Raw genomic sequence first — 654157 nt, forward strand, 5'->3', positions numbered from 1 at the left:
ATGCGATCGAGGATGCCGGGCACATCCATGGCCGGATTGAGGATCGACCCGCGCTCGCCGCCGGTCAGGGTCACGACCAGCACGTCGTTGCCCTCCGCGGCGTATTTCGCGGTCGTCGCGGCGCCCTTGCTGGACTCGTCGTCGGGGTGGGCGTGCACCGCCATGAGGCGAAGGCCACTCACGTCTCGTTCACCTCGTTGTTCACCGTCTTCACCTCATTGCTCTCCGCCGCGGGTGTCGAATCCCGGCGCCGGCGACATACACCCAGCGCCCGCGCCGATCTCCACCCCTTATAGTTCCATCCGACCATCGTTTGTTCCGAGTTACCCCCCTGCGGCGCCGGCGCCGGACCGCGTGCGCCGCCGACCGACCCCAGGAGCCACAGATCATGAGCGAGGCAGCGCCGGAATCCGAACGGTCCGGCGCGCCCGGGCCGGACCGGGTCGCGGACCGCTACGGGACCACGCCGCGCCGCCGTCGGCGCTGGCTCCCCTACGCGCTCGGGGCCGCGGTGGTGCTGGCCGGCCTGATCGTCGCCTACGCCGGGTACCGGCAGTTCGGCCCCAAGGACATCGAACCCGATCAGCTCGGCTACGCGATCGTCAACGACTCCACCCTCGACATCCATTTCAAGGTGACCCGCGAACATCCGGACCGCCCGGTCGTCTGCTTCGTCCGCGCGATGGACTCCGACCAGGCCGAGGTCGGGCGTCGCGAGGTCCTGATTCCGGCCTCTACCAGCGGAACCGTCGAATTGACGGCCACCATCCGGACCACCGGCCGCCCGGCCGCCGGCGACATCTACGGGTGCAGCGACAAGGTCCCGGCGTACCTGCGCGCGGGCTGAGCCTCCCGCCGCCGCCCCAGCAGTCACGATCCGGGCGAAACACCAGACGATCACCGCCCCTACCTGCGAATTTGTAGATCGTGCTAAAATGGCCCAACACACGGTTCCGAACGCTCGGAGCCGTGTTTGCTGCATTGGCGGCCAGCGCTGTCGGTTCCGGGGCACCCCGAGGTGTCGTGCGGAACAGGGCCTGTCGGGGTTCGAGTACATCCCCCAGGGATCGCTCTAGCCGTCCACTGCTGCCGTGTCCGCATGCGGGTACGTCGGCGGGTATCAGGGAATCCCGGCTCGCCGGGAACAACTACTAGGGAGTGATCGAGATGACTGAGACGAACGTGACCTGGCTGACACCGGAGTCGCACGAAAGGCTCAAGGGCGAACTCGACGCGCTCATTGCCAACCGTCCGGTCATCGCGGCCGAGATCAACGAACGCCGCGAAGAAGGCGACCTCAAGGAGAACGGCGGCTACCACGCGGCGCGTGAGGAGCAGGGCCAGCAGGAGGCGCGCATCCGCCAGCTGCAGGAACTGCTGAACAACGCCAAGGTGGGCGTCGCGCCGACCAAGTCGGGCATCGCGCTGCCGGGATCGGTCGTCAAGGTCTACTACGACGGTGACGAGACCGACACCGAGACGTTCCTGATCGCCACCCGCGAAGAGGGCCTGGGTGGTTCCGATCTGGAGACGTACTCCCCGGCCTCCCCGCTGGGCGGCGCGCTCATCGACGCGAAGGTCGGCGAGACCCGCGAATACACGCTGCCCAACGGCAAGACCATGAAGGTGACGCTGGTCAGCGCGGAGCCCTACCAGAGCTGACGGACGGCCCCCGGCGGCGTAACGCAGCACCGCCGCCCTGGGGCGCACGAGTACGCGACGCGGCGACCGCACCGAACGGTTTCGGTGCGGTCGCCGCCGTGTTCTCGGGGCTTGACCGAAGCTCAGCCCAGGGCCCGCTCCACATCGGCGAGCAGGTCGCTGACGTCCTCGATGCCCACCGAGAGCCGCACCAGATCCGCCGGAACCTCCAGTTCCGACCCCTCCGTGGAGGCGTGCGTCATCGCGCCCGGATGCTCGATCAGCGACTCCACCCCGCCCAGCGATTCGGCGAGGGTGAAGATGCGGGTGCGCGCGCAGAAGTCGTGCGCCGCTTGGCGTCCGCCGTGCAGCCGCACCGAGATCATGCCGCCGAAGCGGCGCATCTGCTTCTGCGCCACCGTATGTCCGGGATGCTCCGGCAGGCCCGGGTAGATCACCTGCTGAATCTTCGGGTGCTGGACCAGGAACTCGGCGAGCGTCTCGGCGTTGTCGCAGTGCCGATCCATCCGCAGCGCAAGGGTTTTCACGCCGCGCATGGTGAGGAAGGCGTCGGTCGGGCCGGGCACCGCGCCCGCGCCGTTCTGCAGGAAGGCGAACGCCGCGTCGAGTTCGGCGTCGTCGGTGATCAATGCGCCGCCGACGACGTCGGAGTGCCCGCCGAGGTACTTGGTGGTGGAGTGCAGCACGATGTCGGCGCCCAGCAGCAGCGGCTGCTGCAGGTAGGGCGAGGCGAAGGTGTTGTCCACCACCAGTTTCGCGCCGCCGCGGTGCGCGACGTCGGCCAGCGCCGCGATGTCGCCGACGTTCAGCAGCGGGTTGGTCGGCGTCTCCAGCCAGACCAGTTTGGTGTTGGGCCGCATCGCGCGCTGCACCGCGTCGGGATCCGACACCGGCGCCACCGAGTACTCGATGCCCCAGTGCGCGAACACCTTGTCGATCAGGCGGAAGGTGCCGCCGTAGGCGTCGTTCGGAATGACCAGGTGATCACCGGGCCGCAGCGTCGCCCGCAGCGTACAGTCGGTGGCCGCCATGCCCGAGGCGAACGCGCGCCCGTACCGGCCCGATTCCAGCGCGGCCAGGTTGGCCTCCAGCGCGGTGCGGGTCGGGTTGCCGGTGCGGGCGTACTCGTAGCCGCCGCGCAGCCCGCCCACGCCGTCCTGGGCGAAGGTCGAACTCGCGTAGATCGGCACGTTCACCGCGCCGGTCTGCGGATCGGGATCGAATCCGGCATGCACGGCTCGTGTGGAGAACCCCAGCTGATCGTCGGTCATAGGGCCAGCCTAGAAGGACCGGATCCGCGGCCGGGACTCGGGAACCCCGTCGGCCGATACTGTGTGTCCATGGTCACCGTAGACGAGCTGTTCGCCCTCGACACCCTGCTCAGCGACACCGAACGCCAGATCCGGGAGACGGTGCGGCGGTTCGGCGAGCAGCGGCTGCGACCGCACGTGGCCGACTGGTTCGAGCGCGGCACCTTCCCGGCCCGCGAGCTGGCGCCGGAGCTGGGCGAGCTCGGCCTGCTCGGCATGCACCTGGACGGCTACGGCTGCGCCGGCACCACGGCCACCGAATACGGCCTGGCGTGCCTGGAACTGGAGGCGGTGGACTCCGGGGTGCGCAGCATGGTGTCGGTGCAGGGTTCGCTGGCCATGACCGCGATCCACAAGTACGGCTCGGAGGAACAGAAGCAGCAGTGGCTGCCGGAGTTGGCGGCCGGGCGGGCGATCGGCTGCTTCGGGCTGACCGAACCCGACTTCGGCTCCAATCCCGGCGGCATGCGCACCCGCGCCCGGCGCGACGGCACGGACTGGGTACTGGACGGCTCGAAGATGTGGATCACCAACGGTTCGGTGGCCGACGTCGCGGTGGTGTGGGCCCGCACCGACGAGCGCATCCGGGGCTTCCTGGTCCCGGCCGGCACCCCGGGTTTCACCGCGCGCGAGATGCGGCACAAGCTGTCGCTGCGGGCCTCGATCACCGCCGAACTCGATCTGGACGGCGTGCGGCTGCCCGGCGACGCCGTCCTCCCGGAGGCACACGGCCTGGCCGGGCCGCTGGCCTGTCTGTCTGAGGCGCGCTTCGGCATCGTCTTCGGGGCGCTCGGCGCGGCCCGCGACTGCCTGAGCGCCACGATCGACTACGCCCGCGCCCGCGAGGTCTTCGACAAGCCGCTGGCGGCCTACCAGCTCACCCAGGCCAAACTGGCGGACATGGCCGTCGAGCTGGGCAAGGGCACGCTGCTCGCGCTGCACCTCGGCCGGCTCAAGGATCGCGGCGAGCTGCGGCCCGAGCAGGTGAGCGCGGGCAAGCTCAACAGCACCCGGGAGGCGCTGGCCGTCGCCCGCGAATGCCGCACCATCCTCGGCGCCAACGGCATCACCCTCGACTATCCGGTGCTGCGGCACGCGAACAACCTGGAATCGGTGCTCACCTACGAGGGCACGGCCGAGGTGCATCAGCTGGTCCTCGGCGAGGCGCTCACCGGAGCGAAAGCCTTTCGCTGACACACCTTTTCCCGTTTCGAAAAATGCTGCGCGATAGCCACATCCGGGAATACGTCCGAGTGAAAAGTCACACTGCCGCGAAAGCTGCCTGATTGCTAGCATAAGTAAGTGTTTTTGCTCGGCTCCGCGTTGCTCGAAGTGTCGGCACGCAAGACTTTGAACCGCCTGCACAAGACGCACGGAGTTCCGGCGCTCGCCGCCGCGAGGGAACTGCCCGCGGTGTCGGCGGCACTGGATCAGCACGCGGCGGCGGTCCGCGACATTCTCGACCTGGGTGTGCGGGATGCGGCGAACGCGCCGGCGGGCGTGCTGCTCGCCGGATACGCCCGCGGCCTGCTGGAGCACTCCGGCCGCCCCGGCCCGCGCGCTCCCTACGACCTGATCGGCTGGGCGCAGGCCGAATGGCTGCCGCTGCGGCTGGCCGCGGTGTGCATGCTCGCCCACACGAAAGTCTGAGCGGCCGCGGGGATTCCGCGGCCGCTCAGACTTGGTGTTACCGAATCAGCGGGGTGACTGCGGGTTGCCGCCGTAGCCCGGCGCCTCCCCGTACCCCTGGCCGTAGCCCTGTTCGCCGTAGCCCTGACCGGTCATGCCGGTCTCGGGCCGATACCCCGCACCGCTGGTCTGCGGGGCCCACTGGTCACCGGACCGCGGCGAGCCCGCCCACTCCTGCCGGGTGGCGCCCTCCTCCTGCCGAGCGGCGTCCTCGCGGCCGCGCTGGTAGGCCTCGGCGTGACCGCGCAGCTGCGGCATCTCGCCCTCGACGGTGTCCAGCCAGCCCTCCCAGCGCTGCTGCATGGGCCGGATCAGACCGCCGCCGACACCGACGACCAGGATGCCGCCGATGGTCGCCAGCACGGTGACCAGGATCGGCGTGGTGACCGAGGTCGCGACGCCGATCTGATTCAGGGCGGCGATGATGCCGACGCCCCAGATGAACACCGCGGCCAGCCGGCCCAGCATGCGGCCGTAGGACAGCCCGCTGAGCACATTGCCGATCAGGTCCATGACCACCCGCGCGATCGCGCCCGCGATGCACACGATGATGATCGCGACCGCGGCCCGCGGCAGCCAGGCCACGATGCCGTTGAGCATGGTGCTGACCGGATTCGGACCGAAGACGCCGAAGCCGATCTGCAACGCGATCAACAGGATCGCGTAGTAGACCAGCTTCACCAAGATGTCGGTGGCGTCGTATTTGCTGTTGGCCAGCATGTTGTGGATGCCGCCGCGCTCGACCAGCCGGTCGAACCCGACTCGTCGCAGCACCCGATCGGCGATCTTGGCGATCACCTTGGCGATGATCCAACCGACGACCATGATCGCCAGGAAGCCGACGAACTTGGGCACGAACGTCGCTATGGCGCTCCACGCGTTCGACATGCCCTGCTGAAAATCGATAGCCAAACTGGAGGTGTACACGCGCGGCCCGTCCCTTCCGCTATCTCGCCTGTTCCAACTGTTTGCCAGAACTGCTACAAGAGCGGTTATACCCCGCCGTGATCATTTGAATCGGGGGTTTGCATGCATTTTGCTGCCGTGTCGATAACGATGCGTTATCTCCCGGCGACGGGCCGCGCGTGCGCGATCAGTACGCGGAGTTGACGTTGTCCATCGAGCCGTAGCGGTGCGCGGCGTAATTGCACGCGGCCACGATGTTGGCGACCGGGTCCCAGACGTCGAACGGCGTGCCCTCGACGTGGTACGCGGCGAAGGTCGGGTCGATTACCTGCAGCAGGCCCTTGGACGGAATGCCCATCGCGGCGTTCGAGTCGTACAGGTTGATGGCCTGCGGGTTGCCGGTCGACTCGCGCATGATGTTGCGGTAGATGCCGTCGTAGCTGCCAGGGATGCCGCGCGCGGCCATGATGTCCAGCGCCTGGTGGATCCAGCCGTCCAGGTTGTTCGGGTAGCTGGGGGCCGGCGGCGGGGGCGGCGGCACGGGAGCCGGCATCGGCGCGGGGGCCGGAGCCGGAGCGGCCTCGGGGGCCGGGGCCGGGGCGGGCGCCACCGCGGCGACCGGCGCGGCGGGAGCGGGGTTGTTATCGGCGGTCTCGGCAATCGTCGAGGCGAGCGCGGCCGGCTGCACGTCGGCCATCCCGTGCCCGCCCGCGGAGGTCACGGCGGCAAAGGCGGCCAGCGCCAGGGTCGCGGAGCCGGCGGTGCGCGCGACCGCCTTGGTTCTGCTGTTCTTCAGGGTGTTCTTCGACATGCGCGGTGTTTTCCTACTCTGGTTCTCGGCCGTCACCGGCCTGCGACAGGCAGTACGAGACCCGGGTGATGCCCGTGCGGCTCACCCACGCACTGCATGCTGTTTTCAGACTTGTTGTGAGAGAAGGGGATTCGCGTTCCCCGTCGGCGCGCCTCGGCGCGTGGCTGCCGGGCGGATCCCGGCGGGTCGACCAACTCCTCGTACTGTCCGTACTCGAGGTCGCAACGACCGACGAGGTCACAGAATGGTCGCGGTAGGTTAACGTAAACTGAACTCGAAATGAACAGTAGGTGCGGGCACGCTCGCCCGGGCTCGATCCGAACTAGCTATAACGCTCTGACCAGGGCTTTAATCCCTCACGGGGGCGTGCTGGGGGTCACAGAAAAAGTTGCCGTGTCGCGCTGGACTTTGCCGTTTTGCGACCGATTCGCGCCATCACAGCACGTCTCGGTAACGGTTCGTGACCGTTCGGTGACTGTGCCGAGCGGTAACCGGCACCCGGATCTCACAACCCCGGGGCGCCCGTGCGCAGCACCGCGTTACCACCGGACATCCAACCGCCATCTCGGCGATACCGTCCCGGCAAGGTTGAACGCGCAAGCTGAGTACGCGCCCGGTTCCGGAGGCCGGGGCCCCGGAGGTGGTACCGATGCTCGAATCCCGGCACTCTCGCGAGCCGGCCGCGCTACCCGACTGGCACGAACTACTCGCCGCGTTCTGCGGCCATCTCGGCGACGAACCCGGCGCGCACCCGGTGGTGCGCTGGGCGCGGGCACTCGCCGAGCTACACCTGCGGCGGCACGACGAGCCCGGCCATGTGGCCGAAATCGACTGTGGCCGAGCCGAATTGATCGCCGCCATCGACAACTGGGTGAGCGCGCCGCGCACCGGCCGCGGGCTGTATCCGGAGTCGCTGGGCGGGGCCGTCGACCGCCTCGCCGCCGCGCAGGTACACGCGAACCGGCTGCTGCACTCCGCCGCCGACGTGTCCGAAGCGCGTGTGCACGCCGCCTGGTACCGGCTGGCCGCGCTCGCCGACGACTGGAACGATCTGGTCGCCGAGGTGCTCTACGGGCAGCCGCGCACGCGACCGCGGCGCCGGACGGCCTAGCGCGCGGGCAGACCCGACCGGCTCAGGAAGCCCAGCAGGTCGTGGCGGGTGATGACGCCGATCGGCTTGCCGTCCTCGACCACCATCAGCGCGTCCGTGGATTCCAGCGACTTGGTCGCGGCCGAGACCGGCTCGCCCGAGCCGATCAGCGGGAACGACTCGCTCATGTGCTTGGACACCGGATCGGTGAGGTGCGCGCGGCCCTCGAAGACCGCGGACAGCAGATCCCGCTCGGTGACGCTGCCGGCCACCTCGCCCGCCATCACGGGCGGCTCGGCGCCGACCACCGGCATCTGCGAGACGCCGTACTCGTGCAGGATCTCGATGGCGTCGCGCAGCGTCTCCGACGGGTGGGTGTGCACCAGGTCCGGCAGCGCGCCGGACTTGCCGCGCAGCACGTCGCCCACGGTGGGCTCGGCGGTGCTGCCGTCCAGGCGCGAGCGCAGGAAGCCGTAGGAACTCATCCACTGGTCGTTGAAGATCTTCGACAGGTAGCCGCGGCCGCCGTCGGGCAGCAGCACGACCACCACCGCGTCCGGATCGCGCTCGGCCACCTGCAGCGCCGCGACCACGGCCATGCCGCACGAGCCGCCGACCAGCAGGCCCTCCTCGCGGGCCAGGCGGCGGGTCATGTCGAAGGAGTCGGCGTCGGAGACCGCGATGATCTCGTCGGGCACCGCGGGGTCGTAGGCGCTGGGCCAGAAGTCCTCGCCGACGCCCTCGACCAGGTAGGGGCGGCCGGAGCCGCCGGAGTACACCGAACCCTCGGGATCCGCGCCGACGATCTTCACCTTCCCGCCGGACACCTCCTTGAGGTAGCGACCCGCGCCGGTGATGGTCCCGCCCGTGCCGACACCGGCGACGAAATGGGTGACCGTGCCCTCGGTGTCGCGCCAGATCTCCGGGCCGGTGGTCTCGTAGTGGCTGTCGGGGCCGCCCGGGTTGGAGTACTGGTCGGGCTTCCACGCGCCGGGAATCTCGCGCACCAGGCGGTCGGAGACGCTGTAGTAGCTGTCGGGGTGCTCCGGCGGGACGGCGGTCGGGCACACCACGACCTCGGCGCCGTAGGCGCGCAGCACGTTGCGCTTGTCCTCGCTGACCTTGTCCGGGCAGACGAACACGCAGTGGTAGCCGCGCTGCTGGGCGACCAGCGCCAGGCCGACGCCGGTGTTGCCGGAGGTCGGCTCCACGATGGTGCCGCCGGGCTGTAGCAGGCCCTGCTCCTCGGCCGCATCGATCATCTTCACGGCGATGCGGTCCTTGGAGCTGCCGCCGGGGTTCAGGTACTCGATCTTCGCCGCCACCAGGCCGGAGTTCGGGCCCACCACGGAGTTCAAACGAACGAGCGGGGTGTTGCCGATCAGATCGACGACGTGGTTCGCGATGCGCATGCCCCCATCGTTGCAGAACTGGATCGGCGAGTTCCGGCCTGCCCCGCGACGAGAGGGCCGTTTACCAATATCATCGGCCGCGTGAGGATGCCGAAGACCGCCCGCAGTGCTGCCGTCGTGCTCGGTTCCCTCGGGGCCGCGACGGCGATCGCGTCGTCCGCCTCGGCGAGCGCGCAGACCGTGGAATTCCCTCAGACGCCGAGCGTGTTCTACGGCGGCTTCTGCTGGGGCAACATCCGGACCTGGGTCGACACCAGCCCCGACTATCCGGGCCGCGCCGTGGTCAACGTCCAGGCGCTACCGGTGGCGGGCTTCGGCCCGGGCCAGTACCCGCTGGCGCCGCTGTGCAATGTCGACACCACCGTCGCCTGGCGCAACACCACCACCGGCGCGGCCGGCGAGTACCGGCTCAACGTGGTGTCCGGCATCTACGGCAGCATCCTCTACGCCCAGTTCCAGGACACCGGCGCGGGCCACATCGAGGTCACGACCACCACGTCGAACTTCAACATCCCCTCGCACGGCGCGTTCGACGTCGCGGGCCCGCCGCCTCCCCCGCCGGGCGAGTAAGTCCCACCGCCACTTTCGCGTCCGCCGCCACGCGCTCACATCGCCGCACCCACATACCGGTGGGTGCTCTCGTCGCGCGCGGGCACGTGCTCACATTCGTGCGATCCGGCACGATATACGCAGGCGTACACATCGGATCGTGTGGTGGAGGGTGGTGTGGTTTCGTGGCGAGAACGTGGCGCACCTTCGCGGTGACCGGCGCTGCCACGGTGGCGGCCGGGTCGGGCGCGGGAACCGCGTGGTGGGCGGCGTACCGGTTGCTGATGCAGCAGGCGCAGGCGGCGCGCACGGTGATCGGCCGCGACACCTCCAAACCGCCCGAGGCCGACGGGGTGTACACGGCCGGTCGCGCGGCGCCCGAGCCGTGGCGCACCGGCGTCCCCTTCGATCTGCACCTGATGGTCTTCGGTGACTCCACGGCGGCCGGGGTGGGCTGCGCCGACGCGGAGGAGGTGCCCGGCGTGCGGATCGCACGCGGGCTGGCCGAGGCGACCGGGCGGCGAATCCGGTTGAGCACCAAGGCGATTTCGGGCGCCACCTCGAAAGGCCTTGCGGGACAGGTGGACGCGATGTTCGTCGCGGGCCCGCCGCCGGACGCCGCGGTGATCCTGATCGGCGCCAACGACGTCACCAAGAAGCACTCGGTACTGCGGTCGGCGCAGCGGCTGCGCTCCGCGGTGGCGCGGTTGCGTGCGGCCGGCAGCGTGGTCGTCGTGGGCACCTGCCCGGATCTCGGTGCGGTGGTGGCGATTCCGCAGCCGCTGCGCACGGTGGTGCGGAGCTGGAGCGCGCGGCTGGCGCGAGCGCAGAGCGCGGCGACGCGGGCGGGCGGCGGCTGCCCGGTGCCGATGGGCGATCTGCTCGGCCGCGATTTCCGCACCACACCGGAGGTGCTGTTCTCCGCCGACGGCTTCCACCCGTCGGCCGCCGGGTACGAACTGGCCGCCGCCCACCTGCTGCCCGCGCTGCTGCGAGAGCTCGATCGGCGGGATACGGGCATACCGGGTGTTCCTAGCCCGATCGGTGCGACGTAGATTCGGAAGAGAATTCCGTACCTGTGTACCGAACAGCCGCTTGGTTGTTCGTCACCCGACGAAGGAGTCCTCATGCCAGAGGCCGTCATCGTTTCCGCTGCCCGCTCGCCCATCGGCCGCGCGGGCAAGGGCTCGCTCGTAGGCATGCGCCCGGACGACCTCGCCGCGCAGCTGGTGCGCGCAGCGCTCGACAAGGTGCCGGAGCTGGATCCCGCCGACATCGACGACCTGATGCTCGGCTGCGGGCAGCCCGGCGGCGAGGCCGGCTTCAACATGGCCAAGGTGGTCGCCACGCACCTGGGGTACGACTTCCTGCCCGGTGTCACGCTCAACCGCTACTGCTCGTCGTCGCTGCAGACCAGCCGCATGGCCTTCCACGCCATCAAAGCCGGTGAGGGCGATGTCTTCATCTCCGCCGGAGTGGAGACCGTGTCGCGGTTCCCGAAGGGCACCTCGGACGGCTGGCCCGACACCCACAACGCGGTCTTCGCCGACGCCGAGGCGCGCACGGCCAAGCGCGCGGAAGGCGGCTCGGGCGGCTGGACCGACCCGCGCGAGAGCGGCGAGCTGCCCGACATCTACATCGCGATGGGCCAGACCGCCGAGAACGTCGCGCAGTTCACCGGCATCTCCCGCGAGGACCAGGACCACTGGGGCGTGCGCTCGCAGAACCGCGCCGAGGAGGCCATCAAGTCGGGCTTCTTCGAGCGGGAGATCAGCCCCGTGACGCTGCCCGACGGCACTGTCGTGACGACCGACGACGGCCCGCGGCCGGGCACCACCTACGAGAAGGTGTCGCAGCTCAAGCCGGTGTTCCGCCCGGACGGCACGATCACCGCAGGCAACGCCTGTCCGCTCAACGACGGTGCGGCGGCGCTGGTGATCATGAGTGACACCAAGGCCAAGGCACTGGGGCTGACCCCGCTGGCGCGGATCGTCTCCACCGGTGTCTCGGGCCTGTCGCCGGAGATCATGGGCCTGGGCCCGATCGAGGCCTCGCGGCGGGCGCTGAAGCTGGCCGGCAAGACCATCGACGACATCGACCTCTACGAGATCAACGAGGCCTTCGCGGTGCAGGTGCTCGGTTCGGCGCGCGAGCTGGACATGGACCTGGACAAGCTGAATGTCTCCGGCGGCGCGATCGCCCTCGGCCACCCCTTCGGCATGACCGGCGCCCGCATCACCGCCACGCTCATCAACAACCTCCGGACCCACGACAAGCAGTTCGGCCTGGAGACCATGTGCGTCGGCGGCGGCCAGGGCATGGCGATGGTCATCGAGCGTTTGAGCTGACGCTCAACCGCCCTGCGGTGGAAGGGATTCCGGGGGCCTTGCCCCCGGACCCCCGATAGGGTTGGCTCTTTCACTGCCGGACGGCGGCGAGGAAGTCGCGGGCCACGGGGCTTGCGGTGGAACGGAATTCCTCGAAGTAGGCGTGGCGGGCGCCGGGGATCAGGTGCAGGTGTGCGCCCGGGACGCGGTCGGCGAGCAAGGGGGCGTTGGCGGCGGGGTTGAAGCGATCGTCGGTGCCGTGCAGGACCAGCGTCGGAGAAGTGATGTCCAGCAACACATCCCAGGCGTCGTGGCGGTGACTGGCGACGAGGTGGCGGCGGCGGGCGTAGGACGGCATGTCCGGATCACCGACGGTCTGGTGCGGGCCTGGGTGGGTGGCGAGCCAGTCCGGGGTGTACATGAGGTCCAGCAAGGTCTGATGTGCCGTAGCCGGATTCGCGAGCAGGGCGCGGATGTCGCCGCCGCGGTCCACGCCGTGCTTCCCGCCGGGTGACGTGCACCCGAGCACCAGCGCACGCACCCGCTCCGGATACTTCGCCGCGATCCACTGCGCCACCCGGCCGCCCATCGAGGTGCCGTACACGTCGGCGCGGTCGATCGCCAGCGCGTCGAGGACGGCGATCGCGTCGTCGGCGAAACCCGGTGTGCTGTAGACGATGTCGGGCTTGTCGCTGGCACCCGTACCCCGGTAGTCGAAGGTGACGGTGCGATGCGACCCGTGGAAGTCCGCGCGGATGCCGTCCCACCAGTGATGGTTGTTGGACTGCCCGGCGAGCAGCAGCAGCGGGAAGCCCTCCCCCTCGACCTGATAGGCGAGGCGCACCCCGTCCGCGGCTACGGCATACGACACCGGCATTCCCTTCCTCGCACGAAAACGGGTGGTCACCGAGGACTCGGTGACCACCCGTATGTGGTTCGTGAACTACTAGTCGTTCTGCAGGTAGCTCAGCAGACGCAGGATCTCCAGGTACAGCCAGACCAAGGTGACGGTCAGGCCCAGGGCCACGCCCCACGCCGCCTTCTCCGGCGCCTGCGCGCGGATCAACTGGTCGGCGGCGTCGAAGTCCAGCAGGAAGCTGAACGCCGCGATCGCGATGACGACCAGGCTGAACACGATCGACAGGGCGCCGCCGTCCCGCAGGCCGAAGCCGCCGGGGGTGAAGAACGCGGCGACCATGTTGCCCAGCATCAGGACCACCACGCCGATCATGGCGCCGACGATCATGCGGGTGAACCGCGGCGTGACGCGGATGGCGCCGGTCTTGTAGACCACCAGCATGCCGAAGAACACGCCGAACGTGCCGAGCACCGCCTGCGCGATCAGCCCGGATCCGCCGACGCCGCCGAAGGCGACGTTGGTGAACATGAACGACAGCGCGCCCAGGAACAGGCCCTCGGCGGCCGCGTAGCTCAGCACGATGGCCGGGTTGTCCTGCTTGCGGCCGAACGTCGCGACCAGCACCAGCACCAGGCCGACCAGTCCGCCGACGATGACGAACAGCGGCGCCAGCGCGTGGTTGGCGGCGGTGAGCCCGTAGGACAGGATCGCCGCGACGGTCACCACGCCCAGCGTGATGCCGGTCTTGGTGACGACGTCGTCGATCGTCATCGGCCGGGTGGCCTGCGCGGGCTGCTGATACGGCTGCTCGTAACCCTGCGGCGGGTACTGCTGCCCGTACTGAGCGAACTGTCCGGCGCCGGCCGCTGCCGAACCGAACCCCGCATAACCCCCTTGCTGCTGCGGCAAATTCTTGAAGATCGGGTTGCTTGAGGTGCGCACCGTTCCCGTGCCTTTCCGAAGGTCGCGGTCCACGACTCTCGTGGCCGTTCTGAGTATCCAACGTGCCGCGGTCGGCGCAAGTTCCCGAACCGGGCAAAAAATCGGACAAAGCGGACTCTACTGCCGGGAATCTACTCCTGCCGGACGTCGCGCAGACCGCGCACCGACCGCGTCACCGTGAATTTGCGATTGCGGCCCACCACATCGGTCTTCCCGACCAAGCGCTCCATCACCCCACGATAGTTCAGATGGGAGTTGTAGACGGTCCACAGTTCGCCGCCGGGCCGCAGCACCCGGCCGGTCTCGGAGAACATCTTGATCGCCGAACCGGTGTGCACGGCCGCGCCGACGTGGAAAGGGGGGTTGCACAGGACGAGGTCGGCGCTGTTGCCCGCGACGCCGGTCATGGCGTCGTCGCGCAGCACCCGCACCCGGTCGGCGACGCCGTTGGCGACGGCGGTGGCGCGGGCGGAGGCGACCGCGGCCGCGGACTGGTCGGTGCCCACCACGCTGACCTGCGGGCGCGCCTTGGCCAGGGCGACGGCCAGAATGCCCGTGCCGCAACCGAGATCGATGGCGTCGCGGGCGTCGGGCTTCATCCGGCGCACGTGGTCGAGCAGGAAGCGGGTGCCGATGTCCAGCCGCGGACCGGAGAACGCCGCACCGTGCGCGACCACCTCCAGGCCCACCTCGTCGAGCTGCTTGCGCACCGGAAAGGGCGGGCTGCCAAGGGGTTTCGGGTCGCGCGCCAGCAGCATGCGCGACTTCTGGCGGCCGCGGCTGGCGCGGACGTAGCCGAAGGACTCGGCGAGCACGTCGTTCATCGCGGGAGTCAGGTACTTGTCCCGCGCGCCCGCGAACACCTGGACCTTCGGGTCGGCGTAGCGGGCGATCGCGTCGGCGATCTCGGCGAGACCCGACAGCGCGCGCGGTAACCGCAGCAGCACTACCCGGGCGTCCGCGAGCAGCCGGCGGCCCAGTTCGTGGGTGGTGTACCGGTCGGCGAGGCCGAGCGCGCGCGCGTTGTTGGCCAGCGCGAGTTCGCCGGTGAGCAGATCCTGGTGCACCCGAACCCCGCTGAGCCCGTGCGCGGTGACGGCGCCGAGGGTGAGCGCGCCGTAGCCGTCGTCTATCACCACGACCCGCTCGCCGCCCGCCTCGGCGAGCGCGTCCGCGGCCACGTCGAGGATCAGGCGATCCGCGGCGTCGACCGCGTAGAGATTCACTGCCTCCACATCCGGATAGCGCCGCAACCGGCCCAGTACGTCGTCGACCTCCTGCACTCCTACAGTGTGCTAGATCGTTGCCGTGTCGTCGCGCCGACCCCGGTGGTATCACCGCATACCATCGGCCTCATGCGTAACAGGCTGGCGTTCACGGTGGTAGCGGGGCTCGCACTGCTGGCGGGTTGCTCGGACGGCGCATCGGACCCGCCGACCCCGGTGCCGAACGGTTCCTCGGTCGCCGCGGCGCCCGAACCGCCGCCGACGGCGACGACACCACAGCAGGGCGCGCCGTCGGACGATGCCCGCCTGACCGTGACCGATGTGCGGATCGGCCATCATCCGGGCTTCGATCGCGTGGTGTACGAGCTCGGCGGTGTCGGCAATCCGGGCTGGCGCGTGCAGTACACCGACCGCGCGGTGCAGGACGGTAGCGGCAAGCCGGTCGACGTCGCGGGCCGCTCGATTCTCGAGGTGCGGATCCTCGGCTCGGCCTATCCGTGGGACAGCGGGGTCGCGCAGTACGAGGGCCCGGATCCGGCGACCGACCCGAGCGCGCCGGGCATCGCCGGGGTGTATCGGACGCTGGCGTTCGAGGGTGCCACGCAGTCGTTCATCGGGGTGAACGCGGAGCGGCCGGCGTTCTCGGTCAGCGCGCTGGAGAACCCGTCGCGCCTGGTCGTGGACGTGGCTACCGGCTGAGTGTCAGGCCTGGCCGGTCTCGAAGCGGCCGATCTTGTCGCCGACGACCGTGAACCGCCAAGCCGTGCGCATGGCGCCCCAGCGGTCGTTGGCGTACTCGGCGACGAAGGCGCGGCCGCCGTCGGCGATGGTCTCCGGGTCGATGCTCATCCGGCCGTTGCTGTCGAAGACCTCGCCGCGGACCCATTGCCGCAGGCCGCGGTCGTTGCCGTCGTCGGACATGGTGGCGTCATCGGTGAGGAGGTCGAAGAAGGCCGCCTGGTCACCGGCGTTGAGCGCCTCGACGAATTTCGACACCACGGGATCGAGCTGGTCGGCCATCCTGGCACCCCTTCCGGGTCCGGTACCGCACTGAGTCGAATTACAGCAAATTTACCGCAATCCTCGGCGGGCGGGCCGGAGTGCCGTTACTCCCCCGGATGCTCGTCGCGCGTCTCGGCGCGCGGAGCCAGGCGGATGACGCCGCGATCGAGGTCGAGCGAGCCGGCCTCGAAGGGTTCGCCGGTGCCCGCCTCGTCGTCGCTCTCCTTGCGGAGCTTGCCGCCGTGCAGGAGTTCGCCGAACTGTCCCATGCGGCCCACCCTACGCCGGGGTGCCGCCGATCGCGCGGCTGTTCTATACCGCTCCGGGGTATCTACGCCGCAGGGCCTAGAATGGCCGGCATGACCGATCGGCTCCGGCCGCGCCGGGCCCGCGGTGCCACCACGCACCTCGCGGTCCGGCCTGCCAGCACTCGAGCTCCCGGGTATCTGCGGGCGCTCGGCATGCTGATGCTGCTGGTAGCGGTCGCGCTCATGCACGCCGTCGTCTTCGCCCCGGCCCACGTACACGCGGCGGCGGTCGGCACCGACGCACACGGCCACAGTTCGACCGATGCGAGCCATCGCGCCTCGGTCACATCCGATCGCTCCGCCGAGTCGCATTCGTCGGCACCGGCCGTGCGTCCTGCCGAGTCGTTCGCCGCGATGGTCCCGGCAGTCGCCGAGCCGGTGTCCGGCACGCTCGCGGCTCCGGGTTGTGCCGCGTGCGGGGATGGGCACAACGGGCTGCACGCCTGTGTGTTCGTGCTGGCGGGGCTCACGTTGTTGCTCGGGCTGGTGCTGCTCGCGTGGGTCGGGGTGCGGCGGCCGGGGGTGCTGCGGGTGGGCGCGCGGCCCGGGCCGTTCGGTGGCGCCCGGTCGCCGCCCTGGACGGTGCTTTCTCTACCGGAACTGTCGATTCTGCGGATCTGACGGGCCGCCGCACCGGTGCGCCACGCGCGGGTGCGGGTTTCGCCTGCCCATCGCAGTACTTTCCGATTCCGAGGAGAATCACATGTTCACTTCGCGTACCCGAATCATCTTGTCCGCCACCGGTATCGCGGTGGCCCTGTTCGTCGCCGGGTGCGGCGACGACTCCGGCAGCTCCGCGACCCCGTCCGGTTCGACGGCGGCCGGTACGTCGGAGATGCCCGGCATGCACCACGGCGGGCCGTCGAGCAGCACCGCGCCGACGCGCACCGACTTCGACGATGCCGACGTCACCTTCTTGCAGTTGATGTACCCGCACCACGCGCAGGCGGTGGAGATGGCGAAGCTGGTGCCGAGCCGGTCGCAGAACCAGCAGCTGATCGCGCTCGCGGCGGCCGTCGAGCAGGCTCAGGCGCCGGAGATGCAGCAGTTCACCGAGTTGCTGAGCGCCTTCGGCAAGCCCGCGCCGACCGCGATGGGCCACGACATGCCGGGCATGATGTCGCACGATCAGATGACCGGGTTGCAGAACGCGACCGGCGCGGAATTCGACCGGATGTGGATGCGGATGATGATCGACCACCACCGGGGCGCCATCGATATGGCGAATACGGAACTGGCGCAGGGCGTGAATCCCGACGCCCAGCGGCTCGCCCGGGGGATCGTGGCCGCTCAGGAGGCGGAGATCCAGCAGATGCAGGGCATGCTCGGCCAGTCCTGAACGCGGGCCTACGCGGGTGTGCCGGCGGCGGCACACCCGCACGGGTTTCGGGTCAGCTGCCGATGACGGCGTTCATGATGGTGCCCGCGCTGGTCGCGACACCACCGCCGATCATCGCGCCCGCGATCATCTTGGGCGACTCCAGCCCTCCGCCGCTCCACTTCTCCCAGGCGAACCTGCCACCGCCGTAGGTGACGGCCGTGACGCCGGACAGCAGAACGAACCAGGTGAAGTACCGGACCAGCTTCATGAGCTTGTCGGCGGCCGGTGGGGTTTCCGGCGTGGGGTTGCCGACCTGGGCCAGCACCGTGCTGTACATATCGTGGGCGGCGAGAACCATGCTCACGGTCGTTGTCCTCTCGGATGCTGAGGTGATGCCGGTGTGGAGCAATCCGCCCCGATGAGGCGCCGGGCGGGCGGAGCACGCAGCTAGAACTCGTCGATCAACATCAATTGAACCGCATTTGCCGACACTGCTGTGAGCAGACACACCAGATCGCCACAGCTGATCATCCGACCGGAAACCTGCGGCCCGTTCGGGCGCGCTTTTTCGAGCGCGGCGTAGCGGGACACGCGAATTCGCGACCGCCGGTTCGCGCGACGGCTTACAGCGCGGCGACCAGTTCTCGCAGCACCGGCAGGCTCACCGAGCCCGCGCCCAGCACGGCGTCGTGGAAGGCCCGGATATCGAATCGGTCGCCCAGCCGGGCCGCCGCGAGGTCGCGTTGCCGCCGGATCTCCAGTTGCCCGACCTTGTAGGCGACGGCCTGGCCGGGAATGGCGATGTAGCGGTCGACCTCGACGACGATCTCCGAGACGGCGACCGGCGCGTGGGCGGTCATGAAGTCGACCGCCTGCTGCCGACTCCAGCCCTTGGCGTGCAGTCCGGTGTCGACGACCAGACGGCACGAACGCCAGGAGTCGGCGGCGAGCATGCCGATGCGGGCCAGATCGTCGTCGTACAAACCCATTTCGTCGGCGAGGCGCTCGGTGTAGAGCGCCCACCCCTCCACGAAGGCGGTGTTGGTGAACGACTGTCGCTGGAAGCGCGGCAGGTGGTCGAGCTCGTTGGCGATGGTCAGCTGCAGATGGTGACCGGGGATGGCCTCGTGGTAGGCGACCGCCGCGGTCTCGAATCGGTTGCGCTCCGGCGCTTCTCGGGTGTTCACGAAGTACACGCCGGGCCGGGATCCGTCGGCGGCGGGCGGAAAGTAGTACGCCGCGGGCGCACCCGCGGCGAGGAAGTCGGGAACCGGTGCGATAGCGCAGCTTTCGCGCGGCAGGCGCCCGAACCAGGCAGGCATCTCGGCGGTCGCGGCGGCGAGGTAGCGCTGGGCGTCGGCCATGATCTCCGCGCCGTCGGTGTAGCGCAACGAGGCGTCCTCGCGCAGCCGGGCGAAGATCGCCGCCTGGTCGGTGGTGCCGAACAACCGGCCGCCCACCTCGGCGTACTCCCCGCGCAACCGTTCGAGTTCCGCCAGGCCCAGCTCGTGGATCTCCTCGGCGCCCAGGTCGGGCAGGGTGGTGTGGTGGCGCAGCAGCCGGCGGTAGATGTCCTCGCCGTCGGCGCCCAGCCAGCACAGGCCCGGCTTGTCGTCGGGGCGGGCCGACGGGAGGAGTTCGTCGGCGAGCACGTCGCGGTAGGCCTGGAACGCGGGCCGCACCACCTCCCGTGTCACCTCGAGAAGCTCGTCGCGCCAAGGCTTTTCGTCGGCCCACTCGGCGGGGCCGGGGAAGGTGACGAACGGGTCGGTCGCGAGATCGGAGGCGAGGTAGCCGTCGAGCTGGTTCAGCGAACGCTCGATACTGCTCCGCGCCGGCGTGCGCCCGGCCGCGACGCCCGCGCGGAACCGGCTCGTCGCCTGCTCCAGCAAGGTGCCGAACTGCCGGTGCCGATTCAGGAGCGCCCGCGCGTTCTCCGGGTTCGGGGCGTTGACCTGCGCGGCCAGGGTGAGAATCCCGGCGTGCACACCGTCCATCTGGTCCGAGGCCAGCTCCACCGGCCGCCAGGACAGGTGGTCGATGCCGGACGCCAGCTCGGTGTGCAGCAGGCTGCGGGTGACGCGGTCCTCGGGCCCCAGCCGGGCCGGGTCGAGCGCCGACACCCGGCCCAGCAGACCCTGCCAGGTCGACAGCAGCCGCTGCTCGGCCTCCTCCGACAGGTCCTCGATGCGATCGTCGAAGCGCCGGTCGCCCAGCAGGGTCGCGGCGCTGGGCGCGGATTCCAGCACGCTGTCCCAGTACCGTTCGGCGAGATCGACCAGCTCGTCGTGCGCGTCCATGGGACCCATCATGCCGCGCACCCGCCCGGCCGCAACGGATTTCCGTGCGGGGCCGGATCAGTCGGCGTCCCAGGGCAGCAGCACGATCTTGCCCCGCACCCGCCCGGACTCGCTGAGCTTGTGCGCCTCGGCGACATCCGCCAGCGACATCACTCGTTCGACCTCGATGTGCAGTTCGCCGCGCGCGGCCAGGTCGGCGATCGTCCGCAGATCGGTGCCCGACGGCTGGACGTAGAAGCGGACGTAGCGCGGGTCGTGCTCGGCGTCGGAGCCCTGGGTGTCGAGGTAGGTGCCCTCGGGGCGCAGCACGCGCAGCGAACGCGCGCCGTAGGAACCGCCGATCAGGTCCAGGACGACGTCGACGTCGCGCACGGCCTCGGTGAAATCGACTGCGGTGTAATCGATCAGCTCGTCCGCGCCGAGGGAACGCAGGAATTCGTGGTTGGCGGCGCGGGCCGTGCCGAGCACGTAGGCGCCGCGCGCCTTGGCGAACTGCACCGCCAGGTGACCCACCCCGCCCGCCGCGGCATGGATGAGCAGTCGCTGCCCGGCACGCAGGTCGCGCAGCGCCTGCCAGGCGGTCAGCGCGGCCACCGGCAGGGCCGCGGCGCGCACGTGGTCGAGTTCGGCGGGCTTGCGGGTGAGTGAGTCCGCCGGTAGCGCAACGTATTCCGCGTTGGCCCCGGCCGGGCTGAACAGCATGCCGAGGACCTCGTCGCCGGGCGCGAAAGTTGTCACGCCCGCGCCGAGTTCGGCGACGGTGCCCGACACGTCGAAGCCGAGGGTGAACGGCGGCTCGACCCCGCGCAGCACCGTGCCGGCGCGCAGCTTCCAGTCGGCCGGGTTCACCGAGGTCGCGGCGACCCGCACCAGCACCTCTCCCGGCTCGGGCACCCGCCGGGGCAGGTCCACGGTCTCCAATACGTCCGGGCCGCCGAATGTCTTCTGAGTGATCGCTCGCATGACAGCGATTCTGCGTGCCGTAGTATCTCTCGGGAAGAAGGCACTATTTCGATACCGAGGTACCCGATGGATACCATCTGCGAGTGGGGAGCCGACCCCGACGATCTGGTGGGCAGCTACCTGCACCGGTGTCCCGCGCGCGAGATCCTCGCGGTGCTGGCGGACAAGTGGGTGCTGCTGGTGCTGGGCGTGCTGCGTGCCGCCGACGGCCCCGTCCGATTCAACGACCTGCGCCGCCGCCTGGACGGCATCACGCAGAAGATGCTCACCCAGACCCTGCGCACCCTGGAGCGCGAGGGCCTGGTCCGCCGCGCCGTCTATCCGACCGTGCCGCCCCGGGTGGAGTACTCGCTCACCGATCTCGGTAACGACCTGGGCCGGGTGACCGAACTGCTCGGCAACTGGACCGTCGCGAACAAGGACCGAATCCTCAACGCCCGCAAGGAATTCGACGAGCGGCAGGCGGTCGCCCCGGCACCCTTGTGAGCCGGTCGGCTCAGCCGACAGTCGGTGCGGGACAAGGTGAGGCCGCGCAGCCCGCAGCTGCTCGACACCCTCGATGCGCATCTGCGCCACTGATGCGACCGCAAGGCGGCCGCGGCCGAGATGCACGTGCACCCCGACACCTTCAGCTACCGATTGCGCCGCATCGCGGAACTCACCGGCACCGATCCGGGCGACCCGAACGGCTCCCGGCCGCTGGCCGCGGCACTCACCGCGCACCGGCCACACCCGGTGCCCGAAAACATCGGAGAATAGCCGAAAGTGTGCGGCGCGGCGGCACTTTCGAGAGGGGAAGTTGCGCCGGCCCGGGTGCCGTCGCTAGGGTTGGCCGCCAATAGGAACGTCGTAGTTCCTTGAATACCCCCAGCGCGGAGCCCTGCATGAGCGGACGCACATCCCACGATCTCCGGAGCCTCTCCCGGCAACTGGTCGGCCACTTCGCCACCAACGTCGCGGCGTGCGCGACCCTGCCCGGCGACGCCCTGCACGGCGACATCACCGCCGTCACCCGGGTCTGCCTGGAACTGACGATCGACCTGCTGGAGGGCCGCGACCCCGCCGACAAGGTGGCGCGGTTGCAGCGCGCCGCGGCGGACTGGGCGCGCGAGGGCATCCCGATCGACACCGTGCACCACGCGGTGCACGAGGGATTCCGGCTGGCGTTCGATCTGCTGCTGCATCGCACGGACCAGACCGACCCGCCCGACGACCCCGCACAGCTACTGCTCCGCATCCTCGACACCATCACCCCGGCGGTCGCGATCGCGTATGTCCGGGAGCATCAGGCCGCCGTCACCGAGCACCACACCGCCGTGCACACCCTGGTCTCGGCGCTGCTGGCGGGGCACCCGACCTCGACCATGGCCCGGGAGAGCGGCATCGAGATCGCCCCGGCCTACGCCATTCTGGCGGTGCACGTGCCCCGCCATCGCGACGAGTCGCACCCGAACGTCGACGCCAAGGTCGTCGCCCGGCGCAAGCTGCGCCGACTACAGGCCGAACTGGGTTCCCGCTGCGCCGGCCGGGCGCTGTCGCTGCTCAGCGTGGACGGCGGCACGCTGCTGATCCCGGCGGACCTGGCCACCGAGGACGCCGTGGCCGACGGCGAACTCGACGAGCTGGTGCTCGGCCTGTCGACCGCGGCGCAGGTGCCCGTCACCGCCACCGTGATCTCCGCGGCCACCCCGCAGATCCCCGACGCCGCGGACCGGGCGCACGAACTGCTGGACATGGTGCTGCGGCTGGACAGCGCGCCGGGACTGTACCGCTTCGCCGATCTGGCCATGGAATACCAGCTCACGCGCCCGGGTCCGGGTTTGGACCGGCTGGGCGCGCTGCTCGATCCGCTGGAGGCCTACCCCGATCTGCTCGACACGCTGCGCCGCCACCTCGCCACCGGCCTGTCGCGGCAGCGCACCGCACGGCAGCTGCAGGTGCACACCAACACCGTCGACTACCGGCTCAAGCGGATCGGTCAGCTCACCGGTTTGGACCCGGCGCAACCCAGCGGGCTGTGGTACCTGCGGGCCGCACTGATCGCGCGCACCTACCGAGATGCCACCCCCGGCAACGGCATTCGCTGATCAATGCCGTGTGCCACACAGTGCCAGCGCGGTCCGGGTGAACAGCGGGGCCAGTTCGGGCAGCGCCGCGGCGCCGCGCTCGTGCAGGCAGGCGCGGATGCGATCGTCGATCCCGCCGAGCAGCATGTCGATCAGCGCGCGATCCGGTTCCTCGCGCAGTTCGCCGCGGCTGGCGCCCAGCCGGGCGACGTCCGCGAGGTAGTCGGCGAACAGCCGGTGCACCCGCGCGCGGTGGGCCACCAGCGGCTCCCCCGCCACCAGGGTCTCCACGTACAGGGCGCGCGCGGCGGCGGGCTGAGTGGCCAGCACGGTCAGGTAAACCTCGAACAAGGTGCGCACCCGCTCGGGGAAATTCGGCGGCTCCGACGACTCCACCGCCTCGCGCAGTCTCCGCAGACCCAGCTCGACGCCGTAATCGTAAGCGGCGGCGAAGCATTCGTCCTTGCCGGCAAACATGGCGTAGAAGGTGCGCCGCGCCACCTGCGCCCGGGACACGATGTCGGCGACCGTGGTGGCGGCGTAGCCGAGTTCGCCGACCGCGACCAGCGCCGCCCCGCAGAGTCTCCGGTATTGCGAGGACTGGACCTCGGCCCGGGACAAGCGGTGGCGGCCGCGCGGTAACGGGCCGCTGCGACCCTCGGTCTGCGCACTCATGCAGACAGAATATTGAGAACCGCCGGCGCGTTCGCGCCCGACGCCGAACCGGACGGGCTGTACTTCCGTCCGAATCGCTACGTGATGGCTGCGCCCGCACCGCGCGCGACGTCCGCCCGCATCGCACCGACCGCGCGTAATCGGGTGGCGGCCGCCAGCAACCCGGGTGCCCGCCGCCCCGCCGCGCGGGTGCCGAAGCTCACAGTCGGTCCGGGTCCGCGACGACCGCACGGGATCGCTCAATCCCGCTCGGCGAGTAAGAAGTTCGGGACGAGGTCGCCCTGCGGCGGGATCAGGTGGCCGATTCCGGGCAGCGGGCGCACCGCGGCCGCGGTGTGCTCGCGCAGGCGCCGACAGGTCTGCGCGGCATCGATCAGCACGTCCCGGGTTCCGACCACGGCGAGCAGCGCGGCCCGGATCCCGGCCAGCTGCTCGTCGGTGAACAGCGGCAGCGGGTCGGTGCGCGGCCGGAAGTGCCGCGCGATCGTCGCGGTGTCGGCCACCAGGCGGTCGGCGTCCGGCACGGCGCGCAGGCCCGGACCCAGCAGGTAGCGGGCGAGCACGCGGCCCGGGGCGCCGCCGAGCGGCAGTCCCGTCGACGCCACCCGCGCGGCCCACCGCTGCCGCCCGATTCCGTTGGGGGACAACAGGACCATCCGCGTGATCCGGCCCGGTCGGCGCACCGCGTGGTCGAGCGCGATCCACCCGCCCAGCGACGCGGCCAGCACGACCACGTCCGCGACGCCGCAGCCGTCCAGCACGGCGTCGAGCCAGGCGGCGTAACGCCCCGACTCCGGCGGCGGCCGGACCGGCGCGCTGTTTCCGGCCTCGCCGATGATGTCGACGGCCAGCACGCGAAATCTGCTGGCCAGCACGGTCATCGACGACAGCCAGGAGGTGGAGTCGGTGGCCGCGCCGTGCAGCAGCACCAGCGGCGGCGCGGACCCGGCGCCCGCGGCGAGGACGAAGGCATCTCCGTCGCGGGCCGGTACGCGATGGCGTTCCAGCGGAATCGGCGACCGCGCCAACCGCTCTCGGTGCAGCTCGGCCAGGATCCGGCGGCCCGCGGCGCTGCGGTAGATGTCGATCAGGGCCTCGGGGCGGCTCGACCCGCCCTCGACAGCGGTCCGTTCATGAACGGGAATTGTTCCAGCAGGCCTCGTGCCCGACACGGGATTTCCACCGAATTCGCGGCGGCGACACACCGGATAGGGGGTGGCGGCAAACACCGGAGGCCGAGAGAAGATCCGCGCCGCACCGTGTTTGCCACCGGATAGCCTCGAACACGCGAACGGGCCTCCGGTCCGCACCGGAGGCCCGTCCCGACGCGCGCTACTTCGTCCCGGTGCGCAGCACCGAATGCCGCACGCCGTAGGCGAAGTACACCACGAATCCGATCACCATCCAGATGAGGAATCGCAGCCAGGTCTCCACCGACAGATTCAGCATCAGCCACAGGCACGCCAGCACCGCGAGGACCGGAATCACCGGCACCAGCGGCACCCGGAAACCGCGCGGCAGATCCGGCCGGGTGCGACGCAGGATCAGCACGCCGATCGACACCAGCACGAACGCGAACAGCGTGCCGATATTGACCATTTCCTCGAGCGTGCCGAATTCCACGAACCCGGCCAGCAGCGCGCACACCACGCCGACGATGACGGTGATCCGGACCGGGGTGTTGTGGCGGCCGGTCTGAGCCAGCGAGCGCGGCAGCAGCCCGTCGCGCGACATCGCGAACAGCACCCGGGTCTGGCCCAGGAACATCACCATCACCACGGTGGTCAGGCCGGCCAGCGCACCGATGGAGATGATGTTCTTCGCCCAGGTCACACCGTGGATCGCGAAGGCCGTCGCCAGAGTGGCGTCCTTCCCGGCCAGATCGGTGTAGGGGACCATGCCGGTCAGCACCAGCGACACCACCACGTACAGCACGGTGACGATCAGCAGCGAACCGAGAATGCCGCGCGGCACGTTGCGCTGCGGGTTCTTGGTCTCCTCGGCGGTGGTGGCCACCACGTCGAACCCGATGAACGCGAAGAACACCAGACTGGCCGCGGCCAGCAGGCCGTACCAGCCGAAGGTGCTGTTGCCGGCGCCGGTCAGCCACGAGAACAGCGACTGGTGCACGCCGCTGCCCGCGTCGCTCGGCTCGGACGGCGGGACGAACGGCTTCAGATTCTCCGACTTGAAATAGGTCAGGCCCACGACCACGACCAGCGCGATGACCGCGAGCTTGATCGCGACCGCGACCGCCGACACCCGCGAGGACACCTTGGTGCCGATCACCAGCAGCACCGCGAGCACCGCGATCAGCAGCACCGCGCCCCAGTCGAAGCTGACCGAGCCGAAATGCACGATCGGCGAACGCGATCCCATCACCTCGCCGAGATATTGCGACCAGCCCTTGGCGACCACGGACGCGGCCAGCGCGAATTCCAGGATCAGGTCCCAGCCGATGATCCAGGCGGCGAATTCACCGAAGGTGGCGTAGGAGAAGGTGTACGCGCTGCCCGCCACCGGCACCGTCGACGCGAATTCCGCGTAGCACAGCGCGGTGAGTCCGCAGGCGATCGCGGCGAAGACGAAGGCCAGCGACACCGAGGGCCCGGCGACGTTTCCGGCGGTGCGCGCCGTCAGGGTGAAGATGCCGGCGCCGACCACCACGGCGACACCGAAAATGGTGAGGTCCCACGCCGTGAGGTCGCGGCGCAGTTTCGAATCCGGTTCATCGGTGTCGCGGATGGATTGCTCGACACTTTTGGTGCGCAGCAATCCACTCCACCGGCCGGCCGACGCAGAGTTTGTCACCTGCTGTTCTGGCTCCGGTATTGCCAAGTCCTTCTCCTCCGTCCACGATGCCGTACCCGACACCGCGCTTTTCAGACGTGCGTGCAGAATCTAGCAGTCGGGGGGTGTGATCTGCGTCTCGGGTTGCTGAGTCGATGCCAACTCGATGCGCGCCGGAGTGCGGGTCAGTCGCACAGCCGGGACAGCAGTTCGGCGAAATCACGACCCGTCGGGCCGTACGCCCAGCGGAGGTGCCCGAAAAGGTAATCACGGTAGGCGATCTCGGCATTCTCGTGATTCGGCGCGGGCAGCACGGCGAGGAAATACTCGAGTTCGGAGAGTTCGTAGTCGATGTGCGCGAGCGGGAAGAGGGCGGGCAGGGCGTGGCGTTCGGCGGCGTCGAGCGGCCGCACCGCGCGATAGCCGCGCAGGAAGGCGGCGAGCTGGTCGGCGTGGACGCGCGCGGGGCGGCCGCGGCGCAGCGCGAGCCAGTCGACGGCGAAGCGCTCGATCGCGGTGGCCAGGTCGAACACGGCGACCGTCCGGTTCGCCAGGCCGAAGTCGATGACCGCGGTGATCTCGTCGCCGGTCCACAGCAGATTGGTGCCGTGCCAGTCGTTGTGTGTCCACAGCGCGGGCAGGCCGGACACGTCGACGCGCAGTGGATCGCGGACGCCCGCCGCCCCGAGATCCCGGCGCAGCGCCGACACTTCGGCACGCCACCCGTGCGCGTCGAGGAAGGCGCGGACGGCGGGCCACCGAGCCGCACGGTCTTCGACGGTGGCGACCAGGTCGGTGCACAGCCCGGCTTGTAGGGGCCGGGGCGGCCGAACCGGTGCGTCGTACTCCGCGGCGGCCAGATGCAGCCGGGCGAGCATGCGGCCCGCGGCGGCCGCGTGCGCCGCCGAGCGGTACGGCGACCAGGAGAAGGCGTCGCCGTAGTCGTCCGCGCCCACGCCGACGGCGTGTACCTCGTATTCGAACTCGCCACGCGAAAAGGATTGCCACACCGCGGGGATCGGAATCCCCCGGGCGCGCAGATGGGCCGCGAACGCGTGCTCCTCAGCGAGCGCGGCGGCGTCGCGGAGCGCGCGCGGAAGCCGTTTCACGATGACGCTGGTGCCGTCGTCGAGCCGCACCCGCGCCGTCGACGACAGCGGTCGCGGGCTGCGCCAATCGAGGGCCACCGCGTCGTGCGCGGGTCGCCCGGGCGCGGCGCGGACCGCGCCGATCTCGTCGAGTTCGACCGGCGGCCAATCGGGTTCGGCCGTCGGGCTCTCGCCCATGCCGAACACGCGGTCGTCAGCCACCCGCGCGCCCGGTGACCCGCCGCTCGATCAGCACCAGGACGCCGGTGGCCAGACCGGCGGCCAGGAACGAGAACAGCGACGCCGACGACCACCAACCCGGGTGCACGCCCAGCGCGTTCTGCACATCGGTCCACAGCCGCGCCCACCAGCTCACCGAACCGGGGTTGAACAGCTGGTAGACCGCGAAACCCAGCAGCCACGGCAGCAGCATCGCCGGGCGCGCCGGGGCACGCTCGGACAGGTCCCAGCCGGATCTGCCACGGCCCCAGCGGAAGTCGACGACGAGCACGGCGCACAGCGGCACGAACACCGAGCCGATCAGCAGCAGGAAATTCGAGAATCCGGTGAAGTCGTGCACGCCCAGCGCCAGCACGGTGGCCAGCACGCCCACGGCGGCGGCCAGGACGCGCCGGTCCACGCGCGGCAGCAGATTCTGCAGCGACATCGCGGTGGAGTACACGTTGGCGAAGGACTGGTCGGACTCGCGCAGCACCAGCACCGCGAAGAACACCCAACCGGCCGCGACTCCGAGGAAGGTGTCGAAGATCCGGCTCGGGTCGCCGCCCACCTGGATCAGGGCCACCACACCCAGCAGGTAGCACCAGGTCTGCGCGAGGGAGTAGCCGAGCATGGTGGCGCCCGAGGCGGCGCGCGCCGAACGCGCGTGGCGGGTGTAGTCGGCGGCCAGCGGCACGAAGGAGACGGCGACCGCGAGCGCGGTGTCCACGCCCGGGAAGAACCCGCTCCACGAGGCGTCCGCGACCGCCGGCAGCGGGTGCCGCAGCAGTTGCACCGTGAAGTAGAGCATCGAGATCGCCACCGCCACCGTGACGTACTTGCGCAGGATGTGCAGCACGCTCAGCGGCCAGATCGCCATCGCCGTGCACAGCGCGCCCGCGGCGACGATCACCACCACGCGGTCGAGCCGATCGTGGGTGAGCACCCCGACCCCGCCGGAGATCACCGTCAATTCGTAGACGCCCCAGCCGACGCACTGCACGATATTGGCCACCGTGGGCAGATACGACAGCCGCGTGCCGAACAGTCCCCGGAAGTTCGCCATGGCCGGCGCGCCCGTGCGCGCCCCCACCGCACCGGCCGCGGCCACCAGGGCGGTGCCGATCAGCGTGCCGACGAGGGTGGCCAGCAACGCCCCCGCGATCGGCAGCGGCGCGTGGCCTGCGGGCTGCAGCACGTACACGGCGCCGGTGAAGCCGATGAGACTGACGCCGAGATTCGCCCAGAACGCGGTCTGGTCCCAGAAGGACAGGCTGCGGGCCGGGTCGGTGGTGAGCAGCAGGGGCGCCTCGGCGGAGCGCCGGCGCGCGGGGAGGATCGTCATAGCGGCTCTCATGCTACGGACCGCGCAGCAAATTTCCGGCCCGAGCGTCGCGACCGGGTCCGGACGCGGGCAGTCCGACCCATCCGCGTACACGACACCGGCTTGCCGGTAACCTCGGGCCGGATGGTTAGTGTCTCCACTCCCCTGCTGCCGAACGCCGCGACCCGCCGCTTCGGGCGAAGAGTGTGGCTGGTCCCGGCCGCACTGGCCGCGGTCGCCGTCTTCTGGCTGCTGCATCCGACCTGGCCGCTGAAGCCGATCGGGCGGGAGTTCATCGACCTACAGGTCTACCGGCTCGGCGTACAGGCGTGGTGGCACGGGGCCGATATGTACGGGACACTGCCGAAGACGACGGTCGGTGTCGGCCTGCCGTTCATCTATCCGCCGTTCGCGGCCCTGGCGCTGAGCCCGTTCGCGATGCTGCCCATGCATGCCTCCGGGATCGCGTTCTTCCTGGTCTCCACCGCGGCGCTGGCGGTGTCGCTGTACCTGGTCGCGCGGCGCGCCTGGGCGGGCGGCACCGAAGTGGCGCTGTGGGCCACGGCCTGCGCGGTGCCCTTGGGCCTGCTGCTCGAGCCGGTGCACGCGACGCTGGACTTCGGTCAGGTGAATCTGATCCTGATGGTGCTGGTGGTCGCCGACTGCCTGACCGCGCGGCCGAAATGGAAGCGCGGCATGCTGGTCGGCCTCGCCGCGGCCATCAAGCTGACCCCGGCGGCGTTCGTCCTCTATTTCCTGGTGCGCCGCGACTACAAGGCGGCGGCGACCGCGGCCGTGACGGGAGCGGTCGCGAGCGCCCTCGCCTACGCGGTGATGCCCGGGGCGTCCACGAAGTACTGGTTCGGCGGCATGGGGAACGTGTCCGGGCTGAGCGGTTCGGCGTTCCACACCAATCAGTCGATCCAGGGCGTGCTGTCGCGCCTGCAGGTGCCCAAGCCGGAGTTCACGGTGCTCTGGCTGCTGCTGGCGGTCGCGCTGCTGGCGCTGGTCGCCGTGGCGATGCGGCAGGCGGCGGACAGCCCGGCGCTGGCGCTCGCGTTCAACGCGGTGTTCACGCTGCTGGTCTCGCCGATCTCGTGGTCGCACCACTGGGTGTGGGTCGCGCCCGCGCTGCTGGGGGCGGTCGGCGTCGCCACCGCGCTGCCGCGGCGGCAGGCGCGCGTCTGGTATGCCGTGCTGCTGGCCACGGCGGTCGTGTTCGTCATCGGCCCGCAGAACTGGGAACCCGGCGACAACAATCGCGAATTCGCCTGGACGCCTTGGCAACACATCGTCGGCAACACCTATGTCTGGCTGAGCGTGCTGCTGGTGGCGCTGTACGTGCTGGCCGGCCCGAAGCCGGCCACGCGCGATCCACTGCTGCCGGAATCGGTGCGCGGCCGGTGGGGGCGGGTCGGCGCGGCGAAGTCGGGCAGCCGCTAGCCGGCTCCCCGGGCGGCCGATCAGGCTAACATACGATCGGACGCATTCATACTGCGAACGGTGGTGAGGGCATGCCGGCGAACGATCCGCGGACGCGGGACGCCGAGATCTCCGATCGCCGCCTGCTGCGCGGCGCTCGGTCCCGGCACGCCGTCACCCGCCGAGCCGCGGACATCGCCTCGCTCGACGGGCTCGACGGCCTGAGTTTCGGTCGCCTGGCCGACGAACTCGACCTCAGCAAGGCCGGCATCCAGACGCTGTTCCGCACCAAGGAGAAGCTGCAACTGGCGACCGTGGCCGCGGCGGAGACGGTGTTCGCCGAGCGAGTGGTCCGGCCGGCGGCCGACGCCGCGCCCGGGGTGGCGCGGTTACGCGCGCTGGTCGAGAACTGGCTGGCCTACGCCGCCGAGCCGGTGTTCCCGGGCGGCTGCTTCTGGAGCGCCAACCTGCCGGAATTCGACAGCCGCCCCGGGCCGGTCCGCGACGCCCTGGTGCGCCAGCACCACGAGTGGCTCGCGCTGCTCGCTCGCGCGGCGGAGGCGGCCGTCGCCGCCGGAGAACTGCGCGAGGCCGATCCGGAGCTGGTCGCCTTCGAGCTGGCGGCCGTCCTGCACGCGGCGAATACCGCACTGCGACTGGGCGATACGCGCGGCGTGGACGCGGCACGGCGGATCGTCGACGGCCTACTCGGCACCGGGTGACCCGACGTCCCCCTACACTGGGCGCGTGTTCGTTCGACGGCTGTGCGCCCTGTCCCTGTTCGCCCTGGTCGCCGCGCTGGGCGTGGCCGCCTGCACCGTGGAGGGGGCCGGCGCCAAGTCCCAGTGCGAGGTCAGCGGGTGCACCGTGACCTTCGACCGCGGCGTGAACGCCGAAGCGAGCATTCTCGGAGTGAAGGCCGAACTCGTCGCGGTGAACGGCGACACCGTCACGCTGAAGGTGGCGGGACAGCAGGTGGATGTGCCGGTCGGCGAGACCAAGCCCGCCGACGGACTCGCTATCACGGTGCGGGAGGTCAACGCGGACAACGTGGTGGTGCGCATCGATTCCGGCCTGCAGCCCGGGAATTCCTGACGCCCTCGACATGCGACGGCGGCCCGTCCCCGAGGGGGCGAGCCGCCGTCACCTACAGAGCGCTGCTCGGCGATTCCTCACCAACCGCCGAGCAGGCCCTGATTCTGGATCGCCAACGACTGCGCGTTGTCGGCGCCCAGGAACGGGAGTAAAGCCAGGAAAACAAGCATCGACATCTGAGAAAGCTCCTACGTGCTCGCGTCGGGTACGACGGTCCTACCCTGTCGGAATTACCCGCGAACGCGCCCGGCCAACCCTGAATTCACCCCTGCGGCGCGTACACGCCCCGCTCTCGAACGAGACATCGAGCCGCCGTTCGACTCGCCGGATGCGGCCCTCCCGCCGAATCGCCCGCGCGCGAACGGATCTCGGCTACAGGCGGCCCGCGGCGTCCTTGATCAGCTGACGCGACCGCTCCGGCGGCTCGGCCTGCACGCTCAGCCGGTCCATGACGCGGCGGTAGATCTCCAGATCCTGGGGCCGGTCCAAGTACAGGGCGCTGGTCAACTGCTCGATGTAGACGATGTCGGGCAGCTCGCTCTCGGCGAAACGCAGGATCGCGAACGAACTGCCGGCGGCCGCGTGGCCGCCCGCGGCGTAGGGCAGCACCTGGATCGTCACGTTCGGCCGCTCCGACATCTCGACCAGGTGCTCGAGCTGTTCGCGCAGCACCTCCGCGCCGCCGATCGGGCGGTGCAGCACCGTCTCGTCGACGATGGCCCACAGCGTGGGGCCGCTCGCGCGCTCCAGGATCTCCTGGCGGCGCAACCGCAGTTCGACCCGCCGGGCGGCTTCCTTCTGGTCGTGTCCGAGGGCGACGACCGCGCGGGTGTACTCCTCGGTCTGCAGCAGGCCCGGAACCAGTTGGGCCTCGAAGGTTCTGATGGAGTGGGCCGCGTGCTCGAGGCCGATGTAGGTCTCGAACCACTGGGGTAGGAGGTCGCTGTATCGGTGCCACCAGCCGGGCTTGTTGGCCATCCGCACCAGTTCCAGGAACGCCTCGCGCTCCTCGGGATCGGTGACCTGGTACAGCGTCAGCAGGTCGCGGATATCGCGTTCCTTGAATCCGGTGCGCCCCAACTCCAACCGGCTGATCTTGGCGTGCGAACCCCGGATGTGCTCCCCCGCGGCCTCGCGCGTGATGCGGGACTGCTCCCGCAGCTTGCGCAGCTGGCCCCCGACCGCGATCCGCAGCGCAGTCGGACCGCGTTCGGCGACAAGCGAATCCACATTGCCGACCCGAAACGGAACCGAATCCGGGATCATGAGTTCTGCTCCGATGCTCGACGGTCACCGGCGGTGCGCCCCCTGCTCCCACTGACGACACCGCACCGAGGCTCCATCATACCCGCGTACCGGGCGACGGCCCCGGATAACAATACCGCCGGGTTCGAGCCGAGTCACCTGCCGCGTCCGATCGCTGCCCGCCTGCTCCGCGTTCGCCCGGTGCCACGGCACCGACCTGGACCGATGCTCAATTGTGCTGCCGGGCAAGGATTGCCGGGTCGCGCTCCGGCACCGGTGTGCCAATCCGGCGCAGCGCCGGGTGCGCGCCGCTGCCGTCGCCTACGCTGCGCTGCATGACCGAAGTTTCGGGACGCGCGGCGATCGGACAGGCCACCGGGCGGGGCCAGGTGGTGGCCTGGGGACTGTGGGACTGGGGGTCCTCCGCGTTCCAGGCCGTGATCCTCACCTTCGTGTTCTCGGTGTACCTCACCGACACCGTCGGCGACGACCTGCCCGGCGGGATCTCGGCGAGCGCCTGGCTGGGCTGGGCACTGGGACTGTCCGGCCTGATCGTGGCGCTCACCGCGCCGATCAGCGGGCAGTGGTTCGACGCCACGGCCCGCCGCAAACTGTCGCTCGGCGTCCTGACCGGGTTCACCGTCGTGGTGATGGCCACCATGTTCTTCGTGCACGACGACCACCACGACCTGTGGCTGGGCCTGCTGCTGCTCGGCCTCGGCTCGGCGGCCTTCGAGCTGGCCGGGGTGCCCTACAACGCGATGCTGCGCCAGGTGTCCACCCCGGCGACGGTCGGGCGCGTCTCCGGATTCGGCTGGGCCATGGGTTATTTCGGCGGCATCGTGCTGCTGCTGATCTGCTACTTCGGTTTCATCACCGGCGACGGCGACAACCGCGGGCTGCTCGACGTGCCCACCGACGACGGGCTCAACATCCGGCTCGTCGCGGTGTTCGCCGCGGTCTGGTTCGCCACCTTCGCCGTGCCGGTCCTGATGGCGGTGCCCGAATTGCCGCGCACCACAGCCGATCCCGGCGCGGCGCGGGCCGGCTTCGTCGCGTCCTACCGCGTGCTGTGGCGGGACCTGCGCGACCTGTGGCGGGCGGATCGGCGCACGGTCGGCTTCCTCGCCGCGAGCGCGGTGTTCCGCGACGGGCTGGCCGGGGTGTTCACCTTCGGCGCGGTGCTCGCCGTGCGGGTGTACGGCATCGCGGAGGACGACGTGCTGCTGTTCGGGATCGCCGCGAACGTGGTGGCCGCGCTGGGCGCGCTGGTGGCCGGCCGCTTCGACGACACCGTCGGGCCCAAGGCGGTCATCGTCGCGTCGCTGGCCGCGATGCTGGTGTGCGGCGTCGCGCTGCTGCTCGTCTCCGGGCCCGCCCTGTTCTGGGTGTTCGGTCTGCTGCTCACCATTTTCGTGGGACCGGCGCAGGCGGCCGCGCGCAGTTTCCTGGTCCGCGTCGCCCCGCCCGGACGCGAGGGTCAGCTGTTCGGCCTCTACACCACGACCGGGCGCGCGGTGTCGTTCCTGGCGCCGTCGCTGTTCGGGGTGTTCGCGTGGGGTTTCGGGGCCGACCGCGCGGGCATCGTCGGCCTGCTGCTGGTGCTGGCCGTCGGCCTGGCGGCACTGCTGTTCGTGCGCGCGCCGGAGGCGGCTCCGGACGCGGCGTGACCAGCGTCACGGTTTTCCTTCGACGCGCGCCGATTCCACTGTTGAACAGGGCTTTTCACACACCCCCGGTAGTGTCCGGCAGCGAAAAACCGGATGAACCGGGCGGCTCCGGCCGGGAATACTGACCGGCGACCGATGAGTTGAGGCGACCATCCCCGTCCGATCTCATGTGGCGCCGCACACGGCAGTCGACGACTCGCCTCGGGCCACACCGCCCCACAGTCACGGAAGCCCCGGAGGTACCCGATGTCCGCCGAAATCACCGATCGCCCGACCGGGCGGCGGACACCCGCAGTCGTCAGACTGCTCGTGCTCGCGACCTTCACGGTCATCCTCAACGAAACCATCATGATCAACGCGATCCCGCGCTTGATGAGCGACCTCGAGGTCAGCGAGCGTTCCGCGCAGTGGGTCTCGACCGCGTTCATGCTCACCATGGCGGCCGTCATCCCGGTCACCGGGTGGTTCCTGCAGCGGGTCACCACCCGCCGCGCCTACGCCATCGCGATGGGCGTCTTCCTGGCCGGCACGGCGCTGTCGGCGGTCGCGCCGTCGTTCGAGGTGCTGCTGCTCGGCCGGATCGTGCAGGCGGGCGGCACCGCGGTGATGATGCCGCTGCTGATGACCACCCTGATGACGGTGGTGCCCGAGCACGACCGCGGCCGGGTCATGGGCAACGTCACCCTGGCCATCTCGGTGGCGCCGGCCATGGGTCCGGTCATCTCCGGACTGGTGTTGCAGATCGCTTCGTGGCGTTGGCTTTTCGTGCTGGTGCTGCCCATCGCGGGCGCGGTGACCTGGTTCGGCCTGCGCAAGCTGGAGAACGTCGGCGAGCCGGAGACCGGCGCCATCGACTGGTTCAGCGTGGCCCTCTCGGCGCTCGGCTTCGGTGGTCTGGTGTACGGCCTCAGCCGCTTCGAGACCCACAATGTCGCGACGCCGGCGCTGATCGTCGCCGCCGGACTGGCCGTGGTCGCCCTGTTCGTGCTGCGTCAGGTGCGGCTGCAGCGCACCGGCGGCCCGCTGCTGGACATGCGGGTGCTGCGGTCGGGCACCTACGCCAAGGCGCTGACCCTGATGTCGGTGGCCTTCCTCGCGATGCTCGGCTCGATGATCCTGCTGCCGCTGTACCTGCAGAACCTGCGCGGACTGAGCCCGCTGCAGACGGGCCTGCTGGTGATGCCCGGCGGTCTGGCGATGGGCCTGCTGGGCCCGTCCATCGGCCGGCTGTACGACCGCTTCGGCGGGCGCGTGCTGGTGATCCCCGGGTCGGTCGGCGTGGCGGCCGCGCTGGCCGGCTTCACCCAGATCTCGCTGACCATGCCGTACTGGGCACTGCTGGGCCTGCACATCCTGCTGATGGTGTCGCTGGCCGCGGCGTTCACCCCGGTGTTCACCCTCGGGCTCGGGGCGCTGCCCGCACACCTGTACTCCCACGGCAGCTCGATGCTCGGCACGCTCCAGCAGGTCGCGGCGGCCCTGGGCACCGCGCTGGTGGTGACGATCATGTCCGCCCGCAGCACCGCCCTGGTCGCGAGCGGCACCGAGCCGATCACCGCGCACCTGGACGGCATGAAGCTGGCGTTCGCGGTGTCCGCCGCACTGGCCCTGATCGTGGTCGTGATGGCGGTCCTGCTGCCCAACCGGTCCAGCGCGCCGGCGGCGGCGGACGAGCAGGAACCCGAGGCGGCGCTGGTCCACAGCTGATCCGATCCCGCACGCGCACTGCGCATCCCGGCCACCCGGGGTGCGCAGTGCGCTTTTCGCGATCGAATTACCGTTTGCTGCAAGGAAACTGGACACGCTCACAGCTACCGATAAGAACAGCACTGCCCCGGGCACGCCGCGGGCCGACAGTCCGCTCCCCCGTCCGACATCGAGTTCGCCGACACCGCCCCCTTCGTCGCAGTGACAGGGATCACAGTGGTTTCCCCATGGCGGCCATAGGGGTTTCGCGACTTCCCCGCCCGTTCCGATTCCGTGGCGACCCGGTTTCCGGGTAGTTTCGATGCGGTGTCCGACCGGGGGATGTCGGGTCCGCGAGTCGTCGCGGACACGCCCCGGCGGATGTAACGCGGCCCTATGGAAACAGCGATTACCTGCTGAGTTGTCGTGCCCCCGGTCGGGATCGAACCGACACTGGACGGATTTTAAGTCCGCTGCCTCTGCCAGTTGGGCTACGGGGGCGCCCGGTCAACCTACCAAACTTGTACGGCCGTCTCGGAATTATCCGAAAGTTTGCTCAGTGGACCCCCTCCATCAAGCGGCTGACCCGCGGAGCGAAGAAGTAGACCACGACGCCGACGGCCACGGCGACCAGCCCGGTGAGACCGAAGTACGCCACCTCGTGCTCGGGGTCGTAGTACTTCGACAGCACACCGGACATCGCGGTGCCCAGGCCGACGGAGAAGAAGTAGAGCGCCATCATCTGGGCCCGGAAGGCTTCCGGCGCAAGCTGAGTCGTCACCGCCAGGCCGATCGGCGACAGCAGCAGCTCCGACACCGCGAAGCAGCCCAGCACGAAGAACACCAGCAGCGCCGGCACCGTGCTGCCGTCGAAGCCGGCCAGCAGCACGAACAGCAGGAAGGCCGCGCCCATGCCCATGACGCCGAAGGCGAACTTGCGCGGCGTGGTCGGCGCGCGGTTGCCCAGGCGGGTCCACAGCACGGCGAACAACGGCGACAACACGATCACCCAGACCGGCTCCTCCGAGCCGATCCAGCTCGACGGCGCGGTCCAGCCGAACAGCGACCAGTTCATCCGCTCGTCGGAGTACACCGCGAGCACCGTGAAGATCTGCTGGAACAGCGACCAGAACACGGCGTTGGCGAGGAACAGCGGAATGAACGCGCGCACCCGGGTGCGCTCGACGGGCGTCACCTTGGGGCTGCTCAGCATGATCGCGAAGTAGCAGGCCGAGGCGACCACGATGACCCCGGTGGTCACGTCCGACAGATTGTCCAGGGTCAGCAGCCCGAACACGATCGCGAAGACGACCAGCACCAGCACCCCGGCCACCACCCCGGCGACCGAGCCGAAGGCGTTGCGCGGCAGCGGATTCGGGACCGTGCGGCCGTGGCTGCCCAGATTGCGCCGGAACACCACGTACTGGACGAGACCCAGCGCCATGCCGATCGCGGCGGCCCCGAAGCCGTAGTGGAAACCCAGGTGCGTCTGGAGCAGGCCGGTGAGCAGCGGGCCGGTGAACGAGCCGATGTTGATGCCGAGGTAGAACAGCGTGAAACCGCCGTCGGCCCGGGCGTCGCCCTTGTCGTAGAGCGTGCCCACCAGCGACGAGGAGTTCGCCTTCAGCGCACCGGCGCCGAGCGCCACCAGCACCAGGCCGACGCCCACCCCGGCCAGAGCGGGGATCAGGGCCAGCGCGAGGTGGCCCGCCACCACCACGACGCCGCCGTAGAACACCGTGCGCTCCATGCCCAGGACGCGGTCGGCGATCCAGCCGCCCAGCACGGTCGACAGGTACACCAGGCCGCCGTATGCGCCCACGATGCCCGTCGCGGTGGACTTCTCCAGCCCGAGCCCGCCCTCGGCGGCCGAGTAGTACAGGTAGTAGCCCAGGATCGTGAGCATGCCGTAGAACGAGAACCGTTCCCACAGCTCGACTCCGAACAGGTTCACCAAGCCGATCGGATGCCCGAACACCGTGCGTTCGGCACGCCGCTGCGCCGGCTGGGCCACTCCGGTCATGTGGTCGACCTTTCCATGCACGCAATTCTCCAGCAACCGGGTGGCAGTTGCGGGTATTCGGCGGCCCGGGTTTCGGTGCGTCGCCGCACGCAGACTAACTGGACGCGTGTATTTGTGAGGCGAGTTCCGGTCAGACTGTTCCGGTCGTGCGCGGTTTGCGCGCATTGTGCCCAGTGGGACGTATTCCGACCGGCCATGCTGCGCCACCCCGACACGCCGACCCGCCCCTCCCGACCACCCCGCGCGGACCTGCCGCCCATCCCCGCCAATGGCTCGATTGCGCCACCTGTACCAGACAGACAGCACTTTGTGAGCAATGCGTCGGCCGCGCGCCGTCGGGCGGCTCGATCCCGGCTCCCGTTGCGCTACACGGCAATTGCGTCGCCCGGCACCGCCGGACGGGCGCGCTCAGGCGACGGAGGCGGCGATGCCGTCGAGGATGTCGTGCTCGCTGACGATCAGTTCGCCGATGCCCGCGCGCCGTGCCAGTTCGTCGGCGAGCACCTCGGTGATCACCGCGCCGCCGCCGATCACGTCGACGCGGCCCGGATGCATCGGACCCAGCGCGGCGCGCTCGTCGTGGTTCATGGCGATCAGCCGATTGCACACGGCCCGTACCTGTTCCAGGGTCATGCGGGTGAGATGTACCTGCTCCGAGTCGTATTCGGGCAGATCGAGGGCGACGGCGGCCAGCGTGGTCATGGTGCCGGCGACGCCGACCCAGGTGCGGGCGCGCTCCACCGGCACCACGCCGAAGGCCTGGGCCAGCCGCTGCGAGGCGAAAAACCTTGCGGACGCGACCTCTTCGGGAGTGGGCGGATTGCCGTGCAGGCAGCGCTCGGTGATGCGGACACAGCCGATGTCGGCGGAATAGGCGGACTCCACGCCGCTCGCGTCGCCCAGCACCACCTCGGTGGAGCCGCCGCCGAGATCGACCACCACGAACGGGCCCTCGGCCGCGGACAATTCGTCGACCGCGCCCGCGAACGACAGCCGCGCCTCCTCGTCGCCGGTGATCACCTCGGCCTGCGCACCGGGCACGACGCGGCCCAATTCCGTTGCGGCCATGGCGAAGAAGTCCTCGCGATTGCGCGCGTCGCGGGTGGCGGAGGTGGCGACCATGCGCACGCGCGCGACCCCGGCGGCCACCATCTCGTCGACGTAGTCGTGCAACGCCGCCCGGGTCCGCTCGATCGCCTCGGGGTGCAGCTCGCCGGTGGCGTCGACGCCCTGGCCGAGCCGCACGATCCGCATCTCCCGGTGCACGTCGGACCGCTTCTTGTCCGGGCCCACCTCCGCGATCAGCAACCGGATCGAATTCGTGCCGCAATCGACGGCGGCCACCCGGTCACTCATCGCTGTCCTTCCCCTCGTACTGCTCGTATTTCGGCCAGTCTGCCGGAATCGCGGTGCCGCGCAAGCCGTTGTCGGCCGCCAGCGCGACCGCCTCGTCGCCGAGCGGATTCACCCCGGGGCCCTTCGCCAGCGCGTGCGCCATCAGCACGTGCAGGCACTTCACCCGCTCCGGCATGCCGCCGCCGCTGAAATCGGTTCCGAGCGACTCGATTTCGTCGCGTTCGGCCAGATAGCTCTCGTGCGCGGCGCGGTAGGCGGCGGCCAGTTCCGGGTCGGTGGCCAGGCGGGCGGTCATGCCCTTCATCACCCCGGTCGCCTCCTGCCGGCTCGCCTCGGCGGTGAGCCGGGGGTCGGTCAGGTAGTACAGCGTGGGGAACGGCGTGCCGTCGGGCAGCCGCGGCGCGGTGCGCACCACCGCCGGCTGCCCGTCGGGCGTGCGGTAGGCGACGGCGAGCACACCCCGGGGCGGACGGCCCAACTGCCGGGCCACGATCTCCAGATCGGCCTCGCTGGGCTCTGTCACCGGGGTGCTCCTTCCGAGCTGGGGGGCGGGTCGGCGGCGGGCGCCGGTTGCGGGGTGGACATGCTGCGCCACAGCTCGGTGTACCAGGGGTCCGGGCGGCGCGCCTGGGTGGTCTGGGCGGGGACGGCGGGCTGCTCGATGCCGGGCACCTGCACGATGTAGGCGGTCTCGCCGGGCATCACCAGCCGCAGCCGGTCGCGCGCCTCGGACTTGATGTAGGCCGGATCCTGTTGCTGCGCACGGCGATCGCGCAGGCGGGCCAGATCGTCCTCGAGTTCCCGGCGCTCCTGCGCCAGCTGGGTGGCCTCCGAGCGCTGGCTGAAGTAGGTGCGCATCGGCACGGCCAGGGTGAGGGCCAGCGCGCACAGGACGGCGGCCAGGATGACCGCGCGGCCGGTGGACAGGCCCAGGATCTTGTGTTCGTGCTTGTCGCGGGCGGCGCGGTTGCGGGCCCGGCGGGCGTCGCCGCGGCTCGTCGTACCGCGACGCTGGGCGGCGCGCTTCCCGGCGGCCGTGCGCGCGGCCGGGGTGGCACCGGTGGCCGGCTTGTCGGGGCGCGACCGGGCGGCCCGCGACGTGCGACGGTCCCCACGCCCGGACGGACTGGCACCGCGCGCCCGTCGCTCCGTCATCTCACACCTCGACTATCGGCTGCCTCCGAGGCGGGGCTCGCGGATCGCGCCGTAGCCACCCGCGGCCGCCGCCGCTGCGTCGGGCGGCGCGCGCCGGGAGCACCCCGGCGGACGCGCCGCGCCACGACAGCTCCGACCGTACTATCCCTCGAACACAAAGCGCGGGAACGCGACGTCCCCGGCGTAGCGGGCCGAATCACCCAGCGCGTCCTCGATGCGCAGCAGCTGGTTGTACTTGGCGACGCGCTCGCTGCGGGCGGGGGCGCCGGTCTTGATCTGACCGCTGCCGACCGCGACCGCGAGGTCGGCGATCGTAGTGTCCTCGGTCTCGCCGGAGCGGTGGCTCATCATGGTCTTGTAGCCGTTGCGGTGCGCGAGTTCGACCGCGTCCAGCGTCTCGGTGAGCGTGCCGATCTGGTTGACCTTCACCAGCAGCGCGTTCGCCGCGCCCTTCTCGATGCCGTCCTCGAGCCGCTCCGGGTTGGTGACGAACAGGTCGTCGCCGACCAGCTGCACCTTCTCGCCGATCCGGTCGGTGAGCGAGACCCAGCCGTCCCAGTCGTCCTCCGACAGCGGATCCTCGATCGAGACCAGCGGGTAGGAGCCCAGCAGCTCGCTGTAGAACTCGGTCATCTCGTCGGCCGAGCGGACGCTGCCCTCGAACTTGTAACCCGTACCGGCGGTGTAGAACTCGGTGGCCGCGACGTCCAGCGCCAGCGCCACGTCGGCGCCGACCCGGTAGCCGGCCTTCTGGATGGAGGCGACGATCAGGTCCAGCGCCTCGCGGGTGCCGCCCGGAAGGTCGGGGGCGAAACCGCCCTCGTCGCCCAGGCCGGTGTTGAGGCCCTTGCTCTTCAGCTCGGCCTTGAGCGCGTGGTAGACCTCCGCGCCCCAGCGCAGCGCCTCGCGGAAGGTCGGCGCGCCGATCGGGGCGATCATGAATTCCTGCACGTCGACGCTGGTGTCGGCGTGTGCGCCGCCGTTGAGGATGTTCATCATCGGCACCGGCAGCACGTGCGCGTTCGGGCCGCCCAGGTAGCGGAACAGTTCCAGGCCCGAGGACTCGGCGGCCGCGCGCGACACCGCCAGCGACACGCCAAGCAGCGCGTTGGCGCCGAGCCGGGACTTGTCGGGGGTGCCGTCCAGATCCAGCAGCACTTGGTCCACGGTCCGCTGCTCGACCGCGTCCAATCCGATGACGGCCGGGGCGATCTCGTCGAGCACGCCCTCCACGGCCTTGCGCACACCCTTGCCGCCGTACCGGTCGCCGCCGTCGCGCAGCTCCACGGCCTCGTGTTCGCCGGTGGAGGCGCCCGACGGCACCGCGGCCCTGGTCAGGGTGCCGTCGTCGAGAGCGATCTCGACCTCGACAGTGGGGTTGCCGCGCGAATCCAGGATCTCGCGAGCTCCGACCTGTTCGATGATGGCCACGAAAACGACACTCCTTCGGCTCCTGACTCGGTCCCGCCCACCGCCGTCCATGAGCAGGTCGCACGGCTGCCCCGTGCGTGCTGAGCCTAACGCAGTCGCCGAACCCCCACCGTCGACGCATCCGGCACCGAAACTTTCATGCTTTCCTGCCCACGCTGTAGGCCGCGGCGTGGCGGCGGACCGTGTTCATGTAGGTGGTGGACTGGTTGTAGGTGAGCAGGGCCTGCTGCCAGCCTTCGGCGGTGGTCAGCACGCCGCCGCTGGCGCACAGGTAGCGGGCGGCGGTGAGGGCCGCGTCGTCGATGTTGTCGGGGTCGGTGACGCCGTCGCCGTTGGCGTCGACGCCCCAGCGCTGCCAGGTCTCGGGGAGGAATTGGAACGGGCCCATGGCGCGCACGTAGACGGGCTCGCCGGCGCGGGCGGTCTCGTGTTCGTCGACGATCCTCGCCACGCCCGGGGATCCGTCCAGCGGCACACCGCGGATGGGCGGGCTCACCCGGCCGTCGGCGGCCAGCCGCGAACCACCGTGGCTGCCGTGCTTGCTCTCGACCCGGGCGATGCCCGCGAGCGTGGTCCCAGCCGATGCCGCAGTCCGGGCGGGAGCGGGCCAGCACGGCCGCGGCGTAGCCGTAGGACTCCAGCGCCACGACCGGGATGCCGAGCGGGTCGGACTGCTCCTCGGCCCAGCCCCGCAACTGTTCGGCACTGCGGCCGGGCGCGTCGAGGTCGATCGGCGGGACGGGGGCGCCCGCGCCCGGCGGGATCCCCTCGGGGATGGGCGGGAGGTTCTCCACTCCCCCGCACCCGGACAGCACGACGGCCGCCGCGACGACGCCGAGCAGGGCGGCGCGGACCTGCCGAGCGGTTCGAGCACCGGCCTTCTTCGGACGCACGCTTCCATCATCCAGATTCCGGGCCGCGGGCGGTGGCACCGCACGGAAACGTCACATCCTGCGCACGCGCCGGACACGACGGTTGTGTGGGACTCGGAGTCCCACGTACTCTGAAGAGTGAGATCCGGCACGCCGACGCCACGACTTCGGTCCGGCGCCGGCGGCCACTCGAGGTTCAGGAGGCACCGATGACGTTGTCCGACACCATGCACGCCGGCCCGATCACGCCCGAATACGCGGCGGCGCTGGCGACACTGTCCGAGGGATCGGTGCATCGGCATTTCGATCCGTATCTCGACATCGATTGGGACAGCGAGGAACTGGCAATCGACCCGGACGACCCGCGCTGGGTGCTCGATCCGGAGATCGACCCGCTCGGGGCGACCCGCTGGTACCGGGAACTGCCGCTGCAGCAGCAGATCGAGATCGGCAAGTGGCGCATCACCAATGTGATCAAGGTGGGCGCGGCGTTCGAGAGCGTGCTGATCCGCGGGCTGATGCAGTACATCATGAAGCTGCCCAACGGCTCTCCGGAGTTCCGGTACTGCCTGCACGAGATGACCGAGGAGTGCAACCACATCCAGATGTTCCAGGAGCTGGTCAACCGGATCGGCGTGGACGTGCCCGGTATGCGGCCGGTGTTCCGGGTGCTGTCGCCGTTCATCGGGGTGGCCGGCGGGTACGCGCACGTCATCCTGTTCATCGGGATCCTGGGCGGCGAGGAGCCGATCGACCACTATCAGAAGGCGGTCATCCGAGCGGAGGCCAATATGCCCCCGGCGGTGCTGCGCACCATGCAGATTCACATCGCCGAGGAGGCCCGGCACATCTCCTTCGCCCACGAGTACCTCACCGCGCACATCGAGCGCATGGGCGTACCCGGAAAGGCGGTGTGCGCGTTGGCTTTCCCGCTGGCGATGCGCTGGCTGGCCGGGGAGATCATGACCCCGCCGCGCTCGTTCGCCCGCCAGTTCGACATTCCGCGCGAGGTGATCAAGGAGGCGTTCTGGCGCGGCCCGGCGGCGCGAAAGATCCTCTCCGGGTACTTCGACGACGTCCGCAAGCTCGTCGACGACCTCGGCCTCATGCCCGCCCCGGCCCGAATGCTGTGGCGCGCACTGAATATCGACGGCCCGACCTCCCGCTACCGCAGCGAGCCCCCGCGCCGGGCGGCGTGAGCTAGCGGGCGGCGAGTGCCTCGATCAGTTGCAGCAGCGGCTGGTCGGGGTCGAGGGCCAGGTCGTGGGCGCGGGCGACGCCGTCGAGAATGCTCCAGGCGTAGCCCGCGACCTCCGCGATCAGGGCCGCGCGGTCCAGCGCGGGCGCCGGCTCGCGGGCCCAGCGGGTGACGGTGGCCTCGACCATCGAGACGATGGCGAAGGTCATGGTGTCGACGACCGGCGGGTCCGCCACGCCGACGGCTCCGGCCAGGCCCGACACCAGCCCGTTGGCCCGGTCGGTGATGGTGATCATCAGCCCGCTCAGCGCGTCCCGGTCCGCGGGGCCGTCGGCCGCGGGCCCGGTGCGCAGGTATTCGTGCTGCCGCGGATGCCCGCCGATCCAGTCGACGACGACGCCGACCGCACGCGCCAGGATCTCGGAGATCGAGCCCGCGCCGATGTCCAGCGCGGCATCCAGCGCGTCGGTGAACCGCTCGGCGATGGTCGTGCGCACCCGCCGGTCGAGTTCCTCACGCCCGGAGAACTGCCGATACAGCACCGATTTCGCCAGTCCGGCCCGTGCGGCGATCCGCTGCGCCGAAATATCTGCCCCCGCCGGACTCTCCTCCAGCAACTCGATCGCCGCCTCGACGATCCGCGCCCGCCGCTCCGCATTGTGCGGCTGCCACCGCGCCCGCCGCCCCCCGACAGACGCCGCCGCTGCACTCGCCACGCCCAGAGTCTATGCCCGCGCCGGCATCGGGTAGGACCTCGGTTCGATCAGCCGAGGAGGGCGGCGGTGGCGTCGTGGGTCGGGGTGGTGAGGAGGGTGGGGACGGGGCCGGACTCGACGAGGCGGCCGGATTCCAGGACGTGCATGGTGGTGCAGTAGTGCTCGATGACGTGCATGTCGTGGGTGATGACGAGCAGGGCCAGTCGGCGGTCGCGGCGCAGGGTGTCCAGCAGGGTCATGATGGCGTCCGCGGTGGCGCGGTCGAGTGCCGAGGTGATCTCGTCGCACACCAGCGCGGCGGGCCGCAGGGCCAGGGCGCGGGCCAGGGCGACCCGCTGGCGCTGGCCGCCCGACAGTTCGTGCGGATATCGCTGCGCCAGTTCGGGTTCCAGCTCCACCGTGCGCAGCAGCTCGGCGATCTCGTCGGCTATGTCCTCACCACGCTCGCGCCGTTGCCGACGGAGCGGGCGCGACAAGGTTTGCGCGACGGTGCGGCGCGGGTTCAGGCTGCCCGCGCTGTCCTGTGGGACCAGCGCCACTCGCCCCTCGACTCGCACCGAACCCGTTGTCGCGCGGCGTAATCCGACCAGCGCCCGAGCCAGTGTCGACTTGCCCGCTCCCGAAGGACCGGCAACCGCCACCGCCTCGCCCGCCGACACTCGCAGGTCGATGCTGTCGAGCACCTGTCGGCGGCCGATCGAAACGCTCAGCTCGGACACCGAAACCACTGCGCTCGCAACCGCTTTCCCGTTCGTTGCGGGATGTCGCCCGGTAGGGCCGGCGGTCTTCTCGGGAGGACTCGGCTGCCGTTCCCCACCGAAGGGCGACGGTATGGTCGGTGAAACCGCCGCTGAGCCGTTGCCGACGGTGATCACCTCGTCGGCGAGTCCACGCAGGGCTGCGGTGTCGTGGCCGGAGACGACGATCGTGGTGCCCTGTTCGTCGGCCAGGCCGCGCAGCAGACGGACGACCGACGAGCGCAATCGACCGTGCAGCCCGGCCAGCGGTTCGTCCAGGACGAGGACGGGGGTGCGGCGAGCGAGGGCGCGGGCCAAGGCGATTCGGCGTTGCTCGCCGCCGGAGAGCTCCGCGGGGCGTCGGCGGAGGTAGGACTCGGGCAGTTCGACCGCGGCCAGGGCGTCCAGCGCGCGGCCGTGATCCGACAGCTCGCCCAGCAGAGACCGCACGCGCATCGTCGGATTCAGCGCGACGCCGGGGTCCTGGCCGACGAACGCGATCTCCTCCCGCCGGAACCGCCGCAGTGCGGGGGGATCCAGGGACAGCACCTCGTGCTCGCGGACGTGTACCGCGCCGCGGGCGGTGGTCCCGGCCGGCACCTGTCCGAGCAGCGCCTTCATCAGCGTCGACTTGCCGCAGCCGGAGGGCCCGCGCAGCGCGGTGACACCGCCCTCGGGCACGCGCAGCGAAATGGGTTGCAGCAGCGGCGCACCGGCCGCGGCCACCGAAAGTTCTCGCACCACGATCACGTCCTGCCGACCTCCCGTCGTCCCAGCGCGGCCGCCAGCAGGTTCACGCTGACCGCGACGGTGCCGATGGCCAGGCTGGGCGCCAGCACCGACCACGGGTTCAGCAGGATCCCGGACGCGTTGTCGCGCACCATGACCGCCCAGTTCGAGTCGCCCAGCGAGGTGGGCAGCCGCAGGAACGCGGCCGTCGCCACCAGATACATGCCCTCGACGAAACGCAGCCCGAACTGGGCGAAGACCAGCTCGCGCATGTTCGGCAGCATCTCACGGAAGATCACGTACCCCGTGGATTCGCCGCCCAGCCGAGCCGCCTCGACGTACCCGGTGGCCGCCACGGGCGTCGCGGCCGCCGCGAAAACCCGTGCGGAGTAAGGGATTCCGAACACGATCGCCACCAGCACCACACCGAACGCCCCCGACTCCGGCCACGCCGCGACCACCAGCAGCAGCGCCAGCACGGCCGGAAGCAGAATCGCCAGATCCGCCCCGCGCTCGATCACTGCCCCCAGTCGCGGCCGCAATGCCGCCAGCGCCCCGAGCACACTCGCGCACCCGGTGACCGCCGTGGCGATCACCACGGCCAGCAGGATCAATCCCCACCCACCGTGCGACAACTGCCCGAACACGTCGTGCCCCAACCGATCCCCGCCCAGCGGCGCCCCACCGTGCGGCGCGGCGAACGGAACTCCCACCGCCCCATCCACCGGCGGGCCTACCCACGGCCCCACAATCGCCCCGACCACCACGACCAACGCAGGCAACCCCCGCAACACCAACCCCCGCGTCATCGCCACACCCCCACCCCAGTCCCCGCAAACCTGTTGCGGCACTGCGGCACCAACCGCCCACTCATCGCCACGCCCACCCCACACTCCGCAAACCTGTTGCGGCACCGCGGCACCAACCGCCCGCTCATCGCCGCCCCCGCATCGACCAGGCGCGCAGGCCGTCGGCGATAAGCAGCACGCACATGATGGTGAGACCGGCGGCTGCGGCGGTGGCGGCGGCCAGGGCGGTGTCGCGGTCGGCGACCGAGCCCGCCAGCAGGGCGCCCAGGCCCGGGTAGTTGAAGAGGCTTTCGACGACCAGAGCGCCGCCGAGCAGCATCCCCACCGTGGTGGCGTAGGAGGCGGCGATCGCGGGGAGGGCCACGGGGAGCACGTGGCGGGACATCAGGCGCAGCGGCGAAAGGCCTTCCAGCTCGGCGTGTTCCACGTGCGGGAGGCGGGCGGCGTCGGCCAGCGCGCCGCGGATCACCCGGGTGTTCCAGCCGGTCTGCGGCAGGGCCAAGGCCAGCGCGGGCAGCACGAGCATGTCGGGATGGGCCGGAAAACCCGAGCGCCCGGCCACCGTCACCGCCGGCAGCCAGCCCGCCGCGAACGAGAACACCGCGATCAGCCCGGCCGCCACCACGAACTCCGGCAGCGCGACCACCATCGCGGTCGCGGGTTGCAGCACCCGCGCGGCCCAGCCGGACGGCCGGACCGCCCACCACATCCCGCACGCCAGCGACGCGCTCACGGTGATCGCGAAGGCGATCCCGCCCAGCAGCAGCGTCTGCGGTGCGGAGGCGGCGAGCAGATCCGCGATCGGACGGCCGTGCGCCGTGCTGCCGAAATCACCGGTCACCAGCCCGCTCAGCCACGACCAGAAGCGTTGCGGCAGTGGCTTGTCCAGACCGAGCTCGTGCCGCTTGGCCGCCACGGTCTCCGGGCTCGCCCCGCGGTCGAGCGCCGCCCGTGCGGCATCGCCGGGCAGCAGCGACACCGCGCAGAACACCAGCGCCAGCAACACCAGCAGCAACCCGAACCGCCGCAGTACCACCCCGGCCGCGGCCGACCACTGTCCCGCGCGCCCCGCTGCCGCGACGCGCACCGCCGGCTCGTCGACCACGCTCACGTCAACGAAACCTGTTCCAGCTGTACGCGTCCGAAGCCGCCCAGCGTCGGCAGCCCGCGCACCCGGCTGGACGCGATGTCGATCCCGTCGGCCATCCCCCACACGAGATAGCCGCCGCGCTCGTGCTGGATCCGCTGCACGGTCCGGCACGCCCCGGCGTAGGCGGCCGGATCGGCCGCGGCCAGCGCCGCGGCGGTGGCGGCGTCGAATTCCGGGTCGGCGAAGGCGGTCTCGTTGCGATTGCTGCCCGAGGACATCAGCTTCGCGGCGTAGAACAGCACCGAATCGTTGGTGCCCCAGTTCACCGTGTACAGCGGCGCGTGCAGCCAGGTGCGGTCGTAGAAGGTGCCCGAATCCTGCACGGCCACTTCGACATTCACCCCGATCTCACGCAGCTGGGCGGCGAACAGCCGGGCCGACTCGACCTCTCCCGGCGCCTCCTCCTTGGTGGCGAGCTGATAGGTCGCCCCGGTGTCGAACCGCGCCTCCGCGAGCAGCGCCCGCGCCCGGTCCACGTCGCGGCGGCGCTGCGGAAGCTCCGCGGCGTACTGCGGATCCCCGGTGCCCAGGATGTCGTTGGCGACCGTGCCGTACCCCGAGAATGCCTGTGCCACCAGGGCTTCGCGGTCCGCGGCCAGCCGCAGCGCGGTCCGCACCCGCGGGTCGGCGAACGGACCGTCGGCGGTGCGCATGGCGATGGCGACGGCCGTGTCGTTCGGCCGTCGAACGACTTGCAGGTCACCGCGCCCCGCGGCGGTGCGCCCCGCGATCGCCCCCACATTGGACGCCAGGTCGACCTGGCCGCCGATCACCGCGTTGGACAGCGCGTCGACGCTGTCGAACATGGTGACCTCGATGGCGTCCAGCGACGGCCGGGGTCCGTGCCAGGAATCGTTGCGCACCAGCCGCGCATTGCCCTGGCGGTAGGACTCGAGCCGGAACGGCCCGCTGCCGATCGCGGCGGCGAAGTCCGTGGTGCCCTGTTTGACCGTGAAGGTCATCAGCCGCACCAGCACCGGAATCTGGGTGTTCGGCGCGGCCGCGGTCACCACGACACGCCCGGGACCGTCCGCGGTGATGTCCTCGGGGCGCGCCACCGGCATCTTCGACTCGCCGCCCACCTCGCGCAGCCGCCGCAGCGACCACACCACGTCGTCGGCGGTGACCGGGCTACCGTCGTGGAAGGCGGCGGCCGGCGCGAGGGTGAACGTCCAACGCCGCTGCTCGGGATCCGCGGACCACGCCGACGCCAGGCGCGGCCGCACGGTCGGGTCGGCCCCGGGCACCGTGAGCGGTTCGTAGACCAGCGAGGCGATCAGGAAATCGCTCTCGTTGCTCAGGTTCGCGTGCGGATCCTGTTGCAGCGCTGAAACTTTGCCCAACGCGCCGACACGCAGCGTACCGGTGTCACCCGCATCGCGGCCACAGGCGCCCAGTGCCAGTGCGGCACCCACTCCGAGTCCGGCACCGAACAGCCGCCGTCTGGTCATGATCGTCATCGCAGATGCCTCGTCCCTCATCGAGTCGGCTACCGCAGCCAAGGCTAACCTTATGATTCTAAGGCTTTACCCGGCAATTCTCTTTAGGTAAGCCTTGCTTAAGCTCTCGCGACAGACTAATTTCGCAGATCGAGTCTTCACCACCTGCTTCACCACCGTTGCGAAGAAGGGAATGCCTGGTGAAAAACGTTCTCCGCGAACGTATGACACACCAACCCACCGAATCCGACGAGATCGAACGTCGCGTGCTGCCCGCGGCCGCCGCGCAGGCCGTTCGGGACACGGCCCGCGACATCGCGGCCCATATCGAGAGCATGCCGGTCCCCGCGCACGCCGCCACCCTCGCCGATCCGAGACTTATCGACCTGGTCGACACGCGCGCCGCGCAATTACCCGACGCGGTGCGCCGCGCGCTGCGCCCGCCCGCGTGCTCGGCCGGCGCCGCGATCGTGAGCGGATTGCCGCTGCACGACGGGGAATTGGGCCCCACCCCGGCCGACTGGCGCCAGGCCGCCGCCTGGAGCGGCGACCCGGCCCGCCGCCACGCCTCGTTCCAGCTCGACATCGCGATGCTGCTGCTGGCGCGCAGCGCCGGTGAACCGTTCGGCTGGCAGGGCCAGCAGAACGGGCGTCTAGTGAACAACATCGTCCCGTCTCCCGGGCACGAGCACGAGCAGTCCGGCGCCTCCAGCACCACCCTGCTCACCCCGCACACCGAGGACGCCTTCCATCCCCGCCGCGCCCACCTGCTGATGCTCGGCTGCCTGCGCAACCCCGACCGCGTCGGCACCACGGTGTCGTCGGTGCGACAGGTTCGCCTGGACGAGCGACAGCGGCGGCGGCTGCGCGAGCCGACGCTGCCGATCCTCCCGGATGTCTCCTACGGCACCGACTTTCACGAATATCCGGCCACCCCGCTGGCGACCGTGGGCGAGGCGGAGGGCCGCCCGATCCTGCGCTACGACCCCGCCTACACCCCGCTCGACGACGCCGACCCCGAATTCCGCGACGCCTACGCCCGGCTCGGCGCCGAACTCGAGCGGGTGTGCCGAACCGCCGTCCTCGAGCCGGGAGAATTGTTATTGGTGGACAACGACGTGGTAGTACACGGGCGGGTACCGTTCACCCCACGCTACGACGGGACGGACCGCTGGCTGAAGCGGGTCAACATCCGGCTGCCGCGCCGCCGGCCCGCGGCCGAGGCGGGCGAAAGCGGCTACGGGCAGCTCACCGTCACCCCGTTCGACACGAAAACCGCTGCGACACAGGAGGTTCCGGACCGATGAAGCGAGCGAGCCAGTGACCACCCGCCGGACGCCGCTGCGCGTGCTCAGCCGCAGCGACCTGGCCGACGTGCCGATCACCCCGGTGGACGTGGTGCGCGCGGTCGAGGAGGCGTATATCGCGCTGGCGTCGGGAGATTCGGACAACCCGCGCAAGCTCAGCGTCGCCCACCCCGACGGCTGGTCGGTCGCCTACGCCATGCTCGGCCGCGACGGCCGCCGCCGGGTGGTGGCGATGAAGACCTCCTACAAATTCGACCCCAGCCACGACCGCAGCACCAAGCGCTACTACACCACGATCACGCTGTACGACGACGCGACCGGAATACCGATCGCGATGATGGACTGCGCCCGCGTCGGCGCGCTGCGCACCCCGGCGGTGTCGGCGCTGCTGGTCCGCGAGACCGTGCGGGCCGACGCGCGCAGCGTACTGCTGATCGGCACCGGCACCCAGGGCCGCAACGCGCTGCCGCACCTGCTCGCCGCCAACCCGCAGCTGAACCGGCTGATGGTCTACGGCACCCACCCGGACGGGCTGAAGGCGGTGCACGAGCAGCTGGCCGCCCACCACCCGCACACCGAGCTGGAGACCGTGTCGGATCCGTACGCGGCGGCGCGCGAGGCCGACGTGGTGCTCGCGACGGCCGGTCCGGGCACCAAAGTGGCGCTCGAATCCGATGATCTGGCACCGGGTTCGGTGGCGGTGCTGGTCGGCTACGGCCTGGCGCCGTCGGCGCTCGTCGACGCCGACCGGGTGGTCGCGACCAACGCCGAGCAGATGTCGCTGACCGGCCGGGACATGGCCGGACCGGACGGCGTGCTGCGGCCGGTCGACGTCGAGCTGCCGCAGATCCTGGGGCGGCGCAACGTCGGCCGCACCCGGGAGGACCAGCGCATCTTCGTCTACAACAGCGGGCTGGTCCTCACCGACATCGCCGTCGCGCACGCCCTCGCCGAACGCGCCATCGCCGAGGGGCGCGGCACGGAGATCCCGATATGGGACTGAACGCGGGTGCGGCACCGTCGAACACGGCCGCCGCACTCCCCGATCGGGAATCCGGCGGTACGAACGGATCGGCGATCACCGCGGCCGCCCTGCCCGCACACCGGGACGACTGGGAGCGGCGGCTGCTGGCGGACCCGGAACTGTTGGGCGACATGGCCTTCGCGATCGGCGGCCCGTTCCATGTGATGTTCCCGGCGCGCGTCGGGCGCAATATCGACGCGTTCCGGGCCGTGTTCGAGCAGGCGGGCGTCGAGGGCGCGATCTACTACGGCAAGAAGGCGAACAAGGCCGCGTGCGTGGCGCGCGCCTGCGCCGAGCACGACGCCGGGGCGGACGTGGCGAGCGTCGGCGAGCTGACTTCGGCGCTGGCGCAGGGCATCCGGGGCGCCGACCTGATGGTCACCGGCCCCGCGAAGTCCGACGAACTGTTGTGGCTGGCCGCCCGGCACGGCGCGCTCCTCGCGATCGACACCGCCGACGAGCTGGATCGACTTGCCGCGCAAGGCATTCCGGTGCGGGTGCTGCTGCGCGTGCTGCCGCCGGACTCGGACAGCCGCTTCGGCATGACCGGCGACGAACTCGACGCGGCGCTGTCGCGCACCGACCTCGGGCCGGTCCGCATCGAGGGATTCAGCTTCCACCTGTCCGGCTACCAGCCGATCCCCCGCGCCGAACTCGCCGCCGACCTGGTCACCCGCTGCCGCGAAGCACGCGCCCTCGGCCACCCGGCGACGACGATCTCGCTCGGCGGCGGCTTCGCGGTCGACTATGTGCCGCAACAGGCGTGGCGCGCGTTCACCGCGGCCGCCGGCCCGCAGTGGTTCCACGCCGGGAAGACGTTCGGCTCCTACTACCCGTACCACAGCGCGGTCGCCGGTCCCGCGATGCTCGCCGCGATCCTGGCGCATCGCGAACTGGCGAAAACCCTGCGCGACAATGCCGTTCGCCTGGCGATCGAACCCGGTCGCGCCCTGCTGGACCGCGCCGGCAGTACCGTGTTCCGCGTGCAGGGTACGAAAACCCGCACCGCACAGGGCGCCCCGTATCAGCTCGTCACCGTCGACGGAACCAGCCTGAGCCTGTCGGAGCAGTGGTTCGACAGCGAGTACCTGCCCGATCCGGTGCTGTGGCCCACCCGGCCCGGGCACCGCACTCCCGCGAGCGTCGGCGCGGCCACCTGCCTCGACTCCGACATGCTCAGCTGGCGGCGCATCCCGCTGGCCCGCCCGGCCGCGGCCGGTGATCTGCTCGTGTACCCGAACACCGCCGGGTACCAGATGGATTCCAACGAATCGGCCTTCCACGAGTTACCGATTCCGCCCAAGGTGGCACTGCACGAGACGCCCGGCGGCCGGTTCCGCTGGACCCTCGACGCGCGCTAACGTACCGCCACCGCACCCCTTCGATCCCCAGAGTCCGAGGAGACTTCATGGCCCTCGTCACGCGCGTGACGGACCTGATCGGCAACACCCCGTTGTTCGAGCTCGCCACCACCGACACCGGCACCCGGCTGCTGCTCAAGCTCGAACAGTTCAATCCGACCGGTGCGGCGAAGATTCGCATGGCCCGGGAAATGGTGCTCGATGCGGAGCGTCGAGGGTTGCTGAAAGATGGCGGGCATATCATCGAGTCCACGTCCGGCAACACCGGACTGGGATTGGCGGTGGTGGCCGCCGAGCGCGGGTATCGCTTCACCGCGGTCGTCGATCACCACGCCTGCAAGGACAAACTACGTGCGATGCGAGCCATGGGAGCCGAACTCGTGTACGTCGCGGACGACGGAGACGACAGTCTGGCCACTTCGGCGCGAGAGGATCTCGCCGAGGCGATGGCGGCCGCCCGGCCCGACGCGTACTTCACCGAACAGCACAACAACGACGCCAACGCGCTCGGCTACTACGCGGTCGCCGAGGAATTGCTGGAAGATCTCGGCTCGGTCGACATCCTGCTGTCGGCCGTTGGCACCGGCGGGTCGCTGTTCGGCACCGCTCGCCGCCTGCGCGAATTGGGTTGCCGGCCACGGGTCGTCGGCGTGGAGCCGGTCGGCTCGATCGCCTTCGGCGGGGAGGGCGGGCCGTACTGGCAGTCCGGGACGGGCACCCCGCCCGGCGCCACGGTCGGCACGGCCGTCGACTATTCGCTGCTGGACGAGGGCGTGAAGGTGTCGGACGTGGACGCCTTCGCCACCGCCCGCGCGGTCGCCGCGAAATCCGGTCTACTGATCGGCGGTTCGGCCGGCGGTTCGGTGCACGCTGCGCTGACCCGCATGGAGGAGTTCCCCGCCGGGTCCACCGTCGTAACGATCGTGTGCGACGGCGGCGAAAAGTATCTGGACACCGTCTTCGACGACGACTGGATGAGCGCGCGCGAGCTGCTGGACCCGCAGGCCGAGAACGCCGTCCTCGCACTGCTCGACCGCTACTCGCCCGCCCGCCGCGATCTGGTGGGCGCGCGATGAGTAAGGTATACCTAACAGCGAGAACGTTGATTCATCTGGACAAGAATGTGATTCTCCGTCACGAGAGGGCGCGATGAGCGCAGCGAATCGTTCCGACTGGCGCAGCCTGACCACGCTGGCGACGCCGATCGCGCTGACGCAGCTCGCGCAGGTCGCGGTGTCGACGACGAACATCGCGCTGATGGGCTCGCTCGGCATCACCCAGGTCGCCGCCGGCGGCCTGGCGATGACGCTGTTCAACCAGATCCGCACCATGTGCGTCGGCCTGATCACCGCCACCGGCAACCAGGTCGCCACGGCGGTGGGCCGGGCGGAGAAACGGCGCACCGACGCCGACGACGAGGTCCGCGACGTGGTGCGCGCCAGCTTCCTGATCGCGACGGCCGCGGGCCTGCTCGGCGGCCTGGTGCTGGTGGCCCTGGGCTGGTCGCTGCAATGGCTCGGACAGGACGCGGGCGTGCTGGCGGCCGCCCGGCCGATGATGATCGCGCTGGCGCCCGGCCTGCTGCCGTGCCTGTGGTTCCAGGTGCTGCGGCAGTACAGCGTCGGCATGCAGCGGCCGCAGGCACTGCTGCTGGTCACCCTCGCCTCGGTGGCGCTGAATCTCGGTCTGGCACTGGCACTCATGCACGGCTGGGTGGGCCTGCCCGCGCTGGGACTCACCGGCATCGGCCTGGCCACCTCGCTCGTCTTCCTGATCACCTGCGCGGTGCTCTGGGCGATGGTGCGCCGCGACGCCCGGCTCGGCGCGAGCCTGCCCGTGCGGATGTGGCCGGTGCGGTGGCGGACCATCGCGGCCGAGCTGCGCCTGGGCACGCCGATCGCGCTCACCTACGGGTCCGAGGCCGGCATGTTCTCCGTGCTGGCCTTGGTCATGGGCGCGCTGGGCCCGGCCGCGCTGGCCGCGCACAACGTCGTCTACCAGCTGGTGTACATCGTGTTCCAGGTGGCGATCGGACTCTCGCACGGCGTCTCGATCCTGGTCAGCAAGGCCGTGGCCCGCGACGAGAACCGCCACGCGCAGACCCTGGCGTGGCTGGCCCTGCGCCAGGCCGCGGTGGTGGCCGCGCTGATGGGCCTGGTGTACGTGGTGGCCCCCGACGTGGTGCTGCGCCCGTTCCTCGCCAGCCGCGACGGCGACACCGTCGCGCTCGCGCACACCCTGCTGCTGATCGCGATCGTGCTGCAATTCTTCGATGCCGCGCAGAACATCGGCACCGGGCTGCTGCGCGGATTGCAGGAGACCAGAGCGGGCTTCCGGCTGTCGCTGGTCGGCTACTGGATTGTGGGGTTGCCCACAGCGCTGGTCCTCGCCTACCCCGCCGGGCTGGGCGCGGCGGGCGTGTGGTGGGGGCTGACGGCCGGCCTCGCGGCCACCGCGGCGCTGATGCTGCGGCGCTACTTCACCCTGCTCGACGCGCGTGAGCAGGCACAGCCGCGGGTGCTCGCCGGTAGCCTCGGCGCGGGCAGCTGACACGAAATTCTCATCGGAGCGTAAGCATCTCGTCACCGGGCGTGGGCACCTTGAAGAACACGACTTCGCTATCCTTTCGCGGGACACCCGAAGCCCACTGACACTCAGGCGAGCACACGCCGGGAGGATTCCGGTGCACATCAGCAGAGTCGCGGAATATCCGCGTCCGGACCACATTCTGTTCCATTTCAGCGACACCCACCTGATCGCCGGCGACGGCGAACTCTACGGCGCGGTCGACGCCGAACAGCGCCTGCGCGAGTTGCTGGACCGAGCCGAGGCCGGCGGCATCGCCCCGACCGCGCTCGTCTTCACCGGCGACCTGACCGACCACGGCGAGCCGGCCGCCTACGACAAGCTGCGCGAGCTCGTGCAGCCCATCGCCGACCGCCTGGGCGCACCGGTCGTCTGGGTGACCGGCAACCACGACGACCGCGCCACCCTGCGCGCGCAGTTGCTCGGCGAGGACGGCTCGACCGAACCGCTCGACCGCGTCCACCTGTTCGACGGACTGCGCGTCGTGGTGCTCGACACCACGGTCCCGGGCCACCACTACGGCGAGCTGACCGACGACCAACTCGCTTGGCTGCGTTCGGTTCTCGCCGAACCCGCGCCGTTCGGGACGATCCTGGCCATGCACCACCCGCCGGTGCCGTGCATCCAGGACCTGGCGGTGACGGTGGAGCTGCGCGACCAGAAGCGCCTCGCCGACGTGCTCGACGGCACCGACGTGCGCAGCATCCTCGCCGGGCACCTGCACTACTCGACCACCGCGACGTTCGCCGGCATCCCGGTGTCGGTGGCGTCCTCGGCCTGCTACAGCCAGGACCTGGCCGTGGCGGCGGGCGGCCAGCGCGGGCGCGACGGCGCGCAGAGCTTCAACTACGTGCACGTCTACCCCGACACCGTCGTGCATTCGGTGGTGCCGATCGATCGCGGCGCGACGGTCGGGACGCCGGCGACCCCGGAGGAAGCCGCCGAGCGCCTGGAGCAGGCAGGCATTCTCATCCCGCCCGCCGCGGGCATCCCGCAGGTGCTGGACCGGCAGGCGCCCGCCTCGGACGACGAGTCGGTGCGCTGAGACCTACGCCGCGCCCGGCTCCAGCGCCGGCAGCGGGTCCTCGTCGGTGATCCGTTCCCACGGCGCCGGATCCGGGAAGTAGTCCTGCAGGAACCGCGAGACCGAACGCACCCGCTCGGCCTCCGGGACCTCCGGGAAGCTGCCGTCGTTGAGGCAGAAGAAGTCCACCTTGCGCCGCTGCGCCAGCCCGGACAGCAACGCCAGGCCGGTGTAGCTGGTGGTGTCGACGTAGCGGACCTTGGCCGCCTCCTGCGGCACCGCCCGGCCGGTCAGCAGGGCGTAGTAGTGGTACAGCGAATTCGTCACCGAGATGTCGGTGGCCGCCCGGAACCGGCTCGCGCGGGTGCGCGCGAAGTCGGCCGCGAACTCCCGCTCCATCTCGAGCAGCACGCTGCGCCGCAGCGGCACCGGCGTGTGCTCGAGGTGGCGGGTGATGACGTGCCCGAACCGCTCGGCCAGCAGCTGCCGATTCACCCGCGCGGCGTTCTCGAACCCGCTGCGCCGCTCCGTGTTCCCGCCCGGCCCGATGCGGGTGTCGGCCTCGATGAACCGGCTGACGCCGCCGGGGGTGAAGAACATCGACGGCCGCACCGGGCGCGCGAAGAACATGTCGTCGTTGGAGTACAGGAAGTGCTCGGACAGGCCCTCGATGTGCTGCAGCTGGCATTCCACCGCGTGGGAGTTGAACACCGGCAGCCCGCTGGTGTCGGAGAAGTGGTCCAGCGCGCGCACCACCGTCACCTTCGGGTCGTCGGCCAGCCAGTCCGGCACGCGCGAATCGGTGGCGATGAAGATGCGGCGGATCCACGGCGCGTTCTTGTGCACCGACCGCAGCGCGTACCGCAGCTCGTCGATCTGGCGGATGCGGGCGTCGGCGTCGTCGCCCTCGCCGACCACCACCTGCGCCAGCATGCCCGCGCGGCGTGCGCGGAACTCGGGATCGGTGCCGTCGACCCAGGAGTAGACGATGTCGATGTCGAAGCCGACGTCGGTGGGGTGCGGGGCGAACATGCCGGCCAGCGTGGGCCAGCTGGCGTCGAACAGCAGCACCGTGGTGTGCTCCACGTCCGCAAGGTCGAAGACGTTGCGGGTCAGCGCGTTCGGGCGCGGGCACTCGACGGTGTCGCCGTGGTACTCCCACAGCTCGAGATCCACGTGGTGGGCCGGGTCCAGGTCGCGGCCGAGCCGGAAGACGTTGTGCCGCACCTCGTTGCAGGAGAATCCCGCCATCAGGGCCGCGCCCAGCACCCGGCGCAGCTCGCTCCGGCGCGCGGCGTCGACGGCCAGCACCAGGCCGTGATCGCTGTCGCGTACCAGTAGATAGGGCATTTCCGCGGCCACCAGTTCGGCCCGCAGGTACCGCAGATCGTCGAGCACCGCCGTCGACACCGCCAGATTGGCCACCGTCGCCGTGCCGAACGCTTCCATCGCGTCGAATTCCGTCATCACCGTCTCCTGCCTCGAACTCCCGAACCGCGGCTTCCCGAGCGAAACCGCGGGCACCATCACCCGTCAATGAACAAGTACGCGCGCGCGTACCTCCGCCGGATCCGGCGGAGGCCTACACCAGTGGCGAACGCGTTATAAGAAACCCCGGGAGGTGAGACTGGTCGGGAAAGCCGCCCACAGCCGGTACCGGTCAGGTCGGAATCCCATCGCTCTCACCTCACTCGTGTTCGGACGCGCGGACGCGCCGTGCGGATGTTGCTGCGTTCGACTACACCAGGAATCGGTGAGCGACTCGCTTCACCGGGCGATCATCGACCGGTTACTTGCGTGACCCCGGAAAGACGGGGAGCTGTTACGAATGATGCAACCGCCGGTACCCGTTCGTCAATCGCGCACGTCGCAGGTCCCGAGCTGTTTTCACATCCGTAACGGAAAGATGCCGAACCGTCGGTACCCGACGGGTACCAGACCTCTTCACAGTGTACAGGTTAGGGTAGGCTCACCGTTCGATCGGCGCTCCGGCGGAGCCGCGTGCGCCGTCCCGGGCGCCTGTCCACCTCCGACCCGGCGAGCAAGCGGCGCAACGGCTTACACTACTGGGTACGCGCGATTCAGCCCGCAGCGCGAGCCGACCGTGAGGTGACGAAATATGGTAGCCGAAGCCCGGGAACGTCAAGAGACCTCGACCGAGCCGCAGGCGGATATGACCGAGCATCCCGAACTGGACGTACTTCCGGAATGGCCGCGGGACACCATCGGGGTGCTGGTGACCACCGACCCGTCGCCGCACGCCATCCCGGTGTCCTGGCCGGTCCGCGCCGGCGACCACCGAATCCTGTTGAGTCTCAGGTCCAACCGCGGCTCGCTGGCCCGGCTGCGCAAGCGCCCGGACGTGGCGCTGCTGCTGCTCAGCGGCGACAATGTGGCGCTGTGCGCGCGCGGCACCGCCCGCGTGGTCGCCGACCCGATGCCCGACGCCGAGGACTACGTGGCCGTCGCCATCGAGGTCGACGTGATCGACGACCACCGCCAGGGCGCGTTCCTGGTCGCCGCCGGCATCCAGCGCACCGTGCTCGACGAGTCCGAGCTGGAGTACCTGGAATCGCGTGTCGCTACCCTGCACGACATGGCGCAGCACCACAATTGATCCCATGATTGCAGCATTCTCGGTCGCGCCCCTCGGCACCGGAGAGGACGTCGGCCGGGCGGTCGCCGAAGCCGTCCGCGTCGTGCGCGCCAGCGGCCTCCCCCACGAGACCACGGCCATGTTCACCTCGATCGAGGGCGAATGGGACGAGGTCATGGCCGTCATCAAGCAGGCCACCGACGCCGTCATGGCCAACGCCCCGCGGTGCAGCCTGGTGATCAAGGCCGATATCCGGCCGGGGGTCACCGACGGTCTCACCTCGAAGGTCGAGAGCGTGGAGCGCTACCTCGCCGAGGACTGAGCCTGTGGCGTAGCGACCATCGGTGTCGCTCGCACTCGCGCCCCGCTCGCTCACGACGGCAGTCCGTCACCGGCTCGGGGCCAGAATGCCCGCCACTCCGATTCCCCCAGCGGGGCGCGCTTCCCACGCGCCGCCTCGGCGGCATCCTCGGCCGCGCGAATCCGCGCGGCGAACGCCAGGGTCGCCTTGCGCAAGCGTTCTTCGGCGCTGTCCGGGCCGCCCAGGTGCACCACGCGCAGCGACTCGGGGATCAGGTCCTCGGGCAGCCCGGCCTTCAGGCCGCGGGAGCGGACCTTCTCGGCGAGGGCTAGGGCGGGCTGGGCCATGGCGATGCCGTCGAGGCAGGAGCGCCGGGCCTTCTCCGTGGATTTCCTTTCCTCCCAGGCCCTTTCCTGAGCGGCGATCTTCTCCTCGACGCTGCCGCCGAACGCGGCCGCGCCGTCGAGCAGGTGCGGGCTGCGGTGCACCAGCTTGTCCACCAGGGCGGCGGCGACGTCGTCGACGGTGAATTCGCCTGCGGCCTCGGCGATCCGGGAGTGGAACAGCACCTGCAGCAGCAGGTCGCCCAGTTCCTCCTTGATGGTGTCGACGTCGCCGTGCTGGATGGCGTCGAGCAGTTCGTAGGTCTCCTCCAGCAGGTACGGCCGCAGCGAATCGTGGGTCTGGGTGATCTCCCAGCCGCCGAAACTCCATAGCCGGTCCATCACGTCGACGGCCGCGGCGAGGCTGTGCGCCATCCGCGCGGAGTCCGCCGCGGTCGGGTCGGCCGCACTCATCGCGCCGCCGACACCTCGGTCGCGACGCGCAGATCCACTGTGCCCTGCGGCTTTCCGTCCAGGGCGAGCAGCAGATCGGCGATGAACTGCAGCAGTCGCACATCTCGCAGCCGGGCCGCGCCGACGCTGTCCTCCACCCGCGGCAGCGGCAGCTGCACGATCGAGGTGGTGGGCCGGTAGGTGGCGTTCGGGTACAACCGCTTGAGCCGCAACTGTTTCGAGTCCGGCAGCTGCAACGGCGACAGCTTGAGCGTGGTGCCGCTGACACCCACCTCGGTGAGCCCGTACTCGCGGCACAGCAGCCGCAGCTTGGCCACCGACACCAGCCGCCCGACCTCCACCGGCAGCGGGCCGTACCGGTCGACGAGTTCCTCGACCACGCCCGCCAGCGCCGAATCGTCCTGCGCGGCGGCGAGTTTGCGGTACGCCTCCAGGCGCAGCCGGTCGCTGGCGATGTAGTCGGGCGGGATGTGCGCGTCCACCGGCAGGTCGATGCGCACCTCCTTGACCTCCTCGTCGGTGGTGATCGGCCGGCCGTCGGCGGCGGCGCGGTAGGCCTCCACCGCCTCGCCGACCAGCCGCACGTACAGGTCGAAGCCGACGCCCGCGACATGTCCGGACTGCTCGGCGCCGAGCACGTTGCCCGCGCCGCGGATCTCCAGATCCTTCATCGCCACGGCCATGCCCGCGCCCAGATCCGAGTTCTGCGAGATGGTGGCCAGCCGGTCGTATGCCGTCTCGGTGAGCGGCTTCTCCGGCGGGTACAGGAAATAGGCGTACCCGCGCTCGCGACTGCGCCCGACCCGGCCGCGCAACTGATGCAGCTGCGAAAGACCCAGGGCGTCGGCGCGTTCCACGATCAGGGTGTTGGCGTTGGAGATGTCCAGGCCGGTCTCGATGATCGTGGTGCACACCAGCACGTCGTATTCGCGCTCCCAGAAGCCCTGCACGGTCTTCTCCAGCGTGTCCTCGTTCATCTGGCCGTGCGCGACCACCACCCGCGCCTCCGGCACGAGATCGCGAATCCGCTTGGCCGCCTTGTCGATCGAGGAGACCCGGTTGTGCACGTAGAACACCTGGCCGTCGCGCAGCAGCTCGCGGCGGATGGCGGCGGCGACCTGCTTGTCGTTGTAGGCGCCGACGTAGGTGAGCACCGGGTGGCGCTCCTCGGGCGGGGTGAGGATGGTCGACATCTCGCGGATGCCGGCCAGGCTCATCTCCAGGGTGCGCGGGATCGGGGTGGCCGACATGGTCAGCACGTCGACGTGGGTGCGCAGGGCCTTGATGTGCTCCTTGTGCTCGACGCCGAAGCGCTGCTCCTCGTCGATGATGACCAGGCCCAGTTCCTTCCACCGGATGCCGGTCTGCAACAGGCGGTGCGTGCCGACGACGATGTCGACGTCGCCGGAGGCCATGCCGTCCAGCACTGCTCGCGACTCGGCGGGGTCGGTGAAGCGGGACAGCCCCTTCACCGTCACCGGGAAGCCCGCGACCCGCTCCGTGAAAGTCTGCAGATGCTGTTGCGCGAGCAGCGTGGTCGGCACCAGGACCGCGACCTGCTTGCCGTCCTGCACCGCCTTGAACGCCGCGCGCACCGCGATCTCGGTCTTGCCGTAGCCGACGTCGCCGCAGATCACGCGGTCCATCGGGACGGCCTTCTCCATATCGGACTTGACCTCGGCGATGGCGGTCAGCTGGTCGACGGTCTCGGTGAACGCGAAGGCGTCCTCCATCTCCTGCTGCCACGGCGTGTCGGGGCCGAAGGCGTGGCCGGGGGCCGCCTGCCGGGCCGCGTACAGCTGCACCAGCTCGGTGGCGATCTCGCGAACCGCCTTGCGCGCCTTGCGTTTCGTATTCGCCCAGTCCGAACCGCCGAGCTTGGACAGGCCGGGCATCTCGCCGCCGACGTAGCGCGACAGCTGGTCCAGCGAATCCATCGGCACGTACAGCCGGTCGCCGGGCTGGCCGCGCTTGCCGGGCGCGTACTCGATCACCAGGTACTCGCGCCGGGCCCCGCCCACGGTGCGCTCGATCATCTCGACGAACCGGCCGATGCCGTGCTGGTCGTGCACCACCAGGTCGCCGGCGGACAGCGCCAGCGGGTCGACCTGGTTGCGGCGCCGGGCGGGCAGCTTCTTGCCCTCGCCGGGGGCGGTGACCCGGTTGCCGGTCAGGTCGGATTCGGCGATGACGACCAGCTTCGCGTCGTCGAACACGATGCCGTCGTGCAGCGAGCCGCACAGCACGCCGACCACGCCCGGCACCGGCTCGGCGCCCGGGTCCAGTGCCGCCGCCGGGACCTCCGCGTCGGCGAGCCGCTCCCGGATGCGTTGCGCCGTACCGTGTCCGGCGACCACCACGACCGCGCGGCCGCCGGTCGACACGTGCGCGCGCAGCGTCGCGAAGACCGTCGCCACCAGCTCCTCCGAGCCGCGGGCCGCCGGCGCGGCCAGCACGGGCAGCGCCACCTCGGCCGGGTCGTCGGAGGCCAGCGGGCTCAGCGTCCACCAGGGCAGGCCGTGTTCGTCGGCGCTGGCGTGCACCACGTCCAGTCCGCGGTAGGCCGAGGCCGCCAGGTCGAGTCCGTGCGCGCCCAACGGCGCGGCGCCGCCGAAGGAGGCGGCGGTCCACGACGCCTCCAGGAACTCCTGCCCGGTGCGGACGAGGTCGGCGGCGCGGGTGCGGATCTTCTCCGGGTCGCAGAGCAGCACATGGGTGTGCGCGGGCAGCACCTCGGTGAGCAGTTGCAGGTCGCCGGGCCGCAGCACCGGCAGCAGCGCCTCCATGCCCTCGACCGGGATGCCCTCGGCCAGCTTCGTCAGCATCTCGACCAGGGCGGCGTCGGCCGGGTTCTCGGCGGCCACCTCGGCGGCCCGGACCCGCAGGTCCTCGGTCAGCAGCAGTTCGCGGCAGGGCTGCGCGACCACGACGTCCACGTCCACCTCGGACAGCGAGCGCTGGTCGGCGACCGAGAACGGGCGCAGCTCGGTGACCTCGTCGCCCCAGAACTCCACGCGCACCGGGTGATCGGCGGTCGGCGGGAAGAGGTCGAGGATGCCGCCGCGCACGGCGAACTCGCCGCGCTTGCCCACCATGTCGACCCGCTCGTAGGCGAATTCGACCAGACGCGCGATCAATTCGTCGAAATCGTGCTCGCTGCCGACGCGCAGCGCGATCGGCTCGATGTCGCCGAGGCCCGCGGCCATCGGCTGCACCAGCGAGCGGACCGTCGTGACGACCACGCGCAGCGGCTCCGGATAGACCGGATCCTCCGGGTGGGCGAGCCGCCGCAGCACCTGCAACCGCCGGCCCACCGTGTCGGCGCTCGGCGAGAGCCGCTCGTGCGGCAGCGTCTCCCACGAGGGGAACAGCGCCACCTGCTCGCCCAGGATCTCGGCGAGCTCCACGGTCAGGTCGTCGGCCTCGCGCCCCGTCGCGGTCACCACCACCAGCGGCCGCTCCCGCGCCACGGTCTCGGCCACGAACGGCCGCACCGCAGACGGCGCCACCAACTGCACCGGCGACCGCCCGATCAATCCGCGGACCTGCGCCAATGCGGCATCGGCACCGGCCACCGCGGCCAGTCCCGCAAGAGGTGGACGAGGGGTGGGCATGAGACAGACTCCTGGCGCAGAGAAGCGAATTAGGGCGGCCAACCGAGTCTAGTCACAACAGAAATTACGGTACGTAGCGGCGTAATCGGCGAGCAGCGAACTCGCGGAAGTACGCCACCTTCTCCTCCGGGACTATCGAGGGGAGCAGGAAGTACCAGACGCGTTCCATGCGGGCGGCCATCTGGTCGATGGAGTCGGTGCCGACGGCGGTGATGTGCACGCCCGAGGACATCTCCTGCAGGAGCAGGCCGATGGTCTCCGGGTCCAGGTCCGGCAGCAGGTCGCCCTGGGCGATGGCGCGTTCGGCCAGCAACCGGTGCGTCTCGCCCCAGGTCTTGGCGATGTTCTCGCCCGTGGCGCCGCGGTAGTCGCCGATCTGGTGGGTCAGTTTCAGCATGGCGCCCACCATCGGATCGTTCATGGTGAGGTCGGCGACCACGTAGGTGATGCCGATGCAGGCCTCGAGCGCCGGCACCCGGGGATCGAAGAATCCCTGGCAGGCGCTCACCAGTCGCTCGTTGCCCTGATCGACCACGGCGCGCGCCAGCTCCTCCTTGGAGCCGAAGTGAAAGTACAAGGCGCCCTTGGTCACATTGGACTGTGCGATGATCTCGCTCAGGCTCGCGTTCGCGTAGCCCAGCCGCAGGAAGACATCGGCCGCGCCCGCAAGGACGGAATCGCGAGTGATCTCCGCACGCGCTTGCCTAGCCATCAGATCCGCCTGTCATCAAACCAGCCATCCTGAAGTAGACCGACATCCCGAAGTTGACCGACATCACAGCTCGAACAGCACTCGAAGGATGGGTGAACCGTACCACCCGACAGGCCCGAGTCTGCGGAATCGAGCATTCGGACCAGCCTCCTTCGCTAATTTTGGGTTAACCGTCCAGTTCTGCGCGCCGCGGGCGTTCGCACGGCGCGTCGCGGGGCTAGGGCGCCGCCCCGCTGGGCCATTCCGAAGCCAACTGCGGGTCGGCCTCCAGGTGCGTGAGCCCGTTCCAGCACAGGTTCACCAGGTGCGCGGCAACCACTTCCTTCGAGGGCTGCCGCTCGTCCAGCCACCAGGTCGCGGCGGTGGCGGCGACCATCCCGACCAGCGCTTGCGCGTAGAGCGTGGCCAGACTGGTGTCGAACCCGCGCCGCTCGAAATCGCCGCCGAGAATATGCGCCACCTGATTGACCGCCTCGTTCAGCAGACTGGAGTAGGTGCCCTCCGCCGCCGACACCGGCTGGTCGCGCATCAGGATCCGGAACCCGTCGGTGCGCTCCTCCATGTAGGTCAGCAACGCCAGTGCCACCTGTTCGAGCCGCACCCGCGAGCGGTTCTGCGTCAGCGAGGAGGTGATCATGTCGAGCAGCGTCGACATCTCCCGGTCGACGACCACCGCGTACAGCCCCTCCTTGCCCCCGAAGTGCTCGTACACAACGGGTTTGGACACTTGGGCGCGCTGGGCGATCTCCTCGATGGAGGTGGCGTCGTAGCCGCGTTCGGCGAACAGCGCCCGGCCGATCTCGATCAGCTGCTGCCGCCGCTGGGTTCCGGTCATGCGGGGCCGCGGCGTCCGGCTCGCCTCATTCGAAGACATCGATCCCGCCGCCTCCCTACGAATCCCGTCGCGACTTGCACCGACAACTCTCTCAGACACCCTTGCCCCCGCGCGCGGCAGCCCCGGAAGATCTTGGGGAATCTCCCAACGCGGCAGCCGATCTCATTCCCACGGGCTACGATCCCGGCTCCGCGGCGCTACCGGCGTCCCACCGCTTCCGCGCGCCGCCCGACGGTCGCCGCCGGACCCGCGACGCGTCCGCTCCCGGCGGGCTAGGTGGCTCTTTGGGGCTCGGCATGCGAGGATCATTCCCGCGTGCCGTGACGTGGCGGCGGATGCGTTCGATCCGCCGACGCGACAATCCGCCGTAGTGTAATGGCAGCACCACTGATTTTGGTTCAGTTAGTCCAGGTTCGAGTCCTGGCGGCGGAGCTCGGGGGCGCGGTGACCGCAGTCGGCCGGCACGATGCCCTAAGGTCGATCGGCGGTGCCCGCGGTGACCGAGGACGGAAGTGACCAAGGGACAGCAGCCCACACGATGACAGGCAGCCGAGGGAGATCCATGCCACAGCAGACCGCCGTCGTCGTTCTCGCAGCCGGTGCCGGAACCCGAATGCGGTCGAAGACTCCGAAGGTTCTCCATTCACTGGCCGGCCGCAGCATGCTCGCGCACGCGCTGCACGCGGCCAACGAGATCGACCCCTCCTACCTCATCACCGTGATCGGACACGACCGCGACCAGGTCGGCGCCGCGATGAATTCCGTTGCGGCGGAACTGGGTCGCGAGATCATCCCGGCGGTGCAGGAACAGCAGCTGGGCACCGGCCACGCGGTGCAGTGCGCGCTCTCCGCGCTGCCGCCCGACTTCGCCGGCGATCTGCTGGTCACCTCCGCCGACGTGCCGCTGCTCGACGGCGACACGCTCGCGGCGCTGCTGGCCGAGCACCGCAGCTATCCGCAGCGGTCCGCGGTGACGGTGCTGACCTTCGCGCCCGAGGACCCGAACGGCTACGGCCGCATCGTCCGCGACGCCGAGGGCCACGTGCTCGAGATCGTCGAGCACGCCGACGCCACGCCCGAGCAGGCCGCGCTCACCGAGGTCAATTCGGGTGTCTACGTCTTCGACGCGGCGGTGCTGCGCGCCATGATCGGGCGGCTCACCACCGCCAACGCCCAGCACGAGCTGTACCTGACCGACGTGCTGAAGCTCGCGCGCGAGGGCGGGCACCCCGTGCACGGCGCGCGACTGGTGGACGCCAACAAGGTCACCGGCGTGAACGACCGCGTGCAGATGGCCGCGGCCGCCCGCATCTTCAACCGCTACCTGCTCGAGCGCCACATGCGGGCCGGGGTCACCGTCATCGATCCGGCCACCACGTGGGTGGACGCCGGTGTCCGGATCGGCCGCGACGCGGTGCTGCGGCCGGGCGTGCAGTTGCTGGGCAACACCGTGATCGGCGAGGACGCCGAGATCGGCCCCGACTCCACCCTCACCGACGTGGTCGTCGGCGACGGCGCCACGGTGGTGCGCACGCACGGTTCGGGCGCGACCATCGGCCCGTCGGCGACCATCGGGCCGTTCGCGTACCTACGCCCGGGGACCGTGGTCGGCGTCTCCGGCAAGCTCGGAGCCTTCGTCGAGACCAAGAACGCCAGCATCGGCGCGCATTCGAAGGTGCCGCACCTGACCTACGTCGGCGACGCGACGATCGGCGAGCACAGCAACATCGGCGCGTCCAGTGTTTTCGTGAACTACGACGGGGTGCACAAGCACCACACGGTCGTGGGTTCCCATGTGCGCACCGGGAGTGACACGATGTTCATAGCCCCGGTGACCGTGGGCGACGGCGCGTATTCGGCAGCGGGTACTGTGCTGCGGAGAAACGTTCCGCCGGGGGCCCTGGCCGTCTCGGGCGGAGCACAGCGCAATATCGAGGGCTGGGTGCAGCGGAAACGTCCCGGGACCGCTGCGGCGCAGGCGGCGGCCGACGCAATCGCGGCCGGTGACAGGGCGAGTCAAGCAACCGAGCAAAAGGATGGCAACAGAGAGTGACCGCGTTCTCGACCGATAATCAGAAGAACCTGATGCTGTTCTCGGGGCGCGCTCACCCCGAGCTGTCCGAGCAGGTAGCCAAGGAACTCGACGTTCCGATCACCCCGCAAACTGCCCGCGACTTCGCCAATGGCGAGATCTTCGTCCGGTTCGAGGAATCGGTGCGTGGCTCGGACGCCTTCGTGATGCAGGGCTTCCCGGCCCCGCTCAACGAGTGGCTGATGGAGCATCTCATCATGCTGGACGCGCTCAAGCGCGGTTCGGCCAAGCGGATCACCTCGGTGCTGCCGTTCTATCCCTACGCCCGGCAGGACAAGAAGCACCGCGGCCGCGAGCCGATCTCGGCCCGCCTGGTCGCCGACCTGCTCAAGACCGCCGGCGCGGACCGCATCATCACCGTCGACCTGCACACCGACCAGATCCAGGGCTTCTTCGACGGCCCGGTCGACCACATGCACGCGCTGGTGCAGCTGTCGGAGTACGTGCGCACGCATTACCGCACCGACAACGTCACCGTCGTCTCCCCCGACGCGGGCCGCGTGAAGGTCGCCGAGAAGTGGGCCGACTCGCTGGACGGCGCCCCGGTGGCGTTCATCCACAAGACCCGCGACCCGCTGGTGCCCAACCAGGTCAAGTCGCACCGCCCGGTCGGTGACGTGGACGGCCGCACCTGCATCCTGATCGACGACATGATCGACACCGGCGGCACCATCGCCGAGGCCGTGCGCGTGCTGCGCGAGGCCGGCGCCGGCGACGTGGTCATCGCCGCCACCCACGGCGTGCTGTCCAACCCGGCCGCCGAGCGCCTGTCGGCGTGCGGTGCGCGCGAGGTGATCGTCACCAACACGCTGCCGATCACCGAGGACAAGAAGTTCCCCACGCTGACGGTGCTGTCGATCGCCCCGCTGCTGGCCCGCACCATTCGCGAGGTCTTCGAGAACGGCTCGGTCACCGGGCTTTTCAACGGTTCCGCCTAGCAGGAAGGACCCGCGGACCGTGCCGACATGCCCGTGCGAGCGGGCGATAGGTTGGATGTCATGAGCGAGTTCGCGGGTTTCCCGATCGCGGGATTGGACTTCTACGAGGACCTGGAAGCCGACAATTCGAAGACGTTCTGGGCCGCCAACAAGCACGTCTACGAACTGTCCGTGAAGCAGCCGATGACGGCCCTGATGGCCGAGCTGGAGGCGGATTTCGGCGGCGCCAAGATCTTCCGGCCCTATCGGGACGTGCGGTTCTCGAAGAACAAGACGCCCTACAAGGATCATCAGGGCGCGATCGTGCACGTCGCGTCCGGGACGGGCTGGTACGTGCAGATCGGCGCGCCCGGACTGTTCGTGGCCGGCGGCATCTACGCCGGGTCGCCCGCGCAGCTCGCGCGCCTGCGCGCCACGATCGACGACGAGGTGCGCGGGCCCGAGCTGGAGCGGATCCTCGCCGCGCTGGCGAAGGCCGGATATCCCACGGGCGGTGACCGATTGAAGACCCGGCCCAAGGGCTATCCGGCCGACCATCCGCGCATCGACCTGCTGCGCCACAAGTCGCTGCTGGTGAGCAAGGAGTTCGGCGCGCCCGACTGGCTGTCGACACCGCGGGCCGCCAAGGAGATTCGCGAATCCTGGGAGACCATGCGGCCGCTCGTCGAGTGGCTGGGCGCGGTCGTCGGGGGCGAGAGCGAGGCGCCGCCGGCGGGCGGCAAGGGCCGCCGGTAGCGCCTCGCCGGTTCAGCGGCGGGCGGCCAGCACCAGCGCGAAGCGGTCGTCCGGATCGGTCCACACCTGCTCGGTGTCGAAGCCGCTCGCCGCCAGTTCGGCCGTCAGACCCGCGGTCCGGAACTTGGCCGAGATCTCCGTGCGCATCTGCTCGCCCGCGGCGAAGCGCACCGTCAGGTCGAGATCGGCGACGGTGACGGTCATGTCGCGGGTGGCCTCCAGCCGCATCTCGATCCACTCGTTCGCCGCGTCCCACACGGCCACGTGCCGGAAGCTGTCCGGATCGAAGTCGGCGCGCAGCCGGGAGTTCAGCACGTGCAGCACATTGCGGTTGAACTCGGCGGTCACGCCCGCGGCGTCGTCGTAGGCGGGCACCAGCACAGCGGGATCGATCACCAGGCCCGCGCCGAGCAGCAACTGTTCGCCCGGCTCCAGCACGTCGTGGATGCTCGCGAGGAATTCGGCGCGTTCGGCGGGGACCAAATTTCCGAGCGTGCCACCCAGGAAGGCGATCATCCGGCGGCCGCCGCGCGGCAGGTTGTGCAGCGTATCGGTGAAATCGCTGACCACCCCGTGCACGGCCAGGCCGGGGAACTCGGTGACGATCTGCTCGGCGGCCTCCTGCAACGCCGACACCGAGACATCCTGCGGGACATACGTTTTCAATGGCCCCTCGCTGCTCAGCGCGGCGAGCAGCAGCCTGGTCTTGGCCGCCGAACCCGCGCCGAGTTCGACCAGCACCTCGGCCTGCGCGATCCGGGCCACCTCGCCGACGACGCGCTCCAGCAGAGCGCGCTCGGTCCGCGTCGGGTAGTACTCCGGCAGCGCGGTGATCCGCTCGAACAGCTCGCTGCCCCGGGCGTCGTAGAACCACTTGGGCGGCAGCGTCTTCGGAGTGGCGGTGAGCCCGCGCCGGGCATCCGACCGCAGCGCGGCGGTGAGGTCGTCGTCGGTGAGGTGGATTTCCAGCGTCGGTGCGGTCATGAACGCGCCCTTTCGGATTCTGCGGTGTCGAGCGGGACGACGGACAGCCGGCCGGGCCCGGCCGTCACCAGCTGCCGGTCCGCGACGGCCTCCCATCGCGGATCGTCGTCGTAGGGTTCGGAGGCCACCACCACCGCCGCCTCGGTGACCAGCACCGACAGCGAGTGGTAAACGGTAGTGGCCCAGAGCGTTTCGCCATCGCTCAGCAACAGGTTCACGCGGGCCCGCGGCGCCCGGGCCAGTACGGCGGAGGTCAACCGGCACAGCGCCCGAGCGGGTTGCGCGGGGGCCGAGCCGTTGGTCTCTTCCTGCGCGATGAGAGTCCAGGACTCGGGAGTATCGGCGATGGCGTAACCGCCCGGGGCGAAGTCCGGCGTTTCCAGCAGGTGGCGCAGGATCACCCACAGTAGGGCGGAATCGGTGTGGGATTCGGCGTCGAGGAGCGCGGGCACGCCGAATTCCGCGGCGACGTCGGTCAGCACGCGCTGCCAGTCCTGCACCACCCCGTTGTGGCTGAAGGCCCACGGGCCGTGGGTGAACGGGGCGCACGCCGAACGCTCCACCGGCATCCCCACCGTCGCCGAGCGCACCGCCGCCAGCACGGCCGCGGACCGCAGCTGCGGCAGCACCTCCGTCACCGCCGGATCGGTCCAGATCGGCGCGGCATTGCGATACCGGCTGGCGCGCAACGCGATCGGCCCGGAACCACCGACGCGCCCGCCCACGCGCAGCACAGCGGAGTCTTCGGTTCGCCCGTTCGTCCCCTGCTCCGCGACGACCGGCACCCACCACGCGACGCCGAAGCCGTCGGCGTTGATCGTGCCGCCGCCGCGCATCTCGCGCGGCGCCCAGGACTGGACGCGCAGCGAATGCTCGCCGCGGGTGAGCAGGTCGCCGACGGGGACGGGTGGCCCGAGGTAGCCGAGGTGTCGGCACATCAGCGTTCGTCCGGGCGCAGGTCGCGGGCGAGGCGGAAGCCGGAGAAGATCTGGCGGCGGATGGGGTGGTCCCAGTTGCGGAAGGTGCCGCGGCAGGCGACCGGGTCGGTGCCGAACGAACCGCCGCGCAGCATCTTGTAGTCGCCGCCGTAGAAGACCTCGGAGTACTCCCGGTACGGGAACGCCTCGAAACCCGGGTACGGCGCGAAATCCGAAGCGGTCCACTCCCAGACGTCGCCGATCAGCTGATGCACGCCGGCCGGTGACGCGCCCGCCGGATAGGCCCCGACATCGGCCGGTTCCAGGTGGCGCTGACCGAGATTCGCGGTGGCCTCGGTGGGATCGGCGTCGCCCCACGGGTAGCGCCGCGTGCGGCCCGTCTCCGGGTCGAACCGGGCCGCCTTCTCCCACTCGGCCTCGGTGGGCAGCCGCTTGCCCGCCCAGTTGGCGTAGGCCTCGGCCTCGAACCAGCATACGTGCACCACCGGCTGCGCCGGGCGCAGCGGTTCCGTATTGCCGAAAACCCGTCGGTGCCAACCGTTTCCGCCGTCACGCTCCCAGAACTGCGGTGCGACCAGCCCGGCTTCGCGCCGGTGCGCCCAGCCGCGCTCGGACCACAGCTCGGGACGCTCGTAGCCGCCGTCGGCGACGAACCGCTCGTACTGCGCGTTGGTCACGGGCGCGGCGTCGATCGCGAAGCCGGGGACGTGCACCCGGTGCGCGGGCCGCTCGTTGTCCAGCGCCCACGGATCGGTCGAGGTGCCCATCGTGAAATCGCCACCGGGGATCACGACCTCCCCGGCCACCGGCACCCGTGCCGCGGGCGCGGACGGCGCGGTCAGCACCGCCGGGCCCGTGCGCAGCTGGTGCGTGGCCAGCATGGTCTCGTCGTGCTGCTGCTCGTGCTGGGCGATCATCCCGAACGCGAAACCGTCGTCGACCAGTCGGTCGCCGCGTAACGTGCTGCCGGACAACACATCCCACACCTTCAACCGCACCGACCCGACGTAGCCGCGAGCCTCGCCGGGTGTCAGCAGCGGCAGCGCGGGCCGGTCGGCGCGCGGGTGCTGGAACGCGTCGTAGAGGTGGTCGATGTCGGCGCGGACCGGTTCACGCCCGCCGACATCGCGCACCAGCCACAGTTCCTCCTGGTTGCCGATGTGCGCGAGGTCCCAGACCAGCGGGCTCATCAGCCGCGAATGCTGGGCCACCAGCTCCGCCTCGTCGACGCAGTCGGTCAGCGCCGCGGTCCTGGCACGGGACCGCTCGAGCACGTCGGCGATCCGTTCGCGCAGCCGCTCGGTCTCGGCGCGGTCGGTTCCGGTGAGGTGAACTGTCATGGGAGAGCTCCGGATTCGTCGAGCGGAGTGGGTGCGGTGCGGGCGAGCCGCCTCATGCCGGTGGCTCCGTCGCCGTGCCGGGACCGCCGGTGGGCGTGCGGCCGTCGCGACATCGGCGGGCGGCCTCGTGCAGCGCGTCGGCCGCCGCCGGCGTCGTCGCGTGCGCGGCGGCGAGATCGAGCAGATCCACCGCCGCCGCACGGATCTGCGTGTCCGCCAGGCCGCACCGGGCCGCCTCCAGCCACTGCTCGGCCACCGGATCGGCGAGCCGGGTGGCCTCGGCGACGACGGCCGGAGCGGACAGCAGCGCCTCGAACGCGTGGATCGGCACGCTCCACGAATCACCCGGCTGCGCGTCCAGATAGCGCACCTCCAGGTGACCGGAGGCGCGCACCGGCGGGAACATCGTGGTCAGGTGATAGTCGAGATCGGCGAGCTCCGGGCGGCGGCCCACCTCGTCGTCGAGGGCGCCGCACAGCCAGTCGGCGAAGGTCGCGCCGGGCGGGGCGGCCCAGTCGCCCGCGCCCTCGGTCCGCACGCACAGCAGCGGGACGTCCAGCACCCAGCGGGCGTACTCGGTCACCGGGTCGGACCAGTGCCGCACCGAGGGCCTGGTGCGCGCGTGATCCAACCGCAGCCAGGCCCGCATCCGCTGCGAGGCCCACGCCCCGGCCGGCGCGCCCCGCAGCTCCGGCGAGCAGGCGAAGGCGGCGAGCAGGGCCGGTCCGACGGCGTAGAGGGCCGCCCAGCGGGCCGCCACCTCGGCCGGGTCCGCGCCCGCGTCGACGCTCACCTGCGTGGCCGCGGTGTTGCACATCATGAGCTTGCCGAACGGGCCGATGCCGTCGAAAGTGCGTTCCATCGCGCGGTAACGCGGCAATTGCAGCACCCGCGCGGGTGGGCGGGCGGCGTCGGCGGCCGCGGCGACGAGGCGAATGGATCGACTGTGGAGCAGCTTCTCGAGCAGGCGCGCATCCGCGCGCAGGCGCTCACACAGTTCGGCGGCCGCCGGAAACGGGGCGCTGGAGAGTTCGATCTGACCACCGGGTTCGAGAGTGACCCGGCTGCCTCCGGGCAGTGGTAGAGCGGGCGATTCGGAGGCGACGGACCGCGGTGCGTGCGGTCCCAGAGCATCCGCGAGCACGGCCGGCTCCGGACGCGAGTGCGGCGGCGAAGGCTCCTCGGGCACGGTGAGCCACTCCAGTTCGGCGCCGATCAGCCCCGGTGGACCCTGTTTGAAGCAGACACCGCCGATGTACGCCTCGGCCGCGGCTCGCGAGGACAAGCCGGGGCTCGCGCCGATCGGGGTCCGTACTGCCGTGATAGCCATGCCAATCCTCCGCTCTGCCGCGGCTGAACCCTGTCAGCCGCCACAGCCGTGCCGCCACTAGCCGGGCAACGGAAGGCCGGACCGCTGCCTTCCACCGACCCGACCCAGAGTAACGGGGGTGACCGACAAGAAGTCTGAAGAATTGGTGACGTTCGCCCGGCGAACGCCTCCGACCAGGAAAGATGCCGCGCAGCCGAAGTCGGTCTTCTATCGTCGGTGAGGTGCTCGATCAGACTCGCCTCCGCGCCGACATCCCCGCCTACGACGACCCGACGCGCCCGTCGCCGGTCTTCCTCGACAGCGCCGGCTCCTCGCTGCCGCCGCGGGTGGTGCTGGACACCGCGATCGGCCACCTGCGCCGGGAGGCCGAGGTGGGCGGCTACCGCGCCGCCACCGAGCGACTGGACGACCTGGCCGCGGTGAAGACCGCGATCGGCACACTGCTCAACGCCGATCCCGCGGGAATCGCCTTGAGCGACAGCGCGAGCCGGTCGTGGACCGACTTCTTCTACTCGATTCCGCTGGCGCCCGGCGACCGGATCCTGGTGTCGGGCACGGACTACGCCAGCAACGCCATCGCGGCGTTGCAGCGGGCCCGCGCCACCGGTGCGGTGGTGGAGGTCATCCCCACCGACCCGACCGGGCAGATCGATGTCGACGCTCTCGCCGGGCAGGTGGACGAGCGGGTCAAGCTGGTGTCGCTGCTGCACGTGCCCACCAACGGCGGCCTGGTCAATCCCGTCGCCGAGGCCACCCGGGTCGCCCACGAGGTGGGTGCGACCGTGCTGCTGGACGCCTGCCAGTCCGCCGGGCAGCTGCCGCTCGACGTGGCGGCGCTCGGTGTGGACGCGCTGTCGGCGACCGGCCGCAAGTGGCTGCGCGGGCCGCGCGGCACCGGATTCCTCTACGTGCGACCGGAATTGGCGGCCACCATGGAACCGGCCCGGCTCGACCTGCACAGTGCGCAGTGGACCGGGCCGCACGAGTACCGCCTGGCGCCCGACGCCACCCGGTTCGAGTTCTGGGAACACGACGTCGCCGCCCGTCTCGGCCTCGGTGCCGCCGTGCGCTACCTGCTCGACCTCGGCCCCGACAACGTCTACGACGCCATCGCGGCCAACGCCGAGTACCTGCGCAAGACGCTGCCCGAGATCCCCGGCGTCACCGTGCGCGACCTCGGCACCCGGCACAGCGGCATCGTGTCGTTCACCGTCGACGCGCTGCCGCCGGTCGAGGTCCGCGACCGGCTGCGCGAACAGGACATCACGGTCACCGTCAGCCACCGCGGGTCCACGCTGCTCGACATGTCGGCCCGGCGGCTCGACGCCGTGCTCCGCGCTTCCCCGCACTGCTTCGTGACCACCGCCGAGCTGGATCGCTTCGTCGACGCCGTTTCGGCCGCGAGCCGCTGAGCGACCGGGCACACTGAACCGGAACGCCGCGGCATCCGTAATCCGGTGGTGTGGGACCGAGCGAGATCCGCCCACGCTCTCGCTCGGTCCCGCTTCCCTGTCCGACCTGGTGAGGGAGTCGATCGTGAGTCGGTTCACCGACGAGATGTACGCGACCGCGCGCGAGTCCACGCGCGGGCTGGTCACCGGCGAGCCGGTCGCGCCGCTGCGCCGAACCTGGGGTGAGGTGCACCGGATCGCGCGGCGGATGGCGGGCGGGCTGGCGCGCGCCGGCCTGCGGCACGGTGACGCGGTCGGGGTGCTGGCCGGGATGCCGGTCGACATCGCGCCCGCCTGCCAGGCGATCTGGATGCGCGGCGCGTCGGTCACCATGCTGCACCAGCCGACGCCGCGCACCGATCTGGTGCGGTGGGCGCACGACACCGAGACCGTGCTGCGGATGATCGAGGCCCGCGCGGTGGTGCTGGGCGCACCGTTCGAGGCGGCCGCGCCGCTGCTGGCCGAGCGCGGCATCACCGTGGTCCGCATCGACGAGTTGCACGACGGCCCCGACACCGACCCGCTGCCGACCGCGGAGAGCGATATCGCCTTGCAGCAGTTGACCTCCGGATCCACCGGGTCGCCGAAGGCGGTGCGGATCACGCACGCCAACTTCCGTGCCAACGCCTACGCCATGTTCGACCGGGTGAAGTTCCAGCTCGACCACGACGTGATGGTCAGCTGGCTGCCGTTGTTCCACGACATGGGCATGGTCGGATTCCTCAGTGTGCCCATGCAATTCGGCGCCGAGGTGGTGTGCGTGACACCGCTGGACTTCCTGCACCGGCCGCTGCTGTGGGCCGAGTTGATCACGAAGTATCGCGGGACCGTCACCGCCGCACCGAATTTCGCCTACGCCCTGCTGGCGCGGCGGCTGCACCGGGCCGAGCCGGGCACGGTGGATCTCGGCAGCGTCCGCTACATGTGGAACGGCGCGGAACCCGTCGATCCGGACACCATGGAAACCCTCGCCGACGCGGGAAAGCCGTTCGGGCTCAGCCCCACCGCGATCACGCCGGTGTACGGCATGGCGGAAACCACGCTGGCCGTGTCGATTCCGGACCCGGGCCACGGCATGGTGCTCGACGTGGTGGACGCCGACCTGCTCAAGGCGCTGGGAAAGGCCGTGCCGGTGCAGGATCCGCGCACCCACCACGGCTCGGTGCGACGGCTGCCGACGCTGGGCTACCTGGTCGACGGCCTGGAGGGCCGGGTCGTGGACGCCGATCGCATGCCGCTGCCGACCCGGTCGGTCGGGGTGATCGAGGTCCGCGGCGCGGCCGTCACCTCCGGCTACGTCACCGTGGACGGCTTCCGGCCCGCGCAGGACGAGGCGGGCTGGCTCGACACCGGAGACATCGGCTACTTCACCGAGGAGGGCCTGATCGTGGTGTGCGGCCGCATCAAGGACGTCATCATCATGGGCGGCCGCAACATCTTCCCCACCGACATCGAACGGGCGGCGCTGCGCGTGCGCGGCGTGCGTCCCGGCAACGCGGTCGCGGTGCGCCTGGACGCGGGCCAGCATCGCGAGAGTTTCGCCGTGGTGGTGGAGAGCAACGACCACCAGCACGCCGCCGAGGTCCGCCGCATCGAACACGACATCGTGCACGAGGTCTTCTCGGAGGTCGGTGTGCGCCCCCGCAGCGTGACGGTGCTCGGGCCGGGAGCGCTACCGAAGACTTCCTCGGGGAAATTACGCCGCACCGCGACGGCGACTCTCACTCGAACGAGCGAATAGTCGACAAAGCCGTTCCGGCTCAGTGCAATTGGTTCTGCGCCGGTTCCAGGCCGACGCGGAGCAGCAGCTCGACGGCGTCGGCGGCCTGCTCGACCAGCACCGGGACCTCCTTGCGCTCCACCGAGGAGAACGGCTTGAGCACGAAGTCGGCGGGGTCCTGGCGGCCCGGGGGACGGCCGATGCCGAACCGGACGCGCAGGTAGTCCTTGGTGGTCAGCGAGCTGGAGACCGAGCGCAACCCGTTGTGCCCGCCCTCGCCGCCGCCGCGCTTGAGCCGGATCGCGCCGAAGGGCAGGTCCAGTTCGTCGTGCACCACGATCACCTCGGTCGGCGGCACCGAGAAGAACCGGGCCAGCGCCGCGACCGGGCGGCCGGACACGTTCATGTAGGTGCGCGGCTTGGCCAGCAACACCTTTCGCCCGTCCAGCCGCGCCTCCAGCAGATCGGCGCCGGACTTCTTGTGCACGGTGAAACGGCCGCCGACGCGCCCCGCGAGCGCCTCGGCGACCAGGAAACCGATGTTGTGCCGGGTGCGCTCGTACTCGGGCCCGGGGTTACCCAGCCCGACCACGAGCGCGGGCTGCGCCCGATCCGGTCCGGCACTCGATGCGGTCATCGACAACCGTTGCGAGCCGGTCCTATTCGGCGCTCTCGTCCTCGGACTCGCCCTCGGTCTCCGCCGGCTCCGCGGCCTCGGCGGCCGGGGCGGTGATGACGTTGACCAGCAGGGTCTCCGGGTCGGCGTCCAGGGTGACGCCCTTGGGCAGGGTGATCTGACCGGCGGTGATCTGGGTGCCGGCCTCGGCGCCCTCGATCGAGACCTCGATCTCCTCGGGGATGTTCAGCGCGTCGGCCTCGACCGAGATGGTGGTGGCGTCCTGGGTGACCAGGGTGCCCGCGGCGGCATCGCCCGACAGCACGACGTGCACGTCCGCGACGACCTTCTCGCCGCGCTTGACGATCAGCAGGTCGGCGTGCTCGATGTAGCGGCGGATCGGGTGCACAACAACGGATTTGGTGAGGGCGAGCTGCTTCTTGCCCTCGATCTCCAGGTTCAGCACCGCGTTGGTGCCGTGCTCGCGCAGGATGGCGGCGAAGGCGTGGGCGTCGACCGAGAGGTGCTTGGGGGCCTCGCCGTGGCCGTACAGCACGGCCGGGACGTGGCCGGCGCGGCGGGTGCGGCGCGCGGCGCCCTTGCCGAACTCGGTGCGGACGGTGGCTTCGAGAAGGCTGGCGTCGGACATGGCTGATGAACTCCTACGGCTCTCCGGGCGGTCTGCATATTGGGTCAGGGGCTGGACCTGACCGAGGGGGTCTGCTCGTCGGGCGAAGACCGAACGAGGACGACCGGAAGCCGGGCCACGTCGATCACGGTGTGCACAAGTGCCTCACCCTCGCCGAGACAACCCGACGAGAATAACACGCACCACAGCGCCCCCTCGCACGGCACCCCCTGCTCACCCCGGCGATCCGAACATCCAGCCGCCGAGCCCCCGCAGCCTACCGCCCACTCCCGCCCGAACCCGGCCCGAGCACCACCGACGCACGCCGCCGCCCAGCTGACGGCACGGGCCGGACCGGGGCGGCGAGCGGGCCGTCGAGTACCCTGGAGCGGTTGCCTGTCCCGCGAAGAGGAGCACTCCCCCGTGAATTCCCCGACTGCCGGCGCGACCGCGCCCGGGCTGGCCGAAGAGGTGGCGCGGCGGCGCACATTCGCGGTGATCTCGCACCCCGACGCCGGTAAATCCACGCTCACCGAGGCCCTGGCGCTGCACGCCAAGGTGATCGCCGAGGCCGGCGCGATCCACGGCAAGGCCGGGCGCCGCTCGACGGTCTCGGACTGGATGGAGATGGAGAAGGCGCGCGGCATCTCGGTGAGTTCGACCGCGCTGCAGTTCGAGTACGGCGGCTGCGTGATCAACCTGGTCGACACGCCGGGCCACTCGGACTTCTCCGAGGACACCTACCGCGTGCTGACCGCCGTCGACGCCGCGGTCATGCTCATCGACGCCGCCAAGGGCCTGGAACCCCAGACCCTCAAGCTGTTCCAGGTCTGCCGCCACCGCGGCATCCCCGTCATCACCGTCATCAACAAGTGGGACCGCCCCGGTCGCGCGCCGCTGGAACTGCTCGACGAGATCAGCGAGCGCATCGGCCTCACCCCGACCCCCTTGTTCCTGCCGGTCGGCATCGCCGGCGACTTCCGCGGCCTGCTGCGCCGCGGCCCCGACGGCGAGCCCACCGAGTACGTGCACTTCACCCGCACCGCGGGCGGCGCGACGATCGCCCCCGAGGAGTCCTACACCCCCGAGCAGGCCGCCGCGCGCGAGGCCGAGGTGTGGACGACCGCGGCCGAGGAGAGCGAACTGCTGTCGGCCACCGGCCAGGACCACGACCAGGAGCTGTTCCTCGCCGGCCAGACCTCGCCGGTCATCTACGCCTCGGCGATGCTGAACTTCGGTGTGCGCCAACTGCTCGACACGCTGGTGAGCCTGGCCCCCGCGCCGGGCCCGCGCGACGACGTCGACGGCACCCCGCGCGAGCCCGCGGACCCGTTCAGCGCGGTGGTGTTCAAGGTGCAGGCCGGCATGGACGCCGCGCACCGCGACCGGCTGGCGTTCATGCGCATCGTCTCCGGCGAGTTCGAGCGCGGCATGGTGGTCACGCACGCGCAGACCGGCAAGCCGTTCGCCACCAAGTACGCGCTGACCGTCTTCGGCCGCGAGCGCAACACCGTCGACACCGCCTACCCGGGCGACGTGGTCGGCCTGGTGAACGCCACCGCCCTCGCCCCCGGCCACACCCTGTACGTGGGCAAGAAGGTGCAGTTCCCGCCGATCCCGTCGTTCGCGCCCGAGCATTTCGCGACGCTGCGCGCGCGGAGCGCCGGCAAGTACAAGCAGTTCCGCAAGGCCATCGACCAGCTCGATTCCGAGGGCGTGGTGCAGGTGCTGCGCAACGACACCCGCGGCGACGCCTCGCCGGTGCTGGCCGCGGTGGGCCCGATGCAGTTCGAGGTGGTCACCGCCCGCATGCAGGCGGAGTTCAACGTCGAGACCCAGCTCGACTTCCTGCCCTACCAGCTGGCCCGCCGCACCGACGCGGAATCGGCGCCGGAACTGGACCGCCAGCGCGGCGTCGAGGTCTTCACCCGCACCGACGGGGCGATCCTGGCGCTGTTCAGCGACAAGTGGCGGTTGCAGTACATCCAGAAGGAAATGGCGAACCTGACCCTCGAGCCGCTGGTCGCCACGGCGGACTGAGCGTTCAGCCCATGGTCTCCGCGGCGTCCGGCGGATTGTCGATGTCCGGGGTCATGCCCGGCTCGCGGGCGATGAGACCCCAGCGGCTCGACGTCAGCCGCAGGCTGGGCAGGTCCGACAGCGACAGCACCACCTCGTAGGTGCGCTCGTAGCCGGTGTGCGCGATGCGCCAGGCCCCGTCCTCGCACTTCACGTAGCGGTCGCTGTAGAACGCCGCCCCGCGCAGCAGCATGTTGTGGCCGGGAATGAGCACCGTGTCGGCGAGGTACCAGGTGCCGGTCGCGCTGTCGCCGTCGACGTCGATCTCCGGGTGGTCGCAGCGGTGTTCGGTGATGACGTGCGGGCCGAGCGTGTTGCGCATGAAGGCCAGGAACGCGTCGCGCGATTCGAACTGCAGGTACTCGCTGTAGGTCGCCGTCGCCTCGGGGACCATGGTGTCGGCGAAGTCGTCCCAGGACTTGGTGTCGAGAGCCCGCAGGTACCGGAACTTCAGCCGGCTGATCGCGGAGACGGCGTCGGAATCCATAACTCCACAATCCCACCCGAAGCGGCGAATCTGCGCAGATCGGGAAATCTGTATCGGATTGCTATCAGGCGCGTTACGACCCGTTGATGGAGAAGCAGGTCTTGCAGAAGTCCTCGCCGAACTCGGTCAGGCGCAGGCTCTTTCGCACGATCTTCGGCGCCCGGCCGGCCTGTTTGAGGGCCGTCTCCACGACGGGCTGCACCTCGAGCACCATGTAGCGGCTCAGGATCACCGGATCGTCGGAGGTCATCAGCAGTCCGAGCCGGTTCAGATTGATCAGGTACAGCCGGGCCCGGTCCGGATAACGCACGCCAGCCTGTTCCGGTACCGAGGTCAGGTCCCCGGTGACCAGCTCCGAGCCGATACCCAGCGGCCGGTTGGTACGCACGTCGACCAGCGGTTGCGGTCCGTTGAGCGCCATGAACCGCAGGATGCGCGCCTCGTCGGGGGCGATCTGGTCGAGGATGCGGTCGTAGGCCGGGTGCACGTCCTCGGTGAAGTAGACGTCCGCCGACCGGGCCAGCAGCGCGTCGCCGCGGCGGCGCAGATCGTCGAGGCTCGACGACCGGACGTAGCCGCCGGGGATGGCCTGCTGGGCGTGGCCGTTGCCGGTCGGGACGTAGCTGACGATCTCGCGCACCGAGCCCTCGGTGACGCCGAGGATGTTGCGGGCCACCGACTGCAGCGCCGCGCCGGCCCGCTCGGCGATGTCGGCCGACGACTCGCCGTTGAGGGCGGCCTGGGTGATCTCCTTGGTGACCTCGTAGGTCGTCCCGACCGCCCACTGCCCGCCGCGCACGGCGGTACCGGCGGCCAGCCCGGCCGCGCGGAAGACCCCGCGAATCATGCGGGCCTCGTTGCTGATCTGCCGCTGCTCGACCTCAGAGCTGCGTTCCACGGCGCGGGAACCGGGTCGGACCACGTCCCGTCCGGTCCTGTCGTCTGCCACGTGCTTCTCCGAATTTCACTGGGTGAGCGGGAATCGCTCACATTATTGCCGGTGCTGTGGTGGTCGTCATTCTTCCGGTAGGGGATGTCCGACGCGACATTCCCGACGACCCGTGTGACCGAAGTCTCCCACCCCACCCCCTTGTGGGCCAGGCCGACACCGGAAGTGGACCCGATTCCTGAATCCACAGTAAGGTCCCCCCAGCCGACGGGGTACGTTGAGGTGCCGGTGTGGCGGCGGTCACCGGTTTTGGGGTCGGCAGGAGGGTGTCGTGCTAGACAGTGTTTTTCATATCCACCCGACCATTCTGGCGGAATTGATCACGATTCCCCTGTTCACCGGCGTCATCGGGTACATCACCAACTGGACCGGCGTCCTGATGTTGTTCAAGCCGGTGCGTTTCCACGGCGTGTCGATGCCGGGACTGCGGTGGCTGTTTCCCTATCTTCCCAAGCGCGTCCAGGTGCTGCCGCTGTTGCAGTTCGACGGCCGGATGGGCTGGCAGGGCATCGTGCCCTCACGGGCGGACAAAATGGCGTCCATCGCGGTGGACAAAGGCCTCGCCAAACTCGGCAGCGTCGCCGACTTCTATCGTGAGCTGGAACCCGACGCGCTGGCCGAACATCTCACCGCGATCGCCGACGAGCAGATCCGCGACATCGTCGAGGAGATCGCGACCCGGGAGCATCCGCAGCTCTGGTTCAATCTCCCCGCCCAGGTCCGCGAGATGGTGCACGAGCGGGTGCGCCAGCAGCTGCCGGACATTCTGCGGGAGCTGACCGAGGAACTCGGCAACAACATCGAGCAGCTGCTCGACGTGAAGTCGATGGTGATCCGCTATTTCCAGTCCCGCCCGCACCTGCTGAACATGGTCTTCCAGGTGCTGGGCGCCAAGGAACTGCGGTTCATGCAGAACTTCGGCTTCTACTTCGGCGCGCCGATGGGTGCGGTACTCGTCGCGATCCTGCACCTGACGCACTGGCCGGCGCTGCTGGTGCTGCCGATCGGCGGCGTGGTCATCGGCTGGGTGGTGAACTGGATCGGCATCAACCTGATCTTCGAACCGGCCTATCCGAAATGGTGGTGCCCGTGGCGGCAGGGCCTGCTCATCAAGCGGCAGTCCGAAATCACCCAGGGCTACGCCGATCTGGTGGCCAGCCAGGTCGTGACGGTCGCCAACGTCGGCGACGAACTGCTCAACGGCCCGCGCTCGGACCGCACCATGCAGGTGCTGGAGGACACCCTGCGCCCGGCGACCGACCGCGCGCTGGGCCCCGCGCGCGGGGCGCTGAAGTTCATGATCGGCAGCCGCGACTACGAGACCCTGCAGGACCGCTTCGCCGACGCCGGGAAGAACCTGGCGCCCGCCGCGTTCGCCGACCCGGCGTTCAACGCGCAGCAGAGCAAGAATGTCAGCCAGTACATCGCCAAGCAGATGGCGGCGCTGCCCCCGCCGGACTTCGTCGACATGTTGCGCTCGGCGATCAAACAGGACGAATGGCTTTTGTTCGTGCACGGCGGTGTGCTGGGCCTGTTCGCCGGTTACGCTCATCTTCTGATCTTCGGAACGGAGATAGCGACGCAATGGGTGTGACCGAGCCGGATACCGGCGAAAGCTCCGAGCACACAGCGGAACTCGTGCCGCGACCGGCGGCCGAGCTGGCCGTGCGCGCCGAAACCACCGGCCCGCGAGGACATTCCCCCGTGCGTACCGCGACGGGCGTCGTGCGGGTGGCGCTGTCCGCGGTGACCGAGGCGACGGCGTGGGGCGTGGGCACCGCGTTCGGGGTCGCCGACACCGTGGTGCGCGGCAGCATGGCCGGACGGCAGCCGCGCGAGGTGCTGTCCGAAGCCGGTGAGCAGGTGCGTGATTCGGTGCGGCGGGCGCTCGGCGTGCCCGCCCCGGCCGACCGTCCCGCCGGTGCCGCGCCCAGCCTGCGCGAGCGCGGCACCGAGTTGCTGCGGCTCTCGGCGAGCGTGCACGACGAGCCGGACACCGAACATCCGGCCTTCGCGCGCATGCTGAACGAACTCGCGCCCGACGAGGCGCGCATCCTGCGGTTCCTGTACCTGGACGGCCCGCAGCCGGCCCTCGACATCCGCACCGGGCGGCCGCTGAGCTCGGGGGCGCAGCGACAGGAGCTGGGGCTCAACATGATCGGCGAGGACGCCGCGCTGCGCTGCACCGACCGCATCGGCTCCTACCTCACCAACCTGCGCCGCCTGGGCCTGATCGAGTCGACCCGCGACCCGCTCGACAACCCGACCCGCTATCAGCTGCTGGAGACCCAGCCCGAGGTCCGCCGCCTGCTGAAGCGAACGGGCTTCGGCACCAAGGTCTTCTACCGCAGCATCGCACTCACCGGCTTCGGCACCGACTTCGTCCGCACCTGCCTGCCGGTCCCGCCCCTGGACCAGGCCCTGTGAATCGCTAGCCGACCTCGTCGGCGAGTTCCAGCCAGCGTTCCTCGGTGGCTTCCTTTTCCGCCTGGACCTGTTTGAGTTCCGCGCCCAAGGTCACCAATTTGTCCGGGTCCGTGGCGGATTCGGCGAGGGCGGTGTGTAGCTCGGCCTCGCGTTCGGTGAGTTTCTCCAGGGCGCGTTCGAGACGGCCGAACTCCTTGCGGGCGGCGCGGTAGGCGGCCGAATCCGTCGCGGGGGCAGCCGAATTCGCGGAGGCGGTGGTCGCCGGTTTGCGGGCGGGCTCGGCAAGGGTGGCGCGCTTGCGCAGGTACTCCTCGATGCCGCCGGGCAGGTTGGTGAGCTTGCCGTCGCCGAACAGCGCCCAGGTGGAGTCGCAGATGCGCTCGATCAGGTAGCGGTCGTGGCTGATCACCACCAGGGTGCCGGCCCAGCCGTCGAGCAGGTCCTCGAGCTGCTGCAGGGTGTCGATGTCGAGGTCGTTGGTGGGCTCGTCGAGCAGCAACACGTTGGGCTCGCCCATCAGGATGCGGGTCAGCTGCAATCGGCGGCGCTCGCCGCCGGACAGGTCGCCGACCGGGGTGCGCTGCTTGGCGGGTGTGAAGCCGAGCCGCTCGGCCAGCTGGCTCGCGGTGATCTCGCGGTCGCCGAGCACGGTGCGTTCGGCGACGTCGGAAACCGCTTCCAGCACTCGCATATTCGTGGGCAGGTCGTCGAGTTCCTGTCGCAGCCAGCCGATGCGCACGGTCTGGCCCTGAATGCGCTTGCCGCTCACCGGAGTCGCGTCGCCGGCCAGCGCGCGCAGCAGCGTGGTCTTGCCGGAGCCGTTCACGCCGACCAGGCCGACCCGCTCGCCGGGCGCCAGCCGCCAGGTCAGGTCGTGCACCAGCTCGCGGCCGTCGGGAGTGGCCAGGGTGACGTCCTCGAGCTCGATCACCACGCGGCCCAGGCGTTTGCGCGCAAAGGAGGCCAGCTGCACGGTGTCGCGGGGCGCGGGCACGTCGGCGATCAGGGCCTCGGCGGCCTCCACCCGGTAGCGCGGCTTGGAGGTGCGGGCCTGCGGGCCGCGGCGCAGCCAGGCGAGTTCCTTGCGGGCGAGGTTGCGGCGGCGGTCCTCGGCGGCGTCGGCCTGGCGGGCGCGTTCGGCGCGCGCGAAGATCCAGTCGTTGTAGCCGCCCTCGTAGGTTTCCACCTTGCCGCCCACCACTTCCCAGGTGCGCTGGGCGACGGTGTCGAGGAACCAGCGGTCGTGGGTCACCACCACCAGCGCGCTGCGGCGGGACAGCAGGTGTTCGGCCAGCCACTGCACGCCCTCGACGTCGAGGTGGTTGGTGGGCTCGTCGAGCACCAGCAGGTCCAGCTCGCGGACCAGCGCCGCCGCCAGCGCCACCCGGCGGCGCTCGCCGCCGGACAGGTTGGTGACGGACGTGTCCATGCCCAGCCCGGCGATGCCGATGCCGTCCAGCACGGTGCGGATGCGCGGGTTCGCCGCCCACTCGTGCTCGGCCACGCCGTCGGTGCGGGCGTCCGCGGCCAGCCCGGCCAGCACCACCTCGCCGACGGTCGCGCCCTCGGGCAGCACGCCGCGCTGGGTGACCACCGCCATGCGCAGGCCGCCGCGGCGGCTCACCCGGCCGGAGTCGGGTTCCTCGATCCCGGTCAGCACCTCGAGCAGCGTGGTCTTCCCGCCGCCGTTGAGCCCGACGACCCCGATGCGCTCGCCCTCCTGCACGCCGAGGGAGACGTCGTCCAGCAGGGGCTTGATGCCGAAGCTCTTGCGGACTTGCTCGAGATTGATCAGGTTCGCCATGGATCCTTCTGTGCTGCCGTACCGAGCCGGTGATTGCCGACAGCAAGCGTACCGATCGGCCGGAACGCCGCCCCGGGGCGATCGGCCGAACGCCGACGCCCCCGGCTGAGCCGCCACCCCGCCACCATCGCAACGGACACCTGGAACGGCGATGGCGGCGTCAATTGCGGTGGGGCGGTTCGCCTATGACTCGGGCGCCCGGGACCGGGCCGTTGGCCGTGCGGACGCTGCGGCTGACGCCGGCCCCGGAGAGTTCGGCGGCGACCGAGACCGCGGCCGCCTCGCTCTCGCAGAGGAAGGCGCAGGTGGGGCCGGAGCCGGAGACGATCCCGGCCAGGGCGCCGGCGGTGACTCCGGCGCGCAGGGTGCGGCGCAGTTCGGGTTTCAGGGACAGCGCCGCGGCCTGCAGGTCGTTGCCCAGCAGCGGGGCGAGGACTTTCGGGTCGCCCGAGGCGAGCGCCTGCATCAGCTGCTGCGGCTCGCCCAGGCGCGGCGGCTCGCCCTGCTCGCGCAGGCGGTCCAGTTCGCGGTACACCCCCGGCGTGGACAGCCCGCCCTTGGCCAGCGCCAGCACCCAGTGAAAACTGTTGCGCGACAACACCGGAAGCAGCTCCTCGCCGCGCCCGCGGCCCAGCGCCGTGCCGCCGTAGAGGGCGAACGGCACGTCGCTGCCGAGTTCCGCGCCCACCGCCGCCAGCTCGTCGCGCGACAGGCCCAGGTCCCACAGCTCGTTCAGGCCCACCAGCGCCGCGGCCGCGTCGGCGCTGCCGCCCGCCATGCCGCCCGCGACCGGGATGCCCTTGCGAATAGCGATCTCCACCAGCGGAGCCCGCCCCGCCTGGTGCGCCAACCGCACCGCGGCCTTGGACACCAGATTCGTCCGGTCGGTAGGGACCTCGGCGGCACCCTCGCCGCTCACCCGCACCGTCAGGGAGGAGGCCGGCGAGATCTCCACGTCGTCGCTCAGCGACAGGGCCTGGAATACCGTGGTCAGCTCGTGGTACCCGTCGGCGCGCAGATCACCCACCCCGAGGTGCAGATTCACCTTCGAGGGCGCCCGCACGACCACGGGACTGGGCACAACAGAAAGCACGAGCCCCAAGCGTAATGCGCGGGAGTGACAAGTGCGCCCGCTGCGACCGACGACACGAGCCGGTGGCCCGGATCACTTGCGTCAGGTACCCACGGGGGGTATGTTCATTCCTGTCGGGAGATACCCCCGCACCGTATAAGAGGACAACGAAGGAGTCGACCATGGCGACCAGCACCTACACCGTCACCGGCATGACCTGCGGCCACTGCGAGGCATCGGTGCGCAAGGAGATCGGCAAGATCGACGGGGTCACCGGTGTCGACGTGGATCTCGCGAGCGGCCGCGTCGAGGTCGAGTCCGCCGCACCGATCGCCGACGCCGATGTCGCCGCCGCCGTCGACGAGGCGGGGTATCAGGTGGCGAGCTGATGAACGACAGACTGCGGTTCGCCGCCTTCGGTGGCGGACTGGTCGTGCTGTTCGGAGCCGCGCTCGGCATCGGAGCCCTGGTGGGCGATCCGGCCGGGCCGGCCCCCGGGCACGGCGATTCCCACGAGAGCACAGCGAGCGAGACCATGAGCAACGGACTGCAGGGCGACCGGGACGGCTACACCCTCACCGAGATCTCGGCACCGGCCACGCCGAACGAGCCCGGCGCCCTGCGATTCCGCATCCTCGGCACCAACGGCACGCCGGTCACGGCGTACACGCCGCTGCACGAGAAGGACCTGCACCTGATCGTCGTCCGGTCCGACACCCGCCAGTTCCGGCATGTGCACCCGGTCATGGCGCCGGACGGCACCTGGTCCATCGACTGGAAGTGGGCGGCCCCCGGCACCTATCGCGTGTTCACCGACTTCTCCCCCGCGGGCGGGCCGGACCTCACGCTCAGCCGCACCGTCACCGTCGCGGGCCCGGCCGCCGCCGAGCCGCTGCCGCCGGTCGCGCGGACCGCCGAGGTGGACGGCTACCGGGTCACCCTCGAGGGGGCGCCGAGCACCGCGGGCAGCGAACTACACTTCACCGTGACCCGGGACGGCAGGCCGGTCACCGATCTGCAGCCGTATCTGGGCGCATACGGGCATCTGGTCGCATTGCGCGCCGACGACCTCTCCTACCTGCACGTACACCCGCAGGGCGAGGTCGGGAAGGTCCCCGCCGGCCCCGGCGTCGACTTCCACGCGCAGGCGCCCAGCGCCGGTGCGTACCGCCTGTACCTGGACTTCCAGCACAACGGCGCGGTGCACACCGCCGAATTCACCGCCGAGGCGACGACAGCCGCACCCGGCGGTCCCGCCGCACACCACGAAGGAGGTCACCCATGAGCGCCCCCGCCACCGAGCGGTCGATCGAGCTGGATATCGGCGGCATGACGTGCGCCTCCTGCGCGGCGCGCATCGAGAAGAAGCTCAACCGGATCGACGGCGTCACCGCCTCGGTGAACTACGCCACCGAGAAGGCGAAGGTCAGCTTCCCGGAGTCGGTGACCACCGACGACCTGATCGCGAAGGTCGTCGACACCGGCTACACCGCCGCCGTGCACCGCACCGAACCGGTGGAAACCGAAGGCCCCGAGGCGGATTCGAGCCCCTCGGCCACCGCCGAACTGCGGCACCGGCTCCTGGTCAGCCTGGCGTTGGCGATTCCGGTCACCGCCCTGGCCATGGTCCCGGCGTGGCAGTTCGACAACTGGCAGTGGCTGTCGCTGACCCTCGCCGCGCCCGTCGTGGTGTGGGGCGGCTGGCAGTTCCACCGCGCCGCCTGGGTGAACGCCCGGCACGGCGCGGCCACCATGGACACCCTGATCTCGCTGGGCTCGGTCGCCGCGTTCGCCTGGTCGGTGTACGCGCTGTTCTTCGGCGACGCGGGCATGCCCGGGATGAAACATCCCTTCACCCTGAGCATTTCGCGGGGCGATTCGTCCTCGGCGCTGTATTTCGAGGTGGCCGCGGTGCTGATCACGGCCATCCTCGCGGGCCGGTACTTCGAGACCAGGTCCAAGGAGAAGGCCGGTTCGGCCCTGCGCGCGCTGCTCGAGCTGGGCGCCAAGGACGTGGCCGTACTGCGCGACGGCGTCGAAACCCTGATTCCCGTCGGGGAACTGCGGGTCGGCGAGGAGTTCCTGGTCCGGCCCGGCGGCAAGATCGCCACCGACGGCGTTGTGACGCAAGGCAGTTCGGCGCTCGACCTGAGCATGCTGACCGGCGAATCGGTGCCGGTCGAGGTGGGACCGGGCGATCCGGTGGTCGGCGCCACCGTGAACGCCGGCGGGCTGCTCACCGTGCGCGCCACCCGGGTCGGCGCCGACACGCAGCTGGCGCAGATGGCCCGGCTGGTCGAGGACGCGCAGAGCGGCAAGGCCCCGGTGCAGCGGCTGGCCGACCGGGTGGCCGGAGTGTTCGTGCCGATCGTCATCGCGATCGCGGTTGCGGCACTGGGCTTCTGGCTCGGCACGGGTGCGGCGGTGTCGACCGCCTTCGGCGCGGCGGTGGCGGTGCTGATCATCGCCTGCCCGTGCGCGCTGGGCCTGGCCACGCCGACCGCGCTGCTGGTCGGCACCGGACGCGGTGCGCAACTGGGCATCCTCATCAAGGGACCGCAGGTGCTGGAGTCGACGCGGCGCATCGACACCGTGGTGCTGGACAAGACCGGCACCGTGACCACCGGCAGAATGGCGCTCGCCCAAGCGATTCCGGCCGACGGTGTCGATCCCGACGAACTGCTGGCCGTCGCCGCGGCGGTGGAGCACGGCTCGGAACATCCGGTCGCGAAGGCCGTGGTGGCCGGTGCCAAGGAGCGCGGGCTCTCGATCGACCCGGTCGAGCAGTTCGTGAGCCACGGCGGCAAGGGCGTGCAGGGCCTGGTCGGCGACCGGGCGGTGGTGATCGGCCGCACCGAACTGCTGGACGACTGGTCGGTCACGCTCCCCGCGGCACTGGCCGAGGTGAAGACGGCGGCCGAACAGGCCGGGCAGACCGCCGTCGCGGTGGCCTGGGACGGAGTGGCGCGCGGCGTGCTGGTGATCGCCGACGCGATCAAACCCACCAGCGCGGAAGCGATTTCGGAGCTGCGGGCGCTGGGCCTCACCCCGGTGCTGCTGACCGGCGACAACGCGGCGGCCGCCCGCACCGTCGCCGAGCGGGTCGGCATCGACGAGGTGATCGCGGAGGTGCTGCCCAGCGACAAGCTGGCGGTGGTGCGGCGGTTGCAGGAGCAGGGCAAGGTGGTCGCCATGGTCGGCGACGGCGTGAACGACGCGGCCGCGCTGGCCCGCGCCGACCTCGGCCTGGCCATGGGCACCGGTACCGACGTCGCCATCGAGGCCGGTGACATCACGCTGGTCCGCGGCGACCTGCGGACCGTGGCCACCGCGATCCGGCTCTCGCGAGCCACCCTGCGCACCATCAAGGGCAACCTGTTCTGGGCGTTCGGGTACAACGTGGCGGCCATCCCGCTGGCGGCGGCGGGCCTGCTGAACCCGATGCTCGCCGGTGCCGCGATGGCGCTGTCCAGCGTCTTCGTGGTCAGCAACAGCCTGCGGCTGCGCTCGTTCCGCTGAGCGGCGCGCATCGCGGCGGACCGTCCGGGTCCTGCGATCCGGGCGGTCCGTTCGCATGGGGCGCCGCGCATGGCAGACTCGCTGCGATCACGTCGTCGTGCCGAGAGGATCTCCCGTGACAGCCCCCACCGGACCCGAACAGCTACTCACCCTCGCCGAATACCTGGCCGCCGCGGAGGTGACGGTCGAGTCCGTCGCGCCCGCGACGCCGGGTGCGCCGGTCGTCACGATCGGGGTTCCGGCCGGCTGGCAGCAGATGCCCGCGGAGAACTTCGCCGGCACCTACGGTGTCTGGGCGCAGGCGCCGGAGAACGGCTGGGCCGACAACGCGGTGGTCCTGGTGGCCCGCCTGTCTCGCCCCGTGGACCCGGAGACCTTGCTCGCCTGCGGCTTCACCGACGCCCGCCGCCTGCCCGAGTGGACCGAACTCGACACGCACACCGGCCGTTTCGGCGGCCACCCCTCGGCCGCCATCACGGGCACCTACACCGTCGCGCCCCTGACCCTCTGGGCCTACAACCGCTACACCCTCATCGACAACGAAACCGGTTCCTACCTGGTGCAACTCACCGTCACCACGCGTGCCGAACACGACGGCTCCGAGGCGGCCGAGGTAGTAGCGGGTCTCACCTTCGCCTGACGGCGGGCCGACGGATCAGGCTTGCCGGGCCAGGCGGACGTAGGCGGCGGTGTCGAGGGTTTCGCCGCGGGCGGTCGGGTCTATGCCCGCGGCGTGGAGACGTTGCTCGGCAGCGGCGGCCGAGCCCGCCCACCCGGCGAGGGCGGCGCGTAAAGTCTTGCGGCGCTGGGCGAATGCCGCGTCCACGACAGCGAAGACGCGGCGGCGGAACTCGGCGTCCTGCGGCCACGGCGGCGCGGCGTACCGTTCGATGCGGACGAGGCCGGACTCGACCTGCGGCACCGGCCAGAACACTTGGCGCCCAACGGCTCCCGCGCGCCGGACGGTGCCGAAGAACCCGGCCTTCACGCTCGGCACCCCGTAGATCCGCGACCCCGGTTCGGCCGACAGCCGATCCGCCACTTCGGCCTGCACCATCACCAGAGCGCTTGCGAGACTGGGCAATTCGGACAGCAGGTGGATCAGGACGGGCACGGCGACGTTGTAGGGCAGGTTCGCCACCAGCGCCGTCGGGGCGACGGGAAGGTCGTCACCGGTGACGCGCAGGGCGTCGGCCTCGACCACCGAGAGCCGCTCGGCCAGACCCGCCGCGCGATCGGCCACGGTATCCGGAAGCTGTTGCGCCAGAACAGGGTCGATCTCGACCGCGACCACCCGGTCCACCACGTCCAGCAGCGCCAGCGTCAGCGACCCGAGACCGGGCCCGACCTCGAGCACCACATCCTCGCGCCCGACCCCCGCCGCCGCCACGATCCGCCGCACGGTATTCGCGTCGTGCACGAAGTTCTGCCCGAGCTGCTTGGTCGGCCGCACCCCGAAACGCCCGGCCAGCTCCCGCACCTCGGCCGGACCGAGCAACGCCGCTTGACCACGGGCAACGAAGGCGGGTTCGGACACGCGGGACAACCTACCAAGCCCCCGCCCCGCACCTCACAGCACCGCCCGGATGGATTCCGGCCCACGAGCACGCCGGAATAACGGGCGGAGGCACTCTTCCCGGAGCGGCACATTGACGCAAACTAGTACTCGTTCTAGTTTTCTCGGTAGCCGGAAGCAGGACCGGTGGCACACCGCGTTTCCCTCCTGTTCGAAAGGACGCACGCAATGCAGCGCAGATACGACGGACGACGGGTGCTGGTCACCGGGGCCGGGTCGGGCATCGGACGGGGCATCGCCCTGCGGCTGCTGGCCGAGGGCGCGGCGCTGGTGGCCGCCGACATCGCCGAGGCGGGGTTGAAGGAGACCGTCGAGGCCGCGGGCGAGCACCGGTCCCGGCTGCACACCGTGCAGGTGGACGTGTCGAATCCGGACTCGGTACGCGCGGCGGTGACCGCCGCCGTCGATCATCTGGACGGCCTCGACGTCCTGGTCAACGCGGCCGGCATCATGCGCACCGCGCACACCCACGAGATGCCGTTCGAGGCCTGGAACCAGGTGATCGGCGTCAACCTGACCGGCACCTTCCTCATGGTCCAGGCCGCCGTCCCGACCCTCCTGCAGGGCAACCACCCCGTCGTGGTGAACTTCTCCTCCACCTCCGCCTTCGGCGCCCACCCCTACATGGCCGCCTACTCCGCCTCCAAGGGCGGCGTCAACGCGATGACCCACGCCATCGCCCTCGAGTACGCCAAACAGGGCCTGCGCGCGGTCAACATCGTCCCCGGCGGCATCACCACCGGCATCACATCGAACCTCGAAACACCCCCCGACGCCGACTGGTCCCTCTTCTCCCGCCTGACCGGCTGGCTCAACGGCGGCGCCCTCGGCAGCCCCGACGACGTAGCAGCCGCAGTAGCCATGGTCGCCTCAGAAGAAGGCCGCTACATCACCGGAAGCGAAATCCGCGTAGACGGCGGCGCACTGATGTAACCAGCTTTCAGCTGATTCCGAGACGGCTCGTGCAGGCCGGCCAAGCACCCCACCCCTGCCGCGCACGAGTCACCTCGGCAATAGCGATCTGCTCCTCCCGCGTAGCGAGATCCGCCCGCGGCGCGTACCGCGTCCCACCCTGACGCTCCCACGTGTTCTGATCGAACTGAATCCCCCCGAAGAACCCGTTCCCGGTGTTGATCGCCCAGTTGCCGTGAGATTCGCACTGCGCCAGCGCATCCCACACGGCCCCATCACGCACCGGCGGCACCTCGGTCCCCGGCTTGGCCCCCTTGCGCACCGTCTTCGGCTGCGCGGGCACGATGACGGTGTTGCTGATCGGATCCTTGCTCGCCTCTTGCCCGTTCACGATCGACACCGCGAAGGTCACGTCCTGCACGCCGGGCTTGCCGGGGTTCTCGACGACGGTGCGGCTCATGTTCAGTTCCGGATCCTCGATGACGTCTTCCGTCGGATCCAATGCCACTCGCTCCACGCGGTTCTCCACGCGCTTGCGGGTGACGGTGATCTTCATGCCGTCGCGCAGCGGCGTGCCGGCGGGCGGCTCGACCGAGTCCTGATTCGCCAGCGGCACGCCCTGCACCTGTAGTAGCTCGCCGACGGTCGGCGCGGCCATGCGCACGTAGCCGGGGGCCTCGCCGTTGTCGGCGAGCAGCACGGTGCGCGGGCTGGTGACCGCCAGCGCGGCGCCCTCCAGCGGGAGCGGGGTCGGGCGCGCGGGCGAGACGAACACGTCGGAGGGGATGTTCAACTGCTGGAGCGCGTCGGCGACGGTGGCCGCGGTGGTCCACACCTTCTGCGGGCGGCCGTCGAGAGTCAGCGCGACCTGGCGGGCGCGATTCAGCGTGACGGTCGCGCCGTCGAGGACGATGTCGTCGGCCGACGGCGAGACCACGTCCCGGTTGGTGAGCGCGAATCCGGCGGCCTTGAGCACGCCGCGCACGTCTCCGGACATGGTGGTGAAGCTGGACTGCTGGCCATCGATCACGACCGTGACCGTCTTGCGGTTCACGATCGCCAATGCCGCACCCACGATGAGCGTGATCAGCATCGCCGCGATCGCCGCGTAGAGCAGCGGCGATCGTGAGGAGTTGATCCGCTCCAGGGCGGTCATCCGAAATTCCGGCATGGTCACAATACGATAACGAGGGGGTCGGGGCCTGACAACCACAAGCCGTGGAACAGGCGTTTTCCACATCACGGGTCGATATCGACACCGCTCGTCGATAACGACCGCGTCATCGTAGTGAATTGCGGCACAGCGCGCACCTCGAACGCATACACCGCAGGTACCGAAGGCCCTTGCGCCGGGACCGGGCGGCTAGAAGTACATGCCGTAGACCCGCATCGCGTTGGCGGTGGTGATCTTCGCGAGCTCCGCCGGGTCCTGGTCGCGCAGCTCCGCCAGCGCGCGGACGGTGTACGGCAGGCAGTACGGCTCGTTGGGCGCGCCGCGGAACGGGTGCGGGGTCAGGAAGGGCGCGTCGGTCTCGACCAGGATCTGCTCGTCGGGCACGAGTTTGGCGGCCTCGCGCAGCTCGTGCGCGTTCTTGAAGCTCACCGTGCCGGAGAAACTCAGCACGTACCCCTCCGCGACGCAGGCCTGCGCCATATTCGCGTCGGAGGAGAAGCAGTGGAAGATGACCGTGTCCGGCGCGCCCTCGTCGAGCAGCACCGCGAGCAGGTCGTGATCGGCCTCGCGATTGTGGATCATGAGCGGTTTGCCGAGACTTTTCGCCAGTTCGATGTGCCAGCGGAAGCCTTCGATCTGGTCCTCGATGCCCGCGCAGCCGTCGAGCTTGCCGGGCCAGTAGTAGTCCAGGCCGGTCTCGCCGACGGCGACCACGCGCGGGTCGGCGGCCAGCCGCTCGAGTTCCCGCTTGGCGGCGTCGTCGAGCGCGTTCGCGCGGGTCGGGTGCAGCGCGACCGCGGCGTAGACGCGCTGGTCCCAGTGCGCGGCGCGGACCGCGAAGCGCGCGGCGTCCAGGTCGTCGGCGATCGTCACCACCCGGCCGACCCCGACCGCGGCGGCCCGATCCACCATGGCCGCAACCGATTCCGCGTCGGTGGCGCCGCAGGCGTCGAGGTGGGTGTGCGCGTCCACCAGCGGGGACAGCGGTTCGGGCGGTTCGGGCGCGGGTCGTTTGCTAGGCATGGGCACCGGGGATATTCGCGCGAACGGTCACAGGCACGCCGATTACAGTAGACCCACCATGAGCGAACGCCCCGCCTTCTACGTCACCACGGCCATCGCCTACCCGAACGGTGCGCCGCACATCGGCCACGCCTACGAGTACATCTCGGCCGACTCCCTCGCGCGCTTCAAACGCCTCGACGGATACGACGTGTTCTTCATGACCGGCACCGACGAGCACGGCCAGAAGGTGCAGCAGGCCGCCCGCGCCGCCGGCGTCCCGGTGCAGGAGTACGCCTCGCGCAACTCCGACGTGTTCGAGCAGCTGGACAAGGCCCTCGACATCTCCTACGACCGGTTCATCCGCACCACCGACGAGGACCACGTCGCCTCGAGCATCGCGATCTGGGAGCGGATGCGGGCCAACGGCGACATCTACCTGGACACCTACTCGGGCTGGTACTCGGTGCGCGACGAGGCCTTCTACACCGAGGAGGAGACCACGGTCCGCGAGGACGGCACCCGCGTCGCCACCGAGACGAACACGCCGGTGGAGTGGACCGAGGAGTCGAACTACTTCTTCCGGCTGTCGAAGTACCAGGACCGGCTGCTGGACCTCTACGAGCGGCACCCCGAGTTCATCCTGCCCGCCACCCGGCGCAACGAGATCGTCAGCTATGTGAAGGCCGGGCTGCGCGACCTGTCCATCTCGCGCACCACCTTCGACTGGGGCGTGCCCGTGCCCGACCATCCGGACCACGTGATGTACGTGTGGGTGGACGCGCTCACCAACTACCTCACCGGCGTCGGCTTCCCGGAGACGGAATCGGCTGCGTTCCAGCGGTTCTGGCCCGCCGACGTGCACATCATCGGCAAGGACATCACGCGCTTCCACACCGTGTACTGGCCGGCGTTCCTGCTGTCGGCCGGGGTCGAGTTGCCGAAACGCGTTTTCGTGCACGGGTTCCTGTACAACAAGGGCGAGAAGATGTCGAAGTCGGTCGGCAACGTGGTCGACCCGGCGGCGCTGGTGGAGACCTACGGCCTGGACGCGGTGCGGTTCTTCCTGCTGCGCGAGATCTCCTACGGCCAGGACGGTTCCTACAGCCACGAGGCGATCGTCGGCCGCATCAACACCGACCTGGCCAACGAGTACGGCAACCTGGTGCAGCGCAGCCTGAAGATGGTGGCGCGCGACTTCGCCTCGGCCGTACCGACTCCCGGCGATTTCACCGACGACGACCGCGCGCTGCTCGACCGCGCGAACGGTCTGTTGGAGCGCGTCCGCGCCGAATTCGACCAGCAGCAGATGCATCTCGCGCTGGAGGCGATCTGGCTGACGCTCGGCGAGACCAACCGCTACTTCTCCGCGCAGCAGCCGTGGGCGCTGGCGAAGGCGGGCGACACCGCCCGCGAGGGCACCGTCCTCTACGTCACCCTCGAGGTCCTGCGCATCGTCTCGATCCTGGTGCAGCCGGTCATCCCCGGCTCAGCCGGCCGCATCCTCGACCAGCTCGGCCAGACCGCCCGCACCTTCGCCGACCTCGCCACCCCGATCGAGCCGGGCCTGCCCCTCCCCGCCCCCGAGCCGGTCTTCCCGAAGTACGTCGAACCCAAGGAATAGCTCGAAACACCAGTTCTTGCCTCGAAAACCCTTGCAGCACAAGGATTTTCGAGCGTCAGGCGCGGGCGCGGGCGGCGAGGACGGCGTCGTAGAGTTCGCGGCGGGAGGCGCCCGTGGCCGAAGCCACCTGGGCGCAGGCGTCTTTCAGGCGCAGGCCGTCGGCGACCAGGTCCTCCACCTCACCGACCAGGTCGGCGGGGTCGGCCGAAACCGGTTGCGCGCCTTCGAGAACCACGGTGATCTCGCCGCGGGCACCATCGACGGCCCAGGCGGCGAGTTCGGCCAGCGTTCCGCGCACAACCTCCTCGTAGGTCTTGGTCAGCTCGCGGCACACGGCCGCACGGCGTTCCGGCCCGAGCACCGCGACGGCGTCGGCGAGACAGTCCGCCAGGCGGTGCGGCGCCTCGAAGAACACGACGGCGCGCGGCTCGGCGACCAGGGTCCGCAGCCACTGCTTGCGCTGCCCGGACTTGCGCGGTGCGAAGCCGTCGAAGCAGAACCGTTCCATCGGCAGCCCGGACAGCGCGAGCGCGGTCGTCACCGCCGAGGGCCCGGGCAGGCAGGTCACCGGCAACTCGCGCTCCACACACGCCGCGACCATGCGATACCCCGGGTCGCTGACCGACGGCATCCCCGCGTCGGTCACCAGCAGCACCGTGTGCCCGGCCTCGATCTCCGCCACCAACTGCGGAATCCGCGCGGCCTCCACGTGGTCGTAGAAACTCACCACCCGCCCGCTGATCTCCACCTCGAGCGCCTTCGCCAGCGCACGCGTACGCCGAGTGTCCTCGGCCGCAACAACTTCCGCCGACCCCAACGCCTCGCGCAACCGCCGCGAGGCATCCCCGACATCACCCATCGGCGTCGCCGCCAGCACCAGCCGCCCGCCCTGCCCGCTCATCACACTCCCATCCACGCCTACCCTCGATTCCCCATCGCCCGCGCTCCATCACACAGCACCGCCCCCGACGATCACCACGCGGCCCGTCCACACCGCTGGGCACCGCCTCCTCGCCCCGATCGTCCGGAAAGCCCGACCCGCTCCGGACCGACCGCGCCTCACCGCTGCGCGAGGGCCCGGCCCGCACCGCATACGATCAACGGCGTGACCCAGCTGACCGATGCGCGACCGGCGTTCGGCGCGGGCCCGGCCTCGTCCAGCCCGGCGCCGCTGCGCCCCTCCCCCGACTTCGGCCCGACCGATCGGGCGCGCGGGTGGGTCGTCACCATCGTGCTCACCGCGATCGCCGTGGTCACCCGCTTCCTCAATCTGAACTACCCGACCGACGCCGGCACCCCGGTTTTCGACGAGAAGCACTACGCGCCCCAGGCCTGGCAGCTGGTCACCGGCGGCTGGGTCGAGGACAACCCGGCGTACGGGCTGGTGGTGCATCCGCCGGTCGGCAAGCAGATGATCGCGCTGGGCGAGGTGCTGTTCGGCTACACCAGCTGGGGCTGGCGTTTCTCGGCGGCGGTGTGCGGCTCGCTGCTGGTGCTGCTGGTCGTCCGGATCACCCGGCGGCTGACCCGGTCCACCCTGATCGGCGCCATCGCCGGACTGCTGCTGATCACCGACGGGCTGACGTTCGTCTCGTCCCGGATCGGCATGCTCGACATCTTCCAGGCGCTGTTCGTCACCGCCGCCTTCGGCTGCCTGATCGTCGACCGCGACCAGATCAGAGCCCGCATGGCCCGCGCCGACGCCGAGGGCCGCATCGCGTTGAGCGCCTTCGGACCCCGACTAGGCGTGCGCTGGTGGCGTTTCGGCGCGGGCGTGCTGCTCGGCCTGACCTGCGGCACCAAGTGGTCGGGCATGTACTTCATCGCCGCCTTCGGGCTGATGTCGGTGTGCTTCGACGTCGCCGCCCGCCGCGCGTACAACGTGCCGCGCCCGTGGGCCGGCACGCTGGTCCGCGATGTCGGCCCGGCCCTGGCCTCGCTGGTCCTGGTGCCGCTGCTGGTCTACCTGGCCACCTACTGGGGCTGGTTCGCCAGCGAGGACGGCTACGACCGCTACTCGGTCGGCAATGCGATCGGCCCCGGCGGCACCTGGTCCTGGATCCCGGACGCGCTGCGCTCGCTCTGGCACAACCAGGCCGAATCACTGAAATTCCACGAGAGCCTCACCAATTCCGCGGGCAATCACCACCCGTGGGAGTCCAAGCCGTGGTCGTGGCCGATGGGTCTGCGGCCGATGCTCTACTACTACGCCGACAGCGGCGTCACCGGCTGCGGCCAGTCGGTGTGCGTGAAAGCCGTCATGCTGATCGGCACCCCCGCACTGTGGTGGGTGTCGCTGCCGATGCTGGCCTGGGCGGTGTGGCGCACCGCGACCCGCCGCGACTGGCGCTACGCCACCGTCCTCGTCGGCTACTGCGCGGGCCTGCTGCCCTGGTTCGCGACCCTGGACCGGCAGATGTACTACTTCTACGCCGTGCCGATGGCCCCGTTCCTCGTGATGGGCATCGCGTTGGTGCTGGGCGACATCCTCGGCCCGGCCCCGCTCGCCCGCGCCGGCGCCCGGATCACGCAGTGGAGCGAGCGCCAACGGCTGAACCTGCTACTCGTGTGCCTCTACCTCGGCGTGGTCGTGGCCAACTTCGTGTGGCTGTGGCCGATCCTCACCGCCCTGCCGATCACCGTCGGCAATTGGCACGACCACCTGTGGCTGCCGAGCTGGAAGTAGCACCGGCACAGCACCACTCACGGCCGCCGAGCCGAAAGTAGCACCGGCACGATCACCACCCATGGCCGCCGAGCCGGAATCCGTCAACGGCACGATCACTAGTGGCCGTGGGCTGAATCATCACTCGTTCAACGCGGCCCGCACATACCCAACTGCCGCCTCGTCATCGAGCCCCAGACGCCGGATGACCGCCACGTACTCGGTGGCCGCCCGCCCGGCCAGATCCCGGGTCGGATCCCCGGACGAGGCGATGAAAGACCCGAGCCGCCCGCGCGTCTCGAGCACGCCGTCCTGTTCCAGTTCGCGATAGGCCCGCGCCACCGTGTTGGGCGCGAGCCCGAGGTGTCCGGCGAGCGCGCGCACGGTGGGGATCTTGGTGCCGGCCGTCAGCTCACCGGACCGCACCCGGGCGATGATGCCCTGCCGCAACTGCTCGTACGGGGGAACTGTCGAATGATGATCGACCGGGATGTCCAGCATCGCACCTCACACCTCGTCCCGCGATAACGGACAGGACAGACAGCGTGGACCGCCGCGCCCGGAGCCGAGTTCGGATCCGGGAATGGTCAGTACCTCGATACCCGCGTCCGCCAGCCGCGCGTTCGTGTTCTCGTTGCGTTCGTAGGCGACGACCACTCCCGGGGCCAGCGCCAACGTGTTGTTCCCGTCGTCCCACTGCTCCCGTTCGGCGGTGACGCCGTCCAGGCCGGTATCGATGACCCGGAGCTTGGCGATCCCCATCGCCTCGGCCGCCGCGGGCAGGAACGGGTCCGGGCCGCGCATCGACACCGTGCCGTCGTCGCGCTTGCCGATGGTGAAGGCGCACAGCGAATCCTGCACCGCCGGGTACATCACGACGGCGTCGGTGTCGACCATGGTGCACACGGTGTCCAGGTGCATGGTCGCGCGGTTCTGCGCGATCGGCACGACCAGCACGGTGTGCGCGAGATTGTCCTCGAACAGGCTGCGCGCCAACGCTTCCGCGCCCGCCGGTGAGGTGCGCTCGCCCACCCCGATCGCCACCACGCCGGGCGCGAGCAGCAGCACGTCGCCGCCCTCCATCGGCGCGGTGTGCGACTCGTAGGCCCGCCGCACGCCGAGGAACCGCGGATGGAAGGCGTAGACCAGGTCGGTGAGCGAGGTCTCGCGCGCCCGCGCCGGCAGCGCCAGCGAGGTGATCGCGACCTTCGGACCCACCCAGAACGACGAGTCGCGGGTGAACAGCAGATTCGGCAGCGGGTCGATGACGAAGTCGGTGCCGTGGTGCATGCGCCGCACCAGCGAGGTGCCCGGGTCGAAGGGCAGCTCGTCGAAGGTCATGCCGGCCATCAGCACCGCGGCCAGCTCCTCGGCGTCGGACACGCCGAACAGGTACGACTTCAGCTCCTCGGCCAGGGCGTAGCCGATGCGCCGCGCGTCCACCGCCGCGGTGATGCCCATGCTGCGCCCCGGACCGCTCTGCCGCAGCGTCTGCACCAACAGGTCACGCAGCAACAGCACCTCCACGCCGCGCCCGGCGAGCAGGCCCGCGAAGGTGTCGTGCTCCTGCTGCGCCCGCTCGACCCACGGAATGCCGTCGAACAGCAGCTGGTCGTTGTTGCGCGGGGTGAGCCGGCGCAGTTCGTCGCCGGGCCGGTGCAGCAGCACCGTGCGCAGGGTCCCGACCTCACTTGTCACGGAAAACGGTCGCGCCGCCGGCACAGCCTCTGTTTCCATGATTCGACCGTAGTCACCCGATGCCGCATTGGCACGGAATTCGCTGGGTGCACGCCGCGCCGGGAATGCCGAAAACACTCCGCGAGTTGTTCCCGAAACATCCGCCACCACCCGTATACCTGAAGTATTGTTGAGGTATGCAGCAGACGACCTGGAACACCAAGGAACTCACCCCGGGCCAGTTGTCCGAACGGAGCGGAGTCGCCGTCTCGGCGCTGCATTTCTACGAGCGCGAGGGCCTCATCAGCAGCCGTCGCACCAGCGGCAACCAGCGCCGATACTCGCGCGAGACGCTGCGCCGGGTGGCCTTCATCCGGATCTCCCAGCGGGTCGGCATCCCGCTCAGCGAGATTCGCAAGGCGCTGGGCACCCTGCCCGAGGGCCGCACCCCCAATCGTAAGGACTGGGAGCGCCTGTCCACCATCTGGCGCGTCGACCTGGATCAGCGCATCGAGCAGCTGACCCGGCTACGCGACAGCCTCACCGGCTGCATCGGCTGCGGCTGCCTCTCGCTGGCCAGCTGCCGCATCGTCAACTTCCACGACAAGCTCGGCGACGAGGGCCCCGGCGCGCGCGTGCTGGACGTGCACCTCAACTGCGACACCGCACCCGACGACGTGCTCTGCGAAAAGTTCGGTGACACAACGGAAACCGATGCCACCGCCTGCTGAGCCGATTCAGTTCTTCAGAAAACTGTCGAACACGTCGTTCGCGCGGCGCATCGCGATCTCGTAGGGCAGCGCGAACTTCCGGGCCCACCAGTACCCGAAGCGGACGTCGAACGAGGTGTGCACGAGGAAGCGATTCTTCTCGATGCCGCGCAGGATCTGCTCGGCCACCCGCTCCGGCGGCGCGGCGTGGCTCTGGAAACGCTTGACGTAGCGCTGAACTCGCGGATCGTCGCGATCCACCCCGGCGATCTCGACGGTCTGCACCAGACCGGTGTTGACCGCCCCCGGCACCACCAGGTGCACGGTGATCCCGTGCCGCGCCAGGTCGAACCGCAGCACCTCCGACACGCCCCGCAGCCCGAACTTGCTGGCGCTGTAGGCGGCGTGCCACGGGAACGCGAGCAGCCCGGCGGCCGACGACACGTTGACAAGCGCCCCGCCGCGCCCGGCCCGCACCATCGGCGGGACGAAGTTCTCGATCACGTGGATCGGGCCCATCAGGTTGACGTCGACCATGGTGCGCCAGTGCCGGTGCTCGAGGTTCTCCACCGTGCCCCAGGCCGACACGCCCGCGACGTTCATCACCACGTCCAGGCTGCCGTGCTCGGCGTGCACCGCCTCGGCGAAGGCGGTGACGGCGTCGTAGTCGCTGATGTCGAGCGCCCGCGACAGCAACACCTTGCCGCCCTCGCGGCCGATGGCCTCGACCGTGTCGGCCAGGCCGGCGGCGTCGATGTCGGTCAGCACCAGTTCGGCGCCGGAGCGGGCCGCGGCGAGGGCGGTCGCCCGCCCGATCCCGCTGGCCGCGCCGGTGATGAGAGTCTTCTTGCCGCTCACGGACTTCAAGCGATCGCGCACGCCGTTCCTCGAATGCTCGGTGTGGGGCGGCGCCGAACCCTGCGCGGGTTCCCCGCCGGCGCCTGACGTTTTCCTGTGCTGCCGAGAGCATACGGGCTCTCACCGAGGGCGGTTCGATGCCCCGCGTTCGCTGCGGTCGCGGACTCAGTGACCGCCGAGCACCTCCAGCATCCCCGCCACCGCGGCCGGCCAGGTGAACTGCTCGGCGCGGGTGCGCGCGGCGCGGCGGCGGTCGCCGGGCGGTAGCGCGAGCACGTCGGTGACCGCCTGCGCGAACGAGGTGGGGTGGTCGTCGGCGACCGCGCCGCAGTCCTCGGTGACGATGTCGGCCAGCGCGGAGGACCTGCTGGCCACCACGGGCGTCCCGGCCGCCAGCGCCTCGAGCGCCGCCAGCCCGAAGGTCTCGTGCGGTCCCGGCGCGAGCGACACGTCCGAGCTGGCGAGCAGCGTGGCCAGCCGGTCGCGGTCGGCGATGAACCCGGTGAAGTGCACGGCCGGTCGGCCGTCGGGCAGCGGCGCCAGCAGCCGGGCCCGCCGGTGCAGCGCCTCCCGCCGCGGTCCGTCACCGGCCACGACCAGCCGCGCGTCCACGCCTTCCCGGCGCAGCGCGTCGACGGCCTCGATGCTGCGGTCCACCCGCTTCTCCACCGACAGCCGCCCGCAGTGCACCAGCAGATGCCGCGCCCCGAGCCGCCGCCGCAGCGCGCCGTCGCGCCGCAGCGGGCTGAACGTCTCCAGATCGACCCCGAGCGGCACCAGCGCCACATTCGGCGCGGCGATGCGGCCGAACTCCGCGCGCGCGAATTCCGTTGTGCAGACCACGATGTCGTAGTCCTCGGCGGAGCGGCGGTTGGCCGCGTCGGCCGCGCGGCGGGCCAGCGGGCCGGGCAGCACCTGGCCGAGCAGCCGGTCCAGTCGTTCGTGCGAGATCATCACCCCGGCGATGTCGCGGCGGCGAGCCCAGCGCCCGAAACCGCGCAGCGTCAAGCGATCCGACACCTCGAGCACGTCCGGCCGCAGCCCGGTCAGCACATCGGCCACGCGGCGCGGGTCGGCCGCGCGATACCCGCCGGTCCACGGGATCGCCACCGCGGGCACGGTGACGCGCCGCACGCCGGTCGCGAGCGTCTCCTCGGCCCGGCGCGCGCCCGGCACGATCAGCACCACCTCGTGCCCGGCCGCCACGTAGCCCGCGCCCAGGTGGTGCAGGGCGGTGCGCAGCCCGCCGGAGCGCGGACCGTAGAAGTTCGCCAGCTGAACGATGCGCACAGGCAGATCGTGGCCGGATCCCGGACCCAACGGGCCAACGCCGCGTGAACGCGGGCGGAAGTATCGGAAAAACGGCCGGTGTCCCGCGCGGCCCCTACGCCCGGGGCGCGACCCGGATCAGCCCGTGCGCGGGTTCGTCGCCCAGCCGCGACAGCTCCACCGACACCGCGATCCAGTCGGTGTCGGAGAAACGCACGCGCACGGCCAGTTCGCGGGCACTCGCCCCGGTGCGGATCGCCCGGCACGCCGCCCGATAGTCCGCGAGGTCGTCCGGGTGCAGCAGCGGCCGCTCGGTGAGCCAGCGGTGCAGCGGTGGCGGCGGCTCATTGGTCCATTCGTAGACCAGGCCCATCGCCAGCTCGACGAAGCCGATGCCCACCTCGGCCGCGCGCGCCACCGCCCGGGTCATCGCCAGCTCCGGAACCGGTTGCGGCGGACGCAGATCCGTGACGTCGTAGACCAGCGCGCGGGTCACGTGCCGCGCCAGGCGGTGCACCCGCACGATCATCCGGATGCCGCGCACCCGCCCGTCGTCGCCGAGAAAGTCCGCCTCGCCCTGCCAGCGCGCCGCCGGATCGGTCCCCGCGACGACCGCGAGATACTCCATCCGCCCGTCGAAACGCACCATCCGGCCGAACACCTCCGGCGGCGTCCGCACCGCGGCCACCTGCTCCGGCGCCCGCGCGAAGACCAATTCCTCCAGACCCGGACCGTGGTGGGCGAGTTCGGTTTCCGACAGCCAGTCCCACGCGGCGACCGGCCGCCGCGGCGGTGGCTGTTCCCCCTCCGACCCCACCCACACCTGCACCCCGTGTATATCGCCGAACGCGCAGCGGATCGGCACCGCGGCCCCGTGCAGACCGCCCGCGCCGAGACGCACCTCCGGTTCCGCCGCGCGGGCCCGCTCGACCAGCGTGGCCGCCAGCTCGGCCGCCGCGGTGCCGAACGTCCGCCGCGGTCGGGACACGCTCGTCCACGCCCGCGGCCGCCCGCCGTCGGCGACGATCGTCGGCTCCGATTCGGGACCGAGCGTCTCCACCAGGAGCCAATCGTTGCCGGTCATGCCGGACAGCATCGCAGACCGCAGCGGGGGCCGGCGGTCGCGCCCGGCGTCAGATCCGGTTCACGCCGCGCGAGACCCGGGGTAGCTCGAGGTCGAGCGGAATCCGTCCGAGCGCCAGGTGCGCCTCGACCTCCTCGGCCGGCATCGGCCGCGCGATGAGGAAGCCCTGCGCCCGGTAGCAGCCCAGCCCGACCAGGGTGCGGGCGGCGACCGCGGTCTCCACGCCCTCGCCCACGACGCCCAGCCCGAACGAACCGGCCAGGCCCACAATGGATTTCACGATCGCCAGATCGTCGGTGCTGACGCCGAGCCGCTGCACGAACCCGCGGTCGATCTTCACCGCGTCCACCGGCAGCGCCTTCAGATGCGACAGCGAGCTGTAGCCGGTGCCGAAGTCGTCGATGGCGATCTGCACGCCCATCCGCTTGAGCCCGCGCAGCGTGACCTGGGTCCGCGCCAGATCCTGCACCACGACGTGCTCGGTGATCTCCAGGCACACCGAGCTGCCGTCGATGCCGAAGCGCCGCAGCTCGTCCTCGACCCGCTCCACGAAATCCAGGCTGACCAGCTGCACCGGCGACACGTTGATCCGAATCACCACATTGGACGCCAACCCGCGCTGCCGCCACTGCGCGAACTGCGCGCACGCCGACCGGATCACCCAGCGCCCGAGTTCGCCCGCCAGGTTCGTCGCCTCGGCCACCCCGACGAACGCGCCCGGCGGCAGCAGTCCCCGGGTGGGGTGCTGCCAGCGCACCAGCGCCTCCAGCGCGACCACGCGACCGGTCCGCAGATCCACCTCGGGCTGGTAGTGCAGCAGCAGCGAACCGTCGGATACCGCACCGCGCAAATTCAGCTCGACATCGTCCTGCAATTCGAATTGCGCGCGCATCGCGTCGGTGAACACCGCGACCCCGTCGCCGCCGCCCGATTTCGCCGACAGCAGCGCGTGATCGGCGCGCCGCAATACGTCGGCGACCGTCGTATCGCCCGGAATCCCCAATGCCACACCGACACTCGCACCGCGGCTGACCGATTCCCCGCCCACCGACACCCGCCGGATGATCAACTGGTGAATCCGGGTCGCCTCCAATTCCGCGGCGACCGCGTCCATCGGCTTGGCCGGGACGATCACGAACTCGTCGCCGCCGAGCCGAGCGATCATGTCGTTCGGATCGAGATGTTCTTGCAGCCGGGTCGACAGCGTGCGAATGAAATTGTCACCGGCGGTGTGCCCGAGGAAATCGTTGAGCGCCTTGAGCCGATCCAGGTCGAGGAAGAATGCGGCCACCGGTCCCGGGCTGCCCGGCCGCAGTCGTTCCTCCATGTGTTCCAGTAATGCGCGGCGATTCGCCAACCCGGTCAGATCGTCGTGCAGCGCGATGTAGCGCAGCCGCTCCTCGGCGACCACCCGGGCCTGCAATTGGCCCAGTAACGCCGCAATCGCCTTGAGCACGTTGATTTCCCGGGTGCTCCACTCCCGGTCGCCCAGCTTCATGAAGCCGAGCAGCCCGGTCGGCTCGCCGCGCGACATCAGCGGCACGGTCGCCGAGGTGACCCCCGAGATCCCCGACGACCGGCGAATCGTCTCCTGGTAATCGGCGAATTCCGGCGTCGGGCGCACGATCATCGGTTCGGTCGCGTACTCCATCGCGCGGAACACCGAATCGGCGCGCTCGAAGTAGACGACCTCGAGCGGATCGGGCTCGGGAACCGCCGGGCGGCGCGGCCATTCGGCGACCAGCACCGTCGCGCGCCGTTCCCGATCGGTGTGCCGGACGAAACTGAAGTCCACGTCGAAATACTCGACCAGCTTGGCCAGCACGCGTTCCGTCGCCGCCACCATCGTCGTGGCGTCGACCCCCATCAACTCCGCGGCGACCTGCGTCACCAGTGAGTCGAGCGTTCGCCGAGGCACCTTGTCTCCGATCGTGCTATCCGCGGGTGTCCGCGCTCGGCACCGGCAGTCGACCGTCCTCGACGATCGCACCCGGCGCGTGGCTCGGACGACGTACCAACGCCATACTCAGTTGTTCCGGCACCCCCGGCAGGTCGATGAATCCGCCCTGAAGTGACGCTAGTGTATAGGCGTATTCCGATGAAATCGCGACGAGTTCGCCGCAACGCGGCGAGCAGTCGTTCTCACAATCCATACCGATGCCGCATCTCCGGTCCCGGCGAGTCGGTAAACACCGGACACCGCCGTTCCGCACTTCGCAACTTCCCAGCATTTGCCTCGTATGTCCGAGTATCCCACCGAATCGGGGTGTGCCGGGGGCCGTCGTGCGCTCGCGCGTCCGCGACAGCCGACACGGCCGCGCTGGCTTCGACAGTCATACCGTTCCTACTCCGTTGCTGCGCGGTGCCGCGCGACTACCCGGACCCTCCCGTCGGGTACCGAACCCAGTCCGCTGCCCGGAGGTGGCCGCCTAGGCAGTATCCGTCATCGGACCGGAATTGACCAGACGTCTGGCAAATCTCCCGAAACCCGGGTGGGCAGTCCGAAATCAGGCCAGGTCAGGGGCGTCGGATCGCTAACTGGACAGAACAGAAAGACCAGTCGGTACCCATGAGGCTACCGAGCGGCTAACTACACCAGGATGGAGATGAACAGTTCCACCTCGGCCGGACCGCGCCAGATCTCGATCTCCTCGCGATAGGCCCGGGTGATCTCGGCGGAGGCGGTCGCGTCGTCGACCTGCGCCCACACGTCCTCGACGGGGTCGTGGTAGTCCCCGTTGGGCTCGAACCGGGCGTAGACGCCCTTGGGCACCCGCAGCAGCACGTCGCCGACCGGTACCGCGTCGACGGCCGGATAGTCGTAGCTGACCAGCACGTTGTAGTTGCCGGCCGGGTCGGGCGCGTACACCGTGTACAGCGGGTGGTCGGCGCCTTCCCGGTCCCGCAGCCGGTCGCGCAGGAATTCGATCAGCTCGCTGTTGCTGACCTTGAAACTCGGGCGCACCTGCGGCACCACCAGACCGCCGTAGACCGCCGCGTCGCGCACCACGATCGAATAGCTCATGACTGGGCCTCGACCGCCAGATACAGATCGATCTTGTAGGCGTGCGGATAGCACTCGAAGTCCCCCGTATAGGTCCGTTTGATCTGCTTGTGTTCCTCGGCGTACGCGATCTGGGTCCACAGATCGGTCATGATCTGCGGGAAATTGCCGACCGAGGAGAACCGCGCGTAGGTCCCCCGGGGTAGCCGCGCGACGATGTGGCCGCGCGTGACCTCGTCGAACGACCTGCACTCGTACCCGACGATCTGGGTGTTGAAGGTGTTCAACTCGGCCGAGTAGTCGGTGTAGGCCGACGCCAGCGGCCCGCCCAGCTCCTGGTGCAGGACCGCGGCCCAGGCCGCCTCCAGGTCGCGGTCACGCAGTTCCCCGAGCGCGCGTTTGGGACTCCGCACCGGAAGTCCGGCGACCCAGGTCTCGTCCCGCTCGACGATCTCAAACTGCATGGAAGAAAACTCTCTCGAGGTGATCGAGTGGGCAGCGTGCAACCGGTGGCTGCGACGCGTGCCGTCCGGCCAGGTAGGTCATGCTATCAACCCGTTCCGTGCGAGATCGGCGACACGACTCCCCGGCCTGGCATGAGCTCTCACCAGGCGTGTCGCGGGATCGGCCCCCGGCGGGCGGCCGGCCGGACGGACGTGATTGAGTGCGGACGTGTACCGCACCCTGGGCGAGATGGACACGGCGCTGAGCGACTGCCGCGCGTGTCCGCGCCTGGTCGCCTGGCGGGAGGAGGTCGCGCGGGAGAAGCGGGCGGCCTTCCGCGACGAGACCTATTGGGGCCGACCGGTCCCCGGCTTCGGCCCGGCCGACGCCCGGCTGCTGATGGTCGGGCTGGCGCCCGCCGCACACGGCGGCAACCGCACCGGCCGCATGTTCACCGGCGACCGCAGCGGCGACGTGCTCTATGCCGCGATGCACGCCGTGGGACTGGCCAGTCAGCCGACCGCCACCCACCTCGACGACGGCCTGCGACTGCTCGACACGCGCGTCACCGCCCCCGTGCACTGCGCGCCGCCGGCCAACAAACCCACGCCCGAGGAACGCGACACCTGCCGGAACTGGCTGGTCACCGAGCTCGAACTGCTCGCACCCACGCTGCGGACGATCGTGTCGCTCGGGGCGTGGGGCTGGCAGGCACTGCTGCCCGCGCTGGCACAGGCGGGCTGGGAGGCGGGCCGCCCGCGGTTCGGGCACGGCGTGCGGTACCGGATCGCACCCGCCCGCACCGACCGTGCCCCGCTCGAGCTGTTCGGTTGCTATCACGTCAGCCAGCGCAACACCTTCACCGGCAGGCTGACCCCCGCGATGCTGGAAACCGTTCTCGCGCAGGCGAAATCGTCGGCCGAGAGGTAGTGGGGGTTCGGGGCCCGGTGAGCTACGCAGTCCGCGCCTGTCCGCACCAGGGGCGGGCATCGCTGGTCAGTTGTTCCGTGCGTTCCCCGTGAACCCGTTGCGCTCGGCCACGCCCACGGCGGATCGTGTCGGTGAGCCATGGCCCAGCTCCAGGTCGACTGAATCGACGTCGCCGCCGCGCACGCTCACCCGGGTGGTGGCGGGCGCGTAGCCGCTGGCGATCACGGTGTAGCTGCCCTCGTCGAGGTTGCCGAAGCTGTAGCTGCCGTCCGGTCCGGTCGTCACGGTGTCGACCACGTTGCCCCGCGCGTCCGCCAGAGTCACCTGGGCGTCCTGCACCGGGCGGCCGTCGTCGACGTGCACCACGCCGTGCAGCCGGACACCCGGCCGCAGCAGCACTTCGAGGGGCGTGATGCCAGCGCCCGACACTCGCACCGGGAGGGCCGTCGGGTGGAAGCCCAGTGCGCTCACCGCGACGGTGAACTCGCCCTCGGGCAGTTCGGTCAGTCCGAACCGGCCGTCGAGATCGGTTACGGCGGAAGCCAATACCTCGCCGCGCAGATCGAGCGCCGAGACGTGGGCCTCGGGCACCGGGGTGCCGTCACCGGCCCGCGCCACCGTGCCCGCCAGTCCGGCCATCGCCGCCAGCGTCACGTCGCAGGACACCGGTCGGTCGCCGAGCGCCACGGTCGAGGCGTCGGGCCGGCGGCCCTCGGCGGAGGCGATGAGCACGTACGACCCGGCGGTCGGGGCGGCCAGCTCGTAGTAGCCGTCGGCGCGAGTCTGGGCGCGGCCCAACTGCTGACCGGCGGCCGAGATCAGGGTCAGCGTCGCGCCGGGCACCGCCGCGCCGCGTGCGTCGCGCACCGTGCCGAACAGCACCGGGCCGTTCGCGACCGGCCGCTCCGCGACGCCGTCGCGCGCGACCGCCCCGTTGCGCTGCCCGGCCGCGACCGACTGTGCGTTGCCATCCACGGGCGCCACCGACTGTGCGTTGCCATCCACGGACGCGACCGACTGTGCGTTGCTATACACGGGCGCGACCGACTGTGCACCGCCGTCCGCGACGGGCTCGCCGCGCACGCCGACCGCCACCGGCTCGCGGTCGTCGAGCGCGTGCCGCGGGCCCGGCGCGGCCGGAGCCGGGGCGACGGCACGCTGCCGCGCGGGGATGAACAGTGCGACCACGGCACCGAAAGCCGCTACGCCGCAACCGATCAGGAGACCGACGCGGAAACCGTTCTCGGTCGGGATGGAATGCCCCGCCAGGGTGACGCTCAGCTGCGCCAGCACCGCGCCGACCACCGCGGCCGCGGTGGACGTGCCGATCGAGCGCATCAGGGTGTTGAAACTATTGGCCGCGGCGGTCTCCGACTGCGGCACGGCGCCCATCACCAGCGCGGGCATGGCCCCGTAGGCGAATCCGACGCCGACGTTGATGATGAGGGTGACGATCAGCAGTCCCCAGGTGGTGCCCATCAGCCCCATCGACGAGCCGTATCCGGCGGCGATGATGACGCACCCGACGATCAGGGTGACCTTGGGCCCGCTCAGCGCAGACAGCTTGGCGCCGAACGGCGAGACCGCCATCATCATCAAGCCCGCGGGCGCCATCCACAGGCCCATCGCCATCATCGACTGGCCCAGGCCGTAACCGGTGGACTCCGGCAGCTGCAGCAGCTGCGGCACGATCAGCGACTGCGCGTACATGGCCATGCCGACCACGATCGAGGCGGCGTTGGTCAGCAGCACCTGCGGCCGCGCGGTGACGCGGAGGTCCACCAGCGGGTCGCGGGTGCGCAGTTCCCACCCGCCCCACAGCAGCAGCACCACGACGGCGGCCACGAACAACCCGATGGTCAGGCCGCTCGTCCAGCCCCACGCCGCGCCCTTGGAGATCGCCAGCAGCAGGCAGATCAGCCCCGCGCCCAGACCGACGGCACCGAGCACGTCGAACCGGCCCTTCGCCCCGCTGGGCGGAGTGGCCGGGATGGCGACGAAGATCAGCAGACCGACCAGCGCGGCCAGCACGGCGACGCCCCAGAACAGCACCCGCCAGCTGCTGTATTCGATGACCGCGGCGGCCAGCGGCAACCCGAGCGCGCCACCGATTCCCAACGACGAGCTGATCAGCGCGATGCCCGAACCGAGCCGCTCGGGCGGCAGCAGGTCGCGCAGCGCCGCGATGCCGACCGGGATCAGGCCGACGCACATCCCTTGCAGCACACGGCCGATGATCATCGGCCACAGCGACGACGCCAGCGCGCAGATCACCGACCCGACAACCAGCGGAACCACCGACGCCAGCAGCACCGTGCGCTTGCCCAGCAGGTCACCGAGCCGCCCGGCCACCGGGGTCGTCACCGCGCCGGCCAGCAGGCTCGCCGTCACCACCCACGTCGCGTTCGAAGCGCTGGTGTGCAGCAGCTGCGGCAGTTGTCCGAGCAGCGGCACCACCAGCGTCTGCGTCAACGACGCGACGATGCCGGCGAAGGCCAGCACACCCAGGAGCCCTCCCGGATGCCCAGTGGAATCTGTCTTCTGCACGCCGGCTCTCCCTCGAACGCCATACGACTGTCAATGTGCATCATGCACACTACATGTATGATGCATACTAACGGTGATCGGACCGGGCTTAAGTGATGCAGCTCTCATCCGAGGTTCGCGCCAACGGCTCGGATGCGGCTTTTCGTCGCCGGTTGCACGCTTCGACCGGCGCGACGCTTTACTCCCGCGTTGCCGCGGTCAAGTACTGCGCTGCGGTCTCGCCCTTCGTATTGCGGTCTCGCACTTCCCTTGTCGTAGCCTCAGCCCGCAGCGCGAAGGAAGGTCCCGTATACACGTCGATCAACCCCGCCACCACCCCCTTCCCGCTTCCCGCACCCCTCCTGACCAGCCGATTCGGCCCCACCCACCCCAACCTGCTAAAGTTCTGCAGCGTGGTTCGGCAACGACCCACACGGGGCTATGGCGCAGTTGGTAGCGCGTCTCGTTCGCATCGAGAAGGTCAGGGGTTCGATTCCCCTTAGCTCCACCACAGAGGCCGTACTCGAACCGGAAACCGAAAAAATGCCGGTGAGAGTGGGAGCTTCGTTGGAAGAAGTAGAGTTCGATTGATCAAGGGTTCCCGCAGCGCGGGAGCCCTTTTTCGTTGCCCGGCTTGTCGCCGTTGCGTGGAGCTTGGCTGCCCGATGGAAGTCGTTGAACGGCTGGTTGAGCTCGTCAGCCCGAACACCAGTCTCATCAAGGTAGAAGGCTTCGTAGAAGGTCTGGTTCATGAAGCGGCGGGTGTCGTCGGGAGAGCGCTCGTAGAGCCCGTGGGGGTCAGTGACGAGTTCGAGCGCCGTCTTGACGATTTCGACGCCGGTTGCGAGTTCGGCCGTGGTGCCGAGAAGACCGGATTGGACGCTATGGCGTTCCATCTCGATCTTGCGGAGGCGTGCCTTGATCTTGGCCTGCGGAAGTTCGCCGTCGGCAGCGAGGTCGAGCAGGCGCTCTTCCTTGACGTCCAGTTCTTTGAGTCGTTTGTTCAGTCCGGCGTTCATGGCACGGACACTGCCTTGGCGGTCGGCCACGGCCTCATCGAGCATGCGGGTGACGTCAGCGATGAACTCTTGTGGCAGGGTGAGGGTTTGGTAGTGGTTGACGATGGCGGCCTCGACCTCTTCAGCGGGCAGGTACGGCAAGTCGCATACGCCGTCTTGGCGGCCCCGGCACAGGAAGTAGTTGTAGACGCCGCCACCCCGCCCCCTGGCCTCGGTGTAGATGAGGCGGCTAGTGCGCTCGTTGCGCTCACAACGGTCGCAGAATAAACAGCCCTTGAGGTAGTGCTGCAGCACGCGGTCTCGTTGGCCGTTGGCGCTGCGCGTGTTCATGACGTCCTGGACGCGCTCGAACAGCTCCGGTTCGATGAGAGGCTCGTGGCGACCTTGATAGATTTCGCCCTTGTACGTGACGAACCCGATGTAGTACGGGTCTCGGAGCATCCGGTGCAGCCACTTGAATGTCACGGGGCGTTCCGGCCAACGGCTGTTGGCTCTGGCGGTCAAGCCGAGGTCGGCCAAAGTGGCCTCCAGGCGCTCCAAGGTGTAGTCGCCGGTGGCGTACAGCTCGAAAGCTTTTTTGACGAGCGGCGCCCGCTTCTCGTCAATACCAACGGTATTGATCTGCTTGCCTTCGTTCTCGACACGCACGTTGACATATCCGAGTCGAGCCTGCCCGAGCGTGCCGCCATTGATGGCTTTGTGCCGCATCTTCGTGGAAATGTCGAGGCCCTGCAAGGTATTTTGCAAGCCATTCATGATGTCAAGCATGCCTTCCATCGCCACGGCGTGCGGGCCTTCGCCGAAGTCTTCCTTTGCTGATACGAGCCGGACGCCGATCTTTTGCAGCTGCACTTGCAGGATGGCGGCATCGAAGTGGTTACGGAAGGCGCGCGAGCGCATGTAGACGATCAGGTATTCAATGTCTGGATGCTCTTGCAGATACTCCATAATCTCACGGATGATCGGACGCTGGTCGATCGTTTTACCGGAGTAGCCCGGCTCGATGAACTCTATTTCTACGTCAGAGTTAAGGGCTTCAGCCTTAGCATTGTTGTGGTCGCGCTGAGTGGCGATAGACAGGCCGTCTTCGTCAATATCTGTAGCCGTATGCGTCTGACGCTCGGTAGACACCCGCAACAGTGAGATTGCTTTGTGTCGGAGGATTGGATCGAGATCATCAGCGCGTTGCGGTGCAAGGCCACGCAGCAGATCGGCCGAGGTTCGTTTCTTCGTGCTCATGCAGCTACCCCCATTTGCTTAAGTGTCGGCGGTTTATATATATGTTCTCGGTAGTTAGTACGGCAGAAATAGGAACCGCTCGCGCCATTGTTTATCGGCAGATGCAGGATTCTCAATCGAACTTTCATAGCCGCAAGGGAAACCCGGCAAACGGCGGCCAACGCTTCAGGTGTTTGTAGCCCATCGCCCCACAGACGATAGATGGACACTTTGCTCATCAGCAGGCATCCGGCGAAGTGGTCGCATATCCGTTCGATTTCTCGTTGGCTGAGGTTTTTGTAGCTCGATTGGTACGGCCAATCGAGTATGTGTTTGAGTTCATGACAGATCGTAAAGCGTTGGCGTGCTTCGACTTCGGAGGCGTCAAGCCAGATCATCCAGCGGCCGTTATGGTAGCGGCTGGCACCCGAGTGGAGAGCGCTGCCGCGCTTCGATCGGCTGCCAAAATCCGCGCGGACAATATCGAGCCGCGTCAAGTTGATTATGTCGCTTTCTTGAATGGGACGATTACCCCACGCCGCAGCGAGGCGGTTAGCTTGCTGCTCGGCGATAATGATTGCCTCGTCGTAGGTGATCTCGCGCCGTGGCAAAAGACGCCTGAGTGATGTGAGAGTTGGTAAAGCGTTAGAACGGTTCATAAGTACCTCCTTTCCGGTGGCAGTAGTGAGAAGTGTGAGAATGTAAGAAAGAAGAGGTATAGGTGGGCTGAATAGCCTGCTACCGTACGCTATCGGGAGGTTCCGCTAGTTCTGATCCGTTCTTCTTCGGTGCGTTGCACAAACTCTTCGATCTTGGCAATGTCGCCGTCGGTCAGGTAGCGGTGTTTGGTGCGAAAGTACGTTGGTATGCTCGGGAGCGGCTGGCCCGTTGTTTCCCAGTGGGCTTCGTAGAAATCTTCGACATCAACGTCGAGTGCGTCCGCGAGCCTTTCCAGCGTAGCTGGCTTTACATGCGCGAGGATACCCGATTCTATCCGCCTGAGGTTGGAGCGGTCGATGCCGGAGCGTTCTTGCAAAGCGTAATGGGTCAGCCCACGCTTTTCGCGCAACATCTTGAGCAATTCTCCAAGCGGGGTCGTCTCTGATCCCATCTTGTCGTTTGAATTATTGCTCATGCGCTTCATGCTCCTTTACTTCATTTTCTTACAATTCCCATTTCGAGGCAATAGCTACCCCGTGTAGAATTTACAGCGGATAGTCCGTCGTTGGCTTATTTGTTCATATACCCTCCTTACAGTATTTTTCGTTGCGTCGACGGATAAATCGCGCTAATTCTGTGTTACGGTTTTTTGCCCGAAAGGTCAGTTCACCGTATTCATGGGTTAGAGGGGCCGGTCGGGTGCAGAGAGCGAAAATCGCTCGATCTGCACCCTCCCGGCTCCTTTGCTGAGCGTGTGGGCTCAGCTGTCCGACGTGGTTTCCTTGCTCCTCTGACGGGATCGAGTGGTGCCGCTACTGGGTGTCGCTTCCGGTGTGGTACCGGATGCGGCGAACAGGGTGGCGATAGCGTCGCGCCTGGCGGCGGCCTCGCGCTCGATTTCCGCCTGTACCTGTTCGGCACGGGAGCGGAGTTCCGGGTCGTCCTTCGCGCGCTCGATGTGCGTGCGGATGGCGATCTGGATTTCGTCGGTGATCGTTCCCTCCCGAAGCTGAGCGATGAAGCTCAGCTGGGCGTGAACATCGGGTTCCAGCTTGACCCCTAGCGTCTTTACGCTGCGGCTTTGCTGTTCTGGTGCGGACACGAGTCCTCCTCGGTGTTGGTGCGACTGGTGAACGGCTGTGTGCCGTTTCGATCCCCAGTCGCACGGCACCGACGAGGCACCGGAGACCCGTCTATGCGGCCGGGGCACCAGGGCTGTTGTCTTCGGTTTCGCGTTGGCGCTTGTAGCGCTCGTCTGCAATGCGGTCGTTGGCCAGCACTGCAAATGCTGGATTGAGTTCGACTCCCAACCACTCGCGTGCCAGCGCTTCAGCGGCGACAGCGGTGGTGCCGCTGCCGATGAACGGGTCAGCGACGATGCCGGGTTCGCTTGGTGCGCGGCAATCACACGTCGGCCCGAGCGCCGCTCGAGAAGCAACGCCACCAAGAGCCCGGATGATGCGCCGACGCCACGGCTGCCGGCATCGGGTACAGCGTGCCTCTGGGCATCCGGCTTGGATTGCCCGCGTGGCGAGTGTCATCGGGAACATGGCGTGATGGTCGCCGCGATGGTTGGCGGTGGCGAGTTGCCAGACGTCGCCCGGGTTCTTGCCGAGTGGATGACCGGCAAGCCCGGCCGCCTTGAGGCTGTCGAGTCCTGTGGCGGTATCGCCATTGGGACCGCGCCAAGATTCCTCGCGGGCCCGCTTCATGCGGTATGGCTTGGGAGAGCGCGTTTTGTGCGGTTGCCGGATGGCGTCGAGGTCGAAAAAGTATGTGGGTTGCTTCGCCAACACGTAGATGACTTCGTAGGTACAGGCCAACCGATCACGCACGCTGATCGGTATGGGGTTGGTCTTGGCCCAAATGACTTTGTTTCGAATGATCCAGCCGTCCCGTTGCAGCCGCAGTGCCAGACGTTCGGGTGCCATGAGCAGACTTTTTCGCAGGGCACCCTGCGAGTGGTGAAACGAGTACGTATCGCCGAGGTTCAGCCAGTAAGTGCCGGTGGGAACAAGCAGGCGGTGAACCTCCGCGCTGATGGCAGCGAGCCGTTCGACCCATTGGTCGACGTGGGTTTCAAGTCCAATTTGGTCATCGGTGCCGTAGTTGCGAAGGCGAAAGTACGGCGGACTGGTAAGCACCTGGTCAATGGAGCCTTCCGGCAGCTGGCGCAGCCGATCGAGTGCATCACCCACGAGTATCTGATTGCGTTCGAGCTGGCCTCCTTGGATAAAGCGAAGGTGAGAGTGTTTTGTCATATAGTCGCTCCTTTCTGAATTATTGGCAGTACTTGTTCCGGCGCTGCCACGTGGAAGAGGTTGGGGTCAAGTTGTCGGTCATTGTTGATGGCCTCTCGGAGCGCGGCTCGTCGCCGTTCCGCTTTGGTCTCGTCCTTGTGTGTCAGGATCCAGATCACCCAAGGGAATCCGCCCTCTTCTTGCTCGATGCCTTGGCGTCGATAGTGCTCGTACTCGTGACATTTCTTGATTAGTGTTCGGATTCCTTCATGGCCAAGGTCTATTTCGGCAAACCAGGCATCAACAAAATCAGTGCCCGGTGTTGAAGAAGTCTCAAAGTAGGCGTCCGGCTTCAAGGTGATCAGCGCGCCGCCGAGGCCGGTATATCTTCGCCATGCGGCGGGTTCGACCTCATGCCGTACGAGTTCAAGCGTTTGGCGGCGCTGGGCAATTTCCAGTTCGATACGTAAATCCGCAATTGCCAAATGATGTTCCGCAAATCGCGCCGATGGCTCATGCCAGCGTTGCCGTACTGGATTACCGGATTCAATCCTCAGTAGGTGTTCTCCAGCAGCAGCTATGTAATGCGTCAGCCCGCGGCTACCTGCATGCACGCCGCCGACGCGCCGGGTCAGCGTTTCGAGCAGGCCGGTTCTTCGTAACCGGGCAAGCACTCGTTGCGTCCGGCGCAACCCAGATGATGAGCCGAGATCATGGAAATGCAGCACGCAAATCTGACTGACAGTCAAGAAGCGGTGCTCGGCAACCGAGCGCAGTATTGCCCAGTCGCGGTCGCTCAACTGGTCAGCCACTCGACGCAGCTCGTACTTGCCCACTCGATTGGCTTGTGGCGGTGTGGTGGCCGGATGGCCACCATCATTAGCGGGCGCAAAAGTGGAGGTGGACGTACTGACCAGCGATGACGCGGGGATGTTGGTTGAGGGGAAACGGTCAGCGATACGGCCATCGTGGGCCGTAGCACTTCCCCGTCGTTCCGCCGATTCACCGCTCATGACCGCCTCGCTTTCCGGCCGTGGTTGACATCTGCCGCACGACCCGTGCCGTCCACGCCAGCCACCAAATCGGCGAACCCGGCCTCGATTTCATCAAGGGGTTGGCCGTAGCGCTTGCGGCTGCGTCGACGCACCTCTTCCGGATCACTGGTTTTCGGTGGTGGCGGCAAGGTCACGCCGGATATCCACGGCTGTACGCCGTTGTCCCGGATCAAACTTGCGTACACATGAAAGGCCGGAAGAGAGCTGAAATCCTCGGCCGCGACTGTGGATTGGCCGACTGCCGCGTTCTTGGCATCACCCGGTTGAAGTTGGAAAAATACCTTTGACCGGGCGTTGTTCCGCAGAGCCTCCAGCATTGACTTTGGCAACTGGGCTTCATGCTGATGAGCGAAATGGAACCCAGCTCGCAGGCTGCGCGCCAGCGCCAAGGCTTCGGATAGGTCGTCGGAAAATCGAAGGAACTCCTGGATTTCATCAACGAAGATCATCACCGGCTCACGCGACTGTTCAGGCGTACCAGCACGTTCGAGAATGGCTTGCCACAACTCGTACAGTACCGCCGCCGAAAGCAGTTGTGCCGCTTCAGGTCCGATCACGCCCTTTTGGAGAGGTACGAGCAACACCTTGCGTTCGGTAAGCACCTGCCGGATATTGAACTTCGGATTGCGCTGGGCAAGAACTGCCCTCAGCTGTTTGGTCATGAGCGGCCGGAGTTTATTGCTGAGAGGCGCGGTGATGCTGGCGACCGCTTCCGGTGAGAGGCCGTCGTACCACTGCCAGAAGGGCCCGGCGGCATAGGGGTCTTCGCGAATAATGTGCTGGGTAAGAGAGCGTCGAAACCCCGGATTGTTGAGCAACAGCGGCAACATGACCAATGAGGCATCTTCCCGTCTGGCCAGTACCTCAAGGCAATTGCGCAAGATGTCGGCGGATCGGTGGCCGAGGCTGTCTCCGTAGATTGAACGAAACATCGAAAACAATGAGTCGGCAACAACTTGAGGAGTTCGGCCGCCTCGATGCTTACCATCGAGCGGATTTATCCCTATAGGACTGTCCGACAGCGGATCAAGCACCACCACGTCATCTATGCGGTGGGCGGGGATACGCTCCAAAATGTCGGCAACGAGATCTTTCGGTTCGATGACCACAACCGGACGATTTTTCTCAAGGTCGTCAACGATCAGGTTCAGAAACAGGCTGGATTTCCCCACGCCGCTCGGCCCCATCGTCCACAGATGGCGCGTGGCGTCAACGACGCTGTAGCCAAACGCGCCCGTCACGCCGGGTGCGTTGGCATTAGCAATCACCCGCTCGCCCGCCAGTACGGCCGTAGATGGCCGGACTGGCTTCGGGTGACGCGGTGGCTGGCCGGGGAAGGGTTCGTCGTGGTCGCGGTCGTTGATCGGCCAGGCAATGAGGCGAGCCGTCTCGACCACCGAAAGCTGTTGAGCCCGCGCAAACAACGACCAGGTTGTCCGCGGGCGGTTCAGTTTGGCCGGCTGCTCCGGGCGCAAGGTCAAGCGGACTCCCGGAGCTTCGACCGTATTCATCGCCGCCGCCAGGCCGAGCAACAACGACCGCCGCCGTTCAGCCCCACCGGCATGGACGCCGATGCGGAGCGTGGTTATAAACCCGTGCTGGCCGACCTTCTGAGCTATGGCCTGACGAACATCGGCCCGATCTTCCGGGAGCGCTCCGCGTAGCACCCTGGAGATGACAGATTGGTCATAGCGGAGCGGTTCGGTCGGCACTGAATGCGGATGCCATCGAGGCCCGAGCACTTGTTGAATCACTAGCCGTTCCCCGCTGCGCACTGTGGTCAGGGCATGCAGGATGGAGCGCGTCGACGCCACCGCGTCGTGGGGTTCGATGGGGCGCACCGATGACAACTTGAGCTTGCGCGCCACGGTGATCGGCTCGCGGTCGTCCGGATAGCCGACCATAACGCTGCCCTTCACCAGCTGCTCGATTGCCGCCCGCACTCCTTGGGCATGTCGCAGCCGGGAGCCGATCAGGTACTCGACACCACCAGATTCAGCGCGTGTTTCGAGGATGAGCTGTGGGGCGTGGGTTTGTGCCGCCCAGTGGCGCAGGATGGAGAACGCGGCGGCCTCCGGGAACGGCGCTGGCCAGAACACTTGCTGCCATACCAGCGAATCCGCCGTAAGGGGCAAGGCTTGCTGGTCAGTCGTCATGGCGAACCTCCGTCTGGCCAGAGCTGTCCGAAGCCGGCGCCTGCTCGTCAGTCGACGATCCGGCTGCGAGAACCGTGCTGACGGATTCCTTTTCAGCGTCCATTTCGGCCATGGCGAGGGTGATGACCGCCCGGCTGAGCTTGCGCAGATCGGGCGTTTTGCGCTTGACGCTGCGCACCGTGATCTCCCCCTGGTGGCGCGTTCTCCGCTGTCTGCCTTGGGCTTCGCGGCGGTAGTTGGGTCGATGGGTCTTTGACATAACTAATTCCTCCTTTATGCGTTATTGGTTGCTGTTCCTCCCCGCCGCCGATCCAGATTTTGGGCGCAGAAAACCACGCCTGGATTCAGGCGGCGGGGAGCATATTTGGACGAACTGCCGATCAGCGTGAGGCTGACTCAGCGTGGAGCGGGGTAATTGTTACCGCGTCGTCTGCCTTTACTATGCGGGGTACTAATTACCTCGTCAACGAACTTCAGCGGTGAGCTGCTGTTTTTACAACAGCGAAGCGAACATATCGCCCTGGGGTGTATCGGGCAGATAGTTACCAACGGTCTCGTGTAGCGCGATACACAACAACGCCGAGCCATATCAGCACCGCGAGACCGAGCGCGCCAAGAAGCCAAATCATGATGAACTTGAGCACGGCCACGGCGATGGATAGCGCGATCACACCGCCCAGCACAGCGAGGCAAAACGACAGAAACCTGTCGCCCCAGCCCTTCGGGTCTGTGCCGCTCATGCACGCCTCCTCGCGCTCGCGTCGCGAACACACTGCCGAGCAACGACATACGCGGTTTGGACGCGAGCCACACTGCGAACTGCTTGGCTGTCGATCCGTGCCAGCTCACGTTGGAGGGCCACTCGCAGATGTCTCAGCTCGCGGCGTCGCCCCCACTCCATCTCAGCCCTGTGGATAATCCAGAGGACGAGCAGATACAGGCTAAACAGCAGCGCCCACCACGCGATGAACTCGGCGAGCCACTGGAGCACCACCGCATCGGGAGAATGGCTCATTCCTGCGCCCACTGCTTGATCCACTCCATCGTGTCGCGGGACACCTGCTGCACGAACGTCATGACCCGGTGCGCCGCAACGGGTGCCATGTCGTGGTGGACATCCACCATCTCTTTGATGTCGTGCATGGCACCGGCGACGTAGATAATCACGCCGTTGCCCAGGTGCTCCGCCACGATTGGGTGGTCGCCGGGCGGCGTCACCTTCAGGAGGTCCGCCAGCTCGCAGGCCTGTTGGGTCAGGTCGTCGGACTCTTCCGGTATAGGTGCCGGGTTGAAATCGGTCATGTTGAAACTCCTTCTGTCAGTGCTGGAACCGCGAAATTTCATTGCCCACGAACGAGGCGTACTGCTCGACGATGTAGCCGAGCCGGGCGGCCGTGTCCGGGTCGCCGTCGGCGTGGAAGCTGGCTTCCCGCGACAGCATCGCCGTGGTCTGGAGGCCGATAGCGGCGACCATGCCGGCTGCTTGAACGCGGGTAGCTCTGACCAGTCCGCGGGTCATCTCCTTGTTCTGGAGCCGTTGCAGCTCTCGGCCTTCGGCACGGCTGAAGCCGTCGGGTATGGGGATGGACAACTGAGAGTTGGCCCGAGGAAGTAATGAGGACATTGGATGCCTTTCCGTGGTGAATTTCGGGTACCACGAAATCTGCCATAGCAGCCCGCTGACCCTCTACGGCTTTAGGCGGTCAGTGTGCTGACCGTCACCCCCATTAGGCGGTCAGAAGCTATTGACAAAGCATCTCGAAAGGCGTTTATTGGGTAATGAAATATGTCTCACGAAATATCTCATCCGCCAGAATGGCACGAAGTGCAGCGCCCACCCGAAGTACGGGTATTCAATGTTGACGTGTTGAGTGACGCTGAGATTTTGGCGACACATCAAGGACTGTCTGCACTAATCAAGCAACTACGACGGCCCGAGGGGGAGGATTACGATCCGATGAGCATTACAGCCGCGAAGCTTGATGCCAAATTATCCTATGAGGTGCGCGATCTCACGAGCCGTGATCCGGAGAGAGTTAAAAAACTCGTAGCGGACTGTATGAATAGTGAAATTGCGAGTAATTGGGATCTAGCCGTAGATATTGTTGACAGTCTCGCCCAACATGATTGGCCTTTTACCCGGGATGCACTAGTCATAATGGGTGTAAATCCGGTCATGAAGATCGGAGATGAGTTGGCGTACACTGGGGTTGTAGCAGGCAGAAAGCTCTCAGTACTAATGCGTGACGAGCTTACCCCTGAGCAGATTGATGATCTCCAGGAACGTTACCGCGCAGCTGGCGGAGAGCACGAGCTTCGAGCTGCGCCTCCTGGATACTTCCCTAAAGCCCAGTAGCCACTGACTCTGCGCCATACTAGAGCTATGGCCGATCCCGCCAAAGACTTCAAGCAGCTCGTTCGTGAACTCGAACGTCTTGCCGACCACCCCTTTCGGAAGGCTTTCCGTCAGGCTGGAGACGTCGATGAGCGGAACAAGTTCCCAACCGTCGCTCAGATCGTGCGTCGTTGTGTTGGTGATAGACGCTGGGAGCACAGCCCGAGCATGAGTGCTACCTCTACCATCCGAGAGGCAATTGCTCGAATTCCCAAAGTAATGACGGGCCGTTCTCCTGAGAAGAACCGTGATGCTGGTGGCGACAGTTCCTGGCGAGGCGTCGACGAGCATCGGATTGCGGAAATAATCTTCGGCTTTCGCGATCCCGAAGTAATTGAAATTTGTGGGCATCCACTGAGTGAGCTTCAGTATGACGCCCACTATCGACCCGCTGTCGTACAAGTTGCAGGATTGCAGAATGCGTCACCCAGCACAAAGAGCCGAATGATCCATGTCGTCCGTCAGGATGTAGCCTACGCCCTCCTCGACATGGCCAAAGCATCCGAGACGCTCCAAAACCAAGCTGAGCAGCCATCCTTGTCGTCTGCTTCCTACCTTGTGACTCGGCCGAAAGTGTCCGCCAAATTGTTCGAGTTGCTGCACAATCTGTCACCACAGCTGATATGGGTATACGGCGAGCCGGGCTCGGGCAAGAGCACGGCCGTGAGGCAGGCTTTTCAGGAAGCATCGGTAAATGCTATTTGGATAGATTGCAGCGAGGATATGTTTAATCCTCGCAGGCTCCATCTACAGCTCGTTGCGGTACTTCGCGACCATGGTGTGGAAATTTCGCGTAACGACGACGAAGTTCGGATGCAATTCTGCGAGCTTCTACATAAAGAGCCCATTGGGAAAATCTTTGTCATCGATAACTATGAGGTGCGACATTTTCCTGAAATTCTGTCCCTTCGGGATATGTCTTCATCTATCCTCGTCATAGGTCGATCATTACCGCCACACCACGTCGAGGGTGCTAAGCCAATTGAGATAGGCGATCTAGAAGACAAGGAAGCTCACGAGCTTGTCGGTCATTACCTCCCTGGCACCTCAGTTGAAAAACGCGAGGCTATATCCACAGCCCTTTTCGGAAGAGCGCTACTCATAGACCAAGCTTGCCGGGCGGCGGTGGGCTTGAATAAATCTATTGAAGACTATCTTCAAGAATTAAGGAATCCTGGTGAACTGTTGAGAGTAATTGATGGCGCGTCCGAGGAGGTGAACCGAAGTATCGGGAACCACTATAGGTCGATCTTTAACAGCCTGGAAAAGGCTGCCCCTCTGTCCATTAGGCTACTGACGCTTGCCTGCCTGCGATATTACGGAATGCCTGTTCAGGAAATTAAAAGAGAATGGGATCGGACTGCCAACGGCGCCTACCTATTCAAGGCAGTGTCCGGCTTTGAGCCATCATCAGATTTATCCGTGACCGACAAATACCGTCTTACGGACGAGAATTATTTTGAGTTTCTGGACATGATCCCAAGCTGGGGCAAAGACACCAAAGATCGCCGTCAGGTCAGCGTCGGGATCAGCAGCGAAGTGGAGGCCGTTCTATCAGTAGTGCAACGTACCGGCTTGGTAACTGTAGGCTTCGACGAAGCCGGACCCGGAGATGGGCCTTATGACTATCGTCGGGTATTTATGCATAGATTAACTTCATTTATGATACTTCGCTTATGCAGTAAAGAGATTCAGAATATGTATGACCTTTATCTATCGTGGTGCATGATCAACGCTGCGGAATACCGATACAAACAGTTCGGCGATCGCGCCTTTTATGACCTAGACGAGTAGTTCGCCAAGGGGCTACATGGAATTGACATTTAATACAAAACATGATACAATCAAGACACCGTGGGTTGTGAGCCAACTGGCGCAGAACTAGCGGTCGTCGGCATTCTCGTCGCGGCTCAATTGGCCTGTAGCTTCAGGTCACATGCGCGTCGGAGGCAATCATGGCGACGACAGACCCTTCACCTTCCCCGAGGAGCTTGAAGTCACTCTTCTACTGGAGCAACCTTTTTGCTGCGTGCTTCATGCTCATGCTCGCCATAACCGTAGGCTGTTGGCGCTACACATGTTTCGCGCTACACGTCTCTCTTGTTGGCTATCTGGTTCTGATTCTTTTTTTGTTCTATGCCAACGAGGTCGATTTTCGCCACACTGTGGCCGAGAACAACGAGAAGATCGCCGACCTGGAGGAACAAGTCGAGACGCATCTCGACACCATCGAGGCAATGCGCGAGGAGGCCGAGTCGAAAGACCCGGCCGAGAGCGATTAAGACAACTCGGAAGATTGAAGGACAGGGCCGTGTCGCACCCGCGACACGGCCCCTTTCAATTGGCAACAAGTTTTTATAAATCATCATCCACAATCGGCAACACCTCCGTATCATCCTCATCGCTCCACCAGCGCACCGGGCGTGGCGGCAGCGGCCGGACACCCTTCTCGTCTTCCTCTTCGCTGTATTCCTCGTCCCACGGATCTTGGCTCGGCATCCTCCCTGCTCGGTGCCGACCTGGGTGGTAGTCGTCCGAACTCCAGTACGCCCCAACTCGGTAGCTCAGCACCGCCGTGAAGATCACCGAGCCGGGCCACAGAATCCAAACGAAGGGTCCCATCACCTCAGCAGTCGTCCTCGACCAGCAGTAGGTAGGCCGCTTCCAGATGCACGACGCACTCATCCGGGTGGTGGTGCCGATGAATCTCCCGCAGTTCCCGCGCCCGCAGGACGGTCAGCTCCATCAGATGCGCTTGGCACATGAACTCGGCGAGCTTGCCGTCCGCCTGGACGAACGTCTTATGGTTCAAGGGTTCTGGCACTGCGACCCCCGCTCACATATCCGGCGGCAGTCGCCGCCCGGTTGTCAGCTCCGCGACTAGACAGTTGTAGGCGTCGCTCATCCGGGCCACCCAGTAGGCGTCTTCGTGTGCTTGGCTGTCCAGGTAGTTGAGCCAGAGCTCAGCCAAGCGCGAAACGACCAAGCCGACGGTTTCGGTGTGCCAGACTCCGGCGACATGCTTTCGACTGCGGAGCACTGAGGCCACGATCTGGTCAATCGTGGCGGCGAGTGTGGCCAGCTGGACTTCAGCTGCGTTGTAGTTCTTGACCATTTGGCGAAGAGCGTTGGAAGACAACAAATCCGGCTCGTTGAGCTGGCGGATAGCATCGCGCCGCTTGTGGTGTACGGGGATCATGGCCGAGGCAGCGTCAGTCAGCTTGATCAACGGCGACGTCACCACGTCACCTCGGAAGGCACGTTGAAGATGCTCGGCGTTCGGAAACAGGGGCAGCTCGGTCATCATGGCGACAAGACCCTTCACCGGGGTTTGCTCGTGGAGGGCACGACCCGGCCGGCGTCGCTGAGAGCCTGAAGCGCTGCCGCTTTACGCGGACATTTTTTGGCGCGGCAGGCCACATGGAACTGCATCACGGTATGCGCCTGTTGGACAGTGAACGGTGCATCCGGAGCCAGATGGGTTTCCTGCTCGGTCAGGCTGACGAGTTGGTGGATGGCGAGCGTGCTGTACGGCATGGGCTGGTACCTCTCGAAGTGATGCGGTCAGAGGCACCCAGTACCAAGGGCTTTCGCCACCTGCCCGGCTCACCGGGGCGGGTGCGCCGCCCCGAGGGGACGGCGTCGGCTTGGTACCGGGTGCCAGGTTCAACCGTTGCCGATTGGGTCAATCCGCCGATATGCCGAACCCTGCACCGCCCCCATGCATTTCGGGCATACGCGCGTCGTATCGCGTCGGTCAGTGATGCCGTCCACAACGCCGGATTACCAGCGGTTATGCGATATACATGGAACGTATAGCCGGTGCGTCCAACCGCTGGTAATGTCCGCCCGACCAGGGAAAACGGCGCATGACCCGACCAGACCGAGGGCATTGATGACGCGGGTACCCAAACTGCAGCGGTATTGCACACGTTGCGGCAACCGGCTGAACAGCTACAACGGGCAGACCTTCTGCGGCCCTTGCGAAGCCACGTTTCGAGAGGAGATGGCACATCCGCCGCAGGTGCCGTTCAGTTTCTGGCAGACAGATCAGCTGCGTGATGCGCTCGCGACGTGGCACATGGGCCGGGTTATTGCTGCGTACCGGATACATCCGTACCACGGCAGAACACTGCCACAGGAACTTGTCGCCAGCTGGCTCGGATTGACACAAGCCCAGCTCAGCCGCTTGGAGAAGGGGCCAGCCCCCGAGTACCTGTCCAAGCTGATCCGGTGGGCGCAGATCCTTGGCATTCCTGGAGACTTGTTGTGGTTCAAGCTGCCCGGTGCGTCCGCCGCTACCCTCGATGACGTGAAGCGCCAAGATTTTCTCCGCGCCGCGCTTGGTGTCACGGCCGCCGGAGCTGCTGCGCCGCTGATGGAACTACTCAGCACGATCCAGCCCACGCCCGTGCCGTCGACGGTGGGCGCCACTGAAATTGAACAGATCCGCCGAACTGCCCGCGAGTTCAGCACCTGGGATCACGCTTACGGCGGCGGGCTTGTCCGTGAAGCGGTTGGCGCGCAGCTTCGCTATGCGGTCAGCCTGCTCAACGCTCACTGCTCAGATCGACATCGAGCTGAGCTTCAAAGTGCCGTTGGTTTCCTCGGCCACACTGCGGGCTTTATGGCCTTCGACGCCTACGCCCATGCTGATGCCCGCAGCATGTTCCGCTTGGCCTGGACCTGCGCCGAAGAAGCGGGCGACTGGCACCTTCGAGGCAAAGTGTTGTCCTCGATGGCCCGCCAGGCCGTTTGGTGCGGCAACCCCGACGATGGGCTGACCTACATCGAACTCGCGATGGTGCGCTCGGATCGCCTGACCGCCACGGAATGCGCCATGTTGCAGTCCGCCAGGGCGCGGGCACTAGCGAAGCTTCGCCGCGTGGAAGAAGCTATGTGGGCGGTCGGCCAAGCTGACGAAGCATTTTCTCAGGCCTCGCCGCAGGATGATCCGCCATGGATGTCGTACTACGACGTGGCACAGCACTCGGGCGATACTGGTCATGCCCTGTTTGATCTGGCCGTACAGGGCCGGTTTGCCACCGAAGCGAAGCAGCGGCTCCAGGCTGCTGTCACTGGACATACCGACACGTATGTTCGGTCTCGTGCGATTTCCGGCATCAAACTGGCGTCGCTCACCATGGCAACCGGTGATCCGCACGAAGCCGCCACGTTTGGTACTGCCGCCCTGGTGGACGCGGGCCACATCCGCTCACGCCGGGCGGCCGATGATCTGCGGGAACTGGCGAGGTACGCCACGCAACATCGAACGGTGACAGAAGCCGCCGAACTGCGGACGCGCATCGACAGTGTCGTGGCGGGGGTATGAGCGGGACGACCGAAGATGAAGCGTCCGCGGCCCTTCGGTCAGCTTGTTTGAAAGTCGGGCTCGACCCCACCGACGCCGAACTCCTGCGGCGCAGCGAAAATGTCATCTACCGGCTTCGTGGCGACGTGGTCGTACGGATCAGCCGGCCGGGGCAACAGGCTGCCGCCTTGCGGGAAGTGGTGGCCTCCCAGTGGCTAGAGGCGTCCGGTGTCGATGCAGTGCAGGTCGTGCTGGGAATCGAACAGCCAGTGGACGTTGACGGGCGAGCCGTCACGTTCTGGCGCGAGCTGCCGCCCCATCATCACGGCACGCCCGCACAGGTGGCTGGCGCGCTAAAGAAGCTCCACAGTCTGACGCCGCCCACCGCCTTCGACCCCGGCATGGTGGCACCGTTCGTCCGGTTAGAGGAACGGATCGACCGAGCAAATTTTCTGCCTGACGATGACCGGCATTGGATGCGCGAGCACCTGGCGGAGTTGCGCCAGCGGTGGGACGAGCTGCCAACCGGCCTGCCCTGGTGTGTCATTCACGGCGACGCCTGGGGCGGCAATGTCGTAGCCGCTGATGACGGCCGGGTGATCCTGCTGGACCTGGAGCGAACGTCGCTCGGGCCGCCGGAGTGGGACTTGGTACACACGGCGATCAAGTGGTCGTCGTTCGGCTGGATCAGCGCGAAACAGTATGGCGAGTTCTGCGATGTGTATGGGTATGACGTCACAACATGGGAGGGGTTCGAGCTGCTGCGGGACATCCGGGAGTTTCGGATGACGACGATGGCGATTCAGCGTGCTACGGAAAACTCCAACCAGACAGAGCAAGCATTAGTACGCCTTGCCTGCATCAGTGGTTCTCGTGGCCTGCGACCCTGGCATGGTTGGACAGCGCTGAGCTGATTGCACTGGCTAATAATTTCCTCAATAAAGTGAAATGAGCAGCGTGTTATTATTTTACACATGAGTATCAATACTAAACCCTTGGACGCTGACAGCCCGGATTCACCAGCGCGCCTCCTCATTGATACTTCTACGTGGCTCGACCTCGCAAAACGTCGCGATGGCCACCGCTGGATAGGGGCTCTGTACGACCTTATTCAAGATGGACTAATACAGCTTCTGGTACCGGATCTGATAATTGAAGAGTTCGAGCGAAATCGCTCAGGTGTAGAGTCGACAATCACAAGACAGATGGCCGAGCGTTTCAAGCTGATCAGACGTGATATCAACGAGTACGGCAACGAAGAGCAGCGGCGTGCGCTGGATGAGGTTGCGTATCATGTCCCACTAATAAGCGCGATGGCAACACGGAACTTCGATGATATTTTAACTCTGCTACGAAATGGGACGCGACTTGAGGCCACTGCGGACGAGCATTATCAAGTCGTGCAGCGCGGCCTAGACAAAAGGGCACCGTTTCATCATAAGCCAGGTAGTGTCGCGGACGCGCTGCTAATCGAACTCTACGCATCATGCTTGCGAGAGGATGAAGCTAGCAGCGATACTGTGGTCGCTGCTCACGCGTTCGTGACATCAAACTCCGATGATTTTTCAAATCCTAACGGTGACAAGCGGGAGCCGCACTCTGATCTCAGCGATTTGTTCGCGAGAGATGGATCATTATACGGCCTAGGAGTAGATGGCTTACAAGCCATACTGTATGACATCATCGGTGAAGAAATTCTTAATGACATTTTATCTAACTATGGTTTCAGCGAAGACCCCCGAACATTAAGCGAGGTATTGGAGGCGGAAAAGGAATACTTCGACCGCGTCTGGTATCACCGCTCTCTCATGCACGATTATAGGCTTGAGCAGCAGGGAGCTTCCGATGAGCTTAGAAAGCATCAGGAGATTGCAGCATCAGCTCGTAAGCGTATCGAAGATGAACGCGGAGGTGCGGATGCACTTTGGCCGAATTCAGATTTCGAACTTGGAATGTTGAATGGTAAGCTATCGGCCCTTCGGTGGGTACTCGGCGATGAATGGGATTTTCTTGACACATAGTCAACGATAAGCGCACGTACTGATCAGTTCGGGGACCACGTGCCGCTTGTCATGTAAGTGGCTGCGCCTTTCCCTGGTCGGGTTCCAGTAGCATGGCAGTCGGCTAAGCCAGGGGCCTCATGCGGTGGATGCGGAAGGCTTATTGTCACTGCGTGCATCAATCGCAATGATCGACTCATCGTCAGCCAAACCGAGTTCGACTAGTACTCGGCGTAGTTTCGCCTGGTCCTCTGCGGTATAGCAGATGATAACTTTCAAAGAGGAATCGGTCTTGTTGGCTTTCTCGTAGATAGCAACTTGCTTTTCAAGATTCCGTTTCAAGCTGGAACTTTTCGCAAGTTTGAACTCGATTAGCGATTTGTCGCCCGCTCCATAGCTGACCTTGAAGTCGACCGGGCCGCGCCCATTATTGGGCTCACGGTTGACATCGAAATCTGTGCTGCACCATGCCAGCCCGAAGAAGAGTTGTACTTCTGTTTCGTTTGAGAACGGCTCGCCATTTCCCCGATTAATGAGTTTATAGCCGTCTTGATGCTCTACATAGTGCTTGAACACTAGAACTCGTTCGCGAGCCTCGTCGTAGCTACTCCAGTTCTTATCGTAGAAGTTGGTCTTCTTCTCGATATCAACAATCGCCGCACGCACCTGCTCAACCAAAGCTGTTCGAGTATCGTCAGTCTTTTTTGAGCTGATTGCTTGAGCGTTGTCGCCGCTGTCCTCTTTCAGCTTAATATAAAGATCTACCAGCTCGCGAAATTCCCGAACGGTCGCCGCAGCAGCTTCGGCGCGATCCTTGGCTGAGGGCTTCTTGCCAAGACGCGCGCGGAAATACTGATTAATCTGCGCGCGCAGCTGGTCATTGTCTACCGCGTCAGGTAGATGATCAAACTGCCTTATCATATCCGAGTAATTGATCCATGTCTCATCCCTGGTCAGCATATCCAAAGGCGTAAGTACGACGTAATCATTTCGGAGCTTAGGCAGATAGTACTTGCGCGTCTCCCAGGTCTTAGTCTCGTAATTGAATCGAGCATGCGGAACCGAGAAGTGCGCACAATATTTCGGATCGAGGTGTTCTTTCGCAAATGCCTCTGTGTATAGGAGGAGATAGTCCTTGATAAGGTTGGTGGTGAAGTCGCTGATGCTATCGCGCCCAACACCTCCCTTGATAAGAGCGAGCTTCTCTAGGTGGCTGCTTCGGGTGATATCTTCTCGACCGAAGTTCGATAGAATACTTCCAAGTGAGCTATGGAGTGCGTTGGCGAAATCCCGCCCTAGGGCGTGGCCGCTATTGCCGAGTACCGTGAAGCCCAGCCAGTTCTGTTTCACTTCTTTAAAGCGATACCATGCCTTGACCAGAGCCGGATCGAGGTCAGGATTGGCCTCGTCGCGAAGAAAGGCTAAGTATCTAATAATATCCTCGTGTAATTGCTGGTACTCAGGCTTTTCGCTGTTGAATAGCAGGAAGGGGTCTATGAAAAGTGGCAGGTCAGTTACGACGCTGATGTCAAGAGCCCCGTACCTCTCAAGATTTTCGGGGTCAACCTCGAAATAGTCTGAAAAATATAATTCCATACCTGCTCCAACTATACGCCCCGAACGACACATATCCCAGCACTAGCAGAATACTCCGCAGGTAGTAGGTTGATTAACTTTGGAACGCGGCGTGTCGCGCTGGTTGTCATCTGTCAAACGGACAGACTTTCCTCTATTTCTGTGTAATTTGATTGCGATCCTCCCCTGTGCATCGTTCACGCCCGTGAGGATCGCGCAACATGACGTCACTTGAGGTCAGCGCCTTACCGACCGTCGTGGGACTGAATCCGAGCTTGTCGCCGATCCATGCGAGGGAACGGCCTGCCCGGTAGAAGTCCGCTGCGTCCGCTACTTGTTGCTCGGTCAGGCCTTGGCGGCGCATGCTCGCGCCATCTTCACGGAGTATCTTGAGGATCGTTCCTTTGGCAAGCTTGTGGTCGGCGACGAGTTGGTTGGAGCTGGTTCCGCCCTCGTACTTGGCGACGATCTGAGTACGTTCGTCTTGGCTTACCCGGCGCTTGAGCGCATGACGGTGCGGCGCAACGGGTTTGGGCTGACGCGGCACGATGGAGGCCAGGCGACCCTTCAGGGAGTCCAGGCGATCTCTGAGGTAGTCCTTCCTGGCGTAACCTCCTACGAAGTCCACAAACGAAACCGCAGGTCGCAGACCTGCGGTTTTTGTGTCTCATACGGGATCCGAACCGCTCGCCGACCGCGTCGTCCACGATCCACCCACGCCGACGCTGCAAACTTCAATAACCCTGTGTTGCAACAGCTTTCGCACTCGATGCCTACCGTTGCCGATTACCTTTCGGATACGATGGCACTGTCCGGTCGACGAGGACACCGAAAATCGACATCTCGAGGGGCGTGGTCCCCGTGTCGCACAGGATCGGCATCGCTGTAGCCGCTGCTGCGGGAATCACCATCACGCTGGTCTCCTCGGCACCTGCCGAAGCTCATTTCACGGAGATCTTCTGGCGTGACAACCACGGATACGTCTCCAGCGATCACCACAACGTCTATATCAGGGACAACAACTGCAACGACCGCCTCGGTGTAATCCAATACGAGGACCCCGCCGACGGCTCCCGCACCATCCTCGGCGACCCGGACGGGTGCCGATCAGGAACCGGCCACCTCCCGGTCGCCTCGGTATCGAGATACCGGGTCGGCGAACGAAACCACAACACCGGCGCCTATGAATGGTCGAGCTGGAAGAACGCCTAGCGCCGGGTCCACGCGGCTCTCGAAGGAGGATGCGCTCGGCACCCTCCGATTGCGTTTACGGCGCACATCCGCTGCCCGCGCCAGCCGATCGAGTTCAGCACGCCGCCGCTCGTAGCAAGCTGTGCCGATCGCGGCAATCACAGTCAGGACCGCACGACCCAACCGCCAAATCCCGCTGGTCGGCCTCGGTGGGCGGCATGATGTGGTGATGCGATCAATTGCCCGGTTGTTGCAGGCTGTGGTTGTCGGGGTGCTTGTGGTGGGGGGTGGGCAGGTTGCTGGGGCGGTGCCGGTTGCGGATATCTCGCATCGGCAGGTGTCCGGGTGGCCTGTGGGGGAGCCGGAGGGGGTGCAGGCGGTGGGGGCTGCGTTGGCGGATGGGTATACCGGGATGATGCGGTGGTCGCGGGAAGTGAATACGCCTGCGCCGATCGGCAGTATCGCGAAGGTGATGACGGCGCTCGTGGTGATCAATGCCGGTGATCTGGAGCGGCCGATCACGGTGCCCGGGGAGGTGATTCCCTACGACAACAAATTCGGGGCCAGTACCGCCGACCTGGTTCCCGGCGAAGTGCTCACCGCGCGGCAGTTGCTGCACGCGTTGCTGCTGCCCTCCGGATGCGATGCCGCCTATGCGCTCGCCGAGGCCTACGGACCCGGTCAGGACGCGTTCATCGCCAAGATGAACGACACCGCTCGGCAACTCGGGCTGGCGGGTACGCATTTCAGCGACCCCAGCGGATTGCCCTATCCCGACGGCTATTCCACGCAGTCCACCCCTGCCGACCTGGTGACGCTCGGCCTGCGCGCGATGAGCCACCCGGAATTCCGCGACATCGTCAGGCTCCAAAACTTTCATGTCCCCGCGGGCCCGGCCAACCGCGATCACGTCTGGGAGACCACGAACCTGCTGCTGCAGAACTACCGCGGCACCACCGGCATCAAAACCGGTTCCACCGACGCCGCGGGAACCTGCCTGCTGTTCATGGCCGTCCGAGCCGGCCAGCCTCTCATCGGCGTGGTCCTGCACAGCTCACCCGACGACGAAACCGTCGCCGCCGACGACGCCGAACGCATGCTGAACTGGGGGTTCGGCCCGGTCCTCGGTGCCCTGCCGATCAGCTAGCCACGCTCAGGAGGTCGGCAAGCCAGGACGCATCTCCCGCCGCCCCGCAATCCGCTGGACCACCTCGGGCAGCAGCTCGTGTTCCGCGGCGAGAACTCGGGAGGCAAGGGTGTCCGGGGTGTCGTCGGGTAGTACGGGGACCTCGCGGCGGGCGATGATCGGGCCGGAGTCGTAGGCGTCGGTGAGGATGTGAACCGTAGGGCCCGAGATTTTGTCTCCGGTGGCGAGCACGGACTCATGGACAGCCCTGCCGTACATCCCTTTTCCGCCGTGACGCGGGAGCAGCGCGGGGTGGATATTGATGATTCGGGACGCGTAGTGAGAGCGGACGCGCGGACCCAGTTTCTTCATATAGCCCGCCGTGACAACCAAGTCGACGGAATGCGTGGACAGGGCGGAGCACATTGCTTCGTCCAGCGCGTCGGGGTCCGGGTGGGTGCGGGTGGAGAGATGAAGGGCGGGGATCTCGGCCTCGCGAGCGAAAGCGAGTGCGCCCGATCCGCTGTTGTTGCTGATGACCAACGCCACTGTGAACAACGCGTCCGCAGCGAGCGCGGCTCGGTGGAGGGCGCGGAGATTCGACCCGTTGTGGGAGGCGAGAACGGCGACCTGAAGGCGGGACATGCGGGCAGTTTCGCATGCCCCGCCGGGAACCTTCCGCAGGCCGCAGGCCGTGCCATACTGGAATGAAATCCAGGTCGTACGGGAGGAGATCCTGGATGTTCGGTCGGCGCAAGCGTTCACGGCAGCAACCCTTGCCATATACCGGCGGGTCGACGGGTGGGTTCACCTACAGCGTGATGCCGACGGAGACCGCGGCGCGGCAGGCCGCCGCGACGGGGGATCCGGTCGAAATGAATCGTCTCGGAACCATGTTGAAGGTCAAGGGACAAAAAGACGAAGCGGCGGAATGGTTTCGGAAGGCGGCGGAGGCGGGTAACACCGACGCCATGGCGAATCTCGCGATGCACCTGATCAATACGGACAAGCGAGCCGCCGCCGAGTGGTTCCGGCGGGCCGGCGGTCCGCTCGGGGAGGCCATGGCCGAGCGATTGCTGAAGGACGCCGACGACGATTCTCGTCGATGACTCCGCTCCCCGACGCGTGGGGCTCGCCCGGGTATCACCTCCTGATGACGGCCTACGCGCTCGCCGAGCAGCGGCACGCGGCGTACGAGCGCAGCGGCGAGTTGTCCCTGTTGAATGACGCTGTCACGGGATTCACGCTCATTCTCGAGGCGGCCCACAACGTCGACATCCGCAGTACCGCCGCGAACGGACTCGGCACCGCACTCTGGTCGCGCTTCGAACGCTTCGGGGACCCAGCGGATCTCGACCGAGCCGTCGCGCTGTTCCGTGCCGCACTCGCCTGCTATCCCGACGAGGAAACCGCCGAAACCCCGATCTTCTACGCCAATCTCGCCGGCGTCCTCACTTTGCGGTGGCGGATGACGCGCAACGACGACGACGTGGCCGAGGCGATCGCAGCGGCGCGAGCGGCCTTGGCGCGCACACCGGCCGGTGATCCGCGGCGTTACTCGCGGTTGAACGGTCTCGCGCAGACGTTGGTGGCCTACACCCAGCGGCACGAGGATTCCACCGCGCTGACCGAGGCGATCGAGCTGATGCGGGAAGCCGAGGCGGGCGCGGAAGGCGAACTGCGCGCGTACATCCGGTCGAATCTCGCGGAGGCACTCCGGCGGCAGTACCACTGGTCGCGCGCGGTCGACAGGACCATGATTCTCGACGAGGCGATCGGATACGCGAGAGACGCGTTGTCGGTTGTTCGGACGAATCTGATACTGCGCCAACGTTTCGAGTCCAACCTGGCGTATCTGCTGCTCGACCGCTACCACGCCGGTCGGCGGCGCACCGACCTCGCGGAGGCGGCCGCGCTCGCCGAAAGAGCCGTTCGCAACACGCCTCCGGGCCATCCGAACCGTGTCGAACGCCTGGCCGCGCTGCATTCGGTGCGCCGCGCCGAGGTCTTCGCCGAATGGGGGTGGCTCGACGTCGATCCGCGCAGGCTCGGCGTCGGCGACAGGTTCGTGCCCGCCCGGCGCGAGGCGTCGGGACCGCTTGCGCGGCTGCGAAATCGGCGCGCACCGGGCAAGTTCGAGCAGCGGTTGCTACGCACTTCCCGCGAACTCGTCGGCGCGGTGCCCGCTGGCCATTTCCTGCACGCCCAGGCGATGCTCACGCACGCGTCCGCCCTGATCGCCCGGTCGGCGCTGCGTGGCGACCACAGGGCGGATGCGGCAGCGGTCGACATCTTTCGCCGGGTGGCCCAGGACCCGACCACTCCGGCGCAATACCGCGTCACCGCAGCCCAGCACTGGGCATTCTCCCGGATGCGCAACGACACCGGCGAACTCGATTTCGCCTCCGCCATGCCACTTTTCGAACAGGCGGTGGCTCTGCTGCCCCGTGCCGTCGCGCGACAGTTGCCGCATCGGGACCGGGAACGCCTGCTCGCCGAATTCTCGGGTCTGGCCCGGGACGCCGCCGCCTGCGCGATGGCGCTGAAACGCCCCGCCCTCGCACTGCGGTTGCTCGAACACGGCCGGGGAATTCTTCTCGCACAGGCGATCCAGGCCCGCACGGACCTGACGGAGCTGCACCGCGCCCACCCGGAACTGGCACGGCGATTCGCCGCGGTGCAGACCGCGCTGGACCAGCCGGACGACATCGAGCACGCCGGCTTCTCCTCCCCCGCGTTCCCCACCGGTGTGGACCGGCACGCGGTAGCAACGGAATTCGACCGGCTGGTCGACGAGATCCGCGGGCTTCCCGGCTTCGATCGGTTCCTACTCACACCTACCACCGCGGAGTTGACCCGCGAATTGCCGACCAACGGGGTCGTGGTCGTCCTCTCGGTGAGTCCGTTGCGCTGCGACGCACTCCTGTTGTGCGAGAACACCATCGAGCCGATCGCGCTGCCGAGCCTCACCCAAGCCGAGTTGCTCCAACGCGCAGACGAATTCCGATCGGCGACGGGACTAGCAGAACACTCCGGCGTCGACGGCGCGACCCGCGAACGTGCGCGCCGCGTGATCGGTGAGACGCTGGAATGGTTGTGGCACACGGTTGCCGGCCCGATCATGGAGTCGCAGGTCGTCGCGCGAGCGTCGGAAACAACCGAGCTGCCGCGACTTTGGTGGGTGCCGACCGGAGCGCTGACCACCTTGCCGTTGCATGCGGCGGGATTGCCGGGCGGACCGTACGTGCTGGACCGGGCGATCTCCTCCTACGCTCCGACCGTACGAAGTCTCGCCACCACCGAAACGACCGATTCACGACCCGGGTCGCCGCTCATCATCGGCGTCGCGGCGAGCGACGGATTCGCCGAACTGCCGGGCGTACGCCCCGAAATCGCGGCGTTGCAGCGAAGATTCCCGGCCGGGAGGGTACTCACAGACGGCGAGGCGACCAAACAAGCCGTACTGCAAGCACTTCCGAACCACCCCTGGGCGCACTTCGCCTGCCACGCCCTCAGCGCCGCGGACATGGCGCATCCCGGCCGACTGGTTCTCCACGACCACGGACAGGATCCGCTCGAAATCTCCGACATCGCCCGGCTCCGGCTGACCGACGCCGAACTGGCTTACCTGTCGGCCTGCGAGACGGGCGTCTCGCAGGAGGAGTTGCACGACGAATCGCTGCACATCGTCGGCGCCTGCCGGATGGCCGGGTTCCGGCATGTCGTCGGCACCCTGTGGGCGGTCGCCGATGCCACGGCCGCGGCGGTCGCCGCCGACTTCTACGACGCCCTCGGCGCGGACAGCGCGAACGCCGCCCGCGCGGTACACCACGCCGTGCGCAAACAGCGTGCGGCACAGCCGGATCGGCCGACGCTGTGGGCGCCCTACGTGCACGTAGGGCCGTAATGCTCGCCCCGACAACGGCACTTCGGAGATAGTGGACGCCATGAGCGATGCGACCGAACACGAGACGAGATCGGCAACCGACCCGGACCGCGGCGTGTCCGAACTGTTGATCGGCGCGCTGTCGGGCTCGGTGCTGCTGCCGTTCGTGCAGGCCGTCACCACGAAGGCGGCCGAGGACGTCTACCAGCTGGTGCGTAGCAAGCTCACGCGCAAGGGCCGCCGCGCCACCGAGGCCGAGATCCGCGACTCCGGCACGGTCACCCTGGTCGATCCGGGCTCTCGCCTCGTATTGGTGCTGCCCGCTACCGTCTCGCCCACCATGGCGGCCCGCCTCGATCAGGTGCGGCTGCCTACTCACCGCACCGGGTGGCTGCGGGTGAGCTGGGACGCGCAGCGCGCGCAGTGGCTGGTCCTGCCGTGCGACGAACCGCCGCCGGCGCAGCACACGCTCGACTGATCCAGGTCGTCGGCCCGAGCATTGACAGCCCGCGATAGCTGACGAATAGTGGCAACGGAGTAGCTACCACTGCTCGAGGCCACACCTCCGCAGATCCGCCGGTGACCGAAAGGAGTTCTTCCGTGACTCAGCTTCCCGACCCGCCCGATCCGGTGCTCGAACCCGAAGCGCGGGAACTTGCCGAGGCCACGTCCCCGCATCCGCGAATCTACGAGGTGCCGCCGGACCAGGGCCGCGATATTCTCGTCGGCCTGCAGACCGGCGAAGGAGTGGACAAACCGGCCGTGGACGAGGAGTGGGTCACTGTCACGGGCGGGCCGACCGGGTCGGTGCATGCCCGGATCGTGCGGCCTGCCGGCGTCGATGGCACACTTCCGGTTATCTTCTATATCCACGGTGCGGGGTGGGTCTTCGGCGATGAGAACACCCATGACCGACTGGTGCGGGAGCTGGCCGTCGGTGCGCGGGCCGCCGTGGTGTTTCCGGTATACGACCGGTCGCCCGAGGCGAAGTACCCCACGGCGATCGAGCAGAATTGGACCGTCGGCCGGTGGGTGGTGGAGCAGGGCGCCGAACACGAGCTGGACGGATCGCGGATGGCGGTCTGCGGCGATTCGGTCGGCGGCAATATGTCCGCGGTGTTCGCGCTGATGGCCAAGGATCGTGGTGGCGTGGACCTGGCGGCGCAGGTGCTGCTGTACCCGGTCACCGACGCGAATTTCGATACCGCGTCCTATCTGCAATTCGCCGACGGCTACTACCTGACACGCGAAGGCATGCAATGGTTTTGGGATCAGTACACGTCCGAACCCGGCCAGCGCGGTGAGGTTTACGCGTCGCCGCTGCGCGCCGAGGCCGACCGGCTGCGCGGGCTGCCGCCGACGCTGGTGATCACCGACGAGGCCGACGTCCTGCGCGACGAGGGCGAGGCCTACGCCGCCAAGCTGCGTGCGGCCGGCGTCGAGGTCACCGCGGTCCGCGTGCTCGGCATGGTCCACGACTTCCTGATGCTGGACAGTTTGCGAAACTGCCACGCCACCAACGTCGCTCGCACCTTGGCCGTGGAGGCGCTGGCGACCGCCCTGCACGGTCCCGACGCCCGGGCCGCGCTCCCGCCCTGGTTCGGCGCGCCGGCGCGGGTGCACTGAGGCCGTTCGCCGGGCCGGACAGCGCGAGGTTGCCGGACAGCGGCGACTGCCGACCCTAGGGTGTCGATATGCCCGACAGCGATACCGAAAACACAGGTCGCCAGCAGGGCGAGCCGGATAGCGACGGAGTTGCCGACTGGCGTACCCGCTGGGACAGGTTCCGTCGTTCCCCGTTCCTGCCCGCGACCGTGCTGGTCTTCATTCTGGGAGCCGCCGCCGGGCTGTTCGCGGGTTCGTACACCTACATCCTCGCCAATCCGACTCCGCATCGGATCCCGGTCGCGGTGCTCCAGACCGGCAGCACGACGCCGAGCCAGGACGCCGCGTACCTGACGGGCATGGACAAGGCTCTGAACGGCGCGCTGCACGTGGACCGATTCGACGATCCCGGTGCGGCGCGCGAAGCCGTTGAGGCGCAGCGTGTTTTCGCGATCATGGATGTGCGGCAGCCGGATCGGGTCACCGTCGATGTCGCGAGCGCGTCGGGATCGTCTGTGGCCGAAGTGATTTCGAGTGCTGCGACGCAGGTCGGGCGGCAGGTGCAGCTCCCCGTGACGGTCACCGACATCAACCCGCTGCAACCGGGCGACCCGCGCGGACTGGCCATCTTCTACATCACGCTGGCGGCCGTGATCATCGGCTTCGTGGGCGCCATTCAGCTGAGTGTCCATGCGCGAGCGCTGAATCCGGCCGAACGGATCGCTTACACCGCGGCGTATTCCGTGCTGGGCGGGTTCGTCATCGCGGCGGTGGTGGACTGGTGGCTCGGCGCGCTGCGGCTGCCGTTCGTGGAGTCGTGGTTCATCCTGGCGCTCACCATGTTCACCTCCGGCATGATCTTCACGATGTTCAACACGCTGTTCGGGCGGTGGGCGATGATTCCGACCTGGGGCCTGATGGTGCTGCTGGGCAACCCGTCGTCCGGCGGCGCGGTGTCCTGGCCGCTGCTCCCCTCGGTTCTCGGCAGCATCGGACGCTGGCTGCCGCCGGGCGCGTCGGTCAACGCGCAGCACACCGCCGTCTACTTCGCCGGTCATCAGCATTTGTTCCCCTTCCTGGTGCTCGCCGCCTGGGCGCTGGCGGCGAGCGCGGTGTTCTGGATCTGGCGCGGGCGGCACCCGGGCGGACGGGAAGAGGCCGCCTATTGAGCGGTTGTTGTCGTTCGACACAACGCTCTGGCCCGTGCGTCGTGGACGTGCTAGCGTTTCCGACCGAGGGGTCCTACAGGGGGATTCGCTTGTAACGCAAGGTAATTCGATCCGGTTGCGGCCGGGTTTGCTCGGCTGTGGCTATTCACGGGGGATCTCATGCCGATTCGGGGACCTATTGCTGTTCTCGCAGGGGTACTGACCAGCGCGCTCGTCGGCATGGCCGGCGTTGGCACGGCGCACGCGGAACCGTTGGCCGACAAGTCGCGAGACAAGATCACCGACGACGGCTGGCAGATGCGAGTCACCAAGACCGACGAAAACCTCGACAGATACCCGAATCTCGCGTCGACGCTGTTCTCGCGGGAGGGTTTCGTCAGCTTGAAGGCCGTCGCCGATATCGACGGTGACGGCACCGCGCCGGTCAACTCGGGCACCATCGCGCTCGGTTACCAGATCGGCTGCCAAGTCGACGTCACCAGCGGCGCCGCCATCGGCGTGGCCATCGGGCCGAGCGTCACCATCGGCGTCACCTCCGGTGTCGGCGGCAGCGCCACCATCTCGCCCACCGTCTATCTCAAACCCGGCACCATCACCGACATTCCGTTCGGGACAAAGCCTTTGGCCGGACGGCACGGCTCGATCTCCTCCGACCAGGTGCACATCAAGATCGACGGTTGCATGGGGCCGGTCAGCCTCCGCTCCTACGCCCAGGTGAACATCTCCACCCCCACCGCGGACAACTCACTGGCCGTCTACGGCGACCCGATCTACCTGTAGGACAAGCGATGTCGCCGCTACGGAGACCGACACGGGTCGTCCGGCGCTACGGCACCGCGATCGCCGCCCTCGCCCTCCTGGGCGGAACCGGCCTGATCGCGGTCGCCGGCCACAACACCCCGCCGGCCGAAGCCCGCCCCCTCAATCCCTATGTCCCCTGCGATCAATGGCAGGAAATGCACCCGGGCTGGCCCTGCTGGGGCAATTTCCCGGAAATCGAAGAACCCACCCTGCCGAGCCCGCCGCCGGGACAGCCCACACCTCAAGCCACCGTCCCAACCCCCACCGGCCCGCCGACCACAACCTCGGTACAACCACCAGCCGCGGCCCTCACCCCACCACCACCCCGGCCCGCCCCGGACCCGTGCAAGGCGATCATCCCCGTACCGGGCTACATTCCACCCGCATTACCGGGTCATCCGGAGAACGCACCGTGCTCCCAGGGTGAACCCACACAGCCCCCGCGCAACCCGCGCGAACTGATCGAGCCCTACATTCACCCGGCCTGCGGCATACCGGGCCTCCGCGTGCTCAGTCCCGAAGAAGTCCACGAGGTGGTCATCGGAATCATCGGGCCGCTGGAGATCGAGAACCCGAACGACCCTTTCGTGCGCCGTGTCATCGACCGGACCAATGAGCTGAACAAGGGCTGTTTCGGCAACAAGAGCCAGATCCAGCAGCAGGTCTGGAACGAGTTGCGGAACGAGTGGTACCGGATCTACCGCGACCGCAACATCAACCGGGACCGCACCAAGAAGCGGTGCGACATGAAGGACACGAGTAAGGATTGTGAGGGGGTTGTCGCGGTCTGCCTGCCGAAGAAGGACCAGGGCAACCGGACGCCGATCCAAGAGAACAACCTGCAAGAGCAGCGCAACGAGTACATCGAGGCCGCCAACGAGATCATCCACACCAACGGGACGCCGTTGGTACGGCAAGAACTCGACGAAGTGACGCAGCGCCTTGCCGACCGGGCCAGAGACCGTCAGCGTGACAACAACCGGCCCACCTACTACCCGCCGCAAATCGACACGGACAGATATCCGTCGGGCGCGATCGATGCGGGCCATCTGCCAGACACGGTGTGGACCGGGGTTCCGGATCCGCCGCCCAGGTATTGGATGCCGATGGATATGAGCTTGAATCGATCCATCGGCACCCAGGCGAAAAGGTATCCGGTGAACTACAAGGCAAGGGCTTTCGTGCCGGGCGTGTGGCTCGATAGTGCATGCGTGCCACGGCCCGACCCGTATGGTCTCGCCGGGATACCACCCTCTATCACACCGTCTTAGAACCGCTGTCCAGACTTCGAATGCGAGAGGAGCCCAGCGTGAGGCTGTTTCAGACCACGGTGATTCTGGTGGCGGCGCTGGCTGCGACCGCAGCGTGCTCGCGGCCCGCCGAGGATAACTCCGGCGACTGGTGCACCGATACGATCGCGGCCCTGACCGCTGAGCAGCAGCGGTGGTACGACTACGACAAGAGCCACGGCGGCGAGAACGAGGATTTGACGCGGTTCCTGACGCCTCCGAATCCGCCGGCCACCGCAGAGCAGATCGGTGCCGCCGAGCAGCGCGTCGGCAAGCGTTTCGATCGTCAGCTGCGGCAGTGGCTCGGGCATGCGAACGGCTGGCCGTTCGTTTTCGGAACCAGTGCGCTGTTCTCGACCGATCAACTGACGCAGGACTCGCCCGCCCGCGCGGTCTTCATGGACCTGATCGACGAATTCGACGTTCCCGAAGAAGAATTCGGGGTGAACTCGTTCGACGACCTCATCCTGATCGGCACCAACGACAACCAGAGCCATTTCATTCTCACCGTCGGCTGTACAGGTAACGGCGACTGCGACAGCGCACCCGTCTGGACCTTCGACGGCGACACCCGAAAGTACCCGAGCCTGCGCGACTACCTCACCACCATGGTGGAGCAACTGAAGACGGTGAAGCGATCGCCATAGCAAGTCGTTCCGGAAGCTGGTGCCGAACGGCGATCACCCGCCTCATCAAAGCTCAACGCGCCTGGTACGAGAAGGACTCGGCGCGAGGACACGACGATGCCTGGATGCTCACCACTCCGAACCCGCCCCCAGACGAAGCGCAGATCCGGGCAGCCGAGAGCCGACTCGGGATCAACTTCGACAGCCAGTACGAGGAATGGCTGCGCCATGCCAACGGATGGAAATTCTTCTCCGGCGCGCACAGCTTGTTCCCCGTCGAGTCGATCTCCCGCGACTCGGTTGCGGCACAGAACCTTTCGGCTTTCCTCCAGAGCGGAGAATTCACCCCGACCCAACTCGGCGTCGACTCCTTCGATCAACTCGTCGTGATCGGTGGGACCGACGACGGCGCAGCGTTCATCGCCCTACGAGCCACGAACGCTCCCTGCACCGAAAGCACACCCGTCTACACCTTCGGTCACGGCGACTTCGAGAAGCACGACAGCTTCAAGACGTTCCTCCGCAACGAGATAGAGGTGCTCGAGCGGCGTCGTTTTCAGGTGCGGACAGTCTGTATCCGACGGAACGACTCGCCCGCGTCTCCATCGAGCGGAACCTACTCCTGAACTTGCTCGACGAATACGGCGTTCGGCCCGACGAATTCGAGATGGACTCGTTCGATGACCTGGTTGTAGTCGGCGGAGCGGTCGAGGACTATTTCATCGTGACCACCGGATGTCGGGGCGGAAACTGCGACACAGCACCGGTGTGGGAGTTGGTTAGCGGAGAACGCCTGAAACACAACAGCTTTCACGACTTTATCTTCGCGACAATCGACAGCATGCAGAAGACACAGCGGTAGTTCAGCGGTGCCACGACGCTCGGCTACCGCTCACCATTCGCGGGTTTTGTTACGCGGCAACTGAGTCGCCCGACCGAGGCAACGGCCCGGTCCGACCGATCGGAACCGGGCCGTGGACATGGCTCTATGCCGGGTCGAACTCGCCGTCTTTCGCACCTTCGACGAAGGCGCGCCACTCACCAGGGGTGAACACCAGCGCCGGACGGGCGCGATCCTTGCTGTCGCGGACGCCGACGAAGCCCTCAGCGAGGAACGCGACCTCGACACACTCCTTGCCACCCGAGGTGCGGCTGCTGGTGAACCAGCGCGCGTCGGAGAGGTCGACGTTGTACTTGTCCGTCACGCTGCAAACTCCCTTGCCAACTGCCGAAGCAATGCTCTGCTTCCTTCTACGTCCAACGCAGCACGCTGGATAGCCCGATACGCCTCATGGTACTGGCGGACGTCGTCCGATTTTTCCAGGTACATGTCGCCGGTCAAGTTCTCGATGTAGACCACCGACGGCTCAGCCGACACAGATTTCCCGCCGGCAGGGAAATCCAGCACGATGAACCGGCCCAGCGGATCGCCGAACGGGATACCCGCTTCGAAGGGCAGTATCTGTAGAGAGATATTCGGCATGGTACTCATGTCGGCCAAGTGCTTGAGCTGCGTTGCCATGATGCGGCGCGAGCCGACGATCCGTCGCAGCGCGGCCTCGCCCAGCACGACGTTCAGCGTGGCGGGTTGTCGCTTTCGGGAGATCATCGCCTGCCGTCGCATGCGAAGGTGAACGCGCCGCTCGAGTTCATCCGAGGAGATTCCGGGATAGACGCCCCGGATCAGGGTACGTGCGTAATCGGCAGTTTGGAGCAGCCCGATCACCGCGTCCGGCGAGTACGTAGTGAGCGTGCTGGCCGCTGCTTCCAAGCCGATGTAGACGTCGAAGTCCTTCGGAATCAGCTCACCGTATTCGTGGTACCAGCTCTTGCTGTTGGCCTGCTGAGCAAGGCCCAGAAGGGCTTCCGTCATCTGCTCGTCCGCGCCCAGGACGGCGCACAGCTCGCGGATATCGGCCGTGCGAATCTTCGCCGGAAACTGCCCCTTCTCGAACCTCTGAATCGTGCTGGTGCTCAGTTCGGCCAGCCGAGCCACCTCAGGGAGGGTCATCCCGGTCTGCGACCGCAGTTCACGCAGGTAACGACCAAGCTGACGCCTGGGCACCGTGCTCCCAGCTCCTGACATGTTGCTGCTCCCTCGGTTGGGTTTCGGATGTGCTGATGCTGACCAGGCCCGACGCAGTGCCGTGACCAACCTACAGGCACTTTGAAGAATTCTTTCTGGGAAACCCAGAAATATGAGCCTCAGGCCGGATCCCGTGATGTTCTGTCGCTGTGCCCGGCGGGCGGAAGCCCGATCCTCACTCGTAGCAGCAGGTCAAACCACATGGCAGCCGGGCGATCTACCTCCGAACACAACGAATAGAGGTCCCTATGAGCGAGACGCACGCAGCGGTGACAACAGCAACGGAGAGCGGTACGCCGTGCTTCCGCGTGGTCTTCCCCCGGACGACACCGTTGTACACCGGCTGCTGTGTCCACGTCCGCGACATCGTTGCCGACGTCGCGGGTGTCCAGCCGGTCGAAAGGCCTGGCGTATGAGCCTTTTGCTGCTCACACTCCTGTGCCTCTGCGTTGTCGCCACAGTCTGGATAGCGGTCGGCGCCGGCTCGAACAATCCGCCGTCGCGCCGGTCCGGCGCCACGCACCCTCCCAGCGTCGCCTGCATTCAAGCGCGGCTGAACATGGAGGCACGCTTGGCACGACGACAACCCTCGAGCCACAGGCGAAATCAGCTGGTGATTTGAATGTTCGTCCCGCTCTCCGATTTCGGCCGAACAGCCGATGCACAGCCAGACCCCCGCGCGGCGGGAGTCAGGGATGTCTGATCTGCGTGAGACGACAGCGAACGGGTTGCGAGCCACCTGGCGTCTACGGCGTATGCACATCGAGATCCTGGACGTGCACTACGCATCTCACACTGCCGACATCACATTCCCGCCCGGTACCGACCTTGCCGCAGCGCGCGAGCGCCATCCCGAATGGGCCGAACTGTGGAACAAGATCCGCCACGAGTACTGGTTGAGGCTCGCCCCTTCCGCAGGGGCAGTCCAGCACACGGCCGAACAACTGTGATCGATTCCGCTCATTTGCTCACGTGCCCGAGGAGAGGGACGCCGTGACATCGAAAGATCCTCTGCAGCACAGAACATTTGTGCATGCTGACGGCATGTTGGCGGAGCACATGTGCCAGGTGTCCTTGATGGGTTTGACTGTCGCGCGGGCCCGGGAGTTGCGGCGCATCCACAGCTCGCATCATCCGGATGAATGCTTTGTGCACCTCGAGGCTGCTTACCTGCTGATGGTCGAGGGCGACTGTTGACCCGAGGGGCGGGCGATGAATCAGGGCTTTGAATGGGCGTCGCGAGTTGCTCGGTCGGGGAGGTCGGCGCCTGGGCGGGAGACGGTTAGGGACGAGGACAGTGCTGCTGTTTCGAGAGCCTTGCGAAGCTGGGAGGAGTCGATGTCTCGCAAGACTTTTCGGTTTTCCGCGCCCAATAGGCCTTGCGTCCACAAGGCGTCGATCAGGCCGGTCATGAAGGCGTCGCCTGCGCCTACTGCGTCCACGACCTCGGTGGGGGCGGCGGGGACATGGACTGTGCCGGAGTGGGTGGTGGCGAAAGCGCCTTGGGCGCCGAGGGTTACGGCGACTATCGCAGGGCCCTGGGACAGCCATTGCGCGGCAACGGCTTCCGCGGAAAGGGACGGTTCGAGCCAGCGGAGGTCCTCGTCGCTGGCCTTGACGACGTCGGCCTGGGAGACCAAGTAGTCGATGTGGGTGCGGGCGGCGGGTGGGTCGTCGATCAGTTGGGGCCGGAGGTTCGGATCGAAGGTGATCGTGGAGGTCGGGGCGTAGCGGGTGATGGTGGTTGCTACTTCGGCGGAGCCGGGGTCCAGGACGGCGGCAATGGAACCGGTGTGTACGACCAGTGGGGATGCCACGGCGGCGGGGCGTGGTTGCCAATGGATGTCGAAACGATATGTGGCTGAGCCATTTTCGTCCAGCACCGCCTGCGCCGTGGCGGTGCGGGCGGCATTGCGGCTGCCTTCGGCGAGTGCTACGCCGGAAGCGTTCAGATGGTCGAGGATCCGCTGCCCGTATTCGTCGTCGCCGATCGAGGTCAGAAAATCGACCTGCCTGCCGAGTCTCGCGAGGCCGACCGCCACGTTCAACGGACTACCACCGACGTGCTCCCCCGTCACTCGGCCGTCCCGAATAACGATGTCTATCAAGGCTTCACCGATAACCAGCGCGCCCGACCCATCGCTTCGTCCGATCATCGCCGACTCACCGCAGCATCGTGCGCCCTCAGCCCACTCGAGCCGTCTTCACCAGGTCTTCCAGCACAGCCCCAAGACTCCGCAACCACGCTCACTGCGGCTTCACCAAGTCTTCCAGCGTCGCCCGCGCACCGTCGCGATGCAGGGCCGTCAGCACACCCACATACTCCTCGACGAACCGCGGCTGGTCCACCAGATCGCCGAAGACGGAACGGTTTTCCAGGAACGCCAAGGGATTGTCACGCTGAGTCCGCGCGAGCGGAATCAGAGTGTCGGCGAGCCGATCCACCACCTCGATCGGCTCGCCGTGCTCGTCGACGGCCTCGGCGTAGCGTGCCCAGGCGGCGACCGTCGCGGCGGCCATGCGGACGGGGCGGTCGGCGGCGAGGTTGTCGCGGATCACGGGCAGCAGCCATTTCGGGATGCGGTCGGAGGAGTCGGCGCACAGGCGGGCCACGGTGTCGCGGATGTGGGGGTTGGCGAAGCGCTGGATCAGGGAGGCGCGGAAGGTGGTCAGGCCGGGGATGCGGGGCAGGGTGGGCATGGCCTCGTAATCGAGGTACTGGTCGAGGAATTCGGCGAACAGCGGGTCCTGCGCGGCCTCGTGCACGAGGCGGTAGCCCGCGAGATAGGCGAAGTAGCACAGGCATTGGTGACCGGCGTTGAGCAGCCGCAGCTTCATCAGCTCGTAGGCGTAGACGTCGTCGACGAGCTGCACGCCCGCGTCGTCCAGCGGCGGCCGGCCCGCGGCGAAGTCGTCCTCCAGCACCCATGCCGCGAACGGTTCGGCGAGCACCGGCCACTCGTCGTGCACCCCGGTGTCGGCTTCGAGCCGCTCGACGACGTCCGGTGTGGTGACCGGGGTGATACGGTCCACCATCGAGTTGGGGAACCCGACATTGCCGCTGATCCATTGCGCCAGTGTGGGATCCACCTGCTCGGCGTAGGAGGTGAAGGATCGGCGGGCGACGCGGCCGTTGCCTTCGATGTTGTCGCACGACACGATCGTCGGCGCGGCGACGCCACGCTCGCGACGGCGCGCCAGTGCCGCCGTCACCAGACCGAACACCGTGGCGGGGGGATACTCACCGCTCAGGTCGCGCCGCACAGCCGGTGCGTCGCAGTCGAATTCGCCGTCGCTGTCGCGCAGGTTGTAGCCGCCCTCGGTGATGGTGAGCGAGATGATCCGGATGGCGGGATCGGCGAGCAGCTCCACCACGGCCTCGGGATCGTCCGGCGCGTAACGGTAGTCGACGATCGATCCGATCACCCGCGACTCCCGGGAGCCGTCGGGGTGCGCCAGCACGAGCGTGTAGAGGCCGTCCTGATCCCGCAGCACATCGCGCATACGGCGGTCGGCGGGGGTCACGCCGATGCCGCAGATGCCCCACTCCAGCGCCCGGCCGGACGTCATCAGCTTGTCGAGATACATCGCCTGGTGCGCGCGGTGGAATCCGCCGACCCCGAAGTGCGCGATACCCACACGCACCGCGTCGCGGTCGTAGCGCGGACCGACGACCGGGATGCGGGTCACGGTACTGCGATTCAGCTTCATCACTCAGCCACCTCGACGATCGTCTTGAGACTGCCCGGCCGCCGATCCGAATCCAGCGCCTCCGCGGCCCGTTCCAGCGGATACCTTGCCGTCACCATAGCGTCCGGATCGACCCGGCCGGCCGAAGCGAGCGCGATCGCGGCCGGCCACGTGTCGGCATAGCGGAACACGCCGGTCACCACGAGCTCCCGATTCTGGATGCGCTGCACCGGCAGCGACATGGTCGGCGTGCCCGAGCCGACCAGCACGACGCGACCCGCCGGGCGCACCGCGGCGATGCCCGCGCACACCGCGGCCTGAGCACCGGACGCGTCCACGAACGCGTCCACGGAAAGGTCGGACAACTCCGCCGGGTCGACGACCGCGGTCGCCCCGAAACGCCCGGCCAACTCCCGCCGATCCGGATCCGGATCGCTGACCACGATCTCCGTGGCCCCGAAGGCCCGCGCCACCTGCACCACCATGACGCCGATCGGTCCGGCCCCCGCGACGAGCACCCGCGACCCGCCCGACACACCCGCCTTGCGCACGGCCGCGATCCCCACCGACAGCGGCTCGCACAGCGCCGCCGCCGCATCGGACATGGTGTCGGGAATCGGGTGCGCGAAGCCCGCGCCGATCGTCACGTAGTCGCAGAACGCGCCGTCCACCGGCGGCGTGCCGAAGAATCGCATGTGCGGGCACAGGTTGTAGTGACCCGCGCGGGTCGGCGCGCTGTCGGGATCGGGGCGCTGCGGCTCGATCGAAACCCGTTGCTCCACGCGCTCTTCCGGCACGCCGGGCCCCACGGCCACGATCACCCCACCGGCCTCGTGCCCGAGTATCAGCGGCGCCTCGACCACGAATTCACCGATGCGCCCCTCGCGGTAGTAGTGCGTGTCGGAGCCACAGACACCGACCGCGTGCACCCGGATCAGCACATCGCCCGGGCCCGGCCGCGGCACCGGGCGTTCCTGCATCGCCATGCGTCCCGGCGCGAGCAGCACGGCGGCCCGCATCCGAGAAGGTGTTGTCTGCGTCACACTCTGCATGCTAGCGTGGTGAGCAACTAATCACACCCCTGAGCATTTGCTCACGGGTTGGCGTGACATCGGAGTGTGTGATGGCCGGATCGGCGCTCAACGGGCGAGGGCCCTCGGCACCGGGTTCGGAGGACCTGCGGTTGGCTCTGCGCGCGGCCACGCTCTATTACCTCGACGGCCTCACCCAGGCGGAAGTAGCCGCGCGCCTGGGCGTTTCGCGGCCCACCGCCGGGCGGCTGATCGCGCGGGCGAAGGCGCGGGGCCTGGTCCGCATCGAGGTGGTGGTGCCCGACGACCAGCGCGACACCCTGCACGCCGAGGAGGAGAGCGCCCTCGAGCGCGCGTTCGGGCTCACCGAGGCCGTCGTGGTCGGGGACAACGTGGACGCCGCCGGACCACCGGACGACCCGGCGGGCTGGGCCGGAATCGGCCGGGCCGCCGCGCGACTGCTCACCCGCCGCCTCGCCGAATCCGACACGCTCGGCTTCACCTGGGGCCCCGAGACCGTCGCGGTGGCCCGCGCGCTGCCGACCGGCGCGGCTTCCTGCCGCGCCATCGTGCAGCTCGACGGCGCGATGACCAGCGCCAACTACCAGACGGGCAGCGAATACATCCTGGGCCGCTGCGCCGAGCAGCTCCAGGCCGACATGATCCGGCTGCCCGCCCCGCTCTACGCCGACGCGACCACCGTGGCCTCGCTGCGCTCTGATTCGAGCTTCTCGGTCGCGCTCTCGGCGGGCCGCACCGCCGAGGCGATGATGTTCGGCGTCGGCGCGGTCTCCACCTCGACGACCTTGTTCGAGGGCAGCTACCTCGACACCGCCATGCTGGACGCGCTCGCGGCGCTCGGCGCGGTCGGCGAGATCGGCGGGCGGTTCTTCGCGACCGACGGCACGGTCCTGGAGACCGAGATGAGCGACCGCACCGTCTCGGTGGCCCTCGAGGACATTCGCGCTTGCCCGAAATCCATCCTGCTGACCGGCGGCACCGCCAAGCACGAGGCCGCCCTCGGCGCGCTGCGCGGCGGCTTCGCCCGCTACCTGGTCTGCGATATCGACTGCGCGCGTTGGCTTCTCGAACGGCAATGAGATCACTGGGGAAATGAGGTACGCATGAAGCCCCGCCTGTTCACCGCGGCCGCCGCGGCGCTGTGCCTGACGGTGTCGGGCTGCGCCGGCGCCGGATCGCTGGGCGCCTCCGCCGACACCGTCACCATCGCGATGGTCTCCAACTCGCAGATGACCGACGCGCAGCAGCTGGCGAAGCAGTTCGAGGCCGCCAACCCCGACGTGGATCTCCGGTTCGTCACCCTGTCGGAGAATCAGGCGCGCGCCAAGATCACCGCGTCGACCGCGATGGGCGGCGGCGAATTCGACGTCGCGATGATCAGCAACTACGAGACCCCGCAGTGGGCCGAGAACGGTTGGCTGGTCAACCTTTCCGACTACATGCGCAAGACGCCCGGCTACGACGAGAACGACTTCATTCCGTCGCTGCGCAAGTCGCTGTCGTACCGGGGCGACATGTACTCGGTCCCGTTCTACGGCGAGTCCTCGTTCCTGATGTATCGCAAGGACCTGTTCGAGCAGGCCGGAATCGCGTTGTCGCCCAAGCCGACCTGGCCGGAGGTCGCCGACGCGGCGGCAAAGCTGGACCGGCCCGACCTGGCGGGCATCTGCCTGCGCGGCAAGCCCGGCTGGGGCGAGGTGCTGGCCCCACTGAACACGGTGATCAACACCTTCGGCGGCCGCTGGTTCGACGAGCAGTGGCACGCACAGCTCACCAGCCCGGAAACCGAACGCGCCGTGCGGTTCTACGTCGACCTGGTGCGCGCACACGGCGAATCCGGTGCGGCCACCAGCGGATTCGGCGAATGCGCCACGCAGCTGGCACAGGGCCGCGTCGCCATGTGGTACGACGCCACCTCGGCCGTCTCGGTGCTCGAGGACGCTGAGCAGAGCAAGGTGGTCGGCAGGATCGGCTATGCGCCCGCGCCGATCTCGGTCAAGGACCACTCGGGCTGGCTGTACACCTGGTCGCTGGGCATCCCGGTCAACAGCAAGCATCGCGACGCCGCCTGGCGGTTCATCTCGTGGATGACCGACAAGGCCTACCTGCGCACCGTCGGCGAGCAACTGGGCTGGGAGCGGGTGCCGCCGGGCAGCCGGTTGTCGACCTATCAGATGCCGGAGTACCGGCAGGCCGCCGCGGCCTTCGGCCCGCTGACTCTGGAGTCGATCGAGAACGCCGCGCCGGATCGTCCTACCGTGCAACCGGTTCCGTACACCGGCGTGCAGTTCCTCGCGATTCCGGAGTTCCAGGATCTCGGGACCCGCGTCAGCCAGCAGATCAGCGCGGCGATCGCCGGTCAGAAATCCGTCACCGACGCACTGGCCCAGGCACAGGAGTACGCCGAGGCGGTCGGCAAGACATACCGGGAGAACCAATGACCACAATCGCGGCGGAGCCCGTTGCCGAACGGGTGACGAGAATCCGGAAAGCCAAGGACGCCAAGGTCTCCCGGACCGAGGGCTGGCGGCGGCGCGGGCCGCTGCTGCCCGCGCTGATCTTCATGATCGTGGTCACCCAGGTCCCGTTCCTGTTCACGCTGTACTACTCGACGCAGTCGTGGAACCTGGTGCGGCCCGGGTCGCGTCGCTTCGTCGGGTTACGGAACTACCTGGAGATCGTGCGGGACAGCCAGTTCTGGTCGGTCACCGTCAACACCGTCGTGCTGATCGTCGGCGTCGTACTGATCTCGGCCTTCCTGGGCCTGCTGCTCGCGCTGCTGCTGGACCGGGCCTTCCTCGGGCGCGGCGTGGTGCGCACGCTGCTGATCACCCCGTTCCTGGTGACTCCCGTTGCGGGAGCGCTGGTCTGGAAGACGGCGATGCTGGATCCGGTGTTCGGCATCGTCAATTTCGTGCTCACGCCGTTCGGGGTGCACGACATCGACTGGGTGAGCCGGTATCCGCTGCCGTCGGTGATGGTCGAAATGGTCTGGCAGTGGACGCCTTTCATGATGCTGCTGATCCTGGCCGGGTTGCAGTCCATGCCCCGCGACATCCTCGAGGCCGGCCGGGTCGACGGAGCGGGCGCGTTCGCGCTGTTCCGGGAACTCACGCTGCCGCACCTGCGGCGATTCATCGAACTCGGCGTGGTGCTGGGCGCGGTCTACCTGGTCAACACCTTCGACACCATCTACATGATGACCCAGGGCGGCCCCGGCATCGCCAGCGCCAACCTGCCGTTCTACATCTACCAGCGCGCGTTCCTGGGCTTCGACATGGGCCAGGCCGCCGCGATGGGTGTGGTCGTGGTGGTCGGCACGATCGTCATCGCGACGTTCGCGCTCCGGCTGATCTTCACATCGTTCACGGGTAAAGAGGAGGCGGCCTGATGAGCACCGCGACTTCCCTCGCCGCGCAGACGCCGGCACAGTCCGCGCGGGCGGCGTCGCCTCGGCGAATTCGCAAGCGCCGCAGCTGGAATCCGTGGGGTGTGATCGCCTGGATCGTGGGGATCGGGTTCTTCTTCCCCGTGCTGTGGATGGTCCTGACCGCGTTCAAACAGGAGGGCGACGCCTACACCGACCCGCCGAAGGTGGTGTTCGCGCCGACGCTGGACCAGTTCCGGGCGGTGTTCGACCAGGGCGTCGGCACCGGACTCGCGAATTCCGCCTTCGCGACGGTGATTTCGACGCTGCTGGTGCTGGCACTGGGCATCCCGGCGGCGTTCGCGCTCTCGCTGCGGCCGGTCCGCAACACCCGCGACGCGATGTTCTTCTTCCTCAGCACCAAGATGCTGCCGGTGGTGGCGGCCATCCTGCCGCTGTATGTGATCGTGTCGAAAGTCGGTCTGCTGGACAATATCTGGGCGCTGATCATCCTCTACACCGCGATGAACCTGCCGATCGCGGTGTGGATGATGCGCTCGTTCTTCCTCGAGGTGCCCGGCGAGATCCTGGAGGCCGCGAGCCTCGACGGCGCGAGCCTGTGGCGCTCGGTGCGGGAGGTGGTGCTGCCGCTGGTCTCCCCCGGCATCGCCGCGACGGCGCTGATCTGCGTCATCTTCGCCTGGAACGAATTCTTCTTCGCGGTGAATCTCACCGCGGTGCAGGCCCAGACGATGCCGGTCTTCCTGGTCGGCTTCATCGCCGGCGAGGGCCTGTACTGGGCGAAGCTGTCGGCCGCCGCCACCATGGCCGCGCTGCCGGTGGTGCTGGCGGGCTGGCTGGCACAGAACAAGCTGGTGCGCGGGCTGTCGTTCGGCGCCATCAAGTAGCAGGGTAAGGAAAGGGAGCGGGCCATGGTCGCCATCGCCTACCGCAACGCCTCGTGCCTCTACGCCGGAGCGGACACGCTCGCGGTCGACGCACTGAATCTCGACATCGACGACGGCGAGTTCGTCGTGCTGGTCGGGCCGTCCGGCTCGGGGAAGTCCACCGCCCTGCGCATGCTCGCCGGTCTCGAAGCTATCGATGAGGGGAGCATCGAGATCGGCGGCCAGGACGTGACCGACGTCGCGCCCAAGGACCGCGACATCGCGATGGTGTTCCAGAACTACGCGCTGTATCCGAACAAGACCGTCGCGGAGAACATGGGTTTCGCGCTGAAGATGCGCGGCGTGCCGGCCGACGAGCGCAAGCGCAAGGTCCGCGAGGTCGCCGCGCTGCTCGATCTCACCGACTACCTCGACCGCAAACCGGCGAAGCTGTCCGGCGGGCAGCGGCAGCGAGTTGCCATGGGGCGGGCCATCGTTCGCGAGCCGCAGGTGTTCTGCATGGACGAGCCGCTGTCGAATCTGGACGCGAAGCTGCGGGTGCAGACCCGCACCCAGATCGCCGCGTTGCAGCGGCGGCTGGGCACCACCACCGTCTACGTCACCCATGATCAGGTGGAGGCGATGACGATGGGCGACCGGGTGGCGGTGCTGCGCGGCGGGAAGTTGCAGCAATTCGCCTCCCCCGCAGAGCTTTACGATCGGCCCGTCAATACCTTCGTGGCCGGGTTCATCGGTTCGCCGGCGATGAATCTGTTCACCGCACCGCTGGTCGCCGAGGGCGTCCGGCTCGGCGGCTCGGTGCTGGAGCTGGAACGCGACCAGATCGCGCTGCTGCACGAGCGGAAGCTCGCGACCGTCACCGTCGGCGTGCGGCCCGAGCAGCTCGAGATCGCGGATTCGGGGGCGGCGGCGACGGTCGAGCTGGTCGAGAGTCTCGGCGCCGAATCGTATGTGCACGCGCTCGCCGAACCCGACGTGCGGCTGGTCGCCCGCTGCCCCGGCCGGGCCCCGGTGGCCCTGGCGGAGACGATCCGGCTGCGCAAACGGGCCGACAGCGCGGTGCACCTGTTCGATCCGGAGAGCGGAGCACGCCTGGGCGAGTAGCGCTTGCGGAAACCGGATGTTCATGCGGTGTTTACTATGTCCGAATGCTTCTCGACGACGCGCATGGGGGTTCGGCCTCGACGGCCGAACGGGCGGGCGCAGCACTGCGGACGCGTCACTTCGGACCCGCGGCGGTGTGGTGCCTGATCGGGGCGGCGGTGCTCGTGCTCGTCGCCGGCGAGCTGATGGCCCACCACCTGCATGCGCTAGGGCCGCTGACCAGCCTGTTCCGTGACTACGCGGGAATTCCGAAATCGGCGACCACGCCGTGGGCGGGCTTCCTGCTCGCGCTGGTCGGGGTCGGGTGGCGGGAGCGCGGGATCGCCCTCGCCGCGGCGGTCGGCATCGATCTGGTCTTCGTGATCCTGCGTGCCGTGGAGGGCCACAAGTTCACCCTCGGCAACGGTCCGACCCTGGTGCTGACGGGACTGACCATCCTGGTCGCGCTGCGCTGGACCGGCGAACGGCGCACCACGGCGCTGCGGACCATCGGCCTCGGCGCGCTGCTGATCCTGGCCACCAAGGTCAGCGAGATCTGGCTGGACATCACCGCCTGGGCCACCCCGCAGGTCCTCGATCCCTATGTGCAACAGGCCGATCGGGCCCTCGGCAATCCGTCGTGGCTGGTCGGGCAGGCCCTCGAGGCGGCCGGGCCCGCGGTGTCCGGGGTGCTGCGCTGGGTGTATTTCGAGCTGCCGATGGCCGCGATCGTCGTCGCGATCTGGCAGTTGCGCAATGTCACCGGCGGGGTGTGGCCGCGGCACTACCTGGTGCGGACGTTCCTCACCATCGGGTTGATCGGGCCGATCTTCTACGTGCTCTTCCCGGTGGTGGGGCCGGTGCTGGCGTTCGGGCCCGAGGGACACGGGATGGCGCTGGCCGATGTGTGGCCGGATGTCGTTCCGCCGCTGCCCGCTTCGATCGATTCGATGCCGTTCGACGGGATCACGCCGCGCAACTGCATGCCCTCGCTGCACACCGCGTGGGCGCTGTCGCTGTTCATCCACACCCGGCGCGGACCGCGGTGGCTGCGCTGGGGCGGGGCGTTCTGGCTGGTGTGCACGCTCGGCGCGACGCTCGGCTTCGGCGCGCACTACGGCATCGACCTGCTCGTCGGCGCCACCCTGTGCCTGACCATCGAATCCGCGCTGCGCGAACCGGAACGCGGCTGGGACCGGCAGCGGTACGCGCTCCTCGCCGCGGGCATCGCGCTGTTCACGACGCTGCTGCTGTGCACCCGCTACGCCGCCGAGCCCATGGCGCGCTACCCGTTGCCCGCGGGCGCGGCGCTGCTCGCCTCGTTCGCGGCTTTCGCCGCCCTGTTCTACGCGACCTGGTTCGCTCCGTCGCGCACCCCCGCAACTGCCCGAGCCTGAATTCACCTGTCCGCGCGGCATCGCAGGTTCCCGGCGGCGTGTGGCCGATCTTTCCCCGGGTAGTCGCCCGGCATGACTACCACTGCTCCCCTACCACAGGAACGGGTCGGCGCTCCGGTGCGCGCGGTGGTGACCGGCTCGGATTCCGGCATCGGCGCGGCCACCGCCGTGGCGCTCGCCGGTGGCGGCGTCGACGTCGGCATCACCTACCACCACGACGCGGACGGCGCTCGGCGGACCGCCGACGAAGTGCGCGAACAAGGCGTGCGAGCCGCCGTCCGGCAACTGGACCTGGGCGATCTGCCCACCGCGGCCGCGGCCGTCGACGAACTGACCGACGAACTGGGCGGCCTGGACGTGCTGGTGAACTGCGCGGGCACCGGCAGCCGCCAGCGCGCGATGGACATGGACTTCGACACCTGGCGGCACGTGCTCTCGGTCGATCTCGACGGGGCCTTCCTGTGCGCGCAGCGTGCCGCCAAGACCATGATCGAGGCCGGTCGAGGCGGTCGCATCATCAACATCACCAGCGTGCACGAGCACACCCCGCGGGTCGGGGCGGCCCCGTACTGCGCCGCCAAGGCGGGGTTGGGTGCGTTGACGAAGGTCCTGGCCTTGGAACTGGCCGAGTACGACATCACCGTCAATTCGGTCGCGCCCGGCGAGATCGCCACACCCATGAACGACCAGGCCGACGTCGATCCGCGCACCGAGCCCCGGCCGGGCGTGCCGCTGGGCCGTCCCGGCGACGCGCGCGAGGTGGCCGCGGTGGTGGCGTTCCTGGCCACGCCCGCCGCCGGTTACGTCACCGGCGCCTCGTTCGTCGTCGACGGCGGCATGCTGCTGATGGGCCCGCAGGCGGGCGAACGGCTCGCCGACGACGCATGGCGGCGAGTGTGATCCGCGATGACGAGAGTGGGTCTGCCGGAATCGATCTCGGCGGCATTGTTCGACCTGGACGGCGTCCTGACCGACACCGCCGCGGTACACCGGCGGGCGTGGAAGACGGTGTTCGACCGGTTGCTGGCGTGCCGGTGCGGCGCGCGATTCCGCCCGTTCACCGCGGACGACTACCTGAACTACGTGGACGGACGCACCCGCGCCGACGGCGTCCGCGAGTTCCTGACCTCGCGCGCGATCGTGCTGCCCGACGGCGCGCCCGACGACCCGCCGGGCCTGGCGACCGTGCACGGGATCGGCAACAGCAAGAACCGGCTGCTGCTGTCGCTCATCGAGCGTGACGGCGTACGGGTGTATCCGGGCTCGGTCGCGTACTTGACGGCGGTGCGCGCGGCCGGACTGAGGATCGCGGTGGTGACCTCCTCGGCCAATGCCGCCGCGGTGCTCGACAGCGCGGATCTGACCCGGTTCGTCGACGCGCGCATCGACGGCGTGGAGATCCGGCGGCGCGGGCTGCGCGGCAAACCCGCGCCGGACTCCTTCCGCGCCGCCGCCGAGGAACTGGGCGAAACACCCTCGCGGGCAGCTGTTTACGAGGACGCGACCGCCGGGGTGACCGCCGCCCGCACCGGCGGCTTCGGTTTCGTCGTGGGCGTGGACCGGGTCCGCGACGGAAAACACGGTGAGGCCCTGCGCCGTGCCGGGGCGGACGTGGTCGTCGCCGATCTGTCGGAACTGGCTCCGGCACAGGCGGTGGCGACGGGCGACGAGGGAGGCCGATGAGTTCGGAGGGTCGCGGGCTGCAGATCGCCCCGTGGGAATTACGCTGGTGCGGACTGGATCTGGGCGAGCTGGACCGCACCGCGTCGCTGTTCGCGCTGTCCAACGGACACCTCGGCCTGCGCGGCACCCTGGAGGAGGGCGAGCCGGTCGACACACCCGGCACCTACCTCAACGGCTTCTACGAGAAGCGCCAATTGCCTTATGCCGAAGCCGGTTACGGCTATCCGGAAGAAGGCCAGACCGTCGTGAACGTCACCGACGGGAAGATCATCCGGCTGCTGGTCGAGGACGAGCCGATGGATCTGCGCTACGGCCGCACCGTCGAGCACGACCGCGTCCTGGACTTCCGCAGCGGCACGCTGCGCCGCCACACACTGTGGACGTCGCCGACGGGACGGCGGGTGCGGATCCGCTCCGAGCGCCTGGTGTCGTTCGACGAGCGCGCGCTCGCCGCGATTCGCTACGAGGTCGAGCCGCTCGACGACGATCTCGATCTCGTCGTGCAGTCGGACCTGCTGACCAACGAGCCGGTGCCCGCACCCGGCAACGATCCCCGGCTGGCCGCGGCGCTGGATCGGCCGCTGGTCCCCGACTTCGCCGCCGCGCGCGACAGCACCGCGGTGCTGGCCCACCACACCCGCCGCTCCGAGCTGCGGATGGCCGCGGGCATGGATCACGAGCTCGCGGTGTCGGCGACGCCGCGCTGCGCCATCCACGCCGAGGAGGACCTGGCCCGGCTGACGATCGCGGTCGATGTGCCCGAGGGCGAGCGGCTGTGCCTGACCAAGTACCTCGCCTACGGATGGTCGAGCCGGCGCTCCACACCCGCGCTGCGGGCGCAGGTGGACGCCGCGCTGGCGGCGGGCATGGAGACGGGCTGGGACGAACTGCTCGCCCGGCAGCGCGCCTACCTCGACAATTTCTGGGAGGCCGCCGACGTCGAGATCGACGGGGATCCCGAACTGCAGCAAGCGATTCGCTTCGCGCTGTTCCACGTCCTGCAGGCGGGCGCGCGCGGCGAGACGCGGGCGATCCCCGCCAAGGGGCTGACCGGTCCCGGCTACGACGGACACGCGTTCTGGGACACCGAAACCTACGTGTTGCCGGTCCTCACCTACACCGTGCCGATGGCCGCGGGTGACGCGCTGCGCTGGCGGCACACCACCCTCGACCAAGCACGCAGGCGCGCACACGAACTCGGCCAAGGCGGCGCGATGTTCCCGTGGCGGTCCATCAACGGCGACGAGGGCTCGGGCTACTGGCCCACCGGCACCGCGGCCGTGCACGTCAACGCCGACATCGCCGCCGCCACCGTGCGCTACCTGGCGGCCACCGACGACGAGCGGTTCGAAACCGATTGCGGCGTGGAACTTCTCGTCGAGACGGCCCGGCTGTGGGAGAGCCTCGGGCACCACAACTCCGCGGGCGATTTCCGCATCGACGGCGTGACCGGGCCCGACGAGTACTCGGCGCTGGCCGACAACAACGTGTTCACGAATCTGATGGCGCAGCGGAATCTGCGGGAGGCCGCCGCGGCCTGCCGCCGACGTCCGGACGTCGCGCGGCAACTGGGTGTGGACGACGCCGAGACCTCCGCCTGGGACGACTGCGCGAACCGAATGTTCCTGCCCTACAACGAGGAACTCGGCGTGCACGAGCAGTCCGACGGCTTCACCCGCTACGCGCCGTGGGACTTCGACGCGACGCCCGCCGAGCACTACCCGCTGCTGCTGAACTACCCGTACTTCGACCTGTACCGGCGGCAGATCGTCAAACAGGCGGATCTGACCCTGGCGATGTACCTGTGCTCCGACGCCTTCGACGACGAGCAGAAGGTCCGCAACTTCGACTACTACGACGCCCTGACCGTCCGCGACTCCTCGCTGTCGGCGTGCCCGCAGTCGATCCTCGCCGCCGAGGTCGGCCATCCCGACCTGGCGTTCGACTACTTCACCGAGACCGCGCTGCTGGATCTGCACGACCTGCACCACAACGTCGCCCACGGGCTGCACATCGCCGCGCTCGCCGGGACGTGGCTGTGCTGCGCCGGCGGTTTCGGCGGCATGCGCGACTGCGGCGGCGAACTCACCTTCGCGCCCCGCCTGCCGGACCGACTGGACCGGCTGGCGTTTCGAATCCGCTGGCGCGACAGCGGGATTCACGTCGACATCGACCGCGACGCCGCGACCTATCGGCTGCTGCGCGGCGATTCGGTCGCACTGCGCCACCACGGCGAGCCGCTGCTGCTCACCGGCGAGCCGCGCACGCTGCCCATCCCGCCTCGCGACCCGCGTCCCGCCCCGCCCGTGCCCGCCGGGCGGGAACCACGCCGCGCGTGACTAGCTGTTGGAATCCGTTGTGTAGACCTGGAAGTCGCCGAGCAGCCGCTCCTCCTGCAGCAGCGAGGCGCGCGCCTCGCGGCCGTGCGATTTCGCCACGCCCGCGGTGAGCGCCTGCACGAGCGAGGTGAACGCCGTCATCGAGCGCAGCACCGACGGACCGGCGGCGTCGACGAAGAAGCATTCGTCCGCGGTGGCGGCCAGCGGCGACCCGGGGTTGTCGGTCAGCGCGATCACGTGCGCACCGACCGAGCGGGCCCACCTCGCGCCGCGCACGGTGTCGGCCATGTAGCGGTGGATCGACACGGCCACGAAGCAGTCGCCCGCCCGCACCCGGCGCAGATCGTCGGTCAGGGCACCGGCGGCGGCCGTCACCAGGGCGACCTCCTCGCGCACCATCCCCAGCAGGTAGGCCAGCAGATAGGCCGGGGCGTGGCATTTGCGCAGGCCCATCACGTGCACGCGGGGCGCGTCGGTCAGGTGGCGGACCGCGGCGTCCCAGGTGGCGTCGTCGATCCGGGCGAAGGTGCGCGCGATGTTGGCCTGGTCGAATCCGAGGGTGCGCTCGAGCAGGCCGCCCCCGTCCGCGGGCAGGCGCTCCAGCGTGTCGAAGCGGCGCAGCAGCTGCGCCTGTTCCTGTAGTCGCTCCCGGCACAGCCGGGTCAGGCCCGGATATCCCTTGAGCCCCAGCGCGTTCGCGAAGCGCACCACCGTCGCCTCGTTCACGCCGACGGCGGCGGCCAGCTCCGACACCGTCATGAACGCGACCGCCTCCGGGTCGGCCATCACCCGCTCGGACAGCTTGCGATGCGCCTGCGACAGCGTGTCGTGCCGCGCCCGCAGTTCGGCGATCAGCTCGTCGAACGTCTGCGGTCCCTCGTCCACCCGTTGGTCGGTCACGGAGTCATTCTCCTCCTCGTCGCGCGTCGGTTCGGAGCGTAGCCGCCCGCCCTCGTAAATATAGTTGCATTTCGGAAGGATTTTGCAAATCTAGTTGCATAAGTCGCCGCGACGTTGTTAGCTACCCCACACGAACGTCCGATCACGACGGGATCAGCCCATGACAACGACCTCGCTCACCGAACCGACCTCCGCACCCGACGCCCCGCTGATCTCGATGCGCGGGGTGACCAAGACCTTCGGCGCCGTCACGGTGCTCCGCGACATCGACCTGGACATCGCCAAAGGCGAGGTCGTGGTGGTGATCGGGCCGTCCGGCTCCGGCAAGTCGACGCTGTGCCGGACCATCAACCGGCTGGAGACGATCAGCGGCGGCACCATCACCTTCCGCGGCGAGCCGCTCCCGGCCTCGGGCGCGGGGTTGAAGCGGGTGCGCGCCGACATCGGCATGGTGTTCCAGTCGTTCAACCTCTTCCCGCACATGACGGTGCTGCAGAACATCACCTTCGCCCCGACCCGCATCCGCAAGCTGCCGCGCGCCGAGGCCGAGGCCAAGGCGCGCGCACTGCTGGAGCGAGTCGACCTGGCGCACAAGGCCGATGCGTACCCGCCGCAGCTGTCGGGCGGGCAGCAGCAGCGCGTGGCCATCGCCCGCGGCCTGGCCATGGAACCGGAGGTGATGCTGTTCGACGAGCCGACCAGCGCGCTGGACCCGGAGATGGTCAGCGAGGTGCTCGACGTCATGCGGGTGCTGGCGAGCGAGGGCATGACCATGGTGGTGGTCACCCACGAGATGGGCTTCGCCCGCGCCAGCGCCGATCGCGTGGTGTTCCTCGCCGACGGCGTCCTCGCCGAGCAGGCCACACCCGACGAGTTCTTCACCTCCCCGCGCAGCGACCGCGCCAAGGATTTCCTCGCCCGGGTGCTCCAGCACTGAGATGCCCGGCACCGCAACCTTTCCCAGGACACTGCCATGAGACGACCGATCCGCCTCGCCGCGGCGCTGCTCGCCGCGGCCGCGCTGACCCTCACCGCCGCCTGCGATTCCGGCGCGCCTCCGATCAACCTGTCGAACTCCGGACCGCCGGTGGCCACCGACGTCGACTTCCCGGCCGGGTCGACGATGCGGCGGCTGCACGACGACGGCCGGATCGCCATCGGCACCAAGTTCGACCAGCCGCTGTTCGGGCTGAAGAACCCGATCACCGGCCGACCCGAGGGCTTCGACGCCGAGATGGGCAAGCTGATCGCCGCGCGGCTCGGCATCCCGGCCGACCACATCGACTGGGTCGAGACCGTCTCGGCGAACCGGGAACCGTTCCTGCAGCAGGGCCGCGTCGACGCCGTCATCGCCACGTACACGATGAACGACCAGCGCAAGCAGATCATCGACTTCGCCGGGCCGTATTACGTTGCGGGGCAAGCGTTCATGGTGCGCCGCGGCAACCCGGCAAAGATCGCCGCGCCGGACGACCTCACCGGCCGCGCCGTCTGCGCGGTGGAGGGTTCGGCGTCCTCCACCAACGTCCGCCACCGGGTGCCCGGCGCGCACGTCGTGCTGTTCGACAGCTACAGCAAGTGCGCGGAGGCGCTGAAGAACGGCCAGGTGGTCGCCATGACCACCGACAACACCATTCTCGGCGGGCTGCGCAGCCTCGACCCGGACGCCTTCGAACTCGTGCCCGGCACCTTCACCCAGGAGCCCTACGGCATCGGAATCGCCCGGGGCCGCGCCGATTTCGTGCGCTTCGTCGACGACACGCTGCGTGCCGCCTTCGCCGACGGCACCTGGGCGGCCGCCTGGGACCACACCGCCGGTCGCGTCCTCGGCGCCGCGCCGCCACCCCCGGATCTCGACACCTACTGAGGGCCACCATCATGCACGTACTCACCGAGAACGCCGCCCTGCTGGCACGGGCGTTCGCCACCACCCTGCTGCTCAGTGCCGGCGGCGGCGCGCTCGCCGTGGTCGCCGGGCTGCTCGTCGCCGTCGCGCGGATGTCGCCGGTGCCGTTCCTGCAACGCGCCGGAGCCGTCTACGTCGAGACGATCCGCAACACGCCGCTCACGGTCGTGTTCTTCCTGATCGTCTTCGTGCTGCCCCAGCTGGGGCTGACCATTCCGAGTTACGCGGTGGCGGCGATCGTCGCGCTGGGCTGCTACACCGCGGCCTTCGTCTCCGAGGCCGTGCGCGCGGGGGTCAACACCGTGGGCCGCGGCCAGGCCGAAGCCGCACGGGCGCTGGGGCTTTCGTTCACCGAGAACATGCGGTTCGTGATCGTCCCGCAGGCCCTGCGCGCCGTCGTGCCGCCGCTGGCGAACGTGTGGATCGCGCTGGTGAAGAACACCTCGCTGGCGGCCGGTTTCGGCGTGCTCGAACTGACGGCGTCGGGGCAGCGGATCAACTTCCTGGACCCGGCCGCCGTCGTCCCGGCGCTGCTGTGGATCGCGGCGGCCTATCTCGTCATCACCCTGGGGTCCGCTTTCGGATTCCGCAGGCTCGAGCACCGATTGGCGGTCGCGCGATGAACACCTCCTTCCTCTACGACGAGCCCGGCCCGGACGAGCTGCGCCGGTCCCGGCTGATCGGCCTGGCCGCCGGCCTGCTCGCCGCGCTCGCCGTCGTCGCGATCCTGCTGCGGCTCGGCTCGCACGGGCAGCTCGAGCGCGCCCGGTGGGCGATCCTGCTCGACCCGGACACCGGTGTGCCGCAAGCGCTCTGGCAGGGCTACCGGGCCACGTTGCAGGCCGCCGGACTGGCCATGGTGATCGCCCTGGCGACCGGACTGCTGCTGGCGGCCGGGCGGCTGTCGGGATATCGGCCCGTGCGACTGGCGACCGGGGCCGTCGTCGAGGGCTTCCGCGGGGTGCCGCTGCTGCTGCTCATGCTGTTCGCGGCGCTGGGCCTGCCCCGCCTGGGCGTCGAACCGAGCCTGTTGCAGATCGTGGTGCTGGCGCTGGTCGCCTACAACTCCTCGGTGCTCTGCGAGATCTTCCGCGGCGGCATCCTCGCTCTGGACCGGGGCCAGACCGAGGCGGCCGAGGCCATGGGGCTCAACCGGGCCGTCGTGCTGGGCAGAATCCTGCTGCCGCAAGCGATTCCGTCCATGCTGCCGGTGCTGGTCAGCCAGATGGTGATCCTGCTCAAGGACACCTCGCTGGGTTTCATCGTCGGCTACGCCGAGCTGCTGCGCCAGGGCCGCTCCCTGGTCGAGTACTACGGCAGCCAGTACTCCATGCCGCTCTACGTCGGGGTCGCGGTGATCTACATCGCCACCAACTTCGCGATTTCGCTGCTGGCGCGGTGGCTCACCACGCGCCGCGGCGGGCGCACGAGAAAGCCTGCGGGCGGAGACCTTCCGCTCACGCCCACACCGGTCGCCGGCGCTGCCCGCTGACCGTTTCGACAGAGGAGATCCCCTGCGATGAACGCACCCACCGACGCCCCGACCGTGCTGGTGTCCCGCCGCGGACAGGTCGCGGTGCTGACGCTGAACCGGCCCGACCGGCTCAACGCCGTCAGCGAACAGCTCTACCGCGCCCTGCTCGACGCCCTCGTGACCGCCGACGACGATCCGCAGGTCAGGTGTGTGCTACTCACCGGGGCCGGGCGCGCGTTCTGCGTCGGCGCGGACCTGAAGGCACACGCCGCCGGGACCCGCACCCGCGCCGAACGGGAGAACTACGTGCTGCTCGGGCAGGAGGTGTGCCGGCAGTTGCAGACCATGTCCACCCCGGTGGTGGCCGCGGTGCACGGCTACGCCCTCGGCGCGGGCGCGGAGCTGGCGGTGAGCGCGGACTTCCTCGTGATCGCCGACGACGCCCGGATGGGCTTCCCGGAGGTCAGCATCGGCACCTTCGTCGGCGGCGGCGTCACCCACCGGCTGCCGCGGCTGCTCGGACTGCGCCGCGCGACCGATCTGCTGATTCTCGGCGAACGCTTCACCGGCGCAGAGGCTTTCGACTGGGGTCTCGCGCACGCCGCCGTGCCCGCCGACGACTTACTCGATGCCGCTGCGGCCCTGGCCGATTCGCTGTCCACCAAGGCGCCCCTGGCCCTGGCCCGGATGAAGGCGGCGCTGCGCCGCGACGATCCGCTGCACATCGCCCTGGACAGCGAGCCGCGAGATCTGCTGGCGCTCATGGAGACCGAGGACTGGGCCGAGGGCGTGGCGGCCTTCGCCGAACGCCGCGACCCGGTCTTCCGGGGGCGGTGAGCCGATGACATCCTCCGCCACGACCGCGCTCTCCGAACGCACCGCTCTGCGCCGACTACTCGATCCGCGGTCCATCGCGGTCGTCGGCGCGTCCACCGATCCGGCCAAGCGCGGCTACCAGGCCATCCGGGCGCTACAGGAATCCGGGTACGCCCACCCCGTGTACCCGGTCAATCCCAAGGCCGCCGAGATTCTCGGGTTGGAGGTCGTCGCGAGTGTCGACCGGCTGCCGCCCGGCGTCGACGTCGCGCTGATCGCGGTGCCGGGCACCGCGGTGCCGGAGGTGCTGCGACAGTGCGCCGCCGCGGGTATCGCGGGAGCGGTGGTGCTGGCCAACGGTTTTCGCGAGATCGGCGCGGCGGGCGAGCGGCTGGAGGCCGAACTCGCCGCCGCCGTCGCCGACAGCGGCATCCGCGTGATCGGACCCAACACCTCGGGTATCGCCAACGTCGACAGCGGCGCGAATCTGGTCGGGCTGCAAGACATTCCGCGCGGGCCGATCGCCGTCGTCACGCAGAGCGGGAACATGCTGCTGTCGTTGGTCAACGACGTGCGCACCGGGCGCGGGCCGGGCCTGCACGCCTACGTCGGCCTCGGCAATCAGATCGACGTCCGCTACGACGAGTGCCTGACCGAACTCGCCGCCCAACCGGGCTGCGCGGCGGTGGCCGTGCACTGCGAGGGCCTGATCGACGGGCGGGCGTTCCTCGTCGCCGCGGCCCGCGCGGCCACCCCGGTCGTGATGCTGCGCGGCGGCCGGTCGGCCGCCGGACAGCGGAACGCATTGTCGCACACCGGATCCGTGGCAGGCTCCGACGCGGTGGCCACCGCCGTGCTGCGCCAGGCCGGGGTGGAGACGGTGCAGCGCTCCGACGAACTCGCGGTGGTCGCCGGGGCGCTCGCCACCACCGCGCCGGTGCTGCCCGGGCGGCGGGTGGCCGTGCTCAGCGACGGCGGCGGGCACGCGACGCTGGCCGTCGACGCGCTCACGACGAGCGGGATCGAACCGGCCGAGCTCAGCGAGCCGACGCGGGCCGCGCTGCGCGAGTTGCTCGGTCCGGCCGCGACCGTGGCCGATCCGGTCGACGTCGCGGGCGCCACCGACGCCGATCCGACCGTCTTCGCCGCGGCCGCCGAGATCCTGATGGCCGATCCCGCGGTGGGGCTCATCCTGATCGTCGGCCTGTTCGGCGGCTACCACCTGCGGTTCGACAGCGCGCTCGAGGCCGCCGAGAACGAGACCGCGCACCGGCTGCTCGCCGCCCACGCCGCGCACGGCACGCCGCTGGTCGTGCAGAGCTGCTACGCCGGCGCGGCGATCGACAATCACGACATCCTGCGGGCCGCGGGCGTGCCGGTGCTCGCCTCGATCGACCACGCCGTGCGGGTCACGGCCGCGCTGGAGCGGCGCGGGCGGCTGCTGGAGAGCGCCGGTCGACGTTCGTCGCTCGTCGTGCCCGACCCCGCGCCGCCGGTGGCCACCCGGCCGGGCGTGCTCGACGAGCCGATCGCGCGCAAGCTGCTCGAGGCGGCCGGAACACGCATCGGCCCTTGGGCTTTCGCGCGCACGCCGGAGGAGGTCCGCACGGCGGTCCGCGGTTTCGACCGGCCGTGCGCGGTGAAGGTCGTCTCCCCTCAGGTGGTGCACAAGTCCGAGGCCGGGGGTGTGCGGCTCGACGTCACGCCCGACGACGCCGTCGCGCGGACGCGGGACATCATCGACTCGGTACACGGTGCCGTGCCGGACGCCCGGATCGACGGCATGATCGTCACGCCCATGGCGCCGCGCGGGGTGGAACTGCTCGTCGGGGCCACCCGCGACCCGATCTTCGGGCCCGTCGTCGCGTTCGGCAGCGGCGGCGTGCTGGTCGAGGCGCTGGCCGACGTGACCTTCCGGGCCGCGCCGTTCACCGAACTCGAGGCGCACGAGATGATCCGGGAGACGATCGCCTCGCGACTGCTCGACGGGTACCGGCACCTGCCCGCGGTCGACCGCACCGCGCTGGCCCGGTTCCTCGTGCACGTCGGCGACCTAATCGCCGCCCACCCCGAGATCGCGGAACTGGACCTCAATCCCGTCGTCGCCGCGGGAACGGGCATAGTTCCGGTGGATGTCCGGATCGTCATCGCCACCGAGGAGGACCCGTCGTGACCGAGCCCGTACTGATCGAACGCACCGGCGACGTCGTCGTGTGGACGCTCAACAACCCGCAGGCCCGCAACCCGATCTCCGAGGCCGAGACCGTCGACGCGCTGGAGCGGGCCGTCCATGCCGTCAACACCGATCCCTCGGTGCGGGTGGCGATCCTGACCGGGGCGGGGACCGCGTTCTCCTCCGGCGGCAATGTGAAACACATGCGCGACCGGACCGGGATGTTCGGCGGATCCGCCGCCGAGTTGCGGCAGGGCTACCGGCACGGCATCCAGCGCATCCCGAAAGCGCTGTACCACTGCGAGATTCCGACCATCGCCGCGGTCAACGGACCGGCGGTCGGGGCGGGGTGCGATCTGGCGCTCATGTGCGACATGCGAATTGCCGCCCGCACCGCGACCTTCGCCGAGAGCTTCGCCAAGGTCGGCATCATTCCCGGTGACGGCGGCGCCTGGCTGCTGCCGCGAGCGGTCGGCATGGCGCGCGCCAGCGAGATGGCGTTCACCGGCGAGGCGATCGACGCGGCGACCGCGCTGGACTGGGGACTGGTCTCGGCGGTCGTCGAACCCGAGGAACTGCTCGACGCCGCCCGGAAGCTGGCCGACCGGGTCGCCGCCAATCCGCCGCAGGTGTTGCGGATGACGAAAAAGCTGCTGCGCGAAGGGCAGTGGCAGAGCCTGGACAGCCTGCTCGAACTCTCCGCCGCGCTGCAGGCCATCGCGCACGGGACCGAGGACCACCAGGAGGCCGTCAGCGCCATGCTGGAGCGACGCCCGCCGCGCTTCACCGGGCGCTGAGGTTCAGCCGAAGGGCGGCGGGGCGGCGGGTTCGAGCCGCAGCACCCGGTTGCCGAGCATGATCTCCGCGCCCTGCACCAGCACCATGGGCTGGTTGGGGGTCAGGCGGATCCAGTCGTGGTAGCCGGGCAGGCGGGCCCGGGTGCCGTTGGTGGAGCCGCGGTCCACCAACGTGACATCCCAGTTCACCAGGCGGATCTCGGCGTGCGCGCGGGACATGCCGCCCGAGGTGTCCTCGATCTTCAACGGCATCAGGCCGTGCCGGGCGGCGTCGGAACTCTCGGGGTCGCGGCCGATCACCGCGTCGGCGGCGAGCAGGTAGGTCATGCCGTCGTCGAGCACCAGCATGCCCAGCGGCGGGCGCACCACGTCCGCCGGCGCCTGGGTCTGGTCCACCGGCATCCCGCACACGGTGCAGAACGCCGACCGCGGATCACTGGGATGCGCTCGCGCACAACGGAACCCGACCACCTTCACCGTCAGCGAGGTGGCGCGCGTCGTCGCCTCCATCCGGCGCTCCAGATCCGGATCCGGCACCGGATCGATCCCCCCGGCCCCCACCAGCGGCTCGGAACCCGTTGCGGGCATAGGCGTCTCGGTAGTCGGCGGCACCGGCCGCCCCAACTGCGTCTCCGCCAGCCGCGCCGCGAGATCCGCAGCCCCCGAGCCGATCCCAGCGATCGGCCCCGACCCGTGATCCGCGCCGACTCTGCCACCCGCGACCGCCTTTCCGGCCGCGCTTCCGCTCGAGTCGAAGCCCGCAGCAGCGCTGGGCTCGAAGCCCGCCCCCGTGCTCGGGTCAAAGCCCGCCCCCGTGCTCGGGTCGAAGACCGCGCCCGTGCTCGGATCGAAGCCCGGCCCTGCGCTCGCGCCCGAGCCGCTGCCTGCGCCTAGCGCGGCGGCTCCGGAGCCGGGTGCGTCGCCTGCGCGCTGGAGCGGTCTCGGTGCGTTCGGAAGGTGTTCGTGCGCTTGGGCTTCCGGCCGGGTGGGGGGCGCGGGGCGCGGTTCGGCAGGGGAAGGCGCGGTGTCCGTGCGCCGGTGCGCGCCCCCGGGCGGACGGACCCGGTCCCGCGCGCGGGTCCGCTCGCCCTCGAACCAGACGATTACGCCCGCGGCCGGTGCCACGCCCTCCACCAGTGCGCCGATGCCGCGCTCGGGGATTTCGGGGGCGTCGCCGTCGTCGTCGATGTAGAGGGCCGCGGCGCGGGACGGGGGCGCGGCCACCCGGTCGACGGTGAACGCCGCGTCCTCGCCGCGGTAGTGCTCGATGCCGTGCTCCCCGACCAGGATCGCGGTCACCGCGCCGTGCAGGAAGATCGCCAGCCCGCCCGTGTCCGCCTGCGACAGGATGCCCAGATCGATCGGCCGGTCCGGACTGATCTGCTCGGCATCGCGCATCAGCCAGCGCGTCGCCTCCCGCGCGACCAGTCGACCCGGTCCGGCGGGCGCCTGCTCGGACGCCTCGGCCACCAGTTGGGCCAAGGCCTCGGCGGCGCGCATCGCCGGGGAATCCGGTGTGACGCGGCCGGGTTCGCGGTGCCCGACCAGCACCACCGCGCCCGCGATGCGGACCACCACATGGCTGCCGGTGACAACCTCGACCTGCCGATCCATCAACGGAATCGGCCTCCTGGTCGGGTCTGCGCGGTCGTCACCACATGCACCAGGTTAAGGCAAACCGTTCGCACCCGACCCCCGCCCGCCTCCGGTCCGGTAATTTGATACGAGCACCGGGAGGAACGGGGGCTGGTTCATGCGCCGGAGAACATGTGCACCACTCGTCGTCGCAGTCGTCGCGCTGGCGGGACTGCTGGCCGGGTGCGGCGCGAAAGGCACACCGCTGGCGGCGGAATTGGATGTGCGCACCCTCGATGTCGGGCCGTACGCCGTCGACCGCTACGACTACAGCCGCCACTCCGCCGGGGACGGCGCGCTGCTGGAGGGCATGCGCATGTCGCAGGCCGTGGTGCCGACCGTGCGCATCGATCCGGCATTGTCGATCGGCGCGGGCGGTCGCGTGGTGCCCGACAGCGAGAACGCCACCGACCATCTGCTCGCCGGAGTCTCCAAGGCGGTGCTGGACCGGCGCAGCATGGTGGTGGGTTACGTGGCCGGCGGCGCCGATCGGGCCGAGGTGCCCGCGCCCGGTGCCACCGCGATCACCAACCTGGTCCTGCGCTTCCCCGACGCGCAGACCGCGGCCCTGGCCGCCCGCGAACTCGAGGACGCCGACTTCGGCGTCGCGCCCGACGTGAACCGGAAGCTCACGCTGCCGCAGTATCCGGACGCGTTCATCCACTATCGGCCCGGCGTCGCCAACATCGGCACCTTCATGGCCTATCGGGAATTCGTGATCTCGCTGTTCGTCGAGCGCCCGCGCCCGGAGGAGCCGGACCTGCTCGCCTGGGTGCAGAAGACGCTCGACGCCCAGGTGCCCGCGCTGGACCGGTTCCAGCCGACCCCGCAGAACCGCCTGAGCGAACTCCCCCTGGACCCGGACCGGCTGCTGGCCCGCGCGGTGGTCCGCGACCGCGACCAGAAGGCCGACGCCGACCGGTTCGCGGTGTTCGGCGCGCCGGCCTTCGTGCACCCGGCCACCGACGAGTCGGCCCGCCAGCGCCTGGTCGAGGACACGGGCCTGGACGCGATCGCCATCGCCGAGACGAGTTCGGTGCTGCGCGTACGTGACTCGGACGCGGGCGCCCGCCTGATCAACGGCCTGATCACCGGTTCCGGCTCGCAGTACGATCCGGTCACCGCGCCCGCCGGCGTGCCCGGCGCGAAGTGCCTGCAGCTCAACAGCAAAGGCAACAGCCGCGACGAGGCCGCCTACCGCTGCTACATCCCCTACCGCCGGTACGTCCAGGTCGTCGTCGCCGACAGTCAGCAGGACGTCGGGTACCGCACCGCCGCCGCCTACGCGCTGATGGCCAACAACTACTGACGAAACCCGCTGTCCGGCAACGCGAGAGCAATAGGCGTCCGGATCGGCTGGCGACACTCCCGGTCGATCTGAGATGATCGGCGCGACGAGCCGCCCGCTCGGCCGGTTCGCGGTGTAGGCCCGATGCGAGGAAGGGGGGTGCGGTGTGAATTGGCGTGTCCGCGTGGACGACATCACCCACGATCATCTCGCCGCCGTCCAGCAGGTCGAGCGGCGCACCGCCGAGATCGAGGCGCAGGCCCGGGAGGCGGCCAGCCGCATCGGCGAGCAGGCGGCCGCGGCGACGGGGGCGGAAACCCCGCAGGAGCAAGCGGCCCGGGAGGCGCGGGAAGAACGCGACCGCCTCCTGCGCGAGTCCGTGGCCCGGTCCGCGGCCGAGCGGGGGCGTCCCCGGCAGGACGGCTATGTGATGCCGACCGACTGGACCGACGAGGACGAGGCGAGGGCGGAGGGCTACGGCCCGCCCGACAGCTGGCTGAAGTAGTGCACATGCGCGGAGGGAGGGCAACCGGTGAGTGACTGGTTGAGGATGAACCCCGACGGGGTTCGGCAGCAAGCGGATTCGTACGCGGCCGCGTCACAGGCGTTGTCCGGCGCGGCGGATTCGTGGGCCGCCATGCTCGCCCCCGGCGATCTCGGCAGCGACTACCAGCGCTTCGCGAAGGACATCGTGACGGGCTTCGAGCACGTGACCCAGATGGTTCGCAACTGGTCCGGCGCCTGTGCGTCGTTCGGCGACGCGCTGCGCCACAGCGCCGACAACGCGCAGTACACCGACGCGCAGTTCGCCGGCGAGGTCGGCAAGGTGACCTTCGACGGCACCGGCGATCTGACCTCCGGCGGGAAGTAGTCCGTGGCCGACAAGCCCAGTCTCGGCAGCGGTGTCGAGGCTTCCTGGGTCACCATCACGGGCACCGACGAGAAGAAGTCCGCCACCTGGGCCGGGTACGGTCAGGCGGGCGTGTCGGTGGATGCCGCCGTCGACGCGAGCAAGGGCGACTACCGCGCGAGCGACGACGCGGCGGGCATTCTCGACTTCAGCGGCGGGATCAGCGGTCTCGACACGCTGCACTGGTTCCACCTCGTGCAGGCCCGCTACGCCCTGACCGGAAAACAGCCGCCCGCCGACATTCCCGCGCTGGCGACGGAGAAGGGCATCGACACCCTCTATTTCCGGCAGCGCGACATGCGGCTCAACAATCTGTTCGGCGCCGGGCAGCGCATCGATCAGGCACTCCCGCGCATCCGGCAGGCCGACGACGACCAGCAGCAGGCCACCCGCCTGCTCGCGGGGTACTGGCAGGGGCCGACCGGTGCCACGGTGCAGGACAAGCTCACCAAGCTGGGCACCTGGTCCGCCGACGCGCTGGCGGAATTGAACGCGCTGCCGGGCATCATCGGCACGGTCGTCGACGAGATCAAGCGCTGCCTGCAACGCAAGGCCGAGGCGTTCGCGGCGATCGGGTCGGTGCAGCGCATCAACGGCGTGAACATGATGAACGGCGAGAGTATCGGCAAGGCGATCAACAGCCGCAATGCGGATAACGCGGCCGCCGCCAACGACGACGTCTCGCTGATCCTGCTGTATGCCGCCCGCCGGGGCATCGGTGATTCGGTGCGCGAGCGGATCGAACAGATCGCGGCCGAGGGTGTGGCCTTCGGGCCCAATCCCGGTCTGCCACCACGCAAGAACAAGCCGCGCGCCTCCACCGACGGAGGCACCGGCGCCTCGGTGTCCCCGGTCGACAATACGGAGTTCGACGACAAGGCGCAGCAGCTGTGCCAGCTCTGGCGGCAGCACTTCTGGGAGAGCGTGGAGGGGTATTTCCGGGCGTACTCCACCCTGTGCGCGGATACCGATCGGGCGGTGCAGGGGTATTTGCAGGTCGTCATCGACGCGCTGAATCATGTGGGGCATCTCGACAAGCCGCCGGTCCCGGCGGGCGACCCGTCTCAGCCGGGGCCTTCGCAGCCGGGACCGTCGCAACCGGGGCCTTCGCAGCCCGGTCCTTCGCAACCGGGGCCTTCGCAACCCGGTCCGTCGACCACGCAGACCGCTGGGGTCCAGGCGGCTGCGCAGACGAATCCGCTGCAAACACTGACCAGTCTGGCCGGGCAGGCCGCCCAGACCGTGCAGCAGGGCGTCGGGCAGTTGGAATCCGCTGTCCAGCAAGGGTTGAGCGGTCTCGCCGGAGGTGTTCCCGGGGGCAGCTTGTCGCCGTCCGACACCGGTGCGGGGTCGAAGACGCTGGCGAATTTCAATGTCGCGGGCTCGAATCTGGCTGTGACACAATCGCCCAACGGCACCGTGACCGCCACGCTCACCGGTCCCGACGGCAAGCCGCGGCAGTATTCCGTGGGTATCAAGGACGGCGTGCCGTTCTTCACCCCGGGTGGCGATCCGTCGGCGGAACCGGCTGCCGCGGAAGGTGTTACGCACGGATCAACACCTGGCGGCTCCGCGCAGGGGACCTCGGGGCACAGCGGTTCCGCCCCTGGGCCTTCGGGCCATGTCGGCGCCTCGGGATCGGGCGTTCCCGCGTCGGGGCAGCACTCGTCCGTCCCGACTACCGGCACCCCGGAGCACGGGGTGTCGTCGACGGGGCAAACCGGTTCGGGCACAAGCGAATCGCAGCCCATGGCGGCGAACTCCGCCGGTATGCCCGGCATGCCGATGGGCGGCGGTGCGGGCGGCAGCGCAAAAGGCGGATCCGGCAACGAACGCTCCAGCACCGGAATCGTTCCGCCACAGCCGTTGTGGACCGACCTGCCAGGCCGGGACGGTCCGACGCTGGAAGCGCCCGAGGGTGCCTCGGAACCGGCACTCGGCCCCGAACTCTCGCTCGCCGGGCCACTACCGCCCGCTCCCGTGCCGAACCCGCCCGCCGAGATACGGGTCGAAACCGCTGCGCCGCCGGCCGAACCGGCGCCGCCCCGGCGCACCGACGGCGTCAAGATCGAGATCGATTTGGGGGACCGATGAGGGCGGCTAGGCTCTGGACGCAGCAGACCGGCACGGCGATCACGCACGACGAGGGGGAACGATGAATCTCAGCTTCCGGGCGCTTCGCGAGGAACTGCACATCTCCGACTACCCGGGCGCCGACGTCCCCGTTCTCCCCCGGCCCACCGAGCAGGACTACGAGTGGGCGCGCGCCAATCCCGGCGGGTGGCAGCCGTTCGTGGACCCCAGGGCCGACAAGTCCGCGCTCACCGAGGCCAACGTCCTGGGCGGCTTCGTGGCCGACGACAAGGGCGGGATCGTGCCCCGGCTGAATCCGAAATTCGTGCCGACGCCCGAGTACGCCAAACGCGACATCGCCAACGAGCTCGAACTGGTGATCTGGCGAATGGACTACGGGTTCAGCAACATCGGTGATTTCGTCGACGCGTTCAGTCGCAGCGAGGTGATCGCGTTGCTCAGTCCTGCCGATCCGCAGGGTCTCAAGGGAATGCCGGTGCGGCGTACCGGCGACGAGTGGGGCTTCGACATCTACACCTCCGCCAACCGGCTGCCGCCCGAGACGAATCCCTGGCTGCGCCGGACGATTTCGGGCCGGCTGGTGCTCGACGAGATCTGCCCGCACGAACGGATGTCGATCCTGTTCAATCCGGAGGGCATACCGTTCCTGGAGTTGCGCGGATCGCAGCTGGTCACCTGGTGGCGCGAGGTGCAGGACGCGAAACTCGCCGCGGGACAGGAACAGTAGGGCATGGACGACTACGAGCGGCAGCAGATCCGGTCCGCGAACGCCGGGCTGCACGCGGCGCTGGACGCCTTCCACGACGAATACGACCGCGAGATGAGCCAGCTCGGCGAGATCAACCGCAAGCTGGCGGCCTTGAAGGTGCACGCCACCTCGCCGAACAGCCTCGCCCGGGTGACGGTGGACGCGTCCGGCACGGTCACCGACATCACCATCGCCGACGACGCCTTCCGGCGCAGTTCGCCGAAGTTGTTGAGCGAGGACCTGAATGCCGCGATCCGCGGCGGCATGGAGGCGGCGGCGCAGGCGCGGGAGCAGGTGCTCGCGCCGATCAAGACCGTCGTCGACGGGATGGCCGATCTGAACGAAGTCGTGCCGGGCGCGCCGGGGCTGCGGGAGTTGCGGGCTCGGCTGTCGGAGCGAGAGAGCGAGGACCGTTGACGCATTTCTGGGCCGATCCGGAGCGGCTGCGAGCGGTGTCGCCGCAGTTCGAGCTGCTGGGCGAACACGTCGACACCGCCTTGACCAAGTTGCGGGAGGGCATCGAGGCCGAGGGCAAGTGCTGGGGAACCGACACGCCCGGTACCGAATTCGAGAAGCAGTACCCGCAGGGCACGGGGCCGGGCAGCGTCGGGGAATCGCTCGCGGCGCTGGCGGGGCTCGCGGCCAGGCTGAAGGCCACGGGCGACAAGATCACCGGTGCGGCGAATACGGTCCAGACGCAGGACGAGGACAGCGCCGGCCGATACGGGCAGGTGTAGGCGAGGAGTGCACGCGTGACGTTGTGGTGCCCGCCGCTGCCCGGGTTCCTGATGGACTTCGTGCTCGGGCACTGGCCCGAGGGCGACGAGGACGCGATGCGCCGGGTGGCGGACCACTGGTCCGATATGGCCACCGCGCTGAAGGAACTGCAGCAGCCCGCCGACCAGGCGATGAACACGGCGATGGCGGCGATCGACGGGCAGACGCGGGACGCGATGGCCAGCTACTGGCAGGACATCGCCGGTGGTGACGGCAGCGATCTGCAGAACCTCATCACGATGTGCGAGAGCTACGCCAAGCAGCTCGAACACGGCGCCACCGACATCGAGCACGCCAAACTCACCATCTACATCTCGGCCGCCACGCTGCTGATCACCTTCATCCCGGGCTTCGGCACGGTCGCCGGCGCGGCGGCCGCGACCGCGGTGAAACTGGTGATCCGCAAGGCCGCGTCGGAACTGCTGGAGAAGCTGGCCGTCAAGGGCGCCACCTTCCTCGCCGAGCGGGCGGCCGCCCGGGTCGGGTTCCGGATGGCGACGGGCGCGGCCGTGGGTTCGGCGCTGGGCGGCGGCACCGACCTGGCCGCACAGGGCATCGAGATTGCCGCCGGGCACCGCGAGGGCGGCATCGACTGGGGTTCGGTCGGCACGGCGACCAGCGCGGGCGCGGTGGCGGGCGCGGTCGCCGCCCCCATCGGCGCGAAGGTCACCGAGGGCCTGGCCGGCACGGTCGGCACCGACGCGGCGGCAAACGGCCTGGGCGGCATCGTCACCCGCGCCGTCGGCGAGGTCCCCGGCAACGTGGCCGGCAACGCCGCCGCCGGCCTCGCCACCACCGGCCACATCGACACCAACACCTTGCTCGAGGGCGCAGGCGGCGGCCTCAGCCGCGGCGACGGCACCCCCGGCAGCCCCCACCCCTCCCCCTCGGAAACCCCTGGGCCCCACCCAGATTCCCCCACCCCCACCGACCGAGACCGCCCCACCCCGGCTCCTCAGGACCACCCAAACCCGGCTCCGGCCACCCAAGACCACCCAAACCCGGCCCCAGCCACCCAAGACCACTCAAACCCGGCCCCAGCCGCCGAAGACCACCCGAACCCGGCATCGGCCACCCAAGACCACCCAAACCCGGGCCCCGTCACTCAAGACCACCCGAACCCGGCGTCTCCGTCCGCAGTCCCCGAAACCCACCCGGGCACAACACAACCGGAAGCAACCACAACCGCCGCAGGCGTCCAAACCCCCACCGACACCCCACCCCCGAACACCACTCCCACAACGCCCCAACAAACCCCAACCCCCGCACCAGACCCCCGCCCCACAGACTCCCCCGCCCCCAACAACCCCACCCCCTCGGACCGCCCCGCCCCAGGCCCAACCCCAAGCAGCGGAACAGGATCCACACCCAGCAGCGCTCCAGGACCAACGCCCAGCAACGGACCGACGCCCAGCACCCCGGGGCCCACACCGAGCAGCACCCCGGGCCTCACAACTGCGGATCGCGGGGCCTCGGGTGCGGCGACGCCAGTCCCTACGGACCGCAGTGCGTCTTCGCCGGGGCCCTCCGCACCCGACCGTGGCAACCCCAACACCACACCCGCTTCCGGACCGGACCGTGCTGCCACCCCGAGTCCTGCCAACGCATCGGGGAGCACTTCCCCTGCCCGCGCCGACCGCGCTCGAACCTCCGACGCGCCAAGCACACCCGCCGATTCCACCTCGCGTCCGCAATCCACTCCGCGCCCGGACACAACCCCGCGACCAGACACCACTTCGCAGCGGGGCACGACCTCACGGCCGAACGCGACCACTCGCCCGGACACCACTCACCGGCCGGACACAACTCCGCGGCCGGACACCACGTCACAGCGAGACACGACCCCTCGCCCGGACACCAGCCCGCGCCCGCACGTCGACTCAGGTTCTGAAACCGGGCGGCGGCCAGAGTCGATCGCACCGTCCGACCAGGCTTCGACGCCGCACATTGCTAACCCCGCGCCGAGCGTCGGGCATCCGGACCATGCGGCCACGACGCCTCGCGAAGTAGCACCTCCGCGCACCGAGCCGGGCACAACTTCCGAGCGTGGCGAGGGGTCTCCCGGCACCGATTCCCAACCGGACCGGACTCCGCCGAGACGCGAAACCGACGGCAGCACAACGCAACACGTTGAGCCTGCCATGCAGCGGAGCGCGGAGGTCAACCCTAGGGGTAACGGCCCTCGCACGGATGTTCCACATCGAGTCGCAGAAGAGGGTGCCCGCCCGACGACTCCCCGCGAGACACCCGCGTCGCCCCCAGGTGAGGAGCGAGGCGGCACCTCTCCAACCGAGACGGGAGCGCGGCCGACGTCCGGAGACACGGACGGCAATCGCGGTCCACGGCCCGGCGACGAGACGCCCGGTGATCGAACACGTGGCACCGCAAGCAATGTCGGCGATTTCCGCGGCGACAGCCGACCCGCCGATCAACCGGATCTCACACGCGCGCAGGTGCTGCGCGCGGTCACCGCGGAGATGCCGCTGATCCGGCCCGAGGACGTCGGCTGGATCCCGAACGAGCAGTGCTTCATCGTGCCGGGCGGTCGCGACATCCACATCGACGTCCAGCCGATCCCGGACGGCGCGGTCGCCGAATTCCATTTGCGCCCCGACGGTTCCGGCTACGACCTGCACGTCTCACCCCGCGCCCGCGACGAGGACATCGTGCGCGCCATCGCCCACGAGGTGGCCGAGATCCGGCTGCTGCAGGATCCGCAGATCCGGGTCGACCCCACGGCGGACCGGCCGGGCGAGATGACCCCGCACCTCAGCGGCCGGTTCGCCGAGGCCAACGCGCTCACCATCCAGATCGAACGCGCCGCGCTCGACCCGGCCCGCGCCCACGAATTGCCCAGGCTGCGCGGCGATCTCGCCGATCTACTCGACCAACTCGGCATGCGCGATTTCGGCACAGCCGAGGCGCCGTGGCGGCTGCTCGACCAGCACCGCCCGGACCTGGTCCCCAGACTGGACAGACAGCTCGCGCACCTGCCACAGGGCGATCGCCCGGAAACACCCGCGCGTCACCCCGCCGATACACCGGCAGACCACCAACGCGGGCGCGGCCCCACCGACGACTCCGCACCGCCGATCCGGTTCGGCAGCAACGAAGAAGGGCGACGCTACGGCGAAGAGGTCCTGGGCCCGATCCGCGACGCGCTGCCCGACGAACAGCGCGAGGCCGCCGCCCGGTACAGCTCGACCCGGTGGATCAACGAACTCGCCCGCGACCCCGACCCGCGCGGAACGCTCGACACGATGGCCGCGGACCACCGCGCCTTGGCGGGCCTGGCCGCAGCACTGCACAACGACGGGCAGCAGCACCCCGACATCCTGAGCGCCGTGCAGTCCATGGACACCGTGCGCGACCTCGCTCAGCGCACGGATCTTCCTCCCGCCGTGCGTGATACGGTCGACACCCTCCTGCGCTCCGACAACCCGGACCAGAGCCTCGCGGACATGCGGCGCTGCGTCGACCGGTTCGAGATCATGCGCAACAGCCTCGGCACCGAGCCGACGCCGGAGCTGATCACGGGGTACCTGGCGGCGCTCGACGGTGCCGTGGGTCATCCGACGCCCGAGTCGTTCGAGGTCGTGCGCGGCATGTCCAGCCTCGAACACCTCGTCGGCGAGAACGGTATCCCGTTGGGCGGCAGGAACCCTCGCGAGCTGGTCGGCACGGTGCAGACCGAGCCCGGCTATATGTCGACCAGCCTGCTGCCCATGCCGGTGCAGGATTTCAACGGCCCCATCCGACTCGAACTCGAAGTGCCGGAAGGCACCAACGGGTTGTGGGTCGGCGATCGCGGCAGCGCCGGAAGCGAGAACGAATTCCTCGTCCCGCGCAACTCCCGCTTCGTCGTCACCGAGGTGGTGGAGCAGCCTTCCGGCGACCGCTACCACGGCGTCGAGTATCTGGTCCGAGGCCGTTTCGTCACACCCGATTTCGTGCCCGAGCCCGCCCCCGGTTCCCCGCACCACACGCCCGAGCGGCCACTCGTATCGGAAACCGCCCGCCCACCCGGAACTCCCGGCACCCGCCTACTGAACTTCGATTACCCACCCGAGCCCACACCGTCACCGACGAGTGAACGCGCGCCGCTAGGTGACGCGGAAACCGCTGCGCCGCAACAAGTTCCAGACGATTCGGGCTCCAGCTCGCATCCCGCGACGCCGGACGCGGCCGAGTCACCAACCACGCCGCCCACACGCCCAACCGAACACCCGCGCACGTCCCTGCTGAACCTGGACCCCGGTCCGGACGTCTACGACCACGCGCCTACACCTTCGTCCGAGAGGCACGTACAGACCGGTGGGGTTGAACCGCCTGCGCCGCAGCATGTGCCGTTCACCGATTCCGCGTCTCCAAGAACAGTCTTCGAATCCACGTCATCGAGTCCCGAGGGTCCCCATCGGCCCGATTCCTCCACACATCGGGACGCGACCCCAGATTCTGAACCGACGCCGCGTCCCGACACGACGACACCGCATCCCGACCCCGCCCTGCCTCCCGAGCGGCCGCAGATCCGCCCCGGGCCGGACGCCGAGCCCATCGAACTCACCGAGACCCGGCAACGCCTGATCGAGGAGTACGCCGCACGGCACGACATGTCGTACGACGATGTGGTCAACGGAATCGAGTCGGGCCGACTGGTTTTCGGCAGCCACTACGGCCTCGGCGACGACGGCCCGATCCTGCTTGAGACCCCGGACCGCATCGACCGGCACTACCTCACCGAGGTCCTGGAGGTCCGGCACGACTACGCCAGGCGCACACCGGGTTACGCGAGTCTCGAGAATGCCCCGTTCACGCCAGGGTGCCCGGAGTCCGAGCTGCCCGCGCACATGACGCGCTCCGTCCCCGACGGCGCGTTCGGCGACGCTCTCGCACCGGTGGATCCCGACGCGATATTCGTCGGCCACCCGGAGGACGGATTGTCGCCGATGTGGCGCGACCACAGCGCCGGCGACGCCTACCTGGAGCCGCGAAACGCGCTGTTCCGCATGGGCGTACGCGGCCCGGAAATCTTCGACACCGGCTTCGCGGCCCGCGAGCCCGACAACCTCAACATCCTCGGCCACACCGGCCAGACCCGCGACGGGCAGGGCTACGGTTTCGTCTCCCTGTCCCGCAGCCCGGAGGAAACGGTCTACCGGGAGTCGGACATCCACGCCAGCCGCATCGACGAACTCGTCGCCCGGGGAGACCTGGAACGCCTGCCGGACGGCAACTTCCGCCAGATCCGCTACATGCACGAGCTGTACCACCCCTACGGCATCGACGTAGACGCCACCCTCCGCGACACCAACCAACACCCCGGCCACCGCGAAGCCGAAATCCTGGCCCCCGGCGGCATCTCGGGCGACACCGTCTACCGAGTCTGGCCCCGCGAAATGATCATCGACGCAACCGGCCGCCTCGTCTCGGTAGAAATCGGCAACCCCATCTACAACCCGAACTTCGCCCACCGCAACAACCCCCACTTCATCACCTCCCACACCGATCCCCCCACCCCCACCAACCCACCACACACCCCCGACACAACGCACACCCCCACCCCATCGCAAACACCCGCCCCGAATCCCACGCACACACCCGCCGCACCACACACACCTGCTCCTGCGCACACATCCCAGTCGCACACGGATGCCTACTCCGCGCCCCACGATCCGAGCCCTGGTGTGCAACAGCATCTTTCGCCCAGCCAGGCAACGACACCACCGTTCCGCTCACCCGGCCCCGCGGCACCGGCACACGCGAACATCCCACCCGCACACGACCCGAGCACGCCGTCTCATGGCGAAACGCACACGCCCGCACAGCCGTTGCGAGCACCCGATTCACCGCCAACTCCCCACACCGACGTACCGCACCCGTCTTACCCTCAGTCCACTCCCACGCCGCACCGCGCCCCGGAGTCCCAACCCCCGACCACTCCCGCACCCCACCACACACCCACACAACCGTCGACTGGCACGACACCACACCACACACCCACCTCGCATCCACCGACCAGTCCCGCCCCCGCACAACCACACAGCGGTCCCACACCACATCGAGCACCCGACGCGCACACGCCGATGGGCCCCGCAGCCCACCGCACACCTGAGACAGACACCGGCACAGCAGCCCGTGCGACACCGCACCACGCACCCGAACCACATCCTGGAACCGGGTATGCGCCACACCGCGCGCCCGAACCACATTCACCGGCCAACACCGCACCACACCGCCCAGACGGTCCTGCACCCCACCGCGCACCTGAACCGGGCGCCGGCACACCGGGCGGTGCGACACCGCACCACACACCCGAACCGCACCCTGGAACCGGGTATGCACCACACCGCGCACCCGAATCACACCCACCAACAGGACGCGCACCACACGGCGCGCCGGAATCACACCCACGCGCAACACCCGCACCACACCGGGCACCCGAATCACGACCGCCGACAACGCCTGCTCCCCACCGCGCGCCTGTGTCACGCCCACCGGTCGACCCGGGACCACGCCACGCGCCCGAATCACGCCCACCGGCCGAGCCTGGGCCGTACCGCGCGCCCGGATCACATCCACCGGTCGACGCAGGACCACCCCGTACGAACGTCGCACCTGCACAGCAGTTCCCGGCTGCTCCGGCGCACCGGCCGGGTCCCGGCATGCCTCCGACTCAACACCCGGCACCACCGCACCGAGCGCCGCAGGCCGACCGCCCACCGTTGAGACCGGATGCCCGGCAACCGCATCCGCAACCTCATGGGGCGGGGGAACCACCCCGTGGCCGCGCAGAGCATCCGCAGCCGACGCGGAACACAAATGAGGCGCAGCATGTTCCGGCCGCGCACCCGACCCGGCCGCCGCATGCGCAGCAGGCGGGTGGGGCGCGGCAGGCTCGTGAGGGGTATCGGGCGGTGCGGCCGGAGCATGGGCGGGTGACGCCGGTGCGGACGGAGCGGGGGGCGAATGGTGGGCCCGCGTATGTTGTTCGGCGGTATCCGGATGCGCCGGGCGGGCCGATCACTGTGGTGTCGGTGCAGGTGCATGTGACCGGTGATCGCACAGTGTCGCCCGAGGAGATCGGGCGGGTATGGGAGCGGGCGCAGCAGGCGACGGATGCGGCGTTCAACCAAGGGCGGCAATTGTTCTCGGGTGACCGGGTGCTCGTCGACCTGGTGCACACCCCCGATCCGGCGCAGGCGAACATGCACGTCCATGTCAGTGATTCGCCGGGACCGTGGCACCCGAACGGGAGCCCCGAGGCGGTCGCCCGGCAGCTGCGCGAGCAGCTCGGCCTGCCCGCCGAACAGGGTCATCCCGCGCGCGGACTCAGTCCGGACGATATCCGTCAGCTCAGCAACGACATCGACCGAGCACACTCTCCCGCGCGTGCTCCGCACGCCGAAACTCTTCCGACGCACCAGGAACCGCCGACGCACCGCCCCAGCCCGGCCGAGGCCCACGCGCGTTACGGCGAAAGCACCGGCGCGGGCGTCTCGCACCACCGCGGCGACCCCGCGCTGGGCGACCTGCCGCACCGCGTCGCACCCGACCCCCGCTACTTCACCGCCGACGTCCACGTCACCGCGGACGGCCACGCCCTGATCGGCGGCCACCGCTACACCCCGGCGGAATACGCGCAGATCCTCCGCCACGGCACCGCATGGGACGGCCGCCAACCGGTCCGTCTCATCGGCTGCGACGCCGCCGCCAACGGTTTCGCCGCCCGCCTGTCCCACCATCTCGGCACCGACGTCCTCGCCCCCACCAGAGCCGCCTGGAGCGACCCCCACGGCCGCGTCTTCGCCAGCTCCCCGGAGATCGGCCCCGACGGCAACCGCCGCCCCCGCATCCCACCCGACGGCGAATGGGTGACCCACCGCCCCGACGGATCCGCCTTCCGCACAACCGAAGACGGCTTCGTCCCGGGCACCCACCCCGACGCCAAGCACAACCTGAACCCCGACGCCTCCCGCGAACGCTCCGACCAAGCGGACGCCGCGCGCGACCGACCGGACAACACCGATGTCACACGGTATTTGAACGAACCGCACGTATCGGAGGCGCTGGCACGCGCCGATGCGCGGGGAGTCGTCGCCGATGACGGCCGCCCGATCGGCGCTGTAGTACGCGAGGGGCTACCGCAGCACCCCGAACTGGCCAGAGCGATACGCGACAACCCGTATCTGGAGCGCTCGGTCCTGGAACAGCCGAAGGCGCTGGCCTCTCTGCTGGCGCAACCGGATTCGATCCCGATCCTCACCGAGGCCCTGCACTCGGTCGCCGAGCGTGGACCGGAAGCCATCCTGGCGGATCCGCCACACATCGAGCCGACACCGCTGACGCCCGAGCAACGGCACCTCTCGGAGACGATCCGAGACACCGTGGACGACGTGCCCCGCAACCACCGGCGGCAACCGGGGTTCGACGCGACCAGGCAACACGACCCGGCCTATCAACATGAGTACTTCGAGCATCTGTACGAGATCCGCGCCGAGACACAGGCGCAGCTGAACGAGATTGTCAGCGATATCGCCGGCCGGACCAACGGTGAGCCCGGTTGGCGGACACAGGAAAAGGACCGTGAACGAGCATGGGCGAAGGTCGCGAAGTACCAGGGCGATGTGTCGCTGCTCACCGATCTGGTCGCGGCGAAGATAAAGTTCGATCGGGTCGCCGACGCCTATGACGCGCTCGAGTTGATCGCCGCCGATCCACGCATCGAGGTCGTCGCGTTCGACGATCGGTTCGCGATGCCGGAGAAGTCGGGTTATCGCGACCTCCAATTGAAGGTTCGGCTGCAGAACGGGCATGTCGCCGAGTTCCGTCTGCACCTGAGCCACCTCGACAAGGTCGCGGCCTACGAGCATGCCCTGTACGAGATCCGACGTGACTTCGACAGCATCGCGCGAAGCCAGAGCCGTCCCTTGAATGCCGATGAGAAAGCACTCGATGCGGAGATAAAACGACGCGCCGCGGCGCTGTTCTGGGATGCCACCAGGAGGGGACTGCCCGACGCCGGGCCCTCCGATGCGCACGGTCCCGAACCAGCCGGTCCCGCGCCGCACCCCGACCGGAGCGGACCGTAGCCGTGAACGCTTCTCGACACGTGCGACAATCCAAAGCACAGTCGGCGATCTTTCGTGACCCGACCGGAAGGGAACATGTGATGCTGTGGCTGAGAGAGTCACCCTCGTATTTCAGATTCTATGCCGGGACCATTCGCCTCGAGGAGTCGGAGAGCGGAGAAGTCACCGGACAGAAACTGAATATACGAACCGGATTCTTCGAGCCCGCCTCGTTCGACGAGATCAGCGAGGTGCTGGGCGCTTCGCAGGAATTCGATCTGTCGGAGATCTCCGAGAAGCAATTCGTGAAGGCCACCGAGGAAGCGCGGAGCGACTACCTCCAGGGCGATGCGCCCGTATTCGAGATATATCGACAGATAGCCGAGATCTACCAGGCCGCGGAGCGAGAGGGGCGACGCATCGATCCAGCGGAGTCAGCCGAGATTTCCGCGTTGCGCGCTCGCACATTCCGCATGTGGGAAGACGAAGCGGCCCGGCGAGCTGCCGGTGAGCCACCGACCTTCCACTGTTCCGCCGTAGGAGATACGCGGGGATGAAAGGAGATACCGTGCCCCACACCCTCCCCCTGGCGCGGACCAATGCCGAGGCGCGATTGTTTCTGCAGTTGCAGCCCTGCCCGCGGTGCGGGAGTGATCGGTGCGCTTTCCGGAGCACGGTGGTGACGGTCGACGGGCAGCTGGCGAGCCGGTACAGCGGTGAGTGCGCCGGGTGCGGGGAGCGGCGCGTGTACGAGTTCCGGGTGCCCGAGGAGGTGCTGCCGCCGCCCGCGGGGTCGGTGCGGTTCGGCGCCGATGATCCGTCCGAGCTGCTCGATCCCGGTGTGTGGCTGTGGTACGCCGATATCTGCGCCCGCCAGATCCCGCTCGACGGCACCGAATTGGACGATCGGGCCCGCCAGGCCGGCAGGCATGCGGCCGCCACGGCGCTCGCCGCGGTCGAGGAGGTGCTGAAATTCTTTCCGCCGGGCGAGGATCGGCTTCCGGCGAGCGCCTTCGTCTCGGCGGACGGCCAGGCGATGTACGCGCGCGAGCCGGGCCGGTTCACTCGCTGGCGGCTGGAGGCGGTGCGCGACTCGTACGCCGAAACACTGGCTCGCTGGTGACGACACCACCCCCGTCACGCCGGTAAGAACCCGGCTCGAGCGCCGAAGCACCGCTGCCCGCGCCCCTGAGCGTGTCATATCCCTGAAGTAGGATGCCGCGTGGACTACACGGAAGGGGCGGGCGTGCGGATCGCTGTCATCTCGAACGGCAGGTCGTGGGCTGCGAGCACGGCGCGACCGGTAGCGCTCTGATGCCGGCGGTCGAACTGGTTCTCACCGACACCCGGCTGTGGGCACGCAGCGAGGCCACCTACTGGAACGGTCCGCCGTCCATCGTGCCCGCCAGCGACGGCGTGAGTTTCGTTGTGGGAGAGGCACTGCGGCCGCAGTATCCGGCGGTGTCGGTGGTGCGGCTGGCCGACGCGGACCGAATCGCCTTCCCCGCGTTGCCGACGACGGCCGACGCCTTCGCCGTGGTGTTCGGCGCGGTGCTGACCAACCTGCAACTCCCCGGACCGTGTGACCGTCTCACCGTCGTGGCGCCGTCCGAGTGGGGTCGGCGACGCCGGGCCGCGGTGCAGACGGCCGCGAGCCGCCTGGTCGCCGATGTGAGTGTGGAACCGCTGGCGCTGCGCGCGGTGTCGCTCGGCGCGAGTACCGCACAGCACCAACGGATCGCGGTGCTCGAGCTGAATCCGCTGTCCACGACGGTCACCCTGGTCGGCCGTTCCGGCTCGGACACCTGGATCGACGCCTGCGAGCACGAGCCCACCGCCGGCCTCACCGACCCGCCCGAGGCGATCGGCGCCGTGGTCGCCCGCGTACTCGCCGGCCAGACCCCGACTTACCTACTCGCCCTGGGTGTTCCGGACCCGACGCACCTGGATGCGCTGCGGGCGGCCATCGCCGCGCAGTGCGGTTTCCCGGTCGACGTCCGGCCGATCACGGGCGACGAGCTGATCCAAGGCGCGCCGCCCGTACCCCAGGCCATGCATTATCGCCCCGGAACCGAACAACCCACACCGGAGCGCGGGCCGGGGCGGGGTTACGACCGCGATGCCCCGCTGCGCTCGCTAGCCGCGCAATCGCCTCGCTCCCGGCGCAATACATTCCTGCTCGCGGCCGCGGCCGCCGTGGTGGTCGCGATCGCGGTCGGCGTGGCCGTGGTGATGGGCACGCGCTCGGACGAACCCGCGGTCGCCGCCCAGACCACCGGCGCGACACCGAGCGGCTCCGCCCCGGTCACCGGCCGTTCCACCCCGCAGGTCTTCGGCCGCGTCGAAGTCCGGATCCCGCCCGGCTGGCGGGTCGCGTCGCAGTCGGACACGCGCGTGGACCTGATGCCGGAAGACGGTGCGCGCCAACGCATGACACTCACCCAGAAGACCCTCGCCCCCGGCTCCGGCGTCGAGGAGGTCGCGCGCACCCTGGAGGCCCAGATCCAGCGCCGACCACCGGGCACCGTCAGCGACCTGCGCCGCGACCCGACCTTCGGCGGCCGCCCCGGCCTGTCCTACGAGGAGTTCCCGCCCGACGGGACCACGGTGCGCTGGGAAGTCATCGTCGACTCCGGGCTACAGGTCAGCATCGGCTGTCAATACCCTTCCGGCAGTTGGGAACCCCTCGCCGGCGCCTGCGAGCAGTTCGTCCACGACGTGCAGCTCAGCCCGCGATAGGCGCGCGCAACACCAGCACCGTAATCTCGCTCGGCGCGAACAGCCGCAGCGGCGGACCCCAGAAGCCGGTGCCCCGGCTGGTGTAGAGCTGGGTGTGCTCCCCGTGCCGGCTCAGCCCCGCGACCACCGGCTGATCGAGCCGGACCAGATAGTGGAACGGCCAGATCTGCCCGCCGTGCGTGTGCCCTGAGATCTGCAGCGCCACACCGGCTTCCACCGCGTCGGTGATCTGCTTGGGTTGATGCGCGAGCAGCACCACCGGCACGTCCGGGTCCACGCCCGCGAGCGCGGCGGGCAGGTCGGGACCGTGCCCGTCGAGCGCGATTCCGGTCGGATCGTCGATACCGGCGATCACCAGCCGGTCGCCGCCCTTCTCGACGACCTGGTGCCGGTTGCGCAGCGGCTGCCAGCCGATGCCGGTCATGTACTCGATCCAGCCGGGCGCGTCGCCGAAGTACTCGTGGTTGCCGGTGATGTAGAAGCGGCCCAGTTCGGCCTCGACCTTGCCGAGCGGCTCCACCTGCGGATGCCGCCGCGACACCGGGCCGTCCGCGAGATCGCCCGCGTGACAGGCGATGTCGGGCCGTTGCGCGTTGACCACCTCGACCACCCGCTGCGACCAGCGCAGCCGGTTCAGCGCCGCGAAATGGGTGTCGGTGACGACCACCAGCCGCAACCCGTCGAGCGCGGGCCCCAGCCGCGGCACGGTCACCTCGACCGTCCGGACCCGCGGCACCCGGCGCGCCTCCACCAGTCCCCAGCCGCACAACGCCGCCCACACCGCGAGCACGCCGATCGCGACCGCACGCGACCGCAGCGGGTCGTCCACGCCCGCGACGGCCAGGCCCGCCCGCGCGACGGCGCCGATCACCGACCAGGTGAACAGCACCCACACCGTGCCCAGCAGGGTGTCGCCGACCACCACCGCGGCATCGGACTGCCGGGGCCCGTGCCCGAGCAACAGCCCGGCGGGCAGGGCGAGGAATCCGAGCACGAAGACCGCCGAACCGAGCCAGAACATCGGCCCGCTGCTGGTGCTGTAGACCAGCAACCACCACGGGACCAGGAACAGCAGCGCCGGAATCCCCAGGAACAGGGCCACACGCGGGATGTACTTCACCAGCTCATCCTGTCCGTCCGCGGCGGTCCGCGCCACCAGAGCCCCGAAAACGATGGTGCCCGGTATGTCTTTGCAGGTGCTATGTTGTCAACCGCTCGATCGCGGCGCCTTGCCGGCAAATCGTGGCTGTGTGGAGGCGGCCGAGTTCCGACGGAGGGGAAATATGCGGAGGACCACGGGACTCCTGGCGGCCGGACTGCTGGCCGCGTCGCTGCTGGTGGCCGGCTGCGGGTCGGACGGGGGCGGGGATACCGAGGCGGCCGAACCGGTCGTCGACATCCACCAGCTGGACCTAGGGCCCTACAGCGGGCAACCCCACGACATGGGCACCCCGAAGAACATCGAGGCGGCCCGCATGATCGAGGCCGAGCGTTTCGGCAACCTGCTGCCGCTGCCCTCCGACATCGAGCCCGGGTTCGTGCACCCCGCGCCGATGGCCGCGCTGGTGTTCGTCGATCCGAAGTACTCGTTGCTCAACGACATCATCAAGATCGATACCAGCCGGTTCCACGAGGACGCGCCGGATTTCGTCAGCGGCTTCGCCAGCTACGCCCGCAACGACCCGTACAACCAGGGCATGGAGCTGGCCAACACGGCCATGCTGTTCCCCGACGAGCAGAAGGCCGCGGCCGCCGCGGCGGCGCTGGAGCGCACCGACTTCTCGTTCAACGACCGCAACCAGCCGGTCACCCTGCCCAAATACCCCGGCCTGCACGCGCATTGGGACCCGACGGTGCAGTCCGTCGGCGCGTGGTACGCCGCCGGGCGCTTCGTGATCTATACCTGGATCTACGACCAGGCCAAGGCGTGGCTGAACAAGGTCGACCTGCCGGCGCTGACGGGACTGCTGCAGAAGAGCCTGGACACCATCGTGCCCGCTATCTCCAAGTTCACCCCGACCCCCGCCGACAAACTCATGGCGCAGCCCATCGACGTCGAGGACATGTTGCGGCGCACCCTGATCCGGCCCAAGGAGGACACCGGCGGCGCCTGGCTGAACCCGCCGGGCGTGTACGACGCGCACGCGGCGCTGCACTTCAGTTCCGATCCGGCGGAATCGAAGGCGCTGTTCGAGGCGGCCGGAGTGGACAAGTTCGCCGACTACGGCACCCAGCTGTTCCGCGCCCGCGACGCGGCGGGCGCCCGCAAGGTCCGCGACGAACTCGGCGACCCGCAGCGCAACTTCCGCGGCGCGGCCGCGCCCAAGAACCTCCCGGTCGCCAAATGCCGTGAGTACCACGGGAAAGAGAAGATGGCGGTCCGCTACTACTGTTCGGTCGCCCACGGCCGGTACGCCTCACTCACCTGGGCCGACCAATTGCTCGACGCACAACAGCGGATCTCCGCCCAATACGCGATGTTGGTGAACGCCGGATGATCGACTCGAACACCGTTCCCCGCGCCCGCCTGCGCCGGTGGGCCGGCATCCTCGCCGCGGCCGGCCTGGCCGCGACGCTCAGCGCCTGCAACGCCACCCTCGCCGGCACCGCCCAACCCGGCGAGGTCGACATCCGCAAACTCGACGTCGGGTCCTACCCGATCGAGCCGGTCGACATTTACGCCGACTACCGGCCCGGCTTCTACCAGATGGACGATGTCGCGGCCATGCGCCTGTCCGACTTCGTCGCCACGGCCGAGGACGTCGACCCCCGGCTGATCTACGGCGGCGACGCGGGCAGTTTCACCGCCGGTGCGATGGACTCGCTGGTCGGCCGCACCGATCTCACCGAGCCGATCGCCAAGGGCAACAAGATGCTCTTCGGCTTCAAGAGCGAGGGCGCCGACCGCTCCACCTACATTCTCGACTCGGGCTGGCCGACGGTGTCCCGCAGCACGCCCGACGCCACGACCGTCAACATGATCGTGATGCAGTTCCCGGACGCCGACTCCGCACAACGCTCCGCCGACGAGTTCTACGCCGCCGACTTCGACGCCAACAAGGACAGCAACCAGCCGCTCCCCCTCGCGAAATACCCGAAGGCACACAGCCATTGGCGTCCGACCGGCACGGCCGCGCGAACTTTCGCCGCGCACGGTTCGTACGTCGTCACCGCCGTGGTCTCGGTGCCCAAACCGGACCCGAGCGGGCTCACCACGCTGACCGAGAAGGCGATCGACACCCAGTTCGGGCTGCTGGACCAGCTGAAGCCGGTGTCGGACGAGGAGGCCCTGCACCTGCCGTGGGACGAGGACCACATCCTCAGCCGCACCCTGAACCCCGACGAGGTGTACAAGCCGGGACTCGTGGGCTACCCCGGCATCTACGGCCGCCGCGGCATTCTGCAGCTGATGCCCGACCGGGCCCAGGCGCGCAAGACCTTCGAGACGATCGGAGCGGACAGATTCGCCGTGACCGACGCGGCGCTGCTGGCGCGCGCGAAGGATACCGAGTCCGCGAAGAAGGCCGTCACCGAACCGCTCGTGATCCACAGCATGGCCAAGAAGGCCGACGCGCCGCCGAACGTCCCCGATTCCACCTGCGTGGAGAACCGCACCGGCACCGGCTCCTCCGCGCAGACCAGGGTGAAGCGCTTCACCTGCATCGTGGCGTACCGCCAGTACGTGAGCTATCTGAACGCCGCGCAGCTGCTCGACGCCCAGCAACGGGCGGCCGCTCAGTACGCGCTACTGGCCAACAGCCAGTGGCAACCGTGACTCGACCCGTGCCCGCACCGGGCAGTAGGCTCCGCGTGAGCAGCATCGGCCCCACCGCGCGACCAGGAGTTTATTTCAGATGGCGATGAGTCCCGGCACTATCGTCGGTGGGTATCGGATCGAGCGCGTCCTGGGCGCGGGCGGCATGGGGACCGTCTATCTGGCCAAACACCCGAGCCTGCCGCGGATGGACGCCATCAAGGTGCTCGGCGGCGAGCTGTCGAGCAACGACGAATTCCGCGGGCGTTTCGTGCGCGAGGCCAATCTCGCTGCCGGGCTTGATCATCCGAACATCGTCTCGGTGTACAACCGCGGCGAGGAGCACGGTCAGCTGTGGATCGCCATGCAGTACGTCGAAGGCACCGACGCCTCGGCAGAACTCGCCCGCGACCCGCATTCCATGACGCCGCTGCGCGCCCTGCGCATCGTCACCGAGGTCGGCAAGGGCCTGGACTACGCGCACCGGCGCGGACTGCTGCACCGAGATGTCAAGCCCGCCAACTTCCTCCTGTCCCGAGGCGACGAGGAAGAGCGGGTGCTGCTCACCGACTTCGGTGTCGCCAAGTCCACCGACGACGCCACCGAGCTCACCCAGACCGGCAGCTTCGTCGCCACCATTGCCTACGCACCGCCCGAACAACTCCAGGGCATGCAGGTCGACCACCGCGGCGACATCTACAGCCTGGCGTGCGCCTTCTACAAGCTGCTGACCGGCCAGAACCCTTACCCCGCAACGCAACCGGCGATGGTCATGATGGGCCACCTCTACGACCCGCCGCCGCGCGCGACCGCCGTCAACCCGCACCTGCCGCCCGCCGTCGACCACGTCTTCGCGCGCGCCATGGCCAAGAACCCGGCCGAAAGATTCAACAGCTGCCGCGAATTCACCGACGCCGCCGCCAATTCCCTGAAGCCCGGCCACAACCCGATCCCCACCAACACCTCCCCCACCTACCCCATCCAGGTAGACCCCCGGGCCCCCCGCACCGACCCCCGCCTCACCACCTCCGCCCCACCCCCACCCGACTTCTCCACCCTCACCCGAGACCGGCCCAACCCCCGCAAGAAGTGGCTACTAGGCGCCGGCGGAGCCGCCATAGCCCTCGCCCTGGCCGCCGGAATCGGCATCTGGGCAAGCCAGAGTGGAGGCGGAACCACCACCACGACAACAACTTCCGCCACCGCCGCCGCCCCGATCACCTCGGTCGAGCAGGCCCGCGCGGCAAACCCGGCGTTCGAGGGCAAGACCGTCACCATGCTGGATGTGACGGGGTACAAGGACTTCGGCATCTACCTCGGCGGGTCCCAGCAGACCAAGTTTCTGGAAGGCCTCGGCTTCGTCTACAACCTGAACTACATCGGCAACGGTGAGGAAGCTTCACCCCGGCCGGCGCCGGAGAACTACCCGCGGTTGAACGCGCCTGCCGACAGCTACATCCTCGCGGTGCGCAGTGATGAGAAGGCCGGCGGCGGGGGGCTCGTGGGTCTGCCGTACGAGATCTCGGGGTCGAAGGCGACCGTGGTTCCGATAGATGAACCGGCAGTGGTCTCCGCTATCCGCAATTGGACGCCGAACTCCGAGAAGACCTTGTTGGACAAACTGATCCCGGTGTTGCAGAACCGGATCAAGTAGCGAGCACTACATATGAGGGGGACGCATTGCTGTTTCGGGGAAGATCGCCGGTACACCGGCGAACCAGGAGTCTGGCTGCCATCTGCTTGATCAGCCTCCTTTGCGCCACCGCGGCATGCGGATCGGACTCGTCGAACACGTCGGACGCGGAACCACCACCTGTCGATCTTCGTCAACTCGAGGTCGGCCCCTATGCGGTGACACCACGCAAGATCGACACCGCTACGAACATGCCGGTCGCCCGGTACATGGAAGCGGAACGCTTGGGCAATATCCTGCCGCTCCCGACCGAAATCGACCCCGCCTTGAAGTACGGCGACTCCGGACAGACTCATGCCTTTCTCGACGCGACCCCCGATTATCATCTGAGCCCGATGTTTCGATGGCTGCGTGAAGAAGACTTCGGTAACGCGGCGAAGAACTTCGTCGCCGGATTCTCGACCACGGGCAACTCGAACGAAAAGCAGTCGCTCTCGTACGAGTTGGTCAGCTCGGTACTGATCTTCACCGACGACGACTCGGCCAAGGCAGCCGCGGAGGCACTCTCGCGCACCGGGTACTACGACGAGGAGGCGGAGCCCGCGAGCCTGGCGAAGTATCCCGATGCCTTCGCCCGTCGCCAGCCGAAGAACAAGGCACTGTTCGCTTGGCTGGCCCGCGGAAAGTTCGTGGTCGTCACGATCACGCAGCACCACGAGAACAAGGTGCTCGACATCTCCGAACCCGAATTCCTCTCCGCGCTCGCGGAGAAATCGATCGCGGCGACACTTCCTACCCTGGAAAAGTTCGTACCGACGCCGCCGGACAAGCTGATGAGCGTGCCCATCGACCCGGACAACATGCGCGGCCGCTCGTTGCGTCGTCCCGAGGGCGACTCCTTCGAGAACATACCCGGCACCTACGATCGACACGGGGCACTGCAGTTCGCCGACGACATCGACGAAACTCGACGCCTGTACGACGAAGCCGGGGTCGATCGCGTGGCCTTCGACGGCGGTGAACTCGTTCGCACGAAAGATCCTGCCGCCGCCCAGAAATTGTTCGAGAAAACGTCCGAGCCGGACAGATTCTCGCGACCGGCGGCCGCGCCCAAGGGTCTGCCGAACGCACGGTGTCGCGAATACAAAGGGCCCAGCTGGGGCTATCTGCGGTTCTACTGCCAGGTGCGCTACGACCGTTTCGTAGCGAAGGTTGCGTCGAACCAACTCCAAGACACCCAGCAGAGAATCTCGGCGCAATATTCCATTCTCGCCGACAGCAAATAGGCGTAGTGACGTGATGAATATATTTCGACGTATTGCCTGCTCGGCCGCCGGTTTGACCGCGGCTGCCGTGGTCGCCGGGTGCGGCAGCACGGTCACCGCGAATTACGGTCCCGCCGAAGTCGACGTCCGCAAGCTGGACATAGGAAGCTACCACACCGAACCCAACGACCTCAGGTTCGACTACGCGCCCACGTTCAATTCGGCGCAATATCTCGCTGTTATGCGGCTGGCCGACGCCGTTGCCACCGGCCCCGAGATAGATGCGAAACTGGACTATGGCATCGGGGCCGGAGCGATCACCCGTCCGGAAGACGCGGTGAACGCCAAGTTCGCGAGCAGTCTCGCGCCGGTACTCGGAAAGTACGGCATGCTGTACGGCTTCTCCTCCGCGAGCAGCGACAAGATGGATAATCCGGGCGCGATGGACGGCGACACCGGAGTCGCTATGACGGTCTTTCAGTTCCCGGACGAGAACGCGGCAGCCGCTGCGGCCAAGGAATTCGAAGCGGTCGACTTCGATATCGCCAGGGACCAGAATCAATCCGTCGCTTTGCCGAAGTATTCACAGGCGCTCTCCCATTGGCGTCCAGGCGTTCGCACCCTGGGAACGCGCATGGCGCGTGGCTCGTACGTTCTGAACATCACCGTTCGCACACCGCAAAACGATATTTCAGCGCTGACCGCCTTGGCCGAACGAGTCTACGATATGCAACTTCCGCTGTTGGATGCCTTGCCGCCCCTCACCAAGCGGGAAATCCTTCATCTTCCCTACGACGCTGCCGGTATACTCCGCCGAACCTTTCATCCGGACGTCACGTTCGGGCCCGTCGTACCCTCGGAGATGTCGGTGTCGCGGCGCGGATTCATACACTTTCTCGGTGTCGGAAAAAACAAAGCGAAAACCATGGTGGACGACGCCGGCGTCGATGCGATCGGCATAGTCGGAAAAGATATTCTCACGTGGCGGACGCCCGATCGGAAGTCTGCGGAAAAACTTGCGGAGCAGCTGCGGGGAAGCAACCACAAACTGCTCGAATCGCCGCGCGGCGTACCCGACAGCTCGTGCTGGGAAGCATCGAGCGGAGCACCGTCGATGTTCGCAGCTCGTAACTTCACCTGCCTGGTCCGCTACGACCGCTACGTCGGCGAGGTATCCAGCTCCCAATTGCTGGATACACAGCAACGCGCCGCGGCGCAGTTCGCTTTGTTCGCGAACAGCAGTTGGTGAAAGAATACGGCCGCACCTCCCGAACGGGAGGTGCGGCCGTATTCGGCGATAGCTCTCAGCCGCCGATGATCTTGGCAGCCAGCACGTCGGCGCCCTGCATGGCCTCGCCGGCACTGATGGTCTTGGTGCCGAGCTGCGTCAGCGCCGCCATGAGGTCGTTGGACTGCGCACCCCACCGCGACTGGACGGCGTTGAAGGCCTCGTTACCCTGACCGCCCTGCCAATGCGAGGTGATGAAGGTCTGGAACTCCTTCTCCATGTCCTCCAAGGCGGACGTGATGTTCATTGCCTCGGTGTGCAGACCACTGCCCGCATCGTTGATCGCACCGAAGTCGTAGGAAATTTCACCGAAGTCACTCATTACATTCCTCCAAAGTTTCAGCAGACCCTAGAAACCCACTAGTGCAGCCGCACGACGCAGATTTAGGTGTTCATGTTCAGGGCGACGGGAGCCGGAGCCGGGCTGCCGCCACCCGTGATGGCGTCGCCGGCGCTCCGCAGCGAAGCCAGCTGCTCTTCCTCGGTGTTGCCGAACTGCCGGGTGACCTGCTCCAGGTTCTCGGCGTTCTGCATGAGCGCGTTGTTCAGACTCTGCGCCTTCGTCAGGAAGTTCTCGAACGCGACCTTGAACGCCGAGCCGGCGCCGCCCTGGAAGGCCGGGCCGTCCAGGGTGGAAGCGTGGCCGCGCGCGACGTTCACCCGGCCGTTGATGTCATCGAACTTCTGCTTCATCGTGTTCGTGAAACTTACGAAAGCTGCATGGTCTGCTGCCAAACCCATCTCGGTAGCTCCTTCAGTCGGTCACCGCGCATCGCAGTGACGATGGTGGGTCATTCATTACATTGGACGCACAAGCGGCGCAGCCGGTTCCCGATCGCTCCCCCACTCGCTCGACATGCGATGTTCGAGCCGGCGATCGACCGCGCGACCTGGTCACATGCGGATTCGCTGGTATCCCACCTCCCCCTTCTTCCTTACATCCACGACGATCCGCAGACGCGATCGTCGACAACGTACCACGCAGCCCCATGGCTGCCCAGTGGTCCGCGAACGACCGGGCGCACCGGATTTCACCTCGAACAAGAACCCGTTTCGAGTTGTGCCGCAGCGTCGTTGCTGCTGCACACCGAGGCATCCGATCGCGCCGGACACTCATGGCCCGGGGCTCCACGCGGTTTGGATCAGAGTGGCGCCCGCGCGGTTGATCATCGTTCCGCGTCCGGGCGGCATCTCGCTGGGCCGAATGTTGGCCAGCAACGGTCCTTCGTCCCGGTTGCCGCTCATGATGAGACCGGTCGTTCCGACATCCTTCATCCGCGAGATCAGCGGCTCGTACAGCGCGCGGGACGCACCGCCGGACCGTCGGGCGATGATCAGGTGGAAGCCGATGTCCTTGGCGTGCGCGAGATATTCGACAAGTGCGGCGAGCGGGTTGCCACTAGACGTGACGACCAGGTCGTAGTCGTCGACGACGACGTAGATCTCCGGGCCGCTCCACCACGACCTGTCACGGAGCTGCTGCTGCGTGACGTCCGGGCCCGGCATCCTGGAATTCAGGATGTTGACCAGCTCCCGCACCATGACCTCGAGCTGCTGGGACGATGGGGCGTATCCGGCCAGGTGCAGTGTTTCCACCACACCGAGCAGTGTCCGACGGTAGTCACCGATGATCAGCTTGGCCTGCGAGGGCGTATTGGAGTCGACGATCCCTCGGATCAGCGTCCGCAACAGGTTGGTCTTGCCGCATTCGGTGTCGCCGAAGACGAGGAAATGCGGCTGCTCGGCCATATTCAGGAAGATCGGCGCGAGTTCGGATTCGTTGAGCGCGATCGGGATCTGCAGGTTCGGCGCCTGCGGGTCCAGCCCGTTCGGCCAACCGCCGAGCAGGTGCAGCAGGTGGTCGCGCGTCAACTGGTCCGGCAGCATGCGGACGGCCGGGGCCGGGCGGCCCGGGGTCTGCTGGGCCAGGCGCTGGACGGCGTCGGCGACGCCCGTGCTCAGGGACTCGGGGTTGGGGTCGCCGTCGACGCGTGGGAGGGCGGTGAGCATGTGCAGGGCGTCGGGGGTCATGCCGCGGCCGGGGCGGCCCTGGGGGACCAGGGCGGCGACGCGGCGGCCGAGGTCGGAGTCCATCGGGTCGCCGAGGCGCAGTTCGATGCGGGTGCCGATCTGGTCCTTCATGGCGGGGCGGGCCTCGCGCCAGGCGTTCAGCGCGATGACGACGTGCACGCCGTAGGAAAGGCCTTGCGCGGCAAGGTTCATGATCTGCTGTTCGAGCACGTCGAAGTCCTGGCGGATCGACATGTAGCCGTCGATCACCAGAAAGACGTCGCCGAACGGGTCCTCGTGCACGCCCGCGGCCGCGGGGCTGCTCGACGGGTCGGTGCCGCGCAGCCGCCGGAACTCCGACATCGACTCGACACCCAGCTGACGGAACCGCAGCTCGCGCTGGCGGACGATCGTGGTGACCTCGGAGATGGTGCGGCGCACCTTGTCCACGTCCAACCGGCCCGCGACCGAACCCACGTGCGGCAGGCCCTCGAGGCTGGCCAAGGTGCCGCCGCCGAAGTCGAGGCAGTAGAACTGCACCTGCTCGGCGGTGTGGGTCAGCGCCATCGCCATGACCAGCGAACGCAGCGCCGTAGACTTACCGGACTGCGGGCCGCCGACGACCGCGACATTGCCGCGGGCGCCGGACAGATCGATGACCATCGGGTCGCGGCGCTGGTCGTACGGGCGGTCGACGATGCCGATCGGCGCGCGCAGCGTCGCCACCGGGGAGTACTCGCCGGTGAGGATCGAGCGCGGCACCAGCTGATCCAGGGTCGGGGCCTGATCCAAAGGGGGCAGCCAGATCTCGTGCGCCTGGCGGCCGTGGCCGCGGATGCGGGAGACCAGCATGTCCAGGTTGGACATCTTCTCGCCGCCCTCGTCCCTGGCCTCCTCCACCACCGTGGCGACCTGGGGCAGCGGCAGCCGGTCGCTGGCGCGGAAGGCGACGTGACCGGCGACGAACGGCCGCGCGTTGATATCGATCTCCCCGCCGGCGATGCCCGCCTGGGTGACCTCGCGCTGCGCGCCGCCGCCGACGTACGGACCGGACACATACGACGCCTGGAAGCGCCGGATCTCGCCGTCGCCGGACTTCAGGTAGCCGCCGCCGGGGCTGTTGGGCAGGTTGTAGGCGTCGGGCACGCCCAGCACCTGGCGAGATTCGTTGGCGGAGAACGTCTTCAGGCCGATGCGGTAGGACAGGTGGCTCTCCAGGCCCTTCAGCTTGCCCTCTTCCAGGCGCTGCGAGGCCAGCAGCAGGTGCACGTGCAGCGACCGGCCCAGGCGGCCGATCATCACGAACAGCTCCGCGAAATCCGGGTGCTGGGTGAGCAATTCGGAGAACTCGTCGAGGACCACGAACAGCGCGGGCAGCGGGTCCAGGTCGGCGCCGGCGGCGCGGGCCTTCTCGTACTCGCCGACGTTGGCGAAGTTGCCGGCCGAGCGCAGCACCTCCTGGCGGCGGTTCATCTCACCGGCCAGCGCGTCCTTCATGCGGTCGACGAGGTCGGCCTCCTCCTCCAGGTTGGTGATGACCGCCGCGACGTGCGGGACACCCTCCAGCCCGAGGAAGGTCGCGCCACCCTTGAAGTCGACCAGGACCAGGTTCAGCTGATCCGGCGAGTGCGTGGCCAGCAGCGAAAGCACCAGGGTGCGAAGGAATTCCGACTTACCCGAACCGGTCGCGCCGATGCACAGGCCGTGCGGGCCCATGCCGTTCTCGGCGGCCTCCTTGATGTCCAGGTACACCGGCAGGCCGTCGGCGCCCACCCCGAACGGGACCCGCAGGCGGTCCCGGTCGTAGCGGGGCTTCCAGCTGTTCTCCGGATTGAACGCGCCGATGTCGCCCAGGTTCATCAGCTGCGACCAGGAGGAGATGACCTCGGCGTTCTCCTCGGCGACCGAGTCGGCGCCGCGCTGTACGGCCACCCGGAACGGCGCCAGGCGGCGGGCCACCTGTTCGGCCTGGCGGGCGCTGATGCGGTCGATCAGCGCGAAGCGCTCCATATTGCCGGTGGCGCCGCGGCCGACGCATTCGCCGTTCTCCACCACCATCTGGATGCCGCGCGAAACCGCCAGGCGCGGAGCGTAATTGCACAGATCGACGATGGTGACGCCCTCGTAGCCGGACTCCCGCAGATGGTCCTCCTCGGCCTCGAGCAGGCCGCCGTCCACCACGATCACCACGTGCACCAGGTTCTGGTTGGCCGGCTGGTTGCGCGAATAGCGGACGCGGTTGTGCAGCAACGGGTTCAGGCCCTCGGCCATCTCCCGGATGGAGCCGTAGACCATGCGCTCGGTGCCGACGCCGTCCTGCGACTCCGGGTGCTGGGTGTGCGGGAGCCACTTGGTCCACTCCCACTCCGCGACCGTGTCGGCGCCGCACACCACCGCGAGCAGCACCTGGTCCGGCGCCTGGAACATGCACAGCTGCAACAACATCGCGCGCGTCATGTCACGGGCCTGGCCGCGGTCGCCGTTCAGCTGGATGGTGGCGAAACCCTTCACCGCGATCGCGGTCGGCAGGTCCGGCACCGTGGAGTGGGTGCGCACGAAGCGGCGCAGCGAGACCGCGGCGATCGGCTCCAACTCCTCCACCGGGCCGGTCTCGGGTGACACCAGCCGAGTGGCCAGGCGCTGACCGCCCAGGCCGATGCGGGCGTGGCAGAAGTCCTTGTCCCCCGGGCGGCGCTCCCACATGCGGCTGGTGCCCGCCAGCATCCAGATCAGGCCGGGCTCGGGATGGCTCCACTCCACGGCCTCGCGCTGCTGGGTGGCCGTCTCGTCGACATCCTTGCGGACCTGGTCGAGGTAGCGCAGATAGTCCTTGCGGTCCTCGTTGGCCTCGGCGGCCTTCTGGCCCTTCCCGCCCTGACCGGCGAACATGCCGACCATCGAGAAGACCATCATCATCGGGAACATCATGCCCATCGGGTTGGAGGCGATACCTCCGCCCTGCGTGAACAGCAGGGCCATCATCCCGACCATGCCGACGATCATCACGACCGGCATGAGCTTCTGCAGCAGGCTGCCCGGTACCGCGCGGGGGATCTCCGGCGGCGGCTGCAGCGTCACCTCGCCGCCGGGGGACCGCGGCACCTCCCGACGTTGACGGCGCTGAAACCGGACTGTGCTCATCGACGGAAGATCCCCCTTCGCGGCAGTACCTGCGGCCTCAGTGTAGAGCGCACTGCCGACATGACGTACAGTTCGGGGGCATTCTGCACGGACCGGCCGCGCGACCGCAAACCGGGGCGGATGCGGAAAACCGAGGTAGAGACGAGGTTGGGGGAAGCGTGACGCACGCGCGACTGGAACATGTCGAAGAGGATTCGAGCCGCGGGATCGTCCGAGCCCCCGATCTGGCGCGAGTGACCATCCTGGCCAAGCACACTCAGGTCGACATGGCCATTCCGGTCGACGTGCCGGTCGCGCTCGTCATTCCCAGTGTGGTCGACATGGTGGCACAGCACAGCCGCCACAACGACTTCGACAATTCCGGTGAACAGTTCCAGCCCGCCGAGTGGGTGCTCGCCCGCGTCGGCCAGCCGCCGTTCTCCAATTCCTTGAGCCTCGGCGAGCACGGCGTGCGTGACGGCGAACTGCTGATGCTGGAGAGCGCCGACCACGTCGCGCCGACACCGCTGTTCGACGACATCATGTACAACGTCGCGATCGCCGATACCGATCACTTCCGCGCCTGGTCGCCGGTGGTCGCGCGGATCACCGGCTCGATCATCGCGGTGCTGACCATGGTCGTCGGCTGCGCCGGGCTGCTGACCGCTCCGGATGCCTTGTCCGGCTACATCACCGGGTCGATCGCGGCGTTCATCGCGGTGCTGCTCGTCGTCGCGGCGACCGTGCTCAGCCGGATGTACGGCGACCGCGCCACGGCCCTGGTCGTGGGCGGCTGCGCGCTGCCGGCCGCGTTCACGGCCGGAATGCTGCTGGTGCCGGACCATTACGGCTGGGCGAACCTGCTGCTGGGGTCGGTGCTCGTCGGCGCCACCGCGGTGCTGGCCTGGCGGGTCAGCGGAGTCGGGCTGGCGCTGTTCATCGGCGCGACCACGCTGTCGGTGTTCGCGGTCCCGGCCTCGCTGGTGGGGCTGCTGACCTCGCAGCCGGGGAAGGCCATCGGCGCGGTCGCCGCCGCGCTCGCGCTGGCCGCGCTGTCGATGGCGCCGCGGGTGTCGATGCTGCTGGCCAAGCTGCCGCTGCCGCCGGTGCCGTCGCCCGGCACGCCGATCGACCCCACCGAGGACGACCCCGACGACCACCGCGCGCTGCCCACCATGGAGGCGCTGCGCGCGAAATCCGAACGGGCCCGGATGTATCTGGCCGGCCTGGTCACCGCGACCACGCTGGTGACGGTGGTCGGCGCGCTCGCCGCCACCGACCCGACCGCCGACAATCCGTTCTGGCCCGGTGTGGCACTGGCGCTGGTGAGTTCGGTGGTGCTGATGTTCCGCAGCCGCACCTACGCCGGTGCCGAACAGGCCGTGGTGCTGATCGCCGGCGGCGCCGCCATCCTGCTGGCCATGATGATCGCCGCCGCCCTGATGATGGACCAGCCGCTGGCGGTGTTCGGCGCGGCGATGGTGATGCTGATCGGCGCGCTGGTACTGGGCCTCATCGTGCCCAACCAGTCCGCCACCCCGCCCATGCGCCGCGCGGTCGAACTGCTGGAGTACGCCTTCGTGGCCGCCGTGGTCCCGCTGGTGTTCTGGGTGGCCGAGCTGTACTCACTGATCCGTTCGCTGTAAGACCATGGGACCGAAGATGTTCGGGCGCAAGGCGTTTCGGGTCGTCGCGGCGGCCGCTGTACTGGGACTGAGCATCTCGGTGGGCGCGGGCCCGGCGTTCGCCGAGAAGCCCGTGGTGCCACCGGGTCTGGCGCCGCCCGCGGGCAACGCCGCGCCGCCGGGTCCGACGGAACGCAACGGCAATTCGGTGTGCCCGATCGGCACCGTCTGGGGCGGCGACGGGCCGACCATCCCGACTCCGCAACGCGCGCTGAATCTTCCGCACGCCTGGCAGTTCTCCAAAGGCGCGGGTCAGCTGGTGGCGGTCATCGACACCGGTGTCGCCCGGCATCCGCGGCTGCCCGGCCTGATCGCCGGCGGTGACTACGTGAGCACCACCGACGGCACCGAGGACTGCGACTCGCACGGCACCGTGGTGGCCGGAATCATCGGCGCCAGTGAGGAACCCGGGCAGGGCTTCGCGGGCGTGGCGCCCGAGGCGCAGATCCTGACGATCCGCCAGACCAGTGCGCAGTATCAGGAGAAGGGCAAGTCCCGCGAGCAGGCGCCGGACGCCATGCCCGAGGGCTACGGCACCACCCGCACGCTGGCCTCGGCGGTGCGCCGGGCGGCCGACATGGGCGCGACGGTCATCAACATCTCCGAGGTCGCCTGCCTGCCCAATATCGAGGACACCGACCTGGGCGCCGCCGTGCGCTACGCGGCGCTGGAGAAGAACGTGGTCGTGGTGGCCGCGGCGGGCAACAACGACAAGTGCAAGGGCACCAACCAGGTACTGGATCCGCTCGATCCGGCCGGCGATCCCTGGAACAAGGTGAACATGCAGGTGTCGCCCGCGCGCTACGACGACTACGTGCTGTCGGTGGGTTCGGTCGACGCCAACGGGCAGCCGTCGAAGTTCACCGTCCCTGGTCCGTGGCTCGGCGTGGCGGCGCCGGGCGAGGACATCGTCTCGCTCGACGTGCATTTCGAGGAGGCGGGCAGCAAGGGCGTCATCAAAGGCACGGTGAGTCCGCAGCAGCAGGGTCAGCAGGCCCCGTTGCAGGGCACCAGTTTCGCGGCGCCCTACGTCTCCGGTGTGGCCGCGCTGGTCCGCGCTCGCTTCCCCGAACTGAGCGCGCTCGAGGTGATCAAGCGCATCGAGGCGACCGCGCACGCGCCCGCCGAGGGCTGGAACCCCTACCTCGGCTACGGCGCGGTCGACCCGGTCGCGGCACTGACCGCCGAAGTGCCGAACCAGCTGCCGCCCAAGCGGCCCACCCCCGCCCAGAGCCTGCAACTGCCGGTGCCGAAAGCACCGCCCGCACCGGACAATACGGCCCGCAACGTCGCACTCATCGGCACCGGCGTCATCGCGGTGCTCCTGATCCTGGGATACCTCGCGTCGTTCCCGATCCGCCGCCGGTTCGGCGTGCGCGAGGACTGAACGAGCCCATCGCGTCGCACGGCTCGGTATTCGGCAACGCCGGTGCCGGGAGCGGCGATAACGTGTCGACACACCTCCGGCCGGGCCGTGCCGTGGCCGCCGGGCGATTCACCTAGGCAGTGCCGCATGACCCAGACCAATGTCCGGACCGATTCCGTTCCGGCCGATCCCCCGAACGCCGAACCGGTCAGCCGGCGAGTGACTTGGGAGCGCGCCACAAATATCCCGATGGGGGTCCTGGCCGCGGTGTTCCTCGGCGTCTACGCCTGGCACGTCCTCGACACCGGCGCCTCGCCGGTGCTCGACGCCTGGCTCACCGGCGTCGACATCGCGATCTGGACGATCTTCGCGGCCGACTTCCTCATCCGGCTCGGATTGTCCACGCGGCGTTGGCGTTTCCTGCGGTCGCATCCGCTGGAACTGCTGATCGTGCTGCTGCCGCCGGTCCGTCCGCTGCGGCTGCTGCGGGCGGCGCTGCTGGTGCTGGACACGCTGAACCGCAGCAGGCTGACGCGGGCGCGGCTGTCGGTGTTCGTCGGGGTGAGTTCGCTGCTCGTGGTGTTCCTGTGCAGCCTGGCGATGTTCGATGCCGAGTTCGGCGCTCCCGATGCCAAGGTGCAGAACTTCGGTGACGCGCTGTGGTGGGCGGTCGTCTCCGTCACCACGGTCGGGTACGGCGACTACTACCCCGTCACGGTCGAAGGCCGCCTGGTGGCGCTGATCCTGATGACCTTCGGCATCGGGTTGATCAGCTTCGCGATCGGCACCACCACCAGCTGGGTCATCGACCAGCTGAAGACGGTCGAGGAGACCGCCGAACGCACCGACCTCGAACTCGGCCGACTCGTCGACGAGATCCGTTCGCTGCGTGCCGAAGTCGCCGCGTTGAGTAAGGCGTCCGGCGCGCGGTGACCGGTCAGTTCTGCCCGGTCGCCGACGACTGGTCCTGCTTGGACCGCACCAGTTCCTTGGCGGGGTTCGGGTCCGGGGCCACACCGTCGTGCGCGACCATGGCCTCCTGGCGGCCGAGGGTGGGGCCGTTGGCGAGCAGGCCGACGATCGGCCACGGGGCCGGTTCGGGTTTGGCCTTCTCCGCGTCCATGCCGAGCGCCTTGGCGGCCTCCGCGTCCTTGATGCCGTAGCGGACGCCGGTGTCGGCGATGAAGAACTCGCTGTCGCGGCGCTGGCTGTCCGGCTCGATTCCCGTTGTCTGCACGAAGAATCCGGAGCCCGGCTTGGAGTAGAAGGCGTCGACGTTCGGGCCGGAGGCGTCGGCCTGGGCCAGCGGGGTGGTCTGCGCGTTGTCCGGCAGCGGCAGCGCGTGCCCGGTGATCAGCGACAATTCGGCGTGCTTGGTGCCGTCGGACTTGTCGGTGGCGCCGGCGGTGGGCTTCCAGGACAGGCAGCCGACCGGCTGGTCCTTGGTGTCGACGATGGCCGGGGCGGTGTCGGGGTAATTCGACACCTGCAGCGTGTTGGCCATCTGCGCGTTGCTGCGCTCGTACGGCGTGATCTCCGGATTGCGGGACGCCGCAGTCGGATTCGCGTTGCGGATGATCTCCGCGGTCAGCGACGACACCGGCTGCAGGCCGTCGCGCAGCACCACGAAGTACTGGTTCTCGGTGCTGAGCCGCACCACGTCGCCGATGCGGTGATCGCCGACCGAGCTGACCGGCAGCCCGCCCGGATCGTCGATGCGCGGCGGGACGATCGGCAGCACCTCGGGAATCGAGTTCAGCAGGCCCTCGCTGACCGGGCGCGGGGTCATGCCGCGAATCTTCAAGGCGTCGGTGACCTTGCGGTCGGTCATGTCGACTCGGGCGCGCCGGTTGTCGTAGATCAGGTAGTCGCTCTCGCGGCCCCGGACCAGCAGCGCCTTGTCGTGCCCCATCGTCTCGGCCTTCTCGCCGAGCGCCGGGTCGCCGGCCAGCACCGTGGTGCTCAGGTCGCGGCTGCCGTCGTTCTTCAGCTGATCGCAGATGGTCCAGGTGCGGCCCTTGCCCGCGGTGTCGAAATTCAGGGAGGCGGGGGCGCCCGGGATGCCGATGAGGGTGCCGCGCGGCTTCTTCGCGAGCTCGGATTCCTTGATGGACACCGGTTTCGCGGGGTCGCCGACCGCGAGCCGCGCCGACGCCAGGTTGAGCGCGGGGTGCACGACGCCGTCGATCACGGCGTAGACCGCGCCGCTGTCCTTGCCCATCAGGATCTTGTTGTCACCGATCGCGCCCTGCGGGCGCAGCAGTGCCAGCACACCGCAGCCGGCCAGGGCCACGCAGCCCAGGATGACCCCGGCCGCGTAGGCCCGCGACTGCGAGCGCATCGGGTCGTGCAGCATGCGCACATCCCGGCGGACCAGGGCGTGCTCCATCCGCCGCACCAGGAAGCGGTAGCCGCTCACCTGCCAGCGGGTGGTGGGTCTTGAAGGCATAAGTGCTCCCCCGAACAGTGCTCACGTTCGCTCCACACAGTACAGTTCAGCAGGACTGAAGTTCAGCTCGGCCGTCGAAAAGGCCGACACCGGGTACCTGGGGGACGACGATGGCCGAACCGAGCGGGTCGCACAACCGCCCGTTGTTTGGACGGATCTCGCTGCCGAACCTGCTCGCGGCGCAGTTGCTCGGGCTGGTCGTCGCGGTGGTGGTGCTGGTGCTCGGCCTGCAGTGGTGGCTCGCGCTGGCCGCCGCGCTGGTGGCGGGGTTGCTGCTGCTGATCCCCTTCGGCAAGCGCACCCTGGCGGACTGGATCGCGACGAGCTGGCGGTACCGGATGCGGCGCGGCTACCGGCTCGGCGACACGGTCGACTTCCGCGGCCCCGACGGGCGTTCGCTCGGCCTGTACTGGGAGGGCAGCCGGGTGGTCGCGGTCGTCGAGGTGCTGCCGCCCAAGGGCGGGCTGACCCGCATCGACCGCAACACGGTGCACGCCTCGCACCTGCTGCCGCTGCCCGAACTCGCGGAATGCCTGGCGCAGCACGACATTCTGCTCAGCGGCATCGACATCATCAGCCACGGGCACCGCAGCCGCTCGGGTACTCCGGCCGGTCCGATCTACGAGTCGCTGCTGGGCCCGCTGCCCGCGACGGCGCACCGAACCGTCTGGCTGGCAATCGGTTTCGACACGCTGGCCTGCCCGGACGCGGCCGATCGGCGCGGCGGCGGCACCGAGGGCGCCTGCCGTGCGGTGACCATCGCGACCCAGCGCATCGTGCGCGCGCTGGAGGACGCCGACTGCGCCTCGCGCGTGCTCACCGCGCCGGAGATCAAGAAGGCCGTCCTGCAGGTCACCGCGGGAGTCGACCCGCGCACGCTGACCCACCGGTGGCGCTACGCCGAACTCGGCAACGGCGTGAACATCGGCGCCGCAGTCGATCCCAAGCAACTGGGCTCGGATCTGCTGGCGCAGTTGTGGGTCGATCCCTCGCGCGGCACCACCGTGGCCGTGCGGTTGCGGCCGGGCAGCTCGGCGGAGACCGTGAACGTCGGTGCCGCATGGCGTCTCACCACTCGCGAGCTGCCGGAGAAGCGTCGCCGCAAGGGTATGGTCTCGCTGAACGGACGGCATCGGCAGAGCCTGCTGGCGCACCTGCCGATCGGCATCCCGGATGTCGACGACACGGTCCCGGTGAGCGAGTTCCCGATCGACGTGATCGGCGCGCTGCACCTGCCGTCCTCGGGCTGCGGTCAGTTGATCGGTTCCGACGACGAGGGCAACGGTGTCGCGATTCGTCTTGTCGGGCAAGGTATTTCGGCCGTGTACGTAGCCGGTGAGCTGTATCTCGCACAGCAGCTGGTGTTCCGGGCGCTGGCGGTCGGCGAGCGGGTGCTGATCCGGACCGATCGCCCGCAGGCGTGGGAGCAGCTGGTCACCACCATCGGCAATCCGGAGCGGCTGACCATCGCCGTCGAAACACACCAGAGCGACGCCGATTTCACGGCCGCGGTGGTCGACGGCGTGCTGGCGCCCGCGCCGCACGCCGGTGTCACCACGATCTACGTGACCGGCGATCCGATGGGCTGGCCCGCGACGCGCCCCGATCTGTCCATTCACCAGCCGGGCGCGATCGGCAACCACGTCATCCTGCGAACGGGGACGGCTCAGGTCGATCTGACGCTGGTCTCCATTCCGCGCGAGACGACCTACATCGGCAATCCGCGCGGTCGACGCGCCGTGGCGCACCAGTAGGACTCGGCTGCGCGGTTCGTCCGCAGCGGACACTTTCGCGGCGGTGCTCTGCCGCCGCCGGTTCCGTGCCGACCAGCCCGGGAGCGCGATACTTCCCTACCCGTCCCGTGCGCCGCGTCACCGGAGTCGGTGGCGCTCAGCCCGGATAGGGATCGGTGTGGCGGGCCGTGCGGAGATGGCGCGCCCACCAGGCGAGTTGGCGCAATTGCCGCTGGACGGCGTCGATCGCGGCACCGTCCGTGGTCGCTCCGTCGGCGTCGAATTTCCGCTTGGCCTCGTGGAAGCTGACGGTCTCGCGGATCGACACCATGTGGATCTCGGCGACGACCTGGCGCAGCTGCTCGATCGCGCGCAGGCCGCCGGACAGTCCGCCGTAACCGACGAAACCGATAGGCTTGCCGCGCCATTCGTGTTTGGCGCTGTCCAGCGCGGTCTTCAGCGAGGCCGGATAGCCGTGGTTGTACTCCGAGGTGACGGCGACGAACGCGTCCGCCGCGGCGAGTCGCTCGCGGTAGGCGCGCACCTCCGGCGTCACCGACAGGTCGGCGGGCAGCGGGGTGTGCAGGAGATCGATGACGCCGGTGTCGAATTCGGGATGCTCGCGCGCGACGCGCAGGAACCAGTCGGCGACGACCGGCGCGAAGCGTTCCGGCCGCACGCTGGCGACGATGACCTCGAGTCGCAGCGGGGTGTCCATGGCCGCGAGCCTAGCCGGACGGCGGCCGCGGCCGATATCGCCACCCCGGCGTCGCGCCGAACGCGGATGAGGCACGATATTCGCTGGCTATGACGGCCAGGGCGGAGGCTGACGAGACTCGGGAGATGGGGGCGCGCACGTGATACTCGACGAGTGGTTGCTGATCGAGACGCTCGGCGGACCCGAGACCTGGTCGGTGCTGGCGGTCGGATCGGCTCCGCGGCAGTGGAAGTCGTTGGCGCGCACCGTTCCCAGCCGGTTGCTGCCGGTCCTCGCCGCCGCGGTCGAGACACGCGAGCCCGTGGAGCTGGAGCTGCCACGGTCCCGGCACGCCTGGTCGCGGCAGCGGGCCCGGGCCGTGCCGGTGCTCGGTCCGGACGGCGAGGTGTACGCGGTGCGGTTCCGGGTGGGCGACGTGACCGTCGCGCCCGTGCCGCCGGTCGCGCCGTTCCGGATGGACGCGCGCACGCGGCGCACCGAAGTGGTGTCCGCGGGGCTGGGACCGGACTTCACCCGCGGCCGCTCAGTATGGGTGGGGGCCGAATCCTTCGAGTACATGGAGCGTTTCGACGGCGCGCTGGATCTGGTCGCGACCGTCTCGCGCGCCGAACCCGGCACGCGCTGGTCGGGCACCTGCACCGTACGCACTCCCGGCGGGCTGCGCACGCTGCTGATCGCGACCCGCAACACCGACGACCCGTGGTGCTGGCACGGGCTGCTCGCCGACGTCACCGAAAGCGTTCCCGCGCAGGGTAAGTCGTTCGAGGCGGCGACCGTGGACACGCTGATGAGTTCCGATCCCGGGCTGTATCTGGCGGTGGTCGACACGGCGCGGGTCCGGCTCATCCGCTGGATCAGCGCGCCGGTACCCGGCCTGCGCTGGACCGGCGAAACCGACGAACGCACGCTGCCACACCCCGACGACCGCGCTCGAATCCTCGCCGCCCGCAACGACATCCTCAACGGCGCACCGTTCCACGCCCTCTCCGGCCTCCGCCTGGCCGCCACCGACGACACCTGGCTCACCGTCGACGTCGAAACGTCTCCCCTCCCCTACGGCCCGGCCCACGGCGGTCCACCCCAGTTCGCCCTGGTCCGTATCACCCTCCGCTCGCGATCCGACGGGTGACGGTTCCCGGCGTGCGCGCGAGGTAGTCGCCGCGGTGAGCACGACAGGTCGTTCAGGGGTGGGTGGGCAGGGCCGGTTTCGCGTAGTCGGCCAGGCCTTGATCGGGTGGGATACGGGGGGTGAAACGCAGGGCGCGGCGGGCGCGTTCGGGGTCGGCGACGATGTGGCGGATGTCGGTGATGCGGTACTGGCCGCTGACCACCGGTTCGGGGCCGTTGCGGGCGCGGGACATGATCGACGCCACCTCCCATACGGTGATCGGGTGGCCGGAGGCGATGTTGAGGGGCACGAAGCCGGGGAGCGGGCGCTCGACGGCGGCGACCGTGGCGGCCGCGACATCGCGCACGTGCACGAAGTCGCGCATCTGGCCGCCGTCCTCGAAGACGAAAGGCGCTCGGCCGGCGGCCAATTCGGCGCGGAACCGGGCCGCCACCCCCGAATGTGCTGCCGGCGCGGCATTCTCGGCGACCGGATCGCCGTACACGTGGTGGTAGCGCAGCACCGTGACCGCGCCGCCGGTCGTCACTCCCCAGGCCAGCGCGTAATTCTCCTGCGCGACTTTGCTTGCGGCATAAGCGGTGCGCGGCCGCAGCGGGGCATCCTCCCCGACCGGCTCCCACGTCATGATGTCCCCCGTGCGCGGCACCCGGTGATCGAACATGCCCCGATCGAGATCCGCCCGCCGCCGCAACCCCGGAAAGAACGGCCCGCCGCGAAACGTGCGATAACGCCCCTCGCCGTACACCGACACCGACGAACCCAGCACCAGCCGCCCGACCCCCGCCCGCTCCATGGCCGCCAGCAACACCGCCGTCCCGAAGTCGTTGTGCGCCGCGAACACCGGCGCCTCCCGCATACTCGGCCCCTCCGGCCGCACCGCCCCACCCCGGGGCCCCGCCACCGGCCGCGTCACGGGCCCACTCACCTGGGAGACCTCCCCATCTCCTGACGACGCCCCATCGGCCCCGGACCCCACCGGCCCGCGCCGCCTCCTCTCCCCCAGCCCACCCGACCGCACCACACGATCCGCACGACCAGACCCACTCGACTCGCCCACCGCGCCATCGACACGACCAGGCCCGCTCGGCCCGCCTACCGCGCCGTCAGCACGACCAAGCCCCCTCGACTCGCCTACCACGCCGTCAGCACGACCAAGCCCGCTCGGCCCGCCTGCCGCGCCGTCAGCACGACCAAGCCCGCTCGACTCGCCTGCCGCGCCGTCAGCACGACCAAGCCCCCTCGGCCCGCCCACTGCGCCGTCAGCACGACCGGACTCACCCGGTCCGCCCGCCACACCGTCATCAGAACCCGCGTCGGAAATCGGCTTCCCGACGTTCTGCTGTTCTGCGGCGCGCGGCGAATCACCTCGCTCTGCCGACCCACTCGCGTCGCCGTCTCCCGCTCGGTCGGCACCCGGCACGCTCGTCTCACCCATCACACCCGGATCTGTCTCGCCCTTTGGGCGGACAACGGCCGGCGGTCCCGAGACGCGGAGGGGGCGCTCGTGTTCGGCATTCCCATTACCCATCGCGTCGACGCGCGCTCCGTCTTCACCGACGACGTGGCGCACCGAATCCGTGGGGACGGCGGCGGCCAGGTGGCAGACGACCTCGATGCCGTGGAGAAGGGGCTCGAGGGCGTCGGCGTCGCGCAGGTCGATCGGGGAGACGCCCGGTGGTGGGGTGTGGGTGGCGTGGACGGACGGGAGGAGGGCGTCGACGGCCACCACGTCGTGGCCGGCGGCGAGCAGTGCGCGGTGGACGTGGGAGCCGACGAAACCCGCGGCCCCGGTCAGCAGTACGCGCATGAACTCGCCTCCTCGTGACCGGCCCGTCCGCACCGACGTCGGCGCCCAGTGGCCGGCACCGCCCGGGTGCCCACCGGACTCAGGGTAGTTCGAGCGGGAGCGTCACCCCCGCATGAACACGGCAGTGCTCGCAGGTGTCGACGCCGTCGACCGCGCCGACCGCCTGCTGGACGAGCCGCTTGAACGGCATCAGGTTTCGCTCGAATTCCGCGAAGACCGCCGCCGCGCTGACGCCCTCGCCTGCTTCCAGTCCGGCATCCAGGTCGGTCACCAGAGCGATTGCCGCGTAACACATTTCGATTTCGCGGGCGAGTACGGCCTCCGGGTAGCCGGTCATGTTCACCAGTTCCCAGCCCTGCGCGGCGAACCAGCGGCTCTCCGCGCGGGTGGAGAAACGCGGGCCCTGCACCACGACCATCGTCCCGCCCGGCTGCATCGGCAGCTCCTCGACGGCGGAATCGATTGCCGCCGTGCGCAGTTCGGCGCAGTACGGGTCGGCGAAGGAGACGTGCACGCCGCCGTTGTCGAAATAGGTCTGCGCGCGACCGGAGGTGCGGTCGACCAACTGGTCGGGCACGGCGACGGTGCCCGGCCCCCAGTCGGCCCGCAGGCTGCCCACCGCACACGGCGCGAACACCCGCCGCACGCCGATCGACCGCAGCGCCCACATGTTCGCCTGGTACGGCACGGTGTGCGGCGAGTACTCGTGCTTGCGTCCGTGGCGGGGCAGGAACGCGACCTGCCGGCCCGCCACCTCGCCCACCGTGATCGGCGCGCTCGGCGCACCGTAGGGCGTGTCGATGTCCACGGTGGTCGCGTCGTCGCCGAAGAAGTCGTAGAAGCCGCTGCCGCCGATGATGGCCAGCGCGGGGCGGGGAACCGAACTCATGGCCCCGATTCTCGCGCACGCCGCCCCCGCGCCGCCGGGCGGATCACCCCCGCCACCCCACCTGACAACCGGGCCCGCACCCTGTACCCTAGGGGGGTATTAATGACCAGGTGGCGGGAGTGAGGATGCAGCCGGTGACGGACGACCAGACCACGACGGCGGACCGGACCACGGTGACGGAGGAGTCCGGCCACGACCACGCTACCCACGGTTACATCACCGCCAAGGACGACTACCTCAAGCGGCTGCGCCGCATCGAGGGCCAAGCGCGCGGGTTGCAGCGCATGGTCGAGGAGGAGAAGTACTGCATCGACATCCTCACCCAGGTGTCGGCGATGACCAAGGCCCTCCAGGCGGTGGCGATGGGCCTGCTCGAGGACCACATCAGCCACTGCGTGGTCGACGCCGCCGTCGCGGGCGGCCCAGAAGCCGAAGTCAAGATCAAAGAGGCCACCGACGCCATCGCCCGCCTGGTTCGCTCGTAGCGCAACTCCCGGAGGGCATCGAAGCATGCCGCGCCCGACCTCCGACGGGAGGCCGGGCGCGGCGGCGAATCAGACCCGCGCGGCCAGCGCGGGGGCGAGGGCGCGCAGGGTAGCCAGGTAGTCCTCGTCCAGAACCTGTACGGCGATCTGGTCGGCGCCCGCCTCGAGGTGCGCGGTCAGCCCGGCGGCGATCTCCTCGGCGTTGCCGTGCAGGGCGAGGGCGTCGATGAGCCGGTCGCTGCCGGGCTTGGCGAGGTCCTCGTCGGTGTAGCCGAGCCGGCGCAGGTTGGAGACGTAGTTGGTGAGGCCGAGGTAGAACTCGACGGTGCGGCGGCCCGTGGTGCGCGCGCGGTCGGCCTCGGTGTCCAGCACGATCTTGTTCTCGGCCACCAGCAGCGTGTCCGCGCCCACCGTCGCGCGCGCCCGGCGGGTGTGCTCGGGGGTGGTGAGGTACGGCAGCGCGCCCGCGGTGCGGTCGCGCGCCAGTTCCAGCACGCGCGGGCCGAGCGCGGCCAGGGCGCGACGCTCCTTCGGGACGCCCGCCTCGTCCAGCGCGTCCAGATACTCGACCAGGGCGTCGTAGGGCTTCTTGTACACCGTGTCGTGCTCGGGATGCCCCGCCCCGACACCCAGGATGAACCGGCCCGGGAACCGCGCCTCGATGCGGTGGTACGACTCGGCCACCTGCGCGGCGGGCACCGACCAGATGTTGACGATGCTGGTGCCCACCAGCTGCGTCTCGGTCGCCTCCAGCAGCGCCTCCACCCCCGGCAGCTCCGCCGGCGGCGAACCGCCCAGCCACAGCGTGCTGTAACCGAGGCCTTCCAACTCCCGCGCCTGCTCGGGAGTGAACGCCGCGTAGTAGCGCCAGACTCCGAACCGTCCCAGTCCCTGAATGGTCATAGTCGTTGCGAACCCCGGTGTCGCCGTGCGTATTCCACCCTCGACAAGATCTGGCACTCTCCACACGAGAGTGCTAAATTGGGCGTCGGACAGTTCACGGCGCACCCGCCGTGGTGGGTGTCGCCATTCGCATCCGGAGGTGATTCCTGTGCTGAGGTTCGATCCGTTCCATGACATCGACACCGTCGCCCGACAGCTCCTCGGTGAGACCAGGGGCACCGCACGCGCGCCGCGTTTCATGCCGATGGACCTGTTCCGGGCCGGTGACCACTACGTGCTGAACGCCGATCTGCCGGGCGTGGACCCCGGCTCGGTGGACGTCAGCGTCGACAACGGCACCCTCACGCTCAAGGCGCAGCGCAGCCTGCCCAGCGACGAGAACGTGCAGTGGGTCGCGTCGGAGCGCTTCGCCGGCACCTACATGCGTCAGCTGTCGCTGGGCGAGGGCATCGACACCGACAACATCAGCGCCACCTACAACGACGGCGTCCTGTCGATCACGCTGCCGATCGCGGAGCGGGCCAAGCCGCGCCGGATCGAGATCGGCGGAACGGGCAGCGGCCCCAAGACGATCGAGGCCGGTCCGGGCGACAAGAGCTGATCGCGGCGGCTCAGCCGAGTTCCGGATGGGCGTGCACCGGAAGGGGCCTGTCCGGCATCGGCAGCACCCGTAGTCGAGCGCGCAGGACGACGTCGGTCACCTCGTGCGGCACGTCGTCCTCGTCCTCGGGCGCCGCGGGGTCGAGACCCAGTTCCAGGACCGCGCGCTCGTGCAGCGCCCGGGCGTCCAGCGCGGCCTGGACCTGCCAGCGGAATTCGGCGGCCGGGATCGGCTCGCCGGGGACGGACTCGCGTTCGTCGGTGAGCCGGCGGGCCTCGGCCAGTCCCTCGCCGAGGAACGGGGCCAGGTCGTTGGCGGCGCCGCAGTCCTCGTCGTCGACGAACAGCAGCACTCCGTCCACCCGGCCGGCCCGCTCGAAGCTGCCGTACAGGACCGAGCCCTGCCCGTCCGACACGGGCCAGCGGAGGTATTCGACCGCGGTGACGGGTTCGTCGAGTTCGGCCGTCCAGGCCGGTTCGGCGATCCCGGCCGCGGCGAGCCGGTCCGCCGCCTCCCGCGCGGCCGTGCGCGCGGGCTCGTCGGTCAGCGCGACGACGCAGCGCAGGAAGGCCAGCGCGGCCGCGTCGGACCGCTTCTCGGCCTCGCCGATGAACATCTGCGCGAACGCCTCGTCGTACTCGGGCGTGCCGTAGGTGGCGGCGAGCAGCGACGCGGCCAGGTACTCGCCGTCCACCGGTTCCTCGACGCTCTCGAAGCGCGCGATGGTGGCGGCGATGTCGTCGATCATCTGCTCGAAGCCGCTGCTGTCGAGCTCGAGTCCCATGTCCTCGAGATCCGCGAACTCGACGACCGGATCGTCGAGTTCGCCCGACGGCGCGACCGCACGCCCCTGCTGCTGATTGCTCTTCTTGCCTTTACGGCCGCGGCTCACCGGACTCATGTGGCCCGAGTCTGCCATCCGCCGCCCCGCGCGCTCGCACCAACTCGCGGGAATTCGCCGAGCGGGAGGTCGGGGGGCCTCCGACGCGCGAGGTCGAGCCGATTCAACCGCAGCAGCCCGCGGCGGGCGGCACGGTGCGCATCTCCCGGGTCTGGGCGTTGCGGGCGGCCAGGTCGGCCTCGGCGGGATAGTCGACGCCGATCAGGCTCAGCCCGTGCGCCGGGGCGACCGTGACGGAGCTGGAACGCTCCCGCTCGCCCAGCAGACCCGCGACCCACTCGGGCGTCCGCCGCCCCTCCCCCACGGCCAGCACCGCGCCGACCAGACTGCGGACCATCGACCAGCAGAACGCGTCGGCGCTGACGTAGGCGGTGAGCAGTCGGCCGTCGGACGACGAGACCCAGTCGAACCGCTGCAACTCCCGCACGGTCGTCGCACCCTCCCGCCGACGGCAGAAGGCCGCGAAATCGTGCAGCCCCAACAACTTTCGCGACGCCGCACGCATCGCGGACAGGTCCACCGGACGGCACGGCACGACACTGCGGGCCTGTAGCGGATCCGCCCCGTAGGGCGCGGTGGTCAGCCGGTAGGCGTAGTGCCGCCGGATCGCGGAGAAGCGCGCGTCGAATTCGGGCGGCACCGTGTGAATCTCCTTGACCCGCACGTCCTTCGGCAGAAAGCGGGCCAGGCGACGGATCAGCTTGGGGCCGTCGAACTCCGCGGCGGTGTCGAAGTGCGCGACCTGTCCCTCGGCGTGCACGCCGGCGTCGGTGCGCCCCGCCACGGTGAGCTGAATCGGTTCGCGCAGCACCTTGCTCAGTGATTCCTCCAGCACGCCCTGCACCGTGCGCAGGCCGGGCTGACGCGCCCAGCCGGTGAAATCGGTGCCGTCGTAGGCGACATCGATTCGTGCCCGAATCGCAACGGTTTGCTGGGCCGGATCAGCACTGGTCAAGCCATCTCCTGGTTACCATACGAGAGAAGCCCGCCGACCCGGAGGGGACGGCGGGCTTACTCATGGAATCAGACTCGGAAGTCAGTCTTCCTTCTTGTCCTCGGCCGGAGCCTCGGCAGCCTCGTCGGCCTCGTCGGCCTCGTCGGCCTCGACCTCGGCGGCGGGAGCCTCCTCGGCCTTCGGCTCGGCCTTGGCGGCCTGCGACGCGGCCACGCGACGGGCGCGATCGGCCTCGTTGGTCACGGTCTTCTCCCGGACCAGCTCGATGATCGCCATCGGCGCGTTGTCACCCTTGCGCGGCAGGGTCTTGATGATCCGGGTGTAGCCACCCTCGCGACCCTCGAACGACGGTCCGATGTTCGCGAAGAGTTCGTGCACCACGTCCTTGTTGCGGATCACCTTGAGCACCTCGCGGCGGTCGGCCAGCGAGCCGGCCTTCGCCTTGGTGACCAGCTTCTCGGCGTACGGGCGCAGCGCCTTGGCCTTGGCCTCGGTGGTCGTGATCCGACCGTGCTCGAAGAGCGCCGTGGCCAGATTGGCGAAGATCGCCTTCTGGTGCGACGCCGACCCGCCGAAGCGAGCACCCTTCTTGGGCTTGGGCATTGGTTGTTCTCCTTTAGGAAGGCCCCGGGACTGGCCCGTACGGCCTAGAGCTGTTCGGTCTCGGCGTAGTCCTGCTCGCCGTGGTCGGTGTCGCTGAACGAGCCGCTGTCGCTCCAGGTTCCGGTGGAGGCGTCGTAGCCGACGACGCTGGACGGATCGAAGGAGGCCGGGCTGTCCTTGAGCGAGAGGCCCAGCGAGTGCAGCTTGACCTTCACCTCGTCGATGGACTTCTGGCCGAAGTTCCGGATGTCCAGCAGATCCGACTCGGTGCGGGCCACCAGCTCGCCGACGGTGTGCACACCCTCGCGCTTGAGGCAGTTGTACGACCGCACGGTGAGGTCCAGGTCCTCGATCGGCAGCGCGAACGAGGCGATGTGGTCCGCCTCGGCCGGGCTGGGGCCGATCTCGATGCCCTCGGCCTCCACGTTGAGCTCACGCGCCAGGCCGAACAGCTCGACCAGGGTCTTACCGGCCGACGCCAGCGCATCCCGCGGGGAGATCGAGTTCTTGGTCTCGACGTCCAGGATGAGCCGGTCGAAGTCGGTGCGCTGCTCGACACGGGTCGCCTCGACCTTGTAGGTCACCTTCAGCACCGGCGAGTAGATCGAATCCACCGGGATCCGGCCGATCTCCGCGCCCGAGGCCTTGTTCTGCACGGCCGGGACATAGCCGCGACCGCGCTCGACCACGAGCTCGATCTCCAGCTTGCCCTTGTCGTTCAGGGTGGCGATGTGCATGTCCGGGTTGTGGACGGTGACACCGGCCGGCGGGACGATGTCACCGGCGGTGACGGTGCCCGGGCCCTGCTTGCGCACGTACATGGTGACCGGCTCGTCCTCTTCGGACGACACGACCAGGCCCTTGAGGTTCAGGATGATGTCGGTGACATCCTCCTTCACGCCCGGGACGGTGGTGAACTCGTGCAGCACGCCGTCGATGCGGATGCTGGTGACCGCGGCGCCCGGGATACTCGAGAGCAGGGTGCGGCGCAGCGAGTTGCCGAGGGTGTAACCGAAACCCGGCTCGAGCGGTTCGATGGTGAACTTCGAGCGGTTCTCGGCCAAGACCTCTTCGGTCAGCGTCGGTCGCTGTGAAATCAGCATGAGGATCTCCTCCTTCAGGGGCGCCCGCTATTTGACGCCCACGAACTGGGGCGTGGGGATGGGGAGCCGGAACTCTCCACCCCCACCAGCAGCACCGATCAGCGGCTTACTTCGAGTAGTACTCGACGATGAGCTGTTCGTTGATCGGCACGTCGATCTGCGCGCGCTCCGGCAGCTGGTGCACCAGCACCCGCAGCCGGTTCGGCACTACCTGCAGCCAGCCCGGGATCGGGCGGTCGCCCTGGGTCTCGCGGGCCACCTGGAACGGCAGCGTGCCCAGCGACTTCTCCTTGACATCGATGATGTCGTACTGGGAGACCTGGAAGCTGGGGACGTTCACCTTCTTGCCGTTGACCAGCAGGTGGCCGTGGCTGACCAGCTGGCGGGCCTGCCGGCGGGTGCGCGCCAGGCCGGCGCGGTAGATCACGTTGTCCAGCCGGGACTCCAGGAGCTGCAGCATGTTGTCGCCGGTCTTGCCCTTGCGACGGTTCGCCTCTTCGTAGTAGCGGCGGAACTGCTTCTCCATGACGCCGTAGGTGAAGCGAGCCTTCTGCTTCTCCTGCAGCTGGACCAGGTACTCGCTCTCCTTGATCCGCGCGCGGCCGTGCTGGCCGGGCGGGTAGGGGCGACGTTCGAACGCCTGGTCACCGCCGACGAGGTCGACGCGCAGGCGACGCGACTTGCGGGTGATGGGGCCGGTGTAACGAGCCATATCTCTCTACCTTCCTTCCCGCTAGACGCGACGCCGCTTGGGCGGACGGCAGCCGTTGTGCGGCTGCGGGGTGACATCGGAAATCGAACCCACCTCGAGGCCGGTGGCCTGCAGCGAGCGGATCGCGGTCTCACGGCCCGAACCCGGGCCCTTGACGAACACGTCGACCTTCTTGACGCCGTTCTCCTGCGCCTTGCGGGCGGCGTTCTCGGCAGCGAGCTGCGCGGCGAACGGGGTCGACTTGCGCGAACCCTTGAACCCGACGTGACCGGACGAGGCCCACGCGATGACGTTGCCCTCGGGGTCGGTGATCGAGACGATGGTGTTGTTGAACGTGCTCTTGATGTGCGCGTGGCCGTGCGGGATGTTCTTCTTGTCCCGGCGACGCGACTTCTGGGTCTTCTTGGGGCCGGAGGCCCGACTCTTCGGAGGCATCGGTTATCCCTACTTCTTCTTGCCGGCGACGGTCTTCTTCGGACCCTTGCGCGTGCGCGCATTGGTCTTGGTCCGCTGGCCGCGCACCGGCAGGTGGCGACGGTGGCGGATGCCCTGATAGCAACCGATCTCGATCTTGCGGCGGATGTCGGCCTGCACCTCGCGGCGCAGGTCACCCTCGACCTTGTAGTCCGACGCTTCGATGTAGTCGCGCAGCTTGGTCAGGTCGTCGTCGGTGAGATCCTTCGAGCGCAGGTCCGGGCTGACGCCGGTCTGGTCCAGGATCTCCTTGGCGCGAGTACGGCCGATGCCGAAAATGTAGGTCAGTGCGACCTCCATGCGCTTCTCGCGCGGGAGGTCGACGCCCATCAGACGTGCCATGGTGGCGATTCCTTAATGTTGCGGAGGTCTGCTCCCTGTCCGTCCCCTCGTATGGGGCCCCGGCCTCCGTACCGGGGGTGTTCAGGCATCCGCCCCCTTCGGGGCTCGTCGATACCCAGTGGCGCTGGGAGGTCTTCTCATGTGCCAATCCGATCGGCGATCGGTGCTTGGCCGGTGCTGCCGGGCGGGGCGAGGCCCCGGGATCCCTAGCCCTGACGCTGCTTGTGGCGCAGGTTGTCGCAGATCACCATGACCCGCCCGTTACGGCGGATCACCTTGCACTTCTCGCAGATCTTCTTGACGCTCGGCTGAACCTTCACGTCCGTCCAATCTCGTTGTGGTTCACAGGCTGTGAACACAGCTTTTCCCCGGACCTGATGGCCGGGGAAGTCTTCACACCGCGCGGAGCGCGGTCACTTGTAGCGGTAGACGATGCGGCCGCGGGACAGGTCGTAGGGCGACAGCTCCACGACCACGCGGTCCTCGGGCAGAATGCGGATGTAGTGCTGCCGCATCTTGCCGCTGATGTGCGCGAGAACCTTGTGACCGTTCTCCAGCTCGATCCGGAACATCGCATTGGGCAGCGGCTCGATAACTCGACCCTCGACCTCGATGGCCCCGTCTTTCTTCGCCATATCCTCCGCGATCCCGTTTGCGCCGGTCCCTGGCTGGGCCCAACTCTTCGGCTAGCTTGTCATTGCAGTTTTGCGTGCACGTGCATCGACCTGGTGACATACTCACCGGAAGCAACATGCGAACACGCGACGACCGGCGGGTAGGTGCACCGCCGATCAAGCTTACCTGTGCGCGTCCTATAAGGCCAAATGCGCCCTGGTGAGCGCGCGCCCGGACGCGAACCTCCAGCAAATCTACCCCTCGATCGCCGCGAACACGACCCGCGTCACGATTGCCGTACGGTGTGCCAGCCCTGGGTAGCGCGACCGTCGTGTGTGTTCGCGCTCGCGTAAACTACGCCCTGTCCAGGTAATAAGGTCCAGCAGATCCAGGGGGATCCGTGAGTCAGCGCAGCCAGCGACCGGTCACCGCGGCGCGCTCGGCGACGGCGACCCCGACCGCTAGCGAGGCGCAGTCGTGAGTCGTAACAACGAACTCCCCATGCTGCCGCCGTGGCTGTCCGAGAGTGATGTCACGCAGGTCGGCTACGAGGCCCCGGTCCAGAACCTGCCGCATGAGGAGCTCATTCCCGAACAGGAGCCGCTGAAGAAACGCGCCAAGCGCAAGTCCGAGGACAAGGCCGAACCCGAGGGCGGCAAGAAGCGCCGCATGGGCTGGCGCAAGGACAAATCCGACACCCAGGAACCACCGGCCTCGTGGGGCCGCCCGCCACTGCCCGAGCCCGACGACGCACAGCACCGCTCGCCGGAATCCTTCCGCTCCAACGGCGACCACGCCCCCGACCGCCCCGACGGCCTGCCACCGCACGAAGGTGGCCACGGCGTTGCCGGCACCCCCCAAACCTTCGACAACCGCCCCTCCTGGCAATCGTCCCCCCAACCCGCCCCAGGCCCGACCCCGCCCGCCGACCCCCAAGCGCCCTGGCCACCCAGCCCGACCCCACAGCCCGGACAGGCCACGCCACCATGGCAATCGGTAGCCCCCGGAACGGGACCGTCGCAAACCGCCCCTGAAGCCCAACCATCGTGGCCCCCCAGCACCCCACCGCAACCCGGCCAACCCACGCCACCTTGGCAATCCGTGCCAGCCCCCCAACCCCACGCCGGAACCGGACCGTCACCACAGACCGGACAAGACACGCCGCCTTGGCAATCGGGGTCGGCCCCTCAACCACACGCCGCGACCGGGCCGTCACCACAAATCGGGCAGGACGCGCCGCCTTGGCAGTCCGGTGCGGCCGCCCAGCCGAAGGTTGGTCCGTCACCGAACACCGGTCCCGAAGCACAGGTTTCACGGCCGCCGACCGGTGGGCCGCAGGCTGGGCAGGACGCGCCGCCGTGGCAAACGGGTTCCGAGACGTCGGCACAGCAGGGAGGTGGGGCGCGGGATGCCGGGTGGCAGCCGCCGCCGATTCCGCCTGCACCGCAAGGTTTTCCGGGGTCGACCCCGTCGGCTGGCCCGGTATCCGACCCGACCGTGCGCTCCGGTGGGCGACCGGATCTGCCGCCACCGCCCCCGCACGGCTCGGCGCGTCCGCCACTACCGGAACCTCCGGGCCCCGCGGATCGTGCCCTGCGGCCCGAGTCTCCCAGTCCCGCGCAGCAGCCCGTGCCTTCGGGGGATCGTGTTGCGCGGCCCGAGTACTCGAGTCCCACGGACCGTGCCGTGCCGTCGGAGTCCCCGGTTGTCGGCGATCGTCCCGCCCAGCCGGGATCTCCGGTTTCCGGAGATCGTGCCGTGCAGCCCGGATCTCCATTTTCCGGGGATCGTCCGGTGCTGCCCGAGTCTCCGGGGGTTGATGAGCGCGCGGGTGCGAGTACGCCGTCCGCGCCTGAACGACTGTCCGACCCACGATCCGGCTCGGTTGGGTCGGGGGGTTTCGCCGACTCGTCCGCACCGGGTGGTTCCTCTCGCTCGCACGCGGACGAGCCTGCACCGCAATGGCTCGACAGTGCGGGGGCGTCCGGCACCGGCCAGGCGGCGAGCGCTCCGGCCGCGGGCACGCCGCAGGACACGCCCGCCCCACCACCGCGCCTGAGCCCTTTCCCCGAGGCACGCACACCGCAAGCCGACCCCGCACCGAGCTGGGCGACCTCCGGCGACCACACCATCACCCCGGAACACCCGTCCCCGCAGGACTTTCCGCAACGGCCCCAGCAGGACTCCCCGCAACAGTCCCCGCAGGATTCCGCACAACAGTCCCCGCAGGATTCCGCACAGCCGTCGCAGCAGCACTCCGCACAGTCGGCGCAGCAGGATTCCGCACAGTCGGCGCAGCAAGGCTTTCCGCAGCGGTCACCGCAGCAACCTGCACAGCCGTTGCCGCAGGGATTCGCGCATCCCTCACCGCAGGATTTCACGGACGGTCCGGTGGGTGCTGCCTCCGCGCGGGACGAGCACGGCTCCGCGCCCGGCCCTGCCGCACCTACGTCATTCGGTCCCCGAGAGACCTCGGGCGCATCGGGGGCTTCCCGCTCCGGTGCACGCCACGACCTTTCGGCAGGCGCTGCGGATGCGGCCACGGGCCACTCGGCAGAGGGCTCCGGGGCGGGCGAGACTCGTTCCCCGGCAGCGGAATCCCTCGGGCAGGGGCCGTCGTCCGGCGGCGAAGGGCCGCGGCAGGGGGCCGGTTCGGAGGGTCTCTATCCGTCCGGCACGAACGGGACGGGGAACGGCACAACGGGTTTCGCGGGGGCGCAAGCGCCGTTCCCGGCGAGCGGTACCGAAGCGGGTAGTGAGGGTGTGACCGAGCGGTACACCGCGTCGGGGCCCGCCGGTTCGCGGGCGCCGCAGAGTGATTCGCAGTCGCCGTACGGGGCGCCCGGCAATCGGCTTGCCTCGCCGGGCACCGGGCAGAGCCCGGTCGCGCCGTATGCGCCGCAGCCGAACGGTGCGATGCCGACGGGTGGGCAGGCACCGGTCGGGGATCCGCGTGGGGCAGGCCAGGCTCCGGTCGGTGAACCGGGCAGGACAGGCCAGTCTCCGGTCGGGGATCTGGGTGGGGCAGGCCAGGCTCCGGTGGGAGATCCGGCCGGGTTCGGCGCGCTGGCGGAGGGGTCCGCGCCGGGTGAGCAGTGGCAGTCGCCCGAGCAGCAGTGGGGTGGTGGGCAGCCGTATCAGGCGCAGCAGTATCAAGGGCAGGCGCAGCAGTATCCGGGCCAGGCTCAGCAGTATCAAGAGGCGCAGCAGTATCCGGGGCAGGCGCAGCAGTATCACCAGGGGCAGTATCAGCAGTCGGGTGGGCCGCAGCCGTCGCTGGACGATGTGCCGGTGCGGCGGGCCAAGAAGGCGCCCGGGTCGGGGTGGCGGCGCGCGGTGCACCACATGTCCGGCGGCGCGATCAATCCGGGGATGTCCGCGGAGGAACGGCGGCTGCAGGAACTGGTCGCGCGCATCCGCCAGCCGGTGCGCGGCGACTACCGGATCGCGGTGCTGTCGCTGAAGGGCGGCGTGGGCAAGACCACGACCACCATGGGCATCGGCTCCATCTTCGCCTCCATCCGCGGCGACCGGGTGATCGCGGTCGACGCCAACCCGGACTTCGGCACGCTGTCGCAACGGGTGCCGCTACAGACCCGCTCCACGGTCCGCGACCTGCTGCTGGACCAGGCGATCAGCAGCTACGGCGACGTGCGCCGGCACACCTCGCAGGCCACCAGCCGCCTGGAAGTGCTTGCCAGCGAACGGGATCCGGCCGCCTCGGAATCGTTCAGCGAGGACGAGTACCGCCGCGTGGCGCGCATCCTGCAGCGCTACTACAACATCATCCTCACCGACTGCGGCACCGGCCTGATGCACTCGGCGATGGCGGGTGTGCTGGACCTGGCGCACTCGCTGGTGCTGATCTCGTCCTCGGCGATCGACGGCGCGCGCAGCGCCGCGGCCACGCTGGACTGGCTGTCGCTGCACGGCCACGACCACCTGGTGCGCAACGCCGTCGTGGTGATCAACCTGCCGCGCCCGGGTTCGCCGAACGTGGGCATCCAGCAGCTGCGCGAATACTTCCTGTCGCGCTGCCGCGCCGTGCACGTCATTCCGTACGACCCGCACCTGTCCGAGGGCGCGGAGATCGATCTGTCGCGGCTGCACAAGAACACCAAGCGCTCGCTGGTGGAGCTGGCGGCGACCGTCGCCGACGACTTCGCCACCGATCACCGCCGCTTCCAGCGTTATTGACCGCCGCTCGCGGAGTGCACCGGGCCCGCCTCCCACGTCAGCGGCGAGGCGCGCACCTCGGCGAGCGTGCGGTGGCGGCGCCGCCGGAACAGTAGCCGCAGCGTGCCCGCGTTGAGGTAACCCACCCGCGCGGCGACGGTGTCGACGGTCAGGGTGGTGTTGCGCAGCAGGTGCGTGGCCCGCTCCAGCCGGATCTCGTTCGCGAAATCCCTTGGGGACATGCCGATCTCGGCCCGCGTGGCGCGCTGCAGGCTGCGCACGGTGACGTCGAGCGCGCGGGCGGCGTCGGTGATCCGGAACTGCTCGGCAATGTGGTCGCGCACCCACCGCTCGTAGGCGGCCACCAGCGAGTTGCCGCGTGCGACGAATTCCGGGACGGCGACCTGGGTCCGCCGATCCCCCACCACGAAGAACCGCGCGACCAGTTCGGCCAGGGTCGGACTCTGCCCGGCGATCAGCGCCAGCGCCAGGTCCAGATGCGACAGCGCGGCCCCGGCGGTGGTGACGGCCCCGGAACGGCACAGGGTCCGCCCCTCCTCCAGCTCCACCCGCGGATACCTGCGCCGGAACGCCGGGCCCAGCCACCAGCTGGTGGTGGCCGGGATGCCGTCGAGCACCCCGGATTCGGCCAGGAAGAACGTGCCGGTACAGGCCCCGGCCACCGGCGCACCGGCTTGGCGCGCCAGCGAGATATGTTCCAGCACTGCGGTATTCGACGCGGCGGACACCAGTTCGACCACGCCCTCGGCGTCGTAGAGTTCCAACGCGGGCACCACGATCGTCCCGAGTTCGGCCGGCAGCTCGGCCAGCGGCGTGGTCGGCACCAGATTGCCGTGCCCGGATCGCACGCCGGGCCCGGGCGACGCGACCCGCACGTGCCACGGCTCGGGCGCCGAGTCCAGTTCACCCCGCAGCAGGTTCGCCGTGCGGAACGCCTCCACGACGGTGGCGAGCCCGAAGTCCGCGACCTGGTCCACGACGAAAATGGTGACGTCCATGTCGCGAATAGTACTGAACGTGTCGGATACGACACTGACCATGGCGCATTCGGCACTCTATCGTTCGTGACAGCATGAGGATCCACGCCAGCCGCTGCCACAGCTTCACCTACCGGATCACCACCCCCGGTCCCTGCGCCGTGGAACTGGAACAGTCGGCCGCGGTCCGGCCGTTCTTCGACTGCCTGGTTTTGCGGGTCGGCATCGACCGCGACGATTCCGCGGTCGCGGGCACCGCCGCCGCGGTGATCAAACACCTTGCCGCCGAATCGGATTCGGGCTTCATCGTGCTCGACGGCTACGCCCGCTGGGCGACGACGGACCGGTGCGCCGCCGGGCTCGACGTGCTGACCGGACTCGCCGACGCCCTCGACGTGCTCGCCGAACTCACCGAACGCCTCGAGGAACGCGGCGAACTCGTCCACCAGATGCCGTTCGGCTGGAGCACCTGGCGCCGCGCGCACGTGGTCGACGGAGCATGGGCGCACCGCGTCGTCGACGTGGGCGCGCACACCCGGAATCCCGCTCTGCCGCCTACGAGTTGGAGTCTCACCCCGCGGACGCGGCGCCCGTGCGGGGTGATCTCCCGTTGACCGTTACCAGGCCGGCAGCCGGCGGCGGCCGGCCAGCACGTCGCGCACCAGGTCGTCGTAGCCGTCGGCCAGTTCGGCCAGATGGTGCCACGCGCCGTGCAGGACCTCGTCGTCGGCGTCGAGCGTCATGAGCGCCTGATGGGCCCGCACCGAGGACTCGGCGAGGCGGTCGATGACCGAGCCGATGGTCTCGGTGTGCAGGGTGGCCCCGAGCCGGTGCTGCGGCACGGTGCGCGCCACCCAGTCGTCGATCGCCATCACCAATTCACTACGGCGCCGCTGGATTTCGACGAACGCGGTGGGATCGAGATCGGGCTCGGAGCCGCCGCGGCCGACCAGCCGGCGCTCGTGTAGCACCGCCAGATCGCGGGCGAACCACAGTAAGGGTCCGCCGATGACACGGTGCCCTCGACAAGCGCGCAGCATCAGGTCCGAACTCGGCAGTAAGCCGGTCGTCAAGGTCTGGACCGCCATCGATGTCTGCGGTGTGTCGGGCACTGCCATTACCACCGTCTGGGATGTCTCCGAACCAGCCACGTTGCCTCGCCGTCATCGCCGTTACAACACATCGTTCAGGACGTTCCTTACAATAAACCGCTGAAACCCTGTGTCAAGGGTCACACGCCGTCCTGGACCACGGAGTAGACTGCATTTTCTTGAAGAAGCAACCGAGGAGCGAGATGGCGGACGGTCCGAGGTATCAGCGGATCGCAGACCTCCTCCGGGAGGAGATTCGCAACGGGAAATGGAAGCCGGGCGACCGACTACCCAGCCACAGCGAGCTGGCCGACCAGATGCAGGTCTCGATCACCACCGCCCGCAACGCGATCCAGGTTCTGGTCACCGAAAACCTGCTCTACACAGCCACTTCCAGGGGCACCATCGTGCGCAGCCAGGAGGTGCTGGAATCGGTTGTCACGCACCACATTCGCCCCGACCGCCCCAAGTCCGCGCACGATATCTTCTCCGAGATCGCGCGCACGGCGGGCCGGGTCCCGTCCAAACAGTTCAGTGCGCGCATGGAGCCCGCCGGCCCCGACGTGGCGCACTGGCTGGGGGTGCCGCGGGACTCCTGGGTGGTGGCACGGACGGTGGTCCAGTACCTGGACAACGAGCCCTGGTCGTGGGAGGTCAGTTTTTATCCACGGGACTTGGCGGAGGCCACCGGCATCGACTTCCCGCACGACATTCCCGAGGGCACCACGCGGCGCCTCGCCGAGCGCGGCCAACCCGAGACCGCCCACCGCGACACCATCGTGGCCCGCCCCGCCACGGCCGAGGAGGCGGCGGTGCTGGGCGTCGGCACCGGCACCATGCTGCTGGACCATCTGCGCATCGGCGCCAACTCCGCCCGCGTCACCCGGGTGACCAGGCAGCGCTCGATCGCCGCGCGCAACCGGCTCGCCTACGAACTCGGCGACGCCGACGGCACGGAGGTCATCCGCAAGACCCTCGGCGCGCCGCATCCGCCGGGCAATTCGCACTCCTTCGGTAACTCGCTGGTACCCGGGTCGCCATGAGCCGCGCCGCATCGGGAGCCCCGGACCAGCACGCCGGCCCACGGGCGGCGGGGATGCCATGACGATCCGCATCCGCCAGGCGCAGCTGGCCGACCTCGGCACCATCTGCCGACTACGGCTCCAACGCACGGCCTGGCTCGCGGAACGGGGCTCGAACCAGTGGACGCGACAGGGACGAGGGCTGTCCATCGAACTGTTTGCCCGCGCGGTCGAGCACGCGCTGCGCGCGGGTGAGACCTGGATCGCCGAGGTCGACGGCGAACCGGCAGGCACCATCACCGTGAACGACCGGGCGGACGAGGGACTGTGGTCGCCGGGCGAACTCGCCGACGCGGTCGTGGTGCACTACATGATCGTGGACCTGCGCTTCACCGGGCTGAGCGTGGGCGGCGCGCTGCTCGCGCACGCCGCGGCGGTGGCCCGCGCGCGGCACCGCACCTGGGTGCGGCTGGACGCGTGGACCACCAACGCCGGGCTGCACGCCTACTACGGCCGCGCGGGCTTCCGGCTCGTGCGCCTGGCCGGACCGGAGGCCACGGGACCCTCGGGCGCGCTGTTCGAACGGCGCGCCGACAGCTGGCTGCCCGCGCCGGTCCTCACCGCCGCCGGGCCCGAAATGCGCGCTCTGTGAACGGTTCTCACAGCGGCGGCAGGTCGGCGATGTGGATCATCTCCTGACCGCGGCTGCGCGACACCAGCGTGCCGCGGCCGGGCGGCAGCTTGGTCGGGCGCACGTCGCCGATCAGCTTGCCCTCGTCGCGCGGGCCGCTCATGATCAGCGTGTCCACCGACAGGTTCTTCATGCCGCCGAGGATCGGGTCGTAGAGGGCGCGCGAGACGCCGCCGATGCGGCGGGTCACGATCATGTGCATGCCGACGTCGCGCGCCTGCGGCAGGAATTCCATCAGCGGCGCCAGCGGATTGGTCGAACCGGCCGCCACCATGTCGTAGTCGTCGACCATGATGAACAGCTCCGGCCCGCTCCACCAACTCCGCTCGCGCAGCTGCTGCGGGGTGATGTCGGCGGGCGGGATGCGCTTGGACAGGTAGTCGGCGACCTCCTTGAGCATCCCGGCGCAGGTCTGCGAGGAGGTCGAGTACCCGGCCAGGTGCTCGCCCTCGATCACGCCCAGCATGGTCCGGCGGTAGTCGATCAGGACGATCCTGGCCTCCTCCGGGGTGGAGTGCTCCACGATGCCCATGGCGATGTTGCGCAGCAGGGTGGTCTTGCCGCACTCCACGTCGGCGAACGCCATGAAGTGCGGATCGGCCGCGAAATCCAGTACCAGCGGCTGCAATTCGGATTCGCCGAGGCCGATGGCCACCTTGGTGTAGCCGAGTTCGATGCCGTCGGCGCGCGCGGCTTCCAATACCTCGTCGCGGCTGATCTTCAACGGCAGCATCCGCACCTCGGGGGCGCGGCGCTCCGGGTACAGCTGCTCGAGACCCTGCCGCGACAGCGCCACGCCGTCGGCCAGGCTGCTCGGGTCGGTCTCGGAGTCCAAGCGCGGCAACGCGATCAGCATGTGCAGTTCCTGCGGCGTGAGGCCGCGGCCGGGGCGGCCCACCGGCACCTGGTGGGCAGTGCGGCGGCCCATCTCCGAATCGGACGGATCACCCAGGCGCAGTTCGAGTTTCGTGCCGACCTGATCCTTCACCACCGGCCGGATCTCGGCCCAGCGGGACGCGCCGATCATCAGGTGCACGCCGTACGAAAGCCCTTGCGTGGCAATGGCGTTGATCTGCGGCTCGAGGGTGTCGAACTCTTCGCGGATCGCGGCCCAGCCGTCGACGACCAGGAACACGTCGCCGAAGCGGTCGGCGGCCAGCGGGTCGCCCGGGGCGGGCGGCGCGGAGAACTTGCGCCGCCGGAACTCCGCCATCGACTCGATGCCGAGTTCGGCGAAACGTTCCTCGCGCTGCCGCATCAGCGTGGTCAGCTCCGCGATGGTGCGGCGCACCCGGTCGACGTCGAGCCGACCGGCGACCGAACCGACGTGCGGGATCCCGACCAGGCCGGCCATGCTGCCGCCGCCGAAGTCCAGGCAGTAGAACTGCACCTGCTCCGGGGTGTGCGTGGCCGCCGCGGACATGATGATGGTGCGCAGCGTCGTGGACTTGCCCGACTGCGGTCCGCCGACGACGGCCACATTGCCTTGCGCCCCGGCGAGATTGATGGTGAGTACGTCGCGGCGTTGCTCGTAGGGCTTGTCGATCACGCCGATCGGCATCCACAGCTGACCGTGCCGGTTCACCGGCGAGCGCCAGTCCGGGTCCGGCAGCAGCATGTCCACGCTCGGCGACTCGTCCAGCGGCGGCAGCCACACCTCGTGCGCGGGACGGCCGTGGCCGGTCAGGCGCTGCACGACCACGTCGAGCAGGGTGTCGGGGATGCCTTCCTCCGGCATCGGCGACGCGGCCGAGGGCGGAGGCGGCAACTCCAGCAACGGATTCGACGGTGGCGGCGGCAGCCCCAGCGGATCGTCCGCGACCGCTGCCCCGTCCTGTTCGGGCAGCTCGACCGGCGACGCGGTGAACAGCGCCGGCCGCCGGCGCGAGCGCGGGCTGCCGTCCTCGGTGACGGTGCCGGTGCGCGGCGCCACGTACGGCCCGGACACGTAACAGGCGTTGAACCGCAACGGATCCGAGGCGTCGCTCTTCAGATAGCCGGAGCCCGGCACGCTCGGCAGGTGGTAGGCGTCGGTGATGCCGAGCACCGCGCGCGACTCGTTGGCCGAGAACGTGCGCAGGCCGATCCGGTAGGACAGGTGCGACTCCAGGCCGCGCAGCTTGTTCTCCTCCAGCCGCTGCGAGGCCAGCAGCAGGTGCACGTGCAGCGAGCGGCCCAGGCGGCCGATCATCACGAACAGTTCCGCGAAATCCGGCTTCTGGGAAAGCAATTCGGAGAACTCGTCGACCACGATGAACAGCGCCGGCAGCGGATCCAGCGGCACGCCCGCGGCCCGCGCCTTCTCGTAGTCGGTGACATTGGCGTAGTTGCCCGCCGAGCGCAGCAGCTCCTGGCGGCGGTTCATCTCACCGGCCAGCGCGTCCTTCATGCGGTCGACGAGTGCCAGCTCCTCCTCCAGATTGGTGATCACCGCGGAGACGTGCGGCAGCGTGTCCAGGCCGAGGAAGGTCGCGCCGCCCTTGAAGTCGACCAGCACCAGGTTCAGCGCGTCGGGCGAGTGCGAGGTGACCAGCGAAAGTACCAGGGTGCGAAGGAATTCCGACTTGCCCGAGCCGGTCGCGCCGATGCACAGGCCGTGCGGGCCCATGCCGTTCTCGGCCGACTCCTTGATGTCGATCTCCACCGGGGTGCCGTCCGGGGTGATGCCGATCGGCACGCGCAGCCGCTCCCGGGCGGTGCGCGGGCGCCACACCTTCGCCGGATCGATCTGTGCCGCATCGGGAATCTTCAGCAGCGCCATCAGTCCGGGGTCGGTCGCGGTGCCGTCGCCGAGGCTCACGATCTGGGCGGCCGTCGCCAGCCGGAAACGGGCCAGCGCGCGGCCGAACGCCTCGGCCTCGGCGATGCTCACCGTGTCGGCGGTGGCGAACTTCTCCACGCCCGCAGCGCTTTTCGCGGACACCTCCCCACCCGACGCGACGAGTTGCAGACCGCGCCGGGCGGCCAGGCCGGTCTCGGGGGCGGTCAGGTCGAGCACCGTCACCGAGTCCAGGCCGGACTCGCTGACCAGCCGCTCGCTGCCGTTGACGTACCCGTCGTCGATGATCACCACCAGGTGCAGCCGCCCCTGGGTCGGCTGCGGGTTGCGCATGAACCGGCCACGTTCGAGCAGTTCGGCCGACAGCGCGGTCTCCAGCTCGCCCAGCGAGGTGTACATCATGCGGGCCGACCCCATGCCGTCGCGCTGCGTCGGATGTTGCAGGTGCGGAAGCCATTTCGCCCACGCCCAGGTGGGCGCGTCGGGGTCGGCGCAGACGATGGCGACGGCCAGGTGATCGGGGCCGTGGAAGGTGACCAGCTCCATCAGCATGGCGCGCGCCAGCATCCGGGCGTCCGCGCCGGGGCCGCCGATGTTGATCGCGGGAAATGCCCGCAGCGACACCGCGGTCGGCAGCTGGTGCACCACGGAGTGGGTGCGGACGAAGCGGCGCAGCGCCACCGTCGACACCGGTTCGAGGTCCTCGAGCGGGCCGGTCTCGGGCCGGGCCAGTTTGGTCGCGAGCCGGTGGCTGCCGATACCCACCCGGACATGCCCGAAATCGGGGTCGTTGGGCCGGCGTTCCCACATCCGGCGGCTGCCGATCAGCGACGGCAGGTCGGCCGGTTCGGGGTGGCTCCAGATCAGCGTGTCCAGCTGGCGGCTGCCGGTGCGGCGCACCTCGCGTCGGATCTGGTCGAGGTAGCGGAAGTAGTCCTTGCGTTCCTCGTTGAGTTCCACCGCGCGCTTGCCGCCCCCGCCGCGGAAGCCCGCCATCATGCCGACCATCGACATCAGCATCATCATCGGGAACATCAGCATCATGGGATTGGCCAGCAGATTGCGGCCCATCATCGCCATCATCGCGATCATGCCGACGACCGCGACCACCATGACGATCGGCATCAGCTTCATCATCAGCGGCGCCGGCAGGTTGCGCGGGATCTCCGGCGGCGAGGTCAGCGCGACCTCGCCACCCGGAGCGCGCGGCGGCGCGATGCGGGGGCGGCGGACGAATCCTTCGGTGACCATGATGCTTCTACGGCTCCAAATCCGGATCGAGCTCGGCGCGGGAACGCCGGAACGGAATCGCCGCGGCCAGACCGATTCCCAGCCCGCCCAGGCAGACCAGCGAACCGACGATCGCGATCCGGCGCGGGCGCGGGTCGGGGACCGCGGGCGGCACCGGCGGCGCGATCGCCCGCGGCACGTCGGCGCCCGCGCTCACCGGCTGGTCGGGTAGCGGATCGGTGAGGGCGGCGAGCGGGTCGATCAGGCCGTGCCCCACGCGGTCGTCGCGGCCCGCGCCGGGTGCGTGCGCGGTGCGGGTGATGCGTTCGATCACCTGGGCGGCGCTCATATTCGGGTACTTGGCCCGGACCAGGGCGGCCAGGCCCGAGACATAGGGCGCGGCGAAGCTGGTGCCCTCCACCGGCCGCACGCCCTCGGCGGTCTGCACGCCGTCGACGAGGCCGGTGCCGCCGGGCTTGCTGTCCAGCGACACGATCTGGCGGCCGATCGCGGCGACGCCCATCCACGGGCCGTGCAGCGACAGCTGCGACGGCCCGCCCTCGGGATCCACCGAGGCCACCGACAGCACGTACGGCGAGAACCACGCCGGGGTGGCGACGGTGGTGACCGCGTTCCAGCCGGAGCCCTCGTTCTGGTTCTCGCACGGGCCGCCCTGCTGGACGTTGCCCGCGGCCGCGACCACCACGACATTGCGGTCGTAGGCGTACTTGACCGCCGCGCCCAGCGGCGCGTCGGCGCCCTGGGACCCGGCGGGCGTGCAGGCCACCTCCGAGATGTTGATGACGGTGGCGCCGAGGTCCACCGCGCGCACGACGGCGGCGGCGAGGGTCAGCACGCTGCCGTAGCCGGAACTGGCGATCTTGTCCGGCCGGTCGCCGCCGCGACTGTCCTTGCCCTCGTAGGCCAGGCTGAGCTGGCGGATGGTGAGCAGTTCGGCGTCGGGGGCGACACCGGCGAAGCCGTCGGACGGATTCGGTTGCCCTGCAATGATTCCGGCGACCAGCGTGCCGTGGCCGTCGCAGTCGGCGGTGCCGTCGCTGTCGGAGACGAAATCGCCGCCGGGTTGCAGGGCGGGCAGCCGCGGGTGCCGGTTCACCCCGGTATCGATGACCGCGACCTTCTGGCCCGCGCCGCGGCTGAACTGCCAGGCCGCCGGCAGATCCAGCACCTGCTGTGCGACGGGCGGTTCGGTGGGCGGTCCGCCGACCAGCGTCGGCTCCGCGCAGACGGACTTCTGTTCGGTCGGTTCCAGCGGGGCGGGACGGTGACTGAGATCCAGCGCGGGACCGAGCGCCCCCATATCGATCGCGGGCGGCGCGACCGCCGCAGCCTCCGGTAGTCCCGCCGCGGGTAGTCCCGCGGCGGCGCCGGCCAGTGCCAGCGCACCGGCCATCCGCATCGCGTTCCGGCGAAAGGTGCTGCCACTCATAGGCTTCCGGCCATCAGATGTTCCGGGCCGTCGAATACACGTCCATGATCCACAGCACCAGCGGCAGCACCGCGATGAGCAGCAGGTACTCGAAGATCTCGATGCCGCGCCTGGTCACCGGCGTGACCTCGACGTGCGGGCCGATCACGCCGAAGCCGACCGCGCCCGCCGCGAAGGCCAGCAACAGCAGCGGAGCGAGCAGTTCGTAATCGACGTCGCCGAACGCCAGGCCGACCAGCAGCAGCACGAAGGTCAGGCAGCCGCCGGCGATGAGCGTGGCCGCCTGCGTGAGATCGGCGAACGACCGGCCGCGCAGGCACAGGACGACGGCGGTGATCACGGCCAGCGTGATGCCTTGCCAGCGTTGCGATCCCAGCGGATCGGCCGCGCCGAACGCGCCCGCCGCCGCGGCGACCGTGAACGCGGCCACCAGCCCCGACTGGAACTGGTTGGCGGTGCGCGCCCGCTGCCCGAGCCCCGCCGCCGACGGCAGCGCGGTCGCGCCGATCGCGCCGATCCCCTCGATGGTCGGCCGGGGCTCGTGGTCGGCGGGATCGATCGCGGCGCCCGCGGTGGGTACCGGCGGGATCGGCAGCCGCGCCAGCAGCGCCGCCAGCCGCGGCACCGCCGACAGCAGCAGGATGCCGCCCACCAGCAGCCCGGCGGACAGCTTGGGCAGACCCGGATGCCACACCAGATAGACCGCGGCGGCGACCAATCCGATCACGCCGCCGGCCCCGACGGCCGAGAAGAGCGTCGCGCCACCGCCGATCACGCGGTAGCCGACGACCGCGGCCACGATCGCCACCGAGACGCCCAGCAGCACATGGGGACTGCCGAGCCGGCCCGGCACCAGCAGCGCGGCGCCGCCGAAGAACAACAGCAGCGCGTCCAACGACACCCAGGTGGCGGTCGTCCGGTCGAAGTACTTGCGGGCCGCGATCGCGGCCGCGCCGAAGGCCACCGCGCCGAGCCCGAGCAACGCGAAACCGGGCCACAGCGGGTCGCCGTGCCGCCGCGAGGCGGCCAGCAGGATCAGGGCGGTCAGCACCGCCAGCACCGAGACCACCAGGCCGGTCCACCGCGCGGCGGCGCCCGACCAACCTCGGAAGTCGGCGGCGACCAGCCGCGACACCGCGTCGATGACATCGTCGAACAGCGCCGGCGCCTCCTTGGCCGCGACGGTCCGCAGCACCAGCAGCTCACCGTCGTAGACCTCGGCGTCGATCAGCGAACGGCTCGGCGCGATCGGGTCGCGGCCGAGCCGGGCCAGCGTCCAGTGCTGGGCCCGCAGCGGGACCGAGTCGTCGTCGCCCTCGGCGATGTCCGGGTTGCGTGATTCGATCAGCGCGACCAGATCACCGATGAAGCTCGCGATCGGCACCGTCGCCGGCAGTCCCACGTCGACCTGGGTGTTGCCGCCGATGACCGAGACCCGACACAATTCGGGCTCGGTCGCCTTGGTACTCGTTGTCGATGGTTCCGTCACCGGAGTCGATCTCCCACCCTCATCTTTTCGAATGCCCGTTCCGACCGGGACGACAGTGCTCCTTCGAAACACCGTGAGAACGAGCGACTTCGGTACCTCGGAGAACCGCAGACCTCGGTATCACTCACGTTGCAACCTACCGGCAGCTAACCCTAATCTAACTGACAGATCGGACCCGTGCGATCGGTAGTCTGGTCGCACGATGAACGTATCCAAAACCACAAACGAAGGCTTCGGGGTTCGACAGCAATGAGCGGCAACCGTCAGGCGCAGCGCGCGTTCGATGCCGGAGTCTTATCCCTCGGTCTGCCCATCGAAGGGCAGGAGTCGGCGCGGGATCCGGAATACGCGAAACTGGCGTTCCAGCGCGCCACCGAATGGGATCCGACGATGTGCGACGCCTGGCTGGGCCGCGCCGCCGCCGGCGAGGTCACCAAGGAGGTGCTGTTCAATCTCCACAAGACCAGCACCGGCACGCTCTACCGCGAACAGCGCCGGGTCGGGCTCGCGCCGCGCTCGCTCGCCGGGCGTTTCCTGCCCGGTCTCTACATCGACTATCCCCTCGCCTCCTACACCGAGATCTGGCTGGCCTGGGCGGCCTTCCTGATCGGCGACAAGGAGTACGACGAGGCCGAACGGGTGCTCGACGAACTCGACACCTACCGCAGATCCCAGCTCAGCGACCCCGACCGCGAGGTCGACAACCGCATCGCCGCGTACGTGCGCGCGGTGCTGCACTACAACACCCAGCGCTGGCCGGACGTGATGACCATCCTGGCGGGCTCGGCCGAGTGGGACGACCCCTATCTCGCCGCGGGCGCGCACGTCATGGTCGGCACCGCGTGCGCGCAGCTCGGGCTGTTCGGCGAGGCGATCCGGCGCATGGAACAGGCCGAGGCGGGCCCCATTCCGGCCGCCCGCACCACCGCCATGTTCTGCCGCGGCCTGTGCCTGCGCGAAACCGGCGGCGAGGACGAGGCGCAGGCGCTGTTCGAGAAGGTCTATTCGCAGGCGCCGGATTTCGAGGCGAACACCGCCGCCATGCGCGACCGCACCTACCGGATCACCGTCACCACCAAGGAGTCCATCGAGTCGCGCACCGACCGCTGGGATCCGGCCACCGCGCCGTCGGTGGAGGCGATCCAGCAGGCCGAGACCGAGGACCGGGCCAAGAAGGTGCTCGCCGAGGCCCGCGCCGAATTGGACCGCCAGATCGGCCTGGACGCGGTGAAGAACCAGGTCGCGAAGTTGCAGTCGACCGCCCAGCTGGCCAAGATCCGCGCCGAGAAGGGTCTGTCCGCCGCGCCGCGCGGCCAGCACCTGGCGTTCACCGGCCCGCCCGGCACCGGCAAGACCACCATCGCGCGCGTGGTCGCCAAGATCTATTGCGGCGTCGGCATTCTGCGCACCGACAAGGTGGTGGAGGCCAAGCGCGGCGATTTCGTCGGCCAGCACCTGGGTTCCACCGCGATCAAGACCGAGAAGCTGATCGACACCGCGATGGACGGCGTGCTGTTCATCGACGAGGCGTACACGCTGATCCAGACCGGGCTGTCCGGCGGCGACGCGTTCGGCCGCGAGGCCGTCGACACATTGCTGGCCCGGATGGAGAACGACCGCGACCGGCTGGTGGTCATCATCGCCGGGTACGACGGCGAGATCGACCGGCTGCTGGCCGCCAACGACGGCTTGGCCTCACGTTTCGCCAAACGCCTGCAGTTCCCCTCGTACAAGCCCGACGAGCTGGGCCGGATCGGCACGCTGATCGCACGGTCGCGGGACTCCGAATTGTCCGAGGGCGCACAGGAACTGCTGGTCCGCGCCTGCGACAAGCTGTACAACCTGGAGAGCACCGACCAGAGCGGTCAGCCGCGGCGCGGCGTGGACCTCGCCGGCAACGGCCGCTTCGTCCGCAACGTCATCGAGGCGGCCGAGGAGGAACGCGAGTTCCGCCTGGCCAACGACGAGTCGCTGGACCTGAGCGCGCTCGACGAGACGCAGCTGATGCGCATCGAGGCCGAGGACATGCGCATCGCCCTCACCGGCATCCTGGCCTCGCTGAACGTCGGCATCACCGACTTCTGAGGTTCGCGGCCCCTCAGCGCCCTGCCGCGCCGACCGAATCGTGGCCGGCGAGCGCGTCCTGCTGCGACAGCGTCGGACCCGGGACCAGCTGGCCGACGATCGGCCACGGCGCAAGACGCGGCTTGTCGCCCAGGCCGAGCACGCCGGCGGTGGCGGTGTCGGGGACGCCGTAGCGAATTCCGTTGTCGCCGATGTAGAACAGGCCGTCGCGGCGCGCACTGCCCGACTCGATCCCGGTGGCCTGCACGAACTCGCCCGAGCCCGGGGCGAGGTACACCGTGTCGACGCGGTCGCCGGTGCCGTCGGCGGTCGCGAGTTCCACCGGCTTCGCGGAATTCGGGATGGGCAGGCGGGTTCCGGCGAGGATCGAAACCACGGCCCGCTCCCCCGGTCCCTCCACCCGGCCCGGGTCGGCCGCGGTCGCAGGCGATTTCGACCAGGCCACGCAGACCACCGGCGTGTCGTCGGTGACGAGCAGCTTGGGCACCTGTGCCGGGAACTGGTCGACCCGCAGCGTGTGCCGCTGCGGCACCTGGTCCAGCACGTCCGGCGGCACGGTGGCGATATCGCTCATGCCCTGCGAGTTCGAGTTCCGGATCACCTGCGCGGTGAACGGCGACACCGGCTGCACTCCGTCGGCCAGCACCACGTACAGGTCCGGCTGGCCGCCGCGCGCCAGGCTCGGCACCGAGATGATCCCGCCCACCGGCACTTTCGACAACGGGCCGGGACCCGGCTGACCAGCACGATCGATCTGCGGCGGCGTCAGCGGCGGCACCTCGCCGGTGGCGCCGAGGAAGCCGGTGCCGACCGGGCGCGGCCGCGCCGTCGACAGGCTCAGCGAACGCGACATCACCGAATTGGCGGGATCCACCTCGGCGCGCTTGCCGTCGTAGATCAGGTAGGTCTTGTCGCCGTGGCGGACCAGCAGCGCCGAATCGCCGCCCGCGACCCGGGTCCGGTCGCTCAGTTCGGGCGGTCCGGCAACCACGGTCGTCGTCCCGCCGCCCGCCGACCGCGTGCCGCCGGTCATGGATTCGCACAGCGCCCAGTGCGAGTGGTCGCCCTGACGCGAACCGGGCAGTGCGGCAGGCGCTCCCGGAATGCCCAGCAGCGGGCCACGCGGGTATTCGTCGAGCTTGTTGTCCGCGACGGCGTGCGGGGCGGCGTTGCTTCCGGTGATCAGGCGCGCGGAGGCCAGATTCAGGACCGGGTGCAGGCGCGTGCTGCCGTCCTGGGCGTGCACCACCACGTACAGCGCACCGCTCTGCTTGCCCGACACGATCAGCTCGTCGCCGATGGCGCCCTGCGGGCGCAGGAACGCCAGAATCGCCGCACCCGCCACGATCAGCACCGACAGCACCGCGCCGACCAGCAGCGAGCGCAGCTGCGACCGCATCGGGTCGTGCAGCATGCGCACATCGCGCCGGATCAGGGCGTGATCGAGGCGCCGCAGCAGAAATCGATACCCGTTCACCTGGGCACGGGTCGTCAGCTGTGCTGGCACTCGGTCTCCATCAAGCTATCCGTCACTATCCGTAGCCGACACGGTACCGTAATTCCGGAGGCGGCCCGAACCTATGAACGGCCGCCCGGGGTGCGGCTGTTCCCATGGTGACCGCGCGAAAGCGAAGCAGGGCAACAATTGTGAACGACACGATGAACAAACGCGCAACAACCGATACCAGCGATAATTCTGGCAAAAAACCAGCTAATGGCGCTTCGGCATACGACGAGTTACGGGACCCGGAATTCTGGCTCTTCCGAATGTTCCCGCTTCGCGTGGTGATACCGGTGGCGGCACTGGCGGCGCTGGCCGCCTGGATCGTGCTCGCGTTCACCGATTTACCGGTGGCCGCGGCCGGGACCGCCGCCGCGGTCCTGCTCATCGGTCTGGTGCCCGTGCGGGGGCGCCCGCTCGCGGGGCGGGTCGCCGCCGGCCTCGGCCGCCGGCACCGGCCCGCCGTGGACCGCGTCGGCGAACCGGCGGTCGACGTGCCGCTGGACGAGGGCGGCAGCTACGGCGTGCACTGGGACGGCGACCTGCTGGTCACCATGCTGCGCATCGATCCGCCGCCGGACACCCTGACCCTGCTGCGCCGCGGTTCGCTGAGCACCGACCAGTTGCTGCCGCTGACCGAGGTCGCCAAGTGCCTGGACCAGTTCGACATCACGCTGGCCGGCATCGATGTGGTCAGCACCGGCGCGCGCACCGCGGGCACCGGCGTCGTGGCCTACCTGTACGACCGCATCCTGGGCCCGCTGCCGGCCATCGCGCACCGCACCGTGTGGCTGGTGCTGCGGCTGGATCCGCTGGCCAACGCCGAGGCGGTGGAGAACCGCGGCGGCGGGAGCACCGGTGCGCTGCGCACCGCGATCATCGCCACCCGCCGCGTGGCCAACCGGCTGGCGGCGCTCGACATCGCGGCCTCGGTGCTCACGGCCGGCGAAATGAACACCGCGGTAAGACAACTCACGCACGGCTTCGACGTCGCCCAGCTGAAGGAGACGCCGAACTGGCTCGAGGACCGCGGTCGGCACCTGACGCACTACCAGATCGGCGCGGAGCTGATCGGCCCGCAGGGCCTCGCCGACATCTGGTCGGTGCCCAGCCTGTCCACCACCACCATCCTGCGGCTGCGGCCGGGCGCGCGGCGCGGCGACCGCGGCGACCACGCCGGGACGGTCGTGCTCAACGCGGTGGTCCGCTTCGACTCCGGCGCGCAGCCGGACCGCCCGCCGCTCGCCGGGCTGCGCGAGCTGACCGGCAACCAGCTGCGAATCCTGTTGGACACCTTGCCGATCGGCTCCGGCGGCCGCTGGGGCGCCGACGTCGCCTACCGCGGCACGCTCACCGCGCTCGCCGGCATCACGGTGCCCACCGCCGGCTGCGGGCAGCTCATCGGCGCCGACGAACGCGGCCAGGGCATCGCGGTGCCGCTGATCGGCGAGGGCACCCGCCACCTCGAGGTGATCGGCAACGTGGACCTCGCACAGCAGGTGATCCTGCGCGCCACGGCCCTGGGCGCGCACGCCGTCGTGCACACCAACCGGCCCGAGGCGTGGCACACCATGGTCACCAATCTCAATGCGCCACATGTGCTCTCGATCGCGCCGCGGTCGGCCGGGGCCAGCTATCACGTCCCCTCGCCGCCCCCGCTGCCGGCCGCGCCCTACCCGAGCACCACCGTCGTGGTCTTCGACGGGATCCAGCCCACCGCGCTCACCGGCGGCGCCACCATCGTGCATGTCCGGCAACCGAATCAACCCGAGAGCCACTTCGAAGCCGATGTGACGCTGATCCAGGATCCCCAGGCGCCCAACCGAATTACGGTGCGGACCGCCGCGGCGTCGGCCACCGTGTTCATGGTCACCACGCCCGACGAGATGCAGTACATCGGCGAATCGCTGGTCGCCACACGGTAGTTCACCGGGCACGAACGCCGACGGCCGGCCGGACACCTGCCCCGGCCGGCCGTCGGTGGTTCGAACCCGCTCGCGCGAACTCAGAAGTCCGCGAACCCGTCGCCGACCTTGCCGTCGGCCTCGAGCGCCGCGTGCTTGGCGTTCTCGACCTTGCCGGCCAGCGCGTCCAGCTTCTGCCGGGTATCCGACAGCGCCTCGGTCATGTGCTTGTGCGCACCGTCGAAGCCCTGCTGCGCCTGCGGACCACCGAGGTTCGCCCGGAAGTTGTTGGCCGCGGCCTCCAGCGCGTCGATCTCGCCGTTGATCTTGCTGCCGTTGGTCTTCAGTTCCTCGAACAACCGGTCCATGGCGGCCGGGTCGTACAGAATTTCGTCGCTCATACCCTCAGTCCTGTTCAGTCGTGTGCATTCCGGTCACCGCGGGACGACGGCGACCCTTACGCGAATTAGGCGAACGAGCCCTGGTCCATGTTGACCAGGTGCTTCTTGCCGGCGTCGACGGCCTTGGACAGCTCGTCGAGCTTCTTGTTGAGCTGGTCCGACTCGTCGCTCCAGTCGTCCATGACCTTCTTGAACTCGTCGTTGGCACTACCCTTCCAGCCGTTGCGCACCTCGTCGCACGCCTGGTCGACCGCGTTCACGGAGTTGCGCAGGTTGGTGATCGAGGTCTCCATGTCCTGGACGACCTTGTCGATACCGGAAGCCTGCACACCGACGCTCTGGCTTCCACCGCCGAACATTGCCATTTTTGATTCCTCTCCTCAGGGATGTATTCGTACCGATCGGGATTGTCGAGTTATCGGGGCAGCCACCTCCCCCCGGGCAGCCCGTCGATCAGCGCCGTGATCGCTTGTGCCACACGGTGGTCGGTGCCCGGGGTCACCGTGGACCAGACCTGCCGGTCCGGGGCGACCATGGGGGCGACGACGATCCGGCCGCGGGCGGTGTCGTAGATCGCGACGGTGCCCGGGACCCGGGTGGTCAGTCCGTCGTGATGCGTCGACGCCACGATCTCGGCGTAGGTATGGCAGGACCCGAAGGCCGAGCCCAGGACGGTGGCGTCGCGCTCGGCGGCGCCGAGCGCGTACATCGCGTCGGTGTACTCGGCGACCGTGCCGGCCGCGTTCAGCCGGGCGGCCAGTTCGTCGGTCGGCGCGCTGAGGCTGGCCACCTCCGCCGCCGACACCGAATCCAGCACGGCGAGCAGCGGTGCGGCCAGGGCCGCCCCGGAGCCGTCCACCCAGGCCGAGCGCACCTCGACGCGATCGCCGACGCGCACCGCCACCGCGTGCTCGGCGCCGCGGCGCACCAGGCACGCCCGGCGGGTGCCGCCCTCGCCGTAAACCCGCAGTGCCAGTTCGTATTCCGGCTGGGACAGGGTGAACAGGGCCGCCGCCAGGTCCGGGTCGACGTCGCCGTCCGGGTCGATCACGCCGACCGCGGTCAGGTCGGCGACGGCGCGCTCCTGCGCGGCGCGGAACTCGTCGAACGAGTCCTGGCGCGGCCCGATCGACAGCGCCAGCGGCAGGGTCTGCACGCCGAGCCGGTCGGCCACCGCGAGCAGGCTGTCGTTGGTGAGCGCGGTCATGCCGCACCCCCGGTCCGCCGGGCGGCGTGGCCCTGGTCGGTGGTCGCCGACTCCACGGCGCCGAGCACCGACGGGGCCGCCTGGATCTCGCCGTCGAGGTGGTCGCCCGAGTCCCCGGCGAGGCTGGCGCGCGGGAAGCGGGGTGTGTCCTGGGGCGCCGCGCCGCCGCCCGACGCCGCGGGGCCGAACGGGACGGCCTCGGCGGCGGCGTTCCCGGTGCCGACCGGAACCGGTTGCGCCACAAGCTCGGACGCGGCCCCGGACTGTGCGTAGACCGGCGCCTGATAACTCGTGCGCACGCGCGGCACGGCGGTCGGCATCGTCACCGAGACGGGACCGATCGGCATGGCGCCCGGCGCGAAGCCCGCGGCCGAGGCCGACGCCGCCGTCGCGGCCTGGCGCGCCGACTGCTCGGCCACCAGCGCCTTGTCGGGCGCGATCCGCGGCGGTTCGGCCTGCTGCCACGGCGTCGCCAGCGGCTCGGTGGCGGATTCGTAGCTGCGCATCACCCGCGCGGCCACCGCCTTCGCCAGGTCGGCGTCGGTATCGGTCTGTGCGGCAACGGCTTTCAAGGGTGCGCCGAGCATGCCGCCGACCGACTCCAACATCCGCTGAACCTGTTCGATATTCGCGATATCGGCGGTGTCGGGCATCGCCAGCCGCGCGATCTCGTACGCGGCGACCTGGGCCTGCAGCCGCGCCGCGTTGGCCGCGGCGGCGCCGGCGGCCTCGATCAGCCATTCCCGCAGTGCCGAAACACGTTCCAGCACAGCGTCACTGCGGCCGGACTGCCAGGCGCCGCGCAGCACGGCGAGGGTCTGCTCGTACTCGACGACCGCGGCGCCGAACGAGGCAGCGAGCCGCGACCACGCGGCCGCGGCCTCGGCCATCGGCACAGAGCCCGGCCCCGTGGTGAGGTCCTGCGCGAGCCGCTGCGGTTCGCGCGCTTCCCACACCACGCCCGTGAACCCCGGCTGTGGCATCTCGACCATTGCTGTGGCAATCCCTCTCAGGCCCGGCCGCCGAGCTCCGCGGCGTTGTCGGCTTCCATCCGGCCGATCTCGTCGGTGTTCCGCCGCAGCGTCGCGGCCAGCTTGCGCATCTCGTGCACGCTGGCCTGGGCGCTGGTCAGATACGACGACGCGACCTCGTTGCCGGTGTGCGCGGCCCGCGCGGACACCTCGTCGGCGCCGGCCGGGTCCACCGTCAGCGCGGATTCGGCGGCCGTCAGGTCGGCGGTCAGCCGATCCGCCAGCGCGTCCAATCCGGTGGCCGCCTTGCCGGCCGCCGCGGCATCGAACTGTATGCCGCTGAACACCTCACCAGTTCCGTCCCCGCTCATGGCATCCTCCTGTTTGCTCGGCACCCGAATCAGAGCGTGAGTTCCTTGTCCGGCGGTGGTTCCGGCGTCGTATCGGTCGCGCCGACCACCGGCAGCGAGACCCCCTCGATGTGGCCGACGACCTCGTCGCCGTGCCGGCCGGTCACCAGGTTGCCGCGCAGCGCCTCGTCGGTGGAGGCCTCGCCCGCACGGCCCGCCCCCGCCGCGCCCGCGGCGCCGCCCATGGGCAGGTAGCCGCCGCTGCCGCCGGAGCCGGACAGCTGGCTCATGCCGCCCGACAGTCCCGAACTCACGCCCGACGCGGCCGCGCCGCTCACGCCACCGGCGACCCGCGTGCCCTGCCACGGATTCAGCGGCTGCGACGTGGCGCCGACCGCGGCCCCACCGACACCCGCGCCGCCGCCCGCGAAACCGCCGATGCCGGCGCCGCCACCCGCGCCGCCCGCACCACCCGCACCGCCGCCGGACGCGGCCGTCGCGTCCTCCGGCCTCGCGACCGATGTGGGCGCGGACAGCGCCGTATTCGCCTTGGCCAGTTGGCCGATCGCCTGACCCGCCTGAGTCCCCATGCTCATCAGCGGCGACAGCAGGCTCAGCAGCTGCGAGACGTCCTGCGAGGACTTCACGCCCGTCGGCGCGCCGGTGATCGGGATCTTGGTGCCGACCTTCGTCATGGTGCCGCTGTGCACGGCCAGCTCGCCCTTGGTCTTGGCGGTGATGCCGAGCGCCTCGGTGATCGACTGAATCGTCTGCTGCACCAGGAAGACCTGACCGACACCGCTGACGATGAACAGCGGCGCCATCGCCATCACCGCGGCCTGCTTGGCCACCACACCGGCCAGTTGCGCCGAGCCCACGGCCACGCTGCCCGCCGCGCCCAGCATCACCGACTTCTGGCCGGTGCTCTGCGCGCCCAGCGCCGCCGAATCCGCGCTCGCGGCCGCCGCCTTGCCCGCCGCCTGCTGCGCCGCCTGACCCTGCCACAGGGTCATCACGAGTTGCAGCGCCGAGGTGCCCAGCGACATCACCGTCTGCAGCGTGGACGACACGTTCGACAGCACCTGCGTCGGGTCGGCGCCCGGCGGCGGCGGTGCGGCCACCGGCTGAGCCGACGGCGGCGCGCCACCCTCGCCGTTCGGTTCCCCTTGCGTCGCAACGGGTTCCGGCGCCGGCGCGAACCGGCCGGTACCGAACGCCGCGGCGAGATCGGTGAGCGGCCGCATCAGCGCGCTCAGGTCGATCACCGGCAGCGGCGGCATGCCCGGCAGCGGCGGCACACCTTGCAGATCGGGCAGCGGCGGCAGCCCCATGTCCTGCAGGATGTCGCCCACCGGCCGGTCGAGCATGGGCGCCAGGGCGCTGCCGCGCAGCAGCTCCAGCACGGTCGGGTCGGGCGACTCGGCGCCGGGTGGCGGAGTCGCGCCCGGCAGACTCATCGCTCCCGGCCGACCGAACCGATGTCCGTGCCGGAATGGATGTCCGCGGTCTCGTAGGTGGCGGCGGCCTGGTGCGCCGTCAGGGCGGTGCCCGCGTGCACGGCCGCCAGCTGCGCCACCGAGGACAGATGATTGGCCTGCGCGAAGGCGTAGGAGAGCAGGAACTCCTGGCCGATGAGGCCGAAGACCGGAACGGCGGCGGCCATGGTCGCGGTCTGGTCGACCGCCGCGGCCGAGGCGACGCCGGCGGCCATCACGGCCGAAGTGTCACCGTACCGGCGAACCGCGTCCGGCACTACTTCCACGTGATTCATACCCTCATCCAATCCCGAAACGTCCCTCAACGTTTCGTTCTCGACGGTACCTTTACCTGTGCATAGGGCGCGATCGACGGATGGTTAACATCCGATGACTACCCGGCGCTCTCCTCGTTGAAAGCCGTAACCAGATCCGCGCGCTCCGAGAAGGCCTGCACGGCCGCCGCACGGGCGGTACCGACCAGCTCCCTTTCGAATTCCTCGGGCGACAGTTTCGAAATACCGCCGGTAAAACTCATTTCGACCGGGGCGCCATTGCCGTCCACCGCGACGGTTATCGCACCGTCGGCGGAAGTGGCGGACGCCCGCACGCCCTTCATCGCGTCGTCCAGATCTCGCAGCCGGTACAGCTGTTTCTGTACCCGCGCGATCAGCTCGTCCATCGTGTCGACCATGGCTCCCCTCGAATCCCCTTACCATCCGGACGATCTGCCGCTCACACCGAGCGCAACCAGCTTTCCGGCTGCGTGTCGTACTCCTGTTCCTCGATGATTTCCTGCCGCGCCACCTCGGCCTCGGTCGGCAGCCCGGTCAGCGCCAGCATCTCGGAGGTGAAGCCCGCCTCCCGCAGCTGTTCTCGCCGCTGCAGGCCCGCGCGGTTCGCCGACTGCCGGCACAGGCGCAGGATCTCCCCCGCCAGACTCTGCGGATCGCGGCGCAGCTCGTCGGAGTCGATTCGAATCCCCAGCGGCAGGCCCTGTTCGGTGGTGCGCACGGCGATCGACCCGGTCAGCGAGGCCGCGCCGAACTCCGCGGGGAACTCGCCGTCGGCGCGGCCCTCGTCCTCGTTCGGCCCAGTCATGATCGACCTCTCGTGAAAAAAAGTGTCATAGCCAGCATCTCACGTCCGTCAAGTGCGCGGAAACGCGCGCGGTCACCTCCGCTCGTCCTTGATCGCCCGAACGACCTCGACGATGCGGGTGTTGATCGCCGAGGTCAGCTGCCGGTCGTCGGCGGCGCGCACGACCGGTGGGTGCCGGTCGTCGATCAGGTAGCGGCCGTCGTCCGGCAGGTCGCGCCACTGCAGGCGGTGCCGGGTCAGGCCGCGCGGGCCGTAGATCGAGCGGCCCTGCACGATGTCGATGGTGCCGCGGCACACCGGTGTGGTGTCCAGGAAACGCCGGGCCCGGTCGGTGACCGTGTCGTCGAACGAGTCGTGCACCGCGGACCGGCCGTAGGAATAGTCCAGTTCGTCGGTGTTCTCCTCGGCCGGGAGCACGAGGTCGGACTGCCGGCCGGGCTTCTCCTCGGGCAGCGCCGCCACCACCGCGGCCGCCAGGCTCACCGCGTCGCCTTCGGTCACCGTGAAACTCGCGGCGTCCCAATAGGTTTCGCCCGTGGTCTGGGTGACGACGTAGCCGTTCTCGCCGCGCCGCGCGGCGTAGAGCCGCACCAGCCCGTCCGGCCGGTCCGGGGCGTGGCCGTCCCAGCCGTTCACCGCGAGCCACAGGTCGGGATCGGTGAGCGCGGTCAGCACCTCGCCGAAATACGCGTCCAGCGTGTGGTTCAGCCGCTCGCGGGCGCGCAGCCGCAGGGCCTCGAACTCGTCCTCGGTTTGCATGCGGTTGGTGTAGAAGAACGGCCACGGCAGCCGCTGTCCCGTCGTGTCCCGCCACAGCACGTAGAACTCGAAACCGCTGAAGTTCCAGGTGCGATTCATTGTTCGACAACCGGTTTGACCACGACCGGAGCGTCGCCGAGCGCCTCCTCCAGATTCTCCGCGGAATCGAGATAGTCGGCCCGCTTGTGTTCCTTGTTGTTGCCCTGGCCCTGCCCGGCGGCACCGCCGCCCATGGGACCCATGCCGCCCGGCGCGCCCATGCCGCCCGCGGCCAGCCCGGCCCGGCCCGTCGTCGCCGCGGTGGCGGCGTCCACGGCGCTGGCCCGCGGGAACAGCCGGTCGGACATCGGCGAGGTGCGTCCCGAGCCGGCGCCGGAACCGCCGCCCGCGCCGCCCTTTCCGGCGCCCGCGCCACCGCCGCCCTTGCCGCCGCCCAGCGCGGACTTCATCGCGTCGGTCAGCGCGGCCGGCATCGTGGGCAGCCCGGCCGCGGCGAGCCCGCTGGCCGCCGCCTGCTGCGCGGCGGACATGCCTTGCTGCGCGGCCTGTTGCGCGGCTTGCAGGCCCTGCTGCAAGGCCTGCTGAGCTTGCTGCATGCCTTGCTGAGCCGCCTGCTGCGCGGCTTGCTGGGCCGCCTGCTGCTGCGCCTGCTGCTGGGCCCGCCGCTGCTGCTCGGCCTGTTGCTGCGCTTGCTGCTGGGCCTGTTTCTGCTGCTCCTGCAACTGCTTCTGGAGTTCGGCGTTGCGCTGCTGGGCCTGCTGCTGTGCTTGTCGCAGCGCCGCGGACTGCGCGGCGGAACCGCCGCCGGCTCCGGTGCCTCCGCCGCCACCGCCACCGCCGTTGTTGTTGTTATTGTTGTTGTTGTTACGCGGGTGTCCCCCGTCGTCGTTCACGCCCTGAATTCCGGTGGGCGGCACCAATTGCGGCACGACCATGGCCGCCTGCACGCCCGGGCGGTAATAATTGTCAAACGCCTGGTTCGCGAGCGTGGTCGCCTGGTTCTGCGCCTCCGGGGTCGGGTTGTCCGCGGTGGGCATGTTGTAGACGACGACCGCCGTCCAGCCCGAACCCTCGATCAACTGGTTGCCGATCGTGGTCATCGCCGTGGCCAGTTCGTGCCCGCGCGCCGCGAGCCGGCCGATGGCCGCGTTCGCCTTGTCGGCGCCGTCGCCCTTCCAGCCCAGCTTCTTCAGCGACTCGATGTTGTTGCTCAGGTCGGTGAACGCGGTGCTCACGCCGTTGGCCATCCGGATCCAGTCCGAACCCATGTCGGCGAGGAAGACCGGCTTGCCGTGCAACGAGCGGCCCAGCGATTTCGCGGTCGGATAGTCGAGATAGTCGGGCGGCTCGATACTCGTCGCGATGGTGTCGGTGCCCTTGTCGCCCGGCTTGGTCCGGGTGTCGAGTTGCAGCGGCTTCTTCGGGTCGGCGTTACCGGACCACGAGGGCAGCGGGGTGTCCTTGTCCTCCCACTTGCCCTTGTCCACACCCTGGGTCGTGATTTCCTGATTGTTGTGCTGGACCTGGGTGATCTTGTCCTTGAACAACGGCGCCTTGTCCGCTTCACGTTTGAGGCCGGCGAATTTGTCGCCGGAACTGCCGTCCGTGTCCTTCATGATCTTCCCGGCCGTGACCAACGCCTCACCGAGATCGGTGAGTGCGCGTTTGTACGCGGGAATGATCTCGTTGAGCAGCTTGTCGGCTTTATCGGTGTAGCCGCGGGACAACAGCATTCCGGAATTCAGATTTCCGAAGAGCGTGCCCTTCTGGTCGTCGTAGCTGCCGGCGGTGAAATTCGTCATCGTGCCGTAGTCGCCGCCGTTGTGGCCGGCGGCGGTCTCCAGGACGGTGATGGCGTTCGCGACGTAGGTCGTGGCCGACGTGATGATGCCGTCGGTGACGCCGACGATCCGGTAGGAACCGCTGTTCGCCGAGTTCTTCAGATCCTTCCACGGCTCGTCACCCATGACACACTCCCCTGACTGGCTACGGTCACCGCTGATTCTATGGGTATCGCGATGAACGCAGCGTGTACAGACCGTAATACTGTTGGCACTCTTCGCAGTCCCCTCACCTGCGGCTCATCGGATCTCATCGGATGGGAAAGTCGGCGGCGGCGCTGGTCTGCCGCTGGTGGAAGCGCTGTTCGAAGCCCTCGGTGTAGATCGAGGGGGCGACCGAGGACGAGGACTGTTCGATCACGCCGTCGTCGGCGATGTAGAAGATCGCCCGGCCCACCGCGATCTCGCCGGGGCGGGTGGGGGCGAACACCATCCAGCCGACGCTGAGCCGTTCGGCGACCAGCTCGTCCACCGGGTAGCGGGCGGTATCGATGTCCAGCCCGGCGATGTGCCGGCGGACCATCGTGAGGGCGCGGTCCTCGGTCATCGGTTCGGGGACGGCGGTGACCAGACCGGCCAGCGACAGTTGGTAGAGCGCGCCGTCGATGTCGTCGGAGGGGTCGGTGAACAGGGCGGTCAGCGTACTGCGGGTGACCACGCCGGCCTCGGCGGCCGACACCAGATTCGCCGCCGCCGCGCGCAGTTCCGGGCTCGGGTCCGCGCTCAGCACGCCGCACACGACGTCGGCCACCGTGTCCGCGGTCCACATCCCGGGCACCGCCGCGCTGACCCGATCGGCGCCGGGCGAGTCGCCGCGATACCAGCTGCCGCCCTCCCACCAGTAGCAGAACGACAGCATGCCGCGGGCCGCACGGGGATTGAGCACCTGATTGGCCACCCACTCCGGCGCGCCCGCGTACAGCGCGGGCAGCGGGGCGCCCTCGTTGTAGGCCGCGTCCAGTTCGGGTGCGTTCCAGACGCCGCCCGAGAGCACCGCGCGCCCGCCCGGCAGCACGTACAGGGTGGAGCCGCTGCGCGAGGAGCCCTCGAACACGCCGAGCGCGGGCAGGATGCGCGGCCCCCAGTCGGAGCCGACGGCGACGAACGCGGCCGCGATCGTCGCCCAGCGCGCCCACAGCACCGGCAGCATCGGGAAGTCGTCGACCGAATGTGCCGCTGCCACACCGCTTTCGCGGTCGGCGCGGGCCTGCTGGGCCGCCTGCTGCGGTGACCGCCACTGCCGGTTGTCGTGGCCGATGTAGGCGGCCAGCCAGACGGGCAGGCGGTCGCGCGGGTACACCTGCAGATCGGCGCGGTAGGCCTCGGGGACGAGCAACTGGTCGTCCGGGAAGGGTTCGTCGCCGTAGTCGTAGTCGGCCTCGAGCTGTCCGGTGACGTCGAGCCGCAGCGCCAGCCGCCACCACGGGCCGTCGCCGAGCCGCGCCGACACCTCGCGCTGCAGCCGGACCACCTCGACCACCTCTTCGGGCGGGTCGACGCGGACCATTCGATCCGAGTCGTCGAAATACAGCACGTACATCACGCCGCCGGCGACGGTGGTCGAGAAGACCGCCTCCAGTCTGCGCCAGCCCTCCGGCCCGGCGACCGCGAGTTCGCGAGCGATGCGGTGGGTGAGTTCGGTGGCCTGGGCCTCGACCGACTGGTCGGTGGGCCGGTCCGGCTCGTCGGCGGGCTCCGCCGGGGCGGCCGCGGGGGTTTCGGACGACGTCGCATCGGAAGCGCCCTCCGGGGGTGTCATCCGGAAGGTGAGATCCGGCGCCTCCTCGGCTCCCTCGGGCTTGTCCTGCTGCGGATCGTTCATTCGATTGGGCCTTCCTCATCGCTGCGATGGCCGCGCGGCACAGACACCGGCAATCCTGCCGTGCTCACCTTCGTCGCGCCAGACGACAGTATCCGGGTCACTGGCGGAAGACCTCCTCCCGTCGCCGCGGGTCGGCGACGATCGCGCTGATCAGACGGCCGAAGTCGCGGTCCGCGCCGGGGAACGGGTACCGCGCGTCCACCACCGCCACCCCGCCGCGACCCACTTGGAACCAGGTCCGCACCGGATCCGAGCGCCCCCAGTGCACCTCCACCCCGGGTTCGTCCAGATCGACCGCGCACCCCTCCGCCCACAGCCGCAACCGCCCTTCCCGCCGGAACAGCACCACGGAGGTCTCCCCGAGCTGCCCATAAATACCTGATATGGGCCCCGGCATCACCGAAACCCATTGCATCGCCCCGGTATTCGGATCGAACAACCCCACCGGCCCCTGCCCGTCCGCGGCCTGGACGACAATCCGGCCACCTCCGTACTCCGAACTGCCGACACCTGTACTGCGCCGCTGACCACCTCCCGGAGCCTGCGACGGGATGACCGGGGGCAGCATGGGCACCTGAGACCGGTTCTGCGCCAAGCCGTCTGCCCGGCCATCGGGCATCGAGCCGCCATCCGCAGGAAGCCCGGGTGCCACGGGGTGTCCAGGCAGCTGCGGCCACGAATGAACCCGGGGCTCAGTCGATTCCGGTGGGTCGGACACCACTGGTGGTTCCGGCGGCATCGGCGGCTGCGGCTGCGGCGTCGGTGGCTTCGGAGGGCTCGGTGGCTGTGGAGGGGTCGGGGACACCGGCGGAGTAGGGACCTCCGGACGGGTTGGGGGGTTGGTGGGTAGCGGCTGCCGTGGTGGTGTCGACGGCTCGGGCCGGCGGGGAGGCTGAGAGGGCCGCGGAGGTTGTGGGTGGTCCGGCGGATTCGTGGGTTCGGGCTCGGGATGTTCCGGGGTTTCGGCGTGCAGCACCAATTCCGGATCGGGGGCGCGCAGCGTCGGCGGGTGCAGGTACTCGTCCGGGAACTCCACATCGAAGAAATGCGGCGGATGCGGAATTCGGGACATCACATACACATCCGGACTTTCCGCGGGCCCCGACTCACCGCGCCGCGCCCCACCCGCAGATGCCCCGTCGTCACCACGACCACGGCCACTATCCGCACCACGACCCACATCCCGGCCGTCATCCGCGCCGCGACCATCACCACGGCCCTTATCGCCCCGTGCCGGACCACTGCCCTCGCGGCCACGGCTTCCGGTCCGACTCTCCCCCGGATGCCCCTCCCCACCACTCGCTGCACTCTTCTCATCCACCGATGGGGCGGCGACGTTTGGCACCGGAACTGCGTTCGTCTCGTATCTCGGCGAAACGACGTCGTTCGGATCGAGAGCCGCGTTCGCCTCATCGGCTGGTGCGTCGTTGCCGGTGTGATCGGCGACGGGGGGCAGGTGGTCCAGACGTGACTCTGCTTGCGCCAGAACCGCTTCGGCTTGTTCGACGGCTGCTTGGGCGCGGAGGTATTCGCGGGCGGCGGCCTCGAGGGCGCGGCCGCGCTCGCGCCAGACATCCGGCTCTCCCGGGCCTTGGGCCTGTTGCAGCCAGGACACCAGGTCGTCGACCCAGGGGATGATGTGGTCCTCGTCGGTCAGACCGGCGCGCGGTTCTCGCGTGAAGTACAGGCCTATCTCGTCCAGCGCCTCCCCGGCCTGCCGCAACCGCTCTCGCTGGTCGGCCAACCGCTGGCGCGCCTCATCGACCGCACGACCCTCACCCGACAACCGATCCGACCTGCCGTCGTCGGCAGGAAGACCGTCCGACTGGGGCACGAAACGCGGAGCCGCGTCACCTTCTGGCCCAGCAGCGGCGTCGTGCCAATCCTGCTGTGCGGCAGGCGTTTCGAGTTCGTGCCGGTGTCGGGGAAGGAACGCCGACAGCTCACGCTGTTCGTTGTACAGCGCCGACCGCGACAGATCGCGTCGGACGGCGGCCAGGTGCGCGTCGGCCTCCTCGCATTCGACGATCCCGCGCACGAGACTGTCGACCCGGTCGGTGGCGTCGGGATGGCGTGCCCGCAGGCTGTTGAGCCAGTCGTCGCGCTGCGGGGAGCTGTGCAAGGCCACCGCCTCGCGCGGATCGACGGCCAGCTCCCGGGCGAGCGCGTCGAGCGCCGCGGCGGCCCGCGCGGCGGACTCCTCGGCCCGCGGCAGCGCGAGCAGGTCGGCGAGATAGGAGTTGTACTCCAGGTCCCGCCGCCAACCGGTCAGCGGCGGCCGCACCGCATCCCAGTGATAACCCTCGGCGACGGCGTGCGCGTTGGCGTCGTACCAGGTCTTGCCCGACCGCCGGTTCGCCGGATCGCGCTCGTATTCCGACTCCGCGAGCGCGTCGTACAGCAGCACCAGATCCTGCTGCAGCGGCTTGCGCAGTCGCGCGATCACCTTGTCCGGCACCGGTTCCACCTCGAGCAGCCGACAGAACGCCTCGGCGACGTCGGCGACCTGGTCCATCCGCCGCCACCGGAAGCGCCCGGACGAGTCGGCGTGGTCACGGACCAGATGCTTGTCGAACAGCAGATGATCGATGATCTGCTGCACCTGCGCACGGGTGAACGCCGGCGGGGGCGGTTCGTCCGGCCCGGTCAGGTAGTCGTCGCGAATCCGCGGCATCGAGTCGTCGTCGACCAGTTCCGCCGCGAGCCGGTTCATCGCCTCGTCGGTGACACGGCCGTGCGCCAGCATCTCCACCAATCGCTCCCGCACCGCGAAAACCGCTGCGTTGCAGGCTGTTCGGTCGTCGGTGTCGAAGACGTCGGCCACCTTGCGCAGGTCGGTGTCGGAGTGCCGGTGGATGTAGGTGTCGATGTACTTCTCCAGCCGCGCACCGGCGTCGCTCCGAGTGAGTTCCACAGGGACGCCGTCGATCAGCTCCGCCTTGATCCGCCGCACCACCTCGCGCGCCGCGAGCACCTGCTCGTTGCGCCGATGCCGATCCAGCCCGGCCACGATCTTGTCGGCGAGGCCGAGGTCGGCGCGGAACCGCTCGTACTGCCGGTCGGTCCACGACAGCAGCCGCCACTGCTCGACGACCTCGTCCCCACCGGCGAAGTCGTTGCGCACGTGCGGAAGTAGCTCGGCAGCGAGCGCCGCAAGGTCCGCGTCGGAGACCCGGCCACCGGCCTGCGCGTCGACCAGTCGCTGCTGGAGATCGGCGATCCGCGCCCGCACGTCGGCCGGGTCGTCGGTGACGAACGCGTCCGCCAGCGCCCGCGCGGTGGCGTCGAGGTACCGATCGACATTCTCCACCTGATCGCCCAGGTCGGCGCGGGACAGATCGACCCGCGACAACCCGTCCACCAGATCCCGCCGGACCACGTCCACAACCAGCTCGGCGCACCGCACGCGCTGCTCGTCGCGGAGTCCGGCCAGGCCCGCCACGGCACGATCGATGGCGCGCCGCATCGGCTCGGGCAGGTCGACGCGATCCGGGTCCGCCGAGTGCTCGGCCGTGTCCCGGCGCGGGAACATCGGCTGCACCTCGTACTGCGCGCCGCGATGCCACTCGACCGCCGACCAGATCGTCGCGAACGGCGGCAGCTTCTTCAGCCACGGCCGCTGGTCGAGGAAGTCCCCGATCTCCGGATGCCGCTGAATCCACGCCTCCACCTTCGGATGTTGCAGCGCCATCATGAGATTGCGCAGATTGCGCTGCACCGCGTTGATCTCGCTGCCGATGTCGAGGCTGAAGATGGCGTCCTCGGGGATGTCGCCCTGGAAGAACTTTCCCTCCACCCCGAGGGCGTTGAAGGGCAGCAGGTCCTTCGGGACCATGCCGGGCGGGATGTCCACGAACGGCAGCGCCAAGGTGTTGATGTAGTGCACCAGCCCGCCCCACCAGTCGGGGTTGCCGGGGTCGTAGGCGTCCGGGTAATCGGCTGCGCCGCTGGTGCGCCAGGAGGGGCGCGTGGTGTCGACGTAGCACCAGTTGCCCTCGCCGTCGCGCCAGCGGATCAACTGGATGCCGGGCTCGCCGTGGCGCCAACCGGCATCGAGCACCTCGACCCGCGGCACGGTCCGCAACGGTTCGGCGCGCAGCTCCGAGAGCCCGCCGATCAGCTGGCGGTACTCGATCTCCGGACGCTGCGACATCACATGGGCCACACGGCGTTCCGTGCGTGCGGCTTCGGAAAGCGCGTGGTCGAAATGTGCCCGGGGATGGTCGAAATCGGCGCGCGGACCGAGCACGATGATCTTCGGCGGCGCTCCGTCGACGACGGCGACCAGGTCGGTCACCATCCGAGCGCCCTCCTCCCGCAACAGATCCGCCCACTGCCCGGTGACTCGACCGGCTTCGTCGTCGAGGCGCTCCATCGCGTTGTCGACGCGGATCACATCGTGGGCGGCATCGCCGAGTGCCGCGAGCCAGCGCCGTTTCTGTTGCAGCAGTGGGTCGTTCGGGTCGAGGGCCGCGCGGCACCGCGTCAATGCCGCGTCCAGGGCGGCGGGATCGGGGCCTAGCTCGACCTGACGGATCGGAACATCGTGCGCCCGCAGCCGATCGAGGAGGTCGAGCATCATCGACCGGCGCGCCTTGTTGAACGAGTTCCGGAACAGTTCGGCGCGTGCGGTTTCCAGCTGCCGCAGCTCGCGGGCGACCTCGGGGGACCGCGGCCGTCCGTCGCCGACGCCGTCCTGCGCGAGTTCCGCCAGGCGTGCCTCGATGTCGCCGACCGCCTTGTCGACCCGATCGAACGCCTCCACCGCCTCGACCAGCTTGCGAATCGCCCTGCGCCGCAACGCGACTTCGGCCGGCGCCATCTGCTGGTGCACGATCCGCTCCGGTACGTCCAGGGTGCCCGGGATCCGGATGGTGCGGGGCTGGGTCTTCTCGAACAGTTCGAGGATCTTCCGTTCGAGCGCTTCCCCGGACAGTCCGGCCACATCGCGCAGTTCGGCGCGCTCGTCGCGCTTGGCGCGCAGGAACTCTCGCTCACGGATCAGCTCGTGCCAGCGCTCGACGAGGCGGTCGTGCTCGGCCTGCGGGGACTCGTCGAGCTGCGCCGCGTCGATCTCGCGCCGCACCCAGGCGAGGTAGTCGTCGGCGCCGACCAGGCGTTCGCACACCTGGATCAGCTCGACGACGTGTTCCAACTCGTCGAGATCCTGCACGCCGCGGCGCTCACGCACCTCCTGCAGGGTGACGCCCAGCCGGTCGCGGCGCAGGGCCGCCCAGTCGTCGTCCGGCGCGACCTCGAGGAGTTCGGCGAGGGCATTGCGCCGCGCCAGCAGCACGCGCCGCTCCCGAATCGCCTCCTGGCGACGCTGATTGAGCTCCTCCAGCCGCGCGTGCGTCGCGGCGTCCGCGGCAGACGGCTGCCGCGGGGGCGGCTCACCGTCCCGAGCACGCGGGCTGTGTTCGCCTGCGCCGGTGGCGTTCTCCACCGCGTGCGGCGACTCACCCGCGCGGTTGCCGTCCGGATCGTGTTCGCTTGCGCCGTCACCGTTTTCGGCCGCGGACGGTTGCCGTTCACCGCCGCCCGAGCCCGGCTCGTCCGGCTCGGGAGCAGGGTCCGGCGTGGGCGGGGGTTCCGGCGGGTCCTCGCGCTGCACGGTGACGTGGCCGTTCTCGTCGACGCTCAGGCGCAGCACCGTGACGTTGTCGCGGTCGGGCCCGGCGATCTCGTCTACCAGCGGATCGATGCCGGCGGCCTGTTCCAGCGCCGCACGCGGATCGCCCGCCTCGCCCCAGACCGCGACGGCCACACACCGCGACGCGCCTTCGATGATGCCGATGTCGTCGCCGATCAGCACGGTCGCGCCGGCCTCGAGCAGCGCGTCGTGTTCGAGCGAGCCCGCCAGGTGCTTGCCCGCCTCGTCGAGAGCCGCCGCGGCGGCGTCCAGGTCGGCGGTCGCGCGCCGATAGTCCTCCGCGGCCGCGGCCAGTTCCCGGTACGCACGATGCCGGTCCCTGGCGGCCGGCCCGTCGGGCATGGTCTGGCCGGTCAAGCGGTCCAGCACCTGCTCGAGTCGCGTGGCGTCGGTGACCGCCGCCCAGGAGAGCATGCCGTTCTCGGCGCGTTCATTGCGTTGCCGCGCTGCGGTTTCCAGCCGCTCGACATCTTCCATCGCCGTCCGCAACCGCTGCTCGGCGTCGGTGTAGGTCCGTCCGGCTTCCAACAGCCGCGCCCGCTGATCCTCGATGACCGCCCGGCGGTGCTCGCTCAGCAGATCGCCGAGCGCGCGCAGATCCTCGGCGCGCTCCCGCACCTCGGCGCGCAGTTCGGCGTGCAACTCGGCCATCTCCTCGCGGGACAGGCGCTCGTGATCCTCGATCACGCCGTCCCGGAACGCGTCGTACACCTCGACGTACTTCTCGAAGCGCCGTTGCAGTTCGGCGCTCATCTCGGCCTCGCGGGCGGCGCGCTGCTCCGGGCTCAGGTCGCCGTGCTCGGCGCCGGTGCGGAACTCGTCGTAGCGACGCATGTACTCCACCAGTTCGGCGCCCGCGGCGTCGACACCGATGATGCGGGCCCAGTCGCGATTCACGCCGTTCTCGGCCGGACCGTCCACCTTCGTCCCGTCCAGCCGGTTACCGAATTCGGCGAGATCACCGGCCACCGCGCGCAGGTGGGCGATCGCGGAATCGTCCCGGATCGGGTGTTCGGCACGGGTTTCCATCCCGCCGTCGGTCCGCGGCCGCGGACCGGGCTCCCCCTCCACCACGGCCCGGACGAATTCGCCCAGGGCAGTAGTGATTTCGGGCGTCGCCTCGCCGCGCCGCAGCAGCTTGGCGAGCGCGCGTTTCAATGCCCGGGTGTCGATGCCGCGCGGATCCGCGACCCGGCGGTGTTCGTCGTCGTACCGATGTCCGTGCAGCGCACGGGGTTCCAGGCCCAGCGCGCGTGCCACCCGGCTGCGCTCGACGAGCACGCGACCGACCTTGCCCGCCGGCATCTCGTACCGGCAGTCGACGAGCGCGTCGAGGAAACGTTCGCGCTGCGCCCGGCTCGTCGCGGGATCGGTCAGCCTGCGCGCGACCGCTTCCGGGGACGGGTCGCGCTGCCCGGTCAGCGCCGCGCATTCCGCCCGCAGTTCGGTGTAGGCGGTCTCGCTGCGCATCGGCGAGCCGCCGCCCACGAGCCGGGGGTCTGCCGCGAGGTCGCCCGCCCACACCGGACCGGTGGGATCCAAGCGCATCAGCTCGGCGGCGAACTCCCGCAGGTACTCCCGCAGCCGCTCGGACTGCGGCACGACCGCGCCGTCGACCTCGGTGGAGCGATGCGCCACGTTCGCGAGAGCTTTGGACAGCTTCTTCGGATCAATTCCGTCGGTGTCGAGTTCGCGCTTTTTCAGGTCGTCGTCGAATTTGCGGGGATGCAGCTCCGCGGGCTTCAGATTCAGCTTGCGCGCCAGTCGATCCCGTGCGGCGTCGACCGCCGCGGCATCCACATCGCGGACCTGCTCGGCATATTCGGTGAGCGCCCGCACCGCCCGATTCCGGTTCGTCGCGCCCAGTGCGGGATCCGACAGCACGCGGGCGAGATGCTCCGGGGTCAGCTCCCAGGCGGGCACACTCAGCCTGCGCGCCAGTTCACCACGGGCCAGCCCGATGTCGTTGAACTCTTCGATAGCACCCGCGCTGCGTACATAGTCGACCAGCGCTTCGATCTGCGCCGCCCGCACCGCGTTTCGCAGTTTCTCTTCTTGCACGAGGTTCGATCCGGCGCGGCCCAGCAGGTCGTCCGGGTTCAGCTCGAGCCGTTCGGCGAGGTCGCGTATGCGCTGTTCGAGTTCGGCTCGCGGCCGTGGCTCGGGCAGCGGACCGGCGGGCTCGTCGACCGGGTGTACGGGGTCGGCCGGCGCCTGCACCGGCTGCCACGGGCCGTCGCCCACCCGCAGCAGCGTGACCTGCACCTGCTGGTCGCCGACGACGCCGTCGAAGCACCGCGCCTCGGGCGCTGCCAGCGTCCCGATGCGCACCGAGCCGTCCGGTTCGACCCACCCGACCCGGAAATCCGGGACCAGCTCACCGTTGTTGACGGCCGCGGCCAAATCCGCATCGTGTGCCAGGGCCCGGGCCAGCACCTCGTCGTGCTTCGGTTCCGCGTCGACGACGACCAGCCGACCCGGGTCGCCGTCGACGCGCCACACGCCCGGTGCGAGTTTCCGGCCGCCCTCGCCGTGCTCGAGCCATTCCGTGGCCGCCAGATCGACCAGCGCCGCGCCGGTTTCGCGATACCGGTCGTCGATATCGCGGTAGTCCCCGGCCAGCGCCCGCAGCTTCCCCAGCGCCTGGGTGCGGGCCTCGGTGCCTTCGCGAAGTTGGTTGACCGTCTCGGAGATTCGGGTCTCGTCGCGGGAGATGTCGTCGGGGAACAGGTCCTCCCACGTGGCCCGCTGTTCGCGAATCTGCTCGCGGCGCAACGCTTCCTCGAAGTAGAGCCGGATGCCGCCGTCGCGGAGCTTGCCGTCGTCGTCGAACAGCTGCGACCAGTGCGGCGGCGGCGTGCTGGTCTTGTTCTTGATGCCGCCCCAGGTGAGGAAGCGGGCGTCGGCGTCGTCGGCGCGCACCACCTCCTGCAGGAACCGGTTCATCGGATCGCTGGAGACCGAGTCGATTTCGCGACTGTAGGGAACGAGCGCGTCCTCGGCGCTGTACCAGCGGCTGGCGTCCACCCAGCCTTCGAGGGCGGCACCCCGGCGTGCGATCTGGTATTCGAGATGGTCGATCGCGCGCTGGACCGAGGCGTGCGACAGGTCGGGCAACTCGAGTCCGTAGCCGCGGGCGATGGCGACGATCTCGCCGACCACCCGCGTGCGTTCGTCGTGGAGCCGATCGACCTCTTCCAGCCAGTGCCGCAGGGCTTCTCGCTCGGCGCTGCCCGGCTGATAGTCGTCGCCGTCCGCCGGCCGAGCGAGATACTCGGGCGCCGCGGGCTGTTCGCGGTCGTGCGGCTCGGGGGCTCGATCGCCCTGCGGCGCACCGCCCCACGCTTCGGCCTGTGCTCTGGTCAAGCCGACCTGCCGGAGCAGTTTGGGATCGGCCTGTTCGCGCCAGTACTCGTATTCGCTGCCGTCCGGGTGGCGTGCGGGCGGCAGCTGATTCTCGGGGTGGCGGCCGCGGAAGAAGTCGCCGATGCGCTCGCGTTCCTTCCAGAACGTCAGCACTTCGACGGTCAAGCCGATCGGCAGCTTCTTCACCAGTTCCGACGCGCCGTGCAACTGTCCGAGGAAATCGCCGACGTCGTACCCGGAGCCCTGGTGCGCCGGATGCGCGGGCGCACCGGAGCCGGCCGAATCCGGTTGCTGGATGGCCGATCCGGAGCCCGAGGGCGCGGCCGGGGTCTCCTCCGCCCGCGGTCGCACGGCCCACTCCCACGCCTTGCGCAACCACGACTTGTCGGCCGTGGTCTCCTCGGCATCCGGGTCGGGGGCCTCCTCGGGGTGTGCGCGGCGGTCCGGGACCACGCGCGGCGTGCCGTCCTCGCCGGTCTCCACGCGCAGCCGCACGCGGTCCGTGCCGACCTGGAGGACGAGCTCGCGCGCACCTTCCGGCAGCGGTTCCCTGGGTGCGGTGAGGACACCGAGGTCGGCGAGGTCGTCGGCTTCTCTCAGTACGTACGCACGCAACTCGGCTACTCGGCGGGCGGTGCGTTCCGGTGCTGTCAGCTCGGCCGGATCGACATTCAGCAGCCGCGCCCAGCCGTCCCGCGTGGTTTCGATCTGGGCGCGGTGTTCCGGATCGGTCGCCGCCTCCCAGCGGGCGATGTGTTCTGCGAGGGCTTCAATGGCCCCGGCGCGCAGAGCGTTCCGATAACGCAGCTGCTGGAGGATTCGGTCGCGGTCGGGGCCGGTCAGATCGCCGTCGCCCAACCCGAACCGCCGCGACAGTTCGGCTCGCAGTTCCTCGGGGTCCACCCGGCGCGGAACTCCGGTCTCCCGGTGGGCGCCGAAACCGTTGGGCCGCACTGCGGATTCGGCCGGGATCGGAGTATTCGCAGGATCGGCCTCCAGGCGCCAGTACTCTTCGGAGCCGTAGGCTTCGTCGAGGGCGAGCGGCCCCATATCGTCCGGATAGCGCATCGGTCGCGGCACGCCGTCGGCCGTTTCCGCGAAAAAGCCTCGTGATCGGGCTATTTCGGCGAGCTCCTGGAGTGCGGCGAGCGGATCGGGGTGCCCGGCGAGCGCCTCGTCCAACCGCAGCGCCTCCACCAGCTCTCGCGCATAGGCACGTTCGGCGTCGGTTCGCGGGACAACCTCGTCATCAATCCGCGCGGCGGCGTGCTCGGCGAGGAACCGGCGGACCTGATCGAGGGGCCGCCGTTGCGCCGCCGAATCTACACCCGCAGGGGAACTTTCCTCGCTTGTCGTCCGGGACAGCTCGGCGCGTCGGCGCGGGTCTTGCGTCGTTCGGTCGGCCGGGTTCTCCCCGGGTGCCTGTCCGACCGTCCGGCGCTGCGCGGATGCCAATTCCTCGGCCGCTTCACGCATCAGCCGCTGCCGGGTGTCCTCGTCGACCGGATCGATCCGGCGGCCCTCGTGGTCGAAAAGGATTGCCTCCGTGCCACGTACGTCGCGTGCGAGGCGGGTCAGGTCCTCGTGGGTGGCGTCGGTGGCGAGGTCGCGGACCACGATGCGGCCGTCGCCCTCGTGGACGAGGAGGTAGGCGTGGCCGCCCACACCGTATCGATCGGTCTTGCCGCGGTACATGTCCACCACCAGAGCGGCGGCCCCGGCTTTCAGGTGCCGTAGCTCGGCGGCGATGGCGGCGTGATCGACGAACGGACGCAGCCACCCGCCCGCCGCGGCGATCAGCTCGCCGCGGGTCATGCCCTCGTAGCCGATCAGGCGCTCCGGCAGCCGGATACCCGACCGTTCACCGAACATCCGCAGCAGTGCACGCAGGGACAACTCGCCGCAGCGACCGCGGTTCGCGTCGTCGAGCAGCGCCCGTGCCTCGTGCGAGAGGGACTGCGCGGCAGACCATTCCGGGTCCGGCGCCCGCAGTTGAGCGGAACGCTTGGGGGCCGGGCGAGATCCGTCTCCCGGGTCGGGGCGTGGCGGCATGGCCTGCGCGTGGGCCTCGTCCCATTTGCGCCCATAGAACTCGGCGTGCGCGATCCCCTGCGGAGCAAGCGCTTCGACAGTCTCCCGCAGTGCATGCAGGGCGGCGTCGTTGGCGATGCGATCCAGCACGGGGGCGAGTTCGGCCGGGATCGGGCGGTCGGCGAGACCCGCGTTGCCGCGTGCCTCGCTGCGTGCCGTGTAGAAGGTCTCGGTGTAGGCGCGGGTGCCGGGCGGTTCGGGCACCTCGAGGCCGGCGTGGCGGAGTTGCAGCGCCGCAACGATTTCCATCGCGTGGGCCCGGGTCTCCTCAGCCAGCATTCGTTCGATGTAGGTGTCGCGGTCCACCGTCATCAGATCCCGGGCACTGCCGCGGACCTCCCGGGCGCGTGCCGACTCCACGTGAATCGCGTGGTGCACCAACGCCGCCATGTGCTCGGCCTCGGAGAGCCCGACATCCAGCACCAACCGGTTGCGATAAGGCTGATATCCGTGTGCGCCGGGATCGGCGGTGTGCACGATCTCCACCCCGCGCAGAATCCCGGTGGCCCACTCGCCCACCGGCGTTCGGGCCAGTGCTTCGTGGACGCCGCGCAGGCGTTGCGCCGACGCCGTCGCCGCCATGTCCGTGTGAAGGGTCTCGTGCGGCGGAGTGGCGGCCGGATCCGCGGCTTCCGCAACGGTTTCCAGGTGGATGCGGCCGATGCCGTCCACCTCGACCCGCACGAGTGCTACCGCGTCGCGACCGAGACGCTCTGCCTCGCCCACGATCTCCGGATGCCGCAGCAGCGCATGGTGGTCACCCGGAGCGGCCGGGACGACGAGACGTTCGGGTGGTCCGGGCAGCCGCACCGCGTGGTCACCCACCGGTCGCGCGTTCGGCTCGTCGCGCAGCATCGACTCCAGCACGTCGCGTACCGCGATCGCGTCGACCGCCTCGTCCCGTGCCCCGAAGGCGGCCTTGCGGTTGTCGAGATCGGCTCGCCGGTCCGCCAATTCGCGGAGTTCGTGCTGAGTGCGGCGAATCTCGGCGGCCCGCTCCGCCGACGTCGCCGGATCGGACGACTCCGCCTCCAGCTCGGTGATCCGTTGCTCGATCTCCCGGCGCAACGTCGCATGGTCGGCCGCCGGGTCCAGGCCGTGTCGCGCGGCCAGTTCGTCGGTCTCGGCGGACAGCGCCTGCAAGCGCACGCTTTCCGCGTGCCGGTGCAATGCCTCCACACGCAACCGCTCGGCGACCGCGGGGTCCTGTGGACGGTGCGCGGCACTCGGCTCCGCGCCGGACGCCGGGTGCGCTTCGTCCCAAATCTCCGCCGCGAACTGAAGATACGTCTTGCCCTCGAGATCCGGGTACAACTCGACGATGGTGCGCACCGCTCGCACCGCCTCGGCGCGGGCCTGCTCGCGCACGTCCTCGGGGCTCAGGTCGGGGTCCTCGCTCAGATAGTCCAGGGCACGTTCGTAGCGGTCGCTGTAGGCGGCCTCCACATCGGCCGGCGAGGTGCGCGCGTCGTAGCCGAGGGCCTGCAATTCGCGCGCCAGCTCGGCCTCCAGGACGAAGCAGGCCACCTCCTCGTCGATCATGGCGTCCACGAACGGGCCGGATTCCATCGTCTCGATGCGATCGTCCACCAGCACCGTGCGGCCCTCGAGGAAGTACTCGGCGTGGACGATCTCGTGCGCCAACGCCAAAGCCTGGGCTAGGTGGTCGCGTCCGGTCGTGTAGACCGTGGCGGTCAAATCACCGGCGGTGAATTCGCCGTGCAGCCCGGCGTCGGCGGCCGCCTCCAACCGCTCGCGGAGCAGGCCGTTGTCGAGCGTCCGCAGTATTCTCCGGCCGATCCCGGTCTGCGACAGCAGATCCCGCAGCTGTTCGGGGACCGGATCCCACGACCGGCCGATCCGCGGACTCCCGCCGGGATCGGATTCACCCGGATCGCGCACCATCGAACCGTCACCGGCCTGCGGCTGCCGCGCGGGCGACATACCGCGTCCGCCATCGGCTTCGCCGAACGGCACCACCTCGGACGAACGCGGTGTCGCGGGCCGTTCGGTGTACACCACATTGCCGACGGCGACCTGACGCGGCTGCACGGTGCCGAGTTCACGAGCCAGTTCCGACGACATCACCTCGGCGGCAGCGGATTCCGCGTCGGCGAAGGTCTTGTGAATCAGGACCGTGCCGTTGCGGTGCGCGACCAGCTCTGCACGCAGCAGCCCGCGCGCCGCTCCTGGGTCGAGATCCCGCGCCGCCCGCACGCCGGAATTGCGTGCGGCGCCGACGATGTCGGCGAATCGGCGTACTCCGTGCGCGTCGTCCCACGCCCGGCCGTAGACGTCCCGGTACGTCTCGCCGTGCTCGGTGTGCGCCTCGACCTCCGGGCGCAACGCGCGCACACCGGCGTCGTGGGCCATCGCCTCCACCAGGTGTGCCCGTGCGGTCGGCACCGGCTCGTCCGCGGCGATACCGAGATTGCGTTTGGCCTCCGCGTACCCTTCGGCGAACGCGTCCCGGTACGTCCGTGCCCCGACGGGATCCGGCAGTGGTTCCCGTCCGGCGCGCAGGTCGGTCAGCTGGTCCCGGAGCTGTTGCAGGGCAACGATTTCCATCGCATGCGCGCGGGTCTCCTCGGCGATCATGCGGTTGATGTAGGTGTCGCGGTCCAGCGTCATCCGGTCGTGCAGTGACCGTGCCTGCGCGCCCTGGGCCGCCTCGGCGTGGATCGCGTGGTGCACGAGTGCGGCCATGTGCCCGGCGTCCGACAGTCCGGCGTCGAGTACCAGTTCGTTGCGGTGTGGCCGGTAGCGCTGCGCGGTGGGGTCGGCGGTGTGCACGATCCGGACGCCGTGTGCGTCCAGCGCCTCGATTGCCCACTCTCCTACCGGAGTTCGCGACAGCTCGGCGCGAATCCCGTCCAGGCGTTGCCGTGTCGCCGCCTCGACCAGGTCGCGCGGGCGCACCTCCGCCGGAACATACGGCGGCGACTGCGTCCGGGTGGGCTCCCACAGCCGGACGTCGCCGCGGCCGTCCACCTTGATGTTCCGGTACGACACCTGACTGTCGGTCAGACGTGCCACCGTGGGATCGTCGCGCAGGCGGGCGAGCTCGGCGGCGTGCTCGCCGGGCCTGGCGACTATCGTCAGGCGCGGACCGGGCATCAGAACCGCAGTGCTGGAAAGCTTTTCACCGCCGCTCGACCGTGCGAGCCGGTCGACCACGTCGGCGGCGGCTCGGTCGTGCAGGTCCTTGGCGCTCGCCTCGAGACGGGCGTCGAGGTTGTTCCAACGGTCGGCGTGATCGGACAGCTCGCGCAGCCGCAGCTGCTCGCGCCGCAGCTCCGGGAGCCGGTCCGCCGGGGTGGCGGGATCGGACAGTGCCGCGTCCAGCTCGGTCAGTTTCCGGTCGACCTGCTCCCGGACGGCGGGGATGTCGCCGAATTCGATGCCCTGCTCGTCGCAGCGGGACTCCAGCTCGTCCATCAGCTCGGTCGCGCGCCGATCGTCATGCAATTGGCGGACGGCGTCACGCCGCAAGCGTTGCGCCACTTCGGGAGTCATCGGTTCCGCGCCGGTGTGCGGGTCGGGGCCGCCGCCGCGCGCGCGGTCCCAGGAGTCCTGGTAGTGGTCCACATAGGTTCTGCCGTCACGCCAGGTGAAGTTCTCGACGGCGGTCCGGGCGGCCCGCTCGCCCGCCTGGTGTGCCTGCGCCTGCTTCTGTTCCCGCGGCATCGGGGAATTCGCGAGCCGGGACAGTTCCTCGGCGTGCGCGCGGTCGTAGGCTCGCTCCACCGCGTGCGGCGTGAGCTTGTAACCGAGCGCGCGCAGTTCCCGGGCCAGTTGCGCCTCGCGCAGGTAGCAGTCGGTTTCCTCGTCGATCATGGCGCGCACGTAGTCCTCGCGCGACATCCGCCAGCCGTCGGCGGTGCGGCCGTCGGCGAAGTACTCGGCGTGCAGCGCCTCGTGCACCACGGTCACGGCCTGCCTGGCGTGACTGTGCCCGGCGGTGAAGATGGCGAGATCGTGCCCGCGGGAGTCGAAGGTGCCGCGAGTCACGCCGTCGTCGGCCACCCGCTCGAAACGTTGCCGGACCGGCAGGCGGTCGAGGGAGGCGAGCGCGCGGCGCCCGGTCTCGGTCTGGTGCAACAGTTCTCGCACCTGATCGGGTGCGGTGTCCAGCGCGCGGCCCACGCCCACCCGGTCGGGATCGGACAGGTCGGCCGATGCCTGCCGGGCCAGTCGTGCGCGGGTCTCGTCGTCCAGCCGGCCGACCGGGGAGCCCTCGCGATCGAACAGGATCGCCTCGGTGCTGCGCACATCGAACGGCAGTCGCGCGGGGCCTGCTCCGTCGTTCGACGGATCCCGCACCACGATCTGCCCGCCCTCGTTGACGAGCAGGTACGCGTGCCCGCCCACGCCGTAGCGGTCGGCCGGACTGTGATACATGTCGACTACCAGCGCGGCGGCCCCATTCCCCAACTGCCGCAACCTGTCCGCGATCGCGCCGTGGCCGGAGAACGCCTGGAGGCGTCCGCCCGCCGCGGCGGCCAGCTCCTCCCGCGACATCCCCTCGAACCCGATCACCCGCTCCGGCAGCCGAATTCCCGACCCCTCGCCGTACCTGCGCAGCAACTCCCGCAAGGAAAGTTCGCCACACCGCCCACGATCGCCGCCGGTATCGGTCCCCGCGCCCCGCTCCACGGCGTCACCGTTCCGAAGATTCCCCGAAGCCGCGCCTTCGTGCCCCGGCTGTGCCCCCTCCAGCCGACCGGCCCCAGGCGCACGCGAACCATCGTCCGCAGACGTCTCCCCCGCGAATCGCCCACCCCCATCCGACATTCCACGCGCCGCATCCCAAGCCCTACTACCCGACCTCTCGCCTGGGCCACCAACCACCTCCGCCCGCGCCACCAACGACGCGGACGTGTACCCATCGAAACTCCGCGGACCCGCAGCAACCACAAACGGCGGAGCAGGCGGCCGCTGACCCCCATCACCCCCCACCGACCGAGTCGGCGAGTCGGCACCCCCATCCCCCCGCACCGGTGTAGCGGTCTCCGCACTGCCGGTTCGACGCACCGGCCGGGTCGGCGGGTCGTCCTCTACGCCACTTTCGGCACGCCGTGGAGTGGGCTGCTCCTCACCGGTTCGACGCACCGGCCGGGTCGGTGGATCGTCCTCGACAGCGTTCTCGGCGCGCCGCAGAGTGGTGTGGTCGGGCGGGACAGAGCCGTCGCCTGGTGGTGTCGCTCTGCGGAAGCCGTGGGTTGGTGCTTCCTCGTCGAGTTCGCGCGGAGCCGGTTTCCGTTCGGGCACAGGCGGTTCGGCTTGTTGGGGGCGTTGCCGCCGGATCGGGCCGGTCGGCGGGTCGTCGTTGGCGAGTTCGCGGTTCGGTTCGGAAATGTTTCGGCGCGTGGTGTTTTCGCCGCCGGTGGCGTGCTGCGGTCGACGGGCGGCGGGCTGGTCGGGGGCGGGGACGAAGTCGGGGCGGGCGTGGGCTTCGATCTGCGCTAGCCGGATCATCGCCAGGTTGTGCCACCGAACTTGGCCGAGCGCCTCGAATTCCGGGCGCAGGCGCTCCAGTCGGTCTCGCACCCAGGCGATTTCCGAGCGGGTGAGGTCGTGGTTCACGAAATCGACTCCGCCGTCCGCGCGTACGCGCAGGAACCGCTCCGCGAAGCGGGTCACGGTCTCGCGGGTAAGGGTTCCGGCTTGGAACGCGTGGTGGTGATTGCCCCAGGCCACCTTTCCGCCGGGCTCGATCACCACCCGGTCGGTGCCGTTCGGGAAGCCGGTCAGGGCGTCGTGCAGGCCCAGACCGGTCGAGCCGAAACCCTCGCGCGCCAACTCGATCGGCAAGGCCGCGGACATCACCTCGTGGTAGACGACCGTGCCGACGGAAATCGCCCGCGGCAGCGGCACTCCCAGCGCCCGCCCCAGCAGCGACGACAACACCTCGGCCTGCGCCATCCGCGCGTTGAGCAGCGTCTTGCGCACATACTGCGCACCGTCGTCGAAGGTGACCAGCTCGGCACCGCGCACCCCCGGCACCGTGGTCTCGACCCCGAGAGCCTGCGCGGACTTCTCGCCGCTCATCCGAGCCGCTTGCACCCGCTCGGCGAACGGCTGCACGCCTTGCGCCACGTCCCACGCCCTGCCGTACACATCGCGATACGTCTCGCCGTGCTCGGTGTGGTTGCGCACCTCCGGCCGCAACGCGTCCAGCCCCGCCTCGTTGGACATACGGTCCAGCACGGGCAGCAGCCTCTCGGGCACCGATTGCCCTGCCAGGCCGATGTTTTCGAGCAGCTCGGCCCGCGCTCGGTAGTACGCCTCGGTGTAGGCGTGCGTACCCACCGGCTCGGGAACATCGTGTCCGGCGGCCCGGAGTTGCAGCGCCGCAATGATTTCCATGGCGTGCGCGCGGGTCTCCTCGTCGAGCATCCGGTCGATGTAGGAGTCGCGACTCAGCGTCTGCAATTCGTGCAGCGCGACGATCGGGTCCCGGCTCCGGGCCACCTCGACATGAATCGCGTGATGCACCAGATCGGCCATGTGCTGGTGGTCGGACCTCCCGACATCCAGCACCACGCGGCGCAGCGACGGCTTGTACCCGGCGTCGCCGGGGTCGGCGGTGTGCGCGATCTCGACACCGTCCAGCACGCGCAAGGCCCACTCGCCCACCGCGGTGTCGCCGAGTCGAGCACGGACGAGGTCCATCCGTTGCCGGGTGGCTGTCTCCGCGAGGTGCAGTGGCGTCAGCACCGGGGGCCGCGGCGGTTCGGCGAGCCCGGGCGCCGTCCACACATGCAGCTCACCGTTGTCCTGGAGCTTGACCACGCGGTACTCGACGGCGGCGTCGCGCGCGGCCGCCGCCACTCGCGGATCCCCTAGCACGGCATGGTGTTCGCCCGGTGCGCCTACGATCACGAGCCGCTTCGGGGTTCCGGGCAGCAGCACCGCGCCATCGGAAATACGCTGCGCGCCAGGGACTTCGCTCAACACGCGGTCCACGACGTCGGTGGCGAGCACGTCGTGCATTTCCTTGATCGCGTGCCAGCGGATCCGGGTGTCGAACCTGTCGCGCTCGTCGGCCAGATCCGCCAGTTCCCGCAGCCGATGCTGTTCGCGCCGCAGCTCGGGGAGGCGTTCCGGTGGGGCCGTGGCCATTTCGGTGTCGAGGGCGGCCAGCTTGCGCGTGACCTGATCCCGGATCTGCTGTGTGGCACCGAAGGACACGCCGTGGTCGGACGCCAGCTGCGTCGATCGCCGGACGAGATCGTTCGCCTGCACGATGTCGTTGCCGCGGTGCAGCACCGCGGTCCGCATCCGCTCGACACCCGCGGGCGTCAACCGGTAGGCGCGAGGATGCGGAGCCGGCTGAGGATGCTGCCCGGGCGCCTGTGAAAGATGCTGTGCGGCTTGCGCTTGCTGGGCGGCGCGCTGCTGCGCGAGCCGATCCCAGCCGTCCCGGTAGTACTGGTGGTAGCTGCGTCCGTCCGCCCAGCGGAACGAGCGCACCTCCTGTTCGGCCGCGCGCAGTGCCGATTCGTGTGCCTGTTCGTGGATCTGCTGCGGCGTGAGCGCGGAGTCGGCGCCGCGGCGCTCCACCGCCTTCCGGTACGCCGCGTCGTAGGCGGTCTCGGTCGGCTGCGTGCGGATCTCGAAACCGCGGGCGCGCAATTCGACCACCAGCTCCACCTGCCGCCGGAAGCACGCCGTCTCCTCGGCGACCATGGCGCGCACGTACTCCGAGCGCGACATCGCCAGCGGATCGCGCACCGAGCGGTCCTCGACGTAGTACTGCGCGTGCACCGACTCGTGCACCAGCGCGACGGCCTGCGCCACATGATCGTTGCCGGAGGTGAAGACCGTGGCCGCATGTTCGTGCGCGACCCACTCGCCGCCCCGGTGGCCGCCTTCGCCCATCAGGTCGAAGCGTTCGTGCACCGGCATGCGTTCCAGCGCCGCGAGCGTCCTGCGTCCGGTCTCGGTCTGCCGCAACAGCTCTCGGACCTGATCCGGGGCGGCGTCGAGGGCTCGGCCGATGCGGCCGGCCGCGTGCGGATCGAATTGCCGCTCGGCCAGGTAGCGGCGGGTGGCCGGGTCCACCGATTCGAGCGCGCGGCCGCGACCGTCGAAGACGATGGCGCGCGGCCTGCCCTCGAGTTCGGGCGGGACGCGGATCGCGCCGCCTTCGGGATTCGCCGCGTCGCGGATCACGATGCGTCCGCCCTCGTTCACCATCAGGTAGGCGTGCGCGCCGATTCCGGTCTTCTTGTCCGACACGGTGTAGCTGTCGACAACCAGGGCGGCGGACCTGTCGCCCAAGCGGCGCAACGTGTTCGCGATGTCGTCGTGGTCGGTGTAGGTGGTCAGCCTGCCGCCTGCCGCCGCGACGAGTTCGTCCTCGCTCATGCCGCGCTCGTCGATCACCCGGCCGGGCATCCGGATGACGGTCTCCTCGCCCGGGAGCCGCAGCAGTTCGCCGTCCTCGTCGAGGACTATGCGTGCCGACTCCGGATCGCTTGCGCCGCTGTACATCCGGATCAGTTCGGAGAGCGCGCCGACGCCGCAGCGGCCACCGGTGTCGTCTCCGGCGGGCCGGAACCGTTCCGGCACAGGCTCGCCGAGCGATTCCAGAATTTCGCGGCCGCGCGCGAAACTGGACAGGAACTCCCGCGCGCGCCCGCTCTGCTCCGAATCACCCAGTGCGTCGAGGATTTCGCGGCCGAGCTGTGTCTGCGACAGCACCGCTCGGGTGCGCTCGGAGTGCAGATCGACCTCGTGGGCTCGGTCGCGCGCGGCCGCGGCGGTGTCGGCGCCGTCGCGCATCATCCAATCGCGGGCCCGGTTGCCGATGCGGTCGACGGCACGGCCGTTGTGGTCGAAGACGATTGCCTGGCTGCGGGCGAGTTCCCGGGTCAGCCGGGGCGGGAAGCCGTGCTCGATGCCCTGCGCGAGGTCGCGGACGACGATCCGGTTCCCTTCGCGCGTCATCAGATACGCGTGCGCGCCGACGCCGTGACGGTCGGCGGGACCGCGATAGGTGTCGACGACCAAGGCGGTCGCGCCGTCCTTCATCGAACGCAGCAGGCTCGCGATCTCGGCGTGCCCACCGGCGAAGTTCCGCAGCTTCCCGCCCGCGCCCGCGACCAGCTCGCGGGTGCTCATCCCCTCGGCGCCCACCTCCCGCTCCGGCAGCCGGAACGGCCGCCCGGGGAACCTCTCCTGCAGCGCCCGCAATGCCAGCAGCCCGCAACGCCCACGATCCGCCTCGCCGCGCGGAGCCGACCGCTCGTCGCCGGAATGCCCACGCGGAGGCGCGGATCCGTCGCCGGCGTCAACCGCCGACGGCCGCACATGCGAACCTCCCGCCGGGTGCGCGGCCACCGGAACCACGAGCCCCGCCACGGCCTCGCCACCACGATGCCCGCCCGGGTCCTCGATATCCCGCTGCTCCGGTACGTTCTCCGTACGCTCGTTCCCCGTCGACCGCTGCTCCGGCGCGTTCTCCGCACGCTCATTGCCTGGCGACCGCTGCTCCGGTGCGTTCTTCTGACGCTCGTTGTCCGGCGACCGCTGCTCCGGTGCGTTCTCCTGACGCTCGTTGCCCGGCGACCGCTGCTCCGCACCGTCTGCGTCCCGCACGGGCTCCCCCGGCCGCGAAGCCCGAACCGGGTCGCCTTGCGAATCGCGTTGGGGTTCTGCGGTGTGAGCCGGGGTGTCTGCCTCCGGGTGGGACTGCACTCGGTCACCTGCGTCACCTGCGGCGCGGTTCGAGGATCGAGGGGCCTCCGAGCCGCTGGACTCCGCACGGACTCGTGAAGCCGGGTCACTCTGTGCGCGAGTCGAATTCGCGTCCGCTATTCCAGCGCGTGACGGCGTCGACGCACGGTCCGATGCGGTGCGGGCGTCCGGCGCACCAACCTGGGAACGCGATTGCTCACCACCCGAGCGTGTTTCGGCCGTCCGTGTGGCATCACCCGCCGCTCTGCTCGTCTCCGGACCCGCCGAGGAATCCGTCCGCGTCGGCGAGGCACCGTGTTCCGCTCTGGCCGGACCGACCGGCGCATCCAACCGAGACGAAGCCGCGGTCGAATCCGACCGCGCAGCAACGGCACTCGACTCCGCCCGCACCGCAGAAGACCCGGAGTCTGTGCGCCCAGCAGCACTGGCATCGGAACGCCCCGCCGCAGAGCCGACTTCGGAACGCCCCGCCGCGGAACCCACATCGGAACGCCCCGCCGCGGAACCCACATCGGAACGCCCCGCCGCGGAACCCACATCGGAACCGCCCACCACAGAACCGGCGTCAGACCGCCCGCTCGCACCGGAATCCGAATGCCCGACAGCGGCACCGGAATCCGAACGCGACCCCGCACCTTGCTCGCCCACGGAACCGTGAGTAGCGGCAGTGTTCCCGTTATCACCTGCGTGCGACCCCGCGGCATCGACGGTGTCCGAACCTGTGGAATGCGATCGGCCTACCTCCGACACCGTGTTGTCGGAACCAACGCCGGTCGGTCGCGTGGAGCCGTGATCGCCTGCGCTGGAAGGGCTTTCGCTCCGAGTTTGTCCTCCTTCGGCGGCGGAGGCTCGTGATCCTCCGTCACCGGACGAACCCGCTCCGGCATCGGACGCCCGAGGGTCGGAACCGTCGGAGCCACCGGGCCGCACCGAAACACTGTGCGAGCCATCACCTTCAGGCGAACCGGCCCGGGGCGGGGCGTCCCCACCCGCACCGCTCCCCGGGAACCCGGCACCGCCCACCCCATGATCCGCAGCCACCTGTGAGTCGGCGAACCCCGTCGTCCCCACCCGCGCCGCATCGTCGTAGGCACCCGCGTCCTGTCCGCGCCCCCAGTGCTCGGACATCGCGTAGTGCCGGGTGATCGACCCTTTGAACATGCCCGAGATGGACCCGCTCGCCACACCGCCCGTCAGCATGCGCGGGTCGAAGTTCTGCACACCCTTTTCGAGGTTGTCCCAGGCCTTGCCCCAGTCGCCGCCGCTGTGCGCGAGGTCGAGTCCGAACTGGGTGCCGAGCCCGGCCGCCCAGCCCGCGCCACCGCCGACGAAACCGCCGGTCTTCGCGGCGATGACATCCTTCAGGAACGGGCTGATCGCGACATTGGCGAGCTTCTCGCCGACCAGTTCGCCGGCCTTCCCGCCCGCCGCGCCACCGAATGCCGACGACACCGTGGTCACCATGAACCGGTCCCAGTCGAACCCGCCCTTCCGGTGCCCCTGGGCGATCTGGATGGCCTGAATAGCGGCATCCTGACCCGCCCCGACGAGGGTGTTGATCAGGACGTGCCGCAGCACGAAACGGAGAACGACATTCGAGATCCTGGTGGCGACCCACTCCGAGATCCGCATCCGCACCTGCGAAATGAACATGCGAATTGCCAGCCGGGTCCCGGCGATCGCGGCGGCCTCCACCGCGGGCGCAGTCGGCGGAAACGCCCACGCCGCCGCGATTTCGACAGCCAGCAGACCCAGTGACGAAATGACCATCCACTGACCGGATTCGATCTCGTCACCCGTGCTGTCCGCACCGTCGGCGATATTGGCGAAATCGTGGGCCAGCCTCGCTACGGAACCGTTCTCCGGATCATCGAGCGCCTTCCCGTTTCCGTCGCGCAAGGAATCGAAGGCCGCAGCGATCTCGTCACGCGCGGCGCCTTCGGGATAGGCGTCGAGGGCCGCTTTCTTGGCGGCGTCGATCTCCTTCTCGATCTGGTGCAGTTCGTCGGCCGCATCGCGCCACAGCTGGGCGAGCGCACGCATCTTGTCCGGGTCGCCGTTGGGCCACTCGGACCCGGCCACCCAGCCGAGTACGCTCATCAATTCCATCTGCGGCCAAATTCCCCGATCACCAGCCGGAATCGGTGATTCCAGTGTCCCGAGAATCGCGTTTTTCGACGACTTCGACATTGTCGAAGGTCAGTCGGCGACCGGTGTCGTCGGCGTCGCCGAAGATTTCCTTCGCCCCCGGTTTGGTGACCGGCGCCCGCTCCGGCGGCGGCACCTGCTGCCGCAGATCCGGCATTCCCGGGACCATGTCCGACAGTTTCGGCAGCCGCGCACGCTGCTCGTCCAGCGGCGCCATCAGTTGCTGCGTCTTACGGGCGACGTCCGCGGAGGCCTCCTGCACGGCTTCGACCACCGCACGGGCCAAGTCCGCGTATTCCAGTTCCTCGACGTCGCGACCGAATTTCAGATCGACGAGCACACTGTCCGCGTTGACGATGGCCGTCACCCGGCCGCGGCGTACAGATCCCTTGCCCTGCAACGCGATTCGTTCCTGCTGTAATCGGGCGATGGTCTGTAGCGTGTCCTGGATGTCTTCCATCAGGTCCGGATATTCCTCCGGACCGAATCGTCCCGCCATGATCGGCTAGCTTTCCGGCCGGAAGCGGCGGCGGTTGTCTTCCTCGAGTTCTTCGCGCACCTTGTCGCCGGTCTTGCGCTGCCCCTCCGCCAGGCTCTCGACATTGGTGACCATGCCTTTGTCTCCGACGAGGCCCTTGCCGACGTTCTCCTTGGTGTGCAGGTAGCCGTTGCCGCCCTCGCCCTCGGAGAACTGTTCACCGGTCCGGCAGGTGCCCCAGGGCGTGCCGAGTGCGGCGGCCCCGGTGTCCAGCTTGGACCAGACCGCGCTGATCCGGTCGGCGACGTGCTGTGTCTTGTTTGCGGCCCGCCCGAAGGACTCCGGGTCGATATGCCAACGCTGGGTCCCCATCACGCACCCTTCCTGCCATGCCGGCGGTGCCGCACCCCGGCCCGAACCTGCATTGCCGACCGCGATTCGGACATTGTTCATGTCTGTATCGAGAGTCGGCTGTCTCACCGTAACACCGCATGTCGCGAGCGACCACTCGGTGTGAAAAAAAGTATCAGACCGGCGCCGGGCATCGGCGCGGCCCACAGCAATTCCGCGGCCTTGCCGGAACAAGGCCAATGTGAGCCGTGATACTGCTTAGATGTTGATCTTCTATTGCCCGGGAGGCAAATCGTGCACTCGCAGCATAATCACAGTTAACGAGCTTCCGACCGCTGGCCCGAGACCGTGTTCGTTCCCCGGACACGCACGCGGACAACAAATTTCGGCACGGTTGTGCCATTATATCGCCCCTGACCGAGACACCCTTCTCGACCGTCTCCGCAACGCGTCGGCGCTCTCCGGCAGCGCGGGTTCCCGTTCGCCGGCCGCCCACGGCGCGCGCGGTCGTCCCGCGGCGAACGGCTGCGGTGGCACGCGGCGGTTTGCGAGGATCGTTTCGTGAGGCTCGCGGTGGTCGAAGACGATGAGGGCGTCGGGGATGCACTGGTCGAAGCACTCCAGGCACGTGGGCACGAGGCCGAACGCATGCGACGCGGAGCGGATCTGCTGCTGGCCCACCGCGGTTACGACGCGATCGTCCTGGACCTCGGCCTACCCGATATGGACGGTCTGCTGGTGCTGCGGCAGCTGCGGCGCGTCAGCGCGGTTCCGGTGGTGATTCTCACCGCGCGGGGCGACGAGCGGTCCATCGTGCGCGGATTGCACGCGGGCGCCGACGACTACCTGGTCAAGCCGCCACGCATCGCGGAACTGGTCGCCCGGCTCGAGGTCGTCACCCGGCGCACGGGCGGGCGTGCCGCGCCGGGTCCCGAGGTCGTGGCGTCGCGGGACGTGCGCGTCGACCTGCGGGCGCGCGAGGTGACGGTGGCGGGCACGCCGGTCGCGCTGACGAACAAGGAATTCGAACTGCTGCGCGTGCTGGTGGAGAATCCGGGTTCGGCGGTGAGCCGTCAGCAGTTGATGGATCGCATCTGGGGCGATGCCTTCCTGGCGGTGTCGCGGGCGCTGGACGTGCACATGGCCGCGCTGCGCGCCAAACTCGACCGGCCCGGATTGATCACCACCATTCGCGGGCACGGATACCGCTGGGAGACTTGAACGATCCGAGTAGGTCAGTCGCCGGATTTCCTTGCGTCACGGCGATATTCGTCGACCATGCGCTCCATGCGGGCGCGGCGGGCGGCCGAGTTCGATCCGTCCAGCTGCCCGGCGAAGGCTTGCCGCGCCGCGGCGACCAGAGCCTCCGAGCCGTCCGGATAGGCGCGCGCGATATCCCACAGGGCGGACTCGGTGTCGGAGTCCAAGCCGGTATCCGACGACAGGCCGCCGCCGCTGCGGACCGAGGCGAGTTCCTCTTCGAAATTGCTCCGCAGTTCGTCCTCGGTGGGGTGATTCAGGCGCACGGTGACTCCTCGGGATGCGGGTGGGACTCAGCCACGACGGCCGAAACGTTCGAGTTTGCGAGCCAGGGCGGCTTGGCGGGCGGCGGCGTGGGAACCGTCCAATTGGGCGGCGAAAGCGCGACGCGCGGCGGCGACCAATTCGTCGTCGATATCGGGATGCGCGTCGGCGATGGCCCACAGGGCCTCCTCGGTCTCGGTGTCGAGACCGCTCTCCGATGTCAGTCCGCCGCCGGTGCGGACCGACTCCAGTTCCCGCTCGAAATTGCGGCGCAGTTCGTCCTCGGACGGACGGTCCTCACGCATCGTCACTCCTAGGGTTGTCGTCTCGGGCCGTCATCGGGCGAAGATACGCTCGCGGCGGTTCGGGTCGGCGCAGACGTCCCGGATCAGCAGGCCCACGTCGTGGTCCGGCGGGACGGTCCGGTAGCGCAGGTCGCAGGCGACCGCACCCGCAATGGTGACGGCGAACCGATTCTGCTTGGCCCCCAAGGCTTCCCACACGACCGCCACACCCACCGACTCCAAATCTATGAGCCGCTCCCCCACCCGCAACGCCAACCCATCCACGCCGCGATAGAACACCAGCGGAATGCCGTCCAACTCCCCGAACACCCCACCCGGCACCTGCATCCCCTGCCCCACCGGCTGCAACCGCCCCGTCCGCGGATCGAACTGCGCAAACTCCCCGAACCCACCATAAGACTGCACCAAAATCAGCGCATTCGCCGGCTTCGGCGCGCTGGTGAACATCGCCCGCCGCTTACCGTTCCGCTGAACGGCCGCGGGCGCACCAGGCACCCCAGGTGGCCCGGGCGGCATCATCGGCGTCCCGGAACCAGGCGCGGATTGCCCCGAAACCTGCTGCGCTGCATCGCTTCCAGGACCATCAGCCATGCCGGGCGGCGACGTCAGCTGCCCGGCTTCACCAGATCCACTCGGCGGCACCGGAACGCCGGGCGGTATCGGAACATCCGGCGGCCAGGTCGTCGGTGGCACCGGAGCGCCCGGAAGCCAAGGCGCACCGGGCAACTGGGGTAGCCACGGCTGGCCGGGCGGCGCTGGTTGTCCTGGAGGTAGCGGCTGGCCGGGAACCTGGGGAGGTCCGGGTTGCCCAGGCGACTGCGGCAGCCAAGGCTGACCCGGCTGCCCTGGTTGCTGTGGGGGCCAAGGCTGTTCAGGCAGGTCGGGCGGCGAGGATTGACCCGGAGGTTGAGCCGGCTGCGGCTGCCCCGGTGGCCAAGTTTGGCCCGGGGGCTGCGGCGGCAAGGGTTCACCCGGCGGCTGCGGAGTCTCCGGTGGACCCGGCGGCTGCGGAGGCCAAGGCTGGCCCGGTAGTTCAGGCGGCCAAGGTTGGCCCGGAGGTTGAGGTGGCTGCGGCTGCCCCGGTGGCCGAGGTTGGCCCGGGGGCTGGGGCGGCAATGGTTGTCCGGGTGGCTGTGGCTGGTCAGGTGGCTGCGGCGGCTCGGGGTGGCCGGGCGGCTGGGGAGGCCAAGGCACGCCAGGTGGTTGGGGAGGCCAAGGCTCACCAGGGGGTTGTGGCGGCCGAGGTTGGTTGGGCGGCTCGGGGTGGCTCGGGGGTTGGGGTGGCCAGGGTTGGCCCGGGGGTTGGGGTGGCCACGGATTGCCCGGTGGGTGTGGGGGCAGGGGTGGGTGGGGCGGATGTGGGGGCCATGGAGGTGTGGGTGGGTGCGGAGGTTGGGGTGGCCGTGGGGGTTCCGGGGTTTGCGGGGGTTCCGGGGTTTGGGGTGGTTGTGGCGGCCGCGGCGTATGCGGCGGCTGCGGGGGTTCCGGGATTTGGGGTGGCTTCGGTGGCCGCGGCGTCGGCGGCTGGGGTGGGTGCGGGGGCCGCGGCGGGTTGGGAGGCTGCGGCGGGCGCGGGGGGTTCGGGGGCTGTGGTGGGTGCGGAGGGTTCGTGGGTTCGGGCTTTTCGGGCGGGGTCGGGGGTAGCCAGGGGCCCTGGTCTACCGGGGCGTTCGGCTCGACGTCGGGCAGTTCGAAGTCGTACTGGTGCGGAGGGTGCGGGATGTGCGAGCGCAGGACGGGGCCTCGACGCCTCGGACCACCTTCGTCGGGCTCGGTGCCACGGTTCCGGCCGTCTCCGCCGGGCGGCGTACCGCCGTCATCACCGCCCGCCGTCCGAGCACGGTCGCCACCTTCACCGTTATCGTCTCCGCGCGAGGACCGACGCGTCCCGTCCTCACTCGTCGACGACCGCGTCCCCTCACCCATCGACGACGCACTGGACCCCTCACCACGATCACCAGGCGGCGTATGCGACGTGTCTCCGCTCGACGGCGTACCGTTTTCCTCTGCGCCACTAGGCTTTCCACGCGACCTATCACCACTCGACGACGCACCAGTCGCCTCACCATCACCAGGCGGCGTACGCGGATGGTCGTCCGACGGTGTATCGGTTGCGTCGACGCCGTCAGTCGATGGGTTGGGGGGAACGCCGGCTTCGAGTTGGTCGAAGCGGGCCCGCATTTGTTGTTGTAGGGCGTCGAGGTGTTGGAGGAGGCGTTGGTGGTCGCGTTCTGCTTCGGACAGGTTGCGTTGGAGGGCCTCGTCCAAGGCGCGTAGTTCGCGGGCGACTACCTCTCGGGGGCCTTCTGGGTCATGTTGTCTCGCAGGGGATGTGGAGCCGTCACTTGGCGTCGGGCCTGGGTTCTGGCCTTCTGTTGAAGGCGAGGGGGTGTGCGAGTCGTCGTCCCAGCGGGCCTCAAGTTCGTCGAAGCGCGCATGCATCTGCGCCTCCAACTCCGCGAGATGTGCGAGCAGCCTCTGATGTTCGCGCTCTGCCTCGGCGGCGTTGCGTCGGAATGCCTCGTCGAGGGCGCGGAGTTCGCGGTCGACTATCTCCTGCGGGGTACCCGGAACCTCCTGCTTCCCAACCGGTCTCGACTGTGCATCGGCCGGAGGAGCCGACCCTTCCCCCGCTTCCAATGCGTCGAAGCGGGCGTGCATTTGCGCCTCCAGCTCGGCGAGGTGCTGGAGTAGATTCTGGTGTTCGCGGTCGGCCTCGGCTGCGTGGTGCCGCAACGCCTCGTCCAAGGCCCGCAGCTCGCGCTCGACCACAGCGCTGGGGCCGTTCTCCTCGCCACGGGGCAGCGCGCCGCCGGAGCCGCCCGGACCGCGTGGCGGCGTATCGGGAAGTGCGTTCGCTCCGGAACCGTTGTCGCCGTTCTGCATTCGCAGCGTTTGTGAGGGCGGGGCGTAGGGGATTTCGGCGCGCCAGTCGGTGCGGGGTGGGCGGTTGGCGTCCCAGTGCAGGCCGTCCTTCGCGGCGACGTAGGAATTCGCCTCGTGCCATGTGGCGCCCTCGTTCACCGCGAGGAACCGCGATTCCGCGAGCGCGTCACGCAGCAGCAGGATGTCCGACGGGAGGGGCTCGCCCGCCACCAGCCGGTTCCAGGCCTCGGCGACGTCGGCGACCGCGTCGAGGCAGCGGCGGGTCAGCTGCCGGGTGTCGGGGTCGAGCACCAGGTGCAGGTCACGCATCAGGTGGTCCTTGATCTGCACCAGTTCGTCGCGGCCGAGATCGGGGACGTCGACGCGCATGTGCGGGGCCAGCACGTCCGCGATGGCCTCGGGGTCGCCGTCGTCGAGCAGCAGATCGCGGATGTCGGCGACGGTGCCGCGCATAAGCTCCGGGTCCGCGCCGTCGAACCGATCCGCCAATTCGTCTGCGACACGGTTGATCTCGTCGTCGATGCGCAGCAGTTGCGCGTCGACGTCCCCACGCGGGTCGATTCCGCGATGTCCGTCGACCAGCTGCGTGCGCACCTCGTCCACGACGTCGCGGGCGGCGGCCGCGCGCTGCTCGCGGCGGTGCCGGTCCAGCCCCTCGGCAATGCGATCGACATCGGTGTCGGCGTCGTCGGCGCGATACCGGGCGTATTCCCGGTCGGCCCACTGCTGCACCCGCGCCCACTCCTGCTCGCGCGCCAGCTGCTGACGCACGAAACCGGGATCGACCTCGCCGTTGTCGTCGGTCAGCGCACCGGGATCGATCTCGCGGACCATCGGCTGCGCCTCGGACGGCTTAGCCCGGAACCAGTAGTGCCCCTTGAAACCCGGCTTGATCCGGCCGGGGTGGTCGGGGTCGTTGTACCAGGTGAACCCGGACAGCTTCGCGGTCTCCAGAATGATCCGCATGGTGTTGTAGACGACGCCGGAGTACGGCACCTCGTAGGTGGGGATGCCCGGGTCCCCGGGTTCCCCGCCGGGGATGCGCGGCAGCAGTTCCTCCGGAATCGCACCGGCCGGGTGGTCCACGAACGGCGCTTCGATCGCGGCCTGCGCGGGGTCGACCGCCCAGCCGCTGACGCCCTCGGGCAGGTCGCGCGGCTTGAACTTCTTCGGCACGGTCGGCGCGGTGCCACCGGTGTGAATGTCCGGCTTGGCGGGGTTGACCGGTCGCCACGCGCCGTGCTCGGGCCGCCACAGGGTGACGTCCACGCGACGCCCGCCCTGCCAGCCGGTGCTGAACCTGCGCACGTCCGGGCCCATCAGGTTGCGGACCTCGACGTGGTCGGCGCGGTCGGCGGTGACCCGGCGGTACTCGACCGTGGTCTCGGGTCGCGTCATGGCCTGCGCCACCGCGGCGCTGTGGTCGAGCACGTGGGCGAGAGCGTCGTCGTAGTGTTGCCGCGACGACGAACCGAGCGCGTCGCGCGCGCCGAGCACGATGATCCGCGACCGATCCGGCCCCTCGACCAGTCCGACGGTGTCGGTGATCATCCGGCCGCCGGCGTCCTCGACCTGCCGCCGCCAGACGCCGGCGAGGCGGGCCATCTCGTCCTGCAACCGCCCGATCTTGTTGTGCGCCAAGTTCGTATCGTGTGCGGCGTCGCGCAGCGCAGCTATCTCGGCGGCACGGTCCGGGTGGTCCGCCCGCAGTCGATCGAGGGTGTCCGGCAGGCCGTCGTGGGCGAGTTCGTCCTCCCGGACCGTGCCGTTCTCGTCGACAAGTCCGAGACGCTGGGCAAGATCGTCCCGCATGCCGCGCCGGGGTTTGATCCGCAACAGTTCCTCGGCCCGCTCTCGTGCCAGCCGGTCGAGTTCGTCGGCGACCTCCCGGGTCGGCGGCCGGTCCACCGCGCCGCTGTTGCCCAGTTCGCGGATCCGGTGATCGGTGAGCCGCAGCCGGTCCTGGAGCCGGAAGACCTCCTGGGCGGCCGCCACCACCTTGGCAAGGGTTTCGCGGCGGTATTCGATGTCGAGCGGTTCGGCGGACCGGTCGAAGTGCCCCTCGGCGTCCTCCCCGAACGGTTCGACGTCGACGTGCCGGATGACAGCGTCGCCGTAGCGCATGAGCACCTCGTGCGCCAGCCGCGCACGGTCGCCGCGAGCAGCGAGCAGGCGTTCGCCATCGGGAACCCGGGCGAGCCGGTCCTCCAGCTTCACCCGCCAGAACTCCAACTCCCGCACCAGTTCCCGGCGTTCCTGCATGAGCCGGTCGTATTCGGCATTCGCCCATCGGTCCGCAGGGTCCTGGGTGGAGTCGCCGGGGTCGTCCGGGGACATCGGCGTCGGGGGGTCGGCAGGAGGCTGCTTCGATCCGCCGCCGCCTTGGGGGTCGGTGGTGGGTGTGGCGGGGTCGGGGGCGTTGTTGTCGGGGTGGGCGGTGCCGGGTGGCTGGTCGTCGGTGCCGCGTGGCCAGAGCGGCTGGTCGTCGATTTCGCCGAACAGGCGGAAGCGGGCGGGCGGGTCCTGTTTCAGCGCGGACAGAATGTCGTCCACCTCGTCGAGGCGGGCGGCGGCGGCGTTGTAGTCGCGCGCGGCCTGTGCCAGGCGCTCGACGCGGCGGCCCCACTCGTCGACCTCGGTGGCCGCGACGGCGCGGTTGTACAGCGCGTCGATCGTCTCGTCGAGTGGCCGTAGGTGAGGCCGGTTCGGGTCCGGGCGCGGCGCCAGTTCCGCTTCGTCCACGCGCATGCCGCGCAGTGCGGAGGCGCGGGCGGCCCTGGCTTCCTCGAGCGCCCGCACGGCCTCGGCCCGTTCGGCGGTGAAGCGCTCGATTTCCGCCTGCCGGCGAGCGGAGGCCTCGGCATCCATTGCCCGCCAGTACTTCTCGGCGAGGTCGGTCAGTCGCGCGCGATCACGCTCGGCATGCGGACCGGTGATCCGATCGAGTGCGTCACCCAACCGCTCGGGACGCAGGTCCCGAGGCGGGATGCCGTACGCCTCACTCAGTTCGCGCAATTGCGCGGCCACGCGATCCGGTGGGTCAGCAGCGGATTCCGGGCCGCGCGCATCGTCGGCACCGCGTCCATGCGCTTCGGCATTGCTCTCCCCCAACGGATTCCGGGACGCATCACCGCTCCGCGCCGCCTCACCCGTGAGCACAGCGTGCAGCACCCGCGCGGGCTCGGAAGCGTTGCGGCCGTTGAGGGTCACCTCGAGGAACGCGTCCGCGAGCGCTTCACCCGGGTCGAGGACGCCGCGATCGAAGCTGTACCCGCTGAGCTGGTTCACCCAGTCGAGGTACCCGGCGGCGTCACCGTCCGGCCGCGTGGCCTGGTAGTGGGCCAGCAGCGCGTCCTCGGCCACATCCCGCGCGCGCTTGCCGCCGGCGTAGTCGAGCGCGTGCCCGAGTTCGTGCACGATCGTGGCGTACACCGGCCGATCCGCGACCCCGCGCGGCGAATGCCCGCTGGTCTCGGCGCGCTGCTTGGCGGCGCGGAATTCCTCCGGATGCGTCGCCAGATGCCGGTCCAGCGTGATGGATTCGGCATAGTAGGTGCCGTCGGCACGCTTGCGCCAGACGGCCTGCCCGTGCCGGTCCCCGTCCAACGGCGCGATGTCGACACGCCGCAGATCGATTTCCGGGTGCGCGGTGAGCATTTCGTCTACCGCGCGGGCGAACTCGCGCACGGTGGCCACGTCGACGTCGCCGTCGAAGCCGTGGATCTCCAAACCGGGGTGCTGGAACTGCAATTCGAGCAGGACACCGTCGCGATCCAGTCGCGCCCACTTGTCGTCGACCGGGACCTGCCGGTTGTCCGGAGCGGAATCGGCGGCGGGTTCCGGATGAGCTTCGTGGCGCTGCACCGAAACGCCGTTGTGCTCCCGGGTATTTCGATCCAACAGCGGCGGTGCGGCCGCAGCGTCAGCACCACGGTCTTCGTCCCCGGGCAGTCCCCGACGCCCGGAACCATCGTCGCCAAGACTGCCCTGCTCGGGCGCACGAGCGCCGGAACCTTCTGCACCGGAACCGTTTTCCGCACCCGAGCGACGCCAACCGAGCCGATCCGCGAGCTGCCGCAGCGGCCCGCCTCGCTCGGCTTGCGGACGCAACTCCGCCGACCCGTCCGCCAGCAACGCCGCGATCCGATTCACCAATTTCCGGTGGTCACTGTCCGACATGCCGCCCAGGTGCCGCGCGAGAATGTCGGTGAAGTCTCCCCGGGTGCCCGGCTCCGGCAGTCGCCAGTTGCCGACCCCGTCTCGTTCGAGCCGGACCGTCATCTGAATGCCGTCGACATCGAACGGCACGATGTTGTGATCCGCGCGATCCCGGTTCGGGATCCCCACCTCCGCGGCGAGCGGAATCCGGCGCATGACCAGCTGCCGCGCGACATGCGCCGGATGCGGTGGTCCGATGGACGGATCGGACGCGGCGAGCCGGAAGCCCTCCTGGAGGAAGTCCCCGCCGAAGTGGCCGGGCCGCTCCCGATAGCGCGGACGCCACCCGGAGTTGTCGAGGTAGTGCCGGGTGTGGAACGCCGCGTCACCCAACTGCCGCAGCCACGCGTCGTAGCCGAGCCGGGTCCGTCCCTCGCTGCGGTACCTCAGATAGTGGTCGAGCAGTTGCGCCTGCGCCTCGGTATTGCTCGGCTTCCGGTACACGCCTTCGGCTTCCGCGGCGTCGACGTGGCGGATGTGCGGCTGCCCGTCGGCGCCCATTTCGACCGTCCGGTAGTCGATTCGATGCGAGCCGTCCCAGAGCGCATCGGCGAATTCCGGTCTGGCGGCGGCCAATTCGTCGAGCGCGTCGATATGGCCGCCGGGATCGGCGATCACCACGAGAACTTCGCGCGGATCGTCGTAGCTCCCGGTCCGGTGCCGCGCGGTGTTGGCGGTCATCACCTCGCCGCCGGGTCGATGTGCGGCGATCCCCTCGAGCATCCGCCGCGCCGCCGCGGCCGTCTGCGCCGCTTCCTCGGCAGAGGCCGGTTGCTTTGCCGGAGCGTGGTTTTCGTGGTTCTCGGGCGCGGTCATATCGCGCGGCGCCTGCCCCCAGTGCAGGCGCGGTTCGTCGCCGGCCGCGCGAGCGACGTCGAATATGGTCTCCGCTGCGGCGAGACCGACCTTGTCGATATGGTTGCGCACCGCTTTCACGCCGGCCTCGTACGCGGCACGTTCGGGCGGCGGCGCGTCGGCGGTGCGCGCCGCGGCTCGCGCGGCTTTCCGGTAGGCCTTGTCGTAGGCATCGGTGTACGCGCGTTCCGCTGGGCCGACCGGGACGCCCCGGCCCGTCTCACGCAGCATCCGGAGGGTCTCGATCTCGACGACGAAGCTGCGTGCCGCCATATTGTGCCGCTGCGGAGTGTCGACGTCGATACGGCCCAGCGACGGCGGAGCGCTCGGCGGGTAACCGTTCGCCCGGTCCCAAGCCGCCGCGTGGAATTCGGCGAAGTTCTTCTCGGCGAACGTCTTCTGGTCCGGCCACGGCCCCTCGGCGGCCAGATGGTCGCGCACCGCGCGGACCCCGACGCGGTGGGCCGCTGCTCGATGATCCGCTTCTGCCGCAGCGTTTTTCGGGTACGCCTTCGCGGTGGTTCGCAGAGCCTCGTTGTGCGCCTTGCGATACACCGACTCGACGCGATCCATACCGATGCGCTGCCGGATCCGGGTTTCCATCTCGTAGGTGTCGGAGCCGGTCGCGTCCATCCGGTCGAGCGCGGCCGCGGCGTATGCCTCGGCCGAGCGGTCCAGCATCGCCGCGACGTACTCGTCCCGCGTCATGGTGAGGATGTCGACGGGTCCGGCCTCGCCGCGCAGCCCGTCCACCAGCACCGCGGTGCGGACCAGTTCGGCGATCCGGTCGTGGGCGTCGTGGCCGTACATGCCGGTGTCCGTGGTGAGCAGAAGCGTGTTCGTCGCCGGGTCGTATCCGGTGGCGGGACCGCGGCGGTCCCACCGCGAATCTCCGGTCGGATGCCCGTTCGACTCGACCATCGCGCGGCTGTGCGGGCTGAGCCTGATATCGACACCGTGCCGCTCGAGGACGGCGGCCGCCCAACGCGTCAACGGACCCTTCGCGCGAGCCGACCGCAGCAGCTCGTCGACCACCGGCGCGCCGCCCGTGTCGAGGGCCGCCCGCGCCCGCTCCGACAGTCGGGCGTAGGTCTGCTGCGGGTCACCCGGACGATGCCATACCTCCGACTTGCCCTGCCGCGCAGCATGGTTCGGTTCATCTACGCGAGTCGTCGGTTCGGGGGCAACGCGTACGACGCCGGTGTCGTCGACGGCGACGCGGACCAGATCCGCAGGCTGTCCTTCGGTGAGCAGCGCGTCGGCGCGACCTGCCTCTGCCGCAAGGGTTTTCAGCACATCGCGACCGACGTGATCCGCGATGGCCTGGTGAATCAGCGCGCGGTCGGCATGCGCTTGCACGAGCCGGCCGGTCACATTGATCAGCAGGGCCTGGGTCGGCGATCCGGGCTGGAACATCCCCTTGTCGTGCAGCAGCTGCACGACTACGTCCGGGTCGCTCGGAGCGTCCTGGTGGCGGCCGTCGGCACCGTGCACCCACGCACGCTCCCAGTCGGCCTCGAGCTGACGCAATCGCCTTGTGGCAGCGGCATGTTCGCGTACGAGCTGCCGCAGCCGCCGTGCGGATTCGGGTGTGGGCGGCACATGTTCCGGCATGCCGTCCACGACGTCGCGGCGCTGCGCCGCGTCCCATTCCCGGCCGTGGACCTCCCGGTAACTGCCGTCGTGCGTCGGGTAGTTCGGGGAGTCGAAGCGGCCGTCGGCCAGCAGGGCGTCGGTGCCGGCGCGGCGACCGACCTCGCGCAATTGCTGTTCGGACAGGCCCGGTTGCCGCTGCCGGGCGGCGTCGACGGCGCTGTCGTAGGCGTCGAGGTACACCGCGCGCAGCGCGCGGTCGTGGGCGGCGTCCACGACGTCGTAGGAGCTGTCCCCGAGATTGCGCGCCGACCGGCGCTCGGTGTCGTATCCGGCGTCCGACGCCTCCCGCAGGAACTCGGCCTCACGCCCGAAGGCGGCGGCCTCGGCGCGCACCCGGGCGGCGACGAATTCGCCGCGGTCGGTGGCGCGGATCCGCTCGGGTGTCACCTCCACGTCACCGGCCAGGACCGACTCCGCCAGCGCGCCCGCGCGCACCACCGCCGCCGCCTGCGACAGGCGGTGCCGGCCGGTGTCGCCGACGGTCACATCCATGGTGCGGCCGTTGAAGGTGTCGCCCTCGCCCTCGAAGCGGACGCCCGCCCCGGCATCCCGCAGCGTCGCCAGGGCTTCCCTGCCGATACTGTTGCGGGCCAGCACATCCCAGACCTGCGAGGTCGCCTCGTCCGGTGCGCGGCTCGACCAACCCTCGGGTTGGGTGTCTTCGCCGTAGACGGCCCGGCGCACTTCTTCCTGCACCTGCCGGAGTCCGCGGGCCGACTCCTGCTGCGGTAGTGGGCCTTCCGCTGCGTCTACACCGGACTCGCCCTGCTCAGAGAGGTTCTCGGGGGACGTTGCGTCGACACCTTCGGCTCGGTCCGCACCGCTGTCTGCGACACGATCCGGCGTGGCTGCGGCGCTGATCGCCCCGGACGGCTCCCCCGGGGCAGACCGCTCGCCCTGAACCCCAGCGCCCGACTTCTCGCGCGGCGGTTCACTCGGCGCACCAACGGGCGGCTCTTGTTCCGGACCGGAACCCTCGGCGACGAAACGCACGGCGCGGGCGTCGTTCAGGGTGCCCTGGATGAGGACCTGGGCGAAATTCGGCTCGAAGTCCAGGATGGGCTTGAACTTCCAGGTGGCGCCGTCCGGCGGGAGGCCGGTGCGCCATTCCAGGATGATGCCGTCGCCGTGGGCGAAGACCTTGGCGGCGTCGACATCTCGCGTCCACGAGGTGGAGTCGCTCACGTCGCTCTTGTTCCAGATGTGGTCCTCGGCCGAGACATCCTGGTCGCCACGGGGTTTCGCGGTGCCGTTGCGCGCGTGTTCGTAGGCGGGGTTGGTCGTGCCGTCCGCGAGGAGCCTCGGGATGCCGCGATAGAGCGGGGTGCCGCCCTCGGGGAGGTTGCCTTCGTGCAGGACGTCGCCGTCGCGCTCGCCCGCGGGCACCTCCGGACTGTCCGCGTGGTCGGTGCCGGGAGCGACATCGCGGGCGGGCAGCGGCGAGTCGCCGGACAGGCTCTCGAGCAGCAACCGGTCATAGATGAAACGTGCTGGCTCGCTGGCATTCTCGCCATTGATCTCCACGTCGACGAAGGCTTCGGCGATGGCCTCGCGCTCGTGTAGCGTGTCGTCCGGGGTGACCGTGCCGTCGGGATTCTCGATCCCGTTGAAGCTGCGGTCGCTCAATTGCCCCAGCCAGGCCGGGAAGTCGCTCATCGGCCGGTCGGGATGAGTCTGCGCGAAGTGCCGGAACAGCTGGTATTCGAGGTCGTCGCCGGCGCGGAGTTGGCCGGCGTAATCCAGCGCGTGACCGAACTCGTGCACCATCACGGCGTACACGGGATCGCGCTCGACGCCGCGCCGGAACCAGTCGATATCCACCGCCTGCGCGATCTTGTCGCGGAAGGCCGCCGCGTCCCCGGCGTAGCGGCGGTTGAAGGTGATGGACTCGGTGACCAGGCGACCGGTCTCGGGGTCGATCCCGCGGCGCGCCTTGGCCATCGGGTTGATGTCGCCGATGCCGACGCGGCGCAGATCGATCTGCCGGTAGGTGCCGAGCATCGCGTCGGTCGCGCGGGCGATATCGCGCACGATCTCGGGATCGACGCCCTCCGAGTCGAACCCGAACACTTCCAGGCCGTATCGCCGCGACAGTTCGTCGGCGATCTCGGACGGGATGAGGTTCGACCATTCGTCGCCCTCGGACCGGTGCTCGGGATCCGTTGGCACCTCGGTGGTGTCGCCGTCGGGTGCGGGCCGCTTGTCGGCGGCATCGGGCTGCCGGTCCTCGCCGCCGGGTGGGACATCGACGTCATCCGACTTACCGACGCCCGGATCTGTTGTGCCCGAGTGGTTCTCGTTCGGTAGTCGGTGCGCACCGCCGCCGGGCCGGTCAGGCTCGGGACGGCCGGGGTCGGCCGGGGTCGGGTCTGGTGGTTCGTCGCCGCGGCCGTCGGACCCGTCCCCGAACAGCTCGCGCCGCAGCTGCGCGAGGTGGTCCTGCAGGCGCTGGAAATCCTCGGCGATCTCCTGTTCGTGGCGGCGGAACTCGGCCTCGATCGCCGCCATGCGGTCGCGGTGCGCCTGCTCCTGCCGTGCGGTGTCGGCGTTCTCGTCGGGTTGCCGGGGCTGCTCCCCGAACAGCTCGCGGCGGACGTCCTCGAGCCGGTTCACCAGGTGCGCGAGTTCGTCCGCGGCACGGCCGGCATTGCGCAGGAACGCGTCGTTCAGCGCCGCCAGTTCGCGCTGCAGCGTGGATTCGATCGCCCTGTCGGACAGCTCTTGTCGCAGTCGGCGGATGTGCTCCATCAACTCGTCGTGCTGCCGCTGCGCCTGCTCGGCATTGCGGCGCATCGACTCGTCCAGCTCGGCGGTTTCGCGCCGCGTCGTCTCCTCGATCGCACGGTCCGACAGGTCCTGCCGCAGTCGGCGAATGCGTTCCATCAACTCGTCGTGCTGCCGTTGGGCCTGCTCGGCATTGCGGCGCATCGACTCGTCCAGTTCGGCGAGGGCACGCTGTGCCGCCGACTCCGGGTGCGGGGACTCCGAACGCGGCCCCTCGGCATTCGCGTCGCTCGGTTCGTCCGTAGTGCCCAGCAGCTCCTGCCGCGCGTTATTCAGTGCGTCGTCGAGCCGCGCGAATTCCTCGGCACCCGCGCCTGTCTCGCGCGGAAGCGGTTCGCCCGGGGCGGCCTCCGACAGCTCTCGACGCAGCTGCTCAATACGATCCATCAACTCGTCGTGCTGCTGCTGTGCCTCCTCGGCGCGCCGACGCATCGACTCGTCCAACTCGGCCAGTTCGCGTCGCACGGCATCCGGGCGCGACGACTCGGCACCCGACTCTTCCTGCGCGGCAACGGCCTTCGCATGCTCATCGGCGTCGGCCGCCGCAGGCTCGGAAGGTTCTTCCCGCCTCGGATTCTCAGCTTTCGGCGATTCACCGCCCTTGGGCTCATCGCTGTCGACACCGGTACGAGGCGGCGCAGGCGTTTCCCCCTGCGGCCCAGCCGATTCCGGTGGCGTCCCACCGGCCGGAGCCGGTCCGGGCGGCGTTTCGGCAGGCCCGTCCCCCGAGCCCACGGGCGGATCGGCGACCGGCAGACCACGGTCCGCGTGCGCCAATCGGTCTGCGAGAGCGGCCAAGCGGTTGATCTGCTCCTGGCGCTGACGTACCTCGTCGCGGAGTTCGTCGGCCGCCGCGTCCAGGTCCGCCGGACCCTCGTGTTTGTCGATGCGCCCGTCGCGGTAGGCCTCGTACACCTTGACGAACGACGGGTCGCTGGGATCGGGCAGGTCGACGCCGACGAGCCGAGACCAGTCGGCGCCCGGCCGCGGCCGCAGCCGCGGATCGTTGTCCGGATTCGGCGGCGCGCCAGGGCCGTCCGCGTCGGTGCGGGCCGCCGCGTCCGCCACCGCCCGGCAGAAGTCCAGCGGGTCACCGGATCGCAGCGCCTCTTCGACCAGACCGCGCAACGCGGGCAGCGCGTCGGTGTCGTGCACGGGCGCCTCGGCGTCGGCGACCCGCGGATCGGCGGCGCGATCACCGCGCGGCACTTCCGAATACGGGTCGATGTCGATCAGCGCGGCCGCGTACTCGGCGAGCGCGTCCCGCACGCGCTGGTGCTCGCCCATCCGCTGCAACTGGCGAATCGTCTTGCGCAGCCGCTCCGGATCCAGCCCGCTGGAGTCGCCGTTGCGGACCTTGCGGCGGGCGCCGCTGTCCGCGTCGGTGCGGTAGGTGTCCGGATAGAGCTTGGTCTCCGGGTGCGGCTCGCCGGCCGGGTGCGTGCGCTCGTCGTATCCGGAGTCCAGGCGTTCCGCGAGCCGGCGGCGGGCGGCGTCCACCGCGTCGGCGTCGCCGCTCCGCAGTTGCTTCGCGTAGGCGGTGAGCGCCTCGAACTGCTGGCGGGCCAGTGCCTTTCGGACCTTCGGGTCGGTGATCCGGTCGGCCAGCGTGTCCGCCGTGAGTTCCGCCTCCGACAACCCGAGCAGCTGCGCGAGCGGCGCGCGCTTCTGCTGCAGGAGATTGAAGGTCTGGATGTCGTTCATCGACCGCGCGTAGTCGGTGAGCGCCTCGATCTGCCCGGCGCGCACCGCGTTCTGCAGTTTCAGGTCGCGAATCAGTTGCGGCCCTTGATCGGGATCGAGCAGCCGCAGCACGTCGGCCGGGCCGAGCCCGAGATCCCTTGCCGCGGCGACTAGTTCGCGCAGCGCTTCCTCGGGTGTCAGCGGCGGCGTGAGATCGACTGCGTCGCCGTCGGTTCCGTGGGTCGAGTCGGCATCCACCGTGTGCGGCACCGGCCGCCAGGGGCGCTCGGCGGGCTGGACCGGTTCTCCGTCGGCGCCGGTGTGCGGGGCCTCCGGATCACGCACCATCGTGACGACCAGCTCGCGGCCGTCGACCGTGGTGCGGATGTGCCGCACCTCGGGCGTACCGGCGGGATCCAGGAAGAGTTCGCCGGACGGATCCTGCCGCACCTGCCGGTAGTCGGCCACCACCTCGCCGTCGGCGAACTGCCGGGCCAGTTCCGCGTCACCGGCGAGCACGTCGGCCAGCACCTCGTCGCGCCCGCGCGGCCCGTCGACGACGACCAGCCGATCGGGTTGGCCGTCGCCGACAGGAACTCGGGCGCACTGCGGATCGAGCTGTTCACCGACGGGCGGCGGGTCCGCCGGAGGCAGGCGATCGGCCGCGGCCGCCGCGAACTCGGCGAGCCGCTCGGCCCGGGCGACATTGTCGGCGCGCAGCCGATCCAGGGTCTCGGCGATGTGCCGCGGGTCGACCTCGTCGAAGCCGCGGCCGAACATCTGTGCCCACGTGGACAATTCGTCGCGGAGCTGGTCGCGTCGCAGCGCGTGCTCGAAGTACGCGGGCAGGCCGGTGTCGCGGCCCAGTTCCGGATTCTCGCCGACGTGGCCCCACTGCGGCAGGGGGTCCGCGCCATTGCCGACCGGTTCGGCCGTGAGCAGACCCGGGTCGCCGTTGCGGGCGGCGATCAGCTCGAGCAGGAAGTGGCCCATCGGGTCGTCGTCGAACAGGCTGCGCGGCACCTCGCCCTTCGGGACCGGAGTGGCGTTGCCCGCGGAGCCGTCCGCGTCCCCGTCCTCGAGTTCCAGGCGCGGCGTGCCGTCGTCGTCGCGCCAGCGGTACGGGGTCTCGACCTCCTCGGTGTACCGCCGGACCACGTCCGCGAGGCCCTCGATCGCCGACGTCTCCCGCAGGCAGCGGTACGCCTCTTCCTCGAGGACGCGGCGGATGGTCTCGGGACTGTCGTCGGGAAGCGAAATGCCCAGTCGCTCCGCCATTTCCGCGAGGGTTTCGTCCGCGGGCGGCGGGCCGTCGGGTGGCTGCGGGGGCTCTTCGGCGGGCGGCGATACCGGTTCGTCGCCGCGGTCGTCCGACACCCGCTGCAAGTCCACGGCCTCGTCGAAGGTGATCAGGTCGCGGTTCTGGAGGTCGCCGATGATCCGGTCGCGGACCTCCGCGTCGCCGGTCTGGTCGAAGACTTCGCGGAACGCGGCCCGGGCCTCGTCCGGGGAGAGCAGGCCGAGGCGGGCCATGTCGCCGACGACGCGGCGGCGCAGTTCCGGATCGTCCGCGACGCCCAGCAGGGCGTCGAGATCCCGCTTCGCCTCCTCCTGGGTGAGCCGGCCGCGCTCCAGCTCGCCGACGATGTTCTCGTGGGTGAGCGCCGGATCGCCCTCGGTGACCTCGGGCCGGTACTCGTTGCCGTCGGAGTCGAACAGCGGCACGTGTTCACCGGCCTGGATCGCCATCCGCGCCGACAACCGGCCCAGGATCGGCAGGTGCTCGCGGTTCAGCCAGGCGAGCGCGCCCTCTTTGAAGATGCGGGCGACCGGCAGGCTGCCGTCACCGCCGCCGTCGTCGGCGGGCCTGGCGACCGGGCCGTCCGGCGGCGGGTGCGCGGGCGCCTGGTGGGGCGGCGGGTCGACCAGGTCGGGGGCGTGCACGACGCCGTCCCGGACCGCGGCCTGCCCCTTGGAATCGAGACCGGACCCGGAGGGGTACTTGGGCAGATCCTGGTCGAAGCCGCGATTGAACACCTTGCGCAGGCGGTCCCAGGCGCGGCGGAGGGCGCCCTTCTCCGGAGGTGCGTCGTCGGTGCGGGCCGGTGAGCCGTCGGGCGAGTCGGGTGTGACGGGTTTCCACCCGCCCGCCCCGTCGGGCACGACCGTCAGCGGGACTTCCTCGCCGTCGATCTCCACGACGATCTCGCGCGCGCCTTCGGGCATCTCGACCGACGTGGGCTCGAGGGTATCGGAATCGCCTGTGCCCGTGGGGTCCTCGGTTTTTCCGGTGCCGTCGGGATCGTGACTGCCGCCCGCTCCGTTGTCGCCCGGGTCGCCGGGCGGCCCGGCGGGCGGACGCGGCGGACTCGACGGCGGTTCCTTGCCGCCCCCGCCCCCACGCGCCGGAACCTGGCGCGGTGCCGATTCCCCGCTGCCCACCGCCACCGGGGCGACGAAAGGCGCGGAACCGTCGGAACCACCGGCCTGCCCATCGGCGTCGCTCCCATCACGAGAACCTCTCGCGCCGTTCGCTTCCTGCCCATTGGACGCCGCTCGCACACCCGGCTGCTGTTCACCACGCGGTGCGGGGGCGGCGGCCCCGGCACGCCGCTCGGAACTGGTTGTCTCCGAACGGTTCTCGTTCCCCGCGCGAGACTGCTCTCCGCCAGCCCCTGGCCGGTCACCGCCTCGCGTTTGCTCACCGGTACGCGAGTCGTCCCCAGCTCGCGATTGCGCACCGGTACGTGACTCGTCTCCAGTCCGCGATTGCTCACCGGCACGCGACTGGTCTCCGGCACGCGACTGCTCACCAGCGCGTGGTTGTTCTCCACCGGTGCGCGTCTGCTCACCGCCCGCGCGACCGTCGCCGACACGGCCGTCGGTACCGGGGCGCGACCCGGCAGCCGACGCGCGGGACTGGTCCGTGCCGTCGCCCGCCACCCGCACATCGCTGGCCCTCGGCGTCGTGGAAGACGCACCGGTGCTGGAATTTTGGCCGCTGCCTGTAGCAGGAGTGGCACCGGATCCCGGAGCCACCGGGGCCGAACCGGCCGCCGCCGGGCCTGTGGCTCCGACCAACGGCGTGGCACCGTTTCCGGCCGGATCGGCAACGCCTTTCCCACCGTCCGTCTCGCCCTTCGACGCACCGCCGTCGGCACTCGAACCGTCGCCGACCTGTGGTGCCGCGCCCGCCCGAGGCTCATGCGAACCCCCAGCCTTACCAGCATCGCCCGAGGTTCCGGCCTCGCCCGGTGTGCCGGTCTTGCCGGAGGTGTCAGCCTTGTTCGAGGTTCCGGAGTCACCGGTGTGATCGGTCGAACCCCCCTCGCCCGGAGTGGACTCGCCCCGCGGCTGCGCACTACCGGCCTGGGCACCCTGGGGACCCGCGTCACCCGCCCTACCCGAATCCGAAGCTCCGGACTCGCCGGGCGAACTCCCCTGGCTTGCAGGGGCTTCGCCTTGGTTCGACGGACCGGCGGATTGGTCCGTACCCGGTGAGGTGTCGCCGCCTTCGCCACCCGGCTCGGCCTTTCCGGTGCTCGCGCCCGGGGTGCCGGGCGCGGCATTGCCGTCGGAGTTCTGCTGTCCCGCGCCGGTATCGGCACCGGCGTTCTCCGGAGCTGAGCCCTGTCCGTCGCTTTCGGGCGGCGCACCGGCAGCTGCCGGTTGCACCGGATCACCGGTCTTCGGAGCGCCTGTGCCTTGCGAATCGCCGGGTTGCTGTGTGCCTCCGCCGGTTCCGTCGGAATCCCCGGACGTACCAGCACCCTGCGAGCCACCGGTTCCTTCCGGCGCACCAGCGCCCTGCGGGCCACCCGTTCCTCCCGGCGCACCAGCGCCCGACGGGCTACCCGTTCCCTCCGGCTCACCAGCGCCCTGCGGGCTACCGTCACCCTCGGGACTTCCGGGTGCAGTAGAACCCGAATTCCCCGCGTCGCCTTGCGGATTCGACCCGCCCGGGGATGCGCCGTTGCCTGGTGTGCCACCGGACGCGCCGCCGGATGCCCCCTGCACATTCGACTCTCCGCTACCGTTCTGGCCGCCCGGGGCGTTTCCGGCGCGGCCCGAGCCGGGGTCGGCGGAGGAGCTGCCGTCGCCGCCGCCGGGGGCGCCGCCTGTGCCGCGGTTGGCGCCCGACATCTCGTCGAAGAGGTTGTTCATCCGGGTGCCGAAGCCCGGACGGTTGGCCAGGTCGGGGTTGCGGCTCTGCCAGAAGTGCGTGGCGCCGGCCTTGTTCGCGCCGCTGAGGGCGCCGTTGGAGGCGCCCGCGGTGAACATCAGCGGATCGATCCCGGCGGCCTTGGCGTTCTCCCAGGCCTTGTCGAAGCCGTATTTGTAAGTGTCGATGGCCATTTGGGTGCCGGTGGCGGCCACGTAGCCCGCGCCCGCGCCGACCAGGCCCGCGCCGGTGCCGGTGAGCGCGCCGCTGAGTACCTTGCCGCCCAACGAATCCCCGAGTTTGCGGCCCAGCGCGTGCCCGAGCTTGTCGCCCAGCGGACCGGCCGCCGCGCCGCCCGCCGCGGAACTGACCGTCGTGACCGCGACCTGCTCCCAGTTGATGTCCTTCCGGTGCCCCTTGTCCACCTGGTAGGCCTGGATACCGAGCTCCTGCAAAGTGCCCAGCGCGGTGTCGATGGCGACGTGCTTGGCGAGGAACTTCAAGGTCGCGGACGAGATCAGCTTGCTGACGATCCGCCGCACCGCCTGCTGCAACCCCTGACTGAGGAGCCGCAGCCCGATGCGGGTGCCGGCGATGGCCGCGGCCTCCACCGCGGGCGCGGTCGGCGGGAAGATCCACGCGGCCGCGATCTCCGCGGCCAGCAACCCCAGCGACGTGATGAACATCAGCTGGGTGTATTCGATCTCGGTGCCCACGCTGTCGGCCGTCTCGGCCACCGCGTCGAAATGCTTGGCGAGCTGCTCCAGCGAGGCCTCGCCGTGCAGCAGCTGGTCGAAGGCCTTGGTGATCTTCTCGATCCCCTCGCCCTGCGGATAGGCGGCCAGCGACGCCGCCTTGGCGTCCTCGATGTCGGCCAGGATGTCGCGCAGGTCGGCGGCCGCGGTACGCCACGGCTTGCCGACACCGTTCCACATCCGGTCCGGGTCGCCGTCGGGCCATTCGGAGCCGGCCACCCACTCCAGCCAGGCGAGCCAGCCGGGTAGCTCAGCCATCGCCGCCTACTTCGAGGTCACCAGCTGGAATCGGTGACACCGCGACCACGCTTGCCCGCCGGTGGCGCGGACTCGCCCTCGCTCAGTCGCTCGGCCGCACCCGGCGGCGCGGTGGAAACCGCAGGGGGCGGCGGTATTTCGGCGCTGAGGTCGGGCATCCCCTCGATCAGGTCGGTCAGCTTCGGCAGCCGCGCGCGCTGATCGTGCAGCGGCATCAGCAGTTCCTGGCTCTTGCGCGCCGCCTCGGCCGCCGCCTGCTGGGCCGCGTCGGTGAACGCCTTGGCCAGTTCCGTGGACGTCAGTTCCTCGTAACCCGGTGCGAGCCTGGTCTCGATGACGGTGCCGTCGGCGTTCACGGTGACCGTCACGCGTTTCCGCACGGTCGCGCTGGCCATCAACTGCGTGCGCTCGCGCTGCAATCGGGCGATGGTGTGCAGCTGCTCGCGGACGCCGTCGAGGACGGCCGCCATCTCGGCCTTGGCATGTTCGTTCGTCACGTGGCGTCCCTGGTCAGTGCATTCCGCGGCCGTTGGCGTGGTCCTGACCCTTCAGCTTCTCGGCCGCGTCGCGCTGGCCCTGGGAGAACTCGCCGAACGTGGTCTGGAAGTTGCCGCCGTTCTCGTACAGGTTCTTCTTCGTTGCGCCGTAACCGTTCTCGCCGTTGTAGAACTGCGCGCCGATCTTGTCGTTGCCCCACGGCGTGCCCGGGTCCAGCGAGGCGGTCAGGGTGTCCAGAACGCCCTTGATCTTGTCGCGGACATCCGCGGTCTTGTTGGCCGCGGCACGGAACCGGTCGGGGTCGAGCTCAACCGTCATCGTCATTCCCTCCACGTTCTGCCGGCCGCGCCCGCCCATGCGCGACGCCGTGCACTTCTGCACGATGACAGCCGCGGGGAAATCGTCTGTTGCCCGCACGTGAACGGCAGACACCCCAGCGGGTGAACGGGATTCGGCGCCCGGCTACCAGAGCGACTGCGGCCGGATCCGGTTGGCGAGGTCGACGAGGGCATAACGGTGCAGCCGGCGCGGCGAGGTGCGCGCGGCGGTACGCAGCACTGCTTCGAGCCCCTCGCTCAGGCCCGCCTCGGTGCAGGGCACGCCCAGGATCGTCGCGTCGGCGGGCTCCGGGCGGCCGCCGGCCCGCAGCCAGGCCAGCGCCGCGCCGAGCACCACCGCCTGCATCTGCACCCGGCGCGGATCGTCGCGCAGCGTCGCCAGCCGGGCCTCGGCTTCGCGCAGATCCGCCTGGGTCAGCTCCTCGGGCGGCCGAGAGACCAGCAGCAGGCAGGCGGTGAGCCGGGCCGCGTTGTGGTGCCGCGACACCTCGGGCACCTGCTGCAACGTGGCCACCGCGGCCGCGGCGTCACCGTCGGCGACCTGCCGCCGGGCCAGGCCGAATGCCGCGCTGGCCAGGCCCCGGTCGACCCGCCACACCGCGCGGTAGTACTCGGCCGCCGCCTGCCGCCAGCGCGCGCAGCCGGGGTCGGCGTCGTGCTGGACCAGCAGTTCGGCGGTGGCGGCCAAGGCCAGCTGCGGCGCCACCTCGCCCGGTACCGTGCCGTGGACCAGCTCGAAATGCGCGTAGGCCCGCTCGAATTCGTGGTCGCCGAGGTCGGCGATGCCGCGGTACCAGTCGATCCGCCAGTCCGCGGGATGCCGGGGCCGCAGCCGGTCCAGCTCGGCTCGCGCCGAATCCACTTCGCGCAGATCGAGATACGCGCGCACCGCCGCCAGCGACTCCTCCAGGTCGGCCGTCGGCGAGGCGGGTAGCGTTCCCGCGTTCACGTTGTCGCGGTGCAGCCGCAGGGTTTCCAGGGCCTGGCCGGGATCGCCGTGCAGCAGCGGGGACAGCAGTTCGGCACTGGGGTCGTCGGCGTCGATCAGCGGGACCGGAAGGGCGGCAAGCACACTCGACGCCTGCAACGCAGGCGGCCGATGCCGTCCGTCGATGATGCCGTCGGTCTGTCGCAGCAGCGTGGTCACCCCGAAATCGCCGCGCGGCGCCCCGAACACGGTCGACACCTGCGGATACCCGCGATCGTGGTCCTCGGCGAGCACCGCCCGCAGCACGCCGCCGAGCTGGCGGTACATCGCGAAGGTCGTCGGAAACCGCTGTGCGGGATCGAGATCGGTGGCCCGGCGCAGCAGCCGCGCGAAGGTGGGATAGCGGCGCAGCACCGGCTCCTGCTCCGGCGTGGGCAGACCCGGCAGCTTGCGGCCTCGCCGGTCGGTGGGCAGTTCCAGCGTGAGGGCGGCCAGCGTGCGGCCGACGGTATAGATGTCGGAGGCCACGGTGGGCCCGGTCCGGGTGTACTCGGGCGCCTGGTAACCCGCTGTGCCGTACAGGTTTCCGCCGGATTCCCGGGCCGCCACGGCACCGAGGTCGATGAGCTTCACCTCGTCGGCGGTCACCATGATGTTGTCGGGCTTGAGATCGTTGTAGGCCAGGCCGCACGAGTGCAGGTAGTCCAGCGCCGGCAGGATCTCCATCACGTAGACGATGGCCTCGGCGACCGGAAGCCGTTCGGGCGCACGCTGATCGAGCATCGTCTTGAGCGAACTGCCGCCGATATACTCCATCACGATGTAGCCGCAGGCGATGTTGTCGACGGTGCGGTGGGTGACGAAGTTGAAGATCTTCACGATCGCGGGATGCGCCATCTCCGAGAGGAATTGGCGTTCGGCCAGCGCTACCACGTTGGCCTCGAAGTCCATCGGGTTCTGCAGGCCCTTCAGCACCACCCAGCGCCCGCTGACGTTGCGGTCGCGGGCCAGGTAGATCCAGCCCAGACCGCCGTAGGCCAGGCAGCCGCGGATCTCGTACTGGTCGGCGACCACATCGCCCGGATTCAGCAGCGGCCGGAAGTTGAACGGCGAGTCGCAGTGCGCGCAGGCGCCGGCCGAGCGGGCCCGCGCGGTGCCGTCCGAGCGCCCGACCGGTTTCCAGCACTTCCAGCAGAACCGCTTGTCCTCGGGCACCTCGGGATCGGCCAGGATCGCGGTGTCCGGATCGGTCGAGGTGGTTTCCGGCAGGGTGACCAATCCCGCGCCGAGCCGCCGCACACTGGGCCGGGAGCGCACTCCCGAGCGGCCCGAGCCGGGTTCGGCGTCGATCGGATCGTCGGGGCCCTCGCCCGCCGAATACCAGAACGCCGCCTCGGTCGCCTCGACGCGGCGGGTGGGCCAATTGCTGGTCAGGTCGGTGTCCGGCAGCTGCCACGGCGCCCGCCCGGAGGCGCGGCGACGGCCGGATACAGAGGCATCGTCCGGCATTGCGACCTCTCAGACCTACGGCTTCGTCCTGCTGGCCCGCAAACCTGAACCGCTCCGCGGGACGGAGGTCATCCATCCCGCGGAGCGACCGGGGCCGGTCCCTATTGGCGTCACAGAGGGTCGGGACCGACGGGCATTAGGGCGATTGTGCCTCATCCGGGTCGGCAGCGTCGCTGGTCGGGGCCGATGCCTCGCCCACGCGCTGTTCGCGGTGCTCCAGCGGCCGCTCGGCGACCACCGGGAACTGGCCGGTGTAGCCCTGCCGGGCCTGCGCCACCTGGAGCACCCGGCGCCGAGCCAGGAACCAGCCGCCGACCAGCAGCGGCAGCATGATGACCACCATCGCGATGACGGCGCCGCGCTGCGTGTCGTCCTTGCCGAAGGCCATCAGCCCGACCACGATCGCCATGAAGATCAGCGCCGCGTAGTTGGTGTAGGGCGCGCCCATGAGCCGGAACGACGGCCGCTCGAGACGACCCTCCTTCGACCATTTCACCAGCTTCATCTGGCAGATCAGGATCGCCGCCCACGCCGTGATGGTGCCCAGCGCCGACATGTTCAGCACGATCTCGAACGCCTTCTCCGGCACCAGCGCGTTGAGGCCGACGCCGGCCAAGGCGATCGTGCCGGTGGCGAGGATGCCCACGTAGGGCACGCCCTGCTTGGACATCCGCGAGGCCAGGCTGGGCGCACTGCCGTTCATCGACATCGAGCGCAGGATGCGGCCGGTCGAGTACAGGCCGGCGTTCAGGCTGGAGAACGCCGCGGTGAGCACGACCAGGTTCATCACCGTGCCGGCACCGTCCACGCCGAGGCGGGAGAAGAAGCTCACGAACGGGCTCTCGCCGGACTTGAAGGCGCTGTAGGGCAGCAGCAGTGCGAGCAGCACCAGCGAACCGACGTAGAACAGCGCGATGCGGGCGATGACCGAGTTGATCGCGCGCGGCATGATCTTCTCGGGGTTCTCGGCCTCACCGGCGGCGGTGCCGATCAATTCCACTGCGGCATAGGCGAACACGACGCCCGTGGTCGCGAGGACCAGCGGCAGCAGACCGTTCGGGAACAGGCCGCCGTGATCGCTGATCACGCTGATGCCCGTCTGGGCGCCGTCGATCGTGAAACGCCCGGCGAGGAAGACGGTGCCGACGATCAGGAAGGTCACCAGCGCGACCACCTTGATCAGCGCGGCCCAGAACTCCATCTCGCCGAACCACTTCACCGACACCATGTTGATGCTGACCACGATGGCCAGCGCGATCAGCGCGATCGACCACTGCGGGATCGCCTTGAACGCGCCCCAGTAGTGCACGTAGGTGGCGATCGCGGTGATGTCGACGATGCCGGTCATACACCAGTGGAAGAAGTACATCCAGCCGACGCCGAAAGCCAGCTTCTCGCCGTAGAACTCGCGGGCGTAGGAGACGAACGAGCCCGAGGAGGGGCGGTGCAGCACCAGCTCGCCGAGGGCGCGGAGGATGAAGAACACGAAGATGCCGCAGACCGCGTAGGCGATGAAGAGCCCCGCGCCGGCGTCCTTCAACCGACCGCCCGCGCCGAGGAACAGCCCGGTGCCGATCGCGCCGCCGATGGCGATCATCTGCAATTGCCGGGGGCGCAGGGCTTTGTGATAGCCCGCATCCTCGGCGTCCAGCGCGCCGGCGGCAGCCGCCTGTGCGTCCGGGTGGGGTTGAACGGTGGTCATAACGGGACCTTCCATGTGATGCCAATCATACCATCAGGTAATGGAACATACCTCTGTTCGATGGCACATACAACGTTGGGAGCGGACTTGTAACTGGGTGGAAACCTCTGAGCGGTCATCTTCCGATTGCCTATCGATTGCCGAATGCGGCGACACGCTGGTGACATGCCCGTGAATCGTCCTCGCTCTCCCGATTCAGTTATCGGGTAGCAATGTTCCCGATACCGCCGACAATCGGCTCGCCGAGGCCCCCTGAAAGCCCCTATGTGCCACTCGGAGAGGGCGAGGACCGGGTTTCGGTGTGGTTTCCTTGAGAGATGGGTGCGGAGTTCACGATCGACGAGCTGGCGCGCGAGTCGGGCATGACCGTGCGGAGCCTGCGGGCCTACCAGGAGCGCGGCCTGCTGCCGCCACCGCGCCTGAAGGGCCGAACCGGCTTCTACGGTCCACAGCACCTCAACCGGGTGCGCATCATCAGCCGGCTGATGGACCGCGGCATCAAGCTGAGCGGCATCCGGGAGCTGCTCGACGCCTGGGACCGCGGCGACGACCTGGGCGCCGTGCTCGGCGTGTCCCTCGACGCGGGCGGCGGGCCGGGCACCGAGGCCGCCGCCCCGCCGCAACCGCCCGGCGAGAAGACCATCGCCGCAACCGAACTCGTGGAGCGCTACCGCGACGTGCCGAACGGGCTGGCGCGCGTCGTCGCGGCGGGGCTGTACGAGCCGTTCGACGCCACCACCTACCGGGAGCGCGACCCGCAGCTGGTCCGGTTCGCCGATCAGCTGGCCGCCTCGGGCGTGCAGCATCCTACATCCTCGACGAGCTCGAGCGGCTGCGCGCCGACTGCGACCACATCGCGCGGCGCTTCGTGGACCTGTTCGAGCACACCGCCGCCGAGGCCTTCCGCCGCTCCGACCGCACCGCACACGACATCGCCGAGTTCACCGAGCAGCTCGCCACAGCCCGCGGGCTTCCCGGCCGGGTATCCGCCGAGCTGGTCGACCAGTTCGTCGGCCGGTACCTCGAGCACATCACCCGGGAACTCGACGATCCGCGCTCCGACCGGCCCGAGCCCGCGGGCGGGCGCTGAGTTTCGCGCAACCTGTGGGGGACTCAGCCCGCGGGTGGGCGCTGAGTTCCGCGCAGCCGACGGGCTTGGCTCAGCCTCCGGATGGGCATCGAATTCCGCTCAGCCGAAGGGCGGGCGTTTATTCGGCTGTGGGCTCTGACCTGCGGGCGCGTTCAGCTGCCTCGGGCGCTGAGGCGGGCGGCACTGTTTCGCTCAGCCGACGGGCTTGGCTCAGCCTCCGGGTGGGCTCAGCCGACGGTGTCGTGGTGCTGTTCCATGCGGGCCAGGATGCGTTCGATTTCGCGGTCGACCCAGGCTGCCAGGCGGGTGGTGCCCATGCCCGTGGCTACCGGTGTGGGGTCGTCGAGGGGCATGACGTAGCGGCCGTCGGCGGGGAGGTCGCGCCACAGCACGCCGGATTCGACGCGGCCGCGCGGGCCGAATTTGGATCGGCCCTGCAGCACCTTGACGATGCCCGTCGCGGTGGCGGGCGCCGCGAAAAAGGCTGCGCTGCGGGCATTGTCGTCCTCGTCGGGCTCGTCGTCGTCGGAGATCATTGATCCGGTCGGCTCGTATCCGGCGTCGGGGGTCGCGGCGTGCACCACCAGGTCCGGCTGCGTGCCCGATTCGGCGGGTGGCAACCGGCCGGTCACCACCTCGCCGAGGGCCCGCGGATCGCACTCCTCGATGGTGAAACCGCCGCTGTGCCACAGTGTTTCGCCCGGCTTCTGGGTGAGCAGGTAGCCGCGTGCGCCGTGTCGCACCGCGTGCACACGGATGCGGTGTTGCGGGTTCTCGAACTCCTGGTCGTTCCAGGCGTGCGCGACGACGAAGACCTCGGGCGCGGCGATCGCGGCGGCCATCGCGTCGAATTCGCCGTCGAACCGCGTGCGAAGTCGCTGCCGCGTGTCGGCCTTCTCGCGCTCGTAGTCGTCCAAACGCGGTGTGCGGCTGGTGAACACGAACGGGGCGGGCAGGTTGCCGTGGCGGTACTCGTCGCACAGCAGTTTGAATTCCAGGTCGGTGAACGTCCAGCGGGTCACGGCTCGATCACCGGCTTCACCTTGTGCGGCATGTCCTCGAGCGCCTCGTCGAGTGCCAGGCGGCCGGTCAGGTACTTGGCGGGCTTGTGGTCCTTGCCGCCTTGCGCGGTGCCGCCCGCGCCGCCGGCCGGTCCGCCCATCGGGCCGCCCATACCGGGCTGGGACGCTCCGCCGGACGCACCGGCGTGATCGGGCGGATCGGGAAGCGCTGCGCGCGGGAACAACTGTGCCGACTTCGTCTCTTGCAGTGGGTGTTCCGGTGTCGGGATGCTCGCTCCGCCGCCCGCTCCCCCGCCGTGGCCGCCGCCACCGCCCGCGTGGCTCGCTGGATCCAGGTTCGCCAGATCCTCGAGACTCGGCAGGTGTGCGGGGTCGGGTAGCTGACTCGCCAGCGCGTGCAGTGGATCGAGGGCGTTCAGTGTGCCGCCCAGCTGGGTGAACGCCTGAATGCCCTGGCTCAGCGAATCGGCCAGCTGACCGAGCACGCTCGAAACGCCGGATCCCGCCTGCACGGATGAAGTGGGACTCGTGGTGTCGGCCGGGTCCGTGGTCGAGCTGTACGTGCTCGAATCTGGTTGTGCGACAGACTTTTCGATGCCTGACGTGCGCTCGGCGGAGAACGGCGTGTCCGGCGACGACGCGGTCGATCCGGTCAGCTGGGAGCGGAGCCGGGAGGCCACGTCGTCCGCCGACGTCGGCGTGGAGGGCATCGCCGCCGAGGGCGACACCTGTTTCGGTGTATATCCCGCCGAACTGGGTGTCGACGAGGACGTCGGGACCGAGGACGATTTCGGCGAGGATTGAATGCCGCCGGGCTGGCCCGAACTTCCTTGCGAGGAAGGGACATTCGGTTGCGAGACGCTCGACTGCGGAATGGCGGCCGAGGGAATGGACGGCGTTGCGCTCTTCCCGACGGACGATCCACCGGATTGCCCTGTCGGCGAAGGGATCTGGCTCGACGACCGGCCACCGGTCGCCCCGGCGCTCTGCTGGCCTTGCTGGTAGCCCTTCTGGTAACCGGCCTGATAGCCCTGCTGATAGGTCCCGGATTGGCCGTCCGATTGGCCACCGGACGCGCCGCCGGACTGGCCACCGGTGGCGCTGCCGGATTGACCGCCGGTATTTCCGTTCTGGCCGTACGGATTGTTGGCGTCCTGACCGTTGCCGTTCTGGCCGTAGGGTTCTCCGCCGTTTTGGGCGTACGGATCTCCGCCGTTCTGCCCGCCACCGGCTTGGCCGTAGGAGTTGCCGCCGTTCTGCCCGTAGCCGCCGTTGGTGTTCTGCCCGTACGGATCGGCGGAGTTCTGGCCGTAGCCGCCGTTCTGGTTCTGTCCGTAGGGATCTCCGTTGTTCTGGCCGTTACCGCCATTGGAGTTCTGCCCGTACGGGTCTCCGTTGTTCTGGCCGTAGCCGGAGTTCTGCGCGTACGGGTCGCCGTTCTGCTGCCCGTTGAGGTTCTGGCTGTAGGGGCCGCCATTGGCGCCCTGCTGGTAGCCCTGTTGATAACCCTGGTTGTACCCCTGCTGGTAGGGCGTCCCGCCTTGGTTGTTTCCCCCTTGGTTGTTGCCGCCCTGATTTCCGCCCTGGTTGTTGCCGCCCTGGTTCCCGCCTTGATTGTTGCCGTTCTGGTTGTTCCCGCCCTGGTTCTGCGGCTGCTCGAACGGGCCGTTCAGCGCCGGCATGATGGAGACGGAGTTCTTGATGCCCTCGATGTAGTGGCTCTCGAATTCGCCACGGTAGTAGTCCAATTCGGAGCCGGGGCAGCAGGAGTCGGCGTTGGGGTCGGTGGGCATGCTCAGCTGCGTGGCGTAGAGCCATTGCGCGGTGTAGTCGAGGTTCTGGCTCATCGCCACCATGGCGTCGGCCAGCGGCTGCACGCCCTTCTGATAATTCCGGGAGGCCGCCACCGCCGCGCTCGCGCCGTTGCCCTTCCACGAGTTGCCCAGGGAAGTAATGGTGTTCACGAAGTCGGTGAGCTTGGTGTACAGCTCACCGGCCATCCATTTCCAGACTCCCGACGCGTCCTCGACCGGCTGCGCCTTGATGGACTGGCCGAGCTGGTAGAGGTCGTCGTAGCTCAGGCTGTCCTTGTTCTCGTAAGTGATCGTGACGCCGGAGTCCTTGTCGCCCTTGTAATCCTTCAGCGAGGACGGGAAGTCCGGGTTCTTGAAGTCGAAGCCCTTCAGGTCGGGCGTCCGCAGATCCGAGTGCGACGGGCCGCCGTTCAGCTTCGCCGGGTCCTTCGGCATCTTCAGGTCGTCGAGCTCGGCGAACTCGGCGCCGGAGCCGGTGTCGGTGGACGCGTACTTCTTGCCCGCCGCCACGAAGGTGTCGCCCATGTCGGCGACGATCTTCGCATGGTTCTCCAGAATGCTGTGCAGCCGAGCGCCTTTGGTGTTGAACGCGCCCGACAGCTCGCGGCCGGAGAACAGGCTGCCGAACGGGTCCAGGTGGTCGAGCTTGTTGTCGCGCACCATCTTCGCCAGCGCCAGCAGCTCACCCACCAGGTCGGCGGCGGCCTGCGCGCCGGTGACGGCGTCCTTCGGATCGAACTGCAGGTAGCCGTTGGTCGCCGCCGTCTTCAACGTGGCCCATTCGGAATCGCTCGATGCCATCACCGCGCTCCTTTCTCGAAATATGCACCGCGGCTGGGGTGCTCGCTGTTCGACGCTCCGCTGTGATCGCGCATCGGGTTCACCAGTCCTGGTCGGCGATCATCGAGCGGCCGTCGGCAGTCGCGCTCTCGGTCGTCTCCGGCCGGGTGGGCGACGGTGCCTTCGGGGCCGGTGGCGCGGGCGGCAGCACCGCGCCCAGATCCGGTGCGCCCTCGATGATGTCGGAGAGCTTGGGCAGCCGCGCGCGCCGCAAGCGCAGCGGTTCCATGAGTTCGCGGCAGCGCTCCTGCACCTGGGCGGCCGCCGCCTGCACGGCCGAGGTCATGGCCGCGGCGATCTCGTCGTAGGTCAGGTCCGACACGTCCTCGGCGAACTCGGTGTCGATCAGCAGGCCGTCGGCGTTCACCGTCACCCGGATCCGCTTGTCGCACGCGGTCACCGACGCCGTCAGTCGCGCGCGCTCCCGCTGGAATTCGGCGATTCCGCGCAGTTGCTGATCCAGGCCCTCCAGCAGCGTTGCCGCGTCTTCCTGCAAACGTTCATTCGGCATCCGAACCTCCTGTGCGATGGGCCCCGCCGACGGCCGGTCGCGCACGGGCCGGGCCGGGTCTGCGATGATCACGACCATGCGAGTACTTGTGCAGCGAGTGAGCTCGGCGCAGGTCATCGTCGGCGACGAGGTCGTCGGGCACATCGACCCGGCCGCCGCCGGCGCGCCCCACGGCCTGCTGGCATTGGTCGGCGCCACCCACGACGACACCGAGGCGACCGCGAAAGCCCTGGCGGACAAGCTGTTCCGGCTGCGGATTCTGGAGGGCGAGCGCTCCGCGGCCGATCTGAACGCACCCGTGCTGGTGGTCAGTCAGTTCACGCTGTACGCCGACACCGCGAAGGGGCGGCGACCCTCCTGGTCGGCCGCCGCGCCGGGAGCGGTCGCCGAGCCGCTGGTCGAGGCGTTCACCGATGCGTTGCGCGCGCTGGGCGCGACCGTCGCCACCGGGCGGTTCGGCGCGCACATGCGCGTCGAGCTGGTCAACGACGGGCCGGTGACGATCCTGCTGGAGTCCTGACCCGGGCTCAGGACGCATTCGAGCCGCCGAAATCGTTGGCCGACTGCCCGTCCACGCCCTGCATGACGGCGGCCGCGTTGCGCTGGCCCTCAGCGAAGTCGTGCAAGGTCTGCACCATCGCATCGGCTCCGTCCAGAAGGTTCGTGCGCGCGCCCTTGTAGCCCTTATCGCCCTCGGAGAACTTCTTGCCCATGGAGTCGTCGCCCCACGGGCGGTTGCCGGCATCGAACTCCAGGCCCGACAGGGTGCCGCGCAGCCGGTCGGCCACGCCTTTTACCCGGTCCGACAGGTCCTGGGTGACCTGCGCGGCCGCCCGCAGCTTCGCGGGGTCGACCTCGATCCGCTCCGCCATGGCTACCTCACCTCGTTCGGCATGGTGATCAACTCCCCAACGTGAAAGGCGTATCGGTATTTCCGGACTCGCCACCCGGTTCGCCCTCGCCCGCCGGATAAGCACCGGGCGGCAACCATTCCCCCCACTCCGGCGCCTCGGGCGCCCCGAACTCCCCCGGCAACGGCTCCCAATACGGCCAACTCTTCGGCCGAGTCTTCGCCTTCATATCCTTCCCCGGCCCAAGGAACGGCTCCCCCACCAACCGCTGCTCCCCACCCCCGGCCGCATTCCACGCACCCCCGTTCGCCGCGCCAGGCGGCGGATGCGAACCACCGGGATGCGAAGAACCACCAGGCGGGTTCGCACCGCCGCCTTGCGCATGCGAAGAACCTCCCGGCGCGTGACCTCCGCTCCCCGGTGGATGCGAGGAACTTCCTGGCTGACTCTCGCTCCCGGGGGACAGCGTGGAAGCACCAGGCGGGTTCGCACTGCCACCTGGTGCGTGCGACCCACCGGGCGGATGTGAAGAGCTGCCCGCGGTTTGTGCGGAAGTGCCCGCCCCGGCAGGAATGCTTTGGCCTCCAGCGCCATTGGCGGGTGGCGGTGCGTGGACGGGTGAGTTCACCGGGGGTGCGGGTGGGGCGGAATAGTAGCTGCTGCCGGGGCCGCTCGACACGGAGATGTTGTCCGCCGACGATCCTGGTGAGGTGCCGTGCGGGGTCGGGGGCACGGCGGCACCGCCGTGGCCGTTCGACGACGCGGGTGGTTGCCAACCGCCGTCGACCGATGACTCCCAGGAGGTGGGTGGTCGGCCGCCGGGGTGGGATGCGGTGGTGGTCACCGGCTGGCCGTCCGGACCGGCCAGGGGTGCCGTCACGAAAGACTCCGAACCGTCCTGGCTGTGTACCGATCCGCTGCCCGGTGGGCCACCGTTCCCGCCCTCGCCGCCGAACGTGCCGACGGGCTGGTGTGCCGGAGTGCCACCCGGCTGGGTGGACGGCCCCACCCCGCTGTTCCCGGGCGGCGGCGCACTCCCGTCGGTGTGCACCGCGGGCCGCTGCGAGGTGACCCCGCCAGTCCCCTCGCTCCCGAAGGTCCCCGAATGCGACTGCGCCCCACCGGTTTGCCCTTGCGGAGCCGTCACGAACGACTGATCACTGCCACTGTGCGTCGAAGACTGATCCCCAGCCACCCCCGCGGGTCCGTCGTGGTGGGCGGGTGGGTTGGGTGGGCCTACTCGGGGTTGGCCGGGTTTGTGCATCCAGGCGCCGTAGCGGATGTCCGCGGAGGAGATGGGGGTGTTCTTGGCGAAGCCGCCGCGGGCGCCGCCGACCAGGCCGCCGCGGGCCGCGCCGCCCACCCAGCCGGGGCCGGAGGTGAAGCTCGCCCAGTCGCCGGTCGCGGCGCCCACGGCCACGTTTCCCATGGCCGAGCTCACGATGCCCGAGGACGCGCCGATGAAGGCGCCGCGCCCGACCCGCCCGGGCAGGTTGTTCAACTGGTTCGCGGCGAGCTTGTCGATCCCCCGGCCCAGATACCGCGCGAACTCCCGCGACGGCAGCGTTCCGGCGACCGAGGCGAGGACCGACAGCCCGAACTGGGTCCCGTTGAAGTGCCGCCGCTTCCCGTCGGCCATCTGCCCCAGCTGCACCGATCCGTCGATGGCCATCGAAATCGCCGCCGCCTCGGCGAATTTCACGCCGTACACACCCCAGCCCTTGGCGGTCGGCACGGCGAAGCCCTTGGTGGCGACGGTCTTCCAGAAGTACCGCTTGGTCGCGGGCGCGCCGAGCTTGGTGGCCAGCTTCGTGATGGCGTTCTGCACGATGTCCTCGAACACCCGCAGAAACGACCGGGTGGTCGAGATGGCCGCCGCCTCCACCGCCGGCGCGGTGGGCGGAAACAGCCACGCCCACAGGATCTCCAGCGCCAGCGCCGCCAGCGACACGATCACCGTGATCTTGATGCCCTGTAACTGCGTCCCCATGTCGAACGCCGAATCGGAGATCGTCTGCAGCATCTCGGCGAGTGATTCCAGCGATTGGTCACCGGTGCGGAGGGCGTCGAAGCGCTGCCCCATGGCCACCGCGGCCTCGCCGTCCGAATAGGCTTGCTCGGTAACGCGTTTGGCCTCGTCCACCATGGTCAGCAGGGCCTTCAGATCGGTCGACGCCGTCTTCCACGCCTCTGATACCGCCCACGCGGCGTCCTCGTCACCGTCGGGCCAGGTCGTTCCGGCGACCCAGGCCAGCCAGCGCAGCCCCTCGGGCAAGTCCAGTGTCATCAGCGTTCGTCCGCGGCGTCCGGCGGTGTCCTCTCGACCCGCATTGCGACCTCCTCGATGCGGCGGCACTTCCCACCACATCGCACGCCGTTGAATCGCCGGTGGCGCACAAGCAAATTCGACGAGACATCGCACCGTTGATCGAGCGACGCCCGCACGACCGTGCTGTGGCGCGAGTGAAACAGGTCACCGGTTGATTGTGAAAAGCACAGCCCGGCAGCGATCGGACCCGGGCCACCGCCCGCACGCATAACGTCGGATCCGATTCGTGTCGAAGAAGCAGCAGGCCGGACCGGCCGGGAGAACATCAGTATGCGCAAACACCGCCCACTCACCGCGGCATCGGGGCCGCGGGAGGTACTCGACTATTTCGGCAAGTGCCCCGAATGCGGTTATCCCGCAACGGCTTCGGCGACGCTACGGGAGAACCACACCGTCTTCGCCTCGTGTGACCGGCCGTGCGGCTGGAGCGGGGTCGTCCCGCTGACCACCATGACGCAGCACCGGATGCGCGCGGAGGCGCACGACTGAGCCGTCCGCGTCACGTGCTCGGCGTACCGGCGTCGAGTGCCTCCGCGGTCAGCGCGCGGAACACCGCGTAGTTCGGAATCATGCTGACGGGCAACGAATCGAGCGGTTGCGCGCGTCCCGCGACCCGCACGCTCAGCCAGCCGCCCGCAACGGTCAGTACCCGGACTCGATCCCACGGCACGGCCACCGCGCCGGATCCGATCTCGTTCGCCGTCAACCAGAAATGGTCGAAATCCAGGCGTTCGCCCGCCGCCAGCGCTGCCCGCGCCCGGGGCAACTGCTCCTCGACGATGCCGCGCTCCAATCGCGGGCCCCACTCCTGCGGCCGTTCGAAGCCGTGCCGCAGCACCATCGGCGACCCCGCCGCGTCCGACACCCGGCACCGGAAGCAAAACTCTTCCGGCGCACAGTCTTCCGTGGGCCGGACGACGCGTCGACACAGCACGACGGTGTCGTAACGGAAGATCCGCACGCGGTCGCGACAGGAGACCACGAACCCGCGCTCGTACAGGTCCAGCCGCGCGCCCCGGTCCCAGGCGGCGACCACGCCCAACCGTCCGAACCCGAACAGCATCCGCGCACCGCACAGCAGCGCCCCCGCGACACCGACGGTACCCAGCACCGGAAGCCCGGCCGCGAACCCACCGACCGCCAGCGCGAGACAGACCGCGACGCCGACCGCCCCGGCCACCAGCCACCGCGCATCCGGACCCGCCACCGGATAAGCCGCACAATGGGTCCCCAACTGCTCACGATCCGCCGCGGCGCCGATAACGGCAGCCGGCGGCCTCGGGTCGTGCGTGATCGCCATGGACGAAAAGTGCCCATACCGAGCACGATTCAACCGTCTAGAACCGGACCATCCCGGCACGGCGAATGCGGCAGACCATCGAGCCACTCGCTTCAGCGTGCGGATTTGAGCTACACCGGGCGATGTCGGTAGCGCAGCGAACAAGTCTGCCGAAACAACGACACCACCGGGGCGCGGCACAACTAGCAGCGCGAGGTCGTTCGTGGCGAATTGGGCGGCGGGCAATCGATGCCCTTGTTGCCGCGGCCGGCCGGCACAGGCGCCCCTACTCCGGGCGGGACCACGAGGCTCGCTACTCCGGCGGGAGGACTACTCCGGGCGGAGGGTGAGAATCCGGGGCCCGTCCTCGGTGACGGCCACGGTGTGCTCCCAGTGCGCGGCCCGGGTGCCGTCCTCTGTGACGACCGTCCAGTCGTCGTCGAGAACCCGGGTCTGCGTGGTGCCGAGGGTGAGCATCGGCTCGATCGCGAGCACCGAGCCCACCACGAGCTTCGGGCCCTTGCCCGGCGCGCCCTCGTTGGCCAGGAACGGGTCCATGTGCATCTGGCGGCCGATGCCGTGCCCGCCGTACCCGTCGACGATGCCGTAGGCGCGGCCGTGCTCGCGTTCGGCGGCGCGGGTGCCCAGTTCGATGGCGTGCGAGACGTCGGTGAGCCGGTTGCCCGGCACCATCGCCTCGATCCCCGCCTCCATCGACAGCTTGGTGGCCTCGCTCAGCAGCCGGTCGGCCTCGATGATCTCGCCGACGCCGAACGTCCACGCCGAGTCGCCGTGCCAGCCGTCGAGAATCGCGCCGCAGTCGATCGAGACCAGATCACCCTCGGCGAGTACGTCGTCCTTCGTCGGAATCCCGTGCACCACACGGTCGTTCACCGATGAGCAGATCGAGGCCGGGAACCCGTGGTAGCCCTTGAACGACGGCACCGCGCCGGCGTCGCGGATGACCTGCTCGGCGACCTCGTCCAGCTCCAGCGTCGAGACGCCGGGCTTGGCCGTCGCGCGCACGGCGACCAGCGCCTTGCCCACGATGGCGCCGGCCGCCGCCATCGCGTCCAGCTCACCGGCGGTGCGGAAGGGCACCACCTTCTTCTGCTTGCGCCCGAAGACCATTCGCGTCAGCGACCCAGGGCCCGGAGCGCGCGGGCGTTGACCTCTTCGATCTCGCCGACGCCGTCGACCGACACGACCTGTCCGTCGTAGTGCTCGAGCAGCGGCTCGGTCTCCTCGCGGTACACCCGTAGCCTGTTGCGGATGACGGCCTCGTTGTCGTCGTTGCGGCCGCGGCTGAGCATGCGCTGCACCACGACGTCCTCGGCCACCACGAAACAGAGCACGGCGTCCAGCTCGCGGCCGGACTCCTTGAGCATCTTCTCCAGGGCCTCGGCCTGGTCGACGGTGCGCGGGTAGCCGTCGAGCACGAAGCCGTTCGCGGCGTCCGGCTCGGCGATGCGGGCCTCGACCATGCGGTTGGTCACGTCGCTGGGCACCAGGTTCCCGGCGTCCAGGTACTTCTGCGCCTCGCGGCCCAGCGGAGTCTGCTGCGAGATGTTCGCACGGAACAGATTCCCCGTGGAGATGTGCGGAACACCCAGCTTGTCCGACAGCAATTCGGCTTGCGTGCCTTTGCCGGCACCCGGCGGTCCGAGCAGTACGAGTCTCACTTGAGGAACCCTTCGTAATTTCTGTTCATCAGTTGGCTCTCGATCTGTTTGACCGTATCGAGGCCGACGCTCACGACGATCAGGACGGCGGTGCCGCCGAACGGCAGGTTTTGCAGTCCGTTGGAGTTGCCGAGGTGCAGGAACAGGTTCGGCAACACCGCCACGGCACCGAGGTAGATCGAGCCGGGGAGGGTGATCCGACTCAATACGAAGTTCAGATAGTCGGCGGTCGGCTTACCCGGGCGATACCCGGGAATGAAGCCGCCGAACTTCTTCATCTCGTCCGCGCGCTCCTCCGGGTTGAAGGTGATCGCGACGTAGAAATAGGTGAAGAACACGATCAGCGCGAAGTAGATGCCGATGTACGCAGGGTTCGTCGGATCCACCAGGTACTGCTGGATGATCTTCTGCCACCAGCTGGGATCGGTGGAATTCGACTGGGTCAGCTGAGAGACCAGGTTCGGCAGGTAGAGCAGCGAGGACGCGAAGATCACCGGGATCACGCCCGCCTGGTTGACCTTCAACGGCAGATACGTCGAGGACCCGCCGTACATCTTGCGGCCCACCACGCGCTTGGCGTACTGCACCGGAATGCGGCGCTGACCCTGCTCGACGAAGATCACCGCCACGATCACCAGGAACGCGCCGACACACACCAGGCCGAAGATCAGCCCGCCCTTGCTGTCCAGGATCGCCTTGCCCTCACCCGGAATGCGGGCCGCGATACCGGCGAAGATCAGCAGCGACATGCCGTTGCCGACGCCCCGCTCGGTGATCTGCTCGCCGAACCACATCACCAGCGCCGCACCGGCGGTCATCACCAGCACGATGATGATCATCCCGAAGATGCTGTTGTCGGCGATGATGTCCTGCTGGCAGCCGCGCAACAACTGCCCGCGGGCCGCGAGCGCGACCAGGCCGGTGGCCTGCAGAATCGCCAGCGCGATCGACAGATACCGGGTGTACTGCGTCATCTTCGTCTGGCCGGACTGTCCTTCCTTGCGCAACTCCTCGAAGCGCGGAATGACGACGGTCAGCAATTGGATGATGATGCTCGCGGTGATGTACGGCATGATGCCGATCGCGAACACCGAAAGCTGCAGCAGCGCACCGCCGGAGAACAGGTTGATCAGCTGATAGATCCCGGCGTTGTCACCGCCGGACACCTGATCGATACATTGGCGGATCGCCTTGTAGTCCACACCGGGCGACGGCAGCGACGCACCGATGCGGTACAACGCGATCAGGCCCAGCGTGAAGAGAATCTTCCGCCGTAGGTCCGGGGTCCGGAAAGCCGACACGAAGGCGGAAAGCACAGATCCTCCTGGCTAACGACATGGGCGAGGCAGACAACAACTTGACTCTAACAGCGACGCCGGACGGGCTCTCACCCGTCCGGCGCCCCCTACTACAGAGAGTAACTGTCAAGCCAGCTCAGTGGCGGTGCCACCGGCGGCGGTGATCTTCTCCTTGGCGGAGCCGGAGAACTTGTCGGCGGAAACCTGAACGGCCACACCGATTTCGCCCTCGCCGAGCACCTTCACCAGCTCGTTCTTGCGAACGAGGCCGGCGGCCACCAGCTGGTCCTTGTCGATCGCACCGCCGTCCGGGAACTTCCGGGCGAGGTCACCGACGTTCACGACCTGGTATTCGGTCCGGAACGGGTTGGTGAAGCCCTTCAGCTTCGGCAGCCGCATGTGGATCGGCATCTGGCCGCCCTCGAAGCGGGCCGGCACGTTCTTGCGCGCCTTCGTACCCTTGGTACCGCGGCCCGCGGTCTTGCCCTTCGACGCCTCACCGCGACCCACGCGGGTCTTCTCGGTCTTGGCGCCGGGGGCCGGGCGCAGGTGATGCAACTTGATGGTCATGCGTTGACCTCCTCAACGGTAACGAGGTGGCGCACGACGTTGATCAGCCCGCGGTTCTGGGCGGTGTCCTCGCGCAGCACGGACTTGCGGATGCCCTTGAGCCCGAGGGTGCGCAGCGACTCGCGCTGATTCTTCTTGGCGCCGATCGTGGACTTGATCTGGGTCACCTTCAGCTGTGCCATGTCAGGCTCCTACTCCCGCGCGCGCACGCAGCATGCCCGCAGGAGCGACGTCCTCGAGCGGCAGGCCACGGCGGGCCGCCACCTCTTCGGGACGCTGCAGCTGCTTCAGGGCGGCCACGGTCGCGTGCACGACGTTGATGGCGTTGTCGCTGCCCAGCGACTTGGCCAGGATGTCGTGGATACCGGCGCACTCCAGCACGGCGCGCGCCGCGCCACCGGCGATCACACCGGTACCCGGCGAGGCCGGACGCAGCATGACGACACCGGCGGCGGCCTCGCCCTGCACCGGGTGGGTGATGGTGGAGCCGATCATCGGGACGCGGAAGAAGTTCTTGCGCGCCTCCTCGACACCCTTCTGGATGGCCGCCGGCACTTCCTTGGCCTTGCCGTAGCCGACGCCGACCATGCCGTTGCCGTCGCCCACGATCACCAGGGCGGTGAAGCTGAAGCGCCGACCACCCTTGACGACCTTGGAGACGCGGTTGATCGCGACGACCCGCTCGAGCTGGTTCTTCTCGGCGGCATTGTCGCGACGGTCGCCGCGACGGTCCCGACCGCCACCACGTTCCTGGCGGCCGCCCTCGTTGTTCTGTCCGGCGGGTCCGTTGCCGCCGTCACGCCGCTGACGTCCCGGCATCAGACGTTCCTTCCGTTGCGCTTGCTGTTGGTCATCAGAATTTCAACCCGCCTTCCCGAGCGGCGTCCGCCAGGGCGGCGATCCGGCCGTGGTAGTCGTGGCCACCGCGGTCGAAGACCGCGCTCTCCACACCGGCGGCCTTGGCGCGGGCGGCGAGCAGCTCGCCGACCTTCTTGCCCTTGGCGGTCTTGTCGCCCTCGAGCGACCGCACGTCGGCCTCGACCGAGGAGGCGGCGGCGAGGGTCTTGCCGACCGAGTCGTCCACCAGCTGGGCGTGCAGGTGCCGCGCGGAGCGGAACACGACCAGGCGCGGCGTCTCGGCGGTGCCGACGACCTTCTTGCGCAGGCGGAAGTGCCGGCGCGCCTTGGAAACTCGGCGACGGGTCGACACATCCTTGCCGAGCGGCTTGCGCGCGGCTTTCTGAGTATCAGTCTGGGCCATGGCTTACTTACCCGTCTTCCCTTCCTTGCGCCGCACGACCTCGCCCTCGTAGCGAATGCCCTTGCCCTTGTACGGGTCGGGCTTGCGCAGGCGGTGGATGACGGCGGCGATCTGGCCGACCTTCTGCTTGTCGATGCCGGACACCGAGAACTTGGTGGGAGCCTCCACCTTCAAGGTGATGCCCTCGGGCGCCTCGATCGGCACCGGGTGGCTGTAGCCGAGGGCGAACTCCAGGTTCGAGCCCTTCTGCTGCACGCGGTAACCGACGCCGAAGATTTCCATCTTCTTCTCGTAGCCCTGCGTGACACCCACGATCATATTGTTGATCAGGGTGCGGGTCAGACCGTGCAGGGAACGGCTGCGGCGCTCGTCGTCCGGACGGATGATCTCGAGCTCGCCGTTCTCGGCGCGGCTCACGGTGATCGGCTCGGCGACCACGTGCGACAGGGTGCCCTTGGGGCCCTTGACCGACACGTTCTGGCCGTCGATGGTCACCTCGACGCCGGCGGGAACGGGAACCGGCTTCTTACCGATACGCGACATTGTTCCTACCTCCCTTACCAGACGTAGGCGAGGACTTCGCCGCCCACGCCGTGCTGCTTGGCCTGACGGTCCGTGAGCAGGCCCTGGGACGTGGAGATGATCGCCACGCCGAGGCCGCCCAGCACCTTGGGCAGGTTGGTGGATTTCGCGTACACCCGCAGACCCGGCTTCGAGACGCGACGCACACCCTGCAGGCTGCGCTCCCGGCTCTGGCCGTACTTCAGGTCGACGATCAGGGTCTTGCCGACCGGGGCATCCTCGGTGCGGAAGTCGGCGATGTAGCCCTCGCGCTTCAGGATCTCGGCGATGTTCGCCTTGAGCTTGGAGTGCGGAGCCTTCACCTGATCGTGGTACGCCGAGTTGGCGTTGCGCAGACGGGTCAGGAAGTCTGCGATCGGATCAGTCATGGTCATAGGTTGACCGTCACCTTTCTCGCCGCGGTTCCCATACAGCACCCGCACGCCTCTCGGCGCCCGGATCGTGGGCCTACAGCAATTCGGCTTGGTCCGGCCGGCACTGCTTGCCGACCGGAAAAGTGGCACGTCGCCCGGGCATCACACCGCACCACAGGCACAGTTCAGCCCCAGGCAACCGGTTCAGTGTAGATGGGGGCGGGGGTGGGGTTGAAATCGGGGTGGCATGGGCTCGCTCACACCCGGCTGCTCTGACCTGCCGCTACCACGCCACGACCGGTTCCGCTCGACCGCCGAAGAAGTGCTGGCGTTGTCTGCGGAGGAACAGCTGTCAGCGATGGTGACCGAGCATCTGGGCCGGAAACGCCGGCAACAACGCACCGCGGAACAGCGGTCGTGGGACGTAAGCCTGCCGTGGCTCGCCACGGATTTGAGCGAGATCGGCCTCGGCAAAGTCCAAATGCTCATCGAGTACCGACTACCCGAGTCCAGTCGCCGGGCCGATGTGATTCTGGCAGGTGTTCATCCGGAGACCGGCGAGGACAATTACGTCGTCATCGAGTTGAAGCAGTGGAGCCGAGCGGAGCTCACCTGGAACAGCGATCGGATCGTCCGCGCCTCCGGTGTCCGTGACGAGCAGCTGCATCCGATCGATCAGGTCCGCGGTTACTGCAGATACCTGACCCAGTTCGTCGAAGCGCTGCACACCCGCCCCGAGTCGGTCCATGGCGTGGCATATCTCCACAACGCCACCGAGACTTCGGTGAGCACGCTGCGCGCGCGGCAACCGGATGCGATGGGCAGGTTGTTCACGGGCGAGCAACACCACGAACTTCGGGCATATCTGAAGGCCCAGTTCGCGCCTCAGACCGGTGTCGAAGCAGCGGACAGGTTGCTCACCAGCGCAATCCGCCCCAAACCGAACCTTTTCGCCTTCACGGGTGCCGAACTGCGGGCTGCCACGGAGTACACGCTCCTGGACCATCAGAAACTCGCGTACGAAGCGGTGATGACCCAGGTCCGCCTGGCCAGGCAGTCCGACCGGAAGAGCGTCGTCATCGTCACCGGCGGACCCGGCAGCGGCAAGAGTCTGATCGCGGTCTCGCTACTCGCGGAACTCCATCGCGACGGGTATCGGGTACGCCATGCCACGGGCTCGTCGGCGTTCACGGAGTCCCTTCGCAAGTTCCCGGCGAAGGGCTCCACCGAGCTTCAAGGCCTTTTCAAGTACTTCCGGAATTTCGCCGATCTTCCGGCAAACGAACTCGACGTTCTCATCTGCGACGAAGCACACCGTATTCGGGAGGTGTCGACGAATCGGTTCACCCCGCGCGCCGCCCGCACGAACCGCCCCCAACTCGACGAGCTGATGGCGGTCGCCCGCGTTCCTGTCTTCCTGCTGGACGAGCATCAGGTCGTTCGACCCGACGAGGTCGGGACTGTCAAGGAGATCAAATCTCACGCAGCGCGCTCCGGCTATCTCGTGCACGAAATCGAGTTGGACGGACAGTTCCGCTGCGGCGGCAGTGCCGCGTACGAGGAATGGGTCCGTCGACTTCTCGGTCTGCGCGTCGGCGGTCCCACCCCGTGGTCCGGCGATCCGGCCTTCGATGTGCGCACAGCCGACTCTCCCGAAGAGATGGAGGAGTTCCTGCGGCAGAAGAACGCTGACGGATTCACCGCTCGGATGTCGGCCGGCTACTGCTGGCCGTGGAGTTCGCCTACCGAGGACGGCGCGCTGGTGGCCGACGTATCCATCGGCGACTGGGAAAGGCCTTGGAATCTGCGTGGCGATCGCGCTGTCGGCGACGCGCCGCCGAGTCCACTTTGGGCGACAGACCCCCGCGGCTTCGGCCAGATCGGATGCATCTACACCGCTCAGGGTTTCGAATACGATTGGGGTGGCGTGATTCTCGGCCCCGACCTGGTCGCACGGGACGGGCAATTGATTTCGGTTCCGGAAAAGACGTTCGACCCCGCTCTCAAGGGAACCAAGAAGAAGCCTGTCGCCCCCGACACCTTCGACGTACTGGTCAGAAATATCTACAAGGTGCTGCTGACCCGCGGAATGCGAGGTGTCGTCATATATTCCGTGGACCCCGCTACACGTCGCTTCCTGTCCGAGTTGGTCGGCCAGAGCTGAGTGGCTCCGCGTGGACGACCATGACCACCGCCGACTTTGAGGCGCGACTCGTTCGCAACCCGGTCTATGGTGTGACGCGAGCGCGGAGGCCGTGTGGCCCGCGGAGAGGAGATCCTGTGCGCACCGTAATACCGGCGTTCTGTCTGTTCGCGGCGGCGATAACGCTGGCCGGCTGCTCCGGCGGCGACTCGACCGACAGTAAGCCCGCGGCTGTCAGCAGTGCGGTGCAGGCTTCGGGTGCGCCGACTTCGGCAGCCGGCACTCCGGCGAATCTGACGGTGCACACCTGGACAGGCAACGAGCACTTCCCGGTGCCCGGCGTGGGTGTGCGATTCACCTCCTGCACAGACGATTCGGAGGTGGGGACCGCGACCACCGGCCGCGACGGCAACGCCGGTCACAACGTGACCACAGCCGGCTGCTACCGCGCGACCGTCACCTCCGCACCCTCCGGCTGCCAAGCCGACGAGACCGCCACCGGGACCGCGGACGTGAAACTCGAAGAGCCCGTGACGCTCGAGTTCCTGATCCACTGCGCCTGAACCCCCCGCGTGGACCATCGATTCCGATGCCGCGACTCGCCGCGGCATCAGTCTCCGCTGAACCACAGATAGCCGTGGACATCGATCGCTCGTTGAGCAGCATCCCGTAGCGCTGCGATCATTTCCGCGTCATGGTCGCTCTTCGGCACCATGCCCGCCAATTCGTCCGAGAAGAACGTGAGTTGATACGAATTGAACATCGTATCGGCATATTGGTGAACGCCCCGCAACATAGACCCCAGCGGGGCTTCCAGCACATTGTCCGTCAGCCACTGCGCGAGAGGCCCCGAGATGGACTCGATCTCTTTATGATTCAAGCCCTGAATTATGACCGTAATGCTCAACAGCCCTCCTAGACCGGATACATGTTGATGACGGTACCCCAGCGGTCGGTGATCACCTTGTACCGCGTTGTCGGCTGCCCACCACTGTCTGGCGACCTTTTTCCGATGACTCGACCGGCATCGACTTCGCGCTCGTAATTTCCGTAGTCGTTGGGCCCACGCGCTTCCACCCCTCGAGCACCATCGACCAAGTTGTCGAGATTCTCGCCTTTACGAAATGTGCTCTTGCCGGGAGTGACGTTCTCGCCGCCTTCGACGTGCTTTTCCTTGACATATCCTTCGGATTCGTCTGTTAAATCTCCCAGCGGAATACTCGGCGCATGATCCAGGTCTTCGTATCTGGTTGCAACGGTCAGCGAACTGTCGGCATCGACGACCGCCTTCATCGCGATGATGGTGGCCAGGCCGGCGATGGCTTTGTCGAGGTCGATGGATGGAAGAGCGTGGAAAGCGTCGATGACGCCTATTCCGCCGGCAGCGAGTGCTCCGAGGCCGATGACCCTGGTCATCTGGCTGGCTCGGTAGGTTGCCTGGATCGCATTGACCGTGGTGAGTACGTCTGCCTCGATCGCGGCTGTTGCTGCGGCGGCGGAAGTGCCGAGGCTGAACAATGCCAGGGCGCCGCCGACAATCGCGGTGGCCGCGATGGTCAGCTCCAGGGTGTTGATCGTCTTGGTGGTCTCGCGACCGAGGGCGACGCTTTCGTCGTGATAACTCTTGATGGGCGCGGCCATCGCGCCACCTGCCGCTGCGACGGTGTCAGCGCTGGTTTTCAAGGTCGCGAAGTGGTCTTGGATCAGTTGCCGATTCGCGGCCGCGTCCATGCCGTCGAACAGTGCGGAGATCGCCGCGATCCGGCCGGAAGCACCGGTGATAGTGCTGTGGTTGACGAATGTATTCCAGGCCGCATGCGCCTTGTCGAGCTTACGAGTATCGCCATTGGGCAATTTGCCGAAGGAGGAGATGACGTCGGACAACAGCTTGTCGAAGAATGCCTTGACGCCTCCGTGGTCGGTGAAGCCGACCCCATTGTTGGCCACCGAAGTGGGGATGGCGACCTTGTACTCACCGAATTGAGTCACATTCGGCGGGGGTGGCGCGGGATTGCTTTTGTTCGCAATGGCGTAGTTGTAGTCGTAGTACGTCTGCCAGTCGACGATCATGCCCGCCCCCAGTGCGGCATCCAGCGGTCGGTACCGACCGAAGGCCCCCCATTCATGCACCGAACTCTAACGGCCCTCCGGAACGCCTGTCCACGTCGACGGTGGACTCGGTACTAGATACGCGAATGCGGTGGGCCGTCGGGGACGGACCACCGCATTTGCGGTCAGCGTATTACCAGCTGGACTTGTGGACGCCCGGGAGTTCGCCGCGGTGCGCCATTTCGCGCAGGCACACGCGGCAGAGGCCGAACTTGCGGTAGACCGCGTGGGGGCGGCCGCAGCGCTGGCAGCGGGTGTAGGCGCGAACGGCGAACTTCGGCTTCGCGTTGGCCTTGTTGATCAGAGCTTTCTTAGCCATATGCTCAGTTCTCCTTGAACGGGAAGCCGAGGTGACGGAGCAGCGCGCGGCCTTCCTCGTCGTTGGTAGCCGTCGTGACGACCGTGATGTCCATACCGCGCGGGCGGTCGATCTTGTCCACGTCGATCTCGTGGAACATCGACTGCTCGCTCAGGCCGAACGTGTAGTTGCCGTTGCCGTCGAACTGCTTCGGCGACAGGCCGCGGAAGTCGCGGATACGGGGCAGCGCGATGGAGACCAGGCGGTCCAGGAACTCCCACATGCGGTCGCCGCGCAGCGTGACGCGCGCGCCGATCGGCATGCCCTCACGCAGCTTGAACTGCGCGATCGACTTGCGGGCCTTGCGGATCTCCGGCTTCTGGCCGGTGATCAGGGCGAGGTCGGCGACCGCGCCGTTGATCAGCTTGGCGTCGCGGGCGGCGTCACCGACACCCATGTTCACGACGACCTTCACCACGCCCGGGATCTGCATCACGTTGGCGTAGTTGAACTCGCTGTTCAGCGCGTCCTTGATCTCCGCGCGGTAGCGGAGCTTCAGCCGCGGCTGGATCTTTTCCGTGGTGGTCATCAGATGTCCTTCCCGTTGCGACGGGAGATACGCACCCGCTTGCCGTTCTCGTCGGTGCGGTAACCCACGCGGGTCGGCTTGCCGTCGGAGTCGACAACCATCACGTTCGAGACGTGGATGGGCGCCTCCTGGGTCACGATGCCGCCCGAGCTGGCGCCGCGCTGGTTCGCGGAGTTCGCGACGTGCTTCTTGATCCGGTTCACGCCCTCGACCAGGACCTTGTCCGTCTTCGGGTAGGCCTGGATGACCTTGCCCTTGGCGCCCTTGTCCTTACCCGAGACGACGAGCACGGTGTCGCCCTTGTGCACCTTCATGTCAGAGCACCTCCGGGGCCAGCGAAACGATCTTCATGAAACGCTTGTCACGCAGCTCGCGGCCGACGGGGCCGAAGATGCGGGTGCCGCGCGGATCGTTGTCCGCCTTGATCAGCACCGCGGCGTTCTCGTCGAAGCGGATGTACGAACCATCCGGACGGCGGCGCTCCTTGGTGGTGCGCACGACGACAGCCTTGACGACATCGCCCTTCTTGACGTTGCCGCCGGGGATGGCGTCCTTCACGGTGGCGACGATGACGTCGCCGATACCGGCATAGCGACGCGACGACCCGCCGAGCACGCGGATGCACAGGATTTCCTTGGCACCCGTGTTGTCGGCGACGCGCAGTCGCGACTCCTGCTGAATCACTTCAGCTCCTCCTAGACCTGGACGATATGCACGCCGGATTACCGACCCGACGGGCATGGCCTGTTGCCCTCCGCACGCGCGCCTGCCAGCGGTTTCACGGATCCAGAGGGTCCACCACTGTGGGTTCGCGGCCGGAGTGCGGGCACAGTGGTCCCGCAGGCAACCCGACCAGTGTAACGAAGGCGCAGGTCGGGCCAAAATCGGGGGACGCGGCCCGTCGATTCAGTCTTTCCTCAGCCCGCTCCACTAACGTCGCCGAGGCTACGTCCGAGCAAGCGCACGACATCCGTGGAGGAGACCGAGTGACCGCGCCCGAGCGTCCGACCGCCCTCGCCCGCCGCACCTTCCTGGCCGCCCTCGGGCTGGCGCCCGCCGCGGCGGTGCTGGCCTCCTGCGATTCCGATTCCGCGGCCGCCAAGCCGCTGACCGGCCCGGACCTGTCGGGGGTCGATCCGGCGGTCCGCCCGCAGGACGACCTGTTCCGGCACATCAACGGGAAGTGGCTGGCGGAGTACCGGCTGCCGCCGGACAAGGTGTCCTTCGGCACCTTCGACGAGGTGCACGACCGGGTGGAGGGCGAGCTGCGGCAGATCATCGAGGGCATTCGCGACCCCGAGCCGGGCAGCGCCGACCAGCAGATCCGCGACCTGTACGACGCCCGCATGAACGAGGACGAGGTCGAACGGCTCGGCATGTCCCCGCTGCGGGACCTGTTCGCGCAGGTCGACGGCGCGGCCGACAAGACCGCGCTGGCGAAGGTCATGGGCGCGCTGCCGGGCGTCGGCCTGATCGGGCTGAGCGTGGGCGCGGACCCGAAGAACTCCAACGCCTATCTGCCCATGATCGGCCAGGCCGGACTCGGGCTCGGTGAGCAGTACTACCGCAAGCCCGAGTACGCGCAGAAGTTCGCCGCCTACCGCGCCTACATGGAGCGCATCGCCACCGGCGCGGGCTTCCCCGACCCGGCGGCGCTGGCGCGACGCGTCGTCGACCTGGAGACGCGGATCGCCGCCGGCTTCTGGGACAACGTCCGCACCCGCGACGCCGCGGCCACCTACAATCTGCGCACCTGGCCCGAATTGGTTTCTCTCGCACCGGGTTTCGCGTGGGACGCGTGGCTGGCCGGCAACACCGACCGCCCGAAGGAGTTGTTCGCGAGCCTGGTCGTCGGCGAGCCGTCGTTCGTCACCGAGGCCGGAAAGCTGTGGGACGAGGTCGATATCGCCACCTGGCGCGACTATTTGAAGCTGGCGCTGGTGCGCGAGTACGCGCCGTATCTGAACAAGGACATCGCCGACGCCAACTTCGACTTCTTCGGCCGGACCATGCAGGGCATGCAGCAGCGGCCGGAGCGGTGGCGGTCGGCGGTGGAGCTGGTCAACCAGAATCTCGGCGAGCAGCTCGGAAAACTGTACGTGGCCAAGTACTTTCCGCCCGAGGCCAAGGATCGCGCCAATCAGATGGTGTCGGATCTGATGGCGGCCTATCGGGAGAACTTCCGCGATTCGAGTTGGATGTCGCCGGACACCCGGGCGGCGGCCCTCGCGAAACTCGAGAAGGTCAACCCCAAGATCGGCTACCCCGACAAGTGGCAGGACTATTCGAAGCTGACCATCACCCGCGGCAAGCTGGTCGAGTCGCTGCGCGCGGTGACCGCGTTCGAGGCCGCGCGCATGTTCGGCAAGCTCGGCACCCCGGTCGACAAGTCCGAGTGGGCGATGCCGCCGCAGACCGTGAACGCCTACTACAACCCCAGCGGCAACGAGATCGTCTTCCCGGCGGCGTTCCTGCAGCCGCCGTTCTTCGACAAGGACGCGCTGCCGGCGGTGAACTTCGGCGCGGGCGGCGCGGTGATCGGCCACGAGATCGGGCACGGCTTCGACGACCAGGGCTCGAAATACGACGGCGACGGCAATCTGCGGGACTGGTGGACACCGGCGGACAAGGCCGCCTTCGACGCCAAGACGAAACAGCTGATCGCCCAGTACAACGCCCTGGTGCCCGCGGGACTGCCGGCGGATCGGCACGTCGACGGGGAACTCACAGTCGGCGAGAATCTGGCCGACCTGCGCGGTTTGGCCATCGCCCTGGCCGCGTTCCGGATCGCCCAGCAGCGTGACGGGATCGACGCTCCCGACTATCACCAGATGTTCGAATCGTGGGGCCGGACGTGGCGCGGCATCCAGACTCCGCAGGCCACCGAGAGTCAGCTCGCGAGCGATCCGCACTCCCCGTCGGAGTTCCGCTGCAACCAGGTGGTCCGCAATCTTCCGGAGTTCTACGCGACCTACAACGTGACGAACGCCGACAAGCTGTACCTTCCCGAGGATCAGCGCGTCACGCTCTGACACGTTCGACCCACCCTCGGCGCGTCCGCCCCGGTAGCCTCATGCCAGCAAGTCGGCTACGAGCACGGGGGCGAGACCCCGGGGAGTGGGGTTTCTGGTGACATCGTCGGGTCCGGTGCGCCTGCCGCGTCGCGCGTTTCTGATTGCCCTGGGGCTGGCGCCGGCGGCGGCCGCGCTGGCGAGCTGCTCGAACGACGCCGCGCCGAAACAGCTCAACGGCCCGGATCTCACCGGCGTCGACGAGGCGGTCCGCCCGCAGGACGACCTGTACCGCTACGTCAACGGAAAGTGGTTGCGCGACTACCAGCTTCCGCCGGACAAGGCCGGATACAGCGCCGCCAGTGAGGCATTCGAGCGCACCCAAGGCCAGCTGCGCGAAATCATCGACGGCATCAAGGATCCCGAGCCGAACACCGAGGCGCAGCACATCCGCGATCTGTACGACGCGCGCGTCGATCTCGACACCGTCGAGCGGCTGGGCATCACCCCGCTGCAGGACCTGTTCGACCGGATCGACCGCGCCGCAACGAAACCCGACCTCGCGCACGTGATGGGAGAACTGCCGCTGGGCGGACTGATCGGGCTGGGCGTGGGCGTCGACCGGAAGAAGACCGACAGCTACGTGGCGTCGGTCAGCCAATCCGGCATCGGGCTCGGCGAGGAGTACTACCGCAAGCCGGAGCACGCCGAGATCCGCGCCGCCTACCGGACCTATCTCGAGCGGATCGGCACCGGCGCCGGGCTGCCCGACCCGGCGGGCGCGGCGCAGCGCGTGTTCGACCTGGAGACCCGGATCGCCGCGAACCATTGGAACAACGTCCGCGTCCGCGACGCCAACGCCACCTACAACCGCATGACCTGGGCCCAATTGACCGATCTGGGTAAGGGTTTCGACTGGGAGCCGTGGCTGACCGGCAACACCGACCGGCCCAAGGACCTGTTCGGCGAGGTCGTGGTGGGGCAGCCGTCGTTCGTCACCGCGGCGGGGCAGATCTGGGCGGAGACGGACCTCGCTGTCTGGCGGGACTACTTGAAGCTCAGCCTGATTCGCGCGTTCGCCAAGTACCTGCCGAAGGCGATCAACGATGCCAACTTCCAGTTCTTCGGCACGGTGATGTCGGGGCAGAAGGAGCGGCCCGAGAATTGGAAGTACGGCGTCTCGATCGTCGACGACCAGCTCGGCGAGCAGCTCGGCAAACTCTATGTGGCCAAGTACTTCCCGCCCGAGGCGAAGGACGAGGTCAAGAAGATGGTCGCCGACCTGATGAGCGCCTACCGCGAGGATTTCCGCAATTCCAGCTGGATGACGCCGGCCACCCGGGACGCGGCGCTGGTGAAGCTCGACAAGATGAACGTCAAGCTCGGTTACCCGGACAAGTGGACCGACTACTCCGGGCTGCGCATCACCCGGGGCAAGTTGATCGAATCCTTGCGCGCCATCAATGTTTTCGAGGCCAAGCGCATGTTCGACTACCTCGGCAAGCCGGTCGACAAGTCGGAGTGGAACAGCACACCGCAGACCGTCAACGCCTTCTACTCCCCGCCCAACAACGAGATCACCTTCCCCGCAGCCTATTTGCAGGCGCCGTTCTTCGGCAAGGACGCCAAGCTCGCCGTGAACTTCGGCGCGGTCGGCGCGACCATCGGCCACGAGATCGGCCACGGCTTCGACGACCAGGGCTCCAAATACGACGCCGACGGCAATCTGCGCAACTGGTGGAGCGGGGCGGACCGGGCCGCGTTCGACGCCAAGTCGAAGCAGCTGGTGGAGCAGTTCAACGCGCTGGTGCCCGAGGGGCTGGCGCCCGAGCAGCACGTCGACGGCGAGCTGACCCTCGGCGAGAACCTCGCCGACCTGCGCGGTTTGCAGATCGCGCTGGCGGCCTACCGGATCGCGGCGCAGCGCGAGGGCACCGAGCCCGACTACCGCGCCATGTTCCTGTCCTGGGCGCGCAGCTGGCGCGGCAAGCAGACCAAGGAACTCACCGCCGAGCTGCTCACGGATACCCACTCCCCCAACGAGTTTCGCTGCAATCAGGTAGTGCGCAATCTGCCCGAGTTCTACGGCACCTTCGGGGTCAAGGAGGGCGACAAGCTGTTCCTCGCGCCGGAGCAGCGCGTGACCCTCTAGGCGGTTTCGCGGCCGAGCGGCTTTCCCGTGGCGTCCTGGGTTCGCGCGGATATACTGCGGGCCAGCGGGGACAAACAGGACACGGGAGGCCGCTCGGTTATGCGCAGTTCGTTTTTCGGCAATCTGGACCAGGGCCAGCTTCCCGGACATTTCGCTCTACAGAATTCCAAGATGCTGCGGGTCCAGCTCAACGGTGACGTGCTGGCCAAGCAGGGGTCCATGGTGGCGTTCCAGGGCCAGATGGATTTCGACTACGAAGGCGCCGGCGGCCTCGGCAAATTCATCAAGAAGGCCGTGACCGGCGAGGGCGTGCAGCTGATGCGGGTCAAGGGGCAGGGGCTGCTGTTCCTCGCCGACGACGCCGCCGACGTGCAGCTGTTCTTCCTGGAGAACGAGGGCATCACCGTCAACGGTGCCAACGTCCTCGCCTACGACCCGAGCCTGACCTCCAATATCCAGCGTGTGCAGGGCGCGGGCATCGCCGCCGGCGGCCTGTTCAACACCACCCTGCAGGGCACCGGCTGGGTCGCCGTCACCACCCACGGCGCGCCGGTGATGCTCGACGCGAGCCGCGCCCCCACCTTCGCCGACGGCCAGTCCGCCGTCGCCTGGAGCACCAGCCTCCAGGTCGGCGTCAACCGCACCTTCAAGGCCGGCGCCCTGATCGGCCGCGGCAGCGGCGAGGCCATGCAACTCGCCTTCCGCGGCCAGGGTTTCGTCCTGGTCCAGGCCAGCGAGGGCCCCACGGTCCCCCCACACACCCACTGACCTCAGCGCACGAGTTCGTCGAACGAAACCTCGCCGAGCACAACATGTTCCAGCCGCAACAAGCCGTCACGGTGCAGGCGGTGTAGCCGGTATTCGCGGGCGTACGCGTCGAGGCGGAATTCCAGCACCTCGTCGATCCGGTATTTCTCGTCGAGCATCACGACGAGATAGAGCGGGATGCCGACGCGGGCGTATTGCGCCTTCTTGTCGAGCAGATCCTCGGCGGCCGTCGAGGGCGACGACACTTCGACGACGATCAGCGCATCGGGCGACTCGGGCTTGCTGCCCGGCTCGTCCAGGCATCGGTAGACGATCACGTCCGGCCGGCGGAAAGTGAACTTCGGGACCCGCCACAGCACCAAGTCGATATCCGTATCCACGCGAATACACGACTCCGTGCTCGGAAACTGCTCCAGGGCATTGGCCAAGCGGCGCGCCACCCGGTTGTGCTCGGGTGTGGGCGATTCGCACACGATCACATGACCGTGTACGACCTCGATCTCGCGGGCGACGTCCTCGGGCAGTTGCCGATACTGCTCCTCGGTCATCTCGTGCGGAAGCGAATCCACCGGCTGGATCGTCATGCTCGAAGACTACCGAGAACGGCCACCGGGCCCGCGGATCGGGCAACCGGGCGCGGCGGGCAGCGGCTACGATCGCCTTGAACAGCGAGCGAGGGGGTTCGGGGATGACTGGAGCGGGTGTGCAGTTGCGGCTGGCGCGGGTTTACGACGGGCGGGATTCGGGTGGGCGGCCGGTTGCCGAGCGGGCGGCGGTGAATCCTGAAGTGCTGGAAGCAGTTCTGGGGTATCTGGAGGGTGCGCCGGTGGTTCTGGCCGCGCGGCACCTCGATGTGGACGAGTTCGCTCCCGACGAGCACGACGTGCCGCTGAACTATCGGACCGACGGGGTGTGGATCTGGGCCGGGGCGGTACCGCACTACCTCCGCAAGCACGGGTTGGCGCCGGAACCGGAACTGGTGCGGCACATCACAGAACGGGGGTTCCGGGTCGGTGAGGTGGGCGAGGAAGCCAAAGAGCTTGCGGTGGCGGTGATTACGGGGGGTTGAGGGAATCCGCCGCGGGCTGGTTGGGGGCGTCGCGGTCTGTTCTCAGCAGGACACCCGTGACGGAGTCGCCAGGCATGGGCTGCCGTCGGGTGTGTGGGAGGGGAACCTCCACCAGCTTGCCGTCGTAGAGCATCCACAGGCCGAAACAGTCGTCCTCCTCGTCGCGAACCAGGACCTGCACCGAATAGGGATCCGGCCAGGGCAGGGACTCGAGGTGAGGCAACAGGCCTTTCCACACCAATCGATAGAACTGAATGACCCACGCGTAGCATTCGCTCGACCCGGTGCCGTTGCCGGAGAACACCGAATCGTCGACGGGCGTGAAGCACTGCTGCCATTCCCGAGCGGGATCGGGCCGCGTCAGCGGTTCCATGACCTTTTCCGCGCCCCGCGCGAGAACGATCACCTCGGCGAATCTACTCATTGCCGGTCATTCCTCTCGATACCGCGGTTGTCGTCTTGTCGCTCATGGCGTCGAGGCCGAATCGAATCCGGAGGGAAGATGGATCACTCGGATCCGGGGTTCGCTCGCGGTCTCTGCTGCCACCGCGCGCGCCCAGGCCTCGGTCGGCGCCACGAAAATGGCACCGTGGGATTGGTACTTGCTGCCGCCGGGTAGCTTGTTACGCAGCGTAGTTGCCGCCGACTCGGCCTTCACATCGACCTGACTGCTCGTAGTCGCGTCGAATGTCTCGACGCTGTCGATTCGTCCGTTCTTCCAGGTCACCTTGACGAGATCGGCCGTGGTGCCGGTGATTTCGCCGGTTTGGCCGATGTACGCCTTGGGCACGATAGCGGAGTTGTCGTCCTGGAAGAACACTTTGGAGCCGTTTCCGGTGTTCTCGTTGTACAGGTTGCCCGAACGGCGCAACTCTTCGTTCAGGAAATCCCGCGCGTGGATCGCCGCGGTGCTGTCACCCGCCCCATCGATCCGGTGGGGTACTCCGTTCCCGTCGACTATCACCCGCCGCTTTCCGACTTCCTGCTCGCTGAGCGGTTCCATGAGCCTGCTGTCCGCCGGATCGATGCGCCGCGGTTGCTTGCCGGGCTGCTGCCGCTCCTCGGCCTCGTTCGGGTCGAGGCCGTGTTTGTCCGCGGCTTCGGTGCCGGGGGCGAAACCGTCTTCTCCCGCTTTGGTTTTGGTGCCGTCGGGGTGGTGGGTTTCCCATTCGCCGTCCGGGGGGATGCGGGGGCGGCGGTTGCCGTCGGGGCCTGGTTCGGGGGTGCTGGAGTAGACGCGGCCGTGGTTGTCGGTCCAGGCGGATTTGGTGGGGGCCAGGACGTCGGTGCCCAGGTGGGTGGCGAGGCGGGCGGCGAAGCCGTTGGTGGCGGCGTCGCAGCCGATCAGGCGGATCGGGGATTTGCCGTCCCAGCCGGCGTTGCGGAGGAGGTGGCCGTATTCCTCCGGGGTGTATTTGTGGCCGCCGATCACCGCGTGGCCGTCCTCGCTGATGTGGACGTCGGCGCTGAAGTGGCGCGCGGCGCGCGGGACCCGGTGCGGAAGATCGCCCATCGAGGTGTCCCCGCGATGGTGGGAGACGCCGGCGGGCGTCCGCTCCCCGTGGCGAGCGTGCGCTTCCTCGATGCTCGGCCGGGGTTGCAGCGGACCGGTCTCGTGCGGGTCCGGCCGGTCGTGGTGGGGCGAGTGCTCGTCGTGCGAGGTCTCGTGGCGCGCGGATCGCGGATCGGCGGCACCGTGAGCGGGCTCGGCCCTGCGTGCGTGAGGTGTCGGCTCGACACCGGTACCGTGCGCGTGAACGGGCGGGGTGGTATCGCCCACCGCGGGGTGGGAAGGGCTTCCGGCACCCTCGCCGCTACGCGCGGGCATCGCGCTCACCCCAGGCCGAGAAGCCCCTCCCACCTCCGAATGTTGCGGTGGCACACCGGCACCGGGCCGCGCCGACTCAGTGGCATCACCAGCACGCCCGGTCGGGGTTCCGTCACCAGCACTCCCGGGCGGCGTTCCGTCACCAGTGCGGGGCGGCACCGTTGCGTCCCCGGTCTTTGCTGGGCCTACCCCGTCACCAGCACGCCCGGGCGCGGCTACGTCACCGGCGCGAGGCGGCACGGTTGGGTTCCCGGCCCGTGCCGGTCCGGCGGGGTCACCGGCCCTGCCTGCGGTCGGGGTATCGCCCCGCGCCGAGTGTGTCGGGGTGCGCGGGTCGCTGCCGGGACCTCCTGTGGGAGAGGCGGTTTCGGGCGGACGCGCGGATGAGTGCGGGGTGCCGGTGTCGACCGGTCGCGCTGTCGAGGTGGGGGTGGAGCGGTCCGGGGAAGCGGGGGCGTGGGAATCGTTGCGTGCGGCAGCGGGTTCGGAGCCGACGGGATGGCCGCCACCAGCGGCGTGGGTGGCCGGTGGCACGAAAGGGCGGTCCACTCCGGCCTGGCCGGAGTCCACGCGACCCCCGCCATGCTCAGGCAAACCGCCGCGGCCGCTTGCGGCGTGCTCGGTCGTGTCCGGCCCACCCCCGTGCTCGCTTCCGGCGGGATGCACGTCGGATACGCCGCGGCTTACCGCACCGGCCGTGCTGTGGCCACCGCTGTCGGAGCCGGTGGTGTGCAGCGGGGCGCTGCCGTCGGGGGTCGGTGCTGTGTGTGCTGGGTTCGATGAGGGGGCGGTGTGTTCGGGGTGTGGGGCGGCCAGGTTGGGCTGGTCGCGCATGCCGGGGCCGAGGCCGTGGCCGGCGCCGTGGAGGGCGCCGGGGAGCGTGCCGGCGGTGAGCATGCGGGGGTCGAAGTGCCAGTCGCCGGTGAGGGCGCCCTGGGTTGCGTAGGCGCCCAGGGCGTTTGCTCCGCCGCCGACCATGCCGGCCAATCGGTCGGCGACCAACCGGTCACCGAAAGTCTTGTTGCCGAACACCTTTGCCAGCGGGCCGAGGGCGGCGCGGCCCGCGCCCGCACCGACCAGCCCGCCTACCGCGCCCGTCGCACCGGACAGTGCGACCTGGCCCCAGTCGACGCCGTCGCGACGCCCGAACACGCTCTGGTAGTCCTGGATCGCGAGGTCCGGCGCCGCGTTCATGCCCGCGTCGATGGCCAGGTGGATCAGCAGCCGTTTGGCGAACGGCGATTTCAGCGCCGCCATCAGCGCGTGCTTCAGTCCCTGTTCGCTCAGCCGGGTGAGCAGCCGCCGGACCAGCATCCGCACGCCCACCCGGGTGCCCGCGATGAGCAGCGCCTCCTCCGCCGGTGCGGTCGGCGGGAACAACCAGACCAGCGCGATCTCCGCCGCCAGCATCACCAGCGTGGCGTAGAACATGAGCTTGGTGTATTCGAATTCGTTGCCGGTCGCGTCGGCGGTCTCGGCCACCCCGTTGAACCATTTGACCAGCTCTTCGACCGACCCCTCGCCGGTGCGCATCGCCTGGAGCTGCCGGATCATCTGCTCGCCGCCCGCGCCCTCCGGGTAGGCCGCCCGGATCGCGGCGATGGCGTCGTCGATGTCCCGGCCGATGCCGTCGAGGGAACTCGCCGCCGCGCGCCAGTCGTCGGCCAGCTCCCACATCAGATCTTCGTTGCCCTCGGGCCACTCCATGCCGACGGCCCAGCCGAGACCGTCCGCCAGCGGCGGCTTCCAGATCACCATCGCCTACCCCCCGGACGACATCGCCTGCGACACCGGGCTTCACGGCTTCCCGGCAACCCACAGCACCCGAGGCTTCGCACGGAAGCGCCGAAAAGGCTATGCCCCAGCAACTTTCGATCACCACGGCAGCGGGCGCGCCGCCACTCTCGCACACCGATTTCGCGTCCCGCAACCCCCAAAAACCTCTGTCGCACAGAGTTTTCGGACAATATTGCGGCAGCCGCCACCCCGGCGTTATGGTCGCTTCACGTCCAGGGGAGGAGCGTGCGCGCATGACAGGCCGGAAAGTTCGAATCGATCCCACCTTGCAGCGCCGGGCGGCGGCCAAGGCCCAGCACGTCAGCGACCGCATCGCCGACGCGCTGACCACGTTGGAGGCGTCCGCCGACGCCAAGGGCAGCCCGTGGGGGAACGACCGGTACGGCACCCAATTCGCCGACGGCGAGGGCAACAACGGCTACAACGCGGCCCGCGCCAACCTGAAGAAACTCACCGGCAGCCTGGGCGACCACTCGGGCGAGCACAGCTCCGGCCAGCAGCGGGCCGCCACCCTGCACGACAACACCGACACCGGCAGCGCCGAACAGTTCCGGTGACGTCGTGGCCAACGAGCACGCGAAGCGCGAACTCGCCGACCTGCTGACCGCCTTCGACCAGCAGGTCCGGACCATCGCCGACATCCACGAGCGCCGCGCCCGGATGACCGCGACCGGCACCGCCCGCCGCAAGCGGATCACCGTCACGGTCAACGCCGAGGGCACCCTGATCGAGACGCGATTCAGTGCCGATATCGGCGACCTCGAGTACGCCGACATCGCGCGCGGCGTCACCGAGGCGGCGCAGCACGCGGCGGCGGAGATGACGCGCAAGACGGCCGAACTCATGCGGCCGCTCCAGCAGCAGCGCGCCCGGATGCCCAAGCTCTCCGACCTGATCGAGGGCATGCCCGACCTGTCTACCCAGGTGCCGCCCCGGCCGCCGATCTCTACCGCACCGCCCGGCGCACCCGAAAGAGGGGAGCCCGCAGCGGATTCCGCGCCGGAGTTCGCCGACGTCGAGGAGATCGACCGCACCGATACCCGCCGCGGCGTCACCGACTCCGGCTGGTGAGCGTCAGTGGGTGATCAGCCGCCAGTCGTCGGGCAGGTTCGACGCCGAGATGTGGTCGCCGTCGACGGCCAGATCGATCACCGAACCTCCCAGCCGCAGATCGGTGAGTTCGACGCGACCCCACCGGGGCGGCAGGTGCGGTAGCACGGTGAGCGTGCGGCGCGGCGCGTCCGGTTCCAGGCCGAGGAACGAGCGCACCAGCAGCAGCGGCGCGGCGCTGGCCCACGCCTGCGGCGAGCACGACGTCGGGTAGGGCACCGGCGCGGAGAACCTGGAACGCGGGAAACCACAGAACAATTCGGGCAGCCGCCCGCCGAAGGCCGCGGCCGCGTCGAGCAGACCGTCGGCCAGCCGGGTGGCCAGCTCGACCGCCCCGGGCACGTGCCGGTACCGCAGCAGCCCGGCGACCGTGATCGCCGTGTCGTGCGGCCACACCGAACCGTTGTGGTAGCTCATCGGATTGAACGCGCCCATGTTGGAAGCCAGTGTGCGCAAACCGAATCCGGTGTCCATCTCCGGGCCGGACAGGTGCCGCACCAGCTGCTCGGCCTGCTCGTCGGTGGCGATCCCGGACCACAGGCAATGCCCCACGTTGCTGGTCAGCGCGTCGACGCGGCGCTTGCGGCCGTCCAGAGCGACCGCGTACCAACCTCTTTCGGGCAGCCAGAACGCCTCGCTGAACTTGGTGCGCAGCTGGGCGGCGTGCTCGCGCCGGCGGGCGGCGTGGGCCGGGTCGCCGAACTCCTCGGCCAGCTCCGCGCGCGCCAGCAGCGCCGCGTAGACGTAGGACTGCACCTCGCACAGCGCGATCGGGGCCTCGGCGAGATGTCCGCCGATGTCGTTGATGCCGTCGAAACTGTCCTTCCACCCCTGATTGACCAGGCCGCGGTCGGTGGCGCGCTGGTATTCGACGAAGCCGTCGCCGTCCCGGTCACCGAAGTGGGTGATCCAGTCCAGCGCGGCGTCGGCGGCCGGCAGCAGCGCCTGCACCGCGTCCGGCGGCGCACCCCAGCGCCGCGCCTCGGCCAGCAGCATCACGAAAAGCGGTGTGGCGTCGACGGTTCCGTAATAGGTCTCGCCGCCCAGCGCCAGCCCGCCGGAGGGCCCGCGCCGGATCTCGTGCATGATCCGCCCCGGCTCCTCCTCGGTGAGCGGGTCCACCCGCTGGCCCTGCATCTCGGCCAGCTGCTGCATGGTGCCCAGCGCCAGGCCGACATCCAGCGGCAGCGCCATCCACGCGGTGAGCAGGCTGTCGCGCCCGAACAGCGTCATGAACCAGGGCGCACCCGCCGCGACGAAGGTGCGGCCCTCGCGCGACTCGTCGTGGATCTGCAACGCGCCCAGGTCGCTCTCGGTGCGCTGCAGGACCGCGGTGAGCAGCGGGTCGCCGGTGGTCAGCTTGGTCGCCGTGTCCCGCCAGGCCTCGATCTTGCGGCCGGGTTCGCTGGCCTCGTAGTGCTCGCCGGGCCGCACCGGCAGGTGCACGCGCTGGTTGGCCATGGTCGGCTGGGCCAGGATCTCGGTCTGCCAGCGGCCGCCGGCGGGCACCACCACCCGCCACGTCATCGACCCGGGCAGCACCGTCGGCGGTTCCGACGACGAGATCGCCAGTCCGCGAGCACGATCCGAGCGGTCGTTGAGCAGCAGTTCGTTGTCGGTGACCAGCACCTCGGCCCGGCCGTGGCCCTCGCGCCCCTCCTTCACCGCGAACAGGTCGACGAAATCGGCGTCGGCGTGCAGCTCCAGCGTCACCGCCGTGGGTTCGCGGCCGAGGTTCTCCAGGGTGACCGTTTCGCACAGGCCGTCGGCGACCAGGCGTTCCCGCACCACCAGCAGGCTGCTGTCGGCCGCGCCGGCCCGGGGCGGCCGCCGCGCGATGAACCGCGCGGTGAACGCCTCCGGGCTCAGCACCGACAGCGGCTCCGGGCGCTGGCCGTCCACCCGCAATTCCCACCGCGACACCACGCGGGCGTCGCGGTAGAACAGTCCTTGCGCGGTACCGGGTTCGACGTCGCCGACCCGGTCGGACAGACAGAACGTGCTGCCCTCGACCAGCGTCACCGAGCCGCCGAGCAGCGCCGGCTCGCCCGAATTCAACGGCGTGGGACCCGTCATGCGGAATCACCGGCGACGAGGCCCGGTGCGGCGGTCGCGGCGGGCCAGGACCGGATCGTGGTGGCGGCCCGGTTCACTCGCGGGGAGCGGCGCGACCGCAGCACGCGCCGATACACCTGTTCGTAGCCGCGGCCCAGGGTGTCGGCGCCGAAGTTCGCCAGCACGTGCGCGCGGCACGCCGCTGGGTCGTAGTCCTGGACCTCCTTCATCGCGATCGGCAGTTCGGCGGGATCGTCGCAGATCCGGCCCGTCACGCCGTCCACGATCACCTCCGCCACCGCGCCGCCGCGCAGCGCGACCACGGGGGTGCCGCAGACCATCGCCTCGATCATCACCATCCCGAACGGTTCCTCCCATTGCACCGGGAACAGCAGGCACTTGGCTTCGGACAACAGTTTTCGCTTGGCGGCGGCGTCGGCCATGCCGAAAACGTGGTCGCGTTCGGTCAGCAACGGCCGCACCGCCTCGTCGAAGTACGCCTTCTCCGGGGGTTCGTTGCACTTGCCGGCGAGCACCAGCGGGATACCGGCCGCGTGCGCCGCCTCCAACGCCAGGTGCGGCGCCTTGCACGCGCTGAACCTGCCCAGGAACAAAGCGTAGTCGCTCTTCTCGGTCCGGAAGGGCCATTCGCCGACTCGCAGCGCATTGTGCACCCGCCCGACCCAGTTCAGGTCGGGGGCGAGCGCACGCTGGCGGTCGCTGATCGCCACCAGCGACACGTCGTCGCCCAATTGGCTGTAGTAGTCGTAGGGTTCGCCGTCGACCGGACCGTGCACGGTGACCACCGTCGGCAGCCCCAGTCCCGCGTAGAACGGCGCGCTCAGCGGGCCCGCGAAGGTGTGGTCGTGCACCAGGTCGACGCCCTCGCGCGTCACCAGCTTCTCGAGGGCGCGGCGAGTCTTCAACGCGTGCAGCACCTCCGGGAACGGATCGCCGAGCCGGTCGGCCTGGATCCGCTCCCACACCGGGATGAAACGGGCCTTGGTGCCCGGCTCGCCGGCCCCGAACAGGGTCACCTCGTGACCACGCGCGAGCAGCGCGTCCACCAGATCGGCGACGACGGCCTCGACGCCGCCGTACGCCTTGGGCGGGACATCGAAGTAGGGCGGAACCACCATGGCGATGTGAAAGGTGTCGTGCGCGAACAGTGCGGTCATGTTCCTTCTCCTGGAGGACACGCAGACGGCCGTGACCGACCGGCGGGGATCCGGCGCACGAGGGCGCGGACCTCCGTCAGGGGTGCTGTTCAGCGATGAAACCTGCCCGGACTTCCCGCTACCGGTGAGGTGCGCGGCGGTCGCTGCGCTGGCCGGCGCGGACCGGATATCCACGGCGCCCGAGGCGCAACATCGCGCCGGGTGGCCAGCGGCTGATCACCACTCTAGCGCCGGAGCCCGCCCCGGTCGGGCGGTTCGGCGAACGTTGCTGAGATGTAACAGCAACGGCCGCAACATGATTCGTGGCCCAAACCGTGTCCCGGCCGTTGCCGCCGGCTAGCCCTCGGCGGCGTTGCGGTAGCCGCGAACGGCCAGCGCGCCGAAGACGGCGATCAGGCCCACCGCCCAGGCCAGGGTCTGCAGCACCGGGACGGCCAGCGGGCCGCCCAGCATGAAGTTGCGCATCGCCTCGATGGCACAGCTCATCGGCTGCGCCCGCACGACCGGTTGCAGCCAGCCCGGATAGTTCTGCACCGGCACAAATCCGGAGTTGAAGAACATCCCGACCAGCACCACGATCGCGAACAGCTGCACCACCTTGTCGCCGACGCTGCTCACCCCGACCATCACGACCACCGGCGTGAACCCGGCGATGACGACGACGGGCACGACCAGCACGCCGAGCGCACCGGCCCAGCCCTGTTCGAAGCGCAGCCCGAGCAGCATCCCGACGACGACCACCACGACGGTGGCGGCGGCGGCCCGGCCGCATTCGGCCAGCAGTCGCCCGATCAGGCCGGCGGCGCGGTGGATCGGCAGCACCCAGAACCGGCGCAGCAGACCGCTCTCCCGCTCGCCGAACAGCGACAGCCCGGTCCCCATCGCGCCGTACATGGCCCCGGCCACCGCGATCATCGGCACGAATCCGTAGATCGGGTCGGTCGGGCCGGTCGCGCCCAGCGCCCGGTCCAGCACCAGGTCGTACATCAGCAGCAGCAGGATCGGGAACACCAGCGTGCTGGTGATCACCTCCGGCTGGCGCGACCACCGGCGCAGCAGGCGACCGGCCTCGATCAGGCTCTGCGACGGCAGCGAGCCCAGCGCGGACCGGCTCTCCAGCCCGGTCGCACCCGTAATGTCCACTCGCACAGCTTCTTCCACGCTCATGCCCGTCGCCCTTCCGCACGCACCGCCAGCACGGCGCCGATCACCAGCAGACCCGCGATCCACGCCACGGCCACGCCGAGCTCGGCGACGAAGCGGCCGTCGGCCAATCCGCGCAGCGCCGCGGTGATCTGCGAGACCGGCTGATTGCGGACGAACGGCTGAATCCAGCCCGGGAAGCCTTCCGCCGGAACGAATCCCGTCGATGCCAGAATGAGCAGCAACTGCGGGCCGAACAGCACGGTGCCGCTCAGCTCCGAGTTGCGGGTCACGGTCCCGAGCGCGTCGGTGGCGAACACCAGCGCGGCGCCGAAGGCCAGCACCAGCGCGACGAAAAGCACTGCCGCACCGGCGGAATGGAAACGGAACCCGAAGACGCTGCCGATCACCAGCGCACCGACCAGCGCGGTCACCGTGCGCACCAGGCTCGCCGACATCCGCGCGGTCACCGGGACCCACGGCGGCACCGGCATGGACCGCAGCCGGGTGGCCATGCCGCCCACCACTTCCCGCGCGGCCCGGTCACCGGCGAACATCGAGGTGAAGAACATCGCGAACACCGCGATGACGGGCAGCAGGTACTGGGCGTAGTTCACACCCGGCCCCTCCAGCGAACGCCGCAGCGGCACATAGAAACAGATGAAGAACACCATCGGCTGGAACAGCGCCAGCACCACGTCGCCCTCGCGCAGCGTGGTGCGGATGCTGCGCCCGCTCAGGGCGCTCAGTTGCAGCCCCGCCGGGATGCTCAGCTCGTCCCGGGCGATGCCGGGCACCTGCGAGGAGGTCACCGCCGCCGTCACGCCCCGGCTCCCACGGCCGGTTTGGTCAGCTCGATGAAGACCTCGTCGAGCGAGGGGCGGCGCAGCGCGATATCGATCAATTCGATTCCGGCGGTGTTGATCCGGTTCAGCGCCTCCGAGAGCGTCACCGCCCCGTCCGGCGCGGGCAGCGAGACCCGGTCGCGCGAATCCGCGACGGTGATCTCCCCCAGGCCCGACAGCGCCGTGACCACCGCGGGCACGTCGCCGGCGTCGACCGGGACCACCTCGCAGTAGCTGGCGCCCGAGCGGGCCTTGAGCTGGTCGGCGGTGCCCTCGGCGATCACGGTGCCCTTGTCGACGACGATGATGTTGTCGCTCAACGCATCCGCCTCCTCGAGGTACTGCGTGGTGAGCAGGATGGTGACGCCCTGCTCCTTGAGCGAGCGCACCAGGGCCCACAGGCTCTGCCGGCTCACCGGGTCCAGGCCGGTGGTCGGCTCGTCGAGGAAGACCACGCTGGGCGGGCGCACCAATCCGCAGGCGATGTCGATGCGCCGCCGCATGCCGCCGGAGTACTGGCCGACGCGCCGGTCGGCGGCCTCGGTCAGCGCGAACTGCTCGAGCAGTTCGGCGGCCCGCGCCTGCGCGGACTTGCGGCGCAGGCCCATCAGCCGGCCGAACAGCACCAGATTCTCACGGCCGGTGAGCATCTCGTCCAGCGCGGCGTACTGGCCGGTCAGCATGATCGAGGAGCGCACCTTGGCGGCGTCGCGGACCACGTCGTAGCCCGCGACCTCGGCGCGGCCGGCATCGGGCCGCGTGAGGGTGGAGAGGATGGACACCGTCGTGGTCTTCCCGGCCCCGTTGGGACCCAGCACACCCAGCACGGTGCCGGCGGGCACGCTGAAGGTGATGCCGCGCAAGGCTTTCACCTCGCCGAACGACTTCTCCACGGACTCGACCACGATCGCGTTGCCCGCGTTCGGCGAACCGGCCGCCCCTGTCACTGATTCCGACACAATGCTCTCCGTCTGAGTGCTCATACACCCCCGCAGCTACTTACTTTGGTAACGCTAACCTAATCAACTGGGTATCTCCACCCCTTCGTCCGCCGCTTCCGGCGGCCTCAGGCGAGCAGCGACACCACCTCGTCGAGCGACGCGCCGCCGAGGATCGCCGTTACGGGCAGGTCCCGCTTCAGGTCGGATTCGATGCGCTTACGCAGGTCCAGGGCCTGTAGTGAGTCCAGGCCGAGGGCGACGAGCGGGATCGAGCCGTCGATGGAATCGGTGCGGCCCAGACCCATCACGGTGCGCAGCGCCTCGCGCACGGTCTCGGCGGTGTCGCGCGGCGCACCGCGCACCGGGGCCGGTGCGGGCTCCGGCGCGGCCGCGTTCTCGTGTGCGGCCTCGCTCTCCGGCTCCTCGGAAACTCGCTCGTCCTCGGGCAGCTCGGCGAACAGCGGCTGGTAGCCGAACACCGTGTACAGGTCGCGGATGCGGCTCCATTCCGCCGCCGCCACAAGCACATTCGCGGCGTCGGGCGCGAAGCCGGCCGCCACGGCGGTCGCGGGCTCCATGGGCAGCAGGCCGGTGCCGCTGATCTTGGCCAGCGCCTCGGCGTTGTCGGCGCCCACGGCCCGCCACAGGCCCCACTGCACCGACGAGCAGCGCACGCCCTCGGCCCGGTAGCGGGCGGCGGCCGCGTCGAGCAGCCGGTTGACCGCGGCGTACACCATGTGCCCGCGGCCGCCGAGGGTCGCCGACAGCGAGGAACACAGCACGAGGCGGCCCTCGGCGGCGAGCGGGAAGTGCCGCACCAGGTGATCGAGCGCGAGCGTCTTGGCCGCGGCGGCGGCGCGGATCGTGTCGCGCGTCGGGGTGGCCTCGGCGGCGGAATAGTCCACCGCGGCATGCACGATCAGCGAGGCGGGGTGGTCGCGGTATTCGTCGGCCAGCGCCCGCACCGCGTCCTCGTCGCCGACATCGCAGCTCCTCCGGACGATCTCGGTCTCGCCGACGCGCTGGATGCTCCGGATGCGCCGCACCGCGGCGGGATCGCCGCCGGACCGGCTGACCAGGGTGATCCGGCCCGCGCCCGCCGCGACGAAGCGCTCGCAGAAGTCCAGGCCGAGTTTGCCCGTGCCGCCGACGATCACGACCTCGCGCAGGTCGAGCGCGTCGAGCGGCCCGTCCGCCGCGGTGTCGTCGACGAGCAGCCGCTTGGCGTAGACGCCGCCCTCGCGCACCGCGAGTTCGGGCTCGCCCGCGGTGTGCAGGGATTCGACCAGGCCCTTCGCCGCGACCGCCGGATCGACGCCGGCCGGCAGATCCAGATGCCGGAACCCGACCCCGATGTGTTCGGCCGCCAGGCAACGGAATCCGGCCTGGGCGGCCGCGTGGAACAGGTCGGGCACCTCGGTCTCGACGACCCGTTCGCCGCCCGCGGTGACGAGCCAGACGTCGCTCACTCCCGAGAGATCCGCCAACCACGAACGGTCACCGAGGAATTCGGCGACGGCGTCGACAGCGGCTTCGGCCGCCGCGCCCGGTGAGCGCGGCGCGAGCACGACGAGGGTATCGAAAGTCGCTGTCGGCGTGCCGCTTTCGTCGGTGTAGACGACCGTGGCCCCCTGCCGGGGCGCGACCGCGCAGACGGCCGACACCAGGTCGGCGTGCTGACCGGCGGGATCCACCAGCGCGATCGTGCGGGGCGGCACCATCTTCCGGCGCGGCAGGCGCGTCCAGTGTTCGGTGTAGCGCTGCGGCACCACCGTGCCGTCGGCGACACGGTCCCCGGCCGCGCGCCGCGGCGCGGCGGAATCCTTGTCCGCGTAGGGATACGGCGCCCACAGCGTCTTCGGCGACATCCGGGTGTTCGGGAAGTCCAGCAGCGGCAGCGACACGGTCGGGGGGCCGACCCGCAGGGCCTCCCAGTCGTACCCGGCGTCGTGTACCGCGACCGTGGCCAGGCTGCGGGTGAATTCGCGCAGGTCCTCGGCGGTGCGCCGGGAGGTGCCCAGTGCCTGGAAGGCGCGCTGCGGCGTGACGGCGGCCAGGTTCTCCTGGATCGCCAGCATCAGCGTGGGGTGTTCGGAGATCTCCAGGAAGGTGTCGACACCGCGTTCGGCGGCGACGGCGATCGCCCGGTCGAAGCGAACCCGGTTGCGCAGGTTCAGGTACCAGTAGTCGATGATCGACAGCCGCGAGTCGACGCGGTCGCCGAGCGTGGCGCCGATGAAGTCGATCTCGGTGTCGAGGAACGCGTCGTTGTCCATGTCGTCGCCGACGGTGCGGTTGAGCTGCTCCCGGAACCCGCTGACGTAGGAGGTGTGCGCCGGGTACCGCACCCGGATCTCCTTGGCGAACTTCCCTGCGGCGGTGAGCAGTTCGACGATGGCCAGCACGGCCGCGCGCTCACCGGAGATGGCGAGGATGTGCGGCGAGTTGACCACCGACAGTTCCGCGAAGCCGGCGTGCCGGGCCAGCAGGTCCTCGCACTCGTCGCGGTCGATGCCGAGCACTGCCATCGAGTATCCGGTCAGTTGCAGGCCGTCGACGATGGTCGCGCGGGTGGTCACGATGCGGACGGCGTCGCGCAGGGTCTGCGACCCGGACACGTACGCCGCGGCGATCTCGCCCTGCGAGTGCCCGACCGTCGCCGCCGGGCGCACCCCGACCGCCTGCCACATCGCGGCCACCCCGACCATCTGCACGAACAGCGCGGGCTGCACCGTGCGCGCGCTGTCGTCGGCCGGTGCGTCCACGTCGAGCAGATACGACAGCGGCGACCACCCGTACAGCTCGTGGAACACCTTGTCGCACTCGTCGACCGCGTCGCGGTAGGCCTCGGAGTGGTCGTAGAGCATGCGCCCCATCCCGGGCCGCTGGCTGCCCTGGCCGGGGAAGACGTAGGCGATGCGCCGGGCGAGGGCCGCCTTGCCGCCGCTGACCACGTCCGCGTGCGGCTCGCCGGCCGCGACGGCGCGCAGCGCTTCCAGCAGCGCCTCGCGGCCGGTGGTCATCACCAGCGCGCGGTACCGGCGCGCGACGCGGGTGCGGAAGAGCATGTCCGCCACTCGATCCGGCGTGACGTCGTGGCCGGCGACGTAGTCGGCGAGGGCCGCGGCCTCCAGGCGCAGGGCCTCGGGGGTGTCCGAGGACAGCAGGACCGGAACGCTGCCGTCCGGAAGTCGGTAGCTAGACATGGTTCTCCTCTTCCACGGCCGGAACGGCCAGCAGCGCATGGGCATTCGTGCCCGAGACGCCGAACGACGAGACGGCGCCGTAGCGGAATCCGTCGTGTGGCTGCCAGTATTCGAGCTTGGCCGCCAGGCGCAGGCCCGTCGTCGACCAATCCACCCGCGTGGTCGGATTGTCGGCGAACCGGGTCGGCGCGATGTATCCGTGCAGTCCGCTGAGCAGCACCTTGATCAGGCCGAGCATGCCCGCGGCGGCCTGGGCGTGACCGGCGTTCGACTTCACCGAACCCAGCCGCGCCGTGCCGGAGCCGTAGACCTGTTGCAGCGCGGCGAGTTCCAGCGGATCCCCCACCGCGGTGGCGGTGCCGTGGCCCTCGATCATGCCGACCAGGTCCGGCGAGATGCCCGCGGCGGCCACGGTTTTACGGATCAAACGCTCCTGCGCCTCGGTGCTGGGCACCGCGATCGGTCCCCCGCCGCCGTTGTGGTTGACCCGGCTCGCGAGCAACCGGCCGTAGACGCGATGTCCCAGTCGCCGTGCGCGCGACTCGCGTTCGAGCACGACGACGCCCGCGCCCTCGCCCCAGAGCGTGCCGTCGGCGTCCTCGGAGTAGGGCTTGCACTGCCCGTCCGCCGACAGGGCGTTGTTCTTGGAGAACTCGAAAAACGCGCCGGGCGAACCCATCACGCACACCGCCCCGGCCAGTGCCCACTCGCATTCCCCGGCGCGGATGCCCGCCGCGGCCAGGTGCAGCGCGGCCAGTGACGACGCGCACGCGGTGTCGACCACGATCGAGGGCCCGCCGAGTCCGAGGCAGTTGGAGATCCGCCCGGCGACCGCGCCCAGCGCGGTGCCGGTGGCCCGGTAGCCGCTGTAGTCGTTGACTTCCGCCGCGTGCGGGCCGTATTCGGTCGGCGAGGCGCCCATGTAGCAGCCGACCTCCGCGCCGTCGATGGTGCCGGGGTTGATTCCGGCGTTCTCCAGCGCCCGCCACGCGACGCGCAGCGCGACACGCTGCTGCGGGTCCATGGCGACCGCCTCGCGCGGCGTGATGCCGAAGAACATCGGGTCGAATTCCGCTGCGGCGTCGAGGAATCCGCCCGCGTCGCGGACCTCGGACCAGCCCTCGACCTCCGACAGCGACAGCAGCCGCTCGATCGGCCAGCCGCGGTCGCGGGGGAACGGCCCGGTCAGGTCGCGCGCCTCGGACAGTGCGGCCCAGTACTGCGCCGGGGTCTCGATGCCGCCCGGGGCCTCGACCGCCAAGCCGCTGATGACGATCGGGTCGTGCGGCTCGCTCATCTCGCGGTCTCCAGTTCGGCCGCGAGCAGTTCCGACACTCCGGCGACCTGCTCGTGCAGGTAGAAGTGGCCGCCGTCGAACATCTCCACCTGCAGGTCCGCCGCGGTGTGCCGCTGCCAGTGGTACAGCTCGCCCATGGTGACGAATTCGTCGTCGCTGCCACCCATCGCGCGGATCGGTGCCTGCACCCGCACGTCGGCGGGGCACGAATAGCGGTCGAACGCCGCGTAATCGGCCTTCAGCACCGGCAGCGCCATCTTCATCAGCTCCCGGTTGCCGAGCACGTCCGCGCCGGTGCCCTGCAGACCGGTGAGGTGGTCGAGCAGCAGTTCGTCGTCGGTCGGGTGGTCGGGCATGTCCGCCACGCGCGAGGGCGCGACCGTCCCCGAGATCCCCAGCAGCCGCACCGGCAGTCCGGCCGCCTCGGCGAGCCGGGTGAATTCGAACGCCACGATCGAACCCATGCTGTGGCCGAACACCGTCAGCGGCTCGCCCCGGTTGAACGAGGAGCGCGCGAATTCGTCGAAGGCGCCGGCGGCGATCTCCGGCAGCGTCCGCAGCGCCGTCTCCCGCGCGCGGTCCTGGCGGCCCGGGTACTGCAGCACGACCACGTCGAAATCGGCGGACAGCTGCTTGGAGAACGGGCGATACGTCGAGGCGCCGCCGCCCGCGTGCGGACAGATCACCAGCGGCGCGGCGCCGGCCGTCCGCGGCTTGTGGAACTGTCTGACCCAACCGGGAGTAGTTGCCATATCAGATATCTCTCTTCACACGGACGGCCGCCAAATCATGTAGGTGAGGCAATCCTAATTCAGACGTCGGTCGGTCGCGCTGGGTCACTGCCACATCCGCCGCATCACCAGCAGGCCCTGGTCCTCCTCGTCGAGCACGGGCGCCGCGTCGACCGGGCCGTCGGGGGCGTCGGCGACGGCGCGCAGGGTGTTGTAGAACGCGGCCTCGATGATGCGGGCGTCGTCGGCCTCGAAGGCGTCCTCGGCGTAGAAGATCGCCGCCTGCACGGAGTCGCTGGGCAGCAGCGAATTCGCGGGGAAGATCATCAGCAGCAGCGCGTTGTCGGTCGCCCCGGCCCCCTCGAAGGACGCCAGTTCCAGTCCCGCCGTGCCGAGCAGCCGCTCCAGTTCCTTGCGGCCGGGCGGGTAGGACTCGAACACGAACATGGTGTCGAACAGCTTGCGGCTGCCCGCGGCGCGCAGTGCCGAGGTGAGCGGGTAGGCGTGGTACTCCATGAGTCCCACCCGGCGCGACTGGATCTCGGCCAGGTGCTGCCGCCAGGACTTGGCGCCGTCGAAGCCGATGACCGCGGGAATGATGTTGGCGAAGCAGCCGATGGCGTTGTCCACGTCGTCGAGGTCGGCCGGGCGGCCCGAGACCGCCTCGCCGAACACGACATCCGGGCCGCCGGCCACGTACCGCAGCGCGTTCGCCCACGCCAGCTGGCAGACCACGCTGAAGGTGGTGCCGACCTCGGAGGCCAGCGCCGTCACCCGCTCCACCAGCTCGTCGTCGATCACGAACGACCGCTCCACGGGGATGCCGTCGCCGGCCGCCGCGCGGCCCGGCGCGACCAGGCACGGCTGCACGCCCGCGAGCACCGGCCGCCACGCCTCCTCGACCGCGTCCTGCTCCGCGCGGACCATCGACAGGAATTTGCCGAAGGTCTCCGGCGTGCCGATCGGCTCGGCGCCCGCGACGGCGTACTCGGCGAACACCTCTCGCGACACCAGCTGACCGGACCAGCCGTCGAGCAGCAGGTGGTGCATGGTCAGCACCACGCTGTGGGTGCCGTCGGGCAGGTGCACCACCGTGACCCGCGTCAGCGGGCCGTGGGCCAGGTCGAACTGCTCGGACTGGTCGGCGCGGTAGACCGCGAGCAGTTGTTCATCCGCGTCCGGCCGGTCCGACAGGTCGATCTCGCGCACGGGCACCTCGGCGTGCCGCGCCACGATCGCGTACGGCTGCCCGGCCTGCGACACCGACAGCGTCACACGCAGATTCGGGTAGCGGTTCAGCACGGTGCCGAACGCCCGGCCCAGCCGCGGCACGTCCAGCTCGCCGCGCACGCCGATGAGCGTCTGCACGTTGTAGACGTCGCGCGCCCCGGCGCTCAGGGCGGTCAGGTAGAGACCGGCCTGCATGGGCGCCAGCGGGTAGACGTCCTCGAACTCGCCGTACCCGTCCTGCCAGCGGTCCAGGTCCAGCTGAGTGACCTCGCTCGCCAGCACGTCGCTCGGGGTGAGGCGGCGGAACTGGTTGTCGCGCACGGCCTTCGCCAGTTCGCCGAGACCGGATTCCCACAGTTCGGCCAGCTCGCGCGCGTCGTCCTCGCGGAGCAGGCCGCCCGGGAAGCGGAACGACGCGTGCAGGGTCACCCGGTCGTCCTCGGTCAGTGCGACGGTGTTGATGTCGAGCAGCGCGGGCGCGGGCATGCCCGGGTCGGCGTGGCCGCCGAGGTAGCCGAATTCCGGTGCGGCCGACCACTCTTCGACAGCGTCTTCGGAGCCCGCGACGGCGAAGCGGCCCATGTAGTTGAAGCTGATCTGCGGCGCGGGGTGCTGTTCGAGTTCGGGGCGGGTCTCCGGGTTGAGCCAGCGCAGCAGCCCGAAACCGATGCCGGAGTCGGGCACCGCGAGGAGCTGTTCCTTGACCGCCTTGACCGCCGACTCCACCTCGGTCCCGCCGGACACGTCCAGCGTCACCGGGTAGGCGGTGGTGAACCACCCGACGGTGTTGGCGAGCTCCACTCCGGTGAACAAGGTTTCGACGCGGCCGTGCCGCTCCATGGTGAGCGACACCGTGCGGGCGTCGCTGTCGCGGCGGCGGCGGAACCGGTGCACGGCCGCGGCCAGGGCGGCAACCTGGATGTCGAGGAAGTCGCAGCCGAACGCCGCGGTGGCGGTGGTCATCAGGAACGCGGTGTCGTCGGAGTCCAGCGTCGCGGTGATCTCCCGCACGGTCGCGACGGTGTCCACGGCGGGATCGAGTTCCCGCCCGCCGAGCAGCGGGTCCGCGCCCGCGGCGGCGGCGCGCCAGTACGGCAGGGTCTCGACGACCGGGTCGGCCGTGGCCAGCTCGACCAGGCTGGCGTTCCAGGTCCGCACCGAGGTTCCCGATTCGGCCGCCGCGCCGGGGTCGCGCCACAGCTGGCGCAGATCGTCGTGCAGGATGCGCCAGGACACGCCGTCGACGACCAAGTGGTGGATCACCAGCAGCAGCCGGCCCCGGGCGCGGTCGGCGGAGCGCAGCCACACCGCCGCGACCATCCGACCGGCGGCCGGGTCGAGCAGTTCGCTCACCTGGCGCAGTTGCTCGCGCAGGGCGGAACCCGCTGTGCGGTCCCAGCTTTCGGGATCGAGGACCAGCTCGGTCAGGGTGGCCGCGGCCGCGGTCTCGCCCGGGCCCGGCACGTAGAAGGCGGTCCGCCCGTCCGAGTCCGCCGCGATCCGCGCCCGCAGCATCGGGTGCCGGTCCACGAGCGCCGCCAGCACCGCGGCGACCTGCTCAAGAGTGCTGTGCGCGGGCGTGACGACCGCGGTGGCCTGGCTGTAACCGCTGTAGTCGGCGGCCAGTTCGGTGAGCATGGTCGCGATCGGGTTGAGCGGGATCCAGCCCGTCTCGTCGCCGACCTCGGCCAGTGCCGGTGCGCCGCCGGCCACGATCGGTTCGGTGGCCGCGGCGATCCGCGCGATGGTGCGCGCCTCGAACAGCGCGCTGGTGGTGATGAGCAGGCCGCGCTTCTTCAGCGCGGAGGCCATCCGGATGGCGGTGATGGAGTCGCCGCCCAGCGCCAGGAAGTCGTCGTCCGCCGCCAGATCCGCGCCGCCCGCGATGCCGAGCACCTGGCGCACGGCCTCGGCCACGCTGCGCTCGGCGTCGTCGCGCAGCGCGCGGCCGCGGCCGGTGCCGCCGCCGAGATCGGGTGTGGGCAAGGCCTTCTTGTCGAGTTTGCCGTTGGCGGTGAGCGGCAGCGCGTCCAGCCGGACCAGCGCCGCGGGGATCATGTACTCCGGGAGCCGCTCGGCCAGTGCGGCTTTGATCCGATCGGCCGGATCGGCGCTCGCGGCGTACTCCGAATCCGGTTCGGGCACATAGTAAGCCACCAGCGCGGGCCCGCTGCCCTGCGTCACCGTGACGGCCGCCGCCGAGGCGATGCCGGGCAGCCGGCGCAGTACCGTGCCGATCTCGCCGAGTTCGATGCGGTGGCCGCGAATCTTCACCTGGTCGTCGACGCGGCCCAGATACTCCATCCGCCCGCGCGAATTCCAGCGCACGATGTCGCCGGTCCGGTACATGCGCTCCCCCGGCGCCCCGGCGAACGGGCACGCGACGAAGGCGGCGGCGGTCAGGTCGGGCCGCCGGTAGTAGCCCCGGGCCAGTTGCACGCCGGCGAGATACAGCTCGCCGACGACGCCCGGCGGGACCTGCCGCAGCCGCTCGTCGAGCACGTACACCGACGAGTTCCACTCCGGGCGACCGATGAGCGCCGACTGCAGTTCGTCGCGCTCCGCCGTGTCGGCGAAGTCCTCGTGCATGAGGTCCATCGAGCCCTCGGTCGGCCCGTACAGGCCGAGCACCGTCCCGCCGAAGAACCGGGACGCCTCCTCGACCAGCGCGGGCGGCACGGACTCGCCGCCGAGGTACACGTAGCGCATCGACTGCAGGCGAGCCGGATCGGGACCGGCGTCGAGGAAGGCGCGGACGACGCTGGGCACCAGCGAGATCTGGGTGATCCGGTGCCGGTGGATGATCCCGGCCAGCGCCTCGACGTCGGCCTGCCACCACTCCGGCGGCGGCAGCACCGTCGCCGACCCCGTGCACAGCGCGTTGACCAGTTCGAACACCGACACGTCGAAGCCGATGGGCGCCTTCTGCAGAATGCGTTCCGCGCCGAATTCGAGGTAGTCGCGCATCCACTGCACGTGGTTGGTCACGCCGCGGTGGTGCACCACCACGCCCTTGGGACGGCCCGTCGTGCCCGAGGTGTACAGCAGGTACGCGGCATCCAGCGGGTGGATCGGGCGGGCGGGCACGGGCGTCGAATCACCCAGTGCGGCAAGCTCTTCGATGATCGCCCGGTCGGCCAGGTCGACCACCGGCAGGTCCGGCTCGACGCCCGGGGTCTGGCGGGCCGCGCGGATCAGCACCGCCGGGCGCGCGTCGCCGAGCAGGTATTCCACGCGGTCCGCCGGGTAGCTCGGATCCACCGGGAAGTACACCGCGCCCGCGCGCAGCACGGCGGCGAAGGCGATCGGCAGCAGTTCGCTGCGCTCGGCGAAGACCGCGACCCGGTCACCGTTGCGCACGCCCCGCGCCAGCAGCAGATTCGCCAGACGGTCCACGCGGGCGTCGAATTCGGCGTAGGACAACTCCGTGTCGCCGAAGACGACCGCGACGCGCTCGGGGTAGCGCGCTGCGGAGTGGCGGATCATGGCGTCGACGGTGTCCCGTTCGATCGCCACGGTGGCGGCGTGGGACCACTCGTCCAGGTGCGCGCGGTCGGTGTCGGACAGCGTGAGCAGCTCGTGCACCGGGCGGTCGGCGGCGGCCTCGGCCAGCATCCGGTCGATGTACTCGTGCAGCCGGTCGACGGTCTCGCGGTCGAGAACATCTGTGCGGTAGGTGATCTGGACGTCGGTGCGCTCGTCGTGCATGAACGTCTCGACCACCAGCGGCAGCAGCGCGCCGCCGTTGTCGACGAGTTCCCAGCTGGTGGTGGCGCCGGGCAGCTGCGGGCCGTCGATCTTCTGGTGCAGGAACAGCACCATGGTGTCGAACAGCTTGGAACCGACGTTGCCGGTCGCCCGGTTCACCGCCCGGACGATGCCCTCCTGCGGAAAGTGCTTGTGCCGGAACGCTTCGGTGATCACCGACCGCACCTGCTCGACCAGCTCGGCGAAGGTGCCCGCGCCGCCGGTGATGCGCAGCGGCAGCATGTTGCCGAAATTGCCGATCAGCGACTCCATCCCGGCTTCCTCACGGTTGGCGACCGTGGTGCCGATGACCATGTCGTCCTGACCGGTCAGCTGCCGCAGCGCCAGGTGGTACGCGGCGAGGAAGACCGAGAACGGCGTGGTGCGCAGTTCGGCGGTGAGCCGGCGCAGGGCGGCGTCGGCGCGGGCGCTCAGCGGCTTGTCGGAACGGTCCCCGCGTTCGGATACCGCGACCGGGCGGCGGTCGTAGGGCAGCTGGAGTTCGGGGACCTCGCCGTCGAAACGACCGGCCCAGAACCGGATATCCTCCTCGTGCTCTTCCGCGCGGAAGCGGTCCTGCTCCCACTCCGCGAAGTCGGCCACCTGCAATGCCGGCGGTTCCACCGTCACCGGGCCGGTGCGGGCCTGCCGGTAGAAGTTCTCCACATCGCGCGACAGGGCCGGCAGCGTCATTCCGTCCCAGGCGATGTGCTGGATGGACACCACCGCGACGAGCCGCGTAGCCCGCACCCGGACGAAGGCGACGCGCAGCGCGGATTCCGCCGTCAGGTCGTAGGTTTCGCGGGCCGCGGCCGCCGTCAGCTCGGCCAGCCGGGCCTCCGCGTCGGCCGCGCCGGTCAGGTCCACCTCGGTCAGCCGGGGCGGCAGGTCCCGGTGGATCCGCTGGTACGGTTCGCCGTTCTCGTCGGTGTGGTAGGTCGTGCGCAGCACCTCGTGCCGCCGCGCCAGCGCCGCGAACGCCTCGCGCAGCGCGGCCGCGTCGACCGCACCGTCGAAAGTCAGTGCGAGACAGAGGTTGTAGGCCGCGCTGTCGGGGGCGATCTGCTGATGCGCCCACACGTACCGCTGCCCGAACGACAGCGGCGCCCGGTCGGGATCTCGGCGCACCGGCACCGCCGCGGTGGTGGCCAGCCCTTCCTGGGCGAGCCGAGCCGCCATCGCTACCTGCAGGTCTTCCAGCGAACGCATCAATCGAACCAATCTGTGTACTACGAATTCCGGGCCGGTCCGCGCTCAGTTCGCGGTGGCGGGTTCCGGCACGCTCACCTCGGCGAGTTCGAGCAGGATCCGCGACACCCGCGCCAGCCGGCCGGGCGTGCTCTCCGCCGCGACCAGGGCGGCCGCGATCCGGCGCACCGTGCGTCCCTCGAAAACCTCGGTGACGCCGAACTTCTCGACCGCGAGCAGGCCGCGCACCTGCGCGGTGAGGGTGGTGGCCAGGATGGAGTTGCCGCCGATCTCGAAGAAGTCGGTCTCGACGCCCACCCGGTCGACGCCGAGGAGCTGCGCCGCGATGTAGGCGAGGGCCGCCTCCACCTCGTCGGCGGGGGCGACGTAGGCCTCGCGGGCGCCGAGTCCTTCGGCGTCGATGCGCCTGCGGACGGCGGCGCGATCCAGCTTGCCGTTGGCGGTCAACGGGATCGCGTCGAGTACCTCGACGGCTTCGGGAATCATGTGCGCGGGCAAGGCGTCTCGCAGCGCGGCGGCGAAATCTCCGGGGGCGTCCGCGGTCACGGCCGCCACCAGCCGACCGGCGTCGGTCACCAGCGCCACGGCCTCGCGCACCTGCGGGAGCGCGGTCAGCGCCGACTCCACCTCGCCGAGTTCCACGCGGTAGCCGCGGATCTTCACCTGGTGGTCGGCGCGGCCCAGGAAGTCGACGGTGCCGTCCGGCAGGTACCGGGCCAGGTCGCCGGTGCGGTACCAGCGGACGCCGTCGAGTTCGACGAAGCGCTGGGCGGTGCGTTCCGGGTCGCCGCGGTAGCCGTCGGCGACACTCGTTCCGCCGATCCACAATTCGCCGACGACCCAGTCGGGGCAGTCCTCGCCGCGCTCGTTGACCACCCGCAGCCGCACGTTGGCCAGGGGCGTGCCGTAGGGCACCGCGGTCCACTCGGCCGGGAAGTCGTCGGTCACCTCGCACACCGTGGAGTGGATGGCGGTCTCGGTGGTGCCGCCCAGGCCCGCGAAGCGCAGCCCGGGCACCGCGGCCCGGAAACGCTGTCCCAGTTCGGTGTTCACGCGATCGCCGCCGGTGATCACCACGCGCATCGAGCGCAGTTGTTCGGGGGTCGCGGTGTCGAGCAGCATGCCGATCAGGCCCGGCGCGCAATTGAGCACGCTGACACCGGTTTCGGCGATCAGTCCGGCCCACGCCGCGGCGTCGCGCTCGGTGTCGGCGTCCACGCAGACCAGGGTGCCGCCCAGCGACAGCGCGCCGAAGATGTCGAACACCGACAGGTCGAATTCCAGCGAGGACAGGCCGATCAGCCGGTCGTCGCGGCCGAGGCCGAAGTGCGCGATCAGGGCGTCGATCGTATTGGCGGCGGCTCGGTGGCTCACCGCCACGCCCTTGGGCTCACCGGTGGAACCCGAGGTGAACAGCACGTACGCCTGGGCCTCGGGCGCGCAGCCGTGGGCTCGCTCGAGGCGCGGGCCGGTGACGGCGTCGTCCAGCCGGATCGCCGTGACGCCGGCGGGCAGCTCCGTGCCGTCCTCGACGAGTGCCACCCGCGCGCCGGCTCGTTCGAGGATGCGGTCCCGGCGCGCCGGGGGCTGGCCCGTGCCGATCGGCACATACGTCGCGCCCGTGGCGAGCACGCCGAGCACGGCGGGAATCTGCCGGTGGCCCTTGGCGACAATCACCGCGACGGTGTCGCCGGGCGTCACTCCGGCGTCGGCGAGGGCGCGGCCGACCGCCAGCGCTCGGTCGGCCAGTTCGCCGTAACTGCTCGCCCCGCCGTCGCGCCAGCGCAGCGCCGTGTGCTCGGGATGCTCTGCGGCGTGGGCGAAGAAGGCGTCGTGCAGGTTGCGGTCGCCGAGGTCGCGACGGGTGTCGTTCACCGCGTCGCGCACCGCCCGCTGCGCCTGCGGCAGCGGGATCGACAGCGGCGCATGCCAGTCGGCGCCCGGCTCCACCAGCGCCAGCAGCAGCCGGCGGAACTCGGCGAACATCGCCTCGACCACGCCGGACGGCATGGCGTCGCGGCGCACGTCCCAGTTCACCAGCAGTCCGCCGGCCAGTTCGACCACCTGCGCGTCCAGGTCCACCTGCGGGCCCTGCGACAGGATCCAGACCGGCTCGCCGAACAGGCGGGTGACCCGATCGGAGAACAGCTCGCCCAGGTCGAGGCCGGAGGTGAACACGACCGACGGGGTCACCGGCGCGCCGCGCAACCGGCCCAGGTCGCGCAGCACGTCCAGGCCCTCGTAGGTGGAATGCGCCGCGCAGGTGTGCAATTCACGCTGGAGGCGCTTGGCGCGGGCCACCATCGATTCCGGCTCGCGGGCGTCGACGTCGACGAGCACCGAGTTGGTGAAGTCGCCCACCACGCGGTCGATGTCGTCGTGCAGCGGCTCGCGGTCGAACAGCGGCACGTTCAGCAGGAACCGCTGCTGCGCCGACCAGCGCGCGACGGCCTCGGAGAAGACGGTGGCCAGCGCGACCGCCGGGGTGACGCCGTGCCCGTGCGCGACCTTGTCGAGCTGGGCCTTCGCCTCGGGTGAGAACCAGTGGTGCAGGCGGATGCTGCGCGCCGGGTCGGCGCGCTCGCTCTCGGGCAGCACCGGCAGCGACGGGATGTCGGGGAGTTCGGCGACCCGGTTCTCCCACCACGCCCGCGCGGCCGAGTTGTCGGCGGCGGTGCGCTGCTTGTCGGCCAGGTATTCGCGGAAGGTGTAGCCGATGGAATCGGTTGCCTCCGCGTCGGTTTCGTAGAGGTTCGCGAGGTCGTCGAGGATCCTGCGGTAGCTCAGGGCATCTCCGGCGAGCATGTCGACGTCGACGTGCAGGCGGTGGCGGCCCTCGGGCAGCAGCGTCAGCGTGATGTCGATAACCTGCGCGGCCTCGACGTCCATCCGCTGATGGCTCTTCTCCTGCCGGATGCGTTCGAGTTCCGTTCGGCCGCCGTCGGATTCGGCGGACAGGTCGACGAGATGGAAGGTGGGGCGCAGCGGTTCGGGCAGCACGCGCTGGGTGCCGCCGTCGGTGAACCGCACGCGCAGCTGCGGGTGCCGGTGCACGAGCCGCCGCACGGCGCGGCGCATCCGGTCGCCCTGCACGCCGTGGCCGTCGAACTCGACGTACAGATGCGCCGCGACGCCGCCCAGTCGCTGGTCCTGACGCCGGCCGACCCAGTACGCGTGCTGCATCGTGGCGAGCGGGAATTCGTCGGTCTCGGCGGACGCGGTCGGAGCGGGTGCTGGTGTGGGTGTGGGTGTGGGTGGTTCCGCCCGGGCGGCCAGCAGTTCGGCCCACGCGGTGATCGTCGGTTGCAACGCCAGCTCGGAGCTGCGCACCTCGTGTCCCTGCTTGCGCCAGCGGGCGGCCAGCTGCATCAACATCATCGAGTGCATGCCCAGGCTCACCAGATCGTCCTCGTAGCCGATCGATTCGGGGTGCACTCCCAGCGCCGCTGCCACCATCTCTCGCACGTCGGCCTTGCCGAGCATCGGACTCCTCACCGGCCGAGAATCAGCCTTCATCACACACGCAAAGGCTAGGCTTGCCTAACCTCTTGGCATAGTAACGTACGACGCTCGGCGAGACGCGAGTATGTGGTTTGGCTAACCTAACCATATGGGAAAAGGTTTCAACGGGCTCGTTCTGAAGGCATTGCGTGCCGACGACTACCGGCTCACGGTCACGTCCGTGGACCGGATCAGTGACAACTACCTGCGCCTGGGTTTCACCGGCGGCGGCCTGCTGGCCGACCATCCGGTGCATCCCACCCAATGGATCCGCATCTGGTTCCCCGACGAGAAGGGCAACCTGCTGCAGCGCGGCTACACCCTGGTCGACCCCGATCCGGAGCGCGACGCGTTCGACATCGAGTTCGCGCTGCACGGCGGCCCCGCCTCGCGGTGGGCCGAGCGGGCCGCGGTCGGCGACGTCGTCGACGCGACGGTGATGGGCTCGAAATTCGCCGTCCCCGAACCGGTTCCCGCCGAATTCGTCGTCTTCGGCGACACCGCCTCCCTGCCCGCCATCAACTCCCTGCTCGACGCCATCGGCGACACCCCCGCCCGCGTCTGGCTGGAATGGCAATACGAATCCGACCGCACCCTGCCCGTCCGCTCCGGCCCGAAAACCGACATCACCTGGGTGGAACGAGTCAACTACGGCCAACTCCTCCGCCAGGCCGCCGAATCCCTCACCTGCACCCCCACCGCCTTCGGCTGGGCGGCCTGCGACGCGGCCACCACCCGCTCGATAGTCAAGTCCCTCAGAACCAAACTCCCGAAGGAGAACATCGCCGCCCGCGCCTACTGGAAGTAGCGCCGCCCGCTTGACGGGTCAGGCCGGGGCCAGGCGCCAGCCGGTGGCGCGGGAGCGCTCGGTCCAGAATTCGGCGTAGCGGCCGCCGCGGTCGAGAAGTTCGGTGTGGGTGCCCTTTTCGACGATGCGGCCGGATTCGACGAACAGGATCTGGTCGGCGTGCTGGATGGTGGACAGCCGGTGGGCCACCACGACAACGGTTTTGCCCTGGGTGAGTTCGTGGATGCCGCGGACCACCACGGCCTCGCTGTGCGGGTCCAGGGCGCTGGTGGCCTCGTCCAGCAGCACGATCGGGGCGTCCTTGAGCAGGGCACGGGCGATCGAAACACGTTGGCGCTCACCGCCGGACAGGGCAGCGCCGCCCTCGCCGACCGTGGCATTCCAGCCGTCGGGCAGGCGCTCCACGATCTCGTCCACGCGGGCCATCTCGGCGGCGCGGCGCACCTGCTCGGGTGTCGCGTCCGGCCGCCCGATGCGGATGTTCTCCTCGATCGTCCGGTTGAACAGGTACACGTCCTGGAAGACCAGCGAGAGCTGGCGCAGCAGCGTTTCCGAGGGCTGCTCGCGCACGTCGTGCCCGCCCACGGTGATCGCGCCGGAGTCCACGTCGTAGAAGCGCGACGCGAGCCGCAGCAGGGTCGTCTTGCCGCTGCCCGACGGGCCCACGATCGCGGTCGTGGTGCCGCTCGGCACGATGAAAGACGCACCCTCGATGACCTTTTCGCCGTCGCGGTAGCCGAAGTCGACGTCGGTGAAGACGATCTCCGGAGCCCCCGGCTCGACGGGATCGACCGCCTCCCCCAGGTCCCGCACGGCCAGGAATTCGGTGATTCGCCCGGCGGCGTCGGCCGCGCCGCGCAGCGCGTTGCTCAGCTGCGCGGCCCGGTTGATCGGCTCGATGAAGCGGGCGCTCACCGCGATCAACGCGATCGCGGCGGGCACGGCCAGCTCGCCGCCGGTGCCGCGCGCGACGATCACCGAGACCAGGATCAGGAAGACGATCTGCACGCACAGCGCGAAGACCATCAGCCCGGGCACGCTCGCGAAGAGCAGTCGCGTCGAGGCGCGCCGCTGTTCGCGCAGCGCCTCGGACAGCTTCCGGTTGCCGTCGCCGACCGCGCCGAAGGCCCGCAGCACCGGCTGCGCCTGCGCGAATTCGACCACCCGGGCGTTGGATTCGGCCGCCGCCTCGTGCATCCGCTCGTTGGAGCTCGAGAAGCTGTTGTTCGCCCAGCGGCTCACCACCAGCAGGATCGGCAGGCTGATCAGCATGGTCAGCGCGATGCGCCAGTCGATGAACGCGACGCCGATCGCCACGCCCACCGGCACGACCACGGCGGTCACCACCGGCGCCACCAGATACGAGACGACACTGAGGATTTCGCGCACGCCGCCCACGATGATCTTCGAGATCGAGCCGGCGTTGGCGGTGGCGAACCAGCCCAGCGGCAGACTGCTCAGGTGGTCGCCGAGCCGGGTCTGCACGCCGCGCAGCATGCCGACGCCGATGCGCAGCCCGGCCATCGACACCAGGTAGGAGAAGGTCGAGGCGGCGGCCACGGCGACCGCCAGCCACGCCGCCCACCGCCACGCGCCGCCCAGGTCGCCGTCGAACAGCGCCTGCAGCAACGGAATCAGCAGCAGGTAGCCCGCGATCTGACCGAGCGACAGGCCGCCGATGAGGGCCAGGTACCGGGGAATGTGGCGGCGCAGCTCGGCCGGGACGAGCGCAAAGACCTTGGTGATCATCGGGTCTCCCCTTCCACGAGCTGGATCTCGTTGATGGCGGCCTCGTTCGTCTCGAACAGCCGTTGATAGAGCCCGCCGGCTCGCACCAGCGTCGCGTGGTCGCCGTTCTCGACCACGACGCCGTTCTCCAGCACCAGGATTCGGTCCACGCCGGTGATCGTGTGCAGCCGGTGCGCGATCACCAGCACGGTCCGGTCGGCGACCAGCACCGCGAGCGCGTCCTGCACCGCGGCCTCGGATTCGGGGTCGGCGAAGGCCGTGGCCTCGTCGAGCACCAGCACGGGGGTGTCGGCCAGCAGCGTGCGGGCGATGGACAGCCGCTGCGCCTCGCCGCCGGAAAGGACAGCGTCGACCCCGATCTCGGAGTCGTACCCGCGCGGCAGCGCGAGGATGCGATCGTGGATCTGCGCGGCGCGAGCCGCCCGCTCGACGGTCGCGTCGTCGGCGTCCGGCCGGGCCAGCAGGATGTTCTCGCGAATCGTGCCGCGAATCATCCGCACGTCCTGGAGCACGAAACCGACTGTGCGATACAGCTCTTCGGTGGAGAACTCGCGTAGGTCCCGGCCGCCGACGGTGATCCGGCCGGCGGTCACGTCGTAGAAGCGCGGGAGCAGCCGGGCCAGCGTCGACTTGCCGGAGCCGCTGGGACCGACCAGCGCGGTGATGGTGCCCGGCGCCAGTTCGATGTCGATGTCGTGCAGCACCGTCCGGTCCTTGCGGTAGCCGAAGCTCACGTTCTCGAATCGCACGGGCAGCCCGGTCCTGCTCGCCACGCCCGCTCCGGAGCCGCCGGCGGGGGCGGCCAGTTCCGGTGTCTGCTGCAATTCGTGCAGCCGCAGTGCCGCCGCGGCCCCTTCGCGCAGTGCCTGGCCGCCGTAGCCGATGCCGAGCAGCGCGCTGCCCAACCCGATGCCCAGCAACAGGAACGGCAGGATGTCGACCGGCTCGACCCAGTCCAGCTCGACGAATCCGAGCCCCGCCACGACGACGACCAGCATCATGAACAACGGCGTCAGCAGGATCTCCGCCGCCGACTGCAACCGGGTCATCGGGGTCTTCCAGGCCAGCAGGCCGGCAGCGGTCTCGTCGACCGCGTCCTGGAAGGCGTTGTGCGCCTTGCGGGCCTGGCCGAATGCGCGCACCACCTGGATGCCGTCGACGAACTCGATCGTCGACTCCTCGATCTTGCGTTCGGCGGCCACGAAGACACCCAGGCGCTCGCGATGCCCGGGGCCCATCATGGCGGCCAGCGCCCGGGTGTAGAGGAACAGCGGGATCAGCAGGATCAGGGTGAGCCGCCAGTCGACGGTGAAAAGGTAGATCAGCGCGACCAATTGGACGGTCACCGCGCCGACGAAGTCGAGCCGGGCGTGCGCGATCAGATAGTGCAGCGCCTCCACATCGTCCTGGAGGAACTTCTTCACCTCGCCCGAGCTGCGGTCGGTGAACCAGCCCAGCGGCACCCGGGTCAGCTTGGCGGCCAGCAGCTGGCGCAGGGTCAACTGGAACTTCGCGTCCAGCAGATGGGTCCCGACCAGCGCCCCCGCCTCGAGCAACCCGCGCACGATCAGCACGACGACCGCGCTGCTGACCAGCAACCACACGCGGCCCGAATCGGCCGGGGCGGACAGCAATTCGCGGCAGGCCTCGACGATCAGGATGAACGGGACGACGGAGCAGATCGACGCGACCACGATCACCAGGCTCGCCAGCGTGAGCGCGCCGCTCACCGGGGCCAGCATCCGCTTGCGGGCGGCGGCGTCGGCCTTCTTCTGCTGCTTCAGCGCCACTCGATCCGGTTCCAGCGCCTCCGGCGCGGCCTGCTCGACGGTCTCAGCCGTCATGGTCCTGCCCTCCCTCTCTGTGGCTCACCCCGCCGGTGAACCCCGACAATACGGTCAGCCACCGGTCGGTGCGTGCCGCTACTTCCGCCTCGTCCAGCACCGCCGAGTTGATGTCGAACTGCGCGACCAGCACGGGCCGCGAATCCCGCACCACCACGGCGGTATTCACGTCGACGGTGAATCGCAGCGGGAGGTCGGGATGGGCGGCCACACCGAACTCCGAGGTGAACTCCGCCATCGGCACCGGTGTCCACGGCCCGGAGCCGAACCGCAGCACGTCGAATCGGCCCAGGTGGTTGAGCCGGATCTGGCCGCGCGCGGTGAGCGTGCGGTCGGCCAGTGGCGGCCGGCCCGAATCCGGTGTCCAGCCTTCGACTTCCGCGGCGGGCACCAGCACCGTCTCCTCCACCGTGAACCAGCCGACCCGGCGGGTCTCGTCGTCGGCCGAGCGCCCGTGCGACTCCCGGGTCACCGGGACGCGTCCGGCGGCGTCGGCGCTGTCGGCGACGGTGAGCGCGCACGCCGTGAGCAGTGCGTCCTCCAGCGGGACGCCGGCCGCGGCGCAGCGCTCCAGCAGCCGCTCGGTGCGGTCTGGATCCAGTTCCACGGTCCGCTGAATGGCCTTGCCCGCCTTGTCGGTCGACGGATCGGTGAGGCGACCGCCCAGGGGTGCGCCCAGGATCTCCGGGACCGACACCGCGGCAACGGTTTCGGGCTCTTCCGGCCGGTGTTCGTTCGGCGGCTGTGCGCCCTGTTCCAGCTGCCGCAGGTCGTCCAGGAGGAACAGCCAGGACACCACGTCGACGGCGAGGTGGTGAATCGACAGCAGGAGACGGCGTTGCGGGCCTTCGAGGACGGTGGCCGACACCATGCGGCCCGCGCGCGGGTCCAGCCGTGCCACGGTCTCGGCCAGGCGGCCGGCGGGGTCGTGCGCGTCCTCGGCGACCGAGATCAGCTCGCCCACACCGGATTTCTCCGCCACGATCAGCACCGGAACACCGGCGGCGTCTTCGGCCAGGCGGGAGCGCAGCGTCGGGTGCGCGACGGCCAGCGCCTCCAGGCGCTCGACGATCGCCTCGACCGGGACCTCGGCGGGCAGCGTAAGCACCTGGGACTGGGCGAGATACCGATAGTCGCCGTGGGCGATGATCTCGCGGGCCAGGGTGGTCAACGGCAGGACCGTGCCCGCCTGGGTCACCTCCGCCGCGAGTTCGTCTTCCTGGCCGGGCTCGTCCAAGCGACGGGCCAGATCACGTAAATCGGCTGCCGCCAAGACATCTCGCGCCGAAACCCGGTAGCCCGCGCCACGCAGCCGCGACACCAGATCAATCGCGCCGATACTGTCGATGCCGAGATCGAGCAGGCTGTCGAGGATGCCGATGCGCGACTGCGCGCCGTCCGTCATGGCCGCGAGCACGGCCAGCAGGGCGCGCTCGGTGTCGGTTTCCGGTGCGGCGGCCGCGATGTCGCCCGCCGGGCGGGCCAGCAGGGCCGCGGCGGCGTGCCCGTCGAGTTTGTCGTTGCGGTTGAGCGGGATCTCGTCGACGTGCACGATGCGCGTGGGCACCATGAACTGCGGCAGCCGGCGGGCCAGGGCCGAACGGAGGTCGGCGGCGGTCGGCGTCCCGACCACCAAGGCGCCCAGCCGGGTTCGGCCGTTCTCGGTGAACGCCAGTGCGGCGGCGTGCCGCACGCCGTCGAGTTCCCGCAGCACGACGGTCACCTCGTCGGGTTCCACACGATAGCCGTTGATCTTGACCTGGCTGTCGATGCGGCCCTCGTAGGCCACGGTGCCGTCGGCGGCGCGCCGCACGAGATCGCCGGTGCGGTAACGCCTTCCGCCCGCTCCCGCCACGAAGGCCGCCGCGGTGCCGCCCGGCCTGCCGAGATATCCGAGCGCCAGCTGGGGGCCGGACAGGTAGAGCTCGCCGGTACCGCCCGGGGGCACCGGGCGCAGGCGGTGGTCCAGCACCTCGGCCGTCATGCCGTCGAACGGGCGGCCGATGGTCGGCGCGGTGTGCTCGTGCACGTCGGCCATCAGGGCTTCCACCGTGGTCTCGGTCGGGCCGTAGAAGTTGATCACCCGGGTGGTCGGCAGGCCTTGCAGGCGTCGCCAGGTGTCGGGGACGATCGCCTCGCCGCCGAGTGCCAGCACCGCCAGCGGGCAACTCTCACGGCCGTTCTCGGTGCCGAACAGCCCCGCGGCGATCAGCCGGTTCAGCATGGACGGGGAGGTATCGAAGATGTCGATGCCGTGGTCGTCGATGGCGGCCACGATGCGCTCGGCGTCGGTGCGCACCTCGTCGCCGAGGAGCACCACGGTGTGCCCGCTCAGTAGCGCCACCGTCGGCTGCCACGCGGCATCGAACCCCGTCGACCACCCGTGCCCGATCCGCAACTGCCGTCCGACGGTCGCGGCGGTCGGGGCGAAGATCCGCCGCTCATGGTTCGCCCAGTGGTTGAGCAGCGAACCATGGGAAATGGCAACGCCTTTGGGGCGGCCGGTGGTGCCGGAGGTGAAGACCACGTAGAAGGGTGCGTCCGGGTGACCCGCCGAGGCCGCGCGGGCACCGGAGGCGAGTGGCCCTCGCCCCGGAGCGTCGCGGGCTGTCGGATCCGTGCCTTCGCCCCGCGAGCCGGGCGTGGTGACGGCTGCTGCCGAGGCTTCCGCGAAGCGCAGATGGCCGTCGTTGTCGGGAATGCCGTGGCGGCAGTCGATTCCGGCGGAGCGGACCTCCGCCACGACATCGGCGCGCGCCGCGTCGGCCAGAATGATGCGCGCGCCGGAGGTTTCCAGGATGTAGGCGACACGGTCGGCGGGGGTGGCGGGATCGAGGTGCACGCAGGTCGCGCCCGCGTGCCCGATGGCGAAGGGGGCGTGCAGGACTCGGCGGTCGCGGGGCAGCATGACCGCGACGGCGTCACCGGGGCCGACCCCGGCCGCACGCAGCTCCGAAGCCAAAGTCGCTACGGCAGAGCCGAATTCCGCGAAGCTGTGCTCGCCGATCGCGTCGACCACGGCCGTACGACTCCCGGCACCAGCGGCTTTGTCGAGCAGCACGGCCGGGACCCGGCCGAAAGCATGCCGGAATGACGATGGTGACGGGGAGGGCGAGTCGGCGGCGGTGAGGGTGGCGGGCTCGTCGTCGAGGAGGATGTCGACGTCCGAAGCCCGTGCGGCGCGGGCGATTCGCTGGGCCACCGCGAGGACTCGGCGGGCCATCCGGTCGGGGTCGTAGGTTGTCGCGACGTCCGGGCGGGTTTCGACGCGGCAGATCAGGACGCCGTTCTCCAGGACCGGGACGATCGCGAGCGGGTAGTGGCTCGGCGAGTCGACGCGGCGGGGGGTCATCGTCGCGCCGCCGCCCATCGGCATGCCGGCGGTGACCGCGCCCACGGGCGAGTTCTCGAAAACCAGCAGGGTGTCGAACAGCTGGCCCGCGCCCGCGTGCCGGGTGATCTCGGCGATGCCGAGGTATTCGTGGGCACGCAGCCGCGCGACCTCACGTTGCAGCACGGCGCCGATCTCGCCGGGGGCGCGGTCGTCCACCCGGACCCGCACGGGGATGGTGGTGACCAGCGCCCCGACCAGCCGCTCGGCGTGCGGCAGCGACGCGTCCCGGCCGGAGGTGGTCTGGCCGAACACCACGTCGTCGCGTCCGGTGAGCCCGGAAAGGATACGGGCCCAGGCCATTTGCAGCAGCGTGTTGACGGTCAGGCCGTGCCCGCGGGCCCAGGCGACCAGCGTGGCGGTGTTTTCCGCGTCCAGCCGGGCCTCGCCGACGACCGGCAGTTCCACCTCGGCCGGGGCCGGCGGTCCGACCATCGGCATGGGCGCGAGCCCGTCCAGCGCCGCCGCCCAGGCCCGCCCGGACGCCGCGGTGTCGCGGGTCGCCAGCCAGGCGGCGTGCTCGCGCAGCGGCGGCGCGGGCGGCAGCGCCGCGCCGTTGCCGCTGTGCAGCGCGATCAGGTCGGTGAACAGCAGCGGAATGGACCAGCCGTCGATGACGATGTGGTGTGCGGTGCAGACCAATTCGTAGTCGGACTCGCCCACTCGCGCCGCCACCACCCGGAACAACGGTCCGGTGTCGAGATCCAGCGGTTGTCGAGCCTCGTCCCAATACAGCTGTCGCGCAGCCGATTCGGGATCCGCGGCGGTGCGCAGGTCGAGTTCGCGCCAGCCGATCCGGCCGGCCGAGGTGATCAGCAGCACCGGATGCGGTACGTCCTCGGCCAGCACCGACGCCCCGAGATGCGGGTAGCGGTCGAGCAGTTCGTCGAACGCGCGCCGCAGCGCGGGCAGGTCGGCCAGCCCCTCGACGCGCACGGCGAAGGTCACCAGGTACGGGTCGCCCGCGCGCGCAAGGGAACTCACCGAATACAGTCCCCGCTGCAACGGGGACAGCGCGACCACGTCGCGGATCTCGACGGTCACCGGCCGGCGAACTTCTTGCCCAGGGCCTGCAGCGCCGCCGGGTCCAGGCCGGAGGCGCTCATCGGGGCCACCGCCGGTGCGGGAGCCGCCGTGGCCGCCGCGGCGGGATCGGCGGACTCGAGCTGTTCGGCGAGTTCGTACAGGGCCGGGAACTCGAAGACCTTCTGCACGTCGAGGGCGTGCCCCCGCTCGCCGAGCAGGGTGACCAGCCGCAACGCGGCGATGCTGTCGCCGCCGAGCGAGAAGAAGGTGTCCTTGCGCCCGACCTCGTCGTCCTCGTCGAGGTCGAGGATCTCCCGGATCGCGTCGGCCAGCAGCCGCTCGGCGTCGGTGCGCGGCGCGCCGCCCAGCCCGGTCACGCCCGGTTCCGCCGCGGCGTCGCGGGTGAACAGCGAGGGAGCGTCCGGCACCGGGGTCCGCGCGGCATCCGGTGCCTCGATCCACCGCGCGTAGGTCTGCTCGAGAAGCGTTGCGAATCCCGGCGTCTCGGGATGTTCGGCGAGCGCGGGCGCGAAATCGACTGTGACGGTGGCACCGTCGGCGTCGGTCAGCACGTCCACCACCACGTCGACCCCGTGCGGGCGAGCCGTACGCCGGGACAGTTCGCGGACGGTGCGGCCCGTGGCCTCGGGCACGATCGGGGTACCGGGACGCACCGTCACCAGCGCCTGGAACAGCGAACCGCTGGAAACGGCCGCCGCACCTCGCATCTGGTGGGTGAGCCGCTCGATGCGCGTGCCCGTGTGCGCCCGCGCCTCGTCGGCCTGTTCGGCCGTCCGCTCCGCGAGCTGCCGCGGCGATGCGTCGCCGGCCGTGTCGATCCGCAGCACCAGGTGGTTGGTGAAGTTGCCGAGAGCCGTTGCGGCGGCCTCCCGTTCGGGGTCCACGATGCCCACGGCGATGTCGTCGCCCATGCCGCCCGCGCTCAGCGCGTGCGCGACCAGCGCGGCGAACGTGGCCTCGGTGGAGGCGCCGGGCAGCGCGGCGGACGGGACCCGGAACACGCGGCGGGACACCGGCTCGGCGACCGGTTCCGCGTCGGTGAGGTCGGCGCGCTCGGGCAGGTCGGCGAGGCGCTGCAACCAATAGATCAGGCCCGCGTCCTCGGCGGCATTGCCCGCCAGGGTCTTCAGCTGCGCGAGCGCGAACGTGCGGTACTGCGCGCCCGCTGCCGCGGCCGCGCCGTCGTAGGCCGCGAACAACGCCGCCACCAACGCCTCGAGCGACCGGTCGTCGGCGGCCACGGGGTGCACGACGACCGACAGCACGGCACGATCGGGCAAGCGGTGCAGCCGGATTCGCACCGGCAGTTCACCGAGCAGATCGAACCGGTGGGCGGCGTCCGCGCTCAGCGCGTCCGCGAGTGCGGCCGCCGCGGTCTCGACGACCTCGACCACCGACTCGGGCGCGGGGACGACGCGCTGGTACGGAATGCGGCGGTCGCCGGGATAGACGGTGCGCAGAATCTCGTGTTCCGCGATCACCGCGACCGCCGCGCGGTCCAGCGCCGCGGCGTCCGGCGGTGGCGAGATCTCCAGCGCCACAGCCAGATCGGCCGCCGGGACACGGCGCATCCGTTCGGGCAACAGGGCGGCCTGCTGGGCCAGCGTCAGCGGGATGCCGCGCTCCGCGGAGCGCGCACCGGCGGCGGTGCCAGGGGAATTCGGCGCGGGCGAATCAGGCATTGCGGTACCTCTCACTTCCCGACGTTCGCGAGCGTCGGTTCCAGCTTCTCGAGCACGTACGGCACCGACAGCGCGGTCGGCACGTTGATGGCGTTGATCCCGACCATGTCGACGAAGGCGATGCCGCCCTGCCGCACCGACGGCAGATCGCCGTAGCCGGGCAGTTGCTTGAACTTCGCCTCCAGACCCGGCGCCGCGCCGCACACCAGCAGGTCGGCGGTCAGATCACCGAGCCGCTCCGGCGACAGTGCCAGGCGACCGCCGCTGGGCGCCTCGCGCACCAGCTTCTCCGGCATGGTCAGGCCCAGCCGGGTGAACACCTGGGCCGAGCCGTCCTTCGGGTCGGCCAGCACCATCAGCTGGGTGGGCGTGGTGAGCATGCAGGTCAGGAAGGTCTTGCCGTTGAGTCCCGGATGCTTCGCGGCGACGGCGTCGATCTTGCCGTGCACGTCGGCCACCACCTTCTCCGCCTCGGCCTCCTTGTGCAGCGCCTTGCCGAGGGTGGTGGTCTGGTCTTCCCAGGGGTCGATCTGCGCGCCGGTCAGCGGGCCGATGGTCGGGGCCAGCTTGGACAGCTTGTCGTACATGGCCTTGTCCATCAGGTAGCCGGGGGCCACGATGAGGTCCGGGTTCAGCGCGGCGATCTGCTCGGCCAGGTCGCCGCCGGCGGTCAGCGCCTTGGACTGCTGGGCCAACGACTGCGGCAGCCACGGCACCGTCTGGCCGGGCGCGGCGCCCGGAACCAGGTAACCGACGGGCGTGACACCCAGCGCCACCGCGGCGTCCAGCCACTGCGGGCCGATCGTCACGATCCGCTGGGGCGTGCCCTCGATGGTGGCCTTGCCCAGGGTGTGCTCGATGGTCACCGCGTCGCCGGACGCGCTGTCGCCGTCGCCGGATCCGCACGCCGCCGCGCTCAGCGCCAGCCCCAGCGCCGCGGCGGCCAGCGCCGCCCGCCGCGCCGCGGCCCGCGCACGGATCCCGAGGGACCGCTTGGCGGGTGTTCGACCAGGGTTCATAGCGTCAGCTCCTTCGTCATGATCCGCCGCGTACGCGGACCTTCGAACTCGTCCTCGAGTACCAGCCACCCGTCGGCGGACCAGCGCGCCCGCGCACCGGTCCGGTACAGCCGGGGCGGAATGCCTTCGACCGGAAAGGGATCCGCGACGAAACGGCTCGCCGCGGGCCGGTCGCGATCCTCCATCAATGCCGCGCCGCCCGCGTAGACCTCGCCGACGACGCCGGGCGGCACCGGCTGTCCGTAGTCGTCCAGGACCAGCAGCCGGGCCCCGGGAATGGGCCGCGCGCGCCCGCTGCCGTCGAGCGGGCCGCGCGCGACGGCCCCGGCGTACACCGGCAGCGTGTAGCCGAAGCTGGCCACCGCGTCCGGGGACAGGGCGCGCAACCGGGCGCACAGCGTTGCCGGGCAACGGGTTCCGACGACATCCCAGCGCCGCACCCCCGGCAGGCGGGTGACCCCGCGCAGCTCGGACAGGCTCGTGGCCGGCGCGACCACGTGGGTGACCGACCGCGCCGCGATCAGCTCGGCCAGCGCCACCGGGTCGTCGCGTTCGGCCGGGGTCGGGACCACCAGCGTCGCGCCGTCCGCGACCGCGGCCAGCAGTTCGATCAGCGCGCACACGCTGTCCCACGGCGCGACCACCAGCCGCACCTCGGCGAAGCCCACTGCGGGATCGACCCGCTCCCAACGCCTTTCGGCCGCCACGGCGCGCCGGTCGGCGACCGCCACGGCCACGGCGCGGGCGGTCAGCGCCGCGTCGCCGAGCCGGATCAGGGAGCCGTCGTGGGCCGCGACCATCGCCAGCAGCCGCACGGCCGCGCCGACGCCGTCGGCCGTTGTCGCACCGGCCCGGGCGCGCACCCGCGCGAACAGCTCGCCGTAGTCGAGGGATTCGCCGCCGGAGTGCACCGCGGGGCGCACGACCGGCACCGTCCACCCGCGTCGCAGCAGCCGGGCGATGCCCACCACATCCGACGGCTCGACGCCGGTCGCCCATTCGTCGAGCAGCCGCCGCCGCTGCCCCGAATCGACAGCGACCCTTGTGGTTTCCGACAGCACACTGGTCATCAGCCAACCTCCAGCGGTGTGTTGCGAGCGGCGGCCGCCTCCACCAGGGCCGCCAGGCCACCGACGGTCGGCGTCTCGAACAGCACCCGGACCGCCACCTCGACATCGAACTCGGCGTGGATCGCGGCCAGCAGCCGCGCCGCCAGCAGGGAGTGGCCACCGAGGTCGAAGAACGAGTCGTCCGCGCCGACCCGGTCGACGCCGAACAGCTCACCGAACAGCTCGGCGAGCCGGATCTCGGTGGCCGTCACCGGCTCCCGGTACAGCTCGACGCCCGCGCGGGCCGGCCGCGGCAGCGCGCGCCGGTCGAGCTTGCCGTGCTCGGTGAGCGGGATCTCCTCGATCACCGCGAAGGCCGTGGGCACCATGTACTCCGGCAGCACGGCCGCCGCGTGCGCGCGCACCGCGTCGACCTCGACGACGGCTCCGTCGTGCGGCACCAGGTAGGCCGCCAGCACCGTGCCGAACTCCTTGTCCGGCAAGGCCGTCGCCACACACTGGGCGACGGCGGGGTGGCTCGCGACGGTCGCCTCCACCTCGCCGAGTTCGATCCGGTAACCGCGCACCTTCACCTGTTCGTCGGCGCGGCCGAGGAATTCGAGTTCGCCGCGCACATTGCGCCGCGCCAGGTCGCCGGTGCGGTAGAGCCGCCGTCCCGGCTGGAACGGGTCGGCCACGAAGCGCTCCGCGGTCGCCGCGGACCGGCCCAGGTAGCCGCGCGCCAATTGCGTGCCGCCGAGGTAGATCTCGCCCACGACGCCCGCCGGCACCAGCTGGAGCCGTTCGTCGAGCAGATAGACGTACACGTTGCGGTTGGGGTGGCCGATCGGGACGATCCGGGTGCCCTGCGGTCCGTCGACCGTCAGGTGGGTCGCCGAGACCACCGCCTCGGTGGGGCCGTAGTGGTTGCGCAGTTCGGCGTCGAACACGCCCGCGAACCGGTCGGCCACCTCGCCGTGCAGCGCCTCGCCGCCGACGGGGACGTGCCGCAGCGCCCGCCACTCGTTGACCTCCGGCAGCATCAGGAAGGTGCGCAGCAGCGAGGGCACCATGTGCAGCACGGTCACCCCGCAGCGCGCGATCAGGTCGGCGACGTACGGAATGTCGCGGAAGGCGTCCGGCTTCGGAACCACCAGGCAGGCACCGAGACTCAGCGTGACGAACAGGTCGAGCAGGGAGGCGTCGAAGCTCACCGAGGACGATTGCAGCAGGCGGTCCCGGGCACTCATCCCCCACTGCGCGCGGAAGCCGATCACGTGGTCGGCGATCGCGGCGTGGGCGACCGGCACACCCTTCGGGACGCCGGTGGATCCGGAGGTGTAGATGACGTACGCGAGATTGTCCGGGCGCAGCGGGCGCACCCGGTCGGCGTCGGTCGGCGCGTGCTCCGGGAGCGCGGCCGCGGACTCCTCGGCCGCCCGTAACTCGGTGTGCCCCAGCACGAGTCCCGGCCGCGCGTCGGCGACCAGGAGAGCGATCCGCTCCTCCGGATAGGCCGGGTCGATCGGCAGGTAGGCGGCGCCCGCCTTCAGCACGGCCAGCACCGCCACGACGAAGTCCACCGAGGTGGTCAGCCGCAGGCCCACCAGGTCCTCGGCGCCGACCCCCTGGCGAATCAGGCCGTGCGCCAACCGGTTCGCGCGCCGGTCGAGCTGGTCGTAGCGGTATTCGCGGTCACCGGCCACCGTGTCGACGAGCGCGGTGGCGTCCGGTGCGGCGGCGACCCGCTCCTCGAACAACGCCACCAGCGTGGTGGGTTCGGCCGCCACGAGTTCCCCGTGCGACCGAGCCAGGATGCCCGCGCGGTCCTCGCCGCCGAACATGTCGAGGTCGCCGATCCGCCGCCGCGGGTCGGCCGGCGCGGTCTCCAGCAGGCGGACGTAGTGCGCGAGCAGCTGTTCGACGATTCGGTCCTCGAACAGGTCGGCCTGATACTCGGCCTCGACGCGGGCGCCCGCCGCGTCCAGGACGACGGTGACCGACAACGGGATTCGGGTGCTCGGTCCACCCAGCTCCAGCAGCTCGGACTCGACGCCGTCGAGCGCGAAGCACGCCGGTCGCTCACGCACCTCGAAGGCGGCGCGCACCAGCTGTTCCAGGCCGTCGCGGCCGCCGCCGCGCTCGGGATTCACGGCACGGATCACGCGATCGATGCCCACGCCGCGATGGGTCCACGCGGCGGACACCGCATCGGTCACGGCGGCGGTGGTTTCGGCGAAGGTATCGGTGGGGTGTACCGCGGCCCGCAGCAGCAGCGAGTTGCCGAAGTACCCGATGCCCTCGCGGCCGCCGCGCAGCGAAACCGGCACGGAGACCAGGAAATCCGTGGCCGCGGTGTAGCGGTGCAGCAGCATGTCGTAGGCCGCGAGCAACACCGCGAACAGCGTCGTGCCCCGCGCCCGCGCGAAAGCCTCGGCACGCTCGACGAGTCGGGGCGACAGGTCCCGCGCGCGCCGCTCGGCCCGCGGCGACACCGACGCGACGGGCACCGATCGGGCCGGCAGCTCCAGCGGCTGCGGCAGCGGGCGCAGCGTCCGGCGCCAGTACTCGACCCCGTCTTCGCTTGCGGCGCTGTGATCTTCGACGGATGCGGGGACCGGGCCGAGCGTGGCGCCGTTGTATGCCCGGCTCACCTCGTCACAGCACACCCGCCAGGACTCGTCGTCCCAGCCGATGGCATGCGCGATCAGCGCGAACACGTAATCGTCCGGGGCCGTGCGGATCAGCAGGCAGCGCAGCGGCGACTCCGCGGTCAGGTCGAAGGGGCGGCCGGCCGCCCGCCGCACCAGCACCTCCAGGCGGCGCGCCTGCCCGGCGCCGGTCAGCTCGGCGACGTCCAGCTCTTGCCACGCCGGGGTCACCGTGCCGGGCACCACCCGATACGGCTCCCCCTCGGCGTCGGAAACGTAGGTGCTGCACAGGATCTCGTGCCGCACGGCCAGCGCGGTGAGCGCCGACCGCAGCCGGTCGACGGCCACGGCCCCGCGCAGCCGGTACACGGCGCAGCGATGGAGTGTGGTGTCCTCGGGATCGCGCGTCTGCAGGAACCAGACGCGACGCGGGCCCGCCGACAGCGGTGTCCCGCGCGCGCCGCTGTCCTGGCCGCTCATGCCGGCGCGTCGGTGAGATAGCCACCGCGCGCGAAGAATTCGGCGGCGTCGTGCTCGCGGCCGTCGGCGGTGCGGACCCGGGTGATCAGCAGGCCGCGGTTGCGGCCGCGGTGGGCGTCGGGACCGCAGACCACCACGCCGCCGCCCTCCACCACCACGACGCGCCCCGGCGTGCCGCCATAGCGGGCCTCGGACAGCGTCGAGGCGAGGATCTCCACCTTCTCGCCGCGATAATAGGAGAACGCCCGCGGATACGGCTCCGACAGCGCCCGCACGAAACGCTCCAGATCGACCGCGTCCCAGTGCCAGTCGATGCGGCTGTCGCGCTCCGAACGCTTGTGGAAGTAGGTGCGCTCGGCGTTGTTCTGCGGACGCCACTCGGCGGTGCCGGATTCGATGGCGTGCAGCGCCTCCTCGATCGCGCCCGGGATGAGATCCATTCCGGCGAGCACCAATTCGGTGCCGGTCGCAGTCGGGCCGATCGGCAGGGAGCGCTGCACCAGGATGTCGCCGGCGTCGAGCCGGTCGTCCATCCGGTGCACGGTCAGCCCGAACTCGGACTCGCCGCTGATCAGCGCCCACAGCACCGGGGAGAATCCGGTGAACCGCGGCAGCAGCGAATCGTGCAGGTTCAGCGTGCCGTGCGGCGGCATGGCGTACAGCTCGCGCGGCATCCAGGTGTACCAGCTGTTCACCACGATGACGTCCGGCTCGGCCCGCTTCACCAGATCGATGGTCGCGGCGTCGGCCCGCTCCGTCAGATGCACCGGAATGCCGTGCTCACGAGCCAATTCCTCGACCGAATCGGACCAGATTCCCTTGTAGGAGTGCTCGCTGGCGGGGTGGGTCACAGCGAGCACCACTTCGTGGTCGGAATCGATCAGAGCCTGTAGCGTTCTGCGGCCCCAGGTCTGAAAGCCGAACGACACGATACGCATGAAAACCCAACCTTATTCTCGATAGCTAAGGGTAGCCTAGCCTATTGACTTTATCGACGGTCAGGACCGTCGGTGCGCGGCGGCACCGCGGGCCGCGCCGACCATGGACCGGGCCGGCACATCGCCGAGCACCCGATCCGAAAGTTCGCCCAGGCAGCTGAGATTCGGGAACCCGGGACCCTGCGCCAGGCCCGCGAGGTTGGGCAGATACAGCTTCGCCTCCAAGCCGTCGACCGCCAGGTCGTGACCGATCGACGCCTCCAGCCGCGCCTGCGTGAGCGGACCGCCGACCGCCAGCTCGACCAGGTCGGCGGCATCGGAGTCGAACAGGTCGAGGAACCACAGCGGTTGCCCGCCGGTCGCGTCGACCACCAGATCGAAGGAGTGCGTCTGGTCGGGGCGCAACTCGTTGCGCAGCGTCAGCGCCACGCCCTCGCCGTGCTCGGCGACCCGCACCACGCGCCCCTGCAGGTGGTGAACCCGGTTGTCGCCCAGCACATTCTCCTGCACACGCACCGAGAACACCCCGCGGTCGGTGCGGCGGATGACGTCGCGGCGCTCCTGCAGGCTCAGCGCCCGCCACTTCGCCGGATCACTGAACAGAGCGTTCTCGAAATAGCTTTCGCCGCGGGTGTAGATGGTGGCCGCGGGCGAGATCACCGACACGGTGAGGACGTCGTGATGCACCAGCTCGTCCACGGCCGATCCCGCGGTCTCGCCGCCGCCGATGACCGCCGCGCGCGAGGACGCCGGCAGGCGCCGCTTGCCGGCCAGGTCCCAGAACTCCGCGATACTCAGCACCTTCGGGTGGTCGGCGAGCGCGCGGCGGCTGTTGCCGGGGCCGGTGATCATCAGCCGGTCGGTGTCGATCTCGGTGAGCACGCCGTCGGCGTCGGCCACCGAGACCAGCCAGCCGTCGGCGGCCGGGCGGATGCTGCGCACGGTGCCGGTGATCAGTTCGACCTCGGCCTTGCGGGCGACCCACTGCAGATACTTCGCCCACACGTGGTGGTGCGGGCTGGGGCGGCCGCGGTCGACCCATTCGGCGTAGGTGCCGTTCTCGACCAGGAACGAGGTCCAGCTGTAGGCGATCATGCCCTGGTCGATCGCGCGGTTGTGCCCGCGCGCCCAGGTCGAGCGGTACGGGAAGCCGACATCCTTCTCCGGGCCGGTGCCCAGCCGGTGCTGTCCGTCGGTCCAGCCGCCGCTGGGCAGCCAATTGCCGCCCACCGCATGCGATTCCACGACCACCACGCGCGGAGCCGGCAGGCCCAGCTCCCGCAGCACCCGCGCCTTGGCCGCGACGGCCATCGCTTTCGGCCCGGCTCCGACCACGAGAAGCGTTTCCACTGGCTCTCCGTTCTGTGATTCCAGCCATCGGGTCCCCGGGGACCAGCTTTGCATAGGCTTACCTTATATTGCACTGTGGTGCCAGTCCTTCGGCAAGACTTGCGACGGAGGGCACCAACGGTCCCGTTAGTGATTGGATGAGCCCATGTTCCACATCTCCACCCGCGCCGTGGCGGCGTTCTCGCTGGCCGCGGCGGTTTTCGTCGGCGGAGCCGCGACCGCTGCCCCCGCCCTGGCCGCTCCGGCCGTCGTGCACGCCGCCGCCCCGGGCGTCGGTCAGCTGCAGAGCAAGCTCCAGCTGGTGCTGGACCCGAACGCCTCGCGCTCGGCCCGGGCCAACGAACTCGAGGCGGGCGAGGCCGGACTGCCGCTGGTGGACAACGTCGGCGGCGTGATGGCCAGCGTGCCGGGCTTCCAGTGGCAGGCCGTCGGCCCCGTCAACGTGGACGGCGACCGCCTGACCCACAACCTGCAGATCAATGTGCCCGGCTTCGACGCGATGTTCATCGAGCTGTCCTGGAAGGACATCGACGGCAACTGGAAGCTGACCCGCGAATCCGAGTGCACCATCGCCTACTACGCGAACCAGCCCTGCACGGTCTAGTTCCGTTCGGCGCGCCCCACCCCCGTCGTCCCGCGATGACGGGGGTGGGCGGCCGTTAGGCTCGTCGGGTGCGACGCAGGCAGAAGCCGCCGCTGCCGAAGCGGCACGGATTGGATCCGGCGCGGCTGCGCCTGCCGGAGGAGGGCAGCTGGGCGACCATTCGCGATCATCTCGTGGAGCGGCTGCCCCGGGTGCCCGCGGCGCGCATCGACGAGTTGCTCGCCGAGGGCGGCATCGTCGATCTGGACGGCCCGATCGCGCCGGACGCGCCCTACCGTCCGGGCGGGGCGGTGTGGTTCCACCGGGACCTGCCGCAGGAGACCCCCGTGCCGTTCGAGATCACGATCGTGCACCGCGACGAGACGCTGCTGGTGGTCGACAAGCCGCACTTCCTGTCGACGATCCCGCGCGGGCAGCACATCCTGGAGACCGCGCTCGTGCGGCTGCGGCGCGAACTCGAACTGCCCGATCTCATACCCGCGCACCGGCTCGACCGGGCCACCGCCGGACTCGTGCTGTTCGTCATCGATCCCGCCCGCCGCGGCGCCTACCAGACGCTGTTCCACCGACGACGGGTGCGCAAGCAGTACGAGGCCGTCGCCCGGTACGATCCGCGGCTGGTGTTGCCGCGCACCGTGCGCAGCCGAATCGTCAAGGAGCGCAACATTCTCCGCGCGTTCGAGGTGGACGGCGAACCCAATGCGGAGACCCTGGTGGAACTCGTCGAGCACCGCGACGGCCTGGGCCGCTATCGGCTCACCCCGCACACCGGCCGCACCCACCAGCTCCGGGTGCACATGAACGGCCTCGGCATCCCGATCCTCGGCGACGACTTCTATCCCGAACTCACCGACCGTCCCGTCGACGACTTCACCCGGCCGCTCCAACTGCTCGCCACCACACTGGAATTCACCGACCCCGGCACCGGCGAACCCCGGCGCTTCGAGACCACCCGCTCGCTCCAGGCCTGGACCGATCCGCAGGGCTGGGCTCGGCCCACCACCACGCCCGCCACGGCGATCGGTGATTGAATCGTCGCAGCCGAGGCGAAAGTGGAGGATCCAGCATGGCGCAACCGGCCGAACCGGCGGTACCGCAGGGCATCACCCCGTCGGGGCGGTGGTACGTGCTGGCCGCCGCGCTCGCGGTCGCGGGCATCGTCGGGGCGATGGTCATCGGGGTGACGAGCTTCGTGCGGCTGTCGGACCGGGTCGACGGCTTCCAGCGCGTGCCGATTCCGGGCTCATCGGATGTGCGGATCGGCGACACCGGCGGGTACACCATGTATTTCGAGTACCCCAACGCGTCCGCGGTGGCGTTCCGGGGTTCCGTGAACGTGCGGCTGCTCGGGCCGGACGGGGCCTCGATTCCGCTCGAGGACTATTCGTCGGCGCTGACCTACAACTTCGGGGGTCACGAGGGGCGGGCGGGCTTCTCGTTCGACGCACCCCGACCGGGCACGTATCACGTAGTGACACAGGGTGATTCGGGTGTGACGGCGGCGATCGGCCGCGGGATCGGCGGCTCGATCGGAGCCACCGTCCTCCTGGCGCTCGGCGTCGGTGCGGCGGGCGTCATCCTCGGCCTCGTCGTGCTCATCGTCGTTGCCGTGCGGCGCGGTTCGAGCAAGCGCCGCATCGCGGCGGCGGCCGGATGGAGTTATCCGGCCGCCCCGCCTCGCCACTGACTACCGCGCCTCCCCTCGCTCGCCCGCGTACGCGGGGCGGCTCGAATCATGCTGTGCCGCCGCGTGTTCCGGTCCTCGGGCGGCGTCCCCGTGGCCCGGCCACCACGCCCGGTGCCCGATCAGCGCGGTGAGCGCCGGAGTGAAGAACATCGCCATCACGAACGCGGCGATCGCGATGCCCACCGAGATCGCGAAACCCATCTCCGACAGGACCGTGTTGCCCGCCAACATCATCGACGCGAAGGTGCCGGCCAGAATGACACCTGCCGCCGCGATGGTCGGCCCGGTGTGCCGCACGGCCAGGGCCGCCGCCTGCCGCGGTTCGTTGCCCTCCCGGGCCTCTTCGCGCAGCCGGGCCACCATCAGGATGTTGTAGTCGGTGCCGAGCGCGACGACGAACAGGTACATGATGACCGGCAGGGTGAAGATCAGGCCCTGCTCGCCCTGGATGCGCTGGAACACCAGCACCGACGCGCCCAGCGTGGCCGCGAAGCCCAGGAAGACCGAGACCATCAGGTACCACGGCGCGACCAGGCTGCGCAGCAGCAGTCCCAGCACGATCATGATGAGGATCGCCGCCACCGGGAACACGACGGTGTAGTCGTGGTTCATCGCGTCCTGGAAGTCGACGAAGACCGCGGTCATGCCGCCGACGGCCGCCGTCGTCCCGGGCGGCGCGGCCGCGTGGGCGGCGTCGCGCAGCGGGCCGCGCACGGTGTCGATGGCGGCATCGGACTCCGGCGCGGACGCCAGTGTCACCTGATAGGCGGCGACCGAATTGTCCTGTGCCAGTGTCGGTTCGGAGACCTGGCCCACTCCCGGCACCGCCGCCAGCGCGGCGCGGTACCCGGACAGTTGCTCCGGGCTCAGGCCGCCGGTCGACTCCAGCAGCACATCCGAGGGCTGGGTGACCCCGGCGGGCATGCCCTTGAGCAATTCCTTGCTGTAGACGACCGACTCCGAGGCGTTCGAGGTGGAACCCGAGGTCAGATCGAACGTCGGGTTGAAACCGATGGCGCACAGGCCGAGTACGACCAGCACCCCGCCCGACGCCGCCGCGAACACCCCGGGCCGCTTTCCGAGCGCCCGGCCGACCGCCGCGAACCGCGCGCCCTTCGGCTCGGCCCGCCACGCCTTCGACGGCCAGAACACCTTGGCGCCCAACAGCGAAACGATCGCGGGCACCAGCGTCAGCCCGGCCAGCAGCGCCACCGCCACCGCGATCGCCAGCGCCGGTCCGAGCGACCGGAACATGCCCAGCGTCGACAGCAGCAGCGCCATGAACGCGATGATCACCGCGCCCGCCGCGGACGTGATCGCCTCGCCGACCCGCGTCACCGCGCTCACCATGGCGCTCTTGGGATCCTCGCCGGCGCGCAGCCGCTCCCGGTAGCGGAACATCAGGAACAGGATGTAGTCGGTGCCGACGCCGTAGAGCACCACGAGCAGGATCGAGGTCACCGAGCTGTCGATCTTCAGGTCGAAAGCCTTGCTCACCCAGGCGATCAGCCCGTTCACCACGCCGGTCAGCGCGCCGATCACCACGATCGGCAGCAGCGCGATGACCGGACTGCGGAAGATCACCAGCAGCAGCACCAGGATCAGCAGCACGGTGGCGATGCCGATGATGGTCAGGCCCTTCTGCGAGGACTCGGTGGCATCCAGGCCCTGGGCGGCCTGGCCGGTGACGCCGGCGCGCAGTTCGGTGCCGTTCACCTTGGCGCGCAGCGCCGCTCGCAGATCCTTCACGGCGTCGCTCTGGCGCGTGTCGGAGGCGCTGGTGACCTTGACCATCTGCACGGCGGCGATCTGCACCAGCCGGTTCTCCGACGGCGGCACCGCGGCGATCGAGGTGACGTTCCGGAGGTGCGCGTCGTCGAGCTGGGACGTAATCGCCTGGACCGCAGCCGAATCGGCTGCCGACAGCGGGGCCCCGTCGGATCGTTCGAAGACGACGATGGCGGCCGGCGCGGAACTCTGCGGGAACGCGCGCTCCTGCACGCGCATGGCCTGGATCGACTCGTAATGCGAAGGCAGGAAATCGGATTGGTCGGTGGTCGAGGTGAGCTTCGGCGCGGTAGCGACCACCGCTATCACGATCAGCACCCACAGGCCGATCGTCTTCCACGGATGATGAACGACCAGGGCGCCCAGCCGTGCGAACATGTCAAGAGTCCTTTCGGGAACGGGCCCGCTCAGATGTCGAGGACTTCGGTCTGCAGCCGCTCCGTCGCGGCGACCACGCGGCGGTACAGCTTGGGTGCGACCGCGACCCGCAGGTCCTCCAGAGTCTCCACGATCTCGACGGTGAAATCACCCCAATTCTGCTCGCCCACACCGAGAATGCCGCGCCAGTTGGTCCAGTCGGCGGCGAAGTTGGTCAGCGTCGAGAAGTCGGACCAGTCCGACCGCTGGCGCTGGATCACGAACTTGCCCTTGCGGCTGCGGTAGACGCGGTCCACCTCGATGCCGGTCTTGGCGACCTCCCGCGCCTCGGCCAGGAAACGGCCGACGAAACGCTTGCGGCGCAGGCCGCCGGGGCCGTCCTTCAGGGTGATCTCGCCGAGTTCGGCGGCGTCCGCGTCCTCGGCGGGCAGTTCGGTGGCAGCCGGCTCGCCCGGGTGCGGATCGGTGGTCATCATGATCTCTCCGTTCATCAATGCCTGCGCATGTGCGCATCGGATGATCTGTCGCACGCGGTGTTTCGCGGCGTCCAGCTCCCCCGCGGAGAACTATACGTAGACGTATACATACAAGGCAAGACCCGAATCGATACCGGCTCGCGGCACGGCGAAGCGACTGAACGTAGACTGGCCGCGATGTCTCGGAACGATAACGACGCCGCCGTCCTGCCTGCTCCGACCGGTCCGGCCCGCAAGGTGCACGCCTACCTGGACGTCGCCGTCGTCGTGGTCGTGCTCGCCGGCACCAACCTCGTCGCCCACTTCACCTCCGCGTGGGCGAATATCGTGACCGTTCCGATCGCCGCGGTCGTCCTGGTGGCGATGATGCGGCGGCGCGGGCTGGGCTGGGCCGAACTCGGATTGTCGCCGCGGCACTGGCGGCGCGGCACGCTCTACGCGCTGGGCGCCGTCGGCATCGTGCTGAGCGCGGTGGCGATCGGCGCATTGTTGCCGATCACCCGGCCCTTCTTCCTCGCCGACCGGTACGCGACCATTTCCGGCGCGTTGATCGCCTCGATGATCGTCATCCCGTTGCAGACCGCGATTCCGGAGGAACTGGCGTTCCGCGGCGTGCTGCACGGCGCGCTCGATCGCGCCTACGGCGTGCGCGGCGTATTCGCCGCCGGCTCCCTACTCTTCGGGCTCTGGCACATCGCCTCGTCACTCGGATTGACCAGTGGCAACCGCGGTTTGAGCGCCGTGCTCGGCGGCGGCGTGGCCGGGCAGATCTGCGGCATCACCCTGGCCGTGCTCGCCACCGGCGCGGCGGGCGCCGTGTTCACCTGGCTGCGGCGGCGCAGCGGCAGCCTGCTCGCGCCGATCGCGTTGCACTGGTCGCTGAACGGCGCGGGCGCGCTGACCGCCGCCATTCTCTGGCATACCGCGCTGCGCTGAATCCCGTGATTTCCGAACGGATGTTCGGTGTTGCCATTGACCACGGGTAGGTCACGGATTACTCTCACTGCGGTCACACATATGTTCGAGTAATCGGCTGTTGCGGATATTCGGCACCATACCTGCTTCATGGAAGGCTCGCGATGCGCGACGACCAGTCGGCCGGGAATGCAGAGATGTCGGCAGAAGCGCTGTCCAACGCGGAGATCGCCGCCCTCGCGCAGCGCGTGGCCACGGCCCGCGGCAAACTTCCGCTGCAGACCGACCCGGCGCTGTTCGACGAACTCTCGGAATCGGAGATCGCCGCCGAGCGCGATCTGGCGGAATGGATTCGGGCGCAACGCCGTCGGCAGCGCCGCCGGGCCGTCTCGGCCGAACTGGCCGCGGAGAAACGCGACCGGCGCGTCGCGCTGGCCCTGCGCCGCGCCGACGACGCCGACGCCCGCTGGCACCGCCGGGCCCTCGCCGCGCGGCGGCGGGTCTCCAATCCCGATGCGCGCCTTGCCCAGCTGTACCGCCGCGCCGAATGGTCCTCGCGCGCCCTGATCGGCGTGGTGGTGCTCGGCATGGTGTGGGCGGGCGTGAACGTGCAGCACAACCTGGTGCCCAGCGGCGACATGTCCGACCCGCTGTACTGGCTGAGCTACGGCTTCGAGGCGATGATCTCGATCCCGATCATCACCATCATGGTGGTGGCGACGACGGCCGCGCGCTGGGGCCGCGAAATCGCCCGGGGCAAGGTGGTTTTCCTGGAGGCGGCGCTGCTCGGCGTCACCATCGCGCTGAATGCCGGGCCGCACGTGGCCGCCGGCGCGCCTGCCCGCGCCGCCGAGGCCGCCGTGGCCCCGGTCATGGTCGGCGTGGTGATCTGGTTGCACGCCTGGGTCTCCGCGCGCTACGCCCAGCTCATCGACGCCATCCCCGACCAGTCCCCCGCCACGCGCACGATGTCCCACCGCATCGTGGACGCCTTCGCCCCGGTGCGCGACGGCGCGGCCCGAGAATCCCGCGGCCTCGCCGCCGCCTACGAACCCTCGCACAACGAAACCCTTACGCACACCTCGCATTACGCAAGCGCAGCAGCTGAAGACCGCCACAACCCACCCGCCGCAAAACCATCCGACCTGCACCGTGGTGTCTCGCACCCGGCCGCCCAGCGGAACGGGCATGCGCATCGCGCCGGGCACACCAACGGGAACACCTATCCGTCGACGGCGTCGGAGAAGCCCGGCGGCACGGCATCCCGGCCCGCGACGGGCCCGGCGCACAACGGCCACGGCCATCCGACAGGGCACACCAACGGGAAGACGTATCCGTCGACCGCGCCTGAGGAGGGGGACCCTACGGGGCTCGCACAGCACCTCCCCCCGGCCCATCACGGCCACTCGCACGACGAAACAGCCTCAGCAGCTGAGCAACCCACCGAAACCAACGGTCGCTCCACCCTGGAAGCTACGGATATCGCCGGATATCCCCTGCCGCCCGCCCCGACAGGTCCGGACGCGAGACGCATCGGGAGCACCGAGCCGGTGGCCGAAGACCGCTCGGCGCATGACGATTCGAGCGCGACCAGCTCGGCGGCGAGTACGCCTGCGGTGGCCGAGCACAGCGGGAGCGCTGCCGCGGGCGAGCAGCACGCCGCGCTGCCGGAAGCGCCCGCGCGCCAACCGGCCGATGTGGCCGACGCCGTACCGCCCGTGAGTACCGACTCGAATCCGGAGCCCGCGAAGAACGAGCCGACCGCATCGGAGGGCCAGAAGTCGCGCTCCCCCAAGGCCGGTGCGCGCGGGACGCAGCTGGCGCTGGACGAGCCCGCGCCCGTCGATGTCACCGAGTACCGGCGGCCCTACGCCGTGGTCGAGGCCGAAGCCGAAGTGGCGGAGGAGGAGTCGGCGCGGACCGTTGCCTCGGCTGCCGATCTGGACGCCGAGGTCGACAATGTCGGGGTGTGGGCGGTGGCCCGGGAGATCTCCGAGCGGCGACTGTCCAAGCTGCCGGTCGAGCAGCTGGCGGAGATTCTCGCCCTCGCCGACGAATCCTGGACCCCCGCCGCCATCGGCGCGTCCATCGGCCTGCCGGGCTCGCGCATCCTCGGCATCCTCGAAGCCGCCCGCCGCATCCGCCGCCCCTACGCCGTCAGCGGCTAGCAGCGACGAGCGAAATACTCACCGCCATAGCCGATCCGACCGAATTCACCGACGCGGCTTCCGGCCGGTCCCGATCGCCGGTGCTGGCCGTGCTGCCTCGAAGGTCAGGTGCGGCGGCCGCGCGGGTCCGCCAGGGCCCCGCCGATCACGCCGACCGTCTCGCCCGCCTTGCGAATCGCGATGGCGCGCTGGCCGGAACGGCTCGCTTCCGCGGGCGGGGCGACCGTGTCGGGTTCGGCGGGCGCGGCGACGGTGCTATCGACCACGGTGACGGCCGCGGCCTCCACCGCGGCGGCGTCCGCCGGCTGCTCGGTGGCGTCGACCGGCGCGACCGGGACGCCCGCGGCAGCGGCGGCGGCCTCCTCCAGCGCGGCTAGCCGCAACCGCTCGGCGACTTCGTTGAAAATGTAAAAATTCGGGATGGCTTCGACGGGTTCCAGCGAAACCCATTGCCCGTCCACCTTGATGCAGACCAGCCCGTGCTGCGCCTCGATGCGCTGAATGTGCTCCCAGGGATAAGACTTTCCGGCATAGGCGAGTTCGTTCAGATTCACGGCGATGTTGCCGAACATCACCGTTTCCTCCGCGTCGATCGCGGCGGCCACCCGCGGCAATTGCGTTGCCGTGACGGCCGACTGGATTGCGGGACCCCATTCGCGCGCGCCTTCGAAGACGTGTTCGTCGAAGGCGGCAATGCTGGGCCCCGGGCCGGTGAGCGTGAACGCGTATTCGGTCGCGGCCGCGGCGGCGGTGTGAAACGGAATAACTTCCTGCCGCACCTCGACGGTGTCCCAGCGAAATGCCACGACGTCCTCGGCGCCGCGATACACCGTCACGCCGTGGTCGAACAGATCCAGGCGGGCCTTGCGGCTGCCGCGATTGCGGCGCTTGCGCAGGAACGCGATCGCGGCCGGGACCAGGGCCAGTCCGCCGATCGCCCCGCATCCGGCCCACGACCCGGCGGCCGCGCACAGCGCGCCCACGGCAACGAGACCGCCGGCCACGAGGGCGCACCCACGTACCACCGCATCGCCGCTCATCGGCGCGAGCTGGAACGTCTGGCGGTGTTCACCGAGCTTGTCGTGGTCCGCGATGAGGTAGATCAGCTGCGACAGGGGTACCGTGCGCCGACCTCCGGTTCCCCCGGTCTCGCGAGGTTGCGTACTCGGGGTGGTCAATTGTCCCTCCAACGGACGGTTGGTTCCGCGCGGATCGTATTCGACTCGACGGAATCCCGCTACTACTCCACGCGGTTCGAATGCAACCCGCAACCGAACTCAGCCGTATCGTAAGCCAGCCCCCGAGCGGCTTTTCCGACGGTCCTCCTATTCGAGTCCCGCAATTGCGCCGCGGACAGACCGAAGGCCCGCTTCCCTGGGGGAAGCGGGCCTTCGAGTTACGACTTCAGCCGAGGTGGAGAGGGTTTACTTGGCCCGCTCCAGGACCTCCACCAGCCGCCAGCGCTTGGTGGCGGACAGGGGGCGGGTCTCCATCAGCTGCACGCGGTCGCCGACGCCGGCGATCTCGTTCTCGTCGTGCGCCTTCACCTTGGAGGTGGTGCGAATGATCTTGCCGTAGAGCGGGTGCCGGTTACGGTCTTCCAGCTCGACGACGATCGTCTTGTTCATCTTGTCGGAGACGACGTAGCCGACACGTACCTTGCGGCTGCCGCGCTCCTGCTCCTTGGCCGGCGTCTTGGCCGGGCCCTTCGCGTCACTCATGCCGCGTCTCCCTCGCCTTCGGGACCGGAGGCCAGGCCGAGCTCGCGCTCGCGCATGACCGTGTAGATGCGCGCGATCTCGTGCCGGACCACACGCAGACGCCGGTTGTTCTGCAACTGACCGGTCGCCATCTGGAAGCGCAGGTTGAACAGCTCTTCCTTGGACTCACGCAGTTTCGCGACCAGGGCCTCGTCATCGAGCTCGCGGAGCTCAGCGGCCGGATTGGCGGTTGCCATCAGAACTGCTCCTCCCGGGTCACGATCCTGCACTTCATCGGGAGCTTGTGCATCGCGCGGCGCAGGGCCTCGCGAGCGGTCTCCTCGTTCGGGTACGACATCTCGAACATGACCCGGCCGGGCTTCACGTTCGCGACCCACCACTCCGGCGAACCCTTACCGGAACCCATGCGGGTCTCGGCGGGCTTCTTGGTCAGCGGGCGGTCCGGGTAGATGTTGATCCACACCTTGCCGCCACGCTTGATGTGCCGGTTCATCGCGATACGCGCCGACTCGATCTGCCGGTTGGTGACGTAGGCGGGCTCGAGGGCCTGGATGCCGTAGTCGCCGAACGCCACCGAGGTGCCGCCCTTGGCCATGCCGGAACGCTTGGGGTGATGCTGCTTGCGGTGCTTGACCTTGCGAGGCATCAGCATTGGTCAGCCCTCCTTGGACTCTGCCGGCGCGTCGGCCACCGCTGTCGCGGCACCGGCACGCCCGGCCTCAGTGCTGGTCGCGGTGGTGCCGGAGGAACCGGACCGCCGCGGACGGCTCGGCCGCTCACGACGCGGACGCTCGTTGCGGCCCGGCTCGGTCGCGGTGACCTCGCGCTTGCCGCCGACGATGTCGCCCTTGTAGATCCAGACCTTCACGCCGATGCGGCCGAAGGTGGTCTTGGCTTCGTACAGGCCGTAATCGATGTCGGCGCGCAGCGTGTGCAACGGCACCCGACCCTCACGGTAGAACTCCGAGCGCGACATCTCGGCGCCACCGAGGCGGCCCGAGCACTGCACGCGGATGCCCTTGACGTTCGGCGAACGCATGGCCGACTGGATGGCCTTGCGCATCGCGCGACGGAACGCCACACGGTTCGACAGCTGCTCGGCCACACCCTGGGCGACGAGCTGCGCATCCGACTCGGGGTTCTTGACCTCGAGGATGTTCAGCTGCACCTGCTTCTTGGTGAGCTTCTCCAGCTCGGCGCGGATGCGGTCGGCCTCGGCGCCACGCCGGCCGATCACGATGCCCGGACGCGCGGTGTGGATGTCCACCCGGACGCGATCACGAGTGCGCTCGATCTCGACCTTCGAGATGCCCGCCCGCTCCATGCCGGTCGACAGCAGCTTGCGGATCGCGACGTCTTCCTTGACGTAGTCCTTGTACTGCTTGTCGGCGTACCAGCGGGACTTCCAGTCGGTGGTGATACCGAGGCGGAAGCCGTGGGGATTGATCTTCTGTCCCATTTACTTAGCCCCTCCCTTCCGGCGGCTACGAGCCGGGGCGGCGGCTGCGACGCTCTCGACCTCGATGGTGATGTGGCTGGTGCGCTTGCGGATGCGGAACGCACGGCCCTGGGCACGCGGCTGGAAGCGCTTCATGGTCGCGCCCTCGTCGACGTAGGCCGTCGAGATCACCAGGGTGTCCGGGTTCAGGCCGAGGTTGTTCTCGGCGTTCGCCGCGGCGCTGGCCACGACCTTGGCGACCGGCTCGCTCGCGGCCTGCGGAGCGAATCGGAGGATGTTCAGCGCATCCTCGACCCGCTTGCCGCGGACCAGGTCCACGACCCGGCGGGCCTTCATCGGCGTCACGCGGACGAACTTGGCGGTCGCGCGCGCGGTCGGGTTCTGAGTTTCGGTGCTCATCGCCGCTTGCTCTTCCGATCTTCCTTGACGTGGCTCTTGAAGGTCCTGGTCGGCGCGAACTCACCGAGCTTGTGCCCGACCATGTTCTCCGACACGAACACCGGCACGTGCTTGCGGCCGTCGTGGACGGCGAAGGTGTGGCCGATGAAATCGGGGATGATGGTCGAACGACGCGACCAGGTCTTGATGACCTGCTTGGTGTTCTTCTCGTTCTGGACGTCCACCTTCTTGAGGAGGTGTTCGTCGACGAACGGGCCCTTCTTCAGGCTGCGTGGCATGTCTTAACCTCCTCTTCAGCGCTTCTTGCCGCGACGGCGGACGATGAGCTTGTCGCTCGGACGGTTGGGTTTACGAGTGCGGCCCTCGGGCTGACCCCACGGCGAGACCGGGTGGCGACCACCGGAGGTCTTGCCCTCACCACCACCGTGCGGGTGGTCGACGGGGTTCATCACGACACCACGGACGGTGGGGCGGCGGCCCTTCCAGCGCATGCGGCCGGCCTTGCCCCAGTTGATGTTCGACTGCTCGGCGTTGCCGACCTCGCCGACGGTGGCGCGGCAGCGCACGTCGACGCGGCGGATCTCACCGGAGGGCATACGCAGGACGGCGTAGGCGCCTTCCTTACCCAGCAGCTGGATGCTCATGCCGGCGGCCCGGGCCATCTTGGCGCCACCGCCCGGACGCAGCTCCACCGCGTGCACGGTGGTACCGGTCGGGATCGAGCGCAGCGGCAGGTTGTTGCCGGGCTTGATGTCGGCGCCCGCGCCGGACTCGATCCGCGTGCCCTGGGTGACGTTCTTGGGCGCGAGGATGTAGCGCTTCTCGCCGTCGGCGTAGTGCAGCAGCGCGATGTTGGCGGTGCGGTTCGGGTCGTACTCGATGTGCGCGACCTTGGCCGGGATGCCGTCCTTGTCCAGGCGACGGAAGTCGATGATGCGGTAGGCACGCTTGTGACCGCCACCGCGGTGACGGGTGGTGATCCGGCCGTGCGCGTTGCGGCCGCCGGACTTGCTCAGCGGGCGCAGCAGCGACTTCTCGGGGGTCGACCGGGTGATCTCGGCGAAGTCCGAGACGCTCGAGCCGCGGCGGCCCGGCGTAGTCGGCTTGTACTTACGGATTGCCATGAGTTCTTCTCTGCTTTCTGGATTCCCCGCCGCTTACGCGACCGGGCCTCCGAAGATCTCGATGGGCTTGCTGTCGGCCGAGAGGGTCACGAGCGCGCGCTTGGTGCTCTTGCGCTGTCCGTAACCGCTGCGGGTCCGCTTGCGCTTGCCCTGACGGTTGGCGGTGTTGACGCTGGTCACCTTCACGCCGAAGACCTTCTCCACGGCGATCTTGATCTGCGTCTTGTTCGCGTCGGGGTGCACCACGAAGGTGTAGGTGCCCTCCTCGATCAGCCCGTAGGACTTCTCGGAGATGACCGGCGCGAGCAGGATGTCGCGGGGATCGGCGATGGTGGTCACTTGCTGTCCTCCTGTGCAGCCTCAGCGGGCCCGTGCACGAAGGCGTTCAGGGCCTCCACGCTGAACACGATGTCGTCGCTGTTCAGCACGTCGCGGGTGTTGAGCTGGTCCGGCGCGATCGGATGCACGTGCGGCAGGTTCGCGACGCTCTTCCACGCGGTGAGATCCTCGCGGCCCACCACGACCAGCAGCTTCTTGCGGTCGCTCAGCTCGGCCAGGAAGCTCTTGGCGCTCTTGGTCGAAGGCGTCTGTCCCGCAACCAGTTCGGTGACGACGTGGATCCGCTCGCCGCGCGCGCGGTCCGACAGGGCGCCACGCAGGGCGGCGGCCTTCATCTTCTTCGGCAGGCGCTGCGAGTAGTCGCGCGGCTGCGGGCCGTGCACGGTGCCACCGCCGGCGAACTGCGGAGCGCGGGTCGAACCCTGGCGGGCCCGGCCGGTGCCCTTCTGGCGGTACGGCTTCTTGCCACCGCCGCGGACCTCGCCGCGGGTCTTGGTGGCGTGCGTGCCCTGGCGCGCGGCGGCCTCCTGGGCCACGACGACCTGGTGCATCAGCGCGATGTTGGCGGTCACGTCGAAGATCTCCGCGGGGAGCTCGACGGTGCCGTTGGTCTTGCCACCCGGCTCTTTCACCGGCAGCGTGAGGTTGGTCTTGGTCTCGGTGCTCATGCCCGGGCACCACCCTTCGCAGCGCTCTTCACGATCACGATGCCGCCCTTGCGACCCGGGATCGCGCCCTTGATCAGCAGCAGGCCGTTCTCGGCGTCCACCTTGTGGACCGAGAGGTTCTGCGTGGTGACGCGGTCGTTACCCATCCGGCCCGACATCCGCATGCCCTTGAACACGCGACCCGGGGTGGCGCAGCCGCCGATGGAACCCGGACGGCGGTGCACGGCCTGCGCACCGTGCGAGGCGCCCTGGCCGCGGAAGCCGTGGCGCTTCATGGTGCCCGCGTAGCCCTTGCCCTTGCTGGTGCCGGTCACGTCGACGAACGCGCCCTCTTCGAACACGTCGGCGGAGAGCTCCTGGCCGACCTCGAAGCTGGCGGCGTCGGCGACCCGGATCTCGGCGACGTGGCGACGCGGCGTCACGCCGGCCTTGGCGAACTGCCCGGCGACGGGCTTGCTCACCTTGCGCGGGTCGATCGCGCCGAAGGCCAGCTGCACGGCGGAGTAGCCGTCGCGCTCCTCGGTGCGGATCTGGGTCACGACGTTCGGGCCGGCCTTGACGACGGTCACGGGAACGACGCGGTTCTTGTCGTCGAAGACCTGGGTCATGCCGAGCTTGGTGCCCAGGATGCCGGTCGCCGGCCGGTTCTTGTTGTCAGTCATATCTACAGTCCCCGTCACTGAATGTTGACGTCGACGCTGGCCGGCAGATCGATGCGCATGAGCGCGTCGACCGTCTTCGGCGTCGGGTCGAGGATGTCGATCAGCCGCTTGTGCGTGCGCATCTCGAAGTGCTCGCGCGAGTCCTTGTACTTGTGCGGCGAACGGATGACGCAGTACACGTTCTTCTCGGTCGGCAACGGCACCGGCCCGACGACACGGGCACCGGTGCGGGTCACCGTCTCGACGATCTTGCGCGCAGACGCATCGATCGCCTCATGGTCGTAGGCCTTGAGCCTGATGCGGATCTTTTGTCCCGCCACGCTGAGTGTCCTTTTCTCCGCTTAGCTTTCGCTTTTCGGTCCAGAGGGCTTCCGGAAGTCGCCTTCCGAAGCACCCTCATCTGCATGCCCGAACCTGAGAAGTCACAGCTGACGCAATCCGTCCTGACCACGACCGGGCTCGACCCGATCCATCGCCGCTGTTCATCTGTCATGGTTCTTCCGGTCCACGCGGTCGGGCGTGTCGCCATGCCGCTCATTCCTCGGCCCCGGAAATTTTCTTCCCATGAGCCTCGGAACTCGTCCCGGACGTATCCGCGCCGGACTCGACGGGATACAGAGTGGGTACTGCTCGCCCCGCACCGACACAACGGACTGTCCGCAGGACAGACGCCACCCGGTGCAGGCAACCCGAACAGTATGCCTGAGCCCTCGGGGCGACTCCAAATCGGGGTCCCTGTGATGCTGACAACGCCGCTACCAGCGCGTCCGGTCCGGTGGAGGCGACCGTGGCCCAGCCTACCGGCTTCTCCCCGCGGCGCGCACGGACGCCGTCGCGACCTGGATTCCGAGGCCCCCGGGCCGCTATCTTACTCTGGAGTAAGGTAGCGGTATGACGAACGAGACCGCCACCTATCGCGGCTGGAAGAAGCTGCCCGACAACCGCCTCGGGCACGCGCTGTTCTCGCTGGGCATGATCGCGCGGGTGCCCTATTTCGGGACCGTGGTGCCGAGCGTGACGCGGCTGGAGCCGGGGCTGTGCGAGGTCACCGCGCCGAAATGGTTCGGGATCCACAACCACCTGGGCACCTTCCACGCCATCGCCGCGTGCAACCTGGCCGAGGTGGCGATGGGCATGCTCAGCGAGGCCACCGTGCCGACCACGCACCGCTGGATTCCCAAGGCCATGAACGTGCGGTACCTGGCCAAGGCGGAATCCGGGCTGCGGGCCGTGGCGCGGCTGGCCGAGATCCCCGACTTCGCCGCGATCACCGAGGGGCAGGACGTGGTGGTTCCCATCTCCATCTACGACAAGAAGGGCGTGGAGGTGGTGCACGCCGACATCACCACGTGGGTGACGCCGAAGTAGGCGGTGCCGCCTGTTGATTGAATGAGAGCCATGAGCGATCGGTCTGTCCGCGACGCGGATGTGTGCGTGGTGGGCCTGGGGCCGGCGGGGCGGGCGCTGGCGCACCGCGCGCTGCGGGCCGGACTGACCGTGGTGGCCGTGGATCCGCGGCCCGAGCGATTATGGCCGCCGACCTTCTCGTGCTGGGTCGACGAGCTGCCGGAGTGGCTGCCGGACAGCGCGATCGCGCAGCGGATCGAGGCCCCGGTGGTGTGGACCGAGGCCGCCCACCGCATCGAGCGGCCGTATTGCGTGTTGTCGAAACAGGGTCTGCACGACGCGCTTTCGCTGGCCGACGCGACCGTGCTGGCCGGGCGGGCCGCGAGCGTCGACGCGCACCGGGTGGAACTGAGCGACGGGACCGCGATCACGGCGGCGGCGGTGTTCGACGCCCGCGGCCTGCCCTCCCCCGGCGCGCGGCGGACCGCCAGCGCGCACGGCATCTTCGTGGACGCCGACCGCGCCGCGCCGATGGTGGCCGAAGGCGAAGGGCTGCTGCTGGACTGGCGCGCCGAGAACGGCGCCGGGCCCGACGAGCCGCCGTCGTTCCTCTATTCCGTGCCGCTCGGCGACGGCCGGGTGATCTTCGAGGAGACGAGCCTCGGCCTGCGCGGCGGGATGCCGCAGCGCGAACTGCGCCGTCGCACCCTGAATCGGCTTGCCGCGCACGGCATCCGGCTGCGCGGCGACGAGCCGAGCGAGGCCGCGCACTACCCGCTCGACCAGCCGCCGCCGAAACCCGGTGCGGTCGGGGCGATTCCGTTCGGGTCGCGGGGCGGGATGATGCATCCCTGCACCGGCTACAGCGTGGCCGACTCGTTGGCGTTGGCGGACACCGCGATCGACGCGCTGCGGACCGGCGAGGATCCGGTCTCGGCCCTGTGGCCGTGGCGGGCGCGGCTGGTGTACTGGATGCGGATGCGCGGCGTGTACGGGCTGGGACGGCTGACCACCGCGCAGTCGGTCGCCATGTTCGACGCGTTCTTCACCGCCTCGCCGCGCCGGCAGCGCGCGCTGCTGTCCGCGCACGACGACTACGCGCCGCTGGGCGCGGTGCTGTTCATGACGGTGGCGCGCACCTGGCCGTTCCGCTGGCGCTACGACCTGGTCGGCTGGACCAACCGGAACCGCTGGGTGGGTTACGAATACGGGTAGCCGCCGCGCTCAGACCCAGTTCTCGATCCAGTACTTCCAGATCCGCGGGGCGTAGGCGGCCAGCGGCGGCACCCGGATGTCCGTGCCCGCCAGCGCCGCGGCGGCGTTGCGGTGATCGAACCAGCAGCCGAACTCGCTGTGCTCCAGGACTTCTCGCGGCACCCCGACGCGCGGCAGCGCCCACGCGACGCCGGGCAGCCGCATCATCGTGTCGAGGGTCTGCTTGGGCATGACCTCCATCAGATGCGGGGCGCCGGCCTGGTCGGCGAACAGGTTGAGCACGTCGGCGGCGCTCTGCCGGCGCGGGTCGACCAGGTGGAAGGTGGTCCCGGCGGGGGCCCGGCCGTGCGCGATGTGGTCCAGGGCGCGGGTCACGAAATCCACCGGCACCATGTTGGTCTCGCCGAGCTTGGGCACCAGCAGCGGCAGGATCCGGGGCAGTTGCGCGGCCATGCGCAGCAGCCGGAAGAAGTGGTAGGGCCCGCCGATCCGGTCGATCTCGCCGGTGCGGGAGTGCCCGACCACGATCGAGGGACGATAGACCCGCCACGGCACGCGCGACTGCTCCCGCACCAGCCGCTCGGACTCGAAGGCGGCCCGCTGCTGCGGGGTGGACAGCGCCTGGCCGATGTCGAACATGTCCTCGGTGAACGGGCCCGCGGCGGAGCCGGCCACCGACACCGTCGAAACATGGTGCAGCACATCGGCTTCCAGCCGCTCGGCAATGTCGATCACGTTGCCGGTGCCGCCCGGCGCCACGGCGTCGAACCCGGCGGCCAGGTGGAACACGTGCTCGATGCGGCCGCGACGGGACGCGACCCACTCCGGGTCGATGCCGAGACCGGCCGCGCCCAGGTCACCGCGCACGGGCCGCACCCGGTCGCCGCCCGCCCACTCCCGGGTGCGCCGATCGAACCGATACGCCGCATCCGCACCGGGCCGCACCAGTACGTACACCTCGTCGCTACGTTTCAGCAATTCCGGAACGAGATATCGCCCGATGCACCCGGTCGCCCCAGTAACCAGGTAAGCCATGTTGTAAGACTAACGCCAAACACCCACCAAGATCGGTAGGCGAGTTGCGAGCCGTTCGCCGGTTCGTGCCGAAACGTTGTTCAGCGCGGGTACCGCGCGTCCAGCCATTCGTCGAAGGTCGGGCCCGCGATGAGCGCGCCGGGACCGGGCAGCAGCGCGCCCTCGGCCTGGAGCCGGCTGTCCGGGTCGTCACCGCGCACGGCCTCTTCGACATGGGCCGGACCGCCGCGCCGCGCGGCGAGTTTCGCCGCGGCGGCGGCGAGGTTCAGTTCCTCGGGCCCGGCGATCTCGACCCGGTCCGGAGCCGTGTCGGCGACGGCCAGCTCGGCCACCTTCTCCGCGACGGTGCGCGCGGCGACCAACTGCGTCCGCATCGGCGGCACGACGGCCGTGTCGCCCTGTGTGGTCCAGGCCAGCATCATCTCGGTGAACTCGTGGAACTGCGCCGCCCGCACCACTCGCACCGGCACCGCGCCCTCGCCGTAGGCTCGCTCGTGCGCCAGCTTGCCGGCGTAGTGCCCCTCGGTGAACCCGTCGATACCGATGATCGACACCAGCACGATCCGCCGCACCCCGGCCCCGCCCGCGGCGCGCTGCACGTTGTGCCCGATGGTGCGAAAGAAGTCGGTCACCGCCTCGGTCTCGGTGGTTGCGGCATTGGTCGCGTCCACGACCACGTCCGCTCCGGCCAGCGCCCGCGCCAGGCCGGTGCCGCGGTAGGCGTCCACACCGGCCGCCCGAGCGGCCGCGACGACCTCGTGCCCCTGATTCTTCAGAACGTCGGCAACCTCGGCGCCGACCCGTCCGCTGGCCCCCAGCACCACGATTCGCATGACGATCTCCCTTGTTTCGTAGGTTCACGAGGAGGACGAGACGAGCGGTCCGAGTGTGACACCGCCGAGCGGACGGCTAGGAGAACACGGCCTTGCGCTTCTGCAACATGGCGGTCGCGCCCTCGACGAAGTCCGGGGATCGCAGCAGTTCGGCCTGGCCGGACTTCTCCGCGGCTAGGGCGGTGTCGAGTGCGGTCAGGGCGGCCTGGTTGAGGGCGCGCTTGGTGAGTTCCAGGGCGCGGCGGGGGCCGGCGGCGAGCTTGGCGGCGGCGGCTTCGACCGTCGCGTCGAGTTCGTCGGCGGGCAGTACGCGGGTGAGCAGGCCGCGGCGCTCGGCCTCGGTGGCGGGCAGACGCTCTCCGAGCAGTGCCATCTCGGCGGCGAGCGGGCGACCGGCGGCCGCGGCGACCATGGCGGCGGCGCCGCCGTCGGGCATCAGGCCGATGTTGATGAAGGCGAGCAGCAGGTAGGAGTCGTCGGCGGCGTAGCTGAGGTCGGCCGAAAGGGCCAGTGCGACACCGATGCCCGCGGCCGCGCCCCGGATGCGCGAGACGACGGGGACCGGCGCGTCGACGATGGCCCGCACCAGCCGGTTGGCCGCGTCCATGGTCATCTCGGGGGTGATGCCGCGCTGCGCCTCGGACGCGGTGGCGGACAGGTCGGCTCCCGTGCAGAAGTCGCCGCCCGCACCGGTGAGCACGATCGCCCGCACCGTCGAGTCGCTGGCCGCGGCCGCGAAGGTGTTGCCGAGTTCGACCATGGTGTCGTACCCGATAGCGTTCTTGCGCTTGGGGTTGGTGATCGTGACCCGCAGCACCGGCCCGTCGTGGACGGCGGAGAATCCGGTGTGGTCGGTGGTGCTCATGGCAACTCCCCAGGAAGGCCGACGGTGCTGGCGGCGGCGCGAGAATGATGGTTAACTTTGCGAATTGTGGTTAACTTAGGTTGACTTGTCCGGCGCTGTCAACAAGGGCGGCACGGCAGAAGGAGAGGTGTATGGTCGCGGATCGCAGCGAGGCCGGGCTCGCTTCCGCGCGACCGGACAGCTCGCCGAACGGTCACGGTGAGCGGCGCGCGCCGGTACAGCGGCGGCCCAAGAACCGAAAAGCGCAGATCGTGCGGGTCGCGGCCCGCGCGTTCAGCGAGCGCGGCTACCACCCGGTCGGCGTCGACGAGATCGCGGCGGAGGTCGGCATCTCCGGCCCCGCGCTGTACCGCCACTTCACCAACAAGTACGCGTTGCTGGTGGCGGCCGCCGAGGCCGGCGCGCAGCAGTTGCTCGACACCGCGCGCGGGGCCGACAACCCGCTGCTCGATCCGGAATCGCGACTCACCGCGCTGATCCGCGCGCTGGCCGAGCACACCATCGAGGTGCGGCGCGAGGGCGGGCTCTACCGGTGGGAGCGCCGGTACCTCGAGCCCGAGGACCGCGCGCGCATCCGGGTGATCTACGCCGGGCTGCACGAGACCGTGGAGAACGCGATCGCCCCGCTGCGCCCCGACGCTGCCGAGATCGACATCCAGATCCTGGCCACCGGCATGCTCGGCGCGATCGGCAGCATCACCGCTCATCGCACGGCACTGGCCACCACCCGGCTCACCGACCTCTTGCAGGACATCTGCCGATCGATCCTGCACACCGAGCTGCCGCCGCCGCCCACCCGCGAGGCTTCCGAGTCGGCGGTACGCGGCCTGCCGCTGAGCAGCAAGCGCGAACAGCTGCTCACCGAGGCCATCCGGATCTTCGGCCGGCAGGGCTACCACGAGGCCAGCATCGAGGAGATCGGCGCGGCGGTCGGCATCAACGCCTCCAGCGTCTACCGCTACTTCACCAGCAAATCCGACCTGCTCGCCGCGGCCTTCCACCGCACCGGCGAACGGGTCGCGATCGCCAACTCCGAGGCGCTGGCCGAGGCGACCAGCCGCGCCGACGCCGCGCTGCGCATCGCCGCCCGCTTCGCGCGCCTCACCTTCGCGATGCCGGAGATCCTGCCGGTCTACTTCGCCGAGTTCTCCAACCTGCCCGCGACCGAACAGCAGAAGCTGCGGTCCATCCAGCGCCAGAACGTGCTGGAGTGGGCCCACCTGCTCGACGGCGACCCGGCCGAGGCCCGCTTCCGCGTGCACGCCGCCATCGCGCAGGTGGTCGACGTGGGCCGCCGGATGCGCTTCGACAGCCGCGCCGAAAGCCTCGCCCGCATGCAGGCGCTGATGAACGCCGTGCTGCTGGGCGAGGACGCGCCGCCGAGCGGGGAGTGATTCCCGCTCAGGCGGTTTCGGCGGCGCGCCGGTAACCCCGGACGGCCGGGTAGGCGAAGACCACGATCATCCCGACGATCCAGGCGATCGTCTTGAGCAGGGGCGCGGCGATCGGCCCGTCCCAGGCCAGGCCGCGCATGGCGTCGACGGCCGTGCTCATCGGCTGGTTCTCCACGGTCTTCTGCAACCAGGTGGGATAGGCGTAGGTCGGCACGAACCCGGAGTTGAAGAACATCAGCAGCGTATTGACGATGGCGATGATGTTCACCAGGAGCACGCCGTCCGACACCGTCGCCAGCGCCGTCACCATCACCGCGAACGCGACGCCGAACAGCACCGGAATCGCGATCATCGCCAGCGAGGCCAGCGGCCCGTTCCAGAACCGGAACCCGATGCACACCCCCACCGCGACCACGAGCAGCGTCGAGACCAGCACCCGGATGGCCTCGGCCAGCAACCGCCCGGTGAGCCCGGCGGCCCGGTGGATCGGCATGGTCCAGAATCGGCTCAGCAGACCGGTGATCTTCTCGGTCCGGAAACCCAGCGCGCTGACCACCGCGCCCGACATGGCCGCCACCAGGGTGATCATCGGGACCGTGCCGTAGTAGCTGGGCATGCCGGTGGCGTTCTCGATCATGTAGCCGAGCACGACCTTGAACATCAGCAGCGTCAGCACCGGGTAGACCAGGGCCTGCACGGTGGTCGCGGGATCACGCGACCACGCCACCAGCAACCGGCGGCACTGAATAAGACTGTGCCGCGCCCACGTCGACAGCGCTCGCTCGGACTGCGGCGCGACCACCGGCAGCGGTGAATTGCCGCCGAACCCGTCGGCCCCGCCGTCCGTCCGCTCCGCGTCGAGCTCTCGCACCACCGTCGACTCCGCTGTTCCCGCGCCGCTCACGCTCGCCTCGTATTCGCCCAGACCGCCAGCGGCACGAACGCGACCGCCAACGCACCCAACCACACCAGCGGCACCCACAGCACCTGCCAGCTCACCCCGTGCTCGGCCATGTCCCGCATGGCGAAGGAGAACTGCGAGATCGGCTGGTTCCGCACGAACGGCCGGATCCACGCCGGGAAACCCACCTCGGGCACGAAACCGCACGACAGCATGCCGAAGATCAAGGTCGGCAGCGTCAGCGCCTGGCTCAGCGACTCCGGGCTCTTGGTCAAGCTGCCCAGGCCGTCGGCGCCGATCGCCAGCACCGTGCCCACCGCCAGCGAGAACACCAGGAACAGCACGGCCTGGCCGAAGCCCGCGACGAACCGGAAACCGATCACGTACCCGAACAGGATCGCCGCCGCCAAGGACGTCACCGACCGGACCAGACCCGCGGACAGGCGCGACAGCAGCGGCACCAGACTCCCGATCGGCATGGTCTGCATGCGGCTGTTGAGCCCGGTCAGCGCCTCCATCGCGGCGATCTGCGCATTCGACATCATCGTGAACGCCATGGTCTGCAACACGATGATCGGCATCACGAACTGCGCGTAATCGATGCCGCCGACCTTCATCACGAAACGCAGCGGCAGATAGAAGCCGACCGTGAACACCAGCGGGGTGATCACGGCGACGATCAGCTCGCCCTTGGTCACCATGGTCCGCACGAGCCGCCCGGTCAGCGCCCGCCACTGCGCGAAGCTCGACGGCCGCGCGGGCGGCATGTCGGCGAACAGCCGGGTCTCGGCCGCCGCGGTCGAAACGGTCACTGCTGCCCGCCCGAATGCCCGGTGAGGGTGAGGAAGACGTCGTCGAGCGAGGGCCGCCGCAGCGCGATATCGGCCAGCTCCACCCCGGCCGCGTCCAGCCGGCGCACCGCCTCCGCCAAGGTCGCCGCGCCGTCCGGCGCGGGAATCGACACGCGATCCGCGCCGTCGGCGAACAGGTCCGTGCGCACGGCCTCCGGTAGCAGATCACCCAGGGCGTCGGCCGCGGTGCGCAGCTGCTTCGGATCCAGCGGCACCACCTCGCAGTAGCTGCCGCCCGTCTTCTCCTTCAGCGCGTCGGCGGTGCCCTCGGCGATCACCGCGCCCTTGTCGATGACGATGATGTTGTCGCTGAGGATGTCGGCTTCCTCGAGGTACTGCGTGGTCAGCAACACCGTGATGCCCTGCTGCTTCAACGCCGTCACCAGATCCCAGACACCTTGGCGGCTGCGCGGATCCAAGCCGGTGGTGGGCTCGTCGAGGAACACCACCTCCGGGCGCACCACCAGACCGCACGCGATGTCGACCCGCCGCCGCATCCCGCCCGAATAGTGGCGCACCGCGCGGCGGCCCGCGCCGACCAGATCGAACTCCTCGAGCAAGGTGTCGGCACGCTTGCGGGCGGCCTTCTTCGCCAAGCCCATCAGACGGCCGAACAACTCCAGGTTCTCCCGGCCCGACAGATTCTCGTCCAGCGCCGCGTACTGCCCCGTCATCATGATCGAGCGCCGCACCCCCGCCGGATCCCGCAGCACATCGTGCCCCGCCACCACGGCCGTACCCGAATCCGGGCGCAGCAACGTGGACAGCACCTTCACCGCGGTCGTCTTCCCCGCGCCGTTCGGGCCGAGAATGCCGAGCACACTGGCGCGCTCGGCGGTGAAACTGACACCCCGCAGCGCGTGCACGTCCCCGAAGGACTTGTGGACCTCCGACACCACCACGGCCGGGTCGGCGCCCCGCGGCGCGGGACGCTCGGCAGCGGTCGCGGCTGCCCCGTCCGTCGCCGGGTCACCCGGGGGGTGCGGTTCCGCGTTGTCCAAACTCGGCATCAACTCTCCACTATCGACCGGGCAGCGACCGGTATGTCCGGAACGCCGTGTGCACGCCTCGGTAGGTGATCCCATCCACCTGCCGCGATGTTACTGTGTTTAATTGCCGCTCCTTCGTCGCGGCGGGTTTGTGGCGCCTTCAGTCTCGGTTTTGGGGGACCGCTGCTTGCTCCTTCGTCGCTTGCGCAGCGGCCCCCCAAAACCGAGACGCGCCACAAACCGTGTATGTGTGCGCTTGGGCGGGCTTGGCGGGGTTTGTGGGCTGTTCTTGTCGCCCTTGTGGTTCGGGCTCCCGTCTTTTCGGGTGGGTGGCTCTTGTGTGCCAGTGGTGTTCTGCGGCAAGGGAATACGTAAGTAGTCGTTCTCTCCTTCTCTTAAGTGGTTGTCGGTGGTACCCACTTGCTCTTGTGAATACTTGTGGCGTTACTCACATTTCGAGGGCTCGGGGTGCTTGTGGGGGGGATCGGTGCTGGTCGGTTCGCCGACCGAACGGTCTTTCTTGTTCGGGGCGTTCTTGTCCGGCGGGCGGGGCCGCCCATAGTGTGGCGGACAGGGGAATTGAAGACACTCACCTGTCTGCGGCAATCGCGATCCGGTCGGGGAGGACCGGTTGCCGGAGCATTCGCCAGCGAGAGGGTGACCGATGGCCGAGACGGCGCGTCGCGTGGCAACGCATTCCGGAGGCACGGTGCGGCCGAAGGTGCTCACCTCCTACGATCCGCGGACCGGCGAGGCCGTCGGTGATTACGCGATGATGGGCACCGGCGAGGTGACGCGCACCGTGCGGGCCGCGCGCACGGCCGAGAAATGGTGGGCCGCACTCGGATTCGCGGGGCGGCGGCGCTGGCTGCTGGACTGGAAGCGCGCCATCGCCCGCAACTCCGGGGAACTGGTGGAGATCATCTGCGCCGAGACCGGCAAGCCGGAGGTCGACGCCGCCATCGAGGTCATGCTCGCGGTGGAGAACCTGGACTGGGCCGCCCGCCACGCCGAGCAGGCGCTGGGCCGCCGCCGGCTCGGCTCCACCTGGCTCACCCGCAACCAGCGCGCCTCGGTCGGCTATCTGCCGCTGGGCGTGGTCGGCGTGCTCGGCTCCTGGAACGACCCGGTGTTCACGCCGATGGGCTCGATCGCCTACGCCCTGGCGGCCGGGAACGCGGTGGTGTTCAAGCCCAGCGAACTCACCTCCGGCGTCGGCGTGTGGCTGGCGGAGAGCTGGAGCCGGCTCGCCCCCAATCAGCCCGTGCTACAGGTCGTCACGGGCGACAGCACCACCGGCGCCGCGCTGTGCCGGTCCCGCCTCGACAAGGTCGCCTACGCCGGTTCGGAGGCCGGCGCCCGCGAGGTGATCGCGCTGTGCGCACAGTCCATGACCCCGGTGGTGGTCGAGAAGGTCGGCAAGGGCGCGATGGTGGTCCAGGTCGACGCGAAACTCGACGACGCCGCCGAGGCCGCCGTCTTCGGCGCCATGTCCAACGCCGGGCAGAGCCCCGCCGGCATCCAGCGCGCCTACGTCGCCGAGTCGGTGTACGAACCGTTCCTCGAGAAGGTGGTGGCGCAGGCCCGCAAGCTGCGGCCCGGCGGCGACCGCCGCGCCTCCTACGGCCCGATGATCCTGGAATCGCAGGTCGAGATCGTGCGCCGCCAGGTCAAGGACGCCATCGCCCGGGGTGGCCGCGCCGTGGTCGGCGGGCTGGACTCGATCCGCGAGCCCTACATCGAGCCGATCGTGCTGGCCGAGGTGCCCGAGGACAGCACCGCGATCACCGGCGAGGCGGTCGGCCCGGTTCTGATCGTCAACCGGGTCGCGACCATGGACGAGGCGGTGGAACGCATCAACGCCGCCGACCACGGCCTCGCGGTGGCGGTGTTCACCCGCGACGTGCGCGCGGTGCCGGAGCTGGCCGATCGCATCAGAACCGGTGTGGTGACGGTCAATTCGTCGATGGCCTCCGCGGGCATCCCGTCCATGCCGTTCGGCGGCGTGGGCGAGTACGGCCGGGGCCACGCGCACGGCGAGGCCGGGCTGCGCGAGTTCAGCCGCACCCTGGCCATCGCCCAGCAGCGGTACCGCGCGCCGGTCAACCTGTCCACCTTCGACCGGCACCCGCGGCACCTGCGCTGGGCCAAGGCCGTGTTCCGGATCCGGCACGGGCGCTAGTCAGCGCGCGCAGCCGCGCAGCGAATCGATGTAGTCGTTCATGGCGTCGCGGTTGCGGGTCAGCAGCTCGATGCGGTCGGTCAGCCGGTCCCGCTGCTGCTCCAGGGTTTCCAGGATCGCCGCGTCGGCGTCGGCGAAGTGAATGTCGCGCGGGTCGTTCAGGCAGGGCAGGATCTGTTTGATGAGGCGGGTCGGCAGGCCCGCCTCGAGCAGCCCGCGGATGTGCAGGACCTGTTCGACCAGGATGTCGTCGTAGTCGCGGTACCCGTTGGGGCTGCGCCCGACCTGGATCAGCCCCTGCTCCTCGTAGTAGCGCAGCAGGCGCGGGGAGGTCTCGGTGCGCTCCGCCAGCTCGCCGATTCGCATATGCCCTACCTCACAACAACTCTCGCTTGACCTTCACATCTATGTGAGGGTTCGAGCATAGCGGCATGAGCAAGGACATCACCCTCTTCGACTACAGCCCCATCACCGAGCGCGAGCCGATCCACTGGCCCGGCGGCAAGCGGGTCGCCTTCTACGTCGGGCTCAATATCGAGCACTTCTACGTGGACCTGCCCGGCACGGCCACCTACGAGGGCACCACGTCGCTGACGCCGGACGCGCTCAACTACGGGTGGCGCGACTACGGCCCGCGGGTGGGCTTCTGGCGGCAGCTCGCACTGCTCGACAAGCACGGCATCCGCGCCAGCGCGCTGCTGAATTCCGATGTGGGCGAGCGGTATCCGCAGATCATCGAGGCCGGCAAGGCGCGCGACTGGGTGTGGCTGGCGCACGGCAGCAGCAACAGCCACCTGCACACCGGGCTCTCCGTGGAGGAGGAACGGGTCGCGCTGCGCGAGATCGTCGACACCATCGAGAAGTCCACCGGCTACCGGCCGCGCGGCTGGATGGGTCCCGGCCTGACCGAGACCTTCCACACCCCCGAACTGCTGGCCGAGCTGGGCCTGCGATACGTGCTCGACTGGACCAACGACGACCAGCCCTACCGCTTGAATGTGCCGGGGCTGCTGAGCGTTCCGTACTCGGTGGAGCTCAACGACATCGGCGTCTTCGTCTCCAAGGGCCTCACCGGGCCGGACTTCGTGCAGATGGTGAAGGACCAGGTGGACCAGCTCTACGCCGACTCGGCCGACAGCGGCCGGGTCTTCGGCCTGGCGCTGCACCCCTTCGTCACCAGCCAGGCCTTCCGCCACCGCTACCTCGACGAGGCCCTGGACTACGTGGTCAACCACCCCGGCGTGTGGGTCACCACCAGCGACGAGATCGCCGAGCACTTCGCGGCGGAGCACTGAGGGACTCAGGCGCCGGCGAGAGTGAGGTAGACGAGGAGGAGGTTCAGCGCGGAGATCACGGCGGCGATGAACCAGGCGGCGACGGTGGTGGCGCGGTGGTTGGTGTCGGCGCCCATCAGGGTGCGGTCACCGGTGAAGCGCACCAAGGGAATCAGGGCCAGCGGGATGCCGAAGGACAGCACCACCTGGGAGACGATCAGCGCCTGCGTGGGGTCGACGCCGGCGGCCAGGATGACCAGGGCCGGGACCAGGGTGACGACCCGGCGCAGCAGCAGCGGGATGTGCCGGCGCAGCAGGCCCTCCATGATCATCGCGCCGGCGTAGGCCCCGACCGAGGTGGAGGCCAGCCCGGACGCCAGCAGGCCGACCGCCAGCAGCAGCGCCGCCCACGGACCGAGCGCGTCGCCCACCGCGGCGTGCGCGGATTCCAGGGAGTCGACGTCCGCGCGGCCGCTCAGCGTGTTCGCGGCCATCAGCAGCATGGACAGGTTGACCGCGCCCGCGATCACCATCGCCAGCCCGACGTCGACCCGGGTGATGCGCAGCAGCCGGGTCCGCGCCGGGCCCGCCGCGGGCTGCCCGTGCCGGTCGCGGGACAGTCCCGAATGCAGGTAGATGGCGTGCGGCATCACCGTCGCGCCGATCATCGCCGCCGCGAGCAGCACGCTCTCGGCGCCGTCGAAGCGCGGCAGCAGCCCGCCCGCCGCGGCCGGTACCGACGGGGGTGAGATCACCACGCTGGCCATGAACCCGATCGCGATGATCGCCAGCAGCCCGATCACCACGCGCTCGAAAGGTCGCTGCCCGCGCCGGTTCTGGACGGTCAGCAGCCCCATCGACACCACGCCCGTGATCACCCCGCCCAGCAGCAGCGGCAGGTCGAACAGCAGCTTCAGCGCGATGGCCCCGCCGACCACCTCGGCCAGATCCGTTGCCATCGCGACCAATTCGGCCTGGGCCCAGTAGGCCAGGCGGGTCGGCCGGCTCGCCCGGTCGCGCACCACCTGCGGCAGGGTGCGCCCGGTGACCAGACCCAGCTTCGCGGAGAGGAACTGCACCAGCCCGGCCATCACGTTGGCCATCACGATCACCCACACCAGCAGGTAGCCGTACTGCGCGCCGGCGCTGATGTTGGAGGCCACGTTGCCCGGGTCGACGTAGGCGATGGCGGCCACGAACGCCGGGCCCAGCAGCATCGACGCCGAGCGCGCCCGGCGGAGAGGGGTGCGCGGCGGCGCGATGCTGGTACTCATGACTTTATTTTACGGTTATCCGAACTTTTTGTTGAGCCGAACCCGCAAAATGTGACCGCCCCGACCGCGACAGCGGCCGGGGCGGTGTGTCTGCCCTGGTGGGCGCTCAGAGACCCAGTCCCCGGGCCAGTACCGGCCAGGAGTTCATGAAGTCGTCGCGCCAATAACCCCACGAATGCGTACCCGAGTCACGGAAGTTGTAGGTCGCGGGGATGCCCAGACCGTCCAGCTTCGTCTTCAGGTTGTGCGTGCAGTAGTTGGTGCCGGCCTCGATGACGCCGCCGATCAGGATCTGGTTGCCCAGGCCGTAGGCACCGGGCAGCGCGTACGGACCGTTCAGCGAGTCGTACACGCCGGGCAGGCCGTTGCCGGTGGAGATGTACATGTCCAGCCCGCGCAGCTGCTCGGCGTGCACGTACGGGTCGTTCTCCGCCCACACCGGGGAGTCGTCGGGGCCGTACATGTTGGTGACGTCACCGCCGCCCCAGGTGTTCACGGTCAGCTTGACGAACTCGCGGCCGGCCGGGTCGCTGGTCTGCGCGCAGCCGGAGTAGGCGGCGGCGGCCTTGTACAGGCCGGGCGCGTGGATCGGCAGGTTCAGCACGGTGGTGCCCGAGGTGGACAGGCCCGCAACGGCATTCACGCCGTTGGTGCCCAGCGCGCCGTCGATCAGCGGCGGCAGTTCCTCGGTGAAGAACGTCGTCCACTTGTTGCGGCCCAGCGTCGGGTCGTCCTTGATCCAGTCGGTGTAGTAGCTCCACTTGCCACCGATGGGCTGCACCACGTTGACGTTCTTGTCGCCGAGGAAGCCGTTGACGATGTCGGTCTTCTGCTGCCAGGAGGCCGCGTCCTCGCCGCCGCCGGCGCCGTTGAGCAGGTACAGCGTCGGGCGCGGGGCCGAGGCGTCGGCCGGGCGCTGCACGTCGACCGGGAAGGTCTTGTCCATCGCGGCCGAGTACACGTACAGCCGGATGTTGCGGTCGTCCTTGTAGGTGGCCTTGGAGATGTAGGACCCGTCGGGAGACTTCGGATCGCCCAGCAGCGCCTTCGAGGCGATGACCGGGTCGTCGGCCGTGGCGGTGGGGGTGCCGATCCCGGCTACGACGCCGGCGAGGACTCCTGTTGCCGCGATCGCGGCGGCGGCACGCAGGCCGCTACGCCGGAAGTGTCGACGAATCAATGCTTCACACCTTCGCTATCTCATCGGTTTTCAATCCAGCGATTCCCGTCGGCGCCCCGTGCCGACACCCACGAATCGGGCGACGCCGCGCCCGACCCTACGGCCTTTCTAGTCGTCCGACCAGAGGACATCGTTACGCCGGGACCGCCTCATCATGCCCGATCGGTGTACCCTGCCACGCCATCGGCCCCGGTAGCGAGCCGTTTCCTCAACTGCGGGCCGATCTGCGCCATGGCCTCGGGCGCGACCATCTCCTCGTGCACGGCGTCGATCGGGCGATCGACGATCTCGCCCTCGACATACGGGCGCCAGTTGTCGGCCCCGCTCGCGCGGCCGCGCGCGGCGGAGAAGTAGTCGAGCCGGCCGCGGTACACCTCGGGGCGATGCTCGACGATCATCTCCGCCGAACGCACCGCGCTGCGGTAGATGCGGCGCAGCCGCTCCGGGGTGAACAGCGCCAGGTCCGGCGGCAGCGTCGCGTGCAAAGTGGCCAGGGCCGGTTCGCTGAGGTCGTAGATGTCGCCGTCGCCGACCAGCGCCTCGGCCCCGATGCCGATCTCGGCCAGCACCTCCCGCACGGCAGCGCGGAAGTCGCCGAGGTCGATGTCGAGCCGGCTGTCGAGCATCACCAGCGTCGCCACCCGCGCGCCGTCGGCCTGCAGCATGGTGGCGATCTCGTGGGCCAGCACGCCGCCCAGCGACCAACCGAGCAGGTGGTACGGACCGTCCGGCTGGATGCGGCGGATCTCCTCGACGTAGCGCAGGGCCATGTCCCGCACCGATTCCGGCAGCCGGTCGTCCTCGGACAGCACCGGCGACTGCAGGCCGACGATCGGCCGGTCGCCCGCGAAGCGCACCAATCCCGCGTAGCACCAGGACAATCCGTACATCGGGTGCAGGCAGAACAGCGGGGCGCCGGCGCCCGTGGCGCGGATCGGGAGCACCACCTCGAGCGCGGCCTCGGAGGCCAGGTCGAAGTCGTAGTCCACGTCCTGCGCGTCCTGCAGGCGGCGGGCCAGCGCGGACACGGTGGACCCGGTGAAGAACCACTGCACGCGCACCTCGGTGCCGGTCCGCGCGCGCAGGCGGCTGACCGCGCGGGTGGCGATCAGCGAATTGCCGCCGAGGTCGAAGAAGTCGTCGTCCGCGCCGACCCGGTCCACGCCGAGCACGTCGGCGAACACGTCGGCGACCGTCTGCTCCAGCGGAGTCGACGGCTCCCGGTAGGGGCGGGCGGAGAACTGCGGCATCGGCAGGGCCCGCCGGTCCAGCTTGCCGCTGGCGTTCAGCGGCAGCTCGTCGAGCAGCACGACGGCGGCCGGGATCATGTAGCCGGGCAGCGACTCTCGCGCGTGCGCCAGCAGCGCCCACTCCTCGACCTCGACACCGGGCACGGGCACCACGTGCGCCACCAGCCGGTCGCCGGAGCCGCCGCGCACCAGCGACACCACCGCGTGCCGCACCGCGCCGTGGGCGGCGAGCACGGCCTCGATCTCGCCCGGCTCGATCCGCTGGCCGCGCAGCTTGACCTGGAAGTCGCTGCGGCCCAGGTACTCCAGCACGTCGCCGCGCCAGCGCACGATGTCGCCGGTGCGGTACAGGCGCTCGCCGCCCGCGTGCGCGACGAAGCGTTCGGCCGTCAGCGCGGGGGCGCCGAGATAGCCGCGCGCCAACTGGATTCCGGCCACGTACAGCTCCCCCGGCGCGCCCGGCGGCACCGGCCGCAACCGGCGGTCGAGCACGTGGACGCGGGTGTTGGCCACCGGGGCGCCGATCGGCACGCTCGCGCCCGCCGCACCGGTCGCGGGCGCGGCGGTGACCACCGTGGCCTCGGCGGGGCCGTACCAGTTCACCAGTTCGGTGCGCTCGAGCAGGGCCGCGCAGCGGGCGGCCGTCTCGGCGGACAGGGCCTCGCCCGCCGCGAAGATCCGGCGCAGCGACGGATAGCCCTGCGCCACAGCCGGATTCGCCTCGGGATCCAGGAAGGCGTCCAGCATCGACGGCACGAAGTGCACGGTGCCGACCGATCGCTCCTCGATCACCCGCGACAGATAGGCGGGGTCGCGGTGGCCGTCGGGTTCGGCGATCACGACCGCGGCGCCGGTCTGCAACGGCCAGAACAGCTCCCAGGTGGAGATGTCGAAGGTGATCGGCGTCTTGTGCAGCACCACGTCGCCGCCGCGGTGCGGGTAGCTGCGCTGCGCCCACCGGAACTGGTTGGTCATCTGCCGGTGGGTGATCGCCACGCCCTTGGGCCGCCCGGTCGAGCCGGAGGTGTGGATGACGTAGGCGATGCCGTCCGGCCGGGGCGCGGGGAACCGCTCGCCCGGACGGTCGAGCGGTAGTCGGTCGACCGCGAGAACCGTTGTGCCCGTGCGGGTCCGGAAGTCGTCCCGCTCGGTGGTCAGGACGCACACCGGCGCGGTGTTGGCGAGCACGAACTCGTTGCGCTCGGCCGGGTGGTCGGGATCCACCGGCACGTAGCCGCCGCCCGCCCGCAGCACCGCGTAGATGGCGACGACCAGTTCGACCGAGCGGCGCATGGCCACGGCCACCAGCGTTTCCGGCCCGACGCCGCGGTCGGCGAGTTCGCTCGCGAGCGCGCGGGAGCGGAGGTCCAGCTCGCGGTAGGTGAGGGTGGTGTCGCCGAAGTACAGCGCCGGGGCCTGCGGGGTGCGGGCCACCTGCGCGTCGAACAGCGAGAGCAGGGTGGCGTCGTCGATCAGTTCGGGTGCGTCGGTGGCGTTGCGGGCGGCCAGTTCCGCGCGCTCGCCGTCGAGCAGCACGTCCACGTCGGCGACGCGGGCCCGCGGGTCGGCGACGATCCGGCCGAGCAGCGCCGCGAGCCGGTCCGCCAGCGCCGCGGCCTCCGCCTCGCCGAAGACGTCGCGCAGGTATTTCAGCGAGACCCGCAGCTGATCGTCCAGCGCGACCAGCACGGTCACCGGGTAGTGCGTGCCGTTGACCGAGCCGACGCCGGTGACGTGCATGCCGTCCACCGAACCGGCCCGGTCCAGGCCCTCGCGATCGATCGGATACGACTCGAACACGACCAGCGAGTCGAACAGCCCGTCCACTCCGACGGCGTCCTGGATGTCGGTGAGGCCCAGGTAGTGGTGTTCGAGCAGATCCGCCTGCTGCGACTGCAACTGCCGCAGCAATTCGTCCAGGGTCTCGGCGTCCGACAGGCGCACCCGCACCGGGACGGCGTTGACGAACAGGCCGACCATGGCCTCCACGCCGGGCAGGGTGGGCGGGCGGCCGGACACGGTCGCGCCGAAGACCACGTCGTCCCGATCGATGCTGCGGCCCAGCAGCAGACCCCACGCGGCCTGCACCACCGTGTTGACGGTCACGCCCAGCCGCGCGGCCACGGCGGTCAGCTCGGCGGTCTCAGGCGCTGGCAGGTCGAAGCCGACTTCTCCTGCGCCGGAAGTGATCTCGCGGCCGGGATCGACCGGCGCGAGCGGCGTCGGCTCGGTGACACCGGCCAGTGCCCGCCGCCACGCGGCGCGCGCCTCCCGCGCGTCCTGGGCGACGAGCCAGGCCAGGTAGTCGCGATAGGGACGAACCGGCGGCAGGTGCTGCGAGCGCGGACCCAGCGCGTACAGCGTGAGCAGGTCGCGCATGAGCAGCGGCGTCGACCAGCCGTCGAGCAGGATGTGGTGGCTGGTCACCAGCAGGCGGTAGGAGTTGCCCGCGGTGAAGCCGGTGCGGACGACGGTGAACCGCAGCAGCGGCGCGCTGCGCATGTCGAAGCGGTCGGCGTAGTCCGCGGCGGTGATCCGGGCCAGCTCCGCCTCGACCTCGGCGGCCGGGAGGTCGCTGAGATCCACGGTGCGCCAAGGCACTTCGAGGCCGTCGAGGACCACCTGCACAGGGTTCCCCGCGGCGTCGTCGGCGAAGGCCACCCGCAGGTTGTCGTACCGGTCCAGCATCGCCTGCGCGGCCTCGCGCAGCCGCGGCACGTCCACGGCGCCGCCGAGGTCGAGGGTGAACTGGGTGGTGTACAGGTCGACCGAGGCGTCGGCGAGCAAGGCGTGGAACAGCATTCCCGACTGCAGCGGTGTCACCGGCCAGATGTCGGTCAGGTTCGGGTAGTCGCGGCACAGCCGGTCGATGTCGGACTGCGCCGGGCGCACCAGCGGGAAGTCCGAGGGCGTGAAGCCGCCCGCGTCGGCGTGGGTGCCGTGTTCGGCGAGTCCGCCCAGTGCCCGGACCCACTGCCCGGCCAGCGCTTTGACCTGCTCGGCGTCCAATACCGCGGCGGCGTAGTCGAACCGGGCCAGCAGGCTGTCGGCGGTGGCGTCGACGGTGATGTCGAGGATCAGATCGGTGGGGGCGGGATCCGGCGCGGCGCCCGCGGGCCGCAGGTCGCGGTAGCGGAAGGCGGTGCGCCCCTGCGGGAGTGCGGCCAGCTCGGGCGCGGTGTCCGGGTTCAGGTAGCGCAGCAGACCGTAGCCGACGCCACCGGACGGCACGGCCCGCCGCCGCTCCTTGACCTGAGCGATGACCCGGCCCGCCGCGGGACCGCCGAGCAGCGCGTCGTCGACGTCGATGTCGTCCAGCTCGAGCACGAACGGGTAGGCCGCGGTGTAACCGCCGACCGCACCGGCGAATTCGGGTCCCACGGCGGTGCGGCCGTCGGCGGCCAGTTGCACGACCGAGCCGACGACCTCGGCGGCGGGGCCGCGCTGGGTCGGCTCCAACGCCAAGGCGAGGGCCGCGAGCAGCACCTCTTCCAGCGTGGCGTGATAGGCGGCGGCCACCGCGTGCACGGCGGCGGCGCCTTCGGCGGTGACCACCAGCGAGACCCGGCCCCGAGCGGCCGGATCCGGCTCGCCCAGTGCGACGTCCGCCGGAGCGGCCGCCAAAGCCTGCTGCCACCAAGGCAATTCGGCGACGGTGGCGGCGTCGGTCGCCGCGGCCGCGAGGGCGTGCGCCACCTCCGCCGGGCCGGTCTCGGCCGTGGCCGGTGCGGGATGTCCGCCGGACCAGGCGATCGACAGCTCGTCGATGACGGTGCGCCACGAGGCGTCGTCGACGATCAGGCCGTTGGCGACCACCACCAGGGTGGTCGGGAAGTCCTCCGCGCCTTCGTCTTCCGGTTCCGCGCCGGGCTCGGTCGGCGCGATCAGACCGAAACCGATATTGCGACCGGCGGCCGGGTCGAGATCGGCGGCCAGTGCGCGCACGGCGACGTCGGCGATGTCGGCGGCGGGCACGAACCGGCGCAGCGGGACCTCGGGCACGGTGTCCGGCAGGACCAGCACGGCATCGACATCGGCGTCGGTGTCGGGGATCTCGCCGCGCCGGACGAAGCGCGCGCCGGTCTCGGGTCCGGCGTGCGCGGGCAGCACCGGCAGGAATTCGGTCGCGGGTTCCACGGCCGCCGCGGGCAGCAGGCTGGTCGGGGCGTCGAACACGGCGTCGGGGTCGAAGTCGGCGACCTGGCCGGGCGTCACGACGGGCAGGAACTCCGTGACGTGCTCGGCCCAGGCGTCGGCGCCGGCGGGCGGCGGCCCCGGCTCGGCGCTGGTCTCGGCCTCCGCGATGACCGCGGGGATCCGGACGCCGACCGGCGGGCCGAACGGGGTCCGCCCGTCGGACGTCGTGGTCGTCTCGCCGGAATCGTCTGTGCCGCCGGTCTTTTCGAGCCGCGCCGAGAGCATGGGGTGCCGGTCGAGCAGCGCCTGCACCGCCGCGTGCACGCGGTCGGGGCCGCAGTCCGGCGGCACGTGCACCGAGATCGCGCGCTGGTAGCGGCCCGCGTGCCCGAGTCGCAGCAGCCGGACCGCGGCCGGGAGCAGCGGCACCGGACCGGTCCGGGGCCGGTCCTCGGCGGCGCGCGGCGTGGTCGCGATCCGGGCCAGGGCCTCCACGGTGCGGGCGGCGAAGATGTCGCGCGGCGAGAACTGCACACCGCGGGCGCGGGCGCGCGACACCACCTGGATGGACATGATGCTGTCGCCGCCGAGTGCGAAGAAGTCGTCGTCCAGGCCGATCCGGTCGACGCCGACGACCTCGCCGACGACATCCGCGATCACCTGTTCGGTCGTGGTCTGCGGGGCCCGGTACGCCTTGGTCTCCACCACGGGTTCGGGCAGCGCCCTGCGGTCCAGCTTGCCGTTCGCGGTGAGCGGCAACGCTTCCAGGGTGACCAGCGCCGACGGGATCATGTAGTTCGGCAGCGCGGTGCTCAGCGCCGACTGCACGGCGGTCGTGTCGATCGTGCCGTCGGCGGGAACCAGGTAGGCCACCAGCCGGTCGCCGGACCGGCCCGGCCGGGTGAGCACGGCCGCCTGCGCGATCTCCGGCAGCGCGAGCAGCGCCGCCTCGACCTCGCCGAGTTCGATGCGGAAACCGCGCACCTTCACCTGGAAGTCCGTGCGGCCGCGATATTCCAGTTCCCCGTTGGGATTCCACGCCGCCAGGTCGCCGGTGCGGTACATCCGGTCGCCGGGCACGAAGGGGTCGGCGACGAATCGGTCGGCGGTCAGGTCGGCGCGGCCGAAGTAGCCGCGCGCGAGTTGCGCACCGGCCAAATACAATTCGCCCGCCGTCCCGTCGGGCACCGGGTGCAGCCGCGAATCCAGCACGTACACCCGGCTGTTCCATTCCGGGACGCCGATCGGCACGGAGACCCGATCGGCCTCGGTCACGCGGTGGTGGGTGATCGAGACCGCCGCCTCGGTCGGGCCGTAGGCGTTGACCAGCTCGACGTGCCGATAGCGCGCGAGGAACCGCTGCGCCAGCGCGCCCGGCAGGGCCTCGCCGATCGCCAGGACCCGCCGCAGGCCGTCCATCGCCCGGCCGCCCGCGCGGGCGGTGGCGTCGGTGAGCAGCGCGTCCAGCATCGACGGCACCGTGTGCAGCGTGGTGACGCCCTCGCGGGCCAGCAGGTCGTTCAGGTAGGCCGGGTCGCGGTGGGCGTCGGCCATCGCGATCACCAGGCGGCCGCCCGACACCGCCGCCGCCCAGAATTCCCACACCGACAGGTCGAAGGTGGCGGCGGTCTTGAGCAGGACCGCGTCGTCCGCGCCGAGGCCGAATTCGGCCGTCTTCCAGACCAATTGGTTGACGACGGCGGCGTGCGGCACGGCCACGCCCTTCGGCCGGCCCGTCGAACCCGAGGTGAAGATGACATAGGCGGTGTTCGAAGCGCGCAGCGGCGCAACCCGATCCGCGTCGGTGACGGGCGCGCCGGAGTGGGCCGACAGGTCCAGGGTGTCGAGGGCGACCGTCACCGGACCGGCGGCGGAACCGTCGACCGGGGGCAGGGCGCGCTCGGCGGGGACCGCCCCGAAGCCGCGCGCCGCCCGCGGCAGCGACGCCACGGCGTCCGGCTCGGCCGCGAGGAAGGCGGGCATGGATTCCGAACGTCCGCGCCAGTCGAGCACCGCGCCCTCGCCGCTCGAGACCACCGGCCGCGGCTCGACGGCGGTGGGCGACACGGGCTTCGGGCGGCGCGCGGCCGCGCCGGTCCCGCCGGCCGTGAGAACGCAGATCGGGTCGGCGGTGTCCAGGATGTAGTCGACGCGCTCGGCGGGCTGGTCGGGGTCGACCGGCACGTAGGCGCCGCCGGCCTTGGCGACCGCGTACATGGCCACCACCAGATCGATCGACCGCGGCAGCAGCAGCGCGACCCGCGATTCGGGACCGACGCCCAGGGCGGTCAGATGCCGGGCGAGGCGATTGACCCGGGCGTCGAGTTCGGCGTAACTCAGTGTGGCGCGGCCGGTTTCGGCGTCGGGCAGGTCGGCGACGAGCGCGACCGACTCGGGCGCGGCCGCGACGGACCGGTCCAGCAGGGTCACCAGGGTGGCGGCGGCGTCGAGGCCGTGCTCGGTGGCGTTGCGGGTGGCGATCGCCCGCGCGTGCTCGGCCGGGGTGAGGATGTCGAGGTCGCCGACCGGGACCGTGGCGTCGGCGAGCACCGCGGACAGGATGCGGGACAACCGGTTCGCGAAACCCTCGACGGTGGCGGCGTCGAAAAGGTCGGTGGCATAGGTGAAGTGACCGGCGATACCGGCGGGGTCGCCATTGTCGGCGTAGACGTCGCCGACGATCAGATGCAAGTCGAACTGCGACACCTCGAGGTCCGCGTCCACACCCGCGACGCTCAGCCCCGGCAGCTCCAGTGCGGTCTTCGCCAGGTTCTGGAACGACAACCCCACCTGGAACAACGGATGATGCGCCGTCGACCGCGGCGGATTCAACACCTCCACCAACCGCTCGAACGGCACATCCGCATGCGCGAACGCCCGCAAATCCGTCTCCCGCTGCCGCACCAGCAAACCCGCGAAACTCTCCCCCCGATCCACCCGCGTACGGAACACCACGGTGTTCACGAACATGCCGATCAAATCGTCGAGTTCGGCCTCACCACGACCCGCCACCGGCGTACCCACCGCGACATCATCAGTGCCCGACAACCGCGCCAACAACACCGCCAAAGCGGTATGCACCACCATGAACAACGTCGCACCGTGCGCCCGCGCCAACTCGTTCAGACCGGCGTGGGTCGCCGCGTCGACCCGGAAGTCGACCCGCCCGCCCCGCAGCGACGCCACGGCCGGCCGCGGCCGATCGGACGGCAACTCCAGCACATCGGGCAGGTCGTCGAGTTCCCGTCGCCAGTACGAGATCTGTTGCGCCGCGATCGAACCCGGGTCCGACTCGTCGCCGAGCACGGCGCGCTGCCAGAGCGCGTAGTCCGCGTACTGCACTCGCAGCGGCGACCACTCCGGCGCACCGCCCGCCGCCCGCGCCGAATAGGCCGTCATCACGTCGCGTACCAGCGGGCCCATCGACGAACCGTCGGCGGCGATGTGGTGCACCACCACCGCGAGCACGTACTCCGGCCCCGAACCGGTTGGGGCGTCGACGATTTCGAACAGGCGCACCCGGATCGGCACCTCGGCCGTCACGTCGAACGGCGTCGCCGCCAGCGCGTGGATCTCGGCCGCCACCGCGGCCGCGGCGATCCGTTCCGCCGTCACCCCCAGCCGGGTGTCCGCGGCGAGGACCACCTGCACCGGTCCGTCCGGCGTCTCCGGGTAGACGGTGCGCAGCACCTCGTGCCGCGCCACCAGGTCGTCGAGCGCCGCCGCCAGCGCGGGCACGTCGAGGCCGCCGCTCAACCGGAGCGCGAACGGCAGGTTGTAGGCGGCCGCACCGGCCGTCTCGCCGTCCTGGTCGAACCGGTTGAGGAACCACATCCGCTGCTGCGCCAGCGACAGCGGCAGCCGCTCCGGCCGCTCCAGGCTGCCCAGTTCCACGCTGCGCCGCTCGTGCGCCTGCGATTCGACGGCCGCCGCCAGTGCCGCGACCGTGGGCGTCTCGAACAGCGCCCGCACCGGGATCCGGCCGCCGACCGCCGCGCCGAGCCGCGCCACCACCTGCGTCGCGACCAGCGAATTGCCGCCGAGGGCGAAGAAGTCGTCGTCCGCGCCGACCCGCTCGATACCCAGCACGGTGCCGAAGATCTCCGCCACGATCTCCTCGATCGGCGTGGTGGGAGCCCGGAATTCGCGGCCGCGGTAGGTCGGTGCGGGCAGCGCCCGGCGATCCAGCTTGCCGCTGGCATTCAGTGGGAAGGCGTCCAGGGCGACGACGGTGGACGGAACCATGTACACCGGAAGCGTTTCCGCCAGCGCCGACCGCAGCCGCTGCTGATCGATCTCGTGGCCCGGCGTCGGCACCGCGTACGCCACCAGCTGGTCGCCGAGCGCCGAGGGCAGCACCAGCGCCACCGCCTGGCTCACCACCGGCTGCGCCAGCAGCGCCGCCTCGATCTCCCCCAGCTCGATCCGCTGGCCCCGGAACTTCACCTGGAAGTCGGTGCGGCCCAGATAATCCAAGCGCGCGGGCAGCTCACCCGTCGCCTCGCGCCACACCACCAGATCGCCGGTGCGGTACATGCGGTCGCCGTCGCCGTACGGGTCGGCGACGAACCGGTCCGCCGTCAGGTCCGGCCGGCGCACGTACCCGCGGGCCAGTTGATCGCCCGCCAGGTACAGCTCGCCGGGCACTCCCGGCGGCACCGGGCGCAGTCGCCCGTCGAGCACGTAGACCTGGGTGTTCCACTGCGGCAGGCCGATCGGGACGCTGGGCCGGTCCTCCGGGCGGGCCGGCCAGTAGGTCACCGACACCGCGGCCTCGGTCGGGCCGTACAGGTTGTGCACGCGGGCGTCGCAGATGCGCTGCACCGCCTCGACCGTCTCCGGCGGCAGCGCCTCGCCGATCACGAACAGGTCGGCCAGCGTCGCACAGGAACCCGGCGCGGTGTGCGCGGCGAACACGCTGAGCATCGACGGCACGAAGTCGGTCACCGTGACGCCGTGGGCCGCAATGGTTTCCGCGATGTACTCGGGGTCGCGGTGGCCGTCGTGGGTGGCGACGACCAGCTTCGCGCCCGCGCGCAACGGCATGAAGTAGCCCCACAGCGACACGTCGAACGTGGTCGCCGTCTTCTGGAGATACACGTCGGCGGTGCTGAGCGGGTAGGCGGCCAGCATCCACGTGATCTGGTTGTGGATCGCCGCGTGCGAGACCGCGACGCCCTTGGGGCGGCCGGTCGAGCCCGACGTGAAGATCACGTAGGCGGGGTGGTCGGGCCGCAGCGGGCGCAGCAGCTCCGCGGGCCGCACCGGCGTCGGGTCGAATCCACCCAGGTCCATGGTGTCCAGGCGCAACACCGGCAGGTGCACCGGCACGACGACGGCGTCCGCGACCGTGCTGATCACGCACACCGGGCGCGCGGTGTCGAGGATGTGGTCGATCCGCTCGGCGGGGTGGTCCGGGTCCAGCGGCACGTAGGCGCCGCCCGCGGTGAGGATCGCGTACATGCCGATCACCAGGTCCAGCGACCGCCGGATCGCCAGGCCCACCAGGGCTTCCGGGCCGACCCCGCGCGAGATCAGCAGGCGCGCCAGCTGATTCACCCGCGCGTCGAACTCGGCGTAGGTGAGCGTGGCGCCCTCGTAGACCACCGCCGGCGCGGACGGGTACTGCGCGACGATCCGCCGGTAGCCGTCCAGCAGCAGTTCCGGTTCGACGGGATAGCGAGTGTCGTTCCAGTCGTAGAGGATTCGCACCCGCTCGTCGGGGCGGAGCAGGTCGATGTCGCCGATCGCCCGTGCCGGTTCGGCGGCCGCGGCCTCGAGAATGTTCACCAGGCGCTCGGCGAAGCCCGCGATCGTCGTCTCGTCGAACAGGTCGGTGGCATAGGTGAACGTCGCGGACAGCCCGCGGGCCAGGCCGCGGTCGCGGCGCGGAATCACGGTGAGCTGCAGGTCGAATTTCGCGATGGCGCCGTCGAAGGCGATGGCGGCGGCCGTCATCCCGGGTAGTTCCAGGCGCGGCTTGTCCATGTTCTGGAAGAACAACGCCACCTGGAACAACGGATGATGCGCCTGCGACCGCACCGGATCCAGCACCTCGACCAACCGCTCGAACGGCAACTCCGCATGCGAGAACGCGCCCAGATCGGTCTCTTTCACCGCGGCGAGGAGATCGGTGAACGACGCACCGGGATCGACCCGGGTGCGCAGCACCAAGGTGTTGACGAACATGCCGATCAGGTCGTCGAGTTCGCGCTCGCCGCGGCCTGCCACGGGCGTGCCGACGACGATGTCCTCGGTGCCGGACAGCCGGGCCAGCAGCACCGCCAGCGCCGCGTGCACCACCATGAACAGCGAAACGCCGGTCCGGTGCGACAATTGGTCCAGCCGGCCGTGCAGGCGCTCGTCGACCGTGAAGGCGTATTCGGCGCCGAGGCCGGAGGCGACGGCGGGGCGCGGCCGGTCGGCGGGCAGCTCCAGGCGGTCGGGAAGGCCGGTGAGGGCGGCGCGCCAGTACCGGATCTGGTCGGCGGCAATCGATTCCGGGTCGGCTTCGTCGCCCAGCACCGCCCGCTGCCACAGCGCGTAGTCGGCGTACTGCACCGGCAGCGGCTGCCACGCGGGCTGAGATCGGTTGCGCCGGGCCAGGAATGCCACCAGCAGGTCGCGCATGAACGGGGCGACCGAGACGCCGTCGGCGGCGATGTGGTGCACCACCACGACGATCACGTGCTCGTCGGTGCCCAGCTCCGCGATCGCGATCCGCAGCGGCACGTCGGCGGCGACGTCGAAGCCGGTGAGCGCCAGACCGGCCACCCACTCCTCGATCTCGTGCTCGGCGAGCGGCCGGGGCTCGAGGTCCGGCACCGCCTGCTCCACCGGCAGGATCACCTGGTAGCCGGTGCCGTCCACGGCCGGGTACACCGTGCGCAGCGTTTCGTGCCGCTCGATCACGTCGACGATCGCGGCCTGCAGCGCCTCGGCGTCGAGCCGGCCGGTGAGCCGGATGGCGAACGGGATGTTGTTGGCGGGCGACGCCGGATCGAACTGGTTGAGGAACCACATCCGCTGCTGCGCCAGCGAGAGCGGGATGCGGTCGGGCCGCGGCATCGGACCCAGCGGCGGACGGCCGCCCGCGCCCTTGATCGGTTCCAGCCGCCGGGCCAGCGTGGCCACGGTGGGCGCCTCGAACAGCAGCCGGGCCGGGATGCGCGCGGAGATCTGCGCGCCGAGCCGGGCGGCGACCCGGGTGGCGATCAGCGAGTTGCCGCCCAGGTCGAAGAAGTCGTCGTCGGCGCCGATCGGCTCGCCGGGGTCGAGCAGTTCGGCGAAGACGTCGGCGACCAGTTCCTCCAGCGGCCCGGCGGGCGCGCGGAAGGCGCGGGTCTGCAACACCGGCGGGGGCAGCGCGGCCCGGTCCAGCTTGCCGACGGGGGTCAGCGGGATCTCGTCGAGCACCGTGACCGCGGTCGGCACCATGTGCGCGGGCAGGGTGCGCCGCGCCGACGCGAGCAGGTCGTCGACGTCGATCGTCGCTCCGGGCGCGGCGTGCACATAGGACACGAGAATCGTTGCGCCGCTGTCGAGCCGGTGACCGGTCGTGACCGCGAAGTCGACCGTCTCGTGGGCGGACAGCACCGCGTCGATCTCGCCCAGCTCGATCCGGAAACCACGGATCTTCACCTGGAAGTCGTTGCGCCCCAGGTACTCCAGGTCACCGGTGACAGTGCGGCACACCACGTCGCCGGTGCGGTACAGCCGGGAACCGCTGGGGTCGAACGGGTTCGCCACGAACCGCGCCGCCGTGAGGCCCGCGCGGTCGTAGTAGCCGCGCGCCACCTGCGCGCCCGCGACGTACAGTTCGCCGACGACGCCGTCCGCCACCGGCCGCAGCGCCTCGTCCAGCACGTACTCGGTGATGCCCCGGATGGGCCGGCCGATGGTGATCGGGTCGCCCGGCGCCAGCGGCCCGCTGATGTGGGTGACGATGGTGGCCTCGGTGGGGCCGTAGACGTTGTAGAACTCGCGGGTGCCCTCGGCGATCGGAATCGCCCAGCGCCGCACCAGTTCCGGCGGGCAGGCCTCGCCGCCCGCGATGATCACGCGCAGGTCGTCGAGGCCCGCGGGGTCCACCGAGGCGAGCGCCGCGGGCGTGACGAAGGCGTGGGTGACCTCTTCGCGCGCCAGCAGCGCGGCGAGTTCGTCGCCGCCGTACACCGACGGCGACGCCACCACCAACGTCCCCGCACCACCCACCGCCAACAACAACTCCAACACCGACGCATCGAAAGACGGCGACGCAAACGCCAACGCCCGCGCATCACCACCCACCCGATACCGCTCACGCTGCTCATCACAAAAACCCGACAAACCAGCCTGAGAAACCACCACACCCTTCGGCACACCCGTCGAACCCGACGTATAAATCACATACGCCGGATGCTCCGCACGCAACGGACGCAACCGGTCCGCGTAGGTGACCGGGTCGGCGGAGTAGCCCTCGAGTTTCCGCACGAATTCCGGGGCGTCGACGGTCAGCCACTCCACCTCGTCGGGCAGGTCGGCACGCACCTCGGCGACGGTGAGGCCGAGCACGGCGTGCGAATCGGCGACCATGCGCGCCACGCGTTCGGCCGGATAGTTCGGATCCACCGGCACGAAGCCCGCCCCGGACTTCGCGACCGCCCACACCGCGACCACGGAATCCACCGACCGCGGCACACCCACCGCGACCAGATCCTCCGGACCCACACCCCGCTCGATCAGGAAGCGAGCCAACCGGGTCGACCGCTCGTCGAGTTCCGCGTAGGTCAGTTCCGCCAGCGTGGCCGTCGCGTCGGCGTAGACGACGGCGATATTGGTCGGGTCCACCTCGACCGCGGTGGCCAGCAGCTGAGGCAGCGTCGTGACCCGCGCCCTGCGGGTGCGCACCGGGCGAACTCGGGCCACGCGGGTCATGCCGTGACCGCTTCCTGAGTCGCGTCGTGCCGCCCGACCACCCGAAACACGTGTACCTCACCCTGCCTGTTGTCGATCGTGCGCCCGCAGCGCCGCCCCCTTCATCCATCGAGCGCGGCCGGGGCATGTTACGCGCGGGCGGCCCCATCCCGGGCCGGCGGGGCGGGCCGGGACCCGGAACCAGACCATTGTCCGGTACTGCGGCCCGCCGGGCACGCGGTGGGGCGGTCGACCCGTATCAGTGCTGGTCGGAGTCGAGCAGCGCCGCCAGCACCGGGCCGATCTCGGCCAATGCCTCGGGTCCGACCAGTTCCTCGTGACGAACCGGTACCGGCCGGTCGACCACCTCGCCGTCGACGTAGGGCGCCCAGTCGGCGGCCGCGCGCCCGCGTTCGATGTGACTGACATCACCACCCGCGCGGAAGAACTCCATCGTGCCCCGGAAGACGGCGGGCCGATGCTCGGACACCAGTTCGGCCGAACGGACCGCGCCGCTGTAGATCCGGCGCACCCGCTCGGGCGTGAGGGACACCAGGTCGGCCGGAATCGCGGCGTGCAGCGCGGCCAGCGCCTCGTCGCCGAGATCGTGCAGGTCGCCGGCGGGCAGGGCGTCGGCCCCGAGGCCCAGTTCGGCGAGGGCGTCGCGCACGGCGGAACGGAAGTCGGCGACGTCCAGCTCCGGATATCCGTCCAGCACCGCCAGCAGCGACACCTCCGCGCCGGCGGCCTGCAGTTCGGTGGCGACGGTGTGCGCGAGCACGCCGCCCAGCGACCAGCCCAGCAGGCGGTACGGGCCCTCCGGCTGCACCGACCGGATCTCCGCGACGTAGCGCAACGCCATGTCGTGGATCGATTCCGGCACATAGTCCTCCGACAGCGCCGGGGACTGCACTCCCCACAGCGGCTGCGAAAGGTACTGGGCCAGACCGATGTACGCCCACGCGAGACCGTACATCGGGTGGATGCAGAACACCGGGTCGCCGGTCGCGGCGCGCAGCGGCAACAGCACCGCGAACGCCGAATCGTCCTGTTCCCCGGCGCCTTCGGTGTCGATGCGGCGGGCGAGCCCGGCCACCGAGGCGTCGGTGAAGAACCACGGCACCTCGACCCGCGCCCCGGTCGCCGCCCGCAGCCGCGCGACGGCGCGGGTGGCGAGCAGCGAATTGCCGCCGAGGGCGAAGAATTCGTCGTCCGCGCCGACCTCGGCCACGTCGAGGAGTTCGGCGAACGCGTCGGCCACCGCCTGCTCGGTCGGGGTGGCGGGGGCGCGGAAGGCGGTGCCGCTGTGGAATTTCGGCGCGGGCAGGGCGCGGCGGTCGAGCTTGCCGTTGGGGGTCAGCGGCAGCGCGTCGAGCACCGTGATCGCGTCGGGGACCATGTAGCCGGTGACGAACTCGCCGACCCGGGTGCGCAGTTCCGCGGGATCCGGACGCGAGTCGCCTTCGCCGACAACGTATCCCACCAGCCGATCGCCGGTCTTGGCATCGCTGTGCACGACCACCACGGCCTGGCCGACGCCGGGGCAGCGCAGCAGCGCCGCCTCGACCTCGCCGAGTTCGACGCGGAATCCGCGCAACTGCACCTGCTGGTCGCCGCGGCCCGCGTATTCCAGGGTCGCGGTGTCGCCGGACGCGCGCCAGCGGCCCAGGTCGCCGGAGCGGTACACGCGAGATCCCGGCGGCCCGTAGGGATTCGCCACGAATCGGGCGGCGGTCAGGCCCGGTCGGCCGAGGTAGCCGCGCGAGAGCTGGTCGCCGGCCACGTACAGCTCGCCCGGGACACCCGCCGGGACCGGGTGCAGGCGCTCGTCGAGCACATAGGTGTCCAGGCCGGGCAGCCCGCGGCCGATCACGCTGGCGCCGCTGTCGGCCGCGTGTTCGTCCAGCGCCAGGAACGACACGTGCACCGTGGTCTCGGTGATACCGTACATGTTGACCAGCCGGGCTTCGCGGTACCGCTCGTACCAGGGCAGCAGCCGGCGCGGATCGAGCGCCTCGCCGCCGAACACGATGTGCCGCAGCGCGAATGCGGCCGGGGGCGCGTCCCGGTCGGCGGCGACCAGCTGATAGAACGCCGACGGCGTCTGGTTGAGCATCGTCACGCGCTCGCGAATCAGCAGTTCCCGGAACCGTTCCGGGGAGCGCGAGGTCGCGAAGTCGACGACCACCACGCTGCCGCCGGAACTCAGCGCGCCCCACAGCTCCCACACCGAGAAGTCGAAGGCAAAGGAGTGGAACAGCGTCCACACGTCGGATTCGCCGAAACCGAACAGTGGCCGGGTGTTCGCCAGCAGCTGCAACACCTGCCGGTGCGCGACGCCGACGCCCTTGGGTACGCCCGTCGAGCCGGAGGTGTAGATGACGTAGGCGAGGTGGTCGGCGCGCAGCGGGGCGTTCCGGTCGCGATCGGTGACCGGCGCGTCGGTGTGCGCGGCGACGTCGTCGAGCAGTACGACCGGAAGGTCGTTGTCCGGCAGCGCCTCCCGCTCCCCCGCCGTCGTGAGCAGGCAGGCGGGCGCGGCGTCGGCGAGCAGGAAGCGCAGCCGCTGCGCGGGGTAGGCCGTGTCGATCGGCAGATACCCGGCACCGGCCTTCAGCACGCCCAGCAGCGCGACCGGAAGTTCGGCGGTGCGCGGAACCGCCACGGCCACCAGCGATTCCGGCCCCACGCCGTGCGCGATCAGCGCCCGCGCCACGCGGTTGGCGCGGCGGTCCAGCTCGTCGTAGGTGAGGGTGGTATCGCCGGAGCGGACGGCCACCGCGCCGGGGTGGCGGCGGACCTGTTCGTCGATCAGCTCGACCAGTGACGACTCGGTGGCGGTTCGCGGCGCGGCAATGGGCGTATTCCATTGCCGCAGCGCCACGGTGCGCTCGTCGTCGGTCAGCAGGCCGATATCGCCCACGGCCGCGCCGGAGTCGGCCAGGGCGGCCAGCACCCGCAGGAAGCGGTCGGCGAAGCCGTGCACGGTGGCGGGGTCGAACAGGTCGGTGGCGTAGGTGAACGCGGCGGCGATGCCCTGGGCGGCGCCGGTGTCGTCGGTGCGTTCGGTGAGGGTGACCTGCAGATCGAATTTCGCGGGCGGCGGCGCGGCGGCCACACCGGCGACGGTCAGTTCGGGCAGCCGCAACTCCGCGGGCGCCAGGTTCTGGAACGTCAGCATCACCTGGAACAGCGGGTGCCGGGACGCCGAGCGCGCCGGATCCAGCAGCTCCACCAGGCGTTCGAACGGCACGTCGGCGTGCGCGAAGGCCGCGACATCGGTGTGGCGGACGGTGCGCAGCAACTCGCCCACGGTGGCGCCGGGATCGACCTCGGTCCGCAGCACCAGGGTGTTGACGAACATGCCGATCAGGTCGTCGAGGGCGGCGTGGCCGCGGCCCGCGACCGGGGTGCCGATCGCGATGTCCCGGGTGCCCGACAGGCGCGCGAGCAGCACCGCGAGGGCGGCGTGCACGACCATGAACAGCGTCGAATGATGTTCGCGCGCAATCCGGTTCAGCGCGGCGTGCAGGTCGGGGTCGATGTCGAATTCGATCGTGTCGCCGCGGTAGGAGGCCGCGGCCGGGCGCGGGCGGTCGGCCGGGAGATCCACCTGTTCGGGCAGTGCCGCGAGTTCGCGCCGCCAGAACGCGATCTGCTGGGCGAGAATCGAATCCGGGTCGTCCTCGGCGCCGAGCGCCTGCCGCTGCCAGAGCGCGTAGTCCGCGTACTGCACCGCCAGCGGCGCCCAGGAGGGGGCGTCGCCGCCGGTCCGGGCCGCGTAGGCGAGCATCAGGTCACGGGTCAGCGGGCCCATCGACCAGCCGTCGGCGGCGATGTGGTGGGCCACGAAGGCGAGCACGTACTCACCGGAATCGGGTTGTGCCACACCGATTTCCGGGGTCACCTGGAACAGGCCGATGCGGAACGGCACCTCGGTGGTGACGTCGAAGCCGCGCAGCATCAGCTGCTCCACGGCGGGCACCAGCTCCGCGGCCGACACCGGCACGACCGTGAGATCGGCGTCGACGTCGCGGGCGGGGCGGATCTCCTGCACCGGGCCGTCGGCGGTCAGCGGGTACACGGTGCGCAGGATCTCGTGCCGCGCCACCAGGTCGGCGACGGCCGCGCGCAACGCGGGCACATGCAGCGTCCCGGTCAGCCGGATGGCCGCCGGAATGTTGTATACCGCCGCGCCCGTGTCGAATTGGTTGAGCACCCACATACGCTGCTGCGCGAACGACAACGGAATCCGTGCCGGGCGCGGGCCCGCCGTGAGGGCCGGCAGCGCGCTCCCGGCGGACTGTTCGACCGCGACGGCCAGCGCGGCCACCGTGGGCGCCTCGAACAGGCTGCGCACCGACACCCGCGATTCCAGGGCCGCGCCGAGCCGCGCCGCGACCTGGGTGGCGAGCAGCGAGTTGCCGCCCAGCGCGAAGAAGTCGTCGTCGACACCCACCCGCGGCACGCCCAGCACCTCGGCGATGGTGGTCGCGACGATCTCCTCGATCGGTGTGGCGGGTGCCCGGTAGGCGGTGGCCTCGAATTCGGGTTCCGGCAACGCCTTACGGTCCAGCTTGCCGTTCACGGTGAGCGGCAGCGCGTCCAGGACGACGAAGGCCGCGGGCACCATGTAGGACGGGACGGCGGCCGCGACCGCCGACTTCACCTGTGCCGCATCGAGTCCGCCGGCGGCCGGGACCAGGTAGGCGACCAGGCGGTCGCCGGCGCGCGCGTCCCGCTTGGCCAGCACGGCCGCCTGCGCGACCTCGGGCAGCGCCAGCAGCGCGGCCTCGATCTCGCCCAGCTCGATGCGGAAACCGCGGATCTTGACCTGGAAGTCGGTGCGGCCCCGGTATTCCAGCTCACCGCCGGCGTTCCAGGCGACGAGGTCGCCGGTGCGGTACATCCGGGTGCCGGGCACGCCGAACGGGTCGGCGACGAACCGGTCGGCGGTCAGGTCGGGGCGGGCGAAGTAGCCGCGCGCCAATTGCGCTCCGGCCAGGTACAACTCGCCCGAGACGCCGACGGGGACCGGATGCAGGCGCGAATCCAGCACGTACACCTGGCTGTTCCACTCGGGCGCGCCGATCGGCACCGACACCTGGTCGGCCGCGGTGACCCGGTGGCTGGTGATCGAGACGGCCGCCTCGGTGGGGCCGTAGAGGTTGAACAGGTCCACGTCGGGGTGCGCGGACCGGAATCGCTGCGCGAGCGCGCCGGGCAGCGCCTCGCCGATCGCGAGGACCCGCCGCAGCGACTTCCACAGCGCCACCGTGGCCACCGGGGTCTCCGGCCGCTGCGCTTCCTGCCGGGCGACCTCGCCGGTCATCCGATAGGCGTCGCCCGAGCCGCGGGCCGCGGCGTCGGTGAGCAGCGCGTCGAGCATCGACGGCACCACGTGCAGGGTGGTGACGTCCGCGCGCGCCATCAGCTCGTTCAGGTACGCCGGGTCGCGGTGCCCGTCCGGCGCGGCGATCACCAGGCGGCCGCCGCAGACCGCGGCCGTCCAGAATTCCCACACCGACAGATCGAAGGTGGCCGCCGTCTTGAGCAGCACGGCGTCGTCGCGGGTGAGACCGAATTCGGCGGTCTTCCACAGCAATTGGTTGACCACCGCGGCGTGCGGCACCGCCACGCCCTTGGGCCGCCCGGTGGAACCGGAGGTGAAGATCACGTACGCGGTGTGCTCCGGGCGGAGCGCGGCGCGGCGGTCGGCGTCGGTGACCGGTGCGGCCGATACCGCCGCCAGGTCCAGTTCGTCCAGCGCGAGCGCGCGGGGGTGCGCGAAGACGTCCGCGTTCGTCAGCACGCACACCGGGTCGGCGCTGTCGAGGATGTAGCCGGTCCGGTCGGCGGGCTGGTCGGGGTCGACCGGCACATAGGCGCCGCCCGCGGTGGTGACCGCGTACATGGCCACCACGAGGTCCACCGAGCGCCGGAAGGCCAGCGCCACCCGCGCCTCGGGACCGACGCCCAGCGAGATCAGGTGCCGGGCAAGGCGATTGACGCGAGCGGACAGCTCGGCGTAGGTGAGCGACTCGGCCCCGTCGGGACCGTCGGCCACCAGTGCCACCGCGTCGGGACGCGCGGCGACCGTACCGGCGAGCAGCGCGCCGAGTGTGGGCAGCGCCGTGCCGCGCGGCCGGATGGTGTTGAGCACGCTCGAATTCAGCGGGTAGCCGGTGATGTTCGGGGCGACGAGGACCCGGTTGCGTTCCTCGCGGTCGAGCAGCGGCAGGTCGCCGACGGGCGCGGACGCGTCGGCGACGACCGCGGCGAGCAGGCGCGCGAGGCGTTCGGCGAAGCCCTGCACGGTGGCGGCGTCGAAAAGGTCGGTGGCATAGGTGAAGTGACCGGCGATACCGGCGGGGTCACCGTCGTCGCCATAGACGTCCCCGACGATCAGGTGCAGATCGAATTGGGAGACCTGGAGATCGGCGTCCACGCCTTCGACGTTCAGGCCGGGCAGGCGCAATTCGGTCTTGCCCAGGTTCTGGAACGACAACCCCACCTGGAACAACGGATGATGCGCCGTCGACCGCGGCGGATTCAACACCTCCACCAACCGCTCGAACGGCACATCCGCATGCGCGAACGCCCGCAAATCCGTCTCCCGCTGCCGCACCAGCAAACCCGCGAAACTCTCTCCGCGATCAACCCGCGTACGGAACACCACGGTGTTCACGAACATGCCGATCAAATCATCGAGCTCGGCCTCACCACGACCCGCCACCGGCGTACCCACCGCGACATCATCAGTACCCGACAACCGGGCGAGCAGCACAGCGAGCGCGGTATGCACCACCATGAACAACGTCGCACCGTGCGCCCGCGCCAATTCGCCCAGTGCCGCGTGCGTGCGCGCGTCGATACGGAAGTCGACCCGCCCGCCGCGCAGGGTCGCCACGGCGGGCCGCGGCCGATCCGTCGGCAGCTCCAACAGGTCGGGCAGCCCCGCCAGCTCGCGACGCCAGTACGAGATCTGCTGTGCCGCCACGGAATCCGGGTCGGACTCGTCGCCGAGCACGGTCCGCTGCCAGACCGCGTAGTCGGCGTACTGCACCTGCAGCGGCGCCCAGCCGGGCGCCGCACCGGCGGTGCGGGCGGCGTAGGCGGTCATCACGTCCCGCACCAGCGGCGCCATCGAGGAGCCGTCGGCGGCGATGTGGTGCACCACCACCGCGAGCACGTACTCCGGCCCCGAATCCGTTGCGGCGTCGGTGATCTCGAACAGCCGCACCCGAATCGGCACCTCGGCCGTCACGTCGAACGGGGTCGCCGCCAGCTCGTACACGGCCGCGACCGCGCCGTCGGCGGTGACCCGCTCGGGCGTCACGGAGACCCAGGCGCCCGGATGTGCCGCGTCGCCGCCGCTCGGGCGGGCGAACGCCGCCGACACCGGCAGCACGACCTGGACCGGCCCGTCGGGTGTTTCCGGGTAGACGGTGCGCAGCACCTCGTGCCGCACCACCACGTCGTCGAGCGCCGCGGACAGGGCCGGCACGTCGAGCGCGCCGGTGAGCCGCAGGGCGAACGGCAGGTTGTAGGCCGCCGAACCGGCCGTGTCGCCGTCCTGGTCGAACCGGTTCAGGAACCACATCCGCCGCTGCGCGAGCGACAGCGGCACCTGCTCGGGCCGCACGATACTGCCCAGCTCGGCGCCGCGTCTGCCGTGCGTGTGCGATTCGATCGCCGCCGCCAGCGCCGCGACGGTCGGCGTCTCGAACACGGTCCGCACGGGGATCCTGGCGTCGACCGCCGCGCCGAGCCGCGCCGCGACCTGGGTGGCGACCAGTGAGTTGCCGCCGAGGGCGAAGAAGTCGTCGTCCGCGCCGATTCGCTCCACCCCGAGCACCGCGCCGAACACACCGGCCACAATCTCCTCGATCGGCGTTGCGGGAGCGCGGAATTCGCGCGTGCTGTAGGTGGGTTCCGGCAGCGCCTTGCGGTCGAGCTTGCCGCTGGCGTTGAGCGGGAACTCCGCCAGCGGCACGATCGTCCCCGGCACCATGTAGGCGGGCAGCGACTTCGCCACGGCGGCCAGCAGTTCCGGTTGGTCGATCCGCGCGCCGGGCGCGGGCACCACGTACGCCACGAGCTGGTCGCCGAGCGTCGACGGCATCACCAGGGCCACCGCCTGGCTGATCGTCGGCTGCGCCAGCAGGGCCGTCTCGATCTCCCCGAGTTCGATGCGCTGGCCCCGGAACTTCACCTGGAAGTCGGTGCGGCCCAGGTATTCCAGCCGCGCCCGGGAGTCGTCGGTGCCGGCGCGCCACACCGCCAGATCGCCGGTGCGGTACATGCGGGCCCCGTCCGGCCCGAAGGGGTTGGCCACGAACCGGTCGGCGGTCAGGTCCGGCCGACGCACGTAGCCTCGGGCCAGCTGATCGCCCGCCAGGTACAGTTCGCCCGGCACGCCCGCGGGCACCGGCCGCAGCCGCCCGTCCAGGACGTAGGCGCGAGTGTTCCACTGCGGCAACCCGATCGGCACGCTCGGGCGGTCCGCGCCCTGCGCGTGCCAGTAGGTCACCGACACCGCGGCCTCGGTCGGCCCGTACAGGTTGTGCACCCGCGCGGCGCACACCCGGCGCACCGCGTCGACCGTCTCCGGCGGCAGTGCCTCGCCGATGACGAAGATGTCCCGCAGGGTCGGACACGCGCCGGCGGTCAGGTGCGCCGCGAACACCGTCAGCATCGACGGCACGAAATCGGTGACCGTGACGCCTTCGGCCGCAATGGTTTCCGCGACGTAGAGCGGGTCGCGGTGACCGTCGTGGGTGGCGACCACCAGCTTCGCGCCCGCCCGCAGCGGCATGAAGTAACCCCACAGCGACACGTCGAACGTGGTCGCCGTCTTCTGGAGATACACGTCGTCCGCGCCCAGGGGGTACTGCGCGAGCATCCACTCGATCTGGTTGTGGATGGCCGCGTGCGACACCGCGACGCCCTTGGGACGGCCGGTCGAACCCGACGTGAAGATCACGTAGGCGGGGTTCGAACTACGCAGCGGCCCGCGGCGTTCGGCGGGAGTGAGCGGCGCGTCCGAGAATCCCGACAGGTCCAGCGCATCGATCTCGAGCACCTCGCGCGCGCCGGACACCGCGGCCGAGTCGGCCGTGGTGGTGAGGACCGCGACCGGTTCGGCGGTGCCGAGGATGTGGCCGATCCGCTCGGCGGGATGATCGGGGTCCAGGGGCACGTACGCGCCGCCCGCGGCCACGATGGCGTACATGCCGACCACCAGGTCGAGCGACCGCCGAATCGCCAGGCCCACCAAGGACTCCGGGCCCACACCGCGCGAGACCAGCAGGCGCGCCAGCCGATTCACCCGCGCGTCGAACTCGGCGTAGGTCAGCGCCGTGCCCTCGTAGGCGACCGCGACCGCTTCCGGTTGCCGGGCCGCGGTACGCCGGTAGCCGTCGAGCAGCAGCTCCGGGTCGACTTCGTGCCGGGTGTCGTTCCAGCCGTGCAGGATTCGGTCCCGCTCGGGGTCCGACAGCAGCTCGATGCCGCCGACCGGACGGTGCGCGTCCGCGGCGACCGCCGCCAGGATGCGGTGCAGCCGCTCGGCGAAGCCCGCGACCGTGGACCGGTCGAACAGATCGGCCGCGTAGGTGAATAGGGCCGCCAGGCCGGCGGGCGCGTCGCCCTCCGCGCGCGGGACGACCGTGAGTTGCAGGTCGAATTTCGCTATCGCGCCGTCGAATTCGACCGCCGCGGCGCTCAGCCCCGGCAGCTCCAGCGCGGGCTTGTCCATGTTCTGGAAGAACAACGCCACCTGGAACAACGGATGATGCGCCTGCGACCGCACCGGATCCAGCACCTCGACCAAGCGCTCGAACGGCAACTCGGCGTGCGAGAACGCACCCAGGTCGGTCTCTTTCACCTCCGCCAGCAGCTCGGTGAACGACGCGGCCGCGTCTACGCGGGTGCGCAGCGCCAGCGTGTTGACGAACATGCCCACGAGATCGTCGAGTTCGCGCTCGCCGCGGCCCGCCACGGGCGTGCCGACGACGATGTCGTCGGTCGCGGACAGCCGTGCCAGCAGCACCGCCAGGGCGGCGTGCACCACCATGAACAGCGACACGCCGGACGCCTGCGCGAGATCGACCAGCCGCGCGTGCACCGCGGCGTCGATCTCGAACGGGTACTGGCCGCCCTGCCCGGACGCCACCGGCGGCCGCGGCCGGTCGGCGGGCAGCTCGAGACGATCCGGGATGCCGTCGAGAGTCTCACGCCAGTAAGCGATTTGGGCGGCCCCGACGGAACCGGGGTCGGTCTCGTCGCCGAGCACCGCGCGCTGCCACAGCGTGTAGTCGGCGTACTGCACCGGCAGCGGGTCCCAGCCGGGCGCACTGCCGGCGGATCGCGCCAGGTAGGCCGTCATCAGGTCGCGGACCAGCGGGGCCATGGACGCGCCGTCGGCCGCGATGTGGTGCACGGCGATCGCGAGGATGTGCTCGGTGGTCTCGGGGCCGGGCACACCGGAATCCACGGCCAGCAGCGCGATGCGCAGCGGCACCTCGGCCGCGACGTCGAAACCGGCGAAGGCGAACGCCGCCAGCCACTCCTCGAGTTCGCCCGGCGCAACGGGTTTCGCGGCCACGTCGGGGATGGCGCGCTCCGGCGGCAGCACCACCTGGTAGCCGGTGCCGTCCTCGGACGGGTAGCGGGTGCGCAGTGTCTCGTGCCGCTCGACGACGTCGGCCACCGCGGCCTGCAGCGCCTCCACGTCCAGGTCGCCGGTGAGCCGGATGACGACCGGAATGTTGTTCGCCGCCGACGCGGTGTCGAACTGGTTGAGGAACCACATCCGCTGCTGCGCCGGCGAGAGCGGCACGCGGTCCGGACGCGGCATGGGCGCCAGCGCGATCCGGCCGCCGGTGTCCACCAGCGGCTCGATGGCCGCGGCCAGGGCGGCGACGGTCGGGGCCTCGAACACCAGCCGGGCCGGCACCCGGGTGCCCAGGGCCGCGCCGAGCCGGGCGGCGGCCTGGGTGGCGATCAGCGAGTTGCCGCCCAGGTCGAAGAAGTCGTCGTCCGCGCCGACGGGCGCGGCGGGATGCAGCAGGTCGGTGAAGGTGTCGGCGACCAGCGTCTCGAGGCGTCCGGTCGGGGCGCGAAACTCCTTGGCCTGCAACACCGGAGCGGGCAGCGCGGCCCGGTCCAGCTTGCCGACCGGGGTCAGCGGGATCTCGTCGAGCACCATCACCGAGGTCGGCACCATGTGCGCGGGCAGGCTGCGGCTCGCCCAGTCGAGCAGCTGCTCGACCTCGACCGCGCCGTCCACCGGATGCACGTAGGACACCAGCACGGTGGCGCCGCTGTCGAGCCGATGGCCCACCGTCACCGCGAAATCGACGGCGTCGTGGGCGGCCAGCACCGCGTCGATCTCGCCCAGCTCGATCCGGAAACCACGGATCTTCACCTGGAAATCGTTGCGCCCCAAGTACTCCAGCTCACCGGCCGCCGTACGGCGCACCAGGTCGCCGGTCCGGTAGAGCCGGGAACCGCTGGGGTCGAACGGATTCGCCACGAACCGCGACGCGGTGAGCGACGACCGCCGGTGGTAGCCGCGCGCCACTTGCGCACCGGTGATGTACAACTCGCCCACGGCGCCGTCCGGCACCGGGCTCAGCCGGTCGTCGAGGACGTACTCGGTGATGCCCCGGATCGGGCCGCCGATGGTGATCGACTCGCCGGGCACCAGCGGCGCGCTGATGTTCGTCATGATGGTGGTCTCGGTCGGTCCGTAGCCGTTGTAGAACTCCCGAGTGCCGGTGGCGACGGGAATCACCCAGCGCCGCACCAGTTCCGGCGGGCACGCCTCGCCGCCCGCGATCACCACGCGCAGATCGTCGAGACCCGCCGGATCCACCGAGGCGAGGGCGGCCGGGGTGATGAACGCGTGCGTCACGCGCTCGCGGCGCAACAGGGCCGCGAGTTCGTCGCCGCCGTACACCGACGGCGACGCCACCACCAACGTCCCCGCACCACCCACCGCCAACAACAACTCCAACACCGACGCATCAAAAGACGGCGACGCAAACGCCAACGCCCGCGCATCACCACCCACCCGATACCGCTCACGCTGCTCATCACAAAAACCCGACAAACCAGCCTGAGAAACCACCACACCCTTCGGCACACCCGTCGAACCCGACGTATAAATCACATACGCCGGATGCTCCGCACGCAACGGACGCAACCGATCGGCATTCTCGATGGGCTCCGCCGACGCCCGCTCGAGGCGGTCCCGGATGCCGCCGTCGAGCACCAGCCATTCGACGCCGCCGGGCAGCTGGTCGCGCACCGCGGACACCGTCAAGCCCAGTACCGCACCGGAATCGGCGACCATGTGCGCCACGCGCTCGGCCGGATAGTTCGGATCCACCGGCACGAAACCGGCCCCCGACTTGGCCACCGCCCACACGGCGACGACGGAGTCCACCGACCGCGGCACACCCACCGCGACCAGATCCTCCGGACCCACACCCCGCTCGATCAGCAACCGGGCCAGCCGCGTCGACCGCTCGTCCAACTCGGCATAGGAGACTTCGGCGAGCGTCGAGGTGGCGTCGGCGAAGACGAGGGCGGTGCCGTCGGGATTCGTCTCGACGGCAGTCGCGAGCAACCTCGGCAGCGTGGTGACACGCGAGCGCCGGGTGCGGGTGGGCCGCCGACGTGCGGGTCGGGTCACACGAACACCCGGCCCAGAGTCCGGGAGCACGCGTCACGCGCGCCCCGCTCGCCAGCCAGTCTGCCGAACATCAAAATGAAACCTTCTCCATGCCTACTTCGAACCTCACGATCATGCCCTGTTCGCACGCCTAGCGCATCCATACTGGTGACCGCATGCCCCAGAGATCGGGGTCATGGAAGATCAAAGCCGTTCGCTATCACCGGGCAGCACTTCGCCGAGGGCGATCAGCACCTCGGCGGCCCCGAATCCGGCGGGCACGGCCCTGTGCTCGACCACCACGGCGCGCAGATCCTCGAGCGGTTCCGGATCGAGCCCGGCGAGCCCGGCGGCGTCGGCGAACAGATGGGTGACCCACTCGTCGGCGAGCGCCTCGCTCGTGGCCGCCGCCGGCAGCACCATCGTCGCCCCGGCGGCCCCGGCGGCCACCAGTTCCAGCAACGCCGCGGGCGAATCCGCGCGGCCCTGCCGGAACGTGCGCGATTCGAAGGTCAGCTCGGTCCGTTCCCGCAGCAGGTCCACCGCCGCCGCCAGCCGGTCGTAGCTCAGGGTGCGATCGGCCGCCGCGAAGATCGGGTCGGCCCCGCGCAGCGGCCGCGTCCGGTTCGCGTAGGTCACCGGCCGCGCGGACTCCCCCGCGACCTCGGCGACCACGGCCGGATCGTCGAGCACCAGCCACTCCACGCCGGCCCCCGCCGGCGCCGCTCCGGCCGCGAGCCCGACCTTGATCTCCAGCGACGCTGGTAGTTCCGCGCCCTCGCCGACGGGCACCACGGCCGCACCGGCCTTCAGCACCGCCCACACCGCGACCGCCGCCTCGACGCCGCGATCCAGCCGGATCGCCACGCCCGTGCCCGGACCGCAGCCGCGCCCGATCAGCACCCGCGCCAGCCGCGAGGAGCGAGCGCCGAGGTCCTGATAGGAGACCGCGTCCTCGCCGAACGCCAGCGCCGGCCCGTCGGGGTCGTCCTCCACCGCGGCCGCGAGCGCCTGCGCCAGCGCGGTCCCGTTGGCCGACACCGGCTCGGCCGGTTCGGCGCGGTGCGCGGGCACCCGCGCCCGCTCCTGCTCGTCCAGCAGGTCGATGTCGCCGACCAGGATCTGCGGGTCCGCGGCCACCGCGGCCAGGATCCGTTCGAACCGGCGGCCCAGCGCCTGCACCGTGGACTCGTCGAAAAGCTCGGTGGCATAGGTCAATACGGTGACCAGATCGGCGGGCGAACCGTCCGCGTCGTGCCGCGGCTCGACGATCACCTGCAGGTCGAACTTGGCCGCCACCCGGTCGCTGTCCAGCGCCTCGACGGTCAGGTCCGGCAGTTCCAGGGTCGGCTGCTCGGTGTTCTGGAACGACAGCATCACCTGGAACAGGCTCTGCTCACCCGAGCGGCCCGGCGACACCACCTCGACCACCCGCTCGAACGGGATGTCGGAGTTGGCGAAGGCGGAGAGGTCGGTCTCGCGCGCCTTCTCGACCAACGCGTCGAAGGTGTCGGCCGTGCTCACCCCGGTGCGCAGGGCCAACGTGTTGACGAACATGCCGACCAGGTCGTCGAGCGCGCGCTCACCGCGTCCGGCGATCGGCGTGCCGATGGTGATGTCGGCGCTGCCCGACTGCCGGGCCAGCAGCGCCGCCAGCGCCGCGTGCACCACCATGAACAGCGACGAATTGTGTTCGCGCGCAACGCGCAGCAGGCCCTCGTGCACCGCCGCGGGCACCTCGAGGCCGACCATGCCGCCGCGCATCGAGCGCACCGCCGGGCGCGGCCGGTCCGGCGGCAGCAGCGCGCTGCCGGAGAGGCCGGCGAGCTGGCCGCGCCAGTAGTCCAGCTGCCGGGCGGCGATCGAGTCGGGTTCGTCGTCGGTGCCGATGACCGAGCGCTGCCAGACCGCGAAGTCGGCGTACTGGACTTCCAGTGGGGCCCAACCGGGTTCGCCGCCCCGCACCCGCGCCAGGTAGGCGGTCATGAGGTCGCGCGCCAGCGGCGCCAGCGACGCGCCGTCGCCCGCGATGTGGTGCAGCACCATCGCCAGCAGGTGGTCGTCGCCGTTGCGCAGCAGCAACGCGCGCACCGGAACCTCTTGCGTCACATCGAAACCGGCCGTCATCAGCTCGGCGATGTGGCTGATCGGGTCGGCCCCGTCCACCACCGGCAGCCCGCCGGGCAGCGCCTCGGCCGCCGACAGAATCTCCTGGTACGGCAGCCCGCCCGGACCGCCCGCCGGGTAGCGGGTACGCAGCACCTCGTGCCGCTCCAGCACGTCGGTCACGGCCGCGCTCAGCGCCGCCACGTCCAGCGCGCCGGTGAGGCGCACCGCCAACGGGATGTTGTACGAGGGGGATTCGGGGTCGAGCTGGTTGATGACCCACATCCGCTGCTGCGCGAGCGACAGCGGGACCCGGTCGGTGCGCGGCACGGGCGCCAGCCGCGGCCGCGACGAGCCGGCCGCGGCGCCCGGGACGATCCGTGCGGCCAGCGCGGCCACGGTCGGCGCCTCGAACACCTCGCGGACGGCGACGTTCGCGTCCAGGGCCTCGTTGATCCGGGCCACGGCCCGGGTCGCGAGCAGCGAATTGCCGCCCAGGGCGAAGAAGTCGTCGTCCAGGCCGACCTCGCCCGCGCCGAGCAGCCCGCCGAACACGTCGGCGACCGCCTGCTCGATCGGGGTGCCGGGCGCGCGGAACGCGGCCGATCCGATGAATTCCGGTGCGGGCAGCGCCTTGCGGTCGAGCTTGCCGTTCGGGGTGAGCGGCAGCGCGTCCAGCACCACGACGGCGTCGGGAACCATGTAGGCGGTGAGGAATTCGCCCACCCGGGACCGCAGCGCCGCCGAGTCGAGCTGCGAGCCCGCTTCTGGGACAACGTATCCCACCAGCCGGTCACCGGCCTGCTCGTCGGTGCGCACGACCACGACGGCCTGGCTCACGCCCGCGCACCGCAGCAGCGCCGACTCGATCTCGCCGAGTTCGATGCGGAAACCGCGCAGCTGCACCTGCTGGTCGCTGCGTCCGGCGTACTCCAGGTTCGCCTCGCCGCCGAAGCCGGCCCACCGGCCGATGTCGCCGGTGCGGTACATACGAGAACCCGCCGGGCCGAACGGATTCGCCACGAACCGCGTGGCCGTGAGACCGGGGCGGCCGAGGTATCCGCGCGACAGCTGTTCGCCGGAGATGTGCAGTTCACCGGCCACGCCGACCGGTGCGGGGTGCAGCCGGTCGTCGAGCACGTAGGTGTCCAGGCCCGGCAGCGCGCGGCCGATGACGCTGGCGGGGATGTCGGCCAGCCGCTCGTCCACGGCCAGGAACGACACGTGCACCGTGGTCTCGGTGATGCCGTACATGTTCACCAGCTGCGGCGCGTCCGAGGCGTGCCGCTCGTACCAGCGCGACAGCTGCCGCAGGTCCAGCGCCTCGCCGCCGAACACGACGTAGCGCAGCGCGAGCTTGCCGTCGCCGCCGGCGTGCGCGGCCCGGTCGGCCTCGGCCAGCTGGTAGAACGCCGAGGGCGTCTGGTTCAGCACGGTGACCTGCTCGCGAATCAGCAACTCGCGGAACAGTTCCGGCGACCGCGAGGTGAGGTAGTCCACGACCACCACGGCGCCGCCGTTGGCCAGCGCGCACCACAGCTCCCAGACCGAGAAGTCGAAGGCGAACGAGTGGAACAGCGTCCACACGTCGGTCTCGTCGAACTCGAACAGCAGCTGGGTGTTGGCGAACAGCTCGAGCACGTTGCGGTGCGAGACGCCGACGCCCTTGGGCACGCCCGTGGATCCGGAGGTGTAGATGACATAGGCCAGGTTCCGCGGCCGCAGCGGCTCGACCCGGTCGGCGTCGGTCACCGGCGCGTCCGAGTGCCCGGCGGTGTCCTCGAGCAGCAGCACCCCGGCCGCGGTGGCGGGCAGCGCGTCCCGCTGCTCGGCGGTGGTCAGGACGCACGCGGGTGCGGCGTCGGACAGCATGAACTCCAGCCGCTGCGCCGGGTAGGTGACGTCGATCGGCAGGTATCCGGCGCCGGCGACCAGCACACCCAGCAACGCGACGGGCAGCTCCTCGGTGCGCGGAACCGCCACGGCCACCAGCGATTCCGGGCCCACGCCCTGCGCGATCAGCGCCCGCGCCACCCGGTTGGCCCGCCGCTGCAACTCGCCGAAGGACAGCGTGGTGTCGCCGTAGCGGATCGCGACCGCGTCGGGACGGCGGCGCGCCTGCGCGGCGAGCAGGTCCACCAGCGTCACCGGCGGCACCTGGGCGCCGGTCGAATTCCATTCGCGCAGCACGAGTTCGCGCTCACCGGGCGCCAGCACGTCGATGTCGCCGACGACCGCGGCGGCGTCGGCGGCCACCGCGTTCAGGATGCGGCGGAACCGATCGGCGAAGTCCTGCACCGTGGCCTCGTCGAACAGGTCGGTGGCGTAGGTGAACGACGCCGACATGCCTTGCGGCACATTGTGTTCGTCGATGCGCTCGGCGATCGCGAGCTGGAGGTCGAACTTGGCCAGCGGCACCGCCAGATCCACGCCCGACACCGCCAGCTCGGGCAGCTCCAGCTGGGCCGGCGCCAGGTTCTGGAAGGTCAGCATCACCTGGAACAGCGGGTGGCGCGCCGCGGACCGGACCGGGTCCAGCAGCTCCACCAGGCGCTCGAACGGCACGTCGGCGTGCCCGAAGGCCGCCACGTCGGTGCCGCGCACGCCGCGCAGCAGCTCGTCGAACGGCTGGCCCGGGTCGATCTCGGTGCGCAGCACCAAGGTGTTGACGAACATGCCGATCAGATCGTCGAGTTCGGCCTCGCCGCGGCCCGCGATCGGGGTGCCGATCGCGATGTCGCGGGTACCCGACAAGCGTGCCAGCAGCACCGCCAGCGCGGCGTGCACGACCATGAACAGCGTCGAATTGCTGCCGTGCGCCAGGCGATTCAGGGCGGCGTGCACCGCGGTGTCGATCTCGAAGTCGACGGTCGCGCCGTGGTTGGTGGCGACCGCCGGGCGCGGCCGGTCGGCCGGCAGCTCCAGCTGCTCGGGGAGCGCGGCCAGCTGCTGCTGCCAGTAGGCGATCTGCTGGGCCAGCACCGATTCCGGATCGTCCTCGGCGCCGAGGGTTTCGCGCTGCCACAGCGCGAAATCGGCGTACTGCACGGCCAGCGGCGACCACTCGGGCGCGCCGCCGCGCACCCGGTCCAGGTAGGCGGTCATCAGGTCGCGGGTCAGCGGGCCCATCGAGAAACCGTCGCCGGCGATGTGGTGGACCACGCACACCAGCACGTGGTCGTCGGCGGCCAGCCGCAGCACGCGCAGCCGCACCGGCGGCGCGGTGGTCGCGTCGAATCCGGCGGTCACCGTCTCGGCGACCAGTGCGGGCACCTCGGCCTCACTCGCGTCGTCGACCGGAAGGTCCGGCACCGCACGGGCATCCGAGAGCGGCAGCACCAGCTGGTAGCCCTCGCCGTCGAGATCCGGGTAGACGGTGCGCAGCACTTCGTGCCGCTCCACCAGGTCGCGAACGGCGGCCCGCAGCGCGTCCAGGTTCAGCGCGCCGGTCAGCCGCACCGCCGCCGGGATGTTGTTGACGGCGCTGTGCGGGTCGAAGCGGTTGAGGAACCACATGCGCTGCTGCGCGTAGGACAGCGGGATCCGTTCCGGGCGCGGCATCGGCCGCAGCTGCTGCCCGGCCGCCGACCCGGCGTGCCGCTCCACCCGTTCGGCCAGCGCCGCCACCGTGGAGGCCTCGAACAGCAGCTGCACCGGCACCCGCACGTCCAGCGCGGATCCGATGCGTGCCGCGGCCTGGGCGGCGAGCAGCGAGTTGCCGCCGAGTTCGAAGAAGTCGTCGTCCGCGCCGACCCGGCCGTGCGCGGTCTCCCCGACGGGTTCGCCCGCCGCCGGATCCGGCTGCTCCGCGGGGCCCGCGGGCACCAGCAGCGCCGCGAACACGTCGGCGACGATCTCCTCGACCGGCGTGGACGGCGCCCGGAAAGCCCGTGCGGCGAAGGCGGGTTCGGGCAGCCGCGCGCGATCGAGCTTGCCGATCGGGGTCAGCGGGATCTCGTCCAGCACCATGATCAGCGCCGGAATCATGTAGGCGGGCAGCGACTTTCCGAGGAACTCTTCCAATTCCGCGGTGTCGACGGTGGTTCCGGCGCGCGGCAGCACATAGGTGACCAGCGTCGTGGCCCCGGTCGGCAGGGTCCGGCCGAGGGTGGCGGCGAAGTCGATGTCCGGGTGCTCGGTCAGCGCGTTGTCGATCTCACCGAGTTCGATGCGGAAGCCGCGCACCTTGACCTGGAAGTCCGACCGCCCGAGGAATTCGATGCCGCCGTCGGATTCGTTGCGCCGCACCAGGTCACCGGTGCGGTACAGCCGCGTCCCCGGGTTGCCGGTCTCCGCGCCGAACGGGCTGGCCACGAACCGGCCCGCCGTCAGGCCCGGCCGCCCCAGATACCCTTGCGCCAGTGCGGGTCCCGATAGGTACAGCTCACCCACGACCCCGGCCGGCACCGGACGCAACCGCGAATCCAGCACGAACAGGCCGACTCCGGGGATGGGCGACCCGATCGTGATCGGCCCGCCCGGTTCCAGCGCGACGGAGGAGACCAGGATGGTGGCCTCGGTCGGGCCGTAGCCGTTGACGAACGAGCGCCCGTCACGCGCCCAGCGGCCCACCAGTTCCGGGCCGAACCGGTCGCCGATCACCATCACGGTCTCGATGTCGTCGAGCCCCGTCGGGTCCACCGACTCCAGCGCGCCCGGCGTGATGAGCATGTGGGTGGCCCGCTCGCGGCGCAGCAGATCGGCCAGCTCGTAGCCGCCGAACACCTCCGGCGGCGACACCACCAGCGTCGCGCCCGAGGAGAAGGCCAGCATCAGCTCCAGCACGGAGACGTCGAAGTTCGGCGAGCACACGTGCATGACGCGCGAATCGTCGCCGACGCCGTAGTGCTCGCGCTCCGCGGCCACCAGCGCGCCGAGCCCGACGTGGGTGACCACGACGCCCTTGGGCCGCCCCGTCGAACCCGAGGTGTAGATGACGTAGGCCGGATGCTGCTCGGTGAGCGTGCGCACCCGGTCGGTGTAGGAGATGGGATGCGACGGCCGCGCGCCCACCCGCTCGCGCACCACCGGGTCGTCCAGCTCCAGCCAGTACACGCCGGTGCCGAGGGCCGACCGGTGCGCCGAGGTGGTCAGACCCAGCACCGCACCGGAATCGGAGACCATGTGCGCGATGCGCTCGGCCGGGTAGGTCGGGTCCACCGGCACGTAGGCCGCGCCGGTCTTGGCGATCGCCCACACCGACAGCACCGACTCGATCGAGCGGGTGATGCCGATGGCGACCACGTCGCCGGCGCCGATGCCGCGGTCGATCAGTTCCCGGGCCAGCCGCGAGGAAGCCTCGTCCAGCTCCCGGTAGGTCAGCTCACGCGCGTCGGCGGGATCCACGGCCGCGAATCGGATCGCCACCGCGTCGGCGGCGGACTCCACCGCGGCGGTGAGCAGCTGTCCGAAGAGCGGGCCGCCCGACCGACGACGACGGCCTCCACGAGCGGAACGGCGGGCAGTTTCCATTCGAGTGCATTCACCTCTCGCGTCCAGCAGGTCCGCACGGCCGAACGGTATCGGCGGCCCTCGCACGGTCCGGGCAATCATATAGGGGTCGCGGTGCACGGCGGCGTCCGCGCGAGCTCCCTGTACTCATCGGTACGAGGGTGCCCCCTCGTTGCGCAAGGAGGCGAATTCGGTGACCTGAGTCACAGCGCCTTACAGCCAGCCGCGGCGGATCGCCTGCACACCGGCCTGGAAGCGGGTGCTCGCGCCGAGCCGCTCCAGCAGGCTCGCGGTGCGGCGCACCACCGTGCGCCGCGACATGCCGAGCCGGCGCGCGATGGTGTCGTCGGTGGCGCCCAGGCCCATCAGGGTCAGGATGGCGCGGTCGCGCTCGTCCAGCGGCTCGTCCGGGTTCACCGAGATCGGCGCGGCCAGCGACCACAGCACGTCGAAGGTGTGCACCAGCAGGTCCAGCGTGGGGGAGGGGCCGATGCGCAGGCCCATCGGGTCGCCGCGGCGCTCGTCGTTGTGCAGCATCAGGCTGGCCCGCTCGCCGTCGGCGATCATCACCTTCAGCGGCGGGTCGGGCAGCGTACGCGCCTGCGCCCCGGCGGCATTGGTGGACAGCGCGTACCGCAACCGGTCGGGGTCCTGGTAGATGGTGTCCTGGTACAGGGTCTGGTAGCGGACACCGGCATCGATGCGCGCGGACTTCAGCTCGAACAGCCGCTCGGCCTTGTCGAGGTCGGCCACGAAGGGACCGCGCTCGACCAGCCGCACACTGCCGCGCGCGGACCGCTGCAGGTCCTCGAATTCGGCGATCAGTTCCCGGGTTTCGTACATCGGCACGATGGTGCCGCCGCCACGCGCGGTGCGGCGCACCGAGCGGAAGGTCTCGCCCAGCCGCGCGGCGGCGGCGTGCATGCGGGCGGTGTCGGCCTGGCGGCGGCGGGACTCGGCCTCGGACAGGGCCTCGGGAGCGTGGGCGTCCCAGACGCTGGTGCCGTTGGTGTCGATGCGGACGGCGGCCTGGAGTTCGCACAGCCGGTCGAGGGAGGCCTCGGCCACCTCGGGCGAACATTCCAGGTAGGACGCCAGCTCGGCGAGGCTGCAGCGCGGGTGTTGCACGAGTGCCGCGTAGGCCCGGCCGTGCAGGGATCTGGAGTCGAACAATTCGTGTAAACCCGTCACACCACCAGCCCCCACAACCGCCGGTCGCGCCCGAACACGACCGCTGACACCCGCGACGATTACTGGGGTCCCCATGACTGCTGCGACAGGATGACGCCCTTGCTGGCCAGATAGGGCGTGGGATCGATCTTGACGTCGTTCGGGTCCCAGATCTCGAGGTGCAGGTGCGGGCCGGTGGAGTTGCCGCGGTTGCCGACCGTGGCGATCACGTCGCCGGCGTTCACCCGCTGGCCGACGTGGGCGAGGATGTCGTTGACGTGGCCGTAGACCGCGGTGGTGCCGTCGTCGTGCTTGACCCGCACCCACAGGCCGAAGCCGGAGGCCGGCCCGGCCTCGATGACGGTGCCGTTCTCCACCGAGTGGATCGGGCTGCCGATGGCGTCGGCGAAATCGACGCCGTAGTGGAAAGCGCCCCAGCGCGAACCGAAGTCGGAACTCACCACGCCCGCCACGGGGCGGACCGCGGGCGCCGGGGCGACCTGGTTCTGCAGGCCCTTGATGACCTGCTCGGCCTGCGCGAGCGGACCGGCGACCTCCGGCGGCAGATTCTGCAGACCGAACGGGGCGGGCGGCAGCGGCGCGGCGACCGGGGTGGCCTGCACCTCCGGCTCGAGGACCGGGCCCGGCGCGGGCGCGGGCGCGGCGACGGCCTGCTTCACCTCGGCGGCCGGCTCGGACACGGTGTCGAGCGCGATGGCGTCGCCGTTGTTGCTGTCATGGCCGACCGGCAGCAGCGGCGCGGCGTGCGCGAGCTGGGCCGCGGTGCCGACGATGGCCCCGGTGGCGACAGCCGCGCTGGCCACCAGCTTCATCCGGTCGCCGGTGCGCGGCTCGGCGCGATGCCGGGTCGGACGACCGGCAACACCATCTCCGAGCAATTCCTTGACAGATATCGAACTGGAGGTCTCACGGTGCTGCGGCAAGGTTCGTCCTAGCGTCGATCAACTTCGGATGGCGGCGCCGATTCGAAACCTCGATTTCGGTAACGATTCGGCATACGCCGTGACGGAAACTGTACTCCGTCGTGACCTTTTCGCAACCTTCTCGGGAGAAAGTCCAGGTGATCGCGGTATCCGCGTTCTGGTCGGCTGTTACATACGCCAGACTGGACCTGTGATCCTCGACGACTTGCGGACTCCGATCGTGCTGGCGCCGATGGCCGGCGGCCCGTCCACGCCCGAACTCGCCGTCGCGGTGACGGCCGCCGGCGGGCTGGGCTTCCTCGCCGCCGGCTACCTGAGCGCGGGCGATCTCGCCGACCGGATGGTGCGCACCCGCGGCCTGCTCGACGGCGTGCGCGCGGACGGCGAGACGCCGCCGGGCGCACGCGCGTTCGGCGTGAACCTGTTCGTGCCCGGCGCGCCCACACCGCCCGAGCACTTCGCCGCGTACCTGGAACGGATCGGCCGCCGCTACCCGCTCGGCGAGGCCCGCTTCGACACCGACGACTGGGACGCCAAACTCGACGTCCTGGTCACCGACCCGGTGGCGGTGGCGTCGTTCACCTTCGGCTGCCCGGCGGCGAGCAAGGTGGACCGCCTGCGCGCGGTCGGCACCGAGGTCTGGGTGACGGTCACCTCGGTGGCCGAGGCCCGCATCGCCGTCGAGGCGGGCGCGGACGCGCTGATCGCCCAGGGCGCCGAGGCCGGCGGGCACCGCGGCACCTTCGTCGACCGCCCCGACGACGACGCGGCCGACCCGCTCTCGACCCTCGCACTGCTGCAACTGCTCACGGCCGCCACCGACGTGCCGGTGGTGGCGGCGGGCGGCATCGCGACGGGCGCGGGCATCGCCGCCGTGCTGGCCGCCGGCGCCGCCGCCGCGCAACTGGGCACGGCGTTCCTGAACTGCCCGGAGGCCGGCACCGCGCAACTGCACCGCGACGCCCTGGCCATCGACGCGCCGACCATGCTCACCCGCGCCTTCAGCGGCCGCCGGGCCCGCGGGCTGCGCAACGAGTTCATCCTCGACCACCCGGACGCGCCCGCCGCCTATCCCGAAATCCATTACGCCACGGGGCCGTTGCGCAAGCAGGCGCGCGCCGCGGGCAACGCCGACGCGGTGAACCTCTGGGCGGGCCAGACACATACGCTGACCAGCGCGTTACCGGCCGCCGAACTGGTGCGCGCGCTGTCCGCCGCGACGAAAGACGCTCTGAAACTGGCACATTCGCGCACAATCCAGGTTTGTTGACAACGTTTTTCGTTTAGAATCGGATGACATCATCCGCCATCCCACGAGGAGAGCGCTATGTCATTGGACGTTCCCACCGCACTACTCGAGCGCGCCGAACGCGGCGAGGTCTCGGACGAGGAGTTCGTCGAGTGTGTCCGCAACTCGCTGCCCTACGCCTATGAGGTGGTCAGCCGAGTGGCAGCCGATCTGCGTTCCGGCACAGCGGAATTCGCCGACAACCAGGTGGCTCCCCCGGACGAGGCGGCCCGCGGCCAGCTGCTGCGCGCCATGGCGTCGGACTCCATCCGGGGCGGCCTCGAGCGGCACTTCGGGGTGAAGATCGCGTTCCAGAATTGCCACCGGGTAGCGGCGTTCCCGCTGTCGGAGGTCGGTGGCGAGACCTACACGCGGTTCATCTCCACCCGCGCGCAGTTGCTCAACCAGAGCCCGGAACTGCGTAACTGCTAGTCGAATACGCCGACCGGCGCGGGCGATGCGTTGCGCCCGCGCCGGTTTCGCGTACCGGGCCGCCCGTCAGTCGCGCGGGAGTAGCCGCAGCGTCGTGGAACGCGCCTTGGCGCTGGTGATCTCGGCGATGATGCTGGCGGCGTAGCGCTGATACTTCGTCGCGTACTCGCCGTCGACGGCGTCGTCGAGGGTGTGGTCGGCGTCGGCGAAGGTGACGTTCCGATCGATGCTCCCGGCCCGGATCCGCCCGCGTCCGCTGTCCCGGGCCGCCCGGAACCACGTCGAGTCGGGGCCGTTGACCGAGCGCACATAGAGGTCGCGGCCGTGGCGCACCACCCAGATCGTCACCGGCATGCGCAGGGTGCCGTCCCGCCCCGCGGCGGCCAGCTGCAGTTCTTCGGTCTCCGCGATCCTGGTCAGTTCGTCGGCCGTCCACTTCGCCATCGCGTCTCCTTCCGGGTCCCGCTGGTGAGCTGGGAAGCATTGTTCCCTGTCGACACCGCGGGTCCCGGCTGCGACACCGGCCGATCCGTACCGAACGGTCCGAGGACGGTCAGAGTTCCTGCAGCATGCGCTTGAGCACCTTGCCGGTCGGGTTGCGCGGCAGTTCGCCGAGGAAGACGACGTCGCGGGGGACCTTGTAGCGCGCCAGATTGGCCTTCACGTACGCCTTGACGTGCTCGGCGGTGAGGGTGTCGTCGTCGCGCACGACGAAGGCCCGCAGCCGCGCGCCGAAGTCGTCGTCGGCGACGCCGATCACTGCGGCCTCGCGAATTCCCCGGTGCGCGTTGAGCAATTCCTCGACCTCGCCCGGGAAGACGTTCTCGCCGCCGGAGACGATCATGTCGTCGTCCCGGCCGTCGATGAAAAGCCTTCCGGCGGAATCGAAGTGGCCGACGTCGCCGGTGGACATCAGGCCGCGGACGCGCTCCTTGCCGCCCCCGCCGGTGTAGCCCTCGAACTGCGCGGCGTTGGTGACGAAGATGCGCCCGGACACCCCCGCCGGCACCTCCTCGCCGCGGTCGTCGAGGATCTTCACCACCGCGCCGAGCACCGGGCGGCCCACGCAGCCCGGCTCCTCGGCGAGGTCGCCCGGGGTGGCGACGGTGGCGTAGGCGACCTCGGTGGAGCCGTAGAGGTTGTAGACCACCGGGCCGAACAGCGCCGTCACCCGGCGGCACAGATCGGCGCCGAGCTGCGACCCGGCCACGAACACGATGCGCAGCCGGGACAGATCCCGCCCGGTCAGCGCCTGCGGCCCGAGATCGGCGATGCGGGCCAGCATGACGGGCACAGCGATCAGCGCGGTCGCGCGGTGGCGGGACATGCTGTCGATCACCTGCTGCGGATCGAAGCGGCGGCGGATCACCAGCGTGGAGCCGAATCCGATGGCCAGCAACGACATCGCGAAGCCGAGGGTGTGGAACAGCGGCGCCGGGCATTCGGTCACCTCGCGGGCGCGGAACGGGACCTTGCTCAGGATCGCGCCCAGCGGCTCCAGCGAGCGCGGCTCGGAGCGGGCCGCGCCCTTCGGGGTGCCGGTGGTGCCGCTGGTCAGCAGGACGATCCGGGAGCCCGGCCCGGTCGCGGGCGGCGACGCGGGCGAACCCGCGGCGATCAGGGACTCCAGGCTGCTCGGATGGCTGGTGTCGGTCCAGGCCCGGTACGCGCCGCGCCGCGGGCTGACGTCACCGAGGATCGGCTCGTACTCCTCGTCGTAGACCAGCAGGTCCGCGCCCTCGCGGGCGGTCACGTCGCGCAGCTGCGGACCCGCGAAGTCGGTGTTCAACAGGATGATTCGGGCGCCACACTTGGCGGCGGCGAACATCGCGTCCAGCAATCCGCGATGGTTGCGCGCCAGAATCGCCACGCCCTCACCGGAACGCAGTCCGCGCTTGCGCCACTCGTTGGCCAGCCGGTTCGAGCGGTCGTCGAGCTCGCGGTAGCTCAGCGCGCCCAGCTCGTCGACGACGGCGGTGCGCTCGCCGTAGCGGCCGGCCGAAAGTCGCAGCAGCGCAGGCAGACCGCCGTGCCGCAGCATCTCGGTGCCCGCGGCCAGCAGCGGCAGCGGCGACTCGATCCCGACCACGCCGCTGCCCACGCACAGCCACAGATATTCCAGCTCGGTCCACACCCGGACGCCCAGCGTCCGCAGCAGATTCACCGTCATGCGCCAACCCCCTTGCCGCAGTAGGAATCTCCGGCAGTACACGCACGAACAGCAACCATGCCGGACCTCCTCGTCCACCCGCCTGTGGCATGCGCCCCCAGGTTAACCCCCGGTGCGCACGCCCGCCCACCCCATCCGCGACGGCTACTTCCCGTGCGCGCGCAGCTGATACAGCCCCTTCGTCTCCGCGACCACCACACCGTCGGCGTCGGTCACGGTCGCGTTCAGCGCGAAGTCGGCCTTGCCGTTCGCCTCGGCGTCGGCGACGATGCGCGCGATCTCGGCCTCCGACAGCTCCGCCGTCGCCCGCACGTCGGTCTTGGCGGGCTTGCGGAAGAAGATCTGCAAGTCCTTGACCAGCGGGTAGTACTTCGCGTTGTCGAAGGTGGCGATCGGGATCGCGCCGCCCAGGATCTCGGCCACGGTGAACAGCACACCCGCGTACATGACGCCGAAGTGGTTGCCGTTGCCCTCGATCGGCACCGTGGTCGCGGCGAAGCCGGGCCGCACCTCGAGCGCCTTGACACCCATCTTGTGCGCGATCGGAATCGTGAACTCCAGCGCCCCGTTCACCATGTCCGCGAACGCCGGGGCGTCGCTGCTCGTCTCGGCCATGAGTCATCCCTTCGTGCGCACCACCGCGTGCACCGGCCGTCGACCGGTGCGCCCAGCGTACGACATCCTGTTGACGGCCTGCCAACAGCGTCGGGAACTACAGGGTCGTGACCTTCAGCTCGCCGTCGGCGTAGCGCGCCCGCAGCCGCTTCTTGTCGAACTTGCCGACGCTGGTCTTGGGCACCTCGTCGATGACCGTCCAGTGTTCGGGCAGCTGCCACTTGGCGAACTTGTCGGCGAGGAAGTCCCGCAACTCGGCCGGTTCGGCGGTGGCGCCCTCCTTGAACACAACCGCCACCAGCGGCCGCTCGTCCCACTTCTCGTCGGGGATGCCGATCACCGAGGCCTCGGCCACGGCCGGATGCCCCATGATCGCGTTCTCCAGATCCACCGAGGAGATCCATTCGCCGCCGGACTTGATCACGTCCTTGGAGCGGTCGACCAGCGTCAGATAGCCGTTCGGGCTGATCTTGCCGACGTCGCCGGTGCGCAGCCAGCCGTCGTGGAACTTGTCCGGATCCACCACCGCGCCCTCGGGCGAGTAGTACGAGCCGGTGATCCAGGGCCCGCGAACCTCCAACTCCCCCAGCGCTTCTCCGTCGTTGGGCAGCACCGACCCGTCGTCGCCGACCAGCCGGGCCTGCACCGAGGCCGGGAAGCGGCCCTGGGTGTAGCGGTAGTCCCACTCCGCGTCGCCGACCGCCTCCGCGGGCGGATGCGCGACGCTGCCCAGCGGCGAGGTCTCGGTCATCCCCCAAGCGTGCAGCAGTCGCACGCCGTGCTTCTCCTGGAAGGCCCGCATCATCGCCGGCGGCACCGCCGACCCGCCGACCACACACGTGCGCAGGTGCGAAATGTCCTGCGGCTGCGCCTCGAGACCGGCCAGCACGCCGCCCCAGATGGTGGGCACGGCGGCGGCGAAGGTCGGCTTCTCGGCGGCCATCATCTGCAACAGCGGCGCGGGTTGCAGGAAGCGGTCGGGCATCAGCAGGCTGGTGCCGGTCATCATGGCGGCGTAGGGAATTCCCCACGAATTGGCGTGGAACAGCGGCACGATCGTCAGCACGGTGTCCGCGGCGGTGAAGCCCATGCTGTTCGGCGAGACCACCTGCATGGCGTGCAGCCAGTTCGAGCGGTGCGAGTAGACCACGCCCTTCGGGTCGCCGGTGGTGCCGGAGGTGTAGCACATGCCGGCCGCCGAACGCTCGTCGATCACCGGGTAGTCGTAGGTTTCCGGTTGCGCGGCAAGCAGTTCCGCGTAGGAGTGCACCTGCACGCCGGCCGGGGCGGTCAGGCTCGCGGCGTCGCCGTTGGCGACGATCACGTGCCGCACCGTGCGCAGCTCCGGCAAGTACCGGGCGAACATCGGCACCAGCGACCCGTCGACGATCACCACCTGGTCCTCGGCGTGGTTGGCCACGTAGACCAGCTGCTCCGGGAACAGCCGGATGTTGAGCGCGTGCAGCACCGCGCCCATCGCCGGCACGGCGGCGTAGGCGGCCATGTGCTCGGTGTTGTTCCACATGAAGGTGGCGACCCGGTCGCCCTCGCCGATGCCCAGGCCGCGCAGCGCGTTCGCCAGCTGCGCGCACTGCACCCCGAGTTCCCGGTAGGTCGTGGTGCGCACGCCGTCGCCGGTCCACGTCGACACCGTCGCCTCGCCGTGGAACGTCGTCGCGTAGCGCAGCAAGGTCGCCAGCGACAACTGCTCGTCCTGCATTGTGCTCAACATCTGAACCGCCACTCCTCACCAGTGAACGAGGTCACATCTGCCGCGAGGATAGCCGAAACCGAACTCGCCGGTAACCGCGTCCGCGAACTCTGCGCCCCACGACAACACGCGGCGCGAGCAGCGCGAACACGAGACAGGCGGGGAACCGGCGGAAAAAGACGGCTGCGCGCGACGAACCCCACCTCGTCACGCGCAGCCGCCACTGCCGGTCGGCGACACCCGACGCAGAGCAACCGACCGGCAGACTGCCCGATGCGGGACGGCGATGGTCGACGACGCCCCCTGCGGCATCGTCGGATCACCAAACCCGCACCAGGACAGGCTATTTGGAGCAATTTCCTAGTTGGAAATAGTAGAGATTCTCTCTGTCACCTGTCCAGTCGGAATGACGGACGGCCGCGGCCGACTCCCGGTCGCAGCGGCTCGCCCGATCGTCCCCAGCGCCACGACCTGCGGGAAGTCCCGGAATGCCTGGCCGAAAATATGGATTTCCTGTCCGCAGATCTCTTCGCGTCAGCGCTGGGAAAGACTTAGCCTCGGGATATGACTCGCACGCCGTCCATCCTCATCATCGGCGCCGGATTCGCCGGCCTCGGCATGGCGCTGGAGTTGCAGCGCGCCGGCATCGACGACTTCACCATCCTGGAGAAGGCCGAGGATCTCGGCGGCGTGTGGCGCGAGAACACCTACCCGGGCGCGGCCTGCGACGTCCCGTCACCGCTGTACTCGTGGTCCTACGCGCCGAAATCCGATTGGCCGCGGCGCTTTTCGGAACAGGCCGACATCCACGCCTACATGCGCGAGGTGGCCGTCGAACACGGCGTGCCCGCGAAGATCCGGTTCGGCACCGAGGTCACCGACGCCGAATTCGATGAGCGCCAAGGCGTCTGGCAGGTGCGCACCGCCGACGGCGCCACCCTGACCACCGACGTCCTGATCCCGGCGGTGGGCCAGCTGTCACGGCCGGCGATGCCGAACATCCCCGGCATCGACACCTTCACCGGCCCGGCGTTCCACTCCGCCGAGTGGGACCACGGCGTCGACCTCACCGGCAAACGGGTCGCCTGCATCGGCACGGGAGCCAGTGCCATCCAATACATTCCGCGCATCCAGCCGCAGGTCGCACACCTCACGCTGTTCCAGCGGTCGGCCGCCTGGGTGCTGCCGAAGTTCGACACCGAGTACAGCGCAAGGCATCACGCCCTGTTCAAGTACTTCCCGCCCAGCCGCCTCGCCGAACGCTTCGCGATCTGGAGCCTGTTCGAGGTGCTGGCGCTGGCGCTCACCGACATCCCCGCGATGAAGAAGCCGGTCGTCGCCCTCGCCGATCGCCATCGCGCCCAACAGGTTTCCGACCCCGTGCTGCGCGCGAAGCTCACCCCCGACTACGCCCCCGGCTGCAAACGCGGCCTGTTCTCCAACGAGTACTTCCCCGCCCTGGCCCAGCCCAACGTCACCGTCGAGACCACCGGCATCGAGGCCGTCACCCCCACCGGAATCCGCACCACCGACGGCGTCGACCACGAGGTCGACGTCATCATCTACGGCACCGGCTTCAAGGGCACCGAATTCCTCGCCCCCATGAACATCTACGGCCTCGGCGGCCGCAAACTCTCCGACGTATGGTCCCCCGAAGGCGCCCGCGCCTACCTCGGCATCGCGGTCCCCCACTTCCCCAACCTCTTCATGATGTACGGCCCCAACACCAACGTAGGCTCCGGCTCCATCATCTACATGCTCGAATCCCAGGCCCGCTACATCCGCCAAGCCATCCACCACCTATCCACCCACCCCGGCCACTACCTCTCCCCCCGCCCCACCGCCGAACAGTCCTGGGACGCCTGGCTCCAAAACCGCCTCAAAGACACGCCGTGGAATTTCTGCTCCAGCTGGTACCGCAACGCCTCCGGGCGGATCACCAACAACTGGCCGGGGGCTACGGTGCTCTACCGCTGGAAGACCCGGCGGTTCGTTCCGGAGGAGTACGAGGTTGGGGTGGCGACCACCGCCTGACCAGCCTTCCTCCGAGTGTCACCAGGGGTGGCGCCGCGGAACACCCAACCTCCCCCGCACCACCCCACCCCTCCCTCACTAGCTCCCGCACCCGCGGCGCGGCCCGCGAACCGGTACGCCCGGACAGGACAACCGGAATCACAGCACGCAGAGGCCCCACCAAGCCGCCGCAGCCACAGCCCGCCGCCACAATGCCCCTGATCCCACCCCCACCCGGTAGACTCCGCCCAAGCCGGACCACACAGTCGTCCGACCAGCCCTCGTAGCTCAGGGGATAGAGCACCGCTCTCCTAAAGCGGGTGTCGCAGGTTCGAATCCTGCCGGGGGCACAAGAATTGCCGCAGGTCAGGCCGACTTCCGTTCCTGCTCGTCAAGCTCCACAACGCGGTCGGTACGCAGTGAGTACGCAGTGGCGAAGTCGGTACGCGCGGCATCGAGACGAGCAGCCACGTCCTCGAGATCGTCGTCGAACAGGTCGGCATAGAAATCCAGCGTGGTGCTCGGCTTGTCGTGGCCCAGCATCCGTTGCAGTGCCAGCACCGACGCACCTTGCGACACCGCGAGCGACGCGGCCGTGTGGCGCATCTCGTGCGGGGTGAAGCCTTCCAGCCCAGCCGCCTTCGCCGCCGCATTCCACCAGGAACGACGCATGTTCCGCACCCGCAGCACAGCGCCTTGCGGAGACGTGAACACCTCGGTGTCGGGACGACGGCCCTTCAGGTGCTCAGTCAGCGGTTCAGCCAGGAACGCCGGGAACGGCACGCTACGGCGCTGGTGATCCTTCGGGGCCTTAGTGACCAGCACACCGTCCACCTCGGTGATGGTGCGCTCGATCTGTAGCCGCCGACGCTGCAAGGACACAGCCGACACCTGCAAGCCAGCCAGCTCCGCGAACCGGAGACCGCAATAGGCGAGCACCATCACCGTCAGCCAGTTACCGCCAGCGTGCTCAGCCAGCCGCTCGACCTCCACACCCGAGAGGTACCGGCGCTTGGCAAGGCGTTGCTTGGGTCGATCCACGGTCCCACAGGGATTCACGGCGATACGCCGGGTGATCACCGCGTGGTCGCAGATCTGGGAGAACACACCAAGGTTCTTGCGTACGGTGCCACCGGCAGCGCCCGCCTTCACCTGCTCGTTGACCCACTCCTGAATATCCTCGTGCGCGAGGTCGGCCAGGCGAACGTTGCCCCAGCGAGGCAGGATGTGGCCCTCGACAACCGACTTGTACCGCGAACGGGTCGACTCCTCCCACGACGGATGACCGTCCAACCAGGATTTCGCCACCACCTCGACAGCCACCCGCCCCGCAGCAGGCGGAGCATGAACCCCGCTGACCACCGCCGCTGTCTGCCCATCCAGCCACGATTGCGCGTCGACCTTCCGGGCGAATCGCTTGGTGTGCTCCTGGCCGCGCCCGTCGACATACCTTGCGCGCCAACGCTTTCCCTTGCCGTGCAGCTTGGACGGAACACGTGACACCGTGCCGTCAGGCTGCCGTTCCTCCTTGGTCCAGAGGTCTTCGACACCCGCACGGCGATTCCGGCGTATCCCGCTCACGCCACATCACGAAGCGCCGCAGCTTCCTGTTCCTCGATCCACGCCAAGACAACGGACTTGCGCCAGACGCGCCGCCGGGCACCGAGCTTGAAACTGGCCGGGCCACGTCCCACGTGTGCCCACCAGCGCCAAGTGGCCTCAGGAATACCGGTCAACCGCTCGCAGTCCTTGGCCCGCAGATAGGTGTCCGTCTCGTCGTTGCTCATTGCCTTCTCCCTCTCTATGCCGCGATCGGTGTTGCCGAAAGTTGTTGCGGGTCAGGTGGACTAGCGCTCAGCCGGGCGGTTTCGTACTCGGCTCGCCATTTCAGCCGTTGAGCCACGGCGGCCATGATCAGGTGCTCTCGCGGCGGCACGTTCTTGTCGCCCGGTTCGGCGGGTTTCACGATCAGCCGGGACGTGTCGGGTTTCTGAATGCCGACCTGGGCCAGGAGTTGCCGAACGAATTCGGCGCGGTCGGCCTTGTGGTCGGGCAGCGTCTTCCCGGTCCAGCGGCGAGACACCAGCACGCGGCGGCCGCGCAGGCCGAGGGTTTCGCGGCGGTGGGCTTTGCCCTTGCAGCGACCCGGCACCGTCTTGTCACTGGCGCCCTTCGGTGCGATGCCGTAGCGCAACCACACCCCGCACTGCGGAGAGCACGGAGTCCGCAGCAGCTCGGCATGCAGCCGGTCGTAGTGGTCGGCCGCCCGCGAAGTCTTGGGCTCGACCACCTCACTGATCGACTTGGTGAGGTACTTGGTCAGGTAGCCGACGTGCCGCGAGGCTTCCTGGGTGCCACCGAGCACACCCTTCACATCCACCTGCGCACCGAACCGGACCACGTGCGCGGGCTCGAGGTGGTCCACCTCATCCATGCGGTCCATCACCTCGTCCCACGTAGGCAACGCCACCGCTCCCCCGGTTTCCGGGTCGGCCTGGTCCGGGTCGACGAAACGGCCGGCCGAATAGTCCCAGCGCGGCATGTGCCCGTCGCTGTAGCGCTCGTTGTCCGGGTCGAAGTGCGGCCACCACACCTGGTGGTAGGTCGCGGCCACGATCTGCCGAACAAGCGCCTTGGGGTCGGTACCGCGACTCGCCAGGTGAATGTGCGGGGCACCGCGACGCTGGGGTTCGACCGTGGCGAAGTACTGGATGTCACGCCCGGTCGCGCGCCGGTAGTTCTGCACCAGGCGGTCGAACAGCGCTGGGAAGAACATGATGTCGCGTGCCGCGCGCTGGTAGTCGTAGCTGTCCGGGTCGACCGGCGAGCCGTCCGGGAACACCTTGCCGTAGGAGGGCAGGGTCACGGTGAGGAACGTCGAGGGCCGGTACTTGCCCGCGTACTGGCGGCCGATGGTGGACTTGTCGACCTTCTTGCGCGGCAGGTCCGGGACGTCCTGGCGGCGGCGGGTCGACCGTTTGCGCTCCGATTTCGGCGCGGGATCCAGCGCCGGAAGACGCCCGCGCACACCGGTAGCCCGCAGCTCCGCATCCAGATCGGCCACCACTTCCCGGATGCCGTCCATGTCGTCCTGGTCGCCGCGCGCCTTGGCTTGCTGGTAGTCGTCCATCAGCCGGGCGCGGGTTTCGACCAGCTCGAGCTGTTGCCCGGTCGGGGTCCGCTCGGGGTCGACCGGTTCGGTCTCGATGTGCCAGCCCTCGTGCGCCTGCTGCACCCGCAACGCGCGAGCCTTCGCCGCACACGACGGGCACACGCTCTCGAGCGTCGACTTGCACGGCGCACCAACATATTTCGACGTCCGAGTGTCGGGGTCGTAGGTGTACATCGGGATCGGCCGGCGGCACTCGCCGTGCTTGTCGGCAGCGACCTGGGCGATTTCGTACAGGTTCGGGATCGCGCGGCGGTCGGCGGCGGTTTCGCGGACACGGCCGAGGGAGGCCGTACCGGTGGCAGTCGGGTTGTCTGTCATGGTCTGGCCTCCCTCGGGTGGAGCGGTGGTGCTCACGCGGCGGTGTCGCCGTCCTGGCGGGTCGTGTCGAACAGGGTCAGCTGGTCGGGGCACTCCCAGCGCGGGAGGTCCTTGGCCTTGCCCGTCCGGCGGCGGGACTTGCGGACCTGGTCGGCGGCCGCCTGCACGATCGGGTTGATCTGCGCTGCCTGCTTTTTCGTCGTCATGCCGCCCAGTCCCCGCCGTCGTCCAGGCCCTCGTCCCAGCCGGGGACGTGACCGGTTTCGGCCCACAGGTGCACCGCGAGGGAGACCGGATCGAAGCCGGAGCGCTCGTAGTGGCAGCGGCGGCGGGAACGGATATCGATCACGGCGTCGATCGCGTCCTCCTCCTGCTGCAAGGCGGTGTCGTGGTAGTCGCCGAACATGTTGTGCCGCATGGCTACTCCTCGATTTCGGTGCAGTTGATGCCGCACGTCGTGCAGACGTGGGAACGGTTCTTGTCCCCCAGCGGCCAGCGGCGCGGCTCGGGGAAGGTGTGGCCGAACTCGGCGCAGCGGGCCGACGCGACACAGCCGTCGCACAGCACCTTGTCGCCGTCATAGACCCAGCCCACCCCGGCACCACGACCGGTGATGTAGGCGATCGCCTCATGCACCGAGGCGAAACACAGCTGGTCAAAAGCGGTCTCGCTGTAGCGGTCCCCGCAGCCGTCACAGTTGACGACCACATGCGCCTGAGTGACGAATCCGGTGTGGTTCATGCCGCCACCAACCCGCCGTCATCGTCACCGAGGTCGTCCGGGTCGAAATCGCTGTAGTCCGCCTGAGGCGAGAAATCGGGCTCCGGCCGGGCGTACAGCTCGACAATCCGGTCGATGTCGTCGTTGGACACCCAGAACGCGCGCACCCGCACGAACTCCGCCGTCCCGTCCTCACCGACGTAACCGACACCCGGGGTGGCATCGGAGATCTCGTCGCAGCGAGCACCCCGAGCGCGGGAGCCCTGCCCGTGCACCATGGCCGTCTGTGTCGGCTCATCGAGACGCAGGCCGATGCGGACCGGGAACAGCTGCCGGTTCGGCATCGTCTCCTTCGACGGATCCTGTAGCGCCGCAACCACTCCCACCGCCGCCGCACGACCCTGCGACAGCAGCACCCCGGTCAGTTGCCGGAACAACTCCTGCTGCTCCCGGGTCGCATACGACGACAACGCGGCCGCCTCATCGATCACGATCAGGACCAGCGGCGCGTCCGGGGTCGGGACATGTTTGCGCACACCGGTTTCCCGCATCCGGGCCAGCCGCTCGCGCATCACCTCGACGGCTTCGCCCAGCATGGCGAGGATGCCGTCGATGTCCCACTCGAACCGCACCCACAGCCGCTCACCACGCCCGAACTCCGCGCCGCCCTTGGGATCGGCCAGCCACACGTCCACCAGGCCGTCACGGATCGCGGGACCGATACCGGCGATGAGCGACCACAGCACCGAGCCCTTGCCCGAGCCCGTCGCGCCCGCCAGCAGGATGTGGGCGTAGAGCACCCGCAGCAGCCAGGCGTCACCGAGTTCGGTCACCCCGACCGGGACCGCCTCCAGGTCCACGCCGTTGTGGACCGCCACCGGCACCGTTGCCGGAGCAGCGAGAGTGTCGTGCACCCTCACCTGAAGACGGATGAATCCCGGGTCGGGTGCCGACACTGTGACCTTCGGCACCCCCAGGAAACCCGCGAGATCGGCCAAGACCTGCTCGTCATCGAACCGGCGCAGTTTCTTGTGCACCACCGGTTGCAGCTCGACATCCAGCCCGTACGGGGCATAGGCCAGATCGATCAGGACCGGGAACCCGACCTCCGGCGAACCCAGCCCCAGCGAGGCCCACAACAAGCCGCCCTGCAACGGGTCACACAGCGTGAACACCGCCAGCCGCAACGGCGCGGGAGCCTGCCGGGCATGGTCCTCGGCCGTCATCTCTTTCGGGACCCGGATCCGGGACCAGGTGAACATGCGCGCCGCGAACCCCAGAGCACCGGCCGCAGCGACCGCGTACGGGACCACCGTCGTCACCGTCATCGCGCACCTCCTACAGGAACAGCGATCGGCAACAACTGCTGCTCAGGTCGCTGAGAACGAATCGCCGACACCGACGCCACCGGAGCAGCAGCCGGAACCGACGCAGGAACAGGAATCGAATCCGCCTGTGCCGCAGCCGCTTCCACGACAGACTCAGGCACGGCCATTTCGGACGCCACCGGCTTCACAGGCTCGATGGACTCGACAGGTTCCGGATCGGCCAGCACAACCGCGGACGGGTCATGCTGGGCGGCACGGAACAACACCGCCAGACCGTGGGTATCGACCAGCAGCGAAACCGGGGCGATCGCGGCCACCACCGCGCACAACCACGACGGCAACGGCTGACCGGCAGCCACAGCGTGAATGCTGTTGCCCGCCACCGACACCAGCGCACCCACCACCAGAACCCGAATGAAGAACTTCCGCTCCGGCGACTTCGCCAGCACCAAAGCGCCGGCCGTTGCCTGAACGATCGTGCCGTCGATGATCAACGGGAACAGCCACGCATCCGACGCCGGAACATGCGCCAGCACCGCCAGATCCCGCAAGGTGGCGAACGACAAGCGGAACGCGGCAGCGCCGACGCCCACGATCACCAGGACCGCGAACACCCGCGCTACACGCATCCCCCGCTCAGGCGTGAACATCACGCCACGTCCGACCGATCCGACGCGCCCGGGTCACGCCCGAGGCCCATCGGCACCATCCCCAGCGGCTGCTGACGGGTCAGGAACTCGTCCTCGACACGACCGGCCCAGTGCTCCAGCATGTCGACCCGCTCCATCAACGCCAGCACCTTGCCGACACCGAAACCGGCCACGAGCACCAGCCACGACACCGCCAGCGTCACGGTCGCCCACTCGGCCAACTGCTCGACACCCATCACGCCACCGACCTCTCGGCCGCGACCCGCTCCGCCGCATCATGCAGCATCACGATGTTCACCAGCGCACCGGCGAGCATCCTCGCCTCCGCAATCGTCATCCCGAGGTAGGACCGCGAACCGGTGGTGCCGCCGCCCAGCTCGATACGGACGTAAGCAGGCTGCGAATGCCCGTCGATCCGATGGGCCGGGTCATAGTGCACGTCCAGGCCATCCAGCCCGGAGGAATTGAACACGTCGATGTAGGCCATGACGATCACGCCGCCTTGTCGCCACGGGCCGGACGCGAGGCACCGACGTCGTTCGGCGGCACCTTCGCCCCCGAGTTATCGCCGACGATGCCCGTCGCACGAACCGTCCAGCCGATGGTCTTGAACTCACCCTGACCGGTCATCTTCGGCTGCAAGGTGACGTTCTCCAGCTCGACCGCCCGCATACCCGGCAACACCTCCGGATTCACCGGAACCGGAGCCACATCCGCCAGGAAGATCACCTGAACGCTGGACTTCTTCGGGTTCGTCTCCGACGGGTCGGTGCACGTGGCCTTCCACTGCCGCTTGCCCGTCAGCGGGTCCACCTTCTGGCGGGCCGGGGCGTTGCGGTTGGCGTTGTACTCCGTGTCCGGCTCGATCTCGCCGACCAGCACGAGCCCCTTCTCGAACGCTTCGTTGAACGCGACGTTGAAACGCAGATCCTTGAGAGCCATGCTTCCTCCTTGTTGGTCTTCATGGGCACCGATTTTGTTGCTCAACAAACCGGCATGGAACTATTATTAAGCAACAAAGCGTTGGTCGTCAAGATTGTTCATCAACAAAGTTGGGAGTCCCGATGCCTCCGCCCACGATTTGGCGAGACATAGCCTCTGACCTGCGCCGTCGCGTAGATTCAGGCGAGTGGTCAGCCGGTGACCGGCTACCATCGGTCCGCGAGCTGATGGAGCAGTACGGGACGCCCACGCAGGCCGCTCTCGTCCGCGCCATCGGAGCGCTCGCGAACGAAGGCGTCTTGCTCACCGATCCCAACGCCCCGCGCCGAGGCGTCCGAGTCCGTGCGCGCACCAAGCTTGCTCGTCCCATCGACCAGAACTTCGCCGCGTTCGCCAGCACCGGGGACCGCACTCTCGAGCAGATCCACAACGGAGATCTTGACGGCGATGCCAAGTTCGACGTCGAAACCGACTACAGCCGCGAGCCCGCGTCAAACGTCACCGATACGCTCAGCAAAGAGCTGGGTGACGAAACGGTTTTGGTTCGCCGTTTTCGTTACCTGCTCAAAGGGACACCTCACCAGGTCATGTGGTCTCGAATGTCCGATCGCATCGCACAAAGGGCAGGGCTGAATTCAATTGAGGATGAAAAACCGGGTAAATCCACCGAAACCTGGTTGCAGGAGGCTGGAGTCGAACCTCACCACATTTCGATGACTATCGAGTCACGGCTACCGACGCCCGATGAAGCTGCTTTTCTTGCAATGCCGACAGCACTACCGGTCATGGTTCGCAAACGTACCGTCATCGACAAGAACGGAGTACCAGTCGAGGCAAGCACGAGTCTCGTAGTCGCTGACCAAATTATCTATACTGCCGAATTCGATTTGGAAAGCCCATGCTGATCTCCGTAATAACACCTGTTTATCGCCCCCGTGAAGACTTTCTTGCAGATGCCTACGAATCTCTTTGCGATCAGAGCCTTCCCTCGGGCTGGGAGTGGGAGTGGCTGATTCAAGTCGATGGGGAAGACGAACTTCCGCTGCCTCGTCGGGCGATGGAGGACGCGCGGGTCAAACCTTCCTCCGGCCCGCACGGCGGACCGGGTATGGCGCGAAACCTCGCTCTTGAGCGGTCAGCTGGAACACTCATTCAAAATCTCGATGCCGACGATATTCTTTGCCCGAACGCACTGGCTCGTAACATCGAAATTTTCACGAAGAATCCCGAAGTCGGATGGACGACGTCTCGTGCACTTGACCTTATGCCGGATGGGAGATTGGTCCGCGTAGACGCAGACCGGATTGAAGGCAGGATTACACGCGGAGTACTTGCCGAGGAATGGTGGTTACGTGGTTATACCCTCACTGTTCACCCTGCCACCATTTGCATTCGCCGTGAACTGGTCATCGCTGTAGGGGGCTGGATGGCGTTGCCAGTTGGTGAAGACATCGGAATGTTACTTGCTGTGTCCACCTTCGCGCCCGGGTGGTTCATCGGCGAAGTCGGGCTGCATTACAGGAAGCATCCTGGGCAGACCACCCCGAGTGATACGCCAAAGGATGTATTGCATAAGCGATGGTTGTTTCTCAAGGAACGAGTACTAGCGATCGAGGCCGTACTGTCTCAGCCCAATATCCGATGGATGAGCGCGGCAGAGTGGAATGGTGGCAGTAGCGGGCTCTAAACGCCCGTCGCCCTGCCACAGGCTATCTTGACGGGGCGCAGTCAAGTATCATCGAGGCTGTCACGAGAGTGACGCTGGCGGTGGGACGCCGCGCCAACGACGCCCCACCTGGTGGGTCACCTAGCCCGCAACCAGCGGACCAGCACGAGCGCCCCGGCGATTACGACAGCAGCAGCCAAGCAGATGCCGTAGTCGACCGGGGCCTTGCTCTTCGGTCGGCGATGTTTCGCCATACCCACCACCTCCTTCCTGGGCGCGGTGTGTGGACCAAGTCCACCGCCCCTCGAATGGAGGTGGGATCACCTTACGGCACGATCACGACAAGATGTGTTGCCAGACAGCAACTTCCGTCAACGGCCAGGCCAGTATCGTCATGAGCCATGACCGCGCCCGTCCCAGCTCATCAGCGCATAGCCGACGCCATCCGCGCCGAGATCGAGGCTGGCCACCTTCGCGATGGGCAGCCGCTCCCGACCACCAGAGAGCTGGCTGAAGAATGGAAAGCCAGCTCCCTCACCGTCACCCGGGCGATGGATCTTCTCGCCGCAGACGGCCTCATAGCGACCAAGCCGCGAGCAGGCCGTGTCGTGACGCAGCCGTCCCAGCCCACGCCCGGCGATGACATGGACCGCGTTCGAAGCACCGCCGATCCCATCACTCGCGCACTCCGGGCCAGCGACCTCATCACCGAGTACCAGCTCCGGATAACCGAGCTTTCCGCCATCCGGCAGGCCGCTATCGACTCGGCACACGATGACGGGCTGACAATCACCGAAATCGGTCAACGTCTCGGGCTCACGAAGGGCCGCATCAGCCAGTTGCGGCGGCCACGCTAGGCCGCGTCCGTCGCCCGTCCGCGTGAGTCCGCCAGGTACCTGCGCACCGATCGTCACCCACCGCTGCACAGTCGTTGCCGAATTCAGCTCTACAGGATCAAGAGCGGCGCGCTGCGCGCGCCGCGACGCGGCCGCGCAGCGCCGCGCACCGCACTCGATGAGGCACCCGTGCGGCGCGTCGGCACGTCCGCGCCGCATTGGCGACGTGGCAGAACGCCGCCTGTTCCTGTCTGAGCACTTTTCATCAACGAAGGCAGTGCTGGGCACGACGACTGCCGTACCCGACTTACCTCCCGCAGACGAGCACCAAACGGCCGGCCGGGCAGCCCGGTCCACCGCCCGTGGTCGCCCCAAACCGCCTGAGCACCAACAGCAGAATCCCCCACCTTCCTCATGGCCCGATGGTCTCGCTCCGGTCGAACGAGTCAAGGACCACCTACGGTGTCCGCTACGCGGTGCCTACGGCATCCTTGACACGCCCGCCCTCCACTGAGGGATGGCCAGTATGAGGAAGATGGGGGAAGAACAGTCATGGCCGGATAGCCGACCTATCCGGGGTACGCAGTGGGTACGCAGTCGCACCACACCGCACCGTCAACAGCCAACGCAGCAAAGAAGATCGGGCCAGCTCAGAGCATCGCGACCAACGCCGCCAACGATGACCAACCCCGGCAAATCGGGCGCGAATCGCTCTCCTAAAGCGGGTGTCGCAGGTTCGAATCCTGCCGGGGGCACAGTCTTGCGATGTGTTTCCGCAGGTAAATGCGGTTGTCACGTAGCATCTCCAAATAGCTTCGGCATTCCCCGTCTCAAACATCGCAGGTTCGAGTCTTCCCGACGCCACCCATACCTCGACTGCAATAACAGGCACCAGCGTCAACACGTATCGATGCTGCAATCAACCGGATGACACGCCGTCGATCCACACGCTGTCAGACTCGATTCCCACACCGGGCCTGGATCTAGAAAACTCCCGGCGACGCGTAGTGCAGACATGACCAGAAGGCCGTGGTACACGCCATACCGAGTTGCGCTACAACCAGACCCGGCTTCGCTCACTGCTTGGCGGCCGGATACCGAACGGGGAAGAGTCCGAGTGGTTTAAACTGAGCTTCGCAGCCTGAGAGGCCAAATACTCACTGTCCGAAGACTTTCCGGCCCCTAGGCTCCGAGTTGCGACCGGGTCCGGCCAGAAAGGTGACCTCCGTGAGTAGGCCTGCGCGACCGACGCCCCTGACGGCGCGGCGACCGAGCCGTTCCACCGCACGACCGGCGCTCGAGCGCGAGCCTGATGACCCGTACCAGACTTTTGTTCGCTTCGATTCCGACAAGTCGTCGATGGACTTCATCGTCCGCGAGTTCGCCGAGTGGGTGCGTGGCAAAGGCTGGCGGCAGGCCGTCACCGAGTCCGGCATACGGCAACAGAACGAGTTCCGGCTCAGCGTGGCCCGACAAACCCTACCCACAACTGAACTCATCCGATTCCGCTGGTCAGAGACACGACCAGACAACATCTGGCGGACCGAGCTCGCTGCTCACACCAGCAAATCAGGTGATGGATGGTTTCTGCTGCAGGTCCGCAACCAACGCGGCTGGTTCGTCGACGCCCCACGGATTGCCCGGGAACTCGTCGAAGGCTTGACGATCAAGCGCAGCGAGTCGCTTCAGCTAGCCCGCACTGCACAACAGGTCCCGTACTCAGCCGTCGCCGACCTCGTCGCGCGCGTGCAGGCGCCCGAACGTCATGGCCTGATATTCGTCGCCGGAACCAACCATCAGCTTCCTTTCGATATCTTCCTGCAGAAAGCCAGGAAGTGGTCGAAGGAGCTCACCGCGCAAGCCGAATTTGCGGTGCTCGACCCAGTAGCCACTGCGGAGTTCCGACGCCTCGCTGGCGAGCGGCATGCGGTGGCGCCGGGGACAATTCGGAACTTTCTGCCAGGCACCGACTTCGACGACCCGGACGATGCCCTGCGGCATCGCTACCTGGCCACCGCAACACTCACAAAACTTCCCGACCGGGCATTACAACAGTTGCTCGGTCGGATCGCCCGTCGGCACGCAGCGACCCACAAACTACCCAAAGACCTGATTGCAGACCTGCGCACGCTGGACCGGCTCGAGAACAAGCACGTACTCGAGGGCAATAACGTCGCCACGGCCTACGAAGCTCCCACAGGGCCAGCCCTCACGAACCCGGTCGTCGAGTCTGTGCCGGCCACCGAGCCGGCAACTGGGGTCCATGCACCGACCGACAACGACACGGCAACAACGCTGCTCGAGCCGAGCACGGATCCGGTCTCCACCGCCGTGTCGGCGACAACGCTCATCGATCCCGATCTCGCGCTAGTGCGGGAAATCCTCGGACTCACCACCATCACCCGAGATGCGCTGCAGGCGATAAAGAATCGTGCCGATGCCGAGCACAACGCGGCTACCCTGTTGCGCGCCGACCAACTGGTCGAGGAGAAACAGGGAGAGATCAATCGTCTCGAGGACCTGATCAGCGAACGCAACGACAGTATCGAGCAGTTGGAGTACCAGCTGGGCTTGGAGACGGAAGAACGTCAGAGACTCACCGACACCACCCATTCGCAACAGCTGGAAATCGCCGTTCTGCGCCGACAACTCGCCGAGGCCGGTACCTACAATGTCTTCCTTCCGCCATCCGAGCGTATCGACTATCCAGGCTCCTATCTGCAATTACTCGACCAGTTGGAGCAACTCGGACCGGACGGTATCGAATTCACGGGTGACCAGGCCGTCTGTGGCGGCCTAGACCGTCACGATGCACACGGCACGACGGCAAACGTCGCGTGGGAGGTTCTCTTGACACTCCGCGACTATCTCCGAGCCCGCAACGACAATCTGACCAGCAGCAGAAGCGTCCATGCGTATCTCAGCGATCCACCTCCCGGCTACCGCACTGTTTCATTGGGAAAGTTCGCTGCCAGCGAATCCCCGAAGACGATGCAACAGTGGGGCCACGAACGTGTCTTTCCCGTACCCACCAGCGTCGAACCGTCTGGCCGTATCACAATGCAGGCCCATTTCCGTCTCGGACGCGGCAGCCAGATCAGCCCACGTCTCTACTACCTGGACAACTGGTCCAACGACCGCAAGATCTACATCGGCTACATTGGGCCGCACCTCACCAATACCAAGACCAGCTGAAAATCGCTGGGCACGCAGGCGGAGTTCGGTCGGCCACACCATTCGGCCACACGCCGACCGGCCCGCTCACGATTCGGCCGCCGCCAACAGCTTCAGGACACGGGGATTCGAGTGGAGCGTTGGGCCGGCGGAAGATCCGGGTCGGATCAGGCAGACCGGGCAGATGAGCGTCGACGGTGGTTTCGGCCCCGGGCGCGGGCAGAAACGGCAGCAGGCGTCCGTAGACGGTGTAGGCGTCGGCGGGCCGGTCCTGCGGTTGTTTGAGGCGTAGTCCGTGGACGACGGCTTCGGGGGACATGTAACGAAAGGTGCCGATGGCTTGCCCGGCGTGGGTGATGCGGCGGACATTACGGTCGAGAATGGCGGCGATACCGAAGTCGATTGCCTTCACCGATCCGTCGCAGGTCAGCAGTATATTGGCGGGTTTCAAGTCGCGATGCACCACCGGCAACGCGTGCGCAGGTGACAGGACGGTGGCGACCTGGGCGGCGACCGAAGCGACCCAGCTCAGCGGCAGTGGGGACGACGCTGCGCGAGCAGAGCAACGTCGAGCTCGGCGGAGTTTTCCTGCTGGGCAATGCCTCCAGCCGCAAGGTCGAACTCGACGCCACCGTTGATGGAGTCGCGGGCGCCGCGCTCGAGGTGATGAGCCAGGGTGAACTGCACGCCCTCGGACTGTCGCTGTTCCTGCGCGTGCCACCGCTCCCAAAGTCTCTTCCGCTTCCTGATGATCGACGACCCGGTCCAGTCGATGGATCCCGCGAAGGTCGACGGACTGGCGCGGGGTGCTCGACGAGGTGGCCCGCACCCGCCAGGTGATCGTGTTCACCCACGACCTGCGGCTGTCGGAAGCCGTTCGTCGCCTGCGCATTCCGGCAACGGTTCTAGACGTGCTGCGCCGCGAACGGTCCGAAGTCGAGGTCCGGACCTCGGCCGACCCGGTCCGCGCCTATATCGATGACGCCCGCGCGCTCAGCCTCACCCGCGGTCTGCCCCGCGAGCACGCCCTAGAAATGATCGCGTTGTGCTTCCGCTCGGCCATCGAGTGGGCGTGCACCGCACGGGTCCGGCGGCTGTTCGGCGAGAACGGATTCCCCCAGGACGCCGTCGAGGAACAACTCGACGCCACCGAACGCACCGTACCGAAACTCGCGCTCGCCATGCTCCTGGACCGCCACCGCGAAAGCGAAGTCCTGGTCATGATGGACCATGAAATCGCCCCGTGGGCTTCGCAAGTTCGTCAAAACCTGCAACAACGGCGCGCACGGCTACAGCCACGATGACCTCGGCGACCTCCCACCACCACGACCACCAGCCAGCCCCGTCGGCCGCCGAGCTACGCCGCTGGCACGACGCCGCGGAACGCATCACCGAAGCAATCGATGCCGCTATCCGGCGGCATCGAGCCCGCGCGGCTACACCACCGAAGTGCATATCGGATCCAGTGGGCCCCAACATCGAGTTGGGTGACCGTACCGATCACAACTTTCGACCTCGAGACCACCGAGCCCAAGTGCTCGCGAACGCGCTGCCTCCCGACTGGAAAGACTGAACAACTCGCTGTGCGCGGTCGACGTACCCGCTCATATCCTGAGTGTCTGTGGGCAGCGGCGCAGGCGCGCGCCGAGGCAGCGCGGCGGTGAGGACGAGAGCCGAGGCCGCGATCGCGACGTGCCGGTACAACGCCATCCGCGACGCCCCGACCTCGGCGGCGAGACGCCGGATCGTCAGCGCCTCGATGCCTTCCGCGCGAGCGATGTCGAGCGCGGCGGCAACGATCTGGGCCCGCTGCAAACTCCCCCATGCTCGCCGATCGGTCACACCCCGGATCGTACGTGCGGGCATTCGGGCGGCTCCGCGCCGACCTCCCGGCGAATGTCGCGAGCCGACCCGACAGCGCGGTCACGACGCTCTCCGATTCCGGTTACGGTCACTGCTCGGTAGGCAGTGCGGACCGGTTCGTGAAGCCGGTGAGAAGCAGGTCGGCGACCTGGCTTCCGATCCGGTCGGGGTCGGCGCGCAGGCTGTGGGCGAAGCGGTTGACGATGTGCAGCGTGCCGACGATGGCTTGCGGCAACAGCTCCGGCGGTAGATCGGAACGGAGCACACCCTCCCGCTGGCCGCGTTTGACCAGGTCGAAGACGGCATAGTGCATCCGCCGGGCGGCCGCGGGCGGCGACGGCCGGTGTTTGTCGCCCGGCAATGGTTGCCAAGCGGTATTCGTCGACAACACCGGATAACGCTGGATGATCGCGGCCATGACGCCGATCAGTTCGCGCAGCGCGGCGACGGTGTCGAGCTCGCGGTCGGCCGCGTCGGTGAGCGCCCGGTGCGCTTCGACGGCGGCGATGTCGTAGATCGCGGCGCGCAGCGCCTCGCGGTTGCGGTAGCGGCGGTAGACCGTCATCCGGGTCACGCCGGCCTCGTCGGCGACGCGCTGGATGGTCGCGGCCGGGTCTTCGGCCAGAACCCTTGCCGCCGTACGCAAGATCTGTTCGTCGTTGCGCAACGCGTCGCTGCGCGGGCCGCGCCGCCGACCGGGTGTCTCCACCTGCTAAATGTTACACATCAGGCCCATTTCGGGTTCTAGCGTCGCTGCCATGACTTCCGATACAGCTCCCGCCGAACGTCTCGGGCCCGACCTGATCCGGCTGGGTCTCGTGCTGGTGGTGGGAATCTTCATGAGCATGCTCGACACGACGATCGTCACCGTGGCACTGCGCACCCTCGGCCACGAACTCGACGCCGGACTGTCGACCATCCAGTGGGTGGTCACCGGCTACCTGCTCGCGCTGGCCGTGGTGATTCCCACGACCGGATGGCTGACCGAACGGTTCGGCGCGAAACAGATCTTCGTGGCGTCGATCGTGTTGTTCACGGTGGCGTCCGCGCTGTGTGCGTCGGCGTGGAATGTGCAGAGCCTCATCGGGTTCCGCATCGTGCAGGGCACAGCGGGCGCGTTGCTGATGCCGGTCGCGCAGACGATCCTGGCGCAGGCCGCAGGACCGCAGCGGATGGGACGGGTGATGACCGTGGTCGGCGTCCCGGCCCTGCTCGCACCGGTCCTGGGACCGGTGCTCGGCGGAGTGCTGGTCGACAACCTGTCGTGGCGGTGGCTGTTCCTCATCAATGTCCCGGTCGGCGTCCTCGCGACCGTACTGAGCACGCGCATGCTGCCCGCGACCCCGCCGAATTCGAGCATGGCGGCTTTCGATCTGCGCGGCTGGCTGCTGCTGAGTCCCGCCTCGGCGCTGGTGGTGTACGGGTTGTCGAAGGCCGGTGACGCGGGCGGCTTCGGTCCGGCCGAGGTATGGGTGCCGCTGGCGGCCGGTGTGGTGCTGCTGGTGTCGTTCGCCGGATACGCCGCCGGGGTCGGGGACCGGGCACTGATTCCGTTGCGGTACTTCAAAGATCGGTCGTTCGCGGGTGCGTCCGTGGTGTCGCTCGCGCTGGGGCTGACGATCTTCGGTGTCATGCTGCTGATCCCGCTGTACTACCAGCAGGTGCGGGGCGAGTCCGCGCTCGTGGCCGGACTGCTACTCGCGCCGCAGGGACTGGGCACCGCGCTCGCCATGCCCGTGGCCGGACGACTCACCGACCGCTACGGCCCACGCCGCGTAGTCCTCGTCGGAAGCGGCCTGATCGCGGTCAGCACACTGGCCTGGACCCAGGTCACCGACACCACCTCCTACGCGCTGCTGGCCGCCGTACTTCTCGTGCGCGGTTTGGGTTTCGGCGCGACCATGATGCCGGCCATGGCCGCCGGCTACCGCAACCTCCCCGCAGCCGCGGCCGGACACGCCAGCAGCGTGCTACAGATCCTCTCCCGCATCGGCGGCACCCTCGGCGCCGCCGCCGTCACCGTCATCCTCACCCACCAGCTCACCACCGCGCCCGGACGCACACCGGCCGACCTCGCCCACGCATACGCCTCGACCTTCTGGTGGGCCACCGCCATCACCGCCGCGGGCGTGCTGTTCGGGCTTCTGCTTCCGAACACCCCCGCACGCGCCACGGCCACCACCGACAAGCCACCGTCCGCACGAGATCGTCTGTGACCGTGCTCGATTCTGAAATTGCTTCTCCCCCTGCACGAGTGCCGCGAAAGTGGTCTCGGACGCCTCCATCTGCCTACCCCTCGCCCTCGTACGGCCGACGGCTGCGAAATTACCCGGTCCCAACATCGCTGCACAGCAACAGCTTCGAGATCCTCGTCGACGACGTACAACTCGTCGAGCGACCTGCCCGAGGCCGATGTTCGGTAGCCCTAACGGCGTAGAACGACTGGAGAAGATGCCGCATGTGGGCCATACTGTGCTACTCGGATGAAAACGGGGGGCTGCGGAGGGATGCACGCAGTCTGACGACTGCAGATCCTCAGGGGAGGCGCTGTCCATGGTGGGCCGATTCACGCATGCCGACGATGTGCTCGCACGCAAAGCCGAAGAGTGGTCGAATGAGCTGATCCAGCTCGACGGCCGCAATGGTCTACTCAATTTCAAGATCACGAAAACCTCCGCCCTCGATCTCGGCGAAAGTCCCAAATCCGAAGTGGATCAGCTACTTTCGGGAAAGACGACCCGGCTCGCGCAGCTCTTCGGGGATTCGCAGCGCTATAGCGATGCCTGCACCCGTGCCCGCAATCTCGTTCGCAGGATTCGCGGATTCAGCGAAGAACAGGGCGTCGATGTCGGCCGCCTCGTGTTCGGACGGGTGACTACGAGTGCGTCCAAAAGCGGAGCCCGACAGCAACTTCCGCTTCGAGCACCGTTGCTGCTCTTCCAGGTGACCATTCGCGCACGGACAGCGGCGGAGTCCGACTTCCTCATAGAAGTGGATCCGGAACCGGAGGTCAATCCCGTTCTGGCGCATTGCCTCAACCGCGAGTACGGTGTCAGTCTCGACAAGGAAGAGCTGAATGGTCTGGTGACCAGCGGCGCGGATCCGGCCGATCCGGAACGCTTGGCGAACAGCATTTTTCTCCGCATCGAACACGCAGCGGTCGAGCAGGGTGTTTCCCTGGGGCTCGAGCGGATGATCGCGATCGGTGTCTGCAACTACATGAAGCTGCCGATGGTCGAGGACCTGATGTCGGCAGCGCACCTGCTGCGGCGCCACGATTTGATCGCGCTACTGGCCGGCGCCTCGCCGGCCGATACCGACCCGCGTGCGGAAGCTACCTTTCAGCCACCCTCACCGGACATGATTCCACCACGGCACGAGTTTCTAGTGCTGGACGCTGACTCGTCGCAGAACAGCGCCATTGCAACAGCACTGGCCGACCGGCATGCGGTGATCGACGGTCCGCCTGGCACCGGAAAGAGCCAGACCATCGCGAACATCATCGCCGCAGGTGCCGCGCAGGGTAAGAAAATCTTGTTTGTCGCCGAGAAGCGTGCGGCGATCGAGGCAGTGACCGACCGACTGGCCGAAATCGGCCTCGGCGACCTGGTTCTCGATATGCACCAGTCGGCCCTCAGCAGTCGTGCTGTGGCAACGCAACTCGCCGACAGTCTCGATCAACTCGCCAGAACACCGGCCGTCGACGGCGACGACATGGACCGCGAACTGGCAGACACCCGGCGACGCCTCAACGATTACGTCAGTGCTCTGCACGACCGTCGAGAACCCTGGCAGTTGAGCGCCTATCAGGTTCGAGAGAGTTTGATCGCCTCAGCGGGCGGGATCGAGACCCCGTGGCGTCTGCGGAGTCTCGAACAGTTCACCCCCGAAGGCCGGCTGCTCGCCGAGGACGACCTGCGAGGGTTCGTCGCGAACGGCGGACTACGGCTTGTGCGGCACGAATCCCCATGGTGGCAAGCCGATGTCGCTACCGTCCACGCTGCGCATCAGGTCCTGCTGCTACTCGACAACGTCGCCGCAAATACGCTGCCGGACAGCCGTTCGCAGATGTGTGCTCTCATCGAGCAGGTGGGGCTGCCCGAGCCGACCGATTTCGAGGGTTGGGATCGCACGTTCACACTGCTGAGCGGCATGGCCGGCACCGCCGGCAAACTCGGCCCGGGAATCTTCCGCGGGCCCTTGCACGAATACCGAGTCGCCACCGCGTCCTGGAAGCGCCGCAGGAAATTGCAGCCGAAACTCGGATGGCGTCGGCGTTCGAGACTGCTGAAGGAACTGCGAGCCAACCCTGTGGGCATGACGCAGAAACAACTACTGCACAACGAGATCATTGCGGCACTCGAGGAGATGCAGGAATGGAGCCGGCTGAGCGGTAACCCGAACGGCCCGGGCGTCATCGGTGACTTCCGAATGGTGAGTGAGCGATATGCGAGGTTGAAAGACCAGCTCGCCGCCATCGCCACGTCGGCAGGCGTGAGTTTCGAGCAGCAGCCGCTGCAGCGTGTCGACCACGCCCTGAACGCACTGGCAACCGACCGTCGAATGGTTCCTTATCTGCCCGATCTGAACGAGCGCATGGGCCGACTGCGACGCGCCGGACTGGAGCCCCTGGTGAATGAGATCGCAACCCGGGACCTCGACGCCGAACAGTCGGTGACGCTCTTCCGCTACGCGTTGATGTCGGCGCTCGAAGAGCAATTCATGCTCACCTCGCAGCCGCTTCGGGACTTCCAGCCGGAACTGCACAATGCTGTGGCCACACGATTTCGGGAGGCCGATCGTCGGCACCAGGGCCTCGCAGTTCGGCGAGTGCTCCGAACGGTGGCCAGGGCCGCGGCGCAGGCGTGTACCGACTATCCGGACGAATCCACTCTGGTGCGCAGCGAAGGAAAGAAGAAGCGCGGGCATCGCCCCGTACGCCGACTTGTTGCTGAAGCGCCCCATGTGGGACTCGCGGCACGTCCGTGCTGGGCGATGTCCCCGTTGATGGTGAGTAGGGCGCTACCGGCCGAGCAGCTGTTCGATTTGGTCATCTTCGATGAGGCCAGTCAGGTGCAACCGCACGACGCAATCACCTCGATCATGCGTGGAAAGCGGTTGGTGGTTGCCGGTGACGACAAGCAGTTGCCGCCCACCAGCTTCTTCGATCGGCTCGAGGCAGACGATGACAACGACACGGACGACGACAGCAGCATCACTTTGCGCGACTACGAGTCGATCCTTACCGCTCTGCAGCCGATGATCCCGAATCGTCGAAGGCTGCAGTGGCACTATCGCAGTCAGGACGAGCGGCTGATCCAGTTCTCCAATGAGGAGGTCTACGACGGCGACCTGGTCTCGTTCCCTGGGGCCCGTGTGGACGCTCCGCTGCGGCTCGAGATCGTCGACGGACGGGTGCAGCCAGGGGAACGGGGATCGGCCGCGGCCGAGGTAGCACGCGTTGTGGAGTTGGTGATCGAGCACGCCGAATCGCGACCCCACGAGAGCCTCGGTGTGATCACGCTCGGGACGGAGCATCAAAAGAAAATCGATATGGCGTTTCGCCAGGCCCGCGCCGACCGTCCGGATCTCGACGACTTCTTCGCCGACGACCGCGGCCCGACAAAGCGCTTCTTCATCAAGAACATCGAGACCGTGCAAGGCGACGAGCGGGACGCGATCGTTCTCAGCGTCGGAGTGGCGAAAGATGCGACCGGGAGAGTGCGGCGCAACGGTTTCGGGGTGCTGAACCGTGAAGGGACGGAGCGACGCATCAATGTGGCTGTCACGCGGGCAAAGCGACGCATGACCGTGGTCTCGTCGTTTCCACCGGGTGCACTCGAACCGAGCGAGAAGATGACAGGCACCGAGCTGCTACGACGGTATCTGGAGACCGCCGCTCGCGGTGCGACAGCTGCGGCCGGCCGACAGGAAGGCGTAGAGCTCAACGCGTTCGAACGGTCGATCTTCGACGGCCTGAACAGCCGTGGAATCAAGGCCTACTCACAATGGGGTGTCTCCGACTACCGGATCGACTTCGCGCTGGCTCACCCGGAGGAGCCGGGACGAATGGTGCTCGCGGTCGAGGCCGACGGCGACAGTTATCATCGCACCCACAGCGCCCGGGACCGAGATCGGCTGCGACAGCAACACCTCGAGCGCCTGGGCTGGCGATTCCATCGGGTCTGGGCATCGGCCTGGTTCACAGATCCCGAAAAGGAATTGGAGCGCATCTATGAGGCGTGGATCGACGCCGTCGCCGTGGCCGATGCGGAACCGACTATCGAGGTACCCACGCCAGATCCGCCGACGACGTTGTCGGACAACGAGATACGGCCGGCGCTCCCTCGGCCGGGTGTTCTCGCCGGGCTGCGGATCGACCAATACACGCCCAGCCAGCTGATCGCCATGTTCCGGTGGCGGATGTCGGACGGCATGCTGTTGGATCCGGAGGAACGAACACGACAGGTACGCGCAGACCTCGGGTTCAAACGCCGTGGCCGAAAGATCGATGAAGCGTTGCGTAAAGCGCATGACGAGGCACGGCGTCTACAGGACCAGGAGGAATTGTGATGTTCCCGCTCGACCCGAAGACGATCGAACGTCTGGCCCGAATCATCGTCGATGCTGACGGCCCGTATATGCGAACAGGGCGACAGCTCCAAACATTGCTCGAGCACGCAGGCTGGCAGGACCCACCGGAATACGACGGTTCGGCGAAGGTGCCGTGGCTGATCGATCAGTTGGAGGAACGCAACGACCGCCCGCACGATATGGAACTATTGCTGTGCCGTGTCTGTGATCCGCTGGAATATGACGACGGTGCGGACGCGGCAAAGGAATTCCGCGATGCGCTGAACGACGTACTCGCAGGCGAGGAACTGATCGTGACCGATACCGGCGGTCGTCCGGTGGTCGCCCAGCGCGCCCTGGACGGATCGGGAGCGACGAATGCCGAGCCTCACGATCTCGACGCCCGAGTGCGGAGACTGATCGGCAACGCCGCCACGGCAGAACTACTGCTCAACCGAGCTGCCGAGGCACGACTCTGCCAGCGGGCCGGCGCCTATACCATGGCGGTGATCGCTATCGGCAGCTTCATCGAAGGCATGTTGCTGACGGTCCTCATGGAGCGCGACGAAGATTGCCGTAACCATCGCTTCGTCGATCAGCACGGTAAGACGGTAACGAACCGACAGCCGAACCTGGCGTCTCTCATCGACACCGCCCATGCCCGTGGATGGATCCAGCTGGATGCCAAGACGTTCATGCACACAGTGCGCAACTTCCGGAACTACATCCACCCGGGAAAGGAGCTGGCCGACAAGCCGGACTTCGACAACGACAGCGTCGGATTGTGCTGGGCACCCCTGCAAGCGATGCTCAACGATCTGGAGCAGCGGTTCGCTTCTGCAGCATAGAACCGCGAGGCCGATTCTCGCCGACCGATCCGGACGGCTGATCACCACACGAGCAGCGGCAGCGGTGCGGGGGTGAAGGGGGACCCCTGCACTTCCACCAACAGTGTTCGACTCATCTGGCCACGTAGTTGTCTCACGACCTTGGTGAGCAGCTACGGGTTGTCGGCGGCTTGTTCTCACACCCCAGACCGATCCCGTTCCATACCAAGGTATTACGTCGAACGAGAATTCTGCCGATAGCGTCGAATCGTCACCTCGGGACCGATACGACGACGTACGGGCAGTTACCGCCTGAAACACGTTCTCCTACAGGCGTTCCGGACGAGCGAGGGTGGCGTTTCCGACCCAGCTTCGAGGAAGATCTATGACGACATCAGCCTTGGTACCCGAGTCATTTCCACGATCGTCGCGGGGTGGCGGCTCCGGCGGGGATTATGCCCGGCTGTTGCGCCGGGTTTCGGATGCGGGACTGATGAGGCGGCGGCCGATTTACTACGCGGTTCGGCTCGGGCTCGTCGGGATCGCGTTCGTGGGTGCGTGGGTGGCGTTCGGTCTGGTTGGGGACTCGTGGTGGACGCTTGTGGTTGCGGCGGGCATGGCTGTGACGGGTGCTCAGGTCGCGCTCGTCATGCATGATGTCGCGCATCGCCAGGTTTTTCGGCTGCGGCGGGCGACCGAGATCGTGGGTCGGGTGGTGGGCAACGCCGGGATTGGGCTGGCGTACGGGTGGTGGCAGGACAAGCACACCCGGCATCACGCCAATCCGAACCACGAGGAACTCGATCCCGATGTCGCGCCCGACATTCTGGTGTGGTCACAACGGCAGGCGCGGGACAGTCGCGGGCTGCCTCGTCTCATCGGCAGAGCGCAAGCATTTCTGTTCTTCCCGCTTCTGATGTTGGAGGGCTTGAATCTGCACGCGGCCGGTGTCCGGGCGCTCGGTAAACGATCCATCAAACACCGCGGAGTGGAGGGTGCGCTGCTCTTCGTCCACTTCGCCGCCTATCTGGGCGCGGTGTTCGCGGTTCTGCCCGCGGATAAAGCCTTCGCGTTCATCGCTGTCCACCAAGCGCTGTTCGGCTTGTACATGGGTTGCATTTTCGCTCCGAACCACAAGGGCATGCCGACCCTGACCGGCGACGATCGGCCGGACTATCTGCGCCGGCAAGTGCTGACCTCGCGCAACGTGCGAGGCGGCAGGTTGACCGACCTCGCCCTCGGCGGACTCAACTATCAGATCGAGCACCACCTCTTCCCGAGCATGCCGACGCCGAACCTGCGGCACGCCCAGGTGATCGTCCGCGACTACTGCGCCGAAATCGGCGTGCCCTACCACGAGACCGGCCTGATCTCCTCGTACCGCGAGGCACTGAAACACCTGCACCACGTCGGCGCACCCCTGCGCACCACCGGATCGCAACGGAACGCCTGATGAAGGTTGGCTAGAAAATCACCCCGCAAGCAGCGGCAGCGGCGGAAACGCGAAGTCTTGCCACAGGATTCGCGAGGCCTCCTCCGGATAGGCGGTCACCCTCGACACCGTGTCGAAGACCTGGGTGAGACGGCGCTCGACGCCATAAGCGGGCCACCCCGGATCACCTTGCGCGACAAACGATGTCCACGACCGACGAATTCGCGCGGACAGCTCCACCGCCTCCGGCGAGGGCACATCACCGATCAGCACGGCGGTCTGCCCACTGCCCAGATTCCCGAAGACGAGCGGCACGTCCAGCCCGTGGCAGGCACCGAGAGCGCCGCCCATTCCCGGCGCGGTCCATGTCAGTTCGTAGAGGTGGGCGCGGCCGCCGCCGGCGATCTGGGCGTCGGCGAGCCGGACGCTCGGCATGCGGAACAGCCAGTCGGCGTTGACCAGCTCGTACAGCTCCTCGTCGGCAGCGGACGGGAACGCCTCCCGATACCGCTGCGGACCGTCGGGCCATGGGGCGAGGACGTGCAGCGCGGTCTCGGTCTGCTCCCGCGTCACCCGGCCGAGCACGCCATCGATCAGGCTGAACAGCCGGTGCTCGTCCCGCGTGTGTCCTACGAGAAGCTCGATGTCGCGGGCGGCGCCCTCGGCCAGCGCCTCCCAAGGTGTCGTGGGCAGCACGTCACCGTCGACCACCGGCGCATACGGGATCGGCCGGTGCGTGATCTGCCCCCAGCGCTCTCGCCACTGGCCCATCTTGGCGAAGACCGCGTCGCCGGCGGCGGGGAGCAGGTCCGGGGGCACCGCCGACAGTCCGGACGCGGTGGGCGCGACGCCGAGTTCGGCGGCGAAGGCCGCGGTGAGGTCGGCGGCCAGTTCGGCAGAGAAGAAGGTCCCCGGCACACTCTGTGCGATCGCCCGGCCGAAAAGCCCTGCGGCGCGCGGCATTGCGAGCAGCGCGGCGATCGACCCGGCGCCCGCCGACTGTCCGAAGACCGTCACCCGGCCGGGATCGCCGCCGAACACCCGGATGTTGTCCCGCACCCACTCCAGGGCCGCGACCTGGTCGAGCAGTCCGCGGTTGGCCGGGGCGCCCTCGATCTGCGCGAATCCTTCGATGCCGAGGCGGTAGTTGAGGGTCACGACCACGGTTCCGGTCGCGGCCAGATGTCCGGCGTCGTATTGCGGCAGGGCGGCGTCGCCCATCGCGTAACCACCGCCGGGAAACCACACCATCACCGGGAGCTCGGCGGCCGAATCCGGTTGCGGCGTCCAGACATTCACCGTCAGCCAGTCGTCTCCGGCGGTGTTCCGGGACGCCGCGAGCACGGCGGACTGCGGAGGCGGCGGACCGGAGGCGACGGCGGGCCGCACCCCGTCCCAGTCGCGCACCGGCCGCGGCGCGGCGAAACGCAGCTCGCCGACCGGCGATTCGGCGAATGGAATGCCGCGAAAGACCGCCGCCGACGACTCCCAGCCACCGCGCAGCACACCGGCCACAGTGCGGACCTCCGGCCCGGACTCGAACGACTTCCCAGATGCGGCCATTCGCCTCCTCTCCAAGGCTTTTCGGCCGAGCATCCCCGCGCACGAGATCAGGCGCAAACCATTTAGGCCCTTCCCCCAAGCAGACCAGGAAGTCGCTCGATCCCCCCAGGCCCCAGCCGATTTCGGCCGCGAACAGCGATCCAGCCGTGTTTCGCCATAGCCTCGACGATGCTCGCCCTCCGACCACCGCCGCGGCCCGGTCAGGCGGCGTTCGCTTCGCTGTCGAGCAGTGCGGTGATCGTCCGAGCGGTGAATGCGATCGCTTCCTTGCGCTGACGGGGATCGGATTCTGTGATCGCGATCCGTACCACCGCGGCGAAACAGGTGTTCAGCACCACCAGGCTCATCACGTCGTAGACGTGGTCGTCGCCGGGCCCGAGCTTTCGGATCAGTAGATCCTTGATCTGCGAACGCATCCGGGGCTCGAATTCGGGGAGGCCACTGCTGTAGTACTGCAACCCGGCCACCAGCGCCCGCACCAATCCGGCCCGCTCGACCAGATAGTCGGTCACCACTTCCAGCACGCCGCCGATCATTTCGTCGAAGGGTTCGTCGACACGCTCGACCAGCCGCTGCACGAACTGTTTCTCGATGTCCTCGAGCAGCCGAACCAGGAGTTCGTCGACCATGACCGCTCGATCGGAGAAGTACCGGTAGACCGTGCCGATGCTGACCCCGGACTCCGCGGCGATGCGGTTCGTCGAGGTGCCGGCGATTCCGCGCTGTCCGAACAACCGCGCCGCGGTCGCGAGAATATGGTCGCGGGTGGCCTTCGCACGCTCCTGCGAGGGCCGACGACGCGGAACGGTTGCCTTCGTTGGCATCACGTCTCCTGTCACACTTCCGAGCGGCACTGGACCTCGATTAGTGTAACGGCACGAAACAGGCTCCCCGGCGGCACAACGGCTGGCCGATTCACCCCGCACCGAAGTTTCTATCAATTCCCTAACCGTTACCGAACGGTCCCCCAGCACTGCGCTCATAGCGTCGACGGCGTTCGACAGTTCGGACGAAGCATCGTCCCCGAGCGCAGGAGTTGCCCATGTCGTTGTTCACCGTTCGCCGCCTCGCCGCCGCTCTCGCGGGCGGTGCCGCCGTCGTGGCGCTGGCGCTGCCCGCCGTAGCCGCCGCCGAGCCCGCGCCCGGCCCGCCCGCGCCCCCGCAGATCGAAACAGGCCCTGACGGACAGCGTTTCGTGATCGGCCCCGAGGGCCAGCGGATCCTCATCGGCCCCGACGGCCGGGGCGAGTTCACCGGACCCGACGGACGCCGCGTCGTCATCGTCGCCCCCGGCGACGGTGCGCCCGGCGGCCCCGGCCCGTGCGAGGCCGCCCCGGGTGGGGACCCAGGGCGGATTCACATCGAGCGCGACGACGTCGACGACGCGGGCCGGCACGTCATCATCTGCTCCCGGCGCTGACCCGCTCGTCGCTATCGTCGAATCGTGACGAGCAGTCGAGTACTCGTGGTCGACGACGACGCCCGCGTGCTCACCTCGGTGGCGCGCGGGCTGCGGCTGTCGGGCTTCGAGGTGGACACCGCCGCGGACGGGGCTTCCGCGCTGGCCGCCATCGCCGCCGACGCCCCCGCGGCCATGGTCTTGGACCTGAATATGCCACGGCTGGACGGGGTTCAGGTCGTCACCGCCCTGCGCGCCCTCGGCAACGACATCCCCATCTGCGTGCTCAGCGCGCGTTCGGAGGTCGTCGACCGGATCGGCGCACTCGAAGCGGGCGCCGACGACTACCTCACCAAACCCTTCGACCTGGGCGAACTCGCCGCCCGCCTGCGCGCCCTGCTGCGCCGCGTCCCCGCGCCGACCGCCGACCCCGGCCGCACCGTCGTCGGCCCGCTGACCGTCCTGCCCGCCGCCCGCCGCGCCTACCTCGACGGCCGCCCCTTGGAGCTCACCAAACGCGAATTCGATCTGCTGGCCGCCCTCGCCACCGCGCCCGGCCAGGTCCTGAGCCGCTCGCAGCTGCTGAATCGCGTGTGGGGCTATGACTTTCGCACCCAGACCAAGGTCGTGGACGTCTTCGTGGCATACCTGCGCCGCAAGATCGAGGCCACCGGCGGTCCCCGCCTCGTCCACACCGTCCGCGGCGTCGGTTTCGTCCTGCGGGTGGAACCATGAAACGCCCCGTGTCCCTGCGCACTCGGGTGGCCTTTGCCAGCGCCACCGCCGCCACTCTCGTCGCCGCCGCGATGTGCGCGACCTTCTTCGCCCTCGCGCCCTCGGGCACCGAACAGCAGGTCGACAAGGCCGTACGCTCGCTGCGCATCACCGCTTTCACTCCTGCCGACCCGAATTCCTCTGCCCCAGAGGCGGATTCGATCCCTCCGCCGCCGGGGATTCCGGGCCCGTACCGCGCGGCGCCCGGCACCTCGGAGGACTCCACTCCGACCGAGGCGGACCACACCGGCCCTGCCGATGCCACGAATTGCTCTGCACTGCAACCCGACTCGACCGGATGCCCAGCCGAACCACCCGGTCGACCGCCCGCCGGCCGCTACCTCTTCCTGACCCAGCGCACCGACGACCCCGCCCCGCTCACCTGGGATATCCCCACGCAGATGGCGCCCGGCGGCACCGTCCTGGTCGCCGCGAGCGTCCCCCAGCAGACGCTCGCGCAGACCGTCGCCGATCAGCGCGCCCGCATTCTCGCGATCGGCGCGGCGGCGATCGCCATCGCGGCGGGACTCGGCTGGTTGTTCGCCCACCGCGCGGTCCTCCCGCTGCGCAAGCTGACCACCGCTACCGCGGACGTGGGAACCCGTCTGTCCCTGGACGTTCCGCCCGCACACGGCACCACCGAGACCGCCGAACTCACCGCCGCCATGAACCGCATGCTCGACCGCATCGCGGAGGAACGCCACCACACCGCCGACGCGCTGGCCGCCGCCCGCGACTTCGCCGCCACCTCGGCCCACGAGCTGCGCACCCCGCTCACCTCCATGCGCACAGATCTGCAAGTCCTGCGCACCATGGACCTTCCCGAACCCGAACGCCACGAGATCCTCGACGACCTCCTCACCACCCAGCGCTCCGTCGAGGACACCCTGGCCGCCCTGGAACGCCTGGCGCTGGGCGAACTCGCCACGGCCGACGATTTCGACGATGTCGATCTCGACGACCTCATCGACCAGATCGTCGAAGACGCGCACCGCACCCACCCCGACGTCACCGTCGACTCCACCGTCGCCGAGCCCCTGCGCCTTCGGGGCCTCGCCGCGGGCCTGCGCAGCATCCTCGAGAACGCCGTCACCAACTCCGTCCGCCACGGACATGCGACCCGCGTCGAACTCACCGCCCGCCGCGACGGCGACCGCATCGAACTCGTCGTCGACGACAACGGCACCGGCATCCCCGAACACGACCGCGACCGCCTCTTCGACCGCTTCGCCCGCGGTGACACCACCGCGGCGGGCAGCGGCCTCGGCCTGGCTTTGGTCGCCCAGCAGGCCCGATTGCACGGCGGCACAGCACAACTCACAGACAGCCCGCTCGGCGGCACCCGCCTGCACGTCACCCTGCGAGACACGCCACACGACGGCTGAATCGCGTTCGGCTCGCTGCGACCGTCGCTCGGCAGAAAGCCGATGCGGGCGCGCAGTAGCGAAGTAGGCACGCGGTGTCGCGGCGAGTGGCCACGTCCTCCAAGTCGTCGTCGAGCAGGTCAGCTCAGCGCCTTCGTCGCCAGAGCCCCGTCCGATCCATAGGCGACGACGCTCCGAGCGCATGGCCGAAACCCGTGTCAGTGGTCATGTCAGGGCGGTGTCAGCTCCGTAACAGCCGACCCGGCGAGAGTGATCACAACACCTCGACGAAAGGCGAAAACAATGTCCCGCAACGCTACTTCGAACTCGATCTGGACCGGCATGGTGACGGTGGACGACACCGCGCTGGCGGTGACCGACACCGGCGGGTCCGGGCGGCCGGTCGTCTATCTGAACGGATCGTATGCCAGCCAACGGCATTGGCGGCGCGTGATCGACGACCTCGGCCCCGCCTATCGGCACATCACCTTCGACGAGCGGGCGCGCGGGAAGTCGAAGCGGTCCGCGGACTACTCGTTCGAGGCGTGCCTGCGCGACATCGATGCGGTGCTGGCCGCACGGGGCGTGGAGCAGCCGCTGCTGGTCGGGTGGTCCTACGGCGCTCTGCTGGGGGTCTACTGGGCCGATCGTCACCCGGATCGGGCGCTGGGTGTGGTCGGGGTCGACGGGCCGTACCCGTCCGGCTGGACCGACGAGGCGGGCCGGGAGCGACTGCGGAAGACGTTCCGGCGGATGCGGCCGCTGATCCCGCTGGTCGCGCCGTTCGGCTTGGCCGCGCGGATGAGCGCCGACCAGCACGCCGAGATCCAGATCGAGTCCCACGCGCTGCACGCCGCCCTCGGCCCCACCCTCGACCGCATCGCCCTCCCGGTCCGCTATGTGGCCGCCTCGGCCGAGACCGTCTACGACAAGGGCGGCGAGCTGGAGCAGATGCGCCGCACCCTCGACCCGTATCTTGCGCGGAACCCGAACCTGAAGATCAGCGCGAGGGTCGCCAGCGACCACGGCAAGATCCTGCGCAACGACTCCCCCGCCGTCGCCGACGCGGTGCGCGAGGTCGCGGGGCTCCTCGACAGCCAGGCCCGCTGAGCCGCAACGAAACACGTTCCCGCGCAATGTCATTCGCATCCAGCGAAACCTACGCACGCAACGGCACTCGCGACGGGTGGAACCTACCCACGCAACGGCACTCGCGGCGAGCGAAACCTACTCCCGCGCAACGCCCTCACGCCGAGCGACCCATCCCACACAACGGCATGCGCGGCGGGCGAAACCTACCCACGCAACGGCACTCGCGGCGAGCGAAACCTACTCCCGCGCAACGCCCTCACGCCGAGCGACCCATCCCACACAACGGCACTCGCGGCGACTGACCCCCGCCGCGAGTGCCCGCTGCCCACTCACCCACCGGCACAAGGAATCTGGCCATGCCCGCTCTCGTAGACACCCGACCACATCGCTTGGCCGAACGGCTGCTGAGCGATCGCCACCCCGTACCGCTGTCGATCCTGCTGCACCTGGTCCCCGGTGCCCTGATCGTCGCCGCCTACCTGCTCATCGGCGAACCGCTCGTCGACGCCATCGACTATCCGCACTTCGCCGGCTGGGCCATCGCCCTGTGCGCGGTTCTCCTGCCGATCCTGGCGGGCCTGCTGTGGCTGGGCTACCGCCGCAACGGACGGCTCGCACTCGACGACGTGCTGCATTACACCGGCAGGCCGGTTCCACGCGGGAAACTGGTCGCGATGGTCGTCCCGCTCATCCTGTGGATGATCACCCTGGGTTACGCACTGGCACCGGTGAGCGAATACTTCCTCGAAAATCTCTTCACCTGGCTGCCCTACGCCGACACCGGCAGCAATGGCGCCAACACCTACCTGAACGGATACTCGCACTCCACCACGCTCACGACCATGCTGATCTGCTTGCCGTTCACCGGATTCGCACTGCCTCTCATCGAGGAGCTGTACTTCCGCGGCTTCCTACTGCCCCGCATCGCGCACCTCGGCCGCCGGGCGCCCGTGCTCAACACGGTTCTGTTCTCGCTGTATCACCTCTGGTCACCGTGGGCGTTCGTCTCCCGCGTGCTCTTCACGTTCCCCGGCTACTGGCTCGCCTGGCGGCATCGGGACATCCGAATCTCGATCGGAATGCACGTCGGCTCGGCGACCGTCCTGGCGACCCTGGGCACCCTCGCCCTCGCCCTGAATCTGATTTGACCGGTCGTGACGACGAAGAGCCCGCGCTGGGACGACCGAGCCGCAATGGGTAGCCGACGACTGACGCCCCCGAACAACCCGCGAGACGAAGGAGTATGGACACCATGATCCTGAACGAGACCTACACCCTCTCGAACGACGTCCGCATCCCGAAGCTGGGGTTGGGCACCTGGTTCATCGACGACGACAAGGCCGGCGACGCGGTGATCCAGGCCGTGCGGCTCGGCTATCGCCACATCGATACCGCGCAGGCCTACGGAAATGAACGCGGCGTCGGCGAAGGGGTACGTAGCAGCGGCGTCGGGCGGGACGAGTTGTTCGTGACGACCAAGCTGGCGGCGGAGATCAAGGAGTACGACCGGGCCGCCGCGGCCATCGACGGTTCACTGACCACATTGGGTCTGGACCACATCGATCTGATGCTGATCCACAGCCCGCAACCCTGGAACGACTTCCGCGGCGGCGACTACGCCGAGGGCAATCGCGAGGCATGGCGGGCATTGGAGGACGCGTACCGGGCAGGGAAGATCCGGTCGATCGGCGTCTCCAATTTCGAGCAGCACGATCTGGAGAACATCGAAGCGGCCTGCACCGTCACACCCCACGTCAACCAGTTGCTCGTCCACGCGGGCAACACCCCGGCCGAACTCCTCGCCTACTGCGACAGCAAGAACATTCTCGTGGAAGCGTATTCGCCCATCGCGCACGGGGAGATCCTGAAGAACCATGATGTTCAGGCGATGGCCGACCGCTACGGCGTGACCGTTCCGCAGCTCTGCATCCGCTACACCCTCCAACTGGGCACCGTGTCACTGCCGAAGACCGCCAACCCCGACCATATGCGCAGCAATGCCCAGGTCGACTTCGAGATCGAAGACGACGATATGAAGACCCTGCGAAACCTGCGCGCCCAGGACTACGGCGACCACAGCGTGTTCCCCGTATACAGCGGCAGGTGAATCTCAGCGACCGACGTCGGAGGACGTGCCGGACCCGTTGCTGGCTGTCGGGCGCGCGGCCGTGACGAGGTAGCGGCGGCCCGCGACCCGCACCGGCCGGTACCGCACGACCGGGTCGGTCACCACGATCCATTCCTGCGGGCTACCCGCGAGAATTCGGATTGCACTTGAAACCAACATTTCATTTTCCTATTCACCCAGCGGCACGATCGCACCGAATTGCTGCTCGTAATTGCTCATGCTGTCGTTCAAAGTCTGCATGAGGCGAAAGATCATCGACGGCGGGAACTTCACGCGCGCAACCACCTGGACCGGCTGGCGCAGTACCGGTTTACCGTCCTCGTCTTGGCCCGGGTCGGCCGGCAGGTGCACGAGGAAATCGAGGGTGAAATCCGTGCGGTTGTACCAGCAGGTGAATCCATTGGCATAGACACCGATGCTCATCGCCTCGGGCACGATCACCTCGACGCGCACAGGGGGCGGAGTGGTTTCGCTCATGGTCACACCCGGCGGCGACGCGCGAATGGGTCACCCGGGCAGAGTGACCCATTCGACGTCACCTCGGTTCTCCTAACGGGTCTGCTGCATCCGGGTCTGCTGCCGCAGCTGGTGCAGCTGCATCTCCCAGCGGCCGGCCCGGTCCTGGTTGCGGTTGGCCTGGTCGTCGGCCTGCTGCGCCAGCTGGTTGGCCTGGTCGGCCTGGTCCTGGGCGGTCTGGGCGCGCTGCTGGGACTGGTTCGCCTCACCTTGGGCCTGCTGGGCCTGCTGCTGCGCGCGGTCGGCGTCGTTCTGGGCCTGCTGGGCCTGGTTCTGCGCCTGCACAGCCTGCTGCCTGGCCTGCTGTGCCTGTTGGTTGGCCTGGTTGGCCTCGTTCTGCGCGATATTCGCCTGCTGCTGGACCTGCCGGGCCTGCTGCTGCGCCTGGCGGGCCAGGTTCTGGGCCTGCTGGGCGTACTGGCGGGCGTTCTGCGCCTCGTGCCGAGCGTCGTCGACCTGCGCGCGGAGTTCGTCGATATCCCGAACGGTGAGCATGTCGGCCCGCGGCTCGTTGGTCTCCTGTGCCATCTCGGAATCTCCTGTATCGCTGATTGTTTTTCGGTGTCCCCTGCGTCGATGGAGCGGGATGGACGAATTATGCGCCCGGTACGACACGGGAAGCGGTAAACGCGAAATATGGCCGTAACAATCTTGGATTTGTCGAGAGGACTCGACCGCACGGCGGCCCGTGGCGCATTTTCGGCAGCGCAGGTCCGGATCACGTAGACGCGAAAATCAATATCGAAATTGCCGGACAGCGAACGCGCGGATATCTACAGCCGTCGACCGTCGATCGGCCCCTAGTCGTCGGGGTTGCGACGGTCCGCTCCGGCCTCACGGAAGACGAGGGCGAGAGTTTCTTCGTCCAGCGGCCGTTCGGGCTCCGGCTTCTCGTACGGGTTTTCTCTTGCAATCGGAAGCATTTCTTCGTATCCGGGGTCGCCGGGGAAGAACTCCTCGAAGCCGTTGTAGAAGACGCCGTCCTCGGTCCGGCCACGCAAGGGGACGAGGATCGTCTCGCCGTCCTCGGCGAGCATGGGCGGGCTGGTGTCATCCGAATACGCTGTCAAAGTAGTCCTCCAGCCGTTGCGCTAGTTGGCGGTCGCCGAGAGTGAACTTGCGCAGCTGCTTCGGGCCGTACCGCCACGCGGCCCACGCCTCACCGAACGCCTCGCTCGGCTCGTCGTAGTAGTCGTTCCAGTTCTTCTTCTTGCCGATGGTCTGAAGCATCGCCGAGTGTAGTTCGCGCCAGCGAGGCGAGTCGCTGAGCCATTTCCCGCCGGTGCCGTACGCCGCGTCGACCGCGTGCCCGAACTCGTGCAGGACCACGTCGAGACTCCCACTCCGACCGCCGGAGTTGATCACGATGCGCCTGGGACCGCCCATGTAGACGCCTTGCACCGTGTTCCAACTGGTTCCGGGTTTGCGGCCGTACGGTGTCGTGCCGACCAGACTATCGGTGCCGGGCAATTCCAGCAGCGGGCGATTCCCGATGACGATTCCGCCCCCGGGGATCTCGTTCATGTGCTCGCTCACCCGCCTGAAGATGTTGCTGGGCACGAGCCCGAACTGATCGAGCAACTCGTTCGTCTCCGGCGACCGGTCCATGATGTTCACGAACGCGCCGCCATCGGGGGGTGGATAGGCCACGACGAATTCGTAGGCGTCGCCGAGACGTACGACGTCACCCGAGTGCAGCCGGAACTGCTCTCCGACATTGATCCGCGCACCGTTGACGTAGGTGCCGTAAGTCGATCCTTCGTCACGGATCCAAACCCGACCGGAAGGCTGGACACCGATGCTGGCGTGGCGCCGGGATATCTCATCGATGCGGGGCAGGCCCTCGGGCAGGACTCCGCCCGCACGCCCGAGCAGCTGCGGCTCGCCGCCGCGCGGGATATCGAGCGACAGATCGCCGTGTGGGCTGTTCATCCGTACCGGCAAGGTGCGGACCGCGCCGGCCTGATACCCGTCGTCGAACCGCGCCGCGCCCACCCAGTCACCGAGCCGGATCTGATCGCCGGCCCGCAGGCGCATGGGGACGCCCGGCTCGAGCTTGATGTTTTCGACCCATGTCCCGCGCGCCGAATTCTCGTCGCGCAACCACACATCGCCGTACTCGTCGCGATAGACGACTGCGTGCCGGTTCGACACCTTTTTGTTGCCGGCCAGATGCTCGGCCATCGGCGAGTCCCTGTCCCGGCCGATCACCACCTCCTCGCCGCGCCGCAGGGTGAGGGGCGGCAGATTCTCGTCGTCGGACAGTCGCAGCGGCAGCGGCGGTTCTTCGCCCAGTCGGAAATGCGCGGATACCTGGCTGAAAACCACCTCGTCACCGACGTTCAGGTAGCGCTTCTCGCCGGCCGGCAGAAGTTCCCCGTTGACCTTCGTTCCGTGCCAGCTGTCGCCGTGCGGATCGCGCACCCACACTCGGCCGTCCACGTCACGCCCGACGACGACCTGCCTCCCGGTCGTCCCCAGCATCGTGTGCCCGTTCAGCAGGCTGACGTCGACGGATATTTCCTCGCCGGGCCCGAGCCGAATCGGGAGTTGGCGCCTGTTGGGCGCGAAATACAGTTCGGCGGGCGGCAATTGGGGCCGCTCGGTCGGCATCCCGAGGTGCGCCGTGCCCTGGTACTCGGGCCCGAGTCCGACCCTGTCGCCTTCACTCAGGGTCACCTTCTGGTTCGGCGCGATCCGGTCACCGTTGACCCACACACCTTCCGACCCCGGACGGTCTCGGATCCAGAGTCGGCCGTCGTGGTCCAGGCCGAGCGTGGCATGCCGCTCGCCGACGCCGCGCACGCCCCGAAGTTGTTGTGCGAAAGGAGAATCCGCGCCGGTTCCGACGTCGACCGTCTCGCCCGGAGCGATGCGCACCTGCGTCACGTCCGCCCCGCTGCCGAGCCGCACCCGCACCGGGCCCACATCGCCCGACACGTCCGTGGGAACGAACTCCGCCCTCGATTCGTATCCCCCGAGGAACAGTTCGTCGCCCGGCTCGAGTACCCGGCGCTCACCCCGGCCGAGACGTTCGCCGTTCACCTTGGTGCCGTTGGTGGATCCGGCGTCCTGGATCCACACCCGGCCGTTCTCGTCCATGGAGATGTAGGCGTGGCGCTGCGAAATGTAGTCTCGGCGACGCGCTTCGGGATGCACCATCTCCCGGCCGATTTCGAGTTCCCGGCCGCCGCGGTAGAGCTTCAGCGCGGGTCCGTCGTTACCGAACAGCCGCACTTCCGCCATCTGACGCTGGAAGGAGACACCGAGTTCCAGATCGCGGCTGAGCATGACGTCCTGGCCGTCGTAGATGCGTACCCAGCGGCCGCCCGTGATCTGTTTGCCGTCGACGAAGGTGCCGTTCGTCGAGTGGTCGTCGCGCAGCATGACGTGCCCCAGCTCGTCGACCATGATCGTTGCGTGGCGACGCGAAACTCGGTCGACCGCAATGTTTTCCAGCAACGCATCGGTGCCGCGACCGAGCACGTACTCTTGTCCCGGAACCAGTCGCTGCGGAATCCGCGTGCCATCCGGACCGGTGAACGCCACGTCGACGTAGCCGCCGTCGGGGTGCACGTAGAGCTGCGTGAAACCCGCGGGTGGCGGAGCCGCCGCGAGTTCATAGTGGTTCTGGTCCGCCGACCGCTCGGAGGGCACGAGGCGCGGCTGCGGTTGCGTGGGCGGACCGTCGTAGGTCGGTTCGTCGGGTCGGGTGCTCCCTTCGCGCACCTCGTCCGAACCGGGTTTACGCACAGGCGATCCGGGCTCGTCGGCCGGGGGTCGTGGCGGCGAGTCGTCGGCGGGCGGGGTTCTGCGCGGCGGCTGCTGCTCGCCCGGCGTGCGCTCGTCGACCGTCTGCCGCGATGCCGACTTCTCCTGCCGCGCAGGCGTTCCCGTCCCGTCCGCCGGTGGCGGCAGGTCGCGTCGGCCGCGTGGCGCGAGGTCGACTTCGCCGCCGCGGCGCGGCCCGAGATTGCCGTTGCGACCGCGATCGCCGCCCCCGGCCGGTCCGTCCTGTCGAGGTGTTTCCGACACCGCCCGGCCGTCGCCGACGACTCCGTGGGGCGCGCCGGGCTGCGGCGGCTGAATCGGGGGCACCACACCACGGCCGCCGGTGCCGCCACCCGCCGCATGCTCCTCCAGCGCGGTCATCCGCTGCATCATGCCGTCGTGCCAGTCCGGGTGACCCGCCGCGCGGAAGAGCGGGCCGAGCTGCTCGAGGCCCTGCCGGATCTCCTGAAGTTCGGGCCTCGTGAGACCGTGGTCGCGCCACAGGATTTCCTCGGCGGGGCCGTAGCGCAGGAAGTTCTCCGCGAACGGGCCGACGACGTAGATTTCGTCGGCGAATTTCTCGAACGCGCGACTGTGGTCGATTCCCCACACGTTGCCGTCCGGATCGACCATCCAGTTGTCGCCGTTGCGGTCGGGCAGCCGGATCAGCACGTCCATCACGCCCTGCCGCATTCCGGCGGGACCGTTGACGACTTCGGACGGGAACGAATTGCGCGGGTAGGTGTCCGCCGCTACCGCGCCGGGCACCGCCTCCATGTAGACGTGGTCGCCGACGACGTGCACCGCGGGCACCCGCGCGCCCACCGCGTCGCCGACGAGCGAACTGAGGAATTCCGCGTGCGCGTGCTGCGGATCGGAGACCACCTTGTGGATCACCTCGGTGCCGTCGTGGAAGACGAGCCGCTCCACGACCTTCGCGGACTTGCCCTCGACACTGAACCGCTCGATCGTCTCCACACGCGGCGGCGGACCGGACCGCAGCAGGTCGTTGATGTGCAGCGCGAAATCCCGGTGGCGCAACCCCAGTCGCGTCGCCTCGCTCGGCGAGCGGAACGCGTCGCGGCCCGCGGCGTGCACGCGCAGCGCGTTTCCGGCCGCGCCGACGAACCCGCTGCCGAAGCCGGTGATCGCGGACTCGCGCACCATTTTGAACAGGTCGCCGAAACTGTGGATCTGGTCCATGTGGAGGAACACCGACGGCACCGCGCCGGCCAGACCACCGCCCAGGCCGCCGGCGCCGCCGATCAACATCGTGCCGCCCAGGTGCGCGGCGAGCCGGCCGGTCCGGCTGACCGCGTTGCCGCCGAACCGGCGCAGCACGCCCGGCGCGACACGGCGGCCGATCTCGGCGCCTGCCACACCACCGACGACACCGCCGAGGAGCATCTCCAGAAAGGCGCCGGTGTCGAACTTGTCGCGTACGCCCGAGTACAGGTCCCACAGCTGCGCGCCGCCGCTGGTCGCCGCGCTGGTCAGCAACCCGATCTTCGCCGCGTGCACCGCGCCGTGCAGCGCCGCCCGCTGCGCCGCGCCCGCCGCCGCGCGCTCGCCCACTCCGGCGGCGAGCCGCGCGGTCGCGGCGGCCATCGCCTGCTCGGCCTCGAGCCGGTCGATCAGCGCCTTCGCCCCACCGCCCTGGAAGAACAGCACCGCGTCGTAGGCCAGCTGGGCGGCCAGCGCGATACCCATCGCGATCAGCAGATGTTGTGTCTGCACAGTCGTATCGGCGACGTCGTGGCACTGCTTGCCCAGGCTCTCGCAGACCGCCGCCTGGTCACGCATGGCCTTGGCGACCCTGCGGTGCCGCTCGGTCAGCCCCGTCGCCGTCGCGCCCTGCACGGCCTGCTCGGTGCGGGCGGCCTCGGACTCGTATCGGACCGCCGAGCGCGTCAGGTCGCCGGCCGCCACCAGGTACGCGTCACCATTGCAGCGCATGCCGTCGACGTCGGTCTCCGGCCAATGGCCGATGACGACATCGCGCACGCACGCCGGTAGCTCGGCCAGCGAATCACTCGCACTCATCGCAGCTGCCTCCCGGCACCCTCACAGTCGCTGCGAAACCATTCAGACACACCGCGTTACGTCTACTATTCCCAAGTATGGAAAGTTGAACGGGGCGGAAGGGCACCGTGCCGCAACAAGAAGGCTGTAGCGCAGCGTAGGAGAAGATGTGGGCGAGACGTTTTCGGCCGATACGGACGGGCTCCGGGAACGCGCACCGCAATTCGACGAGATCGGGGCGGAGGTGGCGGAGACCGTGCGTACGTTGCGCGCGGCTCTGGCCGGGGAGGGCGAGCCCTGGGGCAAGGACGACGCCGGACGCGCCTTCGCGGAAACCTATGTGCCCGAGCACAAGCGGGCGATGTCCGACCTGGACAGCCTCGTAGAGGTTCTGCAGCAGGCGGGGCCCGATCTGCGCAACCTGGCGGAGAGCTTCGACAGCCAAGATCGTGCCGTCGGACAGCGCGTGAACAATGCCGCGGTCCCGATTCGCCACGACTACACATCGGTCCCGTCGTACGGCACGACGCCCGTCCACGGGAACAGTCCCACGGCGAACACACCCGCCACACAGCCCGCCGCACAATCGGTTCCGCGGACCACCGCCGCTCCGACGCAGCGCACCCTGGCCGGCCCGGCGACCACCTCGTCACCCGGTTCACCGCATTCTCCCAACGGCACTTCCGATACGCCACAGGGCAAGTCGGCACCGGGACAGCAATCGGGTGACGGTGAGAACACCGGGCCCCGGAGGGACAACCCGGGAAGCGAGCGGCCGGATGCTCCCGGGGCGGGCGGGCACTCCGCGCTGCCGGCGGATGCGGCATCCGCTCGGCCGGCGCAGGCGAATCGGCCGTCGTCCCCGTGGACCAAGCCGACCGTCGCCGCGAAACCGGACGCCACCGCCGGGCAGCGCGCCGCGGCGGCGCAGCGCGGCGGGAGCACACCGTGGACGCGGCCCGCCGCCGGCCGGCCGAGGGTCTCCGCCCCGGATTCCGGTTCACCCGGTTCGCCGCCGCGCGGGCCGGGACGCGCTCCCGGGCGGCCGGACCGCAAGGCGGAGAAGGCGAATCGGACGGCGGACGCGTCCGCGGAGTCGGCCGCCACGCGCCTCGCCCGGGAGCTGGCCGAGCGCCACGGGCTGCGGGTATTCGGCTTCGAACTGCCGGGCGTGCCGATCGAGGTGCTGACCGAGATCGTCGCCGCGGTGGACGACGTGCTGCCGCATTACCCGCGAACGGCGCTGCGCGCCATCGGGATCGAGGAACTGCCGGACGGCGAGCCGGCGCGCCTGGAACGCGCGATGCCCGGCGAGGTCTCGCCCGAGGAGCCGTTCGGCACGCGCATCGTGCTGGCGACGCGCACCGCGATCGATCCGGAGTACGCGCGGCACGCCGCCGCATCCGGCGGCACGGACCGGCTCGCCGCCGAATGTGCCCGGCGCCCGGTGTATTCGACGATCGTCCGCAAGTTCGGCAGCGCACTCGACCGAGCCGGCGGCGGCCGTGCCCGCCGATCCGCACACCGCACCCTGCTCGAGGCATACCTCCCGCAGGTGCACCCGGAACACCGAGGTTCGCTGCGCCACATGACCTCCGGCTTCCGAACCTGGCGCTCCCAGCTGAGCGAAAAGAGCTTCGACCACACCCGCTTCCAGCCCGAACCCGCCCTCTCCGAAGCATTCACCGACGTCGTCCTCAACGCCGGACGGGCCACCCCACCCGCCCAGGTTCTACACCGCCTACTGGTCGCCACGGCGAACTCACACACGCCCACCTGACGACGAAGCCGTCAACCTGGAAGCGAGCCCTGCGACGGCCCCGAATCCGACGGGGCGGAACCTGACCGGATCCTCGAGATCTTTACTGACGGGAATCGAGGAACGAACATGGGATCGGAGGTGCCGTCCGGTACCGATGGCATCGGCGTACCTATGCGGCGATACTGGGGCAGTCTTGTAATCCGATCGCTTCGCTTGGAGGGCCTGTGTACCGAACCATGCTGAAAGTCGCTGCTGCCGGGGCGTTTTCGGTGGCGATCGCCATGCAGCCGATGATCGCGGTGGCGAGTCCGGAGGCTGCGGCGCGGGAGCCCGAGGGTGCGGCTCGTACACAGGCGACGGCTCCGTTCGACCCTATTTGCCCGCTCTGCTTCGTGCGCGAGTTGATCGAAAGCGGCTCCGGGCGTTAGTGCGGGCCAGGAAACTTGCGGCGTGCTCATGCCCGTAGTCCGCGACGCGCGGTGTAGGGGAAGAACCAGCCGAGTAGGCCGGCCAGCATCACGATGTACTGCGCGTTGGTGATCAGCGGCAGCAGGTCGAGCGGGACCGTGTAGGCCAGGACTACCCGCACGATCGCGTCGAGGACCAGCACCACGCCGATCACCCAGCTGACGAGGCGCAGGTCGCGGCGGAATCTGGGCTCGGCGTGCCAGCGCCGCTCCCACTCGCGCGCGGCGGCCTCGCTCCGCTTGGCGGTCGCGATCACCACGCCCAGGTGCAGCATGAACGGGCGGCGCAACCACAGCGAGGCGATCACCCAGACGCCGAGCAGGCCCGTCAGCCAGCCGTCCTTGGCGAACACCACGCGCGGATCCCATTGCAGCACACTGACCGCCGCACCGGCCACGAACAGACTCAGCGTGACGAGAGCGAGGACGTCCGCGCGGCGGGTGCGCGCGAGCGACAGCACTGCCCGCACCGCCGGCACGGCACCGGCGAGTAGGCACGCGGCCAGCACCGAGACCCCGGCCGCCCGCAACACGTAGAACACGACCAGCGGCGCGACCACATCGACGCCGAATTGAACGGCCAACCGGCGGCGCAGTCGTGTCGCCGACACGTCGGCCGGCGCCGCGCTCATCGGCCCACCCGCGTGGCAGCGTCGAAGAGGGCGACGAGTTCGTCGGCGTACCGGTCCGGATCGACCTCGCCCGCCACCATGCGGCCTACCGCCGCGTCGATCGCCGCGCGCACGCTCACCGCCATCACGGTCGGATCGAATTCGCGCATCTCCCCGGTCGCCTGAGCCGCCACGAACCACGCCTCCAGCAGCGCCACCGACACATCGTTCTGCTGCGCCGAATCCGACCGAACGCGTAGATGCGACACGATCGCCACCGCGGCTTTCGCACGCACCGGCTCGGCAGCCAGGAACTCCAGATTGCTGCGGATATACGCCGCGAGCTTGCCCGCCGCCCCCTCCGCCCTATCTATCCGCCCCCGCATGAATTCCCCCGCCCGCTGCACCACGTATCCCAGCGCCTCGCCCATCAACACGTCCTTGGACGCGAAGTGATACGAGATCAGCCGCGTACTGCTCATCCCCGCATGCTCGACGATCCGAGCGAACGAAGCCCCTTCGTACCCCCATTCCGCGACGACTTCCACAGTCGCCCGCAACAACTGCTCCCGCCGATCAGGCACCGATCGCTTTGTTACTTGCACAAGTAATATTCTTACTTGAACGAGTAACAGACGTCAAGTTCCGGGTACACGGCCACTCGTACTATTGCGCGGGGCGGTGACGTCCCGGCAGTCCGAGACGATGCGGTCGAACCGTTCGACTGTTGCCATGACTCACATCAACGTCGTGTTCGCCAGCGACTGGCCTCCAACCAGCGAGCGGCACAGTGGGGCACCGGGTTTCGGTCCGTGTCGCATCGCGGCGGGATACGCTCGCAGCGTTGGGGGCAGCGGCGGGAGACCATGACTATCAATGCGATCGAACCAGAGGTGTTGCGGCGCATATTGTCCGAATTCGGCGTCTCGGGAGAATCGGCGACCACGCTGCTGACGCTCGACGACGGGGATCATCATCACGATCCGGCCTGGCGTGTCGACGGTGGTGGTGGGCGGATGGTGTTGCGGCTGGTGGCGGAGGGGAATGGTCGTGGTTGGGGCATCAGTGGTACAGCGATGAGATGCTGAGGGCGCAGTTGCGGTTCGTGGATCACTTGCAGCGGCGGGGGATTCCCTTTCCTGGTCGCCGTGTGCCGTCCGGGGGTGAGTGGGTCGTCGCGCATGCCGCGAATACCCGGTATCGGGCCGTGGGATTCGAGTGGCTGCCCGCCGACGCGAGGGTCGAGACGCCCACCGTGGAGATCGCCCGCGGTGCTGGACGGCTCCTCGCGTCATTGCACAATGCCGCAACGGATTTCACCCGCACCGAGGGGCTCGGCACCGAGAGCCTGCTCGGCTGGGCGAGACAGGTGGCCGACGATCTGGCCGAGCTGAGTGACGGGGCGCCGGCGGCGATCGGGCGGATAGTGCGTCGCCACGTCGAAGACATTCGCCAGCAGGCGGATTCGGTCGGCGCGCTCCCCTGCGGGTTGGCGGGACACGGTGATCTGAACGTGCCCAACGTCCTGGTCCGTCGCGGCGAGGTGGTGGGAGCTGTCGATATCGGCCGGATCGCATTGATCCACCCGAGCGAGGAACTGGCGAATGTCGCGCGCTGGTTCGGCGTGCTGAAGGCCGACGGGAAACGCGTGCCCGAGCCGGCGCTGGCGGAGGCGGTCGTGTCGGGCTACCGGAGCAGGTCCGACGGACAGGCGATTTCGGCCCTTCTTCCCGAATTGGTCTGGCTCGGTGCCGCGACCGCTCCGCGCCTGTTCTTTCCGCTGCGCGAGGCATTGGTCGCCGGTAAGCCGGCGGTCGAGGAGCGGCTGATCGCGCGCCGCGCCGAGGCCGACCGACTGCGGGACATCATGCGCGCCATAACTCACGACCGAGGCTGATCCGGTCCGTTCCGGACGATAAATTCCGCCGCTGACATGCGAGTACACGTTGCGGCAATTCGCCGCGCATATCCACGCGACGAAGCAGGACATAACGTCCGAAACATGGTGAAATCGACAAGAATTCTGTTCTGTACCGCGGCGGCGGCAGCACTGTTCGCCGCACCCGCCACACTCCTGTCCGACATCGACGACGCGCCCGCGGACTCTCCGCGCATCTGCGATATGAATCCGCCGCCGATCGTCACTCCGCCGCAGTGCGTGTAACACACACGTACCCCTGAAATCCACGGCCGGTACCGATGACGGAGCACGTACCTAAACATCCAGACTCGCTGTGCTCGGAACATGATCCGTCTCGGTCCATCGCAGGCCCGAACGTGGGAACAGGAGTACACCCGTGGCAGACACCATCACCCTCGAACGCACCTACCCGACCACGGCCGAACGGGTCTGGGAGTTATGGACCACCGCGGACGGCATTCCGCGGTGGTGGGCGCCCGACGGATTCGAGGTGCGCGTCGACGAGATCGAGGTGCGGGCGGGCGGCGGACTCGTCTACACCATGACCGCGACCGGGCCCGAGCAGATCGAGTTCATGAAGTCGGCGGGAATGCCGTTGGCGACCACGTCCCACAAGACCTTCACCGAAGTCGAGCCGGTGCGGCGGCTGGCCTATACGTCGCTGATCGATTTCGTGCCCGGCCACGACGCCTACGACCACCTGACCACCGTCGAATTCACTCCCGTGGCGGACGGCGTGCGAGTCGTGATGACCCTCGAGCCGCTGCACGACGAGGAATGGACGCAGCGCATCGTCGCCGGGCGCTCCAACGAATTGGACAACCTCGGCAAATTGGTCGCGAGCGAGTAGCGGCGATGGAAAGGTTATCGGCGCGCACGCGGTATCGGTCGACGGCTACATCACCGGACGCGATCCTGGACCGGGAGAGGGGCTCGGCGACGGAAAAATGCTCTTCGACTGGTATTTCGACGGCGATACGCCGAGCCGGGTGTTCGACGGATTCACGCTCAGTGCGGCCAGTGCCGAGGTGTTCGACGGGCTCGCCGGAAGTCTTGGGGCGGTGGTGGCGGGGCACACCACGTACCTGGACTCCGACCGTTTCCACGGTTTCAGCCCGCATCCGAAGGCTCCGCTGTTCGTGCTCGCGCACCAGCGGGATCCGGAGGCGACGACCCGGCAGACCTTCGTCACCACGGGCATCGAGGACGCGATCGCCGCGGCGCGCGAGACGGCGGGCGCCGACAACGTCGGTCTCATGGGCGGCATCGCCGTCACCGAGGGACTGCGCGCGGGACTCGTCGACGAGATCGTGCTGCACCAGGTGCCGATTCTGCTCGGCGGCGGCCGGCCGTTCTTCCACTCGCTCCCGAGCCACATTCACCTGCGCCTCGTGGAAGCCGTTGCGGCGCCGGGCGTTACGCATCTCCGTTACGAGGTTCAGCGATGACGATCGATCCCCGCGTACGGGACGTTCTCGACGGCACCCCGCAGGCCCACCTCGCCACCGTCCTGCCCGACGGCGGTCCGCACGCGGTTCCGGTGTGGGTCGGCGCCCACGGCGACCACGTCGTGATCATCACCGGCCCTACTTCACGCAAGGCTCGTAATCTGCGACGGGATCCGCGGGTGGCGCTGTCCATGACCGCCCCGGACAACCCGTATCAGTCGATCCTGCTCCGCGGCCGGGTCGTCGAATGGATCGACGGCGACGCGGGCTGGGAAATCGTCGACCGCCTCGCGAAGAAGTACATCGGCACGCCGTACGGCCGTGATCAGGACCGCGTCGCCGTGCTCATCGAGCTCGAGCACCAGACCATCGGCTGAGGCCAGCCGATCAGCGGTCCCCGTTCCCGGCCGACAAGGCCGTGAGCAGGCCGTTCTCGTTGAACGCCACCGCGATCCGCAGACCCGGACCCTCGACGTACAGCTTCGATCCGTCCTCGGAGAAGCCCGCGTCGAGCCCGCGCCGCACCGCGTAACTGTGCAGTGCGCGACGGTGATCCGGCAGGCCGAGCTTGTCGACCGCCTGCATCACCCGGGACACGCGCAGCATGTCGGGTGCGGGGACGACCAGGTCCGGGTGCTCCACCAGCACCGCGAGCCGGGTGCCGCCCCCGACCGGCGCGCTGTACCAGGTCCAGCTGCCCGACACCGCTTTCGCCAATTCGCCGACCAGCCAGTTGACCCGCACCGGCTCGGTCGGCGATCCCGGAAACTCGGCGAACGGCACCTCCGGCTCCGACAGCAACGAGATCCCGTGCCGCACACCGTAATCGCGCACCGACTCGGCCAGCGCGGTCACCTCGTCGGGGTACCAGTCGGGATTGGCCCAACTCCACAACCACGACTGCGGCCCCGGCGCGGCGGTGCCCAGCACATGAAATCGCGTGCACACCAGCTCCCGATCGCCGGTGAACGTGAAGCGCGGCGGCTCGTAGGCCACCGCCCACGCGGGCACCCCGAGCACCTCGCCCATGTACTCCTGATGCTCATACGACATCAGCGCCGCGTCGTCCATCAACTCGTCGATCGCTGTCGTCGACTCGAAAGTTCCTCCCACGCCGCAAGCCTAGTCCGGCGGGTGGCACGTCCGGGCCCACGACTTCTGGGGGCATCGCGTCCCCGCGCGACCTACTCCGCGACCTCCACCCGGATCTCGCCGCCGAGGTGGTAACCCTCCGACAGCTCCAACGTGTCGCCGCTCCAGAAGCGGCCCGGGTCGTACCAATTCGGGCGGCGGGCGGGCAGCAGTCCCATGGATTGGTAAGTGAGGGCGACTATTTCGGCGCAGTAGGCGCTGCGGAGGTCCGGGGACGGCTCGGGAGTGCGGGGTGTGCGGCGCAGGCCGGTGAGGCGGCCGCGGAACCAGCGGGCGGCGAGGCTGGAGGTGGAGGGGAAGGGGATGCCGTCGAGGCGGGCGACGGTGCGGAGGGCGTTGTCCTCCATCTCGCGGGTGACGGGGCGGTCGAGCTGGCGGAGCCAGGCGCGCTGGCCGTAGCGCCGGGTCCACACGAGCACCGCGTCGCGCAGGTCGTGCAGCTGGGCGCCGCGGTGGGTGGTGCCCGACCACATGTCGGGCAGGGAGCGCCCCAGTTCGGCGTGCCAGATCAGGACCGGTAGATCGTCGACGGCCACGGCCATGCCGACGTGGTTGACCGGGCTGTTGGTGGTCATCCGGATGGCTCGATCGGCCGCCGAACTGCCGCGGAACAACCAGAGGTCGCCGGTGCGCGTGAGTTCGAGTGCCCGGTCGAGATCAATGCTCGTGCCCGCCATGCCAAGTAGCCTAGGCACATGCGCTGGTGGAAGATACTCGGTCTGGCAGGCGCGGCCGGTGTGGCCGCCACCGGAGTCGTGATCGTGCGGGCGGAACGGAAACGGCGTTCCTACACACCGGAACAGGTCCGGGCACGCCTACAGGAGCGGATCGCAGCGGGGCCCGAGGACATCGACGAAGCCCAGGGCTGACCGCCACCTATCGCGGCGACCGCGCGAAAAGCCTTTTGCTCCAAGAGGTTTCGTCTCCTGCACCTCGCCGCCGATCCACGAACACGATCAGCAGGATTCCCACCACCAATCCGATCCCCGCGAAAACCCCTGCGGCCGTGGCCACATCCCACTGCCCCGCGGTCCCGGCGACGATCGCGACCACCGCCGCGAGCACACCGAACAGCAACACCACGAACCCCGCCCAATTCCTCGTGTCCGCAAGCATTTCCCCCGGCTGTGCCTCCGTCGAGCGGGCGATGTCGGTGGCGTCGTCGAGCGGCGGGATCTCGGGCTGTTCCTGCACGGTCATGCTGTGACTTCCTCGCGTCCGGGTTCCGGGCGTGCTGCCCGTACCTGTCTCGGCGTATTTCCCGGTACGAGCGCCCTAAACCACACCGGCAGCGCGCAACCGAGGTTCAGCGGAACCGGAGCACCGAGAGCGCCCCGGCGACCATGCAGTACACCGCGAAGGGCAGCAGCGTGCGGGTCCGGAAGTAGCGCTCGAGAAAGCGCACGGCCAGCGCCGACGACACCCCGGATACCAGCGCGCCCAACAACATCGGCCCCCGGCTGGCGGCAATGCCCGGTTCGGCGAGCTCCGGCAGCTCGAGCACCCCGGCGCCCAGGATCGCCGGAGTGGCCAGCAGGAAGGCGAATTTCGCGGCGTGCTCGCGTTCGAGTCCGCGCCACAGGCCGCCGACCATGGTCAGGCCCGCGCGGCTGAAACCGGTCAGCAGCGCGCCGGCCTGCGTCAAGCCGATGACCAGGGCATCGCGCACGTCCAGCGCCGCCAGCGGCCGGTCGCTCTGCCGAGGCAGCGTCGCGACCGCGGCGCCGCCCTGCCGCCGCGCGAACCGGCGGCCGTACTCGGCCAGCGTCGGTTCGTTGCGCCTGCGCAGGCCCTCCCCCACGACCAGCACCACGCCGTTGAGCGCCAGGAAGAGTCCGGCGTAGAACGGTGCCGCGAACAAGGCGTGCAGTGCATGGTCCAGCAGCGACCCGAGTATCCCGACCGGAATGGTGGCGATCACGATCAGCCAGGCCAGGCGCTGCGCCACGGTCTCGGCGCGCCGGGTCCGCAGGGTGGCGAGGAAGCCGGTGATGATGGCGACCCAGTCCCGCCAGTAGTAACACAGCAGTGCCAGTGCCGTCGCCACGTGCAGCGCGACGATGAACGCCAGATACGGTCTGCCCTCCGGCGATTCGCTGTCACCGGCCAGCCTCCGCCAGTCGCCGCCGAGCCAGTCGGCCACCAGCACGGAATGTCCGAGGCTGGAGATCGGGAAGAGTTCGGTGACGCCCTGCACGACACCGATGACGGTCGCTTCGAAATAAGTGAGCATCGGCAACGAGTTTCGCACAGCCCCGTGCGGTCAGAGCAGATAGCTTCCCAGGACGGCGGCGAACAGCACGACCAGCCACGCGTCGGTGGCCCGCCGCAACCAGACCGGCGCACGGCGCACCTCCATGAAATACCGGACGATCAAGCGCGACTTGACGAATGCCAGCGCCACCACCGCGACCGTGATCGGCACGCTGGCGACCGCCGCGCCCGCCGAGTGGCCGGGCGCCAGCCACCACGAACCGAGGGTGATCACGACGAGCGCGACCCACGCGAGGGTGATCGGCCGCGCGGCCGTGGCGAATCCCGTTGTGTCGGACATGCTCATCTCATCACGTAGAGCAGGGCGAAGATGACGACCCACAGCAGATCCACCATGTGCCAGTAGATCGCACCGGATTCCACCATCGACACCCTGCGGCCGGCGGGGTTGCGCAACTCCCGGACGAGCACGCCCAGGACGACGAGCCCGATCGCGACATGCAGCAGGTGCACGCCGGTGAGCACGTAGTAGAACGAGTAGAACAACTCGGAATTCGTTCTGCCGGAGCGGATCTGCGATACCCACTCGTAGAGCTTGAGCAGCATGAACAGCACGCCGCAGCCCCCGGCCGCCCAGACCAGCCGCACCGCCTGCCGGATCCGGCCGGTACGCGTGGCGATCACGCCGCGCGCGACACACCACGACGAGGTGAGCAGGACGACCGTGTTCACCACGCCGATGTTCAGGTCGAGATGCTGCTGCGCAGCGAGGAATTCGCCCGGCGTCATGGCACGGTAGATCATGAACACGACGAAGTAGCCACCGAAGATGACCATGTCGCCGAGCACCATCACCCACATGTGGCCGTCGCCGGGCAGGTGCGTTCGCGGTTGTCCGGCCGAATCAGCCTGTGCCGGAACCGAATCCGATCGTGTCATGAGGTAGCTCCGTCCACCGTCGCGGCGTCGGCGGGCTCGCGGGCGGTCGCCTGTTTCAGCAGCACGATCAGCGCGCCCAGCCAGACGGTGAACACCACGACCGCCAGCCAGAAGGCGATGGACCCGTTCCAGGCGAACGGCCCGGCGTCGAACAGGAACATCTGGGTCGCGACGACCTCGGTGACGATCTGCCAGATACTCACGTAGGCAAACCATTTCGGGAAGATCTCGTGCCTGTCGTAGAGGATCGCGACGGCCAGCACCAGATACGCGGTCGAGAAACAGCCCAGCGAGCCGTTGTAGGACAGCATTCCGAGGTCGTAGAGCAGCCCGACCACCTCGGGGTCACGGCCGGGACGGAAGGTGGCCGTCAGGAAGCAGGTGGCGACGAGCAGAAACCCCGGCAGCGCCCCGACCGCCATGCCGCCGATGTAGCCGTAGGCGAACACCGACCCGACCGACATCCGCCTCATGTGATAGCCGACGAGCCCGTTGGTCACCGCCGCTCCCCCGAGCAGGATCAGCAGCAGACCGAAGCCCAACTGGATCGTGAAGTGGTGCGCGGCAAAGAATTCGACCTTCTGCGCGGTCGTCACGTCGGGGCGCGGCGGCGGCGTCACCCGCGTCAGCAGGCAGATGATCACACCGAAGGCGGCGTAGAAGCCGGGGAAGATCCAGTAGACGAACCAGACGTCGCGCCGGCCGCCCCGCACCGGGCCGCTCATCCGGCCACGCCCTCCGCCTGCGCCTGCCGCCGCAGCGTCCGGCGCAGCACGACGAACATGACGACGAGAAACAGCGCGAACGACCCGTTGCGCAGCCAGAACGACAGCACGCCGTCCCAGGCCAGCGGCCCCGTCCGGAATATCGCGGCACCGGCCGCCGGGATCATGGTCACCGCGGTCGCCAGCGAGTAGTGCCCGACCCAGCGCGGAAACACCGGCTCGGGACCGTCGTCGAAATAGACCGCGAGCGCCAGCAGCAGGAACTGGCTCACCACCATGCCGATCGGGGCGACGAACACGATCCACGCCAGATCGTTCAGCACCTGCACCAGCTCCGGGTCGCGCTCGGGCCGGAAGGCCGCGACGAGGAAGAAGATGTTCGACAGCGCGAAGATCGTGGCCCCGCTGACCACCGCGGTGAGGTAACAGAACGCGAATACCCCGCTCTGCGAACGCATCCGCTGCATCTGCACGACGATCACCGCGAAGAACGGCAGGATCATCATCCCGCACAGATTGAAGGTGACCATGCTGCCGCGGATCCACGCGGTGTTGTCGCGGTAGAACGACGCCACCTCCGCGGCGGACATCGACGGCGACATCGGCGGCCGGAATCCGGGAAACGCGAGGAAGGCCAGCAGGAGTACGAGCGCCGCCACGGGACCCGTCCACAGACTCACCCACTGCGCCTTGAGGTTTCCCGCCCGCGGCAGGCTCTGTGCTTGCTCGAGGATCTGCACCTGATCCCTCCAAACCTGACCATAGTCAGTTGTCTGCGCACTGGCGCCCGCACGGAATCGAAGCCCGATCACGCTGCCCGACAAAGGGAGCCATCACAGTGACGGTAGCCCCGCCGGGCGCGTAAGGGAAGAGTTTTCTGATTTCAGTCAGCTTTGTGTGCCGTAGACTCGACAGGTGCTGAAGGACAAACCACCGGCGCGCGGCACGAAGGGCCGCCAGACCCGCGAGCGGCTGCTCGGTGCCGCGGTCGCCGAGTTCAAGCGCGACGGCATGGCGGGCGCCGACATCGCGGCGATCGTGTCGGCCGCCGGTGTCGCGCACGCCACCTTCTTCTTCCACTTCCCGACCAAGGAACACGTCCTGTTCGAACTGGAGGAGCGCGAAGAGGAGCGCATCGCCGCCGATCTGGCGCGCTTCTTCGCCACACCCCACGACGTGCGGTCGACCCTCACCGAGACGCTGCGCTCGCTCACCGACCTCGAACGCCGCCTGGGCCACCGATTGTTCAAAGACTTTCTGGGACTGCACTTCTCCTCCACCCGGCCCCCGTCGGAAGAGGTCCCGCTGCACCCCGTGATCGTCACCGTCGTCGAGGAACTGGGGCGCGCTCGGGAACGCGGTGAAATTCCCTCGGACACAGACGTTTTCCACAAGGGCGTGTCGTTCCTCGCCGGGCTCTACGCCCTGCTCATCATGCTGCCGCCGGACCGGGACGTCCGGGCACCGTTCCTCGACGAATACATCTCCACCTACATGCTCGGCCTGCGCGCCTCGGAGTAGCAGTCACGTCTTGTCGAGAAAGTAATTCTCGACATTTGAAGTTCACATAAGACTTTCGTGATAATGTCGTTCTCGCTGGTTGGCGAATCGAACGAAGGGGTGGACGTGGCTCTGGACCTCGACACCGCGGGTGCCGCGCCCGGCGGCCGGATCCACCGGGTCGTGCAGTGGACGACGGGTAACGTCGGCAAGAGTTCGGTGCGGGCCATCGCGGCGCATCCCGGCCTGGAGCTCGTCGGCTGCTACGCGTGGTCGCCGGACAAGGTCGGCCGCGACGTCGGAGAGCTGTGCGGCACAGCGCCGCTGGGCCTCACCGCCACCGACGATGTCGACGCCCTGCTGGCGTTGCGACCGGATTGCGTGGTCTACAACCCGATGTGGATCGATGTGGACGAGCTGGTCCGAATCCTGTCCGCCGGTGTCGATGTCGTCGCCACGGCGTCCTTCATCACCGGGCACAACCAGGGCGAGGGCCGGGCGCGGCTCGCCGAGGCCTGCCGGCGCGGCGGCTCGACCCTGTTCGGCTCCGGCATCAGCCCCGGCTACATCAACCTGATGGCGATCCTGTCCGCCGGAATCTGCGACCGGGTCGACAAGGTGACCGTGTTCGAGGCCGCCGACACCACCTTCTACGACTCCCCCGCGACGGAGCAGCCGGTCGGCTTCGGCCGCCCCGTCGACGATCCCGAGCTTCCGACGATGACCGCGCACGGCACCGGCGTCTTCGGCGAGGCCGTCCGGCTGATCGCCGACGCGCTCGGCGTCGAACTCGACGAGGTCCGCTGCGATGCCGAATATGCCCACACCACAGCCGATCTCGACCTCGGCTCGTGGACCATTCCGGCGGGCGGCGTGGCCGGCGTGCACGCCGCCTGGAAGGGCATGTCCGCCGGGCGGACCGTCGTGGAGATCGATATCCGCTGGCGCAAGGGCCGGACGCTGGAGCCCGACTGGCAGATCGATCAGGACGGCTGGGTGTTGCAGGTCGACGGCCGCCCGTCGGTGAAGAACGTGATCAGTTTCCTGCCGCCGCCGGACTTCCAGGCCGAGACGATCGCCGATTTCATGACCCTCGGCCACATCATGACGGCCATGCCGGTGATCAACGCGATCGACGCGGTCGTCGCGGCGCCGCCCGGCATCCTTACCTACAACGACCTGCCGCTCGTGCTACCCCGCGGCCTGGTGCCGCGGCGCGAGCCGAGCGCCGCCCGAAGCGAGAGCCCGTGACCGCCCTGCCGACACCGGCCGCCGGCTGATCCGCGTCGGCGATCACCCGGCGGTCCGAACCGCACCGCGCGCGAACACGCCCCACAGCGCCAGGCCGACAACCGTTGCCGCGGTGCCGATCTCGCACACCAGCGACCAGCCGCCGGACTGATAGGCGGCACCGGCCGTGACCGAACCGGCGACGCCGCCGAGGAAGTAGGTCACCATGTACGCGGTGGTCAGCCGGCTGCGCGCGGCCGGATCGAGGGCGTAGACGGCGCTCTGGTTCGACAGTTGGATGCCCTGGATGCCGAAGTCGAAGACCAGCAGCGCGACGATCAGGACCACCACGTTGTGTCCGCCCCAGGCCAGCAGCGCCCAGCTGGCCAGGACCGTCAGCCACACCAGCGTCGTCACCGCGCGCAGCCGCCCGCGATCGGCCGCGCGGCCCACCACGGGCGCTCCGAGCGCGCCCGCCACCCCGGCCAGCCCGAACAGGCCGATGGCGAATTCGGAGAAGTGGTACGGGGTGCCGTGCGCGCCGGCGAGCAGGAAGGCGATCGCCGTCCACACGCCCGAAAAGCACGCCATGCCAACGAATCCCAGCACCATGCGCTGCCGGAGCACCGGATGCGCGCGGATCAGCGTCAGGATCGAGGCGAGCACCTCCGGGTAGCGCTCCTCCGGCGCGAGCGCGGCGCGGCCGGTGGCCGGAGCGAGCAGGTACACGCTCACCGACATCACCAGCTGAATGCCCGCCGCGGCCACCAGCACCGTGCGCCACCCGCCGAACTGCGCGATCGCCCCGGCCAGCACCCGCGAGAGCAGGATGCCCAGCAGCAGACCGCTCATCACGGTGCCCACGATCTCGCCGCGCCGCTCGGGCTGGGCCAGCGCCGACGCCCACGGCACCACGACCTGCGCGGCCGACGCCGTGACGCCGGTGGCGAAGACGCTCAGCAACAGCACCGGCAGATTCGGCGCGGCCGCCGAAACGGCAAGGGCGGCAACCGAAGCCGCCAGCAGCGCGGGAACCATGCGGCGGCGTTCCAGGAAGTCGCCGAGCGGAACCAGCAGCGCCAGCCCGGACAGGTAACCGACCTGCGCGGCGCTGACCACGAGCGCGGCCGTCGCCGTCGAGATCGACAGGTCGGCCGCGACCTCGTGCAGGAGCGGCTGCAGATAGTAGAGGCAGCCCGCCGAGGAGCCCGCGGTGACGGCGAAGACGAGGACGATCAGCCGGGTCAGCGCGGGGGCGGCCGGTGCCGCAGTCGAAGTACTCACGCTCTCCATGTTCCGATGCACACGCAATCAAAGGAAGCGATGAATTTCGATATGGCCATCTACACAATAGATAGCATGCCGGGGTGGAGATACGTCAGATCGAATGCTTCCTCGCCTGCTGCGAGCAGCGCTCCTTCACCGCGGCGGCCCGGTCGGTGAATCTGGTCCAGTCGGCAGTCTCGACGAGCGTGGCCAAGCTGGAGCACGAACTGGGCGCCCGGCTGTTCGACCGGATGCCGCGGGCGCTGGAACCGACCGAGGCCGGGCGGGCCATGATCGGGCCCGCCCGCGCGCTGCTGCGGGCGCGCCGGGAGATCGTCGACGCGATCGACGGGACTCGCGGGCAGGTGCGCGGCGAGGTGGTGATCGGCAATCTCATGAACATCCGCGCGCTCGACCTGGCGGCGGTCATCGCCGAGATGCACCGGCGTCATCCCGCGGTGACGCTGCAGATGCGGCAGAGCACCTCGGGCGTCGCCGGGAACATCGCGGGCCTGCGCGACGGCAGTCTCGACATCGCGCTGCTGGCCGGTATGAGCGACGAGATCCCTGGCATCACAGTGCATCCGATCAGCACGGAGACCCTGGTGCTGTGCACCGCGCCGGACCATCCGCTCGCCGGTCGCCGGTACCGCACCGCCGACCTCGACGGCATCCGGTTCATCGACTTCCCGCCCGGCTGGGGCATCCGGACCATCGCCGACGACCTGTATCCGGGCCGCCGTCCCGTGATCGAGGTAGCCGACCAGATCTTCGCTCTGGAGTTGGCCGCCAAGGACTTCGGCGTGGTGCTGGTGCCGCGTTCGGTGGCGCGTCGGTTCCCGGGCATCGTCTACAGCGAGCACGCCGAGAGCCCGGTCCCGTGGAAGTTGAGTATCGGCCACGACGCTCAGCGAACCCCGTCCAATGCGGCCCGCACGGTGATCGAGGCGCTGCCGGATCTGGGGCGCGGGTAGTTACCGCGGCGGGAGTCCCCGCAGGTCCGCCAGCAGTTCGCGTTTGCGCTCCGGGTGCAGGCTGTAGTGGGTGCGACCGGCGAGGGCGGCGTCCAGGGCCCAGAGCATGCGCAGGGACAGGCCCGGGATGCGCGCGGCGCGCATGCGGCGATAGGTTTCGACCGCGCCGAGCCGTTCGAGATCGCGCAGCGAGTGGACGTCGGCCGCGGCGAGCCAGCGGGCGGCGTGATCGCCCAGCCGCCACTCGCCGTCCCGCCACACCCGCACGGCCAGGTAGGCGGTGTGGTTGAGGACATCGGCCCGGTCCCACACCGCGTGTCGCAGCGCTTCCGGGTCGGTGGGGGCGTCCGGGCGGTGCAGCACCTGGCTGCGGGCGCGGCGGGCGGTGCCGAGCATGCGGTGGAATTCGCGGAAGATCTGGATCTCGCCGTCGTGGCCGTGGTCCCACGGGCCGAGGTAGGTGTGGTCGCTGTGGTGTCGGACGGTGTTCAGCCGGGCGGCCGACATCGCCCAGTCCCGGCATTCGGCCGGGGACGTCGGCGTCACCACGATCGCGCCGCCGAGCCGCCGGGTGTGGCCGCGCTCGCGCTGCCAGTAGGGCAGGAAGGCGTCGTCGCCCGCGGCCGCCAGGCCGTGCGTCCGCCAGCGGATCGTGCCTTCCGGGGCTTGCCGGAACGGCGACTGCCGCACCAGCTCCCGTGCGGCGCGCGGGCCGAGGCGGGTACACCAGCCGGGGACGAACACGATCGGGTCGGCGGGGTCGGCGTCGAAGGGCGTCGGTGTCAGGAACGGGTGGTCGATCACCAGCAGTGTGCCCGTCCGCGCCTGGAAGGACATGCCCCACAGCAGATGTGCCAGCAGCCGCGCGCCGCGACGGTCGGAGAGCAGGTGCCAGGTTTCGTGAAAACGGTTGGTGCTGAACCGCACCGCCGTGCCGGGGCGCAGCGAGATGACGGTGTGGACCCGTCCGTCCAACCGCATCGTCCGGCGGTGCAGTTTCATCCCGTCGCCCACCGTGCGGGCGGCGCCGGGACGCTGCGTCTTGACTGTGCTCATCGTTCGTCCATGAGGCCAGAAAAGACGCAGCGGCACAACCGATTTCCGGGTGATCAGCCGATGAGGTCGTCGGCGGCGTGGGATTCGTTGTGGGACAGGGTGATACCGAGGTTGGCGGCGGTGCGGTCGACCTCGTCGTCGCTCTGGCGCAGTTCGATGGCGGAGCCGGCGGAGAGGACCTCGACGTTGAGGCAGAGGGCCTGGAGTTCCTTGAGGAGGACCTTGAAGGACTCGGGGATGCCGGGATCGGGGATGTTGTCGCCCTTGACGATCGCCTCGTAGACCTTCACGCGACCGACGATGTCGTCGGACTTGATGGTGAGCAGTTCCTGCAGGGTGTAGGCGGCGCCGTAGGCCTGCATGGCCCAGCACTCCATCTCACCGAAACGCTGGCCGCCGAACTGCGCCTTACCGCCGAGGGGCTGCTGGGTGATCATCGAGTACGGACCCGTCGACCGCGCGTGGATCTTGTCGTCCACCAGGTGGTGCAGCTTCAGGATGTACATGTAGCCGACAGCCACCGGGTACGGGAACGGCTCACCGGATCGACCGTCGAACAAGGTCGCCTTGCCGTCGGCCCCGACCATGACCTCACCGTCACGGTTGGGCAGGGTCGAGCCGAGCAGGCCGGCGAGTTCCTCCTCGCGGGCGCCGTCGAAGACCGGGGTGGCGAGGTTCGTGTTCGGCTCGGCCGAGAGCAGTTCCTCGGGTAGGCGCTGCGCCCAGTCCGGGCGGGTGCCGTCGGTGAGTTGAATGTTCCAGCCTGCCTTGCCGATCCAGCCCAAATGGGTTTCCAGGATCTGGCCGATATTCATACGACGCGGCACACCATGGGTATTCAGGATGATGTCGACCGGGGTGCCATCGGGCATGAACGGCATGTCCTCCTTCGGGAGGATCTTGCCGATAACACCCTTGTTCCCGTGACGACCGGCGAGCTTGTCACCGTCCTGGATCTTGCGCTTCTGCGCCACATACACACGCACGAGTTCGTTGACGCCCGGGGGCAGATCGTCGTCGTCCTCCCGCGAGAACACCCGAATACCGATCACCTTGCCCGACTCACCGTGGGGCACCTTCAACGACGTGTCACGCACCTCGCGGGCCTTCTCACCGAAAATCGCGCGCAGCAACCGCTCTTCCGGGGTCAGCTCGGTCTCACCCTTCGGGGTGACCTTGCCGACCAGGATGTCACCGTCACGGACCTCGGCACCGATACGCACGATGCCCCGCTCATCGAGATCAGCGAGGACCTCATCGGAGACGTTGGGGATATCGCGGGTGATCTCCTCGGCACCGAGTTTGGTGTCGCGAGCGTCGATCTCGTGCTCCTCGATATGAATCGAGGTCAGAACATCCTCTTCCACCAGACGCTGCGACAGGATGATCGCGTCCTCGTAGTTGTGACCCTCCCACGGCATGATCGCCACCAACAGGTTCTTACCCAACGCCATCTCACCGTTCTCGGTGGACGGACCATCAGCCAGAACCTGACCCTGCTCGACCCGCTGCCCTTCGTCCACAATGGGACGCTGGTTGGCACACGTGCCCTGATTCGAGCGCGAGAACTTCCGCATCCGGTAACTGCGGCGGGTGCCGTCATCGTGCATGACGGTGATGTAATCGGCCGAAACCTCTTCGACCACACCAGCCTTCTCGTTCACCACCATGTCACCGGCATCAACCGCGGCACGCAACTCCATGCCAGTGCCGACCAGCGGCGACTCAGCACGGATCAACGGCACGGCCTGCTTCTGCATGTTCGCACCCATCAGGGCACGGTTCGCATCATCATGCTCGAGGAACGGAATCATGGCCGTCGCCACAGACACCATCTGCCGCGGCGACACATCCATGAAGTCGACCTCTTCGACCCCGACGAGCTCGACCTCGGAATTCTTGCGGCGCACCGGAATCCGATCCGCCACGAAACGGCCCTCGGCGTCCAGCGGCTCGTTGGCCTGCGCCACCACGTGCAGGTCTTCCTGATCGGCGGTGAGGTAGACGACCTCGTCGGTCACCTTGCCGTCGATCACCTTGCGATACGGCGTCTCGATGAAGCCGAACGGATTCACCCGCGCGTACACCGACAGGTATCCGATGAGGCCGATATTCGGGCCCTCGGGGGTCTCGATCGGGCACATCCGGCCGTAATGGCTGTAATGCACGTCGCGGACGTCCAGGCCGGCGCGCTCGCGGCTCAGGCCGCCCGGGCCGAGCGCCGACAGGCGGCGCTTCTGGGTCAGGCTCGCGAGCGGATTGCGCTGTTCCAGGAAATTCGACATCTGCGAGGTGCCGAAGAACTCCTTCAGTCCCGCCACGACGGGCCGGATGTTCAGCAGCGACTGCGGGGTGATGGCCTCCACGTCCTGCGTCGTCATGCGCTCGCGGACCACGCGCTCCATGCGCGACAACCCCACCCGGAACTGGTTCTGGATCAGCTCACCGACCGTGCGCAGGCGGCGATTGCCGAAATGGTCGATATCGTCGACCTCCACCGGCACCTCGATACCACCGGGCGCGGTCATCACCTTCTCGCCCGCGTGCAGGCGCAGCAGGTAATCGATGACCGTGACGATGTCTTCCTCGGTGAGCACCCGGGGGCCGCCGGTCTCACCGGGGCGGATCCCGAGCTTCTTGTTGATCTTGTATCGCCCGACGCGCGCCAGATCGAAGCGCTTCTCCTGGAAGAACAAATTCTCCAGCAGCGTCTGCGCCGACTCCTTGGTCGGCGGCTCGCCCGGGCGCAATTTGCGATAGACGTCGAGCAGCGCTTCGTCGGTGCCCGGGGTGTTGTCCTTCTCCAGCGAGGTCATCATGACCTCGGAGAAGCCGAACCGCTCCGCGATCTGCTCACCGGTCCATCCGAGCGCCTTGAGCAGCACCGTCACCGGCTGCCGGCGCTTGCGGTCGATCCGCACGCCGACCGTGTCGCGCTTGTCGATATCGAATTCGAGCCAGGCGCCGCGCGAGGGAATGATGCGCGCTGTGTGCACGTCCTTCTCGGTCGCCTTATCGATGGTGCGGTCGAAGTACACTCCCGGCGAACGCACCAGCTGCGAGACGATGACCCGTTCGGTGCCGTTGACCACGAAAGTGCCCATATCGGTCATCATCGGGAAATCGCCCATGAAGACCGTCTGCGACTTGATCTCACCGGTGTTGTGATTCATGAACTCCGCGGTGACGAACAGCGGCGCGGCGTAGGTGAGGTCCTTGTCCTTGCATTCCTCGACCGAGGCCTTGACCTCCTCGAAACGAGGATCGGACAGCGTCAGCGACATCGTCGCGGCGAAGTCCTCGATCGGGCTCACCTCGGCGAGCACCTCCGCCAAGCCGCTCAGCGCCGCCTCGTCGCCCGCGGTGCGGGCCCGCCAGGCCGGGGCGCCGACCAGCCATTCGAACGAATCGGTCTGCACCTCCAACAGGCCCGGAACCTCCAGTGGTTCGCGGAGCGAGGCGAACGAGACCCGCCGGGGCGCGCCGGGGATCCGGGTGTCGAGGGATGTTGCGGCCTTGACCTCGGGCTGATTCGAGACTGCCAAGATGCGTCCTTCCGGGCGGATTTCACATTGCGCACCGAACGGAGGCCATCCGGACATGGCTCGACCCCGACCCACGGAAAGCGGCACGCCTCCAGGCATGACTTTCCACAGTCGGCGAATATATCGAGAGTCGGACAGCACGCACCCCGGCGCGAAGTCCTAAATTACACCCGGAATGGGCAGATGTCTAGAGACGAGAAAAAATAAGCACCTGATTTCCGGTGCCTCCCGTATTTATAATGGCATCCCGATCTACGATTCGTCAAGCGACGCTGGTCCGGCCTGCGCGCGGGCGACGTACTCGTCGATCTCGGCGAGGTACCGCTGCTGCCGCGCGGGGGTGATCCAGGCGGCGCGGAAGGAGTTGCGGGCCAGTTCCGCCAGCTGTTCCGGGCCGAGCCCCGCCTGCTCGGCCAGGGCCACGTAGTTCTCGGCGGCGTACGCGCCGAAGTAGGCGGGGTCGTCGCTGTTCACGGTGACCGTCAGGCCGCGCGCGAGCAGCGCGCTGATCTCCGGCGACTTCATCTGCGCCGTGACGAAGGAATTCGAGACCGGGCAGCAGGTGAAGGCGATGCCCTTGGCCTCGGCCAAAGCCAGCAGACGCTCGTCCTCGACGATATTGGTGCCGTGGTCGATGCGGTCCACGCCGATGTCCTCGAGCGCCTGGCGAATGTGCTCGACGGAGTTCTGCTGATCGATGTCGCAGTGCATGGTCAGCTGGAAACCCTCGCGCCGGGCCCGCTCGAAGACGGCGGCGAACTTGCTCGGCGGGTTGCCGCGCTCATCGGAGTCCAGGCCGACGCCGATGATCCAATCCCGATACGGCAGCGCCTCCAGCAGCGTCGCCATCGCGTATTCGGCGGAGTGGTCGCGCAGGAAACAGAGGATGAGTTCGGCCGAGATGCCCACCTCGCGCCGGGCCCGGACGATCGCCGAGCGGTATCCGCCGATGACCGTGTCGAACGGGACGCCGCGGCCGGTGTGCGCCTGCGGGTCGAAGAACATCTCGACGTGCCGCACGCCTTGGGCATTCGCCCGCAGCAGGTATTCGTAGGCGAGGTCGTGGAAATCCCGCGCCTGCCGCAGCACCCGCATGGCGGGGTAATAGACCTGCAGGAACGAGGTCAGGTCGTGGAAGTCGTAGGTTTGCTTCACCTCGTCCACCGTGCGTTCCGGCAATTCCACACCGTTGCGGCGGGCCAGCCGGAACTTCAGCTCCGGCTCCAGCGTGCCCTCGAGATGCAGGTGCAGTTCCGCCTTGGGCAGTCCGCGGACGAATTCGGCGAGATCGCTCGGCATACCTCCATGATCACCCTCGATTCGCCGTTCCGCGCGCGATACCGTTCGGCCGGCGCGCATAGGACAGTTGCTGTCCTATATGCGGTTCAGGATGGCGCTCATGACCGAACCGACGCGACGCGTACTGAACCGGACCCTGCTGACGCGGCAGTTCTTGACCGAGCGCACCGAACGCCCGGCAGTCGACGTCATCCACCACCTGGTCGCGATGCAGGGGCAGGAGCCGAACTGGCCGTACGTCGGGCTGTGGACGCGGGTGGCCGGATTTCGCCACGGCATCCTCGAAGGGCTCCTGCGGGACCGGAAGGTGGTGCGTTCCACCATGATTCGCCGGACCGTGCATCTGTCCACGGCCGCCGATTTCCGGTGGTTGCAGCCCACGGTGCGGCCCGCCGTCGAATCCATGCTGCGGACACCGTATTTCCGTGACGAGATCGACGGCCTGGATCTCCCCGAACTCGCCGCCGCGGGGCGGGAGCTGCTGACCGGCGGCACCCCGACGCGGCGCGAGCTGGGCCGGCTGCTGGGCGAGCGCTTCCCGGGGCGGCACCCGGGACGGCTCGCGCAATCCGTGGGCCTGTTGCTTCCCCTTGTGCACGTGGCGGATTCGGGCGACTGGGGCCGCTGGCGCACCCGCTATGTGACGGTCGCCCTCGCCGAGGAATGGCTGGGCGAGTCCCTGGAGCGGCAACCGCGACCCGAGACGATGGTGCTGCGGTATCTCGCGGCGTTCGGCCCGGCGAGCGTCGCCGACATCCAGGCCTGGGCCGGTGTCACCCGGCTGGCGGAGGTGGTCGAGCGGCTGCGGCCGCGGCTGCGAACTCTGCGCGACGACACCGGACGCGAGCTGTTCGACCTACCCGGCGCGCCGCTCGCCGACCCCGATCTGCCTGTGCCCGTGCGGTTTCTACCCGCTTTCGACAATGCCTTGCTCGGACATCGGGACCGGCGGCGCATCATCGCCGAGGAGGATCGTGTGCGGATCGCCAAGGAGGCGTCGGCCGGCGTTCCGATGTACCTCGTCGACGGATTCGTCCACGGCCGTTGGGATCTCGCCGGATCGACGTTACGCATCACGCCGTGGCATCCCCTGTCGGCCGCCGACGAGGAAGCGGTGCGGGCGGAGGCGGCGAACCTGCTGCCGTTCCTGCTGCCCGAAGGCGGCACGATCGTGCTGGCATCCGCCTGAGTGGCACGGCAGCGGGGTGCGGGCCAACCGGCCGTGTGGCGGATACGACGTGGCGAGCAGGCCCGGAAGTCATCTACTATCTACGTACGTAGTTAGTAGAATGCTCAACGGCGAGCAGAGAGGCCGAGTGCCATGACAGGTGTTTCTCGCGCAATATTCACTTCGACCGCGATCGTCGCGGTACTCGCGGGCGGATCGATGCTCGGCGCGGGGTCCTCCGCGGCCGAGGCACGGACCTCGACAGCCCAGTCCGCCGCCTGCGCCTGGGCTGGCACCACTTACCACGCGGGCGCCACCGTCGCCGCGGGTGGACGCGAGTACCGTTGCGGGACAGATGGTTTCGGCGCTCCCTACTGGTTCGTGGGTGCACCGACCACGCGGCCCGACACCGTCGCGAATCCCGGCGCGCGCAGCGACCCCGCCGGACGGTTCAGCGCGGGCGCCCGTCAGCCCGGCACGTCGTACAACGACTACTGCGTCGGCAACCAGCTGATCGCCGGCACCGAGGACATCTACCAGGTGGTCCGGGCCGCCGACGGCCGGTTGTTCTGGAAGGCCGCGGGCCCCGTCTCCGGATGGCACTTCGGCCCGGAATCCGCACGCCCCGAAGCGACTTGGCGCACGGCGTCGCTCTGCTACGACGGCAACCTCACCTAGCCGCCGACCGGCGGGCACGGTCCAGTTCGCCGAGCAGTCGCCAGGTTCGGCGCTGATCCTCAGGGGTGGTCAGGTCGGTCTGGGAGAACACCACGTCGGTCGCGCCCGCGTCGAAGTACTCCGCGACGCGGGCCGCGATGTGCTCCTCGTCGCCGATCACCACCAGGTCGGCGGCGCGGGCGGCGCCCGACAGGCCGATGATGCGGGCATAGGACGGGATGGCGTCGTAGAAGGCGGTCTGTGTCGCCGCGGCCGCACGCGCCCGCTCGACGTCCGCGGTCACCACACCGGGGACCAGCACGGCGATGCGCGGCCGCGGCCGCCCGGCGGCGGCGCGCTCGATGGGTGCGACGATGTGTTCGGCCAGCGCCCGCGGCCCGACCAGGAACGGCAGCGTGCCGTCGGCCAGTTCGCCGGTGACCCGCAGCGCCTGCGGCCCCATCGCCGCCACCAACACCGGCAGCCGCGGCGCGGCACCGGCGACGGCGGCCGGCAGCGGGTTCGCCGCAGTGACCGTCTCGCCCTGGAAATCGACTGCGCCCGTGGCGAATACGGAGTTCAAGACGGTGAGGAAGTCACGCAGCCGCGCGATCGGGCGCGCGAAGCCGACCCCGAAGGCCCGTTCGGTGGTGCCCGCCGTGCCCAGCGCCAGGCCGAGCGCGAAACGTCCGCCGGTGGCCGCCTGGGCCGTCTGCGCCTGACTCGCGATCAGCAGCGGGTGCCGCCCCGAGATCGGCACGGCGGACGTACCCACCTCGAGGCCCGGAACCTCCCGCCCCACCACGGCCGCCACCTGCACGGCGTCGTGCGAGAACCCCTGTCCGAACCACACCGAACCCAACCCGGCGGCGGCCGCCTCCCGTCCCACCGCGACGGCGGCGTCCACCGCATTGTCGGTAGCGTCGAGTGCGAACGGCGACACCGCGATTCCCATGCCCACCCCCGGGCCAACTCCTCGACCCGGCTGCTCTATTCCGCGCCCTCGCGGTGTTCGAGGCCGACGGCGGCGAGGAGTTCGCGGCGGTCGTCGCGGAGTTTGGCGTTGTCGGCCTCGGCGGCCTGCATGAGGTCGGCGAGGCCGTCGGCCAGGGCGTTGAGTTTCTGCTGGACCGCGGCGTCGGAGCGGCGCTGGGTGTTCTGGAGCAGGGCGACCAGCAGGAAGGTGATCACGGTCGTGACCGTGTTGATGATCAGCTGCCAGGTGTCGATGTCGGTCACCACCACGGTGGGGGCCCACAGCACGACGATGAGCACGCAGGTGGTGAAGAACCACGCCTGCGACACCCGATCGGCGACCACGGTGGCGAAGCGGTCGAACACCGACCGGTCGTCACCCACTTGCGAGGGCAGCACGGCGTCCGCGCGCTGAGAGTTGTTGTCCGACATCGTTCCTCCTGCTCGGGGCGGCGGGCGCGGCCCTATCGATCCGGCGAGCTGGTGCTGTCGACATACCCGCACCGGGGGCCGCGAAACGGTGCGTGGTTGCTCCCGGTGTGCCCGAGATGCACTGCAATTGGCGTCCCGCTAGTTTCGTGGAGAACGTTTCATTCGAATCGGCGATCCCGGTTCGCCTAGCAGCACCCCCTGATGGAGGAAAACCGTGCGCATCCTGCTGGTCGCCAGCGCATTCAACAGTCTCACGCAGCGGGTTCACACCGAGTTGCGCGAACGCGGGCACCGGGTCGGCGTCGAACTGGCGCTGGGTGACGACCTGCTGCGGGCGCGGGTGGCGCAGTTCCGGCCGGATCTGATTCTCGCCCCGATGCTGACCACGGCGATCCCGGAGGACGTCTGGTCCCGGCACACCGTGCTGATCGTGCATCCCGGTCCCAAGGGCGACCGCGGGCCCTCGTCGCTGGACTGGGCCATCCGCGAGGACGCGCCGGAGTGGGGCGTCACGGTGCTGCAGGCCGTCGCGGAGATGGACGCCGGGCCGATCTGGGCCTCCGAGCCGTTCCCCGTCGCGGCGTGCGGCAAGAGCGAGCTCTACCGCAACGAAGTGTCCGACGCGGCCGTGCGGGCGGTGCTGCGCGCTGTCGAGCGATTCGCCGACCCCGACTTCACGCCCGAACCGCTCGACTACGACCGCCCCGACGTGCGCGGGCAGCTGCGGCCGTATCACGCGCAGGAGTTCCGGCGCATCGACTGGTCGGCCGACGACACCGCGACGGTGCTGCGCCGGCTGCGCGCGGCCGACTCCCAGCCGGGCGTGCTGGACGAGCTGTTCGGCCGGCAGTACTTCGTGCACGGCGGGCACAACGAGGACCGCCTGCGCGGCTACCCGGGCGCGGTGATCGCCACCCGCGACGGCGCGATCTGCCGGGCCACCGTGGACGGTGCGGTGTGGCTGCCGCAGCTGCGGCCGCGCCGCACGCCCGGCGGTCCCGCGACGTTCAAGCGGCCCGCGGTCGACGTGCTCGGCCCCGACCTGCTCGCCGGGGTCCCCGAGGTGCCGGTGACGCCGTTCGAGGCCGCCACCCGCGACACCTGGTCGGAACTGCGCTACCGCGAGCACGGCGAGGTCGGCTACCTCGAATTCGCCTTCGCCGGTGGCGCGATGAGCACCGGCCAGTGCCGCCGCCTGCTGGCCGCCTACCGACAGGCCGCGCAGCGCCCGGTGAACGTGCTGGTGCTGGGCCCGCCGCGGGACTTCTTCTCCAACGGCATCCACCTGAACGTCATCGAGGCGGCGGCCGATCCGGCCGAGGAGTCCTGGCACAACATCAACGCGATGAACGACCTGGTCGAGGCCATTCTCACCACCACGGACAAGCTGGTGGTCTCGGCGCTGGCCGGCAATGCCGCCGCGGGCGGCGTGATGCTGGCGCTGGCCGCCGACGAGGTCTGGTGCCGGGAGTCGGCGGTGCTGAACCCGCACTACCGGCTGATGGGCCTGCACGGGTCGGAGTACTGGACCTACACGCTGCCCCGGCGGGTCGGCAGCGACCTCGCCGACCGGCTCACGCGCGAGACGCTTCCGGTCGGCGCCCGGCACGCCGCGCGGATCGGCCTGGTGGACCGGGTGGCTCCCGGCGGTGCGGCCGAGTTCCGGGCCTGGGTGCGCGGGGAGGCCGAGGCGCTGGCCGCGTCGCCGGAACTGGCGGATCGGCTGGTGGCCAAGAAGCAGCGCCGCGCCGCCGACGAGGCGGCCAAACCGCTGTCTGCCTACCGGGATTACGAACTGGCGCAAATGCGCCAGAACTTCTACGGCGAGAACGAGCCGTACCACCGGCTGCGCCGAAACTTCGTGCACAAGGTGCGTCCGCAGGTGACACCGACCCACCTACTCGCCTGAGCCGCTGGTCCGGCGGTACGAAGCTTTCACATTGCAATCCCCAACCCGTCCCGGGATGAACTATGGTCCGGTCACGGATTGATAACTGCTGTTGCCATTGGAGAAGTACGCCGTGCTGGAGCTCGACCATTTCAACCATGGGTTGCTGACGCCCATCCTCGCCTATCTGATGTCGTTCATCGGCTCTGTGCTCGGCCTTCGCTGTGCCGTCCACGCCCGCTCGTCCCGCTGGCCCGGCGGCTGGCTCATCGCCGCGGCGGTGGCGCTGGGTGGTTGCGGCATCTGGGTCATGCACTTCACCGCCATGCTCGGTTTCTCCATTCAGGGCATGACCGTGCGCTACAACGTGCCGATGACGTTGCTCAGCGCGGCCATCGCGATCGTGGTGGTGTGGATCGGGCTGTCCATCGTGGTCCGGGTGCGGCGGGAGGTGCTGGCGCTGCCGATCGGCGGGGCGGTCACCGGCATCGGGGTCGCGGCCATGCACTACCTGGGCATGTCCGCGATGCACGCGGGCGCGCACGTCGAGTACGGCATCGGGCTGGTGACGCTGTCGATCGTGATCGCGGTGGTCGCGGCCACGGCGGCGCTGTGGTTCATGCTGCACGTGCACGGCTTCGGGGCCACCCTCGGCGCGGCGGTGATCATGGGCTTGGCGGTCTGCGGCATGCACTACACGGGCATGGCGTCGATGAGCGCGCACCGCGGTGACCACGCCGCGGCGGCGAACGGAGTCGAGCCGGTCGAGCTGCTCACGCCGCTGATCATGACCGTCACGCTGGTCACCATGATGCTGATCGTGCTGGTCGGCTTGGCCGAGGTCGACACCCCCGGCCGCGGGGAGATCGACGACCTCGACGAGCCCGCGCCGGCCGACAGCGGTCGCAACTGGCCGCGCCTGGACCCGTTCTCCGACGCGCCCCGCCAGCCGGTGCGCGCGCCCCAGCCGCCCCAGCAACAGCAGCAGTCCGTCCCGACCTCGGTCAGCCTGCGGGCCGCCAGCACCCGCGCCGCCGACAACGGTCCGGGGTTCGGCCGCCAGCAGCGCTGACCGGGCGTCACCACCGAATCCTATTGCGCGGCAACACTTTCCGAGACGAGGTCCGCCGGGACGGCATGGCATCACGCTTTCCCGGCGATCCTCCCCGAATTCCCCGGTGTCCGCGGCCCGTACGGGCTGTGCTGAAATCATGGGCGGGACGGCGTGCTGGACAGCGACAACGAAAGTCACTCGTGATGCGCAAGGTGTGGCGGCGGAAGCCGGCGGCGGAGGACTACGGTCTGCTCGTGACCGTGGCGACGGTCTTCGACGAGACCACGGCCGGTGATGTGGCGCGGCTGCTGCGCGACCACGGCATCCGGTCCACCCGCGGGCGCGCCGGCCGCGCCCGCAACCGCATGCGCATCCTGGTCTTCCCCGAAGACGCCCGTCGCGCCTACGACGTGCTGTTCCTGCACACCAGCTGACGAATCGACCGCGGCCCATGCCCGAACACACCGGCGCCCCGCGCCCGTTCCCGTTGCGGCCCGAGCCGATTCACGTCTCGGACGCGGTGCTGGCGGATCTGCGCAAGCGGCTCGAGCTCACCCGGTGGCCCGAGGACGCGGGTAACCGCGACTGGTACTACGGCGTCGACCGCTACTGCCTGGAACGGCTGGTGCACTACTGGCGCACCGGGTTCGACTGGCGCGCGGCCGAGGCGCGGATCAACGCCTACGAGCACTACCGCGTCGAAATCGACGGTGTGCCGGTGCATTTCATGCGCAGGCCGGGCGTGGGGCCCGCGCCGACACCGCTGATCCTCACACACGGGTGGCCGTGGACGTTCTGGCACTGGGCCCGAGTGGTGGACCCGCTGGCCGATCCGGGCGCCCACGGCGGCGATCCGGCCGAGGCGTTCGACGTGATCGTCCCGTCGTTCCCGGGTTTCGGGTTCTCCGCTCCGCTGCCCGACCGTCCGGACATGAACTTCTGGAAGGTCGCCGACCTCTGGCACACGCTGATGACCGAGATCTTGGGCCACCCGCGCTACGCCGCCGCGGGATGTGATGTCGGGGCGCTGGTCACCGGGCAGCTGGGCCACAAGTACGCCGCCGAACTGTACGGCATCCACATCGGCTCGGGCCTGCGCCTGGACCTGTTCACCGGCGACCGGGCCTGGGATTACAGTGGCGGCCAACCGATTCCGGCCGGATTACCCGCCGACGTACACGCCCGGGTCGTCGAATTCGACCGGCGCTTCGCCGTCCACCTGGCCGCGCACGTGCTCGACTCCAGCACGCTGGCCGTCGGGCTGTCCGACTCTCCCGCCGGCATGCTGGCGTGGATCCTGCAGCGGTGGAAGAGCTGGAGCGACAACGGCGGCGACGTGGAATCGGTCTTCGGCGCGGACGACCTGCTCACCCACGCGACGATCTTCTGGGCGAACAATTCCATCGGCACCTCGATCCGCACCTACGCCAACAACAATCGCTACCCGTGGACTCCGTCGCACGACCGGCGGCCGGTTGTCGAGGCGCCCACCGGGATCACCTTCGTCGCTCACGAGAACCCGCCGGGCGTCACCACCGAACGCCGCGTCGAGCACTATCTCGCGAGCGATCGCGCGGGCTGGTACAACCTGGTGAATCTCACCGCGCACGAGCGCGGGGGCCATTTCATTCCGTGGGAGATTCCGGCCGAATGGGTGGACGATCTCCGGCGCACATTTCGCGGACGGCGCTGAATCGGCCTGCGCTGCGGGCATCGGTCAGAACCTCCGGGCGCCGCTGGCGGGCATCTGCGACAGGTCCGTCATCACCACGCCCGTGCTGTTGGTGCCCGCGTGGATGACCTTGCCGTCGCCGGCGTAGAGGGCCGAGTGGCCGCCGCCGTAGAACGACACCATGTCGCCGGGCTCCAATTCGTCCATGCCGACCGGAGTTCCGGCCGAGAGCTGGTCGTAACTCGTGCGGGGCACATCGACCCCGGCTTGCCCGTAGGACCACTGCACCAGCCCGGAGCAGTCGAAGGAATCGGGTCCGGCCGAGCCGTAGCCGTAGGACGCGCCCAGCTTCGATTCCGCCGCCTCGACGGCGCGTTCGCCGCGGGTCTTCTCGGGCGTCACGGCCGGAGCGGCCGGAGCCGGGGCGGGCAGATCGGGCAGCACATACGTGCCCGGCACACCGGGCGCGCCGAGCAGCGCGCGAATATCGAGGCCCGGCACGGCGGACTGCAATTGATTCACGATGCCGGTGACGGCGGACTCCGAATAGGGCGCCACCTCCGGCGCGGCCACGGGGGCGATTTCCGGCACGGCCGCCGCGACCGGAATATCCGGCTCGGCCTCCGTCACCGTAATATCGGGTACCGCCTCGATACCCGGCGTCGCGACCATGATGCCCGGAATTTCCCGGGGCGCCGGAATTTCGATCGGCACCTCCACGGAGCCGATACCCGGCACGGATATCTGCTGCGCCGAGGCCTGGCCCGTGGTCAAGAGGAGTGCGCCGAGTGCACCGAATACCACCGCCGCGGCCGCCGCCAGCCACCAGAAGAGGCGCTGCGGGGAGCGGGTATATCGGACGTCGTCGGTTCCTGCCATGATCGGTCCTCCGATCCTCTCGTCTCGAACAGATTCGAGAAATATCCCGTGTTCGTTCCGGTACCAGCGGATCCGAGAGGCCATGTTTCGCCCGCCCCGATACGAATGCAAGTAAATAAGTGGATATAAGTGATAACAAGAAGATAAACATCGGAAAACTGTACGATCACGAAAGAATGCCCCGCTTCGGATATTTTCCGAAGCGGGGCATTCTCGAAAGGAACTCAAGCGGTGATCTGCTGCTCGATCCGCTCCGCCATGGTGCGTAGTCTCGCCGCGAATTCGCGAGCCGCGTCCGGGTCGCCGGTGGACCCCTTGACGACCCGGCGGGTCAGCGCGACCAGCCGGGACTCCACGGTGCTGAACAGATCCGCGGGGCGTTCGGCGGCCGCCTGCTCGCGCGTCTCACCGCGCAACCAGGCCTGCAGCCGCCGCACGGCCGCCTCCTTCTCGAACCGTTCCGGCAGGACGGCCACCGCCTCCCGCAATTTGCCCGCGGTGATCTTCACGTCGTCGGCCGCGAGGGTGGCGTAGACCGTCACCGCGGCCTCCTCGCCGTGCTCGGCGGCCACCGGCAGCAACTCCCGGATCTGGCCCTCGTTGATGCCCGGCGCCATCGGGTGCAGTTTGGCGGCCAGCGGCCAGGCCCGGATCAGCTTGTGGGCGTAGGAGCGCTGCATATCCCACCGCTGCTCGACGTAGTCGTCGAAGGTGCCGTATTCGCTGCGGTACAGCCGCCCGTCGCGGACGATCTGCAAGGCCCGCCCGGCCGCCCAGAACGCCAGGCGCAAAGTGCCGATGGACGATTCACAAGCCGACAATTGATCCTGCTCGACCGCGGTGAGCGGGCCGTCGCCGGGCTTCGGCAGCGGCATCGTCAGCACGTTCGCGGTGGCGTCGGCTGCCGAATCCGAGGGCACCACCGACAGATTCCGTGCCGACCGCCGCCATTCCGCGTCGCGCAGCGGCGACACGGGCGGCGTGTGCTCGGCGGTATCGGCCAGCGGATTGACGGCGACGGCGGCAGCGCTCGATTTGCCGCCGATCACGGATTTCCTGCGTTGCGGAGGCATCAGGCGGGCACCCCCAGCGCGACGCGGTACGGGCTGACCAGCTCGTCGCCCACCCGGCGGTATTCACCCAGATCGTGCAGTGGGTTCTCGGCCCCCTCGCCGACTTCCCCATCGGCGGCTTCCCGGTACCACTTCCACGCACTCAAATAGGATTCGAACACCTCGTAGCCGGCGTCCGCCAGCTGTCCGCGCTGGGTGCGGTATTCGGTGGAGACGTTGACGCCCTTCTTCATCGTCACCGGAACCTTCGTCATCAGGACTCGGACCCGGATTTCGCGCGCCGCGTCGACGGCCGCCTCCTCGGCGGCCCGATACGTGCTGGGCACTCGCTTCACCTCCGAGGGACTCACGCTCGTCAGCAGGACGAGCTCGTCGGTCGAGGGAATCGCGGCCTTGAAGATGTCCGCCGATTCACCTCCGGCATCCACGATGATCACGTCGTAGTTTCCGGCGTTGTCGGCGATGCAATCGTCGACGTGCCGGGACGGGAACGCGATCAGCGTGAAAGGCACATCCACTTCTCCCTTCTGTAGCCGCCGATACCAGGAATATCCGGTCTGGCTCAGCGGGTCGGCGTCGATCACCAGCACGCGCAATTCGTGTTCGAGCGCGAAGTAACCGGCGAGAAAAAAGGCGGAAGTGGTTTTGCCGACTCCGCCTTTCAGATTACCCAGGGTCACCACCAAGGGTTTCGGCAGATCCAGTGATGCAGCAGAATTCGTCACGGACGGTCCTCCTTCGAGGAGAGCAACACTGTGCGTCGCCCAGTGTGGCACGACCGTGAGCGGAAATCGGATATTTGCGGGTGCCGCGCGGTGTGTCCAATTGGACACGGACGCGGCGGCGGACACGGACCGCCGCTCCCCGCTACAGTGATCTCCGTGCACCGAATCTTCACCGTCACTCCGCCCCCCGCCGCCTGAGCGGGGTGGTTCGCGCGCCGAGCGGCAGGTCCGCCCGGCCCACCGCTGGTACCGGCACGCCCGCACCGGCCCGATCACGCATCGGAGACCGGTAGCGCCGTCGCACGGTACGGCCGTCCAGACAACTGCCCCGCGTCGTCGTCCGTTCATTCCCTCGACGCAGGAGCACTTCTTTCATGTCTGTCGACATCGTCGCGCCCGCGCGCGACCGTGCGGCGGCGGCGCTGGTCGCCGCCGGAATACTCTGGGGCACCGGCGGTCTCGCCGGATCGCTGCTCGCGGACCGGGCCGGTCTGTCCCCGCTGTCCGTCGCCACCTACCGGCTGCTGCTCGGCGGCGGGCTCGCGATCGTGCTGCTCGCGGTCTCCGGCGGGCTGCGCGGGCTGCCGCGCACCCGGGCGGCCGGGCGGCGCATGCTGGGCACCGGGGCACTGCTCGGCTGCTATCAGGCCTGCTATTTCGTTGCGGTGCAACACATTTCGGTAAGTTTGGCGACGATGGTGACGATCGGCACGCTGCCGGTGTTCGTCGCCATCGGTGCGGCCGTGCGGGATCGCCGCGCGCCCGGCGGGACCACTCTGCTCGCGATCGCCGTCGCGGTGACCGGGCTGGTCCTGCTCACCTGGTCGCCCGGTGGGGTCGCGAGCGGCTGGACGCTGGTGGCGGGCGTGGGCTGGGCGCTGCTCGCCGCGGCCGGGTTCGCGCTCATGACCCTGCTCACCGCGACGCCCGTGCCCGGCCTGGATCCCTTGCGCACCACCGCCTTCGGCATGCTCACCGGCGGGCTGCTGCTCACGCCCGCGGCCCTGGTCTCCGGCATGGCGCTGCCGCTGCGCGCCGACGTGCTCCTCACCGCCGGGTACCTGGGCAGCGCGCCGACCGCCCTCGCCTACACCGCCTACTTCCGCGGATTGCGCACCGCCGCACCGGTTCTCGCCGCCCTGGCCGCCCTCCTGGAGCCGCTCACCGCGGCCCTACTGTCGGCGGTCGTCCTCGGCGACCGCCTCGGCGGCGCGGGCTGGTGCGGTGCGGCCTTGCTGATCACCGCCCTGGCAATCAGCTACCGGAGGTAAGCGTGTGCCCTGCATCCCGGCGAAAGCGTGCCGGGATGCAGGGAATCGGGGGCAGCGGCGAAGGTGTGCGGCCTCCCCGTCACCGGACCGAGGGCGTGCCCGGGGACCGGTTGCCTGTAGCCAGGAGGGAGTGGCGGCGGCTGTAGGCGAAGTAGATGACCGTGCCGATCACGAACCAGATGGCGAAGCGGGCCCAGGTTTCCGGCTTCAGGTAGGTGATCAGCCAAATCGAGAAGGCTATGCCGATCAGGGGGATGACCGGCATGAGCGGGGTGCGGAAGCCGCGCGGGAGGTCGGGGCGGCGGTAGCGCAGGACGATAACGGCGACGCACACCACCACGAAGGCGAGCAGGATGCCGATATTGGTCAGCTCGGCCGCCTCCCCGATCGGCAGGAACCCGGCGATCACCGCCGACACGATGCCCGCGATCCACGTGATCCGGGTCGGCACGTGCCGGGTGGGGTGGGTCTTGGCGAACCACTGCGGCAGCAGGCCGTCGCGGCTCATCGAGTACCAGATCCGGGTGACGCCGAGCATGAAGGTGAACAGCACGGTCATGATGCCGACGATGGCCCCGGCCGCGATCAGGCTGCCCAGGCCGGGCAACCCGACCGACTCGAACGCCGACGACAGCCCGCTCTTCGGATTGATCTCGGTGTAGTGCTGCATCCCGGTCAGCACCAGGCACACCAGTACGTAGAGCACCATCGAGATCGCCAGCGACAGCAGGATCGCCTTGGGCAGATGGCGTTTGGCGTCCACGGACTCCTCGGCCGCGGTCGACATCGCGTCGTAGCCGAACACCGCGAAGAACACCGTCGACGCCCCGGTCACCGCGCCGCCGAAGCCGAACGGGAAGTACGGACTGTAGTTCCCGCTCTCGATGTAGAACGCGCCCGCCACGATCACCACGAGCACGACCACGATCTTGATGCCGACCACCACGGTCTCGAACCGCGCCGCCGCCTTGATGCCCCGGTTGAGCAGGAAGGCGATCAGCAGGCACAGCAGCACCGCGAACAGGTCGACGTAGTGGCCGTCGCCGGTGCCGGGCGCGCCGAGCATCCAGTCCGGCAGCGAGATGTCCAGCTGCTCGAGCAGGAACGAGATGTACCCGGAGATGCCGATGGCGACGACCGCGACGATCGCCGTGTACTCGAGCAGCAGATCCCAGCCGATGAACCAGCCGACCGGTTCGCCGAGCACCGCGTACCCGTAGGTGTACGCCGACCCCGCCTTCGGGATGAGACCCGCGAACTCGGCGTAGGACAGCGCCGCCGCGGCGCTGGCGACACCCGCGATCAGGAAGGAGATCAGCACCGCCGGTCCGGCCGTGTCGTGGGCGACCGAGCCGGCGAGGGCGAAGATGCCGGCGCCGATGATGCCGCCGACGCCGATGGCCGTCAGCTGCCACAGGCCCAGGGCCCGCTGCAGGCCGCCGGGGGATTCGTCCTCGATCAGTTCGATGGGTTTGCGCCGGAAGAACTCGCGCATCGCTGGACTCGCTGGCATGTGATCGCTCCTTGCACTACCTGGTCGGGGCAGTGTAAATGTGAGCGGTAACACGGCCGTTGTCCAGCGCCATGAACGACTTTCCCGAATTTCGTCGGATCGGACGACCCGCGCGGCGGGCCGGTATGCATGGCGATCAGGTCGCGTCGGCTGCGGGGAGCGGCGCGAGGGCGACGGTGATGTTGTCGGCGCCACCGGCGCGCAACGCGAAGTCGACCAGTTCCCGCGCGGGTTCGGGCGCGGTCGCCGTCGCGGCGAGATCGTCGGGGTCGGACAGATAGTTCCACATTCCGTCGCTGCACAGCAGCAGGACACCCGGGCCGCGTACGCGCACCACCCGCACCGGGATGTCGGCGGGGACGAGCTCGGAATCCGCACCGAGCCAGCGCATCAGCGCGTGCGCGCGCGGGTCGCGCATCGCCGTCTGCTCGTCCAGGCCGCCGGCGACCAGCAGTTCGGCGAAGGAGTCGTCGACCGTCAGCCGCCGCGACGGCGTCCCGCGCCCGTCGCCGCGCAGCCAATAGGCCCGGCTGTCACCGACATTCGTCACGGCGATCTCGGCCTCGCCGTCGGCGTCCGGCCGCAGCACGGCCGACACGTACGTGCACGACGGCGAGTGCCCCTCGGCGACGGACACCGCGCGCACGGCCGCGAACGCGGCTTCCAGGCCGTCGAGCAGGGCCTCGGGCGCGGTGCGGTCGGCCGTCAGCGCCGCCGAACAGGCGTGCACGCCGGCGCGGACCGCCGCGCCCGCCGCCACCTGCGGGTCGTCGGAGGTCGAGACGCCGTCGGCGACCGCGACGACGATCACCGGACCGGTCGCGGTGTCGAGCACGGCCGCGGCGACGGCATCCTCGTTGCGCGCGTGGGCGATACCGCGATCGGTGACCAGCTGTACCGCGCCCAGATCGGCGGCGGCGCGGTCTGGCGGGCGGTGTTGCGCGCCGCAGCCGGTGCAGTAGCCCTCGGCGTCGAATTCCGTTGCGCCACACCGGTCGCAGCCGGACGCGAGGGCGGTGGGATCGGGCAGCGCTACCCGGCGGACCGCCGGGTGGCGGCCGCAGTGCTCGCACCAGCGTTCGGCCACCGCGGTTCTCGTGTCACAGCCGGGGCAGCGCGGCGCGCTCACAGGGTCGACCATCGGTCCCACCTATCCGCTGTAGCGCGGGGCGGGGGCCCCCGCGGCCGGGCCGAGCGCGTTGAGATGAGCGGAGTACAGGCGCTGCCAGGTGCCGTCGCCGCGGATCCGGTCCAGCACGCCGTTGACGAACCGGACCATGTCGTCCTCCCCCTTCGGCACGCCGACCGCGTAGTTCTCGAAACCCAAAGGGTCGCCGACGACCTGGAGATTGCCGTCCTGTTCGGCCAGCCCGACCAGGATCGGCTCGTCGGTGGTGATCGCGTCCACCTGCCCCTGCTGCAGGGCGACCAGGCAGTCGGTCCACTGGTCGACGCCCAGCACGGTCGGGTGGTTCGACAGCGTGAACATCGGGCCCGAGGAGGTCGCGCCGAAGGTGACGCACACCCGCTTGCCGGCCAGGTCCGGCAGGGCCCGGATCGGGCCGCCGCGTTGCGCCAGGATCCGTTGCGCCGCTTTGTAGTACACGGTCGAGAAGTCCACCTCGCGACGGCGCTCACAGGTCACCGAGAAGGTGCGGACCACGAGATCCACCTGTTTGTTCTGCAGGGCCGGCAGGCGTTCGGCGGTGGAGACCGACCGCAGTTCGATCCGGTTCGGATCGCCGAACAGGTCGCGGGCGATCTCCCGGGCCAGGTCGATGTCGAAGCCCTCCAGCTGACCGGTGGCCGGGTCGCGGAAACCGAACAGGTAGGTGTTCTGGTCGACGCCGACCGTCACCCGGCCCTTGGCCACGATGCGGGCCATGGTCGAGCCCGCCGGCATCGCCCCCGGCGCCGGTTGCGCGCCCGGCCGCAGACTGGCCTCGGCATCGCAGCCGCGGTCGGTCCCGGGCGGGGTGGTGATCTCGCGAGCCTTGGGCGGCAACGGATTCACCGGCGCGGCCGGCCCGGAGCGCGGCACGGCCGGATCCGCGCCGCAGGCGGCCAGCACGGCGATCGACGCGACCACCAGCGCCGCCCGCAGCACCCGCGCGTTCACAGGAACTCCTTCAGTCCCGGCCACAGCCCGGCGACGACGCCGGCGGCCGCGAGCACCATCAACACCAGTGTGCCCCCGGCGGCGGCGATCCAGGCGTCACCGGCGGCATCGATCTGCCCGCGCAGCTGCGCCCGGGTCTGCTCCAGGTCCGCGCTCAGCGAGCCGTCCAGCTGAGCGAAACGCTCGGCCGACGACTCGGAACCCGACCCGATCGCCTGCTCCAGCGCCGCCGGGTAGTTGGCCGCGTTGTAGTACTCGAGCTGCCGCCCGTGCCCGGCGATCCACTGCGAGAACTGCTGGCGCATCGGCGAATCCGCGCCGGATACCTCGGTCAGCTCCTGCTGCAGGCGCGCCGTCTTGGTCTTGAAGTCCTCCTCGGTCTCCTTGGTGTCGCCGCGCGTGATCAGCTCGAGCGTCTCGTCGGTCCGCGCCTGCTGCGCGAGAATCCTTGCCTGCGCGAGGTTTTCGCTGCGCGCGGTGGGACCGCCGCCACCGGTGTCGATCGCGCCGTTGGACACGACGGTGGACGCCACGATCCACAGCAGGGCCAGCGCCGCCGCGCCCGCACCGGCCGAGACACCGAGATTGAACAGCCGATTGGTGCGCTGCAACAGCACTCGCGACGCGACCACCGCGCCCACGAGCGTGACCGCCAGCAGGACCAGCGCGCCCCACGGCGGCCCGGTGACGGCCCGCTGGTCGGCGCGCAGCCCGGCGTGCCGCTGGTCGGTCAGCCGGGCGGCGCTGGGCAGCAGCGCGCCCTGCATCAGACCCGACGCCTCCCGCAGATACGCCGAGCCGACCGGGAAACCCTGCCGGTTGTTCACCCGGGCGGTCTCCACCAGGCCGGTGTACACCGGGAGATCGGCCGCGATGCGCGCGACGATCTCGCGGGTGTGCGGATCGCCCGCGCCCGCGGTGGCCGCGGCCAGGGCGTCGGCGGTGTCGGCGAGCGCCTGCTGGTATTGCCCACGGATGCGCGGGGATTCGATGCCGCCGGTCAGGAACGCCGTGGCCGCCGAGGCGTCGGCCGCCGACAGCGCCACGTACAACCGCTGCGCGGCATCGGCCAGCGGCTCCGAGCGTTGCAGGGCCGCGTCGCGGCGGGCGGTCTTGTCGCTCAACTGGTTCGCGCACACCAGGCCGGACAGCAGGCACAGGACGACCGCCGCGAAGGCGATCGCGACAATCGCGCCGGGGGTCGTCGCGGCGAAGCGCCGCAACCATTCCGCACCGTTGCGGACCGTCGCCGGTAGGCGAAGTCCCACGCGCTCTCCCCCTAGTCCAGCCGGAGTTCCGCACGCGATCGTACGGGAGCGGCCTCCGGTTCGCCGGGTGATCGCGGCGGGAGGCCCGCTGCCTGCGACAGCGACCGGAACGCGCCGAAATCGAGACCGAAAGGCCGGAAGATCGCGACCGTTTCGGCCCTGCCGAGGCCCGAGCGAGCGTAGAGTACGCAGCTGTCTGCGAGTCCGCCGCTGCGACTCGACCTTCCTTTCACGACTGTCAGGGTGAGACGGATGCCCTTCCTGGATCGCCGCGAAGCCGGCCGACGGCTCGTCGAACGCCTGCGCGCCTTCCGCGGGCCCGACACCATCGTGCTCGGGCTGCCGCGCGGGGGCGTGCCGGTCGCGTTCGAGGTCGCCACCGCCTTGCGGGTACCGCTGGACGCCGCAGTGGTGTGCAAGCTGGAGGTGCCGGACCGGCCGCGGCTGGTGTTCGGCGCCGTCGCCGAATCCGGCGTGCGCGTGGTCGACGACGATCTGGTGGTGCGGGCCTTCATCGCGCCGCCGGAACGCTCCCGGGTCGAGCGCCACGCGCGAGAGACCGTGCTGCGCAACAGCGCTCGGCTACGGCGCGGCCGACCGCAGCCGGCGCTGGCCGGTCGCACGGTGGTGCTGGTGGACGACGGCGTCACGACGGGCAATACCGCGCGGGCGGCGTGCGCCCTGGCGCGGGCGCAGGGTGCGGCCCGGGTGATCTTCGCCGTACCGGTCGGTTCCTGCCGGCCGATCCGCGCGCTCGCAGGATGTGCCGACAATGTGATCTGCCTGGAGACGCCGGCGCTGTTCCACACCATCGAGCAGTGGTACCGCCACTTCGACGAGGTCAGCGAGGACACCGTGCGCGCACTGCTGGATCGCGCGACCGGCGAACTGGGCGACCGGCCACCGACCCAGCCGATCCGTACCGTCTGAAACACGTTCTAGACACATGGGGTCATGTGTCTTACATTCGAGACATGCAAGAGGATATGTCTCACGCCGCTCGCTTCCGGCTCCGCTCCGGCGACAGCTGGCGTGACCCGTGGTCGATGTACGCCGCGCTGCGCGAGCACGACCCGGTGCACCACGTGGTCCCCCCGGGCCGCGAGGACGAGGACTACTACGTGCTCTCGCGCTACGCCGACGTGTACGCGGCGGTCCGCGATCCCGAAACCTTCTCCTCGGCAGCGGGTTTGACCGTCGACTACAACAACCTGGCCGAGATCGGGCTCGGCGCGAACCGGCCGTTCGTGTTCACCGATCCGCCGGATCACACGGTGTTCCGGCGGCGCGTGGCCAAGGGCTTCACACCCCGCCAGGTGCAGGAGATCAGCCCGGCCGTGCGGGAGTTCGTCGTCGACCGGATCGAACGGCTGCGGGCCGACGGCGGCGGGGACATCTCCGCCACGTTGTTCAAACCCCTCCCCACGATGGTGGTGGCGCACTATCTCGGTGTGCCGGAAGAGGATCGGGCGAAATTCGACGAATGGAGCGAGGCCATCGTGGCGGCCTCCGCCACCGGCGGCGTGCTCCAGGCGCAGGCCGCGGTCGGGGAACTGGGACAGTACTTCACGGGATTGATCGAGCGCCGCCGCGCCACACCCGGCGACGACACCATCTCGCACCTGCTGGCCTCGGGCCTGGCCGCCGACGGCGACATCGGCGAGGTGCTGCAAATTCTCGGCTTCGCCTTCACCATGATCACCGGCGGCAACGACACCACGACCGGAAACCTCGGCGGCGCGGTGCAATTGCTGACCCGTTACCCCGAACAGCGCAAGCGCCTGCTCGACGACCCGGAGCTGATCCCGGGCGCGGTCGACGAATTCCTGCGCCTCACCTCGCCCGTACAGGGCCTGGCCCGCACCACGACCCGGGACGTGGAGATCGACGGCGTCACCGTTCCGGCGGGCCGCCGGGTGCTGCTGCTGTACGCGTCGGCCAATCGCGACGAGCGCGAATTCGGCCCGGACGCAGCCGAACTCGACGTGCTGCGCCGACCGAGGAACATCCTCACCTTCGGCAACGGCAACCACCACTGCCTCGGCGCGGCCGCCGCGCGCATGCAGGCCACCATCGCCCTGCGGGAACTGCTGGCGCGCTGCCCCGACTTCACCGTCGACCTCGACGGCGTCCGCTACACCGAGGGCAGCTATGTGCGCTGGCCGGTCAGCGTGCCGTTCCGGGCCGCGGCGTGAGCGCGCGGCAGGCCGATTGGCTGGGCGGCCCGCGGTCCGCGCACGCCGCCGAGCGGATCCTGGACGCGGCGGCCGAGCTGTTCGCCGAACGCGGCGTGGCCGCCACCGGGATGGCCGACATCGCCAAGGCCGCGGGCTGCTCGCGGGCGACGCTCTACCGGTACTTCGACAGCCGGCAGGCCGTGCGGCTGGCCTTCGTGCACCGCGAGGCCCGCCGGATCGGGCCCGCGGTGCTCCGGGAGATCCCCGCCGACGCCGCACCCGGCGAGCGGGTCGTGGCCGGCGTGTCGGCCGCGCTGCGGGCGGTGCGCTCGGACCCGCTGCTGATCGCCTGGTTCCGGCCCGGCGACGCCGGACTCACCAGCGAGATCGCCGAGACCTCGGCGGTGATCGAGGCCATCGCCGGTTCGCTGTTCGCCGCGGAAGACGGTGTGACACAAGAGGAGCTGTCGCTGCGGGCCCGCTGGCTCACCAGGATCATCGTGTCGCTGCTGACGGTCCCGGGCCGCGACGACGACGAGGAGCGCGAGCTGCTGCGGCGCTTCGTGGCGCCCCTGATCACCGCCGCGCGGCCCTGACGGCCCTGGTCACCCGCGGCGGGCGGGGGTTGCGCGCGGTCGCCCGGCGCACGAGGGTGGAGGCATGGATTCGCTGATCATGTCCGCCCGCGACCTCGAGTTCCTCCTCTACGAGTGGCTGGACGTGACCGGGCTGACCGCCCGCGAGCGCTACCGGGAGCACACCCGGGAGACCTTCGACCAGGCGCTGGACCTGAGCCGGGAGCTGGCGACCAAGTACTTCGCCCCGCACAACCGCGACAGCGATCTGCACGAGCCCACCTTCGACGGCGAGAAGGTGCACGTGCTCCCGGTGGTGAAGCAGGCGCTCGACGCGTTCGGCGCGGCCGGGCTGGTCGGCGCCGCGATGGACGAGCGGGTCGGCGGAATGCAGTTGCCGCACACCGTCTTCAGCGCCTGCATGGCCTGGTTCTACGCGGCCAACGTCGCCACCACCAGCTATCCGATGCTCACCATGGGCAACGCGAACCTGCTGGCGGCGCACGCCTCCGCGGAGCAGATCGACCGCTTCGTGCGCCCGATGATCGCCGGGCGCTACTTCGGCACCATGGCGCTGTCCGAGCCGCAGGCGGGTTCCAGCCTGGCCGACATCACCACCAAGGCCGTGCCGCAGGACGACGGCACCTACCGCGTGTTCGGGCGCAAGATGTGGATCTCCGGCGGCGACCACGAGCTGTCGGAGAACATCGTGCACCTGGTGCTGGCGCGCATTCCCGACGCCCCCGTGGGCACGCGCGGCATCTCGCTGTTCATCGTGCCGAAGTACCTGCCCGCCGCCGACGGCTCGGCGGGCGAGCGCAACGACGTCGTGCTGGCGGGCGTCAACCACAAGATGGGCTGGCGCGGAACCGTCAACACCGCACCGGTTTTCGGTGACGGCGCCTTCACCCCGGGCGGCGCGGCGGGCGCGGTCGGCTATCTGGTCGGCGAGCCGAATCGCGGCCTGGCCTACATGTTCCACATGATGAACGAGGCGCGGCTGGGCGTCGGGCTGGCCGCCACGGCGCTCGGCTACACGGGATATCTGAAGGCCCTCGACTACGCCCGCAACCGGCCGCAGGGCCGCCCCGCCACCGCCAAGGGGCAAGCCACGCCGCAGCTGCCGATCGTGCGTCATCCGGACGTGCGCCGGATGTTGCTGGCGCAGAAGTCCTATGCCGAGGGCGCGCTCGCGCTCCAGCTGTACTGCGGCTCGCTGATCGACGAACAGCGCAGTGCCACCGGCGAAGCGGAGGTCGAGCGGGCGGCCACGCTGCTGCGGGTGCTGACCCCGATCGCGAAGAGCTGGCCCAGCCAGTGGTGCCTGGCCGCCAACGACCTGGCCATCCAGGTGCACGGCGGCGCGGGCTACACCCGCGACTACGACGTCGAGCAGCACTACCGCGACAACCGGCTGAACCCGATTCACGAAGGCACACACGGCATTCAGAGCCTCGACCTGCTCGGCCGCGCGGTCACCGCGGACCGCGGCGCGGCGCTGACGCTGCTGGTGGAGACCATCGGCGCGACGGTCGCGGCGGCCCGCGCCACCGCGGACGGCGACCTCGGCGACTACGCCGACGCCCTGCAGCAGGCCGCCGGCCGGGTCGTGGCCACCACCGGTCTGCTGTGGCGGGACCTGGATCCCGAACCGGCGCTGGCCAACTCGGCCGCCTACCTGGAGGCGTTCGGGCACGTGGTGCTGGCCTGGATCTGGCTGGAGCAGGCCGTCGCCGCGCACGGCCGCACCGGCGCGTTCTACGACGGCAAGCGCGCGGCGACCCGGTACTTCTACCGCTGGGAGCTGCCGCGCACCGCACCCCTGTTCGACCTGCTCGACTCGCTCGACCGGACCACCCTCGACCTGGACGATTCCTGCCTGTAGTCGCCGTTCGGTTGCGACAATGTCAAATACGTTCGGTGTTAGGGTATTACGCAGTCAAGTCAGCGGTGGCAACGACGCCGTCCCGTACCCGCAAGGGGCCTCGAGCCCACCCGGTATAGGCGGAAAGCGATGGACCTTCTCAACCCGATCGACGCGATATTCCTGGCAACCGAATCCCGCGAGCACCCGATGCACGTCGGCGGCCTGCAGGTGTTCGAACCGCCGCCCGACGCGGACGACGACTTCGTCCGCGTCCTCTACGACGAGGCGCAGGCGGCGACCGACGTGCGGCCCCGTTTCCGGCGTCGCCCGGGCCGCCTCCTCGGCGGCTTCTCCAGCGTCGTGTGGTCGCACGCCGAGGACGTGGATCTCGGCTACCACCTGCGGCGCAGCGCGCTGCCCGCACCCGGCGGCGACACCGAGCTGCTGGACCTGGTGGGGCGCTTGCACTCCACCCTGCTCGACCGGCACCGGCCGCTGTGGGAGGGCCGGGTCGTCGAGGGCCTGGCCGACGGGCGGTTCGCGGTCTATGTGAAGGTGCACCACGCCCTCATGGACGGGGTGTCGGCCCTGCGGCTGTTGCAGCGCAGCCTGACCGACGATCCCTTCGACACGCGCCTGCGCACCCCGTGGACGATGGCGCGGCCGGAGCCGGACGGCGAGACCGGCCCGGGGCTGTGGGAGCAGCTCCGAAAAGCGCTGCCACGCATAGCGACCGGCGCGGGCGCGGGAGCCGCCGCCGTGCGCGCGCTCACCGAGGGCAGGCTGGAACTGCCGCTGTCCGCGCCCCCGACGATGTTCAACGTGCCGATCGGCGGGGCGCGCAGCGTCGCCATCGGCTCCTGGCCGCTGCAACGCATCCACGCCGTGCGCCGCGCCACCGGCACCACCGTCAACGACGTGGTGCTCGCCATGTCCGCCGGTGCGCTGCGCGCCTACCTGCTGGAGCGGAACGCGTTGCCGGACAAGCCTTTGACGGCGATGGTCCCGGTGGACATGCGCGGGCCGGGCGACTCCGACGGCGAGGGGAACATGGTCGCCGCGACGCTGTGCAACCTGGCGACCGACCTCGCCGATCCGGCCGCGCGCCTGCACGCGATCCACGACTCGATGCTGCGGTCGAAACAGGTCTTCCAGCAGCTGCCGCAGTGGGAGGCGATCGCGCTGTCGGCCCTGCTGATGTCGCCGCTGGGGGTGACGCTGGTGCCGGGATTCCAAGCGCTGCCGCGGGTTCCGTTCAATCTGGTGATCTCCAACGTGCCCGGCCCGCGCAAGCCGGTGTACCTGCAGGGCGCCCGCCTGCACAGCAACTACCCCTTGTCGATTCCGTTCGACGGCCAGGCGGTGAACATCACCGTCACCTCCACGGCCGACACCCTCGACTTCGGCTTGGTCGCCTGCCGCCGCTCGGTCCCGCAGCTGTCCCGGATGATCGAGCACCTGGACACCGCGCTGGCCGAACTGGTGGCGGCCACGACCGCGGGCTAGACCCCCGCGCCGGGGAACTTGCCCGGCGGCGGCTCCTCGACGATCACCTCCGGCTCGGCCGGGCGGCCCGGCCACGGCCGCTCGGCCAGCACCGGGAACTGCCCGGCGTGCCCGTGCCGAATCTCGGCGATGCGCAACACCTTCCGGCGCGCGAGGAACCAGCCCGCGATCAGCGCCGGTCCCAGCACCGCGATCAGCGCCAGCACCGCCGTGCGCTGCACCGCGGTGCCGCTGCACGCCATCAGCAGCACCACCACGGCGAGGAACACCAGCGCCGCGATCGTCGTGTACGGCGTGCCGGGCAGCCGGAACTTCGGGCGGTAGGCGATGCCCTGCCGCCACCGGTACCACAGCCGCAACTGGCACAGCAGCACCACGGTCCACGACACGATGGTGCCCAGCGCCGACACGTTCAGCACGATCTCGAACGCCTGGTCCGGCACCACCGCGTCGAGCCCCACCCCGACCAGCGCGATCGCGCCGGTGGCGAGGATCCCCACGTAGGGCACGCCGCTGCGGGACATCCGCGCGGCGAAGCCGGGCGCGCTGCCGTTCATCGACATGGAGCGCAGGATCCGGCCGGTCGAGTAGAGACCGGCGTTGAGACTCGAGAAGGCCGCGGTCAGTACGACCAGGTTCATGATGGTGCCGGCGGCGGGCAGGCCGATGCGCGCGAAGAAGGTCACGAACGGGCTCTCGCCCGATCGGAAGGCGGTGTAGGGCAACAGCAGTCCGAGCAGGATCAGCGAGCCGACGTAGAACACGGCGATGCGGGCGATCACCGAGTTGATCGCGCGCGGCATGACCTGCTCCGGATTCTTCGTCTCACCCGCCGCGATACCCACCAATTCCACTGCGGCGTAGGCGAAGACGACGCCGGTGGTGACCGTGACCAGCGGCAGCGCGCCGGTCGGGAACAGGCCGCCGTGCTCGGTCACCACCTGCACGCCGGTCCGCTCGCCGTGAATCGTGAAGCGCCCGGCCAAGAATACCGTGCCGACGATCAAAAAGCCCACGAGCGCAACGACTTTGATCAGCGCCACCCAGAACTCGAGCTCGCCGAACCACCGCACCGAGATGAGGTTGGTGCACACCACCGCGACCAGGGCGAGCAGCGCCAGCAGCCAGTGCGGCACCGCCGAGAACAGACCCCAGTACCGGAAATACGTGGCGATGGCGGTGATGTCGACGATGCCGGTCATGCACCAGTGGAAGAAATAGGTCCAGCCCACCGCGAAAGCCAGCTTCTCCCCGTAGAACTCGCGCGCGTAGGAGACGAACGACCCGGCCGAGGGACGATGCAGCACCAGCTCGCCGAGCGCGCGCAGGATGAAGAAAACGAACACCCCGCACACCGCGTACACCAGAAACAGACCCGGCCCGGCGCCCGCGAGCCGCCCGCCCGCCCCGAGGAACAGCCCGGTACCGATCACACCGCCGATCGCGATCATCTGCAATTGCCGCGCGTGTAGCGATCTTCGATACCCGGCGTCTTCCGCGTGCAGCGCATCGGCGAGCGCCGACAGTTCCACAGGTCGCCGGACTGAAGCCATGACCAGGGCCTAACTGTGAGTCAAATCTCGTCGCGCAACAATGTACCGTCATGTAGCGGTGCGTTCAACAGTGGTAAGTGACGTTACGGTAAACCCTTCCAGAAGGAAATTTCCAGGTACCGGGGTCGCGGCGGAAGGTGCCCGGCACCGCCGCCCTAGGGTGTGACCGTGGATATGCGATGGCCCCAGCTGCGCGAGCGGTGCGTGCTCGAGGAGGACGCGGCGATCCTCGCGCTCGACAAGCCCGCGGGCATCTCGGTCACCGGCGAGCGTCACGACACCGACATCGTGGAGCTGGCCGCCGCCGCGGGCGAGACCCTGTACCCCGTGCATCGCATCGACAAGGTGACCTCGGGATTGGTGCTGCTGGCCAAGGATCTCGGCGCGCACGGGCAGCTGACCCGCCAGTTCAACAAGCGCACGGCCGACAAGACCTACCTGGCGATCACGGCCTCCACGGGTTTGCCGGACCGCGGCGTCATCGAGTTGCCGCTCAGCGTGGGCCGCAAGAATCGGGTGCGCATCGCCGCGCCGCGCGAGAGCATCGTCCGCACCGCCGACACCTGGACCGTCGCGGAACGAGACCTGTTGGCGGGCAAGAACTATCCGTCGACCACCGAGTTCACCACGCTCTTCCGCGCCGAGGCGCACACGGTGCTCGCGGTCCGCCCGATCACCGGCCGCCGCCACCAGATCCGCGTGCACCTGGCCTGGATCGGGCATCCGATCGCCGGCGATCCGCTGTTCGACAAGTCCGGCAGCTACCCGCGCACCCACCTGCACTCGTGGCGGCTGCGACTGGAGGCGCCGTGGCGCACCCCGGCCGAACTGACGCCGGAGGCACCGCCCGGCCAGGACTTCTGGTCGGTCGGCGGCACCGTCCTCGACGCGGCGGCCGAGCTGTTGCACGACGTCTAGCCCCCGGACCCTGATGCCCGGCAAATCATGCGCTTTCGCTATATTCGGTGGCGAGTCTCATGCAGACGTGATAGCGAGCGGCCATTTAACCTGGATTGGTGCCGACCGGGCACGTTCGGGCGCAACGGCGCGATTCCCACGAGAAAGCGAACGCCGATGATTGTGTTGGCACAGCTCAGCGACACGCACTTCGACCTGCACGCACGCAATATCGACCGGGTCGAACGGGTGATGACCTACCTCGCCGATCTGCCGCACCGCCCCGACGCGATCCTGGTCACCGGCGACGTCACCGATTCCGGCAAGGCCGAGGAGTACGAGCAGGCCCGCACCGCGCTGGCGGCCGATGTGCCCGTGTGGATACTGCCCGGCAATCACGACGACCGCGCGAACCTGCGCGAGATCCTGCTGCGGCAGCCGCCCTCCGACGAGCCGATCAACCAGGCCCTGCGGCTCGACGGGGTGACGGTGGCGCTGCTGGATTCCACCGTGCCGGGCGAGAGCGGCGGCGAGCTGTCCGACGAGACCTACCGCTGGCTGACCGACCTGCTGCGCGACACTCCCGACGACACCGCCGTGCTGATCGCGCTGCACCATCCCCCGCTGCCGATGTACAGCACCGTGGTCGACCCGATCCGGCTGGCCAACCCGCGGCGCCTGGAACAGATCGTCGCCGCCGACGACCGCGTCGTCGGCGTACTCAGCGGACACATGCACTCGATGGCGACGACCCTGTTCGGCGGCCGGCCGCTGGTGGTCGCGCCCAGCGTGGCCTCGCAGATCGGCGCCCGGTGGGAGGTCGGCAGCCCCGGGCAGGTGCCGATCGACTACGCGCCCGACCCGTCGCTGGTGCTGCACGCCATCGAGGGACGCCGGTTGACCTCGATCGTGCGCATCGTGCCGATGGGCGGCCGGATCGCGGTGCAGCCCAACTGATTCGGACTCACAAGCGGCGCATTCCCGGCCCCGCGGCACTGGTCGCGGCGCGCTCGCGGCGGTAGGCCGACGGCGTGGTCCCGGTCCAGCGCTTGAAGGCGTAGATGAACGTCGAGGCCTCCGCGTACCCGAGCCGGATCGCCACATCGCTCACCGACAGCGGTGTGGCCGTGAGCATTTCCTCCGCCAGCGCGCGCCGCACCTCGTCGAGCAGGGCGCGGTAGCTCGTGCCCGCGGTGTCGAGGTGGCGGCGCAGGGTGCGGGTGCTCATGTTGAGATCGCGTGCGACGGCGTCGATTCCGGGCGGCGCGGCGAAACCGTCCGCGCCGCCGCGCGGCATCAGGCGCTCGCGCACCTCGGCCGCGATGCCGGTGCGCGCGCGGCGGCGGTGCACCAGGTCGCTGCACTGCGCCAGGCACATCGCCCAGGTGTGCTCGTTCGCCTGCGGCAGCGGCTGTGCCAGCATCTCGGGGGGAAACGAGAACAGAGTGCGCGGCTGCCCGAACCGCGGCCGCACCCCGATGATCTCGGCGAGTTGATCGGCGTAACCCGGCTCGGGATAGTCGAATTCGGCCCGCACCAGCTCCAGCGGCCGGCCCAGCAGGTCGATCATCACCTGGTGCATCGCGAGCACGTCGCGCTCCACCAGGAAGCGCCGGACGTCGGCGGGCACCAGCTCGTCGTGGATGTCGGCGACGAATTCGTGTGGCTCCCAGCGTGTTACGGGGATACAGAAGGTGAAACTCAGCTCCAGGAAGCGCAGCGCGAACGAAATGGCCTCGCCGAGCGTGGGACTGGAGACGCACGCGAAACCGAAGATGCCGAACGTGGTGATGCGGTAGCGCCGGCCCACCTCCACGCCCAGCGCCGGGCGCTCGGCCGCCAGCGTCCGCACCAGGTTGCGGATCACCGCGAGTTCGGTGTGCGCGTCGATCTGCATGTCCGGGTCGGCGAGCACGCGTTCGGACAGACCGGTGCCGCGCAGCAATCGGGCGGCCGGCACCCCGTGCTCGCGGGCGTAGCCGACCATCAGCGCCACGCTGGCCATCCCGCGCGGGAAGTCCCAGTTGCGAATGCCGGGGTGCTGCACCGTTGCCATACCGCGATTATGGCCGAATATGTCGATCGGCTGCGTCGCGGCTCCTTACAGTGGAATCAGCACGCACGATGTGAGGAGCGCCACAATGCCCGCGACAACGCCGTCGGTCATCGTCATCGGAGCCGGGTTCGGAGGCCTGGGCATGGCATTGGAGTTGCGCCGCAACGGTTTCGACCGGTTCACCATTCTGGAGCGCGCCGCCGACCTGGGCGGGGTGTGGCGGGAGAACACCTATCCGGGGGCGGCCTGCGATGTGCCGTCGCCGCTGTACTCGTTCTCCTTCGAGCCGAAACCGGACTGGCCGCACCGCTACTCCGGGGGCGCCGACATCCACGACTATCTACGCGGGATCGCCGCCAAGCATCGGCTCACGGAGCGCATCCGGTTCGGCAGCGACGTCACCGCGGCGGAATTCGACGAGACCACCGGGCGGTGGACGGTGCACACGGCGGACGGCGCCCGATACACCGCCGATGTCGTGGTGTCGGCGGTCGGTCAGCTGTCGCGGCCGCGGCTGCCCGACATCCCGGGCCGGGACACCTTCGCCGGTCCGGCGTTCCACTCGGCGCAGTGGGATCACACGGTGGCGCTGACCGGCAAGCGCGTCGCGGTCATCGGAACCGGTGCCAGCGCAATCCAATTCGTGCCCGCGATCGCGCCGGAGGTGGCGCGGCTGACGCTGTTCCAGCGCACCCCGGCGTGGGTGGTGAGCCGCACCGACCGCGAATACCGGCCCGTGCACCACGCCCTGTTCCGGCACGTGCCCGGGCTGCGCCTGGCGCAGAGACTGTGGGTGTGGTGCTTCCTGGAGTTCTTCGCGCTCGGGCTGGCGGCGGTGCCGCCGATCCGCCGGATCGCCACCTGGCTCGGCCACCGGGCGCTGCGCCGCGAGATCCCCGACCCGGACCTGCGCGCCGAGCTGACCCCGGAGTATCCGGTGCTGTGCAAGCGCGTGCTGTTCTCCAACGAGTACTACCCGGCGCTCACCCGGCCGAATGTGGACGTGGTGACGACGGGGATCGCCGAGATCGTGCCCGCGGGCGTCCGCACCACCGACGGCGTCGTCCATCCCGCCGACGTGCTCGTGTACGGCACCGGGTTCAAGGGCAGCGAATTCCTCTGGCCCATGCGGATTCGCGGCCGCGGCGGCGTGACCCTCGACCAGGTGTGGGCCGACGGGGCGCGGGCCTACCTGGGGATGGCGGTGCCCGGCTTCCCGAATCTGTTCCTGATGTACGGGCCGAACACCAACCTCGGCATCGGCTCGATCGTCTACATGATCGAATGCCAGGCCCGCTACATCCGCCGCGCGCTCGCCTACCTCGCCGAGCACCCCGGCCACACCCTCCAGGTGCGACCCGATATCGCCCGCGCTTTCGACGAGCGCACCCAGCGGCGGCTGCTGCGCACCCCGTGGACCGGTTGCAGCAGCTGGTACCGCGACGCCGCCGGGCGGATAACCAACAACTGGCCCGGCACCGTCACCTCCTACCGCCTGCGCACCCGGAGGCTGCGTCCCGGCGACTACGAACTACTGCGCGCGGGCTAGCGCGAGGCCGTGATCGATCACTCGTACCCATGCCGATCAGCTATGGACCCACCTCGCGCCCGCCAATCCTGGTTCGCACCGGCCCCGCCGCGCGGGCGAGCTGGCAGACTTGACGCGTGACCGCTCCACCCCAGCCCGGGACCGGGCCGACGCCCGTGCACGGCCCGCTGCGTCCCGTCGAACTGGCCACCGGAGCGGTGCTCGGCGGAGTCACCGTCGGGCTGGTGACCCTCGGCTCGGTCATCCCGTTCGCCGCCGCGCTCAATCTCGTCGCGGCCGTGCCGATGGGACTGCTCGCGCACCGCTACCGGCTGCGGGCCATCGTCACCGCGACGGTCGCCTCGACACTGGTCACCTTCGTCGCGGGCGGGCTGGTGCCGGCCATCACCGTGATCAGCGCGGCGACCCTCGGCGGCATCGTCGGCAGCGTCAAGCGCCGCCGCGGCGGGCTCCCGGCGGTATTCGGGCTGGCCCTGCTCACCGGCGTGGTCTGGGCCGCGGTGGTGACGGGCTGGCTGCTGATCTTCGCCACGGCCCGCAACCTGCTGTTCGACAACATTCGCAACACCTCGCGCGGCGTGGAGAACCTGGCCGCGCGGGCCCGGATGGACGGCGTCGGGCACGCCGTGGTCGACATCGCCGATCTCGTACTGCGCTGGTGGTGGGTGTTCGTCGGCGCGGGCGTGCTGGCCGGAATGGTCGCGACCGCCGTGTTCTCCTGGTACGCGCTGGGTTCGGTGCTGGACCGGCTGGCCTGGCTGCCCGGCGCGGACCGGCTGGACGCGCCCGTGGACGACCGCCCGGTCGCGCCGCTGCCGGTGACGCTGCGCGGGGTGTCGTTCCGCTACCCGGGCGCACGCACCGAGGCGCTGTCGGGCATCGACCTCACCGTCCGGGTCGGCGAGTTCGTCGCCGTGGTCGGGCACAACGGATCCGGCAAGTCCACGCTGACGCGCGTGCTCGCGGGCCGGCCGCCGACCGGCGGGACCGTGGAGCGTCCGGGCTCGGCCGGGCTCGGCCTGCTCGGCGGCACCGCGCTGGTGTTGCAACGACCGGAGAGTCAGACCCTCGGCGTGCTGGTCGCCGACGACGTGGTGTGGGGACTGCCGCCGGAGCTGGCCGCGCAGGTGGATGTGCAGGCCCTGCTCAGCGAGGTCGGGCTGGGCGAGCTGGGCGGCGCCGAGACCGCGACGCTGTCCGGCGGGCAGCAGCAGCGCCTGGCCGTCGCCGCCGCGCTGGCCCGCAGACCGGCGCTGCTGATCGCCGACGAGGCCACCTCGATGATCGATCCGGACGGCCGTCGCGAATTGGTCGCGCTGCTCACCGAACTGCCCCGCCGCCACCCGATGGCGGTCGTCCTGGTGACCCACCACGAGGCCGACGCGGCCGCCGCCGATCGCGTGGTGCACCTGTCCGACGGGCGGCAGGTGGACCGGCTGCCGAGCTGGCCGCGCCCGGTCCGCGACGAGCGCCGCCGACCGATGGGCGAGCCGCTGCTGGAGTTGCGCGGCGTGCGGCACACCTACAACCGCGGCACGCCGTGGTCGGCCGCCGCGCTGCACGGCGTCGACCTCACCGTCCGGCGCGGCGAGGCACTGCTCGTGATCGGCGGCAACGGCTCGGGCAAGTCGACGCTGGCCTGGATCATGGCCGGGCTGATCGTGCCGACCGCCGGCACCTGCACCCTGCGCGAAGCCGGGCGCACCAAGCCGGTGCACCGCCGGATCGGCGCGGTGGAGCTGGCCTTCCAGCACTCCCGCCTGCAATTGCAGCGGCAGACCGTCGGCAGCGAGATCGAGGACTGGGGCGGCAGCGGCACCGGCTCCGGCGCGGTCGGGCGCGCGCTCGACGCGGTGGGCTTGGATCGGATGCTGGCGTCGCGGTCGATCGAATCGCTGTCCGGCGGACAGGCCAAGCGGGTGGTGATGGCCGCGATCGTGGCGGCCCGCCCGCAGGTGGTGGTGCTGGACGAGCCGCTGGCCGGGCTCGATCCGCAAGGTCGCGCCGAGGTGGTGGAACTGCTCGCGCGACTGCGTGATTCGGGCCTCACGCTGATCGTCATCTCGCACGACATCGCCGACATGACCGCCGTCTGCGACCGCACGGTACATCTGCGATCCGGCCGCATCCTGGAAACCGCGCAGGCCGCCGCGACCGCCGCCGAACAGCGTCCGCAGGCCACCGCGACCTTCGCCCAGCTGCACATCCAGCGCCCCGAAGCACCCGGAGATGCCTCATGAGTACCGTGCTGCTGCGCCAGGTTCCGGTCGACAGCCCGGTGCACCGGCTGTGGGCGGGGACGAAGATGATCGCCGCGTTCCTGATCAGCGTGCTGCTGATGGTGTCGCCGTCCTGGCCGGTGCTCGGGATGACGGTGCTGTTCCTGGTGGTCGTCGGGCTGGTGGCGCGGCTGCCGCTGGGTACGCTGCCGCGGCTGCCGTGGTGGTTCTGGGGCCTGCTGGGGATCGGCGCGCTGCTCAACGTGCCGGTCGGCGGCGCCGCCGTGCTGCGGTACGCGCAGGTCGTGGTGTTCGGCCTGGTGCTGGTGACCACGTCGTTCCTGATCGCCTGGACCACCCCGATGAGCGAGATCGCCCCGGCGCTGGCGACTCTGGGCGCGCCGCTGCGCAAACTGCGTGTCCCCGTGGACGAATGGGCCGTGGTGGTGGCGCTGACACTGCGCGGACTGCCGCTGCTGCTGGACGAGATGCGGGTGCTGCGGGCCGCGCGGCGGCTGCGGCCCAAGGATTCGGCATTGCAACGCGCGGCCGCCAATCCGCTACTGGACCTGCTCACCGCCGCCATGGCCGTCGCCACCCGCCGGGCCGGGGAACTGGGCGAGGCCATCACCGCGCGCGGCGGCACCGGGCAGCTCACCGCCCGTCCCGCCGGTCCGGGCCGGCGCGACGCGATCGCGCTGGCGATAGTGGTCGCGGCGTGCGTCGGCGCGGTCGTAGTTGAACTTTTCATTTAGAGCAAACCCCCTGCCGCTCCGAAAGATCTTCGCGCGAGCACTATTTCGGGGACTCGACATCTCTGGTGACGGTACAGTTACAGATGTCGTGTAGCCGGGTCGACGGCTCGCGCGCTACCGGGGTGACTGGAGCAGGGGTCGCAGGCGCGCGTCCGGGGGGCTTACGACGCGAACAATTTCTGACCGAGATAGGAAAAATTTCACATGGAACTGCGCAAGTTCACCGCTGCGGCACTACCGGTGATCGTGGGCGTTGCCGTCGGGGCCGGCACCGCGCACGCGAACCCCGCCGCACCCGAGGTGCGCTACGAAACCGCCCTGGTCGGCAACACCGTCCGAACCACCCTGCAAGGCGGTTTCTTCGAAGTGTCGGCGGACGAGCGGACCGTCGACGTCAAATCCGCCGTGGGCGACACGTTGGTGACGCTGCCACTGTCGGTTCGGCAGGACGGGTTGGAATACCCGCTGCCGCACCGGGTGGGCGACGCGGGTCAGGTGCTGGAACTGACCGCCGTCAAGGACGTGGCCGCGGCCCGGCCCGCACCGGTCACGCCGGTGGCCTCCCCGGCGGAGAACCAGTGGGCCATGGAGGCCTTCGGTTCCCAGTTCGGTATCGCCACGGCGATCGGTGGCTTCATCGGCACCGCGATCGGGGCGGCGATCGGGTTGGTCGTGGGACTGGCCAGTCCGATCTTCGAGCCCGCGACGATCATCACCGGGGCGGCCATCGGCGGCATCATCGGCACCCTGGTCGCCGGTGGGCCCGCGCTGGTCATCGCCGGGATCGATCTGATGAACACGCTGTCGGCACCGCCCGGCACGACCAAGTGGATGGACACCACCGGCCGCCGCTGATCCGGCGACCGCGGCCGCCCCGCGTGTTCCCGCACCGCGGGGCGGCCCACGCCGTCACACCGGAAACCCTCAGCGCACAGCGCAACCCGGTGCCGGCGGCACACCCGCGAAACGTTCGGAGAGATAGTTCATCGCGCCCGCCGCCTCGCCGATCGCCGCGCCGTTGTGGGTCGGGAACGGCGAGTGCACGGCGGTGAGCGTGGCGCCCCGCGCGCAGTATCCGGCCACCAGATCGGTGAATCCGGCCGCGGGAATCACGTCGTCGGTGTCGCCGTGGTACAGGTACAGCGGCGTGTCCGGCGCCGGGGAGCCGAGTTCGTGCGGTGCCGCGGCGGCTCGGAAGACCGGGTGCGCCAGCAGGTTCGGGACGGTCGAGAAGTCGTCCACATGGGCGCCCGCGTATTTGGGGACGAGATCGGAGCCGCACGCTGTCGCGTTCTCCGCCAGCAAGGCCCGGCCCCGGTCGTTGAGCAGTTCGGCCAGTCCCGAGCCGGGGTCGTTGCGCGCCAAGGCGATCAGGATCAACAGGGCCAGGCCCGCCTGCACTCCCCCGTCGACCCGCTGCGCGATCGCCGGGATGTCGGCCGGGACGCCGCCCGAGCTGATGCCCGCGAAGCGCACGTCCGGCGCGTACCGGGCGCGCAGTTGCGCCGCCCACAGCGCGGCGAACGCGCCGCCCGAATAACCCCACGCACCAACCGGACTCGCGCCGACGCCCGCGGGCGGGAAGGAGCGGGCGGCCCGAATCCCGTCCAGTACCGCGCGGCCGGCCGTCGGCCCGTCGAAGAATCGCGACTCCGGGCCCTCGTAGTCGCCGATCACCACCGCCCAGCCCCGGCGCAGCGCCTCGATCAGGAACGGCACGTCCAGCATGGTGTTCACCACGCCCGCGTCGCGGCCGCCGCGCAGCGCGAACGAGGGCGCGCACCGGGTGCCGAGGCTGTCCTCCGGGACCTGGTAGGACAGCAGCGGCCGCGGGCCCGGCCACGGCATCGGCGACACGATCACCGTCGCCACATTCAGTTGCGGACGCTCCGCGGAATCGGTTGTGCGATAGCGCAATTGCCACGCCGAGACGGGAATCGGCAGATCCAGCAACGAAATCGGCCGCGACCCCAGCACCGCACCGTTCACCTGCGCCGCCAGATCGGCGGGCGCGGCGTAGAACGGATCATCGTCCGGAAACGGAACCTCGGCCCGCACACCGGGTGTCGACAGGACCGCCAGCAGCACAGCCGCCCCCACCACCACCGCCGCCGACCGCACCCTGCGCCGCAACCCCGCCCCGGCGGACCTCCGCCCCTCGCCCGTGCCCCTCGCCCATTCGGTTCCCATCGCGCCTCCCGCATCGCTCGGACCGACGCGCGGACATCCGAGACCGGTCCACACCGACCGCGCCACACCATCGGGGTCCATCACCGTAACCCCGCCAAACCCCCAGATCAACGCTCTCGCCCCCGCCACGCCACACGGCCCGGCGCGCCACGCCGCCCGGTGTGGCGCGGTCGCGGTGGATGGGGTGGGGCGGGCGCGTGGTTAGGCTCGGCGCGTGAAGATCTCGGCGCGCGAGCTACTCGGTGAACTGCTGGACCCGGACTCGTTCGTGAGCTGGGATCGGGAGCCCGTGCGGGTCGCCGCCGATGCGGAGTACCGGGCGGATCTGCGGGCGGCGGCCGAGCGGGCCGGGACCGACGAATCGGTGTTGACCGGGGCCGGGTTGCTGCGGGGGCGGCGGGTGGCGGTGATCGCCTGTGAGTTCGGGTTTCTCGCGGGGTCGGTGGGGGTGGCGGCGGCGGAGCGCATCGTGAGCGCGGTCGAGCGGGCCACCGAGCTCGGGCTGCCGCTGGTGGCCTCGCCGACCTCGGGCGGCACCCGGATGCAGGAGGGCACCGTGGCCTTCGTGCAGATGGTGAAGATCGCGGGAGCGGTCGCCGCGCACAAGGCGGCCGGCTACCCGTACCTGGTCTACCTGCGCGATCCGACGATGGGCGGGGTCTTCGCGTCGTGGGGTTCGCTGGGGCACATGACCTTCGCCGAGCCCGGCGCGCTGATCGGCTTCCTCGGTCCGCGCGTCTACGCGGCACTGTACGGCCGCCCGTTCCCCGACGGCGTCCAGACCGCCGAGAACCTCTACCGCAACGGCGTGATCGACGGCGTGGTCCCGGTCCGTGTCTTCCGCCGCATCGCCCACCGAGTGCTCAACGTAACCACCGGTGTCGCGGTCGACGACACCACGGCATCGGCATCGGCGGAGGCAGCGTCGCCGCCACCGGAATCGGCGGCGGTATCGACGACCTTCCCCTCGGAACCTTCTCCCCCACAGCAGGTTTCGGAGGTCGGGTCCACCTGGCGTTCGGTGGAGCGCTCCCGCCGCGCCGATCGCCCCGGCATCCGGGAACTGCTCCGGCACGCGACCGATCGGGTGCCGCTGAGCGGGACCGGGCAGGGGGAATCGGATCGGACCGTCGTGCACGCGCTGGCGCGGCTGCGCGGGGAATCGTGCGTGGTGTTCGGGCACGACCGCACCGGGCAGACCGGGGAGAACACCATGGGCCCGGCCGCGCTGCGGGAGGCCCGGCGCAGTATGCACCTCGCCGCGGAACTGCGGCTGCCGCTGGTCCTGGTCATCGATACGGCCGGGGCGGCGCTGTCGCAGGAGGCCGAGGAGCGCGGTCTCGCGCCCGAGATCGCCCGCTGCCTGGCCGATCTCGTCACGCTCGCGACGCCGACCGTCTCGGTGCTGCTCGGGCAGGGCAGCGGCGGCGGCGCCCTCGCACTGCTGCCCGCGGACCGCGTGCTCGCCGCCCGCCACTCCTGGCTGGCGCCGCTGCCGCCCGAGGGCGCGAGCGCGATCGTGCACCGCGACACCGACCACGCCGCGGAACTGGCCGCCGCCCAGCGCATCCGCGCGGCCGATCTGCTGGCCGACGGCATCGTCGACCGGATCGTCCCGGAGTACCCCGACGCCGCCGACGAGCCCGTCGACTTCGCCCGCCGCATGATCACCGCCCTCGCCGACGAACTGGCCGCGCTGCGGGCCCGCCACCCGGCCGAACTGGCCGCCGCCCGCCACCGCCGCTACCGCCGCCTCGGCCTGCCGAACGGCTGATCACGGCAGCTCGGGCCCGTTTCGGCCGAAGATCGGGCGAACACGCGCGGACCGTTCGTTGACGGGCCCCCGAACCGCTTCTACGGTCGGAACGGTGACCTTTCGCAGCGAGACCAGCGCAGTACCGTCGGTCATCCTCAACGACGGCAACGTGATCCCGAAGCTCGGTTTCGGTGTGTTCCAGGTACCCGAAGCCGAGGCCTACCGCACGGTGCTCGCCGCCCTCGAGGCCGGTTACCGCAGCATCGACACGGCCTCCGCCTACGGCAACGAGACCGAGGTCGGGCGGGCCATTCGCGAGTCCGGGCTACCGCGTGACGAGGTCTTCGTCACCACCAAGCTGTGGAACTCCGACCAGGGCTACGACTCGACGCTGGAGGCGTTCGAGGCGAGCATGCAGCGCTTGGGCCTGGACTACCTGGACCTGTATCTGATCCACTGGCCGGTCGCGAGCGCCGACCGGTACATCGACACCTTCCGTGCCTTCCAGGCGCTGAAGTCGCAGGGCCGGGTCGGTTCCATCGGAGTGTCCAACTTCAACCGCGACCATCTCGAGCGCGTGATCGCCGAGACCGGGGAGACCCCGGCGGTGAACCAGATCGAGCTGCACCCCAGCCTGGCCCAGCCGGACCTGCGCGCCTTCCACACCGAGCGCGGCATCGCCACCGAGGCGTGGAGCCCGCTCGGCCAGGGCGCCGAGCTGAAGGACCCGACGGTCACCGAGATCGCCCGGGAGCTCGACCGCACCCCGGCCCAGGTGATCATCCGCTGGCATCTGCAACTGGGCAACGTGGTCATCCCGAAGTCGGTGCGCCCGGCCCGCATCCAGGAGAACTTCGACGTCTTCTCCTTCGAGCTCACCACCGACCAGATGACCCGCATCACCGCCCTCGACACGGGCAGCCGCGTGGGTCCCGACCCGGCGGAGTTCGCGGTGGGCTTGGAAGACTGAGCCGCCCGGCCTGATTCGCGATGGCTCGAAAGACCGATGCACCCGGCGAAGGCCGACGCGCCTCGGTCGCAGTGCGTACGGCGACTAGCGAGTCCGCAGGCCGAGGTGGTCGGCGAGTTCCACCGCGGCGGCCTGCCCCGCCCGGTTGGCGCCGATGGTGCTCGCCGAGGGCCCGTAGCCGAGCAGGTGGATTCGAGGATCCGCGGCGACCTGCGTCGCCAGGCGTCCGGTCATGGTGATCCCACCGCCCGGACCGCGCAGCCGCAGCGGCGCGAGATGGTCGAGGGCGCTGCGAAAACCCGTGGCCCACAGGATCACCTGCGCGGGCTGGAAGGCACCGTCCGCCCAGCGCACCCCCTCCGCCTCGATGCGCCGGAACATCGGCTGCCACCGCAAGGCCCCGCGAGCGCGCGCGGCCCGCACCCGATCGTCGACGGGCAGCCCGGTCACCGACACCACCGACCGCGGCGGCAGTCCGCGCCGCACCCGTTCCTCGACCATCGCCACCGCGCGCCGTCCCGCGTCGGGCGTGAACGGCCCCTCCCGCCAGCGCGGTTCGGTGCGCGACACCCACGTCGTGGTCGTCACCCGCGAGATCTCGTCCAGCAGCTGCACCGCCGTCACCCCCGCCCCGACCACCACCACGTGCTTGCCCGCGAACTCGTCGGCCGTCCGGTAGTCGTGCGCGTGCAACTGCCGCCCCGCGAACGTCTCCGCGCCCGGGTAGTAGGGAATGAACGGCTTCTCCCACGTCCCCGTCGCATTGATCAGCCCCCGCACCCGCAGCGCCGCAACCGAATCCGCCGCCGCCCCGGACGCCGCAGCCACACCACCCACCGGCTCCACCCCCGTCACCGTCTCGGCGTGCAGCAGCCCGTCGACCTGCTGGTCGGGGCAGGTGGCGGGGGTGGCGCGGTCGCAGACCACGCGCACCGAGACCGGCCGGTGCACGCGCAGGTCGTAGTGCTTCTCGTACAACTCGAAGTAGTGCGGCACCGCGGTCGCCGCCTGCGCGTTCTCCGAACCCTCGGGCAACGTCTCGGCGAACGACATGCCGGGCAGGTCGTGCACCCGGTTCACCGTGCTCAATGTCAGCGACGGCCAGCGGAACTGCCAGGCCCCGCCCGGCCCCGGAGCGTGATCGACGAGGAGAAAATCCTGCTCGGGACGCAAACCCAGTCGTTGCAGGTGGTAGCCGGCGGAAAGTCCGGCCTGCCCGGCGCCGATCACCAGAATCTCGAAATCGGGTGCGGTCACCGGCGCCACGGTACGCGGGGTGCGTCGGGTACGGGCAAGCAACCTCGCGCCGCATAGAGTGAAAGTATTCGATACCGCACGGACGGGGAGGTCAGATGCTCGGAGTCAGCCGCGATGGTGACGTGGTCACCATCGAATTGCAGCGCCCGGAGCGCCGCAATGCCCTCAACCTCGAGCTGGTCGGGCTGCTGCGGGAAGCCGTGACGACCGCGGCGGCCGACGCCCGCGTCATCGTCCTGACCGGTCAGGGCCCGATCTTCAGCGCGGGCGCCGACCTGTCCGGGGTGTACTCGCAGGAGTTCCTCGACGCGCTGATGGAGATGCTGCGCACGCTCGAGACGCTCCCGGTGCCCGTGATCGCCGCGATCAACGGCGGCGCGCTCGGCGCCGGCGTGCAGCTGGCGCTGGCCTCGGACCTGCGCGTGATGAGTCCCGAGTCCTACGTGGCGATTCCGGCCGCGAAACTCGGAATCTCGGTGGACCGCTGGACGATTCGCCGCCTGGTGGCGTTGATCGGCGGCGGCCCGGCGCGCACCGTTCTGATGGGCGCCGAGCCCGTGAGCGCCGCGGACGCATACACTTTCGGCTTCGCCAACCGGATCGGCACCCTCGCCGACGCACAGGCGTGGGCGAAGTCGATCGCCGAACTCGCGCCGCTGTCGCTGCGCCATCTCAAACTCGTGTTCAACGACGACGGCACCCGCGGCGAGGACCGCCCCGACCAGCGGGCCGCGCTGGAGGCCGCCTGGCGCAGCGACGACGCCAAGGAAGCCCGGCAGGCCCGGGAAGAGAAGCGCGCGGCGAAGTTCGTGGGGCGCTGATGAGCGCGCGCGGCATTACTTCCCTCGCCCGCCGCGCCGCCCTGGGCGTGGCCGGAACCGTCGGCCTGACCTGGGTGGCGCGGGCCGCCCGCGGCCTCCCCGAGTCGATGGGCGCCTCCGCCGCGGCCATCGCGCTGACCGCCACCAAGTCGGCGAGCTACCGCAACCGGCAGTTCCACAACACCGAGCCGAGCACCCAGTTCGCACCGGGATCGGGTCTGTCGCTGCTGCTTTCGGCGCTGACCCGGACCGGCGTGGGTCGCCCGCAGGGCGAGATCCCGCTCGCCACGCCCGAGGTCCCGGCGCAGGCGGGCGACCTCGCCGTCACCTGGTACGGGCATGCCTCGGCGCTGCTGGAGGTCGACGGATACCGCGTGCTCACCGATCCCGTGTGGAGCGAACGAGTTTCGCCGTCGCCGACCATCGGCCCCGCGCGGCTGCACCCCACCCCGGTCCCGCTGGATCGGCTGCCGCCCGTGGACGCCATCGTGATCTCGCACGACCACTACGACCACCTGGACCGCGACACCGTGCGCGGCTTGGCCGCCACCCAGGACGCGCCGTTCATCGTGCCGATCGGCATCGGCGCGCACCTGCGCAAGTGGCGGGTTCCCGAGCAGCGGATCGTCGAATTGGATTGGGGCGCTTCGGTTTCCCTCACCGAACTGGGCCGCGGCCGGGACGGCGACCTGGTGATCACCTGCACCGAGGCCCGGCACTTCTCCGGCCGCGGTCTCGTCCGCAACACCACGCTGTGGGCGTCGTGGGTGGTGGCGGGCCCGGCGCGCCGGGTGTACTTCGGCGGCGACACCGGATATACCAAGGCGTTCGCGGAGATCGGCGCCACGCTGGGCCCGTTCGACATGACCCTGTTGCCGATCGGCGCGTACGACGTGCACTGGCCGGATGTCCACATGAACCCGGAGGAGGCGGTGCGCGCCCACGCCGACGTCTGCGCCGGCGAGGCCGGGCGCGGGCTGTTGATCCCGATCCACTGGGCGACGTTCAACCTGGCCTTCCACGGCTGGTCGGAGCCGGTGCAGCGGGCGGTGGCGGCGGCGCGGGCGGCCGGCACGCCGATCGCGGTGCCGCTGCCCGGCCAGCGGATCGATGCGAATGCGGTATCACCGCAGGTCTCGTGGTGGGAAGATGTGCGCAGATCATCCAGCCGAGGACCGACGAGTTAAGGAGTAGGACCGATGAGTCTGATGGACACGCTCAAGGGATTGGTCGGCAAGGGCAGGGAGGCCGCCTCCGAGAACGCCGACAAGATCCACGGGGCGGTGGACAAGGCCGGGAGCTTCATCGACGAGAAGACCGGGGGCAAGTACACCGACAAGATCGGCAAGGGCACCGACGCGGTCAAGAACGCCATCCCCGAGAAGGACCAGCCCGGCCAGGGCCCGGCCACCCCGCCGCCGGCGGCCCCGGAACCGCCGGCCGACCCGGGCACGCCCAAGCCCTGACCACGCGCCGCGCCGGGCCGCCCGCCGTCTCGTTCCCGGGACGACGGCGGTCCCCCGGCGCTCACGTCCCGGTTCCTGTCGGTACCGGCCACTAGACTCGAGATATGGTGTCCCGCCGCCGGTTCGGGGATGTCGAGGTTGAGCTCAGCAACCTCGACAAGGTGCTGTATCCCGCCACCGGCACCACCAAGGGCGAGGTCATCGACTATTTCACCGCCATCGCCCCGGCGCTGCTCCCGCACATCGCGGGCCGCCCGGTCACGCGCAAGCGCTGGCCCAACGGGGTCGACGAGCCCTCCTTCTTCGAGAAGAACCTGGCCGCGCACGCGCCGCAGTGGCTGCGGCGGCAGACGGTCGAGCATTCCGATCGGCACGTCACCTACCCGGTCCTCGATTCGGTCGCGGGCATGGCGTGGCTCGGCCAGCAGGCGTCGCTGGAAATCCATGTGCCGCAATGGCGTTTCGTCGAGGGCGCGCGCGGCCCGGCCACCCGGCTGGTGTTCGATCTCGATCCCGGCCCGGGCATCGGGCTCGACGAGTGCGCCCGCGTCGCGCTGTGGATCCGCGACACGGTGCGCGATGTCGGGCTGGACGCCTACCCCGTCACCAGCGGCAGCAAGGGTCTGCACGTCTACGTCCCGCTGGACCGGGAACTGAGCCCGGGCGGCGCGTCGACGGTGGCCAAACAGGTCGCGACGGGTCTGGAGAAACTCCACCCGGATCTGGTGACGGCCACCATGGCCAAGGCCGCGCGGCCGGGCAAGATCTTCCTGGACTGGAGCCAGAACAACCCGTCCAAGACCACCATCGCGCCGTACTCTCTGCGCGGCCGCACCCACCCCACGGTCGCCGCCCCGCGCACCTGGGAGGAGATCCAGGACCGAAAGCGCTTACGGCAGTTGACCTTCGACGAGGTGCTGGCACGCTGGCGCGACCACGGCGACGTCCTGGCCGGCCTGGATCCCCCGCTGGCGGAATCGGCCACCGACCCGCTCACCACCTACCGCTCGATGCGCGACCCGGCCCGCACGCCCGAGCCGGTGCCCGCCGCGCCGCCGACCGCGGGCCCGGGCGACCGGTTCGTGATCCAGGAGCATCACGCGCGGCGGCTGCACTGGGATCTGCGCCTGGAGCGCGGCGGCGTGCTGGTGTCGTGGGCGGTGCCGAAGGGGCCGCCCACCTCGCCCAAGGAGAACCGCCTGGCCGTGCACACCGAGGACCACCCGCTCGAGTACCTGGAGTTCCACGGGACCATCCCGAAGGGCGAGTACGGCGGCGGCGAGATGACGATCTGGGATTCGGGCACCTACGAGACCGAGAAGTGGCGCGACGACGAGGTGATCGTGCGCCTGCACGGTTCCCGGGTCGAAGGCCGCTATGCCCTCATCCAGACCAACGGCAACCAGTGGCTGATGCACCTGATGAAGTCGGAAACCCCTGCGGAGCAACCGATTCCGAACGGCCGGCCGAAGCAGCCCGCGCAGTTTCCGCACGGCCTCACCCCGATGCTGGCCACCACCGGCGACGTCTCGATCCTGGACACCGACGAGTGGGCCTTCGAGACGAAGTGGGACGGCTTCCGGCTGATCGCCGAGATCGAGGACGGCACGGTCACGCTGCGCAGCCGCGCCGGCAACACGGTCACCGGCCGCTATCCGCGGCTGGCCGCGCTCGGCCGCGAACTGGCCGGGCACCAGGTGGTGCTGGACGGCGAGGCGGTGGTCTTCGACGACCACGGCGTCGCGAATCTCGGTCTGCTGCAAGCGGATGCGGCCCGCGCCGTCTTCGTGGCCTTCGACGTGCTGTACCTGGACGGCACCTCGCTGTTGCGCAAACGCTACGCCGATCGGCGGCGGGTGCTCGAGGCGCTGGCCGGCCGGGCCCCGTCGCTGGTGGTGCCGCCGCAACTGGACGGTCCCGGCGCCGCGGCACTGCACTACAGCCAGGAGCACGACCTGGAAGGCGTGATCGCCAAGCGCAAGGATTCGGTGTACCTGCCGGGCCGGCGCGGGCAGTCCTGGGTCAAGACCCGCAACTGGCGCACCCAGCAGGTGGTGGTCGGCGGCTGGCGGCGCAGCGAGGCGCGGCAGTTCGCCTCGCTGCTGGTCGGCGTCCACCACGAGGGCCGCCTGTTCTACGTCGGCCGCGTCGGCACCGGCTTCAGCGACCAGGAGATGTCCGAACTGGCCACCCAGCTCCGTCGCCTGGAACGCAAGACCAGCCCGTTCGACAACGACCTCACCCCCGAGGAGCGCAAGGACGCGGTCTGGGCGACCCCGAAGGTCACCGGCACGGTCCGCTACATGAACTGGACCGAGGCGGGCCGCATGTGGCACCCGGCCTGGATCCCGGCCACCGACTGAGGACTACTCACCCTGCTCCAGGAGCGGAACGATGGTGTCGATGTCCGTGACGACCGCATTGCCCTGGAAGGCGAAGTCGTCGAGGGCGCGCTGCATGGCCTCCTTGTCGCGGCCGCCGCAGGCGTCGCCGATCACCACGGGGACGAAGCCGAGGTCGGTGGAGTGGGTGACGGTCGGCGCGATGCCGATCTCCAGCGCCACTCCGGCGATCGCGTAGGAGACCATCCCGAGGTCGCGCAGCACCGCAGCCAGCGGGGTGCCCTCGAACGCCGACATCGCGGTCTTGTCGAACACCACCTCGTCGGGGCCCGGCTGTAGTTGCGGAACCAGTTGGAAGCCGGGCGTATCGCGTTGCAGGATCGGGGTCACCTCGTCCACCGAGTCCACGCCCTGCCACGCCATCGCCATCCGCAGCGCGTACAGCCCGCTCAGCCGCTTCGGCAGGAAGAGGTGGCGCAGGAAGATCACCGGATACCCGCCGCGGCGCGCGGCCGCCACCACTCGCTCCACCCGGGCGATGATCGCCTCGCCGTCCTCGAGCTGCGACAGCACGCCGACCTGCATGTCGTAGACGATCACCGCCATCCGCCGCGGCGCGCACAGCTCGCGCAGGTTCTCCGGAATCTCCAGTCCGTTGCCGTGGCGCACGCGTCTCTCCCTCTGCCGCAACCGTTTTCGCTTACCCTACCGGCGCGGGTCGCGGCCGCCCGCGAATTTCGCGACCGGCCGCGACCATCGGAAGACCTGCGGTCGGTGACGGTCACCCCGCAGTCAGGCCCAAGGCGACCACACGGTCAGGCGACGGCGACCGCCAGGCCGAGGGCGGCGACTGCCATCAGCAGGAAGGCGCTGGGGTAAACCACGTCGGCGTAGCACCGCGCCCGCAGCACGGTCGCCACCGCGCCCACGAAGTAGAGCACCAGATAGCCACCCGCGACCACGCCGACCACCGGCACCGCGAGCCCCACCAGCAGACCCACCGCGCCGACGGTCTTGGCAACCCCGAGCGGAACGATCCACGCGTGCGGCACGCCATAGCTGGTCATGTTGTCGAGCACCCACTGATTGCGGGCGTAGTCGACACCGGCCGCGGCGAAATTGGCGACGGCGGTGACCACCGCGACGGCGACGTAGACGGCGAACATCGAAGTACCTTTCGGACGAGTGTCGGGGAACACCCCAACCCTCGCCCGCACCGCGCCGACCCGTCCAATACCCGCATCCATAACCGGATGGCATGGCACCGAGCGACATTCGGGCAGCACGCAGCGACACCGGTACCGCCATCGCCCGAGACCCGGCGCGCACGCACGCACCGGCACACCTGATACCCGCGTGTCACCCGGCGCACTCGCCGGGCCCGCGCGGGGTCGGCACCGCCCACCGCAGCTCGGAACCCGCTGCGGCGGACTGTGTCTCAGTAGCCCTGGACGACCTTGCGCAGCGCGTACTCGGTCACGGAGACCAGCGCCTGCTTCACCGGCTCGCGGCGGCGCGCGTCGATCGACATGATCGGCACGTCCGCCGGCACCGCCAGCGCCTGGCGGATGTCCTCGAGCGGGTACTTGGGGGCATCGTCGAACTCGTTGATGGCCACCAGGAACGGCAGGCTGCGCGCCTCGAAGTAGTCGACCGCGGCGAAGCTGTCCTCCAGCCTGCGGGTGTCGACCAGCACCACGGCGCCGATGGCGCCGCGGATCAGGTCGTCCCACATGAACCAGAAGCGGTACTGGCCGGGCGTGCCGAACAGGTACAGCACCAGGTCGTCGGCAAGGCTGATTCTGCCGAAGTCCATGGCCACCGTGGTGGTGGCCTTCGTCGGCACGGCGGCCAAACTGTCGACACCGACGCTGGCATTGGTCACCAATGCCTCGGTGCGCAGCGGAACGATCTCCGATACCGCACCGACCAGGGTCGTCTTACCCACACCGAAACCACCGGCGACCACGATCTTCGCCGAGGTGGGTTTACTGGTGCGCGTATCGACCTGGGCCGTCGAATCAAATACGCCGGAGTCCACTGAGAACCCTTTCGATCAGCTCGCGACGTTCATCGTCGCTCGAATCGTCTTTCAAAGTCGCCGACACCCGCACATGACCGGCCTCGATGAGGTCGGCGACGAGAACTCGAGCCACCCCGATCGGAATACCCAGACGGGCGGCCAATTCTGCGACAGACGGCGATTCTCTGCACAACTCCACGATCGACGTCTCGATGTTGGTGAGCTCGAACTGCCGCTCCAGGGCGACCGGATGCGATGCGACGAGTGCCTCCAACGCCAACTCGACCGTCGGCCGCGTACGGCCGGCGGTCAACGAGTATGGGCGTACGAGGCTCGGCTCGGCGCTCCCCATGCGCTGGTTGTCTATGTCCATCCCACCATCAGGAACCCATCGTGACGCGAGGTGTGGCCTGAACTGTCTGGCCCACTCGCTCGACCAACAGCGCCATCTCGTAGCCGACTTGTCCGATGTCGCAGGACGTATTGGTCAGCACCGCGAGATAGGAGCCGTCGCCGACCGCCATCAGTAGGAGGTAGCCGTGTTCCATTTCGACTACCGACTGCAGCACGGTGCCGCCTTCGAACAGATTCGATACACCGACCGAGAGGCTGGCTAGCCCCGCGGTCACCGCCGACAGCTGTTCTGCGCGATCCACGGGCAGTTGAGCGCTCGCGGCCATCAACAGACCGTCCGCCGAAACCAGCACGGCATGAGCGACGCCCGGAACCTCGTTGGCGAAGTTCGAAACCAGCCAATCCAGCTGACGGTTCGTACCACCTAGATCGGGGTTCATCGGTCTCCTTTATCTCCGGTTAGGTTCATTGCTCTCATTGCGCGGCCATCCCGGACGCCCTGCTGGTGACGACTCAGACTTGACCTGATGGACTCTGCATCACGCTTCGGCGTGCTATCGGCCTTGCCGATGACGCCACCGGGAACCAGGCGGTTGCCGGGATCGCGCTGAGGCAATCCGGCCGCCGTCCGCTTCTCGGGTTGGGCCTCCACGGCCCGCCGGGCGGCTTGCCAGCCTTCGTCACCGGGTGATTCGAAGGAGGCGGCCACCTGGGACCTGTCCGCGTTCGGATCCGACAGCCACGCCGACATCATCTCGGCGAAGATCGGCGTGCCGCCCATCGACGAACCGGTGTCGTCGGCGGGCTGCAGTCGGGTCTGGAAGAAGGACGCGGTCTTCTGCGGGTTCGACTTGAAGCTGTGCCGACCCTGTTCCCGGCCCTCGCCCGCGGCCGCCGAATCATCCTCGGCGGCACGCTGTTCCCGCTGGGGCAGGCTCAGCCCGGGTGTCGGCGACGGGCGCGGCGGCAGACCGGCGCCCGGCTGACGCTGCGGCAGACCACCCGAGCCCGCCGAGCGCTGCGGCAGGCCGCCGTCCGGCTGGGTCAGTCCGCCGCCGGACTCCCGCTGCGGCAGACCGCCCGTCGATTCCCGTTGCGGCAGGCCGGAACCCGCGCCGCGCTGCGGCAGACCACCGGTCGACTCGCGCTGCGGCAAGCCGAGGCCCGAGGCGCGCTGCGGCAGGCCGCTCCCGGCCTCCGACTGGGTCAGCCCGGTGGCGGGCTCGCGCTGCGGCAGGCCCTTGCTCTCCCGCTGCGGCAGACCGAGACCGGAGTCCCGCTGCGGCAGGCCGCCGGTCGATTCCCGCTGGGGCAGGCCGGAACCCGCGCCGCGCTGCGGCAGACCACCGGTCGACTCGCGCTGCGGCAGGCCGTTCGCCGCCGATTCCCGCTGTGGCAGACCACCATTGGACTCCCGCTGCGGCAGGCCGCCGCTGGACTCCCGCTGCGGCAGACCGCTGCCCGGCTCGCGCTTGGGCAGGCCACCGGCCGATTCGCGCTGCGGCAGACCGGAACCCGGCTCCCGCGGCGGCAGTTCGGTGCTGCCCGGCTCCCGCTGCGGCAGACCGCCGGCGGCACGCTGCGGCAGACCGGTGGCGCCCGGTTCGCGCGGCGGCAGGCCGGTGGTACCCGGCTCGCGCTGCGGTAGACCGGTCGACCCGGGCCGCCGGGACGGCAGGCCGTTGCGGCCCGCATCTCGTTGCGGCAGACCGTTCGCCGCCGACTCGCGCTGCGGCAGACCACTGCCCGGCTCGCGGGTCGGAAGGCCACTGCCCGGCTCGCGCGGCGGGATCCCACCGGCGCCCGGCTCACGCTGCGGCAGACCGGTCGCGCCCGATTCGCGCTGCGGCAGTTTGGCCGCGGGGCGCTCGGCAACGTCCTCGCCCGGCGGCGGCGTGTTCGGCGCGGGCGAGCGCTGCGGCAGCCCGCCGGGACCCCGCTGCGGCAGCGAACCACCGCGCTGCGGCAGATCACCACCACGCTGCGGCAAATCACCACCACGCTGGGGCAGGCCGCTACCGGGCTCGCGCGGCGGAATGCCACCGGCACCCGGCTCGCGCTGCGGCAGACCGCCTTCGCGCTGCGGCAGTCCCCCGCCGCCCTGCCGCTGCGGCAGACCCGTCAGTCCGGACGGGCGCGCCGGTGGCTGACCACCGGCGCCCGGCGCCCGCTTGAGCATGTTCGCCGCCAGACCGGCCTGCGGCTGGGCGGGCGCGTTGCTGCCGCGCTGCGGCAGATTCGCGCCGGGCTGGGCGGCGGGCGACAGCGGGCCGTGCGCACCGGGCTCGCGCTGCGGGAGACCGGCGCCGGGCTCGCGCTGCGGCAGGCCCGCGGGCTTGGGCCCCTCGGCCGGACGGCGCTCGGCACCGGCCACGCCGTGCCGGACCGTCGGGCCGTTGGCGCCGGGCTCGCGCTTGGGCAGACCGCCGGGCACCGCGGTACCGGGCTGGCGCTGCGGCAGTCCGCCGTTCGCGGGCGGGGCGCCGTTGGCGGCAGCGGGGCGCTCGGTGCCGTTCCGCTCGCCGTCGGCCGCGATCGGGCCGCTCGACGTGGGATCGACGGTGACCATGACATTGCCGCTGGGCGTGCGGGTGACCGCGCGCATCTGCATCGACGCCGGGCTGGGCCGCTGCGGCGCGGGCGCCTGCTGCTGCGGGCCGGACTGCTGCGACGGGATCTGCACCCCGGCGCCGCCGGGCGTCACGATGATGGCCTTGGGCACGTGCACCGTCACCGTCACACCGGGATCGCGGGCGGTGTCGAAGGTGGGCCGCAGCCGCACGGTCAGGCCGTGCCGCTCGGCCAGGCGGCTGACCACGAACAGGCCCATGTGGCGGGCGGTGTCGGGGCCGACCTCGGCGGTGCTCTCCAGGCGGCGGTTGATCTCCGCCATCTCCGCGGGCGGCATGCCGATGCCGCGGTCGGCGACCTCGATCAGCAGACCCTGGTCGTGCGCCTGGGCGAAGGTGAACTTGACGTCGGTCTCCGGCGGCGAGGCGCGCAGCGCGTTGTCGAGCAGCTCGGCGAACAGGTGCGCCAGGTCGGAGGCGGCCGGTTCGGTGATGGCGCCGCGCGGGGTGGCGCCCAGCTTGACCCGCTCGTAGTCCTCGACCTCGGAGATGGCCGCGCGCAGCACGTCGGCGATCTCGACGGGTGCCGTCTTGCCGCGGCGCTGCTTCGGCGTACCGGCCAGAATCAGCAGGTTGTCGCCGTTGCGGCGCATGCGGGCGGCGAGGTGGTCCAGCCGGAAGAGGTTCTCCAGCAGGCGCGGGTCCTTCTCGTCGTACTCCATCGCCTCGATGAGCGAGAGCTGATGGTCGACAAGGGACTTCGAGCGCCGCGCCAGGGTCTCGAACATGTCGTTGACCTGGGTACGCATGGCGGCCTGGTCGGCGGCCAGGCGCAAGGCCTGTCCGTGGATGTCGTCGACCGCGCGGGCGAGCTGGCCGACCTCCTCCTCGGTGTGCACCGGCATCGGTTCCAGCGGCACGTCCTCGGGGCTGGCGCCGTCGCGCAGCCGGGACACCTCGTGGCCGAGGTCGTGCTCGGCGACGCGCAGCGCGGCCAGGCGCAGCTTGCGTAGCGGGACGATCATCGAGCGCGCGATCAGCACCGCGAGCACCAGCGCCGCCATGATGGTGGCGATCACGATCACCGCGTAGCGCACGGCGCCGGTGCGGGCGTTGTCGGCCAGGCTCTTCACCTGCGCGTCGATATCGGCGCTGGACTGGCTCACGACCTTCTGGTAGCCGGCGAGGCTGTCCAGGGCCGACTGCCGAAGATCCTGCAGCGGAATCTGACCCGAGGCGGCCTGCGGCCCGTTGGTCAGCGAGATGCGGTTGTTGACCAGCTGGGTCAGCTCGGCGATGGACGGGTCGCCGTCGGGGAAGCGGTGCGCGAGGATGCCCAGCATCTGGCGCTCGGTGTTGGCCGCGATCTGGAAGTCGCGCAAACCGTCCTTGACGTTGCCGCGGATCGCCTCGGCCATGCCGGCGGTCTCGGAGATCAGCACCGCGCGGGTGTTGAGGGAGTCGACCAGCCGCAGCTTCGCCGCCTCGACGCCGGGGTCGGAGATGGTCGCGGTGATGGCCTCGGCAGTACGGACGCTGTTCTGCCGGATCGCCTCTTCCTGCTGGAGCGCTTCCTCGACCGTCTTCGAGGGCGCGGTGCCGTTGGCGCGGACCGCCTTGGCGCCGTTGATCATTCCCTCGATCGCGGCGCGCCCGCCCGACACGCCGTCCAACCGGGGCGCCGCCTTTTCGGCCGCGGTGATGGCATTGTCCAGCTGGGTGAGATCGGCCTCCTGCACCAGCGACTGGTTGGGGCCGAGCTGAATCATCTGCTCACCGGCGACGGTGGCCGCCGCGGCGCTCAGGCCGGTGACGGCCGGAATCGCCTGCACGTGCTTGACCGCGGTGTCCAGTTCGCTGGAATCGCCGAACTGGGCCGCGATCCGGGAGGCGCCGAGCACCACCGCGACGAGGAGGGGGACGGCGAGTACCGCCGTGACCTTCCAACGCAGGTCCCAGTTGCTAAGCGCCCAACGCTTCCTGCCGGACCTAGCGGCGTCACGCATCTCCACTCACTTTCCAAACTGGCCCCAGCCATGCGCCATCAGCGAGCCTCCCATGCGGGTGGGCGTGGCTCGACAGGCAGGTCTGACCGAGAACTGCGGCTGGCCGAGAAATTGCGTCCATGACGGCCGACATATGTGGCATGCGATTCTAACGGATCAATAACTTCTTGTGTGACCTGTTGGCAACGTCCAGCCGTTGACCTGGCGGTTCCAGACAAAATCAAAGGTCGCGGCACCCGTCCGGACGTCGCGTGAAGTCTGCCACAATCAGGCTGATCTATCGAGGCGGGCATCGAGGCGAGGCAGGGAGTCACACGGTTGAACGCGAAGCAGGAGTACCGGCCCACCTACCAGACCAGCCTGGTCGATCCCGCCGACTTCTGGGGTGCCGCTGCGAAGGCGATCAGCTGGGATGTTGCACCCACCCAGATCCTCGACAGCACCGCCCGCCCGACGGCTCGCTGGTTTACCGATGGTCGCCTCAACACCTCCTACAACGCACTGGACCGGCATGTGCGCGATCTCACATCGGAAGCGGACTCGACGGACGCCGAACTCCCGCCCACCGGCGGCCGCGCGGACCAGCCGGCCCTAATATACGACTCCGCTATGACGGGCGCCACACGCGTCTACACCTACGCCGAGTTGCTCGCGGAGGTCGCGCAGTTCGCCGGGGCGATGCTGCGGCTCGGCGTGCGCACCGGCGACCGGGTCGTCGTCTATATGCCGATGATCCCCGAGGCCGTGGTCGCGATGCTGGCCTGCGCCCGGATCGGCGCGGTGCACTCGGTGGTCTTCGGCGGGTTCGCCGCCCATGAGCTGGCGGCCCGCATCGACGACGCCGAACCGGTGCTGATCGTGACGGCTTCGGGCGGCCTGGAGCCCGGCAAGCGCATCGAGTACCCGCCGATCGTGCTGCAGGCGCTGGATCAGGTCGAGACGACCGCGCCCCGGCACGTCGTGGTCAAGCAGCGCAGCGGGTTTCCGACCATTCGGTTCGCGACGCCGCAGCCCGCCACCGATCTGCTCCCCGGCTCCGCGGAAACGATTGCCGCGCAATGGCTGGACTGGGAGGACATGATCCGCGACGCGGAACCCGCCGACCCGGTGCCGGTGGCCGCGACCGACCCGCTCTACATCCTCTACACCTCCGGCACCACGGGGAAGCCGAAGGGCGTGGTGCGCGACAACGGCGGCCACGCGGTCGCGCTGAGTTGGTCGATGCGCAACATCTACGACGTCGGCCCCGGCCAGGTCATGCTGACGACCTCCGACATCGGCTGGGTCGTCGGGCACTCCTACATCGTCTACGCGCCGCTGCTGGTCGGCGCCACCACCGTGCTGTACGAGGGAAAACCGACCGGTACCCCCGACTCCGGCGCCTACTGGCGGCTGGTCGACCAGCACGACGTGCACGTCATGTTCACCGCGCCGACCGCGCTGCGCGCCATCCGCCGCGCCGACCCCGAGGCCGCCACCGCCGGCCGCCACGACCTGTCCTCGCTGCGCGCGCTGTTCTGCGCCGGCGAGCGGCTGGACCCGGCCACCTTCGAGTGGACCCGCGACACACTGCTCGCCGACCGCCCCGACTGCCCGGTGGTGGACCACTGGTGGCAGACCGAGACCGGCTGGCCCATCTGCGCGGATCCGCTGGGGCTGCAAGAACTTCCGGTCAAGCCGGGCTCGGCGTCGCTGCCCGTGCCGGGCTACCGCATCCGCGTCCTGGACTACGAGGGCGACGCGGTGGCCGCGGGCACCGAAGGCAATATCGTCATCGGCCTGCCGCTGCCGCCCGGCACCCTGACCACCCTCTGGGGCGACGACGACCGCTTCACCCGCTCCTACCTGTCCGCCTTTCCCGGCCACTACCTCACCGGCGACTCCGGCTACTTCGACGAGGACGGCTACCTGTTCGTGCTCGGCCGCAGCGACGACGTCATCAACATGGCCGGGCACCGGCTGTCGGCGGGCGGCATCGAAGCCGCGGTCGCCGGGCACGAACTCGTCGCCGAATGCGCGGTGATCGGCGTCCCCGACGAGCTGAAGGGCCAGCGGCCGATCGCCTACGTCGTCCTCAAGGCCGGCGGCGTCGGCGCGGGCACCGTCCGGGTCGACCCGGCACAGCTGCGCGCCGAGGTGATCGAGCGGGTGCGCGACCAGATCGGGGCCATCGCCACCCTGCACGACGTGATCGTGGTGAACGCGCTGCCCAAGACCCGGTCCGGGAAGATCCTGCGCCGCAGCATCCGCCAGATCGCGTCCGGCGAGCGCCCCGAAATGCCCGCGACCATCGAGGACCCCGCGGTACTGGTCGCGCTGGAGGACCAGATCCTGGCCAGCCGCGCCGCCGAGCACCCCGGCGGCGAGACCGCGGACCCCGGCGTACCCGACGACTCGGACACCCCCGCCGACGGGCATCCCGTCGTCCGGTGACAGTCCTCACAGTTTTCTCAGTCTCGGTTCACGAGGCTCCTACACCCCTGCCCTAACGTCTGACGGGTTGTCTCGGCGGGGGCCGGGTATACCGGTCACCGAACGAGCGCCAGGGCTCGGTCCGCCGGGCCCGGGTGCGACCTCGACCCGAAAGGTTTTTCATGTCCTCGTTGCGTCTGCGATTCACCGGTGCCGCCCTGACCGTCGGCGGCGTCGCCACCACCGCCGCGCTGCTGTTCCCCGGCACCGCGTCCGCCGACCCGACCGAACTCGTTGCGCCCCTGCTGAACTCCGACTGCACCTTCGCGCAGGTCGACGCGGCGCTGCACGACAAGAACCCGCAACTGGCCGCCGTGCTGGACGCGAACCCGGAGCAGAAGGCGATGCTGCAGCAGAAGTTCGACCAGCCGGTGGAGCAGCGGCGGGCGGAGTTGCAGCAGTATGCGCAGGAGCATCCGGATCAGGCGCAGCGGGCGGAGAACGATCCGCGGGCGGAGTCGGTGCGGGCGACTGTTCAGGCTGTGGCGGATAGTTGCCACAGTTACTGATTCGGGCTCGGGTCTGTTGTTGACGGGTGGAGCGGGGGTCCTAGTTTCGTGAGGGCTGTGTTTTTGGCCTCCGCTTCGCTCCGGCGGGTTTTCGGCGCCTGAGTCTCGGTTTTCGGGCGCCGCTGCTTGCTCCTTCGTCGCGTTGCAGCGGCGCCCGAAAACCGAGACGCGCCGAAAACCTTGGGGGTGGCGGTGTTTGGCTAGCGCTTCGCGGCCGAGTTGCCGGGGTACAGAGATGCTCTGCTGGGGTTGATTTGGCTGGTTGCGTGGGGTGAGATGCGCGGCTTGCCGATGGGGGTGGGCGCGCCGGGAGTAGTTCTGGGGGTTCAGCGCAGGAGAATGGGTGACGTGACGAGCGAGCGTGAGACTTCCCGGGTTCTGCTGGTCGATGATGACGAAGATCTGCTGGCTTCGGTCGAGCGGGGATTGCGGCTGTCGGGGTTCGATGTGTTGATCGCTCGTGACGGGGCGGAGGCGCTGCGGTGTGTGAGTGAAGGGGCCCCGGACGCGATCGTGCTCGATATGAATATGCCGGTGCTGGATGGTGCGGGCGTGGTCACGGCGTTGCGGGCGATGGGGAACGAGGTGCCGATCTGTGTGCTGTCGGCGCGGAATTCGGTGGACGATCGGATCGCGGGGCTGGAGTCGGGGGCCGACGACTATCTCGTGAAGCCGTTCGTGTTGGCGGAACTCGTCGCGCGTATTCGGGCGCTGTTGCGGCGGCGGACCGACACCGCGGGTACGGCGGCCAATCCGGATGCGATCGTGGTGGGGCCGTTGGAGATCGACGTCGCGGGTTATCGGGCACTGTTGCACGGCGACGAGATCGAGCTCACCAAGCGGGAATTCGAATTGTTGTCGACCCTGGCGCGCAATGCGGGGGTGGTGTTGAGCCGGGAGCGGCTGCTGGAACTGGTGTGGGGGTACGACTTCGCGGCCGACACCAATGTGGTGGACGTGTTCGTGGGTTATCTGCGGCGCAAGCTGGAGGCGGGCGGGACGCCGCGGCTGCTGCACACCATTCGCGGCGTCGGATTCGTGCTGCGGGCCCCTAAATGAGCCGCCGGCGCCACTCGTACTCGCTGCGTACCCGTGTGGCGGGGGCGGCGGCGCTGGGCGCGGTCATCATCGCCGCGGTATTGAGCTGGGTGTCGGTGCGGGCGCTGGAACGCAACAATCTCGCGCAGGCCGACCAGGAACTCACCATCGCCGCGCGCATCGTGCTTATGCAGCCGGTGATCGCGGTCGGGGTGCTGTCGCTGGTCACTCCCAATCGGGACATGGCGGTGACCGTGCGCGAGGACCGGGACGTGGTGGCGTCCACCAGCGTCCGGCTGCCCACGTTGAAACCGGGCTCGCAGACCCTCGACATCGACGGCACCCCGTTCCGGGTGCTGACCACCACCGAGAACCAGCCCGAGGGCCGCACGGTGTCGATCGCCATCCCGCTGACCGACGCCTATCACGCCACCGCCGAGCAGCGCCGCTGGGTGCTCGGCGCGGCCGGCCTCGCGGTGGCGGCGGCGGCCGGGCTGGGCTGGGTGTTCGGCGGGCGCGCGGTCCGGCCGATCGCCGACCTGACCCGGCAGGTGAGCGCCCGCAGCGGCACCGACGAACACGAGGCGGCGGTCGGCAGTTCCGGCGTGCGGGAGGCGGAAAAGCTTGCCGACGCGGTCAATTCGCTGCTCGGCCGGGTGCGGCGTGCCCAGGCGGAGACGGCCGCGGCACTGGAGACCGCGCGCGACTTCGCCGCGGTGTCCGCGCACGAACTACGCACCCCACTCACCGCGATGCGCACCGACCTGGAGGTCCTGCGCACCCTCGACCTGGACGAGACCCAGCGCGCGGAGATCCTCGCCGACCTGCAGCGCAGCCAGAACCGGGTGGAGTCGACACTGGCCGCGCTGGAACGGCTGGCCGCCGGCGAACTCACCAATGAGCGCGACCACGTGGAGACCGACGTGGGCGATCTGGTCGACCAGGCCGCGCACGACGCCATGCGGCACTTCCCGCAGCTGACAGTGCGCATCGACACCGACCCCGAACTGGTGACGCGCGGGTTGCCCACCGGTCTGCGCCTGGCCGTGGACAACGCGCTGGCGAATTCGGCCCGGCACGGCGGCGCCACCGAGGCGCTGGTGTCGGCGCACCGCACCGCCGACGGCCACATCGTGATCTCGGTCGACGACAACGGCCGCGGCATACCGCCCGACGAGCGCGCCGCGGTGTTCGAACGCTTCGTCCGCGGCCGCCAGGCCGGCAAGGGCGGCTCCGGGCTCGGCCTGGCCCTGGTCGCCCAGCAGGCCCAGCTGCACGGCGGCCGCGCGTTCTTCGACGACGGCACGCTGTCCGGGGTGCGCCTGGTGCTGATGCTGCCCGACCGCGAGACGGATTGTCCGGCTTAGCGATTCGCCGACATCCGCGGCCCTTACCGAATCCTCAGAGAAGCGCCAGTAGCGGACCATCTCGGACCTCTACGGTGTGTCCTGTGATCGCAAAACGTACGCGTTGGTTCGCACTCGCCGGTGTGCTCGTGGTCGCCGGTGGTGTCACCGGCGGCCTGCTCTGGCTGCGGGAGTCGACCGCCGCCCCGACGGCGGTGGCGATCGTGAACACCGACACCGGCACCACCGGCGCGAAGATCGTGAAGGGTCTGCGGGACGGCGGAATCCGCGAGTGGACCGTCGCCGAACCCGGCGGGGCGAGCACGGCCGACTACGCCGCCGTGATCACGCTGCCCGGCGACCTGTCCTCGTCGCTGGCGACGCTGACGTCGACGCAGCCGCATCGCGCGCAGGTCACCGTGGACACCAACGCGCACGCCGACGCGAATCTGGTCAACGACGCGGTGAACGAGGTCACCCGCCGGATCAGCGCGGCCGGGGTGGATCAGACGCTGGCGGCCGTCGGCACCGCGCGCGGCTCGGTGCAGCAGGTCGCCCTCACCTCGCAGCTGCTCGGCGCGGGCGTGCAGCAGGCCGCCGACGCCTCGGGTCAGTTCACCGGCGGCGCCGACGAGATGCTCGGCTTCCTGAACACCGCGAAAGACGGTGCGGTGCAGCTCAACGCGGGCATCGCGCAGTTGAACAGCACCCTCGGGGCGGCGACCGCGCAGGCCGAGGGCCTGGCGAGCGCGCTCGACGCGACCGGCCTGACCATCGGGCAGATCTCCAGCACCGCCGACACCTTGAGCACGGGGCTGAATCAGACACTGCCGCTGCTGCGCGCCCTGCCGTTCGCGAACGACCCGCGGCTGGCCGACATCATCGGCAAACTCGACGCATTGCAGGGCGTCGCCGGTCAGGCCGGCGCGCAGCTGTCCGGGTTCGCTCAGCTCACCGGCTCGAACACCGATCCGAACACGCCGGTCAGCACTCTGCTGCGCGATGCGGCGAACCGGTTGTCCGACGCCGGCGCCCAGCTCAACCAGGGTGCCGAACTGGCGAAACAGGTTCCGCTGCTGGCCGATCAGGGTGCGAGCCAGCTGACCGGCGCGATCGCGGCGCTCACCGGTGGCGTGCAGCAGCTCCAGCAGATCGTCGCCAACCTGAACACCCAGGCCGGCAACGCCCTCAACGCCCTGCCCGCGCACAGCGGCAATCAGCAGTCGGCGATCGCCACGAACATCAGCGACCCGGTGGAAATCGTGCGGAACTAGCGATCAGCTGGCGTCCAGCAGATCGATGATGAACACCAGGGTCTTGCCCGACAGCTGGTGCCCGGCGCCCTCGGGGCCGTAGGCCAGCTCGGGCGGAATGGTGAGCTGCCGCCGGCCGCCGACCCGCATCCCCGGAATCCCGTCCTGCCAGCCCTGGATCAGGCCGCGCAGCGGGAACGTGATGGATTCGCCGCGGCTCCAGGAGGAGTCGAACTCCTCGCCCGTGTCGTACTCCACACCCACGTAGTGCACCTCGACCGTGCCGCCCGGCACCGCCTCGGGGCCCTCGCCTTCGACGATGTCCTTGATCACCAGCTCCGTAGGCGCGGGGCCTTCCTGGAACTCGACTTGCGGCTTGGTCATGCGTCCTCTTCTTTTCGATGGATAGGCCGACAGACAGTGTTCACCATAGTGGCCGGGGTGAAACCTGTCGGGAGGACGAGCCGCGTCACATCCGCGCCGGACCGTGCGCGCGGCGCCCGCGGCGGGCCGGGCAAGATGGTTGCCCGTGGCCGTAGTGATCGATATCGACGACCCCGCCGATCCCCGGGTCGCCGACTTCCGCGACCTCAACTCCGCGGACCGGCGGCCGGACCTGCCCGGCGGGAAAGGCTTGGTGATCGCGGAGGGCGTGGTGGTGGTGCAGCGCATGCTCGCCTCGCGGTTCACGCCGTTCGCGCTGCTCGGGGTGGGCCGGCGGTACGAGACGCTGGCCGGTGACCTCGCGGGCTCGGCGGTGCCCTACTACCGCGCGAGCGCCGAGGTGATGGCCGAGGTGGTCGGGTTCCATCTGAACCGAGGCGTGCTGGCGGCGGCCCGCCGTCCCGCCGCGGCGACGGTGGACGAGGTGCTGGCCGGCGCGCGCACCATCGCCGTGCTGGAGGGCGTCAACGATCACGAGAACATCGGCTCGATCTTCCGGAACGCGGCCGGGCTGGGCGCCGACGCGATACTGTTCGGCGACCGCTGCGCCGACCCGCTGTACCGGCGGGCGGTCCGGGTGTCGATGGGGCATGTGCTGCGGGTGCCGTTCGCTCACCTGCCGAGCTGGCCCGACGGCCTGGAGATGTTGCGGGACAAGGGTTTCCGGCTCATCGCCCTGACCCCGGACCCGGCCGCCGCGACCCTGGCCACCGCCCTGACCGGCGACCGGGTGGCGCTGCTGCTGGGCGCCGAGGGCCCGGGGCTCACGGAGGCGGCGATGGCCGCGACCGACGTGCGCGCCCGCATCCCGATGGCGCCCGGCACCGACTCACTGAACGTGGCCACCGCGGCGGCGATGGCCTTCTACGAAAGGGTGCGCACCTCGTGACTCAGCCGTACGGCACCCCCGACGATGCCGAACCCACCCCGTGGGCACCGGGATTGGCGGTCGCCACCCTGGTCGCGCTGCTCACCGCCGCCGGGGTGTACTCCTTCGGCAACGCGCTGGCACACGTGCACTGGCTGCTGTCGGTGGCGGTGAACCTGATCGCGGTCGGCGGGGCCGCGCCGACGGCCTGGCGGTGGCGCGCCACACCGGTGACGCGCTGGGTGCTCGGCGGTCTCGCGGCGGGGGTGCTGCTCGGCTGGTTCGTCCTGCTGGTCGCCGCCGTCTCCGCGTGAGCCCTCGGCGCTACGAGACCCGGTCGCGGTTGCGCAGCCAGCCGAACCAGCGTTTCCCGAGTGGCTCCGGCTCTTCCGGCTCGGCCGGCACGATCGGTCGCGGCGCCTCGCCTTTCGGGTAAAGGCTGAAACCGCAGACGGCGATGTCGGAGGGCTTCAACGCGTCGTCGGAAGTCGCTCCGCGATACCGGAATCCGAGCCACTCCGCGTTGGCCTCGTCGGCGAAGGCCGGCGGGTCGAACGGCAGGATCTGCGGGTCGGGCAGCTCGCCGGGATGCAGGTGCACCGGGTGCTCACCCGCCCAGAACGGGCGCTCCCACACCAGCGGCAGGCCCTCGTCCTCCAGGATGTCGACCCGGGTGGCGCTGAACGCGCGGCGGAATTCACCACGCTCCCAATGCGCGAACGCGCCCCAGCCGTGCGGGATGTCGTAGGAGACCAGGTAGGTGTGCTCGGAGGCCAGCGGCCGCACCAGCAGTTCGGGCAGGGCGGTGGGGTGGGCGAGCGCCGCCTGCCCCGTGCACACCACCGTCACGCCGGGATAGCAGCCGATGTAGATCGACCCGGGATCCGGCCCGGCCCAAACCTTCAGCGTGCCCGACGCCGCGGGCACCACATCGCGCTCGGGGTTCAGCTGTTTGGCCAGTGCCAGTGCGGCTTCCGGATCGGGATCCGGGTGGGCGCGCAGCACCGCCACCGGATCGGGGTCGTCGACGTACCAGAGGGACGAAGCTGTAGACGGCACTTCCGACACCTCCCGATCCTCGCACGAGTAAGCAGAGCTACTCCCGAGCAAACCTCGGATACCGGACGCCGCACCCACGCCGCGACCCACCCGATGCCCGCCCGAACCGCCGCGCGGCCACACCGAAAATCTACTCCCCCAACACCCGAAAACGCCGCGCTTCGCATTGCGCTCCGCGTGTCAAGAGGACTGATCACCCACACCGCCACACGGCAACCACCGAATCCCCTACCAGAACCTGGCAATCACCGAGTCAACAGCAACGCCCACTCTCCCCGACGTACCCACTCGTCCCACCCTCACGCACCCCACCCCACTATTGGCCGCGATCAACAACCCCGGCAGGCGCATCCCGTCATCCCGGCACGCTTTCGGCCGGGATCCACAACGCCCAAGTCCACAGCATCCGATCCCGGCGAGTGCATAGTCAGCACCGGGCACGAGCGGTACAGCTCAGCCACACGCGCGGGAACGCCAAAGGTCCGCGCGTGGCGGAGGGGACGAGGAACGCGGATTCGACTACCCGCGCAACGGTTTACGCCGGGCGCTCAGTGGCCGGAGCTGCGGACGCCTAGTAGCACGTCTTCCCAGGACGGCATCGGGGCCTTGCCGCCGCGCTTGGAGCGGGACTTCTGGGCGGCGGGCTTGGCCGGCTGTGCCGACTGGCCCGAGCGCTCGGCCGTGCTCGCGGCGGGCGCGGCCGGGGCGGCGGGCTCGGCGGCCGGAGCCGCGGGCGGGGTCGACGGTGCCGGGGTCGCAGGGGCATTCGCGGCGGGCGCGGCCGAGACACTGCCCGGGGAGGCGGGCGGCGGCGTGGCCGGGGTGCTCTTGGGTGCGGGCTGCGCGGGGGCGGCCGTGCCCTTCGCGGCGACCGGCACCGCACTGCCACCGACCGCGGCGCGCTGCTCGAAGTACTCGGGCTCGTCCTCACCGGCGGTGATCTGCGCGGGCTCGGGCGAGGTGAACGCCGCGGGGGCGGGCTCCTCGGGAGCCTTGCGGGCGGGCTCGTGCGAGTTCAGCGCGGCGGGTTCGTGCGTGGTCACGGCGGCGGGCTCGACCGGCGCCGGCTCGGCCGCCGAATCCGGCAGGATCGTCGCCAGGCCGCGCAGCGCCCGGCCGAAGTCGGGATCGATGAGGTCGGTGGCCGGGTCGTCCAGCGGCGTCACCGAGCCGCCGTGTGCGTCGGGCTGGAAACGCCAGTGCGCGGCGATCACCGAACGGCCCGCCTGCCACTGCAATTGGGCCACCCAGTAGCCCTTCTCGTCCTTCCAGGCGTCCCACTCGGCGATATCGATGTTGTGGCCGCGCTCGGCGAAGGCGGCCGACACCACATCGATGAGAGTCTCCACGGCCGGGCCGTCCTTGCGGACGGGGTGCGCCCGCTGCGCGAGTTCGGCGGCGCGAGCGCGCTCCAGCAGTACGGGGTACGCGAAGCGCTCCACCCGGGAGGTCGGCATGCCCGACTCCTCGGTGACCTGTTCCACGGAGGCACCGGCACGAATACGGGCCTGGATATCGCGAGGACGCATAGTTGCTTCCGTTTCGATCTCGATCTGGCCGAATCGGGCAAGGTCTCCGCGCGCCGCGGCACGCAGCTTCTCGTCGGCGGGCAGCCGGTACTTCACGCCGGTCTCGGTATCGACACACACGATGTGCGCGGAATCGGGCGTCAATCCGATCACTCGAAGTTCACGCACCGTTACCTCCTTATCGCTGCGTCGATCACAGCCAGGCTCGCGACACCGCCCACGTTCTGGAACAGTAGTGCACTTCTGAGATTCATGTGGCAAGACACGCGCGCGGAAAATCTACGAACGACCTTCCGTGCGCGTTAATCTCTGTTATTTGGCGCCGCCTTCGGCGGCGCGGGTTCGCGGCAGAGTCTACTTCGCGATCTCCTGGACCACCCAGTCGACGCAGCGGGTCAGCTGCGAGACGTCTTCGGGGTCGATGGCCGGGAACATGCCGATGCGGAGCTGGTTGCGGCCGAGCTTGCGGTAGGGCTCGGTGTCGACGATTCCGTTGGCCCGCAGCACCTTCGCGACCTGCGCGGCGTCCACCGACTCGGCGAAGTCCACGGTGCCGACGACCTGCGAGCGGTGCGCCGGATCGGTGACGAACGGCGTGGCGTACTCGCTCGACTCGGCCCAGGTGTACAGCCGCGACGAGGAGTCCAGCGTGCGCTTGACGGTCCAGTCCAGGCCGCCGTTGCCGTTCATCCACTCGATCTGGTCGGCGAACAGCAGCAGCGTCGCCAGCGCCGGGGTGTTGTAGGTCTGGTCCTTGGAGCTGTTGTCGACCGCGATCGGCAGCGACAGGAACTCGGGGGTGAAGCGGCCCGAATCCTTGATCTCCGCAACCCGTTCCAGGGCCTTGGGGCTCATCAGCGCGATCCACAGCCCGCCGTCGGCGGCGAAGCACTTCTGCGGGGCGAAGTAGTACACGTCGGCGTCGGCGATGTTCACCGGCAGGCCGCCCGCGCCGGAGGTGGCGTCGATGGCGATCAGCGCGTTGTCCGAGCCGGCCGGGCGCTGCACCGGAACGGCCACGCCGGTGGAGGTCTCGTTGTGCGCCCAGGCGATCACGTCGGCGGCGGGATCCGACACCGGCTCCGGCGCGGTGCCCGGATCGGTGGAGATGACGATGGGGTCGCCGATGAAGGGGTTCTTCTTGGCCACGGTGGCGAACTTCGAGCTGAACTCGCCGTAGGTGAGGTGCAGCGAGCGCTCCCGGATCAGGCCGAAGGCGGCCGCGTCCCAGAACGCGGTGGTGCCGCCGTTGCCGAGCACCACCTCGTAGCCGTCCGGCAGCGAGAACAGGTCGCGCAGGCCGGCGCGCACCCGCGCCACCACGTCCTTGACCGGCTTCTGACGGTGGCTGGTGCCCATCACCGAGGCGCCGACCTCGGCCAGGGAGCGCAGCTGCTCGGGACGGACTTTCGACGGGCCGCAGCCGAACCGTCCGTCGGCGGGTTTCAGATCGTCGGGGATGGTCGGGAACGCAGCGGTCATGGCCATCAGCCTAAAGGCTGGCCCCGGGTCCGAATGCGGGTGGGTCACCGCCCGCCGCCGCACCCGCGCCGCCGTGATTCGCACATCCGTATTGCCGTGGCGCACGCCACAGTACGGCTACGGTATGGCCATGATCGAGCGCGGCAGGCAAACCCCGGGCACCACACCGCCCGAGCCCGCGCGGGAGCAGCGGGGCGCGCGGGCGAGTACGACGGCCGACGAGTGGCCGGGCGCCCTGGATCGGCCACTACCGCCGGGGGCGTCGAGTCGGTCACTACCGTCTGGGGCGTCGAGTCCAGGCCAGGTGCACCGGCCAGCCGCAGCGGGACCGGCCGCGCGGCGGGCGAATTCGGCACGCGGGCTGGTCGGTCCGCTGGACCGACTGCTGGCACGGCTCGAATCGCGCGGATTCGTGGTGGGTGGCCGGGCACTGTCGCCCGCGGCCCGGCGCGAGCTGCTGGTCCGCGGCATTCCCGCGACGGCGACCGTGCTCGGCGTGCGGCCCCGGCGCACCGAGCCGGGACACCGCTTCTGGGTGCGGGTGCAGGCAGACGGGCAGCAACCCTACGAGACCCGGGTGCGCCAGCGGGTGGACGCCGCGGACCTGGAACTGATGCGGCCCGGCGACGTGGTCGGCTGCCGGGTGGACCCGGGCGACCGCGACCGCGTCGTGCTGTACGTGCCGAGTCCCGCGGAGGCGACCCGGGTCAGCATCGCGAAGATCCTCGCCAACGGCCGCCGCGCCGACGCCACCGTGCTCGCCGCCACCCCCGTCGCCGCCGACTACAGCGGCCGCGACGATCCGGTGCTGCGGCTGGACCTGGAACTGCGGGCGTGGGACGAGCCACGGCCGTGGCGGGTGCGCATCATGCAGCCGGTGCCGCTGACGGCCATCGAACTCGTGGATCTGGGGCGGCATCTGGACGTCGCGTTCTTCGCCGTCGACCGGGGCGAGTCGGTCGCGGTCGACTGGGAGGCGTCGGCGCAACCCTGACGTTCAGGGCAGTTTCACGAATTCGTAACCCTGCGAACGCAATCGGGGCAGCACCGCCGACATGCCCGCCGCGGTACCGGATTTCGGCCGGTGCATGTGGGCGATGGCGATCGCGCCGGGGCGGGCCGCCGACATCGCCTTCTCGACCTGCGCGGCGGAGTAGGTGGCGCCGGCGTCGGCGTTGACGCTGAATCCCACCGGCTGCTCGCCCAATTCGCGCACGATCGCCACGGCGACGTCGTCGTAGTGGGCGGTGCCGGTGCGGAAGAAGCGCGGCGGGTGACCCACCAGGCTGGTCAGCGTCTCGTGGTTGCCCCACACCTCGTCCACCACCTGCTGCGGCGACCCGGTGCCCGCGATGCCGTACGCGGCGCGGCCGTTCACCGACAGCGGGCAGTGCCGGGTGCCGTGGTTGGCGAGTTCGAACAGCGGGTTGGCCGCCAGCCGCGCGGCCCGGGCGGGATCCGCCTCGATCCAGCGCTTGTTGAGGAACAGCGTCGCGGGAATCAGCTGGGAATTCAGGAGATTCAGCAGTTCGGTGTTGATGTCGTTGTTGTCCGGGCCGCCGCAGGCGTCGAACGTCAGCGCGATCCGCTTGCCGCCACCCGGCACCGAGGTAACGATTCCGGGGATGTCCGTCCCCCAGGCCGCGGGCTGCCGACCGGCGTAGTGGCCGGCCACGGCGGGCTGCGGCTGCCGCGCGCCGACGGTCGGCAAGCCGACCCGCACCGCCTCGGCCGTGGTCGAGTTCCCTTGCGCCGCACCGCAGCCCGTGGCCACCAGACCGGCGGTCAGCGCGACCCCGGTCGCCAGCAGTTGCCGTCGCGAGAGCCCACCATCCGACACGGCACGCATGGTACGCCACTTCGGTGACGGCGTCCGCCGACCCGCCGCTGCCGCGAATTCACCTGCGCGCCACGTTCTCCCAGCCCGTCACCGATTCCGGCGTGCGCGGCTCGGGTCCGGTGTAGATGGCGGCCGGGCGAACCAGTTTGCCCAGCTGCTTCTGCTCCAGGATGTGCGCGCACCAGCCGGCCGTGCGGCCGCAGGTGAACATCGCGGGCATCATGTGCGCCGGCACCTCGGCGAAGTCCAGGATCACCGCGGCCCAGAATTCGACGTTGGTCTCGATGGCGCGGTCGGGCCGCCGCTCGCGCAGTTCGGCGAGTGCGGCCTGCTCGAGCGCGGCGGCCACCTCGAAGCGCGGCGCGCCGAGTCGCTGGGCGGTGGCGCGCAGCACGCGGGCGCGCGGGTCCTCGGCCCGGTACACCCGGTGGCCGAAGCCCATCAGCTTCTCCTTGCGGTCCAGGATGCCCTTGACCAAAGCCCGTGCGTCCCCGGTCTTCTCGACCTGTTCGATCATCGGCAGCACGCGCGCGGGAGCGCCGCCGTGCAGCGGGCCGGACATCGCGCCGATCGCGCCGGACAGGCAGGCCGCGACGTCGGCGCCGGTGGAGGCGATGACACGGGCGGTGAAGGTGGAGGCGTTCATGCCGTGCTCGGCGGCCGACACCCAGTAGGCGTCGATGGCCTCGATGTGCCGCGGATCCGGATCGCCCTGCCAGCGGACCATGAACCGCTCGGTGATGGTGTCGTACTCGTCGATCTTGCGCTGCGGCACCGCGGGCTGATAGATGCCGCGCGCCGACTGCGCCACGTACGACAACGCCATCACCGAGGCGCGCGCCAGGTTCTCCCGGGCGGTGTCGTCATCGATGTCCAGTAGCGGCTGGTAGCCCCAGATCGGCGCGAGCATGGCCAGCCCGGCCTGCACGTCGACCCGGACGTCACCGGTGTGCACCGGCAGCGGGAACGGCTCGGCGGGCGGCAGGCCGCGGCCGAACTCGCCGTCGACCAGCAGTGCCCACACGTCGCCGAAGGTCACCTGGTTCGCGACCAGGTCCTGGATGTCGACGCCGCGATAGCGCAGCGCGCCGCCGTCCTTGTCCGGCTCGGCGATGTCGGTGGTGAACGCCACCACCCCTTCCAGACCACTGACGAAATCGGCGGGTACGGCGGGGCCGGTGGAAGCCGTAGCGCTGGTAGCCATGATTGTGACGCTCCTCGGGATTCGGGCCGCTCGATCCGGGGCGGCCACGCGGTATGCGATCCGGCGCCCCTGGGGCCCGCGTGCCCTCACACGCTCTGTCGATCGGGCTTGCCACGACCGCCGGATCCGATGCGACGCCGCCGGGCGGGGCACGGTTGTGCGGGCCGGACGCGCGCGTCGATCAGTAGGAACCTTAGTCCTCCTACTACTGCGGAGTAACGTCTGGTCCATGCGCGACGAGCAGAATTCACCTGGGTCCGCGGCGCGGCCCGAGGCCGCCGGAATCGACCCGGCGCTGCGGGCGCACCTGGACATCGCGGCGATGCGGGCGGAGTACGGCGGCGACCCGGATCTGGACGAATCGTGGCTGGTGGACGGCTGGGAACCGCTCCTGCGCGGATGGATCGAGCAGGCCACGCGCGCCGGGATCGCCGAGCCGAACGCGATGGTGCTGGCCACGGTCGAACTGACCGACGCCGGTCCACGCCCGGCCTCGCGAACCGTGTTGTGTAAAGGCCTCTCGGCCGAGGGTGTGACTTTCTACACGAACTACGACTCCGCCAAGGGCCTGCAACTGGCGGCCGTCCCGCACGCCTCGATCACCTTCGCCTGGCCCGCGCTCGGCCGGCAGGTGACGCTGCGCGGCCCGGTCGTGACGGTTCCCACGGAGGTCACGTCCGTGTATTGGCGCTCGCGGCCGCGCAATTCGCAGTTGGGCGCCTGGGCGTCGCAGCAGTCGCGGCCGATCGCCTCGCGCACGGACCTGGACCGGGCGCTGACCGACGTGACCACCAGATTCGAAGGCGTGGAACAGATTCCGGTCCCGGCGAACTGGGGCGGCTACCTTCTGCAGCCCGAACAGGTCGAGTTCTGGCAGGGCCGGCGCAGCCGGCTGCACAACCGGATCCGGGTGTCGCTGGAGGCGGGGAACATCGATCCTTCGGCCATGAAGGTCGAGCGTCTGCAACCCTGACAGCAAGGCTTGTAATCATGGGATGAATCACCGAAAATCGGTGCCCATGAGCCTGTTCGCACCGTTACTGTTCCGTCGGTGAAGCTCCTCGCGGATACCGCTCCGCTACGTGATCGGGACTATCGGCGGCTGTGGACCACGGGCATCGTCACGGTGATCGGCGCACAGCTGTCGGTGGTCGCGGTGCCCCAGCAGATCTTCGAGATCACCGGCAGCTCCGGTTACGTGGGCATGGCCGGCCTGTTCGGACTGGTGCCGCTGATCGCGTTCGGCCTGTGGGGCGGCGCGCTCGCCGACGTCATGGACCGGCGCAAACTGCTGCTGATCACCAGTGCGGGTACGGGACTCACCGCGCTCGCGTTCTGGGCCCAGGCCGCCGCCGGGCTGCGCAACGTGTGGCTGGTGCTCGGCCTGTTCGCGGTGCAGCAGGCGTTCTTCGCGGTGAACCAGCCCACCCGGGCCGCGATCTTCCCGCGACTGCTGCCCGACGAACTGCTCCCGGCGGCCAACTCGCTCAACATGACGGTGACGCAGTTCGGCGCGATCGCCGGACCGGTGCTGGCCGGCGCGCTGATCCCGCTGGCCGGGCTGCAGACGCTGTACCTGCTCGACGCGATCGCCCTGCTGGCCACGCTGTGGGCGGTGTGGCGGCTGCCGCCCGTGCCGCCGACCGGGACCCAGCGGCGGGCCGGGCTGCGGACCGTCGTCGAAGGCTTCACCTACCTCGCCACCCAGCGCATCCTGCTCGCCTCGTTCGCGGTCGACATCATCGCGATGGTGTTCGGCATGCCGCGGGCGCTGTTCCCGCAGATCGCGCGCGACAGTTTCGGCGATCCGGCGAGCGGCGGCGTCGCCCTGGGCCTGCTGTTCGCGGCCATCTCGGCGGGCGCGGTGGCGGGCGGCGTGTTCTCCGGCTGGCTCAGCCACGTCCGGCGCCAAGGCCTGGCGGTGGTGGTGTGCATCGTGCTGTGGGGTCTGGCGATGGTCGGCTTCGGGCTGGCCGTCGGGGCCACCGGGCAGAGCCTGTCGGTCCGCGCCGGATTGTGGATCGCGTTGGCGTTCCTGGCATTCGGCGGCGCGGTGGACATGTTCTCGGCCGCGCTGCGGACCACCATGCTGCAGCAGGTGGCCACCGACGAGATGCGCGGGCGGCTGCAGGGAGTGTTCATCGTGGTGGTCGCGGGCGGTCCGCGCATCGGTGATGTTGCCCACGGTTTCGCCGCCGCCGCACTGGGAACCGCGGCCGCCGCGGCGGGCGGCGGAGTGCTGGTGGTGGTCGGCGTGATCGTCGCCGCCGTGGCCTTCCCGGCGTTCGTCCGCTACCGCGTCGCTCGCGCGCACGCCGAGGTCCCGGCGTCGTAGCCGGGCGTCCGGCCTGCGCGGATCGCCCGGTCGCCGCGGGGATCCGCCCGGCCGGTCGGCATCCGGCTCGCCAATACCACGCCGTGCCGGTCGAGCTCACCTCACGACGAAGTGACCGTGAGGTAGTTAACGCCGACCCTCGCTGATCACCTGCACCACCCAGCGACTAGCGTTGAGGTAGGCGCATCGGACGCCGACCGCGTTCGGTGCCTACGGTTCTAGCCTGAGAGGGATCCTTCCGTGCCCGCTGAGAACATCATCAACGTCGACGACGACGCCAAGCCGGTACTGTCCTACCCCGGTGGGGACTACCCCATGACGGTCACCAAGGCCGCCGAGGGCAACGACGGGATCGAACTCGGCAAGCTGCTGGCCAGCACCGGATACGTCACCTACGACCCCGGGTTCACCAACACCGCCCCGACCAAATCGTCGATCACCTACATCGACGGCGAGGCCGGCATCCTGCGCTATCGCGGCTACCCGATCGAGCAGCTGGCCGCGAGCTCGAACTTCATCGAGGTCAGCTACCTGCTGATCTACGGCGAGCTGCCGACCCAGGCCCAGCTCGACGACTTCACCGACCGGATCCGGCGGCACACCCTGCTGCACGAGGATCTAAAGCGCTTCTTCGACGGCTTCCCCCGCAACGCGCACCCGATGCCGGTGCTGTCGTCGGCGGTGAACGCGCTGTCGGCGTACTACCAGGACTCGCTGGACCCCCGCGACCCGGAGCAGGTCGAGCTGTCCACCATCCGGCTGCTGGCCAAGCTGCCCACCATCGCGGCGTACTCGTACAAGAAGTCGGTCGGCCAGCCGTTCCTCTACCCGGACAACTCGCTGTCGCTGGTGGAGAACTTCCTGCGGATGACCTTCGGCTTCCCCGCCGAGCCCTACGAGGTCGACCCCGAGGTCGCCGCGGCGCTGGACATGCTGCTGATCCTGCACGCCGACCACGAGCAGAACTGCTCCACCTCGACCGTGCGCCTGGTCGGCTCCTCCGACGCCAACCTGTTCACCTCGGTGTCCGGCGGCATCAACGCGCTGTGGGGCCCGCTGCACGGCGGCGCCAACCAGGCCGTGCTGGAGATGCTCGACGAGATCAAGGCCACCGGCGGTGACGTCAAGGAGTTCATCCGCAAGGTCAAGAACAAGGAAGACGGCGTGAAGCTGATGGGCTTCGGGCACCGCGTCTACCGCAACTACGACCCGCGCGCCACCATCGTCAAGAAGACCGCCGACCAGATCCTCGGCAAGCTCGGCGTGCAGGACCCGCTGCTCGACATCGCCAAGGCCCTCGAGGAGGCCGCGCTCACCGACGACTACTTCGTCGAGCGCCGCCTCTACCCGAACGTCGACTTCTACACCGGCGTCATCTACCGCGCCATGGGCTTCCCCACCCGCATGTTCACCGTCCTGTTCGCGATGGGCCGCCTCCCCGGCTGGATCGCCCACTGGCGCGAACTGCACACCGAGCCCATCAAGATCGGCCGCCCCCGCCAGATCTACACCGGCTACGGCGCCCGCGACTACAGCAACATCGACGGCCGCTGAACGTAGGTTTCCGTCGAACCCGCTCAGGAGACACGCGAAACCCGCTTTCTCGACACCCGAAACCCGCTTTCCCTTGGGGGAAAGCGGGTTTCGTCGTTCCGGCAAGAGAAAGCGGGTTTCGTCGTTTCCGGGGGTTTACAAGGGAACCGGGTCGCCGTAGACCACGATGGTGTCGTCGGCGAGGGCGGATTTCGTTGTCAAGGTGGCGTAGGAGCGGATGGCGGCGGGGCCGAGGCAGCCGTCGATGCGGACGCTGGATTCCTGGACGCCGATCAGGGCGCGGGAATTGCGGACCGGGCCGGTGGCCAGGGGGATGTCGACGACCGAGCCCATCGCCAGTGCCACTTCGACGCCGGGGCCGAGTTGCATTCCGGGATAGACCTTCACGGTGGTTTCCAGGGCGTTGTCGTCGTCGGACTGCTCCGAGGTGGCCGGTTTGTCCGGCTTGTTCTTGGCGCCGCCCTTCTTGGGCCGCACCGTGACGCTCGACTTGTCCCCGCCCGCGGGGTTCGCGTCGACGCCGAACAGCGACGCCAGGCCCTGCACACCCGCCACGATCGAGGTGACCGCCACCGCGCAGCCGACCTGGTACCCCATGGTCAGGGTGGCCTCCTTCAGCCGCGCGCCGGATCCGGTCAGGGTGGCGTAGGCCTCGTTGCTGACCAGCGCCTCCCGGGCCAGCATCGAACCGGTGTCCACCCGTCGCACGGTTTCCGAACGCTGCCCGAGAACGACCGCGCGGCCGCCGTGGAGTTTCGACGAGAGTTCGTGCGGCACAGCGGGAACCGTGTCAGCCGCGGCGGTCGGTGCCGGCACCGCCGACAGCGACACGGCGACCGCCGCGGCGGCGAGCGAGAACGCGATACGCATGCGTCGCCACAGCCCGGTCAGATGGCGACCGGATCGCCGTACACCGCGACCGAGTCGTCGACCTCCGCCGATTTCGCGGCGATGATCGTGTAGGAGCGGATGCTGGCGGGCCCGAGGCAACCGTCGACGTGTACGTGCGCGTTGCGCGTGGTGATGAACGCCCGGGTGCCCTCGAGCGGCTTCTCCCCGGTGGGCAGGTCCACGATCTTCCCCGGCTGCAAGGTGACGTCGAACTTCGGCGCCACCGACGCGGTCGGGCCGAGCGTGGCCCCGACGGTCGGCGTCGGGATGCTCGGGTTGATCTGGATGCCGGGAGTGAATCCGGCCGTCACCGACGCGCCCAGCGTGACGGTCTTCAAGTCGACCGCGCACCCCACGTGATAGCCGGTCCGCAGCACGACGCCTTGGAGCGCGGTCCCGCTGCCGCCGATCGAACCGTAGGCCTGGTTGGTCGCGAAGACCTCCCGCGTGGTGCCGATGCCGTTGAGCGGCAGCACTCGGTCGGTCACCTCGTCCCGGTGCCCCACGCGCAGCTGCCAGCCGTCCGCCATCGCGACGGAATCCTCGTGCGACGGCAGCGGCAGCACCTCGGCGCTGCCGTTCGGCGCACCGGCTATCAGCGCGGCGCCCAGCGCCGCCGCGGCCGAGATCAACATTGTGGTCCGCATGGTCTTCCCCACCCTCCATCGAAGCCGGGTCGGCGCTCTTCGGCAACCGATCGGCGTTGGCGAGCGGGAACGCTAGGGCCGCGGATTCGCCGGGCGCAATCGCGGAAGCGCCGGGGCGCGAGAAGGTTCCAGCTCACCCGGGCCGACCGGGATGTACGGTCCGGACGCACCGCGCTGCCTCGGCTTTCCCGGCCGCCCGCCCCGCGAACGAAAAATACTGGTCGGCAAGGGAACTGAACCGGACGCACCTGCGTCCTACCCTTCAGTAGAGATCAGCGATCGGCCCGTGCGGCCGGTCTCACGAAGCGTTCCGGGGGCACACATGAAGTCGGCAACCACCAACGCCAGTCAACCGAGTCACGGCCGTTCCCCGCGTCAGGAGTTCGCGCGGCGGCTGTCCGCGCTGCATCGGGCGGCGGGCGCGCCCTCGCTGCGCAATGTCGCCATGCTGGCGCAGCAGCGCGGCGACGAGGTCACCGGCAAGGGGCGCTCGGCGCTGGCGTCGGCGCAGCGGATCAGCGACTGGATGAGCGGGCGCAATGTGCCCGCCAAGTTCGAGTCGCTGCTGCCGGTGCTGCAGGTGCTGGCCGCGCGGGCGCGGCGGCGGTCCGGCGCGCCCGGCGAGACCGTGAATCTGCGGGCCTGGCGGGCACTGTGGGCCGCGGCGCGCACCGCGCCGACGGGTCCGTCCGCGGGTCCGGCGGCGCAGCTGTATCCGGAGCAGGGCACCTATCTGCGCGAGCACGAGACGGTGTTCTTCGGTCGGCAGCGGGCCCTCGCCTCGCTGCTGGAGCTGGTGCGCGCGTCGGCGAGCCCGCACCGGGCCGCGGACCTGGTCGTACTGACCGGCGCCTCGGGCATCGGCAAGTCGTCGCTGCTGCGGGCGGGGGTGCTCGCGGTGCTGGGCGCCGAGACCGAGCGGTGGTCGACGGCGATCACGACACCGAGCACGAGCGCGACGCACACGCTGAACCGAATCTTCAGCGACATAGCGGATTTCGTGGACAACGCGGGCGGTGACGCCCGGGTTCAGCCCGACCGGCGGCCGCTGCTCGTCGTCGACCAGTTCGAGGAGCTGTTCGACCCGGGCGTGGAACCGGCTGTGCGAGAGAGCTTCCTGCTGTCGTTGAAGCGGCTGTGCACGGTCGGGTCGGTCATCGTCGCGGTGCGGTCCGATCATCTCGCCGAGTGCGCGCAGTATCCCTGGCTCGCACATGCCATCCAGCACAACAGTTTTACGCTGAATCCGATGACGCGCCAGGAGCTCACCTCGGCGATCGTCGGGCCGCCGCGCACTCGCGGGGTGACCGTGGACCCCGGCGTGGTCGAGCTGCTGCTGACCGCCCTCGAGACGCCTCGGTACTCGGTCGACCGCCAGAACGCCGACCCTGGCGTACTGCCCGTGCTGCACGCGACGATGCGGTCGATGTGGTCGTGCCACAGCGAGAATCGGCTGGAGGTGGCCGACTACCGGAGGGTCGGCGGTCCCGAGCGCACGGTGCGCGCGCTCGCCGAACAGGCCTGGGCCCGGCTGTCCCCGGACGAGCAGGCCGACGCGCGCCAGATCCTGCTTGCCCTGGTCACCGTGCATCGCGACGGGAGTGTGACGCGCCGCCGGCTGGCGGGGGCGGAGTTGCGCCGCATCGCCGGGCAGACCCCGTCGGGGGCGAAGCTCGCCGACCGGCTGGTGCGGGCGCGACTGGTGACCGTCGACTACAAGCACGCCACCCTGGTGCACGAGACGCTGCTCGGCTGGGAGCGCCTGGCGGGCTGGATCTCCGAGCACCGCACCGCGCTGCTGTGGCGCCACCGCATCGAGGACGACGCCACGGAATGGGATGCCGCCGACCGCGATCCGGGCCTGCTGTACCGCAGCGTCCGGCTGACCTCGGCCGTCCGCCACGCCAGCCCGGCGCTCAGCGCGGTCGCCACGGACTTCCTGCGCGCCTCCGCGCGGGCCGAACTGTCCTCCCCGGAAACACGCGAGGGCCTGAGCACCGAACCGCCGGACCCGAACGGCCCGTCCGCGCGCCCCCCGCGCGGTCCCTCGGAATACATCAGGAGCTAGCCGGGCGACCCGCGTCGCAACAGGGAAATCAGCCGCCGGTCCGCCAGACTGGGGACATGGCCGCGCCACCGCCCGCGCCCGCCGAGCCACCGGAACCCGGCGGCCCGCAGTCCCGCGCGGATCCCGGCCGGCGAATGCCGCCCTGGCTGCCGCGTGCGATGGCGCTGGGATTCGTCTTTCTCGGGCTGTTCGAGCTGGCCGACTGGGCGTTTCACCGGCTGCTGGGGATTCTGATCATCATGCTGGTGGCGTTCTTCGTGTCACTGGCGATGGAGCCGGCGGTCGGGGTGCTGGTGGGCCGGGGGATGCATCGCGGAGTGGCGACGGGGCTGGTGTTCGTCGCCGTATTCGTCTGTGTCGCAGGGTTTATCGCGGCGCTGGCCACGCTGCTGGTGGAGACCGTGAGCAATCTGGTCGACGAGGCGCCGCGGCTGGTGAACGACCTCGTCGACTGGGTCAATCGCACCTTCCATCAGAACTTCACGCTGCACGAGCTGTCGGATCGGCTGCTGCGCGACTCCGACGTCATCAACGGATACGCCTCGCGGGCGGCGAACAACGTGTGGGGCGTGTCGAGCACCATCCTCGGCGGGCTGGTCCAGTTCCTGACGATCGCGTTGTTCAGCATCTACCTGACCGCCGACGGCCCGAAACTGCGTCGCGCGCTGTGCTCGCTGCTGCCGCCGCCCCGCCAGGACACCGTGCTGCACGCCTGGGACCTGGCGATCGAGAAGACCGGCGGCTACCTGTACTCCCGGGCCCTGCTCGCGGTCATCTCGGCGGTCGCGCACGGCGCGTTCCTGGCGATTCTGGGGTTGCCGAACGCGGTGGCCCTGGGCGTCTGGTTCGGCGTCATCGCCTCGTTCGTGCCGACCGTCGGCACCTACATCGCGGGCGTGCTGCCCGTGCTGGTGGCACTGGCGAACCAGCCCATCGACGCGGTGTGGATCATCCTGTTCTCGATCGTCTACCAGTGGTTCCAGGACTACCTGCTGCAACCGCGCATCACCCAGCGCACGGTCGACGTGCACGCGGCCGTCGCGTTGCTGGCGGTGCTGGCGGGCGGTGCGCTGCTCGGCGCGGTGGGCGCGCTGCTCGCCATCCCGGCCACCGCCACCGTGCAGGCCTTCTTCAGCGAGTACGTGAAACGCTATGCGGTAGCGGACGATCCGCGCATCGCCCGCACGACCTCGGCCCGCAAGCGGCGGCGCAGAGCCGCGGCCGAACGCGACGAGAGCGCCGAATGAATTGGACCGCCCCGTCTTTGGCGGAACCGGCAGGTCCCGGGTGCCCGGCCGCGGGACAAGCCGTTGTTAAGCGGACAGGAAGCGCCGTCGCGCACAGTGGTTTTCGCGAGGGAAACACCTCGCCCACCCGGCCCGCATCGCGCCGGTCTGTTCGCTGGGAGGGGACGGCAGGCCGGAATGGTCACCGATGCGGGCCGGGCCGGCCCCCGACCGCGCGGAGCGGCGGTGCGAGCGACGAGGCCCGCACGGCAACGCGGTCCGGCCGCTCCGCCCGCCGGGGGACGCGCGAATAAATCAGCTGCGTGCGCGCCGGTGCGCGTGCGATCGTCGATCCATGGCGATCCCCTCCGACATCACCCTGCGAGCGGCGACCGAGGCGGACCTCCCCGCCGCGAACAACCTGCTCACGAATGCCTTCGGCGGTGCGCCGGACCCCGAGATGGAGCGGGCCTTCGCCGAGCAGAGCACCGCGCTCTTCCCGGTCGAGCGGCGGATCCTGGCGGTGGACGGCGACCGGATCGTCGGCCACACCGAGGACACCACCATGACGCTCACGGTGCCCGGCGAACGCACCGTCCAGGCGAACGGGGTCGCGGGCGTGGCGGTGGCGCCCACCCATCGGCGACGCGGCATCCTGCGCGCGATGTACACCGAGATGCACCGCCGCGCCGAGGCCGCCGGGCTGCCGCTGACCATCTTCACTGCCAGCGAGGGCACCATCTACGGCCGCTTCGGCTACGGCCCGGCCGTGCTGGAGAACCGGGTGTCGATCGACCGCCGATTCGCCGAATTTCGGCCCACCACACCGGATCCCGGCGGCGTCGAGCTGATGCGCATGGACGCCGACGCGTCCCCGATCGTCACCCGCCTGTACGACCGCTGGCGGCGGCGCACACCCGGCGCGCAGGAACAGCCGGAGCCCGCCTGGCAGCTGAAGCTCGCCCGCTTCGGCGTCTCCAAGGGGCTGTTCGCACTCGTCCACGCGGACGGGTACGCGCTGTACCGGCACGAACGGTCCGAGTCGGGGCTGGTGGCCGACGTACTCGAGGTGCGAACCCTCACCACCGAGGCGCACGCCGCGCTGTGGCGGGTGCTGCTCGGCCTCGACCTGGTCCGCACCGTGGAGACCACGCTCAGCGACGACGACCCGCTCCCCTACCTGCTCACGGACCCGCGCCTGGTGCGCACCACCGGGCGCTGGGACGGATTGTGGCTGCGGGTGATGGACGTCCCGGCCGCGCTGTCGGCCCGCGGGTACAGCGCCGATCTGGACCTCGTGCTCGGGGTGCACGACCCGTTCCGCGCGGCCGGCGGCACATTCGCCCTGCGCGTTCGCGACGGTGTCGCCGAATGCGAGCCCAGCACCGCGGCGCCCGATGTGGAACTCGGCATCGACGTCCTCGGCAGCCTGTACCTCGGCGCCCACCGCGCCCGCATCTTTGCGGCGGCAAACCGCTTGCAGGCCAAGGATTCCGCGCACCTGCGCGCCTTCGACGCGGCGTTCGCGTCGGACCGCGCGCCGGTGCTCGGCTGGTTCTTCTGAGCCCGGCGTTGCCGGTCCGCCCGAAAGCGCAGGGGGACGGTCGGTTTGCGCGCCGGTGGCCGGACGCGCTCCCGGCTGGCATGCTGGAGGCGTGACCCTGATCCGGTTCGTCCTGAACGTGCTGTGGCTGGTCTTCGCCGGCTTCTGGATGGCCGTGGGCTACCTGCTGGCGGGCATCGTGTGCTGTCTGCTCATCGTGACCATTCCGTTCGGCATCGCGTCGTTCCGCATCGCCGCCTATGTGCTGTGGCCGTTCGGTCGCGAGGTGGTGGCGCGGCCGGGCGCGGGGGTGCCGTCGCTGGTCGGCAATGTGATCTGGGTCGTCGTGGCGGGGTGGTGGCTGGCGCTGGGGCATCTGCTCACCAGCATTCCGCTGTTCGTGTCGATCATCGGGATCCCGTTCGGGTGGGCCAACCTCAAACTCGTCCCGGTCTCGCTGATGCCGCTCGGGCGCGAGATCGTGCCCAGCGACGGGGCGTTCGGGCGCTGAGCGCTACTCCGATTCGCTCACAATCTGTTTCATGATGCCGACGGCGTCGTCGAGCACCTTCAACTGCTCGGGCGTCAGGCCGGAGAGCTGCTCGGTCATCCACGCCTCGCGGGCGTTGTTCTCGTCCTGGATCAGCGCGCGGCCGGCGTCCGAGAGCGAGACGATGATCTGGCGGCCGTCGGTGGGATGCGGGTTGCGTTCCACCAGTTGCAGTTCCGCCAGCGAGGCGATCACCCGCGTCATCGACGGCGGCTGCACCCTTTCCTTGGCGGCCAGCGCCCCGGGCGTCATGGCGCCTTCCCGATTCAACGTCGCCAGTGCCGACAGCTGGGTCAGCGAAATCTGGGCGTCGGCGCGGCGACCCCGGAGATGTCGCGTCAGGCGCACGACCGTCAGCGAGAGTTCGGCCGCCAGCGCACGGATGTCGGAAGGCGTTGTCACAGTGGCAAACGATACGGGACACACCACCGGTAGACGCCCGTTCACGCCGTATGGTGGACGACGTGACCCAGAAAGTGCCGGAGATTCCGCCGCGCCTGACCGATCCACGCCCGGTTCTGGCGGTCGGAACCGTGCTGTGGGCGGTCGCGACCGTCCTGGTGTGGGTCACCGAAGACTGGGCCGACGCCCGGCCGATATGCCTGATGGGACTGGGTGTGGGGCTGCTCGGTTACACAATTTTCGTGATCCAGCGACGCGGTGCGCGGCGCGGCGACAAGGGTGCCCAGACAGGTCTGTAAAGACATTCGTCCCACCCCTTGGTCATGCGTCCATGACAGACTTTAACGGCGCGCGAATTGACTGTTCGGCTCCTTCCCGCTTAACTGCGTTGAGTGTCCTCCCGATTGAGCGTCGAAGAACGTCGAGCCCACCTTATCGAGGCGGCCATCGGACTCGCCGAAAAAAAGGGTGTTGCTGGTGTGACCACACGCGATGTGGCTCAGGCAGCCGGAGTTTCGCTCGGTGTGGTGCATTACTGTTTCGAAAACAAGGACGCGCTGATGACCGAGTTGGTCAAGGCGTTGTCGATGGAATTACGCGATTCCGTGGAGACCAACGAAACGGTCTGGCAGGACGTCGGAAGTGGAAAAGAATCGCTTCAAAGTTTGGTACGCGCGAGTCTGGAACTTCTGTGGTTGAACATCGAAGCCACCCCGGAACGCCAGTTGCTGACCTACGAAACGACCACTTACGCGCTGCGGGAAAGCGAACAGACGCCGGCGAAACTCGCGATCGCGCGCGAGCAGTACACGTTCAACGATTCCACCGTCGGCGATGTTCTCGAACACGCCCGTGACGCAACCGGGACGCAGTGGCGTGTCCCGGTGCAGACCCTGAGCCGCTTCACGCTCTCGGTCATCGACGGCATCGTGCTGCGCTGGCTGGTCGACAACGACAGCGCCGCCGTGCGCGGGCAGCTGGACGTGCTGGCGGAGATGGTCGCGAGTTACGCGGCCTGAGTGTGTCGCCGTGCGGGGTGTGCGGCCGGAAAACAAGCCGCGCACGGCTTTTCGGCTATCGAGGCGGCCGCTGCACGTGGGTGACGTCGTCCGCACGCCACCAGGGCACCGCGACGGTGGCTTCGCAGGCGCCGGTCAACCGGACCCGGAGCCGGTCGTGCAGCACGAGCGGCCCGGCCGGCGTCGGCAGACCGAACTGCAGCCGCAGGACCACGCCGAGCGGTTCGTCCGCCCAACTGCTCACCACACCGTCACCCAGCACCTCGGCGGACACCGCCTCGGAGACCAGCGGCAGGTCGAGCAGGGTGGCCAGCGCCGGGGCGGTCTCGATGTCGCCGGCGACCAACCGGTCCGGCGGCACGGCCAGGCCGTACCAGGGTTCGTCCAGCACCAGCGCGTCGGCCGGATCGATCACCGCGCCCGACAGCGCCCGAACCCGTTCGGGCAGGCCGAGTTCGTCGAGATCCAGCCGGTCCACCACCGCGGCGAGCCGCCGATGCACCTGCGAGATCGCCTCGGGCGCGGGCGTTTTCGCGGGATCGGCGAGCGCGTCGAGCAGGGCCGTGGCCAATTCCGTTGTGATGGTGCGCGAATCGGCCAGCACGCCGCGCAAGGCGTCGATGTCGGCGGGCGCGAAACCGGCCAGTTCCGGTAGCAGAGCGGCGAATATGGGATCGTCGGGTGCGCGGAACAGGCCGAGCGGGCGGCCCTCGACACGCGCGTGCCGCCGCAGCCACCACGCGGTGTAACCGTCGCGGTCGGCGAGCAGGCGGCGGGTCGCGGGCTCGGACAGCAACAGCCGCAACGCATCCGGCCAGCGCGCCTCGTCGACCAGGTCGAGATCGCGCACGGCGGCCAGCTCCGGAGGGTCCTCAACGAGGCCGTCCCACCAGGCTTCCTCGTCGTCGAGCTGGTGGTCCGGGCCGGTCGGGTCGCTCTCGGAGACGACCGTGAAGCCCCAGCCGACGCCGACGGCACGCAGCGTCGCCGCGCCGTGGCGCTCGGCGAACGCGGAATCGACCGTGCCGAACGGCGAGTCGGGCACCAGCACGGCGGCCAGCGGGGCGCCGGGGAGCAGCAGTTCGTCGGCGGGCAGCGCCGCGCCGGTGTCGTCGGGCAGTTCGAGCAGACCGAGCCAGGACGGCAGCGCGGCGGGATCGGCGGACGAGGTCAGTTGCGCGGCGAGGCCCAGCACGGCGTCGACGGTGTCGGGGTCGCCCGGCTCGTGCTCGAGTTCCGCGCGCAGGGCCGGGTCGTCGAGCAGGTCACCGGCGGTCACCAGGCGGGCGCCGAGCCGGCCCAGCAGCTCGTGCGCGGCCTCCGGATGTACCAGGCGGGCCCAGCGCACCGGGATCGGCACCGCGAGCCGGTCGTCCAGCACCACCGTGCGCGGGCCGGTGACCAGGCGGCCGTCGGCCAGCGGCACGGCCAGCGCGCCGAGTTCCTCGACGGCCAGCGGGTCGCTGACGAACGGTTCCACGGCGTCGTACAGCGAATACCACCACTGCGGCGGGCGTTCCAGGCCGATCGACAGTTCGGCGATGCGGGCCAGGCCGATGCGGTGCACGTCGAGCGCGGCCAGCGCGTCGGACAAAGTGCCGCCCGACAGCTCCGGAACGACCAGCGACCCTACGACATCCGCCAGCAGTTCGGCCAATTCGGCGGTGACGCCGGGGAATACGCTCGCGCGCTGCGGCGCGGCCGTGGAGCGGCCGTCCTGTTCGACCACCGGAAGCCACGACGCGGATCGCAGTTCGGCGAGCAGGGCCTCGCGCAGCCCCGCGTCGGTCTCGCTGCGGGCGAAGCCGGGCGTCGGCACCAGTACGAGCCGGTCGCGGGGCGGCAGTGCGCGCGCGAAATCGGCGTAACCGGCGGCCAATTCGGCGATCCGCGCGCCGGGGAGCAGGCGGCGGCGGTCCGGCTGCATCGCGATGTCGGCGATGAGCAGGGCGGGGACGGACAGTTCCTCGTCGGATCGGGTCGGCGCGCGCAGCACGTCCGGTGCGACCGGTCGGGGGCGGCCCGCGTGCACGGGGAGCAGCCAGCGCGCGCGGCCGGTGGCGTACTGCCACCAGGTGTGCTGGTCGTCCGGGCCGGTGATGCGCAGTTCCTGTAGGCCGTCGCCGAGATCGGTGAGGGCAGCGGCGAATTCGTCAGGGCCGATGCGAATGTCGCGCAGGGCGGGCAGTTCCAGCAGCAGGTCGGTGGCCTCGGCGCGCATCGACGCCAGCAGGGCCTCGGCGTCGACGTCGGCGCGCAGGCGGAGCACGACCTCGCTGTCGAAACCGGCGGCGGGTGCGGCCGCGGCGGGCCAGGCCAGGCGCAGGACGGGCGGGCGGAAATCGGTGCCGTCGTCCGGGAGGCGAATGTCGTGGTGGCGCAGTTCGTTCCGCGTCTCGGCCAGGGAGAATCGCAATGAGCCGGTGGTGGAACGGAATTCGATCTCGTCGCCCGCAGCGAGCACGGCGGTGAAGCCTACCCCGAATCGACCCACGGTCGACCCCGCGCCCGGCTTCGCCGACACTCGCAGCGCGGTCAACGCGTGGACACCCGAAATATCCAGCGGTACACCGGTATTCGCGATATGCAGCTCGGTGTCCTCCAGCCACACCGCGAGGCGACCAGGGACCGCCGCCTTGGCCGCCGCGTCGGCGGCGTTCTGCGCCAGCTCGGTCAGCAGCCGGTCCCGATAACCGGCCCGCACCAGATCGGCCTCGGTGGCGGCGTCCTCACGCAGCCGCGTCGGCGAATCCCGCCACGCGGCAAGCACACCCGCCCGCAGCGCCGCCGTCCCGAACGGATCCGCCCCCTCCGCGCTCAGCGCTCCTCCGCTCCCTCGGCATCCCCGTGCTCCACCCGCACCGCCGACACACCCCACCCCTCGCTGTACCGAGTCCCCTCCCCAGCACTTCCGTCCTCGGAGTCCGGCGCAGGCGCATTCACCGCCACCGCATCCGCAACCTCCACCCGCACATCCCCGCCGGCCTCCGAGGCCGTCGTGACCTGTGCTGCCTCAGCCGCATTCGATGCCGCGTCTTCGGCTGCCGAATCCGGTGTATCTGCGTCCGTGGCGGGTACCGACTGCGTCCCGCCTGTCATGGGCTCTTCGGCGGCGGCAGCGGTGTCCGGCCCCGGGGCGCTCGCCTCCGCTGCCGCAACAGGTGTAACCGCTACGCCCGCAGCGTTTTCGGCGCGCACGGCATCGTCCACGGCATCCGTGTTCGCGATCGCCGCGTCGGGCTCCGCGTTGGCGACCGCTACCTCGCTGGTGTCCTGCGGCTGCCCAGCAGGATCACTGTCCTGCGAATGCTCTGCGCCCGAGGCCGCGTAGGTGGGAGTCGCGGTGTCCTCGTCGGGGGACGGTTCGGTGGAACCCGCAGGAGCAGAGGAGGTTTCATCGGTGGTGGCCGTGTCGTTCGCCGACTCCGCAGGCTCGGCAGGAACCGTGGAGGCAGTGTCGGAGACGGGCGCGGCAGCCGTGGATTCACTGTCGAAAGCCGACTGCTCCGTCGTCACCGCAGGGCTCGCGTCCGCCGCCGCATCGGCCGGATAGACCGAAGGCGAGGCACTCGAAACATCCTGCCGCGCACTGGTTTCCACCGGCGAGGCACCGGAAACCGCATCGGGGTCGATAGCCGACTCGTCGCCGCCCGCCGAATCAGCGGCGAGCGCAGCCGTATCCTCCGCAGCCTCGCCGGTCCCCGATGCCGACTCGGCGGCAGTATCCGACCCGCCTGTGGATTCCCCGCCAGCATCCTGAGCTTCGCCGTCCGAATCCACCGCAGCATTCTCCGAGTCACTCACGGAGACAGCCGCAGCACTTCCAGACTCACCAGCCGTATCGGCCGCAGCGCTCAACGACTCACGAGCGGAGACGTCCGCAGCACTCTCCAACTCGTGAGTGGAGTCGGCCGCTGTGCTCGACGACTCACGAGCGGAGTCGGCCGCAGCATTCTCCGACTCACCAGCGGAGACGTCCGCCGCGTTCTCCGACTCGCCCTCGGAGACGACCGCAGCACTCTGCGATTCGCCAGCGGAACCGCCCGCAGCGCTCGTCAACTCGCCAGCCGAGTCGGCCGCAGCGGCCTCCTGCTTGCCAGCCGAGTCGGCCGCTGCACTCTCCGGCTCACCGCGCGGGTCGGCCACAGGGCTCTCAGATTCGGCGACGGCACTCGGCGGTTCGGCGGAGGGCGTGGGGTCCGCCGCCGACACGCCCGGCGAGGCGGTGTTTTCCTCCGATGCGCCGGAGTCCGTGTCGGGGGTCTCGCCCGGCGCTAGCGCCGATTCGCTGTCGGGCGTGTCCTGCCCGCTGGACGAGCCGCGCAGGGCCTCGGGCGGGATGATTTCGATGGCGGCGTCGTCGTAGGCCTCGTAGAGGGGGGAGCCGCCGCCGGTGGGGACGACGGTGTCGGAGTGGGCGCCGCAGCCGTATTCGGTGTGGACTACGCGGCCGTCGGCGCCCATCGCGTTGCCACAGACGCCGAAGGCGGCGCGCAGGGCGCCGGCCAGCGGGACGAAGAAGCCGCAGACGCCGCAGGTGGAGGGGGCGGCGCGGGCCATGTCGGTGTCGGGGCCGTATTCGGAGTACCAGCGCTCGGCGGCCTCCTCGCGGCCCTCGCGGCTGAGCACCTGGCTGCGGCCCAGGCCGATCTCCTCGGCCACCTCGTCGACCACCGGGTCGCCCGTCGCCATATAGCCGGGGACCAGGCGCGGATCGTCGGGCCGCGGCGCGAGCAGGTCGCCCGGGGCCAGGTCGCCGGGGCGGACCCGCTGGTCCCAGGGCACGAACTCGGGCGCGACCAGCGCGTCCGGACCGGGCAACAGGGCGGACTCGCTCACCGTCGCACGGTCGGCGTCCGGCGGCGCCGCCACCACGACGGCCCACTGCCAGCCTCGATAGCCGGGCAGGGTGGCCGCGAAGTGGTGCGTCGCCGCGCAATCGTCCTCCGCCGTCACGCCCAGATGCTCGCCGACACCGGTCGGCTGCAACTCCGCAAGCGCACGGCGGGCCAGGTCGACCGCCTCCGCGAGGATCGGTCGCACACCGGACTCCGAAACAGAAACTGCGCTCACGCCCTACATTTTGCCGTATGAAGCGCAAACGCCGTGCGTGGGCCGCGACCGGACCGATCTTGCTGGCCGCGATGGCCCCCGGAGCCGTCGCCTGTGCGGCTCCCGACAGTGCTCAGCGGCTACGCGTCGAGGTGGTGGCGACCCACCCGCACGATCGCGCCGCCTTCACCGAGGGCCTGGAGCGAGTCGGCGACGTGCTCTACGAGAGCACCGGTCTCGCGGGCCGTTCCGACGTGCGCGCCACCGACGCCGCGGGCCGCACGGTCACCGCCACACTCCCCGCGGAGTACTTCGGCGAGGGCGTCACCAAGGCGGGCGCGACTGTGTGGCAACTCACTTGGAAGAACGAGACCGCCTTCGCCCGCGACCCCGACACCCTCGCCGAACGCGGGCGCGTCCACTACGACGGCGAGGGCTGGGGCCTGTGCACCCGCGGCGACCGCCTCGTCATGAGCAACGGCACCGGCACCCTCACCTTCCGCGACCCTGTCACCTTCGCACCGACCGGCTCGATCCGGCTCACCAGCCACCAGAAGGCCCGGCTCAACGAGTTGGATTGCGCCGCAGACGGTTCGGTGTACGCGAATGTGTGGCCGACCGATCACATCCTGCACATCGATCCGGACACCGGCACGGTGCTGGACGACATCGACGCGGGCGGACTGCTGTCCGCCGCCGACCGCGCCGGCACCGATGTACTCAACGGCATCGCCCAGGTGCCGGGCACCGACCACTTCCTCGTGACCGGAAAATACTGGCCGGTCCTGTTCGAGGTCCGCTTCGTCCCGGCGTGAACGGCCCGCGGGCGCGCCCCATAGACTCGATGTGTGGCTGCCTCCCGCGATTCCTCCGGAACCGAACCAGGTCCGTGGGACGGCGAGGAGTTCCCGCTCAATCGGCGGCACCCCGGCTACGACCGGTATCCGCCGCCTCCGAGTGCCCCGCCCCGCCGTCCGCTGCCGCCGCTGCCCGACCGCGGCGGCGACCCCGACGTACCCGAATTCGTCACGCGCCGGTTGGCCGCCGGCCAGCCGCCTAACGACCTGCCCCCGCCGAACCCGCCGACCCGACCGCTGCCGCAGGAACCCGAGCCGCCGGCCGAGCCCCCGAAAGTGACCGGCCGCCAACGGGTCCCCCGCAAGCTGACGGTGACGCGGGTGGTGGCGATGCGCAGCATCGAACTCACCGAGAAGGGCTTCCACACCTTCCAGCGCGCGGCGAAGGCCGACGGCGCCGACCGGTCGGGCCTGACCGCGCTGGTGTACGCGACGATGGCCAACTTCGCCCTCGACGCGGCCATCGCCGTCGCGCTCGCCAACACCCTGTTCTTCGCCAGTGCCACCGCCGAATCCAAATCCAAGGTGGCGCTGTATCTGTTGATCACGATCGCCCCGTTCGCGGTCATCGCCCCGCTGATCGGCCCGCTGCTGGATCGGCTGCAGCACGGTCGCAGAGTGGCGCTGGCCAGTTCCTTCGCCGCGCGCGTGGTGATCGCGATCCTGCTGATCTTCAATGTCGACAGCTGGGCGCTGTATCCGCTCGCGCTGTGCATGATGATCCTGAGCAAATCGTTCGCGGTGCTCAAGAGCGCGGTGACGCCGCGCGTGCTGCCGCCGGATATCGATCTGGTGCGGACCAATTCCCGGTTGACGGTGTTCGGCCTGGTGGGCGGCACCCTCGGCGCGGGCGCGGTGGCCGGGCTGGTGGCCGCGGTCGCGGGTTCGCCGGGCGCGCTGGTGTTCGCGGCCCTGATCGCCTGTGCCGGGGCGTATCTGAGTCTGCGCATCCCGTCGTGGGTGGAGGTCACCGAGGGCGAGGTGCCCGCGACGCTCGGCTACCACGGGTCCGATGCCCGCACCGCGGTGCTGGACAACGGGCAGGCGGCGGTCAAGCCGAGCCGGCGGCGGCAGCCGCTGGGCCGCGCGGTGGTGACCGGGCTGTGGGGCAACGGCACGGTCCGGGTGCTCACCGGATTCCTGACCTTCTACGTCGCCTTCGTCGCCAAGTCGACCGAGCATCGACCGGTGCAGCAGGCGGCGATGCTGGGCGTGGTGGGCGCCGCCGCGGCGATCGGCAACTTCGTCGGCAATGCCTCGGGCGCCCGCATGAAGCTGGGCCGCCCCGCGCTGATCGTGCTGCTCTGCACGGCCGCGTGCACGATCGTCGCGCTGTTCGCGATCTTCCTCGACAATCTGCTGGGCGCGGCCGCGGCGGCGCTGGTGGCGTCGGGCGCGAGCGCGCTGGCGAAGGTGTCGCTGGACGCCTCGATCCAGGACGATCTGCCGCCGGAGTCGATCGCGTCCGGTTTCGGCCGTTCGGAGACCGTGCTGCAGCTGGCCTGGGTGGTCGGCGGGGCCGGCGGCGTGCTGCTGCCGACGGTGTACTGGCAGGGTTTCGCCGTCGTGACCGCGGTGCTCGCGGTGGGACTGCTGCAGACCTACATCAGCTACCGTGGGCACTCGCTGCTACCCGGCCTGGGCGGTAAGCGGCCGCAGCACGCCAGGCAGGAATTTCCCCGGGTCGACGGCGACCCGGCCCCCTCCAACTGACCCGACGACCGACAGGAAGCACCCGCCATGACCAAGCCCGGTACCCGCACGATCCTCGCCCTGGCGGTGGCTGCGGTACTCGTGGTCGTGGTGGCCGTCGCGGCCGTGGTCGCGGTGGCGGTGCACCGTGCCGACGAGCACGACCCGGAGATCACCGCCTACGCGCACGGCACCGCGGCGACCGTGCCGCCGTACCGCTACTGCACGGTCACCCAGTCGGACGCCAGCGGTCAATTGGGCTTGAAGTGCCGCGAAACCGCCACCACGGTCACCCTCGAAACACCGAACGGCGCACCCCTCCAGCTGTCCTTCCCCCGCCACATCGCCGACGCCCCCTGGGTCATGGTGCTCGAATACGACCTCCCCGACGGCACTTCCGTCCAACGCCTGGCCTCCTACCGCGACTACGCGAAGGGCACCCTCGCCGTCACCGTCCCCTCCCGCCCCGAACCAGACCTCCGCCTAGCAGGCGTAGAAATCCAACTGGTAGTCCCCACCCGAGACGAAACAGGCACAGAATCCTTCGCCCCCTACCAGGCCTGGTCCATCCGAACCACCTGATAAAACGCGACACCCCCGCATCGTCCCCCCGCACGGAGGGAGTCTTACGACCGACCGTTCGCGGCCGGCTCGCGTTTCGGCGGTCGAAGCGCACGCGCGAAGCGCAAGTCTCGACCGCCGAAACGCGAGCCATCAAGGCCGCGAACACGCGGCGCCGAAGGCGACGCCAAAAACACAGCCCGTCTCATACACCCAAATGCGAGCCACAACCCTCTGCCCCGAGGCGAGCCACAGGCCCCTCTCCCGAGACAAGCCACAAGCTCCTGTCCCGAGGCGACCCACAAACTCCTGCCCCGGGGCAAGCCCCCGAACCGCCCAATCAGCTATCCAGCTCCCGAGCCACCCCCCGAACCACCTCCGCAATCCGCTGAGCAGTCTTCCGATCCGGATACTTCCCCTTACGCAGATCCGGCTGCACCTTCGCCTCCAGCAGCGTGATCATGTCCTCGATCAGCCCGTGCAGATCGTCCGGCGCCTTGCGGGGATGCGCGGCGGGCTCCTTGCGGGCCTGCGCCCCGCGCACCGACGGCAGCGGCTCCAGGAGTTTGAGGCTCAGCGCCTGCGGGCCGCGGCGGCCGGCGGCCATCCCGAATTCCACTCGTTGCCCGGGCTTCAACGCCTCGACACCCTTGGGCAACGCAGACGACCGAACATAGACGTCCTCACCCTCGTCCTGGGAAAGGAAGCCGAAGCCCTTTTCGACGTCGTACCACTTCACCCTGCCGGTCGGCACTGCGCTCACCCGTTCGTCATCGATGCCCGGACCTCCCGGGCACAACCGTTGTCCCGGAGTCGATTCCGGAACTCGTCTCTGTGCGAAAAGAACGCGCCCTACACAGCTATGCAGGACGCGATTGCCATCGAGTCTACCCCGGTGCGGATGCGGTGAGCACACCAGTTTTACGGTGCAGCAATGCCCGAGACTCCTTCGCACCGCCCGCCGCGCCGGTCCGGCGATCCGCTGATGTACCTCGCCCTGGGCCTGTTCGCGGTCGGTGTGCTGGCGGTGGTCGCCATCTTCCTCACGCCGGTGTTCACCGACGGCGAGCCGGGGCTGTGGCTGTATCTGGTCGCGATGATCGGGACGCCGCTGGGGTTGCTTCTGGCGTTGATCTTCGCGCTGTGGTCGGGCCGCCGCACGCGGTAGCCACCCCGTATTTGCCCAGTTCGTTACCCGAGTACACATGTGATTCTCGTCACATCACGGTACGGTCACGGGACGGTCACAACCGATGCATCACCGGGACACGCCGCACTCACCTGCGCAGACGCCAGACGGAAGGTGTTGCGCCAGACCGTGACCCGGCCGTACACGCCGGTTACCAAATGGTGATTTTTCGCGGCATTCGTCGTACCGTCTAACGCAGCCGGGAGCAGTCCCGGAACCACCGGCCCGCCGCACCGAGCCTCGCCCCGCGGGTACGGACCCCGACGGAAGCAGGGGCGAGGGCGGGGAACCCACGTTCCCTACGCAGGGAAGCGGGAACGATCGGCAACGGTCGCTCCCTTGGGGTGAAGTCCCACCGCACCGCCAGGTGCACCGGGACCGGACGGCCTCTCAGTCCGAACCCGACAGCTCACCTCGCAGGCGCGTACGAGAGGAAGACGACCCGATATGAGTGGACGCCACCGCAAGCCGACCAACACCGGCCGCACCGTCGCCAAGGTCGCCGTCACCGGCGCGATCGTGGGCGGCGCGGGTATCGCTCTCGCCGGTAACGCCTCCGCGGCTCCCGACAACGAGTGGGACCAGCTCGCGCAGTGCGAATCCGGCGGCAACTGGGGAATCAACACCGGCAACGGGTACCAGGGCGGCCTGCAGTTCTCGCAGGGCACCTGGGCCGCGCACGGCGGCACCGACTACGCCCCGTCCGCCAACCAGGCCAGCCGCGAGCAGCAGATCGCGGTCGCCGAGAAGGTCCTCGCCTCGCAGGGCTGGGGTGCCTGGCCGTCCTGCTCGTCCCGCCTCGGACTGAGCGGCAGCCCCGAGCATCGCGCCGCACCGGCCGCGCCGGCGCAGTCGCAGACCCCGCACTGGAGCCCCACGGTCCAGAGCGAGCCCGCCCCGCAGTCGCAGGCCCAGCCCGCCGACCGCAGCCAGGAAGTCTTCCAGGCCGTCGACCGCGCCCTCGCCGTCGCGCAGGCGCAGGGCATCCAGGTCCCGCAGCCGGCCCTCGACGTGCTCAACGCCGCCAAGGCCAACAACGTGAAGCTCGACCCGAGCGTGGTCGATTTCTTCGAGGCGAACAAGGGCCTACTGCCCAACTGAGCCTCGGCACCCACAGCTACGACAAGGCCCCCGCACCTCAGTGGTGCGGGGGCCTTGTCGTCGAGCCGGTCAGCGGTTGATGACCGTGCGCGGGTGCACGTAGGGCACCTCTTCGGCAGGCACCGGAAATTCGGTGTCCTCCCCGTAGGGCGAGAGCCCACCGGAACGGGTCGACGACAGTTCCGTCACCGCGTGGTCGCCGTTGGCGACCTTGGGCCAGCCATTGTCGACATAAGGTTTCTTCGATTTGTTCACCACGGCCCAATTCTGGCATGGAACCGTTCGGTCGCGTCCGCCCGCCGCCCGTGTGTGACGGCGGGCCAGCGGCGGTCCGCGCCCGGCCGTACGCTGGATGGGATGACCACGACCGACGACGCACCCCGGGCCGGGGATGAGCACCCCGCGACACCGCCCGGCTCCGGTTCGGCCGCCGTCGCGTCGCTCGCCGACTGGCTCTCCGCGCGCACCGACGACGAACTGGTGGCACTGCTCGAACTCCGGCCCGATCTCGCTGTCCCGCTGCCGTCCTCGATGTCCATCCTGGCGGCGCGGGCCGAGCAGCGCGCCTCGGTGCTGCGTGCCACCGACGATCTCGACACCCTCGTCTTCGCGGTCGTGGAGACGCTGGCGATCCACGGCGCGGCCGTGCCCGACCGCCGCGCGGCCCCGCTCCCCCGCGCCCGGCTGCACGAGTTGCTCGCCGACCGGGTGACGCCGCAGGCCGTCGACGCCGCCGTCGCCCAGCTGACCGCCCGCGCCCTCGTCTGGGGTACCGACGAGCTGTATCTGGCGGCCGCCGCCAAGGACGCCTTGCCGTGGCCGCTGGGCAGCACCACCGAGATCCCCGACGCACTCACCGAACCCGAGATCGTCGCGGCCCTGGGCGATCTCGGCTCGGCGGAACGGGCCCTTCTGGACAAGCTCGCGACCACCGGGCCGCGCGGGCGCACGCGCGACGCCGCCCCGGGCACGCCGCCCGACCGCCCGATCCAGCGCCTGCTGGCCGCCCAGCTGCTCAACTGGGTCGACGAGGAGACGGTCGAACTGCCGCCCGCGGTCGGTCAGGTGCTGCGCCGGGAGCCGGTCACGGACCCGCACGCGCTGCTGCCGCCCGAGCCGAGTCCCGCCGAGCACACCGCCGCCGACACCAACGCCGCCGCCGCGACCGAGGTGGGCGAGCTGCTGCGGCACAGCGCCGACATCATCGAGGTGCTGGAGCAGGCGCCCGCACCGGCGCTGCGCTCGGGCGGGCTCGGCGTGCGCGAATTGCGCCGCGTCACAAAGAACACCGGCATCGACGAAGCTCGCATCGGCCTGCTGGTCGAGGTCTTGGCGGCGGCCCGCCTGCTGGACAAGGGCACCCCGGAACCGCCCCCGCAGACCGATACCGTCGACGACTTCTGGGCGCCGACCGCGGCCGTCGACGGCTGGCTGGACGGCCCGCCCGCGCGGCGCTGGGTGGTGCTCGCGCAGGCCTGGCTGGAACTCGACCGGTTCCCGTGGATGATCGGCCGGCGCGACGCGAACGACAAGCCGCTGGCCGCGCTGTCGCTCGAGCTGCGCAACGTGCACGCGGTCCGGGACCGGCAGGCCGTGCTGGCTCTGCTCGCCGAGCAGCCCGCCGGCGCCGCGCTGTCGCCGGCGGACATCGCGCGCGTGCTGGCGTGGCGGCAACCGCGCTGGCGCAGGCACTTTCGCACCGAGGCGGTGGAGCGCACGCTCGCGGAGGCGGGCGCGCTGGGCCTGGTGGGGCGCGGCGCCCTCACTTCGGCGGGCCGGGCGCTGCTGCACGGCAGTCCGGCCGACGCGGAGGCCGAGATGGCGGCCGCCCTGCCCGATCCCGTCGATCACGTGCTGGTGCAGGCGGATCTGACGATCATCGCGCCGGGACCGCTGGTGCCGGATCTGCAGAGCCGCATCGCCCTGGTCGCCGACGTCGAATCGGCAGGCGCCGCGACGGTGTACCGGATCGGCGAGTCGTCGGTGCGGCGCGCACTCGACGCCGGGATGACGGCGGCGGAACTGCATCAGCTGTTCACCGCGCACTCGCGCACGCCGGTGCCGCAGTCGCTGACCTATCTGATCGACGACGTCGCCCGCCGGCACGGACGGCTGCGGGCCGGCATGGCCCAGTCCTTCGTGCGCAGCGAGGATCCGGCGCTGCTGGCCGAGGTGCTGGCCACGCCGGTCGCCGAGCAGCTGGCGCTGCGGGCGGTCGCGCCGACCGTGGCCATCTCGCAGGCCTCGCTCGGCGAGGTGCTCGAACAGCTGCGCGGCGCGGGATTCGCACCGGCGGGCGAGGATTCGTCGGGCTCGATCGTCGATCTGCGCCCGCGCGGGGCCCGCATCGCGGCCCGCGCCAACGCCCGCCAGGCGTGGCGGCCGACCCCGCCCAGCACCGAGCAACTGCGGCTGCTGGTGTCGGAACTGCGCGCCGGGGAGAAGGCCGCGCAGGCCCGGTCCGGGCAGGCGGTCCGTTCGGACGGTTCGCGCAACAGCACCGCGGCGACCATGGCGCTGCTGCAGTTGGCGGCCCGGGTGCGGCGGCCCGTGCACATCGGTTACGTGGATGCTCAGGGCATCGCCAGCCAGCGGGTGGTGGAGCCGCTGAAGGTGGCGGGCGGGCAACTCGACGCCCTCGACCCGGTGACGGGCGCGGTGCGGCATTTCGTGCTGCACCGCATCGCGTCGGTGGCGCTGGTCGACCAATAGGCCGCTCAGAGTTTGGGATTGACCATGCAGAACGTGGTCGCGGGCGCGGACAGCAGCAGGAATGTCGCGTCCGCGGCGCACAGGGCGGCATCGGTGCGGCCGTCCACCCGCGCGACCACCCGGACCGTGGCCTCCGGCGCCTCGCAGTCCGCGTAGGCGAAGCCGGTGTCACGGTCCCGGTGGTAGCAGCTGCCCTGCACGAGATCCGGTGCCAGACAGAGGAATACGGTGGTGCCGCCCTGGAAGGTCTCCTCGTAGGAGGAGTACTCGGCGCCGCAGTCGACCTTCGTCGGCGATGTCGACATCACCCGGTACACAGCGCGTTTCGTGCCGCACTCGACCGGCTCGGTGTCGGAGTCGGTGGTCGAGGCGGCGCGGACGTCGAGGCAGTCACCGACCTGCGCTCGCGCGGTCTCGGATCGGCTCGCCTCCCGCACCACCGAGCAGCCCGCCACCACCGCGACACCCATCGCCACCGCGAAGAGGCGGACCCCCACGCGCCACGTGAACCGAAAACGCCTCTCGCCCAACCGATCACAGCCTTCGTGACGGTGGCGAGAATCTTCCCCCGCCGCGGCCCGCGGACTCAGCGCAGCAGACCCAGGCCGTACATGGCCAGCAGGTTGAAGTTGAGCATCCGCGGCAGAAAGCCGGTCAGCAGCTGCAGTTCGAAGAGGTTCACGGTCGTACCCTTTCACGCTCTGCCCGCACCATACCCGCGCGGATCGTGATCTTAGGTCGATATCGGTGACCGAATCGTTACGCTCGGCACCATGACACTCGAGGAGGTCACCCGCCGGCTCTACGCGCTCGATCCCGCACAGTTCACCGCCGCGCGCGACGAACAGGCGAAAGCCGCCCGCGCGGACGGGGACCGGCAGCTCGCGACCGCGATCGGCAAGCTGCGCCGGCCGACCGTCGCGGCGTGGGCGGTGAACCTGCTGGCGCACGAGGCGCCCGACGAGGTCACGTCGCTACTGGAGCTGGGTGCGGCACTGCGCGAGGCCCAGCGCCGGCTGTCCGGCGACCAGCTGCGCGAGCTGACCACACAGCGCCAGCAGGTGGTGAACGCGCTGGCGCGCCGGGCCGGGCAGCTCGCCGAGGGGCACGACCGCACGCTCGGCGAGACGGTCCTGCGCGAGGTGGGCCAGACCCTGCACGCGGCGCTGGCCGATCCCGCCGTGGCCGACCAGGTGCGCGACGGGACGCTGACCGCCGCCGCGAACTACGAGGGCTTCGGTCCCGCCGGACCCGAACTGGCGGCGGTGCCCGATCGCGCCGAGACGCCGCCCGAGCCGAAGCGCACCGGACGCGCGCGCAAGACCACCGGCGAGGAGCGCGACGCGGCGGCCCGGCAGGAACTCGACGACGCGCGCGAAGCCCTCGAATCCGCGCGCGAGGCAAAGGATTCCGCGGCCGCCGAACTCGACCGGGCCACCGCGAACCTAGGCGCGGCGGACGAGCGGATCACCGCTCTGCGCGCGGAACTCGACCGGGCCGAGGAGCAGCGCCGCTTCGCCGCGGCGGCGGAACGCTCGGCCCAGGAGGCCCTGCACAAGGCCGAGCGGCAGCTGGATCGTGTCGAACGCTGGGTCGAGAAGGCGCGGTCCCGCGTCTCCGAGGAATAGCCCGCGCCTCAGCCGCGCAGCGTACCCGGGTACAGGTACTCCGCCGCCGGGATGCCGGTGCCGTCCAGCCACGCGGTGAAGAAGCCCGACAGGTCGATCCCGGTCTTGGACTGCATGAACTGCCGGAACTCCGGCATGGTGGCGTTGCCGTACGCGTGCGACCGCACGAACTGCGCGATCGCCGGGAAGAAGACGCCGTCGCCGACGGTGGTGCGCAGCGCGTGCAGGAACAGCGGACCGCGGTAGTAGACGGCGGTGAATTCCTTTCCGGCGCCGGGGTTCTGCAGTCGCGTCTCCCAGAGTTCTGGCTTGTCGCGGAACTTCTCGACGGTGGTGCGGTACTTCTCGTCGACGTCCTCGCCTTCCCTCCGTTCCGGCCACAGGTAGTCGGCGGTGTAGCTGGCGAAGCATTCGTTCAGGCAGATGTCCGACCACTGCCGCACCGACATCGAGTCGCCCCACCACTGGTGCGCGTTCTCGTGTACGAGGGTGTTCAGATCGGTCCAGGGCGCGTAGGTCGGGCGGGTCTGGGTCTCCAGCGAGATCTTCAGCTCGGTGTCGATGTAGATGCCGCCCGCGCTTTCGAACGGATAAGGGCCGTACAGCGATTCGAGGAAGTCGAGCACCTCGGGCAGCCGCTCCTCGAGGTCCCGGTGGCCGACCGCGTCGGGGGCGAAGGCGCTGACCAGCGGGGTGCCGTCGGCACGGTGGCGCTCCAGGAATTCGAGGTGGTCGATGGCGACGGTGGTGAGATAGCCGAGGGTCGGGTGCCGCGTCTCCCACCTGGCCGTGCGGGTGCCGTTCGTCACGGCGTCCTGCACGCGCAGGCCGTTGGAGATCACCTGCCACTCTTGCGGAACCGTCACGGTCAGCGCGAAAGTGGCCTTGTCCAAGGGCGTGTCGTTGAGCGGGTACCAGGTGGTGGCCGAATGTGGCTGGCCCGCAACGAAAGCGCCGCCGCTGGGCGAGAGGGTCCAGCCCGCGCCCGCGTGGTCCTCCTGGATGCCGGAGTATTCGACGGTCACGGTGAACGGCAGTCCGGGCAGCACCGGCACCGCCGGGGTGATCACCAGTTCGTGCTCGCCGCTGCGGGCGAAGCCGGCCGGCAGGTTGTTCACGGTCACCTTCGAGACGGCCGGGCCCGCGAAGTCCAGGTCGAACTGACGCAGCGCCTGGGTCGCGACGGCATCGATGCGTGCCGTTCCGGTCAGCCGCCGGGCGGGCGGGTCGTAGTCGATCGCGACGTCGTAGTGCTCGACCTGGTAGCCGCCGTTGCCGTCCTCGGGGTAGTAGGGGTCACCCAGCCCGGACGAGCCGACGAGCGGATCCGCCGGCGGCTGTGCGTGGCCGGAGCCGGGCACCGCCAGCGCGCCCGCGAGCAGCGCCGCGATCACGAGACAGCGGGTCCGATGATGTGCGTCCATGCAGCGCCCCTCCGCTTCCCGGCACGGCGTGCCGACCGACGCTCGATGCTAGTGGGCTCAGCCGCTGCTGCCCGACACCGCCACGCTCGCGCCGAGGCCGATGATCATGACCCCGCCCGCGCCGCCGACGGCCTCCAGCCGCCGCGGCGATCGCGCGAACCAGTTGCGCGCGGTGCCCGCCAGCAGCCCCCACAGGCTGTCCGACACCAGCGCGATGAGCAGGAACAACCCGCCCAGCACCAGCATCTGCACCGGAATGGGACCGGCGGACGGCTCCACGAACTGCGGCAGCACGGCGGAGAAGAAGATGATCGCCTTCGGGTTGGTGGCGCCCACGACGAAGCCCTGCCGGAACACCCGCCGGGTCCGCACGGGCTCCCGCGCCGCCCGCGTCTCGAGCGCCGCGCGCAGCGACCGCCGCTCCCGGATCGCCTGGACGCCGAGGTAGATCAGATACAGCGCGCCCGTGAACTTCACGATCGTGAGCGCGAGGGCCGAGGCCGCCACCGCCGTCCCGAGGCCCGCCGCGACGAGTACCAGCACGAGACACACGCCGAAGGAATGCCCGACCACCGAGATCAGCGCGACCCGTTTGCCGTGGGTGAGGGCCCGGCCGATGGTGAACAGCACACCCGGTCCGGGAATCACGATGAGGACGGTCGCGGCGACGACGAATGCCAGAATGTTCGCGGCGGGAATCACCGCTCAATTCTATGGAGGGCCGCAAGCCCTTTCCCAGGGATCAGCCGCGCAGTTCCTCCGGCAGCTGCTGCGGATTCAGCAGCAGGCGTTTGGCATCGGCGTTCCGCACCTTCTCGGCCAGCGCGAGATTGTCGGCCAGCAGCTTCCATTCGACGTCGCTGATGGCGGCGCGGGCGCGTTCGATCACGCCCGCGTCGCGGGTGCCCCACGCGATGGGCATGGCCGTCACCGCCTGGCGCAGGTCACCGACCGAGCTGGGCGCACGGTCGGCGCGCACGGTCACCGCGGGCACCTGCTCCCCCGGCCACTGCCGATGCCCCGGCAGCGCCCGCACCACCCGGGTGATCAGCGCGTAGCTCGGGTCGCAGCCGGGCTTGGCGATATTGACCAGCGCCAGCAGCGTGACGCCCTTGGCGTGCCGCCCCGAGATCACCGCCGGCACCAGATCGCCCTCGGCGTACAGCTTTTCGATCCGCGAGCGGTAGGGCGTCCACACCGCCACGAACAGCGCGGTGATCGTGCCCAGCGCGAACGCGACCGCCAGCAGGAACGAGTACGGGTGCTGCAACCAGATCAGGCCCGCGGTGCCCACGCCCAGCACGATGGCGGCGGCGAATGCCAGGATGCGCAGCCTGCGGATGGCCGCGAGCACTTCGTTCACCGCCCGGGCGTGTTCGCGGTCGACCGCGAATTCGAAGCGTCGCACGTCCTATTCCTAACACGTATGCGGAGGCAATTTCTCCGGTGAACCGCCTCGGTTATCCGAGTGCCGGGCCCAGCAGGTCGTCGGCATCGGTGATGCGGTAGGCATACCCCTGTTCGGCGAGAAAACGCTGCCGGTGCGCGGCGTACTCGGCGTCCAGCGTGTCACGTGCCACGACCGAATAGAAGTGTGCCTGACCGCCGTCCTGTTTGGGCCGCAGCAGCCGGCCGAGCCGCTGCGCCTCCTCCTGGCGGGAACCGAAGGTGCCCGAAACCTGCACCGCCACCGACGCTTCCGGCAGGTCGATGGAGAAGTTGGCGACCTTGCTCACCACCAGCACCGGGATCTCGCCGTTGCGGAACGCGTCGAACAGGGCCTCGCGCTCCTTGGTGCGCGTCGAGCCCTGGATGACCGGTGCGTTCAGGTGCTCGCCGAGTTCGTCCAGCTGGTCCAGGTAGGCGCCGATGACCAGGCTCGGCGCGTCCTTGTGGCGGGCCAGGATCGACTCGACCACCGGCAGTTTGGTGCGGGCGGTGGAGCACAGCTTGTAGCGCTCGTCCGGTTCTGCGGTGGCGTAGCTCATCCGCTCGGCGTCGGTGAGGGTGACGCGCACCTCGACACAGTCGGCCGGGGCGATCCAGCCCTGCGCCTCGATGTCCTTCCACGGCGCGTCGTAGCGCTTCGGGCCGATCAGCGAGAACACGTCGCCCTCGCGGCCGTCCTCGCGCACCAGCGTGGCGGTGAGGCCCAGGCGGCGGCGCGACTGCAGGTCGGCCGTCATCCGGAAAACCGGCGCCGGGAGCAGGTGCACCTCGTCGTAGATCACCAGGCCCCAGTCGCGGCTGTCGAACAGCTCGAGATGCTTGTACTCGCCCTTGGATTTGCGCGTGATGACCTGGTACGTGGCGATGGTGACCGGGCGGATCTCCTTGCGCTCGCCGGAGTACTCGCCGATCTCCTCCTCGGTCAGCGAGGTGCGCGCCAGCAGCTCGCGCCGCCACTGCCGCCCGGCGACGGTGTTGGTGACCAGGATCAGCGTCGTGGCGCCGGCCTTGGCCATCGCGGCCGCGCCGACCATGGTCTTGCCCGCGCCGCACGGCAGCACCACCACGCCCGACCCGCCGGCCCAGAACGAGTCGGCCGCCATCTCCTGGTAGTCGCGCAGGTGCCACTCGTGGGTCTCGAAATCCAGGTCGATCCGGTGCGCCTCGCCGTCGACGTAGCCCGCCAGATCCTCGGCCGGCCAGCCGACCTTGAGCAGCATCTGCTTGATCCGCCCGCGCTCGGACGGGTGCACCACCACCGTGTCGTCGTCGATGCGGGCGCCGAGCATCGGCTGGATCTTCTTGTGCCGCAGAATCTCCTCGAGCACCGCCCGATCCAGGCTCACCAGCACCAGCCCGTGCGCCGGATGCTTGACCAGCTGCAACCGCCCGTACCGCGCCATCGTGTCCACGATGTCCACCAGCAGCGGCTGCGGCACCGCATACCGCGAATAGTTGACCAGCGCGTCCACCACCTGCTCGGCATCGTGCCCCGCCGCCCGCGCGTTCCACAGCGCCAACGGCGTCACCCGATACGTGTGCACATGCTCGGGCGCACGCTCGAGCTCCGCGAACGGCGCGATAGCCTGCCGCGCGGCATCGGCCTGCTCGTGGTCGACCTCGAGCAGCAGGGTCTTGTCGCTCTGGACGATGAGCGGTCCCTCGGTCACGGCACCTCCTCGGTTGTGGGCCGGAGTCCATTGTTCCCGACGGGACCGACAGGGCTCTGTGGGCCGGGTCGCGTTTCGCTCTGGGCGGACCACCGTTCGGGGCGCCCATACCACCACCGTAGAATCGGCGCAATGGTTGCCGCTCTACTCGCCGATCTGTTCGAAGCACAGCGGGCGCATCTGCTGTCGGTGGCCTATCGGCTCACCGGGAGTGTGGCCGATGCCGAGGACGCGGTGCAGGAGAGTTGGTTGCGGCTGGCGACCGCGCGGCAGTCCGAGATCGAGGACATGCGGGCCTGGCTGACCACCGTGGTGAGCCGGATCTGCCTGGATCGGCTGCGCAGTGCGGCGGCGCGGCGGGAAAGCTATGTGGGGCAGTGGCTTCCGGAGCCGATCGTGACGGCGCGCAAGCCCGCCGCCGGTGCCGATCCGCTGGAAGCCGTGGTGCGCAAACAGGATTGCCGGCTGGCGGCGCTGATCGTGCTGGAGTCGCTGACCCCGGCGCAGCGGGTGGCGTTCGTGCTGCACGACGGGTTCGCGGTGCCGCACGAGGAGATCGCCGACATCCTCGACATCTCGGTGGAGGCGGCACGCCAGCTGGCGGCGCGGGCCCGCAAAGCGGCGGCGCGGCAATCGGAACCGGTGTCCGACGCCGAGCACGCGGACGCGGTGCAGCGCCTGCTGGAGGCGCTGTATTCCGGCGACATCGAACGGGTGAAGGCCGCCCTGCATCCGGACGCGGTGTTCGTCGCCGACGCCGGGGGCACCAGCCGCACGGCGCTCAACAGCGTTGCGGGAGCGGAGAAGCTGGCGCGGCTGGGCCTCGGCCTGCTGCGCAAGTACGGCGTGGACCTCACCGGCGCCGACGACACGGTCGAATTGGTCGACGTCAACGGGCAATTGGGCCTGCTGCTGCACGAGCGCGCGCCGCACGACGGCATCCCCGGCTCGCCCACCCGCGTCCTCGGCTTCACCGTCCGGGACGGAAAGGTCTACGGCGCTTACGATCTGGTCAATCCCGCGAAGCTCAAAGGCATCCGCGTCCCGCACTGACGGTTCGCTCAGGCCGCGTCGCCGAACCCGTCGTAGTCGACGCCCAGCTGCTCGCAGACCGCCCGCAGCTCGGCCACGTGCTCCCCCGGCACGGCGTGAATGTGGTTGGCGCCGAACCGACTCAGGAACTCGCCCGCGTCGACGTGCAGGCGGGCGAAGGCGTGCGGCCACTCGAAGGTCGACATCCGCATCATCTTCTCGTTCGTCGCCGGGTCGTAGTTCTCGAATTCGCCCCGCATGACCTGCATGCGGTAGCGGCCGTCCAGCCTGGTGAGGCGGGCGAGGGTGAACGAACCGGGGGCCGCGAGGTGGTGCACGGCCGCGCCACCCGCCGGGAAGAAGAAGACCTCCGGATAGAAGTGCGTCTTGGCCAGGTTCTCCAGCGGGTCGTCGGAGCGGGCGGCGAACCAGGTGGCGTGCTGGCCGGAGTTGCACAGGTCCCAGACGTCGCGGTCGGCGTGGTAGTGCCGCACGTCGGCGAACAGCACCGGGGTGCCGGACAGGCCCTTGAGCAGCTGCATGGTCAGCGCCGCGTCCATATCGGACTCGGTGGCGGTGACGTGGGTGGGCTTGGGGCCGTCCCAGTCGTAGGGGTCGTTGAGGAAGGCCTCGGTGATGTCCATCGTGGCGAAGTGGTTGGTCAGCTCGGGCTGGCCCTTGATGCCGGAGAAGTCGAGATTCCACTCCTCGATCAGCTCGGTCATCGCATAGTAGGACCGGATCTGGCGTTCCAGGATCTCCGGGGTGAGGCTCTTGCCGTCGTAATGCACTCCGGCGGCGTGCTTTTCGAGCCACTCCCGGGCGCCCGTGACGCGGCTCGTCTCGACCGTCTCGCTGCGCCGCACCAGCTCCCACTGGTCGATCTCCTCGACATCGACGCCGAAAGTGCGCATCCACTGGTCGGTATTGGCGACCGCGGTGTACATGCCCATCGGGCGACCGCCGATGCGGCCGAACGTCGATCCGCGCAGCGCCCCGGTGGCCGCGGCCGCCCGCACCTGCGTGAGCACCCGGTCCCGGGTATCCGGGTCGGCGATATCGCCCCAGGCCCGGGTGTGGCGGCGGCCGATCTGGTCCAGCGCGCCGCCCGCCGCGAGCATCCCGACCATGCCCGGCTGCACCGGGTCCAGGCCGCCGAACAGTAGCAGCGGCCCGGTGGTCGCCTCGGCGGCGAGCATGGTGAAGTGCGGGAACGCCCAGACCGCGTAGTGGAAGACGGTCAGATCGACGCGCTGGTCGGCGAGGCGGCGCGCCTGGCTGGTGGCGAGTTCGTTGGTCGACACGGTGTCGGCGACGATCACCTCGTGGCCGGCCGCGCGGAGCGCACGCGCCAGCCCGGCGGCCGAGTCGGCGATGAATCCGGCGATGCCGTTGTGGACGAAGTCGCGTCCGTCGGACATGGGCAGCAGCCCGATGCGAGCCATCTCGACCTCCTCGCCCCCGCGGCCGCCGGCCACCGGAGTGTGACATGGATCTCGGAAAACGATTTCCCGATACCATAGGTTCGGCCGGTCGGGCCGGTCAAGGACGGGTTTGCGGCCGCGACTGTTAGCCTCGACAACGTCCTGCGGAATCGTTTTCCGGGACATGAAGGCGGTGAGGCATGGCGGTGACCATCCGCGACGTCGCGGCGCTGGCCGGGGTGTCACCGGCGACGGTCTCCCGCGTATTCAACGGCGACCCGCGTGTCGCGGAGGAACTGCGCGAGCGTGTCGGCACCGCGGTGGCGAAACTCGGCTACCGCCCCAACAGCCAGGCCCGTTCGCTGCGCACCCGCGCCACCAAGGTGCTGGGTCTGGTCATCGCCGACATCCGCAATCCGTTCTTCACCGCGCTGGCCCGCGGCGTCGAGGACGCGGCCAGCGCGCGCGACTACTCGGTGGTCCTCGCGAATTCGGATGAGAACTTGGACAAGGAGCGGCGCTATCTGGAGATCGCCGCCGCCGAGCGCATGGCGGGCGTGGTGCTGGCCCCGTCGTCGACCGCCGCCAGCCGCATCGATCCGCTCAGCGAGCGAGGGATTCCCGTGGTCGCCGTCGACCGCCGATTACGCGGCGTCGAGGTGGACACCGTCACGGTGAACAATCAGAAGGCGGCCGCGCAGGCCGTCGAGCACCTGATCGCCGCCGGGGCGCGGCGCATCGCCATGATCACCGGGCCCGCGGACGCGTCGACCGCGACCGGCCGCATCGCGGGATACCGGGCGGCGTTGCGGGCGGCCGGACTCGCCGTCGACCCGGATCTGGAGGTGCGCGGCGATCATCGCGTGGAGGGCGGTCGGGCCGCCGCGGCGGCGCTGCTGGATCGCCCGGACCGGCCCGACGGGCTGTTCGTCGGCAACAATCTCATGATGGTCGGCGCACTCGAGGCGCTCGCCGACGCGGGCGTCACCTATCCCGACGACCTGCTGCTGGCCGGTTTCGACGAGATGAGCTGGCCCGGCTTCGCCCCACCCCTCACCCTGGTCGAGCAGCCCGGGTACGAGATCGGCCGTCGCGCAACCGAACTCCTGCTCCGCCGCATCGCCGGTGAACATTTTCCGCCGCAACGCCTCGTCCTTCCCGCCCACCTCCGCATCCGCCGGAGCACCGCCCGTCCCGCCCTGACCTGACCGCGGCCGCGCACTCCGGGTTGGGGACGGCTGGGGATGAACACGGCTTCCGGCCGAGAGCGCCGCACCCGCGACGATTACCGTGGTGCCATGCAGCAGACGCCGACCGTTGCCCGCCTGCGTCCCTTCGGCGCGACGATCTTCGCCGAGATGACCGAACTCGCCGTCCGGCACGGCGCGGTGAATCTCGGGCAGGGATTTCCCGACACCGACGGTCCGGCCGCCATGCTGGAAACCGCGCGCCGGGCCATCGCGGACGGCGTCAACCAGTACCCGCCCGGTCGCGGGATGCCGGTGCTGCGCCAGGCCGTCGCCGCGGACCGCGCCGCGCGGTACGGCATGGACTACGACCCGGGCCGGGAGGTGCTGGTCACCGTCGGCGCGACCGAGGCCATCGCCGCCTCGATCCTCGGGCTGGTCGAGCCGGGCGCGGAGGTGGTGCTGATCGAGCCTTATTACGACTCGTACGCCGCCGCGGTCGCGCTGGCCGGTGCGACGCGGCGGACCGCCCGGCTGGTGCCCGACGGCGACGGCTTCGCCCTCGACATCGACAGCCTCCGCGCGGCCGTCACGCCGAAAACGCGCATGCTGCTGCTGAATTCGCCGCACAACCCGACCGGGACGGTGCTGCGCCGCGCGGAACTGCGAGCGGTGGCCGACCTGGCGTGCGAGCACGACCTGCTGGTGGTGACCGACGAGGTCTACGAGCACCTCGCCTTCGACGAGCACGAGCACATCAGCATCGCCACGCTGCCCGGGATGGCCGAGCGGACCGTCGTGATCTCCAGCGCGGCAAAGACTTTCAGCGTCACCGGGTGGAAGATCGGCTGGGCGTGCGGTCCGGCGGCGCTGATCGACGGGGTGATCGCCGCCAAGCAGTTCCTCACTTTCGTCGGCGGCGGGCCGTTCCAACCTGCCGTCGCCTACGCCCTCGAACACGAGCTGGCGTGGGTGCGTGCCCTACGTAACGACTTGGCGGAGAAGCGTACTCGGCTGTCGAGCGCCCTGGCCGACGCGGGATTCCGTGTGAAGCGCAGCGACGGCACCTATTTCGTCTGCGCCGACATCTCCGGTCTCACCGCCGCCGACGCCCACGCCTTCTGCCGCGAACTTCCCGAGCGGCTGGGCGTGGCCGCCGTGCCGCTCAGCGCCTTCGCCGACGACAAGGACTCCTGGAATCGCCTGGTGCGCTTCGCCTTCTGTAAGAAGGACGAAACCCTGGACGAGGCCGTCCGCCGCCTGCACGCCCACCACACGATCCCCTCGACCACACCCTGACCACACCCCCGGCACCTTGCGAGATCACTACCGGAGCACCTGCGGCCCACAGGCCGTGCCGCCGATACGCTCTCCATCCCACCCCGCCCGATACGCATTCCGCCCCACCCCGCCGCAGGGTACGCCTACGCACCCGAATCCCTTGCTCCGCAGCCGAATACGGCTCAGGCGGGCATCGGGCGGGCGCGGTCGGTGGCGAGCAGAACCGCGACGCCGCCCAGCAGCGTGCCGGTGACCCAGCGCTGCGCCCGCACCCACAGCGGGCGGCCGCCGAGGAAGGCGGCGATCGCGCCGGAGCCCAGCACGATCAGGCCGTTCACCAGCAGGGCCACCGCGATCTGCACGCCGCCCAGGCACAGGCTCTGCAACCACACCCGCCCGTGCTCGGGCGTGACGAACTGCGGGATCAGCGCCATGTACATGATCGCGATCTTGGGGTTGAGCAGGTTGGTCAGCAGGCCCATCGCGAACAGCCGCCGCGTCGGGTCGGCGGGCAGGTCGGCGGGCGTGAACGCCGATATGCCGCCGGGCCGCAACGTCTTCCACGCCAGCCAGCCGAGATAGGCCGCGCCCGCCAGCTTCACCGCCAGGTACAGCCCCGGCACCACCGCGAACACGGCCGTGAGCCCCGCCGCGATCGCCGCCAGGTACACCAGGAACCCGCACGCGACCCCGGCCAGCGACACGAACCCGGCGCGCCGCCCCTGCGACACCGTGCGCGACACCAGATACACCATGTTCGGCCCGGGCGTCAGCACCAGCCCGAGCGCCGCCACCGCCACACCGATCACCGCGGTCGTCTCGATCATGCCGCTATGCTCGCGCACCCACCGCCGAGTCGTCGCGAGCCAGTTCGCAACCGCTGGACCCCATACGGTGCGCTTCGATTTCGCGACCGCTCAACCGCGCCGGGTAGCCACGGCCACTCAGCCGCTTCGATTGCGCGACCGCTCAACCGCGCCAGGTCGCCACGGCCACTCAGCCGCTTCGATTGCGCGACGCCTCAGCCGCGCCAGGTCGCCACGGCCACTCAGCCGCTTCGATTGCGCGACCACTCAACCGCGCCAGGTCGCCACGGCCACTCAACCGCTTCGATTGCGCGACGCCTCAGCCGCGCCGAGTCTCGACGGCGGCGGCGAGGCGGTCGAGCTGGGCGGCGGTGGTCTCCCAGTCCAGGCAGGCGTCGGTGATGGACTGGCCGTAGGCCAGGTCGGCGGCGCGGCCGAGGGTGAGGTCCTGGCGGCCGGCGACCAGGAAGCTCTCCATCATGAGGCCGACGACGCTGCGGTCGCCCGCCGCGAGCCGCGCGGCGATGTCGGTGACCACGTCGACCTGCCTGTTGTGGTCCTTGTTGCTGTTGCCGTGGCTGGCGTCGACCACCACACGCTGCGGCAGTGCCGCCTTGTCCAGGCGCGCGCAGGTCTCGGCGACCGAGGCGGCGTCGTAGTTGGTGCCCGCGCTGCCGCCGCGCAGGATCACGTGGCAGTCCGGGTTCCCGACGGTGCGGATCAGCGCGGAGCGACCGTCCAGGTCGGTGCCGGGGAACACGTGGCTGGCCCCGGCCGCGCGCACACCGTCGACGGCCACCTGCACGTCGCCGTCGGTGCCGTTCTTGATGCCGACCGGCATGGACAGCGCGCTGGCCAGCTGGCGGTGCACCTGGCTGGCGGCGGTGCGGGCGCCGATCGCGCCGTAGGACACCAGGTCCGCGATGTACTGCGGGGTGATCGGATCGAGGAATTCGCAGGCGACCGGCAGCCCGAGCGCGGTGATGTCGACCAGCAGCCGCCGGCCCAGCCCCAGCCCGGTGTTGATGTCGAACGTCCCGTCCAGGTGCGGATCGTTGATCAGGCCCTTCCACCCCAGCGTGGTCCGCGGCTTCTCGAAGTACACCCGCATCACGACGTGCAGCCGGTCCGACAGCTCGGCGGCCTTGGCGGCCAGGCGCCGCGCGTAGTCCAGCGCGGCCGCCGGATCGTGCACCGAACACGGCCCGACGACGACCATCAGGCGGTCGTCGACGCCGTTGAGCACATCGACGGTGGCGGCGCGGCCCGCGCGCACGGTCTCGGCGAGCGCCGCGTCGATCTTGTGGTCACGCCGCACGTCGGCGGGCGACAGCAGCGGGCTGATGCTCAGCGTGCGCTGGTCGTCCAGATCCGCGGTCTCCGCGGGTTTCGACTGCGCGTCGGCATCGGCTGCGATCGTCATCGTGGGTTCCTTTTCTCAGGCCGACCCACGGAGAAGATTCCCGTTACGCCGGTCTGTCATCCGGCTCGGGGTGGGAGAAGGTCAGCGCGATTCACCGACCGACCCACCCAGGGCCGGCTCGATAAACCAGAAATACACGCGCTGCACGGAGGCGACTGTACCAGGAGGTATCGCCGGTTTGAACAGTCGGCGATTCGCCGTGCGAGCCGACACACCGAGGGTTCGACCGCACGCGAGCCCGGCGCGGAGCGGAAACTCCTGCGCCGGGCTCGTTTTCGCGCGGTGCTCAGCCGAACATGCCGGGCTCGTAGCTGCCCGCCGGGGTGCCCGCGATCACATTGAGGCGGTTGTAGGCGTTGATCACCGCGATCGCCGAGACGAGCGCGCCGATCTGCTCGTCGTCGTAGTGCTTGCGCACCTGCGCCCAGGTCTCCTCGGAGACACCGTGGTGCGCGTCGGCGATGCGGGTGCCCTCCTCGGCGAGCGCCAGCGCGGCCCGCTCGGCCTCGGTGAACACGGTGGCCTCGCGCCACGCGGCGACCAGGTTCAGCCGCACCGACGTCTCGCCCGCGGCCGCCGCGTCCTTGGTGTGCATGTCGGTGCAGAAGCCGCAGCCGTTGATCTGGCTGGCGCGGATCTTGACCAGTTCGTAGGTCGCCGGGGGCAGGCCGGACTGGCCGATGACCTGTCCGGCATTGGTGAGGCGCTTGGTGAACTTCGCGGCGATCTCGTTGGCGAAGAGGTTGATTCGGGGTTCCATCGCTGTCTCCTGAGCTCGGGCCGCGGGGTGCGGCGTCGTATATCAGGAGGACGACGTGGCGATCGGGGGTGTGACACGGGGTCGGCCATGACCCGCGTCACACGCGCCGGGATCAGCGACGGGAGAACGGATAGGTGACCTTCGTCAGCTGTTCGGACAACTCCCACAGGCGACGGGCGGTGACCTCGTCCCGGGAGGCGGCCGAGGAACCGCAGGGCCCGGGATGGCCGCGCAGCCCGCGCAGTCCGGTGGGCCCGTAGAACCCGCCCGGCTCGACATCGGCGGTGGCCGCGAAAAGCGATCCCAGCGCGCCCATTTCCGCGCTCTGCGCCAGAATGCGGTTGCCCAGCGCCATGATCCGGTCCAGGAAGGACTCGGTGTGCGACTGGAGTTCCGTTGCGGCATAACCCGGATGGGCCGCCACCGACAGCTTGGCCGAGCCGGCCGCGGTGAGGCGGCGCTGCAGTTCGTAGGCGAACATCAGATTCGCCAGTTTGGACTGCCCGTACGCCTGCCAGCGCTCGTACCGGCGGCGCTCCCAGTTCGGGTCCTCCAAATCGATCCGGCCGATGACGTGCGCCCCGCTCGACACCGTGACGACCCGGTCGGCGATCTTGTCGAGCAGCAGGCCGGTGAGCGCGAAGTGTCCGAGATGGTTTGTGCCGAACTGCATTTCGAAGCCCTCGGCGGTGCGCCGCAGCGGCAGCGCCATCACGCCGGCGTTGTTGATCAGCACGTCGGCGCGCTCGATCGAGTCGGCGAACTGCCGCACCGAGGCGAGGTCGGCCAGGTCCAGGCGGCGCACCTGGGTCCGATCGCCGATCTCGTTCGCCACCGCGCGCGCCTTCACCTCGTCGCGGCAGGCCATGATCACCTGCGCCCCCGCGGCGGCCAGCGCCCGCGTCGTCACGGCGCCGAGCCCGCTGTTGGCGCCGGTGACGATGAACGTGCGGCCGCTTTGATCGGGGATGTCGGAAGTGTCCCAACCAGTCACGTGGTCGAGTCTAGAGCGGCGGAGCGCCCCCGTCTCGTGCCTCGGGGAACGGCCGACCGCCCGAGCCACACCACACCGGCCGGTGAGATAGGGTTGCCTAACCTATATCTGACATGAGCGTGAGGCAGTACCCATGACAGCGACACCCACCACCCGCAGCGATCGCGACGGCTTCGTGCCGATCCCCGCCGAGTTCGCCGACGCCTACCGCGCCGCCGGGTACTGGGCGGGTCGCACCCTGGGCGAGCTGCTCCGGGACGCGGCGCGGCGGTGGCCGCAGCGGCCCGCGCTGCACACCGAGTCCGGCGCCCGCACCTACGCCGAGCTGGACGCCGACGCCGACCGGATGGCGTACGGCCTTGTCGCGCTGGGCATCACGCCCGGCGACCGAGTGGTCGTGCAGCTGCCCAACGTGCCCGAATTCGCCACGGTGCTGTTCGGCCTGCTGCGGGCCGGGGCGATCCCGGTGCTGACCCTGCCCGCGCATCGCCGCGCCGAGATCGAGCACCTGGCCGAGCTGTCCGGCGCCGTGGCGTACGTCATCGCCGACCGCGCGGGCGATTTCGACTACCGCGAGCTGGCGGACGAGGTCGCCGAGCGGGTCGCGACGCTGCGCCACGTCCTGGTGCTGGGCGATCCGGGGCGGTTCACCGAGCTGAGTTCGATTCCGCGCGAGAGCGGTTCGCTGCCCGAGGTCGACCCGGCCGACATCGCGGTGATGCTGGTGTCCGGCGGCACCACCGGCCTGCCCAAGCTGATCGCGCGCACCCACGACGACTACGAGTACAACGCCCGCGCCTCCGCCGAGATCTGCGAATTCGGTCCCGAGGACGTCTATCTCGCGAGTCTGCCCGCGGCGCACAACTTTCCGCTGGCCTGCCCGGGTCTGCTCGGCACCGTCGCCACCGGCGGCTCGATCGCGTTCCTCGCCGACCCGAGCCCGGAGAGCGCCTTCGCCGCGATCGAGAAGTACCGCGTGACGGTGACGGCCGTCGTTCCCCCGCTGGCGCAGCTGTGGTGCGCCGCGACGGAATGGGAGCCGGCCGATCTGTCGTCGCTGCGGCTGCTGCAGGTCGGCGGCGCGAAGCTGGCGGAGGTGAACGCCCGCGACGTCGAGCCGGCGCTGGGCACGCGGTTGCAGCAGGTGTTCGGGATGGCCGAGGGCCTGATCAACTACACCCGCCTCGACGACGACATCGAACTGATCTGCACCACCCAGGGCCGCCCGCTGTCGCCCGCCGACGAGGTGCGCGTCGTCGACGGCGAGGGCAACGACGTGGCGCCGGGCGAGGAGGGCGAGCTGCTCACCCGCGGCCCGTACACCCTGCGCGGCTATTACCGTGCGCCCGAACACAATGCGCGCGCCTTCACGCCCGACGGCTACTACCGCAGCGGCGACCTGGTCCGGGTCCTGCCCAGCGGCCACCTCGTCGTCTCCGGCCGGATCAAGGACGTGATCAACCGCGGCGGCGAGAACGTCTCGTGCGACGAGCTCGAGGAGAATCTGCTCGCCCACCCCGCGGTCCGGCACGCGGCGGCCGTCGGCCTGCCCGATCCCGCCCTCGGCGAGAAGGTCTGCGTCGTACTGGTTGTCGACGGTGAGCTGCCCACCCTGGCCGAGATCAAGCAGTTCCTCACCGACCGCGGCCTGGCGACCTACAAACTCCCCGACGTCCTGCGCCAGGCCGACACCCTCCCGGTCACCGCGGTCGGCAAGATCGACAAGAAGGCCTTGCGCGCCCAGGGCTGAGGTGCGGGGGCGGCACGGCAACTGCCCTCGCCCACCGGCACGACAACGGCTGCCGCGCACCGGCACGACAAACGCCCTCCTCCCCGCAAACGGCAACGGCCCTCGCTTACCAACACGGCAACGGCGCGTGCCGCCCGCATGACAAGAACGTTCCTCCCGGGGACGCGGCACAGCCCCCCGCCCGCTGTCGGGCGAGGGGCTGTGCCGCGCAGGGCCGCTCAGGCCTCGACCACGTAAGGCGCTATGCTGCCGAGCTTTTCGCAGGTCTCCTCGAATTCCCGGTCGGGGCGGGACTGGCCGACGATGCCGGCGCCCGCGCGCAGCCAGGCGCCCTCGGTGGTCTGGTAGACCGCCCGCAGCACCAGCGTGGCCTCCAGCGCGCCGGTCGGCGAGACCACCACCACCGCACCGGAATACAGTCCGCGCGGGTCGTGGTCGAGCCGGAACACCGCGTCCACGCCGGCCTGCTTGGGGATGCCGGACGCGGTCACGGACGGGAACAGCTTCTCCAGCGCGTCCCAGGAGGATCGGCCGACGTCGAGCTGCCCGCGCACGGTGGAGGCCAGGTGCTGCACGCTGCCGCGCTCGCGCACCGCCATGAAGTCCGACACCGCGGTGCTGCCCGGCGCGGCGACCGCGGCGATCTCGGCGAACGAGGTCTGCACCGAGATCGCGTGCTCCACGATCTCCTTGGGGTCGGCGACCAGGTCGGCGCGGGCCGCCCGGTCGGCCTCCGCGCCGCGACCGAAAGCCCTTGTCCCGGCGAGCGGTTCGGTGGTCACCACGCGCGCGCCGTCCACGGCCGCCACCAGTTCGGGACTGAAGCCGGCGGCTTCCAGGCCACCGAGGCGCAGCAGGAACGACCGGGCGGGGGTGTTGTGCGCGCGGCCGAGCCGGTAGGTGGCGGGCACGTCCACCACGAACGGCAGATCGACCTTTCGCGACAGGATCACCTTCTGGTAGTCGCCTTTTCGGATCTCCGCGATCGCCTCGGCCACCCGGTCCCGGTAGGCCGTCGGGTCGATGGTGATGTCCGCCGGGCGCGGCCGCGGCAGCGCGGTGCCCTGCGCGGCCGCGATCAGCTCGTGGATGTCGGCGGTCTCGCGGGGCGTCGCGCCGGACACCCGCACCCCGGACGTGTCGATGCGCACCTCGATGCGGGGAATCATCAGGTGCGCCAGCGAGGTTCGCTCGGGCAGGTGCGCGGTGGCGCCGAGCGACCACGCGCAGAACTCGAACCCGATCCAGCCGTAGGCATTGCGGCCGGCCAGCGGCAGCGCGGCCAGCGCGCGGTCGATCACCTCCGCCGGGCGGCCCGCCCACGGGGTCGCCGTGGATCGTCCGTCCCAGTCGATCCGTAACTCACCGGCGTCGAGTTCGACGCTGCCGATGGGGTCGGCCGCGAACACCCATTCGCCGGGGCGCTCGTAGACGACGTACTCGCCGAAACGATCCGCGCCGGCCAGTGCCGCCACCGCGGCGGCCGGATCGGTGACATGTTCGTCCCGGCGTGCCGCGGTCGGTGTCTCCCCCGGACCATCCCCATAGCCGATCAGTACTCGCTCGTCCGTGGTGGGCACCGTTCCTCCAAGGTTATGCTTACCTAACTCTAAGGGGTGAGGTTAGCATTACCTGGCTCGGATGCGCTTGTGCCGGAGCGCACACTCTCCGCGCCAACCTCCTGCGCGAAACGCTCGAACCGGGCTTCAATGGGGAGCGTCACCTGATGAAGGGCTCCGCATGATCGACGACCGCGCCGGCGCACCGCCGGCGACTCCCGGCACCGCGCCACCTTCGGTGGTCGCGCTCGTGGACGCCACCTCGCCGACCGAACGCGAACTCATCGGCGGCTGGCTGGCCGAGGGCGGGGTCGAGGCGGAGTTCGGCATCGAGGCGCCGGTGACGCAGATCGACCTGGACGCGGTGGCGGTGGCGAATCGGCTGGTCGGGCGGCGCGACGATCCGCTGGTCGTCCCGGTGCGGGTGCTGTGGCTGCCGCCGGAGCGAGACGGCGTGCGCCGCACCACCTTCGCCGATCTGGTCACCCTGTCCGATCCGCGCCGGCCGCACCGGCTGCTGCAGCGCCGCCTGGTCGCCAAGACCCCGGACCGGCACCTGGTGCTCACCGGGCGGCCCGCGCGGCTCAGCGAATTGCGCGCCAACAACGCGGCCGTCGCCGACAGCGCCGAGCCGTTCGCCCGCGCCGTGGTGCGGGCCGGCATCGTGGCGCTGGAGCGCGCCGAACGCGCCGTGATCGGCGACCGGTACAAGGTGCCGCGGCTGGTCGCGGAGGAGATCCTCGATTCCCCCGAGTTCCTGCGCCGCCTGGACGCCATCGCCACGCACACCGACACCCCCGCGCGCGAGGTGTACCGGCGCGCGGAGAAGGCGCTGAAGGAACTGGTGGCGGCGCAGAGTCGGTTGGTCTCCGACCTTTTCACGCAGGCCATGCGGCCGGTGCACGCCTCCACCTGGAAGGTCGACTGCGACCCGAAGGGGCTGTCCGAGCTGCGCCGGCTCAACCGCCGCTATCCGCTGGTGTTCCTGCCCTCGCACCGCTCCTACGTGGACGCCTTCGTGCTCGGTGATGCGCTGGCCCGCAACGACTTCCCGCCCAACCACGTGATCGGCGGCGCGAATCTGCGGTTCTGGCCGATCGGTCCGATCGCGCGCCGCACCGGCACCGTCTTCATCCGTCGCAGCTTCGGCGACGACGAGGTGTACAAGGCGGTGGTCGAGGAGTACTTCGCCTACCTGCTGACCAAGCGGTTCAACCTGGAGTGGTACTTCGAGGGCGGCCGCACCCGCACCGGCAAGCTGCGCCCGCCGCGCTACGGCCTGCTGAATTACCTTGCCGCGGCGATCCGTTCGCGCCGCGTCGACGACGTGATGCTGGTGCCGGTGTCGATCACCTACGAGCGGCTCAACGAACTCGGCGCGATCGCCACCGAACAGGCCGGGGGCGCCAAGAAACCGGAGGGCCTGACCTGGCTCGCCCGCTACGTCCGCAGCCAGCAGCACTCGGCCGGGCACGTGTACCTGCGCTTCGGGGATCCGCTGTCGGCGCGGGAACGTCTTGCGGCACACGGCGACCCGCTGGCCCCCGATCCCGGACCCGGCGGGCCGCACGACGACGACGCGCGCGATCTGGAGCGGAAGGCCGTGCAGCGGTTGGCCTTCGAGGTCGCGGTCGGCATCAACGCGGTCACGCCGATCACCGTCAACGCGCTGGTCACCCTCGCCCTGCTGGGCGTGCACGAACGCGCGCTCACGCTCGGCGAAGTGCGCCGGGTGCTGGCGCCGGTGCGCGACTACATCCAGCGGCGCGGCCTGCCCAGCGGCGAACTCGACTCGCTCGACGACGATCACGCGCTGGCCGTGGTGCTCGAGCAGCTGTCGCTGGCCCGGGTGGTGACGGTGTACCGCGGCGGGCTGGAACCGGTGTACTCGATCGAGGCGGGGGCGCATCTCGAGGCGGCCTTCTACCGCAACAACGCGGTGCACTGGTTCGTCAATCGCGCCATTCTCGAGCTGTCGATCCTGGCCGCGGTGGAGGCGCCCGAGGGCGAGCAGCTGCAGGTGGGCTGGGACACCGCCTTCCGCCTGCGCGATCTGCTGAAGTTCGAGTTCTTCTTCCCCGAGCGCGCGGAGTTCGCGGCGCAGATGACCGCCGAGATGGAACTGGTCGACGAGGACTGGCACGGCCGCACCGCCGACGGCACCGTCGGCTCGGACATCCTCGCCGAACTCACCGAATCCGGTTTCGTGATGGCGCACCGCGTGCTGCGCTCGTTCCTGGACGCCCAGCTGGTGGTCGCCGACCGGCTGGCCGCCCGCGACGGCGCACCGGCCCCGGAACGCAAGCAGTTCATCGACGAGTGCCTGGCCGTCGGCAAGCAGATGCTCCTGCAGCAGCGCCTGCACAGCCCCGAGTCGGTCTCGACCGAATTGTTCACCAGCGCACTGAAACTCGCCGACAACTACGACCTGCTCACGGTATCCACCACCCCCGACGACCTCCGCGCCCGCCGCCACGCCTTCGCCGCCGAACTCCACCTCATCGGCACCCGCATCGCCCACGCGGCAGCCCTGGACCCGTCGAACCGCCTGGAGGCCCTATGAGCCCGCGCGAATCCCCCACCGTGCCACGGGTGTACGGCGGAATGGTGATGCTCGACGGAGTGCTGCGGCATGGTGCGGGGGCGGAGGATGGCGGGGTGGCAACGCAGGGTGAGGTGAAGGTGTGAACGGGAAGTCGCTCGAGGAGGCGGTGGCGGCGGTCGGGGCGGGGCCGCAGGGGCCGCGGGTGGCGGCCGTGTTCGACTTCGGGGGGACCGTGGTGCACGGGTTCACGCCGCCGTCGCCGGTGCGGAGGTTGGTGCGCCGGCGCGATCCACAGCACGTGCTGGCTGCCTCACTGCTCAGCAGCATTCGCGGCGCGCGGGCCGAGGGCGAGTACGAGCGGTTCCTGCAACGCGTGATGCACCTGTGGGCCGGGCACACCGAGGACGAACTCGAGGCACTCGGTGAGCGGCTGTTCCAGCGCACGATCTACGGACATCTCTACCCGGAGGCCTGGCGGCTGGTGCGCGCGCACGAGGCCGCCGGTCACACCCTCGTGCTGGCGAGCTGCCTGACCCGCTTCCAGGTCCGCCCCGCCGCGACCGAACTCGGCATCGAGCACGTGCTCTGCACGACCATGGCCGCCCAGGACGGTGTGCTCACCGGCTATGTGGCCGACAAGCCGCTGTGGCGCAGCGGCAAGGCCGACACGGTCCGCCGCTTCGCCGCCGCGCACGAGCTGAACCTGGCCGACAGCTACGCCTACGCCGATGCCGCCACCGACCTGCCGCTGCTGGAACTGGTAGGCCGCCCGCACGCGGTGAATCCCGATCCCCGCCTGGCCTTGGAAGCGGGCGAGCGCGACTGGCCGACCCTCACCTTCCGCCCCCGGGAGAACGCCCCGGCGGCCGACATCGCCCGCACCGCAGCCGGTTTCGCGAGCCTGCTCGGCGGCGCGGCGCTGGGCGTGGCGGTCAAGTCGCCGACCCGGCAGCGCCGGGCGATGGCCGACGCCATGATCAGCTACGCCGCCGACGCCACGCTGCGCGCGACCGGCGTGCGGGTGCGCGTCACCGGCGCCGAGCACGCCCGCACCGCCCGCCCGGCGGTCTTCGTGTTCAACCATCAGAGCCAGTTCGACATGGTGGTGCTGGCGGAGGTGCTGCGTTCGGGATTCACCGGCATCGTCAAGCAGGAGGTCACCCGCAATCCGGTCTTCGGGCCGCTGATGCGTTTCGCCGGAGCCACTTTCATCGATCGCTCCGACAGCGCGGGGACGCGGGCGGCGCTGGCGCCGGTGGTGCGGACGCTGCGCGAGGGCCTATCGATCGTCGTCGCGCCGGAGGGGACCCGGTCGCTCACGCCGCGGGTCGGTCCGTTCAAGAAGGGCGCGTTCCACATCGCGAGGCAGGCCGGGGTGCCGGTGGTGCCGCTGGTGATCCGCAATGCGGGCGAGATCGCCTGGCGCAATTCGGCGATCGTGCACAAGGGTGTGGTGGACGTGGCGGTGCTGCCGCCGATCGACGTCGGCGCGTGGGATCCGCGCGCGCTGGACGCCGAGGTCGAGCGGGTCCGTCAGCTGTTCGTCGACACGCTGCTCGATTGGCCCGCGCCGGAGCGGAATTCGACGGCCGTGCGCTAGACCTGGCGGCCGAACAGCAGCTTCCACGGCATGAGCGCCGATTCCAGCTGCACCTTGAGGCTCATCTTGGAGGCGCCCTTGGTGCGCTCCTCGAACCGGATCGGCACCTCCGCGATGGCGATGCCCTGTTTGACCGTGCGGTAGTTCATCTCGACCTGGAAGGAGTAGCCGTTGCTGCGGATCGAGGCGACGTCGATGGCGCGCAGGGTGTCGGCCTTCCAGGCCTTGAAGCCGGCGGTGGCGTCCTTGACGCCCAGGCGCAGGATCGCGTTGACGTAGAAGTTGGCCCACGCCGAGAGCGCCTTGCGGTACCACTTCCATTCGGCCGCGGTGGAGCCGCCGTCGACGTAGCGGGAGCCGAGCACCACGCCCGCGTCCGTGCCGCTCAGCTTGTCCAGCATGGCCGGAATCACCTCGGCCGGGTGCGAGAGGTCGGCGTCCATCTGGATGACGATGTCGGCGCCCTCGTCGAGCGCCTTGGTGATGCCCGCGATGTAGGCGCGGCCGAGCCCGTCCTTCTCGGTGCGGTGCAGCACGCTCACCACGGCGGGCAGTTCGGCGGCCAGCTTGTCGGCGACCTCGCCGGTGCCGTCCGGCGAGTTGTCGTCGACGACCAGGATGTGCAGGTCGGCGACCGGTAGTGCGGTCAGCCGCTCCACCGCCACCGGCAGGTTCTCCCGCTCGTTGTAGGTCGGCACCACCACGGTCACCTTCACAAGTCGCCCTCCGCTCGATTCGACTCGGCTGCACACCCGCGCGAGGGTGCGGGCACGATTCTGCTCATGGAACCGTAGCCCAACAACCTGAGCCGGTACGAGTTAGCTCTGCGGAAACGAGACCCCCGCCTCAGTCCTCGTCGCCGGCGTCCGCCCGAGCATTGCGTTCCCGCGCGATGTCCAGCGCGCGCTCGGCGGTCGCCCGATCCGGATAGGGCCCCATCCGATCGGCGAACCAACACCGTTTCCCCTGCTCGGCGCGATGGTGCTTGAGGCAGTAGTACCAGGCATCGTCGGATTCACCCATAACCCCAGCATCCCACCCACCCCGCCGACCCCGCCCCCGAACACGCACACACCACCCCATCCCAGCTCATCCCCCACCCCCAGGGTTGCTGCCACCGATCCTCCCGCCCCCAGCAAACCCACCCCGAAACAATCACTGCCAGAACCGGTTACGCCCCCGCAGCCACCCCAGCAACCCACACACCGACATGACAATGTGCCCGGTCCCACCCCGTTAGCTGACTTGATCATCGATCAAGCCAGCAACATTCCCCCACGATCTTCACCCCCACCCGAAGCCCCCCAACCAACCAATCCAAACGATTCAACACCCCCGATATAGAAATTCGATCACCCGACCACTAACCCATTACCCCCGCAAAGAGATACCCCCTCTCCCACACACCATCTCCGCCCCCAACCCCAACCGCTCGACACCGAAATAACACTCGGCCCACCGATATCCCGCCCCCAAAGCCCGACGATGCCTCACCCCGAACCTCCGAACCGAGCACTCGCCCCGCCCAACCACACCCGATAGATTCCAACCCCCAGCGAGCGGAGCGCAGCACAACCCCACCGAAAGCCTTACCTCACAAATGCAAGAACACTTCCAGAACGCAAAGCAAGTGAGGCAAACCCCGAGAACCAAACCCCCCGAGAAGTCTCTGCCCCAACCCCCATACACCACACAGCCTTTAGGCCCAGCCCCACACCTCAAAGGGGGTCCGGGGGCGAAGCCCTCCGGGCTGGGGGTGTGGGGGCGCGGCCCCCACAAATCACCCTCGAAAATGGCGAAGGCCCTCCCTGAGCAAGGGAGGGCCTGAGAGGGTGGCCAAGGCCGGGATCGAACCGGCGACCTTCCGCTTTTCAGGCGGACGCTCGTACCAACTGAGCTACCTGGCCGGGGCACCCGTACCGAATGCCTTGACAAAGTGTGCGACCCTGACGGGACTCGAACCCGCGACCTCCGCCGTGACAGGGCGGCGCGCTAACCAACTGCGCCACAGGGCCTTGCTCTGCTCCACACGGTGTTGCCACCGTACCCCCTACGGGATTCGAACCCGCGCTACCGCCTTGAAAGGGCGGCGTCCTAGGCCGCTAGACGAAGGGGGCCCGCCGGATGTCTCCGGTCCGTTTTCCAACGGCTTCCGTTGGGAGCCCGCATAGCTTATGACAGCTCGCTCGCGAATCCCAAATCGGCTGGTCAGAGTCCCAGGTTGAGGTCTTCCAGCCGGGCGGACGCCCGCCAGCCGACCCGCCGGAACTCGTCGAGCCACTCGGGGGTGGCCATCGCCTCGATGATCACCTCGAGCGCCTCGGTGAATCGCGAGCGCAGATCGATGCCGCCGCCGAGCAGGTCGATGATGTAGCGCTGGCCGGCCAGCGCGGCGGCGAGGGTGCGGGTGAAGCGGTCCACGTCCGAGTCCGGGCGCAGCTGCTTCTGGTCGACCGCGCGCACCGCGAGCAGCCGGGTGGCCCGGCCGAGGATGCGGCCGCCGCCCGCCTGCACGTCGCGATAGAACTCGGGCTCGATGATCAGGCGGAACTCGGCCTGGATGATGATGTCGTTCTCGAGCCGCAGCGCGATCTCGTCGATCATCCCGTGCAGCACGTCCAGCGCGCCGAGATCCGTTCGGGTGAGCCACCTTTCGGTGGTGGCGCGGTAGCGCTCGACCGCGGAGTCCAATACCGCGCGCGCCAGATCCTCCTTGGAGTCGAAGTGGAAGTACATGGCGCCCTTGGTGGCGCGTGAACCTTCCAATATGCGGTTGAGCGATGCCGCGGCATAACCGCTCTTCCCGAATTCAACGGCGGCGGACCTGATGATCGCCGCACGTGTCCGGCGGGCCCGCTCTTGCTGCCGTGCCATGCTCGAAACGCCTCCGAAGCTACTTGCCGCCGGTGGACGCCCATTCGGAACAGTCCTCGACGCGAAGGTTATGAGATTTTCAAATACTTCAACTCGGGCTACTGCCCGGTTTTTCAAACTTTGGGTACGAAAAATGACGAGAAAACCTGAAACGCACTGGCTGGTATAGTTCTCGACGCCCGGGTGCGCCGCAGGGGGTGCGCACCCGGGCGTTTTCTTCGTCTCGGATCTGCCTCCTGCGACGCGATCTCCAGGGCACCGCGATCGGCCTGACCGGTCGCGACATCGTCGGGCACATCAACCATAGGCCGAATCCCGTCCCGCCGGGGCACTCCCGGTTCTTCCGGAATTCACCAAGCGGTCACCGTACCCCGATACTCCGCCCACTGTAGGGCGTACCGGCAAGTCAGTTCGCCGAAACGCGTTTCTTCGGCACTGGCAAATACACCGCAACCGTTCGGGCGTTTGGTTCCTTTCGCGAATTCCGCCGCGCCCCAGCGCCGTTCAGCACCGACGACCGCCGACCCGGACGAACCGCCCGCGGGCGAACTCATCCACCCCCACTCCCGCCGCCCCCTCGGACGATCCGACGACACGCTCACCTCCACTACCAATTGCGTTGCCACGCACCACGATTGGTTGATGCTTCCATACTTCTGCTCTCAAACAAATTGGAAACCAAGGTGTTTGCCCGCCGCCGGAGCGCGGATGCCGGCCGCCGGACGGACAACCACCGTCCCGGGCGTATCGTCCGGCCGCCCCGACATGTATCAGCCCGAGCGACATCGAATGGCGCGGCTCGGCGCGCCGCCACGGGCGCGTCGCAATCGGTCATCCGACCTGACCGACGCCGGATCACCAGCGCGGATATCCACCTCGAGCCGACGCCCGGATACCGGTTACCACTCGCGCGGCCCGCCCATTAGACTTGCGAGCCGCGCCCCTATAGCTCAGTTGGTAGAGCTACGGACTTTTAATCCGCAGGTCCCAGGTTCGAGCCCTGGTGGGGGCACCACCCCGGCGGGCCGGAGCGGCAGCGCTCCGGCCCGTCGTCACTGCCTCGCCGCCACCGCGCCGGTACGGACGCAAACCGGCCGCCACCCTTGGGCCGACCCGCTTTTCGCGACCGGGCTAACATCTCGCTCTCGATAGCGATAGTCAGCAAGGCATGCCGCAGACGCCTACACTCGGAACCGTTGTACCCGCCCCGACGTCGTCATATGAGTTCCGTCACGGCCACTGTGAAGTCGCCCAGATGCGTTTCGTATCACACCTACGGTGCCGTAAGGTATGGGCCGCGGCGGGCAGGCCAAGGGGGACTGACGAGCAAGAGAGAACGACACACCGAAGGGTATGTATATGGCAAGGGATCTGACTCAACTCGAACTACTGACGGAGTTGGAGCCGGTTGCCGAACAGAACGTCAACCGACACCTGTCCATGGCCAAGGAATGGCACCCGCACGACTACGTCCCGTGGGACGACGGGCGCAACTTCGCCGCCCTGGGGGGAGTGGATTGGGACCCGTCGCAGTCGAAGCTCGGTGAGGTCGCCAAGGCGGCCATGATCACCAACCTGCTCACCGAGGACAACCTCCCCTCGTACCACCGCGAGATCGCCGAGAACTTCTCCCAGGACGGCGCGTGGGGCACCTGGGTCGGGCGCTGGACCGCCGAGGAGAACCGCCACGGCATCGTGATGCGCGACTATCTCGTCGTCACCCGCGGCGTCGATCCGGTGGCCCTCGAAGAGGCCCGGATGATCCACATGACCAACGGTTTCGCCTCACCCGCCGAGGCCGACGCCGGCTTCCTGCACTCGGTCGCCTACGTGACCTTCCAGGAACTGGCCACCCGCGTCAGCCACCGCAACACCGGCAAGGTCTGCGACGACCCCATCGCCGACCGCATGCTGCAGCGCGTCGCCGCCGACGAGAACCTGCACATGATCTTCTACCGCAACATGTGCGGCGCGGCCCTGGACCTGGCGCCCGACCAGGCGCTCGAGGCGATCACGCTGATCCTGGAGAACTTCCAGATGCCCGGCGCGGGCATGCCGAACTTCCGGCGCAACGGCGTCCTGATGGCCAAGCACGGCATCTACGACCTGCGTCAGCACCTGGAAGAGGTGGTCCAGCCGGTGCTCAAGAAGTGGAAGATCTTCGAGCGCACCGACTTCACCGCGCGCGGCGAGGAGGTGCGCGAGCGCCTGGGCCTGTTCCTGGAGAAGCTGGCCGGCGACGTCGTGAAGTTCGAGGAGCAGCGCGACCGCATGCTGGCCCGCGAGGCCGCCAAGCGCGAGCGTCAGCTGGCTTCCACGTCGGCCGGCTGAGGTCCGTCGGATTCGAACCGCCCCCGGGCCGCCGCGGCTTCGGGGGCGGTTTGCCGTCGGTGCCCGGCGGTCGCGGCGTGTTCGGTCCGTCACCCGGCGGCCGGCCGAGCTCGTATCGCAGGGAGAATGGTGGCCATGCAGTCCGTCCTTCAGAGCCAGGCACCCGTGCGGATCGGCCCCTACCCGGTCGATCCGCCGGTCGTGCTCGCCCCGATGGCGGGCATCACCAATCTGGCGTTCCGGCAGCTGTGCCGTGAATTCGGCAGCCCCACCTCGCTCTACGTCTGCGAGATGATCACCGCCCGCGCCATCGTCGAGCGCGATCCGAAGACGATGCACATGATGTCGTTCGGAGCGGGCGAGTTCCCGCGCTCGATGCAGCTCTACGGCGTCGACCCCGCCACGATGGCCGAGGCCGTCCGGATCATCGTCGGCGAGAACCTGGCCGACCACATCGACACCAACTACGGCTGTCCGGTGCCGAAGGTGACCCGCCTCGGCGGCGGTTCCGCGCTGCCGTACAAGCGGCGGCTGTTCGGTGAGATCGTGCGGGCCATGGTGGCCGCCGCCGAGCCCGCGGGCGTGCCGGTCACGGTGAAGTTCCGCATCGGCATCGACGACGACCACATCACCTATCTCGACGCCGGGCGGATCGCCGAGGCCGAGGGCGCGGCGGCCGTCGCGCTGCACGCCCGCACCGCGGCCCAGCGCTACTCCGGCAGCGCCGACTGGTCGGCCATCGCGCGGCTCAAGGAGGCCGTGACGACGATCCCCGTGCTCGGCAACGGCGACATCTTCAGCGCCGGCGACGCGCTGCGCATGATGGCCGAAACCGGTTGCGACGGAGTCGTTGTCGGCCGCGGCTGCCTCGGCCGCCCCTGGCTGTTCGCCGAACTCCAGGCCGCCCTGCGCGGCGAGCCGATCCCCGCCGGGCCGAACCTGGGCCGCGTCGGCGAGATCCTCTACCGCCACGCCGCCCTCCTCGCCGACCACGACGGCGAGGACAAGGGCCTACGAGACCTGCGCAAACACATGGCCTGGTACCTGATGGGCTTCCCCGTCGGCGCCGACCTCCGCCGCCGCTTCGCCAGCGTCTCGACCCTGACCGAACTCCGAGACCTGATCGGCGAACTCGACCCCACCGCCCCCTTCCCGAAGGACGCCGAGGGCCCCCGCGGCCGCCAGGGCTCCCCCGGCAAGGTCAGCCTCCCCCACGGCTGGCTCGACGACCCGGAGGACGCCGCCGTCCCCACCGCCGCGGATGTGATGCACAGCGGCGGCTGACCTGGGGTGTCGCACCTTCAACTGGCTCATCGTGGCTGAATCGTTATCATGTCCCGAGACCGGTGATGCTGTGCGCCTCCGAGCGGTTCACCCAACCTTGGGTTAACACATCAGGGTCCGGTCGGAGACGAACGAGCAAAGCGAGGGTTCTTGGTGGGTGACGACGATCGGCACGGACGCACGTCCGGGCCCGGCGGTCGCGCCCCGTGGGAGCGCTATCGTGCTCCGGAATCGGGTGACGACGATCCTTCCCCACGTCGCAGCCGGCACGCCGACGACGACGCCGGCTCCGCCCCGATCACCGTGCACGATCTGGTGCAGCGGGTCGACAACGAGCGCGCCGGTCGCCGCCGGCGCCGGGACCCCGCACCGCCGCCCACACCCCCCGCCACGCGGCAGCAGCCCCCGGGCGCGCGGCCGTCCGCACCGCCTCCCACTGCACGGCAGGGCGGATCCCCCTCCGGCACAAGGCAACCCGCCGCGCCGCCGACCGGCGCACGCCCCGCCACACCGCCCGCGCAGCCGCCCGGCACCCGGCAGCCCGCACCGCCACAGAGCGGCACACGGCCCGCCTCCCCTTCCGGCACAAGGCAATCCGCATCCCAGACGGGCGCACGTCCCGCCACCCCGTCCGGCTCACGGCAGCCCGCCTCCCAGACCGGCGCACGGCCCGACACACCGCCCGGCTCGCGGCAGCCCGCCTCCCCGCCCAGCGCACGGCCGACGGCCACCCCGCCCGCCGCCTCGCCGAGCACCCGGCAGCCCACCACACCACCCGGAACGCGGCAGTCCGCGTCCCAGACCGGCGCACGACCTGCCGCACCGTCCGGCACCCGGCAGCCTGCCTCCCAGACCGGCGCACAATCCCCGTCGGCCGGGGGCACACGGCAGAACCCCGCATCACCCACCGGCCGCCGCCACCGCACCGATGACGAAGGCCCCCAGGGCAATTCCCCCACGCGCGCACCGGGTGCGGACGACCGGCCGACCGATACCGTCGCACCGGCCGCCGTGGGCCCCGTCGCGGCCGCCCTCCGCGCGCCCGCAGGACCAGCGGCCGCGGAGCCCGCGTCACCCGGGCGGCGCTCGGCCACCGAGCAAGTCACCGACAAGCTCCCGGTCCCCGAATCCGAGACACCCGAACCCGAGTCGGAGCGCGCTACTCCCGCCGCGCGGCCGAAGACCGTCGGCGCGCCCACGCTGTCGCGGCTGGCGGCGAGCAAGCAGCGGCAGCGCCGGCGACTACAACTGGTCGGGCGCTCCACGACGGCGTTCGTCGCCGTGCTCACGCTCGTGGTGACGGGCGTGGGCTGGAACTACCTGCGCGCCACCGACAACGGCTTCCAGCAGGTGTCCGCGCTGGACGAGAAGTCCGACGACATCGTCGACCCCGGCGGTCAGCTCGGCGACGAGAACTTCCTCATCGTCGGCACCGACACCCGCGCCGACGTGGACGGCAACATCGGCGCCGGCACCACCGAGGATGCCGAGGGCGCCCGCGCCGACACGGTCATGCTGGTGCACATCCCCGAGAACCGGCAGCGCGTCGTCGCGGTGTCGTTCCCCCGCGACCTCGACGTCACCCGGCCGGTCTGCGAGGGCTGGGACAACGAGAAGGCCCGCTACACCGAGGCCTCGTTCCCGCAGGCCGCGGGCGACAAGCTGAACGCCACCTACGCCCTGGGCGGCCCGAAGTGCCTGACCAAGGTGATCCAGAAACTGGTCGGCCTGCGCATCGGCCACTTCGTCGGCATCGACTTCAACGGCTTCTCCTCGATGGTCGACACCATCGGCGGCGTCGAGGTCTGCACGAAGAAGCCGCTGGTCGACGACGAGCTCGGCACCATCCTGCCCAACCCGGGCCGGCAGGTCCTCAACGGCCCGACCGCCCTGGACTACGTCCGCGCCCGGCACGTCTACGGCGAGGAGCGCAGCGACTACGACCGCATCCACCGCCAGCAGCTGTTCCTGTCGTCGCTGCTGCGCGGGGCGCTGTCGAACAAGGTGCTCTTCGACATCGGCAAGCTGAACGGCTTCATCAACGCCTTCTCCAGCAGCGCCTTCATGGACGCCGTCAGCACCAAGGACCTGCTGATGCTGGGTCGTTCGCTGCAGAAGGTGGACGCCGGGGCGATCACGTTCCTGACCGTGCCCACCGCGGGCACCACGTCCTACGGCAACGAGATTCCCCGCGAGTCCGACATCAAGGAGATCTTCCGCGCGATCATCGACGATCAGCCGCTGCCGGGCGAGAAGAAGGCGCCAGAGCCGAGCCCGAACCCCACCACCGCGTCGCCCGCGCCGAGGGCCCTGACCGCCGTCGACCCGAGCACGGTCTCGGTGCAGGTCTCCAACGGCTCCGGCACGCCGGGCATCGCGAACACCTCGGCGACCAAGCTGTCCAGCCAGGGTTTCCAGATCTACAACGTCGGCAACTACTCCGGCGGCACGATCGCGGCGACCAAGGTGCGCTTCTCGTCCGGGCTCGAGGCGGAGGCCGCCACGGTCGCGTCCGCGATCCCGGGTGCCACGCTCGAGTCCACCGCGGGCCTGGGCAGCATCGTGGAAGTGGCGCTGGGCTCGGACTACACGGGCACGGTGCGGGCGCCGACCTCGTTCGGGAGCACGCTGCCGGAGATTCCGACCACGGCCTCGGGCTCGACCGAGAGCACCCCGGCCGCCCTGCCCTCCGATCTCGAACACGTCAACGCCGCCGACGACAACTGCAAGTGAGCGCCCGTCACCAGCGGAATTCCGCTGGTCTCGGGCAACACCATGGATTCACCCGCCGTTCGTGACTTGGTCAGCGCCGGGAACTAGTGTTTGTTTTCATGCGTGTCATCTACAACGAACAAATGGCCGATCTCGCCAACATGCTGGGCGAGATGGCCGGTCTCGCGGGCTCCGCGATGGATCGGGCGACGCAGTCGCTGCTGCAGGCCGATCTCACGCTGGCCGAACAGGTGATCTCCGAGCACGACCAGATCGCCGAGATGATCACGCAGGCCGAGGAGAAGGCGTTCGCGCTGCTGGCGTTGCAGGCGCCGGTCGCCGGTGACCTGCGCCAGGTGGTCAGCGCGATCCAGATCGTGTCGGACGTGAACCGCATGGGTGCCCTGGCGCTGCATGTGGCCAAGGTCGCCCGGCGCCGGCACCCGAATCACGCCCTGCCCGAGGCCGTCAACGGCTACTTCGCCGAGATGGGCCGGATCGCGGTGAACATGGGCAAGGCCGCCCAGGAGGTCCTGGAGACGCGCGACCCCGAGCGGGCCGCGCAGCTCAACCAGGACGACGAGGCGATGGACGACCTGCACCGCCACCTGTTCACCCTGCTGATGGACCGGGAGTGGAAGTACGGCGTGGCCCCGGCCGTCGACGTGACCCTGCTGGGCCGCTACTACGAGCGTTTCGCCGACCACGCCGTCGAGATCGGCCGCCGAGTGGTGTTCCTGGTCACCGGCGTGCTGCCGCCGGACGAGGACGTCGAGGTGGAACAGCTCTAGTCGCACTCGCGCCAGGCGAGCAGCGGCGACTCGACACGCTCCGGTTTCCAGGGCAGCAGCACGGCCACCGCGACGGTGCAGACCAGTAGCGCGCCCACGGCGAGATACGAGGCGGCCTGCGCGCCTTCCAGCGCGGCCACCTTCATGGCGCGCACCAGGTCGGCCTTCGCGCCCGCGAAGAAGGGGCTGATCGGCGCCCGCACGATCTCCAGCACGCTGATCGGGGTGTCGCGGGCGATGCTCTTCTGATCCGGGCTCATGATCCCGGCCGGGATGGCGTCGATCCGGGCGCCGACGCGGGCAGTGTAGGTCGAGGTCATGATCGAACCCAGCACCGCGACGCCGAGGGTGCCGCCCACCTCGCGCGTGGTGTCGTTGACCGCCGACCCCGCACCGGCCTCGTGTTCGGGCACCGCGCCCATGATCGAGGCGGTGGCCGGCCCCTGCACCACGCCGAAGCCGATGCCCATCAGCACCATCGACACCAGAACCGTTCCGGCGTAAGGCGTTTCGACCCGCACCTGGCCCGCGAGGTACATGCCCGCGGTGAGCAGCAGCAGTCCCGACAGTATCGTCGCGGTGGTGCCCGCGCGCTGCGCCACCAGGGTCGCGACCGGCGCGCCCACCCCGACCGCCGCGGCGAACGGCAGCGAGTGAATCCCGAATTCCAGTGCGCTGAACTCCTTTACGCCTTGGAAGTACTGGGTGATGAGGAACAGGAATCCGAAGGCGCAGAAGTAGGACACGGTGATCGCCAGCGCGGGCACCGAGAAGCGCCGGATCCGGAACAGCCGCACATCGAGCACCGGCGAGTCCACCCGCAGCTCCCACGCGACGTAAACCACCAGCAGCACAATCGAAATCACGTATCCGGCGATGCTGCGCTCGGCCAGCCAGCCGTATTTCGGCGCCTCGATGATCGTCCACACCAGTGTCGTGACGGCCACCAGGGACAACCCGATGCCCACCACATCGAGCCGCCCGCTGTGCTCGGCCCGCGACTCCGGCACCACGACCAGCACGGCCGCGAGCGCCAGCAACGCGATCGGCACGTTGATCCAGAAGACCGAATGCCAGCTGAAGTACTCCAGCAGCCACCCGCCGGTGACGGGGCCGATGGCCACCGCGACGCCGGCCATCGCCGTCCACAGCGCGATGGCTCCAGCCCGCAGCCGGGCCTCGGGGAACAGGTTGATGATCAACGCCAGCGTCGCCGGAAACACCGCCGCCGCAAAGACTCCCATGCCCGCCCGGGCGGCGATCACCTGACCGAGCGAGCCGGACAGCGCGCCCGCGGCCGACATCGCCGCCACCCCCGCGAGCCCGATCACCATCACCCGCCGCCGCCCGAACCGGTCACCCAGATGCCCCAGCGCCAGCAGCAGTCCCGCGAACGCCAGCGTGAAAGCGTCGACGATCCACTGCAATCCGCTCATCCGGGCCTGCAGCTGCACGGCCATCGACGGCAGCGCCACATTCACCAAGGTGTTGTCGAGCACCACCAGCAACTCCGCGAGACAGATCGCGAGCAGCGCGAGCACCCGCACCCGCCCGGCGGGCGCCACCCCGGCCCGCCGGCTCACCGTTGATACCGCCATCCCATGCCTCCCGTTCCCGTCGCTATAACGATCGGTGTAGTAGGCAAGAACGATATCTGTAACCAAAAGTTGCAGACAACCACCCACGGTATGAGTGACAGGACCGACAACGGAGCACGATCAGTGAGCTGAAACACAAAAACCCCGGCCCAACCGGGCCGGGGTCGTGAAAGGGGCGAGGTCTAGCCGAATCGGCCGGAGATGTAGTCCTCGGTCTCCTTGCGGGAGGGGTTGGAGAAGATCTTCTCCGTCTCGTCGATCTCGATCAGCTTGCCCGGCTTGCCCTGCGCCTCGAGGTTGAAGAACGCGGTCTGGTCGCTCACGCGCGCCGCCTGCTGCATGTTGTGCGTGACGATCACGATCGTGAATTCCTTCTTCAGCTCCGCGATCAGGTCCTCGATCGCCAGCGTGGAAATCGGGTCCAGCGCCGAGCAGGGCTCGTCCATCAGCAACACGTCCGGCGACACCGCGATGGCCCGAGCGATACACAGCCGCTGCTGCTGACCGCCCGACAACCCGCCGCCCGGCTTGTCGAGCCGGTCCTTGACCTCGTTCCAGAGGTTGGCGCCCTTGAGAGACCGCTCGGCGACCTCGTCGAGCTCCTTCTTGTTCCGCACGCCCTGCAACTTCAGCCCCGCCACCACGTTGTCGCGAATGGACATGGTGGGGAAGGGATTCGGCCGCTGGAACACCATTCCGATGGTCCGCCGCACGCCCACCGGATCGATCTGGGACCCGTAGATGTCCTCGCCGTCGAGCAGCACCGCGCCCTCGACGCGGGCGTTCGGCGTCACCTCGTGCATGCGGTTGAGCGAGCGCAGCACCGTGGACTTGCCGCAACCCGAGGGACCGATGAAGGCGGTGACACTGCGCGGCAGCACGGTCAGCTGCACGTCGGCGACGGCGTGGAACTTGCCGTAGTAGATGTTGAGATCTTTGACGTCGATCCGCTTGGCCATGTCGAATGTTCCGTTCGCTTCTATCGGTTCCGGGTGAGCAGCTTGTTGACGACCGCGGCCCCGAGATACAGCAGCGCGATGATCAGGATCAGCGTCAGGGCCGCGCCCCACACCCGCCACCGGCCGGCCGGTTCCGGGTTGGCCAGCTCCTGGTAGATCAGCAGCGGCAGCGACGCCATGTTCCCGTCGAAAAGGTTGGTGTTGATGGACTTCGAGTAGCCGACCAACACCAGCACGGGGGCGGTCTCGCCCATGACTCGCGCCACCGCCAGCAGCATGCCGCTGATCATGCCCGGCAGCGCGGTCGGCACGACGATCCGAAGGATGGTCTTCCATTTCGGTATCCCCAGGGCGTAGGACGCTTCGCGCAATTCGTCGGGGACCAGCTTGAGCATCTCCTCCGTGCTGCGCACCACCACGGGCAGCATCAGCAGCACCAGTGCCAGCGCGACCGCGAAGGCGCTCTGCGGCGCGCCGAAGGTGGCGATCCAGAACGCGAACACGAACAGCGCGGCCACGATCGAGGGCACGCCGGCGAGGATGTCGACCATGAAGGTGGTGGTCCGGGCCAGCCAGCCGCGGCCGTACTCGACCAGGTACACGGCGGCCATGATGCCCAGCGGCACCGCGATCACCGCGGCGATGGCCGACTGCACGATGGTGCCGTAGATGGCGTGGTACACACCGCCCGCGAACTGGTCGGGCAGCACGCCCTTCTGTGACTTACCCCACCAGCCGCTGCTGGTGACGGCGTCGAAACCCTTGCTGAGCACCAGGATCAGCACCCAGCACAGCGGCACCAGCGCGATCGCGAAGCACAGCCACATCACCGCGGTGGCGGCCTGGTTGCGGATCCGGCGGCCCAGGCTGATGGTCCGGAACGCGGGGGCCTTGATCGGGCGGTCGAGAGTGGTTGTCGCCATTACCCGTTCACCTTCCCGCCGGCCGCGATCCGTGCCAGCGCGTTGACGACGAAGGTCAGCGCGAACAGCACGAAGCCGGCGGCGATGTAGGCGCCGGTGGGCAGCGCCTGACTGAATTCCGAAGCGGCCGAGGCGATCTTGGAGGCGAAGGTGTAGCCGCCGTCGAACAGCGACCAGTGCCCGGCCGACGCCGCGGTGCGCAGCACCACCAGCACGGCGATCGTCTCGCCGAGCGCGCGGCCCAGGCCGAGCATGGAGCCCGCGATCACGCCGCTGCGGCCGTAGGGCAGTACGGTCATCCGCACCACCTCCCACTTGGTGGCGCCCAGTGCCTGCGCCGCCTCGATGTGCGCGCGCGGCGTCAGGTTGAACACCTCGCGGCTGACCGAGGTGATGATCGGCAGAATCATCACCGCCAGCACCACGCCGGCGGTGAAGATGGTGCCGCCGCCGCTGATCGACACGTTGCCGCTGTCGAACAGGAAGAACCAGCCGAGATGGTCGTTGAGGAATTCCTCGAACGGCGCCAGCCGCTGGGCCAGCACCAGGAAACCCCACAGACCGAACACGATCGAAGGCACCGCCGCGAGCAGGTCGACGATGATGGCGAACGGCCGGGCCAGCATCTTCGGCGCGTACTGCGTCAGGAACAACGCGATACCGACGCCCAGCGGCACCGCGATCACCAACGCCAACAGCGAACTCAGCACCGTGACCATGAACAGGTCGCGGATGCCGAAGTGCATGTCGTCGGAGTTGGTGACGTTGAAATCGGCGCTGGTGAAGAAGTTGGCCTTGTTCGCCGCCACCGACGGCACCGCCCGGATCAACAGGAACAGCGCGATGAGCGCGATCGCCGCGACGATGGTCGCGCCGGCGGCCGTGGCCAGCGAGCGGAAGATCATTTCCGCTCGGGCGCTGTGCGCGCCGCGGCCGCGTTGCGCCGGTTCGGTGCTGGATTCGCTGGGCATAGGGGGAGTATCTCCGCCCGCCCGCGGGCCGGTCGAGTCCGGCCGGTCCGCGGCGGTGACTTCGTCGTGCACGGTCATGAGGTTCTACGCAATCAGGAGATGGCGTTGATGGCGGTGGTCAGCTTGGTCTTGAACGCGTCGGGGATCGGCACGTAGCCGGCCTCGTCGAGACCCTTCTGACCGTTGTTGATCGCCGAGGTCAGGAATGCCTTGACGGCCTTGGCGGTGTCGGCGTCGCTGTACTTCGAGCAGACGATCTCGTAGGTGGCGAGCATGATCGGGTAGGCCGCCGAGTCGGTCGGCTTGTAGAACGAGCTGGTGTCGATGACCAGGTCGTTGCCCTGACCGGAGATCTTGGCCGACGCGATGGCCGCGCCCGCGGACTGGACGTTCAGCTCGACCGGCTTGACGGCCGGGTTGGTGAGGATCCGCGCCACCGAGAGGTTCTGCGACCGCGCGAAGGACCACTCGTTGTAGGTGATCGAGCCCTTGGTGTTCTTGATCGCGGCCGAGGTGCCCTCGTTGCCCTTGGCGCCCTCGCCGACGCCGCCGGCGAACGACTTGCCCGCGCCCTTGCCCCACGCGCCCTCGGAGGCGGCGTCCAGGTACTTCTGGAAGTTGTCGGTGGTGCCCGACTCGTCGCTGCGGAAGATCACGTGGATGTCCTGATCCGGCAGCTTGCTCGCGTTCGCGGTGTTCAGCTTCTGGATCGCGACGTCGTTCCACTTGGTGATCTGGCCGTTGAAGATCTTGGCCGCGGTGGGGCCGTCGAGGACCAGGTCGCCGACGCCGTCGATGTTGTAGGTGATCGCGATGGGACCGAACACCGTGGGCAGGTTCCACGCCGGCGAGGCGCAGCGGGCGGCGGCCTTGTTCGGCTCGTCCTTCTTCGCGTCCAGCGGGGAGTCCGAACCGCCGAAATCGGTCTGGCCGCCGATGAACTCGTTCACACCGGCACCCGAGCCGCTGGAGGTGTAGTCGAGCGTGTGTCCGTCGCAGTTCGACTCGTAGGCGGCGACGAAGCGGTCCATGGCGTTCTTCTGCGCCGAGGAGCCGCTGGCCTTGAGTGCCTTCTTGCCGCCACAGTCGACGCTGACCGACGACGCGTTGTCGGCGGTACCGGTCGTGTTGTCGTCGCTACCGCAGGCCGACAGGGTAAAAGCACCTGCCGCGGCCAGCACGCCGAGCAGAGCGCTGCTGCGCTTGAGATTCACCTATTCCTCCGGGAATCAGTTCGTACACGCCCGGTCCCTCAACAACCGGACGGGTGCCGTGTGGTGGCCGTTCACCGAACCTGCGCACCAGGCAGTGGATGCTGCCCAGAAATAACCTAGGTTCGGCCGGTTGACAGTTGGACCTGGCCGAGTGAACGCAAGGTGAACAACCCGGCGCGATTCCGCGCCCCTACTGTGACATTTGCCGCAGTGTTACTGCGGTCTCGCTCAGCGGGCGGCGTAGGCGGCGTCGACGTGTGCCGTCGCGAAATCCAGGCGGGTGTAGGTGCGCACCGCCGCCGTGTTGTCCGCCTCGGTGTAGAGCAGCACCTCGCCGAGCCCCCGGTCGCGCAGGTAGTGCAGGCCCGCGAGGGTCAGCAGCCGCCCGAGTCCGCGGCCCTGCGCGGCGGGATCGACGGCCACCACGTACACCTCGCCCACTGCCGGCTCGCCGCCCTCCGCGGCGTGCACCTTGGTCCAGTGAAAGCCCAGCATTCGCCGCGGATCGGCGGGGTCGACGGCGATGAACAGGCCCTTCGGATCGAACCAGGGCGACTCCCGGCGCACGGCGATCTCGCGCTCGCCCCAGCCGCCCTGTTCCGGGTGCCAATCGAACGCGGCGTTGTTGACGCGCAGCAGTTCGGCGTCGTCCGCCGGGCCGGCGTAGGTGCGCAGCACGATCTCGCCGGACACCGGAAGCTCCGGTAGCTCTGGAGTTGCCAGAGCGCGCCGCATCTGCCACAACTCGCGCGCGACGGTCAGCCCCAGCCGCCCGGCCACGGCCCGCGCGGGCGCCAGATTGCCGTGTGCCCACACTCGGGCGCCGGGCCCGCCGGCGCTCAGCGCGGTGGACACCAGCGTGGCCCCGATGCCGCGGCCGCGCTGCTTGGGATCCACCACCGCCTCGGCCATCGCGGGGTGATCGCCATGTGCCGCAACGAGATTCGCGTAACCGAGCACCTCGCCGTCCAGCGCGGCGACCAGGTGCCGGGCGGGGCTCGCGCCGGTCAGCGAGAGCACCGCCTGCTCGGAGATCGGCGCGACGCCGTCGGCGGCCGTGGCTCGGTCGAGCACGTCGCGGATCCGGTCCGCGGTGCCGGCGGTGAGTTCGTCGGCCCATCCGGTGAGCACCTGCGCGGCGCCGTCCGGCTCGTCGCGATCGGTCACGCGACGCCTCCTGCCTGTCGTCTGCGGTGTACTCGGCCCTCGTCCGAGAAGTACCACACGCGGGTCAGGCGAGGGGGGCGCCGTCGGGTGCGTGCAGTTCGTCCTCGGGGCCGTCGGTGTCGTCGGGGAAGCTGGTCGGCTCGCCCTTGCCGCTGGTGCGGGCCGGGCGCACGGCCTTGTAGCCCACGTTGCGGACCGTGCCGATCAGCGACTCGTACTCGCTGCCGAGCTTGGCGCGCAGCCGCCGCACGTGCACGTCGACCGTGCGGGTGCCGCCGAAGAAGTCGTAGCCCCACACCTCCTGCAGCAGCTGGGCGCGGGTGAACACCCGGCCCGCGTGCTGCGCGAGGTACTTGAGCAGCTCGAACTCCTTGTAGGTGAGGTCGAGCGGGCGGCCGCGCAGCCGCGCGGTGTAGGTGCCCTCGTCGATCACCAGCTCGCCGAGGGTGATCTTGCCGCTGTTCTCGGGGCTGGCCGCGCCGCCGTTGCGGGCCACCAGCAGCCGCAGCCGGGCGTCGAGTTCGGCCGGGCCGGTACCCGGTAACAGGATGTCGTCCAGGCCCCAGTCGGCGTTCACCGCCACCAGGCCTCCCTCGGTGAGCACCGCGACGACCGGCACCGACGACCCGGTGCTGCCGAGCAGCCGGCACAGCCCGCGGGCCGCCGCCAGATCGGTTCTCGCATCCACCAACGCGACATCCGCGGTGCCCGCCTCCAGCAGCGAGGCCACCTCGGTCGGCGCCGGCCGGACGTTGTGCGGCAACAGCGCCAACGACGGCAACACCGACTCCGGATTCGGGTCGGAGGTCAGCAGGAGCAGCTCCACCAGCTCTCCTCCCAATCTGGCATGTCCGCGGCAACTTCGATGTCATTCGCGAATTCATGCTCGTCCGCACATATAATTCGTGCCTACATTAGCGCGTCGGGACCGATGACCACGCATTCCAGGCAACCCACGTACGCGAGGCGCGGCGTAGGGCGGGGTGCGGGAACCCCACACGATGGGGCCCGGCCCGGCGGCAACAGATATCGTGCCTGTATGGGTAACTCACCGGGCACGCCCGACGCTCGGGCACCGCACGACCGCCGGCCCGGCGAGGAACTGTCCCCGCACGCGGCCGTCGGCGCGAGTCCGCGCGGGGTCGGGCGGAAGCGCCGGATCGTCGGCGGTTTGGTGCTGCTGGTGGCGCTCGCGGTGGTGGCGGATTTCACCGCCGCCGCCTACTCGGAGTATCGCGTCTCGCGCTCGCTGCGCGCGGGCGGCGAGCTGAGCGCCGACCCCGAGGTGACCATCCACGGCTTCCCGTACGTCCTGCAGGCGCTGCGTAGCGATTATCACAACGTCGAGATCCGCGCCCATGCCGATCGGCGCGACATCCCCGGCGAGATCCTGGTCGAGGCCACCCTCAACGGCGTGCACCTGCCGACCGCCGACCTCATCGACGGCCGGATGCGCTCGGTGCCGGTGGACCGGGTCGCGGGCCGCATGCGTATCGAACCGGTCGAGCTGGGCCGGCTGTTCCACATTCCGGATCTGCAGCTGACCGGCCCGCCGGCGGACAAGTCCGACGGCACGGGCGGTTCCGGCGGCACCGGCTCGACCACCCAGGGCGCCTACATCCTCACCGGGACCATCCCGGCCGGCGCCGAGACGAGCACCAGCGAGAGCACCGACGCCGACAGCGACAAGGTCAGTGTCAGCGTCAAGGTCAATCTGCTGCTCGACGGCGACCAGGTCCGCATCATCGCGACCGACCTGTACCGCGAGAAGACCCCCGACACCGCCGCCATCACCCAGACCACCCAGCGCCCCGAGCTCGACAAGGCCGCGGTGCTGGCCCGCTTCACCCGCACCATCGACACCAGGGACCTGCCGTTCGGGGTGCACCCGACCAAGGTCCAGGCACTCGGCGGCAACATCATCGTCGAAGGCGAGGGCGAGAACATGACCATCGATATGAACAGGTTCGCGCGGCCATGACCGAGATCACGATCCTGGTGCTCGTGCTGGCGGCCGGCGTGGCCGTCGGCCTGTTGCTGCGCTATCGCGCCGGCCGGGTGCGCGCCACCGCGCCCGCGCCCGCCGATGCCGACGCCGCGACGCGCAACCGGCTGCTGGCCGCGGTCGGCGTCACCGGCGCCGCGCCCGCGGTCCTGCATTTCTCCGCCGACTGGTGCGGGCCGTGCGACGCGGTGCGCCAGGTCGTCGCGGGCGTGGTCGCCGATCTCGCCGACGCCCCGCAGCCGCCGCTGGACATCGAGGTCGACATCGACGCCCAGCCCGCGCTGGCCAAGGAACTGAACGTCCTGTCGCTGCCGACCACGTTCATCTTCGACGCCGACGGCCGCGAGCGCTTCCGCATCTCCGGCGTCCCGAAGGCCACCGACCTGCACAGCGCCCTCACTCCGCTGACCGTGCGCAACGCTGCTTAATAGCCGAATTTCGGACCCCGGGTCCAATTCCCGGGCAGAACCGGGTAAACTGCTAACCGTGCAAACCCGCCGAGAGCTGATGCTCACCCGACGCCGCACAGTAGATCTGTGCCGCCTCGGCGGTTGTTGCTGCCTGTGCATGTAGCCGGTCGGCCTTTCGCTGTCCTTCTGACGCCGACCGGTTTTTCCACCGCTCGTGATCTCGCGATTCCGGTGATCTGGCACGACCTGACAGATAAGCCCATGCAGCGCAGGAGTTCTTCCGATGTCTCACACCAGCACAAACTCTGATGCCTTACCAGGACAGACAGGCGACCGCGTCGATGTGCGCGGTCCGCGTTTCGCCGCCTGGATCACCACGGGCGTGCTCGTCCTCGTGCTGATCGCCGCGGCGTTCTCCACCCCGCTCGCGGCCGTGCTGATCGGATTGCAGGCGGTGGTGTTCGCGCTCGGCGCGCTCTACGGACCGCGGCGCAGTCCCTACGGCCGGGTGTACGCGGCCGTGGTCGCCCCGCGCAACGGTCCCGTGAAGGAGACCGAGCCGACCCCGCCGCTGCGGTTCGCGCAGTTGGTCGGCGGAGTGTTCGCGGTGCTCAGCTTCGTCGGCTTCGTGGTCGGCAGTACCGTCGTCGGCGCGATCTTCGCCGGCTTCGCGCTGTTCGCGGCGTTCCTGAACGCGGCCTTCGGCATCTGCCTGGGCTGCCTGCTGTACCCCTTCGTCCAGCGGCTGCTCCCCCGGTCGGCCGCGCCGACAAATTCCCCCACCTAGCCCGGTAAGTCACATCGAAAGGAACAACATGGCTCGCTCCGATGTCCTGGTCTCCGCAGACTGGGTCGAAGAGAACCTCAACGCCCCCGGCGTCGTCATCGTCGAGGTGGACGAGGACACCTCGGCCTACGACACGGGTCACATCGAGAACGCCGTGAAGATCGACTGGAAGAAGGATCTGCAGGATCCGGTTCGGCGTGACTTCGTCAACCGGGAGCAGTTCTCCGACCTGCTGTCGGCGCGCGGTATCGGCAACGACGACACCGTGGTGCTCTACGGCGGCAACAACAACTGGTTCGCGGCGTACGCGTACTGGTACTTCAAGCTGTACGGCCACCAGAACGTCAAGCTGCTCGACGGCGGCCGCAAGAAGTGGGAGCTCGACGGCCGCCCGCTGTCGACCGACGCCGTGACCCGCCCGGCCACCACCTACAAGGCCGGCGAGCAGGACCTGTCGATCCGCGCCTTCCGCGACGACGCCATCCAGGCCATCGGCAGCAAGAACCTGGTCGACGTGCGTTCGCCCGACGAGTTCTCCGGCAAGATCCTGGCGCCCGCGCACCTGCCGCAGGAGCAGAGCCAGCGGCCCGGCCACATCCCCGGCGCCATCAACGTCCCGTGGTCCAAGGCCGCGAACGAGGACGGCACCTTCAAGTCCGACGAGGAACTGGCCGCCCTCTACAAGGAGGCGGGCCTCGACGGCGAGAAGGAGACCATCGCCTACTGCCGTATCGGCGAGCGTTCCTCGCACACCTGGTTCGTGCTGCAGGAGCTGCTCGGCCACAAGAACGTCAAGAACTACGACGGGAGCTGGACCGAGTACGGCTCCCTCGTGGGTGCACCGATCGAGTTGGGAGCCTAACCATGTGCGCAGCACCTACCCAGGGCCAGGCCCTGCCGGCCAACGTGGACACCGAGAAGGAAACCGTCCTCACCGGACGCGTACTCGACGCCGACGGCAACCCCGTAGGTGGCGCGTTCGTCCGGCTGCTGGACTCCAGTGACGAATTCACCGCCGAGGTGGTCGCCTCCGGCACCGGCGATTTCCGCTTCTTCGCCGCGCCGGGCGACTGGACCATCCGGGCGCTGTCGTCGGCCGGCAACGGCTCGGCGGCCGTGCGGCCCGAGGGCGCCGGCATCCACAGCGTGGACGTCAAGGTCGCCAAGTAGAGCACCTCGCGGCGCAGGCCGGAACGGCCCCGGGAACATGTTCCCGGGGCCGTTTTCGTATCCGCGGACCGGGTCGTTAAACTTCGGGATGTGGTCCTTGCCTTCGAGATTCTGCTGGTTCTCGTCTCCGTGCTGATCGCCTGGTTCGGTCTGTACGTCCTCTACCGGCTGTTCACCGAGTCGTGACAGAGTCGGCGCGCGAGAACGTCGACAAAGCAACACCGAACGGCACGGCGGACGAGACGCCGGCCGCTCGCACGGACGGCGACGCCCGCCGCGGCGCTGCCGAGGATGCCGCGCGCCGCAGTGGCGACCAGGCGGTCGCCGAGGCGGCCGAGCGCGCGAAAACCACGGCCGCCCGCAACATTCCGCAGCTGCCGGGCCTGCCGCTGCCCGAGGACACCGCGAATCTGCGCGAGGGGCCGGATCTGAGTTCGTCCATGCTGGCGCTGCTGCCCCTGGTGGGCGTCTGGCGCGGCGAGGGCGAGGGCAACGATCCCGAGCGCGGCGACTACCACTTCGGTCAGCAGCTCATCGTGTCCCACGACGGCGGCGACTACCTGGCCTGGGACTCGCGGTCCTGGGTGCTCGACAGCGACGGCAAGTACACCGGCCCCGATCTGCGGGAGAGCGGTTTCTGGCGGGTCGGCATCGACGGCGACGACGAGGTCATCGAACTCCTGCTGACGCACAGCTCCGGCATCGTCGAGTTGTTCTACGGCCAGGCGCTCACCCAGTCCTCCTGGGAACTCGCGACCGATGTGGTGATCCGCAGCCAGTCCGGCGCGGTCGTCGGCGGCGCCAAGCGCCTGTACGGCATCGTCGAAGGCGGCGACCTCGGCTACGTCGAGGAGCGCGTAAAAGCGGACGGTGCCCTCGAACCCCGCCTCTCCGCACGTCTCCAGCGCTACATCGGCTGAGCGGTACTCGATCGGTCGGCGTCACCGCGCCCCCGGAAATGGAACGACCCCCGAGCCTTATCGCGGAGGGGGTCCTCTCGCGATCCCGGTCGGACGAACCGGGGGCTCGGGGGTCGGGTGGCCGCCTGGGATTAGCTCCGCGCTCGCGCGAACGAGAATCCGTTGGCAGCGGTGGCGCTAGCTGGCAGCCACCTCACGTGTCCGCAAAATACTCATATCTTCGAACCACCTCCTTTCCCGTGTACACACGAATCTAGTGGGCGTTCCGCCGGTCGGCAACGGATTTTCGCGCGCAGCGGAAGTGCAGGTGGGAGGGAATTTCCGGGCCTGCGGAGTGGTTGCGGCGGATCTTGTTGGGCGGCCCCGCATTCGTACTCGCGTACTCGTGCGCCAACGCCCTGCGTGGGGCCGACGGACGGTTGCTCGCAGCCGCGGCGCAGTTCAGTGGGGATGGGTGGCGATGCCGCCTAGTGGTTTGCCGTCGCGGTGGCGCGAAGCGAGAGGTGGCCACCCGGGTGGACCTCGACGACGGTGTCGGCGCGGTGGTCCGGCGGGAGTTGGTGGGTGACGACCACGACGGTGCGGTCCGGGGCGACGAGTCCGCTGTGTTCGTCGAGCAGGGCGCGCAGGATGGCCGCGCCCGCTTCGGCTTCCAGGTGTTCGGTGGGCTCGTCGAGCAGCAGTACGTCGGCAGGGGCGACGAGGGCGCGGGCGAGCAGGATGCGGCGGCGCTGACCGCCGGAGACCGCGGCCGCGCCGCCGACCAACTCGGTGTGCACACCTTCCGGGAGACCGGCGAGCCACGGCCCGAGTCCCACCGCGCGCAGAGCGGTTTCGGCCTCCGCTTCCGTCAGATCACCGCGAGCCACACGCAGGTTCTCCAGCACAGTGGTGCCGAACAGATGCGCGTCCTCGGCGAAGAACGTGACACAGGGGCGGGGTGTATCGAACAGCCCCGCCCACTCCATCAACAACGTCGTCTTCCCGGCACCACTCGGCCCGACCACAGCGATGCGCCGACCAGCAGGCAACTCGAACCCGGTGCGAGATTGTGGCCGATCCGCTTGTGCGGCGGTTTGATTCGCGGTCGTGGGGCGCGGGAGGGGTGGCGAGGAGGCGGTGGTGACGCGGTGCAGGGCGGCGCGGCCATGGGAGAGGGCTTGGGCGGCGGCGGGGAGGACGCCGACCGCCTCGAATGCGGAGAGCGGCAGGAGTACCAGGACGGCCAGGGCCATGGGGGTGATGCCGCCGGGCGGGGCGGGCTGTAGCGGGTCGGCCGGTGCGCCGGTTCCGCTGCCGTACAACATGATTCCGATGAGCAGCGCGGCGAGGACACTGACACCGATCGACAGCGGGGTGGCGGCGGCCGCCCAGGCGCTGCGGGAGGCCGCACGGTCCTCCGCCGCCACGGCCCGCCGGCTCGCATCGGCCGCCGCGTCGAGCGCGCTGTGCAAGCGACCGGCCACGCGCAGTTCGGGCGCGTGATCGAGGACGGTCACCGCGGCCGCCGTGAACTCCCGCCGGTCCGCCCGCACCGCCAGTTCGGCCTCGCGCGCGGCCCGCGTGGACAACCAGGGCGCGACGATCCCCGCCACGGCCAGCGCCACCGCGAGCACCGCGGCCGCGGCGGGCGAGACCACGGCCAGCAGCCCGACCGCCGCGACGGACAGCACCACCGCCACCGCGATCGGCACGAACGCCCGCACCACCACGGCCCCGAGATCATCGATGTCGGTCCCGATCCGAGTCAGCAGATCCCCACGCCGCAACCTCGCCGGATTGCCATCGGCCCCAACCCCTTCGCCCCCACCGCGCCGCATGGTCCAGAAGTCGGCGGCTGCCAGGGTTGAATAGACGCGGGCGCGGGCGGTGGTCATGGCTCGGAGAGCTACGTCGTGGGTGGCGAGACGCTCGAGGTAGCGGCACAGGCCGCGGGCGATGCCCAATGCTCGGACGGCCACGACGGCGATGCTCAGGTCCAGCACCGGGGGCATCTGCCAGGCCCGCGCGATCAACCATGCCGCCAGCGCCGCCAACGCGAGCCCACTGCCGAGCGCCAGCGTGCCCCACCCGATCGAAACCGCCACCCGCCACCGCGACAGCTCCAACAGCTCCCACATCCGCCGAAAGTCCTTCAGCGCCTGCCTCATCGCCACACCCCGCCCGCACGCCCGGCACCGGCGGACCCGTCCCTAGCCACATGAACCAGTCCGTCCCGAGCGTCGGGAACTAGCTCTTCTCGCGCGTCGTGAACCAGCCCGGTCCGGTTGTTCGGCGGCTCGCTGTCAATGGCGTCGACCACGCCGGGCAGTGCGACGACAGCGGACCTGTACGTAGCACCACCCACCTCGACCACCTCGTCGGCGGCGGCGAGCACGGTGGGCCGGTGGGCCACCACAACGACCGTGGCACCGGCACGGGCGCGAGCGGTCAGGGCCGCCAGCACCGTGGCCTCGGCGGCGTCATCGAGGTGGGCCGTGGGTTCGTCGAGAAGAAGGACGGGACGATCGGAGGCCAGGACGCGAGTGAGGGCGAGGCGTTGCCGCTGCCCGAGCGACAACCCCAGGCCACCGGTACCGACAAGGGTGTCCCAGCGCTCCGGGAGTTCGTCGAGAACGGCATCGAATCCGGTTGCAGCGCAAGCAGCTTCCAAATCCCCGAGCACCCGGACCGGCCCCGCCGCAGGCTCCTCGACCCGCGCACCGAACAACTCCAGATTCTCGCGCAGCGTGCCCGGCAACAGCACCGGCCGCTGCGGCAACCAGGCCACCCGCCCCCACCACCTGTCGGCATCGAGCTCCGGCACCGCCACCCCATCCACGGTCACCACGCCGCGATCAGGCTCCAGCAGACCCAGAACAGCTTGCAGCACAGTCGATTTACCACACCCGTTCGGCCCCGTCAGCACCGTCACCCGCCCAGGCCGCAACACCGCCGAAAACCCATCAGGCGCACCGCCGTCCCGCCCATACACCGCAAGCCCCCGAACCTCCACGACCCCACGGAAACCCTCGAGATCGCCCCCACCACGCATCTTTCCGCCGCCGCGCACCGTCCCACCACCACGCATCTCCCCACCGCCATGGACCGCCCTATCGCCACGCCTCTCCCCACCACCACGCGCCGCCTCGCCCCGCGCGACCGCGCCATCAAAGGCCAAGCCTCCACCACGAGCCACGCCGGCACCACCGGCCACCGATCCACCACCTACCAGCGCAGCACCACTCACCACTGATTCCCCACGCACCACGTCCCCACCGGGCGCAATCCGATCCACGCCCGCTGGCTCCAACACCGCGAAAGCCTTGGTGGCGGCCGCCATCCCGTCCTGCGCGGCGTGGAATCGCTCCCCGACCGCACGCAGCGGCAGATACACCTCGGGGGCGAGGATCAGGCCGAGCAGGCCCGCGTACAGGCTCATGTGCCCGAATACGAGCCGCATGCCGATCGATACGGCGACCAGCGCGACACACAGTGTGGCAAGGAGTTCCAGGACCATCGACGAGAGAAATGCCACTCGCAGCGCCGACATCGTCCGGTCGTGCAGCGACTCGCCCAGCGCCCGGACCCGGTCCCGTTGCGAACGCCGGGAACCGAGACCGGCTCCCTCCCGCCCCAGCGCCCGCAACGTCGGCATGCCCGCGAACAGGTCGAGCAGCTGGTCCGACAGCCGGGTGGTCGCTGCCAGCGTCGCGGCCGCCCGTCCTTGCGTCATCAATCCGATCAGCACCATGAACACCGGGATCAGCGGAAGCGTCACCAGAATGATCGCGCCCGCGGTGAGATCGTGAAACGCGATGACCCCCAGCACGATCGGCGGCACCAGCACGGCCAGCAGCAGCGCCGGCAGATAGCCGGTCAGGTAGGCCCGCAGCCCGCTCAGCCCGCTGCCGACCACCACGGCCAATTCGGTGCGGCGCGAATCCAGCTCGCGGGGCGGCAGTTTCGCGGCCGCGCCGAGCACCGACCGCTCCAGCTCCGCCACCACCTCCGCGCCCGCCCGATGCGCCAGCCGCGCCTGCCACCAGGTCGCCGCGGCCCGACAACCGACCGCCGCCGCGAACACCACCAGTTCGCCCACCCAGGCCCCGACGCTACGACGCCCCGGATCGGTGATCACCCCGGCGAGCACCCGCGCCAGCGCCAGCGCCGCCACCACGATGCACGCCGTGGTGACCAGTGAAAGTCCCACGCTGACAACGAGATACCGGCGGGCCGAGCGGGCGTACCGCCACAGGCGCGGGTCCACGGGCCGGGCCACGGCTCAACTCCTCACCACGTCCGACGACCGGGCGGCCGCCATCGGCAGCCCGATCGCCGGCGGAATCTGCTCGGTGGTCAGGCGCTTGCGGAACACCCAGTACGTCCAGCCTTGATAGATCAGCACCATCGGCGTCAGGAACACCGCGCACCAGCTCATGATCTTCAGCGTGTAGTGCGTCGACGAGGCGTTGGCGATGGTCAGGTCGTAGGCGGGGTCGATGGTGGAGGGCAGCACGTTCGGGTACAGCGAGCCGAACAGCAGCACCACCGCGCTCACGATGGTCACCGCGGTGCCGAGGAAGGCCCAGCCGTCGGCCTTGGTGCCGTGCGCCTTCCCCTTTCCCAGGTACAGCGCCGCACCGGCGAGCAGCAGCCCGGCGACCGCCAGCCCCACCATCGCCCAGGTCCACCCTTTGCCGTAGGCGAGCTGGGTCCACAGCCCGAACGCGCCCACCGCGACGACCGTCGGAATCCACAGCAGCCGTTCGAATTTCACCGCGGCCGCCCGCACCTCGCCATCGGTCTTCAGACTCACGAACACCACGCCGTGCAGCAGGAACAGCAGCATGGTCGTCACGCCGCCGAGCAGCGCGTAGCCGTTGAGCAGCGGCAGCAGCCCGCCCTCGAGCTGCTTGTCGGCGTTGAGCCGCACCCCGTGGACGATGTTCGCGAAGGCCAGGCCCCAGGCGAAAGCCGGTATCCACGAACCCAATCCGATGCCGAGGTCGGCCCACCGCCGCCAGCGCGGATCGTCGATCTTGCCGCGCCACTCGATGGCGCAGGCCCGTGTGATCAGGCCCACCAGGATCAACAGCAGCGCCAGATAGAACCCGGAGAACAGGCTGGCGTACCACTCCGGGAAGGCGGCGAACATGGCCCCGCCACCTACCAGCAACCACACTTCGTTGCCGTCCCACACCGGTCCGATCGTGTTGAGCAGGACCCGCTTTCGGGTCTCGTCGCCCCGGCCGAGGATCGGCATCAGCATGCCGACCCCGAAGTCGAAGCCCTCCAGCACGAAGTAGCCGGTGAACAGGATGCCGATCAGCAAGAACCAGAATTCGGGCAGACTCATCATCGGCTCCTAGTAGGCGAACGACAGCTTCTCGACCGGCACGGCGTCGCCGGTCGCGGCGGGCGCCGCGGGTTTCTCCTCGGGCCCGGTGACGACATAGCGGCGCATCAGGTAGAACCACGCCACCGCCAGCAGGCCGTACAGCAGCGTGAACACGATCAGCGAGAACAGCACGGTCCCGGCCGAATTGGCGGAGACGCCCTGCTGCACGGTCATCCGGATGTCGAGGTCGCCGGTCGGGTTGGGCGCGACAACCCAAGGCTGGCGGCCCATTTCGGTGAACACCCACCCGGAACTGTTGGCCAGGAACGGCGTCGGGATCACGAGCAGGCTCAGCCAGGAGAACCAGCGCTGATCCGGCACCCGGCCGCGCCGCGTCAGCCAGAACCCGAGCAGCGCGATGGCGCCCGAGCCGGCGATCCAGCCGATCATGGCGCGGAACGACCAATAGGTGACGAACAGGTTGGGCCGGTAGTCACCCGGTCCGTACTTCTCGTTGTAGGCGACCTGCAGATCCTTCACGCCCTCCAGCGTCACGCCGCTGAACTGCCCCTCGGCCAGGTAGGGCAGCACGCCGGGCACCTCGATGGCGTGCGTGACGCTGTCGCAGTTGTTGTGCGTGCCGACGGTGAGGACCGAGAAGTCGGGGTCGGTCGCGGTGTGGCACAACGATTCCGCCGAGGCCATCTTCATCGGCTGCTGCTTGAACATCAGCTTGCCCTGCACGTCGCCGGTGATCAGCAGCGCGATACCCGCGACGACGATGATCCACATCCCGACCAGCCCCGCCGGACGCCACAGCGACCGCGCCTCCGCCAGCTTCGCCGCGTCGCCCGAGCGGGCGTTGCGCACCATCCACCAGCCGGCGATACCGGCTACGAACGTGCCCGCCGTGATGAAGGCGCCCGCCACCACGTGCGGAAACGCCGCGAGCGTGGTGTTGTTGGTGAGCACCGCCATGATGCTGTGCAGTTCGGCGCGCCCGGTCTCCGGGTTGTAGTGCGCGCCGACCGGGTGCTGCATGAACGAGTTGGCCGCGACGATGAAGAAGGCCGACGCGTTCACGCCGATCGCCACCAGCCAGATCGTCGCCAGGTGCACCCATTTCGGCAGCCGCGTCCAGCCGAAGATCCACAGCCCGAGGAAGGTCGACTCCATGAAGAAGGCGACCAGGCCTTCCAAAGCCAGTGGGGCGCCGAAGATGTCGCCGACGAACCGGGAGTACTCGCTCCAGTTCATGCCGAACTGGAACTCCTGCACGATGCCGGTGGCGACGCCGAGCGCGAAGTTGATCAGGAACAGCTTGCCGAAGAATTTCGTCAGCCGGTACCAGCGTTCCTGGCCCGTCACCACCCACGCCGTCTGCAGCCCGGCGACCACCGGGGCCAGCCCGATCGTGAGCGGCACGAAGAGGAAGTGGTAGACGGTGGTGATACCGAACTGCCACCGCGAGACATCGACGACGTTCATGACCGCGCCTCGCCGAATCGAGGCGCGATCGTCCGCATCGGATGTGGACGGATTCCCGCGCTGCCGGTGCCCATGGGCCCTCCTGGTGCCGTACTACGACATGTCGTAGTAAAGGCTACGCCGGGCGGGCCGAAGATCAATGAGTCCTACGCCACGACACTCCGCGGCTTTTCGCTGTGCGGTAACGCCTTCCGACTCCGGTCGCCCTCACGACCAGTCGGCCACGCTCCAGGTGCGCGCGACGCCGCGATCCACCAGCTCGGCGATCTCGGACGCGCACTCCGGCGGCGACATCCGCAGGCCGTCCAGCGTCGCCACCCGGGCGGCCAGCGTGACGCTGCCCAGTAGCCAAACACTATCCGCCGTAATGAGATCCGCGGTGAAGAAGGACTCGTAGCGGCAGTCCCAGCCCGCCTGCTCGGCCTCGGCGAACAACGCCCGCTGGGTGATGCCGGGCAGAACGCCGTGCCGCGCCGGCGGGGTGATCAGTTGCTTGTCGCGCTGCAGCACGACGGTCGAGCGCGGTCCCTCCAGGACCCGGTGCTCGGTGCTGGTGTAGATGACGTCGTCGGCTTCCATGCGCGCCGCGAACCGCAGCGCCGCCATATTGGTGGCATAGGACAGGGTCTTGGCGCCCAGCAGCAGCCACGGCGCGTTCGGGGCCAGGTCGACGGAGATGCCGCGCGAGAGGGTGATCACCGAGACGCCCTCGGTGCGGGCCTTGTGCACGCGCTCGGCCACCGGCACCACCAGGACGTACGCGGTCGGCACGGGCGCCCGGTCGGCCGGCTTGCGCGAGGCGGCCCGCGTGGTGGATTCGACGCTGTCGCGGCCGCGGGTGAGCACCATGCGCAGCATGCCCTCGCGCTCGCTGCCCCACTCCTTGGCGGCGGTCTCGACCGCCGTGCGCCACTGCCCGAGGTCCGGATCGGGCAGGTCCAGCGCCTCGGCGGACCGCCGCAGCCGGGCCAGATGTAATTCGAGCGCGCAGAGCTTCCCGTCACGTACCAGCACCGTCTCGAAGACACCGTCACCGCGCAGCGCGCCGATGTCGTCCGCGTAGAGCAACGGCTCGTCCGGGTCCCGGACGGTGCCGTCGAGTGCAACCAGAACTCGATCCACCATGCGCAGCAGCCTAGGCGAATCGGGCGTGCTACGAAGGGGTACCGAACCCACGCTGGGTAACCGGTCGGCCGACAGTGCGATCAGTTGTCGGCGGGCAACACCGTGGTGATCGACAACACTACTTCCGCCGGAGCGCGGCCGGCCGCCGCGCACCGCATACAGTGGTTGTGTGTCCGTGGTTTCTCCGCCCAGTCCGTTGCTCACCGCACCGGGGGCCGTCCCGGGCCCGCCGGATGGTCCCGACGCCGCGGTCGCGTGGCATTACGGGGATCCGTTCGGCGAGCAGCGCGCCGCGTCGCAGCGTGCCGCGGTCGTCGACCGCTCGCACCGTTTCGTGCTCACCATCACCGGCGCCGAGCGTCTGACCTGGCTGCACACCATCTCCAGCCAGCACATCGCCCAACTGGACGACCGGCAGACCGCCGAGAATCTGGACCTCGACCTCAACGGCCGGGTGCAGCACCACTTCGTCCTCACCGATCTCGACGGCACGCTGTGGATCGACACCGAGGGCGAGCGCGGGCCCGAACTGCTGTCCTTCCTGCAGAAGATGGTGTTCTGGGCCGACGCGAAACCCGAAGCGGCGCCGGATCACACGGTCCTGAGCCTGCTCGGCCCGCAGGCACAGCAGGTCGCCGACGCCGCGGGCATCGGCCCGCTGCCGCCGACCTACGCGGCGGTCCCGCTGCCGGACGGCGGCTTCCTGCGCCGCATGCCGTGGCCCACCGACGACTCCTTCGACCTGGTGATCCCGCGCGACGCGCTGGCCGACTGGTGGACCCGGCTCACCGACGCCGGCGCGGCGCCGGCCGGGATGTGGGCGTTCGAGGCGCTGCGGGTGGCGGCGCTGCGGCCCCGGATCGGCGTCGACACCGACGAGCGGACGATTCCGCACGAGGCCCGCTGGATCGGCGGCGTCACCGAGCGCGGCGCGGTCCATCTCGACAAGGGCTGCTACCGGGGTCAGGAGACGGTCGCGCGGGTGCACAACCTCGGCAAGCCCCCTCGACAGCTGGTGTTGCTGCACCTGGACGGTTCCGCGGACACCCGCCCGGTCACCGGAGACCCGGTCACCGCGGGCGGCCGCACGGTCGGCCGCCTGGGCACGCTCGTCGACCACTTCGAATACGGCCCGATCGCCCTGGCACTGATCAAGCGGGCGGTCCCCGCCGACGCGGCTCTCGAGGCGGGCCCGATGGCCGCGGCGATCGATCCGGACACGCTGCCCTCCGACGACGCGCCGCAAGCGGGCCGGCTGGCCGTCGAGCGACTGCGCGGGCGATGAGCGACCGGACCGGGCCGAGCGTCCCGGGAACCGTCGGCCGCGTGCTCGCGGTCTGCGTGCTGCACGCCGAACTCGAACTCCCCGCGAAGGTGAGCCGGGTGGGCCGCACCGCCATCGACAAGCGGCCGGTTCCGCACCGGGTCGCGGCGCGGGCGCTGGGCCTCGAGGGAGATCACGTGTGCGACACCAGGAATCACGGTGGCGTGCACCAGGCCGTCTACGCCTACGCCGAGGAGGACGCCCGGCGCTGGGGCGGCGAGCTGAACCGCACCCTGCCCGCCGGGTGGTTCGGGGAGAACCTGCGGATCGCCGGGCTGCCGGTGAGCGACGCGGTGCTCGGCGAGCGCTGGTCGATCGGCGACACCCTGCTCGAGGTGAGCGCGCCGCGGGTGCCGTGCGCGACGTTCGGGCACTGGTCCGGCGAACAGCGCTGGGTCCGGCGCTTCACTCTGCGGGCGGACACCGGCGCGTACCTGCGGGTGCTGACCGAGGGCACGGTCGGCGCCGGCGACGAGGCGCGGGTGGAGTACGTCCCCGAGCACGGCGTGACGGTCCGCGACCTGTTCACCGGCGCCGATCCCGAACGGCTGCAACGGTTGCTGGCGGTCGAGCCGACCGTGTCCGACGATGTCCGCATGCAGGTCGCCCGGCATGCCCGCCGGCACGCCGCCTCGGTCATCGGGCCGCGGCAAGGGTCGGCCGTCCCGGAGAACGAGGTGGCGTCGTGAGCGTCGAACTGGTGGAGGTGGTGCGCTCGGGTTTCCGCGAGTGCGTCCACCGCGGCTCGCTGGTGATCCTGGACGCCGCCGGGGAGCCCGAGGTGGCGCTGGGCGAGGTGCACCTGCCGATCTTCCCGCGCTCGACCAACAAGCCGATGCAGGCGATCACGCTGCTGCGCAACGGTTTCGAGCCGGTCGACGACGCCGAGCTGGCGATCGCCACCGCCTCGCACTTCGGCGAGCCCGATCACGTCGCGCTGGTGCAACGCCTGCTGGACCGCTTCGGTTTCGCGGAGAAGCAGCTGGAATGCCCGCCGGACCTGCCCTTCGACGAGGCGTCGCGGGCCGCGGCGCTGTTCGGCCGCGAGCGCGGGGAGGCCGCCCGCCGGATCTACATGAACTGTTCGGGCAAACATGCCGCCATGCTGGCCACCTGCGCGATCAACGGCTGGCCGACCGAGAACTACCTGGACCCGGCGCACCCGCTGCAGGAGGCGGTGGTGGCGACCATCGCCGACCTCACCGGCGAACCGGAGTCCGACCTGGGCATCGACGGCTGCGGCCTGCCGATCGTGCCGGTGGCGCTGGTGAATCTGGCCCGGGCCTACGCGACCTTCGCGACCGCCGCGCCGGGCACCCCGGAACGCCGGGTCGCCGATGCCATCCGCGCGCATCCGCGAGTGATTTCCGGCACGGACGGACCGGACCTGCTGACCATGCGGGCGACCCCCGGACTGGTGTGCAAGATCGGCGCCGACGGCGTGCACGCGGGCGCGCTGCCGGACGGCCGGGCCTTCGCCTACAAGATCGACGACGGGCACGACCGCGCGCGGATGCCCCTGACGCAGGCAATTCTGCAGCGGATGGGAGTGGCGTGGACGGCCGAGCACGCGGCCCTGGCCGCCCCCGCCGTGCTGGGCGGCGGTGCCCGGGTGGGCATCATCCGGGCAATCCCCGGGGTGCTGTAGCGGTTCCGCGACGGTGCGACAACCCGGCAAACCCGGGCAGATCCGGAGTCTTCCCCCACTCATGGAAGCGCGACCGCCGGACACACGCTAAAGTGTCTGTCAGGAAGAGTATTAATTCGAACGGGGCCGCCAACCACCCCAGGCCGCCCCGCAGTGACGCGAGGGGGTCAGCCATGGGCCGTGGCCGGGCTAAGGCAAAGCAGACCAAGGTCGCACGTGAGCTCAAGTACAGCTCGCCGTCGACCGACTTCGCGAGCCTTCAGCGCGAGCTCTCGGGACACTCCCGTGACTCGCAGCGCAGCGGCGTGCTCTCCGATGAGCACGACGCGGACGATTCTGTACCGCGCTGGGATGACGACGAGAATTACGACGACTGGCGCCGCTGACCCTGATCGACGTGCGAAGGGGGAGGCCTGAGGGGCCTCCCCCTTCGCACGTCGCTACGGCAGCCGGCGTCTCTCGCCGCTAGTTCCCGCACCACACACAAGGCTCGTACCGCAGGTGCCCACAAGCTCAGGGCACCAGCCACGATTCGCCATACACCCGAACGGATCCCGCGCCGGAAACCCTCCGGCGCGCCCGTCGGCACCCCCGAGTTCCCACTCCTCGCCCCCCACCCCGAGGCCCCGAACTCCACCCCGGGCACGCAACCGGCAAACCCCCCAACGGCATTCGCCTCCCCAATGCCGCCCTCGTCCACACACCCCCTCCCCAAGCCAGGTCACGGGCACCCTCCCCACCGACCTACCGCGCACCACCCTCCCAGCGCCAACAACAATTCCCCCACGCCTCAACACATTCCACCCACCCCGACCAAGACATCACAAGACCCACCCAGACAAGACCCACCCACCCCCCTCAAAAACCAAGTTCAAATACCCCCCAAATAGGCCAACCCCCAAGGTTTTCGGCGCGTCTCGGTTTTCGGGTGCCGCCGCGCCGCGACGAAGGAGGAACAAGCCGCACCCCAAAACACACAAACCACCCCCCAACAACCCC

528 protein-coding genes, 8 tRNA genes, 6 pseudogenes and 1 riboswitch (1 of these 543 only partly in view) are annotated in these 654157 nt (G+C 69.5%); of the genes and pseudogenes, 236 read left to right on the forward strand and 306 right to left on the reverse strand.

Translation table 11 applies throughout. The features are described from left to right. Window positions 1-182: the beginning of a mycothiol conjugate amidase Mca gene (mca, locus tag IU476_RS06805; protein ID WP_324193909.1), read on the reverse strand. The gene continues 733 nt to the left of window position 1, outside the view; the window shows 182 of its 915 coding nt (coding positions 1-182); it begins with the start codon at window positions 180-182; its stop codon lies off the left edge, out of view. A gap of 206 nt (window positions 183-388) precedes the next feature. Between mca and IU476_RS06810 the strand changes: the two genes are divergently transcribed. Together IU476_RS06810 and greA are read left to right on the forward strand one after the other, a co-directional pair. Beyond that, on the forward strand, window positions 389-847 hold the full coding sequence (locus tag IU476_RS06810) for a DUF4307 domain-containing protein (protein WP_195097863.1): 459 nt from the start codon (window positions 389-391) through the stop codon (window positions 845-847). 320 nt (window positions 848-1167) lie between these two features. Further along, window positions 1168-1662: a transcription elongation factor GreA gene (gene greA / locus IU476_RS06815; RefSeq protein ID WP_195097864.1), complete on the forward strand. Its 495-nt coding sequence runs from the start codon at window positions 1168-1170 to the stop codon at window positions 1660-1662. A gap of 122 nt (window positions 1663-1784) precedes the next feature. On the opposite strand, the gene IU476_RS06820 is transcribed toward greA, so the two are convergent. After that, entirely contained in the window at window positions 1785-2933 is a 1149-nt protein-coding gene (locus IU476_RS06820) for a cystathionine gamma-synthase (protein WP_195097865.1), read from the reverse strand. 69 nt (window positions 2934-3002) lie between these two features. Between IU476_RS06820 and IU476_RS06825 the strand changes: the two genes are divergently transcribed. Together IU476_RS06825 and IU476_RS06830 are read left to right on the forward strand one after the other, a co-directional pair. Continuing rightward, window positions 3003-4166 carry an acyl-CoA dehydrogenase family protein gene (locus tag IU476_RS06825; RefSeq protein ID WP_195097866.1) on the forward strand — a complete coding sequence of 388 codons (1164 nt, stop codon included), beginning with the start codon at window positions 3003-3005 and terminating at the stop codon, window positions 4164-4166. Window positions 4167-4274: 108 nt separating this feature from the next. Then, a complete protein-coding gene (locus IU476_RS06830; protein ID WP_195097867.1) occupies window positions 4275-4622 on the forward strand; it encodes a DUF6401 family natural product biosynthesis protein in 348 nt (115 codons plus the stop codon). Window positions 4623-4667: 45 nt separating this feature from the next. Here the strand turns inward: IU476_RS06830 and IU476_RS06835 are convergent, their stop codons facing one another. Continuing rightward, window positions 4668-5573 (reverse strand): mechanosensitive ion channel family protein, encoded by a 906-nt coding sequence (locus IU476_RS06835; RefSeq protein WP_228823308.1) that lies wholly within the window; start codon window positions 5571-5573, stop codon window positions 4668-4670. 181 nt (window positions 5574-5754) lie between these two features. Continuing rightward, entirely contained in the window at window positions 5755-6378 is a 624-nt protein-coding gene (locus IU476_RS06840; protein ID WP_195097879.1) for a transglycosylase SLT domain-containing protein, read from the reverse strand. A gap of 649 nt (window positions 6379-7027) precedes the next feature. On the opposite strand from IU476_RS06840, the gene IU476_RS06845 reads away from it, so the two are divergent. Next, the gene (locus IU476_RS06845; RefSeq protein ID WP_195097882.1) at window positions 7028-7489 is read left to right on the forward strand and encodes a DUF4254 domain-containing protein; all 462 of its coding nucleotides are present in this window, start codon (window positions 7028-7030) and stop codon (window positions 7487-7489) included. Here IU476_RS06845 and IU476_RS06850 read toward each other — a convergent pair. After that, on the reverse strand, window positions 7486-8880 hold the full coding sequence (locus IU476_RS06850; protein ID WP_195097884.1) for a cystathionine beta-synthase: 1395 nt from the start codon (window positions 8878-8880) through the stop codon (window positions 7486-7488). The genes IU476_RS06845 and IU476_RS06850 overlap by 4 nt on opposite strands. An 87-nt stretch (window positions 8881-8967) precedes the next feature. Between IU476_RS06850 and IU476_RS06855 the strand changes: the two genes are divergently transcribed. From IU476_RS06855 to IU476_RS06865, 3 genes are all read left to right on the forward strand, one after another. After that, entirely contained in the window at window positions 8968-9450 is a 483-nt protein-coding gene (locus IU476_RS06855) for a hypothetical protein (protein WP_228823366.1), read from the forward strand. 164 nt (window positions 9451-9614) lie between these two features. Continuing rightward, window positions 9615-10484: an SGNH/GDSL hydrolase family protein gene (locus IU476_RS06860; RefSeq protein ID WP_195097888.1), complete on the forward strand. Its 870-nt coding sequence runs from the start codon at window positions 9615-9617 to the stop codon at window positions 10482-10484. Between the two features lie 72 nt (window positions 10485-10556). Next, complete coding sequence (locus IU476_RS06865; protein ID WP_195097890.1) at window positions 10557-11777, forward strand: acetyl-CoA C-acetyltransferase; 1221 nt, start codon at window positions 10557-10559, stop codon at window positions 11775-11777. Between the two features lie 70 nt (window positions 11778-11847). On the opposite strand, the gene IU476_RS06870 is transcribed toward IU476_RS06865, so the two are convergent. From IU476_RS06870 to IU476_RS06880, 3 genes are all read right to left on the reverse strand, one after another. Next, window positions 11848-12633 carry an alpha/beta fold hydrolase gene (locus IU476_RS06870; RefSeq protein WP_195097892.1) on the reverse strand — a complete coding sequence of 262 codons (786 nt, stop codon included), beginning with the start codon at window positions 12631-12633 and terminating at the stop codon, window positions 11848-11850. Between the two features lie 69 nt (window positions 12634-12702). Then, window positions 12703-13557, reverse strand: a complete 855-nt coding sequence (locus IU476_RS06875; protein WP_195097895.1) for a Bax inhibitor-1/YccA family protein — start codon at window positions 13555-13557, stop codon at window positions 12703-12705. Between the two features lie 131 nt (window positions 13558-13688). After that, complete coding sequence (locus tag IU476_RS06880) at window positions 13689-14840, reverse strand: class I SAM-dependent methyltransferase (RefSeq protein WP_195097897.1); 1152 nt, start codon at window positions 14838-14840, stop codon at window positions 13689-13691. Window positions 14841-14912: 72 nt separating this feature from the next. Between IU476_RS06880 and IU476_RS06885 the strand changes: the two genes are divergently transcribed. Then, a complete protein-coding gene (locus IU476_RS06885; protein ID WP_195097899.1) occupies window positions 14913-15482 on the forward strand; it encodes an AMIN-like domain-containing (lipo)protein in 570 nt (189 codons plus the stop codon). A gap of 3 nt (window positions 15483-15485) precedes the next feature. Here IU476_RS06885 and IU476_RS06890 read toward each other — a convergent pair whose 3' ends face one another. Further along, window positions 15486-15803, reverse strand: coding sequence for a nuclear transport factor 2 family protein (locus IU476_RS06890; RefSeq protein WP_195097901.1), 318 nt, complete (start codon window positions 15801-15803; stop codon window positions 15486-15488). An 86-nt stretch (window positions 15804-15889) separates the two neighbouring features. Further along, window positions 15890-16054 carry a hypothetical protein gene (locus IU476_RS06895; protein WP_195097904.1) on the reverse strand — a complete coding sequence of 55 codons (165 nt, stop codon included), beginning with the start codon at window positions 16052-16054 and terminating at the stop codon, window positions 15890-15892. 90 nt (window positions 16055-16144) lie between these two features. Between IU476_RS06895 and IU476_RS06900 the strand changes: the two genes are divergently transcribed. After that, entirely contained in the window at window positions 16145-16714 is a 570-nt protein-coding gene (locus IU476_RS06900) for a hypothetical protein (RefSeq protein WP_195097906.1), read from the forward strand. Window positions 16715-16796: 82 nt separating this feature from the next. Then, window positions 16797-17432: a DUF305 domain-containing protein gene (locus IU476_RS06905; RefSeq protein ID WP_195097907.1), complete on the forward strand. Its 636-nt coding sequence runs from the start codon at window positions 16797-16799 to the stop codon at window positions 17430-17432. Between the two features lie 52 nt (window positions 17433-17484). On the opposite strand, the gene IU476_RS06910 is transcribed toward IU476_RS06905, so the two are convergent. The 3 genes from IU476_RS06910 to IU476_RS06920 all read right to left on the reverse strand — a co-directional run bounded on the left by IU476_RS06910 (window position 17485) and on the right by IU476_RS06920 (window position 20677). Beyond that, a complete protein-coding gene (locus IU476_RS06910) occupies window positions 17485-17772 on the reverse strand; it encodes a hypothetical protein (protein ID WP_195098680.1) in 288 nt (95 codons plus the stop codon). A 265-nt stretch (window positions 17773-18037) separates the two neighbouring features. Further along, on the reverse strand, window positions 18038-19714 hold the full coding sequence (locus IU476_RS06915; protein ID WP_228823309.1) for a DUF885 domain-containing protein: 1677 nt from the start codon (window positions 19712-19714) through the stop codon (window positions 18038-18040). Window positions 19715-19771: 57 nt separating this feature from the next. Continuing rightward, window positions 19772-20677 (reverse strand): NADP-dependent oxidoreductase, encoded by a 906-nt coding sequence (locus IU476_RS06920; RefSeq protein ID WP_195097909.1) that lies wholly within the window; start codon window positions 20675-20677, stop codon window positions 19772-19774. Window positions 20678-20743: 66 nt separating this feature from the next. On the opposite strand from IU476_RS06920, the gene IU476_RS06925 reads away from it, so the two are divergent. The 3 genes and pseudogenes from IU476_RS06925 (at window position 20744) to IU476_RS06935 (ending at window position 22764) form a co-directional block, all read left to right on the forward strand. Further along, entirely contained in the window at window positions 20744-21163 is a 420-nt protein-coding gene (locus IU476_RS06925) for a winged helix-turn-helix transcriptional regulator (RefSeq protein WP_195097910.1), read from the forward strand. Window positions 21164-21268: 105 nt separating this feature from the next. Further along, a pseudogene (locus tag IU476_RS35945) lies at window positions 21269-21436 on the forward strand (helix-turn-helix domain-containing protein); the annotation flags it as partial. Between the two features lie 125 nt (window positions 21437-21561). Next, window positions 21562-22764: a PucR family transcriptional regulator gene (locus tag IU476_RS06935; protein ID WP_195097911.1), complete on the forward strand. Its 1203-nt coding sequence runs from the start codon at window positions 21562-21564 to the stop codon at window positions 22762-22764. Here IU476_RS06935 and IU476_RS06940 read toward each other — a convergent pair whose 3' ends face one another. From IU476_RS06940 to IU476_RS06960, 5 genes are all read right to left on the reverse strand, one after another. After that, complete coding sequence (locus IU476_RS06940) at window positions 22765-23418, reverse strand: TetR/AcrR family transcriptional regulator (protein ID WP_195097913.1); 654 nt, start codon at window positions 23416-23418, stop codon at window positions 22765-22767. Window positions 23419-23657: 239 nt separating this feature from the next. Beyond that, entirely contained in the window at window positions 23658-24590 is a 933-nt protein-coding gene (locus IU476_RS06945; RefSeq protein ID WP_195097916.1) for an alpha/beta fold hydrolase, read from the reverse strand. A 160-nt stretch (window positions 24591-24750) separates the two neighbouring features. Further along, the gene (locus tag IU476_RS06950; RefSeq protein ID WP_195097920.1) at window positions 24751-26229 is read right to left on the reverse strand and encodes an amino acid permease; all 1479 of its coding nucleotides are present in this window, start codon (window positions 26227-26229) and stop codon (window positions 24751-24753) included. A gap of 164 nt (window positions 26230-26393) precedes the next feature. Beyond that, window positions 26394-27518, reverse strand: a complete 1125-nt coding sequence (locus tag IU476_RS06955) for a phosphotransferase enzyme family protein (protein ID WP_195097928.1) — start codon at window positions 27516-27518, stop codon at window positions 26394-26396. Further along, a complete protein-coding gene (locus IU476_RS06960) occupies window positions 27511-28860 on the reverse strand; it encodes a purine-cytosine permease family protein (protein WP_195097932.1) in 1350 nt (449 codons plus the stop codon). Before IU476_RS06960 ends, IU476_RS06955 begins: the two co-directional genes overlap by 8 nt. Before the next feature lie 123 nt (window positions 28861-28983). Here IU476_RS06960 and IU476_RS06965 point away from each other — a divergent pair, with 123 nt between their 5' ends. The 3 genes from IU476_RS06965 (at window position 28984) to IU476_RS06975 (ending at window position 31356) form a co-directional block, all read left to right on the forward strand. Then, window positions 28984-30282 (forward strand): glycosyltransferase 87 family protein, encoded by a 1299-nt coding sequence (locus IU476_RS06965; RefSeq protein WP_195097940.1) that lies wholly within the window; start codon window positions 28984-28986, stop codon window positions 30280-30282. Window positions 30283-30353: 71 nt separating this feature from the next. After that, a complete protein-coding gene (locus tag IU476_RS06970) occupies window positions 30354-30983 on the forward strand; it encodes a TetR/AcrR family transcriptional regulator (protein ID WP_195097941.1) in 630 nt (209 codons plus the stop codon). 25 nt (window positions 30984-31008) lie between these two features. Next, window positions 31009-31356, forward strand: a complete 348-nt coding sequence (locus IU476_RS06975; RefSeq protein WP_195097942.1) for a hypothetical protein — start codon at window positions 31009-31011, stop codon at window positions 31354-31356. A 372-nt stretch (window positions 31357-31728) separates the two neighbouring features. Here IU476_RS06975 and IU476_RS06980 read toward each other — a convergent pair whose 3' ends face one another. After that, window positions 31729-32622: a Sco1979 family transcriptional regulator gene (locus tag IU476_RS06980; RefSeq protein ID WP_195097943.1), complete on the reverse strand. Its 894-nt coding sequence runs from the start codon at window positions 32620-32622 to the stop codon at window positions 31729-31731. 314 nt (window positions 32623-32936) lie between these two features. Between IU476_RS06980 and IU476_RS06985 the strand changes: the two genes are divergently transcribed. Continuing rightward, window positions 32937-34271, forward strand: coding sequence for an MFS transporter (locus tag IU476_RS06985; protein ID WP_195097944.1), 1335 nt, complete (start codon window positions 32937-32939; stop codon window positions 34269-34271). A 246-nt stretch (window positions 34272-34517) separates the two neighbouring features. Then, window positions 34518-35978: an MDR family MFS transporter gene (locus IU476_RS06990; protein WP_195097945.1), complete on the forward strand. Its 1461-nt coding sequence runs from the start codon at window positions 34518-34520 to the stop codon at window positions 35976-35978. 406 nt (window positions 35979-36384) lie between these two features. On the opposite strand, the gene IU476_RS06995 is transcribed toward IU476_RS06990, so the two are convergent. From IU476_RS06995 to IU476_RS07025, 7 genes and pseudogenes are all read right to left on the reverse strand, one after another. Next, window positions 36385-36458: transfer RNA gene (locus tag IU476_RS06995), tRNA-Leu, on the reverse strand. A gap of 55 nt (window positions 36459-36513) precedes the next feature. Then, entirely contained in the window at window positions 36514-37980 is a 1467-nt protein-coding gene (locus tag IU476_RS07000) for a peptide MFS transporter (protein ID WP_195097947.1), read from the reverse strand. A 408-nt stretch (window positions 37981-38388) separates the two neighbouring features. Then, the gene (locus tag IU476_RS07005) at window positions 38389-39336 is read right to left on the reverse strand and encodes a Ppx/GppA phosphatase family protein (RefSeq protein WP_195097949.1); all 948 of its coding nucleotides are present in this window, start codon (window positions 39334-39336) and stop codon (window positions 38389-38391) included. Next, on the reverse strand, window positions 39329-39859 hold the full coding sequence (locus IU476_RS07010) for a DUF501 domain-containing protein (RefSeq protein ID WP_195097951.1): 531 nt from the start codon (window positions 39857-39859) through the stop codon (window positions 39329-39331). Before IU476_RS07010 ends, IU476_RS07005 begins: the two co-directional genes overlap by 8 nt. Next, window positions 39856-40491 carry an FtsB family cell division protein gene (locus IU476_RS07015; RefSeq protein ID WP_195097953.1) on the reverse strand — a complete coding sequence of 212 codons (636 nt, stop codon included), beginning with the start codon at window positions 40489-40491 and terminating at the stop codon, window positions 39856-39858. Before IU476_RS07015 ends, IU476_RS07010 begins: the two co-directional genes overlap by 4 nt. A 141-nt stretch (window positions 40492-40632) precedes the next feature. After that, window positions 40633-41922, reverse strand: coding sequence for a phosphopyruvate hydratase (eno, locus tag IU476_RS07020; RefSeq protein ID WP_195097954.1), 1290 nt, complete (start codon window positions 41920-41922; stop codon window positions 40633-40635). A 136-nt stretch (window positions 41923-42058) separates the two neighbouring features. After that, window positions 42059-42815: pseudogene (locus IU476_RS07025) on the reverse strand (lytic transglycosylase domain-containing protein). Window positions 42816-43003: 188 nt separating this feature from the next. Between IU476_RS07025 and IU476_RS07030 the strand changes: the two are divergent. Next, complete coding sequence (locus IU476_RS07030) at window positions 43004-43993, forward strand: AurF N-oxygenase family protein (protein WP_195097955.1); 990 nt, start codon at window positions 43004-43006, stop codon at window positions 43991-43993. A gap of 1 nt (window position 43994) precedes the next feature. On the opposite strand, the gene IU476_RS07035 is transcribed toward IU476_RS07030, so the two are convergent. From IU476_RS07035 to IU476_RS07055, 5 genes are all read right to left on the reverse strand, one after another. Beyond that, on the reverse strand, window positions 43995-44708 hold the full coding sequence (locus IU476_RS07035) for a TetR/AcrR family transcriptional regulator (RefSeq protein ID WP_324193912.1): 714 nt from the start codon (window positions 44706-44708) through the stop codon (window positions 43995-43997). A 47-nt stretch (window positions 44709-44755) separates the two neighbouring features. After that, on the reverse strand, window positions 44756-46189 hold the full coding sequence (locus IU476_RS07040; protein ID WP_324193913.1) for an ABC transporter ATP-binding protein: 1434 nt from the start codon (window positions 46187-46189) through the stop codon (window positions 44756-44758). A gap of 2 nt (window positions 46190-46191) precedes the next feature. Next, the gene (locus IU476_RS07045) at window positions 46192-46887 is read right to left on the reverse strand and encodes an ABC transporter permease subunit (protein WP_324193914.1); all 696 of its coding nucleotides are present in this window, start codon (window positions 46885-46887) and stop codon (window positions 46192-46194) included. Window positions 46888-47107: 220 nt separating this feature from the next. After that, a complete protein-coding gene (locus IU476_RS07050; protein WP_324193915.1) occupies window positions 47108-48094 on the reverse strand; it encodes an ABC transporter permease in 987 nt (328 codons plus the stop codon). Then, window positions 48091-49584: an ABC transporter substrate-binding protein gene (locus IU476_RS07055; RefSeq protein ID WP_228823312.1), complete on the reverse strand. Its 1494-nt coding sequence runs from the start codon at window positions 49582-49584 to the stop codon at window positions 48091-48093. Before IU476_RS07055 ends, IU476_RS07050 begins: the two co-directional genes overlap by 4 nt. A gap of 212 nt (window positions 49585-49796) precedes the next feature. Between IU476_RS07055 and IU476_RS07060 the strand changes: the two genes are divergently transcribed. From IU476_RS07060 to IU476_RS07085, 6 genes are all read left to right on the forward strand, one after another. Next, entirely contained in the window at window positions 49797-50879 is a 1083-nt protein-coding gene (locus IU476_RS07060) for a TauD/TfdA family dioxygenase (RefSeq protein ID WP_195097968.1), read from the forward strand. Window positions 50880-50919: 40 nt separating this feature from the next. Beyond that, complete coding sequence (locus tag IU476_RS07065) at window positions 50920-51882, forward strand: ornithine cyclodeaminase family protein (protein WP_195098683.1); 963 nt, start codon at window positions 50920-50922, stop codon at window positions 51880-51882. After that, window positions 51873-53264: a type III PLP-dependent enzyme domain-containing protein gene (locus IU476_RS07070; RefSeq protein ID WP_195097970.1), complete on the forward strand. Its 1392-nt coding sequence runs from the start codon at window positions 51873-51875 to the stop codon at window positions 53262-53264. Before IU476_RS07065 ends, IU476_RS07070 begins: the two co-directional genes overlap by 10 nt. A gap of 47 nt (window positions 53265-53311) precedes the next feature. Further along, on the forward strand, window positions 53312-54340 hold the full coding sequence (locus tag IU476_RS07075; protein ID WP_195097972.1) for a PLP-dependent cysteine synthase family protein: 1029 nt from the start codon (window positions 53312-53314) through the stop codon (window positions 54338-54340). Window positions 54341-54413: 73 nt separating this feature from the next. Next, window positions 54414-55814 (forward strand): MATE family efflux transporter, encoded by a 1401-nt coding sequence (locus IU476_RS07080; RefSeq protein WP_195097974.1) that lies wholly within the window; start codon window positions 54414-54416, stop codon window positions 55812-55814. A gap of 133 nt (window positions 55815-55947) precedes the next feature. Beyond that, complete coding sequence (locus IU476_RS07085) at window positions 55948-56895, forward strand: phosphodiesterase (protein ID WP_195097977.1); 948 nt, start codon at window positions 55948-55950, stop codon at window positions 56893-56895. 3 nt (window positions 56896-56898) lie between these two features. Here IU476_RS07085 and IU476_RS07090 read toward each other — a convergent pair whose 3' ends face one another. Then, window positions 56899-58341, reverse strand: a complete 1443-nt coding sequence (locus tag IU476_RS07090) for a stealth family protein (protein WP_195097978.1) — start codon at window positions 58339-58341, stop codon at window positions 56899-56901. A gap of 652 nt (window positions 58342-58993) precedes the next feature. On the opposite strand from IU476_RS07090, the gene IU476_RS07095 reads away from it, so the two are divergent. Both IU476_RS07095 and IU476_RS07100 read left to right on the forward strand, forming a co-directional pair. Beyond that, complete coding sequence (locus IU476_RS07095) at window positions 58994-59491, forward strand: hypothetical protein (protein ID WP_228823313.1); 498 nt, start codon at window positions 58994-58996, stop codon at window positions 59489-59491. Window positions 59492-59495: 4 nt separating this feature from the next. After that, a complete protein-coding gene (locus tag IU476_RS07100; RefSeq protein ID WP_195097979.1) occupies window positions 59496-59792 on the forward strand; it encodes an MTH1187 family thiamine-binding protein in 297 nt (98 codons plus the stop codon). 50 nt (window positions 59793-59842) lie between these two features. Here IU476_RS07100 and IU476_RS07105 read toward each other — a convergent pair whose 3' ends face one another. The 4 genes from IU476_RS07105 to IU476_RS07120 all read right to left on the reverse strand — a co-directional run bounded on the left by IU476_RS07105 (window position 59843) and on the right by IU476_RS07120 (window position 65729). After that, the gene (locus tag IU476_RS07105; RefSeq protein WP_195097980.1) at window positions 59843-60568 is read right to left on the reverse strand and encodes a nucleoside triphosphate pyrophosphohydrolase; all 726 of its coding nucleotides are present in this window, start codon (window positions 60566-60568) and stop codon (window positions 59843-59845) included. After that, entirely contained in the window at window positions 60565-64182 is a 3618-nt protein-coding gene (gene mfd / locus IU476_RS07110) for a transcription-repair coupling factor (protein ID WP_195097981.1), read from the reverse strand. Before mfd ends, IU476_RS07105 begins: the two co-directional genes overlap by 4 nt. Window positions 64183-64246: 64 nt before the next feature. After that, window positions 64247-64894, reverse strand: coding sequence for a TetR family transcriptional regulator (locus tag IU476_RS07115; protein WP_195097982.1), 648 nt, complete (start codon window positions 64892-64894; stop codon window positions 64247-64249). Window positions 64895-65111: 217 nt separating this feature from the next. Next, window positions 65112-65729: a TetR/AcrR family transcriptional regulator gene (locus tag IU476_RS07120; RefSeq protein WP_195098685.1), complete on the reverse strand. Its 618-nt coding sequence runs from the start codon at window positions 65727-65729 to the stop codon at window positions 65112-65114. A gap of 361 nt (window positions 65730-66090) precedes the next feature. Here IU476_RS07120 and IU476_RS07125 point away from each other — a divergent pair. From IU476_RS07125 to IU476_RS07140, 4 genes are all read left to right on the forward strand, one after another. After that, a tRNA-Gln gene (locus tag IU476_RS07125) sits at window positions 66091-66161 on the forward strand. 130 nt (window positions 66162-66291) lie between these two features. Continuing rightward, window positions 66292-67782 carry a bifunctional UDP-N-acetylglucosamine diphosphorylase/glucosamine-1-phosphate N-acetyltransferase GlmU gene (gene glmU / locus IU476_RS07130; RefSeq protein ID WP_195097983.1) on the forward strand — a complete coding sequence of 497 codons (1491 nt, stop codon included), beginning with the start codon at window positions 66292-66294 and terminating at the stop codon, window positions 67780-67782. Next, on the forward strand, window positions 67779-68759 hold the full coding sequence (locus IU476_RS07135; RefSeq protein WP_195097984.1) for a ribose-phosphate diphosphokinase: 981 nt from the start codon (window positions 67779-67781) through the stop codon (window positions 68757-68759). Before glmU ends, IU476_RS07135 begins: the two co-directional genes overlap by 4 nt. A 60-nt stretch (window positions 68760-68819) precedes the next feature. After that, the gene (locus IU476_RS07140; protein ID WP_195097986.1) at window positions 68820-69494 is read left to right on the forward strand and encodes a DUF2461 domain-containing protein; all 675 of its coding nucleotides are present in this window, start codon (window positions 68820-68822) and stop codon (window positions 69492-69494) included. 12 nt (window positions 69495-69506) lie between these two features. On the opposite strand, the gene egtD is transcribed toward IU476_RS07140, so the two are convergent. Genes egtD through egtA form a run of 4 tightly spaced genes read right to left on the reverse strand, consistent with a single transcriptional unit; the run spans window position 69507 to window position 74086 of the window. After that, entirely contained in the window at window positions 69507-70478 is a 972-nt protein-coding gene (gene egtD, locus IU476_RS07145) for an L-histidine N(alpha)-methyltransferase (RefSeq protein WP_195097988.1), read from the reverse strand. Continuing rightward, on the reverse strand, window positions 70475-71416 hold the full coding sequence (locus IU476_RS07150) for a class II glutamine amidotransferase domain-containing protein (RefSeq protein ID WP_195097990.1): 942 nt from the start codon (window positions 71414-71416) through the stop codon (window positions 70475-70477). The genes egtD and IU476_RS07150 overlap by 4 nt, the downstream gene beginning before the upstream one ends. Beyond that, window positions 71416-72756 carry an ergothioneine biosynthesis protein EgtB gene (egtB, locus tag IU476_RS07155; RefSeq protein WP_195097992.1) on the reverse strand — a complete coding sequence of 447 codons (1341 nt, stop codon included), beginning with the start codon at window positions 72754-72756 and terminating at the stop codon, window positions 71416-71418. The genes IU476_RS07150 and egtB overlap by 1 nt, the downstream gene beginning before the upstream one ends. Before the next feature lie 52 nt (window positions 72757-72808). Then, window positions 72809-74086: an ergothioneine biosynthesis glutamate--cysteine ligase EgtA gene (egtA, locus tag IU476_RS07160; RefSeq protein ID WP_195097994.1), complete on the reverse strand. Its 1278-nt coding sequence runs from the start codon at window positions 74084-74086 to the stop codon at window positions 72809-72811. Between the two features lie 221 nt (window positions 74087-74307). Between egtA and IU476_RS07165 the strand changes: the two genes are divergently transcribed. Both IU476_RS07165 and IU476_RS07170 read left to right on the forward strand, forming a co-directional pair. Beyond that, window positions 74308-75498 carry an aminotransferase class V-fold PLP-dependent enzyme gene (locus IU476_RS07165; protein ID WP_324193916.1) on the forward strand — a complete coding sequence of 397 codons (1191 nt, stop codon included), beginning with the start codon at window positions 74308-74310 and terminating at the stop codon, window positions 75496-75498. A 124-nt stretch (window positions 75499-75622) separates the two neighbouring features. Next, the gene (locus tag IU476_RS07170; protein ID WP_195097999.1) at window positions 75623-77278 is read left to right on the forward strand and encodes a fatty acyl-AMP ligase; all 1656 of its coding nucleotides are present in this window, start codon (window positions 75623-75625) and stop codon (window positions 77276-77278) included. A gap of 19 nt (window positions 77279-77297) precedes the next feature. Here IU476_RS07170 and pth read toward each other — a convergent pair whose 3' ends face one another. Beyond that, entirely contained in the window at window positions 77298-77894 is a 597-nt protein-coding gene (gene pth, locus IU476_RS07175; RefSeq protein ID WP_195098002.1) for an aminoacyl-tRNA hydrolase, read from the reverse strand. Window positions 77895-77916: 22 nt separating this feature from the next. Next, window positions 77917-78522, reverse strand: a complete 606-nt coding sequence (locus tag IU476_RS07180) for a 50S ribosomal protein L25/general stress protein Ctc (protein ID WP_195098003.1) — start codon at window positions 78520-78522, stop codon at window positions 77917-77919. Between the two features lie 402 nt (window positions 78523-78924). Between IU476_RS07180 and IU476_RS07185 the strand changes: the two genes are divergently transcribed. Continuing rightward, the gene (locus IU476_RS07185) at window positions 78925-80541 is read left to right on the forward strand and encodes a peptide chain release factor 3 (protein WP_195098004.1); all 1617 of its coding nucleotides are present in this window, start codon (window positions 78925-78927) and stop codon (window positions 80539-80541) included. Window positions 80542-80545: 4 nt separating this feature from the next. On the opposite strand, the gene IU476_RS07190 is transcribed toward IU476_RS07185, so the two are convergent. Together IU476_RS07190 and IU476_RS35950 are read right to left on the reverse strand one after the other, a co-directional pair. Beyond that, window positions 80546-81067: a nuclear transport factor 2 family protein gene (locus IU476_RS07190; RefSeq protein ID WP_195098005.1), complete on the reverse strand. Its 522-nt coding sequence runs from the start codon at window positions 81065-81067 to the stop codon at window positions 80546-80548. 73 nt (window positions 81068-81140) lie between these two features. Beyond that, entirely contained in the window at window positions 81141-81965 is an 825-nt protein-coding gene (locus IU476_RS35950; protein ID WP_324193918.1) for an Abi-alpha family protein, read from the reverse strand. A 322-nt stretch (window positions 81966-82287) separates the two neighbouring features. Between IU476_RS35950 and IU476_RS07200 the strand changes: the two genes are divergently transcribed. Next, the gene (locus IU476_RS07200) at window positions 82288-83610 is read left to right on the forward strand and encodes a DUF445 domain-containing protein (RefSeq protein WP_195098006.1); all 1323 of its coding nucleotides are present in this window, start codon (window positions 82288-82290) and stop codon (window positions 83608-83610) included. Then, entirely contained in the window at window positions 83601-84443 is an 843-nt protein-coding gene (locus tag IU476_RS07205) for an Abi-alpha family protein (protein ID WP_195098007.1), read from the forward strand. The genes IU476_RS07200 and IU476_RS07205 overlap by 10 nt, the downstream gene beginning before the upstream one ends. Before the next feature lie 4 nt (window positions 84444-84447). Here the strand turns inward: IU476_RS07205 and IU476_RS07210 are convergent, their stop codons facing one another. Beyond that, window positions 84448-86247: an ABC-F family ATP-binding cassette domain-containing protein gene (locus IU476_RS07210; protein ID WP_195098008.1), complete on the reverse strand. Its 1800-nt coding sequence runs from the start codon at window positions 86245-86247 to the stop codon at window positions 84448-84450. Window positions 86248-86407: 160 nt separating this feature from the next. Further along, on the reverse strand, window positions 86408-87340 hold the full coding sequence (locus tag IU476_RS07215; protein ID WP_195098009.1) for a 4-(cytidine 5'-diphospho)-2-C-methyl-D-erythritol kinase: 933 nt from the start codon (window positions 87338-87340) through the stop codon (window positions 86408-86410). Between the two features lie 161 nt (window positions 87341-87501). On the opposite strand from IU476_RS07215, the gene IU476_RS07220 reads away from it, so the two are divergent. The 4 genes from IU476_RS07220 (at window position 87502) to IU476_RS07235 (ending at window position 91478) form a co-directional block, all read left to right on the forward strand. After that, window positions 87502-87708, forward strand: a complete 207-nt coding sequence (locus tag IU476_RS07220) for a heavy-metal-associated domain-containing protein (protein WP_195098010.1) — start codon at window positions 87502-87504, stop codon at window positions 87706-87708. Continuing rightward, a complete protein-coding gene (locus IU476_RS07225) occupies window positions 87708-88604 on the forward strand; it encodes a DUF8832 domain-containing protein (protein WP_195098011.1) in 897 nt (298 codons plus the stop codon). Before IU476_RS07220 ends, IU476_RS07225 begins: the two co-directional genes overlap by 1 nt. Beyond that, window positions 88601-90838, forward strand: a complete 2238-nt coding sequence (locus IU476_RS07230) for a heavy metal translocating P-type ATPase (protein WP_195098013.1) — start codon at window positions 88601-88603, stop codon at window positions 90836-90838. Before IU476_RS07225 ends, IU476_RS07230 begins: the two co-directional genes overlap by 4 nt. 115 nt (window positions 90839-90953) lie before the next feature. Further along, complete coding sequence (locus IU476_RS07235; RefSeq protein WP_195098015.1) at window positions 90954-91478, forward strand: LpqN/LpqT family lipoprotein; 525 nt, start codon at window positions 90954-90956, stop codon at window positions 91476-91478. Between the two features lie 15 nt (window positions 91479-91493). On the opposite strand, the gene rsmA is transcribed toward IU476_RS07235, so the two are convergent. Then, the gene (gene rsmA / locus IU476_RS07240; protein ID WP_195098017.1) at window positions 91494-92375 is read right to left on the reverse strand and encodes a 16S rRNA (adenine(1518)-N(6)/adenine(1519)-N(6))-dimethyltransferase RsmA; all 882 of its coding nucleotides are present in this window, start codon (window positions 92373-92375) and stop codon (window positions 91494-91496) included. A 207-nt stretch (window positions 92376-92582) separates the two neighbouring features. Here rsmA and IU476_RS07245 point away from each other — a divergent pair, with 207 nt between their 5' ends. Then, entirely contained in the window at window positions 92583-93347 is a 765-nt protein-coding gene (locus IU476_RS07245; RefSeq protein WP_195098019.1) for an SDR family NAD(P)-dependent oxidoreductase, read from the forward strand. A gap of 7 nt (window positions 93348-93354) precedes the next feature. Here the strand turns inward: IU476_RS07245 and IU476_RS07250 are convergent, their stop codons facing one another. Together IU476_RS07250 and IU476_RS07255 are read right to left on the reverse strand one after the other, a co-directional pair. Further along, window positions 93355-94482 (reverse strand): resuscitation-promoting factor, encoded by a 1128-nt coding sequence (locus tag IU476_RS07250; RefSeq protein ID WP_195098687.1) that lies wholly within the window; start codon window positions 94480-94482, stop codon window positions 93355-93357. A gap of 207 nt (window positions 94483-94689) precedes the next feature. After that, window positions 94690-95523, reverse strand: coding sequence for a TatD family hydrolase (locus IU476_RS07255; RefSeq protein ID WP_195098021.1), 834 nt, complete (start codon window positions 95521-95523; stop codon window positions 94690-94692). Window positions 95524-95581: 58 nt separating this feature from the next. On the opposite strand from IU476_RS07255, the gene metG reads away from it, so the two are divergent. Then, window positions 95582-97126: a methionine--tRNA ligase gene (metG, locus tag IU476_RS07260; protein ID WP_195098023.1), complete on the forward strand. Its 1545-nt coding sequence runs from the start codon at window positions 95582-95584 to the stop codon at window positions 97124-97126. Window positions 97127-97181: 55 nt separating this feature from the next. On the opposite strand, the gene rsmI is transcribed toward metG, so the two are convergent. After that, window positions 97182-98027, reverse strand: a complete 846-nt coding sequence (gene rsmI / locus IU476_RS07265; protein ID WP_195098025.1) for a 16S rRNA (cytidine(1402)-2'-O)-methyltransferase — start codon at window positions 98025-98027, stop codon at window positions 97182-97184. 204 nt (window positions 98028-98231) lie between these two features. Here rsmI and IU476_RS07270 point away from each other — a divergent pair, with 204 nt between their 5' ends. Continuing rightward, window positions 98232-99812, forward strand: a complete 1581-nt coding sequence (locus IU476_RS07270; RefSeq protein WP_195098029.1) for a dolichyl-phosphate-mannose--protein mannosyltransferase — start codon at window positions 98232-98234, stop codon at window positions 99810-99812. A gap of 120 nt (window positions 99813-99932) precedes the next feature. Here IU476_RS07270 and IU476_RS07275 read toward each other — a convergent pair whose 3' ends face one another. Beyond that, window positions 99933-100292 (reverse strand): GntR family transcriptional regulator, encoded by a 360-nt coding sequence (locus IU476_RS07275; protein ID WP_195098031.1) that lies wholly within the window; start codon window positions 100290-100292, stop codon window positions 99933-99935. Between the two features lie 6 nt (window positions 100293-100298). Beyond that, window positions 100299-101528, reverse strand: coding sequence for an arginine deiminase (locus tag IU476_RS07280; RefSeq protein ID WP_195098033.1), 1230 nt, complete (start codon window positions 101526-101528; stop codon window positions 100299-100301). Window positions 101529-101665: 137 nt separating this feature from the next. On the opposite strand from IU476_RS07280, the gene soxR reads away from it, so the two are divergent. Beyond that, window positions 101666-102199, forward strand: a complete 534-nt coding sequence (soxR, locus tag IU476_RS07285; RefSeq protein WP_195098035.1) for a redox-sensitive transcriptional activator SoxR — start codon at window positions 101666-101668, stop codon at window positions 102197-102199. 6 nt (window positions 102200-102205) lie between these two features. Here soxR and IU476_RS07290 read toward each other — a convergent pair whose 3' ends face one another. The 6 genes from IU476_RS07290 to IU476_RS07315 all read right to left on the reverse strand — a co-directional run bounded on the left by IU476_RS07290 (window position 102206) and on the right by IU476_RS07315 (window position 108857). Then, the gene (locus tag IU476_RS07290; protein WP_195098036.1) at window positions 102206-103057 is read right to left on the reverse strand and encodes an SDR family oxidoreductase; all 852 of its coding nucleotides are present in this window, start codon (window positions 103055-103057) and stop codon (window positions 102206-102208) included. A gap of 144 nt (window positions 103058-103201) precedes the next feature. Further along, complete coding sequence (locus tag IU476_RS07295) at window positions 103202-104326, reverse strand: glycosyltransferase (RefSeq protein ID WP_195098037.1); 1125 nt, start codon at window positions 104324-104326, stop codon at window positions 103202-103204. 94 nt (window positions 104327-104420) lie between these two features. After that, window positions 104421-105389 carry a GAF domain-containing protein gene (locus IU476_RS07300; RefSeq protein ID WP_195098038.1) on the reverse strand — a complete coding sequence of 323 codons (969 nt, stop codon included), beginning with the start codon at window positions 105387-105389 and terminating at the stop codon, window positions 104421-104423. A 49-nt stretch (window positions 105390-105438) separates the two neighbouring features. Further along, entirely contained in the window at window positions 105439-107256 is a 1818-nt protein-coding gene (locus IU476_RS07305) for a putative bifunctional diguanylate cyclase/phosphodiesterase (protein WP_195098689.1), read from the reverse strand. A gap of 723 nt (window positions 107257-107979) precedes the next feature. After that, window positions 107980-108414: an effector binding domain-containing protein gene (locus IU476_RS07310; RefSeq protein WP_195098039.1), complete on the reverse strand. Its 435-nt coding sequence runs from the start codon at window positions 108412-108414 to the stop codon at window positions 107980-107982. Then, window positions 108411-108857: a GyrI-like domain-containing protein gene (locus IU476_RS07315; protein ID WP_195098040.1), complete on the reverse strand. Its 447-nt coding sequence runs from the start codon at window positions 108855-108857 to the stop codon at window positions 108411-108413. The genes IU476_RS07310 and IU476_RS07315 overlap by 4 nt, the downstream gene beginning before the upstream one ends. A 229-nt stretch (window positions 108858-109086) precedes the next feature. On the opposite strand from IU476_RS07315, the gene IU476_RS07320 reads away from it, so the two are divergent. Further along, window positions 109087-109767 carry a uracil-DNA glycosylase gene (locus tag IU476_RS07320; RefSeq protein WP_195098691.1) on the forward strand — a complete coding sequence of 227 codons (681 nt, stop codon included), beginning with the start codon at window positions 109087-109089 and terminating at the stop codon, window positions 109765-109767. A gap of 66 nt (window positions 109768-109833) precedes the next feature. Here IU476_RS07320 and IU476_RS35955 read toward each other — a convergent pair whose 3' ends face one another. Continuing rightward, window positions 109834-110862, reverse strand: a complete 1029-nt coding sequence (locus IU476_RS35955; RefSeq protein WP_324193955.1) for an MSCRAMM family protein — start codon at window positions 110860-110862, stop codon at window positions 109834-109836. Window positions 110863-110892: 30 nt separating this feature from the next. Next, window positions 110893-112314: pseudogene (locus IU476_RS35960) on the reverse strand (MFS transporter); the annotation flags it as partial. A gap of 414 nt (window positions 112315-112728) precedes the next feature. Between IU476_RS35960 and IU476_RS07330 the strand changes: the two are divergent. Together IU476_RS07330 and IU476_RS35965 are read left to right on the forward strand one after the other, a co-directional pair. After that, a tRNA-Ala gene (locus IU476_RS07330) sits at window positions 112729-112804 on the forward strand. A 154-nt stretch (window positions 112805-112958) separates the two neighbouring features. Next, complete coding sequence (locus IU476_RS35965; protein WP_228823316.1) at window positions 112959-113579, forward strand: hypothetical protein; 621 nt, start codon at window positions 112959-112961, stop codon at window positions 113577-113579. Here the strand turns inward: IU476_RS35965 and IU476_RS35970 are convergent. From IU476_RS35970 to IU476_RS35975, 11 genes and pseudogenes are all read right to left on the reverse strand, one after another. After that, window positions 113463-114551: pseudogene (locus IU476_RS35970) on the reverse strand (recombinase family protein); the annotation flags it as partial. The gene IU476_RS35965 and the pseudogene IU476_RS35970 overlap by 117 nt on opposite strands. After that, a complete protein-coding gene (locus tag IU476_RS07340) occupies window positions 114548-115189 on the reverse strand; it encodes an ImmA/IrrE family metallo-endopeptidase (RefSeq protein WP_195098044.1) in 642 nt (213 codons plus the stop codon). The pseudogene IU476_RS35970 and the gene IU476_RS07340, both read right to left, overlap by 4 nt. Before the next feature lie 89 nt (window positions 115190-115278). Continuing rightward, on the reverse strand, window positions 115279-115674 hold the full coding sequence (locus tag IU476_RS07345; RefSeq protein WP_195098046.1) for a helix-turn-helix domain-containing protein: 396 nt from the start codon (window positions 115672-115674) through the stop codon (window positions 115279-115281). Window positions 115675-115950: 276 nt separating this feature from the next. After that, window positions 115951-116292: a hypothetical protein gene (locus IU476_RS07350; RefSeq protein WP_195098049.1), complete on the reverse strand. Its 342-nt coding sequence runs from the start codon at window positions 116290-116292 to the stop codon at window positions 115951-115953. Between the two features lie 91 nt (window positions 116293-116383). After that, entirely contained in the window at window positions 116384-117451 is a 1068-nt protein-coding gene (locus IU476_RS07355) for a DNA-methyltransferase (protein ID WP_195098051.1), read from the reverse strand. Beyond that, window positions 117448-118443, reverse strand: a complete 996-nt coding sequence (locus IU476_RS07360; protein ID WP_195098053.1) for a replication-relaxation family protein — start codon at window positions 118441-118443, stop codon at window positions 117448-117450. The genes IU476_RS07355 and IU476_RS07360 overlap by 4 nt, the downstream gene beginning before the upstream one ends. Next, a complete protein-coding gene (locus tag IU476_RS07365; RefSeq protein WP_195098056.1) occupies window positions 118440-120641 on the reverse strand; it encodes a type IV secretory system conjugative DNA transfer family protein in 2202 nt (733 codons plus the stop codon). Before IU476_RS07365 ends, IU476_RS07360 begins: the two co-directional genes overlap by 4 nt. Then, window positions 120631-120900, reverse strand: coding sequence for a hypothetical protein (locus IU476_RS07370; protein WP_195098058.1), 270 nt, complete (start codon window positions 120898-120900; stop codon window positions 120631-120633). The genes IU476_RS07365 and IU476_RS07370 overlap by 11 nt, the downstream gene beginning before the upstream one ends. Window positions 120901-121183: 283 nt before the next feature. Beyond that, complete coding sequence (locus IU476_RS07375; protein WP_195098060.1) at window positions 121184-121381, reverse strand: hypothetical protein; 198 nt, start codon at window positions 121379-121381, stop codon at window positions 121184-121186. 271 nt (window positions 121382-121652) lie between these two features. Next, window positions 121653-121943 (reverse strand): hypothetical protein, encoded by a 291-nt coding sequence (locus IU476_RS07380; protein ID WP_195098062.1) that lies wholly within the window; start codon window positions 121941-121943, stop codon window positions 121653-121655. A 16-nt stretch (window positions 121944-121959) separates the two neighbouring features. Continuing rightward, window positions 121960-122115 (reverse strand): hypothetical protein, encoded by a 156-nt coding sequence (locus IU476_RS35975; RefSeq protein ID WP_228823317.1) that lies wholly within the window; start codon window positions 122113-122115, stop codon window positions 121960-121962. Window positions 122116-122598: 483 nt separating this feature from the next. Here IU476_RS35975 and IU476_RS07390 point away from each other — a divergent pair, with 483 nt between their 5' ends. The 3 genes from IU476_RS07390 to IU476_RS07400 all read left to right on the forward strand — a co-directional run bounded on the left by IU476_RS07390 (window position 122599) and on the right by IU476_RS07400 (window position 125318). Then, window positions 122599-122997 (forward strand): hypothetical protein, encoded by a 399-nt coding sequence (locus IU476_RS07390; protein ID WP_195098066.1) that lies wholly within the window; start codon window positions 122599-122601, stop codon window positions 122995-122997. Between the two features lie 27 nt (window positions 122998-123024). Then, window positions 123025-124830: an ATP-binding protein gene (locus IU476_RS07395; protein WP_195098070.1), complete on the forward strand. Its 1806-nt coding sequence runs from the start codon at window positions 123025-123027 to the stop codon at window positions 124828-124830. Between the two features lie 161 nt (window positions 124831-124991). Next, complete coding sequence (locus tag IU476_RS07400; RefSeq protein ID WP_195098072.1) at window positions 124992-125318, forward strand: hypothetical protein; 327 nt, start codon at window positions 124992-124994, stop codon at window positions 125316-125318. A 73-nt stretch (window positions 125319-125391) separates the two neighbouring features. On the opposite strand, the gene IU476_RS07405 is transcribed toward IU476_RS07400, so the two are convergent. The 4 genes from IU476_RS07405 to IU476_RS07420 all read right to left on the reverse strand — a co-directional run bounded on the left by IU476_RS07405 (window position 125392) and on the right by IU476_RS07420 (window position 126573). Continuing rightward, the gene (locus IU476_RS07405; RefSeq protein WP_195098074.1) at window positions 125392-125535 is read right to left on the reverse strand and encodes a hypothetical protein; all 144 of its coding nucleotides are present in this window, start codon (window positions 125533-125535) and stop codon (window positions 125392-125394) included. 127 nt (window positions 125536-125662) lie between these two features. Beyond that, the gene (locus tag IU476_RS07410; RefSeq protein WP_195098076.1) at window positions 125663-125860 is read right to left on the reverse strand and encodes a hypothetical protein; all 198 of its coding nucleotides are present in this window, start codon (window positions 125858-125860) and stop codon (window positions 125663-125665) included. Between the two features lie 12 nt (window positions 125861-125872). Then, on the reverse strand, window positions 125873-126343 hold the full coding sequence (locus IU476_RS07415) for a hypothetical protein (RefSeq protein ID WP_195098077.1): 471 nt from the start codon (window positions 126341-126343) through the stop codon (window positions 125873-125875). 14 nt (window positions 126344-126357) lie between these two features. Then, on the reverse strand, window positions 126358-126573 hold the full coding sequence (locus tag IU476_RS07420; protein WP_195098078.1) for a hypothetical protein: 216 nt from the start codon (window positions 126571-126573) through the stop codon (window positions 126358-126360). A 358-nt stretch (window positions 126574-126931) separates the two neighbouring features. Here IU476_RS07420 and IU476_RS07425 point away from each other — a divergent pair, with 358 nt between their 5' ends. Genes IU476_RS07425 through IU476_RS07435 form a run of 3 tightly spaced genes read left to right on the forward strand, consistent with a single transcriptional unit; the run spans window position 126932 to window position 130368 of the window. Next, a complete protein-coding gene (locus IU476_RS07425; protein WP_228823318.1) occupies window positions 126932-128368 on the forward strand; it encodes a helix-turn-helix domain-containing protein in 1437 nt (478 codons plus the stop codon). Continuing rightward, the gene (locus IU476_RS07430; protein ID WP_195098079.1) at window positions 128365-129261 is read left to right on the forward strand and encodes an aminoglycoside phosphotransferase family protein; all 897 of its coding nucleotides are present in this window, start codon (window positions 128365-128367) and stop codon (window positions 129259-129261) included. Before IU476_RS07425 ends, IU476_RS07430 begins: the two co-directional genes overlap by 4 nt. A 60-nt stretch (window positions 129262-129321) precedes the next feature. Then, window positions 129322-130368 carry a PIN domain-containing protein gene (locus IU476_RS07435; protein ID WP_195098080.1) on the forward strand — a complete coding sequence of 349 codons (1047 nt, stop codon included), beginning with the start codon at window positions 129322-129324 and terminating at the stop codon, window positions 130366-130368. Between the two features lie 117 nt (window positions 130369-130485). Here the strand turns inward: IU476_RS07435 and IU476_RS07440 are convergent, their stop codons facing one another. Further along, window positions 130486-131943, reverse strand: coding sequence for a DUF8370 family protein (locus IU476_RS07440; protein WP_195098081.1), 1458 nt, complete (start codon window positions 131941-131943; stop codon window positions 130486-130488). 133 nt (window positions 131944-132076) lie between these two features. Next, window positions 132077-132550 (reverse strand): hypothetical protein, encoded by a 474-nt coding sequence (locus tag IU476_RS07445; protein ID WP_195098083.1) that lies wholly within the window; start codon window positions 132548-132550, stop codon window positions 132077-132079. 224 nt (window positions 132551-132774) lie between these two features. Between IU476_RS07445 and IU476_RS07450 the strand changes: the two genes are divergently transcribed. Together IU476_RS07450 and IU476_RS07455 are read left to right on the forward strand one after the other, a co-directional pair. Continuing rightward, window positions 132775-133134 (forward strand): hypothetical protein, encoded by a 360-nt coding sequence (locus IU476_RS07450; protein WP_195098085.1) that lies wholly within the window; start codon window positions 132775-132777, stop codon window positions 133132-133134. A gap of 121 nt (window positions 133135-133255) precedes the next feature. Further along, window positions 133256-134260, forward strand: a complete 1005-nt coding sequence (locus tag IU476_RS07455; RefSeq protein WP_324193921.1) for a D-alanyl-D-alanine carboxypeptidase family protein — start codon at window positions 133256-133258, stop codon at window positions 134258-134260. Window positions 134261-134266: 6 nt separating this feature from the next. Here the strand turns inward: IU476_RS07455 and purN are convergent, their stop codons facing one another. Beyond that, entirely contained in the window at window positions 134267-134884 is a 618-nt protein-coding gene (gene purN, locus IU476_RS07460; RefSeq protein ID WP_195098087.1) for a phosphoribosylglycinamide formyltransferase, read from the reverse strand. 95 nt (window positions 134885-134979) lie between these two features. Between purN and IU476_RS07465 the strand changes: the two genes are divergently transcribed. The 10 genes from IU476_RS07465 to IU476_RS07510 all read left to right on the forward strand — a co-directional run bounded on the left by IU476_RS07465 (window position 134980) and on the right by IU476_RS07510 (window position 144477). Next, window positions 134980-135348: a tetratricopeptide repeat protein gene (locus IU476_RS07465; RefSeq protein WP_195098090.1), complete on the forward strand. Its 369-nt coding sequence runs from the start codon at window positions 134980-134982 to the stop codon at window positions 135346-135348. Then, entirely contained in the window at window positions 135345-138146 is a 2802-nt protein-coding gene (locus tag IU476_RS07470) for a CHAT domain-containing protein (protein WP_195098092.1), read from the forward strand. The genes IU476_RS07465 and IU476_RS07470 overlap by 4 nt, the downstream gene beginning before the upstream one ends. Window positions 138147-138186: 40 nt before the next feature. Next, window positions 138187-138603 (forward strand): hypothetical protein, encoded by a 417-nt coding sequence (locus tag IU476_RS07475; RefSeq protein ID WP_195098094.1) that lies wholly within the window; start codon window positions 138187-138189, stop codon window positions 138601-138603. A 122-nt stretch (window positions 138604-138725) separates the two neighbouring features. Then, window positions 138726-139751 (forward strand): alpha/beta hydrolase, encoded by a 1026-nt coding sequence (locus tag IU476_RS07480; protein WP_195098095.1) that lies wholly within the window; start codon window positions 138726-138728, stop codon window positions 139749-139751. 68 nt (window positions 139752-139819) lie between these two features. Continuing rightward, entirely contained in the window at window positions 139820-140899 is a 1080-nt protein-coding gene (locus IU476_RS07485; RefSeq protein ID WP_195098096.1) for an ABC transporter permease, read from the forward strand. A 219-nt stretch (window positions 140900-141118) separates the two neighbouring features. Continuing rightward, window positions 141119-141679: an MspA family porin gene (locus IU476_RS07490; RefSeq protein WP_228823319.1), complete on the forward strand. Its 561-nt coding sequence runs from the start codon at window positions 141119-141121 to the stop codon at window positions 141677-141679. A gap of 8 nt (window positions 141680-141687) precedes the next feature. Then, complete coding sequence (locus IU476_RS07495; protein WP_195098098.1) at window positions 141688-142971, forward strand: hypothetical protein; 1284 nt, start codon at window positions 141688-141690, stop codon at window positions 142969-142971. A 68-nt stretch (window positions 142972-143039) separates the two neighbouring features. Beyond that, window positions 143040-143636, forward strand: coding sequence for an SMI1/KNR4 family protein (locus IU476_RS07500; RefSeq protein WP_195098099.1), 597 nt, complete (start codon window positions 143040-143042; stop codon window positions 143634-143636). A gap of 104 nt (window positions 143637-143740) precedes the next feature. Beyond that, a complete protein-coding gene (locus IU476_RS07505) occupies window positions 143741-144241 on the forward strand; it encodes an SMI1/KNR4 family protein (RefSeq protein WP_195098100.1) in 501 nt (166 codons plus the stop codon). A gap of 2 nt (window positions 144242-144243) precedes the next feature. Continuing rightward, window positions 144244-144477: a hypothetical protein gene (locus IU476_RS07510; RefSeq protein ID WP_195098101.1), complete on the forward strand. Its 234-nt coding sequence runs from the start codon at window positions 144244-144246 to the stop codon at window positions 144475-144477. A 124-nt stretch (window positions 144478-144601) separates the two neighbouring features. Here the strand turns inward: IU476_RS07510 and IU476_RS07515 are convergent, their stop codons facing one another. Together IU476_RS07515 and IU476_RS07520 are read right to left on the reverse strand one after the other, a co-directional pair. Continuing rightward, window positions 144602-144820, reverse strand: a complete 219-nt coding sequence (locus IU476_RS07515; protein ID WP_195098102.1) for a DUF397 domain-containing protein — start codon at window positions 144818-144820, stop codon at window positions 144602-144604. After that, a complete protein-coding gene (locus tag IU476_RS07520) occupies window positions 144817-145701 on the reverse strand; it encodes a helix-turn-helix domain-containing protein (protein ID WP_195098103.1) in 885 nt (294 codons plus the stop codon). Before IU476_RS07520 ends, IU476_RS07515 begins: the two co-directional genes overlap by 4 nt. Window positions 145702-146396: 695 nt before the next feature. Here IU476_RS07520 and IU476_RS07525 point away from each other — a divergent pair. Beyond that, window positions 146397-146651, forward strand: coding sequence for a hypothetical protein (locus tag IU476_RS07525; protein ID WP_195098104.1), 255 nt, complete (start codon window positions 146397-146399; stop codon window positions 146649-146651). A 43-nt stretch (window positions 146652-146694) separates the two neighbouring features. Beyond that, a complete protein-coding gene (locus IU476_RS07530; RefSeq protein WP_195098105.1) occupies window positions 146695-146898 on the forward strand; it encodes a hypothetical protein in 204 nt (67 codons plus the stop codon). Window positions 146899-146918: 20 nt separating this feature from the next. Here IU476_RS07530 and IU476_RS07535 read toward each other — a convergent pair whose 3' ends face one another. The 3 genes from IU476_RS07535 to IU476_RS07545 all read right to left on the reverse strand — a co-directional run bounded on the left by IU476_RS07535 (window position 146919) and on the right by IU476_RS07545 (window position 150410). Then, complete coding sequence (locus IU476_RS07535) at window positions 146919-147857, reverse strand: carbohydrate kinase family protein (protein WP_195098106.1); 939 nt, start codon at window positions 147855-147857, stop codon at window positions 146919-146921. 91 nt (window positions 147858-147948) lie between these two features. Then, window positions 147949-149412, reverse strand: coding sequence for a mannitol dehydrogenase family protein (locus IU476_RS07540; protein WP_195098695.1), 1464 nt, complete (start codon window positions 149410-149412; stop codon window positions 147949-147951). Further along, window positions 149412-150410, reverse strand: a complete 999-nt coding sequence (locus IU476_RS07545; protein ID WP_195098696.1) for an NAD(P)-dependent alcohol dehydrogenase — start codon at window positions 150408-150410, stop codon at window positions 149412-149414. The genes IU476_RS07540 and IU476_RS07545 overlap by 1 nt, the downstream gene beginning before the upstream one ends. A gap of 104 nt (window positions 150411-150514) precedes the next feature. Here IU476_RS07545 and IU476_RS07550 point away from each other — a divergent pair, with 104 nt between their 5' ends. The 9 genes from IU476_RS07550 (at window position 150515) to IU476_RS07590 (ending at window position 161220) form a co-directional block, all read left to right on the forward strand. Next, window positions 150515-151522 carry a sugar-binding transcriptional regulator gene (locus IU476_RS07550; protein WP_195098109.1) on the forward strand — a complete coding sequence of 336 codons (1008 nt, stop codon included), beginning with the start codon at window positions 150515-150517 and terminating at the stop codon, window positions 151520-151522. A 24-nt stretch (window positions 151523-151546) separates the two neighbouring features. After that, window positions 151547-152884 (forward strand): ABC transporter substrate-binding protein, encoded by a 1338-nt coding sequence (locus tag IU476_RS07555; protein WP_228823320.1) that lies wholly within the window; start codon window positions 151547-151549, stop codon window positions 152882-152884. Continuing rightward, window positions 152881-153834, forward strand: coding sequence for a carbohydrate ABC transporter permease (locus tag IU476_RS07560; RefSeq protein WP_195098111.1), 954 nt, complete (start codon window positions 152881-152883; stop codon window positions 153832-153834). The genes IU476_RS07555 and IU476_RS07560 overlap by 4 nt, the downstream gene beginning before the upstream one ends. Next, the gene (locus IU476_RS07565; RefSeq protein ID WP_195098114.1) at window positions 153834-154718 is read left to right on the forward strand and encodes a carbohydrate ABC transporter permease; all 885 of its coding nucleotides are present in this window, start codon (window positions 153834-153836) and stop codon (window positions 154716-154718) included. Before IU476_RS07560 ends, IU476_RS07565 begins: the two co-directional genes overlap by 1 nt. Before the next feature lie 24 nt (window positions 154719-154742). Then, the gene (locus tag IU476_RS07570) at window positions 154743-155822 is read left to right on the forward strand and encodes an ABC transporter ATP-binding protein (protein ID WP_195098117.1); all 1080 of its coding nucleotides are present in this window, start codon (window positions 154743-154745) and stop codon (window positions 155820-155822) included. Between the two features lie 44 nt (window positions 155823-155866). Next, the gene (locus IU476_RS07575; protein ID WP_195098120.1) at window positions 155867-157198 is read left to right on the forward strand and encodes a DUF5933 domain-containing protein; all 1332 of its coding nucleotides are present in this window, start codon (window positions 155867-155869) and stop codon (window positions 157196-157198) included. A gap of 72 nt (window positions 157199-157270) precedes the next feature. Then, a complete protein-coding gene (locus IU476_RS07580; RefSeq protein WP_195098121.1) occupies window positions 157271-158098 on the forward strand; it encodes an SDR family oxidoreductase in 828 nt (275 codons plus the stop codon). A gap of 6 nt (window positions 158099-158104) precedes the next feature. Further along, window positions 158105-158881: a beta-phosphoglucomutase family hydrolase gene (locus IU476_RS07585; protein WP_195098123.1), complete on the forward strand. Its 777-nt coding sequence runs from the start codon at window positions 158105-158107 to the stop codon at window positions 158879-158881. Then, a complete protein-coding gene (locus tag IU476_RS07590; protein WP_195098125.1) occupies window positions 158878-161220 on the forward strand; it encodes a glycoside hydrolase family 65 protein in 2343 nt (780 codons plus the stop codon). The genes IU476_RS07585 and IU476_RS07590 overlap by 4 nt, the downstream gene beginning before the upstream one ends. Here IU476_RS07590 and IU476_RS07595 read toward each other — a convergent pair whose 3' ends face one another. Further along, window positions 161221-162120 (reverse strand): MurR/RpiR family transcriptional regulator, encoded by a 900-nt coding sequence (locus IU476_RS07595; protein ID WP_324193922.1) that lies wholly within the window; start codon window positions 162118-162120, stop codon window positions 161221-161223. A gap of 160 nt (window positions 162121-162280) precedes the next feature. On the opposite strand from IU476_RS07595, the gene IU476_RS07600 reads away from it, so the two are divergent. From IU476_RS07600 to IU476_RS07630, 7 genes are read left to right on the forward strand one after another with little or no spacing between them, the layout of a single operon-like run. Beyond that, on the forward strand, window positions 162281-163057 hold the full coding sequence (locus IU476_RS07600) for an amino acid ABC transporter ATP-binding protein (protein WP_195098127.1): 777 nt from the start codon (window positions 162281-162283) through the stop codon (window positions 163055-163057). A 36-nt stretch (window positions 163058-163093) separates the two neighbouring features. Further along, complete coding sequence (locus IU476_RS07605) at window positions 163094-163987, forward strand: glutamate ABC transporter substrate-binding protein (RefSeq protein ID WP_195098129.1); 894 nt, start codon at window positions 163094-163096, stop codon at window positions 163985-163987. An 11-nt stretch (window positions 163988-163998) separates the two neighbouring features. After that, window positions 163999-164649, forward strand: a complete 651-nt coding sequence (locus tag IU476_RS07610) for an amino acid ABC transporter permease (RefSeq protein WP_195098131.1) — start codon at window positions 163999-164001, stop codon at window positions 164647-164649. After that, window positions 164646-165518 carry an amino acid ABC transporter permease gene (locus IU476_RS07615; protein ID WP_195098133.1) on the forward strand — a complete coding sequence of 291 codons (873 nt, stop codon included), beginning with the start codon at window positions 164646-164648 and terminating at the stop codon, window positions 165516-165518. Before IU476_RS07610 ends, IU476_RS07615 begins: the two co-directional genes overlap by 4 nt. 27 nt (window positions 165519-165545) lie before the next feature. Next, window positions 165546-166337 (forward strand): enoyl-CoA hydratase/isomerase family protein, encoded by a 792-nt coding sequence (locus tag IU476_RS07620; RefSeq protein WP_195098135.1) that lies wholly within the window; start codon window positions 165546-165548, stop codon window positions 166335-166337. A gap of 4 nt (window positions 166338-166341) precedes the next feature. Next, a complete protein-coding gene (locus IU476_RS07625) occupies window positions 166342-168489 on the forward strand; it encodes an acetate--CoA ligase family protein (RefSeq protein WP_195098137.1) in 2148 nt (715 codons plus the stop codon). Further along, entirely contained in the window at window positions 168486-169286 is an 801-nt protein-coding gene (locus tag IU476_RS07630; RefSeq protein ID WP_195098139.1) for a crotonase/enoyl-CoA hydratase family protein, read from the forward strand. Before IU476_RS07625 ends, IU476_RS07630 begins: the two co-directional genes overlap by 4 nt. A 3-nt stretch (window positions 169287-169289) precedes the next feature. Here IU476_RS07630 and IU476_RS07635 read toward each other — a convergent pair whose 3' ends face one another. Continuing rightward, window positions 169290-170900, reverse strand: coding sequence for an FHA domain-containing protein (locus tag IU476_RS07635; protein ID WP_195098699.1), 1611 nt, complete (start codon window positions 170898-170900; stop codon window positions 169290-169292). 139 nt (window positions 170901-171039) lie between these two features. Between IU476_RS07635 and IU476_RS36735 the strand changes: the two genes are divergently transcribed. From IU476_RS36735 to IU476_RS07690, 11 genes are all read left to right on the forward strand, one after another. After that, window positions 171040-172230 carry a DUF7373 family lipoprotein gene (locus IU476_RS36735; protein WP_195098141.1) on the forward strand — a complete coding sequence of 397 codons (1191 nt, stop codon included), beginning with the start codon at window positions 171040-171042 and terminating at the stop codon, window positions 172228-172230. Window positions 172231-172375: 145 nt separating this feature from the next. Then, window positions 172376-172714 carry a hypothetical protein gene (locus IU476_RS07645; protein WP_195098143.1) on the forward strand — a complete coding sequence of 113 codons (339 nt, stop codon included), beginning with the start codon at window positions 172376-172378 and terminating at the stop codon, window positions 172712-172714. Window positions 172715-172741: 27 nt separating this feature from the next. Further along, complete coding sequence (locus IU476_RS07650; protein WP_195098145.1) at window positions 172742-173080, forward strand: hypothetical protein; 339 nt, start codon at window positions 172742-172744, stop codon at window positions 173078-173080. 3 nt (window positions 173081-173083) lie between these two features. Next, complete coding sequence (locus IU476_RS07655; RefSeq protein WP_195098148.1) at window positions 173084-175213, forward strand: hypothetical protein; 2130 nt, start codon at window positions 173084-173086, stop codon at window positions 175211-175213. A 61-nt stretch (window positions 175214-175274) separates the two neighbouring features. Next, a complete protein-coding gene (locus IU476_RS07660; protein ID WP_195098151.1) occupies window positions 175275-175940 on the forward strand; it encodes a hypothetical protein in 666 nt (221 codons plus the stop codon). 3 nt (window positions 175941-175943) lie between these two features. After that, a complete protein-coding gene (locus IU476_RS07665) occupies window positions 175944-176378 on the forward strand; it encodes a YbaB/EbfC family nucleoid-associated protein (RefSeq protein WP_195098153.1) in 435 nt (144 codons plus the stop codon). Continuing rightward, the gene (locus tag IU476_RS07670; protein ID WP_195098155.1) at window positions 176375-176698 is read left to right on the forward strand and encodes a WXG100 family type VII secretion target; all 324 of its coding nucleotides are present in this window, start codon (window positions 176375-176377) and stop codon (window positions 176696-176698) included. Before IU476_RS07665 ends, IU476_RS07670 begins: the two co-directional genes overlap by 4 nt. A gap of 15 nt (window positions 176699-176713) precedes the next feature. Then, complete coding sequence (locus tag IU476_RS07675; protein WP_195098157.1) at window positions 176714-185827, forward strand: WXG100-like domain-containing protein; 9114 nt, start codon at window positions 176714-176716, stop codon at window positions 185825-185827. Window positions 185828-185907: 80 nt separating this feature from the next. After that, entirely contained in the window at window positions 185908-186363 is a 456-nt protein-coding gene (locus tag IU476_RS07680) for a hypothetical protein (protein ID WP_228823321.1), read from the forward strand. An 11-nt stretch (window positions 186364-186374) separates the two neighbouring features. Continuing rightward, window positions 186375-186929 (forward strand): hypothetical protein, encoded by a 555-nt coding sequence (locus IU476_RS07685; protein WP_228823322.1) that lies wholly within the window; start codon window positions 186375-186377, stop codon window positions 186927-186929. Between the two features lie 191 nt (window positions 186930-187120). Then, window positions 187121-188545: a type VII secretion-associated protein gene (locus IU476_RS07690; protein ID WP_195098161.1), complete on the forward strand. Its 1425-nt coding sequence runs from the start codon at window positions 187121-187123 to the stop codon at window positions 188543-188545. Here the strand turns inward: IU476_RS07690 and IU476_RS07695 are convergent. Continuing rightward, entirely contained in the window at window positions 188532-189665 is a 1134-nt protein-coding gene (locus IU476_RS07695; protein ID WP_324193924.1) for a metallophosphoesterase, read from the reverse strand. The genes IU476_RS07690 and IU476_RS07695 overlap by 14 nt on opposite strands. A 163-nt stretch (window positions 189666-189828) precedes the next feature. Between IU476_RS07695 and IU476_RS07700 the strand changes: the two genes are divergently transcribed. The 5 genes from IU476_RS07700 to IU476_RS07720 all read left to right on the forward strand — a co-directional run bounded on the left by IU476_RS07700 (window position 189829) and on the right by IU476_RS07720 (window position 196446). Next, a complete protein-coding gene (locus IU476_RS07700) occupies window positions 189829-191043 on the forward strand; it encodes a DUF7373 family lipoprotein (RefSeq protein WP_195098163.1) in 1215 nt (404 codons plus the stop codon). Beyond that, window positions 191040-192320: a DUF7373 family lipoprotein gene (locus IU476_RS07705; protein WP_195098166.1), complete on the forward strand. Its 1281-nt coding sequence runs from the start codon at window positions 191040-191042 to the stop codon at window positions 192318-192320. The genes IU476_RS07700 and IU476_RS07705 overlap by 4 nt, the downstream gene beginning before the upstream one ends. Before the next feature lie 79 nt (window positions 192321-192399). Beyond that, complete coding sequence (locus tag IU476_RS07710; RefSeq protein WP_195098168.1) at window positions 192400-193953, forward strand: serine/threonine-protein kinase; 1554 nt, start codon at window positions 192400-192402, stop codon at window positions 193951-193953. A gap of 86 nt (window positions 193954-194039) precedes the next feature. Then, window positions 194040-195218 (forward strand): DUF7373 family lipoprotein, encoded by a 1179-nt coding sequence (locus IU476_RS07715; protein WP_195098170.1) that lies wholly within the window; start codon window positions 194040-194042, stop codon window positions 195216-195218. Window positions 195219-195231: 13 nt separating this feature from the next. Beyond that, window positions 195232-196446, forward strand: a complete 1215-nt coding sequence (locus tag IU476_RS07720; RefSeq protein WP_438943988.1) for a DUF7373 family lipoprotein — start codon at window positions 195232-195234, stop codon at window positions 196444-196446. 55 nt (window positions 196447-196501) lie between these two features. On the opposite strand, the gene IU476_RS07725 is transcribed toward IU476_RS07720, so the two are convergent. The 3 genes from IU476_RS07725 to eccCa (IU476_RS07735) all read right to left on the reverse strand — a co-directional run bounded on the left by IU476_RS07725 (window position 196502) and on the right by eccCa (IU476_RS07735) (window position 201636). Continuing rightward, window positions 196502-196807, reverse strand: coding sequence for a WXG100 family type VII secretion target (locus IU476_RS07725; RefSeq protein ID WP_195098182.1), 306 nt, complete (start codon window positions 196805-196807; stop codon window positions 196502-196504). A gap of 62 nt (window positions 196808-196869) precedes the next feature. Then, on the reverse strand, window positions 196870-197226 hold the full coding sequence (locus tag IU476_RS07730) for a WXG100 family type VII secretion target (RefSeq protein ID WP_195098186.1): 357 nt from the start codon (window positions 197224-197226) through the stop codon (window positions 196870-196872). A 372-nt stretch (window positions 197227-197598) separates the two neighbouring features. Continuing rightward, on the reverse strand, window positions 197599-201636 hold the full coding sequence (gene eccCa, locus IU476_RS07735; protein WP_195098194.1) for a type VII secretion protein EccCa: 4038 nt from the start codon (window positions 201634-201636) through the stop codon (window positions 197599-197601). A 158-nt stretch (window positions 201637-201794) separates the two neighbouring features. On the opposite strand from eccCa (IU476_RS07735), the gene eccD (IU476_RS07740) reads away from it, so the two are divergent. From eccD (IU476_RS07740) to IU476_RS07750, 3 genes are all read left to right on the forward strand, one after another. Further along, complete coding sequence (gene eccD / locus IU476_RS07740; protein WP_195098198.1) at window positions 201795-203261, forward strand: type VII secretion integral membrane protein EccD; 1467 nt, start codon at window positions 201795-201797, stop codon at window positions 203259-203261. A gap of 4 nt (window positions 203262-203265) precedes the next feature. After that, window positions 203266-204687 carry a type VII secretion-associated serine protease mycosin gene (gene mycP / locus IU476_RS07745; RefSeq protein WP_228823323.1) on the forward strand — a complete coding sequence of 474 codons (1422 nt, stop codon included), beginning with the start codon at window positions 203266-203268 and terminating at the stop codon, window positions 204685-204687. A gap of 126 nt (window positions 204688-204813) precedes the next feature. Then, entirely contained in the window at window positions 204814-205599 is a 786-nt protein-coding gene (locus IU476_RS07750; protein WP_195098200.1) for a potassium channel family protein, read from the forward strand. A gap of 4 nt (window positions 205600-205603) precedes the next feature. Here the strand turns inward: IU476_RS07750 and eccB (IU476_RS07755) are convergent, their stop codons facing one another. Further along, a complete protein-coding gene (gene eccB, locus IU476_RS07755) occupies window positions 205604-207115 on the reverse strand; it encodes a type VII secretion protein EccB (protein WP_195098201.1) in 1512 nt (503 codons plus the stop codon). 110 nt (window positions 207116-207225) lie between these two features. Between eccB (IU476_RS07755) and eccE (IU476_RS07760) the strand changes: the two genes are divergently transcribed. Continuing rightward, a complete protein-coding gene (gene eccE, locus IU476_RS07760; protein WP_195098202.1) occupies window positions 207226-208869 on the forward strand; it encodes a type VII secretion protein EccE in 1644 nt (547 codons plus the stop codon). Window positions 208870-209005: 136 nt separating this feature from the next. Here eccE (IU476_RS07760) and IU476_RS07765 read toward each other — a convergent pair whose 3' ends face one another. Continuing rightward, window positions 209006-209566: an NADPH-dependent FMN reductase gene (locus tag IU476_RS07765; RefSeq protein WP_195098203.1), complete on the reverse strand. Its 561-nt coding sequence runs from the start codon at window positions 209564-209566 to the stop codon at window positions 209006-209008. 139 nt (window positions 209567-209705) lie between these two features. Here IU476_RS07765 and IU476_RS07770 point away from each other — a divergent pair, with 139 nt between their 5' ends. After that, window positions 209706-210695, forward strand: a complete 990-nt coding sequence (locus IU476_RS07770) for a GAF domain-containing protein (RefSeq protein WP_195098204.1) — start codon at window positions 209706-209708, stop codon at window positions 210693-210695. 52 nt (window positions 210696-210747) lie between these two features. On the opposite strand, the gene IU476_RS07775 is transcribed toward IU476_RS07770, so the two are convergent. The 4 genes and pseudogenes from IU476_RS07775 to IU476_RS07790 form a co-directional block, all read right to left on the reverse strand. Next, window positions 210748-211551 carry an NAD-dependent epimerase/dehydratase family protein gene (locus IU476_RS07775; RefSeq protein ID WP_195098703.1) on the reverse strand — a complete coding sequence of 268 codons (804 nt, stop codon included), beginning with the start codon at window positions 211549-211551 and terminating at the stop codon, window positions 210748-210750. A 275-nt stretch (window positions 211552-211826) separates the two neighbouring features. Then, on the reverse strand, window positions 211827-211997 hold the full coding sequence (locus IU476_RS07780; RefSeq protein WP_195098756.1) for a hypothetical protein: 171 nt from the start codon (window positions 211995-211997) through the stop codon (window positions 211827-211829). A gap of 280 nt (window positions 211998-212277) precedes the next feature. Continuing rightward, window positions 212278-212502, reverse strand: a pseudogene (locus IU476_RS07785) (NAD-dependent epimerase/dehydratase family protein); the annotation flags it as partial. Window positions 212503-212581: 79 nt separating this feature from the next. Continuing rightward, a complete protein-coding gene (locus IU476_RS07790) occupies window positions 212582-213391 on the reverse strand; it encodes an S-methyl-5'-thioadenosine phosphorylase (RefSeq protein WP_195098205.1) in 810 nt (269 codons plus the stop codon). Window positions 213392-213516: 125 nt separating this feature from the next. Between IU476_RS07790 and IU476_RS07795 the strand changes: the two genes are divergently transcribed. After that, on the forward strand, window positions 213517-213876 hold the full coding sequence (locus IU476_RS07795; RefSeq protein ID WP_438943980.1) for a metal-sensitive transcriptional regulator: 360 nt from the start codon (window positions 213517-213519) through the stop codon (window positions 213874-213876). A 69-nt stretch (window positions 213877-213945) separates the two neighbouring features. Here the strand turns inward: IU476_RS07795 and IU476_RS07800 are convergent, their stop codons facing one another. Next, the gene (locus IU476_RS07800) at window positions 213946-214779 is read right to left on the reverse strand and encodes an LLM class F420-dependent oxidoreductase (RefSeq protein WP_195098206.1); all 834 of its coding nucleotides are present in this window, start codon (window positions 214777-214779) and stop codon (window positions 213946-213948) included. Between the two features lie 148 nt (window positions 214780-214927). Here IU476_RS07800 and IU476_RS07805 point away from each other — a divergent pair, with 148 nt between their 5' ends. Then, entirely contained in the window at window positions 214928-215380 is a 453-nt protein-coding gene (locus IU476_RS07805; protein WP_195098208.1) for an Hsp20/alpha crystallin family protein, read from the forward strand. 10 nt (window positions 215381-215390) lie between these two features. On the opposite strand, the gene IU476_RS07810 is transcribed toward IU476_RS07805, so the two are convergent. The 10 genes from IU476_RS07810 to IU476_RS07855 all read right to left on the reverse strand — a co-directional run bounded on the left by IU476_RS07810 (window position 215391) and on the right by IU476_RS07855 (window position 221925). Continuing rightward, window positions 215391-216281 carry a hypothetical protein gene (locus IU476_RS07810; protein ID WP_195098211.1) on the reverse strand — a complete coding sequence of 297 codons (891 nt, stop codon included), beginning with the start codon at window positions 216279-216281 and terminating at the stop codon, window positions 215391-215393. A gap of 103 nt (window positions 216282-216384) precedes the next feature. Next, window positions 216385-217236 (reverse strand): tRNA pseudouridine(38-40) synthase TruA, encoded by an 852-nt coding sequence (gene truA, locus IU476_RS07815; RefSeq protein WP_195098213.1) that lies wholly within the window; start codon window positions 217234-217236, stop codon window positions 216385-216387. Window positions 217237-217317: 81 nt separating this feature from the next. After that, the gene (rplQ, locus tag IU476_RS07820) at window positions 217318-217839 is read right to left on the reverse strand and encodes a 50S ribosomal protein L17 (protein WP_195098215.1); all 522 of its coding nucleotides are present in this window, start codon (window positions 217837-217839) and stop codon (window positions 217318-217320) included. A 44-nt stretch (window positions 217840-217883) separates the two neighbouring features. Then, window positions 217884-218942 (reverse strand): DNA-directed RNA polymerase subunit alpha, encoded by a 1059-nt coding sequence (locus tag IU476_RS07825; protein WP_068020676.1) that lies wholly within the window; start codon window positions 218940-218942, stop codon window positions 217884-217886. Between the two features lie 106 nt (window positions 218943-219048). Beyond that, window positions 219049-219654, reverse strand: a complete 606-nt coding sequence (gene rpsD, locus IU476_RS07830) for a 30S ribosomal protein S4 (RefSeq protein ID WP_195098220.1) — start codon at window positions 219652-219654, stop codon at window positions 219049-219051. A gap of 21 nt (window positions 219655-219675) precedes the next feature. Further along, window positions 219676-220089, reverse strand: coding sequence for a 30S ribosomal protein S11 (gene rpsK / locus IU476_RS07835; protein ID WP_187686732.1), 414 nt, complete (start codon window positions 220087-220089; stop codon window positions 219676-219678). Window positions 220090-220098: 9 nt separating this feature from the next. Continuing rightward, complete coding sequence (gene rpsM, locus IU476_RS07840) at window positions 220099-220470, reverse strand: 30S ribosomal protein S13 (RefSeq protein ID WP_195098221.1); 372 nt, start codon at window positions 220468-220470, stop codon at window positions 220099-220101. A 206-nt stretch (window positions 220471-220676) separates the two neighbouring features. Next, window positions 220677-220790: a 50S ribosomal protein L36 gene (gene rpmJ, locus IU476_RS07845; protein ID WP_025347279.1), complete on the reverse strand. Its 114-nt coding sequence runs from the start codon at window positions 220788-220790 to the stop codon at window positions 220677-220679. Window positions 220791-220883: 93 nt separating this feature from the next. Further along, window positions 220884-221105: a translation initiation factor IF-1 gene (infA, locus tag IU476_RS07850; protein WP_003886926.1), complete on the reverse strand. Its 222-nt coding sequence runs from the start codon at window positions 221103-221105 to the stop codon at window positions 220884-220886. A gap of 385 nt (window positions 221106-221490) precedes the next feature. Beyond that, window positions 221491-221925, reverse strand: a complete 435-nt coding sequence (locus IU476_RS07855) for a hypothetical protein (RefSeq protein WP_195098222.1) — start codon at window positions 221923-221925, stop codon at window positions 221491-221493. Between the two features lie 2199 nt (window positions 221926-224124). Between IU476_RS07855 and IU476_RS07860 the strand changes: the two genes are divergently transcribed. Next, the gene (locus IU476_RS07860; protein ID WP_438943981.1) at window positions 224125-225282 is read left to right on the forward strand and encodes a MinD/ParA family ATP-binding protein; all 1158 of its coding nucleotides are present in this window, start codon (window positions 224125-224127) and stop codon (window positions 225280-225282) included. Here IU476_RS07860 and IU476_RS07865 read toward each other — a convergent pair. Then, window positions 225276-226280 (reverse strand): GlxA family transcriptional regulator, encoded by a 1005-nt coding sequence (locus IU476_RS07865; RefSeq protein WP_195098224.1) that lies wholly within the window; start codon window positions 226278-226280, stop codon window positions 225276-225278. The genes IU476_RS07860 and IU476_RS07865 overlap by 7 nt on opposite strands. Before the next feature lie 74 nt (window positions 226281-226354). On the opposite strand from IU476_RS07865, the gene IU476_RS07870 reads away from it, so the two are divergent. Further along, window positions 226355-226873, forward strand: a complete 519-nt coding sequence (locus IU476_RS07870; RefSeq protein WP_195098226.1) for a hypothetical protein — start codon at window positions 226355-226357, stop codon at window positions 226871-226873. Window positions 226874-226876: 3 nt separating this feature from the next. Here IU476_RS07870 and IU476_RS07875 read toward each other — a convergent pair whose 3' ends face one another. Beyond that, window positions 226877-227377, reverse strand: coding sequence for a DUF4254 domain-containing protein (locus tag IU476_RS07875; protein WP_195098228.1), 501 nt, complete (start codon window positions 227375-227377; stop codon window positions 226877-226879). 176 nt (window positions 227378-227553) lie between these two features. On the opposite strand from IU476_RS07875, the gene IU476_RS07880 reads away from it, so the two are divergent. Next, window positions 227554-228393 carry a GntR family transcriptional regulator gene (locus tag IU476_RS07880; RefSeq protein WP_195098230.1) on the forward strand — a complete coding sequence of 280 codons (840 nt, stop codon included), beginning with the start codon at window positions 227554-227556 and terminating at the stop codon, window positions 228391-228393. A 58-nt stretch (window positions 228394-228451) separates the two neighbouring features. Further along, window positions 228452-229024 (forward strand): GNAT family N-acetyltransferase, encoded by a 573-nt coding sequence (locus IU476_RS07885; RefSeq protein ID WP_195098232.1) that lies wholly within the window; start codon window positions 228452-228454, stop codon window positions 229022-229024. Between the two features lie 7 nt (window positions 229025-229031). Here IU476_RS07885 and eccCa (IU476_RS07890) read toward each other — a convergent pair whose 3' ends face one another. Genes eccCa (IU476_RS07890) through eccD (IU476_RS07900) form a run of 3 tightly spaced genes read right to left on the reverse strand, consistent with a single transcriptional unit; the run spans window position 229032 to window position 236011 of the window. Continuing rightward, entirely contained in the window at window positions 229032-233093 is a 4062-nt protein-coding gene (gene eccCa, locus IU476_RS07890) for a type VII secretion protein EccCa (protein WP_195098234.1), read from the reverse strand. A gap of 7 nt (window positions 233094-233100) precedes the next feature. Continuing rightward, complete coding sequence (gene mycP, locus IU476_RS07895; protein ID WP_195098236.1) at window positions 233101-234522, reverse strand: type VII secretion-associated serine protease mycosin; 1422 nt, start codon at window positions 234520-234522, stop codon at window positions 233101-233103. Window positions 234523-234535: 13 nt separating this feature from the next. Then, window positions 234536-236011, reverse strand: coding sequence for a type VII secretion integral membrane protein EccD (gene eccD, locus IU476_RS07900; RefSeq protein ID WP_195098238.1), 1476 nt, complete (start codon window positions 236009-236011; stop codon window positions 234536-234538). 249 nt (window positions 236012-236260) lie between these two features. Here eccD (IU476_RS07900) and eccA point away from each other — a divergent pair, with 249 nt between their 5' ends. Next, window positions 236261-238096 carry a type VII secretion AAA-ATPase EccA gene (gene eccA, locus IU476_RS07905; protein WP_195098240.1) on the forward strand — a complete coding sequence of 612 codons (1836 nt, stop codon included), beginning with the start codon at window positions 236261-236263 and terminating at the stop codon, window positions 238094-238096. Window positions 238097-238109: 13 nt separating this feature from the next. On the opposite strand, the gene eccB (IU476_RS07910) is transcribed toward eccA, so the two are convergent. Further along, window positions 238110-239603, reverse strand: coding sequence for a type VII secretion protein EccB (eccB, locus tag IU476_RS07910; protein WP_195098242.1), 1494 nt, complete (start codon window positions 239601-239603; stop codon window positions 238110-238112). A 260-nt stretch (window positions 239604-239863) separates the two neighbouring features. On the opposite strand from eccB (IU476_RS07910), the gene eccE (IU476_RS07915) reads away from it, so the two are divergent. Further along, window positions 239864-241522: a type VII secretion protein EccE gene (eccE, locus tag IU476_RS07915; protein ID WP_228823324.1), complete on the forward strand. Its 1659-nt coding sequence runs from the start codon at window positions 239864-239866 to the stop codon at window positions 241520-241522. An 80-nt stretch (window positions 241523-241602) separates the two neighbouring features. Here eccE (IU476_RS07915) and IU476_RS07920 read toward each other — a convergent pair whose 3' ends face one another. The 15 genes from IU476_RS07920 to IU476_RS07990 form a co-directional block, all read right to left on the reverse strand. Continuing rightward, complete coding sequence (locus IU476_RS07920; protein WP_228823325.1) at window positions 241603-241902, reverse strand: WXG100 family type VII secretion target; 300 nt, start codon at window positions 241900-241902, stop codon at window positions 241603-241605. 65 nt (window positions 241903-241967) lie between these two features. Further along, entirely contained in the window at window positions 241968-242267 is a 300-nt protein-coding gene (locus tag IU476_RS07925; RefSeq protein ID WP_195098247.1) for a WXG100 family type VII secretion target, read from the reverse strand. Window positions 242268-242317: 50 nt separating this feature from the next. Then, complete coding sequence (locus tag IU476_RS07930) at window positions 242318-243109, reverse strand: ESX secretion-associated protein EspG (RefSeq protein ID WP_195098249.1); 792 nt, start codon at window positions 243107-243109, stop codon at window positions 242318-242320. Further along, the gene (locus IU476_RS07935) at window positions 243106-244101 is read right to left on the reverse strand and encodes a PPE domain-containing protein (protein ID WP_195098251.1); all 996 of its coding nucleotides are present in this window, start codon (window positions 244099-244101) and stop codon (window positions 243106-243108) included. Before IU476_RS07935 ends, IU476_RS07930 begins: the two co-directional genes overlap by 4 nt. Before the next feature lie 17 nt (window positions 244102-244118). Further along, window positions 244119-244451, reverse strand: coding sequence for a PE family protein (locus IU476_RS07940; protein WP_195098253.1), 333 nt, complete (start codon window positions 244449-244451; stop codon window positions 244119-244121). Between the two features lie 29 nt (window positions 244452-244480). Continuing rightward, window positions 244481-245887 carry a hypothetical protein gene (locus IU476_RS36740; protein WP_195098256.1) on the reverse strand — a complete coding sequence of 469 codons (1407 nt, stop codon included), beginning with the start codon at window positions 245885-245887 and terminating at the stop codon, window positions 244481-244483. Beyond that, window positions 245884-246201: a type VII secretion target gene (locus tag IU476_RS07950; RefSeq protein WP_195098257.1), complete on the reverse strand. Its 318-nt coding sequence runs from the start codon at window positions 246199-246201 to the stop codon at window positions 245884-245886. Before IU476_RS07950 ends, IU476_RS36740 begins: the two co-directional genes overlap by 4 nt. A gap of 98 nt (window positions 246202-246299) precedes the next feature. Next, the gene (locus tag IU476_RS07955) at window positions 246300-246599 is read right to left on the reverse strand and encodes a YbaB/EbfC family nucleoid-associated protein (RefSeq protein WP_195098258.1); all 300 of its coding nucleotides are present in this window, start codon (window positions 246597-246599) and stop codon (window positions 246300-246302) included. A gap of 41 nt (window positions 246600-246640) precedes the next feature. Further along, on the reverse strand, window positions 246641-247006 hold the full coding sequence (locus IU476_RS07960; RefSeq protein ID WP_195098259.1) for a hypothetical protein: 366 nt from the start codon (window positions 247004-247006) through the stop codon (window positions 246641-246643). A 72-nt stretch (window positions 247007-247078) separates the two neighbouring features. Next, on the reverse strand, window positions 247079-247864 hold the full coding sequence (locus IU476_RS07965) for an ESX secretion-associated protein EspG (RefSeq protein ID WP_195098260.1): 786 nt from the start codon (window positions 247862-247864) through the stop codon (window positions 247079-247081). Beyond that, complete coding sequence (locus tag IU476_RS07970) at window positions 247861-249732, reverse strand: hypothetical protein (RefSeq protein WP_195098261.1); 1872 nt, start codon at window positions 249730-249732, stop codon at window positions 247861-247863. Before IU476_RS07970 ends, IU476_RS07965 begins: the two co-directional genes overlap by 4 nt. 124 nt (window positions 249733-249856) lie before the next feature. Beyond that, window positions 249857-251428, reverse strand: coding sequence for a hypothetical protein (locus IU476_RS07975; protein ID WP_195098262.1), 1572 nt, complete (start codon window positions 251426-251428; stop codon window positions 249857-249859). Between the two features lie 97 nt (window positions 251429-251525). Further along, a complete protein-coding gene (locus IU476_RS07980) occupies window positions 251526-274433 on the reverse strand; it encodes a WXG100-like domain-containing protein (RefSeq protein ID WP_195098264.1) in 22908 nt (7635 codons plus the stop codon). Then, window positions 274372-274890, reverse strand: a complete 519-nt coding sequence (locus IU476_RS07985; RefSeq protein WP_195098266.1) for a YbaB/EbfC family nucleoid-associated protein — start codon at window positions 274888-274890, stop codon at window positions 274372-274374. Before IU476_RS07985 ends, IU476_RS07980 begins: the two co-directional genes overlap by 62 nt. 6 nt (window positions 274891-274896) lie before the next feature. After that, window positions 274897-275241, reverse strand: coding sequence for a hypothetical protein (locus IU476_RS07990; protein ID WP_195098268.1), 345 nt, complete (start codon window positions 275239-275241; stop codon window positions 274897-274899). Between the two features lie 540 nt (window positions 275242-275781). Here IU476_RS07990 and IU476_RS07995 point away from each other — a divergent pair. Continuing rightward, window positions 275782-276441 (forward strand): response regulator transcription factor, encoded by a 660-nt coding sequence (locus IU476_RS07995; RefSeq protein ID WP_195098270.1) that lies wholly within the window; start codon window positions 275782-275784, stop codon window positions 276439-276441. A 14-nt stretch (window positions 276442-276455) separates the two neighbouring features. Here IU476_RS07995 and IU476_RS08000 read toward each other — a convergent pair whose 3' ends face one another. The 7 genes from IU476_RS08000 to IU476_RS08030 all read right to left on the reverse strand — a co-directional run bounded on the left by IU476_RS08000 (window position 276456) and on the right by IU476_RS08030 (window position 301281). Continuing rightward, window positions 276456-276746: a hypothetical protein gene (locus tag IU476_RS08000; protein WP_195098272.1), complete on the reverse strand. Its 291-nt coding sequence runs from the start codon at window positions 276744-276746 to the stop codon at window positions 276456-276458. 27 nt (window positions 276747-276773) lie between these two features. Further along, window positions 276774-277049 carry a hypothetical protein gene (locus tag IU476_RS08005; RefSeq protein ID WP_195098274.1) on the reverse strand — a complete coding sequence of 92 codons (276 nt, stop codon included), beginning with the start codon at window positions 277047-277049 and terminating at the stop codon, window positions 276774-276776. A 30-nt stretch (window positions 277050-277079) separates the two neighbouring features. Next, window positions 277080-296306, reverse strand: coding sequence for a WXG100-like domain-containing protein (locus IU476_RS08010; RefSeq protein WP_195098275.1), 19227 nt, complete (start codon window positions 296304-296306; stop codon window positions 277080-277082). A 17-nt stretch (window positions 296307-296323) separates the two neighbouring features. Further along, window positions 296324-296803: a YbaB/EbfC family DNA-binding protein gene (locus tag IU476_RS08015; RefSeq protein WP_324193927.1), complete on the reverse strand. Its 480-nt coding sequence runs from the start codon at window positions 296801-296803 to the stop codon at window positions 296324-296326. A gap of 13 nt (window positions 296804-296816) precedes the next feature. Continuing rightward, complete coding sequence (locus tag IU476_RS08020) at window positions 296817-297122, reverse strand: hypothetical protein (RefSeq protein WP_195098276.1); 306 nt, start codon at window positions 297120-297122, stop codon at window positions 296817-296819. 144 nt (window positions 297123-297266) lie between these two features. Further along, complete coding sequence (locus IU476_RS08025) at window positions 297267-299579, reverse strand: serine/threonine-protein kinase (RefSeq protein WP_195098277.1); 2313 nt, start codon at window positions 299577-299579, stop codon at window positions 297267-297269. Between the two features lie 136 nt (window positions 299580-299715). Next, window positions 299716-301281, reverse strand: a complete 1566-nt coding sequence (locus IU476_RS08030) for an amino acid permease (protein ID WP_195098278.1) — start codon at window positions 301279-301281, stop codon at window positions 299716-299718. A gap of 317 nt (window positions 301282-301598) precedes the next feature. Between IU476_RS08030 and IU476_RS08035 the strand changes: the two genes are divergently transcribed. Next, window positions 301599-302510 (forward strand): MerR family transcriptional regulator, encoded by a 912-nt coding sequence (locus IU476_RS08035; RefSeq protein ID WP_228823326.1) that lies wholly within the window; start codon window positions 301599-301601, stop codon window positions 302508-302510. Between the two features lie 88 nt (window positions 302511-302598). On the opposite strand, the gene IU476_RS08040 is transcribed toward IU476_RS08035, so the two are convergent. The 3 genes from IU476_RS08040 to IU476_RS08050 form a co-directional block, all read right to left on the reverse strand. Beyond that, window positions 302599-303393 carry an ESX secretion-associated protein EspG gene (locus IU476_RS08040; protein WP_195098279.1) on the reverse strand — a complete coding sequence of 265 codons (795 nt, stop codon included), beginning with the start codon at window positions 303391-303393 and terminating at the stop codon, window positions 302599-302601. Continuing rightward, on the reverse strand, window positions 303390-306008 hold the full coding sequence (locus IU476_RS08045; protein WP_195098280.1) for a WXG100 family type VII secretion target: 2619 nt from the start codon (window positions 306006-306008) through the stop codon (window positions 303390-303392). Before IU476_RS08045 ends, IU476_RS08040 begins: the two co-directional genes overlap by 4 nt. Before the next feature lie 79 nt (window positions 306009-306087). Continuing rightward, a complete protein-coding gene (locus IU476_RS08050; protein ID WP_195098282.1) occupies window positions 306088-306558 on the reverse strand; it encodes a YbaB/EbfC family nucleoid-associated protein in 471 nt (156 codons plus the stop codon). Window positions 306559-306634: 76 nt separating this feature from the next. Here IU476_RS08050 and dtd point away from each other — a divergent pair, with 76 nt between their 5' ends. Beyond that, complete coding sequence (dtd, locus tag IU476_RS08055; protein ID WP_195098285.1) at window positions 306635-307078, forward strand: D-aminoacyl-tRNA deacylase; 444 nt, start codon at window positions 306635-306637, stop codon at window positions 307076-307078. Window positions 307079-307085: 7 nt separating this feature from the next. Here the strand turns inward: dtd and IU476_RS08060 are convergent, their stop codons facing one another. Then, window positions 307086-307430 carry a WXG100 family type VII secretion target gene (locus IU476_RS08060; protein ID WP_195098287.1) on the reverse strand — a complete coding sequence of 115 codons (345 nt, stop codon included), beginning with the start codon at window positions 307428-307430 and terminating at the stop codon, window positions 307086-307088. A gap of 28 nt (window positions 307431-307458) precedes the next feature. Beyond that, window positions 307459-309696, reverse strand: coding sequence for a WXG100-like domain-containing protein (locus IU476_RS08065; RefSeq protein WP_195098288.1), 2238 nt, complete (start codon window positions 309694-309696; stop codon window positions 307459-307461). 312 nt (window positions 309697-310008) lie between these two features. On the opposite strand from IU476_RS08065, the gene IU476_RS08070 reads away from it, so the two are divergent. Next, the gene (locus IU476_RS08070; protein WP_195098289.1) at window positions 310009-310227 is read left to right on the forward strand and encodes a hypothetical protein; all 219 of its coding nucleotides are present in this window, start codon (window positions 310009-310011) and stop codon (window positions 310225-310227) included. A 10-nt stretch (window positions 310228-310237) separates the two neighbouring features. Here the strand turns inward: IU476_RS08070 and IU476_RS08075 are convergent, their stop codons facing one another. The 10 genes from IU476_RS08075 to rpsH all read right to left on the reverse strand — a co-directional run bounded on the left by IU476_RS08075 (window position 310238) and on the right by rpsH (window position 316784). Beyond that, the gene (locus tag IU476_RS08075) at window positions 310238-311038 is read right to left on the reverse strand and encodes a DUF6585 family protein (protein WP_324193956.1); all 801 of its coding nucleotides are present in this window, start codon (window positions 311036-311038) and stop codon (window positions 310238-310240) included. Window positions 311039-311347: 309 nt separating this feature from the next. Further along, window positions 311348-312148, reverse strand: a complete 801-nt coding sequence (gene map / locus IU476_RS08080) for a type I methionyl aminopeptidase (RefSeq protein ID WP_195098291.1) — start codon at window positions 312146-312148, stop codon at window positions 311348-311350. A gap of 5 nt (window positions 312149-312153) precedes the next feature. Further along, entirely contained in the window at window positions 312154-312699 is a 546-nt protein-coding gene (locus IU476_RS08085; RefSeq protein WP_195098292.1) for an adenylate kinase, read from the reverse strand. Next, on the reverse strand, window positions 312696-314015 hold the full coding sequence (secY, locus tag IU476_RS08090) for a preprotein translocase subunit SecY (protein WP_195098293.1): 1320 nt from the start codon (window positions 314013-314015) through the stop codon (window positions 312696-312698). Before secY ends, IU476_RS08085 begins: the two co-directional genes overlap by 4 nt. A 108-nt stretch (window positions 314016-314123) precedes the next feature. Next, window positions 314124-314567 carry a 50S ribosomal protein L15 gene (gene rplO, locus IU476_RS08095; protein WP_195098294.1) on the reverse strand — a complete coding sequence of 148 codons (444 nt, stop codon included), beginning with the start codon at window positions 314565-314567 and terminating at the stop codon, window positions 314124-314126. Next, window positions 314564-314749 (reverse strand): 50S ribosomal protein L30, encoded by a 186-nt coding sequence (gene rpmD / locus IU476_RS08100; protein ID WP_195098295.1) that lies wholly within the window; start codon window positions 314747-314749, stop codon window positions 314564-314566. The genes rplO and rpmD overlap by 4 nt, the downstream gene beginning before the upstream one ends. Window position 314750: 1 nt before the next feature. Beyond that, window positions 314751-315386 (reverse strand): 30S ribosomal protein S5, encoded by a 636-nt coding sequence (gene rpsE, locus IU476_RS08105; RefSeq protein WP_195098297.1) that lies wholly within the window; start codon window positions 315384-315386, stop codon window positions 314751-314753. Between the two features lie 34 nt (window positions 315387-315420). Then, window positions 315421-315828 carry a 50S ribosomal protein L18 gene (rplR, locus tag IU476_RS08110; RefSeq protein ID WP_195098299.1) on the reverse strand — a complete coding sequence of 136 codons (408 nt, stop codon included), beginning with the start codon at window positions 315826-315828 and terminating at the stop codon, window positions 315421-315423. A gap of 3 nt (window positions 315829-315831) precedes the next feature. Further along, window positions 315832-316371, reverse strand: coding sequence for a 50S ribosomal protein L6 (gene rplF / locus IU476_RS08115; protein WP_195098300.1), 540 nt, complete (start codon window positions 316369-316371; stop codon window positions 315832-315834). Between the two features lie 14 nt (window positions 316372-316385). Next, window positions 316386-316784, reverse strand: a complete 399-nt coding sequence (gene rpsH, locus IU476_RS08120; protein WP_187686712.1) for a 30S ribosomal protein S8 — start codon at window positions 316782-316784, stop codon at window positions 316386-316388. A 226-nt stretch (window positions 316785-317010) separates the two neighbouring features. Here rpsH and IU476_RS08125 point away from each other — a divergent pair, with 226 nt between their 5' ends. Continuing rightward, on the forward strand, window positions 317011-318927 hold the full coding sequence (locus IU476_RS08125; RefSeq protein ID WP_195098301.1) for a DUF2075 domain-containing protein: 1917 nt from the start codon (window positions 317011-317013) through the stop codon (window positions 318925-318927). Window positions 318928-319043: 116 nt separating this feature from the next. Further along, entirely contained in the window at window positions 319044-319469 is a 426-nt protein-coding gene (locus tag IU476_RS08130; protein WP_195098302.1) for a hypothetical protein, read from the forward strand. A gap of 47 nt (window positions 319470-319516) precedes the next feature. On the opposite strand, the gene IU476_RS08135 is transcribed toward IU476_RS08130, so the two are convergent. The 6 genes from IU476_RS08135 to rplN all read right to left on the reverse strand — a co-directional run bounded on the left by IU476_RS08135 (window position 319517) and on the right by rplN (window position 322586). Beyond that, window positions 319517-319813 (reverse strand): hypothetical protein, encoded by a 297-nt coding sequence (locus tag IU476_RS08135; RefSeq protein ID WP_195098303.1) that lies wholly within the window; start codon window positions 319811-319813, stop codon window positions 319517-319519. 8 nt (window positions 319814-319821) lie between these two features. Continuing rightward, on the reverse strand, window positions 319822-320976 hold the full coding sequence (locus IU476_RS08140) for a hypothetical protein (RefSeq protein WP_195098304.1): 1155 nt from the start codon (window positions 320974-320976) through the stop codon (window positions 319822-319824). A gap of 172 nt (window positions 320977-321148) precedes the next feature. Continuing rightward, entirely contained in the window at window positions 321149-321334 is a 186-nt protein-coding gene (locus tag IU476_RS08145; protein ID WP_029923637.1) for a type Z 30S ribosomal protein S14, read from the reverse strand. 4 nt (window positions 321335-321338) lie between these two features. Then, entirely contained in the window at window positions 321339-321902 is a 564-nt protein-coding gene (gene rplE, locus IU476_RS08150; protein ID WP_195098305.1) for a 50S ribosomal protein L5, read from the reverse strand. Then, window positions 321902-322216, reverse strand: a complete 315-nt coding sequence (gene rplX, locus IU476_RS08155; protein ID WP_187686704.1) for a 50S ribosomal protein L24 — start codon at window positions 322214-322216, stop codon at window positions 321902-321904. The genes rplE and rplX overlap by 1 nt, the downstream gene beginning before the upstream one ends. A 1-nt stretch (window position 322217) precedes the next feature. Beyond that, window positions 322218-322586: a 50S ribosomal protein L14 gene (rplN, locus tag IU476_RS08160; protein ID WP_040745724.1), complete on the reverse strand. Its 369-nt coding sequence runs from the start codon at window positions 322584-322586 to the stop codon at window positions 322218-322220. Window positions 322587-322888: 302 nt separating this feature from the next. Between rplN and IU476_RS08165 the strand changes: the two genes are divergently transcribed. The 3 genes from IU476_RS08165 (at window position 322889) to IU476_RS08175 (ending at window position 327833) form a co-directional block, all read left to right on the forward strand. Next, entirely contained in the window at window positions 322889-324934 is a 2046-nt protein-coding gene (locus IU476_RS08165; protein WP_324193929.1) for a M13 family metallopeptidase, read from the forward strand. A gap of 97 nt (window positions 324935-325031) precedes the next feature. Continuing rightward, a complete protein-coding gene (locus tag IU476_RS08170) occupies window positions 325032-327065 on the forward strand; it encodes a M13 family metallopeptidase (protein WP_324193930.1) in 2034 nt (677 codons plus the stop codon). A 99-nt stretch (window positions 327066-327164) separates the two neighbouring features. Continuing rightward, window positions 327165-327833 carry an AIM24 family protein gene (locus tag IU476_RS08175; protein ID WP_195098309.1) on the forward strand — a complete coding sequence of 223 codons (669 nt, stop codon included), beginning with the start codon at window positions 327165-327167 and terminating at the stop codon, window positions 327831-327833. A gap of 2 nt (window positions 327834-327835) precedes the next feature. On the opposite strand, the gene IU476_RS08180 is transcribed toward IU476_RS08175, so the two are convergent. After that, a complete protein-coding gene (locus tag IU476_RS08180) occupies window positions 327836-328417 on the reverse strand; it encodes a Uma2 family endonuclease (RefSeq protein ID WP_195098311.1) in 582 nt (193 codons plus the stop codon). A gap of 119 nt (window positions 328418-328536) precedes the next feature. On the opposite strand from IU476_RS08180, the gene IU476_RS08185 reads away from it, so the two are divergent. Then, entirely contained in the window at window positions 328537-328902 is a 366-nt protein-coding gene (locus tag IU476_RS08185; protein ID WP_195098312.1) for a hypothetical protein, read from the forward strand. Here IU476_RS08185 and IU476_RS08190 read toward each other — a convergent pair. Both IU476_RS08190 and IU476_RS08195 read right to left on the reverse strand, forming a co-directional pair. Further along, on the reverse strand, window positions 328889-329308 hold the full coding sequence (locus tag IU476_RS08190) for a hypothetical protein (protein WP_228823327.1): 420 nt from the start codon (window positions 329306-329308) through the stop codon (window positions 328889-328891). The two genes, IU476_RS08185 and IU476_RS08190, sit on opposite strands and share 14 nt — an antisense overlap. Before the next feature lie 60 nt (window positions 329309-329368). Beyond that, the gene (locus tag IU476_RS08195; protein ID WP_195098314.1) at window positions 329369-332488 is read right to left on the reverse strand and encodes a WXG100-like domain-containing protein; all 3120 of its coding nucleotides are present in this window, start codon (window positions 332486-332488) and stop codon (window positions 329369-329371) included. Between the two features lie 272 nt (window positions 332489-332760). On the opposite strand from IU476_RS08195, the gene IU476_RS08200 reads away from it, so the two are divergent. Both IU476_RS08200 and IU476_RS08205 read left to right on the forward strand, forming a co-directional pair. Further along, window positions 332761-333084 carry a hypothetical protein gene (locus IU476_RS08200; RefSeq protein WP_195098315.1) on the forward strand — a complete coding sequence of 108 codons (324 nt, stop codon included), beginning with the start codon at window positions 332761-332763 and terminating at the stop codon, window positions 333082-333084. A 4-nt stretch (window positions 333085-333088) separates the two neighbouring features. Next, window positions 333089-333598 carry a YbaB/EbfC family nucleoid-associated protein gene (locus IU476_RS08205; protein WP_195098316.1) on the forward strand — a complete coding sequence of 170 codons (510 nt, stop codon included), beginning with the start codon at window positions 333089-333091 and terminating at the stop codon, window positions 333596-333598. Window positions 333599-333601: 3 nt separating this feature from the next. Here the strand turns inward: IU476_RS08205 and IU476_RS08210 are convergent, their stop codons facing one another. The 10 genes from IU476_RS08210 to IU476_RS08255 form a co-directional block, all read right to left on the reverse strand. Further along, window positions 333602-335713 carry an amylo-alpha-1,6-glucosidase gene (locus IU476_RS08210; protein ID WP_195098318.1) on the reverse strand — a complete coding sequence of 704 codons (2112 nt, stop codon included), beginning with the start codon at window positions 335711-335713 and terminating at the stop codon, window positions 333602-333604. After that, complete coding sequence (locus IU476_RS08215; RefSeq protein ID WP_195098320.1) at window positions 335710-336870, reverse strand: glycosyltransferase family 4 protein; 1161 nt, start codon at window positions 336868-336870, stop codon at window positions 335710-335712. The genes IU476_RS08210 and IU476_RS08215 overlap by 4 nt, the downstream gene beginning before the upstream one ends. A gap of 336 nt (window positions 336871-337206) precedes the next feature. Beyond that, the gene (locus tag IU476_RS08220) at window positions 337207-338037 is read right to left on the reverse strand and encodes an ABC transporter permease (protein ID WP_228823328.1); all 831 of its coding nucleotides are present in this window, start codon (window positions 338035-338037) and stop codon (window positions 337207-337209) included. After that, a complete protein-coding gene (locus tag IU476_RS08225) occupies window positions 338034-338837 on the reverse strand; it encodes an ABC transporter permease (RefSeq protein ID WP_324193931.1) in 804 nt (267 codons plus the stop codon). Before IU476_RS08225 ends, IU476_RS08220 begins: the two co-directional genes overlap by 4 nt. Beyond that, window positions 338834-339805, reverse strand: a complete 972-nt coding sequence (locus tag IU476_RS08230) for an ATP-binding cassette domain-containing protein (RefSeq protein ID WP_438943989.1) — start codon at window positions 339803-339805, stop codon at window positions 338834-338836. Before IU476_RS08230 ends, IU476_RS08225 begins: the two co-directional genes overlap by 4 nt. Before the next feature lie 119 nt (window positions 339806-339924). Further along, window positions 339925-343005, reverse strand: a complete 3081-nt coding sequence (nbtC, locus tag IU476_RS08235; RefSeq protein ID WP_195098325.1) for a nocobactin polyketide synthase NbtC — start codon at window positions 343003-343005, stop codon at window positions 339925-339927. Next, window positions 342998-344302, reverse strand: coding sequence for a beta-ketoacyl [acyl carrier protein] synthase domain-containing protein (locus IU476_RS08240; protein ID WP_195098327.1), 1305 nt, complete (start codon window positions 344300-344302; stop codon window positions 342998-343000). The genes nbtC and IU476_RS08240 overlap by 8 nt, the downstream gene beginning before the upstream one ends. After that, window positions 344299-345054 (reverse strand): thioesterase II family protein, encoded by a 756-nt coding sequence (locus tag IU476_RS08245; protein ID WP_195098330.1) that lies wholly within the window; start codon window positions 345052-345054, stop codon window positions 344299-344301. The genes IU476_RS08240 and IU476_RS08245 overlap by 4 nt, the downstream gene beginning before the upstream one ends. Before the next feature lie 84 nt (window positions 345055-345138). Next, window positions 345139-351219, reverse strand: a complete 6081-nt coding sequence (locus IU476_RS08250; protein WP_195098331.1) for a non-ribosomal peptide synthetase — start codon at window positions 351217-351219, stop codon at window positions 345139-345141. Window positions 351220-351264: 45 nt separating this feature from the next. After that, the gene (locus tag IU476_RS08255) at window positions 351265-354702 is read right to left on the reverse strand and encodes a non-ribosomal peptide synthetase (RefSeq protein WP_195098718.1); all 3438 of its coding nucleotides are present in this window, start codon (window positions 354700-354702) and stop codon (window positions 351265-351267) included. Between the two features lie 127 nt (window positions 354703-354829). Between IU476_RS08255 and IU476_RS08260 the strand changes: the two genes are divergently transcribed. After that, entirely contained in the window at window positions 354830-355528 is a 699-nt protein-coding gene (locus IU476_RS08260; RefSeq protein WP_195098332.1) for a siderophore-interacting protein, read from the forward strand. Between the two features lie 18 nt (window positions 355529-355546). Here IU476_RS08260 and IU476_RS08265 read toward each other — a convergent pair whose 3' ends face one another. From IU476_RS08265 to IU476_RS08305, 9 genes and pseudogenes are all read right to left on the reverse strand, one after another. Then, window positions 355547-357277, reverse strand: coding sequence for an ABC transporter ATP-binding protein (locus IU476_RS08265; RefSeq protein ID WP_195098333.1), 1731 nt, complete (start codon window positions 357275-357277; stop codon window positions 355547-355549). Next, entirely contained in the window at window positions 357274-359121 is a 1848-nt protein-coding gene (locus IU476_RS08270; RefSeq protein WP_195098334.1) for an ABC transporter ATP-binding protein, read from the reverse strand. The genes IU476_RS08265 and IU476_RS08270 overlap by 4 nt, the downstream gene beginning before the upstream one ends. Further along, a complete protein-coding gene (locus tag IU476_RS08275; RefSeq protein ID WP_195098335.1) occupies window positions 359111-363556 on the reverse strand; it encodes a non-ribosomal peptide synthetase in 4446 nt (1481 codons plus the stop codon). Before IU476_RS08275 ends, IU476_RS08270 begins: the two co-directional genes overlap by 11 nt. After that, window positions 363553-365241 (reverse strand): condensation domain-containing protein, encoded by a 1689-nt coding sequence (locus IU476_RS08280; protein ID WP_195098336.1) that lies wholly within the window; start codon window positions 365239-365241, stop codon window positions 363553-363555. Before IU476_RS08280 ends, IU476_RS08275 begins: the two co-directional genes overlap by 4 nt. A gap of 11 nt (window positions 365242-365252) precedes the next feature. Continuing rightward, window positions 365253-366260 carry an ABC transporter substrate-binding protein gene (locus IU476_RS08285; protein ID WP_195098338.1) on the reverse strand — a complete coding sequence of 336 codons (1008 nt, stop codon included), beginning with the start codon at window positions 366258-366260 and terminating at the stop codon, window positions 365253-365255. Beyond that, window positions 366257-367330, reverse strand: coding sequence for an AMP-binding protein (locus IU476_RS08290; protein WP_195098339.1), 1074 nt, complete (start codon window positions 367328-367330; stop codon window positions 366257-366259). Before IU476_RS08290 ends, IU476_RS08285 begins: the two co-directional genes overlap by 4 nt. A 50-nt stretch (window positions 367331-367380) precedes the next feature. Beyond that, a pseudogene (locus tag IU476_RS08295) lies at window positions 367381-370440 on the reverse strand (non-ribosomal peptide synthetase); the annotation flags it as partial. After that, window positions 370437-371378 (reverse strand): methionyl-tRNA formyltransferase, encoded by a 942-nt coding sequence (locus IU476_RS08300; RefSeq protein WP_195098341.1) that lies wholly within the window; start codon window positions 371376-371378, stop codon window positions 370437-370439. The gene IU476_RS08300 and the pseudogene IU476_RS08295, both read right to left, overlap by 4 nt. Before the next feature lie 60 nt (window positions 371379-371438). Then, on the reverse strand, window positions 371439-372728 hold the full coding sequence (locus tag IU476_RS08305) for a SidA/IucD/PvdA family monooxygenase (RefSeq protein WP_195098342.1): 1290 nt from the start codon (window positions 372726-372728) through the stop codon (window positions 371439-371441). Window positions 372729-372873: 145 nt separating this feature from the next. Here IU476_RS08305 and IU476_RS08310 point away from each other — a divergent pair, with 145 nt between their 5' ends. The 3 genes from IU476_RS08310 to IU476_RS08320 all read left to right on the forward strand — a co-directional run bounded on the left by IU476_RS08310 (window position 372874) and on the right by IU476_RS08320 (window position 375019). Further along, window positions 372874-373332 carry an MTB12 C-terminal domain-containing protein gene (locus IU476_RS08310; RefSeq protein WP_195098343.1) on the forward strand — a complete coding sequence of 153 codons (459 nt, stop codon included), beginning with the start codon at window positions 372874-372876 and terminating at the stop codon, window positions 373330-373332. Between the two features lie 68 nt (window positions 373333-373400). After that, window positions 373401-374363, forward strand: coding sequence for an RluA family pseudouridine synthase (locus IU476_RS08315; RefSeq protein WP_195098344.1), 963 nt, complete (start codon window positions 373401-373403; stop codon window positions 374361-374363). Between the two features lie 35 nt (window positions 374364-374398). Continuing rightward, window positions 374399-375019, forward strand: coding sequence for a hypothetical protein (locus IU476_RS08320; RefSeq protein WP_195098345.1), 621 nt, complete (start codon window positions 374399-374401; stop codon window positions 375017-375019). Here IU476_RS08320 and IU476_RS08325 read toward each other — a convergent pair whose 3' ends face one another. Both IU476_RS08325 and IU476_RS08330 read right to left on the reverse strand, forming a co-directional pair. After that, window positions 375020-377185: an MMPL family transporter gene (locus IU476_RS08325; RefSeq protein WP_195098346.1), complete on the reverse strand. Its 2166-nt coding sequence runs from the start codon at window positions 377183-377185 to the stop codon at window positions 375020-375022. Window positions 377186-377214: 29 nt separating this feature from the next. Beyond that, window positions 377215-377661, reverse strand: a complete 447-nt coding sequence (locus IU476_RS08330) for an EXLDI protein (protein ID WP_195098347.1) — start codon at window positions 377659-377661, stop codon at window positions 377215-377217. Between the two features lie 177 nt (window positions 377662-377838). Between IU476_RS08330 and IU476_RS08335 the strand changes: the two genes are divergently transcribed. Further along, window positions 377839-378597 carry a CPBP family intramembrane glutamic endopeptidase gene (locus tag IU476_RS08335; protein WP_195098348.1) on the forward strand — a complete coding sequence of 253 codons (759 nt, stop codon included), beginning with the start codon at window positions 377839-377841 and terminating at the stop codon, window positions 378595-378597. Window positions 378598-378773: 176 nt separating this feature from the next. Continuing rightward, window positions 378774-380744 carry a hypothetical protein gene (locus tag IU476_RS08340; RefSeq protein ID WP_195098349.1) on the forward strand — a complete coding sequence of 657 codons (1971 nt, stop codon included), beginning with the start codon at window positions 378774-378776 and terminating at the stop codon, window positions 380742-380744. 104 nt (window positions 380745-380848) lie between these two features. Here IU476_RS08340 and IU476_RS08345 read toward each other — a convergent pair whose 3' ends face one another. From IU476_RS08345 to rpsJ, 12 genes are all read right to left on the reverse strand, one after another. Beyond that, window positions 380849-381922, reverse strand: a complete 1074-nt coding sequence (locus IU476_RS08345; RefSeq protein ID WP_195098350.1) for a DUF6585 family protein — start codon at window positions 381920-381922, stop codon at window positions 380849-380851. 246 nt (window positions 381923-382168) lie between these two features. Further along, window positions 382169-382465: a 30S ribosomal protein S17 gene (gene rpsQ / locus IU476_RS08350; RefSeq protein WP_195098351.1), complete on the reverse strand. Its 297-nt coding sequence runs from the start codon at window positions 382463-382465 to the stop codon at window positions 382169-382171. Next, window positions 382462-382701, reverse strand: coding sequence for a 50S ribosomal protein L29 (rpmC, locus tag IU476_RS08355; RefSeq protein WP_195098352.1), 240 nt, complete (start codon window positions 382699-382701; stop codon window positions 382462-382464). Before rpmC ends, rpsQ begins: the two co-directional genes overlap by 4 nt. Further along, entirely contained in the window at window positions 382701-383117 is a 417-nt protein-coding gene (gene rplP, locus IU476_RS08360; RefSeq protein ID WP_187686669.1) for a 50S ribosomal protein L16, read from the reverse strand. Before rplP ends, rpmC begins: the two co-directional genes overlap by 1 nt. A gap of 3 nt (window positions 383118-383120) precedes the next feature. Beyond that, on the reverse strand, window positions 383121-383924 hold the full coding sequence (gene rpsC, locus IU476_RS08365; protein ID WP_040745658.1) for a 30S ribosomal protein S3: 804 nt from the start codon (window positions 383922-383924) through the stop codon (window positions 383121-383123). Further along, window positions 383925-384323 (reverse strand): 50S ribosomal protein L22, encoded by a 399-nt coding sequence (rplV, locus tag IU476_RS08370; RefSeq protein ID WP_187686667.1) that lies wholly within the window; start codon window positions 384321-384323, stop codon window positions 383925-383927. After that, window positions 384320-384601: a 30S ribosomal protein S19 gene (rpsS, locus tag IU476_RS08375; protein WP_024800475.1), complete on the reverse strand. Its 282-nt coding sequence runs from the start codon at window positions 384599-384601 to the stop codon at window positions 384320-384322. Before rpsS ends, rplV begins: the two co-directional genes overlap by 4 nt. A 15-nt stretch (window positions 384602-384616) precedes the next feature. Further along, window positions 384617-385447 (reverse strand): 50S ribosomal protein L2, encoded by an 831-nt coding sequence (gene rplB / locus IU476_RS08380; protein WP_195098353.1) that lies wholly within the window; start codon window positions 385445-385447, stop codon window positions 384617-384619. Between the two features lie 33 nt (window positions 385448-385480). Continuing rightward, on the reverse strand, window positions 385481-385786 hold the full coding sequence (gene rplW, locus IU476_RS08385) for a 50S ribosomal protein L23 (protein ID WP_195098354.1): 306 nt from the start codon (window positions 385784-385786) through the stop codon (window positions 385481-385483). Further along, window positions 385783-386454, reverse strand: a complete 672-nt coding sequence (gene rplD / locus IU476_RS08390; RefSeq protein WP_195098356.1) for a 50S ribosomal protein L4 — start codon at window positions 386452-386454, stop codon at window positions 385783-385785. The genes rplW and rplD overlap by 4 nt, the downstream gene beginning before the upstream one ends. Then, window positions 386451-387116, reverse strand: coding sequence for a 50S ribosomal protein L3 (rplC, locus tag IU476_RS08395; RefSeq protein WP_195098358.1), 666 nt, complete (start codon window positions 387114-387116; stop codon window positions 386451-386453). The genes rplD and rplC overlap by 4 nt, the downstream gene beginning before the upstream one ends. Before the next feature lie 14 nt (window positions 387117-387130). Then, window positions 387131-387436 carry a 30S ribosomal protein S10 gene (gene rpsJ / locus IU476_RS08400; protein ID WP_003938093.1) on the reverse strand — a complete coding sequence of 102 codons (306 nt, stop codon included), beginning with the start codon at window positions 387434-387436 and terminating at the stop codon, window positions 387131-387133. Between the two features lie 571 nt (window positions 387437-388007). Here rpsJ and IU476_RS08405 point away from each other — a divergent pair. Next, window positions 388008-388484: a hotdog fold domain-containing protein gene (locus IU476_RS08405; protein WP_195098360.1), complete on the forward strand. Its 477-nt coding sequence runs from the start codon at window positions 388008-388010 to the stop codon at window positions 388482-388484. 30 nt (window positions 388485-388514) lie between these two features. After that, window positions 388515-389678: a lycopene cyclase family protein gene (locus tag IU476_RS08410; protein ID WP_195098363.1), complete on the forward strand. Its 1164-nt coding sequence runs from the start codon at window positions 388515-388517 to the stop codon at window positions 389676-389678. Between the two features lie 9 nt (window positions 389679-389687). On the opposite strand, the gene IU476_RS08415 is transcribed toward IU476_RS08410, so the two are convergent. The 3 genes from IU476_RS08415 to IU476_RS08425 all read right to left on the reverse strand — a co-directional run bounded on the left by IU476_RS08415 (window position 389688) and on the right by IU476_RS08425 (window position 392411). Further along, window positions 389688-390713 (reverse strand): SDR family oxidoreductase, encoded by a 1026-nt coding sequence (locus IU476_RS08415; RefSeq protein WP_195098364.1) that lies wholly within the window; start codon window positions 390711-390713, stop codon window positions 389688-389690. An 80-nt stretch (window positions 390714-390793) separates the two neighbouring features. After that, a complete protein-coding gene (locus IU476_RS08420) occupies window positions 390794-391546 on the reverse strand; it encodes an SDR family oxidoreductase (protein WP_195098366.1) in 753 nt (250 codons plus the stop codon). Between the two features lie 76 nt (window positions 391547-391622). Beyond that, window positions 391623-392411, reverse strand: coding sequence for an enoyl-CoA hydratase (locus IU476_RS08425; RefSeq protein WP_195098369.1), 789 nt, complete (start codon window positions 392409-392411; stop codon window positions 391623-391625). 131 nt (window positions 392412-392542) lie between these two features. On the opposite strand from IU476_RS08425, the gene IU476_RS08430 reads away from it, so the two are divergent. Next, window positions 392543-393805: a TetR/AcrR family transcriptional regulator gene (locus tag IU476_RS08430; protein WP_195098371.1), complete on the forward strand. Its 1263-nt coding sequence runs from the start codon at window positions 392543-392545 to the stop codon at window positions 393803-393805. Between the two features lie 7 nt (window positions 393806-393812). Here the strand turns inward: IU476_RS08430 and IU476_RS08435 are convergent, their stop codons facing one another. The 3 genes from IU476_RS08435 to IU476_RS08445 are packed head-to-tail and all read right to left on the reverse strand — an operon-like array spanning window position 393813 to window position 396567. Then, window positions 393813-394676 carry an ABC transporter permease gene (locus tag IU476_RS08435; protein ID WP_195098720.1) on the reverse strand — a complete coding sequence of 288 codons (864 nt, stop codon included), beginning with the start codon at window positions 394674-394676 and terminating at the stop codon, window positions 393813-393815. Window positions 394677-394705: 29 nt separating this feature from the next. Continuing rightward, on the reverse strand, window positions 394706-395473 hold the full coding sequence (locus tag IU476_RS08440) for an ABC transporter permease (protein ID WP_195098721.1): 768 nt from the start codon (window positions 395471-395473) through the stop codon (window positions 394706-394708). Window positions 395474-395514: 41 nt separating this feature from the next. Next, a complete protein-coding gene (locus IU476_RS08445) occupies window positions 395515-396567 on the reverse strand; it encodes an ATP-binding cassette domain-containing protein (RefSeq protein WP_195098373.1) in 1053 nt (350 codons plus the stop codon). A gap of 643 nt (window positions 396568-397210) precedes the next feature. Here IU476_RS08445 and IU476_RS08450 point away from each other — a divergent pair. Beyond that, window positions 397211-398728, forward strand: a complete 1518-nt coding sequence (locus IU476_RS08450) for an aldehyde dehydrogenase family protein (RefSeq protein ID WP_195098375.1) — start codon at window positions 397211-397213, stop codon at window positions 398726-398728. On the opposite strand, the gene IU476_RS08455 is transcribed toward IU476_RS08450, so the two are convergent. Continuing rightward, a complete protein-coding gene (locus IU476_RS08455) occupies window positions 398729-399094 on the reverse strand; it encodes a MerR family transcriptional regulator (protein WP_195098377.1) in 366 nt (121 codons plus the stop codon). It abuts the gene before it with no gap. A 65-nt stretch (window positions 399095-399159) separates the two neighbouring features. Here IU476_RS08455 and IU476_RS08460 point away from each other — a divergent pair, with 65 nt between their 5' ends. After that, window positions 399160-400023 carry a polysaccharide deacetylase family protein gene (locus tag IU476_RS08460; protein ID WP_195098379.1) on the forward strand — a complete coding sequence of 288 codons (864 nt, stop codon included), beginning with the start codon at window positions 399160-399162 and terminating at the stop codon, window positions 400021-400023. Window positions 400024-400028: 5 nt separating this feature from the next. Here IU476_RS08460 and IU476_RS08465 read toward each other — a convergent pair whose 3' ends face one another. The 7 genes from IU476_RS08465 to IU476_RS08500 all read right to left on the reverse strand — a co-directional run bounded on the left by IU476_RS08465 (window position 400029) and on the right by IU476_RS08500 (window position 439091). After that, window positions 400029-401276, reverse strand: a complete 1248-nt coding sequence (locus tag IU476_RS08465) for an Nramp family divalent metal transporter (protein WP_228823330.1) — start codon at window positions 401274-401276, stop codon at window positions 400029-400031. Window positions 401277-401382: 106 nt separating this feature from the next. After that, window positions 401383-402426 carry an alpha/beta hydrolase gene (locus tag IU476_RS08470; RefSeq protein WP_228823414.1) on the reverse strand — a complete coding sequence of 348 codons (1044 nt, stop codon included), beginning with the start codon at window positions 402424-402426 and terminating at the stop codon, window positions 401383-401385. Between the two features lie 182 nt (window positions 402427-402608). Further along, window positions 402609-416750 carry a non-ribosomal peptide synthetase gene (locus tag IU476_RS35990; protein ID WP_438943990.1) on the reverse strand — a complete coding sequence of 4714 codons (14142 nt, stop codon included), beginning with the start codon at window positions 416748-416750 and terminating at the stop codon, window positions 402609-402611. 247 nt (window positions 416751-416997) lie between these two features. Further along, on the reverse strand, window positions 416998-429375 hold the full coding sequence (locus IU476_RS08485; protein WP_438943982.1) for a non-ribosomal peptide synthetase: 12378 nt from the start codon (window positions 429373-429375) through the stop codon (window positions 416998-417000). 249 nt (window positions 429376-429624) lie between these two features. After that, window positions 429625-436998, reverse strand: coding sequence for a non-ribosomal peptide synthetase (locus tag IU476_RS08490; protein ID WP_195098383.1), 7374 nt, complete (start codon window positions 436996-436998; stop codon window positions 429625-429627). 192 nt (window positions 436999-437190) lie between these two features. Continuing rightward, window positions 437191-438150: a helix-turn-helix transcriptional regulator gene (locus IU476_RS36750; protein WP_267466401.1), complete on the reverse strand. Its 960-nt coding sequence runs from the start codon at window positions 438148-438150 to the stop codon at window positions 437191-437193. Between the two features lie 77 nt (window positions 438151-438227). Further along, the gene (locus tag IU476_RS08500; protein ID WP_228823332.1) at window positions 438228-439091 is read right to left on the reverse strand and encodes a M23 family metallopeptidase; all 864 of its coding nucleotides are present in this window, start codon (window positions 439089-439091) and stop codon (window positions 438228-438230) included. A 190-nt stretch (window positions 439092-439281) separates the two neighbouring features. Here IU476_RS08500 and IU476_RS08505 point away from each other — a divergent pair, with 190 nt between their 5' ends. Both IU476_RS08505 and IU476_RS08510 read left to right on the forward strand, forming a co-directional pair. After that, entirely contained in the window at window positions 439282-440361 is a 1080-nt protein-coding gene (locus IU476_RS08505) for a nitronate monooxygenase (protein ID WP_195098387.1), read from the forward strand. Between the two features lie 57 nt (window positions 440362-440418). Continuing rightward, complete coding sequence (locus tag IU476_RS08510) at window positions 440419-440811, forward strand: SCO5389 family protein (RefSeq protein WP_195098389.1); 393 nt, start codon at window positions 440419-440421, stop codon at window positions 440809-440811. A 66-nt stretch (window positions 440812-440877) separates the two neighbouring features. Here the strand turns inward: IU476_RS08510 and IU476_RS08515 are convergent, their stop codons facing one another. The 4 genes from IU476_RS08515 to IU476_RS08530 form a co-directional block, all read right to left on the reverse strand. Further along, on the reverse strand, window positions 440878-441255 hold the full coding sequence (locus IU476_RS08515; protein WP_195098390.1) for a DUF2255 family protein: 378 nt from the start codon (window positions 441253-441255) through the stop codon (window positions 440878-440880). A gap of 109 nt (window positions 441256-441364) precedes the next feature. Then, window positions 441365-442981, reverse strand: a complete 1617-nt coding sequence (locus tag IU476_RS08520) for an acyl-CoA synthetase (RefSeq protein WP_195098392.1) — start codon at window positions 442979-442981, stop codon at window positions 441365-441367. 144 nt (window positions 442982-443125) lie between these two features. Then, a complete protein-coding gene (locus tag IU476_RS08525; RefSeq protein WP_195098394.1) occupies window positions 443126-443596 on the reverse strand; it encodes a YiiD C-terminal domain-containing protein in 471 nt (156 codons plus the stop codon). A gap of 97 nt (window positions 443597-443693) precedes the next feature. Next, window positions 443694-445328: a long-chain fatty acid--CoA ligase gene (locus IU476_RS08530; protein WP_195098396.1), complete on the reverse strand. Its 1635-nt coding sequence runs from the start codon at window positions 445326-445328 to the stop codon at window positions 443694-443696. 543 nt (window positions 445329-445871) lie between these two features. On the opposite strand from IU476_RS08530, the gene IU476_RS08535 reads away from it, so the two are divergent. Together IU476_RS08535 and IU476_RS08540 are read left to right on the forward strand one after the other, a co-directional pair. Then, complete coding sequence (locus IU476_RS08535; protein ID WP_195098398.1) at window positions 445872-447341, forward strand: flavin-containing monooxygenase; 1470 nt, start codon at window positions 445872-445874, stop codon at window positions 447339-447341. Between the two features lie 256 nt (window positions 447342-447597). Further along, window positions 447598-447670: transfer RNA gene (locus tag IU476_RS08540), tRNA-Arg, on the forward strand. Between the two features lie 16 nt (window positions 447671-447686). On the opposite strand, the gene IU476_RS08545 is transcribed toward IU476_RS08540, so the two are convergent. The 11 genes from IU476_RS08545 to IU476_RS08595 are packed head-to-tail and all read right to left on the reverse strand — an operon-like array spanning window position 447687 to window position 454498. Beyond that, a complete protein-coding gene (locus IU476_RS08545; RefSeq protein WP_324193937.1) occupies window positions 447687-448901 on the reverse strand; it encodes a tyrosine-type recombinase/integrase in 1215 nt (404 codons plus the stop codon). Further along, window positions 448898-449107 carry a helix-turn-helix transcriptional regulator gene (locus IU476_RS08550; RefSeq protein ID WP_195098400.1) on the reverse strand — a complete coding sequence of 70 codons (210 nt, stop codon included), beginning with the start codon at window positions 449105-449107 and terminating at the stop codon, window positions 448898-448900. The genes IU476_RS08545 and IU476_RS08550 overlap by 4 nt, the downstream gene beginning before the upstream one ends. Before the next feature lie 14 nt (window positions 449108-449121). Then, window positions 449122-450810, reverse strand: a complete 1689-nt coding sequence (locus tag IU476_RS08555) for a replication initiator (protein WP_228823333.1) — start codon at window positions 450808-450810, stop codon at window positions 449122-449124. A gap of 32 nt (window positions 450811-450842) precedes the next feature. Beyond that, window positions 450843-451016 (reverse strand): hypothetical protein, encoded by a 174-nt coding sequence (locus tag IU476_RS08560; RefSeq protein ID WP_195098758.1) that lies wholly within the window; start codon window positions 451014-451016, stop codon window positions 450843-450845. Beyond that, window positions 451013-451228, reverse strand: coding sequence for a hypothetical protein (locus IU476_RS08565; protein WP_195098402.1), 216 nt, complete (start codon window positions 451226-451228; stop codon window positions 451013-451015). Before IU476_RS08565 ends, IU476_RS08560 begins: the two co-directional genes overlap by 4 nt. Window positions 451229-451230: 2 nt before the next feature. After that, window positions 451231-451551, reverse strand: coding sequence for a hypothetical protein (locus IU476_RS08570; protein ID WP_195098406.1), 321 nt, complete (start codon window positions 451549-451551; stop codon window positions 451231-451233). Next, window positions 451548-452858, reverse strand: coding sequence for an FtsK/SpoIIIE domain-containing protein (locus IU476_RS08575; RefSeq protein ID WP_195098410.1), 1311 nt, complete (start codon window positions 452856-452858; stop codon window positions 451548-451550). Before IU476_RS08575 ends, IU476_RS08570 begins: the two co-directional genes overlap by 4 nt. Further along, window positions 452855-453508: a DUF2637 domain-containing protein gene (locus IU476_RS08580; protein ID WP_228823334.1), complete on the reverse strand. Its 654-nt coding sequence runs from the start codon at window positions 453506-453508 to the stop codon at window positions 452855-452857. Before IU476_RS08580 ends, IU476_RS08575 begins: the two co-directional genes overlap by 4 nt. Next, entirely contained in the window at window positions 453508-453744 is a 237-nt protein-coding gene (locus IU476_RS08585) for a hypothetical protein (RefSeq protein ID WP_195098411.1), read from the reverse strand. The genes IU476_RS08580 and IU476_RS08585 overlap by 1 nt, the downstream gene beginning before the upstream one ends. Continuing rightward, a complete protein-coding gene (locus tag IU476_RS08590) occupies window positions 453744-453995 on the reverse strand; it encodes a hypothetical protein (RefSeq protein WP_195098412.1) in 252 nt (83 codons plus the stop codon). The genes IU476_RS08585 and IU476_RS08590 overlap by 1 nt, the downstream gene beginning before the upstream one ends. Before the next feature lie 5 nt (window positions 453996-454000). Then, window positions 454001-454498, reverse strand: a complete 498-nt coding sequence (locus IU476_RS08595; protein ID WP_228823335.1) for a hypothetical protein — start codon at window positions 454496-454498, stop codon at window positions 454001-454003. A gap of 74 nt (window positions 454499-454572) precedes the next feature. Here IU476_RS08595 and IU476_RS08600 point away from each other — a divergent pair, with 74 nt between their 5' ends. The 4 genes from IU476_RS08600 (at window position 454573) to IU476_RS08615 (ending at window position 460147) form a co-directional block, all read left to right on the forward strand. Beyond that, entirely contained in the window at window positions 454573-455355 is a 783-nt protein-coding gene (locus tag IU476_RS08600) for a GntR family transcriptional regulator (protein WP_195098413.1), read from the forward strand. Further along, window positions 455349-456137, forward strand: a complete 789-nt coding sequence (locus IU476_RS08605) for a glycosyltransferase family 2 protein (RefSeq protein ID WP_195098416.1) — start codon at window positions 455349-455351, stop codon at window positions 456135-456137. The genes IU476_RS08600 and IU476_RS08605 overlap by 7 nt, the downstream gene beginning before the upstream one ends. A 380-nt stretch (window positions 456138-456517) precedes the next feature. Beyond that, window positions 456518-456973 carry a GntR family transcriptional regulator gene (locus IU476_RS08610; RefSeq protein ID WP_195098420.1) on the forward strand — a complete coding sequence of 152 codons (456 nt, stop codon included), beginning with the start codon at window positions 456518-456520 and terminating at the stop codon, window positions 456971-456973. 1206 nt (window positions 456974-458179) lie between these two features. Beyond that, window positions 458180-460147, forward strand: coding sequence for a hypothetical protein (locus IU476_RS08615; RefSeq protein WP_195098422.1), 1968 nt, complete (start codon window positions 458180-458182; stop codon window positions 460145-460147). On the opposite strand, the gene IU476_RS37005 is transcribed toward IU476_RS08615, so the two are convergent. Together IU476_RS37005 and IU476_RS37010 are read right to left on the reverse strand one after the other, a co-directional pair. After that, a complete protein-coding gene (locus IU476_RS37005; RefSeq protein ID WP_324193958.1) occupies window positions 460125-460664 on the reverse strand; it encodes a protein kinase domain-containing protein in 540 nt (179 codons plus the stop codon). The genes IU476_RS08615 and IU476_RS37005 overlap by 23 nt on opposite strands. Then, a complete protein-coding gene (locus IU476_RS37010; RefSeq protein ID WP_324193964.1) occupies window positions 460655-460813 on the reverse strand; it encodes a hypothetical protein in 159 nt (52 codons plus the stop codon). Before IU476_RS37010 ends, IU476_RS37005 begins: the two co-directional genes overlap by 10 nt. A 119-nt stretch (window positions 460814-460932) precedes the next feature. Between IU476_RS37010 and IU476_RS08625 the strand changes: the two genes are divergently transcribed. After that, window positions 460933-461430: a hypothetical protein gene (locus IU476_RS08625; protein WP_195098760.1), complete on the forward strand. Its 498-nt coding sequence runs from the start codon at window positions 460933-460935 to the stop codon at window positions 461428-461430. A 196-nt stretch (window positions 461431-461626) separates the two neighbouring features. On the opposite strand, the gene IU476_RS08630 is transcribed toward IU476_RS08625, so the two are convergent. Continuing rightward, a complete protein-coding gene (locus tag IU476_RS08630; RefSeq protein ID WP_195098427.1) occupies window positions 461627-461992 on the reverse strand; it encodes a TetR/AcrR family transcriptional regulator in 366 nt (121 codons plus the stop codon). Between the two features lie 85 nt (window positions 461993-462077). Further along, window positions 462078-462698: a TetR/AcrR family transcriptional regulator gene (locus IU476_RS08635; RefSeq protein ID WP_195098430.1), complete on the reverse strand. Its 621-nt coding sequence runs from the start codon at window positions 462696-462698 to the stop codon at window positions 462078-462080. A gap of 49 nt (window positions 462699-462747) precedes the next feature. Between IU476_RS08635 and IU476_RS08640 the strand changes: the two genes are divergently transcribed. From IU476_RS08640 to IU476_RS08655, 4 genes are all read left to right on the forward strand, one after another. Beyond that, complete coding sequence (locus tag IU476_RS08640) at window positions 462748-464205, forward strand: MDR family MFS transporter (RefSeq protein WP_195098432.1); 1458 nt, start codon at window positions 462748-462750, stop codon at window positions 464203-464205. Window positions 464206-464542: 337 nt separating this feature from the next. Then, complete coding sequence (locus IU476_RS08645) at window positions 464543-468562, forward strand: PDDEXK-like endonuclease domain-containing protein (RefSeq protein ID WP_195098434.1); 4020 nt, start codon at window positions 464543-464545, stop codon at window positions 468560-468562. Further along, window positions 468562-469410 (forward strand): hypothetical protein, encoded by an 849-nt coding sequence (locus tag IU476_RS08650; protein ID WP_195098437.1) that lies wholly within the window; start codon window positions 468562-468564, stop codon window positions 469408-469410. The genes IU476_RS08645 and IU476_RS08650 overlap by 1 nt, the downstream gene beginning before the upstream one ends. 364 nt (window positions 469411-469774) lie before the next feature. After that, entirely contained in the window at window positions 469775-470842 is a 1068-nt protein-coding gene (locus tag IU476_RS08655; RefSeq protein WP_195098439.1) for a fatty acid desaturase family protein, read from the forward strand. An 18-nt stretch (window positions 470843-470860) separates the two neighbouring features. On the opposite strand, the gene IU476_RS08660 is transcribed toward IU476_RS08655, so the two are convergent. After that, complete coding sequence (locus IU476_RS08660; RefSeq protein WP_195098441.1) at window positions 470861-472384, reverse strand: carboxylesterase/lipase family protein; 1524 nt, start codon at window positions 472382-472384, stop codon at window positions 470861-470863. Window positions 472385-472584: 200 nt separating this feature from the next. Then, a complete protein-coding gene (locus IU476_RS08665; RefSeq protein WP_195098443.1) occupies window positions 472585-473208 on the reverse strand; it encodes a TetR/AcrR family transcriptional regulator in 624 nt (207 codons plus the stop codon). A gap of 218 nt (window positions 473209-473426) precedes the next feature. Between IU476_RS08665 and IU476_RS08670 the strand changes: the two genes are divergently transcribed. The 6 genes from IU476_RS08670 to IU476_RS08695 all read left to right on the forward strand — a co-directional run bounded on the left by IU476_RS08670 (window position 473427) and on the right by IU476_RS08695 (window position 479120). Beyond that, window positions 473427-473804 carry an APA family fibronectin-binding glycoprotein gene (locus IU476_RS08670; protein WP_195098445.1) on the forward strand — a complete coding sequence of 126 codons (378 nt, stop codon included), beginning with the start codon at window positions 473427-473429 and terminating at the stop codon, window positions 473802-473804. A gap of 24 nt (window positions 473805-473828) precedes the next feature. After that, window positions 473829-474518 carry a response regulator transcription factor gene (locus IU476_RS08675; RefSeq protein WP_195098447.1) on the forward strand — a complete coding sequence of 230 codons (690 nt, stop codon included), beginning with the start codon at window positions 473829-473831 and terminating at the stop codon, window positions 474516-474518. Next, on the forward strand, window positions 474515-475942 hold the full coding sequence (locus tag IU476_RS08680) for a HAMP domain-containing sensor histidine kinase (RefSeq protein WP_195098449.1): 1428 nt from the start codon (window positions 474515-474517) through the stop codon (window positions 475940-475942). The genes IU476_RS08675 and IU476_RS08680 overlap by 4 nt, the downstream gene beginning before the upstream one ends. Before the next feature lie 282 nt (window positions 475943-476224). Further along, window positions 476225-477031 (forward strand): alpha/beta fold hydrolase, encoded by an 807-nt coding sequence (locus IU476_RS08685; protein WP_228823336.1) that lies wholly within the window; start codon window positions 476225-476227, stop codon window positions 477029-477031. 338 nt (window positions 477032-477369) lie between these two features. Beyond that, the gene (locus tag IU476_RS08690) at window positions 477370-478161 is read left to right on the forward strand and encodes a CPBP family intramembrane glutamic endopeptidase (RefSeq protein ID WP_195098451.1); all 792 of its coding nucleotides are present in this window, start codon (window positions 477370-477372) and stop codon (window positions 478159-478161) included. A gap of 104 nt (window positions 478162-478265) precedes the next feature. Further along, the gene (locus tag IU476_RS08695; protein WP_195098453.1) at window positions 478266-479120 is read left to right on the forward strand and encodes an aldo/keto reductase; all 855 of its coding nucleotides are present in this window, start codon (window positions 478266-478268) and stop codon (window positions 479118-479120) included. Window positions 479121-479123: 3 nt separating this feature from the next. On the opposite strand, the gene IU476_RS08700 is transcribed toward IU476_RS08695, so the two are convergent. From IU476_RS08700 to IU476_RS08720, 5 genes are all read right to left on the reverse strand, one after another. Then, window positions 479124-479300 carry a hypothetical protein gene (locus IU476_RS08700; RefSeq protein WP_195098456.1) on the reverse strand — a complete coding sequence of 59 codons (177 nt, stop codon included), beginning with the start codon at window positions 479298-479300 and terminating at the stop codon, window positions 479124-479126. Between the two features lie 9 nt (window positions 479301-479309). After that, window positions 479310-479618 carry a DUF3467 domain-containing protein gene (locus IU476_RS08705; protein ID WP_195098458.1) on the reverse strand — a complete coding sequence of 103 codons (309 nt, stop codon included), beginning with the start codon at window positions 479616-479618 and terminating at the stop codon, window positions 479310-479312. 72 nt (window positions 479619-479690) lie between these two features. Continuing rightward, on the reverse strand, window positions 479691-480185 hold the full coding sequence (locus tag IU476_RS08710) for an alanine-zipper protein (RefSeq protein ID WP_195098460.1): 495 nt from the start codon (window positions 480183-480185) through the stop codon (window positions 479691-479693). 272 nt (window positions 480186-480457) lie between these two features. Continuing rightward, window positions 480458-480727, reverse strand: coding sequence for a hypothetical protein (locus IU476_RS08715; RefSeq protein ID WP_195098463.1), 270 nt, complete (start codon window positions 480725-480727; stop codon window positions 480458-480460). Beyond that, complete coding sequence (locus IU476_RS08720) at window positions 480708-485471, reverse strand: FHA domain-containing protein (protein ID WP_195098465.1); 4764 nt, start codon at window positions 485469-485471, stop codon at window positions 480708-480710. The genes IU476_RS08715 and IU476_RS08720 overlap by 20 nt, the downstream gene beginning before the upstream one ends. Window positions 485472-485619: 148 nt before the next feature. Here IU476_RS08720 and IU476_RS08725 point away from each other — a divergent pair, with 148 nt between their 5' ends. Both IU476_RS08725 and IU476_RS08730 read left to right on the forward strand, forming a co-directional pair. After that, window positions 485620-487230 (forward strand): hypothetical protein, encoded by a 1611-nt coding sequence (locus IU476_RS08725; RefSeq protein WP_195098467.1) that lies wholly within the window; start codon window positions 485620-485622, stop codon window positions 487228-487230. 206 nt (window positions 487231-487436) lie between these two features. Further along, window positions 487437-487640 carry a hypothetical protein gene (locus tag IU476_RS08730; protein WP_195098469.1) on the forward strand — a complete coding sequence of 68 codons (204 nt, stop codon included), beginning with the start codon at window positions 487437-487439 and terminating at the stop codon, window positions 487638-487640. 26 nt (window positions 487641-487666) lie between these two features. On the opposite strand, the gene IU476_RS08735 is transcribed toward IU476_RS08730, so the two are convergent. Together IU476_RS08735 and IU476_RS08740 are read right to left on the reverse strand one after the other, a co-directional pair. Next, entirely contained in the window at window positions 487667-488311 is a 645-nt protein-coding gene (locus IU476_RS08735) for a VC0807 family protein (protein ID WP_195098471.1), read from the reverse strand. Further along, a complete protein-coding gene (locus IU476_RS08740) occupies window positions 488308-488895 on the reverse strand; it encodes a TetR/AcrR family transcriptional regulator (protein WP_324193939.1) in 588 nt (195 codons plus the stop codon). Before IU476_RS08740 ends, IU476_RS08735 begins: the two co-directional genes overlap by 4 nt. Window positions 488896-489156: 261 nt before the next feature. On the opposite strand from IU476_RS08740, the gene IU476_RS08745 reads away from it, so the two are divergent. From IU476_RS08745 to IU476_RS08770, 6 genes are all read left to right on the forward strand, one after another. Continuing rightward, on the forward strand, window positions 489157-489378 hold the full coding sequence (locus IU476_RS08745) for a hypothetical protein (RefSeq protein WP_195098475.1): 222 nt from the start codon (window positions 489157-489159) through the stop codon (window positions 489376-489378). Beyond that, window positions 489372-490187 (forward strand): phosphotransferase enzyme family protein, encoded by an 816-nt coding sequence (locus IU476_RS08750; RefSeq protein WP_195098477.1) that lies wholly within the window; start codon window positions 489372-489374, stop codon window positions 490185-490187. Before IU476_RS08745 ends, IU476_RS08750 begins: the two co-directional genes overlap by 7 nt. Before the next feature lie 105 nt (window positions 490188-490292). Next, a complete protein-coding gene (locus IU476_RS08755) occupies window positions 490293-490454 on the forward strand; it encodes a hypothetical protein (RefSeq protein WP_195098479.1) in 162 nt (53 codons plus the stop codon). Window positions 490455-490587: 133 nt separating this feature from the next. Then, window positions 490588-491061, forward strand: coding sequence for an SRPBCC family protein (locus tag IU476_RS08760; RefSeq protein ID WP_195098481.1), 474 nt, complete (start codon window positions 490588-490590; stop codon window positions 491059-491061). A 16-nt stretch (window positions 491062-491077) separates the two neighbouring features. Next, complete coding sequence (locus IU476_RS08765; protein ID WP_195098732.1) at window positions 491078-491659, forward strand: dihydrofolate reductase family protein; 582 nt, start codon at window positions 491078-491080, stop codon at window positions 491657-491659. Beyond that, window positions 491656-492036: a PPOX class F420-dependent oxidoreductase gene (locus IU476_RS08770; RefSeq protein WP_195098482.1), complete on the forward strand. Its 381-nt coding sequence runs from the start codon at window positions 491656-491658 to the stop codon at window positions 492034-492036. The genes IU476_RS08765 and IU476_RS08770 overlap by 4 nt, the downstream gene beginning before the upstream one ends. 10 nt (window positions 492037-492046) lie before the next feature. On the opposite strand, the gene IU476_RS08775 is transcribed toward IU476_RS08770, so the two are convergent. Next, a complete protein-coding gene (locus IU476_RS08775) occupies window positions 492047-492772 on the reverse strand; it encodes a DUF6882 domain-containing protein (protein WP_228823338.1) in 726 nt (241 codons plus the stop codon). A gap of 71 nt (window positions 492773-492843) precedes the next feature. Further along, window positions 492844-493488 carry a hypothetical protein gene (locus tag IU476_RS08780; RefSeq protein WP_195098483.1) on the reverse strand — a complete coding sequence of 215 codons (645 nt, stop codon included), beginning with the start codon at window positions 493486-493488 and terminating at the stop codon, window positions 492844-492846. An 18-nt stretch (window positions 493489-493506) separates the two neighbouring features. Between IU476_RS08780 and IU476_RS08785 the strand changes: the two genes are divergently transcribed. Continuing rightward, the gene (locus tag IU476_RS08785) at window positions 493507-493680 is read left to right on the forward strand and encodes a hypothetical protein (protein ID WP_195098484.1); all 174 of its coding nucleotides are present in this window, start codon (window positions 493507-493509) and stop codon (window positions 493678-493680) included. Between the two features lie 7 nt (window positions 493681-493687). On the opposite strand, the gene IU476_RS08790 is transcribed toward IU476_RS08785, so the two are convergent. From IU476_RS08790 to IU476_RS08815, 6 genes are all read right to left on the reverse strand, one after another. Further along, window positions 493688-494011 carry a hypothetical protein gene (locus tag IU476_RS08790; RefSeq protein WP_195098485.1) on the reverse strand — a complete coding sequence of 108 codons (324 nt, stop codon included), beginning with the start codon at window positions 494009-494011 and terminating at the stop codon, window positions 493688-493690. 106 nt (window positions 494012-494117) lie between these two features. Then, window positions 494118-495050, reverse strand: coding sequence for an undecaprenyl-diphosphate phosphatase (locus tag IU476_RS08795; protein ID WP_195098486.1), 933 nt, complete (start codon window positions 495048-495050; stop codon window positions 494118-494120). Window positions 495051-495074: 24 nt separating this feature from the next. Next, entirely contained in the window at window positions 495075-495365 is a 291-nt protein-coding gene (locus IU476_RS08800) for a cytochrome C oxidase subunit IV family protein (RefSeq protein WP_438943983.1), read from the reverse strand. A gap of 2 nt (window positions 495366-495367) precedes the next feature. Next, on the reverse strand, window positions 495368-495964 hold the full coding sequence (locus IU476_RS08805; RefSeq protein ID WP_195098488.1) for a cytochrome c oxidase subunit 3 family protein: 597 nt from the start codon (window positions 495962-495964) through the stop codon (window positions 495368-495370). Further along, on the reverse strand, window positions 495961-496689 hold the full coding sequence (locus IU476_RS08810) for a hypothetical protein (RefSeq protein ID WP_195098491.1): 729 nt from the start codon (window positions 496687-496689) through the stop codon (window positions 495961-495963). The genes IU476_RS08805 and IU476_RS08810 overlap by 4 nt, the downstream gene beginning before the upstream one ends. Further along, window positions 496686-497429 carry a hypothetical protein gene (locus IU476_RS08815; protein WP_195098493.1) on the reverse strand — a complete coding sequence of 248 codons (744 nt, stop codon included), beginning with the start codon at window positions 497427-497429 and terminating at the stop codon, window positions 496686-496688. The genes IU476_RS08810 and IU476_RS08815 overlap by 4 nt, the downstream gene beginning before the upstream one ends. A 175-nt stretch (window positions 497430-497604) precedes the next feature. On the opposite strand from IU476_RS08815, the gene IU476_RS08820 reads away from it, so the two are divergent. Further along, on the forward strand, window positions 497605-498210 hold the full coding sequence (locus tag IU476_RS08820; RefSeq protein WP_195098495.1) for a TetR family transcriptional regulator: 606 nt from the start codon (window positions 497605-497607) through the stop codon (window positions 498208-498210). A 105-nt stretch (window positions 498211-498315) separates the two neighbouring features. Further along, window positions 498316-499440 carry an NAD(P)H-dependent amine dehydrogenase family protein gene (locus tag IU476_RS08825; protein WP_324193940.1) on the forward strand — a complete coding sequence of 375 codons (1125 nt, stop codon included), beginning with the start codon at window positions 498316-498318 and terminating at the stop codon, window positions 499438-499440. A gap of 42 nt (window positions 499441-499482) precedes the next feature. Here the strand turns inward: IU476_RS08825 and IU476_RS08830 are convergent, their stop codons facing one another. Further along, the gene (locus IU476_RS08830) at window positions 499483-500712 is read right to left on the reverse strand and encodes an MFS transporter (RefSeq protein WP_195098496.1); all 1230 of its coding nucleotides are present in this window, start codon (window positions 500710-500712) and stop codon (window positions 499483-499485) included. Window positions 500713-500786: 74 nt separating this feature from the next. On the opposite strand from IU476_RS08830, the gene IU476_RS08835 reads away from it, so the two are divergent. Next, window positions 500787-501659, forward strand: a complete 873-nt coding sequence (locus IU476_RS08835) for a LysR family transcriptional regulator (RefSeq protein WP_195098497.1) — start codon at window positions 500787-500789, stop codon at window positions 501657-501659. Here IU476_RS08835 and IU476_RS08840 read toward each other — a convergent pair whose 3' ends face one another. The 3 genes from IU476_RS08840 to add form a co-directional block, all read right to left on the reverse strand. Continuing rightward, window positions 501660-502715 carry a TfoX/Sxy family DNA transformation protein gene (locus IU476_RS08840; protein WP_195098498.1) on the reverse strand — a complete coding sequence of 352 codons (1056 nt, stop codon included), beginning with the start codon at window positions 502713-502715 and terminating at the stop codon, window positions 501660-501662. Window positions 502716-502768: 53 nt separating this feature from the next. Beyond that, window positions 502769-506317 (reverse strand): DNA-directed RNA polymerase subunit beta, encoded by a 3549-nt coding sequence (gene rpoB, locus IU476_RS08845; protein WP_195098499.1) that lies wholly within the window; start codon window positions 506315-506317, stop codon window positions 502769-502771. 195 nt (window positions 506318-506512) lie between these two features. Continuing rightward, complete coding sequence (gene add, locus IU476_RS08850) at window positions 506513-507559, reverse strand: adenosine deaminase (protein WP_195098500.1); 1047 nt, start codon at window positions 507557-507559, stop codon at window positions 506513-506515. A 100-nt stretch (window positions 507560-507659) separates the two neighbouring features. Here add and IU476_RS08855 point away from each other — a divergent pair, with 100 nt between their 5' ends. Together IU476_RS08855 and IU476_RS08860 are read left to right on the forward strand one after the other, a co-directional pair. Next, entirely contained in the window at window positions 507660-508748 is a 1089-nt protein-coding gene (locus IU476_RS08855; RefSeq protein WP_195098501.1) for a winged helix DNA-binding domain-containing protein, read from the forward strand. Window positions 508749-509108: 360 nt separating this feature from the next. Further along, on the forward strand, window positions 509109-509405 hold the full coding sequence (locus IU476_RS08860; RefSeq protein WP_195098503.1) for a hypothetical protein: 297 nt from the start codon (window positions 509109-509111) through the stop codon (window positions 509403-509405). Here the strand turns inward: IU476_RS08860 and IU476_RS08865 are convergent. After that, on the reverse strand, window positions 509398-510339 hold the full coding sequence (locus IU476_RS08865) for a TIGR03564 family F420-dependent LLM class oxidoreductase (RefSeq protein WP_195098737.1): 942 nt from the start codon (window positions 510337-510339) through the stop codon (window positions 509398-509400). The genes IU476_RS08860 and IU476_RS08865 overlap by 8 nt on opposite strands. Window positions 510340-510374: 35 nt before the next feature. Next, window positions 510375-510791 carry a low affinity iron permease family protein gene (locus IU476_RS08870; protein ID WP_195098505.1) on the reverse strand — a complete coding sequence of 139 codons (417 nt, stop codon included), beginning with the start codon at window positions 510789-510791 and terminating at the stop codon, window positions 510375-510377. A gap of 214 nt (window positions 510792-511005) precedes the next feature. Between IU476_RS08870 and IU476_RS08875 the strand changes: the two genes are divergently transcribed. The 4 genes from IU476_RS08875 (at window position 511006) to IU476_RS08890 (ending at window position 515426) form a co-directional block, all read left to right on the forward strand. Then, on the forward strand, window positions 511006-512700 hold the full coding sequence (locus IU476_RS08875; protein ID WP_195098508.1) for a hydrogenase maturation protein: 1695 nt from the start codon (window positions 511006-511008) through the stop codon (window positions 512698-512700). A gap of 91 nt (window positions 512701-512791) precedes the next feature. Further along, a complete protein-coding gene (locus IU476_RS08880) occupies window positions 512792-513751 on the forward strand; it encodes an MHYT domain-containing protein (RefSeq protein ID WP_228823339.1) in 960 nt (319 codons plus the stop codon). Between the two features lie 182 nt (window positions 513752-513933). Next, a complete protein-coding gene (locus IU476_RS08885) occupies window positions 513934-514167 on the forward strand; it encodes a hypothetical protein (protein WP_438943984.1) in 234 nt (77 codons plus the stop codon). A 17-nt stretch (window positions 514168-514184) separates the two neighbouring features. Then, entirely contained in the window at window positions 514185-515426 is a 1242-nt protein-coding gene (locus tag IU476_RS08890; RefSeq protein WP_195098510.1) for an epoxide hydrolase family protein, read from the forward strand. Between the two features lie 24 nt (window positions 515427-515450). Here IU476_RS08890 and IU476_RS08895 read toward each other — a convergent pair whose 3' ends face one another. The 3 genes from IU476_RS08895 to IU476_RS08905 all read right to left on the reverse strand — a co-directional run bounded on the left by IU476_RS08895 (window position 515451) and on the right by IU476_RS08905 (window position 518040). Further along, window positions 515451-516284: a C40 family peptidase gene (locus tag IU476_RS08895; RefSeq protein WP_438943985.1), complete on the reverse strand. Its 834-nt coding sequence runs from the start codon at window positions 516282-516284 to the stop codon at window positions 515451-515453. Window positions 516285-516508: 224 nt separating this feature from the next. After that, window positions 516509-517357 (reverse strand): hypothetical protein, encoded by an 849-nt coding sequence (locus tag IU476_RS08900; protein WP_195098513.1) that lies wholly within the window; start codon window positions 517355-517357, stop codon window positions 516509-516511. Then, complete coding sequence (locus tag IU476_RS08905; RefSeq protein WP_324193961.1) at window positions 517357-518040, reverse strand: ParA family protein; 684 nt, start codon at window positions 518038-518040, stop codon at window positions 517357-517359. Before IU476_RS08905 ends, IU476_RS08900 begins: the two co-directional genes overlap by 1 nt. Before the next feature lie 416 nt (window positions 518041-518456). Between IU476_RS08905 and IU476_RS08910 the strand changes: the two genes are divergently transcribed. After that, window positions 518457-519353, forward strand: a complete 897-nt coding sequence (locus tag IU476_RS08910) for a DMT family transporter (protein ID WP_195098515.1) — start codon at window positions 518457-518459, stop codon at window positions 519351-519353. 79 nt (window positions 519354-519432) lie between these two features. On the opposite strand, the gene IU476_RS08915 is transcribed toward IU476_RS08910, so the two are convergent. The 4 genes from IU476_RS08915 to IU476_RS08930 form a co-directional block, all read right to left on the reverse strand. Then, a complete protein-coding gene (locus IU476_RS08915; RefSeq protein WP_195098516.1) occupies window positions 519433-520866 on the reverse strand; it encodes an amino acid permease in 1434 nt (477 codons plus the stop codon). Window positions 520867-521002: 136 nt separating this feature from the next. Further along, a complete protein-coding gene (locus IU476_RS08920; RefSeq protein WP_195098517.1) occupies window positions 521003-522007 on the reverse strand; it encodes a protein phosphatase 2C domain-containing protein in 1005 nt (334 codons plus the stop codon). 9 nt (window positions 522008-522016) lie between these two features. Further along, entirely contained in the window at window positions 522017-522985 is a 969-nt protein-coding gene (locus IU476_RS08925; RefSeq protein WP_195098518.1) for a glutamate ABC transporter substrate-binding protein, read from the reverse strand. After that, the gene (locus tag IU476_RS08930; protein WP_324193942.1) at window positions 522982-524253 is read right to left on the reverse strand and encodes a GlnX family signal transduction membrane protein; all 1272 of its coding nucleotides are present in this window, start codon (window positions 524251-524253) and stop codon (window positions 522982-522984) included. The genes IU476_RS08925 and IU476_RS08930 overlap by 4 nt, the downstream gene beginning before the upstream one ends. A 252-nt stretch (window positions 524254-524505) precedes the next feature. On the opposite strand from IU476_RS08930, the gene IU476_RS08935 reads away from it, so the two are divergent. From IU476_RS08935 to IU476_RS08955, 5 genes are all read left to right on the forward strand, one after another. After that, window positions 524506-525183 carry a phosphoribosyltransferase gene (locus IU476_RS08935; protein ID WP_195098519.1) on the forward strand — a complete coding sequence of 226 codons (678 nt, stop codon included), beginning with the start codon at window positions 524506-524508 and terminating at the stop codon, window positions 525181-525183. 44 nt (window positions 525184-525227) lie between these two features. Continuing rightward, the gene (locus IU476_RS08940) at window positions 525228-526448 is read left to right on the forward strand and encodes a cytochrome P450 (RefSeq protein WP_195098522.1); all 1221 of its coding nucleotides are present in this window, start codon (window positions 525228-525230) and stop codon (window positions 526446-526448) included. Next, the gene (locus IU476_RS08945; protein ID WP_324193943.1) at window positions 526445-527026 is read left to right on the forward strand and encodes a TetR/AcrR family transcriptional regulator; all 582 of its coding nucleotides are present in this window, start codon (window positions 526445-526447) and stop codon (window positions 527024-527026) included. Before IU476_RS08940 ends, IU476_RS08945 begins: the two co-directional genes overlap by 4 nt. A 64-nt stretch (window positions 527027-527090) precedes the next feature. Then, window positions 527091-528890 carry an acyl-CoA dehydrogenase gene (locus tag IU476_RS08950; protein WP_195098524.1) on the forward strand — a complete coding sequence of 600 codons (1800 nt, stop codon included), beginning with the start codon at window positions 527091-527093 and terminating at the stop codon, window positions 528888-528890. 129 nt (window positions 528891-529019) lie between these two features. Continuing rightward, window positions 529020-530378 carry a WS/DGAT/MGAT family O-acyltransferase gene (locus IU476_RS08955; RefSeq protein ID WP_195098525.1) on the forward strand — a complete coding sequence of 453 codons (1359 nt, stop codon included), beginning with the start codon at window positions 529020-529022 and terminating at the stop codon, window positions 530376-530378. On the opposite strand, the gene IU476_RS08960 is transcribed toward IU476_RS08955, so the two are convergent. After that, a complete protein-coding gene (locus tag IU476_RS08960) occupies window positions 530375-531931 on the reverse strand; it encodes an amino acid permease (protein ID WP_195098526.1) in 1557 nt (518 codons plus the stop codon). The genes IU476_RS08955 and IU476_RS08960 overlap by 4 nt on opposite strands. Before the next feature lie 174 nt (window positions 531932-532105). Between IU476_RS08960 and IU476_RS08965 the strand changes: the two genes are divergently transcribed. Continuing rightward, on the forward strand, window positions 532106-532849 hold the full coding sequence (locus IU476_RS08965; RefSeq protein WP_195098743.1) for an RluA family pseudouridine synthase: 744 nt from the start codon (window positions 532106-532108) through the stop codon (window positions 532847-532849). 156 nt (window positions 532850-533005) lie between these two features. Then, window positions 533006-533785 carry a metallophosphoesterase gene (locus tag IU476_RS08970; protein WP_195098527.1) on the forward strand — a complete coding sequence of 260 codons (780 nt, stop codon included), beginning with the start codon at window positions 533006-533008 and terminating at the stop codon, window positions 533783-533785. 7 nt (window positions 533786-533792) lie between these two features. Here the strand turns inward: IU476_RS08970 and IU476_RS08975 are convergent, their stop codons facing one another. Further along, window positions 533793-534884, reverse strand: a complete 1092-nt coding sequence (locus tag IU476_RS08975; RefSeq protein WP_195098528.1) for an AraC family transcriptional regulator — start codon at window positions 534882-534884, stop codon at window positions 533793-533795. Window positions 534885-534969: 85 nt separating this feature from the next. On the opposite strand from IU476_RS08975, the gene IU476_RS08980 reads away from it, so the two are divergent. The 4 genes from IU476_RS08980 (at window position 534970) to IU476_RS08995 (ending at window position 540262) form a co-directional block, all read left to right on the forward strand. Then, window positions 534970-536433, forward strand: a complete 1464-nt coding sequence (locus IU476_RS08980) for a flavin-containing monooxygenase (RefSeq protein WP_195098529.1) — start codon at window positions 534970-534972, stop codon at window positions 536431-536433. Between the two features lie 116 nt (window positions 536434-536549). Further along, window positions 536550-538673, forward strand: a complete 2124-nt coding sequence (locus tag IU476_RS08985; protein WP_195098530.1) for an ABC transporter ATP-binding protein — start codon at window positions 536550-536552, stop codon at window positions 538671-538673. Then, the gene (locus IU476_RS08990) at window positions 538670-539407 is read left to right on the forward strand and encodes a CbiQ family ECF transporter T component (protein ID WP_195098531.1); all 738 of its coding nucleotides are present in this window, start codon (window positions 538670-538672) and stop codon (window positions 539405-539407) included. The genes IU476_RS08985 and IU476_RS08990 overlap by 4 nt, the downstream gene beginning before the upstream one ends. 204 nt (window positions 539408-539611) lie before the next feature. Beyond that, a complete protein-coding gene (locus IU476_RS08995; RefSeq protein WP_195098532.1) occupies window positions 539612-540262 on the forward strand; it encodes a DUF8020 domain-containing protein in 651 nt (216 codons plus the stop codon). Between the two features lie 69 nt (window positions 540263-540331). On the opposite strand, the gene IU476_RS09000 is transcribed toward IU476_RS08995, so the two are convergent. Next, window positions 540332-541597: a lipase family protein gene (locus tag IU476_RS09000; RefSeq protein ID WP_195098534.1), complete on the reverse strand. Its 1266-nt coding sequence runs from the start codon at window positions 541595-541597 to the stop codon at window positions 540332-540334. 214 nt (window positions 541598-541811) lie between these two features. Here IU476_RS09000 and IU476_RS09005 point away from each other — a divergent pair, with 214 nt between their 5' ends. Together IU476_RS09005 and IU476_RS09010 are read left to right on the forward strand one after the other, a co-directional pair. Next, complete coding sequence (locus tag IU476_RS09005) at window positions 541812-543371, forward strand: carboxyl transferase domain-containing protein (RefSeq protein ID WP_195098536.1); 1560 nt, start codon at window positions 541812-541814, stop codon at window positions 543369-543371. 94 nt (window positions 543372-543465) lie between these two features. Then, a complete protein-coding gene (locus tag IU476_RS09010) occupies window positions 543466-544323 on the forward strand; it encodes an aldo/keto reductase (RefSeq protein ID WP_195098537.1) in 858 nt (285 codons plus the stop codon). An 84-nt stretch (window positions 544324-544407) separates the two neighbouring features. Here IU476_RS09010 and IU476_RS09015 read toward each other — a convergent pair whose 3' ends face one another. Further along, window positions 544408-545580, reverse strand: a complete 1173-nt coding sequence (locus tag IU476_RS09015; RefSeq protein ID WP_195098538.1) for an FAD-dependent oxidoreductase — start codon at window positions 545578-545580, stop codon at window positions 544408-544410. Window positions 545581-545675: 95 nt separating this feature from the next. On the opposite strand from IU476_RS09015, the gene IU476_RS09020 reads away from it, so the two are divergent. The 4 genes from IU476_RS09020 to IU476_RS09035 all read left to right on the forward strand — a co-directional run bounded on the left by IU476_RS09020 (window position 545676) and on the right by IU476_RS09035 (window position 550230). After that, entirely contained in the window at window positions 545676-546401 is a 726-nt protein-coding gene (locus IU476_RS09020; protein WP_195098539.1) for an enoyl-CoA hydratase, read from the forward strand. After that, window positions 546401-547588: an MBL fold metallo-hydrolase gene (locus tag IU476_RS09025; RefSeq protein WP_195098540.1), complete on the forward strand. Its 1188-nt coding sequence runs from the start codon at window positions 546401-546403 to the stop codon at window positions 547586-547588. Before IU476_RS09020 ends, IU476_RS09025 begins: the two co-directional genes overlap by 1 nt. 12 nt (window positions 547589-547600) lie before the next feature. Beyond that, complete coding sequence (locus tag IU476_RS09030; RefSeq protein ID WP_195098541.1) at window positions 547601-547867, forward strand: antitoxin; 267 nt, start codon at window positions 547601-547603, stop codon at window positions 547865-547867. Window positions 547868-547971: 104 nt separating this feature from the next. Next, the gene (locus IU476_RS09035; protein WP_195098544.1) at window positions 547972-550230 is read left to right on the forward strand and encodes an ATP-dependent DNA ligase; all 2259 of its coding nucleotides are present in this window, start codon (window positions 547972-547974) and stop codon (window positions 550228-550230) included. A 3-nt stretch (window positions 550231-550233) separates the two neighbouring features. Here IU476_RS09035 and IU476_RS09040 read toward each other — a convergent pair whose 3' ends face one another. The 6 genes from IU476_RS09040 to IU476_RS09065 form a co-directional block, all read right to left on the reverse strand. Beyond that, window positions 550234-550878 (reverse strand): cysteine hydrolase family protein, encoded by a 645-nt coding sequence (locus IU476_RS09040; protein WP_195098548.1) that lies wholly within the window; start codon window positions 550876-550878, stop codon window positions 550234-550236. A gap of 146 nt (window positions 550879-551024) precedes the next feature. Continuing rightward, window positions 551025-551375 carry a DoxX family protein gene (locus IU476_RS09045; RefSeq protein WP_195098552.1) on the reverse strand — a complete coding sequence of 117 codons (351 nt, stop codon included), beginning with the start codon at window positions 551373-551375 and terminating at the stop codon, window positions 551025-551027. Window positions 551376-551647: 272 nt separating this feature from the next. Continuing rightward, entirely contained in the window at window positions 551648-552250 is a 603-nt protein-coding gene (locus IU476_RS09050) for a GTP-binding protein (protein WP_174411295.1), read from the reverse strand. Next, on the reverse strand, window positions 552231-552605 hold the full coding sequence (locus IU476_RS09055; protein ID WP_024800684.1) for a DUF742 domain-containing protein: 375 nt from the start codon (window positions 552603-552605) through the stop codon (window positions 552231-552233). The genes IU476_RS09050 and IU476_RS09055 overlap by 20 nt, the downstream gene beginning before the upstream one ends. Before the next feature lie 7 nt (window positions 552606-552612). Next, entirely contained in the window at window positions 552613-553026 is a 414-nt protein-coding gene (locus tag IU476_RS09060; protein WP_011207200.1) for a roadblock/LC7 domain-containing protein, read from the reverse strand. Next, window positions 553023-557162 (reverse strand): ATP-binding protein, encoded by a 4140-nt coding sequence (locus tag IU476_RS09065; RefSeq protein ID WP_195098554.1) that lies wholly within the window; start codon window positions 557160-557162, stop codon window positions 553023-553025. Before IU476_RS09065 ends, IU476_RS09060 begins: the two co-directional genes overlap by 4 nt. A gap of 318 nt (window positions 557163-557480) precedes the next feature. Between IU476_RS09065 and IU476_RS09070 the strand changes: the two genes are divergently transcribed. From IU476_RS09070 to IU476_RS09090, 5 genes are all read left to right on the forward strand, one after another. Beyond that, complete coding sequence (locus IU476_RS09070) at window positions 557481-559595, forward strand: AMP-binding protein (protein ID WP_195098558.1); 2115 nt, start codon at window positions 557481-557483, stop codon at window positions 559593-559595. A 161-nt stretch (window positions 559596-559756) separates the two neighbouring features. After that, on the forward strand, window positions 559757-560143 hold the full coding sequence (locus IU476_RS09075) for a hemophore-related protein (RefSeq protein WP_195098562.1): 387 nt from the start codon (window positions 559757-559759) through the stop codon (window positions 560141-560143). 339 nt (window positions 560144-560482) lie between these two features. After that, window positions 560483-561202: a response regulator transcription factor gene (locus IU476_RS09080; protein ID WP_195098565.1), complete on the forward strand. Its 720-nt coding sequence runs from the start codon at window positions 560483-560485 to the stop codon at window positions 561200-561202. After that, window positions 561199-562548 carry a sensor histidine kinase gene (locus IU476_RS09085; protein ID WP_195098567.1) on the forward strand — a complete coding sequence of 450 codons (1350 nt, stop codon included), beginning with the start codon at window positions 561199-561201 and terminating at the stop codon, window positions 562546-562548. Before IU476_RS09080 ends, IU476_RS09085 begins: the two co-directional genes overlap by 4 nt. Before the next feature lie 83 nt (window positions 562549-562631). Then, entirely contained in the window at window positions 562632-563801 is a 1170-nt protein-coding gene (locus IU476_RS09090; RefSeq protein WP_195098569.1) for a YhgE/Pip domain-containing protein, read from the forward strand. A gap of 3 nt (window positions 563802-563804) precedes the next feature. On the opposite strand, the gene IU476_RS09095 is transcribed toward IU476_RS09090, so the two are convergent. After that, a complete protein-coding gene (locus IU476_RS09095; protein WP_195098571.1) occupies window positions 563805-564164 on the reverse strand; it encodes an FKBP-type peptidyl-prolyl cis-trans isomerase in 360 nt (119 codons plus the stop codon). A gap of 145 nt (window positions 564165-564309) precedes the next feature. Between IU476_RS09095 and IU476_RS09100 the strand changes: the two genes are divergently transcribed. Beyond that, window positions 564310-565113: a TrmH family RNA methyltransferase gene (locus tag IU476_RS09100; protein WP_195098573.1), complete on the forward strand. Its 804-nt coding sequence runs from the start codon at window positions 564310-564312 to the stop codon at window positions 565111-565113. After that, window positions 565110-565406 carry a DUF2537 domain-containing protein gene (locus IU476_RS09105; RefSeq protein ID WP_195098575.1) on the forward strand — a complete coding sequence of 99 codons (297 nt, stop codon included), beginning with the start codon at window positions 565110-565112 and terminating at the stop codon, window positions 565404-565406. The genes IU476_RS09100 and IU476_RS09105 overlap by 4 nt, the downstream gene beginning before the upstream one ends. A 10-nt stretch (window positions 565407-565416) precedes the next feature. Here the strand turns inward: IU476_RS09105 and IU476_RS09110 are convergent, their stop codons facing one another. The 3 genes from IU476_RS09110 to serC all read right to left on the reverse strand — a co-directional run bounded on the left by IU476_RS09110 (window position 565417) and on the right by serC (window position 569162). Further along, window positions 565417-566151: a DUF6928 family protein gene (locus IU476_RS09110; protein WP_324193946.1), complete on the reverse strand. Its 735-nt coding sequence runs from the start codon at window positions 566149-566151 to the stop codon at window positions 565417-565419. Window positions 566152-566699: 548 nt separating this feature from the next. Then, complete coding sequence (gene sepH, locus IU476_RS09115) at window positions 566700-567848, reverse strand: septation protein SepH (RefSeq protein WP_195098578.1); 1149 nt, start codon at window positions 567846-567848, stop codon at window positions 566700-566702. Between the two features lie 186 nt (window positions 567849-568034). After that, window positions 568035-569162: a phosphoserine transaminase gene (serC, locus tag IU476_RS09120; protein ID WP_195098579.1), complete on the reverse strand. Its 1128-nt coding sequence runs from the start codon at window positions 569160-569162 to the stop codon at window positions 568035-568037. Here serC and IU476_RS36005 point away from each other — a divergent pair. Beyond that, a complete protein-coding gene (locus IU476_RS36005) occupies window positions 569161-570156 on the forward strand; it encodes a hypothetical protein (protein ID WP_228823341.1) in 996 nt (331 codons plus the stop codon). The genes serC and IU476_RS36005 overlap by 2 nt on opposite strands. Before the next feature lie 3 nt (window positions 570157-570159). Here the strand turns inward: IU476_RS36005 and IU476_RS09130 are convergent, their stop codons facing one another. Together IU476_RS09130 and IU476_RS09135 are read right to left on the reverse strand one after the other, a co-directional pair. Next, complete coding sequence (locus tag IU476_RS09130) at window positions 570160-571002, reverse strand: polysaccharide deacetylase family protein (RefSeq protein ID WP_324193947.1); 843 nt, start codon at window positions 571000-571002, stop codon at window positions 570160-570162. A gap of 58 nt (window positions 571003-571060) precedes the next feature. Beyond that, complete coding sequence (locus tag IU476_RS09135) at window positions 571061-572206, reverse strand: citrate synthase 2 (protein WP_195098581.1); 1146 nt, start codon at window positions 572204-572206, stop codon at window positions 571061-571063. A 322-nt stretch (window positions 572207-572528) separates the two neighbouring features. On the opposite strand from IU476_RS09135, the gene pdxH reads away from it, so the two are divergent. The 3 genes from pdxH to IU476_RS09150 all read left to right on the forward strand — a co-directional run bounded on the left by pdxH (window position 572529) and on the right by IU476_RS09150 (window position 576095). Then, window positions 572529-573179, forward strand: a complete 651-nt coding sequence (pdxH, locus tag IU476_RS09140) for a pyridoxamine 5'-phosphate oxidase (RefSeq protein WP_195098746.1) — start codon at window positions 572529-572531, stop codon at window positions 573177-573179. Window positions 573180-573257: 78 nt separating this feature from the next. After that, on the forward strand, window positions 573258-574541 hold the full coding sequence (locus IU476_RS09145; RefSeq protein WP_195098582.1) for an MFS transporter: 1284 nt from the start codon (window positions 573258-573260) through the stop codon (window positions 574539-574541). Window positions 574542-574781: 240 nt separating this feature from the next. Continuing rightward, window positions 574782-576095 (forward strand): citrate synthase, encoded by a 1314-nt coding sequence (locus tag IU476_RS09150; RefSeq protein WP_195098583.1) that lies wholly within the window; start codon window positions 574782-574784, stop codon window positions 576093-576095. 135 nt (window positions 576096-576230) lie between these two features. Here IU476_RS09150 and IU476_RS09155 read toward each other — a convergent pair whose 3' ends face one another. Together IU476_RS09155 and IU476_RS09160 are read right to left on the reverse strand one after the other, a co-directional pair. Beyond that, a complete protein-coding gene (locus tag IU476_RS09155) occupies window positions 576231-576965 on the reverse strand; it encodes an MspA family porin (protein ID WP_195098584.1) in 735 nt (244 codons plus the stop codon). Window positions 576966-576982: 17 nt separating this feature from the next. Next, window positions 576983-577633, reverse strand: a complete 651-nt coding sequence (locus IU476_RS09160) for an MspA family porin (protein ID WP_195098586.1) — start codon at window positions 577631-577633, stop codon at window positions 576983-576985. A gap of 322 nt (window positions 577634-577955) precedes the next feature. Between IU476_RS09160 and IU476_RS09165 the strand changes: the two genes are divergently transcribed. The 4 genes from IU476_RS09165 (at window position 577956) to IU476_RS09180 (ending at window position 582981) form a co-directional block, all read left to right on the forward strand. Beyond that, complete coding sequence (locus IU476_RS09165) at window positions 577956-579701, forward strand: ATP-binding protein (RefSeq protein WP_195098587.1); 1746 nt, start codon at window positions 577956-577958, stop codon at window positions 579699-579701. Between the two features lie 56 nt (window positions 579702-579757). Next, entirely contained in the window at window positions 579758-580948 is a 1191-nt protein-coding gene (locus IU476_RS09170) for an AI-2E family transporter (RefSeq protein WP_228823342.1), read from the forward strand. Window positions 580949-581282: 334 nt separating this feature from the next. Further along, on the forward strand, window positions 581283-582491 hold the full coding sequence (locus tag IU476_RS09175; RefSeq protein ID WP_195098588.1) for a GNAT family N-acetyltransferase: 1209 nt from the start codon (window positions 581283-581285) through the stop codon (window positions 582489-582491). A 100-nt stretch (window positions 582492-582591) separates the two neighbouring features. Continuing rightward, window positions 582592-582981 carry a YccF domain-containing protein gene (locus tag IU476_RS09180; RefSeq protein WP_438943991.1) on the forward strand — a complete coding sequence of 130 codons (390 nt, stop codon included), beginning with the start codon at window positions 582592-582594 and terminating at the stop codon, window positions 582979-582981. 3 nt (window positions 582982-582984) lie between these two features. Here IU476_RS09180 and IU476_RS09185 read toward each other — a convergent pair whose 3' ends face one another. Next, entirely contained in the window at window positions 582985-583422 is a 438-nt protein-coding gene (locus IU476_RS09185; protein WP_195098590.1) for a MarR family winged helix-turn-helix transcriptional regulator, read from the reverse strand. 62 nt (window positions 583423-583484) lie between these two features. On the opposite strand from IU476_RS09185, the gene IU476_RS09190 reads away from it, so the two are divergent. Both IU476_RS09190 and IU476_RS09195 read left to right on the forward strand, forming a co-directional pair. Then, window positions 583485-583721: a DUF2530 domain-containing protein gene (locus IU476_RS09190; RefSeq protein WP_438943986.1), complete on the forward strand. Its 237-nt coding sequence runs from the start codon at window positions 583485-583487 to the stop codon at window positions 583719-583721. A gap of 105 nt (window positions 583722-583826) precedes the next feature. Beyond that, the gene (locus tag IU476_RS09195; RefSeq protein WP_228823343.1) at window positions 583827-584441 is read left to right on the forward strand and encodes a TetR/AcrR family transcriptional regulator; all 615 of its coding nucleotides are present in this window, start codon (window positions 583827-583829) and stop codon (window positions 584439-584441) included. A gap of 55 nt (window positions 584442-584496) precedes the next feature. On the opposite strand, the gene IU476_RS09200 is transcribed toward IU476_RS09195, so the two are convergent. Continuing rightward, a complete protein-coding gene (locus IU476_RS09200; protein ID WP_195098592.1) occupies window positions 584497-587211 on the reverse strand; it encodes a sacsin N-terminal ATP-binding-like domain-containing protein in 2715 nt (904 codons plus the stop codon). Between the two features lie 47 nt (window positions 587212-587258). Then, window positions 587259-589514 carry a DUF3027 domain-containing protein gene (locus tag IU476_RS09205; protein WP_324193949.1) on the reverse strand — a complete coding sequence of 752 codons (2256 nt, stop codon included), beginning with the start codon at window positions 589512-589514 and terminating at the stop codon, window positions 587259-587261. 17 nt (window positions 589515-589531) lie between these two features. On the opposite strand from IU476_RS09205, the gene IU476_RS09210 reads away from it, so the two are divergent. Genes IU476_RS09210 through IU476_RS09220 form a run of 3 tightly spaced genes read left to right on the forward strand, consistent with a single transcriptional unit; the run spans window position 589532 to window position 592624 of the window. Next, window positions 589532-590308 carry a glutaminyl-peptide cyclotransferase gene (locus IU476_RS09210; protein WP_195098595.1) on the forward strand — a complete coding sequence of 259 codons (777 nt, stop codon included), beginning with the start codon at window positions 589532-589534 and terminating at the stop codon, window positions 590306-590308. Between the two features lie 33 nt (window positions 590309-590341). After that, entirely contained in the window at window positions 590342-592063 is a 1722-nt protein-coding gene (locus IU476_RS09215; RefSeq protein ID WP_195098597.1) for an MFS transporter, read from the forward strand. A gap of 27 nt (window positions 592064-592090) precedes the next feature. After that, complete coding sequence (locus IU476_RS09220; RefSeq protein WP_195098599.1) at window positions 592091-592624, forward strand: DUF2771 domain-containing protein; 534 nt, start codon at window positions 592091-592093, stop codon at window positions 592622-592624. A 319-nt stretch (window positions 592625-592943) separates the two neighbouring features. On the opposite strand, the gene IU476_RS09225 is transcribed toward IU476_RS09220, so the two are convergent. Continuing rightward, on the reverse strand, window positions 592944-593357 hold the full coding sequence (locus IU476_RS09225) for a cold-shock protein (protein ID WP_195098751.1): 414 nt from the start codon (window positions 593355-593357) through the stop codon (window positions 592944-592946). A 180-nt stretch (window positions 593358-593537) separates the two neighbouring features. On the opposite strand from IU476_RS09225, the gene IU476_RS09230 reads away from it, so the two are divergent. Together IU476_RS09230 and IU476_RS09235 are read left to right on the forward strand one after the other, a co-directional pair. Continuing rightward, a complete protein-coding gene (locus tag IU476_RS09230) occupies window positions 593538-593771 on the forward strand; it encodes a hypothetical protein (protein ID WP_195098601.1) in 234 nt (77 codons plus the stop codon). Between the two features lie 272 nt (window positions 593772-594043). Continuing rightward, window positions 594044-594230: riboswitch (cyclic di-AMP (ydaO/yuaA leader) on the forward strand. Window positions 594231-594239: 9 nt separating this feature from the next. Next, window positions 594240-594893 carry a transglycosylase family protein gene (locus IU476_RS09235; protein ID WP_195098603.1) on the forward strand — a complete coding sequence of 218 codons (654 nt, stop codon included), beginning with the start codon at window positions 594240-594242 and terminating at the stop codon, window positions 594891-594893. Between the two features lie 69 nt (window positions 594894-594962). Here IU476_RS09235 and IU476_RS09240 read toward each other — a convergent pair whose 3' ends face one another. Beyond that, the gene (locus IU476_RS09240) at window positions 594963-595151 is read right to left on the reverse strand and encodes a hypothetical protein (protein ID WP_195098604.1); all 189 of its coding nucleotides are present in this window, start codon (window positions 595149-595151) and stop codon (window positions 594963-594965) included. Window positions 595152-595250: 99 nt separating this feature from the next. Between IU476_RS09240 and IU476_RS09245 the strand changes: the two genes are divergently transcribed. Continuing rightward, window positions 595251-597605 (forward strand): helicase-associated domain-containing protein, encoded by a 2355-nt coding sequence (locus IU476_RS09245; RefSeq protein ID WP_195098605.1) that lies wholly within the window; start codon window positions 595251-595253, stop codon window positions 597603-597605. Between the two features lie 5 nt (window positions 597606-597610). Here the strand turns inward: IU476_RS09245 and IU476_RS09250 are convergent, their stop codons facing one another. Further along, window positions 597611-598102 (reverse strand): LppU/SCO3897 family protein, encoded by a 492-nt coding sequence (locus tag IU476_RS09250; RefSeq protein ID WP_324193950.1) that lies wholly within the window; start codon window positions 598100-598102, stop codon window positions 597611-597613. 276 nt (window positions 598103-598378) lie between these two features. On the opposite strand from IU476_RS09250, the gene IU476_RS09255 reads away from it, so the two are divergent. Beyond that, window positions 598379-599233 (forward strand): coiled-coil domain-containing protein, encoded by an 855-nt coding sequence (locus IU476_RS09255; RefSeq protein ID WP_195098606.1) that lies wholly within the window; start codon window positions 598379-598381, stop codon window positions 599231-599233. 8 nt (window positions 599234-599241) lie between these two features. On the opposite strand, the gene IU476_RS09260 is transcribed toward IU476_RS09255, so the two are convergent. Genes IU476_RS09260 through IU476_RS09275 form a run of 4 tightly spaced genes read right to left on the reverse strand, consistent with a single transcriptional unit; the run spans window position 599242 to window position 603776 of the window. Continuing rightward, window positions 599242-600657: a M1 family metallopeptidase gene (locus IU476_RS09260; RefSeq protein ID WP_195098607.1), complete on the reverse strand. Its 1416-nt coding sequence runs from the start codon at window positions 600655-600657 to the stop codon at window positions 599242-599244. A gap of 57 nt (window positions 600658-600714) precedes the next feature. Next, window positions 600715-601359: a LysE family translocator gene (locus tag IU476_RS09265; RefSeq protein ID WP_195098608.1), complete on the reverse strand. Its 645-nt coding sequence runs from the start codon at window positions 601357-601359 to the stop codon at window positions 600715-600717. A gap of 40 nt (window positions 601360-601399) precedes the next feature. Beyond that, entirely contained in the window at window positions 601400-602065 is a 666-nt protein-coding gene (locus IU476_RS09270; RefSeq protein ID WP_195098610.1) for a DUF3239 domain-containing protein, read from the reverse strand. A 52-nt stretch (window positions 602066-602117) separates the two neighbouring features. Continuing rightward, on the reverse strand, window positions 602118-603776 hold the full coding sequence (locus tag IU476_RS09275) for a DNA repair helicase XPB (protein WP_195098611.1): 1659 nt from the start codon (window positions 603774-603776) through the stop codon (window positions 602118-602120). Between the two features lie 132 nt (window positions 603777-603908). Here IU476_RS09275 and sigJ point away from each other — a divergent pair, with 132 nt between their 5' ends. Next, window positions 603909-604829 carry an RNA polymerase sigma factor SigJ gene (gene sigJ / locus IU476_RS09280; protein ID WP_195098613.1) on the forward strand — a complete coding sequence of 307 codons (921 nt, stop codon included), beginning with the start codon at window positions 603909-603911 and terminating at the stop codon, window positions 604827-604829. 8 nt (window positions 604830-604837) lie between these two features. On the opposite strand, the gene IU476_RS09285 is transcribed toward sigJ, so the two are convergent. Further along, a complete protein-coding gene (locus IU476_RS09285) occupies window positions 604838-606253 on the reverse strand; it encodes an L-fucose/L-arabinose isomerase family protein (protein ID WP_195098616.1) in 1416 nt (471 codons plus the stop codon). Window positions 606254-606432: 179 nt separating this feature from the next. Here IU476_RS09285 and IU476_RS09290 point away from each other — a divergent pair, with 179 nt between their 5' ends. Both IU476_RS09290 and IU476_RS09295 read left to right on the forward strand, forming a co-directional pair. Further along, on the forward strand, window positions 606433-607440 hold the full coding sequence (locus IU476_RS09290) for a LacI family DNA-binding transcriptional regulator (RefSeq protein WP_195098618.1): 1008 nt from the start codon (window positions 606433-606435) through the stop codon (window positions 607438-607440). A gap of 90 nt (window positions 607441-607530) precedes the next feature. Next, a complete protein-coding gene (locus IU476_RS09295) occupies window positions 607531-608718 on the forward strand; it encodes a pyridoxal phosphate-dependent aminotransferase (RefSeq protein WP_195098621.1) in 1188 nt (395 codons plus the stop codon). A gap of 164 nt (window positions 608719-608882) precedes the next feature. Here IU476_RS09295 and IU476_RS09300 read toward each other — a convergent pair whose 3' ends face one another. From IU476_RS09300 to IU476_RS09315, 4 genes are all read right to left on the reverse strand, one after another. Further along, window positions 608883-609527, reverse strand: coding sequence for a LysE family translocator (locus tag IU476_RS09300; RefSeq protein WP_195098623.1), 645 nt, complete (start codon window positions 609525-609527; stop codon window positions 608883-608885). Window positions 609528-609825: 298 nt separating this feature from the next. After that, window positions 609826-610929 (reverse strand): 3-deoxy-7-phosphoheptulonate synthase, encoded by a 1104-nt coding sequence (locus IU476_RS09305; RefSeq protein ID WP_195098624.1) that lies wholly within the window; start codon window positions 610927-610929, stop codon window positions 609826-609828. A 286-nt stretch (window positions 610930-611215) separates the two neighbouring features. After that, window positions 611216-611689 carry a carboxymuconolactone decarboxylase family protein gene (locus IU476_RS09310; RefSeq protein ID WP_195098625.1) on the reverse strand — a complete coding sequence of 158 codons (474 nt, stop codon included), beginning with the start codon at window positions 611687-611689 and terminating at the stop codon, window positions 611216-611218. 112 nt (window positions 611690-611801) lie between these two features. Further along, window positions 611802-612683 carry an oxidoreductase gene (locus tag IU476_RS09315; protein ID WP_195098626.1) on the reverse strand — a complete coding sequence of 294 codons (882 nt, stop codon included), beginning with the start codon at window positions 612681-612683 and terminating at the stop codon, window positions 611802-611804. A gap of 133 nt (window positions 612684-612816) precedes the next feature. On the opposite strand from IU476_RS09315, the gene IU476_RS09320 reads away from it, so the two are divergent. Next, entirely contained in the window at window positions 612817-614433 is a 1617-nt protein-coding gene (locus IU476_RS09320) for a (2,3-dihydroxybenzoyl)adenylate synthase (protein WP_195098627.1), read from the forward strand. A 218-nt stretch (window positions 614434-614651) separates the two neighbouring features. Here IU476_RS09320 and IU476_RS09325 read toward each other — a convergent pair whose 3' ends face one another. Beyond that, entirely contained in the window at window positions 614652-616013 is a 1362-nt protein-coding gene (locus IU476_RS09325; protein ID WP_438943987.1) for a salicylate synthase, read from the reverse strand. A 160-nt stretch (window positions 616014-616173) separates the two neighbouring features. Between IU476_RS09325 and IU476_RS09330 the strand changes: the two genes are divergently transcribed. Further along, complete coding sequence (locus IU476_RS09330; protein ID WP_195098628.1) at window positions 616174-618555, forward strand: glycerol-3-phosphate 1-O-acyltransferase; 2382 nt, start codon at window positions 616174-616176, stop codon at window positions 618553-618555. A gap of 121 nt (window positions 618556-618676) precedes the next feature. Then, window positions 618677-620137 carry an HAD-IB family hydrolase gene (locus IU476_RS37015; protein WP_195098629.1) on the forward strand — a complete coding sequence of 487 codons (1461 nt, stop codon included), beginning with the start codon at window positions 618677-618679 and terminating at the stop codon, window positions 620135-620137. Here IU476_RS37015 and IU476_RS09340 read toward each other — a convergent pair. The 6 genes from IU476_RS09340 to IU476_RS09365 form a co-directional block, all read right to left on the reverse strand. Beyond that, window positions 620134-620835 carry a polyprenol monophosphomannose synthase gene (locus IU476_RS09340; RefSeq protein WP_195098754.1) on the reverse strand — a complete coding sequence of 234 codons (702 nt, stop codon included), beginning with the start codon at window positions 620833-620835 and terminating at the stop codon, window positions 620134-620136. The two genes, IU476_RS37015 and IU476_RS09340, sit on opposite strands and share 4 nt — an antisense overlap. Window positions 620836-620983: 148 nt before the next feature. Continuing rightward, window positions 620984-621160 carry a hypothetical protein gene (locus IU476_RS09345; protein ID WP_195098630.1) on the reverse strand — a complete coding sequence of 59 codons (177 nt, stop codon included), beginning with the start codon at window positions 621158-621160 and terminating at the stop codon, window positions 620984-620986. A gap of 810 nt (window positions 621161-621970) precedes the next feature. After that, window positions 621971-622044: transfer RNA gene (locus IU476_RS09350), tRNA-Phe, on the reverse strand. A 34-nt stretch (window positions 622045-622078) separates the two neighbouring features. After that, a tRNA-Asp gene (locus tag IU476_RS09355) sits at window positions 622079-622152 on the reverse strand. 29 nt (window positions 622153-622181) lie between these two features. After that, a tRNA-Glu gene (locus IU476_RS09360) sits at window positions 622182-622254 on the reverse strand. Window positions 622255-622345: 91 nt separating this feature from the next. Then, complete coding sequence (locus IU476_RS09365; protein ID WP_195098632.1) at window positions 622346-623011, reverse strand: TetR family transcriptional regulator; 666 nt, start codon at window positions 623009-623011, stop codon at window positions 622346-622348. Window positions 623012-623950: 939 nt separating this feature from the next. On the opposite strand from IU476_RS09365, the gene IU476_RS09370 reads away from it, so the two are divergent. The 5 genes from IU476_RS09370 (at window position 623951) to phoU (ending at window position 630129) form a co-directional block, all read left to right on the forward strand. Beyond that, a tRNA-Lys gene (locus IU476_RS09370) sits at window positions 623951-624026 on the forward strand. A 344-nt stretch (window positions 624027-624370) separates the two neighbouring features. Then, a complete protein-coding gene (locus IU476_RS09375) occupies window positions 624371-625342 on the forward strand; it encodes an acyl-ACP desaturase (protein WP_195098634.1) in 972 nt (323 codons plus the stop codon). Between the two features lie 135 nt (window positions 625343-625477). Beyond that, window positions 625478-626626 carry a tRNA dihydrouridine synthase DusB gene (gene dusB / locus IU476_RS09380; protein WP_195098636.1) on the forward strand — a complete coding sequence of 383 codons (1149 nt, stop codon included), beginning with the start codon at window positions 625478-625480 and terminating at the stop codon, window positions 626624-626626. Window positions 626627-627637: 1011 nt separating this feature from the next. Then, window positions 627638-629359 carry an LCP family protein gene (locus IU476_RS36020; RefSeq protein WP_324193952.1) on the forward strand — a complete coding sequence of 574 codons (1722 nt, stop codon included), beginning with the start codon at window positions 627638-627640 and terminating at the stop codon, window positions 629357-629359. 98 nt (window positions 629360-629457) lie between these two features. Continuing rightward, complete coding sequence (gene phoU, locus IU476_RS09390) at window positions 629458-630129, forward strand: phosphate signaling complex protein PhoU (protein WP_195098638.1); 672 nt, start codon at window positions 629458-629460, stop codon at window positions 630127-630129. Here the strand turns inward: phoU and IU476_RS09395 are convergent. The 7 genes from IU476_RS09395 to IU476_RS09425 form a co-directional block, all read right to left on the reverse strand. Continuing rightward, window positions 630126-631727 carry an MFS transporter gene (locus IU476_RS09395; protein WP_195098639.1) on the reverse strand — a complete coding sequence of 534 codons (1602 nt, stop codon included), beginning with the start codon at window positions 631725-631727 and terminating at the stop codon, window positions 630126-630128. The genes phoU and IU476_RS09395 overlap by 4 nt on opposite strands. A 182-nt stretch (window positions 631728-631909) precedes the next feature. After that, entirely contained in the window at window positions 631910-632686 is a 777-nt protein-coding gene (pstB, locus tag IU476_RS09400) for a phosphate ABC transporter ATP-binding protein PstB (RefSeq protein WP_187686489.1), read from the reverse strand. Window positions 632687-632706: 20 nt separating this feature from the next. Then, window positions 632707-633609 (reverse strand): phosphate ABC transporter permease PstA, encoded by a 903-nt coding sequence (pstA, locus tag IU476_RS09405; protein WP_195098640.1) that lies wholly within the window; start codon window positions 633607-633609, stop codon window positions 632707-632709. Then, the gene (gene pstC, locus IU476_RS09410) at window positions 633609-634514 is read right to left on the reverse strand and encodes a phosphate ABC transporter permease subunit PstC (protein ID WP_228823449.1); all 906 of its coding nucleotides are present in this window, start codon (window positions 634512-634514) and stop codon (window positions 633609-633611) included. Before pstC ends, pstA begins: the two co-directional genes overlap by 1 nt. Before the next feature lie 158 nt (window positions 634515-634672). Further along, a complete protein-coding gene (gene pstS, locus IU476_RS09415; protein ID WP_195098642.1) occupies window positions 634673-635794 on the reverse strand; it encodes a phosphate ABC transporter substrate-binding protein PstS in 1122 nt (373 codons plus the stop codon). 228 nt (window positions 635795-636022) lie between these two features. Next, complete coding sequence (gene mshD, locus IU476_RS09420; RefSeq protein ID WP_324193963.1) at window positions 636023-636925, reverse strand: mycothiol synthase; 903 nt, start codon at window positions 636923-636925, stop codon at window positions 636023-636025. Between the two features lie 100 nt (window positions 636926-637025). Next, window positions 637026-637787, reverse strand: a complete 762-nt coding sequence (locus IU476_RS09425) for a winged helix-turn-helix transcriptional regulator (protein ID WP_195098646.1) — start codon at window positions 637785-637787, stop codon at window positions 637026-637028. A gap of 213 nt (window positions 637788-638000) precedes the next feature. On the opposite strand from IU476_RS09425, the gene IU476_RS09430 reads away from it, so the two are divergent. The 6 genes from IU476_RS09430 to IU476_RS09455 all read left to right on the forward strand — a co-directional run bounded on the left by IU476_RS09430 (window position 638001) and on the right by IU476_RS09455 (window position 642253). Next, window positions 638001-638942 carry an LmeA family phospholipid-binding protein gene (locus IU476_RS09430; protein ID WP_195098647.1) on the forward strand — a complete coding sequence of 314 codons (942 nt, stop codon included), beginning with the start codon at window positions 638001-638003 and terminating at the stop codon, window positions 638940-638942. Beyond that, window positions 638939-639394 carry a thioredoxin family protein gene (locus tag IU476_RS09435; protein WP_195098648.1) on the forward strand — a complete coding sequence of 152 codons (456 nt, stop codon included), beginning with the start codon at window positions 638939-638941 and terminating at the stop codon, window positions 639392-639394. Before IU476_RS09430 ends, IU476_RS09435 begins: the two co-directional genes overlap by 4 nt. A 265-nt stretch (window positions 639395-639659) precedes the next feature. Further along, window positions 639660-640163: a DUF4395 domain-containing protein gene (locus IU476_RS09440; RefSeq protein ID WP_195098649.1), complete on the forward strand. Its 504-nt coding sequence runs from the start codon at window positions 639660-639662 to the stop codon at window positions 640161-640163. 28 nt (window positions 640164-640191) lie between these two features. Next, window positions 640192-641025, forward strand: a complete 834-nt coding sequence (locus IU476_RS09445) for a sulfurtransferase (RefSeq protein WP_195098650.1) — start codon at window positions 640192-640194, stop codon at window positions 641023-641025. 2 nt (window positions 641026-641027) lie between these two features. After that, the gene (locus IU476_RS09450) at window positions 641028-641333 is read left to right on the forward strand and encodes a DUF1416 domain-containing protein (protein WP_195098651.1); all 306 of its coding nucleotides are present in this window, start codon (window positions 641028-641030) and stop codon (window positions 641331-641333) included. Window positions 641334-641515: 182 nt separating this feature from the next. Continuing rightward, window positions 641516-642253 carry a heme-binding beta-barrel domain-containing protein gene (locus IU476_RS09455; protein WP_195098652.1) on the forward strand — a complete coding sequence of 246 codons (738 nt, stop codon included), beginning with the start codon at window positions 641516-641518 and terminating at the stop codon, window positions 642251-642253. A gap of 467 nt (window positions 642254-642720) precedes the next feature. Here IU476_RS09455 and cydC read toward each other — a convergent pair whose 3' ends face one another. From cydC to IU476_RS09480, 5 genes are all read right to left on the reverse strand, one after another. Further along, a complete protein-coding gene (cydC, locus tag IU476_RS09460) occupies window positions 642721-644403 on the reverse strand; it encodes a thiol reductant ABC exporter subunit CydC (RefSeq protein WP_195098653.1) in 1683 nt (560 codons plus the stop codon). After that, window positions 644400-646514: an ABC transporter ATP-binding protein/permease gene (locus tag IU476_RS09465; protein WP_195098654.1), complete on the reverse strand. Its 2115-nt coding sequence runs from the start codon at window positions 646512-646514 to the stop codon at window positions 644400-644402. The genes cydC and IU476_RS09465 overlap by 4 nt, the downstream gene beginning before the upstream one ends. Window positions 646515-646517: 3 nt before the next feature. Next, window positions 646518-647591, reverse strand: coding sequence for a cytochrome d ubiquinol oxidase subunit II (gene cydB / locus IU476_RS09470; protein ID WP_195098656.1), 1074 nt, complete (start codon window positions 647589-647591; stop codon window positions 646518-646520). Window positions 647592-647600: 9 nt separating this feature from the next. After that, window positions 647601-649061 carry a cytochrome ubiquinol oxidase subunit I gene (locus IU476_RS09475; protein WP_195098658.1) on the reverse strand — a complete coding sequence of 487 codons (1461 nt, stop codon included), beginning with the start codon at window positions 649059-649061 and terminating at the stop codon, window positions 647601-647603. Between the two features lie 207 nt (window positions 649062-649268). Further along, entirely contained in the window at window positions 649269-650186 is a 918-nt protein-coding gene (locus IU476_RS09480) for an aminodeoxychorismate lyase (RefSeq protein WP_195098660.1), read from the reverse strand. A 169-nt stretch (window positions 650187-650355) separates the two neighbouring features. Here IU476_RS09480 and ygfZ point away from each other — a divergent pair, with 169 nt between their 5' ends. From ygfZ to IU476_RS09500, 4 genes are all read left to right on the forward strand, one after another. Beyond that, window positions 650356-651471: a CAF17-like 4Fe-4S cluster assembly/insertion protein YgfZ gene (gene ygfZ, locus IU476_RS09485; RefSeq protein ID WP_195098663.1), complete on the forward strand. Its 1116-nt coding sequence runs from the start codon at window positions 650356-650358 to the stop codon at window positions 651469-651471. Beyond that, a complete protein-coding gene (locus IU476_RS09490) occupies window positions 651468-652199 on the forward strand; it encodes an MOSC domain-containing protein (RefSeq protein WP_195098664.1) in 732 nt (243 codons plus the stop codon). Before ygfZ ends, IU476_RS09490 begins: the two co-directional genes overlap by 4 nt. After that, complete coding sequence (locus IU476_RS09495) at window positions 652196-653158, forward strand: asparaginase (RefSeq protein WP_195098665.1); 963 nt, start codon at window positions 652196-652198, stop codon at window positions 653156-653158. The genes IU476_RS09490 and IU476_RS09495 overlap by 4 nt, the downstream gene beginning before the upstream one ends. A 173-nt stretch (window positions 653159-653331) precedes the next feature. After that, complete coding sequence (locus IU476_RS09500; protein ID WP_195098666.1) at window positions 653332-653544, forward strand: DUF3073 domain-containing protein; 213 nt, start codon at window positions 653332-653334, stop codon at window positions 653542-653544. The last annotated feature ends 613 nt before the right edge of the window (window positions 653545-654157 follow it).

The sequence above is a fragment of the Nocardia blacklockiae genome (genome assembly GCF_015477355.1).
Lineage (GTDB): Bacteria > Actinomycetota > Actinomycetes > Mycobacteriales > Mycobacteriaceae > Nocardia > Nocardia blacklockiae.

Bases quoted from the DNA above. Each gene is read 5' to 3' on its own strand.
- IU476_RS06810 (WP_195097863.1), top strand. From the start codon at position 389: ATGAGCGAGGCAGCGCCGGAATCCGAACGGTCCGGCGCGCCCGGGCCG.
- greA (WP_195097864.1), top strand. From the start codon at position 1,168: ATGACTGAGACGAACGTGACCTGGCTGACACCGGAGTCGCACGAAAGG.
- IU476_RS06820 (WP_195097865.1), bottom strand. From the start codon at position 2,933: ATGACCGACGATCAGCTGGGGTTCTCCACACGAGCCGTGCATGCCGGA.
- IU476_RS06825 (WP_195097866.1), top strand. From the start codon at position 3,003: ATGGTCACCGTAGACGAGCTGTTCGCCCTCGACACCCTGCTCAGCGAC.
- IU476_RS06840 (WP_195097879.1), bottom strand. From the start codon at position 6,378: ATGTCGAAGAACACCCTGAAGAACAGCAGAACCAAGGCGGTCGCGCGC.
- IU476_RS06845 (WP_195097882.1), top strand. From the start codon at position 7,028: ATGCTCGAATCCCGGCACTCTCGCGAGCCGGCCGCGCTACCCGACTGG.
- IU476_RS06850 (WP_195097884.1), bottom strand. From the start codon at position 8,880: ATGCGCATCGCGAACCACGTCGTCGATCTGATCGGCAACACCCCGCTC.
- IU476_RS06855 (WP_228823366.1), top strand. From the start codon at position 8,968: ATGCCGAAGACCGCCCGCAGTGCTGCCGTCGTGCTCGGTTCCCTCGGG.
- IU476_RS06865 (WP_195097890.1), top strand. From the start codon at position 10,557: ATGCCAGAGGCCGTCATCGTTTCCGCTGCCCGCTCGCCCATCGGCCGC.
- IU476_RS06870 (WP_195097892.1), bottom strand. From the start codon at position 12,633: ATGCCGGTGTCGTATGCCGTAGCCGCGGACGGGGTGCGCCTCGCCTAT.
- IU476_RS06885 (WP_195097899.1), top strand. From the start codon at position 14,913: ATGCGTAACAGGCTGGCGTTCACGGTGGTAGCGGGGCTCGCACTGCTG.
- IU476_RS06890 (WP_195097901.1), bottom strand. From the start codon at position 15,803: ATGGCCGACCAGCTCGATCCCGTGGTGTCGAAATTCGTCGAGGCGCTC.
- IU476_RS06895 (WP_195097904.1), bottom strand. From the start codon at position 16,054: ATGGGACAGTTCGGCGAACTCCTGCACGGCGGCAAGCTCCGCAAGGAG.
- IU476_RS06900 (WP_195097906.1), top strand. From the start codon at position 16,145: ATGACCGATCGGCTCCGGCCGCGCCGGGCCCGCGGTGCCACCACGCAC.
- IU476_RS06905 (WP_195097907.1), top strand. From the start codon at position 16,797: ATGTTCACTTCGCGTACCCGAATCATCTTGTCCGCCACCGGTATCGCG.
- IU476_RS06910 (WP_195098680.1), bottom strand. From the start codon at position 17,772: ATGGTTCTCGCCGCCCACGATATGTACAGCACGGTGCTGGCCCAGGTC.
- IU476_RS06915 (WP_228823309.1), bottom strand. From the start codon at position 19,714: ATGGACGCGCACGACGAGCTGGTCGATCTCGCCGAACGGTACTGGGAC.
- IU476_RS06920 (WP_195097909.1), bottom strand. From the start codon at position 20,677: ATGCGAGCGATCACTCAGAAGACATTCGGCGGCCCGGACGTATTGGAG.
- IU476_RS06925 (WP_195097910.1), top strand. From the start codon at position 20,744: ATGGATACCATCTGCGAGTGGGGAGCCGACCCCGACGATCTGGTGGGC.
- IU476_RS06935 (WP_195097911.1), top strand. From the start codon at position 21,562: ATGAGCGGACGCACATCCCACGATCTCCGGAGCCTCTCCCGGCAACTG.
- IU476_RS06940 (WP_195097913.1), bottom strand. From the start codon at position 23,418: ATGAGTGCGCAGACCGAGGGTCGCAGCGGCCCGTTACCGCGCGGCCGC.
- IU476_RS06960 (WP_195097932.1), bottom strand. From the start codon at position 28,860: ATGACGATCCTCCCCGCGCGCCGGCGCTCCGCCGAGGCGCCCCTGCTG.
- IU476_RS06965 (WP_195097940.1), top strand. From the start codon at position 28,984: ATGGTTAGTGTCTCCACTCCCCTGCTGCCGAACGCCGCGACCCGCCGC.
- IU476_RS06970 (WP_195097941.1), top strand. From the start codon at position 30,354: ATGCCGGCGAACGATCCGCGGACGCGGGACGCCGAGATCTCCGATCGC.
- IU476_RS06980 (WP_195097943.1), bottom strand. From the start codon at position 32,622: ATGATCCCGGATTCGGTTCCGTTTCGGGTCGGCAATGTGGATTCGCTT.
- IU476_RS06985 (WP_195097944.1), top strand. From the start codon at position 32,937: ATGACCGAAGTTTCGGGACGCGCGGCGATCGGACAGGCCACCGGGCGG.
- IU476_RS06990 (WP_195097945.1), top strand. From the start codon at position 34,518: ATGTCCGCCGAAATCACCGATCGCCCGACCGGGCGGCGGACACCCGCA.
- IU476_RS07000 (WP_195097947.1), bottom strand. From the start codon at position 37,980: ATGACCGGAGTGGCCCAGCCGGCGCAGCGGCGTGCCGAACGCACGGTG.
- IU476_RS07005 (WP_195097949.1), bottom strand. From the start codon at position 39,336: ATGAGTGACCGGGTGGCCGCCGTCGATTGCGGCACGAATTCGATCCGG.
- IU476_RS07015 (WP_195097953.1), bottom strand. From the start codon at position 40,491: ATGACGGAGCGACGGGCGCGCGGTGCCAGTCCGTCCGGGCGTGGGGAC.
- IU476_RS07030 (WP_195097955.1), top strand. From the start codon at position 43,004: ATGACGTTGTCCGACACCATGCACGCCGGCCCGATCACGCCCGAATAC.
- IU476_RS07055 (WP_228823312.1), bottom strand. From the start codon at position 49,584: ATGACCAGACGGCGGCTGTTCGGTGCCGGACTCGGAGTGGGTGCCGCA.
- IU476_RS07060 (WP_195097968.1), top strand. From the start codon at position 49,797: ATGACACACCAACCCACCGAATCCGACGAGATCGAACGTCGCGTGCTG.
- IU476_RS07070 (WP_195097970.1), top strand. From the start codon at position 51,873: ATGGGACTGAACGCGGGTGCGGCACCGTCGAACACGGCCGCCGCACTC.
- IU476_RS07075 (WP_195097972.1), top strand. From the start codon at position 53,312: ATGGCCCTCGTCACGCGCGTGACGGACCTGATCGGCAACACCCCGTTG.
- IU476_RS07080 (WP_195097974.1), top strand. From the start codon at position 54,414: ATGAGCGCAGCGAATCGTTCCGACTGGCGCAGCCTGACCACGCTGGCG.
- IU476_RS07090 (WP_195097978.1), bottom strand. From the start codon at position 58,341: ATGACGGAATTCGACGCGATGGAAGCGTTCGGCACGGCGACGGTGGCC.
- IU476_RS07095 (WP_228823313.1), top strand. From the start codon at position 58,994: ATGGTAGCCGAAGCCCGGGAACGTCAAGAGACCTCGACCGAGCCGCAG.
- IU476_RS07100 (WP_195097979.1), top strand. From the start codon at position 59,496: ATGATTGCAGCATTCTCGGTCGCGCCCCTCGGCACCGGAGAGGACGTC.
- IU476_RS07105 (WP_195097980.1), bottom strand. From the start codon at position 60,568: ATGAGTGCGGCCGACCCGACCGCGGCGGACTCCGCGCGGATGGCGCAC.
- mfd (WP_195097981.1), bottom strand. From the start codon at position 64,182: ATGCCCACCCCTCGTCCACCTCTTGCGGGACTGGCCGCGGTGGCCGGT.
- IU476_RS07115 (WP_195097982.1), bottom strand. From the start codon at position 64,894: ATGGCTAGGCAAGCGCGTGCGGAGATCACTCGCGATTCCGTCCTTGCG.
- IU476_RS07120 (WP_195098685.1), bottom strand. From the start codon at position 65,729: ATGACCGGAACCCAGCGGCGGCAGCAGCTGATCGAGATCGGCCGGGCG.
- glmU (WP_195097983.1), top strand. From the start codon at position 66,292: ATGCCACAGCAGACCGCCGTCGTCGTTCTCGCAGCCGGTGCCGGAACC.
- IU476_RS07140 (WP_195097986.1), top strand. From the start codon at position 68,820: ATGAGCGAGTTCGCGGGTTTCCCGATCGCGGGATTGGACTTCTACGAG.
- egtD (WP_195097988.1), bottom strand. From the start codon at position 70,478: ATGACCGCACCGACGCTGGAAATCCACCTCACCGACGACGACCTCACC.
- IU476_RS07150 (WP_195097990.1), bottom strand. From the start codon at position 71,416: ATGTGCCGACACCTCGGCTACCTCGGGCCACCCGTCCCCGTCGGCGAC.
- egtB (WP_195097992.1), bottom strand. From the start codon at position 72,756: ATGACAGTTCACCTCACCGGAACCGACCGCGCCGAGACCGAGCGGCTG.
- egtA (WP_195097994.1), bottom strand. From the start codon at position 74,086: ATGGCTATCACGGCAGTACGGACCCCGATCGGCGCGAGCCCCGGCTTG.
- pth (WP_195098002.1), bottom strand. From the start codon at position 77,894: ATGACCGCATCGAGTGCCGGACCGGATCGGGCGCAGCCCGCGCTCGTG.
- IU476_RS07180 (WP_195098003.1), bottom strand. From the start codon at position 78,522: ATGTCCGACGCCAGCCTTCTCGAAGCCACCGTCCGCACCGAGTTCGGC.
- IU476_RS07190 (WP_195098005.1), bottom strand. From the start codon at position 81,067: ATGGATTCCGACGCCGTCTCCGCGATCAGCCGGCTGAAGTTCCGGTAC.
- IU476_RS07205 (WP_195098007.1), top strand. From the start codon at position 83,601: ATGGGTGTGACCGAGCCGGATACCGGCGAAAGCTCCGAGCACACAGCG.
- IU476_RS07210 (WP_195098008.1), bottom strand. From the start codon at position 86,247: ATGGCGAACCTGATCAATCTCGAGCAAGTCCGCAAGAGCTTCGGCATC.
- IU476_RS07220 (WP_195098010.1), top strand. From the start codon at position 87,502: ATGGCGACCAGCACCTACACCGTCACCGGCATGACCTGCGGCCACTGC.
- IU476_RS07225 (WP_195098011.1), top strand. From the start codon at position 87,708: ATGAACGACAGACTGCGGTTCGCCGCCTTCGGTGGCGGACTGGTCGTG.
- IU476_RS07230 (WP_195098013.1), top strand. From the start codon at position 88,601: ATGAGCGCCCCCGCCACCGAGCGGTCGATCGAGCTGGATATCGGCGGC.
- IU476_RS07245 (WP_195098019.1), top strand. From the start codon at position 92,583: ATGCAGCGCAGATACGACGGACGACGGGTGCTGGTCACCGGGGCCGGG.
- IU476_RS07250 (WP_195098687.1), bottom strand. From the start codon at position 94,482: ATGACCGCCCTGGAGCGGATCAACTCCTCACGATCGCCGCTGCTCTAC.
- IU476_RS07255 (WP_195098021.1), bottom strand. From the start codon at position 95,523: ATGCCTAGCAAACGACCCGCGCCCGAACCGCCCGAACCGCTGTCCCCG.
- metG (WP_195098023.1), top strand. From the start codon at position 95,582: ATGAGCGAACGCCCCGCCTTCTACGTCACCACGGCCATCGCCTACCCG.
- rsmI (WP_195098025.1), bottom strand. From the start codon at position 98,027: ATGAGCGGGCAGGGCGGGCGGCTGGTGCTGGCGGCGACGCCGATGGGT.
- IU476_RS07275 (WP_195098031.1), bottom strand. From the start codon at position 100,292: ATGCTGGACATCCCGGTCGATCATCATTCGACAGTTCCCCCGTACGAG.
- IU476_RS07280 (WP_195098033.1), bottom strand. From the start codon at position 101,528: ATGGAAACAGAGGCTGTGCCGGCGGCGCGACCGTTTTCCGTGACAAGT.
- soxR (WP_195098035.1), top strand. From the start codon at position 101,666: ATGCAGCAGACGACCTGGAACACCAAGGAACTCACCCCGGGCCAGTTG.
- IU476_RS07300 (WP_195098038.1), bottom strand. From the start codon at position 105,389: ATGACCGGCAACGATTGGCTCCTGGTGGAGACGCTCGGTCCCGAATCG.
- IU476_RS07305 (WP_195098689.1), bottom strand. From the start codon at position 107,256: ATGGGGGTCGACGCCACGACGATGGTGGCGGCGACGGAACGCGTGCTG.
- IU476_RS07310 (WP_195098039.1), bottom strand. From the start codon at position 108,414: ATGAGCTATTCGATCGTGGTGCGCGACGCGGCGGTCTACGGCGGTCTG.
- IU476_RS07315 (WP_195098040.1), bottom strand. From the start codon at position 108,857: ATGCAGTTTGAGATCGTCGAGCGGGACGAGACCTGGGTCGCCGGACTT.
- IU476_RS07320 (WP_195098691.1), top strand. From the start codon at position 109,087: ATGGACACGGCGCTGAGCGACTGCCGCGCGTGTCCGCGCCTGGTCGCC.
- IU476_RS35965 (WP_228823316.1), top strand. From the start codon at position 112,959: ATGGAAGTCGTTGAACGGCTGGTTGAGCTCGTCAGCCCGAACACCAGT.
- IU476_RS07340 (WP_195098044.1), bottom strand. From the start codon at position 115,189: ATGAACCGTTCTAACGCTTTACCAACTCTCACATCACTCAGGCGTCTT.
- IU476_RS07345 (WP_195098046.1), bottom strand. From the start codon at position 115,674: ATGAAGCGCATGAGCAATAATTCAAACGACAAGATGGGATCAGAGACG.
- IU476_RS07355 (WP_195098051.1), bottom strand. From the start codon at position 117,451: ATGACAAAACACTCTCACCTTCGCTTTATCCAAGGAGGCCAGCTCGAA.
- IU476_RS07360 (WP_195098053.1), bottom strand. From the start codon at position 118,443: ATGAGCGGTGAATCGGCGGAACGACGGGGAAGTGCTACGGCCCACGAT.
- IU476_RS07365 (WP_195098056.1), bottom strand. From the start codon at position 120,641: ATGACGACTGACCAGCAAGCCTTGCCCCTTACGGCGGATTCGCTGGTA.
- IU476_RS07370 (WP_195098058.1), bottom strand. From the start codon at position 120,900: ATGTCAAAGACCCATCGACCCAACTACCGCCGCGAAGCCCAAGGCAGA.
- IU476_RS07375 (WP_195098060.1), bottom strand. From the start codon at position 121,381: ATGAGCGGCACAGACCCGAAGGGCTGGGGCGACAGGTTTCTGTCGTTT.
- IU476_RS07380 (WP_195098062.1), bottom strand. From the start codon at position 121,943: ATGACCGATTTCAACCCGGCACCTATACCGGAAGAGTCCGACGACCTG.
- IU476_RS35975 (WP_228823317.1), bottom strand. From the start codon at position 122,115: ATGGTCGCCGCTATCGGCCTCCAGACCACGGCGATGCTGTCGCGGGAA.
- IU476_RS07390 (WP_195098066.1), top strand. From the start codon at position 122,599: ATGAGCATTACAGCCGCGAAGCTTGATGCCAAATTATCCTATGAGGTG.
- IU476_RS07395 (WP_195098070.1), top strand. From the start codon at position 123,025: ATGGCCGATCCCGCCAAAGACTTCAAGCAGCTCGTTCGTGAACTCGAA.
- IU476_RS07400 (WP_195098072.1), top strand. From the start codon at position 124,992: ATGGCGACGACAGACCCTTCACCTTCCCCGAGGAGCTTGAAGTCACTC.
- IU476_RS07405 (WP_195098074.1), bottom strand. From the start codon at position 125,535: ATGCCGAGCCAAGATCCGTGGGACGAGGAATACAGCGAAGAGGAAGAC.
- IU476_RS07415 (WP_195098077.1), bottom strand. From the start codon at position 126,343: ATGATGACCGAGCTGCCCCTGTTTCCGAACGCCGAGCATCTTCAACGT.
- IU476_RS07420 (WP_195098078.1), bottom strand. From the start codon at position 126,573: ATGCCGTACAGCACGCTCGCCATCCACCAACTCGTCAGCCTGACCGAG.
- IU476_RS07425 (WP_228823318.1), top strand. From the start codon at position 126,932: ATGACGCGGGTACCCAAACTGCAGCGGTATTGCACACGTTGCGGCAAC.
- IU476_RS07430 (WP_195098079.1), top strand. From the start codon at position 128,365: ATGAGCGGGACGACCGAAGATGAAGCGTCCGCGGCCCTTCGGTCAGCT.
- IU476_RS07435 (WP_195098080.1), top strand. From the start codon at position 129,322: ATGAGTATCAATACTAAACCCTTGGACGCTGACAGCCCGGATTCACCA.
- IU476_RS07440 (WP_195098081.1), bottom strand. From the start codon at position 131,943: ATGGAATTATATTTTTCAGACTATTTCGAGGTTGACCCCGAAAATCTT.
- purN (WP_195098087.1), bottom strand. From the start codon at position 134,884: ATGTCCCGCCTTCAGGTCGCCGTTCTCGCCTCCCACAACGGGTCGAAT.
- IU476_RS07465 (WP_195098090.1), top strand. From the start codon at position 134,980: ATGTTCGGTCGGCGCAAGCGTTCACGGCAGCAACCCTTGCCATATACC.
- IU476_RS07470 (WP_195098092.1), top strand. From the start codon at position 135,345: ATGACTCCGCTCCCCGACGCGTGGGGCTCGCCCGGGTATCACCTCCTG.
- IU476_RS07475 (WP_195098094.1), top strand. From the start codon at position 138,187: ATGAGCGATGCGACCGAACACGAGACGAGATCGGCAACCGACCCGGAC.
- IU476_RS07485 (WP_195098096.1), top strand. From the start codon at position 139,820: ATGCCCGACAGCGATACCGAAAACACAGGTCGCCAGCAGGGCGAGCCG.
- IU476_RS07490 (WP_228823319.1), top strand. From the start codon at position 141,119: ATGGCCGGCGTTGGCACGGCGCACGCGGAACCGTTGGCCGACAAGTCG.
- IU476_RS07495 (WP_195098098.1), top strand. From the start codon at position 141,688: ATGTCGCCGCTACGGAGACCGACACGGGTCGTCCGGCGCTACGGCACC.
- IU476_RS07505 (WP_195098100.1), top strand. From the start codon at position 143,741: ATGCTCACCACTCCGAACCCGCCCCCAGACGAAGCGCAGATCCGGGCA.
- IU476_RS07520 (WP_195098103.1), bottom strand. From the start codon at position 145,701: ATGTCAGGAGCTGGGAGCACGGTGCCCAGGCGTCAGCTTGGTCGTTAC.
- IU476_RS07525 (WP_195098104.1), top strand. From the start codon at position 146,397: ATGTCTGATCTGCGTGAGACGACAGCGAACGGGTTGCGAGCCACCTGG.
- IU476_RS07535 (WP_195098106.1), bottom strand. From the start codon at position 147,857: ATGATCGGACGAAGCGATGGGTCGGGCGCGCTGGTTATCGGTGAAGCC.
- IU476_RS07540 (WP_195098695.1), bottom strand. From the start codon at position 149,412: ATGAAGCTGAATCGCAGTACCGTGACCCGCATCCCGGTCGTCGGTCCG.
- IU476_RS07545 (WP_195098696.1), bottom strand. From the start codon at position 150,410: ATGCGGGCCGCCGTGCTGCTCGCGCCGGGACGCATGGCGATGCAGGAA.
- IU476_RS07550 (WP_195098109.1), top strand. From the start codon at position 150,515: ATGGCCGGATCGGCGCTCAACGGGCGAGGGCCCTCGGCACCGGGTTCG.
- IU476_RS07555 (WP_228823320.1), top strand. From the start codon at position 151,547: ATGAAGCCCCGCCTGTTCACCGCGGCCGCCGCGGCGCTGTGCCTGACG.
- IU476_RS07560 (WP_195098111.1), top strand. From the start codon at position 152,881: ATGACCACAATCGCGGCGGAGCCCGTTGCCGAACGGGTGACGAGAATC.
- IU476_RS07565 (WP_195098114.1), top strand. From the start codon at position 153,834: ATGAGCACCGCGACTTCCCTCGCCGCGCAGACGCCGGCACAGTCCGCG.
- IU476_RS07570 (WP_195098117.1), top strand. From the start codon at position 154,743: ATGGTCGCCATCGCCTACCGCAACGCCTCGTGCCTCTACGCCGGAGCG.
- IU476_RS07575 (WP_195098120.1), top strand. From the start codon at position 155,867: ATGCTTCTCGACGACGCGCATGGGGGTTCGGCCTCGACGGCCGAACGG.
- IU476_RS07580 (WP_195098121.1), top strand. From the start codon at position 157,271: ATGACTACCACTGCTCCCCTACCACAGGAACGGGTCGGCGCTCCGGTG.
- IU476_RS07585 (WP_195098123.1), top strand. From the start codon at position 158,105: ATGACGAGAGTGGGTCTGCCGGAATCGATCTCGGCGGCATTGTTCGAC.
- IU476_RS07590 (WP_195098125.1), top strand. From the start codon at position 158,878: ATGAGTTCGGAGGGTCGCGGGCTGCAGATCGCCCCGTGGGAATTACGC.
- IU476_RS07600 (WP_195098127.1), top strand. From the start codon at position 162,281: ATGACAACGACCTCGCTCACCGAACCGACCTCCGCACCCGACGCCCCG.
- IU476_RS07605 (WP_195098129.1), top strand. From the start codon at position 163,094: ATGAGACGACCGATCCGCCTCGCCGCGGCGCTGCTCGCCGCGGCCGCG.
- IU476_RS07610 (WP_195098131.1), top strand. From the start codon at position 163,999: ATGCACGTACTCACCGAGAACGCCGCCCTGCTGGCACGGGCGTTCGCC.
- IU476_RS07615 (WP_195098133.1), top strand. From the start codon at position 164,646: ATGAACACCTCCTTCCTCTACGACGAGCCCGGCCCGGACGAGCTGCGC.
- IU476_RS07620 (WP_195098135.1), top strand. From the start codon at position 165,546: ATGAACGCACCCACCGACGCCCCGACCGTGCTGGTGTCCCGCCGCGGA.
- IU476_RS07625 (WP_195098137.1), top strand. From the start codon at position 166,342: ATGACATCCTCCGCCACGACCGCGCTCTCCGAACGCACCGCTCTGCGC.
- IU476_RS07635 (WP_195098699.1), bottom strand. From the start codon at position 170,900: ATGGATCGGCAGGTCGAGGTTGTCACCGGCAGCCATGTGGTGGTCCGC.
- IU476_RS36735 (WP_195098141.1), top strand. From the start codon at position 171,040: ATGCGCCGGAGAACATGTGCACCACTCGTCGTCGCAGTCGTCGCGCTG.
- IU476_RS07660 (WP_195098151.1), top strand. From the start codon at position 175,275: ATGAATCTCAGCTTCCGGGCGCTTCGCGAGGAACTGCACATCTCCGAC.
- IU476_RS07665 (WP_195098153.1), top strand. From the start codon at position 175,944: ATGGACGACTACGAGCGGCAGCAGATCCGGTCCGCGAACGCCGGGCTG.
- IU476_RS07680 (WP_228823321.1), top strand. From the start codon at position 185,908: ATGCTGTGGCTGAGAGAGTCACCCTCGTATTTCAGATTCTATGCCGGG.
- IU476_RS07690 (WP_195098161.1), top strand. From the start codon at position 187,121: ATGCCGGCGGTCGAACTGGTTCTCACCGACACCCGGCTGTGGGCACGC.
- IU476_RS07700 (WP_195098163.1), top strand. From the start codon at position 189,829: ATGCGGAGGACCACGGGACTCCTGGCGGCCGGACTGCTGGCCGCGTCG.
- IU476_RS07705 (WP_195098166.1), top strand. From the start codon at position 191,040: ATGATCGACTCGAACACCGTTCCCCGCGCCCGCCTGCGCCGGTGGGCC.
- IU476_RS07710 (WP_195098168.1), top strand. From the start codon at position 192,400: ATGGCGATGAGTCCCGGCACTATCGTCGGTGGGTATCGGATCGAGCGC.
- IU476_RS07720 (WP_438943988.1), top strand. From the start codon at position 195,232: ATGAATATATTTCGACGTATTGCCTGCTCGGCCGCCGGTTTGACCGCG.
- IU476_RS07725 (WP_195098182.1), bottom strand. From the start codon at position 196,807: ATGAGTGACTTCGGTGAAATTTCCTACGACTTCGGTGCGATCAACGAT.
- IU476_RS07730 (WP_195098186.1), bottom strand. From the start codon at position 197,226: ATGGGTTTGGCAGCAGACCATGCAGCTTTCGTAAGTTTCACGAACACG.
- eccCa (WP_195098194.1), bottom strand. From the start codon at position 201,636: ATGAGCACAGTCCGGTTTCAGCGCCGTCAACGTCGGGAGGTGCCGCGG.
- mycP (WP_228823323.1), top strand. From the start codon at position 203,266: ATGGGACCGAAGATGTTCGGGCGCAAGGCGTTTCGGGTCGTCGCGGCG.
- IU476_RS07750 (WP_195098200.1), top strand. From the start codon at position 204,814: ATGACCCAGACCAATGTCCGGACCGATTCCGTTCCGGCCGATCCCCCG.
- eccB (WP_195098201.1), bottom strand. From the start codon at position 207,115: ATGCCTTCAAGACCCACCACCCGCTGGCAGGTGAGCGGCTACCGCTTC.
- eccE (WP_195098202.1), top strand. From the start codon at position 207,226: ATGGCCGAACCGAGCGGGTCGCACAACCGCCCGTTGTTTGGACGGATC.
- IU476_RS07765 (WP_195098203.1), bottom strand. From the start codon at position 209,566: ATGGACACCCCGCTGCGACTCGAGGTCATCGTCGCCAGCGTGCGGCCG.
- IU476_RS07775 (WP_195098703.1), bottom strand. From the start codon at position 211,551: ATGCGGGAGGCGCCGGTGTTCGCGGCGCACAACGACTTCGGGACGGCG.
- IU476_RS07780 (WP_195098756.1), bottom strand. From the start codon at position 211,997: ATGACGGTGTGGCGGGCGGACCGGGTGAGTCCGGTCGTGCTGACGGCG.
- IU476_RS07790 (WP_195098205.1), bottom strand. From the start codon at position 213,391: ATGAGTTCGGTTCCCCGCCCCGCGCTGGCCATCATCGGCGGCAGCGGC.
- IU476_RS07795 (WP_438943980.1), top strand. From the start codon at position 213,517: ATGCAGCCGGTGACGGACGACCAGACCACGACGGCGGACCGGACCACG.
- IU476_RS07800 (WP_195098206.1), bottom strand. From the start codon at position 214,779: ATGACCATTCAGGGACTGGGACGGTTCGGAGTCTGGCGCTACTACGCG.
- IU476_RS07810 (WP_195098211.1), bottom strand. From the start codon at position 216,281: ATGAGTCCGGTGAGCCGCGGCCGTAAAGGCAAGAAGAGCAATCAGCAG.
- rplQ (WP_195098215.1), bottom strand. From the start codon at position 217,839: ATGCCCAAGCCCAAGAAGGGTGCTCGCTTCGGCGGGTCGGCGTCGCAC.
- IU476_RS07825 (WP_068020676.1), bottom strand. From the start codon at position 218,942: ATGCTGATTTCACAGCGACCGACGCTGACCGAAGAGGTCTTGGCCGAG.
- rpsD (WP_195098220.1), bottom strand. From the start codon at position 219,654: ATGGCTCGTTACACCGGCCCCATCACCCGCAAGTCGCGTCGCCTGCGC.
- rpsK (WP_187686732.1), bottom strand. From the start codon at position 220,089: ATGCCTCCGAAGAGTCGGGCCTCCGGCCCCAAGAAGACCCAGAAGTCG.
- rpsM (WP_195098221.1), bottom strand. From the start codon at position 220,470: ATGGCACGTCTGATGGGCGTCGACCTCCCGCGCGAGAAGCGCATGGAG.
- infA (WP_003886926.1), bottom strand. From the start codon at position 221,105: ATGGCGAAGAAAGACGGGGCCATCGAGGTCGAGGGTCGAGTTATCGAG.
- IU476_RS07865 (WP_195098224.1), bottom strand. From the start codon at position 226,280: ATGGACGTCACCATTTTCGTCGTGGACCAGGTCGCGGACTTCGGGCTC.
- IU476_RS07870 (WP_195098226.1), top strand. From the start codon at position 226,355: ATGAGGATCCACGCCAGCCGCTGCCACAGCTTCACCTACCGGATCACC.
- IU476_RS07875 (WP_195098228.1), bottom strand. From the start codon at position 227,377: ATGGCAGTGCCCGACACACCGCAGACATCGATGGCGGTCCAGACCTTG.
- IU476_RS07880 (WP_195098230.1), top strand. From the start codon at position 227,554: ATGGCGGACGGTCCGAGGTATCAGCGGATCGCAGACCTCCTCCGGGAG.
- IU476_RS07885 (WP_195098232.1), top strand. From the start codon at position 228,452: ATGACGATCCGCATCCGCCAGGCGCAGCTGGCCGACCTCGGCACCATC.
- eccCa (WP_195098234.1), bottom strand. From the start codon at position 233,093: ATGGTCACCGAAGGATTCGTCCGCCGCCCCCGCATCGCGCCGCCGCGC.
- mycP (WP_195098236.1), bottom strand. From the start codon at position 234,522: ATGAGTGGCAGCACCTTTCGCCGGAACGCGATGCGGATGGCCGGTGCG.
- eccA (WP_195098240.1), top strand. From the start codon at position 236,261: ATGAGCGGCAACCGTCAGGCGCAGCGCGCGTTCGATGCCGGAGTCTTA.
- eccE (WP_228823324.1), top strand. From the start codon at position 239,864: ATGTTCCCGCTTCGCGTGGTGATACCGGTGGCGGCACTGGCGGCGCTG.
- IU476_RS07920 (WP_228823325.1), bottom strand. From the start codon at position 241,902: ATGAGCGACGAAATTCTGTACGACCCGGCCGCCATGGACCGGTTGTTC.
- IU476_RS07925 (WP_195098247.1), bottom strand. From the start codon at position 242,267: ATGGCAATGTTCGGCGGTGGAAGCCAGAGCGTCGGTGTGCAGGCTTCC.
- IU476_RS07930 (WP_195098249.1), bottom strand. From the start codon at position 243,109: ATGACCGCGCTCACCAACGACAGCCTGCTCGCGGTGGCCGACCGGCTC.
- IU476_RS07935 (WP_195098251.1), bottom strand. From the start codon at position 244,101: ATGGTCGAGATGCCACAGCCGGGGTTCACGGGCGTGGTGTGGGAAGCG.
- IU476_RS07940 (WP_195098253.1), bottom strand. From the start codon at position 244,451: ATGAGCGGGGACGGAACTGGTGAGGTGTTCAGCGGCATACAGTTCGAT.
- IU476_RS36740 (WP_195098256.1), bottom strand. From the start codon at position 245,887: ATGAGTCTGCCGGGCGCGACTCCGCCACCCGGCGCCGAGTCGCCCGAC.
- IU476_RS07950 (WP_195098257.1), bottom strand. From the start codon at position 246,201: ATGAATCACGTGGAAGTAGTGCCGGACGCGGTTCGCCGGTACGGTGAC.
- IU476_RS07955 (WP_195098258.1), bottom strand. From the start codon at position 246,599: ATGGTCGACACGATGGACGAGCTGATCGCGCGGGTACAGAAACAGCTG.
- IU476_RS07960 (WP_195098259.1), bottom strand. From the start codon at position 247,006: ATGACTGGGCCGAACGAGGACGAGGGCCGCGCCGACGGCGAGTTCCCC.
- IU476_RS07965 (WP_195098260.1), bottom strand. From the start codon at position 247,864: ATGAATCGCACCTGGAACTTCAGCGGTTTCGAGTTCTACGTGCTGTGG.
- IU476_RS07970 (WP_195098261.1), bottom strand. From the start codon at position 249,732: ATGGGTGACGAGCCGTGGAAGGATCTGAAGAACTCGGCGAACAGCGGT.
- IU476_RS07975 (WP_195098262.1), bottom strand. From the start codon at position 251,428: ATGAACGATCCGCAGCAGGACAAGCCCGAGGGAGCCGAGGAGGCGCCG.
- IU476_RS07980 (WP_195098264.1), bottom strand. From the start codon at position 274,433: ATGTCGAAGTCGTCGAAAAACGCGATTCTCGGGACACTGGAATCACCG.
- IU476_RS07985 (WP_195098266.1), bottom strand. From the start codon at position 274,890: ATGGCGGGACGATTCGGTCCGGAGGAATATCCGGACCTGATGGAAGAC.
- IU476_RS07990 (WP_195098268.1), bottom strand. From the start codon at position 275,241: ATGGGGACCCAGCGTTGGCATATCGACCCGGAGTCCTTCGGGCGGGCC.
- IU476_RS08005 (WP_195098274.1), bottom strand. From the start codon at position 277,049: ATGCGTGAGGACCGTCCGTCCGAGGACGAACTGCGCCGCAATTTCGAG.
- IU476_RS08010 (WP_195098275.1), bottom strand. From the start codon at position 296,306: ATGGCTGAGCTACCCGGCTGGCTCGCCTGGCTGGAGTGGGTGGCCGGC.
- IU476_RS08020 (WP_195098276.1), bottom strand. From the start codon at position 297,122: ATGACGGTTGAGCTCGACCCCGACCGGTTCCGTGCCGCGGCCAACAAG.
- IU476_RS08025 (WP_195098277.1), bottom strand. From the start codon at position 299,579: ATGCCGGACGATGCCTCTGTATCCGGCCGTCGCCGCGCCTCCGGGCGG.
- IU476_RS08030 (WP_195098278.1), bottom strand. From the start codon at position 301,281: ATGACCACCGTTCAACCCCACCCGGACGCACAGGCGGCTGCCGCCGGC.
- IU476_RS08035 (WP_228823326.1), top strand. From the start codon at position 301,599: ATGGGTGCGGAGTTCACGATCGACGAGCTGGCGCGCGAGTCGGGCATG.
- IU476_RS08045 (WP_195098280.1), bottom strand. From the start codon at position 306,008: ATGGCATCGAGCGATTCCGAATGGGCCACGTTGAAGACGGCGGCGACC.
- IU476_RS08050 (WP_195098282.1), bottom strand. From the start codon at position 306,558: ATGCCGAATGAACGTTTGCAGGAAGACGCGGCAACGCTGCTGGAGGGC.
- dtd (WP_195098285.1), top strand. From the start codon at position 306,635: ATGCGAGTACTTGTGCAGCGAGTGAGCTCGGCGCAGGTCATCGTCGGC.
- IU476_RS08060 (WP_195098287.1), bottom strand. From the start codon at position 307,430: ATGGCGGAGCGGATCGAGGTCGACCCCGCGAAGCTGCGGGCGGCCGCG.
- IU476_RS08065 (WP_195098288.1), bottom strand. From the start codon at position 309,696: ATGACACTGGACTTGCCCGAGGGGCTGCGCTGGCTGGCCTGGGTCGCC.
- IU476_RS08070 (WP_195098289.1), top strand. From the start codon at position 310,009: ATGCGCAAACACCGCCCACTCACCGCGGCATCGGGGCCGCGGGAGGTA.
- IU476_RS08075 (WP_324193956.1), bottom strand. From the start codon at position 311,038: ATGGCGATCACGCACGACCCGAGGCCGCCGGCTGCCGTTATCGGCGCC.
- map (WP_195098291.1), bottom strand. From the start codon at position 312,148: ATGGTCTTCGGGCGCAAGCAGAAGAAGGTGGTGCCCTTCCGCACCGCC.
- rplO (WP_195098294.1), bottom strand. From the start codon at position 314,567: ATGACCATCAAGTTGCATCACCTGCGCCCGGCCCCCGGCGCCAAGACC.
- rpmD (WP_195098295.1), bottom strand. From the start codon at position 314,749: ATGGCACAGCTGAAGGTGACCCAGATCAAGTCCACGATCGGCGCCAAG.
- rpsE (WP_195098297.1), bottom strand. From the start codon at position 315,386: ATGCCGGGACGTCAGCGGCGTGACGGCGGCAACGGACCCGCCGGACAG.
- rplR (WP_195098299.1), bottom strand. From the start codon at position 315,828: ATGGCCCAGACTGATACTCAGAAAGCCGCGCGCAAGCCGCTCGGCAAG.
- rplF (WP_195098300.1), bottom strand. From the start codon at position 316,371: ATGTCGCGTATCGGTAAGAAGCCGGTTCCCGTTCCCGCCGGCGTCGAG.
- rpsH (WP_187686712.1), bottom strand. From the start codon at position 316,784: ATGACCATGACTGATCCGATCGCAGACTTCCTGACCCGTCTGCGCAAC.
- IU476_RS08125 (WP_195098301.1), top strand. From the start codon at position 317,011: ATGGGCTCGCTCACACCCGGCTGCTCTGACCTGCCGCTACCACGCCAC.
- IU476_RS08140 (WP_195098304.1), bottom strand. From the start codon at position 320,976: ATGATCGTCGACTGGCAGACGTACTACGACTACAACTACGCCATTGCG.
- IU476_RS08145 (WP_029923637.1), bottom strand. From the start codon at position 321,334: ATGGCTAAGAAAGCTCTGATCAACAAGGCCAACGCGAAGCCGAAGTTC.
- rplE (WP_195098305.1), bottom strand. From the start codon at position 321,902: ATGACCACCACGGAAAAGATCCAGCCGCGGCTGAAGCTCCGCTACCGC.
- rplX (WP_187686704.1), bottom strand. From the start codon at position 322,216: ATGAAGGTGCACAAGGGCGACACCGTGCTCGTCGTCTCGGGTAAGGAC.
- IU476_RS08175 (WP_195098309.1), top strand. From the start codon at position 327,165: ATGCGCAGTTCGTTTTTCGGCAATCTGGACCAGGGCCAGCTTCCCGGA.
- IU476_RS08180 (WP_195098311.1), bottom strand. From the start codon at position 328,417: ATGACGATCCAGCCGGTGGATTCGCTTCCGCACGAGATGACCGAGGAG.
- IU476_RS08195 (WP_195098314.1), bottom strand. From the start codon at position 332,488: ATGGTGATCTGGAAGCCGCCGCTGGCGGACGGTCTCGGCTGGGCCGTC.
- IU476_RS08200 (WP_195098315.1), top strand. From the start codon at position 332,761: ATGACAGGCCGGAAAGTTCGAATCGATCCCACCTTGCAGCGCCGGGCG.
- IU476_RS08210 (WP_195098318.1), bottom strand. From the start codon at position 335,713: ATGACGGGTCCCACGCCGTTGAATTCGGGCGAGCCGGCGCTGCTCGGC.
- IU476_RS08215 (WP_195098320.1), bottom strand. From the start codon at position 336,870: ATGACCGCACTGTTCGCGCACGACACCTTTCACATCGCCATGGTGGTT.
- IU476_RS08220 (WP_228823328.1), bottom strand. From the start codon at position 338,037: ATGAGCGTGGAAGAAGCTGTGCGAGTGGACATTACGGGTGCGACCGGG.
- nbtC (WP_195098325.1), bottom strand. From the start codon at position 343,005: ATGTCTAGCTACCGACTTCCGGACGGCAGCGTTCCGGTCCTGCTGTCC.
- IU476_RS08240 (WP_195098327.1), bottom strand. From the start codon at position 344,302: ATGAGCGAGCCGCACGACCCGATCGTCATCAGCGGCTTGGCGGTCGAG.
- IU476_RS08245 (WP_195098330.1), bottom strand. From the start codon at position 345,054: ATGGCAACTACTCCCGGTTGGGTCAGACAGTTCCACAAGCCGCGGACG.
- IU476_RS08250 (WP_195098331.1), bottom strand. From the start codon at position 351,219: ATGCGTTCGCTGGAAGACCTGCAGGTAGCGATGGCGGCTCGGCTCGCC.
- IU476_RS08255 (WP_195098718.1), bottom strand. From the start codon at position 354,702: ATGCTCGGCAAGGCCGACGTGCGAGAGATGGTGGCAGCGGCGCTGGGA.
- IU476_RS08260 (WP_195098332.1), top strand. From the start codon at position 354,830: ATGGGAAAAGGTTTCAACGGGCTCGTTCTGAAGGCATTGCGTGCCGAC.
- IU476_RS08265 (WP_195098333.1), bottom strand. From the start codon at position 357,277: ATGATCACCAAGGTCTTTGCGCTCGTCCCGGCCGAGCTGCGCCGCCAC.
- IU476_RS08270 (WP_195098334.1), bottom strand. From the start codon at position 359,121: ATGACGGCTGAGACCGTCGAGCAGGCCGCGCCGGAGGCGCTGGAACCG.
- IU476_RS08280 (WP_195098336.1), bottom strand. From the start codon at position 365,241: ATGCCTGATTCGCCCGCGCCGAATTCCCCTGGCACCGCCGCCGGTGCG.
- IU476_RS08285 (WP_195098338.1), bottom strand. From the start codon at position 366,260: ATGAACCCTGGTCGAACACCCGCCAAGCGGTCCCTCGGGATCCGTGCG.
- IU476_RS08290 (WP_195098339.1), bottom strand. From the start codon at position 367,330: ATGACCAGTGTGCTGTCGGAAACCACAAGGGTCGCTGTCGATTCGGGG.
- IU476_RS08300 (WP_195098341.1), bottom strand. From the start codon at position 371,378: ATGCGTATCGTGTCGTTCGGCTTTCAGACCTGGGGCCGCAGAACGCTA.
- IU476_RS08310 (WP_195098343.1), top strand. From the start codon at position 372,874: ATGTTCCACATCTCCACCCGCGCCGTGGCGGCGTTCTCGCTGGCCGCG.
- IU476_RS08320 (WP_195098345.1), top strand. From the start codon at position 374,399: ATGGCGCAACCGGCCGAACCGGCGGTACCGCAGGGCATCACCCCGTCG.
- IU476_RS08325 (WP_195098346.1), bottom strand. From the start codon at position 377,185: ATGTTCGCACGGCTGGGCGCCCTGGTCGTTCATCATCCGTGGAAGACG.
- IU476_RS08330 (WP_195098347.1), bottom strand. From the start codon at position 377,661: ATGATGACCACCGATCCGCACCCGGGCGAGCCGGCTGCCACCGAACTG.
- IU476_RS08335 (WP_195098348.1), top strand. From the start codon at position 377,839: ATGTCTCGGAACGATAACGACGCCGCCGTCCTGCCTGCTCCGACCGGT.
- IU476_RS08340 (WP_195098349.1), top strand. From the start codon at position 378,774: ATGTCGGCAGAAGCGCTGTCCAACGCGGAGATCGCCGCCCTCGCGCAG.
- rpsQ (WP_195098351.1), bottom strand. From the start codon at position 382,465: ATGAGTGACGCGAAGGGCCCGGCCAAGACGCCGGCCAAGGAGCAGGAG.
- rpmC (WP_195098352.1), bottom strand. From the start codon at position 382,701: ATGGCAACCGCCAATCCGGCCGCTGAGCTCCGCGAGCTCGATGACGAG.
- rplP (WP_187686669.1), bottom strand. From the start codon at position 383,117: ATGCTGATGCCTCGCAAGGTCAAGCACCGCAAGCAGCATCACCCCAAG.
- rpsC (WP_040745658.1), bottom strand. From the start codon at position 383,924: ATGGGACAGAAGATCAATCCCCACGGCTTCCGCCTCGGTATCACCACC.
- rplV (WP_187686667.1), bottom strand. From the start codon at position 384,323: ATGAGCACCGAAACTCAGAACCCGACCGCGCGCGCGACCGCCAAGTTC.
- rpsS (WP_024800475.1), bottom strand. From the start codon at position 384,601: ATGCCACGCAGCCTGAAGAAGGGCCCGTTCGTCGACGAACACCTCCTC.
- rplB (WP_195098353.1), bottom strand. From the start codon at position 385,447: ATGGCAATCCGTAAGTACAAGCCGACTACGCCGGGCCGCCGCGGCTCG.
- rplD (WP_195098356.1), bottom strand. From the start codon at position 386,454: ATGAGCACCGAGACCAAGACCAACCTCACGCTGCCGGTGAAAGAGCCG.
- rplC (WP_195098358.1), bottom strand. From the start codon at position 387,116: ATGACTGACAACAAGAACCGGCCGGCGACCGGCATCCTGGGCACCAAG.
- IU476_RS08405 (WP_195098360.1), top strand. From the start codon at position 388,008: ATGACGAACGAGACCGCCACCTATCGCGGCTGGAAGAAGCTGCCCGAC.
- IU476_RS08410 (WP_195098363.1), top strand. From the start codon at position 388,515: ATGAGCGATCGGTCTGTCCGCGACGCGGATGTGTGCGTGGTGGGCCTG.
- IU476_RS08415 (WP_195098364.1), bottom strand. From the start codon at position 390,713: ATGGCTTACCTGGTTACTGGGGCGACCGGGTGCATCGGGCGATATCTC.
- IU476_RS08420 (WP_195098366.1), bottom strand. From the start codon at position 391,546: ATGCGAATCGTGGTGCTGGGGGCCAGCGGACGGGTCGGCGCCGAGGTT.
- IU476_RS08425 (WP_195098369.1), bottom strand. From the start codon at position 392,411: ATGAGCACCACCGACCACACCGGATTCTCCGCCGTCCACGACGGGCCG.
- IU476_RS08430 (WP_195098371.1), top strand. From the start codon at position 392,543: ATGGTCGCGGATCGCAGCGAGGCCGGGCTCGCTTCCGCGCGACCGGAC.
- IU476_RS08440 (WP_195098721.1), bottom strand. From the start codon at position 395,473: ATGCCGCCCGCGCGGCCGTCGAGCTTCGCGCAGTGGCGGGCGCTGACC.
- IU476_RS08445 (WP_195098373.1), bottom strand. From the start codon at position 396,567: ATGCCGAGTTTGGACAACGCGGAACCGCACCCCCCGGGTGACCCGGCG.
- IU476_RS08450 (WP_195098375.1), top strand. From the start codon at position 397,211: ATGGCCGAGACGGCGCGTCGCGTGGCAACGCATTCCGGAGGCACGGTG.
- IU476_RS08455 (WP_195098377.1), bottom strand. From the start codon at position 399,094: ATGCGAATCGGCGAGCTGGCGGAGCGCACCGAGACCTCCCCGCGCCTG.
- IU476_RS08460 (WP_195098379.1), top strand. From the start codon at position 399,160: ATGAGCAAGGACATCACCCTCTTCGACTACAGCCCCATCACCGAGCGC.
- IU476_RS08465 (WP_228823330.1), bottom strand. From the start codon at position 401,276: ATGAGTACCAGCATCGCGCCGCCGCGCACCCCTCTCCGCCGGGCGCGC.
- IU476_RS08490 (WP_195098383.1), bottom strand. From the start codon at position 436,998: ATGGAAACTGCCCGCCGTTCCGCTCGTGGAGGCCGTCGTCGTCGGTCG.
- IU476_RS08510 (WP_195098389.1), top strand. From the start codon at position 440,419: ATGTCATTGGACGTTCCCACCGCACTACTCGAGCGCGCCGAACGCGGC.
- IU476_RS08515 (WP_195098390.1), bottom strand. From the start codon at position 441,255: ATGGCGAAGTGGACGGCCGACGAACTGACCAGGATCGCGGAGACCGAA.
- IU476_RS08520 (WP_195098392.1), bottom strand. From the start codon at position 442,981: ATGACGGTGAATCTGCTGCGGACGCTGGGCGTCCGGGTGTGGACCGAG.
- IU476_RS08525 (WP_195098394.1), bottom strand. From the start codon at position 443,596: ATGGCCGAGACGAGCAGCGACGCCCCGGCGTTCGCGGACATGGTGAAC.
- IU476_RS08530 (WP_195098396.1), bottom strand. From the start codon at position 445,328: ATGTTGAGCACAATGCAGGACGAGCAGTTGTCGCTGGCGACCTTGCTG.
- IU476_RS08535 (WP_195098398.1), top strand. From the start codon at position 445,872: ATGACTCGCACGCCGTCCATCCTCATCATCGGCGCCGGATTCGCCGGC.
- IU476_RS08550 (WP_195098400.1), bottom strand. From the start codon at position 449,107: ATGAGCAACGACGAGACGGACACCTATCTGCGGGCCAAGGACTGCGAG.
- IU476_RS08555 (WP_228823333.1), bottom strand. From the start codon at position 450,810: ATGACAGACAACCCGACTGCCACCGGTACGGCCTCCCTCGGCCGTGTC.
- IU476_RS08560 (WP_195098758.1), bottom strand. From the start codon at position 451,016: ATGACGACGAAAAAGCAGGCAGCGCAGATCAACCCGATCGTGCAGGCG.
- IU476_RS08565 (WP_195098402.1), bottom strand. From the start codon at position 451,228: ATGCGGCACAACATGTTCGGCGACTACCACGACACCGCCTTGCAGCAG.
- IU476_RS08570 (WP_195098406.1), bottom strand. From the start codon at position 451,551: ATGAACCACACCGGATTCGTCACTCAGGCGCATGTGGTCGTCAACTGT.
- IU476_RS08575 (WP_195098410.1), bottom strand. From the start codon at position 452,858: ATGACGGTGACGACGGTGGTCCCGTACGCGGTCGCTGCGGCCGGTGCT.
- IU476_RS08580 (WP_228823334.1), bottom strand. From the start codon at position 453,508: ATGTTCACGCCTGAGCGGGGGATGCGTGTAGCGCGGGTGTTCGCGGTC.
- IU476_RS08585 (WP_195098411.1), bottom strand. From the start codon at position 453,744: ATGGGTGTCGAGCAGTTGGCCGAGTGGGCGACCGTGACGCTGGCGGTG.
- IU476_RS08590 (WP_195098412.1), bottom strand. From the start codon at position 453,995: ATGGCCTACATCGACGTGTTCAATTCCTCCGGGCTGGATGGCCTGGAC.
- IU476_RS08600 (WP_195098413.1), top strand. From the start codon at position 454,573: ATGCCTCCGCCCACGATTTGGCGAGACATAGCCTCTGACCTGCGCCGT.
- IU476_RS08605 (WP_195098416.1), top strand. From the start codon at position 455,349: ATGCTGATCTCCGTAATAACACCTGTTTATCGCCCCCGTGAAGACTTT.
- IU476_RS08610 (WP_195098420.1), top strand. From the start codon at position 456,518: ATGACCGCGCCCGTCCCAGCTCATCAGCGCATAGCCGACGCCATCCGC.
- IU476_RS08630 (WP_195098427.1), bottom strand. From the start codon at position 461,992: ATGCCCGCACGTACGATCCGGGGTGTGACCGATCGGCGAGCATGGGGG.
- IU476_RS08640 (WP_195098432.1), top strand. From the start codon at position 462,748: ATGACTTCCGATACAGCTCCCGCCGAACGTCTCGGGCCCGACCTGATC.
- IU476_RS08645 (WP_195098434.1), top strand. From the start codon at position 464,543: ATGGTGGGCCGATTCACGCATGCCGACGATGTGCTCGCACGCAAAGCC.
- IU476_RS08650 (WP_195098437.1), top strand. From the start codon at position 468,562: ATGTTCCCGCTCGACCCGAAGACGATCGAACGTCTGGCCCGAATCATC.
- IU476_RS08655 (WP_195098439.1), top strand. From the start codon at position 469,775: ATGACGACATCAGCCTTGGTACCCGAGTCATTTCCACGATCGTCGCGG.
- IU476_RS08660 (WP_195098441.1), bottom strand. From the start codon at position 472,384: ATGGCCGCATCTGGGAAGTCGTTCGAGTCCGGGCCGGAGGTCCGCACT.
- IU476_RS08665 (WP_195098443.1), bottom strand. From the start codon at position 473,208: ATGCCAACGAAGGCAACCGTTCCGCGTCGTCGGCCCTCGCAGGAGCGT.
- IU476_RS08670 (WP_195098445.1), top strand. From the start codon at position 473,427: ATGTCGTTGTTCACCGTTCGCCGCCTCGCCGCCGCTCTCGCGGGCGGT.
- IU476_RS08680 (WP_195098449.1), top strand. From the start codon at position 474,515: ATGAAACGCCCCGTGTCCCTGCGCACTCGGGTGGCCTTTGCCAGCGCC.
- IU476_RS08685 (WP_228823336.1), top strand. From the start codon at position 476,225: ATGTCCCGCAACGCTACTTCGAACTCGATCTGGACCGGCATGGTGACG.
- IU476_RS08690 (WP_195098451.1), top strand. From the start codon at position 477,370: ATGCCCGCTCTCGTAGACACCCGACCACATCGCTTGGCCGAACGGCTG.
- IU476_RS08695 (WP_195098453.1), top strand. From the start codon at position 478,266: ATGATCCTGAACGAGACCTACACCCTCTCGAACGACGTCCGCATCCCG.
- IU476_RS08700 (WP_195098456.1), bottom strand. From the start codon at position 479,300: ATGTTGGTTTCAAGTGCAATCCGAATTCTCGCGGGTAGCCCGCAGGAA.
- IU476_RS08705 (WP_195098458.1), bottom strand. From the start codon at position 479,618: ATGAGCGAAACCACTCCGCCCCCTGTGCGCGTCGAGGTGATCGTGCCC.
- IU476_RS08710 (WP_195098460.1), bottom strand. From the start codon at position 480,185: ATGGCACAGGAGACCAACGAGCCGCGGGCCGACATGCTCACCGTTCGG.
- IU476_RS08720 (WP_195098465.1), bottom strand. From the start codon at position 485,471: ATGAGTGCGAGTGATTCGCTGGCCGAGCTACCGGCGTGCGTGCGCGAT.
- IU476_RS08735 (WP_195098471.1), bottom strand. From the start codon at position 488,311: ATGAGCGCGGCGCCGGCCGACGTGTCGGCGACACGACTGCGCCGCCGG.
- IU476_RS08745 (WP_195098475.1), top strand. From the start codon at position 489,157: ATGACTATCAATGCGATCGAACCAGAGGTGTTGCGGCGCATATTGTCC.
- IU476_RS08750 (WP_195098477.1), top strand. From the start codon at position 489,372: ATGCTGAGGGCGCAGTTGCGGTTCGTGGATCACTTGCAGCGGCGGGGG.
- IU476_RS08755 (WP_195098479.1), top strand. From the start codon at position 490,293: ATGGTGAAATCGACAAGAATTCTGTTCTGTACCGCGGCGGCGGCAGCA.
- IU476_RS08770 (WP_195098482.1), top strand. From the start codon at position 491,656: ATGACGATCGATCCCCGCGTACGGGACGTTCTCGACGGCACCCCGCAG.
- IU476_RS08780 (WP_195098483.1), bottom strand. From the start codon at position 493,488: ATGGCGGGCACGAGCATTGATCTCGACCGGGCACTCGAACTCACGCGC.
- IU476_RS08785 (WP_195098484.1), top strand. From the start codon at position 493,507: ATGCGCTGGTGGAAGATACTCGGTCTGGCAGGCGCGGCCGGTGTGGCC.
- IU476_RS08790 (WP_195098485.1), bottom strand. From the start codon at position 494,011: ATGACCGTGCAGGAACAGCCCGAGATCCCGCCGCTCGACGACGCCACC.
- IU476_RS08800 (WP_438943983.1), bottom strand. From the start codon at position 495,365: ATGTCCGACACAACGGGATTCGCCACGGCCGCGCGGCCGATCACCCTC.
- IU476_RS08805 (WP_195098488.1), bottom strand. From the start codon at position 495,964: ATGACACGATCGGATTCGGTTCCGGCACAGGCTGATTCGGCCGGACAA.
- IU476_RS08810 (WP_195098491.1), bottom strand. From the start codon at position 496,689: ATGAGCGGCCCGGTGCGGGGCGGCCGGCGCGACGTCTGGTTCGTCTAC.
- IU476_RS08830 (WP_195098496.1), bottom strand. From the start codon at position 500,712: ATGGAGAGCGTGAGTACTTCGACTGCGGCACCGGCCGCCCCCGCGCTG.
- IU476_RS08840 (WP_195098498.1), bottom strand. From the start codon at position 502,715: ATGAGCACAGTCAAGACGCAGCGTCCCGGCGCCGCCCGCACGGTGGGC.
- rpoB (WP_195098499.1), bottom strand. From the start codon at position 506,317: ATGTCCGGATGGCCTCCGTTCGGTGCGCAATGTGAAATCCGCCCGGAA.
- add (WP_195098500.1), bottom strand. From the start codon at position 507,559: ATGCCGAGCGATCTCGCCGAATTCGTCCGCGGACTGCCCAAGGCGGAA.
- IU476_RS08855 (WP_195098501.1), top strand. From the start codon at position 507,660: ATGACCGAACCGACGCGACGCGTACTGAACCGGACCCTGCTGACGCGG.
- IU476_RS08865 (WP_195098737.1), bottom strand. From the start codon at position 510,339: ATGGGAATCGCGGTGTCGCCGTTCGCACTCGACGCTACCGACAATGCG.
- IU476_RS08870 (WP_195098505.1), bottom strand. From the start codon at position 510,791: ATGTCGGACAACAACTCTCAGCGCGCGGACGCCGTGCTGCCCTCGCAA.
- IU476_RS08890 (WP_195098510.1), top strand. From the start codon at position 514,185: ATGCCCGAACACACCGGCGCCCCGCGCCCGTTCCCGTTGCGGCCCGAG.
- IU476_RS08895 (WP_438943985.1), bottom strand. From the start codon at position 516,284: ATGGCAGGAACCGACGACGTCCGATATACCCGCTCCCCGCAGCGCCTC.
- IU476_RS08900 (WP_195098513.1), bottom strand. From the start codon at position 517,357: ATGCCTCCGCAACGCAGGAAATCCGTGATCGGCGGCAAATCGAGCGCT.
- IU476_RS08910 (WP_195098515.1), top strand. From the start codon at position 518,457: ATGTCTGTCGACATCGTCGCGCCCGCGCGCGACCGTGCGGCGGCGGCG.
- IU476_RS08915 (WP_195098516.1), bottom strand. From the start codon at position 520,866: ATGCCAGCGAGTCCAGCGATGCGCGAGTTCTTCCGGCGCAAACCCATC.
- IU476_RS08920 (WP_195098517.1), bottom strand. From the start codon at position 522,007: ATGGTCGACCCTGTGAGCGCGCCGCGCTGCCCCGGCTGTGACACGAGA.
- IU476_RS08935 (WP_195098519.1), top strand. From the start codon at position 524,506: ATGCCCTTCCTGGATCGCCGCGAAGCCGGCCGACGGCTCGTCGAACGC.
- IU476_RS08940 (WP_195098522.1), top strand. From the start codon at position 525,228: ATGCAAGAGGATATGTCTCACGCCGCTCGCTTCCGGCTCCGCTCCGGC.
- IU476_RS08950 (WP_195098524.1), top strand. From the start codon at position 527,091: ATGGATTCGCTGATCATGTCCGCCCGCGACCTCGAGTTCCTCCTCTAC.
- IU476_RS08955 (WP_195098525.1), top strand. From the start codon at position 529,020: ATGGACCTTCTCAACCCGATCGACGCGATATTCCTGGCAACCGAATCC.
- IU476_RS08960 (WP_195098526.1), bottom strand. From the start codon at position 531,931: ATGGCTTCAGTCCGGCGACCTGTGGAACTGTCGGCGCTCGCCGATGCG.
- IU476_RS08965 (WP_195098743.1), top strand. From the start codon at position 532,106: ATGCGATGGCCCCAGCTGCGCGAGCGGTGCGTGCTCGAGGAGGACGCG.
- IU476_RS08970 (WP_195098527.1), top strand. From the start codon at position 533,006: ATGATTGTGTTGGCACAGCTCAGCGACACGCACTTCGACCTGCACGCA.
- IU476_RS08975 (WP_195098528.1), bottom strand. From the start codon at position 534,884: ATGGCAACGGTGCAGCACCCCGGCATTCGCAACTGGGACTTCCCGCGC.
- IU476_RS08980 (WP_195098529.1), top strand. From the start codon at position 534,970: ATGCCCGCGACAACGCCGTCGGTCATCGTCATCGGAGCCGGGTTCGGA.
- IU476_RS08990 (WP_195098531.1), top strand. From the start codon at position 538,670: ATGAGTACCGTGCTGCTGCGCCAGGTTCCGGTCGACAGCCCGGTGCAC.
- IU476_RS08995 (WP_195098532.1), top strand. From the start codon at position 539,612: ATGGAACTGCGCAAGTTCACCGCTGCGGCACTACCGGTGATCGTGGGC.
- IU476_RS09000 (WP_195098534.1), bottom strand. From the start codon at position 541,597: ATGGGAACCGAATGGGCGAGGGGCACGGGCGAGGGGCGGAGGTCCGCC.
- IU476_RS09020 (WP_195098539.1), top strand. From the start codon at position 545,676: ATGCTCGGAGTCAGCCGCGATGGTGACGTGGTCACCATCGAATTGCAG.
- IU476_RS09025 (WP_195098540.1), top strand. From the start codon at position 546,401: ATGAGCGCGCGCGGCATTACTTCCCTCGCCCGCCGCGCCGCCCTGGGC.
- IU476_RS09030 (WP_195098541.1), top strand. From the start codon at position 547,601: ATGAGTCTGATGGACACGCTCAAGGGATTGGTCGGCAAGGGCAGGGAG.
- IU476_RS09035 (WP_195098544.1), top strand. From the start codon at position 547,972: ATGGTGTCCCGCCGCCGGTTCGGGGATGTCGAGGTTGAGCTCAGCAAC.
- IU476_RS09045 (WP_195098552.1), bottom strand. From the start codon at position 551,375: ATGTTCGCCGTCTACGTCGCCGTCGCGGTGGTCACCGCCGTCGCCAAT.
- IU476_RS09055 (WP_024800684.1), bottom strand. From the start codon at position 552,605: ATGGACATAGACAACCAGCGCATGGGGAGCGCCGAGCCGAGCCTCGTA.
- IU476_RS09060 (WP_011207200.1), bottom strand. From the start codon at position 553,026: ATGAACCCCGATCTAGGTGGTACGAACCGTCAGCTGGATTGGCTGGTT.
- IU476_RS09065 (WP_195098554.1), bottom strand. From the start codon at position 557,162: ATGCGTGACGCCGCTAGGTCCGGCAGGAAGCGTTGGGCGCTTAGCAAC.
- IU476_RS09075 (WP_195098562.1), top strand. From the start codon at position 559,757: ATGTCCTCGTTGCGTCTGCGATTCACCGGTGCCGCCCTGACCGTCGGC.
- IU476_RS09080 (WP_195098565.1), top strand. From the start codon at position 560,483: ATGGGTGACGTGACGAGCGAGCGTGAGACTTCCCGGGTTCTGCTGGTC.
- IU476_RS09085 (WP_195098567.1), top strand. From the start codon at position 561,199: ATGAGCCGCCGGCGCCACTCGTACTCGCTGCGTACCCGTGTGGCGGGG.
- IU476_RS09095 (WP_195098571.1), bottom strand. From the start codon at position 564,164: ATGACCAAGCCGCAAGTCGAGTTCCAGGAAGGCCCCGCGCCTACGGAG.
- IU476_RS36005 (WP_228823341.1), top strand. From the start codon at position 569,161: ATGGCCATCAGCCTAAAGGCTGGCCCCGGGTCCGAATGCGGGTGGGTC.
- serC (WP_195098579.1), bottom strand. From the start codon at position 569,162: ATGACCGCTGCGTTCCCGACCATCCCCGACGATCTGAAACCCGCCGAC.
- IU476_RS09135 (WP_195098581.1), bottom strand. From the start codon at position 572,206: ATGGCTACCAGCGCTACGGCTTCCACCGGCCCCGCCGTACCCGCCGAT.
- pdxH (WP_195098746.1), top strand. From the start codon at position 572,529: ATGCGGGCGGAGTACGGCGGCGACCCGGATCTGGACGAATCGTGGCTG.
- IU476_RS09155 (WP_195098584.1), bottom strand. From the start codon at position 576,965: ATGCGTATCGCGTTCTCGCTCGCCGCCGCGGCGGTCGCCGTGTCGCTG.
- IU476_RS09160 (WP_195098586.1), bottom strand. From the start codon at position 577,633: ATGCGGACCACAATGTTGATCTCGGCCGCGGCGGCGCTGGGCGCCGCG.
- IU476_RS09165 (WP_195098587.1), top strand. From the start codon at position 577,956: ATGAAGTCGGCAACCACCAACGCCAGTCAACCGAGTCACGGCCGTTCC.
- IU476_RS09170 (WP_228823342.1), top strand. From the start codon at position 579,758: ATGGCCGCGCCACCGCCCGCGCCCGCCGAGCCACCGGAACCCGGCGGC.
- IU476_RS09175 (WP_195098588.1), top strand. From the start codon at position 581,283: ATGGCGATCCCCTCCGACATCACCCTGCGAGCGGCGACCGAGGCGGAC.
- IU476_RS09210 (WP_195098595.1), top strand. From the start codon at position 589,532: ATGAAGCGCAAACGCCGTGCGTGGGCCGCGACCGGACCGATCTTGCTG.
- IU476_RS09220 (WP_195098599.1), top strand. From the start codon at position 592,091: ATGACCAAGCCCGGTACCCGCACGATCCTCGCCCTGGCGGTGGCTGCG.
- IU476_RS09230 (WP_195098601.1), top strand. From the start codon at position 593,538: ATGCCCGAGACTCCTTCGCACCGCCCGCCGCGCCGGTCCGGCGATCCG.
- IU476_RS09235 (WP_195098603.1), top strand. From the start codon at position 594,240: ATGAGTGGACGCCACCGCAAGCCGACCAACACCGGCCGCACCGTCGCC.
- IU476_RS09245 (WP_195098605.1), top strand. From the start codon at position 595,251: ATGACCACGACCGACGACGCACCCCGGGCCGGGGATGAGCACCCCGCG.
- IU476_RS09255 (WP_195098606.1), top strand. From the start codon at position 598,379: ATGACACTCGAGGAGGTCACCCGCCGGCTCTACGCGCTCGATCCCGCA.
- IU476_RS09260 (WP_195098607.1), bottom strand. From the start codon at position 600,657: ATGGACGCACATCATCGGACCCGCTGTCTCGTGATCGCGGCGCTGCTC.
- sigJ (WP_195098613.1), top strand. From the start codon at position 603,909: ATGGTTGCCGCTCTACTCGCCGATCTGTTCGAAGCACAGCGGGCGCAT.
- IU476_RS09285 (WP_195098616.1), bottom strand. From the start codon at position 606,253: ATGGCTCGCATCGGGCTGCTGCCCATGTCCGACGGACGCGACTTCGTC.
- IU476_RS09290 (WP_195098618.1), top strand. From the start codon at position 606,433: ATGGCGGTGACCATCCGCGACGTCGCGGCGCTGGCCGGGGTGTCACCG.
- IU476_RS09295 (WP_195098621.1), top strand. From the start codon at position 607,531: ATGCAGCAGACGCCGACCGTTGCCCGCCTGCGTCCCTTCGGCGCGACG.
- IU476_RS09300 (WP_195098623.1), bottom strand. From the start codon at position 609,527: ATGATCGAGACGACCGCGGTGATCGGTGTGGCGGTGGCGGCGCTCGGG.
- IU476_RS09305 (WP_195098624.1), bottom strand. From the start codon at position 610,929: ATGACGATCGCAGCCGATGCCGACGCGCAGTCGAAACCCGCGGAGACC.
- IU476_RS09310 (WP_195098625.1), bottom strand. From the start codon at position 611,689: ATGGAACCCCGAATCAACCTCTTCGCCAACGAGATCGCCGCGAAGTTC.
- IU476_RS09320 (WP_195098627.1), top strand. From the start codon at position 612,817: ATGACAGCGACACCCACCACCCGCAGCGATCGCGACGGCTTCGTGCCG.
- IU476_RS09330 (WP_195098628.1), top strand. From the start codon at position 616,174: ATGATCGACGACCGCGCCGGCGCACCGCCGGCGACTCCCGGCACCGCG.
- IU476_RS09345 (WP_195098630.1), bottom strand. From the start codon at position 621,160: ATGGGTGAATCCGACGATGCCTGGTACTACTGCCTCAAGCACCATCGC.
- IU476_RS09365 (WP_195098632.1), bottom strand. From the start codon at position 623,011: ATGGCACGGCAGCAAGAGCGGGCCCGCCGGACACGTGCGGCGATCATC.
- IU476_RS09375 (WP_195098634.1), top strand. From the start codon at position 624,371: ATGGCAAGGGATCTGACTCAACTCGAACTACTGACGGAGTTGGAGCCG.
- dusB (WP_195098636.1), top strand. From the start codon at position 625,478: ATGCAGTCCGTCCTTCAGAGCCAGGCACCCGTGCGGATCGGCCCCTAC.
- phoU (WP_195098638.1), top strand. From the start codon at position 629,458: ATGCGTGTCATCTACAACGAACAAATGGCCGATCTCGCCAACATGCTG.
- IU476_RS09395 (WP_195098639.1), bottom strand. From the start codon at position 631,727: ATGGCGGTATCAACGGTGAGCCGGCGGGCCGGGGTGGCGCCCGCCGGG.
- pstB (WP_187686489.1), bottom strand. From the start codon at position 632,686: ATGGCCAAGCGGATCGACGTCAAAGATCTCAACATCTACTACGGCAAG.
- pstA (WP_195098640.1), bottom strand. From the start codon at position 633,609: ATGGCGACAACCACTCTCGACCGCCCGATCAAGGCCCCCGCGTTCCGG.
- pstC (WP_228823449.1), bottom strand. From the start codon at position 634,514: ATGATCTTCCGCTCGCTGGCCACGGCCGCCGGCGCGACCATCGTCGCG.
- IU476_RS09430 (WP_195098647.1), top strand. From the start codon at position 638,001: ATGGGTAACTCACCGGGCACGCCCGACGCTCGGGCACCGCACGACCGC.
- IU476_RS09435 (WP_195098648.1), top strand. From the start codon at position 638,939: ATGACCGAGATCACGATCCTGGTGCTCGTGCTGGCGGCCGGCGTGGCC.
- IU476_RS09440 (WP_195098649.1), top strand. From the start codon at position 639,660: ATGTCTCACACCAGCACAAACTCTGATGCCTTACCAGGACAGACAGGC.
- IU476_RS09445 (WP_195098650.1), top strand. From the start codon at position 640,192: ATGGCTCGCTCCGATGTCCTGGTCTCCGCAGACTGGGTCGAAGAGAAC.
- IU476_RS09450 (WP_195098651.1), top strand. From the start codon at position 641,028: ATGTGCGCAGCACCTACCCAGGGCCAGGCCCTGCCGGCCAACGTGGAC.
- cydC (WP_195098653.1), bottom strand. From the start codon at position 644,403: ATGAGGCAGGCGCTGAAGGACTTTCGGCGGATGTGGGAGCTGTTGGAG.
- cydB (WP_195098656.1), bottom strand. From the start codon at position 647,591: ATGAGTCTGCCCGAATTCTGGTTCTTGCTGATCGGCATCCTGTTCACC.
- IU476_RS09475 (WP_195098658.1), bottom strand. From the start codon at position 649,061: ATGAACGTCGTCGATGTCTCGCGGTGGCAGTTCGGTATCACCACCGTC.
- IU476_RS09480 (WP_195098660.1), bottom strand. From the start codon at position 650,186: ATGGTGGATCGAGTTCTGGTTGCACTCGACGGCACCGTCCGGGACCCG.
- IU476_RS09490 (WP_195098664.1), top strand. From the start codon at position 651,468: ATGAGCGACCGGACCGGGCCGAGCGTCCCGGGAACCGTCGGCCGCGTG.
- IU476_RS09500 (WP_195098666.1), top strand. From the start codon at position 653,332: ATGGGCCGTGGCCGGGCTAAGGCAAAGCAGACCAAGGTCGCACGTGAG.